This window comes from Pseudomonas sp. D3, from assembly GCF_029320995.1.
Taxonomy (GTDB): domain Bacteria; phylum Pseudomonadota; class Gammaproteobacteria; order Pseudomonadales; family Pseudomonadaceae; genus Aquipseudomonas; species Aquipseudomonas paraveronii.
The window spans coordinates 228,985-1,151,730 of record NZ_CP119772.1 but is presented as its reverse complement, the minus strand read 5'-3'; the positions used below and the strand labels follow the sequence as shown (position 1 = coordinate 1,151,730).

The window sequence follows — 922,746 nt, the reverse complement described above, 5'->3', positions numbered from 1 at the left end:
GGCCGTTCGCTGATCGCCAACGCCGGCATCCTGGTCAGTGAAGTGGTACTGGTTGCACGTAAATCGCGTACCGCCGTCGAGCGTTGGGTGTACACGGACGTGGGCAAGTTCTCCGGCCTGATCGAAACCATGGACGAAGCGATCAAGTTCCCGATCTGGACCGAGAAGAAAGGCGAGATGGAAGAAGTGGTGATCGCCGGTCCTACTTGCGACAGCGCCGACATCATGTACGAAAACTACAAGTACGGCCTGCCGCTGAACCTGGCAATCGGTGATCGGATGTACTGGTTGTCGACCGGTGCGTACACCACCAGCTACAGCGCGGTTGAATTCAATGGCTTTCCGCCGTTGAAGTCGTACTACGTATAAGACGGCCCTAAAACAAAAAACCCATGACTCGTCATGGGTTTTTTATAGTTCAGAAACAGGTCAGAGCACGTTGCTCATAGGCATCGGCCATCGCCCGAATCCGCGGGTCATTCGCCGCCGCCAACGCCTTGTGTGCCACCCGCAAAAACTTCAAATTGCCGCCTGCCAGCGCCGTGCGCAGCCACGCCAGCGCCGCCTCGATCTGGCCGCTGTCGGCCAGCACCGCCGCATAACTGAACTGCCCACGAAAATCACCAGCTTCGGCTGAGCGTCGATACCACGCTACGGCAGCGTCCAGATCCCTCGGGCAAAATTGCCCCTCTTCCAGATAGCGTCCCAACAGGTTCATCGACTTCGCATGGCCCTGCTCCGCCGCCTGGCGATAACACCTCAGCGCGTGTGCTTGATCCTCGGCGACGCCGCGACCGGTGGCCAGCAGGTTGGCGTAGTTGTACTGCGCCCAGTCCAACCCGGCTTCGGCCGCAAGCTGATATTCCCACGCCGCCGCCGCTTCGTCGGCGGTGCAACCCCAGCCATGCTCCCGGCAGCGCCCCAACATATTGCGCGCCATCAAGTGCCCGCCCTGCGCCGCGATCTGGAACCAGCGCAGTGCCAGCGCTTCATCGCGCTCGATGCCGCGCCCTTCCAAGAGGATCTGCCCGAGCAAGGCCTGGGCATCGACCACGCCCTCCTTGGCCGCGATCAGGATCGCCTGGGCCGCGCGCACCGGTGAGTCGTCGAGCATGCGCTGCAACTGTTCGACGTTGAGCACTTCTTCACGGCGCAATAAAAAACCCATGCTCAGACCTCGACCCAGCGACGCAACAGGTTGTGGTAAGTGCCGGTGAGCTGGATCAACGCCGGGTGGTCGGGGACATCCGCGCTCAGTTGCTGGATCGCACCGTCCATCTCGAACAGCAAGGTGCGCTGGCTGTCTTCGCGCACCAGGCTTTGGGTCCAGAAAAACGAGGCGTAGCGTGCGCCACGGGTCACGGCGTTGACTTTGTGCAGGCTGGAACCGGGGTAGAGCACCATGTCGCCGGCGGGCAGTTTGACCCGTTGCAGGCCGAAGGTGTCCTGGATCTCCAGTTCGCCGCCGTCGTACTCCTCCGGGTCGCTGAAGAACAGGGTCGACGACAGGTCGGTGCGCACCCGCTCATGGCTGCCCTTGGGCTGGCGCACGGCATTGTCGATATGGAAATCGAAACTGCCCCCGGCGGTGTAGCAGTTAAGCAGCGGCGGGAAGACTTTGTGCGGTAACGCCGCCGACATGAACAGCGGGGTTTGCCACAACCGCTCAAGCATCGCCGCACCGATTTCCTTGGCCAGCGGGTGGCCTTCGGGCAATTGCAGGTTGTGCTTGGCCTTGGCGGACTGGTACCCGGCGGTGATTTTACCGTCGGCCCAGTCGGCGGCTTCCAGCGCTTGGCGGATGCGCTGCACTTCCTCACGAGAGAACAGGCCGGGAATATGCAGCAACATGGGCACTACCTGAGAGCGGAAAGACGTTAATGGTATTGATTCTTATCCAATCTGTAAAACGCATAGACGAACGAGATCGTAAAAACCGTAAGGGAAAAGTGTAAAGAATGTAAATTCGCTACGAATAGCAATGAATCGCAATTGATACAAAGTCTTGTTCAATCTATATTCCGCGGCCTCACATCCTTGGGGAAAGGACACGTCATGTCGCGCACTTGCTTAAAAACACCTACCAGTTCACCACGCTTGCTGGCTTCGGCCATCGGCGTTGCTCTCGGCGCCAGCTCCGTCGCCCATCTGGCGCAAGCGGCCGAAGACACCGAACAGAAAGGCCAGCGCAACAGCATCTCCCTGGGCGCCACCAGCATCACCGGGGAAGAACAGGACGCCACCTCCTATCAGGTCGAGAAAGCCTCTTCGCAAAAATACACCGCGCCGCTGGTGGACACGCCGCGCTCCGTCACCGTGGTGCCGCAGCAAGTACTCAAGGACACCGCTGCCACCTCGCTGCAGGATGCTTTGCGCACCGTGCCCGGCATTACCTTTGGCGCCGGCGAAGGCGGCAACCCCCAGGGCGACCGCCCGTTCATCCGCGGGTTTGACGCCCAGGGCGACACCTACCTGGACGGCGTGCGCGATACCGGCGGCCAGACCCGTGAGATCTTCGACATTGAATCGATCGAAGTCAGCAAAGGCCCGAACTCCTCGTTCGGCGGGCGTGGCTCGGCCGGTGGCAGCCTCAACCTGGTGAGCAAGACGCCCCAGGCGCGGGACTTCACCAACGGCGGCTTCACCTACGGTTCCGACCAGACCCGCCGCTACGTGCTCGACGTTAACCGCCAATTCCTCGACGACAGCGCCGCGTTCCGCCTGAACCTGATGAGCCACGAGCAGAACGTGGCCGGCCGCGACGCAGTGAACTACGACCGCTGGGGCGTGGCGCCGTCGCTGACCTTCGGCCTGGGCACGCCGACCCGCGTCAACGTCAGCTACTACCACATGGAAAGCGACGACCTGCCGGATTCGGGGATTCCCTACGGCTACGGCTCCGCGACCGCCACCGCCCACGTGCACGACAAACCCAACGACGGCGGCGACAGCAATAACTTCTACGGCCTCAAGAGCCGCGACTTCCGCAAGACCCGCGCCGATATCAGCACGGTCTCCGTCGAACATGACCTGAACGACAACATGACGCTGAAAAACACCCTGCGCCATGGCAACACCGGCCAGGACTATATCCTCACGCAGCCGGACGACAGCAAACTCAACGTCAACAAGTTCGGCACCGTGTGGCGCCGCGCCAACAGCCGCGTGTCGACCACCGAGACCACCACCAACCAGACCGACCTGTTCGGCAGCTTCCAGGCGCTGGGTTTCAAGAACACCTACTCCACCGGCCTCGAATTCACCGGCGAAGAAACCCGTGTCAGCAGCTACACCATCAGCCCCAACGCCAACCCGGTCTGCACCGTGGCCAAAGGCAGCCTGGGCGGCCAATGCACCTCGCTGAGCAACCCGAACCCAGACGACGCCTGGACCGGTAGCATCGCGCGCAACTACAACGGCACCAACACCAAAGCCACCAGCCGCGGCGCCTACGTGTTCGACACCATCGAACTGGACCCGAAATGGCTGCTGAACGTCGGCCTGCGCTACGACACCTTCGACACCGTGGCCAACACCAACGCCGCTGCCGGGCGCACCAAGATCAAGGAAGACAGCCAATTCTTCAACTGGCAGGGCGGCCTGGTCTGGAAGCCTGTGGAGAACGCCAGCATCTATGCGTCCTACGCCACCTCGGCAACCCCGGCCGGTGGCCTGGTGGGTGAAGGCTCCGACGGCAACCCACTGTCTGCCGGCGCCGCCACCAGCGACCTGCAACCGGAAGAAACCGTCAACTATGAGCTGGGCACCAAGTGGGATCTGTTCCACGACCGCCTTTCGCTGACGGCTGCGGTGTTCCGCACCGAGAAGAAGAACACGCGCATTTTGGTCGATGCCCTGACCTACCAGAACGCCGGCGAATCCCAAGTCGACGGCATCGAGCTCTCGGCCAGCGGCAAACTCACGGATCAATGGCAAGTGTTCGCCGGCTACAGCTACCTCGACAGCGAACTGGTCAAAGCCGGTCGCAACGGGCGCAACGGGGTCGTCAGCGCCGGTTCCAACGAGGGCAACCAAATGCCCAATACGCCGAAGAACTCCTTCAGCCTGTGGACCACCTATGACATCACTTCGAAACTGACCATCGGCGGCGGTGCGTTCTATGTCGACGAGGTCTACGGCGATGTCGGCAACACCGTGTATGTACCGTCCTACACCCGCTACGACGCCATGGCCAGCTACAAGCTGACCAAGAACGTCGACCTGCAACTGAACGTGCAGAACCTGACCGACAAGACCTACTACGACAAGGCCTTCTCGACCCACTTCGCCAACCAGGCGGCCGGGCGCACCGCACTGTTGACCACCAGCTTCCACTTCTAAGCGGTCAACCAGAAACCAAAGCCCCACGCATCGGATGCGTGGGGCTTTTGCGTGCTAAACAACAAAGTTTCTCGACAACCCACGGCATAATGCGCGCCGTGCTACAGATACCCAGATGAGCGAGGCGGTCCGACGTGTTGAAGAAAACCCTGTTCCAGTTGCACTGGTTCTTCGGCATCACTGCCGGGCTGGTGCTGGCCTTGATGGGGATTACCGGGGCGGCGGTGTCGTTCCAGGATGAACTATTGCGTGCGCTCAACCCCAGCGTACTGAGCGTGGAAAAACGCGAGGCCGGGGTACTGCCGCCCGCCGAGCTGGTGCGCAAGCTCGAAGCCAGCGAAGGCAAAACCGTGTCGATGCTCTGGGTGGAAACCGACAGCGGCAGCGCCGCGCGCGTGTTCTTCACCCCACCGCCGGGTGAACGGCGCGGCCAGATGCGGTACTTCGATCCCTACACCGGCGCCTACATGGGCGACGCCGTCGGCCAGGACGTGTTCGGGTTTATCCTGCAACTGCACCGCTTCCTCGCGATGGGCGACACCGGCCGGCAAATCACCGGGGCCTGCACGCTGATTCTGCTGTTCTTCTGTCTCTCCGGCTTGTACCTGCGCTGGCCGCGCCAGGTGGCGAGCTGGCGCGCGTGGCTGACCCTGGACTGGCGCAAAAAGGGCCGCAGTTTCAATTGGGACCTGCACTCGGTGTTCGGCACCTGGTGCCTGTTGTTCTATCTGTTGGCGGCGCTGACCGGCCTGTCCTGGTCCTACGAATGGTACAACCGGGGTCTTACCAAGCTGCTGTCCGACGCCCCGCAGAACGAACGGATGCGCAAACGCGGCCCGCCGCCGCAAGGCCCGGCGCCGGTGGCCAACTACGAGGCGATCTGGAGCAGCATCTACAGCAGCGCCGGCCCACGCTTGAGCGCCTACAACATCCGCATGCCAGCGGTCGCCGGGCAGCCGGCCACGGTGTTTTACCTGCTGAAAGATTCGCCCCACGACCGCGCGCTGAACCAGATCAACCTGGACCCTGCGACCGGGGAGGTGAAATCCCACGACCGCTACGCCAGCAAAAGCCTCAAGGCTCAATTGCTGACCAGCATTTATGCACTGCACACCGGCAGTTACTTCGGCCTGGTGGGGCGGATCATCCTCACCGTCAGCTCGCTGCTCATGCCGCTGTTCTTCATCACCGGCTGGTTGCTGTACCTCGACCGCCGCCGTAAAAAGCGTCAGGTACGCAATGCCCGCGAGAGCCTCAGCGCCAATCACAGTCACGCGCCGGCGTGGCTGATCGGCTTTGCCAGCCAGAGCGGTTTTGCCGAACAACTGGCCTGGCAGACCGCCGGGCAATTGCAGGCGGCCGGCTTGCCGGTCAACGTGCAGCCGCTGGGCAGCGTCAGCCAGGACCAACTGCGCCAGTCAGAAAATGCGCTGTTCGTGGTCAGCACCTTCGGCGACGGCGAAGCGCCCGACAGCGCCCGAGGCTTCGAGCGCAGCGTGCTCGGCCAGGACCTGTCCCTCAAGGGCTTGAACTACTCGGTACTGGCCCTCGGCGATCGCCAGTACACGCACTTCTGCGGCTTTGCCCGGCGCCTGCATTTCTGGCTGACCCACCAGGGCGGCAACCCATTGTTCGCCCCCGTGGAAGTCGACAGCGGCGACACCGACGCCCTGCTGCACTGGCAACAACAGCTGGGCCAACTCACCGGGCATGCGCCGACAGCGGCGTGGCCGAGCGCACAGTATGAAAACTGCAGCTTGAACCAGCGCACCTTGCTCAATCCTGGCAGTGTCGGTTCGGCTGTGTACCTGCTGGCGCTGAGCGCGCCGTCAGGGCAAAGCTGGACGGCCGGCGACCTGGTGGAAATCCTGCCGCGCAACAGCACCGGGGCCATTACGCAGTTCCTCGAGGGCCTGGGCTTGGCCAGCCGCGAAAGCGTGCTGATCGACGGCCTGGCCCACACCCTCGACCAGGCCCTGGCCACCCGCCAACTGCCGGACAACCGCGCCCATCTGGTGGGCTTGCATGCCCAGGCGCTGGTGAACGCGCTGGCGCCCCTGGGCATGCGCGAATACTCGATCGCCTCGATTCCCAGCGACGGCGTGCTGGAGTTGATCGTGCGCCAGGAACGTCATCCAGACGGCACACTCGGCCTGGGCTCGGGCTGGCTGACCGAACACGCGGCCCTCGGCTCAAGCATCACCCTGCGCTTGCGCCGCAACAGTGGTTTCCACCTGCCGGACGCACCTGCGCCGTTGATCCTGCTGGGCAACGGCACTGGCCTGGCCGGTTTGCGCAGCTTGCTCAAGGCGCGCATTGCCGATGGCCAGCAGCGCAATTGGCTGCTGTTCGGCGAACGCACAATCGCCCACGACTACCTGTGCCAGGACGAACTGCAAGGCTGGTTGGCCAGCGGTGACCTGGCGCTGCTGGACCTGGCGTTTTCCCGCGACCAGGAGGAAAAGATCTACGTACAGGATCGCCTGCGCGAATCGGCGGACGTGTTGCGGCGATGGCTGGCGGACGGTGCGGCGATCTATGTGTGTGGCAGTTTGCAGGGGATGGCTGCGGGGGTGGATCAGGTGCTGCATGAGGTGCTGGGCAGCGAGACGGTGGAGCGCTTGATCGAGCAGGGCCGCTATCGCCGGGATGTCTACTGAGATCCTGCAAACACTGAAGAACCCATGTGGGAGGGGCGGTGCGACGGTTCGACTTGCCCCCGATGGCGGTGTATCAGTCAATTCATGGGTTACTGACCCACCGCCATCGGGGGCAAGCCCCCTCCCACAGTTTTGACTGCATTCCAAATCAGTTTTTGACTGCATTCCAAATCAGTTTTTGACTGCATTCCAAATCAGTTTTGACTGCTTTCCAAATTAGTGTTGGCTGCTTTCCAAATCAGACCGGTTGCAGCTTTTGCTCGAACACTGAAACCCCATCCAGATCGCGCAGCATCACCGTCAATTCTGCCGTCTGCCCATCGATCTGCACTTCGCCAAAAAACTGGAACCCGGCAAACGGCGACGTGTTCTGCGCCGGCGGTGCTTTTTCGAACACCACCTGCGGGCCAAAGGTTTTATCCAGCGGATTGGGCCCGAAGCTCCCCGCATTCAGCGGCCCTGCGACAAACTCCCAGAACGGCTCGAAGTCCTGGAACGCTGCACGATCGGGGTGGTAGTGATGCGCCGCGCAGTAATGCACATCCGCCGTCAACCACACATGGTTGCGCACCTGCTGCGCGCGCAGAAACCCGAGCAGCTCGGCGATTTCCAATTCGCGGCCCTGGGCCGGGCCGGGGTCGTTGTTGGCGATCGCTTCCCAGCGCTGCACACCTGGGCTGACTTCGCCGTCAGGCACGCCGAGGCCGATGGGCATGTCGGCGGCGATCACCTTCCATTGCGCCTGGGACGCCTTGAGTTCGCGCTTGAGCCAGTCCAGTTGCTCTCGGCCGAGGAAGGGTTTTGCGCCGCCCAGGTTGTCATCGTTGGGCCCGCGATAGCTGCGCATGTCGAGCACGAACACATCCAGCAGCGGGCCGTAACTGAGCTTGCGATAGATCCGCCCGCCGCCGTCGGCGCTTTGTCGACGCATGGGCGAATATTCCAGCCAGGCCTGACGCGCACGGCCGACCAGGGTGTTGATGTCCCGGGTCTGGTAACGCTCATCGAGCTGCTTGCTCGGCGACCAATTGTTCACCACCTCGTGGTCGTCCCACTGCCAGATCTGCGGCACTTCGGCGTTGAAGCGCCGCACGTTTTCATCCAGCAGGTTGTAGCGGTAATTGCCGCGATACTCATCGAGGGTTTCAGCGACTTTGCTCTTGGCCTCGGTGGTGATGTTGCGCCAGATGCGCCCGCTCTCGGTAGTCAGTTGCGCCGGCACCGGGCCGTCGGCGTAGATGGTGTCGCCGCTGTGGATAAAAAAGTCCGGCAGGCGCAACCGCATGGCTTCGTAGATGCGCATGCCGCCGATGTCCGGGTTGATGCCGAAGCCTTGGCCGACGGTGTCGCCGCTCCACACAAAACGAATATCACGACGCTGTTGCGGCACGCTGCGCAGGTGGCCGAACCAGGGCTCGCTGGCGACGCCGGTCTGGGCATCCTCGAACTGCACACGGTAGAAAATCGCCTGGTCGGCGGGCAGCCCGGTGAGTTCGACACGGGCGGTAAAGTCGCTGCGGGTGTCGGCCAGCGGCGAGACAAATCGGCGGGGGTTGCTGAACACACTGCGGGTGTCCCACTCCACCACCATCCGCGCCGGGCGGTCGCTGCGGCTCCAGATCATTGCGCGGTCGCCGAGCAGGTCGCCGGACTGCACGCCATCGGTGAGTTGCGGCCGGTCCTTGACCGAGGCAATCACCGCCGGCGCCAGCCCCGGCAACAACAGGCCCGCGCCGACCGCTTGCATTACGCGGCGACGGCTGAGATCGAAGTGGCTCATGCAAGTGCCCTCTTGAGTATCAAAAGGGCAACTAGAACATAGGGGGATGAAGCCGATATGACACCGCCTTCAAGGCACTGCAGATCGCAATGTGGGAGGGGGCTTGCCCCCGATGGCGATGTGTCAGTCACCCATGAATTGACTGATCCACCGCCATCGGGGGCAAGCCCCCTCCCACATTTGGATCTGCGTCAGGCTTGGGCTGAGGTGACCGCCAGCTCCACCGCTTCCGGGCGTTTGATCAGCGCGTACACCAGCCCCGTCAATACGCTACCGGCGACAATCGCCAGCAAGTACAGCAGCGCATGGTTCATCGCATTCGGAATGATCAGCACAAACAAGCCGCCATGGGGCGCCGCCAGTTTGCAGCCGAAGTACATCGACAGGGCGCCGGCCAGCGCGCCGCCGGCGATGCTGGCCGGGATCACCCGCAGCGGGTCCTTGGCGGCAAACGGAATCGCGCCTTCGGAGATAAAGCACAGGCCCAGAATCATCGCGGCCTTGCCGGCCTCGCGTTCGGTCTGGGCAAACTTGCGCCGGGCCAGGAAGGTCGCGATACCCATCCCAATCGGAGGCACCATACCGGCCGCCATGGTCGCGGCCATCGGCGCACCGCTGGACGCCGCCAGCAAGCCGACGGAGAACGCATACGCGGCCTTGTTGATCGGCCCGCCCAGGTCAACGCACATCATGCCGCCGAGCAGGATGCCGAGCAGCACAGCATTGGTGGTGCCCATCGTGCTGAGGAAGTCGGTCAGGCCGGTGAGCAGCCGCGCCACTGGCGGACCCACCAGATAGATCATCGCCAGGCCCGTGAACAGGCTCGCCAGCAACGGGATGATCAGGATCGGCTTGAGCGGCTCCAGGCTTTGCGGCAGGCGCACCGCGCGAGTGATCAGCTTGACGCAGTAACCGGCAAGGAAACCGGCAACAATCCCGCCGATAAAGCCCGCGCCCAACGTACCGGCCAACAACCCGCCGATCATGCCGGGGGCCAGCCCAGGCCGGTCGGCAATCGAGTAGGCGATATAGCCCGCGAGCAGCGGCACCATCAGCATGAAGGCCTGGTCACCGACGGTTTTCAGAGCCGCCGCCAGGGTGCCTTTTTCTTCAAAGGCATGGATGCCGAACACGAACGACAAGGCGATCAACAAACCGCCCGCCACCACCATCGGCAACATGAACGACACGCCGGTCAGCAGGTGTTTGTAGACCCCGGTTTTTTCCGATTTGGCCACCGTGCCGCTCGCCGCGCTTTCCACGACGCCTTCGGCCAGGGCCTTGTTGAGGGTCGCTTCGGCTTGCTTGAGGGCAATGCCGGTGCCGCAGCGGTAGATCTTCTTGCCGGCAAAGCGCTCGGTGGCGACTTCGATATCCGCCGCCAGCAACACCACGTCGGCCTCGGCAATCGCTTGCGGGCTCAACGGTGTGCGTGCGCCGACCGAACCCTGGGTTTCCACCTGCAACTCATAGCCCAGGCGCTTGGCGGTCTGCTGCAACGCTTCGGCGGCCATGAAGGTGTGGGCTACGCCAGTCGGGCAGGCGGTAATCGCGACAATCCGCGGAGCCTGTTTCGTCGCCACCGGGGCTTGGCTGGCGACATACACCTGGGCCTCTTCGGCGCCACGGCGCAACACGGCCTCGACGTCCTGCAAGGCCTGGGCTGGGGTGCTCTGGAACACGCGCTTGCCAACAAACCGCTGCATATCCACCGGCGTGCTGCTGACCAGCAACACCCACTCGGCGGCATCGAGCGTGGCCTGGGACAGCTGGCGTTCCGGGTGCTGCACGTCCACCACTTCGACGCTGGTGCTCCAACCCTGGCGCTGCGCGGCGGCGTCAAGCAAACGGGCGCACAGCACACTGGTGACCATGCCGTTCGGGCAGGCGGTAACAATGGCTAAATTCATCACAAACCCTCTTATTGTTCTGTCAGCGGGCGCACATGGACGCCGCTTTCGAGACGCGCCAACTGCGCGTCATCGCTGATGCCAAACCCGATCTGCGTGACGGCCATCGCGGCAATTGCCGTGGCACGGCGCAAGGTCGTTTCGGGCACATCGAAACCGAGCAAACCGTGGAGCATCCCGGCCAGCAGCGAATCACCTGCGCCGACGGTGCTGGCGACGCTGACCTTCGGCGGCGTGGCATGCAACGCCGTGCCGGGGCTGAACCAGTTCACGCCGTCGGCACCATGGGAAATCACCACATGCTCGATGCCCTCGGCATGCAAACGCTCGGCGGCCTGGGCCTGTTGGTCGACGGAGTCCGTCGGGCAATCCAGGGCCTCGGCGAGTTCTTCGGTATTGGGCTTGATCAACCACGGGCTGGCCTTCAACCCGGCGCGCAGGGCTTCGCCGCTGGTGTCCAGGGCAACTTTCAAGCCGAGGTTTTTCAGTTGCTCCAATAAGCCTTGGAACCACAGCGGGCTGACACCGCGCGGCAAACTGCCGGCGACCACCACCGCATCGTGCCCTGGGGCAATCAACGTGAGTTGATTGAGCAACGCTTGCTGTGCCTGCTCACTGACCTGCGGCCCCGGCGCATTGATGTCGGTGACGCGGCCACCGTGTTCGGCGATCTTGATATTGCTACGGGTCTCGCCGGGCACGCGGATGAACGCATCGACAAACCCACGGCGAGCGATAAGCGCCTCAAAGGCCTGGGGGTTGTCCTCGCCGAGAAAACCGCCGACGGTGACGTGATGGCCGAGGTCAGCCAGCACCTGGGCGACATTCACGCCCTTGCCGGCGGCGTGGGTCAGCATCGTCTCGCTGCGATTGACTTCACCGGGTTCCAGGCGCGCCAGGCGTACCGTGAGGTCCAACGCCGGGTTCAGCGTCAGGGTCAAAATCCTTGCCATCTACACGGCCTCCACAAGGGCTCGCACTTCAGCGGGCGAACCCACCGCGAGTGCTTGTTGGGCCAGGCTCTGGGCCTCGCTCAGACTGAATTCACGCACCCGCGCCTTCACTTCAGGAATGCTGCGGGCCGACACGCTCAACTCATCCACGCCGAGGCCGATCAGCACCGGCACCGCCAGCGGGTCGGCGGCCAGCTCACCGCACACGCCGACCCATTTGCCATGGGCATGGGCGGCGCGCACGGTGATGTCGATCAATTGCAACACGGCGGGGTGCAGGCCATCGGCCTGGGCCGACAGCGTCGGGTGGCCACGGTCGATGGCCAGGGTGTACTGGGTCAGGTCGTTGGTGCCGACGCTGAAGAAATCGACTTCCTTGGCCAGCACCGGCGCGAGCAACGCGGCGGACGGCACTTCGATCATGATCCCCAGTTGCAGGTCGGCCACCGGGATTTCCAGGCGCAGGCGCTCGGTCATGTCCCGGGCCGCGCGCCACTCATCGACGCTGCCGACCATCGGAAACATGATGCGCAGCGCCCGGTTATCCGCCGAGCGCAGCAACGCGCGCAACTGCGCTTCCATGATCTGCGGGCGTTGCAGCGTGAGGCGAATGCCGCGCACGCCGAGGAAGGGGTTTTCTTCCTCGGCGATCGGCCAATACGGCAGCGGTTTGTCGCCGCCCACATCGAGGGTGCGGACCACCAACGGGCGACCGCCGAGGCCGTCGAGTACGCGGCGGTATTCGGCTTCCTGGGTGGCTTCGTCCGGCGCCTGGGGGTGGGCCATGAAAATCAGTTCGGTGCGCAGCAGGCCAATGCCTTCGGCGCCCTGCTCCACCGCGCTCGCCACGCCGGCGCTTTCGCCGATATTGGCGAACACTTCCACGGCGTGACCATCGCGGGTCAGGGCCGGTTGATGGCGCTGCGCCGAGGCGGCTTGCAGGCGTTGTTCACGGGTGTCGCGTTCGACGGTGGCGCGTTGCAGGGTCGCGGCGTCGGCGTCGACATGCAGGCGGCCACGCTGGCCGTCGAGCAACAACGGCGTACCGGCGGCCAGCAGCAACACGGCCGGGCCGGCGCCCACCAACGCGGGAATGCCCAGGGCGCGGGCGACGATGGCGCTGTGGGCGGTGGCCCCGCCACGGGCGGTGAGAATACCGGCGACGCGGGCCGGGTCGAGGCGTGCGACATCCGACGGGCCGACTTCGTCCATCACCAAAATGTAGGGTTCGCTCGGTTCCTGGACGGTTTCGACACCGCACAACTGCGCCAGCACGCGGCGACCGATGTCGCGCAGGTCGGCGGCGCGCTCGGCGAGCAGGGCGTCCTGCAACGACTCCTGTTGTTTGGCGGCGGCTTCGATCACGCTCATCCAGGCGGCTTCGGCGCTTTCACCCTGTTTGAGGCGGGTGTCGACGTCGTCGGTCAGTTCCGGGTCGTCGAGCATCTCCTGGTGGGTGATGAAAATCTCGCGGATCGCCTTGGCCTGGCTGCGTTCGATCAGGCCCTGGATATCGCGGCGCACGTCCGCCAGTGAGGCGTGCAGGCGCTGGCGTTCGATGCTCGAGGACTCGCCACGCAGCGGATAGTCGAACGGTTGCAGCACCTGGATATGCGCCGGGCCGATGGCGATGCCGGGGGCGGCGGCGATGGCCTGGATCTGGCTACCGGCCAGCGGCGCGCTGAGCGCCGGTTCGAGATCCACAACGGCGGCTTGCGCACTCGCGGCAGGCAGCGGCTCGACCTCTTCGCCGAGCCCCTCTTGCACCGCCGCCAATAACGCGGGCAGCGCATCGCCAGCAATCGCCGGCTCCGCGACAAACTCCAACACCTGGCCACGCCGGGCGCCGAGGCTAAGCAGCTTGCTCAGGCTTTTCACCGACACGGCGCCCACCGCGCCATCGACGATGCGCACGCGAATATCGCCGTCAAAACTTTTCGCCAGTTGCGCGAGGATCTTCGCTGGCCGTGCGTGCAGGCCGTGGGCGTTGGCCAGGGCGATGCGGGCGCTGGGCCAGTCGGGCGGCAACTCACCGCCCAACACTTCAAGCACCGCGCGGCTGCTGGTGGCGCGGCCGAGTTCCTGGCCTCGCCCTTCAATCAACAGCGCACACAGGCGTTCCAGCAAGGTCTGGTGCGCTTCGCCGAGGCTGGCCAGGCAGAACAGGCCGTTGAGCGGCTGGCCGAGGTAACGCATGGGTTTGTCCGGGGTGACAAACGCCAGGCCCGGGCGCTTGACGGTCTGCTCGCTGTGCAGCCACCACAGGCCATCGCCCAGGGGCAGCGCGTCGACCTGCTGCAACACGGCGGCAAAGCCATTGCTCACACAATCGGCCTGGCGCAGCAGGCGTGCGCCGCGCCACACCAGTTCTTCAAAGTCATCGGCGGACACACCGAGCCCAATCATTTGCGCGTCCAGCGCCAATTCCTGCGGCGCGCCCTGCAGCAGTTTCAGCAACGCTTCGGCGGAAGCTGCGCGGCGCAGCGCCTGGCCCAGGTCGGTTTCACCGAGGGCGCGGGTCAGCAGTTGCAGCAGGCGCAGGTGCTCATCGGATTTGGCGGCAATACCGATCGCCAGGTAGACGATCTGGCCATCGCCCCAGTCCACTCCTTCGGGGAACTGCAGCAGGCGCACGCCGGTGGAAAACACCTGGTCGCGGGTTTCGGGCGTGCCGTGGGGGATCGCAATACCTTGGCCGAGAAAGGTCGAGCCTTGGGCTTCACGGCCTTGCAAGCCGCTGAGATAACCCTCGGCGACCAGGCCGTCGGCCACCAGCTTGTCAGCGAGCAGGTGCAAGGCAGCAGATTTATCCACAGCCGTCTGGCCCATGGATATCTGCTCTATGGTGAGCTCAAGCATGCCGTTCTCCTAGTTAGTGCGGCGGGCGCACTAGGTATTGTTTTGAATAAATCAGTCTAAAGTCGTTCACGCACAAACTGACTGAGCAGTCGGTTGGCAGCAATCACTCAGTGGCGAACATCGCAAAAATACGCCTGCTGAAACGTTTAATCTAGAATGCATGGCAGATTACGCGTTAATTGCGCATCCTTGAAGACCCTCTCGGCACCTGAGCTGAGACATTGGTCGTCTGCAGTAATCGGTTACGATTGGACAAACTGTCGGGGCAAGCTCTAAAAAACAAGGAAATCCCGGTTTGAAACTCAGTGATATCGCCCGTCTCGCCGGTGTGTCCGTGACCACCGCCAGCTATGTCATCAATGGCAAAGCCGAACAGCAACGCATCAGCAGCGCAACCGTCGAGCGTGTGCGTGCGGTGGTCCAAGCCCATGGCTTCACCCCCAACCCTCAGGCTGCCGGGCTGCGCAGTCGGCATACGCGCACCTTGGGTTTCATCCTGCCGGACCTGGAAAACCCCAGTTACGCACGGATTGCCAAGTTGTTGGAACAGGGCGCGCGTGCGCGTGGCTATCAATTGCTGATCGCCAGCTCCGACGACGACGCCAATAGCGAGCGCCAATTGCTGCAACTGTTCCGCGCCCGACGCTGCGACGCGCTGTTCGTTGCCAGTTGCCTGCCGGCCAGCGATGACAGTTATCGCGAGCTGCAAGCCAAGGGTTTGCCGGTCATCGCCATCGACCGCGAGATGGACCCCGCGCAGTTCTGCTCGGTGGTCAGCGACGATCGCCAAGCCTGCCAGCAACTGACCAGCAGCCTGCTGCAACCGCTGCCCAAGCAGATCGCGCTGATCGGTGCGCGACCCGAGCTGAGCATCAGCCAGGCGCGCGCCGCCGGTTTCCGTGAAGCGCTGCAAGGGTTTGGCGGTGAAGTGATCGTTGAACACGGCGAAGCGTTCAGCCGCGACTGCGGCCGGCAACTGATGGAGCAATTGCTGCAGCGCCTGGGGCATTTGCCTGACGCGCTGGTGACCACGTCCTACGTGCTGCTGCAAGGCGTGTTCGACGCACTGCATGACTTCCCGCTCAAGTCGCGGCCGCTGCGCCTGGGCACGTTCGGTGATACCCAGTTGCTGGATTTCCTGCCGCTGCCGGTCAATGCCATGGCCCAGCAACATCAACTGATCGCCGACACCGCGCTGCGCCTGGCCCTCGCCGCAATTGAAGAGCAGCAGTATCAACCCGGCGTAAACGCCATCGGCCGAACCTTCAAGCAGCGTATTCACGAGGTGTGAGCGTGGAGCTGATCGACACCCACACCCACCTGGACTTCCCGGACTTCGACAACGATCGCCGGCAAGTCCTCGCGCACAGCCGCCAACTCGGCGTGCAGCGCATGGTGGTGTTGGGGGTGTATCAGCAAAATTGGCAACGGCTGTGGGATCTGGTGCAAGACGATGAAGGCTTGTTCGCAGCCTTCGGCCTGCACCCGGTGTACCTCGACGAGCATCGCCCCGCCGACCTGACAGCCCTGGGCGACTGGCTGACCCGTCTGCGGGGCCACCGGCAATTGTGCGCGGTGGGCGAGATCGGCCTGGATTACTTCCTCGAACACCTCGACCGCGAACGCCAGCAGCAACTGTTCGAAGCCCAACTCAAGCTGGCCGTGGATTTCCAACTGCCGGCCCTGCTGCACGTGCGCCGCAGTCATGCCGCCGTGATCGCCACCCTCAAGCGCATCCGCCTGCCACGGGGCGGCATCATCCATGCCTTCGCCGGCAGCCGCGAAGAAGCGCGTGAGTACATCAAGCTGGGTTTCAAGTTGGGCCTGGGCGGCGCCGCTACCTGGCCGCAGGCGCTGCGCATGCACAAAGTACTCGCGCAACTGCCTCTGGAGGCCGTGGTGCTGGAAACCGATGCGCCGGACATGGCGCCCGTCATGCACCCCGGCCAGCGCAACAGCCCGGAACACCTGCCCGAGATCTGCGCCGCGTTGGCCGAGCGCATGGGCCTCAGCCCGTTATCGCTGGCGCAGGCGAGCACACGCAATGCGTGCGAGCTGTTCAATTGGTAGCGCGCTGACGGCCTGCAGGTTCAGGGTCATGCGTTGCCGATGACGGGCATAGCGCAACACCAGGAAATGAATCAGCACCGCCACCAGCGAAAGGTTGAGCTGCTCGATCATACTGAGCAAACCCACCCACTCTGCCACCAGTGCCATCAGCAAGGTCGCGCAGGTCAGGATGATCATGCTCGGGCGAACCAGCGCCCACTGGTCCAGGGCGCGAAATTGACGCAATTGTTTGCGACAACGCAACTGCAGGCCCGACTGGCAATACGTGCACTCAAAAGGCTCGTCGATGGCAATCGCGTTCAATTGCCAAGGCTTGAGTTCAAACGTCATGTCACATCGGGCGCAGTGCCCTCTGATGCCGAATACAGCGATCATCGCCGTGCCTCCTTGGGACTGTGACCAGATGAAACAAATTTTCACCCATTCACGCCGATAGAAAAGATGCGCCGCAAAATCAAGACAAACGCCACAGCAGTAAAAGACTAATCCTACGATTACGGCCTACACCCGAAACGCGCCGATCAGTTGCTTCAACTCGATCACCTGCTGCGACAACTGCCGACTGGCCGCTTCGGTCTGATGCGCGCCGTCGGCCGCGTGTTCGCCGGCGCGGTTGATTTCGACGATGTTGCGGTCGATATCGTGGGCGACAGCGGTTTGCTGCTCCACGGCGGCGGCAATCTGCTGGTTCTGATCCACGATCATGCCAACGGCGCCAAGAATATTCTCCAGGGCCTGCTGGACCTTTTCCGACTGGCCCACCGTGCCTTCAGCCATCGCATGGCTGGTGCCCATGGCCTTGACCGCCGCGCCAACACCGCTGTGCAGTCGGCTGATCATCTGCTCGATCTCTTCGGTAGAGTGCTGGGTGCGCCGGGCCAACGTGCGCACTTCATCGGCTACCACCGCAAAACCACGGCCCTGCTCCCCGGCACGGGCCGCTTCGATCGCAGCGTTGAGCGCCAGCAGGTTGGTTTGCTCGGCGATGCTCTTGATCACTTCCAGCACGCTGCTGATGGATTGGCTGTCGGTGGCCAGTTGATTGATCACCCGTACCGACTCGTCGATCTCCGACGCCAACCGCGCAATGCTGCCTTGCTGGGACTGCACCAGGCCACGGCCGCTGACGGTTTCATCGTTGACGCTATGCGCGCTGCTGACCGCCGCCGCCGCGCTGCGCGCCACTTCCTGGGCGGTGGAGGACATCTGGTTCATGGCCGTCGCCACCTGTTCGATCTGGCTGCGCTGCCCGGATACCGCCTGGTTACTGCGGGCCGAGACCACCTCAACCTGGCCGGCCTGCCATTCAACCTGGCTGACGGTGTGCCCGACGCGCTCGATCAGGTCGTGGATCTTGGCCACGGTGCCATTGAACACTTGGCCGAGGTCGCCCAACTCGTCGCGGCTTTGGGCGACAAACGTGACCGTCATATCGCCCGCCGCCACCTTGTCCATCATCGCCCCCAGGCGCCGCAACGTCGTGCGCGTCGAGGCATAGAAACCGGCGTACAGATAAAAGATCAGCAAAAACACCGCCGCCAGGGCCGACACCAGCACCAGCATGTGCGTTCGGTTTTGCGTCAGCCGTTGTTCCAACTGCCGTCCGAGAAAGCCCAGGGTGGCCTCATTGAGCTGGTAGGTCTGGGCCATCAATTGACTCACGTCTTCGTAGAAGCCCTGCCACGGTGCGTCGAGGGTCTCGGCCATCACCACCTGCTCTTCAAACAGTTCACTGCCTTGCTTGAGGCTCGCGTTGCTGGCCTTGGCCAGGCTGTCGAGCGCCGCGTGGGCGGATTTGCTGGAGCCCAGGGCGTCCTGCAGCTTCAAGCCGTATTCGGCCTGGAGCTTTTCCAACTGCTGCAACAGCTCGTCGAAACGCGTGCTGGAGGACGAGTTGAGAAAACCCTGGCCCAGGGAGTACGCGCCCATTGCGCGCCCTTCGCCCAACGTCTGGGTGACCTGCGGGGTGACGCTGGTGATCAGCTCGCTGAGCTGGCGTAGATCGCTCTGCGGGTCGCGGCTCAAGCCGGATTGGCTGGCGATGATCTGGCTGAGCATCTGCGCCTTGTTCAGCAACTTGCCGATCAGCGCACTTTTGCTCAGCAGCGACGACTCCTGCTGCTGGGCCTTGAAGGCGGCGACCAGCTCGTCGCGCTTGGCGTCGAACGCGGCGACTTGTTCGGGGTCAGTCGCCATCGCGCGCAGGCCTTGCAGGCGCGCCAGCACGCTGTGTTCCAGGGTATTGATGCTGCCTTCCAGATCGCCCGCCTTACCGGATTGGCCGAGGGTCGCGTTGATCTGCACCTGGTTGTTGAGGGTTTCCAGGTCACGGCGCAAGGCCAGGCTGCTGCCGAGCAAATCCAGGCTTTGCAGTTCGATGCGAGTGCCCTGGAACTCACGCCAGGAGTCGCGCACCAGGAAATAGTTGGTGGCCAGCATCGGCAGCAGGAACAACACGCTGATCAAACTGAACTTCATGCCGAAGCTCAGGCGGTTCATCAGCGCGACGGCGGGATAGAGCAAGCTCTTCACAGGTGAACTCCCTTCCTATTATTTTTATTTGAGGCGCAGGGCGGCGGCAGATAGCCACTATTTGGCGCTCTGCTTGTATAGCTCAAATCGAAAGGGAGTTTTGTAACGTAAAGTTAACGAGCTGTGGGAGCAGGCTTGCTCCCACAGGGATTGACCGTGACCGCTAGGGCAACACGGTCCAGATGGCGAAACCGGCATACCACAGCACCGCCGCGCGCAGCAGCAGTTCCCATAGGCGATCCAGGCTGTTGATGCCGTCGGCACCCACCACCGGTGGCGGGATTTCAGCGGCCACCAGGCCGACTTTGTTCACCAGTTGCGCGGCACTGATGTCCCAGTTCAACAGCTCGTGGAGCATCACACGGCTGACCGCGACAAAGTTGCCCACCAAAGCAAAGCTGGCCGCCAGCAAGCGCACCGGCAACCAGTCAAAAGCATGCCGCAGTTGCCCGGCACGCTCGGCCACCAGGGGGTTCTGGCTGTGTTCACTGGCCAACGCCAGCAGGCGATAGGCCAGGGCCGCGACCGGGCCCAACAGGAAATACCAGAAAATCACCGCAAAAAAGCTCTGGTAGGCCTGCCACAAGAGATGCCCCTGAACACGCTCCAGCAATTGCTCGCCACTGTCGGCACCGACCTTCAGGTCACGCTCGGCCACATGCTCGGCGGCTTGCAGGTCGCCGCGCCGCCAGGCATCGCGGAATGGGCCGAGCCCCGCCAGCAGATCACCGCGCCCCAGGCTGTAGATCAGCACCAGCAGGTGTACCGGCAGCGCCAACAGGCCGTATGCCACGGGTTCCAGCACCAGCAGCAACAGAGCCAGCACGGCCACCGGCAGCACCACCAGCAGCGCCAGAATCAACCAGGGCTGTTTGCCGAGGCGCGGGCTCGATTCCAATTTGGCCAGTTCGCGCAGCCATCCGCCGTCGCGCTGCAATTTTTGGCGCAAGGCCGAGAACTTCTCGATCCAGACCGCCAGCACCAATACCAGGAAACTCATTGTGCGTGTTCTCCATCCTGCAGGGCGCTGCGAAAGCGCACCCAATCAAAAGCGGGCCCGGGATCGGTCTTGCGCCCCGGGGCGATATCGCTGTGACCACAAATGCGCTGACGGGTGATACCCGGGTAAGTCGCCAGCAACTGACGTGTCAGGTCGATCAGTGACGCATATTGGACATCGGTAAATGGCAGGTCATCCGTGCCTTCCAGTTCGATCCCCAGGGAAAAGTCATTGCACGTTTCGCGCCCCTCGAAGCTGGAAACCCCGGCGTGCCATGCGCGGTCGAGGCAGGACACAAACTGCGTCACCACTCCGTCGCGCTCAATCAGAAAATGCGCTGACACGCGTAGGTCAACAATCCCTTCATAGTAAGGATGTTCCGTGACATCCAGGCGATTCTGGAAAAATTCCTGCACCTTACCGGTGGCGAACTGCGCCGGCGGCAGGCTGATGTTATGCACCACCAACAGCGAAACTTCGCCTGCGGGTCGCTCGTTGAAGTTGGGCGAAGGGCAATGACGAACACCCTGGCACCAACCGCTGACGGGGTCCAACTGCATACAGGTTCCTTGAGTGTGACCAATTGTGACCAGTATGCCGCGTTCAGCCCTGTGGTTGCGATCACTTGCCGCGATTGAATTGACTCAGGTTACCCGTCACCGTCGCCAGCGCACGCTCGAACAGCGGGGCATCGTCCAGGATACGCAGCACGCCACGCTTGAACGCCTGGGCCAGTTGGCCGGCGCTGTGCTCAAGCACCTTGAGCCCGCTGCGGTTGACAAAAATATAGCGATCGGCCGGCGCCATGATCGTGTTAAGTTTGCAGCGCAGGAGGGTTTCCGGGGGGGCCTCTAACTCCAGCCAAACGCCGATGCGCAATTGGCGCGCTTTGAGCAAGTCCGGATCATCCGCCGCCAGGTCTTGCGCAGCATCGGGCAAACCAGGGTCAAATACGAAGGGCTCACGCACCTCGATCAACGTCTGCGTACCGTCGAACGCCTGAACATGCAAGGCCTGCAGCCGCACAAAGAACTCACGGGTGCTGAAGGGATCGAACGCCGCGCCGGTCAAACCGTTGCGCAACGCCTTGAGCAAACCCGGCAACTGCGCCAGCAAATGCCGCCCGGCCTCGGTGTCGTCCCTCAGGCTCACGCTCCAGATCAACTCGTCGAGGGTGCGCAGCTCCGTCTGCCACTGCACCGATTGCTCGCCGTGCTTGAGACTAGCCAGCAACAACACCTGGCTCCAGGCCTGCTGCACAAACTGCACCACCGCCCGTGGCAGGACCTTGCCCAGCAAGCGCCGGTTCAGCACGTCGGCCACGCGCTGACGGGCAGCGTCGGTACGCAGGCGTGCCGCCTCAGCGCCGCGGGTGTGCTGTTCGAGCAACGCACTGCGCCGGCGCTCGTCAGCGGTAAACGCGGAGAATTCCGACAGCAGTTCGGAAAAAATCGCCGGGTCTTCGGCAAAGTCATTCAGCAGACGCTGCACCACCTGCTCGATACGCAGGTACAAGCCGTCACGCAGGTAATCTTCACCCGGGCTCCAACCGACGACGGCGCTGCCGATTTCGTTGAGCAGCCGCCGCGCCGGATGGCCGGCACGGCTGAAAAGGCTCTTGTCCAGCACCGCCAGTTTCAGCACCGGGATCTGCAGGCGGGCGATCAAGGCCTTGAAGGCGTGCGGGACGGCGTGGTCATGGAGGATAAATTCGAACAACAGCGCGACCAGATTGATCACGTCTTCGTCGCACGCTTCCACGATTCTGGATTTGCCGCTCTTGACGCTGACACGCGTCAGCAGTTGCTTCAGTTGGTTGCGCAGATCGAAGTCATCCTCGACGTCCGGCTCCGGCACGTATTGCTGCAAATGGGACAGCAGGCGCAGCAGATCGCGGGTGGCGATGGGCTGGGGCTCGGCGCTGGCCTCCAGGGTGGGCGCTACGCTGCCCCGCACAGCCGCCAGCAGTTCACGCAGTTCGGCAAAGGCGGGCTGGCCGTTTTCATCGACCGGTTGATCCGCCGCCGGCAAGCGCTCTGAACGCTGATGCTCGCGCGCCACGCGCCCACCAGGGCGGCGGGCCGGCACCACCGTGAGCTCAGGCAGTACGCCCGTAGCGACCAGCAACTGATTGGCGTCTGCGTACAGGTGGTCGGCGTCGCTGAGCACGTATTTCTCAAAGAGTTTGAGCATGATCAGTTTGACGCGAATCTCCACGCCCAGACTGCGTCCCGCGCGCAGAAAGAATTCACACAACCGCGCCGGGCCCAGGGGGTTCTCACGGTCATCCATGTACCGGCCCAGCAAGGCACTCAGACGGGCAGTCAGTTGCTCCAGGGCCAGACCGTCAAGTCGCCGCACCCGCCCGAGCATGGCATCCAGCGCCAGGGTTCTTTCCACATCACCACGTGAAGTGTCCGAGAGCGCCTCGTAGGACATCACCGGCACTATCTGCAGCTCACCTCGCCCCGCCCCGCCCAGGCTGGCGAAGGCCTTGAAGAGTTGCTCCATGAACACACGTTCGAAATTCTTGCGCTTGAGCCGCAGGTCGCGCATGGCTTCAAAGAAAATAGGGTGGTCGACGTTGTTACGAGCCTTGTCGGCCATTTCGAACAGGCTGTCGTCAGCGTTGTCGAACAGCTCCTGCAGACCTTGTTGCAGTTGCTGCGCAGCTTTGTCGCGAACCTGCAGCAACACCACCGGCAGCCGCGCGAGCGGCGATGGCGCGGTCTGTGCCTTATTGATCGGCACCACCTTTCCATCATTGTGCATCCTGGCCTCCTGAAACCGCGGTGTGGGTTGGGCAAAGATCGGCGACAGGCCCCTTTGGGCACTGCGTATACCCGGTGCTTACCCGCACGTCAAAGCTATGACGCCAATTGCAAGGCGCGAGATTATCTTGCAAATGAGGGGAGTTGCGCCAGTGAACTCTGTCATAACGCTGTAAATGAGCAGGCCACTGGGTTCAAACGCACACTGCCCCTATAATCGCCGCACTTTGTTTGTGGAGCCTGTTATGCCGAATCTCCGTCTTGCCGACCTCACCGCCGAAATCGAAGCCAACGTGCGCCGCGCACTGCTGGAAGACATCGGCAGCGGCGACATCACCGCGCAATTGATCCCGGCCGAACGGCTGGCCAAGGCCTCGATCATTACCCGCGATGCGGCTGTGATCGCCGGCACAGCCTGGGTGGACGCGGTGTTCCGCCAACTGGACCCACAGGTCGCGGTGCATTGGCAGGTGGCCGACGGTGAACGCGTCAGCCCCAACCAGGCACTGTTTCACCTCGAAGGCCCGGCACGTTCGCTGCTCAGCGGCGAACGCAGCGCACTGAACTTTCTGCAGATGCTCTCCGGCGTGGCCACGCGCGCCCAGTACCTGGCGGATTTCGTCGCGAGCACTCAGGTCAAGCTGCTGGACACGCGCAAGACGCTACCGGGCCTGCGCCTGGCGCAGAAATACGCCGTGACCTGCGGCGGTTGCCACAACCATCGCATCGGTTTGTATGACGCGTTCCTGATCAAGGAAAACCATATCGCCGCCTGTGGTGGCATTGCCAAGGCGATTTCGGCCGCGCACAAGATCGCCCCGGGCAAGCCGGTGGAAGTCGAAGTGGAAAGTCTGGAAGAATTACGCGAAGCGTTGGCGGCGGGCGCCGATATCATCATGCTCGACGAACTGAGCCTGGACGACATGCGTGAAGCCGTGCGCCTGAACGGCGGCAAGGCCAAGCTGGAAGCCAGCGGCGGGATCAACGAAAGCACCCTGCTGCCCATCGCTGAAACCGGGGTGGACTACATCTCCATCGGCGCGATGACCAAGGATGTGAAGGCGGTGGACTTGTCGATGCGCCTCAGCCTCTGAAACTCGTTGCAGGAGCCGGATTGCCGGCTCCTGCAACAGCCGTTCAAACCACCAGGTTATTCATCTCGCAATACTCGTCCCATTCGACGCCGAGCACTTCAGCCGCCTCCTTGTGCAAGACCAGCCGTGCGGCTTCGAACTCGTCCGCGGTCGAGGTGTACTTGAGGGTCAGTTCCCATGGCTGAAGACCCTGGCTCTCGGCCTCGTCCTCGAATGCCCACTGGAGCTGGTCGCGCTGATCGTCAGCGCTCAGGTCCTTGATCTCTTCTTTAAGCTGCGGCGATTCCTCGAGGTATTTGTCGAGGGCTGCTTGGTGCCGAACTTCCTGGGTCATTTCAGTCGTGGTCATGTTGTTCTCTTAGATCTAGGAATGGGGATGCATCTGGGTCATCAAGGTTGCGCAGATACAAAAGAGCGGGCATGAATGCCGACTCGCCTGGCCTTCAGAACCATTCTGGGATCATCTGAAAACGGTGTTGCCTTGGTGCCCGAGACAGGAATCGAACCTGCGACCTTCGCGTTACGAGTGCGCTGCTCTACCGGCTGAGCTACACGGGCGGTGGGCTAAAGCTAGCACCGCATCGGGCGTCCGGCAACTCACTGGCGTCGCAGGGCAATCACCCCTTGGGCCCAGAAGCGCGGCTGCAGGTGCTGGTTGCCGTCCTCAAGGTAATCTTGCTGGGCTTGCTTGATGTGCGGCGCATCACGCATCACGACCCACACCAGCAACCCAACGGACAGTACACCCGCCACTCGCCACCCTCGCCAGGCCCATGGCAGCGACGCGCCAGGAGGGGCGCGCCACACATGCAGCGCCATCAGCCAGCCCACCACCAGCGCCAACCAGACCTGCGAGTTGGGCATCACGATGACGCCGTCGACCATCGCTTGCGTGAGCGCACCCAGCAACGCCGCGAACAGGCACCCGCGCAGCACGTCCGCACGTTCAGTGGAACAGGCACGCGCCCGTAGTACGCCGAGGGTGGCCCAGCCGCCGCGCCACGCCAAAACAACCACGCACAGGGCCGATGGGACACCCCACTCGCTGGCCCATTGCAGGATCGCCTGGTGCGGATGCGCGGCGATCGGGTTGGCGATATCCGCGAAGTGCATCGGCCCAAACCCCAGCCACGGACGCTCGACGATCATGTGCCAGGCCTGCAACCAGATCGGGCCACGCCCCGACAGCGAAGTGGTGAGGCGATCGCTGACGCCACTCCCGACCTCAATGCCCAGAACGCCCGCCAACAGCGTGAAAAACGCCGCATACAGCATCAAGCCGCCGCACACCGCGGCCAATTGCCACGCCAACCAGCGTCGCCCCCAGGGCCCGAGCAGTGCCAACGCCACACCCGCCACCGCCATGCCTAGACAAGTGCCACGAGTACCGCCGCTGATCGCAATCAACCACCAGACACACAGCAACGCAAACACCGCGCCGCGCACCGAACGGGAGACCTTGGGCATCAGCAAAGGCAGCGCCAGCAATGGCAGGGTGAAGGTCTGGAATTGACCGTAGAAGCGCTTGTTGGAAAACCCGGACAGCAAAGAGTCCGGATCAACAACCCGCGCGCCACTGGTGAAGGCGAGCGCGCCTGCGTACAGGTATTGGATCGACTTGATCAGGCACAGCAGCACCACAATCAGGATCAGCACGCGGTCCAAAGGCTCACCCGCGTGCCGGCGCAGCAGGGCAACCGCGACGGCAATCGCCCCACAACTGATGAACAGCGCAACCTCGGTGAAGGCCCAGAGCGGCTGATGGGCCAGTGCCGATGACACCAGGCCCAGCACAACGATCAGCGCCAGGCCCAGCGCCGTCGGCCGGTCCACCAGACGCTCGACGGGGACGACCGTCAGCCCATACACCACCGCGCACAGGCCCATGGCCACCTGCATCGCGCGCTGCCAGTCATGCCCGCTGAACGGTGCGCAGATACCCAGCGCGAGCAAGCACGCCGCAATCACCAGGAAAGTAGTATCGCGCTGCTGCGGGGATAACGACATCAGCCACCTTTACGTCCGTGTGGAGGGTTTAGCAGTCATGCCCCGTCGGCGCCACACCCTTTGGTGGCGTACTTGGCCTCTGCCGTCGTGGTGCATTTCCAGCCGGCGGTGGCGCTGCGCGTCAGGGTGATGGTCTTGCCCAGTATCGGTGCCGGGGCGTCGAGTATTTCGCAACCGATGGAACCGGCGCCGGTGGCGACATCCCCAGTCACATCGATTTTGCAGTTGGCCGTCGGGCTGGTGCCACCGATCAATGGCACGGTAGGCGCCGTGCCTTGGTTGAATACATCCTCATAGCCGGCTTTCAACGCTGTGATTTCAGCCAACCCCGCCGTGAACTTGGCCTTGGCCTGGTGCGTGGTGTACATGGGCAAGCCAATGGTGGCCAAAATGCCGATGATTGCCACGACGATCAACAACTCGATCAAAGTAAAACCTTTCTGACGCATCACATTGCTCTCCAGAATAAAACCCATGACAAGGCGCGTCCTGCGCCCCGTATTGTGCAGCCGCGCCAGTGTACTCACCCACGAGCGGCCAATCGCGTAGAAGACGCACAATCTGACATTTTATCGTTGAACGCCGAGCAGTCCGAATCCGTCACCTGACTACGCTATAAAGATTCGACAACCTGTGTGCGGAACAGAGACATGAACAACGCTTCCACGACATACGCCTGGGAAGGCATCAACCGCCAGGGACGCAGGGTGACCGGGCAAGCCATCGGCCACGACCTCGCGCTGATCAAGGCACAACTGCGCCAGCAAGGGATTTTCCCTGCCCGCGTGCGCAAGCAATCTCGCGGCCTGCCAAGCCTCACTCCGCCGATCAAACCGGCGGATATTGCCCTGTTCACCCGCCAGTTGGCGACGCTGCTGAAGGCCGGCATTCCGTTACTGCAAGCCTTCGACGTCATCAGCGAAGGCTTCGACAACCGCCACCTGTACAGGCTGGTAAATGGCTTGAAACAGGAGATCGGCGCCGGCAATAACCTGGCGTCGGCATTGCGCAAACAGCCGCGTTACTTCAATGATTTGTACTGCAACCTGGTGGCAGCAGGTGAGCAGGCCGGCGCCCTGGAAACCCTGTTGGAGCGAGTGGCGGTTCACCTGGAAAAGAGCGAGCGGCTCAAGGCCAGGATCAAGAAAGCCATGACCTACCCCATTGCCGTCATCGCCGTCGCCAGCCTTGTCAGCAGTCTCTTGCTGATCCATGTGGTGCCGCAGTTCCAGAACCTGTTCGCCGGCGTCGACAGCAAGCTGCCCGGCTTTACCCTGCAAGTGATTGCCTTGTCCGAGTTCCTGCAACAAGCGTGGTGGATGCTGGCGCTCAGCCTGGGCGCGGGAGGTTTCGGGTTGCGCCAGGCCTATCGCGCATCGCCTGGTTTTCGCCATTGGCTGGATGCCGGTTTGTTGAAAGCGCCCCTGGCAGGCACACTGCTGAAAAAGTCGGCAGTCGCCCGTTACGCCCGCACGCTTTCGACTACTTTCGCGGCCGGAGTGCCGTTGGTACAGGCCCTGGATTCAGTGGCCGCCGCTGCCGGCAACCAGCTATTCAAACAGGCTATCGAGCATATGCGTCACGATGTATCCACAGGCATGCCGTTGAACCGATCCATGGCCTCCAGCGGCCTGTTTCCCGGCATGGCGATCCAGATGACGGCGATTGGTGAAGAATCCGGCAACCTGGAGCACATGCTGGAAAAGGTCGCGAGCCACTACGAGTCTGACGTCGACAACCTGGTCGACCACCTCACCAGCCTGATGGAACCGCTGATCATGGTGGTGCTCGGAGGGATTGTCGGCGCCCTGGTAATCGCCCTGTACTTGCCGGTCTTCCAACTCGGTACGGCATTTTGAACCTGTTGCTGAGCCAGCAGCCGTGGGCCTTTGTCGTCATGGCTCTGGTGCTGGGCCTGATCGTGGGCAGTTTCCTCAACGTGCTGGTGTGGCGCCTGCCGAAAATGCTCGAACGCGAATGGCGCGCACAGGCCCATGAGGTGCTCGGTTTGCCCGGCGACCCCGTCGGGCCGAGATACAACCTGATGCAGCCCAATTCCTGCTGCCCGCACTGCAATCAGCCGATTCGGCCCTGGGAAAACATCCCGCTGCTCAGCTACCTGATGCTCCGGGGCCGTTGTACACATTGCCGCGAAGCGATCAGTGCACGTTATCCCTTTACTGAACTGGCGTGCGGAGTGATCTCGGCCGTGGTGGCCTGGCATTTCGGCTTTGGCTGGCAAGCCGGCGCGGTGATGCTATTGAGCTGGGGCTTACTGGCAATGAGCCTGATCGACGTGGACCACCAACTGCTGCCCGACGTACTGGTCCTGCCGCTGTTGTGGCTGGGGCTGATGCTTAACAGTGTTGAGTTGCTGGTGCCCCTGCCCGACGCACTGTGGGGCGCGGTGATCGGGTACATGAGCCTGTGGACGGTGTTCTGGCTGTTCAAGCTGGCCACCGGCAAGGACGGCATGGGCTACGGCGACTTCAAGTTATTGGCGCTGCTCGGCGCCTGGGGCGGCTGGCAAATCCTGCCGATGACGTTGCTGATCTCATCGCTGGCGGGCGTGTGCGGCGGGCTGATCCTGCTGCGCCGGAGCAAGACCCAGGCCTCTGCGCCGATGCCGTTTGGTCCCTATCTGGCAATTGCCGGCTGGATTGCCGTGCTCTGGGGTGGTCAAATAACCGACTTCTATTTGCAGTCTGTCGGTTTCAGATGACCACTCCTGTTGCAACACCCTGGATTCTTGGCCTTACGGGCGGCATCGGCAGCGGCAAGAGCGCTGCGGCCCAGCACTTCAGCGACCTCGGCGTAGACTTGGTAGATGCAGATCACGCCGCCCGCTGGGTGGTCGAGCCTGGCCGGCCGGCACTCGCCAGTATTGTCGAACACTTCGGTGCCAGCGTGCTGCAGCCCGACGGCCAGTTGGACCGCGCCGCATTGCGCAAGTTGATCTTTGAAGTGCCGCAAGAGCGCCGCTGGCTGGAAGCCTTGCTGCACCCGTTGATTGGCGAGGAGATTCGCAACCACCTGGCGCGTGCGCGCTCGCCTTACGCGATCCTGGTATCGCCGCTGCTGATCGAATCCGGCCAGCACAGCATGACCCAACGCATCCTGGTGATCGACGTGCCGCAATCCGTGCAGATTCAGCGTACCCTGCAGCGCGACGGCATCAGCGAACAACAGGTGCAGGCGATACTCAAGGCCCAGTCCAGCCGCGAAGAGCGCCTGAACCATGCCGATGACGTGCTGGTCAACGACCGCGACCTCGCCTGGTTGCACAGCGAGGTCGAACGACTGCACCACTTTTACCTTACTTTGCGTGGAGGCCGATCATGAGCCAACCCTTGACCGTCGAATGCCCAACCTGCGGCGCCCCCGTGGAATGGAACGCGACCAGCCCCAACCGGCCGTTCTGCTCGGACCGTTGCAAACTCATCGACCTGGGTGCCTGGGCCGCTGAGGAACATAAGATCCCCGCAGATCAGGACGCCGAAGACGAGCTGTTTTCCGAAGATCTGCCACCGCGCCATTAAGGCCGCATAAAGGCATATTCCTGCTGGTCGTCGAGGTTCTCTGCAAGGTATTGCAGCTCGTCGGCCAGGTCTTCGAAACTGCGCACACCCTTGCTCTGCTGCACCACCGCGCTGAGCATCGCGCGCAAGGTCAAGCCTGGGTCAAAACCGATTTCTTGTGCCGCGTCCTGGCTTCTGTGCAACTCCTGACGTGCCCATTCATACACACTCATGATCCGCGCTCCCACCTTGCTCAGGAAAAGTTTCACAAAGCATGGGCCAGCCAAGCTGGGCGCGATTTGATCTGGGTCAAGTCTGCGAATCGTCATCTTTCCAGGGCGCCGAGAGGTAACGGGAGCGGTTGAATGTCTCCAGCCATTCCGGGCAAAACACCACCAGGGCGCTGATCACCATGCCGTTGATGAAGGCCTCGGGAAAGATAATCAGCCACAGGTAACCGACAAAATCCTCGAGCCATTCCGGCATCGCGAAACGCCCGTCGAACCACAGCAACCCCAGCCCTGCCAACAGGCAGAGCAAGGCCGACAATGCGGCGGCAAAAAAACCGGAACAGAAGATATAGACGAAGGGGTTGCGCGGTTGTGCCCGTTCGACAAACACCGCGCAGATTTCAGTGACCAACACCGGCAGCACGATCAACAGCAGACCGTTGATACCCACTGCGGCCAGGTCCTGGCGGCCCAGTAACAGCAAGCCCATCTGCGCGGAAAAACCGCCGACGATTGCCAGCGGCCAGTCGAGCAGCAGGGTCACGGCCGTCATGCCGATAAAGTGGTAGGAGACCCCCGTATCGAAGTCGCGCCTCACCAACCACAGCATGAATAACGCGAACACCGTACCGAACAGCAAGTGCTGACGCCGCCGGTCAGCAAACAGCTCGACCCATGGCGAACGCAGGATCGCCCATAGCAGCACTGGCGCGTACAACAGCCAGCCGATGCTGAGGGTTTGCGGCGCCAGCACCGCCGCACTGATCACAGTTTCACCTGCTCCAGTGCCTCACGCAGCTCAGCAGCAGAGCCATACTCGTGGCGCGCGGTCAGCTTGCCGTTATCCAATTGCAGCCATAGCACTTTATCCACAGGCGCGGGATAACGCGGAGCGATGCGTGCGTCCCGGTCCAGCATGACTCGGTAGTTGTAGGACTGCATGGCCGGCACCGCGAACAGCTTGGCGACCAGCCGAGGCATACGCTGGATATCCGCGACAAACACCCCATGCCGCGCTTCAAGATAGCCTTTGGGCTGGCCCTGCAGGGCCGCGTCTACCAGCTTGGCGGCATCCATGCCACGGGCCACTAACAAGATCTGTGCCTGGTCATCCAGGGTGTAAGCCTGGTCGAACTGATCCAGCAGCGTCCAGGGTGCCACGCGCTCACCCACTTCAACCGCCTGGGCCCACACGGGCAACAGGCTCAACACCAGCACTGCGAAAAACTTCACTGCACACCTCATGCTTGGGAGAACGTCGAGTCGACAGTCTACACCGGGCTTTAGCGCAGGGACTTTCTAAGGTCTGAATGGATGGGAGCGGCAAGAGGACGCTGTCTCCGAGGACACACTCGCCGCCTTTAGTCGCGCCTTCTACGCATCGCTAACTAACCACTGAACCGCTTGATCCAATCCAGGCTTTCAACCGTGAGGCCGGTAGGACGGTATTCACAGCCGATCCATCCCTGATAACCGCGTTGCTCTAGTGCTGTGAACAAGGCGCAGACGTCCATGTTCCCCGTCCCCGGCTGGTGACGACCCGGACAGTCGGCGATTTGCACATGAACGGTTCGCTCATAAAAACGAGCCAGGACATCAGCCGCGTCTCCCGTCAGGCGCTGGGCGTGGTACAGATCAAGAATCAGCCCGACACTCGGAAAAGTCTCCAGAACTTGCTGCGCCTTGCTGAAGTCGGACATGGAATAGCCCGGCATTTCCTGCACGCAGATGACTTCGATCAGTGGACGCAAACCCTGGTCTTCAAGGTATTTCACCGCGTACTCCAGGTTTCCGCCGTACACGAGCGCCGCGTCATCCTGAGTGGTAATGCCCGACATGATGTGGACGTCCGAACACGCCAGCGCCTTTGCATAGCTGGCGGCCTGGAGCAAGCTGCTGCGAAAATCATCTTCCTTGCCATGCAACGCCGCGATGCCCTTGGTCACGCCGGTCGGCGCAGCAAATTGAATCAACGGCAGGTTGTGTTGACCCAAGTGATCAGCCAGCAGGCTCGCGTCGAACTCATAAGGCGACGGGAATTCAACCGCGCGAAAACCAGCGGCGGCGGCGGCTTCGATGCGTTGCAGGAATGGCAATTCATTGAATTGAAAGCCAAGGTGAGCGTTGAATTTAAGCAGAGGGCAGGTATCCGTCCTGGAAAGGAGCTTCACAAAGGTTGTTCAACACGTGCCTGTGCCTTTGGCGCAGACACTCGGCGCGGCTTGGTATGGTATTTTCCCACCCCAGTTCGATAGGGGGCCCGGCCCCGATAGGAACAGACTGACGCCGACCATTCGAGAGAGAGCCTGTGATCAAGAAAGACCTTGCCTTGCAGTTGGCGCCGCACGTCATCGACATGCTTCGCGCCAGGTCGATGCGGGCCGGTGAGCCCTTGCGCGAGCAGACGTTCGCGCAAGCGCTGGGTGTTTCGCGCTCGCCTATCCGACGAGTGTTTGCCTTGCTTGCCGAGTGGAATCTTGCGACCCAAGAGCCCAATCGCGGCTACTTTCTGAAACAAGACGCCGGGGAGATCCAGGCATCCGCATTCCCTCTCGCCAGCGACCCTTTCGAAGACTTTTATCTTCGCGTAGTCGACGACGTTTTGGCTGGCGAAATACCTGGCCACTTTTTCGAAGCTCAGCTGTTGCGGCGTTACGAAGTGCCCCGAGGGCAATTGCTCAAGGTGTTGAACAGACTGGCTGGCGAAGCCATGGTGGAGCGCAAACCGGGGCAAGGATGGGAGCTCAAAGACTTCGTGCATAACACGAAGGCTCACATCCAGAGCTACCGCTTCCGCATGGCTATCGAGCCAGCCGCCCTGCTCGAACCCGGCTATCAGGTAAACCAAGCCGCATTTGCCAGCGCCAGGCAGCAGCAACAGGCCCTGATTGATGGGGGGATCAACACGCTGTCCCGCGCCCAACTGTTCCAGATCGGCGCCCAATTTCACGAACTGATCGTGCAGTGCTCGGGGAATGTCTTTTTCATTGATGCCCTGCGCCAGCAGAACCAGCTCCGGCGTTTCATGGGCTACAAAGCGAATATCGATCGCAGTCGCCTTGTGACGCAATGTCAGGAACACATCCAGTTGCTCGACCTCATCGAGTCCGGCCGCCGCGAAGAAGCCGCGCAATTTCTCTGGAGGCACCTGGACGAAGTGGGCCGACTCAAAACTCATCAGGGCATCCTGCCAAAAAATGATGGGATCTAGAGAACACCGCTGACGTTGATAGGAGCGCGCGCTCTGAAATTCGTACATCAGCTTAGCATGATTGTTTCTCATGATAACAAGATACAAAATAGTGACCAGCAGACTTTATCCTTTCGCGATAGAGTTTGTTTTTAAGATCACATTTGGGCGCTAAGCTGCACGCATGGATGACTCAGATTATTTGCGCCTGCTCACCGTAGCAGCCGAACAAGCCAATGCGTTCCTGTCCAATGCCCGCAAATGGGAGCGTGAGCGTTGGGTCTGCCAGCGCCTGCTGCAAGGCCTGAACGTGCCGTACCGCGCCGAAGAGTTTCATGCCGCCGGGCAAGAACCGCCGGACGTGCTGTTTCGTGACGCCAGTTTCGAGGTGTTTTTCGTGTTGGACGAGGGACGCCGCCTGAACGATGAATGGCGCGACGAATTGCTGCGCCGACGCAGTGCATTCTCCCTCAGCCAACTGGTCAGGCGCGAAGCCAAGCCACGGCGGATTCCGGCCCATGAATTCCTGCTGCGCCTGGCGCCGACCCTGCGCAAAAAAGCGCACAACTACAAGGAACGCGGGATGGACCTGGGCGAGTTGGATCTCGTCGCCTTCGCCAGCCTCAAGCGCGAGGTGCTGGACCTCAACAGTCATTTCCCGCCGCCCACCGAATACCTGCGCCAGGGCTGGCGCTCGCTGTCGCTGGTGGGACCGACGTTTGCCCGGGTGCTGTTCGCCCACCCGGACGCGCCGGACTTCTTGCGCAACAATCTGGGCCGCAGCATCGTGTTCGACGTAGGCATCAGCCTATGACTCGGGCACAGGCTACGCTTATGGCGATATCGCCAACCGCCTGAGTGTAACGTGGCGCCCTTTTGCAACGTCTACCTGACGAGGCCTTATATGACCAGCCGCCTGAACCCCGACGACCAACAGCATGTCGAAGAGTACCTGCAACTCTCCCAGAACCGAGTCGAGCGCAAGCCTTTCCGGCCGTGGCTGCTCCTTGGCGTGGTGCTGGTGGTGGTGATCGGGCTCGGCCTGCTGAGCCGCCTTTTGAGTTACCTGACGCTATGAGCTGCCTGGCGCTCGCGGGGGTAACTGCTCCGATTTTTTTTAGCCTTGCGAGATATCCCCATGACCCATCGTATTATTGTCGTCGGCGGCGGTGCCGGCGGCCTGGAGTTGGCTACCCGCCTGGGTAACACTCTGGGCAAGCGCGGCAGCGCCAGCATCACGCTGGTGGACACCAACCTGACCCATATCTGGAAACCGCTGCTGCACGAAGTGGCCGCCGGCTCCCTGAACTCTTCGGAAGACGAACTCAATTATGTCGCCCAGGCGAAATGGAACCACTTCGAGTTCCAGCTAGGGCGCATGAGCGGGCTCGACCGTGAACAGAAGAAAATCCAACTGGCCGCGACCCTCGACGAAGAAGGCCGCGAGCTAGTGCCTGCACGCGTGCTCGACTACGACAGCCTGGTGATCGCGGTCGGCAGTACCACCAACGACTTCGGCACCGAAGGCGCGGCGCAACACTGCCTGTTCCTCGACACGCGCAAACAGGCGGAGCGCTTCCATCAGCAACTGCTCAATCACTATCTGCGCGCCCATGCTGGGCAAACCGACGTGGTCGAAAAAATCAGCGTCGCCATCGTCGGCGCCGGCGCCACCGGGGTTGAACTGGCGGCCGAGCTGCATAACGCCGCCCATGAACTGGCGGCCTATGGACTGGACCGGATCAAACCGGAAAACATGCACATCACCCTGATCGAAGCCGGCCCACGGGTCTTGCCTGCCCTGCCGGAGCGGATCGGCGGGCCTGTGCATAAAACCCTGGAGAAGCTCGGCGTGACGGTGCTGACCAATTCGGCGGTCAGCGAAGTGACGGCCGACGCACTGATCACCAGCAGCGGCCAAGTGATTCCGGCCAGCCTGAAAGTGTGGGCCGCCGGCATCCGCGCGCCGGGCTTCCTCAAGGACATCGACGGCCTGGAAACCAACCGCATCAATCAACTACAGGTGCTGCCGACGCTGCAAACCACCCGCGATGAAAACATCTTCGCCTTCGGTGACTGCGCCGCCTGCCCACAACCCGGCACCGACCGCAACGTACCGCCACGGGCCCAAGCTGCGCACCAGCAGGCTTCATTGCTGGCCAAATCGTTGAAACTGCGGATCGAAGGCAAGGACCTGCCGTCGTACAAGTACACCGACTATGGCTCGCTGATCTCGCTGTCGCGCTTCTCGGCGGTGGGTAACTTGATGGGCAACCTGACAGGCAGCGTGATGCTGGAGGGCTGGCTGGCGCGGATGTTCTATGTGTCGCTGTACCGCATGCACCAAATGGCGCTGTATGGCGTCTTCCGCACGGCAATGCTGATGCTGGGCAGCCGGATTGGGCGCGGAACCGAGCCACGTCTCAAACTTCACTAAACACGCGGTCAATGTGGGAGGGGGCTTGCCCCCGATGATAGTGAGTCAGCTAAATAATGAGTGGCTGACACACTGCTATCGGGAGCAAGCCCCCTCCCACATTAGTTTTGTGTTGGATTTGAGATAATTTCAGGCAAAAAAAATCCCCGTATCTTTCGATACGAGGATTTTTAATATGGTCGGGGTAAGGGGATTCGAACTCCTGACATCCTGCTCCCAAAGCAGGCGCGCTACCGGACTGCGCTATACCCCGGTAAAAAAAGGCGACCTCTCAGCCGCCTTCTGCGATCAAGGCTTTTGGCCGCTGATCTTAAGATCTGATTCCAGCGCTAACTGGTCTCAAAAATGGTGGGTCGTGTGGGATTCGAACCTACGACCAATTGGTTAAAAGCCAACTGCTCTACCAACTGAGCTAACGACCCAAAAATGGTCGGGGTAAGGGGATTCGAACTCCTGACATCCTGCTCCCAAAGCAGGCGCGCTACCGGACTGCGCTATACCCCGGTTTTGAAATTGGCTCCGTGACCAGGACTCGAACCTGGGACCCAATGATTAACAGTCATTTGCTCTACCGACTGAGCTATCACGGAACTACACATTTCAAATGTACAACTTTTACTGCGATGTAACCTTCTCTTCGACCCTTCCGTATCGCTACGTTAGCGTCTCTGAGGCGCGCTATTCTACAATCTTAAAAACCCCTGTCAACCCTTTAAATTGCTTTTAAGACAATGATTTGCGCTTCTTTCTGATTTCTTCTTGGGGAGAAGAAACCCGTGGGCTGACGTTGCTGCGGGGCGCACTTTACAAGTCTTTGCCTTACAGTTCAACGCCCTATCGAAAAAAAAGGCCTCGCAATGCGAGGCCTTCCCTTTATAGCCCTATGGACTGGACTCAGTGGAAGACGATTTCGTCGTTTTCCACCGTGGCCTTGACGCTGGTGCCTGGCATAAAGCTGCCCGACAGAATCAACTGCGCCAGCGGGTTTTCGATCCAGCGCTGGATCGCACGCTTCAATGGCCGTGCGCCATACACCGGGTCGTAACCGACCGCGATCAGCTTGTCCAACGCCTCGCGGCTCAGCTCCAGCGACAGCTCGCGCTCGGCCAGACGGCCGCGCAGACGACCCAACTGGATCTCGGTGATACCCGCGATCTGATCCCGTGCCAACGGCTCGAAGATCACCACTTCATCGACCCGGTTGATGAATTCCGGGCGGAAGTGCGAGGTCAGCGCATCCATCACAGCGGCGCGCTGGCCTTCACGATCACCCACCAGTTCCTGGATCTGTGTCGAGCCCAGGTTGGAGGTCATCACGATCACCGTGTTGCGGAAATCCACAGTACGCCCGTGGCTGTCCGTCAGCCGGCCATCTTCCAGCACCTGCAGCAAGATGTTGAACACATCCGGGTGGGCCTTCTCGACCTCATCCAGCAGGATCACCGAGTAAGGCTTACGCCGTACCGCTTCGGTCAGGTAACCGCCTTCCTCGTAGCCTACGTAGCCCGGTGGGGCGCCGATCAGGCGAGCCACGGAATGTTTCTCCATGAACTCGGACATATCGATCCGTACCATGGCCTCTTCGGTATCGAAGAGGAACTCGGCCAAGGCCTTGCACAGCTCGGTCTTACCCACACCGGTCGGGCCGAGGAACATGAACGAGCCACTCGGACGATTAGGGTCGGACAACCCGGCACGGGAACGCCGCACCGCGTTGGACACCGCGACCACCGCCTCTTCCTGGCCGATCACGCGCTGGTGCAACAGGCTTTCCATCTTCATCAGCTTGTCGCGCTCGCCTTCGAGCATTTTCGACACGGGGATACCGGTCCACTTCGAGACGACTTCGGCAATTTCTTCCTCGGTCACCTTGCTGCGCAGCAATTGGTTCTCGCTGTGTCCATGCTGGTCGACCATCTGCAGGCTGCGCTCCAGGTCCGGGATCACCCCGTACTGCAACTCGGCCATGCGGTTCAGGTCACCCTTACGGCGTGCGGCTTCCAGCTCCTGGCGCGACTGCTCGATCTTTTGCTGGATCTGCGCCGAACCCTGTACTTCGGCTTTTTCCGCGTTCCAGATTTCCTCGAGGTCCGAATACTCGCGTTCCAGACGGAGGATTTCTTCCTGGAGTTTTTCCAGGCGTTTTTTCGCCGCTTCGTCCTCTTCTTTTTTCAGTGCCTGGGATTCGACTTTCAGCTGAATCAGGCGCCGATCCAGACGGTCGAGCACTTCCGGCTTGGAGTCGATCTCCATACGGATACGGCTAGCCGCTTCGTCGATCAGGTCGATGGCTTTGTCGGGCAGTTGCCGGTCGGTGATATAGCGATGGCTCAATTTGGCCGCCGCAATGATCGCGCCGTCAGTGATCGCCACCTTATGGTGGAGCTCATAGCGTTCTTTCAGGCCCCGCAGGATCGCGATGGTGTCCTCTTCGCTCGGCTCTTCCACCAACACTTTCTGGAAACGCCGCTCAAGGGCAGCATCCTTCTCGATGTACTGGCGGTATTCGTTGAGCGTAGTGGCACCCACACAGTGCAACTCGCCCCGCGCCAAGGCAGGCTTGAGCATGTTGCCAGCGTCCATTGAGCCTTCGCCTTTACCAGCGCCGACCATGGTGTGCAGTTCGTCGATAAACAGAATGATCTGCCCTTCCTGCTTCGACAGCTCGTTAAGCAGGGATTTGAGGCGCTCTTCGAACTCGCCACGGAATTTGGCGCCGGCGATCAGCGATCCCATGTCCAGGGACAGCAAACGCTTGCCTTTCAGGCCGTCTGGCACTTCACCGTTGATGATGCGCTGGGCCAAGCCCTCTGCGATCGCGGTTTTACCCACGCCAGGCTCCCCGATCAGCACTGGGTTGTTCTTGGTGCGACGCTGCAGAACCTGGATGGTGCGACGAATTTCGTCGTCACGGCCGATCACCGGGTCAAGCTTGCCTTCTTCGGCGCGCTTGGTCAGGTCGACAGTGTATTTATCCAGGGCCTGGCGCGACTCCTCGTGGTTGGGGTCGTTCACCGCTTCGCCGCCACGCAGGTTGTTGATGGCGTTTTCCAGGGCTTTTTTGCTCACGCCCTGGCCCAGCAACAATTTGCCGAGCTTGCTATTTTCGTCCATGGCGGCGAGCAGCACCAGCTCGCTGGAGATGAACTGGTCGCCCTTCTGCTGGGCCAGACGGTCCGCTTGATTGAGCAGGCGCGCCAAATCCTGGGACATATTCACGTCGCCGGTAGGATTCTGGATTTTCGGCAGTTGGTCGAGCTCTTTGCTCAACTCCTTGCGCAGGCTGTTGACGTCGAAGCCCACCTGCATCAGCAAGGGCTTGATAGAACCACCTTGCTGTTCCAGGAGCGCCTGCATCAAGTGGGCGGGCTCAATGGCCGGGTGGTCGAGGCCAACCGCCAGGGATTGGGAGTCGGATAAGGCCAATTGCAATTTACTGGTTAAACGATCAATACGCATTAGTCACCTTCCTTTTGAGCAGGCCGGAGCTACAAACACATCCTGAATGAAGAAACCTGCCAGATAGCACTATAGATGTGGTCGATTCTGGGAGATTCAAGCTTCCAACTATTGACGTAGATCAGAAGAGTCTAGCGCTCCAGCCAAATAAGGGAGGCGAACCGACCCGTAAGTGGACTGCGACGATAAGAAAAGAAGCGCGGATCGCTCACAGTGCAGAGCCCGCCACCATAAACAGCAGTGATACCGCGTGCGGCCAGGCGCAGACGAGCCAGTTGGTAGATGTCGGCCATGAACTTGCCGGGATTGCGGCTGGGCACAAAGGCCTGGGCGGTGCCCGGCAGTTGCTGCACGAACGCTTTCCGCACTTCCGGGCCGACTTCGAAGGCTTGCGGGCCAATGGCCGGGCCCAGCCAGACTAGTATGTCGGCAGGCTCGGCTTCCAGACTTTCGACTGCGGCTTCCAGCACGCCTGCGGCCAAGCCACGCCAACCCGCATGAGCGGCGGCGACGCGCGTGCCGGCGCGGTTGCAGAACAGCGCAGGCAAGCAATCAGCAGTCATGGAGGTGCAGGCGATGCCCGGCGTACTGGTCCAACTGCCATCGGCTTCGGCAATGCGCCCGGGGTCGGCCTCGACCACGCTCACTCCGTGGACTTGGCGCAGCCACGCCGGCTGGATATGAAAGGCTTCGGTGAGGCGACGGCGGTTCTCAAGCACAGCCTCAGGGCTGTCCTCGACGTGATCGCCCAGGTTGAGGCTGTCGAACGGCGCCAGGCTGACGCCGCCCGCACGGGTGGTGACGCAGGCCTTGACCTGAACCGGCGCGGGCCAGTCAGGAATCAGCCAGTTACTCACCCGACAAATGCCTCGCGATCCTGCTTGAGTAGCGACAGCAACCAGACCAAATCGTCCGGCAGAGGCGATTCCCAGCTCATCCGCTTACCGCTCGTCGGATGATCCAGCTCCAGGAAACGCGCATGCAGCGCCTGGCGCGGAAAGGATTTCAGCGATTCAACCATGGTGACACTGGCCGCTGGCGGAATACGGAAGCGACCACCGTAGGCAGGATCTCCGACCAACGGGAAGTTGATGTGCGCCATGTGTACGCGAATCTGGTGGGTACGGCCGGTTTCAAGCTTGACCCGCACATGGGTGTGGGAGCGGAAACGCTCCAGCACACGGTAGTGGCTAACGGCCTGTTTGCCGCCTTCCATCACCGCCATACGCTGGCGCTGCTGGCCGTGACGGCCGATAGGCGCGTTGATCTTGCCACCCGCCACCACGACGCCGATTACGATGCACTCGTAAATCCGGCTGACGCTGCGACTCTGCAACTGTGTAACCAGCTGCGTCTGGGCCTGAATGGTCTTGGCCACCACCATCAAGCCGGTAGTGTCCTTGTCCAGGCGGTGTACGATGCCGCAGCGCGGGACATTGATGATGTCCGGCACGTGGTGCAACAGGGCATTGAGCAAGGTGCCATCAGCGTGCCCGGCCGCCGGGTGAACCACCAGGCCTGCGGGTTTGTTGATGACCAGGATGTCGTCGTCTTCATAGACGATGTCCAGCTCGATGTCCTGGGCGACCCATTCTCCCTGGGCTTCCTGCTCGGCAGTCAGCTCAAGAATCGCACCGCCATGGACTATGTCTCGCGGGCGGATAACCGCTCCATCCACAGTCAGGCGGCCGTCTTTGATCCAGGCGGAAAGGCGCGAGCGCGAGTGCTCAGCGAATAATTGTGCGGCGACTTGATCGAGGCGTTGGCCGCCCAATTCGGACGGCACCTCTGCGCGAAGTTCAATTTTATCGGACATGCTCAGACTAGGCGTGGCACAGCCTTTGGTTTCGGCTGCGCGCTTGTGGTTAAATACGGCGTCTTTTGCCCCGATGCTTTCAACGGGGCGCTCATCATAACAGGACGGCCCCGCCCAAGACAGCGGCCGTCATAGGGACGCAAGCCGCCATGCAAGTGAAACACCTGCTGCTGATCGCCATCCTCGCCATGACTGCTGCTTGCTCGTCAACAAAGGAAGTCGTCGACGAAAACCTGAGCGAAGTCGAGCTTTATCAACAAGCTCAAAAAGACTTGGACAATAATAGCTACACCAGTGCCACAGCCAAGCTGAAGGCCCTGGAGTCGCGCTATCCGTTCGGACGCTACGCCGACCAGGCACAGCTCGAGCTGATCTACGCCAACTACAAGAACGCCGAGCCGGAAGCTGCCAAGTCCGCCGCCGAGCGTTTTATCCGCCTGCACCCGCAGCACCCGAACGTGGACTACGCCTACTACCTCAAGGGCCTGACCTCGTTCGACCAGGACGTGGGCCTGCTGGCGCGCTTCCTGCCGCTGGACATGACCAAGCGTGACCCGGGCGCTGCCCGCGACTCCTACAACGAGTTCGCCCAGCTAACCAGCCGCTACCCCAACAGCCGCTACGCGCCGGACGCCAAGCAGCGCATGATCTACTTGCGCAACCTGCTGGCCGCCTACGAAATCCACGTGGCTCACTACTACCTGACCCGTCAGGCCTACGTGGCCGCTGCCAACCGTGGTCGCTATGTAGTGGAAAACTTCCAGGAAACCCCTTCCGTGGGTGACGGCCTGGCGGTGATGACCGAGGCTTACCAGCGCCTGCACCTGGACGCCCTGGCGACCACCAGCCTGGAAACCCTGAAACTCAACTACCCGGACCACCCAAGCCTGCAAGACGGCCAGTTCGTACCTCAGGTTGCCGAAGCCGACAACCATTCGTGGCTGAGCAAGTACACCCTGGGCCTCATCGAGTCCCGCCCACCGCTGCCGCCGGGCGAAACCCGCGCCAACCAGGACGTGATCAAGCAGTACCAGGACGCCAAGGAAGCCATCCCTGCGGACCTCAAGCCCCATGATGAAAATGGCAATGTGATCGAAGAAGAAGCCCCCCAAGCCCTGGGCAACAACCAGGATCGCTCGTGGTTCAGCTACATGACCTTCGGCGTGTTCGACTGATCATTCGACGCAATGTAAAAAGGGAGCCCCTCGGGGCTCCCTTTTTTATGCGCAAGCATTATTGCGCTGTGCGCCTGCCGCGTCCTTGGCTAAACTGGCGCATTCCTTGTCGAGAAACTACCCATCATGGTTCGTCTACTGTTCTGGATTGCCGTCATTGCTGCTGCGGTATGGTTCTGGCGCAAATTCAAAAACCCGGCCATCAAACAGCAGCGCTCCGGCGAACCCGACGCCACGCCGATGGTGCGCTGCGCCCACTGCGGCGTGCATCTGCCGCAGGACCGAGCACTGAGCTCACGGCAAGAATGGTATTGCACCCAGGCGCACCTGGAACAAGGGCCGAAAGCTATCCAACGTTGATCCGACCTGCCGGCGCATAGGGTGCGGGGTCGATGATCGGCGTGCGCTCCAGCAGCAAATCGGCGAATAACTGGCAGGACGCAGGCGCCAGCACGAGGCCGTTGCGGTAATGCCCGCAATTGAGCCACAGCCCGTTGAAACCAGGGACCGGGCCGATGTAGGGAATACCTTCCGGCGAGCCTGGCCGCAGGCCCGCCCAATGGCCCACCACCTCGGCATCCGCCAAGGCGGGAATCAACTCCACGGCCGAAGCCTTCAGGCTCTCCAGCGCCGATTCGGTCGGCGTCTTGTCGAACCCTTGATGTTCCAGGGTACTGCCAATCAGAATGTGCCCGTCACGACGGGGGATCGCATAACGTCCCTTGGCAAGGACCATGCTCGACAGAAAGTCCGAGGCGCATTTGTACAGAATCATCTGGCCTTTGACCGGCTCAACCGGCAGTGACAATCCCAGTTTGCCCAGCAATTCCCCACTCCAGGCACCCGCAGCAAGCACGACCTGATCACCAAGAACCGGCCCAGTGGGCGTATTCACCCCGACGACGTTGTCGCCGTCCAACACAAACCCGTCAACTTCGCACTGCTCGTGAACCGTCACGCCAGGGAGCGCCAGCAGCGCCGCCTTGAGGGATTTGATCAGGCGCGGGTTGCGCACATTCGCCACATTCGCCATGTAGATCGCCTGGGAGTAGCCACCGCCGAGCACCGGAACCGCATTATGGACGGCCGACACAGCCACCTTGCTCAATGGTCGCCCTTCGCGCGCGGCCCAGGCCAATGCGTCGGCTTCATCTTCCAGGTCCAGCCAGTAGAGGCCGGTGGTGTGAACCTGAGGGTCAACGCCGGTATCAGCAAACAAGCGCTCGGCCAGTTGTGGATAAAAGTCCTGGGACCAATGGGCCAAAGCCGTGACCGCCGGGCTGTAGCGCCATGGATACAGTGGCGAGACAATGCCGCCACCTGCCCACGAGGACTCCTGCCCGAGCTCCGAGCGCTCCAGCAGTACGACCGCCTGCCCCTGGGTCGCCAGATTGAACGCCGTCAACAAGCCGATTACTCCGCCACCGACAACCACCACTCGCTGTTGCTTAGCCATCATTTGATCCAGCCGATAAAAAGGGAAAAGCGCACTCGGCGCCCACTCATTCAGCACACCCATCACTGCCCCCAGCACGCCTTGCGTGACATTCCCGGCGCCGCTCCCGGATTGGTTCGCACACCGGAACTAGTCAGGCTGAATGCCCCGCACGCGTCGCCCGCCATGACAGAGTCGACGCCAGGTGTGGCCAGCAGGCTGAAATCCTGAGGGTTCAATACTGCAGTGATTCTATAGCGATCATTGCCAACGCTGACGCCGCTTGCATCAATAAAACTGGCGTTCTTCGTGTAATACCGCTCCAGATGCTGAGCGTGCTCGGTCAACAGCACGACAACTTCCGCGCGGTAGGCCCTGTTTACATGGCCGACATACCCCGGATAAGCGATACCGGCCAGCACAGCGATGATCGCTACGGCGATCAGCAATTCAATCAACGTAAAACCCTGGCTATCCATGCCCATTGCACTGCTCCTTAATAAAGTTGCCGCCACATCACTCGCCGAAACCGCGAGCGCCCGCCTTCATCCACCCTTGCATACATGGCCTCCAGCACCGTGCGCGACTGGCCACTGAGCCCCACCGCCGTGATTCGATACACCATTGCCGGCATCTGCGGGGGCAAGTGAACCAGCCCCACCGCCGGCCCGAGCGCTTGAACAGCGTAGAGACCGCCGCTCATGGCAACCCAGTTCACCGCCGAAACGGGATGGGTTCCAGGGCTTATCACCGAAGACGACTCGCGCGGCGGCGCGCAGGTGATGATCGACGAGCACACAGGCCCCGCACCACCGGCCTGACGCACACTCGCCTCCCCCAGCCTCAGGCCACTTTCGGCACTTTGCAGCGACTGGTTGCGGTGCCAGACACTGCTGGCGACCTTCTGCTGGGACACCGCACCTTGCATCGAAGACAATCCGATCAGCGATAGCAACAACAGGAACACCAGACTGATCAGCAGCACCATGCCCGCCTGCCGTCGTTCAACAATGCGAAACAGCGCCATGGTCGCCCTACCCCAGCCGGTTACGCAGCGCCGCAACCACGCTCCAGGTTTGCGCCTTCACCAACCCTGCCGGGTCTTGCAGCGTCAACAGGATGCGCACACTGCGTATCAGCGATTCGTCGGCCGGGCCGGGGTCATATCGCACCACATGCGTCGAGTCAGGCTTGGCCGCCACGCCGAAACTGATCTCGAACGCCTGCACGTTGTCCACCAGTACTGTCTTGGCCGGAGCTGCCGGGGTGCTGACTTTCAACTGGCCAGCCTCGTAGGTGTAGGTAAGCTGACGTATCGCAAAGCGTATCTGCCCCGGCGCAGCAGGGGGTGGGGTGCCGGCATAAGCGTGGGCGGAACCTGAGCAGTCGGACAACACAGTCCAATCCGGCTTGCCGCCGTCCTCACCGACCTCGGCGCTAACCAGGGTCAGCGACCTTGAAGCGCCCGTGGCACTCCAACTGATGGGCCGTTCGAAGGCCAACGGCGCACCTTCGATCAACGCCGTATCCAGGCAACCAAACATGCCCGCCAGGCGAATGTCCTGAATCAGTTTGCCGAGCGCAAACCGCGCATCATCCTGCAGCAGCATGGCGGCCTGCTGGCTGGCATGGGTCGTTCGAGCGCTGATGGCGACTTGGCTGACCCCGAGGCTCAGCACCAGCCCAAGCGTCAATGCCAGCAGCAACTCCAGCAAGCTGAAACCCAGCACCCGCCGCTTCATTGCATCACCTGCGATTCGTCGGCGACGCGACTGGCGAGCGTGAACGTTTCCCTCGCCCCTGCATTTTTTGCCCCCCGGGCGTCATCCCAACTGATGCTGACGATCACTTCATTGGCACGCACGACCACCGAGCCACTGCCGCTATCGCCGGCGAAACCGATGATATTGGCCTCGAAATCGTGCAGGTCGAGGTCACGCACACTGGCCGTCGACGTGAACGGTGGCGCACGCTCGCTTCGCGCCCACGAGTAGTCGGCGCCGGAGTTGGCGCGAATACGGTCCAGCATGTCGTAGACGATAAAGCTCGCCTGGCTGGCCATCCGCGAGCTGTCGGTGTACTTGAGCGCGGCGAGCTGGACCACCGCGACCCCCAACAGGCCGATCACGAGAATCAGCACCGCCACCACCACCTCGATCAGGGTCATGCCGGTTTGGTGGTGGGCAGTTAAAGGTCGAAAAAAGGCAGTCGGGCAAGCAAGCATTACCGTCGTCATCCCTATCGAAGGCCGGAAAAAAAGCAGGAAAACCCTGCTGTGCGGCCCAAGACTAGCGCCGGTTTTTGGCCTGCGCTGCTCCCGGAACAAAGGGAAATACTTTGGACATAAAGGCCAGCATTCAACACCACGAGCTGGACGCTATACCTAGGCATGCCATCTGAGAATCCATCACGTCCACGGAGGGACGGCACATGACACAGCGAGGTTTCACACTGATCGAGCTACTGCTCGGGCTTATCCTGAGCGGCATCCTTGCGCAGTTGGCGGTACCCAGTTTCAGGGGCTTGCTGGAATCCCAGCAGCGACAAAGCGCTGCCCAGTCGTTGGTTGGCGGCCTGCGCTATGCGCGCACCGAAGCCATCGCACGCAACCGGACGGTAGTCATGCATGCCGTGGACGATGATTGGAGCCGAGGCTGGCGGGTGATCGTGGATCTGAGCGGGCGCGGCCATCTGGACGACGATAATCCCGTGCTGCTGGAGCACCAGGACAATGGGCGCGTGCAGATCGTGGGCAATGGACCGGTCAGGAGCCAGGTACGCTTCAGCGGGCTAGGCGAGCCGGTCTTTGCTGGCGGGGGCTTTCGTGCCGGCACCGTGCATGTATGCGCCACGGACCAGGCACAAAGCCTGTTTCAAGTAGTGCTGGCCCCCAGCGGGCGCATCAGCCTGCGCCGAGATAAAACCGAGCAGGCATTATGCCAGGGCTCGCTCGACACCCTGGGACTCAGAGCAGCGAACGAACCCGCAGCTCCTTGGGCATGGAGAAAGTGATGTTCTCCTCACGACCGGCCAACTCATCGGCACCTGTGGCGCCCCAGGCCTGCAACTGTTGGATCACGCCGCGCACCAGGACTTCCGGCGCCGAGGCGCCCGCCGTGATGCCGATACGCTCGACGCCATCGAACCAGTTGCGCTGCATGTCCTCGGCGCCGTCGATCAGGTACGCCGGCGTGGCCATGCGTTCAGCCAGTTCACGCAGGCGGTTGGAGTTGGAGCTGTTAGGGCTGCCGACAACCAACACCACATCACATTCATCGGCCAGTTGCTTGACCGCATCCTGGCGGTTTTGCGTGGCGTAGCAGATGTCGTCCTTGCGTGGGCCGCCGATCGCAGGGAAGCGTGTGCGCAGGGCATCGATCACCCGGCTGGTGTCATCCATGGACAAAGTGGTCTGTGTGACGAAGGCCAAACGCTCAGGGTTGTGTACCTGCAAGCTGGCGACGTCTTTTTCGTCTTCCACCAGGTAGATCGCGCCACCGTTGCTGCCGTCGTACTGGCCCATGGTGCCTTCGACTTCCGGGTGGCCGGCGTGGCCGATCAGGATGCATTCACGGCCATCGCGGCTGTAGCGCGCGACTTCGATATGCACCTTGGTGACCAACGGGCAGGTGGCATCGAATACTTTCAGGCCGCGGCCTGCCGCTTCGGTACGTACCGCCTGGGATACGCCATGGGCACTGAAGATTACGATGACGTCGTCCGGCACCTGATCGAGTTCTTCGACAAAGATGGCGCCGCGAGCGCGCAAGTCTTCGACCACGAATTTGTTGTGGACGACTTCATGGCGCACGTAGATCGGCGGCCCGAAGACTTCCAGGGCGCGGTTGACGATTTCGATCGCCCGGTCCACGCCGGCGCAGAAGCCACGGGGGTTGGCGAGTTTGATTTGCATGCTGTGCCTCGTGTCTTGCAGCGCAAGAAATTGGATCATTGCAACCGCGGGCGCGGCTGATCTCTATATAACGATGCGGGCAAATGTGGGAGCGGGCTTGCTCGCGATAGCGGTGTATCAGCCAACAGATTTACTGAATGTCAGTCAGCAATCGCGAGCAAGCCCGATCCCACATTTTGAACCGCGTTGTCGGTTAGAGCGCTTTAACGTCGAAGATTTCTACGTCAAACGTCAAGGTTTTACCGGACAACGGGTGGTTGAAGTCGATGGTCACTTGCGCATCATCGAAGGCTTTGACCACACCCGGCAGCTCGGTATTCGCCGCATCGTTAAAAATCACCAACAGGCCTTCCGACAGGTCCATGTCCTGGAACTGCGAACGCGGGATGATCTGTACGTTCTGCGGGTTGGGCTGGCCAAAGGCGTTTTCCGGCAGGATCTGCAGGGTGCGCTTGTCGCCAGCCTTGAAGCCGAACAGGGCCGCTTCAAAACCCGGCAGCAGGTTGCCATCGCCCACCTTGAAGGTAGCCGGGGATTTGTCGAACGTGCTGTCGACCGTGTCGCCATTCTCCAGGCGCAATGCGAAATGCAAGGTGACTTCCGTGTTCTGGCCGATGCGTTGTTCAGCCAATACCTGATCAGTCATGAACGGTCTCTCCGGTTTTCTTACTTTTGAACATATCGAGTGCCAGCATGATTGCACCGACGGTGATGGCGCTGTCAGCAAAATTGAACGCCGGGAAGTAATGGCGATTCTGCCAATGCACCAGAATGAAATCGATCACATGGCCCAAGGCGATGCGGTCGTACAGGTTGCCCAGTGCACCACCCAGCACCAGTGCCAAGGCGATGGCCAGCCAGGTGTCATCGCGACCCAGGCGCTTGAGCCAGACCACCAGCACCGCACTGACCACCACGGCGATCAGGGCGAACAACCAGCGCTGCCAGCCGCCGCCATCGGCAAGGAAGCTGAACGCCGCGCCGGTGTTATAGGCCAGGGTCCAGCTGAAGTAATCCGGGATCACCACGATTTGCTGGAACATCTCCAGGGTGCCCTCGAAGTGAGCCTTGCTGACCTGGTCGATGACCAGGACCAGCACGCTCAATACGAGCCAGCCAAGACGTCCGAAACGACTGGCGTTAGGCATAGTGGCGAACCTCGCCAGCACCAGAGATGTTGTCGACGCAACGACCGCAGATTTCCGGATGCTCAGGGTTCACGCCGACATCTTCACGGCAGTGCCAGCAACGGGCGCACTTGGGGAAGGCCGATTTGACGACTTTGAGCTTCAGGCCAGGTACTTCGGTGGCCACGGCGTCCGCCGGGGCCTGGGCGAATGGCGCCAGGCTCGCAGTGGAGGTGATCAGCACGAAGCGCAGTTCGTTGCTCAGCTTGGCCAGGTCGGCGCTCAGGCCTTCCTCGGCAAACAGGGTGACTTCGGCTTGCAGGTTGCCACCGACGGCCTTGGCCGCACGCTGGACTTCCAGCTCCTTGTTCACGGCAACCTTCACCGCCATCACGCCTTCCCAGTATGCGCGGCCCAATTCGAAGTCGGCCGGCAGTTCGGTCAGGCCTTCGTACCAGGTGTTGAGCATCACGGACTCGTTACGCTCGCCCGGCAGGTATTCCCACAGTTCGTCGGCGGTGAAGGCCAGGATCGGCGCGATCCAGCGCACCAACGCTTCGGAGATGTGATACAGCGCGGTCTGCGCCGAGCGGCGCGCCTTGCTGTTAGCGCCGGTGGTGTACTGGCGGTCCTTGATAATGTCGAGGTAGAAACCGCCCAGCTCCTGCACGCAGAAGTTGTGAATCTTCGAATAGACGTTCCAGAAGCGGTATTCACCGTAGTGCTCCTGCAACTCGCGTTGCAGCAACAGGGTACGGTCCACGGCCCAACGGTCCAGGGCGAGCATTTCCTCGGCCGGCAGGATGTCGGTGGCCGGGTTGAAACCGGTCAGGTTCGACAGCATGAAGCGTGCGGTATTACGGATACGACGGTAGGCATCGGCGCTGCGCTGCAGGATCTGCTCAGACACGGCCATCTCGCCCGAATAATCGGTCGAGGCGACCCACAGGCGCATGATGTCGGCGCCCAGGGTGTCGTTGACCTTTTGCGGCGCGATCACGTTGCCCAGGGACTTGGACATCTTGCGGCCGTTTTCGTCGACGGTGAAACCGTGGGTCAGCAGTTCGCGGTACGGTGCGTGGTCGTCGATGGCACAACCGGTCAGCAGCGAGGAGTGGAACCAGCCACGGTGCTGGTCCGAACCTTCCAGGTACAGGTCGGCGCGCGGGCCGGTTTCGTGACCCATCGGGTGCGAACCGCGCAGCACGTGCCAATGGGTGGTGCCGGAGTCGAACCACACATCGAGGGTGTCGCTGATCTTGTCGTACAGCGGCGCTTCGTCGCCCAGCAGCTCGGCGGCGTCCAGCTTGAACCAGGCTTCGATGCCTTCCTGCTCAACGCGCTGGGCCACGACTTCCATCAGTTCGACGGTACGCGGGTGCAACTCGCCGCTTTCCTTATTGAGGAAAAACGGGATCGGCACGCCCCAGTTGCGCTGGCGGGAGATGCACCAGTCCGGACGGTTGGCGATCATTGAGTGCAAGCGCGCCTGGCCCCAGGTCGGGACGAACTTGGTGCCTTCGATGGCTTTGATCGCGCGGTTACGCAGGGTGTCGCCGCTGGTCGGTTCTTTATCCATTCCGATAAACCACTGCGCGGTGGCGCGGTAGATCAGCGGGGTCTTGTGGCGCCAGCAGTGCATGTAGCTGTGCTTGATGGTCTCGGTGTGCAGCAGCGCGCCGACTTCCGAGAGCTTGTCGATGATCGGCTGGTTGGCCTTGAAGATGAACTGGCCGCCGAAGAATTCCAGGGACGGCGCATAAACACCGTTGCTCTGTACCGGATTCAAGATGTCGTCGTTGACCATGCCGTAAGCCTTGCAGGTCACGAAGTCGTCTACGCCGTAAGCAGGAGCGGAGTGAACGATGCCGGTGCCGGCGCCCAGTTCAACATAGTCAGCCAGGTACACCGGCGACAGGCGGTCGTAGAACGGGTGACGGAAATTGATCAACTCCAGCGCGGTGCCGGTGGTGGTGGCGATCACCGAACCTTGCAGTTCGTAGCGAGCCAGGCAGGCCTCGACCATCTCTTCGGCCAGCACCAGCAGGCGATCACCGACATCCACCAGGGCGTAGGTGAATTCCGGGTGTACGTTCAGCGCCTGGTTGGCGGGGATGGTCCACGGGGTGGTGGTCCAGATCACGATGGCGGCCGGCTTGGCCAGGCTTGCCAGGCCAAAGGCCTCGGCCAGCTTGGCGTCGTCGGCGATCGGGAAGGCCACGTCGATGGTCGAGGACTTCTTGTCTTCGTACTCGACTTCCGCCTCAGCCAGGGCCGAACCGCAGTCGAAGCACCAGTTCACGGGCTTGAGGCCCTTGAACACGAAACCGCCCTTGACGATTTCGGCCAAGGCGCGGATTTCACCGGCTTCGTTCTTGAAGTCCATGGTTTTGTACGGGTTGGCCCAGTCGCCCAGGACACCCAGGCGGATGAACTCGGACTTCTGCCCTTCGATCTGCTCGGTGGCATAGGCACGGCACAGTTCGCGGGTTTTATCGGCGCCCAGGTTCTTGCCGTGGGTCACTTCGACTTTGTGTTCGATCGGCAGGCCGTGGCAGTCCCAGCCCGGGACATAAGGCGCGTCGAAACCCGAAAGGGTCTTCGAGCGGATGATCATGTCCTTGAGAATTTTGTTCAGCGCATGACCGATGTGAATCGTGCCGTTGGCATAAGGAGGGCCGTCGTGCAGGACGAATTTCGGACGATCCTTGCCAATCTCGCGCAACTTTCCGTACAGGCCAATACTGTCCCAGCGCTGCAGGATCTGCGGTTCGCGCTGTGGCAGGCCGGCCTTCATTGGGAAGGCGGTGTCCGGAAGGTTTAGCGTGGCTTTATAGTCGGTCATTTAAGGCTCTTCGGTTAGCGATGGGCGCTAGGTGCGGCTAGGGCACGGGCGGCGGCGACATCCGCATTGATCGCCGTTTTCAACGCCTCAAGGGAGGCGAAACGCTGCTCTTCACGCAGCTTCTGGTGGAAAACCACCGTCAAACGCCGGTCATATAAATCCCCGGCAAAATCCAAAAGGTGAACTTCCAGGTGGGCCTTGCCATCACCTGCAACCGTGGGCCTGACGCCTATATTGGCGACTCCCGGCCACGATTGGCCGTCGATGTCGACACTCACCAGGTAAACCCCGGTCAGCGGCACACGACGGCGCTTGAGCTGCACGTTAGCGGTTGGCGTGCCCAGTTGGCGCGCCAGCTTCTGGCCGTGCAATACCCGCCCGACAATGCGGAACGGGCGACCGAGCAAACGCTCAGCCAAGGCGAAGTCGGCGGCAGCCAGGGCATTACGCACCTGGGTACTGCTCACGCGCAGGCCGTCCAGTTCGACGGTTTGCGCGGCTTCGACGGTAAAACCCTGGGTCACGCCAGCGTGTTGCAGGAAATCGAAATCGCCGACCCGGTCACACCCAAAGCGGAAGTCGTCGCCGACCTCCAGATGCTGCACGCCCAAGCCATCCACCAGGATACGGTCGACGAACTCGGCGGCGCTGAGGCTGCGCAAACGCTGGTTGAAGGCCAGGCACAGCACACGGTCCACGCCCTCCTCCGCCAACAGTTGCAGCTTGTCGCGCAAGCGGGCCAGGCGCGCCGGTGCCGTTTCCGGGGTAAAGAATTCCCGCGGCTGTGGCTCAAAAATCACCACGCAGCTGGGCACGCCCAACTCGACCGCACGCTCGCGCAGCCGGGCCAGGATAGCCTGGTGGCCACGGTGTACACCGTCAAAGTTGCCAATAGTGGCGACGCAGCCCCGATGCTGGGGGCGCAGGTTGTGGAGACCTCGAACCAGCTGCATAACGCGCTTCTTGCTCATAAAGTGGTCGATTATAACCACACCCGGCCCCGGATCACAGGCAACAGCGCAGGGCAAAACGGATGGAATCGATAAAACACCGGTTTTATCGCGGCAAACCCTCTAACCCAGCGCCTTGCGATTGAAATCCCGCAGGCGGAAACCTTGCAGCAGCAACATGCCGAAGTACACCACCACGCCCGCCACCACCAGCACGCCCAGGCGCAGGAAGCGCTCGAGCATATGGCCTTGATCCCAGGCCGGCATGAAGTGCATCAGGCCCAGCAATACCGCCGACATCATCGCCACCGCCACCAGCAGCTTGAGGGCAAATATCCCCCAGCCCGATTGCGGCTGGAACATCTGCTGTTTGCGCAGTTGGTAAAACAGCAGGCCGGCATTGATGCAGGCACCGGCGCTGATGGCCAAGGCCAGGCCGGCGTGGGCCAGCGGGCCGATAAACACCAAGTTGAGCAACTGCGTGACGATCAGCGTGAAGATCGCGATCTTCACCGGCGTGCGGATGTTTTGCTGGGCGTAGAAACCCGGCGCCAGCACTTTGATCACGATGATGCCGAGCAGACCGACGGAGTAGGCGATCAGCGCATGCTGGGTCATCAAGGCATCGTGCGCGCTGAATTGCCCGTACTGGAATAACGACACCGTCAGTGGCTCGGCCAGGATTCCCAGCGCCAGGGAACACGGCAACACCAGCACGAAGCACAGGCGCAAACCCCAATCGAGAATGCGCGAGTATTCCTGGCGGTCCTTGCTCGCGTAGGTACGCGCCAGCGTCGGCAGCAAAATCGTGCCCAGGGCCACGCCGAGGACGCCGGACGGCAGCTCCATCAAGCGATCGGCGTAATACATCCACGACACCGAACCGGACACCAGCAGCGACGCAAACGCGGTGTTGATGATCAGGGAAATCTGGCTGACCGACACCCCGAGGATCGCCGGCAGCATATTGCGCATCACGCGCCAGACGCCGGTGTCCTTGAGGTTCAGGCGCGGCAACACGAGCATGCCGATCTTTTTCAGGTGCGGCAGTTGGTAGAGCAATTGCGCCAGGCCACCGGCCAATACCGCCCAGCCCAGGGCCATGACCGGCGGATCGAAGTAGGGCGTGAGGAACAGCGCAAAAATAATCATGCTGACGTTAAGCAGGGTCGGCACGAACGCCGGCACCGAGAAACGGTTCCAGGTATTGAGGATGGCGCCGGCCAGGGAGGACAGGGAGATCAGCAATATGTAGGGGAAAGTCACCCGCAGCAGATCAGTGGTCAGCGCGAATTTTTCCGGCGTATTGGCAAACCCGGGCGCCGTGGCCCAGATCACCCAGGGCGCGGCGAGCATGCCAACCAGGGTCACCAGCATCAGCACAAGGGTCAGCAGGCCCGAGACATAGGCGATAAATGTGCGGGTCGCCTCCTCGCCCTGCTGCGTCTTGTATTCCGCCAGGATCGGCACGAACGCCTGGGAAAACGCGCCCTCGGCGAAGACCCGCCGCAACAGGTTGGGCAGTTTAAAGGCAATAAAGAACGCATCCGTGGCCATGCTGGCGCCAAAAATGCGCGCCAGCAGGGTGTCACGCACAAACCCCAAAACCCTGGAGATCATCGTGATTGAGCTGACGGCAGCCAACGATTTGAGCAGATTCATTGAAAGAGTTTGCGCCTATAGATAAAGAGCAGGCGAACTACGCGCCTACTTATGCGATACTGCGCGCCTGCAACAGCACAGCGCCAAAGCTCGCGAGTTTACAGGTCAAGCGCCGGAAATAAATCACCCGCCTCTTCAGATCGACCACTCAGCAGTTCGCATCAGCCGCCCTTGACAACCCATCAACTCATCGGCATGATTCGCGGCCTATTTTGTTTGCTATTTCCTAAAAAGTCTTTCGAGGAGCTCGACGGTGGCCAACACACCTTCCGCCAAAAAACGTGCAAAACAGGCTGAGAAGCGTCGCAGCCACAACGCCAGCCTGCGTTCCATGGTTCGTACCTACATCAAGAATGTAGTTAAGGCCATTGACGCAAAAGACGCTGAAAAAGCTCAAGCTGCTTACGTTCTGGCTGTGCCAGTTATCGACCGCATGGCCGATAAAGGCATCATCCACAAGAACAAAGCTGCTCGCCATAAAGGTCGTTTGAATGGCCACATCAAGGCTCTGAACCTTGCTGTTGCAGCCTAAGCGATAAACTGCCACGCCGGTTTACCTGCGTAACAGTTAAGAAATGCCCCGTACCGAAAGGTCCGGGGCATTTTTGTTTGGGCGCAATAAATCGCTGTTCTTTATTGCGCGCACAAAAAAAACGCCCCGAACCAGTCGGGGCGTTTTGGCTACCACCTGATCAACACATCAATCAGTGGTGATGACCGCCTTCACCGTGCACGTGGCCGTGGGCGACTTCTTCCTCGGAAGCCTCGCGGATGGCCACGATCTTCACTTGGAAGTTCAGGCGCTGACCTGCCAGAGGGTGGTTACCGTCGACGGTGACGTCGTCGCCGTCCAGGTCACGGATGGTCACGATCTGCATTTGGCCGTCCGGCGCGGAAGCGTGGAACTGCATGCCCACTTCCAGTTCGTCGACACCTTCGAACATGCTGCGGCTCAGGGTGCTGACCAGTTCGGCGGAGTATTCGCCGTAAGCATTTTCAGGCTCTACGACAACGGTCAGTTCATCACCGACGCTCTTGCCGACCAGAGCGTTTTCCAGGCCCGGGATAATGTTGCCTGCGCCTTGCAGGTAGACCAGCGGCGCGCCGCCGGCTGAGCTGTCGATGACCTCACCAGCGTCGTTGGTCAGGGTATAGTCGATGGAGACTGCCTTGTTAGCGGCGATCGTCATGGGGCGAGACCTTTTGCATAAGAATGAAGAACGGACAAGTCTAAACAAGGATTTGCCCGAAAGCGAACAGAACCCGGACGGACGGGGTCGATCAACGGTCGCCGTCATCCTCGGATTCCACCAGGACGACGACGGGCACTGGGTTGCCGAGCTGTCCTGCGGCCACACCCAACACCTGCGCCACCAGCCGCCCTGGCAATCGCGCACCTGGGTACTCGACCCCGCACACCGCCTGGAAAAAATAGGCCAGCCCTTTGCCTGCGGCTGGTGTGCGCAGGAGCGCGAATAACGATAACCTTGGCGCCTGATTCCCGGTAGGCACTCAACCATAGAGCGCCACCGAAGCCATGCACCTCCAGAGAATTCGCATGCAGACTTTTTTTATCGCGCCCACCGATTTTGGTGTGGGTCTGACCTCCATCAGCCTTGGGCTGGTGCGCACCCTTGAACGTGCCGGGCTGAAAGTCGGCTTCTTCAAACCGATTGCCCAGCCGCACCCCGGCGACACCGGCCCCGAACGCTCCACCGAGCTGATCGCTCGCACCCATGGCCTCAAACCGCCGCAGCCTCTGGGCCTGGCCCATGTCGAGCGGATGCTCGGCGACGGCCAGCTCGACGAGTTGCTCGAAGAAATCATCACCCTGTATCAGCAGGCCGCCGTGGGCAAGGACGTGCTGATCGTCGAAGGCATGGTGCCGACCCGCAGCGCCAGCTATGCGGCGCGGGTCAACCTGCACCTGGCCAAGAGCCTGGACGCGGAAGTGATCCTGGTCTCGGCGCCGGAAAACGAAGTGCTCACCGAACTCTCCGGCCGCGTGGAACTGCAGGCCCAGCTGTTCGGCGGCCCGAAAGACCCGAAAGTGCTCGGTGTGATCCTCAACAAGGTGCGCACCGATGAAAGCATGGAAGCCTTTTCGGCGCGCCTCAAGGAGCATTCGCCGTTGCTGCGCAGCGGGGATTTCCGCCTGCTCGGCTGCATTCCTTTCCAGCCCGAACTCAATGCGCCGCGTACCCGCGACGTCGCCGACCTGATGGGCGCGCAGATCCTCAACGCCGGTGATTATGAAACCCGGCGCATGACCAAAATCATCATCTGCGCCCGCACCATGCGCAACACCGTGGAACTGCTCAAGCCGGGCGTGCTGGTAGTGACACCGGGGGACCGCGACGACATCATCCTCGCCGTCAGCCTGGCCGCGATCAACGGCGTACCCCTGGCCGGCCTGCTGCTGACCAGCGACACCCTGCCCGACCCGCGCATCATGGACCTCTGCCGAGGCGCCTTTCAGGCCGGGCTGCCGGTGCTGTCGGTAAGTACCGGCTCCTACGAGACAGCGAACCTGCTCAACAGCCTGAACAAGGAAATCCCCATCGATGACCGCGAGCGCGCCGAGATCATCACCGATTTCGTCGCCAGCCACCTCGATGCGCGCTGGCTGCACCAACGCTGCGGCACGCCACGGGAGATGCGCCTGTCACCGGCGGTGTTCCGCTACCAGTTGATCCAGCGCGCCCAGGCCGCCAACAAGCGCATCGTCTTGCCCGAAGGCAGCGAGCCGTTGACCGTGCAAGCCGCCGCGATCTGCCAGGCCCGCGGCATTGCCCGCTGCGTGTTACTGGCCAAGCCGACGGACGTGGAAGCGGTCGCCCGCGCCCACGGCATCGAATTGCCCGAAGGCCTGGAAATTCTCGACCCGGACCTGATCCGCGAGCGTTATGTCGAACCGATGGTCGCGTTGCGCAAGAGCAAGAGCCTCAACGCGCCGATGGCCGAACAGCAACTTGAAGACACCGTGGTGATCGCCACCATGATGCTCGCGCTCGATGAAGTCGACGGCCTGGTCTCCGGGGTTATCCACTCCACCGCGAATACCATCCGCCCGGCCCTGCAACTGATCAAGACCGCGCCGGGCTGCACCCTGGTGTCGTCGGTGTTCTTCATGCTGTTCCCCGAACAGGTGCTGGTGTACGGCGACTGTGTGATGAACCCGCACCCGAGCGCCGCCGAACTGGCGGAAATCGCCCTGCAAAGCGCCGACTCGGCGGCGGCGTTCGGCATTACGCCACGGGTGGCGATGATCAGCTATTCCAGCGGTGAATCGGCCAGCGGCGAAGAAGTGGAAAAAGTCCGCGAAGCCACCCTGCTCGCCCATGAACAGCAAAGCTCGCTGCTGATCGACGGCCCGTTGCAATACGATGCCGCCGCCAACGAAACCGTCGCCCGGCAACTGGCACCCAACAGCCTGGTGGCGGGCAAGGCCACGGTCTTCGTATTCCCCGACCTGAACACCGGCAACACCACCCACAAGGCGGTGCAACGCAGCGCCGATTGCGTCAGCCTGGGGCCGATGCTCCAGGGCCTGCGCAAACCAGTGAACGACCTGCCGCGCGGCGCCCAGGTCGACGACATTGTGTACACCATCGCGCTGACCGCGATCCAAGCCGCCAACCGACCTATGGAGATCTAAATGCTGGATTTTCTACCTGCCGCCGTGCGCGGGGTGATCGCGTCGTTGCTGTTGGCGCTGAACACGATCCTGCTGTGTTCGTTCCTGTTCATCGTCGCGCTGTTCAAGGCACTGCCGTTCGCCAAGCGTTTCAGCGAATGGCTAATGAACCACACCCATGAAGCCTGGATCAGCAACAACAACGCGTGGATGAACCTGGTGCGGCGCACCCGCTGGCACCTTAAAGGCCTGGAAGGGCTGGACTACCAGCACTCTTATCTGGTGACCAGCAACCACCAGAGCTGGGTCGACATCATGGTGCTGCAATACGTGCTCAATCGACGGATTCGCCCGCTGAAATTCTTTCTCAAGCAGGAGCTGATCTGGGTCCCGGTGATCGGCCTGGCCTGGTGGGCATTGGGCTTTCCGTTCATGAAGCGCTACTCCAAGGCCTACCTGGAAAAACACCCGGAGAAAAAAGGCAAGGACCTGGAAACCACCCGCAAGACCTGCGCGAAGTTTCGCGCGAACCCGGTGGGCATTTTCAACTTTGCCGAAGGCACGCGCTTTACGCCGGGCAAGCATGCGCAGCAGAACTCGCCCTTTCGCTACTTGCTCAAGCCCAAGGCCGGCGGTATTGCGTTTGTGCTGGATGCCATGGGTGAGCAGTTGAAGTCATTGGTCAATGTGACCATCCACTACCCCGCCGGGCGCCCCGGCTACTGGGACTTGTTGTGCGGGAATGTGCAGGACGTGGTGGTGCGGTTCGAAGAAGTGCCGATCCCGCCTGAGTTCATTGGCAAGAATTATGAGCAGGATGGGGAATATCGATTGGCGTTCCAGGGCTGGATCAATCGGTTGTGGGAAGAGAAGGATGCGCTTCTCAGCCAACTTCACACAGATTATCCAGACCGCCACTGATCAAAATGTGGGAGGGGGCTTGCCCCCGATAGCGGTGCTTCAGTCACCCGATGCAGTGACTGACACTCTGCAATCGGGAGCAAGCCCCCTCTCACATTTGACCAAGCCCGATCTTGAGAATGTAAAAAAGCCCGCCACCGATCACTCGGTGGCGGGCTTTTTTTGTGGCCGCGAGGTTTAGATCGCCCCACGCTGACGCAACAGCTCCAGCACTTGCTTGACGCTGTCTTCCAGCGACAGGGCCTGGGTGTCGATCACCAGATCGGCATTCAACGGCACGTCGTATGGGAAGGACTCGCCAGGGATGTTATCCCCACCGGCCGCGTACAAGCCTTGCGGATCACGCTCGGCGCACACCAGCGGTGAAGCCTGCACGTAGACCGTCAGCAAGCGATCGGCACCGATCAGCGCCTTGGCCTGTTCACGCCCTTCGGCATCCGGCGCAACGAACGCGGCCAGGGTCAGCAGGCCGGCTTCGTTGAACTGGCGTGCGACATGAGCCGCACGACGCCAGTTCTCGGTACGCCCGACACGGTCCTGCGGCAACCCTTTGTTCAGGTCGTGACGCAGGTTCTGGCCATCGAGTACAAACACTGCACGGCCCATGTCGAACAACTTGCGCTCAACCGCGTAGGCTAAGGTGCTTTTACCGGCGCCCGACAGGCCGCTGAACAACACGGTTGCCGGCTGTTGGCCGAAACGCTGGGCACGCTCTTCGGTGGCCACATGCGCCAACTTGCCGTGCTGCGCGGCGCTGCCGTGGACAACCGGCGGCGCGATGATCATGCCCGCAGCCACGGTGCCATTGGTCAAGCGGTCGATGACGATGAACGCGCCGGTGGTGCGGTTGCTCGCGTAACCGTCCAGGGCGACGGCGGCATCGAGGCTGACCTTGACCCGGCCGATCTCGTTCAACTGCAGCGAACTTGCCGGGCCTTCGGCCAGGGTGTTCACGTCCACACGATGCACGATGCTGGTGATGGAACCCGGCACGTAGCTGGTGGCGCGCTTGATGTCGTATTTCTTGCCCGGCAGCATCGGTTCTTCGGCCATCCACACCAGCATGGCGTCAAAGGCGTCGGTCACTTGCGGCATGTTATCGGCATGCACCAACAGGTCGCCACGGGAGATGTCGATCTCGTCTTCCATGGTCAGGGTCACGGCCTGGCCTGGGCCTGCGTGCTCCAGTTCACCGTCGAAGGTGACGATGGATTTGACGCGGCTGCTCTTGCCCGACGGCAACACCACGACTTCGTCGCCCTTATGGACGATGCCGCTGGCCAGGGTGCCGGCAAAACCGCGGAAGTTCAGGTTCGGACGGTTGACGTACTGCACCGGGAAACGCAGGTCGGTGTAGTTGCGGTCGTTGGCGATCTCGACGGTCTCGAGGATCTCCATCAGCGACTGGCCGGTGTACCACGGCGAACGCTCGCTCTTGTTCACCACGTTGTCGCCCTTGAGCGCCGACATCGGTACGAACGCCATGGTGCTCGGCTTGAAGGCGATGCCGTCGGCGAACTTCAGGTAGTCGGCCTTGATCTGCTCGAACACACCTTCGTCGAAACCATTGAGGTCCATCTTGTTGATGGCGACCACGATGTGCTTGATGCCCAGCAACGAGGCAATGAAGCTGTGGCGACGGGTCTGGGTCTGCACGCCGTAGCGCGCGTCGACCAGGATGATCGCCAGGTCACAGGTAGAGGCACCGGTGGCCATGTTGCGGGTGTACTGCTCATGGCCAGGGGTGTCGGCGATGATGAATTTACGCTTGGCGGTGGAGAAGTAGCGGTAGGCGACATCGATGGTGATGCCCTGCTCACGCTCGGCCTGCAGGCCGTCGACCAGCAACGCCAGGTCGATGTCGTCACCGGTGGTGCCGACCTTCTTCGAATCGCGGGTGATGGCTTCCAGGTGATCTTCGTAGATCATCTTGGAGTCGTGCAGCAGGCGCCCGATCAGGGTGCTCTTGCCGTCGTCGACGTTGCCACAGGTCAGGAAGCGCAACATTTCCTTGCGCTCGTGCTGGCCCAGGTAGGCGAGGATGTCCTCGCTGATCAAATCAGATTGATGCGACATGACAGCCCCTTAGAAATAGCCTTGACGTTTTTTATCTTCCATCGAGCCGGCACCATCGTGGTCAATGACCCGGCCCTGGCGCTCGGAAGTTCGCGTCAGGAGCATTTCCTGAATGATGTCCGTCAGCGTCTCGGCTTCGGACTCCACCGCGCCCGTCAACGGGTAGCAGCCAAGGGTACGGAAACGTACTTTCTTTTTGACGATTCGGGCTTTGTCTTCGTCGGACAGGTGCTCGAGGATGCGGTCGTCGTCGATCATGATCAACGTGCCGTTCTTCTCGATCACATCGCGCTCGGCGGCGAAGTACAGCGGTACGATCGGGATGCCTTCCAGGTAGATGTACTGCCAGATGTCCAGCTCGGTCCAGTTGGACAGCGGGAACACACGGATCGACTCGCCCTTGTTGACGTTGCCGTTGTAGACGTTCCACAGCTCCGGGCGCTGGTTTTTCGGGTCCCAGCGGTGCTTGCTGTCGCGGAACGAGTACACGCGCTCTTTGGCGCGGGACTTTTCTTCATCGCGACGGGCACCGCCGAACGCGGCGTCGAAACCATACTTGTCCAAAGCCTGCTTGAGGCCTTCGGTCTTCATGATGTCGGTGTGCTTGGCGCTGCCGTGGGTGAACGGGTTGATGCCCTGCGCCACACCGTCCGGGTTGACGTGGGTGATCAGGTCCAGGCCGAGTTCTTCAACCATGCGGTCGCGGAACGTGTACATCTCCTGGAATTTCCACTGGGTGTCGACATGCATCACCGGGAACGGCAGCTTGCCCGGGAAGAACGCCTTGCGCGCCAGGTGCAGCATCACGGCGGAGTCTTTACCGATCGAGTAGAGCATCACCGGGTTGTCGAACTCGGCGGCGACCTCGCGGATGATGTGGATGCTTTCCGCCTCCAGCTGTTTCAGATGCGTCAGTTTGTCGACCATGGCTACTCACGGAAAAACGATCTTATGGACGGCCAGCGGGCCGTGTTCGAGCGAGGCATGCTAGCACAGCACCTGCTTCTATTCAGGGCGCCAGCTAGATCGAAACGGTATATGGATATGCCCCGAGGTTTGGCGGCGATGGCCGGCCGAACGCGGTCAAATGTGGGAGTGGCGGTGCGACGATTCGACTTGCTCCCGATTGCAGTGTGCCATTCAACGCATTCATTGACTGAACCAACGCTATCGGGAGCAAGCCCCCTCTCACAGTTATTGGAGGTGTTCGTTAGATCGGGTTGGGGCAATCGATAAACAAATGCTCCAGGGCGAAACGCCGCGCCAGGTAATCGCCCAATGCCTGCACCCCGTAACGCTCGGTGGCGTGATGGCCGGCGGCGACAAAGCTGATGTCGTTTTCGCGGGCGCTGTGGAAGGTCTGCTCGGAGGCTTCGCCGCTCAGGTAAAGGTCGACGCCGGCCGCAATCGCCTGGTCGATGTAGCCCTGGCCACCACCGGTACACCAGCCGACGCGGCGGATCATCTGGCTGCCTTCGATCAACAGCGGCTCGCGCCCCAAGACGCTCTGCACGCGGTGGGCGAAGTCACGCGGCGACAGCGGTTCGGCGAGGGAGCCGACCAGGCCGACGATCTTGAGGTCGGCCGGGTCCAGCGGGCCTTCGACGGTGATGTCCAACTGCCGAGCCAGCTGGACGTTGTTGCCGACCTCGGCGTGCAGGTCCAGCGGCAGGTGGTAGGCCAGCAGGCTGATGTCGTGCTTGAGCAGGGTCTTCAGGCGGCGCTGCTTCATGCCGGTGATGCACGGGTTTTCGCCCTTCCAGAAATAACCGTGGTGGACCAACACCAGATCGGCCTGGGCTTCAACGGCGGCGTCCAGCAATGCCTGGCTGGCGGTGACGCCGCTGACGATGCGCATCACCTGCGGGCGCCCCTCGACCTGCAGGCCGTTGGGGCAGTAATCGGCAATTTTTGCGCTGCCAAGGTAGCGGTCCGCTTCCTCGACGAGGGTGCTCAAAGCAACGGCCATAAAAGACTCCTAAATATCCCGTTCCGAGGCGCTCGCAGCCTCGTATAATGCGCGACATTATGGGCGCTCTCCCGCCCCCTGCAACCTGTCAGGACTTACTTGATGCTCAAGGCACTGCGTTTTTTTGGATGGCCATTGCTGGCTGGCGTGCTGATCGCGATGTTGATTATTCAGCGTTTCCCCCAGTGGGTGGGCTTACCGAGCCTTGATGTGAACCTGCAACAGGCCCCGCAAACCAACGCGGTGGTGCAAGGCCCGGTGACCTATGCCGACGCCGTGGTCATCGCGGCACCTGCGGTGGTCAACCTGTACACCACCAAGGTCATCAACAAGCCGGCGCATCCGCTGTTCGAAGACCCGCAGTTCCGCCGCTATTTCGGCGACAACAGTCCCAAGCAGCGGCGCATGGAATCGAGCCTGGGGTCCGGGGTGATCATGAGCCCGGAAGGCTACATCCTCACCAACAACCACGTGACCACCGGTGCCGACCAGATTGTAGTGGCCCTGCGCGACGGCCGCGAAACCCTGGCTCGCGTCGTCGGCAGCGACCCGGAAACCGACCTCGCGGTGTTGAAGATCGACCTGAAAAGCCTGCCCGCCATCACCATCGGCCGCTCCGAAGGACTGCGGGTCGGCGATGTCGCGCTGGCCATCGGCAACCCGTTCGGCGTCGGCCAGACAGTCACCATGGGCATCATCAGCGCCACCGGGCGTAACCAGTTGGGCCTCAACAGCTACGAAGACTTCATCCAGACCGACGCCGCGATCAACCCCGGCAACTCCGGCGGTGCACTGGTGGATGCCAACGGCAACCTGACCGGCATCAATACGGCGATTTTCTCCAAGTCCGGCGGCTCCCAGGGCATCGGTTTTGCGATCCCGGTCAAGCTGGCGATGGAAGTGATGAAGTCGATCGTCGAGCACGGCCAGGTGATCCGCGGCTGGCTGGGGATCGAAGTGCAGCCGCTGACCAAGGAACTGGCCGAGTCGTTTGGCCTGACCGGGCGCCCGGGCATCGTGGTCGCCGGGATCTTCCGCGATGGCCCGGCACAGAAAGCCGGCCTGCAATTGGGGGATGTGATCCTCAACATCGACGGCGAACCGGCCGGTGATGGCCGCAAGTCAATGAACCAAGTGGCGCGGATCAAGCCGACCGACAAGGTCACGATCCAGGTGATGCGCAACGGTAAAGAGCTCAATCTTTCGGCGGAAATCGGCCTGCGCCCACCGCCTGCGCCGGTGAAGGAAGAAGAATAACCTGCTGGCGCATTACAACGGCACAGACAACGTCACCGTGGCCCTGAACCTTCACCTGTGGGAGGGGGCTTGCCCCCGATAGCGGTACAACAGTCACCTCATCCAGTGCCTGACAGGCCGCTATCGGCAGCAAGCCCCTCCCACCTTACAGTGCCACCGGCGCGCGCTCACACAGGGTGTTAAGCGCCACCGCCCAGTGCTCGCTGTCATTCAAGCACGGCACCAGCACCAACTCCTCGCCGCCCGCTGCGCGAAATTGCTCCCGCCCGCGATCGCCAATCTCTTCCAGCGTCTCGATGCAGTCGGCGACGAACGCCGGGCACATCACCAGCAGCTTTTTCACGCCTTGCTGAGCCAACGCGTCCAGGCGTGCCTCGGTGTAAGGTTCGATCCACTTCGCCCGGCCCAGGCGCGACTGGAACGCCACCGACCATTTGCCGTCCGGCAGGCCCATGCGCTCGGCAAAGTTGCGGGCGACGCTGAAGCACTGCGCGCGGTAACACGTGGCAAGCACCTGCGGCGAGGCGTTGCGGCAGCAATCGGCATCCTTGAAGCAATGCGCGCCGGTAGGGTCGAGCTTGGTCAGATGACGCTCGGGCAGGCCGTGGAAACTCAGGAGCAAGTGATCGTAGTCCTGCTCCACATAGGGCCGCACGCTCGCCACCAGCGCATCGAGGTATTCCGGCTGATCGTAGAACGGTTGCAGGATCGAGAACTGCACCTTGAGCTTCTTGTCGCGCACCACCCGCCTGGCTTCTTCAATCACCGTGGTCACGGTGCTGTCGGCGAACTGCGGGTACAAAGGCGCCAGGGTGACCTTCTGAATCCCCTGGGCGGCCAGGCGCATCAGGGTCGTTTCAAGGGACGGCTCGCCATAACGCATCGCCAGCTCCACCGGGCCCTGGGTCCACTGCGCGGTCATCTGCTGCTGCAGGCGCTGGCTGAGCACCACCAGCGGCGAGCCCTCTTCCCACCAGATCGAAGCATAGGCATGGGCCGATTGCTCGGGGCGCTTGATCAGAATCAGCGACACCAACAAGCGCCGTACCGGCCACGGCAGGTCGATCACGTAAGGGTCCATCAGGAACTGATTGAGGTAGCTGCGCACATCGGCCACCGAAGTAGACGCCGGTGACCCCAGGTTGACCAGTAACAACGCGTGATCCGTCATGCAACATCCTATCTTTAGAGGCGGCCGGACAAGTCGTCCAAGGCCGCCTTCAACTCAGTGAACTGGAAAGTGAAACCGGCCGCCAACAGGCGCTCGGGCAAAGCCTTCTGGCCGCCCAGCAACAAGCCGGACAACTCACCCAGCCCGACCTTCAACACGAAGGCCGGCATGGGCATGAACGCCGGGCGGTGCAACACCTGGCCCAACGTCTTGGCAAACTCGCGGTTACGCACGGGGTGCGGCGCGCAGGCATTATAGGGACCGCTGGCGTCGCGCTGGTGCAGAAGAAAATCTATCAGCGCGATTTGATCGTTGATATGCACCCACGGCATCCACTGCCGACCACTACCGATCGGCCCGCCCAGTGCCAGCTTGAACGGCAGCAACAGCCGCGACAAAAAGCCGCCCTCGGCCGCCAGCACCAGCCCGGTACGCACCAGCACCACGCGAATGCCCAGGGCTTCGGCGCGCTGGGCGGTTTCTTCCCAGGCGACACACAACTGGCTGGGGAAGTCGTCCTGCACCGGGCCGCTGGCTTCGGTCAGCTCGCGCTCGCCGCCGTCGCCGTACCACCCCACGGCAGAACCCGAAATCAACACCGCCGGTTTCTCCGCCAGGCTTTCCAGCCACGCCAGCAGGGTTTCGGTCAGGCTGATGCGGCTGCTCCACAGCAGCGCCTTGCGTTTATGCGTCCAGAGGCGATCGGCGATCGGCGCGCCGGCCAGATTAATGACCGCGTCCACCGGGCCGATAACCTCTTGCAGGCTGGCGACACCGCGCACCGCATCGCCACACAACCTGGCGACCTGTTCAGGGTGACGGCTCCACACCGTCAGGCGATGCCCTTGCGTCAGCCAATGTTGGCAAAGTTGACGGCCGATCAGGCCGGTACCGCCGGTCAGCAAAATGTGCATGGGATCTTCCTCATGTAACGTTCGCCACCGATCACTGGTCTATTTTATATGCAGGGATCATTTGTAATCGGGCGTGACATTGATTTAAGCCTCAGCTTTAACCATAGGTCATGCCAAACGATCAGGTACGCCAAAACTTATACCAAAAAACAATATTGTACAGCTATTGGTGTCGGCGTAGTCTGTACCCAACGGTAAAACGAGGCCTCCCATGACTGTCCCCATCGCGATCATCGGCACCGGCATCGCCGGTCTCTCCGCCGCCCGAGCGTTACGAGACGCCGGGCACGTTGTACAACTCTTCGATAAAAGCCGCGGCAGTGGTGGCCGCATGTCCAGCAAGCGCAGCGACGCCGGCGCACTGGACATGGGCGCCCAGTACTTCACCGCCCGCGACCGGCGCTTTGTCAACGAAGTGCAACGCTGGCAAAGCAACGGCTGGGCCGAGCAATGGAAGCCACAGCTGTATAACTTCAAGTCCGGCCAACTCACGCCCTCCCCCGACGAACAGATTCGCTGGGTCGGCACGCCGCGCATGAGCGCCATCACCCGCGCCCTGCTCGACGACCTGCCGGTGCAGTTCGGCTGCCGTATCACCGAAGTGTTCCAAGGCAAACACCACTGGAACCTGCTGGACGCCGACGGCGGCAACCACGGTCCGTTCAGCCACGTCATCATCGCCACCCCCGCCCCGCAAGCAACCGCCCTACTGGCCGACGCACCGAAGCTGGCAAGTGCCGCCGCCGGCGTGAAGATGGACCCCACCTGGGCCATCGCCCTGGCCTTCGACAAGCCGCTGGAAACTCCGATGGAAGGCTGCTTCGTGCAAGACAGCCCGCTCGATTGGCTGGCGCGCAACCGCAGCAAACCGGGGCGCGACGCCTCCCTCGACACCTGGGTGCTGCACGCAACCAGCGCCTGGAGCAAGGAGCACCTGGACCTGTCCAAGGAAGCGGTGATCGAGCACCTGCACGGTGCCTTCGCCGAACTGCTGCACAGCGCGATGCCTGCGCCCTCGTTCAGCCTGGCGCACCGCTGGCTTTACGCACGACCGTCCAGCGCCCATGAATTCGGCGTGCTGGCTGACGCCGACCTGGGCCTGTACGTCTGTGGCGACTGGTGCCTGTCGGGCCGCGTCGAAGGTGCCTGGCTCAGTGGCCAGGAAGCCGCGCGACGCTTGATCGAGCACCTGCAATGAACCGCATCAACCCGACCAAATTGCTGCTGTCGAAGTGGACAGCAGCACACCCGCGCAACAAGGAAAAACACTTCCTGGTCACCGAACTGTTTTGTGATGAAGAAGGCACCGTGCTCGACATCGAGCTGCAAGCCGTCATGACCAAGCGCGGTGAACGCCTGCCCTGGCAAACCCTGCAAAACGCCGAGGACTGGCGAATCGGCTGGAAATAGCCTTCACGCAAATACTTGTACAAAATATTTGACTTGTACAGCATCAGACCTATGATGATGTTTAGCTGTACACGGTTATTTATTTGTACAGGAATCTTGCAGAGGTTTGGCCATGTCCAGCACCACGTCCATCAAGCCGAAGATTGGTATCAGCGCCTGCCTGCTGGGCGAGAACGTGCGTTTTAACGGCGGCCATAAGCAATCGCAACTCTGCAGCGAAGTGCTCGCCGAGTACTTCGACTTTCTGCCGTTGTGCCCGGAAGTGGCTATCGGCCTGGGTATTCCTCGGGAAACCATTCGCCTGGTGGGCGATGCCGCAGCCCCTCAAGCCGTCGGCACCGTGCATCGCGAACTGAATGTCACTGCGCCGCTGGGCGAATACGGCGAAAAGATGGCCGCCGAGCACACCGACCTGAGCGGCTACATCTTTATGCAAAAGTCGCCGTCCTGCGGCCTGGAACGGGTCAAGGTCTACCGTGAAAACGGCGCACCGGTGGACGGCGGCGGGCGTGGCATCTACGCCCAGGCCTTTTGCGCACGCCACCCCAACCTGCCCGTGGAAGAAGACGGTCGTCTGAATGACCCGGTGCTGCGGGAAAACTTCCTGACCCGCGTCTTCGTCTACGCCAGTTGGCAACAATTGCTCGGCGAAGGCCTGACCCGCCATCGCCTGCTGGCTTTTCACGCGCGCTACAAGTACCTGCTGATGGCCCACAGCCCGGCGCATTACAAAAGCCTCGGCAACCTGCTCGGCAGCATGGCCAGGGGCGAGGACCTCGACGCGCTGGGCGCCGATTATTTCAGCGCGCTGATGAGCGGGCTGAAAAAGTGCGCCACCCGCGGCACCCACACCAATGTGCTGCAACACATCAGCGGTTACCTCAAGCAGGCCATCAGCGCCGACGATAAGCAGGAAATGCAAACCGTGATCGGCCAATACCGCCAAGGCATCGTGCCGCTGGTGGTGCCGCTGACCTTGCTCAAGCACCACTTTCGCCTCCACCCGGACCGCTACATCGCGCAGCAGGCCTACTTGCAGCCGCACCCGGAAAATCTCAGCCTGCGTAATGCGATCTAAACCATGAAAAGCCTCATGACAGCAGCCATGCAAGACGACCCCGGCGAAGATCTCGTCCAAGCCCTCGAAGACGGCTGGCTGCCGATTCGTGAAGTGGCGCGCCAGACCGGCGTCAACGCCGTGACCCTGCGCGCCTGGGAACGCCGCTATGGCCTGATCGTGCCGCAGCGCACGCCCAAGGGCCACCGGCTGTTCAGCCACGACCATGTGCAACGCATCAACACCATCCTCACCTGGCTCAATCGCGGCGTGCCGGTCAGTCAGGTGAAAAACCTGATCGACTCCGCGCACGTCGCCCCCGACGCCGTCGAAAACGAATGGCACACCCTGCGCCAGACCCTGGTGCAGGCGATCAGCGAACTGGCCGAACGCCGGGTCGATGACGCCTTCAACCAGGCCATGGCGCTCTACCCGCCGCGCACCCTGTGCGAACAACTGCTGCTGCCGCTGCTCAGCGAACTGGAGCAACGCTGGCAGGGCCAATTCGGCGCGCAGATGGAACGGGTGTTCTTCCTGTCCTGGTTGCGCAGCAAGTTCGGCGCGCGGATCTATCACAACAATCGCCAACTGCAGGGTGCGCCGCTGCTGCTGGTGAATCATTCCGACCTGCCGCTGGAGCCGCACCTGTGGCTCAGCGCGTGGCTGGCCAGCAGCGCCGATTGCCCGGTGGAAGTCTTCGACTGGCCGCTGCCAGCCGGCGAACTGGCGCTGGCGGTGGAGCACCTGCAACCACGGGCGGTGCTGCTGTATTCGAGCCAGGCACTCCATCTGTCGGCACTCGCAAAACTTCTGGGCGGCATCCGCTGCCCAAAATTGATCGTCGGCCCAACGGTATGCATCCACCAGGCCGAGTTGACGGTATTGACCGGCGATATCCCTGAATTGTTCGTCGCCGAAGACCCATTGTCGGCTCACCAGATACTGATCCAGCGTGGACTTCTTTAAATGCATTTGATCTGGCTGCGCACCGACCTGCGCCTGCATGACAACACCGCCCTGGCCGCCGCGAGCCAGCGCGGCCCGGTGGCGGCGGTGTACCTGGTTACCCCGCAGCAATGGCTGGCCCACGACGACGCACCGTGCAAGGTCGACTTCTGGCTGCGCAACCTGCAGCACTTGAGCCAGGCCCTTGGCGCACTGAATATTCCCTTGCTGATCCGCTCTGCCCCGACCTGGGACCAGGCGCCCGCCGTGCTCGGCCAACTGTGCCGGGAGCTGTCGGTCGAGTCGGTACACGTCAACGAGGAATACGGCATCCACGAAAGCCGTCGCGATGCGGCGGTGGCCAAGGCCCTGGAAGCCGAAGGCGTGAGCTTCCACCGTTACCTGGACCAATTGCTTTTCCAGCCCGGCAGCGTGCTGACCAAGACCGGCACCTACTTCCAGGTATTCAGCCAGTTCCGCAAGGTCTGCTACGCGCGCCTGCACAGCGCCGTGCCGCGCTTGGTGGCAACGCCCAAGGCTCAAGCGGCCCTCGCGCTGAACAGCGACCCGGTGCCGCAACAGGTCGACGGTTTCGAAGCCCCGAGCGAGACGCTGCGCGCCCTCTGGCCCGCCGGTGAAGACGAAGCGCGCCGCCGCCTCGACGCGTTCGCCGAGCAGCAGATCAGCTACTACAAGGACGAGCGCGACTTCCCGGCCAAGCCCGGCACCAGCCAGCTTTCCGCGTACCTCGCGGCGGGCGTGGTTTCGCCGCGCCAGTGCCTGCATGCCGCGTTACAGAGCAACCAGGGCGAGTTCGAAAGCGGCGACATCGGCACAATCACCTGGATCAACGAACTGCTCTGGCGTGAGTTCTACAAGCACATCCTGGTGGGCTACCCGCGGGTGTCCCGTCACCGCGCCTTCCGCCCCGAAACCGAGGCGGTGGCCTGGCGCGACGCGCCCAAGGACCTCGCCGCCTGGCAGCAGGCACGCACCGGTTTGCCGATCATCGACGCCGCCATGCGCCAACTGCTGGACACCGGCTGGATGCACAACCGCCTGCGCATGGTGGTGGCGATGTTCCTGACCAAAAACCTGCTGATCGACTGGCGCGAAGGCGAGCGCTTCTTCATGCGCCACCTGATCGACGGCGACCTGGCGGCCAACAATGGCGGCTGGCAGTGGAGCTCCTCCACCGGCACCGATTCGGCGCCGTATTTCCGGATTTTCAGCCCGCTGAGCCAGTCGCAAAAATTCGACGGCGACGGCGTGTTCATCAAGCACTGGCTGCCGCAACTGGCGGCGCTGAATAAAAAGGACGTACACGACCCGCAGGCTGCCGGCGGCCTGTTCGGCGTGGCCGATTACCCGCGTTCGATTGTCGACCTGAAACACTCCCGCGAACGGGCATTGGCGGCGTTCCGCAGCCTGCCGTCGCGCCAAGCAGTGGGAGCCGAATATGAGTGACTTCCTGCGCCGCTTCGCCCAGGCCTTTGCCTCTCTGGACAAGCACAACCTGCACCTGCTCGACAGCCTGTACAGCAAGGACATCGCCTTCACCGACCCGCTGCACGACGTGCATGGGCTCACGGCGCTGCACCAGTATTTCGCGCAGCTGTACGGTAACGTCAGCCAGTTGCGCTTCGACTTCCACGGCTTCGACCAGGTCGCCGAAGGCGAAGGTTACCTGCGCTGGAAAATGAGCTTTTGCCACCCGCGCCTGGCCAAGGGCAAGGTCATCCGGGTGGAAGGCTGCTCGCACCTGATGTGGCGCGACAAGGTGTACCGCCATCGGGATTATTTCGATGCCGGCGCGATGCTTTACGAACACTTGCCGGTCGTCGGCCGTGTGGTCAGTTGGCTGAAAAGGAGAATCGGATGAGCCTCACACCAGCCCGTCGTTATTGGCTGACCGGCGCCAGCAGTGGCATCGGCGCCTCCCTCGCTGTGGAGCTGCTCAACAGCGGCGCCCACGTGGCCCTGAGTGCGCGCACCAAAGGCCCGCTGCAAGCGCTCGCCCAACGCTTTCCCGGCCAAGTGCTGATCGTGGCCGGCGACTTGACCAACAGCCAGACCGTGCGCGAAATCGGCGAACACATCGCCCAGGTCTGGGGGGCGCTGGACACAGTGATCCTCAACGCTGGCACCTGTGAATATGTCGATGCCAAGCAATTCGACGCGTCGATCATCGAGCACGTGGTACGCACCAACCTGCTCGCCAGCAGTTATTGCATCGAAGCCGCGCTGCCACTGTTGCGCGCCGGGCGCACGCCGCACCTGGTGGGCGTGGCCAGCGCCGTGACCTACCTGCCGATGCCGCGCGCCGAAGCCTATGGCGCGTCTAAGGCCGGGTTGCGCTACCTGTTCGAATCCCTGCGCATCAGCCTGTCGCCGGAAAACATCGACGTCACCGTGATCAGCCCGGGTTTTGTCGACACGCCGCTGACCGAGCGCAATGACTTCCCGATGCCCATGAGCTGGTCTGCCGACAAGGCGGCACGGTATATCTTCGCCAAGCTGAACAAGCGTCCGCTGGAGATCGCCTTCCCGGCGATGCTCATCGCCACCCTGTGGCCGCTGTCGAAACTGCCGAATCGCGCGCAACTGATCATCGGCAAACGCATGCTGCGTAGCCCGCCGCCGAAAAAGGACGACCTGTGAAGATCGCCATTATCGGCAGCGGTATTGCCGGACTGACCAGCGCCTACCTGCTCAGCCGTAGCCACGACATCACCCTGTTCGAAGCGGGCGACCGCATTGGTGGGCACACCCACACGGTCAACGTGACCGTCGAGGGTAAACGCTATGCGGTGGACACCGGCTTTATCGTATTCAACGACTGGACCTACCCCAACTTCATCCGCCTGCTGGGGCAGATCGGCGTGACGTTCAAACCCACCGAGATGAGTTTTTCGGTGTGCGACCAAAGCACCGGGTTCGAGTACAACGGCAACACCCTCAACAGCCTGTTTGCCCAGCGGCGCAATCTCCTGTCGCCAGGGTTCTGGGGCATGTTGCGCGATATTTTGCGCTTCAACCGCGAGGCGCCGCTGGACCTGCAAGCGCAACGCATCAGCGCCGACATGACCCTGGGCGACTACCTCGACGCCGGCGGCTACGGCCCGCGATTCATCCGGCATTACATCGTGCCAATGGGCGCGGCGATCTGGTCGATGTCGCTGGCGGACATGCTCGGTTTCCCCTTGCAGTTTTTTGTGCGCTTCTTCAAGAACCACGGTTTGCTGTCGGTGAGCAACCGCCCGCAATGGTGCGTGATCGAGGGCGGCTCAAGCAGTTACATCGAACCCCTGACCCGCGGCTTTCGTGAACATATTCGCCTCGACTGCCCCGTGCATCGGGTCGAGCGCGCCGCAGACGGCGTGATTATCCACAGCGCCGCCGGCACCGAAGCCTTCGACAAAGTCGTGTTCGCCTGCCACAGCGACCAGGCGCTGGCCCTGCTGGGCGACCCGAGCAGCGCCGAGCAGCAGATCCTCGGCGCCCTGCCCTACGCCGACAACGACGTGGTGCTGCACACCGACACGCGCCTACTGCCCGACCGCAAACTGGCCTGGGCCAGTTGGAACTACCGGCTCAGCGGCAACGCGCAGACCCAGGCGGCGGTGACCTATGACATGAACATCCTGCAAGGCATCGACAGCGCCACGACCTTTTGCGTCAGCCTCAACCAAACGTCAATGATCAACCCGCTGAAGATCCTCGCCCGCTACACCTACGCCCATCCGCAATACAGCCTGGCGGCCGTGGCCGCGCAAGCGCGCTGGGAAGAGTTGTGCGGCGCGCAGCACACCTACTATTGCGGCGCCTATTGGGCCAACGGTTTCCATGAAGACGGCGTGGTCAGCGCCTTGCGCGTGGCCCGCGCGCTTGGAGAAACCCTGTGAACAGCGCCCTGTACAGCGGCTGGATCGCCCATCGACGGTTTGCGCCCAAGGCCCATGCCTTTCGTTACCGCATCGGCTTGCTGTACCTGGACTTAAGCGAACAGGACGAAGTGCTCGGGCTCTCGCCCCTGGCCGGCGCCGGTCGCCTGGCCGCCTTCGGCTTTCGCCAGCAGGATTACCTGCGTGAATTCACGCGCCACGGTATGAGCTTGACCGATGCCGTGCGCCAGGAAGTCGGCAAGGCGCTGGGGCGCACCCCCCAGGGCGTTATCTGCCTACTGACCCAGGCCCGCAGTTGGGGCCTGGCTTTTAACCCGGTGAGTTTCTTCTACTGCTTCGAGGCCGACGGACAATTGGCCGCGATCCTGTGTGAAGTGACCAACACCCCATGGCGCGAACGCTATCACTACGTGCTGCCGGCCCTGGCGCTGGACGCGGGTGAACATCAGCATTTCGCCGTGGCCAAGGCGTTTCATGTGTCGCCGTTCCTGCCGCGCGACTTGGAATACCGCATGAGCTTCAGCCCGCCCGCTGCCAGGCTTGGCGTACACATGGCCGATTGGCAGGGCGATCAAAAAGTCTTCGACGCCACCTTGAGCCTGCACCAGGAAACGCTCAACCGCGCCAGCCTGCACCGCTACCTGTGGCGCTTCCCCTGGATGACCGCCAAGACCTGCCTGGCGATTTATTGGCAGGCCCTGCGCCTGTTGCTCAAACGCACACCGATTTTCCCCCATCAGGCCGCCGATGGCGCCTCTCGCACCGCAGTCGGGTACACCAAGGATCGCCGCCATGAAATCCCCTAACTTATCGGTCAAGGCCAACCGCCTGAACGTCAACGGCGTGACCACCGCACTGCTGCGCAAGGCCGTGTTGCGTCAACTCAGCCAATTGCGCCACGGTCAGTTGGTGCTGGTCGAGGACGGCGAACGCCAAGTGTTCGGCGCCCGCGAAGCGCACCTGCTGGGGGAAATCCAGATCCTCGATTCGGCGGTGTGGGGGCTGGTGGCGGCCAACGGTTCAATCGGTGCCGGCGAAGCGTTTATCCACGGGTATTGGAGCAGCCCGGACCTGACTGCGGTGGTGCGTGTGATGGTCAGCAACCTGGAAGTACTCGACGCACTGGAGGGTGGCCTGGCCAAACTGGCGCGGCCGTTCACCCAAGGCTTGCATTGGCTCAACCGCAATACGCGCAAGGGTTCACAGAAAAACATCGCCGCTCACTATGACCTGGGCAACGATCTGTTCGAAGAATTCCTCGACCCGACCATGATGTATTCGGCGGCGCAGTTCCTGAGCCCCGAAGACACCCTGGAACAGGCGCAACTGAACAAACTGGAGCGCATCTGCCAGAAACTCTCGCTTAAACCCACCGACCATCTGCTGGAGATCGGCACCGGCTGGGGCAGCATGGCGCTGTATGCAGCGCGCCACTATGGCTGCAAGGTCACCACCACGACCTTGTCCCGGGAGCAGTTTATCTACACCCAGCAACGCATCAGCGACATGGGGCTGCAAGACCAGGTAACGCTGTTGCTGCAGGACTACCGAGACCTGAGCGGCCAATATGACAAGCTGGTGTCCATCGAAATGATCGAAGCGGTGGGCCATCGCTTCCTGCCGACCTACTTCAAACAGTGCGCCCACCTGCTCAAGAGCGATGGCCTGATGCTGCTGCAAGCCATCACCATCCGCGAGCAACGCTTTGAACAGGCCAAGAACAGCGTCGACTTTATCCAGCGCTATATTTTCCCCGGCGGCGCCCTGCCCTCTGTGCAGAACATGCTGCAGATTGTCAGCCGCGACACCGACATGAACCTGCTGCACATGGAAGATTTCGGCCTGCATTACGCGCGAACCCTGCGCTTGTGGCATGAGAACTTTCGCCGAGCCCACGGCCGCCTCATGGAATTGGGCTACGACGAATACTTCCTGCGGTTGTGGGAGTTTTACCTGTGCTACTGCGAAGGCGGCTTTATGGAGCGCACCATCGGCACCGCGCAGTTGCTGCTGGCCAAGCCGGCAGCCATCAACCCGCCGTTGCTCGGGCGTTTCAGTGCTTAAACCGCTGGCGAATGCCGTGCTGTTCCAGTGCGGCTGGTTTGCGTGCGTGTTGGGCGGCGACAGCGCATGGTTATTGGTCGGACTGGCCGTCCTGGCGGTCCACCTGCTGTGGATCAGTTCGTGGGCCGAGGACGGCGCGCTGATCGTCGGCGTGATGCTCGCGGGCACGCTGCTGGATAGCGCGCTACGTGCGGCAGGGGTATTCCAGTTCGGTGAGCCGGGCCCGCTGATTCCCTTTTGGCTGATGTTGCTGTGGGCATTGCTGGCTACCACGTTGCGCCATTGCCTGGCCTGGACGGCTCGCCCCTGGTGGCGCGCGGCGCTGCTCGGGGCACTCGGCGGGCCGCTGTCTTATTACGCGGGCAGTCAACTGGCGGGGGTGCAGTTCGGTTACGGCGTGACGCCAACCCTGGCCGGCCTGGCGCCGCTGTGGGCGCTGCTATTCGTCGGATTGCAGCGGCTGGCCCGTTAACGTCTGTCAGCCCTTTCACACCTGTGGCACCCGCTTGCCTTACACTGCGCGCCTATGACCAACATCCCCCATACCCAAATCACCGACCCCGTCGTCACCTGCTCGACGTGCGCGGCCTGCTGCTGCCAGCTGGAAGTCATGCTGATCACCGACACGGGCGTGCCCGAGCGCTATATCGACACCGATGATTGGGGCGGCGAAGTCATGCTGCGCCTGGACGACGGCTGGTGCGCGGCGCTGGATCGCAACACGATGATGTGTACGATTTATGAGCGTCGGCCGCTGATTTGCCGGGAGTTCGAGATGGGCGCACCGGAATGCCTGACCGAGCGCGAAGGGATAGCGACGGCTTACCGCTGATCTCAATGTGGGAGGGGGCTTGCTCCCGATAGCCGTGGGTCAGTTGGCAAATTCTGCGACTGACACTGCGCTATCGGGGGCAAGCTCCCTCCCACAGGGTTTTGCAGGGTTCTGAAGTTACAGCGGCATCGTGTAGTGCAACGAGTAGCTTTCTACGCCGTCGTTATGGTCGCTGATTCCGGCGTTGGAATAATGCAACGCCCGAATGCCCACTTCATGCCCGCCGTTAAAGCGCAAACCGAAGCCCAGGCGGTCTTCGAACTGGAAAGCCTGGCCAAGGTTGTTGTCTTCCAGCCGCGTGCGGGAAAACGCCGCCACCCCGATCCCGGCCTCGATGTAAGGCTTTACCGACTCCCCGGCGAACTCGTACACAAACACCGGCGAGAACGACAGGCTGCTCGCGCCTGCACGGTGATCACCTTCCCAATAGGTGTAAGCGCCACTCCAATAGCCGGTCAGGCGACCGACGTCGCTCTGCATCCAGCTCTTGTCCCAATCTGACGTCAGCCCCAATCGATAGGTGAGCGTCGAATCACTGGTGGCCCCCAGGCCAAACTCAAGACCGGCGGCCTGCGCCGAAAAAGAGTGTCCCACCACAACGGCTGCAATCGCAGCCAAACAGAACAAGCGCTTCATATAGAAACATCCTTTCCGATCGAAGTTATAGGGTTTTACACAGACAATCTCACCTATAGAAGCCAACGCAGTGCCAGACGTTCAGCGTCTAACGGCGAAAATTCACGAAATTTTCACGAGCAGAAGCTTCTCACAACTCCGGGATGTTTCCATAGTGTCGGTAGGATATTTCTTAGGTGATACACATCGCCGCTGGTCCAGAACTGGGCAGGCTCCGGCTTGCCGGTGGCCAGCAGATCGCGTTCGCCCAGCAGGCGCTTGAGTTGGCGAGCCACGGCGGCGCCGGTGTCGATCAGGCTGATGCTGGGGGGCAACATCTGCGCCAGGAGCGGCTTGAGGAAGGGGTAGTGGGTGCAGCCGAGGATAATGGTGTCGCAACCGGCGCTGAGCAGCGGATCGATATAGCCTTGCAATAGCTGGCGCAGGGCCGGGCTGCCCAGGTCGCCGGTTTCAATCAGTTCTACCAGGCCCGGGCACGGCTGGGTAATCACCCGCACATCGGTGGCAAAACGGTCGAGTAACGCGGCGAACTTGGCACTTTGCAGGGTGCCAGTGGTGGCGAGCACACCGACCACGCCACTGCGGGTCGCGGCGGCGGCGGGTTTGACGGCGGGCTCCATGCCCACCAGCGGCCAGTCGGGGTAGTCCTGGCGCAAATCGGCCACGGCGGCGACGGTCGCCGTGTTGCAGGCAATCACAAAGGCCTTCGCGCCCTGCTCGCGGAAAAACTCGGCGACCCGGTGCGAACGCTCGTAAATAAAGTCAGGGGTTTTCTCGCCGTAGGGGATGTGCCCGCAATCGGCGACGTACAGCAGCGACTCATGGGGCAACAGTTGCTGGATTTCCTCCAGCACCGTCAACCCGCCGATGCCGGAGTCGAACACACCGATCGGTGCATCCTTAACCACGGTGCGTCCCACACACGCTGCAACCGGGGTCGCGCTTGACGCGCAACTCACGGAAACGTGTGGTCAAGGCATCGATCAGCAACAAGCGTCCGACCAAGGGCTCGCCGAAACCGGCGAGCAATTTCAACGCTTCAAGCGCCTGCAGGCTGCCCACCAGACCGACCAGCGGGCCAACCACGCCGGCTTCGCTGCAGGTCAGTTCGGTGTCGCTGCCGTGCCCGTATAAACAGTGGTAACACGGGCTGTCGGCGCGGCGCGGGTCGAACACCGACAGTTGCCCGTCCAGGCGGATCGCCGCGCCGCTGACCAACGGTGTGCCGGCGGCCACGCAGGCGGCGTTGACCGCTTCGCGGGTGGAAAAATTGTCGCTGCAATCGAGCACTACATCCACCGCCGCCACCGCCGCCGCCAGGGAATCGGCATCCAGCGCAGTCCGGTGAGTGAGCAGTTTGACCTCAGGGTTAATCGCGCTCAGACGGCGGATGGCCGAATCGACCTTGCTCAGGCCGACGCTGTCGGTGTCATGGATGATCTGGCGTTGCAGGTTGGTCAGGTCGACGGTGTCGAAATCTGCCAGGTGCAACTCGCCGACACCGGCGGCCGCCAGGTACAGCGCCACGGGCGCGCCCAGGCCGCCGAGGCCGACGATCAAGGCGCGGGCGTTTTTCAGGCGCAATTGGCCGTCGATGTCGACCTGCTGCAACAGAATCTGTCGGCTATAGCGCAACAGCTCCTGATCGGTCAGCACGGCCGGTGTCCCAGGCTGATGCGTTCGTGGCCGCCGAGGTCGATGCGGCTGTGTACGCCTTCAAAGCCTTGGCTCAGCAACAGGTCACGCACCGCTGCGGCCTGGTCGTAACCGTGTTCCAGCAACAGCCAACCGCCAGCAGCGAGGTGCGCTGGCGCGTCGGCGATGATCAGGCGCAGGTCGTCCAACCCGTCATGACCGGCTACCAGCGCGCTGGCCGGCTCAAAGCGCACATCGCCGGCCACCAGGTGCGGGTCGTTGGCGGCGATGTAGGGCGGGTTGCTGATGATCAGATCGTAGGTGTGGCCCTGCAACGCGCTGAACCAATGACTGTTGAGCACGGTGGCGTTGTGCAGGTTCAGGCGTTGGCGATTGCGTTCGGCCAGGGCCACGGCTTCGAGTACGCGGTCGACGGCGGTGACGTGCCAGGCCGGGCGGTCACTGGCCAGGGCCAGGGCGATGGCACCGCTGCCAGTGCCGAGGTCGAGCACCTTGGCCGGCGTTGCGGGTAACAATTCCAGGGCCGCCTCGACCAGCAGTTCGGTGTCCGGGCGTGGGATCAGCGTGTGGGGCGCGACCTCCAGGTCCAGCTTCCAGAAGCCTTGCTGGCCGAGGATATAGGCCACCGGCTCACCGGCGCGGCGGCGTTGCAGGTAATCGGCGAAGGTCAGCGCGGCTTCGCTGCTGACGATTTTTTCCGGCCAGGTGTGCAGGTAGCTGCGGGACTTGCCCAGGGCAGCCGCGAGCAACAGCTCCACGTCCAGGCGTGCGGTGGGCGAGTCGGGCAGCTCGGCGGCGCGGAGCAGGCTGGCGATGATGGTCATTTATTCACCTATCGCCGCCAATTGGTCGGCCTGGTATTCGACGAGCAATGGCTCGATCACCGCGTCGATGCCACCGGCGAGAATCTCGTCCAGGCAGTAGAGCGTGAGGTTGACCCGGTGGTCGGTGACCCGGCCCTGGGCAAAGTTGTAGGTGCGGATGCGCTCGGAACGGTCGCCCGAACCCACCAGCAGTTTGCGCTCACTGGCAATCGCGTTGGCGGCGGCGCTGGTCTGCTGGTCATTCAGCTTGGCCGACAGCCAGGACATGGCCCGCGCCCGGTTCTTGTGCTGGGAACGCTCTTCCTGGCACTCCACCACGATGCCCGACGGCAAGTGCGTGATGCGGATCGCCGAGTCGGTCTTGTTGATGTGCTGACCACCGGCACCGGATGAACGGTAGGTGTCGACGCGCAGGTCCGCCGGGTTGATCTCGATGGCTTCCTGCTCGTCCGGCTCGGGCAACACCGCCACGGTACACGCCGAGGTGTGGATACGGCCTTGGGATTCGGTGGCCGGCACCCGCTGCACGCGGTGCGCACCGGATTCGAATTTCAGCTTGCCGTACACATTGTCGCCTTCGACGCGGGCGATGACTTCTTTATAGCCGCCGTGTTCGCCCTCGTTCTCGGACAGGATCTCGATGCGCCAGCCGCGCCGTTCGGCATAACGCGAATACATGCGGAACAGGTCGCCGGAGAAAATCGCCGCCTCGTCGCCGCCGGTGCCGGCGCGGATTTCGAGGAAGACGTTGCGCCCGTCGTTGGGGTCCTTGGGCAGCAGCATGCGTTGCAGGTCGCCTTCGAGCTCGGCCAATTTGTCTTTGGCCTCACGGACTTCTTCCACGGCCATTTCACGCATGTCCGGGTCGCTGTCCTTGAGCAGCGCCTGGGCGCCTTCAAGGTCGGCCTGTACTTTCAACAGGTTCTGGTAGGTGACCACAATGGGCTCAACTTCGGCGTATTCCTTGGAATAAGCACGGAACTTGGTCTGATCGGAGATGACCTCGCCGTCGCCGAGCAAGGCGGTCAGTTCTTCGAAACGGTCCTGGAGCACGTCCAGTTTGTTGAGCAGTGACGCTTTCATTGCGGTTTTTTATCCGAAGAGCTATCTGACGCGCCCTCACCGAGGGCAAAGAGTTCCTGCGCCATGGCCAGCGCATCGAGGCGGCCTTCGGCAGTGAGTTTTTTCAGTTGTACGCTGGGGGCGTGCAGCAATTTGTTGGTCAAGCCACGGGCCAGTTGCATCAGCACGTCTTCGGCGTTGCCGCCATTGGCCAACAAACGCTGGGCCTTGCTCAACTCCTCGTCGCGCAAGCGTTCGCCCTGTTGACGATACGCCTTGAGCACGTCCACCGCCGCCAGTTCGCGCAGGCGCACCATGAAATCTTCGGCGCCGACGCTGACCATTTCCTCGGCGGCCTGGGCCGCGCCCTGGCGACTCTTGAGGTTTTCGGCGACCACTTCGTGCAGATCGTCGACGCTATACAGGTAAACGTCGTCCAACTCGCCGACTTCCGGCTCGATATCGCGGGGAACGGCAATATCGACCATGAAGATCGGCTTGTGCTTGCGCAGCTTCAGCGCGCTTTCCACCGCGCCTTTACCCAGGATCGGCAACTGGCTGGCGGTAGAACTGATCACGATGTCGCTGCGCACCAGTTCGGCCGGGATGTCCGCCAACAGCACGGCGTGGGCGCCGAACTGTTCGGCCAGGATGCTGGCACGCTCCAGGGTACGGTTGGCGACGACGATACGCTTCACGCCGAGGTCGTGCAGGTGGCGGGCGACCAGGGTGATGGTCTCACCGGCACCGATCAGCAAGGCCTGGCTGCGCTGCAAGTCGCTGAAAATCTGTTTGGCCAGGCTGACGGCGGCAAATGCCACGGACACCGGGTTTTCCCCGATGGCAGTGTCGGTGCGCACCTGCTTGGCGGAATTGAACGTGGCCTGGAACAGGCGCCCCAGCAGCGGCCCCACAGTGCCAGCCTCACGCGCCACGGCGTAGGCGGATTTCATCTGGCCGAGGATCTGCGGCTCGCCCAATACCAGCGAATCGAGACCGGACGCCACACGCATCATGTGACGAACTGCCGCATCGTCCTCATGCACATAAGCGCTCGCGCGCAGGTCGTTGACGTCCAAATGGTGGTAATCGGCCAGCCAGCGCAGTACGACATCCGCTGAAAGATGCTCCTGCTCTATATAAAGCTCGCTGCGATTACAGGTCGAAAGGATCGCAGCTTCGCGGCTGTCGGTGAGTCGGCAGAGCTGCTGCAAGGCCTCAACCAACTGCTCAGGCGTAAACGCCACGCGCTCGCGCACGTCTACGGAGGCAGTTTTGTGGTTAATACCGAGTGCAAGGAAGGCCATTCAATATCGCTGATGATGTCGGAAAGCCGACAATTGTCCTACTTCGATAGATTCAGAACAACCACCGTCGTCTATTGTCCCTATGCGTTGTGCCTATAAAGGCATCCATTGAGACTCGGTTATGTTTGGCCGAAGGCTTGTGTCATGATGATCCGACCGCAGGTTAGTCGTCCTCTTCCTATATGAATAGATCCTCCGCGTTGCTCCTTGCTTTTGTCTTCCTCAACGGCTGCCAGGCCATGGCCCCCGTGTCGCCGGACGGTACACCGCCGGTGGAAGAGAGCACCCCAGCCCCTGAAAAACCCAAGGTTTACTCCTCGTTCAGCGAAGAAACGGTGTACAGCCTGCTGACCGCAGAACTGGCTGGCCAGCGCAATCGTTTCGATATTGCGCTGGATAATTACGTGACCCAGGCCATCAATACGCAAGATCCGGGGATCTCGGAGCGGGCGTTTCGCATCGCCGAGTACCTGGGGGCCGATCAGGCCGCACTGGACACTTCGCTGATCTGGGCGAAAAACGCGCCGGACGATCTGGAAGCCCAACGGGCGGCGGCCATTCAATTGGCGCGCTCCGGGCGCTACGACGACTCCATGGCCTATATGGAGAAAGTCCTGCAGGGCAAGGGCGACACTCATTTCGACTTTCTTGCGCTGTCGGCGGCCGACACCGACCCGGACACGCGCAACGGGCTGATGAAGAGTTTCGACCGCCTGCTGCAAAAACACCCGAAGAACAGCCAGCTCGTGTTCGGCAAGGCCTTGCTGCTGCAACAGGACGACGAAGCCGAAGCCGCACTGAAGCTGCTCGAACAGAACCCGCCGGAAGAAGGCGAGATTGCGCCGATCTTGCTGCGCGCCCGCCTGCTGCAGAACCTCAATCGCGGCAAAGAAGCGATTCCGCTGCTGGAAAAAAGCATCAAGAAATACCCGGACGACAAGCGCCTGCGCCTGACTTACGCGCGCACGCTGGTGGAGCAGGACCGCATGGAGGACGCCAAAGTGCAGTTCGCCAACCTGGTCCAGCAATACCCGGACGATGACGAATTGCGCTACTCCCTGGCGCTGGTGTGCCTGGAAGCCAAGGCCTGGGACGAGGCCAAGGGCTACCTGGAAGAGTTGATCGAGCGCGAAAGCCACGTGGACTCGGCGCACCTGAACCTCGGCCGCGTCGCCGAAGAAAACAACGACCCCCAGGCCGCCCTGCTCGAATACGCCCAGGTCGGTCCTGGCAACGATTACCTGCCCGCCCAGTTGCGCCAGGCCGACATCCTGATGAGCAACGGTCGTACCGACGAGGCGGAAAAACGCCTGGCTGCGGCCCGCGAGGCTGAACCGGACTACGCGATCCAGCTGTACCTGATCCAGGCCGAGACCTTGTCGGCCAACCATCAGGGCGAGCGCGCCTGGAAAGTCTTGCAACAAGCCTTGCTGCAATACCCCGACGATCTGAACCTGCTCTACACCCGCGCGATGCAGGCGGAAAAACGCAATGACCTGGCACAGATGGAAAAGGACCTGCGCCTGATCATCAAGCGCGATCCGGAAAACGCCATGGCGCTCAATGCCCTGGGTTACACCTTGTCCGACCGCACCACGCGTTACGCCGAAGCCAAGGTGCTGATCGAACAGGCCCACAAGCTCAACCCGGAAGACCCGGCCGTACTCGACAGCCTGGGCTGGGTGAATTACCGCCTGGGCAACCTGGACGAGGCTGAGCGCCTGCTGCGCATGGCGCTGGAGCGCTTCCCCGACCAGGAAGTCGCTGCACACCTGGGCGAAGTGCTCTGGGCCAACGGCAAACAGCGCGAAGCCCGACAAATCTGGGAAAAGTTCCTCAAGGAACAACCCGAAAGCCCCATCCTGCGCAGCACCATCAAGCGCCTGACCGGTTCCGAGACCCTTTAAGTTTATGTTCTTGCGCCACTTTATTGTTTTCAGCTTCATCGCCTTGCTCGCCGGTTGTGCGGGCTTTGGCGCCCGCGAATCCGTTGAAGGCCAGGGCAGCCCGGCGCAATGGAAACAGCACAAGGCACAGCTCAGCAGCATTGATGGCTGGCAGATCGAAGGAAAAGTCGGGGTGCGTGCGCCGAAAGATTCCGGCAGCGGCACCTTGTTCTGGCTGCAACGCCAGGATTACTTCGATATCCGCTTGTCCGGCCCGTTGGGTCGAGGCGCCGCCCGCCTGACCGGCCGACCGGGGCAAGTCAGCCTCGAAGTGGCCAACCAGGGTCGCTACGAAGCCGCCTCCCCGGAGGCGCTGCTGGAAGAGCAGATCGGCTGGAAGTTGCCGGTGTCGCACCTGGTATGGTGGGTACGCGGCTTGCCCGCACCTGACAGCAAAAGCCGCCTGAGCCTCAATGGCGATAGCCGCCTGGCGTCCCTGGAACAGGACGGCTGGAAGGTCGAATACCTGAGCTACGTGCAGCAGAGCGGTTATTGGCTGCCTGAACGGATCAAACTGCACGGCACCGACCTTGACGTCACGCTGGTGATCAAGGACTGGCAACCGCGCAAGCTGGGGCAATAACGTGAGCGTAGAGAAACTGACCCTGCCCTCCCCGGCCAAACTCAATCTGATGCTGCACATTCTGGGTCGCCGCGAAGACGGCTACCACGAGTTGCAGACGCTGTTTCAATTTCTCGACTACGGCGATGAACTGACGTTCGCCCTACGCGACGATGGCGTGATCCGACTGCACACCGAACTTGAAGGCGTGCCCCACGACAGTAACCTGATCGTGAAGGCCGCGAAAAAACTTCAGGCACAATCCGGCTGCACGCTCGGCATCGACATCTGGATCGATAAAGTCCTGCCCATGGGCGGCGGCATCGGTGGCGGCAGCTCGAATGCCGCGACCACACTGCTGGGTCTGAACCACTTGTGGCAGCTCGGCTGGGACCTCGATCGCCTGGCCACGCTGGGCCTGACCCTGGGTGCCGACGTCCCGGTTTTCGTGCGCGGGCACGCTGCTTTTGCCGAGGGTGTGGGGGAAAAACTCACCCCTGAATACCCGGAAGAGCCGTGGTATGTCGTGCTTGTCCCGCAAGTATCTGTAAGTACAGCAGAAATTTTTTCAGATCCGCTGTTGACACGTAACTCTCCTCCCATTAAAGTGCGCCCCGTTCCCAAGGGAAACAGTCGAAATGACTGCTTACCGGTTGTAGCAAGGCGTTACCCAGAAGTACGTAACGCTTTGAGTTTGTTAGGTAAATTTACCGAAGCAAAATTAACCGGCACTGGAAGTTGTGTGTTTGGGGGCTTCCCAAACAAAGCTGAAGCTGATAAAGTCTCGGCCCTTCTTACAGAGACCCTTACAGGGTTTGTGGCAAAAGGAAGCAACGTTTCGATGTTGCATCGCAAGCTGCAAAGTCTGCTCTAAAAGGAACCGAGTACTGGGTACTCGTTGCAACAGATACAGGGGCGTCGCCAAGCGGTAAGGCAGCAGGTTTTGATCCTGCCATGCGTTGGTTCGAATCCAGCCGCCCCTGCCATTTTCCTTTACTCATCCAGGTTACCCTCAGCCTCTAGGTACTGCGCGTGTCCAAGATGATGGTCTTTACGGGGAACGCCAACCCCGATCTGGCTCGACGTGTCGTTCGTCAGCTGCATATCCCTCTCGGTGACATCTCTGTCGGTAAGTTCTCCGACGGCGAAATTACCGCCGAGATCAATGAAAACGTTCGCGGTAAAGACGTCTTCATTATTCAGCCGACCTGCGCTCCGACCAACGATAACCTGATGGAACTCGTCGTGATGGCTGATGCCTTCCGCCGCTCCTCAGCGACTCGAATCACAGCTGTAATCCCTTACTTTGGTTATGCCCGTCAGGATCGCCGTCCGCGTTCCGCACGTGTGGCTATCAGCGCGAAAGTCGTGGCTGACATGCTCACCGTGGTAGGCATCGACCGTGTTCTCACGGTTGACCTGCACGCTGACCAAATCCAGGGGTTCTTCGATATTCCGGTAGATAACATCTACGGCTCCCCCGTATTGGTGGATGACATCGAAGACCAGCGCTTTGAAAACCTGATGATCGTGTCCCCGGACATTGGTGGCGTCGTGCGTGCACGGGCTGTTGCCAAATCCTTGGGCGTTGATCTCGGGATCATCGACAAACGCCGCGAGAAAGCCAATCACTCTGAAGTGATGCATATCATCGGTGATGTCGAAGGGCGTACCTGTATTCTGGTTGATGACATGGTCGACACCGCAGGCACCCTGTGCCACGCGGCTAAAGCCTTGAAAGAGCACGGTGCGGCAAAAGTCTTCGCCTACTGCACACACCCTGTGCTGTCGGGCCGAGCGATCGAGAACATCGAAAACTCAATGCTGGACGAACTGGTGGTGACCAACACCATCCCGTTGTCCGCTGCAGCTCAAGCCTGTTCGCGTATCCGTCAACTGGATATCGCACCGGTAGTTGCCGAAGCGGTTCGCCGCATCAGTAACGAAGAATCGATCAGCGCGATGTTCCGTTAAGGGTCAAACCAACGGATCACCTCACTGACGAAAAGCGCCCCGCCCCAGCATATTGTTGGGGCGGGGCTTTTTTGCCCATATCGCCTTTAGCGCTGGTCGCAAACGCTGGGGCGAATGTGGTTATTTTGGAGATACAACATGAACGAATTTATTCTGAATGCTGAAGTGCGTTCCGACCTGGGGAAAGGTGCGAGCCGCCGCCTGCGTCGTCTCGCAAGCCTGGTTCCAGCTGTAGTTTACGGTGGCGAAAAAGCCCCTGAATCCATCAGCATGCTGGCTAAAGAAGTTGCCAAACTGCTGGAAAACGATGCGGCCTACAGCCACATCATCTCGCTGAACATCGGCGGCACCAAGCAGAACGTCATCATCAAGGCGCTGCAACGTCACCCAGCTAAAGGCCACGTGCTGCACGCTGACTTCGTTCGCGTCGTTGCCGGCCAGAAACTGACCGCCATCGTGCCTGTGCACTTTGTTGGTGAAGAAGCTCCGATCAAGAAAGGCGGCGAAGTTTCGCACGTTGTTGCCGAGATCGAAGTGACCTGCCTGCCGAAAGACCTGCCTGAGTTCATCGAAGTCGACCTGTCGGCCATGGAAATCGGCGAAATCATCCACCTGTCCGACCTCAAAGCCCCTAAAGGCGTTGAGTTTGTCGCACTGGTTCACGGTGATGACAAAGCGGTTGCCAACGTTCACGCTCCACGCGTTGCTCCAGAAGCTGAAGAAGGCGCTGCAGAGTAATTCACTCTGTATTGCCGGAGCTTGAGGAAACATCGCGGACCGAAACGTAGCGAGAAAGCGGGCGATAACGCGGCGTTTACTCTTGAGTAAATGATCTCTTGTCGTCCACTTTCGCCGCACTCAGGTCGGCAATGTTATCCACAACTCCAAAGGAAGGGCCCCTGTCGTGACTGCCATTAAACTGATCGTTGGCCTGGGAAATCCAGGCGCCGAATACGAACAGACCCGGCATAACGCGGGGGCCCTTTTTGTTGAGCGCATCGCCCACGCCCAAGGTGTAAACCTGGTGGCCGATCGCAAGTATTTTGGCCTGACCGGACGCTTTTCGCATCAGGGTCAGGATGTTCGTCTGTTGATTCCCACCACCTACATGAACCGCAGCGGCCAGGCTGTCGCGGCGCTTGCGGGGTTCTTCCGGATCAAACCCGAAGAGATCCTGGTGGCCCATGACGAACTGGACCTGCCACCCGGCGTTGCCAAGCTCAAGCAAGGCGGCGGGCATGGCGGGCACAATGGCCTGCGCGACATCATCGCGCAGTTGGGCAATCAGAATACCTTTTACCGCCTGCGGCTCGGCATTGGCCACCCAGGCGTTGCCAGTATGGTTTCAAATTTCGTCCTGGGTCGTGCGCCACGCGCCGAACAGGAAAAACTCGATGCCTGCATCGATTTTGCCCTCGGCGTGCTGCCGGATATCCTCGCCGGGGAATGGAACCGCGCGATGAAAAACCTGCACAGCCAGAAGGCCTGACTCTTTTCCGAGGGGAAACACCATGGGATTCAATTGCGGCATCGTCGGCCTGCCCAACGTCGGCAAATCCACCCTGTTCAACGCGCTGACCAAGTCCGGTATTGCGGCGGAGAACTTCCCCTTCTGCACCATCGAACCCAACACGGGTATCGTGCCGATGCCGGATACGCGCCTGGATGCACTGGCGCTGATCGTCAACCCCAAGCGCGTCCTGCCGACCACCATGGAATTCGTCGACATCGCCGGCCTGGTAGCCGGTGCGTCGAAAGGCGAAGGCCTGGGTAACAAGTTCCTGGCCAACATCCGCGAAACCGATGCCATCGCCCACGTGGTCCGCTGCTTTGAAGACGAGAACGTGATTCACGTCTCCAACAGCGTCGACCCGAAACGCGACATCGAGATCATCGACCTGGAACTGATCTTCGCCGACCTCGACAGCTGCGAGAAGCAACTGCAGAAAGTTGCGCGTAACGCCAAGGGTGGTGACAAGGACGCCGTGGTCCAGAAAGGCCTGCTGGAGCAACTGATCGCTCACTTCACCGTGGGCAAGCCGGCACGCAGCCTGATGAAGACCATGAGCGCTGACGAGAAGGCCGCGGTCAAGGGCTTCCACCTGCTGACCACCAAGCCGGTGATGTACATCGCCAACGTCGCCGAAGACGGCTTCGAGAACAACCCGCTGCTCGACGTGGTCAAGGCCATCGCCGACGAAGAAGGCGCGATCGTGGTTCCGGTGTGCAACAAGATCGAAGCGGAAATCGCCGAGCTCGATGACGGCGAAGAAAAGGACATGTTCCTCGAGGCCCTGGGCCTGGAAGAGCCTGGCCTGAATCGCGTGATCCGCGCCGGTTACGAAATGCTCAGCCTGCAAACCTACTTCACCGCCGGTGTCGAAGAAGTCCGCGCCTGGACCGTCAAGGTCGGCGCCACCGCGCCACAGGCTGCCGGCGTGATCCACACCGACTTTGAAAAAGGCTTTATCCGCGCCGAAGTGATCGCCTACAACGACTTCATCCAGTACAAGGGTGAAGCCGGTGCGAAGGAAGCCGGGAAATGGCGCCTGGAAGGTAAGGAATATATCGTCAAAGATGGCGATGTGATGCACTTCCGCTTCAACGTCTAAGCGTTGTCGGAATCAAAGAAGCCGCGTTTATTCGCGGCTTTTTTGTGGGTGTTATATCGACCCGCTCTGCGCGACTAGAACAGATAGCCCATGCTGATCACGGCGCCACCACCGGCCTGCACGCCAGCGTTCATGCCGGCCATGACTACCGCGCCCTTGGCCGACTGCAGCAACTGCCGGTTGACCGTGGCGGAGGCAATGAGCGAGGTCGCCGGGTTGGAGCTTAGAACCGCCGCCAACGCGAGCAGCTTGGGATCAAGCCCGAACAAAAGCGCCATGGCCGAACCGCCGACCACCAGCCCCGCCCCCACTTCGGTATACAGGCAAGGCCCGGTGATGTCGTCACTGGTCAGGTCACGGCCGACCAGGGCGTCGCTGACAAACACCATGCCAGTGCTGGGAAAAGCCTCCGCCGCACCGGCTGCCGCTACGCTCTTACCCTTGACCTGGATATTGATCTTGCCGAAACGCGGCAGGCGCGCGCCAAATCCGATCCCCACTCCGACGCCGCCGTAGCGGTAGCTGACGTTCTCGCCCTGGGGCGAACGCAGGATGATCGAACCGCCACTGCCGGCCACCAGGGCTACGGTCAGACCGCCACCGCTTGCGGTCTGATACTGCCAGCGACTGGCATTGAGTGGGATCGGGATGTTGTAGCTCATCGTTCAAAGTCCTTTATGTGAATGAACTGCGCCGCGACCGCGCGGACGGATGCCCCTTAACAGGCCGGCAAGGGTGAACAGCAGCCCTATACAACCGAGTAACCCGGGAGTGGCCCACAGTGCGGCAGGGGTATCGACCATGGCGCTACTGGCCGGCTGCTCGGGCAGGTAATACACCCGCACCGGCTGACCCTGCTGATAGCCAAAAATAAAGCCGCCCTGGGGGTAGGAAATCTTTTCACCACTGCGGGTGGTGAAGGCGATCTCAGGATGCGAACCACCGGCATTCAAGCGACTGACGATGCCATCGGCGGTCTGTGCGTGGGCGAGGAATTCGCGTCGTTCAAGCGTGAGATTGACAGCAATGCCCAACAAGCTGATACCAATCAGGGCAAAGAGCAGCCCCTGAAGCATCTTCCCGAGGCGTGACGGGGTGAGGTTAGCCATGGCTTGTCTCGGTATTCGTCCATGAAAGAGGGCAGCCAGGATAACAAGAACCACCGGGAGGTGCCCGTGCGACGCGGCAGATAATGCATGGCTAATGCTAGAAAAAAGCATTGGGCGGGTGACCAGACCTTCCCAATGCCAAACGACCTGATTTTATTTGCCGTGAATCGCTTAACCCAAGGTGTTCAGACACACCACTTTGGGCTGGGTCATTTCCTCATAGGCAAAGCGCACGCCTTCCCGGCCGAGGCTGCCGTACTTGGAGCCGCCAAACGGCATCGCATCAAAACGATAGTCGGACGAGTCGTTGATCATCACGCCACCCGCCTCGATCCGCCGCGCCGCACTCATCGCCGTCGCCAGGTCATTGGTGAAGATCCCCGCGTGCAGGCTGTATTCGGGTTCATTGGCCAACGCGATGGCCTCCTCGAAGGTTTCGAAAGGCTGCAACACGACCACTGGGGCAAACACTTCGTTGCGCCACAGGCGACTGGCATGATCGACGTTTTCCAGCACGGTGGCGGCGTAGCACGGGCCCTGGCGCCGGTGGCCGCAAAGTAACCGGGCACCTTCCTTCAACGCTTCGTTTACCACCTGCTCGGCATTCTGCGCCGCTTGGGGGGTAATCATCGGGCCGATGTCGGTGCTGGCAAGCAATGGGTCGCCGGTCACCAGTTTCTGCGCCAGGCTGACGAAGTGCTCGCGGAACAGCTCGTAGATCGACGCCTGGATCAGCAGGCGCTGAGTGCCGATGCAGTTCTGTCCCGCCGCCCAGAAGGCCCCGGACAGGCAACTGTCGACGGCGGCCGCAAGGTTGCAGTCCGCCATGACGATCACCGGCGCATTGCCGCCCAAGTCCATGGCGAGCTTCTTCAGGCCGGCCGTGCGGGCAATTTGCTCGCCGGTGACGAAGCCGCCAGTAAAGGAAATCATCCGCACCTCACGGCAGGCGACCAAGGCCTTGGCCAATTCCGCGCCGCCGGTGGCGACGGTGACCACCGACTCGGGCAACCCGGCCTCAACCAGATACGAGACCAATTTGATCGCCGACAACGGCGCCAGCTCAGACGGTTTGAGAATCAGCGCGTTGCCGCCGGCAATGGCCGGACCGAGCTTGTGCGCCACCAGATTCAATGGATCGTTGTACGGGGTGATCGCGACGATCAGGCCCAGCGGCTCGCGAGAGAACCAGCCCTGGCGCGACTCGGAGCCCTCATAGGCATCGAACGGCACCACTTCCCCGGCATTGCGCCTGGCCTCTTCGGCAGACAGTTTGAGGGTGTTGACGCAGCGTTTGACCTCTTTTTCCGCCTGCTTGAGGGTCTTGCCGGCTTCTTCGACAATCAGCCGGGCAAATGCCGGGGCATCGCGTTCGATGTGCAAGGCGGCCTGTTCGAGAATGCGTGCCCGACGATGACGCGGCAGTGCGGCGCAGGCTTGCGCACCGCTGCGACCCTGCACCAGCAACTGCGGAACCTGCGATGCACAAACATCCGCGACGGTCCCGACAACGGTCCCGTCAAAGGGGTTGAAGACTTCGATGTGCGGCGCCACGGCAGCCAGCGCAAGACTCGATAGATTCACAGGCGTTCTCCTAGTTGTGCGCAACAGACTGATGGATGCTGATGATGTCCGACAGCAACGCAAACGCTGTTTCCGTGCGCCCAGCTCCCGGCCCCGAAACCGTCACCGCGCCGAGCAGATCGGTGGCGAACGACACGGCATTGGTGGCGCCGCAAATAGCGGCCAGCGGATGATCATGGTTCAACCGGCGCGGCTCGACACTGGCACTGACCGAACCATCGGCATGCCGCGTAGCCGCGCCGATCAGCTTCCAGCGTGCCCCGTCCTGCCGGGCTTTTTCGATGTCGCCAAGGCCGAGTGAGGCAATCCCGCTGCAACTGACATCGTTGACGTTCAGCTTGGCGTCCAGCAGCTCGTTGGCCAGAATCACCACCTTCAGACGCACATCGTGCCCCTCGACATCCGCCGTTGGGTCGGCTTCGGCATACCCCAATGCCTGTGCCTCGCTGACCGCCTCGGCAAAACCCAGGCCGCCTTCCATGCGGGTCAGGACGAAGTTGGATGTGCCATTGAGAATCCCCTCGAAACCGACAACCGAACTGCCCGCCAGCAACTGCCTAGCCAGGCGGATCACCGGTGTGCCGCTCATCACCGAACCTTCGTATTCAAAGGCGACGTTATTGCGCTGGGCCAGGTCTTTCAGCTCGCCACCGTGCAGGGCAATCGGCCCCTTGTTGGTGGTGACCACATGTTTGCCGTTCTCCAGCGCCCAGCGGCAGAACGAAGTCGCCGGCTCGCCATCCACCGGGTTGGTAAAGGTCGCTTCGGCAATGATGTCCGCACCGGACTCTTTGATCACCGCTTCGTTGAGGGCATCGGCTTCGCCACCCGGCAGTTGCGCGAAGGCCCCCTTGACCGCCGGAAGATTGGCCAGCAGCGCGGCATCCAAGCCGTCGCGACCGATCACCGAACCGAGGAACAGATCAGTGACGCCGACGATTTTCAGGGTAAAACCCAGTTCGTTTTTCCAGCTGTCGTTACGTTCGGCAATCAGCTGAGCCAACGCCCGGTTGACACCACCGAAGCCGACCAGCGCCAGTTTGTATTCAGTCATATTCTTATTGCCCTTGATCTGGGTGATGGGTTGTTGGCACTAGATTAGGCACACGCCCTCGGCAGTGAAATATGCCAATTTGCTCTATTTCATGGGCGTTTTGACCAGTGCCTGGGCAAAGCGTCCGGGCATAAAAAAAGCCAACCGACGTTGACTTTTTCACAGCAAAAAACCGGCTAGACGACAGACGATAAAACGAATGAAGTCACCGTGTTTTCCACTCCCGGCAGCGCGGAGATTTCATTCCAGACCTTATGCACCCGCTCCGGGCTCGCAGCGCCGACGCGCAGCATCAGGTCGAACTCGCCGCTCATGACATCGCACCCGATGACTTCCGGTATTGCCTGCAAAGCCTGCAGCACATCCGCGCCGCGCATGCGGTCGTAGCGATAGACAAAAATCACCGCATTGATGCTCGAAGAGGCTTGTCGCCCCTCCCCCGTGCGCAGCGTATAACCCTGTATCGCACCGTCGCGCTCGAGCCGTTCGATCCGTTGGCGCACGGCATTGCGCGACAGATTGACCTTGGTCGCCAGCTCGGCGTGGGCCGCCCGGGCATTGAGCCGCAGCTCAGCGATGATACGTTCATCGAGCGGGTCCAGAATGCGCTTCACGTGACCTCCTGGTGCAACGCCGTCACAGCGCGCCGAGCAACTGATGGATGGTGTCGAGGTCGTCCGGTTGAATCCGGTAATGCTGTGCCGGGCCCTGCTCCACGAGCGGGCTGTTTGGCGCCGGCGCGCCGATCCCCAATTCGCCGAGCAGCACGGCCGATTTGGCCGGTGAGATTTCCCCCAGGGTGACCATCGGCGCGACCAGGCTGCGGCGGTACAGTCGAGCGGCCAGGACGCCGGTGGCGGTGTGAGGATCAATGACGTAACCGGTGTCACGGTACAGCGAGGTCATTTCCTCCAGGGTTTCGTCATCGCTGACTGCGTAGGAGTCGATGATCATCCGCGCCTGCAACCAGCACTCGTTGGCGATGGTCATCTCGCCGCTGGATTCGAACGCGGCCATCAGCGCGCTCACCGCCTGATCGTCATGCCCGTAGAGCTCCCAGAGGAAACGTTCAAGGTTGGAAAAAATCGACAGGTCCATGGCCGGCGACAGCGTCTTGTTGGTTCGCAACCTGGAGTAGTGGTTCTTCAGAAACAACTGATGCAACGCGTCGTTCTGATTGGTCGCAACGATCATCTGGGTGATCGGCAGGCCCATTTTCTGCGCAATGTAACCGGCATAGACCTCGGCAAAACTCGCGGCGGGCACGCTGAAACCAATCAGACGCTGAGCCCCTCCCAGTTGCAGCACGGCGTGGAAATAAAACACCAGTTGCGCCAACACACTGACCCAGTTGCTGGAGTTGAAACTGATTGCCTCGTGCTGCGTGCATGGCCACTGCCGGAACAGCCGGTTCACGATGGTCTGGCACTCATCGAAGCTACCGTTGACGGCGAACGTGTGGACATTCGGGTGAGCCACCGCCTGCAGATGCTGCAACTGATTCTGTGGTACGCCGGACGCCGGATAGAACACCACCACGACGCTGTCGTCACAGTGCTTGAACGCCTCGATGGCCGCCAGCCCGGTATCACCGTTGGTAGCGCCGAGCACCACCGCGCGGCGCTGGCGTTTGTGCAGAAAATACTGCACCAACTGCGCCTGCAACTGGGCGGCAAAATCCTTCGAGGAACCGGTAGGCCCGTGGAACAGCTCCAGCACCCATTCGTTGCGGTCGACCTGATGCAAGGGCGCCACGGAGCGATGACTGAAGCGGCGGCTCGCCTCTTTGAGCATGCGCTTGAGATCCACGTCAGGGATGGCCCGCCCCACAAACGGACTCATGACCCGATAGGCCAGTTCGTCATAGGCCAAGATCGACCAATTGGCCATGTCCTGGGGTTCGAACAGCGGCAACTCGAAGGGCACGAACAGTCCGCCGTCCTCGGCAATACCGGATAACACGACCTTTTCAAAATCGACCTGCGTGGCCGAATTTCGTGTACTCACATAGTGCATGGTTGGCTCCGGCCATTCATTTATAACGATGGGCCTGCTCGACCAGCCAGGTAGAAAACATGACCGCGTCGGGATGCTGGTCGGCCCCCGAACCGCGTACCAGATAAAACGATTCGCTGGCTTCGATGCGCTGGGCGAAGGGTTCAACCAGACGCCCGTCCTGGAGCATCTCGTCGACCATCGAGGAGCGGGCCAGGGCAATCCCCTGCCCCAACTCGGCCATGCGCAAGGTGCAGATCAGCGTGTCGAACTGCATGCCGGTCGACGAATCGACGGTGTCCGCTCCGACCATGTTCAACCAGTAACCCCAGCCCTCTTCGTAACCCAGAACATGTAGCAACGGATGCTGGGCCACGTCGGCCGCGACCTTCAGCGGCGAGCGCGCCATCAGGGCGGGCGAGCAGACCGGAAACAAGGTGTCCCAGGTCAGCCGTTGCGAGACCAGGCCGGGCCATTGACCATGACCCCAGCGAATTTCCATATCGTCTTCGCCATCCAGCTCCTTGACCCAAATGTTGCTGATATAGCGGATGTAGACATGGGGATGGGCCTGACGAAAGTCGACCAGTTTGGGCGCCAGCCAATGGACGAAAAACGCCAGGCTGCCACGCACCTTGATCGGCCGGCGTTTGTGCTGGCCAAAAATCTCGTTGGTCCCCACCGCCAGCCGAGTGATCGCATCCTGCACCACCGGCAGATAGGCTTGGCCTTCCTCGGTCAGCCCCAAGCCACGGGGCAAGCGCTTGAACAGCGCCACCCCCAGATGGCTTTCCAATTGGCGGATCTGCTGGCTGACCGCGCCCTGGGTCAAAAACAGTTCCTCGGCGGCGTGGGTAAAGTTCAGACAGCGGGCAGACACCTCGAATGCCCGCAGCCAGTTCAATGGGGGTAACGGCTTTTGCTTCATGGTCTGGACCTCATTGACGCCCCCCGCACCGAGCACGCTTGCCCACCCTGTCTAGAATGCATCGGACGGTTGTGCCAAGGGGGCAAGCGACAAGCGTCGCTCGCGGCTCTTGCGGGTAATGTAATACACGAAGTAGCACCAGGCGATGAATGGCAAACCGAAGTACAGCGCCACCCGCTGCTCGGGGTCGAAAGCGATCCCGACGCAGGCCAGGCTGCAGCAGACCAGCGCTCCCAGAGGCACCCACGGATAACCCCGGACGCGGAACTTGAGGTCGCGGACATCACCGCCATTGGCCACATAGTGACGGCGGAACGCGATCTGGCTCGCGGCGATGCTCATCCACACCACCACGACCGCCAGCCCGGAAATCGACACCAGCGCCAGGTAGACGGTGTCAGCGGCAAACACGCTGCTGAGCAACGAGGCACCGCCGCCGAACATGCTCAATACGATGGCATTCAACGGCGTCCCCATGCGGGTCAGGTTAGAGAACTGCTTAGGCAGGTGGCCCTGGTCGCTTAAGGTCCAGAGCATCCGCGAGGCCGCGTACAACCCGGAGTTGGCCGCAGACAACAGCGCCGTGATGATCACGAAGTTCATGATGTCGGCGGAGTAAGGAATGCCGATGTAGGTGAACACCGTGACAAACGGGCTCTCCACCAAACCGGCCTGCTCGCGGGGCAACAGCGTCGCCAGGACGAAGATGGTGCCGACGAAAAAGATCGCCAGACGCAACACGGTCGTGCGAATGGCCCGCGGCACATTGCGCTGAGGGTCCTTGGTTTCACCGGCAGCGATACCGATCAACTCCGTACCGGAGAAGGCGAAGGACACCGCCAACAGGGTCATGGCAATCGACATGAAACCGGTGGGGAACAAGCCCTCGCGGGTGAAGTTACCCAGGCCAGTGCTGTGCGCCTGATCGATATGCAACAGGCCGAGAATCGCCCCGCCGCCGATGATCAGGAACACCACCACCGTCACTACTTTGATCAAGGACAACCAGAACTCGGTCTCGGCAAACAAACGCACCGAGATCACGTTGGTCAGGAACACCACGCCAGCGAACAGCGCACTCCAGATCCACACCGGCGTGTCCGGGAACCAGCGCACCATGAGGATACCGGCGGCGGTGAATTCCGAGCCGATGGCCACGGTCCACGTCAGCCAATACAGCCAGGCCACGGTGTAGCCGGTACCCGGGCCGAGAAAGCGCGTGGCGTAGGTGCTGAAGGAGCCGGTTTCCGGCATCTGCACCGCCAACTCGCCCAGGCACATCATGACCATGTAGACCATGAGTGCGCCGATGATGTAAGCAATGACCGCACCTAACGGACCGGCCTGGTTAACGGTGTATCCGGACGTGAGAAACAGCCCGGTACCAATCACGCCGCCCAATGCCAACATGACAATATGGCGCGTCTGCATTTCCTGTTTGAAACCGGCACGCGGGTTGAGTTGTTGCTCTTCTATGGACATGGTTGTTCTCATGAAAGGTGGCAAGGCACGCCTTAACGTCTGCGTAGAGTTACGGGGCAGAGTCAAAAAATGTCGCCACTGGGTTTTATTATTATTCCGCTTCATGAACGCCTCACTGACGGCCCTGTCGTGAGGGAGTAACGTTAAAACTTCAACTGGCTACCTCAGTGCACGGTTCATTGATTGAGGGCTGATTGCTTGCTGGTAGCTGTTCATCCCGTGAATGCCTGACAAAGGCAAACGCCTGCTGCAGATCGTCGAGCAAATCATCGGTGTCTTCGATGCCGACGGAGACGCGTACCAGCCCTTCGGAGATCCCCAGGGCCAGACGTTCCTCCAGCGTGTTTTCCACATGGCTGGTGGTCCGAGCCGGGCCGTAAATGGTTTCCACCGCACCCAGATTGCCCGCGCAGTGAGCAAAGCGCAGGCGCGGCAACAGCACCTTGACCGTGTCCATGCCACCGACCAGGACAAAACTGACGATGGCGCCGAAACCGGACATTTGCGCACACGCCACGGCGTGGTTCGGATGGCGGGGCAAGCCGGGATAATTCACCGACGCCACCAACGGTTCGGTGCAAAGGAACTCTGCCAGGGCGCGGGCACTGTGTTGCTGCTGACGCAGACGCAGCACCAGGGTTTTCATGCCGCGGATGATCATGTAGGCCGAGAAGGGATCGAGCGTCGCACCGTTGATTTCGCGGTAATGACGCACCTTTTCCATCAACGATTCGCTGCCACATACCAGGCCACCGAGCACATCGCCATGGCCACTGAGGAACTTGGTCGCGCTGTGGATAACCACGTCCACGCCCAGCGCCAGCGGGTTTTGATTCAGCGGCGTGGCGAAGGTGTTGTCCGCCACCACCACGGCACCGACGCGCTTGGCCGCAGCCACCAGACGCTGGATATCGAGTATTTTCAGGGTCGGGTTGGTCGGTGTTTCCAGGTACACCAACTGGCAGCCTTTGGCGATTTCACGCTCGATCTCCTCGTGATCGAACGTCTCGCACAAGCTCACCGCCACACCCATGCGCGGCAGGAACTCTTCGAAAATCTTGTTGGTGCCGCCATAGCTGTCCTTAGTGGACACCACACGATTGCCGTGGGCCAGGAAGGTGTAAAGCACACTGCTGATCGCCGCCATGCCACTGCTGAAGGCCACGGCGGACTCGGCATTTTCCAACTCGCGGATTTTTGCTTCGAGGGTCTCGACCGTCGGGTTGCTCATGCGACTGTAGATAAAGCCCGGAGCCTTGCCCAGAGCAACGTCGTACCAGACGTCGATGTCGTCGTAACCGTAAGCGGCACTGACCACGATAGGTGTTTGAGTGGCATTGTAGGGGTGCCTGACTTGCTCCCCTGCCCAGACCGCTCGGGTCCCCGCTCCGGCATTTTCAAGCCTTGCGCTGTCAGGTTTATTGTTCATTAAGACGGCTCGCACTGAGTGTGGTGAATGGTGAGTCATTAACCGGATCTGGCGGCCAATATATTGAAAAGCCGTGCGCCCGAGAAACGATGTTATCGGTGCCAAAGGGCTGTTTTTTTTAATGGCTATCAATGTGCGGAGTGAGGAGGGCCAGCCCGGGTGAGTTTTTGTGCAGGTAGAGGGCTGTCTAGCCGGTTCATTTAACGTGCAAACGTTGATTGCGGTAGAAGCCGCGCTATAAAGGGCGATGCATCAATAGATGCGAAACATCGCCACACATTATAAAACAACAAGAATTTTAGAACACAGACCGCAACATATCTGCACACCCATCAAACTTCCCAACTATTCTTCATCACTCTAAGATTTATCTTACGCTAACAACGGGCAACTACCCCAAGCAGCCCTTGCAACTTTAAAGTTCTTGCGATTCAAATACCCGACCGCCTCTACTGCTCAAGCAGCGCATCATGACAACACTAAGGTTTCCTGTTTAACTGCGTGCCGGCCCATAGGTTAATAGCCCTCCTGAAGTGGCAACAGTATCGGAGCACAACACTATGTCGACGCTCTGCGAAAACGCTCCTATAACGGACATGGCGTTTAGCGATTGCCCGGTCATCGAAATGACGGTCAACAACACGGCCGTTCTCGATATCGACATTCTGCTATTGGGAGAAACCGGCACAGGTAAAGATACGTTGGCGCAACGCATACACCACCTGTCCCGTCGCAAAGGAAACTTCGTTGCAGTTAACTGTGCAGCCATCCCGGAAACCCTTGCCGAAAGCCAATTGTTCGGCGTCAACAGCGGCGCCTATACGGGCGCCATGCAATCGCGGGCGGGGTTTGTCGAAGCCGCCCATCTGGGCACCCTCTACCTCGACGAAATCGACAGCATGCCGCTGTCACTGCAAGCCAAGCTGTTACGTGTATTGGAGTCGCGCGGGGTCGAACGCCTGGGTTCCACACGATTTATCCCGGTAGACATGCGTGTAATCGCATCGGCCCAGCAAGCCTTGCACGACATGGTCGAGCAAGGCACCTTCCGACGCGACCTCTACTTTCGCCTGAATGTCGTCAATATCCACCTTCCGGCCTTGCGGGATCGACGAGAGCGGATTATTCCCTTGTTCCTGAGCATGATTGAGCAAGAGGCCGAGCACTTCCGGCTCGCCGCACCTTCGCCTCCCGGCAAGCAGTTATTACAACAACTGCTGTGCCATCCATGGAAAGGCAACGTGCGCGAGCTGCGCTCGACGGCCAAGCGTTTCGTATTGGGCCTGCCACCGCTCTCAGCAGCGGTAATAAACCGACATGACCTTGAAATGAACCTAAAGACGCGATTACAACAAATGGAGAAATCGCTGATTGAAGAGTCGCTTCGTCAACACGACCACTGTGTGGACAGTGTGGCAATAGCGTTAGGCGTCGCCAAGCGAACGCTCTACCACCGAATAAAGCATTTGGGAATATCACTAAGCTGAGACCCCACGCCCCGACTGTACGCAATTACATTTTTTGAAACATACCCTCCCGCAACACATGGAACGCATGAACCACTTGAGCCACATACGTTATGGAACAGCGATATAGGTATGCAACCGCGTCTTTTATATATCGCTGACTCTAGTGAGACTAACGTTAAGTACGGAGAAAAAAACATGACTATCGGTTCGATTGGCTCGTATTCTGGCGCCTCCTATGCTGGCGCTAACGGTGGCGACATGTCTGCTGAACAAGCAGATGCGGGTATAGATGCTGCAGAAGCAAAGAAGCGCAAAGACGGCGTAAAAAACGCTTTTAGAGCGGCAGAGAACGCTAATACCAGCGGTATTAAAGCAGCCTCTGACATGCTCCGTCTGTAATAGCTGAACCTTTGCTGGCCTTCCCGACAGGCTATGCCGGGAAGGTCACACCGCCACGAGCGTTGTCAGCAACAACCCTAAACACGCTCATCTTCTAACCCTTATCTAACAGGGGCAACATGATGATAGGAAGCATCCGCTCGACTGAAACCCATCAACTCCCTGGCGCCTCCGGAACACTGGAGGCATCTACCTCGGCCACCGATGTAAACTTTTTCAACTCAACGCTCACGCCGTCCTCACTCCCGAGTACGGCGATCAATCATGCGATGCCACAGAACATGCTTTCCGAGGCCGCAGGCAAGCTGAATTCCGTGACTGAGCGTATGACCAAAAGCCTGCGTGCATTAAGCAGCAAGAACAAACTGGAGGAGGCGCGAAAATATCCAGGCCAACTTTCCGATGCCCTCCTGCTGACGCATATGTTATCGAAGAGCGTCGGTAAAACCGCGCAGTGCATCGATAAAATCAGCAACTTGCAGTAGGCCAAGATGACTCGCCCGCTGCTTATCCTCGTCATCCTGTCGCTCTCATTCTTGCTCAATGCCTGCAGTGACCGTGTCGAACTTCATCGTCAGTTAACCGAACAGGAGGCCAACGAAGTCGTTGCCGAACTGGCAGACAAACATATCCGCGCCACCAAAGTTCCCGCGAAAGATGGCGTTGTCGTGGTGGTCAACGCCACCGATATCGGCCGCGCCGTGCGAACCCTGGAGGCCGCCGGCCTCCCTCGGGTCGCGCGCGCGACGTTGGGCGACACCTTTCGCAAAGAAGGCGTGATCTCTACGCCGCTTGAAGAGCGCGCACGCTACATCTATGCCTTGTCCCAAGAGCTGGAAACCACGTTATCGAACATCGATGGGGTCATCGTGGCTCGCGTACACGTGGTGCTGCCCGAACGCGTCGCTCCGGGAGAACCCGTACAACCCGCATCCGCCTCGGTGTTCATCAAACACGACCCCCGACTCGACCCCGACAACATCAGGGCCCGTGTGCGCAGGATGGTTGCGAGCAGTATCCCGGGGATGACCGCAGCGGTGGAAAACCCGCAAAAACTGACTGTCGTCTTCGTGCCTGCAACCGCCTATTTGGAGCAGCAAAAACTGGCTTACTTCGGGCCTTTCCTGGTGCCAGGAGATGACATCGGTTTTTGGCGGGCCAGCGTGATATTCGCATTGATCGCCTTGGCGCTGATGGTTGCGGGGGGCGTGTTCTGGCATAGACGCACACAACGAGCCGCACACGCGCTGCCGGACGGCCCATCCCTGGATGCGCCTGTCCATGCACGCAATGAGTAATCTCTCATGGGCCCAATGGTGGTCCACGCCTTGGTTGTGTGCCCACGAAGACTGGAAAACCCTCGATCAACACGCCGCGCTAACTGAGCTGCATCGCAGCCGGCAGGTCGTCGCGGGCACACCTTATGGCGTGGCCCCTTGCCTGCCGCCAATGCCCGATCCCGCACTCCTGCAACTGGCACTCGCCTCAGCGAATCAACTCGACCTGGGGCTCGCACTGATTGACGGCATCTGCCGTCCCGCCTATGCAACAGCACTCGATGACAACCATCGGCAGTGGTGCAACAGACTGTCCAAGGCCCTGCCCCTGGATATGGTGCAGCCCGACAATGACCCGCTGCAATTGCTCCGCGCCTGGGTCACGCCGGCCACCTGGCAGCGCGTCAGGTTGCGCTTTCCTCGCCGGCGTATTTTGGATCTGGAAGAAAAGGCGCTTTCGCTCGGTGACTCCCATAGCCGCCTCGACACCCTTTGGCATGCCGTGGTGTGGCGTATTGGCGCGATGAACAGGAACGGTAGTGCTGCGGCCTCAGAGGGGCACGGAGATTAACGATGTTATGTCGATATAAAATCAACTCGCCAGGGGGCGCGCCGCCCCTGCCGGGGAGCATGATCTCTTGCGAAACACTGGCGAGCTACACACAGGCCAGCAGTGTGGTGGATCAGGCAAAGGCCGAGGCCAGGCAATTGCTGAAGGCCGCACACGCCCAGCGTGAAGAGCTGCTCGAAAAAGCCAGCCTGCAAGTATGGCAACGTGCCAACGCGCAACTCAAACGCTGGGAAATCGAGCGTCAGGCCTTGTGTGACAACCTTGAACGATACGCCACCGCCATCGCCAACCAGGCCATTCACCTGCTGCTTGAAGACACCCCCGCCCCCCAACGCATGGCGGCCCTGATCAAGCAGTTGCTGGCGAGCCATGTGCCAGCGGTCAAGGCCGCATTGGTTTGCCATCCGCTCGAATTGGAGGCGGTGCGGGCCTGCCTGGCCAACCGCGGCAGTACGCACTGGACACTGCGCGCCGACAATACGATCAAACCGCAATCGCTCATATTGAATACCGAAGAGGGGGACTTTCGGATCGACTGGACGTCCTTGGTCAACCTCTTCCTGAAGCCTGACGACAGCCATTCAAACGATGGGCTTTAAACACACTTAATGAAATATAAATGGCCAGCCATGGAACCAATTCGACATACAAACCAACAAGGAGGACATCCCAACGGAGTAATTCCATGAACTATTACGACGGTTATACCCATCGGCTTCTAAACGACGCACGGGTGGTTAAAAGAGACCTCAACCAAGCAGTAGAAAGCAATTCCGGGGCGGACGAAGACATGGCGTTTTTTTTCGATCTCGTCGCCAAGCATCGAACCTCCGAATACGTCTTCAATGAACACACCCGCGTCAAACATATGCTCCTGAAGTCCGGCCTGGACAGCGGACAGTAAATTGAACGCGCTGCTGGCCGAGTGCTTGAGACGTGGCACTGGAGAGTTAAGGTTATTCGAAAACAATGACGAAATTGTCCTGCGTCATTGTTCGAACAGCCTGTTGCTAAGTGTTCAGCTGACCCCACTTCGCCCAGACAAATCACTGCTGATGACCTGGCTGCGAGTGGGCGAGGTCAGCCTGGATCACTTTCAGGGCGCTCTCGCTCAGGCGCCAGCCAGCGGTGCGCTCTGGCTGCTGCATTGCCTGCATGACAGGCACGACGAACAGCGACTGCAGCGCTGTCTCGAGTCCCTGCTCAACCAACGCGATACCTGGCGCGCCACCGTCGCGCGCCTTCACAGAGCGGCGCCTCAACGCAACCCCACCTCCCTACGTTCGTTGCTGTACTAATCAGAGAAGCCTCTATGCACAACAAGAACCACAAGCGCGACAGCTTGCGCATTGACCCGCCTGAAACTTCATCCAGACGCGCCGATTGGCGGTGCCTGATCGCCCTGACCTGCTTGCTGGCCCCGGCGCAAGACGCCCTCGCCGCCATCCCCGCAGAATGGAAGAACACGGCATACGCCTATGAAGCCCAGTACAAGCCACTGCGTGAAGTCCTCGAGGATTTTGCCCAGACATTTGGCACCCAACTTCAGATCGAGGGCCTGCTGGAGGGCAACGTCAATGGCAAGATACGCGCCAATACCCCGCAGTCGCTGCTCGACAGGCTCGGCGTAGAGCACCGCTTCCAGTGGTATCTCTACAACAACACCCTGCACATCAGCACCCTTGATCAGCAGGAGTCCGCACGCCTGGAGGTGTCGTCCGAAACCATTGCCGACCTCAAGCAAGCACTGACCGATATCGGCCTGCTCGACAGTCGTTTTGGCTGGGGTGAATTGCCGGAGGACGGCGTCGTCCTGGTCTCCGGTCCCCGGCGCTATATCGAACAGATCAAGCAGTTCAGCAGCCAGCGCCGCTCCCCGGACGAAAAGCAGAGCGTGTTGAACTACCCGCTCAAGTTCGCCAATGCCGCAGACCGCCAAATTGAATACCGCAACGAAAGAATCACCCTCCCAGGCGTCGCCACCATGCTGCGCGGGCTGCTGGACCCGCGTAATCCCACGATGCTCACCGGCATGGCTCAACGCTCCGCAGCGCAGTCCCAGCCCGCGCCGCTGGCGCCTGCGTTCCCGCGTCTGAGCAACCCGCTGCTGGGGCAAATGCTCGGCACCCCCGCGCCCACCGGGCCGGTGGACGCCGGCATATCGGTGACTTCCCGGGCGCCGGTCAACCCCAGCCGAATCCGCGTCGAGGCCGACGTGCGCAACAACGCGGTTCTGATTTATGACCTGCCGGAGCGTCAGGGGATGTACCGCGACCTGATCAGTCAGCTCGATGTGGCGCGCAAGCTGGTGGAAATCGACGCAATCATCCTCGACATCGAACGCTCGCAATTAAGCGAATTCGGCGTCAACTGGGGGTTTCAAAACAGTCGCTTCCGGGGCGCCGTCAACATGGCACCCGGCACCTCATCACAATTGTCGATCGAAAATCGCGAGCGCTTTTACGCCGACGTGCGCGCCCTGGAAGCTCGCGGGCTGGCAACCATGGTCTCGAACCCGTCGGTGCTCACCCTGGAAAACCAACCGGCGGTGATTGATTTCAACCGCACCCAATACCTGACGGCCGGCAGCGAAAACGCGACCATCTTGCCCATCACCGTCGGCACCAGCTTCCAGGTCGTGCCCCGTGTCATCACCAGCCGCGGCGGCCATCAGATCCATCTGGCGGTGGATATCGAAGACGGTAACTTCGACGAGTCCAACCCCGAACGCTTCGGCCCCGATGTGCGTCGAGGCAAGATCAGCACCCAGGCCGTCATGGCGGAAAAACGCTCACTGGTGGTGGGTGGCTTCCATGTGACGAATAGTGCGGACAGGCAAAACAAGATCCCCTTGCTGGGCGATATTCCGTTGCTGGGCAAAGCGCTGTTCTCCTCGACGGAACGCCAGAACAACCGGCGCGAACGGTTGTTCATTCTCACCCCGCGCGTGATCGGCGATCAGTCCGACCCATCACGGTATTTGCCTCAAGCTGACCAAAGCGAGTTGCAAGCCGCGCTAAAACCCCTGGCACGACGCATGGAGCCGCATCAGCCGGTGATCAACCGCAACGAAATCACCAGCACCCTGGCGCATCTGGTCAGCGGCCAAGTGCCCAAGGCCTTCAAGGCCGCAGCGATGCCGCTGGCGTTGAATACGTTGTGTACCCCTCGCGAGCTGTTGGCGCTCAATAGCGAGCGCAGCCAGTGGTACACCGGCCCGCAGTTCAACGTGGCCGTCGTGGTGCTGCGCAACCAGTACAAGCGCAATGTGCGCATCGATGAAAAGGAATGCAGCAACAGCCAGACCCTTGCGGTCACCGTTTGGCCGCGCGCCTGGCTCAAGCCGGGTGAAGAAGCCGAAGTGTTTATCGCCATGCGCCCCGTGGTGAAGGATGAACACCTGAGTGTGCCGCGCCCATCCCTGCTCACGCCAACCCGGAAGACCACGCCATGAACCCAAGACTGTTGTGCGCCACCCTGATGACTGCCGTGTTGTTCATCAGCGGTTGCACCCCGACCTGCAAAGGGGACTCCTGCTCAAGCCCACAATCGACCAGCGATAAGATGGTGATCTGGTGGCCGCCACAGATGCGCGTCGAACCCGGCCCGTCCGGGGAGCGTTCGGACTATCAAACGGTGTCACTGGAGCGATGAACGCCGGGAGGGTGCCTGACGATGAGCGGCATCGGCGGGCATTCTTCGATAGCCTGGTGAGCGGCGATGCCGCTCACCTGCCGTTGTGCCTAGGCATCTCCCTGCACACACAGCCTGCCAACGCCCGCCCGGGGTTGGCCTTGAAAATCACCCAGGCAGCCTTGCAAACCGGGCAACTGCAACGCGTGCTGGAGCGCCGCTTCGATCAGGCAATGGCGTTTGACGGCTGTTATATCTACCTCGATACCCAGGGCGCACTGACCATCTGGCACGCCCTGCCCGCCCAGCGTGAGGCCGTGGATCACATCCTCAGCCGGATGCTCTCGCTGGCCGACCTTGAAGCCTTGGAGGGGTTCGCCAGCCGCTGATCAGCGCTGCTCCAGCTCCGGCAACTCAAGGGTTTCACGCTTGGCCTCCTCGTCAAGCTCGCGCAAGGTCCGGTAGATCAACGCCACGGCATGCAAGGTCTCGCGAGGAATGCTCGCCCCGAGTTTTTCCTCGTACAGCGTGCGGGCCAGCCACACGCACTGAATCACCGGGACATCGGCCGCCTTGGCTCGATCAATCAACTTGCGCGCATTTGCGTCCGTGCCCTTGGCCACCAGTTTGGGCAGCGGTGTGTTGCCAGGGCGGTAATACAACGCGACGGCAAAGTGCGTCGGGTTGACCACCAGCATGTCGGACTCTTCCAGCTTGGGCAGCTTGACTTTGGGTTCTTCCTGGGCCAACTGATAGGCCAACGAGCGCCGTTGGCCCTTGACGTGGGGGTCGCCCTCCATGTCTTTGTACTCTTTGACGACCTCGACCTGGGTCATGCGCATGCGCTTGGCAAAAAAGTACTTCTGCAACGTCAGGTCAATAAGCGCCAGCACCAGCAGCAGCCCCAGGCACGCATGCAACAAATATCGAAAGAGTGCGATCAACGCCAGGATGTAGGTTTGCAGGTCGCTGTTGGCAAGATTAATCAAGGCGCTCAGTGAAGGGCGAATCACCACGTACAGGATCAAGCCCAGGAGCAATGACTTGCCGATGCCCATCAACAAGTTCATCAGGGACTGGGCGGAGAACATCTGCTTGAGCTGGGTCAGCGGGTTCACGCGATTGAAGTCCAGCTTCAGGGACTCGGGGGCGAACAGCAGCCCGAACTGCATCCAGCTGCTGATCAACTTCACCCCGATCGCGACCCCGACCATCATCAGGCCGAAGGAGAAAAACAACACCAATGCCTCCGTCAGCACCTCTTCCAGGGCACGCACAAACGGTTGCCCGATTCGCGCTATCGGCAGCGCCATCATCTGCTGGAAGCGCTGCATGCTGGTGTCGGCCGTGAACAAGGCGATCTCGCTCAAGGCCGTCAGCACCAGCAACTTGGGCACGTCCTGGCTCTGCGCGACTTGGCCTTTCTTGCGCTGGTCACGCAGTTTCTTGGCACTGGCGGGGTGTTTTTTTTCCCCCGAGTCACTCATGCCCAAGGCCCCTTGAACAGCAGGCCCAGGAAGTGCTTGAGGTCACCGAGCAGCGCCATGCGCCCGACGATCAAGTCCTGCAGCAGCGCGAAATACAGCAGCAAAATACCAATGCCGGCCAGGCACTTGATCGGCGGGGCCAGCGTACTCACCTGCAGTTGCGGGCTGTAGATCCCCAGTAGCGCGACGCCGAACTCGAGCAACAGCAGCACGGCGATAAAGGGCGCGGCGTACAGCATCATGTGGGTGAAGGTGTCGCCGACCAGTTCGACAAACACACTGAAGCCATTGGCCGCCGGCAACGGAAACCACACCGTAGGCGGCCAGATCAGGTAGCTGTCCCAGATCACCTGGGTCAGCGATCCCAGGCCCAGGCTGACCATCAATAAAAAAATCGCCAGTTGCTTGAACAGATGCCCTATCGGCGTAGCGTCGGGACCCAGCGATGGGTTGAGCTGGCCACCGGCCAATGCCCCCCGCTGGTTATCCAGCAGCGCCCCGACCGACTCGAACATCCAGAACGGCATCGATAGCAACACGCCCAGCAAAAAACCGAGGATCGCCTCCTTAAGCACCAGCGCGCCCAACATCATCGCGGAGAGCTCCTGGCCCGCCAGCGCCGCATGAATACCCGGCGCCGGCATCAACGCCATGACCATCACCACGGCGTGCCTGGGCATGCCGCGAATGTGCTGGAAACAGAACGCCGCGACGAGAAAAGCGCAGGGGTAAATGCGAGCCATGCCAATCAGCAGGCTCGGCATAAAATCAAGATAGAGCAGCATGGGCACGCCTCAACTCAAGGCCGAACGGGCGATCATGTCGAACGTCAGGTTGATTAACTGGACCAACTCCAGGCCAATCCAACGCCCGGTCACCACCAGCGTGATGCCAACGGCGACCAGCTTGATACCGAAGGGCAGCGTCTGGTCTTGTATCTGCATCAACGCCTGGATCAGCGACGTCAGGACGCCCACGATCACCGCGACAATCAGCGGCGGCGCCGTCAGCACCACCACCAGCAGCATGCCCTGCTTGAACAGTACGATCGGTTCCATAGGCAGCTCAGAGATAGGAAAGGAACAGGCTGTCCAGTAGCCGCGACCAGCCGGACACCATCACAAACAGCAGTAATTTGAGCGGCAGCGAAATGGTCATGGGCGAGACCATTTGCATACCCAGCGCCAGCAGCAGGTTGGAGACAATCAGGTCAATCACGATAAAGGGGATGTAGATCAGGAACCCGATCTCGAACCCCGCCTGCAACTGCGACAGCACATACGCCGGGACCAGCAGGATCAGGTCTTCACGCTGGACCTCCTGCGCCATGGCCGGCGGCCACATGCGCGCGGTGTTTTCCAGCAGGTGGGTGAGGATGTCCGGGTCACTGTTACGGACCATAAAAGCCCGCAACGGCTGCACCGCTTCAAGCCCGGTCTGTTGAAGCATGCTCACGTTGCTCAAGTCCAGGGGCGTTACCTTGACGACCTCCGCGATCTCATACCCCACGGGCGCCATGATGAACAGGGTCGCCGCCAACGCGATGCCGTTGATGGCCATGCTCGGCGGCACCTGCTGCACACCGATCGCGTTGCGGGTGATCATCAGCACAATCACGATCTTCAAGAACGCGGTGCAGACGATCAACAGCATGGGCATCAACGACAATGCGCCCACGAACATGGCCAGAACAATCGGGTCTATCCCTTGAAAACTCATCGGGAAAAGATCACACGAGACATCTGCAACCCCAAGCGCCCGTCCACTTCCACCAATTGCCCCACGCCCAGCGGGCGGTCGCCGTAATACAACCCGGCCATGCCCGGCGCATACCCGGAAATGCCCAGCACCGCGCCGGGCGCCAGGTTGCGCAGCTCGCCGAGGGTCAGGTTGAGCGTGCCACATCGCACATTGAGCGCCATGCTCAGCTCATCGAACGGCTCATGCCCAAAGACATCCATCACCGGCGTGTCGTCTTCATGCCCCGAGTAGGGCGGTGTTGCAAAATCCTCTTCCAAAGGCGCTTCCTCGATCGAAGTAAGGGTCAGGCAGATAGGCCCAGATTCATCATCAATAAACACACACAGACGGTGGCCGCCGACCTGCACATGACCCTCGCCATGGGCTTGGAAAAACGCTTGCTCGAACACCAGCACGTCGCCGGCCCGCAGGCCGCGCAATTGGCTGAGGGGAACGCGCAGGCGCCCGATCGTCACGGGCAGCGCCAACTGAAAACGCGCCGGCATCGGGCTGGCCATGCGGCGCCATGCCCCCGCCTCGCACAACGCCAGAAAGCTCTGCGCCGACAGCCACAAATAGCCCACGACGTGGGACGCGCCGAGCGTCACGCACAGCCGGCAACCGAAGTTCAAAGGCCGCGCAGAGGGCAGTAGCCGCAGATGCCCCAACAGCGCCCGCACCTGGGCGCTCAAATGATGCTGAAACAAGGCCCAGAACCAGGAGTCCGGATCGTTGCCCGCCTGCGCCAACGTCACCGGGCATTCGCCCAGCAAGCTGAATTGCGGCCCCGGCTCACTGAACCCCAATACGCCGCAGGCGGTTTCGAAACACAGCGGCTGGATGCCCACGGGGGCAGTGCCGGGCTCCAGCCGTAACTCGCCACGCAGCTCGCCAACCTGATACGGCATACGCAATCCACGCCCCAAGCGCTGCCGGGCCGCCGCCACATCGCCCTTGACCGTGGGCAACGCCAGAGCGGGCATCATCATGCCGGCGCCGTGTGGGTTAAGCGCAGGCTGACCGGCCGCGCCAGGCTCTCGGCAAGCCTTTGCTCAGACTGCTGCCGTACCCCGCTGAGCCAGCGTGTCGTGCTCTCGCGCTCCGCCTGCAATTCAATCGTCCAGACGCCCTGCTCTCGACCGATGCGGCTGTCAATCCGCCCCAGGTGCGGCAAGTACAAGACCGCCGTCAGCGGCCACTGCGAAGCGCCGTCAATCCGCGAAACCAATCGCTCGCTCAACGCATCGACCAGGGAGATATCGCCTGAAGCCTTGATTCCGGCCAGGGACGGCCATTGGCCCGCGTCGTGGCTGTCATCATTCAACAACTGGGCAAACAGTCGCCGGTCCTCCCACGGCACCACGGCGTCGATCACCGGTACACGATCTAGCCGAAACTCACGCAGGTTCAGGCGTTCAGGCGGGATGACGGAAACGTGGTTCATAGCGGTTCCTGCGTCAGTAAATGGGAGAGTTCTTGGATTTTTTCCACCTGGCGCAGGCACAACGTCACCTGTTTTTGCGCACTGCCGACCTGCGCCGCCTGCTCTTCGCGCTGCCCTTGCAGGTCCTTCAACTGGCTTTCTTCGCGGCGGGTGCCGGCCGACAAGTCGTGCTCCTTGGCGCTCCAGGTTTTCAGCGCCTTGAAGGTCACCACCTGCCCCTGGTGTTCACTCAGCAGTTGCGCGCATTGTCGGGCCTCTTCCAGGCGCGTTTGCTCAAGCGTCGCCTGGGCCTGCTGGATATGCGCGACCAGTGCTTGCTGTGCTCGCTTGGCCTCGCGCAGCGCACGTTCGGCGCGGTCTGCGCGGTAGCGACGCAAACGCCGCAAGGTGTCGATTTCACCCGACAAGACTTCAGAAAGGGACATAGGCAGTCAGCTCCATCAAGTGATCCAGGGTCGTGGCGATCGGCGAGGGCTCACGCAAGTCCTGGCGCAAGAAACCATCCACCGCCTGGCGGCTGTCCACGGCCAGATCGGTCAGCTCATCGTTACCGGGCTGGTACTCGCCCAACTTGAGCATCAGCTCGATCTGCTGGTAAGCCGACAACAGGCGACGCAACGCCGTACCGGCCTGGATGTGCCCAGGCTCGGCAACGTTGCTCAAAATTCGCGAAAGGCTCGCCAACACATCCACCGCCGGGTAGTGGCCGCGCTCGGCCAGCTTGCGGGACAGCACGATATGGCCGTCGAGCAGCGAACGAACTTCATCGGCCACCGGATCGCTCATCGAGTCCTGCTCGATCAGCACGGTGTAGATCGCGGTGATCACGCCTTCGCGCGTTAACCCGGCGCGCTCCACCAAGCGCGGCAACAAGCTGTACACCGAGGGCGGCAAACCACCACGGCCCAAGGGTTCGCCGGCGGCCAGGCCGATTTCGCGCTGGGCCCTGGCGAAACGGGTCAAGGAGTCGATCAGCAACAACACGCGCTTGCCCTTGCGCCGGAAACCTTCGGCCAGTGCGGTCGCCGTGAACGCGGCCCGCGCACGTTCCATGCTGGAGCGGTCGGACGTGGCGCACACCAACACGGCCTTGGCACGCAATTGATCATCCAGTTCGTGGTCGAGGAATTCACGCAATTCCCGTCCCCGCTCACCGATCAAGCCGAACACAATCACATCGCACTCCACGTTACGGGCGATCTCGGCCAACAAGGTGGTTTTGCCGCAACCGGCGCCGGCAAACAGCCCGACGCGCTGGCCCTCGCCCAACGTCAGCAGGCCATCGATCGAGCGCACGCCAGTGGCCAACGCGCGGCTGATGCGCGGGCGCTCCGTGGGCAATGGCGCCTCGCACAACACCGCGGTCGCGTCGGGCGTATCCGCCTCGACGAACGCACTGGGCCCCTCGCCTGCGATCGGGCGACCAAAACCATCCAGCACCTGGCCCAACAGTTCATCACTGACCCGCACCCGGTGCGGCACACCCAGGCGCTCCACTGCGGCGCCGACGCGCACGCCCTCCAGATTGCCCAGGGCACTGAGCACCGCATCCTGCTGATCAAACCCGATGATTTCGGCCAGCATGTAATCACCGGGATTTTTTTCGACCTGGCACAGATCGCCGATACGCGCCTGGGGCAGCCGGCATTGCAGCAGCATGCCGTTGACGCGCTGGATACGACCGCGCATCGACACCGGCGCAAAACGGGCCAGCCCCTGGGACTGAATCAATTGCCACGCGTCGAGACGCTCCTGCACCGTGCCGCTCACCAGTGCACCTCAAAGCGTTGCGTGCCGTCGAACACCACCTTGCTGTTGTCGATCAGCACCAACCGCAGGCCATCCACTTCATCGCCGACGAACAAGCGATCGCCGTGTTCCAGCACCACATGGCCGCTCGGCCCGCCGACGATCTGCAAAATCTTGAACGGCAGGACGTTGTCACGTACCCGCACACGGCTGATCACCGGCACGGCGGTATCGAACTGCTCACCAAAACGGCTGAGCATGCGCGCGACGAGCTCCACCTCCTCCTGGGACACATCGCCATTGAGGGCGATCTGCCCATTGATCACCTGCAAGCTGATCCGATGGTCAAGCTCGCGCTCGCCGAGCATCTTGAGCAACTGCTGGCGCACCTCGAACGGCGAGGCAAGGTCAGGCTTTTGCGGCACGACGGGCATCAGCGATGCCTGGGCCTCATGCTCGCCGGTGGACGCCATGCCGACCGCCACGATGATGACCGCGCACGCCAGCACCAGACTGATCAGGCGCTTCTGCTGAAACGGCGGGATGGCCGACAACACCAGCGTTGCCGGCACCTCGCGGCGCGGCTCGGCTGCCGCGGGTGCCTGCGGGGCTGCCGCCCGGGGCCAAGGCTGATCGACCAAGGCGACGCACAGGCGAATGCTGCCCAGCGAAAACGGCGTATTGAGCGCCAGGTCGGCAATCTGTGCCAGCGCCTGCCCGCTGCTGCTTTGCAACAGCCCAGCTTCAGCCTGCACCGACCAGAACCCGTCGATCAGCCGCAGCCACGCGTGATGCTCGACCACTCCCGCGTCGGTCAGCAGCAGATCCGCGTCAGCGTGGCAACCCAGGCTCCACTGCTCGCCAAACAACGGCAACGCAGCGCCCTGATTCAAACCTTCCAGCACGCGCAGCTCAAACATCAGCATGTCCTCCCTGGCGCGGGTATGCAGGTTGCGCTCATGCCGCCGCTCCTCGCATCAGCTCGTCCTGGCCCAGGTCAAAGCGCCCCAGCACCTTGACCTTGGAGGCGCTCCCCAGCTCACCAAACGACAGCACCGGTACATGGCTGAACTCTTCAATCAGCAACGTGCGCAAGGGACTGCGCAGGTCCTGGGCCACCAACATCACGCTCTTGCTTTTGGGCCGCACGGAAAACGCTTGGTTAAGCAGGTTGACCAACGAAGCGCTGCTGTCGTTGTCGAGGGCGAAGAACACCCCGGTCTGGGTCTGGCGCAGCGCCTCGCGCAGCACGTTTTCGGTCTGCGGCGACAACAGCCAGGCATGCAGGCCGTCCGCCTCGCTGTACTGGTGGAAAATCTGCGATTTAAGCGCAATGCGCGCGTAGTCCGCCAAGGCGTCCGGCTCACGTTCATGCTGACCGTACTCGATCAACGACTCGACAATCAGGCGCACGGCACGTAACGGCACACCTTCACCCGCGAGGCGCTGCAGCACCGCCGAGAAGCGCGACAGCGGCATGATCCGCTGCAGCTCCTGCACCAGCTCCGGCTGGTTGTGCTCAAGCCAGCCGAGGATCGCCTTGCTCTCCTGAATCCCAAGAAACTGCGGGCCGCTGAGCATCATGGCCTGCTTCATGCGGTCGATGATCAGGCTGGTTGCGCTGAAGCGTTCCAACTGCGGGTCATCCAGCAGCGGATCGTCGGGCGGCAGCCACAGCCAGTCCTGCTCGTCGCGCTCGGGCAACCCCTGCACCGCGTGGGCCGGCTCGTCCGCCAGCGCCTTGCGTTCCACCGCCACCAGCATGACCACCGACGCCTTGATCATCGGCACTTCGTGGACGCAAAAACGCATCTCATCGTCGGCCAGCGAGGCGACGAGTTCGACCTCGAACGGTGGCAGCGTCAGGCCGATGTTGGCGACCATCGCATTGCGCGCCTGGCGAATCCCGTGGATGAGTTCCGTGACCTCGGGCGAACCTTGCAGAACCGGCGAAAACTGCAACAGGTAGGGACGCGACGGATCGAACCCGCGTAAATCTTCGTCGCCGTTGTCTTCAGGGCGAACCACATCGGTGGCTTCCGCTGGCGGCTCTTGTTCGCGCTGGCGTTGACGCGCCAGGTAATAACCGAGGCCGCCCGTCATCATCGAAATGAGGATGAAGACCAACGTAGGCATGCCTGGCAAGGCGGCAAAAGCCAGCATGCCCACCGACGCGATCATCCAGCTCTTGGGTTCGCTGGTCATCTGCCGGGCAATTTCCGCGCCCATGTTACTGGCACCCTTGCGCCCATCCGGCGCCGCACGGGTGATGATCATGCCGGCGGTCAGCGAGATCAGCAGCGCGGGAATTTGCGCAATCAGGCCGTCACCGATGGTCAGCACCGAATACAACGCCATCGAGTCGCCAGCGCTCATGCCGTGCTGGAACATCCCGGTGGAAAAACCGCCCAATAGGTTGATCACCACAATGACCAGCCCGGCAATCGCATCGCCTTTAACGAACTTCATCGCGCCGTCCATTGCGCCGAACAACTGGCTCTCGCGGCCCAACTGCTCACGCTTGTCACGCGCCTGGCCGCCGTCGATCAAACCGGCACGCAGGTCGCTGTCGATGGACATCTGCTTGCCCGGCATCGCGTCGAGGCTGAAACGCGCCGCCACTTCGGCCACCCGCTCCGAGCCCTTGGTAATCACCAGGAAGTTGACGAGCGTCAGGATCATGAAAATCACCAGCCCCACCGCCAGGTTACCGCCCACCACGAAGTTGCCGAACGCTTCCACGATGTCGCCCGCGTCCTGCTCCAACAAAATCAAACGCGTGGTGGCAATCGACAGCGCCAGACGAAACATGGTGGTCAGCAGCAAAATCGAGGGGAAGGAAGAGAACGCCAACGGCCCGGGCAAATACAGCGCCAGCACGATCAACAGGCAGGAAATACAGATATTCAGCGCAATCAGAATATCCACCAGCCAGGTCGGCAACGGCACGATAAAGATAAACACAATGGCCATGACCACCACCGCGCCCAATACTTCGGCACGCCGCGCCAACTTGAGCAGCACAGCGTTGATGGTCGCCAGCGCCTTCATGCGCTCCCCCTCAATTCGCTGGCAATGTGGGCGTTGCCCCGCTCCACCCGTGCGAACTCGTCCATCACCAACAAGAATTTGTGCAGGGCCTCCTGACGCCCGCGGCTGTCACGCCACAAGCTCTGAGGCAGGCGCTGGATCACCGGGTACAGGCCGTTGAGGGACACCAGTTGGCCGGCCGCCAGCTCGCCACCGAGGTCTTCGGCCAGGCGCAATACCTCGCCCGAATCGACACCCGTGGCGGTGTACCCCAGCAGGCGCTGCAACAGGCTCACTGAGTCCTCATCGGTGCTCAGGCGTTGCAGCAATGCCTGGCAATTGGCTAACGCCCCGCCCAACTGAGCGCAGCTTTGCAGCCCCAGCAGCAACGTGCGCAACTGCGCCGTGGGCACCGAGGGCGAATGCGCGGCGATGTCATCAGCCAGGGCCCGGCGCATCACATTGAGGCCGTCAGCGAAGCGGTCACCGCCGAACAGGCCCAGCAACGATTGCATCATCGTTGCCAAGGATTGGCGCGTGACCACACTGGCGTAATACAGCGAACGCACGGCCTGGCGCTCTTGCGGATTGCCAGCGGCCTGCTCCAGCGCAAAGGCAATGTTCAGGCCGGCCTGGATTTCCCCCTTGAAGCGCACCCGCAACCGATCAATCGCCTCTTGCGCCAAGGCCTCTTCGCTAACGCGCACTTCGGCCTGCGCTTGCGCCGCCACATGCTTGAGCACCACGAATGCGCGCGCCGGGTCGCCGCCGGTCAGCGCCAGCAACTTGTCCGCGCTGACTTTGTGCATCAGTTGTGAACGCACCCGGCGCGCCATTGACGCCATGGTCTCCTGGGCCGGGTGGCCCAATTGATCGTAGATCCGCGCGAGCTGCTCGACGGCAGGCACGGCCACCCCCATCGCGCGGCGGTTCAACGCCTGGCTGTTAAGCGCAACTTCCTGATTGAAAATCTGGGCGATGTCGTCGAGCCCTGTCGCCGCAGCCGCTGCTTGGCCAGCGCTGACGCGCGGTTGTTCCACGCGTTGGATCAGTTGCACATCGTTGAGCGATTCGACTTTCATGGGGCGGGCCAGGACGTAGAGTTTGTGTCCCTATGTGGCAAACGCAGGCTTTACGGTTCCAACAAATTTCCTCTATGCGCGGTTTTGAAATTACCGGCACAACCCTACCCAGGCTTTTGCAAAAAACCGCACAAAACCCTCCAAGCAAAAAATATTTATTTATATAAATCAACACGTTGTGAATTTTTTCTGTTTGGCACAGCCGGTGCTAAAGGGGTTCCCATCGAAACCATTTCGATCGCGTCCACCCTGAGGAAAAAATCATGGATATCCCTATTGGTGCTTTAGCTCACCTTGTTGGCGGCTCGCCTCAATTCATGCTCCACCTGACGGACGATCAGCAAAAGAAGCTCCGGCGCTTCATACACAAGCGCGTACTCAACCCGGAAGATGCGGACGATATTCTGCAGTTGACGTACCTGGAGGCCTGGCGCAACAGGGAGCGCTTTAGCGGCCAGGCAACCCTTAGCACCTGGATGTGCGGCATTGCGCAGAACCTGATCCGCAACCACTTCCGGCGCATGTATGCCAAACCGGTGCATTGCGAATTCGATGAGGCGCTGTGGCACGGCCAGGAAGACAGCCAGAATCTGGATTGGGAGTTCGAGGTCAACCGCCGCCTGGAAAAAACCCTGGTCGCCATCAAGGACCTGCCCACCGAGATGCGCAAAACGCTGTACGCCTCGCTGGAAACCGACGGCAGCTATCAGGACACCGCCGACGCCCTCGACATCCCGATCGGCACCGTGCGCTCACGCCTGTCACGGGCGCGCGAACACCTAAAGCGCGCCACGCGCACCCCGTTACAACCGTAGTCCAGCCTCGCTGGCAACCGTTGGGCGAGAGGGATATCTGCCCAACAGTATCAAGCCTTTTTCGTGCGCGGCAGCAAGATCGCCAGCAGCCCGAACAGCGGCAAGAACGCGCATAGCCGGTACACGTACTCGATGCCGCGACTATCCGCCAGGTGCCCCAGCAGCGCCGCACCGATCCCGCCAAAACCGAACATCAGCCCGAAGAACACCCCGGCGATCATCCCCACATTGCCCGGCACCAACTCCTGCGCGTACACCACAATCGCCGAGAAGGCCGAGGCCAGTACGAAGCCGATAATCACGCTGAGCACGCTGGTCCAGAACAGGTCCACATGGGGCATCAATAAGGTGAACGGCGCCGCGCCGAGGATCGAAAACCAGATCACCGCCTTACGCCCGATCCGGTCGCCAATCGGCCCGCCAAAGAACGTCCCCGCCGCCACCGCGCCGAGGAACAGGAACAGGTGCAACTGCGAGCTGGCCACCGACAGGTCGAACTTCTCGATCAGGTAAAACGTGAAGTAACTGGTGATGCTCGCCATGTAGAAGTACTTGGAAAACACCAGCAGCCCCAGCACCACCAGGGCCGCCATCACGCGTTGCTTCGACAGCCCATGCGTCGCCGCCTGGCCGGCCTTGAGCGTGAACAGGCTCAAGTGCGTGCGATACCAACGGCTGATCGCATACAGCACCACCAGCGCAAAGATCGCGAACAGACCGAACCAGGCCACATTGCCCTGGCCGAACGGAATGATGATCGCCGCCGCCAGCAACGGGCCGAACGCCGAGCCCGCGTTGCCGCCGACCTGGAACGTCGACTGTGCCAGGCCATAACGCCCGCCCGACGCCAGCCGCGCCACGCGGGACGCCTCCGGGTGAAAGGTCGACGAACCAATCCCGATCAACGCCGCCGCCAGCAAAATCAGCGCGAAGCTGCCGACCTGGGACATCATCACAATCCCCACCAGGGTGCAGACCATCCCGCACGGCAACAGAAACGGCTGGGGATGCCGATCGGTGTAATAACCCACCCACGGCTGCAACAGCGAGGCGGTGAGCTGGAACGTCAGGGTAATCAGCCCGACCTGGGTGAACGTCAGGCCATAGCTGGCCTTGAGCATCGGATAGATCGAGGGCAGTACTGACTGGATCAAGTCATTGATCAAATGCGCCAGCGCCACCGCGCCGATGATCCGCATGACCAGCGGGCTGGTTTGCCCGGCGGCGGGGGAATTGCCAAGAGCCATAAGAGGGTTCCGTACAACGGGGGAATGCACAGGTGCAGGTGCGACAATGTGCCACTTTTACACGCGGCAAGGCTATCCCGTTAGGGAGCTAACGACGTTGCGGTCATGCTTTGTAAAAGGCCAGCAGGGTGGATCGCTTTAATTTGAAGGATGTTTCCTAGACAATCCCCGGCGCCTTGTGCCTGTGGAAACCGCTGGCTAGTCTTCGATCCGTCACTGGAATCAGTGATCGGGTTTAGCAGCCCGTTTCAATAGACGCATGGTTCATGTCTCCGCTTATGGTGGCTGTGCGTGGGGCGCCTTCGGGCGCGCTGGTTTTCCTATTGACCGGTCTGCTAACCCGCGTACAGCTGCCACCCCTCGTTTAGCAGCGTAGGTGGCCGCTCTCTCGTTCAATAGGAGCTACACCATGACCAAAGCACTCCCCGATCCGCCCATCGACTGCCTCGCCGTCAACGAACACCTCAGCTTCGAAGACGCCCAGCTCTACATCGCCCACCTGATCCACAGCGCCTCGGCGACCGTGCTGGACTGCGGCGACCACCTGCCACCCCACGACCGCGCCAAAATCCACGCCGTGTGGCACCTGCTGGAAATGGCCAAAACCGTGGTCGACCGCTCCATCGACTGCATGCCCCGCACGTCCTGACCGTCAACGCCGATCAACTGCGGGAGACCTGCAAATCCCCCGCCACCCGTCGGCCCAGCCAGGGCTTTTCGTTAAACAGTTGAAAGCGTAGATAAAAATTCAATAAAAACGCTTGACGCTTTGTCGTTCTCCGCGAATAATGCGCGCCACTTGGCTACATAGCTCAGTTGGTTAGAGCATAGCATTCATAATGCTGGGGTCCGGGGTTCAAGTCCCTGTGTAGCCACCAAGTACCGATCCATAGACGTCTACAGCAGTCTATGAATCACCTCAAGAAGCCCGCCTCGTGCGGGCTTTCTTGTTTCTGGCTGTCCACCTCTGTCTACCCCTATCCTTCCCCACCGTGTATGCCCACGTGTATGCTTCATAAATAATTGAACTGAAGGCATACAAGGATGAAACGCACAGATATCAAGCGGCGCCCTCTCGCTGACACTACACTTTCCAGCCTGGAGCCTGAGGCCGGGGCATACCGCGAACTAGACAGCTCAGGGCTGTATTTCAGGGTCAAGCCAAACGGCCAAAAGTCTTGGGAGTTACGCTACAAGAAGCCAGACGGCAAATGGTCATGGCTTGGTCTTGGTGGCTACCCGGAAGTGGGCGGCGCTTTCGCTCGGCAGAAAGCAGCTGATCTACGCGCTGACGCATCGGAAGGTAAGAACCCAATCACCTCCAAGAAAGCTCGCCAAGCCGCCGAGATCGATGCGGCCAACGACACCTTTGAAGCACTGGCAAGGGAGTGGCACACATCTCGCCTGAGCGGCTGGGATGCTGGTACGGCCAAAAGGATACTTGGCGCACTCGAACGCCATGTATTCCCCTCGCTCGGTAAACGCCCCTACACCTCTATCATGTCGATGGAGTGGATGGAGCTTTTGAGAGGGCTTGAGCGTCAGGGGATTCTGGAACAGATGAGCCGTGTGAGGGCTTACTGCAAAGATATTTATGACCTGGCGCGCGTGACGGGCAGAGCCGTCAACAACCCTTTGGAGGGGGTGCATAAATTTCTGTCCTCGGGAAAGGCAGAGAACTACGCCCACGTCTCCCCAGATGAGCTTCCAGGGTTACTCCGAGCGATACGCTCCTACCCCCACGCCAAAGATGTTCAGCTTGGCCTACAACTGTTAACCCTGATGGCTGTACGCCCCAGCGAACTCCGAGAGGCACATTGGGTGGAGTTCGATTTCGACAAGAAGCTGTGGACCGTTCCAGTCGAGCGCAAGGGTCGTAAGAAAGGTCGTGAGCACCTGGTGCCACTATGCACTCAAGCTGTAGAAGCACTATTGGAGCTCCGCCAGCTTACCGGGGCCTACGCGCTCCTGTTCCCAGGTAGAAGCGACCGCACCAAACCCCGAAGCGATACCGTTTTCCTTATGGCGCTCCGGCGTCTTGGTTACGAAGGTCGCCAGACAGGTCATGGCTTCCGCCACATCGCCAGCACAATCCTCAACGAGCATGGCTATCCTGCTGACCATATCGAGGCCCAACTCAGTCATAAGGCACAAGGTGTTCGGGGGATTTACAACAAAGCCCAGTACCTAGAGCAACGCACAAAGATGATGCAGTGGTACGCCGATCATCTTGATTCCCTAGAGGCCGGCAATGTAGTGCAAGGTCAATTTGGGAAGGCCGTGTGAAGCACACGGCCCTATACCCCTTAAAAAATGGTGTTACTGGTGTTACGCGCGTTACGCCAACCTACAACCTATTGTTTTTATTGAATATATTACGCGTTACACGAACTGAAGAACTTCAGAGCACCACGTGTTACATGAAGAAGTCGTGTTACAGAACGGCCACACCCGCAACCCTGCTGGCATCGGCGTTTCCATCCGCAAATCGCTGTAACAGCCTACCGGCTTCGGGGCGGCGGGGAGATCTAAATGGACTTTGAGCGGGGCATCGGGGCAGAAGAGCTCGAACTCGAAATCGCAGGCTTCGAAGTAACGTGCCTGGTGTGGGATCAGGACGACGTCGAGGCAGCCGTTCGCAGTCTTGCGCTGTTTCCGCAATTCAACAACCACTTCAAAGATGCCTTCGATCTGATCAACACTGCCACGTCGTTCTGGCTTGAAGATGGCTCCTACTCACCATGTGCAGAGTCGGTCACACGAACCCTTTATCACCTACGTGATGCCATCTATGACCATACCGACTCTGCGGAAGCAGGCTCTTTGCCAAGCGCGATTCGAGAGTGCCTTAGGGTCAGCCATACTGCAGCAGACTCACAGCTCGCGGCGACCTTTGCCCTGGTACTTGGAACGCAGGCCGTTGAGACGCTCGCAAATTGGCTGTTCGACCTTGAACTGGCGACCTACGACATTGATGCAGATTTAATAGAGCAACTGAGGCAAAACTCACCCCGCCAGTACCTTGCCCTGATTGAAAAAGAGCGGGACCGCAGTAGCGGAAACGAAATCAGAGCACGAGAAGAATTTGCTACGTTGCTAGGAGAGGCGAATCAGGCGCTGTTGATGGCGAGTCTTTATCGCCAAGTTGAGCAGATGGATGTGTTTCAAAAAGGCTTCAACACATCAAGCCTGATGCATCGAATTCTCGACGACGCTTTTTCGACAAAAGCGACGAGAAGGGGCCAGGAAGCTGGGAAGGGGAACCGAGATCCCAGCTCAAAAATACAGACTGACACATTGGATAGACGAGCAAAAATCAAGGCTGCTGCTGAGCAAATCATTAACGGTCGGAAAATTGAAATGCGAAGTCTGACCGATGCTGAACTGACCAATCTCCTTTTCAACCAGGAGGTTCACGGCACGGAAAAGACCATTCGACGCCACCTCGAAGCTCTGAAGCTTAGACCTCTGAAATAAAAAAGGGAGCGGACACAGTCCACTCCCGTTCCCCTGCGTAGCGTATGACCCGTTGTCTCAATTAACAAAGGGTTAGCTCGCTATGACTACCGTATTAAAAGCAATTCCCTCACACGACCCCTCCATGACCCTCATCCGCATGCCCGAGGTCATTTCAATCGTAGGGCTCGCACGCCCGACTATCTACAAGCTGATGCGTCAACCTGAAAGCGGATTCCCGTTGCCGGTAAAGCTGAGTAACAGCAATGCCCGAAGCGCTCCGGTTGCGTGGGTATTGGGGGAAGTTCAGGCATGGACACGCGCACGAATCGCTGCCCGCGATCAGGTGGCAGCATGAAAAATCGTGTTGCCCACACGGCCATCTTGCAGCCCTTTTCTGTACTTAGAAAAGTCGGTTTCTCATCACGAGGTATGCAGCGTTTTGAACGCCACCGCACAGAGCAAAAACGCCTTAACCGGGATGTGATGGTGATGCGATGGGCAGATGGCATCTGGTGCGCATTGTCAGTTCCCTGCCAAGCCCCCCAAGCAATCATCGTCGACGAAGGCCAACAAATCGACGCCTATGAGGATGCACGCGCCTGCCTCGAAGGCGACCTCTTGCCCTTTGTCTCCCTGCGCTGGGACGTCCATGCCCGAAACGAAAACGCCCCCGGCGGCAACCGGAGGCGTTGAGGTAAATCTACATGCCTGATCAATTTATCCCCCACCGAAAAAATTCGCAAGTGATCCGCATAGTTGCACTTTCAAAAAGCGGGCGTTACTCTCTGGTCGTCGCTGCAAAATCAGCGACCGGGTTTGACGGCCCGTTCAGACATTGGCGCACAGGCGCCCCCATCACGATTGCAGGCGCTTTTTTTGTGCCTGCACATCCTGTTTATGGCGGCTGTGCGCGGGATACCTTCGGGTATGCCGGGTTCCTTTGTCCCCGGTCCGTCAACCTGCGTACAGCTGCCACCCTAATTCGTTTGACGGCGAACCGTGGCAGCTCCCCAGACAAAGGAGTTTCGCCCAATGCACGCCACCAATCCGTCCAAAATTCGCGCCGCCGCTCACCGAGCTATGGCTCTCGCCGCTTTACACGCCAACTCCAGCCTCGCTACACGTCTCTCCCGATACAACGCCCATATGTCCAAGGCTCGCGCCCTGGAAGCCGTGGGAGGTGCTCAATGAGCATGCTCCCAGGCTTTGCACTGCCCGAGGATCTGCTCTGCGTCAGTCAAGACGCCGAAGCCGGTCTGCCTATCGACGCCATCACCTGTGCGCTCGACCGTGCCGATTCAGTTCTCATGCTGTTGGAAGATCACTTAGACGGCGATAAACCTCTGCTTTCCAACCGCGTGCTGTCGTCCGTTATTTGGGACGTGCGTGGCACCTTGGGCTTGATCAAAACACTCACCATGTACGGTGATGCCTCATCTGTGCCGATGGGCCAGAAAGGCGGTGCGCTGTGACCCACTCCAGCACGCGTGGACGCTCCGAGTTTTCCCCTGCCAACGGTAACGGCCAAAACCTATTTCGGGTGAATCCCGGTATCCCGCTGGAGGACGCACTTGAAGCCGTCTCCCAGATTCTGCACCACGCCAATCAACTGATCCTCGACGCTGCCATCAGCGATGCGGGCGAGCGTTTTAGTTGGCCTGCGTTTTACCTCGGAGAAATGGCAAAGGCGCTAATCGACGACGTGAATGAGGCATTGCTTGAGTCGAGGACCACACCATGACTCAGCGCACCGGAAACATCCCAAAACGTCCGAGCTTTGCCGACGTAAAAAGTGGTGCCCTGAAGAACATCGACCGTGTGCTTGCTCACTGGCTGCCAAACGGCAAACGTGTCGACGGCGGCAAGGAATACACAGCCCCGAATCCGACTCGCACGGACAAGCGCGCAGGCTCACTCAAGGTCAATTTGAGCAAAGGCACCTGGGCGGATTTTGCCACCGGCGATAAGGGCGGCGATCTGATCGACCTGGTGCGTTACATCGACGGCGGCACGGACGTTGATGCCTGTAAAAAGCTGGCAGATCTGCTCAGCGTTTCCGCAGGATCTGCAACCACCAAAAGCACACCGACGAAAAGCGCAGTGCCTGAGTGGATCGCGATTCAACCGATCCCAGTCGAGGCCATGAACAAGTGCCCTGCCAAGCACCGACAACACGGCGCCCCGTCCAAGGTGTGGATCTATCGCGATGTGCCGGGCCAACCAGTCATGGCGTTGTATCGCTTCGACCTGCGTCCCGATGAAGACGGCAAGCCGCGAAAAGTCTTTGCGCCGTTGACCTGGTGCAAGCGCTCCGATGGGCAAACTACACAATGGCGCTGGCAAGGGTTGCCGGAGCCTCGGCCATTGCTGCGCCTGGATGAGCTGGCACAGCGCGCCGATGCGCCAGTGGTGTTGTGTGAAGGCGAGAAGGCTGCTGACGCCGCAGCTCAACTGATGCCGGAACACGTAGCCACCTGCTGGCCAAACGGCTCCAACTCTTGGCACAAGGCTGACCTGGCACCACTAAACGGGCGCACGGTGGTGCTGTGGCCGGATAACGATGTGAGCGGCAAGGCCTGCATGGACGCCATCGAACTCAAGTTAATTGAGCTGGGCGCCGCTTCAGTGCAACGAATCTCGCTCGACGTGTTCAAGCTCAAGCCCAGCAGCAAAGGCGGAAAGCAGACACTCGTCAAAGGTGGAAAATGGGCTGACGGCGACGATGCAGCAGACGCATTAGCCAAAGGCTGGACCGCTGGGCACGTAGCCGAGCTGGTGCGTAGCGGTGAGTTTTTCGGCAGTGCCGCTGAGCCAACTGAACCTCAAGAACAGGCGTCCAAGGCGCCCGCCAAACGCCCCGCGAAATCGAAAAATGACCTATTGCCGGGCGGCTTTCGCCTGACGTCTGAAGGGGTGTTTTATTCCGGCGATGATGGCGAGGCGCGTCCTGTGTGTTCGCCTCTCGAAATCATCGCCCGCACTCGCGACGACAAGGGCCACAACTGGGGTTTGTTGGTCGAGTTCGACGACCCGGACGGCGCCAAAAAGCGCTGGAATATTCCGGCCCGAACCATGACTGGCGACTTCGGCAAGGATGTACTCGGTCCCCTGGTAGACATGGGCCTGCGCCTCGCGGGAAGCCGATCTGGACGTAACGCACGCAACGACCTGCAGAGTTACCTCGGCGGCTTCGATAGCGCCCAGCGCGCACGCTTAGTAACGCGCTTGGGCTGGCACGACAAGGCGTTTCTATTGCCCGAACAACAGATTGGCTCGCACGCCGAACACCTGCATTTTTATGAGGCCGGTGCGCAGTTGCCCCCGATCAGCGAGGCGGGCTCTCTGGAGCAGTGGCAGCAGCAAATCGGCGCGCTGTGCGTTGGTAACAATCGCTTGGCGTTTGTCGTCTCTGTGGCCTTTGCAGGGCCTCTGCTCAACCTGCTCGGGCATGAGTCGGGCGGCTTCCATCTCTACGGCGACAGTTCCGGGGGCAAGACTACCCACTTGCAGGTCGCTGCCTCGGTTTATGGCGGACCGCGTCTGGTGCGTTCGTGGCGATCGACAGATAACGCCTTGGAGTCCATCGCCGCTGCGCACTCAGACGGCCTCCTGGTGCTGGATGAAATCGGCATGTGCGACCCGCGCATTATCGGCGAGACGGTCTACATGCTCGGCAACGGCACCGGCAAGGCCCGGGCGAATGATCGAGGTCAAGCGGGCCGACAGGTGCAGGAGTGGCGTTTGCTGTTTCTCTCGACCGGCGAGAAGACGTTGGCGCAGCACATGGCGGATGCCAACAAGGAGCTGAAAGCCGGTATGGAGGTGCGCATGCTCGCCGTGCCTGCGGATGCCAGCAAAGGCCTCGGCATGTTCGACGTGCTGAACGGTTTTGAAGACGCCGCCGCCCTTTCCGATGCGCTCAAGGCCCGTGTAGCCAAATACTACGGCACGCCCCTCACGGCCTTCCTGAACGCGCTGTGTGCGCCTGGAGAAATGCTCAGATGGTCGGTGATAGTGCGCCGCACGGTTGAACAGTTCATCACCCAAAACTTGCCCGCCTCGGCCAGTGGTCAGGCACAGCGTGCCGCACTTCGTTTCGGGCTCGCAGCAGCGGCCGGTGAGTTGGCCACCGCCTTCGGCGTCACTGGCTGGCCGGACGGCACAGCCACGACTGCCGCACGGGTGTGTCTGCATGCGTGGCTAGCCGAACGCGGCGGCGCCGGTAACTTTGAGGGGGATGCGATTGTGGCTCGACTGCACCAGGTCATCGAGCGCTTTGGAGAAAGCCGCTTCACACGTTGGGAGTCTGCCGCCGCCAAGATCGATGAGCACGGGCCACGCACGATTGACCGGTTGGGCTTTCGCAAGACGATGGAACATGGGATGGGCGACGCCCTGCACACCACCAACACCTACTACGTGCTGCCTGAAGCCTGGAGGGCCGAAATCTTCAAAGGCATGAACATCAGTGCGGTGAACAAGGAGCTGCTGCAACGGGGCGTGCTTGAACCGGGAAGCGATGGCAAGGCGTACAGCTTGATTCGCCTGCCCGGGCTGGGGCCCCAGCGCTGCTATGTGGTGAAGACCGTTCCAGGAACGGATGAAAGCGAGGCCAAGGCCGCCTGACGGCATGCCTGCTGATCGAGGTAGCGCCGGCTCATTCCCGGCCTCGCCAGCCGTTCAACCATCCTTATAAACCGCAATGCCAAGAGACAATACAGATGAACACTATCCAAGAACTGAAAGACCGCCGCGACAAAATGACCCTCGAAATGGAAAGCATTCAGCGCGATCTCGCGCCTTTGGAAGTAGCACTAGATAGCCCTGAGGTGATCCAGCAGCGCCGACAAAAGGCTGTGCAGGATGAAATCAACGATCACAAAAGACGCATCGACTCGCGGGAGCTTGAAATCCACCTCCTGAATCAAAAGATAGATCGCCTTGAGGCACTGGCGAACCGTGAAAGCTTGGCTGCGGGCTACATCAGCGCCATGGCGACCTGGAAAGCCGACGAGATGGAACTCAACGAAAAGCGCAACAGCATTGAGACACGGTTGCAGCAGGTCCGCCAGAGCGATCAGGAAGACATGGCAAAAGCTCGACAAGCTGAAACGGACGCAGCCACCGCTTATGCACAGGCTGTCGCTTGGGGCGATGTAGAGGGCGAGAAAGCAGCCAACGCCGAAGCTCAAAAGGCCGCAAAAAACCTCACGGCTGCGGTTGAGCATCACCGCCGCCAACAACTGCTCGTCACCGCGCTGGAGCAGGAGCTGGTGACGATTGATCTGCACATCACAGAAGCACAAAAAGAACGCGCCAAGATCGAGAACAATGCAGCGCATCTCGCGAACACCGTGCTGGAAGAAAAGTGGAACGAGGCCGCGAAAGCACTGCTGGAGACCGGCGGCAAGCTGTGGGCTGCACGCAACCTTATTAGTCGGGACCCGGTTGCACTAATGAAGCTAGAAATCCCTGAACAGGGCGAACGCTTTGGAAGCTGGAACTGGAAAGAACTCGCAGATCGCTCTCGCCAACACAGCCTGATTGATCTGTTGGCCGCTTAAATTAAACCTTCCCCGAAGCAACCGGCGAGGGTCGGCTGCTTCGGGCCTACCATTGGTCTAACCATGAATAAATGTAGTGGTCAACTAATCCCGGACACGACGCTAAGTTTTTTCTCGGCCTGAGCCGGTGGCAGCCCACCATTAAATTGGTGCGGTCGAATCCAGTTGTATCGGTGCATCAAAAAATGGCTGATATCCCGCTGAGCTTGTTGGACGGTCGTGTAGCCCATGGCCGGTATCCACTCGGTTTTCAGGCTCCTGAACACCCGCTCCATCGGCGCGTTATCCCAACAATTTCCTCGCCGGCTCATGCTCTGACGCATGCGATATCGCCAAAGGCGCTGACGAAAACTCCGGCTTCCATATTGCGAGCCCTGGTCGGAGTGGAACAGCAGACCTTGAGGCTTCCCTCGCTGCTCGTAAGCCATGTCCAAGGCCTTGATGACCAAGTCCGCATCCGGCTTTCCCGACAACGCCCAGCCCACAACACGGCGGGCAAAAAGATCTAGCACAACCGCCAGATACTGCCATTTCCCTTGAGCCCAGATGTAAGTGATATCGCCACACCAGACGTGGTCAGGAGTGGGCACATCAAACTCCCGGTTCAAAATATTAGGAATGTCGGGCCGCTCGACCGTCGCCTTTTTGTAAGCATGCGATCCCGGTTGTTTGCTGACCAACTCCAGCTCGCGCATCAGGCTGCGCACTTTGAATCGCCCGATCTGCTCGCCGTCGTCCTGCATCATGGCCATGATGCTACGGCTACCGGGAGCACTGCGGCCTTGGGTGAACAACTCGTTCACCCGACTGCGCAATCGAAGGCGTTCTACATCCGGTGTGCGGCGCCTGAGACGCCGAGCGTAGTAGCACGAGCGGGTCACTTCAAACACCATGCACAGCCAATCAACCGGCTCGTGAATGCTCAACTGGTCAATCAGCGCGAACGCTCGAGATCTTCCGACATCAAGAGCGCGGTAGCCTTTTTTAAGATCGATTTTTCCCGCTCAAGGCGAGCAATTCGGGCTTCCAGCTCTTGGATTTTCTGCTGCTCCGGGGTCAGCGCTTTGCTCTGCGGGGTGACGCCCGTGCGTTCTTGTTGCACCTGGTCGACCCATCGGCGCAAAGCCGACTCCCCGACACCAAGCGAGCGGCTGGCCTCAATGAAGCTGTAATCCTGCTTGAGAACGAGGTCGGCAGCCTCGCGTTTGAATTCAGGGGAAAAGGTACGGCGTTGTTTGGTCATCTGACACCTCGTTCTGGCGAGCATTCTCGCCTAAATGGGTGTCCGGTTTCATTAGACCACTACATAAGGGAGCGGGTCTGAGCTTACAGAAAATCAGGGGCAATACAAAATTTAGCTGCGGCCCTTAAAAGTTAACATTCCATCTTCCTCTGAGTACAGCGAGCTCTGCAATTCGTTTCTTTTTTCTATAGAGTGGAGACAACTCTCAATAAACTCATTGACATCACCTCCATAAGGCAATTTAAAACCACCTTTCACATGATGCGGATAGTTATGTTTTCTCTCAAACTCAATAGACTTCTGAAATACAAGATACTCGTCAGTGCTAACTGCTAGGTTATTTGTCTCAGTATATAGAAAAAGCTGAACTCCAAAATTGAAAATGCAAGGATATATATCTACATAGCTTTTGTAAGAGACACATGATTTTTCAATGGCGCTTCTTCCCTCTTGATTTGTACTTTCAAAAATCGACTCAATTACATCCTGAGGTATCAAGCAAAGTATACTAAGATCAGCTTTTACAGGGACATTGGATACCAGTGGCAAGGCCCTAGCATTGTTATGTATTTCGGCTTGGTGAATTGCGTAATTGCGTATAGCTTTAATAGCTAGAAACTCATCGCTGTCGAAAAAATTGGGAAACCCAGCCTTCCTTAACTTATCATTTATGCTATAAGTTGATGCAAGAACTTCTCTCACGGCGTCCGGGTATGGGCTTTGACAGTAGGCAATATAACACTTAAAGAATCTTTTTATCTCTGCCAAGCAGTCATCTTTTGTCACTACTCTTGCCATCAGAAGGGCATCCTAAAAAATTCAACTATATATTGGCGACGCAGAAGAAAAAAACAACGCCGACTCTATCGCAAAACATTTCTTGCTCAAAGGGATCCCTATGGGCATCGTTGTCGTAGGTATCAAAGGAAATGGCCAGAGTCGCATTATTGGTAAGGTATAATCAGTCAGGCAAATGCTCTTGCGATTCATGTTGGTATTTGTTGAATTCCTTTTCCGCACGTCTTCCCAAGTAGCCATCCATAACAGCATTGTCTAGGATGGCGGAGAACTCAGCATCGTCGGCTTTCAGATCTGAGACCATTATTTGCGTGATTTCTTTAGTTGTTGCTTTCACTTGATATTCTTTACTAATAGGTTCGGGAAGGTCGTCGCAGTAGGTGGTGGCGCGTATAAACGTGTTTCGATCCGCCCGGATGAACATTGCAGTTTTTGATTCAACTACAGTGCCTGCCTGCACGTCGCCAACATCCCATGTAAAAATATACTCCTGATCGGAATGGCCTCTTTTGATATCGTATGATGGTATTGAGTTTGGCTGCAAAAAGTCATATCGCTGTGATTTTTGTTTGGATGGTATATCTGGGAAGTAGTCGTTAGTGTTATCCACCGCCACTCCAACGTCCCGCCGGATAACAAGACAGACGCTTACGTTTTTCGCAAGAACACGAGAGTCATTGCTTATCCTGAAGCATAGGAGTTCAGACCCACCCCAGGTCCTCAGAAATTTAGCTCTTTCTTTGAAAAACTTATCATTGAGACCTTGTTCCATGAAACCTGTTGACATACCTCCAAACATGTTAAACCCATTGCGCCCGCCAGGAACATTGATAACTTTAACGTAGTTCGGAATTTCATCTTCTGGTGGAACTGTGCATATAGCTCCTCTGAGTTGAATGCTGTCACCTGAAAGCTCTTCGCCATCGGCATTCACAACACCTAATTTCAGCTCTGGATACTTTGGAACGCGTTGTAGTTGCGTATTTACTAAATCAGTACCAACCGTCATCAACAGATGGTAAACCATTCCTACTACTATGAGAAAAGTGCCCCAGTGCAGGTTGGAGTCTTGATCTAGGTAATCTCTAAGTACTTCGGAGCGTCCAAAATATGACTCGAACCCAGCAACAATCATAGCCTCAAATATACGAGACTGAGATATCACGAGGGTAATCCCTGCCCCCACAACCAGCCTGGTTATGACGTTGTAGGCTTTCGGCCTGATGATGCTTAAGAAGCGGCTCAAATGCCCTAGCCACTAGTCAATGTCGATGTCGATGTTCAAATAGTCGTACTCGGCTCGATAGAAGATTGATGCATTTAGGGGGGTACAATAAGTTTTGGCAATGCCAGCCTCAGTGCTCACCTCCTGCTTATTATGGATCTGTTGTCAGTTACAGGCTTGGCCAGCATTTCCATTAGCTGATGATGTTCTTGATAATCCGTGCAAGGCTATGGCCTGAATATCCTTCGGTGTATTCGTGAGCAACATCAACTTCATGATGGCCCAACGCTTTCTGGATGCGCTTTTTCACTCCCTTACAACCGTGAATTGTTTGACGCGGCTTCTGCTAGGAGGCCGCCGCAGAGGGGACTCAGCCGGTATGACTGCTTTTGGCCGGTTTCTACCGTCCGTACGAGCAATATTTGGCCAAAAGCGGACTTTCGGAAACGTCTACAAAACCCTGGGGGATTCAAACAGCGGTCCAGTGTCCTGGTTTGACTAGTCTATTGACTGATTATCTATGACATTCTTAAAAAGCCCCAACGCTTCATCATCCAACAGCCCACGCATGTATCATGGGACGAGGTAGGTCTGATGATCGTTTTGGTCATACCCGTACTCATCTTAAATCACGAGTGCTATCGCACCTGTTTGCAGACCATAAGACCCTGAACGGGGTGGGTATGACTTCCCGCCCCGTTCACACTTCACCGCTCCAACCTTACTCGCAGTCTTCTGGCTCGCTCCTGAAACGCAGTATTGCCCCCTTCAAGAATTTCACACACTGCTTTACGAACCTCTAAGCTCTCCAACCCCCCTGACACATAGGAAATAGGCGGTAGGCCACCCGGAGTATGGTGGCCCGAGGTTGCCACGATGATCTGGTCGGCATCGGTATTGATCACAAGGTTGGCGTTGTGGGTGACGATAATCACCTGACGCTTGGCTTTCGCGGCTACGAAGAGAGAGACCAACTCGTCGAAAACCGATTTAGGATCAAGGTTCTCTTCAGGCTGGTCGATGATCAGAGGTCGATCATCTGCGTCGTCGAGCGCCAGATATAACAGGAGCAGCACAATACCCCGCGTCCCTGGTGACAGCTTCCTGATGTCGATACCGTCGTACAAAATCTCGTAGCTGACCGTAATGTGGCCAGTGCTGTAAAGCCAAGCAGCAAATTGCTTAGACCAAGCGCGGAACTCCCCTTGCTGGGACTGAGAAACTGGAGCATGAGCGATAAAGTCCCTGCGGTACTTATCCATGAAAGCCGCCATTGCTGTCTGGATTTCCAAAGCGGAACCCGTCTCCCATACAAGCTTGAGCTCTCTTGTTGCAGCATCGATCAGCGACCCTCGGCCGTTGAACGGCCCGCCCTTTCGCCTATCGAGCAACTTTTCTTCTCCAATGATTCCCCATTCGCCGACATCGGCTGATCGACGAACTGATATGCCGAGCTTTTGTAGGGTTCCTGATGAGGCCTCCAGACGTACCATTAGCGGATGGTAGAGATCGGCTAAGGCACCCTGCTCATTGATGATTGCCTCGAATACACGACCATACGTGTCACTACGCTCGGCCTGGAGCATCTTACGCCGCGCTTCTGCCCCTTGGGCGTCTGTAAGCCTGGTCTCAAGAGATTTGAGAATTGTGTTTTCTTGAGTGATACGGTCGGAAAGAGCTTTGAACTGATCTTGAATCAACTTATCGGCACTGAAAAGCGCTTCGAGCCTTGTCATCTCAGCAGTGATAGGTGCTAGTGCCAAAGAGGTGATGTCCACCGTATCGGCGACGAGAGGAGTCAGCGGATCGCCTGGTGGCGGGGGAACGCCCCTAAACTTCGCGATCTCATCGTCAGCCCATTTGATATAGGCGGTCAGACTCTGGTCGACATCCCCCTTATAAATCAGGAGGAACTGATCCCACTGCTCGGGCCCTAGGCCGCTATTAGTGTGCCTGGCCTGTACCTGCCGAAGGATTTCAGGCGCACCTGTTGCTCGCATGCTCCGTACCTCGTCCTGTAACGCGACGAAGGTGCGACGCTGATTACCGTAGTCCTGGATTCGGCCTCTCAGGCTTTCGGCCGCCGTACTTAACTGGGCATGCCGAATCGCATGCGCCTCTGTACCTTTGACTACGAGCTTTGCCAGATCGATGGAGTACCCATGGAGCTGCTGCTTTTTCTGAGAGACTTGAGTGGTCAGCAAAGCAACTGAGCTTTCCTTCTCAAATTCGATCGCGATTCGCTCTGATATGTCATCAATTGCCGCAGCCTCTCGAGCGCGAGCTTGTTGAAAGCGAGCCGTCAGTTGCTCGCGAAGTTGGCCAAAATCGATAGCTCCATCGCGACTATCTGGGGTGTGTGAATCAAAGATGACCCTCTGGATTTCGTCCACCAGGCCGTCGGACATACCTTTTGCCGAGCACAGCTCTTCAACGAACTGCTGAGAAAGGTAGCGAGCCCGCGCAAAGGACATATGGCCATTCGCGTCCCTCCCATCAAGAGCGCGTTCGACGGAGGCTCCCCCTCCCCAGGTAAGAGTAGTGGATGCATCTCCCATCAACCGTCGAGCACGTGCCAGGAAGGATGGACTGCTGTTCTCATCTGCGTTCCAACTCTCTTCGGTGATCGCATCACAGCCGGCAGCGATGATGTCGGCGAGAGCGGTTTTACCCGAACCTCGCGCGCCAATGATTGCCACAAGCCCAGGATTTAGAGGGATGCTGGGCGATTCCGCCCAGGCTGCGTTATTGATTCTTATATGGGAAATAACTTGGGAAGGCATGGCAGAACGAGGAGGCAGCTCGCCAACGTGAGCGCGCCCCTCTGGGTCAATGCAAGCCTGACGGAGGGCATCAAATTCGAGTGCTCCCTTGATCCATGAGAAACGTTTATCTACCGGCTGTCCCACCGATTTCTGGTCGTGGGAATCGCTGCCGTGGAGGCATGGTTTGAATCCGCCATAGCGAATGCGCAAATCCTCTGGAGTCATGCTAGAACGTTGGCCGAGCCAGAACTCTCGCTGTGCGGAGCTGCTAGAGAAAATGATATGTGCGAACTTTTCTATTTCTTGGCGTATGGTCGCGTCCGCAGCCTGTCGAACTCCGGATGTCCCATCGCCCGCATTACCGGCTACAGCGACTAGGATGTTCTTCTTCGCCCAGTCGCTTTCACCAAGAACCTTTCGGAGCTGGTCGAAATTGACTTTGAATTGCGTCGCTCCATGCCGTAAAGCAGCGCCATCATCAACAATCGAGGAGTCAGCGCACTTCCCGAGTTTTATCAGCTCATCCCGTGTGCAATCAAACCGGTCGCCGAAAGCTTGAAACTGAAGGCGCTTAAGGATCCGTTTAATCTCTGACAGGTGATCAGGATCTTCTGGACTGATCAGCAGATGGATGTTCACAAAGCCGGATTTCGCGGCAACATCAAGGCGAAGCTCAATGTTCGGAAAGAGAAGCTGGACACTTGGCAGCCTGCCAGCCTCTTTGTGTTTAAGGAAGGCCTCATAGGTGTCCGTGACGTAATAGTCAGTAACAGCTATCGCCTCCACTACAGGTATCAGTTCTTCAAGCGATTGAAGGTAGGGTTCCCACGGGTTGTCTGAGCCAAATTGATTGTTCAGAACCGTACCCGGGGCATGAATGTGCGGCTCCCACCGATGCCATTCAGACCCACGACTAATCATTTGAAATCCCCATTACCAATCTCTCCGTACCTGGAATGCAAAACTGCCCATGGAGCATAACGGAATGGCAGGACCGATTCATATGGCTTTTTGCCAGCCCGATCGCCCGACAATTTGCCTTAGAAGGTCTTCCTGCATAACCGATTTCAGCCAATAGCCTCTTCCTAATGTCCGCTATCGGCCCAGAGTGTGTAAAAACGCTTCACCAAAATTGAAGTGTGCGCGTCTACGTTAAATCTGAAATTTATCGGCACGTCAGCAGATGTGGATTTCGCGTAGAAACGCGATTTTCAGTCCGGTTTTGAGTAAAGGTCGCGCTCAAAACTGTTTTTACACAGCCTCGGCCGGTAGCGGCCCGTCTAAACGAAAACCCCTAGTCGATGGCACCCGCCGTAATCATCACAAACAGCTCCTCCTAAGGCATTCAGTGATGTAACACCTATTTGCCATGTAACACGCATATGGGAGAACCATCCCCAGCTGTGTAACGCCATATAAATCATTTAAAATCATATAGTTATATACTTATGTAACACCCGTAACACCCGTAACACGGTTTTATTAGGGTAACCCCCTAGCCCCTTTAGTATTACTCCTTCAGCGAAGCGAGGTGGGGCACGCTCTTGGGTTTGGTTCGATGGTGGGGACCCTGAAGTATTCTTCTAGGTACGGGGTAGGAAACCCGCCGGATCGTGTTAGCGGAAGGGCACCCAGCTTAGTGAACAGGTGAACCTGGTGAACTCCAGTTCACCTGTGCATATGCCCTACGCTTTCAGCCATCTGCGAGTACCGTTACCAATACGGTAACGATGCCCTTTTTTCTTCAAGATCCTTTCAATTTCAACATTGAAATTTCAGTAAGCTGGTGTGGTTGCCGCTACCACGATCCCGCGGGTTTCATGCCCCGTGACCTAAGGAATCCCGCAGGGGCCCCGGCAGTTTTTCAGGACCCAAGCAGTACCCAATCAGCTACTCTGCATGTCACCAAGCTCGTGCAGCCGAAAGCTCCATCCCACCACGGAGAGGTATCGAATTGTTGAACGTCAAACCCATCAAGGCTTTTTTCATCAAGCTAGGTCCCAGCGGACAATGGGAAAAGGAGTGCATCGAAAACGGCACATTGAGAATTGGGTATCGTGATGTGCCCCATGAGCACTGCGTAAGTGGAGATTGGGAAGCTGCGCGTAACTCCTTCCCGGCAAGTTCGGACCAGGGCAGCGTCACACGGCACATAAACCAGGTGCGACAGTTCTACGAGGAGCCGGAGACTACTCTTTGGATAACCTTCTTTTCTGACCGGCTGTGGTGGTGCTTTGCTACGCCTGGAATTAGGCAGCTCCCAGACCAAACAAAAATCCGCCAGGTATCAGGTGAGTGGCGTGACACTGACGTCAATGGACGATCCCTCATCAAAGGGCACTTGAGCGGCAAGCTTCTAGCAGTACAGAGCTTCCAAGGAACAATCTGTACCGTCCGAGAGTTTGACTACTTGATTCACAAAATCATGGGTACATCTGAGCCTCATGTCGCAGAAGCCCAGTTAGCCGTCGACAACCTGATTGCAGCGGTCATACCCATTATCAAAAACCTACATCCCAAGGATCTTGAGACGCTCACTGATTTGATTTTTCGGCAGGCCGGTTGGCAGCGAACAGGAGTGGCGGGCGAGGTGGAGAAAGACATTGATCTTGATCTCTTGTCTCCCATTACCCAGGAGCGAATTGGCATCCAAGTGAAATCAAAAGCCTCAGCGTCGGTGTACCGTTCATATCAGGACAAATTCGCGGACATGAGCGGCTTTACACATTTCTACTTCGTCACGCACTCACCAGATTCAAGCCTCAAGACTTTAGCTACGGAAAGTAGTGACGGAGCGTTTATTTACTGGGGGCCAGAGATGCTAGCGCTCCAAGCCGTTCGTAACGGCCTCGTGGGCTGGCTGATAGACAGAGCGTCATGAGCCGGACTGGAGGTTTGCTCCAAAGCAGGCAGGCATGTGTACCCACTACCATATCGGAATACCACTACATCCGTAGGCAGAAGCATGCAGCGTGTATGCCCACATGTATGCCTAACCGACAGGTACTTTAATAAACCCTTTAAATACAGCGCATTACAAGATCAGTTCAAATGACTGTGTACACCAAGTACCGATCCATAGACGTCTACAGCAGTCTATGAATCACCTCAAGAAGCCCGCCTCGTGCGGGCTTTCTTGTTTCTGGCTGTCCACCTCTGTCTACCCCTATCCGGCCATGCTGCAAAAATAACGGCGATCATTGCTGAGCTGGGTTAGTGCACGGACGTGCCCACCCATTTGCATTCGGCCGGACCAGTCATTTGCATCGAATTTGACCCGCGCGATTCGTGGGCATGACCGGTAGAAAACGGCCAATAGCAGACGTTCGCTACTGGGGCTAACCCGAAGCGTTGGCCGGTGAGTTCCGAGCTTGATGCCGGGCGCAGGTTGCTGGATTGGGTACTAGGTCAGGTGCAGAAGAAAGAGCGGACGCAGTCATGCGCGCTGCGCTTGCCTTCATTCATATCTGACGGCTGTAGCAGCGCTCTTGAGTGTAGGCTGGCCGCAGCGTTGCCTGAACCGGTCTCATCGCGGGGCAAGTCCGCTCCCACGCTACTCTCGAAGTTTGGACTGTTCGGGAGCCGGCTTGCCAGTGATGAGGTCAGCAATGGCAACACAAGGCTTCAACCAGCAGTTGGCATTAATACGACAGGCACCTGGATGGGCGGAATGTCCTCGCCCGCCGGCACCAGGTAGGGATCCTGCATGGGTAGGCCGTCCACTGCCGACACCACAAGACTGTCGATAACCGGATCGCCGCAGCTCTTGACCAGATAGGCCTTGGAACGGGGCTGCCCAGCCGTGAACCGGTAAAGCACGGTGACCGTGAAGGTCTGACCGGATGCCTTAACATGCTGGAACACCGTAGACATCAACAAGCGGTTGCGCTGCTCGCGTACAAATCGTTCGGTCCACAACCGGTTGTACTTCTGCACTTGCCCGGCGTCGAGTTCGAGCCCTCGCGCCAACAGTGGCTGTATCGCCTGCCAAGCTTTGTCGCCATACTTCTGCGTCGCGTCAATGTAAAGCTTCAAGGCCCCGGGCACATCGTGCGCACCGCCCTGTCCGTGCTCCATCATCCCACCCAGTGCCACCGCACCAGATCGTCCCCCCAGTCGGTAGTAATCACGGGCTTTAATCCAATCAGCTGGCTCGCCCACCCCGTCGCGCGCCATGCGCCCGAGTTCGACATAGGCGTAAGGGTCATCCTTTGCCGCTTCGAGATACAGACCGCGGGCCATACCGATGTTCTGAGTGACGCCGTTGCCGCTCTCGTAAAACGTGCCGAGCACATGCCGGCACATCGCATTACCAGCATCGCTGCTTCCCTTGACCATCTCCATACTAGCGGGTGCAACATCCCTGCTGTAAATGGCTTCACGGCAGGCCTTGCTCTGGTTGTCGTCCCGCGTGTAATCGAAGGTGCCAAGCGGCTCGTAACGGTTGCGCTGTTCTTCGAGGTAGCGTTCCATCGGAGTCCGCCGTGCCGCCTTGATGTAGTCGGCGGTGCTCTTGCCCATGTCGTTGAGGCTCTGGCAACCGGCCAGGGCGAACATCAGGCCAATCGATGCGAGGTTTCGGGTCATGCTTTACCTGTGTCCATACATGCACGGCGGTAGCTCGTGCGGGTGATCCATGGGTAGCCTGGCGAACGCGTTAACGCAGTAGCGTAGATGGGGCGGATCCTACCTGTCGCACGTGAAGCCCGCAAATATTGAGCACTAGCGAATGAGTGACGGTGGACTCCCGAGTTGTTCACACGAGAAGTAACGAGCCGCCCGGCTAATCGGCGGTCAAGGAGCTGCTTTTGGCTGCTTTTGGCCCAGAGTGTGTAAAAACGCTCATTGCCTCATCGTCTTGGGTCATCGACGTTCGTTTGCTGAGCGATAGCACGGTCAATGTTGCGGGTCGCATCAGTCGCGACCTGGGACACGTCAATGCGGTTTTTACAGCCTCTGGGATGGGCCGAAATCAGCCTTTTTTAGGCCGACAGCGCCTTCATCAAACCGTGAGCACCGATGATTTTCATGACTCGTTTCATGTTGTAGGCGAGCACATTCAAGCTCATCTCCGCACTCACCCCGGCCAGCTTTCGCGTCAGGAAGTGCGTCGCTCCCATCCATTGTTTGAGCGTCCCGAAGGGATGCTCAACCGTCCGTTTTCGGACTCGCATCATCTCTGGTGCTTTGCTCAGCCGATGCTGCATCTCCTCCAATACCTCTTCATGCTCCCAGCGTCGAACTCGTCGTTCCGTGCTCGGTGTGCACTGCGATTTCAACGCGCAGCCTTGGCATTTCGAACTCCAGTACCGGTGCAACTTCAGGCCTTTTTCAACGTAGGAATAGTGCCAGATCAGCGCCTCTCCTGCCGGGCAAATGTATTCGTTTTTGGTCGCGTCATAGATGAAGGCATCGTTATTGAAACGCCCGTCAGCCTTGGCTCCAGAGGTCATCGGCTTAGGCACATAGGCGGTGATGCCTGCATCGTGACAAGCCAGGATTTGTTCGCTTTTGAAGTAACCTCGGTCAGCCACCACCGACAACGTATCTGACGCCATCGCCTCGCGGGCCTGCTTGGCCATCGAGCTGAGTTGATCGCGGTCGGAACCGACGTTGGTCACCTCGTGCGCAACGATCAAATGGTGCTGGGTATCGACCGCTGTCTGCACGTTGTAACCGACGATTCCCGTGCCGCGCGTCATCATGGAACGGGAGTCTGGATCGGTAAGTGAGACCTGTTTATCTGGCGATTCGTTGAGTTGGATTTCGATCGCCTGAAGTTCCTTCATTTGAGTTTTGAGCTTGGCGATTTTCTCTTCCAACCGCACGGCGCTGGGCTCGGAAGCTGTTGGTTCTTGCCGGTCGGCAGCATCGAGTGCCGTCAGGTAGCGGCTGATACTCGATTCAATTTCTTCCATTCGCCGCTTCAGTTTGGCGCTGGTGAAATTGCGGTCGCGGTTGTTGACTGCTTTGAATTTACTGCCGTCGATGGCGACCAGATGTTCTCCGAACAGGCCCAACTGCTGACACAGCACCACGAACTGGCGGCAGACGCCTCGGATGGCCTTGCTGTTGTCTTTTCGGAAGTTGGCGATGGTCTTGAAATCGGGCATCAAACGCCCTGTCAGCCACATCAACTCGACGTTGCGTTGGGCTTCTCGTTCAAGACGCCGGCTCGATTGAATGCGGTTGAGATAGCCGTAGATGTAGATCTTCAGCAAGATTGCGGGGTGGTAAGCAGGTCGGCCGGTATCGGCTGGAATGACGCCTTCAAAACGTAGATTGACCAGGTCGAGTTCGTCGACGAAAACGTCGACTACTCGCACCGGATTTGTGTCACTGACGTAGTCGTCAAGGCTTTCGGGAAGCAAAGTACTTTGTCCGCGATGCTCACCTTGAATGAAACGTTTCATGGGCAATCCTGCGTTAACACTTTGGGTAATCATAGCAACGTTAGCCGGGTCTTCACGTACTCTGACGTAAGCACGATATGCTACTGAATTTGAAGTTGAAGGGCTTACCCATGGATGTAATTTCAGCGCACCGATTTTGTAAAAATCACCGAGCCCAAATTGAAGCAAGTGATCGTTGTGGCTGTTTTTACTGCTTAAGTGTGTTTTCGTCCGCAGAAATCACAGAGTGGGTCGATCTGGATACCACCGCTTTGTGTCCGAAGTGTGGGATTGACTCGGTCATCGGCTCAGCATCCAGCGCGCCGGTTAACCCAGAGTTTCTTTCGAAAATGAACGAGCACTGGTTTTAGACGATCCCATCGTTCGATGGTTTTCGGTCTGTCGGACATCTACACAGAACGTGGTTTGACCCAGCGCCTTACGATGCTGCTGATCGAATACGTTTTTACACACTCTGGGCCGTTCTCTGCCGATCATGGTTTCAACGCGTGTTGGTCAAATCCGATGCAATTGCTGGTCAGAACGAATGCAAGTGACTGGTCAGGTCGAATGCAAACGGGTGGTCAAGTGGAGCGCAATTTCGCACTGAGTTTCCCTATCACGATAAAACTTAGGAATGCGGCCGTTAAGGGAGGGCAAATAGCTCCACCGATAAGGACGAACAGACGAGGCTGGGTGGCGATGTAGCCATACCAAAATCGCCTCGGAGGCGATAGTCAATGCAAGTTGCTGGCCTGGACATTCATGTCTTCCTGAGCCGAAGCTGAAGGTTCGTCTTTGCGTTCGTTTGAGCAAGAAGCTATCGGGGTCTGGGTTCGTGCAGGAATCCCTGTTGGCTGAAGCGAGCAACAATAGAACGGTATCGCCCGCCTCCAGTACGCGGCCCCTGATAGTGCATCGCTTTGCTACGAATCGCCGGGTGTTTTGCACCGGCGAGTCGTAGCGCGCTACCTCTGCTACCAAGTCTGCAACGAGCATCGGCGTAGGTTGCATGTCTTCAATCAGGTCAGGGTTACGATGGAGCGCTACGAGGGTATTGCCGATCAAGCCTGCGGTGGCTTCGCAGGTCTGTGACAACAGACCGATCAGGTTAGCGATCAACGCATCGTGATCTCCCCAGGCGGTGCCTTCGCATCCGCTCCAGATATGGCTCAAGAAGCGGCTACGTTCATCGTCGCTGTTTAGCAACGCGGTGAATAATTCGCTTAGCCGAGTGGCCCCGGAATTGGCTTCACCGAGCTGAATTTCGTCGCTTAACGGCGACAGGCAGGCAACAAAATCCCGTGTCAGCCTCGCGACTTCCTTTAGCCGGCTGGATGGAAGGCCTATCAAGGCGGCAATGACGGAAACCGGTAACGTGAACATCAACTCATCCAGGTTATCGACCGGGTTATCGAGGGTCTCGACCACGTGTGACACGATGTCTGCGATGTTTTCTGTCTCGACAGAGGCCAAGGCAGGCTCGATAGCCATCCTGGGGCACAGGTGCTGCGGGCCCTCGTTCATGCGCATCAAACGACCGAAAATCGTTCCTGCCACGCCTTGCGCAATGGCGGGAGGAATCGGCTCGTTTAGCGGACGCACCCGACAGTCGGGATGCCCCAGAATGGCTTCGACAAACTTGGCACCACTTGCAATCCATAAACGAAGATCTGCATCGAATAACAGGCCGTTTTGTCGCCTGAGGCCTGAGTAATAAACGTAGGGATCAGCATGGGTAGCTGCTTCAAAAGGCGTCATTCCAAAAGTCCTGTTCACAAAGAACGGCTACTATCGAACACCCTTCATGCCGACGATTCGCTCAGGAACGAAATATGGACGTTCAAAGCAACGACACCGCGATTTCTCGGGTAGCCGGCGCAATTGCCGAACCTGCGAGGACGAAAATGCTTTGTGCGCTGATGGACGGCCACGCACGTACCAGTACCGAAATGGCCGTCATCGCCGACGTGAGTGCATCCACGGCGAGTGCGCATTTGGCAAGACTAAAAGAGGACGGGTTGGTAACGCTGCACACGCAGGGCAGGCATCGCTACTACAGCCTGGCGGACGCGCAAGTGGCCCAGGCTATTGAGGCCCTCATGGTGATTAGCCAAAACGCGGATACACGATATGTTTCAACGACCCCAACCCGATTGCAGTTCGCGCGTACCTGTTATGACCACATGGCAGGAACATTGGCTGTACAACTGCACGACCATTTCATGGAGTCAGGCTGGTTAACCGTGCCGGTTGCTGGGGACGGTATGTATCAGCTTACGACGATCGGCGAAAAAGCGATGACGGGGCTTGGTATCGAGATAGAAAAGCTAAGGGCACAGCGACGTCGTTTCGCGTGCTCATGCCTGGACTGGAGCATGCGGCGCCCTCATCTTGCGGGCGCACTCGGGGCGGCTTTTCTACAGATGGTCATAAGTCGCAAGTGGGTTATTCAAGACCTTGATAGTCGGGCACTTGGATTGACATCCAAGGGGCGAGAGGTGCTGTCTGGCCGGTTCGGGATCACGCTAGAAAACAAAGAGATGGAAAGATCAGTCGTGCGAAATGTGAAACGACCCGCCGAGCCGGCTCTACCGACGCGATAACTGCTCAGCTACACAAACTTCAAAACTGCAAGAGTAACACTCACAATGTTCGTACCCATCAGCAAGCGCAGGTTCGAGGCCTACTTTTATGGCCGCTCACCCCACGTAAAAGATTTCTCCACTGAAGTGAGCTGGTATACCTGCGAGACGGAAGGGGTAACTCTGCTGGCAGTGGTTTTGCTCTGTCATATCGACAAAGACTACAACGCGATTGTTTTGGCTCGAGACATGGCCAAGCGTTTTCGTGCAGTGGAGACGGTGGTTTCACTTTCCACCGCCGACTCGGCGATTCAGGAAGCCACCAAGGTGATTCCAAGAATCGTTGAAAAAGCTGTGGCCGGGATGGTTCCCCAGAGCGATGAGGCAGAAAGCCCGTTCGGCATTTTCGCCTCAAAGGTTCCCGTTCATAAGCAAAATCGCTACCTAAAGATGCTCTTGAATGATCCAGTCTATTATCCGGCGAGGGTTGCCATGGAGGAGTTGGCTCATTGGTTTGAAGACCCCGATGGAATCTTCATCCGAGGCTTACAGGGCAATGAGTTCAACTCACGTTTGTTCGAGCTTTATCTCCAGGCTGCTTTCTATGAACTCGACTTCATAATTGATCATTCGCATCCTCAGCCGGATTATCTGCTTTCCAAAGGAGGCATGGCCGTTGCGGTAGAAGCTGTCACGGTCGCTGAGTTGGAAGGCGAAGAAGATGCACTTGGTCAACCTCTCGAAGAGGAAAATCTGTCCGCATTGCTGGAGCACGTTGAAAAGGCTATGCCATTCAAGTTCCAGAGGACGCTAGCCAAAAAGGTGCGCCACCGACCTGAGCCCCTGGGACTGCCCTACTGGGAGTTACCCCACACCAAGGGGCATCCATTCGTGATCGCGGTCCATGATTACTCGAAGGGGATGTCGATGGCGACTTCACAAGGATCCCTACAAAAATTCCTTTATGGTCTGGAGTTGGTCGACGGAAAAATGGTGCAGGTGGAGCGCCATGAGTATGAGGGGCGGACGATCGCTTCAAATTTCTTCGCTCAGCCGGGGAATCGGCATGTCTCAGCCGTTATGCTGGCCACCGGCGCGACGATTCCAAAGTTCAACCGTATGGGGCGTCTCGCAGGAATTCGGAGCAGTACGTCGATTGCAGCAGTCTACGGTGTGCGCACGGATGCGCAGGGCAACCCTCATCCTTTTAAGTCCATCGTTGAAGGCACCGACTACCACGAAGCCTGGCACGATGGCATTTACATGTTCCATAACCCAAATGCCGCTATCCCCCTTCAGCCAGAACTATTCCACCGGGTAATCCACTGCTTCAAGGATGGGGAAGGGTTGGTCGAGTATCTACCCCCTAATTATATTGTTGGATCGGTAACGCAGATGTTCAAGTTTGAGGAATCACAAGCTGACGAGTTCAGGCACAGTTTCAACCTTGACGATTTACAGTCTGATCGCTTTTTTGAGGATATCTAGGAGAAACAGTTGATCGATCAATGACTAATTGGTCTCGGCTTTCCTGGAGTAGTTTCGGCCAAATAACCGGCCCTTCACAAGGTGCCGTTCGGTCAACAACTAACGACTGCTTCTGGCCTAGAGTGTGTAAAAACGCCTCACCAAAATTGAAGTGTGCGCGTCTACGTTAAATCTGAAATTTATTTGCCCGTCAGCAGATGTGGATTTCGCATAGAAGCACGATTGCCAGTCCAGTTTTGAGTACCTGTCGCACCGAAAAAACGTTTTTACACAGCCTCGGCCGAAAGCGGTCAGTCATAAGCGGCTATGTCCGGCCAGGAGCAGACATCGAGTGCCTGCGAATTCAGGGCCGACTTACTCCGCACCAGACTGTTCCGCCCAAATCCCCCCGCCGCTGTACCTGCTCCTACCTGAACATTACCGGTTAGCATGACTCCTCATCCAAGGAGGTATTGCGCTATGCCAGACGCTACTAATCTCTACCTATTCATTGTTGCCGCCTTGCTGCTGCTTATTGTGCCAGGCCCTAACATGGCAATCGTCACCAGCCACGCAGTCGCTCACGGCTGGCGAGCTGGCCTCGCGGCAGCACTCGGCATAACCCTGGCCGATTTGCTGATGACCGTCCTGGTTAGCGCGGGTCTAGGGGCGCTGGTGATGAGTTGGGCACCGGCGTTCGACTTGTTGCGGTGGGCAGGCGCTTGTTATCTGATGGGGTTGGCTTGGCAAGCATTGAAGGCTCCCCCTTCGGATACTGACACTCAACCTACACAGGCTTCATTGCGGAAAATCCTGGCCCGAGCCACGCTCAACAGCCTGTTAAATCCAAAGGCGCTGTTGTTCTTCATGGTATTCCTACCGCAATTCGTCACCGTCGGCACCAGCAGCGTCACGTTGCAGTTGATGTTCTTAGGGGTGCTGCTTGCGCTGATCGCCTTGGTGTTTCATTCCCTACTCGGATTTTGCGCCGGACGGCTTCATGCGCGCCTGCGCAACGGCTTGATCCCCAAACGCCTAGGCGCTTATGGCTTCGCTGCGGTAATGGCCGCTCTGGCAGCTCGCTTGGTCTTTCTAAACCGGCCGGTTTAATGGCTCCAAGCCCGTCCGACGTCACATTTGTCAACATCGCGCCAGGCCCGCGCACTCGGTCCGATGTTAGGTTTTGCGAGGTTATGGTGTGCGCTCGATGACGGGTTTTAACAGGTTGCTGGCGCTGACCAAACAGCAGAAATCGGCCAAATAGCAGACATTGGGTTTGCTCAGTCAAGACGAGTATCCGGTTAAACGAAAGCCCCTGGATCTCTCGATTCAGGGGCTTTTATTGGGTGCTTACTGCGCCAGATGCAGCAACAGGAAATCGATGAATGCCCTCGATTTGTGGGGCAAATGCGGGCTGTTGGGAAACACCACGTTGACCGACTGCGAGGGCAGCGAATAGTCGGGCAACAACCGGATTAGCCGCTCGCTGGCGATATCGTCCTTGATTACCCAGGCGGGCAGCACCGAGACGCCTAGCGACGCCAACGCCATGGAGCGAATGGCCGTGGAAGAGTTGGATTCAAACTGATTAATCCCGTTGATCTCGACAGTCCCCAAGTGCGGATGGCTCAACGTCCACTGGGTCGGTGCCTGCAGGTTGCTGTTGGCGATCCACGGCACCGTATTCAGGTCCTGAGGATTCTGCACCGGGTGACGTGCAAGAAACGTTTCGGTAGCCACCAGGACAATTTCATAATCTGCCAGTTTACGGCTCTTGAAAGCCGAGTCCGCCAAATTGCCTAAACGGATTACCAGATCTAACTTTTCTGCCACCAGATCATTGAGTGACGAGTTGAAATTATAACAGATTTTTATTTCCGGATAGCGTTCTATAAATTGCGGTATCAACGGAAGAATATAGGCCTCGCCGTATTCACTGGTGGAACTGAAACGCAACTTTCCGGACACCCGATTATGCCCTTTTAATACATTATCGAAGGCATTATCGATGTCCGCGACAATACCTTTGAATTCTTCATAAAAGTCATGACCGATTTCGGTGAGGGATATATTTCGGGTATTTCTAATCAACAGCGTCGCTGACAGCACGTCCTCCAGCGCCTTGACATGCAGGCTGGCCATGGCCTTACTGATGCTCAGGTAATTGGCAGCCTTGGTGTAAGAACCAAAATCGACCACGGCCAGGAATGTCTGGACCCGATTAAGATGAGTGTGCATAGAAATATGGCTCACTGTTAAATCCTGTCAAACATTGTTTCAAGGATAGTCGTATCGACAGTTCAAGTCCACCGCCCCTATGCTTTACGGCAAAGGGGAAACAACATGACCTATCGCTACAAAGTTGCACTGATATTTCTGATCGGCTTTTTTATAGACTGCATTAATATCTTTATGTCAGCGGTCGCATTACCGAGTATATCGGCAGCGCTGCACGTTAGTACCTCAGACGTTGCCTGGGTGGCTAACGCTTATATTTTGGGGCTGACGCTGATCATTCCGGTCAGCACCTGGTTGGCCGGTCGTTTTGGCAGTCGGGAAATCCTCACCACCTCGATGATCGTGTTTACAGCCTCCGTGTGGATGTGTGGGCTGGCCGACAGTTTCAACGAGCTGGTGATCTGGCGCTTCGTCCAGGGGATTGGCGGCGGCCTGTTGATTCCTGTCGGACAGGCACTGACGTTTAACCTGTTCAAGGGCGAGCAGCGGGCAAAAATATCCACGTTGGTCATGGCCGTTGCCCTGATTGCGCCCGCCATTTCACCGACCATCGGCGGCGGCATCGTCGACAGCAGCTCCTGGCGCTGGGTGTTCTACAGCAACATCCCGTTCTCACTGATTGCGGCATTGCTGTCATGGTTCTGGATCAACGAAGCGCGACCGACGACTTTGCCCAGGCCCGACATCAAGGGCTTGCTGCTGGTCAGCGCCGCACTCGGCAGCCTATTGATGGGCATGTCGTTGTATGGCGGCGACGCTCCGGCATGGGTGGCCGCCCTCTTCGTCATGGCCGGCGTTACGTTCGTCGTGCTGTACGGGGTGCACTACCGCACCTGCAAAAATCCGATCATTGAACTGAGCCTGCTCAAAAGCAAAAAACTCAGCACCTCCATCTTTATCTATTACGCAATTCCCGGGGTGTTCACGGGGGTCAACTTGATGAGCATCTTCTTCCTGCAAAACACCCTGCACTTCAGCGCCCGACTGACAGGGATGTTCATGATCCTCTACGCCATCGGCGCATTCATCGCGATGCTGATCTGTGGCCGGGTCTATAACCGGATGGGCGCCAAGCGGCTGTTTGCCCTCGGCATGCTCTTGCACAGCGCCGGCATCGCCACCCTGTTACTGGTGAACGATCCCTCAGACTATCTGGTGATCGTCATCGCCTACAGCTTGATGGGGATCGGCGGCGGCATCGGTGCCAACACAGCACAAACCACGTCGCTGATGGACTTCGAGGGCAATGACACCCACAAGGCCAGTGTCATCTGGAACATCAACCGACAGATGTCATTCAGCATCGGCGCTGCCCTCTTCCTGATGGTTTTCAACCTGCTCTTGAAGCATTTCGATACCACCCAGGCCTACCACGTGACCTTTGCCATCGCCGCGCTGGTGGGCCTGTTCCCACTCTTTCAACTGAGTCAGTTGAACACTCAAAAGGACTGTCATGCACAACAAAATAGTTGAACAGGCGCACCACAGCATTCATCACGTGCACGAGCTGATCCACACCCTGTTCACCGACGCAAACGGTAAGGGGCAGGCCACGCTTGAACCACTGATATCGGCCTTTGCCGAGCAGTTCACCATGGTCACCACCTCGGCAGCCATTGTCAGCCGGGCGACAGTCGAACAGATGTTTAAAGGTGCAGTCGGCGCCAAGCCAGGCCTGGAGATCGTCATCAGCGATCTGCATACGGTCTGGCAGGAGGGCAACAGCGTGGCGATTCGCTACAAGGAAACCCATCGCCTCGGCCAGCGCGAAAGCTCACGGGTTTCGGTGGCGATCATTGGCATGCATCACCACAACGCCCAATGGATCTACCTGCATGAAACGCCGCTAAGCCAGGAAAGCTGACTCTCGTATGAACTACACAATCACTGATTGCCGAATGCTCTCGGCCTCTATCAAAGAAATCACCGTCAGCCCGCTAGCAACGGGGTGTGCGGTGCCGGCAGCGGGCGCACATTTCAAATGGTTCATCCCCGAGTTGAATGAATGGCGGCACTACTCGGCGGTACAGCTGGCAGACCGCACTACGCAGCAAGGCAGCGTCGTCTTTGCCATCCGGCTCACTGCCGACTCGGTCAGCAGTCGCTACATTCGTTCGCTGGCCGTCAACGACACCGTACAGCTCAATGGCCCGTTCAATACGTTCACCTACCCGCTCACTGAAGACGTCGGCAGGGACATTGCGATTGCCGGCGGCATCGGTATTACGCCGCTGACCGGGATCCTTCAACACCTGACGTCATTGAATCGAAGCGCCCACCTACACTATTTCGTTAGGAGCGACGATGACGCGGCCTATGCCTTGCCAATGCAGGCACTGCTGCAGGAACGCTTGCACCTGCACTTCTCCAATCGGCCCGAGGGCCGTCGCTCTGTCAGCCAGGTGCTGGCCGATCTGGCACCACATGACCGGCTCTACGTCTGCGGCCCGCAATCGATGCTCAACGAAGTATTTTGCCATGCCGAGGCCAATGGCCTGGCGCGCGAGCGCATCCATTTTGAAATCTTCAATGTGGTCCGTGAAGACGATGCGTCGGCCTTTGTGATTGACGCCGTCGAGTCGGGGGTCAGCGTCAACGTTAATTCCGATCAATCCTTACTCGAGGCGCTCGAGGCGGCCGGCCTGGACCCGCTCTATGACTGCCGGCGCGGTGAGTGCGGCGTCTGCGCAATAGAGGTCGTCGAGGGCGAAGTCGATCATCGCGATTTCATCATGAGCGAACAAGAAGCCGCCTGTAGCACAACGATTTATCCCTGCGTCTCGCGGGCCAAAAGCCAACGCCTGAAGCTGGCGATCTAACGAGGACAACCGTTTGGACAATTACTTCAACGGCAGAGAAGTGCACAAATCGCTCTTCCTTCATCAACAGATCTTTGAACAAGAACAACACAGCGTCTTCGCCGCCAGTTGGTGCTACGTGGGGCACGACAGTCTGATCCCGCAGCCTGGTGACTTTTTCACCACCGACATTGCCCAACAACCCTTGGCAATGGTGCGGCAAAAAAATGGCGAGATTATTGTCTTGCATAACCGCTGCCCGCACAAAGGCGTAAAAGTGTTGGCCGAGCCTCGCGGTAACGTCGGCCGTTTCATCCGCTGCCCTTACCATGCGTGGACATTCAAGACCGATGGCGAACTGTTGAGTATTCCGGTGAAGAAGGAATACGACGATTGCGACCTCAGTACGTGCTCTGCCCACAGAGGCATGCAAGCCGTCGCGGCGGTGGAGAATTATCGCGGTTTTGTGTTTGTCCGCCTCCAGGCGGAAGGCATCGATTTCAACACGTTTTTCGGCGAGTCATTATCGACACTGGACAACATGGTGCTGCGCTCCCCCCTGGGTCAGCTTCGCATCGTTGGTCAGCCGCTCCTGCACCGACATCGCTGCAACTGGAAAATGGTCGTCGATAACCAGACCGACACCTGTCACCCGATGATTGCCCACGAGTCCTCGGCGGGCGAAGCGATTCGCTTGTGGAAGGAAACCAGCGACCAGACCAGCCCTTCGCCCATGGTGGTCGAGCTGTTCTCGCCGTTCATGGCGTCCTACGAGTTTTTCGCCAACATGGGCATTCGCACCTGGCCCAACGGCCATGGGCATACCGGTGTCAGCAACTCGATCCATAAAGCCTATGCCGACATTCCGGGGTATTGGGACTTGATGGTCCAGAGCTATGGCGAACGCCAGGCCAGCGAGATTCTCGAAGACACCCGACACAACACCGTCTATTTCCCGAACCTGATGGTCAAGGGACCGATCCAGACGTTGCGGGTGATCAAGCCGATCAGCGCCCAGGAGACGGTGGTCGAGTCATGGATCTTCGAGTTGCTGGGTGCCCCCATCCAGTTGCTGGAAAGAACCGTCCAGTACAACAACCTGATCAATTCCCCCTGCTCGATGGTAGCCCACGACGATGTGGAAATGTACGAGCGGGCGACGGAGGGATTGCGCAGTCACGCCAACGAGTGGGTCAACGTGGCACGACTCTTTGAATCGAACGAATCCTATGAGCGGACCCAGGTGGTTTCGGGCACCAGCGAAATGGCGATGCGCAACTTTTACAACAGCTGGCAGCACTTGATGCGGGAAAACCATGCAACTCCATCAGAACAATAAACACGCGATCGAACAGTTGATTGCCAGCGAAATCCAGCTGCTGGACCAGCAAGACTTCAGTGCCTGGCAACAACTGCTGACTCCCGAATACACCTACTGGATACCGTTGAGGCGAGAACAGACCAGCCCTCTCCATGAGTCCTCGCTGCTGTATGAAGACCGGTTTCTGACCACGTTGCGCATCAACCGCTTGACCAACGCGCGCAACTACTCGCAACAGCCCAAGAGTCGCGGTTTGCATATCGCCCAGCGTTCGTTGATCCACCTGGAAGACGATGATCTCAGCGCATCGAGTAGCACCAACATGCTGTATTGCGAAGCCCGCGGTGACAGCGAATGGCATTTCCCGGTCACCGTCGAGCATCAACTGATTAACGTCGAGGGCATCTGGAAAATCAAAGGCAAAAAAGTACTTCTGCTCAATCCCTCCCGAGCGATTGAAAGCCTGCAGTTAATCATCTGATTTATCGAGAATCACACGTGACCGTTATGAGTACCGGCTTCGACGAAGCCACATCCCCCTGTTCCTTTCCGTATGTTGACCTGTTGTACGACTACGGCCAGTTTTTGCGCAACGCCGTGGACGCGATCGGTTACTTGCCACCAGAAACGGCCAACAGACACATCGGCATTGTCGGTGCTGGGCTGACCGGGCTAGTCGCCGCCTACGAACTGCTACGTGCCGGCGCCCGTCGGGTCACGCTGTTCGAGGCCGCCGAGGAACACTTGGGCGGGCGCTTGCTGACCCAGCGCTTTGACGACGACCACCCGCAATTCATCGCCGAAATGGGTGCAATGCGCTTTCCTCCCAGCGAGGTCGGGTTGTTTCACTACCTGAACCGCTTCGGTATCAAAACCACAGAAACATTTCCCGACCCCGGTGTCGTGGACACTGAAATTCACTACCGCGGCGAGACTCATCACTGGGCGGCCATGCAGCCGCCGCCAGCGATTTTCAGCACGGTCCATCGGGGCTGGAATGCGTTTTTGAAAGAAGGCGTGACCTTCGATGACGGCACCTGCCTGGCGCCTCCGTTGTTACTGACCGAGTTACTCAAACAACACAACTACGCGAAAGTGCAGCCGGAATGGCAGCGCTATCTGGATTGCTTCGGCGACAGCTCGTTCTATTCGGCCATGGTGCGGATTTTCACCGGCAGTAACCCGCCCGGCGGACAACAGTGGCGCAAACCCGAAGACTTCCATCTATTCGGGTCGCTGGGGATTGGCTCGGGCGGTTTCCAATCGGTCTACCGCGCCTCCTTTACCGAAATTCTGCGGCTGGTGGTCAATGGCCTCGAAGTCAATCAACGGCTGGTGCCTATGGGCATCTCGTCGCTGTCGCAGTTGATTGCCGATACGTCATCCAACGGCATGCCCCTGCGCGACCGAATCTGTCGTACCCGCATCGAGTCCATCAATAAGGGCGATAACGGTGAAATCCTGCTGGCCGGCAGCAATGGCGAAACCTATGCCTGCGACCGGGTAATTACCACGACCACCACCCGGGCGCTGCAGGTGAACATGAAGCTCACGCAGAACCAGGCCTTAGTGAATCGTGATGTGGCGCGAGCGATCAACGAGACCCATATGGTCGGTTCGTCCAAGCTGTTCATCCTGACCAAAGACAAGTTCTGGTTGAAACACGGCCTGCCACAGAACGTCCAGACAGACACCCTGGTGAAGGGCGTGTACTGCCTCGATTACGCGCCTCAGGATCCTGAGTCCTGGGGCGTGGTGTTGATCAGCTACACCTGGGAGGACGACTCCCACAAGATGGTTTCAATGACCGACAAAGTTCAGCGCTGCCTGCGTCTTGTCGATGAACTGGCCATGAGCGCTCCAGCGTTTGCCAGCCACCTGCTACCGCTCGATGGTAATTACCAGCGCTACGTCCTGGAGTATGACTGGCTGACCGACAAGCATTCGCTGGGTGCCTTCAAACTCAACTTTCCAGGTGACGATATTTACTCGGAGCGCTTGTTCTACCAATTCAAAACGGCCCTCGACCCACAACAGGACACGGGGTTGTACCTAGCCGGGTGCGGCTGCTCTTTCACCGGTGGCTGGGCGGAAGGCGCCATTCAAACAGCGCTCAACGGTGCCTGTGCGGTGATCAGTAGTCTAGGTGGCGACTTGATTGCCGACAATCCGCTGGACGGGCTGCACGCTCAATACCGCTATTGCTGACGCCTTCATCGCAAGCCTCCCTCCCCATAGACGAGACCCGTTTTATGTACAGCCAGCATTCAATTGAAGAACTCGTCAGCGGATTTCGCAGCGGCAGTCACTGCCTGGACACCTGGCACCAATCCCTGCGCGACAAACAGTTTGATCATCAACACCTGAACAGCTTCATCACGTTCGATCCGGCGGGGTTCGAGGGTGCCCCCGGCGCGGATCGGGAGGCGAGCCTGTATGGCATTCCCGTTTCCTTCAAGGACAACATCAATGTCTGCGGCATGCCGACCACCGCAGGAACGCCGGGGCTGGCCGCTTATTACCCGTTCTCCAATGCCGGGATTGTCGAGCGCTTCAAGGCGCTGGGGGCGAGGGCCGTTGGCAAAAACAATATGCATGAACTTTCGTTCGGGGTGACGTCAGCCAACAGAACCCACGGCGCCGTAGTCAACCCGGTCGACGAACGCTACAGCGCCGGCGGCAGCAGCGGCGGTTGCGCGGCAGCCGTCGCCGCAGGCCTGGTGCCCTGCGCCGTGGGCACCGACACCGGCGGTTCGGTGCGCATCCCCGCTGCGTTCTGCGGGATCGTCGGGTTTCGCCCCACCACGGGTTGCTACCCGGTCGATGGCATCGTGCCCGTTTCCCAGACCAAGGACACGCCGGGGCTACTGACCCGCACACTGCAAGACTGTCAGTTCATCCACCGTCACTTGACCGGGGCCCTCCCCGCTACGCTGGACGCCAACAGACCGCTCCGGGTGGGCATACCGGAAAAATTCTTCTGGGCCAACCTCGACGAAAAAGTCCGACACGATTGCTTCGCGGCGATCGAAGTACTGGCAGATCGGGGCGTGGAGCTGGTTCCGGTCGATGACCTGTTGATCGGGGAAATCAATGAGAGCATTCAGTTCCCATTGCCGATTTATGAGTTCTTCATCGACTTCCCGCGATTCCTGATGAAAGAAGGCTGGGGCGACCAATTCCTAAGCATCCTGGCGCAGATCCAGGACCCGAGCATCAAGAAAATACTGACGGCACAACTCGAAAGCCCGGCGATTTCCTACACGGACTATGTGCAGGCCTTGATGAGCAAACTGCAGCTGGGTCGTGAATACAGTCGTCTGTTCAATGCTCATCAACTGGACGTCATTGCGTACCCCACCGTCAGTTGCACAGCGCCGTTACTCACGGAGTGCGAGGCAGAAAGCAACTTCGAGAGGTTCGTGCGCAACACCGACCCGGCAAGCAACCTGGCGGCGCCCAGCGTCACCGTTCCGGTAGCGGAAACACTCTCGCTACCGGTCGGCCTTTCGTTCGACGCGTTGCCCGGACAGGACAGCCTGCTGCTGGAGAGAGCCCGTCGGTTGTCACGCTTGCTGGCCATGCGCTGACGCGCTGTCGGCGCCATCATCGGCAACGCTGAATGGCGCCGATCCTTTTTGACGCCGACCTCTTCGCCCACTGAAAGAAAAGTTCTCTAACAATTCAAATGCAGGCCTTGCCATGCGCAGCACGTCTACGTCCTCTTCAGCTCCCCCCGTTGCACTCGAACGGTCGCCCTCGGTGCTCGGCGGCGCCATGATGATCGGTGGCACCATTGTCGGCGCAGGCATGTTTTCGCTGCCGGTCGTCATGTCCGGCCTGTGGTTCTATGGCTCCGTCGCGGTCCTATTGATTGCCTGGTTCTGCACCTTGCATTCCGGGTTGATGATTCTTGAGGCCAACCTCAACTATCGTCCGGGTGCCAGTTTTTCAACGATCACCAAAGACCTGTTGGGTCATCGCTGGAATGTGTTGAACGGCTTGAGCATCGTCTTTGTCCTGTACACGCTGACCTACGCCTACATCTCTGCCAGTGGTTCAGTGATTCATCACAGCGCCCAGTCATTGGGCGTGAATCTATCGGCGCGGGCCGGGGGCCTGTATTTCACCCTAACGGTATCGGTCATTGTGTGGCTGAGCACGGCAGCGGTGAGCCGGGTGACCACGGTGATTTTCGGTGCAAAAATCTTCGCGTTTTTCCTGACCTTCGGCGGGTTGCTCGATCATGTGCAACCGGCGACGCTGCTCAATCGCAACGCAACGGACAGCCACTACCTCCCTTACCTGCTGATGACCCTGCCCTTCTGCCTGACGTCCTTCGGCTTTCACGGCAACGTGCCCAGCCTGATGAAACACTTCGGCAAAGATCCGCAGCGTATCCGGGCCTGCCTGGTCAGCGGCACCCTCATCGCGCTAGGTCTCTATGTCGTCTGGATAGTGTGCAGCATGGGGAACATTCCCCGGGACGGGTTCAAAGATATCGCTCAGCGTGGCGGGAATATCGACGTACTGATCAGCGCGTTAGGGGCCATGCTCAACAGCGCGAAAATCGACGTGTTCCTCAGCCTTTTTTCCAACTTCGCCGTCGCCTGCTCCTTTCTTGGTGTGACTCTGGGGCTGTTCGATTATCTGGCCGACGTACTGGGGTTTGACGACAGTCCGCGAGGTCGCCTGAAAACCGCAGGTACCACCTTCCTGCCGCCCATGCTCTGCGGGCTGTTGTGGCCCGAAGGGTTTATCCATGCAATCGGTTTCGCCGGTCTGGCGGCGACCCTCTGGGCCGTGATTACCCCTGCATTGCTGGCCAGCGCATCACGTAAACGCTTTGGCAGCCCGCGGTATCGCGTGTGGGGCGGCCACCCCATGATTGCCCTGGTGCTGTTTTTCGGCGTGATCAGTGCGGCTTCACATGTGCTGTTTTCCTTGGGCCTGTTGCCGGTCTGGCGTTAGCGGCCCTGAACACCATTTGGTTTTCCGAACGCGACCTGTCGGTCGATTCGGTTAACCTGATTACTCATTGTGAAAAATCACGCCATAAATATTTAATCTCATTAAAAATCAATAAGACAACCACATATACAACGTCAATTACGCCTTGACCATAGACGAGATGGAACCCGGAACCATTTCTGTCGCCGTGCCGTGCCGCTACGCGAACGCAGCGGAAAAGTGGTGGCTGCGATCAGCTTCGCCTCCAACCGTTCACGGCGTACCCCCGTGGACCTCACCAATAACGTGCTGCCTCATTTGCAGGCACTGGCACGGCAAATGGAATCGACCACCGGCAGTTATCGGGACCAGGGACAACTCAACCCTCCAGCGCGACGACCAACCCCTTCACACCTCAAGGTTTACCGGGCGACGGCCGATACCCTTGGACAGTCCACGCAAAAGACCTAGCGAACTCAATACGCCATGAATAGAAGCCTTCGTTTCAGTCACAAAATTCTGTTGGCCGTGTCGCTGATTGTGATGCTCGCCTTCACCCTATTCACGTTGTACAACGACTATTTACAGCGCAATGCAACTCGCGTCAGCCTGGAAAACTATTTGACTGAAATGGGTGACTCTACCTCCACCAATATTCGTAACCTGCTGGAGGGGCGGATTAATTTGGTGAGGAATCTGGCGCAGAACATTGCCAGGGAGCCTGCCAATGCCGAGACGCTGATGGATGAGAGCGTCCTGACCTCAAGTTTTCTCACCGACTACCTAGGCAAGGTCGACGGCAGTTTCAGTATTCGTCCGAACACCAAGATGCCCGATGGCTATGACCCGCGCTCCCGCCCTTGGTACAAGGACGGTATGAACGCCAACGGCGCCATACTGACTGAGCCTTATATTGATCTGGCCACCAACAAGATGGTCATTAGTGTCATCAGCAAGGTTTCCAGCAGCATCGGTGTGGTTGGCGGTGACCTGGCGTTGGATGGCCTGGTGGAACTCATCAACTCGTTGAACTTTGGCGGCATGGGCTATGCCTTCCTGGTCAACGATCAGGGCAAGATACTGGTGCATCCGGACAAAGCGCTGGTCATGAAGTCGCTTTCGGATTTGTACCCTGCACACACACCGAAACTTTCCGGCGAGCTGACCGAGGTCCAGTTCAACGGGCAAGCCCGCTTGCTGAGCTTCGCACCGATCAAAGGTCTACCTTCCGTCAACTGGTACATCGGTCTCTCAATCGATAAAGACAAGGCTTACGCGACGCTGAGCCAATTCCGCTATTCGGCGGTGATTGCCACCATCGTTGCGGTGATCCTCATCATCGTCCTGCTGAGTTTACTGATCCGCATACTGCTGCAACCGCTGCACATTATGACCCGCGCAATGGAGGACATTGCCCAAGGCGAAGGTGACCTCACCAAACGCCTGGTCATCCACACGCAAGACGAGTTCGGCACCCTGGGCAATGCGTTCAACGATTTTGTCGAACGTATCCACACCTCGATCCGAGAAGTCTCCTCAGCGACCGAGCACGTCAACGAAGTGGCCATGCGCGTGGTCAGCGCCTCCAACTCATCGATGCTCAACTCCGACGAACAGGCCAGCCGTACCAACAGCGTCGCCGCTGCCATCAACGAACTCGGTGCCGCTGCTCAGGAAATAGCCCGTAATGCCGCTCAGGCCTCGCAACAGGCCAGCGACGCACGGGGTCTGGCCGAGCAGGGTCAGCAAGTGGTCGAGCGCAACATCAGCGCAATGCATCAGCTGTCGGAAATGCTCAGCGCGTCGAGTACGAATATCGAATCGCTGAACAGCAAAACGGTGAATATCGGTCAGATCCTTGAGGTGATCACCAGCATCTCCCAGCAAACCAACCTGCTCGCGCTCAACGCCGCCATCGAGGCCGCACGGGCCGGGGAAGCCGGACGCGGGTTTGCGGTAGTGGCCGATGAAGTGCGCAACCTGGCGCATCGCACCCAGGAGTCGGCACAACAAGTGCAAACGATGATCGAGGAGCTGCAAGTCGGCGCCCGGGATTCGGTCAGCACCATGAGCGACAGCCAGCGCCATAGCCAAGACAGCATGGAAATCGCCAACCAGGTCGGCGAGCGCTTGAACAGCGTGACCCAACGCATCGGCGAGATCGATGGCATGAACCAGTCGGTCGCCACCGCCACCGAGGAACAGACCTCGGTGGTGGAGTCGATCAACATGGACATTACCGAGATCAACACGCTCAATCAGGAAGGCGTGGAAAACCTGCAATCGACCCTGCGCGCCTGCGCCGACCTGGAACAGCAGGCGGCACGGCTGAAGCATCTGGTGGGCAGTTTCCGCATCTGACCTATTCCAGGCACCGATCCATAGACGTTCACAGCCGCCTATGAATCCCCAAGAAGCCCGCCTCGTGCGGGCTTTCTTGTTTCTGCGATTCCACTCTGTGGCGGGAATGGATGGCGCGGTTACAGCATGCGCAAATCCAGCGGGTAAAGCCTGTTGCCCAGCGAACACTTCTGTCTTTGCGCACAACTGTTTGCCAGGCAACAGCGTTTCAACACTTGCCCTCTTCCAGCGACACTCATCGCCGCACACAAACCAATCATTACCTTATAAATCAATAACTTAATGAATTGGTACGATGCTTGCTCTCTTAGAACTATCGGCCACAGCCACAGACTTGTTCCAACAAGCGCCTCTATAGAGCCGTGCCGGCCCTGCGTTGCACAACCTGCTGCCGTCTTACCTTACCCAAGGCAGCGGGCTTCTTATTTTTGCAGCGAGGAGCGTGTTGATGAGTCTTGATATCTTTTGGTTTCTGCCCACGTCCGGCGACACCCGTTATCTGGGCCGATCCGACAGCGGCCGCCCGGCCACCAACAAATACATGCAGCAAATCGCGGTAGCCGCCGAGAGCCTGGGCTATGACGGGGTGTTGATTCCCACCGGCAGCAGTTGCCTGGACCCGTGGATTACCGCCGCCAGCCTGGTCCCGGTCACCCATCGCCTGAAGTTGCTGGTGGCGCTGCGCACCTCGCTGGGCAACCCCACCGCTTCGGCCCGTCAGGCGGCCACACTGGACCAGGCCAGCAACGGCCGCTTGCTGCTCAACGTGGTGCCCGGCGGTGATGCCACCGAGTTGGCCGCCGACGGTATTTTCCTCGACCACGACCAACGCTACGAAGCCGCTGGCGAGTTCCTGAGCGTTTGGCGGCGCTTGCTCAGTGGCGAGGTGGTGGATTTCACCGGCAAGCATGTGCGCGTCGAAGGCGCGCAGAACTTCTTCAACCCCGTGCAGCAACCGCACCCGCCCTTGTATTTTGGCGGGTCGTCCCCGGCCGCCCATGAGCTGGCGGCCCAGCAGGTCGACGCCTACCTGACCTGGGGCGAACCGCCGGCGGCCGTGGCCGCGAAAATCGCCGATGTGCGCGAGCGCGCAAAAAAATATGGGCGCACGCTGCATTTCGGCGTGCGCCTGCATGTGATCGTGCGTGAAACCAACGAGCAGGCCTGGGCGGCGGCCGAAGAACTGATCAGCCACCTCGACGACGATGTGATCGCCGACGCGCAAAATAATTACGCCAAGATGGACTCCGAAGGTCAGCGCCGTATGGCCGCCTTGCATGGCGGACAGCGCGACAAGCTCGAGGTCTCGCCCAACCTGTGGGCCGGTGTCGGCCTGGTGCGCGGAGGCGCCGGCACGGCGCTGGTCGGCGACCCTCAGACCGTGGCCAAGCGCCTGCAGGAATATGCCGACCTCGGCGTAGACCGCTTTGTACTGTCCGGCTACCCGCACCTGGAAGAGGCTTTCCGCTTTGCCGAACTGGTGTTCCCGCTGTTGGGCAAACAGCCTGTCACGGTCCGCGACCAAGTACTCACCGGCGGCGCGTTCGATGTGCGGGCCGGCCACACATCGGTCAAGGATGAGGCCACGGCATGAACGTGATTGATATGCGCTGCCGCCCGGCGTACCTGCACGATTTTTTCGGCGCCACCCCAGGCAGCGCCGAGACCGCCACCGCCCGCTGGCTGAACCGGCGGGTGGGCACGCGTGGCGACGACGAGCACTTCGCCCGTTCGCGCACACCCCAGGGGTTTCTCGATGAAGTGCGCGACGCCGGGTTGAGCCGGGCGGTGGTGGTCGGTCGGCACACGCCCGGCCAGCACCTACCCAACGACCTGATTCACAGCATCGTGCGCGACCACGCCGAATTGCTCGGCATCGCCAGCATCGACCCGGCGTTGCAGGGCATCGACGGCGCGCTGGGCGAAATCGAGCGCGCCATCTCGGGGCTGGGCCTGGCCGGGATCGACCAGGAGCCAGGGTTTGGCGAACCGGCCAGGCAGGCGGATGACCCGCTGTACTGGCCGATCTACGAGCATTTGCAGGCACGCGGCATTCCGCTGTTTCTGATGAGCGGGCCGACCACCCCGGACCCTGCCTTCAACAACCCCGAACACCTGGCCAAGGTCGCCCGGGCGTTCCCGCAGCTGTCGATCGTCTGCTACCACGGCTACTGGCCCAACGTGCAGCAAGCGCTCGGCGTGGCGTTTCGCTACCCGAACATCTACCTGGTGCCGGACATGTACCTGTTCCAGCCCGGCAGCGACGCCTACGTGCAAGCGGCCAACGGCTTTCTGGCAGAACAGTTGCTGTTCGGCTCGTCCTATCCGTTCCGCCCAATTCGTCAATCCATCGAGGATGTCCTGCGCCTGGGTTTCAAACCCGAGGTGCTCGACAACGTCCTCTATGGCAATGCCGCCCGGCTGTTTGGGCTGTAGAACACCTCGCGCTACACCCCGGGACCGGCCGTCATCCAGGGGCGGCCCGGCGCTGTTTTCAACTTCAAGGAGTTCCCCTGTGACCACCCCCCACGATCCTGTGCACGTCGCCCGCCGCCTGGCGGCCGACTGGGCCAGTACGGCTGCCGAGCGTGACGAGCGCGGCGGCACGCCCAAACGCGAGCGTGATGCCCTGCGCGACAGCGGCCTGCTGACCCTGAGTATTCCCTGTGAATTCGGCGGCCTCGGCGCCAGTTGGAGCGACACGCTGAACATCGTGCGCGAGTTCGCCAAGGTCGACAGTTCGATGGCCCATGTGTTTGGTTTCCAACACTTGATGCTGGCTACTGTGCGCCTGTTCTCGCGACCCGATCAGTGGCAGCCCTGGCTGGAACAAACCGTCCGCCAGCGCTGGTTCTGGGGCAACGCCCTCAACCCGTTGGACACCCGCACCGTGGCCACGCGTGTCGACGGCGGGCGCGAGTTTTCCGGGATGAAGAGCTTTTGCTCCGGCGCCAGCGACTCCGACCGCCTGATTGCCTCGGCGCTGGAGGACAGTGGCGCAGGCAAACTGCTGATCGCCGCCATCCCCACCGACCGCGTCGGCATTACCCTGCTCAACGACTGGAACAATATGGGCCAACGCCAGACCGACAGCGGCAGCGCCCGTTTCGAACGCGTGCGGGTGGCCGAGGATGAACTGCTGCTCGACCCGGGCCCGCTGAGCACGGTGTTTTCCGGGCTGCGACCGCTGTTGGCGCAACTGACGTTCGTCAACCTGTTCCTCGGCATTGCCGAAGGCGCCTTTGAGCAGGCGCAGCACTACACCACCCACGAAGCACGCGTCTGGTTCAAGTCCGAGGTCGAGCGGGCGGTCGACGACCCTTATGTGCTGGCCCACTACGGCGAGTTCTGGGTCGGCCTGGAGGCGGTACGCGCCCTGGCCGAACGGGCCAACGCGTTGTTCGACAAGGCCTGGAACTGCGGCGAACAGCTGCGCGCCGAGGAGCGCGCGAACCTGGCCCTGGCCATCGGCAGCGCCAAGGTCCATGCCACCCGGGTCGGCCTGGACCTGAGTTCGAGGCTGTTTGAGGTCACCGGCGCCCGCGCCACCCACGCCTCGCGGCGCTTTGATCGCTACTGGCGAAACCTGCGAACCCAAACCTTGCACGACCCGGTGGACTACCGCATCCGCGAACTCGGCGAGTGGGCCTTGAAGCAGAAACCGCCGACGCCGAGCTTCTATTCCTGACGCCCGCGATCACGGCCAGGCAGGGTCGGTGTTCGCCAGCGTTCACCCAAACAACAAAGTGTTGCCCCAGTGATAGGCACCCAGCCCAAAAGTCGGCAAAACCCCAGGTATTACAGCCCGTTAGCACTCGGCATGAACTATGCACTTACCTCCTTAAACCACGATTGAACCGCCGTGCGCGCCCCATGAATCAAGACAACTGGAGTTAATCGACTATGGCTTCCCGCATTATCCTCAATGCGTTTGAAATGACCTGCGTGAGTCATCAGGCTGCGGGCACCTGGCGTCACCCAGACAGCCAGGCATGGAAATACAAAGACCTCGATTACTGGGTCGAGTTGGCCAAGCTGCTTGAGCGCGGCTACTTCGACTCGGTGTTTATCGCCGACGTCGTCGGCGTCTATGACATCTATCGCGGCTCGGTGGAAACCTCCCTGCTCGACGCCGACCAGGTGCCGGTCAACGATCCCTTCTTTCAAGTGCCAGCCATGGCCACCGTCACCCAGCACTTGGGCTTTGGCGTGACCTCGGCGCTGACCTATGAACAGCCTTACGCCCTGGCGCGAAAGTTCTCGACCCTCGACCATCTGACCAAGGGCCGCGTGGCGTGGAACGTGGTGACCTCGTACCTCAACAGCGCGGCGGTCAACCTGGGCCTCAAGCAACAGATCTCGCACGACGAACGCTATGACATCGCCGATGAGTTTCTGGACGTGACCTACAAACTGTGGGAAGGCTCCTGGGATGAAGACGCGGTGCTGCGTGACCGTGAGCGCGGGATCTTTACCGACCCGAGCAAAGTCCACCCGATCGGTCACAAGGGCAAATACTACGATGTGCCGGGCATCCATTTGTCCGAACCGTCGCCACAGCGCACCCCGGTTATTTTCCAGGCCGGTGCCTCCAGCCGTGGCCGGGCGTTTGCCGCCAAGCACGCCGAAGGGGTGTTCATCAGCCCGGCCACCGCAGAACAGGCGCGCGAGGTGTCCGATGACATCCGCCACCGCGCCGTGGAAGCGGGCCGTAGCCGTGATTCGGTCAAGGTGTTCACGCTGTTGACGGTGATCACCGCTGAAAGCGATGAAGCCGCGCAAGCCAAATACCGCGACTACCTGAGCTATGCCAATGGCGAAGGCATGTTGTCGTTTTACGGCGGTTGGACCGGCATCGACTTTTCCGAATACGACCCGGACCAACCCCTGGAGGCCATCGACAACGACAGCATCCGCTCGGTGCTGGAACTGCTCGCCACCGCCGACCCCGACCGCAAGTGGACGCCACGCGACATCATCAAACACCGCAGCATCGGCGGCCTGGGCCCGGTGTTGGTGGGCGGCCCGAAAACGGTGGCCGACGAAATGGAGCGCTGGGTGGACGTCGGTGGTATCGACGGCTTCAACCTGGCCTATGCGATCACCCCGGGCACCTTCGAAGACCTCGTCGAGTTCATCGTTCCGGAGCTGCAACGCCGGGGCCGTGTCCGCACGTCCTATGACGGCGCCACCCTGCGTGAAAACCTGCTCGACGGCACTTCGCCGTATGCCGCAGACGACCATCCGGCGGCACGTTATCGCGGTGCATTCAAAACCGGCGCGAACGCCACCGATCACACCAAACCGTCCACATTCTCTGACCTGACTTGACGTTTATCTGCGCTGAAGAGGAATCCATTCCATGTCCAGTTTCGCCACGCTGAACACACTGTCTGTCGGTACTGATTACGACGCGCTCGCCGCACGTTTTCGACCGATCTTTGCGCGTATTGCCGAGGGCGCGGTCGAGCGCGAACGCAGCCGCACGCTGCCGTTCGAACCGATCAAATGGCTCAAGCAAGCCGGGTTCGGCGCCGTGCGTGTGCCGGTCGAATTCGGCGGGCCCGGCGCCTCGCTGCCGCAACTGTTCCAACTGTTGATTGAACTGGCGGCCGCCGACTCCAACGTGACGCAAGCCCTGCGCGGGCATTTTGCGTTTGTCGAAGACCGCCTCAACGCCCAGGCATTCAGCCCGCAGAACGCCTGGTTCGAGCGGTTTGTGGCCGGGGAGCTGGTCGGCAATGCCTGGACCGAAGTCGGCGACGTGAAGATCGGCCAGGTGATTACCCGAATCAGCCGCCAGGGCGAGCAATGGGTCGCCAACGGCACCAAGTTCTACAGCACCGGCAGCCTGTTCGCCGACTGGATCGACCTCTACGCCCAACGGGACGACACCGGTGCCGACGTGATCGCAGCGGTCCGCGTGCAGCAACCGGGTGTGCGGCAAAGCGACGATTGGGATGGCTTCGGTCAGCGCACCACTGGCAGCGGCACTTCCGTGTTTGAAAACGCAGTGGTCGAAGACGACCACCTGATCGACTTCTCCACGCGCTTTAAATACCAAACGGCGTTTTACCAACTGACCCTGCTGGCCGTCCTGGTCGGGTCGGGGCAGGCGGCCGTGCGAGAGGTGGCCCAACAGGTCCGTGTTCGCGCCCGCGTGTTCAGCCATGGCAATGCGCCGGCGGCGCGTGACGATGCGCAGGTGCAGCAGGTGGTCGGCAAGGCCTCGGCGCAGGTCTACACGGCTGAAGCGGCGACCCTGCGCGCCGCACAGGCCTCACAACGCGCCTACGTGGCACACTTCGCCAAGTATGCGCAGGCCGAACGCGAGGCCAATATTGCCGCAGAGCTGGAGTCGGCCCAAGCGCAAGTGGTGATTGCCGATCTGGTGCTTCGCGCCACCAGCGACCTGTTCAACGCCTTGGGCGCATCCGCCGCACGCGCGAGCCTGCAACTCGACCGACACTGGCGCAATGCGCGCACTGCCGCCTCACATAATCCATTGATCTATAAAGAGCGGATCCTCGGTGACTGGGAGATCAATGGCACCGAACCGCCCTACGTGTGGCAGATCGGCGGTGGCAGCCAGCAAAACCACGCGCAGAAATAGCACCAGAGCGTGTAAACCGCGAGCTGAAAATGCCCCGGCCTGTCGGGGCATTTTTCTGAGACACCGAAAAAGCTGCGCCGCACCCTTCCCGGCAGCTTGCATGCGCGCAAAAAAACACGCCTTCTGTATTTTGACGCTCCCCAGAGCCCGCTGTTAGTGTCCAACCTCCCCGCACGCATGGAGTACACCACGGTGAAACTGGACATCTACCAAGTCGACGCCTTCAGCCAACACCCCTTCGGCGGCAACCCTGCAGCGGTGTGCCCACTGACCGAATGGCTGAGCGACGCGCAACTGCAAAACATCGCCGCCGAAAACAACCTGTCCGAAACCGCCTACTTCGTCCCCCGCGACGGTTTTTATGAGCTGCGCTGGTTCACCCCGACCGTCGAAGTCGACCTGTGCGGCCATGCCACGCTCGCGGCGGCGTGGGTGTTGATTCATGCGTTGGCGGATGCGCCTGAGGTGCTGCGGTTTGCAACCCGCAGCGGCGAGCTGCGGGTAACACGCGAGGGCGATGAACTGGCGATGGACTTCCCGGCGAAAGCGCCACAACCGTGCGAGCCGCCTGCCGCAATGTTGAGCGCGCTGGGGATTGAACACGCCGAGGTGTTCGGCACCGATGACTACATTGTGTTGCTCGACGATGAAGCCCAGGTTGCTGCGCTCACGCCGGACTTCGCCCAGCTCAAGGGCCTGCCCAAACGCGGGATTGCGGTGACAGCCAAGAGCACGCGGTTTGATTTCATTTCCCGTTGGTTCGGGCCGAATGTGGGGGTCAATGAAGACCCGGTCACCGGTTCCGCGCATACCTCGCTGGCGCCGTTCTGGGCCGAGCGTCTGGGCAAAACACGCCTGAGCGCCGAGCAAGGCGGTGCGCGCAAAGGCCAGTTGCGCTGTGTCCTCAAGGGCGACCGGGTGATTATTTCCGGCAAGGCCGTGCTGTATATGCAAGGCACGATTTACCTGTAAAAAGCAGTACCCCTAGAACAACAGATCATTCTCAACATGAACGGAGTTCAGCGCGTGTTTTCGATTGCCCGCCGTCAACTGACGGTCATTGCCGCAACCCTGGCCCTTGTGGCCTGCCACACCCCGGTCAACGAACCGCCTCCGGCGCCGGAGTTGGGCTCGGGCTATCGCAGCGACCTCAGCCCGCGCTACGCCGAGCGCCATATGGCGGCGGCCGCCAACCCGCTGGCGGCCGAGGCAGGGCGCGAGATGCTGCGCCAGGGCGGTTCGGCCATCGATGCGGCGATTGCCATGCAGGCGGTGTTGACGCTGGTGGAGCCGCAGTCGTCGGGGATTGGCGGCGGTGCCTTCATCATGCTGTGGGACGGGCACACCGTGCACGCGTATGACGGCCGGGAAACCGCACCGGACGGGGCGACGGAGCGCCTGTTCCTCAAGGCCGACGGTCAGCCGATGGGGTTCACCGCAGCGCAGATCGGCGGGCGCTCGGTGGGTACGCCGGGGGTGTTGCGAGCGCTGGAGATGGCGCACAAGAAGAGCGGGCATCTGCCATGGGCCCGGTTGTTCGAGCCGGCGATTCGTCTGTCGGAACAGGGTTTCGCCATCTCGCCGCGCTTGCACAGCCTGATTGCCGCAGACCGTTTTATCCCACAGTCGCCGGAGATGGCGGCCTACTTTCTGAACGCCGATGGCACGCCCAAAGCCACCGGCACGCGGTTGAAAAACCCGGCACTGGCGGCGGTGTTCAAGCGCATCGCCAAGGAAGGCCCGGACGCGCTGTACCACGGCCCGATTGCCGACGAAATCGCGCGTAAGGTGCAGGGCCACCGCAACGCGGGCAGCCTGTCCCCGGCGGACCTTAAAGCCTACGTGGCCAAAGAACGTGCGCCGCTGTGTAGCGACTACAAGCGCTGGAAAATCTGTGGCATGCCGCCACCGTCGTCGGGCGGGATTGCCATCGCGCAAATCATGGGCACGTTGCAGGCCCTGGAAGCCCGCGACCCGCGCCTGGCCATCGCGCCCATGACGCCGCTAAAGAGCGCCTCGCCCGCTGGCCTTGAGCCCACGCCCGAGGCGGTTCACCTGATCGCCGAAGCCGGCCGCCTGGCCTTTGCCGACCGCGCGTTGTATGTGGCCGATGCGGACTTTGTGCCGGTGCCGGTCGCAGGCCTGGTCGCCCCCGACTACCTGGCCCAGCGCGCCGCCTTGATCGGTGAACGCAGCCTGGGCGTCGCCAAGCCGGGCCAACCAGCGGGCATTCAAGTGGCGTATACCCCGGACCGCTCGCCGCTGCGCATCTCCACCTCGCAAGTGGTGGCGGTGGATGACCAGGGCGGCGCCGTGTCGATGACCACCACGGTGGAGGCCGCGTTCGGCTCCCACGTGATGGTCCAGGGCTTTTTGCTCAACAACCAGATGACCGACTTCTCGTTCATTCCCGAGGAAAACGGCCAGCCGGTGGCCAACCGCGTGCAACCCGGCAAACGCCCGCGCTCAGCCATGGCGCCGACCCTGGTGTTCGACCGCCACAGCGGTGAATTGCTGGCTACGCTGGGGTCGCCGGGCGGTTCGCAGATCATCGAATACGTGAGCAAATCCCTGGTGGCGATGCTCGACTGGCAGCTCGACCCGCAAGCCGCCATCAGCCTACCCAACTTCGGCAGCCGCAATGGCGCAACCGAACTGGAAAGCGGCATGTTCAGCCCGGCGTTGAAACAGGCGCTCAAGGACAAGGGCCATGCACTGAGCGAGATCGAGATGACCAGTGGCATCCAGGCGATCGTTCGCACGCGGGATGCGCAGGGCAAGGTGATGCTGAGCGGCGGTGCCGATCCTCGGCGGGAGGGCGAGGCGTTGGGTGATTGATGCTTACGCTGACGCCAAGGGCGCTACCGAGCATACTCCAGCGCATATCCTGTACAAGATCGCGAAGGACATGAAACATGCCACTCACTGAGAAACAACTGAAGGAGCGTGACGCCAAACGCAATATCGGCGAAGAGTTACTGACCGCCATTCAGGAGGTCAAAGCAGGGCTTTACGGCGCAGTACACCCGGTCGAAATCACTCGAGCCGCCGACACTAGAAGTAAGACCGGACGTTTTCCGGGAAGTCCTCAGTAACGCCTAATGGCGTTACTGACGCGCGGGCCGATGACTATCGGCTGATCTTCAAGCCCTTACGCCCCGCATGCCGCTCCAACGCCAACTCAATCAAGCGGCTGACCAACTCGCTGTAACTCATCCCCGCCGCCTGCCACAACTTGGGGTACATGCTGATGCGGGTAAAACCCGGCAACGAGTTGATTTCGTTGATCAGCACTTCGCCGTCCTCGGTGAGGAACACATCGACCCGCGCCAACCCTGCGCACCCCAACACCTCGAACGCTTCGACGGCCAGGCGGCGAATCCGCTCGCTGGCTTCAACGCTGATATCGGCCGGCACCACCACCTGGGCCGCTTGGTCGTCGATGTATTTGCTGTCGTAGGAATAGAAGCCGCTGCTCACCACGATCTCGCCGCAACCGCTGGCGATCGGATTTTCGTTGCCCAGCACGGCGCATTCGATCTCGCGGCCCTGGACGGCAGACTCCACCAGCACTTTCTCGTCAAAGCCCAGGGCCAGTTCGACGGCGGCTTGGTATTCGGCCTCGTCGTTCACTTTGCTCACGCCCACCGAGGAGCCTTGGTTGGCGGGTTTGACGAACATCGGCAAGCCGAGCTTGCGCACCGCCATGTCAAACGAGGTGCGCGCCGCGTTGTTGCGGTTGAGGGTGATAAACGGCGTGACGGCAATACCGGCGTCGCGCAGCAGGCGTTTGCTGATGTCCTTGTCCATGCACACTGCCGAGCCGAGCACGTCGGAGCCGACAAAAGGCAGGTCGGCCATGCGCAACAGACCTTGCAGGCAGCCGTCCTCGCCGAGGGTGCCGTGGACGATGGGGAAGATCACGTCGATGTGGGCCAGCAGGCCGCTGCCGGTGGTTTCCACCACTTGCTGGCTGGCCTTGCCCGGCACCACCGCCAGTTCGCGGTTGGACTGGTTGAGGGCGATCAGCGCCGGGTTTTCCTGGTTGATCAGGAAGTTCGAGGTGTCGTTAAGGTGCCAGTGGCCGGCCTTGTCGATGCCGATCAGCACCGGCTCGAAGCGCGAGCGGTCGAGGGCATCGACGATGTTGCGCGCCGACTGCAGCGAGACTTCGTGCTCGGCCGAACGACCACCAAAAATAATCCCTACGCGCACCTTGCTCATGACCCGACCTCACTGTTGAAAGTAAGGCTTCTTACCATGAGCGGTCAGCGATTCGCTACCAGATGTACACCGAACAGCATGTAGCACCCCCCCGCAAAACGGTCGAGCCATTTGCGCGAGCGGCTGTAGAGGTCGGCCATGCGCTCACTGGAAAACACCAGGGCCACGCTGGAATACCAGCTGAACGACAAGGTGGCCATGATGATCACCGCCAGGGTCAGCAGCATCGGTGACGGCGACGGCGGCATGGTGGACGCGAAGATGGTGGCGACGAACAACGCGGCCTTGGGATTGGACAGATTGCCCAGCAACCCTAGGCGCCAGGCGGAAAACAACGAGCGTCGGGGCCCGTCCGGCAACAGGCTCTGCCCCATCGCCGGCGCCGAGCGCTTGAACAGCTTCAAGCCCAGGTAGATCAGGTAGCAGCCACCGATGATCTTGAACGCCAGGTACAGCATGGGTGCGGCGCTAAACAGCGACTTTATGCCCAGGCCACCCGCCAACCCCCACAGGATCGTACCCGTAGCCACACCCGCCGAGGCCACCACACCATGGCGGCGCGAACAACTGGCGGCCAGTTGCGCCGTGTTGAAGAAGTTGGGGCCAGGCGTGACCACCGCCACCGTCCACAGCAGGGCCAGCGAGCTCAGGGGCGCCACGTAGGCAGGGTTGAGGACATCCATGGGGGCGCTCCATCAGCACAAGGCACGAACCGCGATCATAGGCCTCGCCTGCCCCCTGCACAATCGTACAAGACCCCGGCAGACAAGGGCCTCAGACTCGGCTAACGTGTTTCCACCTCTTCTTGTGACAAGTCACCATGGGTAAACCCACCCCCACCCTCGACTGGCTGCACCGCGCGCCGCACGCCAGCGGCCTGGACCGCATCGAGGCGTACTTTGCCGGCTTTGCGTTCGACCCGCATCGCCATGACACCTATGCCATCGGCCGGACCTTGTTCGGCGTGCAGAGTTTTCATTATCGCGGTGGCATGACCCATGGCCTGCCCGGCACCACCATGGTCATTCATCCTGACGAGACCCATGACGGCCGCGCCGGCAGCGAGGAAGGTTTCAAGTACCGCATGATCTACGTGGAACCGGCGCTGATCCAACAGATCCTCGGCGGCAAGCCGTTGCCGTTTATCCCCGGCGGAGTGTCCACCGACCCGTGGTTGCACCGCGCCAGCGAAGTGTTGCTGCAAAGCCTGGACTGCCCGATCGACCCGTTGCAGGAGCAGGACGCCCTGTTCGACCTGGCCCAAGCCTTGAGCAACGCCTCGGGCGCGATCACCACCCGCAAGACCTTCGATTACGTGGCTGCCGAACGCGCCCGGGAATTTATCCACAGCGCCCTGGGCCGCAGCATCACCCTGGATGAAATGGCCGCCCACGCCGGCCGCGACCGCTGGGCCTTGTCGCGGGATTTTCGCTTGTTGTTCGGCACCAGCCCCTACCGCTACCTGACCATGCGCCGGCTGGATCTGGTACGCAGCCTGCTGGCCCAGGGCAGACCGCTGGTGGACGCAGCGATGCTCGCCGGCTTCAGCGACCAGAGCCATATGACCCGGCAATTTCGCAGCACCTACGGCATGCCCCCAGCGCGCTGGGTGAAGATGCTCGGGCGCTGAACAGGCTCAACCGGCGGGCGTGAGCGGATGCCCGTCTATCGGCTGGCCGATGGTGAGGAAATGCCCGCCCGCCACATGGTGCAGGGTGCGCAGTTGATCAAAGCCTTCGAAATGCCAATGCCCGTCGCTGAACACGCGCTCGTCGGCATACGCGGCAACCACTTCGCCGAGGAACAGGTCGTAGGTTTGCTGGGTATGCGGCTCGGGCAGCAGGCGGCATTCCAGCCAGGCGACGCAGCCTTCGAGCAAGGGCGCCTCAGTGTGTTCGCCGTTGAAGGTGTGCAAGCCATAGGCGGCGAATTTATCCAGATCGGCGCCGCTGGTAGTGCCCACGGTCTGTACGAGATCGGCCTGGGCCGCGCAGGGCACCTGCAACACGAAGGTGCCGGCGCGTTCCAGCAGTTGGCGGGTCCAGGTGGCCTTGTCCAGCACGACGGCAACTTTCGGCGGTTCGAAATCCAACGGCATGGCCCAGGCCGCGGCCATGATAGCGCGCTGGCCATTATGCGCGGCGCTGACCAGTACGGTCGGGCCGTGGTTGAGCAAGCGGTAGGCCTTGGACAGCGGAACGGGGCGGCGGTGATTAGGGCTCATGGAGGATCGGCTCTTCAATCGTGAAAAAAACTACGATACCTCAAGCACAAGCCCTACGGGTCAGCTCGACAGCTGGTTGGCGAACTGTCCGACTGCGCTGACGACCTTTTGCGCGCCGTCCTGGATTTCCACGATCACCGTGCCGGCTTCGGCGGCCAGGGCCAGGCCCTGCTCGGCTTGCTGGCGGCCGTCGGTCATCAGGTTCACGGCGTCACGGGCCATGTCCTGGTTCTGACGCACCACCCCGACAATCTCTTCAGTGGCCCTGCTGGTGCGCGACGCCAGTTGGCGCACTTCGTCGGCCACGACCGCAAACCCGCGCCCCTGTTCGCCGGCACGCGCCGCTTCAATGGCCGCGTTGAGCGCCAGCAGGTTGGTCTGTTCGGCGATGCCGCTGATGGTCTTGACGATGCTGCCGATCACTTGGGACTGGGCATTCAGCGCCTCGATGCCCTCGCCGGCCTGCTGCAGGTGGTGGGCCAGCTCGCGCATCACGTCGACCGCCTGCGTCACTACCGTGGTGCCGCGCTGGGCACTGCTGTCGGTGTGCAGCGAGGTGCTGTAGGCAATGTTGGCCGCCTCGGCAATCGCCTGTTCACGGTTGACCTGCTCGGTGATCACGGTGGCGAACTTGACCACTTTGTACAGACGATCATTGGCATCCAGCACCGGGTTATAGGTGGCCTCAAGCCATACCGCACGGCCATGGCTGTCCACGCGTTTGAAACGTGCCGCGACAAACTCGCCAGCGTTCAGGCGTTTCCAGAAGTTCTGGTACTCGGCGCTGTTGTATTCCGCCGGCTCGCAGAACATACGGTGATGTTTGCCCTGGATCTGCGCCAGGCTGTAACCCATCGCATTGAGAAAACCCGCGTTGGCGGTGAGCACATGCCCGTCCAGGTCGAACTCGATCACGGCCGTGGAGCGCACCAGCGCGGAGATCAGGTTTTCGTGCTCGCGCGACGCCTCGATGGTGCGCGTGAGGTCGCTGGAGAACATCGAAATATGCTTGATGCGCCCGTCGGAGCTGCGCACCGGCTGCACGATCGAACGCAACCACGCTTCCTTGCCATTGCCGCGCAACAGGCGCACGGCACCGGCAAAGTGTTCGCCGCGCACCAGTGCGTTCTTGAAGCGCTGCTGGAATTCGTCCTGACGCAGGTAGGCCGGCACCAGCTCGTCAACGGGCCGCCCCAGCAGTTGCGACATCGAGTACGCCAGCTCCTGCAGGAAGTTGGCATTCGCCCACTCCACCCGGCCTTCGGCGTCCAGTGTCAGGCACAACATTTCGCTTTCCAGGCTTTCCTTGACCTGCTGCAAGCTGGACAACTCTTCGCGAAGAGCAGACAGCTCCTGCTTCAAACGGGTGTTGAACATGGGACACCGATGGTCATGAGAAAAGGACGAATCTGACCTGCATCGGCGTGGCCGGGGTTTTCTGAAGAGCGGTTCGATGCCCGGCGTGACTCTTTTTTAGTTCAGTGTCGAGACTAACGAAGCAACCCTGACGCGAGGTTCACCAGAAGATTACTTCTTTGTTAGGTAGCGCCGAGGTTCCACAATTGTAATGCTCACGCAACGCAGCCGTTATCCGCAGTTTGCAACTATCAGCCCGGGCCAAATCAATAAGAACGCGCGCCTCCATAAAAAGCTGATAACTGCCAATACCGAGGAGCGAAACATGCGTATCCGTGATGACCCCCTTCCCCTTTCACTGGTCGTCACACTGCCCCTGGCAGCGCTGGCCGTGGAAAACAAGCCCGAAGGCTTTATCGAAGGCAGCAGCGTGAAGGTGCTAGCACGTAATTTTTACTTCAATCGCGATGATCGCAAAGGCCAATCCAGCCCGACCGGCAACGGCTATTCAGAAGCCTGGTCGCAGAGGCTGATCGGCAAGTTCGAGTCCGGTTTCACCCAGGACACCGTGGGTGTTGGCCTGGATGCGTTTGCCATGGTCGGCGTGAAACTCGATTCGGACACCGGCCGCAGCGGCGGCAAGGGCTCGTTCGGCGTGTTGCCGGTGGACAGGCGACGATAGCTGACACGGCCATTGGCGACCACCAGGCCGCGCTCGGCCAGTGCCAGGGAGCGTTGCGCCAGCTCGAGGCGTTCCTGGGCGCGAAGGGCGCCGTAATAACGGTCGATCACCTCGGCGCGCACGTCGTTGCGGCGCTGTTGCAAGGTCAGCGCCGCGACGTCCTGGCCACGCGTGGCCAGCTCAATGCGCGCACCGCGCTTGCCGCCCAGTTCCAGGGTCTGGCTTAACGTGAGCGTGGTGGTGCGGGTGTCGCGGCGGGTGTCTTCGGCATCCCATGAGGCCAGCGGGTTGGGGATCAACCCCGCCTGCTGGCGACCGCCGCTGGCGATGTCGATCTCCCATTGCGCGGCGGCCAGGTCGGGGTTATTGGCGAAGGCGGTTTGCAGGGCAGCGTCGAGGCTCAGGGTCTGGGCGCCGTCGCCAGCAACACGACGATCGAGCACAGTAATGTTCTTGCACGAGTTGGCATAACGAGAGTTCCAGGCCCATGAAATGGCGGATAAATCCAAGCCGGGGCACTGTAACTTTCGGTACTTATCAGGGCGGTGGGGCGAACATTACAAATCCGTTAGTAAGGCTCAAGCATGGGCTTCTTCGGGCCCGTCACGATGAAAACCCTCGCCCTCGACCTGCAGCGTGACGTGGGAAATATCGAATTGTTCATGCAGCAATTGCGTCACTTGAGCGAGGACCTGTTGCTCGACGCCCGGCACCGCGTCCGCCACCAGATGGCTGCTCAGCACGTTCTTGCCACTGGTGAGTGCCCAGATATGCAGGTCATGTACATCCTTCACGCCAGGTACGCCACGGATGGCCTGTTCCACGCTGTCGATATCGATGCCGTCGGGCACACCTTGCAGCAGCACATTCATGCTCTCCTTGAGCAACACCCAGGTACGCGGTAACACCCAGAAACCAATTGCCGCCGCCACCACCGAGTCGACCCAACCCCAGCCGGTCAACATGATCACCACGGCTGCGATGATCACGCCGACAGAGCCGAGCATGTCACTCCAGACCTCCAGGTACGCACCTTTGACATTCAGGCTTTCGCCGCTGCCAGCGCGGAGCAGGCGCATGGAAATCAGGTTGACGAGCAGCCCCAGCACGGCGATCACCAGCATGCCCGTCGACTGGATCTGCGCAGGCGCCTGCAGGCGTTGATAGGCCTCAAACAGGATGTAGAACGCCACTGCAAACAGCAGCAACGCATTGAAGGCCGCCGCGAGGATTTCAAAGCGCGCGTAGCCGAACGTGCGCTTGCGGTCTGCGGGGCGTTTGGCGATTTGGATCGCCACCAGGGAAATCGCCATGGCCAGGGCATCGGTCATCATGTGCGCGGCGTCGGACAACAGCGCCAGGCTGCCGGTGATAAAGGCACCGATCACCTCGGCAATCATGAAGCTGCTGGTCAGCCCGAGGGCGATCCATAACGGGCGTTCGTGACCGGCGCGTACCTGGGCGTGGTTGTGTCCTGCGCTCATGAAACATCCTCGTGGGGAGTGGTTGCATGAATCATAGCGCCATAGCGGAAGATTCGGATGGGCTCGGCACTTCCTGACCGCGCCCTCAGGCGGCTAACGTGTGGCGCTTGCTGAACAGCGCCACACTCACCACCCCCACCGCGCCCATCACCACGCAATAGCCCACGCAAATCCATGGGCTGGTCGGCATCAGTGCAATCAGGATCAAGGGCGTGGTGCTCGCCCACAGCGCGTAGGCGATGTTGTAGGTGAAGGAAATGCCCGACACCCGCACCGGCGCCGGGAACAGCCCGACCATCACCGACGGCACTGCGCCGACCACGCCGCAGCTCAAGCCTGCCACGGCATACGCGGCGCCGAGCCAGACGCCACCGGCGATCAGGCTGGCGTATAACACCGCGATCCCCAGCGGCAGCAACAGGCTGTAGACCAGCACCGCGCGCCAGGCGCCGATGCGGTCCACCAACAGGCCGGCCAGGACGCACCCGAGGTTCAGGAACACGATGCCCAGCGCGCTCAGGGCGAAGGTGTGGCTGGGCGTCATGCCGAAGGTTTTCTGCATCATGGTCGGGGTGATGACCACCAGCACCACCACGGCCGAGGTGAGCACGCAGGTGAGGATCATCGCCGGCAGCAATACGCTGCGATGCTCGCGCAACACGGTGCGCAGCGGCATTTCGGCGGCGGCTTGGCGGCGCGCCTGCATGTCGAGGAACACCGGGGTTTCGTTGAGCCAGCGGCGCAGCCACACGCCGATCACGCCGAAGACACCGCCGAGCAGGAAGGGGAAGCGCCAGGCGTAGTCGAGGATCTCCGCCGGGGTGAAAAGTTGCGCCAGCAGCGTGGCGGTCAGTGCGCCGAGCAGGTAGCCGAAGGTCAGTCCGGCTTGCAGGAAGCCCAAGGCGTAACCGCGGTGATGAGTCGGCGCATGCTCGGCGACGAAGGTCCAGGCGCTGGGCACTTCACCGCCCACCGCCGCGCCTTGCAGCACGCGCAGCACCAGCAGGATCAGCGGTGCGAAATAGCCGATCTGCGCGTAGGTCGGCATGATCCCAATCAGCAGGCAGGGCAAGGCCATCATCAGGATGCTCAGGCTGAACACGCGCTTGCGCCCCAGGTGATCGGCGAAGTGCGCCATCAGGATGCCGCCCAGCGGGCGCGCGAGGTAGCCCGTAACGAATATCCCGAAACTTTGCAGCAGGCGCAGCCACTCGGGCATTTCCGGCGGGAAAAACAGTTGGCTGAGGGTCAGCGCGAAAAACACGAAGATGATGAAGTCGTAGATTTCCAGGGCACCGCCGAGGGCGGCCAGGCCCAGGGTTTTGTAGTCGGAGCGGGAAAAACGCTGCGCCTGTGCAAGCGAGGTGGCAGTCATGTTGAGGCTCGGCAGACAAACAAAATGGCGTGCAGGTTATGAGCTGAGCCGGATGATGGCAATCGCGGCGGATATATTTGTTTTCCTCATTGATCGATGAAGATAACTGCATTCCCATATCAATGGCCGTAGCGGAACATGCCGTAAAACTGCCATCACCATAACAACTATAAGAGGAATGACTCGTGGCCGATGCTCTCGAAGAAAGCCGCTATGCCCGATTTGCCCTGCGCTGCTCCAATTTCGCCGAACGCTGGTTTCCTGACTCCTGGGTGTTTGCCGCCCTCGCCGTGATCATTGTCGCCGTGGCGACCCTGGGCATGGGCGCCGCGCCGACCGAGGCAGCCAAGGCGTTCGGCGATGGGTTCTGGAGCCTGATCCCGTTCACCATGCAGATGGCCTTCGTGGTGATCGGCGGTTATGTGGTCGCCAGTTCGCCGCCGGCGGTGAGGCTGATCGACCGCCTGGCGCGCATCCCGAAGAACGGCCGCTCGGCCGTGGCCTGGGTGGCGTTGATTTCCATGGTTGCCTCCTTGCTCAACTGGGGCCTGTCCCTGGTGTTCGGCGGTTTGCTGGTGCGCGCATTGGCGCGGCGCACGGACTTGCGCATGGACTACCGCGCTGCCGGCGCCGCAGCCTACCTGGGCCTCGGTGCGGTGTGGGCGTTGGGGCTGTCGTCGTCGGCCGCGCAGTTGCAGGCCAACCCGGCCAGTTTGCCGCCGTCGATCCTGTCGATCACCGGGGTGATCCCGTTCACCGACACCATCTTCCTGTGGCAATCCGGCGCACTGTTGCTGGCGCTGATCGTGGTCTCGCTGATCATCGCCTACGCGACCGCACCCGGCCCGAACAGCGCCCGTGATGCCAAGGCCTGCGGGGTCGACCCGGCCTTCAACCTGCCCAAGCCGCAGGCCCCGACGCGCCCGGGCGAATGGCTGGAGCACAGCCCGGTGCTGACCATCCTGCTGGCGCTGCTGGCGGCGGGTTGGTTGTTCCACGAGTTTTCGACCAAGCCGGCGATCAGCGCCATCTCCGGGCTGAACACCTATAACTTCCTGTTCATCATGGTCGGAGCGCTACTGCACTGGCGCCCGCGCAGCTTTCTCGATGCGGTCGCCCGCGCGGTGCCGACCACCACTGGCGTGCTGATCCAGTTCCCGCTGTACGGCTCGATTGCCGCGCTGATGACCGTGGTCAAGGGCGGCGACGGCCAGACGCTGGCCCACCATATCTCGACCTTCTTTACGTCCATCGCCTCCCACGACACCTATGCCCTGTTGATGGGTGTGTATTCGGCGGTGCTGGGCTTCTTTATCCCGTCGGGCGGCGGCAAGTGGATCATCGAAGCGCCCTACGTGATGCAAGTGGCTAATGACCTGCAATACCACCTGGGCTGGGCCGTGCAGATCTACAACGCGGCCGAGGCGCTGCCGAATTTGATCAACCCGTTTTATATGCTGCCGTTGCTGGGCGTGTTGGGGCTGAAGGCGCGGGATTTGATCGGGTTTTCGTTCGTGCAGTTGCTGGTACACGCGCCGTTGGTGTTGTTCCTGCTGTGGGCGTTGGGGGCGACGTTGAAGTATTTGCCGCCGGTGATGCCTTAAACGCAGCGACAAGCTTGAGGTTTTTAGCTCCAGGCTTGCCGCTTAAAGCGTGTAACTTCGAGCTGTCTTCCCTCCGTCACATTCCACTGCTACCGTCCTGGCGAAATATCTTGCAATAAATAGCCAGCAAGGACTCCCCGCAATGAGTGACGAGCACGAAGACCGCCCTGCCTCTGATTCCATCGACCAACCGCCGGTAGACACCAGCCGACGGCGTTTCCTGGGGGGTGCGGCGGTGCTGGGGGTGGGCGCGACCTTGAGTGGCTGCGGCAATTCCAGCGAAGCGCCGGGCAAACCGGTGGCGCGGCCGCTTACGCCGCAAGAGTTGGATAAAGCGTTACACGACCAAGTGAAAACCGTCGTGGTGATCTACGCCGAAAACCGCAGTTTCAACAACCTGTTTGCCGACTTCCCGGGGCTGGAGAAACCGCTGTCGGCGTTGTCCGCTGCCGACTATCAGCAGCGCGACCGCGACGCCAGCGTATTGACCACCCTGCCCCCGGTGTGGGGTGGCGTGTTGCAAGTCGGCTCGCAAAGCGTCGACGGGGTGACCTACCCCAGTGAAGTGCAATTCCAGGAAAACCTGCCCAACGCCCCGTTCGCCCTCAAGGGCCCGAACGCCGAAGACCTGCCCTTGAGCCTGGTCACCCGTGATTTGTGGCACGTGTTCTACCAGAACCAGATGCAGATCAACGGCGGCAAGAACGACGGCTTCGTCGCATGGGCCGATTCCGGCGGCCTGGTGATGGGGCATTACGCCCAGAGCCGTTATTCCCTGCGCCTGTGGGACGTGGCCAAGGCGTTTGTGCTCTGCGATAACTTCTTCCAGGGCGCGTTTGGCGGCTCGTTCCTCAACCACCAATACCTGATCAGCGCCACCGCGCCGGTTTATCCGAACGCGGCGCAGTCGGTGGCCAAGGCGCAGATCGCCACGCTGCAAAGCGATGATCCCAACGACCCACGCCTCAAGCCCCTGGACAAATCCCCGGCCAGCGCCATGAGCGGCCCGCCGCAGTTCGGCCCGAGCGCATTGACCCCGGACGGTTACGCCGTGAACACCCTGGCCCCGCCCTACTGGCCGACCTGGATTCGCGACCCGCAAAACCCGGACTACGCCAAGCCCGACCTGCCCAACGTGCTGGTGCCGCAGACGCACGAACACATCGGCGACAAGCTGTCGAAAAAGCACATCGACTGGGCCTGGTACGCCGGGGCCTGGCAGGCGACGCTGGAGCAGTTCAAGGACTCGGGCGGCATTCCGAAGATCCCCAACTTCCAGTACCACCACCAGCCGTTCAACTACTTCAAGCAACAGGGCCCGGAAAACCGCGCGGAGCGTGACAAGCGCCTGCGCGACGCGGGCCTGGGCGATGAGTCGAGCACCAACACGTTCTTTGCCGACGCGCAGGCGGGCAAACTACCCGCCGTGACCTTCTACAAACCCCAGGGCAACCTCAATATGCACGCCGGTTATGCCGACGTCGCCTCGGGTGATCGCCATATCACCCGCGCCCTGAAGGTGCTGCAGGAAAGCCCGCAGTGGAAAAACATGGTGGTGGTGGTGACCGTCGATGAAAACGGCGGCTGGTGGGACCATGTGGCACCGCCCAAGGGCGACCGCTGGGGCCCTGGCACGCGGGTTCCGACGCTTGTGGTGTCGCCGTTCGCGCGCAAAGGCACGGTGGACCATACGGTGTACGACACTGCGTCGATCCTGCGCCTGATCACCCGCGTTTTTCAGTTGGAGACACTCGACGGGCTCAAGCAGCGCGACGACGCCATGATCGCCCGCGGCCAGAAACCGATGGGCGACTTGAGCAATGCGCTGCAGTTCGAGGTGTAGGACGGCTTATCCAATAGCGACATGCCCGGCAATTTTGCACGCGGTTTTCCTGGTCAGCCGCTACTGTGTGAGGGTGGGCTTTCACCCCGCACAGGCAGGCTTTCGCGGACAAGGAATCATCTATGTTTAAACCGACCAGGTTGTCCTTCACCTTGGCCGCACTGCTGGCGAGTGCGGTCGTACAGGCCGACATCGAAGTCCCCCTGGGCAGCACGCAACGGGTTACCCAGTTGTTCGCTTACCCCAATAACTGCAATGTGATCTGCTTTCGGCCCTGGACGCTGGAGCAGACCGCCGAGCATTACCTGAACCAGAGCCTGCAGCGCGACGGTTACAGCCGCGCCAAAGTCAGCGTCAAAATCCATGATGGCCAGGTCGCGGCGACCTTCAGCGGGGTGCCCGACAGCTATGGCCTCCCGCTGACGAGCTTGCTCGCGACCGCCGACCTGGCCTACCAGGGCGCGAGCCGGCTCAATAGCGACGGCAAGTGGGCCTACAACTGGTACTTGTTCCTGCCGCTGGGCATGGCCCTGGAAAACCGTAAAAGCATCGAGTTGCTGCACTTCCCGCCGGATTATTCACTGACCCAGGCCCAGGATTACCTGGAATCGGCCACCACCGACCGCTGGGCCACCCTGCTCGTCGACAATGGCATTCCGGCCAGCGAAACCCCGGCCTACCAGACCATCATCGACATCGCGCCGATCGCCGCGCCGTCCAACGCGGGTAAGGACCTGGAAAACGTCTACAGCTACTTCACCGACTACCAGACACGCATGGTCGCGCAGCTGAGCCAGCCCCCCAAAGGTTCGTTGCCGATGGTGGCGTTCGGCGCCCCGGTGCGCAGTTGGATCAAGCAACAATACGGGCAAACCGTGGGCGTGCTGGGCCTGGCGCAGATCAGCCCGGCCCCCGGTAAAACCGTCTCGGTGCTGGGCGCCAACCACCCCAGTTACATCTGGTACGCGGCCAGCCCGGACACCTACGACGGTAACGCGCAGAAGGCCGACGAGGCCGGTTTGAAAGTGATGGGCCAGGACTTGAGCGCCGCCTGCTGGCAAGCCGGAATGGGCCAGAAACCGGCGAGCGATGCGAATGTGCTGCTCAAGGCGTGCATGAACACCTGGCAAGTCACGCGCAAAGAGCAGACCTGTGAACTGTTCTACACCTCGGTGCGCAACCTGACCCCGGAGCAGGCGAACGCCAAATGCGCCACGCCCGCGATCAAAGCCCAGCTCAAGCAACTGAAAGACGCCGCCCCCGCCCCGGCAATCACCACCCCTGCGCTGTAACGCGCACAAAAAAGCCGATTTCTACTGTCAAACTTGACAGTAGAAATCGGCTTTATGTTCAGCGAGTCTTGATCCGGGCCCATCCGCTGCAAGACTGGCAGTCAGACACCACCCGCAGGTCGATGCAGCCCAACCAAGGAGAGTTATGAAGACTCGAACCATGGATAAGGCTGTAAACGCTATGAATGATTGCCTTTACCCGTTCAAGACACTGTTCGTCGAGCAGGGCTACCCTTCGTCCAAACACTTCCAGGTCATCCAAACCACGGACGGCGCCGGAGCCGGGATCAAGGCTCGCATCCCCTTTGACAGTCGCGTGCGCATTGCCAAGGTCTCCGGCTACGCGGTGAACGAGCGACGCCCGCACACCTTGCAGGTGTCGCCACGCATCCACTTGTACGACTGTTGGTTCTGCGGCCTGCTGCACCACTCCTGCAACCCGAATGTATTTTTAGACACCACCTACCTGGAGCTCTGGACCGTGCAGTCCATCCCCGCCGACACCCGGCTGACCCTGGATTACGCCAGCACCGAGGACACGCTGTTCCGGCAGTTCGCTTGCCAATGCGGCGAGCTGAACTGCCGGGGCTGGATCACCGGCAGCCAGGAGCCGTTGAACGCCGAGGGGCAAGCGTTCATGACCGAGTGGCGCGAGCGCAAGCGCCCTTAGACTTCACCCAGCGGGCGCAAGCGATACTGCGGCGGCAACTGCTCAAAACCACTGATGGTGGTGTTCAAGCTCTTCCAGCGGCCATCCTTGATGCCGTAGATGCAGCCGTGGATCGACAGGCTCTGCCCGCGGTGCCAGGCGTTTTGCACAATGCTGGTGTGACCGACATTGGCCACCTGCTGAATCACATTCAGCTCGCACATGCGGTCGACGCGTTCTTCTTCGCTCGGCAACTGCGCCAACATCTCGCGGTTTTCGTAGTACAGGTCGCGAATGGTGCGCAGCCAGCCGTCGATCAGGCCGAACTGGCGGTCCTGCATCGAGGCCCGCACGCCGCCGCAGCCATAGTGGCCGGTGACCAGGATGTGTTTGACCTTAAGCACATCGACGGCGTACTGAATCACCGACAGGCAGTTAAGGTCGGTGTGCAGCACCACGTTGGCCACATTACGGTGTACGAACAGATCACCCGGCAGCATGCCGACGATCTCGTTGGCCGGTACACGGGCGTCTGAGCAGCCGATCCACAGGTACTCCGGTGTTTGCTGGCGGGCCAGCTTGGCGAAGAATTCGGGATCTTCCTGTGTGATCGCATCTGCCCAGCGTTCGTTGTTATCAAGCAGGTCTTGTAGTTCGTTCATCAGGGAAAGCCTCAGGAATGATGCGCAGCTTTGACAGACGACCGCCCGTCCGGGTCACGCCGGGAATAAAGATAGTCGGCGGGCAATTACTTGAATCTTGGGGCGCCAAGCCTGTCCACACACTATAAGCCCCACAGTATGAGGATTGGCCATGACTGAATCACGACGTCCATACGGCGCTACCCAGCCGGAACCGATTGATGACAACGAGGATCGCATGGGCCAGATGCGCGAGTTGGACTTTGACGAGGAAGAGCCGACGGCGCAAATCGGCGATGAACTGCCGCGTGGCGAACGCAAACGCCGGATGCCCGACGAACGGGTGGGTGAGGCCGGGATGGCCGGCGCGTCGACCGATGACGACATGAGCCCGGAAAACCTGATCCGTGAGGACGGCGCGCGGGATGCACAGGAAGCAGGCGAAGGCGAACAGGCCGATTGGGACCTGAGCATCGTGGATGAAGATGATATCGGCGGCGGCAACGGGCTGGATGAGGCCGAATTGGCTGATCTGGACCCTGTCGACGGCAACCGCTGACACACCGTAGATCCAAATGTGGGAGGGGGCTTGCTCCCGATATCGGAGTGCCAGTAACCGATAAGTGCCTGACACACCGCAATCGGGAGCAAGCCCCCTCCCACATGGGTTGCGTGTTTAATCGACCAGGGTGCAGGCCATCACGACCGCATCTTCGCGCCCACCGACGGCCGGGTAGTAATCGCGCCTACGCCCGATTTCATTGAAGCCATAGCGCTCGTACAGTCGGAACGCGCCGGTATTGCTGTCACGCACTTCGAGGAAACATTCTCGTGCAGTGGCGGCATACGCGCGGGACATCAGGTGCTCCAGCAGCGCCAGGCCGAGGCCGCGGCCCTGGTTTTCCGGTTTGACGGTGATGTTCAGCAAATGCGCCTCATCGAGGATGATCTGCACCACCCCGTGACCCACTTGCTGCTCACCTTCGAACATCAACCAAATCTGGTACTTGCCCAGCCCGTCGAGAAAAATCCCGCGGGTCCAGGGGTGGCTATACGCCGCGTATTCGATTTTCAGCACGGCGTCGAGGTCGGCCTCGGTCATCGGGCGAAAGGATAAAGCCTCACTCATCGGTTGTTTTCCAGCGCGCCATCAGCCGGCGCATGGCTTGCCAGACATCAGCCTTACGCTGTGGCTCTTCCATTAATAATTCCAGGCCCGGCAGGGCCCATACCGAGCCCAGGCCTTCGACCTGCAGCTCGCGGTACCAGGCTTCGGCATCGGCTTCGCCGGCAAAACGCACGGCGGGCAGGCCGATCAGCCACAGGCACACGCAGGGTTCGTCTTCCAGGCGCGCCGACACAAAACCTTGCACAAAATCTCGCGCAGCGTCCGGGCCCTGGTCCATCGTGCCGCGCACCAGCAACGGCCAGCGCACCGGGTCGCCGACGATTTGCGGGCTGTCGGGCAAGCCGGCGGCGCGCAGCATGTCCTTGAGCAACATGTAGGCCGGGTCGCGGGTCTGGAAGCGCTCGCCGGTCGGCAGCTCCACCAGCAACAGGCAACGCCCGGCCCGCAGCAGTTGCAGGGCAAATCGTGGGGGTGGGACGACAGGCGCCTTGACCACCGGCGCCGCTTCTTCAGCCACCAGCGGTTTGGCCATCGGCGACGGGCGTGGCACCTCGACCTTGGCGCGCTCTACCACCGGGCGCACCGGCGGCTCAGGCTTGACCACCGCCACCGGCGCTGCGGCCTCTTCCCCCGAGGTCTCGAAGGCCTCTTCGGGCTCGAGCACCTGCAGCAGCTCGAGCCGCGACGGGGCGGCAAACGGCAGTTCGGTGCGGGGCAGCCAGTTGACCACCTGCATGGCGGTCAAGTAAGCGCGACGTCGGGACTCGATAAGCACAGCTCGGCCACTTGTGGATAAGTAAAGAGCGGGGATTCTACCGCTGTTCGGTAACAATCGCCCACTGCGCACTGACCGGCTGTGGATAAATCCCGCGCCTGATGCAGTACAATCGCGACTTTTAATCGCCAACCAGCCGGCCATTCCCATGATCGAACCCAAGCGCGTCCTGCGCGCCCTCGCCGAACACTGGGCCTTACTTGAGCCACTGTGCGAACACTTCGACCAAGGCACCCTGAGCCTCGGCGAGCTGCGCGCACAACTGGCCGCCCAACAACTGGACAGCACGCCCCAGGACATCACCAGCTTGCTGGACGTGTGGATTCGCCTGGATATCCTGGTGCCTGTCGCCAAGAGCCCGAACCGTTTCGAGCTCAACGCGCAGATCCACGACTTCCTGGCCTATCTTCGCAAGGAGCACCGGCTTGGCCTGTGCCTGGAAATCGAAGCCTACCTGCGCCACCTCGAGCGCCTGGCCGGTTATATCCAGGACGCCTTCGACATCCGTGACGGCCACGACCTGGCCCGTCAACTGCGCCTGCTCGACATGCGCGTGCGCGACGTGCTGAAAAAGCTCGCCAACGACGAGCAGGCCCTCGTCGCCGTGGCCGACCGCGCCAAGACCAGCGACCGACAGATCCCGTTGCGTCAGCGTTACGCCGAAGTGCTGGCGACCTGGGACGAATACGTCGAACCGATGATCCAACTGGTAAACGCCGACGGCGCCTTCGAACAAGGCGTGCGCAAGGTCGAAAACGTGCTGCTGCGCATGCTCACCGAGCAGCAGCGTCTTGGCCATCTGGTCGACGACGACATGCTGTTGCGCACCCACGCGCGCATCCTCGAAATGCAGACCAGCGCCCAACTGACCCTGCGTCACGCCCGCGAGCTGCTGCTGCCATTGCGTGAAGAAGCGCGTCGGCACAACGCCGTGACCCGTGGCGCAGCGCTTGCCTTGTCGGCCATTCGCCGTAAAGGCCTGGACGCGGTGCCGCAGGCCGCGATGCCGATGTTTACCCGGCCGCAAAGCACCTTCCTCGGCAGTGCCAGTCAGGTCGAAGCCTATGTGTATGCCCTGGCGAACTTCGAGCCGAAACCCGCGCGGTTCCCCAAGGCGCACAAGGCCCCTACCGGCGAAGCCCAGCGCGCACCGCGCACGGTCAAGGAAATGCTCGAACGCTGCGAAGACGCGCTGCCGATGCCGGACCTGATGACCTGGCTGCTGGAACAGGAACCGGACGGCGCCACCGACGAATTGCTGTACTGGTTCTCGCGCCTGTCCCGCGAAAAACGCTTCAAGCGCGAGCGCCTGGAGCGCCGCGATTACCACACACACGAGCATCAGGTCAGCCTGCGCTCATTCGCCCTGCTCCCGGCCAGCACAGACGCGGCCGAGCATTCTGCGAGCACCCCTTATGCATCTTGATCTATCCGAACTGTCCCAACTGGCGCCGATCTTTCGCGAGCTGTTCAAGGGTTACCACGTCAGCCGCCGCGACCCGGAGCTGTACGCGCAACTGTCGAACTTCCAGGACCAGTACCGCACGCTGTTCAAGGCCCTGGGCTTTGAGCTGGTCTGCGATACGCGCGGTTTCTACTACTTCGTGCCGGACTCCGCCATCGCCAGCGCGCAGGTGAACAAGACCGCGCAACGCCTGGCGTTGTTCACCTTCATCATCGTCGAGCACCTGGCCGACCAGGGCCGCGACCCGATTGCCGTGCTCGACGGCGGCAGCCTCGGCCGCGATGAACTGCCGTCGCTGTTGGAGAAATACCGCGACCTGTTTATCCAGGCCGAAGTGCAGACCCAGGAAGAGCTCGAAGAAAAAATCATGCGCCGCATGACCCAGCTGGGTTTTGCCAGCGAGGACAACGGCATCTATCGCTTCCTGCCGCCGATGCACCGCTTCCTCGATGTGTGCCTGTCGGTGCAGCAGGACCGCGACCTCGCGGCCAGCATCCACAGCGTGCTGCCATTGCCGGCGCCGGTGATCATCAACGAAGACAGCGACGAAAAACTGCTGGAAACCGATGACCCGCTGGACTTGAGCGACTTTGCCGAAGACAGCGAAGAAGACGCCCTGGCCCGCGCCATTGCCGAAGAACAGGAGACCGATGCATGAGCAAGGAACGCTACGGCATCCGCCGCTTCGCCCTATTGAATACCGCCGGCTACAGCCTGGGTTTGTTCCCGCTGGAAGAGCCGCTGTCGGTGTATGGCGCGAACAACCTGGGTAAATCGGCGTCGATCAACGCCTTGCAGTTCCCGATCCTGGCGCGCATGTCGGACATGAGTTTCGGCAAGTACACCCTGGAACAATCGCGGCGCTTCTACTTTGCCACCGACACCAGCTACATCCTCGTCGAAGTCTCCCTGCCCCACGGCCCGCACGTGATCGGCGTGGTCGGACGCGGCCCGGGCGGTGGTTTCGGTCACCAGTTCTTTGCCTACGCCGGCAAGCTGGACCTGGCCCACTACCAGAAAAACGACACCTGCCTGCGCCAGAAAGAGCTGTTCACCAACCTTGAGCGCGAGGGCCTGAAAGCCTACGAACTCAAGCCCGATGAACTACGCCGTTTGCTGGTCGGCGGCCACACGTCGATCCCGCTGGACCTGACGTTGATCCCGCTGCGTTCCACCAGCGAACAGAGCCTGAAGACCTTCCGCGCGCTGTTTATCAACCTGCTGCACATGCGCGAAATCACTGCCGCCAAGCTCAAGCAATTGTTCCTCGATGCGTTCGAGCACAGCCTGCGTTCCGGCAGTGTCGATTACATCGCCGCGTGTGAAGAAGCCTTCCGCGACGTGCGACGCATGGAGCAGGACTACAACTCGCTGGTCGCCGCCGGCCCGCTGGTCGAGGCCCTGGCCAATGGCGTGAAACAACGCGACATCCTGCGCGGCAAACTGCATCGCCTGTCGCCGCTGCTGGATTCGCTGCTGGGCACCTGGTCGGACTACGCCGGTGCGCGCAAGGAAGAGCTGACCCTCCAGGCCGAGCACTACCGCAACGAGCAGGACGCGCTGCAGAACAACCAGCGTGGCGGCACCCAGGAGCTGATGCGCCTGGAGCGCGAAATCAGCGGCATCCAGCGTTGGCTGGGCGAGCTGTCGGTGCTCAAGCATCGCTTTGCGCTGGTCGATGACGTCAAGGTGCTGGAACAGCAACTGCTGGCGGCCAAGGATGCCCACGATGAACTCGCCGGCGCCCTGGCGCAGTCGCGGCAGTTCAGCGCCGAGGACTTGGACGAGCGCCTGCGCGACCTGGAAAAACGCTTGAAGTCGGTCAAGCAGCAGCTCGACCACGCCGACAACAACAGCTACGCCAAACTGCGCGAGGAATTCTCACAGCAGGATGTCGAGCGTCTGATGCGTCTGTTCAACAGTTCGTTGTTCAGCCTGCCGTTGGGCGAGCATGGCATCACGCTGGATGAGGACGGCCAGTGGGTCAAATCCCTGGAACTGATCCTCGATGGGTTCAAGGGTGAGCGCTTTGAAGTGCCGGGGCTGTCCATCGACATCTCCCACATCGAGCCACCCGCCTTGCAGGCCCTGGCGGATCGCGCAGCCTTGCGCGACCAGAAAGAGCGTCTGGAAAAAGAACTCAAGCAGCTCAAGACGCAACAGGCGGTTGCCTCTGACCGCGCCGCGAGCAAAACCCAGACCGAAGCGCTGTACCAGCAAGTGCTGGACGCGCAAAAGGCGCTGGAAGATTTCCGCCGCGCGCAGACCCTGAGCGCCGAAGAAGGCGAGAAGCTGGAACAGCTGGCGCAGATGGAAGCGGCCCAGGATGAATTGAAGCGTTCCAGCGATGCGTTCACCGAACGCGTGCAGCAACTGTCGGCCAAGCTGCAACTGGTCGGTCGCCAGATCGGCGATATGGAAGCCAAGCAACGCACCCTGGATGACGCGTTGCGCCGTCGCCAGTTGCTGCCGGCGGACTTGCCGTTCGGCACGCCGTTCATGGACCCGGTCGACGATTCCATGGACAACCTGCTGCCACTGCTCAACGACTATCAGGACAGTTGGCAGGGCTTGCTGCGCGCCGATGGCCAGATCGAAGCGCTGTACGCCCAGGTACGCCTCAAGGGCGTGGCCAAGTTCGACAGCGAGGACGACGTGGAGCGTCGCCTGCATCTGCTGATCAACGCGTATGCGCACCGCACCGACGAAGCCCTGACCCTGGGCAAGGCGCGGCGCGCGGCGGTCACCGACATCGCGCGGACCTTGCGCAATATCCGCAGCGACTACGACAGCCTGGAACACCAACTGGCCTTGTTCAACCGCGAGATCAACAAGCGCCAGGTGTCGAACCTGCAGAGTTTCCGCATCGTGCTGGCGCCAAACAAGGAAGCGCTCAAGCATATCGACCAGATCATCCACAGCGCCGGTCAGTACGAAGAAGGCGAAACCCTGTCGGTGTTCGACTTGAGCCAGAGCGCCGATCAGGACAACAAGAACGAAGAGGCCAAGGAATACCTGGCGCGCCTGGTCGCGGCCAACCATAACCAGTTGGGTCTCAAGGACTTGTTCGAGCTGGCGTTCGAGATCACCAAGGTGAATGGCCAGCCAGTGATTCACACCGACATCGACGGTGCGGCGTCCAACGGCACCACCATGACCATCAAGGCGCTGACCAACATGTATTTGTTGCTGCACTTGATGGACCGCGACCAGGCCGGGCGTGTGCGCTTGCCGTACTACCTCGATGAAGCGGCCGACATCGACGAGAAGAACCAGGCGGCGCTGCTGGAAACCAGCCTGCAGTTGGGCTTCGTGCCGATCCTGGCGAGTGTGAAGCCGCAGGTGTCCGCCCAGGTGGCGATCGACCTAGAAGGCGGCAGCGGGCCGAATGGCATCTACATCGATGAGGCGGACTGGAAGTACATCCGTCGCCATGATGCGGTGAAGGCGACGGTAAATGTGCAGGCGGATGAGCCGGAGTTGGATGAGGTCTGACGTTTTGCGTTGAAATGCAAAAAGGCCGCGATCTTATGGATCGCGGCCTTTTTTGTGGGCTGGGGTTTGGCGGTGTTTTTGAGGGCCTCGTCGCGGGCAAGCCCCCTCCCACATTTGACCGAGTTTATCCTGTAGGAATGCGCTCGAAGGTGGGAGGGGGCTTGCCCGCGATAGCCGCGCCTCGGTCTACTTACCCAGCGGAATCTTAGGTGCCCAGGTCAGCCACTCATCTTCAAACTTGTCGAACAGCGGGAAGGTTTGCTGCGGCCGTGCGGCGCTGCCCATGCGTTCGCCATCGGGCGTGGCAAAGGCGATGCCGCCGGCGACCAGGGTTTCCAGGGACTCGGTGCGCACCGTCGCGCCTTTGAACAGGCCGAAGTCGAGACCAAAGCCGCTGGTGTTCCAGAAGCGGCTGCCGCTGCGCACCAATGCCGCGTACTTGGGTTCGATCAGGATATGGATCAACACGCGGTCGGCGGTCTGGCCCAACTCGTAGCCGGTGACTTTGCCCACGGTGACTTCGCGGTAAGTGACGGGTACGCCTTCTTTGAGCGAACCACGGCGTGCGGCGCTGAGTGTCAGGCTCAGGCCGGCCTCCTGGTGGACGGCTTCGGGCGGTTGGTCCAGCGCGACAAAGCTCTTTTGTGTCCCGGCGTTTTTCACTGCGGGCAGCACCTCGATGTATTGGCCGGTGACCAGGGTTTCCAGGTTCGAGGTTTTCATCAAGCCCAGTTCCGGCTTGACCACCCAGAACTGGCTGCCGACGCGCGCGATGCGATCCGCGACCTGGGTGATGCGCGCACCGAGCAGCACCGATTGCATATCGGCGCTGAGGTCGACGCTCTCGATCTTACCGACGTCCAGGCCTTTGAAACGCACCGGGGTGCCGGGGCGCAGGCCGTCGGCGCGGTCGACTTTGATGGTCACCAGGGTGCCACTCTGATTCGCCGCTTCACGATCGGTGAACAGGCGGAAACGTGGGATACGCTTTCTCAGCGGCACGTTCGGTTCCGGCGTTTCGAAGGCGATACCGCCAGATATCAGGCTGGCCAAGGATTCGCTTTTTACCTGGATACCGCCCGTGAGGCCGCCGGTCAAGGTTACACCGCTGGCATTCCAGAAACGCGTCGAGCCATTGACCAGGTTGGCGTATTCCTTCTCGATGTGGACACCGATCACCAACTGTTTGTTTTTGCGTGAGAACTGGTAGCTCTGCACCGAGCCGACCTTGACCTGTTTGTAGAGGATCGGGCTGCCAACATCCAGGGAGCCAAGGTTGTCAGTGAAGAGCACCATGTGCAGGCCAGGAGAACGCAGGTCCAAGGGCGGTGCCTTGGCCCGAGCCACGTACTCGCGTTGGGGGGCAGTGCCTTTGTCACCGGGACGAACCGCGATGTAGTTACCTTTGACCAACGCCTCGAGCCCAGTGATACCGGCCAGGGAAATCGACGGTTTGACCACCCAGAATTGGGTGTCCTGTACCAGGTAGTCTTCAGCCAATGGGTCGAGGGTCAGCTCGGCGTTGGCACTGGACAGGTCCGGGTCGATCTTCAGGGTTTTCAGGCTGCCGACCTGGATACCTTTGTACATCACCGGGGTACGCCCGGCCTGCAGGCCTTCGAAGTCGCTGAGTTTGACCTTGACCTTGATGCCGGCGGCGGCGGCGTCGAAGTCTTCATATAGGCGGAAGGGCAGGCTCGGATCGGTCGGCGGGCTGTCCTTGCGATTCTCCGGGGTGGCGAAGGCGATACCGCCGGCGACGATACTGGAGAGTGATTCGCTGCGTATCTTCAAGCCGGAGAGGTTCGCGTCGATGCTGATGCCGCTGGCGTTCCAGAAACGCGTGTGTTTGCGCACCAGGCTGGCGTAGGTCGGTTCGATGTAGACCTTGATCTCGACGGTGCTCTGGTCCTCGGACAACAAGTAGCTTTTGACCTGGCCGACCTGGATCTGCTTGTAGAACACCGGGCTGCCGCGGTTGAGCGAGCCAAGGCGGTCGGCCTTGATGGTCAAGTGCAGGCCGGGCTTGGCGTCGGACAAGGGCGGCTCTTCAGACAGCGCCTTGAATTTGCGCGTGGACTCACCATCGCCAGGGCTGGCGGCAATGTAGTTACCCGACACCAGCGTCTCCAGGCCGGTGATGCCGGCGAGGCTGACGCTGGGTTTGACCAGCCAGAAACGCGTATTGGTCTTGAGGTACGGCTCGACATCCTTGTTCATCTCGATGGTGGCAATCACCCCGCGATTGTTACCTTCGTCGTCCAGGGCCAGGGTCTTGACCTTGCCCACAGGCATGCCTTTGTAGACCACTTCGGTCTTGTTGACCTGGATGCCTTCGCCGCTTTCGAAGCGTACCTGGATCTCGATACCTTGCTGAGAGTAGGCACGCCAGCCCAACCAGCCGCCGATGATCAGGGCGATCAGGGGCAGTACCCAAATGGCCGACCAGTTGGAGGCCGGGCGGGTTTTAGCTTTAGGCAAATCACTCATGGTCGTCGTCCGACTCCGTGTTATCCCAAATCAGTCGGGGATCAAAAGTTACTGCGGCAAGCATCGTCAAGATCACCACACTGGCGAACGCCGCCGCGCCGAGATTGGCCTCGACACTGGCAAGCCGTCCAAAGTTTACAACCGCCACCAGGATGGCGATCACGAAGATATCCAACATGGACCAGCGGCCGATGAATTCGATAAAGCGGTACATGATAATCCGTTGTTGCGCGGACAGCGGTTGGTGACGCTGCACCGAGAACAGTAGCAGACCAATGCCCACCAGCTTGAACGTCGGCACCAGGATGCTGGCGATGAACACCACGGCAGCGATGGGGAACATGCCGTGCTGCACCAGTTGGATCACACCGGACATGATGGTGCTGGGGTCGCCCTGGCCGAGAGAATTGACGGTCATGATCGGCAGCAAGTTGGCGGGGATATAGAGAATCGCGGCGGTGATCAGCAACGCCCAGGTTCGCGTGAGGCTGTTGGGGCGACGGGCATGGACCAGCGCACCGCAACGAGCGCAGGTTTGCTCATCGGTGTCCGGTTCTTGCTTGTTCAATTCGTGGCATTCGGTACAAATCAGAATGCCTGCATCAATCGCCCGCATGATCATCCTCCCCTGACAGTGATTGCCAGATCTGGTGGGGCGACATCACCACCTCAAGCAGAACCTGAACCATTAATAGGCTGACGAAGCAGACCAGGCCCAGGCCAATCGTAATGGAGGCCATGTCGGCGAGTTTTACGATCGCCACCAGGACGCCCATCAGGTACACCTCCAACATCCCCCAATCTTTCAGGTGATGGTAAATGCGGTACAGCAGCAGCCCGTAACTGCGGCCGATGTTCCAGCGAATGCTGAGCAACACCGCCAATTGGCAGAGCAGCTTGAGCAGGGGAATGCCCATGCTGCATAGGAACACAACGGCGGCGACGCCGCGCATGCCGGTGTCGAACAGGCCGACTACGCCGGTCCATACGGTGTCCTCTGAGGACTGCCCGAGTAGATTAAGCTGCATGATGGGCAAAAAGTTCGCGGGGATGTACAGCAACAGTGCTGCCAGCACTAAGGCGAGGCTTCGTTCGACGACGTTGTGGCGGTGCGCGTACAGCTCGTAACCACAACGCGTGCACTGGGCTTTTTCGCCGAGCGCGAGCACAGGTTTGCGCATCAATAAATCGCACTCATGGCATGCCACCAGGTCGTCCAGGGGTAAATCCGACACCTTGGGGGCATCATCCGGATCGGGCATAGATAGGGCTCGGACGCTAAAAAAGGTTAGGTGCCTATTCTAGTGGTCTAGTTCAGAAATAACTGTGCAAATTTGTCGGATGCTGGATCGTCGCAAGCCTCTTCGCACTTTTCGAGCGGACAAACAAAACCCCTGTCTGCGTAAGCAAACAGGGGTTCTGGAATTTAATCTTGACGATGACCTACTCTCACATGGGGAAACCCCACACTACCATCGGCGATGCATCGTTTCACTGCTGAGTTCGGGATGGGATCAGGTGGTTCCAATGCTCTATGGTCGTCAAGAAATTCGGGTACTGAGTCGTGGCCAGCTGGCCTCGCTTCAGCAAATTGGGTATGTGATAGCTTTCGGTGTTTTGTGAGATTCGAACTTTCGGTTCGTTTCGTCTTCACACACCGCAATCTGATGCTCTTTCGAGTAGTCAAATTGCTTGGGTGTTATATGGTCAAGCCTCACGGGCAATTAGTATTGGTTAGCTCAACGCCTCACAGCGCTTACACACCCAACCTATCAACGTCGTAGTCTTCGACGGCCCTTCAGGGGACTCAAGGTCCCAGTGAGATCTCATCTTGAGGCTAGTTTCCCGCTTAGATGCTTTCAGCGGTTATCTATTCCGAACATAGCTACCCGGCAATGCCACTGGCGTGACAACCGGAACACCAGAGGTTCGTCCACTCCGGTCCTCTCGTACTAGGAGCAGCCCCTCTCAAATCTCAAACGTCCACGGCAGATAGGGACCGAACTGTCTCACGACGTTCTAAACCCAGCTCGCGTACCACTTTAAATGGCGAACAGCCATACCCTTGGGACCGGCTTCAGCCCCAGGATGTGATGAGCCGACATCGAGGTGCCAAACACCGCCGTCGATATGAACTCTTGGGCGGTATCAGCCTGTTATCCCCGGAGTACCTTTTATCCGTTGAGCGATGGCCCTTCCATACAGAACCACCGGATCACTAAGACCTACTTTCGTACCTGCTCGACGTGTCTGTCTCGCAGTCAAGCGCGCTTTTGCCTTTATACTCTACGACCGATTTCCGACCGGTCTGAGCGCACCTTCGTACTCCTCCGTTACTCTTTAGGAGGAGACCGCCCCAGTCAAACTACCCACCATACACTGTCCTCGATCCGGATAACGGACCTGAGTTAGAACCTCAAAGTTGCCAGGGTGGTATTTCAAGGTTGGCTCCACGCGAACTAGCGTCCACGCTTCAAAGCCTCCCACCTATCCTACACAAGCAAATTCAAAGTCCAGTGCAAAGCTATAGTAAAGGTTCACGGGGTCTTTCCGTCTAGCCGCGGATACACTGCATCTTCACAGCGATTTCAATTTCACTGAGTCTCGGGTGGAGACAGCGCCGCCATCGTTACGCCATTCGTGCAGGTCGGAACTTACCCGACAAGGAATTTCGCTACCTTAGGACCGTTATAGTTACGGCCGCCGTTTACCGGGGCTTCGATCAAGAGCTTCGCGTTAGCTAACCCCATCAATTAACCTTCCGGCACCGGGCAGGCGTCACACCCTATACGTCCACTTTCGTGTTTGCAGAGTGCTGTGTTTTTAATAAACAGTCGCAGCGGCCTGGTATCTTCGACCGGCATGAGCTTACGGAGCAAGTCCTTCACCCTCACCGGCGCACCTTCTCCCGAAGTTACGGTGCCATTTTGCCTAGTTCCTTCACCCGAGTTCTCTCAAGCGCCTTGGTATTCTCTACCCAACCACCTGTGTCGGTTTGGGGTACGGTTCCTGGTTACCTGAAGCTTAGAAGCTTTTCTTGGAAGCATGGCATCAACCACTTCGTTAACTAAAAGTTAACTCGTCATCAGCTCTCGGCCTTAGAATCCCGGATTTACCTAAGATTCCAGCCTACCACCTTAAACTTGGACAACCAACGCCAAGCTGGCCTAGCCTTCTCCGTCCCTCCATCGCAATAACCAGAAGTACAGGAATATTAACCTGTTTTCCATCGACTACGCTTTTCAGCCTCGCCTTAGGGACCGACTAACCCTGCGTCGATTAACGTTGCGCAGGAAACCTTGGTCTTTCGGCGTGGGTGTTTTTCACACCCATTATCGTTACTCATGTCAGCATTCGCACTTCTGATACCTCCAGCAAGCTTCTCAACTCACCTTCACAGGCTTACAGAACGCTCCTCTACCGCATCACCTAAGTGATACCCGTAGCTTCGGTGTATGGTTTGAGCCCCGTTACATCTTCCGCGCAGGCCGACTCGACTAGTGAGCTATTACGCTTTCTTTAAAGGGTGGCTGCTTCTAAGCCAACCTCCTAGCTGTCTAAGCCTTCCCACATCGTTTCCCACTTAACCATAACTTTGGGACCTTAGCTGACGGTCTGGGTTGTTTCCCTTTTCACGACGGACGTTAGCACCCGCCGTGTGTCTCCCATGCTCGGCACTTGTAGGTATTCGGAGTTTGCATCGGTTTGGTAAGTCGGGATGACCCCCTAGCCGAAACAGTGCTCTACCCCCTACAGTGATACATGAGGCGCTACCTAAATAGCTTTCGAGGAGAACCAGCTATCTCCGAGCTTGATTAGCCTTTCACTCCGATCCACAGGTCATCCGCTAACTTTTCAACGGTAGTCGGTTCGGTCCTCCAGTTAGTGTTACCCAACCTTCAACCTGCCCATGGATAGATCGCCCGGTTTCGGGTCTATTCCCAGCGACTAGACGCCCTATTAAGACTCGCTTTCGCTACGCCTCCCCTATTCGGTTAAGCTCGCCACTGAAAATAAGTCGCTGACCCATTATACAAAAGGTACGCAGTCACCTAACAAAGTAGGCTCCCACTGCTTGTACGCATACGGTTTCAGGATCTATTTCACTCCCCTCTCCGGGGTTCTTTTCGCCTTTCCCTCACGGTACTAGTTCACTATCGGTCAGTCAGTAGTATTTAGCCTTGGAGGATGGTCCCCCCATATTCAGACAAAGTTTCTCGTGCTCCGTCCTACTCGATTTCATGACTAAGAGATTTTCGCGTACAGGGCTATCACCCACTATGGCCGCACTTTCCAGAGCGTTCCGCTAATCTCAAAGCCACTTAAGGGCTAGTCCCCGTTCGCTCGCCACTACTAAGGGAATCTCGGTTGATTTCTTTTCCTCAGGGTACTTAGATGTTTCAGTTCCCCTGGTTCGCCCCTTACACCTATGTATTCAGTGTAAGGTAACCATCTTATGATGGCTGGGTTCCCCCATTCAGACATCTCCGGATCAAAGTCTGTTTGCCGACTCCCCGAAGCTTTTCGCAGGCTACCACGTCTTTCATCGCCTCTGACTGCCAAGGCATCCACCGTATGCGCTTCTTCACTTGACCATATAACCCCAAGCAATCTGGTTATACTGTGAAGACGACATTCGCCGAAAATTCGATAATACTCAATTAAGAGCAACTCACAAATTTTACCTTAGCCTGATCCGTTACCAGTGAAAGTAACGTTCAGTCTATCTTTCTATCACATACCCAAATTTTTAAAGAACGATCTAATCAAAGACTAGAAATCAACATTCACCATCATCACGATGGAATGCTCATTTCTAAGCTCTCAAACTTCAGAAGCAGTAGTGGTGGAGCCAAACGGGATCGAACCGTTGACCTCCTGCGTGCAAGGCAGGCGCTCTCCCAGCTGAGCTATGGCCCCGTATTTCTACAGGTTCCCACACAAAATTGGTGGGTCTGGGCAGATTCGAACTGCCGACCTCACCCTTATCAGGGGTGCGCTCTAACCAACTGAGCTACAGACCCAATTTCGGGCTGCTTCTTATCGTCTTCTTCAATGAATCAAGCAATTCGTGTGGGAACTTATGGAGCAGCTGATGTCGTCGATTAAGGAGGTGATCCAGCCGCAGGTTCCCCTACGGCTACCTTGTTACGACTTCACCCCAGTCATGAATCACACCGTGGTAACCGTCCTCCCGAAGGTTAGACTAGCTACTTCTGGTGCAACCCACTCCCATGGTGTGACGGGCGGTGTGTACAAGGCCCGGGAACGTATTCACCGCGACATTCTGATTCGCGATTACTAGCGATTCCGACTTCACGCAGTCGAGTTGCAGACTGCGATCCGGACTACGATCGGTTTTCTGGGATTAGCTCCACCTCGCGGCTTGGCAACCCTCTGTACCGACCATTGTAGCACGTGTGTAGCCCAGGCCGTAAGGGCCATGATGACTTGACGTCATCCCCACCTTCCTCCGGTTTGTCACCGGCAGTCTCCTTAGAGTGCCCACCATTACGTGCTGGTAACTAAGGACAAGGGTTGCGCTCGTTACGGGACTTAACCCAACATCTCACGACACGAGCTGACGACAGCCATGCAGCACCTGTCTCAATGTTCCCGAAGGCACCAATCTATCTCTAGAAAGTTCATTGGATGTCAAGGCCTGGTAAGGTTCTTCGCGTTGCTTCGAATTAAACCACATGCTCCACCGCTTGTGCGGGCCCCCGTCAATTCATTTGAGTTTTAACCTTGCGGCCGTACTCCCCAGGCGGTCAACTTAATGCGTTAGCTGCGCCACTAAGAGCTCAAGGCTCCCAACGGCTAGTTGACATCGTTTACGGCGTGGACTACCAGGGTATCTAATCCTGTTTGCTCCCCACGCTTTCGCACCTCAGTGTCAGTATCAGTCCAGGTGGTCGCCTTCGCCACTGGTGTTCCTTCCTATATCTACGCATTTCACCGCTACACAGGAAATTCCACCACCCTCTACCATACTCTAGTCAGTCAGTTTTGAATGCAGTTCCCAGGTTGAGCCCGGGGATTTCACATCCAACTTAACTAACCACCTACGCGCGCTTTACGCCCAGTAATTCCGATTAACGCTTGCACCCTCTGTATTACCGCGGCTGCTGGCACAGAGTTAGCCGGTGCTTATTCTGTCGGTAACGTCAAAACAATCACGTATTAGGTAACTGCTCTTCCTCCCAACTTAAAGTGCTTTACAATCCGAAGACCTTCTTCACACACGCGGCATGGCTGGATCAGGCTTTCGCCCATTGTCCAATATTCCCCACTGCTGCCTCCCGTAGGAGTCTGGACCGTGTCTCAGTTCCAGTGTGACTGATCATCCTCTCAGACCAGTTACGGATCGTTGCCTTGGTGAGCCATTACCTCACCAACTAGCTAATCCGACCTAGGCTCATCTGATAGCGCAAGGCCCGAAGGTCCCCTGCTTTCTCCCGTAGGACGTATGCGGTATTAGCGTCCGTTTCCGAACGTTATCCCCCACTACCAGGCAGATTCCTAGGCATTACTCACCCGTCCGCCGCTCTCAAGAGAAGCAAGCTTCTCTCTACCGCTCGACTTGCATGTGTTAGGCCTGCCGCCAGCGTTCAATCTGAGCCATGATCAAACTCTTCAGTTCAAACATCTTTGGGTTTTTAAGAAACCCTAAACTTGGCTCAGCAATCGTTGGTTACATCTTTGATTTCTCGCGGAGTAACTTGTGATGCTGATAATCTTGTTGACTATCAGTCTGACTCCACAAGCACCCACACGAATTGCTTGATTCAGTTGTTAAAGAGCGGTTGGTTAAGATCTTTCGTCTCAACCGAGGCGCGCATTCTACAGCAGCCTCATTTGCTGTCAAGTGATTATTTTCAGAAGTTTTCAAAGTTTCCTTTGTAACTTCAACCACTTGCGCTTCCGATCTCTCGTTAGCGGGAGGCGAATTCTACAGCGTTACACGCTGCTGTCAACACCTCTTTTTCTCCGCTTTCGACCGAGAAGATCGAAACGTTAATAGAGCCTAACAACACCGCTCTACCAACTCCTTCCAGGCTTCGATGAACTGAAGCAGGCCGCTGTCGAATCTCGTATAACTCTTTGTTTACCAAGGAGTTTTCCGTTTCGACTGCGCCGGAAGTGGGGCGAATTATAGACGTACAGGATTTGCCGTCAACACCTTTCTTCACAATTCTGTCATATAGGTCAAAAAGGCCCCAGAAACGCGAAAGCCGGCCCCAAAGGGCCGGCTTTCAACACGCCTTACAAGCTAGGGAAGGCAAACTGTGACGCTTCATGACTGGCCCGTTGCGGCCAGCGCTGGGTAATTGCCTTGCGCCGGGTATAGAAGCGCACCCCATCCGGTCCATAAGCATGCAAGTCACCAAACAACGAGCGCTTCCAGCCACCAAAGCTGTGGTAGGCCACCGGCACCGGCAGTGGAACGTTCACGCCGACCATGCCCACTTCAATCTCGTCACAGAACAGACGCGCCGCTTCACCATCACGGGTGAAGATGCACGTGCCATTGCCGTATTCGTGATCGTTGATCAACTGCATCGCCGCTTCCAGGCTATTGACCCGTACCACGCACAGCACCGGCCCGAAGATTTCTTCTTTATAGATACGCATCTGCGGCGTCACGCGATCAAACAAACTGCCGCCAAGGAAGAAACCCTGCTCATGCCCGGCAACGCTCAAGCCACGGCCATCGACCACCAGCTCAGCCCCCGCAGCCACGCCGTCTTCTATATAGCCACTGACCTTATCCCGCGCCTGGCCAGTGACCAGTGGCCCCATATCCAGACCGCACGACGTGCCCGCCCCAATCTTCAGCGCCTTGACCTGCGGTACCAACTTGGCGATCAACGCATCCGCCACCTGATCGCCCACGCAGACAGCCACCGAGATCGCCATGCAACGCTCACCACAGGAACCATACGCCGCGCCCATCAAGGCACTGACCGCGTTATCCAGATCCGCATCCGGCATCAGCACCGCATGGTTCTTCGCACCGCCCAGCGCTTGCACACGTTTGCCGCGCTTGGTCGCTTCGGCGTAGATGTACTCGGCAATCGGCGTCGAGCCCACAAAGCTCAAGGCCTTGACCTCCGGTGCTTCGATCAGCGCATCCACCGCGCCTTTGTCGCCATGTACCACGCTCAGCACGCCCTTAGGCAGGCCGGCCTCCTGCAGCAATTGCGCGATCAACAGCGTCGAACTCGGATCACGCTCCGACGGTTTGAGGATAAAGCAGTTGCCGCAGACGATCGCCAGCGGGTACATCCACAACGGCACCATCGCCGGGAAGTTGAACGGGGTAATCCCGGCCACCACGCCCAATGGCTGGAAATCGGACCAGGCATCGATGTTCGGCCCCACATTGCGGCTGTACTCTCCCTTGAGAATTTCCGGCGCCGAGCACGCGTACTCCACGTTCTCGATCCCACGCTTCAATTCCCCTGCCGCGTCTTCCAGGGTCTTGCCGTGCTCCTCGCTGATCAACTGCGAGATACGCGCTTCGTTCTGCTCCAGCAACTGCTTGAAACGGTACATCACCTGGGCACGCCTGGCCGCCGGCGTATTACGCCAGGCCGGGAACGCCGCCTTGGCCGAGTCGATCGCGCTTTGGATGGTTTCGCGACTGGCCAGCGGCACTTGGTGAATCACTTGGCCGGTGGACGGGTTGTACACATCGGCAGTGCGACCGGACTCGCTGACCAACTGGCCGTTGATCAAATGCTGGATAAGGCTCATGCAGGGTTCCTGAAAAGTTGTTCTATATAGAAGGAGAAATCAGTCGATCTTGTTCAGCACTTCGCCGACCGCATCGAACAAGCGATCCAGGTCCTGCGGCTTGCTGTTGAAGGTCGGCCCGAACTGCAGGGTGTCGCCGCCAAAACGCACGTAGAAGCCGGCTTTCCACAAGGCCATGCCGGCCTCGAATGGACGCACGATGGCATCACCGTCACGCGGGGCAATCTGGATCGCGCCGGCCAGGCCGTAATTGCGGATATCGATCACGTTCTTGCTGCCCTTCAAACCGTGCAGCGCATTCTCAAAGTGCGGGGCGACTTCGGCTACGCTCTGCACCAGGTTTTCCTTCTGCAGCAGGTCCAATGCAGCCAGCCCAGCCGCGCAAGCGACCGGATGCGCCGAGTAGGTGTAGCCGTGAGGGAATTCCACCGCGTACTCAGGCGTCGGCTGGTTCATGAACGTCTGATAGATCTCGCTGCTGGCAATCACCGCGCCCATCGGAATCGCGCCGTTGGTGATTTGCTTGGCGATGCACATCAGGTCCGGGGTCACGCCGAAACTGTCGGCACCGAACATCGAGCCGGTACGGCCGAAACCGGTGATCACTTCGTCGAACACCAACAGGATGTTGTGCTGGTCGCAAATCTCACGCAGGCGCTTGAGGTAACCCTGCGGCGGCACCAGCACGCCAGCGGAGCCGGCCATCGGTTCGACAAACACCGCGGCGATGTTCGATGCGTCATGCAACTCGACCAACTTGAGCAGTTCATCGGCCAACGCAATACCGCCCTGCTCCGGCATGCCGCGCGAGAATGCGTTGCTCGCCAGCAAGGTGTGAGGCAGATGGTCAACGTCCATCATCGCTTGACCAAACATCTTACGGTTGCCATTGACACCGCCCAGGCTGGTGCCAGCGATGTTCACCCCGTGATAGCCACGGGCACGGCCAATCATCTTGGTCTTGGTGGCCTGACCTTTTAGGCGCCAGTACGCACGCACCATCTTCACCGCCGTATCGGCGCACTCGGAGCCGGAGTTTGTGAAGAACACATGGTTGAGGTTGCCCGGGGTCAGGTCGGTGATTTTTTCCGCCAGTTGAAACGACAACGGATGACCGTATTGGAAGGCCGGCGAGTAGTCCAACGTACCCAGTTGCTTGGCGACCGCTTCCTGGATTTCCTTGCGGGTGTGCCCGGCGCCGCACGTCCACAGGCCCGACAACGAATCGTAGATCTTGCGGCCCTTGTCATCGGTCAACCAACTGCCTTCGGCGGCCACGATCAGGCGCGGGTCACGCTGGAAGTTACGGTTGGCGGTGTACGGCATCCAGTGAGCGTCCAACTTCAGTTGGCTGGCCAGGGACGAAGGGGCGTTTTCGGGCATGTTCATCAGCAAAACCTCGCAAGGCAAAAGGCAGCGTCGGGATTGAAAAGCGTTCTTGCAGCTAAATTGCCATGAGGATAAAGTCGATGAAACCCAACTCTTCTAACCTTCAGTCAGGCTCTCACTAAACTATGAGCATCCGTCGACCCGATCCGCTGGCCCAAGTCAGCGACTTCGATATTCGCCTACTGCGCATATTTCGCAGTGTGGTGGAGTGTGGCGGCTTCTCGGCGGCGGAAAGCGTGCTCGGCATTGGGCGCTCGGCCATCAGCCAGCAGATGAACGATCTGGAACAACGCCTTGGATTACGCCTGTGCCAGCGCGGGCGCGCCGGATTCTCCCTGACCGAAGAAGGCCGCGAGGTCTATCAGTCGGCGCTGCAACTATTGAGTGCCCTGGAAAGCTTTCGCACCGAGGTCAACGGCCTGCACCAGCATTTGCGCGGCGAACTGACCATCGGCCTCACCGACAACCTCGTCACCCTGCCCCATATGCGCATCACCCACGCCCTGGCGCAGTTGAAGGAACGCGGCCCGGACGTGCAGATTCAGATCCGCATGATCGCCCCCAATGAAGTGGAACAGGGCGTACTCGACGGCCGCCTGCATGTTGGCGTGGTGCCCCAGGCCAGCGCGCTGTCCGGCCTGGAATACCAGGCGCTGTACAGCGAACGCTCGCTGCTCTACTGCGCCGTCGGCCATCCGCTGTTCTACGCCGACGACAAGCAGTTGGACGATATACGGATCGACAGCCAGGATGCGATCGCCCCGACCTTTCGCCTGCCCGCCGATATCCAGGCCCACTACCAGGCACTCAACTGCACCGCCAGCGCTTCGGACCGCGAAGGCATGGCGTTCCTGATCCTCACCGGCCGCTACATCGGCTACCTGCCCGATCACTACGCCAGCCTGTGGGTGCAACAAGGCCGACTACGCGCGCTGAAACCGGCTACACGTTTTTACGATTTGAGCCTGGCATCGGTCACGCGCAAGGGGCGCCGCCCTCATTTGGTGCTGGAAAGTTTCCTCGAGAGCCTCGCGGCAACCCGCTAATTCGGGCCTCGCACAAAAAGCTGAGCAAGTGGACAGCTTTTTGCAAGGACACCAGGACCTAGAACCGTCCGCCTCGAGTTTGCCCGCCATGCCACCAGAAACGTCCAGCCCCAGCGATCTGATCTACGGCCTCAACGACCGCCCAAAACCCCTGCCCGCCCTACTGGCCGCCCTGCAACATGTATTGGCCGCCTTCGTCGGCATCATCACGCCGCCGTTGATCATCGGCTCCACCCTGGGCCTGGCTGCTCACCTGCCCTACCTGATCAGCATGGCGCTGATGGTCTCCGGTGTCGGCACGTTCATCCAGGCGCGCAGGCCGTTTGGCATCGGCGCCGGCATGATCTGCCTGCAAGGCACCAGCTTTGCGTTTCTCGGCGCCGTACTGTCGGCGGGCTTCCTGGTGAAGCAACGCGGCGGCAGCCCGGAAGACATCATGGCGATGATCTTCGGTGTGTGCTTTTTCGGCGCCGCCGTACAAATCGTCCTGAGCCGGTTTATCGGGCAACTGCGCCGGGTAATCACACCGCTGGTCACCGGCATCGTGATTACCCTGATCGGCATCAGCCTGATCAAAGTGGGTATCACCGACCTCGGCGGTGGTTTTAATGCCCCCGACTTCGGCGCGCCCATCAACCTGGCCTTGGGCCTGTTCGTGGTGTTGACGATCATCTTGCTCAACCGTTCGAACACACCCTGGGTACGTCTCTCGGCGATCATCATCGGCCTGGCCCTCGGCAGCCTCGCGGCCTGGTTCAGCGGAAAACTGGTGCCCCAGGCCCTGCCCGACCTGCCGTTGATCAGCCTGCCGATCCCGTTTCGTTATGGTTTCAACTTCGACTGGAGCGCCTTCCTACCGATCGCGCTGATATATCTGATCAGCAGCATCGAAACCGTGGGCGACCTTACCGCCAACTGCATGATTGCCCGCCAGCCCATCAGCGGCCCTTCTTATATAAGCCGACTCAAGGGCGGCGTACTCGGCGACGGGGTGAGTTGCATGATCGCCGCCACCTTCAGCGCGTTCCCCAACACCACGTTCGCCCAGAACAATGGCGTGATCCAACTCACTGGCGTGGCAAGCCGTTATGTCGGCCTGTACATCGGCGTGGTGCTGTTTTGCCTCGGTTTGTTTCCGTCGATCGGCGCGGTGCTGCAGCAAATCCCCAAGCCGGTATTGGGCGGCGCGACCCTGGTGATGTTCGGCAGCGTGGCGGCCGCCGGCGTGCGTATTCTCGCCCAGGCGCCGCTGGACCGACGCAGCATGCTGATCATCGCCACCTCGTTTGGCGTCGGCCTGGGCATTGCCGCCCAACCGAACCTGCTGCACTTGATGCCGACGCTGGTACAAAACCTGTTCGACTCGGCCATCACCAGCGGCGGGCTGACCGCCATCGCGTTGTGCCTGTTACTGCCGGAAGCCAAAGCGAGCGCCGCCACAAACAGCGCGCTGCAAGGCGATACGCTGGAACCGCTTTAATGGTTTTATTGCTTCAGGACTTGTCTGAGGCTTGAGGGTGGGTTATCTGTGCACACGTCGCCTCTATCGATCAGCACGGAAACCTCCATGAGCCTCGAAGTTCCTGCCCACAACACCCTCGCTGGGAAGCCCGCCAGCCGCATTCGACAAAAGAACGAGCAAGCGATTCTTCAAGCCGCCGAAGACGAGTTCGCGCGTCACGGCTACAAGGGCACCAGCATGAACACCATCGCTGCCAGCGCCGGGCTGCCCAAGGCCAACCTGCATTACTACTTCACCAACAAGCTGGGCCTGTACATCGCGGTGCTCAGCAATATCCTCGAACTGTGGGACAGCACCTTCAACGCGCTGACCGCAGAGGACGACCCGGCCGTGGCCCTCACCCGCTACATCCGCACCAAAATGGAATTTTCCCGACGACAGCCCCAGGCCTCGCGGATCTTCGCCATGGAGATCATCAGCGGCGGCGAATGCCTCACCGAATACTTCGGGCAGGACTACCGCGCCTGGTTCAGTGGCCGGGCGGCGGTGTTCCAGGCCTGGATCGAAGCCGGCAAGATGGACCCCGTCGACCCCGTCCACCTGATCTTCCTGCTGTGGGGCAGCACCCAGCACTATGCCGACTTCGCCACCCAGATCTGCCGCGTCACCGGGCGCACCAAGCTGACCAAGCAAGATATGGAAGACGCCGGCACCAACCTGATCCATATCATTCTCAAAGGCTGTGGCATCAAGCCTGTCCTCTAGACGACGCCTCTTATGCCTTTCACGCTCATCGGCCTTTGCGAGTTTCGCGAAGAAATACGCAAAAGCCGCTTTATTACCCTCGCCGCACCGATCACCAGTGCGCAAGAAGCGCAGGCGTTCATCGAGCAGCACAGCGACCTGAACGCCACGCACAACTGCTGGGCCTGGAAGCTCGCCGACCAGTACCGCAGCAACGACGACGGCGAACCTGGCGGCACCGCCGGGCGACCGATCCTCGCCGCCATTGAGGCCCAGGGCTTCGATCAGGTGGTGGTGCTGGTGATTCGCTGGTACGGCGGCACTCAACTGGGTACGGGCGGGCTGGCGCGGGCGTATGGCGGCGGCGCCAACAAATGCCTGCAAACCGCCGAGCGCATTGAGCTGATCAGCCGCGTGCCGTTGAGCTGCGCCTGCGGGTTTTCCGAGCTGAACCTGGTCAAGTTGCGGGTCGCCGAACTCGGCGGGCTGGTGGTGGAGGAACACTTCACCGCCAACGGCGTGGAGCTGCAACTGGCCCTGGGCGAAGCACACATCGATACCCTGCAAAGCCAGCTTGCCGACCTGAGCCGAGGGCGAATCCTGCTGCAACGCTGAAACTGCTAAGGTTATCCGCTGAACTCCCTGAACCGCGACGCCAAAGGAAGCCCTCCATGTCTACGCCAAAAACCGCACTGATCATCGGCGCCTCACGCGGGCTGGGCCTTGGCCTGGTCAAGCAGTTGCTCAAAGATGGCTGGGACGTGACCGCCACCGTGCGTGACCCGAACAAGGCCGACGCCCTGAAAGCCGTGGGCCCGGTACAGATCGAGAAACTCGACATGGACGATCAGCAAGCCGTGATCGCCCTGAGCCAGCGTCTCAAGGACCGCACATTCGACCTGCTGTTCGTCAACGCCGGCATCAAGGGCCCGGCGAACCAGGAGCCAGGCCACGCCACCCTGGCGGAAGTCGGCCAGTTGTTTTTCACCAACGCCGTGGCGCCGATCAACCTGGCCCAGCGCTTTGCCGGGCAGATCCGCAAGGACTCCGGCGTGCTGGCGTTCATGAGTTCAGTCCTGGGTAGCGTGACCATCCCCGACGGCTCCGACCTGGCGCTCTATAAGGCGAGCAAGGCCGCCCTCAACTCGATGACCAACAGCTTTATCACCCAGCTCGGTGAGCAAAAAATGACCGTGTTGTCGCTGCATCCAGGTTGGGTCAAGACCGACATGGGCGGCGAAAACGCGCACATTGATGTCGAGACCAGCGTGCGCGGCCTGGTCGATCAGGTGAATGCCTACACCGGCAAAGGCGGCCATCACTTTGTGGACTACAGAGGCAACACCGTTCCCTGGTAAGCCGCAATCAAATGTGGGAGCGAGCTGGCGTGCGATGAGCTCGAGAGCAGCACGCTCCTACAGGTAGACCGGATCTAGAACTACACGTAATCTAGCCACCTCGCCCTCACCGGCGACCCTGGATCAGCAGACAGGGCAACACTGAGCTGGCAAACCTGAACCCATCATTCAGAGGAGCCGGCCCATGCCTGCGACCCGTATCTGGTTAAAAAACCCCCTCGCGATTTTCACTGCCAACGGCCTCGATGCCCGTGGCGGCCTGGTGCTGCAAGACGGTGTGATCACCGAACTGCTGGCCATCGGGCAAGCGCCTGCACTGCCCTGCACACAAGTGTTCGACGCACGCGAGCATGTGGTCCTCCCGGGGCTGATCAACACTCACCACCACTTCTACCAGACCCTGACCCGCGCCTGGGCGCCGGTGGTCAATCAGCCGCTGTTTCCCTGGTTGAAAACCCTGTATCCGGTGTGGGCGCGGCTGACCCCGGAAAAACTCGCGCTGGCCAGCAAAGTCGCGCTGGCGGAATTGCTGCTCTCGGGCTGCACCACGGCGGCAGACCACCACTACCTGTTCCCGGACGGCCTGGAACATGCCATCGACGTGCAAGTCGACACGGTGCGCGAACTGGGCATGCGCGCCATGCTCACTCGCGGGTCCATGAGCCTGGGCGAAGCCGACGGCGGCTTGCCGCCGCAACAAACCGTGCAACAGGGCGCGGTGATTCTGGACGATAGCGAACGCCTGATCCGCCAGTACCACGAACGCGGCGACGGCGCGCAAATCCAGATCGCCCTGGCGCCCTGCTCACCGTTTTCCGTCACCCCAGAAATCATGCAAGCCAGCGCCGAACTGGCCGAGAGCCTCGACGTGCGCCTACACACGCACCTGGCGGAAACCCTCGACGAGGAAGACTTCTGCCTACAACGCTTCGGCCTGCGCACCGTGGACTACCTCGACAGCGTCGGCTGGCTCGGCCCGCGCACCTGGCTGGCCCATGGCATTCACTTCAACCCGGATGAGATCGCCCGCCTGGGCGCCGCCGGCACCGGTATCTGCCATTGCCCAAGCTCGAACATGCGCCTGGCCTCCGGCATCTGCCCGACCCTGGACCTGCTCGCCGCCGGGGCCCCGATCGGCCTGGGCGTGGACGGCTCGGCGTCCAACGATGCGTCGAACATGATCCTCGAAGCCCGCCAGGCCCTGTACATCCAGCGCCTGCGTTATGGTGCGGAAAAGATCACCCCGCAAGGCGTGCTGGGTTGGGCGACCAAAGGCTCGGCGCAGTTGCTTGGCCGTTCGGATATCGGTGAGTTAGCCGTAGGAAAGCAGGCCGATCTGGCGCTGTTCAAACTGGATGAGCTGCGCTTTTCCGGCAGTCACGATCCGATTTCGGCGCTGCTGTTGTGCGGCGCCGACCGGGCGGACCGGGTGATGATCGGCGGGAAGTGGCGGGTGATCGACGGCCAGGTTGAAGGCCTGGACTTGAAAAGCTTGATCGCCGATCACAGCCAGGCCGCCCGCCAGCTCATCGCTGGAACCTGAGTCAAACACCGTTCTGCGGGACGCGGAAGAACCGGTTACACCCCCAACAGCGACAACATGATAAAGGTCGCAAACAGCACAAAGTGGGTCATCCCTTCGATGGCGTTGGTTTCGCCATCGTTGAGGTTGATCGCACTGACGATCAGCGTGATCAACACCATCACGCTTTGCACCGGCGTCATCGCCATCTGGAACGGCTGGCCGGTGTAGAGCGCCATCGCTTCCATCACCGGCACCGTCAGGATCACCGTCGACAACGATGCGCCCAGTGCAATGTTGACCACCGACTGCATGCGGTTGGCCAGGGCGGCGCGCAAGGCGGTCAGAATTTCCGGCGCCGCCGAGATGGCCGCGACCACAATCGCCGTCACCACCGGCGGTGCGCCCGTGCCTTCCAGGCCCAGGTCGAGGGTCTTGGACATCACCTCGGCCAGCGCCCCAATCACAATCACCCCGAACACCAGCGTACCGATGGAAAGCGCCAGGTTCACCGGCGGCGCCTGTTCTTCCGGCAACGTCTTGCGGCGTTTGTCCGGGTAGCTGTAGCTGAAGAAATAACTGTGCGGGCCCACCTGCATGCGCAGGAACAGGGTGTAGAGCACCACCATCGCGCCGATGGTGAAGGCCGAGTAAATCTTCCAGTCTGCTTCGGGGATGAATTCCGGCACCACCATCGACACGCCCATGGCGGTGAGGATCATCACGCTGTAGGTCCGCGCCGAATCATCATTGTAGGACTGTTCACCATGCTTGATGCCGCCCATCAGCGCGGCCAGGCCGAGGATGCCGTTGATATCGAGCATGACCGCCGAGTAGATGGTGTCGCGCACCAGCGTCGGTGACGGTTCGTTGCTCATCATGATCGCCAGGATCACCACTTCCACCAGCACGGCGGCCAGGGTCAGGATCATGGTGCCGTAGGGGTCGCCAACCTTTTCCGCGAGTTGCTCGGCATGGTGGGCGACGCGCATCGACGCGACCACGATAAAGCCGATCAGCGCCATGCCGGCCAGCAGCGCGACCATTTGCCCGTTATGGAGCATCCAGTGCTCCAGCGGGTATGCGGCGATGGCGGCAATCAGCGCCAGCAGCATGAATTTTTCTTGCTTGAGGAATGTGAGCATTGCGGGCCTTTTGTGCGGCAAATCAGTCGTGGATGAGGTACAGACTGCACTACACCGCTAACGTTTCGTTACAGCTTAGTTCGCACCGCCCTTGTGCGAATAGGACCGATACTCTCCTCCTGGTCAGGTTTTGCCGATTATTTCAGTCATCGCCTGTAGAATGCCGCCATTGCACCTGATGAGATTTTAGACATGTACGATTGGCTCAACGCCCTGCCCAAGGCTGAACTGCACCTGCACCTGGAAGGCTCGCTGGAGCCTGAGCTGCTGTTTGCCCTGGCCGAGCGCAACAAGATTGCGCTGCCCTGGAACGACGTCGACACCCTGCGCAAGGCCTACGCCTTCAACAACCTGCAAGAGTTTCTCGACCTGTATTACAAGGGCGCCGATGTGCTGCGCACCTCCCAGGACTTCTACGACCTGACCTGGGCCTACCTGCTGCGCTGCAAAGCGCAGAACGTGATCCACACCGAGCCCTTCTTCGACCCGCAAACCCACACCGACCGTGGCGTGCCGTTCGAAGTGGTGCTCAACGGCATCGCCGCCGCGCTCAAAGATGGCGAGCAGCAACTGGGCATCACCAGCGGTTTGATCCTCAGCTTCCTGCGCCACTTGAGCGAAGCCGAAGCCGAGAAAACCCTCGACCAGGCGCTGCCGTTCCGTGACGCGTTCGTGGCCGTGGGCCTGGACAGTTCGGAAATGGGCCACCCGCCGAGCAAGTTCCAGCGCGTGTTCGACCGTGCCCGCCACGAAGGCTTCCTCACCGTGGCCCACGCCGGCGAAGAAGGCCCGCCCGAGTACATCTGGGAAGCCATCGACCTGCTGAAAATCCAGCGTATCGACCATGGCGTGCGCGCCATCGAAGACGAGCGCCTGATGCAACGGATCATCGACGAACAGATCCCGCTGACCGTGTGCCCGCTGTCCAACACCAAGTTGCGCGTGTTCGACGACATGGCCCAGCACAACATCCTCGACATGCTCGAGCGTGGGGTGAAGGTGACGGTAAACTCGGACGATCCGGCGTACTTCGGCGGTTATGTCACCGAGAACTTCTATGCGCTGCACACCGCCCTGGGCATGACCCAGGACCAGGCCAAACGCCTGGCGCAAAACAGCCTGGATGCGCGGTTGGTGAAGCCATAACTGAATAAACACCGACTCACCATGTGGGAGCAGGCCCGCTCCCACATGCGTTGTGTATTACCAGTTAAATTTCGCTCAACTCTTCCAGCGTCTTCCCCTTCGTCTCCATCCCAAACACCCACACCACCAACGCCGCCACCGCAAAGCACAATGCGCCCAAGGCGAACACCCCGCCCTGCCCGGTGATCGGGAACACCAGCCCGGTCACCAGCGGCCCGAGCAACGACCCGACCCGCCCGATCGCCGACGCAAACCCGGCCCCCGTCGCCCGCGCCGAGGTGGGGTACAACTCCGGCGTGTAGGTGTACAGCACCGCCCACATGCCAAACAGAAAGAACTGCATCAACAGCCCCGAGGTAATCAGCAGGCCCACATTGCCGCCGACCACCGCGCTTTGCCCATACAGAAACGCCATCACCCCACCGCCGAGCAACGTCACGACGCACACCGGCTTGCGCCCCCAACGCTCCACCAGCCAGGCCGCCATCAGGAAGCCGGGAATCCCGCCCAGGGAAATGATCACGGTGTAATACACCGACTGGGTCACCGCAAACCCCGACTGCTGCAACAACGCACTCAACCACGACGTCAGCCCGTAAAACCCGAGCAAGGCGAAGAACCACACACTCCAGATCATCATCGTGCGTTGGCGATACTGCGCCGACCATAACTGCTGGAACGCCGAGAAGAAGTTACCCGGCACACTCTCCACCCGTGGCAGGCGAATGGGCTCCGGCAAGTCGGCGCGGCCCAGGGAGTCGCGCACTTTCTGCTCGATCCCCAGCAACACCTTATCTGCCGCCGCATGTCGCCCGGCCTGCTCCAGCCAGCGCGGCGACTCCGGGATAAAAAACCGAATCGCCAACACAAACACCGCCGGCACCGCCAGCACCAGGAAGATGTCGCGCCAGCCGATCACCAGCAGCAAAAAGTACGACAGCACCCCCGCAGCCACAAAACCCAACGGCCAGAAGCCATCCATCAACGCGATATAGCGCCCGCGCTTCTTGGCCGGAATCAGCTCCGAAAGCATCGACTGCGCAATGGGAAACTCCATGCCCATGCCAATGCCGAGCAGGATGCGAAACAGCGTCAGCGTCTCCACCGTCTGCGCCGTGGAACATAAGTAGCTGGCGATCCCCCACAATACGATGCTCCACTGGAACACCGGCTTGCGCCCGAATCGATCCGCGAGCATCCCGGACAACGACGCGCCCACCACCATGCCGAAAAAACTCGAACTGGCCAGCAAGCCCGCCTGGGCCGTGCTCAGGCCGAACTCGGTTTTGATCGAGCCGAGCAGGAAGGTCATCATCGCCAGATCCATGGAGTCGAAGAAAAACGCCAGGGCGATGATGATAAAAATGACTCGGTGGTAACCGCTGATGGGCAACCGTTCCAGCCGTTCTGCTGCGCTATAGCCGTGCGTACCCATGCCCCATCCCCCGTGTGAAAAATCCCTATTGGGAGTGTGGGGCATCGTTTTTCCGGGTTATTGCTGGGTGCGACCTGATCGCAACTCTGAACGACGCCATCCGGCATCAGAGCGCGTCGGGCCCGGCCAACCGCGTGATTTCCGCGAGCCCGGTGTCGCTGACCAGCAAGGCGCGGGACTCGTTGATCGCACTGATCCAGTTCGACTGCAAAAATAGCTGCAACAGCCCGGCCCCCAGCGCGCCACCCAGATGCGGTTGCTGCTGGCTCCAATCGAAACAGTCACACACCAGCGGTAACGCCAGCGCCTGGGTAAAGATGCCGAAGCCGGCCAGGTGCTGCGCGCCTTTGACCGTGACCAGGGTGCGGTGCTCGCAGCGCTCGATCCACCCAGCCGCGATCATCCGCTGATACAGCTGCGCCGCCAGCTCGCCACCCAGGTGGCCATGGCATAACCGCGCATGGCGCAGCAGGGCCGGAGCCGCAAGCGTCATCGGTGAAGCCTGCGGTGTGCTGCGCGCGGCACTGGCCATGGTGGTGCTGGCCAACGCATCGATCGCGGTGCTGACATCAGCCGCCGCCACACGAAACAGGCGCTTGCCGCGACGGGCCTCGACGCGCAGCAAACCGCCCCCGGTAAGCCGCGCCAGATGCGCGTTCGCCGAGGCCGGCGACAGCCCGACGAGCGTCGCCAGTTCGTGCGAAGACTTGGCCGAGCCGTCCATCAAGGCCCAGAGCATAGCGGTGCGTTTTGGCTCGGCGAGCAAGCTGGCAATCTGACTGATGCAAGGTGCCTGTTCCATCGGTTCACTCCTTGTTAGATCATTTGTCTGCTGTGGTTGGCGCCAAAGTATAGGTGCGCGAGCAACCAGTTCCCCGGCGTCTGACAGCGCGGATAGGGACAGGATCTGAGTGAAATTTCCTGCTTTCGTGGAGGCTATTACCCACTGGTGAATTGTTCCGACCGTTGCGCGGTCAATGTCGCACAGCGGGACACGAGCATTTCCCGCAGCAGATTAATGGGCTTACTCAACTGCGCACGATGGGCGCATAACAGGTTGAGCGGCGTGCGCTCGCCGCGCAGCTCAGGCAGAATCACGCGTAAGCGCCCGGCGAGGACATCGCTGCTCACATCCAACCAGGACTTGTAGGCGATGCCCACCCCTGCCACAGCCCATCGACGTACAACGTCAGCATCGTCACTGAAGCGGTCGCCGCCGACAGTCAGGCTGACTTCGCGTTTGCCGTCATGAAACGTCCAGTGGTCATGCACGCGACTGCCGAGCATATACAGCAGGCAATTGTGCTGGGCGAGTTGCTCCAGATAGCGCGGTTCGCCGTGGCGTGCGAGATAGCTGGGCGCCGCGCACAGCACGCGCACGTTATCCGGCGCGACAGGCAGCGCGACCAGGCTGGAATCTTCCGGTTCGCCATAGCGCAGGGCGATATCCACCGGCTGGCGGAACAGGTCGGCAATGCGGTCACCCAGCAGCAGGCGCACGGTCAGTTGCGGGTATTCACGCTGGAACTCGTCAAGCCAGGGCAACAGCTGGTTGCGGCCAAAATCCGAGGGCGCCGACAGTTGCAACACGCCGCTGACACGGTCCTGGGCACTGGCCAATAAGCGTCGCCCTTCATCCAGAGAACTTAGCGCAGCGCGCGCATATTCCAGAAAGCCTTCACCTTCAGCGGTGAGGCGCAGGCTGCGGGTAGAGCGTGCCAGCAAGCGCGTGCCGAGTTGCTGTTCGATGCGCTTCAACGCCGCGCTGGCCACCGCCGGCGACAGGTCCATGACCCGCGCTGCGGCCGACAAACTACCCAGGTCCGCCGCGCGCACGAACAACTGCAAATCATCAAAGCGCAGCATCCAATCCCACCCATTATCAATATATTGTTGAAACAGCCTGCTGTTTTAGCCGCTTTTATCTGCACGGGAAATAGCCAATCATCTGCCCATCCCGTACATCCCGCGTCAGGAGTTGAATATGTCCTCTGCCTTTAACGTCATCGCCACGCTGATCGCCAAACCTGGCCAACAAGACATCCTCGAGCCCCTGCTGCGCGGCCTGCTGGAACCGACCCGCCAGGAAGCCGGTTGCGAGCAGTACGACCTGCACCAGGACCTGCAGCATCCCGAGACGTTCTACATGCTCGAACGCTGGCGCGACGACGCCGCCCTGGCCGACCACGACCAGAGCGCACACATCCAGAGTTTCCGCACCAAGGCCGCCGACGTGCTCGCGCACTTCGAACTCAAGCGCCTGAAGTTTCTTGCCTGATCACCGCCCTTTTTCCGGAGCCCCCATGAAAGCCATTGCCTACTACGCCTCACTGCCGATCAACGATCCGAAATCCCTGCAAGACATCGAGTTGCCGGAACCGATCGCCGGCCCGCGCGACCTGCTGGTGGAAGTCAAAGCCATCTCGGTCAACCCGGTGGACACCAAGGTCCGCCAGAACGTCGCCCCGGAAAACGGCGCCGCCAAGGTGCTCGGCTGGGACGTGGCCGGTGTGGTCAAGGCCGTCGGCGGTGAAGTGACGCTGTTCAAGGCCGGTGACAAGGTGTTCTACGCCGGTTCCCTGGTACGCCCGGGCGGCAACAGCGAACGGCACACCGTGGACGAGCGCATCGTCGGCCATATGCCCAAGAGCCTGGGTTTTGCCGAAGCGGCCGCCTTGCCACTGACCGCCATCACCGCCTGGGAACTGTTGTTCGAACGCCTGCAAGTGCGCGAGGGTCAAGCGGATGAAGGCCAGAGCCTGCTGATCGTCGGCGCCGCCGGCGGCGTGGGTTCGATCCTGACCCAACTGGCCAGCCGGCTCACCGCATTGAAGGTCATCGGCACCGCATCGCGCCCGGAGACCCAGGCCTGGGCCAAGGCCCTTGGTGCCGACCTGGTGATCGACCATCGCCAGCCGCTGAGCGAAGCCCTGAAACACGCCGGTGTGGCCCACGTGACCCACGTCGCCAGCCTGACCCAGACCGACCAGCATTTGGATCAACTGGTCGAAGCCCTGCAGCCCCAGGGCAAGCTGGCGCTGATCGACGATCCCAAGGCCCTGGACGTGAGCACACTCAAGCGCAAGAGCCTGTCGCTGCACTGGGAGTTCATGTACACCCGTTCGATGTTCGAGACCCCGGACATGATCGAGCAACACAACCTGCTCAATCGCGTGGCCGAACTGATCGATGCCGGCACCCTGAAAACCACGCTGGGCGAACACTTCGGGGTGATCAACGCCGAGAACCTGCGCCGCGCCCATACGCTGTTGGAAAGCGGCAAGGCCAAGGGCAAGATCGTGCTGGAAGGGTTCTGAAAAAGGTCTGTCGGTGTCGTCCGTCATTCGTGTGAGTGATGGACGCCGCCACTAGTCAGAGAATTGACCTTTGTCATATTTGTGAGCGTATTCGGGTTTATATTGGCGGCCTTTGCAACGATTTTTTTACGTGAGGAAGTCAGCAATGAAGATCCTGATAAAAGCGTTAGCAAAATCCCCGGGCAACAAATGGCAGGTCCGTCTCGACGGCGACGCCATCACCTTCCGCAGTGAGGCCGAGGCCCGCGCCTTCGCCGAGACGCTGCAAGCGCGCATCCAGGCGCCCCACCGGTTCCCACTCGGCCAGCAACGTTCCGCCGCTGGCTGACCGACACTTTTTCAGACCTGCGCCTGCAGGGCTCGTGCCCGTTGCAGGCGCTGGGTCGACATCCCAATCGTCACCGCCAAGACCCCGCACACGCTGATGACCATGGCCATCGGCATTGCCGTGCCGTCGTGCAACACGCCCACCAACGAAGCCGCTCCCGCCGCCACGCCGAACTGAATGCAGCCGAGCATTGCCGAGGCGCTACCGGCCCGTGCGCCCTGCCCGCTCATGGCGCAGGCCGAGGTGTTGGGCAAAATGCAGCCCAGGCTGGCAATGCAGATAAACAGCGGCACCAGCAACGGCCACAACGCATCGGTGCGCAAGGCCGCAACGCCGAGCAGCGCCAACGCCGCCAGCATGTAGAGCCACACCGTGCGCGACAGCAAGAACGCCGGCCCGCGCCTGGCGAGCAAGCGCGCATTGACTTGGGCCATCAGGATAAAGCCGGCCGCGTTGGAGCCGAATACCCAGCCGTAATGCTCGGCGGGCACGCCATAGAGTTTGATGAACACGAACGGCGAACCGGCGATGTAGGCAAACATCCCGGCAATCGAAATACCCCCGGTCAGGGCGTAACCGAGGTAGACCCGGTCTGACAACAGGTCGATATAGCGGCGCAGCGACCCGGACAACGGTTGCCGAGGCTGATGGGCCGGAAAGGTTTCCGGCAAGCCGACCGCCACCGCGATCGCGGCCATCACGCTGAACACCGTCAGGGCCAGGAAGATCGACTGCCAGCCCCACACACCGACCATCAACCCGCCCGCCAATGGCGCGAGGATCGGCGCCAGGCCGGTCACCAGCATCAGTTGCGAATACACCTTGGCCGAGGTCACCACATCACACTTGTCGCTGACCACCGCGCGGGAAATCACCATGCCCGCGCAACCGCCGAGGGCCTGCACGAAGCGTGCGCCGATCAGCCATTCCAGGGACGGCGCGTAGGCGCATGCGAAGGATGCCAGCGTAAACAACGTGACACCGCTGAGCAGCGGCACACGGCGACCAAAGCGATCCGCCAGCGGACCGTAGATCAATTGACCGATGGCCAGGCCAGCGAAGTACACCGCCAAGGTCAACTGGATATGTTTTTCATCGGTGGCAAAAGCCGTGGCCATTGCCGGGAAGCCCGGCAGGTAAAAGTCAATCGCCAGCGGCGCGAAGGCGCTCAAGGCGCCCAAAATCAGGAGTATGCGCAGGTTCATCAGGCACCCAAGTATGTCGGCAGCCCGACAGTCTAGCCGCGCTTGGGTGCGTTGAACATTACGATAGCTCGCTAACTATTAAATCAGGCGACGCTGTAGCCTTCTTCCCGGATCAAGCCGGCGATCACGTCGCGGCTCAACTGGCTCTGCACGCTGACTTGCTTTGCCGCCAGGTCCACGTTCACTTCGGCTGCCGGGTCCTGATTCTGCACTGCCTGGGTCACCGCCCGGACGCAATGGCCGCAGGTCATTCCTTCAACGTTGAATACTTGCATGACATGACTCCTTGAATGAGGGTGGACGCAGTATCGACCTTGCCACGATGGCAAGGTCAAGCGGCAAAAATATCCGCCGGGCTGGTATTCGGTGACGCAGTCGGCCAAGCTTCACCCATCTTTGATGTGAACCACGGAGCACGCGCCATGCGCTGGTCGTTTTTTGCCCTTGTCGGCCTGATGAGCTTGTCTGCCGCTGCGCCCATGGCCAGCGCCGCCGAAGACTATGCGGTGCTGATCATTTCCCGCGAACGCCTAGAAGTACCGACCAACTGCGAGATCGGCCTGTACATCCAGGACCAGTTGGCCGGGCGCCTGTTCCAGGAACAGTCCACCTCGTTCAACCTGCCGGCCGGCAACGTATCGCTGCGCCTGAAGCTGCTGCCGGGCCAATCGCCTGGCTGCCTGCCGAGCCTGCTGGCGCCACCCGCGCAGAACATCACGCTGAAAGCCGGTGATGTGCGCAAATTACGCATCGCCCAAGGCCCGGAAGGCATGTACCTCAAGCCGGCGGCATTGGAATACTAAAGACGCTTGACCTTCCCCACAGGTCAAGGTTGATCCTAGGGGCAACTTCTTCAGGAGGACTGCCCCATGAATGGAACCACCACGTTTGACCTGCCCATCGGCGGCATGACCTGCGCCAGCTGCGCCGGGCGTGTCGAGCGCGCGCTGGGTAAGGTGCCGGGGGTGCAACGTGTCAGCGTGAACCTGGCCAACGAGCGCGCCCATATCGAGGTGCTCGGCCAAATGGACCCCGCCGTACTGATCGCCGCCGTCGACAAGGCCGGCTACAGCGCGTCCCTGCCCCAAAGCGAAACCAAGACCGAGGCCGATCAAGCCCAACGCCTGCACCACGAACGCTGGGCGCTGCTGCTGGCGATTGTGCTCGCATTGCCGCTGGTGCTGCCGATGCTGGCACAGCCCTTCGGCCTGCACTGGATGCTCCCGGCCTGGGTGCAGTTCGCCCTGGCCACGCCGGTACAGTTCATCTTCGGTGCGCGCTTTTATATTGCCGCATGGAAAGCCGTGCGCGCCGGTGCAGGCAATATGGACCTGCTGGTGGCAATCGGCACCAGCGCCGGTTACGGCCTGAGCCTGTATGAATGGCTCACCGCACCCGCCGGCAGCATGCCGCACCTGTATTTCGAAGCCTCGGCGGTGGTGATCGCCCTGGTGCTGCTCGGCAAATACCTGGAAAGCCGCGCCAAACGCCAGACCGCCAGCGCGATCCGGGCCCTGGAAGCCTTACGCCCGGAGCACGCGATTCGGGTGGTTGACGGCCGCGAAGAAGACGTCGCCATCAGCGCGCTGAAGCTCGGCGACCAAGTGCTGGTCAAACCCGGCGAGCGCTTCCCGGTGGACGGCGAAGTGGTCGACGGCCAAAGCCATGCCGACGAAGCGCTGATCAGCGGCGAAAGCCTGCCGGTGCCGAAACAACCGGGCGACAAGGTCACCGGCGGCGCCATCAACGGCGAAGGGCGCTTGCTGGTGCGCACCGTGGCCCTCGGCGCGGAAAGCGTGCTGGCGCGAATCATCCGCCTGGTGGAAGACGCCCAGGCGGCCAAGGCACCGATCCAGAAACTGGTGGATAAAGTCAGCCAGGTCTTCGTGCCGACGGTGCTGGTGCTGGCCTTGCTCACGCTGCTGGGCTGGTGGCTGTACGGCGCCTCGCTGGAGACCGCGATCATCAATGCGGTCGCCGTGCTGGTGATCGCCTGCCCGTGCGCCCTGGGCCTGGCCACACCGACCGCAATCATGGCCGGCACCGGCGTCGCCGCACGCCACGGCATTCTGATCAAGGATGCCGAAGCGCTGGAGCGCGCCCATGCCGTGAGCGCGGTGGTCTTCGACAAGACCGGCACGCTCACCTCCGGCACGCCGAAAATCGCCCACCTGGCGGCGGTAGACGGCAACGAGCCGCTACTGCTGCAACAGGCCGGCGCCTTGCAACGCGGCAGCGAACACCCGCTGGCCAAGGCGGTGCTGGATGCCTGCCGCGAACAAGGGCTGAACGTCGCCGATGTGAGCGCCAGCCAGTCCCTGACCGGGCGCGGCATTGCCGGCACCCTCGACGGTCGGCCACTGGCCCTGGGCAACCGCCGCCTGCTGGAAGACAACGGGCTGGACGCGGGCGCACTGAGCCCTTCGGCCAAGGCTTGGGAAGCCGAAGGCCGCACCTTGTCCTGGCTGATCGAACAAGGCGCGCAACCGCGCGTACTCGGGCTGTTCGCCTTCGGCGACACGCTCAAGCCCGGCGCGCTGGAAGCCGTGGCCCAACTCAAGGCGCGGCACATCAGCAGCCACTTGCTCACCGGCGATAATCGCGGCAGTGCGCGGGTCGTCGCCGAGGCACTGGGCATCGACGATGTCCACGCCGAAGTGCTCCCGGCCGATAAAGCCGCCACCGTCGCCGAACTGAAAAAAACCGGCGTGGTGGCGATGGTCGGCGACGGCATCAACGACGCTCCAGCCCTGGCCGCCGCCGATATCGGCATCGCTATGGGCGGCGGCACCGACGTGGCCATGCACGCCGCTGGCATCACCCTGATGCGCGGTGATCCACGCCTGGTGCCGGCGGCGCTGGAGATCAGCCGCAAGACCTACGCAAAGATCCGCCAGAACCTGTTCTGGGCCTTTGTGTATAACTTGATCGGCATTCCCCTGGCGGCGTTCGGCCTGCTCAACCCGGTGTTGGCCGGTGCGGCGATGGCGCTGTCGAGCGTCAGCGTGGTGAGCAATGCGCTGTTGTTGAAAACCTGGAAACCCAAGGATCTGGAGGACCCACATCCATGAGCATGAACATCGGCCAGGCGGCGCGTTCAAGCGGTTTGAGCGCCAAGATGATCCGCTACTACGAATCCATCGGGCTGTTGAAAGCTGCCCAGCGCACCGACAGCGGCTATCGCGTGTACGGCTCCGACGAGTTGCACACCCTGGCGTTTATCAAGCGTTCGCGGGACCTGGGGTTTTCCCTGGAAGAGGTCGGCAAGCTGCTGACCTTGTGGCAGGACCGACAGCGGGCCAGCGCCGATGTGAAGGCCTTGGCGCGCCAGCATATTGAAGAGCTGAATCAGAAGATTCGCGAACTGGGGCAGTTGCGCGATACGTTGCAGGACCTGGTGGAACACTGCCACGGTGATCATCGGCCGGATTGTCCGATTCTCAAGGAGTTGGCGTCGGGTAGTTGCTGCGCCTGAAGGGGTAAGTGGTGCACACAAAACCCATGTGGGAGGGGGGCTGAACTGGTCAACTAATTTTGGACACCAGTTAAGGTTTCACGCCGCCAGTTTCTCCATAGCTACCGGCGACCGGTAGCCGTTGTAGCTGTGGAGCCTGACGTTGTTGTAACGCATCAAATAACGCTGCAAATCCACTCGGGCTTCATGCTCTGAGCTGTAGCCATCTTCTGGTACCCATTCTGATTTAAGGCTCCCAAAGAAACGCTCCATCGGGGCGTTGTCCCAGCACTCACCTTTGCGACTCATGCTTTGCAGGAGTCCATGCTTGCGCATTTCATTCCTGAATTTGTGGCTGGTGTACTGACAGCCTTGGTCGGAGTGAAACAGCACCTCTTTTGGACGGCCTCGCAACTCGACCGCCATTCGCAACGCTTCGCAGGTCAGCGTGGCATCGGAAATCATCGAAAACGACCACCCCACAATCCGGCGAGCGAACAGATCCAGAACTGCCGCGAAATACATCCAGCGCTTGCCGACTTTGATATACGTCACATCGCCACACCACACCTGGTTGATCGCTGTGACATCAAACTGGCGCTTGAGCACATGCGGCGCTACCAGCGCTTCCACGCCGGATGATTTGTACTTATGCCGCCGGCGTTGACGACTGATGACGCCCGCTTCACGCATCAGGCTGCGCGCCATGTACCGCCCGACGCGATGCCCCTTGGCTTGCAGTTCCTTAGCTAAAGTGCGCGATCCAGCAGATGCTCTGGACTCCTTGTGATGCTCGACCAGGGCGGCTTTGAGCTTTTCCCGCTCAGGTTTCACCTTGCCTTGGCGCTGACGCCAGGCGTAAAAGCTGCTGCGGTTAACACCGAACGCCCGACAGCAATTGTTAACGCCGTACTGCTCGTCCAGCTCACAGATCAACGTGAATGATCTTTGGCGTCCAACAGCAAGAGAGCACTGGCCTTTTTTAGGATTTCGATGTCCAGGTCTTTTTGCCTGAGTAACGCTTTGAGCTGCTGAATCTCTCGTTGATCGGCGGTAATAGCCTTGGCGCCAATCGGAGTCGAGCCCAGCCGCTCTTTGCGAACCTGATCGACCCAGCGGCGCAACGCAGTCGGGCCAATATCCAGACTGGCACAGACGTCGGGAACCGACTGCCCCTCGTCCAGCACCATGCTGGCCGCCTTGAGTTTGAACTCACTCGAATAAGATTTACGCATATCCAAACACCTCAGATTTGGGCGCCATCATAGCGCCCGATTGAAGTGTCCAAAATCATTAGGCCAGTTCAGGCTTGCCCCCGATAGCGGTGGACCAGTCAATATAAGTATCGACTGACACGGCGCCATCGGGGGCAAGCCCCCTCCCACATTTAGATCTTCAATTGCCTGGAGATCATTTCCACACGTCAGGAAGTTGCTGCGCCTGAAGGGGAAGGGGTAAGGGGTGTACACAAAACCAATGTGGGAGGGGGCTTGCCCCCGATAGCAGTGGACCAGTCAATATAAGTATCGACTGACACGGCGCTATCGGGGGCGAGCCCCCTCCCACATTTAGATCTTCAATTGCCTGGAGATCATTCCCACACCTCGGGAAGTTGCTGCGACTGAAGGGGGAAGCGGTAAGGGGTGTACACAAAACCAATGTGGGAGGGGGCTTGCCCCCGATAGCAGTGGACCAGTCAATATAAGTATCGACTGACACGGCGCTATCGGGGGCGAGCCCCCTCCCACATTTAGATCTTCAATTGCCTGGAGATCATTCCCACACCTCGGGAAGTTGCTGCGACTGAAGGGGGAAGCGGTAAGGGGTGTACACAAAACCAATGTGGGAGGGGGCTTGCCCCCGATAGCAGTGGACCAGTCAATATAAGTATCGACTGACACGGCGCCATCGGGGGCGAGCCCCCTCCCACATTTAGATCTTCAATTACCTGAAGATCATTTCCACATTTTTAGATCTCCAACGGTTTGGAGATCACTGCATCCAAGGCGGCGGCGGTTCTTCCGCTGTCTTGCTCGCGGGGGCATCATCCGCCGCGCGGATCGCCTGGCGCCGTTCGTCATCCAGTCGCGCCGCTTCGATCTCGCGGATCACGCCACCGACATCCGCCAGTTCTTCCGGTTCGTCGAACTCGCCGGTCAAGATGCTGCCAGGGTGCAAGGTGCCGGCTTCGTACAGCGCCCACATTTCCTTGGCGTACTTGGTAGTCCTCAACTCCGGGGCAAAACGTCCGAAGTAGGAAGCCATGTTGCCCACATCCCGCTCCAGCATGCTGAACGCGTGGTTGTTGCCCGCCGCATCCACCGCCTGGGGCAGGTCGATGATCACCGGGCCCGTCGGCGTGAGCAGTACGTTGAACTCGGACAGGTCACCGTGCACCAGGCCGGTACACAGCATCAGCACGATCTGGGAGATCAGGAACGCGTGGTACTCGCGCGCCTGGTCCGGTTCCAGCGTCACGTCGTTCAGACGCGGCGCCGCATCGCCGTACTCATCGGCCACCAGTTCCATCAACAGCACGCCTTCCAGGAAGTCATACGGCTGGGGCACGCGAACGCCCGCACCGGCCAGGCGGAACAACGCCGCGACTTCGGCGTTCTGCCAGGCATCTTCGGTTTCTTTCTTGCCGAATTTGGAGCCCTTGGCCATGGCCCGGGCCTGCCGGCTGTTACGGACCTTACGGCCTTCCTGGTATTCGGACGCTTGACGAAAACTTCGTTTGTTCGCCTCCTTGTAAACCTTGGCGCAACGCAATTCATTGCCGCAGCGCACCACATAAACAGCTGCTTCTTTACCACTCATAAGTGGGCGCAGCACTTCGTCGACCAGACCGTCTTCGATCAGGGGTTCAATGCGTTTAGGAGTCTTCATCAGCTTTTATTGTGGGTCCTTTATTACCAAACACGCGTATGGCACTCGTTATACGGCAATCGGCTCGCCTCGGGGAGGGGCTAGCGAGCTTTGACCACCGAAGAATGCATCCAATATGCCAATTTTCCACGCAATTCAACGCTCAATGATCGCCGTCACGCCCTGCCCTCCGGCGGCACAGATCGAAATCAGCCCGCGCCCCTTGCCCGCGACGTCCAACAGCTTGGCCAGGTTGGCGACGATACGCCCGCCCGTCGCGGCAAACGGATGCCCGGCGGCCAGGGAACTGCCCTTGACGTTGAGGCGGCTGCGGTCAATCGAACCCAGCGCCGCGTCGAGCCCCAGGTGGGTCTTGCAGTAATCCGCATCTTCCCATGCCTTGAGCGTGCACAACACTTGGGCAGCGAATGCTTCGTGGATCTCGTAGTAATCAAAGTCCTGCAGTGTCAGGCCATTCCGCGCCAGCAAACGCGGCACGGCGTACACCGGCGCCATCAACAGGCCTTCGGCACCGTTGACGAAATCCACCGCCGCCGCTTCGCCGTCGCGCAGGTAAGCCAGGATCGGCAAGCCGCGCTCCCTGGCCCAGGCTTCGCTGCCGAGCAACACCAGGGAAGCACCGTCCGTCAGGGGCGTGGAATTGCCGGCGGTGAGCGTGCCTTTGGCGCTACGCTCGAAGGCGGGCTTGAGGCCGGCGAGTTTTTCCAGGGTCAGGTCGGGGCGCAGGTTGTTGTCACGGGTGAGGCCCAGAAACGGGGTGAGCAAATCGTTGTGCCAGCCTTCGGCGTAGGACGCGGCCATTTTCTGGTGACTTTCCAGGGCCAACTGGTCCTGCTCGGCACGGGGGATCTGCCAGGTCTGCGCCATCAGTTCACAGTGCTGGCCCATGGATAAACCGGTGCGCGGTTCGCCATTGCGCGGCAGTTCCGGCTTGAGGTGATGCGGACGAAGTTGTAACAGGACTTTTAGTTTGTCCGCCATAGACCGGCTGCGATTGGCCTGCAGCAAAATCTTGCGCAGCCCTTCATTCACCCCGATCGGTGCGTCGGACGTGGTGTCCACCCCTCCGGCAATCCCGCATTCGATCTGGCCCAGGGCAATCTTGTTGGCCACCAGCAACGCTGCTTCCAGCCCGGTGCCGCAAGCCTGCTGAATGTCATAGGCCGGGGTTTGCGGCGACAGGCGCGAGCCCAGCACGCATTCGCGAGTCAGGTTGAAGTCGCGTGAATGCTTGAGCACCGCGCCGGCGGCCACCTCGCCCAGGCGCAGGCCGTGCAGGTTGTAGCGCTCGATCAGGCCCTCCAGGGTGGCCGTCAGCATCGCCTGATTGCTCGCTGTGGCATACGGGCCATTGGAGCGGGCGAACGGAATCCGATTACCGCCAATGATCGCTACACGGCGCAATTGAGTCATGGAAAGCTCCCTGTCGGTTGTGGGGTAAGTCCTTCAGACTAGCCTAGGCTCAATCGAACGACTGCCGCCCCGGGGTGGTCAACCCTTTGAACCCCAGCCTTCGGAGAGCGTTCCATGTCTGACCGTTATATTGACTTCGCCAACTCAAGCCTCGGCCATCGCCTGGTCGCCGCCATTGGCCTGCCGTCACCGGTACGCCTGGAACGCTGGCAAGCCGGGCGCCTGCGCCCGGTCGATGGCGCACTGCTGCTCGGCGGCGGCGCGCTGGCGGCCAAGGTGCTGGCGTTTGCGCACAAACTCACCGAGGCCATTTATAGCTACGGCGCCGGGGCAATGGAAGCACCGGCCTGGATTCCCGGGCACGGCCCCAAACTCAAGGCGCTGGTGTTCGACGCCAGCGACTTGCAACACACCGACCAACTCAAGCAACTGCGTGAGTTCTTTCAGCCACTGCTGAAAAATCTCGATCACAGCGCGCACCTGGTGATCCTCGGCCGCGCCCCGGAAAGTCTCAGCGACCCGTTCGCCGCCAGCGCCCAGCGCGCCCTCGAAGGGTTCAGTCGCTCCCTGGCCAAGGAACTGCGCAACGGTGGCGTGTTGCAATTGCTGTCGGTCGGCCAAGGTGCCGAGGACCAGTTGGAAGGGGCGCTACGGTTTTTCCTCTCGCCCAAAAGTGCCTATATCTCGGGTCAGGTGATTCGTCTGGAAGCCTGCACCACCCCCGTCGAAGACTGGACGCGCCCGCTTGCCGGGCGCAAAGCGCTGGTCACCGGCGCGGCGCGGGGCATTGGCGCCGCCATCGCCGAAACCCTCGCCCGTGACGGCGCCGAGGTCATTCTGCTGGATGTGCCCCAAGCCAAGGCCGACCTCGAAGCCCTGGCCGCGCGCCTGGGAGGGCGCACCGTCGTGCTGGATATCTGCGCCGAAGACGCCGCCCGCCAGTTGATCGAACAACTACCCGATGGCCTCGACATTCTGGTCCATAACGCCGGCATCACCCGCGACAAAACCCTGGCCAACATGACCCCGGAATACTGGGACGCCGTGCTGGCGGTCAACCTCAACGCGCCACAAGTGCTGACCAAGGCCCTGCTCGACAGCGGCACCCTGCACGACAACGCGCGCGTGGTGCTGCTGGCCTCCATCAGCGGGATTGCCGGCAACCGCGGGCAAACCAACTATGCCGCGAGCAAGGCCGGGCTGATCGGGCTGGCCCAGGCCTGGGCACCACGGTTGAAGGCGCGGGGGATCAGCATCAACGCCGTAGCCCCCGGTTTTATCGAAACCCAGATGACCGCGCATATCCCGTTCGCGCTGCGTGAGGCCGGGCGCCGCATGAGCTCGCTGGGCCAGGGCGGCTTGCCGCAGGATGTCGCCGAAGCGGTGGCCTGGCTCGGTCAACCGGGCTCCGGCGCGGTCAGCGGCCAAGCGCTGCGGGTGTGTGGGCAAAGTGTGCTGGGAGCGTAAGCATGGAATGGAAAACCCTCGACCGCCCACCGATGCTTGCGCCGTTGTACTGGCACGCGGTGCTCAAGCGCAAAATCACCGGCAGCCACTTGCCCGAGCAGGGGTTTCGCTGCCGTGTGAGCGTCAACCCCCAGCATGTGGCGGCGTATCGCAAGGTGTGCGGCTTTGCCGACAGCCCAATGCTGCCGGCAACTTATCCACACATCCTGGCATTCGGCCTGCAGTTGCAACTGCTGACGGCCCCATCGTTTCCGTTCCCGCTGTTGGGGCTGGTCCACCTCAGCAATCGCATCCGTGTTCACCGGCCCTTGAGTGCGGTGAGTGACCTGACCATCGCCGTACACGCAGAAAACCTCCAGCCCCACGCCAAGGGCGCGACGTTTGAGGTGGTGACCACCGTCGAAGATGCCCTCGGCCTGCTGTGGGAAGCGCAGAGCCGCATGCTCTGCCGTGGCGTGAAGCTCGACGGCGCGGCGGCGGACGACGCCTTGCCCACGCCCTCCCAGCTCAGCGAATTGACCCACTGGAAAGCCCCCGCCGATATCGGCCGTCGCTACGCCTGGGTGTCCGGCGATTACAACCCGATCCATTTAAGCGCCCTGACTGCCAAATTATTCGGTTTCCCCCAAGCCATTGCCCACGGCCTGTGGAACAAGGCGCGGACCCTCGCCGCCCTGGGTGAGCACCTGCCCGTGGCGAATATCGACATAGACGTCGAGTTCAAGAAACCGGTACGCCTGCCCAGCGCGGTCGCCCTGCACGCCAGCGGCGCTGGTTCCAGTGGCGAGTTGTGGTTAAAAGGCTCGGGGGATATTGAACACATGGTGGGTAGATGGCGGCCGATTGGCTGAAACCGGCCGGTGATCTCGCTCGGGCAACGCAGTTTCAGTGCGGTGGATAGCTGGAAAGGATTCGGCTGACCGTCTTGCGGATGGCGTTGCTACGATCCTGCGGGTCGGGCGAGTTGGCCATGATTTGCTCGTCGCTACCGCGCCAGACGAGTTTGCCGTCCTTGCCGTCGAGCAGGTCGATCTGGAGGGTCGCCACCTTGTAGCTGATGCTGCGCGTTTCGTTGTACATCGGCGCGCCCCAGTAGCCATTCCACGGCCCGCCCCAGGCGCCACCGTAGTTGGTGCTGACTTGTTGCTGGCGGTCTTCGACGATCAGGTAGGCCTGTGCAGTCAGGTCCGCCCTGGTGCCCACCGCTGCGGGGCGCAGGCCGCGTTGGTCGAGTTGTTCGCCGACGGCCTGGCGGATACGTTGCTCGGTGAGGTCGCTCTTGATCCGCGGATCATCGGGACGGTATTGCACAGCCGGGTCTTTCCACGCCCAACTGCGGTAGGCACCGAAGTCTCGGCTGGCATCGAAGTCGTGGTTGACCTGGCTGGTCTGGCAACCGCCCAACAGCGCGACAAAAGCGAGCGTTGCGATACGTCGAAACATGGTGGTTCTCCAACGAGCGATCCGGGCATTAAATGAGAATAGCTGTTAACTGGGAGGATACGCCGTCATTGCCTTTTGCACCGCCTGGCGCAACGCATCCGCCCGCTCACTGAGGCTGCCCTGGCTGCCGGTTTCAGCACTGGCACTCCACACCGGCTGACCGCTGCGCGCATCGAACAGATTGACCCGCACGACGACGACCTGAACTTCATAGGTGCGCACGATCGGCGCCGAGTTGTACATGCCGTAGCCGTTGCCATAACGATTGTAGCCGCCGTACCCATAGCCGTAGTCATCCTGGACCTGCTTGAGGCGCTTCTCCAGATGCACGTCGGCGCTCACCAGCAGGTCGGGCGCGCGGTTGTCGTGCAGGGGGCGCAAGCCACGCTGGTCGAGGGCGCCGCTGACCGCTTCGGCCACTTGCGCCGAGTCCGCCCAGGCCGTGCCCGCCGGCAACTGGCCGTTGCGCCAGGCCCAAATGCGATAGGCCCCATAGTCACGCACCGGCGCGGGATACGCGCTGGCATCAAAGGTCTGGGCCGCCTGGGCCGGCGCCGGCGGGATCGGCGCCGAGGCGGCCACGTAAGGATTGGGGCTGGAGCAGGCGCCCAGCCCGAGGGACAACAGGATTAACCCGAAACGACGCATTTCGACCTCCACTGACTGGGCCGCTTAAACCGGACGGCAGATCCAGTGCAAATACCGCCCAAGCCCGGCAAAACTTGGGTGACGACGATGAGCGAGCTCCATCTCCAACACCTCCTTCAAATCCACGCGGGCCTGGAATTCCACCGGCATATAGTCATGGAACACCCGCACGCCGCTGTGGCTTTCGACCTGCCAAAGCCCATCGAGTTGCGCCGCCAACTCTCGCGGGTCGAGCGGCTGTTGCGGAGTCAGGCTTTGCTTTTCGCCGGCCATGTCGTTCTTGCGCATTTTGCGGAAGTGGCCTTTGAGCAGGTTGCGGTAAATCAGTGCATCGCGGTTGTAGAACGCCAGCGACAACCAGCCACCGGGCACCGTCAACTGGTGCAGCACGGGCAGGATCGCGTGGGGTTCGGCCAGCCATTCGAGAACGGCGTGACACAGCACCACATCGTAGGGCTCGGTGAGTTGGCCGAGCAGGTCTTGCCAGGGCGCGTGGATAAAGGTCGCGGTCTGCCCGGCCTCGGCGAAGCGTTGGCGCGCACCGCTAAGCATCGGCTCGGCGGGTTCGGCCAGGGTCACCTGATGCCCACGCTCGGCCAGCCACAGCGACATATGCCCCAGGCCCGCGCCGATATCCAGCACGCGCAGCGGCCGCTGTGGCAAGGCTTCGGTGAGGTCGGCCTGCAACACTGCCAGGCGAATTGCGCCTTTGGCACCGCCGTAGATTTTCTCGGCAAAGCGCGTGGCCAGTTGGTCGAAGTGACGATCACTCATGGGCAAACCGCCGTTCGCTGTCGGCCAGCTTGGCGCGCACCACCTCGTTCATGTCCAGGCCCAACTCGCTGCACAGCAACAGCAGGTACAGCACGATATCGCCGACTTCCTGGCCAGCGTGGGCGAGTGTGTCGGCGGACAACTGGCGCGACTGGTCTTCGGTGAGCCATTGGAAGATTTCGACCAACTCGGCCATTTCCACACTGGCGGCCATGGCCAGGTTTTTCGGGCTGTGGAATTGTTTCCAGTTGTTAGTATCGCGGATGCGATGCAGGCGTTCGGTGAGGTGTTCGAGGTTCATGGGGGGCTCCTGAAGGCGTATAGCTTCGGGGGGATCAGGGATGAAGGCAAGTGAATCCGGGTGATGGACTTTAGGGCGCTATCGCAGGCAAGCCTGCTCCCACATTTGAATGGATTCACACATCAGAATGTGGGGGCTGGCTTGGCAGTGATGGGGTTTAGTCGACGACGCTGAATTCGATTCGGGCGGTTTGGCCGGCTTCATCGAGAACGCTGAGCTGGTAGCGGCCCAATTGCTCGAAACTGGCGCTGATGCTGTCCTGGTTGGCGCTGTCGCCCAACGGCGCGCCGTTGAGGAACCACCAGCGCCGGCCACTGCCGCCCAGGGCGGAGAGGTTGAGGCGCAGCGTCTGTTGGCTGGCGGCGGGCAGGCGCAGTTGATCGCCCTCGCGCACGCCGACGATCGACAACGGCGACGACGCGGCCAGTGCCGGCGGCGGGCAATCGGGGTCAGCGGCCGGCAGGCGCGCATCACGACGCTCAGCCCTGGGCAACCAGGGCTCCAACGGCGCGGGCCACAGGGCGATGTTTTTCAACACGGCGCCGGGGCAATGGGCGTCCACCCTCAAGCCCTTGCTGCTGACCCAGACGCTTTCCATCAAGCCCACACTCAACGGCTGATCCAGTGCCTGCAAGGTCGGCGGCGTGGTGTTGTCCAGCGTCCAGGCGAAGCGCTGGCGGCGACAATTGGGATCGCTGCGGCTCATGGGCTGGCCCAGCGGCCAACAGATCGCCGCCACACCGACATTCGTCGGCACCGGTTTGACCGGCGCGCTGATGCCGCGCTGACTGTCGCGGTTGGTCAACACGTCATGCACCTGCAACATCAACGGCGCGGCCGAGGCCAGGCCAAACTGCCCCGGTACCGGCGTGCCATCGGGGCGACCAATCCACACACCGATCAAATAGCGCGGCCCCACGCCGATCGCCCAGGCATCCCGGAAACCGTAGCTGGTGCCGGTTTTCCAGGCCAGCGCCGGGCGCTGCACCAGTTCGGCACGCGGGTCGCGGTCGGGCCGCGCCTGACCGCTGAGGATACGCCGCACAATCCAGGCGGACCCTGGCGACAGTAATGGCCGTTCTTTAAGCGTATCGTCCGGCTGTAATCGAATCGTGGCGCTCCTCCCGTCGCGGGCGAAGGCGCTGTAACCGCTCACCAGATCTTCCAGGCGACTGCCCGCGCCGCCCAGGATCAACGCCAGGTTCGGCTCGGCCAACGCCGGCAACGCCAACGGCACCCCACCGATACGCATCTGCGCGGCAAAGCGCTTCGGCCCGTAGGCTTCCAACAACTGCACCGCCGGCAGGTTGAGCGAACTGGACAACGCCGTGCTCGCCGGCACCGCGCCGGTAAAGCCCATAGAGAAGTTACCCGGCCGGTAATCGCCATAACGCCTGGGCACATCCTGCAACAGCGATTCGGAGTGAATCAGCCCCTCGTCCAGGGCCATGCCATACAGGAAGGGCTTGAGGGTCGAGCCCGGCGAACGCAACGCGCTGATCATGTCCACATGGCCGAAGCGCTTGGCGTCATTGATATCCACCGAGCCTAAGTAGGCGCGCACGGCCATGCTGTCTTCCTCCACCACCAGGATCGCCGCCGAGGTGTATTCCGGCAAACGTGCGCGCCAGCCCAGCAGCAGGTCTTCGAGACGGCGTTGCAGGGTGGCGTCCAGGGTGGTGCGGATCAGCGGCGGGCTGTCGGAGCGGTTCAGGCGGCGGGCAAGCAAGGGCGCCAGGCTGGGCTCCAGGCGCGGCGCGAGCAGCAACGGTTCTTCCAGGGCCTCGGCCACCGCCGACGCGGGCCATACCTGGAACTCGCCGAGGCGGCGCAGCACCTTGTCCCGGGCTTCCTGGGCGCGCTGGGGGTGGCGGTCGGGGCGCAGGCGGCTCGGCGCCTGGGGCAACACGGCGAGCAAGGCGGCTTCGGCATGAGTCAGTTGCGCCGGCGACTTGCCCAGATAAGCCCAACTGGCCGCTGCCACGCCTTGCAACGTGCCGCCAAACGGCGCGCGGTTCAGGTACAGATTGAGAATCTCGGCCTTGGACAAGTGCCATTCCAACTGCGCGGTGCGCCACAGTTGGCGCAGCTTGCCGTGGAACGTGCGCGAATGGGGATCGAGCAAACGGGCGACCTGCATCGACAAGGTACTGCCACCCGACACCACCCGCGCGCCGGTCAGGTTCTGCCACGTCGCCCGCGCCAGCGCCAACGGGTTCACGCCGGGGTGCTGGTAGAACCAACGGTCCTCGTAGGTGAGCAGCGCATCGAGGTAATACGGCGACACTTCACCGGTTTGCACCGGGTAACGCCACACGCCATTGGCATCGGCAAATCGCCACAACGGCGTGCCATCCTCGGCCAGCACCACCCGCGCCAAATCATCCTTAGGCAACGGCAACGGCCAGATGCGGTCGGCCGCCCACAACAGCGCAATCACCAGGAGCAGGCTCGCCAGGGTCCAGCGAGCAACTAAACGCAAATTCAAACGGGCAAACCTCTATGCTTGCAGGGAACTAGCCGGCGTTATCAACAACCAAAGGCACAGACACGCCCACCTTCTCATCAGGACACGCACATGCAGGTAGAAAGCTTTTTCGAATGGTTGGGCCAGGCGCTCGGCTCCGTCATCCGTTTTATCGTCGACGGCCTCAGCGGCATCTTCGGTGCCTTGACCCACGCCGGTGGCAACTTTATCGATGGCCTGTCGCGCACCTTGGGCATGGACACGTCCATCATCAGCATCATTACCCTGATCCTCGGCCTGATGCTGCTGTACTCGGCCGTTCGCGCCTTCATGCGCGCATCGATCATCATGGGCATCATCTGGCTGATGCTCGGCCTATGGCTGCTCAGTTGGGTCGTCCACTAACCCCCCACCAAAAAACACCACAAATCCCTGTGGGAGGGGGCTTGCCCCCGATAGCGGTGGGTCAGTCAGTAGATTTGATACTGATACACCGCAATCGGGGGCTTGCCCCCTCCCACATTTAGCCCCCATTCCCAGATTTAGCCTCCACTGCACATTTAGCCTCCCTCCCAGACTTAGCCACCCTCCCACATCGCGCCATCACCGCCCCTTGATCACCAAATCCACCGGAGTCTCCCCCACCGCCTGCCAGTTCGGCCGATACATCGACTCCACCTGCGGCGGCGGCACCCGATACGTCCCCGGCGTCACCGCCCGCGCCAGATACAACAAGTGCGTGGTGCCATAGCCATCCAGGTTCATCGCCGCCACATAGCGGTCATCACGAAACTCCTGATGCTTGAGTGACGCGTTCTGCATCGACTCGCGCCATTCCTTCACCTGGCTGCTGGCGTTTTCCAGGCTTGCGGCGCTTTGCGCCAGGTTCTGGTTTTCCAACTCCAGGCCCGCCGGCAACAGGTCCACCACCAGAGCGTCCGGCACGCGCTGCTTGGCGCTCACCGCCAGATGCACCAGCACCAGATCGCCGCTGTTGAGGCTACGCAGGTTCAGCGGCTGGCCGTTCATGCCCAGGTATTCGCGGCGGATGCTCAGGTTGTCGCCGCCGGCAGCCGGTGGCACCTGTGGATAACCCGAGATCGTCAACTGCTGGTACACCGGCGTCTCGCCCTGATTGCTCAGGCTCAGGTCGCTGGACAGCAGCGCGCCGGCCAACGCCAACGTCGACTGTTGATTATTCAATTCGCGCACGCCGCCACTGCCGGTGAGCGACACCTGCCAATTCGACTCAGGCTGGGCGAACCCGAGGCGCCCGGCGAGGAACAGCGAATTACGTTCCTGGGTCGACAAGTACGGGCTGGCCGCCAATTGATCCGACAGCGTAAACAAACGCTCTTCACGCTTGCCCTTGGCCAGGTCATTTTCTTCGAGCAGCGCCAGGATCATCGCCTGGTCCCGCAGCGGGCTGCCATAGTCGGCCAGCCATTCCTTGGCATTGCGTTGCGCCGCCAACCCTGCGAGCAAGGCTTGATCGGCGCGCGGCTGGTCGCCCATTTTCTGCAAGGCGATGGCCAGTTGCACCAACGGCAACCCGGAACGCGCATCGCTGCGCCGCTCGAACAGACTGCGCAACGCGCCCAACGGCGCCTGCTGACTGCGCGCCAGTACCAGGCCGGCGTAGGCCTGCACGGCAAAGCGGGTGTGCTCGGCGTTGTCGCTGTAGTCGACTTCGATCAGGTTGCGCTCCTGCACATAACGCAGCAGGCGCTCACTGGCTTTTTTCAAGGCGTCCGGCGGCACGGCAAAGCCCTGGTCGCGGGCGCGCAGCAGGAAGTCGGTGACGTAGGCGGTCAGCCAGTATTCCTCTTCGCCATCGGCGCCCCACAAGCCAAAGCTGCCGTTGTAGCGCTGCATGCCCAGCAGGCGTTCGATGCCCAGCTCGATCTTGCGTTTGCGCTCGGCGTCCGGCTCGCCCTTGACGCCCAGGCGCTTGAGCAAGGCATCGTCGGCATACAGCGACGGGTACAGGCCACTGGCGGTCTGCTCCAGGCAACCGTAGGGGTAAGCCTTGAGCGCAGTGATTTGCGCGCCGAGGTTCAACGGCGGCCGGCTCGACAGGCTCAGCAACGCCTCGCGCCCCGAGCTGTCGAACTGATCGAGCGCGCCCGCCGGTAGGCTCCACGGCTGCTCCTTGAGCACCGCGCGATACTGCTTGAGCAAGGCCGGGTAGGCCGGGCGCACGCCCAGGGTCCATTCGCGGCTGAACGGCGGCAGGTTTTCACCGGGCAGGTCCAGGCCGTTCACCGTGACCTTGAACTTGCCTTGCCCCAGGCCGCCCCAGGCTTTCACCGGGATGCGCAGCGTGGTGCGCTGGCCTTGTTTGAGTTCAACCGATTGCGCGCCACCGTTGACCAGCTCCAACTGCCCTTCGGCACTCAGTTGCACATCGAGCTTTTGCGCCTTGCCCGACAGGTTGGACAGGTCCAGCGCCAAGGTGGTCTGGTCGCCACCCGCAAGGAAGCGCGGCGCAGACAATTCGGCAATCAGCGGTGCGGCGATCACGGTTTTGGCTTCAGCCATGCCGTAGCGATCATCACTCCAGGCCTGGGCCATCAGGCGCAGCTCACCGTTGAAATCCGGGATATTGACGCTGATTTCGCCCTCGCCCTGCTCGTTCAACGTCACCGGCGCGCTTTGCAGGGCGACGATGGTCACGCTGGTGTCCGGGCGTTTGCCGCCTTTGGCCAACGCAGCGTCACCACCGAAGGCCAGGCTCGCCAGGCGCCCCTGGCCGGCCTCGATCAGTTGGCCATAGATGTCGAACTGGTCCACGCCATACGCCTTGCGGCCGAACAGGCTGGAGTACGGATCGGGCGTCGGGTATTCGGTGATATTGAGGATGCCCACGTCCACCGCCGCCACCAGCACATGCACCTGTTTGGGCACGCTGCCATCGGCATTTTTTGCGGCGACTTTCACCGTCAGCGCTTGTTTGGGGCGCATTTTTTCCGGGGCGGTGAGGGTCAGCGCAAGTTTGCGCTGGGTGCGATCCAACGGCAGGTGCAGCAGGCCCACCGCCCGTTTGGGGGTGATGTTGGCTTTGCGCTCGCCGGGGCGAATCACCAGGGCGCTGACGTAGAGATCATGACGCGCCCATTTCGGGTCGAGCTTCACGGCGAAACGTTTGCCCTCGGCTGGCACGTCGATTTCCTGCCACCACAGCGGCCCCTCGGCAGACTCCACCAGCAGGTAGCCTTTACCGGCCGCCGGCGGCGTCACGGTGACGTTGGCGGTATCGCCGTCGCCATAGGCGGGCTTGTCCAGCGCCAGCTTGACCTGATCGGGCCGCACGGCGCCGCCTTCGGTGTTGTCCTGGGCCTGGTAACCGGCCCAGAAGCGCAGGCTGCTGACCAGCCCGGTCTGCGGGTCTTCGACCTCGACGCGGTAAGGGCCCCACTCCACCTGGAAGCTGACCTTGGCGGTGTCGCCGGCCTTGATGTTCAGGGTCTGCTCGTCAAGGTTGAGGAATTTCTGGTTGTAGTGATAGCTCCAGCCGTCGCTCTCCGAGTAATTCCAGTAGTAGTCGCGGCGCTCGCGCACCAGGCGCACCTTGAGGTTTTTCGCGGCGAGTTTCTGCCCGGCCTGGTTGGCCAGCAGCACTTCAAATTCCGCCGGGCCGTCGCCGTTGGTTTCCTTGCCGTCAAACAGCCCGCGCAGACCCGGCAGTTGCTCGGCCGGCCAGATCGGCTGCACCAGGCGCCGGGTGATCGGGCGTCCGCCCGATTCGTGCAGGCTGGCTTGCACGATCAGTTGCAGCGGCGACTTGGCGTCGGCCCATTTGCTTTCCAGGCTCAGGGCTTCCTGGCCCTTGGCGTCGAGTACGCTTTCATCCAGTTCAAAATCCTGGCTCAGCTCTTCTTCGGTGACGGAGCCGAACTGGTAACCCGGCAGCGATTTCACCGCCTCGCGCAGCGGGCGCACATACACCTGCCCGCTGACCCGGTTGCCCGCCGCCGGCGCGCCGTAGAGGTAGCGGCCATTGACCTGGATGACCGGGTTCTCCGCCGGGCTCAATGCCGTGTCGCTGCCCTTGAGCTCCAGCGCCAGGCGCTCGGGCAGGAAGTCTTCGACAAGGAATTCATACAACTGTGGCTTGCCGTCGCCCAGGTCGAACACCAACTGCCAACGCCCGGTCGGCGCTTCGCCGGCCAGTTGCAGTTGATATTGATAGAGGCCGGACGCGTCGGCATCCCAGACGAATTTACGGCTAACCTGCTCATCCGGGCGACGCACTTCGACGCTCACCGGCTGCGGTTTAACTGCATTGCCGTCCTTGTCGCGCAACAAGGCGTTAAGCAGCACGGTTTCGCCAGGGCGATACAGATCGCGCGGGCCGAACACAAAGAATTGCAGCGGGTGCGACGGTTGCCCGCCGATATCGAACTCCGCCAGATCGAGGGCAGCACTGTCCAGGCGCAACAGGCTGGTCTGTTCGCCCTGCTTGGCCAGCAGCACCTGGGCCTTTTTCGGCAACGGCAGTTCGGCGTGACCGCCCTTCTCGGTCTTGCCCTGGCCCACCACCCGGCCCTCGGCGTCGAGCACTTCAAGGTCGACGCCATCCAGCGCCTTGCCGCCGTCCAACGCCTGAGTAAACACGTCCAGGCGATTGGCGTAGCGGTGAACCGACAAGCCGATATCACTCAAGGTGAACAACGTGGCCGGTTGCGAATAGTTGTAGGTGCCCGACGCACGCATCACCGCCAGGTACACACCCGGCTGCTGCAATTGCTTGAGGCCGGCGATCGGCAGCAACAGGGTTTCACGGGTATTGCGCGCCGGGTTCAGGTCGAAACGGCCGCCGTAGACCAGATCGGCCAGCGGCAGCAGTTCGCGCGATTCATAGCTTTGCAGGCTGGTGTTGCGCCCCCACTGCGCGAGGAACGACGGCAGGGATTCGGCCTTGATCCGGAAGAACTCGACGTCGATCTTGTCGACATTCAGCGCAATCACCGGCAACCCCTCGGCCAGGCGCGTGGGCAACAGCGTGCCACGGCTGGCGAAGCCGACAGTGGCTTGCAGGTCGCGGGTTTCCAGGCGGGCGATGTACTCGGCGGGCAACAGGTTGTTATTCACCGCGCGCACACCGGGGTCGACCGTCAGCACCAACTTGCGCTGCGGTTCCAGGTGGCGCAGGCGCAGCTCCATCAAGTTATCCGACAGCTCCCAGGCGCCGTCGACCTTGCCCGACTTGCTGTCCACCAGATGCAACTTGTCGGCGAATTTCTGCTCCGGGTCCAACGGGATGGAAAAACTCACCGACAACGTGCTGGCGCCGTCCAACTGCACCTCCGACACGTCCACCACACTCAGCTCACGCCCGGCATACCGCTGCTTCAACGCCGCCACATCCACCGCCGCCTTGGCTGCCTTCGGCGCTACGCTGCTCGCTGCTGGGGCGGGCGGGGCAGCCGGTTTATCGGAGGAATCGCAGGCGCTCAGCAGGGCCAGCGCACAAGCCAGGAACAGTCCTTTGTTAAGCATGAGGCACTCGTAGTCAGAGGAAACCGAGGGGTGAACTATATATCAGCGCCGGCCAAGCCGCTGTGGCGCCGGTCACATTGACCGACGGAGGGCGGTTTGGTTCTTCGCATCCCCCGACCCAAGCCAAATCCCACAAACACCGAAGATCAACATCACCGGAGATCAAAATCACTGGAGATCAAAATGTGGAATGAGGGGCTAAATGTGGAATGAGGGCTAAATGTGGGAGGGGGCTTGCCCCCGATTGCAGTGGGTCAGCTACAAATAAGCTGACTGACTCACCGCCATCGGGAGCAAGCCCCCTCCCACATTTAACCCCCCATTCCACATTGGTTCTGCGGCGTGCTGGGGGACGGTTACAATGCCACTCCCCCAAGGAGCCCAAATGACTTCACTGCTCAGCGACTGGCGCCACCGCCCAACCCACCGCCGCGTCTGGGCCCTGGCCGCGCCGATGATCCTGTCGAACATCTCGGTACCGCTGGTTGCCCTGGTCGACAGCATAGTCATCGGCCACCTGCCCCACGCCCACCAACTGGGCGCCGTCGCCGTCGGGGCCAGCCTGTATACCTTCCTCGCCTGGGCCATGGGGTTTCTGCGCATGGGCTCCACCGGCTTCGCCGCCCAAGCCGCCGGGCGCAATGACGGCGCGGCGCTGCGGCAAATCCTGCTGCAAGGTCTGTTGCTCGCGCTGGGGCTGGCGATGTTGCTTGGCACGGTGGGCATCCCCCTGAGTCACCTGGCCCTGGAGTGGATGCAACCCTCCCCCGAACTGAACCAACTGACCCGCGAATTTTTCCACACCCGCCTGTTCGGCCTGCCCGCGGCCCTCGCCAGCTACGCCCTGGTCGGCTGGTTCCTCGGCACGCAAAACGCCCGCGCACCGCTGGCGATCCTGCTGACCACCAACCTGGTCAACATCGCCCTGAACCTGTGGTTTGTACTCGGCCTGGACTGGGGGGTGGTCGGTTCCGCGCGGGCGTCGGTGATCGCCGAATGGACCGGCGCACTGCTCGGCCTGGCCCTCACGCAAAAAGCCCTGCGCGCCTACCCCGGGCATATCGCCTGGGCCGCTTTGCAACGGTGGCACAGCTGGCGCCCGCTGCTGGCGGTGAACCGCGACATCTTTATCCGCAGCCTGGCGTTGCAGTCGGTGTTTTTCATGATCACGGTACAAGGCGCCCGGTTGGGCGATGCCACGGTGGCGGCCAACGCGCTGCTGCTCAATGGCCTGTTGCTGACCGCCCATGCGCTGGACGGTTTGGCCCACGCCGTCGAAGCTCTGTGCGGCCACGCCATCGGCGCCCATGACCGCCACGCGTTGCGCCGCTCACTGGTCGTCGCCTGCGGTTGGTCGCTGATCGCCAGCGTCGGTTTTGCCTTGCTGTTCAGCTTCGCCGGCCATCTGTTTATCGCCATGCAGACCGATATCCCCAGCGTGCGCGAAACCGCCGACATCTACCTGCCTTACCTCGCGGTACTGCCGTTGATTGCGGTGTGGAGTTATCTGCTGGACGGGCTGTTTATCGGCGCCACCCGTGCGCGGGAAATGCGCAATGGCATGCTGCTGACAGTGCTGATTACGCTGCCGTTCGCCGGGGCGTTGCAGGGTTTGGGCAACCACGGGCTGTGGATAACCTTTCTGCTGTTCATGGCGGTGCGCAGTCTGACGCTCTGGGCGATTGCCTGGCGACTCAAGCGGCGGGGGCTTTGGTTGGGCGGGAATTGAAGGAAGGGCGGAATTGCCTACGATGGCGGGGTATCGGCAGTTAAATCACTGCATCACACACCGCCATCGCGGGCAAGCCCGGCTCCCACATTGGAGCCGGGTCGCTGCACTTATGAGGACAGGTAAGACGAACGCGTCAGGCCCAGACGCAACGCATCGAGAAACTGCGTGCGCTCGCTGGCGCTGATCTTCGCGCTCGCGCACTTGTCCCGGTAATGCGTCATCAACTCTTCCGGCGACAAGTGAACATAACGCAGCATGTCTTCGATGGTGTCGTGGGTCTCGATCCCGGCGCTGTACACCGAACCGTCGGCACGCTGGTAGATGTTCACCGAGTCGGTGTCACCGAACAGGTTGTGCATGTCACCGAGGATTTCCTGGTACGCGCCGACCAGGAAGATACCCAGCAGGTAATCTTCGCCATCCTTCAACGCGTGTACCGGCAGGCTGGTCTCGATACTCTGCTCGTCGACGTATTGCTTGATCTTGCCGTCGGAGTCGCAGGTCAAGTCCTGCAATACCGCGCGGCGCATCGGCTCTTCGTCGAGACGGTGCAGCGGCAGGATCGGCAGTACCTGGCCGATGGCCCAGGTATCCGGCAGGCTCTGGAACACCGAGAAGTTGCAGATGTATTTATCCGCCAGCTTGTCGTTGAGTTCGTCGAGCACCTGGCGGTGCGAACGCTGGCGCGCCTTCAGCGAGTTATGCAGGCGGCGGCACACGGCGAAGTAGCATTGCTCGGCCAGGGCTTTTTCCGCCAGGGTCAGTTTGCCGTCGGCGTACTGAGTGGCCACGTCGCTCATGTAGTGAGTGGCGCGCCAGTAGGTTTCGGTGACCATCTCGATGTCGGTCGGGCCGAGCAGGTCTACCAGCCATTGCACGGTTTCCGGCAGGTTCTCCTTGTTCTCGATCTGCGGCATTTCGTCGTTGTGTTTCTCGACGTCGGTGACTTGCACCACCAGCATGGCGTGGTGGGCGGTCAGGGAACGGCCGCTCTCGGAGAAGATGTTCGGGTGCGGCAGGCTCTGCGCGTCGCAGAATTCCTTGAGCATGCCCACGACCACACCGGCGTAGTCGTCCATGTCGTAGTTGATCGAGCTGGCGTTACGCGAGTGGGTGCCGTCGTAGTCAACGCCCAGGCCGCCGCCGACGTCGATGTGATCCACCGGCAGGCCGAGGTTGCGCAGTTCGCCGTAGTAACGAATGGCTTCCTTGAACCCGTGCTGGTAGTCGGCCAGGTTGGCGATCTGCGAGCCCATGTGGAAGTGCAGCAGGCGGATGCCCTGGTCCAGGCTGGCGGCGCGGAAGCGCTCGACCACCGACAACAGTTGCGCCGCCGACAGCCCGAACTTGGACTTCTCGCCGCCGGTGTCAGCCCACTTGCTCGACGCCAGGGACGACAGGCGCACGCGCAGGCCGATCTGAGGCTTGACCTTGAGGTTGGCGGCTTCTTCGATCACCAGCCCAACTTCGGACTCTTTCTCGATCACGATGAACACGTTGTGACCCAGCTTCTGGCCCATCAGCGCCAGGCGGATGAATTCGCGGTCCTTGTAACCGTTACAGACGATGGTCCCGCCTTTCGGCGCCAGCGCCAGCACGGCCAGCAGTTCCGGCTTGGAGCCGGCTTCCAGGCCGATGGACACGTCCTGGGTGGCGATGATGTTTTCGATCACCGCTTCCTGCTGGTTCACCTTGATCGGGTACAGCGCGGTGTATTTGCTCTGGTATTCCAGGCGCTCGATGTTCGAGTCGAATGCGCCGGTCAACTGGCGCACGCGGTCTTGCAGGATGTCGGGAAAACGCACCAGCAACGGCAAGGACAAGCCGCTTTTGCGCAGCGCGTCGACTTGCTCGTACAGGTCGACCGGCGTGCTGTTCGGGCCGTTCGGACGAACTTCAACGCGACCGGCATCATTGATCGCGAAATACCCGGCCCCCCAATGGCGAATCCCGTAAACACTGCGGCTGTCCGCAACTGTCCATTGGCTGCCATCGTCTTTGCGTGTGCGTCGTACGGACATCGAAGTCCCCTATAAATGAAGTCGAAGGCGCCGCCCCTCGTTCGAGGCTGGCGCAGTCTAAAGAATGAAAATGACGATTTGCCTGTAAGCAAGGTCAGACCCCACTCGCAGGACAGAGTTTAGACACAGGCTGGGAAGAGGCTTTCAGCCACCGGACTTCTTGGCCTTGTACCCGAGCTTGATCAACTCGGCCAACAGCAACTCGACGTGATCGCCCTGGATCTCGATGACCCCGTCTTTCAACGCGCCACCGGTGCCACAGCGCTTTTTCAGCGTGGTAGCCAGTTCCTTCAAGGCGTCTTCGGCCAGCGGCGCGCCGGTGATGGTGGTCACCGTTTTGCCGCCACGGCCTTTGCTCTCGCGTCGCACGCGGGCAATGCCGTCGCCTTCGGGGATCAGGGTTTGTTTGCAGGTACAGGCGTCCACGGGCTGACGACAATCCGGGCAGTGTCGACCTGCGTCGGTGGAAAATACCAGGCCGCCGAGGGCGGCGAAGGATGCGGCTTTTTTGGCCACCGGCAATCCTCTTGTGAGGACAAAGACTGATCGGCACACGCTCAGGAGGTTGCCGACCGCGAAGCCCCACTCAGGCAGGGGCAGCGCTACCGACCCGCCAAGGCGGTTCGGGTGAAAAGTCGCGCAGTGTAACCACAAAAGGCCCACTTGCTAAGGGCCAAATGGCGCCAATTTATACAACTTTAGCGACGTGAGGCCAGATAGCGGCGCAAGCCCTCTTGCGCGTCCGGGCAGTAGGGCTTTTGTTCAGCTTCCTGTAGGACTATTTCAAGGGGTAAAAAGCGCGCTTCCATGACTTCTTCAGGCTGCAGGCTCAGCGCGCCATCCCATACGGCTGCGTAGGACTTGCACCAGAGCCGGCTGTCGCCGTCCTCGAAGTAGAAATGGTCGTGTTCAACCAGTTCCACCCCGCCTACGCCGAGTTCTTCTTCAAGCTCCCGGGCGGCCGAATCGGCATAACTCTCGCCGTCCGCCACCATCCCGCCCGCGGCCGTGTCCCAGAATCCGGGGTACAGGGCTTTGCTCAGGGTGCGGCGATGCACGCACAGTTCACCTGCCGAGTTGAACAGGAAGATAAAGGTGCAACGGCCGATCAGGCCACGCTGGCGAAGGTCGGACCGGACCAGGGCGCCGAGCAGGTTGTCGTGCTCGTCGACCCAGCAGATCAGTTCCGCATCGGAGGCCGCGCGGTGCGCGGCCTCCTTTTGAGTCACGTCCATCATTACCCTTGGTTAAGGAGTTGACGCAAGTCGATCACGGCCGCGTTGGCCCGGGAAATGTAGTTGGCCATCACCAATGAGTGGTTGGCCAGTATGCCAAAGCCGCTGCCGTTGAGGATCATCGGGCTCCAGACCGGCTCTTGCGAAGCCTCCAGCTCACGAATGATCTGGCGCACGCTGACCGTAGCGTTTTTCTTGGCCAGCACGTCGGCAAAGTCGACTTCGATAGCGCGCAACAAGTGGGACAAGGCCCAGGCCTGGCCACGGGCTTCGTAGAACACGTTGTCGATCTGCATCCATGGGGTTTCCACCACTTCTTCATCGAGCTGCGGCACTTGACCCGGCGCCAGCGCTTCGGTTTTCAGTGAGGTGTTCAGCTTGACCCGGCCGACACTCGCCGACAGACGTTGCGACAACGAACCCAGGCGCGTGGCGACATCGCCCAGCCAGTTGTTGAGGTTGTCGGCGCGCGCATAGAACAACGCGCCGCGCTGGTTCGGGTCGGACAGGCGCGCTTCATAGCGGCTCAGGGAGTTGATGCCTTCCTGGTACTCCGACTCGCTGGAAGGCAGCACCCAGCTCTTGTTGTCAAAGTTGAAACGCGGCTCAGCCTTGGCGAGGTCGGTGTCTTCCGCCGACTGCGACTGGGAGCGGGCGAAATCCTTACGCAAGGCACGGGTCAGGTCGCGCACCTGCACCAGCACGCCGTATTCCCAGCTCGGCATGTTGTCCATCCACAGGCCAGGCGGGAAACGGTCGTTGGAAATATAGCCACCGGGCTTGTTCAGCAAGGTGCCGGCCACGGTCTTGAGGGTTTCCACGGTGGTGTAACCCACCACCATCTGCTTGCCTTCCTTTTCGGCGGCAAGCTGGGCGTTCTGCTGGACCGGGAACAGCGCCGGCTCTTCGCTCCAGTACCAACCCAAAGCACCGGTAACCAACAGATACAAGCCAAGTACGCTGAGCACCGCTCGGCTCATCAGCATGCTACGCAAATAGCTGCGGTTGCCCGACTTGGGTTCAGGGGCGGGGCCTTTGGCACTGCCTGCACGGTTTTTCCAGTCCAGCATGGCGATATCCTTTCAATCACTTGAGTTCATGCACTTCAATCGACGGCGTGCGTTCAAACACTCCGACAGCAACCCTACCCCATCGTGCCCGTCAATGCGGGGCTTTTCATCGCACAGCCGTCATCCAATGGGCGTACCTGGGGGCATCCGACTATAAAGGATGCAGGTTTTTTTCGCTGTGCGACCAATGAGTCAGCAACTGAATGCCAGGGATACGCAGTTAATTGACGTATGACACTCATCGAACCGAAAAGAGGTGCTAGCATAGAGCCATTAGTCGACCTCAGTACGCACCTTCACTAGTAGTCAAGATATGACCGAGCCAGAAGACCCCAGCCGTGAGCGTCTCAAGCAGCACTTTGCCCAGCGGGTAATTCATCAGGCACGTCAAATTCTTGAGATCTGGCAGCGCCTGCAGCGCAGCGAATGGTCCGACGTCGACTTCTCCGAACTCAGCGAAGCCAACCTGCGACTGCTGCGCTTCGCCGAACGCTTCGAACAGCCCGAGCACCACCAGTTGGCCCAGCATATCGGCGAGTCGCTCAAAGCGGTGGACGCCAATCGCGGCCGCCTGAGCAGCCAACTGATCACCGAAATCAACCGCCTGATGCAACGCCTGTCCCGCACCGGCCTGCGCCAGGGCGACCAGCTTGAGCAAACCTTCCTGCCGCCGATGCGCAAGCCGATCTACGTGATGCTGGCCGATCACGATCGCGCCGAGCGCCTGGCCAAGCAACTGGAATTCTTTGGCTTGAGCGCCCAGTCCCTGGACAGCGTGGCGGCGTATCGTGTGGCGATGGCCGAGCGCCTGCCGTCGGCGATTGTGATGGACGTGGACTTCTGCGGCCCGGGTCTGGGCCTCCAACTGGCCGCCGAGGCCCAGGAAGGCCTGGAGCAAAAGCTGCCGTTGCTGTTTTTCAGCCTGCATGAAACCGACACCCCGACCCGCCTCGCCGCCGTGCGCGCCGGCGGCGAAGAGTTCCTGACCGGCACGCTGGAAGCCTCGAGCCTGCTGGAAAAGATCGAAGTGCTGACCTGCGTTGCGCAGTACGACCCCTATAAAGTGCTGATCATCGACGACTCACGGGCGCAGGCGCTGCACACCGAGCGCCTGCTCAACAGTGCCGGCATCATCACCCGCACGCTGATCGAGCCGATCAAGGCCATGGCCGAGCTGGCGGATTTCCAGCCCGACCTGATCATCCTCGACATGTACATGCCCGCCTGTACCGGCACCGAACTGGCCAAGGTGATTCGTCACAACGACCGTTACGTCAGCGTGCCGATCATCTACCTGTCGGCCGAGGACGACCTGGACAAACAGCTGGACGCCATGAGCGAAGGCGGCGACGACTTCCTCACCAAGCCGATCAAGCCGCGCCACCTGATCACCACCGTGCGCAACCGCGCGGCCCGTGCGCGCAACCTCAAGGCACGGATGGTGCGCGACAGCCTGACCGGCCTGTACAACCACACCCATATCCTGCAACTGCTCGAAGACTGCAGCTTCCGCGCACGCCGCGAGAACAAGCCGTTGAGCTTTGCCATGCTCGACATCGACCACTTCAAGCGGGTCAACGACAGCCACGGCCACCCCATGGGCGACCGGGTGATCAAGAGCCTGGCGCTGTTTCTCAAACAGCGCTTGCGCAAGACCGACTACATCGGCCGCTACGGCGGTGAAGAGTTTGCGATTGTGATGCCCGATACCGACCTGGAATCGGCCTGCAAGGTGCTGGATGAGATTCGTGGGCGCTTTGCCGAAATTCACTACCCGGCCCAGCCGCATGACCTGTGGTGTACCTTCAGCGCCGGGCTGGTGGAGCTGTGCGACGATTCCGACAGCCTGATGATGGCCACCCTAGCCGACGAGGCGCTGTACCGCGCCAAGGATGCCGGACGCAATCGCGTTCAAGCCGCGCGCACATCAAAGCAAAGTGCCATCTTTTCACCGGAATCCAGTGATTCCGTCATAACTTTGTAATGGAAACGCAATAACTTCAGGCACTTAACTTTTGCTGTCGGTTGAAACCACGCATGCGCCTGAAGCTGCTGACCAATCTCAATACCCTCCTGCTGGTGGCCGTGTGCCTGGCACTCGGGGCGACGCTCTGGTGGTCGCAACGCGCACTGGAGCGGCCTTACTTGTTGATGGAACGCTACCTGGGGTTGTCGCAGACCTTCCAGAACCAGGCCGCACGCAATATCGACGACTACCTGGCCAGCGGCGACGCCCTGCGCTTGAGCAGCGCCAGCCAGAGCCTGGAAAGCCTGCTGCAGCACTTGGATGAATTGCCTGCCGACCTCGCGCAAAGCCTGCGCCCCAGCCTGAAGGAGCTCGATACCTTCAGCAAAACCGACCTGCTCGCCGCCGGCAAATTGGCCGGCGACCCGCAAGCGCTGCTGCTGCAAGCCGAGCGCGAATTGGGCGCGAACCTGGAGCAACTGAGCCAGTACGCCAGCGCGGTCAATTCGCCCGACGCGGCGCGCTACCTGCCGCCGCTGCTGGCAGCCTCGCAGCACCTGGGCAAGCTGTCCCTGGCCCGCGACAAGCTGGTGAGCAGCGGGCGGGCGGAACTGGCGGACGATGTGGAGCGCGAAGTCGCCAATATCCGTGGCCAGGCCGACCTGCTGGAGCAACTGCCCTTACTCGGGGTCAAGGCCAGCGCCGGTTCGAACACCGATGACTTTTCGGCACTGATGGGCCTGGAAAACAGCGAAAAAGCCGAAACACAAGACACCGGCGTCGACCTCAAGCGCGAACTCAACAGCCTGCTGACCCGCTACCCGGCCGAACTCAAGCGTACCCGCGAGCAAATCCAGCAGCGCGCCAACCTGGCCGCCAGCACCCAACTGAAAATCGCCGCCGTGCAACAGGCGATCGCGGGCCTGGAGCCGGTCGTGCGTGGGCAACACGCCGCGATCCAGGGCGAAGTGCGCCTGATGCAAGGGGTGATGATCGGCCTGATCCTGCTGATCGCGCTGCTGATCGATACCCTGCAACGGCGCCTGGCGCGGGTGCTGACCAACCTGGCACCGGCCCTGTCGACCTGGGCCGAAGGCGACTTCAGCCAGCCGATTGCCCTGGGCAAGACCAACCGCGAACTGCGCGACATCGAAGCCTCCCTCAACCGCCTGCGCGCCTATCTGGTGGACTTGGTGGGCACCATTCGCGGCAATGCCGAGGAAGTGGCGGGCAGCAGTCGCGCCCTGGCCGAGTTGAGCAGCGGCCTACACGACGGCGCCGAGCGTCAGGCCGGGGACACCGCGCAGATCCGCGACTCGCTGGGCGAACTCGAAGCAACCATCCAGCAGGTGGCCGGCGACGCCAGCCAGGCCGCCGGCGCCAGCCGCAGCGCGGGCCAGGCGGTGGAACAAGGCCAGCGGGTGATCGGCCTGAGCCTGACCGGGCTGCATGCGCTGGTCGGCGAAGTGCAGCAAAACGCACAGATGATCGAGAAACTCGCCGAAGAGTCCGCGACCATCGGCGGCGTGTTGACGGTGATTCGCTCGATAGCCGACCAGACCAACCTGCTGGCGCTCAACGCGGCCATTGAAGCCGCCCGCGCCGGGGAAGCCGGGCGCGGTTTCGCCGTGGTCGCCGACGAAGTGCGCTCCCTGGCCCAACGCACCGCAGGCGCCACCGCCGAAATCCAGGGCCTGATCGCCGGCCTGCAAACCGCTGCCCGCCAGTCGGTGGAAGGCATGCGCGCGCAGGTCGAACACGCCGAAGCCACCGCCCAGCAAGCACAAGCGGCCGACGGCGCGCTGGATGAAATTGTCGGAGCGATACAGACCATTTCCGACACCGCCGTGCGCATCGCCGATGTGACCGCGCAGCAGAGCGGTGCCGTGAGTGAGATCCGCGATAACAGCGAACGGATTCATCAGCTGGGTGAGGACAACCTGCTACGCATCGGCCAGGGCCGCAGCCAGGGTGAACACCTGTTGGTGCTGGGCGGCCAACTCAACACTGCCGTCCAAGCCTTCCGCGTCTGACCCGATCTAGCGCCATGCGAAGAACCAATGTGGGAGGGGGCTTGCCCCCGATAGCGGTGTGCCAGTCTCAATATCTGTAACTGATCCACCGCTATCGGGGGCAAGCCCCCTCCCACATTTGACCTCCTGTGTTTTCAAAATCGTGTTGCCAATGACCAGGCCGGGCAACTTGGTCACAAATTTTGCGCAATCCTCGCTAATCGTGCAGCCTACTGCATAGAACTGGACAGTCATAAAGACTTTGCGGCATAGTCGCCGGGTTCTGCCGTACCCACATCAATAACAAGGAACAGCCGATGGCGACCTTACTGGTTCTTCACGGACCCAACCTGAACCTGCTCGGCACCCGCGAACCGGGCGTCTACGGGGCTGTGACCCTGGAACAGATCAACCTCGATCTGGAGCGACGGGCTCGTGAAGCCGGCCACCATCTGCTGTACCTGCAAAGCAACGCCGAGTACGAATTGATTGATCGCATCCACGCCGCGCGCGGCGAAGGCGTGGACTTTATCCTGATCAATCCCGCCGCTTTTACGCACACAAGTGTTGCATTACGTGACGCGCTGCTGGCGGTGAGCATCCCATTCATCGAAGTGCATTTGTCGAACGTGTACAAACGCGAACCTTTCCGCCATCACTCTTACTTCTCCGACGTTGCGGTAGGAGTGATCTGCGGCCTTGGCGCCAGCGGTTACCGACTGGCCCTGGAGGCCGCCCTGGAACAACTTGAACAACCGGCCAAGCGCCCCTGACCGACCCTTGGGAGTTGATGATTCATGGATATCCGTAAAGTTAAGAAACTGATCGAACTGCTGGAAGAGTCCGGTATCGACGAGCTGGAAATCAAGGAAGGCGAAGAGTCCGTCCGGATCAGCCGTCACAGCAAGACTCCGGCCCAGCAGTTCTACGCGCCACAGATGCAAGCCCCGGCACCCGCTGCTCCGGCTGCCGCACCTGCTGCCGCCGCGCCTGCCGCCCCGGCCGCGCCTGTGCTGAATGGCTTCGTGGTCAAGTCGCCAATGGTCGGTACGTTCTACCGCACCCCGGCACCGACCTCGCCAGCCTTCGTTGAAGTCGGCAAGACCGTGAAAGTGGGCGACACCATTTGCATCGTGGAAGCGATGAAAATGATGAACCACATCACGGCCGAAAAAGCCGGCGTCATCGAATCCATCCTGGTAGAAAACGGTCAGCCGGTTGAATACGACCAGCCGCTGTTCACCATCGTTTGAACCGCGGAGCGCCTTCGATGTTGAAACCTGCGAAGAAACTGCAAAAAGTCCTGATCGCCAACCGCGGCGAGATCGCGCTGCGTATCCTGCGCGCCTGTAAGGAAGAGGGCATCAAGACCGTCGCTGTTTACTCGACGGCCGATACCGAACTGATGCACGTAAAACTGGCGGACGAAAGCATCTGCATCGGCCCGCCACTGGCCGCGAACTCGTACCTGAAAGTCGCGAACATCATCGCCGCCGCAGAAGTGACCGGCGCTGATGGCATTCACCCGGGCTACGGCTTCCTCGCGGAAAACGCCGATTTCGCCGAACAGGTGGAAAAGTCCGGGTTTGCCTTCATCGGCCCGAAAGCCGAGACCATTCGCCTGATGGGCGACAAGGTCTCGGCCAAGGACGCCATGATCGAAGCCGGCGTGCCAACCGTTCCCGGCTCCGACGGCCCGCTGCCTGAAGACGAGACAACCGCTCTGCGCATTGGTCGCGAAGTCGGTTACCCGGTGATCATCAAGGCCGCAGGCGGCGGCGGTGGTCGCGGCATGCGCGTGGTGCATAAAGAAGAAGACCTGATCGAAGCGGCCAAGCAGACTCGCTCCGAAGCGGCTGCCTGGTTCGGCAACCCGATGGTCTACCTGGAAAAGTACCTGACCAACCCACGTCACGTGGAAGTGCAGGTGCTGTCCGACGGCCAGGGCCACGCCATCCACCTGGGCGACCGCGATTGCTCGCTGCAACGTCGTCACCAGAAGGTATTGGAAGAAGCACCGGCACCGGGCCTGGACGAGAAAGCCCGTGAGGAAGTGCTCGCGCGTTGCGTCAAGGCATGCATCGACATCAACTACCGTGGCGCCGGTACCTTCGAGTTCCTCTACGAGAACGGTCGTTTCTACTTCATCGAGATGAACACTCGCGTACAGGTAGAACACCCGGTTTCGGAGATGGTCACCGGTATCGATATCGTCAAGGAGATGCTGAGCATCGCCGCCGGTAACGAGCTGTCCTTCACCCAGGACGACGTGAAGATCCACGGCCACTCCCTGGAGTGCCGGATCAACGCCGAAGACCCGAAAACCTTTATCCCGAGTCCAGGCCTGGTCAAGCATTTCCATGCTCCAGGCGGCAACGGCGTTCGCGTCGATTCGCACCTGTACAGCGGCTACAAGGTTCCGTCCAACTACGACTCGCTGATCGGCAAGCTGATCACCTGGGGCGCCACCCGTGACGAGGCCATGGCCCGCATGCGTAACGCCCTGGACGAAATCGTGGTCGACGGCATCAATACCAACATCCCGCTGCATCGGGATCTGGTCCGTGATGAAGGCTTCTGCAAAGGTGGTGTGAACATTCACTACCTGGAACACAAGCTGGCCAACCAGTAAGTGCTCCACCCAACAAAGCCGCCTTCGGGCGGCTTTGTTGTTTCTGTGCGCTCTATTTTGAAGATGCACACAGTCCAAATGTGGGAGGGGGCTTGCTCCCGATAGCAGTGTGTCAGTCAACTTATCTGAGACTGAACCACCGCTATCGGGGGCAAGCCCCCTCCCACATTTGACCGGCGTACAGTCAGCACAGTCGTCTTCTGCCCGCCGCTCGCGTAAACTTGCGCGCTTTCGCAGCCCCTCCCCGCTGCACACTCATTTTTTCAAAGGTGCCCGCCATGCCTTGGCTGCAAGTCCGTCTCGCCATCAGCCCAGAACAAGCCGAAACCTACGAAGACGCGTTCCTTGAAGTGGGCGCCGTCTCGGTGACCTTCATGGACGCCGAAGACCAGCCGATCTTTGAGCCGGAACTCAACACCACCCCACTGTGGTCCCACACCCACTTGCTGGCCCTGTTCGAAGACGGCACCGATGCCGCCGCCGTCCTGGCCCATATGGAACTGCTCACCGGCGGCCCGCTGCCCGAGCACCACAGCGAAATCATCGAAGACCAGGACTGGGAACGCAGCTGGATGGACAATTTCCAGCCGATGCGTTTCGGCCAGCGCCTGTGGATCGTCCCGAGCTGGCATGCCGCGCCTGAACCAGAGGCGGTGAACCTGCTGCTGGACCCGGGCCTGGCGTTCGGCACCGGCACACACCCGACCACCGCGCTGTGCCTGGAATGGCTGGACGGCCAGGACCTGAACGATTGCCACGTGCTGGACTTCGGCTGCGGCTCGGGGATTCTGGCGATTGCTGCCCTATTGCTGGGCGCCAAGGAAGCCGTCGGCACCGATATCGACGTACAAGCCCTGGAAGCCTCCCGCGATAACGCCGGGCGCAACCACATTGCTGAAAGCAAATTCCCACTGTACCTGCCGGAGCAATTGCCCCAGGTGCAGGCGGATGTGCTGGTGGCCAATATCCTCGCCGGTCCGCTGGTGGCCCTGGCGCCGCAGTTGTCGAGCCTGGTCAAGCCGGGGGGCCGTCTGGCACTGTCGGGCATCCTCGCCGAACAGGGTGACGACGTTGCCGCCGCCTATGCACAGGATTTCGAGCTCGACCCGATCGCCAATCGTGATGGCTGGGTACGCATCAGCGGGCGTCGGCGCTAGAATGAGCGCTTGCCTGAATCGGATGGCCGCATGACCGACAGTTTCGTCACCCAGTGCCCACATTGCCAAACGCGCTTTCGCGTCAGCCATGCTCAGTTGAACGTGGCACGCGGTGTCGTGCGCTGCGGCTCGTGCCTGCAAGTGTTCAACGCTGCGCGCCAGTTGCTGGAGCAGCGCGCCCACGCGCAAGCGCCGAAGCCTGAACAGCCGGCCACAGCGGAACACGCCGCCGAGGCGCCCCGGGCAATCAGCCAGAAGCAGTGGACAGCCCAAGAGCTGGACCTGGACAACCTGGACCTGGACGAAGAGCTGGCCAAGCTGGAACGCCGCGAGATTCAGCACACCCAGCCGCAGGGTGCGGAACGCCGTCAAGGCGCCGACCGGCGCAAAAAGGAAGATGCCCTCAGCGCCAGCCGCGACACGATCAAGGCCGAGGAAGAAAAATGGGCCGCCAGCCTGTTCAGCGAACCGCCTGAAGAACGCGCCAAGGCGCCCGAAGACGAACCTGAACCGGCAAATCCCTCTGCGACCAAACAGCGCACCGAGCCGTCAATGTCACTCGACACCGACGACATCGACGATGAGCCACCACTGCGCGCCACGCCCGCCGATGAGCACGAGCAACTCGACCCGCCCGTGAGCGCTGTCAGCGACGAAGCCGACGAACCTGAACCCGACGAGCGCCCGCTGTCCGGCCGCAAGCGCTCGCGCACTGCCGCCAGCGCCCACGACGACCTGCTGCAGGATCTCGAAGATGACCCGCTGCACTTGTACTCAGGCAAACGCCCGTCGAGCTGGGGCCGTCGCCTGATCTGGCTGCTGCTGGTGCTGATCGCCGCCGCCGGCCTCGCTGGCCAGTACATTGCCTACCAATTCGACGACCTGGCGCGCCAGGACGCCTATCGCCCGTGGTTCCAGCAACTGTGCCCGACACTGGGCTGCACGGTGCCATCACGGGTCGATATCGCGCACATCAAGAGCAGCAACCTGGTGGTGCGCAGCCACCCGGAATTCGCCGGCGCGCTGGTGGTGGATGCCATCATCTATAACCGTGCGACGTTCTCCCAGCCGTTTCCGCTGCTGGAACTGCGGTTTGCCGACCTGAACGGCAGCCTGATCGCCAGTCGTCGCTTCAAGCCCGCCGAATACCTGAGCGGTGAGTTGGCCGGGGTCAGCGAAATGCCGTCGCAGACGCCGATCCATATCTCCCTCGACATCCTCGACCCCGGCAACAAAGCCGTGAATTACAGCCTGAGCTTCCACTCGCCCGAGTGAATCGGCTCGGTCACCGAGGTTTGACGGCAGATTATTGACCGGACCGCCGGCAACCAAACCAGCAGCGATAAAGAAATAACTGTTCAGATTTTATCCAATTCAGCCTTTATCCAGTCATCGAGAGCGGGTATCATGCCAACCCTTTTTCGAACTCTAATGATCCGGCCCCACAACAGGGAAGTCCTATGTCGGCGGTACGCATCGGCCCATACACATTGCACAATGGCTTGATTCTCGCCCCAATGGCGGGAGTCACCGACCAGCCCTTTCGTCAGCTGTGCAAGCGTTTGGGCGCGGGTCTAGTAGTCTCGGAAATGGTCACCAGCGACATGAGCTTGTGGAACACCCGCAAATCGCGGCTGCGCATGATCCACGAAGGCGATCCCGAGCCCCGCTCGGTGCAGATCGCCGGTGGCGATGCACAGATGCTGGCGCAGGCGGCCCGGGCCAACGTGGAGCTGGGCGCGCAGATCATTGATATCAACATGGGCTGCCCGGCCAAGAAGGTCTGTAACAAGGCCGCCGGTTCCGCGCTGTTGAAAGATGAACAGTTGGTCACCGAGATCCTGCAGGCCGTTGTCGCCGCAGTGAATGTACCGGTCACCCTGAAGATTCGTACCGGTTGGGACCGGGACAACAAGAATGGCCTGACGGTGGCGAAGATCGCCGAACAGGCGGGTATTTCAGCGCTGGCGGTGCATGGCCGCACCCGCGCCGACCTTTACACCGGTGAAGCCGAGTACGACACCATTGCCGCGATCAAGCAGGCGGTGTCGATGCCGGTGTTTGCCAATGGCGATATCGACTCAGCCGAGAAAGCCCGGCGCGTGCTGCACGCGACCGGCGCCGATGGCCTGTTGATTGGCCGGGCCGCCCAGGGGCGGCCGTGGATTTTTCGTGAAATCGAGCATTTTCTGCGTACCGGCGAGCTCCTGCCGGCACCGGGGTTGATCGAGGTGGAACGTATTCTGCTAGAGCATCTGGCCGCCCTGCACGTCTTCTATGGAGACGTGATGGGAGTACGCATTGCTCGCAAGCATGTCGGCTGGTATCTCGCAACCCTGCCGGGCGCCAGGGAGTTTCGCGCCCAGTTCAATCGTTTGGATGATACGCAAGCACAGGTCGCCACCGTTCGAGAGTACTTCAGCGAGCGTGACAAGAGCCTGGTGACAGGGGACGGAGAAGGGGTGGCCGCATGACGACGATGACCGAGACTTTAGTGAGTGGAACAACACCCGTGAGCGACAACGTCAATTTGAAACAGCACCTCAACACGCCGAGCGAAGAAGGCCAGACCCTTCGCGGGAGTGTCGAGAAGGCGCTGCACAATTATTTCGCCCACCTTGAGGGCGCTTCCGTCACGGACGTGTACAACCTCGTGCTCTCCGAAGTCGAGGCGCCCTTGCTCGAAAGCGTGATGAACTACGTCAAGGGCAACCAGACCAAAGCCAGTGAACTGCTGGGTCTGAACCGTGGCACCTTGCGCAAAAAGCTCAAACAATACGATTTGCTGTAAGCATTCAATCCGACCAGAAAGGCGCCCGCGTAACACCGGTCGCCTTTTTTGCTGACTCCTTTGCTTTTGATGGAAATTGAAATGACCGACCAGACCACCCGCCTGCCGATCCGCCGCGCCTTGATCAGTGTCTCCGACAAGACCGGGGTTCTCGAATTTGCCCGGGGGCTGGAAGCCCTGGGTGTGGAAATCCTCTCCACGGGCGGGACCTTCAAACTGCTGCAGGACAACGGCGTGGCCGCAGTTGAAGTCGCGGACTACACCGGTTTCGCAGAAATGATGGACGGTCGGGTCAAGACCCTGCACCCGAAAATCCACGGTGGCATCCTAGGCCGTCGTGGTATCGACGAGGCCATCATGAACGAGCACGGCATCAAGCCGATCGATCTGGTCGCGGTGAACCTCTACCCGTTTGAAGCTACCATCAACAAGCCGGGCTGCGACCTGCCGACCGCCATCGAAAACATCGATATCGGTGGCCCAACCATGGTTCGCTCGGCCGCCAAGAACCACAAAGACGTGGCCATCGTGGTCAACGCCAGCGACTACGCCCAGGTGCTTGAAAGCCTGCAAGCCGGTGGCCTGACCTACGCCCAGCGTTTCGATCTGATGCTCAAGGCGTTCGAACACACTGCCGCCTATGACGGCATGATCGCCAACTACATGGGCACCGTGAACCAGGCCGCCGAGACCCTCAGCACAGAAGGTCGCAGCCAGTTCCCACGGACCTTCAACAGCCAGTTCATCAAGGCCCAGGAAATGCGCTACGGCGAGAACCCGCACCAGAGTGCGGCGTTCTACGTGGAAGCCAAGCCGGCCGAAGTGGGCATCGCCACCGCGACCCAACTGCAAGGTAAAGAACTGTCCTACAACAACGTGGCCGATACCGACGCCGCGCTGGAATGCGTGAAGAGCTTCGTCAAGCCGGCCTGCGTGATCGTCAAACACGCCAACCCATGCGGCGTGGCCGTGAGCCCGGACGCTGAAGGCGGTATCCGCCAGGCCTACGAACTGGCCTACGCCACCGACACCGAATCGGCCTTCGGCGGCATCATCGCCTTCAACCGCGAACTCGACGCCGAGACCGCCAAGGCCATCGTCGAGCGTCAGTTCGTCGAAGTGATCATTGCCCCGTCCGTCAGCGAAGAAGCCCGCGCCATCGTCGCCGCCAAAGCCAACGTGCGCCTGCTGGCCTGCGGTGAGTGGTCGGCTGAACGTGCCGCTGCCTGGGACTACAAGCGCGTCAACGGCGGCCTGCTGGTGCAAAGCCGCGACATCGGCATGATCAGCAGCGCCGATCTGAAAGTGGTGACCAAGCGCGCGCCGACCGAGCAGGAAATCAACGACCTGATCTTCGCCTGGAAAGTGGCCAAGTACGTTAAGTCCAACGCCATCGTCTACGCCAAAAACCGCCAGACCATCGGTGTCGGCGCCGGCCAGATGAGCCGCGTAAACTCGGCGCGTATCGCTGCGATCAAGGCTGAACACGCCGGTTTGCAGGTTGCGGGCTCGGTGATGGCGTCCGACGCGTTCTTCCCGTTCCGCGACGGCCTGGACAATGCCGCGAACGCTGGCGTGACCGCGGTGATCCAACCGGGCGGCTCGATGCGTGATGCCGAAGTGATTGCTGCTGCTGACGAAGCCGGCATCGCCATGGTCTTCACCGGCATGCGCCACTTCCGTCACTAAACAGCACCGCTTCCCGACTGTAGGAGCGAGCTTGCTCGCGAAAAGCTCAAAAACGCCACGGGGTGTCAGGTTTCCCTCGTTATCGTTGACGACCTTCGCGAGCAAGCTCGCTCCTACAGGGAAGCACAGCGTTTCTCAGAGGTTTTTGAAATGAATGTTTTGATCATTGGCAGCGGTGGCCGTGAACACGCCCTGGCCTGGAAAGTTGCCCAGGACCCACGCGTCCAGAAAGTATTCGTAGCCCCCGGCAACGCCGGCACCGCCATTGAAGCCAAGTGCGAAAACGTCGCCATCGACGTGCTGGCGCTGGAACAACTGGCAGACTTTGCCGAGAAAAACGTTTCCCTGACCATCGTCGGTCCGGAAGTGCCCCTGGTTGCCGGCGTCGTCGACCTGTTCCGCAGCCGCGGCCTGGATTGCTTCGGCCCGACCGCCGGCGCGGCCCAACTGGAAGGCTCCAAGGCGTTCACCAAGGATTTCCTGGCGCGCCACAAGATCCCGACCGCCGACTACCAGAACTTCACCGAGATCGAGCCGGCCCTGGCTTATCTGCGTGAAAAAGGCGCGCCGATCGTGATCAAGGCCGACGGCCTGGCTGCGGGCAAAGGCGTGATCGTCGCCATGACCTTGCAGGAAGCCGAAGACGCCGTGCGCGACATGCTCGCCGGCAACGCCTTCGGTGAAGCCGGTTCGCGCGTGGTCATCGAAGAGTTCCTCGACGGCGAAGAAGCCAGCTTTATCGTGATGGTCGACGGCAAGAACGTCCTGCCGATGGCCACCAGCCAGGACCACAAGCGCGTCGGCGACGGCGACAGCGGCCCGAACACCGGCGGCATGGGGGCTTACTCCCCGGCCCCGGTGGTCACCAGCGAAGTGCACAAACGCGTGATGGACCTGGTGATCTGGCCAACCGTGCGTGGCATGGCCGACGAAGGCAACGTGTACACCGGTTTCCTCTACGCCGGTCTGATGATCGACAAAGCCGGTAACCCGAAAGTCATCGAGTTCAACTGCCGCTTCGGCGACCCGGAAACCCAACCGGTGATGCTGCGCCTGCAATCGAGCCTGGTGCTGCTGGTGGAAGCCGCACTGGCCCAGGCCCTGGACAAGGTTGAAGCGCAGTGGGACCCACGTCCGAGCGTCGGCATTGTGCTGGCGGCCGGTGGTTACCCTGCCGACTACGCCAAGGGCGATGTGATTGAAGGCCTGGACGCGGCGGCGACGCTGGAAGGCAAGGTGTTCCATGCGGGCACCGCGCTCCAGGACGGCAAGGTCGTAACCGCAGGTGGCCGTGTGCTGTGTGCCACGGCGATGGGCGCCAGTGTCGACGCCGCGCAGCAACAGGCCTACAAGCTGGCCGCAAAAATCAGCTGGAAAGGCTGCTTCTACCGCAAAGACATCGGCTATCGCGCGATTGCCCGTGAACGTGGCGAGACGCATTAAGTCGCTATCCGTTCGGTTAGGTGAGGGCCTCTGGCCCTTGCCGTACTCAGGTCACCCCGCGCATAGTTAACCCGTGCATCAACCTACGAAGGGATTTCGCCGTGCGCTGGCTCAGGATCGCCATAGGTTTCACTCTCAGTCTGCTGACATTGCTCTGTTTGCTCCCGGCCCAGGCCGCCGCGCAAGGCAGTGGCTGGGCAGTATTGCTTGATGAACAAGCCGACCTGCAACTGAGCGACATTCGTTCCCCGCGCTACACCAACCAATTCAGCCCCACCGAACTGGACCGGATCACCGCCGCCGAGCCGGAGGGTGCGTTGTGGGTACGTTTCAAGCTGCAGCCCGGCCAGCACGAGCAAGTGCTGCGGGTATTCGCCCCGGACGTTTCCCACCTGAGCCTCTATGTGCTGGATGGCGACACCCTGGTGGAACAGCAAACCACCGGCACCCGCCAGCCCCAATCCGAGCGACCGCTGCCCAGCAGCGACTTCATGCTGCCGATGCCACAGAGCCCGAAGCCCCTTGAGGTCTACCTGCGCCTGGTCTCGGAACACGAACTGCGCCCCTATATCACCCTGGAACCGGCCGTACTCGCCGCCGCCGACCAGACCCAGACGCTGATCTACGGCCTGTTGTTCGGCTGCCTGCTGATGCTGATCCTGCACAACCTCTCCCGCTTCGCCTACCACCGCTCACGCAGCAGCCTGTGGCTGGCGGCCAGCGAATTGCTGTTGATGCTCAGCCTGGCGTTGCTGCTCAACCTGCTGGGGCCATGGCTGAAAAATTGGCACGCGGTCCAGACACCGGGCGCCTACCTCGCCCTGCTGCTGACCGCGCCGTGCGGGCTGATGTTTGCCTATCGCTTCTTCATGCCCCTGGGCCCGCACCCGCTGAACAAACTGTTGATGGCCGACATTCTGCTGATCGTGCTGTGCGGCCTGTTGCTGTTGTTCGTCAACACCTTGCCGCTGAACTTCATCACCTACGCCCTGGTGGCCCTGGCCGGCCTGAGCATGTTGTTTGTCTCGGCGTATCACTGGCAAAAAGGCTACCGGCCGGCGCGGTTGTTCGTGGCGGGGATGGTGGTGTTCAACATCGGCATACTGATCATCCTGCCCGCCCTGCTTGGCCTCACGCGACTGGCGCCGCAAGGCTTGATCATTACCCTGCTCGGCTTTATCTGCCTCAGCGGCCTGCTGATGAGCCTGGCCCTGGGCGAGCGCCAACGCGCCCTTGTCGAAGCACGCTTCAACCTCAGCCGTGAGCTGGCGGCCAGCAACGCCGAAATCGCCGCCAAGGCCGAGTTCCTGGCAAAGATCAGCCACGAAATCCGCACCCCCATGAACGGCGTGCTGGGCATGACCGAGCTGCTGCTGGGCACGCCGTTGTCGGTAAAGCAGCGCGACTATGTGCAGACAATCCACAGCGCCGGTAACGAACTGCTCACACTGATCAACGAAATCCTCGATATCTCCAAGCTGGAATCCGGACAGATCGAATTGGACGACGTGCAATTCGACCTCAATGCGCTGATCGAAGATTGCCTGAGCATCTTCCGCGCCAAGGCCGAGCAGCAGAACGTCGAGCTGATCAGCTTTATCCAGCCCCAGGTGCCGCGGGTGATCAGCGGCGACCCGACGCGCCTGCGCCAGGCAATGTTGAGCCTGCTGGAAAACGCCCTGCAGAAAACCGACGAAGGCGAAGTGTTGATCGTCGTCGCCCTCGACGAGCGCAGCACCAAGCCGCGCCTGCGCATTGCCGTGCAAGACAGCGGCCTGCCTATGGAAGCCGCCGAACGCGATGCGTTGCTGCACAGCGAACTGCACAGTAAGAACTTCCTCTCGGCCACCCGTTTGAGCGGTCACCTGGGCCTGGTCATCGCCCGCCAGTTGATCCTGTTGATGAACGGCGAATTCGGCATCAAGAGCGGCGCGCAACAGGGCAGCACCCTGTGGCTGACCCTGCCGCTGGACCCGGAACGCCTGGAACACCCGACCTCCGACCTCGACGGCCCGCTCAAGGGTGCCCGGGTGCTGGTGGTGGACGACAACGACACCTGCCGCAAAGTGCTGGTGCAGCAATGCACCGCCTGGGGCCTCAACGTCAGCGCCGTGCCGTCGGGCAAGGAAGCCCTGGCGTTGTTGCGCACCAAGGCGCACCTGCGTGATTACTTCGACGTGGTGCTGCTGGACCAGAACATGCCCGGCATGACCGGCATGCAACTGGCGGCAAAGATCAAGGAAGACCCGAGCCTGAACCACGACATCCTGCTGATCATGCTCACCGGCATCAGTAACGCGCCGAGCAAGATCATTGCGCGCAATTGCGGGATCAAGCGCATCCTCGCCAAGCCAGTGGCCGGCTACACCCTCAAGACCACCCTGGCCGACGAACTGACCCAGCGCAGCAAAGGCGGCGGGCAGCCACGCGCGCCCCTCAACATCCCGGCGCCCATCACCGTGCCCAGCGACTTCCGCATCCTGGTGGCCGAAGACAACAGCATCTCCACCAAAGTCATCCGCGGCATGCTCGGCAAGCTCAACCTCAACCCGGACACCGCGAGCAACGGCGAAGAAGCCCTGCTGGCGATGAAAGCCCAGCGCTACGACCTGGTGTTGATGGACTGTGAAATGCCGATCCTCGATGGCTTCTCCGCGACCCAGCAGCTACGGGCCTGGGAAGTCAGCCACCAGCGCATTCGCACGCCGGTGGTGGCGCTCACTGCACACATCCTCTCGGAACACAAAGAGCGCGCACGCCAGGCCGGGATGGACGGGCACATGGCCAAACCGGTGGAGTTGTCGCAATTGCGCGAACTGGTGGAATACTGGGTGGCGCAGCGCCAGCCACAGCCGGAGCGCGCGCCCTCTTAACGTCAAACGCAGGCTCAGTGTGGGGGGGGCTTGCCCCCGATGGCGGCGGATCAGTCACCAATGCATCGACTGAAAGACAGCGATGGCAAGCTTGTTCCCGATAGCGCTGGAACAGTTACACATAAGCTGACTCTCACACCGCCATCGGGGGCAAGCCCCCTCCCACACTGAACCTGCGTCTGTCACACAATGGATAAACACCACAGATCCTATGTGGGAGGGGGCTTGCCCCCGATGGCGGCGGATCAGTCACCAATGCATCGACTGAAAGACAGCGATGGCAAGCTTGTTCCCGATAGCGCTGGAACAGTTACACATAAGCTGACTCTCACACCGCCATCGGGGGCAAGCCCCCTCCCACACTGAACCTGCGTCTGCCACACAATGGATGAACACCACAGATCCTATGTGGGAGGGGGCTTGCCCCCGATGGCGGCGGATCAGTCACCGATGCATCGACTGAAAGACAGCGATGGCAAGCTTGCTCCCTATAGCGCTGGAACAGTTACACATAAGCTGACTCTCACACCGCCATCGGGGGCAAGCCCCCTCCCACACTGAACCTGCGTCTGCCACACAATGGATGAACACCACAGATCCTATGTGGGAGGGGGCTTGCCCCCGATGGCGGCGGATCAGTCACCGATGCATCGACTGAAAGACGGCAATGGCAAGCTTGCTCCCGATAGCGCTGGAACAGTTACACATAAGCTGACTCTCACACCGCCATCGGGGGCAAGCCCCCTCCCACACTGAGCCTGCGTCTGCCACACAATGGATGAACACCACAGATCCTATGTGGGAGGGGCCTGCCCCCTCGCACATTTGTGCGCTGTCGCCTGATAGACTCCGCCAATCTCCTTCTGTCGCGAGCCACCCCCATGCTCCACGTGTTATTCAGCGTTTACCTGAAGATGCTGGTGCTCTACAGCCCGTTCTTCGTGTTGTCCTGTTTTATCAGCCTGACCCGCGGCTACTCCAGCAAAGAACGGCGACGCCTGGCCTGGAAAGTGGCGCTGGCGACCCTGGTGTCGAGCGTCTTGCTCTACCTGTTCGGCCGGGTGATTTTCAGTGTGTTCGGCATCACCGTGGACGCCTTCCGCATCGGCGCCGGTAGCGTGCTGTTTATCTCGGCCCTGGGCATGGCCCAGGGCAAGTCGGCGGTGCAGACCGATAACGTGCAGCAGGACGTGACCATCGTCCCGCTGACCATTCCCCTCACCGTCGGCCCCGGCACCATCGGGGCGCTGCTGGTGATGGGCGTCAGCCAGCCCCATTGGGATGACAAGCTCACCGCCATCCTCAGCATCGCCCTGGCCAGCTTCACGGTGGGTGTGGTGCTGTATTTGTCCAACCGTATCGAACGGATTCTCGGTGACCAGGGCTTGCAAATTGTCAGTCGGTTAATGGGCTTGTTCGTGTGCGCCTTGGCCGCACAAATTATCTTTACCGGGGTGCGCGGCTACCTGGTGCCTTAGATCCGGTATTTGGCGATCGCCAGTTGCACCTTGTCGCCCGCACTCTCACGCATCAACTGGATGGTTTTTTCGTTGACCACAGAGGTATTCAGCACCAGGCAGGTTTGCCCGCTGAAGGCCTCGAACGAGGAACTGTCCCACTCAAGAAAGGGCAGCCCCACCTGTTTGCTGACGCCATGGGAGCTGTAGGTCACCAGCACCATCATGACTTCGCCGTCGGTTTCGGCGCAGGAGGCCAGGCCAAAATCGCCGCCCTGATGCACCGTGCTATTGCGCTTGAACAGCTCGAACGACGCGGGCATCTGCTTCAAGGCGTCCAGCGCATCGGCAGCCAGTTTCGGTAGGGCCGCCAGCAGTGGCCCGGTCAACGAGGTCGAGGCCAGCAGGGTCGCGATGATATTCAGCGCCGCCAGTTGCACCGTCAGGCCCTTACCGGCGCTTGAGACCCGCTCGAAACGGCTACGCACCGGCAGCCAGCCCAGGCTGATCATCACCTTGATAAATTCGTCGTACCAACCCTCCGTGCCGCGACGCACTTTCAAGACATCGCTCACGTAGCTGCTGGCCAACAGATAACTTTTGCGGATGTATTCGCGGTTCAGGCCGCTCAGGCCATCAGCGAACGAGATCACGCCATTGTTGACCACTGCCGCGTTGCAGTCGTCCTCGGTATCCAGCGGTAAAACAGCGTGCGTCCCCGGCGCACCGGGCAGCTTATAGGCCGCAATCAATTTGCGCCGCTTGGTGCTGTTGATCCTTCTGTGATGTCGCTCCATTTTCAGTTCTCCACAAGCACCCCACATGGGGCGTGTGTCCACACTAGTCCAGGCGCTGGCGGGCTTTCCACACGACAAACATGCCTTGCCGACAGTGCCCGCACGGCGCTGCCCAGCATTCGTTGGGTGCCCCGTGGGCACGTGCGTATTTCATCGACAAAAAAAGAAAAAGCCCCGAATGACGGCGGGTGTTCACCCAGCGTCATTCGGAGCTTTCCGGCGGTTGCGCGGCGGTTTTCAGGAGGCCGGTTTTTCTCCGTACCAGCGCGGTGTGTACACCCACTCACCGCCGCCCGCACGCGGGAACACGCAGGTGGTGGACGAGCCGATCAGCACCATGGTGCGCATGTCCACCTGTTCCGGGGTCAGTTGCCCCAGCGTGGTCACGCGCAGGGTCTGGCCCGGACGCCCGATGTCGCGGCCCAGCACCACCGGTGTTTCGGCGCTGCGGTGTTGCGCGACGATCTCCAGGGCGCGCCCCAATTGCCACGGGCGCGCACGCGAGATCGGGTTGTAGAACGCCAGGGCCAGGTCGGCCTGGGACGCCAGGTCCAGGCGCTGCTCGATGATCGACCAGGGCTTGAGATTGTCCGACAGCGACATCACGCAGAAGTCATGCCCCAACGGCGCGCCGGCTTGGGCGGCGGTGGCCAGGGAGGCGGAAACACCCGGCAGGATTTGCAGGTCGACCTGGTGCCAGGCCGGGTCGCTGGACTCATGCAGCGCCTCGATCACCGCCGCCGCCATGGCGAATACGCCAGGGTCGCCGGACGACACCACCACCACCGAACGGCCTTGGGCGGCCAATTCGAAGGCGTGGCGGGCGCGCTGCATTTCTTCGCGGTTATCGGTGCAGTGCTGCACCTGATCGTCACGGAACGGCCCGGCCATGCGCACGTAAGTCTCGTACCCCAGCACATCGGTACAGCGCGCCAGTTCGGCCTTCACCGCCGGCACCATCAGGTCGGCGGCGCCAGGGCCGAGGCCGATCACCGCAAGGCGGCCACGCGGGCGACCGACTTGGGACACGTTCAGGGGCTGCTCGGCGACCGAAACAACGATGTCTTCCGCTTGCGCCACCTCGGCGAAACGCAGCGGCACACCCAATTCCAACGCCGCTTCGTGCAACGACGGTTCGGCCATCTGGGTATCGCTGGCCAACAGGCAGGCCAGGGACTGCACGGCAATCCCCGACGCATGCAACGCCGCGCGCACACGCTGCGCCAATTGCGCACCGGGCTTGCAGGTGGCGCATACGTTCTGTGGATAAATCAGCAACTCGTTGGGCGCCGGTACACGCTCGGCGCTGCCCACGTGGATCGCCAGGCGCGCCTGTTGGTCCTGCGGCAGGTTGGCCTGGTCAAGCCACGGCGCGGCGCCTTCGATACGCACGCTTTCCCCGGCGAGCAGGTCAGAGACGAAGCGCTTGCCCAGCTCCAGGTCCGCCAGTCGATAACCCGTCGGCGGGTTGAGCAGGCACGTGCCGAACCGCAGCTCGCCACTGGTGGTGATCGCGGCGGTCGCGCCCAACGCAGCGGCAATCTCCCGCGCCATGCCATTCACCCCGCCCAGGCCACCGAGCAACGGCACCACCGCGCTGCCGTCTTCGGCCACCGCCAGCACGGCGGGCTCTTCGCCTTTTTCCAGCAGCAGCGGCGCCAGGGTGCGGATCACGATGCCGGCGGCGCACAGCGCGATCAACGGCGTGCCTTGCTGATAGAGCTGGCGCAGGGTCGTGCCGAATTCGCTGTAGGTTTGGTCTGCGCCGTCAACCCGGCCCAGCAGGCCGTGGATCACCGCGCCCGGATACACCTGCGCAATCCGGCGCGCCGTGGCCAGGCTGCCCTGCCCCAGAATGACAATCGCCGGGCGCATCAACCTTGCCACCGTTCACCAGGCACGATGATCAGCGAGAAATACGGCGAGGACATCGGCTCGACTTGATCCAACGCCACTATCTTCTGGTTGGCCATGGTCGCGCGCTCCACATACAGCGCACGCTCGGCCAGGCCGAGCTCTTCGAGCACCTGGCGCACCTTTGGGAAGTTGCGCCCCAGCTTCATGATCACCGCCGCGTCGGCATCCGCCAGGCGGCGCTTGAGGTCTTCATGGGGCAGCACCCCCGACAGTACCGACAGGCTCTGGTTGCGATACACCAGCGGGGCGCCGAGCACCGAGGCGCCGCCGAGCATCGAACACACACCGGGGATAACCTGCGCTTCGTAACGCTCGGCCAGGCGGTCATGCAGGTACATGTAGGAGCCGTAGAAGAACGGGTCGCCTTCACAGATCACCGCCACATCGCGGCCGGCGTCCAGGTGCGCGGCGACGTCGAGGCTGGCGCTGTCGTAGAAATCGCTGATCACTTGTTCATAGGACAGCGGCGCCGGCAACGCTTCGGTGGTCACCGGGTACACCAGCGGCATCAGGGTTTGCTGCGCCACCAGGTGGTCTTCGATGATGCCGAAGGCGTTGCCCTTTTTACCCTTGGCCACGAAGTACGCCACCACGGGCGATTCGCGCAGCAGGCGCAGGGCCTTGAGGGTGATCAGTTCCGGGTCGCCGGGGCCTACGCCCAGGCCAATCAAACGTCCGCGTGCCGACATTATTCGACCTCCGTGGCCAGGGCATTGACCGCCGCCGCCGCCATCGCGCTGCCGCCCAGACGGCCCTGCATGATCACGAACGGTACGCCACGGCTGTCGGCGGCGAGCATTGCCTTGGATTCGGCGGCGCCGACGAAGCCCACCGGGAAGCCAAGGATCAACGCCGGTTTCGGCGCGCCGGCGTCGAGCATTTCCAGCAGGTAGAACAAGGCGGTCGGCGCGTTGCCGATCACCACCACACTGCCGGCCAGGTGCGGGCGCCACAGTTCCAGGGCGGCGGCGGAACGGGTGTTGCCCAGCTCCTGCGCCAACGCCGGCACGCGGTCGTCGCGCAGGGTACAGATCACTTCGTTGTTGGCCGGCAGCCGCGCACGGGTCACGCCTTCGGAGACCATCCGCGCATCGCACAGAATCGGCGCGCCGGCGGCCAGCGCTGCGCGCCCGGCCTTGCCTGCGCCTTCGGAGAACTGCAGGCCGTCGATCGCCTCGACCATGCCGCAGGCATGAATCACCCGCACCGCGAGTTTTTCCAGGTCGGCCGGGATGCGCTCCAACTTGGCTTCCGCGCGAATAATGGCGAAGGAGTTGCGATAGATCTCCTGACCGTCGCGGATGTAATCAATCATCGGTGTTGCTCCGTGGGTGAGCGCGCAGCAGGGCGCCCGCCGCTTCAATAGAAAGAGTGCGCGCGTGCAGCCGGCCGAAACCGGGCTGGGCTGCCTCGCGAAAATAGACGTCGTAGTGACCGGGGCTGACCGCCAGCAAAGTGACCGGCGCACTGTGCGCCGCCGCGCAGGAACGCGGGCAGCCGGACAGGTGTACCGCGTGGCCGGGGTGCAGCGCGGCCAGTTGCACGGCGTCGGCCTTGGTGTCGGCCAGGCCTTTGCCGCAGCCACTGGAGCCGGTGCAGGCGATCAGGTGCGCCAGCGGTTGCTCCGCCGAGCAGAGGAAGCCCAACTGTTCCAGACGCGCAGTGATCGCGGCGGCATCGTGGCTTTTGGCGTTGGGCAGCAGCAGGCCTTGCCAGGGGGTAAAGCGCAGCGTGCCGTCGCCATACTCATTGGCAAGTTGGGCTGCGCCCTTGAGCATGCTTGAGTCGAGTCGACCCAGCGGCGCCACGGCGGCGACGTAGACCCGATCCTGCTGACGCTGTGGATAACTTCCCAGGTGCAGCAACGCCCCGCTGGCCGGGCGTTTGAAGCCATCGACCGGCAACAGCGGCAGGTGCAGACCCGCGAGGAAGTTATCCACAGGCAGATGACGCATCCGCGTGTGCGCCGGCGTGGCCAGGTCCAGAAACCGTTCCAGCACCGCCACCACCAAGGCGTGCCCCTGCTCCAGTCGCACCGCCGCCAGCGGCGCATCCAACCCCGGGCAACCGGCCAGGCCGAACGCGAGCAGCGTCTCGCCGTGTTGTTCAAAGGCCGACAGCCACAGGTCATGGTGATGTTCGAGCATCGCCAGGGCCTCAAAGCCATCCAGTTGCACGGCGAACTTGGCCGACAGCTCATGGAAGCGCGCGTGGGTTTGCAGGGTGGCGAGGATCTGGTCGGCCAGCGGGCGCGTGTCGAACAGCATCTGCGGGTCGATACCGGCGCTGGGGCTGAGCATCAGGTTGCGCACGTCGTCACCGGCGGCGGTGCTGGGCCCGAGGCCTGCGGCAAGGAGCATTGCGATCAAGGCGTCCTGCTCGGCGCCGATCCCGCGAATCTGCAGGTTGGCGCGGTTGGTCGCCTCGATCACCCCGCCCGCATAGGCCTGGGCCGCATCCGCCACGGCATGGGCTTGCGCGGCGCTGATGGCGCCGCCGGCCAGTTTGATCCGGCAAATGCCGCCGTCCAACGCCTGGACGATACGCAGCAACCCCGGACAAGCCGAGGGGCGCAAGGTGTTCAGAGCAGGGATTGGGTTCACGGGGCTACCGGTTCGCGGGTCAAGGCGCGGTATTATGCCTGCTTTGTCCGACGGCATGAAAAGCCTGCCCGTCGGATGTCGTTCAAGGAATTCATATGTCGCCCTGGCTGACGGTAATAGGCATCGGTGAAGACGGCTTCAAAGGGCTGGGCAGAAACGCCCGGCATGCCTTGTTGCGCGCGTCGCGGATCATCGGAGGCCAACGCCAACTGGACCTGTTGCCGCTGTGTATTCGCGGCGAGCGCCAGTTATGGCCGAGCCCGTTTTCCCTGGAACCGGTGTTGGCGCGGCGCGGCGAACCGGTGTGCGTGCTGGCCAGCGGCGATCCGATGTTCTACGGCGTCGGCGCCAGCCTCGCGCGGCAGGTGCCGGCTGAAGAGTTGCTGATTTTGCCGGCGCCCTCCTCCGTGTCGTTGGCGGCCGCGCGCCTGGGCTGGCCGTTGCAGGACGTGATGACGTTATCCGTGGTCGCCCGGCCCTTGGCGGCGCTGAATGCGCATCTGGCCAGCGGCGTGCGCTTGCTGGTGTTGAGCAATGACGGGCAGAGCCCGGCGGCGATTGCGGCGCTGTTGGTTGAAGCCGGCTTTGGGCCGAGTCGTCTGAGCGTCTTTGAACATCTGGGCGGTGCGCATGAGCAGCGTCTCGATGGCGTGGCCCACGATTGGCCGCACGCCTCAGTCGCCGATCTGAACCTGGTCGCCATCGACTGCCTGGCCGACGCCAATACCCCGCGCCTGTCGCGCCTCGCCGGCCTGCCGGACGCGGCGTTCAAGCACGACGGTCAACTGACCAAACGCGACGTGCGCGCCATGACCCTGGCCCGCCTGGCGCCACTGCCCGGCGAACTGCTGTGGGACGTGGGCGCGGGCAGCGGCTCCATCGGCATCGAATGGATGCGTGCCCACCCGAGCTGCCGCGCCTTGGCGATTGAGGCCGATGCCGGCCGCCAAACGCTGATCGAACATAACCGCGACGCGCTCGGCGTGCCAGGCCTGCAACTGGTACGCGGCACCGCACCCGCAGCCCTGGGCGGCCTGGAAACGCCCGACGCGATCTTCATCGGCGGCGGCGTCACCCGCGACGGCGTGCTCGAGACCTGCTGGCAACACCTGCGCCCCGGCGGGCGCCTGGTCGCCAATGCCGTGACCCTGCAAAGCGAAATGACCCTGATGGCCTGGCGCGCCCAACACGGCGGCGAGCTGACCCGTATCCACGTGGCCCAGGCCCAGCCGCTCGGTGAATTCGACACCTGGCGCCAGGCGCTGCCGATCACCCTGCTGGACGTGATCAAGCCACTATGAAACGCATCCTGCTGCTGGGCGGCGTCACCGAAGCCCTCGCCATCGCCCGCACCCTGGGGCCGGAACATATCTACAGCCTGGCCGGAGTGGGCCGCGTGCCGACTGACCTCACGTGCCAAGTGCGGGTCGGTGGCTACGGCGGGTTTGAAGGCTTGGCGCAGTTCGTGCGCGACGAGCAGATCAGCCTGATCCTCGACGCCACCCATCCTTACGCGGCACAGATCAGCCACAACGCCGCCCAGGCGGCGCGGTTGTGCGGTGTTCCGTGTTGGGCCCTGCGCCGCCCGGCGTGGCAAGCGCAAGCGGGAGATGACTGGCGCGAAGTCGGTGACTGGGCGGAGCTGATCGATGCACTGAAGCCATTCAAGCGCCCGCTGTTCACATTGGGCCGCGAGCCGTTGCAGCATCTTGATGAAATCCCGCAGGAGCAGTTCTGGACGCTGCGCGCGCTGGAGGTGTATCCGGGCAATGAACGCTGCGAAGTGATCGGCGCGCGTGGGCCGTTTCTGATCGAAGACGAGCGTGCGTTGTTCGATCGACAACAGATCGATGTGCTGATCAGCAAGAACAGCGGTAGCACCGCCACCGAACCGAAGCTGGAAGTGGCGCGCGAGCGTGGGGTGCCGGTGTTGGTGTTGAGGCGGCCGGTGTTGGCTGCGGCAGATCGAGAATTCACAACCGTGGCTGCGGTGCTACAGGCAATCTGGTCTCGCTAAACGACACCTCGCCAATGTGGGGACTTGCTGTGGCGAGGGAACTTGCTCCCGTTCGACTGCGTAGCAGTCGCATGATCGCTGAGTTTGCAGCGATGTCCGCAGACTAGAGATCACGTTTGCGACCAGCAACCTCAAAAAGGTGTCGCACGTTTCTGTTTGTACGAACACCTAGCCAAAACACCCACTGTTTGGTTTACCCAGCAGAAAGACGATTCACCTTACGACCAACTCCGAACCAGCCGGCTGGTTCAGCTAAACGCCCCCGCCCTAACCTCCCCTCTCGCGGTTTTGCACCAGCTTGCGCGATGGGGATGCACTGCTTTTGCAGCGCGTCGCAGCTTGCCATTCTGTATCCCAAGGAATACGATTTGCGATGATTGAGTTCGAAGAATCCATCGAGTTTGTCAAATGGCTCGAAGCAATGCGCGATCCGCTCGCAAAAGTACGCGTTGTGACGAGGCTGCGCATGGCGCAAGCAGGAAACTTCGGCGACTGTGAGGCTGTAGGTGAGGGTGTTTGCGAAATGCGAATCCACCAAGGCCCCGGGTATCGGGTCTACTTCACTCGCCGAGACAAGGTGGTTTATCTGCTGCTGATGGGCGGCGACAAATCAACACAAAGCCGAGACATCAAGCGTGCAATACACATGGCAAAAAATCTTGGCAGCCAGGAGTGACTTATGAGCGAATCTTTTACCCGTTTCGATGCGGCAAAATACCTTAAGACTCCTTTTGAGATGGCCGCCTATCTGGATGCTTGCTTTGAAGAAGATGCTGGCGACGGTCTGTTGATTCGCACAGCGCTGAACGATATCGCTCGCGCCCAAGGCATGACCCAAGTCGCTCGCGACGCCGGCCTAGGACGAGAAAGTTTGTACAAAGCCCTCTCCAGCACTGGCAATCCCGAGTTCGCGACTATCATGAAAGTCATGAAAGCGCTGGGCCTCAAGCTTCACGCCACAGCGGTCTGACACACTGCGACACCAAACCACACCGCCACTTTTTACTTATCCCCCCCGATCAGGCTAAATACCCACCTGATCGTTTAACCCTACGGATTGTCCGCCATGGCCCGTCAACGCTTTGCAATCGTCTGGATCGCCTGCTTTGCAGTGCTGTTCAACGCCTTTGCGATGCCGCTGGCCGGGGCGATGCAGCAGTCCAAGGACCCCGTGCAGCAACTGCTGTGGGGCAGCTTCTGTTCGTCCAATGGCGCCAGCCTGAAAACCATTGCCCTGGGCAAGTTGGACATCCCGGCACCGCAGCAGGACGATCACTCCGCCATGCAGCATTGCTGGTGTTGCTCGGGCTCGGCGCCGTTGGTGGCGTTGCCGGGGCATGTGCCGCTGTTGTATGTCACACGGTTCGAGGCGGTGCAGAGCCTGCCGCCGCCGTCATTGCAGTCGCCCACGCCGCGCCAGCAATGGCCGAGCCTTAACCCGCGTGCCTCTCCAACGGTCTGATGGTCTTCGCAAATCAACTGCGTTTAGAACCGTTCTGGAGAACTGCCATGCTCAAATCTTCCCTGCTTCTGGCCGCGTTGCTGCTGCCGGTGTTCAGTGCTGCCAATGCTGATGACTACAAGGCCGGCGACCTGCTGGTCAGCGATCCCTGGTCCCAGGAATTGCCACCCAATGCGCCGACCGTCGCGGCCTACTTTGTGGTTCACAATACCGGCGAAACCCCGGACCGCCTGCTCAGCGTCAAGACCCCGGTGGCAGACAAAGCCGAACTGCATGAGCATGTGATGCAAGGCGCCTTGATGAAGATGCAACAAGTGCCCAGCGTTGCCGTGCCGGCCAAGGGTGACTTGACCTTCGCGCCCATGGCGTATCACGTGATGTTGTTCGGTCTCAAAGACCGCAGCGTGCTGGCTGACGGCAAACACTTCCCACTGACCCTGACCTTCGAAAAGGCCGGGGACGTCGAGGTGCAAGTGTCCGTACAGAAAGTCCCGCAGATGCCCCCCCACGAGCATAAACACGCCGAGTAGGCCAACACTCGATGGGCGCCCCGCGCGCCAGGTTGTCCGTGCATCGCCGCCGGCCCATAAGCCTTAAGCGCGGCAGTTGGATCAGCCTGTTCGCCATGCTGATGATCTTTATCGGTCCGCTGATTTCCCAAGCGATGCCGATGAATCAGCACGCCGGTATGTCCATGAGCATGTCCATGGACATGCCCGAGTGCCACGGCGAACCGCAACAGCGTCCGACGCAAAAACAGGCCCCCGACGAACACCACGTCCTCTGGGAAAAGTGCGGCTATTGCAGCCTGCTCTTCAGTTGCCCGGCACTGCCTGGCAGCGTGTCCCACCTCACCCTCGGCGCCCCATCGCCGATCAACGCCCTCACCCCCTCACCGCGCCTGGGCCATGCCCGGCAGAGCATTTTCCCCGGCGCACGCAGCCGTGCCCCGCCCATCGCCGCGTAAGCACTCAATACCGTTACCTCACCCCGGCCGACTTTAGACAGACAGCCGCAGGCTGCTGGCCGTGTTGTTTACGATTGATCGATGGAATTTTTCATGTCCAGGTTTTCTGCTGACACCCGTTTGGGAAGCACCTCCGTGTTCGCCGTTTTGTGCGGCGCGCTCTTGATGCCACAGGCCCATGCCGATACCGATGAGCACGCCGAGCACGAACTGAGCCCCACCGTGATCACGGCGATCGCGCCCAGCTCGCCGCTGACGGTGGTCACCAACCCGAAAGACCCACGCCAGCCGGTGCCCGCCAGCGATGGCGGCGACTACCTCAAGACCATCCCCGGTTTCGCCCTGGTGCGCAACGGCGGCACCAATGGCGACCCGGTATTGCGCGGCATGTTCGGCTCACGCCTGAACATCCTCACCAACGGCAGCATGATGCTCGGCGCCTGCCCCGGCCGGATGGACGCGCCTACGTCGTACATTTCCCCGGAAACCTACGACAAACTCACCGTGATCAAAGGCCCGCAAACCGTGCTCTGGGGCCCGGGCGCATCGGCGGGCACCGTCCTGTTCGAGCGCGAGCCCGAGCACTTCGGCGAACTGGGCACGCGGCTCAACGCCAGCGTGCTGGCCGGCTCCAACGGGCGCTTCGACAAAGTCGTCGATGCCGCTGCCGGCGGGCCCCTGGGCTACGTGCGGGTGATCGGCAACCAAGCGCACTCCGACGACTACAAGGACGGCAATAACGACACGGTCGCCTCGCGCTACGACAAGTGGAACGGCGACGTCGCGGTCGGCTTCACCCCCGACGCCGACACCCTGCTCGAACTCAGCGCCGGCCGCGGCGATGGCGAGGCGCGCTACGCCGGGCGCAGCATGGACGGCTCGCAGTTCCTGCGCGAAAGCCTGGGGCTGCGCTTCGAGAAGTCCAATATCGGTGAGGTGTTGGACAAGGTCGAAGCCCAGGTCTACTACAACTACGCCGACCACGTGATGGACAACTACAGCCTGCGCGTCCCGTCAGGCACCGGGATGATGGCCGGCCCCATGGCCTCCAACGTCGACCGCCGCACCCTCGGCGCGCGAATCAAGGCGACCTGGCGCTGGGCCGACCTGCAACTGATCGGCGGCCTGGATGCGCAGACCAACGAACACCGCCAGCGCAGCAGCATGGGCGTCGACACCTACAAGGAGTTGCCGCGCAACAAGGACGCCAATTTCCATAACTACGGCGTCTTCGGCGAACTGACCTGGTACGCCGCCGACCGCGACCGCCTGATCACCGGCGCACGCCTGGACCGCGCCTCGGCCAGGGACTTCCGCCAAACCATCGGTTCAGGCATGTCGGCGCGCCCCAACCCGACCGCCGATGACACCCGCGCCGACACCCTGCCCTCGGGTTTCATGCGTTATGAGCACGACCTGGCAGACACCCCGACCACGCTCTACGCCGGGCTGGGCCACGCCGAGCGCTTCCCGGATTACTGGGAACTGTTTTCCGCCAACACCGGCGCGGCCGGTTCGGTCAATGCGTTCGATGGCGTGAAGCCGGAGAAAACCACTCAGCTCGACTTCGGCGCGCAATACAAGACCGCTGACCTCGAAGCCTGGGCCTCGGGTTATATCGGCCAGGTGCGCGACTTCATCCTCTTCGACTACCAGGCCGGAATGATGGGCACCACGTCCCAGGCGCGTAACGTCGACGCACGGATCATGGGCGGCGAACTGGGCGCGGCGTACAAGCTGACCCAACACTGGAAGGCCGACGCCACCCTCGCCTATGCCTGGGGCAAGAACAGCAGCGACGGCAAGCCCCTGCCGCAAATGCCGCCGCTGGATGCGCGCCTGGGCCTGACCTACAGCGAGGACGACTGGAGCGCCGGCGCCTTGTGGCGAGTGGTCGCCGCGCAAAACCGCATCGACCAGAACAAAGGCAACGTGGTCGGCAAGGACTACGACAAGAGCAGCGGCTTTGGCGTGTTCTCGCTGAACGCGGCGTACCGCATCAATAAAAACTTCAAGGTCAGCACCGGCGTCGACAACCTGTTCGGCAAAGCCTACGCCGAGCATTTGAACCTGGCCGGCAACGCCGGGTTCGGCTACCCGGCCAACGATCCGCAAGCCATCAATGAGCCGGGGCGCACGCTCTGGACCAAGGTCGACATGAGCTTCTAAAGCATCGGGGGCAAGCCCCCTCCCACACTTGAAATGCACTTCAAATGTGGGAGGGGCTTGCCCCCGATGGCGGTGTAACCGACCCAGAAAAATCAAAACCTTGCGGAGCCCCCTGATGAGCACACAAAAAATCTCCTTCTACAACCTGGCCTGGCGTTGGCACTTCTACGCCGGGCTGTTTGTCGCCCCCTTCATGGTGCTGCTGGCGTTGACCGGCATCATCTACCTGTTCAAGCCCCAGCTCGACCCGCTGATGTACGGCGACCTGCTCACCGTCCCCGCCGCCGAACACGCGCTGAGCGCCGACGAGCAACTGCAGCGCGCCAAGGCCGCCTACCCCCGGGGCACGCTCAGCAAATACCTGCCACCGGCCGACGCCACCAGCAGCGCCCAGTTCGTCATGCACGACGGCGGCCGCGAAGTGACGGTGTTCGTCGACCCGTATCGCGGCACCGTGCTCGGCACGCAGGACGCGAAAAACAACCTGCAAGCCATCGCCCGCGCCCTGCACGGCGAGTTGATGATCGGCACCGTGGGTGATCGCCTGATCGAGCTCGCCGCCGGCTGGGGCGTGATGCTGGTGATCTCCGGCGTGTACTTGTGGTGGCCGCGCGGCAAGTCATCGTCCGGCGTGCTGTGGCCGCGTTTCACCACCCGTGGCCGGGTGTTCTGGCGCGACCTGCACGTGGTCACCGGCTTCTGGGGCGCCGCGTTGTTGCTGGTGATGCTGCTCAGCGGCATGGCCTGGACCGGCTTCTGGGGCAAGCAATACGCCGAGCTGTGGAACCGCTTCCCGGCGGCGATGTGGAACGCCATACCGACCTCCGATCAACAGGCCCGCGTGCTCAACACCGCGACACAACAGACCGTGCCCTGGGCCCTGGAAAACACACCGATGCCGGTGTCCGGCGACCATGCCGAACACATGAACCACGGCGCGATGCATGCCGCCCCTGCCGCGCCCACCATCCGCCTGCAACAAGTGGTCGACCTGGCCACCGCACGCAAGGTCGAACCCGGCTACAGCATCACCCCGCCCACCACTGCCGAGGGCGTATTCACTGTCGCCGTATTCGCCAACGACCCGCGCAATGACGCGACCCTGCATGTGGACCAGTACACCGGCAAGGTCCTGGCCGATGTGCGCTGGGAACACTACAACGGCGTGGCGCGGGCGACCGAGACCGGCGTGATGTTGCACGAGGGCAAGATGTTCGGCTGGGTCAATCAACTGATCGTGCTGCTGATCTGCCTGATGATCCTGCTCAGCGCCGTCAGCGGCGTGGTGATCTGGTGGAAGCGGCGACCGGCGGGCGGCCTGGGTGTGCCGCCGTTGCGTCATGACCTGCCGAAGTGGAAAACCGCGATGGTGATCATGCTCGGGTTGGCGATCATCTTTCCGTTGGTGGGCGCGTCGTTGATCGTCGTGTGGGCATTGGATCGCCTGCTGCTGTCGCGGCTGTTGGCGCAACCCTCGCGCGCTTGACGCCGACGCCGCCGTGGATCGGTCGATCCACGGCGGCCGGCTTCGGCAGCGCTGAACACCTGTCAGAGTTCGTCCTTGTCGCGACCGTACAGCACGGCCTGCGGGTCCGGCTCGGCGAGTACATCCTTGACCTGCCATTCCGCGCCCAGTGCGCCCGGACGCGTCCAGAAGGCATCGGTTTCCAGCACGGCCAGCATGCCGGCCTCGCGCAAGCCGCTGACCAGCACGCTGGGCAACGGTGATGCGTCGACACTCAGCAGTCGCGTCTCATCCTCCGTGAAACCCGGCACATACTTCAGGAGCGCACCGCCGCGACACGACAGATACACACTGTCGGCGACCGGACGGTTACTGCCGATGATGTTCAGGTACAGGCGCAGATCGTCCTTGTCGACAAAGTTGTCCAACAAGCGCTGATCCAGCGACGGCAGATTCAGACGCAAGGGGATGACTTTGTAAAACGCCTGCAGCGCTTTGATGGTGTAGAAGAACAGCGGGTGATCGGGCGTGATATCGAAGCCGAGATGGCCGAACCAGAACAGTTGTGAAATCGTGTCCGCCAGCCACGCACGGTGGTCCTCCACCGGCTCAAGCGCGACAAACCCCCGCCCCTTTGGCGGCGCCAGCACGGCGCCGAGGTATTCGCGGCCCTTGAAGCTGCCCAGCTGTTTTTCGGCCCAGCGCGCGGCGTCGTCGGCATGGTTGAACAGCGGTCCGCAAAATGACAGAAAATGCGGGTTGTCCTGCGCAGGCCAGGGCGCGGCGTTGGGCTGCCACTGCGCGGTAACAGCTTGTTCCTTGCCCCACACCGCGCTCCTGACACGCACATACAACTCGCCCTGGGTCGCAAGCCCGCGCACGTAGTCGGCAACCGTCGCGGTGCCGGCCAGCAACTTAGGCTCCAGGGTTCTGGCCTCGGCGTTCAGCGCATTCAGCGATTGCCGCCCGTTCTTGGTGAATGAATACCTCAGCAACGCGCCGTCGGCGCACAGCAGGTAGAGCGGCAGGGCACCGTTACCGGCCAGGCTGCTGACAAAATTGACGCCGTTGGCCAGGGCCTGGGGCGAGAAAAAGCTCAGCGCCATGGCATCGTTCGTTGGCGCAATCGCCAGGGTAGAGGCGCACAAATACAAGCCCTCCAGCGTATAACCCTGGGGCAACAAGCCATCGACGAAGACCTGCTCGAAACGCGTGTAGTCGCCGCGTACCAACGGCAAGGTCGTCATGTAGGCCTGCTTGCGCGCGTCCTTGAGTACATAACCGAACCGCAACTGCGCCTGCGGCGACGACAACCGCTGTGCATAACGCACGGCGTCGTAAGCCTGGGTAAAGATCGGGCTGCACGGCGCATCGGCAAACACCTGCTTGATCGCCAGCGCCGCCTGGGAGACCACGTTCGGCACGAACGGCGCGCTCAACCGTCGCGGGTAGCCCCACAGATGATTACCGTTGACCACCTGTAAATCGCCAGCCTTCGCCACCTGTGTGACGAAGTCGACCGGGGCCAGCGCGCCGCTGCGCAGTTGCCGTTCGATTTGATTGTCCGCGACATCCTCCCTGACCAGGTTCAAGGCCGCCAACGTCGGCTTGAGCGCCTCCTCCTCGGGGGACCCGGTCAGTTGGTAACTCAGGATCACACCCTCGGGGCCGAACAGGTATTCGCGTTTGATGTGGACTTTACGGCGCAACAGGTCCGACAACACGCTGGTGGGCAACATGCTCTGATAGACGGCTTTTTGGGTGGCCGACAACAGTATCTGCGTCTCCTGCCTGAGCACTGAGCGATACCGCGCGACGATGGTACTTCCCGGCGGATACAGCCCTTGCGTAATCGCCGACTCAGGGTAAATCCAGTTCAGTGCAAACCCCTGGGGCGGCACCACCAGCGGATCAGTCGCCACGAACAAGCCATCGGGCAGCCTGAGCAAGACGCCGCCATAGGTGCGGCGCCGGCCCTCACCGACAATGGCCGCGGCATAACGCGCCGCATCGTCCGGGCTGGCAAACGCCGGCCCAACGCGGCGTCGGGTCAGGTTTTCGTAGCCGGACCAGGTGAGCGGCACCCGCCCGTGTTTGTCCCAGCATTGGCTGGTGCGCACCACGTTGAGTTCCCCGCCGTTGGCCCACTCCCGGACAAACGTCTGCGTCGTCTTCTGACCGGAGGCCAACGCGGTACTGGCCGCTTCAAAGGCGCTTTCCACCGGCCCGCCACTACCGACGTTGAAGGGCAGCGGTACGAATCGCAACAAGGCCCCCTCTTGCGTCGAAAAATACACCGGCAGGTTTCTACCGCTGTTGTATTTCGCCCCTCTGCGCTTGCTCTCGTAAATCGCCTCGTACAACACCATCGGCATCACAAAATAGCGGGTCAGCCAGGCACTGGACGGCGACAGCCCGCTCGGCTGCCATTGCTGCGAGCGAAACAGCCCGCAGAGCACAAACCCATCAGGAAACCGATAGTCACTCGCGGGTGTCGGCGCAAACACGCTGTTGAGATTGAACAACTTGGCCTGTTGATTGACACCCACCACCTCGGTGGCCACGTAGTGTGCCGTTTCCTTGTGCTTGAGGATAAAACCAAAGTACGCCTGCTCGGGCAGGTTGCGCCCATGGACCCGCGCATGCAGATCACGGGCGGCTTCATCCGCCGTGCTGAACAGCGCGCCATAGGTGGCATAGTCGGGTGCGCCGAGCCTGAGCGCATAGTCGAAAGACGGCGTCCAATCCTTATAGATCGGCGAGCGCGGGCCCCATAACGGGTTGCCTTGGACCACCCGCAAATCAGCCGCCTCAGCTAACCTGGCGACCCACAGTGCGGGCTTGAAAAACCCGCTGGCCATGCGCTTTTGGGCCACGCTGCCACCCGGTTTCGGCGCGGTGGCGGTTAACAGCAGTGCCTCCTGCACGGAGCCGCTCGGGGTGTACGCCAGCAAACAGTCCTCGGCCCCCGACAAGTACGCAGGGCGCCCTGACTGGATCACGTCGTGGAGTTCAGCGGCGTCAAAAATCTGCAGGTTGATAAGGGCGTCTTCGCGCGTCCAGTCGCGTTGCTTGACCCAGCCGGGGTCAACCATCGACAGCGCCGGGTGGGAGCCGTAACGGCCGTGAACGAAGTACGGCTCGGGCGGGATCAACGGGCCCGGTATATCCGCCGAAAAAAACAGCTTATGGGCGAACGGGTTGGGGTCGCTTGCCTGGGGCTGGGTGATGAAGAAACGGCCGTCCTTGTCCTTGAGTATGTAGCCGCCGTAGGCACGGTCGCGCCGTGAGCCGATCTGCTCGTGGGCATAGACGGCCGCGTCGTGCGCGCCAATAAAGGGCGGGCTTAATACCGCCTGATGGAAACCGTTCAACACCGCCGAGCGATTGTCCACCGCACCGACCGTGCGCCAGAGCAACCCAGCCTCGACCACTGACAACGCCGTCGCGGCAATCACCCGACGCACGTAGTCGCGCGGGCTGAGGGTGCCGGCCTTCAGCGCGGCCTGGGCACCATTGTCGTCGAGCAGGCCATCGCGGCCCTCTTTGACCAGCCCGCCGGCATCACTCGCCAGTGGCACCTTGAGTACAAGCAGTGCGTCATCCGAGGTTTGAATGTAAAGGCGCAAACCTCGGCTGCTGTTCTGTATGTCCTGGGTCGCTTCTGACTGCGTGATCGCCGCCACCAACTCCGCAGGCGTCGGGAATGTGGCGTACAACCAGGGCTCGTTTTCGGGGATATCCGTTGGCTCGGGTTTAGAGCGGTAGTAGAGGGCTTCCAGCCGAAAGTTGGAGGGCAGCTTCAGTTTGCCCGGGGCTCTCTCGGGGAACAGCCCTGCTGCGGCGAACAAGGGCGGGCGCGCCTCCTCTGGAAAAGTCGCCACATAGCGTTCGTCCGTCAGATGCTTGAGCACAACCCCGAAGGTGCGACGGTCGGCCGTCGTCGGGGCATGACGCTGCGCCGCACTCACCGCCGCTTCAGCGCTGCCGAGGAGCGCGGTAAACAAGGGCTGGCGGGTCACGGCGTTAGACGTGAACGGCTCGAACACCACCCAATCCGCCGGCACCGTGCCGATGGAGCCGCCCCACAATGCAGTGGGTACGATCAGGCTCAACTCGCCCAGGGTGGAGAGCTTCTTCACGAACTCGCTGAACGGGCCATACACCCCCACCGCGTTGCCGGCCGGCTTGCCTGCGCCGATCCACAGCGCGAAACTTCGCTCCCTTGGCGAGCCACTGGGCGCATAGCGAATCAGCGAGCCGTCCGGCCCGGACAGATACGCCGCCGGGAAAAACTGCCGCTCATTGACGTCGTAAAAGAAGTCGGCCGACGAAAAAAAATTCACGAACGCTTTGACCATGCGCTCATCCATCGAGGGGTCGTCCCGGGCGACTTGCGCATGGATCGCCGGGTGCGAATGGTAGCTGGCCACACAGGTGTAGCCCTTGGGTTGCTGATAAAAACCGTCGGCACCGACCGCCAGGACCTTGAGCAAGTCGAACGCCTGTTTTTCCCCAGGCACAGGCTCGGTCGCCAGATACTTGCCCGTCGCCCCACGCACAATCACCCCGCCGTACTCACGGTCTCTTTTGGCACCGATCCGGGTGTGCGCCCAGTAAGCCGCATCTTCTTCCTTTAAAAATTCCGGGCTCAGCAATGGCAGGCTCGCAGCGCCCCTGCGTGAACCGGCGGCACGTTCTTCCCGCGATAATCTGATAGCCATAAACACTCCCTGTAGAACACCTGAATCGATGTTGTCAGGGGGCATTCTTGTCACGCCGAACCCGGCTCAAGCGGTAGCTAATTAACCAACGCCCAAAACAGCCCCTTTAGGGTGCGCGAGCGTGCACGGCGCGCCCGTAACGGCGCCGAACTGGTGCACCGATGCCCCTCAACGCATGTGCATCGCTGCACGCGCCCCCGCGAATACGCACCTCGGCACAGCCTTTGCAAAAGCCTGTGCAACGCCCTCATAACAACATCGAGTTCACGGAGATCGCACCATGAAGCGTCGCAGCTTGATCAAGGCTTTCACACTCACAGCATCGATTGCCGCCATGGGCATGACCTGGACCGTGCAGGCCGCCGAGACCATCAAGGTCGGCATCCTGCATTCGTTGTCCGGCACCATGGCCATCTCCGAAACCTCGCTCAAAGACATGGCGCTGATGACCATCGACGAGATCAACGCCAAGGGCGGTGTGAACGGCAAGATGCTGGAGCCTGTGGTAGTGGACCCGGCGTCGAACTGGCCGCTGTTCGCCGAAAAAGGCCGGCAGTTGCTGACCCAGGACAAGGTCGCCGTGGTATTCGGCTGCTGGACCTCGGTGTCGCGCAAATCGGTGTTGCCGGTGTTCGAAGAGCTCAACGGCCTGCTGTTCTACCCGGTGCAATACGAAGGCGAAGAGATGTCGCCGAACGTGTTCTATACCGGTGCGGCGCCGAACCAACAGGCGATCCCGGCGGTGGAATACCTGATGAGCGAAGAAGGCGGCAGCGCCAAGCGTTTCTTCCTGCTGGGCACCGACTACGTGTACCCGCGCACCACCAACAAGATCCTGCGCTCGTTCCTGCATTCCAAGGGCGTTGCGGATAAAGACATCGAAGAGGTCTACACCCCGTTCGGCCACGCCGATTACCAGACCATCGTCGCCAACATCAAGAAGTTCTCCGCCGGCGGCAAGACGGCGGTGATCTCCACCGTCAATGGCGACTCCAACGTGCCGTTCTACAAGGAACTGGCCAACCAGGGCCTGAAGGCCACCGACGTGCCGGTGGTGGCCTTCTCGGTGGGCGAAGAAGAACTGCGCGGCATCGACACCAAGCCGCTGGTGGGCAACCTCGCTGCCTGGAACTACTTCCAGTCAGTGGAGAACCCGGTGAACACCAAGTTCGTCGCCGACTGGAAAGCCTACGCCAAGAAACACAACCTGCCGGGCGCGGACAAAGCCGTGACCAACGACCCGATGGAAGCCACCTACGTGGGCATTCATATGTGGGCACAGGCGGCGGAGCAGGCCAAGTCCACCGACGTCGACAAAGTGCGTGAAGCCCTCGCCGGCCAGACCTTCGCCGCGCCGTCGGGCTTCACCCTGACCATGGACAAGACCAACCACCACCTGCACAAGCCGGTGATGATCGGTGAGATCCAGGCCGACGGGCAGTTCTCGGTGGTCTGGCAGACCCAGGAACCGATCCGCGCACAGCCATGGAGCCCGTACATCCCCGGCAACGACAAGAAACCTGATTACGCCGTGAAAAGTAACTAAAGCCCCGCCACGGACCCTTGTGGGAGGGGGCTTGCCCCCGATAGCGGTGGATCAGTCAGCACATGCATTGCCTGACACATCGCTATCGGGGGCAAGCTCCCTCCCACATAAAGCCGACCCGTGCATGCTCAGGACATTTTGTTATGCCCACTGCCGTCTACCGCTTCATCCTCACGGCCCTGCTGTTGCTGCCTTTCGGCGCACACGCCGGTGACGCCGAAGACTTCCTCACCGCCAACCCGACGCAACAAGCCAAACTGCTGCAGGATTGGGCCGCCCAGCCCGACCCAGCGCGCATCGAGTTGGTGGACGCCCTGCAACAAGGCCAACTCACGGTCAATGGCGAAACCAAGACCGTGCGCCTGAACAACCGCCTGCGCGGTCTGATCGACAACGTCCAGGCCAGCCAGCAACTGCTCGCCGCCGACCCCAAGGTGCGCCTGGCGGCCGCGCAAACCCTGCAAAAAACCGCGCAACCGGCGCAGCTCAAATTCCTCGACCAGCGCGTCGCCGCCGAAACCGTCGAAGACGTCCACACCGCCCTCAGCCTGGCCCTGGCCAACCTGCAATTGGTAGACGCCGACCCGGCGGTGCGCCTCGCCGCCGTGCGCTTGCTCGGCAGCACCGGCGACCCGCTGGCCCGCACCCGCCTCGAAACCCTGCTCGCCCCCGGCGTGGAAACCGACGCTGCGGTGCATACCGCCGCCGAGACCAGCCTGGCCCAGGTCAAACGCAAATTGATGCTGGGCGAGATCCTCGGCCAGGCCTTCAGCGGCATGTCCCTCGGTTCGATCCTGTTGCTCGCGGCCTTGGGCCTGGCGATCACGTTCGGCCTGCTGGGCGTGATCAACATGGCCCACGGCGAGATGCTGATGCTCGGCGCGTATTCCACCTATGTGGTGCAGTTGCTGATGCAGCGCTACGTGCCGTACGCCATCGAGTTCTACCCGCTGATCGCGCTGCCGGTGGCGTTTTTCGTCACCGCCGCCATCGGCATGGCTCTGGAGCGCACGGTGATTCGTCACCTGTACGGCCGCCCCCTGGAAACCCTGCTCGCCACCTGGGGCATCAGCCTGATGCTGATCCAACTGGTGCGCCTGGTGTTCGGCGCGCAGAACGTCGAAGTGGCCAACCCCGCCTGGCTGTCCGGCGGCATTCAAGTGCTGCCCAACCTGGTGCTGCCGTACAACCGCATCGTGATCATCGCCTTCGCCCTGTGCGTGGTGGTGCTGACCTGGCTGCTGCTGAACAAGACGCGCCTGGGCCTCAACGTGCGCGCCGTCACCCAGAACCGCAACATGGCCGCCTGCTGCGGCGTGCCCACCGGGCGCGTGGACATGCTCGCGTTTGGCCTGGGCTCCGGCATCGCCGGGTTGGGCGGCGTGGCGCTGAGCCAGATCGGCAACGTCGGCCCGGACCTGGGCCAGAGCTACATCATCGATTCCTTCCTGGTCGTGGTACTCGGCGGTGTCGGCCAATTGGCCGGCAGCGTGATGGCCGCGTTCGGCCTGGGGATCGCCAACAAGATCCTCGAACCGCAGATCGGCGCCGTGCTCGGCAAGATCCTGATCCTTGCGCTGATCATTCTGTTTATCCAGAAACGCCCGCAAGGCCTCTTCGCACTGAAAGGACGGGTGATCGACTGATGAACCAGCCATTGATGCTCACGGCCACACAAAAGGCCGGCCCCAAGCTGACGATTGCCGTCGGCGCTGTGATCCTGATCCTGCTGCTGACCCTGCCGCTGTGTTCGCTGTTGTCGCCGGAAAATCCGCTGCACGTCTCGGCTTACACGCTGACGTTGGTGGGCAAGATTCTCTGCTATGCCATCGTGGCGCTCACGCTCGACCTCGTGTGGGGTTACGCCGGGATGTTGTCCCTCGGCCACGGCTTGTTCTTCGCCCTCGGCGGTTACGCCATGGGTATGTACCTGATGCGCCAGGCCTCCGGCGATGAGTTGCCGGCGTTCATGACCTTCTTGTCGTGGACCGAATTGCCCTGGTACTGGGTCGGCACCGAGCACTTCCTCTGGGCCTTGTGCCTGGTGGTGTTGGCGCCGGGGTTGCTGGCGCTGGTGTTCGGCTTCTTCGCCTTTCGCTCGCGGATCAAGGGCGTGTATTTCTCGATCATGACCCAGGCCCTGACCTTCGCCGGGATGCTGCTGTTCTTTCGCAACGAGACCGGGTTCGGTGGTAATAACGGCTTTACCAATTTCCGCAGCATCCTCGGCTTCGGCATTACCGAACCGGGCACGCGCGCGGCGTTGTTTGTGGCCACCGTGCTGTTGCTGGTGAGCAGCCTGTACATCGGCTGGCGCCTGGCCCGCAGCAAGTTCGGCCGGGTACTGACCGCCTTGCGCGATGCCGAGAACCGCCTGATGTTCTGCGGCTACGACCCGCGTGGCTTCAAGCTGTTCGTGTGGGTGTTGAGCGCGGTGCTGTGCGGCCTGGCGGGGGCGCTGTACGTGCCGCAGGTGGGCATCATCAACCCCAGCGAAATGTCGCCGACCAATTCCATCGAAGCCGCCGTGTGGGTGGCCTTGGGTGGGCGCGGCACCTTGATCGGGCCGCTGCTCGGTGCCGGGGTGGTGAACGGCATGAAGAGCTGGTTCACCGTGGCGTTCCCGGAGTATTGGCTGTTCTTCCTGGGGGCGCTGTTCATCATCGTCACCCTGTATTTGCCCAAGGGCGTGATCGGGCTGTTGAAGAAACGGGGTGAACAATGAGAGTCACGGCGACCGCAGAATTTATGCTCGAACCTATTCTCGACGCCGGCAGCGGCCGCGATGCGATCGGCATCGGCCAGGCCGCCGGCACGGGCCTCAACACGCGCCACGGCACGATCCTGACCCTGGAAGACATCAGCGTCAGCTTCGACGGTTTCAAGGCACTCAACGCCTTGAACCTGTACATCAGCGTTGGCGAGTTGCGCTGCATCATCGGCCCCAACGGCGCGGGCAAAACCACGCTGATGGACGTGATCACCGGCAAGACCCGGCCCAGCCACGGCAACGCCTGGTTCGGTGAAACCCTCGACCTGACCGCGATGAGCGAAGTGCAGATCGCCCAGGCCGGCATCGGCCGCAAGTTCCAGAAACCCACGGTGTTCGAAGCCTTGAGCGTGTTCGAAAACCTGGAGCTGGCGCAGAAGACCGACAAGTCGGTGTGGGCCAGCCTGCGCGCACGCCTGAGCGGCGAGCAGAAAGACCGCATCGATGAAGTGCTCGACACCATCCGCCTGACCGCCTCGGTGCAGCGCCCGGCCGGCCTGCTGTCCCACGGCCAGAAGCAGTTCCTGGAAATCGGCATGCTGCTGATGCAAGACCCGCAACTGTTGCTGCTCGACGAACCGGTGGCGGGCATGACCGACGCCGAAACCGAATTCACCGCCGAACTGTTCAAGCGCCTGGCGGGCAAGCACTCGCTGATGGTGGTGGAGCACGACATGGGCTTTGTCGGTTCGATTGCCGACCATGTGACCGTGTTGCACCAGGGCAGCGTGCTGGCCGAAGGGTCGCTGGAACAGGTGCAGGAAAACGAGCGCGTGATCGAGGTGTACCTCGGGCGCTGAGTTCGCTTTTTCTGTAGGAGCGAGCTTGCTCGCGAAAATCGTTAACGATAACGCGGGCAGCCTGAATGCACGCGGCGCCCTCAGGTTTTTCGCGAGCAAGCTCGCTCCTACAGGGAATTGAGGAGATTTTGGATATGTTGCAAGTCGACAAGCTGCACCAATACTACGGCGGCAGCCACATCCTGCGCGGGCTGTCTTTTGACGTGAAGATCGGCGAAGTCACCTGCCTGCTCGGCCGTAACGGCGTGGGCAAGACTACCCTGCTCAAGTGCCTGATGGGCCTGCTGCCCGCCAAAGAGGGCGCGGTGAACTGGGAAGGCAAGGCCATCACCGGCTTCAAGCCGCACCAGCGCGTACACGCCGGGATCGCCTACGTGCCCCAGGGGCGCGAGATTTTCGGGCGGCTGACGGTGGAAGAAAACCTGCTGATGGGGCTGTCGCGCTTCCCCGGCGCCGAAGCCCGGGAAGTCCCGGCGTTTATCTATGAACTGTTCCCGGTGCTGCTGCAAATGAAGCACCGCCGTGGGGGTGACTTGTCCGGTGGCCAGCAACAGCAGTTGGCGATTGGCCGCGCGCTGGCGAGCCGCCCGCGCCTGTTGATTCTCGACGAGCCGACCGAAGGCATCCAGCCGTCGGTGATCAAGGAGATCGCGGCGGTGATCAAGAAACTAGCGGCCCGTGGCGACATGGCGATTCTGTTGGTGGAGCAGTTCTACGACTTTGCCGCCGAACTGGCCGACCAGTACCTGGTGATGTCGCGCGGTGAAATCGTCCAGCAAGGCCGTGGAGAAAATATGGAAAGCGACGGTGTGCGCGGTCTCGTAACCATCTAATCTGTAGCCTCCTAACGACAAGCACACGCCATGAACCTGCCCGTTTCCCCTGCCCTGTTCACCCCCAGCTGGCACGCCGAGCTGGAACTCGGCTACGCGCGTTTCGGCGACACCACGCGCCCGGTGATGCGTCGCCACCTCGGCCCGCTGCGCGTGCAAAAACACCTGTACGCCGAAGGCCCCGAGGTGTGCCAGCACATCATCGTGCATCCGCCCGGCGGGATTGCCGGCGGCGACCGCCTGGACATCCGCGCCCACGTCGCCGAGGGCGCTTGGGCGCAATTGACCAGCCCTGGCGCGGCCAAGTGGTACCGCGCCAGCGGCCCGGCGTTTCAGCAACTCGAGCTGAGCGTCGAGGCCGGCGCCACCCTGGAATGGCTGCCCCAGGAAACCATCGTGTTCAGCGCCGCCCAGGCCGAACTCAGCACACGCATCGCGCTGCACGGCGATGCGCGGCTGTTCTACTGGGACGTAGTCGCCCTGGGCCGCCCGGCCAGCGGCGAGCGCTTCGACCTCGGGCACTTTCAAGCGCACCTGAACATCCGCCGCGACGGCCAGTTGCTCTGGCACGAACGCCAGCGCATTGTGGGCGACGATGGCTTGCTCGACTCGCCGATCGGCCTGGACGGGCAACCGGTCTTCGCCACCTTGTTGCTGACCGGCGATATCGAGCCTGAGTTACTCGAACACTGCCGCTCGCTGCCCCACGCGGTGCGCGGCGACCTGACCCAACTGCCCGGCCTGCTGGTCGCCCGCTGCCTGGCGAGCGAAGCGCTGCTGGCGCGGGGCTGGTTGATTGATTTATGGCGGCTGTTGCGCCCGGCGGTGCTGGGGCGAGAGGCCGTGGCACCCCGAATCTGGAGCACATGAAGATCAAAATGTGGGAGGGGGCTTGCCCCCGATAGGGGAGTGTCAGGCAATGCATCTGTCACTGACCCACCACCATCGGGGGCAAGCCCCCTCCCACACTTGATCTCCATTGTATTTAAGAATGCATTTTATGAAGGACCTTGAACCATGGACCTGACCCCACGGGAAAAAGACAAACTGCTGATCTTCACCGCAGGCTTAGTCGCCGAACGGCGCCTGGCGCGCGGTGTGAAGCTCAACTACCCGGAAACCATCGCCTACATCTCCGCGGCGCTGATGGAAGGCGCCCGCGACGGCCGCACCGTGGCCGACCTGATGCACTTCGGCACCACCCTGCTCAGCCGCGAGCAGGTGATGGAAGGCATCCCGGAAATGATCCCGGATATCCAGGTGGAAGCCACCTTTCCCGATGGCACCAAACTGGTGACCGTCCACCAACCCATCGCGTGAGGCCCCGCCATGATTCGTGATGCAACCGAGCACGACCTGCCCGCGATCCGCGACATCTACAACGACGCGGTGCTGAACACCACGGCGATCTGGAACGAACAGCCGGTAGACCTGGCTAACCGCCTGGCCTGGTTCAGTGCGCGCCAGGCGCAGCGCTACCCGATCCTGGTCGCGGTGGAAAACCACGAAGTGACGGGCTACGCCTCGTTCGGCGACTGGCGCCCCTTCGAGGGTTTTCGCTACAGCGTCGAGCACTCGGTGTACGTGCGCAACGATCAGCGCGGCAAAGGCCTCGGCCCACGCCTGATGCAAACCCTGATCGAACGCGCCCGCGCCGGCGGCAAACACGTGATGGTCGCGGCCATTGAAAGCGGCAACCAGGCCTCGCTCCGCCTGCATGAGCGCCTGGGTTTCAGCACCACCGGGCAGATGCCGCAAGTGGGCATCAAGTTCGGCCGCTGGCTCGACCTGACCTTTATGCAACTGACCTTGAATCCGGGCGCCGAACCGCCCCAGGAGTGAGATCGATGAACGCCGCGCAACTGCGTCGAGTCAATGCTGAAAGTTTTGCCCACTATCGCCAGGGCTTGATCGAGCTGTTGCTGGATGCGGTCAGGCACGGCGCGTCGATCGGCTTCATGGCCGACTTCGATGAGGCCCAGGCCCGCGCGTATTTGCACGGCGTGCAAGCGAGCATCGAAGACGCCAGCCTGTTGCTGTGGGTGGTGGTGCGCGACGAGCGCGTGATCGCCAGCGTACAACTGGCGCTGTGCCAGAAAGCCAACGGTTTGAACCGCGCCGAAGTGCAAAAACTGCTGGTACACAGCAGCGCCCGTCGCCACGGCCTGGGCCACCAATTGATGCAAGCCCTGGAACTCGCCGCGCGCCAACACAAGCGCGGCCTGCTGTACCTGGACACCGAAGCCGGCTCCGAGGCCGAAGCCTTCTATCAGTCGCTGCGCTACACCAAGGTCGGTGAGCTGCCCGATTACTGCCAAAGCCCGGACGGGCGCTACAGCCCGACCGCCCTCTACTACAAGACCCTGGGGCAACCTGCATGATTCCTGGTGAATTTCAGATCCAGCCTGGCGACATCGAACTCAACGTCGGCCGCCGCACCGTCAGCCTGAGCGTGGCCAACAGCGGCGACCGGCCGATCCAGGTGGGCTCGCACTATCATTTTTTCGAAACCAATGACGCGCTGACCTTCGACCGTGCGCTGAGCCGGGGCATGCGCCTGAATATTCCAGCGGGCACGGCGGTGCGGTTTGAGCCGGGGCAGAGTCGCGACGTCGAGTTGGTCGATTTCGGCGGTGGGCGGCGGGTGTTTGGGTTTGCCGGGCGGATCATGGGCGACCTTTAGCGCCTCATCGGGGGCAAGCCCCCTCCCACAGTTGGAATGCATTCCCAGGTGGGAGGGGGCTTGCCCCCGATAGCTGACTCACATTCAACATAAATTTTTCAGGGCAACCACACATGAAAATCAGCCGCCGAGCCTACGCCGACATGTACGGCCCCACCGTCGGAGACAAGGTCCGCCTGGCCGACACCGAGCTGTTTGTCGAAGTGGAACAAGACTTCACCGTCTATGGCGAAGAAGTGAAATTCGGTGGCGGCAAGGTCATCCGCGATGGCCAGGGCCAGAGCCAATTGCTCGCCCATGAAGTGGTCGACACCCTGATCACCAACGCGCTAATCATCGATCACTGGGGCATCGTCAAGGCCGACGTCGGCCTCAAGAACGGCCGCATCCACGCCATTGGCAAGGCCGGCAACCCGGACATCCAGCCCGGCGTGACCATGGCCATCGGCGCCAGCACCGAAGTGATCGCCGGTGAAGGCATGATCCTCACCGCCGGCGGCATCGACTCCCACGTGCATTTCATCTGCCCGCAGCAGATCGAAGAGGCGCTGACCAGCGGCGTCACCACCATGATCGGCGGCGGCACCGGCCCGGCCACCGGCACTAACGCGACGACCTGCACCTCCGGCCCGTGGCACCTGGCGCGCATGCTACAAGCCAGCGACTCGTTCCCGATGAACATCGGTTTCACCGGCAAGGGCAACGCCAGTTTGCCCGAGCCGTTGATCGAGCAGGTCAAGGCCGGCGCCATCGGTTTGAAGCTGCACGAAGACTGGGGCACCACACCCGCGAGCATCGATAACTGCCTGAACGTCGCCGACCAATACGACGTGCAGGTGGCGATCCACAGCGACACCCTCAACGAGTCCGGCTTCGTCGAAACAACGCTGGCCGCGCTCAAGGGCCGCACTATCCACACCTATCACACCGAAGGCGCCGGCGGCGGCCACGCGCCGGACATCATCAAGGCCTGCGGTTTCCCCAACGTGCTGCCCAGCTCAACCAACCCGACGCGGCCATTCACGCGCAACACCATCGACGAACACCTCGACATGCTGATGGTCTGCCATCACCTCGACCCGAGCATCGCCGAAGACGTGGCCTTCGCCGAAAGCCGCATCCGCCGCGAAACCATCGCCGCCGAAGACATCCTGCACGACCTCGGCGCGTTCTCGATGATCAGCTCCGACAGCCAGGCCATGGGCCGCGTCGGCGAAGTGATCACGCGTACCTGGCAAACCGCCGACAAGATGAAAAAACAGCGCGGCGCCCTGCCCGGCGACGGCCCCGGCAACGATAACTTCCGCGCCAAGCGCTACATCGCCAAGTACACCATCAACCCGGCGATCACCCACGGCATCAGCCATATCGTCGGCTCCATCGAAGTCGGCAAATGGGCTGATCTGGTGCTGTGGCGCCCGGCATTCTTCGGCATCAAGCCGACCCTGATCCTCAAGGGCGGCGCGATTGCCTCAAGCCTGATGGGCGACGCCAACGCCTCGATTCCCACGCCGCAGCCGGTCCACTACCGGCCGATGTTCGCCAGCTTCGGCAGCGCCCTGCACGCCACCAGCCTGACCTTTATCAGCCAGGCCGCCGAGGATGCCGGCTTACCGCAAGCCTTGGGTTTGAAGAAGCAGATCGCGGTGGTCAAGGGCTGTCGCAACGTGCAGAAAACCGACCTGATCCACAACGACTACCTGCCGCACATCGACGTGGACCCACAGACGTATCAGGTCAAGGCCGACGGCGTGTTGCTGTGGTGCGAACCGGCGGACGTGCTGCCGATGGCGCAGCGGTATTTCTTGTTTTAGCGCCGCTGATTCAACCCTGAAAACCGAGGTTTTCAGGGTTGCGTTGCACGCCGCATGATCAATCGACGCGGCGCCCCATCGCCTGGTCGCAGAGCCGGCGCAGGATGTTTTTACTTTCCTCGGCCAACACGGCAATGTCTGCGTAGTATCGCGCGTCACTCATCACCTGGCCGGGGGCGATTTCGCTGGCGGGCTTGCCCAGGGTGCGGGCGGTGGTTTCGATGATTTTTCGTTGTGCGGCCTTTTGCGTATCCGACAGGTTGCCATCGGTGGCCCACGCCGTCTGCGCTTCCAGCAGATCATCCAGCGCCCGGCTCTTATTGAGCAGCACCTCAAACGCCTCGGCGTTTGTGGCTTCAAGGTAGTTGCGCCAGAAGTCCTGCTCGATCAGTTGTTCCCGCAGCAGATCGCCCTCCTCCAGGCGCGTGACACGCTCATAGGCGTCATCGAGCATCTTGGGGGTCACGTCCGGTTCACTGAAGCGCATGCTCCTGGATTGCCAGGGCAGGTCCAGCCTTTGGGCAAGCCCGGTGACATACGCCAGGTGGATCTCCACCTCATCCAGCGTGCGTAACCGGTTGCCTTGGTCATCGTACTGGGCAACCAAATTCCCCTCGGCATCGTAACGAGGAAAAGGCCGCCCCTGTGCCCTGAGTTCTTCCACGCGGGCGCGGGCGATCCTGCCCACCTCCTCCAAGCGCGACTTGCCCTTGGCCAGGTCCAGCAGTTCAAGCCGGACCCATTCCGGGCGACCCGACGCATGGGCTTCCCACTGCAGTACCTCGACCCCCATCGCGTTGAACAGTTGGGCGCCGGCGTCAACACAGGTAGTCGGCGCCGTGGCCATTTGGAAGAGTTTTGCGCGTAGCCGGGGTTCGGCGTCGGCAGCCTCGAGCATGCGCCAGACTTTCGCCGTCAGTTCGATCTTGTACGGCGCTAAAAGCGCATCGGACGACTCCGACAGCTTTCTGATCTCATCGAAAAATGGTTCCGAACCGTGCGCGCCTTCCACGGCATCCCAGACCGGCTGTTTGGCCTGCCATTCGTCCGCCGTCAAACCGGCCATCCAGTGCGCACTGTCTTGCGTCCCGGCGGGTGGTAGGCGCCGCTGCGGGTCAATACCGACGGATTCGATATAGCCTCTGAGCGTGCTGCGCACCTCTGGCGTCAAGAGCAACTGGTCAACACGCGCGCGGGCGAGCACACCGGCTTGATCAGAGCCCAGGGCCACGGCGGGTATGCGGTCAATGGGGTTGGCGCTTAAATCCAGCACGAACGAGCGCGGCCGTGGCACCTCAAGGAGGCCTACAGGCCAGTCGGTCAGCCCGGTGCCGCCCAGCCAGAGCAATCGCAGCTCATGCATTTGGCTGATATCAGGCGCGAGCCCCAACGGGTTGCCATCCAGCCACAGTTCGCGTAAATGCCGCATCAGCCTCAACCGCCCGACCGCCTCTGCATCCAGAACGATATGGTTTTCCGCCATTTCCAGCACCCCAAGACGTGACATCTGCGTGATCTGCGGCGGCAGTCGAGTCAGCTCGCACGCGGCAATATCCAGGGCTTGCAGGGCGGTAAAGTGCGACAGGAACGGCACGTTTACATCGCTGAAATCGGAGTTCGACAGATCCAGCCCGCTCACATGGTCAAAGTTGGCACTCAATGCCGGCAGGCTTTGCAGTTGCCGGTGAAACGGTTTGTTCGCCAGTTCGATCTTCTGCCCCAGGTAGCGCCCGGCGGCGTCGTAATGCCGGGCGCCGATCCGGCGCCAGGCATCCTTGAGCGCGCGCACGATCTCGCTGCGCATCAGCAACTGTTCGCGATAGGCCGGGCTGCCGAACTCACCCACGCCTTCAATCGGTACGCTCATCCAATGTTGCAGCGCGGCATCCAGCACCTTGTACTCGCGCTCCAGCGCCTTGAGCCACAGGTCGCTGTAGGGATCATTGGCCGCCCGCAGCGCAATCACCTCCTCGTCGGTGAAGTCCGGGTACAAGCTGCTCAGGCGCGCCTCAAGGAGGCGATCCCAGTCCCCCAGGCCTACGCCCCGGCCACTCAAGGGATAGCCACGGCGATTGCCGGGCAAGACGCTGGGCGCGACGAAGAACGGCCGGCTCTCGGGCAGCATTTGCAACAGACTGCGTAATTGCGGCCGGGGCAAGGCATGTCGCTGGATCAGCGCCTTCAATTGTTGCCCCTGCCCGACGTGAGGCAAGCCCAGGGAAACGCGATGCGCATCAGGCAAAGCATGCTGGATCGAGCCATAGAGACTGTTGATGATGTACAGCGAATTGGCCGCTTCATCGAACGCCTGATACCGACCTGGAGACACCCACACCAGCACCTTGCGGCTGCTCGCGTCGACGGGGCCGACACTGGCGCGCAATGCGCCCTCGTAGTCACGTTCGCGCACCTCCAGCCGCAAGTCGTCTTGCCAGCCGGGCAGCGCTTCGAGGGTGTTGAGCACCAGCGTCTCGGTGTCCGGGCCGACCAGGGCCTCCAGGTACAGCCCTTGATAGGCGCGCACCAGGCGCACCTGGCGCTGCATGCCACGGGCCTTCTGAGCCAGCGCCAGCGGCACCTTGCCGGTGTGTTTGAGGCTCACCAGCTCAGCCGTAGGCGCACCGTCAAGCAACTCGCGGCCCATGGCATTCGGCAAACCTTTGAAATCACGCTGCAACACCTGCAATGCCGAGTCGGCGACAGGCGCCTGACGGTGATACAAACTGTTGAACAACCGCGCGCGTTGCCCGACCGAAAAATCCGCCAGGGCCGATTGAAGCAGCGTTATGCGCGCGGCGTTATCGACGGGAATGTACTGATAGAACTGGCGCAGGATCTGCGCCACCTGGTCTCGACTGAACGCCTGGATGATGCGTTCGGGTAATTTGCCGGTCATCAGGTCCGTCATGCTGATGTTGATCACCTGCGTCGCGGACTGCCCCGCAGGCGCGTACCGAACACGTTGGGTCGCTGCTCCCGAGCCCTCAGTCACTTCAATGGCCCACGAAGCCGGCCACTCTGGCAGCTCTACCGCCAGCGGCACCGCATACTGGGCCAAGGGGCTGGACAGGTTGCCGCTGCGAATCAGCTCGCTCACCTTCACCGCATCGGCGTAGGCCCGAAACTGGCTGGCCGTGTCGTTAAGCACGGCCGGGACCGCCGCGCTTTCGCTGTGTACGCGGCGCAATACGCCGTCATCCACGTCACTGACCGTGCGAATCTGCTCCAGCTCGATGTCGTTGAAAGCCTCCATGGACGATCCCAGGCGTTGCATCAAGCGTGGCGGCTGCCAGCTCAGCGGCTGCTCCATCTCATGGTGCCAGCCACCGGAACCGTTGTGACGGATCTCCGGCTGGTAGGCATCGGGGCGCCGCGGATGCTGAATGCGATATTTGCCGGGGTACGGGTCTTTTTTCAGCTCCAAGGGCTGGCCTTCGAGCAGCAGAATCTGGTCACGCCCATAGATATGCAAGCCTTCCGCCGAGGGCAGCGAATCCGCCGCGATGTTGATGTTGCGCACATAGGGTTTCAGGTCCGGCTTCCAGAGCCGGACTTTGCCGCCGGGCACTTTAACCAACTTCAGGCTTTCGACAAACGGCGAGACGCTAAAGTGGAAAACCACTGCGCCGGCGCCGAGCATCACCAGGTTTTCCAACACATCGCCCACGTGCAACCAGCCGGCCTCGCGGTCCCCCGAGCTCAGCTCATGAACCCCTTCAAAGACCTCAAACAGCAACTGGGCAGCCGTCACCGCCAACATCGCATAGCCCAATGGCGGCACCGCCATCGAGACCGTATTCAACACCAACATGCCCAGGCCCAGGTAATGCGACCAGCGGCGGGCGCGGTTGGCGGCATCGGCATGCGCGGTCGTTATGGCTTCGGCGAGCCCATCGTCCAGCAAGCGCTCGAGCTGGCTTTCGTAGAGTTCGTCCCACAGGTCGATGATGCTCCAGAGCCCCTTGATCGGGTCGCTGTTGATATCCAGATTCGGGCCTTTGATGGGGATTCGAACGGTATGGGCGGGGTCACCCAGCACCTGGGTGAACGGCGTCGGCGCGAGCAATTTTGACCAGAACTGCCCACGCTCCGAGCGCATCCACCGCGCCGCCCATGACTGCTGCGGCGCGTCGTCGACCAACTCCGTCAACCGGCGAAAGTAATAGGGGCGGTCCTTTTTGGCCACAAAACGGCTGAAAAACACCTGGTATTGCGTGGGTTCGATGCCCTTGGATCGGTCGTCATCTTGGCTGCCGTGGGTCAGGCGGTCCGTCATGTCCTGGCGGAATTGGGCAAACGACTCGTAGCGCTTGATCGGCTGGACCGGATCGTCGGGAAACCAGGCGATAAACCAGGTGCCATAACGCCGGATCACGCTCGGCTCGATGAGCAAACAGCCTTGAAGCCGCAGGTGCATCAGGCAGGGCGTGCTGTACCAGATCTGTTTGTCGCCGATCTTGATGTTTTGCTCACCGCTGGCCACTTTCAACAGCAACGCAAAATCATCCGCGCCGATATCCCCCTTGAGCAACGCGAGGTGCGCCGCGACCTTGAGGGCGTCTTTTTTCCAGCGGGTAAAGCGCAGGCGCAACAACGCCTCGTCGACCACATTGGCGGAGCGCAGGTGGCTATTGAGGTAGGCCTGGTACTGACCGCCCAGGTCCAGCTCACGGCAGAGCGTGACGAACGTATCGAGGGGAAGCGCGGTGGTGACACGCTCAAAACGACCGGTGTCATCGTTGGGCCGGGTGATGAAACCTGAAGCACTGTTGAAAAAGCCGGGCGCCGCTTCCGGTGCTTCAAAGTTGTTCAGCGCCGCTTGCAGCAGGGAAAACGTCTTGGTCTTGAACCCGCCCGTTTGCCGGCCAAAGGCGTCTTCTGCCGGCACATACAGCAGCAGATACGTTTGCTGCACATCCAGCGTGTAACCGGCGTCTTTTAATGCGGCTTCCAACAACGGCTGGGCGAACGCCGTGACCGTCTGGACCTTTGCCATCTGCGCTTCCCATTGGTTCAATGAGTTCCAACTGGCGTCGACAAAGGTCTTGAGCGTGTCTTTTTGCTGCTGGGTGGTCCAGATGTACCAGCCAGGCAACTCAGGGCTGAGCTGGCGCAGTGCGGCGCGGTTGTGCGCGGAGGCGTTGACGAGTGCCTGCGGTATCAGGCTGGCGAGCGTTGCGTAGTGCTGCCCTTGGTCTCCCGCAGGAAGCGGGGCTTGGGTATGGGCCATGAAAAACTACCTCATTGTGAAAATGAGCAGCTTATTCATGGCCCCCACGGGCCTGGGCCTAACTATGCAAGACAGTTGCCCGGGTGGATCAGTTGTTCCAGCCTTTGCGCGGATCGAAGGCGGCGCTGTCGGCCAGTGCCTTCCACAACCCGAGCACTTCCTCGCTGGCCTCTTTGGGCATCACCACTTTCAGTTGGATGAACAGATAACCGCGCTGCCCGCCCTTGTTCATCAGGCCATGGCCCTTGGCGCGCATGCGCTGGCCGTTCTGGCTGCCGGCCGGGACCTTGAGGTTGATCTTGCCGGTCAGGGTCGGCACGGCGACTTCGGTGCCCAACGCCAGTTCCCACGGTGCCACCGGCACGGTGATCACCAGGTTTTCGCCTTCGACCTCGAATGTTGGGTGCGGCGCAAACTTGACGATCAGGTACAGATCACCGTTGGCCCCACCGCCAATGCCCGGTGCGCCCTGGCCTTTGAGGCGGATGCGCTCCCCGTCGGTGACCCCGGAGGGGATCTTCACGTTCAGGCTCTTGACGGTGTTGCTGACATGCCGGCCCGAAGCGTCGTATTGCGGTACCTGGAAGCTGATCTGCTTGGACTCGGTGGACAGCGTCTCTTCAAGAAACACCGACAGTTGCATCTCCACATCCTGGCCTTTGCGCCCGGTACTGCGGCGCTGACCGCCGCTGAAGCCGTCGCCACGGGCGCCGAAGATCGAGCTGAAAAAGTCCGAAAAATCCCCCTGATCCTCGCCGCCACTGTAGCCGCCACGGCTCTGCCAGCCCGGTGGCCCCTGGAACGGCTGGCCATGCTGGCCGTATTTGCGCAACTCATCGTACTCGGCGCGCTTGTCGGCGCTTTTCAGCGCTTCATAGGCTTCAGACGCGTCCTTGAACTTGGCTTCGGCGTCTTTTTCCTTGCTCACGTCCGGGTGATATTTGCGCGCCAGCTTGCGATAGGCGGTCTTGATCGCCTTGTCGTCCGCCGTCGGCTCCACGCCAAGGATCTTGTAATAGTCTTTAAAGTCCATCTGGGGGGTCACCCTCCGTCATCGATATCGCACAGCCAGCGGCACAGCATGCGCCGGTTTGCAGCGTTTGGATTGACTGAACTCAATCCCAAGCCGATGGCTGCGTCAGAAGTTTATCGGCACCGCACGAATAACCTTGCAGCCACCGACCGTATGCTGGACAAGTTGGGGGCAAACGCTGGTCTTTCAAGGCGCGCGGCCGGCTATTTAACAGATCGTCGGCCTACGCATCTGCGCGCGGGTGGCATACACTGCGCGGCCGTTTTTCAACCGGAACCCGATAGACATGAAAAACCCATCCCCAGCCCGTGCCTGCGGCATCGACTTTGGCACGTCCAACTCCACCGTCGGCTGGATTCGTCCCGGCATGGAAACGCTTATCGCGCTGGAGGACGACAAAATCACCTTGCCGTCGGTGGTGTTCTTCAACTTCGAGGAGCGCCGCCCGGTCTACGGTCGCCTGGCGCTGCACGAATACCTGGAGAACTACGAAGGCCGGCTGATGCGCTCGCTCAAGAGCCTGCTGGGTTCCAAGCTGATCAAGCATGACACCAGCGTGCTGGGCACCGCGATGCCGTTCACCGACTTGCTGGCGCTGTTTATCGGCCAACTCAAGAGCCGCGCCGAAACTGCTGCCGGCCGCGAGTTCGAAGAAGTGGTGCTGGGTCGCCCGGTATTTTTCGTCGATGACGACCCGATGGCCGACCAGGAAGCCGAAAACACCTTGGTCGACGTGGCACGCAAGATCGGCTTCAAGGACATCTCGTTCCAGTACGAACCGATTGCCGCGGCCTTCGACTACGAGTCCACCATCGAAAAAGAAGAGCTGGTGCTGATTGTCGACATCGGCGGTGGTACCTCGGACTTCTCGCTGGTGCGCCTGTCGCCGGACCGTCGTCACAACGACAACCGCCACGACGACATCCTCGCCACCGGGGGCGTCCACATCGGCGGTACCGACTTCGACAAACAGCTCTCGCTGGCCGGCATGATGCCGCTGTTCGGCTACGGCAGTCGCATGAAAAGCGGCGCCTACATGCCCACCAGCCACCACATGAACCTCGCCACGTGGCACACCATCAACTCGGTGTACTCGCAAAAATCCCAGCTGGCGTTGGGCAGCATGCGCTACGACATCGAAGACACCGGCGGCATCGACCGCCTGTTCAAGCTGATCGAACAGCGTGCCGGGCACTGGTTGGCGATGGAAGTCGAAGAAACCAAGATCCAGCTGACCCACGAAAACAGCCGCCATGTGCTGCTCGACCGGGTGGAGCCAGGGTTGAGCGTGGACCTGAGCCGTGCGCTGTTCGAGTCGGCCATCGATGCGCTGCTCGAGCGCGTGCGTAACAGCGTCACCCAATTGCTCACCGACGCGTCGGTGGACGTGGCGCAGGTGGACACGGTGTTCTTTACCGGCGGTTCCAGCGGCATTCCGGCGCTGCGCCACAGCATCTCGGCGATGCTGCCGAATGCGCGGCATGTGGAAGGGAATATCTTTGGCAGTATCGGTAGCGGGTTGGCGATTGAGGCGAGCAAGCGCTACGGCTGCTGATCCATCACCCACTCACTGCCACTGAACATCCAAATGTGGGAGGGGGCTTGCCCCCGATGGCGGTGTGTCAGCAACAGATGCATCGCCTGATACTCCGCCATCGGGGGCAAGCCCCCTCCCACATTTAGGCCTGCTTACGCCTCAAGCGCTGGCTGCGTTCAGCCTGGCGCCCCCTCAGACCATCCCACCGAGCTTCAACTCACTCTTCAAATACGCGTAGTAAATCGGCCCAGCCACCACGCCTGGTAGGCCGAACGCGGCCTCGAACACCAGCATCGCCAACAACAACTCCCAGGATTTGGCACTGATCTGCCCGCCGACGATCCGCGCGTTGAGGAAGTACTCGACCTTGTGGATCACGATCAAATACCCCAGCGCCGCCACCGCCACCCAGATCGACAGCGACAGCGCGACGATGGTGATCAGGGTGTTGGACATCAGGTTGCCGATCACCGGCAGCAGGCCGAGCAGGAAGGTCAGCACGATCAGGGTTTTGGTCAGCGGCAGGTGAATCCCGCACAGCGGCAGCACCACGGCGAGGAACACGGCGGTAAACACGGTGTTGAGGGCCGCGATCTTGATCTGTGCAAAGACGATGTTACGAAACGCCTGGACCAACAGGTGCAGACGATCGAACAGCGCGGCGGCCAAGGGTTTGCGTTTGGTCAGGTCAGGCACGCGCTGCAGCGCCATGATCGCGCCGAGCACCATGCCGATCAGCAGGGTGACGAACATGTGGGCGGCATCTTTGCCCACCAGTTGCAGGTCGCTCAGGTGTTTGCTGATCCAGTCGCCAATGGCCACCCGGAATTCGGCGGCGCTGGCGGGCAGGTAGGCATCGAGAAACGGTGGCAGTTGGCCGCGCGCGCGGTCGACCACGCCCATGAATTTGTCGAGGGAGGCCCCGGGATTTTCCGCTTCGTGGAGCAGGAAGCTGATCGCGCCGGCAAAAATCAGGGCCAACACGCTGACGATCAAGGTGCCGAGCAAGGCGACGGCGAGCCAGCGCGCACGCCGACCTTCGATCAGCCGTTGCAGTTGAGGGGTAAGCATGTTGACCAGTTCAAACACCAACAGACCGGCCAGCAGGCTGGGCAGTAACTTCAGCGGCAGAACCAGCAGTAACCCGCCGAAAATGATGATGTAACTGGCCAGCAACAACACGTGACGCTGAGAAAACGTTGGCATACAGCCTCAAAACGAACGGCGTTAAAGGATGGGCAGTCTGCCAGCCTTGGCGGAATCAAGCGAGGGGATCGGTGGTGAATGCGATCAAGTGTGGGAGCTGGCGTGCTATCGCAGGCAAGCCAGCCTCACACATTTGCTCTTCAGCGGCCGCGAAATCGCCATCAGCCTTTGAGGCAGGTGCTCATGAACGTCTTGCGTGCATCGCCAATCAGCGCCTTGGTTTTCGCCGACGCATTGCAATCCTTCATCTTCTGCTGCTGCGGGGTCAATGTCTTCGCATCATTGGCCGCCGGCGCCGACAGGCAGGTTTTCATGAAGGTCTTGCGCTCCTCGCCCTTGAGCGTCTTGGTGGTGGCCTCGGCATTGCAGGTGGTCATTTTAGTTTGCTGGGCGGTCGCGGCAAAACCTTGGGAACACAGCATCAGGCCCATCATCAACAACGGAATTCGCAGCATCTTCATGGAGTTTTCTCCCTGTTACCGTGCCGGACGGCACGGCCTACCGACGAGTGTAGCCAAACCTTGTAACATCTTCACCGGCCACGGATGTTTGCCCGTCGGTACTGCTCCGGGGTACAGCCGGCGTGGCGCTGGAACATCGCGATAAACGCCGAGGCGGTGCTGTAGCCGAGGTCGAAGGCCACCTGTTGCACGCTGCGCTCGCTGTCGAGGGCTTCGATGGCTGCCAGGTAGCGCAGGCGCTGGCGCCATTCGCCGAAGCTCATGCCCAGCTCGCGCACAAATTGGCGGGCCAGGGTGCGTTCGCTCACATGCACCTGCTCGGCCCATTGCGCCAAGGGGCGGCTATCCCCCGGTTCGGCCTGCATGCCTTCGAGCACGCCGAGCAGCCCGGATTGGCGCGCGTAGGGCAGGAAACCATCGTGGACCGGTGCCTGCTTGAGCTGGTCCACCAACACCTGGGCCAGGCGGATATCGGCTTCGGTGTGGGGGATGTTGACGTCACGCTGGGCGAAGTCACTGAGAATCGCCTTGAGGATATCGCTGATCGCCAGGGTACAAGGCTGCTTGGGCAGTTGCGCGCACAACGCCGGGGCGAGGCCCACCGAGCGGTAGACAATTGCCTGGGCATTGTAGGAACTGTGCTCGGTGTCCGGCGGTATCCACACCGCGTACTGCGGCGGCGACATAAAGCGGCTGCCGGCCACTTCCATGCGCATCACCCCGCTGGCCGAATAATCCAACGAACCCCAGAAGTGCCGGTGCGGGGTGCATTCGGTGTTCGGGGCAAAATCGGAGTAACGGAAGTACACCGGGCTCGGCAGGCTGGGGAAATCCGCAAGGCGGACGGTGTGTCGGGGCATGTTGTCTGGATTCAGAGGTCGTTTGTCTGGATCGCAGTATAGGCTTCGATCCAGACAGGGGGATAATCGCGCCTCATCAACACATTGGGCTGCTTTCAATGCAATACGCGTATCCCCTGCTGGCCATTTTCATCTGGGCCGGCAACACCGTGGTCAACAAACTGGCCGTGGGTTCGATCTTCCCCGCTGAAATCGGCTTCTACCGCTGGTTGCTGGCGGCGCTGCTGTTTACCCCGTTCATGCTCAAGCCGGTGATTGCGCAGTGGCCGATCATCCGCCCGAACCTGGGCAAGATATTTATCCTCGGCGTGCTGGGCATGGCGGTGTATCAAAGCCTGGCCTATTACGCCGCGTCGCTGACCAGCGCCACCAACATGGGCATCATCCTGTCGCTGATGCCATTGATGGCGTTGACGGCGGCGATCATCAGCCTCGGCCAACGCCTGACGTTTGGCGCACTGAGCGGCGCGCTGCTGTCGTTCGCCGGCGTGGTGGTGGTGGTGTCGTCCGGCAGCCTGGGCGCGTTGCTGCAACACGGGGTCAACCTGGGCGACGCGATGATGCTGGTCGCCACCCTGGCCTACGCGGTCTACAGCACCCTGCTGAAAAAATGGCAGCTGCGCCTGCCGCCGTTGGTGTTGCTGTATTTGCAGGTGCTGGTGGCGGTGGTGGTGCTGTTTCCGCTGTTTCTGTTTTCGGCAAAAGCCGGGCTGGGCTGGGCGAATATCCCGTTGGTGCTGTACGCCTGCCTGCTGGCCTCGATGCTCGCGCCGTTGGCCTGGATGCACTCGGTCAAAACCCTGGGGCCGAGCCGCACCACGTTGTTTTTCAACCTGCTGCCGCTGATTACCGCGCTGATTGCGGCGCTGGTGTTGAAGGAAGAACTGGCGCTGTATCACCTGGTGGGCGGGCTGTTGACGTTGGGCGGGGTGATTTTGTCGGAGCGCTGGACCACGCCGGTCGGGCGTAAGCTGGGCGTTGCCTGAGCTATCGCTATCGGGGGCAAGCCCCCTCCCACATTGGACCGCGTTCGCTCTGGCGCCTCGGTCAACTGTGGGAGGGGGCTTGCCCCCGATGAACGATAACGCGGTGCACCTGCTACACCCCGGCCGCCTTGAGCCGCCGCGCATGCTCGACGAACAAGCGGATCGGCTCCGCCCCCTTGCCCACCAACCCCAGCGACTGGTTGACGATATCGAAATGGTCGAGGGCGTAGTCATCGCCGATCACCGTGCCCAGGTGTGAGCTGTAGCGCCCGACCATGCCATCGCACTGGCCCTTCTCGCGCACGAAGCTGCGGGCGAACAGGCGGCAACTGCGATTCGTGCCATCGAACAGGTTGCGCCCGCGATCGGTCTTACCCGGTTGCAAGGTGCCGGACCACGAGTAATAGCGCACGCCATTCACCGCTTCGGCGCCCTGCCCGCCCCACGTCTGCGGCAATCCCTGGGGATATTCACGATTAAACAACGCCACCCCCGCGCGGGTCAGCGACTGGTGCGAGGCGTGCAGGTCCGCCTTGAAGCGCGGGCCACGGTAGCCGGTTTCGAGCAGGCTCATGACGGCGGCGACCAGGTGAAACAGCGCGCTGACGATCCGGCCTTTGACGCTGTCCATCGGGTAATGGGCATGGAAATAATCCGCCAGCTCCGAACCGTGATTGGGCCCGGCCACCGACGTCACCGACGCGATCCAGTCCGGGCGCTTGGCGGCGGCATAACGCGCGGTGAGCGCGCCCTGGCTATGGCCGATCAGGTTGACCTTGTCGGCGCCGGTTTCGCGGCGAATCCGCTCGACCTGCACAAGCAACTGCTCACCGCGCACCTCGCTGGAATCGAGCGGCGCCACCTGCACCGCAACCACCTGCGCCCCTCCCGCCCGCAGCGCCGGGACGACGCCATACCAGTAGGGAAACAATCCCAGGCGCACAAACCCCAGCATGCCCGGCACCAGCACCAAGGGGTAACGCGTGGCTAACGACTGCGACATGAAGCGAACGTCCTTGATCAAGAAAGGATGCGAGCAGGCTAACCCAATCCGGCGACGCGCTGATGACACCTGTCGGTAAATCCAATAAAACTTTTTGCGTTGCGCACGACTCACACCTTGGAGCGATCACGCCGGCAGAGCGTGGCGTAAAACCGGATTAGCACCAGGAGATTGAGATGACCGAAGCACACTTGACTGACGTTGCGACCCTGCGCCAGCGCGCCCGCCAGAACGTCGAAAACGGCGCCGTGACCGAAGGCTACGGCGCCGACCGCGAAGAGATCATTCGCCTGCTCAACGCCTCGCTGGCCACTGAACTGGTCTGCGTGCTGCGCTACAAGCGCCACTACTTCATGGCCAGCGGCGTGAAAGCGCAGATCGCCGCTGAAGAATTCCTCGAACATGCGACCCAGGAAGGCGAACACGCCGACAAACTCGCCGAACGTATCGTGCAGTTGGGTGGCGAGCCGGAATTCAACCCGGACCTGCTGTCGAAGAACGCCCACGCGCAATACGTGGCCGGCAACAATTTGAAGGAAATGGTCTACGAAGACCTCGTCGCCGAGCGGATTGCGGTCGACAGCTACCGCGAAATCATCCAGTACATCGGCGATAAAGACCCGACCACTCGCCGTCTGCTTGAAGAAATCCTGGCTCAGGAAGAAGAGCATGCGGATGACATGGCGGATATTCTCGAAAGTCTGTAAATGACTGCGCATCTAAAAAGGGGGAAGCGGGTTAGCCCGCTTCCCCTTTTGACCGTCAGTTCGTCAGAAACCATGATAGGGCCATCCCCGCCATGGACGAGAGTGTGAGCAGGTAGGGAAGAACACTGTCACTGTGGCGAGGGAGCTTGCTCCCTCGCCACGGGTTAGCGGTTGCCCGCTCTATCGCTTAACTGACCGGCATTAGCGCCGAATCAACCTTTCACAGTCTTCGGCGCCTTGCCTTCCTTCATCTGCTGCAACAACGGCGCGCACTGATTGGGCACATCACCGCTCGGCGCGACCAGTGCCAGCAACCCGGCGGCCGGGCCGGCGATGATCCCCAACGCGACCATGCCGGCGCCGCGCAGTGCCAGGGGGATGGCTTTCACGCCGGCATTCGGTTTGATGAACGGACCGTTCACATACAGCGGTGAGCGCAGGGAGAACAGGCGGAAGCCTTTCGACTCCGGGGTGATGGTCAGGTCAAGCTGCTCCGAGGCCATGTTCGCCGTGCCATCGATGTAGATGATCGCGTTCTCGGTATCGAACACAAACAAGCGTGTGGTCGCGAGCCCGGTCTTGATGCCGAAGTCCGCCGCTGCGCAGTTGATCTTCACTTCCTTGTCGCCAAACAAACGCCCGACGACGTAGTTGCCCACGTTGAGCCCGACGATTTCCATCAGCCCCCGGCTGATGGCGCCGTCGTTGATCAGCATCTTCAGGTCGCCGTTGGCCGAGCCCAGCAACGCCGCCACCGAGTTGCCGCGCCCGGCAATATCCGCATCGCCATTGAGTTCGCCAAAGCTGGTTTTCATCGGTTCGAAGGTCGGGAACAACTGCTTGAGCTTGAAGTTGCGCGCGGTCAATTTGGCGCGGCCTTCCATTGGCGTGACGCGCCCGTTCAGGCGAATCTGCGCATCGAGCTTGCCGCCAGCCACGCCGAACCGCAGGGGTTGCAGGCTCAGTTCGCCGTCGGTGAGCACCAGGTGCGTGTAGAGGTCGGTGAAGGGCAAGTCGGTGCTGTGGACGATGCGTTTGCCGGTGAATTCGACGTCGGCATCCATGTCACGCCAACGCTCGGTGCGGAAGGCTTCCACCGGCAGTACTTTGGTCGCCGGCTGTTTACTCATCCCGCCCCGGGCCTTTTGCTTGGCGTTGGAATCAGCACCGATCAAGGGGGCAAGGTCGGCCATCAACAGTTGATTGGACACCAGCGTGCCGCTGAGTTTGGGGCGTGGCTGGCTGGCGACGTAGGCCAGGTTGCCGTGGATATCGCTGGCGCCGATCTTGCCGTTGAAGTTTTCGTAGCGGAACGTCGCGCCGCTGGCTTGGTGCAGTTGGGCGATCAGGTGCCCGTCGGTGGAATAGGCCGGCGAGTCCGGCAGGGTGACACCGGTCAGCGGGTACAGGTTGCCCAGGCTTGCGCCTGCGAGTTTCAAGCGCAGGTCCAGGGCGCCGAGATTGAGCGGGTCGGTCAGGGTGCCGGCCAGGGCGATGCGGGTGTCGGCGATGTTCACCTGGGCTTGCAGCGGGAACGGCTTGGCCGCGTCCTGCAAAGCGAGCAGGCCGCCGATCTTGCCGCTGCCGTCGAGTTTCTGGCCGTGGTACTGGCCTTTGACCTTGAGACCGAACGCGTAGTCCTGGGGGGCCGCGCCTTTTTCCAGGGCCTTTTTGGCATCCGTCTCGCCGACGATTTCACCGAAGGGGATGGGTTTGCCCAACGGGTCGACGATCACGTCCAGCTGGGTTTTGAGGGTCTGGTCGTCGAGCGTCACGTGGCCCTTGTCGAAGCCGATGGCGCCGATCTCCACCACCCAGTTGGAGGGCTCAGCGTTGGGGTCCTTGGGATCAAATGTGAATACCCAGTTGGCACGCCCATCGGCCAGGCGCTGCAACTCGGCGCTCGGCTCGGTGAGGTCGATGCGCGGGATCACCACGCGCTGCACCAGCAAGGCCAACGGTGAGATACGCAGTTCCACTCGCTTGAGCGTGACCATTTGCGGGGTTTTCGACCACTCGGGGTTGCCCAGGCTCAGGTCTTCGGCGATCACATGGGGCCATGGCACCCAGGCACGCCAGCCACCCTGGTCCAGTTCACGGCGCCACACCACCGCCAGGTTGCCATTGACGGCAAACGGGCGATGCAGTTCTTCGGAGACCTTGGCATTGAGCGGCGGTTTGATGCGGTTCCAGTCGAAGAACAACAAAAACACCACCACCACGACGATTGACAGAACGATGCTGGCGCAACACCAAGCGACGATTTTACGAGTGCGCGTCATTGCACAGAACTCCTGAATACGACTGGCCGAGTCACAGCCCTTAAGACAACTTATACAGCTAGGACTGGCAAACCACCCCGGGGTTTAACCCGATCGGCGTTTTGCCAGAAAAAACCCATTTTTCTGACCGCCTCGACAGTTTTTTCCTACGCCAGCGCACCATTGGTACCCAGGTGCGTGTCGAAAATACCCAGTACGGTGCAAAACCGCGGGCTTGAGAGGCACGACTTAGAGCCTCCTACGAGAACAATCAATTCCGTTGATTATTACCATTGTGTTTATGAACTTTTATATCGACTTATCGAGAGTAGCATTAGCCCCGTACCCACTTAATCGCCCTCCCAAGGAGCAACCGATCATGAAACGCCAAGTACTCGCTACCGTGCTGCTGTCTGTCCTCGCTTCCAGTGCTTTTGCCCTGCCGGCCGCTGAACAAGCGATCCCACAAGTCAAAGCCGATGCCGTTCAGTTCAGCCAAACCCTCGCCCGTAGCGGGTCGCAAGAAGAAGAGAACCGTGACTACGCCAAAGGTGCCGTTGCTGAAAATGGTTCGGAACAAGCCAACAAACGCGCTTACACCGAAGGTGTAACCGAAAACGGCCGCAACCGCCTGGAAGAGAAAGGTCTGGTTGAAGGTGGTGCTGAACAAGCCAACGAACGCGCCTACACCCAAGGTGTTGCTGAAGGTGGTGCTGACCGTCTGCAAGAACTGCATCAAGCTCAGAGCTAAGCCCGTGGTGGCCCGGAAAAAAGCCCGATCCCTGGATCGGGCTTTTGACTTTTTGCAGAACGTGTCACGTATCCACGCAGCAATCCCCCGCCAAGTTCGACGTCAATGAAGCGGTTTTGCTAGAGTGCGTCGCTGTACTTGCCGACAAAGCCCGCCTGCCATGCTGCCCCGTGCCGAACAGAAGCAACAGACCCGCCTCGCCCTGATGGACGCAGCCCGCCATCTGATGGAGTGTGGCCGTGGGTTCGGCAGCCTGAGCCTGCGCGAAGTGGCCAAGACGGCCGGGATCGTGCCCACCGGGTTCTATCGTCACTTTGCCGACATGGACCAACTGGGCCTGGTGCTGGTCAGCGAAGTCGGCCAGACCTTCCGCGCTACGATCCGCCTGGTGCGCCACAACGAATTCGTGATGGGCGGCATTATCGATGCGTCCGTGCGGATCTTCCTGGATGTGGTCTCAGCCAATCGTTCGCAATTCCTGTTCCTGGCCCGCGAACAGTACGGTGGCTGCCTCGCCGTGCGCCAAGCCATCGGCGCCTTGCGCGAAGACATCACCCGTGACCTGGCCGCCGACCTGACCTTGATGCCCAAGCTCCAGCACCTGGATGCCGACGGCCTGCACGTGATGGCCGACCTGATCGTCAAAAGTGTGTTCGCCACCCTGCCTGACATCATCGACCCGCCCGCCCACGCGCTGCCCGCCCATCTCACGCCCCAGGCGAAAATCACCCAGCAGTTGCGCTTCATCTTCATTGGCCTCAAGCACTGGCAGGGCCTCGGCAGCACCGAGTAAGCCGTCAACCCGCTTTATGGAAACGCTTGGCGCCGGTGTAGTTCTTGTTCCAGTAGTTGTTGCCGAGCGAATCGATGCGCACGTTCTTGCCGGCCCGCGGCGAATGAATGAATTTACCTTCGCCGATATACAGCCCCACATGGCTGACCTGGCCGCGCCCGTTGCCTTTGAAAAACACCGCGTCCCCCGGCTTGAGCTCGTTGCGCTTGACGGTCGCGGCCGTTGAACGGTGCATCGCCGCCGTGGTACGCGGGATATGAATGTTGGCTTCGGTCTTGAACAGATAGACCAGGAAACTGCTGCAATCAAACCCCTGCTCGGCCGAGCTGCCGCCCCATTTGTAAGGCGTGCCCAGCAAGGCATGGGCGCGGTCGATCACATTCGCCACCGAAGACGATGGAACACCTTGCAGCGAAGAGCCGAAGGTCGATTGGGATTTCAGGTTGGCCGAGGCCGATGAGATGACACAAGAGAGAGAGAAAAGGATTAAAAAGAAAAGTGACTTGAACATGACGAACATCGCTGTGGTGTAAAGACGGCGCAAATCCTAAAGAAATAGTGCGTAGCTTTTTGAACGCCGAATCCGGTTACCGCGTAGGAGAAATCCGAAAAAGTACAAGTGCGAAATAGATGAAGGAAACTTCATACTGCACGTACACGATATCCACACAAATGCACCCATCCAGTGCCACACTTCCAGTGCGCGCACCAAATTGAAGCACGCAGAAAAATAGCTGACGCCCTATTCGGTGGCACGGCCTGTTTACCTACAGGGAATTCCTACCCCCGCACGTGATTGGCAAGCCCCTTGCTCTAGCTCTCTTATCGCTCATAGCTGGAAGCCTTCTGATGCTGGTGATCCACCGCCGAATCGCCCCGCAAGCCCTCTGGGCCGCCGAGTTGCTGCTGAACTTCGAAGCCCGCAGCAAAAGCCGCCTGCGCTGTTTCAGTGCCGACGGCGAAGACGTCGGCCTGTTCCTGGAGCGTGGCCAGCCGCCGCTGCACGATGGCGAGTTCCTACAGGCTGAAGACGGACGTGTCGTGCGTGTCTGCGCGCGCCCTGAACAATTGCTGCACGTCACCTGCCGCAACGCATTTGAACTGACCCGCGCCGCGTATCACCTGGGCAATCGCCATGTGGCCTTGCAAGTGGGCGACGGCTGGCTGCGCCTGCTGGATGATTACGTGCTCAAGGCCATGCTTGAACAACTGGGCGCGCAGACCGAAAGCCTCGAAGCGCCGTTCCAACCGGAACACGGGGCCTACGGCGGCGGGCACCATCATTCGCGCCATGGCGATGAAGATTTCAACTACCCGCCGAAGCTGCATCAATTCGGCGTGCGTTTATGAACCCAGCCTGGGCGCTGCTGCGTCTGGCCAGTCCGCAATTGCCGATTGGCGGCTACAGCTATTCCCAGGGCCTGGAAATGGCCGTGGAAAATGGCCGCGTCAAGGATGCGCCCGGCGCCCGCCGTTGGATCAGCGACCAGTTGCTGCTCAACCTCGCGCGTTTCGAAGCGCCACTGTTGCTCGCGCATTGCCGCGCCGCCGTGGCCGGCGATTGGTCGCAACTGGCGCAACGGTGCGAAGAACACCGCGCCAGTCGCGAGACCCGCGAGCTGTATCAGGAGAGCCGGCAGATGGGGTACTCCCTGCAGCAACTGCTCAACGGCTTGCCGGAACTGGACGACGCGGCGCGTGATTTTCTCGCACAACACGCCGAGCCGCATCTGGCGCTGGGCTGGGCCTTGGCCGCACGCGCCTGGGGCATCAGCCCGGACGACGCCCTCGCCGCCTGGCTGTGGAGCTGGCTGGAAAACCAATTGGCCGTGCTGATGAAAACCCTGCCGCTCGGCCAGCAAGCCGCGCAGCGCCTGACCAGTGAACTGCTGCCCCTGCTGCAGCACGCCCAACAGGACGCCGGCCGCATCGAGCCCAACCATTTGGGCAGCGCCGCGTTCGGCCTGTCCCTGGCGTGCATGGCCCACGAGCGCCAGTACAGCCGCCTGTTCCGTTCATAAGCGCGTTTACTTTGGCGCCTTTTATTTTGGAGAAGCACATGAACACACAACCTTTGCGTGTCGGCATCGGCGGCCCGGTGGGCTCCGGCAAGACGGCCCTGACCCTGGCCCTGTGCCTGGCCTTGCGCGATCGCTACAACCTGGCGGTGGTCACCAACGACATCTATACCCGCGAAGACGCCGACTTCCTGGTGCGCAATCAGGCCCTGGCGCCCGAACGCATCATCGGCGTGGAAACCGGCGGCTGCCCGCACACGGCGATCCGTGAAGACGCCTCGATCAACCTGGAAGCGGTGGACCAACTCAACCGGCGCTTTCCCGGCCTGGACCTGATCCTGGTCGAGTCGGGCGGCGATAACCTGTCGGCGACGTTCAGCCCGGAGCTGTCGGACCTGACCATCTATGTGATCGATGTGTCGGCCGGCGACAAGCTGCCGCGCAAAGGCGGTCCGGGTATCTGCAAATCCGACCTGCTGGTGATCAACAAGATCGACCTAGCGCCCCTGGTCGGTGCCTCGCTGGAGCTGATGAACAGCGACACCCAACGCATGCGCAACGGTAAACCCTTTGTGTTCAGCAACCAGAAAACCGGCGTCGGCCTGGATGAGATCGTCGCCTTCATCGAACGCCAGGGCCTGCTGACCGCGGCCTGATCAACCCATAAGGAAGCTGTCCATGAGCCTGAAAAAACTCTTCACCGCCGCCGCCCTGCTGCTCGCCCCAGCCCTGGCCTTCGCTCACCCGGGTCACGGTGACAACGGCCTGGTGGCGGGTATCAGCCATCCATTGGGCGGTCTCGACCATTTGCTGGCCATGGTGGCGGTCGGTTTGTGGGCCGCCCAGCAAAAAGGCGCGGCGCGTTGGGCGCTGCCCTGCACCTTCGTCGGCACTATGCTGCTGGGCGGCCTATTGGGCTTTGAAGGCCTGGCGTTGCCGGCGCTGGAAAGCGGGATTGCCGCTTCGGTGCTGGCCCTGGGCCTGGCCGTTGCGCTGGCGGTGCGGCCGCCATTGTTCATGGCGCTGGGGGCCACGGCGTTGTTCGCGCTGTTCCACGGCGTGGCCCATGGTTTGGAGCTGCCGGACATGTCCAGCCCTTGGGCGTATGCCGCCGGATTTGTCGGCGCAACCGCTGTGTTGCACGCTGCCGGTTATGCGCTGGTGCGCTGGCTGCCGACTGCGGCGGCGCCGTTGGTGCGGGTTGCCGGGGCGGCCTCGGCGGCGACTGGGGTTTGGTTGCTGGCTGGCTGATTTGCGGCGCGATTAAGCGCCTCATCGGGGGCAAGTCGAATCGTCGCACCGCCCCTCCCACATTCGCTTGGGTTCACAGCTCAAACCTGTGGGAGGGGGCTTGCCCCCGATAGCGGTGGCGCAGACACCACCGCTCCCAAGCCTGCTACCATGCGCGCCTACACCCCTGCCGTGACGACGCCAGCCGATGCCCATCGCTCCAAGCTCCGCCCCTCAGCCTTCCTTGAATGCCGTGCTCACGCACTTCCATGACCTGATCGTGCCGCTCTGGCAGGGCCCGGGCTGGAACGCCGAGCTGGCGCTGCCCTATGAGGCGCTGGACGCCGACCACCGGCCGTTGCCGCCGCAACGCTACCGTGCCATGGCCTGCGCCCGGCAGTTGTACCTGTTCGCCAGCCTGATCGGCGAACCCGGCGCAGCCTTTGCCGAAGACCGCGCCGCCGCGTTGTTCCGCTCGCTGCAACGGCATTTCCACGACGCCGAGCACGGCGGCTGGTTCTACAGCATCGACCCCGCCGGCCAGCCGCTGGACAAGCGCAAGGATCTCTACACCCACGCCTTCATCATCTTCGCCTGCGCCCATTACTGGGCCAAAGTGCGCGAACCGCTGGTGGAGTCGGTGTTAAATGCGGCGCTGGAAGTGGTCGCCCAACGCTTCGCCAGCGGCGATGGCCTGTACGAGGCGGTGCTGGAGCGTAACTGGTCGTCGCTCAAGTCCGGCCCATTGCAAAACCCGTTGATGCACCTGGCTGAAGGCTTCCTCGCCACCCTGGCGGTGCGTGCAGACGCCGAGGTGCAAAGCGCATTACTGGCCTTGGCGACGGCCATGCAGCAGCGTTTCATCGAGCCCCAGCATGGCGTGATGATGGAAAAACCGCTGGGTGCTGTGGATAACTGGTTTGAGCCGGGGCACCAGTTCGAATGGTTCTTCTTGCTCGAGTCTTCAGACGTGCTGCGCGGCACACCGCTGCATGCTTCGCTGACGCGGGCCTTTGCTTATGCCGAGCACAAGGGTGTGGATAAGCAGACTGGTGCGGTCAGCGGCATGCTCACCCTGGACGGCAGTGTGCGCGACGGCACCCAGCGCATCTGGGCGCAGGCGGAATACCTGCGCGCATTGACCTTGCGCCCGGGCAGCGAAGCCGTGCTGCGGCGCCAGTTGCTTGCGTTGCAGCAACGCTTCCTGCATGCCAAAGGCTGGCATGAGTGCCTGGATGCCCAGGGCAGCGTGAGCCGACGGGATATGCCGTCGACCACGCCGTATCATCTGGCGACTTGTTATCAGGGGTTGGTCAAGGTTCTCGGTTGACCTCAGGGGCCTCATCGGGGGCAAGCCCCCTCCCACACTGGATTGGGTTCACAGATTTTGATGTGTGAACCCATTCAAATGTGGGAGGGGGCTTGCCCCCGATGCAGGCGACTCGGTCTAACCCCTTACTTGGCCCCACGCTCAATCGCAAACCCGGCCCAGGTCTGGCTCACCGGCATCAGCTCCAGGCGGTTGATGTTGACGTGCGCCGGGGTGTTCAGCACCCAGAAGATGGTGTCGGCGATGTCCTGCGGCTGGATCGGCTCGGCGCCAGCGTAGGTGGCGTCGTAGCGCGCCTGGTCGCCGCCGAAGCGCACCAGGGAGAACTCGCTTTCGCACAGGCCCGGCTCGATGTTGGTCACGCGCACGCCGGTGCCTTGCAGGTCGCAGCGCAGGTTCAGCGAGAATTGCTTCACGAACGCTTTGGAACCGCCATACACGTGGCTGCCCGGGTACGGGTAGCTGCCGGCGATGGAGCCCAGGTTGACGATCCCCGCACCGCGACCATGAGCGATCAGGCGTGGCAGCAGCAGGCTGGTGGTGGTCAGCAGGCCCTTGATGTTGGTATCGACCATGGTTTCCCAGTCGTCGAGGCTGCACTTGGGCGCGGGGTCGGTGCCCACGGCCAGGCCGGCGTTGTTGATCAGGCCACGCAGCGTGGCGAACGACGGCGGTAGGTTGGCGATAGCGTCTTCCATGCCCTTGCGGTCACGCACGTCGACCACCAGGCCGTGTACTTCGGTCTGCTTGGAAAGCTCTTCGACCAGCGCGTTCAAACGCTCGGCACGACGACCGGTGAGCACCAGTTTCCAGCCGGCTTCGGCAAACCGACGGGCGCAGGCTTCGCCGAAACCGGACGTGGCGCCGGTGATAAACAGAGTGGATGTCATGTTGCTCTCCTCGAAGGGCCGCTGTAGCCACAGATAAAAACCGTGAGCAGCATGCCCGGCTCGGCGCGCAGCGGCAACCGCGCCGTCTATCGGCTTAAGGCACATTGGATCTGTGCGAAGCTGCCGCCGTTCAAGGTCACCACCGTGGCGCTGGTTTTTTCGATTTCATCCGGCAGGCTCAGGTGCAAATCACGCTCTGCGCTCTGGGGGTTTTCCCATAGGATTTTCTTGTAGTCCACGTAGCCTTTGGCTTCACCGCCACCGGCCACCAGGCGCACCGTGCTGCCACCCGGTCGGAAGTAAAGCGTAGTGCTCGCGCCGGTACAGAGGTAAGCGTTGTCCTTCTGTGGCGTGGGCATCAGGTGGCCAGACAAACCGCCAATCAGGCCGTATAGCAACCCGCTGGCCAGCAGAATCACGACGATACCGGTAAGCACGCGGATCAGCCCCGCATAGGGGCGCTTTTCGTGGCGAGCCTCCGCGAGTACCTCGACAGGCTGTGGCGCAACCGGCTCACGCGGCAGCGGCAGCGGCAGCGGCAGCGACTGCACCTGCGCCAGCATCAGCACCGGCTCAATCACCGGCACCGGCACCACCGTTCGCAACCTGGGCGCAGGCCGGGGCAAGCGTAGACGTTGGCGCTGGATAATCCCTGACTGGACCAGCACAAAGACAGCACACAACAACGGCACTACCTGGTTCAGCGCGGGGGACTGAGTATTGACCCACCCCACCACCACCGGATCGGATACCGCAATGTCACCCGCGATGTACCCCAACAGGGCGCCCCCCACCGGCACCAGCATCCGATAACGCTGCAACAGGCCACTGACCCAGACGCTACCGAACATCAACATCGGCACGCTCAACAGCAGGCCCAGCACCAGATAGAACAGATTGCCTTGCGCCACAGCCGCCAGCCCGACCACGTTATCCAGGCTCATGATCAGGTCGGCGCTCAACACCGTCAGCACCGCACTGCCAAGGGTCATCAGCGAAGGAACCGGCGGCTGGCCGTCTTCTGCTGCTTCTTCTTCGCAGAGTAAACGGATTGCAATCACCACCAACAACAGCGCCCCGGCCAACTTGAACCAAGGCACCAGCAGCAGCCAGCCGGCCAGGGTCGTCAACAGTACGCGCAGGATAATCGCCCCGCTGGTGCCGATCATCACCGCCCGCCGCACTTGCTCTGCCGGCAGGCCTCGACAGGCCAGGGCAATGACCAGCACATTGTCGCCAGACAGGATCAAGTCCAGGACAAACACCTGAAAGACCATACTCAGCCCGTGCAGCGCACCTTCAAATAACATGCAGAAAATTCCTGAACAAAGAGGGCGTGATCCCAGAGAACCGCTGAGCCCGGCGCCCTATGAGGCGCCGGCACAACGCCTTGCTGTCAGCGGGAACGCGAAGGGCCGTCATTTCCCACTGACAGCCGCAGGCCCGGTTTGAAACTGTTTGAGGAATTCAGCGGAGGGCGTCAACACCAGCATCGGCTGGCTCTCGGCCAAGGTCTGGCGGTAGGTTTGCAACGAGCGATACAACTTGTAGAACGCCGGGTCCTTGCTGAAGGCCAGCGATAAAATCTGGTTGGCATCGGCGTCCGCTTCACCATGGGTGATCGCCGCCTGGCGCTGGACTTCAGACAGCAACACAGTACGGTCGCGGTCGGCCTTGGCCTGGATCTGCTGCGCCCACTCGAAGCCCTGGGCACGCAATTCCTTGGCTTCGCGCTGGCGCTCGGACTTCATGCGATCGTAAATAGCCTGGCTGGCTTCGAACGGCAAATCCGCGCGGTGCAGGCGCACTTCGGTGACCTCAATCCCCAGGGACCGGGCTTTGTCGGCGACGTCTTTCTCGATGATGGCCACTTCGTCCCGACGTGCCGGTGACAATAACGAACGCAGGGCAACCTCACCCAACTCCCGGCGCACCGAGGAACTGACCATCTGCGTCAACTGCGCGTTGGCTTGATCAAGGGTGCCCACCGCCTGGTAGAACCGCAGAGGGTCGCTGATACGAAAACGCGTGAAGGTCTCCACTTCAATACGCTTCTGGTCGCCCAGAATCACCTGCTCGGCGGGAGACAATAAGGTTTGCAGGCGGCTGTCATAGAACACCACCGAATCACTGAACGGCACCTTGAATTTCAGCCCCGGCTCGCCGGCCACGCCCATCGGCGCACCAAAGCGGATAATCAGCGCCTGCTGCGACTCATCCACCACGTAGGCCGAAGACGCCAGCGCCCAGAGCGCCACCGCCGCGAGGGCCGCAGCCAACCACTTGAGTTTGCCGATCATGGTCGGGTGTCCTTCTGCACGGGTTTGCCCTGCTCGCTCAGCGGCATATAAGGCACCACGCCAGACATGCCTTTACCTGAAGAATCGATGATGACCTTGGACGCCTTCTTCAAGACTTCGTCCATGCTCTCCATGTACAAGCGCCAGGCGGTCACCTCCTTGGATTGAACGTAGCTGTTGTAGACCGACAGAAAGCGCTTGGCCTCACCGTCAGCCAGGTTGCCCACCTGGGCCTTGTAGGCTTCGGCGTCTTGGGTGATGCGCGCCGCATCGCCACGGGCCCGTGGGATCACATCGTTGGCGTAGGCTTCGGCTTCGTTGCGGGCACGCTCCTGGTCGGCACGGGCGCGTTGCACATCGTTGAACGCATCGATCACCTGGGGCGGCGGATCGACCCGCTGCAATTGCACCTGCGTGATCAGGATTCCGGCTTGTTCGTGGTCCAGCAGTTGCTGGAGCAGGTCGCGGGTTTCATCGGCAATCTGCGCCCGCTTGTCGGACATCACCGACTGGATCGGCGTGCGCCCGATGACTTCCCGCAGGGCGCTCTCGGCGGCCAATTTCACCGAGCGCTCAGGGTCGCTGATCTTGAACAGGTAGAAACGCGCATCTTTGATACGCCAGAACACCGTGCAATCGGCTTCGACGATATTCTCGTCGCCAGTCAGCATCTGCTTGTCCCGAGCGCCGTTACCGGCGGAGCTCAAGCCACTGGCGCCGCTGCCCAATTGCAGTTGGTTGACCTGAGTGATCCGGGGCAGCAGGACGGTTTCGATCGGATAGGGCAAGTGGTAGTGCAACCCCGATTCGGCGGTCTGCTGCCATCGGCCAAAGCGCAGCACAATGCCTTGCTCGTCGGGCTGCACCTTGTAGATGCCCGAACTGAGCCAGGCCAGCAGCAACAGCCCGCCGATCAAGACAAAACCGCGCCCGCGCAGATCCAGCAAGGCCAGGTTATAGCGGATTCGCTCGCGCAGCCGCAGCGTCGGGCTGCCAGGCGCCACAGGAAGAGAGGCGGGGCTATCGGTCATGCAGTTACTCCAGTCGTCAAACCACAGACGCCCCTATAGGGGCATGGCGCAGATTACCCGGCGCCATGCCCCTCATCGGGAGGGTTGGGCCAAGGCCGTTGTACAAAAAACACCCAGCGGCGCCCAAGCCTTGCTGGCCGTACCTCACAGCCAGCTACGCGCACCTTATCCACAGGGCGGTCCACAGTCTTTGGGGGCAAGTCGAAAACTGCTCAAGCCGCTATCTACAAGGCCTGCAGCACGTCCATGGAAGTTTTTTGCTTGACCCGCTCCCTGCGCTTATGTAGCCCTTCCTCCATCCTGGACATTAGAGCAGCGTAACGGGATGGCTCCAAGCCAGTAATTACGCCGCCTGCCGGAGTCTTTCCAGAGTTTAGTCACAGACTTATCCACAGGCTGGAACGACGTGCTTTGGTCATATTGCTGTTTCGATAAACAGGTTGACAAAACCTTCGACAGGTTACGAAAAACGCCCTGCTCAAAAACCGATCAACCCTCTGTAGCCCACGTAATCAAAGGCCTGCAGCCAGCTACTCCCACGTTACCCACAGGCCGTTCCACAGCAATCGGGGACAAGTCAAAATCATGACAAAACAAGTGTTTGCAGCGTCTTTATGCCGCGCGACAACAAGTCCCAAAATTGTTTTCCACAATTTCGAGATTAGGCGCCCGGCATAAAAAAACGCCCTGACTTGGAGCAAGTCAGGGCGTCTTTTCATGTGGGCCGCGTGTTTTTTAATGTCCGCCCAGATAAGCGTTACGCACCTCTTCATTCACCAGCAGCTCCTTACCGGTGCCTGTCAGGCGAATCTCGCCGTTGACCATCACATACGCCCGGTCTGACAGACGCAGCGCGTGGTTGGCGTTCTGCTCCACCAGGAAGATGGTCATCCCGGTGGCCGCCAGCTCGCGCAGGGTCGCGAAGATCTGCTTCACCACAATCGGCGCCAGGCCCAGGCTCGGTTCGTCCAGCAGCAGCAACTTGGGCCGGCTCATCAGTGCGCGGGCGATGGCGAGCATTTGCTGTTCGCCACCGGACATGGTCATCGCCCTTTGGTTACGCCGCTCCTTGAGCCGTGGGAACAGCTCGAACATGCGCTGCATGTCTTCCTGAGCGAACTTGTCGCCGATGGGGATGGTGCCCATCAGCAGGTTTTCCTCGACGGTCATGTCGGGGAACACCCGCCGACCTTCCGGCGACTGCGCGATGCCGTTGGACGCGATGTAGTGGGACGACTTTTGGGTGATGTCGACGCCGTTGTAAATGATCTGCCCGGACTCCGCCCGTGGCTGGCCGAAGATCGACATCAGCAGCGTGGATTTACCCGCGCCGTTGGAGCCGATCAGGCTGACGGTTTCGCCTTCGTTGATGTGCAGCGAGACTTTCTTCAGGGCCTGGATCGGCCCGTAGAACACGTCCAGGTCCTTGATTTCGAGGATAGGCCCGTTCATACAAGCTCCTCCTCATCGGCGCCGAGGTAGGCGGCAATCACTTTCGGGTCGTTGCGGATCGCGTCCGGCCCGCCCTCGGCAATCACGTTGCCGTGGTCGAGGACCACGATGTGGTCGGAAATACTCATCACCATGCCCATGTCGTGTTCGATCAGCACCACGGTGAGGTCGTGTTCGTCGCGCAGCAGGCGAATCATCGCGCTGAGGGCTTCGGTTTCCTGGGGGTTGAGGCCCGCTGCCGGTTCGTCGAGGCAGATGATCTGCGGCCGCGTACACATGGCGCGGGCGATTTCCAGGCGGCGCTGTTGGCCGTAGGAGAGCTCGCCGGCCAGGCGGTTGGCGCAGTCCACCAGGTCGACCACTTCCAGCCAGTAGAACGCGTGGTCGAGGGCGTCGCTTTCAGCCTTGCGGTAGCCCTTGGTGTTGAGGATGCCCGCGAGCATGTTGCGGTTGACCCACATGTGCTGGGCGACCAGCAGGTTTTCCAGCACCGACATTTCCTTGAACAGGCGAATGTTCTGGAAGGTCCGCGCCAGACCGGCGCGGTTCACCAGGTGGGTGCCGCCGAACATCTTGTAGTACACACGGCTGAAGAAACTTTTCGGCGAGACGAAATCGACGGCCTCGAAGCGTTCGCCGAGCAGTTGGATCACGTTGGTCTTCTGGCCGCGCACGTTGAGCTCAATCTTGCCGCCACTGGCTTTGTAGAAGCCGGTGAGGCAGTTGAACACCGTGGTCTTGCCGGCGCCGTTGGGGCCGATCAGGGCGAAGATCGAGTTGCGTTCGACCTTGAGGCTTACGTCGCTCAAGGCCTTGATGCCACCGAAGTGCATCATCAGATGTTCCACGGACAGGACGACTTCCTTGCTCATGGCGCCACTCCTTTACGTGGGGTCACACCGGTACGGCTGATCCGGATCAGGCCGCGCGGTCGCCAGATCATCATCACCACCATCAATACGCCAAACAGCAGCACGCGGTACTCGGAGAAGCTGCGCAGCAGTTCCGGCGCCACGGTCAAGACGAACGCCGCGATCACCACGCCGACCGTCGAGCCCATGCCGCCCAGTACCACGATGGCCAGGATCAGCGCCGACTCGAAGAAAGTGAACGACGACGGGTTGACGAAGCCCTGGTAGCTGGCAAAGAACACCCCGGCCAGACCGGCGGTGGACGCACCAATGGTGAAGGCCGAGAGCTTGACCAGCACGTGGTTCAGGCCCATGGAACGGCAGGCGATTTCATCTTCGCGCAAGGCTTCCCAGGCGCGGCCGACCGGCATGCGGGTCAGGCGATGCTTGATGTACAGCACGGCCAGCACCACCAGGAACAGCACGATATAGATGAACATGAACTTGATGTTGGGGTTGTAATCGATGCCGAAGAACTCGTGGAACGGAATCCCGCCATCCTTCGCTTTACGCCCGAACTCCAGGCCGAGGAAGGTCGGCGATGGCACCGGCATACCGTTTGGCCCGCCGGTGAACGACAGCCAGTTGTTCAGCACCAGGCGGATGATTTCGCCAAAACCCAGGGTCACGATTGCCAGGTAATCGCCGTGCATGCGCAACACCGGGAAGCCGAGTAGGCACCCCGCCAGCGCCGCCGCGATGGCCGCCAGCGGCAGCACCGTCCAGAAACCCAGGCCGAGGTATTGATACCCCAGCGCGAGGCCGTAGGCACCGATCGCGTAGAACGCCACGTAACCCAGGTCGAGCAAGCCGGCCAGGCCGACCACGATGTTCAGGCCCAGGCCGAGCAACACGTAGATCAGCCCGAGGATCACCACGGTGAGCAGGTACTTGTTGGCGAAGATCGGGAACACGATGGCGATCACGATCAGCGCCGGGATGATCCAGCGCAGCCGCGACTTGTAGTCCGGCGCCAGCACGTGGACGCCGGAACCGCTGCTCTCGAAGCCCTGCAGAATCTTCACGCCTTTGGGCGTTTGCAGGAACAGGCTGAGGGCGAAGCGACCGGCCATCACGATGGCGACCAGGATCGCCACGCGCGCAGGTTGCAGGTTGAAGCTGTAGCCGTCGAGCACCACGCCGACGATCGGACCGAACACGATCAACGCAATCAGCCCGGCGAGGACCGTATCGACCACACTTTTTTTGATATCAATCGATTTGGCAGCAGACATGTTTACACCTTCGCCACGAGTGGGCGACCAAGCAGGCCCTGGGGACGGAAAATCAGAATCACCACCAGCAGGGAGAAACTGAACACATCTTTGTAGTCAGAGTTGATCAACCCCGAGAACAGCGACTCCGAAATACCGAGGATGATCCCGCCCAGCATGGCCCCAGGCAGGGAACCGATGCCGCCGAGTACCGCTGCGGTGAAGGCCTTGATGCCGATGATGAAGCCGGCGTAGAAGTCGAACGTGCCGTAGTTGAGGGTGATCAACACGCCGGCCAGGGCCGCCATGGCGGCACCGATGACAAACACGTAGGAGATCACGCGGTCGGTGTTGATGCCCAGGATCGAGGCCATCTTGCGGTCTTGCTGGGTCGCGCGGCACATGCGGCCGAGCTTGGTGTACTTGATGATGTAGGTCAGCAAGGCCATGCCGGCGAAGGCAGCGACCAGGATGAAGACCTTGGTGTACGTCAACTGGACGAACCCGGTGCCGATATCGACGCGCCAAGCGCCGGCCAGCAGGGTCGGAATGCCTTGTTGCTTGGCGCCCTGGGCGATCTGCGCGTAGTTCTGCAGGATCAGGGAGATCCCGATGGCGCTGATCAGCGGTGCCAGTCGGGTGGAGTTACGCAGCGGTTTGTAGGCGACCCGTTCGATGACCCAACCGTAAACGCCGGTAACGACGACGGTGAAGACCAGAGTGCCGAGAATGAGCAGCGGGAAGGATTCGATGCCGAAGTAAGCCAGCAGTGCCAGACTGATCGCCGCGAGGTAAGCGGAAATCATATAAACCTCGCCATGGGCGAAGTTGATCATGCCAATGATGCCATAGACCATTGTGTAGCCGATGGCGATCAGGCCATAGACCGACCCGAGGGTCAGGCCGTTGACCAGTTGCTGCAGGAAAATACCATCCATAACGCAATCTCACGCGGTGAGAACCTGCACACCGCTAGGTGTGCGGTCCTTCTGGAGGAAAAGACAGATCTCAATAACAACACAGTCCCCCTGTGGGAGGGGGCTTGCCCCCGATGCGGTGGGTCAGTTACACATCTGTTGACTGGCACACCGCTATCGGGAGCAAGCCCCCTCCCACCTGGATTACTTCTGCTTTTCCAACTGGCGGTATTTGCCGTCTTTGTCCCACTGGTAAACCACGTAGTCGGAGATTTTCAGGTCGCCCTTGGCATCCCAGGTTTTTTCACCCATCACGGTTTTTACCGGGTGAGCCTTGAGCCACTTGGCAGCTTCTTCACCCTTGTTGGACTTGGCACCGTTGAAGCCGGCAGCCAGGGCCTGGACCGACGCGTAGGCATACAGGGTGTAGCCTTCTGGCTCGGTGCCGTTTTTACGGAACTCTTCAACCACCGCCTTGCTGTCCGGCAGCAGGCGCGGGTCGGCGCCGAAGGTCATGTACACGCCATCCACATATTGCTTGCCACCGGCGGTCGCCACCAGTTCGTCGGTCACGATGCCGTCGTCGGACATGAACTTCACGTCCTTGAGGCCCGCTTCACGAATCTGACGAACCAGCGGACCGGCTTCCGGGTGCAGGCCGCCGAAGTACACGACGTCGGCGCCCAGGGAGCGGATTTTGGTGACCAGGGCGCTGAAGTCTTTCTCGCCACGGGTCAGGCCTTCTTCCAGCACCGGTTTCACGCCGCGCTTGGTCAACTGGGCAGCGGTGGCGTCGGCCAAGCCTTTGCCGTAGGTGTCCTTGTCGTTGATGACCGCGACTTTCTTGCCCTTGAGCACGTCGACGATGTAGTCGCCGGCCACGATGCCTTGCTGGTCGTCACGTCCGCACATACGGAACATGGCGCCCAGGCCGCGTTCGGTGACCTGTGGGTTGGTGGAGCCCGGGGTGATTGCGATGATGCCGGCTTCGTCGTAGACCTCGGACGCCGGGATGGTGTTGGACGAGCAGAAGTGCCCGACCACGCCGATCACTTTGTCCTGGTCCGCCAGGCGGTTGGCCACAGCCACGGCCTGCTTGGGTTCACAGGCATCGTCGCCGGCAACCAGCTTGATCTGCTCACCGTTGATGCCGCCGGCCTTGTTGATGGCATCGGCTGCCGCCTGGGCGCCCTTCATGTACTGCTCACCGAAAGCGGCGTTAGCGCCCGTCATCGGCCCCGCCACGCCAATCTTCACATCAGCTTGAACAAACGCAGAAACACCCAGCGCCGCTGCAACGGCGAGGGCCAGAAAACCTTTCTTGTAAAACGTCTGGGACATGAGTGGTGCTCCGAGGTTTTTGTTTATTGGCACTACGTATTCACTGCAAACCTTCAACTAAAACTTTCAGTGAAAGCCCAGAGCAAGCCGCGTGCCATTACTTTTTTATTCTTCAAAAAGACACGGTGTCATTGTTATTGCAGGCGTTTCGGCGCCGTTCGTCAGTACGTGCAACCCTCTAACTTCAATAGGTGCAACCCATGGACCAAAAAAGTACAACCTCCACGGGTCGCACCTGCAACCGGACAGCCAAACGACACTTCCTACAGCTGTAACCATGCACGTAACGGAACTGCACATTTACAGTGCGTGATTGCTACAACTTGCACCAATACAGATGAGTAGCCGGCGAAGAACATGCCGGCTTCTGAGGGCTATTTCGCTGATCAGATCACGATCCGCAAGCATTGGCCGGCGTGATACAGCGAAAATCCGGCTTCATACAGGCAACTGCGCAGGCCCACCCCGGCCAGCGGTTGCATCGGCGCAAACGGAATCGGCAACGCCTGGGGATTCTGGTGACATAAGTAGTCGGCAAAGGCCTTGCCGACCACGCTGCCGGTGGTCACACCGCGGCCGTTGTAGCCGGTCACGGCCACCAGGCCGGGCGCGGGTTCGAACAAGCGCATCAGATGGTCCGGCGTGAACGCGATGCAGCCGGTCCAAGTGCATTCCCACTGCACCGATTTGAGGTACGGAAAGTAGTGCTGCTGCACCCGATCGGCCCACGCCTTGAGGAACCACGCCGGTTTCTGGTTGCCGTTGCCCAGGCTGCCGAGCAACAGGCGGCCATCGGCATCGCGGCGGATGCTGCTGAGCACCTGGCGTGTGTCCCAGGAACCCTGGCCGCCGGGGAGGATGTGTTTGGCCGCGTCGTCGGTCAGCGGCGCGGAGGCGACCTGGTAGTAATAGCCAGGGAAGAAATTGCGCCGCAGCGCAGTCCATTCGCCTTCGGTGTAGGCATTGGAGGCGATCACCACTTGTGCAGCCTGCACCGCACCGTTCGCGGTCTGCACCGACCAATTCGCACCTTGGCGTTCCAACTGCGTGACGGGGGAATGGTCGAAAAGCTGCCCGCCCAACCCCACGGCCGCGTTGGCCAGACCGCTGGTATAGGCCATCGGGTTCAAGGTGCCGGCACGTCTATCCAGCAACGCAGCGGCGATTTTTTTAGTCCCGGTGGCTTGCTCGCAGGCCGCGCCGGTGAGCAATTCAACCGGCGCGCCACGGCGCTGCCATTGTTCTTCACGACTGCGCAAATCCGCCTCGCCCCGGGCGTTGTGCGCCATGTGCAAAGTGCCCTCGCGGCGCAATTGGCAATCGATGTTGTATTTGTCGACCAGGCTGAACACCAGCGACGGCGCCGCACCCAGCATACGGTTGAGCTGGCTGCCCACCGCCTCGCCGAAACCGGCTTCGATCTCGTCCGGGGGAATCCACAGCCCGGCGTTGACCAGCCCGACATTGCGCCCCGACCCGCCATGGCCGGTGCGATGGGCTTCGAGCACGGCGACAGTTTTACCCTGTTCCAGCAAGTGAATGGCCGCCGACAAACCGGTAATCCCGGCGCCGATCACGCACACATCCACCGTCACTTCACCCTTGAGCGCGGCGCGATCCGGCCGGCCAGGGGTGAGTTGTTCCCACAAACATGTTTCGCGCAGTGCCATTGCCAGACTCCGATGAGACCTAACAAACATCTATTCCGAACTGCAAATGAGGTCAAATGCGGGAGGGGCTTGCTCCCGATGGCAGTGGATCAGCTTTACATCTGTTGACTGACACACCGCCATCGGGGGCAAGCCCCCTCCCACCTTTTTAACCGTGTTTCGACAGGTAATCAGTCGAAGGTGATGCCCTGGGCCAGCGGCAGTTCCAGCGAGTAGTTCACGGTGTTGGTCTGGCGACGCATGTACCCACGCCACGCATCCGAACCCGACTCACGCCCGCCGCCCGTTTCTTTCTCACCGCCAAACGCGCCGCCGATTTCTGCGCCGCTCGGGCCGATGTTGACGTTGGCAATGCCGCAGTCGCTGCCCACCGCCGACATGAACTGCTCGGCTTCGCGCACATCGGTGGTGAAGATGCACGACGACAGGCCTTGCGGCACGGCGTTGTTCAGGCGCAGGGCTTCGGCGAAGTCGCTGTAGCCAACCACGTACAGGATCGGCGCGAAGGTTTCAGTGCAGACCACGTCGCTTTGCTCCGGCATTTCCACAATCGCCGGCGACACGTAGTAGGCATTCGGGAATTTGTCTTCCAACTGGCGCTTGCCGCCGAACACCTTGCCGCCTTCGCTCAGGGCTTGCTCCAGGGCGTCCTGCATGCTGTCGAAGCCGTGCTTGTCGATCAGCGGGCCGATCAGGTTGCCTTCCAGCGGGTGGCCGATGCGCACCTTGGAATAGGCGGCCTTGAGGCGGGTGACGATTTCTTCCTTGACCGATTCATGCGCGATCAGCCGGCGCAGCGTGGTGCAGCGCTGCCCAGCGGTGCCGACGGCGCTGAACAGGATGGCGCGCACGGCCATGTCCAGGTCGGCGCTTGGGCCGAGGATCATCGCGTTGTTGCCGCCCAGTTCGAGAATGCTGCGGGCAAACCGCGCGGCGACTTTCGGCGCCACTTCACGGCCCATGCGGGTGCTGCCGGTGGCGCTGATCAGCGCGACACGCGGGTCATCCACCAGCGCCGCACCGGCCTCGCGGCCGCCGATGATCACTTGGCTCAGGTATTGCGGCGCGTCGTTGAATTTTTTCAGCACGCGCTCGAACAGCGCCTGGCAGGCCAGGGCGGTCAGCGGGGTCTTTTCCGACGGTTTCCAGATCACGGCGTTGCCGCACACCAGGGCCAAGGTGGTGTTCCACGCCCACACCGCCACCGGGAAGTTGAACGCGCTGATCACGCCGACCACGCCCAGCGGGTGCCAGGTTTCACGCATGTGGTGACCGGGGCGCTCAGAGGCGATGGTCAAGCCATACAACTGGCGCGACAGGCCGACGGCGAAGTCGCAGATGTCGATCATTTCCTGCACTTCACCCAGGCCTTCCTGGGTGATCTTGCCGGCTTCCCAGGAGACCAGTTCGCCCAGGTCGGCCTTGTATTCGCGCAACACGTCGCCGAGCTGGCGCACCAGCTCGCCGCGACGCGGGGCCGGCACTTTGCGCCAGGCCTCGAATGCATGCTCGGCACGACTGACCTGTTGCTCCACCTCGGCGGCACCTTCCCAGTTCACACTGCCGATACGGCTGCCATCGATCGGCGAATGCACGGGTTGTTTCCCCGCTTGGTACAGCGCCGGGTTTACCCCGAGACGATCAAGCAATGCGGCGACCATGGGTCACTCCTTCAATCTACAAACAGAAAAATTGCGCCGCAGCCCGCACGGCGATCCAAGGCTTATTTGTAGCTGCCCCAAGACTTGCCAACAAACGACGATTAGGCGAGATATCATTCCGTTTATTCATGCAAAGAACAAAACGAGGCGTGCCGTGCAGAACAAAAGACATTTGCCCTCGATCACTGCCCTGCAGTGTTTCGAAGCCGCCACCCGCCACCTGAGCTTCACCCGCGCCGCCGAGGAGCTGAACCTTACGCAAAGCGCGGTGAGCAAACAGGTGGCGCAGTTGGAAGAACTGCTGCAGCACCTGCTGTTTCGCCGGGTACGCCGACGCTTGCAAATGACCCCGGCGGGTAATTTGTATTTGGTGGAAGTGCGCAAAATCCTCACGCAGGTGGAGATGTCCACCCATTACCTGCGCTCCTACGGCGGCGAGACCGAAGTATTACGCGTGTCCACGCCCTACACCTTCGGCGCCCGCTGGCTGGTGCCGCGCCTCAAGGGCTGGCGCTTGCGTCACCCGCAGATCCACCTGGACCTGTGCAACGAACAGGAACCGGACGAGCTGCTGCAAGGCAAGGCCGATATGGCGTTCTACTTCGGCCAAGGCTCACGCCCCGGCACCGAGAGCCTGAAACTGTTCAGCGAAGAACTGATCCCCGTGTGTGCCCCGGAAAGCCTGCCCGCGCAGCCATTCACCGACCCCACGCAACTGAGCAGCCTGGTGCTGCTGCAAAACGCCTCGCGGCCCCAGGGCTGGCATGACTGGTTCGCCGACCAGGGCTTTCACACCGAGCACAGCTATCACGGGCCGCGCTTCGACACCTTCTATATGTGCATTCGTGCAGCGCAGGTGGGCTGTGGCGTGGCGCTGTTGCCGCGGTTCCTGGTGGAAGAAGAGCTGGCCGACGGTAAGTTGGTGATCCCCTGGCAGCATGCGATGCCGAGCCAGGATGCGTATTACCTGGCGTACCCCGAGCATTCGGCGGAGGTGCCCAAGGTGCGGGAGTTTGTGAAGTGGATGATGGAGCAGGTGTGAACCTGTGTTGTCTGCAGCCCCCTCCCACATTTGAAACGCATTCCAACCTGTGGGAGGGGGCTTGCCCCCGATAGTGCCTGTGGCCTCACTGAAAAAATCACTGGCAAAACCCCACAGGTCTATGCGCCACTAGCCCCCTTCCCTAATTGTGCGTAAAGGTCGGCGCCCGTCGCCGTCCCGTCTGGAGATTCCCGTTATGAGCGAGAGTGTGTTTGCCGATCGAATCGTGCAGAACCTGCTCGACACCGACTTCTACAAGCTGACCATGATGCAGGCGGTGCTGCACAACTACCCCAACGTGGAAGTTGAATGGGAGTTTCGTTGCCGCAACAGTGAAGACCTGCGCCCGTACCTGGCGGAGATCCGCTACCAGATCGAGCGCCTCGCCGAGCTGAGCCTGAGCCCTGACCAACTGGGTTTCCTGGAACGCATCAGCTTCATGAAACCGGACTTTTTGCGTTTCCTCGGCTTGTTCCGCTTCAATCTGCGCTATGTCCACACCGGCATCGAAAACGGCGAGCTGTTTATCCGCCTGCGCGGGCCGTGGCTGCATGTGATCCTGTTTGAAGTGCCGATGCTCGCGATCATCAGCGAAGTGCGTAACCGCTACCGCTACCAGTCCGTGACCCTGGAGCAGGCCCGCGAGCAGTTGTACCGCAAGTTCGACTGGCTGACCGCTAACGCCAGCAGCGACGAGCTCTCCGAGCTGCAGGTGGCGGACTTCGGCACGCGCCGACGCTTCTCCTACCGCGTGCAGGAAGAAGTGGTGAGCGTGCTCAAGCATGACTTCCCCGGCCGGTTTGTCGGCACCAGTAACGTCCACCTGGCCCGCGAGTTCGATATGAAACCGCTGGGCACCATGGCCCATGAATGGATCATGGCCCACCAGCAACTCGGCCCGCGCCTGATCGACAGCCAGATCGCTGCCCTTGATTGCTGGGTCCGCGAATACCGCGGCCTGCTGGGTATCGCCCTGACCGATTGCATCACCACCGATGCCTTCCTCGGCGACTTCGACTTGTACTTCGCCAAGCTGTTCGACGGCCTGCGCCACGACTCCGGCGACCCGGTGCAATGGGCAGAAAAAGCCATCGCCCACTATCACAAGCTGGGCATCGAGCCGATGAGCAAGACCCTGGTGTTCTCCGACAGCCTGACGCTGCCCAAGGCCCTGGAGATATTCCGGGCGCTGCGCGGTCGAATCAATGTGAGCTTTGGCATCGGCACCAACCTGACCTGCGATATTCCAGGTGTGGAACCGATGAGCATTGTGCTTAAAATGACGGCCTGCAATGGCCAGCCCGTCGCGAAGATCTCCGATGAAGCGGGCAAGACCCACTGCACCGACCCGAATTTCGTCGCCTATTTGCGGCACGTTTTCAAAGTACCTGCCCTTTCCAGCAAGGAGTGAATCATGCAAGCCGTACAGCGTGAGATTGCGCAGCAGCTCAAGGTTCAAGCACCGTTCAAAGACCAGGCCGCCCTTGAGTCCGAAATCGCCCGGCGCGTGACCTTTATCCAGGACTGCCTGCGCAATTCAGGGCTCAAGACATTGGTGCTGGGCATCAGCGGTGGCGTCGACTCCCTGACCGCAGGCCTGCTGGCCCAACGCGCCATGCAGGAACTGCGTTCCAGTACCGGCGACGAAGGCTACCGTTTTATCGCCGTGCGCCTACCCTACGAAACCCAGTTCGATGAAATCGACGCCCAGGCCTCGGTGGACTTTATCGAACCGGACGAGCGCCACACCGTGAACATCGGCCCGGCGGTGAAATGCCTGGCCAATGAAGTGGCGGCGTTTGAAGGCAAGGCTGCGGTATCGCGTGATTTTGTGCTGGGCAACACCAAGGCGCGCATGCGCATGGTCGCGCAGTACACCATCGCCGGCGCAGCCAGTGGCCTGGTGATCGGCACCGACCATGCGGCGGAAGCGGTGATGGGCTTTTTCACCAAATTCGGCGATGGCGCCTGCGATCTGGCACCGTTGAGCGGGTTGGTGAAGAATCAGGTGCGGGCGATTGCGCGGCACTTCGGGGCGCCGGAGTCGCTGGTGGAGAAGGTCCCGACCGCCGACCTGGAAGACCTCTCGCCGGGCAAGCCGGACGAGGCGTCACATGGCGTGACCTATGCCGAGATCGATGCGTTCCTGCACGGCGAGCCAGTGCGGGAGGACGCGTTCAGGATCATCTGCGAGACGTATCGCAAGACCGAGCACAAGCGGGTGATGCCGTTTGCGCCGTGAGGTGAACCAGATAGTTTTGTGTTGATTGTCAGGCAGCCATCGGGGGCAAGTCGAATCGTCGCACCGCCCCTCCCACATTCGAAATGCATTCCAAGTGTGGGAGGGGGCTTGCCCCCGATGAACGATAACGCGGTCTTACTTGACGACCACAGTGCCTTTCATCATCGCAATGTGGCCCGGGAACGAGCAGAAGAACGCATAGTCAGTGCCCGCTTTCAGCTTGGACACATCAAAGCTCACCGAATCTTTCTCGCCAGCACCAATCACCTTGGTGTGGGCGATGATGCGCTCGTCGCCTTCTTTCAGGTAGTTCTTGTCGAGGCCGGCAGCCATGCCGTCGGTCGCAACCGGTTGCATGTCGGCGGCGCTGGCCAGCACCCAGTTATGACCCATGACGTTTTTCGGCAAGCTGCCGGAGTGAGTCAGCTCGACGGTGAACGTCTTGCAGCTCTTGTCGATCACGATTTCCTTGGTGTTGTAGGACATCTGGTCGGTAGAGTCGACGGTGACCTTGCACTCTGCAGCAAGCAACTGGCCACTTGCCAGAGTCAGCAGGGAAACAGCAACGAGTTTGGCAAACATGTGAATCTCCAAGGCAGGGTTTTAAAAGCGCGTATTGCGACAAGCGTGCCTGAGACAGGCAGAAATTCTTATGACCTGAATCAACAGATTGTATACAACTTTAGGCTATCAGACTTATCGACACAATCAACCAGCCAAAGTGCCACAGCCCGCCTATGATCGGTCCATCACCCACTGGAGTACGGATCATGCACCTCAATCATCTATTCAGCGGTCTGTTGGCCGCATACGCCTGCGGTAAGTGAAGGCCAAGCGCGCCGCGAAGCTGCTACCATAGCGACCCAAGGCAGCTGCGCGCCGCCCACCCTCACCTTCGACCCTAGAGGATCGCCCATGGCCAAACCTAATTACTCCTTCGCCAAACGTCAAAGAGACTTGGCCAAGGAACAGAAGAAAGACGAAAAGCTGCAACGCAAGAAAGCCGCTGCAGATGAAGAGGCCGGCGCATTGAACCCGGATGCGGAAGGCGAAGTGACAACCGACGACACCGAAACACCGAAAGACCCGGCGCCAGACGCCTGAGAAACACCGGATTCTGATCATTCCCGCAGCCTGCGCGGGGATGATCTTTACTCCAGCGGCATCACCGTCACCCGCACTTCCGGGTCATGGCTCCCTCCCCCCAGAATCACCCCACGCAACGGCGAAACATCGGAGAAGTCCCGGCCCCAGGCCAGGGTGATGTGCTCCAGTGCCGGCTGCACATTGTTGGTCGGATCAAAGTCCACCCAGCCCAACACCGGGCAATACACCGAAATCCACGCATGGGACGCATCCGCGCCGATCATCCGTGGCTGGCCGGGCGGTGGCTGGGTCAGCAGGTAGCCGCTGATATAGCGCGCCGCCAGGCCCCGTGAGCGCAGGCAGGCGAGCATCAGGTGAGCGAAGTCCTGGCACACGCCGCGTCGGCGCTCGAGCACTTCCACCAGCGGCGTGGCGACTTGGGTGGCTTCGGCATCGAAGGTGAATTCGCCGAAGATTTTTTCCATCAGGGCCTGGGCTCCCAGCAGCAACGGACGGCCAGGAGGGAAACAGCTTTCGGAGAAATCGACGAAGGTTTTCTTCAAATGCACGTAGGGCGATTCGAAACGAAAGCGACAGGCTTCGATCAACGCCGGTGACAGCGGCTGGCTGCTGTAGGTCAGGCTGTCGCGGGTTTGGTCCCAGGCCAACGACTGTTGGAAATCCAGCAGCGGCCGCGCCAGCACTTCCACGGTCAGCCCGGCGTTCACCAACAATTCATCATGGGGCCGCTCGAACGCCAGGCGGGTGATCGGGTTGCCGAACACGTCCAGCTCATCGCGGCGCGACGACGGCAACGGGCTGATATCCAACTGCTGCGAGGTGCAGCGCTGCCAGGCGCATGGCCGTGGCCACAGATGCGCCAACTGCTGGGCCAGGGACACTGGGCTGTCGTAGTGGTAATGGGTATCGTGAAAAATCTGATAGCGCGCACTCATCACACCGACACCGTTCGCTGGCTGACATCATCCACATGGGCAAAATGGCGCAAGGCCAGGCGATCCGACACTTGCCCGCTCTCATCGGCGACCGCTTGCAGCAGGTCGGCCAGGCCGTCCAACGCGGCACGCACGCTGGCCTCGCCAAACAGCGAGTTTTCCAGGCAACCCAGGTCGAACCGCGCAAGGCGCTCGACCAAAGGCGCCAGGCCGGTTTCCCGGGGCACCGCGAAATCGTCGTTGAGGCGACGCAAGGTGCGGCTCACCAGCTTCAACTGGAACAGCACGGCGTGGGGGTTCTGCTCATCCAGCAGCAACAAGTCGAGCACCGGGATCAGTTGCGGCACCGCCAGGTAGCGCGAGCGGTAGGTGATGCTGCTGTTGCCCAGTTCCAGCAACCACTCCAGCCCAGCTTGATCGAACACCACCACGCCACGCAGGAACGCCGCGAGGCTGCTGCTGAGAAACTGCAGACGCTCGATGCGCCGACCCATCATCAGAAAGCGCCAGCCTTCGTCGCGGGTCATGTCGTCCAGGGCAAACCCGGACAACGCCGCCAGGGACATCACCAGGCGATTGAGGAAGTCCAGCAACTCGCCAAAGTCCGGGGTTTCGCTTTCCAGCTCCAGGGCTTCGCGTTGCAGCTCCACCAGGGCCTGCCAGTTCTCCCGGGACAACTTACCGCGCACCTGGGACGCGGCCCACTGCAAGCGCTGCAGGTTGGCGCGCAGGCTCGACGGCCAGTCGTCGCCGAGCAAGGCCGCGAGCAGGCGCTCGGGCAACTCGCCCTCCTCCGGCAGCAAGTGCAGGCTTTCGCCCAGCTCGACCGCCGCCTGCAACGCCAGCGGATCGTCGCCGTCGACATAGCGCGCCAACACGATGCGCAGCCAGCGCGCGCTGTCATCGCAGCGCTCGCAATAACGGCCAAACCAAAACAGGTTTTCCACCACCCGCGACGGCAGATAAGGGTCGCGGCGTACCAGGTCATGGGCGCCGATCGGCCGCTGCGCGCGCCAGTGCTCGCTGCCGGCTGCGCGTTCGCCGAGCACCCAGGTGTCCTTGCTCGCGCCGCCGCGTTGCATCGAAACGACCTCGGCATCGGCATCGGCTGCCACGCGGGTCAGGCCGCCGGGCAATACCCGGTAACCGTCAGCGCTGGCCACGGCGTAGACGCGCATGCCGATGGCGCGGTGTTGCAGGTGATCCTCGACGGTGTGCCACACCGGCGCCTGGGACAGCTGCGCCAGCTCCTGGGCGACATACGCGTAAGGCCGTGCGCGCATGCGCTCGGCCAGGGCCTGGCGTTGTTCGTCATCCAGGTCGCGACCGAAAATCGGATTAAAACTTTGCGAAGGGAATGCCGGCTTGATCAGCAGCTCGGGCAGTTTCTCCAGGGCTTCGGTAAGCACCGGCGCTTCGCCGCACCACCACGTTGCAATGGACGGCAGGATCAGTTCTTCGCCAAACAAAAACTCATTGATCTTCGGCAGAAAGCCCAACAGGCCAGGGGACTCCAGCACACCGCTGCCCAGGGCATTGGCCACCAACACGTTACCTTGGCGCGCGGCGTCGAGCAGGCCGGGCACGCCGAGGGCCGAGTCGGTGCGCAGCTCAAGAGGGTCGCAGAAATCGTCGTCCAGGCGGCGCATGATCGCGTGTACCCGGCGCAGGCCGCTGAGGGTTTTCAGGAACACCGTGCTGTCGCGCACCGTGAGGTCGCCGCCTTCCACCAGCGGGTAGCCGAGCTGGCGGGCGAGGTACAGGTGTTCGAAATAGCTTTCGTTGAAACGCCCGGGCGTGAGCAGCACGATCAATGGCGGTTGCTCATCGCTGGGCGCCTGGCGTGCCAGGGTTTCCTGCAGGGTGCGAAAGAAACCGGTGAGGTGCTGCACCTGCAGGTCGCGGTACAGATCCGGAAAGGCACGCGACACGATGGTGCGGTTTTCCAGCGCATAACCGGCGCCGGACGGGGCCTGGGTGCGGTCGGCGGTGACCCACCAGCGGCCATCTGGGGTGCGCGCCAAATCGACGGCATACAGGTGCAAAAACGCGCCGTCGGGCGGCTGGATGCCCTGGCACGGCCAGAGGAAGTTGTTATGCCCGAACACCAGTTCGGCCGGCAGCAAGCCTTCCTTGATCAAGCGTTGCGGGCCGTAAAGGTCCGCCAGCACCGCGTTGAGCAGCCGCGCACGCTGGGCGATGCCGGCCGACAAGTGCAGCCATTCATCGGCCGCCAGCACGTGGGGCAGCAGGTCCAGTTCCCACGGGCGATCAGCGCCCTTGGGATCGGCGTAGACGTTGTAGGTCACGCCGTTTTCCTGGATCTGCCGGGTCAGCAACGCCTGGCGCTGGGCCAGTTGCGCGGGGGTGCTGCGTTGCAGGTGGTCGAGCAGGCGCTGCCAATGAGCACGCACCGCGCCGCTATCGTCCAGCAGTTCGTGATAAGTGCCCGCGGTCAGCGGGTAACGGTCGAGCAAGTCGGACATGGAACGCTCGGCAGAGGCAAGGGGGCTCAGATTAACCTAACAAACACTGCAAATCCTTTGTGGGAGGGGGCTTGCTCCCGATTGCGGTGGGTCAGTCAACTCATGTATCGGCTGATTCACCGCAATCGGGAGCAAGTCGAATCGTCGCACCGCCCCTCCCACATTTTGGATTGCATTCAGTCATTTTTATTTGGGAAACGTCGCAGATCCAAGGTCATCGGTAATTCATCGTTCACCACTACGGTCGGCACCGGCAGCTTGCCCGGGCTATGCCCCAAGCGGAAAAACCGCGCCATGCGCCGACTCTCGGCTTCATTGGCGTTCACCGGCAGGCTGTCGTAGTTCCGCCCGCCCGGATGCGCCACATGATACTGGCAACCGCCCAGGGAGCGCTGCATCCAGGTGTCGAGCAGATCGAACACCAACGGCGCATGCACCGCAATGGTCGGTTGCAGACAGTTGGCCGGCTGCCAGGCGCGATACCGCACGCCGGCGACGAACTCGCCGATGCGCCCGGTCGGTTGCAGCGGCACCGGGATGCCGTTGCAGGTCAGCAAATAGCGCTGCGGTGGCAGCCCGCTCAACTTCACCTGCAGGCGCTCCAGGGACGAATCCACATAACGCACCGTGCCGCCGACCGCGCCCTCCTCGCCCAGCACATGCCAAGGCTCCAGAGCCTGACGCAGTTCCAGTTCAATGCCGCTGACGGCGTAGTCGCCGACTTTAGGAAAGCGGAACTCCAGGTGCGCGGCAAACCATTCCGCGCGCAGCGGGTAGCCGGCGGCGTTGAGTTCGACGATCACATCGGCAAAATCCTGCTCGATGAAGTGCGGCAGCAGGAAGCGGTCATGCAACTCGGTGCCCCAGCGCGCCAGTTTCGGCGGCGCATACGGCTCGCGCCAGAAGCGTGCCACCAGCGCGCGCAGCAGCAATTGCTGGGTCAGGCTCATGCGTGCATGGGGCGGCATTTCAAAGGCGCGCAACTCCAGCAGGCCCAGGCGCCCGGTGGCGCCATCGGGGGAGTAGAGCTTGTCGACGCAAAATTCGGCGCGGTGGGTGTTGCCGGTCACGTCGATCAGCAGATTGCGCAACAGCCGGTCCACCAACCACGGCGGGCATTCTTCGCCTGGCGCGGGCATTTGCGCGAAGGCGATTTCCAGCTCATACAGCGCATCGTTACGGGCTTCATCGACCCTGGGCGCCTGGGACGTCGGGCCGATGAACAAGCCGGAAAACAGGTAGGACAACGACGGATGGTTGTGCCAGTAACTGATCAAGCTGCGCAGCAAATCGGGACGCCGCAGGAACGGTGAGTCCTTGGGTGTCGCGCCGCCCAGCACGAAGTGGTTACCGCCGCCGGTGCCGGTGTGGCGCCCGTCGATCATGAACTTTTCGGTGGTCAGGCGGGTTTGCCGCGCCTCTTCGTAAAGGAACTCGGTGCGCTCCACCAACTCGTCCCAGGTGGCGGACGGCTGCACGTTGACCTCGATCACACCTGGGTCAGGCGTGACCCGGAAGTTGCTAAGACGGTAATCCGCCGGCGGCTCGTAGCCCTCCAGCAGCACCGGGCAGTGCAGTTCTTCGGCGGTGGCTTCGATGGCGGCCACCAGTTCCAGGTAGTCCTCGACGCGTTCCAGCGGCGGCATGAACAGATACAGGCGGCCTTCCCGCGCTTCGGCGCACAGCGCGGTGCGGGTCAGCCAGTCGGCGGACTCGTCGATCTTCGGCAGGCGTTCGGCGCTCGGCGCCGGTTCGCCATGGCGTTGCAATTGCGCCGTGCTCGGCAGCTCGGGCAGGTCCTGGTTGGGGTCGGTCGGGTGGACAAACGGGTACTCCGCCGCCGTCACCCAGGGCTGCGAGGCCAGCGGCAGGCGATAACCCAGCGGCGAATCCCCCGGCACCAGTCGGCAATGGTTGTCGCGCAGGTACCAACGCCCACTCTGCCAGCGGTCATTGGCGGCGGTGCGCGCCAGAGGCAGCACTTGGCCGATGACTTTATCCAGGCCCTGGCTGAACACTTTGCGCAGGCGCTCGCGCTCCAGCTCATCGCTCAGGCGCGGGTCCAGAGCGGTGACGTTTTGCGGCAGCGCGCCTTCGCGCCACAGGTAGTAGAAGTTGTCCTCAAAGGCCGGGAACACAAACCGCGCCGGCAGTTTCAGGCGCTCGGCAACGCTGGCCAGGAAACGCCCGGCCAACACGCCATCAGCGCCGTAATCCAGTTGTTCGTCGGCGATCAGCGCGCTGTTGTGCCAAATCGGCTCACCATCGCGGCGCCAGTAACAGTTGAGCGACCAGCGCGGCAGTTGCTCGCCGGGGTACCACTTGCCCTGGCCGAAATGCACCAGGCCTTTGGGCGCGTAGTGTTTGCGCATGCGCTGGAACAGCTCGGCCGACAGGCGACGTTTGTCCGGCCCCAGGGCCGCGGTGTTCCACTCGGCGCCGTCTGGGTCGTCGATGGAGACGAAGGTCGGCTCGCCGCCCATGGTCAGGCGCACGTCGTCCGCAAGCAGGTCGCCATCGATCTGCCGACCCAGTGCCTGGATCGCCAGCCATTGTTCTTCGGTGTAGGGCTTGGTCACCCGTGGCGCTTCCCAGATGCGCTCTACCGACATCTCGTGGGTGAATTCGCACTCGCACGGCTCCACCAGGCCACTGATCGGCGCGGCAGACGATGGATCGGGACTACAGGCCAACGGAATATGGCCTTCACCGGCGAACAACCCGGAGGTGGCATCCAGGCCGATCCAGCCGGCGCCGGGCAAATACACTTCGCACCAGGCGTGCAGGTCGGTGAAGTCCACTTCGGTGCCGGACGGGCCATCGAGGGCTTTGACGTCGGCGGTGAGCTGGATCAGATAACCGGAGACAAACCGCGCCGCCAGCCCCAGGTTGCGCAGCAATTGCACCAGCAGCCAGGCTGAATCGCGGCACGAGCCGGAGGCGTTTTCCAGGGTGAATTCCGGGGTCTGCACGCCGGGTTCCATGCGGATCAAGTAGCCGATATCGGCGGCCAGGCGCTGGTTGAGGCCCACCAGAAAATCCACGGCCGGCAGCGGCGTGCGGTCGATACCCGCCAGGTAAGCGGCGAACTTCGGCGTCAGCGGCAAGGTTTCCAGGTACGGCGCCAACTCGCGCTGCTCGTCGGCGGCGTAGCGGAACGGGATTTTTTCCGCGTAGGGCTCAAGGAAAAAGTCGAACGGGTTGAACACTGCCATCTCGGCGACCAGGTCGACTTCGATACGCAGTTCGTCAGTCTTTTCCGGGAACACCAGGCGCGCCAGGTAATTGCCCTGGGGGTCCTGCTGCCAATTGATGAAATGCTGCTCGGGCAGCACTTTCAGTGCGTAGGACAAAATCCGCGTGCGGCTATGGGCCGCCGGGCGCAAACGCACGATCTGTGGGCCGAGTTCAACAGCGCGGTCGTAGCGGTAATGCGTAACGTGGTGCAACGCGACATGAATCGACACGGCGGCCTCCTGCGAGCCAGGGCATGGACACAACGCGCGCAAGACTTATGCCAGAGCGGCGGTCATTGCGCTTTATCGTAAGACCCGGTGCAGTACAGCACCAAAACGGCGCCAACGTTGGTGCGATGGTGCAAGAGCTGCACATATTTGTGGCAGGGAGTGGGTGGGGCGGTATCGGTTTGGTGGGGGGCTGGGTGGGGAATCACCTCGGTTTTTTTATTCTGATTATTGCGCGCTCGTGTTTACGCCGCTGTTCAATGGCCACCATTACCTTCCTGCGCATATGGCGAAGTTCTACGCATTTGGCACGCATTTCCCGGTGGCGTTTGCTGCGAAGCAGTAGCAGGCCGAGTACCGGCCAAAAGAAGCATTCAGCGTAAATGAATGGGTTCGGTGAAAAATGAAAACCTGGCACCGCAACCAACAGGCAGGCGATGAAAAGGCCATACATGCCCCAGACCCACTTAGGGCGCCCGTAGGCGATCATGAAATTGCAATGGGCGATAAACCAGGCCAGGACCACGCCGGCACTTTTAGCAACCGCGTTCGATAACGATGGAAAATAATAGTTTTCCACCAGCACAACAACAGAAGAACTTGTAGTGGTCTAATGAAACCGGACACCCATTTAGGCGAGAATGCTCGCCAGATCGAGGTGTCAGATGACCAAACAACGCCGTTCCTTTTCCGCTGAATTCAAGCGCGAGGCTGCCGACCTTGTGCTCAAACAAAACTACAGCTACATCGAAGCCAGCCGTTCACTCGGCATTGGTGAGTCGGCATTGCGCCGCTGGGTTGACCAGATTCAGAAAGAACATAAAGGCATCACTCCGCAGAGCAAGGCACTGACGTCGGAGCAGCAAAAAATTCAGGAGCTGGAAGCCCGGATTGCTCGGCTTGAGCGAGAGAAATCAATACTAAAAAAGGCTACCGCGCTCTTGATGTCGGAAGATCACGAGCGTTCGCGCTGATTGACCAGTTGAGCGCCCATGAGCCGGTTGATTGGCTGTGCAAGGTGTTTGACGTCACTCGCTCGTGTTACTACGCCCAGCGCCTGCGGCGCCGCACGCCCGATGTTGAACGGCTTCGATTACGTAGTCGCGTCAGTGAGCTGTTCTCGCAAAGTCGCAGCTCTGCGGGCAGTCGTAGCATTCTGTCGCTGATGCGTGAAGACGGTGAGCAACTCGGTCGATTCAAAGTGCGTAGCTTGATGCGCGAGCTTGATTTAGTCAGCAAACAACCCGGCTCCCATGCCTACAAACGAGCAACAGTAGAAAGACTCGATATCCCGAACACATTGAACCGCGAGTTCGATGTGGCAGCGCCCAATCAAGTCTGGTGCGGCGATATCACCTACATTTGGGCGCAAGGAAAGTGGCATTACCTGGCTGTCGTCTTGGATCTTTGTATGCGTCGGATCGTGGGTTGGGCGCTGTCGGAAAAGCCAGACGCTGAGCTGGTGATCAAAGCGTTGGATATGGCCTACGAGCAGCGTGGCAGGCCTTCGGATCTGCTATTCCACTCGGACCAAGGATCGCAATATGCAAGCCGACTCTTTCGCCAGCGGTTGTGGCGATACCGCATGCGCCAGAGCATGAGTCGACGAGGAAACTGCTGGGATAACGCACCGATGGAGCGCGTATTTCGCAGCTTGAAAACAGAATGGATACCGACCGTGGGCTATCGAACTGCGCAGGAAGCACAGCGCGATATCAGCCATTTTTTGATGCATCGCTACAACTGGATTCGGCCTCACCAATTCAACGAGGGGTTGGCACCAGCGCGGGCCGAGGAAAAACTTAACGTCGTGTCCGGGATTAGTTGACCACTACAACTGCCGAAGATGCCCGCTAAAATTACGCCGATAAACACGGGAAAGTAGCGCAAAAGAAAAGGGCGCACCGGTATGAGAGGTTTCCGTCCGAGAAGTCTCACTCTGATATATCCTCATACAGCCCAACCGCGACGATCCGTATGTTCCCGAACAGTAAGTTGTCGGGAATGAGGCAACGCTCCCAATTAATCAAAGCAAAATCACCTTTTTTGTAGCCTGTCAGCAATTTTCTGTATCCGTTTTCGCCTAAAACGAAGTTCAACAAGCTTCCCACGCATCTCACGATGGCGCTTGCTGTTGAGAGTCAGCAGACCAAGCAATGGCCAAAACAGACTTTCGGCATAGATGAACAGATGAGGGGAATAACGAATGGCCGGAAGAGCGGTAACCAGGCAGGCTCCAAAATAGACAACCATGACCCACACCCAGTCTCGTCGCCCACGGACAATCATAATGTTGCTAAGACTCAAGGCGCATGCCAGAACGACACATGCCCACCACGCTACTTGTGCCGAAATAGCTAAAGAAATGGCTTTGAGATAGTAATTTTGCACTACCACCACTACGGAAGATCCAGCAAAAATGCTTGAAAAAATCCCCCCGAGAAACACGGGTAAGTAACGTTTTAGAAAAGGGCGTATAGGTATGAGAGGTCTCACACATTACCTCGATTTCTTTATTCTGATTATTGCGCGCTCGTGTTTACGCCGCTTTTCAATGGCCACCATTACCTTCCCGCGCATATGGCGAAGTTCTACGCATTTGGCACGCATTTCCCGGTGGCGTTTGCTGCGAAGCAGCAGCAGGCCGAGTACCGGCCAAAAGAAGCATTCAGCGTAAATGAATGGGTTCGGTGAAAAATGAAAACCTGGCACAGCGACCAACAGGCAGGCGATGAAAAGGCCATACATGCCCCAGACCCACTTAGGTCGCCCGTAGGCGATCATGAAATTGCAGAGCGTGATAAAGAGAGCTAACACCCTCCCGATATTTTCAGCAGCAGCATTCGTTAACGATGGGAAATAGTAGTTTTCCACCAGCACGACAAGAGTAGCAGTGCCGAAAAGACTCGAAAAAATTACGCCGATAAACACAGGAAAGTAGCGCAAAAGAAAAGGGCGTATCGGTATGAGAGGTTTCCGTCCGAGAAGTCTCACTCTGATATATCCTCATACAGCCCAACCGCGATAATCCGGATGTTCCCGGACCGCACGCTGCCAGCAACGCCCAACGCCGCGCCAAGGGCATCGAGCATCTGCAAGATGGTCCCATTTCTTACTTCTGCCGAGGTGTAGCGCTTGGGCATATCTCCAGCCAGTTGTTTGAGTTTGATCATTTTTCGAGTCATCTCCGGATGGTTGATGCTCAGTAACTCCTTAGTGAGCTTTACCCGTTCTTGCCGATTCAAGCCTTTGAGTACCTGGTGCGTGTTTTTCCCCGTTGTCTTTTTAAGCGTATTGACGAGTCGGATTGTCGACATTGCTGCTGTACCAGCGCTTAACAACGAAGCCGCATCCAGCCCGGCCATTAAGGCCTGATGCCATTGATCGCTGTCCATGGCGTCGTTAAGGGCAGGGTCATTAATTTCATTTCTAGTCCGGCGAATGCCAATCCAGCATTGAGCAGTGCTGGCTGACGCGCCTACGACGCTAATCGCAGCCGCTACGCCGGTAGTCCCAAACGTAAACGGACTCAACCCTAACCCACCCGCTATCACCAACCAACTAATCACCGCCGAAGTACACGCCAACCCCATAATCACCGCCTCAAACGCCACCTGCGAGTCTCGCGGTTCATTCGCCAGTTGCCGAGCGAACTCCACCCGCCCGACATAGCTGGGCGCCTCGCGCAAAATCACATTCTTCGGCGCGATACTGCAAATCGGCTGAAATTCACGCAGCACGACTATCCGTAGTTGCGCATCGAGGTACACCACGCCGGCACCGACGATGGCCGGATCAGCATCAATCGCCGCAAATAACTTGCGCAGATCAATGCTGTTTTCCAACCACTGCCGCGTCATGTAATTGGAACTGAGGAAACCGTCTCTGAATACGCTGGAAGTCATCCCTTTACTCCTGAGGTTCACAAGAGCGCAGAGGGTAAAGACTGCCTCCCCCCGAAAAATGTCAGAAGTTTCGCTTTATCCGGACAGGCACTTCCTGATCGTGATGCAGCACCTTGTAAGCCATATCCCGAATAAGAAAAAGTACGCCCCACGCCACTTCCGGCGCACACCAAAACAGGGAGCGACAATGGCAACTGATATGTTTTTGAAGTTGGGGGACATCAAGGGCGAGTCCAAAGACCAAGCGCATCGCGACGAAATCGAGATCAGCCGATGGGGCTGGGGCATGTCCCAGACCGGTTCCATGCATACCGGCAGCGGCGGTGGCGCCGGCAAGGTCAATATCGAAAACCTGTCCATCTCCAAGGTCATGGACAAGTCTTCACCCAACCTGATGATGGCCTGCTCCACCGGCAAGCATTACCCGGAGGCGCGGTTGGTGGTGCGCAAGGCCGGTGGCAGTAATGCCGTGGAGTATCTGGTGATCACGCTGAAGGAAGTCATGGTCACGTCCTACCAAACCGACGCGGTGACCAGCAGCGATGTACTGACTGAGGTGATAGCCCTGAACTTCGCCACGGTCGAAGTCAGCTACCAGCCGCAAAAATCCGACGGCGGCAAGGACGGCGGCGCGGTCAAGTACGGCTGGAACATTCGCCAGAACGTCAAAGTCTGAAACCGCGCGCCGAGGCTACAGCCCGGCCTTTGCCGCCTCCCGCAACCGCCGCACTTCGACCAACTTGCTCACCATCGACCGATAACCCTTACTGTTGATCAGCAGCAACCCGAGCAATGGCCAGAACAGGCTTTCACTGTAGATAAACCAGTGCGGCCGGTAGTGCAGCGTCGGCAGGACCACCAGCAGGCACGCCGCAAAAAACGCCACCATCCCCCACACGGCCCAGGCTCGGCCGCGCACCACCAAAAAGTTGCTGTTGACCACGAACAGTGCAGCCGCTATCACCACGAACCAGGACACGCTGGCATTGGTGGCCATGGGCACGTCGGCAAAATAGGTGCTGGCCGCCAGGGAAATCGCCGCCGAACCGCCGAGACAACCGGCGATAATCACGCCGATGAACGCGGGGAAATGCTCCAGCAAAAACGGTTTCAGCGACGGAACACCACTCATCACTCGCCCTCTTCGTACAAGCCAATCGCCAAGGTCTTGGCCTGTTTGTAGTTATCCGAACGCTTCAAGCCCCAGACGCTCAGCCCCGCACTGAAGGCATCGCCCAATTGGACGTAGGTGGCGTGCTTGAGCTGGGTCGGCGTAAAGCGTTTAGGCAACTCGCCGCTCAGTTGCAGCAGCTTGCGCATCTTGTTCGACATTTGCGGGTCGGCCACTTTCAGCAGTTCTTTGGTGAGTTTCTCCCGCTCCTGCCCGTTCAGACCTTTCAGCACCTGACGCATGCTTTTGCCTGTGGCCGCACGAGCGACGTTGACCAGCTTGACTGTCGTCAACGCCGATGCGCCGACGCCGACCAAGGCGGCACCGTCGAGAATCTTGGTCGCCGCTTGGTACCACTCTTCGTTATCCAGGTAATCGTTCATCGCCGGGTTGACGATTTCGTTGCGTGTACGGAACCCACCGACCAGGCACGACACGGTGCTGGCCGAGGCAGCGGTATAGCCGATGGCCGTCACGACCGTGCTGGCTCCGGCGGTAAACGGGATGGCGATGGTGCCGCTCAACACCACCAGCCAGCCAATGACCGCGCCGCCGCAGGACAAGGTGGTGTTGAAGGCTTCACTCACCAATCGCGATTCGCGTGGGTTGTTCAGCACTTGGTCGGCGAACTGTGCCGGGGCGATGTATTTCTGCGCTTCGCGCACAATGATGCGCTTGGGTCGAATGCTGCAGATCGGTTTGAACTCGCGCAGGGTCACGACGTTGAAGTCGGCGTCGATATACACCACGCCAGCGCCGACGATGCCAGGGTCGGCGTCGATGATGGCAAACAGCCGGGGCAGGTTGACTTCACTCTCGATGCGCTGGCGCGCCATGAACTGCGAGCGGTTGGAGTCCATGCCGATGTTGAGCAGGGGGTTGCTCATGGGGGGTGTTCTTCCTTGAAAAGTTGGGGACAGGACTGACGCTATCGGGGGCAAGCTCCCTCCCACATTTTGAATGTATTCACACATCTAATGTGGGAGGGGCGGTGCGACTTGCTCCCGATGGCGATTTAATGGGCGCCACCTTAACAAACAGGCTACCCACCGGCTAGAAAGCAAAACGCCAGCACGAGGCTGGCGTTTGGCATATTCAGGCTGCGATCAACGCGGCACCACCGGCTTGCGGGCTGGCTTGCCGCCCTTACCCTTGGCCGCATCAGTGCGTTCCTTAGCGGCCTGTTTGTTGCGCACCATGGCCGCAGCCTTGGCTTGTTCGCGCTTGTCCCAGGGGTTGCTGCCGTCGCTGCCACGGGGCGGCAGGCCGGTGTGTTGGGTGAGGATCTTGGTGGTGGTTTCCTTGGCGACCTTGTGGCTGCCGGCTGGCGTCGAGTTTTTGCGACGCGCACTCTGGTAGCTGTCGGTGGCCGGCTGGTGCAACGGGATCAGTTGATCCTTGCCCGGGCCGATCAGGTCGGCGCGGCCCATGCGGGTCAGCGCTTCACGCAGCATCGGCCAGCCTTTCGGATCGTGGTAGCGCAGGAACGCCTTGTGCAGGCGGCGCTGTTCTTCGCTCTTGACGATGGTCACCGATTCGCTCTTGTAGCTGACCTTGCGCAGCGGGTTCTTGCCCGAGTGGTACATCGCGGTGGCGGTGGCCATCGGCGAAGGGTAGAACGCCTGCACTTGGTCGGCGCGGAAGCCGTTGCCCTTGAGCCACAGGGCCAGGTTCATCATGTCTTCATCGGTGGTGCCGGGGTGGGCGGCGATGAAGTACGGGATCAGGTACTGTTCCTTGCCCGCTTCCTTGGTGTACTTCTCGAACATGCGCTTGAACTTGTCATAGCTGCCAATGCCCGGCTTCATCATCTGGTTGAGCGGACCTTCCTCGGTGTGTTCCGGGGCGATCTTCAGGTAACCACCGACGTGGTGGGTGACCAGCTCCTTCACATACTCCGGCGACTCAACGGCCAGGTCGTAGCGCAGGCCGGAAGCGATCAGGATTTTCTTCACACCCGGCAACGCACGGGCGCTGCGGTACAGCTGGATCAGCGACGAGTGGTCGGTGTTCAGGTTCGGGCAGATACCAGGGAACACGCACGACGGCTTACGGCACGCGGATTCGATTTCCGGGCTCTTGCAGGCGATACGGTACATGTTCGCGGTCGGGCCGCCGAGGTCGGAAATCACGCCAGTGAAGCCCGGGACCTTGTCGCGGATTTCTTCGATTTCGCGAATGATCGACTCTTCGGAGCGGTTCTGGATGATCCGGCCTTCGTGCTCGGTGATCGAGCAGAAGGTGCAGCCGCCGAAACAGCCACGCATGATGTTCACCGAGAAACGGATCATGTCGTAGGCCGGGATTTTTTCCTTGCCATACACCGGGTGCGGGACACGCGCGTAAGGCATGCCAAACACGTAGTCCATTTCTTCGGTGGTCATCGGAATGGGCGGCGGGTTGAACCACACGTCCACTTCACCGTGCTTCTGCACCAGGGCGCGGGCGTTGCCCGGGTTGGTTTCCAGATGCAACACGCGGTTCGCGTGGGCATAGAGCACCGCGTCGCCACGGACTTTTTCCACCGATGGCAGGCGGATCACGGTCTTGTCGCGGGTCATGCGCGGGCTGGCCAATATCTGCACGACCTTGGCTTCTTCCGGGTCATCGACCGGGCCCTTTTCCTGCTCGATGGCGCAGGCCTGGGTGTCCTGGGTGTTCACATACGGGTTGATGATCTTGTCGACCTTGCCCGGCCGGTCGATACGCGTGGAGTCCACTTCGTACCAGCCCGCCGGCGTATCACGGCGAATGAACGCGGTGCCGCGCACGTCGGTGATGTCTTCGATCTTGTGGCCCCACGACAGGCGTTGGGCCACCTCGACGATGGCACGCTCGGCGTTGCCGTACAGCAGGATGTCGGCGGCGGCGTCGATCAGGATCGAGTTGCGCACCCGGTCCTGCCAGTAGTCGTAGTGGGCGATGCGGCGCAAGGACGCTTCGATGCCACCGAGGACAATCGGCACGTTCTTGTAGGCTTCCTTACACCGCTGGCTGTACACCAGGCTCGCGCGGTCCGGGCGTTTGCCGGCCATGCCGCCTGGGGTGTAGGCGTCGTCGGAGCGGATTTTCTTGTCGGCGGTGTAGCGGTTGATCATCGAGTCCATGTTGCCGGCCGCGACGCCGAAGAACAGGTTCGGCTCGCCGAGCTTCATGAAGTCGTCTTTGGACTGCCAGTTGGGCTGGGCAATGATCCCGACGCGGAAGCCCTGGGACTCCAGCAGCCGGCCGATGATTGCCATGCCGAACGACGGATGGTCAACGTAGGCATCACCGGTGACGATGATGATGTCGCAGGAATCCCAGCCAAGCTGATCCATCTCCTCCCTGCTCATCGGCAGGAATGGCGCAGGACCGAAACATTCGGCCCAGTACTTGGGATAGTCAAATAACGGCTTGGCTGTTTGCATGACGGTGACCGGTGTTGAGATGAAAAATCGCGGGCGCGGAATATAGCACAAATTTTAACCAATTCCGACCTTTGCAGTAGGAATTAGAAAAGGCGCTTTTACTCGTCGTCGAAGTTATAGCTGCCCGGCGCAAGGTTTTCGAAACGGGTGTATTTGCCGATAAAGGCCAGGCGCGTGGTGCCGATGGGGCCGTTACGCTGCTTACCGATGATGATTTCAGCGATGCCCTTATGCTCGGTTTCCGGGTGATAGACCTCATCGCGGTAAACGAACATGATCACGTCAGCATCCTGCTCGATCGCTCCGGATTCCCGCAAGTCAGAGTTGATCGGGCGCTTGTTCGGCCGTTGCTCCAGGGAACGGTTGAGCTGCGACAGGGCAACCACCGGGCAGTTGAATTCCTTGGCCAAGGCTTTCAACGAGCGGGAAATCTCGGAAATCTCGTTGGTACGGCTGTCGCCACTGGAACCTGGGATCTGCATCAACTGCAGGTAGTCGATCATGATCAGGCCGATATCGCCGTGCTCACGCACCAGGCGACGGGTACGTGCGCGCATTTCCGAGGGACTGATACCCGCGGTGTCATCGATAAACAGCTTGCGGTCGTTGAGCAGGTTGACGGCCGAGGTCAGGCGCGGCCAATCGTCGTCTTCCAGACGACCGGCACGCACCTTGGTCTGGTCGATACGCCCCAGGGACGACAACATCCGCATGATCAGCGATTCGCCTGGCATCTCCAGCGAGTAGACCAGTACGGCCTTTTCGCTGCGCAGTACGGCGTTCTCCACCAGGTTCATCGCAAAGGTGGTTTTACCCATGGATGGACGGCCGGCGACGATGATCAGGTCAGACGGTTGCAGGCCGCTGGTCATGCCATCGAGGTCGGTGTAGCCGGTGGACAGGCCGGTGATGGCGTTGTCGGTGTTGAACAGGGTATCGATCCGGTCGATGGCCTTGGTCAACAGGTCGTTGACGCTGACCGGGCCGCCGGTTTTCGGGCGGGCTTCGGCGATCTGGAAAATCTGCCGTTCGGCTTCGTCGAGAATTTCTTCAGCGGTGCGGCCTTCCGGGTTGAAGGCACTGTCAGCGATCTCGGTGGCGATACCGATCAATTGCCGCAGCGTGGCCCGCGCACGGACGATCTGCGCATAGGCCTTGATGTTGGCAACCGACGGCGTGTTTTTCGCCAGTTCGCCCAGGTAGCCCAGGCCGCCGACTTGTGAAGTATGGCCTTCCTTGTCCAGTTGCTCGGCCAGCGTCACCACGTCGATCGGTGAGTTCTGGTCGGCCAGCCGGGCAATGGCGCGGAAGATCAAGCGGTGGTCATGCCGATAGAAATCACCGTCCGAGACTTGATCCAGCACGCGTTCCCAGGCGTTGTTGTCCAGCATCAAACCACCGAGCACGGCCTGTTCGGCCTCGATGGAATGCGGCGGCACCTTAAGGGCAGCGGTTTGCAGATCGTATTGCTCAGGAGCTGAAATATCGTTCATGGCCACTTGGAATTAGGGGGTGTGTAAAAAAACAAAAGGCACGACCTGTAAACAGGATCGTGCCCGATGTTAACCGCCTGGCACGCGAGGTGCCAGTCAGTTAGGTGTTGCTTAAGCTGCTACCACGACAACGCGTACGGTGGCTTCAACTTCAGCGTGCAGATGCACGGCTACGTCGAATTCACCTACGTTGCGGATGGTGCCGTTCGGCAGACGAACTTCGCTTTTCGCAACTTCAACGCCGGAGGCGGTCAGTGCGTCAGCGATGTCGTGGGTGCCGATCGAACCGAACAGCTTGCCTTCGTCACCGGCGGTGGCAGTGATAGTCACTTCCAGCTCAGCCAGTTGGGCAGCGCGAGTTTCGGCCGAAGCTTTTTTGTCTGCTGCTGCTTTTTCCAGGTCAGCACGACGCTCTTCAAACGCAGCCAGGTTGGCAGCGGTTGCAGCGGTGGCTTTGCCGTATGGCAGCAGGTAGTTACGACCGTAGCCGGCCTTAACGTTTACTTTGTCGCCCAGGTTGCCCAGGTTGGCGACTTTTTCCAGAAGGATCAGTTGCATGTGAAAATCCTCTAACTTTTAACCTTCACCGTTCGCGTTATCGGCGTCTTTGGACGCGAGACGACCGCGAATATCAATCAGGCTATCGACAATGGCCAAGACCACGAATAACGGACCGATCAAGTGCATGAGCGGCAAGACCGTGACGTAAAACCCCACCAGCCAGAAACTGGCCAATTTTTTCTGCGCGACCAGTCCATGCAGCAAAGACAGCCCAGCGAAGAACAGCGGCACACTGCACAGCGGCAACAGGATCAAGGCGTTCCACCCGATAAGCGGAGCAACACACATGACGGCCAGCAGTGACAGCGCAACGCGCTTGGGGATTCGGATTGCGCGAAACTCGCGTCCGAAACCACCGGGGTTATACAACAACGCCTGCCAGTAGCGCCCAAGAATCAGGCACAACACACTAAAGATCTGCAACGAAACCGCCGTCGAAATGATCATCAGTGGGACCGTCAGTGAAGCGAGAACTGCTTTCTGGTCTGCCGAGAGTTTCTCGTAAGACTCACCCATCACCAGCGGCATAACGTGTTGAAACGTCTGCGCCAATGATTCGATGAAGGAACCGAATACGGTTCCCAGACTCACCGCACACAACAATCCCACGGCCGTGCTGACCAGCAGCACGCGATTCCAGGAGTAACCGGCGCGTAAAACCAACGCCAGACCGCAAGTCCCGAGCAGCACCAAAAGGGCCGTTGGATCTTGCAGGAAGTGCCAGCTCACCAACACTGACAACACGCCTACACCCAGGACGCTCAAGGCGTCCGAACCGCGCCGCAGCAGCACAAGGCAAACCGCGGCGGCACTCAACCAAAACAACAACGGCAACACTGCAGCTCCAGCCACTACCAGAGTGGCCTGCACACGACCGCGCATGATGAACTCAGCTAAGGCGCGCATGCATTCAATCCCTTACTACTTGTCGACTGCCCGGTCTCAGCGGCCGTGGCTGTCGGTGTAGGCCAGCAGGGCCAGGAAGCGGGCGCGCTTGATAGCGGTGGCCAGCTGACGCTGATAACGTGCTTTGGTACCGGTGATACGGCTTGGAACGATTTTGCCGGTCTCGGATACGTAGGCTTTCAGAGTGTTGAGATCTTTGTAATCGATCTCTTTCACGTCTTCAGCGGTGAAGCGGCAGAATTTACGACGACGGAAGAAACGTGCCATTTGATAGGCTCCTTAAAAGGTCCGTGGATTACTCGTCAGCGTTATCGCTGTTGTCGCTGTCATCACTATCAGCGCTTTCAGCGCCTTCGTGCTCAGGACGGTCGCGACGCTCACGGCGCTCACTGCGGTTTTCTTCAGCCTTGAGCATCTCGGATTGGCCGGTAACGGCTTCTTCGCGACGGATGACCAGGTTACGGATCACAGCATCGTTGTAGCGGAAGTTGTCTTCCAGCTCGGACAGAGCCTTGCCAGTGCATTCAACGTTCAGCATCACGTAGTGAGCCTTGTGAACATTGTTGATTGCATAGGCCAGTTGACGACGGCCCCAATCTTCCAGACGGTGGATTTTGCCGCCGTCTTCTTCGATCAGCTTGGTGTAACGCTCTACCATGCCGCCGACTTGCTCGCTTTGATCCGGGTGGACCAAAAAGATGATTTCGTAATGACGCATGAATGCTCCTTACGGGTTGTAGCCTGCCGCTCAAAAACGGTCAGACAAGGAGTGAATGACACTTATGGATCTTGCCGCAGGGAGGCACATCGGTGCCTGCCAGGAAGGCAAGGGGCGCAATTGTAGAGAAGGGGGAGGACGGGCGCAAGGTGATTGGTGATTATTTGAACAATCATCCAGACACCTCAAAACAAATGTGGGAGGGGGCTTGCTCCCGATTGCGGTTTATCAGTGACACAATGTGTGACTGCCTTACCGCTATCGGGAGCAAGCACCCTCCCACATTTTGCATCTATGCCAGACTCAAAATTACTTCTTGGTCTTGGCCTTGGCGCCGCGCTGGCGTCGGGCTTCAAACAAGCACACACCCGTCGCAACCGACACATTGAGGCTACTAACGCTACCGGCCATTGGCAGGTGAACCAGATAATCACAATGCTCGCGGGTCAGGCGACGCATGCCTTTGCCTTCGGCGCCCATGATCAGGATGGTCGGGCCGGTGAGGTCTTGGTCATAAATGCTGACCTCCGCCTCCCCCGCCGTACCCACGACCCACAGGCCGCGCTGCTGGAGTTTCTCCAGGGTGCGCGCGAGGTTGGTCACGGCCACCAGCGGAATCACTTCCGCCGCCCCGCACGCGACTTTACGCACAACCGGCGTCAACGTGGCCGACTTGTCCTTGGGCACGATCACCGCCAGCGCACCAGCAGCATCCGCCGAACGCAGGCAGGCGCCGAGATTGTGCGGGTCGGTCACGCCGTCCAGCACCAGCAACAGCGGTGGGCCTTCGGTCCGGTCGAGCAACTCGTCGAGCATGGCCTCGCCCCATACCTGGCTCGGGCTGACATCCGCGACGACGCCTTGGTGAACGCCTTCAACCCACACGTCCATTTCGCGACGCTCGGCCTGACCGATCGCTACGCGGTTTTCGTTGGCCAACTCGACCAACGCCTGCACGCGCGGCTCGCTGCGACCTTCCGCCAGCCAAACCTGCTTGACGCGTTTAGGGTGATGACGCAGCAGTGCTTCTACGGCGTGGACGCCGTAGATTTTTTCCAGACTCATGACTTGGCCTTAGGTTTACGCGACCCGCCGCTTTTCGCGGGAGCCGAACCCGCTTTGGGCGGGCCTTTACGATGTTTACTGGGCTTGCTCGACGGTTTTTCCGCCCCTTGGGACTTTCCCCCAGACGCCGCTTTACCACCGCTTTTGGCTTCGCTGAGCAACTGCTGCTTCAACTCACGGCTCTTGCGCAGCTCGGCGTTTTTCGCCGCTGCATCGCTCGGGCGGTAGGCTTCAGGGGCCTTGTCCTTGGCAGCCGGACGACGACCAGCCTTCGCCGGCGCAGGCTCGGTGGCGGCAGCTTTCGCAGGAGCACCCTTGCCTTTGGTGGCCGGAGCGGCGGTTTCGCTGCCACGCTTTTTACGGCCGATCGGCGCGGCGATGGTTTTTTCGGCCATCTCGAAGTCGATCTTGCGCTCGTCCAGGTCGACGCGCATCACGCGCACTTCGACGGTGTCGCCCAAGCGGAAGCTGCGACCGGTACGCTCGCCCGCCAGGCGGTGATGCACAGGATCGAAGTGGTAGTAGTCACCCGGCAAGGCGGTGACATGCACCAGGCCCTCGACGTAGATATCGGTCAGTTCGACAAACAGACCAAAGCCGGTCACGGCCGTGATCACGCCTGGGAACGACTCGCCTACGCGGTCTTTCATGAACTCGCACTTGAGCCAGTTCACAACGTCGCGGGTGGCTTCGTCGGCACGGCGCTCGCTCATGGAGCACTGCTCCCCGAGCTGTTCCAGGGCCGCTTCGTCGTATGGATAGATCCGCGCCTTCGGAATGGTCATGGCACCGGCGCGCTTGACGTGCGGGGTGTCCTGCTTGGAGTGGATCACGCTGCGGATCGCGCGGTGCGTGAGCAAGTCCGGGTAACGCCGGATCGGCGACGTGAAGTGGGTGTACGCCTCGTAATTCAGGCCGAAGTGGCCCTGGTTGTCGGCGCTGTACACCGCCTGGCTCAGGGAACGCAGCATCACGGTCTGGATCAGGTGGAAATCCGGACGGTCCTTGATGCTGGCCAGCAGTGCCTGGTAATCCTTCGGCGACGGGCCATCCTTGCCTTTGTGCAGGGACAGGCCGAGCTCGCCGAGGAAGGCGCGCAGTTTTTCCAGACGCTCCGGCGGCGGACCATCATGCACCCGGTACAGCGCAGGAATTTCGTGCTTCCTCAGGAATTCCGCGGTGGCCACGTTGGCCGCCAGCATGCATTCCTCGATCAGCTTGTGCGCGTCGTTGCGGGTGGTCGGGGTGATCTCGGCGATCTTGCGCTCGGAACCGAAAATGATCCGGGTTTCCTGGGTCTCAAAATCGATCGCACCACGCACATGGCGTGCGCCCAGCAGCACCTTGTACAGCGCATACAGCTGCTTGAGATGCGGCACCACACCGGCGTATTCAGTACGCAAGGCCTTGGCTTCGCTGGTCTTCGGCGCTTCCAGGATGGTGCTGACCTTGTTGTAGGTCAGGCGCGCCTGGGAGTAGATCACCGCTTCGTAGAACTGGTAGTCGGTCATTTCGCCGGTTTTCGAGATGGTCATCTCGCACACCATGGCCAAACGGTCGACTTTCGGGTTCAGCGAGCACAGGCCGTTGGACAACTGCTCAGGCAGCATCGGGATCACACGCTCAGGAAAGTACACGGAGTTGCCGCGCACCTGAGCTTCGTTATCCAGCGCCGAACCGATCTTCACGTAGCTGGAGACGTCGGCAATCGCCACGTACAACTTCCAGCCACCCGAGAACAGGCGCAGCTTGCCAGGCTTGGCTTCGCAATACACCGCATCGTCGAAGTCGCGGGCGTCTTCGCCGTCGATGGTGACGAACGGCAGATGGCGCAGGTCAATGCGCTTCTCTTTGTCCTTATCTTCGACTTCCGGCTTGAGCTTGGCGGCTTCCTTGAGCACGGCGTCAGGCCACACGTGAGGAATATCGTAGGTGCGCAGCGCGACGTCGATTTCCATGCCCGGCGCCATGTAGTTGCCGACCACTTCGACGATATCGCCCTGGGGCTGGAAGCGCGGGGTTGGCCAGTGAGTGATTTTCACCTCCACGAACTGACCGACCTTGGCGGCGCCATTGCGGCCCGGGGTCACCAGCACTTCCTGCTGGACCTTCGGGTTGTCCGGAATGACGAAGCCGATGCCGCCTTCTTCGAAGTAACGCCCGACGATGGACTCATGGGCACGGGACACTACTTCGACGATCACGCCTTCACGGCGGCCGCGACGGTCCAGGCCCGACACGCGCGCCAACGCACGGTCGCCATCGAACACCAGGCGCATTTGCGCCGGGCTCATGAACAGGTCGTCGCTGCCGTCATCCGGGATCAGGAAGCCGAAGCCGTCACGGTGGCCAGCAATGCGGCCCAGGATCAGGTCGAGCTTGTCCACGGGCGCATACGTGCCACGGCGGGTGTAGATCAACTGAGCATCGCGCTCCATGGCACGCAGGCGGCGGCGCAGGGCTTCGAGCTGGTCTTCGGTGGTCAGACCGAACTCTTCAACCAACTGCTCGCGGCTAGCAGGCGAACCACGATCGGCGAGATGCGCCAGGATCAGTTCGCGGCTAGGAATAGGGTTTTCATATTTTTCCGCTTCACGAGCGGCCTCGGGATCGAGGGACTGCCAATCGGCCATTAGAGAGTTTTCACCTTGTCTATATGTGGGTTAGTTTGGCATACGCGTATTGAAACGGGAAATTTCAGGCGTCAACAAGCGTTTTAAAACACTTTGTAGCCCCCAAGACGCACCTTGCACGACCATTGGCGAAATTTTCCAGGCTTTTTTCATGGCGGGGGTTTACAGTTCAAAAACCACTCCGTATAGTGCGCGCCATCGACGACGGCAACGTTGTTGATGCTGCCCAGGTGGTGAAATTGGTAGACACGCCAGCTTCAGGTGCTGGTGATCGCAAGGTCGTGGAAGTTCGAGTCTTCTCCTGGGCACCAATTTCAAACTCAAGGTTCAACCTTGAGTCTCCCAAAAACCCGCGAAAGCGGGTTTTTGCGTTTCAGGCCTTTGATTTTTAAAGCAAATCCCGATTTATTTTTTTGAATCAGGGGTTTACAGATCAAAAAGCCCGCCGTATAGTTCGCTCCATCGACAGCGGCAACGTTGCTTGATAATGCCCAGGTGGTGAAATTGGTAGACACGCCAGCTTCAGGTGCTGGTGATCGCAAGGTCGTGGAAGTTCGAGTCTTCTCCTGGGCACCAAATTCAGATCAAACCCGCGAAAGCGGGTTTTTTCGTTTCCGGGGCATGAAAACTTCCCCATCGATTTCCCCCTCGTCCGCACTTGAGAAGCTTTATCGTTTATCCTTGCAACGATTTGTTGCACTCAAGCGAGGAAACTTCCGGATGATGATCCGCGACACCCATCTCAAGACATCTCTTCTGCGCGGCCTGAGCATCACTCTGCTCGGCCTGACCCTGCTCTCGCCCGCGGCCTATTGCGCCGACAAAATCTCCCTAACCCTGTACAACGGCCAACACAAAGAAGTCGGCGATGACCTCGCCAAGGCCTTCGAAGCCAAGACCGGCATCCACGTCAATGTGCGCAAAGGCAGCAGCAACCAGTTGGCCAGCCAGGTCGTCGAAGAAGGCGAGCGCTCCCCGGCCGACGTTATCTACACAGAAGAATCGCCGCCGCTGAACAAACTCGGCGAGCAAGGCCTGCTGGCAAAAATCGACGCCAGCACGCTCGATGTATTACCCAAGGACTATGTCAGCAGGAATGGCGACTGGATGGGCGTGACCGCACGCACCCGCGTCGTAGCCTTCAACCCGAAACTGATTGCCGAGAAAGACCTGCCCAAGTCGGTGCTGGATTTCGCCCGCCCCGAATGGCAAGGCAAGGTCGGCTTCGTACCCACCAGCGGCGCGTTCCAGGAGCAGGCCGTGGCGATCATCACGCTGCACGGTCGTGAGGCCGCCGAAGAATGGCTGACCGGCCTGCGCGCCTTCGGCAAGGTGTACAGCAACAACATGGTCGCCCTCAAAGCCGTGGAAAACGGCGAAGTCGCCACCGTTCTGGTGAATAACTACTACTGGTTTGCCCTGAAGAAGGAAAAAACCAACCTGGACTCGCAGTTGCACTACTTCACCAATGGCGATGCTGGCGGCCTGATCACCGTGTCTTCCGCTGCCGCGCTGAAATCCAGCAAGCACCCGAAAGAAGCCCAACAACTGCTGGCGTTCATGACCAGTGAAGAAGGCCAGCGCGTGATCACCAACACCTCGGCCGAATACCCGCTGCGCAAGGGCATGGAGTCCAATCGCGGCCTCAAGCCGTTCAGCGAGCTGCAACCGCCGAAAGTCACCCCCGCCGACCTGGGCAACGCTGAAGAAGCCCTGGAAATGGAACGTGACGTTGGCCTGAACTGATGAACCCATCGCTCCCCACCCCGGCCTTGCGCGGGGGTTACAGCCCGAGGCGCAAGCGTCCTTCGATCTGGCTGTTGCTGCCCGTGCTGCTTCTGGTTGGCTTGAGCCTGCTGCCGCTGGCGTATGTCGGGCTCAAAGCCTGGCAAGCCGGCTGGGCGGAAGCGGTGCATCTGCTGTGGCGGCCGTATGTGTTCGGGCTGCTGCGCAACACCCTGGCCCTGATGATTGGAGTGACGGTGGCGTGCGGCGTGATTGGCCTGTCCCTGGCCTGGCTGCTGGAGCGTAGCAACCTACCGGGGCGCCGCCTGTGGGGCGTGATCCTGTGCCTGCCGTTTGCGGTGCCGGCGTTTGTCAGCAGCTTTACCTGGGTGTCGCTGAGCGCCAACTTCGAAGGGCTCGGCGGGGCGATCCTGGTGATGACCCTGTCCAAATACCCGCTGGTGTTTCTACCCGTGGCGGCGACCCTGCGCAATCTCGACCCCTCCCTTGAAGAGTCTGCGCGCACCCTGGGACTGAATCGCTGGGGCGTGTTCTGGCGCATCACTTTGCCCTTGCTGTGGCCGTCACTGCTGGCCGGGGCACTGCTGATCGCGCTGCATATGCTGGTGGAGTTCGGCGCGCTGTCGATCATCGGCCTGCAGACCTTTACCACAGCGATCTACCAGCAATTCGAACTGGAATTCAGCAATGCCAATGCCGCGATGTTGTCGGCGGTGTTGCTGGCGATGTGCCTGACGCTGCTGTGGCTGGAGTTGCGCGTGCGCGGCAAGGGTCGACATGTGCGTATCGGCCAGGGTGCGGCGCGGCATGCGGAGCAGGTTCGACTGGGCAAGTGGGCGCCGCTGGGGCAGCTGTATTGCCTGACGCTGGCGATCATCGGCAGCGGCATTCCATTGGGGATGCTCGGCTATTGGCTGGCGGTAGGCTCGTCGGCCGCGTTCCCGGTGACCGAAATTGGCCAGGCGTTGCTGTCCTCCCTGGCGCTGTCGCTGGGTGGCGCGGCACTGTGCCTGGTACTCGCGGTGCCGGTGGGGTTGTTGGTGGTGCGCTATAAAGGCCATCTGGCGATTTGGGCCGAGCGCCTGCCGTACTTGCTGCACGCCCTGCCCGGCCTGGTGATTGCACTGACACTGGTGTACTTCGCCTTGCATTACGTGCCGGCGCTGTACCAGACGTCAGCACTGTTGCTGATTGCTTATGCGCTGCTGTTTTTGCCATTGGCCCAGGCGCCGATTCGCACAGCCCTGAACAAGGCTGCGCCGCAATTGGAGGAAGCCGCTCGCACACTGGGTGCTTCATCGTTCAGCGCTTTTTGCCGGGTGACCTTGCCGATTATTTTCCCGGCATTGGGTGCGGCGTTCGCGCTGGTGTTTCTCGATGCGATGAAGGAATTGACGGCGACGTTGCTACTGAGCCCGACCGGGTTGAATACCCTGGCGACCGCCGTGTGGGCGCATACCTCGAACGTGGAGTTCGCGGCGGCAGCGCCTTATGCAGGGTTGTTGATTCTGGTGTCGGGGGTGCCGGTTTATTTGCTCACCACTCGGATGTATTTGAGCCGCTGAAACCGCTATCGGGGGCAAGCCCCCCCCTCCCACATTCGGCCGCATTCCAAATGCTGGAACTCGGTCAACTGTGGGAGGGGGCTTGCTCCCGATGGCGGCGGCACAGACAACACTAAGCCCGGAACTGCCCCAGGCTCGCCTTCAACTGCGCCGCCAAACCATCCAGCACCTTGCCACTGGCCGTGGTTTCTACCACAGCCTGCGCGGCACGCTCGGCCTGAGCGTGAATCACCTCGACCCGCCCACGTACCGCATGCGCGCCCCGAGCTTGATGCTCAGCCGCACGAGTGGCCAGGCCAATCGCCGCGTGTACCTGCTCCACCGAGACCTGCACCGTCTGCTGCAAACGCACACTGTCGCGCAGCACCAGCAAGCCCTCGTTGGCCTGGCGCCCTGCCTTGCCGATGGTTTCGACCGCCTCGCGAGCGCCCTGCTGCAACGCCACGATATGCGCCTGAATATCACCGGTGGAGCTCTGGGTTTTACTCGCCAGCGCACGCACCTCGTCTGCCACCACCGCAAAGCCACGCCCGGTCTCACCGGCACGCGCCGCTTCGATGGCCGCGTTGAGCGCCAGCAGGTTGGTCTGCTCGGCGATGCCGTGGATCACTGTCAGCACCACTTCGATCTGCTCGCTTTGCGCTGCCAGGCGCTCGATGACTTTGGAACCGGCCTGCACCTGGCCCGCCAGCGCTTCGATCAAGCTGCCCACTTCAGCCGACGTGCGTGAGTTTTCATCCGTAGCCTGGCGAATATCCACCACCTGCTGCAGCGCGGCCTGCATCGCATGGCTTTCGGCCTGGGCCTCATCGGCCATCTGCGACAGCGCGCGCAGGCTCTCGGCCACTTCGTCGCGCTGCAAACCCGCCGCCGCGTCGGCGCCGGCATTGCGCAAGGTCATCGCGCCGATTTCCACACCGGTACGCTGCGCCACATCGCCGGCCTCGCGCACGATGGGCTGCAACTTATCCACAAAGCGATTGACCGCGGAGGCCATGTCGCCGATCTCATCTTTGCTGTTGATCTGCACGCGCTTGGTCAGGTCACCCTCGCCCGCCGCCAGGTCATCCATGGCCGCGATCAACAGTTTCAGACGATTAACCACGCGCCGCCCGAGCACCACCGCGATCAGCAGCAAGACACCAAAACCGACCACCGCGAGCCCCATGCCGATGCGCCAGCGCAGCGTACCCGCCGCTTCTTGCACGACACTCGTGGTGTTGGCGGTCATCTGGGTAGCGGTCGCCTGCGCCGATTGCAACCTCGCGCCCATGGCGGCAGCACTATCCGCCGCAGCGCCCTTGAGGCTGTCACCCACCAACTGATCGCCGCTGGCAATCAGTGCCGCAAAGCGCTTATCCAGCGCCAGCAGGTCGGCCTCTACCGACGCGGTCGAGACGCCCATGCGGACCTTGCCGATCTCGACACCGTTGGGGCTGATGGACGCTTCGACGTAGTACACGGAGGCGTCCGCCTTGGCGGCGTCCAGCACTTTATCGAGAGCACGGTCGCCCTTGCCCTTTTCCAGCAAAGCCTGGTTGATCGGGTTTTCCCGGTTCAGATAGCGCGTCAGATGCTCACCGGCAGCGTCGTCATACACCACGAACAACACGTTGGGATTGCGCTGGGCCCGTCGGGCGAACTCCGACAGCGTCGGCACATCGTTGTCCCACATGGCACGGGGCGCCACGGAGGCCAGCAATTGCGCCATGTCATTAGCGGAGTCTTGCAGGTCTTTTTCCAGGGTCGCACGCAGTTGCTTCTGCTCTTCCTGCAGGCGCGCGGAAAGCCCAGCAGTCAGACGCTGACGGGTGCTGCTGGACAAGCTGTCCAGGCTGGATGTGACTTCTTTGCCAGCCTGGGCCAATTCGCTCGACAGTTTCTGACTGTCGAGCCCCAGGCGATTGCCCAAATCAGCTTCCAGCGCCGTGACTGTGCTCCGAGTTAGAGCAACCGCCACCAGCACTTGCACCAAAAGAGCGATACCTAGGGTAACGAACACCGGCCGCAACAGTCGACTTTGTAACAATGAGAGAACGGCAGACATCGGGAATCCCTCCACCACGGGTGCCATTAATTTGATAGCACCGCGAAAAAAGGAAATACAGCAAGGGTCGTGCCGTTTGGCGAACTGAAACGACAAAGGGCTCCCGAAGGAGCCCTTTGCTTTTTACATCAACAGCTTATTAAGCGAACGGGTGACGCAGAACGATGGTCTCGTTGCGGTCCGGGCCCGTCGAAATAATGTCAATCGGCGCGCCGATCAGCTCTTCAACGCGCTTGATGTAAGCACGCGCATTGGCTGGCAGCTCTTCCAGGGTTTTGACACCCACGGTCGATTCGGTCCAGCCTGGCACTTCTTCGTACACCGGCTGCAGCCCCACGTAACTGTCAGCGTCAGTCGGAGCAACGCTCTTACCTTCTGCATCTTTGTAGCCGACGCAGATGTTGATGGTTTCCAGACCGTCGAGCACGTCCAGCTTGGTCAGGCAGATACCCGAGATGCTGTTCACATCGATAGCACGACGCAGGATAACGGCATCGAACCAGCCACAACGACGAGCACGGCCGGTGGTTGCGCCGAACTCGTGACCTTGCTTGGCCAGGTGTGCACCGACTTCGTCGAACAGCTCAGTCGGGAATGGACCCGAACCGACACGAGTGGTGTAAGCCTTGGTAATGCCCAGGATGTAGTCCAGGAACATAGGGCCAACACCCGAACCGGTAGCCACGCCACCAGCGGTAGTGTTGGAGCTGGTCACATACGGGTAGGTACCGTGGTCGATGTCCAGCAACGAGCCTTGAGCGCCTTCGAACATGATGTCTTTGCCAGCACGACGCAGGTCGTGCAGCTCGGCGGTCACGTCGAGCATCAGCGGCTTGAGCAGCTCAGCGTATTCCTTGCATTCGGCCAGGGTCTTGTCGAATTCGATGGCTGGCTCTTTGTAGTAACCCACCAACATGAAGTTGTGGTATTCCACCAGTTCGCGCAGTTTGTCTTCAAAGCGCGGCATGTTGAGCAGGTCGCCAACACGCAGGCCGCGACGCGCGACTTTATCTTCATAGGCCGGGCCGATACCGCGACCGGTGGTGCCGATCTTCAGCTCGCCACGCGCCTTTTCACGGGCCTGGTCCAGCGCAACGTGGAAGGACAGGATCAGCGGGCAGGACGGGCTGATACGCAGGCGCTCGCGCACCGGTACGCCTTTCTCTTCCAGTTTGGTGATCTCGCGCAGCAGGGCATCCGGTGCAACCACGACGCCGTTGCCGATCAGGCACTGCACGCCTTCGCGCAGTACGCCCGACGGGATCAGGTGCAAGACGGTTTTTTCGCCATCGATGACCAGGGTGTGGCCAGCGTTGTGGCCGCCTTGGTAGCGCACTACGGCGGCAGCATGTTCGGTCAGCAGATCAACGATCTTGCCTTTGCCCTCATCACCCCATTGGGTGCCCAGGACTACGACATTCTTACCCATAACACTTGTCCTCATTCGCGCAAACTTGGTGCCGGCGTTGGCCGGCAGGAAAACTCAAGAAGCCAGTGGCGATACTTGCCAAAGCCCGTTCTGCAGAATCAATTGCCGGTCGCAGTCCGCTTCACGGGCGGCGGCCAATGGTTGCCCAGGCAAAGCCTGGACGACACGCTGACCCTCACCGCGCAACTGGCAAACCTGCTGCCAGAGTGCTGCATCCGTACTGTCGGGCATCCAGATGCCACCAGACGGCAGCTCGACCTCAGCACGCCCCAGGGTCACCAGGGTTTTCAAATCGGTGGAGAAACCGGTGGCCGGACGCGCACGACCGAAGTCGGCGCCGATATCGTCATAGCGACCGCCTTGGGCGATGGCTTGGCCAACACCCGGCACAAACACCGCGAACACCACACCGGTGTGGTAGTGGTAGCCGCGCAACTCGCCCAGGTCGAAATACAGCGGGAGTTGCGGGAACCGTGCCGACAACTGCTCTGCAATCGCCAGCACGTCATCCAGTGCCGCCAATACCGGCGCCGGCGCATTGGCCAGGCGCTCACGTGCAGCATCCAGAACTTCGCGGCTGCCGCACAGGTTCACCAACGCGCGCAGCATGTCAGCCAGTTCGGCCGGCACGCCTTCGGTCAGGGCAATGACTTCGTCGATCGCCTTGCGCTGCAGGGCATCGAACAACTGTTGTTCCACTTCACCGGACAACCCCGCCGCACGGGCCAGGCCACGGTAGATACCAACGTGGCCCAGGTCCATGTGGACATCCGGCACGTCAGCCAGTTGCAGCATGGCCAGCATCAGGCTGATGACTTCCACGTCACTGCTCGGGCTGGCATCGCCGTATAACTCGGCGCCCAACTGGATCGGGCTGCGCGACGACGACAACGCCCGCGGCTTTGCATGCAGCACGCTGCCGGCGTAGCACAGACGGCTCGGGCCTTCGCGACGCAGGGTGTGCGCATCGATGCGCGCCACTTGCGGCGTGATGTCGGCACGGAACCCCATTTGCCGGCCCGATTGCGGGTCGATGACCTTGAAGGTGCGCAGATCCAGGTCCTGGCCCGCGCCGGTCAGCAGGGATTCCAGGTACTCGATATGGGGGGTCACGACAAACTCGTAACCCCAGCTCTGGAACAGATCCAACACCTGGCGACGCGCAACTTCAATGCGCGCAGCTTCTGGTGGCAGTACTTCTTCGATGCCATCTGGCAGCAGCCAGCGGTCTACCGTTGCCATTACGCCATTCCCCTATGATCCGGGCGGCCAACCCTCGGCCGAGCCTTGAGTGAAGCAGAAAATGCCCGCCCCTGGCATAAACCACGCGCAAGAGCGACGTGACGAACGGCCTGCAAACGGCCTCGTCGGGCACTTTCCTCGAAAAACCTGTCGCGCCTGCCGAATCAAACATGCAGACGCAAAAAAGCCGGGAATTTCCCGGCTGCCGCATCATACACCCGTTTTCTCAAAGGATCACCCCGCCAGGCGTTTTAGCCGCCCGACGGGAGTGAACATTGAGTTACTTGGACTTTTCCAGGTAACGGAAGAAGTCGCTGCTCGGGTCCAGCACCATGACGTCGGTTTTGCTCGCGAAGCTTTCACGGTAGGCACGCAGGCTACGGTAAAACGCGTAGAACTCCTGGTCCTGGCCGTAGGCTTTAGAGTAGATCGACGCGGCTTGCGCATCACCATCACCACGCGCTTCTTCAGACTCGCGATAGGCCTCGGCCAACAGCACACGACGCTGACGGTCGGCATCCGCACGGATACCCTCGGCCAGCTCGTTACCTTTGGCACGGTGCTCACGCGCTTCACGCTCACGCTCGGTGCTCATGCGCTCGAACACGCTGCGGTTCACTTCCTTCGGCAGATCGATGGCCTTGACCCGGACATCGACAACTTCGATCCCCAGCTCTTTTTCCGCCATCGTATTCAACGAACGAGTGATATCCGCCATCAGCGCATCACGCTCACCGGACACCACCTCGTGCAGGGTGCGCTTACCAAACTGGTCACGCAGACCCGATTCCAGACGACGCGACAAGCGCTCGTCGGCAATCTGCTTGAGGCCGGAGGTCGCGGTGTAGAAGCGCTCGGCATCCTTGACGCGCCACTTGGCGTAGGCGTCAACCATCACGGCTTTCTTTTCCAGGGTCAGGAAACGCTGTGTCGGTGCATCCAGGGTCATCAGGCGTGCGTCGAACTTGCGCACCTGGTTGACGTAGGGGACTTTCACATGCAGGCCCGGCTGGACATCCGCCTGGACCACGCGACCGAATTGCAGCAGCACCGCACGCTCGGTCTGAGCCACGATGTAGAAGCAGTTCCAGGCAGCGATGACCACGACGACGCCCACAATCAGGGCTGTCAGCGATTTATTGTTCATCAACGACTCTCCCTGGTACGTGTTTGCTGTTGCAGCAAGTCAGCGGCCGCACGGGCGCTCGCTTCGTTGGCAGCGGCATTCGAACCGGTAGCCGGTGCGCTGGCGCCGCTACGACCACCTTCGATCATCTTGTCCAGCGGCAGGTACAGCAGGTTGTTCTGCCCACCCTTGCTGCCGGTCACGAGAACCTTGCTGGTGTTGCTGAAGACTTCCTGCATGGTGTCCAGGTACAGACGCTCACGCGTAACTTCCGGTGCCTTGCGGTACTCGGCGACCAGTTTGGTAAAGCGATCCGCTTCACCCTTGGCACGGGAGACCACTTCATCGCGGTAACCGTTGGCATCTTCAAGGATGCGCTGGGCCTGACCACGGGCTTCCGGCACGACGCCGTTGGCGTAGGTTTCAGCCTGGTTGCGCGAACGCTGCTCGTCTTCACGGGCGCGGATCACGTCATCAAAGGCCTCCTGTACTTCGCGCGGTGCGGCTGCGCTCTGTATGTTGACCTGGGTGACGGTGATACCGGTGCGATACGTGTCGAGGAACCGTTGCAGGCGCTCCTTGATCTCGCTGGCCATCAACTCACGACCCTCGGTGAGCACCTGATCCATCGCGGTGGAGCCCACCACGTGGCGCAAGGCGCTCTCAGTCGCCTGTTGCAGGCTGACTTCCGGCTGATCGACGTTCAGCACGAAGTCCTGCAGGTTGCTGATCTTGTACTGCACGGTCAGCGGCACTTCGACGATGTTCTCGTCTTCAGTCAGCATCTGGCCCTGCTTGGTGTAGGCACGCTCACGCGTGACGTTCTCCATGTACTTCTTGTCGATCGGCGGGAAGTAGATGTTCAGGCCTGGGCCGACAGTCTCGTAGTACTTGCCGAAGCGCAGCACCACGGCCTGCTCCTGCTCGTCCACCACGTAGACCGCGCTATACAGCCACACAGCCGCGAGCACGACAAGCCCAAGGCCCAGCAGGCCGTAGCCGCCGCCCTTGCTTGTGCGACCGCCATCGTCACCACCGCGTTTTTTTCCACCACCGAACAACCCATTCAGGCTTTCCTGCAGCTTTCGGAAGGCCTCGTCGAGATCCGGTGGCCCCTTGCGGTCGCCATTATTGCGGCGCTTACCACCCCAAGGATCCTGATTATTCGAGTTGCCACCCGGCTCATTCCAAGCCATAGCGCTCTCCATCTGATAAAGCAAAGACGCACCCACGGCGCGCCGACCAATGCTACAGAATGCCTGCTACTGCGGCACAACCGCTTTCTCAGGCTTTTATTGCAAAGTGTGTTGCTCGATGAACTCTGTCGGTATAACGCCTTCGCGGCTGACTAGCCGATTCAGCTCCGAGCGCGGCAATCGAACGGCCAGCAAGCTGACACCTTCTTCATCGTGCTCTTCTTTCTGTACCGCGCCCAACTCGAAAAACTGTGCACGCAGTCGAGCAAAACGCTGAGGCAAGCGCAAGGTGCCGACGAACAAATCGTTGCCGAGCAACTCGGCGATCGCTTGCTCAAGCAAGTCCAGGCCGCGACCATCACGCGCCGACAACCAGACCCGCTGGGGCTTGCCGTCTTCGTCGCGCTGAATTTGTGGCTCAACGCCTTCAAGCAAATCGAGTTTGTTATAGACCTCGAGGATGGGCAAGTCCTGGGCACCAATCTCGCCCAACACCACCATCACCTGTTCAATCTGCAACATGCGATCAGGCTCAGCCGCATCAATCACGTGCAACAGCAGGTCGGAGTTGCTCGACTCTTCGAGCGTAGACCGAAATGCCTCGACCAGTTTGTGCGGCAAGTGACGAATGAAGCCCACTGTGTCGGCCAGGACAATCGGCCCCAGGTCCGCCAGTTCCAGGCGGCGCAGGGTCGGGTCAAGGGTCGCGAACAGTTGGTCGGCCGCGTACACGTCCGATTTGGTCAAGTTGTTGAACAGCGTGGACTTGCCGGCGTTGGTGTAACCCACCAGGGAAACGGTAGGGATATCCGCTCGGCTGCGGCCACGTCGCGATTGTTCGCGCTGACTGCGGACTTTTTCCAGCCGGCCCTTGATCTGACGCAGGCGAACCCGCAGCAGTCGCCGGTCGGTTTCGAGCTGGGTCTCGCCAGGGCCACGCATGCCGATACCGCCACCCTGGCGCTCAAGGTGAGTCCAGCCACGCACCAGCCGGGTGCTCATGTGGTCAAGCTGGGCCAGTTCAACCTGGAGCTTGCCCTCATGGGTACGGGCGCGCTGGGCGAAAATATCGAGAATCAGGCCGGTACGGTCGATCACGCGACACTCGAAAACACGTTCGAGGTTACGCTCCTGACTGGGCGTGAGGATGTGATTGAAAATCACCAGATCGGCCTGTTCGGCATGGACCAGGTCGCGCAGTTCCTCGACCTTGCCGCTGCCAATCAGGTATTTGGCGGTTGGCCGATGACGCGGTACGTTAAAAAACGCAACGGTCTCGGCGCCGGCCGAATTAGCCAACTCCTGAAACTCCTGCGGATCTTCGCGCGCCTCAGGGTCCTGTCCATCCAAGTGAACGAGGATCACTCGCTCACCACCACCGTGGCGCTCAAAGAACAAAGGAGACTCCTATCAGGCGTTACCTGGCTCAGCGTCACCCTGTTCGCCATCGGCCGCGCTAGGCAGACGGATTGGACGAACTGGAACGACTGTCGAGATAGCGTGCTTGTAAACCATTTGGCTGACGGTGTTTTTCAGCAGGATCACGAACTGGTCGAACGACTCGATCGTACCTTGCAGCTTGATACCGTTGACCAAGTAGATGGAAACCCCAACTTTCTCTTTACGTAAAGTATTCAAGTAAGGGTCTTGTAGCGAATGCCCTTTTGACATGTGCCGCACTCCTTTAAGGATCAATAATAAAAAATCGGAAAATAGATAGCTTATGGCCGTCACACCCCCAAGGATAGACGGCAATTGCAAGGACTCAGCTCAATATGGAGACCGTTCCCAAGTATTTCAAGGCGCGTGACAGATTGTCGCTGTCCAGGCTGTCCAGCCAGTGCAAATCGCTCCAACTGCGCAGCCAGGTGAACTGACGCTTCGCCAATTGGCGCGTGGCAATAATGCCGCGCTCCCGCATTTCGGCTGACGTCAGCTTGCCATCCAGATGATCCCAGACTTGGCGATAGCCTACAGCACGTATCGAAGGCAACCCTGAATGCAGATCACCTCTTGAACGCAGTGCTACGACCTCGTCCACAAACCCCTGTTCCAACATAATTGTGAATCTTTGTGCAATTCGTTCATGCAGCACCTGGCGATTTGCCGGAGCAATCGCCAGATTCGCCACAGTATAGGGCAATTGTGACCGCCCCGATGCGCCTGCGTCAGCACTTTGCGCAGATTGTCGCTGCCGATGCTCGGTCATGGTCTGACCACTTACCCGCCAGACTTCCAGGGCTCGGCTGAGGCGCTGGGGGTCGTTGGGGTGGATGCGCGCGGCGGACACCGGATCGACTGCCGCCAATTGGTCGTGCAGGGCTTGCCAGCCAAGGCGCGCTGCTTCTTCTTCGAGCTCGGCGCGCACCTGGGCGTCGGCCGGCGGCATATCCGCCAGGCCTTCCTGCAAAGCCTTGTAGTAGAGCATCGTGCCGCCCACCAACAGCGGGATGTTGCCGCGCGCGGTGATCTCGGCCATAGCCGCCAGCGCGTCGGTGCGGAAATCTGCCGCCGAATAGCTCATTGCGGGGTCGATGATGTCGATCAATCGGTGCGGATAGTGAGCCAGCAGTTCCTTTGAAGGCTTGGCAGTTCCGATATCCATACCACGGTAAACCAAGGCAGAGTCGACACTGATCAGCTCGCAGGGCAGCACTTTGCTCAGCTCGATGGCCAGGTCGGTCTTGCCGGCGGCCGTGGGGCCCATCAGGAAGATCGCGGGGGGCAAGGCACTCATCAACGGCCGCGCAAGAACAGTTTGTCCAGATCGTCCAGGCCCATTTGGGTCCAGGTCGGTCGGCCATGGTTGCATTGTCCACTGCGCTCGGTGTTTTCCATATCGCGCAGCAGGCCGTTCATTTCCGGCAAGGCCAGGCGGCGATTGGCGCGGATCGCACCGTGACAGGCCATGGTGCCAAGCAGCTCGTTGATGTGCGCCTGGATACGGTCGCTGGTGCCGTATTCCATCAGGTCCGCCAAGACGTCGGCCACCAGCCGGTTGGCCTCGGCTTGCTTAAGCAACGCGGGAATCTGGCGGATCGCCAGGGTTTCCGGGCCCAGGCGTTGCAGTTCGAAACCCAGCTTCTGGAACACGCTGGCGTGCTCTTCGGCGCAATCGGCTTCACGCTGGCTGACCGCCAGGGATTCCGGCACCAGCAGCGGCTGGCCGCTCAGGCCTTCGCTGGCCATGGCGATTTTCAGGCGCTCGTACATGATCCGCTCGTGGGCCGCGTGCATGTCCACCAGCACCAGGCCGTGGGCGTTTTCCGCGAGGATATAGATGCCCTTGAGCTGCGCCAACGCATAGCCCAATGGCGGAATATCACCCCCTCCTTCGGGCAGGGCGACGGCGCTCGGCTCGGCCCCCGGTAGCGGCGCAAAGAACTCACGGTAGGCCGCCTGCGCCTCAGCTACCGGCACCGCCGATTGCGGACGCGGAGTGTATTGATACTGATAGCCCGCCCCCGAACCCGTGCCCGGCGCCGTGTAGTTCGGCTGCGGTTGCGGCGATTGCAGCAGGTTGCCCGCCAGGCTCATTTCGCCCTGTGGGCCGAACTCGCCGGCTTCCGGGCCACTCGGGCGAACCACCGCCGTCACGATCGGCGCGGACAGTTGGTCATCCGGACGCACATCGCCCAGCGCGCGGTGCAAGGTGCCGTAGAGGAAGTCATGCACCATGCGCCCATCACGGAAGCGCACTTCATGCTTGGTCGGGTGTACGTTGACGTCGACCACCGACGGATCGACCTCGAAGAACAGCACAAACGTCGGGTGCCGCCCGTTGAACAGCACGTCGCGATACGCCTGGCGCACCGCGTGGGCCACCAGTTTGTCGCGCACCGCCCGCCCGTTCACAAAGAAATACTGCAAGTCCGCCTGGCTGCGCGAGAACGTCGGCAACCCCACCCAACCCCACAGGCGCAAGCCATTGCGTTCGATTTCAATCGGCAGCGCCTGCTCCAGGAACCCCGCGCCGCAGACCGCCGCCACCCGCCGGGCGCGCGCGGCGTCGTCATTGGCTTCGTGCAGGCTGAGGATGGTCTTGCCGTTGTGACGCAGATGAAATGCCACGTCGAACCGCGCCAGGGCCAGGCGCTTGATGACTTCCTGCAGGTGATCGAATTCGGTTTTCTCGGCCTTGAGGAATTTGCGTCGCGCCGGGGTGTTGAAGAACAGGTCACGCACTTCCACCGAAGTGCCCACCGGATGCGCAGCCGGCTGGACCCGAGGCGCCATGTCGCGGCCTTCGGTCTCCACTTGCCAGGCCTGGTCGGCGCTGCGCGTGCGCGAGGTCAGGGTCAGGCGCGCCACGGAGCTGATCGAGGCCAGGGCCTCGCCGCGAAAGCCCAGGCTCATCACGCGCTCAAGGTCTTCAAGGTCGCGAATCTTGCTGGTGGCGTGCCGCGCCAGAGCCAGTGGCAGGTCGTCGGAGGAGATGCCGCTGCCGTCGTCACGCACCCGCAGCAGCTTGACGCCGCCCTGCTCGACGTCGACATCGATGCGCTTGGCGCCGGAGTCGATGCTGTTTTCCAGCAACTCCTTGATCACCGAAGCCGGCCGCTCGACCACCTCGCCCGCCGCAATCTGGTTGGCAAGGCGCGGGCTGAGCAGTTCGATGCGCGAGCCGCTGTTGAGGATCGATTCACTCATTACTGTGCCGCCAATTCAGTGCCGGGGATGGTCAACACCTGGCCGACCTTCAACTCATCGGTTTTCAGGTTGTTAGCGCTGCGCAAGGTCGCGGCCGACACTTGGAAACGCACCGCCAGCATGGCCAGGGTGTCGCCAGGCTGTACACGATGGTCACGCGGGCCCTGGGCGATTTTCCCGGAGTCGCGCAGCCAGGCGACATACGTGCCCGGCGGCGGGTTCTGCTGGAAGAACTGACGCACACCGGCACTGATGGAGCGTGCCAATGCCTGCTGGTGGCTGGCGCTGGCCAGTTTCGAGGCTTCGTTGGCGTTGGAGATAAACCCGGTTTCCACCAGGATCGACGGGATGTCCGGCGATTTCAACACCATGAACCCGGCCTGCTCAACGCGCTGTTTGTGCAGCGATGTCACGCGACCGATGTTGCTCAGGACTTTCTGCCCGACGTTCAAGCTGGAGGTCAGCGAGGCGGTCATCGACAGGTCGAGCAGTACACCGGCAAGCATCTTGTCCTTGTCGTCGAGGGACACGTTGCCGGCCCCGCCAATCAAGTCGGAACGGTTTTCACTGTCGGCCAGCCAGCGGGCCGTCTCGGACGTGGCGCCGCGATCCGACAGGGCAAACACCGAGGCGCCGAAGGCGGCGGACGAAGGCGCGGCGTCGGCGTGGATCGAGACGAACAGGTCGGCGCCCTTCTTGCGCGCGATTTCGGTGCGGCCGCGCAGCGGGATGAAGTAGTCGCCGGTACGGGTCAGCTCGGCGCGATAGCCTTTCATGCCGCTGACCTGGCGCTGCAATTCACGGGCGATGGCCAATACCACGTCTTTTTCATGCTGACCACGCGAGCCGGAAGCGCCCGGGTCTTCGCCGCCGTGACCGGCGTCGATTACCACGATAATGTCACGTTTACCCGCAGGCGCCGGCGGTGGCGGCGGCAACTTGACCTGCGGTTGCGACTGACTGACCGGCACAGCCGGCACGGTTGCCACACTCGGCGTCGGCGCGGGCGGTGGCGCGGCATCGGCGGCGTTGTCGTACAAGTCAACCACCAAGCGGTTGCCGTACTGGGCGTTGGGCGCCAGGGAGAAACTTTTCGGGGTCACGGCCTTTTTCAGGTCGATGACCACGCGCAGATCGGTCGGCGTGCGCTGGGCCGAGCGCATGCTGGTAATCGGGGTGTTGGCGGTAGACACCTTCAGCGGCGCGGCCAGGGTCGCACCGTTGATGTCGATCACCAGGCGATCAGGCGCCGTCAGGGTAAAGACGCTGTGCTGGACCGGGCCAGACAGGTCGAACACCAGTCGCGTGTTATCCGGCGCTCGCCACAGGCGAACACTCTTCACCTGTGAAGCAGCCAGAGCATTCACAGTCATTGCCGCAAGCAACACCCCTACGACAGCAACCAACGCGCGAAAGCGCATACCTAACCCCACCAATTATTTGAATTCCAATGCCAGAGCGGCGCACCACGACTCACCGCGCGCGCCCTGGGGCAACAACTTCAGCCGACGTCCGTGATCATGCGGCGTAATGGTAATGGTCAGGTCCGGCTTTGGCAAAAAGCCTGTGCCTTTATCTGGCCACTCGATCAGGCACAGCGCGTCATCCTCGAAATAATCCCGAATACCCATGTACTCCAGCTCTTCGGGGTCTACCAGGCGATAGAGGTCAAAGTGGAAGGCTCTTATCGCACCGATCTCGTAAGGCTCGACCAACGTAAAGGTCGGACTTTTCACCGCCCCCGCATGGCCCAACCCGCGAATGATCCCCCGGGACAGCGTGGTCTTGCCCGCCCCCAGGTCGCCTTCGAGAAAGATCAGCCCCGCCCCGCCCGTCACCTGGGCAATCCGATGACCGAACGCAACCATTGCCTCTTCATCCGCCAGGAAAAGGATTACTTCAGACACGGTGACTGTTCCTCAAGCAATTGACGAATGGCGGGTATCAGGTCGCTGGCAGCCAGGCCGCGACCAAAGGTGCCCTGCCGAGCTCCCGCCGTGGCGTGCAACCACACGGCCAGGCAACCGGCGTCATAAGCGGGCATGCCCTGCGCCAGCAACGCACCCACCAGGCCGGCCAAAACGTCGCCGAGCCCTGCGGTCGCCATGGCCGGATGGCCTTGGTCGCAGCGCGCAACGCGGCCGTCCGGGCTGGCAATCAAACTGCCCGCCCCCTTGAGAATAGCCACTGCGTTGAATTTCTGGCTCAACGCGCGCGCCACGTTAAGACGATTCGCCTGAACCTCTGCTGTCGACATCCCCATCAAACGCGCAGCTTCGCCTGGATGCGGGGTGATCAAGCAGTTGGCAGGAAGGCTTACGCTGCCGGTCGCCAGTTGATTCAAGGCATCGGCGTCCCAGACTTGCGGCTGTTTGGCATTAGCGGCGACGGACAGCAGGCTCTTGCCCCAGGCGGCATCACCCAGGCCCGGGCCGATGACGATAACCGAGATTTTTTCCAGCAACCCCATCAACTGGTTGGCCGAACTCACACCGACGGTCATGACTTCCGGCAAGCGCGCCAATGCGGCGGGCACATGTTCAAGGCGGGTCGCCAGGGACACCATGCCCGTGCCGCTGCGCAGCGCACTTTCGGCACTGAGCAACGCAGCGCCGCCAAAGCCTCTGTCACCACCAATGACCAGCAAGTGACCGAACTGGCCTTTATGGGCGTCCGGGGAACGCGCAGCCAGTCGCGGCAAATTGCCGGGCAACAGGGGCTGAACGTCGGTTATTTCGTGTTTTGTCTGCGGCATACGTCTTCAAGCTCCGATGTCTGGCAGAATTATACCCATCTAACCTGTGGTTTCCCGTGTCTCATGCCTGCTATTACCTCCGATCTGCCCGCGCTCGCCCAATCGATCAAAGACTGGGGCCGCGAGCTGGGCTTTCAACAAGTCGGCATCAGCGGCCTGGACCTGGCCGAGCATGAACAGCACCTGCAACGCTGGCTCGACGCGGGCTACCACGGCGAGATGGAGTACATGGGCGCCCACGGCAGCAAACGCTCGCATCCCGAAGAGTTGGTGCCGGGCACCTTGCGCGTGGTCTCGCTGCGCATGGACTACCTGCCCGGCGACACGCACATGGCGCAACTGCTGGCCCAACCGGAAAAAGCCTACATCTCCCGTTACGCCCTCGGCCGCGACTACCACAAGCTGATCCGCAAGCGCGTGCAACAACTGGCCGAACGCATCCAGGCGCAAATCGGCCCCTTCGGCTTTCGCGCCTTTGTCGACAGCGCACCGGTGCTCGAAAAAGCCATCGCCGAAAAAGCCGGGCTGGGCTGGATCGGCAAAAATACCCTGGTCCTCAATCGCAAGGCCGGCAGCTACTTCTTCCTGAGCGAGCTGTTTGTCGACTTGCCGTTGCCGGTCGATCCGCCTCACGCTACCGAACATTGCGGCCGCTGTACCGCCTGCCTGGATATTTGCCCGACCAACGCGTTCGTCGGGCCCTATGTGCTGGACGCGCGGCGCTGCATTTCCTACCTGACCATCGAACTCAAGAGCGCGATCCCTGAAGACTTGCGCCCACTGATCGGCAACCGGGTTTTCGGTTGCGATGACTGTCAGATCGTTTGCCCATGGAATCGTTTCGCCCGCTCCACCGCCGAAAGCGATTTCAAGCCACGGCACAACCTGGATAACGCGCAACTGGCCGAACTGTTCATGTGGGACGAGGATAAATTCCTCAGCAGCACCGAAGGCTCGCCCCTACGCCGCGCCGGCTACGAGCGCTGGCTGCGCAACCTGGCGGTGGGCCTGGGCAACGCGCCATCAAGCATTCCGGTGCTGGAAGCCTTGAAGGCGCGCCGGGACTACCCCTCGGAGCTGGTGCGCGAACACGTGGAATGGGCGCTGAAGCAGCACGCCGAGCGTCAATGAACGTCGTCGTTGTAGACGAACTTGGGCATTTCCCAGTGAAAACGGATCGCCAGCAGGCGCAGGAGAAAGCCGCTGAACAGGGTGAGTAAGATCGCCTGCTCGCTCGGCAACTGCAGGTAGAGACACAGCAAGTAGAACCAGGCGGCGAGGAATGACACGCTGGCGTATAGCTCACGGCGAAAGATCAGCGGGATGTCGTTGCAGAAAATATCCCGCAGGATGCCGCCAAACACCCCGGTGATCACACCGCTGACCGACGCCACCAGCATACCGTGGCCCATTTCCAGGGCGGTCATGCAGCCGATCAGGGTGAAGGCAACCAAACCCACCGCATCCAGCGCCAGAAACAGCGAACGCAGGCGGCGCATGAGCGGTGCGATAAAGATCGTCACCAGCGCGGCGACGGACGTCAGCACCAGGTATTCCGGGTGCTTGACCCAGGTCAGCGGGTAATGCCCGAGCAGCACATCGCGCACCGAACCGCCGCCCAACGCCGTCACGCAGGCGATCAGCACCACGCCAAACCAGTCCATGCCGCGCCGACCGGCAGACAAGGCACCGGTCATCGCTTCGGCAGTGATGGCGATGAGGTAGAGCATCAACAGCATGATGGCGATCCTTACAATGTGGCGAGGGCGCTTGCTCCCGTTGGGCTGCGCAGCAGCCCCAGGTATCGGAGAATGGCGTGTGGCAGGTAGATCCAGATGGCTGAACCGAGCGTGCTGCGCACTCTAGCGGGAGCACGCTCCCTCGCCACAGAGAGCCGGCATCAAGCCTTGATGAAGTGCTTGCGGTAGTGCTGCAACTCGGCGATCGACTCACGAATATCATCCAGCGCCAAGTGAGTGCTGCCTTTATGGAAGCTGTCTTTGACTTCCGGCGCCCAGCGCGCGGCCAGCTCCTTAAGAGTGGACACATCCAGGTTGCGGTAGTGGAAGTAGCTTTCCAGTGCCTTCATGTGGGTATAAAGAAAGCGGCGGTCCTGGCAGATGCTGTTACCGCAGATCGGCGACTTGCCCTTGGGCACCCACTTTTCCAGGAAGGCGATGGTTTCGGCTTCGGCTTCGGCCATGCTGATGCGGCTGTCACGCACGCGCTGGGTCAGGCCGGAGTTGCCGTGGGTGCGGGTGTTCCACTCGTCCATGGTGGCGAGGATGGCGTCGCTGTGGTGGATGGCGATCACCGGACCTTCGGCCAAGGTATTGAGGTTGCTGTCGGTGACAATGGTCGCCATCTCGATGATGACGTCGGTGTCGGGGTTCAGACCGGTCATTTCCAGATCGATCCAAATCAGATTTTGTGGGTTTTGCATGGCTTGATTCTCTTGGCACCTTGGCGTAGCCGCACAGTTTAGCAGGCGGGGCCGTGCTAGACTCGCGACCGTTTTACCTAACCTTTGCATTATCGACACGGAACACCAATGGCCAAACGCCAGCTCAACCGTCGCCAAAACTGGCGCATCGAAAAGATTCAGGGCGAACGCGCCGCACGCGCCGCCAAACGTGAATCCTCCGCCGTGGAAGCGCTCGAGGGCGGCGACCTGGGCCCCGAACAAACGGGCCTGGTGATCGCGCACTTTGGTGTGCAGGTCGAAGTCGAGGCGCTCGAAGGCGAACTCGCCGGCCAGGTCTTCCGCTGCCACCTGCGCGCCAACCTGCCGGCGCTGGTGACCGGCGACCGCGTGGTGTGGCGTGCCGGCAACCAAGGCATCGGCGTGATCGTCGCCCAACTGCCGCGCACCACCGAACTGCGTCGCCCCGACAGCCGCGGCCAGTTGAAGCCGGTGGCGGCCAACGTCGACATGATCGTCATCGTCTTCGCGCCCCTGCCCGAGCCCCACGCCAACCTGATCGACCGTTATCTGGTCGCGGCCGAGCATGCGGGCATTCGTCCGCTGTTGTTGCTGAACAAATTCGACCTGATCGACGAACAGAACGCCCCGGCGCTCAACGCATTGCTGGCGGTCTACCGCACCCTGGGCTACCCGGTGCTGGAAGTGTCGGCCCATCACGGCAATGGCATGGAACAGCTACAACAGCAGTTGGACGGGCGCATCAGCGTGTTCGTCGGCCAGTCGGGCGTGGGCAAGTCATCGCTGGTCAACAGCCTGCTGCCGGAAGTCGACACCCGTGTCGGCCCGCTGTCGGAGCTGTCCGGCCAGGGCACCCACACCACCACCACCGCGCGGTTGTTCCACTTCCCCGGCGGCGGTGAGCTGATCGACTCCCCGGGCATTCGTGAATTCGGCCTCGGTCATGTCAGCCGCAGCGACGTGGAAGCCGGTTTCATCGAGTTCAACGACCTGATCGGCACCTGCCGCTTCCGCGACTGCAAACACGACCGCGAACCCGGTTGTGCCCTGCTCAAGGCGCTGGAAGATGGCCGCGTACAGCAACAACGGATGAACAGCTATCGGTCGATTATTGCGAGTTTGCCTGAGAGCAGTTACTAAACAGCGCATACAACAAGGCCGCGTTTATCGCGGCCTTGTTGTATGCAGCTTACGAGCCCTTGACAGGCGCCGTCGGGTCTTTCGCGCCGCCATCATCAAACAGGTTCAGCTTCTGCCGTAGCTCATGCGCCGGCAATGGCTCCTGCCCCGGCGGGATCGCGTTCGGGTCGACCGGTGCTCCGCCCTGCGCGCCCGCATCTGGGGTCGGAGGCGGTGGCGGCTGATCACCTTCAATCGCGCGCTGAGCCTTTTTGGTCAGCACAACAATATCGATCCGGCGGTTGATCGGGTTGAACGGCTCCTTGGCATCAAACAGCTGCGACGAAGCAAAACCCACCACCCGCGCCACTTGCGAGTCCGGGTAGCTGCCGGCCACCAACGCACGCCGGGCGGCGTTGGCGCGGTTGGCCGAGAGCTCCCAGTTGCCAAAGTCGCCTTGCCCCGCATACGGCTTGGCATCGGTATGGCCGCTGACGCTGATCTTGTTCGGCACGGCCTTGATCGTGTCGGCCATGGCCAGCAGGATGTCTTCAAAGTACGGTTTCAATCGCGCACTGCCGGAGTCGAACATCGGCCGGTTGGCGGCGTCGGTGATCTGGATGCGTAAACCGTCCGGGGTGATTTCGAACGAAATCTGATCCTTGAATTTCAGCAGCTGCGGGTTTTCGTCAACCTTGGTCTGCAACTCCTTCAGCAATAATTCGAGGCGCTCCTGCTCGACCTGTTCGGCCAGGCTTTCAACGGTTTTACGCTCGATCGGAATGTTTTCCTGCGGTGCCTCAGTCTTGACCTCAGGGTTGATGGTGCGCTCCGGCGCCAACTGCGGCGAACCGCCCAGGTCGATCACGAAGGGCGTGCCGCTTTCCGAGAAACCAATCGGGTCTTTGAAGTAACCGGCGATGGCGATCTTTTGCTCGGGGGTCGCGGTGGACATCAGCCACAGCACCAGGAAGAACGCCATCATCGCCGTTGCAAAGTCGGCGAAGGCGATTTTCCAGGCGCCACCATGGTGCCCCGCAGCGAAGCGCTTGACGCGCTTGATGATTATCGGCTGGTTGTTTTCCATGGCTTAGCGACCGCGAACCGCTTGTTCCAGCTCGGCAAAACTCGGGCGATGTTTCGGGTACAGCACCTTGCGACCGAATTCCACCGCCAGTGAAGGCGGCATGCCGGAGGCCGAAGCCACCAGGCTGGCCTTGATCGCTTCGTACAGATTGATTTCTTCCTTGGCATCGTGGGCCAGGGAGGTCGCGAGCGGGCCGAAGAACCCGTAGGCCGCGAGAATACCGAAGAACGTACCGACCAGCGCCGCACCCACGTGCATGCCGATGGCCGCCTGGTCACCCTCGCCCAGGGAGGCCATGGTCACCACGATACCGAGTACCGCCGCAACGATACCGAAGCCGGGCATGCCGTCGGCAACGCCGGTGACCGCGTGGGACGGGTGTTCCAGCTCTTCTTTGAGGCTGAACAATTCCATGTCGAACAGGCCTTCCAGCTCGTGGGGGGCCATGTTGCCGGAGGACATGATGCGCAAGTAGTCGCAGATGTAGGCGGTCATGCGCTCGTCTTTGAGCACTGCCGGGTACTTGGCGAAAATCGGGCTCGCCGAGGCGTCTTCGATGTCCGCTTCGATGGCCATCATGCCTTCACGGCGACTCTTGTTGAGGATCTCGTAAACCAGCCCCAGCACTTCCATGTAGAAGGTGTGGGAGAAGCGCGAGCCAAACATGCCCAGCGACTTCTTGATCACGTGCATGGTCATGTAGCCGGGGTTGGCCTGCAGGAATGCGCCGAATGCCGCGCCGCCAATAATCATCACTTCGAAGGGCTGGATCAACGCAGCAATCTTACCGTGAGATAGGACATAGCCACCGAGCACGCTTGCAAGGACGACGATGATGCCGATTATTTTAGCCATAGGGAATTTGTACTTGCGCCGTCGGGTTCATGGACATATTTGGAGGAACTGGAAAACTCTTGTTCTACTTATCGGCAAAACTGCGCCAGACTATAGACCGTCAAGGCGAAAAGCCAGTTCGGCCCGTTTAGGGCGTGTTGAAGTAAGTGATGATCGCGCCCCCAATCATGGCCAATGAAAAGACAGACCCATCTGTAAGACCCCTCTCTCTCGCGGCTTGGATCAAGTGCCTGGACGACGTTCGGCTGCCGGTTCCCCAGGCCAGCCACGACCGCGTGTGCAAAGCCATCCGCGATAGCCGCAGTTCTTTGCGAGATATTGCCGAGCTGATGCAGGGCAGCCCGTCGCTGGTACTCAGCGTGATGCGCGAGGCCAACAGCCACACCCATGGCAGCATGGCGGAACCGGCAGAAAACCTTGAAGTGGCACTTAACCGTCTCGGCCTCAAACGCGCCGAGGACCTGCTGGCACGCCTACCGTCAGTGCCGATGAATGAAATCCCCGTCGCCTTTCGCCAGCTGGTGCTGGTCAGCCGGCACGCGTCGCAGCAAGCCAGCGGTTTGTTCGCCAGCCGCCTGGCGCGGCTGTGGCAGGACATCCACTGGGGCAGCCTGCTGTTTCTGGCGCCGTTGTGGCCGATGGCGGTGGCCTACCCCAAGCTCCTGGAAGAATGGGAGCTGCGGGTGATCCACAAAGGTCAATCGGCGCGCCGGGTCGAGCAGGAATTGTTCGGCGTGCGCCTGCTGGACCTGTGCCTCGGCTTGACCGAAACCTGGCACCTGCCGATCTGGGTATCCCAGGGCTATCACCTGTTGCTGACCGAGCAACGCTTGCTGGTCAAGGCATTGCGCATCGCCCGCGAAGACGACCCACTGCGCCAGCAACAATTGCTGGATGCCGAGCCCAGTTTGCGGCGCTGGCTGAACCAGCCGGCCAATACAGTGTTGTTGGCTAACGGCCTGGCGATGTCGGCCCAGGAATCCTGGACCTGCCCGCATACCGAGCGCTGGCAATACCTCACCGCGCTGTACCTGCAACAGCCGTTGAGCGAGGTGCAGCAACAGGTTCACCAGCAAGCGGTGATCAACGCTCGCGCCACCTTGATGCCCGACCTCTGGCACCCGGCGCTGTCGCTGATCTGGCCGTGGCATGTACAGAAAATCCATCGCGGCCTGCTGCCCGCACCACCGCCGACGGCCGAGGCCCTGGCCGTTTGGCGCAAGCGTTGCACCGAATTACTGGTGGAGCCGAGCCGCTTCGCCAACGCCATGCACCTGACCACCTGCGCCAAGGAAGCCCTGGAGGCCAGCGGCATGCAGCGCGTCTTGCTGTTCATGGCGGATCGCGCCCTGAGCACCTTGCGCGTCCACCAGGCCGCCGGCCTGCCGAGGGACGCCACGAACTTGAGCCTGGACGTGGTCAACAGCACGCTGCTGCAACGCATGCTCGAAAAACCCGCCCAAGTGCGCTTCACGCCCGACAACCACGCGCAATTCGCCGCATTGTTGCCGCCGATCCTGCGTCGCCTGTTCAACGGCGAACACCTGCTGTTGCGCTCACTGAGCTGCAATGGTCGGGTGGTCATGGTGATGATCGCCGACCAGGGTGGTGGGCCGCTCTCGGAAACCACCGTGCAGGCCTTCGGTAAAACCGCTCAATGCATCGAAAAAGCCCTGCACAGCTTTACCAACCGCACCGGTTGATGCTTGCGCTACAATCGCCGTCTTTTATCGCCAACATTTGTGCCCAGGAGACCTCACATGCCTGACTTCTCTGGCTTGCCGCTGGTGATCGAATACAGCGACCTGCTTGGCCGCCTCGATGCCGACCAACTGATTCTGGTGGACCTCACCAGCGCCGCCCGCTACGCCGAAGGGCATATCCCCGGCGCGCATTTCGTTGACCCCAAGCGCACCCAACTGGGCCAGGCGCCAGCTCCCGGTCTGTTGCCGAACAAGGCTGATCTGGAGAAACTGTTCGGCGAACTGGGCCACACCCCGGACGCGACCTACGTGGTCTATGACGACGAAGGCGGTGGCTGGGCCGGGCGTTTTATCTGGCTGCTCGACGTGATCGGCCACACAAAATACCACTACCTCGACGGTGGCCTGCTGGCGTGGCTGGCAGACAAGCACCCGCTGTCTACCGAAGTGCCGGCCCCGGCTGGCGGGCCTGTCAGCCTCACCCTGCATGATGGCCCCACCGCGACCCGCGAATACCTGCAAAGCCGTCTCGGCGCTGCAGACCTGGGCATCTGGGACGCACGCGGCCCGCTGGAATATTCCGGCGAAAAAGTCCTGGCAGCCAAGGGCGGTCACATCCCCGGCGCCGTGAACTTCGAATGGACCGCCGGCATGGACAAGGCGCGCAACCTGCGCATCCGCCGCGACATGCCGCAGATCCTCGAGAACCTCGGGCTGACCCAAGATAAAGAAATCATCACCCACTGCCAGACTCACCACCGCTCTGGCTTCACCTACCTGGTGGCCAAGGCGCTCGGTTATCCGCGAGTCAAAGGTTATGCCGGTTCCTGGGGCGAATGGGGCAACCACCCCGACACCCCCGTCGAGATTTAAGGTTTAAGGACAGTTAATGAAAAAGCAGTTGTTCATCCTCAGCCAGTACTTGCTGCCGCACCACCTGCTGTCGCGTCTGGCCGGTTGCATTGCCGAGTGCCGCGTGCGCTGGTTCAAGAACGCCTTCACCACATGGTTCGCCAAGCGCTATCAAGTGGACATGTCCCAGGCCCTGGTTGAAGACGTGACGGCCTACGAGCACTTCAACGCGTTCTTCACCCGCGCCCTGAAAGACGGCGCGCGCCCACTGGATCAAACCCCGGGCGCCGTCCTGAGCCCCGCCGATGGCGCCGTCAGCCAACTCGGCCCGATCGAACATGGTCGCGTGTTCCAGGCCAAGGGCCACAGCTTCAGCGTGCTGGAATTGCTGGGCGGCGATGCGGCCGTGGCTGCGCCGTTCATGGGCGGCGATTTCGCCACCATTTACCTGTCGCCGAAGGACTACCACCGGGTGCATATGCCACTGGCGGGCACCTTGCGTGAGATGGTCTACGTGCCAGGGCGGATTTTCTCGGTCAACCAGACCACCGCCGAGAACGTGCCGGAGCTGTTTGCGCGTAACGAGCGTGTTGTCTGCCTGTTCGACACCGAACGCGGCCCGATGGCGGTGGTATTGGTCGGCGCGATGATTGTGGCGTCGATTGAAACCGTATGGGCCGGCCTGGTCACGCCGCCCAAGCGCGAGCTGAAAACCTTCCGCTACGACGAAGCCGCGCGTGCGCCGATTCACCTGGAGAAAGGTGCGGAGCTGGGTCGCTTCAAGCTGGGTTCGACTGCAATCGTGCTGTTCGGGCCAGATCAGGTGACGTGGGCAGAAGCACTGGTGGCGGGTTCGCCCGTGCAGATGGGCCAGGGTATCGCATTGCCGAAAGCCTGATCCGAAACCTGCAAAAGTTTAATGTGGGAGGGGGCTTGCCCCCTCCCACATTTTTGACCACATTTGTCAGTTACAACTGACCGTCGCGGTCACGAAAGCCCAGCAAATACAGCACACCGTCTAACCCAAGGGTCGAAATCGCCTGCTTGGCCGATTGTTTGACCAGCGGCTTGGCACGAAACGCCACACCCAACCCGGCAATTGCCAGCATCGGCAAGTCATTCGCACCGTCGCCGACCGCAATGGTCTGTTCCAGACGCAAACCTTCCTTGTGCGCCAATTCCCGCAGCAAGTCGGCCTTGCGCTGCGCGTCGACGATCGGCTCCACGGCCACGCCGGTCACCTTGCCATCCACCACTTCCAGCTCGTTGGCGAACACATAGTCGATGCCCAGCTTGGCCTGCAATTGCTTGGCGAAGTAGGTGAAGCCGCCGGACAGGATCGCGGTCTTGTAGCCCAGGCGCTTGAGTTCGGCGAACAGCGTTTCGGCGCCTTCGGTCAGGCGCAGGGAGGCACCGATCGAGTCCAGCACGCTGACATCCAGGCCTTTGAGCAGCGCCAGGCGCTCCTTGAAACTGGCGCGAAAGTCCAGCTCGCCGGCCATGGCGCGCTCGGTGATTGCGGAGACTTGCTCACCGACACCGGCGGCCTTGGCCAACTCGTCGATGACTTCGGCTTCGATCAGCGTGGAGTCCATATCGAACACCGCCAGGCGGCGGTTGCGGCGAAACAGCGAATCTTCCTGGAAGGCGATATCGACATTCAGCTCCTGGGCCACGCTCAGGAAGTCGGCACGCAAGGCTTGGGGGTCGGCCGGCTCGCCGCGCACGGAGAATTCGATGCAGCCCTTGCCCTGGTCAGCCGGCGTGTCCAATGGCATGCGGCCCGACAGACGGTCGATATGGTCGATATTCAAACCGTATTGCGCGGTGATCGAGCTGACGCGCTGCAACTGCTCGGCCGTCACTTTGCGGGTCAACAAGGTCACGATATGGCGCTTTTTGCCCTGGCCAGACACCCACTGCCGGTAATCCTCTTCGGACACCGGGGTAAAGCGCACCTGCTGATCCAGCTTGTACGCGGTAAACAGGATGTCCTTGAGGACGGACGACGCCTGCTCAGTGCTGGGAATTTCCACCAGAATCCCGAACGACAAGGTGTCGTGGATCACCGCCTGGCCGATATCGAGAATGTTCACACCACCCAGGGCCAAAACACCGGTAATGGCGGCGGTGAGACCTGGCCGGTCTTCCCCCGTGATGTTAATCAGGACAATTTCGCGCAAAGCGCACCCCCAGGCTGGAAAAAAACCGCATTCTACCCACTTTCAGTGACCACCGGGCACAGCCAACGCTTTGCCGGTCTTGGGCCTGTCGCTATACTGCGCGTCAATTTCACGGACTAAAGAGCCGAGCTCAAGTGAACCGGCCCACGCCAGTAAAAACCGATAACTTCTTCCTGCTGATCTTCCGGGCACTGCGCCACCGCCGTGTACCGATCGCATTACGCATCGCCAGCCATAACGTGATCCTGGTCGCTCTGGCACTGGTGATCTACGCCTGCGTGATGGGTTTGCAGTTCAAACAGGCCATGCACGAGCAAGCCGATGCCCTGGGCGAGAGCTTGACCACCCAGACCGCCACCTCGGCGACCGAACTGTTGGTGTCCAACGACATCCTCAGCCTCAACGTGCTGCTCAACAACCTGACCAAGAACCCGCTGGTGGCCCACGCCGCCATCTACAGCGTGGACAACCGGATCATGGCCGAAGCCGGGCAACGCCCGAAAAACGGCCTGTTGGGTGAAGCCGAAGGCCTGTACCAGAGCAATATCACGTTTCAGGATGTGAAAGCCGGCCAATTGCGCATCAGCCTGGACATGCAGCAATTCCAGCAGCCGATGACCATCAGCCTGCAAAGCATGGGCATCCTCAGCGCGATCCTGCTAGCCCTGGCCCTGGCCTTGAGCCTGCGCCTGGGACGGCATATCTCCACGCCGCTGATGCAACTGCGCATCTGGCTGCGGGATATCGACGAACACACCCCGGCCACCGATCGTCAGGACGAGATCGGCGACCTTGCGCGCCAGCTTCACGCCAGCTTCGCTCCGGAACCGGTAGCGCCCGAGGTTGAACCCGAGCCCGAGTTCGACGACAGCGATTACGACGACGAGCCCGCCTTTGAAGTGCGCAACCTGCGCGACCCGGGCTTTGACGAAAGCGCGCCGGTCGCTGGCTTGAAGCCTGCACCACGCCATGTGATCAGGGCCGAAGAAGACGAGCTGGACGACGAAGACCCGTTCGCCGACCTGCGCGACACCTCTGCCAGCAGCCCGGTCGTCGCGCCGAAGCCCGCACCGGTAAAGAACGCCGAGCCCCAGCACAGCGCTGTCCTGGCCGTGCAACTGGGTGCCCAGGACCAACTGCGCCGCCTGCCCCGCGCCCGCCTGACGGAATTACTGGAACGCTACCGCGACTGCCTCGACCAGGCCGCCTCGCTCTACCAGAGCGAACTGCACACCCTGAACGATGGCAGCACACTGATGCTGTTCCACAGCGAAGACAGCGGCGAAGACTACCTGACCAACGCCATCTGCTGCGGCGAGCTGCTACGCGCCCTGGGCCATGAGTTGCAGATCGAAGTGGCCGACAGCGGCATCACGTTGCAGTTGCAACTGGGCCTGACCGTCGGCGACGACCTGTTCGGTATGAGCCAGATCGACCTGTTGCTGACCGAGATCGCCCAGGACGCCCTGGCCCTGTCCCAACACAGCCGCAACCTGCTGCTGGTTGAGCGCAAGATCAGTGAAGACACGCTGATCCGCCAACGCGCACGTATCCGCCCGATTGCCAGCCCTGAGGGCGCCAGTTGCGTAGAACGCTTGATGGAGCCGTACCCATCGATGCTGGAGCGGCAATTGGCGCGAATGCACGAGACCCGTGCCAAGCACTGACTGACATGTGGGAGGGGGCTTGCTCCCGATGGCGGAGTGTCAGTCAAAAAGGCTGCAACTGACACATCGCTATCGGGGCAAGCCCCCTCCCACATTTGGACTCCACACGCCTCAAGTAAATCGCGCACAAACAAAAGGCCCGCTGAATAAGCGGGCCTTTTTTGTTGGAGCCATTCAGATCAGAACCTGAACACTTCCATGTCCGTGCGGATCGGCGTAGCCATCGGAATTTTCGGCTTTTCCGGTGCAGCCGGCTTGGCCTGTACTGGCGCTTGCTTGCGCGGCGCCTCGGCGACCGGTGGCTGGTTGGCCAATGGTTTGAGGGCCACCGACAATTGCTGAGCCAGATGCTGCAACAGCACGCCCTGGGCCTGGACCTGGGACGCAGTGGTGCCGGCATGCTCTTCCTGCAGATGCACGATGCGGCTATCACGCACCTGGCCGCGGCGGTCGATCAAGCGCCATTGCGCATCGAGAATCGCCGGTTGCGAGGTACCGGAGTCGAGTCGGGTAATGGTCAGCAACACCTGCACATCCGGAGAAAAACCGGTGGGCGCAGGCGCCAGGACCACACGTTGACTGTCCAACTGACCCGCCACCTGGCGCAACATCAGTTGGTTGATGTCGGACGACAAGCTGCCCGCCCAACGACCATCGGTGGAACCTTGCAGGCTGCCGTCGTTCTGACGTTGCAGCAATGTTTCGCGTTGCAGGTAGTCAGCAACAACAACCGGGCCCAGCAAGACGGCCATGCCAGCGGCTTGAGCTGGCTGAGCCGGACTTCCGCTGTCCAGCTGGTACAGCGACACCGGCTGGTGTGTGCTGCAACCCGCCAGCCCGAGAAGGCCAGCGAGCACGAAAATAAAAGGAAGGCGTGGAGCAGTCATCATCCCATCCAGGCGGCTGCCACAAGGCAAACCACAATGTAATACTAAAAATAACCTAAACACGCTCGGCCACGCCGGCGCTGGAAAGGCCATATCATCCGTGAATATGCGCCATGACTCCAGCGCGAAAGCGTCGATCTACGCGTTAAATCGTAGATCGAGAGCTCTAATCCGCGCTAAACGGGCGTTTCCACCAGTAAAGCATCTACTCGCTGGAAGCCACGAGGCAATTTATTGCCGCGCCGGCCGCGCTCGCCCTTGTAGTGTTCAAGGTCGTCAGGGCGCAGCGACAACGTGCGCTTGCCGGCCTGAAGCACCAGGGTAGAGCCTTCCGGGATCACCGCGATGTCCGTCACGTACTCTTCGCGACTGGCTACCCGCTCGCCGGGAATACCGATGATCTTGTTACCTTTACCTTTACCCAACTGCGGCAGGTCGCTGATCTTGAACACCAGCAAACGCCCTTCAGTGGTCACCGACGCCAGCCAATTGCCCTGGCGATCGTCCACCGGACGCGGCAGGATCACTTTGGCGTTGTTCGGCAGACTCAACAGCGCCTTGCCGGCCTTGTTCTTGGCCTGCAGGTCTTCGCCCTTGACCACGAAGCCGTAACCCGCATCGGAGGCGATCACATACAGTGAGTCATCTTCCGGCAGCAACACACACTCGAAACTCGCCCCCGGTGGCGGCGTCAGGCGCCCGGTCAGCGGCTCGCCCTGCCCGCGCGCGGATGGCAAGGTGTGCGCCGGCACCGAGTAACTGCGCCCGGTGGAGTCGATAAACACCGCAAACTGGTTGGAACGCCCGGCAGCGGAGGTCTTGAAGCCATCGCCAGCTTTGTACGACAAGCCCGTCGCATCAATATCATGCCCCTTGGCGGAACGAACCCAACCCTTTTCCGACAGAACGACCGTAATTTTCTCGTTTGGCAACAGCTCGGTTTCTGTCAGTGCTTTCGCGTCTGCGCGCTCAACGATAGGCGAACGACGGTCGTCGCCATAGGTCTCGGCGTCTTTGATCAGCTCACTGCGCACCAGCTTCTTGAGCTTGGCTTCGCTGCCCAGCAGCGCTTGCAGCTTGGCTTGTTCCTTGAGCAACGCGTCCTGTTCGTCGCGCAACTTCATCTCTTCCAGTCGCGCCAATTGACGCAAACGGGTGTCGAGGATGTAGTCGGCCTGGATCTCGCTCAGTTCAAAACGCGCGATCAGGTCGGCTTTCGGGTGCTCGGCGGTGCGGATGATGTGAATCACTTCATCCAGGTTGAGGTAGGCAATCAGCAAGCCGTCCAACAGGTGCAGGCGGCGCTCGACCTTGTCCAGGCGAAATTGCAGGCGGCGACGCACGGTCTGCACGCGAAACTCCAGCCACTCCACCAGCAGATTGCGCAGGTTCTTCAGCTGCGGCTTGCCGTCCAGGCCGATGATGTTGACGTTGACCCGGTAGCTGGACTCCAGGTCCGTGCTGGCGAACAGATGCTGCATCAGCACTTCATGGTCGACCCGGCTGTTGGTCGGAATAATCACGATGCGGCACGGGTTTTCGTGGTCGGACTCGTCACGCAAGTCAGTGACCTGCGGCAATTTCGACGGCTTGGCCTGCATCAGCGCGGCGATCTGCTCCAGCACCTTGGCGCCGGACACTTGGTGCGGCAGTGCGGTGACGACAATGTCGCCGTCTTCGACGTGGTAGACGGCACGCATGCGCACCGAGCCCTTGCCGGTTTCGTACATTTTCAGCAGGTCGGCGCGCGGCGTGATGATTTCCGCTTCGGTCGGGTAATCCGGGCCCTGGATATGCTCGCAGAGCTGCTCGACCGTGGCTTTGGGCTCATCGAGCAAGCGCACGCAGGCCGCGGCGACTTCCCGCAGGTTATGCGGCGGTACGTCGGTGGCCATGCCAACGGCGATGCCGGTGGTGCCATTGAGCAGGATATTCGGCAAACGTGCCGGCAACACCAGGGGTTCGTCGAGAGTGCCGTCGAAGTTCGGGCCCCAGTTCGCGGTGCCCTGGCCCAGTTCGCTGAGCAGCACTTGCGAATAACGCGACAGGCGCGCCTCGGTGTATCGCATGGCGGCGAAGGACTTGGGATCATCCGGCGCACCCCAGTTACCCTGGCCATCCACCAGCGTGTAGCGGTAGCTGAACGGCTGGGCCATCAGCACCATGGCTTCATAGCAGGCCGAGTCGCCGTGGGGGTGGAACTTACCGAGCACGTCACCGACGGTACGCGCCGACTTCTTGTGCTTGGAATCTGCGTCCAGGCCCAACTCACTCATGGCGTAGATGATGCGCCGTTGTACGGGCTTCAGGCCGTCGCCGATATGCGGCAAGGCACGGTCCATGATCACGTACATGGAGTAGTTGAGGTAGGCATTTTCGGTGAAGTCAGCCAGCGACCGGCGTTCTACGCCGTCTAAGCTGTCTGCGAGGATGTCACTCATGCGGGCCTCATCATTGTTTGGTAAGGCGCCGCGGAAATGCCGCGGCGCCGGGTCAATTCAAAACAGGGGTGGCTCATGGCTGGGCGCTCCAGCCACCGGCGGGGGCGGCGAAACGATAGACCACCGGGCGTTTCTCACCATCGGCACGCGCGCCGAAATTATTGTCGATGCCCAACCAGGCACCGTCTGCGTCAAGCACCAGGGCTTCGGCCAGGCCATATGGCTGGGCGTAGCGCCGCTCGGGCGTCAGGGTTTCGTCGGCAAACGACCAGCACAGCTCGACCTTAGCGGTGACCGCATCGCGCCGACAAATCTGAAACGCATTGCGCTCCAGGGTAAACAACTTGCCGTTGAACAGCGCCAGGTCGGAAAAATCCTTGGAGACCGCCTTGGCGTTGGGGAACTGCACCGGCTGCATTTCCTGGCCGGCCTCGCTCAACAGCACGCATGCGCCGTCGCAATCCCATAGGCTTTGCGGGCGTTTGATGGAGATCAGCCCACGCCGCTCACGCTCCGCCGCCAGCCAGATCTGATTGCCTTCGGGGTTCACCGCCAGGCCTTCGAACAAGGCATTGAAATGCAGCAACATACCGCTGGCGCGGGCTTCACGCACCATGCCGGGGGCGATTTTCAACCACTCGGGCGCACCGCTCGCCGGTACTTTCAGCACCGCCGCATGGGCTTCGCTGACCACGTAACGGTTACCGGCGGCATCGCAACTGATGCCTTCAAAATCCAGGTCGCCACCGCGAATCAGCGACGCGGCCTTGGTGCGCGAACGCAGCCCCCAGGGCAGGCCGGAGTCGGGCACCGGCGGCACGTCGATCGTCACCGTTTCGGCCTGCCAGGTCGGCGCGCTGATATCCAGGCGGTAGATCTGGTCGTCGTCACGGTCGGAAACCGTCCACAATTCTTTGCCACACAAGGCCAGGCCCGACAGGTTACCGCCGCGCATGCCGTCCACCGGGTGTTCGGACACCAGTTTGAGCTCAGCCACGGGCGCGGCGACCACCTGAGTGGCCGCCAACCCGCTCAACATCAGGATCGCCAGGGCGAAACCTGTGCGCATCAGCCCAGGACCTCGGCGAGGTTGCCTTTGGACTCCAGCCAGGACTTGCGGTCCGGCGCGCGTTTTTTTGCCAGCAGCATGTCCATCATTTCCGAGGTGGCGGCGAAGTCGTCCAGGGTCAACTGCACCAGGCGCCGCGTGTTCGGGTCCATGGTGGTTTCGCGCAGTTGCGGCGGGTTCATCTCACCCAGGCCTTTGAATCGCGTGACCTGCGGCTTGCCGCGTTTCTTCTCGGCGATCAGGCGGTCGAGGATGCCATCGCGCTCGCCTTCGTCGAGGGCGTAGAAAATTTCCTTGCCCAGGTCGATACGGTACAGCGGCGGCATGGCGACGTAGACGTGACCGGCATCCACCAACGGACGGAAGTGCTGCACGAACAGCGCGCACAGCAGGGTGGCGATGTGCAGGCCGTCGGAGTCGGCGTCGGCGAGGATGCAGATCTTGCCGTAGCGCAGTTGGCTGATGTCCGCCGCGCCGGGGTCGACACCGATGGCCACGGCGATGTTGTGCACTTCCTGGCTGGCCAGGACTTCGCTGCCATCGACTTCCCAGGTGTTGAGGATCTTGCCGCGCAACGGCAGGATCGCCTGGAATTCCTTGTCCCGCGCTTGCTTGGCGGAACCGCCGGCGGAGTCACCTTCCACCAGGAACAGCTCGGAACGCATCGGGTCCTGCCCGGCGCAATCGGCCAGTTTGCCCGGCAGTGCCGGGCCCGCGGTGATGCGTTTGCGCTCGACCTTCTTGCTGGCCTTGAGGCGACGCCCGGCGTTGTTGATCGCCAGCTCCGCCAGGGCCAGGCCCAGTTCCGGGTGTTCGTTGAGCCACAGGCTGAAGGCATCCTTGACCACACCAGAGACAAACGCCGCCGCCTCGCGGGACGACAAACGCTCTTTGGTCTGGCCGGAGAATTGCGGCTCCTGCATTTTCATCGACAGCACGAACGCGATGCGCTCCCACACGTCTTCCGGCGCCAGCTTCACGCCACGCGGCAGCAGGCTGCGGTATTCGCAGAATTCGCGCATGGCGTCGAGCAGCCCCTGGCGCAAACCGTTGACGTGGGTGCCGCCCTGGGCGGTGGGGATCAGGTTGACGTAGCTTTCCTGCACGCTGTCGCCGCCCTCGGGCAACCACAGCAGCGCCCAGTCAACGGCTTCTTTGTTCCCGGCCAGGCTACCGCAGAATGGCTCGTTGGGCAGGCGCTCGAAGTCGCTGACAGCGTCTTCCAGGTAGGAGCGCAGGCCATCTTCGTAGTGCCACTCGACCTTTTCGCCAGTGCCTTTGTCTTCAAAGGTGACCAGCAGGCCCGGGCACAATACCGCCTTGGCCTTGAGCACATGCTTGAGGCGGCTGATGGAGAATTTTGGCGAATCGAAGTATTTCGGGTCCGGGGCGAAGTACACGCTGGTGCCGGTGTTGCGCTTGCCAACGGTGCCGATCACCTGCAGGTCGGTGGCTTTGTAGCCATCGGCGAAGGTCATCTCATATTCGTTGCCGTCGCGCTTGACCCTGACCCGCACCAACGTCGACAAGGCGTTGACCACGGAAATACCCACACCGTGCAAGCCACCGGAGAACTGGTAGTTCTTGTTGGAGAACTTGCCGCCAGCGTGCAGTTTGGTGAGGATCAACTCGACGCCCGACACGCCCTCTTCCGGGTGGATGTCCACCGGCATGCCGCGACCGTCGTCGGACACTTCCAGGGAGTGGTCCGCGTGGAGAATGACATGCACCGACTTGGCGTGCCCGGCCAAGGCTTCGTCGACGCTGTTGTCGATGACTTCCTGGGCAAGGTGGTTCGGCCGACTGGTGTCGGTGTACATGCCAGGGCGTTTACGCACCGGGTCGAGGCCCGAGAGGACTTCGATGGCGTCGGCGTTATAAGAGCTAGCGCTGGGAGTGGCCATGGGGTCTCGTCGTGATTCGTTCGATTAAAAAGTAACCTGGGATTTGCAAGGCAATTACAGTGCCGCGAAATCGAAGGATTGATACTGATCGGCGCCAATGCCGGCAAAGCTCAACAGCGCCGGCAACTGCCGGGCAAAACCCTGGTAACCGTGGTCGCCACCGGCCTGGATGCGCAAGGCACAGGCCCGGTAATACTGCTGGGCGAGGCGATAATCCAGGGTTTCGTCCCCGGTCTGCAACCACACCTGATAACGCACGGCGTCCTGGGGGGCAGGGACTTCCAGCTCGGCCAGCGCCGTGACGTGATCGTGGGTCAGTTCCCAGGTTTCATCGGTGTAGAGGTTCTTCTGTGTGCCCAGGTAACCGTCGAACATCCGATGGGGGCTGACCGCCGGGTTGACCAGCAGCGCCTTGAGGCCATGGCGTTCAGCAAGATGGGTTGCATAGTAGCCGCCGAGGGAGCTGCCGACCAGCAGTGGCCGCCCCAGTTCCGCGATGGCCGCCTCCAACTGAGGAATCGCCTGACGGGGATGGTGATGCAGGGCCGGCACGCGCAACTGGTCGGCCAGGCCGAGGGTGTCCATCACACCGATCAACTGGCTGGCCTTATTGGACGCCGGCGCGCTGTTGAAACCGTGGATATACAGGATCGAAGCGGACATGCCGGGCTCTCCGTGCTTGCGCCAAAAAGGCGCAGTTTACAGGGATCGGAGTGGCGAGTCCCCTGTCTTCCAGTCACAGCGGAACCCATGTGGGAGGGGGCTTGCTCCCGATGACAGGCTGCCAGTTGATACACGTGGCACTGAACCACCGCTATCGGGAGCACCCCCCCTCCCACCTTCAGTAGCCGTTGCTGGCGTAATCGACGGTAAAAGCAAAGTCTTTGACGCGCTCGACCCCAGTCTCCAACCGCCCGTCGGCATGCAGGCGCAGCCAGCGATAGCCTGGCGCCTCGGTGCTGACGTTGAAGTCTTCGCTGCCCGGCGCGAACTGGATGCAGGTGGACGGCGAGGCCAGCAGGCGCACGCCGTTGCGCTGGCGGTCGATCTCCTGGTGTACATGGCCCCAGAGCACGGCCCGGACCTGGGGAAAACGGTCCAGGACGGCAAACAGCGCCTCCGGGTTGCGCAAGCCGATGGGTTCCATCCACGCACACCCGATGGGCACCGGATGATGGTGGAAACACACCAGATGATGACGGTGCGGCGCTTCGCTCAAGGCTTGGGCCAGCAGTTGCAGTTGGCTGTCCTGCAGATAACCGGGCACCGAACCGGATACGGCGGAGTCCAGCAGGGTAATGCGCCAATTGCCAATGTCGACCACTGGTTCCAGCAGGTCGCTGTGCAGGGCGGCGTGGGCCATGATCTGCGGCTCGTCGTGGTTGCCGGGAATCCAGCGCGTCGAGACACCAAAGAACGCGGTCATCTCACGAAAGTGCTGATAGGAGGCCAGCGTACCGTCCTGGGACAAGTCCCCCGTGGCCAGCAGCAAGTCGACCTGGGGCTGCTGCTCGCGCACGAGGTCGATCACCCGTTGCAAACTTTCGCGGGTGTTCATGCCCACCAGCGTGGCGTCGGCCTCGGCAAACAGGTGGCTGTCGGACAACTGCACCAGCAACGCCGGTGCATCGTGGGTCACGGTGGATACGCGGGGCAAGGCGCTCTCCCAAGGCAATCACAGGAATGGACGTGTGGCGCGATTATGCTGGGCAGGACACAAAGAGGAAACCCAAGGAAGCAGACGCAGTTCACATCTACCGCACCACTGCGAACTCATGGCCCAGGGCCAGGCAGTGGCTCAACCATTCACCGAGGAACACATTGAGTTGTGCTTTCTCATCGGGCTGGTGCATGAACACATTGGGGTAAGGATAGATGCTGCGAAAGCGTCGCGCATGTTCGGCGCTGATGACTTCGGCCATTCGCGCATCGTGGTACACCTGTACTTCCAGTTGCGGCACCGGCAGCCACGGCAGGCTGTGTTCCTGGCGCACGCGCAGGGTGGTGGTGTAGGGGCAATTGACGATGACTTCCAGGGTCAGCACGCCGAGCATCTGGTCGCCGTGGGTCACGGCGATGCGCCGCGCCTCGGGGGCGTGGCGCATGTCGGGCAGCAGGCGCATCAGCCGCGCATAGTTGGCCTCGCAGGCGGCTTGCAGCCCGATCAGGTCAACTCGGTATCGTTCCCGTGCCTTTACTGCCATAACCCCCTCACTTCCGCGCGATTGAGCGCTAGCCATTGCAAGGCAATAATGCTGGGTGCATTGGATATCCGACCATCACGCACCGCTTGCAAGGCGTCTTCGAAAGCCCAGGTGCTGACGCGGATATCTTCTGCTTCTTCTTCCAGTCCATGGACGCCACCGGCGCCCGAACTGTCGCAACGCCCCAGGTACAAGTGGACGAATTCGGTACTGCCGCCGGGCGAAGGGAAATATTGAGTGATCGGCCACAGTGCGGAGAATGTCAGCCCAGCTTCCTCTTCGGCTTCGCGGTGTGCAACCTCCTCCGGCGCTTCATCCTTATCGATCAGGCCGGCGACCATTTCCACCAACCACGGGTTAGCGGTACGGCCCATGGCGCCGACGCGAAACTGCTCGATCAGCACCACTTCATCGCGCTGCGGGTCATAGGGCAGCACGCACACGGCGTCATGCCGCACGAAGACTTCGCGGTTGATCACCCGGCTCATGCCACCGTCGAATTTTTCGTGGCGCAGTTGTACGCGATCGAGCTTGTAGAAACCCTGGTAGGCATTGTCGCGCTGAACGATCTCAATCGTGCTCGGCGTGGATTTCGCGATGTCCGTCATATCCTTCCTCGTTATGCCCGTGCAATTCGCGCCATCCTAACGCGCTCTCGCCGGTTGGCGCAGCCCCTTTCCGGTTGCCGGGATAGACGGCGGGCGTCAAACTCACTCTAATCAGCTTAGTGGCGAACTGACTGCCATGCCGGTAGTCGAAGCTCCATAAATTTCGCGCTTATCGACGGACGAAGACCCTACATGTCGCTTTTAAAAATCGCCTCCGTGGCGTGTATCGCCTTGACCCTCGGCGCCTGCCAGAGCCTGTTCCAACCGAGCTATCGCACCCCGCTGGACGCCACCCGCGACGCCAGCGAGCAAAGCAAGCCGGACTGCACCAACGCCGATTGCCCGCTGGTGAATATCGACACCGTGCATTTTGCCAAGGAGCCCAGGCTCGACGCGCTGATCGAACAACGCCTGCTGGAAATGACCCGCACGCGGTCGAGCGACCCGCTGCCGTCGAGCCTGGCGACCTACCGCGAGCAGTTCCTGAGCACCGCCGCACCACGCAACAGCATGTACTTGCAGGCCAAGGTACGTGAGCAGCATGACGGCTTGGTGATCGTCGAACTGTCCAGCTACCTAGACCAGGGCGCCACCCACGGCGAACCGGGCCGCGCCTTCATCAACTATTCGCGCCAGCAGCAAAAAGCCCTTTCGCTGAGCGACATGCTGCTGCCCGGCAAGGAAGAGGCCTTCTGGAAAGCCGCCCAGGTCGCACACAACAGCTGGCTGATCAGCACCCGCCTGAGCCTGGAGCCGGAATTCGTCAAGAGCTACCCGTTCCAGAAAACCCCGAACGTGGCGCTGACCTCCGGTGGCGTGACCCTCAAGTACCCCACCACCACGATCGCGCCCTATGCCCTGGGCCATGTCGAGCTGCAGATTCCTTACTCGCGCCTGGAAGGCATCATCAAGCCTGAGCTGGTGCCTGCACGCCGTTGAAGGCGCGCCCGAGGATGAACTGCAACAGCCCTGCCAGCACCAGTGCCGGCAGGGTCGCGCCGATATCCGGATACAGGTTGGCCAGCATGTGGTAGGTGCCGATGCCACCCAGCCAGGCCAGCAGCGCCGTCCAGCGTAGCGTGGCGAGCACGCCCTGGCCGCGGCGGCGCAGGATGAAATGATCGACCAGCACCACGCCAAACAGCGGCGCGAATACCGAGCCGATCAACAGCAGAAAGTTCTGGTACTGCGCCAACGGAGCAAAGCAGGCGATCAGCGTGCAGAGCACACCGATGGCCAAGGCCAGGTGCTCGACTTTCAGGCGCAACAGAATCCCGCTGGACACCGCCGCCGAGTGAATATCAGCAAAGGCGTTTTCCGACTCATCCAACAGGATCAGCAACAACGGAATCCCCAGCCCTGCGCCAGCCAGCGCCAGCAACAGCGCGTTCACTTCACCGCTCGGCGCAAACGCCAGGGTGTAGGCCACACCCAGGCTCATCAGCCAGAAATTACCGATAGAGAAGCCCAGCGCCGTGCCGCCGAACACGCTTTTCGCGCGTTTACCGAAGCGCGAGTAGTCGGCGATCAGCGGCAGCCACGACAGCGGCATGGCGATGGCGATATCAAACCCCACCGCGAAGGGCATCGATCCGTCACCGGGCTGGGCCCACAGTGTGGCGAGGTCGGCCTTGGCGAACAGGTTCCAGGTCAGCCACAGGCAGGCCGCTAGCAGCAGCCAGATGCCCCATTTGCGCAGGATCTGCCTTACGAACGTCAGTGGGCCACTGACCGCCAGCAGGGTCGCCAAGCCACCGAAAAATAGGGTCCACAGCAGCGGGCTGGCAAACAGGCTGCCGTCGCTGAACGCCCGCGCGCCCAACAGGCTGGCGGCATCGCGCATGACGATGAGTTCAAACGCGCCCCACCCGATCAGCTGCAGCAGGTTCAATAATGCCGGCAGGCTCGCGCCTTTGGCGCCGAGGCTGAGCTTGAGCGCGGCCATGGCGGACAAGCCGGTGTCGCTGCCGATCACACCGACGGCGGCGAGCAACAGCACGCCGACCAGGGTGCCGAGGAAAATCGCCAGCAACCCACCGGCCAGGCCCAGGCCCGGTGCGAGTAGCGCGCCGGTTTGCAGGACCATCAGGCCGATGCCGAGGGAGAACCACAGGGAGAAGAGGTCGCGGGCGCCGAAGACGCGTTTGTCAGTCGGCACTGCGATGTCGGGGGAATAGGTGCTGGGTTGAATGCTCAAGGATGGAATCTCTGAGGGGCATTTGTTGTTTGAAAGATTGTTATCGGGGGCAAGCCCCCTCCCACATTTTGAATGGTGAACACGTTCAAGTGTGGGAGGGGGCTTGCCCCCGATAAGGCCATTAAAAGCGCCTACAACCTCGAATCAGACCTTCTTGTAGAGCTGGCTGCCTTCCTGCTTGAACCGCTCCGCCTGTTCGGCCAAGCCCTTGGCCACTTCCACATCTACCGCATCGATGCGCTGGTTGGCCGCGTATTCACGCACTTCCTGGGTGATTTTCATCGAGCAGAACTTCGGCCCGCACATCGAACAGAAATGCGCGACCTTGGCCGAGTCCTTCGGCAGGGTTTCGTCGTGATACGAGCGTGCAGTGTCCGGGTCGAGGCCGAGGTTGAACTGGTCTTCCCAACGGAACTCGAAGCGCGCCTTGCTCAGCGCGTTATCGCGGATCTGCGCGCCGGGATGCCCTTTCGCGAGATCGGCTGCATGCGCGGCGATCTTGTAGGTGATGATCCCGGTCTTCACGTCATCCTTGTTGGGCAAGCCCAGGTGTTCCTTGGGCGTGACGTAGCAGAGCATGGCGCAACCGAACCAGCCGATCATCGCCGCACCGATGCCGGAGGTGATGTGGTCGTAACCCGGCGCGATGTCGGTGGTCAGCGGGCCGAGGGTGTAGAACGGCGCCTCGTCGCAGCATTCGAGCTGCTTGTCCATGTTCTCCTTGATCAGTTGCATCGGCACGTGGCCGGGGCCTTCGATCATGGTTTGCACGTCGTGCTTCCAGGCGGTCTTGGTCAGCTCGCCGAGGGTTTCCAGCTCGCCGAATTGCGCGGCGTCGTTGGCGTCGGCAATCGAACCTGGGCGCAGGCCGTCGCCGAGGGAGAAGCTGACGTCATAGGCCTTCATGATTTCGCAGATTTCGTCGAAATGCGTGTAGGTGAAGTTCTCTTTGTGGTGCGCCAGGCACCACTTGGCCATGATCGAACCGCCACGCGAGACGATGCCGGTGACGCGCTTGGCGGTCAGCGGCACGTAGCGCAGCAGGACGCCGGCGTGGATGGTGAAGTAGTCGACGCCCTGCTCGGCCTGTTCGATCAGGGTGTCGCGGAACAGCTCCCAGGTCAGGTCTTCAGCGGCGCCGCCGACTTTTTCCAGGGCCTGATAGATCGGCACCGTGCCGATCGGCACCGGCGAATTGCGGATGATCCATTCGCGGGTTTCGTGGATGTGCTTGCCGGTGGACAGGTCCATCACCGTGTCCGACCCCCAGCGAATGCCCCAGGTCAGTTTCGCCACTTCTTCTTCGATGGACGAACCCAGGGCGCTGTTGCCGATGTTGCCGTTGATCTTCACCAGGAAGTTACGGCCGATGATCATCGGTTCCAGTTCGGTGTGGTTGATGTTGGCCGGGATGATCGCGCGGCCACGGGCGATTTCTTCGCGCACGAATTCCGGGGTGATGATCTTCGGCACGCTGGCGCCGAAGCTGTAGCCGGCGTGTTGCTGATCGAGCAGGCCGCTGGCACGGGCTTCTTCGAGCTTCATGTTTTCGCGGATGGCGACGTATTCCATCTCAGCGGTGATGATGCCTTTGCGCGCGTAGTGCATCTGGGTGACGTTGGCACCGGCCTTGGCACGGCGCGGGTTCTTCACATGGGCAAAGCGCAGCGCGGTCAGTTCGGCATCCGTGAGGCGCTGCTGGCCGAAGTGCGAGCTCAGGCCGGACAGGCGTTCGGTGTCGCCACGCGACTCGATCCACGGCGAGCGCACATCGCCCAGGCCTTTGCGCACGTCGATGATGACGTTGGGGTCGGTGTAGGGGCCGGAGGTGTCGTAGACCACCACGGGGGCGTTGATCTCGCCGCCGAAATCGGTGGGGGTCACATCAAGGCTGATTTCGCGCATCGGCACAAGGATGTCCGGGCGGGTGCCTTGCACGTAGATTTTTTGCGAGCGGGTAAAGGGTTGCACGGAGCCGGAGTCGACCTTGGCCGATTCACTCAAATGCACGGTATTTTTTGGTGTTGTACTCATCACGGGCTCTCCAACTATCCAGGCGGTGGATTTTTGTCGGAGCGAACCTGTGACGGATGGACGCACTGAAAACAGTGCTGTGCTCGGTACGCGAGAGCTGTTCGATGGTCGAACGTTCATCCCGGACGAAGCACAAGAGGACTCGCCGGGTGACGAGAAATCTTGTTCCCTACGCAGGCGCTAACCTGATCAGGTTCAACGGGATCCGGTATTTACCGATCTCAGCCTTCCAACAAGGCACCCCGACAAGAACGCGGCCAGTCTAGACCAGGGTGGGGGCAAATTGCCAATAGCGGAGCAAACAGCGTGATGAATGGCGCAATTGCAGGATTGTTGTGCCGTGTAACCGCCACTACACTCGGGGACTGCCCCAATGCTTGACGCCAGGAATGGCCAGCCGTAGCGTTGGGCGATAAATTATTACCGTAATATTCACACTAGGGATCAATTCATGCTGCGCAAACTCTCACTGGCGCTTGCCGTGTCTTGTGCGACCAACGGAATGGTCTGGGCAGCTGAAGCGCCCTTGTCCGCCAGAACCGACCTGGTCAGCGTTTACCAGGAAGCGGCGAACAACAACGCCGACCTGGCCGCCGCCCGCGCCCAATACGACGCGCAAAAAGAAGTCGTGCCCCAGGCCCGCGCAGGCTTGCTGCCCAACCTGTCGGCCGGTGCCGATATCAACAATTCGCGCACCCAGATCGACACCCCGGCCGCCACCGCCAACCGCGATGCGCATTCCTGGCGCGCGACCTTGAGCCAACCCTTGTTCCGTGCCGACCGCTGGTTCCAGCTGCAAGCCGCCGAAGCCGTCAACGAACAGGCTGCGTTGCAACTCTCGGCCACCGAACAGAACCTGATCCTGCAAAGCGCCGAGAACTACTTCGCCGTGCTGCGCGCCCAGGACAACCTGGCCTCTACCAAGGCCGAAGAAAACGCATTCAAGCACCAACTGGACCAGTCCAACGAGCGCTTCGATGTGGGCCTGTCGGACAAGACCGACGTGCTGCAATCGCAGGCCAGCTACGACACCGCGCGAGCCAACCGGATCGTCGCGCAACGCCAGGTGGATGACGCCTTCGAAGCGCTGATCACGCTGACCAACCGTCAATACAACTCGATCCAGGGCATTGTGCATACACTCCCGGTGCTGCCGCCGCTGCCGAACGACGCCAAGGCGTGGGTCGAAACCGCCGGCCGCCAGAACCTGAACCTGCTCGCCAGCAACTACGCGGTCACCGCTGCCGAGGAAACCCTCAAGCAGCGCAAGGCTGGGCATGCGCCGACTCTGGACGCCGTGGCGCAGTACGAAAAAGGCGATAACGACGCCCTGGGCTTCAGCAACCCGAATGCCTTCGGCACGCCTTACGGCGGCGATGTCTCGCAACGCACCATCGGCCTGCGCCTGAATATCCCGCTGTACAGCGGCGGCCTGACCAGCTCGCAAGTGCGCGAATCGTATTCGCGCCTGGGCCAGACCGAGCAGCAACGCGAAGGCCTGCGCCGCCAGGTGGTGGAAAACACGCGCAACCTGCACCGCGCGGTCAACACCGACGTAGAGCAGGTCCAGGCACGCCGCCAGTCGATCATCTCGAACCAGAGCGCGGTGGAAGCCACGGAAATCGGTTATCAGGTGGGTACGCGTAATATCGTCGACGTGCTCGACGCCCAGCGCCAGCTCTATGCGTCGGTGCGCAACTACAACAATAGCCGCTACGACTACATCCTCGACAGCCTGCGCTTGAAGCAGGCAGCGGGCACGTTGAACCCAGGAGATCTGCAGGACCTGGAGCGCTATCTCAAGGCCGACTACAACCCGGACCGCGACTTCCTGCCGCCGGACCTGGCCAAGGCCGCCTCCGAGCAGTTGAAGGCCCGACCTGGCTACTAATGTGAGAGGGGGCTTGCTCCCGATAGGGCGTGTCAGGTGCACCAATGTTGACTGACACACCACAGAACCGATGTGGGAGGGGGCTTGCTCCCGATGGCGGCGTGTCAGTTGACATGACTTCATCTGGCACACCGCTATCGGGGGCACGCCCCCTTCCACATTTAGTGCGTTATCAGCCTATCCAGGCCATCCAGTAAACGGGTTAGCGCGCCCTGGTTGGCCTGCATCACCTTAAGCCCCGCCTGCGCCATCCGCTGGGCATCCTGCGGCAGCTCGAACAACTGCCGCACGGCCTCGGCCAAGCCTTCGGCGTCATCCACCTCACGCAACGCCCCGGCGTCGCGCAGCATCGCGCTGATTTCGAGGAAGTTGAACCGGTGCGGCCCCATGATCACCGGCTTGCCCAACGCCGCCGGTTCCAGCGGGTTATGCCCGCCAGTCGCCACCAGGCTGCCACCGACAAACGCGCTGTCGGCCAAGGCATACAGAAACAGCAACTCGCCCATGGTGTCACCGAGTAATACGTTGGTGTGCGCGGTGACCGGCTCGCCACTGGAGCGGCGCACCGTGGTGAACCCTTGTTGCCCGCACAGCTCAAACATCGGGCCGAAGCGTTCCTGATGGCGCGGCACCAGAATCAGCAGCGCATTGGGGTAGCTGGCGAGCAATTGGCGATGGGCCGCGAGCACCACCGCATCTTCGCCCTCGTGGGTGCTGGCGGCGATCCACACCGGGCGCTCGCTGGCACCCCACTGCTCGCGCAACGCGGCCGCGCGCGCCAGTAGCTCGGGGTCGATGGTCAGGTCGAACTTGATCGAGCCGGTCACTTGCACCGTGTCCGGCCGCGCGCCCAGGCTGCGAAAACGCTCGGCCTCGGTCTCAGTCTGCACAGCAAACAGGCTCATTTCTGCCAGCATCGGCCCTGTCAGCTTGGCGAAACGTGCATAGCCCTTGGCCGAACGCGCCGACAACCGCGCATTGGCCAGCGCCACCGGAATCCCGCGTTGCGCGCAGGCGTGGATGTGGTTGGGCCACAGCTCGGTCTCCATGATCACGGCCAGTTTCGGCTGTACACGGTCGAGAAAACGCTTGGCCGCGCAGGGCACGTCATAGGGCAAGTAGCAATGCTGGACGCGCGGTTCATTCGCGAACAACGCCTGGATACGCTCGGAGCCGGTCGGCGTCATGCACGTGACGGTCATCGGCAGCTCTGGATAACGCTCCAGCAGGGCACGGATCATCGGCGCGGCGGCGATGCTTTCGCCCACCGACACGGCGTGCACCCAGATCCCGCCCGGTTGCATCAGCGGCAAGCCGTAAGAGAACCGCTCGCCCACGCGTTTGGCATAGGCTGGCGCCTTGCGCGCACGCAGCCACAGACGTAAAGCCACCAACGGCAGCGCCAGGTAAAACAGACAGCTGTAGAGAGTTCTATTCATGGCGGCGGAGTTTATCGGCTTTTTCAGTCGATCGCCTGCAAGCACTCGGCAAAACGTTCGGCGAGAAAGCGCGCGGCGGGGCCCAAGGGTTCATCGCGGCGCCATACCAGCTCAACAACCAGGGCCGGCGGGGTCCATTCGCTGACGAGTTCGACCATCTGGTTCTGATAGGCCGGGTATTGCACGACATGCCGGGGCAACCAGGCCCAACCCAGGCCACGGATAAGCCATTCGGCCAGCACGTAGAAGCTGTCGGCGCGCCACACCTGCGGGCTGGCAGCCTCGCTGCCGGGGTAGACGCTGGTCTGGGTCGACATCAGCAACTGGCGATATTGCGCCAACCCCTGGCAGTCCACGGTTTTCTGCGCCGCCAGCGGATGGTTGCGCCCGCACACTGTGACCATTTCCACACTGCCGACGACCCGACGCTCCAGCGCTTCGGGGATTTGATCGTGATAGAACAACATGCCCAGATCGGCCCTGCGCTCCACCAGCTTGCGTGCGACATCGCCTTGGGCCGCGCTGGAAAGCTGCACTTCAAGGTTGGGAAATCGACCGGCCAGGGCGTCAAGGCTATCGAGGACCGGCTGATAAAGCATCGCCTCATCCTGGGCCAGCCGCAGGCAGGCTTCTTCGCCGCGCACCAACGACATCGCGCGGCCATTGAGGCGTTCGCACTGGCGCAGCACTTCCCTGGCCTCTTCGAGCAGCACCGTACCGGCCTCGGTCAAGCGGGGCTGACGGCCACTGCTACGCTCGAACAGGCTGACGCCCAGGTCCGCTTCGAGCAAGGCGATGCCGTTGCTGACCGCCGACTGGGCCTTGCGCTGCTGACGCGCCACGGCCGAAAACGAGCGCTGCTCGGCGACGCTGACGAACAGGCGCATCTGCTCCAGGTTCCACTGCACACTCACGGCGTGACCCATCTTTAATTCGGATAGGTAATGACTTTACCCCATCTGGCGACGCGCTAAAATGCCGACCTTATCCAGCGCGCTCTACACCGAGGACTGCCCCATGACCCCTGCTTACTATTACCTCGCCATCGCCATCTGCTCGGAAGTGATCGCCACCGTTTCCATGAAAGCCATCAAGGGCTTGAGCACACCGATCCCGCTGCTGCTGGTGATCGTCGGCTACGGCGTGGCGTTCTGGATGCTGACCCTGGTGGTGCGCACCGTGCCGGTGGGTGTGGCCTACGCGGTGTGGGCCGGGATGGGCATTGTGATGGTCAGCATTGCGGCGCTGTTTATCTATGGGCAAAAGCTCGATCTACCGGCGATGCTCGGGATGGGATTGATCGTGCTGGGCGTGGTGGTGATTCAGTTGTTCTCGAAAACCGCCGGGCACTGACAGCCCTCCTAATATTGATCCCGGGCAAAGATCGATCCATTGAGCCTGTATACTTGGCACCTTGATTTGAACACTGAGGTTGCCCATGCCATCCGTTATTTCCACCGACGTTCTGATTGTCGGCGCCGGGGTTGCCGGCCTCTGGCTGAATGCGCGCCTGCGCCGCCAGGGGTTTTCCACGGTGCTGGTGGAGAACGCCACCCTGGGTGGCGGGCAAAGCGTGAAGTCCCAGGGGATCATTCACGGCGGTGCGAAATACGCGCTACACGGCGCCCTCACCGGGGCCTCCGAAGCGATTGCCGATATGCCGCGGCGCTGGCGCGAGGCCCTGGCCGGTAACGGCGAGCTGGACCTGACTGGCGTGCGCCTGCTCTCCGAAGCCCATTACCTGTGGTCCCCCGGCACACTCGCGGGCAATCTCACCAGCTTCTTCGCCAGCAAGGCCGTGCGCGGCCGTGTCGATCAGGTCAAAGGCGACGACCTGCCGCCGGCCCTGCAAGACCGTCGCTTCAAGGGCAAGGTCTATCGCCTGGCGGAATTGGTCATCGATGTACCCAGCCTGATCGAACGCCTGGCGCACCTGGCCGGCGACGGTTTGCTCGCCGGGCAGCACATCGAACCGCTGCGGGAAAACGACACACTGGTCGGCTTGAAAGTCGACGGTCGCGAGATCCGCGCCCAGCGCATCATCTTGAGCGCCGGCGGCGGCACTGCCGACCTGCTCGCCGCCCTGGGCCTGAGCCAGCCGGCCATGCAAATACGCCCGCTGCACATGATCATCGCCAAAGGTCCGGGCTTGAAGCCGCTGTACGCCCACTGCCTGGGCGGCGGCACCAAACCGCGTATCACCGTGACCACGCACCCGGCCGCCGATGGCAACTGGGTGTGGTACATGGGCGGTGATATCGCCGAGGCCGATGGTGTAGCGCGCACGCCTGAAAAACAAATCGCCACGGCCCAGAAAGAGCTGGCGCATCTGCTGCCGTGGATCGACATGAGTCACACCGAATGGGCCACCCTGCGCGTCGACCGTGCCGAGCCGCTGCAGTCGGGCCTGACGCGCCCCGACAACGCCTTCCTCGCCGAACAGGGCCGCCTGCTCGTAGGCTGGCCGACCAAACTGGCCCTGGCGCCGGACTTCGCCGACCGGGTGATCCACGCCCTCGAACGCGACGGCATCCAACCCGGGCCTGCCACTCCGCTGCCCGAGTTGCCCAAACCGGCCATCGGCCAACCGGCCTGGGAGCAACTGTTGCCATGAGCCTGCCCACCCTGCACGACCTGCACCGCCCGCTGGGCAGTACCGGCCTGCTGGTGTCGCCGCTGGGCCTGGGCACCGTCAAGCTCGGTCGCGACCAGGGGGTCAAATACCCTAGCGGTTTCCAGATTCCCGATGATGACGAAGCGCGCCTGCTGCTGCGCCAGGCCCGTCAGTTGGGCATCAACCTGATCGATACCGCGCCGGCCTATGGCCGTAGCGAAGAACGCCTGGGGCCGCTGTTGCGTGGACAGCGCAAAGAATGGGTGATTGTCAGCAAGGTCGGCGAAGAGTTCGACAATGGCGTGTCCCGTCACGATTTCAGCGCGGCGCATACCCGGCTGTCGATCGAACGCAGCTTGAAACGCTTGGAAACCGACTTCATCGACCTGGTGCTGGTGCATTCCGACGGCAACGACCTGCACATCCTCAACGATTGCGAGGTTTACCAGACCCTGGCGGACTTGAAACAAGAGGGCAAAATTCGCGGTTTCGGCTTCTCCGGTAAAACCGTCGAAGGCGGCGTGAAGGCTCTGGAACAGGGTGATTGCGCGATGGTCACCTACAACTTGAACGAACAGGCCGAGAAAGCCGTCATTGATTATGCGGCCGCCCATGGCAAAGGCATCCTGGTAAAAAAAGCCCTCGCCAGCGGCCATGTGTGCCTGGAGCCGGGAATGGACCCCATACGTGCCAGTTTCATGTTGTTGTTTGCGCAAACGGGCGTCGCCAGTGCTATTGTCGGGACCATTAATCCGCTACACCTGGCTCACAACGTGGCGACCGCTGCCCAGGTCATTCGTCAACTATGATGCCGCCGACGCGGCCGCCCCGACGTTAGAAGGAGCCGACATGTCGCGAACGCTCATAAGAAAAAACCCCAGCAACTTCAAGACTCTGCCACTGCACGTTGAAGCCACCCCCGAAGGCCTGAGCTACCAGAGCGTGGGCATGCCGCTCAACTTTGCCCAGACCCTGCAACGGCGCAAGCCGGTAGACGTGGCAGACCCTGAGCGTTTCGCCCTCGAACTGGCCAACCTCGGCGTGTCGGTACGCCTGACCCTGCATTGGCAAAACAAGGATTACTGGGTGCTGGTACGCCAACGCCGCCAGGACCGTGGCGACGTAGTGCTCAAGCTGATTTCCGGCTACGTCCCCGCCCATGAACTGAACCTGCCGCTGCACACCGCCATCCAGGAAATTGCCGAAGAGTGCCTGCTGGAGACGCCCGAAGGCTGGCTCAGCGGGCGCTTCAACGACACCTGGCTACCGGCGCCCTACTCCACCGCGCTGCATTACCGCGAAGCCCTGCCGTTTCGCTTGAGCCCCTTGTCCGGCGCAGCCCGCCCGGTGCGCTGCGCGACCACGCAACTGATCGAGCGTCCACGGGCCTACGTCCACTTGCCCACAGCGTCACTGCAGTTGATTTATGACTTGCGCCTGGAAGTGCCCAAGGAAGCCAAGTCCCTGAGCCTGTTCCATGTGGATGAGCGACTCGAAGGCGATCAACTGGTCGCACGCCTGGACCGCCAGCGCCCGGACCTGTACCTGATGCCATTGAAGGACGGCCAACCCCTCGCCGAGCTGTACACCGTCAAGAAAGATCAGCTCTACCCGGCCAGCACGCGGGGTTTGTACCTGGCGGAGAGCTTCGCCCAGCAGGAAGGCTGGGTGGTGCGCGACGAGCGGATTCGTTGGAAGGATTGGCTCAGGCAGCAAGGCCTGGCAGCCCCGGAAAAAGAGTCGAAACTCAAGCGCCTTACCGGCAAGGCGCGGCAGATGTTGCGTAAGATCGTGCCGAAGAAAAACGCCAACAGCTAAAGACCGACACCAAAAACTGTAGGAGCGAGCTTGCTCGCGCCTACAGATACAGGGCAAACGATCAAGCCTTGAGCAAACGTTCCAGCCCCACTTTCAACGGTGTGGGCTCGGGCAGTTTGAAACTGGCCAGCAACCGTTGATTATTCGCCCGCGAGTGGCGGATATCCCCCGACCGCGCCGGCCCGTAGGTCACGGCAGGCAGCGCGCCCACCGCCTCTTCCAACGCCTGCAGCACCTGCTTGAGGGTGGTGGTGCGGTTCCAACCGACGTTGATCGCCCCCAAAGGCGCGTCGGCGGCTTCGATGGCCTGCACCAACACGTCCACCAGGTCTTCCACATACATAAAGTCGCGGGTTTGCTCGCCATCGCCGAACACGGTAATCGGCAAGCCTTGCTGGGCACGTTCGCTGAAGATGCTGATCACGCCGGAATACGGCGACGACGGGTCCTGGCGCGGCCCGAAGATATTGAAGAAGCGGAAAATCACCGGCTCCAGGCCATGCTGGCGGCGGTAGAAATCCAAGTAATGCTCACCGGCCAACTTGTCGGAGGCATAGGGCGTCAATGGCGCCTTGGTGGTCTCTTCGTCGATCGAAGCGCCTTCGCCGTTGTTGCCATACACCGCGGCGCTGGAAGCAAACACCACGCGTTTGACCCCGGCCTTGCGCATGGCTTCGCAGACATTCAAGGTGCCGACGAAATTGCTCTGGTGCGTGCTGACCGGATCATCCACCGACGCCTGCACCGAAGCCACCGCTGCCAGGTGCACCACCGCCGTCATGCCGATGGCGGCACGCGCCACCTGATCGGCGTCGGCCACATCGCCTTCCAGCAGTTCGACACGAGGATTGTCCAGCGGCAGGTTGCTGCGCTTGCCGGTGGACAGGTTATCCAGCACCCGCACCGCGTAGCCCTTGGCAAGCAATGCATCGACCAGGTGCGAGCCGATGAAGCCAGCACCGCCGGTGATCAGGACGCGCTTCTTGGCTTCACTCATTGTTGCGGATCTTCTCGACAATAGCGGTGGTCGAACTGTTCTCGACCAACCCCAGCACTTTGACCTTGCCGCCGTAGGCGCTGACGATGTCGGCCCCTACCACCTGATCGACGGAATAGTCGCCGCCCTTGACCAGTACGTCGGGCTTGACCTGGGCCAGGAGGTTTTCCGGGGTCGCTTCCGGGAAGCTGATCACCCAGTCCACCGCGCCCAGGCCAGCCAGGACTGCCATGCGTCGATCGACACTGTTGATCGGACGACCCGGGCCCTTGAGGCGGCTGACCGACGCATCGTCGTTGACCGCGACGATCAGGCGATCGCCTTGGGCGCGCGCCTGCTCCAGGTAAGTCACGTGGCCGGCGTGCAGGATGTCGAAGCAGCCGTTGGTGAACACAATGCTTTCGTGGTGGGCCCGCGCATCGTCAATCGCCAGCAGCAATTGCTCGAGACTCAACACGCCACGCTCCGAGCCTTCGGAACGCTGGATCGCACGACGCAGTTCGGGCGCGCTGATCGCGGCGGTGCCGAGCTTGCCGACTACGATGCCCGCCGCCAGGTTGGCCAGGGCCACGGCGTGGGGCAACTCCTCCCCGGCCGCGATGGAGGCAGCCAGGGTGGAAATCACGGTGTCGCCGGCGCCGGTGACATCAAATACTTCACGGGCCCGCGCCGGCAGGTGCATCGCCGCGTGGCCTGGGCGCAGCAAGGTCATGCCGTGCTCGCCGCGGGTCACCAGCAAGGCACCCAGGTCGAGGTCGGCCATCAGCGCCGCGCCCTTGGTCACCAGCTCGTGCTCATCGGCGCAACCGCCGACGATGGCTTCGAACTCGCTGAGGTTCGGCGTGATCAGGCTGGCGCCGCGATAGATCGAAAAGTCCTTGCCCTTGGGGTCGGCCAGCACCGGGATATTGCGAGCCTTGGCGGCCTGGATCAGCATCTGGTGGTTCTTCAGGGCGCCTTTGCCGTAGTCGGACAACACCAGCACCTTGATGCCTTCGAGCAACTCATCGACCTGCGCACTGAGGGCCAGGGCGTCGGTGGCGAAGGGCTCTTCGAAATCGATACGCAGCAGTTGCTGGTGACGGCTCATGACCCGCAGCTTGACGATAGTCGGCTGATGGGCAATGCGCTGGAACAACGCGCGCACGCCAGCACCGCGCAAGCTGTTGGCCAGGCTGTCGGCGGCTTCGTCGTCGCCGGTCACGCCCACCAGGGAAGCTGGGGCGCCGAGGGCGGCAATATTGAGGGCAACGTTGGCAGCGCCACCTGGACGGTCTTCGATTTGCTCGACCTTGACTACCGGTACCGGCGCCTCAGGGGAAATCCGTGAGGTTCCGCCATGCCAGTAACGGTCGAGCATGACATCGCCGACCACCAAGACAGGGGCTTGATCGAATCGCGGCATGGACAACTTCATGGAGCAACCCACATACAAAATGAACAGGGGCGCGATATTAGCACAGGGTTACAAGAGGCTTGTGGGGGTGTGACAGAAGATGTTGCAGGAACCTGGGTGAGGCGGATTGCCCGCCTCACCCGGCTTGTCAGGTGATATCCGCCGACACGGGTGCATCCAGGCCCATGGAATGCAGGCGGGCGTAATAGCCGTTCAGTGCGAGCAATTGGGCGTGGGTGCCGCGCTCGACAATACGACCGTCGTCCATCACCAGGATCAGGTCAGCCTTCTCGATGGTGGACAGGCGGTGCGCAATCACCAGGGTCGTGCGGCCTTGCATGACCTTGTCCAGCGCCGCCTGAATGTGGCGCTCGGACTCGGTGTCGAGGGCGGAGGTGGCCTCGTCGAGAATCAGCAGCGGCGCATTCTTGAGCAAGGCGCGGGCAATTGCCAGCCGCTGGCGTTGACCGCCGGACAGCAGCACGCCGTTTTCGCCGACCTGGGTGTCGAAGCCTTTAGGCAACTGGTCGATGAAGTCCTTGGCGTAGGCATCTATCGCGGCAGCTTCGATGTCGGCCCGTGGCGCGCCGGCCAGGTCGCCGTAGGCGATGTTGTTGGTCACGGTGTCGCTGAACAGGGTCACGTGCTGGGTCACCTGGGCGACGTGCTTGCGCAGGTTGAGCAGTTTGTAGTCTTCGATCTCGACACCATCGAGCAGGATTTCACCGTGTTCATGGTGGTAGAAACGCGGAATCAGGCTGGCCAGGGTCGACTTGCCGCTGCCCGAGCGTCCCACCAGAGCAATCATCTGCCCAGGCTCAGCGGTAAAGCTGATGTCCTTGAGCACATGGCGTTCGGTGCCGGGGTAGGTGAAGTTGAGGTTACGCACTTCCAGGCGGCCACTGACCTTGTCGCGTTCGATTGTGCCTTTGTCGACTTCAGGCTCTTCGTCCAGTTGCTCGAAAATGCTTTCGGCGCCCGCCACACCCTTCTGGATGGTCGAACTGACTTCCGACAGTTGGCGGATCGGCTTGGGCAGCAGACCGGCAGCGGTAATATACGCCACCAGATCACCCGCCGTGGCCTCACCGCGCAGCAGCAGCACCAGGAACATCAGTGCGGCCATGGCGGTGTAGATCACCAGTTGCAACATCGGGGTGTAGACCGCACCGGTCTTGTTCATGCGCAGTTGTTTATCGGTGTTGCCTTGGCTCGCGGCGGCAAAGCGACGCTGCTCATAGCTTTCGCCACCGAAGCTGCGCACCACACGATAGCCCTGGATGGTCTCGGAGGCCACATGGGTCACGTCCCCCATCGCCACCTGGATTTTCTTGCTCTGCTTGCGAAATTTCTTGCTGGTGCTGCCGACCATCAGCGCAATCATCGGCAGGATCGCCAGCATTACCAGGGTCAGCTTCCAGTTCATCCACAGCAGGTAACCGAACAGAAACACCACCGTCAGACCTTCGCGGATCACGACCTTGATCGCATCCGTGGCCGCCCCGGTGACCATGGTGACGTTAAAGGTGATGCGCGAAATCAGGTGCCCGGAGTTATGGGTATCGAAATAGCGGTTGGGCAGCACCAGCAGCTTGTTGAACAGTTGAACCCGCAGGTCGTGCACCAGTCCCAGGGAAACCTTGGCCAGGTAATAGTTACCCAGGAAAGACCCCAGGCCCTGCCACGCGGCGATCAGGATGATCAGCAGCGGCACGGCCATCAGCAACTTCAGGTCCTTGAACAACGGAATATTGGGCAGGAACACCACATCGGGATTGCTCAGGCCATCCACGAAATACTTGAGTATCCCGGCGAGCATGGGCTGGGTGGACGCAAAGATCACGAAGCCCACGATACTCAGCACGAACATGCCGATATACGGTTTCACATAGCCCAGCAGCCTGAAATAGATTTTCAGGCTGGATTCCTGGTCCGCTTTGGGCGGTGCGTCACTCATGTGTCGAGCTCACTGATTGGATAAGACACGAACTTTATCACAAGCGTCGGGTTTGGCCCGAGCCCAGACCAAGACACTGGCCAGCGCAATCGGCAACCACGAGATGAACCACTCGGCCCGTGGCGTACCCGTGAGGCTTGCAGCATCGAACTGCATGGCCAGGAACGAGAACACCCACATGCCTATGATGCCCTTGCCATAGAGAGTGTCGCGGGCCTTCCAGGCTTGCCACAACACACCGAACCACAGCCCGCACCACAGCAGCAGCCCCGGCAGGCCCAATTCGATGGCCACGTGGGTGAACAGGTTGTGGGCGTGGTCGAAGTAGAGATTATCGGCAAAGACTTTGTAATCACCGCCCAAGCCCAGGCCGGCCCACGGATGCTCGGCGATCATCTGCAAGGCGGCCATAAATATCTGTGGCCGGTAGGAGACACCACGGGCCAGCATCAACGATTGCATGGCAAAGAACACCGCCAGCGCGGCCACGACCGCGACGACGGCAATCACTGCGGAACGACGGTCACGGCACCAGGCGGGCATGGCCACGACCGTCAGCAGCAGTGCCAGTGCGGCCCCGCGGCTTTGGCTGAGCACCACGAACAGACCGAGCAGCGCGATGGACAAGACCCACGCCACTTGCATCCAGCGACCACGCGGCAACCAGTGCAATAGCCAGACTGCCGCCAGGCCAATCACGTAGGCGCCAAGAATCGGATGATCCAATTGCCCCAACCCGCTGAGACGGGCGTTCCAATCATTATGCTCAAGACCATAAAACTTGATGATTGCCAGCAGCGACGACAAGGCGAGCCCGAAACCACCCCACTGCATCACGCGAATGACCTGCTCGGTACGGCCACAGGCGAATACCGGAAAAAACAGCAGGAACACGCCGATATACAGCATACGCTTGGCTTCGCGCGAAGGATCTTCGGCATTGGTCCACGTCAGGCTGACTGCACCCCAGACGGCGAGCGCTGCGACCATCAGGCACATCCAGCGCTGTTCGCGCCAGACCTCCTTGAGACGCTCACGCGCCGACCAGGCAAAGACCATGGCCGGCAACCAGAGAAACAGGGTCAACCCTTGTTGATAAATCTTGTTGGTCGGCGCGAAGGCAATCGCTAGCAAAAACCAAAGCAACCCAAAAAACATCCATCCCTGCGCCCAACGACTTGCCTGCATCACCCGCTCCTGAATACGTTCAACCCGCCACCCGGCATGGTTAAAACCTGAAATTTTCGGCATTATTACCGACCACTGTGCCCCGCGACTCCCACAAGGCTTTCCAACAATGCAATGTTCAAGGCTTGCCCAAGTCGATTTAACCGCGATGATTGAAGGCGCCAGAGTCCTAGAGAAGGACAGCTACGGCCCGAAAGTCTACCTGCTGGCCGACGGGAATATCCTTAAACTGTTTCGTCGCAAACGTCTGTTTTCGTCCGCGCTGTTTCGCCCGTATTCCAAACGGTTCATCGACAACGTGGCGCAACTGCAGCAACGCGGCATTCCGACCTTGACCGTTCTTGCATTCTTTCAACTGGCAGCGCCCGGCATGACCGCTGTGCTGTATCGACCGTTGCCGGGGGAAACCCTGCGTCAGATTTCCAACAAGGAAGGCTTTGACTGGCAATCGAACCTCGACCCGCTGGTGGCACTCATCCGTCGATTGCATGCTGCGGGCATCTACTTCCGCTCATTGCACCTGGGCAATATTGTCGTGACGCCAGACAACGAAATGGGGCTGATCGACGTGGCCGACATGCGCTTTCTGCGCGCCCCCCTTAGCCCGGAACTCGCACGACGCAACTTGCAGCACTTCGCGCGTTATATTGCACGCGAGAAGCTGAACGATCGCTTTCCAATGCCCGCACTGGAGCAAGCACTGCTAGCGGCATGAAAACAGGCGCTGGGAGGTTTCACTGAAGTCTTTCCAGGCTTGCTCCGGCGCCAGCGCCCGCGACTGAGCCGCGAGCACCTCCCGCGCGGACGTGGCAAATGCATGGGCCATCAGATGGCCCCAGGCCTGCACATCGCCCGATGGGGCGTACCAGCCCGCATCCGCCAGCTGTTCGCGGAACACCGCCAAGTCACTGGTCAGCACCGGCACACCGGCCATCACCGCTTCCTGCAGGATCAACCCCAAACCTTCTTGCGTCGACGGAACGGCCACCCAGTCAAAGGCCCGGTAAAGCGTCGCCGCGTCCGACAGATGACCAGACAGTGACACCTTGCCCTGCAAGCCGAGCTGCTCGATACGCGCCTCAAGGGCAGACCTCGCCTGCCCCTCGCCGACGATCACCAGGCGCGCATCAGGCCAATCTGGCGACACACCGGCGAACGCCTCCAGCAAACAACCAAATCCCTTGTCATCGACCAGCCGACCGACCGCACCCAGCACCGGCGCAGCGTCCAACGGCAGCCCCAGGCGCATCCGGGCCTCCTCCCGAGAAAGCGCGGCAGCACAAAAAGCGACAGGGTCGAAAGCGCTGCGCAGCACCGCCACTGGCCGTTGCAGGTAACACTCAAGCGAGTCAGCCAGCGTTTGCGACACCGCCGCCAGCGTCAATTGCGCCGCTGGGAACTGCCCGAACAGCTTCAGGTCGGCCCGACGCAAGCGCGTGGCACCATGAAATAAAACCACGGCCCGCACCTGCGGCAAGCGCTTGAGCATCGGCAACATCACCCGGGCGACGCCCACGCCGTCGAGCAGTACGACCTCCAAGCCGTCGGGCAGCGCCTTTTGAAAACGCGCCCGCAACCTCGGCATCAGCAGCTTCCACAGGTGCTTGCCCTTGAGCTGGGCCGAGGAGAGTTTCCACTCCAGCGCCTGCTCGCCCGCCGCTGCACTGCCCTGAAGCAGCCAGGTGTCGCCCGGCGCAAGGCCGACGACGTGGGACAGTATCTGTTGATGAACCTTCTGCACCGAGGCGTAAGCAGAACCACCGGCCCACATGATGTTGAGGATACTCATCAAAAAAATGACCTTATGCAGCGTTATGGTGGCTTGTCATACGTAACTAACGGATCAACCAGCCGATACCGACACCCAGTATCAGCATGGCTACCAGCTTGATCCGCTCTCGACGCTTGCGCCGAGCCTTGTTCAAGCGTTCTTCTGCTGTCGCCACATGCAGGCCGAAGCCGGTATGCAGGACCGCATCGCCTTCCAGGGTCACAGCGCCCAGATTCAACTGCGCGTACCGCCTGGAAAGCCCCTTTTCACCCTCGAACCCTGCATAGGGTGCGCACAACCGGTACTCCTTGATCCGCCGCAGGCCCGGGTTCAGCGAGAAGCCCTGCCACTCTGGCTTGTCGGACAACAAGGGATAACAAGGCACACCGCCGATCACTTCGCGCGGCCCCAGATGGATGTAGGGACTGTGCACCTGCAAGTCGTACACGTAGTTGCGCAACCAGACTTGAAGAATGTCGGGACGTAGCTCCAGCACCACCTTGGAATCCTCGACAAAACCGGGTCGATAAAACGCCCAGTCATCTTCGCAGTGGAATATATAGGGGGTATTGACCGACTCGTAAGCCAAATCAATGGATGCTAGTTGCCCAAGCTTCGGGCGGTTGATCAAGAATGAGCAATGACTGCGCCAGTGCTCAGGAATCGCCAGGCGCACGGCTTCATCGCCGGAGTCTTCGGTAATGAAGACTTCGCGTATATCGGCCGTATTGAACAGATCGAAGGTCTCAAGCGTACGTTTCAACAAATCGAAGCGACCGCAACTGGTCACCACGAGCGTTATGTCGCTTTGATCGGAGAATTGCATGCCTGCCTCTATGAAGTCATGTAGCCAATATTTTAGGCCGGGTTGGCCGCCATCAAACGCCCAGCGTCAAACGTAACCGCTCCAGCAAACTCAAGGGCGCCCGGGGCCGCAGGGGTGGCTGGAGTGCATCGACAATGCGCTGGCCGATACGGGCAAAGCTGAACTGGCTGACAGCCAGGTCTTGCCCGTTACGTGCGATGTCTGCCGCCAACTGCGGGTCGGAGCGCAACACCGACAGCTTTTCCTGCAACTGCGGGATGTCTTTGTAGAACACCACATTGACCATGTCCTTGAAGCCAAGGGCCTGGTTTTCGGCGGCACCTTGATCGAACGCCAGCAACACGCAGCCGCAGGCCATGGCCTCGAAGTTCTTGATCATGTACTCGCCCATGCCCACATCGGCACTGACGAAAAAACGGATACGGTTGAGGGTCGCGCAGTATTCCTCGCCGGACTTGGTACGTGTCACCACCAAAGGTTCAACCTGTGCCAACTGATCAAGCAACGCTTTGCGACCACTGTAAGCCACGCTGTTGGTGCTGCCGACAAACGCCAGCTCGATGTCGCGCTCGCGCCGTTCTTCGACTGGCGGTGCCTGCAACAGCGCCTGGTCGTAGCCCTTGGGCACAAATACCGCGTCAAAGCCTTCCGCGCGCAGGCGCTCGGTGACCATATAGCCGGAGCTGATAACCCGTGCCCATGGCAAACGGCGGTAGTGCGCGCTGAACTTGCCAGTGTACTTGCAGGGAATGTAGTTCTGGTAAGCATCGTGCTCGAGGATCACCAGATTAGGGATCGAACGAATGAACCCGGCCTGGCGGATTTCCTGTTTGAAACGCAGGAAGAAGACAATGCGGTCATAGCGGATCACGTCGACTTCACGGCGGAAGTAGGCCCGCAGGTTGCGCTGCTCGTCGCTGCTCAACCAGCGCGTATCGCACTCGCAGTGCGCGGCCACGCCTTCGTAGAGACGATCCAGAATGGCGCGCTGTTCTTTCTGCACCAGAAACAAAACTTTCATGACTTTCCCTTTCACAAATGCCAGAACAACTCATGCCGTCGTACGGCCTTGCGGAAAAACTCGTTCTCACCATAGGGCGACGGCGCACGACCCGCCAATACACGCTGCAGCCAGCGTCGGACACGGCGCTTGAGCGGCGGCGCGGGCTGCAGGTCATGCATCATGCCCAGCGCCATGGCCTTGTCGCGCTGTTGGGCCAGCGAAAGCGGCAGGCTGCAGGGCCGCAGCGCCAGCGTGTCGTCGAACAGCGGCGGCAAGGCAATCCCGGCGCCCGCGTCACCCATGGGCCAGCGGTCGTTGTCGTGCAGGTGGTTGGCATAACCCAACACAGTCGTGGGTTGCCACGCCAGCCCTTGCAGGGCCTCGATCACCGCTTGCTGCGCGCAGACATGGTCCGGGTGCGGGTCGAGCACCGGGTGGGGCAACACGATCACCTCGGGACGTGCGGTCAGCAGCAATTGGCGCAGGTCCGCCAGCAGGTTGTTCCAGGTCGGCAGGCCGTCATGGTCCGCCGGCAACGGGAAAGAGTTGAATTGGCGAAACAAGCGGATATCCGACAGATCCGCCTCGCGCGAAGCGATGGGCTGATCCGGCGCGGCGCGCATCGCCGACAATTGCAGGCAGAAATAACCCAATTGCACGCAATGCTCCTGCGGCACGCCAGCCCAACGCGGCACGGCGATGCTGTCCCAGGCGCGCAGACGTCCTTTGATCCGCGCAGCTTCGACCGAGTCCAGGCCCATCTTCTGATAGTGCTCGGCTTCGATTTCGCCCGCAGTGAGGGTCACGATCCAGGGCTTCTCGGCCTGACTGTAAAGACCGAAAGCCGCCAATTCGGCATCGTCGGCATGGGGCGCGATGACCATCACCCGTTGCTCCGAATAATCTGGAGTGGCCCAGGCCCACAGCCGTGGTGCGCCCTGCAGGCTGCAAAAACGCCCGTGCAGGCGCAGTTCGCCTGCCATCAGGGCCGGGGCCAGGCCGCTGAGGTTGAGGTAACGGACGCCATTCACGCCGCGCTCGAATGTCTGCCGGTCGCTGCTGTCTGCACCGAGGACGTCAATGGCCGGGTCCAGGAAGCGCCCCAGCCAGCCGCTCTTGACCTTGACGGCCAACACCAACGTTGCATCGGCTTCCAGGGGCGAATCAACCCGCAGTCGTCTGCCCTCGAAGCGAACATCAGTGCGCTGCGCGTCCGCCGAAAAACGGTATTGATAATCTTCGCGTGGCTCATAGAACAGGTGATCAGCAAACCAGGCTTCATGGGCTGCCCAGGCCAGCACGCCGAGTACAAACGGCAGCCACCAGGCAACACAGATACCGATCAACACCAGCAGCACCAAGCCGATCAATACGCCGATGCGCTTGTTGCGCCGGTGGCGCTTGAGCAGTTGCTGTTTGCGACTCATACGGTCAGCACCGGCACAGGGTTGCACCAACGGTCCTTGTACTCCCGGTCGGCGCGCCCGAAGGAAAACCGCAGCGGCTTACCGACGTCACGCGCCTGCTCCCAGGCGCTCTGGGTGTTGAGGAAACTCAGCACGCTGCCCGGGCTGAACGCACGGGTTTCGGGATCGACGCCGCCGTTGACGTATTCCACGCTGATCCACTCAGGCGACTCGACCCGATACACCAGTTGGACCGCAATCGGCGCATCATTAAGGAAAATCACCGAGCCGATCAGCCACTCGCGCAGCAGCTCAATCACCTCGGCCATGTGCTCGGCACCCGTAGCGACAAAACCCCAGCGCCGCAGGAACAAATCGCAGTAGATCGCCGCCAGTTCCTGGCTGGAAAACTCACTCACCGGCCGCACCACGCCACCGGCCTCTTCCAGCAGGCGCAGTTCGCGGCGCTGGTTGTAGCGGAATTTCTTCGACAGTTCTTCCGGGGTACGGGCCATGGCCAGTTGCTCGGCCTGGGGCTTGAGGCCGCTGAAGCGGCCTTCGTTCAGGGTCGACAGGTAACGGGCGCGGTGCCGCAAGGGCGCCTGGGCGTCAGGTGCGGCGGGCAGGATCAACTCCGCATTGCCCAGGTCGAACAGGCCCTTCTTGCCCCGTCGTTTGAGCACATCCTTGGACAACGCCAGGTCCCGCCCCCAGGTGGCGATGCATGCCTTGAGTGCGCCCTCTTGCTCCCAGGCCAGGTAACGCACCGGGATGTCGGCCAGCCCCGCCAAGCGCTCGATCACCTGGGGATGGGTGGCGACACTGCCGCCAAAACGCTGCCAAGCCTCGTTGTAGAAAGGCGCGTCAACGACGGACCAGCCCCGTTCGCGCCAGCCTTGAAATCGATTGAGCATCAAGCCCCCGCGGTCAGTTCAATAACGTGCGGCAATTGCCAGAAGGTATCGCGTACCGCCTGATCCGAGAAGCGCGTGCGCAGGCGCTCCAGCATCATCTCGGCGCACTGCAGTTGCTGGTGGTGATCCATCGCCGCCAGATGCTGCAGACCCTGGGCAAGATGTTCGGCATCGCCGAAGGGAAACAGGATACCGACACCTTCGACCACTTCCTTCGCCCCGCCGCAGGCCGTGGCCAGCAAGGGCACGCCGGCCGCCATGGCTTCCAGCAGCACCATGCCGAAAGGCTCATGGTCGGAGCTCAGGGCAAACACATCAAAGGCCCGGAAATACCGGCGAGCCTCAGGCACCTGGCCGAGGAACAGCACCTTGTCGGCGATGTTCAGCTCATGCGCCAGGTGCTTGAGGTCTTGCTCCAGGCGCCCGCTGCCGAGGATCGCCAGGCGGCTTTCGGCCGGCAAGTGCGGCAGCGCCAGGGCAAAGCCCTTGAGCAGCGTGGCCTGGTCTTTGTCCGGATGCAGGCGACCGACATTGCCGACCACCCATTCGCCCGGCGACAACCCCAGCGCAGCGCGCGCCTCGTGCACGGGCACCTGGCTGGCCTGCATGGCCTCGACGTCGATACGGTTATACAAGGTCTGGATACGTGCCGTCGGCCACGCTAGCAGGCAGCGGCGCATGTCGTCACGCACCGCGTCAGACACCCCCAGCAGGCTCAGGCGCTTGCGGAAAATCCCGGCAAACAGCTTGCGACTGCGGCGCTGGTAGTCACCGAAGGCGTGATGCACGCCAATCACTGGCAGCCGCGTGCCGAGCAACGCGATATAGATCGGCTTGAAACGGTGGGCAATGCAGAAACTGAAGTTGCGCGACGCGGCGATCTTGCGCAGCTTGCCGATGGCGCCCAGCTTCAGGCCACGAATGGCCTTGGAGCTGAATTCCATGAACAACACTTCATCAGATGCGCAACCAGCGGCCACTTCGGGATCGGCGACCCCGGTGAGAAACACCGTGGTCACCTTGTAGCCGGTGCCTGCAAACAAACTAGCGTACTGCCGGGCGCAGTCCAGGAACGGCCCGTCATAGCCGTGGCAGAACTGCAGAATGTGGCGGTCAGCCGATCGCGTCATAAGGGTCCACGCCGTCCTTGACCACCAGGATGTCTTCCATGATCAGGTACTGCAGATCGGAACCGAAGAACATGTTCAGCGCGTCGGTCGGCGAGCAAATCATCGCTTCGCCACGACGGTTGAGCGAGGTGTTCAGGGACACGCCGTTACCGGTCAGCACTTCCAGCTCTTTCATCATGTCGTAGTAGCGCGGGTTGTATTCGCGCTTGAGCACCTGGGCGCGGGACGTGCCATCTTCATGGACCACCTCCGGTACGCGGGCCTTCCACTCTTCCGACACTTCAAAGGTGAAGGTCATGAACGGCGCCGGGTGATCGACCTTGATCATCAGCGGGGCCACGGTGTCGAGCATCGAGGGGCAGAAAGGCCTCCAGCGCTCGCGGAACTTGATCTGATGGTTGATGCGGTCAGCCACGCCGGTGGCGCTCGGGCAACCGATGATCGAACGACCGCCCAAAGCACGCGGGCCAAACTCCATGCGGCCCTGGAACCAGGCCACCGGGTTGCCGTCGACCATGATCTTGGCGATGCGTTTAGGCATGCTGTCGATCTTGCGCCAGTTCGGCTTGCTCGGGTGCTTGGCGCAGGCGGCGATCACGTCTTCGTTGCTGTAGGACGGGCCGAGATAGACGTGCTCCATCTTCTCCACCGGCACACCACGGGCGTGGGACACGTAAGCGGCTGCGCCCACGGCGGTGCCGGCATCGCCGGACGCCGGCTGCACGAACAGCTCCTTCACGTCGTCACGGGCAATGATCTTCTGGTTCAGCTTGACGTTCAGCGCACAGCCGCCAGCGAAGGCCAGCTTGCCGGTTTCCTTGAGGACGTCGCCCAGATAGTAGTCGATCATCTGCAGGGACAGCTTCTCGAACAGCGCCTGCATGCTCGCCGCGTAGTGGATGTAAGGCTCATCGGCGATGTCGCCTTCGCGCTTGGGACCCAGCCACTCGATCAGCTTCGGCGAGAAGTAGAAACCCTTGCCCTTCTCTTTGTAGCGACGCAGGCCGATGACGTTGGCATAGTCGGTGTTGATCACCAGCTCGCCGTTTTCAAAGGAGGCCAGGCGCGAGAAATCGTACTTGCTGGCATCGCCATAAGGCGCCATGCCCATGACCTTGAACTCGCCGTCGAGCATCTCGAAACCGAGGAACTCGGTGACCGCGCCGTACAGGCCGCCGAGGGAGTCCGGATCGTAGAATTCCTTGATCTTGTGGATCTTGCCGTTTTCGCCGTAGCCAAAGAACGTGGTGGCGTACTCACCCTTGCCGTCGATCCCCAGGATCGCGGTTTTCTCCTTGAAACCGGAGCAGTGGTAGGCACTGGAGGCGTGGGCCAAGTGGTGTTCAACCGGCTCGATCTTGATTTTCTTCGGATCGAAGCCCAGTTGCTCCAGGCACCAGACGATCTTGTTGCGGTAGCGCTTGTAGCGACGGTTGCCCATCAGGATCGCGTCAAGGGCGCGGTCCGGGGCGTACCAGTAACGCTTGGCATAGTGCCAACGCGCTTCACCGAACAGGCTGATCGGTGCGAACGGGATCGCGACCACATCAACGTCGGAAGGCTTGATACCGGCCTGTTCCAGGCAGAACTTCGCTGATTCGTAGGGCATGCGGTGCTTTGCATGCTTGTCGCGAACGAAGCGTTCTTCTTCGGCGGCCGCAATCAGCTTGCCGTCGATATACAGGGCTGCGGAAGGATCATGGCTAAGGGCGCCGGACAGGCCAAGAATCGTCAATGCCACAGGGGTCTAGCCTCTTTTAGTCTGCATGCAGGCGCGCTGCGCCTGAAAAAAGTGTGCTTCCCGTCTGGGCAGGAAACAGCTAAAGGGCGGGATTATAGCTTAAAAGCAGGGGGAAGCTGTTAGCGGCAAGCATCAAGGAGGCTCAGCGGAAGATCTCGATGCTGCCGTCCTTGTTCTGACGGTAGATCGTATAGGGCAGGACCAGCGTATCCAGCACACTGGAGCCGATGAACTCGATAGCGATGATCGGGAAGGCATTGTTCTCGTGGTCCGACAGGGCTCGCTCATTCAGGCTTTTTTCAGGGACGGGCTCGGCATTGAGCGTACAAAACCCGTAGATCACCCCGCTGTAGATGCGCGGGATGTTCTCGCAGTAGCTGCGAGATTCCTTGAGGTTCTGACTGGCGACGGCGTCCGGGCGAAAGACGGTGTTGATCGTTCCGCAACCGCAGAGCGTCAGCAGGGTTGCGGCCAGCAGCACTTGGGTTCCATGGTTCACGAAACACTCCTTTGATACCGCAGACCCGACACGCCGACGCGCCGTGCAAGAAAGATCCGAAGCGGTCAAGCTCGCGATGGGATTGAAGGCCTTCTTCAACCGGCAGCGCCGATCTCCCTCGGCAAGCGCTGATCGATGACCTGATACAGTGCACTGCCTTGCGGCCAATTACGCATAAAGCGTGCGCGGTCCTTGGCAAACGCCGCGGCGAAGCTGGCGACGGAGCTGTGCTGATGCATCGCATCCAGGTCGATCAACGCCCAGCGGCCGTCGTGCCAGAACAGGTTGTGGCCCTTGAAATCGCCATGACTGATGCGCTCGCGTATCAGCTCGGCGAACAGATGGTCCAGCGCGAGCAGTTCGTTTTCAGGCGCGTCGCCCTGCTCCACATACGGCGCAAAGCGTTCGATGATGTCCGGCCCTGGCAGGTATTCAGTGACCAGGTAAGCACGGCTGCGCAGCCAGAAAAAACGTTTTTCCAGCACGGCCAGCGGCTTGGGCGTGGCAATGCCGAGGAACGCCAGGCGATTGCCTTCGCGCCAGGAATGCCAGGCGCGGCTCGGGCGCCAGAAGCGCTTGAGCCAATGGGCAAAGCCCTTGATGTTGTAACGTTTGATCACCAGCGGGCGGCCGGCCACCTCGACCTTGGCCACGCTGGCCGCACCGCCGGTCTTGTACAAATGCCCCTGGTCGAGCAACGCATCGGCCTGCTCCAGCACCGGGAGCATCGCGGGTTCTTCCTCGCGACGGATCGCACGCAAGCCAAACGCGCCGCGCACCACGCTGAACAGCGTGCATTCGCGGCCGACCTTGTCGAGGAAGTCCTTCAGGCGCCAGTTGCTGACCTTGCGCACCTGCTTCTCCAGGGCTTCCAGCGGTAACGCGTGCTCGCCGTTGCTCAGCAAGTAATACACCAGCAATTCTTCGGTAAACGGTGCGAGGTTTTTCGGCAACTGAGCGAAAAACACCCCGAGGTTTTCCAGCACCCGGTTGCGCGACAGCGGCTGGCCCGCCTGTTCCACACAGATCCCGCCGCCATCGATCAGGTACAGCTTGCCGCTCTGGCGCAGCAGGTTGTCCAGGTGCAGGTCTTCCTGCCACAGGCCCTTGGCGTGCATGCGGGCAATCGCGCCCAGCGCTTCAGCGAGCACGGCGGTCTGCTCATCGGCCAACGGCGGCAAGCCTTCGACCGCCTGCCAGGCATCGGCCAGGCTTTCGGCGCCGTCGATAAACTCAAACAGCAGCCAGCCGCCCTCGCCTTCCTGCAAACCATCGGCCAGCAGCAGCGGCGTGGTCAGGCCTTGTTCGGCCAACAGGCGCACGCCCTTGAGCTCACGCTGAAAATGCCGCGCCGCCTTGCTGCCCACCAACAACTTGGCCAACACCGCGCGACCGCGCCAAACGGCCGCGCCCACATAGCGCTGGCCCGGCAGCACGCGCAACAGGCTGAGCAATTGCAGTTGGCCGGGGCCCGCCGCGTCCGCCAGTTCGATCGTCATCGGCAGGCTCGGTGTGCGGCCGGCATTTTTCAGCGCGGATAAACGCATCAGCGGCTCTCCTTGTGACTGCGGCGAGCGGTCAGGCGCTGCTGCCAGGTGGCGACCAGCGGGCTGTCTTCAGGGTGCTCCAGATATACCGCGAGCAGGTGACGAATTTGCGCATCCGACCACTGCGGCGCACGGCGCAACAGCGGCTCCAGGTCCTTGACCCGGTCACGCCACCCAAACAGCAGCGGACGGGTTTTTTCCAGGTCGATCAGCTGCGCGGTGTAACCGTCACCGGTGGCCCGCAGGAAAATATGCTTGGGGTAAAAACAACCGTGGACCTGACCCACGCTGTGCAGGCGGCGCGCCAATTGGCCGCAGGCCAGCAGGATCGCACTATGCTGGGCGTCGCTCAGTTGCGACCACTGCTCGAGCAACGAGTCCAGGTCATTCCAGCCGTCCAGGGCGCGGGTCAGCAGCATTGCGCGGTGCTCGCCGGCGACTTTGCGCTCACCGTAGAACGCCGCCTGCAAGGCCGGGATGCCCAACGTGCGATAACGACTGATGTTGCGAAACTCGCGGGAAAAACTCGGCTCGCCAAACGGTCGGTGCAAGCTGCGCGTGAGGTAGTTGCTCTGGCGCTTGAGGTAATAACCGCAGCCGTCGAGCTCCAGACGAAACACGCTGCTCCAGCCGCCATGGCTGGTGTTCGGCTCGTCCACCGCGTCCAGTTGCTTGGCCCACAGGGCATCGAAGTGGGCGAGGCCGTTGCGCTCCAGCAGGGCGCGGTCTTCGGCCGCCAGGAAATCACTCATTCACGTCCCTCGAAAAACTTCACCACATGGCGAATTCGCTGCTTGTCCGACGTACTCAGGTGCGCGCGTTCGCGGTATTGCAGGTAGAAGCGCAGGCGCTGGGTGGCCGACAGGTGATACTTGGCCACCTTGTCCAGGCAGGCCAGGTCTTTGGTGATGCGGTATTTGAGCCAGAACCCGCGCCAGAAGTCGCCGTTGGGGCAATCGATCAGGTACAGGGTGCGCTGATCATCAATCAGCAGGTTGCGCCATTTCAAGTCGTTATGGGTAAAGTGATGATCGTGCAGGGTACGCGTGTATTCGGCGAGCTGGCGGCTGACCGCATCGACCCACGCAGGGTCTTTGAGGCGCACATCGTTGCGCTCGGCCAGCACCGACAAGTCCTCGGTCCTGGGCAACTCACGTGTGATCAGCGCACCCCGGGCGTACGCCAGGCCATTACGCTCCAGACCCCAAGCGACCACGTCGGCAGTGGGAATGCCCCACTTGGCGAAACGCTTGAGGTTCTGCCATTCGGACTTCACCCGCGGCTTGCCCAGGTAGCGGCGCAGGCCCTTGCCGGCACCGACATAGCGCTTCACGTAATAATTGACCCCACCACGCTCCACCCGGATCACTTCCGACAGCGGGTCGCGGGTCAGCCGCTCGCCTTGCAGGGCGAACACCGCTTCAAGGCTTCCAAAATCATTCGCCAGGCCAGCGTATGCGGGTTCCAGGTTCCAACCCGCCATCAGAGCGCATCTCCGTAACGTTGTTTGCGCGCGTAGAGCTTGTCGGCCTTGCGTTGCATCAGGTCCAGCGACGCCGATTGCTCGGCCAGGATCTGGCGTAGCGGCTGGCGGAAGTAGCCCTTGAGGAAGCGCAGTTTGTCGCGTCGGGTCAGGCCGATATCCAGTGCCGAATAATACAACGCGGACAAGTCCTTATCGCGCCAGCGCAGCGGCAGATGGGCCCGCAGTTGGGCGCGGTGCAGGTCGATGACCGAGAGCTTGAGGTTGCGCGCATCGATCGGCTGTGAAGTGTCCAGCAGGAAGTGGCAGAGGTAGCAGTCGCGGTGATTGACGCCGCCCCGGTGCATGTCACCGACCATGCGCGCGAGTTCCGCGGTCAGGGCATGACGCAGCGCAGGGGACGGCGGTTCGGCGACCCAGTTGACGGCCAGGTCTTCCAGGCTGATGGTCGGCGCCAATTCTTCGGTGATGATGAACGAGTGCTGATCGGCCGGATTGTTGCCCTTTTCGCCGAAAGCCACGCCAGTCATAGTCGGCACGCCGAGGTCCTGCAGGCGATGGATAGCCGCCCACTCGAGGCCGGCACCCAGCACCGGCAACTTGGCGGTGATCAGGTTCTTGAAGATTTCGCCCCAGCCGATGCCCCGGTGGATCTTCACGAAATACGGGCGACCCTCAACCTCGGTGCGCAATGTGCGACGCGCCGCCAGTTCGCGAAATACCTGGCCTTGCAGTTTCTCGACTTCGGCAAAGGCATCGAGCCCGTCCCATAAGGTCTTGAACGGTTCGGCAAGAATCAACTTCATCGTTTTGGCTCCGCCAGAATCACATCCGCAGCGCACTGCGGCATGCTGTAGAGGTCGGCCGTCTCGGCAAAGGCCAACCCATTGCGGCTCCAGGCCGTGCGCTGTGCAGTGTCGGTGAGCATACGGGACAGGTACTCATTGAGCTGCGCTTGTTCGAACGGCTCATCCAGCACCAGGCCGCTGTCGGCTTCGGCGATGTAATGGGCATACCCACACACTTTCGATACCAGCACCGGCAAACCGGCCACCAGAGCTTCGAGCAGAACGGTGCCGGTGTTTTCGTTGTACGCCGGGTGAATCAACAGGTCGGCGCCCAACAGGAAACGCGGGATATCGCTGCGGCCCTTGAGGAACTGCACGTTATTGCCCAGCCCCAGAGTAGCGCTTTGCAGTTGGAATACTTTGGGGTCGTCCTGGCCGATGACAAGCAGGCGCGTGCGTTTTTTCAGCTCGGCCGGTAACGCGGCCAGGGCCTTGAGGCTGCGGTCCACGCCCTTGGTCTTGAAGCCCGAGCCGATCTGTACCAGCAGCAGGTCATCGTCGGCCAGGTGGAATTCCTGGCGAAAACCTTCGCGGATTTCGGCAGCGTTCGGTGGTGCGCGGCGGTCCTGGGCAATGCCCGGCAGCAGCAGGTGGAAGCGCTCCAACGGGGTGTCGTAATGCTTGATGAACAGCGGCTGCTGCACTTCGGAGATCATCAGGATTTCGGTCTTGGCGTCCTTGGCGAACACCGCGCGCTCGTACTCGGCAAAGTGGCGATAGCGGCCAAAGCAGCGGTACATCGAGTGACGCAGGTTTTGCGCCTTGTCTTCGAAGCAGCCGTCGGCGGCGTAGTACACGTCCAGCCCCGGCATTTTATTGAAGCCAACCACGCGGTCCACCGGGCGCTTGGCCAGGTCGGCCTGAATCCAGGCGTAGAGTTTTTCGTTGCGTCGATGGTTGAACAGCGCCTTGACCGGCGCCACCAGCACTTCGAAGCCGGGCGGCACATCGCCCTCCCAGATCAGGGTGTAGACACGGATCTGATGACCGCGCTGCTGGCACTCCAGGGCGATACGCATGAAGTCGCGTTGCAAGCCACCGAACGGGAAATACTTGTACAGAATAAACGCCAGTTGCATCAGTGCATCTCCTCGGCCAGTAACAACGTGCTCAGCCGGCTCGCCACACGCTCGGGGTTTAGCCGCGTGAAGCACAGGGGCGATTCGCGCTTGAGGTCGAACCGACGCAGATCGTCGGCCGTGGGTTGATAAGTACATTGCTTTTGCAGGCAGGGCGCACACGGGAAGTCGCTGGCCAGGTGAATCTGGCTCTTGCCGTAGGCGCCGGTCAGGCCAGGGTTGGTGGGGCCAAACAGGGAAATGGTCGGCACGTCCAAGGCCGCGGCCAGGTGACCGAGGCCGGTGTCTACCGCGACACAGGCGCGGGCGCCAGCCAGAACACGGGCGACGCCGGCAAGGTTCAATTTGGGCAGCACCTCGGCGTTATTCAAGCCGTGGGCCAGGCGTTCGGCGCGGGCCTTTTCGGCGGCATTGCCCCACGGCAACTTCACGTCCACGCCCAGGCGGCCCATGCGTTCTGCCAGCTCGCGCCAGTAGGCTTCGGGCCAGTGCTTGGTGTCCCAGGTGGTGCCGTGCAACAACAACACAAAGGGTTTTTTCGGCGGCAGGCCGAGCAGCTTGTCGACACTCAGGCCGTAGTCGCCCAAGGCCTTGGGCAAGTCATAACCGAGGGCGACGGCGAACAGTTGGCGCAAGCGCTCCACCGCATGCTGCCCACGGGCTACAGCCAGGCGCCGTGAATAAAAGTGCGCCGCGATCGGTTCACGGGCCGAATGCTTGTCGAAACCGGCCACCGGGGCACGCACGTAGCGAGTCAGCCAGGCACTTTTCAACAGGCCTTGGGCGTCGATCACCAGGTCGTATTTGGTCGACTGGATACGTTGTTTGAAGCGCCGCCATTCGCCACTTTTGAAGGTTTGCCAGAGGTTTTTGCGCCAGCGGCGTATCGCCACCGGAATCACCTTGTCCACCGCCGGGTGCCAGGTGGGGATCTCGGCAAAGCCTTCTTCCACCACCCAGTCGAACCGGATGCCCGGGATCGCCCGCGCCGCATCGGTCAGTGCCGGCAACGCATGGATCACGTCGCCCAGGGATGAGGTCTTGATTACCAGTACCCGCAACTCAGTGAACCTCGACCACAGTGCCCTGCAACCGCTGCAAGGCATCGCTGACCGGTTGCGGCAGCAACTGGCGCAAGCAGTTGTAGTGGCCGAAACGGCAGGTGCGTTCAAAACACGGGCTGCAATCCAGGCCCAGGCGCACCACTTCGACCTTGTCGGCCAACGGCGGCGTAAAGCCTGGGGAAGTCGAGCCGTACACCGCGACCAGCGGGCGGTTCAACGCCGCCGCGACGTGCATCAGCCCGGAGTCGTTGGACACCACCGCATCCGCGCAGGACAGCAAGTCGATAGCTTCGGCCAGCGAGGTGTCGCCACTGAGGTTCACCGCCTCTTCGCGCAGGCCGGGGATCAGACGCTGGCGAATGTCTTCGCCCACCGCATGATCATTTTTCGAGCCGAACAGCCACACCTGCCAGCCTTCGCGGATCTTCATCTCCGCGACTTTGGCGTAATGCTCCGACGGCCAGCGCTTGGACTCGCCAAACTCGGCGCCGGGGCACAGCGCGAGCACCGGACGGTCGAGGGCCAGGCCGAACTTGACCAGGGCCGCATCGCGGGTGATCGGGTCGATCTGCAGGCTCGGGCGCGGGTACGGCGTCGGCAACTCGGCACCCGGCGCGTAAGCCAGTGCCATGAAGCGTTCGATCATCAGCGGGTAGCGCGCCTTGTCGAGCTTGCGCACGTCGTTGAGCAAGCCGTAGCGAAACTCGCCGCGCCAGCCGGTGCGCTGGGCAATGCCGGCGAAAAACGGCACCAGCGCCGATTTCATCGAGTTGGGCAACAAGATCGCCTGGTCGTACTGGCCGGCCAGGGATTTGCCGATGCGACGGCGGGTCGCCAGTTCGAGGGCGCCATGGCCGAGCGGGAAGCTCAAGGCCTTGCGCACTTGCGGCATGCGCTCAAGGATCGGCCGGCTCCACTCAGGGGCGAGCACGTCGATTTGGCAGTCGGGATGACGTTGTTTCAGGCACTGGAACAGTGTCTGCGCCATCACCATGTCACCGACCCAACTGGGCCCAACGATCAGAATATTCATGTAGTTTCCACAAACGATGCGGGGAGGCTTACGCCTCCCCGCCTCGATGATTACTGTAGGGCGTGCATTGTGTGGGAGCGGGCTTGCTCGCGATAGCATCACCGCGGCCTGATAGACAGACCGTAGCGCCTGCACCGCGAGCAAGCCCGCTTCCACATAAAGCCGGTTTCCACATTAGATTGGCGTCGCTCATTAAATCGAGTGTCAGCTTAACCCCAGTGCCTGCCAGATTCGCATCACCTGGCGCCGTTCGTCGGCGAACTGATCCCCGGCCACCGTACCGGCCTCTTTCTGCAAGGCCTGGCGGTGAGCCGCGGAACGGTAAGCTTTATACACCTCGCGCAGCAAATGGGCATCGGCGGCGGGCATCAGCCCGACCTGCTCCAGGCCCTCTAGAATGCGGATATTGTCGGTGTAGCGCAGCAACGATGGATGTTGCGCAGACCACGCCAAAGCCGCGTATTGCACCATAAATTCAATATCGACGATACCTCCGGCGTCCAGCTTGAGGTCGAACGCCACTGTGGGTTCGAAGGCATTGGCGCCGGTACCGGCCGCCGTGGCCCGGGTCCCCAGGTTGTCGCGCATCTTGGCGCGCATCTCGCTGACCTCCTGGCGCAGCTTCGTCAGGTCGCGCTCACGACCCAACACCTTGGCCCGCACCTGCTCGAAGGCGCGGCCCACATCCTGGCTGCCCACCAGCACCCGCGCGCGGATCAGCGCCTGATGTTCCCAGGTCCAGGCTTCGTTTTCCTGATAGCGCGCGAAGGCACCGAGGGAGCTCACCAACAAACCGGATGCGCCCGAAGGTCGCAGGCGCATATCCACTTCATACAATTGCCCCGAGTTGGTCTGCGTGGTCAGCAAGTGAATGATCCGCTGGCCCAGGCGCGTAAAGAACTGCGCGCCGTCAATCGGCTTGGCGCCATCGGTTTCGGCCTGCGGGTCGCCGTCGTGGATAAACACCAGGTCCAGGTCCGAACCATGCCCCAATTCGATGCCGCCGACTTTCCCATAACCGACAATGATGAACCCAGGATCGCACAAGGTGCCGTCCAGCCGTTGCGGCGCGCCGTGGCGAGCGACGGTCTGGCGCCAGGCCAGGGCCAGCACTTGTTCGAGGATGGCTTCGGCGAGCCAGGTCAGGTAGTCGCTGACTTTCATCAGCGGCAGGCTGCCGGCGATTTCCGAGGCGGCCACCCGCAGGCGGTGGGCTAGCTTGAAGTGCCGCAGGGCTTCCATCTGCTGCTCAAGGTCATCTTCGGGGATGCGCGTGAGGCGTTCGCGCAATTCGGCGGCGAGTTCCGGCGCCAACGGCGGTTTGAACAAGCGGCCCTCGTTGAGCAATTCGTCGAGCAACAGCGGGAAGCGGGTGATCTGTTCGGCGATCCACGGGCTAGCGGCGCACAGGGTCAGCAGGCGGCGTAGGGCGTCGGGGTTTTCCGTGAGCAACACCAGATAGGCGGACCGGCGGGCGACGGCTTCCACCAGCGGCAATACGCGCTCCAGCACCAGGTCCGGGCTGACGTGCTCGACGGCCTGGGCCAGCAGACGCGGGATAAACGCATCCAGGCGCTCGCGACCGAGGCGTTGCATGGCGCGCAGTTGCGGGCTCCCGCGCAGGCCGGCCAGGGCTTTGAGCGCTTTGGGCGCGTCGGTGAAACCGCCTTCGGCCAATTGGCGGCAGGCCGCGTCTTCGTCCTGGGACTCTTCCCATAACGGCAACCATTCCCCGCCGACGACCAATTCGCGTTCTTCGCCGTCTTCTTCATCCGGATCAGCGATCACCTGGCGGAAATGCCAGTCCACCCGCCCACGCCAGTACATCAGGCGCTCATGGAACGCGGCCCAATCGGCAAAGCCGAGCATAAAGGCAATGCGCGCCTGGTCTTCGGGGCTGTCCGGCAGCATCTGGGTCTGGCGATCGGCAATCGCCTGGATCGCATGCTCGGTGTAACGCAGGAATTCGTAGCCATCGCGCAACTCGGCGATCACCGCCGGCGGCAGGTAGCCCTGCCCTTCCAGGGTGCCCAGCACCTTGAGCAATGGCCGTTGTTGCAGGCTGAGGTCGCGCCCGCCATGGATCAGCTGGAACGCCTGGGCGATAAATTCCACTTCGCGGATGCCGCCCGAGCCGAGCTTGATGTTTTCGGCCATGCCCTTGCGCCGCACTTCCTGCTGGATCAACTGCTTCATGGTGCGCAGCGCTTCGATGGCGGAGAAGTCCAAATAGCGGCGGTAGACGAACGGTCGCAGCATATCGAGCAACTGCGCACCGGCCACCTGATCGCCGGCCACGACGCGCGCCTTGATCATGGCGTAACGCTCCCAGTCGCGGCCCTGGTCCTGGTAATACTGTTCCAGCGCATTGAAGCTGAGCACCAGCGCGCCGGCTGAGCCGTAGGGCCGCAGGCGCATGTCGACCCGGAAGACAAAACCGTCGACGGTCATCGGGTCGAGGGCCTTGATCAATTTTTGACCCAGGCGAATGAAAAATTCCTGGTTATCCAGGGCGCGCTTCACGCCCACCGTCTCGCCGCCCTCGGGATAGGCGAAGATCAAGTCGATATCGGATGACAGGTTCAGTTCCACCGCACCGAGCTTGCCCATGCCGAGGATCACCATGTGCTGCGGCTCACCGCTGCGGCCCCCGGTCGGCGTGCCGAATTGTGCGCAATGGCGTTGGTACAGCCATTGGTAGGCCTGGTCGATGCTGGCGTCGGCCATGTCGGAGAGCTCGCGACAGGTTTGCACCAGGTCCGCCTGGCGGGTCAGGTCGCGCCAGATGATGCGCACTTGCTGGCGGGTGCGCTGGCGGCGTAGGACGCGGCCCAGCTCATCTTCTGTTTGGGCCTGTTGCACAGCACCGGCGATTTGCCCGCACAGCTCGCCCGGCGCAAAGCCACGGTCCAGCTCGCCCCAGGCGACCAATTCGAGCAACATCAAAGGGTCACGAACACTCTGTTCAATGACGAAATCACTGGCGGCGCACACGCGGGCGAAGTCGGCCCAGCGTTGCGACGTCCACGCGCAAAGGCCATGATCGTCGTCCAGCGCAGCCACTGCATCACGAAATGACTGCACTGCCCGATCGGCGAACGGCAAAAGAATGGCCGGCAGTTCGGCCAGCGTTGGAAGGCTCATGGTCTATCCTTGATCGGCGCGTTATGGGCTTGTTGCTGTGAACGCAGGAACCACGCTCGGCAAAGGACTGTCGAACAAAAGTTATAAATAGCTGAAAATTCATAAATTTTGGCAGGCAACATTAAACTTCTACCTTTTCTTGTTCGCAAAAGATCAACGATAACGATTATGCTCACCTAACTGACCGAGTACCCCGCTCAGTTTTGTGTAGTTTTACTACTCGTATATACATTCGAAAGGCTGAAATGGCCGACGATTTGTAGTAAAACTACAGGACGCCGGAACAACCTCCGGCCATCCAAGAATCTATGTCGTCTGCCCACAAGGCCAGTCGCAAACTTCAGGCAACCGATTCTGGTAGCCTTTCCGCCCTGGAGCAAGCCATGCAAGACCTCGATCCCGTCGAAACCCAGGAATGGCTGGACGCCCTGGAATCGGTTCTCGACAAAGAAGGCGAAGACCGTGCTCACTACCTGATGACCCGTATGGGCGAACTCGCGACCCGCAGTGGCTCGCAACTGCCCTACGCCATCACCACGCCATATCGCAACACCATCCCTGTTACCCACGAAGCACGCATGCCTGGCGACCTGTTCATGGAACGCCGCATTCGCTCGCTGGTACGTTGGAACGCCATGGCGATGGTAATGCGCACGAACTTGAAAGATTCTGACCTGGGCGGTCACATCTCCAGCTTCGCGTCCAGCGCAACCCTGTATGACATCGGCTTCAACTACTTCTTCCAGGCCCCGACCGACGAACACGGTGGCGACCTGATCTACTTCCAGGGCCACACCTCGCCAGGCGTCTACGCCCGTGCGTTCATGGAAGGTCGCATCAGCGAAGAACAGATGAACAACTTCCGCCAGGAAGTCGACGGTCAGGGCCTGTCGTCCTATCCGCACCCTTGGCTGATGCCTGAGTTCTGGCAGTTCCCGACGGTTTCCATGGGTCTGGGCCCAATCCAGGCGATCTACCAGGCGCGCTTTATGAAGTACCTGGAAGCCCGTGGCTTCATCCCCGAAGGCAAGCAGAAAGTCTGGTGCTTCCTGGGCGACGGCGAGTGCGACGAGCCGGAATCCCTGGGTGCCATCTCCCTGGCCGGCCGCGAGAAGCTGGACAACCTGATCTTCGTCATCAACTGCAACCTGCAGCGCCTCGACGGCCCGGTTCGCGGCAACGGCAAGATCATCCAGGAACTCGAAGGTGTGTTCCGCGGTGCTCAGTGGAACGTGACCAAAGTCATCTGGGGCCGTTTCTGGGACCCACTGCTGGCCAAGGACGTCGACGGTATCCTGCAACGTCGCATGGACGCAGTCATCGACGGCGAGTACCAGAACTACAAAGCCAAAGACGGCGCGTTCGTGCGTGAACACTTCTTCAACACGCCGGAACTCAAGGCGATGGTTGCCGACCTGTCCGACGACGAGATCTGGAAACTCAACCGTGGCGGCCACGACCCGTACAAGGTCTACGCGGCGTACCACGAAGCGGTCAACCACAAAGAACAACCGACTGTCATCCTGGCCAAGACCATCAAGGGTTATGGCACCGGTGCCGGCGAAGCGAAGAACACCGCGCACAACACCAAGAAAGTCGATGTCGACAGCCTGAAGTTGTTCCGCGACCGTTTCGACATCCCGGTCAAGGACGAAGAGCTGGAAAACCTGCCGTTCTTCAAGCCGGAGCCGAACAGCGCCGAAGCCCGTTACCTGAGCGAGCGTCGTGCCGCACTGGGCGGTTTCGTGCCACAGCGCCGTGCCAAGAGCTTCAACATCCCGACACCTGCGCTGGATACCCTCAAGGCTATCCTCGACGGCTCGGGCGACCGTGAGATCTCCACCACCATGGCCTTCGTGCGAATCCTCGCGCAACTGGTCAAGGACAAGGAAGTCGGTCCGCGCATCGTGCCGATCATCCCGGACGAAGCCCGTACCTTCGGTATGGAAGGCATGTTCCGTCAGTTGGGCATCTACTCCTCCGTCGGCCAGCTCTACGAGCCAGTCGATAAAGACCAGGTGATGTTCTACAAAGAAGACAAGAAGGGCCAGATCCTCGAAGAAGGCATCAACGAAGCGGGCGCCATGAGCTCCTTCATCGCTGCCGGGACCTCGTACTCCAGCCACAACCAGCCGATGCTGCCGTTCTACATCTTCTACTCGATGTTCGGCTTCCAGCGTATCGGCGACCTGGCCTGGGCAGCAGGCGACAGCCGTACCCGTGGCTTCCTGATCGGCGGCACCGCCGGCCGGACCACGCTGAACGGCGAAGGCCTGCAACACGAAGACGGTCACAGCCACATCCTGGCGGCCACCATTCCGAACTGCCGCACCTTTGATCCAACCTACGGCTATGAGCTGGCGGTGATCATCCAGGACGGCATGAAGAAGATGACCCAGGAGCAGCAGGACGTTTTCTACTACATCACCGTGATGAACGAGTCCTACCAGCAACCTGCCATGCCGGCCGGTGTCGAGGAAGGCATCATCAAGGGCATGTACCTGCTCGAAGAAGACACCAAGGAAGCAGCGCACCACGTGCAACTGATGGGCTCCGGCACCATCCTGCGCGAAGTGCGTGAAGCGGCGAAGATCCTGCGTGACGACTTCAACGTCGGCGCCGACGTGTGGAGCGTGACCAGCTTCAACGAACTGCGTCGCAACGGCCTGGCCGTAGAACGCAACAACCGCCTGCACCCAGGCCAGAAGCCTGAGCTGAGCTACGTCGAAGAATGCCTGACTGGCCGTAAGGGTCCGGTTATCGCGTCCACCGACTACATGAAGCTGTTTGCTGAACAAATTCGCCAGTGGGTCCCGTCCAAGGAATTCAAAGTCCTGGGCACCGACGGTTTCGGCCGCAGTGACAGCCGCAAGAAGCTGCGTCACTTCTTCGAAGTCGACCGTCACTTCGTGGTGTTGGCAGCCCTGGAAGCCTTGGCTGACCGTGGTGAGATCGAACCCAAGGTGGTGGCTGACGCCATCGTCAAGTTCGGGATCAACCCGGAAAAACGCAACCCACTGGACTGCTGAGGAGACTTTTTGTGAGCGAACTCATTCGCGTACCTGACATCGGCAGCGGTGAAGGTGAAGTAATCGAGCTGTTTGTGAAGGTCGGCGACACCGTCGAAGCCGACCAGAGCATCCTGACCCTGGAATCGGACAAGGCGAGCATGGAAATCCCGGCTCCCAAGGCCGGCGTGGTCAAGAGCCTGAAAGTGAAGCTGGGCGATCGCCTGAAAGAAGGCGACGAACTGCTGGAGCTGGAAATCGAGGGCGCCGCCGATGCGGCCCCTGCCCCGGCTGCCGCTGCTGCACCGGCGCCGGCTGAAAAACCCGCTGCTGCTGCCGAGGCCCCAGCGGCCCCGGCTGCTGCACCGGCTGCGGCCACCGTTCAGGACATTCATGTCCCGGACATCGGTTCGTCGGGCAAGGCCAAGATCATCGAGCTGCTGGTCAAGGTCGGCGATACCGTCGAAGCCGACCAGTCGCTGATCACCCTGGAGTCCGACAAGGCCTCCATGGAAATCCCTTCGCCGGCTGCCGGCGTGGTGGAAAGCATCGCGGTCAAGCTGGAAGACGAAGTCGGCACTGGCGACTTCATCCTCAAGCTGAAAGTCCAAGGCGCTGCGCCGGCGGCTGCTCCAGCACCGGCCGCTGCGCCGGCTGCCAAGGCTGAAACCGCCCCTGCTGCCGCTGCTCCGGCACCGGCTGCAAAAGCCGAGGCCGCACTGGCCCCGGCGGCTGCACCGGCGCCAAGCGGCGCCAAGGTTCACGCCGGCCCTGCTGTGCGCCAACTGGCCCGTGAATTCGGCGTCGAGTTGAACGCCGTCGCGGCCACCGGTCCTCATGGTCGAGTGCTCAAGGAAGACGTGCAGGTTTACGTCAAATCCATGATGCAAAAGGCCAAGGAAGCCCCGGCTGCCGGCAACGCTACCGGTGGCGCGGGCATCCCGCCGATCCCGGTCGTGGACTTCAGCCGCTTCGGCGAAACCGAAGAAGTGGCGATGACCCGTCTGATGCAAATCGGCGCGTCGAGCCTGCACCGCAGCTGGCTGAACATCCCGCACGTGACCCAGTTCGACCAGGCCGACATCACCGACCTGGAAGCTTTCCGTGTTGCGCAGAAAGCCGTGGCCGAGAAGGCCGGCGTGAAACTGACCGTGCTGCCACTGCTGCTCAAGGCCTGCGCGCACCTGCTCAAGGAGCTGCCGGACTTCAACAGTTCGCTGGCGCCAAGCGGCAAGGCGATCATTCGCAAGAAGTACGTTCACATCGGCTTTGCGGTCGACACCCCGGATGGCCTGCTGGTGCCGGTCATCAAGAACGTCGACCAGAAGAGCCTGCTGCAGCTTGCGGCCGAGGCTGCTGCGCTTGCGGCCAAAGCCCGCGACAAAAAGCTCACCGCAGACGACATGCAAGGCGCGTGCTTCACCATTTCCAGCCTCGGCCACATTGGCGGCACTGGCTTCACGCCAATCGTCAACGCGCCGGAAGTAGCGATCCTGGGTGTTTCCAAGGCGACTATCCAGCCGGTATGGGACGGTAAAGCGTTCCAGCCGAAGCTGATGTTGCCACTGTCGTTGTCCTACGATCACCGTGTGATCAATGGCGCGGCGGCTGCACGCTTCACGCAGCGCCTGAGCCAACTGCTGAACGATATCCGCACCATCTTGCTGTAAGCCGCGATAGGCCTCCCTGGTAACCGGGAGGCCTGATTGCATCGATTTCCGAGCGCCACGCTCGTTCCTCAACCCCCGCCACTTGGCGGGGCTTTTTTTGTACAAATAAACAGGTTTGTACACCTTCCGTCGCCTCGACTGCAGAAATCACCTACGCAACCGATATAATCCATATAGCACTTAGCCTTCATCCTCTCTTGTCAGCCCGGCCTGCATGATGCAACCTTGCGGCAGGCAACAGTAAAGAGGGCGAGAGCCCGGCGCCGTGTGCGTTTTTTCAAGTGAGCTTCCCCATGAAAAGCCAACCCGATGTTGCCCGGACGGCGGCCGAGGTAGTGACGCAATTACCGGTGCCTTCGCGCCTCGGTATGCTGCGTTTCGAGCGGCAGAATGAGGCAAGCTGGGCCCTGCTCTACCTAGACCCCAATTGCGAGCGCCCATTCGGCCTGCCGGCGGTTGAACTGTGCGCCTTGATCGGCTCGCCCTACGCCAGCCTGATGGAGCCGCAGGCGCGCTATCAACTGCACGATGCGATCCAGCAGCAACTGACCGAGAGCCCTCATTACCTGGTGCGCTACACCCTGCACACCAACGACGGCCCCCTGAGCCTGCTGGAAATGGGCGAAGCCTACAAACAACACAATCGCCACCTGCTGCGGGGCTACCTGATGGTGGTCGACGGCGTGTTCAGCGAGAGTCCGTCGACGACGCCAACGGCAGACCTGGAAAGCCAGAACAGCCGCCTGCAGATCGCCCTGGAACTCAACCAGCGCGCGCAACAGGAACAGTTGCTGCACCTGGAACGGGTGCGCGCCCAGCAAGCGTTGATCCTGCTGCTCGCCCGCCAGCGCTACACCACGAACAATTCGCTGCAGGAAGCCGCCGAGCTGATCACCCGCAGCGCCTGCGACATCTACCAGATCGATTGCGCCAGCATCTGGAACCTCGAAGACCAGCGCCTGGTGCCGATCTCGGCGTACCACCGCGCCGATCAGCAGCACCACTTGCCCGAGCCGATTGACGCCAGCGGCTTTCCGGACTACCTCGAAGCCCTGCAAACCAGCCGTGCGATCGACGCCAGCAACGTCAAGCCCGACCTCCGCACCCGCGAAATGGCCGAATCCCTAAAGGCCAAAGACACACATGCAATGCTCGACGCGAGCATCCGCGTCGATGGTCAGGTCGTTGGCGTGTTGTGCCTGGAACAAGGCGGCGACACGCGCGTCTGGCAGTCCGACGAAATCGCCTTTGCCGGCGAGCTGGCGGATCAGTTCGCGCAAGTGATCAACAACCACAACCTTCGTGCCGCCACCAGCGCGCTGCACCTGTTTCAGCGCGCCGTGGAACAAAGCGCCAACGCCTTCCTGCTGGTCAATTGCGATGGCGTGGTGGAGTACGTCAACCCCAGTTTTACCGCGATCACCCAATACAGCACCGAAGAGGTCCACGGCCATCGCCTGGCGCAATTGCCGGCGCTGGAAAACCTCAACGAGCTGTTGTTCGACGCGCCATCGAGCCTGGCCCAGAGCAACAGTTGGCAGGGTGAATTCAAAAGCCGGCGCAAGAACCTGGAACCCTATTGGGGCCAATTGTCGATCTCCAAGGTCTATGGCGACAATCACGAGCTGACCCACTACATCGGCATCTACGAAGACATCACCCAGACCAAGCTGGCGCAGCAGCGCATCGAGCGCCTGGCCTACACCGATAACCTGACCAACCTGGGCAACCGCCCGGCGTTCATCCGCAACCTCGACGAACGCTTTGCCCGCGACAGCGACAGCCCGATCTGCCTGTTACTGGTGGACATCGACAACTTCAAGCGGATCAACGACAGCCTCGGCCACCAGACCGGCGACAAGCTGCTGATCAGCCTGGCCCGGCGCCTGCGCAACAGCCTCAGCGCCGGCGGCAGCCTGGCGCGCTTTGCCAGTAACGAGTTTGCGGTATTGCTCGACGAGACCGACCTGGAGAGCGGCCAGTTCGTCGCCAGCCAACTGCTGGCGACCCTCGACAAGCCGATGTTCGTCGACAACCAATTGATCAGCGTCACCGGCTCCGTGGGCCTGGCCTGCGCGCCGTTGCATGGCCGCGACCCGCAAACCCTGATGCGCAACGCCGGGCTAGCCCTGCACAAGGCCAAAGCCAACGGCAAACACCAGGTGCAGGTGTTTACCGAAGCACTGAACGCCGAGGCCAGCTACAAGCTGTTTGTGGAAAACAACCTGCGTCGCGCCCTGACCCAGAACGAGCTGGACGTGTTCTACCAGCCCAAACTGTGCCTGCGCAGCGGCCGCTTGCTGGGCATGGAGGCGCTGCTGCGCTGGAACCACCCGGAAAAGGGCATGATCCGCCCCGACCAGTTCATCAGCGTGGCCGAAGAAACCGGCCTGATCATCCCCATCGGCAAATGGATCGCCCGCCAGGCCTGCCGCATGAGCAAGCAACTGAGCGCCGCCGGCCTGGGCAACCTGCAGGTGGCGATCAACCTGTCGCCCAAGCAGTTCTCCGACCCGGACCTGGTGGCCTCGATTACCGCGATCCTCAAAGAAGAAGAGCTGCCGGCCAACCTGCTCGAGCTGGAGTTGACGGAGGGCCTGCTGCTGGAAGCCACCGAGGACACCCGCCTGCAACTGGACCAGTTGAAGAGCCTGGGCCTGACCCTGGCCATGGACGACTTCGGCACCGGTTACTCGTCGCTGAGCTACTTGAAAAAATTCCCGATCGACATCATCAAGATCGATCGCAGCTTTATCCACGAAATCCCGGACAACCAGGACGACATGGAAATCACCTCCGCCGTGATCGCCATGGCCCACAACCTCAAGCTCAAGGTCGTGGCCGAAGGCATCGAGACCGCCGATCAGTTGGCGTTCCTGCGTCGGCACCGTTGCGACGTCGGCCAGGGCTATCTGTTCGACCGGCCTATTCCCGGTTCAGAGCTGCTCGAGAAGCTTAAACGCTATCCTCGCGGGCCAATCGCCTGACAGCGCTGTAACACTCGGGCACACTGGCTGTCTGACTCTTTACTGTTAACTCAACCTGACGAGAGGACTGCTCATGGTCTTGCGCTCGGAAATTCTGGTGAACAAAAACGTGCTTCCTACTGCAGAACAAGCTTTGCCCGGCCGTGAAACCCCGATGACCCTGCCGGAAACGCACTTCGTCAACGGCAACCCGCTGCTCGGCCCGTTCATCGACGACGTCGGCTTCGCGATCTTCGGCCTGGGATGCTTCTGGGGGGCGGAGCGCAAATTTTGGCAGCGCGATGGCGTGGTCAGCACCGTGGTCGGCTATGCCGGCGGCTACACGCCGAACCCGACCTACGAAGAAGTCTGCTCGGGCCTGACCGGCCATAGCGAAGTAGTGCTGGTGGTGTATGACCAGGCCAAGCTGAAATACGAAGACTTGCTGAAGATGTTCTGGGAGCTGCACAACCCGACCCAAGGCATGCGCCAGGGCAATGACATCGGCAGCCAGTACCGTTCAGTGATCTACGCCACCACGCCGGAGCAATTGACGGCGGCGCAGGCCAGTGCGCAGGCGTATCAGCAAGAGCTGAGCAAGGCCGGCCTGGGCACCATCACCACGGAAATCGACGAAGCCCCGACGGTGTACTTCGCCGAGGCGTATCACCAGCAATACTTGGCGAAGAATCCGCAGGGTTACTGTGGGATCGGCGGCACCGGCGTGACTTGCCCGATCTAAAAAAATGTGGGAGGGGGCTTGCCCCCGATTGCAGTATGTCAGTCTCAGTATCTTTAACTGAACCACCGCTATCGGGGGCAAGCCCCCTCCCACATTGATTTGCGCCAGACTCGGTTACTCGGCAATCAGCCAATCCATCTGCCACCCGCCCTGGGTCTGGCCCAGTTGCTTGGACAGCCACGGCAGCAGCTCACGCAATTCCTCTTCCAAACCCCACGGCGGGTTGGCAATCGCCAGGCCCGAGCCGGTCAGGGTGTTGGGCGTGTCCAGCGGATGCACCAGCAATTCCACGCGCAACAACTTCGGCGCACCGGTGCCGGCCAGGTCCTGGTAGAAACGGCGCAACATGCGTTGGTCCTTCACCGGATACCAGATCGCCGCGACCGTCTGGCGCATGCGGCTGACCGCCTCCTTGAGCGACGCCGCGCAGCGCTGCATTTCGTCGAGTTGCTCAAATGGCGGATCAATCAGCATCAAGGCACGCTTTTCCTGCACCGGCAGCATGGCGCGCGGCACATGCCAGCCTTCGCCCAGGTGAACCTTGACGCGGCGATCACCCTTCATGTTGTCCTTGAGCAACACGCCGTCTTCCGGGTGCTTTTCATTGAGCAGCACGCGGTCCTGGGGACGGGTCAGGCGTCGTGCCAGTTCCGGCGAACCTGGGTAATAGCGCAATTGGCCATCCGGGTTCATCTCGTGCAGCACGCGCATGTAGTCGGCGGTCAATGGCGGCAGGTCGCTCTTGCCCCACAGACGGGCGATGCCCTCCAGGTATTCACCGGTGCGGTTGGCCTGGTCGCCCTGCAAGTCGTACAGACCGATGCCGGCATGGGTGTCGAGGTAGGCGAACGGCTGCTCCTTGCGCGACATCAAGGCGATGAGTCGGGTCAAGGTCAGGTGTTTGAAGACATCGGCGTGGTTGCCGGCGTGAAAGGCGTGACGATAATTCATGGTTGCTCCTGCGCAGGGGGCGAAGTTTACCTGCTACACGGGCAAAGGTGCAGGGGCGCATGCCGGGCGGTGCTTATGCCGCAAATACAGGTGTACGACTGAAAACAATCTAACCCCTACTCTGTGTGCGGGCTTGCCCGCATGCAACTGACGCGGTATTACCTGCACACCGCGATGAAGCCATCGCAGCCAAGCCAGCTCCCACCCTGCCAGGGGGCGCCCATAAAAACCAAGGAGGTCAACAAAAACCATGAAAGACGCCACCATCGCCCTGCACCACGGCTTCAAGTCCGACCCGACCACCAAAGCCGTCGCGGTGCCGATCTATCAGAACGTCGCCTTCGAATTCGATAATGCCCAGCACGGCGCCGACCTGTTCAACCTGGACGTGCCCGGCAATATCTACACGCGGATCATGAACCCGACCAACGATGTGCTGGAACAGCGCATGGCCGCGCTCGAAGGCGGTATCGCTGCGCTGGCCGTGTCCGCCGGCAGCGCAGCGATTCATTATGCGATCCAGACCCTGACCCGCGCCGGTGACAATGTCGTCACCACGCCGCAGCTCTACGGCGGCACCTACACCCTGTTCGCCCACCTGCTGCCGAGCTTCGGCGTCGATGTGCGCTTCGCCCGCGACGATTCCGCCGCCGCCATCGCCGAACTGATCGACGACAACACCAAGCTGGTCTACTGCGAGAGCATCGGTAACCCGGCAGGCAATATCATCGACATCGAAGCCCTGGCCGATGTGGCCCACGCCCGTGGCGTACCGCTGATGGTGGACAACACCGTGGCCACGCCGATCCTGTGCAAACCGATCCAGTTCGGCGCCGATATCGTGGTGCATTCGGTGACCAAATACGTCGGCGGCCATGGCAACTCCCTGGGCGGCGTGATTGTCGACAGCGGCACGTTCCCCTGGACGAAACACGCGGAAAAATTCCCCGGCCTCAACCAGCCCGAGCCGGCTTACCACGGCGTGGTCTACACCGAAAAATTCGGCCCCGCCGCCTTCATCGCCCGCGCCCGCACCGTGCCACTGCGCAACACCGGCGCGGCGCTGGCGCCGATGAACGCCTTCCTACTGCTGCAAGGCCTGGAAACCCTGGCCCTGCGCATGGAACGCCACACCGAGAACGCGCTGAAGGTCGCGCAGTTCCTGCAAGATCACGCCGAAGTGGAGTGGGTCAGCTACGCCGGCCTGCCCGATCATCCGCACCACGCACTGGCGCAGAAATACATGCAGGGCAAACCCTCGGCGATCCTGTCGTTTGGCCTCAAGGGCGGCTACGCAGCCGGTGTACGCTTCTACGACGCCCTGCACATCTTCAAGCGCCTGGTGAACATCGGCGACGCCAAATCCCTGGCCTGCCACCCGGCGTCCACCACCCATCGCCAGATGAACGAGCAGGAACAGGCCAAGGCCGGCGTGAAACCGGAGATGATTCGCCTGTCGGTGGGGATTGAGGCGATTGAAGATTTGATCGAGGATCTGCAACAGGCGCTGGCTGCAACGCACGTCTGAGGCCAGGTCATCGGCCCGCGCGTCATGGCTAACATCCGCATGGCGCGTGAAGCAGGCGACCTTGTACCGCGAGGTCGTCGGCGTAAAGGCAGTGAAAATTCACGCCTCTGTCGGAAACCTACCGCAACTCAGTAGCCCTTTTCCCAAAAGCAAAAAACCACCGAAAAATCCCCCGCCAAAACCACGACACCGCTCGAACCGCTCTTTAAATTGCGCAGCCATGCTCATTCAAAAAGGACTGTTTCCATGGCAAGCAATGACCTCTCTTCGAACCGATCACTATGGCTGGGGAGTCGCTAATGCCTCAGCCCTATGCCTTCATCAATGACCGCCAACAAACCTCGGTGGAGCTCAAGGCAAGTTTGCGCTTGAGCCCATACGCCGACGCCAAGTTCGACACGCTCAATACTCACATCCGCAATGTTGTCGTACTGCCAGGACAGTTAGTGATCATCGGTGACGAAGCCACTGCGATCTGCACCCCGCAAGAGTCACACTTGATGCGAGCCGCCTGGGATATTCGCCATAGCGTGATGGCCGAAGGCGGAGATGCCTTTGCACTGCACAACTACGACTTGCTGAAAAAGTTGCTGGGCTACGCTTCGCTGGGGATAGGCACTGCGGGTGATGCCTGGAGTCGACACTTGCAAAACATTGCAAAAACCCTCGAAGAAATTGATGCATTGCACAAACAATCCCTGCGCCGGGGTGGCGGCGCTGCGCGAGATGAGTTCCTCGCTCGACGCCAAACCCTGTTTGCCAAACTGGACGCGCAAATGCGTAGTTTTGCGCGTTATGGCACAGGGCTACGCAATGAAGGTTCGATCAAGAAAATGCTGGGTATCTCGACCAAGAGTTATTTGCATAGTGGAGAGATAAAGAAGTACAGCGAAACGATTGCGCGGGTTTCGAAGACGGCAAAACTGCTGAAAAAAGGCACGCCGCTAGGCATCGCGCTGAGTACGACTGCAACGGCGTTGGAGATCAAGGAGGCGTGTTCTACCGGGCGGGAAGAACAATGCAGAAGAGCAAAATATGTGGAACTTGGGAAACTGACGTTAGGGGTGTCAGGCGGCGTGGTGGGCGGCGCTGCCGGATCACTCCTATGCTTTGCCATATTGGCCCCCACCACTGGTCCGGTATCCTTAGCTTGCATGCTATTGGCCGGGGGAGCCGGAGGTGCGGCCGGTGGGTACTTAGGTGGGGAAGGCGGCGAGAAGGTAGGAGAACTTTTGTATGAGTATTGATTACTTCTTGAATCTCCCTGCTACTTCCTTGATTGCCATCAGCTCTGCATCCGCAGTCATCATCACCAACATCATCGGGTTCTTCTTGTGTTACCGAAAACTTGAACCCATGGAAGCGCTCTTGGACAAGTGCCGCCTGGTCGCCTTCCACAGCAGCTATTGGGGAAACTCACCGCGCGAAAGGATGATGAGGCTTTGCGCATTGTATGTGGCCATTGCTCTGCCGAGGATAAATGTAAGACGGGGTGTTATTGACCTTCAACAGGTACAAGCCTTTCCGCGCAGAACAAAACTTATGCTTCACGGCACCGCGCTGACAGGCCTGGCAGGGATGATCGGTTTGGTCGTTATCTACTTTGCTTAAGCTCCAGACAGAAAAACGGCCCGCTATCCAAAAGATAGCGAGCCGTTTTCTTCAACACATCGGGCGCATAACGCCCGAGGCTTTATTTGTTGAGGTTGTAGTCTTTCTCCGCAGCATCAAACCGCTCAACCATACCCGCAGTCGGCGCGCCCAGCTTGCTGACGATGTAGATCGCCAGGCTGGCGAAGATGAAGCCTGGGATGATTTCGTACAGGCCCAGCAGCTCGAAATGCTTCCACACGATCACGGTGATCGCGCCGACCAGAATGCCAGCCAGTGCGCCGTTGCGGGTCATCTGTTTCCAGATCACCGAGATCAGTACCACGGGGCCGAACGCAGCGCCGAAACCGGCCCAGGCGTAGCTCACCAGGCCCAACACGCGGTTATTCGGGTTGGCAGCCATGGCGATGGCGATCAACGCCACCAGCAGCACCATGACACGGCCGACCCACACCAGTTCAACCTGGGAGGCGTTTTTGCGCAGGAAGGTCTTGTAGAAGTCCTCGGTCAGGGCGCTGGAGCACACCAGCAATTGGCAGCTCAGGGTGCTCATGACCGCCGCCAGAATCGCCGACAGCAGAACGCCAGCAATCCATGGGTTGAACAGCAGCTTGGCCAGTTCAATGAACACACGTTCGTGGTTCTCGTTGACCGGGCCGGCCACTTCCGGGTGCGCCGAGAAGTAGGCAATACCGAAGAAGCCCACGGCCACGGTGCCGGCCAGGCACAGGATCATCCAGGTCATCGAAATGCGACGCGCCTTGGCGATCGACTTCACCGAATCCGCCGCCATGAAGCGCGCGAGGATGTGCGGCTGGCCGAAGTAACCCAGGCCCCAGCCCATCAGCGAGATGATGCCGATGAAGCTGGTGTTTTTCAGCATGTTGAAGTTGTCGGGGTTCTTCGCTTCGATCGCCAGGAACGTGGTGTCGATGCCGCCAGTGGCCAGCAGCACGATGATCGGTGTGAGGATCAGCGCGAAGATCATCAGGGTGGCTTGTACGGTGTCGGTCCAGCTCACGGCCAGGAAACCACCCACGAAGGTGTAGGCAATGGTCGCCGCAGCGCCGGCCCACAGGGCGGTCTCGTAGGACATGCCGAAGGTGCTTTCGAACAGTCGGGCACCGGCTACGATGCCGGAAGCGCAATAGATGGTGAAGAACACCAGGATCACCACCGCAGAGATGATCCGCAGCAGGCCGCTTTTATCTTCGAAACGGCTGGAAAAGTAATCCGGCAGCGTCAGGGCGTCGCCGTTGTGCTCGGTCTGCACGCGCAGGCGACCGGCCACGAACAGCCAGTTGAGGTACGCACCGACGATCAGGCCGATGGCGATCCAGCTTTCCGACAGGCCGGACATGTAGATTGCACCCGGCAGGCCCATCAACAACCAGCCGCTCATATCGGAAGCACCGGCTGACAAGGCAGTCACCACGCTACCGAGGCTGCGACCGCCCAGGATGTAATCGGAAAGGTTGTTGGTGGAGCGATAGGCCATTAAGCCGATCAGCACCATTGCTGCGATGTAGATCACGAACGTGATCAGGGTTGGATTGCTAACGCTCATAGAAGTGACGCCCTGGCTTTGTTTTTATGTAGCGGCGGTCTGTCAGACGGCCACCCACTGATTCAGTGAGTGGATGTACCTACATCGCACGCATTTATGACTGACGTTTCCCCAGGAAAGCCGCCAGCCGATGAACCGCACCATAAGCGCGGTTGCACCTTGGCCGCGAATGCTATTCAACAAAGCAAATAAGGTGCAACCAGTTTCTTGCGAATAAGTTGCACCTTGATGTGTTTTGCTCAAAACACCCCGTTTTTGCTCCTTTTCGGAGCAAGCACAGCCGATCTCAGAAGCAAATGCACAAAATCGAAGCGGATTCGGTCGAGGTCTGGTTTTTTTCCGATTGAACGTCGAAAATTTCATGCATAAAAAGGGTTGCACCCGGTTGCACCTCTTCCAGAGCGAAGCTAATCTTGCCGCCAGCTGATGCCACTCGGTAGTGGCACCCATGAGGATAAGAAAATGGCTACGACCACCCTTGGGGTCAAACTCGACGACCCGACCCGCGAACGCCTGAAGGCGGCCGCGACCTCCATTGATCGCACGCCGCACTGGCTGATCAAGCAGGCGATTTTTAATTACCTGGAGAAACTAGAGGGTGGTGCAACCCTGACCGAGCTCAATGGCTTGAGCAGCAAGGAAGCCGATGATGCCGGCGAGGTCCAGTCCGACCACGCCCACCAGTGTTTCCTCGAGTTCGCCGAGAGCATCCTGCCGCAATCCGTCCTGCGCGCCTCGATCACCGCCGCTTACCGTCGCCCTGAGCCGGAAGTGGTGCCGATGCTGATCGAACAGGCTCGCCTGCCGGCACAGATGGCCGAAGCCACGAATAAGCTGGCCGCGTCGATTGCAGAAAAACTGCGCAATCAGAAGAGCGCCGGCGGCCGTGCCGGCATCGTCCAGGGCTTGCTGCAGGAATTCTCCCTGTCGTCCCAGGAAGGCGTGGCACTGATGTGCCTGGCCGAAGCGCTGCTGCGCATCCCCGACAAAGGCACCCGTGACGCACTGATCCGCGACAAGATCAGCACCGGCAACTGGCAGCCGCACCTGGGCAATAGCCCGTCGCTGTTCGTCAATGCCGCCACCTGGGGCTTGCTGCTGACCGGCAAACTGGTCTCCACGCATAACGAAACCGGCCTTACCTCGTCCCTGAGCCGCATCATCGGCAAGAGCGGCGAGCCGATGATCCGCAAGGGCGTCGACATGGCCATGCGCCTGATGGGCGAGCAGTTCGTCACCGGCGAAACCATCGCCGAAGCCCTCGCCAATGCGAGCAAGTTCGAAGCCAAGGGTTTCCGCTATTCCTACGACATGCTCGGTGAAGCCGCACTCACCGAACATGATGCACAGAAGTACCTCGCGTCTTACGAGCAGGCCATTCATTCCATCGGCAAAGCCTCGAACGGCCGTGGGATTTATGAAGGCCCGGGCATTTCCATCAAGCTGTCGGCCCTGCACCCGCGTTATAGCCGCGCCCAGTACGAACGCGTGATGGACGAGCTGTACCCGCGCCTGCTGTCCCTGACGTTGCTGGCCAAGCAATACGACATCGGCCTGAACATCGACGCCGAAGAAGCCGACCGCCTGGAGCTGTCCCTGGACCTGCTCGAACGCCTGTGCTTCGAGCCGCAACTGACCGGCTGGAACGGCATCGGTTTCGTGATCCAGGCCTACCAGAAGCGTTGCCCGTATGTGATCGACTACGTCATCGACCTGGCACGCCGCAGCCGCCACCGCCTGATGATCCGCCTGGTAAAAGGCGCGTACTGGGACAGCGAAATCAAGCGCGCCCAGGTCGAAGGGCTGGAAGGCTACCCGGTGTATACCCGCAAGGTGTACACCGACGTGTCCTACATTGCCTGCGCACGCAAACTGCTGTCGGTGCCGGAAGTCATCTACCCGCAGTTCGCCACGCACAACGCCCACACCCTGTCGGCCATCTACCATATCGCCGGTCAGAACTATTACCCCGGCCAGTACGAGTTCCAATGCCTGCACGGCATGGGCGAACCGCTGTACGAGCAGGTAGTCGGCAAGGTTGCCGATGGCAAGCTGAACCGTCCGTGCCGCGTGTACGCACCGGTCGGCACCCACGAAACCCTGCTGGCCTACCTGGTGCGTCGCCTGTTGGAAAACGGCGCCAACACCTCGTTCGTCAACCGCATTGCCGACCAGTCCATCTCGATCCAGGAGCTGGTGGCCGATCCAGTGGCCAGCATCGAGCAAATGGCGACGCTGGAAGGCGGCTTCGGCCTGCCGCACCCGCGTATCCCATTGCCGCGTGACCTGTACGGCAGCGACCGCGCCAACTCGGCCGGTATCGACCTGGCCAACGAACACCGCTTGGCGTCGCTGTCCTGCGCCCTGCTGGCCACCGCACACAACCACTGGAAAGCCGCGCCGATGCTGGGCTGCGCCGCCAGCAATGAAGCCGCTGCGCCGGTGCTGAACCCGTCCGACCTGCGTGATGTGGTCGGCCACGTACAGGAAGCCACCGTCGACGACGTCGACAACGCGATCCAGTGCGCCATCAACGCCGGCCCGATCTGGCAGGCCACCCCGCCCGCCGAGCGTGCCGCGATCCTCGAACGTGCCGCCGACCTGATGGAAGGCGAGATCCAGCCGCTGATGGGCCTGCTGGCCCGTGAAGCCGGCAAGACCTTCGCCAATGCCATCGCCGAAGTGCGTGAAGCCGTGGACTTCCTGCGTTACTACGCCGTGCAGGCGCGTCACGATTTCACCAACGACGCCCACCGCCCATTAGGCCCGGTGGTCTGCATCAGCCCGTGGAACTTCCCGCTGGCGATTTTCAGCGGTCAAGTCGCCGCTGCACTGGCCGCCGGCAACCCGGTACTGGCCAAGCCTGCCGAGCAAACCCCGCTAGTGGCCGCACAAGCGGTGCGCATCCTGCTCGAAGCCGGCATTCCGGAAGGCGTGCTGCAACTGCTGCCGGGCCGGGGCGAAACCGTCGGTGCGCGTCTGGTCGGTGATGAGCGCGTCAAAGGCGTGATGTTCACCGGTTCCACCGAAGTCGCACGCCTGCTGCAGCGCAATGTCGCCGGGCGCCTGGATGCCCAGGGCCGGCCGATTCCGCTGATCGCCGAAACCGGTGGTCAGAACGCGATGATCGTCGACTCCTCGGCCCTGACCGAACAAGTGGTCATCGACGTGGTGTCGTCGGCCTTCGACAGTGCCGGCCAGCGTTGCTCGGCCCTGCGTGTCCTGTGCCTGCAGGAAGATTCTGCAGACCGCGTCATCGAAATGCTCAAGGGCGCCATGGCTGAATGCCGTCTGGGCAACCCTGAGCGCCTGTCGGTGGATATCGGCCCGGTGATCGACGCCGACGCCAAGGCCGGCATCGAGAAGCACATCCAGGCCATGCGCGACAAAGGCCGCGCCGTGTACCAGGTGGCGATTGCCGACGGCGAAGAGATCAAGCGCGGCACCTTCGTGATGCCAACCCTGATCGAACTGGAAAGCTTCGACGAGCTGCAACGGGAGATCTTCGGCCCGGTGCTGCACGTGGTGCGCTACAAGCGCAAAGAGATCGACCAGTTGATCGGCCAGATCAACGCTTCCGGCTACGGCCTGACGCTGGGCGTACACACGCGCATCGACGAGACCATCGCCAAGGTGATCGACAACGTTCATGCCGGTAACGTCTACGTCAACCGCAACATTGTCGGGGCTGTGGTCGGCGTGCAGCCGTTTGGCGGCGAAGGTTTGTCGGGCACCGGCCCGAAAGCCGGTGGCCCGCTGTACCTGTACCGCCTGCTGTCGACGCGTCCTACCGATGCGATCGAGCAATCCTTCGCTCGGGGTGATGCATTGTCCGCACCGGACGTGCGCCTGCGCGATGCCATGAGCCAACCGCTGACCGCCTTAAAAGCCTGGGCCGACAGCAACACGTTCAGCGAACTGAGTGCCCTGTGCAGCCGGTTCGCCGCGCAATCGCAAAGCGGTATCACCCGCCTGTTGGCCGGTCCGACCGGCGAGCGCAACAGCTACGCCATCCTGCCCCGCGAGCATGTGCTGTGCCTGGCGGAAGTGGAAGGCGACCTGCTGACCCAACTGGCGGCGGTATTGGCCGTCGGCGGTTCGGCGGTATGGCCGGAAACTGAGCTGACCAAAGCCTTGTTCCCACGCCTGCCGAGGGAGATTCAGGCGAAGATCAAGCGTGTGGCCGACTGGACCAAGGACGAAGTCGTGTTCGACGCAGTCCTGCACCACGGCGACTCCGATCAACTGCGCGCGGTTTGCCAGCAAGTCGCCCAGCGTGGCGGGGCGATTGTCGGGGTGCATGGTTTGTCCCAAGGCGAAACTGCAATTGCCCTGGAGCGTTTGGTGATCGAGCGTGCGTTGAGCGTCAACACCGCAGCAGCCGGTGGTAACGCCAGCCTGATGACCATCGGCTAACTGCCGAAACGCGGTCAACATGTGGGAGGGGGCAAGCCCCCTCCCACATTCGACTGCATTTAAACTCCTCGTCCGCGTTCTGCCCCTCCATCACCCAGATCAATCTTGCTAGCCGCCCTCCATTCCCGCACTTAGACTCAGGCCCCTTCCCACACAGGTAAGCCGCCATGTCCGAGACGCTACTCAGTTCCCGCAATCTGGCTTTCGAGCTGTACGAAGTCCTTGATGCCGAGGGCTTGACCCAGCGCGAGCGGTTTGCCGAACACAATCGCGAAACCTTCGACGCGGCCATCAGTACCGCCCGGAACATTGCCGAGAAGTACTTCGCGCCGCATAACCGCAAGAACGACGAAAACGAACCACGCTACGAGGACGGCAAGGCCATCCTGATTCCGGAAGTCAAACCGGCGGTGGACGCCTTCCTCGAAGCGGGCTTTCTCAATGCCGCGCGCAGTTTCGAAGCCGGCGGCATGCAGTTACCGACATTGCTGTCCCAGGCCTGCTTCGCGCACTTCCAGTCGGCCAACGCCGCGTCAACGTCCTACCCGTTCCTGACCATGGGCGCCGCCAACCTGATCGAAAGTTTCGGCACCGAGGAGCAGAAGCAACGCTTCCTGCAGCCGATGATCGAGGGGCGTTTCTTCGGCACCATGGCCCTGACCGAGCCCCATGCCGGCTCGTCGCTGTCGGACATTCGGACCCGCGCCGAGCCTGCGGCGGACGGCAGCTATCGCCTCAAGGGCAACAAGATTTTTATCTCCGGCGGCGACCACCCACTGTCGGAAAACATCGTGCATATGGTCCTGGCCAAGCTGCCGGACGCGCCGGCCGGGGTGAAGGGTATTTCGCTATTTATCGTGCCCAAATTCCTGGTCAACGACGACGGCAGCCTGGGCGAGCGCAACGATGTGTTGCTGGCCGGGCTATTCCACAAGATGGGTTGGCGCGGCACCACGTCCACAGCGCTGAACTTCGGCGATAACGGGCACTGCGTCGGCTATCTGGTGGGCCAGCCGCACCAAGGCCTGAGCTGCATGTTCCAGATGATGAACGAAGCGCGCATCGGCGTCGGCATGGGCGCGGTGATGCTCGGTTACGCCGGTTACCTGTATTCCCTGGAGTACGCACGCGAACGTCCGCAGGGCCGCCTGCCGGACAGCAAAGACCCGAGCACCGCGCCGGTGTCGATCATCCAGCACGCCGACATCAAGCGCATGCTACTGACCCAGAAAGCCTACGTCGAAGGCGCCTTCGACCTCGGCCTGTATGCCGCACGCCTATTCGACGACACCACCACGCTGGCAACCGACGGCGAGCGCAAGCACGCCCACGAACTGCTCGACCTGCTGACTCCGATCGTCAAATCCTGGCCCTCGGAGTTCTGCCTCAAGGCCAACGAGCTGGCGATCCAGATTCTCGGCGGCCACGGCTACACCCGTGAATACCCGGTGGAGCAGTACTACCGCGACAACCGCCTCAACCCGATCCATGAAGGCACCCACGGCATCCAATCCCTGGACCTGCTCGGGCGCAAGCTGGCGCAGAACGGCGGCGCCGGCCTGAAGCAGTTGATTCGGTTGATCGCCGAAACGGGCGCACGGGCGCAGCAATACCCCTCGCTGAATGCCTTGAGAGAGCCGCTGGAACACCTGGTGGCGCGCCTGCAAAGCGTGACGATCGGCCTGCTGACGGATCTCGCCCAAGGCAAAGTCAACAGCAGCCTGGCGAATTCGGCGCTGTACCTGAAGGTGTTCGGACACACGGTGATTGGCTGGCGCTGGCTGGAGCAGGCGATTCGCGCCGAAGAAGGCCTGGCCAAGGGGAATGCGGCGGACACTGCCTTCTATAAAGGCAAGCTCCAGGCAGCCCGGTACTTCCTGACCTGGGAAGTACCGGGCTGCCATCATGAACTGGCAATTCTCGAGGCCCGCGATGATACGTGCCTCGGCATGCAGGATGAGTGGTTCTAAGGCTGGCCGATAGCCTTGGAAATCACCTCGACCGTGGCGCTGACTTGCTCTTGGTAACGGTCGAGTTCCTGCTGGTGACGCTGTTGCATTTCGATCTGCTCGGCGCACAGGTTCAGCGCGGCCAGCACCAATAGCTTGTCACCGATCAGGGTCGGGTACTTTTGCTTGGTAGTCGCCAGGGAGGCCTTGAGCAGGGTCACGGCGCGCATCAGGGTTTGATCTTCTCCGGCCGGTGCCTTGATCGAGTAATCCTCTCCGAGAATCGAAACGACCTTTATCCCTTCGTTCATGCGCTGACAGGACCTGCGCTCACACGCTCAACCAACGCCTGGATACGCGCAGCGGTGGCGCCGTTCTTTTCTTCCTGCTCCATCAGGTTCAGTTGCAGGCTGTCGTTCTCATCCTTGGCGCGGGCCAGTTCCGCCTTGAGGGATTCATGAGTGCCCAACAGGTCGTGATTCTGCTGTACCAGGTCGCTGACCAGTTGTTCCAGTTGACTGAGGGATGCTTCTAACATTTTGATTTCCTGGGCTTTTAAAAGGGCGGTGACGATAAAGAAAATTCACCTCGGATGCCAGGGTTATCCCCGGCGCGCAGCCCGATGGTTAAGGGCCGGGCCACACTTTCGAGCCTTAGTGACTGCATTTCCCCCATCAGGTTCCTGAATCGGCCCAACCCCTCGTCAGATGCGATAAAAGCACATGCGCTTTTAGATTTTAGTCGTACTGCCGATAGGTGATGCATTTCCCGCCTCATGGCCGCGTGGATCGCGCATCTTCCCAGGGTTCCCGCATGTCTCTTCGTAATATGAATATCGCGCCGCGCGCCTTCCTCGGCTTCGCCCTGATTGGCACACTCATGTTGTTTCTCGGTGTGTTCGCCCTCAACCAAATGAGCAAAATCCGCGACGCTGATCTGCGACCTGGCCGACCAGCGAGTGGTCGCGCCTGGCGGTGGATTTGAATGGGATGGTCGGGCGGTTTCGCCTCTAAAAATGTGGGAGGGGGCTTGCCCCCGATTGCGGTGTATCAGAATCAGATGTGCTGACTGACACTCAGCTATCGGGGGCAAGCCCCCTCCCATATTTAGATCGGCGCCCGTCGTTAAAACCTTTTTGACAGCGCGGCAATTCAACAGGTTAGAATCGCTGGCACGCAGACTGCATGGTCAGAATGCGCCCGTCTTAATTTTGCCCATGGAGTACTGCCTTTGAATGCGACAACCATCAACAGCCTGTTCTTGATCGGCGCGTTGCTGGTGAGTGCGAGCATTCTGGTGAGCTCTCTTTCGTCCCGCCTGGGCATCCCGATCCTGGTGATCATCCTGGCCGTGGGCATGGTTGCCGGCGTCGACGGCGGCGGCATCATCTTCGATAACTACCCCACCGCCTACCTGGTGGGCAACCTCGCCCTGGCCGTGATCCTGCTCGACGGCGGCTTACGCACACGGGTGGCAAGTTTTCGCGTGGCACTCTGGCCGGCGTTGTCGCTGGCCACGGTGGGGGTGTTGATTACCACCGGCCTCACCGGCATGGCCGCAGCCTGGCTGTTCGACCTCAATATCATTCAAGGCTTGCTGATCGGCGCGATTGTCGGCTCCACCGACGCCGCCGCAGTCTTCTCGCTGCTCGGCGGCAAGGGGCTCAACGAACGGGTCTCCGCCAGCCTGGAAATCGAATCCGGCAGCAACGACCCGATGGCGGTGTTCCTGACCGTCACCCTGATCGACATGCTCGCCAGCGGCCAGACCGGCCTGCACTGGAGCCTGCTGATTCACCTGGTGCGCGAGTTCGGCATCGGCGGCTTCATCGGCCTGGGCGGCGGCTGGCTGATGCTGCAGATGGTCAACCGGATCAACCTGGCAAACGGCCTATACCCGATCCTGGTGATCGCCGGCGGCCTGTTTGTCTTCGCCTTGACCAACGCACTGCACGGCAGCGGCTTCCTCGCCGTGTACCTGTGCGGCCTGGTGATCGGCAACCGCCCGGTGCGCAGCCGTCATGGCATTTTGCATATGCTCGACGGCATGGCCTGGCTCGCCCAGATCGGCATGTTCCTGGTGCTGGGCCTGCTGGTCACGCCCCACGATCTGCTGCCGATTGCGCTGCCCGCCCTGGGCCTGGCGCTGTGGATGATCCTGTTTGCGCGGCCGCTGTCGGTGATGGTCGGCCTGCTGCCGTTCAAGGCGTTCCACGACCGTGAAAAAGCCTTTATCGCCTGGGTCGGTTTGCGCGGCGCGGTGCCGATCATTCTTGCGGTGTTCCCGCTGATGGCCGGCCTGCCCCATGCGCAGCTGTACTTCAACCTGGCGTTCTTTATCGTGCTGGTCTCGCTGCTGGTGCAAGGCACCAGCCTGCCGTGGGTGGCCAAGCTGCTGAAAGTAACCGTACCACCGGAGCCGGCGCCGATTTCCCGCGCTGCCCTGGAAGTCCACGTCACCAGCGAGTGGGAGCTGTTCGTCTACCGCCTGGGCGCGGAAAAATGGTGCATCGGCGCAGCCCTGCGCGAACTGAGAATGCCCGAAGGCACGCGCATCGCGGCACTGTTCCGTGGCCAGCAACTGCTCCATCCGTCGGGTAGCACGGTGCTGGAAGCCGACGACCTGCTCTGCGTGATCGGTCACGAACACAACCTGCCAGCCCTGGGCAAACTGTTCAGCCAGGCGCCGCAACGCGGCTTGGATTTGCGCTTCTTCGGCGACTTCGTCCTCGAAGGCGACGCCCAGCTCGGCGCGGTATCGGCGTTGTATGGCCTGCAACTCGAAGGCATCGACGCGGACATGCCATTGAGCCACTTCATCACCCAGAAAGTCGGCGGCGCGCCGGTGGTCGGCGACCAGGTGGAGTGGAACAACACGATCTGGACCGTCGCGGTCATGGACGGGAACAAGATCGGCAAAGTCGGCGTCAGATTCCCCGAAGGAAGTCGCCCGGGCCCCGGACTCTTCCTCTAAACTGCGGGGCAACACTGCCCCGTTTCTTCACCTTGCTCGACCGGTCTCTATGCCTACCCTGCGCACTTTTCTCGCCACTGCCCTGCTGGGCCTGACCCTTTGTGTCGGCAGCGTATACGCCGCCGACCCGCCCAACGCCGACGCTATCCAGCAAACCCTGGACAAGCTGCCCGACCGCAAGCTGCCCGACGCCGACATGAAGGCGCTGCAGGCGATCCTGCAGCAGACGTTGACCTACCTGGGCAACAAGCAGGATTACGAGCAGCGCCTGGCCGATCTCAAGCGCCAGTTGCAAGACGCCCCGCGCCTGACCAGCGAAAACCAGCGCGAATTGACCCGGCTCAAGGCGACTAAAGTCGTCCCGGTGGCCCAGCGCTACGCCACCTTGCCGGTGCCGCAACTGGAGCAACTGCTGGTACAGCGCACCACCCAGCAAGGCGACCTGCAAAAAGACCTGGCCGACGCCAACAGCCTGACCATCGCCGCCCAGACCCGCCCCGAGCGCGCCCAGACCGAAATCAGCAGCAGCCAGACGCGCATCCAGCAGATCAACGCGACCCTCAAGGCTGGCAAGGACAATGGCAAAACCCTCAGCGCCGACCAGCGCAACCAGTTGAACGCCGAACTGGCGTCGCTGAATGCACTGATCCCGCTGCGCCGCCAGGAACTGGCCGGCAACAGCCAACTGCAAGACCTGGGCAACAGCCAGCATGACCTGGTGGTGGAAAAAACCGCGCGCCTGGAGCAAGAGATCCAGGACCTGCAAACCCTGATCAACCAGAAACGCCTAGCCCAGTCCCAGCAGACGGTGACCCAACAGTCCATCGAAGCTCAGAAAGCCGGCGGCAGCAGCCTGTTGGCCACGGAAAGCGCGGCCAACCTGAAACTGTCCGACTACCTGCTTAAAAGCACCGACCGCCTCAACGACCTGACCCAGAAGAACCTGCAGACCAAGCAGCAACTGGACACCGTGACCCAGAGCGACTCGGCGCTGGACGAGCAGATCAACGTGCTCAAGGGCAGCCTGCTGCTGTCGAAGATTCTGTACAAACAGAAGCAGGCCTTGCCGCGCCTGACGGTCGACCGCGACCTGGCGGACAACATCGCCAACATTCGCCTGTACCAGTTCGAGGTCAACCAGCAACGCGAACTGATCAGCTCGCCCAGCACCTACGTGGATAACCTGCTGGCCAACCAGCCGCCGGATGAGGTCACCCCGCAATTGCGGCGCACCCTGCTGGAACTGGCGATTACCCGCAGCGACCTGCTCGAGCGCCTGAGCCGCGAGCTGAGCGCGCTGCTCAATGAATCGATCACCCTGCAACTGAACCAGAAACAACTGCTCAGCACCGCCACCAGCCTGCGTGCGACTCTCGATGAACAGATGTTCTGGATTCCCAGCAACAAGCCACTGGACACCGAGTGGCTGGAAACCGTCCCGGATCACCTGAGCAAGCAAGTCACCTCCCTGCCCTGGGCCTCCAGTGTCAGCGAACTGTACGACGGCCTGACCCAGCGCCCGCTGCTGTTCCTGCCGTTGCTGCTGTTGATCGGCGCGCTGCTGTGGCGGCGCAACGCCTTGTACGCACGCCTGAAAAAGGTCCACCTGGACATCGGCCACTTCAAGCGTGACAGCCAATGGCACACGCCCCAGGCGATCCTGGTGAATATCCTGCTGGCCATGCCCGTGGCCTTGGGCCTGGCGTTATGCGGTTATGCGCTGCAGATCGACGCCCGCGGGCAAAACGCCAACCTGGGCGCCGCACTGTTGCAGATCGCCCAGGCATGGATGGTGTTTTACACCGCCTACCGAATCCTCGCGCCGGGCGGCGTAGCCGAATTGCACTTTCGCTGGGAACGTCCGCAGGTCGAATTCCTGCAAGGCTGGGTGCGCAAGCTCGGGCTCGTGGTACTGGCGCTGGTGGCCGTGGTGGCCATTGCCGAGCATCAGCCGGCGGCACTGGCCGACGACGTGCTCGGCATCGGCGTGGTGCTGACCTGCTACGCGCTGATGGCCTGGCTGTTGGGCCGCCTGCTGTTGCACAGCACGACCCACGAGAAAGCCTCACTCTTTCGCAAAGGCGCGGGCCTGTTGTTTACCGCGCTGCCCATCGCACTGTTTATCGCCGTGTGCTTTGGCTATTACTACACCGCCCTGAAGCTCAGCGATCGGTTGATCAACACCCTGTACCTGCTGATGTTCTGGCTGGTGATCGAAGCCACATTCGTCCGCGGCCTGGGCGTCGCGGCCCGGCGTCTGGCCTATTCGCGGGCGCTGGCAAAACGCCAGGCCGCCAAAGAAGCCGGCGACGGCGAGGCGGTGATCGAAGAGCCGACCCTGGACATTGAACAGGTCAACGAACAATCCATGCGCCTGATCCGACTGGCCCTGCTCGGCGGCTTCATCGCGGCGCTGTACTGGGTGTGGTCGGATCTGATCTCGGTGTTTTCCTACCTGGACAACGTCACCCTCTACGAATACACCAGCGGCACCGGGGCCAATATCAGCATGGTGCCGATCAGCATCGGCGACATGCTCGGCGCGCTGATCATCATCGGCATCACGTTCGCCCTGGCGCGCAACCTGCCCGGTTTGCTGGAGGTGTTGGTGCTGTCCAAGCTGGACCTGGCCCAGGGCAGCGCCTACGCCACCACCACATTGCTGTCTTATGTGATTGCCGGCGTGGGGTTTGTCTCGACCCTGTCGACCCTCGGCGTGAGCTGGGACAAGTTGCAATGGCTCGTGGCGGCGCTGTCGGTGGGACTGGGCTTCGGCATGCAGGAGATCTTCGCCAACTTTATCTCCGGCATCATGATCCTGTTCGAGCGCCCGGTGCGGATCGGCGACACCATCACCATCGGCAACCTGTCAGGCACGGTGAGCAAGATCCGCATCCGCGCCACCACCATCACCGACTTCGACCGCAAGGACATCATTGTCCCGAACAAAACCTTCATCACCGGGCAACTGATCAACTGGTCGCTGACCGACACCATTACCCGGGTCACCCTCAAACTCGGCGTGGACTACGGCTCCGACCTCGACCTGGTGAAGGCCCTGCTGCTCCAGGCCGCGCGGGAAAACCCACGGGTCCTGAAAGACCCCGAACCGCACGTGTACTTCCTCAATTTCGGCGAAAGCACCCTCGACCACGAACTGCGCATGCACGTGCGTGACCTCGGTGACCGCAACCCGGTGGTCGACGAAGTGAACCGTTTTATCAACCGCGAGTTCAAGAATAACCATATCAACATCTCGTTCCGGCAGATGGAGGTTTACCTGAAAAACCTGCACGGCCAGGAGTACAAACTGGTGCCGGTGGAAGACGAAAAGCACACCGTCGCCAACCCGGCCAAGGCCCCAGACGCACCGCAGCCACCGCCAGGCAAAGTGGTCGACGCACCCGAGCCGCCGCCCTCCACGCTCGACTAAAGCGCCTATCCCCAGCAGAATGCTCGGACATTCTGCTGGAGATGGCCGGTGAAAGCCCTCGACGAACTGACCTTCGACAACCGCTTCGCACGCCTGGGCGACGCGTTCTCAACCCACGTCCTGCCCGAGCCCCTCGACGAACCGCGCCTGGTCGTGGCGAGCGACGCCGCCATGGCCCTGCTCGACCTCGACCCGGCCGTAGCAGAAACACCCGTATTCGCGGAGCTGTTCGGCGGCCACAAACTGTGGGCCGAAGCCGAACCGCGCGCGATGGTGTATTCCGGGCATCAATTCGGCTCCTACAACCCGCAACTGGGCGATGGCCGTGGCTTGCTGCTCGGCGAGGTATATAACCGCGCCGGCGAACACTGGGACCTGCACCTCAAGGGCGCCGGGCAGACGCCCTACTCGCGCATGGGCGATGGCCGCGCAGTGCTGCGCTCGTCGATTCGGGAGTTCCTGGCGTCAGAAGCGCTGCACGCACTGGGCATCCCCAGCAGCCGTGCGCTGTGCGTGATCGGCTCCAGCACGCCGGTTTGGCGTGAGAAGCAGGAACGCGGGGCGATGGTGTTGCGCCTGGCCCATAGCCATATCCGCTTCGGCCATTTCGAATACTTCTACTACACCAAGAAGCCCGAGCAGCAGGCGGAACTGGCGGAACATGTATTGAAGCTGCACTTCCCCGAGAGCCAGGAACAGCCCGAACCGTACCTGGCGATGTTCCGCGAAGTCGTCGAACGCAACGCCGCACTGATCGCCAAATGGCAGGCCTATGGCTTCTGCCACGGGGTGATGAACACCGACAACATGTCGATCCTCGGCATCACCTTCGACTTCGGGCCGTTTGCGTTTCTCGACGACTTTGACGCGCACTTCGTCTGCAACCACTCCGATCATGAAGGGCGCTACTCCTTCAGCAATCAGGTGCCGATCGGGCAGTGGAACCTCAGTGCGCTGGCACAGGCGCTCACACCGTTTATCAGCGTCGACGCCTTGAAGGAAACCCTCGGCCTGTACCTGCCGCTGTACCAGGCGCACTACCTGGACCTGATGCGCCGCCGGCTGGGGCTGACCACCGCCGAAGACGATGACCCGCAACTGGTGGAGCGCTTGCTGCAGTTGATGCAGAACAGCAGCGTTGACTACACGCTGTTCTTCCGGCGCCTGGGCGATGAGCCGGCGGCGCTCGCGCTGGCGCGGTTGCGTGACGACTTTGTCGACAGGCTCGGGTTCGATGCCTGGGCCGACACGTACAAGGCCCGCGTGGCGCGCGATGGCGAGTACCGCGAAGAACAGCGCCGTGCGCGGATGCATGCGGTGAACCCGCTGTACATCCTGCGCAATTACCTCGCACAGAACGCCATCACCGCCGCCGAGTCGGGGGATTACAGCGAAGTGCGACGGCTGCACGAGGTGTTGAGCAAGCCGTTTGAGGAACAGCCGGGGATGGAGCAGTACGCGCAGCGGCCGCCGGATTGGGGCAAGCATTTGGAGATTAGTTGTTCTTCGTAAGGAGACATCGACAGCCGATCGCCCATCGTCCTGGGCATGATCAGATGAACATGTCCACCGGCACCTTGAAGAACTCCGCCAGCCAACGAATCTGCCGCACGTTGAGCTGGCGCTTTCCACTGAGGATTTCTGAGACAACCGATTGAGCACCAACACCTGGCAAATCACTCTGCGTCAAACCATGCTCCTGCATCATCGATCGCAATACGTCGACGCCGCTCGCCTCTGGTACTGGCCAATGCTCCAAGTCATACGCCTCGACCCAGTCACCGATGATATCGACCACCCCCATCAACGGGTGCGCTTCGTCTTCCCCGACGATATCCAACAATTCGTCGAGCGCTTCCACCAGGACGTCATAGTCAGCCTCCGTTTTAGGCTTACGCAACAGCGGCGATATGAATTGCCAGTGCTCGGCTACTTGCTCGATCAGTACACTCATTTTCCAGTTACTCCTTCCATTTACCCTTGTCGTATTCCCGGTGGTCCAGAACATGCCGGATATAAAGGCGTTGCATGCGGTAGCGCACAGCCGCAACGAGTCTTAGCTTGTTGCCGCCAATATTGAAGACGTGTAATACCCCCACCTTATCCACTGTGGGGAAAACCGATCTCAACGCCGCAAAGTCTTCAGGACTGAGGACTTTTATTTTCCGATACCACTCATCCAACGCACTGGCTGAATGGGGCCATTTTTCCTTGGCATTTCGGATTTGCTTCGCACTAATCACTCGCATGCAACATCCCTATCGCATCTTGCTATGAAGGTTAAACCCGACCGCCAATTATCGCAATTTGCTATAACTGCGAACGGACCAATGGTGCTATGTCGAACAAGCCCTCAAAGCCTAGATAGCCCTGCACAAATCCACCCAGGCGAATCTGTGAGCATATGCGTCGTCGCCCTCGATCTTGATAAAACCTATGCCCGACTCCAAATAGGATCTATTGGCCAGTCTCAAAGGAGCGCCACCATGTCCAACCCTCTCGTCATTCCCTGCCCGCACTGCAACGGTCTCAACCGCATCCCCGGCGAACGCCTGGCTGACGCGCCGAAGTGCGGGCGCTGCAAGCAACCGGTGTTGTTGAACCAGCCTTTTGAGCTGAAACAGGGCGACTACGCCAGTCAGATCAAGGGCGACCTGCCGTTGCTGGTGGATGTGTGGGCCGAGTGGTGTGGGCCGTGCAAATCGTTCGCGCCGGTGTTTGAGCAGGCGGCTCGGCAGTTAGAGGGTAAATGTCGGTTGGCCAAGCTCGACAGCGAGGCCAATCAGCAGTTGTCAGCGCAGTTGGGGATTCGCTCGATTCCCAGTTTGATTCTGTTCAAGAACGGCCGCGAAGTGGCGCGCCAGAGTGGGGCGTTTCCGTTACCGCAGTTGATGAGCTGGCTGCGTAGCCAAGGGGTTTAACCCGACCTTGAGCACAACGCAGGCCAGTGTGGTGCTTTAGGTCAGGCGTTTTCCAGCAGGTTATGCAACTCCACAAACTGCTGCGTCAGCTTGTGCCGTGGGTCCAGGTGGATCAGTGGTTTGTTCTGCTGGTGCGACTCACGCATGCGTACCGAACTCGCCAGGTACACCGGCAGCACCGGTAAGCCTTCGGCAATCAACTCGTCGAGCATCTGCTGCGGCAGGCTCGCCCGCGCCTGGAACTGGTTGACCACGATGCCTTCCACTTCCAGGCCTTCGTTGTGGTCTTCCTTCAATTCTTCGATTTCCGCCAGCACGCCATACAGAGCCTGGCGCGAGAAGCTGTCGCAATCGAAGGGGATCAATACACGATCAGCGGCAATCAGCGCAGACACCGCATAAAAATTCAACGCCGGCGGGGTATCCAGGTAAATCCGGTCGTAGTCTTCGCTCAGCTCATCCAGCAGCTTTCGCAACTTATTGATCTTGTGCTTGGCCTCGAGCTTGGGCTGCAAGTCCGCCAGCTCGGCGGTGGCGGTGATCACGTGCAGGTTGTCGAACGGCGTTTCGTAGATATCCACCCGGTTTTTCTTGGCGAACGGCCCGGAAGACAGGGTTTGCTTGAAGAACTCGGCAATACCCATCGGGATATCGTCGCCAGTCAGCCCAGTGAGGTACTGAGTGGAGTTGGCTTGTGCATCAAGGTCCACCAACAGGGTTCGATAGCCTTCACTGGCGCTGACCGCCGCCAGGTTACAGGCGATGCTGGACTTGCCAACCCCGCCTTTTTGATTGAACACCACGCGCCGCATGGAAAAACCTCCGGGTACCAATGAATGCCCGAGTGTAGAGGGCAAAAGCGCCTGTTAGCTACCTCGTTCATCCATGCACTGCTGCATTGATGCCCGGATGCAGGACTCAACGTACAAATGAAAAGGAACAGTCCGACAATCCAACTCGGCTCTCAGCCGAGGACAATCTGTAAATCTTCCCCTGCAAATTGTAATCAGCCGTGAACAATTGTTTACCAAAGTTTGCTAGAACCCCGCAGCACCGGGATAATGCACGCCATTCGGCTGTTGCTCCCTGTCCCGGTATTCGGGGCCAGTGGCCGCACATGGAAGCCCGCAGGGGCGGGATAACTTCTCAGTGATCAATTTCAATATCGCCCAATGGCGCGCCTGGGCCCCGGGCCTCGAAAGTGCGGACGACTGGCGCGCCTGGTGCAAGGCCCCCGTGTTGCTGCCCGCCAGCGAAGCCTCCCCCGACGTCTCGTTTTTACCGGCCATGCAGCGCCGCCGCCTGAGCCGCCTGGCGCGCATGGCATTCAGCGTAGGCTGGCCGATGGCCGAGGGTTTGCAAGACCTGCCGCTGGTGTTCATTTCCCGCCACGGCGAAACCCCGCGCACCCTCGACATCCTTAGCGACCTGGCCAACGACCAGCCACTGTCACCGACCCAGTTCAGCCTGTCGGTGCATAACGCGGTGATTGGCTTGTGGTCGATCCTGCGCAATGAAACCAGCGAAATGACCGCCCTTGCCGCCGCCGGCGATGGCCTGGAACACGGCATGCTCGAAGCGGCCGCGCTGCTCCACGAAGGCGCACCGGCGGTACTGCTGGTGATCACCGAGGAGCAGCCCCCCGAGGCCTACGCCAGCTGGATCATGGATGTACCCTTCCCTTACGCCCTCGGCCTGCTGCTGACACCAGGCGACGAGTGGCAACTGGGACTCACCAGCAGCACTGTCCAACCCACTCACACCCAGTGGCCCCACGCCCTGAACCTGCTGCGTGCCCTGTTGACCGAACAGGGCGCCTGCCAACATGCCTGGAAGAACCGCGTATGGAACTGGCAACGCAAACCGTGAACGATAAGCCACGGGACGCCTACTATTGGCGCCTGCTCGCCACCGCCGCCAGCTTCACGCTGTTTGGCGTCGGCGGCCTGTGCCTGCGTTTGTTGGTATTTCCGTTGCTCAGTTGCCTGCCGGGGACTGCCAAGCAGCACCAACGGCGTGCGCGCCACACCATCAGTCGCCTGTTCTGGTTGTTCATTCGGATGATGCAGCGCTTGGGCATTCTGACTTTCAGTGTCGACGGCGCCGACAAACTCGGGCGCCCCGGCCAGATGATCGTCGCCAACCACCCGTCACTGATCGACGTGGTATTCCTGATCGGCCTGATGCGCCAGACCAACTGCGTGGTCAAGCAGAGCCTGTTTCAAAACCCGTTCACTCGTGGACCGGTGCGCGATGCCGGCTACATCAGCAACGACGGCAGCGCGGACATGCTCGACGCCGCCGCCGATGCCCTGCGCGAAGGTCAGACCCTGATCATCTTTCCAGAAGGCACCCGCACCACACCCGGCGCGGCGCCTGCCTTTCATCGCGGCGCCGCCGCGATTGCGTTGCGCGGTGCGACAATCATCACCCCCGTGGTGATCAAGGTCAGCCCGACCACCCTGACCAAGGCCGAACCCTGGTATCGCATTCCTAAACGCCGCTTTCACTTCAGTTTACGGGTGGGTGCCGATATAGAACCACAGGCGTTCGCCGCACTCGGGCCCGCGCCCCAGGCTTCACGCAAGCTCAACGATTACCTGCATCACTATTTCATTAAGGAGCTCGCCGAAGATGAGCAACCCAAACAGCCTTGAGCACGACATAAAGACGCTGATCATCGAGGCCCTGGGCCTGGAAGACATCAGCGTCGACGACATCAAAAGCGAAGATCCCCTGTTCGGCGAAGGCCTGGGCCTGGACTCAGTCGATGCCCTGGAACTGGGCCTGGCGATCCAGAAAAAGTACGGCATCAAGATAGATGCCGACGCCAAGGACACCCGCAATCACTTCACCAACGTGGCCAGCCTTGCGGCGTTCGTCACGGCCAGAAAGGCAGCTTGAGACCGTACCATGCAAACTCGTGACGATATTTTCAACACCCTGCGCGCTGCCTTGGTGGAACTGTTTGAACTGGAACCTGAACGCATCACCCTCGACGCCAACCTGTACCAGGACCTGGAAATCGACAGCATCGACGCGGTGGACCTGATCGACCATATCAAGCGCCAGACCGGCAAGAAGATCGCGGCCGAAGAGTTCAAGACCGTGCGCACCGTGAATGACGTGGTTGAGGCGGTGTACCGTCTGGTCGCGCCTGCCGCATGAGCCGGCTGATCGGCCTTGGCCTGTTGCTGGCGGGGCTGCTGTACCCCTTTGCGGTGTATTACGGCACCGAACACTTTGCACCTTGGCAATTCGGCCTGCTGCTCGGCGGCCTGTGGTTGCTGCGCGCGCTCACGGGTGCACGGCGCCCCGGCAGCCGCTGGATGGCAGCGGCGATCATCGTGTTTTGCCTGGCCCTGGCCTGGTTTGACAACCCGCACCTGCTGCGCTGGTACCCGAGCCTGGTCAGTGCGTTCATGTTGACGCTGTTCGGCCTGAGCCTGAAATACGGCCCGCCGATGGTCGAGCGCCTGGCACGCATGACCGAGCCGCAATTGCCGCCGAAAGCCATTGTGTATACGCGCCAGGTCACCGTGGTGTGGAGCGTGTTTTTTCTGTGTAATGGCCTGCTCGCCGCCGCCCTCACCCTGTGGGCGCCACTGAGCTGGTGGACGTTGTACAACGGCCTGATCGCCTACGGGCTGATGGGGCTGTTGTTTGCCGTGGAATGGCTGGTACGACAAAGGGTTCGAGGCCGCGTATGAATGGGTTGAAACTTGAGCACTTGCTGCTTGAGCCGTTGGAACAGCGCTGGGTCACCACCGAGCCTGCGATGAATCACGCCCAACTGTGGGAGCAATCTCTGCGCCTGGCGGCAGGCCTGCACGCACGCGGCATTCAGCGCGTGGCCGTGCATCTGGAAGACGCCGGCCTGCTGGCGATCGCCCTGCTGGGTGCCTGGCGCGCCGGCGTCGGCGTGCTGCTGCCCGCCGATCTGCAACCGCAGACCCGCCAACGCTGGGCCGATGCCGTCGACGCCTGGCTGACCGAAGCGGCCGATCTGGACGTGCTGTATCAAGCGCCGTTGAGCCCTGCCGCGCTCGATCTGGATGCCTGCCAGTTAAGCCTGTGTACCTCCGGTTCCAGCGGCGAGCCCAAGCGCATCGACAAGACCCTGCGCCAACTGGCCAACGAGGTGCAGGCGCTGGAAGCGCTGTGGGGCGCAGACCTTAAAGACGCGTGCATCATCGGCAGCGTCGCCACCCAGCACATCTACGGTTTGTTGTTCCGCGTGCTATGGCCGTTATGCGCCGGCCGCACCTTCGTGCGCCGCCAACTGGCCTTCCCGGAGGATTTGCAGCGCGCCAGCCGCGAGCACGCGCAGTTCGCCTGGGTCGCCAGCCCGGCGCTGCTCAAGCGGATGGGCGACAACCTCGACTGGCCGGCCCTGAGCCAAGTGTCGCGGGTGTTCTCCTCCGGCGGCGCGTTGCCCATCGACGCGGCCGCCAGCCTGTACGAGCGCTTGCAGCAATGGCCGACGGAAATCCTCGGCAGCTCGGAAACCGGCGGCATTGCCTGGCGCCAAGGCGCGCAACCGTGGCAAGCGTTCGCCGACGTAAAACTGAGCCAGGACGCCGACGGCGCCCTGTGCATCGCCTCACCGTACCTGCCCGTCGGGCATATCGAACAGACCGCCGACGCCGCCCGCCTGCATGCCGACGGCCGCTTCGAACTGCTGGGCCGCCTGGATCGCATCGTCAAACTGGAAGAAAAACGTATCTCCCTGCCCATGCTCGAACAGGCCCTGATGGCGCACCCCTGGGTCGCCGACACTCGCCTGGGCGTGGTCCAGGAAAACCGCGCCAGCCTCGGGGCCCTCGTGGTGCTGAGCGCCGACGGCCTGCATGCCCTGCGCAACCAGGGCCGGCGTACCGTCACCCAAACCCTGCGCCAACACCTCAGCCAACACTGCGAAGCCCTGGCCCTGCCGCGTCGCTGGCGTCTACTGCGGCACTTGCCCCTGAACAGCCAAGGCAAGCTGCCCCAGGCCGACATTGAAGCACTGCTGCTCGCGCCCCGGCCAAAAGCACCCGACGTGCTGGAGCAAGTCGAAGCCGACGGCGAATGGACCCTGCAACTGAGCATCCCGCCGGACCTGGCCTACTTCAGCGGCCACTTCCCGGTGACGCCAGTGCTGCCGGGCGTGGTGCAGGTGGAGTGGGCGTTCAACCTCGGCCAGCAACTGCTCGACCTGCCGGCGACCTTTGCCGGCATGGAAGTGCTCAAGTTCCAGCAACTGGTGCGCCCCGGCGACCAGATCGAACTGCACCTGCGCTTCGACCCGGAACGCAGCAAGCTGTATTTCGCCTACCGTAACGGCGTCGCGGCCTGCTCCAGTGGCCGGATTCAACTGGAGGCGACAGATGATTGAGCTCTTGTGGCGAGGGAGCTTGCTCCCGCTGGGCTGCGAAGCGGCCCCAATACAGGCGACCGAAATCATCCAGGTTAATTGCGCAGCCTGGGTTGGGAGCGCTTCGCACTCCAGCGGGAGCAAGCGCCCTCGCCACAAGGTGAGCGGTAACCTTAAGAAGGTGCATCATGCATAACCCCTGCGCCCTGATCCCGGTCTACAATCATGAAGCCGCCGTACCGGCCGTGGTCCACAGCCTGCTCGACAGCGGCCTGCCGTGCCTGCTGGTGGACGATGGCAGCAGCCCGGCGTGCGCGGCGGTGCTGGCGCAATTGGCGAGCCTCGACAACGTCAGCCTGCTCACCCTGCCGAGCAACCAAGGCAAGGGCAGCGCCGTGATGGCGGGTTTCCGCGAAGCAGCGCGCCTGGGCTTTACCCATGCCCTGCAAGTGGACGCCGACGGCCAACACGACCTGCGCGAAGTCGAGAACTTTATCGACACCTCACGCCGGCACCCCACGGCGGTGATCTGCGGCTATCCCGAATACGACGACAGCGTGCCCAAGGGCCGCCTGTACGCGCGTTACCTGACCCACGTGTGGGTGTGGATCAATACGCTGTCGCTGCAGATTCGCGATTCGATGTGCGGCTTTCGCGTGTACCCGCTGGCACCGACCCTGGCCCTGATGAACTCGGCCTACATCGGCACCCACATGGATTTCGACTCGGACATCCTGGTGCGCCTGGCCTGGCGCAACCAGCCGATGCGCTGGCTGCCGACCAAGGTGCATTACCCCGCCGACGGCCTGTCGCACTTCCGCCTGTTCCGCGACAACGTGCGCATCTCGGCCATGCACACCCGGCTGTTCTTCGGCATGTTGGTGCGCGCACCGATGATTCTGTGGCGACGGTGGCAGGCATGAGCGACAGCGGCAAACACTGGGCCGACCGCGAAGAGCGCGGCAGTTTCTGGCTGATGAAACTCACCGCTGTCGCCGCCAAGCTGCTCGGGCGCCGGCTGTTGAGCCCGCTGTTGTACGGCATCGTGTTGTACTTCTTCCTGTTCGGCCGCACCGCGCGCCAGAGCGTCTGGCAATACCAGCAGCGCCTGGCGCAATGGAGCGGCCGCGATGAACTGCGCCCGACCCAGCGCAAAGTCTTCGGCCAGTTCATGGCGTTTGCCGATGCGCTGCTGGACAAGCTCGACGTGTGGAACGGCAAGCTGCGCATCGAGCAGATCGAAATCAACGACCCGGCGCAATTGCGCGGCCAATTGCGTGGCGAACGCGGGCAGATGCTAGTGGGCGCACACCTGGGCAACCTCGAAGTGTGCCGCGCGCTCGCGGAGATTGGCGAAAAAGTCACCATGAACGTGCTGGTCCACACCAAGCACGCCGAACGCTTCAACCGCCTGCTGGGCGAAGCCGGCGCGACCCATTTGCGCCTGATCCAGGTCAGCGAGCTGGACCCGGCCACCATGCTGCTGCTCAGCCAACGCCTGGACGACGGCGAATGGCTGGCGATTGCCGGTGACCGCGTGCCGCTGCACGGCGGGCGCACGGTGCGCGTGGACTTCCTCGGCCACGATGCCGCCTTCCCCCAAGGCCCGTGGCTGCTGGCCGGGCTGCTGAAATGCCCGGTGAATCTGCTGATGTGCCTCAAGCACCAGGGCCGCTATCGCCTGACCATCGAACCGTTTACCCAACTGATCGAATGGAAACGCAGCACCCGCGAGCAGGTCATAACCCTGTGGACCGCGCGCTACGCCGCACGCCTGGGCCAGTTCTGCCTGGAAGCGCCCCAACAATGGTTCAACTTTTACCCTTTCTGGAAGACCGATGACGACGCATCTTGAGCCGGTAACGTTTGGCGAACGCGCTTTGCGCATTGAAGACGTATTGGCCCTGGCCAACCGTCAGGTGCCCACGCACTTGCAGGACGATGCCGCCTATCGCCAGCGCATCGCCAAGGGCGCGCAGTTCCTCGACTCGCTGCTGGACAAGGAAGGCGTGATCTACGGCGTGACCACCGGTTATGGCGACTCCTGCGTGGTGGCCGTGCCGTTGCAGCACGTCGAAGCCCTGCCGCGTCACCTCTACACCTTCCACGGTTGCGGCCTGGGCAAGTTGCTCGACGCCCAAGCCACCCGCGCCGTGCTCGCGGCGCGTTTGCAGTCGCTGTGCCACGGCGTGTCCGGGGTGCGCGTGGAACTGCTCGAGCGCCTGCACGCGTTCCTCGAACACGACGTGCTGCCGCTGATCCCGGAAGAAGGCTCGGTGGGCGCCAGCGGCGACCTGACGCCGCTGTCCTACGTGGCCGCGACGCTGTCCGGCGAACGCGACGTGCTGTTCCGTGGCGAACGCCGCCAGGCCATCGACGTGCACCGCGAACTGGGCTGGGAACCGCTGGTACTGCGCCCCAAGGAAGCCCTCGCGCTGATGAACGGCACCGCCGTGATGACCGGCCTCGCCTGCCTGGCCTTCGCCCGCGCCGACTACCTGCTGCAACTGGCCACGCGCATCACCGCGCTGAACGTGGTGGCGCTGCAAGGCAACCCGGAACACTTCGACGAGCGCCTGTTCGCCGCCAAACCGCACCCGGGGCAGATGCAAGTCGCCGCGTGGTTGCGCAAGGATCTGGCGATTGATGCGCCGACCGCGCCGCTGCACCGTTTGCAGGATCGCTACTCGTTGCGCTGCGCGCCCCACGTCCTCGGCGTGCTGGCCGACAGCCTGAACTGGCTGCGCTCGTTCATCGAGATCGAACTCAACAGCGCCAACGACAACCCGATCATCGACGCCGAAGAAGAGCGCGTGCTGCACGGCGGGCACTTCTATGGCGGGCACATCGCCTTCGCCATGGACAGCCTCAAGACCCTGGTGGCCAACGTCGCCGACCTGCTCGACCGCCAGCTCGCGCTGCTGGTCGACGTGCGTTACAACCACGGCCTGCCGAGCAACCTGTCGGGAGCCCCGGCCGATCGCGCGATGATCAACCACGGCTTCAAAGCCGTGCAGATCGGCACCAGCGCCTGGACCGCCGAAGCGCTGAAAAACACCATGCCGGCCAGTGTGTTCTCGCGCTCCACCGAGTGCCACAACCAGGACAAAGTGAGCATGGGCACCATCGCCGCCCGCGACGCAATCCGCGTGCTGGAACTGACCGAGCAAGTCGCCGCCGCCACCCTGCTCGCCGCCAACCAAGGCGTGTGGCTGCGCGCCCAGGCCGCCGAAGCGCGCCCGCTGCCGCCGGCGTTGGCGGCGATGCACAGCGAGCTGGCCAAAGACTTCCCGCCGGTGATCGAAGACCGCGCCCTCGAAGGCGAACTGCGCCTGTGCCTGCAACGCATCGCCGAACAACACTGGAGGCTGCATGCGTAGTCAGGGCGTGCTGCATTGCGACACTGAAATCCTCGTGCCGTTTTTCGACATCGACACCATGAACGTGGTCTGGCACGGGCACTACGTGAAGTACCTGGAAATCGCCCGCTGCGCCCTGCTCGACACGATCGGCCACAACTACACGGCGATGCTCGAATCGGGCTACGCCTGGCCGGTGATCGACCTGCAACTGCGCTATGTGCGCGGCGCTACCTTCGGCCAGACGATCAACGTGCGCGCCAGCCTGGTGGAATGGGAGAACCGTTTGAAGGTCAACTACCTGATCACCGACCGCGCCAGCGGCGAACGCCTGACCCGCGCCAGCACGGTGCAAGTGGCGGTAGACATCGCCAGCCGCGAGATGCAACTGGCGTCCCCCACAGTCTTCACCCACGCCGTCGAAAGGGCCTTGAAATGCTGACCCCTGTAGGAGCGAGCTTGCTCGCGAAGATCGTCAACGATAACGCTGGTCACCTGACACCCCGTGGTGCCCTCAGGTTTTTCGCGAGCAAGCTCGCTCCTACAGTGTTCGCGTTGTTTGGTTTTTCGGCGGCGGCCCATGCCTTCGACCTACAGCAACTCAGCGACCAGTTGGCCAAACCCAGCGTGATCCACGGCAGCTTCATCCAGGAAAAACACCTGCGCGCCCTGCCGCAACCCTTGGTCAGCAAAGGCACCTTCGTCCTGGCCAAGGACCACGGCCTGCTGTGGCTGCTCAAAACCCCGCTGCAACAGGATTACCGCATCAGCGCCCAAGGCATTGCGCGGCGGGATGCCAATGGCTGGCAAACGCTGCCGAACAAGAGCGCCGGGGCCGAGCAGAACCGCCTGTTCCTCGCCGTGCTGCAGGGCGACAGCAGCGGCTTGCAGCGTGACTTCGACCTGCAACTACAGGGTGAAGCCGAGCAGTGGAAGCTGACGCTGACCCCGCGCTCGCTGCTGCTCAAACAAGTGTTCAATCAGATCAATATCGACGGCGGCACGCTGGTACACACCATCGAACTGCTGGAAACCCAGGGCGACAGCACCGTGCTGCGCATGCAGGACAGCAGCGCCGACCTTCCCCTGAGCGCTGCGGAGCAACACGACTTTGCCCAGTGAGCGTTTATTGCCGCGCCTGTTCCTGATCCTGCTGGTGGCCGTGCTGGCGCTGGCCGGCTGGCAATGGCGCCATGGCGCGCCGTTGTCGGCCAACCTGATGGAACTGGTGCCGGGTAGCACGCCGGACGCCCTCGAACTGCAAGCCGAACAGCGCATGCAGGAACCGCTGAACCGCGAAATGCTGGTCCTGGTGGGGCACGCCGACCGCCAGCAAGCGGTCAACGTAGCCGAGCAATTGGGTGAGCGCTGGCAAGCCAGCGGCCTGTTTGAAAAAGTCCAATGGAACCTGCAAGCCGACCTGCCGGCGCTGCGTGCGCAGTTGTTGCGCGGTCGCCTGTCGATGCTCGCGGCCAAGGACCGCGAGCAACTGATCGACCACCCCGACGCGTTCATCCAGCAGCGCGTGCAAGCGCTGTTCGACCCGTTCACCGGGTTCAGCCTGGTGCCGAGCCAGGACGACTGGCTGGGCCTGACCGGGCGCATTCAGAACAGCCAGCCGCAGCGCGGCGCGGTGCAATTGGATATCGGCAGCGGCACGTTGATCGCCGATGCCGACGGCAAGAGCTGGGTGATGCTGCGCGCGCGCACCACCGGCAATGCCTTCGATATGAAACTGCCGCTGCAAGTCGCCGATTTGCTCCAGGCCAGCCGCGCCCAGGCCGCCGAGCACGGCGCGCAACTGCTCGCGGCCAGCGGTTTGCTCTACGCCGCCGCAGGGCAACAGCAAGCCTCCCGCGAAATCACCTGGGTCGGCGGCGGCGCGACCGTCGGCATTCTGCTGCTGTTGCTCCTGGCGTTCCGGCGCTGGCGCGTGCTGCTGGCCTTCGTGCCGGTGCTGGTGGGCATGCTGTTCGGCGCGGTGGCCTGTGTGGCGCTGTTCGGGCATATGCATGTGATGACGCTGGTGCTCGGCTCCAGCCTGATTGGCGTGGCGGTGGATTACCCGCTGCACTACTTGTCGAAAAGCTGGAGCCTGCAGCCGTGGCGCAGTTGGCCGGCGTTGCGCCTGACCCTGCCGGGCCTGAGCCTGAGCCTGGCGACCAGTTGCATCGGCTACCTGGCGCTGGCCTGGACGCCGTTCCCGGCGCTGACCCAGATCGCCGTGTTCTCCGCCGCAGGCCTAGCCGGTGCATACCTGTGCGCCGTGTGCCTGCTGCCGGCGCTGCTCAACGGTGTCGAACTGCGCCCGGCGCAATGGCCGCTGCGCATCGCCGAAGGCCTGTGGCTGATGCGTAGCGGGTTGATCAAACGGGTGCCGAGCGCAGTGCTGCTGGTGTGGGTGCTGCTGTTTTGTGCCGGCGGCTTGTGGCAATTGAACAGTAAAAACGATCTGCGCCAGTGGATCGGCGCCCCGCCGCAATTGCTGCAGGAAGCCCAGGCCGTGGCGCGGATCACCGGGTTCCAACCCACCAGCCAGTTCTTCCTGGTGCGCGCCGACAATCAGCAGCAGTTGCTGGAACGCCAGGCCGCCCTGGGCCAGCGCCTGGAGCAGTTGGTGAATATGGACAAGCTCCAGGGTTATCTGGCGCTCAATCAACTGGTCAACCTGCCCGCCGAGCAACAACAGTTGCGCGAGGCCCTGAATAAACTGCCAGAGCACTGGCAGCCGCTGCTCGACCTCGGCGTGCCCGTCGGCGCACTGCAAGCCGAAGTCGCGCAACTGCAAGCGCTGCCCACCGAAGACATCGACGCCGCACTGCTCGGGCCGCTGGGCGAACCCTGGCGCACGCTGTGGCTGGGCCCGGTCGACGGCGGCGTAGCAGCCATGGTCAGCCTGCAAGGCTTGAACAACCCAGCGCTGCTGCAGGTGCAGGCCGTGGACTTGCCGGGAGTGCAACTGGTGGATCGCCTGGGGGATTTGAACCGGGTGTTCGCCGCCACGCAGATCAGCGCGGCTGAATTGAAACTGATGTCCTGCGGGCTGATCGTGCTGTTGCTGATCGTGCCCTTCGGGTTTGGCGGCGCACTGCGCATTGTCGCCCTGCCGTTGCTGGCCGCGCTGTGCAGCCTGGCCAGCTTCGGTTGGCTGGGCCAGCCGCTGACGCTGTTCAGCCTGTTCGGCCTGCTGCTGGTCACCGCCATCAGTGTCGACTACGCGATCCTGATGCGTGAGCAGATCGGCGGCCCCGCGGTGAGCCTTTTGGGAACACTGCTGGCGGCGCTGACGACGTGGTTGTCGTTTGGCCTGCTGGCGGTGTCGAGTACGCCTGCGGTGAGTAATTTCGGCCTGTCGGTCAGCCTGGGCCTGGCCTTCAGCTTTATGCTGGCGCCCTGGGCCGGCCGCCAGAAGCATGCCTCATGAATGTGATTATCGCCAAACTGGCAAGGAGCCCTCGTGCCCATAGTTGAAATGGAACGTCGCCAGGTGGTGGTGATCGGTGCCGGCCCGTCCGGTGCCATCGCCGCCGCGCTGTTAAAGCGTAAAGGGCATGATGTGCTGATTATCGAGCGCCAGCATTTCCCGCGCTTTTCGATTGGTGAAAGCCTGCTGTCGCACTGCATCGACTTTATCGAAGAAGCCGGCATGCTCGACGCCGTGCAGGCGGCGGGTTTCCAAGTAAAAACCGGTGCCGCGTTCGCCTGGGGCGAGCGCTACAGCGCGTTTGATTTCGCTGACACGTTCAGCCACGGCAAGCCGACCACCTTCCAGGTGCAGCGCGGCGAGTTCGACAAGTTGCTGGCCGATCAAGCAGCGTTGCAAGGCGTCGACATCCGTTACGGCGAAACCATCGTCGGCGTGGATTTCAGCGGTGAAACCCACTACCTGCATGTGCGCCGGGAGAACGGCAGCGAGTATCACGTCAAAGCCAAATTCGTGCTTGATGCCAGCGGCTATGGCCGCGTACTGCCGCGCCTGCTGGACCTCGAAGCGCCGTCGGACTTCCCGGTGCGCCAGGCGGTGTTCACCCATGTCGAGGACCGCATCGAACACCCAGGCTTCGACCGCACCAAGATCCTCGTGACAACCCACCCGACCCAACGCGACATCTGGTTCTGGACCATTCCGTTCAGCAACGGCCGTTGCTCGGTAGGTGTGGTGGCGGCCAAGGAGCATTTTGCCGGCCGTGACGCCGATCTCGACGCCTGCCTGCGCGGGTTCATCGACGAAACCCCGAGCCTGTCCGGCGTGCTGCAGAACGCCGTGTGGGACACCCCCGCGCGCACCATCGGCGGCTACTCGGCCAACGTCAAAACCTTGCACGGCCCGGGCTTTGCGCTGCTGGGCAACGCGGCAGAATTCCTCGACCCGGTGTTCTCCTCGGGCGTGACCATCGCCATGCGTTCGGCGAGCATGGCGGCCGGCGTGCTGCATCGTCAGCTCAACGGCGAAGCCGTGGACTGGCAGCGCGAGTTTGCCGAACCACTGAAGCGCGGCGTCGACACCTTCCGCTGCTACGTTGAAGGCTGGTACGCCGGGACGTTCCAGGATGTTATTTTTCACGCCGGCAGCTCGCCGGAGATTCGCCGGATGATCAGCTCGATCCTCGCCGGCTACGCCTGGGATGAGCGCAACCCGTTTGTCAGCGAGCCCAAACGGCGGTTACGGATGTTGTCGGAAATTTGTGCAGGGGATGCCGTGTGAGCAGTCAGTACTTAAGCAAGAATTACGTCGAAGAAACCAAGTTCGGCTTCTGGTTCCTGCGCAGCCACACCTGGCAGCACGACGTGTTGCGCGTGGCGATCAACGACCTGCGCCGCCTGTTCAGCGAGCCGCTGCCGGTGGCGCCGGTATTGCTGGACGCCGGCTGCGGCCAGGGCAAATCCTTCAAGCTGCTACAGCAAGTGTTCGAGCCGTCGCGCCTGATCGGGCTGGATGCCGACCCGCACAGCCTTGAGCTGAGCAAGGCGGAGGCCGCGCGCCAAGGGCTGAACGTCGAGCTGATCGGCAGCGACTGCGCCACCCTCAACGTAGCGGACGCCAGTGTCGATATCCTGTTTTGCCACCAGACCTTCCATCATCTGGTTGAGCAGCATCGCGCACTGAAAGAGTTCTATCGGGTGCTCAAGCCCGGCGGCTATTTGCTGTTTGCCGAGTCCACCGAGGCCTATATCGACACCTGGGTGATTCGCTGGCTGTTCCGCCACCCCATGCAGGTGCAGAAAAGCGCCGAAGAGTACCTGCAGATGCTGCACGAACAGGGCTTTGAGTTCGGCGCGCAGAACGTCTCGTACCCCTACTTGTGGTGGAGCCGGGCCAGTGATTTCGGCCTGCTGGAACGCTGGGGCCTGCGCAAGGCACCGCCGGTGGGCCAGCGCGAGGAAACCCTGGTCAACTGCGTGGCACGCAAGCCCTTGGCGAGCGCGGCACCATGATGCGTTTGCTGCTGATCGGCTGCCTGTTGCTGCTGAGCGCCTGCGCCAGCCAACCGTCATTGCCGGAAAGAGCCCCGGCACTCGCCTTGCCAATGCAACTGCACGTGCAGCGCCTGGCGGACGGCCAGAGCCAGGACTGGTTGCTGGTGATCCAGCGCGAAGGCCGTGCGATTCGCTGGTCGATGATGGACCCGCTGGGCATCCCCCTGGCCCGGCAAAAACTGATCGACGGCCAGTGGCAGGCCGACGGGTTGTTGCCGCCCAATCCCCAGGCGCGCGAGCTGTTCGCCGCGTTGCTGTTTGCACTGAGCTCGGCGGATGACCTCCGCGCGCTTTACCCGAACGCCCAAGCGATGGACCTGACGCGCACCCTGCCGGGCCATTGGCAAATCGTGTATCAGTCATCCGAGGTGTTTCGCGTGAACATGAGCGGGCAGCCCCTGAGCTATCGCATCACCCCGCTGGGAATGGCGCGATGACCGCCTACCTCAATGCCCTCGGCGTGATCTGCGCCCTCGGGCGCGGCCAGGCCGACGTCAGCCGCAGCCTGTTTGCCGGCGACTGCTCCGGCATGCGCGCCGAAAGCGGCTGGGTGCCCGAGCGGGTGCTGCCGGTTGCCGGTGTGCCGGGCGAACTGGCGACCATCCCGCCCGAGCTGGGCCAGCAGAGCAGCCGCAATAACCAGTTGTTGCTGGAAGCCGCGTTACAGATCGAGGACGAGATCCGCCAGGCGATCCAACGCTACGGCGCGGCGCGGGTCGGCATTGTGCTCGGCACCAGCACCTCGGGCATCGACGAAGCCAGTCGCGGCATTGCCCATTACCTGCGCGATCACCAGTTCCCCGGCGACTATGACTACCAACAACAGGAACTCAGCGCCCCGGCGAACTTCCTCGCCGACTGGCTGCAACTGAGCGGCCCGGCCTATGTGATTTCCACCGCCTGCACCTCCAGCGCCCGCGCCTTGATGAGCGCCCGGCGCCTGCTGGACCTGGGGGTGTGCGATGCGGTGATCTGCGGCGGCGTCGACAGCCTGTGCAAGCTGACCCTCAACGGCTTTAGCGCGCTGGAGGCGGTATCGAGCGAGCGCTGCAACCCGTTTTCGGTGAACCGCAACGGCATCAACATCGGCGAAGCGGCGGTGCTGTTCCTGATGACTCGGGAACCCGCCCCCATCGCGCTGCTGGGCAGTGGCGCAAGTTGCGATGCGCACCATATCTCCGCGCCGGAGCCTGGCGGTAAAGGCGCCTTGCAGGCGATGCGCAAGGCCCTGGCCAGCGCTCGCTTAACGCCGGAGCAGATCGGCTACCTGAACCTGCACGGCACCGCCACCCAACACAACGACGCCATGGAAAGCCTGGCCGTCGCCAGCCTGTTCCCCGACGGCGTGGCCTGTTCATCGACCAAACCGATGAGCGGCCACACCCTGGGCGCGGCCGGCGCGCTGGAAGCGGCGTTCTGCTGGCTGAGCCTGGCCCACGGCCGGCTGCCCCCCCACGTATGGGACGGCCAGGGCGACCCGGCGCTGCCCGCCTTGCAGTGGGCACGCAACGGCGCCGCCCTGGAAAAACGCTGCCTGATGAGCAACTCGTTTGCGTTCGGTGGCAACAACGTCAGCCTGATTATCGGAGAGGCCCCATGATCGATTGGCCACTCGCCACACTGCTGCCCCATGCGGGCGACATGATCCTGCTCGACCAGGTGCTGTCGTTCGATGAAGAGCAGATTCACACCCGCCTCAGCGTCAAGCCCGGTGGCTTGTTCAATCGCCCGGACGGCAGCCTGCCGGCCTGGGTCGGTATCGAGCTGATGGCGCAAAGCGTCGCGGCCTACGCCGGTTGCCGCGCGCGCCAGAACGGCCAGGCGGTGGAGCTGGGCTTCCTGTTGGGCACACGTAAGTTCGAGTGCAACGTCGAGCACTTCCCAGCCGGTGCCGAGTTGACGATCCACGGCCTGCGTTCCCTGGAAGACGACAACGGCATGGGTGTGTTCGAATGCCACCTGACCGGCGAGGGTATCCACGCCAGTGCCCGCCTGAACGTATTTAGACCGCCCCAGGCGGCCACCTATTTAGATGAATCGAAGGACGAAACGCCATGACTGAATCCGTACTGGTCACCGGCTCCAGCCGTGGCATCGGCCGCGCCATTGCCCTGCGCCTGGCCCAGGCCGGGCACGACATCGTGCTGCATTGCCGCAGCGGTCGAGCAGAAGCCGACGCGGTGCAGGTCGAGATCGAGGCCCTGGGCCGCAAGGCGCGGGTGCTGCAATTCGACGTTTCCGAGCGTGCCGACTGCAAGGCAATCCTCGAAGCCGACGTGGAGCAACATGGCGCGTATTATGGCGTGGTGCTCAACGCAGGCCTGACCCGCGACGGCGCGTTTCCGGCCTTGTCGGAAGACGACTGGGACGTGGTGATGCGCACCAACCTCGACGGTTTCTACAACGTGCTGCACCCGGTGATGATGCCGATGATCCGTCGGCGCGCAGCCGGGCGTATCGTGTGTATCACCTCGGTGTCCGGGCTGATCGGCAATCGCGGCCAGGTCAACTACAGCGCCTCCAAGGCCGGCCTGATCGGCGCGGCCAAGGCTCTGGCCATCGAGTTGGGCAAGCGCAAGATCACCGTCAACTGCGTCGCCCCGGGCTTGATCGACACCGCGATGCTCGATGAAAACGTGCCGGTGGAAGAGCTGATGAAGATGATCCCGGCGCAGCGCATGGGCACGCCGGAAGAAGTCGCCGGCGCGGTGAATTTCCTGATGTCGGCCGAAGCAGGCTATATCACCCGCCAGGTCTTGGCCGTGAACGGAGGTCTGTGCTGATGAAGCGCGTGGTAGTAACCGGCATGGCCGGCATGACCTCCCTGGGCAGCGACTGGGACACCATCGCCGCCAACTTTCGCGCCAACCGCAGCGGCATCCGGCGCATGGACGAGTGGGACCGTTTTAGCGAATTGAACACGCGTCTGGCCGGGCCGATCGATGACTTTGTCGTGCCCGCGCACTGGACGCGCAAACAACTGCGCAGCATGGGCCGCGTATCGCGCCTGGCGGTGTGGGCGGCGGAACAGGCGTTAAAAGACGCCGGCTTACTCGGCGACGAGTCGATCAAGGACGGGCGCATGGGCGTGGCCTGCGGCTCGTCCACCGGCAGCACCGACGAGATCAAGGCCTTCGGCAACATGCTGCTCAACTCGGTGGCCGAGGGGCTGAACGCCAACTCCTATGTGCGCATGATGCCCCACACCACGGCGGCGAATATCAGCATCTTCTTCGGCCTCACCGGGCGCTTGATCCCCACGTCCAGCGCCTGCACCAGCGGCAGCCAGGGCATCGGCTATGCCTACGAGGCGATCAAGTTCGGCCGCCTGCCGCTGATGCTCGCCGGCGGCGCCGAAGAGCTGTGCCCCACCGAAGCCATGGTGTTCGACGCACTCTACGCCACCAGCCTGAAGAACGATGCACCACAGACCAGCCCGCGCCCCTACGACAGCGGCCGCGACGGCCTGGTGATCGGCGAAGGCGGCGGCATGCTGGTGCTCGAAGAACTGGAACACGCCCTGGCCCGTGGCGCGCATATCCACGCCGAAATTGTCGGTTTCGGCAGCAACGCCGACGGCCAGCACACCACCCGCCCGGAACAGAAAACCATGCGCCGCGCCATGGAGCTGGCCCTGGAAGACGCCGGGCTTGAGCCCTCGGCCATCGGCTATGTGAACGGCCATGGCACCGCCACCGACCAGGGCGACATCGCCGAGACGCTGGCCACCCACAGCCTGTTCGGCAGCCGCATGCCCATCAGTTCGCAGAAGAGCTTCCTTGGCCACACCCTGGGCGCGTGCGGGGCGCTGGAGTCGTGGTTCAGCATCGAGATGATGAACCGCGACCAGTACGTCCACACCTTCAACCTGGATTCAGTCGACCCGAAGTGCGGCGAGCTGGATTACCTGCAAGGTGAGTTTCGCGAGATGCACCACGACTACGTGATGAACAACAATTTTGCCTTTGGCGGCGTCAACACCTCGTTGATCTTCCGCCGCTGGCCCTGACTTTTAACCGACTGGAGAAAACGGAATGTCTTCCTTGCTACGCGCCACCCTGATCACCCTGGCCCTGCTGACCAGCGCCGGTTGCACCAGCAAACCGGTGCTCAACACCCAGCACGACTTGCCAGCGAGTGCCCAGATCAGCGAAGAAAAAGTCAAACAGGTGATCGTCGCCGCCCTGCAAAAACGCGAATGGACCGTGCTACGCCAGAGCCCCCAACGGGTGCAGGCCGAGATCACTGTGCGCAACCAGTACTACGCCGCCATCGACATCCGCTACACCCGCAACAGCTACGCCATCAACTACCGCGACAGCCGCGACCTGGGCTACAAGGACGGCAAGATCCATCGCAACTACAACCGTTGGGTGAGCATGCTGGATCGGGACATCATGGCGGGGTTGCGTTCGGCTGGAATGCAGTAGACCCGGAAACGACAAAGGGCGCCTTTCGGCGCCCTCTTCACAAACAGGTTGGCTTGTCATCGCCGCTTCCTGCCTGGCTCTGCGATTGCTGGTTGCCCAGGATCCTCAGAGTCTCACAAGCCCCTTTCGGGAACTCGGGCAGTATGCCTGAAAACCTCCCCTCAGCAATTGCTGGCAAACCGCCGCTCATCTGCCGCTAAACTCACCGCAACCCAAGCGCGCTGCGAACCGCCGCCTTACGCCTCAACAACTCCACAAACGCCTTCGCCATCGGCGTTTGCACGTCCTTGCGCTGCACCAGCCACACCGCCGTCACCGCCTCCTGATCGAGCAAGGTGCGATAGACCACGCCATCGATGCGGATGCGCTGGTAAGACGCCGGCAGCACCGACACGCCCAACCCCGCCGCCACCAACCCGATGATGGTCATCGCCTCCCTGGCTTCCTGGGCAAAGTGCGGGCTGAAGCCGGCGTCGCGGGCGAGGTTGAGCAGTTGCGCGTAGAGGCCGCTGCCGTAGCTGCGCGGGAAAAACACGAACGGTTCGTCTGCCAATTGCGCCAGGTGCAAACCGCACTCGCTGCCTTGCACCAAGGGATGACCGGCGTTGAGCACCGCCACCAAGGGTTCGCGCATCAACTCCACCACACTCAGCGAATCCGGCAACGGCAGCGGGCGCATCAAGCCGACCTGGATCGACTCATCCACCAGCGACTCGGCGACCACAGCGCTGCTCATTTCCTGCAAATTCAGGTGGACCGCCGGGAACGCCTGACGAAACGCAAAGATCGCCTGGGGGATGCTCGAATTGAACGGCGCCGACGACGTGAAGCCGATCTTCAGTTCACCCAGCTCACCCAACTGCGCCCGGCGTGCCACATCTGCGGCCTTATCGACTTGCGCCAGCACCAGTCGCGCCTCGTGCAGGAACAACCGCCCGGCTTCGCTCAGCTCGACCCGACGGTTGGTGCGTTCGAACAAGCGCGCGCCCACCTCGTGCTCCAGCGCCTGGATCTGCTGGCTCAGAGGCGGTTGCGAGATGCCGAGGACCTGCGCCGCCCGGCCAAAATGCAGTTCTTCGGCGACGGCAATGAAGTACCGTAGATGACGTAATTCCATAGCAATACCATTAGGTCGTAAAAGCTATCAAACAGGTCGAACAATATATTGGAAAGAATCATTAGGCAGCTATATTCTTTTTCAGATTGCCGGTCCTGGCAGGCTTTTCCTCCCCGAGGTCCCCGTGAAATCTGCTGTCGCTCCATTCGCTCAAGAAGTCCCGCCGACCGCCCTGGATGAGGTCGTGGCGCAGCTCAATGACGCGTACATCGAAAAAGGCACGCCGATGTTCATGCGCACCGTGTTGGCGCTGTTCTCCGGCGGGTTCGCGACGTTTGCCCTGCTGTATTGCGTGCAGCCGATGATGCCGGCGTTGTCCCACGAGTTTTCCATCAATGCGGCGCAAAGCAGCCTGGTGCTGTCGGTGTCTACGGCGATGCTCGCCCTGGGCCTGCTGATCACCGGGCCGATTTCCGACACGCTGGGGCGCAAGCCGGTGATGGTCGCCGCGTTGTTCTGCGCCGCGCTGGCCACCATCGCCAGCGGCCTGATGCCGAGCTGGGAAGGGATTTTGCTGATGCGCGCGCTGGTGGGGCTGTCGCTGAGTGGCCTGGCCGCCGTGGCGATGACGTACCTGAGCGAAGAGATCCACCCCCAGCACATCGGCCTCGCCATGGGCCTGTACATCGGCGGCAACGCCATCGGCGGCATGAGCGGGCGGCTGATCATTGGTGTGTTGATCGACTTCGTCAGTTGGCACACGGCAATGCTGATCATCGGCGCCCTGGCCCTGATCGCCGCGACGGTGTTCTGGAAAATCCTCCCCGAATCGCGCAACTTCCGCGCCAGTAGCCTCAAGCCGCGCAGCCTGGTGGACGGCTTTGTCGTGCACTTCAAGGACGCGGGCCTGCCGTGGCTGTTCCTCGAGGCCTTCCTGCTGATGGGCGCGTTCGTGACGATGTTCAACTACATCGGCTACCGCTTGCTGGCCGACCCGTATGACCTGAGCCAGGCCGTGGTCGGTCTGCTGTCGCTGGTGTACCTCTCGGGCATCTACAGCTCGGCGAAAATCGGCTCCCTGGCCGACCGCCTCGGCCGCCGCCGCGTGCTGTGGGCCACCATCGTGTCGATGCTTGCCGGCATCGTCCTGACCCTGTTCACCCCGCTGTGGCTGGTGATACCCGGCATGCTGGTGTTCACGTTCGGCTTCTTCGGCGCCCACTCGGTGGCCAGCAGCTGGATCGGCCGCCGCGCGGTGAAGGCCAAGGGGCAAGCGTCGTCGTTGTACCTGTTCTGCTACTACGCGGGGTCGAGCGTTGCCGGCACTGCGGGTGGGTTCTTCTGGCACTTCGCCGGGTGGAACGGGATTGGTGGGTTTATCGTCGCACTGTTGATCGGCGCGTTGCTGGTGGCGCTGAAGTTGGCGAAACTGGCGCCGCTGCAAACGGCCTGACAAACAAAAACGCCCGGCATAAGCCGGGCGTTTTTTATTGCGCGCCAATCACTCGTGATACTGCGCCGACAACTCATGCACCGCACGCAGGAACGCGCCGGCATGTTCCGGGTTCACTTCCGGCGTAATGCCGTGACCCAGGTTGAACACATGCCCGCTGCCCTTGCCGTAGCTGGCCAGGATACGCCCGACTTCGGTGCAGATGGCTTCCGGCTTGGCGTACAGCACGGTCGGGTCCATGTTGCCTTGCAGCGCGACCTGGTTGCCGACGCGGCGGCGGGCTTCGCCGATGTCGCAGGTCCAGTCCAGGCCCAGGGCATCGGCGCCGACATCGGCGATGCTTTCCAGCCACAGGCCGCCGCCCTTGGTGAACAGGATCACCGGCACTTTACGGCCTTCGTGTTCACGGATCAGGCCGCTGACGATCTTGCGCATGTAGGCCAGGGAGAACTCCTGGTACGCCGCCGACGACAGGTTGCCGCCCCAGGTGTCGAAGATCTGCACCGCTTGCGCGCCGGCCATGATCTGGCCGTTGAGGTAAGAGGTGACCGACTGCGCCAGCTTGTCCAGCAGCAAGTGCATGGCCTGTGGGGTGTCGTAGAGCATGGCCTTGGTCTTGCGGAAGTCTTTCGACGAGCCGCCTTCGACCATGTAGGTGGCCAGGGTCCAGGGGCTGCCGGAGAAGCCGATCAGCGGCACGCGGCCATTGAGCTCGCGGCGGATGGTGCTGACGGCGTCCATCACGTAACCGAGGTCTTTGTGCGGGTCCGGGATCGGCAGCGCTTCGATGTCGGCCAGGGTGCTGATGACTTTCTTGAAACGCGGGCCTTCGCCGGTCTCGAAGTACAGGCCTTGGCCCATGGCGTCAGGAATGGTGAGGATATCGGAGAAGAGGATGGCCGCATCCAGTTCCGGGTAGCGGTCCAACGGCTGCAGGGTGACTTCGCAGGCGAACTCCGGGTTCATGCACAGGCTCATGAAGTCACCTGCCTGGGCGCGGCTGGCGCGGTATTCCGGCAGGTAGCGACCGGCTTGACGCATCATCCACACAGGGGTGACGTCAACGGGCTGCTTGAGCAGGGCACGAAGGAAACGGTCGTTCTTGAGGGCAGTCATGTCGGCATCCGCAAAAAAAGTACGGGCATTTTCTCAGAGCGCGACGCAAAAGGCACGGGATGAGCCGTGCCTTTTGTCTATCGCGTTGATTTACGACAATCTCTTGGGCACATCAAAACCAAATGTGGGAGGGGGCTTGCTCCCGATTGCAGTGTGTCAGTCTCAGTATCTTTAACTGAACCACCGCTATCGGGGGCAAGCCCCTCCCACATTTTGGCCACATTTCAAAGATGAAATGGGTTAGACCTGCAGGTAATCCAGGATCCCTTCGGCGGCATTGCGGCCTTCGAAGATCGCCGTTACTACCAGGTCGGAGCCGCGCACCATGTCGCCACCGGCGAAGATTTTCGGGTTGCTGGTCTGGTGCTTGTACTGGCCTTGTTCCGGGGCGACGACGCGGCCCTGGCTGTCGGTCTGGATCTGGAACTGCTCGAACCACGGCGCCGGGCTTGGGCGAAAGCCGAACGCGATGACCACGGCGTCGGCCGGGATGATCTCTTCGGAACCCGGGATCGGCTCAGGGCTGCGACGGCCACGGGCATCCGGTTCGCCGAGACGGGTCTCGACCACCTTCACGCCTTCGACCCGGTCTTCACCGACAATCGCGATCGGCTGGCGGTTGTAGAGGAATTTCACGCCTTCTTCCTTGGCGTTCTTCACCTCTTTGCGCGAGCCCGGCATGTTCGCTTCGTCACGACGATACGCACAGGTCACCGACTTGGCGCCTTGGCGGATCGAGGTGCGGTTGCAGTCCATCGCGGTGTCGCCACCGCCCAGCACCACGACCTTCTTGCCTTTCATGTCGACGAAGTCTTCCGGCGACTTTTCAAAGCCCAGGTTGCGGTTGACGTTGGCGATCAGGAAATCGAGCGCGTCGTGCACGCCCGGCAGGTCTTCACCGGCAAAGCCGCCTTTCATGTAGGTGTAGGTGCCCATGCCCATGAATACGGCATCGTATTCTTCGAGCAGTTGCTCCATGGTCACGTCTTTGCCGACTTCGGTGTTCAGGCGGAACTCGATGCCCATGCCGGTGAACACTTCGCGACGGTGGCTCAGCACGGTTTTTTCCAGCTTGAACTCGGGGATACCGAAGGTCAGCAGGCCGCCGATTTCCGGGTTCTTGTCGAACACCACCGGGGTCACGCCGCCACGCACCAGCACGTCGGCACAGCCCAGACCCGCCGGGCCCGCGCCGATGATCGCGACGCGCTTGCCGTTCGGCTTGACCTTGGACATGTCCGGGCGCCAGCCCATGGCGAAGGCGGTGTCGGTGATGTACTTCTCCACCGAACCGATGGTCACCGCGCCGAAGCCGTCGTTGAGGGTGCAAGCACCCTCGCACAGACGGTCCTGCGGGCACACCCGGCCGCAGACTTCCGGCAGGGTGTTGGTCTGGTGCGACAGCTCGGCGGCGGCGAGGATGTTGCCCTCGGCCACCAGTTTCAGCCAGTTGGGAATGAAGTTGTGCACCGGGCACTTCCATTCGCAATACGGGTTACCGCACCCCAAGCAGCGGTGGGCCTGGTCGGCCGAGTGCTGGGGTTTGAAGGGTTCGTAGATTTCCACGAACTCTTTCTTGCGTTGACGCAACAGTTTCTTCTTCGGATCTTTGCGCCCGACATCGATGAACTGGAAGTCGTTATTCAGACGTTCAGCCATGTTAAAACCTCATCAAACTCTTCAGGCGCATATCACTGCGGGTTGGCACGGATGCTGGAAAGCAACGATTTCAGGTTGGCAGCCTTGGGCTTGACCAGCCAGAAACGACGCAGGTAATCATCAAGGTTCTCAGCGAGGTTACGACCCCATTCGCTGCCGGTTTCCTCGACGTACTCGTCCAGCACGTGCTGCAAGTGGTTACGGTGGGATTCCATCGCTTCGCCGCTGATCCGCTGGATCTCGACCAACTCGTGGTTGACCCGATCGACGAAGGAGTTGTCCTGGTCCAGCACGTAGGCGAAACCGCCGGTCATGCCCGAACCGAAGTTGTAACCGGTCTTGCCCAGTACCGCGACAAAGCCCCCGGTCATGTACTCGCAGCAGTGATCGCCAGTGCCTTCCACCACCGTGTGGGCACCGGAGTTACGCACGGCGAAACGCTCACCGGCCGTACCGGCGGCGAACAGCTTGCCGCCGGTGGCGCCGTACAAGCAGGTGTTGCCGATGATGGCACTGTCCTGGGTCTTGTAGACGCTGCCTTTAGGCGGAACGATCACCAGCTTGCCGCCGGTCATGCCCTTGCCCACGTAGTCGTTGGCGTCACCTTCCAGGTACATGTGCAGGCCGCCGGCGTTCCACACGCCGAAGCTCTGGCCCGCGGTGCCGGTGAAGCGGAAGGTGATCGGCGCCTTGGCCATGCCCTGGTTGCCGTGCTTGCGCGCGATTTCGCCGGAGATGCGTGCGCCGATGGAGCGGTCGCAGTTGCAAATGTCCATGCTGAATTCGCCGCCGCTGGCGTCGTTGATCGACGAAGTGGCCATCTCGACCATCTTCTCGGCCAGCAGGCCTTTGTCGAACGGTGGGTTGCGCTCCACCTGGCAGAATTGTGGCTTGTCTGCCGGGATGTGATCGCTGCCCAACAGCGGCGTCAGGTCCAGGTGTTGTTGCTTGGCGGTCTGGCCTTCGAGGATGTCCAGCAGATCGGTGCGGCCGATCAGCTCTTCGAGGGAGCGCACGCCCAGTTTGGCCAGCCACTCACGGGTTTCTTCGGCGACGTAGGTGAAGAAATTCACCACCATGTCGACGGTGCCGATGTAGTGATCCTTGCGCAGCTTCTCGTTCTGAGTGGCGACGCCGGTGGCGCAGTTGTTCAGGTGGCAGATGCGCAGGTATTTGCAGCCCAGGGCGATCATCGGCGCAGTGCCGAAGCCGAAACTTTCGGCGCCGAGGATGGCGGCCTTGATCACGTCGAGGCCGGTTTTCAGGCCGCCGTCGGTCTGCACGCGGACTTTGCCGCGCAGGTCGTTGCCGCGCAGGGTCTGGTGCGTTTCGGCGAGGCCCAGCTCCCACGGTGCGCCGGCGTACTTGATCGAGGTCAGCGGCGAAGCGCCGGTGCCGCCGTCGTAGCCGGAGATGGTGATCAGGTCGGCATAGGCCTTGGCCACACCGGCGGCGATGGTGCCCACGCCGGCTTCCGCGACCAATTTCACCGAGACCAGGGCCTGCGGGTTGACTTGTTTAAGGTCGAAAATCAGCTGCGACAAGTCTTCGATCGAGTAGATGTCGTGGTGCGGCGGCGGCGAAATCAGGGTCACGCCCGGCACCGCATAACGCAGCTTGGCGATCAGACCGTTGACCTTGCCGCCCGGCAGTTGGCCGCCCTCACCGGGCTTGGCACCCTGGGCGACTTTGATCTGCAGCACTTCGGCGTTGACCAGGTATTCGGGGGTTACACCGAAACGGCCAGTCGCCACTTGCTTGATTTTCGAGCTCTTGATCGTGCCGTAGCGCGCCGGGTCTTCACCGCCTTCGCCGGAGTTGGAACGCGCACCCAGGCGGTTCATGGCTTCGGCCAGGGCTTCGTGGGCCTCGGGCGACAAGGCGCCCAGGGAAATACCGGCGGAGTCAAAGCGCTTGAGGACCGATTCCAGCGGTTCGATTTCGCTGATGTCCAGCGGCGTATCCAGGGTTTTCACCTTGAACATGTCGCGGATCATCGACACCGGGCGGTTATCCACCAGCGCGGTATATTCCTTGAACTTGGCGTAGTCGCCCTGCTGCACGGCGGCTTGCAGGGTGCTGACCACGTCCGGGTTGTAGGCGTGATATTCGCCACCGTGTACGAACTTGAGCAGGCCGCCTTGCTGGATCGGCTTGCGCGCACTCCAGGCTTCGGCCGCCAGGGCTTTCTGTTCGGCTTCGATGTCGACGAAACGCGCACCCTTGATGCGGCTCGGCACGCCACGGAAGCTCAGGTCGCAGACTTCTTCCGACAGACCGATGGCCTCGAACAACTGCGCGCCACGGTAGGAGGTGACGGTGGAGATGCCCATCTTCGACAGGATCTTCAGCAGGCCCTTGGTGATGCCTTTGCGGTAGTTCTTGAACACCTCGTAGAGGTCGCCCAGGACTTCGCCGGTACGGATCAGATCACCGAGCACTTCGTAGGCGAGGAACGGGTACACCGCCGAGGCGCCGAAACCGATCAGCACCGCGAAATGGTGCGGGTCGCGGGCGGTGGCGGTTTCCACGAGGATGTTGGAGTCGCAGCGCAGGCCTTTTTCGGTCAGGCGGTGATGGACCGCGCCGGTGGCCAGGGAGGCGTGGATCGGCAGCTTGCCCGGTGCAATGTGACGGTCGGTCAGCACGATCTGGGTACGCCCGGCGCGCACGGCTTCTTCGGCCTGGTCCGCGACATTGCGCACCGCGGCTTCAAGGCCGAGGCTCTCGTCGTAGTTCAGGTCGATGATCTGACGGTCGAAGCCTGGGCGCTCCAGGGTCATCAGCGAGCGCCACTTGGCCGGGGAAATGACCGGCGAGCTGAGGATCACGCGGGAGGCGTGCTCAGGCGATTCCTGGAAGATGTTGCGCTCGGCACCGAGGCACACTTCCAGGGACATCACGATGGCTTCACGCAGCGGGTCGATCGGTGGGTTGGTCACCTGGGCGAACTGCTGGCGGAAGTAGTCGTATGGCGTGCGCACGCGCTGGGACAGCACGGCCATCGGCGTGTCGTCGCCCATCGAGCCGACCGCCTCGTAGCCTTGCTCGCCGAGCGGACGCAGCACCTGGTCGCGTTCTTCGAACGTGACCTGGTACATCTTCATGTACTGCTTGAGCTGGTCGATGTCGTAGAACGCCGAACCGTGGTCGTTGTCTTCCATGGTTGCCTGGATGCGCAGGGCGTTCTTGCGCAGCCATTGCTTGTACGGATGACGCGACTTCAAGCGGTTGTCGATCGCATCGGTGTCGAGGATCTGCCCGGTTTCGGTGTCAACGGCAAGGATCTGCCCAGGGCCGACGCGGCCTTTGGCGATCACGTCTTGCGGCTGGTAGTTCCATACGCCGATTTCCGACGCCAGGGTGATGAAACCGTTGGTGGTGGTCACCCAACGCGCCGGGCGCAGGCCGTTACGGTCGAGCAGGCACACCGCGTAGCGGCCGTCGGTCATGACCACGCCGGCCGGGCCGTCCCACGGTTCCATGTGCATCGAGTTGTACTCATAGAACGCCCGCAGATCGGGGTCCATGGTCTCGACGTTCTGCCACGCAGGCGGAATGATCATGCGCACGCCACGGAACAGGTCGATGCCGCCGGTGACCATCAGTTCGAGCATGTTGTCCATGCTGGAGGAGTCGGAGCCGACGCGGTTGACCAGCGGGCCGAGTTCTTCCAGGTCCATCAAATCGTTGGCGAACTTGGTGCGACGGGCCACAGCCCAGTTGCGGTTGCCGGTGATGGTGTTGATCTCGCCGTTGTGGGCGAGGAAGCGGAATGGCTGGGCCAGCGGCCATTTCGGCAAGGTGTTGGTGGAGAAGCGCTGGTGGAACACGCAGATTGCGGTTTGCAGGCGCTCATCGCTCAGGTCCGGATAGAAGGCGGTCAAGTCCGCCGGCATCATCAGGCCTTTATAAATGATGGTCTTGTGCGAAAAGCTGCAGATGTAGTGGTCGGTGTCAGCGGCATTGGACACGGACGAGCGACGACGCGATGTGAACAGCTTGATCGCCATGTCCTGGTCGCTCAGGCCGTCGCCCGCGATGAACACTTGTTCGATCTGCGGCAGGCGCTCCAAGGCCAGGCGGCCGAGCACGCTGGTGTCGATCGGCACTTTGCGCCAGCCGACGAGTTGCAGGCCGGCCGCGAGGATTTCGCGGTTCATGTTCTCGCGAGCGGCTTCGGCTTTGACCGGGTCCTGGTTGAAGAACACCATGCCCACCGCGTACTGCTTGGGCAGGTCGGCCGCGAAATGTTCTTTGGCGACAGCGCGCAGGAACAGGTCGGGCTTTTGAATGAGCAAGCCACACCCGTCACCGGTCTTGCCGTCGGCGTTGATCCCACCACGGTGGGTCATGCAGGTCAGGGCCTCGATGGCCGTTTGCAAAAGGGTATGACTGGGCTCGCCCTGCATATGGGCAATCAGGCCGAAACCGCAGTTATCCTTGAATTCATCGGGTTGGTACAGACCTGCTTTCATAGACGCTTTCTCACCAGGCTGCCTCTTATATCGAGGCAAATTTCTTTTCAATTCAACCAGTTACCTTCCACGCCGAACGTTCGTCGGCTTTGCAGGGGCAAAAGGGAGGTCATTGTACACACCGACACAGACGCTCACAAATTTAGCGACGAGATGTCGCAAATCTATGTCGCATTTATGAAAGGTTTAAAGCGATATGCTGTGCTAGTCAAAACTTTTTTAATTTTGACCGCTACGACTCAAAAGCCACTGTGACGCAGACACCACAACGCGCGCGGCCTTGAAGGCTGCACGCACTTGCGGTTTTTTTGAGGTGCCGGGAGGGCGGCCTGGGTAAGGCCGCCGGATCTTCAGCGAGTTGCTGCCAGTTCTTGTTGAACGCTGGCAACAGTGCGAGGCCAAGGTTTACCAGCCTGAACCTTCGCTGGCAAGGCTTTGATAGCGGTATCGGCGGCAGCACGGCTTGAGAAGCTGCCGTAAGTGATCACGTAAAGCGGCTTGCCGTTGAGCACTTTCTTGAAATAACGGTACTCGCCGCCCTGCTCTTTGACGAAGGCTTGCGCGTTGGCTTCGGAGCTGGTGCCGAGGATCTGCACCACGAAGTTACCGCTAGGCTGGCCGGTGTACCAACTGCTGCCGGTGGCGCCGGCCTTGGCAACGGTCACGGGTTTTTCAACCGGCTTGGTGACGGGCGCCGGTGCTGGCTTGGCGGCAGGTGCTGGCGCTGGTGCGACCGGTTTGGTGACGGGCGCCGGCTTGGCAGTCGCGACCGTAGGCGCAGGCGTTGGTTTTGCCGCCGGTTGACCGGCGGGGACGCCCGCAGGTGGCGCGGTGGTGGTCACGGTCGGCGGTACGGCGCTGGAGCCTTCCACCGGCACGCCGTCGTCGCCTTCGGAGATACCGCCGGCCGCTTCGGCGAGCGGGCCACGCATGACAGGCTGGCCGACCATCGGCAGGCTGGTCGGTTGGCCGGAGTTGGCGAACTCGACATTTGGCGTCGGTTTACCCAGTGGCAACTGCGCCTGTTCGGTTGGCGCGCCAGCAGTGGTCGGTGCCTTGCTGCGACCCGGGATCAACCAGGCAGCGGCGACAGCGACCACGACAACGGCGGAAATAGCCAATACGTGCTTCTTAGGCATAGTGAACCCCATCTTTGGACGCTTAACCGCAGAGCGGCTGGCAATCATGGCTTCGATCATGGCATCCCGGGCGACCTGATTGATGGTGCCAGGCCAGCCGTCGGAGCTTTCGTGAATATCAGAGATCTGCTGAGCGGAAAAAAGTTCGATGCCCTGCCCGGCGCCTTCGAGACGTTGCGCCAGGTATTCGCGGGTTTCTTCCTCTTCATACGGCTGCAATTCGATGACGTGGAACAGCTCCTGCTCGCCGCTGATCTGCTCCAGAGCGGCGATCAGGGACGATTCACCGAACAGGAACACATGGGGGCGACCTTCGGGCGTGCCCGCCGCCAGCGCCAGCAGCGCTTCGAGGGCAGATTCGTCAAGCTGCTCGGCGTCATCCACCAGCAGGTAGACTTCTTGGCCGGTCAGGCCCAGTTGCACCACTTGCTTGAGGATCGCATTCGGCTCGGCGCTGGAAACATTCAGGGCCTGGGCCACCTGGCGCAGCACACCCGCCGCATCACCGGCGCCACGGGCCGACACCACCACGCTTTGGACCGATTGCTTGTTGGTGCTGGCGACCAGCGCCTGGCGCAACAGGGTCTTGCCACTGCCCAACGGGCCGGTGACGACCAGCAACAGCTGGCTGTAGCGCGCGAGATGATGCAATTGCCCGAGCACCGGTTTGCGCTGCGCAGGGAAAAATTTGAAACCAGGTACCCGTGGAGCAAAAGGGTCGTGGCTTAACTGGTAATGGCCGAGGAACGCCTCGTCGGCATGCAAACTAGTCATCGGGCTCTTATTAACCTTTAAGCTGGGCCAGGGCGCGGTAATCCGCTCCCAGCGTGGCCTGTAAAATCTCTTTCGGATAATCGTCGGTCACTACCGCTTCGCCTATGCGACGCAGGAGCACCAGTCGCAGTCGACCGTCGATCACTTTCTTGTCTATCGCCATATGTTCGAGGAAATCCGCCTCGGTCATCTCCTGAGGCGGGATCACCGGCAATCCTGCGCGCAGGAACAGGCGGATGCCACGATCCCGCTCCTGGGCGCTGATCCAGCCCAGGCGTTGCGACATCTCCAATGCCATCACTGTGCCAGCCGCTACGGCTTCCCCATGCAACCACACACCATAGCCCATGTGCGTTTCGATCGCATGGCCGAAGGTGTGGCCCAGGTTCAGGGTGGCCCGAACGCCGGACTCCCGTTCGTCGGCATTCACCACCAGCGCCTTGGCGGCGCAGGAACGCGAGATCGCCTCGGTCAGCGCCACCTGGTCGAGCGCGCGCAGAGCGTCGACATGTTCTTCCAGCCAGGTCAGGAACGGTTCGTCACAGATCAGCCCGTACTTGATGACTTCCGCCAAGCCCGCCGACAGTTCGCGCGGTGGCAGGGTGTTGAGGGTCGCGGTGTCGATCAGCACGGCCTGGGGCTGATAGAACGCGCCCACCATGTTTTTGCCCAGCGGATGGTTGATGCCGGTCTTGCCACCCACCGACGAATCGACCTGGGACAGCAGGGTGGTCGGCACCTGGATGAAATCCACGCCGCGCTGGTAACAGGCGGCTGCAAAACCGGCCATGTCACCAATCACGCCGCCACCGAGGGCGACCACAGTGGTGCGCCGATCATGGCGTGCGGCCAGCAGGCCATCGAAAATCAGTTGCAGGGTTTCCCAGTTCTTATGGGCTTCGCCGTCGGGCAGCACCACGGAGATCACCGAATACGCCGCCAGGCTACGGCTCAGACGCTCAAGATACAGCGGCGCGACCGTTTCATTGGAGATGATCGCCACTTGCCGACCGGCAATATGCGGTGCGAGCAACTCGGGTTGGTCCAGCAGACCTTCGCCAATATGGATCGGATAGCTGCGCTCGCCTAGATCAACCTTAAGTGTCTGCATGTGTCCCCGCGTTGAAGATGTATTAACGACCGGCAATGTCGCGATCCGACGTCGCCTGATGGCTCTACGCCACACCCCACAGGGTGATAACGCGCCGCCGAGAATAGCGCATTTCGGGCCTGGCTTTAACGGGGTGGCAGCCGTTGCAGGCGCTCAAGAATGTCGAGCACCACCATCCGAGGTGGCCGCTCATCGGTTTCCACCACCAGATCGGCGATTTCCCGATACAGCGGATCGCGCAGCGCCAGCAGATCCCGCAGGGTTTTCGCCGGGTCGGCGGTGCGCAGCAGTGGGCGATTGCGATCGCGCGCGGTGCGCCCTACCTGCTGCTCGACCGACGCATGCAAATAGACCACCCGACCACCGGCATGCAGTGCCCGGCGGTTCTCCTCGCGCATCACGGCACCGCCGCCGGTCGCCAAGACCACGCCGTCGCAGCCGCACAGCTCGGCAATCATCGCCTGCTCACGGTCACGAAAGCCCAGCTCGCCTTCCTTATCGAAGATCCACGGGATATTGGCGCCCGTGCGCAATTCAATTTCCTTATCGGAGTCTTTGAATGGCAGGCGCAGCTCTTTGGCCAGCAAACGGCCGATGGTGCTTTTTCCAGCGCCCATCGGTCCTACAAGAATCAAATTTCGCACAGAATCAATGACTCACAGCAATCGCCTGGTTATTCATAATACGTGGAGTCAGGAATACCAGCAGCTCGGATTTTTTCTCCGCCAGCACATCGCGCCGGAAAAGGCGGCCAAGATACGGCACATCGCCCAAAAATGGCACTTTATCTACCACTTTGCTTTGGGTATTGGAGAAAACTCCGCCAATGACGATGGTCTCGCCGTCCCTGACCAGCACCTTGGCGTTGACCTCGTTTTTCTTGATCGGCGGTACGTCGTTGAGTTTGTTCAGATAATCCGGCTCATCCTTGGTGACTTTCACCGCCATGATCACGCGGTCGTCAGGCGTGATTTGCGGGGTGACTTCCAGGGACAGCGACGCCTCCTTGAACGACACCGAGGTTGCACCGCTGGAGCTGGACTCCTGGTAGGGAATCTCGGTGCCCTTGAGGATGCGTGCAGTTTCCTTGTCGGACGTGACCACCTTGGGCTGCGAGACGATCTCGCCGTTGCCGGTTTTTTCCATGGCGGTCAGTTCCAGGTCCAGCAGCAGGTTGTCGGTGATAAACGCGATACCCAGGCCGGAAGTGCCGGTGAGCGCGCCCAAGTCGACGAAGGGCGCACTGGGCGGATTGTCCACAGGCTCCGTCCCTGGCGCCGGGGGTTGCTGGACACCACCGGCGCCCCAGTTACCGCGATTGACCTGCCCTCCCCAGCGCACGCCCAGGCTTTTGTCGTAGTCGACATTGGCCTCGACAATCCGCGCTTCGATCATCACCTGGCGCACCGGAATGTCCAACTGCGCCACGATGCGTCGCAGCTCTTCCAGGCGCTCGCCGGTCTGGTAGGCAATGATGTTATTGGTGCGGTCATCCACCGCCACCGACCCACGCTCATCGGTGGTGCCTTCAAGGCCCGTCACCGACTGGAACAACTTGGCCAGGTCCGCAGCCTTGGCGTAATTGACCTGCAGCAGCTCGCGACGCAATGGCGCCAGTTCGGCCATCTGCTTGCGCGCCTCCAGCGTCAGCAGTTCGCGCGCGGCCAACTCTTCGGCGGGCGCCACCAACAGCACGCCGGCCTTTACCCGCTTGTCCAGCCCCTTGCTTTGCAACACCAGGTCCAGCGCCTGATCCCAAGGCACGCCCTTGAGCCGCAGGGTGATCGAACCCTGCACATCGTCGCTGGCGACCAGGTTCAGGCCCGCCACATCGGCAATCTGCTGCAATACAGCGCGCAGCTCGATGTTCTGGAAGTTGAGGTTCAGCTTGTCGCCGGTATAGGTGCCTGATGCCGCGCTGCCGGGGGGCGGCAGTTGGATCAGATCCACACGATTGGGCACAGCAGCAGCCATCGGTGCCGTGAACGCTATCCATAGCGCCACACCGAAGGACGAGAAAGTCCTTTTCATTGTTTGATTCCGTTATGAGTTGACGTTTAGCACGAGGGTTCGCGGGCGCTCCAGCCATGCGCCCTGTTCATCGGGAAACAACTCGACCAATTCGACATGGCCTTCATCAATGGCCGTGACCCGACCGTGGTCCGGCCCAAGGTAATCGCCGACCGCCAGCCTGTGGACGGTGGTCGCGGCACGTAGCAGGGCGAAGGTCTGCATGCCTCGGGACAGCGTGCCGACCATTTCGAACTGGTCGACAGCGATACCTTCCAGGACCCCACGGGCGCGGCCGAGGTCCGGCGCGAGCGCGGGCCGGCCAGGCACGTGATCGACCTGCAAGGCGCGTGGCTGGAACGGATTGCGCAAGGCAAGCGCGTCATAGACAAAGCGCGGCCCCGGCTCGGCGGCCTGGCCCGGCTGAGCGCCCGGCGATGGATTGCGATACGTCTTGGCCAGCAACTCCAGGCGCAATGCCGCCCCATCAACTCGCAGCGCGACATCATGCACCGTGACGATGCGCGGCAAGCCGCCCAAGGCGCTCACAAACATCGCCAGGTCGTGATAAGCCCCGGTGACGCGCAGGCGTAACGGCTGCTCGATATAGAGTGGCCGGGGCTGCTCATCCAACAGCACGATATCGTCGACGAGCACCGCATTGGCCGCGCCCAGCCGGGCAATATCTTCGAGCAAAGCGGGCACCTCGGCCGCGCCAGGCAACTGCTGCATCAGCCCGGAAAAGCTCGCCTGCATCGCCTGAAACTGCAGGCTGCGCGCCTCAAGGCTGGCAGCAAGGCCAGCCTTTTCGGCCACTTGGCGCTGCAAAACGGCGCCCTGCGCCTCGATCCCCTCCAGCCGCTCCCGCGATGGGCTCAGGTACATCCCATCGCCCACCCACAGCACCAGGCCGGCGAGCGCGCAGCCGAGCAGGGCCTTGGCGGGCAAGGGCCAGTTCGCAGCGTTATGGGTGAGAGCGGAAAAGTCGAGCCTGGGCAGGCTCACGGCTGGGCCTCGACGGACTCTCCCTGGCGCACCATCAATTGAAACTCGTTGCTGCCCTGGCCATCTTCCATCCGCACATGTTGCAGCCGAGTGGCGTGGGCGCCTTCGGACGCTTGCAGGCGGCGCATCAGTTGGGCGATGTCCTGGCTGGAGTCAGCGCTGCCTCGGATGCTGACCGTATCGCCCTTCGCCACAACCTCGTGCAAATGCACCCCGTCAGGCACCGCGCGAGCCAACTGATCCAAGAGCTGGGCACCGGCCGAGCGGGCTTCGTTCAAGTCTTGCACGACCTTCATGCGCTCCGCCAATTGCTGGCTTTGTTCCTGCAGGTCATCGATGGTCTTGATGCGCGAGTCGAGGACGGCAACGTCGTTGTCCAAGTGGCTATTGCGCGTCACTTGTCGATTGATCGCCTGGTCGATCACCTGATCGGCCAGCCACACTGCAGCGAGCGCCACGCAGGCAAACGCCAGCAGCAGCACCAGGAAGAATTTGCGCCGCCGTTCCGCCAGCGCCTGGCGCCAGGGCAAAAGGTTGATTCGTGTCATCAAGCGAAACTCCTCAGGGCCAACCCGCAAGCAATTCCCATCCCGTGGGCATCCACGGCCCATTGTGCGCCATCGACTCGATGGCCCGGCGTGAAGCTGGCGAAATCCTGACTGCAAGCGCGCGCCAATGCAAATGCTTCCACATCCACCACCGTCGGCACCAGCCCAGCCAGGCTCAAAACCGCGACCCGAGCCTCTACCTGGGCCTTATGGCACGCCGCGAGCAATACATCAACCCGCGCCAGGTTCTGGGCCGATGGCCCGCGAACCTGGAAATCCAGGGCCATCTCATCCAGCGGGTACGGGATGTACTGGTCGGCCTCCATCTGGATCATCCAGGTCATTTCTTCCTCACTAAGCCCTGCCTCCAACTCGATCACCCGCGTAATCACCGAGGGGCCCGACACGGCCACGGCCGCTTGCCGGGCCGAGGTGCGCAACCGGGCTAACGCCTGGGACAACGCCTGCCCGACGCCGTCGAGGTCGAGCATGCTGCTATCGACCACGGCTTGGGCCGGTAGCGTCTGCGTGGCGTAGCGTTGTACGGTGTAGCCAGTGGGCGAGCGGCCGAGTTCGATCAGCCGGATGCCCGTGTCCTGAATGTCGACACCCAGGACGGTCTCGACTTTTTGCCTGAAAAATCCCTTTCTCATAAAACTCCCTAAAACTTTCCCTGTCATACCGCCTGATTGGCGCGGGGCACCGTGCATTCGGTCGCCTTGTTTGCGAGGCGCGAATGACGCCCCAAGCTGAAAAATGCTTTAATGCCCAGCGTTTTTTCCCGCTTTTTATCTGCAGCTCGGGGCGATTCATCGTTTGCCATGCATGCCCCGGCGCCTAACCCATTCTTTTCTCTGGAAATCCAAAAGCCTTGATTCGTCTGCTGAAGTTTTTCGGGTACTCCATTGTCGCCATGGTTTGCGGGCTGCTGCTCGTCCTCAGCGGCGCCTACCTCTACCTTAGTCCGGGTTTGCCCTCCGTAGAGGCCCTGAGAAGCATCCAGTTGCAGATTCCTTTGCGGGTCTACAGCAGCGATGAAAAACTGATCGCGGAGTTCGGCGAAATGCGCCGCACCCCGATCCGTTTCGCGGATATTCCGCCCAATTTCATCAACGCCCTGCTGTCGGCCGAGGACGATAATTTCGCCAACCACTACGGCGTCGACCCCAGCAGCCTGGTGCGGGCCGCCACGCAATTGGTAAAAAGCGGACACATTCAATCCGGCGGCAGCACGATCACCATGCAGGTGGCGAAGAACTTCTTCCTCACCAGCGAGCGCAGCTTTTCGCGCAAAGCCACCGAGATCCTGCTGGCACTGCAGATCGAACGTCAGTTGACCAAGGACGAGATCCTTGAGCTGTACGTCAACAAGATCTACCTGGGCAACCGCGCCTACGGCATCGAAGCCGCGTCCCAGGTCTACTATGGCAAGTCGATTCGTGATGCCAGCCTGGCGCAGATGGCCATGATTGCCGGCCTGCCCAAGGCGCCATCGCGCTTCAACCCGCTGGCCAACCCGGCGCGCAGCAAAGAGCGGCGCGACTGGATTCTGGGGCGCATGTACAAGCTGGGTAAAATCGACCAGAGCGCCTATGAAAGCGCGGTGGCCGAGCCGTTGAACGCCAGCTACCACGTACCGACCCCGGAAGTGAACGCCCCGTATATTGCGGAGATGGCGCGGGCCGAGATGGTCGGCCGTTATGGCAGCGAGGCTTACACCGAAGGCTTTCGCGTAACCACGACCGTTCCGAGCAACTTGCAGGAAATCGCCAACAGCGCGGTGCATGAAGGCCTGATCACCTACGACCAGCGCCACGGCTACCGCGGCCCCGAATCACGCCTGCCGGGCAAGACCCTGAGCGCCTGGACCACCGAACTCGGCAAGCAGCGCACGATCAGCGGCCTCGAACCGGCCATCGTCACCCAGGTGAAGAAGGACGGCGTGCAGGTACTGACCCGCACCGGCGAAGCGCATGTGGCGTGGGACAGCATGAAATGGGCGCGCCCATTCCTGAATACCAACAGCATGGGCCCGATGCCCAAGCAGCCGTCGGACGTGGCGCAGGTGGGCGACTTGATACGCGTGCAACGCCAGAAAGACGACAACCTGAAATTCAGCCAGGTGCCGGTCGCCCAAGGCGCGCTGGTTTCCCTCGACCCACAGAACGGTGCGATCCGCGCCCTGGTCGGCGGCTTCGCGTTCGAGCAGAGCAACTACAACCGTGCCACCCAGGCCAAGCGCCAGCCGGGCTCGAGCTTCAAGCCGTTCGTCTACAGTGCCGCCCTGGACAATGGCTACACGGCCGCCAGCCTGGTCAACGATGCCCCGATCGTGTTTGTCGACGAGTACCTGGACAAGGTCTGGCGCCCGAAGAACGACACCAATACCTTCCTCGGCCCGATCCGCATCCGCGAGGCGCTGTACAAGTCGCGCAACCTGGTGTCGATCCGCTTGCTGCAGGCGATGGGCGTGAGCAAGACCATCGACTACATCACGCGCTTTGGCTTCAACAAGTCGGACCTGCCGCCGAACCTGTCCCTGGCCCTGGGGACGGCGACCCTCACGCCGATGGAAATCGCCACCGGCTGGAGCACGTTTGCCAACGGCGGTTACAAGATCACGCCGTACCTGATCGACAAGATTGAAAGCCGCAATGGCGACACCCTGTTCACCGCCAACCCGCCACGGGTGCCGGGGGATGTGGTCAACGGCGTGGTAGCCAGCGATGGCCTGGCCGCACCGAGCAACGGCGGTATCACCATCGAGCCGACCCCAGGCGCCACGCCCGTGGCCAACCCGGCGGCCGCACCTGAACCTCAAGTACCGGCGGTGGCCGAGCGCGTGGTGGATGGCCGCACCACCTACATCCTCAACAGCATCCTGGAAGACGTGATCAAAAAAGGCACCGGCCGCCGCGCACTGGCCCTGGGCCGCGCAGACATCGCGGGCAAAACCGGTACCACCAACGAATCCAAGGACGCCTGGTTCTCCGGCTACAACGCCGACTACGTGACCACCGTATGGACCGGCTACGACCAGCCGGAAAGCCTCGGCCGCCGCGAGTTCGGCGGCACCGTCGCGCTGCCGATCTGGATGAGCTACATGGGCGCGGCCCTGAAGGACAAGCCGCTGCATACCCAGCCAGAACCGGAAGGCATCCTCAGCCTGCGGATCGACCCGGTCAGTGGCCGAGCGGCATCGCCGAGCACGCCGAATGCGTACTTCGAGCTGTTCAAGAGCGAAGACACGCCGCCGTCGATCAACGAACTGGGCAATGGCGTGGCACCGGGCAGCCCGCTGCCGGCGGATGAGGCGGCACCGATCGATCTGTTCTGACGGAGTCTGTGTTTGGACACAGATCCAATGTGGGAGCCCGATAGCAGTAGACCAGTCAACTCATCAGGTGACTGACACACCGCTATCGGGGGCTAGCCCCCTCCCACATTTGGTTCTGCGCAGGCCTTGGGTTTATAGCCAGACAGCAAAAAGCCCCGACTCGCGAGAGCCGGGGCTTTTTGTTGGTGCGCTACAACGGCTTAGCCGTTGAACACATCATCCACGCTTTGCAGCGGGTAGTTTTTCGGATACGGCAGGGTGGCCACACCGGTCTCAATCGCGGCTTTGGCCACGGCGTCGGAGATCAGGGTGATCAGGCGCTTGTCCATTGGTTTCGGAATGATGTACTCACGACCGAATTCCAGCTTGGCGCCACCGTAGGCATCGCACACATCCTGAGGCACCGGCAGCTTGGCCAGTTCACGCAGGGCGTTGGCGGCAGCCACTTTCATTTCTTCGTTGATGCGCTTGGCGCGAACGTCCAGGGCACCACGGAAGATGAACGGGAAGCCCAGTACGTTGTTGACCTGGTTCGGGTAGTCCGAACGGCCGGTGGCCATGATCACGTCGTCGCGGGTGGCGTGTGCCAGTTCCGGCGCGATCTCTGGGTCCGGGTTGGAGCAGGCGAACACGATCGGGTTGGCCGCCATGGCCTTCAGGCCTTCAGCGCTCAGCAGGTTCGGACCGGACAGGCCGACGAACACGTCGGCACCGTCGAGGGCTTCAGCCAGGGTGCGCTTGGAGGACGGATGCGCAAACATCGCCTTGTACTGGTTCAGGTCGGTACGCTCGGACTGGATCACGCCCTTGCTGTCGACCATGTAGATGTTTTCCAGCTTGGCGCCCATGCTGACGATCAGCTTCATGCACGAAATGGCCGCAGCACCGGCGCCCAGGCAGACGATCTTGGCGTCAGCCAGGGTTTTGCCAGCGATTTCCAGGGCGTTGATCATGCCGGCCGCAGTAACGATCGCGGTGCCGTGCTGGTCATCGTGGAATACCGGAATGTCGCACTGCTCGATCAGGGCCTTTTCGATCTCGAAGCACTCAGGTGCCTTGATGTCTTCCAGGTTGATGCCACCGAAGGTGATGGAAATGCGCTTGACGGTGTCGATGAAAGCCTGCGGACTCTCGGAATCGACTTCGATGTCGAACACGTCGATGCCGGCAAAGCGCTTGAACAGAACGCCCTTACCTTCCATGACTGGCTTGGAGGCCAATGGGCCGAGGTTACCCAGGCCGAGAATCGCGGTGCCATCGGAAATCACTGCAACCAGGTTGCCTTTGCCGGTGTATTTGTACGCCAATTCAGGGTCACGGGCGATTTCACGTACAGGCTCGGCAACACCAGGGCTGTAGGCCAGCGACAGGTCGCGGGCGGTGGCAGTGGCTTTGGTGAGCTCTACACTCAGCTTTCCTGGACGAGGAAGGGCATGATATTCGAGAGCGGCAGTTTTCAAATCAGACATATCGGCATTCCGCTTTTACTGTTGGTCGACGGACCGCCGAGGATACTCGTGTCGTAAAGCCCCTACAAGACTGGACAGTCACTGGTGTCAAGGGCTATGCACTACGACTTTTGGCCAAGAGCTGCGGGATACAAGGAGCGGACTGCTCACAATCCACTTAAAAAATGTCTACAATTTTTCTTCCGATATCGATTTCAACAAGCGCAATTGCGCTGGAGTTCCTGCCGGGCCGCCGACAGCCAAATCGCGGGCACAAAAAAGGCGCCCACAAGGGGCGCCTTTTTCAACAGCTGGCAAAAGCCCATAGGGCTTTTGAGCCTTACTCTGCCGGAGTAGCAGCAGGCTTCTTGCCGAAAGCACCAAAGCGATCTGCGAAGCGCTGTACGCGGCCGCCAGTGTCCAGAGTTTTCTGCTTACCGGTGTAGAACGGGTGGCACTCGTTGCATACGTCAGTGCCCAGTGGCTTGCACAGGTTCGAACGGGTTTCGAACTTGTTGCCGCAGCTGCAGGTGACTTCGATGGTTTCGTACGCTGGATGGATACCGGCTTTCATGGTGACTTCCTCAGGCTAGCGTGCCGCCACTCGACACCATTGTCGAATACCGCACGTAATTAGGCCGCGAATTCTACCAGACCTTTTTAAACGCGCAAGCGCCGCTCTGCATCGATTCAGTACACCAACGCCCCTTTCATCCGAAAACCGCGGCATACCCAACGCATCCCTCGTCTGCTAGGCTCCCGCCCTTCGTCATCACCCTCCTTATAGAGAACCCCTCGCGTGCCCGACGCCATTTTGCGCCTAGCCCTGCCCTCGCCCCTGCGCCGCCTGTTCGACTACAGGGCCCCGGCTGGCGTGCTGCGGGCGCAGTTGCAGCCAGGCATGCGGGTACGGGTGCCCTTTGGGCGCAGGGAAATGATCGGCATCCTGGTAGAAGTGGCCGATCACAGCGAAGTCCCGGCAGAAAAGCTCAAGCCGGCCGTGGCCATCCTCGACGCCACCCCGCCGCTGCCACCCGCGCTGTTCAAGCTGTGCCTGTGGACTGCCCAGTATTACCAGCACAGCCTGGGCGACACCTTGAGCTGGGCGCTGCCGGTGCTGCTGCGCCAGGGCGAGTTGGCTGAAGCACGCCAGGAGCGCTTCTGGTCGACGGTGCCCGGCGCACGCCTCGACGACCCGCGCATCGCCCGCGCTCCGCGCCAGCGTGAAGCCCTCGCGACGCTGGCCCAGCACCCCCATGGCGTGGCCCATCAGCTCTTGAGCAAGCTGATGCTGAGCAAAGACAGCCTCGACCTGCTGCTCGCCAAAGGCCTGGTGCAAGTCGAGATCCGCAAGCACGCCCCGGACCCGCGCCATGAACACTGGCTGGCCCAACCGGAATTGCCGCTGAACCCCGAACAGCGTGCGGCCTATGAAGCCATTCGCGCAGGGTTTGACAGCTTTCACGCGTTCCTGCTGGCCGGCGTGACCGGCAGCGGCAAGACCGAAGTCTATCTGCAGTTGATCCGCGAAACCCTACAGGCGGGCAAACAGGCGCTGGTGCTGATCCCCGAGATCAACCTCGGCCCGCAAACCCTGGCGCGTTTCGAACAGCGCTTCAACGCACGCATCGCCCTGGTGCATTCGGCGGTCAACGACCGTGAACGCCTGGAGTCGTGGCTGGCGGCGCGGGACGGCGAGGCCGACATTATTATCGGCACCCGCTCGGCGCTGTTCACCCCGATGAAAAACCCCGGGCTGATCATCATCGACGAAGAACACGACGGTTCGTATAAGCAGCAGGAAGGCCTGCGCTACCACGCCCGCGACCTGGCCCTGGTGCGTGCGCGCCAGGAAGACATCCCGATCGTACTGGGTTCGGCCACCCCTTCCCTGGAAAGCCTGCATAACGCCTACACCGGCCGTTATGGCCTGCTACGGCTGAATGAGCGCGCAGGCGGCGCCAAGCAACCGCGCTTCCTACGCCTGGATGTAAAAAGCCGGCCACTGGACAGCGGCATTTCCGGGCCGATGCAACAAGCCATCGGCCAGACCCTCGCCGCTGGCCAGCAAGTCCTGGTGTTTCTCAATCGTCGCGGCTTCGCGCCGACCTTGTTGTGCCATGACTGCGGCTGGATGTCCGAATGCGAACGCTGCGATGCGCGCATGACCGTCCACCAGCGCCATGGCGAGTTGCGCTGCCATCACTGCGGCCATGTGGAACGCGTGCCGCGTCATTGCCCGCAATGCGGCAAAGTCGACCTGCGACCGGTTGGCGCGGGCACCGAACGCGCCGAAGAACGCCTGGGCATTCTGTTCCCGGACTACCCGGTGCTGCGGGTCGATCGCGACAGCACCTCGCGCAAAGACGCGATGAACCAGCTGTTCGCCACCATCCAGAAGGGCCAACCGTGCATCCTGGTGGGCACGCAGATGCTTGCCAAGGGGCATCACTTCCCCCGGGTGACCCTGGTGTCGATCCTGGATGCCGACGGCGGCTTGTTCTCCGGGGACTTCCGCGCCAGCGAGCGCATGGCGCAGTTGATCGTGCAAGTGGCCGGGCGTGCCGGGCGTGCCGAGGAGCCGGGCAAGGTGATCATCCAGACCCACCTGGCTGACCATCCGCTGCTGATTCAACTGACCGAACAAGGTTATTTCGCGTTTGCCGAGCAGGCCTTGAGCGAACGCCGCGCCGCCGGCCTGCCGCCCTTTGCTCACCTCGCGCTGCTGCGTGCCGAGGCGCACAAGCCGGGCCAGGCGGAGGGGTTTCTCGATGAAGCCTGCAGCGCCGCCGAACGTCTGCTCGGCGAACTGGGCCTGAGCGGCATCGAATTGCTCGGCCCGGTGCCCGCGCCCATGGAGCGCCGAGCCGGACGGTATCGCGCTCAGCTACTCTTGCAGGCGACGTCACGCGCGCCGCTGCATCGGCTATTAAGTAGCTGGTTACTTGCGCTGGAGCAAATGCCCAGCGGACGCCAGGTGCGATGGTCGATGGATGTGGACCCGGTCGATTTGTATTGATAGTTAAATCGCCATCACCGGCACGCCAGGCCCCGCATTTTGAAATGTGAACACGCTTAAATGTGGCAGCGGGCTTACCCGCGATGAGGCCCGCAGGTCCGCCATCTGGTCTGAACGGTTGGCAAGCCTGCCCTCGCCACGGATAATGCCCAGTTTTTCCACCTGCGCATCGCGCGCCACCGCTTGCGGTCGAAAGAGAACACCATGAAAGACACCATTCGCCAGCTGATCCAACAAGCCCTCACCCAACTCGTCAACGAAGGTGTGTTGCCTGAAGGCCTGACGCCGGCGATCCAGGTGGAAAACACCCGCGACAAGACCCACGGTGACTTCGCCAGCAACATCGCGATGATGCTGGCCAAGCCGGCCGGCATGAAGCCGCGCGACCTGGCGGAGAAAATCATCGCCGCGCTGCCGGCCGATCCGCAGGTGAGCAAGGCCGAAATCGCCGGCCCGGGCTTTATCAATATCTTCCAGAACACCGAGGCCCTGGCTTCACGCCTCGATGCCGCCCTGGCCGACGCCAAAATCGGCGTGCGCAAGGCCGGCCCCGCAGAGCGCGTGGCCATCGACCTGTCGGCGCCCAACCTGGCCAAAGAGATGCACGTCGGCCACCTGCGCTCGACCATCATCGGCGACGGCGTGGCACGGGTGCTGGAGTTTCTCGGCGACACCGTGATCCGTCAGAACCACGTGGGCGACTGGGGCACCCAGTTCGGCATGCTGATGGCCTACCTGCAGGAAAACCCGATCACCAGCAACGAGCTGTCGGACCTGGAAAACTTCTACCGCGCCGCGAAGAAGCGCTTCGACGAATCCGAAGCCTTCGCCGACCGCGCCCGTGGCCTGGTGGTCAAGCTGCAAGCCGGCGACAAGGAATGCCTGGCGCTGTGGTCGCGTTTCCGCGAAATCTCTCTGGCCCACTGCCAGAAAATCTACGAACTGCTCAACGTCAAGCTGACCATGGCCGACGTCATGGGCGAAAGCGCCTACAACGACGACCTGATCAACGTGGTCAACGACCTCAAGGCCAAAGGCCTGCTGGTGGAAAGTAACGGCGCGCAGTGCGTGTTCCTCGAAGAATTCAAGACCGCCGAGGGCGAGCCGCTGCCGGTGATCATCGTCAAGGCCGATGGTGGCTACCTCTACGCCACCACCGACCTGGCCGCCGTGCGCTACCGCAGCGGCGTGCTCAAGGCCGACCGTGCGTTGTATTTCGTCGACCAGCGCCAGGCCCTGCACTTCCAGCAGGTGTTCGAAGTAGCGCGCCGCGCCGGTTTCGTCACGCACCCGATGCACATGGAACACATGGGGTTCGGCACCATGAACGGCGCCGACGGCCGCCCGTTCAAGACCCGTGACGGCGGCACCGTGAAGCTGATCGACCTGCTGAACGAAGCTCAGGAACGTGCCTACAACCTGGTGAAGGAAAAGAACCCGGAGCTGGCGGACGCCGACCTGCGCAACATCGCTCGCGTGGTGGGCATTGGCGCGGTGAAATACGCCGACCTGTCCAAGCACCGCACCAGCGACTACAGCTTCAACTTCGAGCTGATGCTCAACTTCGAAGGCAACACCGCGCCGTATCTGCTGTACGCCTATACCCGCGTGGCCGGGGTGTTCCGCAAGCTGGGCAAGGACTTCAGCGAAGTGCAGGGGCAGATCGTGCTGGAAGCGCCCCAGGAACAGGAACTGGGCGCCAAACTGGCGCAATTCGCTGAAGTGCTGAACAGCGTCGGCGAGAAAGGCACGCCGCATATCCTCTGCACGTACCTGTACGAAGTCGCCGGGCTGTTCTCCAGCTTCTACGAGAACTGCCCGATCCTCACCGCCGACGACGAAGCCCACAAGCAAAGTCGCCTGCGCCTCGCCGCACTGGCTGGACGGACCCTCAAGCAAGGCCTGGAACTGTTGGGCCTGGAAACTCTGGAGCGTATGTAAGTTGGCTGCCAAGAAAAAACCTGCACCCAAGCGTGGCGCCAGCCGCTACCAGGCACCGGCGAAGAAGCCTATTCCGGGCTGGCTGTGGATGGCCATCGGCCTCACGGTCGGCGCGTTCATCGTATTTCTGATGAAGCTGGACCCAGGCCAGGGCGATGACGTCAAACGGGTCAAACAGGAGCAGCAAAAAGCCACGAAAATGGCCGAAGCCAACAAGACCGCCCCAAGCCCGACCGCGCCGGTGAAGCCGAAGTACGACTTCTACACGCTGCTGCCGGAATCGGAAGTGATCGTGCCGCCCGACGCCGTGCCGGAGAAAACCCTGCCGACGCCGCAAGTACCGACCACGCCGGTCACCCCGGCGGAAGCGGCCAAAATCGACACGGCACGGGCCCAGGCCGCGCTGGCCGGGATCACCCCGCCGCCACCGCCGCCGGTTGCGACCACCAAGGCGGCGCCGGTGACCAAGTTCTTCCTGCAGGCGGGCTCGTTCCCGAAACAGGCGGACGCCGATCGCGTGCGGGCGCAGATCATCCTGCTGGGCCAGGCGGTCACGGTGGAATCCGGCACCGTGAAGGACGCGACGTGGTATCGCGTGTTGGTGGGGCCATTCAGCAACCGTGAACAACTGACCGTGGCGCAGAAACAATTGGCCGGCGCGGGCTTTAGCAACCTGTTGTTACAACAGCGCCAGAGCCGCTGATCTAAAGCCAATACGGATCAAAATGTGGGAGGGGCTTGCCCCCGATAGCGGTAGATCAGTCAATATTTTCGGCGACTGATACACCGCGATCGGGGGCAAGTCGAATCGTCGCACCGCCCCTCCCACATTGGTTTTAGGCGGTTCTCGAAAGTGTGTCAGACCAATAGACACCATTCGTCCGTACCAACCTCCCAAGGTTGAAATCATCCCCGCTACCCCCATATCAGTTCCCACCAGGGCATTTTCGCCCCGCTGCGTGGAGACTCTCCTCTTGACCACCATCGTTTCAGTACGTCGCCACGGCAAAGTCGTCATGGGCGGCGACGGCCAGGTTTCTCTTGGCAATACCGTGATGAAAGGCAACGCAAAGAAAGTGCGCCTCCTGTACCACGGCCAGGTGCTCGCGGGCTTTGCCGGCGCTACCGCCGACGCCTTCACCCTGTTCGAGCGTTTCGAAGGCCAACTGGAAAAACACCAGGGTCATTTGGTTCGCGCCGCCGTCGAACTCGCCAAAGAATGGCGCACCGACCGCTCCCTCAGCCGCCTCGAAGCCATGCTGGCCGTCGCCAACAAAGACGCGTCCCTGATCATCACCGGTAACGGCGATGTGGTTGAGCCTGAACACGGGCTGATCGCCATGGGTTCCGGCGGTGGCTTCGCCCAAGCGGCAGCCAGCGCACTGTTGAAGAAAACCGACCTGTCGGCCCGCGAAATCGTCGAGACCGCACTCGGTATCGCCGGCGATATCTGCGTGTTCACCAACCACAACTTCACCATTGAGGAGCAGGACCTCGCCGAGTAAGCCGTAGGCTTATTCCCGCTTGAGGACCGCAAACACTATGTCCATGACTCCCCGCGAAATCGTCCATGAACTCAATCGCCATATCATCGGCCAGGACGATGCCAAGCGCGCCGTTGCCATCGCGCTGCGTAACCGCTGGCGCCGGATGCAACTGCCGGAAGAACTGCGCGTTGAAGTAACGCCGAAGAACATCCTGATGATCGGCCCGACCGGCGTCGGTAAAACCGAGATCGCCCGGCGCCTGGCTAAGCTGGCCAATGCCCCGTTCATCAAGGTCGAAGCGACCAAGTTCACCGAAGTCGGCTACGTGGGCCGCGACGTTGAATCGATCATTCGTGACCTGGCCGACGCCGCTCTGAAACTGCTGCGCGAACAGGAAATGACCAAGGTCAGCCACCGCGCCGAAGACGCCGCCGAAGAACGCATCCTCGACGCCCTGCTGCCACCGGCCCGCATGGGCTTCAACGAAGACGCCGCACCCGCCTCGGATTCCAACACCCGTCAGCTGTTCCGCAAGCGCCTGCGTGAAGGCCAGTTGGACGACAAGGAAATCGAGATCGAAGTCGCCGAAATGTCCGGCGTCGACATCTCCGCGCCGCCTGGCATGGAAGAAATGACCAGCCAGTTGCAGAACCTGTTCGCCAACATGGGCAAGGGCAAGAAAAAAAGCCGCAAGCTCAAGGTGAAGGACGCGCTGAAGCTGGTGCGCGACGAAGAAGCCGGGCGCCTGGTCAATGAGGAAGAACTCAAGGCCAAGGCCCTGGAAGCGGTCGAGCAGCACGGCATCGTGTTTATCGATGAGATCGACAAAGTGGCCAAGCGCGGTAACTCCGGCGGCGTCGACGTGTCCCGCGAGGGCGTACAGCGCGACCTGCTGCCGCTGATCGAAGGCTGCACCGTCAACACCAAGCTGGGCATGGTCAAGACCGACCACATCCTGTTTATCGCGTCCGGTGCGTTCCACCTGAGCAAACCAAGCGACCTGGTGCCGGAACTGCAAGGCCGCCTGCCGATTCGCGTGGAGCTCAAGGCGCTGACCCCGGGCGACTTCGAACGCATCCTCAGCGAGCCGCACGCCTCGCTCACCGAGCAATACCGTGAGCTGCTGAAAACCGAAGGCCTCGCCATCGAGTTCCTGCCGGACGGCATCAAGCGCCTGGCGGAAATCGCCTGGCAGGTCAACGAGAAGACCGAGAACATCGGTGCCCGTCGCCTGCACACCTTGCTCGAACGCCTGCTCGAGGAAGTGTCCTTCAGCGCCGGCGACCTGGCCGGTGCGCAGAATGGCGAAGCGATCCAGATCGACGCCGACTACGTCAACAGCCACCTGGGCGAATTGGCGCAGAACGAAGATCTGTCTCGCTATATCCTGTAAACCTCACACAGCACTGCTTTGCTTCAATGTAGGAGGGGGCTTGCCCCCTCCCACATTTTGAAGCCGGTTTATTCAGGACCCTCATCAATGTCGAAATTTCCTACTGCTGTAAACCTGCACAAAACCTCAAACACCCTCGGCCTCACCTACGGCGCCGAAGAGGTCTACCAGTTGCCCGCCGAATTCCTCCGGGTACATTCGCCTTCCGCCGAAGTCCAGGGCCACGGCAAACCGATCCTGCAATTCGGCAAGCTCAACGTGCGCTTGAGCAAGATCGAACCGGCCGGTCAGTACGCACTGAAATTGATCTTCGACGACGGGCACGACAGTGGATTGTTCACCTGGGACTACCTCTATCAATTGGCCGTGCGTCAGGACGCGCTGTGGATCGATTACCTCGCCGAACTCAAAGCGGCCGGTAAAACCCGCGACCCGGATCAGTCGGTCGTGCGGCTGATGCTCTAGCCCAGGCTTCTTGCTCTTTAGAGGGCATTTTCTAATTCCATCTGCTTGAATGCCCACTCCTGTGGCCAATGATTGGCCCACTTGCGAAAAAAAATAAACTCGGGTAACCAATGGAACTGGCAAGTTCCCTGCATTTGACGATGCGGTATCAACGGTCACCCGAGTCGCAGTACCTGGCTTGTGTTGTGTATCGAAACGTGGTGCGCAGCGGTACCCGGTACTCGTCTTTCGGACAATGGAGCGTCGTAGATGAGTAACAAGAATAACGATGACTTGAAACGCCAGGCCTCGGAAAACACCTTGGGGCTGAACCCGATCATCGCGTTACGTAAAAAGGACTTATTGGCCTCGGCGAAGATGGTGCTGAGCCAAGCCATCAGACAACCGTTGCACAGCGTCAAGCATGTCGCCCACTTTGGCGTCGAATTGAAAAATGTGATGTTCGGCAAGTCCGTGCTAGCGCCCGAAAGCGATGACCGTCGCTTTCAAGACCCGGCCTGGAGCCAGAACCCACTCTACAAACGTTACCTGCAAACCTACCTGGCGTGGCGCAAGGAACTGCACGACTGGATCGGCGACAGCAACCTGTCGGAGCAGGACATCAGCCGCGGTCACTTCGTGATCAACCTGATGACCGAAGCCATGGCCCCCTCCAATACGGCGGCCAACCCGGCGGCGGTCAAGCGCTTCTTTGAAACCGGCGGCAAAAGCCTGCTGGACGGCCTGTCCCACCTGGCCAAGGACATGGTGCATAACGGCGGCATGCCGAGCCAGGTCAACATGGGCGCCTTTGAAGTGGGCAAGTCCCTGGGCACCACCGAAGGCGCGGTGGTGTTTCGCAATGACGTGCTGGAGCTGATCCAGTACAAGCCAATCACCGAACAGGTCCACGAACGCCCGCTGCTGGTGGTGCCGCCGCAGATCAACAAATTCTATGTCTTCGACCTGAGCCCGGATAAGAGCCTGGCACGTTTCTGCCTGCGCAACGGCCAGCAGACGTTTATCGTCAGTTGGCGTAATCCGACCAAGGCCCAGCGCGAATGGGGCCTGTCGACGTATATCGAGGCGCTCAAGGAAGCGGTCGATGTGGTCACCGCGATTACCGGCAGCAAAGACATCAACATGCTCGGCGCCTGCTCCGGCGGTATCACCTGCACCGCCCTGCTCGGCCACTACGCGGCGCTGGGGGAGAAGAAGGTCAACGCCCTGACCCTGCTGGTGAGCGTGCTCGACACCACGCTGGACACGCAGGTGGCGCTGTTTGTGGATGAACAGACACTGGAAGCGGCCAAGCGCCATTCCTACCAGGCCGGCGTACTGGAAGGCCGCGACATGGCCAAGGTGTTTGCCTGGATGCGCCCCAACGACCTGATCTGGAATTACTGGGTCAACAACTACCTGCTGGGCAACGAGCCGCCGGTGTTCGACATCCTGTTCTGGAACAACGACACCACGCGCTTGCCGGCGGCATTCCACGGCGACCTGATCGAGCTGTTCAAGAACAACCCGCTGGTGCGCGCCAATGCCCTGGAGGTGTGCGGCACGCCGATCGACCTCAAGCAGGTCACAGCCGATATCTACTCATTGGCTGGCACCAACGACCACATCACGCCGTGGCAGTCCTGCTACAAGTCGGCGCAACTGTTTGGCGGCAAGGTGGAATTTGTGCTGTCCAGCAGCGGGCATATCCAGAGCATTCTCAACCCGCCGGGCAACCCCAAGGCGCGCTACCAGACCAGCGACAGCCTGGCGGGAAAACCGCTGGAGTGGCAGGAAAATGCCACCAAGCACACGGATTCCTGGTGGTTGCATTGGCAGGTGTGGCAGGCAGAACGGGCGGGCAAGTTGAAGAAGGCACCGACGACATTAGGCAATAAAACCTACGCCGCAGCCGAAGCCGCACCGGGTACCTATGTGCATGAACGCTAGAGCACACTTTTTTTGCATTGAAATGGGATCAAATGTGGGAGGGGGCTTGCCCCCGATGCAGGCGGCGCGGTGTATCTGTTACACCGCAGTGATGCTATCGGGAGCAAGCCCCCTCCCACATTTGGAGTGCATTCTAGCTGGAATACTTCACAGGGCTTGAGCATGCCGCAACCGTTCATCTTCCGCACCATCGACCTGGATGGCCAAACCATCCGCACGGCGGTACGCCCGGGCAAGCCGCACTTGACGCCGCTGCTGATCTTCAACGGCATCGGCGCCAACCTCGAGCTGGTGTTTCCGTTCGTCCAGGCGCTGGACCCGGACCTGGAAGTGATCGCCTTCGATGTACCGGGCGTCGGCGGTTCCTCCACGCCCAAGCGGCCGTATCGCTTTCCCGGCCTGGCCAAACTCACCGCGCGCATGCTCGATTACCTGGACTACGGCCAGGTGAATGTGGTGGGCGTGTCCTGGGGCGGCGCGTTGGCGCAGCAGTTTGCCTACGACTACCCGGAGCGCTGCAAGAAGCTGATTCTCGCCGCGACCGCCGCCGGTGCGGTGATGGTGCCAGGCAAGCCGAAAGTGCTGTGGCTGATGGCGAGCCCGCGGCGCTATATCCAGCCGTCCCACGTGGTGCGCATTGCGCCGATGATTTATGGCGGCTCGTTCCGTCGCGATTCGAAACTGGCCGCCGAACACGCGAGCAAAGTGCGCTCGGCCGGCAAGCTGGGCTACTACTGGCAACTGTTCGCAGGGCTGGGCTGGACCAGCATCCACTGGCTGCACAAGATCCGTCAGCCGACCCTGGTGCTGGCCGGGGACGACGACCCGCTGATCCCGCTGATCAACATGCGCATGCTCGCCTGGCGTATTCCCAACGCACAGTTGCACATCATCGATGATGGCCACCTGTTCCTGATCACCCGCGCCGAAGCCGTGGCGCCGATCATCATGAAATTTCTCGAGGAGGAGCGCCTGCGCGCGGTGATTCATCCCCGTCCGGCGGTGTAAGGACCACACCGCAGCGCAACTTGCCGAGAACCGACTATGGTTCTGAATTGGCGTGCCTGTTGATGGTTTGACGAAGGAGTGTTGGCTCATGCGAGAAAGACCCGTGACGAACCCGGCGCCCACCCCTGCCGTGTTCATCAACGCGCAAAATGCGATCACCGGCCTGCGCGGCCGGGACTTGCTGTCGACTCTGCGCAGCGTCGCCGCCCACAGTTTGCGCAACCCGGTGCATACCGCCCGTCATGCCCTGGCCCTCGGCGGCCAACTGGGGCGCGTGCTGCTCGGCGAAACGGTGCATGAACCCAACCCCCACGACAGCCGCTTCATCGACCCGACCTGGGCCCTCAACCCGCTGTATCGGCGTAGCCTGCAGGCGTATTTGAGCTGGCAGAAACAGACCCGCCGCTGGATCGATGACAGCACCCTGAACGCCGATGACCGCGCCCGTGCGCACTTCGCCTTCAGCCTGATCAACGATGCGGTATCGCCCTCCAACACCCTGCTCAACCCGCTAGCCATCAAGGAGTTGCTCAACTCCGGCGGCAACAGCGTGGTGCGCGGCGTAAGTAACCTGTTCGAAGACTTGCTGCACAACAACGGCCTGCCGCGCCAGGTCAGCAAGCACGCCTTTGAAGTGGGCAAGACCGTTGCCACCACCCCAGGCTCGGTGGTGTTTCGCAATGAACTGCTGGAGCTGATCCAGTACAAGCCCATGAGCGAAAAACAGTACGCCAAACCGCTGCTGATCGTGCCGCCGCAAATCAACAAGTACTACATCTTCGACCTGAGCCCAGCCAACAGCTTTGTGCAGTACGCCCTGAAAAATGGCCTGCAGACCTTCATCGTCAGCTGGCGCAACCCGGATGTACGCCACCGCGAATGGGGCCTGTCCACCTATGTGGCCGCGCTGGAGGAGGCACTCAACGTCTGCCGCGCCATCACCGGCGCCCGCGAGGTCAACCTGATGGGCGCCTGTGCCGGCGGCCTGACCATCGCCGCCCTGCAAGGCCACCTGCAAGCCAAGCGCCAACTGCGCCGTGTCTCCAGCGCCAGCTATCTGGTGAGCCTGCTCGACAGCCAGATCGACAGCCCCGCCACCCTGTTCGCCGACGAGCAAACCCTGGAAGCCGCCAAGCGCCGCTCCTACCAGCAGGGCGTGCTGGATGGCCGCGACATGGCCAAGGTGTTTGCCTGGATGCGCCCCAACGACCTGATCTGGAACTACTGGATAAACAACTACCTGTTGGGCAAGGAACCGCCGGCCTTCGACATCCTGTACTGGAACAACGACAACACGCGCCTGCCCGCCGCCCTGCATGGCGACCTGCTGGACTTCTTCAAGCACAACCCGCTGAGCCATCCCGGTGGCCTGGAGGTGTGCGGCACGCCCATCGACCTGCAAAAGGTCACGGTGGACAGCTTCAGCGTGGCCGGGATCAACGACCACATCACGCCATGGGACGCGGTGTACCGCTCCACCCAATTGCTGGGCGGTGAGCGGCGCTTCGTGTTGTCCAACAGCGGGCATATCCAGAGCATCCTCAACCCGCCGGGCAACCCCAAGGCCAACTACGTCGAAAACCTCAAGCTGAGCAGCGACCCGCGCGCCTGGTACTACGACGCCAGCCATGTCGAAGGCAGTTGGTGGCCACAGTGGCTGGCCTGGATTCAACAGCGCTCGGGCGTACAACGCGAAACCCTCACCGCCCTGGGCAACCAGAATTACCCTCCGATGGAAGCAGCGCCAGGCACTTACGTGCGGGTCCGCTGAGCTCAACGATCCTATTTAAGAAGACCGGATGAAGACCCGCGACCGTATCCTCGAATGTGCCCTGCAGTTGTTCAACCACAAGGGCGAACCCAACGTGTCGACCATGGAGGTGGCCAATGAAATGGGGATCAGCCCCGGCAATCTCTACTACCACTTCCATGGCAAGGAGCCGCTGGTGCTCGGGCTGTTCGAGCGTTTTCAGAGTGAGCTGTCGCCCCTGCTCGATCCACCGCCGGGCGCGCAACTGGAGGCCCAGGATTACTGGCTGTTCCTGCACCTGATTGTCGAGCGCATGGCCCATTACCGGTTTCTGTTCCAGGACCTGTCGAACCTGGCGGGGCGCCTGCCGAAGCTGGCAAGGGGCATTCGCAACCTGCTCACGGCGCTCAAGCGCACCCTGGCGTCATTGCTCGCACGGCTGCAGGCGGCGGGGCAGTTGGTCAGCGGCACCCAGGCGCTGGGCCAACTGGTGGAACAGATCACGCTGACCCTGCTGTTTTCCCTGGACTACCAACGCATTCTCGACCGAGAAGGCGAGGTGCAGGTGGTGGTGTACCAGATCATGATGCTGGTCGCGCCGCACCTGTTGCCGGCGGCGCGGGAAGCAACGGAGCGCTTGGCGCTGCGCTATATGGACGATCCGGTTTAACTGTCCGTCTTACAGACACTGCGTCATTGAGGCTCACCGAACTGGTGAGAGAACTTGAACAGCTCGCAGTCACTCCGGATGCCCAATTTTCGATAAGCCGATTGTTTTTGCGTGCTGATCGTACTTGCGCTGCGCGAGAACTTTGCCGCAATCGAATTGACGGTCATACCATCCAAAAAACAACGCAGTACTTCCTGCTCCTTGGGCGTGAGGCAAGCATGCAAGCGTTGCGGGATCGATAACTCTTTGTTCGATCCGGTTGTCGCAATATCGCGAATCGGCGGTATCCCCCGTAGTGTCGGCAACATACAAGGCTGCAAGTAAATCCCGCCTTGGGCGACCGTGCGAATCGCCGTGATCAATTCAATCAGATTCTGGGTTTTGCCCAACACGCCCCAACTTCCGGCGTTCAACGCCAGTGAGACCGTAGCGGGGGTGTAGTGCGAAGCAACAACAATAGGCCTGCACTGGCTGAATCGTCGATTCAGCGTCTGGATCAGACTGAGGCCATCCATGTCCGAGGGCCCCAGGATAAAGTCCATCACCACGATATCCGCCGACCGCTGGGCGAGCGCCTCCAGCAACTCCCTGGCGGTCCCGAAGGAGCCGATGACAGTGAGATCGGCCTCTTTGCTCAGCCCCAATTCGATCCCCTGTCGAACCATCTCATGGTCATCGAGCAACATGACCGCATAGGTATCGGAAAGTGAAGTAGTCATCACGAAACCTGCATAAGTGGATTCAGCTCATGACAAACAAACTCTCGCCATTACACGCTCGGTATATCCCAGGCCAAACCACTGAGCAATACTGAAACAGACTAAGACTGACGCTTTCAGCAGTGTCTGACAGTTGTGTCTTACAGAAAAGTTGCAACAGCGCTATTTAGAAAAAACCCGAATAGGCGCCGATTGTTTTTTCGAACAATCACGAGACAAATTTCGTTACTTCTCTATAGGAAAACCACTGGTTCCAGCGAACAATTACGCCGTCCTCTCCACTTGAAAACGACAAACAAACTTCAGACCCATGGTTTGAAGTGGTGACGGGGCTACCGCTAATTTACGATCGGAAACACTATGAACAACAACGCACTATCCACCGTTGCGGCCATGCTTGCCGTGACCGCCGCCGTCTCGCAACCCGCTCTCGCGGCAACGGATGGCACCCTCAATTTCAGTGGGTTGGTGAACGACGTGACCTGTACCGTCGAAGGCTCGGCGCCGGGCACCGGCGCAGTGGTCAAGGACGTCAACCTGGGAGGCGTCGCCGCTGCGCGCCTGGCGAACCCGGGCGATCGCGCCAACCTGACCGGTTTCACCATTCGCATCGGTGGGCCGGGCGAAGGCAGTTGCGCTAACGGCCGCACCGCGATGGTGGCTTTCGACCCAACCAGCCCGGCCATCGATGTGGCGACCGGGCGTTTGAACATCGATGGCTACAACGACCCGGCCGACACCACCAACGCCAAGAACGTACAGATCGAAGTGACTAACCGCGATGGCTCTCCCATCCACGTCTACACCGAGAAATCGGCGGGGGTGGTGATCGCCGACAACCAGGCCGTCATCCCACTGGCCGCGCAAATGTACGCCAGCGGCGCCGCCACCGAAGGAACGGTCCGCACGCGGGTCGGCTTCCTGGTCGAGTACGCCGATTAAGGGACCAGCATGCCGGCCTTGCACGCAACGGACCTGCGCCGTCGTGCAGGGTCTGCCCGCTGACTCGAAGAGCATTCAGATGATGAAAACAATCGCCCGCCTTGCCCTAGCCTGCTGTGCTGTCGGAGGGTTCTCGCTGCTAGCATCCAGCGCCCACGCGGGCGTGATTATCTACGGCACACGCGTAATCTACCCAGCCGACCGGCAAGAGGTGGTTGTACGCCTGGAGAACAAGGGCAACCGCCCGGCGCTGGTGCAGACCTGGCTGGATGCCGGCGACGTGCGCTCGACACCCGCGACAGCGCAAACACCGTTCAGCCTGTCGCCGTCGATCTTCCGCATCGAGCCCCATCAGCAACAGGCGGTGCGCCTGCGCTATGCCGGCGAATCAGCCCCCGGCGACCGTGAACGCCTGTACTGGCTGAATGTGCTCGAAGTCCCCCCGCTGGCCGCCGATGCCGCGCAGAACAACCAGATCGAACTCGCGTTCCGCAGCCGCTTGCGGGTATTCCTGCGACCGCAGGCACTGCCCTACCCGGTCAGCAGCGCCCCGGCGAAACTGCAATGGCAACTGGTGCGCCACGACCAGGGTTTTGCCCTACAGGCAACCAATCCGACGCCGTACCATATTTCCCTCACCTCGGTTGACTTGCTGAGCGACGGCAAACGCTTCAGCAAAGCACCGAACAAGGCCGCCAACGACAGCCTGTTGATGCCGGCCGGTGATGTGAAACGCTTTGTACTGCCGCTGCTGCGCGAACGCCCCAGTGGCGCGCCCCAGGTTGAGTTCACGACGGTCAGCGACTTCGGCGCCCGCGTGCGCCATTCGGCGGGCCTCACCCCTGCCTCCACCCAGTGACTGACGGTATGAACGCTACTTCCCTTTCACACCTGCCAGCCAAGTGCCTGCTGTTGACGTGGGCGCTGTTCGGCGCCGCCGTCGTGCAGGCCAGCGTGGTGATCAACAGCACGCGCATCGTCTACCCGCAGCAAGCCAAGGAGGTGACGGTCCGGCTCGAAAGCAAGAACCAGGCGCCGGTGCTGATCCAGGCATGGCTGGACAACGGCGACGAGCGCTCGACGCCGGACCTCGCCGGAATCCCCTTTGTCGCCACGCCACCGATCTTTCGCATGGAGCCGGGTAAACAACAGGTCGTGCGCCTGGCCTACACGGGCGACACCTTGCCGTCGGCCGAGGAAAGCCTGTTCTGGTTCAACGTACTGGAAGTGCCCGCGCAGACGCCAGGCGCCCAACAGGGCAACCAGTTGCAACTCGCCTTCCGCTCGCGGATCAAGCTGTTTTTCCGCCCGCAGAACCTGCCCTACGCGGTCGAGTCCGCGCCTGGAAAACTGCAATGGCGCCGCGTTTCGAGCGCGCAAGGCCAGGCGCTGGAGGTCTACAACCCGAGTCCTTATCACGTGACATTCGAACAGATCGACCTGCTGGAGTCGGGGCGGCGTCATCCCCGCCAGGTCGCCACATCAGGCGCCGAAAACATGGTGACACCCGGCGCTCGCCAGCGCTTCGCGCTACCCACCCTCAACACGCCGCCAGGTGCTGCGGCCACCGTAGAGTTCCGCACGCTCGACGATTTCGGGGCCAAGGTCTCGCACAGCACCAAGGTCGCGCCATGACCGCCTAAATACATCCGCCAGCACCTCTGCAGGCCGGCTGGCCGCCTCACTCACTGCATTCCACACGTTCGGTTGATGCCCTTTTTTCGGGGCAGGGCTTACCCATGCCCGAATTCGGACAGCACCTATTTTCCGGGAACGGTCACCATGCGTTTGAACATGCCCGCCAGGCCAGGCCACGGGCCCCTGACACACCCTCGATTGCGGCTAACGACGCGATGCCTGTTACTGCTGAGCAGCGCTCATGCCCTGGATGCCCACGCGGCGGAGCATGTCGCCTTCAACCCGGCCTTCTTTGCGGATCGCGCGGGCGGCCTGCAGGTCGATATTTCAAAATTCAGCCAGGGCAACATTGTGCTGCCCGGCAGCTACCGCGCCGATGTCCACCTCAACGGCCAGTGGATCGGGCGCGAAACCGTGTCGTTCGCGGCGGTTGAAGGCCAGAGAACCGCGCAGTTGTGCCTGGCGCGTGAGGCGCTGCTCAGGTTCGGCGTCGACCTGGACGCGGTCGACCGGCAATCCGCCCAAGCCGGTGTCGCAGCCCCCTCACCGTTTGCCGACTGCGCCGACATTGCCACCTACCTGCCGGGCGCCAGCAGCCCATTCGACGCCGGCGAAAACCGCCTGGACCTGCAGATTCCGCAGATCTACCTGGCACGCAAGGCGCGCGGCTATGTCGACCCGCGCCAGTGGGACAGCGGCATCGATGCCGCCTTTGTGCGCTACAACGCCAATACCTTTGCGACCCGCACCAACGGCCGCGCGCTCAGCTCCCATTATCTGGGCCTCAATACCGGGCTTAACCTGGGCGATTGGCATTGGCGCCACAACGGCAGCTACAGCCAAACCGACAGCGCCTCGGGTTATCAAAGCAACGCCACCTACGTGCAACGCGACGTAAGCCCGCTGCAGTCACAACTGATGGTGGGCGAGATCCACACCCCGGGCGAGTTATTCGACAGCGTGCGCCTGCGCGGGGCCAGCCTGTTCAGCGATGACCGCATGCTGCCAGACTCCCAGACCGGCTTTGCGCCCGTCGTGCGTGGCATCGCCGAGACCAACGCGCGGGTCAGCGTGCGCCAACGCGGCGTGTTATTGGACGAGGTCTCCGTCGCCCCCGGCCCGTTCGTGCTCAATGACTTGTTCCCAACCGGCTATGGGGGCGACCTGAACGTCACGATCACCGAAGCCGACGGGCGTCGGCGTGAGTTCGTCGTGCCGTTCGCCGCCAACGCCAACCTGTTGCGTGCCGGCTATAAGCGCTACTCGGTGAGTCTCGGCCAACTGGATGAAATTGGCGTGCGCCACCCTCCCAAACTGCTGCAGGCCACCTACCAGCATGGCCTCAGCAACCTGTTGACCGGCTACACCGGCGCGGTGCTGGCCGACGACTACAGCTCGCAACTGGCGGGTGCGGCATTCAACACGGCGTTTGGCGCGCTGTCTTTGGACCTGACCCACTCCAGCGCTCACCTGAAAGGGCACGGCTTCCTTGAGGGGCAAAGCCTGCAGATGCGCTACAGCAAGAACTTCGCAGACACCGGCACCCACTTTGCGCTCGGCACCTACCGGTATTCCACCGAAGGCTTCCTGAGCGTGGCCGACGCGGCACGCGTGCGTGGCCTCGCCATCGACGGGCTGCGCGTCGACAGCCTGTCGCGGCTGCGTGACCGGATGGATATCAGCCTCAATCAGAGCCTGGGCGTCGGCACGGTGTACCTGACCGGTTCCTCACAAAACTACTGGAACCGCAAAAGCGCCAACCTGACCTTCACCGCCGGTTACAGCGGTGCCTGGAAAGGCATTCACTACACCCTCAGCGCCCAGCGCAGCCGTGACTTGCTGAGCGAACGCGTCGACAAGCAAGTGGACTTGACCCTGAGCCTGCCCCTGGGCAACGGCCCACGCTCGCCGACCTTGACCACCACGGCCTATCGCGGCGATCAAAGCAGCGGCGAGCGCGTGACCCTCGGCGGCAGCCTGGGTGAACGCAGCGCGTTCAGCTACGGCATCGGCGCCAGCCAGACGCACGGCAGAGGCAACGCCAGCAGTGCCGACATGAAATACCAGACCGGCCAAGGTGTGCTTTCCGCCAGCGTTGGCCAGAGCAGTGCCTACCGTTCGGCATCGTTCGGCATGACCGGCGGCATGGTCGCGCATGCCGGCGGCGTGACCTTCGCGCCGGAGTTGGGCGATACCGTCGGCATCGTCCAGGCGCCCGACGCCGAGGGCGCACGGATCAACGGCAACCACAGCGCTCAAATCGGCAAGCGCGGTTATGCCGTGGTCCCCCACCTCACGCCGTACCGCCGCAACGTCGTCGAGTTGGACCCCAAGGACCTTTCCGTCGATGTGGAGCTCAAGAGCGCCGCGCAAAACGTCGCCCCCCGCGCCGGTTCGGTGGTGAAGCTGCAATTCGCCACGGTCAGCGGCCTGGCCTTGTTGATCACGGCCCTGAGCGAGGATAGCAATCCACTTCCCTTTGGTTCGGATGTCTTCGATGAAGACGGCGCCAGTGTCGGCATTGTCGGGCAGGGCGGTAAGGCGTTTGTCCGTGTGGCGCGCCCGCAGGGGCAGTTGACGGTCAAGTGGGGGGCCAATGCCGGGGGCATATGTCGGCTGGACTACGACCTGGGTACGCAATCGACGGCTAAAGGCGCGAACCGCCTGCGCCATCTGAACGCGGGCGCCTGCAAAGGTGGTGCGGGCGGTTGATCCGGCGCAGGCAAGCGCCCTACTTTTTATGGCGGGACTGAAGATGAAACACTCCACAAACCTCGTTTCAATACTGCTCGTGCTTGGCTTGCCAATCGCGGCTCAAGCGGCGTGCGAGAGCTATCCTCCTGACGCCGAGCTTGGCCTCTCCCTCCCGGCCGTGATTACCGTCCCCGACAGCCTGCCGCTGGGAAGTGTGATCGCCCAACAAGCATTCAGCGGCTCTGTGCCTGCCCTCTTCTACAATTGCCGCACCGGCACCCCAGCTTCGGCCTTCGGGCGCTATGCAAGACCGTTGGACCCGACAACCGGGTCCTATCCGACCGAGGCACCGGGGGTTGGCATGCGGCTGCTCATCAGCGACGCCCGCCCATCGACCAGTGCCTATGCCATCGAAAGTTTTTCCGGTGCCGTCGTGCCTCCCGGAAGGCACCCCTCCTTCACAAACGCGAAGGTGACCCTTTACAAAATCGGGCCGGTAACAGACGGGGTCGTGCCTGCCGGAACTATCTTTGAATACAGACTGCACGGCCCCTGGGGTTACTTAGGCCGCTTTAGCCTGCGGCTCAACAACTCGGTACGCTTCGTCAGACCCGCCGCCACCTGCGATCTGGCGGCCGGTGACGTCAACCGCACGATCTCGCTGGACCCGGTTCAAGTCAGCGCCTTCCAAAATGCCATCAGCGCAGGCGCGCGCGACTTCGAGTTGACGGCGAACTGCAGCGACGCCACCCACGTCACCTTTCGGCTCGCCGGCACGCCCGCCCCCGGGAACGACGCGCTCTTCGCCAATACCGGCAGCGCCGGTGGCATCGGGCTGTGGCTGTATTCGCGGATCAATGGGGTGGCCCAGACGATTAGCGCCAACGGCACCGATAGCAGCCGCACGCTGGTGGTTTCCGACAACCGTGCGGTCTTGCCACTCGGCGCCGCCTATCACCAAAACGGCGCGGTCAGCCAAGGCACGCTCGCCAGTACCGCCACCGTCAACATTACCTATAACTGAAACGCCGGAGATTACCCGATGAACATCCGCACGCTGCCGCGACTGCTGGCAATCACTGCTGGCCTCAGCGCCCATGCGGCTCAGGCCGCAACCACAGGCACCTTGAACTTTGTCGGCCAGGTCAACGCCGGTACCTGCAACCTGGCGGCCGGCGATCTGAACCGTACCCTCACACTGCCGACCATCAAGATCGCCGACTTTGATGCAACGCCCTCCACAGGCGCCTTCGATTTCGAGATATCGGCCGACTGCGAATCGGACATCCGCAACGTCACGTTCCTGTTCGCGGGCAGCGCCTCGACCGGCAACGCCGTGCTGTTTGCCAATACGGGAACCTCAGGCGGCACGGCCCTTTGGCTGCTGCACCGCGCGACACCCGGTTACACCATCCCCGCCAACGGCACCGACGCCCAGCGCAGCCGCACGGTGGAGACCAGCAGCAACAAGGCGGTGTTGCCACTCACAGCGGCGTACCATAAAACCGGCGCAGCGGTCACCCAAGGCACCCTGGCCAGCGCCGTGACGGTGTCGATCACGTACAACTGACCGGCCCATTATGCGCACGTAAAAAAACGCCCGACCTTCACAGGCCGGGCGTTTTTTATGTGTCCCGAGTAGATCAGGACTGACTGGATGGCGTCGGGGTTACCGACGCTGCAGTCGGTGCAGGCGCAGCAGTCGGCGCGGTTGCCGAGTTGGCGCTTGAAGCGCTGGGCGCCGGGGTCGCAGGCTTGGCGGCCACGGCCGGCTTCGCTGCTGCGGGCTTCTTCGCGGCTACCGGCTTCTTCGCGGCGGCAGGTTTGGCCAGCGCTGGCTTGGCCGCAGGTTTGGCGGCAGCCGGTTTAGCGGCGGGTTTGGCTGCGGCCTTGGCGGCAGGTTTAACGGCCGGCTTGGCAGCGGCTTTAGCGGCCACTGGTTTAGCGGCAGGCTTGGCCGCCGGTTTAGCCGCCGCAACTTTCGCAGCCGGCTTGGCAGCCGGTTTAACCACGGCTTTGGCGGGCGCTTTGGCCGCAGGTTTGGCAGCCGGCTTGGCGGCGGCTTTAGCCAGTGGCTTGGCGGCAGCGGTTTTAGTCGCTGGCTTAGCCGCAGCAGCAGCCTTCACCGGCGTCACTTTGGCACCGGTGAGTTTTTCGATTTGTTTGGTCAGCGTGTCAACCTTGCTGTGCAGTGCCTTCACTTCACTACGGCTAGGAACACCCAGTCGTGAAATGGCACTGTGGAGACGTTTGTCGAAAGCCCCTTCCAATTCGCCCCATTTATCACTGAGTTTCGACTTGGCGGAACCTGCAGTCGCTTTGGCTGCATCCACTTGTTTGCCGACGGTGCTCTTGGTCAACTTCTCGGCCTTCTCGCCGTCTTTAACCAATGTCTCGAAGAGTTTGCTGCCGTCACTGTCGATCTTCGAGTAAACGCCTAAACCAGCCAGCCAGATCTTGCGGGAATATTCTTCAACTTTCCCGACCCACGAGCTGCCTTCTTTCTGAGTAGTCTTTTTAACAGCCATCCCGATGTCTCCTTAGTGTTTACGCGCGACACGTTCGAGCAATGCCGTCAGCTCTTCGAGCTTAGCAGAGAGTGTCTCCACGTCATGTTTAGACGCAATGCCGATTCGATTCAAGGCACTTGCAACACGCGTGTCAAAAGCTTTTTCAACTTTATCCAGTTGAACTTCTACCCGACCTTTGACGCTGGCGATATTACTCGTTACTTGGTCAATCTGACTGTTGGCCGCATCAAGTTGTTCAAGTGCAACTTTTTTGCCTTTACTTTCAACATGTTGACCGGTCTTAACCAGCTCTTTGAAGTACTCGCCGCCCTCGCTTCCGACCTTGGCATAGACCCCTAGGCCTGCCAGCCAGATCTTGCGGGCATAGGTTTTAACGTCGTCCAGGGCGTGGCTCGGGGCGTCGATTTTTTTCTTCAGGATAACTTTGGCCATGATGCACCTCACGTAAAAAGGGTGGAGGAACGGCCCGCAGAAGTTGAGGGCGTGGGCACAAAGTAGGCAGAAAAATTAGAATCGGCACCCTAAGAACAGCGGGATCAGGCCAAGGCTTTATCCAGGGCTTTCTCGATTTCAGTCTTGATGGTGCCACTCATGGCCGACATCAACAGGCCCAGTTCCACATCAATACGCAACAGATCATCGGCGACCAACACCGTGCCTTTAACCCCCGAACGCTTGAGGTTCAACGTATCGCCCGACCACGAAGGCTGCAGGCCATATTGATCCTGGAGTTTCTGTGCCAGCTTCTCGGCCTTCGCCCGTGCGCCTTCTTTACCCAGGGAATGCGCACGTTCAACAGTGATACGGGCCATTGCAATGACTCCTCTTTATAACGACTTGAACACCTGCCATGCGGCAAAAGGTCTCGGTGAGCACCTATCTTACCTTCAGCCTTGCCAAGACAAAGCAGGCCTTGGGGATTATCATGTCCCGCATTCAATTTTGGTGACAGCGATATGACTGATCAGCGCAAAGGCAGCGATGCCGAACCCACCACTCACTTCGGCTTCAAGAACGTCCCGGAAAGCCAGAAAGCGGAAAAAGTCGCTGAAGTGTTCCACTCCGTTGCGGCCAAGTACGACCTGATGAACGACGTGCTCTCCGGCGGCATGCACCGCCTGTGGAAGCGCTTCACCATCGAGTTGTCGGGTGTACGCACTGGCAACCGCGTGCTGGACATCGCGGGTGGTACCGGCGACTTGGCGGCCAAGTTCTCCAAGCTCGTCGGCCCGACCGGCCAGGTGGTGCTGGCGGATATCAACGGTTCGATGCTCAAGGTCGGCCGTGATCGCCTGCTCGACAAAGGCGTGGCCGGCAATATCGAATTCGTCCAGGCCGATGCGGAAAAGCTGCCGTTCCCCGACAACCATTTCGACTGCGTGACCATCGCGTTCGGCCTGCGCAACGTGACCCACAAGGAAGACGCGATCCGCTCGATGCTGCGCGTGCTCAAGCCCGGTGGCCGCCTGCTGGTGCTGGAGTTCTCCAAACCGACCAACGCGCTGATGTCCAAGGTCTACGACACCTACTCGTTCGCCTTCATGCCGTTGATGGGCAAGCTGATCACCAACGACGCCGAGAGCTATCGCTACCTGGCCGAGTCGATCCGCATGCACCCCGACCAGGAAACCCTGAAGTCGATGATGGTAGACGCCGGTTTCGACCGCGTGACCTACCACAACATGACCTCAGGCATCGTCGCCCTGCACCGCGGCATCAAGCCCTGATGCTGTTCCAAGGCCTGCTCGCCAGCGTCGAACTCGGTGTCAACCGGGTGCTGCGCCTGGACAGCACCGCCCTGGCGCGGCTCGCGCACTTGAACGGCAAGATCATCGCCGTCGACTGCACGAGCCCGGCCTTGCAGCTGTTTATCCTGCCCAGCGATGAAGGCCTATTGCTCGCGACCCAGTGGGCCGCCGAGGCCGACTGCACCCTGCGTGCGCCGGCCTCGAGCCTGTTGCACCTGGCGCTGAGCCGCAACAAGACCGCCATCCTCCACAGCCCCGAAGTAGCGCTGGAAGGCGACAGCGCGGCGCTGATGGACCTGGCCGCCGTGCTGCAAGACCTGGAACTGGACTGGGAATACGAACTGTCGCGCTGGATCGGCCCCGTGGCCACCCAGTTGATCAGCGGTCACCTGCGCAGCCGCACGCGCTGGTACCAGCAGGGGTTCGCCAGCCTCAACCAGAACCTCGCCGAATACCTGAGCGAAGAATCGCGCACCCTGGTCGGACAACGGGAAGCGCAAGCGCGCTTTCGTGAACTCGACAAGGCCAAAATCGACCTGGAACGCCTTGAGGCCCGCTTCGAGCGCCTGAGCCGTTCCCTTGATCCAAGCGATAACGCATGAAGCTGCTCGCCGTCCGCCGTTTGTTCCGTATCCAGCGCGTCGTCATCCGCTACCGCCTCGATGACCTGCTGTTCGCCCTGCCCTTGCCGTGGTTCCTGCTGGCCGTGCGTTACGTGCTGCCGTGGCGCTGGTTCCCACGCAAGCCACTGGACCTGAGCCGTGGCACGCGCCTGCGCCTGGCCTTGCAGGATTTGGGGCCAATCTTTATCAAGTTCGGGCAGATCCTCTCGACCCGTCGCGACCTGTTGCCCGAAGACATCGCCGACGAGCTGATGCTGCTGCAGGACCGCGTGCCGCCGTTCGATTCGCAGCAATCGATGAAGCTGATCGAAGAGCAGTTGGGCAAGAAGATCAGCGACGTGTTCAGCCGTTTCGACGTCGAGCCCCTGGCTTCGGCCTCGGTGGCGCAAGTGCATGCGGCGCAGCTCAAGACCGGCGAAGAAGTGGTGGTGAAGGTGATTCGCCCAGGCCTCAAGGCGATCATCGGCCAGGACCTGGCGTGGCTGTTCATTCTCGCCCGCGCCGCCGAACGCTTCTCCGCCGACGCGCGCCTGCTGCACCCGGTGGACGTGGTCGCCGACTACGAAAAAACCATCTACGACGAACTCGACCTGCTGCGCGAAGCGGCCAACGCCAGCCAGCTCAAGCGCAACTTTGAAGGCTCACCGCTGCTGTACGTGCCGCAAGTGTATTGGGACTGGTGCCGCCCTAAAGTGTTGGTGATGGAGCGCATCTACGGCGTGCAGGTCACCGACCTCGCGACGCTGACCGACCAGCGCACCGACATGAAGATGCTCGCCGAGCGCGGCGTCGAGATCTTCTTCACACAGGTGTTCCGCGACAGTTTCTTCCACGCCGACATGCACCCCGGCAATATCTTCGTCAGCACCATCAACCCGTGGAGCCCGCAGTACATTGCGATCGACTGCGGCATCGTCGGCAGCCTGACCCCGGAAGACCAGGACTACTTGGCGCGCAACCTGTTCGCCTTCTTCAAGCGTGACTACCGCCGCGTGGCGCAGTTGCACATCGATTCGGGTTGGGTGCCCGCAGAAACCAAGCTCAATGAATTCGAAGCGGCGATCCGCACCGTGTGCGAGCCGATCTTCGAAAAACCGCTAAAAGACATTTCCTTCGGCCAGGTACTGATGCGCCTGTTCCAGACCGCGCGGCGCTTCAATATGGAAGTGCAGCCGCAGTTGGTGCTACTGCAGAAAACCCTGCTGAACATTGAAGGCCTGGGCCGCCAGTTGTACCCGGACCTCGACCTGTGGAACACCGCCCAGCCGTTCCTCGAACGCTGGATGCGCGAACGGGTCAGCCCGAAAACCCTGCTGGGCAACCTGCAGAGCCAGGTGGAGCAACTGCCGCACCTGGCCAACATGACCCGCGACCTGCTGGAGCGCATGTCCCAGCCCCACGCCAAGGACCCGGCGCCGCCGTGGCACACGCGCAAGGACGACTGGTTCCTGCGCCTGCTGGGCGCCGCGCATCTGGTCGGCGGGGTGATGCTGGCCATCGGCGGGCCGCTGAACCAACTGGGCCACTGGCCGGCCGGTATCATGGTCGCCGTGGGTGTTTATCTGATCGTGCGTCGGTAGCCAATCCGGTTATACACTGTCGCAAATTGCCGGAGCCGAAGATGAAAGACTGGCTGGACGAGATCAAGTGGGACAGTGACGGCCTGGTGCCGGCCATTGCCCAGGACTACAAGACCGGGCGCGTGCTGATGATGGCCTGGATGAACCGCGAGGCGCTGAGCCTCACCGCCGCTGAGCAGCGCGCCATTTACTGGTCACGTTCACGTGGCAAACTGTGGCGCAAGGGTGAAGAGTCCGGGCACGTACAAACCCTGCACGAGATACGCCTCGACTGCGACGCCGACGTGGTGATCCTCAAGGTCGAGCAGATCGGCGGTATCGCCTGCCACACCGGCCGCCACAGCTGCTTCTATCGCGTGTTCGAGAACGGCGAGTGGAAGGTTGTAGAGCCGGTACTCAAAGACCCGCACGCCATTTACTCGGCAGGACACTGAACATGAGCGATACCCTGAACCGTGTGGCCCAGGTGCTGGAAGACCGCAAAGGCGCGGATGCCGAAAGCTCCTACGTCGCCAGCCTGTACCACAAAGGCCTGAACAAGATCCTGGAAAAGCTCGGCGAAGAATCCGTCGAGACCATCCTTGCTGCCAAGGATGCCGAGATCAGCGGTGACTGCAGCGATGTGATCTACGAAACCGCCGACCTGTGGTTCCACAGCCTGGTCATGCTCGCCCAACTGGGGCAGCATCCGCAGGCCGTGCTGGATGAACTGGACCGTCGCTTCGGCTTGTCCGGGCATGTCGAAAAGGCCTCGCGCCCGTCCGCCTGAATAACTTTTACAGAGGAATTGCAGCATGGGCATTTTTGACTGGAAACACTGGATCGTTATTCTGGTGGTAGTCGTTCTGGTATTTGGCACCAAGAAACTGAAAAACCTCGGCACCGACGTGGGCGAGTCGATCAAGGGCTTTCGCAAGGCCATGAACGACGACGAAAAGCCGGCCGACCCCGCCGTCAACCCGGCGCCACCGGTCCAGCCTGTGCACCCCCAGGCGGCCCAGCCGATCACCGAGCGTCGGACCTTCGACGTGCAGGCTGAAAAAGTTGAAGAGCCGATCCGCAAAGACTCGTGAGCACTGACTAATGTTTGGTATCAGCTTCTCTGAACTGCTGCTCGTCGGCCTCGTGGCCTTGCTGGTCCTGGGGCCGGAACGCCTGCCCGGTGCCGCGCGCACGGCTGGCCTGTGGATCGGGCGCCTGAAACGCAGTTTCAACGCCATCAAACAGGAAGTTGAACGGGAAATCGGCGCCGACGAAATCCGCCGCCAACTGCACAACGAACACATCCTGTCGTTGGAGCAAGAGACGCGCAATATTCTGACGCCGGTGCAGGAGCAGGCCAAGCCGGTGGCGCCCGTGGCCGAGCACAGCATCGCGCCCACGCCCGCAGTTGAAGCAACGCCCGCCACCCCGACCACGCCAACCGAGCCAGCGCCGGCGCCCATCGCGGCGCCTGCTCCCCATGACCCTACATTGCCGCCGCGAGCCCCATGAGCGCTGATAAACCGGAAAACGACCAGCACATGCCGCTGGTCTCGCACCTAACCGAGCTGCGTACCCGCCTGCTGCGTTGCGTGGCGGCGATCTTCGTAATTTTTGCCGGGCTGTTCGCCTTTACCCAGCAGATCTACACCTTCGTCTCCACGCCACTGCGCCATTACCTGCCAGCGGGCGCGACGATGATCGCCACCGACGTATCGTCGCCGTTCCTCACGCCGCTGAAGCTGACGATGATGGTCTCGCTGTTCCTCGCGATCCCGGTGATCCTGCACCAGATCTGGGGCTTTATCGCCCCCGGCCTGTACAAGCATGAGAAGCGCATCGCAGTGCCCTTGCTGGTGTCGAGCATCCTGCTGTTCTACACCGGCATGGCGTTCGCTTACTTCCTGGTGTTCCCGCTGATCTTCAAGTTCTTCGCCGCCGCCACCCCGGCCGGCGTTGAGATGATGACCGACATCACCAGCTACCTCGACTTCGTGATGACGCTGTTCTTCGCCTTCGGCGTGGCCTTCGAAATCCCGGTGGCCGTGGTGTTGCTGGTGTGGATCGGCGTGGTCAACGTGCAATACCTGAAGAAGGTCCGCCCCTACGTGATCATCGGCTGCTTCGTGGTCGGCATGATCCTGACCCCGCCGGACATCTTCTCCCAGACATTGCTGGCCGTGCCGATGTGGATGCTGTTCGAGATCGGCATCCTGTTCAGCAGCCTGATCACCAAGCGTGGCGAACACCCCGACGACCAAGCCGCCGACGACAACGACCAGCCGCCAGCAACCCAGCCGTGAACCTGCTGCTGCTTGAAGAGGCCGACTTTATCGCGGCCGACCGGGTGATCCTGCGTGACCGGCGCCTGGTGCATATGCAGGACGTGCACCGCGCGACGGTGGGCGACAACCTGCGGGTCGGGCGCATCGGCGGGCTGATGGGCAATGCACAACTGCTGCGCCTGGAAGCCCACGAAGCCGAGTTGCAAGTAGCCTTCGACCTGCCGCCACCGGCCAAACTGCCGCTGACCCTGTTGCTGGCCCTGCCCCGCCCGAAAATGCTCCGCCGGGTGCTGCAAACCGTCGCCGCCATGGGCGTGCCGAAGGTAGTGCTGCTCAACAGCTACCGCGTGGAAAAGAGCTTCTGGCAAACCCCCTTCCTGGAGCCCGAGGCGATTCGCGAGCAATTGATCCTCGGCCTGGAGCAGGCGCGGGACACGGTGCTGCCCGAGATCATCATCGAAAAACGCTTCAAACCCTTCGTCGAAGACCGCCTGCCCGCTCTGACCGCAGGCACCCTTGGCCTGATCGGCCATCCCGGCGATTACCCATCCTGCCCGCGCGGGCTGGATGAGCCGGTGACCTTGGCTATCGGCCCGGAAGGCGGCTGGATTCCCTACGAGGTCGACCTGCTGACCAAGGCAGGCCTGCAACCGGTGCAACTGGGTGCACGCATCCTGCGCGTGGAGACCGCCGTCACCGCCCTGCTCGCCCGGCTGTTCTAGCCACCCTATTCCTACAGATTTTTCATGCGCCGCCGATAACCTTCGAATAATTCCAAGCCTTGCTCTAGGGGAGTTCGCAGCATGTATCGTTGGTTAGCCGAAAAGCTGGGGAATGTCAGCGTCAACCACAAGCTGGGCGTAGGCTTTGGCCTGGTGTTGCTCCTTACCTTGTTGATCACCTTCACCGGCTGGACCGGCCTGGGCGATGTGACCAGCCGTGGCGACAAATTGGGGTATATCTCCAGCCTCAATGTCTTGACCAAAGACCTGCGTATCGCCCGCCTGGACTATGAAATGCGCCGTGGCGAACAAGGCACGGCAGCCGTCAGCGACCTGCTGAACCGGCTGGACAGCGGCATGAAGACCGCCCGTACACTGATCGAAAACCCCACGGACATCGCCCTGGTCGATGAGCAATTGGCCGCCGTGGACCAATACAAACGCGCATTCAGCGATATGGCGCAAGCCGGCGCCAACCGCGAAGACGCGCGCAGCAAGCTGGGCAATACCGCCGACAATGCCGTGCTCAAGGTGAATGAAGTCGAGAAGTCCCTGCTGCAAGGCGACAGCGTCACCCAGTTCAATAGCGTGGTCGAACTGAGCAAGCTGATCCAGCAAGCGCGCTTCCAGGTTCGCGGCTACACCTACAGCGGCAAGGTCGAGGCTGAGCAACCTGCGCTCGACGCCATCGACAACGCCCTGAAGAAGATCACTGAACTGCAAGGCGCATTGCCGGCGCAATACCAGGCGGACCTGCAACAGGCCAGTGTCTCGCTGCAAGCCTATCGCGCCGCTGTCAGCCAGTTCCGCGACTCCCAGGTGGCCACCGCCGTCGCACTCAAAACCATGAGCGCACAAGGCGATATCCTGCTGAGCCGCAGCGATAAACTCACGCTTTCCCAGACCGCAGTGCGCGACACCGATGCCGCCCAGGCCAGGTACCTGCTGCTGCTCGCCACCGTACTGGCATTGATCTTTGGCCTGGTGGCCGCCTGGGCGATCACGCGCCAGATCGTCATCCCGCTGAATCAGACCCTCAAGGTGGCCGAGCGCGTTGCTTCGGGCGACCTGAGCCACGACCTGACATCCACACGCCAGGACGAACTGGGCCAACTGCAACGCGCCATGCAAAGCATGACCGTGGGCCTGCGCGAACTGATCGGCGGCATCAGCGACGGCGTCACCCAGATCGCCAGCGCCGCCGAACAATTGTCGTCGGTCACCGAGCAGACCAGCGCCGGGGTCAACAATCAGAAAATCGAGACCGACCAGGTCGCCACCGCCATGAATGAAATGGCCGCGACCGTGCAGGAAGTTGCGCGCAACGCCGAGGAAGCCTCCGAAGCGGCCTTGGTGGCGGACCAGCAGGCCCGCGAAGGCGACAAGGTGGTCGGTGAAGCCATCGCCCAGATCGAACGCCTGGCCACTGAGGTCGGCAACTCCACCGAGGCCATGGGCCATCTCAAGCGCGAAAGCGACAAGATCGGCAGCGTGCTCGACGTGATCAAGTCGGTGGCCCAGCAAACCAACCTGCTGGCGCTTAACGCTGCGATTGAAGCGGCACGAGCCGGTGAAGCCGGGCGTGGCTTCGCGGTGGTGGCCGATGAAGTGCGCAGCCTGGCTCAACGCACGCAAAAATCCACGGAAGAGATCGAAGAGCTGATCGGCGGCCTGCAAACGGGCACCCAGCAGGTGGCAACCATCATGGACAACAGCCGCGGGCTGACCGACAGCAGCGTCGAGTTGACTCGCCGCGCCGGCAGCGCCCTGGAAAACATCACCCGCACCGTGTCGACCATTCAGGCGATGAACTCGCAGATTGCCACCGCCGCCGAGCAACAAAGCGCCGTGGCCGAAGAGATCAACCGCAGCATATTGAACGTGCGCGATGTGTCGGAGCAAACGTCCTCGGCCAGTGAAGAGACCGCCGCCTCCAGCGCTGAACTGGCGCGCCTGGGCATCTACCTGCAAACCCTGGTTGGGCGCTTCCGCATCTGACCGGCGCTGGGCGGCGAGCCATCCGGGTCGCCGCACTTCAGCAACTTGTGAAATTTCCTACGCACTTATCAGCCCGCCCTCACCCCAAATCGATTTAGCGTTTGCATGGTTGCGCAGCGCTTTTTCAGATTTGGAGGTTCACCATGTTTCCTCGGCTGACCCACTTGCTGGTCAACGCCAGCGTCCGACTCAAACTCGCCCTGGGCTTTGGCCAGGTGCTGATCCTCAGTTTCATCATTGCCATGACCGGCTGGCAGGCCTTGAATGCCGCCCTGTTCCGCTCCAGCAACCTGACGGTGCTGGGCCAACTGGCGGCCGACGCCGAGGCGATGCGCGCCGACCGCATCGTTTACCGCACCCTCACGGACACCGCCAGCCTGGGCAAAATGACGCAGCAGATCAAAAAAATCGATCAGCATCTCGACTACCTGTCACAGCACGTCATTGATCCGACCGACCTGCAGCGCCTCAAGGAAGCGGAGCGTCTCGTGGCCAGCTTCAAAGCGGCGCTAATGGAATTGCCGCCCTTGATCGAACAGCGGGAAAACACCCGGCCGCCGCTGCATAAGATCGCCCTGCAAGCCAGCGATACCCTCGCGCAACTGGCCAGCGAACTGCCTGACCAGCAAGACCAGCAGGCCCTCGACGCTATAGAGAGCCTGCGCCAAGCCATGGAACAGGCCGAAGATCGCGCCCAGAGCCCCGCCTGGGCCGCCGAGTCGCTGCAAGCCTATGCCGAAGCGGTGGGCAAGACCCTCGACGCCCTGGATATCGCTCAAGCCGCCGTCACAAGCCTACCCGTCGACTCTGTCGTGCTCACCACGGATCTGGCCACCTACCGCACCTTGCTGATCAAACTCAAGGAGACCCAAGTCACCGCCGAAACCGCGCAGAACCGCTTTGAACAGCAACTCAACCAGTTGCTCGAACAAAGTGACCTGGTGAGCCAGGGCCAGATCCTCAAACGCGACCGGGAAGCGGAGCACACCCGAACACTGCTGGTCAGCGTCACGCTTGCCGCTCTGCTGCTCGGCGCCCTGGCCGCCTGGTGGATCGCCCGGCAGATCACCCTGCCGTTGCGTGAAGCCTTGGTCGCCGCCAACCGCATCGCAGCGGGCGATTTAAGCGAAAACCCCGCCGTGGAGCGCCGTGATGAAATGGGCCAGTTGCAGCAGAGCATCGGGCAGATGATCCGCAACCTGCGCGGCCTGATCAGCGGCATTGGCGACAGCGCCCGGCAAATCGCCAGTGCGGCCACGCAGTTGTCGGCCGTCACCGAACAGACCCGCGCCGGCGTCAACAATCAAAAGGACGAAACCGATCAGGTCGCCACGGCAATGAATGAAATGCTCGCCACCGCCCAGGAGGTCGCGCGGCATGCCGAACAAGCGTCGATCGCGGCGAGTGAAGCCGACCAACAGACCCGCGTCGGCGACAAGGTGGTTGCACAGGCCGTTGAACAGATCGGCCACCTGGCCAGTGAAATGGCCCTCTCCAGCCGAGCAATGCTGGCGTTGCAGCAAGAGAGCCAAAAGATCGGCAGTGTGCTGGACGTGATCAAATCAGTGTCCCAGCAGACCAACCTGCTGGCGTTGAACGCCGCCATCGAAGCCGCGCGCGCGGGCAGTGCCGGAGAAGGCTTTGCGGTAGTCGCCGATGAAGTGCGCAGCCTGGCCCGGCGCACCCAGGCGTCGGCCGAGGAAATTGAAGAACTGATCCTCAGCCTGCATTCCGGCACCCAACAGGTGGCGGACATCATGGACAGCAGTCGCAGCCTGACAGACAACAGCGTCGGCTTGACCCGCGACGCCGGCGACGCCCTGGCGGCGATTGCCCGCACGGTGTCGGTCATCCAGGAAATGAACCCGCAGATTGCCGCCGCCGCCGAGGAACAAAGCGCGGTGGCCGAGGAGATCAATCGCAGTGTGTTGAAGGTGCGCGATGTGTCCGAGCAAACCGCCGCCGCCAGTGAAGAAACGGCGGCAGCGAGCGCTCAGTTGACCCAGTTGAGCCTGGACCTACAGACGCTTGTCAGCAAGTTCCGACTTTAACGCTTCCATAGTGTGAGCGTGATTACAGCACCTGGCGCAGGAAGGCCTGGGCGCGCGGGTCTTTCGGCGCATCGAAGAACTCGGCCGGGGACGCGTCTTCAAGCAGCTTGCCATGGTCGAAGAACAGCACGCGGTCCGCCACTTCACGGGCAAAGCCCATTTCGTGGGTGACACAGACCATGGTCATGCCTTCCAGGGCCAGGGTTTTCATGACGTCAAGCACTTCGCCGACCATTTCCGGGTCGAGGGCCGAGGTGGGCTCGTCGAACAGCATCACCTTGGGTTCCATCGCCAGCGCACGGGCAATCGCCACCCGCTGCTGCTGGCCGCCGGACAGCCGCGAGGGAAACTCGTTGGCCTTTTGCGCAATGCCGACCTTTTCCAGCAACGCCAGGGCCTTGGCTTCACGCTCTTTCTTGCCACGCTTGCGCACGACTTTTTGCGCCAGGCACAGGTTCTCCAGCACCGTCATGTGGGGGAACAGGTTGAAGTGCTGGAACACCATGCCGACTTCGCGGCGATAGGCGTTCACGTCGGTTTTCGGATCAGCCAGTTGCAGCCCGTCGATGCTCACCGAACCCGAATCGAACGCTTCCAGGCCATTGAGGCAGCGCAGGAAGGTCGACTTGCCCGAGCCAGACGGACCGATCACCACCAGCACTTCGCCCTTGGCGACCTGGGTGGTGACGTGGTCCACCGCGCGCACCACTTGGCCACGGGTGTCGAAGACTTTTACCAGATCGCGGACTTCAATCACTTTGCGCGAGCCTCCGCTCAAGCCGGCTGGCCATTTTCGACAGCGGCAGGTTGATCAACAGGTACAGGCCTGCCACGCAGAACAGGATTTCAAACGGCGAAAACGAGGTGGTGATGACTTCGCGGCCGCTCTTGAGCAACTCGGTAATCGCGATCACCGACACCAGCGAGGTGTCTTTCACCAGGCTGATAAATTGCCCGGCCAGGGGCGGCAGCACGCGCTTGAGCGCCTGCGGCAGCACCACATGGCGCATCGACTGGCTGGCACTCAAGCCCAGCGAGCGCGCGGCTTCGTTCTGGCCTCGGGTGATCGATTGCACACCGCCTCGGACGATTTCCGCCACGTAGGCCCCGGTGAACAGCGACAGCGCAGCGATCGCGGCAAACTCCCGGGACAGGTTGAGCACCGTACCGATAAAGAAATAGAAAATGAAAATCTGCACCAATAGCGGGGTGCCGCGCACCAGTTCGACGTAGATCGTCGACAGATCGCGCAAGGTCGGGTTGCTGGACAGCCGGCACAAACCCGTCGCCAGGCCGATCGCCAAGCCCAGGACCCCGGACACCACGGACAGCCACAAGGTGGTCCATAAGCCCCACATCAATGGCCCCAGCGCCCACTGCCGGGTCACGCCCACTACATCGCCTTCGGCCACGTCATCGCCACGTGCGACTTGCAGGCTGTTGTCGGCCACGGTGAGCTTTTGCTCGGTGCCCGCATCGTTGCGCAGGGTGACTTCAGCCACATCGCCTTTGCGCACCAACTCGACAACGGTGGACACATCCGCCGCGCGCTGGGACGTTTCGGCCTGATAGGCGAAATATTGCGGCACGCGGTTCCAGCGCCATTCGTAGGACATCAGCGACGTGGCGTAGTACAAGGCGCCCGCCAGGCCGACCAGCACGACCACGGTCAGCAGGTGCCAGGGCCATTGGGCTTTTTTCTGTTTCATTTCAGGTTCCGGGATGTGTGTCGCCTGTCATACCGCCATCGCGAGCAAGCCCGCTCCCACATCTCGACCGCATTCTCATGCTGGAACTCGGTCGAGTGTGGGAGCGGGCTTGCTCGCGATAGGCGCGACTCGGTATTCCGCCAGCCTTATTCCATGTCCTTGAGCCACTCGGAGCTCTTGAACCACTTGTCATGGATGCGATCGTAGGTGCCGTCGTTCCTGATCTGGTGCAGGAAGTTGTTGATGTAGTTGATGCTGTCGTAATCGCCTTTCTTCAGACCGAAGGCCAACGGCTCGAAGGTGAAGGGTTCTTCAAGGAACACCAGCTTGCCGTTACCGACTTTCTTCTCGGCGACGACGTTGTACGGCGCGTCATACACAAAGGCATCGGCCTTGCCGTTGACCACGTCCAGCACGCCTTCCTGTTCGTTGTCGTAGCCGTGGTACTTGGCCTTGGAGATCAGCTTTTTGGCCACCATCTCGCCGGTGGTGCCGAGCTTGGAGGTCAGGCGGTATTTCTCGTCGTTCAGGTCTTTGTAGGACTTGATGGTGCCTTCCAGGTCCTTGCGAATCAGCAGGGTCTGGCCAACCACGATGAAGGGTTCGCTGAAGTTCAGGCGCAGGTTGCGTTCCTGGGTCAGGGTCATGCCGCTGCCGATCATGTCGAACTTGCCGGTGAGAAAGGCTGGGATAATGCCGTCGTAGCCGGTGGACACCAGCTCCAGCTTGACGCCCATGGACTTGGCCATGGCCTTGAGGATGTCGACTTCGAAGCCGATGATTTCACCGCGCTTGTTGGTCATTTCGAACGGCATGTAGGTCGGGTCCATGCCGACTTTCAGCGTGCCACGCTTGACCGCATCGTCGATGGCTCCGGCCTGAGCCGCGTTGGCCGCGACCAGCGCGGTGACGCCGAGCAGCAGCATCGAAAGATACTTTTTCATCATCAAGTCCCCTGAACGATTCTTATGAGGGCGGCGCGCAAAAGGGCTGCACCATTTCGGGGTGCGATCCTAACCCACTCGCTGCCCGGCACAAAGGTTTCGCGGGTAATTGTTGTCGATGCATGTCGGAATATCCCTACAGCGCCGCGCAGAGGCGCAGGGATAGACACCTTATCGCCCGGCTCAGGCAATGGGTTGATGTGTAAGCACTTATGACTTTCAGTCGACCTCCGTCATCCAGTCGGTGTCCTTGAACCACTTGTCGTACAGCCGATCGTAGGTGCCGTCCTGCGCCACTTGGTTGAGAAAATGGTTGATCCAGTTCAGGCTGTCGTAATCGCCTTTTTTCAGGCCGAACGCCAGGGGCTCGTAGGTGAAGGGTTGCTCCAGCGCCAGTAACGCCTGGTTTTCCGGCCGAGTCATCGCGATCAGGTTGTAGGGCGCGTCATGGATAAACGCATCGGCCGCACCGATCACCACCTGGCGCACCCCTTCCTCCGGCGTCGCGAAACTGCTTAGCCGAGCCGCCCCGAGGAATCGTCGCGCCGCAGCCTCTGCGGTAGTGCCTTCAGTGGTGGCGATGCGGTAGCCGGCTTCGTTCAGGTCCTCGATACTGGCAACCTTGCCGGCGAGGCGGGGATGCAGCAACACCGTTTGGCCTACCACGATAAAGGAGTCACTGAAATTCAGCTTGAGGTTGCGCTCCTGCGTGACCGTCATGCCGCTGCCAATCAGATCAAACTTCCTCGCCATCAGCCCCGATAGCAACTCGGTGTACGGCACCGCCACCAGCTCAAGTTCAACCCCCAGGGCACGGCTCATCGCCTGGAGCAAATCGACTTCAAAACCGACAATACGCCCCTGTTTATCGGTCATCTCGAATGGCACGTAGGTGGGCGTGGTGCCCACTTTCAGCACGCCACGCCGAACGGCGTCGTCCAGCGCGCCGGCCTGCACCAGACCACCGTGAATCAATGCGACAGCGCCCATCAGCAATGCCGAACAATACCTTTTGATCATGAATCCCCCTGTGGTCGAGTCAAATTTCGGGGGGCGATGCTAACTCAGACACAGGCACGGCAATACGCCTCGAACCGGGGACTTTTGTTTCGAAATAACAAGGAGTTAGGGTGCAAAGGAAGAAGCGGGAAACGCTGTAGGACCAGCGCTTGAGATGCCCCCGAGGAGAACCCTCGGGGGCGTCTGAATCAGGCCGGTTGAGCCTGGGACGACAGCGGTTGCAACGGCAGCAATGGCGCGTGGGGATCAGACTTGATCGACTCGCGCCAGGCCCCCAACCACTCGGCATGCCCTTCGCTCCAGACCTGCTCGTGCAAGCGGGCCAGGGCCACCGGGTCACTGAGCAAGGCCAGGCGTTCGGCGTTGGTGAGGCCGGCAGGGCCGACTTTCAACGCATAACGCACGCGCTCGCCACGCAGGTACTCGATCGGCTCCGCCTCACGGTGACGCGAGGTCGCCAAGGCGCAAGCCAGGGCGTTCTGCTGCGGGTCGACCACCGAACGCACAAACCCGTCATTGAGGGCGTGCCAACGGTTTTCGTGGGTGTACTTCTCGGTCGACAGCAGCGCTTGCGGCGGATTGTATTCCTCAGGGATCAAGAACAGGCTCTCGTCACGGGACTTGAGACCCAGCTTGACCCGACTGGAAATCACCGACACCGGGATCGACAGCATCAGCGAACCGACGATCGGGATCAGCCACCACAGGAAGCTCGGGTTCAACCACACCACCAACAGCGCCCAGAGAAAGCCGAGCAGGGTTTGCGGACCGTGGCGCTTGACCGCTTCACCCCATGGGGTGGAGTCGTCGTCACGCTGCGGCGAATTCCAGGTCGCAGCCCAGCCGAGGAACGCGGCGAGGACGAAGCGGGTGTGGAAGATCATCCGCACGGGCGCCAGCAGCATGGAGAACAACATCTCCAGCAGCATCGACATTGTCACCTTGAACTTGCCACCGAACTCTTTCGCGCCCTTGGCCCAGATCAGGATGACGCTCAGCAACTTCGGCAGGAACAGCAGCACGACAGTGGTGGAGAACAACGCCACCGCCTTGTCCGGATGCCATTGCGGCCACAGCGGGTACAACTGGCGCGGCGCCATGAAGTACTGCGGCTCCATCAAGGTGTTCACCGCCAGCAACGCGGTGGACAGCACCAGGAAGAAGAACCACAACGGTGCCGACAGGTAGGACATCACGCCGGTGAGGAACACCGCACGGTGGACCGGGTGCATGCCCTTGACCAGGAACAGGCGGAAGTTCATCAGGTTGCCGTGGCACCAGCGACGGTCACGCTTGAGTTCGTCCAGCAGGTTCGGCGGCAGTTCTTCGTAGCTGCCCGGCAGGTCGTAGGCAATCCACACGCCCCAGCCGGCACGGCGCATCAGCGCGGCTTCAACGAAGTCGTGGGACAGGATCGCACCGGCGAACGCGCCTTTACCCGGCAACGGCGCCAGGGCGCAGTGCTCGATAAATGGCTTCATCCGGATGATTGCGTTGTGACCCCAGTAGTGGGATTCACCCAACTGCCAGAAGTGCAGGCCGGCGGTAAACAGCGGACCGTACACACGGGTGGCGAACTGCTGCATGCGCGCATACAGGGTGTCCATACCCGACGCCCGTGGCGCGGTCTGGATAATCCCGGCATCCGGCGTGGCTTCCATCAGGCGCACCAGGCTGGTCAGGCATTCGCCGCTCATCACGCTGTCGGCGTCGAGAACGACCATGTATTTGTAATCACCGCCCCAACGACGGCAGAAGTCGTCGAGGTTGCCGCTCTTGCGTTTGACGCGACGGCGACGGCGACGATAGAAGATCTTGCCGAAGCCACCGGCTTCGCGGCACACGTCGAGCCAGGCTTGCTGCTCGGCAATGCAGATGTCGGCGTCGTTACTGTCGCTGAGCACGAAGAAGTCGAAGCGGTCCAGATCACCGGTAGCCGCGACTGATTCAAACGTCGCACGCAGACCGGCGAATACGCGGGGCACGTCTTCGTTACAGATCGGCATCACCAGCGCGGTACGCGCATTTTTCGGAATCGGCTCGTTACCGGCACTTTTACCGGAGATCCGGTATTTATCGTGGCCAGTCAGCAGCTCGAGGAAGCCCATCAACGCGGTCCAGAAACCTGCCGACACCCAGCAGAACAAGATCCCGAACATGATCAGGATGCTGGTTTGCAGCGCGTAAGGCAGTACCTGGGTCGCGGTTTGCAGCAGGGTCTGGTTGCGGATCTCGTCGAAGTCGACCAGCGACCACCCCTGGTACGGCATGATGCCTTTCATATACCAGCCGGCCACGATGGTCTGGCCGAGCATCAGCGTCAGCAGGATGTAGCGACGGATCGAACCGACGGTGCGCCAGCGCGCCGCCGGCAGCACGCGTTCGTCTTTCGGCGGCGTCGGCGGGTTGGTGCGGCCGGTCAGCCGGCGCCAGCCGCGCACCAGGATATTGGTGCGCCACGGCTCAGGCACAACCTTGGTCCGACGAATCGGCGGAGTGGCCTTGAGGCACACACGGCCGCTGGCGTCGAGCGCCAGCATTTCGGCATCCTCCAGCTCTTCCGCCGTGCTGAGGGTCAACCGGCGGCCAACCGACGCTTGGGCAGCGTCGACCGGCGCATCGAACACCTTGGACGACAAACGTTCGTGCAGTTCGCTGAAGGATGTGCAGCCCGCCAGTTCGGCGCGCTGCTCTGCGGTCATCGGCAGGTGCGCCAGATACTCGGACAGAGTCTCTGGCTGGACTTGAGAATTACTCATCGGCAGGCAACTGATAGCTCCAGGTTTCGGTCAGGACTTGCTCGGTCTTGATCGGCTCCGGTGTGGCTGGGGCAGCTTCTGGCTGCTTGGCTTCCTTGTCTTTCTTGGCCTGTTTCTCATGCTGTTTGGCCAGCACTTTGTCGGCTTTGAGTACTTGGGTCGACACCTTCTCGGGCTCAGGCTGCACGATGTCCTGGACCAGGGCCGCACGCATTTCAGTCGGTTTGCCTGCGTCCTTGATCTTCATGCGCAAGGTCAGGCGCCAGCCTTTGGTGTGCTCGTTGTAACGCACGCTGTTTTCGACCAACTCAGCGTTGTCACCCACGCTCACCTGGCTGCGAACCGGCGCGTCCGGCGGCAGTTTCTTCAGGGACGGGCCCTCGAAGTCCACCAGGTACGCGACGCTGCCATCCGGCTGACGGATCAGGTTGGATTGCTTCACGTCGCCGGTGGAACGCAGGGTCTGCTTGACCCAGGCGCTGTCCGGCGAATGGAACGCGGCGTCGTCCAGGGTCCAGTGCAGGCGATAGGCGACATCCAGCGGCTGGCCGACTTCCGGCAGTTTTTCCGGGCTCCAGAAGGCCACGATGTTGTCGTTGGTTTCGTCGGCGGTCGGGATCTCTACCAGGTCGACGGAACCCTTGCCCCAGTCGCCTTCAGGCTCGATCCAGGCGCTTGGCCGCTTGTCGTAGTTGTCGTCCAGGTCTTCGTAGTGACTGAAGTTGCGACCGCGTTGCAGCAGGCCGAAACCACGCGGGTTCTCTACGGTGAAGTTACTGACCGACAGGTGTTTAGGGTTGTTCAGTGGGCGCCAGATCCACTCGCCATTACCGGCATGGATCGACAGACCGCTGGAATCATGCAGCTCGCGACGGTAGTTGAGGACCTTGGACGGCTGGTTCGCGCCGAACAGGAACATGCTGGTCAACGGGGCAACGCCCAGCTTGCTGACCTTGTCGCGCAGGAACATCTGGGACTTGACGTCGACCACGGTGTCGGTGCCAGGACGCAGGATCAGGCGATAGGCACCGGTGGCACGCGGCGAATCCAGCAGAGCGAAGATCACCAGGTGCTTGTCACCCGGCTTTGGACGCTCGATCCAGAACTCGGTGAAACGCGGGAACTCTTCGCCGGACGGCAGCGCGGTATCGATCGCCATGCCACGGGCGGACAGGCCATACACCTGGTCCTTGCCCACGACGCGGAAATAGCTGGCCCCGAGCATGGTCAGGATTTCGTCTTGCTTGTCGCCCTTGTTGATCGGGAACAGCACACGGAAACCGGCATAACCCAACTGCTCGGTGGACTTGGGATCAAACTTGACGTCGCCGAAATCGAAGCGCGTCGGGTCGTATTTGATTTCCTGAACGTTGTCGGCGGTGACTTCGTTGATTTTCACCGGTGTATCGAAGTGCATACCCTGGTGATAGAAGGACAGCTTGAACGGGGTGTTCTGATCGGCCCACTCGGCTTTTTCGTTACGGAAACGAATCTTCTGATAATCAGCGAATTTCATTTCGCGGAATTCGTTCGGCAGATTGCTGCGCGGAGCTTCGTATTTCTGCCCGGCCAGCTCTTTTGCCTTGGCCGACACATCATCCAGACTGAATGCCCACAGTTGACCCGCGCCGAACAGGCAAAACAGGGCGGAGCCCGTCACCAGTGCGTTTCGTAACCGTTTGGCAGACAATTTTGGTGCATTACAGGGACTAACAATCACGAGCAACCCTCGCCGAAAACAGATCAAAAAACCAACGGCCAGCTATCTATATGCCAGGTTGGCGAGCATTGTTCCGACTCCCCTGGGGCAAAATGATTCCCCTGAGGCTGTCGGACAAGTCTCTACCTAAGTCAAAAATGGACCAAACAACGCTGATCCCCGTAGCGCGCGATTATCTAGTAGCCCGCGAGACAACGCATCAGGGACAACGAAGTATTTATAGCGAAACCCTGCGTTTTTAGGCATTAACGTCGTTTTTAATACATTCATGTCTGTAAGAGGAAGGTCACAGGGCCATCATTGACCAAATGTACCTGCATATCCGCACCAAAACGCCCGGACGCCACCTTGCCATGCAATTGTTGCGCTTGTAACAGCAAGTGTTCAAAAAGTGCTGCGCCCAGAGCCGGCGGCGCGGCGGTGGAGAAACTTGGCCGCAGCCCGCTTTTGGTATCCGCCGCCAGGGTGAACTGCGACACCAGCAGCAAACCGCCGCCGATATCCTTGAGCGACAGGTTCATCTTGCCGTCGTCGTCGCTGAACACCCGATAGTTAAGCAGCTTATGCAGCAGTTTGTCGGCGCTCTCGACGGTGTCCGCAGGTTCCACGGCCACCAGCACCAGCAAACCCTGGTCGATCGCCCCCACGATTTCGCCCGCGACCTCGACCCGGGCGCCACGCACCCGTTGCAACAGGCCCTTCATGCTTCTTCAGGCGGCAGGTCCAGCAGGCGGCGCGCCATCTCGCCGGTCGCGCGCACCAAGGCATCGGTGATGCCGGGCTCGGACGCCGCATGGCCCGCCTCGCGGATCACCTGCAGTTCACTGTTCGGCCAGGCCTGGTGCAACTCCCACGCGTTATCCAGCGGACAGATCATATCGTAGCGGCCGTGGATGATTACGCCAGGCAGATGGGCGATCTTGTGCATGTCTCGAATCAGCTGGTTGGGTTCCAGGAAGGAATTGTTGGTGAAGTAGTGGCACTCGATGCGGGCGATCGACAGCGCACGCTGGGGCTCGGCGAAACGCTCGATCAACTGCGGGCTCGGGCACAGGCCCAACATGCGCCCTTCCCAGGTGGACCAGGCCTTGGCGGCGTGCATCTGGGCAATCTGGTCGTTGCCGGTCAGGCGTTTGTGGTACGCGGCGAGCAGGTCGTGGCGCTCGTCCAGGGGGATCGGCGCAAGGTAATCCTGCCAGTAATCCGGAAACAGACGGCTGGCGCCTTCCTGGTAAAACCAGCGGATGTCCTGGGGCCGGGCCAGGAAAATCCCGCGCACGATCAAACCGTGCACGCGCTCGGGATGGGTTTGCGCGTAGGCCAGCGCCAGGGTCGAACCCCAGGAGCCGCCGAACAAGACCCATTTATCGATGCCCAGGTGCTCGCGAATGCGCTCAAGGTCGGCGACCAGGTCCCAGGTGGTGTTATTTTCCAGGCTGGCGCGGGGGGTAGAACGCCCGCAGCCACGCTGGTCAAAGGTGATGATGTGGTACAGGTTCGGATCGAAATAGCAGCGGCTGTTGGCGTCGCAACCGGAGCCAGGGCCACCATGAATGAATACGACGGGCAAGCCTTCGGGAGAGCCACTTTCATCGACGTACAGGGTGTGGGTGTCGTCGACAGCCAGATCGTGCCGGGCGTAGGGTTTGATCTGCGGGTACCAAGTCTGCATTGCGCGCTCCGTAGGGGGTCGGGTTCATCCCTGGGGGGACGTCTTTTATTCTGCCGTCTGGCACTATAAACCCGAATTGTGCAATGAGCATGTCCTTGAGCGCTTAGACCTGTGTCAGCAGTTCGCTACCCAGGTGAGCCAACAGGCAGCTATCAAAGCCAGTCGCCCTCCTCCACCTCGCTCTGCGCCCGCAAACAGCCATGGACCAGACTTTGGCCGCAGTACAGCAGCGCGCTTACGCCCGCCGCGTGCAGGTGCTTGGCATACAAGTGGAGAGTTTGGCCGATCAACCTCAGGAGCATTCCTACAAGCGCATCGGAAAGTCTCACCTGAGCAATACCGCCACTGCGTGATTTGATCCGGGTCTTTTTCAGACACGGATCGTTACGCATGACTGACACGCCTTGGGCTGCCCGCGAGGGCGATGCGCTTCTGCACAGTTCAATGCTGGCCGACGTTTTAGGCGGAGTCCTGGAGATTGCCGCCAACGTGGCCGTGACCGCATTGGCGACAGCGGCGGTGGTTGCGGCGGCGGGTGTCACCGTGGCGACTGGCGGTCTCGGCTGCGTAGTACTCGGCGCCGTGGTGGGTGCGGTGGTCGGCGTCGGCATGAGCAAAACCGGCGCGGATAAAGGCCTCTCACGATTATGTGAGTATTTCGCCAATGCCCTGTTTCCTCCCGTCATCGACGCCTTCATCAGCAGCGGTTCGCCCAACGTATTCATCAACGGCAAACCCGCTGCGCGGGCGGCTGGCAAAATCTCGGATGTAATCGCAGCGCCAGGTGGTGAGCCTTCTTATCTGGATATCGCTGAAGGGTTTTTCTCTCAGCTATGGCGCCCAACGGTGGCCTCTCCGGTGGCGGGCGCTGCGCCTTGTCCTGGCGATAAAGTCGACTGCCATAAACACCCGCCGATGCCAGAGCAATACATGGCCGAGGGTTCCAGTCGCGTATTTATCAACGGCCAGCCCGCCGTGCGCAGTGGGGATCGCAGCACCTGCGAGGCCAAGGTTGGGACGGTACAGATTTCGCCGAATGTGATCATCGGCGGAGCGCCCGTGGTGGTTCGCGAGATTCGCAGCGGCAAGACGCCCGGTGTCGGGCTGGCGGTGACGGCGCTGCTGACGTTGCGCGGCGGTGGCGCGAAGTTCTTCAGCACGTTGCCGTGCATGGCCGTGGGCGGGCTGGCGTCGTGGGGCAGCGGCCAGGTGAGCAATGCGTTGACCGCTGCGGCCGCAGGTTCGCCCAACCCGGTACACAGCGCCACGGGCGCGAAAGTTCTCGACGGTGAAGACGACGTGGACTTCGCCCTGCCGGGCCTGTTGCCGATCGAGTGGCAGCGTTACTACAGCAGTCGGGATGAACGCCGCGATGGCCTGTTCGGCGCCGGTTGGAGTGTGATCTACGAAGTCTTCGTCGAGACGGGTGGGCTTCCTGAGGGCGGCGAGCGCCTGGTCTACACCGACGAGCAGGCCCGGCAGATCGACATGGGCGTGATCCCCTTGGGCGGCGCGGTGTTCAGCGCGGGCGAAGGCCTGAGCGTGCGGCGCCATGCCAATGGCCAGTTGCTGATTGAGAGCGTCGACGGGCTCTATCGGCTGTTCGAACCAACGCCCGGCAACCCGTCGCACCTGCGCCTGAGCCAGTTAGGGGACCGCAACGACAACCGCATCCTCCTCGACTATGACGCCCAAGGTCGGCTGAGCCGGTTACGCGATTCCTTCAATGATGTGCGAATCGAATTGGGCTACAGCCGTCAATGGACCGGGCGCGTGGAACAGATCGAACGGCTGTTCCCCGATCAAAGCCGCGAAGTGTTAGCCAGCTACCACTACGATGCCGCTGGCGACCTGGCCGAAGTTCGCGATGCAATTGGGCATGTGCAGCGCCGCTTTGCCTACGACAGCGGCCAGCGCATGGTCGAGCACCAACGGCCCAGCGGGCTGCGCTGCTATTACCAATGGGCCTGTGTGGACAACGCCGAATGGCGCGTGATCCGACACTGGACCGATGAGGGCGACGACTACCAGTTCGACTATGACCTACACGCTGGGATCACGCGGATTACCGATGGCTTGCAACGGGTCAGCACCCGTCGGTGGAATGCCCAGTACCAGATCACCGAATACACCGACAACCTCGGCCAAGCCTGGCAGTTCGAATGGAATGACGAGCGCCAGTTGCTCAGTGCCACCGATCCTCAGGGCGGTCAGTGGAAGTTCGGTTACGACGAGTCCGGCAACCTGTGCGAGACGCAAGATCCGTTGGGGCGGATCGAATCCACCTTGTGGCTGCAGCATTGGTCGCTGCCGTTGGTGGAAACCGATGCCGCCGGACAGGCCTGGCAATACCGGTACGACCCGCGCGGCAACTGCGTCAGCGAAATCGATCCACTTGGTCAGACAACGCGCTACCGCTATGACGCGTTTGGCCAGGTGGTGGAAATCATCGACGCCACCGGCAAAAATAAAAAGCTGCGCTGGAACCCATTCGGGCAATTGTCCGAGCATGTCGATTGCTCAGGCCACCCCACGCGCTTTCGCTACGACGAGCGCGGCTATTTGCAGGTCATCACCGACGCCCTCGGCGAACGCACTCAATTTAGCTACAACGCTCAAGGGCGCTTGCTCAGCAGCCAACTGCCGGACGGGCGCACCGAGCAGTATCAGCGTGATGCCAGCGGTCAGTTGGTGGGTTACACCGACCCCGCCGGCCACACCACGCTCTACCAGCACAACCGTCGCGGCCAGGTACGCCAGCGGGTCGATGCGCACGGCAGGCAGATCGAATTCCGCTACGACGCCTATGGCCGGTTGCAAACCCTGACCAACGAAAACGCCGAAAGATACTGTTTCACCTGGGACCAGGGCGACCGTCTCACTGCGCAGCAAGACCTCGACGGCAGTGCGCGGCGCTATACCTATGACACCCTGGATAACCTGGCCGCTGTCGAATACGTGCCCTTGAATGAGGCGTCTTCCATAGTGCATCGCCTGGAGCGCGATGCCGTCGGGCGCTTGCTGGCGAAAGTGACCGATGACGGCCGTACCGAATACGCCTACGACCCGTTGGATCAACTCACCGCCATCACTTTCACCGGCAACGATAAGACTACGCAGGCGTTGGCCTTCGCCTACGACCCGCTGGGCCAACTGCTTACCGAACAAAGCGCCGCTGGAAGCCTGAACCATCACTACGACGAACTCGGCAACCTGATCCAAACCCAACTACCCGACGGCCGCTGGCTCAATCGCCTGTACTACGGCAGCGGCCACCTGCACCAGATAAACCTCGACGGCCACGTCATCAGCGACTTCGAACGCGACCGTCTACACCGCGAAGTGCTGCGTACCCAAGGCCAGATCACCACCCGCAGCGAATACGACCGCAGCGGCCGCCTGCGCGCACGCCAGCGCCGCCACGCCGGCCAGCCCTCGTTGATGCCGGCAGCGGCGCAAAAGCACTTCGAGTACGACCCCGCCGACAACCTGATCGGCAAACTCGACCAGCAACCCGCAGCGCAACACCGCCAACTGCTGCACTACGACGCCACCGGCCGCATCATCGCCACCCAGGACAACACTCAAGGTCAGCGCGAAACCTTCGCCTACGACGCCGCCGCCAACCTGCTCGACGGCCCGCAAACCTCTGGCGGCTTGGTGCGCCATAACCGATTGCTGACCTATCAGGACAAGCGTTACCGCTACGACGGCTTTGGCCGAATGATCGAAAAGCGCAGTGCTGCGCGAGGTGTGCAGCATTTCGCTTACGACGCTGAACACCGCTTGATCCAAGTGCGCAGCCAAAAAGGCGAGCGAGAAACGGTCGTGAACATGACCTACGACCCGCTTGGCCGACGCATCGCCAAAACCGAACACGACAGCCGGGGTTATGCGCTGGGAGAAACCCGCTTCACCTGGGATAGCCTGCGCCTGCTGCAGGAGCATCGGCATAGTCAAACCAGCCTGTATCTCTATGAGGACGATGGCTATACGCCACTGGCCCGGGTTGATGGCGTGGGCGAACACCAGAGCGTGCGCTATTACCACAACGACTTGAATGGGTTGCCGGAGCAACTGACGGAAGCTGATGGGGAAACGGTGTGGCGGGCGACTTATCGGGTGTGGGGGAACACGGTAGAAGAGGTGCGTGAGCCTTACTACATTGAAGAGCAGAACCTGCGGTTTCAGGGGCAGTATCTGGATCGGGAAATCGGGCTGCACTACAACACGTTTCGGTTTTACGATCCGGATGTGGGGCGGTTTACGACGCCGGATCCGATTGGGTTGGCGGGAGGGCTGAATTTATATGCTTACGGTATAAACCCGATTGCCTGGATCGACCCACTGGGATTCGCAGGCTGTCCGGTATCCAAAATCATCAGTAACGCAAAAAACGGAAAAGTCAGACGCGGAAAGGATTATCACGGGCGACTGGATAGCGGTCTGGAGCGACACGTCCTAAGTAGTCCTCAAGGGATCTATCAAGCCAAAAATGGCAACCTGATATTCCATAATGAGGGCAACATTGTGGTAACTCATGGTAAAGGTGGAGCCCAAGGAAATGTCATTACGAGTTATGGACCTAGCGGCCCCCGTGGCGAAAGCGGTGCCGCCATTTACGGCGGAAAATCCACTGACCCTGGTCTGCCGATAACGTCTGATATGATTCTGAAAGGGACGATTCCGAGACCCAATGGTGGTCTCATTCCTCCCGCAATAAAAATGGAAGGCTTTTAATAATGTTCATCATCCCTGACCTTGAACTCATAGAAACCTCGCTGATATGTTATGGAGACGCTTCTGTCAGATGGGTTTTCGACACCAACTCTTCCGTCGTCTGCCTCGAAGCATCAAATAAGCAGCATGTGAGTTCAGAGCATTGGATTTCAGAAAACTCGGACATTTTTTCATTCACTGAACAGGGTGACCTCGCCTGCCTAAGGTTCTCGGTCCCGGGTGAGAACCACACGGCACAGATCAATATAGAAAAAACTATCGCGGGTCGAATCAAACTTCACAAATCGCTCTATAGTGTTCCACAAACCACACTCAGGTTATTTGACCCAAAAAAAAGACGGCTCTCATGCTTCATGGCCGCGCCGATGGGGGGGAGAATCCTCACCCGCGTCAACTTTGCAAACGATCTCACGATACTCCTGTCGGGCGACGAGTATTTTGGCTTCGAACTGTCCAACCCGTTGGACTATCTGGCAACCAAGCCGGACGATCCCATTGATCATGAAAATCGGGCCAACGATGACGAATATCTATTGATGAGCGCTTTGCTTGAGACCATCTCGGACAACACAGTCGAAGCATTGGATAACGACATGGCCGAAGTAGCTAACGAGCTGAAAACACGAATATTGTCGCAAATAGAAGTCATTAAAAGCCCCTTCAGAAAGGCCATAATCGAGTCGTCTCTGGAAGACTTCATTGATTATTACGCTTAATGACAATATTAATAGGGGGGGCTGACCCTGAGGGTTCATTAGATGAAATACTCCTATCGAATTACGAAATATGGGCCTCTGCAGGGTGACGACTGGACCAGCTTTCATGACATTGGAAATAGCGTTTCGGAAGAGGAGTATCTGCTCACCGAAACCGACTATATAAATACAGTTATCAGTATTTGCCGGTGCTTGGGCGCGTCCTCTTTTACAGTTAACAATCTTGAGTTTAATTCCGAGGGCGAGCCTTACACGGAAGGGCAAGAAGTTGAGGTCGATCGGCTGGCCCCAGTTCTCACAGCAATACTGAGAGAAAGGATTTGGTGCAAGCTGAAATCGCCAGTCTGTGAGTTTCATTTTGGCTATGACTACTACATGTATTTAGTCTCGAGAATTGATGCAGACGTTTGCTTTCCGAGAGGAAACAGCAAACTGTATTTTGAGTTGTTTCAATCTCCATATCTGGATAGCCCTAACTAAGGGAAATATCATCGTCTGAATATCTCACCGAGACCTCGTGCCAACGTAACATCAGTACGATGCCAAGCAGGACGTGGACGCCATTTACCCTCACAACCAGTTCTGCAGAGGTACCGAGCGCATTTATCAATATCAGTTAGGGCTGGTCGTGCTCGGTTCTCGCCAACTGCTCGCCCTGAGTTACGTAAAGGCCCAGCCCATGGGCGATGTCGAAAACGCCCAGCGGGCCGCCCTGAAAAACACGCGGCTCTTTAACCTGCACGCCTGAAGCCGTTACTCCCTACCTGACGCACATTTGACTGTGCGCCTGGGCGGTGTGTTGGAAGTGGCGCCCCCCCAAACTTGGAACGATTTCAGCCGTAACGCTTTTGCCCCCACGCCAGAAAACCGTCCAACAACTGCTTCAACACCCCCCGCGTCGGCCCCGCCAAATCCTCGCGATAACGAAACGGCTCGAACTCCTCCATATACGTGCTCTGGCACAACTCCAACTGCACGGCATGGATATCCTGCGCCGGATTGCCGTAATGCCGGGTGATGTGGCCGCCCTTGAAGCGCCCGTTGAGTACATGGGTGTACTGCGGATGCGCGGCGCAGATGGTTTCCAATTGGTTGGCCAGTTCAGGAGCGCACGCGGCGCCGTTGAAGGTGCCGAGGTTGAAGTCCGGCAGCTTGCCGTCGAACAGGTGCGGGATCACCGAGCGGATCGAATGTGCATCGAACAACAGCGCGTAGCCGAATTCGGCCTTGAGCCGTGCCAGTTCGTCTTGCAGGGTGCGGTGGTATGGCGTCCAGATGTGTTCCAAGTAGGTGGCGCGCTCTTCCTTGGACGGCTCCAGGCCGTCGCGGAACAACGGCACGCCGTCGAACAGGATCGCGGGGTACAGGCCGGTGGTGGCGCCGACGTACAAGGGTTTATCGTCGGACGGCCGGTTCAGGTCGATGACAAACCGCGAGTACTCCGCTGCCAGGGTGCTGGCGCCGAGTTCTTCGGCAAAGTCATACAGCGCGGGGATGTGCCAGTCGGTGTCCGGCAGGCTTTGCGCCTCGAGGATCAACCCGGCCTGAACCGCAGGCGTCAGGCGCAGGCCGGCGTGGGGCATGCTGATCAGCAGCGGTACGCGGCCTTGTTTGAAGTTCAGAACCTTATCCACAGCGCGACTCCTTAAACAGTGACATCGACGCCGTGGCGCACGACGCGTTTTTCAAGCTCGCCGCCCAGCCAGTAGGCCAGGTCGGCGGGACGATCGATCTGCCAGGCGACAAAGTCGGCGACCTTGCCCACTTCCAGCGACCCATGGGTGGCGCCCATGCCCAGCGCGGTGGCGGCATGTTGGGTGGCGCCAGCCAGGGCTTCTTCCGGGGTCATGCGGAACAGGGTGCAGGCCATGTTCAGCATCAGGCGCACCGACAAGGCCGGCGAGGTGCCGGGGTTGAGGTCGCTGGCGATGGCGATCTTCACGCCGTGCTTGCGCAGGGCGTCCATCGGCGGCAATTGGGTTTCGCGCAGGAAGTAGAACGCGCCCGGCAGCAATACCGCGACGGTGCCGGCAGCGGCCATGGCGATGGCGTCTTCTTCGGTCATGAATTCCAGGTGATCCGCCGACAGCGCATGGTAACGCGCGGCCAGGCTGGAACCGTGCAGCGACGACAGTTGCTCGGCGTGCAGCTTCACCGGCAGGCCGAGTTGCCGGGCGACTTTAAACACGCGCTCCACCTGTTCGGGCGAGAACGCCAGGTATTCGCAGAACGCATCCACCGCATCCACCAGCCCTTCCGCGGCCAGGGCCGGGAGCATTTCGCTGCAGATGTGATCGATGTAGGCGTCGGCGCGGTCCTTGTACTCCGGCGGCAAGGCGTGGGCGGCCAGGCACGTGGCGCGCACGCTGACCGGCAGCGCGTCACCGAGGCGACGAATCACCCGCAGCAACTTGCGCTCGCTGGCCAGGTCGAGGCCGTAGCCGGATTTGATCTCCACCGTGGTCACGCCGTCGCGCAGCAAACTGCGCAGGCGCTTGTGGGCACTTTCGAACAGTTCATCCTCGCTGGCGGCGCGGGTGGCGCGCACGGTGCTGGCAATACCGCCGCCCTGGGCGGCGATGTCGGCGTAGCTGACGCCTTCGAGGCGTTGTTCAAACTCACCGCTGCGATTGCCGCCGAACACCGTGTGGGTGTGGCAATCGATCAGCCCGGGGGTGACCCACGCACCCTGCAGGTCATGCACCTGGGCGTAATCCGCCGTCGGCACTTCGTTGCGCGGACCGATCCACTCAATGAACTGACCGGCGGTGACCATGGCGGCGTCCTCGATGATCGAGTAGTTGCCGTGCGCCATGGTTGCGATGTGGCAGTGTTGCCAAAGGGCTTTCATCCCAGACTCCTCGGGTTACAGGCTCGGCAGCAACTTGGCCGGCACCAGCTCGTTCAGACAGCGGCTGGCGAGCAGTTCGGTGGCGGCGATGATGTCCGGGGCGAAGAAGCGGTCCTTGTCGTAGAACGCTACTTTGCCGCGCAGGATGGCGCGTGCTTTTTCCAGCTTCGGCGAGGTTTTCAGGCCTTCGCGCAGGTCCAGGCCCTGGCACGCCGCCAGCCATTCCACGGCCAGAATGCCGCGAACGTTTTCAGCCATTTCCCACAAGCGCTTGCCCGCAGCCGGAGCCATCGACACATGGTCTTCCTGGTTGGCCGAGGTCGGCAGGCTGTCGACGCTGTGGGGATGGGCGAGCGCCTTGTTTTCGCTGGCGAGTGCCGCAGCCGTGACCTGGGCGATCATGAAGCCGGAGTTCACCCCGCCATTGCCCACCAGGAACGGCGGCAGTTGCGACATGTGCTTATCCATCATCAGCGAGATACGCCGCTCGCTCAGCGAGCCGATTTCAGCGATGGCCAGCGCCATGTTGTCGGCGGCCATGGCCACCGGCTCGGCGTGGAAGTTGCCGCCGGAGATCACGTCACCTTCGGCGGCGAATACCAGCGGGTTATCCGACACCGCGTTGGCCTCGATCACCAGCACCTCGGCGGCCTGGCGGAACTGGGTCAGGCAGGCGCCCATGACTTGTGGCTGGCAGCGCAGGGAATAAGGGTCTTGCACCTTGTCGCAGTTCTGGTGCGACTGCGACACCTGGCTGCTTTCGCCCAGCAGGTCGCGATAAGCCGCCGCCGAATCGATCTGCCCACGCTGGCCGCGCGCGGCGTGAATGCGCGGATCGAACGGCGAGCGCGAGCCCAGCACCGCTTCCACGGTGAGGCTGCCGCACGCGAGGGCGCCGGCGAACAGATCCTCACCCTCGAACAGGCCACGCAGGGCATACGCCGTGGACACCTGGGTGCCGTTGAGCAGCGCCAGGCCTTCCTTGGCGGCCAGGGTCAGCGGCGTGAGGCCGGCGATTTTCAGCGCGGCATTCGCCTCCAGCCATTCACCTTTGTAGCGCGCCTTGCCTTCGCCGAGCAGCACCAGGGACATATGGGCCAAGGGCGCCAAGTCACCGGAGGCACCGACCGAGCCTTTGAGCGGAATGTGCGGGTACACCTCGGCGTTGATCAGCGCGATCAGCGCGTCGATCACCTGGCGGCGAATCCCGGAAAACCCACGGCTCAGGCTATTGACCTTGAGCACCATGACCAGCCGCACCAGCGCATCGCTGATCGGCTCACCGACACCGGCGGCGTGGGACAGCACCAGGGAGCGCTGGAGGTTTTCCAGGTCTTCGCTGGCGATGCGGGTCGAGGCCAGCAGGCCGAAACCGGTGTTGATGCCATAGGCGGTGCGGTTCTCGGCGAGAATCTGCTCTACACAGGCAACACTGGCCTCGATCTGCGCCGTGGCGCTGTCATCCAGGCTGAGGGTTACCGGCTGCTGGTAGATGGCCCGCAGTTGGGCAAGGGTCAGTTGGCCTGGAATCAGAGTTAGCGCAGTCACATTCATGCTCCTTGGAAATTATTGTTCAGTGCAATTCGGGAAACGTCTGGTGCAGCGAAGTGCTGTGCTTGAGCAGCGCGGCGGCGGTCGCGATGTCCGGCGCCAGCCAGCGGTCCTGCGCGTAAGGCGCGACCTGCTCACGCAGCAGGCGCCAGGCACGGTCGGTGCCCGCGCCGAAACGCTGGCCCTTGAGAAACTCGAAGGCCTGGGCCGCGAGCAGGTACTCGATGGCGAGGATCTGGGTCACGTTGGCCAACAATTGGTGCAGCTTGAGCGCGGCGTTGGTGCCCATGCTCAGGTGGTCTTCCTGCAGGCCCGAGGTGACGAAGTTGTCGAGCACCGCCGGTTGCGCCAACTGGCGGTTCTGCGCGCATAAGGAAGCGGCAACGTATTGCACGATCATCATCCCGGAGTTGACTCCCGGGTTGCTCACCAGGAACGCCGGCAAGCCGCTGACGTGGGGGTTGATCAGGCGGTCCAGGCGGCGCTCGGCGACGGCGCCGATCTCGGCCATGGCAATCGCCAGCATATCAGCGGCCAACGCCACGGACTGCCCGTGCGGGTTGGCCTGGGACACCACGCGGTAGCGGTCCGGCGTGCCGAGCAGCAGCGGGTTGTCGGTGGTGCTGTTGAGTTCGGTCTCGACCTGCCGGGTCGCATGTTCCACTTGGTCGCGGGCCGCGCCGTGGATCTGCGGGATCGAACGCAGGCTCAAGGCATCCTGGGTGCGGACGCCTTTACTGCTCGCGATCACTTCACTGCCGTCGAGCAACGCCCGCAGGTTGATGCCGACCTGCTGCATGCCGGGGTGCGGTTTGAGGGCGAGGATTTCGGCGTCGAACGCATCGATCTGGCCGCGCTGGGCCTCGAAACTCATGGCGCCGATCACGTCGGCCCATTGCAACAGATGATGGGCATCGGCCAAGGCCAGGCAGCTCAGGCCGGTCATGCACGGCGTGCCGTTGACCAGGCACAGGCCGTCCTTGGCGCCGAGCACCACCGGCTGCAACCCTTCTGCGCTCAGGGCCTGTTGCGCCGCGACGATTTGGCCCCGGTAGCTCACGTCGCCAATACCCAGCAACGCTACGCCGACATGGGCCATGTGAGTCAGATAGCCCACCGAACCCTGGGACGGCACTTGCGGCGTGATGCCGTGATTGAGCAGCGCCAGCAGCGCATGCACCACCTGCGGATGCAGGCCGGATTTGCCCTGGCTGTAGTTGACGATCGCCGCGCAGATGATTGCGCGGGTCTGTTCGTCGTTGAGCACCGGGCCGACACCACAGGCGTGGCTCAACAGGGTGTTGCGCGACAACTGGCTGAGTTGCTCGCCCTCCAGCGACACATTGCACAGCGCGCCCAGGCCGGTGTTCACGCCATAAGCGCGCTCGCCGCGGCTGACAATGCGCTGCACGATGGCCTGGGCATTGTCGATGCGTGCCCAGGCCTGGCCCGAGAGTTCGAGCACCGCGCCGTGACAGGCCACGGCGACCACGTCCTGCCAGCGCAGGGGGGCGTTGGTGATGATGACTTTTGCTGCCTGGGACATCTTCATACCTTCTTCAGTTCTTGAGCAGCCTTACCGGCCCTATCGGGAGCACGCCCCCTCCCACAGGGGAATGCATTCCAAAGGTGGGAGGGGGCTTGCTCCCGATGAGGCCAGCAGCCGCCCCACATAATCCGGATCAGACCACCGCCGCCCGCCGCTGAACGAACCGGTTCACATACTCATCCGCCGGCGAATGCAGGATCTCACGGGGCGTGCCGACCTGGATCAGCTTGCCGTCCTTGAGGATTGCAATGCGGTTGCCAAGACGCACCGCCTCGTCGAGGTCGTGGGTGATGAACACGATGGTCTTGTGCAGGGTCTTTTGCAGTTCGAGCAACTGGTCCTGCATCTCGGCGCGGATCAGCGGGTCGAGAGCACTGAAGGCTTCGTCCATCAGGATGATCTCGGTGTCCGCCGCGAGTGCGCGGGCCAGGCCGACCCGTTGGCGCATGCCGCCGGAGAGCTGGTGCGGGTATTTGTTTTCGTAGCCTTTGAGGCCCACGGTGTCGATCCAGTGCAGCGCGCGCTCGGCGCAGACCTGCTGGGTTTCGCCGCGCACTTTCAGGCCGTAGGCGACGTTGTCGAGCACGTTCTTGTGGGGTAGCAGGCCGAAGCTCTGGAACACCATGCTGATCTTGTGCCGACGGAATTCGCGCAGGGCATCCATGTCCAGTTGCAGGATATCTTCGCCGTCGACCAGGATCGCGCCGCTGGTGGGGTCGATCAGGCGGTTGAAGTGGCGCACCAGGGTGGACTTGCCCGAGCCCGACAGGCCCATGATCACGAAGATCTCGCCGGTGCCGATGCTCAGGGACAGGTCGTTGACGCCGACCACGCAACCGGTCTCGGCCAGCACCTGATCCTTGGTCTTGCCCTGGCCGATCAGCCCCAGCGCGTCCTTGGCGCGGTTGCCGAAGATCTTGAAGACGTTTTTCACTTCGATTTTGCTGACAGTCGTCATTTGCTCGCCTCATGCCGTGGACGGCCGTAGGCCTGGGTAATGCGGTCGATGACCACGGCGAGAATCACGATGGCCAGCCCGGCTTCCAGGCCGCGCCCGACGTTGAGGGTCTGGATACCGACAAGTACGTCTTCGCCCAGGCCACGGGCGCCGATCATCGAGGCGATCACCACCATCGACAACGCCATCATGGTGGTCTGGTTGATGCCGGCCATGATGCTCGGCAGCGCCAGCGGCAGTTGCACGCCGAACAGCTGTTGCCAGCGGTTGGCGCCGAAGGCGTTGATGGCTTCCATGACTTCGCCGTCGACCTGGCGAATCCCCAGGTCGGTCAGGCGGATCAGCGGCGGCGCGGCGTAGATCACCGTGGCGAAAATCGCCGGCACCTTGCCCAGGCCGAACAGCATCAGCACCGGGATCAAATACACGAAGCTGGGCATGGTTTGCATGATGTCGAGCAGCGGCATCAGCACCGACCGCAGGCGATTGCTGCGCGCCGACAAGATGCCCAGCGGAATGCCGATCAGCACCGAGATCAGCGTGGCGACCAGCATCAGGGCCAGGGTCTGCATCAGTTTGTCCCACAGGCCGACCGCGCCGACCAGGAACAACAGGCCGACTATCACTGCCGTGGTCACCACCTTGCGCGTGGCATGCCAGGCCACGGCGCCGACGATGGCCAGCATCAGCCACCAGGGCGCGGCGCGCAGCAGGCCTTCCAGGTTGACGATGGCCCATAGCAGGGTGTCGGAGATGTGCCGGAACACATCGCCGTAGTTGGTCACCAGCGAATCCACCCAACCGTTGACCCAGTTGGCAATGGAAAACGTAAAACTCTCAGGAAACATAGCGTGCTCTCGATCCAGTGGGTTGTGGCCAGGCGCCCGGCTGCCCCTCAGGGTAGCCGGGTACGCATGACCTACAAGGCCGCGTCGATTTTCTTGGCAGCGTCGTCGCTCACCCAGGCGTGCCAGACTTCAGGGTGTTCCTTGAGGAATAGCTGCGCCAATTTCGGTGATTCGATACGCTCTTTGGCCATGCGACCGAGGTTCTGGTTCAGCAGATCGATCGGCAGGTTGACCTTTTCCAGCATGGCCACCAGTTCCGGCGCTTGCTCGTGGAAGGTCTTGGACAGGCCGACCTTGATGCTCACGCTTTTATCCACGCCGGGTTTTTCTTCCAGCTTGACCAAATCGACCTGGCCCATCAGCGGCGTTGGCGACCAGTAGTAGAACAGGATCGGCTCGCCGCGCTTGTAGCTCGACAGCACAGCCGCATCCAGCGCCGGGCCGGTGCCGGGGCGGAAGTTGGTGTAGGTGCTTTCCAGGCCGTAGCTCTTGAGCATCGCGCTGTTGTCCAGCTCGCAGGTCCAACCGGCCGGGCAGTTATAGAAACGGCCTTTGGACGGTTCTTCCTGGTCCTTGAAAACGGCGGCGTACTTGGCCAGGTCGGCGATGTTCTTCAGTTCCGGCGCCTTGGGCTCCAGCTTGCGCTTGGCATCGCCTTCGATCACGTAACGCGGCACGTACCAACCTTCGATCGCACCCACCACCGGCGCGCCGACGCCGACGACCTTGCCGGCCCTCTCGGCCTTGTTCCACACCTCGCTGCGACCGACCCACTCTTCGGCAAACACTTGAATGTCGTTGCTGCTCAGGGCGTTTTCCATGGTGATGGAATTGCCCGGCAGGCTGTCGGTTTTGCAGTCGTAGCCCTTTTCCAGAACGGTTTGCAGGATGTCGGTGAGCAACATGCCGCTCTCCCAGTTCAGGCCGGCGAATTTCACCGGTTTACCGGACTCGCACCAACCGGCCGCCTGGGCGCCGGTGCTTGCCAGCAAGCCCAGGGAAAGCAATGTGGTCAGCAGGGTCTTGTTCGATTTCATTGTGTGACGCTCCTAATCATGAATTGGCTTACGGCAGTCAAGAGGCATCCTGCCCGGTCCACATCCAATCAGGCCTGCGCCGCAGCGCGACCGGCCCCGCTCGTTGCAGGTGGTACTGCACTGTTCTGCTCGAGCGGCAGAATCAGTTGATCGGGCACGGCGCCGTGCCATTTTTTCGCACACACGTAGTACATGGCTGCCGGAAGTATCAGACCGATGATCCAGGAAATATCCACATCACCCAGGGCGGCCACCAGTGGACCGGTGTAGAACTTGGTGGAGATGAACGGCAATTGCACCAGCACGCCGAACACATAGACGCTGATACCGAGCGGGTTCCAACGCCCGTAGCGCCCGTTCGGATCGGCCAGCGCGGTCACGTCATAACGCTCGCGGGTGATGCAGTAGTAGTCCACCAGGTTGATCGCGCTCCAGGGCGTAAAGAACGCCAGCAGGAACAGGATGAAAGACTTGAACGCACCGAGGAACGAGTGCTGACCGAGCAACGCGATCAGGGTCGCGGTACCGACGATGGCCAGCACGAAAGCCAGGCGCTGCAAGCGCGTGACTTCCAGGCGCCCGCGGAAGCCGCTGATGATGGTCGCAATGCACATGAAGCTGCCGTAGGAGTTCAGCGTGGAGATGGTGACCTTGCCGAACGCGATGCTGAAGTACAGCAGCGCAGCGGTGGCCCCCGTACCGCCCAGGCCCACGATGTAGGCCACTTCGTGACCGGCGAATTGCCCGTTGGACAGGGCGGCGGCAAACACACCGAGGACCATCGCCACCTGTGCGCCAATCACTGAACCCGCGCCAGCGGCCAGAAAGGTTTTCACCGAGGACGTCTTGCTCGGCAGGTAGCGTGAATAGTCCGCCACGTAGGGGCCGAAGGCGATTTGCCAGGAGGCCGCGAGCGACACCGCGAGCAGGAAACTGCTCCAACTGAAGTGGCGGATTTGCAGGAGTGCGCCAATGTCGGCCTGGCTCATCAGGCGACTGAACAGGTAGGCAAAGGCAATCACACCAATGACGCTGGCGACCCGGCCGATGAAGTGGATCACCCGGTAGCCGAGCACCGTGACCAGCACGATGACACTGGCAAAGATAAGGATACCGACGCTGTCGCTGACACCGAACAACTGGCCCAGCGCCTGACCGGAAAGCACGGTGCCGGTGGCGGTGAAACCCAGGTACATCAAACACACCAGCACGATCGGGATGGCCGCACCATAAACCCCGAACTGTACCCGGCTGGAGATCATCTGCGGCAGGCCAAGTTTCGGCCCTTGCGCCGCATGCAACGCCATAACGCCGCCGCCGAGCAGTTGGCCGATCAACAGACCGATCAACGACCAGAACACATCACCGCCGAGCACCACGGCCAGGGCCCCGGTGACAATCGCGGTGATTTGCAGGTTGGCGCCCATCCATAGGGTGAACTGGCTAAACAGACGACCGTGTCTTTCCGCTTCCGGGATGTAGTCGATCGAACGCCTTTCGATCAACGGGGTGGTGCTTGCACGCGCGTCATTTGCAGCCATGGGTGTTCAACCTCTGATGGATTGTTTACAGGTTCAGTGTGGGAGGGACGGTGCGACGATTCGACTTGCTCCCGATGGCGGTGTGACAGCCGGAACATCTGGCACTGACCCACCGCTATCGGGAGCAAGCCCCCTCCCACATTTGTTACTTGATCATTGGGAGATTGAGGCCCTGCTCTTTGGCGCAATCGATCGCGATCTGGTAACCCGCATCGGCGTGACGCATCACCCCGGTGGCCGGGTCGTTGTGCAGCACGCGGGCAATGCGCTCGGCCGCTTCGTCGGTGCCGTCGCAGACAATCACCATCCCGGAGTGCTGCGAGAAGCCCATGCCCACGCCGCCGCCGTGATGCAGCGAAACCCAGGTCGCACCGCTGGCGGTGTTGAGCAAGGCGTTGAGCAGCGGCCAGTCGGACACGGCGTCGGAGCCGTCCTGCATCGATTCGGTTTCGCGGTTGGGGCTGGCCACCGAGCCGGAGTCGAGGTGGTCGCGGCCGATCACCACCGGCGCGGACAGCTCGCCGCTACGCACCATTTCGTTGAACGCCAGGCCCAGCTTGGCGCGCTGGCCCAGGCCGACCCAGCAGATACGCGCCGGCAGGCCCTGGAAGCTGATGCGTTCGCGGGCCATGTCCAGCCAGTTGTGCAGGTGCGCGTCGTCGGGGATCAGCTCTTTGACTTTGGCGTCGGTCTTGTAGATGTCTTGCGGGTCGCCCGACAGCGCGGCCCAACGGAACGGGCCGATGCCACGGCAGAACAGCGGGCGGATGTAAGCCGGTACGAAACCCGGGAAGTCGAACGCGTTTTCCACGCCTTCTTCCTGCGCCATCTGACGGATGTTGTTGCCGTAGTCGAAGGTCGGAATGCCTTGTTTCTGGAAGGCCAGCATCGCTTTGACGTGAACGGCCATCGACTGCTTGGCGGCCTTGATCACGGCAGCCGGTTCGGTCTTGGCACGGGCGCGGTATTCGTCCCAGGTCCAGCCGGCCGGCAGGTAACCGTTGAGGGGGTCGTGGGCGCTGGTCTGGTCGGTGACCATGTCCGGGCGCACGCCGCGCTTGACCAGTTCCGGCAGGATTTCGGCGGCGTTGCCCAGCAGGGCGATGGAGATCGCTTTGCCTTCCTGGGTGTATTTGGCGATGCGCGCCAGCGCGTCGTCGAGGTCGCTGGCTTGTTCGTCGACATAGCGGCTGTTCAGGCGGAAATCGATGCTGACCTGCTGGCATTCAATGTTCAGCGAGCATGCGCCGGCCAGGGTCGCGGCCAACGGTTGCGCGCCGCCCATACCGCCGAGGCCGGCGGTCAGTACCCAACGGCCTTTGAGGTTGTTGTCGTAATGCTGGCGGCCGGCCTCGACGAAGGTTTCGTAGGTGCCCTGGACGATGCCCTGGCTGCCGATGTAGATCCAGCTGCCGGCGGTCATCTGGCCGTACATGGCCAGGCCCTTGGCGTCCAGTTCGTTGAAATGTTCCCAACTGGCCCAGTGCGGCACCAGGTTGGAGTTGGCGATCAGTACACGCGGGGCATTGCTGTGGGTCTTGAACACGCCGACCGGTTTGCCGGACTGCACCAGCAGGGTTTCGTCGTCGTTCAAATGGGTGAGGCTCTCGACGATCTGGTCGTAACACTCCCAGTTGCGCGCCGCACGGCCGATGCCGCCGTACACCACCAGCTCTTTCGGGTTTTCGGCCACTTGCGGGTCAAGGTTGTTCATCAGCATGCGCAGCGGCGCTTCGGTCAGCCAGCTTTTGGCGGTGAGCGTGTTACCGCGGGCGGCGCGGATTTCGACGTCACGGTATTTTGTAGGCTTAGCGTTAGAAAAATCGGTCACAACCAGAACTCCTCAGCGATCGATGCGCGAACTGGATGCGTGCGAAGTGGACTCTTACGCACACACCTTTACTTGTACATACAAGCATATGCAATCGAGCGGCCAACTTGATGAGTGAGTCGTGGGGATTTTTTGGCGAACGCGTGGGAGCCTTGGAAATTAAGGCTTCGAGGCTTGATGAAATTTCTTGCGAGGGCGGTTTGCAGCGAGGAGGTTTGACAGCAACGCTGCGGGTTTGCGCCACGCTGGGGCGTTCGGTAACAAAGTGGTGCGGGGTGCTGGAAACAGATCGCAAAAACAGTGGGAAACAATGTGGGAGGGGCGGTGCGACGATTCGACTTGCCCCCGATTGCAGTGGGTCAGCTACAGATAAGCTGACTGGTCCACCGCTATCGGGGGCAAGTCGAATCGTCGCACCGCCCCTCCCACATTTTTTAACCGAGTCGAGTCAGTTCGATCAGGCAGCAGCGGCCCGTGACCGAGATATCCAACAAGCCGGTATTAGCGTCCACCTGCAGGCAATCATGATGACCCAACACCTGACCGAGCACCGTCACCTCATCCGCCACACTGAACACCAACACAGTCTGCGCCGTACTGAAAAACCGCTGCACCCCATCCACCCACTGCAACCGCGCCTGGAAACGCTGGGGCGAATAGATCAGGTTGAAATCGCGGATCGGCCCGCTGATCAGACGGCACGACACCTGGCTGTCACCCTTGAACGCGAACGGTTGCAGCGGCAACAACCCACGCTGTTCCTCGCCGTCCACGGTCAGGACCATGCCCGCGCCGTTGATCACCGTGATCACGCGCTGGTAACCGGCGAAGGTGGAAAACCCGCCCGACTCGCCAATATCGGCAATCGACAGGCGCCAGCCAAAGCCCTCCAGGCCGTGGCCGGCATCGCGGCTGATTTCTTCGGTGCTGCCGCCACCGTTTTTCCATGGCATGCGCACATAATTCGCGGCGCGCCAGACGGTCACGGCACTCATTTACTGAAACGTCCTTCCAGGCTATGACGCGAACCTGGGTGGATCAGGCGCGCGGCGGTCACCGGCTGGCGACCGGACCAGGTGCGTCGACGAATCAACAGGCACGGCTCGCTCGGTTCGATCTGCAGCAACTTGCACTCGGCCGCATCGGCGAGGATCGCTTCGACCACGTGCTCGCCCTCGGTCAACGGTGCGACCTGGTTCAAATAGGCGTAGGGCGTTTGCTGAGTGAAATCCTGCTGCAGGTATTCCGGCGCGACCAGGGCGTTGACGAAACGGTCTTCGATTTGCACGGGAATATCGTTTTCAAAGTGAACGATCAGCGAGTGGAATACCCGCCCGCCTTCGCGCATTTCCAGGGCAACGGCGCGCTCGGAACCGGCCGCCTCTTCGCCCAGGGTGATGACCTGGCAGGTGTGCCGATGACCACGGGAGGCGATCTCATCGGCAATGTTGTGGACTTCAAACAGCGCCGACTGGCTCTTGGGCTCGGCGACAAACGTGCCGACGCCTTGCATGCGCACCAGCAAACCTTCGGCGGTGAGTTCGCGCAGGGCGCGGTTGATGGTCATGCGGCTGAAACCCAGCTGGCTGACCAGTTCACTCTCCGACGGCACGCGGTAATGCGGCGGCCAGTTGCCGCTGAGGATCTGCTGGCTGATCATCTGTTTAACGCGGGCATACAAGGGCGCCGGACTTTCGTCCAGGTGGGCAGCCAGTGAAGACTTGGCGGGCGGAGTCGGCACGGGGAATCCTTGCAGGGGAAAAAGATGCATAGATTGCCGGAGTTTACCGAGCAGGCAAACGTCTGTATATGTATATACAAATAAACACACGACCGGAGCGCCCTGAACATGTCCGCTTTCTTTGCCGAACGCGCACTGCTGCCTGATGGATGGGCCAACGATGTACGTCTTGAAGTCGGCGCGGATGGCCGGCTGACCCACGTTGCGGCCAATGCCAGTGCAGATGGCGCCGAACGGCTCAGGGGCCCGGTGTTGGCGGGCATGCCGAACCTGCACTCCCACGCGTTCCAGCGCGCCATGGCGGGCTTGGCCGAAGTGGCCGGCAACCCGAATGACAGCTTCTGGACCTGGCGCGAGCTGATGTACCGCATGGTCGGCAAGATCAGTCCGGAGCAACTGCAGATCATTGCGCGCCAGTTGTATATCGAGATGCTCAAGGCCGGTTACACCTCGGTGGCGGAGTTTCATTACGTCCACCATGACGTCAGCGGCCAGCCCTATGCCGACCGCACGGAACTGTCGCGGCAGATCAGCCAGGCGGCCGCCAGCAGCGGGATCGGCCTGACACTACTGCCGGTGCTCTACACCCACGCAGGGTTTGGTGGCCAGGCACCCAATGAAGGCCAGCGACGGTTTATCAACAGCAGCGAACATTACCTGGACCTGCAGGCGCGCCTGAAACCGATCCTCGCCGCACAACCGGCGCAGCAGTTGGGCTTGTGTTTCCACTCCCTGCGCGCCGTCACGCCGCAACAGATCAACGAAGTACTGGCCGCCAGCGACAAGGCCTGCCCGGTGCATATCCACATCGCCGAGCAACAGAAAGAAGTCGACGACTGCCTGGCCTGGAGCGGCAAACGCCCGCTGCAATGGTTGTACGACAATGTCGACGTCGATGAACGCTGGTGCCTGGTACACGCCACCCATGCCGATCCCGCGGAAGTGACGCGCATGGCCAGCAGCCGTGCAATTGCCGGTTTGTGCCTGACCACCGAAGCCAACCTGGGCGACGGGATTTTTCCAGCGGTGGATTTCCTCGCCCAGGGTGGGCGCATGGGCATTGGTTCCGACAGCCATGTGTCACTGAGCGTGGTGGAAGAACTGCGCTGGCTGGAATACGGCCAACGCCTGCGCGATCAGCGGCGCAATCGCCTGTATCGCCACGATCAGCCGATGGTCGGCCGCACGCTGTTCGATGCCGCGCTGGACGGCGGCGCCCAGGCGCTGGGCCAGCCGATTGGTCGGCTGGCAGTGGGCAAGCGCGCCGATTGGCTGGTGCTGGACGGTAACGATCCGTACCTGGCGACGGCGACGGCGGACGGGATTCTCAATCGCTGGCTGTTCGCCGGCGGCGATCGGCAGGTGCGCGATGTGATGGTCAACGGCCAGTGGGTGGTGCGCGACGGGCGGCATGCCGGTGAAGAAGAGAGCCGCCGGGCGTTCACCCAGGTTTTGAGAGAGTTACTCGGTTAAAAATGTGGGAGGGGGCTTGCTCCCGATAGCGATGTATCAGTATCAGATGTGCTGACTGACACACTGCAATCGGGAGCAAGCCCCCTCCCACAATTGGATTTGTGCTGATCCAGGATTATTGCGAGGTCTTCGCCATCTGTTTGTCCGACGTGCGCCAGATCAAACGTGTGGTGTCATAACCCTGCTGCCGCGCCCTGCTCAGCAGGTCTTCGCGGGTGTCGGCGCTGACCGTCGGCGTGCGCGACAAGATCCACATATAGCGCCGGCTCGGGCTGCCGACGAGGGCGGTCTTGTAGTCATCGCTGACGTACAGCACCCAGTAGTCGCCCTTGGCGACGCCCGGCAACAGCGCGGTAAACCAGTTATTGAATTCCACCCAGAGCTTGTCGGTCTTGCCCGGCACTTGCGGCGTGGCCGTGCCCTTGGCTTCTTCCCACTTCCATTCTGTCGTCAGGCAGCGGTTGAACACCGACATATCGCCATCTGGCAGCAGTGTGTAGCGGGCCTCGGACTGCGCGCAGTTGCGCTGGAAGTACATCGGTAATCGCGCCAATTCGTACCAGGTGCCCTGGTAACGCTTGAGGTTGACGTTACTCGCGGTCTTGGGTTGCAGATCATCGCCAGAATGGCTGGCGCAGCCCGCCAAAAACAGGCTGGCGCAAAGAAACAAAACAAAACGCATCATTCTTCTTCTCCCGCAGGCTTTCGCCCCGGTTTACTTCAGGCCTTGCCCGGAAAACATCAGAACCTTGTCACCGGCATATTGAACGCTGATAAAGCTGTTTTTATCGCCCCAGGTGCAGCTGGACATGCCCAGCGCGCCGGAACAATCGGTCGGCTTACCCAGCAACGACTCCACTTCGGTCTTGGCCATGCCAGCCGACAGCTTCGCGTAATTTTCCTGATTGACCTTGCTGCAAGCGGCCAACAGCACGCAAAAAGCCAGCAAAGCGAGACGGCGTAACGACATGGAATAACTCCTGGAGGGACAAAGCAGGTTGGGGATCTGCCAGAAGCTTAGAAGGGAAAACAGGTGTCTGGTTCCCGACGAACGAAAACAAAAAAGCCCCGAAAACGCTGAAACGTTTCGGGGCTTCTTATCGTTCAAGACTTCACGTCTTAAACCAGGCGAGAGCGCTGGCTCCCTTCCACCGTTACTGCTTGTGGTAGCCGGTCACACGCTCAACTTCTTCCTTCGAACCCAGGAACACCGCCACTCGCTGGTGCAGGCCTTCGGGCTGGATGTCGAGGATACGCTGGTGGCCGTCGGTGGACACACCGCCCGCCTGTTCAACCAGGAACGACATCGGGTTGGCTTCGTACATCAGGCGCAGTTTGCCCGGTTTGGACGGCTCGCGGCTGTCACGGGGGTACATGAACACGCCACCCCGGGTCAGGATGCGGTGTACGTCACCAACCATCGCCGCGACCCAGCGCATGTTGAAGTTTTTCTTCAACGGGCCGTCTTCGCCTTCCATCAACTCGTTGACGTAGCGCTTGACCGGTTCTTCCCAGTGGCGCTGGTTGGACATGTTGATCGCAAATTCCTGGGTAGCCGCAGGAATCACGATGTCTTCGTGAGTCAGGACGAAACTGCCCATTTCGCGGTCCAGGGTGAAGCCTTTGACGCCGTCGCCCAGGGTCAGGACCAGCATGGTCTGCGGGCCGTAGATCGCATAACCGGCGGCAACCTGCTGGGTGCCCGGTTGCAGGAAGGCCTTTTCGTTCAGGGCTTCGTTCTGGCTCAGGTGTTCGTTCGGGCAACGCAGTACCGAGAAGATGGTGCCGACCGGGGCGTTGATGTCGATGTTGGACGAACCGTCCAGTGGGTCGAACACCAGCAGGTAGGCGCCTTTTGGGTATTTGCCCGGGATCTGGTAGGCATTGTCCATTTCTTCGGACGCCATGCCGGCCAGGTGACCGCCCCATTCGTTGGCTTCGAGCAGGATCTCGTTGGAGATCACGTCGAGTTTCTTCTGCACTTCGCCTTGGACGTTTTCAGTGCCCATGCTGCCCAGGACACCACCCAACGCGCCTTTGGACACGGCATGGCTGATTTCCTTGCAAGCACGCGCCACCACTTCGATAAGGAAGCGCAGATCGGCAGGCGTGTTGTTGCTGCGGGTCTGCTCGATCAAATAGCGACTCAGGGTAACGCGGGACATGGAAGGCTCCGATGTATGGGGGGGGCTAAAAACCCGCGCAGTTTAACGCGAGTTGGGGCGTATTTCCTCCTATCAGAGGATTTAAACCCAATAGAGTTCATGGACTTTATTTAACGCGCCGCCGCTGGCTTGCGCAGCAAACTGTAGGCCATGGCCCCCAGCGCCGCCACGCCGAGCAGCAATACGGCCCAGAGCCCGAGTTTTTTCCAGTTCGGTTCGGTGTCGACAGCAGCTACGAGCGCAGGCGACGTGACCGCGATTTCCCCGGCCACCTTCGCCTGCCCCAAGGTGTTAAGACGCTCGGTGCTGTAGTCAGGGATCAGGGTCGACAGCGGCAGGTTCGCCGCCTTGGCCGACGCGTTCCCCAGCGCCAGGGTGAACGGCGGCTCACCTCGCGCCAGGAACACCAACTGCGTGGCGCGCACGGCAACCCGCAGGGTCGGCGCGGCAGCGCCCAGGCCACCGCCGCGCTCATCCACCTGCAACTTGAGTTCGGCGACCGCCTGGCCCGGCAACTGCAATTGATCCTGCACCACGTCCTGGCCGTTCTGGGTCAGGCGGTACAGCAAACCGTTGCTCAGCGGCTGCCAGGCTTGCTTGCTGTCACGCCGCCCCGACAGGGTCACGGGCGCCAGCGTATTGGGTTGTGTCAATTCGACGCGCAGGCGCTCGACATTCAGCCCCGCCGGTAACTGCCAGGTGTATTCCCCCGCCTGCAGCCGCGTGCCGGAAAGCGGCTGCGACCACACCCATGGCGTCGGCTGGCTACTGCGGGTGGCACTGGCCAATTTGGCCGAGGTCAACAGCGGCGCTGCCTGACCCTGCCACAACAGGCGCAGGTAACGCGCCGGTTGCCCCGGCAGGCTGACGTCATGCTGCTCGACGCGCTCGTCGGCAAACGACAAGCGCGCCACTTGCCCGTCGCCCCAGGGCGTCCAGTGCTGCAAGTCATCGCTGGCTTCAATGCTGAACCGCTGGAAGCCTTCTTGCTCGTGACTCCAGTCCAGGCTCAGTTGCTGCAACGGGGCCTTGATCGCACTGGCGTCGAGCACCCAGCCGCGCAGCACCTGCTGGCCGGCCGCGGAGGCTGTGGAGGGGCGCACTTCCAGCAAGGTGCCTTCGGCGCTGGACTTCATCACCACCGCCGGCAAGGTTTCGCGGGTGTCGGCAGCGTACAGCGGGAACCACTTCACATCGGCAACGTTACGGTTTTCGGTGTGTTGCGCGGATTGGCGCGACAGCGCATAGGCCTGGGGCTCGCCGGCGGCATTGAACACGCGCAGATCGCTGAGGTCGGTCTGGCGGGCGCTCAGTTGCACGGCCAACGGCAATTCGAGGCGATACCACGGGCCATTGCCGCTGACGCTCAGCGGCACCTGGGTGGTGAAGTCGGCGGGTGTTTCCTGGGCCCACACCGACAACGTCGCACACACGCCCACTACCGCCACGCTCAACTTACCGATCAAGAGGATGCTCCTTCAGTTTCCAACACAGGTTCGGCACGCTTGGGCGGCAGCGGTGCGAAATAACCCACCACCAGCAACAACCCGCCTACGCCAATGAACGACACGATCCGCGCCAAGCCGCCACGATTGCTCAGCTCGACAAAAAACAGCTTGGCCACCACCACGGCAATCAGTGCCGCGCCGATCAGCCACACTTCGCGACGATGGCGCAGGTGACCGCCGATCATCAGGCCGAGGGCGATCAGGGTCCAGACGATCGACAAGCCGGCTTGCACCAGCATCGACTCCAGCAACGCGTCCAACTGGAACGGCACGCCGCCCCAATGGTGGGCTGTGCGCATCACCAGCGCGGTGAAGAACGCAAACAGCGAAACCCCCGCCACACCCTGCGCGATCCATTGCGCACGTGGCCCGCGCTGCGGCGCCACACTGCGCGACCACAGATACACACCGAGCAGGGCAAACAGCAGGCCCAGGTCCAGCGGGTTAATCAGTGGTACATAGGGCAAAGGCTCGGCCGTACCGTCGCTGAAACTATTGGCCAGCCAGAACCAGCCGAGCATCAGCAGCGCCAACGGCAGCGCCGCCAGCACTCGATACTCGTTGGGATAGGCCGACACCGGCCACGGCCAACTGCGTGGCGCAGCCGCCAGCACCAGGTAGAGACTCGGCAGAAGCGCCCAGCCCAGCCAGCGCCAGGCGTTGTATTCGCTCGACAGCAACAACAGGCCGTAGCGCAGCTCCAGCGCCAGGACGCCGATCAACATCCAGCTCCCCAACACGTGGGCAACGCTCAATACGTTGGCCGGCGCCACCGCCGCCAAGCGCCGCAACGAGATGAAATGCACCGCGAACACCGCCAGCCAGGCCAGCCAGCCGAACTGCGCCGCCGGGTGATAGTAGCTATGCGCGGATACCAGCAACACCGCAGCCGCAGCCGGCATCAGCAAGGTGCAGAGCATACCCAGCGAGGCCCAGCGCAGACGCGCCGCGAACAGCGTCCAGATCGCCACGCTCACCGCTGCGATACCCAGCAGGAAGGCGCCCTGCAGCTCTTGCGGGATGAACCGCAGCACTTCGCCGATCAGCGCCAGCGCCCACCAGGCCGCGCCCCACACCAACAACAAGTCGGACAGGCGTTGCAGCTTCAGCACGGCAAACACCGGCGCATGGGGTTCGCGCTGCAAGCGCCAGGCGCCGACCAGGGCGGCCAGGCCCAGCACCATCGGCGTCCAGAAACCGCTGTGCCCCAACGGACGCAAACCTTCATGGGTCAAGGGCCCGAGCAGTTCCGGCACCGCCAACAGGAACGAAGCGCCGCCGAGCAGTTGCAGCAGCAAACCGAAGACGAAACTGACGCGCTGTTGCAGGTACAGGCTCAACCAGATGACCAGCAAACCACTCGCCGCCCACACCCCGCTGGCGCTGTCCCAGGGCAGCACAAACAGCACGGCCAGGTTGATCAACACCAGGCCGGCCAGCAGCACCACCGACAACCCGCGCAACAGCCGCACATCGCTGCGCACCATGTCGTCGCGGGCCGCCAGCAGCATGCCGCCGATCAACGCCAGCCCGATCAGCGACGCCGTCAGCAAACCGCCCCAACCTGCGCTGAATACCGCCGCCCCTTCACCGCCTTGCAGGCGCAGCAGGAACAGCGCGCCGCCCAGCAGTTGCACGGCGAACGCGGTGAACAGGAAGGTCCGCGAGCCAATGCGCAAGCCGACAGACAGCGTCACCAGGCCAGCAAGCGCCCAACTGATGGCGGTGCCTTGGGTCAGCAACAGCAGCGGTGCGAGCAGGTACACGCAGGTCAGCCCGAGGCTGGCCAATACCGGCAGGCCCTTGCGCTCCCACGCCGCCGCCTGTTCTGTGGATGCTTTGCGCAACTGCGCGAAGCTGAACAACAACGCAGCGCCCAGCAACAACGCACCCAATGGCACGCCGTCCAGCAATGTGTGTGTGCCGACGCGCAGTTCGCTGAGGAACGCCAGCGCCGAGCCCAGTTGCAACAACAGGCCAAACGCCCGCGCCAATGGCCGTTGCTGGCGCAAGCCGAGCCAGAAGATCCCGGCGCCTTCCACGGCCCAGGCCGCTGCGGTCCAGCGCGCATCGAGGCCCAGGGGAATCGCCAGGCTGGCGAAGATCACGCCCAGGGCCAGGCAGGTTTCCGCCAGCAGCAAGGCGCGCCCGCCACTGAGTAAGCGGGCCAGGCCCATATAAATAATGCCCAGGCCAAGGGCACTGAACGCAGCGGCAAACTCCAGGTGCTGTACCAGTGCGAACTGCAAGCCGAAGCCCACCAGCGGCGGGCCGAACAGCAGGCTGCCGTCGACATAATCGCCCTTGGCTGCCGACCAGCGCAGCAGCGCGCCCCGGCTGTCGTCCTCGGGCGCGTCGTTCATCTCCAGCAATTTGCGCCGGGTGAACAGCAGGCCGATCGCCAGGTACATCAGGAAAAACAGGATCAGGAACGGCTCGGTGCTCCACAGCAGCTGCGGGGCATACGAGCGCAGGCCCCAGGCGAAGCCGATGCCGAAGGTGCCGACAAAGCCGATCAGGTTGAGCAGGCGCCAGGCCTTGAACCAGGCGATGGCGAGGATGCCCGCATTGAGCAGGGCGAAGTAGCTGAACAGCGCCACATGGTTACCGGCGCCGGTGGAGGTCAGGATCGGCGCGGCAAAACCGCCCAGCGCCGCTGCGCAGGCGAGGCCCAACGCATCCTGGGTAATCGCCAGGATCGCCGAAAACAGCGTGACCGCCACCAGCAGGCCCAACGCCGCACTCGGGTCGATCAACGGGTGCAGGCGCATCGCGGCAAACACCGTCAGGTACAGCACCGCAATGCCAGTGCCTTGTAGCATCAAGCCGTAATTGCTGTTGCGCAGCCGCAACCACCAGCCCAGGCCCAGCAGGCCCACGGCGGCGGCGGCAACCCCGGCATAACGCAGTTCGATCGGCACCACCATGCCTTCAGTGGCATAGCGCAGCAAAAAGGCCAAGCCGAGGAACAACAGCACCACGCCGACGCGCAGAACGGTATTGCCACCGAACAGCCAATTGCGTGCGCCGCTGATGGCGCGCTCGATCAGGTTGGGGCCTCGGGGGATTAGTGGTTCATGCGCATGCGGTTTCTCGGCAGGTGTCCAGACATCCGCCGGCAATGCCTGGCTTGGCTCGGCAACGATGGCGACGGGCGTTGGCGCCAGTTCAACGGGCAACTCCCAGACAAGTTCGGGTGCCTCGGCTGGCAGGGCAGATTCGGCAACGGGGGATTCGACCAACACACTGTGTGCGAGCGGCGCAGGTTCTGGTGCGGGTTTTTCCAACTGCGCCAGGCGTTGCTCCAGCGCGGTGAGCGCTTTCTGCGCGGTCTCCAACTGACGGCCTTGTTCATCCGTGCGCGAAGCCAGCATCGACAGGCGAATCGCCTGGCCAATGCCCAACCCCAGCAGCGCGCCGATGCCCGCGTCGCTGAACGACTCATCGAGTGTCCAGCCAAGCGCCAGCCCAATCAGCATGAAAATCCATTGCATGGTCGATATTCCCTAAGCAAACCGGGGCCTAGTATATCGACGCGAGACCAATGTGGGAGGGGGGCTTGCCCCCGATAGCGGTGTGCCAGTCGACATATCTGCAAACTGACAGTCCGCTATCGGGGGCAAGCCCCCTCCCACACTTGTACTGCGGGGCTTAGTCGAGCGCTTTCCAGATTTCGGTGGCGTACTCGCGGATGGTGCGGTCCGAAGAGAACCAGCCCATTCGCGCGGTATTGAGCACCGCCGAACGCCACCATTCCTTGGAGTCATGCCAATGCGCGTCGACCCGGGCCTGGGCATCCCAGTAGGAATCGAAGTCGGCACACACCAGGAAGCGGTCGTAGTCGATCAGCCCATCGATCAAGCCCACATAACGGCCCGGATCATCCGGCGAGAACACCCCGCCGCGAATCGCTTGCAACACATCGCTCAAACGATGGGACGCGGCGATTTCCGGCCCGGCGTTGAATTCACCGGCATGCTTGCGGGCTTCCACCTGCTGGGCGCTGAGGCCGAAGATGAACATGTGCTCGGCGCCCACGCGCTCGTGCATCTCCACGTTGGCGCCGTCCATGGTGCCGATGGTGAGCGCGCCGTTAAGGCCGAATTTCATGTTGCTGGTGCCCGACGCTTCATAGCCGGCGGTGGAAATCTGCTCCGACAAGTCCGCCGCCGGAATGATGCTTTCCGCCAGGCTGACGTTGTAGTTGGGCAGGAACACCACCTTGAGCAAGCCGCGCACGGTGGGGTCGTTGTTGACGGTGCGAGCGATGTCGTTGGTCAGCTTGATGATCAGCTTGGCCTGGTGATAACTCGCCGCCGCCTTGCCGGCGAAGATCTTCACCCGTGGCACCCAGTCGGTCTCAGGCTCGGCACGGATCGCCTGATACAGCGCCACGGTGTGCAGCAGGTTGAGCAACTGGCGCTTGTATTCGTGGATGCGCTTGACCTGCACGTCGAACATCGCCGCCGGGTTGACCGCAATGCCCAGGCGCTCGTGGATGATCTCGGCCAGTGCGCGCTTGCTGTGCAGGCGCTGCTCGGCGAAGGCCTTGCGGAAGGCCTGCTTCTCGGCAAAGGTTTCCAGTTCGACCAGACGGGTTTCCATGTTGTCGAGAATATCCGGGCCCAACGCATCCACCAGCATCGACGTGAGCTGGGGGTTGGCCTGGTACAGCCAGCGGCGGAAGGTGATGCCGTTGGTTTTGTTGTTGATGCGCTCCGGGTACAGCTTGTGCAGTTCGGAGAACACCGTGCTGCGCATCAGTTGGGTGTGCAGGCCGGATACGCCGTTGACGCTATGGGAGCCGAGGAACGCCAGGTTGCCCATGCGCACGCGGCGGCCGTTGTCTTCTTCGATCAGCGACACGGCGCGCAGCACGTCGAAATCGTGGATGCCCTTGGCGCGCAGCGAGTCGATGTGCTGCGCGTTGATCAGGTAGATGATCTGCATGTGCCGGGGCAGCATGCGTTCCATCAGGCCGACCGGCCAGGTTTCGAGGGCTTCGGGCAGCAGCGTGTGGTTGGTGTACGACAGGGTTTCGACGGTGACATCCCACGCCGCTTCCCAGGGAACGTCGTGCAGGTCCACCAGTTGCCGCATCAACTCGGCGACGGCGATGGACGGGTGGGTGTCGTTGAGCTGAATCGCGGCGTGTTCGCCCAGGCTCAGCACCGAGCCGTGCATGTTCTTGTGGCGGCGCAGCAAGTCTTGGAGCGAGGCCGAGACGAAGAAGTATTCCTGGCGTAGGCGCAGTTCCTGCCCCGCTTCGGTGCTGTCGGCCGGGTAAAGCACTCGGGAGATGCTTTCGGCGCGGGCCACTTCGGCGACGGCGCCCAAGTGATCACCGGCGTTGAAGCGCTCCAGGTGCAGGTCTTCCACGGCGCGCGCGCGCCACAGCCGCAGGGTGTTGACGCTGGCACCGCGCCAGCCCACCACCGGGGTGTCGTAGGCCACGGCCCGCACGGTTTCGCTGGGCGACCACACCTGAATCAGCTTGCCGGCGGCATCCGGCAGGGTTTCGACGCTGCCGCCAAAACCGATCGGGTAAATCACTTCGGCCCGCTCGAACTCCCACGGGTTGCCGAAATCCAGCCAGCGCTCGGTCTGTTCCTGCTGCCAGCCATCGACAATCGCCTGGCGGAACAGCCCGTGCTCATAACGAATGCCATAACCGTGGCCGGCAATGCCCAAGGTCGACATGCTTTCCATAAAGCACGCCGCCAGTCGACCCAGGCCCCCGTTACCGAGCGCCGCATCGGGCTCCAGCAGGCGGATGCGCTCCAGGTCTACCCCGAGGTCCACCAGCGCTTCGCGGGCGATCTCCAGCAGGCCGAGGTTGCTCAGGCTGTCGTAGAGCAAGCGGCCGATGAGAAATTCGAGGGAGAGGTAATACACCCGCTTCTGGCCTTTACGGTAGATACGCCGCGTGTGGTCCATCCAGTGTTCGACCATCTGGTCGCGGGCGGCCAGGGCAATGGCTTCGAACCAGTCGTGGTCGAAGGCATGATCCGGGTCTTTGCCCACCGCGTAGGTGAGTTTGGTCAAGACAGCATCGCGAAATGCGGCTACCTCTGCTTCTCGTGCAAGCGGTTCCTGAGACATCGGTGCGACCTCGGGCGAGATTGAAGGAGTTGCTAGAGACTAGTCGGTCTGACAGACGGCCGACGCTCTGGTTCGGCAGTTTTTTAACTCATTCACCTTGGCATAAATCTGATGCAGGGGTCGTGCCCGATCACCACTCGATCGGCCTTCCAGCTGAAAACCCGAAAATATTGTTCAAAAAACCATCAATCCCGGTATGATCGCGCGCCCGGATACCGCCCCACCTTGGAACCCTGATGAAGCCTCAACTGATCGCCGCCGCGGAACTCGACCGTCTCGAGACCTGGCAGAAATATTCCGCCCACATGTGCGGGGGCTGCGTGTCCAGTTGCTGCACGCTGCCGGTCGAAGTGAAGATCAAAGACTTGATCCGCATTGGCATCGTCGATGAATTCGAGCGTGGCGACCCGCCGAAGAACATCGCCAAGCGCTTGCAGAAGGAAGGCATCGTCGAGCGCTACAACAGCAAATCCGAGATCTTCACCCTGCAGCGCATGAGCAACAACGACTGCCTGTACCTGGATCGTAAGACGCGCTTTTGCACTATTTATGACAAGCGCCCGGATACCTGCCGCAACCACCCGAAAATCGGCCCACGGCCAGGGTATTGCGCGTACAAGCCGAAGGAAGTGGTGCGCGAGACCAATTTCAAGACGCTCGATAAGTTCTGATTCACGTTTTGCAGGGTTCTTAAGGGCCCTATCGGGGGCAAGCCCCCTCCCACATTTTGAAGGCGTTCACAAATCAAACTGTGGGAGGGGGCTTGCCCCCGATGAGGCCCGCATAGTCACCACAAAAATCCCAGACATAAAAAAACGCCCCCGGCCTTTCGACCGGGGGCGTTTTTCATTCAGCCTGAGTTAACTCAGTTCTTGGCTTTCTTGGCAGCGCGGGTACGCTCGCCTTCGTCCAAGATCTTCTTACGCAGGCGGATCGACTTAGGCGTGACTTCGCACAGCTCGTCGTCCTGGATGAATTCCAGGGCCTGTTCCAGGGAGAACCTCACCGGTGGAACCAGAGCGATGGTTTCGTCTTTACCCGAAGCACGCATGTTGTCGAGCTTCTTGCCTTTGGTTGGGTTGACGCCCATGTCGTTGTCACGGCTGTTCAGACCAACGATCTGACCGTTGTAGATCTCTTGACCGTGTTCAACGAACAGCTTGCCACGCGCCTGGAGGGTTTCCAGGGAGTAGGTCAGCGCCTTGCCGGTTTCAACCGAAACCAGAACACCGTTCTGACGGCCGGACATGTCGCCGGACTTCATGGTGTCGTAGCGATCGAAGATCGAGGTCAGGATGCCAGCACCGTTGGTCAGGGTCAGGAACTGGTTACGGAAACCGATCAGACCACGCGCAGGGATGTTGTATTCCAGACGCACACGGCCTTTGCCATCCGGCACCATGTTGGTCAGGTCGCCCTTACGCAGGCCCATCTCTTCCATGACCTTGCCCTGGGATTCTTCAGGGGTGTCGATGGTGACGTTTTCGAACGGTTCCTGCTTCACGCCGTCAACAGTACGGATGATCACTTCAGGACGACCAACGCCCATTTCGAAGCCTTCGCGACGCATGGTTTCGATCAGTACCGAGAGGTGCAGCTCACCACGGCCGGAAACCTTGAACTTGTCAGCCGAGTCGCCTTCTTCAACGCGCAGTGCCACGTTGTACAGCAGCTCTTTGTCCAGACGTTCCTTGATGTTACGGGAAGTCACGAACTTGCCTTCTTTACCGCAGAAAGGCGAGTCGTTTACCTGGAAGGTCATGGAAACGGTTGGCTCGTCAACGGTCAGAGGCTTCATCGCCTCGACAGTGTCCGGCTGGCACAGGGTGTCGGAGATGAACAGCGAGTCCATGCCGCTGACGCACACGATGTCGCCGGCGAAAGCTTCTTCAACGTCGATACGGTGCAGGCCGTGGTGGCCCATCAGCTTCAGGATACGACCGTTGCGCTTCTTGCCGTCGGCGCCGATAGCGACAACCGGGGTGTTCGGCTTGACGCTACCACGAGCGATACGGCCAACGCCGATAACACCCAGGAAGCTGTTGTAGTCCAGTGCCGAGATTTGCATCTGGAACGGACCGTCACGGTCAACCTTCGGTGGTGGAACGTGGTCAACGATCGCCTGGTACAGCGGGGTCATGTCTTCCGCCATGGCGGTGTGTTCCAGACCGGCAATACCGTTCAGGGCCGAAGCGTAGATCACCTGGAAGTCCAGTTGTTCTTCGGTAGCACCCAGGTTGTCGAACAGATCGAAGATCTGGTCCAGAACCCAGTCCGGACGCGCGCCTGGACGGTCAACCTTGTTGATGCACACGATCGGACGCAGGCCGGCTTCGAAAGCCTTCTTGGTCACGAAACGGGTTTGCGGCATAGGGCCGTCTTGAGCGTCAACCAGCAGCAGAACGGAGTCAACCATCGACATTACGCGTTCTACTTCGCCGCCGAAGTCGGCGTGGCCCGGGGTGTCCACGATGTTGATGTGGTAGCCGTTCCAGTTGATAGCGGTGTTTTTAGCCAGGATGGTAATACCGCGCTCTTTCTCCTGGTCGTTGGAGTCCATCACGCGCTCGTCGTTGAGCTCGTTGCGCTCCAGGGTGCCGGATTGACGCAAGAGTTTGTCTACCAGGGTGGTTTTACCATGGTCAACGTGAGCAATGATGGCGATGTTACGTAGATTTTCGATCACTTGTGTATCTCGATCAGAGGATTCGGTGTGCTGACAGGTCGTGGCAGCGATTAACAGTAGAGTCAGGCCTTGCCGTTACGGCTTGACGGCAGAGTCGGGGGGCCGGTGACGCAGGCCACAGGCGTACAGCCCCGGGCTCTTAGCTCGGTCGATAAACGCGCACATTGGCATGCCCCTCACTGAGCAAATGGTGGGCATGCAGGCGACTCATCACGCCTTTGTCGCAATACAGCAGGTACTGACGGCTGTTATCCAGTTCCTTGAAACGCGCGTTCAATGCATAGAACGGCAGCGTTTGTACGTCGATGCCAGCGATGCCCAGCGGCTCATCTTCAGCGGCATCCGGGTGACGGATGTCGATGACGATCTGGCCCGCCAGGGCTTCGCTGACTTCTTCGATCTGCACATCCTGGCCCAACTCGTCGATGACACGATCGATCGGGACCAGTTTGGCGTTCTCGAGCGCACGCTCCAGAATCGCCATGTCAAACTGTTGTTCTTCATACTCCACGCGGTTGCGCTTGGCGTGGGTCTTGGGGTTCACCGAAATGACCCCGCAATATTCAGGCATGTGCTTGGCAAAGTCGGCGGTGCCGATTTGTTCTGCCAGGTCGATGATGTCCTGCTTGTGGCTGGCGATCAGCGGGCGCAGCACCAGCTTCTCGGTAACGCAGTCGATCAGCGACAGGTTCGGCAGCGTTTGGCTGGCCACCTGGGAAATCGCTTCGCCGGTCACCAGCGCGTCGATCTGCAGTTGATCGGCAATTCGGGACGCCGCGCGCAACATCATACGCTTCAATACTACGCCCATATGACTGTTATCGACTTTACCGAGAATTTCGCCCAGCACTTCCTCGAACGGCACGCTGACAAACAGCACGCGTTGGGAGCTGCCGTACTTCTTCCAGATATAGTGCGCGACTTCCATCACGCCCAATTCGTGTGCACGCCCGCCCAGGTTAAAGAAGCAGAAGTGGCTCATCAGGCCGCGGCGCATGATCTGGTAGGCCGCCACCGTGGAATCGAAACCGCCGGACATCAATACCAGGGTCTGTTCCAGGGCGCCCAGCGGGTAGCCGCCGATGCTATTGTGCTGGTTGTGGATCACAAACAACCGTTGGTCGCGAATTTCCATGCGCACTTCAATTTGCGGCGCTTTGAGGGAAATTCCGGCGGCGCCGCACTCGCGACGCAGCTTGCTGCCGACGTATTTTTCCACATCCATGGAGCTGAACGGATGCTTGCCGGCACGCTTGCAACGCACCGAAAAAATCTTGCCTTCCAGCTCACTGCCGAAGTGTTGTTTGCACTTTTCGGTAATGTCGTCGAAGTCGCCCAGCGGGTACTCGTCCACCTGCAGGAAATGCGCGATACCCGGCATGCAGCTCAGGCGCTCGGTCATATCCTTCAAGGCCTTGGCGTCGGTGACACGGGTTTCCAGCTCGAGATTGTCCCACACACCGTTCACCACCACCGCCGGGTCCAGATCGCGGAGCACGGTACGGATGTTCTTGGCCAACTGACGGATGAAACGCATCCGTACCGGTCGGCTTTTGATGGTGATCTCGGGGAAGACTTTAACGATTAATTTCATGGAAACAGCGCGCGCCGGGCCTGCCGAAAAAGGGGGGCGCGGATTATAGCGGAAATCGCTCAAGGTTTAACCAGTTAATATGCATCACCGACGCAACGCACCAAAACGGGTCGTTTCTGTGAGGCGTCGCTACATTGAGGTGCGTTATTTATTCCAATTCAGCAGTTTGCACCTTTATAGGGGCCATTTTGACGCAAAAAAGCCATGCTGGCGCACTGGCATGCAATTTGCTCTCTTGTGAGGCAGGTTGCCATGGCGGACTATCCGCGCCGGCATCACCCACATTCTAAGGGCTAACTCCACTACCCAGCCCGAAGCCACCCCGGAGGACACCATGTCGAAGTCGGTTCAACTCATCAAAGATCATGACGTTAAATGGATTGATCTGCGCTTCACGGACACAAAAGGCACTCAGCACCACGTGACCATGCCGGCTCGCGACGCGCTGGATGACGCGTTCTTCGAAGAAGGCAAAATGTTCGACGGTTCCTCCATTGCCGGCTGGAAAGGCATCGAAGCCTCCGACATGATCCTGATGCCGGACGACAGCACTGCCGTGCTGGACCCGTTCACCGAAGAGCCAACCCTGATCATCGTCTGCGACGTGATCGAGCCGTCGACCATGCAAGGCTATGACCGCGACCCACGTGCGATCGCCAAGCGTGCCGAGGAATACCTGAAGTCGACCGGTATCGGCGACACCGTATTCGTAGGCCCGGAACCAGAATTCTTCATCTTCGACCAAGTGAAGTTCAAGTCCGACATCTCCGGTTCCATGTTCAAGATCTACTCCGAACAAGGTTCGTGGATGTCCGACCAGGACGTTGAAGGCGGCAACCATGGCCACCGTCCAGGCATCAAAGGCGGTTATTTCCCGGTTCCACCATTCGACCACGACCACGAAATCCGTACCTCCATGTGCAACGCCATGGAAGACATGGGCCTGGTCATCGAAGTACACCACCACGAAGTGGCCACTGCCGGCCAGAACGAAATCGGTGTGAAGTTCAACACCCTGGTGGCCAAGGCTGACGAAGTTCAGACCCTGAAGTACTGCGTACACAACACTGCCGTTGCCTACGGCCGTACCGCTACCTTCATGCCTAAGCCACTGTACGGCGATAACGGTTCGGGTATGCACGTTCACCTGTCCATCGCCAAAGATGGCAAGAACACCTTCGCTGGTGAAGGTTATGCCGGCCTGTCCGACACTGCCCTGTACTTCATCGGCGGTATCATCAAGCACGGTAAGGCCTTGAACGGCTTCACCAACCCATCGACCAACTCCTACAAGCGTCTGGTCCCAGGTTTCGAAGCACCGGTAATGCTGGCCTACTCGGCCCGTAACCGCTCCGCCTCGATCCGTATTCCTTACGTGTCCAGCCCTCGCGCTCGCCGTATCGAAGCTCGCTTCCCGGACCCGGCAGCCAACCCATACCTGGCCTTCGCTGCGCTTGTAATGGCTGGCCTGGACGGTATCCAGAACAAGATCCACCCTGGCGACGCCGCCGACAAAAACTTGTACGACCTGCCGCCTGAAGAGGCCAAAGAGATCCCACAAGTGTGCGGCAGCCTGAAAGAAGCCCTGGAAGAGCTGGACAAGGGCCGTGCGTTCCTGACCAAAGGCGGCGTGTTCAGCGACGACTTCATCGATGCCTACATCGAGCTGAAAAGCGCAGAAGAAATCAAGGTGCGTACCTTCGTGCACCCACTGGAATACGAGCTGTACTACAGCTGCTGATCCGGTAGCGTCGCTTAACGTGGCGTGATCGAAAAAGACCTCCTTCGGGAGGTCTTTTTTTGCCCGCGGATTACACAGCTCCGCACCTGCAAACCCAATCAAAAAGGTGGGAGGGAGCTTGCTCCCGATAGCAGTGGATCAGTTGATACAGGTGCTGACGGACACTCTGCTATCGGGGGCAAGCCCCCTCCCACAAGGAGATCAGCATTGAAACGTAGACTTGTGTTCGCTCTGTTATTGGTCAGTGCCAGTGCGAGCGCTGCGCCGCCCAGCCTCGAACCTTTACTCAACAGCGTCGCCGAACGCCTGGCAATCGCCGACCAGGTCGCCCTGAGCAAGTGGGACAGCCACAAGCCCGTGGAAGACAAGAAACGCGAGCAAGAGGTAATCGCCAGCGTCGTCGCCCTGGCACCGAGCTACAAGCTCGACCCTGCCGCTGCCGGGCAATTTTTCTCGGCGCAGATCGAAGCGAACAAATTGGTGCAGTACGCCCACCTGTCCGACTGGCAGTTCCAGGGTAAGGCACCCGACGATCCACGCCCGGATCTGGTCAAGCAGATTCGCCCGCAACTGGACCAACTGCAAAAGCGCCTACTACAGCAGTTGGCCGACTTCACCCCCCAGCGCAGTGACCCGCAGTGCCCGCAATGGTTGGCCGAGGCGGTGCATGAGCGGCGCAATGAGCCGCTGCGCCAGCTGGCGATGATTCGCGCTACCGCCGAACTGTGCCGCCACCCAGATTAAGGCAGCGTACCCAAGCGGAAAGGGGCCTGGGCCCGATAGCCGTGTGTCAGCTACCTCATGGGTAACTCGGCCATCGCCATCGGGAGCAAGCCCCCTCCCACGTTGGTATTGCGTGCAATCGGAGGTTCACGCGGCATATTTCTGAACAAACGTCACAAAACCGCACTACATTGGTGCAACGCATTGCACCCTTCCCACCGGCCCAGCCCATTTTGGTTCGAAACTACCCGACAAAGCTGGCAGAACGCCACAGTTTCGCGCCTTAAACCCCTATTTCAGGGCTTAAACGCTTCTTTTCGGAGCCTTGGTTTGGTTTTTGCATTTTCCTTGTATCAGCGTGTGCCTCAAGCCCGCGCCTTGCTCCAAAAGAGGTCCTGATGACCATCAGCGATGCACTGCACCGTTTGTTACTCGACAACCTGACCACCGCGACCATCCTGCTCAATGACGATCTGCGCCTTGAGTACATGAACCCGGCGGCAGAGATGCTCCTGGCCATCAGCGGCCAGCGCAGCCATGGGCAGTTCATCAGCGAATTGTTCACCGAGTCGGCCGAAGCCTTGAGCTCGTTGCGCCAGGCGGTGGAGCAGGCACACCCGTTCACCAAGCGCGAAGCGATGCTCACCGCCCTGACCGGCCAGACCCTGACCGTCGACTACGCCGTGACCCCGATCCTGAGCAACGGCAGCACCCTGCTGCTGCTCGAAGTCCACCCGCGTGACCGCCTGCTGCGCATCACCAAGGAAGAAGCGCAGCTGTCCAAGCAAGAGACCAGCAAGATGCTGGTGCGCGGCCTGGCCCACGAGATCAAGAACCCGCTGGGTGGGATTCGCGGCGCGGCGCAGTTGCTGGCGCGCGAGCTACCGGACGAGCACCTCAAGGACTACACCAACGTCATCATCGAAGAGGCCGACCGCCTGCGCAACCTGGTGGACCGTATGCTCGGCTCCAACAAGCTGCCGTCGCTGGCGATGACCAACGTGCATGAAGTGCTGGAGCGTGTCTGTCATCTGGTCGAGGCCGAAAGCCAGGGTTGCATCACGTTGGTGCGCGACTATGACCCAAGCATTCCCGACGTCTTGATCGACCGCGAGCAGATGATCCAGGCGGTACTCAATATCGTGCGCAACGCCATGCAGGCCATCAGCAGCCAGAACGAGCTGCGCCTGGGCCGCATCAGCCTGCGCACCCGCGCCTTGCGCCAGTTCACCATCGGCCACGTGCGCCATCGCCTGGTAACCAAAGTCGAAATCACCGACAACGGCCCGGGCATTCCTGCAGAACTGCAGGAAACCATTTTCTTTCCCATGGTCAGCGGCCGCCCGGACGGTACCGGGCTGGGCCTGGCCATTACCCAGAACATCATCAGCCAGCACCAGGGTCTGATCGAATGTGAGAGCCATCCTGGCCACACCACGTTCTCGATCTTTCTGCCTCTGGAACAAGGAGCCCCATCGACATGAGCCGTAGTGAAACTGTCTGGATCGTCGATGACGACCGTTCTATCCGCTGGGTCCTCGAGAAAGCCCTGCAACAGGAAGGCATGACCACCCAGAGCTTCGACAGCGCTGATGGGGTGATGAGCCGCCTGGCGCGCCAGCAGCCCGACGTGATCATCTCCGACATCCGCATGCCCGGTGCCAGCGGCCTGGACCTGCTGGCACGGATTCGCGAGCAACACCCGCGCCTGCCGGTGATCATCATGACCGCGCACTCGGACCTGGACAGCGCTGTGGCGTCCTATCAGGGCGGTGCCTTTGAATACCTGCCCAAGCCGTTCGACGTGGACGAAGCGGTGGCGCTGGTCAAGCGCGCCAACCAGCACGCCCAGGAACAGCAGAACCAGGAAGCCCCGCCCGCCCTGACCCGCACCCCGGAAATCATCGGTGAAGCGCCGGCGATGCAGGAAGTGTTTCGCGCCATCGGGCGCTTGAGCCACTCCAACATCACCGTCCTGATCAATGGCGAGTCGGGCACCGGTAAAGAACTCGTGGCCCACGCCCTGCACCGCCACAGCCCACGGGCGGCGTCGCCGTTTATCGCGCTGAACATGGCGGCGATTCCCAAGGACTTGATGGAATCCGAGCTGTTCGGCCACGAGAAAGGTGCCTTCACCGGCGCGGCCAACCTGCGACGCGGGCGCTTTGAACAAGCGGACGGCGGCACACTGTTTCTCGATGAAATCGGCGACATGCCGGCCGATACCCAGACCCGCTTGCTGCGCGTACTGGCGGACGGCGAGTTCTACCGTGTGGGCGGGCATACGCCGGTCAAGGTCGACGTGCGCATCATCGCCGCGACTCACCAGAACCTGGAAACCCTGGTGCATGCGGGCAAGTTCCGTGAGGACTTGTTCCACCGCCTCAACGTGATCCGCATCCATATCCCGCGCATGTCGGACCGTCGCGAAGACATCCCGACCCTCGCGCGCCACTTCCTCAGCCGCGCTGCCCAGGAGCTGGCCGTCGAGCCGAAGCTGCTGAAAAGCGAGACCGAGGAATACCTGAAGAACCTGCCGTGGCCCGGCAACGTGCGCCAACTGGAGAACACCTGCCGCTGGATCACGGTGATGGCGTCCGGGCGCGAAGTGCATATCGGCGACCTGCCACCGGAATTGCTCAGCCTGCCGCAGGATTCGGCGCCCGTGACCAACTGGGAACAGGCGCTACGCCAATGGGCCGACCAGGCCCTGGCACGCGGCCAGTCGAACCTGCTGGACAGCGCCGTGCCGGCCTTCGAGCGGATCATGATCGAAACCGCCCTCAAGCATACCGCCGGTCGCCGCCGCGATGCGGCCGTGCTGCTGGGTTGGGGCCGCAACACCCTGACGCGCAAGATCAAGGAGCTGGGGATGAAGGTGGATGGCGGGGATGATGACGAAGGTGATGAGGGCTGAATCTCAGGTCCACTGAAGATCCAATGTGGGAGGGGGCTTGCCCCCGATGCCGGAGTGTCAGTCGACATCTATTTGACTGACCCACCGCCATCGGGGGCAAGCCCCCTCCCACATTTAGATCTTCACAAGGTTTCACAAGCATGCACCGCTTGAATGCAGCATGAACCGGCATCGAGCACGGCACCAACACCTGAAACCTCAGCCTCACTGAATAAAACCTGAAAACCGAAAACACCAAAGCCCCGTATACCGGGGCTTTGCGCTGTCTGGAGCGCTTTTTTTGGGCAACTTGGCCACTGTGGCACGCACCCTGCAATAACCCAGATACAACCCAGTTTCGGGGACCTTGGTACAGGCAGGCCGAGAATCCCCTCTTTACACCCGGGGTGCTTGATGCGAACCGCGTCGCGCTCCACACCGCTTTGGGGAACCTCGGTACAGGCAGGCCGGGGATTCCCTCTTTAACACCGAAGCCCACTGGCTTCACCCCGTTTTGGGAGCCCTGGTACAGGCAGGCCGGGAACTCCCTTCTTTACACCCGGGGCTTATGCGGCACAGCGCCCATAGCCCCAGCCCGTTTCGGGAACCTTGGTACAGGCAGGCCGGGGATTCCCTCTTTTATTGCTCTTGGAGATGGATCTCCAGCCGCCAGCGGCCTTCAGCCTTCTCTCCCGACCATTCCCCACGCAACGGCCGCGCCGCCACCAGGCTGAGCAACAGACCGCCATCGGTCTTGCGCACGCGCCAGTTCACATCCTTGTCATTGACCTTGAGCTGCCCGCTGGCAGCCTGGCCCTGCGCGTCGAACAACAGCGCCACGGTGCCGTCGATATGCTCGCCATGCAGCTTGGGTTCGCTGTTGAACCACACCACCGCACCGTCAGTTGCCGGCGTCACCTGCAGCAACTCGACCGGGTCCGGGGTAGTCAGACGACCGATCATCAGGCCGACCATCAGGCCGACAATCGCCAAAGAGCCCAAAACCCTCGGCAATAGCTTCGGCCTGGGGTCCTCTTCGAGGGTAGAATGCAGCGCATCTTTGCCTTCGGAGCCGTGCATGTTTCACGTCATCCTTTTTCAACCAGAAATTCCGCCGAATACCGGCAACGTTATCAGGCTGTGCGCCAACAGTGGCTGCCACCTGCATTTGATCGAGCCCCTGGGCTTCGACATGGACGACAAGCGCCTGCGCCGCGCCGGGCTGGACTACCACGAGTACGCCACCCTCAAGCGCCACGCCGACCTCGCCAGTTGCCTGGAAAGCCTGGGCCACCCTCGGTTGTTCGCGTTCACCACCAAGGGCTCGCGGCCGTTCCATGATGCCAGCTTCGCCGACGGCGACGCCTTCCTGTTCGGCCCGGAAAGCCGTGGCCTGCCCGCCGAGGTGCTCGACGCCCTGCCCGACGGCCATCGCCTGCGTCTGCCGATGCGCGAAGGTTGCCGCAGCCTGAACCTGTCCAACACCGTCGCCATAGCCGTCTACGAAGGCTGGCGCCAACTCGGTTTCAAGTAACGCACAAAACAAATGTGGGAGGGGGCTTGCCCCCGATTGCAGTGGGTCAGTCAAATAGATGTCGACTGACACTCCGGCATCGGGGGCAAGCCCCCTCCCACATTTTTTACCGCATCGACTTATTGAACAGTCGGTGCGCCTTCCTGTTGCATGCGCTGCAGCTCTTGCGCGTACAGGGCATCGAAGTTCACCGGAGCCAGCATCAGCGCCGGGAACGAGCCACGGGTGACCAGGCTGTCCAGGGTCTCGCGGGCATACGGGAACAGGATGTTCGGGCAGAACGCACCCAGGGTGTGGCTCATGGACGCTTCGTCCAGGCCCTGGATCAGGAAGATACCGGCCTGTTGCACTTCAGCGATGAAGGCCACTTCTTCGCCATTCTTGACGGTGACCGACAGGGTCAGCACGACTTCGTGGAAGTCACCTTCCAGCGCTTTTTGACGGGTGTTCAGGTCCAGCGCAACGCTTGGGGTCCATTCCTGACGGAAGATGGCCGGGCTTTTCGGTGCTTCGAACGACAGGTCGCGCACATAGATGCGCTGCAGCGAAAACTGTGGGCCTTGGGCTTCTGCTGCTTCGGTGTTCTGTTGGTCAGTCATCGCAGATCCTTCTTGATCTTGGGGTCTTTTAGGGTTTAGGAGTCAGACGTGAAGCAGCGCGTCCAGCTTTCCGGCGCGCTCAAGGGCAAACAGGTCATCGCATCCGCCGATGTGCTTGGCGCCGATCCAGATCTGCGGCACGGACGTGCGCCCCGCCTTCTGGGCCATTTCGGCGCGCACCTGGGGTTTGCCGTCGACCTTGATCTCTCCGAAGGCAACACCCTTCTTCTCCAGCAAGGCCTTGGCCCGCATGCAGTAAGGGCACCAATCGCTGGAATACACGACAACCTGGCTCATATCACTTCACCAGCGGCAGGTTATCGGCGCGCCAGCTGCTGATACCACCAGACAGCTTGGCGGCGGTGAAGCCGGTCTTGAGCATTTCGCGGGCGTGAGTGCCGGAATGCTGGCCTTGGGCGTCGACCAGGATGATGGTCTTGGCCTTGTGCTTTTCCAGCTCGGCCAGGCGCGCGATCAGCTTGTCCTGGGGAATGTTCAGGGCGCCGACGATATGACCGGCGGCAAAATCCTTGGCCGGACGGATATCCACGACAACGGCCTCATCCTTGTTGACCAGCGCGGTCAGCTCCGACGTGCTCAGGCTGCGGCCACCGCGGCTCATTTCATGAGCGATCAGCAGCGCCAGCAGGATGACGAAGGCACCCGCGAGCAGGTAGTGGGCAGTGGCAAATGCAATCAGGTGATCAACCATCAAGGAGGTTCCAGGGCGTTAAAATGGCGGTAAGTATACACAGCCGTCAGGGGGGGCCAACCCCCGTAAAGCGGTGACGTGGTCGGAACTTCGCTTTAAACTGCCACTCCCTTTTCAATCCCCTTCATTAATTACCGCCGCGAGAGGATCTATGACTACGACGCCTAAACCTTTGGTCCTGATAATTCTCGATGGCTTCGGACACAGTGAAAGCCACCACGACAACGCCGTGTACTCGGCCAACAAGCCGGTGCTGGACCGCCTGACCGCCACCCTGCCCAACGGCCTGATCTCCGGTTCGGGCATGGATGTGGGCCTGCCGGACGGCCAAATGGGCAACTCGGAAGTCGGCCATATGAATCTCGGCGCCGGACGAGTGGTCTATCAGGACTTCACCCGCGTGACCAAAGCGATCCGCGATGGCGAGTTCTTCGAGAACCCGACCATCTGCGCGGCAGTCGATAAAGCCGTCGCCGCCGGCAAGGCCGTTCACTTCATGGGCCTGCTGTCCGACGGTGGCGTACACAGCCACCAGGACCATCTCGTGGCCATGGCCGAACTGGCCTTCAAGCGCGGCGCCGACAAGATCTACCTGCACGCCTTCCTCGACGGCCGCGACACGCCGCCGAAAAGCGCGCAGTCGTCGATCGAACTGCTGGACGCCGCCTTCGCCGCCCTGGGCAAGGGCCGTATCGCCAGCCTGGTCGGTCGCTATTTCGCCATGGACCGCGACAACCGCTGGGACCGCGTGTCCCAGGCCTACAACCTGATCGTCGACGGCCAGGCCGAATTCAACGCCGCCACCGCCCAGGAAGGCCTGGAAGCCGCCTACGCGCGTGGCGAGAGCGATGAGTTCGTCAAAGCCACGACCATCGGCGAGCCGGTGAAAGTCGAAGACGGCGATGCCGTAGTGTTCATGAACTTCCGCGCCGACCGTGCCCGCGAGCTGAGCCACGTATTCGTCGATGCCGGTTTCAAGGACTTCGAACGCGCGCGCCAGCCGAACGTCGAGTTCGTCATGCTCACCCAATACGCCGCCAACATCCCGGCCCCGTCGGCTTTTGCCCCGGGCAGCCTGGAAAACGTGCTGGGCGACTACCTGGCGAAAAACGGCAAGACCCAGCTACGCATCGCCGAAACCGAGAAATATGCCCACGTGACCTTCTTCTTTTCCGGTGGCCGCGAAGAACCGTTCCCGGGCGAAGAGCGCATCCTGATCCCGTCGCCAAAAGTCGCGACCTACGACCTGCAGCCAGAAATGAGCGCGCCGGAAGTGACCGACAAGATCGTCGATGCCATTGATCACCAGCGTTATGACGTGATCGTGGTCAACTACGCCAACGGCGACATGGTCGGCCACAGCGGCAACCTGGCCGCCGCGGTCAAGGCGGTGGAATGCCTGGACCTGTGCGTGGGCCGCATCGTCGAAGCCCTGGAAAAAGTCGGCGGCGAAGCGCTGATCACCGCCGACCACGGCAACTGCGAGCAAATGTCCGACGAATCCACCGGGCAAGCCCACACTGCCCACACCACCGAGCCGGTGCCGTTCATCTACGTCGGCAAGCGCGACTTCAAAGTGCGCAACGGCGGCGTGCTGGCCGATGTGGCGCCGACCATGTTGATGTTGATGGGGCTGGAGAAGCCGAAAGAGATGACCGGCACCTCAATCCTGGTCTGATCTAAGCAACACCGAAAATCAATGTGGGAGGGGGCTTGCCCCCGATAGCAGTGGACCAGTCAACTCATCAGGTGACTGACACACCGCAATCGGGGGCAAGCCCCCTCCCACATTGGACTCTTCGTGTTTGGTGGATGTCTTTTCGCCATACCAGCGCCACTCGGCACCTATCTTGCCCAGAAGCCCCAAATGGGCGTTTTTTTTGCAGCGCTTGGCGGGCATACTAGGCCGTCCATTTCCCTGGTGTCGCCCGCCTCTATGCTTCGCGCCTTGATTACCCTCGCTCTTGTCTGCTTGCTCCAACCGGCATTTGCCGATGAGCGCGCACAAACCCAACAACAGTTGGACGCTACGCGTCAGGACATTACCGAGCTGAAAAAACTGCTCGGCAAGCTCCAGGAAGAAAAATCCGGGGTGCAGAAAGACCTGCGCGGCACGGAAACCGAAATGGGCCAGCTGGAGAAACAAGTCCAGGAGCTACAAAAAGAATTAAAGAAGAGCGAGTCGGAACTGGAGCGACTCGACGCTGAGAAAAAAAAACTCCAGAGCGCACGCGTTGAACAGCAACGCCTGATCGCGATCCAGGCCCGCGCCGCCTACCAGAGCGGCCGCCAGGAATACCTCAAGCTGCTGCTCAACCAGCAGAACCCGGAAAAATTCGCGCGCACCCTCACCTACTACGATTACCTGAGCAAGGCCCGCCTGGCTCAATTGAAGGGTTTCAACGAAACCCTGCGCCAACTGGCCAACGTCGAACAGGAAATCGCCGACCAGCAGTCACAGTTGCTCGACCAGAAAAGCGCCCTCGACACCCAGCGCGACCAGCTCGACAAGGTGCGCAAGGAACGCCAACTGGCCCTGGCCAAGCTCAATGACGACGTGAAGGCCCGTGACGCTAAGCTGCAAGCCCGCGAGCAGGACCAGGCCGACCTCGGCAAAGTGTTGAAAACCATCGAAGAAACCCTGGCCCGCCAGGCACGCGAGGCCGAGGAAGCGCGACAAAAAGCGCTGATCGCCCAGCAGGAAGCAGAAAAAAAGCGTCAGCGTGAGGCCGAACTGGCAGCCACTACCGACGCTCCGGCCCCACGTAAACCGGCGCATGCAGCGCCTGGCCCGCTGGTTTCCAGCGCGGGCGAATCCTTCGGCGGCCCTTTTGCTTCAGCTCGCGGCAAACTTCCATGGCCCGTTGATGGTCGACTACTGGCACGCTTTGGGGAAACCCGTGGCGATGACACCCGCGCCAAGTGGGATGGGGTGATGATCAGTGCCGCCGCCGGCAGCCAGGTCCACGCCGTCCACGGCGGTCGCGTGGTGTTTGCCGATTGGTTGCGGGGCGCCGGTCTATTGGTGATTCTCGACCACGGTAATGGCTATTTGAGTCTTTATGGCCACAATCAGACTTTACTCAAGTCGGCAGGTGATGTGGTAAAAGCCGGTGAATCCATCTCCACTGTCGGTAACAGTGGCGGCCAGGACACCCCGGCGCTGTACTTCGCTATTCGTCAGCAGGGCCGCCCGAGCGACCCTGCACAATGGTGCCGCACCCAAGGATAGGGTCGCATCTACATTAGGAGTTCGTTCGACATGCTGCATTTGTCCCGCCTCACTTCGCTGGCCCTGACGATCGCTCTGGTGATCGGCGCGCCTCTGGCTTTCGCCGACCAGGCCGCACCGGCTGCACCCGCTGGCACGGCCGCGACCACCAAGGCGCCGTTGCCGCTGGACGAGCTGCGCACCTTTGCCGAGGTCATGGACCGGATCAAGGCAGCCTATGTCGAACCCGTAGACGACAAGACCCTGCTGGAAAATGCCATCAAGGGCATGCTCAGCAACCTCGACCCGCACTCCGCGTACCTCGGCCCGGAAGATTTCGCCGAGCTGCAGGAAAGCACCAGCGGTGAGTTCGGTGGCCTGGGCATTGAAGTCGGCGCCGAAGATGGCCAGATCAAAGTGGTCTCGCCGATCGACGACACCCCGGCGTCCAAGGCCGGCATCCAGGCCGGTGACCTGATCGTCAAGATCAACGGCCAACCGACCCGCGGCCAGACCATGACCGAAGCCGTCGACAAGATGCGCGGCAAGATCGGCCAGAAAATCACCCTGACCCTGGTGCGCGACGGCGGTAACCCGTTCGACGTGACCCTGGCCCGCGCGACCATCACGGTCAAGAGCGTGAAGAGCCAGTTGCTGGAGTCGGGCTACGGCTACATCCGCATCACCCAGTTCCAGGTCAAGACCGGCGACGAAGTGGCCAAGGCCCTGGCCAAGCTGCGTAAAGACAACGGCAAGAAGCTCAACGGCATCGTGCTCGACCTGCGCAACAACCCCGGCGGCGTGCTGCAGTCGGCGGTGGAAGTGGTCGACCACTTCATCACCAAAGGCTTGATCGTCTACACCAAGGGCCGTATCGCCAACTCCGAGCTGCGCTTCTCAGCCACCGGCAACGACCTCAGCGAAAACGTGCCGCTGGCTGTGCTGATCAACGGCGGCAGCGCCTCGGCCTCGGAGATCGTCGCCGGCGCCCTGCAAGACCAGAAGCGCGGCGTGCTGATGGGCACCACCAGCTTCGGCAAAGGCTCGGTGCAAACCGTGTTGCCGCTGAACAACGAGCGCGCCCTGAAAATCACCACCGCGCTGTACTACACGCCGAACGGCCGCTCGATCCAGGCCCAGGGCATCGTGCCGGACATCGAAGTGCGCAAGGCCAAGATCACCAACGAGGCCGACAGCGAGTACTACAAGGAAGCCGACCTGCAAGGTCACCTGGGCAATGGCAACGGCGGCGCCGACCAGCCTACCGGCAGCAGCACCAAAGCCAAACCAATGCCGCAGGACGATGATTATCAACTGGCCCAGGCGTTGAGCCTGCTCAAGGGCTTGAGCATCACGCGCAGCCGTTGATATGCGCGCTGCCCTGATCATCGCTGCACTGTGCAGCCTGGCCGGGGTCGCCCACGCGACCCCGGCCGGCGAGCCGCACAAAGCCTACCTGACCCTGATCATCGACGACCTGGGGCAAAACCTGCCCCGGGATCGCCGCGTGCTGGCCCTGCCCGGCCCGGTGACCACGGCGATCATGCCCGACACGCCGCATGCCGCCGAATTCGCCCGCGAAGCGCACAAGGCCGGCAAGGTCGTGATCCTGCACATGCCCATGGACCCGGCCACCGGCCCGTTCGCCTGGCACCCCGAGCTGCCTATCGAAGAACTCGGCAAACGCCTGGACGCCGCGTTCAAGGCCGTGCCCTACACCGCCGGCATCAACAATCACATGGGCAGCCGCATGACCGCCCAGCCCGAAGCCATGGCCTGGCTGATGGGCGAGTTGCAACGGCGTCACAAGTTCTTTGTCGACAGCCGCACCAGCGCGCAGACCGTCGGTGCCGCCGAAGCGCAGAAGATCGGCCTGGCCAGTATCTCGCGGGATGTGTTCCTCGACGATGAACGCACCGAAGCCGCGATCACCACGCAATTGCAGAGCGCAATCAGACTGGCCCATAAACAGGGCTCAGCGGTGATGATCGGCCATCCTTATCCACAGACCCTGGCGGTGCTCGAACGCGAACTGCCCAAGCTCAAGGCCCGGGGCGTGGAATGGATTGATATCAAGCTGATGATCAGCGTGCGCAGCAATCAGGCGATGGCGGCGCACGGCAAGAACGGCACCTATCGCTACAAATAGCGCGCCATGATCTGGTCCAGCAGGCCTTCCTGGCGCAATTGATCCAACGCCGCCTGCAGCTTGGCCACCGTCTCATCCGGCACGTCCTTGTTCAACGCCAGGTACAACTGGGCACTGTTGAAACGCAGGACTGTCTTGAGCCCGGTCACACCGACCTGGCGCGCCAGGTAGCGGCCGGCCGGGTCGCCGGTGGCCCATAGGTCGATCTGACCATCCAGCAGCTTTTGCGCGTTGTCCTGGTCACGCAACACCAGCACTGGCTTGAGGCCCTGCCTTTCCAGGGTCTCGGCAATCGCGTCGCCCCTGTAGGCGCCGATCTTGTAGCGCCGCGCCTGCGCCAGCTCGCCGAGCTGGATCTTGCTGTCGGCCTTGGCCAGCATCACCCAGTCATCCGGGCCAATAGGGCCGACCCATTTGAACAGTGCTTCACGCTCTGGCAGGCGAGCCATCACGAACACGCCGTAGCCGGGGTTTTCCAGGGCAAGTTTGTAGATCCGCTCCCAAGGAAAGCGCAGGGTGAGGTTGTAGGAAATGCCGGCACGCTTGAAGGTTTCGCGCACGATGTCCACGGCGATGCCTTCGATGTTGTCTTCCTTGGCAAAGTTCTTGCCGTTTTTCGCCATGTTGTAGGGCGGGAAGTTTTCCGTCAGCAACACCAGGGAGGCGTCAGACGATTCTTCGGCTTGAACCGCACCGATCATGAGCACGGAAGTACTGGCGAGGGCGAGCAGCAGGTCTTTGAACATGAAAGTTACCGGAATCCATGGCAAGCGCAGAGAGTGCCGCGCACTTGCCATGGTGTCCAGCAGCGTTTAGCGCACCACGATACCGCGCGCGGCCATGTATGCCTTGGCCTCGGGGACGGTGTATTCGCCAAAGTGGAAAATACTCGCCGCCAGCACGGCGCTGGCGTGGCCTTCGATCACGCCGTCGGCCAGGTGCTGCAGGTTGCCGACGCCGCCAGAGGCGATCACCGGAATGCCCAGCGCATCGCTGATGGCGCGGGTCACGCCGAGGTCGAAGCCGTTTTTCATGCCATCCTGGTCCATGCTGGTCAGCAGGATTTCACCGGCGCCCAGGCCTTCCATCTTCATCGCCCACTCCACCGCGTCCAGGCCGGTCGGCTTGCGCCCGCCGTGGGTGAAGATCTCCCAGCGCGGGGTTTCGCCGGGGCCGGAGACTTTCTTGGCGTCGATGGCCACCACGATGCACTGCGAGCCGAAGTGCTGCGCGGCTTCGCCGACGAACTCCGGGTTGAACACTGCAGCGGTGTTGATCGAGACCTTGTCCGCACCGGCATTGAGCAGGTTGCGGATGTCTTGCACGGTGCGCACGCCGCCGCCCACAGTCAACGGGATGAACACCTGGCTGGCCATGCGCTCGACGGTATGCAGCGTGGTGTCGCGACCGTCGACGCTGGCGGTGATGTCGAGAAAGGTAATCTCGTCGGCACCTTGCTCATCGTAGCGACGGGCGATTTCCACCGGGTCGCCGGCGTCACGGATGTTCTCGAACTTGACGCCCTTGACCACGCGACCGTTGTCGACGTCCAGGCAAGGGATGATGCGTTTGGCCAGCGCCATGGTCAGTCCTCAGCCGTTGTAGGCATCGCAGTAAGCCTGGGCTTCAGCGACGTCCAGGGTACCTTCGTAGATCGCACGGCCGGTGATGGCGCCGATGATCCCAGGGGCCCGGGCGTCCAGCAGCGACTTGATGTCACCCAGGTTATGGATGCCACCGGAAGCGATCACCGGGATCTTAGTGGCTGCCGCCAGCGCAGCGGTGAACGGCACGTTGCAGCCCTGCATCATGCCGTCTTTGGCGATGTCGGTATAAACGATGGCGGACACGCCGCAGGCTTCGAACTGCTTGGCCAGGTCGATCACCTGCACCGTGCTGATTTCAGCCCAGCCGTCGGTGGCGACGAAACCGTCCTTGGCGTCCAGGCCGACGATCACTTTGCCCGGGAACGCACGGCAGGCCTCGGCGACGAAGGCTGGGTCTTTCACGGCCTTGGTGCCGATGATCACGTAGCTCACGCCAGCCTTGACGTAGTGTTCGATGGTTTCCAGGGAGCGGATACCGCCGCCGATCTGGATCGGCAGGTTCGGGTAACGCTTGGCGATCGCGGTCACCACTTCACCATTGACCGGCTGGCCTTCGAAGGCGCCGTTCAAGTCCACCAGATGCAGACGACGGCAACCACCTTCCACCCATTTGGCAGCCATGCTCACCGGGTCGTCGGAGAACACCGTGGAATCTTCCATGCGGCCCTGGCGCAGACGCACGCAAGCGCCGTCCTTGAGATCGATAGCGGGGATAATCAGCATCTGGCAAACCTTATTCGATATTCAGCAATGCTTGGGAAATCAGGGTTTCTCAAGCGACCACAGGTCGCTTTCGATACTTTCGAACCTTTCTCTAAGGAGCGTCTGCGTATCGAAAATCGCCCTGTTGTAATAGTGCGGCGCAACTTCAAGGGTGAACAACTCAAGGATCTCAGCGACCTCGAACGAGCCCAGCTTGAGCTCGAAACGGTCCTCCATGAAGCGCTTGATCTTGTTGGTAGCCTCACGCTCCTGTTCGGGCGTGAGGTTCAGGATCGGCAGCTTCGGCTTCTTGGCCATTTACCAGCGACCGTCCCACGCAGCGAAGTTCTGCAGCAATTGCAGGCCATGGGTATGGCTCTTCTCCGGGTGGAACTGCACCGCAAAACGCGAACCTTCGGCCAGCGCGGCGGCAAAGTCGACGCCGTAGTGCCCGCCACCCACCACCTGGCGCGGGTTACCGGCGGCGATGTAATAGCTGTGGACGAAGTAAAAGCGCGCCATGTCCGGGATTTCATGCCACAGCGGGTGATCGACGGTGCGACGCACTTCGTTCCAGCCCATGTGCGGGACTTTCAGATGCTCGCCGTCTTCATGCAGGTCCTTGCCGAAGAACTTCACCTGGCCTGGAAACAAGCCGATGCAGTCCACGCCGTCGTTCTCTTCACTGCTGTCGAGCAAGGCTTGCATGCCCACGCAGATACCCAGGAACGGTCGGTCCTGGCTGACTTCACGCACCAGGCTGTCAAAGCCCAAACGACGAATTTCAGCCATGCAATCGCGAATCGCGCCAACGCCTGGGAACACCACGCGGTCGGCTTCGCGAATCACATTGGCATCGCTGGTGATCAGCACCTTGCCGGCACCTACGTGTTCGAGGGCCTTGGCCACCGAGTGCAGGTTACCCATGCCGTAATCGATAACCGCGACCGTCTGCATTACAGGACGCCCTTGGTCGATGGCATTTGCCCGGCCATACGGTCATCCAGCTCCACCGCCATGCGCAGCGCGCGACCGAATGCCTTGAACACGGTTTCGATCTGGTGGTGGGTGTTGGTGCCGCGCAGGTTGTCGATGTGCAGGCTGACGAGTGCGTGGTTGACGAAACCCTGGAAGAATTCCTGGAACAGGTCAACGTCGAAACCGCCCACGGTGGCGCGGGTGTAGGGCACGTGCATCTGCAGGCCTGGGCGGCCGGAGAAGTCGATGACCACACGCGACAGCGCTTCATCCAGCGGGACATAGGCGTGGCCGTAGCGACGGATGCCTTTCTTGTCGCCGATGGCCTTGGCAAACGCCTGGCCGAGGGTGATACCGACATCCTCCACCGTGTGGTGGTCGTCGATATGCAGGTCGCCCTTGCTGACGATATCCAGGTCGATCAGCCCATGACGGGCGATCTGGTCCAGCATGTGCTCAAGAAAAGGTACACCGATATCAAATCGGGCCTTTCCGGTGCCATCCAGGTTGATCGAGGCTTTGATCTGGGTTTCCAGAGTGTCGCGCTCGACGGACGCCTTACGTTCGGCCATCACCAGCTCCGCAAAATCATTGGGCGAAAAAGGCAGCCATTATAGGGGCGCGGGCGCTAAACAGAAACATCGAAGGGGATAAGACTGACGAGTTGAAGCGAGGAGGGTCGGGGATAGACATGTGCATACAAGTAGGGGGGCGGGCTTGCGTGGCGAGGGAGCTTGCTCCCGCTGGGCTGCACAGCAGCCCCAAAACCTGTCACCGCGACCTGCCTGAGGCATGCGGTAAATCGATTGGGGTCGCTTCGCGACCCAGCGGGAGCAAGCTCCCTCGCCACAACAAGACTGCCCACAGGGGCAGACGGTCTTAGTGGAACAGTACCGCCGTCTTCTGCAGGGTCACCCACACACCCCACGCCAACGGAATACCCACGACCAACCATGCCGCGACAGCCAGCGGCTTGCTGCCGGCGGAGGCTTGCCATTCGAGCACGGTGCTCGAATCGGCGCCCTTGTCATGGCCCAGCGCCTGTTCGGCGGCCAGTTCGGCGTCGGTCATGAAGTACTTGTCGTCCACCGGGCGCACCAGCAAGTTGCAGATGAAACCCAGCACCAGCAGGCCGGCGAGGATGTACAAGGTGATGTCGTAGGCAGCGGCGCGTTCGACGCCGATGCTCAACTGATACTCACGCAGGTAGTTCACCAACACCGGGCCCAGCACGCCCGCCGCAGCCCAAGCGGTCAGCAGGCGACCGTGGATCGCGCCGACCATCTGGGTGCCGAACAGGTCGGCCAGGTAAGCCGGAACGGTCGCAAAACCGCCGCCGTACATCGACAGGATGATGCAGAACGCCGCCACGAACAGCGCCACGTTGCCCAGGTGCCCCAGGTTCGGGATCAGTGCATACAGGGCAAAGCCCAGGGCGAAGAACACGAAGTAGGTGTTTTTACGGCCAAGGTAGTCGGAGAACGACGCCCAGAAGAACCGGCCACCAATGTTGAACAGGCTCAACAACCCGGTAAAGCCCGCCGCAATCGCCGCGATCGACGCCAGTTGCCCGGCATTCAGTTGACCGAACGGCACATCCACACCCAGCAACTTGCCGCCGAACACTTCCTGCAGCAGCGGCGAAGCCATGCCGAGGATGCCGATACCGGCAGATACGTTCAGGCACAGCACCAGCCATACCAGGCGGAATTGCGGAGTTTTCCAGGCCACGTTCACGTGAACGTGACGGTGGGTGATCATCGCGTTGCTGGCTTTTTTCTCCGGTGCGGTCCAGCCCTCAGGCTTCCAGCCGGTCGGCGGGACGCGGTACGACAGTGCGCCACCGATCATGAACACGAAGTAAATCGCCGCCATCACCAAAAAGCTCTGCCACACGCCCACGCTGGTTGGCGAAGCGAAGTGCCCCATCAGCGCCGCCGCCAGGGGCGCACCCACCATTGCGCCGCCGCCGAAGCCCATGATCGCCATGCCGGTAGCCATGCCGCGCTTGTCCGGGAACCACTTGATCAGGGTCGACACGGGCGAGATATAGCCCAGCCCCAGGCCGATACCGCCAATGACGCCGGAGCCGATCCACATCAACCAGATCTGGTGGGTATAAATCCCCAGCGCCGAAATCAGCAGGCCACCACACCAGCACAATGCCGAGACGACGCCCGCCTTGCGTGGCCCGGCATGTTCCAGCCAGCCGCCCCAGATCGCTGCCGAGCAGCCCAGGAAGATGAAGAACAGGGTGTAGATCCAGCCGAGCATGGAGATCGGCCAGTCGCACTGGGACGAGAAGACCTGGGCGATAAAGCTCATATCCGGCGCGCAGGCGACCGGCGTGGTGATCCCCAGCGCCTTGGACAGCGGCAGCCAGAACACCGAAAAGCCGTAGGCCATGCCGATACACAGGTGGATGGCCAGGGCGGCCGGTGGAACCAGCCAACGGTTGAACCCGGGCTTGGCGATGATGCGCTCCTTGGACAGGAACGCAGGCTGCGCGGCAGTGATACCCGCCGCAGTGCTAGTGCTCATTGGTGTTTCCCCCAGTTATTAGTATGTGTTCGTCAGGCGCGCTCTCCTTCGGCCTTGCACGCAAAGCGTGGCCGTTTTGTTGAATAGAACTCCATTTAAAGCGCGACGTTACGTCGCAGAAGGCGGACGAACGCGCAGAGATTAGCATCAACGGCGTACAGAAAAACCAAAGTGCCACTACCTTTTGGGAATTATTTGTGTTTTTTGACGCCAGAATACCGTCCCGACGCTAGATACAATGTAACGATCCGTGAACTGACGCAGGCCATCGGGCGCTATACTCTGCGGCTAAATTTTGAAATCGACATACAAGGACTCGCCCATGAAAGCGTTCGGCAAAATCCTGGGTCTGGTACTTCTCGGGCTGTTGCTGATCATTGTGGCTCTCGGCTTTGCCCTGACCCATCTCTTCGATCCCAACGACTACAAAGACGAGATTCGCCAGATTGCCCGCGACAAGGCCCACATCGAGCTGACGCTCAATGGCGACATCGGCTGGAGCCTGTTCCCCTGGCTGGGCCTGGAACTGCACGAAGCCAGCGTCGCGACCCTGACCACCCCGACCCAACCGTTCGCCGATCTGCAGATGCTCGGCCTGTCGGTACGCGTGCTGCCGCTGCTGCGCCGCGAAGTACAGATGAGCGATGTGCGTGTCGAAGGCCTGAACCTGCGCCTCAACCGCGACAAGCAAGGCCACGGCAACTGGGAAGACATCGGCAAGAACGCCCCCGAGGCGACCACCGATACCCCAGCCCCAGCGCAACCGGCGGAACCGGCGACCGAGGTGAAGGCAGAGAAACCGCCGCAGCCCATCCGCCTGGACATCGACAGCCTGACCATCAACAACGCCCGCATCGAATACAACGATGAACAGACCGGCAAGCAGTTCAGCGCCGAAAGCATCCAACTGAGTGCGGGCGCCATCCACGAAGGGGCAAGTATTCCGCTGAAGCTCACCGCGTTCCTCGGCAGCAACCAGCCGGTCATGCGCGTCAAGACCGAACTCAACGGCAACCTGCGCATTCAGCGTGCGCTCAAGCGTTATCAGTTCGAAGACATGAGGATCAGTGGTGAAGCCACCGGCGAGCCGCTGCAAGGCAAAACCGTGACCTTCTCCACCCAAGGCCAACTGCTGGTGGACCTGGCGGCCAACATTGCCGAATGGACCAACCTGAAACTCTCGGCCAACCAGTTGCGCGCCCTCGGCGAACTGAAGGTCAACGACCTGGACAAGACCCCGCAGATCAGCGGCGCGCTGTCCATCGCCCAGTTTGACCTGGCCAAGTTCCTCGACAGCATCGGCAACCCGCTGCCACCGATGGCCGAGGACAGCCTGAGCAAGGTCGAGCTGGTCAGCCGCCTCCAAGGCACGCCCACCCGCCTGGCCCTGGAAGACCTCAACCTGAAACTCGACAGCAGCACCTTCACCGGCCGCGTCGCCGTGGACGATTTCGCCAAGCAATCGCTGCGCGTGCAACTCAAGGGTGACACCTTCAACGCCGACGACTACCTGCCGGTCAAGTCCGAATCCGCCAAGGGCGCAACCGCCGCACGCCAAGCCGAAGTTCAGGACAGCGAAGCCGGCGCCATGGCCGCCGGCGGCACCACACCGCTGCCGGACGCCCCCACCAAAGGCGCCTGGAGCACCGACAAGCTGCTGCCGTTGACCCGCCTGCGCACACTGGACGTGGAGGCCGACCTGGCCTTCGGCCAACTGACCCTGAGCAAGCTGCCGATCCAGAACGCCGTGCTCAAGGCCAGCGGCCTCAACGGCCAGCTCAAGCTCGAAAGCCTGAGCGGCGGCCTCTACAACGGCAGCTTCCAGGCCAATGGCAGCCTCGATGTACGCCAGGATATTCCAGTGCTGGCGCTGCAAAGCCATATCAAGCAAGTGCCGGTCGAACGCATCCTGCAAGCCCAGGGGCAGACGCCGCCGATCAAGGGCCAGATCACCCTCGACAGCAACCTCAGCGGCCGAGGCAACAGCCAAAAGGCACTGATCGATAGCCTCAACGGCAACGCCAGCTTCGTGATCAACAACGGCGTGCTGCTCAATGCCAACCTTGAACAGCAACTGTGTACCGGCATCGCCCTGCTCAACCGCAAGACCCTGAGCAGCGAGCCACGCGCCAAGGACACACCGTTCCAGGAATTGAAGGGCAACCTGACGTTCCGCAACGGCGTGGCCAATAACCCCGACCTGAAGGTGCGCATCCCGGGCCTCACGGTCAACGGCAACGGCGACATCGATCTGCGCGTGCTGGGTATGGATTATCGCGTCGGCATCGTCGTCGAGGGTGACCAGCGCGAAGTGCCGGACCCTGCGTGCGAGGTAGGCGCCAACTTCCAGGGCATCGAAGTCCCGCTGCGCTGCCGTGGCCCGCTGGAGCTGGGCGCCAAGGCGTGCCGCCTGGACAAGGACGGCCTCGGCCAGGTCGCCATCAAGGCCGCCGGCAACCGCCTCAACGAGAAGCTGGAAGAGAAGCTCGACAAAGTTAACCCACAGTTGAAAGACGCGTTGAAAGGCCTGTTCAAACGATGAAAAACGAGCAGTTTTCCGAGGCGGTACTGAACTGGTACGACCGCCACGGTCGCCATGACCTGCCTTGGCAACAGGGCATCACGCCCTACCGGGTGTGGGTCTCGGAGATCATGCTGCAACAGACCCAGGTCAGCACCGTGCTCAATTACTTCGACCGCTTCATGGCCTCCCTGCCAACGGTCGAAGCCCTGGCTGCCGCACCGGAAGACGAGGTACTGCACCTGTGGACCGGCCTGGGTTACTACACCCGCGCGCGCAACCTGCAGAAGACCGCGAAGATTGTCGTGGCCGAGTACGCCGGCGAGTTTCCCCGCGACGTGGAGAAACTCACCGAACTGCCTGGCATCGGCCTGTCCACCGCCGGCGCTATCGCCAGCCTGAGCATGGGCCTGCGCGCGCCGATCCTCGATGGCAACGTCAAACGCGTGCTGGCACGCTTTACCGCGCAGGAAGGCTACCCAGGCGAACCCAAGGTGGCCAAACAACTCTGGGCCACCGCAGAGCGCTTCACGCCCCACGACCGCGTCAACGCCTACACCCAGGCGATGATGGACATGGGCGCCACCCTTTGCACCCGCAGCAAGCCCAGTTGCCTGCTATGCCCGCTGGAAAAAGGCTGCGAAGCCCACATGCTCGGCCTGGAGACGCGCTACCCGATCCCCAAGCCGCGCAAGACCATCCCCCAGAGGCGCACGCTGATGCCCATGCTCGCCAACGGCGACGGCGCGATCCTGCTTTACCGTCGCCCGTCCACGGGCCTGTGGGGCGGTCTGTGGAGCTTGCCGGAGCTGGACGACCTGCAAGACCTCGAACACCTCGCCCACCAGCACGCGCTGGAACTGGGTAAACAACAGGAACTGCCGGGGCTGATCCACACCTTCAGCCACTTCCAACTGGCCATCGAACCCTGGCTGGTCCAGGTCGAGGAATCTGCCCACCACGTGGCCGAGGCCGACTGGCTCTGGTATAACCTCGCCACCCCGCCGCGCCTGGGCCTTGCCGCCCCGGTGAAAAAACTGCTGAAGCGCGCGGCCGACGTATTGAACGCAGGAGTTTCGTCATGACCCGCACCATCATCTGCCGCAAGTACCACGAAGAACTGCCCGCCCTGGAGCGCGCCCCGTTCCCGGGTGCCAAGGGCCAGGACATTTTCGATCACGTCTCCGCCAAAGCCTGGGCCGACTGGCAGAAACACCAAACGCTGCTGATCAACGAAAAGCGCCTGAACATGATGAACGCCGAAGACCGCAAATACCTGCAAGGCGAGATGGACAAGTTCTTTTCCGGCGAGGATTACGCCAAGGCCGAAGGCTACGTGCCGCCTGCTCAATAATTGAGCAAAAATCGGGGTCGGCACGTAAGCGACGGTAATAATTAAATATTTTTTGAAAACTTGCTTGACGACCCCCTGAAAAACCAGTTTAATGCGCCCCGTTGCCCAGATAGCTCAGTCGGTAGAGCAGGGGATTGAAAATCCCCGTGTCGGCGGTTCGATTCCGTCTCTGGGCACCACTATTAAGTTTCAGGTGGTGCAAGTATCATCTGAAGCACACAAAAAACCCGCCCAGTGCGGGTTTTTTGTTGTCTTCGTTTTACCGATCCAAAGCGGGGCGGCTCACCGCCGCCCCAGCATGCAATACCCGCCTCGCGCCGTCTACTTGAGCAAAAACACCAACAACGGATTGTCGTTCAGTCGTCCGTTGAACATCGGTGCCAGGTGCTCCACTGGAGTCCCCTTCAACTGCTCGGTTTCCTTGCGCGCCACGATCACCCAGGACGGCCGCGGCAGTGCCTCCAACTGATCCAGTTGGTTGCGCCCGATAAACAGCGGCTGCTCGTCGTGATCCAGGTTCATCATGTAGCGCACCCCCCAGGTGTCCCGCCCAAGGCCGACAAACACCAACGTTCCCGGTTCTTCTGCGCGAAGCGCTTCCACCTGACTGACAAACTGCCGGGTGTCGAACTGCAGGTCCTTGGCCGGCTCCACCACCGTCACCAGCAACAACCACTGCGCGGCCAGTGCGATCGCACTGAGCCACACCAAGCGCCCCTCCCGGCGCCAGGCGATCAATGCCGCCACCTGCAGGATCACCAACACGCCGATCAGCAACGGCAACGAAACGTCCGGCCAGTAACCGTGCTTTTGCCACCCGTGCCGACACACAAAGACTGCAACCACGCACAACGCCGGCAGCGCTGCGACGAGCCACGTGTAACAGCGACGCAGCCCGACAAACCCTTTCTGCGCGTGGAGCAGCCCATAGGCGGCGACAGCGGCAAACATCGGCACCATGGGCAGGATGTAATAAGCGCGCTTGAAGTGCGGCACCGACAGCCCGAGCAGAATCATCAAGCCGCAGGCGCCGAGCCGTGCGACCAGCTGCACGTCGTCGCTGCCCCAGCGTTCCGACCAGCGATGCCGCAGCGCAACCATGCTCGCCAAGGCCAGGGGCACCACGGGGAAGTAACGGTACAGGCTCAGTTGGAAGTAGAAATAGAACGGTTCGCCGGTTTCATCGAGGCGCCCACCGACTTGCATCTTGAACACTTCATCGGCAAAGGCCTGGCCCCCACTGATCCGTGCCAATTGCATCAGCAGCCACCAGCAACACGCCAACAGCAGCAACCCGAGAACGCCGTGGATCAGCACTTGCTTGAGCCGCTCTCCCGGGCGACCCAACGCCCAGTACACGCAGACCACACCGCAGACTTCGATCAAGCCCAACGGCCCGCGAATCGCAAAGCCCAGGATGAACAGCGGGAACACCGCCAGCCGCCGTAGGCGCGAGCCAAGGCGTTCGCCACTGTGCAGCAGGTAGAAGCTGCCGACGCATAACAGCGCCACCATCTGATCCAGGCACACCGAGCGCGACTTTTCGAGCAACTGGGTGGTGAGCAAGGTCAGCAGCACCGTCAGCAGCGCCCAGGGGCGACTGGAAGGGACCAGCAAGCGATAGATCAGCGCCACCACTCCGGCAGAGGCCAACGCGGTGGGCAGGATATTCGCCAGGTGGTTGGGCGCGCCGAACAACCGGGCGAATACAAAACTGAAGAACGTCGCGGTACCGGGATAGTCAGCGTAAGGCTGGCCGTAGGTGGTCGGAAAAAGACTCGCCCCATGACGAAACATTTCCTGCAGGAACAGCGCCCAGCGTCCGTCAAACCCTTGGGGCTGCTGATCCCAGATTCCCAAGGTAAACAGCAACAAAGCAATCAGGAAAATGCCCAGGGACTCCAGGCGAAAACGGTTGCGGTGATCCATCGATTTTCCTGCCAGGTGGGAAGCGCCGGGTTATGGTGCCGAACGCATCCCAAATAGCGCCTGAACAGACCTGAACATTCATGCTTCTGGCCGATCTGCGCGCCACACCAACGCCGGAATCAGGCGAACGTAGATCAACTCGCCAATCAACTCGACCAGGGTTTGCAGGATCACCGCCGTCGCAGCCAACCCGCGCACGCCTTCGGGCAACGCCAGCGCCAGGGGCAACACCACCAGCGAGTTACGCGTCGACGCGCTGAACGTTACCGCGCGCGCCGTGACCGCCGGCAGCGCGAACAATCGCGCGGCGAACATCCCCATCAATGGCGCCAGCAGCACGAAGCCGACGTAGACCGGAATCACCGGCAGCAGCAGGCCGATATCGCGCACCACCGAGGTGATTTGCGAGCCGATCACCACAAACAGCACCGCTGCCATCGCCGGCACCGGTAACCAGGCCCAGGCACTGTTCCAAGCGTTGACGACCGGGGATCGCCCCGCCAGCGACGTGGTGCTCACCGCCAGCACCATCGGCACGACGATCAACAACAAGAACGCCTCGACAAACGGCCACACCTCCACCACCACCGCAGACTGCGCACCCAGGATCAAACCCAGGTACACCGGCAACAGCACCAACTGCAGCAACAACAGCACCGGCGTCGCGGCCAGCATCAAGCGCGAGTCGCCCTTGCCGATATGGGTAAACACCACCACGTAGTCGATGCACGGCGTCAGCAACACCAGCAACGCGCCCACCAGCAAGGCCGGGCGCTCCACCAGGCCACGCGTCAGTAGCCACACCAGCATGGGCACGAGGATGAAATTGGCCAGCAGCAACGCCGCCAGGAAACGCTGGTTGCCCACGCCTTGGCGCAGCGCCAGAAACGGGATTTGCAGGAACATCGCATACATCAGCACCGCGATGGCCGGCGTGACCAGCAAGCCGAGGCCATGCGCCCATGACGGCGCGAGCAGACCGAAAGCGGCGGCCAGGAGGACGGCGACGAAGTAGATGGGGATCTGGTTGTGTTCGAGGGTGTCGCGGGTCATGGGCTGACTCAGCTCGATCGAAAGATCGCCAGCCTAAGCACCCAAGAGGATAACGTCGAGCAACGTGACAGTCTTCGTGCCCATGACGGCCTAAATTTGGTAGTTTCGACTTCTTATAAAAAGCGCGCGGGCCTACACGCCCACAACAAAAGCGCAGATATCGAGTTGACCTATGGACCTGCCCACCAGACCCACCCCCGAAGCATTCCTCGACCCCGCCGCAGACGGCTACCCGCTTGGCGGCTTCACCTGGCGTCATATCCGAACCGACCCTACACGCCCGGTCGTCATCATCAACGCCGCCACCTCCGTGCGCTGTCGCCACTATTCACGCTTTGCCGACTACCTGTTCGCCAACGGCTTCGACGTCATCACCTACGACTATCGCGGCATCGGCGAGTCTCGCTGCGGCTCGCTGCGAGGCTTCAAAGCCTCATGGTCGGATTGGGGCAGCCTGGATTTCGAGGCGATATTGCAGCGGGCGCAGCGCGAGTTCCCGGGGCAGCCGATCGACGTGGTCGGTCACAGCTTTGGCGGTTGTGCGGCGGGGCTGGGGGCGTCGGGCGCGGTGATTCGGCGCCTGGTGACGGTGGGCGCACAATTCGCCTATTGGCGCGATTACGCGGCGAGCGGGCGTTGGCGGATGGTTGGCAAGTGGCATGTGCTGATGCCACTGGTAACGGCGCTGTTCGGCTACTTCCCGGGCAAGCGCCTGGGCTGGCTGGAGGATACCCCGGCCGGCGTGGTGCGGGACTGGAGTACGCCGACGCCCAGCTATGAAACACGGCCCAGCGCGCGCGACTTGGGCGAACTAACCTTTGCTCGGGTAACGGCGCACGTGCTGGCGATCAGCATCACCGACGATCCCTTCGGCACCGTGCCGGCCATCGAGCGGTTGCTGAACTACTTCGACCGCAGCGAACGCACTCACCTGCGCATCGCTCCTGGTGATATTGGAGAAACGCAGGTCGGGCATTTCGCATTCTTTCGCAGCGAATATAAGGATCGCTTGTGGCCGATTGCACTGGCGTGGCTAAAGCATGGCGAGCTGACACCCGGCACACCGGGCCAACGCATGGCGACGCGTGCTTAGAACTCCTTGGGATTTTCCCCAACCTGCGCTTCAATACCCGATCCAGATCCTGAACCAAGGACGTGAGCCCATGGCCTCGCCAGACAAGCAGCAAAAACGCGCCCACCGGGCAAAGGCCAAGGCCAAGCAAAACCGCACCCAACGCGCCGTCGCAACCAAGCCGGATGCGTTTGCCGGCGATGACAGCCGCATCGATCTTGAGTCGGTGGATTTGACCGAACTGTTTGTCGAGATGCGCACTGCCGGCGAAATCAGCCAGCAAGCGCTGTGCGCGGTGTTCCTGGCGCACCCGCTGTTGGCATTGGTGCTGGAACAGGAAGGCGAAGAAGACGCCACCGACTTTATCCTGGCGGCACTGATCGAATATCGGCAGTGGGCCACCGACACCGAGGATGAAGCGGCGGCGCTGGCGTGGATCGAGTCGTCGGCGTTTCAGGCGGACTACGTCGCCGCATCCCAGGCGCTGGTGACTTCCCAAGACTGACGCAAAAAAATGTGGGAGGGGGCTTGCCCCCGATTCCAGTGTGTCAGTCGATATCTAATTGACTGATACATCGCTATCGGGGGCAAGCCCCCTCCCACATTTGAACTGCGGCGCAATCAAGCACCGCATTCCATCACATCAATTCAGCGCGCCGTCGCAACCAAGCCGGATGCGTTTGCCGGCGAAATCAGCCAGCAAGCGCTGTGCGCGGTGTTCCTCGCGCACCCTCTGCTGGCATTGGTGCTGGAGCAGGAAGGCGAAGAAGACGCCACCGACTTCAAGACTGACGCAAAAAAAATGTGGGAGGGGGCTTGCCCCCGATTCCGGTGTGTCAGTCGATATCTAATTGACTGATACACCGCTATCGGGGGCAAGCCCCCTCCCACATTTGAACTGCGGCGCACTCAAGCACCGCCTTCCATCACATCAATTCAGCACCGCAGCGCCGACTCTCTGTGCCTTGCGACGGCTCGAAACGAACAGCCCCGCCGCCACCACCAGCAAGCTCAGGACCCCGGTCGCGATGATCTCGACCCGATGGGCTTCCTGGAACAGCATGATGGTCAGCGTACCAACGATGAACACCATCACCGCGTAGGTCAGGCCTGGGAACAGCCACATCTTGAAGACAAGCGTCTCGCCCGCCGCAATACGTTTCTGACGCATGCGCAGTTGCGACACCGCGATCACCAGGTACACCAGCAACGCGATGGCACCGGAACTGGCCAGCAGGAATTCAAACACTGCCGCGGGCGCCACGTAGTTGGCGAAGACCGCCAGGAACGCTGCGCCCGTGGACAGCATCACCGCCCAGTAAGGCGTGCCGCTTTTGTTGGTGCGCTTGGCCACGGCGGGTGCATCACCACGACGGCCCAGGGAGAACAGCATGCGCGAGGCGGTGTACAGCGCCGAGTTGAGGCAGCTGGTCACGGCAACCAAGACCACCAGATCGACGATCAGCTTGGCATTCGGGATGCCCATGCCTTCCAGCACGGTCTGGTAGGAACCCACGGCAGCCAGGGTCGGATCGTTCCAAGGCACCAGGGACACCACGATGAAGATCGACAGCAGGTAGAACAAACCAATCCGCCAGATCACCGAGTTGGTGGCCTTGGTGATTTGCTGGCCCGGGTCCTTCGACTCAGCGGCAGCGATGGTGACAATCTCGGTGCCCATGAACGAGAACATGGTGGTCAGGATCGCCGCCAGGACCGCGCCCATGCCGTTCGGCATGAAGCCCTGGGTGTCGAAAAGGTGAGAGACACCGCTGACCTGGCTGTTCGGCAGGAAGCCGAAGATCGCCAGCAGGCCGAGGATCACAAAGCCGACGATCGCCACGACTTTGATCAGCGCAAACCAGAACTCGAACTCACCGTAGTGCTTCACGCTGAACAGGTTGGTCGCCGTCAGCAGCAAGGTGATGATCAGGGTAAACGCCCAGATGGCCACGTTGGGGAACCAGGCATTAAGAATGGTCGCGGCGGCGTTGGCTTCCAATGGAATCACCAGCACCCAGAACCACCAGTACAGCCAGCCGATGGTGAAACCGGCCCAGTGCCCGATCGCCCGATCAGCGTAGGTAGAGAACGAACCGGTGTCCGGTGACGCCACGGCCATCTCGGCCAACATGCGCATCACCAATACCACCAGCGCGCCGGCAGCGGCATAGGCCAGCAGTACCGCAGGGCCGGCGGCAGCAATCGCGTGGCCGGAGCCGACAAACAAACCGGCACCAATGACGCCGGCAATCGAGAGCATGGTGACGTGACGCGGTTTGAGCCCCTGTTCGAGGTCATTGGAGCTTTGCGTACTACTCATTGACACACCTTTACGAGGAATTGCGAAAACGATCCGCCCGGTGTGTGCCTTCCTCGTGAAAAGAAACAAACGGGGCGTTCTTTATTTTTTACGCAATATTTGCGCCAAAATATTACAGATCCGCAATTGACGCGGGCTGTAGGACGATTCAACAGACCTCGCAAGTCATTGAGAATCATGGCATTCCGCTATAGCGTTACCGAGCGACCCACTTTCACCCCAGCGAACGCACCATAAATACACACAAAAAGTACGTAACGCCCCATAAGAGGGCCAAGGAGTGCCGTTTGCCCGGTTAACCCTTCCAACACCCGCCCAAAGCTGGCACCATCGCGCCCTTTTTCACGCGAAGCCTGCGGGATTTTCAGGTTCAAACGGCTGTTCGGTTGTTGCTGGCGCGACACGCTGCTGTGCCGATGCGACACCCTGCCGCAGACCACCTGTTGACCATCCGCCGCGCTGTTGGCTGCCATCCAAACGCTATGCTAGCTTGGCGCCTCGCCAGGAAGGCAACCCAACAGCAGGAACGCAACGAACACAATGAGGACCGCACATGGCTCTGGCCGCGCCCGCGCTTGAAATCCGCAACTTGCATAAACGCTATGGTGAGCTGGAGGTACTCAAAGGTATCTCGCTGACCGCTCGCGATGGCGATGTGATCTCGATCCTGGGTTCCTCCGGCTCCGGCAAGTCCACATTCCTGCGTTGCATCAACCTGCTGGAAAACCCGCACCAGGGGCAGATCCTGGTGGCCGGCGAAGAGCTCAAGCTCAAGGCGGCGAAGAACGGCGAGTTGATGGCCGCCGACGGCAAGCAGATCAACCGCCTGCGCAGCGAAATCGGGTTTGTGTTTCAAAACTTTAACCTGTGGCCGCACATGAGCATCCTCGACAACATCATCGAGGCCCCACGCCGTGTACTCGGCCAGAGCAAGGCCGAAGCCATCGAAGTGGCCGAAGCCCTGCTGGCCAAGGTCGGCATTAGCGACAAGCGCCACGCCTACCCCGCGCAACTGTCCGGCGGCCAGCAGCAACGGGCGGCCATCGCGCGCACCCTGGCGATGCAGCCCAAAGTCATCCTGTTCGACGAGCCCACCTCGGCCCTTGACCCGGAAATGGTCCAGGAAGTACTTAATGTGATCCGCGCGCTGGCCGAAGAAGGCCGCACCATGCTGCTGGTCACCCATGAAATGGGCTTCGCCCGCCAGGTGTCCAGTGAAGTGGTGTTCCTGCACCAGGGCCTGGTCGAAGAGCAAGGATCGCCACAGCAGGTGTTTGACAACCCGCTTTCGGCGCGCTGCAAACAATTCATGTCCAGCAACCGCTAACGGAGCAACCTGCATGCAGAACTATAAAAAATTCCTTCTGGCCGCGGCCGTTTCGATGGCGTTCAGCGCCACGGCCATGGCAGAAACCCTGAAAATGGGGATCGAAGCGGCCTACCCGCCGTTCAACAATAAAGATGCCAGCGGCAACGTCGTCGGCTTCGACAAAGACATCGGCGACGCCCTCTGCGCCAAGATGAAAGTCGAGAAGTGCGAAGTGTATGTGTCGGACTGGGACGGCATCATCCCAGCGCTGAACGCCAAGAAGTTCGACTTCCTGGTGTCCTCGCTGTCGATCACCGACGAACGCAAACAAGCCGTCGACTTCACCGACCCGTACTACTCCAACAAGCTGCAGTTCATCGCGCCGAAAGCCACAGCAGACTTCAAGCCCGACGCGGATTACCTGAAGGGCAAGATTATCGGCGCACAACGCGCAACGTTGGCCGGTACCTACCTGGAAGACAAGCTGCCTGACACCACCGCCAAGCTCTACGACACCCAGGAAAACGCCTACCTCGACCTCACATCCGGTCGCCTGGACGGCATCCTCGCCGACAAGTACGTGCAGTACGAATGGCTCAAGAGCAAAGACGGTTCCGCCTACGAGTTCAAGGGCGACCCGGTGGTCGAGAGCGACAAAATCGGTATCGCCGTGCGCAAAGGCGACCCGCTGCGCGAACGCCTGAACAAAGCCCTGGCAGAGATCAAGGCCGACGGCACCTACAAGAAGATCAACGACAAGTACTTCCCTTTCAGCATCGAATGATCTGAACGGTATGCCCGGCGCGCTCCCAGGGGCGCGCCGGCTTTCAGCCTTGCCTGCCGCGATATGAAAACACCATGAATTTCGATCTCTACGGATTCGGCCCGGCGCTCGCCGCTGGCGCGCTGATGACCGTCAAGCTGGCGCTCACGGCCCTGTGCCTGGGGCTGGTACTCGGCCTGGCCGGCGCTTTGGCCAAGACTTCCCCGTACAAGCCGTTGCAATGGCTGGGCGGGGCTTACTCGACCCTCGTTCGCGGTATTCCCGAACTGTTGTGGGTGCTGCTGATTTACTTCGGCACGGTCAACCTGATGCGTGCCCTCGGGGAGTTTTTCGGTAACCCCGACCTGTCTCTCAGCGCCTTTGCCGCCGGGGTCATCGCCCTGGGCCTGTGCTTTGGCGCTTACGCCACGGAAGTGTTCCGTGGCGCGATCCTCGCCATTCCCAAGGGCCACCGCGAAGCCGGTGTGGCATTGGGCCTGTCGAAATTTCGCATCTTCACCCGCTTGATCATGCCGCAGATGTGGCGCATCGCCCTGCCGGGCCTGGGCAACCTGTTCATGATCCTGATGAAAGACACCGCGCTGGTATCGGTGATCGGTCTTGAAGAAATCATGCGCCATGCGCAGATCGGCGTGACCGTGACCAAGCAGCCGTTCACCTTCTTCATGGTGGCGGCGTTCATGTACCTGGGCCTCACCGTGCTGGCCATGACCGGCATGCACTTCCTGGAAAAACGCGCCAGTCGTGGCTTTGCAAGGAGCACCCAATGAGCGGCGACTATAGCTGGCTGTCCCATTTCGACCTGGGCCTGAACTGGGCCGTGATCATCAAATGGCTGCCCAAACTGGCCCAGGGCGCGACCCTCACCCTTGAGTTGGTGGCTATCGCGGTGATTGCCGGCCTGCTGCTGGCGATCCCGCTGGGCATCGCCCGCTCTTCGCGCCGCTGGTACGTGCGTACCCTGCCCTATTGCTACATTTTCTTCTTTCGCGGCACGCCGTTGCTGGTGCAGTTGTTCCTGGTCTACTACGGCCTGGCGCAGTTCGATGCGGTGCGTAACAGCTTCATGTGGCAATACCTGCGCGATCCGTTCTGGTGCGCCACCGCCACCATGACCCTGCACACTGCCGCCTATATCGCCGAGATCCTGCGCGGTGCGATCCAGGCCATCCCGCCGGGTGAAATCGAAGCAGCGCGGGCCTTGGGCATGTCCAAGCCGAAGACGCTGTTCTACATCATCCTGCCGCGCGCCTCGCGCATCGGCCTGCCGGCCTACAGCAACGAAGTGATCCTGATGCTCAAGGCCAGCGCCCTGGCCAGCACCGTGACGCTGCTGGAACTGACCGGCATGGCGCGCACCATCATTGCGCGCACGTACCTGCCGGTGGAGATCTTCTTCGCCGCCGGGCTGTTCTACCTGCTGATGGCCTACGTACTGGTGCGCGGCTTCAAACTGCTGGAACGCTGGCTGCGAGTCGATGCCTGCCAGGGACGTTGAAGCGCGTTTCCAGGCGCTGGATGCGTTCCTCACCGAGCACCAAGGGCTGTGGCGACCGCGGCCCTTCACGCATCGCCAGCTACCCTGGGAACACCAACACCCCGAGCTCGCCCAGTGGCTGCGCCGGCGCTCGCTGGCCGACGCGGAAAGCAGCCACAACCAGCCCCACGAGCTGCCCGCCCCCGCGCCTTTTCCACAACTGGCCGCGCAAGCGCTGCGTCTCAGTGCTGTGGATAAGTTACCGACCCAGCCCCTGGCACCCGCCCGCCACCGCCTGAACGTCGATGTGCCCGGCCGCAAGTGGCAACAGATCGAAGCGTTCGGCGCCGCCCTGCGGTTCGCGCAAACACCCAGGCACTGGCTGGACTGGTGCGCCGGCAAAGGCCACCTCGGCCGCCGCCTGCTGCACACCGGGCAACAGCTGACCTGCCTGGAATACGATCCGGCCCTGATCAGCTCCGGCCAAGCCTTGAGCGACCACCATCAATTGCCGGTCACCCATCGCCTGCAAGACGTGCTGGCCGATGTAACGCTCAGCGCCGAACACACCCCCGTCGCCCTGCACGCCTGCGGTGACCTGCACGTGCGCCTGCTGCAACTGGCCAGCGCTGCCGGCTGCAAGCAACTGGCGCTGGCGCCGTGCTGCTACAACCGCATCCACGCCGACCGCTACCAGCCGCTGTCGGGCGCAGGCCGCGCTTCGGCGTTGCAGTTATCGGTCGATGACCTGGGTCTGCCCCTCAGCGAAACCGTCACCGCCGGCAAGCGGGTACGCCAGCAACGGGATACGTCCATGGCCAGGCGCCTGGGTTTCGATCACCTGCAGCGCCAATTGCGCCATTGCGACACGTACTTGCCCACGCCTTCCTTGCCTGCCAGTTGGCTGGATAAACCCTTTGCCGACTATTGCCGCGAGTTGGCCAGCCTCAAAGGGTTATCCACAGGCGAGCAGGATTGGGCAGCGCTGGAGGCGCACGGGTGGCGGCGCTTGGCCGAGGTCAGAAACCTGGAACTGCTGCGAGGGTTGTTTCGGCGCCCGCTCGAGCTGTGGTTGGTGCTGGATCGGGCACTGTTTCTGCGCGAACAAGGCTACAAGGTTGAAGTAGGCAGCTTCTGCGAAACCACGCTGACCCCGCGCAACCTTATGGTGCTGGCTGAGCGCGATTAAGGGGCGGCTTTTTCTGCACTCGCCCTGTGGATAACTCTGTTGATGAAATCTTTACCGAGGATTTAAACGTCTGCGCTACAGGCAAAACGCCACATTGGTCATTTTTTGTTCACAGAATAAAACGCACGCAAAACAGGCAGTTGCAGCGTGTTGAGAATGGCTCCACCCAGGGCCGGTTCCGGGGCGCTGCCAACCTGCCGATTGTGCATAAGCATTTGGCGTTAAGCGCATAAAGCGTGATTTAGCGGGCCTTTTTCCGCGCGATAAATAACCGGCACAGGGCGTTGATATCGTCGCAGGCCACGCTCCCCGCGAGTTTATCCAAGGGGTCCGTCGCAAAGGCCAGCGCTTCGCTGATCGACGGTTCGCGATGCACGACTTCCAACGGACGGTCGCCCAGGCGCAGTTTGAATGCGTCAACCATGTCCAGGCTGAACGCCGAGCGCTCATCCAATTGATTGATTACGTAGAGGCGTTGTGGCGGGCGCTCACGCTCAAGGTAACCCGCCAGCACGGCGTCCAATTGGTCCAGCGTACCGAGACAGGCGGCATTCGGCTGAACGATGACCAACACGAAATCAGCCACGCTCAACGCTTGATGCAGATAGACGTTATCGCCGGCCGGGGTATCGATGAGCATGATCTGTCGTTCACTTAACCCCAACGTCGACAGGTGCTGTGCCAGCCACTTCGGTTCGCGCGTGAGCCAACCCTGCAGGTTGTCCTTCTGCTGGATGCCGGTGTTCCCAAAGGGAATCACCTGGCAACCGGCGAACCCTGCTTGCAGGAGGGTCTCCCATCGCGTGTTGAGCAAGCTGGCACGGCCGACGCCAAGGAGTTCAGGGTCCACGCCGAAGTGCTGGCGCAACGCGTTTTGAGGGTCGAGGTCCAGCGCCACCACCGACTCGCCCAGGCGCTGCAAGCCGCTGCTCAACGCCGTGACCAAGGTACTGCGGCCGACGCCGCCATTGACCGAGACCAGTGCCACCACTGTAGGGCACGGTGCGCTCAAGTCGTAAGGCTGGGGTTGCTCATAGGCCGATGGCGCATGGGTGGAAAAGCGCGAGCCGTCTTTCTGGTTCAGGCGGGTGCCATCATCGAACGGAAGGGTGCCGAAAAAATGCAGCCGTGCGTTTCGCCCCTTGGGGTCGCGGGGCCGGCTATTGCCGCACAGGGCAAATAGATCATCGGTACGACTCATGGCCAGAGCTCCTTCACGGCGCAATCAAAGACGTTAACGGTCGGCAGATAAGGCCGACCGCAGGTCTTTTTGTCGGCGCTTTCGTTGCGACATTCTGTAGCAGGCGGTATGAGGTGTCATTATTTTGATGGTATTGGCGCATTCCTTTCAGACGAGCGGAAAACAGCCAATTTACCGGCACTCAATTAGGCTAAATTGCTGCAAAGTGATTTCATCGTGCCATTGTTTTTTACCCGGTATCACCGCACCATTGCCACACCTTAAATGCTGCAAGCTCGGGTAATCGCGGTGGCGATACGCTTTAACTTCCCTCGGTTCCTGTACGGTCTGGCCATCACGCTGTTGCTGGGTGGCGGCCTGCTGGGCAATCTGCTCGCCGATTGGGATTTCAGCCAGATCAGCCGCCGCGCCGAGGCGCTTTACGGGCCTCTGGGCGCAGGGCGCCAGCGTATCGATGCCTGGCAGCAACTGCTGGCGACGCAAAAGCAGGTCAGCGAGACCGAACAACTCAACGTGGTCAACTTGTTCTTTAACCGCCAGTTGCACTACGAGGAAGATATCGACCTGTGGCACGAGATTGATTATTGGGCGACGCCCATTCAATCCCTGTGGAAAGGCGCCGGTGACTGTGAAGACTATGCCATCGCCAAATACTTCAGCCTGCGTCACTTGGGTGTCCCGGCCGAGAAGCTGCGCATAACCTACGTCAAGGCCTTGCGCCAGAATCGTGCGCATATGGTACTGACCTACTATGCAAGCCCGGAAGCCATGCCGTTGGTACTGGACAGCCTGATGGACCCCATTCTGCCGGCCAGCCAGCGTCCGGACCTGCTGCCCGTCTACGCGTTCAACGGCGAAGGGCTGTGGCTGACCGGCGCAGCGGGCAACAAGAAAGTCGGTGATACCAAGCGCCTGTCACGCTGGCAGGATGTCTTGAAAAAAATGACCGCCGAAGGGTTTCCGGCCAATTCGGGTAATTAACAGGAGCTACGATGTCACTGTTCAAACAATTGCTGATCGCTATCTGTGTGTTTCTAGTGGTTGCCTTCAGCGGTAGCTTCATCGTCAGCCTGGAAAGCTCGCGTGCGCAGTACGTCAACCAGTTGCGTTCCCACGCCCAGGACGCGGCGACCGCACTGGCGCTGTCGCTGACGCCGAACATCGATGACCCGGCGATGACCGAGCTGATGGTCAGCTCGATCTTTGACAGTGGCTACTACGCGAGCATCCGCGTGGTGGACCTGAGTAATAACCAGGTGCTGGTGGAGCGTGCCGCCGAGCCTGATGCCAGCGGCGTACCGGCCTGGTTCGTGAAAATGATCGGCCTCGCGCCAGCCGGCGGCGATGCGATCGTCAGCCGTGGCTGGCAGCAGGCGGCACGGGTCGAGGTGGTCAGCCACCCGATGTTTGCCCTGGCCAAACTCTGGCAGAGCGCGCTGGGCAGCCTGGGCTGGTTGCTGCTCTGCGGTGCCGCGAGTGCGGTGCTGGGCGCACTGTTGCTGCGCCGTCAGTTGAAGCCGCTGGACTATATGGTCGAGCAGTCCCACGCCATTGCACGGCGCGAATTCATCAGCCTGCCCGACCTGCCCCGCACCCCCGAATTGCGGCGCGTGGTGCAGGCCATGAACCAGATGGTCGAGAAGCTCAAGGCGTTGTTCAATGAACAGACCGAACGCAGCGAGAAGCTGCGCGTGGAGTCCTATCAGGACAGCCTGACCGGGTTGGCGAACCGGCGTTATTTCGAAATGCAGCTCAACTCGCGGGTCAGCAACCTGGAGGAAGCCAGTTCAGGCTATCTGCTGATCTTGCGGGTCAACGACCTGGGCGGTCTCAACCAGCGCCTGGGCGGGCAACGCACCGACCAACTGCTGCAAGCCGTCAGCCAGCAACTGGTGCGTACCTGTGCCAAGTACCCGGAAACCCATAACCTGATCACCCGCAGCCGTGGCGGCGAGTTCGCGGTGCTTGCCCCAGGCCTGGTGCGTCACGAAGCGGTGCAACTGGCCCAGGCGCTGGAAATCATCCTGCAGAGCCTGCACGAAACGGGCGCCACAGACATGTCGATCGTGGCCTACATCGGGCTCGCACCCTACAAACCCGGCGATGCCTCGGCAGACCTGCTGATGCTGGCCGACCAGGCCCTGGCCCAAGCTGAAGCCGGTGGCGGCCAAACCTGGGTATGCCTGGAGCAGCAGACCTCGGGCACCGTCAGCGACGACTCGCACAGCTGGCACACCCTGCTCGACGATGCCCTGAATCAAGGGCGCTTCCGCTTGTTTTTCCAGCCGGTGGTCAGTAGCAGCGATACCCGTCAGGTGCTGCACTACAAGGTGCTCTCACGCCTGCTCGACAACCAGGACCAGACCATTGCGGCGGGGCACTTCCTGCCCTGGCTGGAGCGCTTCGGCTGGACGGCACGGCTTGACCAACTGATGCTCGACCTGGTGATCAAGCACCTGGCAGAGCACAACCAATCGGTGGCATTGAACCTCTCGGCGGCGACCCTGAATGACCCGCAAGCCCTGGAGCGGATGTTCGAGCGATTGGCGCAACATCCCGCACTCGGCGCGCGCCTGACGCTGGAGATCGGCGAAGAGCAAGTGCCCGAGCAACTCCAATTGGAGCGTCTCACCCGACGCATGCGCAGCCTGGGATACAGCCTTGGCCTGCAACGTTTCGGTGGGCGTTTCAGCATGATCGGCAACCTGGCGAAACTGGGCCTGGCGTACCTCAAAATCGACGGCAGCTATATCCGAGCCATTGATCAGGAAAGCCACAAGCGCATTTTTATCGAGGCGATCCAGCGGGCCGCCCACAGCATTGACTTGCCGTTGATTGCCGAGCGCGTGGAAACCGAAGGTGAGTTACGCGTGATTCGCGAGATGGGTATTGAAGGGGTGCAAGGCCAACTGGTCGGTGAGCCGTCGCCGTGGAAGTGGAGCGACGAATAATCATGCCTCCTTGACGCTCATGCCGTTAAGGAGGTGCGCTCGCCTCAGATCAAACCGCTTTCATCGTCATTGATCAGCTCACTCAACCCGCCCAGCGCCGTCCGAGCATGGGTACGCTCCATCACCTTGACCTGCGCGGCGGGCGGCAAGTCCGTGATGCGGATCACGCCCTTGGCGGTCAGCACCTGGATCAAGTCATCGAGCACCCGAATCATCTCGGAGTCGCTCTGTTGGAGCTGCTTGAGGCTGTTGTCGATCACATCCGTGGCAAACCACGCCTGAATGTCCTGATGATCCGCCGGTAGAGTCCCGGTGGATTCGGCGAAGGCCTGCGCCTCGACGCGAACCAAAGCGTTGTATTGATCGCGTTGCACGTAGAACATCAGCGTTCTCCCAATAAAAAATCCCTGCAGGCGCCCACCTGGCTCCCACAGAGATTACACACATTTTCCCAAAGCTGGTGCCCGTGGAGCACCAATCCAGAAAGATTGGCGCTCCAGGGTGATCAGTCGTGATGCTTGACGGTCAGGTCGCCACCAGCGATCAGGCTGTTGATTGCGGCACTGCCACTGCCCCAGCTCGCGCCATCGATCTTGATCGTGACATCAGCCGTACCGCCACCCTGCGCCGTGAACGAACCGGTACTGCTGACACTCAGCGTCGAGCCTGACGAGTCGGTGGTCAACTTCAGGTAGCTGGACAAGTTGGTGTCGTTATTGCCTTGCAGCAAATCGGACAGGTCCAACTTATCGCCTTCACCGTGCTTGAAGTCGGTGATGGTATCGACGCCAGTCCCGGTGTTGGTATCCCCTTTGAGCCACACGAAGGTATCCGCCCCCGCGCCGCCGGTAAGGGTGTCGTTGCCCTTGCCGCCTACCAGGATGTCGTTACCCGCACCGCCGGAGAGCACATCGTTACCGCCTTGGCCGAACAGAATATCGTTGCCGGCGTTGCCGATCAGGCTGTCAGCACCATCGTTAGTGCCGTAGATGTTCGACGCGCTGGCCAATGCACCCACATCGGCGACGTGCTCGCTGATGAACTGATGCAAGGTGCGGTCGTCAATGTGGTCGACCGTCGTGGACAGTTTGTCGGCCGCGAACGCCTTGAGTGCAGCACTGCCTTCAAGGTTTTTGTAGCTGATCAGGTCGCCGAACAGAATGTCGTTACCCGAACCACCGGTGAGGGTGTCGGCGCCGGTATCGGCCGCGTGGCCGGTGATGGCATCCGCCAGCTTCGCAGTGTCGATCGTGGCGACGGTGTGATCGGTATCAAACTGCTTGAGCACGGTGGTATCAATGCTCGAGCCCAGACCGATGGCCTCGACGACAACCTTGCCTGGCACCGCGTTGACCAGATCGGAGTAGGCCGACTGGGCGTTGCTCATGGCGGTGCTGGCGTTGTTATAGACCGACGCCACGTCAAAGCCGCCGCTGCTGTTGGCAACCACGGTGCCTTCGTAAGTTTTAGTGCCCCAACCATCGTAGGAATAGACCTGGCCGGTTCCATCGACAATCACCTGCGTCTTGCCATTGATTACCGCGGCGACCGAGTTGGTCTGACCCAAGACGTAGTTGGAGTTCTTGACAATGCTGTCAAAGTAAACATTCGAGCCGAACCAGCCGGTCGAGCCCAGGAGAGGGTTGCCCTGAACGGCGGTGTACACGTTCGGCGCACCGTCGGTAATGAAGTACGTCAGGTTTTTTGCACCCACATTGCTCGTGGCTTCGTCGCTCTTGAACCAGTTGGTGGCGGCGTTGAACGCATCCTGATAGTTGGTCATGTCGCTCGATTTTGACGCCATCTGAGTCAACACAGCCTGCAAGGCAGCTTTGGCACCGGCCGCGTCGGCGAGGTTGACCGAGACCTGCGCTTCGACCCGAGTATCGAAGTCGACCAGCAACACTTTCACAATACCCGAGTCGCTCTTACCGGCATTGCTGATCAAGGTATCGAACACGGTCGCAAGCTGTGTCTTGATCGACGTCATCGCACTGCTACCGATACTGCCCGAGGTATCGACGATGAAGGCAATGTTGTAGTTGCTGCCCGCATTGACGATACCGCCTTTGTCGCCGACCACCACGTTGTTGGCCGAGGTGCTGCTCAGGTCGATGACATCGGCAGCGCCGCCGCCTTCAGTCACCACATAAGCCTGTGGCGTAACGGTAATGGTGCTGGTCGCCACCGACGAACTCAGGCTGTCAGAACCTTCGTTGTCCTTCACCGAGATCTCGACGGTGCGATCACCCGTGGTCGGATACTTGCTGGTGCTGGAGTACTGGAACGACTCAAGCAACGACTTGTAGGTGGCCGGGTCAGCTGCACCCGACAGGGTCAGGACGATTTTGCCACTGACGTCAGTGCCGACGCTGGTCAGGGTGACGCCTTTGTAAGTACCGCCCACCGTCACCAGGCTCGAACTGAGCTGGTCGCCCGCGCTGGCGTTTTTCAAGGTGATGGTCGCGCTTTGCATCTGGGTGCTGTCGACGTCACCGATCGCTACGCTACCGGTGATTGCTACCCCACCCGTACCGCGCTCGGCGTAGGCCGTGCTGTAGCTGGTGAGGACGGAGCCGTCTGCGGTGCTCAGGTCCAGGGTCGGTGCGTCGTTGACCGAGGTCACGGTGATAGTGCCGTTAGCCGGGGTCGAGGTCAGCGGATTGCTGCCGTTAGCGTTGCCGCTGTCGGTGGCGGTGTAGGTGAAGTTCGCCGTGCCGTTGAAGTTCGCGTTCGGCTTGAAGTACACAGTGGCTGCGCCGTTGACCGCGTCAATAGCGCCGGTCACCGCTTTGGTCATCGCTGCGTCGGTGTAGAAGGTGCCGTTGGTTGGCGTGCCGACAGTGAAGGATTTCACGTTCGTCAGGCCGTCTACGTCGGTTGCGCTCAGTTTGACCGCGATACCTACGCTTGGGTCTTCAGCACCGGTCGCGGTGGTCGCCACAGCCACCGGCGCATCGTTGACCGGAGTCACGGTGATGGCGCCGTTGGCCGCTGGCGAAGTCAGTACGTTGGTGCCGTCAGCGTTGCCGCTGTCGGTGGCGGTGTAGGTGAAGTTCGCGGTGCCGTTGAAGTTCGCGTTTGGCTTGAAGTAAACCGTGGCTTCGCCGTTGACTGCGTTAATGGCGCCGGTCACCGCGTTGGTCATCGCCGCGTCGGTGTAGAACGTGCCATTGGTTGGCGTGCCGACAGTGAAGGATTTCACGTTCGTCAGGCCGTCTACGTCGGTCGCGCTCAGTTTGACCGCGATACCTACGCTTGGGTCTTCAGCACCGGTCGCGGTGGTCGCCACAGCCACCGGCGCATCGTTGACCGGAGTCACGGTGATGGCGCCGTTGGCCGCTGGCGAAGTCAGTACGTTGGTGCCGTCAGCGTTGCCGCCGTCGGTGGCGGTGTAGGTGAAGTTCGCAGTGCCGTTGAAGTTCGCGTTCGGTTTGAAGTAAACCGTGGCTTCGCCGTTGACTGCGTTAATGGCGCCGGTCACCGCGTTGGTCATCGCCGCGTCGGTGTAGAAGGTGCCGTTGGTTGGCGTGCCGACAGTGAACGATTTCACGTTCGTCAGGCCATCTACGTCCGTCGCACTCAGCTTGACCGCGATGCCTACGCTTGGATCTTCAGCACCGGTCGCGGTGGTCGCCACAGCCACCGGCGCATCGTTGACCGCAGTCACGGTGATGCTGCCGTTGGCCGCTGGCGAGGTCAGTACGTTGCTGCCGTCAGCGTTGCCGCTGTCGGTGGCGGTGTAGGTGAAGTTCGCAGTGCCGTTGAAGTTCGCGTTCGGTTTGAAGTAAACCGTGGCTTCGCCGTTGACTGCGTTAATGGCGCCGGTCACCGCGTTGGTCATCGCCGCGTCGGTGTAGAAGGTGCCGTTGGTTGGCGTGCCGACAGTGAACGATTTCACGTTCGTCAGGCCGTCTACGTCGGTTGCGCTCAGTTTGACCGCGATACCTACGCTTGGGTCTTCAGCACCGGTCGCGGTGGTCGCCACAGCCACCGGCGCATCGTTGACCGGAGTCACGGTGATGGCGCCGTTGGCCGCTGGCGAAGTCAGTACGTTGGTGCCGTCAGCGTTGCCGCTGTCGGTGGCGGTGTAGGTGAAGTTCGCCGTGCCGTTGAAGTTCGCGTTTGGCTTGAAGTACACGGTGGCTGCGCCGTTGACCGCGTTAATGGCGCCGGTCACCGCGTTGGTCATCGCCGCGTCGGTGTAGAACGTGCCATTGGTTGGCGTGCCGACAGTGAAGGATTTCACGTTCGTCAGGCCGTCTACGTCGGTTGCGCTCAGTTTGACCGCGATACCTACGCTTGGATCTTCAGCACCGGTCGCGGTGGTCGCCACAGCCACCGGCGCATCGTTGACCGGAGTCACGGTGATGGCGCCGTTGGCCGCTGGCGAAGTCAGTACGTTGGTGCCGTCAGCGTTGCCGCTGTCGGTGGCGGTGTAGGTGAAGTTCGCCGTGCCGTTGAAGTTCGCGTTTGGCTTGAAGTACACGGTGGCTGCGCCGTTCACCGCGTTAATGGCGCCGGTCACCGCGTTGGTCATCGCTGCGTCGGTGTAGAAGGTGCCGTTGGTTGGCGTGCCGACAGTGAACGATTTCACGTTCGTCAGGCCATCTACGTCCGTCGCACTCAGCTTGACCGCGATGCCTACGCTTGGATCTTCAGCACCGGTCGCGGTGGTCGCCACAGCCACCGGCGCATCGTTGACCGCAGTCACGGTGATGCTGCCGTTGGCCGCTGGCGAGGTCAGTACGTTGCTGCCGTCAGCGTTGCCGCTGTCGGTGGCGGTGTAGGTGAAGTTCGCAGTGCCGTTGAAGTTCGCGTTTGGCTTGAAGTACACGGTGGCTGCGCCGTTGACCGCGTCAATGGCGCCGGTCACCGCGTTGGTCATCGCTGCGTCGGTGTAGAAGGTGCCGTTGGTTGGCGTGCCGACAGTGAACGATTTCACGTTCGTCAGGCCGTCTACGTCGGTTGCGCTCAGTTTGACCGCGATGCCTACGCTTGGATCTTCAGCACCGGTCGCGGTGGTCGCCACAGCCACCGGCGCATCGTTGACCGGAGTCACGGTGATGGCGCCGTTGGCCGCTGGCGAAGTCAGTACGTTGGTGCCGTCAGCGTTGCCGCCGTCGGTGGCGGTGTAGGTGAAGTTCGCGGTGCCGTTGAAGTTCGCGTTTGGCTTGAAGTACACGGTGGCTGCGCCGTTGACCGCGTCAATAGCGCCGGTCACCGCTTTGGTCATCGCTGCGTCGGTGTAGAAGGTGCCGTTGGTTGGCGTGCCGACAGTGAACGATTTCACGTTCGTCAGGCCGTCTACGTCGGTTGCGCTCAGTTTGACCGCGATACCTACGCTTGGGTCTTCAGCACCGGTCGCGGTGGTCGCCACAGCCACCGGCGCATCGTTGACCGGAGTCACGGTGATGGCGCCGTTGGCCGCTGGCGAAGTCAGTACGTTGGTGCCGTCAGCGTTGCCGCCGTCGGTGGCGGTGTAGGTGAAGTTCGCAGTGCCGTTGAAGTTCGCGTTCGGTTTGAAGTAAACCGTGGCTTCGCCGTTGACTGCGTTAATGGCGCCGGTCACCGCGTTGGTCATCGCCGCGTCGGTGTAGAAGGTGCCGTTGGTTGGCGTGCCGACAGTGAACGATTTCACGTTCGTCAGGCCATCTACGTCCGTCGCACTCAGCTTGACCGCGATGCCTACGCTTGGATCTTCAGCACCGGTCGCGGTGGTCGCCACAGCCACCGGCGCATCGTTGACCGCAGTCACGGTGATGCTGCCGTTGGCCGCTGGCGAGGTCAGTACGTTGCTGCCGTCAGCGTTGCCGCTGTCGGTGGCGGTGTAGGTGAAGTTCGCAGTGCCGTTGAAGTTCGCGTTCGGTTTGAAGTAAACCGTGGCTTCGCCGTTGACTGCGTTAATGGCGCCGGTCACCGCGTTGGTCATCGCCGCGTCGGTGTAGAAGGTGCCGTTGGTTGGCGTGCCGACAGTGAACGATTTCACGTTCGTCAGGCCGTCTACGTCGGTTGCGCTCAGTTTGACCGCGATACCTACGCTTGGGTCTTCAGCACCGGTCGCGGTGGTCGCCACAGCCACCGGCGCATCGTTGACCGGAGTCACGGTGATGGCGCCGTTGGCCGCTGGCGAAGTCAGTACGTTGGTGCCGTCAGCGTTGCCGCCGTCGGTGGCGGTGTAGGTGAAGTTCGCAGTGCCGTTGAAGTTCGCGTTCGGTTTGAAGTAAACCGTGGCTTCGCCGTTGACTGCGTTAATGGCGCCGGTCACCGCGTTGGTCATCGCCGCGTCGGTGTAGAAGGTGCCGTTGGTTGGCGTGCCGACAGTGAACGATTTCACGTTCGTCAGGCCATCTACGTCCGTCGCACTCAGCTTGACCGCGATGCCTACGCTTGGATCTTCAGCACCGGTCGCGGTGGTCGCCACAGCCACCGGCGCATCGTTGACCGCAGTCACGGTGATGCTGCCGTTGGCCGCTGGCGAGGTCAGTACGTTGCTGCCGTCAGCGTTGCCGCTGTCGGTGGCGGTGTAGGTGAAGTTCGCAGTGCCGTTGAAGTTCGCGTTCGGTTTGAAGTAAACCGTGGCTTCGCCGTTGACTGCGTTAATGGCGCCGGTCACCGCGTTGGTCATCGCCGCGTCGGTGTAGAAGGTGCCGTTGGTTGGCGTGCCGACAGTGAACGATTTCACGTTCGTCAGGCCGTCTACGTCGGTTGCGCTCAGTTTGACCGCGATACCTACGCTTGGGTCTTCAGCACCGGTCGCGGTGGTCGCCACAGCCACCGGCGCATCGTTGACCGGAGTCACGGTGATGGCGCCGTTGGCCGCTGGCGAAGTCAGTACGTTGGTGCCGTCAGCGTTGCCGCCGTCGGTGGCGGTGTAGGTGAAGTTCGCAGTGCCGTTGAAGTTCGCGTTCGGTTTGAAGTAAACCGTGGCTTCGCCGTTGACTGCGTTAATGGCGCCGGTCACCGCGTTGGTCATCGCCGCGTCGGTGTAGAAGGTGCCGTTGGTTGGCGTGCCGACAGTGAACGATTTCACGTTCGTCAGGCCGTCTACGTCGGTTGCGCTCAGTTTGACCGCGATACCTACGCTTGGGTCTTCAGCACCGGTCGCGGTGGTCGCCACAGCCACCGGCGCATCGTTGACCGGAGTCACGGTGATGGCGCCGTTGGCCGCTGGCGAAGTCAGTACGTTGGTGCCGTCAGCGTTGCCGCTGTCGGTGGCGGTGTAGGTGAAGTTCGCCGTGCCGTTGAAGTTCGCGTTTGGCTTGAAGTACACGGTGGCTGCGCCGTTGACCGCGTCAATAGCGCCGGTCACCGCTTTGGTCATCGCTGCGTCGGTGTAGAAGGTGCCGTTGGTTGGCGTGCCGACAGTGAACGATTTCACGTTCGTCAGGCCATCTACGTCCGTCGCACTCAGCTTGACCGCGATGCCTACGCTTGGATCTTCAGCACCGGTCGCGGTGGTCGCCACAGCCACCGGCGCATCGTTGACCGCAGTCACGGTGATGCTGCCGTTGGCCGCTGGCGAGGTCAGTACGTTGCTGCCGTCAGCGTTGCCGCTGTCGGTGGCGGTGTAGGTGAAGTTCGCCGTGCCGTTGAAGTTCGTGTTCGGTTTGAAGTAAACCGTGGCTTCGCCGTTGACCGCGTTAATGGCGCCGGTCACCAGTTTGGTCATGGCCGCATCGGTGTAGAAGGTGCCATTGCTCGACGCCCCGACGTTGAACGACTTGACGTTGGCCAGACCATCGACATCGGTGGCGGACAGCTTGACCGCGATCCCGACACTTGGGTCTTCAGCACCGGTCGCCGTGGTGGCGATCGCCACTGGCGCATCGTTGACCGCAGTGATCACGACGCTCACCTTGCCAGTCGTGACTTCTTCAACCTGCGTGCTCAACTCTTTGGCCGTTGCCGTCACAGTCAGATCGAAATTGGCCGTCGCATCCTTGGCCGGAGTGACGGTCAAGGTACCCAGGTTCCAATTGCTGACATCGTACTGGGTGGTCGCACCCGTCGAGGTATAGCTGTGGCCCGTGGCGCCGTCGGTAATGACAGCGCCTGCAGGCAGGCCGCTGATTTCTACCTTGTGCGATTCCGACTGGTCATTGTCGACAAACGTGGTCGTGATCGGGCTGATCTTGATCGCACTGTCTTCCAGGCCGTGGTTGTAAACGTAGCCGGTGTAATAGCCTTCTCCGTTGACCACGTGAGCATCGTTAAAGACCGCGCCGGCGGCTTTCAACGCGTCCAGGCTGGTATAGGTCTGCACGCCGCTGCTACCCAACGCCATCGACGGGCCGCTGTTGATCGAGACATTGACGTCGTAGTTGCCCGGGCCGTTCTGGTTGTAGTGATAGATGTCGAGGGTGTAATAACCCGACTCTGTCGGCGTAAAGGGGGTTGCGTTGATACCGCTGCCCTGGCTCCAGGTCTCGGTCGACACCAACTTGCCGCCGACGGTAACCGCCAGGCTGTCATCGGCGCTGCCGGTGAAGCTGTAGCTCTTGCCGGCTTCCAGGTAAACCAGGCCAGAGACTTTGGTCGCGGTGAATTCCACCACATTACCGTTGCTCACGTTTGCGGTCACACCCGTGGAGGCTGCGCTGCCAGGCGTTTGGGCGTTGATGACCCGAATCAAATCGCTGGACTGAACAACACCATTACCGTTCGTACCCAATTCACCAGGCAGGTTCCCGCCGGTCCAGGTTTGAATGGTCAAGCCAGTTGGCACGTCACCGAACGAGCCGACCGTCACGACAGGAACGTCCGTCACCGGGTGGATATCCACGGTGATGGTTTGAGTGCCGCTGTTGAGCAGGCCATCGGTAGCCTGGAATTTCAGTTCGGTGTAATCGCCCTGTTTGTTACCGACGCCGGTGTTGCCGAAGCTGCTATCACCCGACTCGTTGGCCGCTGGGCTGTAACGCACATTGTGATTGTCGAAGTCGGCCTGGCTGAAAGCCTTGCCCGGCGACGTATCAGTTTTCAGATCAGCTGCGTTGAGCTGGACCCAAACACCGTCGACTTTGTACTCGATGGCACCGTTGGGCAAGCTGGTGAAGACGACTTTCAGGTTCGTGGAATCCACATCATTGACCCCGAACGTCGACCATTTCAGATCGACTGGGGTGTCTTCGCTGCTTTCTATGTGGCCATTGCTCGCAGTCGGCGCGTCGTTGACCGGGGTCACGGTGATGGTGCCGTTAGCGGGAGCCGAAGTCAGCGGGCTACTGCCGTCAGCGTTGCCGCCGTCGGTGGCGGTGTAAGTGAAGTTCGCGGTGCCGTTGAAGTCCGCGTTTGGTTTGAAGTAAACGGTCGCTTCGCCGTTGACCGCGTCAATTGAGCCAGTCACCGGTTTGGTCATGGCGGCGTCGGTGTAGAACGTGCCGTTGGTTGGCGTGCCGACGGTGAAGGACTTCACGTCCGTCGGACTGTCTACGTCGGTGGCGGACAGTTTGACCGCGATGCCTACGCTTGGGTCTTCAGCACCGGTCGCGCTAGTGGCTTCAGCCACCGGCGCGTCGTTGACCGCAGTCACGGTGATGGTGCCGTTGGCGGGAGCCGACGTCAGCGGGCCGCCGTCGGTGGCGGTGTAAGTGAAGTCCGCAGTGCCGTGGAAGTCCGCGTTTGGTTTGAAGTAAACCGTGGCTTCGCCGTTGACTGCGTCAATCGAGCCGGTCACCGGTTTGGTCATCGCCGCGTCGGTGTAGAAGGTGCCGTTGGTAGGCGTGCCGACGGTGAACGATTTCACGTCCGTCGGGCTGTCTACGTCGGTGGCGGACAGTTTGACCGCGATGCCTACGCTTGGGTCTTCAGCACCGGTCGCGCTAGTGGCTTCAGCCACCGGCGCGTCGTTGACCGCAGTCACGGTGATGGTGCCGTTGGCTGGAGCTGAGGTCAGCGGGCTGCTGCCGTCAGCGTTGCCGCCGTCGGTAGCGGTGTAGGTGAAGTCCGCGGTGCCGTGGAAGTCCGCGTTTGGCTTGAAGTAAACGGTCGCTTCGCCGTTGACCGCATCAATCGAGCCGGTCACCGGTTTGGTCATGGCCGCGTCGGTGTAGAAGGTGCCATTGGTAGGCGTGCCGACGGTGAACGATTTAACGTCCGTCGGGCTGTCTACGTCGGTGGCGGACAGTTTGACCGCAATCCCTACGCTTGGATCTTCAGCACCGGTCGCGCTAGTGGCTTCAGCCACCGGCGCGTCGTTGACCGCAGTCACGGTGATGGTGCCGTTGGCTGGAGCCGAAGTCAGCGGGCTGCTGCCGTCAGCGTTGCCGCCGTCGGTAGCGGTGTAGGTGAAGTCCGCGGTGCCGTGGAAGTCCGCGTTTGGTTTGAAGTAAACCGTGGCTTCGCCGTTGACTGCGTCAATCGAGCCGGTCACCGGTTTGGTCATCGCCGCGTCGGTGTAGAAGGTGCCGTTGGTAGGCGTGCCGACGGTGAACGATTTCACGTCCGTCGGGCTGTCTACGTCGGTGGCGGACAGTTTGACCGCGATCCCTACGCTTGGGTCTTCAGCACCGGTCGCGCTAGTGGCTTCAGCCACCGGCGCGTCGTTGACCGCAGTCACGGTGATGGTGCCGTTGGCGGGAGCCGAGGTCAGCGGGCTGCTGCCGTCAGCGTTGCCGCCGTCGGTGGCGGTGTAGGTGAAGTCCGCGGTGCCGTGGAAGTCCGCGTTTGGTTTGAAGTAAACCGTGGCTTCGCCGTTGACTGCGTCAATCGAGCCGGTCACCGGTTTGGTCATCGCCGCGTCGGTGTAGAAGGTGCCGTTGGTAGGCGTGCCGACGGTGAACGATTTCACGTCCGTCGGGCTGTCTACGTCGGTGGCGGACAGTTTGACCGCGATGCCTACGCTTGGGTCTTCAGCACCGGTCGCGCTAGTGGCTTCAGCCACCGGCGCGTCGTTGACCGCAGTCACGGTGATGGTGCCGTTGGCTGGAGCTGAGGTCAGCGGGCTGCTGCCGTCAGCGTTGCCGCCGTCGGTAGCGGTGTAGGTGAAGTCCGCAGTGCCGTGGAAGTCCGCGTTTGGTTTGAAGTAAACCGTGGCTTCGCCGTTGACTGCGTCAATGGAACCGGTCACCGGTTTGGTCATGGCCGCGTCGGTGTAGAAGGTGCCATTGGTCGGCGTGCCGACGGTGAACGATTTAACGTCCGTCGGGCTGTCTACGTCGGTGGCGGACAGTTTGACCGCAATCCCTACGCTTGGATCTTCAGCACCGGTCGCGCTAGTGGCTTCAGCCACCGGCGCGTCGTTGACCGCAGTCACGGTGATGGTGCCGTTGGCGGGAGCCGAGGTCAGCGGGCTGCTGCCGTCAGCGTTGCCGCCGTCGGTAGCGGTGTAGGTGAAGTCCGCGGTGCCGTGGAAGTCCGCGTTTGGCTTGAAGTAAACCGTGGCTTCGCCGTTGACTGCGTCAATAGCGCCCGTCACCGGTTTGGTCATGGCCGCGTCGGTGTAGAAGGTGCCGTTGGTTGGCGTGCCGACCGTGAACGATTTAACGTCCGTCGGACTGTCTACGTCGGTGGCGGACAGTTTGACCGCGATGCCTACGCTTGGGTCTTCAGCACCGGTCGCGCTAGTGGCTTCAGCCACCGGCGCGTCGTTTACCGCAGTCACGGTGATGGTGCCGTTGGCGGGAGCCGACGTCAGCGGGCTGCTGCCGTCAGCGTTGCCGCCGTCGGTAGCGGTGTAGGTGAAGTCCGCAGTGCCGTGGAAGTCCGCGTTTGGCTTGAAGTAAACGGTCGCTTCGCCGTTGACCGCATCAATCGAGCCGGTCACCGGTTTGGTCATGGCCGCGTCGGTGTAGAAGGTGCCGTTGGTCGGCGTGCCGACGGTGAACGATTTAACGTTCTCCACGCCATCGATATCAGTAGCCGAAAGCTTAACTTCGATGCCTTGAACCGGGTCTTCGGAACCGGTCGCGGTAGTGGCCATGGCTTCCGGTGCATCATTCACTGCAATCACATTGATCGGCAGGGTGATCGACTCGGATTTCGGATCAGCGGTGCCGTCCTGCGCAGTCGCAGTGACAGTCAGGTTCACCAGGCCGTTGGCGTTTTCCGCCGGGTTGAAGACCAGGGTGGCCTTGTTCCAGTCGCTGATGTCGACGCTTTGATTGCCAGCCGTCGCTGTGAAGGTGTGACCCGGCGTGCCATCGGTGATGGTCGCGTTGACCGGGACACCACTGATTTCCAGCTTGAGCGTCTCGGAGCCATCCTTGTCGGTGGCATATGCGTCGATGGTCGACAGCTTGATCGCATGGTCTTCCAGGCCGGTGTTCAGCACCTGGGTGACGCTGATGTTGTCCAGCACGCCGCCCACCGAGTTGTTTGTATCGCCAGCCGGGGCTTTGAATTCGAGCTTGGCATCGCCGTCAGCAGTGACCGGCACGACGAAGGTGTAAGTCTTCATGCCAACGGTGGTGGTGTCCAGGGTGCCGACTTTGACGCCGCCCCAGAATACGTCGATCACCGAATTGTCCTCGGCACCCGCACGTGGCGAGTAGTCGACCGAGATGGTGTAAGCCGTGCCGGCTTCCGCCTTGATGATGGTGTACAGGCTGGCGTCGTCGCCGGCGTTTTTCTCAAGCTCGATGACCTGGCTGTTGCCTGGGGTCTCTACGCCGTAGATGCTGCTTTGGCCGATTTCGACTTGGCCGTCGGCATTACCCGTGAGCCACGGAGTGCTCGGGGTGCCATTGACGGCCGGGTTGTTAGCATTACCTACCGCGACGTCGCCCCACGAACCATTGAGATTGGCGCCGTCGAAGTTGATCGAGGTCACCACGCCGCCGCCAAGCAGGCCCAGGTGCGGGGTGTCGGTAACCGGCGCGATCGTGATGTCGGCGGTGGTTACGGTACTCGATTTACCGCCGTTGTCGACCGCAGTGAAGGTCAGCTCGGTTTTGCCGCTCCAGTCGCCGGTCGGGGCGAAGTAAACCGCTGCCTTGCCGTCGGCACCCGCTGGCACCGAGTCGCCGACCTTGAGTTCAGTTTGCAGCGTGGCGTCGCTGTACAGCTTGCCGTTCTCCGGCAAGGTGGTAATGACGAAGTTGGAGACGGTACCGTCCACATCCTTGCCGTCCAGAACGATCTTGGCCGTATGGTCTTCATCGGCGGTGGTGTTGTCGGCCGATGCAATCGGCGCGTCGTTGAACAGGTCGATAGTGACCTTGCCGGTGGCGCTGCCGGTTTCCGGTGGTTCGCGATCCAGGTTGCCGCCGCCGACGTCAGTCACAGCGATGGTGACGGTACGATCGGTGCCGACAGGATTGTCGCCCGGGCTCTGGAAGGTGATGGCTTCAACCACCTTGACGAAGTCGGCGGCGCTGCTGCCGGTCGCCGAGTCGCTGGTGAGGGTGTAGACGATTTTCCCGTCAGCGGCGCTGCCGCTCTGGGTGATGGTAATGCCGGCAACGGCCAGGGCCTTGAGCACGTCGGTATTGCTGAGCACATCCCCCGAAGCCAGGTGGTCGACGGTGACCACGACTTTGCTGAAGGTGGTGTTGTCGACGTCTTTGATGGTCAGGTTTTCGACCAGCGCGACCGCGTCTTTTTGCTCAGTGAACGTGGTGCTGTCGAACTTGACCTCAGGCGGATCGTTCACCGGAACCACGTTCACCACGGAGGTCACGGGGGCCGAATCCAACTGACCGTCGTTGACGGTGATGGTCAGGGTGCGATTGGCCGGGTCCGGGTTCTCGCTTTCGCTGGCGAAGTGCACCGAACGCAGGACTTCCTGGTATTCCGCCTTGGTGGCTTCACCAGACAGGGTCAGGATGCCAGTGGCTTTGTCGTAGCTGACTGCAATTTTGGTGTTGCTGACATCTGCGATCAGCACATCGTCTGCCAGGTGGTTGACGAGTGTGACTTTGGCGCTTTGCAGGGTGCTGTTGTCGACGTCGCTGACGGTCAAGGTCGCCGCCACGTAGCCGCCAGGCTTGCCTTCAATATAGGTGTCGCCGAATGCGTTGGTCGAAGCGTTGCCCAGCACAGGAGCGTCATTAACCGCAGTCACCGTGATGGTGCCGTTAGCGGGAGCCGACGTCAGCGGGCTGCCGTTGTCAGTAATACCGCCGTCGGTGGCGGTGTAAGTGAAGTTCGCGGTGCCGTTGAAGTCCGCGTTTGGCTTGAAGTAAACGGTGGCTTCGCCGTCGACTGCGTCAATAGCGCCGGTCACCGGTTTGGTCATCGCCGCGTCGGTGTAGAAGGTGCCGTTGGTTGGCGTGCCGACGGTGAAAGATTTCACGTCCGCCAGGCCATCTACGTCGGTGGCGCTCAGCTTGACCGCGATCCCTACGCTTGGGTCTTCAGCACCGGTCGCGGTAGTGACTTCAGCCACCGGCGCGTCGTTGACCGCAGTCACCGTGATGGTGCCGTTGGCGGGAGCCGACGTCAGCGGGCTGCCGTTGTCAGTAATACCGCCGTCGGTGGCGGTGTAAGTGAAGTTCGCGGTGCCGTTGAAGTCCGCGTTTGGCTTGAAGTAAACGGTGGCTTCGCCGTCGACTGCGTCAATAGCGCCGGTCACCGGTTTGGTCATCGCCGCGTCGGTGTAGAAGGTGCCGTTGGTTGGCGTGCCGACGGTGAAAGATTTCACGTCCGCCAGGCCATCTACGTCGGTGGCGCTCAGCTTGACCGCGATCCCTACGCTTGGGTCTTCAGCACCGGTCGCGGTAGTGACTTCAGCCACCGGCGCGTCGTTGACCGCAGTCACCGTGATGGTGCCGTTAGCGGGAGCCGACGTCAGCGGGCTGCCGTTGTCAGTAATACCGCCGTCGGTGGCGGTGTAAGTGAAGTTCGCGGTGCCGTTGAAGTCCGCGTTTGGCTTGAAGTAAACGGTGGCTTCGCCGTCGACTGCGTCAATAGCGCCGGTCACCGGTTTGGTCATCGCCGCGTCGGTGTAGAAGGTGCCGTTGGTTGGCGTGCCGACGGTGAAAGATTTCACGTCCGCCAGGCCATCTACGTCGGTGGCGCTCAGCTTGACCGCGATCCCTACGCTTGGGTCTTCAGCACCGGTCGCGGTAGTGACTTCAGCCACCGGCGCGTCGTTGACCGCAGTCACCGTGATGGTGCCGTTGGCGGGAGCCGACGTCAGCGGGCTGCCGTTGTCAGTAATACCGCCGTCGGTGGCGGTGTAAGTGAAGTTCGCGGTGCCGTTGAAGTCCGCGTTTGGCTTGAAGTAAACGGTGGCTTCGCCGTCGACTGCGTCAATAGCGCCGGTCACCGGTTTGGTCATCGCCGCGTCGGTGTAGAAGGTGCCGTTGGTTGGCGTGCCGACGGTGAAAGATTTCACGTCCGCCAGGCCATCTACGTCGGTGGCGCTCAGCTTGACCGCGATCCCTACGCTTGGGTCTTCAGCACCGGTCGCGGTAGTGACTTCAGCCACCGGCGCGTCGTTGACCGCAGTCACCGTGATGGTGCCGTTGGCGGGAGCCGACGTCAGCGGGCTGCCGTTGTCAGTAATACCGCCGTCGGTGGCGGTGTAAGTGAAGTTCGCGGTGCCGTTGAAGTCCGCGTTTGGCTTGAAGTAAACGGTGGCTTCGCCGTCGACTGCGTCAATAGCGCCGGTCACCGGTTTGGTCATCGCCGCGTCGGTGTAGAAGGTGCCGTTGGTTGGCGTGCCAACGGTGAAAGACTTCACGTCCGCCAGGCCATCTACGTCGGTGGCGCTCAGCTTGACCGCGATCCCTACGCTTGGGTCTTCAGCACCGGTCGCGGTAGTGACTTCAGCCACCGGCGCGTCGTTGACCGCAGTCACGGTGATGGTGCCGTTGGCGGGAGCCGACGTCAGCGGGCTGCCGTTGTCAGTAATACCGCCGTCGGTGGCGGTGTAAGTGAAGTTCGCGGTGCCGTTGAAGTCCGCGTTTGGCTTGAAGTAAACGGTGGCTTCGCCGTCGACTGCGTCAATAGCGCCGGTCACCGGTTTGGTCATCGCCGCGTCGGTGTAGAAGGTGCCGTTGGTTGGCGTGCCGACGGTGAAAGATTTCACGTCCGCCAGGCCATCTACGTCGGTGGCGCTCAGCTTGACCGCGATCCCTACGCTTGGGTCTTCAGCACCGGTCGCGGTAGTGACTTCAGCCACCGGCGCATCGTTGACCGCAGTCACGGTGATGGTGCCGTTAGCCGGAGCAGAAGTCAGCGGATTGCTGCCGTCAGCATTACCGCTGTCGGTCGCGGTGTAGGTGAAGTCCGCGGTGCCGTTGAAGTTCGCATTTGGCTTGAAGTACACCGTGGCTTCGCCATTGGTGGCATCAATAGCGCCCGTCACCGGCTTGGTCATGGCCGCGTCGGTGTAGAACGTGCCGTTAGTCGGCGTGCCGACGGTGAACGATTTCACGTTGGCCAGGCCATCCACATCGGTCGCACTCAGTTTGACCGCAATGCCCTGGGCCGAATCTTCAGCCCCGCCAGCTTCAACGACCGCGGCCACCGGCGCATCGTTAACCGGCGTCACCGTCACGTCCAGCGTGCTGCTCGAACCGGTATTGGTGGTGTAGCCGATCTGCGGCACTTCACCGTTGTAATCCTTGACCGGGGTAAACGTATACGCGCCATCCGTACCGATGGTGATGGAGCCGACACCTTCGATAAAGGCGACTTTGCCTGCGGCATACGTATTGCCGTCGACAGTAAACGTCGCGACGCTCAGCACGTTGTCGATGTCGCTGTCATTGCTCAGCACGTTGCCAGTGGCAGCCTGATCCTCGACAACGGTGTTGGTGTCCGCGACCAGCACGCTCGGATTGTCGACAGCGACCACTGTAGTAGTCGCGGCTTCCGGGTTGATCGCCAGGTTTTCGTAGTTACCGCCGCTCGCAGCGGTGATGGTGGCGCTGATGCTCAGGTCTTTGCCGTCGGCCAGGTTCGCCGGCGTATCGACGCTGACGGTGCCCGTGGTTTTACCGGCTTCGATGGTGATGGTGGTGTTGTTGGACAGCGTGATGGTGACGTCGGTTTGCGCGGCGTTGTTCACGGTCGCGGTATAGACGATCTTGCCGCCCTCATCGACTGACGCGTTCGCGCTCAGCGTGACGGTGGTGGTATCGATGGTGTCCTTGATCAGTGTAACCGCCGGCGCCGGGTCCGTCGTAATGACCAGGTTGCCGCCGCCGGACGTGCCGGCGATGGTGGCGGAGATCGACGAGGCATCCAGGTAAGGCGTGTCATTGCCCGCGAACGTGACGTTCAGCGCACCCGAGGTCTGGCCGGCGGGGATCACGACGGACAGACCGTTGGACAAGGTGACGGTCAGGTCACTGGTCGGCGCCTGGGTGATAAACGCGGTATAGACGACGACGCCACCGGCTTCGGTGATGCTCGGCGTGGCGGTCAGGGTAATGGTGACGTCGCGCGCGGCGAGGCTGTTATTGGTAGCGGCGCTGAATTGATTGGCTGCGGCATCGGCTGCATTTAAGCCGGTCGTCGGATAACCGATAGTAGGGTTAACGGTGCCTGCGGTGGTCTCCAGCACGACAAAGCTATGGCCGCCGCCCACGGCGCCGTCCGCACCGGCGGCAGTTGGGCCAGCAGCGGCGGCTTCGAAGTCTTGGGTCGGGTCGGCACCGGCAGCGATGGCTTGCTGCAGTTCGGCAACGGAGGGTGCCGCCTGGGCAGTGGCGGCACTCAGGTCGGTCACCGAGTCAGGCGTGTTCGCGCTCCATTGAGTGTCACGACCCACGTCAAGGGTGCGGCCATCGGCAAGCTCCAGCGACACGGAGCCAGCAGGACCGGTTTCCACCAGTTCCCCTGTGAACAAGCGATCCCCTTCTACCAGCAGGCGACGAATCCCTTCCGGGGATACCGCAAACACTTGACCGACAATACTTTTGACGACCGCAACGCTGCTCATAAAAGACTCTCCGTGTATTACCGTGCAGGGGTATCCATCATGGAGACCGGCCTTTTTCTCTCGTGCCGATTCAATAGCTGGAGTACGTTAATCCCATGTAAAAAAAATTTGGCGTCAATAATTTGTTGTTTCAAGCGGCAAATTACTTTTCCGTCAAGGTATTGACCTATTTGACGCCATCCTAAACAATCCGCCCGGTAATGTCACATTGATATTTAAGCGGCATCGCGACTTTCTGTTTGCACCGTCCAGCTCCAATGACGAGCAGTGATTTCGGTTGCCACTCCAATGCACTATCCAAGTCTGTTGCGGTTTTTCAGGCAACCAATCCCCAGGGAAGAATCACAATGCGTTTGCACTTATTCAAAGCTTTGCCTTTTGCTCTAGCCGCCAGTTTCGTACAGGCTCAAACCCTGCCGGAGGCCATGCAGAAAGCGGTGGAAGTTCACCCGGAGATCCAATCGGGTGTCAATGCACGCATTGCTGCTGACTACCAAGTCGACGCAGCCAAAGGCGGCTACCTGCCTAAAGTCGACTTGCTGGGCGGTTATGGCCGTGAAAGCTCGGACAACACCACTACCCGCGCGGCCAGCAACAGCCACGATTGGAAAACCTTGAACCGCGGCGAGTCGACCATTCGTCTGCAGCAAAACCTGTTCCAAGGTTTTGGCACCCAAAATGAAATCGGCCGCCAACAAGCCACCGCCAATTCCCGTGGCTATGCGCTGCTCAACACGACCGAGCGCACCGCCCTGACGGTCGCCCAGGTTTATCTGGATGTCTTGACCCGTCGCGAGATGGTGCAACTGGCAGAAGAAAACCTGAAAAGCCACGAACGTATTTTTGACCAGATCAAATTGCGCACCAGCCGTGGCGTCGGAAGAATGGCGGACATGGACCAGGCCGAAGCCCGCCTGGCTCAAGCTCGAAACAACCTGATCACCGAACAGACCAACCTGGCCGACGCCAATACCAACTATATGAGCGTGGTCGGCCAAGACCCCGACCAACTCGAAAAGCCACTGGGTATCGTGACCTTGCTGCCGGCCAGCCTGGATGAAGCACGCCGCCAGATGATTGCGGACAACCCGGCATTGCGCTCTGCCGAGTCGGATATCACCGCCGCTGAAAAGCAGTACGAATCCGCCAAGGCGACCTTCTACCCGCGCTTTGATGCCGTGCTGCAACGTTCGGCCAACGACAACATCGCCGGCGACCCAGGCCATGACAACAGCTATTCCGCCATGTTGAACATGCAGTTCAACCTGTTCAACGGCGGCAGCGACAAGGCCAACCTGCAATCCAAGGCCTCCCAGGCCACCCAGGCGCTGGATATCCGCAACAACGCCCTGCGTCAGTTGAACGAAGAACTGGGCCTGGCGTGGAACGCCTACAATAACGCCACCCAGCAAGTACCGATCGCGCAGGAATACGTGGACCGCAGCACGCGAGTACGTACCTCGTATCAACAGCAGTTCAGCCTCGGTGAGCGTACACTGCTCGACTTGCTCGACAGCGAGAATGAACTGTTCACCGCTCAGCAGCGCCTGGCGCAGATCAAAAACCTGCAGCTATATACGCAGTATCGAATCAAGGCCGACATGGGCCAACTGCTGAGAAGTCAGGGCGTGGTAGCGCCGATGGCATCGGTTGTGCAGAACGATATTAAACCGTCGGTAAACCTGCCAGGGATGAACTGATTCTTGACGGCGTTGGACCACTCAGCAGTAAGAGAGAGTCAGCTTGGATTCTGAAATAGGTGTGGCGCAACTCAACCATGACCCGCGCAGTCAGCATGACGACCCCCTGCTGGATGGGTTGTTGACACTCTGTTCACTGCATTACAAACCCGCCAGCCGCGCGATGCTGACCACTGGGCTGCCACTGGCGGCCCAGCGTCTGAGCGCCGAGTTGCTGCCGCGTGCAGCCGCTCGGGCGGGTTTGCAGGGCCGGTTGCTGCAACGCAAGCTGGAACAGATTCCGTCCATCGCGCTGCCCGCCATGCTACTGCTCAAGGGAGGGCGCAGCGCGGTGCTGTTGGGATGGGACGGTGACACGGCGCGCCTGCTGCTCAGCGAAAGCGACGGCGGCGAAGTACACGTCGCCCGTGAAGTATTGAGTCAAGATTACAGCGGTCGGGTATTTTTCGCCCAACCGCAGCATAAATTTGACATCACCAGCGGCACGCTGATCCCGCGCGCACGCTCGTGGTTTCGAGACACCCTCAAGCGCTCGCGCTGGCTCTACGCCGACGCGATCGCCGCGAGCCTGGTGATCAACCTGATCGCCCTGGCCGCACCGCTGTTTGTGATGAACGTGTACGACCGCGTAGTCCCTAACCAAGCCACCTCGACCCTGTGGGTGCTGGCTATTGGTATCTGCGGCGCCTACCTGTTCGACCTGCTGCTCAAGAGCCTGCGCAGTTTATGCCTGGACCTGGCGGGCAAAAAAACCGACCTGATCATTTCCGCGACGCTGTTCGAGCGCATCGTGGGCATGGCGATGAAAGTACGCCCGGCACGGGTCGGCAGCTTTGCGCAGAACATCCATGAATTCCAGGGGATGCGCGACTTCCTCACCTCGCTGACCCTCGCGAGCCTGATCGACCTGCCCTTTACGCTGATCATCCTGGTGGTGATCGCCATGCTCGGCGGCCACCTGGTGTGGATTCCGATCATCGCCTTCCCGCTGGCCCTGGGTATCGGCCACATGCTGCAAAAACCGCTGACTGCGACACTGGAGCGCACCATGGCCCTAGGCGCCGAGCGCCAGTCGAGCCTGATCGAAACCCTCGCCGGGCTCGATGCGGTCAAGGTCAATAACGCAGAAAGCGAACGCCAGTATCAATGGGAACATACTATTGGCACCCTCAGCCGCCTGGAACTGCGGGTCAAGGTGTTGTCCGGCCTGGCCATGAACATCACCTTGCTGATCCAGCAAGTGGCCGGCGTGGCGATGATCATTTTCGGCGTGTACCAGATCATTGATGGCGTCCTCAGCATGGGCGGCCTCGTCGCCTGCTACATGCTCAGCGGCCGCGCACTGGGCCCGCTGGCCCAACTGTCGGGCCTGCTGACGCGTTACCAGCAAGCCAAGGTGACGATGGTCTCGGTCGACCAGATGATGGAGTTGCCGCAAGAACGCAACTACGACGAACGCCCGCTCAGCCGCAAGGCACTGCAAGGCGCGATGACGTTCCGCGAAGTCGACTTCACCTACCCGAACCAACAGACCCTGGCACTGCGCGGCATCAACCTGAATGTAAAGCCGGGCGAGAAAATCGGCATCATCGGGCGCAGCGGCTCGGGTAAAAGCTCGCTGGCCAAACTGCTGGTCGGTCTTTACCAGCCGGATTCGGGCTCATTGCTGGTCGATGGCGTGGACATTCGCCAGATCGATGTCAGCGAATTGCGCCATAACATCGGCTATGTGGCCCAGGACATCCAACTGCTGGCCGGCACCTTGCGCGACAACCTCGTCTCGGGCGCGCGCTACGTGGATGATGAAATGGTGCTGCAAGCCGCAGAACTTGCCGGCGTGCATGAATTTGCCAGGCTGCATCCGCAAGGTTACGAACTGCAAGTGGGCGAACGCGGGCAAAACCTCTCCGGCGGCCAGCGACAAAACGTCGCCCTCGCCCGTGCGTTGCTGTTGAACCCACCGATCCTGCTGCTGGACGAACCGACCAGCGCCATGGACAACACTGGCGAAGAGCGCTTGAAACAGCGCTTGCAGTCGGTCATCGAAAACAAGACGGTGATTCTGGTTACGCACCGCGCCTCACTGCTGAGCCTGGTGGATCGCCTGCTGGTGATCGACCGTGGCCAGATACTCGCAGACGGTCCAAAAGCGGCCGTTATGGAAGCACTGAAAAAGGGGCAAATCAGTGTCGCTTAATTCCGGCCCACGCCGTTTGAAAGACGTCATCTTCGGCTATTTCAGGGGCACCGACTCGCTCGAAGACCAACCCTTGCCCGAAGTCGAAAAAGCCCTGGTCGACGACGCCCCGCGCATCGTGCGCCTGACCATTTGGGGCGTGATCGGCTTCTTTGTGTTCCTGCTGCTGTGGGCACACTTTGCGATCATCGATGAAGTGACCAAAGGCGAAGGCAAGGCGATCCCCTCCTCGCGCATCCAGAAGATCCAAAACCTGGAAGGCGGCATCGTCGCTCAGATCTACGTGCATGAAGGGCAAATCGTCGACGCCGGTGCGCCACTGGTACGCTTGGACGACACACGCTTTGCCTCCAACGTCGGCGAAACCGAAGCCGACCGCGTGGCCATGGAGCTGCGTGTGGAGCGCCTCAGCGCAGAAATCGAAAATCGCCCCCTGAATATCACCGAAGACGCGCGCAAAGCGGTGCCCAATCAGGCCTCGAACGAAGAGTCGCTGTACCTGAGCAGGCGCCAGCAACTGTCGGACGAAATCGGCGGGCTGCAACAGCAACTGCTGCAACGCCAGCAGGAACAGCGTGAATTTGCGTCCAAACAGGAGCAATACCGCAACAGCCTGAGCCTGCTGCGCCAGGAGATCAGCATGTCCGAGCCACTGGTACAACAGGGCGCGATCTCGCCGGTAGAAGTGCTGCGTCTCAAGCGCTCCGAAGTGGAAACCCGCGGCATGCTCGACGGCACCACCCTGGCCATCCCTCGCGCCCAGGCCGCCATCAACGAAGTGCAACGCAAAATCGACGAGACCCGCGGCAAATTCCGCAGCGAAGCCCTGGGTCAACTGAATGAAGCGCGCACCAACCTGAGCAAGGCCCAGGCCACATCCAAAGGCCTGGAAGACCGCGTCAGCCGCACCATGGTCACCTCGCCCGTGCGCGGCATCGTCAAGCAAATGCTGGTCAACACCGTGGGTGGCGTGATCCAGCCCGGCAGCGATATCGCCGAAGTCGTACCGCTGGACGACACCTTGCTGGTAGAAGCCAAAATCCGCCCGCAAGACATCGCCTTCCTCCACCCCGGCCAGGAAGCGATGATCAAATTCACCGCCTACGACTACACCATCTACGGCGGCCTAAAAGGCAAACTCGAACAGATCGGCGCCGACACCGTGATGGATGAAGAGAAGAAGAACACTTTCTACCTCATCAAACTGCGCACCGACCGCAGCCACCTGGGCACCGACGAAAAACCCCTGCTGATCATCCCCGGCATGGTGGCCTCCGTAGACATCATCACCGGCAAGAAGAGCATCTTGAGCTACCTGCTCAAACCGATCATCAAATCCCGTGCAGAGGCCATGCACGAGCGCTGATTGGGGTAATTTGTTGCTGGAGAAGCGGATAAATGCAGGGCGAAGGGCGAAAACTTGGGTTTTCGCAAAAATAGTCAGATTTCAGGGGTTTACAGAACTTTTTCAATCGCTATAATCGTCGCCCTAACACGCCGGTATAGCTCAGTTGGTAGAGCAACTGACTTGTAATCAGTAGGTCCCGGGTTCGACTCCTGGTGCCGGCACCATATCTCGAAGCCCCGCAATGCGGGGCTTTGTGGTTTCTGGAGGTTGGGAAACTTCAGAAACGTGTAGGGTGAATTTAGTGAAAACGTCCACAAAACGTCCACACTCAAACAACTAACCTGCAGTTTTCCGCGCACCCCACTTCTTTTTATTACGCTCCGATGTCAATTCACAGCCAATTTTCATAGCCGCCTCCAATAGATCTGCTGCCTCACGGAAACTGTCTGAGTCCGCCGTCCCGTTGAAAAGCAAACCACCAGCGGTGACATCCAACCTAACGCTGTCAGTCAATTGATAAAAACGAACAATCTGCTTCGCTTCATGAGGCGTTAGCCCACCGAGTCGCGTAACGTTTGCCTGAACACTCGGTGTAGTGCTCGTGAATATTGACGGAGCACTTTAAAAACCTTGGCTCAAAGATCTCCGTAACTGAGGCGCCTCCAGGCGGCGACAAATAAGCCTGAGCGTCTCTCAGACCGTCGAGATACCCCCTCAACTCCACGTGGCCGCTGCGCTCATGACCGCCTCCGACAACTTGATGTATCGCCAAATTGGCGATACGATTCGGGCATGTCTACCAAACACCGATTTCGCGAAAAGTACCGCATAGAGCTGCGGGAAAAAGACCACCTACCGCCCCACGTACACTTGACGGGCGGCGGCGTCGATGTCTTGATAAGCCTTGAAACATGTGAGGCGATGTTGGGCCGAGCGCCGACGGTGGTGCTGAAAGAGGCTTTGGCCTGGGTGCGTTTGCACAAAGACGAATTACTGGAGGAATGGCATAAATGGCATCCATGAAACGCCCCCGCCTGCGGGCTGTGCAGGCGCGTCCCGGCCATGTGCTGGAGCTGACATTTATCGACGGCCAACAGTTTCTGCTGGATATGACCCGCGACGTGGCCACCTACCCAGGGCTCAAACCGCTGCAAGCGGCCAAAGCGTTCAAAGGCGCGACCGTGGGCGATGACGGATGGACGGTGGAATGGCCCGAACTGGACATTCAAATCGGCGCCGACACGCTGTACCTGGACGCCTTGGCTCAGGCAGCGCCGGATGAAAACACGCGCATCTTCATCGGTTGGCGTGCGCGTACCGGGCTCAACCTGTCGCAAGCCGCCGAGGCATTGGGTGTCGGCACGCGGAGCATCACCCGCTACAGCAACGGCCGCGAAGCGGTGCCCCGCACATTGGCCTTGGCCTGCCTGGGTTGGGATCGTCTGCAAGAACAGCCCCAGCTCAAACGCGCGTGAAACCTTAGCGGCGATACTGATCACGTAGCCCCCGAACCCCGCCCTGTGCGGGGTTTTCGTATCTTGTTGTTGGCACTCATGCTGGTGAGTCGCTCGTTGGCGATCTGAACATGTGTAAGCAATGCTTCCCTTGCCAGCCATCGATAGCCCTGGGTCCTCTAAATTTAGAGGCTGACACTCTGGCTTTAAAGCGGCAGCGATTTGAATCGCTCCGGATTCTGTTGTCGCGCCACTAAGGCTAACAAGGCGTTTCAGACTAGGCAGACAACCCACACGCAGAAATATGGCACTTCGCCACTTTCCCGATTGACACCCCCTCCCCGCCACGTTAAAACCCCTGCCTTGCTTGTGCTTTTTATCGAGACATGGATGTTGTCGACCCCTCCGCTGTTCAAACACCGCCGCTATTGGCTGGCGGTCCTCATCGTGCTGCTGGCGATCCTCGATCCTTTCGGCCTGGCCAGTTCCAGCGACAAGGCGTCGGCGCAGTGGCTCAACCGTATGTTCGCCAGCCACTACGCCAATGACGGCCAGCAGCGGGTGGCGGTGGTGTTGATCGATGATGCGTACCTGATGCGCAACGCCACCTCCTGGCCGATGCCCTATGGCGAGCAGAGCAAGTTGTTCAAGCGCTTGCTGGCGTTCAAACCCAAGGCGGTGTTCGTCGATTTGCTCTACAGCCACGACCATTCTTTCGGCGATCCTGCACGGGGCAGTCAGTTACTGGCGAATGTGTTCGAGCGCTATCAGCGTCAGGGCATTCCGTTGTGGCTGGCCAATACCGGGGTGGGGCGTGGCGAGGCGGGCCAGGCCAATACGCTGGCGCCGTTTGTCGAGGTCAGTCGCCCGGGCCTGGTGGCGTGGGCGGGGGTGGACGACAAGTACCCGTTGGCGGTGAATACGCCGATAGGCCTGATGGAAACCCCGGCCTTGGCGCTGTACCGCGCATTCTGTGAGACACAGGCCTGCCCGTCGCCGCCGGTGGATGCTCAAACCGCCGCAGGCCGGCAACCAATCGCGGTGCAATGGGGGCTGAAGTTGGCGCCGGAGCAGGCGCGGATCGCCGATGTGCGCCACTGCGCGCCGGCGCGGCATTTTTTGCTGGATGGGGTGGCGCAGTTGTTCCAGGCGGTGTTCTGGAAACTCGATGACTCGGAGCAGGCACGCTGCCCTTATACGCTGACGTTAGCGGCCAGCGACCTGGAAGTCAGCGACCCGGACGACCAAGCCCTGGTCGCCGAGTTGCTGCGCGACCGCCTGGTACTGGTCGGGGCCAATATCACCTCGACGGGTGATCTGGTGGAGTCGCCAGTACACGGCCAGTTACCGGGCGTTTATCTGCATGCCATGGCCCTCGACAACCTGATCAATGTGGGCATGGACTATGACCATGAGCCCGCCAACTTTCCTGGCCTGCCGTTTAATTGGCTGGACCTGCTGGAACTGGGCCTGCTGGCGTTGATCGCCGTGCTCAAGGCGCTGCATGCGCGGCGGCTGGCGAGCCTGCGCACCTGGAGCCGGTGGCGGCGCCAGGAAATCTGGTTTTTTTCTTCGCCGTGCCCGTCATGGCTGTTGGTGATGTCCGCGCTTGCCGGGGTCAGTGTGCTGCTGAGCCTCAGCCACATCACGCCGGTGAACGTGTTGGGCATTGTGTTGCTGTCGTTGGTGTTGTTCAGCGAACGGATCGAAGCCTTTTTCGATCGTGATCGCTGAGTGCGCCGCTTTGTCATTTGACTCAAGGAATCCAAGGATGAACAGAAGTCTGATCGTCGTGCTCGTTGCGCTCTTCACTCAGGGTGCCTGGGCGGAAACCCACAGCATCAAGGCGTTCCTGGCCGACCCGGTGGCGGTGCTGGATGAACAGGGTAAACAACAGCGCGAGCTGCCGAAAAAAGACACGCCGACCCAACCCGTCCCCGTGTTGCAGTACAACAAGGCGCTGGATCTGGTGCAGGTTGAGCTGGCGGGCCAGAAGGTTTGGCTGGACACCATGGACCTGCGCATCGAGCCGCCGCTCAATGTGGTCGACCTGCCCTGCCAGGGCCTGACCAAAAGCCAGACCAAAGACAGCCGCAACAACTCCACCATCGGTTTTGGTGCGGGCTGCAATCAATAAAAGGAGCGGTGCGGTGAAGGGATCTCTATTGGCAGCCAGCGTGCTGGCCAGCACGGTACTCAGTGGTTGCGCGACATTGAAAGGCGCCGACCAGGCGTTCCTGAACCTGGTGGGCCCCTCGACCCAATCCAGGGTCCAGGGCCACTACGTGGATAACACCGACGTGCGCCAGTACTACAAGCTCGACCCGCAACGCCAGAGCCAGCAGCGCTTGAGCTATGACGGGCGCGCGGTACCGGCGGCCGAAGCACGCCAGCAGAACCTGGTGGATATCCCGATGCTGCAGGTGTACCTGCAGGGGATTGTCACGCGCCTGTCCAAGGGCTGGCCGGGTGAGTTGCCGGTCTTGCAGGTGAAGATCACCGACAGCTACAGCTTCGGGCCCTCGGCAGACCCTTACGGCAATGTGTTCGTGCCGCTGGGCATGCTGGATAACGTCGGCAGCGAAGACGAAATCGCCGCGATGCTCGGCCACGAAATGAGCCACGTTCTGCTGCACCACCACGACCGCATGGCGGCCTTCCAGCAGCAGAAAGAGATGTTCACCACCGTGGCGTCCACCGTTGCCTTGGCCACTATGGCCGCCGATACCGGCGTGGACCGCAGTTCCGGGACGATGAAGCTGTTCAGCAAAGACCCCGCCGGCACCCAGAAAACCATCGGCAACACCGTGCTCTACACCACGTTGGCCAACACGTTTTCCGACCATGTATGGAGCACCGCGTGGGGCCGCACCCAGGAAGACCAGGCCGACCTGCTCGGCACCGACCTGATGATCCGCGCCGGTTACGCACCGCGCGCCGCTACCCATAGCCTGGAACGCCTCAACGACTTCCAGGGCAAACAGAAACCGTTGCTCAGCGGCTTCCTGACCGCACGCAAGAACGCCATGCAGGATTCGCTGCAGCAGTTCAATCTCAACCGCTTCACCCAGGAGTTGGACGTGCTGGTCAAAGACGGGCTGACCACCGGCATCTCCGCGACCACCCAGTATTTCAATCGCTCCCACATGTCGGCGATGGATCGCGACACCGAGTTGCGCCAGTACCTGCAGCGCGAATACCGCCAGGAGCGCCGTGCACGCATCAACCCCGAGAGCTGGACGAAGATAAAAGGTACGCCGCAAGTGGCCAAGGCCATGCAGGGCTACAAGGATGCCTACTTCGCCAACGACGCCCTGGAGAAAAACAAGCTGCCCGAGGCCGATGGGTTTATCCGCAAAGCCTTGGCCTCGCCGGTCAAGGATCAGCCAGGCATTCGTCGCACCGCGTACACCGTGCGCCTGGCCCAGGGCAAGAACGGCGAAGCCTTGAAAGAGTTGCAGGCCATCAAGGACTGGAGCCTGGCAGGCCCGTCGACCTATGACCTGATGATCAGCTACCACCTCAAGCGCGGCGACGGGGAATCGGCGCTGGCGATGATCGACAAGGCCGAACGCAACCTGGGCTCGGAAGAACTGTTCATCACCGAGAAGTTGCTGGCCAATCAGCAATTGCGGAACGCGCAGCAGGTGCAAACCGTGCTGCGCAAGTGCGAGCAATACCCGACCCGCAAGGCAAACTGCAAGAAGCTCGCGCCGGCCAAAGCCTGAGGTTGACGATTAGGCCTACGGAGCCCGCCTCCTTCCCGCGGCGCTTTTTCCTAGCGCCCGGGAAGACCGTTCCTCTCGCCCACCCCACCGGTTCTTCGGTATAAACGTTCGCATTCTGCGTTGCGAACGGACTCCCATGAACGCCATAAAACTGATTTTCCTCCTGATCATTTCTCCCTTGCTGCTGGCCGGCGTTGGAACATGGGAATTGCAGCGCGCCACCGAGGGCGCACGGGTTCCCGACCAAGCCCAGGCCTATGTCAACGTGATGAAGCCCGTCCTGAAGACGTGGCTGGAGGAAAATCCGACGGTCCCCATTACTGTGGGCAGTGACGGCCTCAGCCCTGAGCAGTTTCTCTCCCGACTGGCGCGAATGGAGGCCGAGCTGCCTACCGCTCGCCATATAAATCGCATCCTGCACGCGCTGGCAGCCTGGGTCATTGGCCTGGGGCTGCTTGCCGCGCTGATCGGCATGGCCGCGCTGGCCGGTACGCAATGGGCGGGGCGACGTGCACAGCAGTCGCGAGAACAGTTGCTGCAGGTGTTTTCCCTGGGCAGCCGGTTATTGCCCTATGTGCTGGTGAGCCATGTGGTGGCGATGGCGGCAACGGTCGCCTTGGCGTTGAGTTATGAGGGCCTGGCGCTGTGGCATATCGGCCAGTTGGGCAAGGGCGAAGTCAAGCTGATGGGGTGGCTGGGGGTAATCGCGGCATTCTGCCTGTATTCGATCTGGCTGCTGCTCAAACAACTGCGGCACATGCTGGTGATGTTCGAGCCCACGCCGCTCGAGATGTTCGGACGGGTGGTGACGGCTGAACAGGCGCCCGGGTTATGGCGCCAGGTGCGCAAGTTGGCCGACAAACTGAGCGCGTTGCCGCCGGATCATATTGTGGTCAGCCTCGCCCTGGGCTTTTACGTGACCTCCAGCCCCGCCACGGTGCGGCCTGCGGAAACGCCGCTGCGCGGGCGCACCCTGCACGTGCCGCTGCTGTACCTGGGGTTACTGAGCCGCGAAGAAGTCGACGCGGTGATCGGCCATGAACTGGCGCATTTTGTCGGGGAAGACACCGAGTACAGCCTGCGCTTTGTGCCGATCTACGATGGCGTCAGCCGCAGCCTGGAAACGCTGGAGCAGACCATGATGGACAGCGATTTGATCCAGGCTTGGTTGATGCGCCCGTCGTTCCTGTTCGGGGTGTTTTTCATGCAACACTTCGATCATGCGGTGAACCGCTGGAGCCGTGAGCGAGAGTTGCTGGCGGATGCCGCCGGTGGCTGCTTGGCAGGCAATGCAGCAGCGGCCTCGGCGCTGCTGCGGATATCGGTGTTGCAGACGCCTGTGGAAGACGTGCTACTGGCCCATTGCGACACCCCCGTTGAGGGCGATGTGCTGAACGCCGCCCTCGCCGCATTGCACGGCCAAGAATTGCAGGCACCCGACGAAGCACTGGAAACGCATCAACCCCACCCGACCGACTCCCACCCCTCCAACGGCGAGCGCCTGCACGCACTGCGCGTGCCCTGGGCCGACGCTATGCACAGCGCCACCCGTGCAGTGGACGCACAGGCTGCAAGCCTGCAAATCGATGCCCTTTTCAGCGCGGCGCACTCACTGCGTGAGCAACTGTCCCGCGACCTGTTCGCCGAAGCGGCCGGCGAACACACAGCCCAGACTCATCTGTTGGAAACCCTGGCTGCCTCGGCACAAGGCGAACATGCCCTGCACGAAGGCGGTCGTCGGCGTGCCGTGTTGATGGCGGTGCTGGCGGTGCCGTTTGTGTTGCTGGGGCTGGCGATGATGAGCGAGCCCTGGCTTGCCCCCGAACGCTTGAAAGGCACAGCGCTGTCGGCCGTGGGTGCCGGGGCGGGAATTGCCAGTATTGCGCTGATATTTCTGTGGCTGGGTATCCGCCGATTCAAACGTGCGCCGCAGACCGCGTTGCGCCTGACGCCGGAACATTTCGTGTTCGCCAATCTGGCGCAACCGCTGCCCATCGAACACATCGCCAGTGTCACGTTGCAGTTTCTCCAAGGTATCTGGGTGACCATCGAACTCACACCCGAAGCCCCGCTGCCCGAACTGCGCAAAACCGCATTCGGCGTGCCCGGTGCGCGGGTCAACCGCAAGAAACGCCAGGTGCTGTTGCAGATGGCGCAACTGTGCATCGACAACAAGAAGATCGAGCCCTATGAAGGCCTGATGCTGATGACTGACTACGTCAAAGCATCCCTCGCACGCAAGATTCTGCAAAACTGGCAGGACTGACCCACCGACATAAAAAAACCCCGAACCAGTCGGGGTTTTCTATCGCCTGCAATCAGGCGCGACGCCGGATCAATTAGAAAACGTTGATCGGGTAGTCGACGAACAGACGGTATTCGTTGCCGCCTACGTTGTAATCACTGGCGTTGTTGGAAACGCGCAACCACGAGGCACGAGCACGCAGGCTCAGGTCTTTGACCGGGCCGCTCTGAACGATGTACTTGAACTGGTTCCAGATTTCACGCTCGGTGCCATCGCCACGGCCGCTGCCGTCGTCGATGTTGGTACCGCGAACGTAAGCCACGTTGTAGGTCAAGCCAGGCACACCGAAGGTAGCGAAGTCGATGCCGTAGGCCGCTTGCCACGAACGCTCGTCCTTGCCGTTGAAGTCGGACCAGTAGGAGTTGGCCAGCAGGATGGTGTTGCCACCGTCGCCGATGCCGCCAGCGTTGTGGTATCCGCCGTACAGGTAGCCGGTGTCGCCGGTGCTGCGCTGGTGAGCGACGGTGAAGCTGTGCGGGCCGACAGCCCACGTGGCGCCCAGGCTCCAGATTTTGTTGTCGCGGGCGTCCGCATCACCTTGGTTCTCCAGGGCGAAGCTGCGATCCAGCTTGGTTTTGTAGCCGTTGAAGTCAAACGTCAGCGACTGCTTTTCTGGCAGGGCCAACACGTAGTTGACGTTGACGTATTGCTTCTTCAGCACGTCCTGCATGTCGGAGGCGTACAGCGCTGCCGACAGGCTTTCGGTGAATTTGTAGCTACCGCCGATGTAATCGATGCTTTTCAGACGGCCACTGTCGGTACCTTCGGCGCTCTTACGCGCTTCTTTGGTGAAGTGACCGCCATCCAGTTGCAGACCTTCGATCTCTTTGGAAACGATCGAGGTACCGGTGTAGGTTTCCGACAACAGACGAGAGTTGTCGTAAGCCAGCACGGGCACGTTCGGGAACTGGTCACCGTACTTGAGCACAGTGTTGGAAAGGCGGAACTTCACCGCCGCGCCGCCTTTGGCCAGGTCGTTGGCGGCTGAGCCGCTGTCGCCTTGCTTGAAGAAGTCGATACCGCCCGCGCCGCTGCGGCCTTTACCGCCGTCCAGGCGAATGGCGTACTGGCCAATCACGTCCACACCCACACCGACGGTGCCTTGGGTGAAGCCGGACTCAAACTTGCCGATGAAGCCCTGGCCCCATTCGGCTTTGTCTTGCTTGCCGTTCTTGTAGTCACGGCTGATGTAGGCGTTACGTGCTGCGATGTTCAGATGGCTGTCTTCAACGAAACCCTTGGATTGTTCCTGGTCGTTTGCCATTGCTGTCGATGCGCTCAAAATCCCCAGAGCGATCAGACTCATCCGTTGTTTCAACATTTTTTTTATTCCTTATTACTGATTGAATACGCGCTACGACACCAAGCTCCTTTTTGCTGTTTTGGTGTCGACTTTTTCCGAAAAAAAGAAAGCCCGCGGACGACTTAACTGCCGCGGGCCTTTTTTTATTGGTTGAGTCATGGCTGTTAGCCACAGGCGTTGGACGCAATGCTAGTCTCGCGCTGAACTATGTGTCAATTTCGCGAATCGTCTGTATTTAGGCAAAAAAATTCTAAGCCACGGCCTACAGCGCTTTAGCCATCGCCTGGAAATCTCATCCATACAGAAAAAATACGTATTTAGTAACGTATTTTTCAAGTCAGACGTTTGGGAAGACATAACGCGTGCAAATTGAATTGGGCGCTTGCGCGCGGTCGGTGTCGGTCAGCCACTTATTCAGTGGAGGGCACACCGCAATGGCGAGCAAGCTCACTCGCACATTTTGATAGGCGCGTTCCTAGTTGTGCATCAATTCACACAATGCATGCATTTCATCCTCGCTGAAAAAACCAGCCGGGTAGCGCTCATTCATCACGCTGCGTAAATCTGGCTGCTGCCTGATCTGCCGTGAGCCGTGTGTCTTCAACCAGAGCGCCAGCGCATGAATTTCGTCACTGTTGACCCGCACGGGGTGGAACGTGCGCGCGTGCATCACGTCGATATTGGCATTCATTTCAGCGCTCTCTCCTACTGCGTGAGCGGCTAACTTACTCAAGGTTTATGACAGAACTGCGCAGTCATCACCGTGAGCTACTGTGACAATGCCAATACAAGAGCTATGCCAATGTGCCGTGTTTATAGGCAATCGGACACAAAAAAGCCCACGGCCTTACGGGGCCGCGGGCTTGTTGTGAACGCTAAAAACGGCTGGCGCCCGCTCGCTGTTCCGGCGTTGTTACAACTGCACTCAATTTTTCTGCGGGGCAGGCTGTTGTTGGGTCAGGCAATGGATATTACCCCCACCCAGTAACAGTTCGCGGCCCGGCACCATCACCACTTCGTGCTGCGGGAACAGGTTCTGCAGGATTTCCAGGGCCTGGCTGTCCAGTGGGTCGTCGAAGCTCGGCGCGATGATGCCACCGTTGACGATCAGGAAGTTGACGTAGGAACCGGCCAGACGCACGCAAGGATTGCGCTCCTGGCTGCCGTCCACCGGGTCCACACCCGCGCACTCTTCCTCGGTGGCATAGAGCGGCCCCGGAATCGGCATTTTATGCACTGTGAACGAGCGTCCCTGGGCATCAGTGCTGCTTAGCAGCACGTCCATGGCCGCGTGGCAGCGGGAGTAGTTCGGGTCTTGCGGGTCGTCGGTCCAGGCCAGTAAAACTTCGCCTGGGCGCACATAGCAGCAGAAGTTATCCACATGGCCATCGGTTTCGTCGTTGAACAGACCGTCCGGCAACCAGATGATCTTATCCACAGCCAAGTTGGCGCTCAGCACCGCCTCGATGGCTTCGCGGTCGAGATGCGGGTTGCGATTGCGGTTGAGCAGGCATTCTTCTGTGGTGATCAGGGTGCCTTCGCCGTCGACATGAATCGAACCGCCTTCCAGCACAAACCCTTCGGTGCCGTAGCGCGGCGCGCGCTCGATCCCGAGAATCTTGCCGCCGACCTGCGCGTCACGGTTCCACGGCGCATACAGGCCACCGTCAAAACCGCCCCAGGCGTTGAAATCCCAGTTCACGCCGCGCACTTCGCCACTGTTGTTGATCACGAAGGTCGGGCCGGTGTCACGCACCCAAGCGTCGTCGCTGGACATTTCCACCACCCGGATATTGGGCACATCCAAACGGGCGCGGGCGTTTTCGTATTGGCCGGCGGAAACCGCGACAGTGACCGGCTCAAAACGCGCGATGGCCTTGGCCACTGCCACGTGCGCGGCCTGCGCCGGCTTGCCACCCAGGCGCCAGTTGTCCGGGCGCTCGGGCCAGATCATCCAGGCCTGGGTCTGTGGCGCCCATTCGGCGGGCATATGAAAGCCATCGGCGCGAGGTGTGCTGTGCAGGGTGGTCATGGCAATCAGGGCTCCGAAAGGGTGAAAGCCGACTTTATAGCGGATAAAAATCGGCCTTAACAGCATCAAAAGAACATAGTCGATAAATATGACAGCAAATAACCGATAACAATCGATTATTTACGGCTGTTCATCCAACACCTTCGACAGCATGTCGACAAAGAAATCCACACTGCGTTTGGAAGTAACCATCGGCGGCTTGATCTTGAGAATGTTCAGGTAGTCGCCGGTCGGTTGCATGAAAATCCCCAGCTCACGCAAGCGGTCGCACAGCAGTGTGGTCTCTTCGGTGGCGGGTTCCAGGGTATGCCGGTCGCGCACCAGCTCCAAGCCCAGATAGAAACCGGAGCCGTGAACGGCGCCGACCAACGGATGACGGTCGATCAGGGCTTCCAGGCGCGCCTTGAAATGCGCACCGACCACTTGGGCGTTTTCCCAGAGCTTTTCTTCCTCCATCACATCCAGCACCGCCATGCCGATCCGGCAACTGACCGGGCTGCCCCCCGATGACGAGAAGAAATACCCCTCGGCCTCCAGCGCCTCGGCAATCTCCCGACGGGTGATCACCGCCCCCAACGGCTGACCGTTGCCCATGCCCTTGGCCATGGTGATGATATCGGGCACCACGCCCTGCTCTTCAAAGCCCCAGAAGAAATGCCCCATGCGGCCATAACCCACCTGCACTTCATCGGCGATGCACACACCGCCCTGGGCGCGCACCAACGCATACACCTGCTGCAAATAGCCCGGCGGCAGGGAGATACCCCCGGCATTGCCATACACCGGCTCACAGATGAAGCCGGCCAATTGACGTTTGCTTGCGGCGATTTTCGCCAGGTTGTGCTCCACACTTCGCACGTAATCCGGCGCGCTGTCCTGCCCGCGGAACTCGCCGCGATAGGTATTGGGCGCGGTCACCGGATGCACCCACTCCGGACGACTGCTCAGGGCCTTGGGGTTGTCGGCAATCGACGTGGACACCGCGTCCGCCGCCACCGACCAACCGTGGTAGGCCTCCAGCACACTGAGCATGTCGCGCCCACCGCTGTAGGCCCAGGCCAGGCGGATCGCCAGGTCATTGGCTTCGGTGCCGCTGTTGACCAGGAAGACCCGATCCATGCCGTCCGGCGCCAGCGCCAGCAAACGCTCGGAGAATTCGGCAATCGCCGCATAGTGAAAACGCGAGTTGGTGTTGAGCAGCGACCACTGCCGCGCTGCCACCGCCGCCATGCGGGGGTGACCATGGCCGAGCACGGCCACGTTGTTGAGCATGTCCAGATAGGAGCGGCCCTGCATGTCGATCAGGTGGTTGCGCCAGCCCCGTTCGATGCGCGGCGGGTCGACGTAATAGTGCTTCTGCGAGCGCGCGAAGCTGGCGTCGCGGCGCGCCAGCAGGGCTTCAGGGTCGAGCTCTGGTTCGGCATCGCAGGCCAGCCCTAGCAGCGTCGAGGGTGACGGGCATAGCGCTTGCCACGCCAATGCTCGGCTCGGCGTGCAGAACAACGGCGGTTCAAGATCGGCGCGGCACCATTGCACGGTCAGGGGGGCGTGGACCTCGCCCAGCATTTGCCCTTCCACCACCGTCGAACCCGCTTTCAACAGGGTTTTTACGCCCCACAACCGCAGGCTCAACGGGCCATTCTGCACCCACAACAGGCCATCGGCGCCGACGTGCAGCACCCCGGCGAAGGGCGCTTCCACCGCTGTGCCGTGGGGCAGGTGCAACTCGACATGCAGCGGGAGCGTCTGCGGTTCCGTGGCGCTGTCTGGGTTCGTGCGCGACAAACGGTATTGGCCGTAGCGACTGGCCGCCAACCCGTGAACCGCCGCAGCCTCGTCCAGTAACCGCCGGTCAATCCCAGGTTGTTCCCAATTGCCCGCCTCAAAGTGCGGGCTGAGCACCCCCAGGTCGATCAGCGCGAACTCACGCCCCACCAGCCCCGGCAAGAGCGGCGCAAACCCCTCGCTAGCGATCGGCGGCAGCGTCTGCCCGACACTGCACAGGATCGCCGCCTCCATCAATTCAAACGGCACCGACGTCGCAACGTGGAAAATTTCCCACTCATGCTCGGCGTTTTTCAACAGGTAGTCGTTATCGGGATCAAGGCGTTGCTGCTGTTCGCTGCTGAGTACCAGCACCGCCGCACGGGCGACGATCAGCGGCCACAGCGCCTGTAATTCTGCGCGCTGCAAAGGCGTAACGGCGTGACAAGCCTGGACTGCCGGCAAGATGGCAAAGGGATCACCCTCGGCATGGTGCAACAGCGCGGCACAGGTCACCGACAGGTCGGCGATGCGCCAGGTATGCGCCAGATCGCCGAAATCGATCACCCCCTGGACTTGCCAATGGCGCAGGGCATCGCGCTGCCAGACCACATTGTCATCGGTGATGTCCATGTGTACCGCTTGCCACGGCAAGTGATCCGCCAGGGGCCGAATGCCCGTACCAACTTGCTCGGCCACTTGCTCCAATGCGGCACGGTGGGGCAGGTCTGGCAGGGTCGCCAGCAGGTGGCTGATCAGTTCCTGAGCGTGGCGCGGATCCCATTGCAGGGTCCGTTCCAGGCCTGGGTGAGCGAAATCGGCCAGCGCCTGGCTCATCCGCCCGCACAATTCACCGAAACCTGCGATGACCTCGCGGCCCACGTGAGGCAGGTGGGTCAAGGGTTGGCCGTCGATGTAATCCAACAGCCGCAGGTGCAGGGTTTGCCCGTCGACGGTCACGGTCAGCAGGTCTTCACCGGTCAGGGCCTTGATCACCCGTGGGACGCGCAACCTGTCCTGTGTCTGCAACGTGCGGAGCGCGGCGTGCTGGGCGTGCAGTTCAATAGCGGCGTAGTCGCCCAGGCAGATTTTCAGCACAAACCGGCCACCGTCGCTGTCGACCCTGTAGTTGAGGTCTTGCTGGCTGCCCAGGGACCGTAAGGTGCCCGTGAGGCCGTAATGCTGCTCAAGTAACCGTACCGCCTGGTCGGGCCCCACTTGTGGGCAGGGCAGGCTGGCGCGATGGATCAACGTGGCGAGCAACATGGGGCGACCTCGGGTTTTTATCAGGTACTTATATCGCCATTATTGAAGGGGGTTAGGCAACCCCCCCGACGTGCCGCGCTTGCACAGATCCGCGTCACAACTCAAGCTATGCTCCATCCGCTTAATGTCCGTCTAAGGAAAAGGCCCTCCGACATGCGCATTCTTGTTACTGGTGGCGCTGGTTTTATCGGCTCCGCCCTGATCCGCCACCTGATTCAACACACCGAGCACGAAGTGCTCAACCTGGACAAACTGACCTACGCCGGCAACCTGGAGTCGCTGACCAGCATCGCGTCCAACAGCCGCTACGAGTTCGTCCAGGCCGATATCGTCGACCAGGCCACCGTCAGCGCCGTACTCGCGCGCTTCGAGCCCCAGGCGATCATGCACCTGGCGGCCGAGTCCCATGTCGACCGTTCCATCGACGGCCCGTCGGATTTCATCCAGACCAACATCGTCGGCACCTACAGCCTGCTGGAAGCCGCCCGCGCCTATTGGCAGACGCTCGCAGAGCCTGCCAGGAGCGCGTTCCGCTTCCACCATATTTCCACCGACGAGGTGTACGGCGACCTGCACGGCGTGGACGATCTGTTCACGGAAACCACGCCCTACGCCCCCAGCTCGCCCTACTCGGCCAGCAAGGCCGCGTCCGACCACCTGGTTCGCGCCTGGCAGCGCACGTATGGCCTGCCGGTATTGCTGACCAACTGCTCGAACAACTACGGGCCGTTTCATTTCCCCGAGAAGCTGATCCCCCTGGTGATCCTCAACGCCCTCGCCGGCAAGCCGTTGCCCGTGTATGGCGATGGCTTGCAAGTCCGTGACTGGCTGTTCGTCGAAGACCACGCCCGCGCGCTGCTCAAGGTGGTAACCGAAGGCGTGGTCGGTGAGACCTACAACATCGGCGGCCACAACGAGCAGAAGAATATCGACGTGGTGCGCAGCATCTGCGCCCTGCTGGAAGAGCTGGCGCCGCAACACCCGACCGGTGTCGCGCGCTTCGCCGACCTGATCACCTTCGTCAAGGACCGCCCCGGCCACGACCAGCGCTACGCCATCGATGCCAGCAAGATCGAACGCGAGTTGGGCTGGGTGCCGGAAGAAACCTTTGAAACCGGGCTACGCAAAACCGTGCAGTGGTACCTCGATAACCTGGAATGGTGCCGCAGGGTCCAGGACGGCAGTTATCAGGGCCAACGATTGGGCAACACAGACATGAAGGATCTGATTGCATGATGAAGGGAATCGTATTGGCCGGCGGCTCCGGCACCCGTTTACACCCCATTACCCTGGGCGTGTCCAAGCAACTGTTGCCGGTGTATGACAAGCCGATGATCTACTATCCGATCTCGGTGCTGATGCTCGCCGGAATCAAGGACATCCTGGTGATCTCCACACCGGTGGACTTGCCGCAGTATCGCAACCTGCTGGGGGATGGCAGCCAGTTTGGCGTGCGTTTCACCTATGCCGAGCAGCCGTCTCCAGACGGACTGGCTCAAGCCTTCATCATTGGCGAAGCATTCATCGGCGACGACTCCGTGTGCCTGATTCTGGGCGACAACATTTTTCACGGCCATCGCTTCGGTGATCAACTGCGCACCGCCGCCAAACGCCCGTCCGGCGCCACCGTATTCGGCTATTGGGTCAAAGACCCAGAGCGCTTCGGCGTAATCGACTTCGACAAGGAGGGCCGTGCCCTGTCTATCGAAGAGAAGCCGGCGAAGCCGAAATCCAGCTATGCCGTGACCGGCCTGTATTTCTACGATAACGACGTGATCCAGATCGCCAAGGCGGTCAAGCCTTCGCCACGCGGAGAGCTGGAGATTACCGATATAAACAATGCCTATCTCCAACGCGGCGATCTGCATGTAGAGCGCTTCGGCCGTGGCTTCGCCTGGCTTGACACCGGCACCCACGACAGCCTGCTCGAAGCCTCGACCTATGTGCAGACCATTGAGCACCGTCAAGGACTGAAAGTGGCGTGCCTTGAAGAGATCGCTTACGGGAATGGCTGGATCGATCGTGAGCATCTGCTGGAACGCGCCAAGTACTTCGGCAAAACCGGCTATGGTCAATATTTGTACACGCTCGCCGGGGATACTGAATGAATGTAACTGCCACTGAGTTGCCCGATGTATTGATCATCGAGCCGAAGGTTTTTGGCGATGAGCGCGGCTTTTTCTACGAGAGTTTCAACGCCAGGGACTTTGCCCAGGCCACAGGGTTACAAACGCAATTTGTGCAGGACAACCACTCGCGCTCGCAAAAAGGCGTGCTGCGGGGCTTGCACTATCAGATCGAACATGCGCGGGGCAAACTGGTACGCGTGACGGCGGGTGAAGTATTGGATGTGGCGGTGGATATCCGCCGCAGTTCACCTAATTTCGGCAAATGGGCAAGCGTGCGCCTATCTGCCGACAATAGCCGCCAACTGTGGATTCCACCGGGGTTCGCCCACGGCTTTGTGGTACTCAGCGACTACGCCGAGTTTCTCTACAAGACGACTGATTACTACACGCCTGCTGCAGAGCGTTGCATTCGCTGGAACGACGCCGAACTCAACATCGATTGGCAGTTGGACGGCGCACCGATATTGTCCGCCAAGGATCAGAACGGCAAAGACCTGAAGGACGCGGAGCTGTTCCCTTGAGCGGCCACCTTAAAATCCTGATCACCGGCCAACACGGCCAACTCTCCCAAGCGCTGCAACAACGGCTCCAGGGCCAGGGCGAACTCATCGTGCTGGGCCGCGACAGGCTGGACTTGGCCCACGTTGACCAGATCCGCGAGCAAGTGCGCGCCCATCGCCCCGACCTGATCATCAACGCCGCAGCCCACACTGCGGTCGATCAGGCCGAAAGCGAGCCGGACGCGGCCTTCGCGGTCAACGCCACCGCGCCCGGCGTCCTCGCCGAAGAAGCCAAGGCCTTGGGCGTGCCGCTGATCCACTACTCCACCGACTACGTGTTTGACGGCAGCAAACCTGCGCCTTACACCGAAACCGACATCCCCAACCCGTTGGGCGTCTACGGCCAGAGCAAGCTCGCCGGTGAGCAGGCGATCGCGGCCGTGGGGGGCGAATACCTGATCCTGCGCACCAGTTGGGTCTACTCCCTTCACGGCAAGAACTTCCTGCTGACCATGCAGCGCCTGCTGCAAGAAAAACCGCAGATGCGCATCGTCGCCGACCAGATCGGCGCGCCGACCTGGGCCGGCACCATCGCCAACAGTACCCGCGCGTTGATCGAGCGCTGGCAGGCCGGGCAGGCGGGCGACTGGGGCGTCTATCACCTGACCGCCCAAGGCGAAACATCGTGGTTCGGCTTCGCCCAGACGATTGGCGAGCACCTGCGCGCCGCTGGCCAACCCTGCGCCGAATTGGAAGCGATCCCGTCCAGCGCCTACCCGACGCCGGCCAAGCGCCCACTGAACTCGCGCCTCGATTGCAGCCGCCTGCAACAGCAGTGGCAGGTCAGCCAACCGTCGTGGCAAGACGCATTGCGCGAGTGTCTTGCACGGCAGCACTAGGCATAATGCGCCTGTACCCTCAGGCGCATGACCCCCATGACCCCATCCCTCCCGCGAAGACCCCGCTGGCGCAGCCTCGCCCTGTTGGCGCTGTGCCTGGCGCCGCTGCTGTGGCCGCTGGAGCACCTGGCCGAGCGCTACTATCGCAGCGAGCTGGCCGGGCAGAACCGTCAGACCCTCGACCTGTACGTCGCCAACCTGCTGGGCACCCTGCATCGCTATGAAGTACTGCCGCAGATCCTCGGCGACTTGCCAGCCCTGCGCACCGCGCTGGCGGCACCGCAGGTCAGTACTAATCTGGTCAACGCCAACCTGCTGCTCAAGGACGTCGCCGCCCAGGCCGGGGTCGAAGTGATGTACCTGATGGACACCACCGGCAAGACCCTCGCCGCGTCCAACTGGGACAAGCAAGACAGCTTCGTGGGGCGCAATTTCTCGTTCCGCCCCTATTTCAGCGAAGCCATGGCCGGGCGCCTGGGGCGGTTCTTCGGCCTGGGCACCACCTCGGCCAAACGCGGCTACTTCTTCGCCGCCGCGGTGCGCGATGGCGCGAAAATCATCGGTGTGCTGGTGGTCAAGGTCGACCTGGACCACACCGAAAGCCTGTGGGGCAACACCCCGGAGCAACTGCTGGTCACCGACCACAACGGCGTCGTGATCCTGACCTCGCGCCCACAATGGCGATTTCGCGCCACCCGGCCACTGACGGCCGAAGAGCACCAGGCGATTATCGCCATCCAGCCCTACCCCACCCGCGATCCGCAACCGCTGGTCTTGAGCCCTACGGCGTGGCTGCGCCAATCCACGGTCATCGCCGAAACCGGCTGGAACGTGGAGATCCTCGCGCCACAATCGTTGATCAACCGCCCGGTGCGCACCGTGGTTGCGGTGGGCGGCGCCACGCTGCTGGTGCTGATGTTGCTGCTGGGCCTGATGATGCAGCGCCGTCGGCACTACCTGGACCGCATCGCCTTCGAAGCCAAGGCCCGGCGCGAGCTGGAAATGCGCGTGGCCGAGCGCACCAGCGACCTGGAAGGCCTCAACCGGCGCCTGAAACAGGAAGTACTGGAGCGCGAACACGCCCAGCAGGAACTGGTGCGCGCCCAGGATGACCTGGTGCAGGCCGGCAAATTATCGGCGCTGGGCACCATGTCGGCGAGTATCAGCCACGAGCTCAATCAACCCCTGGCGGCGATTCGCAGTTATGCGGAAAACGCCGAAATCCTGCTCGACCATGAGCGCACCAACGATGCCCGCGGCAATCTCAAGCTGATCAGCGAACTGACCGGGCGCATGGCCTCGATCATCGCCCACTTGCGCGCTTTCGCCCGGCGCGATCGGCATGCGCCGGAAAGCGTCGCCCTGCAACCGGCGCTGGACGACGCGCTGGCGTTGCTGGCCAAGCGGCGGCGCGCGATGGAAGTCGAGTTGATCCGTGACTTGCCCGAGGCCACCCTATGGGTCGAGGCCGGTGAAACCCGCCTGCGCCAGGTGCTGGGCAACTTGCTGGCCAATGCCCTCGACGCCCTCACCGAAAAAGGCCCGCCGCGCAAACTCTGGCTGAGTGCCGAAACCACCGAACAGGGCGTCAATCTGTACATTCGCGACAACGGCCCGGGGTTTTGCATGGAAGCCCTGGGCCGCGCCAGCGAGCCGTTCTACACCACCAAGACCCGCACCCAAGGCCTCGGGCTGGGCCTGGCGATCTGTGACACCTTGATGCGTGCCTTTGGTGGCGAACTGCTGTTTGCCAACCACAAGCAAGGCGGCGCGCTGTTAACCTTGAAATTGCGTGCCGGCTCGCCGGGCGTCAGTCTGCAACCGTCCGAGGACCGCAGTGTATGAGTATCGATAACCAGATCCAGGTAGTGTTGATCGACGACGATCCACACTTGCGTCAGGCCCTGTGCCAGACCCTGGACCTGGCCGGGCTGAAAGTCCTGCCCCTGGGCGAAGCCACCGGCCTCACCGCACGCCTGTCGCGGGATTGGCCGGGCGTGGTGGTCAGCGATATCCGCATGCCCGGCATGGATGGCCTGGAGCTGCTGGCCGAGCTGCACGGCCAGGACCCGGACCTGCCGGTGCTGCTGATCACCGGCCACGGCGATGTACCGCTGGCGGTGCAGGCCATGCGTGCCGGGGCCTATGACTTCCTTGAAAAGCCGTTCGCCAGCGACGCCCTGCTCGACAGCGTGCGCCGCGCCCTGGCCCTGCGCCGGCTGGTGCTGGATAACCGCAGCCTGCGCCTGGCCCTCAGCGATCGCCAGCAATTGAGCACGCGCCTGGTCGGGCACTCCCCGCAAATGCTGCGCCTGCGCGAGCAGATCGGCGCGCTGGCGGCAACCAAGGCCGATGTGCTGATCCTCGGCGAAACCGGCGCCGGCAAAGAGGTGGTCGCCCGCGCACTGCACGACTTGTCGAGCCGGCGCAGTGGGCCTTTCGTGGCGATCAACGCCGGAGCGCTCGCCGAATCGGTGGTCGAAAGCGAGCTGTTCGGCCACGAGCCAGGCGCCTTTACTGGCGCGCAAAAACGCCGCATCGGCAAGTTCGAATTCGCCAACGGCGGCACGCTGTTCCTCGATGAAATCGAAAGCATGAGCCTGGATGTACAGGTCAAGCTGCTGCGCCTGCTGCAGGAGCGCGTGGTCGAACGCCTGGGCGGCAATCAACTGATCCCGCTGGATATCCGCATCATTGCCGCCACCAAGGAGGACCTGCGCCAGTCCGCCGACCAGGGCCGCTTCCGCGCCGACTTGTATTACCGCCTCAACGTCGCACCGTTGCGCATTCCGCCTTTGCGCGAGCGCGGTGAAGATGCGTTGATGCTGTTCCAGCACTTTGCCGACGAAGCCAGCAGCCGCCATGGCCTGCCGCTGCACGAACTGCAGCCGGGCCAGCGTGCGTTGCTGCTGCGCCACAGTTGGCCGGGCAATGTGCGCGAATTGCAGAACGCCGCCGAGCGCTTTGCCCTGGGCCTGGAGTTGGCGCTGGACAACACCCAGGACAATCCGTCCGCCGGCGTGCTGACCTCCACCCCCGGCGGCCTGAGCGAACAAGTCGAACAGTTCGAAAAAAGCCTGATCGCCGCCGAACTGACCCGCCCCCACAGCTCCCTGCGCAGCCTCGCCGAAGCCCTCGGCGTACCGCGCAAAACCCTGCACGACAAGCTGCGCAAGCACGGCCTCAACTTTGCCGATAGCGCCAGCCACAGCAGCGACGACGAATGACCCACCCTACCCACCAAGAGGCCGCCATGAGCCGCGACAGCCGTTACCTGGAATCCATCCTCCACCACGACATTCCCCTCACCCGGGAAATGGGCCTCAAGGTGCTCGACTGGCAACACGGCCAATTGCAATTGCACTTGCCCTTGCAAGCCAATATCAACCACAAGAGCACCATGTTCGGTGGCAGCCTCTATTGCGGCGCCGTATTAGCGGGTTGGGGCTGGCTGCATTTGCAACTGCGCGAAGAAGGTGTTGAAGACGGGCATATCGTGATCCAGGAAGGGCAGATCAGTTATCCGCTGCCGGTCACACGAGACGCGACCGTGGTCTGCCAGGCCCCGGAGGAGAAGGTGTGGAAGCGCTTTGTGACGACGTACAAGCGACACGGTCGCGCGCGGTTGACGCTGGAGACGTGGATTGTGAATGACGGCAGTGACGAGCACGCAGTGGCGTTCAGCGGCCAGTACGTCCTGCACCGCTAGCCGCCACGCCAAAAAACAAAGGTGGGAGGGGGGCTTGCTCCCGATGGCGGGGTATCAGTCGGTACATCTGTGACTGAACCACCGCCATCGGGAGCAAGCCCCCTCCCACATTTTGATCTGCTGAGGCCTTACGAACGGGCCAGGGTCAGCAAGCGTTCACGCCACGCGGCCTTGGCGGGCAACGCCAGGAAGAACGGGTTCAGCAAGGATTCCCGCGCCGGGTAGCTGAACGGCTCGCCGCTCAACTCCAGCACTTCACCGCCCGCGCCTTCGAGCACGCCCTGGGCTGCGGCGGTATCCCACTGGGATGTCGGCGCCAGGCGCGGGTAGCAATCGGCGCTGCCTTCGGCCAACAGGCAAAACTTCAACGAGCTGCCGATATTCGCCAGCTTCAGCTCGCCCAACCCGTCGCTCAAACCCTTGAGCAAACGCTCCTGCTCAGGGCTGCTGTGCCGACGACTGGCAACCACGGTAAACGCCTCGCCGGCGGCCGGGGCCTGGCGCACTTGGATCGGCATCGGCGCTTCATTCACATCCGAACGCCAGGCCCCCAGGCCCGCGCCGCCAAAGTAGCAGCGGCCGCTGGTGGGCATCGACACCACGCCAAACACGACGCGGCCCTGTTCGATCAAGGCGACGTTGACGGTGAATTCCTCGCTGCCAGAAATAAACTCCTTGGTGCCATCCAACGGGTCCACCAACCACCAGCGCTGCCAGCCGGCACGCACGTCCTGGTCGATATCGGCGTCTTCTTCGGAAAGCACCGGGATGCTCGGGTCAAGTGCGGTCAGGCCGGCGAGAATCAGATGATGAGCGGCAAGGTCCGCCGCCGTCACAGGTGAATCATCGGACTTGGACGTCACGGCCACGTTGGCACGCCAGTACGGCATGATGACCTCACCGGCCTGGTGGGCCAGCTCGATCACCGGGGCAATAAACGGGTGGCCTAGAAACAGTTCGCTCATGCGCTGAACGCTCCACGCTGGGTCAACAGGTCTCGTACCAGGTACAGCGCGGCCAAGGCACGGCCTTCGCTGAACTGCTCGTTTTGCGCCAGTTGCGACAGCTCGCGCAGGTTGACCCTGTCTACACGCATCGGCTCGGGTTCATCGCCTTCCAGGCGTTCTTCATACAGATCGGTGGCCAGTACCACCTGGATTTTCTGGCTCATGTAGCCAGGCGACAGCGAAAGCTCGGTGAGGTGCTCCAACTGGCGCGCGCCATAGCCGGCCTCTTCCTTGAGTTCGCGGTCTGCCGCCGCCAACACATCCTCGCCCGGCTCGATCAGGCCCTTGGGCAAGGAAATCTCATAGGCGTCGGTCCCGCCACAGTACTCTTCCACCAGCAACGCGTGGTCGGCGTCGATCATCGCCACGATCATCACCGCGCCGTAGCCGGCACCGCGCCCCACCAGACGTTCGTAGGTCCGTTCAACGCCATTGGAAAAGCGCAGTTGCACTTCCTCCACGCGGAACAAACGGCTACTGGCGACTATTTCGCGGGCGAGGACGGTGGGTTTCTGGCGCATGAGCGGCTCCTTGGCGTGATCGGGTTACTATACCGTGGCTTTTCCGATTGTCTGTGTCGGATATCTTTACTTACATGAGAACGCCCCATGCCCTCTTTGCCCTGGCACGCCATCGACACCGTCCTGCTGGACATGGACGGCACCCTGCTCGACCTGCATTACGACAACCACTTCTGGATGGAGCACCTGCCCCAACGCTACGCCGAGTTGCACGGGGTGAGCCGGGCCATGGCCGAGATGGAGCTGCAGCCGCTGTTCGAGCGTAACGCCGGCCAGTTGCAATGGTATTGCCTGGATTTCTGGAGTGCGGAGCTGAAGATCCCAGTGCGCGAACTCAAGCTGGAAACCGCCCACTTAATCGCGCTGCGCCCGGATGCGGACACCTTTCTGGCCGCGCTCAGACAGGCCGGCAAGCGCGTGATCCTGATCACCAACGCGCATCGTGATTCGCTGTCATTGAAGATGGAGCGCATTGAACTGGCGCCGTATTTCGAGCGGTTGATCAGTTCCCACGACTACGGTTTCGCCAAGGAAAACCCACAGTTTTGGGACGCCCTGCAAGCCGACATTGACTTCGACCCGGCGCGCAGCCTGTTTATCGACGACACCTTGCCGATCCTGCGCAGCGCCCGAGACTTTGGCGTGGGGCATCTGCTGGCGGTGAAAGCACCGGACAGCCAGAAAGGGCCCAAGGACACAGCTGAATTTGCAGCGGTAGATGACTACCGAGATCTCATTGCCGGACTCTGAACAACTGTGGGAGGGGGCTTGCTCCCGATAGCGGTAGGTCAGTCAACTTATGCATCGACTGAAACGCCGCGTTCGGGAGCAAGCCCCCTCCCACAGTTTTACCGCGTGTACTACTCAGGAATACGCAGTGTCTGCCCTGGGTAGATCTTGTCTGGACTCGACAACATCGGCTTGTTGGCCTCAAATATCTTGTTGTACAGGTTGGCCTTGCCGTACACCGCCAGGGAAATCGCGCTGAGGGTGTCGCCCTTTTTCACCACGACGAAACGCGCTGCCACAATCGGGTCGGTGTTGGTGACCTTGATCTGGTCATCCACGCTCGCGACACCGGCAATGTTGCCCAGCGCCAACAGGATCTTCTCTTTCTCCTCCTGGCTGGCCACTTCACCGGTCACGGTCACTTTGTCGCCGTCGACAGCGGTCTGTACGTTCGGATTACCCAGACCGACCTTGGCCACATGCGCCTTCAACTGATCACTGGCGTTTGCATTACCCGGCGTCAACAGATCGATCAACTTCTCGCCGGCTTCCTTTACAAAGCTGAGAATACTCATGGTGCTCTCTCCTTGGGGGTTAAGTTCCAGATGCAAAAGACTAGACCAGTCCTACAGAATCGGGTTCCAACCCGGCCAAAGATCCAAACGCGCTAGAATCCCCCCGCCATTGGAATAAGCCCTGGAGCGAAGATGGACATCAAGCAGCTGAAATTCCTCATCGCCCTCGACGAGACCCGTCACTTCGGCCAGGCGGCAGCGCGTTGCCATATCACCCAGCCTACCCTGTCGATGCGCCTGCGCAGCCTCGAAGAAGAACTTGAGCTTCCGCTGGTCAACCGCGGCCAGCGCTTCGAAGGCTTCACCGCACCGGGTGAACGCGTGCTGGCCTGGGCGCGCACGGTGCTGGCGGCGTATGACGGCCTGCTGGCCGAAGCCGCCGCCTGTCGCGGTAACCTGGTGGGGACGTTGCGTTTGGGCGTGGTGCCGCTGTCGAGTTTCGATCCGTTGGCGCTGATGCAACAACTGCACAAAGAACACCCAAGCCTGCGCTTTGAGCTGTCGGCACTCAGCTCCGAACAAATCCTCGAACAGTTGGCGAGCAATCGCCTGGACCTCGGCGTGTCGTACCTCGACCGCCTGGACAACGAGCGCTTCGACTCCCTGGCCCTCGGCGAAACCCGCATGGGCCTGCTGTACGACCAACGCTATTTCAGCTTCGGCGAAAAGCCGCTGAGCTGGGAGGCACTGATCGAACTGCCCCTGGGCATGCTCACCAGTGGCATGCACTTCCGCCAGTCCATCGATCACAACTTCCATAGCCGAGGCCTGCAGCCGCAGCCGCTGTTGCAGACCGATGCGGTCCATCAGTTGTTACAAGCAGTCCACGGCGGGCTGTGCTGTGCGGTGATGCCCTTGGACGGCGGCCTGGACGCCCTGACCGAGCATTTGCGCCTGCAACCGATTGAAGACGCCCACACCCTGGCCCGCCTGGGGTTGATCATGCGACGCAGCGCCCCGCGTTCGGCGTTGGCGGAAGCATGTTTCGCGCTGTTTCAGAAATCGCAGACAGAGTCTTGATCGACGTCATCTATCGGTAGATCAGTACTGGCAATTAGACGCGACGCTTTGTCGCGCCTAGTCTAACCACTGACCCATCCGCCGTCGGTACTGCCCCATGAACGCCAAGCGCCCAGTCTGCGCGGCGCCCGCTCTTCAAACGCCCGCGCCCGCCGCCAGCCAGAGCTACCAGTTTTGCACTCTCGAACACACTGAAGTCGCCAGCACCGCGCTGGCGGAAGAAGTGGCGTTGGCGATCGCCTATAACGACATCAGCCAGGCCGTGATGCTGGTGACGCCGACAGACCTGGAAGACTTCATTGTAGGTTTCAGCATCGGCAGCGGCATTATCGCCGACGTTAGCGACATTTATGACCTCAAACTCAGCGGTACGGGCTCTGCCCAGTACGCTCAGGTGCAGATTTCCAGCCGTGCGTTCTGGAACCTTAAGCAGCAGCGCCGCCAACTGGCCGGTACCAGCGGTTGCGGGTTATGCGGCGTGGAAGCGCTGGAGCAAGCCCTGCCGGACCTTGAGGTACTGCCCGGCGCGCCCCTGCCACCGGCCGAATGGCTCGACGGCCTGCGCCAGCGCATCAGCGCGTTCCAGCCTCTGGGCCAGCACAGCGGCGCGGTGCATGCGGCAGTGTTCATGAACAACCAAGGCGAGTTGTTGCTGGGCCGCGAAGACATTGGCCGACACAACGCCCTCGATAAATTGATCGGCGCATTGATCCGCCAACGGATTCCCAGCGAAGGCGGCCTGGCAATTGTCACCAGCCGTTGCAGCCTTGAGTTGATCCAGAAAGTCCTGCGCGCGGGCATCCAGACCCTGGTCAGCCTGTCGTCGCCCACCGGCCTGGCCCTGCAATGGGCACGCCGGCACAACCTCAATCTCATCCACCTGCCGCAGAAAAGTGCGCCGCGGGTCTACAGCCCTGCGATGGAGAAACAGCCGTGAGCAATCATCATCAAGCCGACCAAACCCCGACCCCGCGCTACAAGCCTTACAAAGGTGCCGCAGGCGGCTGGGGCGCGCTGATCAGCGTGGCGCAGGCATGGCTGACCAGCGACAACGCGCTGAAAAACCTGCGCATGATGCTCAAGACCAACCAGAACGGCGGCTTCGACTGCCCGGGCTGCGCCTGGGGCGATTCGCCGGAAAGCGGCATGGTCAAGTTCTGCGAAAACGGCGCCAAGGCGGTCAACTGGGAAGCCACCAAACGCCGCGTCGATGCCGCATTTTTCGCCAAACACAGCGTCACCGCCCTGATCGAGCAGAGCGACTATTGGCTGGAATACCAGGGCCGCCTGACCGAGCCGATGCGCTATGACGCACAGACCGACCGCTATCAGCCCATCAGTTGGGCGGCGGCGTTCGAGCTGATCGGCAAGCACCTCAACGCCCTGCCCAGCCCGGACATGGCCGAGTTCTACACTTCGGGTCGCGCCAGCAACGAAGCGGCGTACCTCTACCAGTTGTTCGTGCGCGCCTACGGCACCAACAACTTCCCGGATTGCTCGAACATGTGCCACGAAGCCAGCGGCGTGGCCCTGGCGCAAAGTGTCGGCGTCGGCAAAGGCACCGTGACCTTTGATGACTTCGAACACGCCGACGCGATTTTCGTCTGGGGCCAGAACCCCGGCACCAATCACCCACGCATGCTCGAACCGCTGCGCGAAGCGGTGAAACGCGGTGCACAGGTGGTGTGCATCAACCCGCTCAAAGAGCGCGGCCTGGAACGCTTCCAGCACCCGCAACACCCGCTGGAAATGCTCACCAACGGCGACAAGCCGACCAACACCGCGTACTTCCGCCCGGCGCTGGGTGGCGATATGGCCATCCTGCGCGGCATGGCCAAGTTCCTGTTGCAATGGGAACGCCAGGCCCAGGCCGAAGGCAAGGAAGCGGTGTTCGACCACGACTTCCTCAACGAACACACCATCAACGTGCTCGATTACCTCGGCCAGATCGACGACACCTCCTGGGATGAAATCGTCGCGCAGTCCGGCCTGCCCCTGGTGGAAATCGAGCAAGCGGCGCGCATGTACGCCAAAGGCAAGAACGTGATCATGTGTTGGGCGATGGGCATCACCCAGCATCGTCACTCGGTGCCGACCATCCAGGAAATCGCCAACCTGATGCTGCTGCGCGGCAATATCGGGCGCCCGGGCGCCGGCCTGTGCCCGGTGCGCGGCCACAGTAACGTGCAGGGCGACCGCACCATGGGCATCAACGAACGTCCGCCGGTGGCGTTCCTCGACGCTCTGGAGCGGCGTTTCCAGTTCCAGGTGCCGCGAACCAACGGCCACAACGTGGTCGAAGCGATCCACGCCATGTTGGAAGGACGCGCCAAAGTGTTTATCGGCCTGGGCGGCAACTTCGCCCAAGCGACGCCAGACAGCCCGCGCACCTTCGAAGCGCTGCGCAATTGCGACCTGACCGTGCAAATCAGTACCAAGCTAAACCGCAGCCACCTGATGCACGGTAAAGACGCGCTGATCTTGCCGTGCCTGGGCCGCACCGACATCGACATCCAGGCCGAAGGCCCGCAGGCGGTCACGGTAGAAGACTCGTTCAGCATGGTCCACGGCTCCAACGGCCAGTTGCAACCGCTGTCGCCCCTGATGAAATCCGAGCCGGCCATTCTCGCCGGCATCGCCGCCGCGACCCTGGGCAGCAAACCGGTGGACTGGAACTGGCTGGTGGCCGACTACGGGCGTATTCGCGAGCTGATCGCCGACACCATCCCGGGCTTCACGGACTTCAACGAACGCATCAAGAACCCAGGCGGTTTCTACCTGGGCAACTCCGCCGGGGCACGTCGCTGGAGCACGCCTTCGGGCCGCGCCAACTTCCGCCCGAACGTCCTGCCCAAGGACCTGATCCACGAACGCACTCACGCCACCGGACGCGTGCCGGACCTGATCATGCAGTCGATGCGCTCCCACGATCAGTACAACACCACCATTTATGGCCTGGACGACCGCTATCGCGGGGTGAAAGGTCAGCGTGACGTGTTGTTCGTCAACGAAGCCGACATCATCCGCCTGGGCTTCAAACCGGGGCAGAAGGCGGACATCGTGTCGCTGTGGGAAGACGGCCGTGAACGCCGCGTAAAAGGCTTCACCTTACTGGCGTTCGATATTCCGGCGGGACAGGCAGCGGCTTACTACCCGGAAGTGAACCCGCTGGTGCCATTGGAAAGCACCGGGGATGGCAGCCATACGCCGACGTCGAAGTTTGTGGCGATTCGCCTGGAGGCGGCGAGCGACAATGGCCTGATCATGGCGCGCTCGGCGTAAATTCCGGGCACAAAAAAGGCCGCTTTTGCATAAAAGCGGCCCTTCCGAAGTAACTACAGACCCGCCAAAATCACTTAAGTTCCTTAGTGAAAACAATAACTTGGCGAATTGTGTACGAGTCGTGTTACTGGTCGGATTTCTATTGTCACAATGTCGACACAGCCTCAGGATCGCGCCGTCATCCTCTTGAGGTCTCTCTATGAAGTTCTCCTCGATTCTCTTGTTGTCCCTTGGACTGGTCAGTGGCGCAGCCATGGCCGGCGGCACCACCGAAGCCGGTGTGGGCGGCGCATTGGGCGGGGTACTCGGTTCGGTTGTCGGCCAGCAGGTCGGCGGTAACACCGGTTCGACCATCGGTGCGGCCCTGGGCGGCGCGGGCGGCAGTGCGGTTGGCGCCGACAAGCGCAGCCGCGGCGAAGCAGCCATTGGCGGCGCCCTGGGCGCAGCGGGCGGCAACGTGGTAGGCCGCAGCATGGGCGGCACCACCGGCAGCCTGATCGGCGCAGCCGCAGGCGGCGGTGCGGGTGGCGCACTGGGCAACTACATGGGCAACAAGAGCAATGAAGACGACCGTGGTTACCGTGGCCGTGACAACCGTCGTTATGACCGGGATGATCACCGTGGTCGTGGCCATGCCTATGGGCATCGCAAGAACAAGCATCACGACCGTGATTGATCAGATCTAGAGAACACTGAAGAAACAATGTGGGAGGGGCGGTGCGACGATTCGGCTTGCTCCCTCCCACATGGGTTTCTAGGCCACCAACCGCTGCAACGCCTCGCGCAACATCCCCGGAATCGTCACCGGCTGGTTCGTTCCCCGATCCACAAACACATGCACAAAGCGCCCCGCCGCACAGGCGTCCTCCTCGCCAGCCTTGAATACCGCCAACTCATACTGCACCGAGCTGTTGCCCAACTTGCCGACACGCAGGCCAATTTCGATGCGCTCGGGAAAGGCGATGGACGCAAAGTAATCACACGCCGAGCTGACCACAAACCCCACCACCTCGCCGTCATGAATATCCAAGCCACCGTGTTCGATCAGGTAGGTATTCACTGCGGTGTCAAAGAAACTGTAATAGGTCACGTTGTTCACATGGCCATACACATCATTGTCGTGCCAGCGCGTGATGATCGGCTGGAAGTGGCGGTAATCGGCGCGCTGGGGCATGGAGTCAGGCATGGGCACCTCTCGTCAAAGTGGGTTTACAGATTACTCAAATGGATTTCGGCCCACTCGCGGACCTCGGCGTAGGGGTAGTCCTCCAGCGCAGCAAAGCCAGGAATGCCGCGTGCCTTCAACTTGGTGAACAGCGGCACGCTGATACCCCCCAGGAACCGCGTCAGCCGTTCGGCGCCGGGCAGTTGGCCGTTGTGCTCATGATGCCTGTGGATAAAATCACCGCACAGCGCCATGAAGTTTTTATCCACAAGCGGCGCCAGGCTCGGCGGCGCGGGCAGATGCGCGACATGGCCGTGACACACAGAACAATGCCCGCAGCGCTGCGGCGCATTTTCATCACCAAAATACCGGGCCAGGCGCTGGCCCAGGCAGTGTTCGGTGGCAAACAGATCGAGCATCGCGTGAATCCGCGCCACTTCTGTGACCTCGTGTTGCTTGAAGCCTGTGTATAACTCGGCGCTCAACACCTGCGGGTCGAAATCGGTATTCAGCAGGCTGTAAACCTCCGTCATCTGCTTGCTTTCCAGCTCGATCAGGCCCTGTTCCTGGAAGTAATCCAGCGCTTTCACCACGCGATTGCGCTCGGCGTGGTGCTGTTGATAAAGCGCGTCGAAATCCACTGTCGCCCAGGTCTTGGCACGTTTACACACCTGGATGATCGCTGCGACAAACGCCTGCCGTTCCCCGGAAAACCGCGCCAACAAGGCGTCGGGCTCGATCAGGTACTTGAACCGGTACTCGGCGTAAAACGCATAGCGCGGCGCGATCACACCTTTGAGTTCCAACTGCACCAGCAGCGTTTTGAGGGGCAGCTCGCGGATGTTGCTGTGGTCCGACAGCGACCGCAGCAGAAACTCCCACTGCCCATCCCCCCGCGCCGCCTGCAACTCTTCCAGCACACGGCGAATGCCTTCCTGCTCGGGCGTGTCGCCGTACACGAAGTTTTCCAGCACATTGAGGCTGTCGCGGTTGGCGAGCACCAGGCAATCCGAGGGCTGCCCGTCACGCCCGGCACGGCCGATTTCCTGGCTGTAGTTCTCGATGGATTTGGGCAGGTCAAAATGCACCACATTGCGGATATCGCTCTTGTCGATGCCCATGCCAAACGCGATGGTGGCGACGATGCAATTGGAACGCCCGCCCATGAAGCGCTGCTGGATGCCCTCGCGTTTGTCGTGGGGCAGGCCGGCGTGATACGCCTCGGCCTGGATGCCATTGCGATTCAAGTGCTCGGCGATCTGTTCGGCGGTTTTCTGCAACGTGACGTAGACGATGCTCGGTTGGTTGGGCCGCTCGCTCATCCATTGCACCAGCCGCCGACGCTTGTCCGCGCCGCTCACCGGCTCTACCAACAGGTTGAGGTTCGGCCGGTAGAAGCCCGTGGTGATCACGTCGTCAGGCGCAATGGCGAACTTGGCCTGCATGTCGGCAATCACCTTGGGCGTCGCTGTAGCCGTCAGCAGCAGCGCTTGTGGGATATTGAACTGACGCTGGTAGTCCGGCAGCTTCAAATAGTCCGGACGGAAGTTGTGGCCCCATTCGGAAATACAGTGCGCCTCGTCCACTACCAGCAACGAAATGGGCACGCTTTGCAGGAAGTTGCGAAAACGCTCGTTCTTCAAGCGCTCCACGGAAATCATCAGGATTTTCAACTCACCCGAACGCGCACGAGCCATCACCTCATTGGCCTCATCGCGGCTTTGCGCCGAATCGATACTACCGGCCGAGATGCCATGGCGTTGCAGGAAACCCAACTGGTCCTGCATCAGCGCCAGCAACGGCGACACCACCAGCGTCAGGTGCGGTAGCAACACCGCCGACAACTGGTAACACAGGGACTTACCCGACCCGGTAGGAAAAATCGCCGCCGCCGAACGACCGGCCAGCACGGCACTGACCGCGGCTTCCTGGCCCAAACGAAATTGTGGATAACCAAAGACCTGCTGGAGGGTGTCGTGCATAAGCTGTCACTCCATTGACCGCTGAAGGTGGCTCAAAAACATAGCCTGGGATGCTCAGCGAATCGAGATAGGTCGCAAGGAAAAAAGAGACAGGATGATACACAGACTGGGGCAATGGCCTTGGGCCAAATGCGACAAGTTCGACTGTGTCAGTAGGAACATCACAAACCAAATGTGGGAAGGGGATTGCTCCCGATGGCGGTGTATCAGTCAGAAATTAATCGACTGAATTAGCGCCATCGGGAGCAACCCCCCTCCCACATTAGAACTGCCCTACAGCTAAATCAGCGGTTTTGCACGCGCTCGATAGCCGTGTCATACACCGGATTGGCCTTCTGCTCCTTGGCCAACTGGTAGTGACGCAACGCATCCGCGAACTGCCCCGCTGCTTCGTAGATCCGCGCAATGTTGTAGTAGGCGCCGGCACGCACGGTCGCAGCATTGGCACCGGTAGCGAGGGCGATGGCCTTGCGGTTGGCCCAGATCGACTCGGCGGTGTTGCCGGCCTTCTGATAGGCCAGGCCCAGGTTGCCGTAGGCTTTGCCGAAGCTATTGTCCAGGTCGATGGCCTGACGGAACAGGTCGATGGCTTCCTCCAGCTTGCCAGCCTGGTAGGCCGCTTCACCTTGCAGGTTCAGACGCTTCGCATCCGTTTGCGCGGAAGAGCTGACAGCCACGGCCGCGACTGCAACGCTGTCATCCAGCAACGGTTTGACTTCATTGAGCACGTCCTTGGCGTCCACCTTCACACCGCTGAAGGTGTTGATATCCTGGAAGTCACCGCTTCCGGTCATGCGGAACACTGTCCACAGGTTGCCACTGCGGTTTTTCGGCACGTAGTAAGTACGCACGAGGGACTGGCCCATGTACACGAACACCTTGGCCTCACTGTTGGACAGCTGACGCGAACCTGGGTTGGCGATGTTGGTGAAGTCATGCACGGCATACACGTAGCTTTCGCCGAAGTGTTTTTTCTGCAGGGTGATGGTTTCCGGGCCGTAGCTGTCGACGTCGTCCACATCCAGCTCAGCATCGGCACCCTGCTGATTCTCGAAGTAGATGTTGTTGCCGGGGAAAATCATGTGGGAGTCGAGGTCTTCCGGGGTCTTGCCCCAGGTCAGCACCACACGCAGGCCGTCGAGGTTTTCCATCACTGGGCTGATGGCGTAGGTCATGCCTGCACACGGGCACTTCACTACCAGGTTGGAATAGCCGGGCTTCTTGATGATCAGCAGGTTGCTGGCATCATCGGCCGCTTCGCTGGTGAGGGTCACCTGGCCCTGGGCGTTGGTACGGCCCACTACGTTCTGTGCGCCGTTACGTTGCAGCAGGACTTCGGCGTCGGCGATTTTCTGGTCCTTGACCACCGCACTGAGCACCTCGATTGGCAACTGCTCGGCCTGAACTGAAAACGCTACCGCACACAATGACATCGCCGAAGCGACACGAAGCAAACCCATGCTTAACTCCCTTTAAGTAGTGGACGGGATCGTCCTACAAGATTTTGCGGTGAAACATACGCTGAATTTAGAGCGCTGGCAGAATTTTTCTACAGATTGTGATGTGGTTTTATCGAGCACTGGGTACTACGCCAAGATCAGCTTTTGCCTTGGAGGACGGGCAAACGCAGCGCCCACAATTGATTGGTTTTACCCGGCAAGTCGCTAGCGAAATAAAAAATGCCGGAAGCGCCTGTAAGAAACCGTCAAATACAGCGTAATCCTCTTCCTAAACCGCTTCAAACACCCGCGTGGCCCTCTATAGAAGTGACCTGCGGCTGACCGAAAATAGCGGCTTCTCAACTATTTCGGCAAAAGCCCGTGAATTTAGAAAGGACTCAATACATCGGTCATTACGGCGTCACGCTCTCCGTGATTCGCTTCACCGTAAAGCCTAACGGCAAGCAAGCGCTCAGCGATTTGATATCTCGCAAACCCTGCAACTTGCATAGCGCAGACATCATCATCGGCCTCGATGCTCAGGCGAGCGGTGGCATAGACACTCAGCGCTCAAGCATCTCAATGCACGTGTATTCACATGAACCATAATCAATGGCTTTACCTACAGACGGCGTTATTTCTTGCCTGCTATTTATTGCTTTACTACAAAATCACCGACTGCATGCTAAGAAAGCGTTTCGCCGTTACCTTCGTCGTCACTGGGTTAGTCCTTTTGTTCTGGCTACCCTACGTCGCCATCATCCTTAGCATTCAACTCCTTCCTCTAGCCCTGTTATTGATAGGCTTGGCACTCTTCATCACCCGAAACAAATTTCGCCTCAAACGCAACCATCCCCCTCACCCACTCCTGCGTGCCCCCACCATGAACCTCGCCCCCAACTTCCCCGAAGACCCCGTCATGCAGCAGCTCCTGCAACTGCTGCACGAAGAAATCGGCCTGCCGAAACACAAGACCATTCGCCTGCAGACCTCACTCAACTTCGACCTCGGCTGCGACGGCAGCGAGGCCAAGCAACTCATGGAAGCACTGGAGCAGGAATTCGCCCTCGATCTGGGCGACTACGACACTTATCGTTACTTCAACCCACCGGTGTTTGATGTGTTCCTCAAGCGGCGGGCCAAGGGGCGTGGCGAAAAGGTGCCGCTGACCATCGGCATGCTTTATCTGGCGATCAAAACCCATAGCTGGGACACGCAGACGCTGGAAAATCTGAGCTAACCAGCAAAACAGCCGCAGGCGCCAACTGACCGTTCGCGCAAAAAAATGGTTCTTCACGGATTACCGGGAAAGACGCTCTTGATCTTCATGAAAAAGAATTCGCTATCCCGGTAACCATACGCCATACGCTTGATCACCTTTATTCGATTGTTTATTCCTTCCAACTGACCGGTGTGCATTGGCCAGCGAACCCGACTGACGATGCCTCGCCAGTAACCCTTTAGTCTTTTGGCAAACTGCATCAGGGCAGGTATCTCGCTTTCATGGGCGTGACGCAGCCATTGGTTCCAAGCTGATCTCCAGTCCCAGGCGGTGCTCGGCGTCCAGAGCGTTTTGAGTTCAGCCTTCATTAAATAGACCGTCATCAGCGACTGGTTGGCCGCCAGCAGATCCTGCAAATGAACCTGTTGCTCTGGGTTTTTCAGGTTCTCAGGATTGCGCAGCAGTAACCATCGCGCCTGCTTGATGACTTTGCGTGCAGGCCTGTCATGGCGCAGTCGATTGGCTTCGTCGACACGAACCCGGTCAATTACCTCTCGACCATATTTGGCCACCACATGAAAGAGGTCGTAGACCACTCGCGCTTTGGGGCAGTGGTGACGAACCTCCAGATCAAAAGCGGTGTTCATGTCCATCGCCACCGCTTCGATTAGCGCGCAGCCCTCGGGCCCCAGCTCTTCAAAAAAGGGTCTAACCGCCGCCCGACTACGGCCTTCGCCGATCCACAGCACCCGTCGCGTATCCGCATCCAGGACAACGGTGGCATAACGATGACCTTTGAAGAGTGCGAACTCGTCCATGACCAAGCGTCGCGGTTTCGCCTTTGGCAAAACGCTTAATGCTGCTTGCAGGGCTCGACGCTCCAGTAAACGAACGGTCTCCCAATGCAGGCCAAACATCTGCGCCACGTGCAGCGTTGGAAGGCGCTCGCACGCTTGAATGACGGCATCTGCCAGGCGCCGGGTCATGCGGGCATAGCGATCCAGCCAACTAACCGCCTCCATGCGCTTGCCACAATCGCGGCAACCAACGCGCCGGAGCAAAACGCTCAAGCGCACCGCATGGCCGAGAATAGGCAAGTCACGAATGATGCGCTCGCAATACTCATGAGTGGTTGAGCAGAGCTTTTGACAGCCGCCACAATATGGGAACCGGGTGGCATGGGGGATCAGGTCGATCTGAAGGGCATCGCCGTCAGGCTTGATGTTGACGACAGAAAAGCCCTCCCAAAAGGGAAGGAAAGTATTAATATCTCGCATAAGAACGCCGGTTTGTTAGATGTGTTTGCTCGCACGAACATCATCAACCAAATCGGCGTTCTTGTTTCTGTGTTTCCCGAGATTCCGTGAAGAACCAAAAAAAAGCCGCCCACATGGGGCGGCCTTTTCACAACGACCGAATCTTACAACTTCGGACCCGCTGCCTTGATCGCTTCGCTCACGTCAAACTTCTTGAAGTTCTCAACGAACAAACCCGCCAGCGCCTTCGCCGCTTCATCGTAGGCAGCCTTGTCAGCCCAGGTGTTACGGGGGTTCAACAGGCCGGTCTCAACGCCCGGCACAGCCAATGGCACGTCCAGGTTGATGGTGTTGAGGTGTTCGGTTTCAACGCCGATCAACGCGCCGCTCTGGATCGCTGCGATCACGCCACGGGTGGTCGGGATGTTGAAGCGTTGGCCGACGCCGTAGCCGCCGCCGGTCCAGCCGGTGTTGACCAGGTAGACCTTGGAGCCGAAGCCGCGGATGCGCTTGATCAGCAGCTCGGCGTATTCGCCAGCCGGGCGCGGGAAGAACGGCGCGCCGAAGCAAGTCGAGAAGGTCGACTTGATGCCGCTGCCCGAACCCATTTCAGTCGAGCCCACCAGTGCGGTGTAGCCGGACAGGAAGTGGTAGGCGGCTTGTTCTTCGCTGAGGATCGACACAGGCGGAAGTACGCCGGTCAGGTCGCAGGTCAGGAAGATCACCGCGTTTGGCTCGCCACCGAGGTTTTTCTCGGAACGCTTGGCTATGTGCTCAAGCGGGTAGGCGGCTCGGCTGTTCTGGGTCAGGCTGACATCGCTGTAGTCGGCGTGCTTGGCCTCGTCGATGACGACGTTTTCCAGAACGGCGCCGTGCTTGATGGCTTTCCAGATAACCGGCTCGTTCTTCTCGGACAGGTCGATGCACTTGGCATAGCAACCGCCTTCGATGTTGAACACCACGCCCTCGCCCCAGCCATGTTCGTCGTCACCGATCAGGTAACGGCTTTCGTCGGCGGACAGAGTGGTCTTGCCAGTGCCGGACAGACCGAAGAACAGGGTCACGTCGCCTGCTTCGCCGATGTTGGCGGCGCAGTGCATCGGCAGTACGTCGACGGCCGGCAGCAGGAAGTTCTGCACCGAGAACATGGCTTTCTTCATTTCACCGGCGTAAAGCATGCCGGCGATCAGCACTTTTTTCTGGGCGAAGTTGAGGATCACGCAACCATCGGAGTTGGTGCCGTCACGCTCAGGCACGCACTCGAAGTTGGCCACGTTGAGCACTTGCCACTCATCACGGCCGGCCGGGTTGTACTGGGCCGGATTGATGAACAGGCAAAGACCGAACAGGTTATGCCAGGCAGTCTGGGTGGTCATCTTCACGGCCAGGTAGTGGTCTTCGGAAGCCCCTACATGGACGTGGGAAACAAAATGCTCTTGCGCGTTGTTGAATGCCTCGACGCGAGCCCACAGGGCATCGAACTTGTCGGCCGGGAACTTGCGGTTGATCGGGCCCCAGGCAATGGCGTCCTGGGTCGAAGGCTCTTCAACGATGAAACGGTCAACTGGCGAACGGCCGGTACGGTGACCGGTTTCTACGACCAGCGCGCCAGTATCGGCAAGCACGCCTTCACCGCGCTGCAGGGCTTCTTTGACCAGATCGTCAACACTCAGATCGGTGTATACGGCGTTATTGGCTTGCGTCATGAGGTTCCCCGTCGGCCTATGGCCGAGTGCTCCAAACGTTTTGTAGTAGAAAGTTGCGCACTACTACCGCGAAAAAAGTGGGCCGGATTATGCCAGAAAAGCCCAAAAAAAGTAGGGCCCTCCCGTCAGAACAGCGCTAATCCGGCAATTGTCAGGTGATTTACCTGTGCTTAAACGTTTTAGTGGCGGGTATCAGAGGGCGTGTCGATACCAGCGCCGGCGAACAATTGGACGATATCAGCGGCGTCGAACAGGTACCGCTGGTTGCAAAACTGGCAGTCGATCTCGATATGACCACCGTGTTCCACCACCAGGTTTTGCGCATCTTCCAGGCCGAGGCTGACCAGCGCATTCGCCGAGCGCTCGCGGGAGCAACTGCAATGGAAGCGCAGGCCCTGCGCATCGAACAGGCGCACAGCCTCTTCGTGGTACAGGCGGTGCAGGATGGTTTCGTTGTCCAGGGCCAACAGCTCTTCAGCGGTCAGGGTGCCGGCCAGGGCAGTGAGGTTGCGCCAGCTTTCAGTGCGGTCGTCGTCATCCTTGATGCGGTCGGCGGGCAACTGTTGCAGCAACAGGCCACGGGCGCGCTTGCCGTCGGCGTTGAGCCAGAAACGCGTGCCAATCTGCTGGGACATGACGAAATAGTTGGTGAAGCAGTCCGACAGGTTTTCGCCGTCGAGGTCGACGATGCCCTGGTAACGCTGGCCTTCGGTCGGGTCGACGGTGAGCGCCAGCACGCCGTTGGGCATCAGGTCGGCCAGGGTGGCGTCAGGGGCGATCAGGTCAGCGTCATACCGGGCCAGACCACGGATCTCACGCTCGCTGGAGCACTCGATCATCAGCAACGGGACCGGACCTTCGGAGCGGGCTTGCAGGATCAGCAAGCCGTCGAATTTCATGCTGCCTACCAGCAGCGCCGCGGCGGCCATCAACTCACCGAGCAGTTGCGCGACAGGCTCCGGATAGGGGTGCTTGGCGAGGACTTCGGCATAGCTGCGCTCCAGCGAGACCAGTTCGCCACGGGCGTCGTTCTCGTCGAAGATGAAGCGTTGGGTGAAGTCGGTATCCGGTAAATCAGTCATAGGTCTAGGTATCTGAATTGATGACAAGATTATTACAAATTTTATAAAAATGAACGCTTTAGCACCATTATGGTGCGGCCCTCTCCTGAAAACAGAGAGCTTATAGAGAGCGAAGAGGGACAGTTTATGAACAATCCGGGTTTGTTCCAAGCCAAGTGGAATCCCCGGCGATGGGCTCTTTGCAATTTACTCGCAATCGGGCTGCTGTGTTTTTGGCTGTGGCCCGCGGGCCAGATGCTGTGCGTGTTTTTCGACGAGTGGCTGTTTCACCTGCTCAATGCCCCGCTGGCGAACAATTCGACCTGGCTGCATGCGTGGGCCGTGGCCAGCCAGCGGCGTTTGATGTCGATGCTGCTCAGCGGCGCTGATTCAGATGAGCGACTATTTCCCGGGGCTGGAGAAAACCTGCGCGTTGAAAGACCGTTCGAGCCAGGGTGTCCCTGGGGATCATGCTTCGGTGTTGCTGATCTGGGGGCCGGCGCGCGCTGCCACATGCATCGATCTGCTTTGCGCTGAAGATGTGCGCGGTCAATCGTCATTACCACTGCCGCGAAACTTGAACAGGTCACGGCGCTGCTTCTTGCTCGGCTTGCCATCGGTGGTCATGCCTGTGGCACCGGCCTTGCGCATGGCCGCTGCGTTTTCGCGCTTGGCAATGCTGGCTTCGGTCTCGGCGTACAGCGCCTGCGCTTCGGGCGCGCCACGGCGCACGGCGGAAAGCGCCTGGACCACGACCGTTTTTTCGTCAAACCCTATACGAATCTGCAACTCATCGCCGACGCGCGGCTCTTTGCCCGGCTTGCAGCGTTCGCCGCGATGATGCACCTTGCCACTCTCGATAGCGGCCTTGGCCAAGGCACGGGTTTTATAGAAGCGCGCCGCCCATAGCCACTTGTCCAGACGGATTTTGTCTTCCTCTGCCTGCTTCTGAGCCACTTGAATTCCTCGCACTGAAAAATGCCGCAACTTTAACTGTTGAAACGCTTCGACGCATAAACCCCAAGGCTCACCTAAGATACGCCAGGTAGCCGCCTGTTTTCGCGAGGATACGCTGTGACCGACTTCCCGACTTCACTCACATCGCCCAACCAGCGTTGCGTGGGCTGCCAGCAAAGCGAGCAATTGGGTTTTGATTTTGCATTCGCCTACCAACCGATCGTAGACCTTCGCGACCATTCGGTGTTCGCCCACGAAGCCTTGGTGCGAGGCACGCAGGGTGAGGGCGCGTTGTCGGTGTTAAACCAGGTCAACGATAGCAACCGCTACCGTTTCGACCAGCGCTGCCGCACCAAAGCGATCGCCGGCGCCGCCGCCCTGGGGATGCAAACCTATCTTTCCATCAATTTCATGCCCAACGCGGTGTATCGACCCGAGCTGTGCATTCGCAGCACCCTGGAGGCCGCCCGCACGCACAATTTTCCGCTGAATCAGCTGATTTTCGAGACGCTGGAAAGCGAGCACATAGATAACCATCGCCATTTGACGAATATTCTGCGTGAATACCGCGAATTCGGCTTCAAAACTGCCATCGACGATTTCGGCGCGGGCTATTCGGGGCTGAACCTACTGGCCGATTTCCAACCTGACTTGATCAAACTCGACATGGCGCTGATCCGCAATATCGACCAGGATCGTGTCCGCCAGGTCATCGTCCAGGGGATTGTCACAATCTGTGAGCAGTTGGGCGTTACTGTCATCGCTGAAGGCATTGAAAGTGCCGGTGAGCGTGACTTCCTGTCCGACTGTGGAATATTTCTGATGCAGGGCTACTGGTTCGCCAGACCCGCATTCAACGCGCTGGCCGAGGTTTCCCCTCAAGCCTGGGCGAATTGACCGGTTACCCATATTGAAGACATTTGACCATTTGACCGTTGTCGGTCTGCGTGAGTGGGTGGCACTTCCCGACTTGGGAGTGGCAGGCCTGCGCGCGAAGATCGACACCGGAGCCAGCACCTCAAGCCTGCATGCCACCGATATCGAGCCCTTTGAGCGCGACGGTGAGAAATGGGTGCGTTTTACCGCACACCTGGGCAGCGTCGTGCAGTTGCGTCACCGACGCTGCGAAGCGCCGCTGATGGCGATGAAAACCATCAAGAGCTCCAATGGTCATGCGCAGGTGCGCTATGTGATCAGCACCACCCTGGCATTGGGCGACCGGGTATGGCGGGTCGAATTCACCCTCGCCTGCCGCAAGGCCATGCGCTACCGCCTGCTCCTCGGTTCCAAAGCGCTGATTGACGGCCAGTTGGTGGTCAATCCCGGCGTCAAGTACGTTCAAGACAAGCCGGTGTTCCCGGTCTCTACTATTTCTGCCCCAGGTGCTGCATGAAGATTGCTGTGCTGTCGCGAAACCCGCGCCTATATTCCACCCGCCGCCTGGTCGAGGCCGGCACCGAACGCGGCCATGAAATGGTGGTGATCGACACGTTGCGTGCGTATATGAATATTGCCAGCCATAAGCCGCAGATCCACTACCGCGGCAAACCACTGGAAGGCTTTGACGCGGTAATCCCGCGTATCGGCGCCTCGGTGACCTTTTATGGCTGCGCGGTGCTGCGCCAGTTTGAAATGATGGGCGTCTCCCCGCTGAATGAATCCGTCGCGATTGCGCGCTCACGGGACAAGCTGCGCTCGCTGCAATTGCTCTCGCGCCGGGGTATCGGCCTGCCGGTTACAGGCTTTGCCCACTCTCCGGACGACATTCCCGACCTGATCGAAATGGTCAACGGCGCGCCGCTGGTGATCAAGGTGCTGGAAGGCACCCAGGGCATCGGCGTGGTGCTGTGCGAAACCGCCACGGCGGCGGAGTCGGTGATCGAGGCGTTCATGGGCCTCAAGCAGAACATCATGGTGCAGGAATACATCAAGGAAGCCGGCGGTGCGGATATCCGCTGCTTCGTGGTCGGCGACAAGGTGATTGCCGCGATGAAACGCCAGGCCAAGCCTGGAGAGTTCCGCTCCAACCTGCACCGTGGCGGCAGCGCCAGCCTGATCAAGATCACCCCCGAAGAACGCATGACCGCGCTACGGGCGGCCAAGGTCATGGGGTTGAGCGTGGCGGGTGTGGATATCCTGCGCTCCAACCATGGCCCACTGGTGATGGAAGTCAATTCATCACCCGGCCTGGAAGGCATCGAGACCACCACCGGCAAGGATGTGGCGGGGATCATCATTCAGCATCTGGAGAAGAGTGGTGGGGCGAATATGACCAGGACCAAAGGCAAGGGCTGATCGCGTAACACCTTAAACACGCTGAAAAACCTGTATGGGAGCGGGCTTGCCCGCTCCCATATTTGATCCTGGTTGTTTAAACCGCATCTCTGGGCAACATCAACCCCAACGGCAAGCGGACCCGTGCTTCAAGCCCGCCGTTCTCGCGATTGCGCAACTCAACATTGCCGCCATGCATCGAGGCAATCCGCCGCACAATCGCCAGCCCCAAACCGGTGCCCTTGCCACCCCGAGCGCGGTCGCCACGGGTGAAGGGGTTGAAAATGCCTTCCAGCTCGGCCGGGTCGATACCGGCCCCCCGATCCATCACGCTCAGCACCACATAGGGCGCAGCACTGTCACCGGAGACATACGCCGCCACTTCCACATCCGAGCCGGCGTGGTGCAAGGCGTTGCCGATCAGGTTGTTCAGCAGGCGCTTCATCGAGACCCGACGCAACGCGAACGGCTGGATCGGCTCCAGGCGCATGCGCACCTGCTCGCCATTCTGGTTGTAAGGCGCCACCACCTCGCGCACCAGGTCCGTCAGGTCGACGACTTCCACCACCTCGTCACGGCCGTCGCGGATAAATGCCAGGAACTGGTCAAGAATCGCATCCATGTCCTCGATATCACGCACCATGTCATCCGTGAGATCGGTATGGTCGCCCATCAACTCCAGGGACAGCCGCAAACGCGTCAAGGGCGTGCGCAAGTCATGGGACACGCCCGCGAGCATCAGCTCGCGCTCGCGCCCGGCCTGTTCGACATCCTCGGCCATCTGGTTGAACGCACTGTATACCTCGGTCATCTCACTGGGCGTGTCGCTGACCGGCAGGCGCACACTGCGCCCCTGTCCCAACTGGCGGGCGGCAAACACCAGGCGTTTAAGCGGTTGATTGAGCTGACGCACGAAAATCCACGCCGATGCCGTTGAAAGCAAGCCGATAGCCAGGAACCAGCCCAGCACGTTCCAGATCTTCTGCCCTCGCAAAGGGTGCGGATACAGCGGCACCTTCAGCCAATCTTCCCCCAGGCTCGGCGCGCGCACCCAGAGTGCGGGTGACACATGCATACGCAACCGCACTTCGGTGTCGTCGCCCAGTTCCGCCTGCATCTGGCGCTGGTAAATCTCACTGTAGGGCCAATGTTGCTCGCCTTCCGGCACACCTGCACCCGCCACGCGCACCAGCGTGGCCGCCTTGGCGATTTTTTCGCGGTTCTCGGGGTCGGCCGCCCAATAGGCGCGCAGGGTCAGGGCGACACCGTGGCTGTACTGTCGATCCACCAGCACGTCTTCGTTCATCAGCAGATAAACCAGCGTGAGTGCCTTGGAAAACAGAACGACGATAAGCACCAGCCAAAGGGTGCGGGAGAAAAAACTTTGCGGGAACCACAGCGGGGTTTTCATAGGAAACAGCTAGACACCTTGCAGGAACGAGCAGCGCTCGCAGAATTGCAGACGCCGGACATCCCGTCGACCCTCACGGAGCCAAACGCCAGGATGCCCGCCCCTGCAAATCATCGGTCACTTGGTTGCAGTGCCATCCGGCACAAACACATACCCCACGCCCCACACCGTCTGGATATAACGCGGTTTGGACGGGTCCGGCTCGATCATTCGTCGCAGACGAGAGATCTGCACGTCGATGGAGCGCTCCAAAGCATCCCATTCCCGACCACGGGCCAGGTTCATCAGTTTGTCGCGGGTCAGCGGCTGGCGTGCGTTCATCACCAGCGCCTTGAGCACGGCGAACTCGCCGGTGGTCAGCATGTGGACTTCATCGCCACGCTTGAGCTCACGGGTGGCCAGCGACAGTTCGTAATCGCCGAAGGTGACGCTTTCGTCCTCGCTACCGGGTGCGCCCGGCACCGGCGCTGCCTGGCGACGTAATACGGCCTTGACCCGCGCCATCAGCTCGTCCGGGTTGAACGGCTTGGCCAGGTAGTCATCAGCGCCCAGTTCGAGTCCCTTGATGCGGCTCAGCTCATCGCCCTTGGCGGTGAGCATGATGATCGGAATCTGGTTGTTCGCGCCGCGAAGGCGTTTGCAGGCGGTGAGGCCGTCTTCACCGGGCAACATCAGGTCGAGCACGACCAGGTTGAACACCTCACGCCCCAACAGGCGGTCCATCTGCTCAGTGTTTGGCACCGAGCGGGCACGGTAGCCCTTGGAGTTGAAAAAACGCTCCAGCAGGCTGCTCAGCCCCGGATCGTCATCAACGATGAGAATTTTTTCGCCTTCAGCAGTTTGTGCAGTGCTGCTCATTGGATGCTCCTCTTATCTCGGCGCGCATTATGGCCTAGCTGCGGTTATACGCACCGAGTGCATTGTTAGCAGATTTTTCCTCTACTGCCAGCGAACCCGCGCCCTACAACCTGTGGCGCAGTACCCCCCAAGGACAGAACGCTGGTTATAATGCGGCGCCTTCGTGCAGGGCAACGTCAGATCGTTACCGTTTACTGCCGGGCTTTTTTCACCCGCTTGTCGTGATTTTTTCGATTTCGAGGGTCAATAGGCAGCCTCTTGACCCAGGCAGCGGCGCCAGTCGGGCCGCTCAACCAGCCTCGCCGGGCCTTGTTTTTCCGGGCCTGCGAGCTGCTTTTAAGAATTTCAGGTGGTTTTATGGACAGCATCAACAGCCGCATCGCCGAGGAACTCGGTGCACGCCCCCAACAGGTCGAAGCGGCCGTCGCTCTACTGGATGAGGGCTCCACGGTGCCCTTCATCGCCCGTTACCGAAAAGAAGTGACCGGCAGCCTCGACGACATTCAACTGCGGCACCTGGAAGAGCGCCTACGCTACCTGCGAGAACTCGACGAACGGCGCATCAGCATCCTCGCCAGCATCACGGAGCAGGGCAAGCTGACCCCGCAATTGGAACGCGACATCAAACTCGCCGATACCAAGACCCGCCTCGAAGACCTTTACCTGCCGTACAAACAGAAGCGCCGCACCAAGGGCCAGATCGCCCTGGAAGCCGGCCTCGGCGACCTGGCCGACGGTCTGTTCAACGACCCCTCGATGACCCCGGACACCGAAGCCGCGCGCTTCATTAACGCCGAAAAAGGTGTCGCCGACGTCAAGGCCGCCCTCGAAGGCGCCAAGTACATCCTGATGGAGCGCTTCGCCGAAGACGCCAGCCTGCTGGAAAAGCTGCGCACCTACCTGAAGCAGGAAGCCATCCTCAGCGCCCGCGTGATCGCCGGCAAAGAGGAAGAAGGCGCCAAGTTCCGCGACTACTTCGAACACGACGAACCCCTCAAAAGCATGCCGTCCCACCGCGCCCTGGCGATTTTCCGCGGCCGCAACGAAGGCATTCTCAGCTCCGCGCTGAAAGTCGGCGACGAACTGCCGGGCACCATGCACCCGTGCGAAGGCATGATCGGTCAACAATTCGGCATCCAGAATCAGAACCGTCCTGCGGACAAGTGGCTCGGTGAAGTGGTGCGCTGGACCTGGAAGGTCAAGCTCTACACCCACCTGGAAACCGACCTGCTCGGCGAGTTACGTGACGGCGCCGAAACCGAAGCGATCAACGTATTCGCCCACAACCTGCACGACCTGCTGCTGGCCGCACCGGCCGGCCCGCGTGCCACCCTGGGCCTCGACCCAGGCCTGCGCACCGGCTGCAAGGTCGCCGTGGTCGATTCGACCGGCAAGCTGCTCGACCACGCCACCGTGTATCCGCACGTGCCCCACAACAAGTGGGACCAGACGCTCGCGATCCTGGCGGCCCTGTGCGCCAAGCACGCGGTAGACCTGATCGCCATCGGCAACGGCACCGCCAGCCGTGAAACCGACAAACTGGCCGCCGAACTGATCAAAAAATACCCAGCCATGAAGATGACCAAGGTCATGGTTTCCGAGGCCGGCGCTTCGGTGTACTCGGCATCGGAACTGGCTTCCAAGGAATTCCCGGACCTCGACGTGTCGATCCGTGGCGCGGTGTCCATCGCCCGTCGCCTGCAAGACCCGCTGGCCGAACTGGTGAAAATCGATCCGAAATCCATCGGCGTCGGCCAATACCAGCACGACGTGTCGCAGCTGAAACTGGCGCGCGGCCTGGATGCGGTGGTGGAAGACTGCGTAAACGCCGTGGGTGTGGACGTGAACACCGCCTCCGTCGCACTGCTGGCGCGGATCTCCGGCCTCAACGCGACCCTGGCGCAGAACATCGTGACCCACCGCGACGAAAACGGGGCGTTCAAGACCCGCGCCGCGCTGAAAAAAGTCGCACGCCTGGGTGAAAAAACCTTCGAACAGGCTGCCGGTTTCCTGCGCGTCATGAACGGCGACAACCCGCTGGACGCCTCGGCGGTTCACCCGGAAGCCTACCCGCTGGTGCAACGCATCGCCGCCGAGACCGACCGCGACATCCGCTCGCTGATTGGCGACGCCGCGTTCCTCAAGCGCCTGGACCCGAAGAAGTACACCGACGAAACCTTCGGCGTGCCGACCATCACCGACATCCTGCAAGAGCTGGAAAAACCTGGCCGCGACCCACGCCCAGGGTTCAAGACCGCCGAGTTCCAGGACGGCGTCGAAGACCTCAAGGACCTGCAACTGGGCATGATCCTCGAAGGCGTGGTGACCAACGTGACCAACTTCGGTGCCTTTGTGGACATCGGCGTGCATCAGGACGGTTTGGTGCATATCTCCGCGCTTTCGGAGAAGTTCATCAAAGACCCACGCGAAGCGGTGAAGGCCGGTGACGTGGTCAAGGTCAAGGTCATGGAAGTCGACATCCCGCGCAAACGCGTCGGCCTGTCGATGCGCATGAGCGACACCCCCGGCGAGAAAATCGACGGTGCCCGTGGCGCCCGCCCGGGCTCGGCGCCACGCCAGTCGCAAAACAACGCGCCGCGCAAGGAAACCGCGATCGCAGCGCCGAGCAACAATGCCATGGCCTCGCTGTTCGCCAACGCCAAACAGTTGAAGAAGCGCTGATGGAGATTCCGGCCGGTTTGACCCAGAGCGCGTTCAGCGAACTGATCGGCTGCCGCCTGCAACGCCTGGAGCAGGGCGTTGCCGAGGTGGCCCTGAGCCTGGAGCCGCAACTGCGCAATCGCGCAGGCAAGCTCCATGGCGGGGTGATTTTCAGCCTGGTCGACATCACCATGGGGCTGGCCTGTTCCAGCGCCCACGGGTTCGACCAGCAGAGCGCGACCATCGAATGCAAAATCAACTACATCCGTGCGGTGGAAAACGGCGACGTGCTGTGTACCGCACGGGTTATTCACCCGGGTCGGCGCACGTTGGTGGTCGAGGCCGACGTGTACCAAGGTGAAAGACTTGTCGCAAAAGCGCAGGGCACCTTCGCTGTCCTATAGCTCCCCACCCTCGATTTGAGTTAATTTCGGCGCTGCGATAACGGCGTCGGAATTTTCTTGCTGCGCTATAGCCCAATTCATGGAGTGAAGTAGGCTTTTTCAAAACGGGTCAAATCGACTCAAAACCAGGCGATCACGCCAGTTTTAACTTCACCCTTGTAGACCGTCCTGCCCACCCCCATATTGGGGCGACTGACGCGTGAAGGAATCCAACTTGAGCGAACTTCTCAACCGCCGCCTGGCCCTGCTCGGCAAGCGCGAACACCTCTCCCTGCTGGAGCATTGCTTGCACGGCATCGAGCGCGAATGCCTGCGTGTCACCCATGAAGGTCGCCTGGCGCAGACGCCGCACCCCGAAGCCCTGGGCGCCGCGCTGACCCACGCACAGATCACCACCGACTACTCGGAATCGTTGCTGGAATTCATCACCCCAGCCCTGCCCAACCCGGCCGATACCCTGAGCAATCTGGACAAGATCCATCGCTTTGCCTACAGCAAGCTCGGCAGCGAATACCTGTGGAGCCCCTCGATGCCGTGCCCGTTGCCGGCCGAGGAAGACATTCCGATTGCCTACTACGGCACCTCCAATATCGGACAGCTCAAGTACGTGTATCGCAAGGGCCTGGCCCTGCGTTACGGCAAGACCATGCAGTGCATTGCCGGCATCCACTACAACTTTTCCCTACCGGAACACCTGTGGCCGCTGCTCAAGGAAGCGGAAGGGTTCGTCGGCACCGATCGCGACTATCAGTCCAACGCCTATATCGCCCTGATCCGTAACTTCCGCCGCAACAGTTGGCTGCTGATGTACCTGTTCGGTGCCTCGCCGGCACTGGACGCAGGCTTCCTGCGCGGCCGTTCGCACCAGTTGGACGTGCTGGATGCCGACACCTTGTACCTGCCGTATGCCACCAGCCTGCGCATGAGCGACCTGGGTTACCAGAGCAACGCCCAGGCCGGCCTGACACCGTGCTACAACGATTTGGCCAGCTACACCGACAGCCTGCGCGAAGCGGTGGCAACGCCCTACGCGCCTTATGTCGAAGTCGGCACCCACAAGGACGGCGAGTGGGTGCAACTCAACACCAACATCCTGCAGATCGAAAACGAGTACTACTCCAACATCCGTCCCAAGCGTGTGACTTACACCGGCGAGCGGCCGATCCAGGCGCTGATGGCCCGTGGCATCCAGTACATCGAAGTGCGCTGCCTGGACATCAACCCGTTCCTGCCGATGGGTATCGACCTGCAGGAGTCGCGTTTCCTCGATGCTTTCCTGCTGTATTGCGCGCTGAACGACAGCCCGCTGTTCGCCGACAACGAGTGCGGCAACGCCACGTCGAACTTCCTCAGCGTGGTCAAGGAAGGCCGGCGTCCGGGTCTGCAACTGCAGCGCAAGGGCCAGGCGGTGGACATGAAGGAATGGGCCACCGAGTTGCTGGAAAAGATCGCACCGTTGGCCGCCCTGCTCGACGAGAGTCACGGCATTACCGAACACAGCCAGGCACTGGACGCCCAGTTGGCCAAGGTCAACGACCCGTCCCTGACGCCGTCGGCCCAGGTGCTGGCCGCGATGGCCGAGCGCAAGGAAAGTTTTGCGCAGTTCTCCCTGCACCAGAGCGAGGTGCATGCCGAGTATTTCCGCAAGGAGCCGCTGCCGGCCGCAGAGCAGGCGCACTTTGAAGAACTGGCGCGCACCTCGCTGGCGCAACAGGCGGAACTGGAGCAGAACGAAGTGGGCGATTTCGATGTGTTTGTCGGCTCGTACCAGGCCAGCATCCTCGCGATCAGCAACTAAAAGCCGAACTCGTTCCCTCAGGGGAATGAGCTCTAATGTGGGAGGGGGCTTGCCCCCGATGACGGTGGGTCAGTCAGTACATGCATTGACTGATCCACCGCCATCGGGAGCAAGCCCCCTCCCACATTTACCCTCATTGGGGTGAAGAATCCCCTCCACCCTTCTCCTCATAAGCTAATTCGAAAAAGTTATTTATTTTCGAGTTCTTAGATCATTTAGTCTCCTCACATGCCGATTCTCGGCGGCCTGATTGAGGAGCTTCCCCTTGAAACTGCTTACCCCTCTGCGCCTATTGGCCGCGTTGTCCCTGGCCGGTGCCAGCCTGTTTGCCCAGGCGACGGATGTGACCATCGCCTACCAGACCACCGTGGACCCGGCGAAAGTCGCCCAGGCCGACGGTGCGTATGAAAAAGCCACGAACGCCAAGATCGACTGGCGCAAATTCGACAACGGCGCCGACATCATCGCCGCCATCGCGTCCGGCGACGTGCAGATCGGCTACCTCGGTTCCAGCCCGCTGACCGCAGCCATCACGCGCAAAGTGCCGGTGCAGACCTTCCTCGTCGCCACCCAGATCGGCGGTGCCGAAGCCCTGGTGGCGCGTAACGGTTCGGGGATCAACAGCCCGCAGGACCTGATCGGCAAAAAAGTCGCCGTGCCGTTCGTGTCCACCGGCCACTACAGCCTGCTGGCCGCGCTGAAGCACTGGAACATCGACCCGTCGAAAGTGACCATCCTCAACCTCGCGCCGCCAGCCATCATCGCCGCCTGGAAGCGCGGTGATATCGACGCCACCTACGTGTGGGACCCGGCCCTGGGCGTGGCCAAGGAAAACGGCAAGGTGCTGATCACTTCCGGCGAGCTGGCCACGTTCGGCGCGCCGACCTTCGACGCGTGGATCGTGCGTAAGGACTTCGCCGAGAAGCACCCGGAAATCGTCAGCGCTTTCGCCAAAGTCACCCTGGATGCCTACGCCGCATACCGCAAAGACCCACAAGCCTGGCTCGCCGACAAAGCCAACGTCGACAAGCTGGTGAAGCTCTCCGGCGCCAAGGCCAGCGACATCCCTGCGCTGCTGCAAGGCAATGTCTACCCGCTGGCCGCTGAGCAGGTGACCCTGCTGGGCGCGCCAACCACCAAGGCAGTGACGGATACCGCGGCGTTCCTCAAGGAACAAGGCAAGGTCGAAGCGGTGCTGCCGGACTACGCCCCCTATATCAGCGCCAAGTTCATTACCCACTGATCAGGAGTTCATCGCGATGGCCTTGCTACAACTGGAGCGCATCAGCGCACAGTACCCAGGCGCCACAGAACCGGTACTGTCTGACATTTCACTCGAACTTGGGCCCCAGCAATTGCTGGTGGCCCTCGGCCCGTCCGGCAGTGGCAAGACGTCGCTGTTGAACTTGATTGCCGGTTTTGTCGAACCCTCTGCCGGGCGCATCAGCCTCGATGGCGTGCCGGTCAAAGGCCCGAGTGCCGAGCGCGGCGTGGTGTTCCAGGACGATGCCCTGCTGCCCTGGCAGGACGTGCTGGCCAATGTCGGCTTCGGCCTGGAGCTGGCCGGCGTGAGCAAGGCGCAACGCGAAGTGCGCGCCCGGGAAATGCTCGCGCTGGTGGACCTGGCCGGTTTCGACAGCCGGCGCATCTGGCAACTGTCCGGCGGCCAGAAGCAACGTGTCGGCCTGGCCCGCGCCTTGGCGGCAGACCCGCGTGTGCTGCTGATGGACGAACCCTTCGGCGCCCTCGATGCGTTCACCCGCGAACAGATGCAGGAGCTGCTGCTGCAAGTCTGGCGGCGCACGGCCAAGCCGGTGTTCCTGATTACCCACGACATCGAAGAAGCGGTATTTCTCGCCACCGATTTGATCCTGCTGGCACCCAACCCCGGTCAGATCGTCGAGCGCCTGCACCTGGATTTCGGCCAGCGCTATGCCGCCGGCGAGTCTGCGCGAGCGATCAAATCCGACCCGCGCTTTATCGAAACCCGCGAACACGTGCTGGGCAAAGTGTTCTCCCAACGGCAGGTGTGCGCATGAGCAGCTACGAACTTCCCGCCACGGCCGCCAAGCCGGTGGCGCACGCGGTTATCCCGCTGCGGCGCAGCCTCAGCACACGCTGGATCAGCCTGCTGACGCTGATCGCCTTGCTGGCGATCTGGTGGGCCGTGACCGCCAGCGGCCTGATCGAACCGCTCTTCCTGCCACCGCCGTCCGCCGTGCTGCAAAAAGGCTGGTTGCTGGCGACCACGGGCTACATGGACTCCACCTTGTGGCAGCACCTCGGCGCGAGCCTCGGCCGCATCGGCTTGGGCCTGGGTTTTGCGGTGCTGACCGCGGTGCCGGTGGGAATTGCCATCGGCTCGAATCGTATCGCCCGGGGCATTCTCGACCCGCTGATTGAGTTCTACCGGCCGATTCCACCCCTGGCCTACCTGCCGCTGATCGTGATCTGGTGCGGCATCGGCGAGCTGTCCAAGGTGCTGCTGATCTACTTGGCGATCTTTGCGCCGATCGCCATCGCCACCGCGACCGGCGTGCGCACGGTCGACCCGGCCAAGCTGCGTGCCGCGCAGTCGTTGGGCGCCACGCGCGCCCAACTGATTCGCCACGTGATCCTGCCGAGCGCCCTGCCCGACATCCTCACCGGTGTGCGCATCGGGCTGGGCGTGGGCTGGTCGACATTGGTCGCCGCCGAGCTGATCGCCGCCACCAGCGGCCTGGGCTTCATGGTGCAGTCGGCGGCGCAGTTCCTGGTCACCGATGTGGTGGTGCTGGGGATTCTGGTGATCGCGCTGATCGCCTTCGCCATGGAAATGGGCCTGCGTGCCCTGCAGCGTAAATTAGTGCCGTGGCATGGCCAGGCACACTGAGTGATGAGAACCCCATGAGCCGCCTGACCGTTACCCCATTAAGCACCGCCCTTGGCGCCCAGATCAGTGGCGTCGATATCACCCAGCCGCTGAACCCCGAACAGCGCGACGCCATCGAACAGGCGTTGCTCACCCATTCGGTGCTGTTCTTCCGTGACCAGCCGCTCACCCCGCAGCAACAAGCACGTTTCGCGGCGAACTTCGGCGACCTGCACATTCATCCGATCTACCCTAACGTGCCGGAACAGCCCGAAGTACTGATCCTCGACACCGCCGTCACCGACGTGCGTGACAACGCCGTATGGCACACCGACGTGACCTTCCTGCCGACTCCGGCCCTCGGTGCGGTGCTGAGTGCCAAGTTGCTGCCGGCGTTTGGTGGCGACACGTTGTGGGCCAGCGGGATTGCCGCGTATGCGGCCCTGTCCGAGCCGTTGAGGGGGCTGCTCGATGGGCTCACCGCCACGCACGACTTCATCAAATCCTTCCCGCTGGAGCGCTTTGGCAACACTGCCGAAGACCTGGCGCGCTGGGAAGAAACCCGCAAGAAGAACCCACCGCTGACGCACCCGGTGGTGCGCACCCACCCGGTAAGCGGGCGCAAGTCGCTGTTTGTCAGCGAGGGCTTCACCACCAAAATCAATGAACTGGAACCGGCGGAAAGCGAGGCGATCTTGAAGCTGCTGTTCGCCCACGCGACACGCCCGGAGTTCACGATTCGCTGGTGCTGGCAGGAGAATGACGTGGCGTTCTGGGATAACCGCGTCACCCAGCATTACGCGGTGGATGACTACCGGCCGCAGCGGCGGGTGATGCACCGGGCGACGATTTTGGGGGATGTGCCGTTCTGAGCCGAACACGAGAGTCGCCACACTGAAAATCAAATGTGGGAGGGGGCTTGCCCCCTCCCACATTGACTGTGTGCTGCCAGGTTATTCAGCCGTCGATGGCTTTTCCCACAAGTTAATCCCGCCTTCCAGCGCAAACCGATCGATCTCCGCCAGTTCCTCGACGGTGAAACTCAGGTTCTTCAGCGCCCCGACGTTTTCAATAATCTGCTCCGGCCGGCTCGCGCCGATCAGCGCACTGGTCACCCGTGGGTCACGCAGGGTCCAGGCCAAGGCCAGTTGGGCCAGGCTTTGGCCGCGGCGCTTGGCGATTTCATTCAGCGCACGCACGTGAGCGATGTTGGCTTCGGACAGGTGCTTGGCCTGCAACGAACCGCCACCGGGGCGATTCACCCGCGCATCGGCCGGCACACCATTGAGGTACTTGTCGGTCAACAGCCCCTGGGCCAACGGCGTGAACGCGATCACCCCGGCACCGAGGGCTTCGGTGGTGTCGAGCAGGTCTTTTTCCACCCAGCGGTTGAGCAGGTTGTAGGCCGGTTGGTGGATCAGCAGCGGGACTTTCCACTCGTTGAGCAGGGCTGCGATTTCGCGGGTTTTCACCCCGGAGTAGGAGGAAATACCAATGTACAACGCCTTGCCTTGTTGCACGGCGGTGGCAAGGGCGCTGGCGGTTTCTTCCAGGGGTGTGTCGGCGTCGAAGCGGTGCGAATAGAAAATATCCACGTAGTCGACGCCCAGGCGTTGCAGGCTCTGGTCCAGGCTCGCCAGGATGTATTTGCGCGAACCGCCGCCCTGGCCATATGGGCCGGGCCACATGTCCCAGCCGGCCTTGCTGGAGATGATCAATTCGTCGCGGTAGTGCTTGAAGTCTTCGCGCAGCAAACGCCCGAAGTTGATCTCGGCGCTGCCATACGGCGGGCCATAGTTGTTGGCCAGGTCGAAGTGGTTGATGCCTAAGTCGAACGCGGTGCGCAGCAGGGCGCGCTGGGTATCAATCGGAGTGCTGTCGCCAAAGTTGTGCCACAGCCCCAGGGACAGCGCCGGCAGCACCAAGCCACTGCGGCCGACGCGGCGATAAGGAATAGATTCATAGCGGTTTTCGGCAGCGATATAAGTCATCGAATCCTCTCTTGGACGGGGGCAAATAAGGCCTGGGAATAAGCCTATTCCCAGGCCTTTTAAGCAGCTGAATCGCTTAACGTTGCCCTTCCGTTTTACAGCAAACGCCTACCAAAGTGGAACGACATAGCTGACATAAAAGCGGTTTTCATCCTGCACGGTGGCACCGGTAATGTCCGGGCTGGCGTGGGCATTTTTCCAGGTCACGCCCAGGCCCTTGAGGGTGCCGGTCGGCACTTGGTAGGCCACGGCAACGTTGCGTTCCCATTCGCTGGTAGTGCCCTGTGCGGTGCGGATGTCATCGCCATGGGCATAGGCGGCGGAGAATGTCAGACCGTTGAGGCCCAGTTTGCCGAAGTCATATTTATACTGCGCCAGCCAGGTGCGTTCGCCGGCGTGCTGGAATTTGTTCAACTGCATGTTGGTCAGCGCCGGGGTGTCGGCACCTGAGCCTGGGCCCTGACGGTTGTCGCCGCTGTTCAGGCCGGAATCCAGGTACGGGAAGTCGCTGCTGCCGCTGTTTTTCTGGATGCCGAGACCGACGGTGTGACCGTCCAGGCTGTAGCTTTCCAACAGGCTGACGGTGGACTGGTTGATGCGGCCCTTGTTCACGCCATCGCCATAGACACCCGCTGCCGAATAATTCTTGTCGCCATCGGCGTTACCGCCCACCCCCAGGCTGCGGAACATACGCACATCGGTGTCGATCGCACCGACCGACAAGGCGTCATGGCGCTTGGCACCGAGGAAGAACTGTTGGTAGTAATCCTCAAGGTTGGAATACCACAGGCTGACGGTGGTGCCCGGCAAGCCGGTGTAGTCGGCACCGCCGAAGAGGAAGCGATCGCTCTCCTTGGTGCCGCCGGCGGTGATCATGCCCTGGTCGCCGGTTTCATTGCGGATCTTGGTCTTGAAGATATCGCCACCGGTGAAGGTGAAGTCGGTGAGGTCCTTGGAGACCAGTTGCACACCGGTGTTGGTCTGCTGGTACAGGCGGCCGTCGGTGTTGGCCAGCACCGGGTTGTTGCCATACAGCGTACCGATCCGCAGTTCATCCTTGGCGAAGCGCGTCTTGAACGTTGGGCTCAGCACGCCGAACTGGTCAGCGGATTTGCCGTTGTCCAGCGGGAACATGCTGCCGGGGTAGCGGCCCTGGTGGTCTTTGTCATTGAGGTCGCCGCCGGAGTCCAGTTTCAAACCGTAGAACGCCTGCAAGTCGAGGCCGAAACCCACGGGGCCCTCGGTGTAGCCGGACTTGAAGTTGAACTCGAAACCCTGGCCCCAATCACGAATGCTATGGGCCTTGGCGTTGCTGCCGACCACGTCACGCCCCTGCTGGTTGAGATAGCGGTTGAGCAGGGTCACATCGGCGTGGCTGTCATCGATAAAATCGGCATGGGCGGACAGCATAAAGCTCGCCATGGCGACACCCACCATGGGGCTTAATAACGTCTTCATTGTTACCGGTCTCCGTCACTGTTCTGAAATGAAAGCGTCAAACGCTTCACACAATTACGCAGTGGCCAGATGACAGTTGCGCGTCAAAACGCGGTTGGGGCACATGAAATTAAATTTAAGAAAGCCCCGCATTACGGGGCTTGGCGTGAAGTGAAGCGAGCCCTGCCCACTCGGGAACAGGGCCTTGGACGTCACCGCACCAAGTGCAGGAACTGCAGGTGGCGCTCGTACTGGTCGAGGATGTCGTTGATGATCTGCTCCTTGGTGTAGCCCACCAGATCGTAGTCCTGGCTGCCCTCGCTCAAGTGCACTTCTGCCCGGTAGTAGCGACGGTTGTTGAGCTCCTTGGAGCCCATGCCGCCACGGGCAAACGACGGTGTGAAATAGCCGCGCATTTGCACCTGGTAGACGAAAGGGTGCTCTTCGCCATGGCCGATTTCCAGGCTGACGCTGTCGTTGGACGGGTCAGGCTGGGTCACCACACTCAGGCCCTTCTCGACGAACACGGCGGTCACTTCTTCAATCGCCGGGCGCACCGTCGACTCAAGGAAGCGATACACCTCATCGCGCGACGGGAAATGCACCGCCTGGCTCAAACGCTGGCGCCAGCCGCCACGGCCCTTGCCCGTGGCCGACACCGGGGCCAACGAATGCAACTGGGCGATCTGCTTCTGCGATTCGAGGTAGAAGGCCTTGTGGAGCCCCCACATCATCAGCAGCAGGATCAACGAGAACGGCAGCGAGGTCAGCACCACCGCCGACTTCAGCGAATCGATGCTCCCGGCAAACAGCAAGGCACTGGTCACCAGCGCGGTCATCGCGCCCCAGAACACCCGCAGCCACTTCGGCCCGTCTTGATCGGCGTTGCCGCCTTTGGACGACAGGGTGGAGAGCACCACAGTGCCGGAGTCGGCGGAGGTGACGAAGAACACGAAGCTGATAAACACCGTGACCGCGATCACCGTCTTGCTCCACGGGTAGGTTTCCAGCAGCAGGTAGAGGCTCATCGACGGGTCATCGATGGCCGACTGGCCGAGCGCGGTCAACCCGTGATTGAGCACCTGGTCGATGGCGCTGTTGCCGAAGATCGACATCCACGCCAGGGTGAAACCCAGCGGGATCAGCAGCACGCCGAACACGAACTCGCGGATGGTACGGCCACGGGAAATGCGCGCGATAAACAGGCCCACGAACGGCGACCATGCAATCCACCAGGCCCAATAGAACACCGTCCAGCCCCCCAGCCAGTCGCTCGGCTTGTCGTAGGCGTACACGTCGAAACTCTTGGTCGGCAGCGCGCCGAGGTAGTCACCGATGTTCTGGATCAGGGTGTTGAGCAAGTGCTGGGTGGGCCCGGCGAACAGCACGAACAGCAGCAGCGCACAGGCCAGCAGCATGTTGATGTCGGACATCACGCGCACGCCCTTGTCCACACCGGCCACCGCCACCAGGATCGCCGCGCCCATCATCAGGGTGATCAAGCCCACCTGAATCCACTGGGTGTGGGCAATGCCAAACAGGTAATCGAGACCGGAGTTGAGGTGCAGCACACCGAAGCCCATGTCAGCACCGAGACCGAACACCGTGGCGATGATGCCGAAGCCGTCCACGGCGTAGCCGATCGGGCCGTTGATGCGCTTGCCGATCAGCGGGTACAGCGCCGAACGCAACGCCAGCGGTAGGTTATGCCGGTAGGCGAAGTACGCCAGGGCCATGCCGACGAAGGCGAACACACCCCAACCGTGCAGGCCCCAGTGCAGAAACAGGATCTGCATGGCCTGGCGTGCAGCGTCGGCGTTCATCGCCGCGCCCTGGGGCGGTTGCACCAGGTGCGTGAGCGGCTCGGAGACGCAGAAGAAAAACAGCGTGATGCTGATCCCGGCGGCGAACAGCATGCCGGCCCAGGACAGGTAACTGAATTCGGGCTCGTCGTGGTCGGCACCGAGTTTTATCTTGCCGTAGCCCGATAGCGCGGTGACCACCACGAAGACCAGATACAGGGTCATCGCGAGCATGTAGTACCAGCCGACCGTATTGGCCGCCCAGTTTTGCGCCGCCAGCAGCCAGGCACCAGCCTGTTGCGGGATTGCAATAACGGTGATGCCAAACAGCAGGATGAAACTTGCGGCGAAATAGAACACGGGCGCATTCATGCGCACCAGACCGCTGGGTGGGGTGGTCGGCGCACTCATGAACGATGCACCCCGGGGGTGTGAGATGTGGCTGTGTATAACGGACTCAGCAAAGGTAAGCCTCCTGTTGTGAGCGGGCAGCGAACCACCGATTTAACTTGAACGAGCGTTCAAGTTAAACATGGATAGGCGGTTTTGGACTAATCGCAGGGCTGAGTGGTAGATGATTCCTACACTGGCTCAAGGATTGGTATGACGCTTGGGCGAGGCAAATCGTTCAGCGGTTGCTGGCTGAAATACGGCTCACATTTGAAATGCAGTCAACCTGTGGGAGGGGGCTTGCCCCCGATGGCGGTGGGTCAGCCAGCACAGGCATTGACGGGTCCACCGCTATCGGGAGCAAGCCCCCTCCCACAGGGTTTGGTGTGATGTTTAAGGGTGTGCGCTACTTTTGAGTGCCGTCGTCATGCTGATGAACGAACGTTCAAATTGAACATGGATAGGCGGTTTGGAACTAATGCTCAAGGATTGGTATGACATTTGGGCGAGGTAAATCATCCAGCGGTTGCAGACTGCAATACGGCTCACATTTGAAATGCAGTCAACCTGTGGGAGGGGCTTGCCCCCGATGGCGGTGGGTCAGCCAGCACAAGCATTGACGGGTCCACCGCTATCGGGAGCAAGCCCCCTCCCACAGGGTTTGGTGTGATGTTTAAGGGTGTGCGCTACTTTTGAGTGCCGTCGTCATGCTGATGAACGAACGTTCAAATTGAACATGGATAGGCGGTTTGGAACTAATGCTCAAGGATTGGTATGACATTTGGGCGAGGTAAATCATCCAGCGGTTGCAGACTGCAATACGGCTCACATTTGAAATGCAGTCAACCTGTGGGAGGGGCTTGCCCCCGATGGCGGTGGGTCAGCCAGCACAAGCATTGACGGGTCCACCGCTATCGGGAGCAAGCCCCCTCCCACAGGGTTTGGTGTGATGTTTAAGGGTGTGCGCTACTTTTGAGTGCCGTCGTCATGCTGATGAACGAACGTTCAAATTGAACATGGATAGGCGGTTTGGAACTAATGCTCAAGGATTGGTATGACATTTGGGCGAGGTAAATCATCCAGCGGTTGCAGACTGCAATACGGCTCACATTTGAAATGCAGTCAACCTGTGGGAGGGGGCTTGCCCCCGATGGCGGTGGGTCAGCCAGCACAGGCATTGACGGGTCCACCGCTATCGGGAGCAAGCCCCCTCCCACAGGGTTTGGTGTGATGTTTAAGGGTGTGCGCTACTTTTGAGTGCCGTCGTCATGCTGATGAACGAACGTTCAAATTGAACATGGATAGGCGGTTTGGAACTAATGCTCAAGGATTGGTATGACATTTGGGCGAGGTAAATCATCCAGCGGTTGCAGACTGCAATACGGCTCACATTTGAAATGCAGTCAACCTGTGGGAGGGGGCTTGCCCACGATGGCGGTGGGTCAGCCAGCACAAGCATTGACGGGTCCACCGCTATCGGGGGCAAGCCCCCTCCCACAGGGTTTGGTGTGATGTTTAAGGGTGTGCGCTACTTTTGGGTGCCGTCGTCATGCTGCAGATTCGCCTGCGTGATGTTCGCCCCCGCTGGCACGCTGCGGGTCAGCCACACGTTGCCGCCAATGGTCGAGCCCTTGCCGATGGTGATCCGCCCGAGGATCGTCGCCCCGGCATAGATCACCACGTCATCCTCGACAATCGGATGCCGCGGATGGCCTTTCTGCAATTGCCCGTCCTCATCCGCCGGGAAGCGCTTAGCCCCCAACGTCACCGCCTGGTAGATACGCACGCGCTCGCCGATGATCGCGGTTTCGCCAATCACCACACCCGTGCCATGGTCGATAAAGAAACTCGGGCCGATCTGCGCGCCGGGGTGTATGTCGATGCCCGTGGCCGAGTGGGCGATCTCTGCGCTGATGCGCGCCAACAACGGCAGGCCGGCGCGGTACAGATGGTGGGCCAGGCGATGGTGAATCACCGCCAGAATGCCCGGATAGCACAGCAGCACTTCATCCACACTGCGCGCGGCCGGGTCGCCGTGGTAGGCAGCCAGCACATCGGTGTCCAACAGGCTGCGCAGGGACGGCAAGGCCAGGGCGAAATCCTGGATCAGACGGATGGCGTGGGCGTCGACCGCGCTGTCATCCTGGCCGCCCTGGCGCGCGGCGTAGCGCAGCTCCAGGCGCGCCTGGGCGAGCAAGGCATTCAAGGCGACGTCGAGGGTGTGGCCGACGTAGAAGTCTTCACTTTCTTCACGCAGGTCCACCGGCCCCAGACGCATCGGAAACAGTGCGCCGCACAGCGCTTCAAGGATCTGCCCAACGGCCTCGCGCGAGGGCAACTCGCGACCGCCGTGCTCACCACTCATGCGGCCATTGCGCGTTCGCCACTGGTCCCGCGCGCTGCGCAATTGGCTGACGATGGTGGGTAATTGCCAATGACTGGAACGCTCACTCACGGTATTCACTCCTGACAAAATGGCCATCACTTTACGATAGGCACCCTGGGCGCCCTTAAGAACCAATGGTGCAATGCTAAGAACCATCGAGGATAAGCGATTGGCGGTTGCCCGATGAAAAGTGCCTGCCTATAGTCGCCCCATCACTTAGCCACCGTGCGTAGCCATGATCAAACAACAGCTCGACCGCTTTAACCGTCTGGAACTGCTGGGCGGCGCCACCGCCCTGGAAAAACTCGAGCGGCTGTCGACCTGGCTGGGCAGGGATATCTACGTCAAGCGCGACGACACCACGCCGCTGGCCATGGGCGGCAACAAGCTGCGCAAACTCGAATACCTGGCGGCCGATGCCATCGCCCAGGGCGCCGACACCCTGGTGACCGCCGGCGCCATCCAGTCCAACCACGTGCGCCAGACCGCCGCCCTGGCCGCCAAGCTGGGCCTGGGCTGCGTCGCCCTGCTGGAAAACCCCACCGGCACCGAAGACCCCAACTATCTGGGCAACGGCAACCGTCTGCTGCTAGAGCTGTTCGACGCCAAGGTCGAGTTGGTGGAGAACCTCGACAACGTCGACGACCAGCTCAACGCCATCGCCGATCGCCTGCGCAGCAACGGCAAGAAGCCATATCTGGTGCCCATCGGCGGCTCCAATGCGCTCGGCGCCCTGGGCTATGTGCGGGCCGGGTTGGAACTGGCCGCGCAGATCGAAGACAGCGGGATTGAATTTGCCGCCGTGGTCTTGGCCTCGGGCAGTGCGGGCACCCACAGCGGCCTGGCCCTGGCGTTGAGCGAAGTGCTGCCGCAGTTGCCAGTGATCGGCATCACCGTATCGCGCACTGAAGAAGCGCAGTTCCCAAAAGTGCAGGGCCTGGCCGAACGCACCGCCGCGTTGCTCGGTGTGGACATCCCCGAGGCCTTCAAGGTGATCCTGTGGGACGAATACTTCGGCCCGCGTTATGGCGAACCGAACGCCGGCACCCTTTCAGCGGTCAAGCTATTGGCGAGCCAGGAAGGCTTGCTGCTGGACCCGGTCTACACGGGCAAGGCCATGGCCGGCTTGCTGGACGGTATCGGGCGTCAGCGCTTTGAGGATGGCCCAATCATTTTCCTGCATACCGGCGGCGCGCCGGCGTTGTTTGCTTACAACGCCGTATTTAACTGAATAAACAGGGATCAACATGTGGGAGGGGCGGTGCGACGATTCGACTTGCCCCCGATAGCGGTGGGTCAGTGATACATGCATAAACTGACTCGGCCCTATCGGGGGCAAGCCGCCTCCCACATTGGATTCAGTACATATTCAAAAATAGAATATAAATTTAGATTTATATTATTTTCAAGTCTTAAAAACCGGCTTTATCATCGCGCCGTAAGCGAAGACGCGCTACGCGCTTTAAGGCAGGATACGCCTACCGCGTCACCTGCTTCGCTCAACATAACAACACAGGGGCTCTTCATGACTATTTCTGTATTCCGTCGCACATTGCTGGTCGGCACACTGGGCCTGGCCCTCGGCGCTGGTTGGTTGGGCCAGGCCGTGGCTGGCGAACAGTTGGGCAACATCAAGAAAGCCGGTGAGATCAAGATCGGTCTCGAAGGCACCTACCCACCGTTCAGCTTTGTCGACGAAAGCGGCAAGCTCAGCGGTTTCGAGGTTGAGTTGTCGGAAGCGCTGGCCAAGGAGCTGGGCGTCAAGGTCAAACTGCAAGCCACGCCATGGGACGGTATCCTCGCCGCCCTGGAATCCAAGCGCCTGGATGCCGTCGTCAACCAAGTCACCATCTCCGACGAGCGCAAGAAGAAGTACGACTTCTCCAAGCCTTACACCGTCTCCGGTATCCAGGCCCTGACCCTGGCCAAAAACGTCGACACCATCAAGACCGCCGCCGACCTGGCCGGCAAGAAAGTCGGTGTGGGCCTGGGCACCAACTACGAACAATGGCTCAAGGACAATCAGCCCAAAGCCATCATCAAGACCTATAACGATGACCCCACCAAGTTCCAGGACCTGCGCATCGGCCGCATCGACGCGATTCTGATCGACCGCCTGGCCGCGCTGGAATACGCCAAGAAAGCCAAGGACACCGCCGCTGCCGGCGACGCCTTCTCCCGCCAGGAAGCCGGTATTGCCCTGCGCAAAGGCGAGCCTGAATTGCTCGAGGCAGTGAACAAAGCGCTCGACAACCTGCGCGCCGACGGCACCTTGAAGAAGCTGTCCGAGAAGTACTTCAACGCTGACGTCACTCAATAATGGAAGCAGGTTTCCAACTCGCACTGGACTCCGCGCCCTTTCTGCTCAAGGGCGCGTATTTCACGGTAATCCTCAGCCTCGGCGGGATGTTTTTCGGCTTGCTGCTGGGCTTCGGCCTGGCCTTGATGCGCCTGTCGCGCTTCATGCTGCTGCGCTGGATCGCTCGCGTCTACGTGTCGTTCTTTCGCGGTACGCCCCTGCTGGTGCAGCTGTTCCTGATCTACTACGGCTTGCCGCAAGTGGGCATCGAGCTGGACCCGATCCCGGCCGCCATGATCGGCTTCTCGCTGAACATGGCCGCCTACGCCTGTGAAATCCTGCGGGCCGCCATCTCGTCCATCGAGCGCGGCCAGTGGGAAGCCGCTGCCAGTATCGGCATGACCCGCGCGCAGACCCTGCGCCGGGCCATCCTGCCGCAAGCGATGCGTACCGCATTGCCGCCGCTGGGCAACAGCTTTATTTCGTTGGTCAAGGACACGGCGCTGGCCGCCACCATCCAAGTGCCCGAGCTGTTCCGCCAGGCGCAACTGGTCTCGGCGCGTACCTTCGAAATCTTCACCATGTATCTGTCCGCAGCCCTGATCTACTGGGTCCTGGCAAGTATCCTGGCGTATTTTCAAAATCGTCTGGAAGACCGGGTCAACCGGCATGACCTGGAGTCTTGAAGCATGATCGTGGTTGAAAAACTGACCAAACAATTCAACGGCCAGGTGGTGCTCAACGGCATCGACCTGGAGGTCAAGGAAGGCGAAGTCGTCGCCATCATCGGCCCCAGCGGCTCCGGCAAGACCACCTTCCTGCGCTGCCTGAACTTCCTCGAAACCCCCACCAGCGGTCGGATCAAGGTCGGTGACATCGAGATCGACAGCAGCAAGCCGCTCAATCAGCAACAAGGCCTGGTGCGGCGCCTGCGCCAGCACGTGGGTTTTGTGTTCCAGAACTTCAACCTGTTCCCGCACCGCACCGCGCTGGAAAACGTCATCGAAGGCCCGATCGTGGTCAAGAAGATGCCCCGCGAGGCGGCGACCGCCCTGGGCCGCAAGCTGTTGGCCCGGGTCGGCCTGGCCGGTAAGGAGGACGCCTACCCACGGCGCCTCTCCGGCGGCCAGCAACAGCGCGTGGCGATTGCCCGGGCGTTGGCCATGGAGCCGGAAGTGATTCTGTTCGACGAACCCACCTCGGCCCTCGACCCGGAACTGGTGGGCGAAGTGCTGGCGACCATTCGCAGCCTCGCCGAAGAAAACCGCACCATGGTGATCGTCACCCACGAAATGAGTTTTGCCCGGGACGTCGCCAACCGGGTGATCTTCTTCGACAAGGGAGTGATCGTTGAACAAGGTGAGGCCAAGGCGTTGTTCGCCAACCCCAAGGAAGAACGCACGAAGCAGTTCCTGAGCAAGTTTCTCGCGCATTAACGCGGTGCAACGCTAGGGTGGGAGCCCGCTCCCACCCTACAAGAACGCCCGGCCTGCCTAAGTAAAACACCCCCCCGCACTGCCCTTAAAATGCCCCCTCCCGGTCAGACCGTTCTGAATCTTCCCAAACCCGCCGTTTAGCCTTTTGCCGCCATTGACGCCCTCCGGCCAACGCTCTTATCTAGCGCCCAGAGGATTGGATCCTATCCCGGCTTTTCACTGAATCGTTCCTTTCGGCCCCGTCGCGTTCCCGCGCCAAGGGTCCGGAACGATTGCTGCTGGCTGCATCAAGGAGATTACTATGACGCGCACCGCAACCCCGGCCCTGCTCACTGCCCCGACCCTGCCCCAGGCGCTTCGCAATGGCATCAATGCCCTGGCGGCGACACAACTGCAAGTCAACATCGCGCCCTACCCCGGCATGGACGAGGGTGACCTGATCGAGCTGTTCTGGAACAACTGCTTTGCCGACTCACGGCGCGTCACCGCGTGCAAGGTCGGCACCGCCACCCAACTGCGGGTGCCGGAAAGTTTTGTGCAGGACGGCGATGCGCGGGTTCACTACCAGGTCATGCAGATCGGCCACGGCCCCGCGCGCTCAGCCGTGACCACGGTGCGGGTCAAGACCAACTACCCCGGCGGCCAACCGAGCGCGCTGTACCGCGACGAAAACCAGAACCTCGCCCCCGTGGGCCTGCCCGACATGATTCGTCGCTACGGCGTCAACAGCAGCCAGGTGCGGCGCGGCATTCCGCTGACCATCGAACCCTACCTGAACATGACCAGCGGCGACGCCATCACCCTGCGCTGGGGCGATGTGCGCCTGGACCTGCCGAAAATCCAGGCCAAAACCGTCGGCATTACGGTGCAGGTGTGGGTGCCCTCGGCGATCATTATCGAAGCCGGCGACGACAGCCGGCTGGAGGTCACGTACTGCATTCTCGATCGCGTGGGCAATAACTCACGCTGGGCGCCGGCCCGCACATTGCGCATCGCCGCCTATGTGCCAGCGGCGCCGAAGCGCCCGGCCAGCGCCGCGCCGGTCTATCAACCGCGTCGCCCCTGAAACGTGGGTAACGGCCCTTCTATGCATATTCCTAAAAGTTAGTTTATTTATAAATTTAACACGCTTAGGGTATATACACCGGACCACCGGACACTCCTGATTGTTTTGTTTTCATTTCATTGAATGCGAGGTCGGTATGGTCAGAATTACCCCGGTGCAGAACGCCAGGGCATTACGTGCAGCCAAGGAGCGGCGCTGATGTCTAATTTGGCTCTAACACCCCCCCAGCGTGATCTGGACGTAGCCCCCCTGCTGTTGCCGGCCGCTGTGCTGCGCGACGACGCCCAAGCGCTGAGCGCGGCCCACGAGCTGGCCCAGGCCGCGCGCGTGCAGGCCGCCAAACGCGACCAACTGCGCAAGCTGCCATGGGCGCAGATCGAGCAGTTCACCCGCAGCGGGCTGGGCAGTATTTCCATTCCCCGCGAGTACGGCGGCCCGCAGGTGTCGTTCACCACCCTGGCCGACGTCTTCGCGATCATCAGCGCGGCCGACCCGGCACTCGGGCAGATCCCGCAGAACCATTTCGGCATCCTGCACCTGCTGCAGGGCGCCGCCACCGAACGCCAGAAAAAACAGCTGTTCCAAAGCGTGCTCGACGGCTGGCGCATCGGTAACGGCGGCCCGGAACGCGGCACCAAAAACACCCTGGAGCTCAAGGCGCGGATCAGCGCCGAAGGCGACGGTTACGTGATCAGCGGCGAGAAGTTCTACTCCACCGGGGCACTGTTTGCCCATTGGGTCGCGGTGAAGGCGCTGAACGATGACGGTAAGCAGGTCATGGCGTTTGTGCGCCGTGGCACGCAAGGGCTGCGCATCGTCGATGACTGGTCCGGTTTCGGCCAACGCACCACCGCCAGCGGCACCGTGCTGCTCGACCGGGTGCCGGTGGATGCAGAGCTGGTGGTCGAAAACTGGCGCCTCGGCGAAAGCCCGAATATCCAGGGCGCGGTCTCGCAGTTGATCCAGGCCGCCATCGACGCCGGCATCGCCCGTGGTGCGCTGGATGACGCCATTGCGTTCGTCCGCGAACGCTCACGCCCATGGATCGACGCCAAGGTCGAACGCGCCAGCGATGACCTGTATGTGATCGCCGATATCGGCAAGCTGAAGATCGAACTGCACGCCGCCGAAGCGCTGCTGCGCAAGGCCGGCCAGGTGCTGGACCAGGTCAGCGCCGCGCCGATTACCGCGCAATCCGCCGCACGCGCTTCGATTGCCGTGGCCGAGGCCAAGGTGTTGACCACTGAAGTGTCTCTGCTGGTCAGCGAAAAGCTCTTCGAACTGGCCGGCAGCCGCGCCACCCTCGCCGAATTCAACCTCGACCGCCACTGGCGCAATGCACGGGTCCACACCCTGCACGACCCGGTGCGCTGGAAGTATCACGCAGTGGGCGCTTATCGCCTGAACGGCACGTTGCCGGCTCGCCACTCCTGGATTTAACCGACCAGACCTCTGGAGAAATACGCATGACTCTTTCTCACCACGTCGCGGTTATCACCAGCGACGAACAAGCCCTCATTGTCGCCAGTGACCTGGCCGACGACTTGCGCCGCGACAGCGCCCAACGCGACCGCGAGCGCCGCCTGCCGCTGCCCGAACTGGACGTATTTTCCCGCTCCGGCCTGTGGGGCATCAGTGTGCCGAAAGCCTACGGCGGCGCCGGCGTGTCCAACGTCAACCTGGCCAAGGTCATTGCGCTGATCGCCCAGGCGGATGCCTCGCTGGGCCAGATCCCGCAAAATCATTTCTACGCCCTCGACGTGCTGCGCGTGAACGGCAGCCCCGCGCAGCAACAACGCCTGTACGCCGAAGTACTCGCCGGCCAACGCTTCGGCAATGCCCTGGCGGAACTGGGCACCAAGACCGCCCATGACCGCGTGACCGCTATCACCCGCGACGGCGACGGTTTTCGGATCAGCGGCCGCAAGTTCTACGCCACGGGCGCGATCTACGCCCAGCGCATCCCGACGTCCGTGGTGGATGAACACGGTATCCAGCACCTGGCCTTCGTGCCGCGCGACAGCCCGGGCCTGACGGTGATCGACGACTGGAGCGGCTTCGGCCAGCGCACCACCGGCAGCGGTTCGGTGGTGTTCGACAACGTGTGGGTCGCGGCGCACGACGTGATCCCGTTCCAGAGCGCTTTCGAACGCCCGACCACGGTCGGCCCGCTGGCGCAGATCCTCCACGCCGCCATCGACACCGGCATCGCCCGCGCCGCCTTCGAGGATGCGCTGCACTTTGTACGCACCAAGACCCGCCCGTGGATCGACTCCGGCCACGACAAAGCCAGCGAAGACCCGCTGACGCTGAAGAGCTTCGGCCACTTGAGCATCCGCCTGCACGCCGCCGAAGCCTTGCTGGAACGCGCGGGTGAGTTTCTCGACCGCGCCCAGGCCGACAGCAACGCCCAGACCGTGGCCGCCGCCTCGATCGCGGTCGCCGAAGTGCGCGCCCTGAGTACCGACATTTCCCTGGCGGCCGGCAGCACCCTGTTCGAACTCGCCGGCAGCCAGGCGACCCTGGCCGAGCATGGCCTCGATCGCCACTGGCGCAACGCCCGCGTGCATACCCTGCACGACCCGGTGCGCTGGAAGTACCACGCCGTCGGCAATTACTACCTCAACGATGAGAAACCGCCACTGCGGGGGACCCTCTGAATGGCGAAGAAAAAAATCCTGCTCAATGCCTTCAACATGAACTGCATCGGGCATATCAATCACGGCTTGTGGACGCACCCACGGGACACGTCCACCCAATACAAAACCCTCGAATATTGGACCGACCTGGCGCAAACCCTGGAGCGCGGGCTGTTCGACGGGTTGTTCATCGCCGATATCGTCGGCGTCTATGACGTGTACCAGCAATCGGTCGACGTGCCGCTCAAAGAGTCGATCCAACTGCCGGTCAACGACCCGTTGCTGCTGCTCTCGGCCATGGCCGCCGTGACCAAAAACCTCGGCTTCGGCCTGACCGCCAACCTGACCTACGAGCCGCCGTATCTGTTCGCCCGGCGCATGTCGACGCTCGACCACCTGAGCCGTGGCCGGGTCGGCTGGAACATCGTCACCGGCTACCTCGACAGCGCCGCCAAGGCCATGGGCCTGACCGAACAGGTCGAACATGACCGGCGCTACGACCAGGCCGACGAATACCTGGAGGTGCTCTACAAACTCTGGGAAGGCAGTTGGGAAGATGACGCCGTGCTCAACGATCCGCAGGCGCGGGTGTATGCGCAGCCGGGCAAGGTCCACAAAGTCGAGCACCACGGTGAGTTCTACCAGGTGGAGGGTTATCACCTGTGCGAGCCGTCGCCGCAACGCACACCGCTGCTGTTCCAGGCCGGCACTTCGGCGCGTGGCTTGGTGTTCGCCGGGCAGCATGCCGAGTGCGTGTTCATCAGCGGGCGGGACAAGGCCAGCACCCAGCTGCAGGTGGACAAGGTGCGCGCCAGCGCCGTGGCGGCCGGGCGCAACCCGGACGACATCAAGGTGTTCATGGGCCTCAACGTCATCGTTGGCGCCACCGAGGAACTGGCCTGGGCCAAGCACGCCGAGTACCTGAGCTACGCCAGCGCGGAAGCCGGCGTGGCGCATTTCTCGGCGTCCACGGCGATCGATTTTTCCCAGTACGAACTGGACGAACCGATCCAGTACGTGAAGAGCAATGCGATCCAGTCGGCCACCCAGCACCTGCAAAACAACGATTGGACCCGGCGCAAATTGCTCGAGCAGCACGCCCTCGGCGGGCGCTACATCACCCTGGTCGGTTCGCCCGAGCAGGTGGCGGACGAGCTGGAATCCTGGGTCGGTGAAACCGGGCTGGATGGTTTTAACCTCACGCGCATCGTCACGCCGGAAAGCTATGTGGACTTCATCGACTTGGTGGTGCCGGAGTTGCAGCGGCGTGGGTCGTACAAAACCGAATATGAGCCGGGGACGCTGCGGGAAAAAGTCTTTCACACCGGCGCCCGCTTACCCGAACAACACACCGGTTCCACCTACCGACACTGATCGAAAAATGTGGGAGGGGGCTTGCCCCCGATAGCGGTGAATCAGCAACGAATCAGGTGACTGAACCACCGCTATCGGGGGCAAGCCCCCTCCCACATTGGATATGCATTGTTGGTCCTAATACCTTATGACTGGAAATCCAATATGAAAAAGACATTCCTCAACAACCCAGTCAAAGCACTGGCCCTGGCCTTCGGGTTGTTCAGCTCGGCGGTATTCGCCGCCGATGCGCCGCTGAAAGTCGGCACCACCGCCGCCTTCGCGATTCCCCTGGAAGCCGCTGTGGCCGAGGCTGGCAAACAAGGTTTGAAAGTCGAGCTGGTGGAGTTCACCGACTGGATCGCGCCCAACGTCAGCCTGGCGGCTGGCGATATCGACGTGAACTACTTCCAGCACATCCCGTTCCTGGAAAACGCCAAGGCCGCCGCCGGGTTTGATCTGGTGCCGTATGCGCCGGGCATCATCAACAACGTCGGGCTGTATTCGAAGAAATTCAAAACCTTCAACGACCTGCCCCAATGCGCCAGCGTGGCGATTGCCAACGACCCGATCAACAGCGGGCGCGGCCTGCAATTGCTGGCCAAGGCGGGGCTGATCACGCTCAAGCCGGGCGTGGGTTACAAAGCCACCGAAGAAGACATCATCGCCAACCCGAAGAAGCTCAAAATCCTGCAAGTCGAGGCCGTGCAGTTGGTGCGCGCGTATGACGATGCGGACCTGGTGCAGGGTTATCCGGCGTATATCCGCCTGTCCAAGACCTTCGATGCCGAGTCGGCGCTGCTGTTCGACGGCCTCGACCACCCGGAATACGTGATCCAGTTCGTGATCCAGCCGAAAGCCAAAACCGACCCACGGGTGATCAAGTTCGTCGACATCTACCAGCACTCGCCGGTGGTGCGCGCCGCGCTGGATAAATCCCTCGGCAAGCTCTATCAAGTCGGCTGGGAAGGCTGAGCATGACGGCCGCCAACGCCCAACAGCGCGACCAGGGCACCGCGCCCAGGACCGCCGAGCAGACTGAACTGCATCCGCACCTTAACCGCGCCCATGTGCGCTTTATCAACCTGGGCAAGACCTACGACGGCAGGGTGCATGCCCTGCAAGGCATCGACCTGGCGATCCAGCGCGGCGAAGTGTTCGGCATCATCGGCCGCAGCGGCGCCGGCAAGTCGTCGCTGATCCGCACCATCAACCGCCTGGAACAGCCCAGCAGCGGGCGCGTGCTGATCGATCAGGTCGACATCGGCGAGTTCGACGAAGACCGCCTGGTGGCGCTACGGCGGCGCATCGGCATGATCTTCCAGCACTTCAACCTGATGTCGGCCAAGACCGTGTGGCAGAACGTCGAGTTGCCGCTCAAAGTTGCCGGCATCCCCAAGTTGCAGCGCGAGCAGAAGGTGCGTGAACTGCTAGAACTGGTGGGCCTCAAGGACAAGCACAAGGCCTACCCGGCGCAACTCTCCGGTGGGCAGAAACAGCGCGTGGGCATTGCCCGTTCGCTGGTCCACGACCCGGAGATTCTGCTGTGCGACGAGGCCACCTCGGCCCTCGACCCGGAGACCACCCAATCGATCCTCGGCCTGCTGCGCGAGATCAACCAGCGCCTGGGCCTGACCATCGTGTTGATCACCCATGAAATGGCGGTGATTCGCGAGATCTGCGACCGCGTGGTGGTGCTCGAACACGGGCGCATCGTCGAGCAAGGCCCGGTGTGGCAGGTGTTTGGCGACCCGCAGCACGCGGTCAGCAAAACCCTGCTGGCGCCGCTGCAACACGGCCTGCCGGAAGAACTGCAAAACCGTTTGCAAGCCACGCCGGCCTCGGCTGACGCAGCGCTGGTCCTGCGTTTGCAGTTCACCGGCAGCGCCACCGATGAGCCCGACCTGGCCGCGCTGTTCGGCGCCCTCGGCGGGCGCGTGCGCCTGCTGCAAGGCGGCGTGGAACGGATTCAGGGGCATGCCCTGGGGCAATTGCTGCTGGCGGTGAACGGCTCGCCGCATGAGGCCGACACACTGCGCAGCCGTGCCGGGAATTGGGCACAACACGTGGAGGTGCTGGGTTATGTGGTTTGATCGTTTAGTGCAGGGCGCCATCGACACGCTGTTGATGGTCGGTGTGTCGTCGCTGATCGCGTTGCTGGTGGGGATTCCGCTGGCGGTGTTCCTGGTCACCAGCGACAAGGGCGGCATCTATCAGGCTCCGGCGCTGAACCGGGCGCTGGGAGCGTTCGTCAATCTGTTCCGCTCGATTCCGTTTCTGATCCTGATGGTGGCGCTCATCCCGTTCACCCGGCTGATCGTCGGCACCACCTACGGCGTGTGGGCGGCGGTGGTGCCGCTGACCATCGCCGCCACGCCATTCTTTGCGCGCATCGCCGAAGTGAGCCTGCGCGAAGTCGACCACGGCTTGATCGAAGCCGCGCAAGCCATGGGCTGTCGGCGCTGGCACATCATCTGGCATGTGCTGCTGCCCGAAGCGCTGCCGGGGATTGTCGGCGGGTTCACCATCACCCTGGTGACCATGATCAACTCCTCGGCGATGGCCGGGGCGATCGGTGCGGGCGGGTTGGGGGATATCGCTTACCGCTACGGCTATCAGCGCTTTGATACGCAGATCATGCTGACGGTGATTGTGCTGTTGGTGGTGCTGGTGGCGGTGATTCAGTTGGGTGGGGATCGGTTGGCGCGGGGGCTGAACAAGCGGTGAGGTATAGTCGGGCCATCTCAGCGCCCGGTATTCCCCGTCATGACCCTCAAGCCGGCGACCTCAACCAGATCACTGCCACCACCCTCGGCCACTACAACAGCGTGGCCGAGGACTTCCGTGAAGGCACCCGCGATCACGATGTGAGCCAGAACATCGAGGCGCTGCTGCGGCATCTCCAGGGCGTGCCACCGTTTACCGTGCTGGACTTCGGCTGCGGGCCGGGGCGGGATTTGCAGACCTTTACGCGCATGGGCCATATCGCCGTGGGGCTCGACGGCTCCGAGCGCTTTGCGCAGATGGCGCGCGAAGACAGCGGCTGCGAGGTGCTGCAGCAGGACTTCTTGAAGCTGGATCTACCCAGCGAACGCTTCGATGGGATCTTTGCCAATGCGGTGCTGTTTCATATCCCCAAGCAGGAACTGCCACGCGTGCTCAAGCAGTTGCAGGGCGCGCTGAAACCGGGCGGGGTGTTGTTCAGCTCCAATCCACGCGGTGACAACCGGGAAGGCTGGAATGGGCCGCGGTATGGTTCCTATCACGACGTGGAGGCGTGGCAATCGTTGCTGACAACCGCCGGTTTTGTGGAACTGGAGCACTACTACCGCCCAGCCGGACTACCTCGCGAGCAGCAGCCCTGGTTGGCCAGCGTCTGGCGCAAAACCTGAATAGCCGCCTGACAATACATTCCAAATGTGGGAGGGGGCTTGCCCCCGATAGCGATGGATCAGTTGGAGCACTCTCAGCCAAAACCATCGGCGCCGTGAACTTCGCAGATTGCGCAGAGAATAGACACTAACCATGCAGCTCCAACGTAATTGCCGCCTATACGCGAAATCACTCTCCCTCCTTATAAAAATACCACTACCTACTCAGACTCTTACGACTCTGTTTTCGGAAACGTCTGACTTTACTTTCAACTTCCACATCATCACGTTAGCGGAGTAATAAACACACGCTGACCACTGTCACCGTCTGATAGACACCAGACACATCATTCCAACTGCAGTGACAAAGGAAAGCAGCGCACTAAACCCACGGATCAGGATAATAAAAATGAATGTAGTATCGTCGCCGTTGTACACCAATGAAGTTTCATCAGAGTTCCTAAGCAATTTAGACAAATCAAGATTGGCAGAGAGAACACCGGATACCTGCAACGAACACGTGTTAGCGATAGTCAAGCAGCGGCAGGAGCACATCAAAGCTCATCCGCCTATCGCTATTTACCGCATCGCAGCGCAAGGCAGCCAAACCGGCAACGGCTGAGTCATTCAACACGCAACTTCGCCGATGCAATTCAAGTTGGATAACGGTCAACAAGTACGTGCCGCGCAGAAAGGCGATTACGTCGTGTACGCCGATGGCACTCAGGCACAAATTGTAACGGCCGCCGGAGAAGGTAATAGCCATATTGCGCTGGTGGGTAGCCTGCTCAGTAATGGTGACCAAATCATCAATACACCCCAAAACCATACGTTACTCATAGCGCGTGAGGGTGTGCCGATGGCTGAAGATTTTTTGCCCTCTGTTTGAGTGTTTAACCAGAAGACGTAACACCACCTGATGATTACTTAGCGTACCGCCATTGGATAATTTTTAAACGGACAGCTAACTAACGGCCACACCTTTTTACGCGGCCGTCTCTAATGGAGAAGAACAATGACTGAAGGTTATTTCATTGGCCGGGGTGATAAAACGACCTGCGGCGGGATAGTTCTGGATGGTGATCCGAGAGTTAACATATTCGGCCTGCTTCATGCTCGTGAAGGCGGCGACGTCACGTGTGGAAAAAATGGGCAAACTTATACGATAGTCGGTGGCGTATCGCACATAGTAAGTCATGGCAAGCGTGTGGCCGGCACGCTGGATAGTTTCAGCAGTTGCCCATGCCAAGCGCAGTTGCTCCCCTCCGTGTTCACGGCAACCTACGGCAATGAAGGCGTCGCACCACAAGCGGCCAGGCAAGCCGCTGAACCGGCCCCACCCCCCGTCACCAGCCGCCCGCAAACGCCGCCCCCATCAAGTTTCACGCCTTCAAGCCATCCGGCACCCGTGGCATTCAACAGCGTAGAGGCCCAGGAACCAGGCTTCTATGTGGTGCCAAAAAGCATGACTCGCGAAGCACTGGAGGCCACGCTTTTCTCCACCCGCAACACGGCCGTGATGCGCAAGTTTCAGGCGCTCAACCCTAATCTGAGCGAAGTTAAAGCCGGTTCCATGATCGTGCTGAGCGATCCGAACAACACCTCTTGTACCTACCAGGAAGCGCATCTGATGCAGGCCGCTCAACAGGTCGACGCCTCCCTCGATCCCTTGACGCCAGACGAGGCCGACTTTCTATATCGACACGGCGCAGAAATCGCCGGTTTTATCGGCCATACCTCAACCTGGCTAGGCGTCAGCGCGGTGGTGATGGAAAAGCACCTGGCCAATCTGCGCGACACCCTCCAAGCCATCGAACGTTTGCACCAGGAAACCTATCGCCAGCACGGCCACCTCAAATCGCCACAGTTCTTCGCCGAACGCCAGCGCCTGCTCGCGCAGTTGGATGCTCACCTTCTGAACTCCACTCGTCTGCGCGGCCAGACAACCTTGGGCGATCATCCCAAGTTGAAGACGGCACTCGGAATATCCAGTCGGAGCCTGGTACATCATTGGGACAAGGCCGGTGCGGCGGGGAAGATTCCGGGGTATTCCGCCCATGTAGAGGCGGTCAGTCGTGCAGCCAAATATATGAAGACGGGGGGCTATATCGCCATTGGTATTGGTGGCGTGTCCTCGTTGCTGGCTATTCAGCAGGTGTGTAAAGGCGGTTCTGACGCGGCTTGCGAGAAGATCAAGTTTACTGAAGGAGGAAAGTTCGGATTTTCTACTGCCCTCGGTGTTGCAGGTGGCGCTTTGGCTAGTTCTGCAAGCGGTTCGATCTGCTTAGCAATCGGTGTAGCTACAGGAGGTATCGGAGGCGTCGTCTGCGTCGCTGCCATAGTGGGAACTGGCGCATGGGTAGGTACGACTGTCGGTGGTATGGGTGGAGAATATATAGGTGGGAAAATCTACGAGGCCACACAACCTTGACCAGTATCGATAATTGGAATCCCTGGGTTGCGATCATTTTTATAGGGGTGCCCGGTCTGCTCGCAATTGCCGGTATTGCACACAGTCTGTACCTAAGCCGCTGCCACCTTGATGATATAAAGGAAGCCTTGAAGAACAGCCGTTACATTTATCTTTGGGGGCCAAGCCTGGGGAGACGGGGATTGATCTGGTCTCTCTTGGAAATATCAAAGATTGCCGGAATGGTCGTGTGGTCAAGGGCGTCCATCATTATTGGAGAGGTAAACCCTGCTGACCTTGAACACTTCCCACCTCACCTAAAACGGCATTTAGTCATCAATTTGATGGTAATGGCCACTGGTTTTACCTGGATGATAGTAGTAGCCATTTTGCTGGAGTTTAGATAGCTAAAGCGGGCCTCACCCGAGGCCCGCCATCAGGACGACTCGACTGACTCCCGATAGCGGTAGAACAGGCACAGTAAAAGATGACCGCCGGATTCGCGGGTTCGGCGAGTGGCAGCTATGGTTGTGGGGTCTGTGATTCGAGGGAGTGAACAATGAACAAAGCAAAACCGATTGATCCGCAGAAGCTGGTGAAGTGGCTGGTGGCGTTGCGAAGGGCGATCAACACCCGAGCGCTATGAAACCCTGAAAAATCCACTGTGAGATGAAAATCAAATGTGGGAGGGGGCTTGCCCCCGATGGCGGTATGACAGTCACCGATGCATTGACTGAACCCCTGCTATCGGGGGCAAGCCCCCTCCCACCGTTTTGAGCGTATTCCAAATTCCAACCCTAAAAAAACGCCGACGCTGTGTGAGCCGTCGGCGTTTAAACCTTGAAGGGTTTTACTGCTCGATCAGAACGCCGGCACGACCGCGCCGTTGTATTTCTTCTCGATGAAGGCTTTGACTTCCGGGCTGGTCAGGGCCTTGGCCAGTTTCTGGATAGCAACGCTGTCCTTGTTGTCCGGGCGCGCCACCAGGAAGTTCACATACGGCGACTTGGCGTCTTCGATGATCAACGCGTCCTTGGCCGGGTTGAGGCCGGCTTCCAGGGCGTAGTTGGTGTTGATCAGATCCAGGTCAACCTGGTCCAGCACGCGTGGCAGCAGGGCCGATTCCAGCTCTTTGAACTTCAGGTGTTTCGGATTGCTGGCGATGTCTTTTGGCGTAGCCAGCGCGTTGGTCGGGTCTTTCAGGGTGATCACACCGGCCTTCTGCAGCAGCAACAGGGCACGGCCGCTGTTTGAGCCTTCGTTCGGAATGGCCACGGTGGCGCCATCTTTGAGCTCAGAGATGTTTTTGATCTTTTTCGAGTAACCGCCGAAGGGTTCAACGTGTACACCCACCACGGTGACCAGGTTGGTGCCCTTGCCCTTGTTGAAGTTTTCCAGGTACGGCAGGGTCTGGAAGTAGTTAGCGTCCAGGCGCTTCTCGGCCACCTGCACGTTGGGCTGTACGTAGTCGGTGAAGACTTTGATTTCCAGATCCACGCCTTCTTTGGCGAGGGTCGGCTTGACCAGTTCGAGGATCTCGGCGTGCGGGATCGGGGTGGCGGCCACCACCAGTTTTTCGTTGGCCTGGGCGAAGCCTGCAGTCAGGGCAGCCGCCAATGCGGTAAACAACAGAACCTTTTTCATGCAGTGTCCTTATCGACATTCCGGGGCGTCTCTGACGACCGTATGGGTGTGGAGTGCCAGCGAAGTGCTATCGCGGCGTGAGAGCGACAATACCTAGATTTTTTATTCCCGAACAATATCTTTTATTCACGTTGATATTCCATTTTGTTCATGTAGGAATTTGCGCAAGGTTGCCTGCTCGGCCGCACTGGCGCTTTCGAATATCCGCTGCACCTGCTCCAGCGGCGAGCCGGCGGTCGGCAGGTTCAAATGCTCCGGCAAAATCTCGTCGCCACTGCTGACCAGCAAGGCAAAGTGGATGACGTTCTCCAGCTCGCGGGTATTGCCCGGCCAGCTATGGTGTTCCAGCACACGCTGGGCCGCGTCACTGATCCGCGGCACTGGCAGGTCCAGGCGCTGGCTGTAGATGCCGAGGAAGTATTCGGCCAGGGACAGGATGTCGCCGACCCGCTCGCGCAAGGCCGGCAGGTCCAGTCGGCCTTCGCTGAGGTAATGGAACAGGCGCTCATGGAACTTGCCTACGGCCCGGCCTGGGCCAGGTCAATGCTGGTCGCCGCTACCAGGCGCACGTCCACCGGGCTCGGCTGATGGGCGCCGACGCGGGTGACTTCGTGGTTTTCCAGGGCGGCGAGCAATTTGACCTGGATCGGCAGCGGCAAGTCGCCGATTTCATCCAGGTACAAGGTGCCGCCATTGGCCGAGCCAAACCAGCCGGCCCGACTGCTCGCCGCGCCACTGTGGGCGCCGGCGGCGTAGCCGAACAGCTCGGCATCGGCATACGTCGGGCTGATCGCGCCGCAATTGACCGAGACAAACAGCCCGGGGCGATCACTGCCCCGGTGAATATGCCGCGCGAGCAACTCTTTACCGCTGCCGGTCTCGCCGCGAATCAACACCGGCAAGGCGCGAGGCGCGAGGTTTTCCAGTGCTTCGCGCAGTTGCCGCGAACGTGGGTCGACGAATACCAGCGCCTTGGCGCGGATGCTCAGCGGGCTCTTTTCGGCATCAGGGAAGGTCAACAGCGGCTGACCGAAAGTTTCATGCAGACTCATGGCAGGCTCCCGCCCCCAATCCGCTCAGGGACGGGGCGTTGAAAAATGTTCAGGCCGTGCGCCGGGCGTGATGCTCCAGGCGGCTTTGCAGGCGATAGAGATACGCGAAACCCTGCTCCCAGCGCTGGTGGCCGGACTTCACATTGATATGCCCGGCGCCGGACAAAATGCCCGCTTCGGCGCCCCAATTGCGCGCCAGCTCCAGGGCCCTGGGGGCGCTGACGGCACTGTCGTTGTCGGAACTGACCACCTGGCTGGGAAACGGCAGCAGGTCGCGCGGAATCGGCGCAAAGTTGCGCAAGGCGGGGGCACAGGTCGGGCGTTCGACATCCGCCGGCGCCACCAGCAACGCCCCACGTACCTGCCGCAAAAACTGCAGCGGTGCAGTGGCGGCCCAATGGGCCACGGTGATGCAGCCCAGGCTATGGGCGATCAGAATCACCGGGGTGCTGTCGGCGGCAATCGCCTCGGCCAGCGCGGCCACCCAGTCTTCGCGACGCGGCGTCAGCCAATCGGCCTGTTCCACCCGCGCACTGTTGGGCAGGCTGTTCTGCCAATGAGTTTGCCAATGATCTTCTGGCGATCCTTGCCAGCCCGGCACGATCAGGTAACGAATCGATTCGCTGTGCATGGGTGTGCCCTCCTGCAGCGTTTAACGTTGCTGAACAGTATAGGGACGGGGTTTATATTCGTTAAGGAATAAGAAGCTATTTATTAATAACTAAAAAATCAAACTATGAGAGGGGCGGTGTATCAGCTAGCGCATTCATCAACTGATCCACCGTCATCGGGGGAAAGTCCCCTCCCATATTTAACAGCCGGGCTTGCCCGCGATCGCGAGAGCCCAGGCCACACATCTGTCAGCGCCCGCGATCACGACGCAGTAGCTTTTTCACCCGCATGACCAGCGCCTTGTCTTCAAACGGCTTGAGCAAATAATCATCCTCATGCAATTCCAAGTCGCGCAGACGGTCTTCGATCCCACCCGGACTGGTCAGAAACAATACCGGCGTCTCGCCCTTGTGCCGAATCGCCTGCTGCAACTTCCAGGCATTCTGCCCGGGCAGCATCACATCCAGAATCACCAGGTCGTACTCGGTGCCTTCGACAAGCCGCTGCGCCACCATCCCGTTGGCCGCGACTTCCACCGAATAACCGGCTTCGTTCAAGCCCTGGGCCATCCGCTGTGCCTCTTCGGATTCATGTTCCACTAACAGCACGTGCATAACACACCTCGATTGGTCAGGCTTGCAGGCTAACACCCTCAGGCATGCGCCGCCTCACGCAGGCGCTGTGCATCGAGGATTTCGATCTCGCCATAACCCAGGCGCACGATGCCCTGGGCTTGCAGGTCCTTGAGCAAGGCGTTGGTGGTCTGGCGCGACAGGCTCAACATCGCCGCCAGGTCCTCCTGGGGCAACTGCAGCCGGCGTTTTGAGTGTTCGATGTCGCCGTACCCCTCAATGATCATCAATAAGCGATGGGCCAGCCGCACCGACGCCGGCATCAGGCTGAGCTGTTCGAGACCGATAAAACTCAGGCGCAACTTTTGGCTCATCAACAAGGCCAAGTCGCGCCAGTACTGCGGGGTTTCATCGAGAATCTTCAGCAATGCCTGCTGAGGCACCTGCAACACCGTACAGGGTCCGACCGCGCAGGCGTCGTGGGTGCGTGGCAGGCCGTCGAACAGGCAGATTTCGCCGAACCAGTAGGGCAACTCCACCAGGCTCAGCACCGCCTCCTTGCCCTGCTCGCTTACCGCGCTGATACGCAGGGTGCCGTCGAGCACCGCATACAAGCCGCAGGGCGGGTCACCACGCTTGAACAGGTATTGCCCCGCCGTCAGCTGCCGCAGCCGGGCGTGGGCCAGCAAACTCTGCTGAAAAGCGGCGGGCAGGTGGCGGAACCAGTGCCCGGTAGCCAGCCGGGGTCGCCATTGCTCTGCGTTCATGAGAACTCCGAAGATTGTCGCCCAGCTGACAGTTAGGCGAAGGCTGACAAGGCATGATCAAACATCCTACAGGAGGAATAACAATGAAAAGCCTCGTCGACCACCTCGGTCAATACGCCGCCTACCACCGCGACCCGCGCAATATCGCCAGCCACTTTATCGGCATCCCGCTGATCGTGCTCGCCGTCGCCGGGTTGCTTTCACGCCCGGAGTGGCCGCTGGCCGGGTTCTGGCTGTCGCCGGCGCTGATCGTCGCGTTGCTTGCCGCGTGGTTCTACCTGCGCCTGGAACTCGCGCTGGGCGTGCTGATGAGCGTGCTGATGGGCTTGTCGGTATGGGCCGGGCACGTGCTGGCGGCGCAAAGCACGACGGTCTGGCTCAGCGGCGGTGTCGGTATGTTCGTGGTGGGTTGGGTGATTCAGTTTGTCGGGCATTACTACGAAGGCAAGAAGCCAGCGTTTGTGGATGACGTGTCGGGGCTGATCGTCGGGCCGTTGTTCGTGGTGGCGGAGTTGGCGTTTTTGCTGGGGTTGCGGCATGAGCTCAAAGAGCAGATTGAACACCGCTCCGGGCCAGTCGCTCGCCGCGATCTAAAGCCGAGAGAAGCCTAAATGTGGGAGGGGGCTTGCCCCCGATAGCGGTGGATCAGTCACTAAAGATGTTGACTGATCCACTGCAATCGGGGGCAAGTCGAATCGTCGCACCGCCCCTCCCACATTGGGTTTGTGGCGGGGTTTAGGCTTTTTGCCAGACCTTGGGCTTGAAGAACAGGGTTTCACCACGGGTCAGGCCAGTCAGGCTGTCGTGGTCTTTCACCACTTCGGCCTCGATCAGCTCGCTCTGGCCTTCGACTTTCAAGGTCACCCGCGTGGTCGCCCCCAGCGGCCGGATATCGCGCACTTCGGCCGCATGGTGGTCTTCCAGTTCATGACGTGACAGCGACACTTCATGGGGGCGGAACAGCACGTGCTGGTCTTCACCTAGGTGCAGGCGGTTGGAGTCGCCGAGGAAGTGGTAGACGAAATCGCTGGCCGGGTTTTCGTAGACGTCGCCCGGTGAGCCGATCTGCTCGATCACGCCCTTGTTCATCACCACGATACGGTCGGCAACTTCCATCGCCTCTTCCTGGTCGTGGGTCACGAACACCGAGGTCAGGTTGATGTCTTCGTGCAGGCGCGCCAGCCAGCGGCGCAGCTCTTTGCGCACCTTGGCGTCGAGGGCGCCGAACGGTTCGTCGAGCAGCAGTACTTTGGGCTCCACCGCCAGGGCGCGAGCCAGGGCGATACGCTGGCGTTGGCCGCCGGAGAGTTGTTCCGGGTAGCGGTCCGACAGCCAGTCCAACTGCACCATGTTCAACAATTCGTGGACTTTGACCGCGATCTGGCTTTCGCTCGGGCGCTGGTTTTTCGGCTTCATGCGCAGGCCGAAGGCGACGTTGTCGAACACGGTCATGTGGCGGAACAGCGCGTAGTGCTGGAACACAAAACCGACGTTGCGATCACGCACGTCGTGGCCGGAGACGTCTTCACCGTGGAACACGATGCTGCCTTCGTCCGGGGTTTCCAGGCCGGCAATGATGCGCAGCAAGGTGGTCTTGCCGCAGCCGGACGGGCCGAGCAACGCCACCAGCTCGCCACTCTGGATGTCCAGATTGATGCTGTTCAGGGCCTTGAAGGCGTTGAAATTCTTGCTGACATTACGGACTTCAATGGACATGGATTATTCCTCACCGCTTGCTGCGCGCAGGCGGTTGATACGGTTCTCGCTCCACTGCTTGAGCAGCAGGATGAAGAGCGCCAGGAGCAGCAACAGGCTCGCTACCGCAAACGCGGCAACGTGGTTGTATTCGTTGTAGAGAATCTCGACGTGCAGCGGCAAGGTGTTGGTCACGCCGCGAATGTGGCCGGACACCACCGACACCGCGCCGAACTCACCCATGGCCCGCGCGGTACACAGCACCACGCCGTAGATCAGGCCCCATTTGATATTCGGCACGGTGACGTGCCAGAACATCTGCCAGCCATTGGCGCCGAGCAGCCGCGCGGCTTCTTCTTCCTGGGTGCCCTGTTCCTGCATCAGCGGGATCAGCTCCCGGGCCACGAACGGCACGGTGACGAAGATGGTCGCCAGCACGATGCCGGGCAAGGCAAACACGATCTGGATGTCATGTTCCTGCAGCCACGGGCCAAAGAAGCCCTGGGCGCCGAACATCAGCACATAGACCAGACCTGCGATCACCGGCGACACCGAGAACGGCAGGTCGATCAACGTCACCAGGATGCTCTTGCCACGGAACGAGTACTTGCTCACGCACCACGCGGCGCTGACGCCGAACACCACGTTGAGCGGCACCGAGATCACCACGGCGACCACCGTGAGCTTGAGCGCCGACAGCGCGTCGGGCTCAAGAATCGCGGTGAAGAACGCGCCGAGGCCATTCTTCAAGCCCTGGGACACCACGATAAACAGCGGTAGCAGCAGGAACAGGAAGAACACCAGCCAGCCCAGGCTGATCAGGATGCGCCGCGACAGCGCACTGCCACGCCGGGCGGCGTTGGCCGAGGACGCGGCGGAGATAGACGATTGGGACATGTTCCGCGCCTCCTTATGGGTGTTCGATGCGCCGCTGCAGCAAATTGATCAGCAGCAGCAACACGAAGGAAACCACCAGCATCAGCACACCGATGGAGGTGGCGCCGTGGTAGTCGTACTGGTCGAGCTTGACCATGATCAGCAGCGGCAGGATCTCGGTCTTCATCGGCATGTTGCCGGCGATGAAGATCACCGAGCCGTACTCACCGACGCCACGCGCAAACGCCAGGGCGAAGCCGGTCAGCCAGGCCGGCAGCAACGCAGGCACGAGGATGTAGCGGAACACCTGCAACGGCTTAGCGCCCAGGCAGGCGGCGGCTTCTTCGATTTCCCGGGGGATATCGGCGAGGACCGGCTGCACCGTGCGCACCACGAACGGCAACGTGACGAAGGTCAGCGCCAGGGTGATGCCCAAGGGGCTGTAGGCGATCTTGAAACCCAGGTCGGCGGCGAACTGGCCGACCAGGCCGGTCGGCGTGTACAGCGCGGTCAGCGCGATACCGGCGACGGCGGTGGGCAGGGCGAACGGCAGGTCGATCATCGCATCGATGATCTTGCGCCCGGGGAAGGTGTAGCGCACCAGCACCCAGGCCAGCAGCGTACCGATCACGCCATTGATCAGCGCGGCGTACAGCGCGGTGCTGAAGCTCAATTTCAATGCCGCCAGCACACGCGGTGCGGTGATGATGTTCCAGAACTGATCCCAGGTAAGTTGAGCGGCGTGTACGAACATCGCCGCGAGCGGGATGAGTACGATCAGGCTGAGGTACACCACGGTGTAGCCCAGCGTCAGCCCGAAGCCGGGTATGACGGGGGAAATACGACGCGACATAAGAGTCCTTGGTTAGCAGGTCTGACACACAAAACCCGCAGGTGAATGCGTGCTCTGTAGGAGCGGGCTTGCCCGCGAAAAACGTCAACGATAACGCGCACATTCTGGGTGCACGCGGTGCCTGGACCTTCTTCGCGAACAAGCTCGCTCCTACAGAGGGCGGTGTTTTTACTGCGCCGTGTAGATCTGGTCGAACACGCCACCGTCATTGAAGAATTTCGGCTGCGCAGTTTTCCAGCCGCCGAAGTCTTTGTCGATAGTCACCAGGTCCAGTTTCGGGAACTGCTGGGCGTATTGGGCGGCGATTTTCTCATCGCGTGGGCGGTAGAAGTTCTTCGCCGCAATCTCCTGGCCCGCCGGGCTGTAAAGGTGCTTGAGGTATTCGGTGGCGATCTCGGTGTTGCCCTTTTTCTCGGCGTTTTTGTCGACCACGGCCACCGGCGGTTCGGCGAGGATCGACAAGGACGGCACGACGATGTCGAACTTGCCGGCGCCGCCGTCTTCTTTCAACGCCAGAAACGCCTCGTTTTCCCAGGCCAGCAGCACGTCACCCTGACCGTTGTTGACGAAGGTGATGGTCGAACCGCGCGCGCCCGTGTCGAGGACCGGTACGTGCTTGAACAGCGCTTGCACGTATTCCTGGGCCTTGGCTTCACTGCCCCCGGCTTTGAGGCCGTAGGCCCAGGCGGCGAGGAAGTTCCAGCGCGCACCGCCGGAGGTTTTCGGGTTCGGGGTGATGACCGACACGTCTTTCTTGATCAGGTCGCCCCAGTCCTTGATGCCTTTTGGGTTGCCCTTGCGCACCAGGAACACGATAGTCGAGGTGTACGGGGTGCTCGCGTCCGGCAGACGGGTCTGCCAGTTTTGCGGCAGGGTCTTGCCCAACTTGGCGATTTCGTCGATGTCACCGGCCAGCGCCAGGGTCACCACATCGGCGCGCAGGCCGTCGATCACCGCACGGCCTTGCTTGCCCGAGCCACCGTGGGATTGCTGGATCTTGACGGTGTCGCCGGGGTGGGACTGTTTCCAGAAATGGGTGAACTCAGCGTTGTAGTCCTGGTACAGCTCACGGGTCGGGTCATACGAGACATTGAGCAACTCGTAGTCCTTGGCCACGGCAGAGCCAGCAAACACGGCGCTGGCCAACGCGGCCAGGGCGTAACGGCGAATCGACGACATAGAAAGCTCCTGAAATTCTGGGGTGTTGGCTTTTTCTTATAGTTGCGGGTCTAGCGTGCGAATCGCCGTGGTTGCTTAGCTCGGTTTGTTACCCGGGTTCTGCAGGCGGAATTTTTCTTTGCGTTCGATCTGTACCACTTGAGCGTTGTGCACAGTGATTTCCACCGCGCCAAAGCGCAGATCGCGCAACGCGCTCTGGATCTCACGCAAAATGGCTGCTTCGTCCTGGCCGTCGACGCTACGTAGAGATGCGCTCATGGTCTCGCTCCTGAAATGAAGAGTGCCGCGCAGTAGCGGCACTGCTTGCGGCGTGAGGGCGATAGTAGATAAGCGCGGATATTCTTAAAAATACTATTTAAGAATGTTTATATAACCAAAAAGAATTTTCTGGCAGGACGCGGGGTTGCGAAGGTTTTGAGGGTGAAAATACTGACGCACAGACGCTGCTGACCCCTGGGGGAGCCGCGCTTACTCGCGATGAGGGTGTCGACAGGCTGCGAATATTTCGTCCGACAGTCCCTCACAGAGCGCAAGCCCGCACTCACATTTTGGCGGTGTTTCAAGTCTCGTTCGAGGAGGGCTGTCGAATAACGGGCGCCAGCGCCCAATCGATCTCACTCGCCGGCATCGGCCGCCCAAACCAATACCCCTGCCCCATGCCGCATTCGTGATCCAACAGGAACCGCGCCTGTTCCACCTGTTCAATCCCTTCCGCCTGGACCTGCATGCCCATGCTTTTCGCCAGGGCGATCACCACGCGCACGATGGCGGCGTCGTCTTCATCCCACGGCAACCCGGCAACAAAGCCCTGGTCGATCTTGAGCTTCTGCACCGGCAGGCGCTTGAGGCGCAGCAGCGAGGAATAGCCGGTGCCAAAATCGTCAATGGCCAGGCGCAGGCCAAGCTCGCGCAGGCGGTGCAGTTGCTCCAGGGCCACTTCGGGGTCTTCCATCACTGCGCTTTCGGTGACTTCCAGCTCAAGGTAAGCCGGGTCCAGGCCGGTGTCATGCAGCACCTGGGCGACTTGCTCATACAACTCGCGTCGCGCAAACATGCGGCTGGACACGTTGATCGCCATAAAGCTCAGCGGCGCGCCGTCAGCCAGCCACTGGCACATCTGGGCGCACGCCTGGTGCATGACCCAGGCGTCGATATCGGCAATCAGGCCGGTGCGTTCGGCGATGGGGATGAACTCGACCGGCGGCACCAGGCCGCGTTCCGGGTGCTGCCAGCGCACCAGGGCTTCGACGCCGACCAGGCGGCTGGTTTGCAGGTCGTGAACCGGCTGGTAGTAGACACGCAGCTCCTGCTGGTCGAGGGCGCGGCGCAGCTCGCTGGCAATCTCCACGCGGTTCTGGGCGTGGGCGGTCAACTCTTCGGTGTACAACGCGTAGCCTTCACGGCCGACGCTCTTGGCCTTGAACAACGCGGAATCAGCGTTACGCAACAACTGTTCGGCGCTCAGCGCGTCGCTGGGAAAAAGGCTGATGCCAATGCTCGCGCTGATAAACAATTGATGTCCATCAAAAACAAACGGGAGTTTCATCGCATCGAGCATGCGTTGCGCGAACGCGGCGGCTTGCACCACCTGTGGACAATTTTCCGCCAACACCGCGAATTCGTCCCCTCCCAGCCGCGCCAGCGTCACGCCGGGGCCGAACTGGCTTTTCAGGCGTTCACCGACCAGTTTGAGCAATTGGTCGCCGACGTTATGGCCAAGGCTGTCGTTGATGATCTTGAAGTGGTCCAGGTCGAGCAGCAGCAATGCACAGCCGCGTTTATGCACTTGCGCCGAAGCCAGGGCCTGCTCGGCGCGGTCGGTGAACAGCAGGCGGTTGGGCAGGTCGGTCAGCGGATCGTGGTGAGCGAGGTGCGCCAGTTCGTGCTCGGAATCCTTGATCGCACTGATATCGGAAAACACCGCGACGTAATGGCTGACCTGGCCCAGGTCATCGTGAATCACCCGGATGGTTTGCCATTGTGGATAAATTTCGCCGCTTTTGCGCCGGTTCCAGATTTCGCCGCTCCACTCGCCGGTCTGCTCCAGAGCCTGGAACATCTGTTGATAAAAACTCGACGAATGGCGGCCTGACTTGAACAGGCTGGGCTGCTCACCCATGACATCTTCGCGCCGGTAGCCGGTGATCGCCATAAAGGCCCGGTTTACATGGACGATCTGCCCCTGGGCATCGGTGACCAGCACCCCTTCGCGGGTGCAATCGAACACGGCAGCGGCCTGGCGCAGGCGTTCGCGGCTCTCTTTCAGCGGTTGCAGCCGTTGGTTGACGTGTGCAAAGCGCGCACAAATCAGGTAAATCACCAGGGCGCTGATGGCCACCCACACGTAGCCGCGCAGCTGCAGCCACCGGTTTAACTCGTCCGGGTTATCGAGAAACTCGATCAATACCCGGTGAGTAAGCACGACCCACAGCAGCGAAACCAGCAGATATACCAACCCTGCGCGCCGGGCCCCTCGGTATGAAAACAACATATGGCCAATAATCCTTACTAAAAAGCTAGATTCGCCCTACAAAGGTTAGGGATTATAGAATAAGAAACATCCGCTCACTTCTATCTGAAAGGTCGGCTGGTTTTCTCTGTAGGCTTAGTGATAATGCGTAAGCTGTTTTTTTCTTTATCTGAGGGCCATACAGCCTATGTGGTACAACGGTTTTCTTGACCTGTCAGCCTGGCAACTGGTGGCAGTCACCCTGTTGATGACCCACGTGACCATCATTGGGGTCACCGTCTATCTGCACCGCTATTCAGCCCATCGCTCCCTGGAGCTCAATGCTGGCCTGAAACACTTCTTCCGCTTCTGGCTGTGGCTGACCACGGCGCAGAACACCCGCGAGTGGACCGCCATCCACCGCAAGCACCACGCCAAATGCGAAACCGTCGACGATCCACACAGTCCCGTCATTAAAGGCCTGTCTACCGTATTGCGCAAAGGCGCCGAGCTCTATCGCGCCGAAGCGGAGAACCCCGAGACACTGCGCATCTACGGCAAGAACTGCCCGGACGACTGGATCGAACGCAAACTCTACACGCCTTACCCGCTGCTGGGTGTGGCAATCATGGGTGTGATCGACCTTCTGCTGTTCGGCACCATCGGTATCACTATCTGGGCGATCCAGATGATGTGGATTCCATTCTGGGCCGCCGGCGTGATCAACGGCCTGGGCCATGCCGTGGGCTATCGCAACTTCGAATGCCGGGACGCGGCGACCAACCTGGTGCCGTGGGGCATCATTGTGGGCGGTGAAGAGCTGCACAACAACCACCACACCTACCCCAACTCCGCCAAGCTGTCGGTGAAGAAATGGGAGTTCGACCTCGGCTGGGCGTGGATCAAACTGTTCAGCTTCCTGCGCCTGGCCAAGGTGCAGCGTGTCGCGCCGATCGCCCACCGCGTGGAAGGCAAGGGCCACCTGGACATGGACACCGCCATGGCGATCCTCAACAACCGTTTCCAGATCATGGCCCAGTACCGCAAGCTGGTGATCGGCCCGCTGGTCAAGCAGGAACTGGAGAAGGTCGATCACTCGGTGCGCCACCAGTTCCACCGTGCCAAACGCCTGCTGTCGCGGGAAACCAGCCTGCTGGATGACCGTCACCACCTGCGTATCCAGAGCATGCTGGAACACAGCCAGGCCCTGAAAGTGATCTACGAAAAGCGTCTGGCCCTGCAGCAGATCTGGCTCAAAACCAGCTCCAACGGCCACGATATGCTGGCCGCGATCAAGGAGTGGGTGCATGAGGCCGAGGCCAGCGGCATCCAGTCCCTGCGCGATTTTGCCCACCAACTGAAGACTTATTCGTTGCGCCCAGCAGCGGTGTGAACACGCCGGGGGAAGGCTTGCCTTCCCCCCGCGATCACTTTTTTGACGCCATTCTCCAGACACCCCTTAATCCGTCAAAATCGCCCCCGATGACGGAACTTAGACGCAATTCACCCCTCTCAAACAACACTTCGCCATCATGGCGGCCCCTTGTTGTGACCGCTGCTGAACCCTGCGGCGCGCCCAGAGAGAGTTGTGCCGATGGTCCAAAAAAAGACTCACCTACTCGATCCCCCGACCGCTGAAACCCCACGCCCCCCTACCGCAGCGAACTTGCTGGCGTTGATGCACGCCCAGGGCGAGGTCGAGCGGCTGAGTGAGCGTGAACAATTACTGAGTTCACTGCTGGTCAGCGTGAGTGCGGTGCTATGGGCCATCGACTGGGAGTCGCGGCGCGTGCTGTATGTGAGCCCGGCGTATGAGCGGGTGTTCGGCCGTTCAGCCGGCCTGCTGCTGGCCGACCACCGGGAATGGCGCAACAGCATTCATCCCGAAGACCTCGACTACGCCGAACACAGCCTGGCCCGCGTGCTGGACCAAGGCGCCGTGGAAGACCGCGAGTACCGCATCATCACGGCCGACGGGCAGATTCGCTGGCTCAGCGACAAGTGCTATATCAACCAGCAGGTCGAGCCGGGTGAACCGCTGATTGTGGTCGGCATGGCCGAGGACATCACCGACAAGAAACAAATGGAGCTGGAGCTGCACCGTCTGGCCACCACCGACGTGCTGACCCAGAGCAGCAACCGCCGGCACTTTTTCGAATGCGCCAACCAGGCCTTCGACAGTGCCTGCGCCCAGGCTGCGCCGCTGGCGTTCCTGCTGCTGGACATCGATGACTTCAAGGACGTCAACGACACCTACGGCCACCTGGAGGGCGATCAAGTGTTGCGGCGCATCGCCGAGAGCGGTCGTAGCGTATTACGCCGTGGCGACCTGTTCGGGCGGATTGGCGGCGAAGAGTTCGCCGCTGTACTCCCCGGTTGCGCGCCGGAGACGGCCCTGCAAGTCGCTGAACGGCTTGGCAAGGAAATCCAGGCGTTGAGCTTCAGCTATGACGGCCATGCGTTTACCGTGACGGTCAGCCAGGGGCTGGCCAGCCTCAACGAGCAAGACTCGACCTTGAACAGCCTGTTCGGCCGCGCCGACGCCGCCATGTATGAAGCCAAGCGCCTGGGCAAAAACCGCGTGGTTGCTGGCTAGAGGATCAACACAGATCAAATGTGCGAGTGGGCTTGCCCCCTCCCACATTTGAATTGCATAGCCCTCTAGGCCTTGCGCAACCTCATCAGCTCCGACAACCCCACCTTGAGCAAGCGCGCGGTTTTGCTCCTGGCCAGTGCTTCCAGCCCTTCATGCTCGGTCAACCGCGCCATCTGCGCCGCCAGGTTCATCACCAGCGCCTCCCGCGAATACACCCCGCCCTCCAGCGAGTAGACCGCCGCGATCAACTGGCGCAGCTCCAGCGGCAAGCGCCAACGCGTGCGCAACGACGAACCGTAAGCGGCACCCAAGGCGTGGAGGGACTCGCCAATCACTTCGTCATCCAACGCCCCGCCACCCTGGCGCCAGTCTTCCAGGCAGCGCAATAAGGCCAGGTCGCCGAGCCGATGCAGGATGCCCGCGCTGTAACAGCGCTCGTGGTCCAGCTCCAGCATGCGCGCCAGGCGGCGGGCGTAGTCGGCGGTGTCTTGGGACAACTGCCAGTGACGCTCGGCATACGCCACCAGGCCTGGATCACCCAACACCACGTGGTGCTTGAGGGCCAGACCGAGGATCAGGTTCATGCTTTGCCCGGCCAGCAGCGTGTGCAGCGCCGCCGACAGGGTCTGCACCGGCGTGCCGTGATTGCCCGCGCTGTTGGCGGCGGCAATCAGCACGGCGGTGATCTGCGGGTCCATGCGCACCCGGTCTTCCAGGCGATTGAGGTCCAGGCCCTCCGGCCCGAGGCTGTCTTGCACGGCGGCCTTCACATCGACCCACAGCGGCGCGCCATCGCAGGCATCGCGGCGGCGCTCGAGGAACACCGGCAAGGTCATGCCCGGCGCCAGTCGCGGCACTTCGCAGTACACGCTTTCGCCTTCGTTGAGCAGCAGGTCTTGCAGGCGCTGGGTCAGGCCTTCCATGTTCAGGGGTTTGGTCAGATACGCCGTGGACGCCAGGGGCAAGGCCTCACGCACGCTGGCGCTGTCATTGCGGCTACTGAGCAGGATGAACGGCAGCGCGGGCGAACGACGCTGCTGGCGCACGTTGCGCAACAGGCTCAGGCCATCGATGCCCGGCAGTTCCCAGTCCGCCACGATCAGGTCGTAGGCTTTGTCGCGCAGCAGCGTAGCCGCTTGCCAGCCATCGGCACACACATCCAACCGTGCATCGCAGCGCACATTCAACAACACCTGCTTGAGCAGGTCCCGCGACCAAGGGTCTGCCTCGGCAATCAACACTCGGGGTACAGCGGGCAAATCAACAGCACTCATCCAGCACGCTCCATCCGCAATGCCTGCACCTTAGACAATGCGGTGGCCTACGCACAATGAACAGCCGTTGAATGTGCTGTATCGGGCACAAAAAAAACCCGCCGAAGCGGGTTTTTTCTATCGATCGGTTCAGCCCGTGCTTACAGCTCGGAGAAGCACTCTTCGATGATTGCCAAGCCTTTGTCCAACTGCGCATCCGGCGCGGTCAGCGGGACCAGTACGCGCAACACGTTGCCGTAAGGGCCGCAGGACAGCAGGATCAAGCCCTTCTCACGCGCCTTGGCCACCACGGAGGCGACGGCAGCGGCGTTTGGCTTGTGGCTGTCGCCACCTTCGAACAGCTCGATCGCGATCATCGCGCCCAGGGCACGCACGTCGCCGATCACCGGGTACTTGGCCTGGATGGCCTTGAGGCCGGTGACCAGACGCTCGCCGACGGCTTTGCAGCGATCCAGCAGGTGTTCTTCTTCGAACACTTCCAACACGGCCAGGGCCGCGGCGCAAGCGATCGGGCTACCGGCGTAGGTGCCGCCCAGGCCACCTGGCGCAATGGCGTCCATGTATTCGGCCTTGCCGCACACACCGGCCAACGGGAAACCGCCAGCGATGGATTTGGCGAAGGTGGTCAGGTCGGCAGTCACGCCCATCTGTTCCATGGCGAAGAACGTACCGGTACGGCCGGCACCGGTTTGCACTTCGTCGGCGATCAGCAGGATGCCGTGCTTGTCGCACAGTTCACGCAGGCGCTTCATGAAGGCTTTAGGCGCGACGTAGAAACCGCCTTCGCCCTGCACTGGCTCAATGATGATGGCAGCGATATCACGCGGCTCGGCATCGTTTTTGAAGATGCGTTCGATGCTGGCGATGGAGTCGTCGTCGCTCACGCCATGCAGCTCGTTCGGGAACAGCGCGCGGAAGATGCCGCCTGGCATCAGGCCCATGCCGGCCGAGTAAGGCACGACTTTACCGGTGAGGCCCAGGGTCATCATGGTGCGACCGTGGTACGCGCCGGTGAACGCGATAATGCCAGCACGGCCAGTCGCGGCACGGGCGATTTTCACGGCGTTCTCAACGGCTTCGGAACCGGTGGTGACCAGCAGGGTTTTCTTGGCGAAATCACCTGGGACCTTGGCGTTGATTTTTTCGCACAGTTCCACGTAAGGCTCGTAGGCCAGTACCTGGAAGCAAGTGTGGGTCAGCTTGTTCAGCTGCTCGGTCACGGCCGCGATGATTTTCGGGTGTACGTGACCGGTGTTCAGCACGGCGATACCGCCGGCGAAGTCGATGAACTCGCGACCTTCAACGTCGGTCACCGTGGAGTTCTTCGCGGATTCGGCGAAGATCGGGTGAATCTGGCCAACACCGCGTGGTACAGCGGCTTCGCGGCGTTTCATCAAAGAAGCGTTGGTCTTGCTCATAAAGTCCTCATTCGCCACTCATCGGGTGGCGTGGTCCAAGGAATACGTGGCGGGGAGGCAACTAGGGCAGCATGCGATGATCGACTGCCACAGCGTTCCCGGCCACTACGAATAACGATGTAAAACGCGCAAAGGGTCAGCGCTCTCGTGCCCTTTGCGCTTGCAGCAATGCCTTGCCGGGCTTAGATGCCCAGGCAGAGGTATTTGATTTCCAGGTAATCCTCGATCCCGTACTTGGAACCCTCACGGCCCAGGCCCGAAGCCTTGATGCCGCCGAACGGTGCCACTTCGTTGGAGATCAGCCCGGTGTTGACGCCGACCATGCCATATTCCAGGGCTTCGGCCACACGGAATACACGGCTCAGGTCGCGAGCATAGAAGTAGGAAGCCAGACCGAACTCGGTGTCGTTGGACATCGCGATCACTTCGGCTTCGTCCTTGAAACGGAACAGCGGCGCCAGCGGGCCGAAGGTTTCTTCCTTCGCCACAGCGGCGTTTTTCGGCACGTTGGTCAGGATGGTCGGCTCGAAGAAGTTACCTTCCATGACCTTGCCACCCGCCAGCAGCGTAGCGCCTTTGGCCAGGGCATCAGCAATGTGCTCCTGGACCTTGGCCACAGCTTTGCCGTCGATCAGCGGGCCGGTGGTGGTGCCGTCTTCCAGACCGTTGCCGATCTTGAGCTTGGCCACCGCCACTTTGAGTTTTTCAGCGAACGCGTCGTACACCGCGTCTTGAACGTACAGACGGTTGGCGCAGACGCAGGTCTGGCCGTTGTTGCGGTACTTGGAGATGATCGCGCCTTCGACGGCCTTATCCAGGTCAGCGTCATCGAACACGATGAACGGCGCGTTGCCGCCCAATTCCAGGGACACTTTCTTGATGTCCTTGGCGCATTCAGCCATCAACTGGCGACCGATTTCGGTCGAGCCGGTGAAGGACAATTTACGCACGATCGGGTTGCTGGTCAGCTCGCTGCCGATATCGCCGGCGCTGCCGGAGACCACGCTGAACACGCCTTTCGGAATGCCGGCACGCTGGGCCAATTCAGCCAGGGCGAACGCGGAGAACGGCGTTTGCGATGCTGGCTTGAGCACCATGGTGCAACCAGCGGCCAGGGCCGGGCCGGCTTTACGCGTGATCATCGCAGCGGGGAAGTTCCACGGTGTGATCGCGGCTGTCACGCCGATCGGTTGCTTGATCACGATCAGACGCTTGTCCGGCTGGTGACCGGGAATCACGTCACCGTAGACGCGCTTGGCTTCTTCGGCGAACCACTCGATAAAGGACGCGGCGTAGACAATTTCGCCCTTGGCTTCGGCCAGCGGCTTGCCCTGTTCCAGCGTCATCAGACGGGCCAGGTCTTCCTGGTTCTCGATGATCAGCTCGAACCAGCGGCGCAGCTTGTTGGCGCGCTCCTTGGCGGTCAGCGCACGCCAGGCCGGCAGCGCCTTGTCGGCGGCTTCGATAGCGCGGCGGGTTTCAGCGGCGCCCATCTTCGGCACGGTGCCGAGAATTTCGCCCGTGGCGGGGTTGTTGACCTTGATGGTCTGACCGTTGTCCGCATCGACCCAAGCCCCATCGATAAAGGCTTGCTGGCGGAACAACTGGGCATCTTTAAGCTGCATGTCGGCTTTCCTTAACAGCACCGCGCGCGCGCGGAGCGAATTAGAGTTTTTGAAAGGCGCCTTGTGGGCTGCCGTCAGGGAAATCAGCCCCAGCGTGCAAGCAAGTGGATAGCGCACGGGAGACAGAGCGTTTGAAATCTCAAACGAATCCTAGGATCAATGGGGGTATAGGGCAATAGGATGTTCGAAAAAAAGAACAAAAACCGCACATTTGCCAGATTTATCGGATCAGCGACCTTCAACCCGGTTACCCGCCACCGCTCCCTCGCGCCCGGCGCAGAGCCCCAACACAGACAATTCCTACCCGCCAACGGCCAAAAACCAGCATGGACGCCCAAGGTCGACATGGGTATGATGGCGCCCGCACAAGCATCCGTAGCTCAGCTGGATAGAGTACTGCCCTCCGAAGGCAGGGGTCGTGGGTTCGAATCCCGCCGGGTGCACCATATAGCAGTCTCGGGCTGTCTCAGACAGTCTACGAAACACCCCAAGAAGCCCGCCCTGTGCGGGCTTTCTTGTTTCTGGCTATCCGTTCCTGTCTACCCCTATAACTGGAGGCATACAGGAAGTAAGGCGCACTGAAATCAAACGCCGAACACTACTGTCGAGAATCAAGGCAGCCGCTTCTCCATCGGCTGATAGATAAGCCCTGCGAACTCGCCCACGTCTCCTGACAGGGCGAATCCATAGCTTTCGTAGGCTGCCACCGAAGACAACGATGCCCTGACCGTCACGACCTCATCCCTGACTTGCTCCAGTGCAGCGCCCATCAGGCGCATGCCGATGCCCCGACGCTGCGAGCCCGGCGTGACGAACAGCATCGCCACGTGGCGCCCTTCCTTGAGTTCAATCAGCCCCGTTATCGCCCCATCCGCGACACACACCAGCATTAGGTTGTCGCCCTCCATACGGTCGGCAAACGCCTGCGCCGCTGCCACCTTGGCGAAGGTCTCCACACCCTGCGTCGACAGCGAGGGCGCAACCGCAATCATGAACGCGTCGAGGCAAAGAGCGCTCGCGTGAGGCAGGTCGTCGTAGGTCAGTTTACGTATCTGCATAGCAGTCGCTCGTGTCTGGAAGATGAGAATGGGGCAATTCCCGCACTCAAAAGTCCGGTCCAGGCCGACAGGCGTCTGTCGCATGCGTCAGCTCTGGGCCGACTCCCGTTCGTCTCGACAGGCAGCGATCGGACGATCCTGCTGAAAACAGTCGGATGTTTAGATTGTCTGAACGCCGGCTAGCATCGGCGCGGCCCCGTAAGCAGTAAGACCACGCCGTGCTCGGTGTCGATCAGGTGGTTTGTGGAATAGGCAAAAAAAGCTGGGCTACCCGAATCGGCCGAAATCAGAGATCTAGACCCCAACTACCTCGACCCTGTTGCGTCCGGCTAACTTGCACTCGTAGAGCGCGCAATCGGCCCGTGCAATAGCGTCGCTGAGCACCTCCTCAACGCGATATTGAGTGACGCCGATGGACAGAGTCACGCTGACTTTTTTGCCATTGCTGTAAATCTCCAACGCCTGCACAGCCTTGCGTATACGTTCTGCGCTATCAGTTGCATGGCTAAAATCCGTGTCCGGCAATATGCAGAGAAATTCTTCGCCGCCCCAGCGGCCGATAAAGTCTTGCTCTCGCATTGAACATTTGAGTAGTTCACTCACCGCTTCGAGGACACGATCGCCGGTATCGTGACCGTGCAAATCATTGACCTGCTTGAAGTGATCTATATCCATCAACATCAAGGTGAGATTGCTGGGGCGCCTATGATGTCGTGCCAGAATTTTCTCGGTCAGCGCAATCATGTGCCGACGGTTGAATAGGCCAGTTAATGAGTCCGTCGTTGCCATGCGCGCCAGGCTCTTGTGCGCGCGGGATACCGTGACCACATAGAACAGCGCGAGATAGCTGAACATGCAGAACACCACTGTCAGGTTGAAAACATGCACACCCAACAGAGCATTGGAGGAGATGGGTTGCAGAGGACTTACGAACCACATCAGTACATCCAGGCTTACGTAGTAGGCCCAAAGCCAACCGGCGTATATCCAGGCGCTACGGGCCCGCATACTGACGAACAGGGCTGGAATAAACATTAACAAGAAATAGTGAAAACCACTTCCCCAGCCGATTAGAACGGTGCCCAGCCCTGCGTGTACAAGTACTTCAATGCGTATCAGGAGAACTGCCAGCCGATTTCGTCGCTGCTTGAAGGCGTGATAGGCATAGACATACATGGCCACACTGACCACGTTTATCCACGCCAAAATGGGCGAGCCCAGAATGAGAAAAATAAAAAAGAAGGCAACGTCTACGCTACCCGCCAACTGGCAACAACGCATGGAAAGCTGCCAAAATTCTGGCCGGGCGTCGCGCCTGGGTAGGCTTTCTGAGTGTGTCCCTTGCATCGAACCTGTTACCTCAATATCCGGGTATACGTCGGTTTTTAGGTTGGCTATTTCACACCAGCAAATGAGGCGTAAGAAAGGTTTCGCAGGGCGTTTAGATTGAAGGTACGAGGCTATACATCAGTTGTCTAGTGGCTACTGGCCGCTTTTTATGGCGATTATATTAAAGAGAACGGCAAATCGGCCGGCAAAAAACCGTGACAGCAGCAGGCTAATAAAAAGCCCCGCAGGGTGATGCTCTGGCGGGGCTTTTTTGTGCGATTGAGCTTTTGCCAGTCCTCAACCGGGAGCATGGAGCGGCGGTCGAAGCGATGGCTCGATCAGTGAACGGTCGTCGCTCACTTCAAACCCGAGCAGGCGACACAATAATCTTCACGTTGTGCTCCTTATTCTTAACCAACTCCTCAAAGCCCTGCCCCACAATCTGTTCCAACTGAATGCGCCCCGTCACCAGCGGCGTGATATCCAGCCGTCCATCAGCGATAAACGCGATCACATCAGCAAACTCACCGTTATAGGCCAGCGCCCCCATTACCTGTTTTTCCGTCGCCACCAACTCGAAAAAGTTGAACTCGCTGGGCTCTTCGAAGATTCCCACCAGGACGCACTTGCCGGCCTTGCGGATCAGGTCGATCGCGAGCTTGGCCGTGTGTTTGTTGCCGATGCATTCGAAACTGACATCCGCGCCGAGCCCGCCCGTAAGGCGTCGTACTTCGGCCAGGGCATCGCACTCATTCGGATCGAGCACATGGGTCGCTCCCACTTCCCGGGCCTTGGTCTTGCGCGCTCCGGACATTTCCAGCGCGATCACCTGCGCGGCACCGGCCGCTTTGGCGCACATGATGGTGCATAGGCCAATGGTGCCGGCACCGACCACCACCACGTTTTGCCCGAGCAGGCTTCCGGCTTTTTTCACTGCGTGCATGCCCACGGCCAGCGGTTCGATCAGTGCCCCGGCTTCAGCCGGAAAGTTCGCCGGCAATTTGTACAGTAGGTTGGCTGGCACGTTGACCAGTTCGGCGAAGGCGCCATTGTTCATCAGCCCGGTGAAGGCCAGGTTCTCGCAGATGTTGTACATCCCGTGGGTGCAGTAGTAGCACGTGCCGCAATGTTGGCACGCATCGGCCGCCACCGGCTCGCCGACGCTGAAGCCCTGCACGCCGGCGCCGAGTTCGACGATCTCACCACAAAACTCATGACCGAGAATGCACTGGCCCTTTATCCCGGTCAGCGGGTGCGGGGCGTCAACCGGTATGAACACCGGCCCGGCCACGTACTCATGCAAATCGGACCCGCAAATTCCGCACCACTGCACGCGGATTTGCACCCAACCCGCAGGCGGCGAAATGGGCAGCGGAACGTCTTCGACGCGGATATCGTTACGGCCGTGCCAGACAGCGGCACGCATGCTGCGTTGCGGATTGATCGAAAGGGTCATCGCGAAATCTCCTTGAAACGGTTGGTCCTGGCGCCCCGCCAGCGTCCGCCAGCAGGAGCGTCAGTGCGGTTGCACAACGTCCAGAATCAGTCGATTGACCTGCTCGGGGTGATGCCAACGGTCAGCGACACACGACTCATGACGCCGCCACGGGCAGAACAGGGAAAGGGGGCTGGGCTGGGCATCGGGCACCTGTTTTTATTATTGGGTTGCCAGTCGGGCTGGTAACCAGAGCCAGAGCAAGGCCGGTGCCATATCCGCAAAAACACCTGAATAGCCCTTGCTTAGAGCGGTCCGATGGAAACCCAAGCAGGGCCGGGATCGCGTTCGAATGAGACGCGTCATATCAGACCGCACGAAGTGGCGACGAGACCGTGAGACGCTGCGTCTCGCCGCCAGCCCCGACCCTGCAAGCCCATTGGCAACACGTATCGTCGCCCCTCCCTCAAGAATTCAGCTCACTCGCCGATGCTTCTAATCACCGGTTCTGTGCCCTTTAACCGACCATCTTCCGCATTAAGGAGTCAACGCGACATGGGGGGTTTCTATAGCCTGTTTATCGACACGCCGGTCGCAGCACTCTACGTGCCGGGCTCGCACAATCCGGGCTTGGTAGTGCTATCTATCCTGGTGTCGATCTTTTCGGCCACCATGTCGCTGCAAACCGCACAGATTGCACGCAAAGCCGAAAGCGCGTTGCATCGACACATGGCTGTCAGCACAGGTGCATTCGCCCTGGGCGGTGGCATCTGGACCATGCACTTCATCGGCATGTTGGCGTTCGAGCTGCATACCCACGTCCACTACGCCACCGGCCTGACCCTTTTTTCTCTGCTGCCGGCTTGCGTAGCTTCCTGGCTCGCTCTGCGCATGCTTGCAAGTCCCACCGTCACCGGATTGCATCTCGTCATGAGTGGCACCCTGGTGGGCTTAGGTATCGGGGCGATGCACTACAGCGGCATGGCAGCGATGCAAACATCATTGCAGATGCGTTATGACCCGCTCATCTTCACGCTTTCCATCGTGCTGGCGATCGTCCTCGCCGTGTTCGCCTTGTGGGTGCATTACCGACTGCTACGAACCACATTGACCTCAATGCAACGGTTGCTGGTCAGTGGGACCGTCTTGGGGTCGGCAATTGCTGGCATGCACTACACCGGCATGGCAGCAGTCCGGTTCGTCGGTGTGCCGAACAGCACCTCGCCAGGTGTTCTGCTTAACACTACATTCGCGTCTATCGCGCTTTCCACGTTCACCGTCACGGTGACGGTGCTGGTGCTTGCACTCAATGGCTTGATCCATTCACGCAAGCTGTACCGAACGATGGAAGAGAACAACCTCAAGATTGAGGAAAGCAAGTCACGCATGGATGCCATCCTAGACACCGCAGTCGATGGCATTATCACTATCGATAGCCGAGGCCTGATCCAAAGTTTCAACCATTCGGCGGAACGGCTGTTTGGCTGGAACGCCGATGAAGCCATTGGCCGCAACATCAATATGCTGATGCCCGAACCCGATCAGTCGCAGCACGATGGTTACCTGCATAACTACAAGACCACGGGCGCTCCGAAGATCATCGGCATCGGCCGGGAGGTCATGGGCTTGCGTAAGGACGGCAGCCTGATGCCAATGCGGCTTGCTGTCGGCCGGGTAGACCTGCCCAATGAGCTACTGTTTGTCGGTTTCGTCACCGACATCACCGAGCGTCACACGCTGGAAGCCTCATTACGCGAGACCGCTGAACGCGCCGAACGCGCGGCCATCGCCAAGAGCACCTTTTTGGCCAATATGAGCCACGAAATTCGTACACCGATGAACTCGATCATCGGTTTCACCGAGTTACTTCTCCAGGGTGATCTGACATCGATCCAGCGCAACCACCTGCACACAGTGGGGCAATCATCCAGATTACTACTCGGGTTGATCAACGACATTCTTGATACCACCAAAATGGAAAATGGGAGCATGACGCTGGAGTCCATTGATTTTTCGCTCAAAGGGCTTGCTCTACAGATCGAATCCTCAATGCGCTTGGGCGCGCAGAGTAAGCACCTGACGCTCACCCCGCACTACCCGACCGACATGCCTGAATACTTTCAAGGTGATCCCCTTCGAATCTTGCAAGTCCTGACCAACCTTGTCGGCAATGCCATCAAGTTCACCGAGCGTGGTGGTATTGAAGTTTCATTTAGCTATACGGACGCCATGGTGCACGTCAAAGTCGCGGACACCGGCATTGGCATGACGCCCCAGCAAATCGAACTGATTTTTGCACCGTTTACTCAGGCCGACGCGTCCATCAGCCGGCGTTTCGGCGGTACCGGTTTGGGCACCACTATTGCGCGTCAGTTGGTCGAGCAGATGGGGGGAAGTATTGAGGTGGTGAGCGAGTTCGGACATGGCAGTATCTTCCATGTGCAACTGCCCCTGCCGATAGGACAAAAACCCGAGGCGACACCGGTTGCGGCGCCCCAGCAGGTGTTGCCACCGCTGAAGATTCTGATCGCCGATGACGTGCCCCAAAACCTCGAGTTGTTGACCCTGACACTCAGTGGCCGCGGACATCAGGTCGTGGCTGCGCGCGATGGTGGCGAAGCTGTCGCGAAATTCATAAGCGATCACTTCGATCTCATCTTGATGGATGTGCACATGCCAGGCACTGACGGCCTGCAGGCAACGCGGCTTATCCGTCAGTACGAGCGCACACACGCTCGCCCTTACACCCCGATCATCGCGCTCACCGCCAGCGTGTTGGCCGAAGACCGACAAACCGCACAGCAGGCCGGAATGGACGGTTTCGCGGTCAAGCCGCTAGACGTACCTCGACTGTTCGATGAGATCGCCGGGGTCTTGAAGATCGAACGCGCCCCCGCTCTCCCCGGCGACACCGATAAAACCCTTGCACCGCACCCACTGATCGATTGGAACTCAGGCATCTCACTATGGGGCAGTGAAAAGCGACTGGCCAAGGCACTCAAGCAATTCCTGGAGTCAGCGGCTACAAACCATCCGTTGCCGGGTGACGCGGACGCCGATATCGACTGGGAGACGACACTTCTCAGCCTACATGGCATCCATGGGGCGTCCGGCAACTTATCGCTCCCCTCCGTGGCCGAGCTGGCCAGCACGCTGGAGGATAGGGTCAGGACAGGAAGGCATGAAGAGGCACGCCCTCAAATCACCGAGCTGCGTACTCTGCTAGCGTCCGTAACCCGAGAATTACAGGCCAGCAACGCGCTACTCGTTGAGAAGCAACGCCCCTTAGCCCAGCCCTCAGCTTCCGAACTGCTAGCCCATATGCACCAACTGCTGGCCTGCCTTGCGCACAACGAATTGAACGACGCAGCGCTAGAGAAGGTCTGCGCCGGGCTCGAGAGCCTGGGCGAACATACACACGTTCAGGTTTTGCGAACGGCGGTCGATGCTTTTGAGTTTGGGCGAGCTCAAACCCTGCTGCAGCAACTCGTTGCCGACCACACCCTGGAAACTCAAGCATGAGCAGGTCCATTGCATGAAGTACATGAAGGACACTCGCCAGACCTTGCTGGTGGTCGACGATGAAGCGACCAATCTCCAGGTGCTGCGCCACACGCTACAAGATGAGTACCGCTTACTCTTCGCCAAGGACGGTTACAAGGCGCTAGAGCTGGCGCAGGCTGATCGGCCGGATCTGATTCTGCTCGACATCATGATGCCCGGGCTCTCGGGCTATGACGTCTGCACGGCGCTCAAACAGGACTCGAGCACGACCTCTATCCCCATTATCTTCGTCAGTGCTCTGGCCGAGGCTGACAACGAGATGCTCGGCCTTAAGCTAGGGGCCGTGGACTACATCAGCAAACCTTACAATCCCGGCATCGTCAAAGCGCGTGTGCGCACCCATCTGTCCTTGGTGCAGGCACAAGAACTACGCGATACACGTTTGCAGATCGTTCAGCGGCTGGGTACCGCAGCCGAGTTCAAGGACAACGAAACTGGACTGCACGTTATCCGCATGAGCCACTATGCCAAGACGCTGGCCCTGGGCGCGGGTTACAGCCGGTTGGCAGCAGAAGACTTGCTGCATGCAGCGCCCATGCACGACGTTGGCAAGATAGGCATTCCCGACGCGATCCTGCAAAAGCCGGGAAAGCTCACTGAAGACGAGTGGACCATCATGCGCCAGCACACGTCTATCGGTGCCAAGATCATCGGTGAGCACCCTTCTGGACTGCTGCATATGGCGCAGATCATCGCGCAGAACCATCACGAAAAATGGAACGGCACCGGCTACCCAAGCAGGACTGCGGGTGAAGACATTCCCCATGCCGCCCGAATAGTTGCCGTGGCTGATGTGTTTGATGCTCTGACCAGCGTGCGCCCCTATAAACCTGCCTGGTCAGTTGAAGACGCCACAGGGTTAATCCAGCAGGAAAGCGGCCAACACTTCGATCCGGAATTGGTCGAGGTTTTTATGGACTGCCTACCCGACATTCTCGAGATACGCGAACACTGGGCCGACGTTGAGCCCGTCGGCGTTGATTGATACTGGCGCGGGCTTGCCACACGCCAGCTTCTGACTACTGCTGCAACATCTCCAACCGCGCGGGCAAGTCTTCCTGGGGAAAGCGCGCGTGCAACGCCAGCAACTTCTCATCCGCCGCTTTGCTTTCCCCGGCCGCGCGCAGGTTCACGATCTCCTGCAACGCCTCCTCCAATGAAGGCAGTGCGACCGGCGCACGCTTGCTGAGTTTGGCCATCGATTGATCCGCCAGCGCACCGGCAATTTCGGCTTGGACCGGCGCGCTTTCGGTCTTGGGCGCGGCGGCCATTCGGGCCATCGGCGCGGGAGCGGAGAGTGCTGGCGGGGCGGGGCGGCTTGCTTCTTCGTGGAACGCGGAGAAGGTCGCGGGGGAGATGTCGGGGGCTGGCACGGGCGAGCGCATGACCACGCCGATCATCAGCGCCAAGCCTGCGACGGTGGCGAATGCCATTTGCCAGCGCGGACGTTGGCAGGCTTGCAGCCAGCGTTGCCACACACTCGGTTGCGGCGCCGGGGTTTCGCGGCGGGCGGTGGCAAGGATGAAGGCGTCGAGGGACGCCGGCGGTTCGCCGCTGCTGTATTGACGAACATGCTCGATGAGCCGGTCGTCGGGGGTGTGTCGGGAGTCGGTCATGCGGGTATCTCCTCGGCCAGCAGGCGGCGCAGTTTCTGCTGGGCGTAACGCAGGCGGCTTTTGACGGTTTCCAGCGGGGCGCCGGTGAGCGCGGCGATTTGCGGCACTTCGAGGTCGCCGTGCAGGCGCAGCAGGAAGACTTCGCGCTGGTCTTCGGGCAAGTCTTGCAACGCGGCGTCGAGACGCGCCTGGTCGCGACTCAGGCTCAGTTGCTGCTCGGGGCCGGCGCAGGTGTCGGGCTGGGCGTGCAGTTGCTCATCGTAGCTGTCGTGCAACGGGTTGTGGATGCCGTGCTTGCGCCAGTAGTCGATCAGGCGGTTGCGGGCGATCTGGAACAGCCAGGTGCGAAAACTCGCCCGGCCTTGTGGCTGGGTGGCGCTGCGGATCAGGCTGAGCCAGGTCTCCTGATAAATTTCCTCGGCCAGTTCGGCCTTGTTGCTCAGGGACACGAGGAAGCGGTACAGGCCCTGGCGATGCCGCGCGTATAAGACTTCGAACGCGGCACCGTCACCGGTTCGGTAGCGGGCCAGCAGCGATTCGTCGCTGGGTGAATCATCTGGAGCGGGCATGTCGGTGGCGAACTCCTTTCCGGTCGGCGTGTTGACGATCAAGGTTTGAGGCTTTGGGCCACTTCGACCAGTTGCACGAATTCATTGCGCAGCCCGAACGGGTCGTCGCCCCGGGCCGAGCGGGCGAGTGCGGCGGTGTCCTGCAACGTCATGCTGCCAGTGTAGCGGCCATCGCCCTTGAGTTGCTGGGCGAAGGCGGCCACGGCGGCGCAGAAGCGCAGGTCGTCGCTGGCCTTGGCCGACTGGCTGGCCACCGGCCGCTCGATCAAACGGCTCGCACCACGGGCCGCCGGCTTATAGCGCACGCGCAACATGGCCAGCTCAGCGGATTGGCCCTGCGCCGCAGGTGCGGAGGCGTAGCGCAGCGGCTCCAACCAGCCCTGCTCGCCCTTCGGTACAATTTCGTACAGCGCGGTCAGCGTGTGCCCGGCGCCGATCTCTCCCGCGTCGACCTTGTCGTTATTGAAATCCTCACGCTTCAACGCGCGGTTTTCATAACCCAGCAAGCGGTATTCGCTGACCTGGGCCGGATTGAATTCCACCTGCACTTTCACGTCCCGCGCCACCACCGCCAGGGTCGAGCTGAGTTGGTCCACCAGCACCTTGCGCGCTTCGCGCAGGGTATCGATGTAGGCATAGTTACCGTCGCCCGCGTCAGCCAGTTGTTCCATCAGGTGTTCGTTGTAGTTATCCACACCGAAGCCGAGGGTGGTCAGCGACACACCACTTTTGCGCTGTTCGACGGCCATCTGCTTGAGGCTGTCAAAATCGCTGACGCCGACATTGAAGTCGCCATCGGTGGCCAGCAGGATGCGGTTGATGCCCTGCTCGATAAAGCCTTCGCGGGCCATCTGGTAGGCCAATTCGATGCCTGATGCACCGGCGGTAGCGCCGCCTGCGCTGAGCTGATCGATGGCGTTGCGCAGCTTCACTTTGTCGCGCCCGGAGGTCGGCGGAAGCACCACGCGCGACTCACCGGCGTAGACCACCAGGGACACGCGGTCTTGGTCGCGCAACTGATCCACCAGCAATTTCAGGGTACTTTTCACCAGCGGCAAGCCTTCGCGGCGGTCCATGGAGCCGGACACATCGACCAGAAATACCAGGTTGGCCGGCGCCAACTCCGCCACGGCGCGGTCGGACGCCTTGATGCCGATGCGCAGCAGTTGAGTGCGCGGGTTCCACGGGGTGGCCGCCAGTTCAGTGGTCACGCCAAAGGGCGAGCCGTCGGTGGGCAACGCGTAGTGATAGGGGAAATAGTTGAGCATTTCCTCAAGTCGCACAGCGCCCTCGGGCGGCAGACGGCCTTGGTTGAGGAAACGCCTCACGTTGGCGTAGCTGCCGGTGTCGACGTCGATGCTGAAGGTCGAGACCGGCGTTTCGGCGACCCGATGCACCGGATTGTCCGGCAGGTTGGCGTATTGCTCGCGGGGCTCGCTGCGGTAATCCAGGCTCGCCGACGCCTGCATCCGCATCGGTGCAGGCATCGCCATGCGCTTGACCAAAGCACCCTGGACCGGCGTGTTTTGCAGCTCGGCGACGGGCTCAGCCGGTTTGGCTAAATCAGGCGACGAAGACAGCCCACAACCGGCCAGCGCCACCAGCAAGGTAACCGCAAAGCCCTGGGCAGCAGGACGCAGGAAAAGCAGAGGACGGGACATGGACTGAACCTCGTGAATAAATGATCCGTTCACAAGGTCAGACGCAGGGTGCGGGGTGTTCGGGTTAAACCCTGGTTTAGATAACACCTCGATCAGTGTGGGAGGGGGCCTGCTCCCGATGGCCAACTGTCAGCCACTGCATCGGGTGACTGACCCACCGCTATCGGGAGCAAGCCCCCTCCCACATTTGATCTTCGGTGATGCCAGAATCGAGACGGTTAACTCAGTCCAGTGCGCTGCCCCGCCTGAATCCTGGTTTAGATAACACCTCAATCAGTGTGGGAGGGGGCTTGCTCCCGATGGCCAACTGTCAGCCACTGCATCGGGTGACTGACCCACCGCTATCGGGAGCAAGCCCCCTCCCACATTTGATTTTCGGTGGTGCCAGAATCGAGACGGTTAACTCAGCCCGGTGCGCTGCCTCGCCGTTAGCATTCGGGTGGAATCCTGGTTTAGATAACACCTCGATCAGTGTGGGAGGGGGCTTGCTCCCGATTGCCAAGTATCAGCCACTGCATCGGGTGACTGACCCGCCGCTATCGGGAGCAAGCCCCCTCCCACATTTGATCGTCGGTGAGATCAGTCCGTGCCGTACTTCGGATTACGCGGACCGTACAGCAGCCCGGTGCGCTGCCCTGCCGAGAGCAGGCGCGCACTGGTGATGCCCGCGATCGGATGCGCCGCGTCGGTGGAGCTGTTGATCACTTGCTTGACCGCCGCCGTGATCAGCATGCCCACCAGGCCGCCACCGTTGTTGTTGTTGCCTTCCTCGCTAGACGCGCGCGCCGAGCCGGTCCACAGGGTGATGCCGGTGCGCAGGTCCACCAGTTTGGCCGAGGCGGTCACCGTGGTGTTGCTGGAGATCAGCATGTACTGGGTGCCGTATTCGCTGACGGTGATGTACAGCGCCGCATCCGCACCGAAGATGTCATGCAGTTTGGCTGGCGCCACGCCCTGGATATCGTTGGCGGTGGTCAGGCCGTTCTGGCGGAAGGTTTCGTCCACCAGGGCAATCGGCAGCACGTAGTAGCCGGCTTCGGCCAACGGGTAGGTCACCTGCGAGACCATGCTGTAGGACGCCTGCACTTCCGGCGATTCATTGATCGGCGGCAGTACCAGGATCGACTTCGGCCGCGCCTGTTTGTACGCCGTGTAATCAATGGTCTTGGGGGCAGCGCAACCGCCGAGCAAGGCCAGGGCGAGCAAGGCGCCGGTGAGTTTCAATAGGCTCATTTAGTGGCGACTCCGGTCTTGGCGTTTTTCAGCAAAAAGTCCATGTACGCGGCGGACTCGGGGAACAGCGCCTTCTCGGTGCGGAACTCCTGCACCATCTGGTCATCCTTGCCCATGCTCAGGTACAGCATGCCCAGGTGGGCGTGGTAACCCGGCGGCGCTTTGCGGCCACTGGCGTTGATCTTTTGCAGATCGCGCTCCAGGGCCTCGACCTGCGCTTCCTTGGGCTCGCCCTTGAAGTACTCGTAAACCTGCGGCTGGTAGCTTTCCCATTGATACAGGGGTTGGGGCGCCGTCTGGCACCCGGCGACCGTCGCGATTGCTGTCAGCATCAGCGCCAACTTCACTGCCTTGCTCATCCGTGTATTGCTCCTTGAGGTGTTGCTGATCAGTTGCGCGGGTTCCAGGCGCCGGCGTTGATGCCGTCGACCAGGCGGTTGATCGCTTCGCGCATGGCCAGGTCGAGCACCTTGCCATTGAGGGTGGAGTCGTAGCTGGCGGTGCCGCCGAAGCCGATCACTTCACGGTTGGACAGCGCGTACTCGCCGGCGCCCTGGGTGGAATACACCACTTCGGAGGTACTGATGTTGACGATATTCAGCGCGACTTTGGCGTAAGCCACTTGCGTCTTGCCACGGCCGAGAATGCCGAACAACTGGCGGTCGCCGGTTTCTTTGCGGCCGAACTCGGTCACATCGCCGGTCACCACGTAATCAGCGCCTTTGAGCTTCTGCACGGTGCCTTTGATCGCGGCTTCCTGGGAGATTTCGCCCATGTTGTCGCGGTCCAGCACGCTGAAGCGGTTGGTCTGCTGTAAGTGGGTGATCAGGATGGTCTTGGCCTGGCCGCCGAGACGGTCGACGCCGTCGGAGAAAATGCCGCGCATGTAGCTGGAGCGGTTATCGAACTTGCCCACGGCAATCGGCACGCGCACGCCGGAATAGGCGACGTGGGCGCTGGCGACTTGTTCCACCGGCATCGCGCGGTTGCTCTCCGTGGCGCAACCGGCCACGGTCAACAGCGCTGCAGCGGCAAAGCCGGAGAGCAGGATTTGGGACAGTGTTTTCACATGTTGCTCCTAAAGTGAGGAAATCAGCAGAGCTCGGTGTAGCGCAAAACCGGGCACGAGGCGATACCCACTCCTTCAAGGTCGAAGGCGTCGGGCCAAGGGCGGCAGTTTCAGGGAGGGGGGGCAGGCAGGCCTGCGCAAAGGCAAGAACACGCGCGTAACTGACTTCATCCCTGAACATGTCGTGTCGCAACGGCTGCGACATTTTACGGGGTTGAGAGGGGTTCTCAAGGTGTTTCGTCGGATGGCGTGCGGTGACGCACATTCCTCAAGTTTTCGGCCCGCCGGTCGAGACAGTGGCCTGGCTCATTTATTAATAGGGATATTGCGTGTTGAAAAACCTCTTCCGAGCAGCGACCCTGATCGCCGCCCTGTCGATGACCGGTTGTGTGTCCTACACCGTCACCGGCCCCATTGGCGCCCCGCTCCACCCCGCCGCCGTCACCAGCCCGCGCAGCGCACAAGTCGCCGATGTGACGGTGAGCGTCGCCGACGTCAACGACGCCAACAAAACTGCCATCAGCCGCTCGCTCACCGCCCAGCTCAATCAGTACGTGAGTACTGCGGGCTACTTCAAGCAGGTCACCGAATACCCCGTGCGCCTGGGCGAGCAGGACGTGTCGCTCAAGTTCAACATGACCTCCCTCAAGGGCCACCGTGGCATCCACCCGGGCTATGTCCCCGGCGCCTTGCTGACGCTGACGGTCTGGATCTGGGTCAACGGCCCGATCTACGTCGACACCTTTGACGTGGCCGGCGACCTGGTGATCGTCGATCGCGACGGCAAGCAACTGGCGAGCGCCAAACACGAGGTCAAGTTCGAGCGCAACGTCGGCCTCTATGGTCGCGAATACTGGGCGCCAACCATGGGCGCCAAGCAACTGAACGAACTGGTCGCGCAACTGCTCGACAGCGCCACTGCCAAGCTGGCCAAACCGTAATTTCAAGGAGCGACATATGAAAGGATTGATCAAACACAGCCTGGTCCTCGCGGCCATCTTGCTGACAGGTTGCGTGTCTTACTCGCAACACGAACTGCCGCCCGTACAAACCTGGCCGCCGACCGCCAACGCACCGGCGCAAAAACCCACCGCGTTCGTGCGCACCACCGCGCTCAACCAGGTCAACAGCGGCCCGGGCAACACCGCCGCCGGCGCTCCGGCGGCGTTGTGGGAAAAGGCCGTGGCGGATTCGTTTCGCCAGTCCAACCGCTTCTCGCGGGTGAGCACCGACAAGGTCGACTCGGACATCTACGCCGACGCCACCCTGTACAACAACGAACAGTTCAGCATGGCCTCGGCGATCATCACTGGCGTGACGTTCTTCATCATCCCGTCCACGGCGAAGAACACCTTCACCCTGGAAACCGTGTTCAAGGACAAAGACGGCAAAGAACTCGGGCGCGTCAAAAAGAGTGAGTCGGTACGCACCTGGATGCACCTGGTGCTGATCGTGGGCATCCCGTTCCAGGCGGACACGCGGGAAGTGGTCGAGGCGTTGACGCGCAGCACGCTGGATGAGGCGGTGCAGCGCAAGTTGTTCTGAGGTCAAAAGTCGCTGTGAGGGCAGGCCAGCCCTCACGCTGCTCAGTGAAAAAACACAACGCTCGAAAAGCGACCTGTGGCGCGGGAGCTTGTTCCCTCGCCACAGGTACAGTGTTTGCCCTTGACCGGGCAGCGTTCTGGCTTGGAACGCGTAACGCGCCTTGAGCATTACCCCATCCACTCATGTCATTTGAAAACGCTGCAATCCATGCAACCTGACCGGGTGGGGGCGTTTTGAGGGCTGCGGGGCTTGAGGGAGTGGCGGGGTGCTATACCTTGCGTGGTTTTGGGCAGGGGGCTTATAGTCCGGCCGTCGCCCAACCGGGCGATCGGATTTGGCGATCCGTAAACGAGTGCAAAAGCGTTCTGCGTTTTTTTGCAGGCATTTTGCACCCGCAGAGTCGCTGTTATGGCGGCTGTGCGTGGGAGACCTTCGGGTCTGCCGGTTACTCGTTTCCGGTTCGCCAACCTGCGTACAGCTGCCACCTAATTCGTTTGGCGACGATTAGGTGGTAGATCTCATACCCTCTAAACGAGACTTCAAATGAATCGATACATGCCCCTAACCGGTCACGATAGCACCGTACCCGCCCTGCTCATCGACACTCAGGCACCCCTCGACGTCCTCCACGACGCCGCCGTGTACCGGATTCGAGCCGTCACTCAACTGCTGGAAAACCTAGCCTTTCGCGAACAGCTCAGCAGCGATGCCGTGGTGCTGCAAGACTTTGCCCATCTACTGGCGATTCCGCTGCGCGATGGGTGTGATTTGTTGGATGTGATCAGCCGCAGGCTCAATGCCGATCCAACCTGAATAAAATCGGGCGGCCTGGGTGCCGCCCCGGTTTGTGCAGATAATCAACTCTAGGCCCCACCATTAAAGAGAAATAGGGGTCAGACCACGAGAAATAGGGGGCAGACCAGAATGGCACTTACTTAACCTTCTTCGGATGCCCATTCTTGCGTACCTCGGCCCTTGCCGCTCCTCGTGCCTGCATCAGCTTGGGGTAAGGTTTTGGCCTTCGTTTTACAGCACGGGGCTCTATCCTACTCGGCCGATTTCCAACACGTTTTCGGGCAATCAGCTGGAGCAATTTCAACACCTCGTCGCCTTGCTTACCCGTCCCGTACTGCCTCAACGCGAGGCACAACTGAAGGCTATGTTTGAAGCTCAGCTGTCGCGGTAAACAATCCGCCAAGAGCGCTGATTGGGCCATTACTATTTCCCATGCCATTAACAGGCCACGACTCAACCATTCCCGCGTTGGTGATCGACACGCAAGCGCCCCTCGATGTCCTCCATGAGGCTGCCGCGTATCGTATTCGTGCGGTGACTCAGTTTTTGGAGAATCTGGCATTTCGGGAAAAGATCAGCAGTGATGCGGTTGTGTTGCATGATTTTGCGCTGCTGCTGGCTATACCGCTGCGGGATGGGTGCGATCTGCTGGATGTTATTGGACGGAAATCAAACTCGAAGATCTAAAGCAGAATCCGGGCAGTTAAACCATAACTGCCCGGCCGATATATAAAACCATTTCATTAAAGAACCATAAAAGCAGAATCTCCCCAACAACTCTACCAGGCCCAGTCAAAACAGCCCTACACCGACCATCTTGACCAAAAAAACAATCAAATCACCAAGCTTTTTAGTCGATCACCCGCACTGAGGAGCTCGTCGGCAGATAGCGGATTATAACTAATCACAATCAAAACTCCATCTTCAAACTCACGCACTTCTTCTACATAATCACTTATTAAATCAACAAGTTCACGAGGTCCCTTTCCAAAAGCACGAAAACACAATTCCTTATCGAAATAATTCGCTGCATTTATACGAAAAACACCATCCCTACCATTGACGTCTTTCTTTGTAGCTTCACAAGCTTCTACCACTAAAGGCCAATCGCTTCTCGTAACACTCCAATCATGCAAAGCCGAGCGATAGGAACCAAACGCCTTAATATATCTAGGAAAAACAACTTTCAACAAATCTGAATAGTCGACTTTTGAAGCTGTAAATTCAATAAATAGAGTATCATCAAACTGCGCATCATCTTCCAGATACTTCTGATCTCGCAGGGCGTATGAAATACGACCTTTAACGCCGACTGGAAGTAGCTTATCTAATGACACCGAGGTCACCAACTCGCTTCCAATAGGGGGAACTTTAAGGGAATCGTTCAAACCCCATGGAACGCCCAAATCGCTTACAACTCTCAAAAAATTATTATGCCTATCTTCGATAGACTCTGAAAAATTAGGTCTATGTCGAAATTCAAGCTTATATTTAGTCATTAAGGTGCCACCCTTACAGAAATATTTCTGATATTTTGCTCAACAAGGATATCTGTTGCCCTATCAGCTGCTTTTTGATTGGGAAATTCAAAAACCGCCTTAACTCCCGGATTCTGCTTTAGCGCTGCCGATACTCGCTGAACGCTCTGGAAAAATAGGGGTCAGACCACCAATATACATTGGTGCACTAATCGTGGTCTGACCCCTATTTTCCCAGATTTTGGTGGGCGAGAAGGCTTGGAAGTGTTGGAGAAAGCCCTGCGTGATGAGGTGCGCCATCAGGCGCAGAGCCTGGAGTAGATTTGTGGGGATCCCTCAGGGTCTGCCCCCTATTTCCCCTTCAATATTCCAACTGCATGACTTTCAGTAAGAAAATCGGCACCCCTCATGGTCTGACCCGATTTCTCTAGTTTCATTGACCAAAACTCAATACAAACCCCAACAAATAAATAACAAAAGATACGGATGCCAGTGATGCCCGCCCCACTGGGCTTGCATCTTTACCTAAACCACCTGGACCTATAGAGATCCAGCCGCCTCTCAGATATGCAAACACAGCTTGCCCAAACCACAACTGAAGCATCAGAGCGCTGAAAAATGGCCTTGCATCGCCCCAAAAACGAAGAAAACAATTGAGTAACGCGGCGATCAACAACAATGCCCCCAATAGATACCGGTATTTGTACAAAGCCGACTTCATACTAATTTCCCTTGAAAGCATCAATAGCCCTTTCGGCCAGTTCGTCCCAGACTTTAGCAACACCCAGCGCATTGGATACTCTCGCAGCCTCACTGGCAGGAATACCTTTACTGACAGCGAAACGCTCGAAACCTGCGCTGAGGCCATAACTCGTCAGCGCTTCCGGGGTTTTGTCCGTCATGTAACCCGATACGAGGGATGCGATTGTTGAGCCGTTAGACAACGCAGCGGCTGCGCCACCCGTCGTGAATACTGCTATGCCACCCATGGCCGTTCCAACATCGGAGACCATCTTGGCATCGGCCGCTTTTATCCATTTCAACGTATTGGCATCAGCCAGATCGATATTGGCTCCCGATGAAATACACTCTGCCGTGCCGCAGGACATATATCTGGGTGTGTAAACCACCCCTTCAATCGTTATGGGTACCCGGTACCCACCCTTGTCATCCAAAGCATACCCAGTCAGGCGGTCGCGTTTACCCGTTCCACCCTGGGGGTATGCGGATGGATCACCCGTCAACACGCGCGAGAAACCGCTTTCCGCGTCCATGGTCCACGCATAAGCGCCCGTATTTTCCTTGATGTAAGCGATGATTTTATGGTCACTGGTCTCAGGCATCTGAACAAATGTCTTGCCGTCGCCCAGGGGCATCCAGTTTCCGCCGGGATCATAAATACCGTCTTTGGTAGCCACCATCTCTACACCAGGCGTTATGTCTGTGCCTTTGACGAACGACAGCCGCAACTGCGCTTCAATCTGCTCGGCGGTATATTTGCCGTTGCTTTTCATGGCTAGCATTTTTGCGAGTTCTTTCTCTTCCGGGTGCAACTGCCTGTTGAACTTGTCTACCGCGAACGCAGTGCCGCCTGCAACTAAACCACCTGTCACCCCCCTCCCAGCGCCCACCCCCGTGCCGACGCCTGCAGCAATCAACGAAGCAATCGCTTTTTGATCGGCTGGCGACATATCGCTATCGGCCAGGGCTTGAGCAATGGAAGGCATCAACGCAGCAGAGGTACCTGCGCCCAGCGCCCCAGCTTCAGCATTACCGCTAGACAAGCCGATAGCCGCACCGGCGAGCGCGTGCAGCAAGACTCGGGCAGCACCGCCTTCAGCCCAGGCCGCCTTGGTCGTAGCGTCGGTAGACTTGTCCCTCTGTGCATTAGCAAAATCACCGATCTTGTTAAAGATGTCACTGGATGAGGTGTTAGCAACAATACCCACGGCCGTCGCTCCGGTCGCTCCGCCCAGTCCTGCGGCAATCAGACCGGTAGCGATATCAGCCATCAATTTCTTATCGCCTCCGACTTGCCAACGCAACGCTTCCGCATTGGCCGCATTGGCCGCCTCCGCCGCAGCTAGTGCTCCTGGCGAGCCCGCCTTGGCTTGGCTTTTCGCCTCATCGGCTAGTGCTTTTGCCTCATCCGCCTTGGCTTTGCCCACCGCACTGATCACCCCACTGGCCAACTGCGCCGAGCTTTGGATCAGGTCAATACGCTCTTGCATGGCCTTTTCATCAGGCCGGTCAAGTTTCTGATTGGCATTGGCGGTGTCACGGTTCAGCCCCACTAGGTCATTGGCGCCTTCGGCATTGCGAACCACAATCGTGCCTTCGCTGACCGCGCTACGGGTGTAGCTATGGTCTTTCTCCTTGAGTGCTATCGGGATGCTGCCGCCCATCGACGCACCGCTGGTACTACTGGAAGACACCGAAATACCGGCAGACTGACTTTTGATTTCGCTGACATTCTTGATGTCGCTGACGATCAGGCGGTCAGTGCTGAGCCGGTTCTTATCAGCTGACGCTTCACTGGCAATCACCGCGCCTTGCAGGGTGGTGTTCTTGCCGACATTGATGTCGTAGCCGCCCGTGCCCGCATACAAACCGCTCTGGTCGGTCACGCCCTTGTAGTCGCTGTTCATATTGGCGGCGGCAAGGTTCGCCGAGCCCGCTACGGTAGAGCCGTAGCAGAACGGCGGGATGCAGATACTGGCGCCGAAGCCTGCGCTGCTCTGTTTGCTGCGCGAAGACTCGGTGTCTTGGAGGGAGATGATATTGAGGTTGCCGCCAATATCTGCCTTGATACTGTCCGCACGAACCTGGGCGCCTTTGAGGGTGGTATCGCCACCGCTTTGTAACAACAGGCTGCCTGTATCGAGGGTGCTATTGACCTGAGTGACGGAGTTACCGTTGCCATTGTTCTTGGCACCCTGCGCTCCGAGGTCGAGGGTGAAGCCGTTTTGCTCGCCAATATTGAAGCTGGCGCCGATGGCGGTTTTACTTTTCGACCCTTCGTTTTTGCGGTCGGTGGTGTTTTGTGCGCTTTGCATCAACACATCGTTTTTAGCTAACAACAAGGTGTTGGCGGCTTTCAAGCTGCTGCCGGTGATCTGGATATCACCCTGAGTACCCGCCGCAGCGCCCGTGGCAACGATCGACAAGTCTTGCCCTGCGTTGAGCGTGCTCTGCTTGGCGGTGACACTGTTGAATTCGCTGCTGTTCTTGCTGCGGTTATTGGCCAGTTCAGTACCGATCTTGATCAGCGAACCGTTGCCGGGCGTGCCGCCGGTTTTGTTTTTGAAGCCGGAGCTTTGCGCATTGGCGTCCGAAGCCTGGCCGTTCAGGTTGTAGGCGGCTAGGGCTGCCTGGGCGATTTTGACTGCCTTAAGTCGTGGGTCATCAGCACTACGGGCCGCTTTGACGGCGTCGCGCATGCTGGTGGCGGTGTCCACTACCGAGCCCGCGATCACGCGTCCAACCGCCAAGCTCTTGGAACTGTCCTTACTGGTCTGACTGGCAGTCTCCATCCCTGAAGTAACGGTGACATTGGCACCACTCAACTCCATGTTCTTGGTGCTCACCAGATCACTGGCCACCACCTTCAACTCACGCCCCGCCGTCAACGACACATTCCCCGCACTCGAACCAATAGTGCTGCCGGTCAAGGTCATCTCATTGGCCGTGCCGTTGTGCTTCGAGCTGTTGATGTACAGCTTCTGGTTGCCGGTCATGTCATCCAGACCGAGCTTGTTGCCGGTCAACACGCCGGTCAGGTCGCGATTTTTTTCCTTGTGCATGTCGGTACGGGCGAAGGTGTTCTGCGCCGCGTCGATGGTCAGGTCGCGGCCGGCCTGGACGGCGAGGTCGCCGGTGCTGGCCAGGGACGAGCCGGTGACGGTGGCATCGCGTTTGGCCGCGACGGTGACCGTTTCGCCGGAGACCATGCTGCCCATGGCGGTGGTGCGTTTTTCGTCGACGTTGTCCTGGACCTTGCTCGACTTCAGGCCGCCCCAGCTGCTTTTGCTTTCCTTGCGTTCGTGACGGGCGCTGTCGGCATTGCTGACGGCGAGGATATTCACGTCTTGGCCGGCGACCAGTTGGGTGGCGCCTTTTTCGGCGGTGACGGCACTGCCGGCCAGCAGCAGGTCTGCACCGGCGACGACGGTGCTGTTCGTCCCCGCACTGACCAGGCTGCCAACGTTGTTCACTACATCGGTTTCATCCAGGCGGAATTTTTTGCCCTGGGAGGTTTTCTTGGTCTTGCTGTAGAAGCTGTAGTCCTGGTCTTCGGCGCTGCGCAGGCTGAGGTTTTTGCCGGATACCAGGTACGCCTCGTTGCCGGCATTCACCTGGCTGGCCACCAGTTGCAGGTTCTGCCCGGCGCTCAGGGTGGCGTCGCCGCCGGCCTTGATCACGCTGGACACTTGCTGCACGTGGTCTTCGATGCTTTTGATTTTTTTCGAGTTGTACGTCGAATGCTGCTCGTTGGCTGCCGCGATCGAGTTGAGGTCGCGGGTGGCAATCAGGTTGACGTCGCGCTTGGCTTCGACCTGGCTGGCCACGGCGCTGATGTCGCGCCCGGCGACCACATGCAGGTCGCGGCCGGCTTCGACCACGGAGCCTTGCTGGGCGATGGTGGTGAAGTTCGAACGGCTGCCGATGTTGCCGCTGCTCAGGGTTTGCGAGGCGCTGATGTTGACGTCGCCTTTGGCCTGGGCGGTGGTGTCGGCGCCGCTTTTGAGCACGCCGCCTACGTTGTTGATGTTGCCGCCGGCTTGCAGGGTGAGGGCGTTGGCCGATTCGATGCGGGCGGCGTTGTCGACGAAGTCGCTGCGTTCGGTGCGGTAGTTGCTGGCGCTTTCGTGGGTGGTGACGGTGCGCTGGTTGAGCATCTCGGCACCGGCGGCGAGGTTGACATCGCGACCGACGATCACGCCACCGGCGCGGTTGCTCAGGTTATTACCGCTGAGCAGGTCGAGGCGCCCGCCGGCTTCCATCAGGCCGCTGTTGGTCAGGTTGCCGCCAGCACTGGCGAGCAGGCTGCTGGTGGCGCGCAAGGTGCCGACGTTGTTGAGGTCGGTGCCGGCCATCAGGCTGAGGTCGCTGCCGGAAATCAATGCACCGTTGGGGGCCAGGCGGTTGTTGGCCTGGGCCAGGTAAAGCACGGGCACCAGTACTGGCTGGCCGGCGACGGTAGCGTTTTCCAGCCAGACGATGTCGTGGGTCAGGGCGGCGACCTGTTCGGCGGTGAGGCTGACGCCTACCGACAGGTTGAGCGCGGTTTTGCTGCCGATGGCGTTGTCCATCAAGTGCTTGAACAAGTCGGCGTCGCTGGTCTGGCCGTCGATGAAGCGCTGGCCGGTGCGGGCAAGGACGGCTTGCTGGATCAGGCGTTGTTCGTAGAAGCCGTCGCCCAGGCGCTTTTGCGCGGTGTCGGGGTCGTAGCCGAGCTTGGTCAGCAGGTAATCCGAACCCAGGAACTGACGCATGTCGGTCAGCGCCGGGTTGGTTTCGATCAGGTACTTATGCGGGCTCGCCGTGAACTGGCTGGTGGGCAGGCCGTTGACGCCGTTGCCATCGTTGAGGTGGAACAAGCCGTTCTGCCCGGTGGGCAAACCAAAGCCGGGCAGGCCCAGCGGGTTGATCTGTTGCTGGGCAACATCCGGCGGCAATTGCGAGTTGAGGCTGATCAGGGTGGAGTAACCCGGTGCGCGGGTGTCGGCTTTGACACCGCTGCCCACGTAGGTGTAACCGCCGCGTACAACGCTGTTGTCGATACCGGCCTGGGCCCTCACATCGACCGCACCACCGGCCTGGATCACGGCGCCATAGCGCTGGTCCGAGGGTGCCAGCTCAGTCGTCTTGAGGTCGCCCCATTCGCGTTCCATGGTGCCGATAAAAGCAGCCATGGCAGCTTCCACGCCGCTCATGTTCTGCGGATCGTAATTCGCGCCGCCGATCGAATAGCGCTGGCTAAAGGCAGCGGCCGGCCCGGCCCAGATTTCCGGGTGGCGACTGCGCTCGGAGGCGAAGATGCGTTCGCTGAGGGTGTCGTGGGTCACCAGGCCCACGTTGGTCAGTTGGTTGACGGTGGCGGTCAGATTGCCGCCCGCTGCGATGCTACTGCTGCTGTTGAGCAACGCTCCACCAGTGAGCAACATGTTGGCGCCGGAGGTGATGCTCGAGGCCGCGCTGGCTTGCGTGACAATCAAGTGCTCACGCTGGGCAATCAGGTACGGACGGTTTTCCTTGCCGCCGTCGCAGTCGCCGCCGGTGACGTTGAAGATGCAGGCCGTGGGCGTGATGGACGCGCTGTAGATACCCGATTCGCTGGTCAGCATCGTGCGGATATTCTGGATCGTGCTCGCCGCGAGGATCAGGCCGGCGTCGGTCTGGATCGAGGATGAGCTGTTGATAATGCTGCTGGCCAACCCGCCCTGGCCGTCGCGGTCCACGCGCAGGTTGCCCATGGCGTAAATGTCGGCGCCGAGGTTTTTCAGGCGGTCAACGCGCAGGCCCATGTCGCCACCGCTGAAGATCAGACCGTGGTCGTTGAGCAGGCTGGCGGCGGTGACGGTCATTGCCCGGCCGCTGCCGAGGGTGCCGAGGTTGTTGACGGCGGCAGCGCGCAGGCTGAGGTCGGTGGCGGCAGTGACGCGACCGCTGTTGTTGAGGGCCCCGCCGAACGTCAGGTCGAGACCGCCGTTACTGGCGATGGCGCCAGCGGTGGTCCAGTCCTGGCCGCGGCCGATCAGGCTGCTGCTGCCGAGCAATTTGCCGCTGGCGGTCTGCTGCAGGTTGTCGACGTTGACCGTCAAGCGCCCTGCCTGAATTACCGTGCTGTTGGTCCAGCTGGCTTTGTTGAGCGTCAGGTCGCCGTGGGTCACCAGGCTGCCACCGACGTCATCGAGGCTGATGCCGCTGAGGTCGAGCGCGCCCGTGCCCACATGCAGCACACTGCCGCCAGTATTCTGGAACGTGCCGGCGGCGAGGCTCAGCTCGGTGTTGGCGGTTTCCAGGCTGCCGCTGTTGTTCAGCAGGCCATCGATGGCGTAACGGGTTTTTCCGCCGGGGCCGAGTGCCCGCATCTGGCCACTGTTGGTCAGGCTGGCGGTGCCGATGTCGAGGGTCGTGGCGCTTTCTATCAAGCCACGGTTAGTGAGCGAGCCACGCAGCCTGACGTCGACGGTTTGCCCGGCGATCTGCCCGGCGTTGTCGACATTGCCGCCACGCAGGGACACGCGATTGGCGGCGAACACGGCGCCGTTGCCGTTGTTGAACTGGCTGGCGTCGATCAGCACATCACCGGCCTTGGCCGCGAGCCGCCCACCCGTGTTGTCGAGGCTGCCGAGCGTCAAGTCAAGGCCGGCTTTTTCGCTGTGGATCAAACCGTTGGTGCCGTTCTGCACCAGGCCGCTGGTAGTGAGTTTCACGCCAGCGTTGGCCGCCAGCGTACCGCTGTTCTGGTTGTCGATACTGTTGGCGAACAGGGTCAGCAGACCCTGGCTGGCGAGTTTTCCGCCCTGGTTATCGAGGTGGCCGGCACGCTGGACCAGCAACGGCCCGCCACTCGCCAGCTTGCCGTTGCGGTTGATCAGATCACCGATCAGGTCGAGGGTGATCGCGCCGCCGCTGGTCAGGCTGCCGGTGCCGTTGTCCAGGGTTTGGCCGCGCAGCTCAATCGCGCCAGTGCTGTCGATGGAGCCGCCCTGGCTGTTGTCCAGCAAGCCGCTGACGATCAGGGTTTGCGCACCGTCGCTGGAGATCACGCCGCCATGGCGGTTGTTGAGCTGGACGCTGTTGACGGTCAGGGTGTTATCGCTGAGCAGGCGACCTTTGTTCTGGTTGTCGACGCTGTCGGCAGTGACGTTCAGCGCCTGTCGGGCACTCAAGGTACCGCCGCGGTTGTTCAGGGTTTGCGTGGCGGTGGCGGTGAGCGTGCGGTTGGCAACCACCGTGCCGGTGTTGGTGATGTGCTGGGCGTCGAGCTTGACGTCGCCATTGGTATTGCGGGTGTTGTCGGCGTTGACGCCGGCTTCGATGATGCCGTTGTTGGTCAACTGGCCGTTACTGGTCAGGGTGATGCTGTCGCGCGCGGCGAGGGTCTTGCGGTTGTTCAGCTCGCCTTTGGTTTGTACCTTGAGCGTGGTACCGGCGTACACCGGCCCGCCGGCGTCTAGGCTCGCCGCCTTGATGTCTACCGCGCCGCTGGAGGCGGCCTGCGCCATGCTCAAATGGCCATTGGCATCAAGCTGAATATCCCCACCACTGGCCGCCAACGTACCGTCGAGCTTCACGCCCACCCCGGCTTCGGTGCCCACCAGCTTGATCGCGCCGGCGTACATGCCGCCCAAGGCGCTGGAGTCGATTGCCAGTTCCGGCTTGGCGCTGCCATCGTCGGCGCGCGCGGTGGTTTTCAGGCTTTGCGCGTCGACGTCATTGCGTCCGGCGATCACGGTCAACTCGCGCGCATTGATCTGCGCGTTGATCTTGGCCGAGCGGGTGATGATTTCGAAGCGGTCGACGTTGCTCGCGTTCAGGCCCTGGCCGTCAATGGTCACGCCACCGCCGTCGACTTGGTAGTGGTCCAGGCGGCCGACGGTGTCGATGACGGGTTTGCCGGTGGTCAGGGTGGCGTTGGGGGTGTTGATGAAGCCGCAGCCGTTGCAACTGATGCCGTAGGGGTTGGCGACGATGACCTTGGCCGACTGCCCCGCCACTTCGGTGTAGCCGCGCAACTGGCTGGGGTTGCCGCCGTTGACTTCGTTGAGGATGACGCTGGCCGCGCCGCCCTTGAGGTTGGGGTTGCCGACGATGTAGCCGCCCAGTTGGGTGTTGGTCACCGCGCCGCTGGCGTTGTTGAGGATCACGCCGTTGGGGCCGACGTTGTAGTCCTTGAACTGGTTGTGCGACAGGCCACTGCCGTTCGGTGTGGCGATGTTCACCACTGGCACGCCATTGCCCGCGGCGCCGACGCTGGTGCCGGGCGCGCTGACCACGATGCCCTCGGCCTGGGCCAGCAGCGGCTGCCAGAACAGCGCGTTGGCGAGGATCAACGCCAGCCCGCGCTTGGGCAGGCCGAAGAACGCGTCGCGCGGCTTCAGTGCGGCAGAAGGTTGGCGGGCCTGAAAGGCAAATTGGCGAACATCCATTTTCAAATTCTCGATGTAACGGGGCGTTGAATTACAGGAAGAAATCCATACGGAAGTAGATCGGCGCTTCGCGCTCGCTCATCACTGCCGGGCGTTCCAAAGAATGGGCAAACGTCACGCTGGTGCTGACGTGTTTGCCCCGGGCGAACAGCTCCAGGGAGTTGCTCGAGACCCGACCGTGTACGTCGTCGTTGTAGCGACCGTGGCTGATCACACCTTGGTCGTAGCCGACGCTGGCGCCGTATTCGGCAAAGGCCGGGCGCAGCCAATCGAGCGTCACCGGGCGCGCCCAGCGCACGTCGTTGCGCCAGTAGCCGCCGCTGTCGCCGCTCAGTTGCTGGTCTTTGAAGCCGCGCACCGAGGCCGAGCCGCCGAGGCTGATGCGCTGCGGGCTGAACAGCACGTCTTCACTGCGTTGGCCGGTAGCCAGGCTGGAAAAACTGAAGGACTCGCCCCACAGCGTGAACGGCTGCAGGTAGCTGACGGTGGCGGTGTATTTGCGGTAGTTCGGCGTGGACGTGAGGTTGCCCTCGCGATCGCGTTTCTGGTTGTTGCTTTGCGCATCGAAGGCGCCAATACCGTTCTGCATGCCCAGGTCGAAGTTGACGAACCCGCTGCCGATACGCCGCCCGTGGTTGATACCCACCTGCAATTCGCTGAGGCGGTTACTGCTGGGGCCCAGGCGCGCATCGAGCAGGTAGTTGTTGGTGCGCAAATGGGCGAGGCCGACGTTGACCGAGGTCTTGCTCACGTCGTCGCGATGGATCACGCGCTCGGCGCGCAGTTGGTGGTTCTGGCTGTCGCCGTACTGCTTGAGCTTATAGCCATTGAGGTCGGCCAGGGTGCGGTAATCGCTCTCGCTGTAGGTGTAACTGAAGTTCCACCAGCCCCACGGCACGTTGTAGTAGAGCATGCTGTTTTTCGAGGTTTTCTGGTGGTCGCTGACGGCATCGTGGCCGCCGCGCAGCACCAGTTGGTCGGCCAGGCCGAGCGGGCTGTCCCACTCCAGGCCGGCGCCCCATTGCTGTTCGCCGGTGCTTTTCTGCCCGTCGTTGTTGCGCGACAGGCTGGCGCGCCAGGGCTTTTGCGGGGTGTTCTTGACCACGACGTCACTGCCGCCTACCTGGGTGCCGGGGGTCAGTTCCATTTGCGCCTGCTTGGAGGGCAAACGGCTGAGCTGGTCCACCAGTTGCTCGACTTCGCGCAGGTTGAGCGCCGCGCCGACCTTGCCGGGAAAGGCCATGGCCAGTTCGCGATCGGTCACGGTGCTGCCTTGGGCGCCTTTGAGTCCTTCGAGTTTGCCTTCGACCACCAGCACCTGGAGGTGGCCGCTGGAAAGGTCTTGCTGCGGCAAGTAGGCGCGGCTGGTGACCCGGCCTTTGTCGATGTAGTAATCGGTGATGACCTTGAGCAGTTCATTGAGCTGCGACACGCCCAGGCACTGGCCGACATAGGGTTTGAGCAGGCGCTCGCGGTCGGCGGCGGGAAGGCTGTCGGCGCCTTTGAGCGTGATGTCCCGGATCGGGAAGCAACGGCTGTCGGCGGGCGTGGCCGGGGCCTGGGGCTTGGCTTCTTTGCCGGGCAGGTCCTTAAGCTCGTCGAGGCGCCGGCGCTGCTCGTCGAGCAGGCGGTTCTGGCGGTCGCGGATCAGGTCCTGATCGCCCGGCGTGGGGGCGGCCGTGGCGCTGTTCAGGCTTAACCCGGCGAGCAACAAAGTACACAGAAGATACCGAGTCCGTGGCAATAACAAAGACATGTTCGATCCGTCGAAAATCAAGGCGCGGCAAACTAACATCGAACTTCGGCTGACCCAAGAAAATGGATTAGTTGCACGTCAGTTCTAGTTAGTTATGCAATACACTGATTAATAACAATAAAAATAATCAAAAAAGACGAAAGGTTCTTCATCGGAAGTATTATTCCGACAAACGGCAACTATTTTGATGTTGATTCAGCGAATACCTTATTAATTGCCACTACTTGGCCATCAAGTTATTGCCGAGTTAGGTTAGTACCGGGAAAGACGGAAAAGTTCGCAAGAATTTTGTGAACTAGAGCTCATTTATCGACATTGCAGGGAAAGCCGATTGGGGACGAGCGGCAAGCCTGATGCGGCAGAACCGGTGGAGGCGCTGTAGAGCCTCGCCGGGGCTCCACAGCGACCACCAAGGGCGGCTTGGTTTGGCCTTCAGCCGTTGTCTTTGCCTTTTTCCTGGCCGGGCACCAGGGTCAGCGGCGGGCGTTCCACGTCGCGCGAGACATGCGACTTCACGTCCTCGACGCCGCCATGCTCATCGTTGTGGATGACCAGCACACCCGGCCTGCGCAGTTGCTCCAGGGCTCCCTCCTCCAGCTTAAAACTTTCACTAAGGTGCTTGTCACTGAGCACATTGGCCTCGGCACGGCGCTGGGCGAACTTGCGCCCCTTGCGTTGCTGGTAACGCGCCCAACTGATCAGGATCACCGCGTTGAACAGGGCGATCCACAGGTAGATTTGCAGGGTGTTGAGCGCCGCGAAAATCGGCGCTTCCAGGCGTGGGCCGCCATGGCTGTCAAGCATCGACGTAATGCCGCGCATCATCAGCCAAATCAGCCCGCCCCAGGCCAGCAGGGTCAAGAGCACATCGATGCCCCACATCACCGGGTGTTGACGAGTTCGGACCAGTTTCATGATCACACGTCCTCATTGGCAGGTTTGATACCGCGATCCGGGCTGACCCAGCGCGCGCGCTTCTGATGCTGTTTGAACAACACCTTGGGAAAACTGACCAGCGTGGTGAACAAGCTGACCAGCCAGAACACCATCGGGTACCACACGGTCCAGAACAGGGTTTTCCACAGGTCCTTTTCGTAGCGCCGGTCGATCAGGATGCTCACGGCAAACTGCACCAGGCACACCATCGCCAGCACCAGCCCGGTAAACGCCGGCGGCACCAGGGAGTCCACCGCAATCGCTTGGGGCAAGACCATGAATTTGCCCAGCCCCCAGAAGATCACCGACAACAGGAAGGTGAAGGCCCAGCCGGTGGACAGGCAGTATTCGAACAGCAGCGGCCACAGGTAGCGATGCCGCCATTGCCAGATGCCACGGATGTTCTTGAACAGCACTTCGGCGCCACCCTGGGCCCAGCGCAGGCGCTGTTTCCACAGGCCTCCGACGGTTTCGGGCATGAGAATCCAGCACAGGGCACGTGGCTCGTAGAAGATGCTCCAGTGATCGAGTTGCAGCTTCCAACTGACATCGATGTCTTCGGTGATCATGTTGGTGCTCCAGTAGTCGATGCGGTCGAGCGCCTTTTTACGGAACGCCACCACCACACCGGACACCGTGAAGATCCGCCCGAATACGCGCTGGGTGCGCTTGATCAAGCCGATGATCGAGGAGAACTCGCCCACCTGCACGCGGCCGATCAAGGTCGAGCGCGTGCGGATGCGTGGGTTGCCGGTCACGGCACCCAGGCGCGGGTTGTCGAGCATCGGCGCAACCAGGTAGGCCGCCGCGTTTTTGTCGAGCAACGCGTCGCCGTCGATGCACACCAGGTACTCACTGCGCGCCGCCACGGCGCCCATGCGCAAGGCCACGGCCTTGCCCTGGTTCTGCGCCAGGTGCAGCACCCGCAGGCGTGGATGCTCCAGGGCCAAGGCGTCGAGCACCGCCGCCGTGTTGTCCTTGGAGCCGTCGTTGACGGCGATCACTTCAATGTTCGGGTACGACTGGCCCAGCGCCGCATGAATGGTTTCGGCGGCGTTATCGCCTTCGTTGTAGCAAGGGATGATGATCGAGATCAGCGGGTTGCCGGCCAGGGTCGGTGCCGGCGTGTCTTCTTCCCAAGGCCAGTGGCGTTCCCAGTGCAGCCAGAAGTACAAGCCGCCGGCGATCCACAGCGCCGACATGAACAGCGGGTAGAAGAACACGAAGTCCATCAGGAATTGCCCGGTGATCAGGAAGATCAGCCCCAGAGGCACGCCCAACACCAGCGCCAGTACGAATAAAGCCAGGATTCTATCGAACATGGTCAAGGGTTCCATTGGTTGGAAAGGGCCGGACGCACTGTCTTCAGGTCCGGGGAGTTTTCCAGGAAGTTGTCCGGGTAGTAGCCAAAACTCGTGACCCCCTGGCGTTTGAGTACACCCATCCACTCAGCCAATTGCGCACCGCTCAGGTCCGGCGCGGCCTTGGTGCGCCAGTCTTTGGCTTGCAGTTCGAATACGGTACGGTCCAGTGCGCCGGGGCGCGCCTTGACCGTGGCGACCAGTTTTTCCAGCCATACGTTGGAATTTTTGAGGGTCTCGCCTTCCATCAGCGGCATGGCCATCGGCGCGGTCCAGTCATAGGTCTGGAGGAAGTCGTCGAGGTTCTGCGCAAACCACGCTTCGCTCTGCGGATTGAGCATCGGCTCGGCGAAGATGTTGCGCGCGGTCTGCACCTGCGGACCACCGATGGCGCGGACCTTGGCAGTCAACTCCTGGGTGAAATCGATCAGGTAACGACTCTTGAAGCGTGTCCAACGCTGCATCACCGCCGGGTCGGCGCGCAGGGCCGCAATGCTGGCGGGCAAGCCGTTGGCGGCATAGACCTTGAGCGCGGCGGGGCTGGCGTCTTCGAAGTCGGACAGCAACGCATCGTCGTGGTACAGCACGCCGTCGATGGCATTGTTGCGGGCCAGGTCCTCATAGATCTCGCCAATGATCTTGCGCACCTGCGGGTCGAACGGCGACAGGCGCTGGTATTGATCCGGGTCGAGGCCGACCTTGCCGGTCTCCGGGTCCCAGCGGGTCACGCGGGGCAGCTTGGGGTCGAGGGCAAAACTGAGCACCGGCATCCAGGCATACACGCTGGCATGGGCACGGGTGTGCAACTGCCAGGCGACACGGTTGAACAGGTCGGCACGCACCGGCAAGTGGCGGTTGGGGAAGTACAGTTGATGCACCAGGCCGTCACCCTTGGGGTCGGCGAAGGCTTGCAGGAACACGGTGCCCGCGCCCATGTCCACCACGCGCTGCACCAATTGGTCGAGGTTGCGCGCTTGTTGGGCCGGGTCCGGGTCGTAGACGTTGTCCAGGTCCACATGCAGCACCCGCAGCGGTGCCCGGGTTTGCACCGCGACGATGCTGTTGGCGAAATGTTCGCCGTCCGGGTCGGACGCCACCAGGAAGCGCGGGCTGTTCATCAGGTTAGCCGAGCTATCGAGGCCATCTTCCAGGGTCAGGGCCATTTCATAGCCCTGCTCGCCGACGATCGCCAGCGAGGTGCCCTTGGCCGCGCCATAGGGCCATACCCACACCCGTGGCGCCTTGCCGGTGACGCTGCGGATCTTGTTGGAGATCGCCACGACGTCCGCGCGCATCCGCGCCTCGAACTGCGCCTGGGTTTCATAGCGGCCCGTGGCCGGATCGAAGCGCAGGGAGGTCGCAGCCGGTTCGAGGTTGCCCTGGGGGTTGGCCAGGATCCCTTTGTGACTGGCATCGGTGTGGGCAGCGATTTCCACCAGGCCGGAGCGGGACACTTCGCGGATCTGCTCCCAGGTCAGGAACTCACCCCGCGGGCGCGGTGAGCCGGCGAAGTCCACCGGTTGGTTCAACGGCGTATCGATCCAGGCGCCGACCGGCGCGAGCAGGGCCGGCCAGTGGTAGGCCCGCAGTATCGGCATCACGCGGGTATAGAAGCTCGAATAGCCGTCATCGAAACTGAGCATCACGGCTTTGGGCGGCAGCGCCGGACCGCCACGGCGGGCGGCGAGGATCTGGTCAACACTGACCGCCTGGTAACCGTTCTCCCGCAGCCAGGCCAACTGCTCGATCAAACGTTCGGTACGCACTGCCACTACCGTCTGGTCGGGGTCGCGATCCTCGACATCGTGGTAGGCAATGCCCAGGAAATGGTTTTTCGGCCACGGCGCTTCGTTGGCCGAGGTCGGCCGCTCGGCGGGTGGAGTGAAGGGGGCGGGCTGCTGGGCGCAGGCACTGGCCAGCAATACACCCAGGACCAGCAAGCAACGGCTGAGGACAGTCATGGTCAGGCTCTTCTAGAAGCGGTAAGTGAGGTCGACGAGCAGACGCAGATCGCGTTCGCGAACACCGTCATAGGGTCGGCTGATCAGGCTCAGGTTGGCGCCGGCTTCCAGAACGTCGTTCCAGCGAACGCGTTGGCCGTAACCGATCAAGCCGACCCCGCCGGTGGAATAATCCTTCTGGCTATACGTACCCGCACCGACTTGGAACTGCTGACTCCACTGGGTCTCGTAGCGGTGATAGAGCACATGGTTGACGGTGACGGTGGGCAACACGCTGAAGTCCGACTTCGGATTGAAGTACACCGTGTCGGCCTTGCTGTTGCGGCTGGCGCTGACTTCCAGGCCCAGGTCCACTTGCACGCCCGGCGAGCTATAGATGCCCTCGCGGCCGGTGAGCAAGGTTTCGACGCGGTCGTTGCCATCGCTGAAGTGCGACGGGCTGAGGGACAGCTTCCACTCACGGCTTTCATTGGCGCGCCAGCGGATGAAGCCGCTGCCGCCGTTGGCCGTGATGTCGGCATTCAGCGCACGTAACGGTGTGGTAGCCGAGAGGTAATCGAGGCTGCCTCCGTATTGCCAGTTATCGTTGATGTCGCGGGCGATCGACACGCGCGCGCCTTGTTTGGAGCCAAAGCCGTAGGAGTGGTTGGACACCTCGGCTTCCAGGGTCATGTCGCGGGTCCGCCGCTCCACGCCCACGCGCTGCCAACGGTGCTGGCCGGTGCCTTCGGAAAAGTCGGCGGTGGCGTAGCCGGCGCCGGCGAACAGGCGCCAGTCTTCATCGATGGGCGGCGTGTAGATCACGCTTTCAATGCCCCAGTCACGGCTGCCGGTGACAGCCCCCACGTCACCGTTATTACCGCCGCCATAGCTTTTGCCGGTGTAGGCCTCGACGCGCACCTCGGCCATGTCGTGGACGTTGCGCAGACGCTGGAGGCGCTGCACCTGGCGGCTGTCGGGGTTGCGGGCGATGACGTCGTCGGCAAGCACGTCGAGTTGGCGCCACTCCTGCAGATCCATGGCGGTGTAGGCCTGGGACACTTCCAGGCCGATGTCACGCGGCACCTGGTCTTCGGTTTCCTTGAGGATCGCTTCGGCGCGCCGTGGCAGGTCGCGGGCGCGGTACATGTCAGCCTGGGCCAGGTGCAGGCCGACGTTGCCCGGCGCCCGTGCTACCAGCGCATCCAGGCCGGCTTCGCTGCCCGGCAGATCGCCGCCGTACACGCCGGACTGGGCCGACAGTTGTTGAGCATCCATCCACGCGTCGTTGGGGTTGCCGATGGGCAAGCCTTTGAGTTCGACCCGAGGTTTCTGGTTGTTGGCGAGGGTATTGGCGACCTCGCGGGCGTCGACACCTTTGTCGCTTTCCTGCAGGGCGTAGAACAAGGCCGTGCTGTCTTCGACCCGGTCATCGGGCTCGGCGTCGGTGGCGCTCAGCGCCTGACGATAGAGCGGCTCGGCCTTTTCCGGCTGGCGCTGGTCGAGGTAAGACGCTGCCACCCAGCGCACCGCATAGGTTGGCAGTTGCACGCCTTCGGCCGTGAGGGTTTCGTACTCGCGAATCACCTCGGCGGTGCGCGCCCGAGCCTTGAGCGCGCCCAGGCGGTCGATGCGCCAGCGCACCACGTCGTCATGGGCGCTGGCATCGGGGGTCCAGCGGGCGAGCAGTGTGTCGTAGTCCTGCAGGGCACGGTCGGCGATCACGTAGCGTTCTTTCTCGGTGCGCGTGGCGAACTCGGCCATGCGTACCCGCTCGGCGGCCAGGTCGCCTTCGAGGCGGCGCTGGGTGACCGGGTCGAGCAGGCCCGGGCGCTGGGCCGCCAGGCGCAAGGCCGGCTCTGGCAGGCGGGCCTTTTGCAGGGCGACGATGTATTCGCGGGCCACTTCAGGCTTGTCGCCAGCGCGGATAAACGCTTGGTCGAACTCGAACAAAGCGTCGTAGTTCAAGCCGGCGCGGGTCAACGCGTAGCCCAGGGCCATGCGCCGGTTGGGTTCGTCGGGTTTGGCCGCGACCAATGCGCGGGTGCGCTGCACCGCCTCGCTGGCTTGGCCGCCGTCGGCCTGGGTCAACGCCAGGCCGAGTTGCAGGTCGACATTATTCGGTTCACGCAGCAACGCCTGGCGATACACCGCCTCGGCCTTGGCCCACTGCTGTTGGTTGCGATAGGTGCGCGCCACCGTGGCGAGCGCCTGGGTGCTCAGGTTGCGATTCTTGCCCTGGGCCTCATACACCTTCAGCACTTCGGCGTCCTGGCCGGCCCACCCGGCGATCACCAGATGGTCGCTGACCTGGCCAGGCGTCTGGCGTTCGGCAGACAGCTGGCGCAGTTGGGTCAGCGCGGGGGTGAAGTTGCCGTTGCGCGCCTGGATGATCAGGGCGTCATAGGCCGGGTCGGCCACGGCAAAGGTGGGCATCAGCAACTGGCTGCACAAGGCGACCCCGACGAGCAGTCGCAACCGGCCTGATGCACTGAGTGGTGGGTTTGGCAACATATCGTGAGCTTCCTTACACACGGAAAGCTGTAACGATAGGTGGTCCTGAGCAATTTGCTGCAGGGTGCCGGCGTCTCGGGACCCGGCCTAGCTTTCCTGTAGGAACTATCCCTTAAGAAAGTGAGAAAAAGGCCAACTCATAACAATTGTTCAGAATTGCCCGACACACTAAAAAATGAATACGGGGGCGGACTTGCCGGGGATAGCGGGGTATCAGCCAATCGCGATGGCGACTATTTGACCCGTATCACCCGCAACCCCGCCCCCGTTATTTTTTCCTGAGTGGTGCAGAATTTTTTACTGCGCGCCGCTCATCGCACCGACTTTGGACATCACGAAGGTGAGGAATTGTTCAACCGTCATCTTCTGGCCGTTGAACGTCACTTCGTTGTTGGCGTAGTGCAGCTTGGACACCACGTCGCTGCCGACCAGGGTCGCCAGTTGCGTGCCGACGGCAACGCCGCTGACCATCTCGCTGGCCATCTGGGATTGCTGCTCGATCGCTTCAGGTGCGGTCACACCGGCGAGCTGCGCCTGCAGGGCGGCAACGTCAGCGATCATAGGCTTAGACAGGCTCAGGTTGGCATCGAGCAACGCGATGATCTGCTTGCCCAGCTCCATCGGCGGCAGTTCCATGCTGCTCGGCTTGGCCAGGTCCACGATCAGGTTGAATTTGCTTTCGCCACGGGTGGTTTTCAGCGACAGGTTTTCCACCGCCACTTGCGGCTTGGCGCTCAGCAATTGGTTGACGTTGGTATCGGCCAAAGCCTGCTCGGCCTCGCTCAGTTGCAGCTCAGGCGCCGGCTCACCGGCGGCGGCAGCGGCCTGCACCGGCGCCATTTTGTCCTGATAGAGCTTGGTCAGCACCAGCATCGACGGCACGTCGACGTTTTTCATGCTCAGCGCCATGGCGGCTGAACCCACGGGTTTGCCCTGGTAACCGATCTCGTCGATCTTGTAGTCGACGCGGCCGGCCAGGTTGTTGTCCTTGGTTTCGCTGGTGTCTTTCTGCTCGAAGCCCTTGAGGGTCAGCACGGCCTTCTGCGGGCCCATGGTGAGCTTGGTGTCGGTCAGTTCCACGGTGTTCTGCCCGGTGTAGAAGCCGAACGTGGATTTCTCCAAGTTGCTGGCCACGGTCAGCCCGGCCAGTTCGGCTTCGAACGGCGAGCCATTGGCGTCGACTACGGCGACCTTGAGGCTGTTCATGTAGCCGTCGGCCTTGACCTTCTTGCCTTCGGCGCTGCTGTCGAAGTTCAGGTTGGCGCCGGAGAAACTCACGGAAGACTTATCGTCCTTGAACTCCAGCGGCAGCAGTTCGACGTTGCCGTTGACCGAGCGGCTGTAGCCGATGTTGGCCACGCCTTTGAGCGGCGATACGTCTTTGGCGGCGGCAAACCACTTCTCGGTGGTGGGGTTCTTTTCCAGCTCATAGTGACTGGTGGCCATGACTGGCAGCCATTTCAGCGTGACCAGGCGCGAGACCGGCAGCGGGCCGTGTTCGATATGGTCGACGAACAGCAATTCAGGGTTCGGGTTGTCTTCGCCGAAGACCGCGCCTTGTGCTTTCAGGCGGTAATGGGCGGTGCTGCTGAACACGCCACGGTCCAGGGACACCAGCTCAAGGGCCAGCGTGCCGTCGACACCGGCCATGGAGGTCTTGAGTTCCTTGTTGGCGTTCTGGATCGCGGTTTGCAGCACCGGTTCCAGTTGTTTACCGGTAAACCAGGCGCCGCCTGCACTGACGACGCCAACGGCGACAACGAAACCCAAAAGAACGACTGCTGGCTTATTCATGAAGTGACCTGATCAAATCCTGTGAGAAGTGGGCTGTCTTCCTTGAACCCCAAGTGAGGTTGGCTCAAGCCCGCCGAAAAACGGGGGGAAGATTAGCACTGGGGGCCGCGAACGGCCCAGACTTTCAGAGGGATCAGTTCTACACAAGTTCAGGAGTATTCCATTTCGATCTCGTCCAACTGGTGGTCGAAACTCTTCAAACGGGCGGTCCAGGTGTACACCAACACCTCGAATTCACGGTGTATTACGGCATTGCCGGGGGTATCGACCTTGGGATCACAGAAGTCCAATTGGTAGCGCTCTCGGGCCATCTGCGTGGCGACATCGGACAATTCCCGCGCGTTATTCAGCCAATGCCTACCCTCGGCAATTTGTCGATCGAGCAGCACGCATTGTTTTTTCAGGGTTTCGAGACTTTTTTCCAGGGGCGTGCCGGTCAGGTCGCCCATGACTTCCTGGAAGGTACGCCCGGGCTGCCAATAGCTGCCCCAGAAATAGCGGTCGAACACGGTTTCGACCCGGCGCAGGGCGACCTTGGTGTCCCAGATCGCAACGCGGGTCTTGCCTTGTTCGAGGAGCTTTTTCTTCACCCGTAGATTTTGGTAGGACGCCCAGGCCACGACGCCGATGGACAAGGTGCCGATCACCAGGCAGGCGCTGTCGAGAAACACCATGGCCGTGTCGATTCGGTGAGCGAGCATGACGCCGTAGAAGTAAGCCGCCGATAACAACACCAGTGCGAAGCACACGCACCAGAAAGCGGGAGCATAAGGGTTTTTCATTATTGGAATCCCCATGAGCAAACGCGAGCTGTGTCAGGCGGGCTCTCTGCCAGTCAAAAAGCATGGCGGCCCGCCTGACAAAGCATAGCTACCTGCTCAGGGTTTGCCGGGCTGTGAGGCTTGCGTTCGTCCGCTTTCCCAACCGCCGCCCAGGGCCAGGAACAGATCGATCTGGCTCATGGCAACCTGCGTGTTGGCCGCCGCCAGTTGCCCACGCACATCGGTGTAGGTGCGCGTGGCTTGCAGGTCGGTCAGGAACGACGCGCGGCCGGCCTGGAAGAAGCGGTGGGTCTGGTCGGCGGCTTCCTTGGCCGACGCGTCGGCTTCGGCCAGCGCATCGCGACGCTGTAACTGCGCGGTGTACTGCGCCAGGCCGGTCTGGGTTTCGCGGATGGCGTTGAGCACCACCCCGTCGAAGTGCGCCAGGGCGCCCTGGGTCGCCGCTTCGGACTCGTGGATGCGCGCACGGGCGCCATTGGTCGGTACGGTCCAACTGATCATCGGGCCAAACCCCCAGCGGTTGGTGGCGGGCGTGCCGAGGTTGTCGAGCAGCCCGACCGTGCCAATGCTGGCGCCGATGCTGATGTCCGGATACAGCGCGCCCGTGGCCACGCCGATACGTGCGGTGGCGGCGGCCAGTTGGCGTTCCGCCTGGCGCACATCGGGGCGACGTTTAAGCAGCGTCGCGCCATCGCCCACCGGCAGCAGTTGGGCGATGTGGGGGAGTTCGGCGCACGTGCCGGTGCCCGCCGGCAGTTGATCCACCGGCTTGGCCAGCAGCATCGACAGGCGGAACAGCCCGGCCTGGCGCGCAGCTGCATAGCGCGGCATATCGGCGCGCAAGGATTTGTACTGGGTTTGCGAGCGGGTGACCTGGGTTTCATCGCCGCGCCCGGCGTCGCGCAGGCGCTGGGTCAACGTCGTGCTCTGGGCTTGCAGGTCGAGGGATTGGTTGGCGATCGCCAGTTCTTCGTTGGCCGCGCAGACTTGCGTATAGGAACGCACCACATCGGCGACCAGGGTGATCCGCGCAATATCGGCTGCGGCCTGGGTTGCATCGGCGCTGGCCTGGGCGCTTTCGATGCCGCGTTGCAGGGTGCCGAACAGATCGAATTGATACGAGGTGGTGATGCCCACGCTACCGATATTGCCCACCGGGACTTTTTCCGAGAGCAAAAACGCTTCACCGGACTCTTGCAGGCGCTGGGCCTCGGCCTTGGCGCCGGCACTCCAGCCGCCGACAGATTGAGCCTCCTGTACCTGATAGCGCGCCCGCTGCAAGTTGGCGGCGGCGACGCGCAGGTCGGTGTTGGAGGCCATGGCCTGGCGCACCAGTTCATCCAGGCGCGGGTCTTTGTACAGCTTCCACCAGTCGGCCGGCACCGGCGCCGACACCACGTTGTTGCCCTCGCCCGCCAGTTGCCCTTGCAGGTCGCCACGGTTCATCGCGGCCTTCTCCGGCAGTCGGTAATCCGGGCCGACCACCTGGCAGGCTGACAACAGCAAACCCAGCGCAGCGGTTGCCACAATCTGCTTCATGGCTGGGCTCCGTCCTTGGGCTTGTCGCCGATGATCGACACCGTCGCCGTGCGGCCGGCGATCATGCGAAAGTCCGCCGGCACCTCGTCAAACGCAATGCGCACCGGAATCCGCTGGGCCAGGCGCACCCAACTGAACGCCGGGTTGACGTTGGGCAGCAGGTTGGCGCCGCTGCTGCGGTCACGGTCTTCGATACCGGCGACGATGCTCTGCACATGGCCGTGCAGGCGTGCGCTGTCGCCAATCACGCGGATATCGACGCCCATGCCGACGTGGATGCCGTCGAGCTTGGTCTCTTCGAAGTAGCCGTCGATATGGAAGGAGTTGCTGTCCACCACCGACAGCACCGGGTGCCCGGCGGTGACGAACTCCTGCGTGCGCGGCGCACGGTCGTTGACGTAGCCGTCCACCGGGCTGCGGATCACCGAGCGGTCGAGGTTGAGTTGGGCCGAGTCCACCGTCACTTGCGCTTCGGCCAGGGCCGATTGGGCACGAGCGACGCGGGACTGGCTTTCTTCCAGTTGCTCGCTCGGCACCAGGTTGCCCAGGCCACGGTTACGCTTGTACTCGCGCTGGGCCTGGGCCAGGGTTTCCTGGCGGTCGGCCACGGCGGCCTGGGCCTGGCGCAGGGCCAGCTTGAAGCGGTCCTGATCGACGGCGAACAGCACCTGGCCTTTGCTCACCAGTTGGTTGTCGCGCACGTCGACCCGCTGGATCAACCCGGACACGTCCGGGGCAATCTGCACGATGTCGGCACGGATGTGGCCGTCACGGGTCCAGGGCGCATACATGTAGTACATGACCATGCGCCATACGACGACGACCGCGAAGCTCACGATCAACAACGTCAGGACGACACGGCCGATGGTCAAAAAAGGTTTTTTCATGTCATCAGGTATCGACTGAGTGAGTCCACCGCGCCCAGCAACAGCGCATAGAGCCCCACGTTGAACAATGCCCGGTGCCAGACCAGGCGATAGAAGTGGAGACGGGTCAACAACCCATGCACCACCAGAAACAACACGTAAGCAATGCCCATCAGCACCAGCAACGTGGGCAGGAACACCCCGCTGATATCCAGATCACCGATCATAAAGGCGCTCCATCAGGCAGCGGCGCCTCTGTCTCGGTGCCGCCAATCATTTCCACGCCGGGCAACAGTGCCAGGCGCAGGCCCGCCAGGGCGTGCAGCAGATGCAGGCGGGTGTCGTCTTCGTCTTGCAGGCCTTGGCCGTTGAGGGCGCGGCGCGTGCGGTCGAGGGTCAGCAGCAGACCGCTGGGCGAAGGCAAGCGTTCACCCGCCTTGAGGCAGGCCTTGTAGTAAGCGCCGACGCCTTCCACCACTTGGTCGAGCAACACCCGCGGTACGCCGTAGATCCGTGGCGAGTAGGCCAGCAGGTCGAGCAGGTTCAGCGCCACGCGCAAATCGCGCAGGGCGATGCCCGTGTCCTGGCCGATGATCGCCAGGCGCGGCAGGTGCTGCATCAGGCGGTCGAGCATTTGCGCGGCCAGGTGCCGGTGTTCGGCCAGGGTCGCCGGTTCGGTCAGGCCGACGATGTCGCGCCAACTGAACCGGGTCAGGCGCTTGGCGGCCAACTCGGCACCGAAGGGCCGCGCGATCAGCGTCCACACAAAGGCAAACAGCAGGCCCACGGGCCCGGCCAGGTTGACGTTGGCGAAGTTGAGGAAGTCGGCGTCATAGGCGCCCTGGATGCTGATGAACGACGAGGTATTCACCAGCGTCAGCAGCATGCCCAAGTAGAAACGCGGCTGTACCGTGAGCGTGCCAATGCAGATAAACGGCACGGCGAACGCCAGCACCAGCATGGGGAAATCGTGCAGGTTGGGCAGTACCAGGAACAGATACAGGCTGGCGAACAGCACCGACATGGCGGTCCAGAAAAAGAACCGGTAGATCTGCGGCGCCGGGTCGTCCATCGACGCAAAGAAGCTGCAGGCGACGGCCGCCAGGATCACGGCGCTGCCGCCGTCGGTCCAGCCCAGCAGAATCCACAGCACCGAGGCGACGATGATCGCGGTGACGGTGGAAAACGCCGAATAGAGCATCAGGCCACGGTCGAGAAACGGCGTCAGCCGGCCCAGGCGCCAGTGGCGGTACACGGCGCGCCAGGTGTCCTGGCTTTCACATTGGATCGCGGCCTGCAGGCTGCGGCAGTCTTGCCACAGGTCGATCCACTCACCCAGGCGATACAGGGCGTTGGAGAACAGCAGCGTGTGGCGGTCGTCCAGCGCTTCGCCTGCCGGTTGCAGGGCGTCAAGTTGGTCACGCAGGGCGCGCCAGCGTTCCAACGGCGCGGATTCGGTGGTGCTGTGCAGCCACTGATCCGTCGCCGCCAGCAACGGCGCGAGCGTTTCGAGAAACTCCGGCGCACGGTGCTCGATGGCGTACAGCGCATCGTCGAGCGCATCCACCACCGGCAGCAGGTGGATCATCCGCCCGCGCAATTCCTTGGTGTTGCGCACCGTCTGCGGCCGGGCGCCTTCGTGGGGCAACTGGCCGATCATCAACTCCAACGTGTTGAAGGTGGCGACCATGCCGCTGCGCAAGGCGCTGACTTCTGCCGGCGCCACGTTGCGGCTCAGAAAGCGCTGGCTGTAGACCTGGGCGTCGCTGAACCACTTGGCCACCGAACCATCGAACACCGGCATCAGGCGCCGTGGCCAGAACATCGCGCCGACCACCGCCGCCACCGCGATACCCAGAAAAATTTCCTCGGTGCGCGCTTCGGCCACGTCCCACACCGCCAGGGGATTATCCACCACTGGCAAGGCGATCAGCGGCAAGGTGTAGCCGGCCAGCATCAAGGCGTAGTTATTCGCGGTGCGCAGGTGCATGGAGAGAAACAGCAGGGTGCCCGTCCACAACGCAATCACCACCACCAGCAGGTAAGGCGACTGCACGAACATCGGCACAAACACCACCGCCGCCGCCGCGCCCATGAAGGTGCCGATCGCGCGGTACAACGCCTTGGAACTGGTCGGACCGACAAACGGGCTGGAGACGATGTACACCGTGGCCATCGCCCAGTACGGACGCGGCATTTGCATGAGCATGGCGATGTACAACGCGATCATCGACGCAGCGAACGTGCGTACCCCGTAGAACCAGTCTTTGGCCGGCGGCATGCCGGTAAAAAATCCCCTCAAGATGCCGCAACCGCTGGAGGTTGATGGGCGGCTTCAAAGGCGCGCAACACACGCAGCGCAACCTCCATGTCGGCAGGCGCGATATCGGCCAGCACCTCGCGGCGCAGACGCACCAGTTGCGCCTCCACCGCCTGCACCAGCTCACGGCCACGTGCGGTGAGGCTCAACGCCTTGGCGCGGCGGTCGTGGGCGTCTTCGGCGCGGCACACATAGCCGCCGCTGCACAGTTGGTCGAGCAGGCGCACCAGCGACGGGCTTTCCATCCCCGACGCCTGGGCCACTTTTACCTGATGCACCCCGTCGCCCAGGCGGCCGATCATCAACAACGGCACGGCGCAGGCTTCGGAAATACCGTAGCTCACCAGCGTGTTCTGGCAGATTTTGCGCCAGTTACGGGCGCCCACCACCATGCTGCTGCTGAGGTTCATCTGGAGTTGTTCGAGGGTCTTGGGCACTGGATCATTCGCATACAGTTAGTTTGCTAACTATCAATATGGTGGATGGAGCCGAATGCGTCAAGTTTTGAAACAATTTAGCGGGTGGGTGGAGATGGAGGTCAGTAAAGCGGGTTTGAGCGCGGGTGTTGGATTTTCAGCGATAGCCGCAACGCCGCATGACCCATGTGGGAGGGGGCTTGCTCCCGATAGCGGAGGTTCAGGCAATACATGGTTGACTGATCTACGGCTATCGGGGGCAAGTCGAATCGTCGCACCGCCCCTCCCACATTTGGATCGGCGTCGGCTTCAGGATCGCTGTGCAGCCTGCCATTCAGGCGGCGCCTGGGTAAGTAAAGCGGGTTTCAGCGTGAGGGTTGGATTTTCAACGATAGCCACAACGCCGCATGACCCATATGGGAGGGGGCTTGCTCCCGATAGCGGAGGTTCAGGCAATACATGGTTGACTGATCTACCGCGATCGGGGGCAAGCCCCCTCCCACATTTGGATCAGCGTCGGCTTCAGGATTGCTGTGCAACCGGCTTATTGACCGCTCAGTCTCCTAAGTGGCTCTGCTGGAAAATATCAGCACCTTTTGCTCCACCGCCAGACGCTCCAGACTTTCACTGCCTCGGATACAACAACTAACGCAGCCATTAACACCACGTTGTAGTTAGGCACAAGCTGAGCACCTACCAGCAACAGCGAAACAGAAGGCACAATAAAAGCCAATCGCAAGGGTGTTTGAAGGTAAGTAACCCACCTCACCTGTTCACGTCCAAGAAAGAACAGTAGGCACGAGATCACGATGGAAACTTGCAGCAGCATGGCAAAGCCGAACAGGTATAACTGCACAACGCTATGCTCACGCAGCACCCATAAAGCACTTTCAAGATCGCTTAAATAAGGAATCCTTCCCTCTATTGCGCTGACCACTGCATAGCGAATCAGATAAAGGGCATCCATGGTTCCCCAAAACCAGAAGATCTGTTTGCGCGTCATTTTTTAACATCCTTGTATTCACTGAGAAGTGGTCAACGCCTGTAAATATGGGTTCCTCTCTCTGCCCGCTATCATCCACTTCCTTTTAGCCGATAGGAGATTTCCCAACCTCGCGCATCACCCGCTCCACCTCTTCCTCAATAAACTCAAACACGTCTTCCAGCACGCAGGTCGATTGCCATGGTGCCAAGCGTTCCAGAAAAATTAACTGGGCCGCCTACAGCCCAGTTTTTTTACCGCACACCATTTTTTTTACATTGCCGCGCTTCAGCAAAGATTTTTTTACACCTCTCGACCACGCCGCAACATCAGGTTCAACTCATCCACCACTTCAGCCCAATCCGCATCCACCAGAATTTCTTCACGCAAAAACGCCTTCTGGCTATCCGTCCAGAAAAACGCGTCGGCCAGTTGCAGCGCAGGCTTGAGCGGTGAATGCGTGGTGATGAACTGCTCGATGCCGGCCGGGTCATCGTCCAGGCCGAGTTGTTTGAACAGGGAGGGCAAGCTGTGTTCAGGCGATTGCATGATGAGCTCCGGATAGGTGGGTTTATCCGAGTCTAGTCCTCCCCCCCAGCAGGCGCGAGCTTGCGCTAGAGGGTTTGCAACCATGCCTGCAGTTGTGCGACGCATTGCTGCGCAGAGAGCTGGCCGGTCTCCAGGACCAGGGCGGCTTGCGGCGGCGGTTCGTAAGGTGAGCCGATGCCGGTGAACCCCGGCAGTTCGCCGCGTCGGGCGCGGGCGTAGTGGCCTTTGGGGTCGCGGCGTTCGCAGATGTCCAGGGTGGCGTTGCACCACACTTCCCGATAGTCCGCGCCCAGGCGGTCGGCGAGCACCGTGCGTAGTTCGACCAACGGCGCGATCAGCGCCAGGATCACGATTTGCCCGTTGTCCACCAGCAACGCTGCCAGTTCGGCGGCGCGGCGGATGTTTTCCAGGCGGTCGCTGTCGGCAAACCCCAGGTCTTTGTTCAAGCCGCCGCGCAAGGCATCGCCGTCGAGCACGATGCTGTGTCGGCCTTGTTCGAACAACGCAGCCTGCAGCCCCTGGGCCAGGGTCGATTTACCCGACGCGGGCAAGCCGGTCAGCAGGATCGCCACGCCGCGATGACCATTGCGAGCCTCACGCTGATCACGCGTGATGCTCGCGGTCGGTGCCACCAGGTTACTTGGCGACGGCACGGGGCACCGGCGTGGCGATGTTGCCGGCGGCCCACGCCGATTCGCGGCCGGCCAACGCGGTAGCGATGGACTGCACGCGGTCGGAATCGACCTGCTCCGGCAGCGGGTCAAGCCCGGCGCTGGCGAAGATCTGGCCGTAGGCGTTGCGCAGGTCGGCGTAGGCCAGGTCGCGGCGCAGGTCGGCTTGCAGGGTATTGAGTTCGCCCTGGATCAGGTCCAGTTCGCCCAGGCCCGCGGCTTGGTGACGGTTGCGCAGTTGGGTGAGGATCTGCCCGTCGATGTCGGCCAGTTGTTCGTTGGTCTTGAACTGGCGCACAGCGTCCTGGAAGTTCGCGTTGGCGACGTAGAGTTGCGCCAGCACCGCGATGGACATGGCCTGACGCCGTGCGGTAGCGACTTCTTCGCCAGCCTTGGCGACGTCGATCGCCGCCGGCGCGGAGAGCACGTTGAACAGGTTCCAGGTGACCTTGGCGCCGTAGTCGGCCCAGCGGTTGTCCACCAGGAACGAGTTGCTGTCGTAATGCCCGCCGGCCGAGAATTCCAGGCCCGGCAGCAGGCGCAGCATGGCCTTGCGGGTTTCGGCGGCGCTGATGCGGGTCTGGTAGTCCTGCTCGCGCAGTTCAGGGCGGTTGGCCAGGGCTTCCTGTTCCAGGCTGGCGAAGTTGACCTTGAGCTGCGGCACGGTGTAGTCGTCCGGCGTGGCCAGCTTGAGGTCGGTGCCCATGGGCAGGTTGATCAGGGTCGACAGTTCGGTCTTGGCCAGCGAAAGCGCGCGGCGCTGTTCCTGCAATTGGCGCGTGGCTTCGATCAGCGAGCGCTGGTAGCCCAGGGCCTGGATCGGGTCGCCGATGCGCTGCTCGCTCATGCTTTGGCTGTTGGTCTGGGCCTGGTCGACACGCGCCATCAGGCTGTCGATCTGAGTCAGCAGGCGTTCGGCCGCGACCGCCCGCCAATAGGCCGAGCGCACGTCCTGAACGATGGTGTTGATCACCTTGCGGCGCCGCTCCTGGACGATCAGGCGCTGGTCGCCTTGCTGTTTGGCGCTGATGTAGCTGACGCCAAAGTCGAGGACGTTCCACACCATGGTCAAGTCGGCCACGCGACGGTCGCGGTCCTGGGAAGTCGAGGGTTCCAGGGACTGGGTGCCGGTGCGCACGCTCTGGCTGCTGGAGGCGTTGGTGTTGTTGCGCCCGGCGTAACCGGCGGACAACGCCATGCGCGGCAGCATGTCGAAACTGGCGAGGTCGAGTTGGCGCTTGGCCAGGGCCTCCTCCATGATCTTCAAACGCCCTTCGAGGTTGTATTTCACCGCCCGGGCCATGGCCTCGTGCAGTGTCAACGGGCCGCTCAATGGCTCCTGATCCTTGTACATACCGTGCAGGTCGCTGCGGGCTCGCTGCTCGCTGACACTGCGCTCAATCGGCTCGCTGGTGACCGCACAACCGCTGATCGCCAACGCCAGCACGCTGGCGCCGAACAACTTATGAACTGTTTTCATCCCTGGACTGCCCCTGTTACTGCGCCATGATTTAAGTGTGTCAGGCCTGCATTTCGCTGATGCCGACCTGTTGCAATGCCTGCGCCAGGTCAATCACCTGACGCTGTTCCACGTCTTTGATCTGTTGCAATTGCTGGCCCAGGGTCGGGGCGCCGAATCCGCCCCTCAGGCCTTGGGCCGCGTCACCGCCGCCCTGGATCGCTCTGCCGTCGAACGCCTTGAGGCCACTGTCCCCACCGCCGCTCTCGCGATTGAACAACCCCGACAAGGTGCTTGAACCAAACACCCCGCCGTCGCCGGCGCCAAAGCCGAGGAAGCCCTGCGTGCTGCCGGCCACGCTACTGTCGCTGCTGAATACCTGGGAAATGAAGCTGGGCGCCAAGGCGCCGTTGCGAATAAAGATGTTGCCGATGGGCGGCAAGCCCGCCCCCGTTTCACGCTGTTCGAACAATGCCGGGAAGCCGATGGGGGAACCAAGGTTGCCCACAGGCCGGCCAAACACGATCGGTTGCAGCGGCACATCCGGCGCGCCGGGTGGCGGTGCCGGCTCAGTGACGCGGAACAGTGGGTCGCCGGTCAGGGCAATGGTGTTGACCCCATAGTTATTGGAGTTGGCATGGCCGCTGCCGGCGTTGCCCGCCAGGTCACTCACCAGGCCGTTATCGAGGGTGATGAAGTTGTTCGGGGCATTAAGGTTGGCCGTCGGCGTGAGGGTCGCGGTCCAGGTTTTACCGCCGTCGTTGCTGGCCAGGTTGGACAAGGTGCCGTTGGCCACGCTGAGGTCATCCAGCGCGAAGCCGCTGACTTTCTCACTGAAGGTAAACGTGACGGTGGTGGTCTGGCCGACGGTCAGGTTCGGGTTGCCAATGCTGATGGTCGCCGTCGGGCGTTCGCCATCGATCACGAAGTTGTTTGAGATCGCAATGCCGCTGCCGGCGTTACCGGCGGCATCGCTGACCTGGCCGGCATCCAGCACGATCAGGTTGGTCGCGTCGGTAATCGCCGCTGTCGGGGTCAGGGTGGCGGTCCAGGTTTTGCCGCCATCGTTGCTGGCCAGGTTGGACAGTACGCCGTTGGCCACGCTCAGGTCGGAGAGCGTGAAGCCCGTGACGACCTCGCTGAAGCCGATGGTGACGGTGGTGGTCTGGCCGATGCCCAGGGTGCCGTTGGTCACCGAAATGGTCGCGGTCGGGCGCTGGGTGTCGATCGCATAATTGTTGGAGTCGGTGCTGCCGCTGCCCGCGTTGCCGGCGGCGGTTTGTACGCCGCTGTTGTCCAGGGTGATCAGGTTGCTGGTGTCGGTCACGTCGGCCGTCGGGGTCAGGGTGGCGGTCCAGGTCACGCCGCCGTCGCTGGAGCCCAGGTTGTTCAGCACGCCGTGGGCCACGCTCAGGTCGGCCAGGGTGAAACCGCTGACGGCCTCGGAGAAGGTGATGGTCACCGAGGCGGTCTCGCCGGCCTTGAGGGCGGTGTCGCCGACCACGATGGTCGCCGTCGGCAGCACGGTGTCGAGGCTGTAGTTGGCCGAGTCGGTCGTTCCCACCCCGGCGTTGCCCGCCAGGTCGGCAATGCCGGTATTGGCCAGGGTGATCACGTTGCCGGCGGCGCGGATGCCCGCCGCAGGCGTGAAGAAGGCCGTCCAGGTGACGCCGCCGTCGTTGCTGCTGACCGCGCTCAGGGTGCCATGGGCGACGTTCAGGTCGCTGTTGTCAAAACCGCTGACGGCTTCCGAGAACGTGACCGTGACCAACGTGGTCTCGCCAGCACTCAATACAGGGTCGGCCATCACAATGGTCGCCGTTGGCCGCTGGCCGTCGATGGCGTAGTTGTTGGAATCGGTGGTGCCGCTACCGCTGTTGCCCGCCAGATCGGCGACGCCGGTGTTGTCCAGGGTAATCACGTTGCTGGTGTCGGTAATGCCGGACGTCGGGGTGAACGTCGCGGTCCAGGTCACGCCGCCGTCTGCGCTGCTCACGGCGCTCAAGGTGCCGTTGTTGACCGTCAAATCAGCGTTGCTGAGCCCGTTCACCGCCTCCGAGAAGGTGATCACCACCGCTGAGCTGCCACCCACGCCGAGAGCCGGATTCGCGACCACGAGGGTGGCCGTAGGGCGTGCGGTGTCGACGGCGTAGTTGTTGGAGTCGGTGGTGCCGCTGCCGCTGTTGCCGGAGCCGTTTTGTACGCCGCTGTTGTCCAGGGTGATCAGGTTGCTGGTGTTGCTGATCGCGCTGTTCGGCGTGAAGGTGGCTCTCCAGGTCACGCCGCCGTCGCTGCTGCCGACGGCGGTCAGCGTGCCGTTGGCGACCGTCAGGTCGGCGTTGGTAAAACCGCTGACCGCTTCGGAGAAGGTAATGATGACCTGCGAGGTGTCGCCGATTTTCAGGGCATTGTCGGCGACGACGATAGTTGCGGTTGGCCGCACCGTGTCGATGGTGAAGTTGCCCGAGTTAGTGACACCGCTGCCGGCGTTGCCGGCCAGGTCGGTGTAGCCGGTGTTGTTCAGGCTGATCAGGTTGGTGGTGTCGCGGACGTCGCCGGTCGGTGTGAAAGTCGCCGTCCAGGTGATGCCGCCATCCGCGCTGCTGACTGCCGAGAGGGTGCCGTTGGGCACGCTCAGGTCGCTGTTGTCAAAACCGCTGACGGCTTCCGAGAACGTGACCGTGACCAAGGAGGTTTCGCCGGCACTCAATACAGGGTCGGCAATCACAATGGTCGCCGTTGGCCGCACGCTGTCGATCGCATAGGCGTTGGACAACGTGGTGCCGGACCCGACATTACCGACGCCGTCGACCAAGCCGGTGTTGTCCAGGACAATGTGATTGTTGTTCTGAGAGATGCCTGCCACAGGCGTCAACGTCACGGTATAGGTGATGTTGTCGCTGGTGCTCAGGCTGTTCAGGGTGCCGTTGTCGGTGGTCAGATCGGCCAGGCTGAACCCGGTCACTGCTTCACTGAAGGTGATGGTCACCAGCGACGAGCCGCCGATCCCCAGGTGGTCGTTGTTCACCACCACCGTCGCGGTCGGGCGCTGGGTGTCGATGGCGTAGTTATTGGAATTGCTGGTGCCGACGCCGACATTACCCGACACCGCCGCCTGGACGCCGCTGTTGTCCAGGGTGATCTGGTTGCTGGCGTCGGTGATCGCGCTGCTCGGGGTGAAGGTTGCCGTCCAGGTAATGCCACCGTCGCTGCTCGTGACCGCGTCCAAGGTGCCGTTGGTGATCATCAGGTCGGCGTTGCTGAAGCCGGTCACGGCCTCGTTGAACGTAATCGTCACCAGGGAGGAATCGCCGATTTTCAGCACCGGGTTGGCCACCACGATGGTCGCCGAGGGCAACACCGTATCGATGGTGAAATTCGCCGAGTTGGTAGTGCCCGTGCCCGCGTTGCCGGCCAGGTCGGCGATGCCGGTGTTGGCCAGGGTGATGACGTTGCTCGCGCTGTTGGTGTTCGTCCCTGGGGTGAAGGTCGCGGTCCAGGTGATGCCGCCGTCGGCGCTGCTCAGGCTGCTCAGGCTACCGTGGCTTGCCGTCAGGTCGGCGAGGGTGAAACCGGTCACTGCTTCGCTGAAGGTGATCGTCACCAGCGACGTTTCGCCTGCGGTCAGCGCTGGGTCGGCGACCACGATGGTCGCGGTGGGACGCAGGGTGTCGATGGCGTAGTTGTTCGAGTCGGTGGTGCCGGTGCCGGCGTTGCCGCTGGTGTCGCTGTAGGCGGTGTTGTCCAGGGTAATCAGGTTGGACGTATTGGTGATGTTAGCCGTTGGGGTGAAAGTCGCGTGCCAGGTGATACCGCCGTCACTGCTGCTCACCGCACTCAGCGTACCGTTGGCGATGGTCAGGTCGGCGTTGGTGAAACCGACGACAGCTTCGCTGAACGTCACGGTGACCTGCGAGGTCTGGCCTATCGCCAATGCGCTGTTGGCGACCACCACCGTGGCGGTCGGGCGCACGCCGTCGATGGCGACGTTGTTCGACATGGTAGTGCCGCTGCCGGCGTTGCCCGCGATGTCCTGGACCCCGGTGTTGTCCAGGGTGATGTGGTTGCTCGCGCTGACGATACTCGCGGTCGGGGTAAAGGTTGCGATCCAGGTGGTACCACCGTCGTAGCTGTTCACCGCGCTCAGGGTGCCACTGGACACTGTCAGGTCGGCGTTAGTGAACCCGGTCACGGCTTCGCTGAAGGTGATGGTCACCAGCGAGGTCTGGCCGATGCCCAGGTTGGTGTTGGCGAACACGACAGTCGCGTTCGGCCGCGCGGTGTCGACCGCATAGGTGTTGGAGTTGGTGGTGCCACTACCGGCGTTGCCCGCGCCATCACTGACCACGGTGTTGTTCAGAGCGATGACATCGCCGGTACGGGTGACCCCGGGGGTCGCTGTCAGGGTTGCGGTCCAGGTGGTACCGCCGTCGTTGCTGCCCAAGCCGCTCAGGGCGCCGTCGGCGACCGTGAAGGCGCCGGCGGTGAGCCCGCTGACCGCCTCGCTGAAGGTGATGGTCACCAGGGACGTGTTACCGCTGATGTTCAGTGCGGTATCGGACACCACGATGCTCGCGGTCGGCCGCACGGTGTCGATTGCATAGGTGTTGGACGTGGTCGTGCCGGTACCGGCGTTGGTCGCGGTATCGGTATAGAGGGTGTTGTCCAGGGTAATGACATTGCCAGTGCTGTTGTTGCTGGCGCTCGGTGTCAGGGTCGCGGTCCAGTGGATATTGTCACTGCTGGTCAGGCTGCTCAGGGTGCCACTGGACGCCGTCATGTCGGCCAGACTGAAACCGCTCACCGCTTCGCTGAAGGTAATGTTCACCGTCGAGTTGACCGTGGTGCTCAACGTCGGCGCAACGACCGTAACGGTCGCGGTTGGGCGCACGGTATCGATGCTGAAGGTGTTGGACGAGGTGGTGCCGGTCCCCGGTGTCCCCGTCGACGTGCCGGTGACGCCGGTATTGTCGAGGACAATATGGTTGGTGGCGCTGGTCACGCTCGCGCTCGGCGTAAAGGTCGCGGTGTAGGTGATGTTGTCGCTGGTAGTCAGGGTGCCCAGGGTGCCGTTGCTAATCGTCAGATCGGCGCTGGTGAATCCGCTCACGGCCTGGTTGAAGGTAATGGTCACCTGCGAGGTGCTGCCGATGTGCTGCGCGGTGTTGGTGACCACGATGGTCGCGGTCGGTGCTGGCGCATAGGCGGTGTTGAGCGTGCCGCCGTCGTTGAAAATATTGTTCACCGCCGCCACGCTGGCGCCAGTACTGCCACCGCCCAGCGCCGGACCACCGGAGCCGCTGCCACCGACGTTGCCGGTCATCGCCGCGAAGTTGGCGGCGGTCATCAACAACGTGCCTTTGTTCCAGATCGCGCCGACGCCTTTACCGGCGGCGCCGCCGGAGTCGGCGGAACCGCCCAGGCCGCCGCCACCGCCACCGCCGCCGCCAGCAGCGATGTTGCTGGAAATCACCGAAGTCCCGACGACCGTCAGGGTACCCGTGCTGGCGTTGTAGATACCGCCGCTGGCCGAGGCACCGGCCCGGCCGGCTTTGTCCCAGCCGGAACCGCCGCCGCCACCGCCAATGGAGATAGTGCCGTTGTTCGCCGTGCCGCCGGCCCCACCGTTACTGTAGTTGGCGGTGCCTACACCACCCGCACCGCCGACGTTGCTGCCGCCCCTGCCGCCCATGTAGGCGGGGTCATAACCGCCACCGGTACCGCCATGGTTGGCGGTACCGCCGGTACCCCCATAAACACCCGTACCGAAGCCCGAACTGCCGCCATGTCCCCCGTTTTGCCCGCCAAGGGCACCGCCACCGCCACCGCCACCTCCGACCGCACCGCCGACATAAGGTGCAGTCACCCCGCCGCCGCCGCCGCCGCCCGAGGCCGCGTTGGCGGTCACAGTGACGTTCTTCAGGGTCAGGTTGCCGGCGTTGACAATCCCGCCGCCCATCGCCGCCGTCGCATCAACACCGGCATTTGCGCCATTGCCCGCCGCCAGGCCCTTGGTAATGATCAGGCCGTCCAGGGTCGCAGTGACCCCGGAATTGACCATGAGCACCTGGGTCTTGTACTGCCCGCTGATGGTTACATCAGCAACGCCGTCGAGGTTCAGGTCGCCTTCGACGGTCAGGTTCTTGCTGATGACCAGTTGCGAATTCAGGTTGACCGTCATGCCGGCGTTGAAGGTGACGATATCGCCCGCCACCGCGCTGCTCAGGGCCGAACGCAGCGAACCGACGCCACTGTCAGCGTTGCTGGTCACGGTAATGGTCGCCAGGCCGTACTGATACGCCGACATCGACTGGTACGACAACGCGGTATGGCTTTCGATGGAGCCGGTGGCGATTTCCAGGCTCCAGTCGCCGCCCAGGCCGGTGCGGTTGGTGGACGCGGCGATATCGCGCCCGGTCAGTTGCGCCAGGGCGTCGACAAAGTTGATGCCCTTGTCGTCGGCGGCGGTGTTGCAGGCGTAGATCAGGATATCGCCGCCCACGTTCATGTCCTGGCCGATCTGCGCCAGCACTTCGCTGCGGGCCGCGACGTTGTCGGCGGACAAATAGGTACTGCCCAGCCACAGATCACCGGCATTGCCGTGGGTGATGATCTGCACCGAGCTGACGCCCTGATGGCTGCCCAGGTAATCGGCGATCTGCTGCAGGCCGTCCTTGCTCGCATCCAATTGCACCACTTGGGTGCCGGGGGCGACGCCTTTGAGCAGATCGGCGGAATCCTTCACGCGGGCATCGACAAACACCACGGTCTGCCCCGGCACGGCAACCGGTGCGGGGGTGGCGGGCGCGTCGGACTGCGGGTGGCTTTCGCTGCCGGTGGCGGCGTGTTCGGTGGCCGGCGCCTTGGCCGCTTCTGCGGTGGCATGGCTGTCAGCCTGGGCTGCATCGACCACGGTGGCGGCGACTGCGCCGTCGAACAGCATGCGCGGTTCCAGGGACATAATCATCGGCGTCGCCAGGGTGCTGGCATGGGTTGTTGCTGGCCGTGCCTTAACGTTGTTCCACCACATACTGCTCACCCGTCGGTCGAATGCTGATTCCCGCAATGAAAAAAACCGCGATCAACTGATCGCGGCATCGGCTTTGGTACGGATCACATTGGCGGCGCTGGAGGTGCCATCACGCCAGAAAGACATATGCGCAAACTGCTCGAAGAGATCGGGCGGCAGGATAGTCCGCCGGGCCTGCAGCTCCACCTTCGGCTTGACCCGATGCAAACCGCTCACACCGAGGGCGTCGTCGAAGTCCGGCGCGTCGTAGCTCAGGTGCTCGAAATCATGCTCGAACCAGGGCTCGCCGATAAATTCGTAGACCAGCCGCATGACCCGCTCGGGGGCCTGGGAGAGCAAGTCGTAGTCGACGACCAGCATCGAGTCGGCGTGTTCACCGTAGTACGCCTCTTTGAGCGCCGACCAGGCGTACCCCACCAGGCGATTGCGCTGGCCGAGGGTTTCGACGCGGCTATAGACGGTGTTGCGCTCGACGTCATCGTTGAACAGCTTGGTGTTTTCGAAGGGGTTGGCGCGGTACACACGCTCGAGGCTGTCCATGATCCACGCCACGTTACGCACGCAGGCGATCACCTTGGCCTGGGGGAACAGGTCGTGCAGCGCCGGCATGCGGGCGCACCATTGGCGGTTGGTGTCGAACACCACAGGGACCGGGGCGCGGTCGGCGTAATAGGCATCGAACAAGCCGCGCAGCAAGCGGCGCCGGGTATTGGCATCGATGACCGAACCGAACTCGCTGCCGGCACTGCATTGCCCCAACACCCCGTTGAACAGGGTGCCCACAGGGCTACTCATGCCGGCGTGAAAGCGCGGGTTCTGCAAGAGGATCGCAGAAAGCAGCGTCGAACCGGAGCGGGGCAAACCGGAAATAAAGTGATACTGCATCCCTTCACCACTTTTTGTAGGACAAAAATCCATTTGTATACGAATCGTAACTGATGATTACAAAGTGCACTAGCGGTCAAATGCCACTATTTTGATATTCCCTTCATTCTAAATGGATATTAGCGACAAGCCTCTGGCTGCGATGGCTCTGGGCCGAGGCATAGCACGAATAATCGCGCCCTGGCGCCGCCCCCGTCCTGCTGCATTTTTTGACGCCATCCGTCCGGCAGCGGCGCAAAATCGTCCGGTGCTTCATTGCTGCTGATCAGCCAGACACGGCGGGTATCGGCCGGCAATGCCGACAAACTGTTGAGGTAAATACGCCCGCCGTCCTGATCCACCAGGGTGCCGAAGCCATAGGCATTCGGCCGCGTCGGAGTGCCATCAGGCTTGGGCGGGGTGTAAAGCTGCAATTGGGCGTCGGTCCGGTCGTAATAGACGTAGCTGAGGTACCACAGCATGTCGCTGAGGACGATGCGGTCACCTTCCTGGTAGTTGCGATTGACGAACTCCACCGGCACGTTGAACTGATCATCCACATTCACCGTGGCGTTGTTCTTCACCCCCAGCAGTTCCACACCGACGCACAGCACGAACAATGCCGCGCCCAGCCATGAAAGGCGCCTGGGCAGGCGGTCGATGGCCAGCGCCAGGAGGATCGGCAAAGCCAGGGCATAGACGGTGAGGTAACGCTCGATAAACACCGACGAGACAAACGACACCCCGTACACCAGCAGCAACGGCAGCAAGAAAAACAGCGCCAACAGACCGGCCGGCCGGTAGCGCGCCTGATCGTGCCAGGCGCTGACACCGACCACGGCCACCAACAGCAGCGGGAATGACCAGAACAGCGGTGGCCATAAGCCAAGGCCTTCATCCTGCAACATGAACTGCCAGATCATCGACGGCACGGAGAACAGGTTGACCGGCGATTCCCAGCCGATATCGCCGCCGACCTTGAGCTGCTCGACATGCTGCACCAGACCCACCAGGTTCGGCAGCCAAGGCAGATACGCCAGTACGATTGCGACGTTGACCCCCCACCAGGCCGGACGCGTGATCAAGCGCCGGCCGGGTGGCTGGGACGCACTCAACAGCCCCAGCCAGACCCAATGCACCAACACACACAGCGCGGTGAAGTAATGAGTGTAGAAACCGGCCGCCATCAGCAGCCCATACACCAGCAGGTAGCGCGTGCGCTCGGGTTGGCGCACCCAATACACCAACGCCAGCGTCGCGCCCAGCAGCCACACGCCGAGTAGCGAGTACATACGCACTTCCTGGCTGTAGCGCACCGCGCTGGGGAACAGCGCCAGCAGCACACCGGCCAGCACAGCGGCGCGACGGGTGGACAGTTGCCGCACAAGCCAGATGCCCAGGCCCACCACGACCACACCGGGAATCGCACTCATGCTGCGAATCGACCAGATGCCATCGCCGAACAGCTCGATCCAGCCGCGCAGCAGGAAAAAATACAGTGGCGGATGCACATCGTGGGCGGCGTGAAACCACAGGTCGACCGCAGCATATTGGGCAAGCAGCAGGCTCGAGCCTTCATCGCCCCAGATCGCTGCGGCCGTCAGGCCATAAAAACGCACGGCCAGCGCCAGCGCCAGAATCGGCACCCACCATAGGCGGCGTAACCAACCCTCACCTTCGCGGGCCCCCGCGAGGCGATTGACGGCAGAAATTGCCCCAACTTTGTCGTCTTGCTCTACCACAGACCGTCGCACCCCAATTCCCCTGCCACTGCCCGTTTTCAGGGCCAAACCTGCGCTTGCGCAAACAGGCGCCACTCTAGGACAAAAGCCCCGGATTCGCTCGTTGTTTCGCAACCGGCAGGCAGCACGCAAACCCGCGTTTACGTGCGGTGATGACGCCGGATCAACGGGCTTTATAGCCCCTGAACAGCGCACATCCGCAGAGGTCGGCGCTGCCGATCCAGATCCAACGCGCGACCGATGCGCCCCGTCAGAACCCGCTTTCCCGCACGCCCAAGGCCGCCGCCCGGCGCCAGGCCACGCCCAGCACCGACTCGCTGCGCCCTTGCAACACCACCACGCCGCGCAGCGGTTGATGGGGGGTGGCGATCGGTTGCGCACTGCGCAACCGCACACCGTACTGCGCCTGCACCGGCGCCGGGCGCTGGTTTTCGTCACGACGCACGGCAATCGGCCCGTGGTGGTCGGAGGTCAGGGCTTCCTGGTCCAGATAGGCCACGCCGTTGGCATCGATGTCGGTCAACACCACCGGGATGGCGGCGCGCATCGGGTCATCGGCGATAAACCGCCCGCTCGCCCCCGGCGTCACCCGCCACAGCTCGGACTCCTCCAGATAACCGCGCAGGCGTGCGCCCTCTTCGACCACTTGCGCCAGCGGGTCTTTCGGCGACAGCCAGCGGCCCACGCTCAATTGCGGCAGCACGTCGCGCACGGTGCCGGCATGGGGCGCGCGCAACAGCAGGCGTTCGCGCTGGGCGGCGAGCCCGCGGTATTCGGCCAAGGCCTGGGACAGGCGCTGATCGTTGATCCCAGCGTCCGCCGCGGTTTCACTGCGCCCGGCTTGGCGACGCATCTGCAACTGCAAAATTTGCACTTCGCGGCGCACGATGCTTTGCCGTGCGTCCAGGTCCGGCGATTCCAATTCGATCAGCACCTGGCCCTGGGTCACGACTTGCCCATCCACCACCCGCAACTGTTTCACCCGCGCCGCCACCGGCGCGTGCAAGGCACTGGCGCGCCCGGCCTCGAGCATGGTCGGCAACTCCACGGCACTGCGCCACGGCACCACCAAGGCGAGCACGATCAACACCAGGCCCAGGCCACTGAGCAGCACTCGGGGCGCATGGGCCTGGCTGCGGCGACTCCACCATTCGCGCCACTCCTTGAAGATCGGCAGGCAGATGAACCACACCAGTTCCACCAGCATCAGGAAGATCCCGAGCAGCTTGAAGAACAGGTGATACACCGCCAAGGCGATCCCCAGGAACAGCGCCGCCCGCCACAACCACGCCAGGTAACCCCACCACAACAGACGCCGCTGCATGTTCGGCGCCCAGGGTTCCGGCGCCGGTTGGCCATAGCCGAACAACCACTCGCGCAGGCGCCAGCGGCAAAGGGCGAAGGCGCGGCCTTGCAGGTTGTCGACGCCCCATAGGTCGCTGATCAGAAAGTAACCATCGAAGCGCATGAACGGGTTGAGGTTGATCGCCAGGGTGGTCAGCCACGTCGCACTGGCCAACATGAACGCCGCCGTGCGCGCCGCGCCGTCCGGCAACAGCGACCAGGCCAGCAAGGCCACACAGGCCAGCAGCAACTCGGCCATGACCCCACCGGCGCCGATCAGCAACCGCGCGCGACGATCATTGACGCGCCAGGCGTCACTCACATCGGTGTAGAACATCGGCAGCAACACCATGAACGCCACACCCATGCTTTGCACCCGGCACCCGGCACGCTTGGCCATAAAAGCATGGCCGAACTCATGGCACAGCTTGGCGAAGAACAACGCCGTGCCAAATGCCAGGGCACCGCCGAGGCTGAACAGGTGCGGAAACGTCGCCAGAAAGCGCTGCCAGTCGCGCGCCACCAGAAACACGCCCAGGCCCAGGGTCAGCGGCAAGCCGTAGCGCAACAGCCCCGGCCCAAACCGCGCCAGCCACGGCCAGGCGCGGTTGAGAAACGCGTCCGGGCGCCACAGCGGGATGCGGAAGAACAAATATTGATGCAGCAGGATTTGCCACAGGCTTTGCTTACGGGCGGCGGCCTTCAAGGCGTAACTGGCACGTTGCTGCGGGTCCAGCGCGGCGATCAGGTCATGCGCGCGCAGGAAACTCAGCAGCTCATCCACTTCGCTGTCGCCCAGGGGCAGGCCCGGCTCACGGTTGGCGGCTTGCAGGACGTGTTGCGGATCGCCCAGGGACCAATGTCGCAGCAGGCGAATGGCGGTGGCGCCGAGTTTGAAGTAACGCCCGCGCACCGGGTCGGCCAGGGTCCAGCGCGGCGAGCCGTCCAGGGCCGCGCCGGCACTGGACAGCTGCAGGTCTTCACGCAGTGGGGGCAGGTTCATCAGAGGCCGACGCTCTGGCGCAGGCCGGCCAGTGGTCGACGCAACAGGTACAGGGCCAGGGGCGCGCGCTCACCGAAGAGCTTCGCTGTGCCGCGCAGGCCGATGCGTGGCGGCGCCTCATCGAACCGCGCATCGAGGCGATAGGCGAGTTGCCCGCCGGGTGTGGGCTGCGCCTCGTAGGCGGCGCGTTGCAAGGTGGCGAGGTGACGCTGCAACGGGTCGCTGTCGAGGAACAGCGCCACTTGGGCGTCAGGCGCCAATGCGATGGCATCGCCCACCGCCAGTTCGATGCGCAACTCCGCCTGGTTGGGATCGGCGATCTGCAGCAGACGCTCGCCGGTCTGCACCGGTTTGCCGGTCCAGCGTTCGGCGTCGGCAAACACCGCGATACCGTCACGCTCCGCGCGCACTTCGCTGCGTTTGAGCAGTTCGCGGGCGTAGTCACGCTCGGCGCGTTTTTGCTCGACCCGTGCGGCGAGCAAGTCGATACGCGAACTCGATTCGGCATCGGCAAAGGCGCGTTGGGAATTGGCCTTGAGCTCCGCTTCGGCCACGCCCAGGGCACGCGCCGCCACATCGGCCTGGGCCGTGAGGGTGGTGCTTTCGAAGCGCAGCAGCAGGTCGCCGGTTTTCACCGTCTGGTTGGGCTTGACCAGGAACTCGGCGATCACCCCGTCCAGCGGCGCTGCCACCACTTGGCCGGCCAACGGCACCACTTCGGCGGGCGCCAGCACCGATTGACGCACCGGAATCAGCAGCATCAACAGTAACGCGACCACCACCAGCACCTGACGCTTGCGGGTCAGGCGCAGCCGCCATGGCTGGCGCGGTTGCAGGGCGCGCCAGGCATGGCTGTAGGTATCGCCCAACTGCGCCAGCAGCACCTGCTCGGCCGGGTTCCAGGGGGTATCCCGCGCCAGCCACACACCGCCGAACACGCGGCCTTGCGGGTCGATCAGGGGCAACCAGAACACATGGCCGGCGGACAAACTCTGCCAGTCGGCCTGGACCTGCTCACTCAATTGCGCAGCCGGCACTTCCCGAGCGGTCTGACCCAGCCCGTGTTTGGGCAATTGCGCCACGGCCTGCTCGACGAAGGCCACAAACGGCGCATTCGGGTCGACGCTACTCACCGCCGTCACCGCCCGCACCTTGCCGGCGATCAACAGCGCCGCATGGCGGTAGCCGAACAACGGTTGCCCATCGTTAACCAGGCTATAGGCCAATTGCTCAGTGCTCTGGGCGGCGCGGGTCTGGCGTTCCAATTCGAGAAACTGCGCGAATACCCGCTCGGCATTGCCCGTCATCGGTGCGTTCATTGCAGTTGTGCAAAGTGAGCGGTACCGCTCATGCCTGCCATCAAGCCGCTGGCATTGGGCAAGGTTGCGACCAACAGCAGGGTCTGGCTGCCTTCGTCGATGCGGGCGCCAAGGCGTTTGACGGTGGCGCTGAATGCTTGGCCGGTTTCGTCAGGAGTGAAGCTGAACGTCTGCCCGGGCTTGAGTTTGCTCATCCAGCGCGACGGCACCAGCAAGTGGATTTCCAGGCTCCGGTTGTCGACGATTTCCAGCAGCGGCGCACCGGCCGAGACGCTTTCATAACGTTGGACTTTGCGCTGCACCACCTGACCGTCATACGGCGCTAGCACGCTGCAGCGCTTGACCTGTACCTGATAGACCTGGGACTGGGCCTGGGTTTCGGTGAGTTTGGCTTCGGCGCGGGCCACTTCAAAGCGGCCGACCGAATTCAGCGCGGCCAGTTGTTTGTTGTGGGCCAGCTCTTCGCCGGCGCCACGGCTGGCGGCCGAGGCGGCATTGAGCTGGGCCTGGTAGGCCGAACAATCGAAACGCGCCAGGGTGTCGCCCTTCTTGAACGACTCGCCCTCGCTGAACGGCAACTCGACAATACGGCCCGACAATTCACTGGCGAGCATCGCCTGGTCACGGGCGCGCAATACGCCACGGGCTTCGCTATCGGCGCCGACGGCGGCGGCGGGCGCGTGGTCCAACAGCGGATCGTCCGCCATGACCATCGGCGTCAGGCTCACTAGGCAGCAAAAACCCAGTACCGATCTACATAACTGCTTCATACACACGACCTCCCTGACGATGTGCGCAGTCTAGGGCAGCGGAGTTAAATTGCCACTACCCCCAGTCAGACAAATCAGCAATTTTTGTAGGCCTTCGCCGAAGCATTCGCCGGATCACGTTATGATTGGCGCCCTCCAAGGATTCAGGATCAAGGACACGTCATGCGCATCGGTTTTCTGTCACCCCTGGCACTGGCACTGCTCGCCGGTCTCTCCCAGCCGGCACTCGCCAGCTCCGACGACTCGTGCTACCCCGACTGGAGGGTCTCGCGGGACAGCCTGGACACGTGCAACAACCTGCCGTTCCTGAGCCCCGGCAATGACAGCCGAACCAACCTGCGCCTGTTGCTGGCCGACAAAAAAGCCGCGCCCCTGGCGCCGAACGCCTTGAGCGAGGACGACCTGTCCCAAGGCTTCGGTCCGGTGCCGTTCCCGGTGTACCGCCTGGTGCCGATCGCCGCCACACCGGCCGAACCGGATAGCACGCCGCACGCCCCACCCAGCGCCGAACTCGATACTCTGCTCCAGCCATTGGGCCTCAAGCGCGACGAATACAAATCCGCGGGTGCTGACTTCCTGAATGGCGAAGGCAGCCGCTGCCGCAGCAACGACGATGACAGCGCCACCGCGTTTATCCGCCAGGTGATCAAGGCCGACATGCCGGCGGCCGAGCGCGAGTTGCTGGTGAAGGCGCGTTTGCAATTGCTCACGGCCTGCTCCTGGGAAGGCCAAGTGGTGGACGCACAGCAGATCCAATCCACCGAAGGCCAACTGCTTCGAACTTATCTGCAAGCCGCCGCCGACTTCTACAGCGGCCGCTTCAGTGACGCCGAGCGCGGTTTTGCCGGCGCCAGCAGCAGTCATCTGCCCTGGCTGAAGGAAACCGCGCTGTACATGACCGCGCGGACATCACTGAACCAGGCGCAGGCCGACGCCTTCGACGAATACGGCATGCCGCAACTCGAGCATGTGGATAAGTCCGCCCTGAGCGACGCCGAAGCAGGCTTCCTCGGTTACCTGAAGACTTATCCACAGGGTGATTATGTCGCCTCCGCCCGTGGCCTGCTGCGCCGGGTGTATTGGCTGGCGGACGATGACGCCAAGCTCGCTGAGGCCTATGCCTGGCAATTGACCCAGGCCACCGACGCCCAGCGCAATGTGTCGGTGGATGAGCTGGTGGCCGAAGCCGACCTCAAGCTGCTGATGGTCAACGGCAAGGCAGTCAAGAACCCGATGATCCTGCTCGTCAGCGACCTGATGCTGATGCGCGCGCATACGCCGCCGACCCTCATCCGCGCCGACCTCGATGGGCAAAAAGCCGTGTTTGCCGACGAACCGGCGCTGTTCGACTACCTGCAAGCGGCGTATGCCCTGTACGTCGAGCATCAACCCGACAGCGCGTTGAAACACCTGCCCCAGGACGTGCCCTCGAACCCGGATTACTTCGCCTTCAGCCAACAGACCCTGCGCGGCCTGGCCCTGGAAGCCAAGCAAGACTGGAAAGCCGCCGAAAAACTCTGGCTGCAACTGCTGCCGCTGGCCAAGCAACCGCTGCAACGCGACCAGTTGGAGCTGGCACTGGCGATGAATTACGAACGCAGCGGCCAGTTGGCCAAGGTGTTCGCCGCCGATTCGCCGATCAGCGCCAAACACGTGCGCTACATCCTGCTGCGCAACAGCGCCGGGCCGGACTTGCTGCGCCAGCAGATCGCCCAGGCGCACGACCCGCTGGAGCGCCAGACCGCGCAATTCGTGCTGCTCTATAAAGACCTGCTGCGCGGCCAGTTCGCCACCTTCGACGACGACCTCAAGCAACTGCCGGCGTCGGCCCCGGACGACAAGCTGGGCACCAGCCTGGGTTATGTCTACAGCGCCGGCCAGACGTTGAAACTGTTCCAGTGGAACGGCGACAAGGCCGAATCCGGCTACGCCTGCCCGAGCATTGCGCAAACCGCCGCAACCTTGCAGAACGACGCGAAAAACCCACACGGCCTGAACTGCTTCGGCGAGTTCATCCTGCGCAACAACCTCGATAGCATGCCCCTTGAGCAGGCACGCGCCGCCGGCAGCCTGGGCAGCACGCCATCGGACTTCAAGGGCGACACCTTCTCGCGGCTCGACGGCTACCAACAGGTGATCGGCACCCCCAAGGCACCTAAGGCCGACAAGGCCTACGCGCTGTTCCGCGCCCTAAATTGCTACGCGCCGTCTGGCTACAACAGTTGCGGCGGCGAAGACGTTACGCCGGCCGTGCGCAAGGCCTGGTTCCGCCAGCTCAAGACGGGCTTTGCCGACACGCAGTGGGGCAAATCGCTGCAGTACTACTGGTGAAACCGTTGTGGCTCGGCTTGCTGTTGCTGGCAAGCCCGGCCTTCGGCGCCGTCGACGCCCGCGACTATGACGCCTTCTGGCTGTGGAGCGGCGTCACACCACAGCCGGTGCTCAAGCAGGCGAAAACCCTGTACATCCTCCAGGGCCAGATCAACGCCACCCGCCGCGCGCCCCAACGCGGCGTGCAATTGATCGCCCAGGGCATGAGTGTGCCGCGCATCACCCAGGGCGACATCTGGCTGGTCTACCGCGCCCACACCCTACGCTGGCCAGACCGGGTCTACACCCAGTTGCTCGGCCAGGTACAACGCTGGCGCGACGCCGGCAACCCGGTGATCGGCATCCAGATCGACTTCGACGCCCGCACCCAGTACCTGCACGAATACGCCGGCTTCCTGCGCGACCTGCGCCAGCGCCTGCCCGCCGACCTGCGCCTGAGCATCACCGGTCTGATGGACTGGAGCAGCAACGCCGACCCGACCGCCATCGCCCAGCTCAACGGCGTGGTGGATGAAGTGGTGGTGCAGACGTACCAGGGGCGCCAGAGCATCCCGGATTACGCGGCGTATCTGCCACGGATGAATCGGCTGGGGCTGCCGTTCAAGATCGGCTTGATTCAGGGCGGAGAATGGGAAACGCCGGGGTATTTGAAGGGGAGTGAGTGGTTTCGGGGGTATGTGGTGTTTTTGCGCAATCCTTGAAGGCGCGTGTCTGGAAAATGCTTTTTGGAAACACGTGTCCACCGTGCATGGACACGTGTTTAGCGCAGCGAAAAAACTCAGTACGGCCCGGGTGGGTTGAGCGCCAAAAATGTCGTCAGCGCCCAGAAACTCATCCCGATGAGTATCCAGATGCCATTGGCCCAGGTCAGTCGATGGTTGGCTTTGCCCTCCGCGTCATCTTCAACACGATTCACCGCATGCTGAAGCTGCACCGCCAGGGCTGCATAGACGATCAAAAGGCAGAGGTTGAGTTTCAGTGCTGTCATCGGCGCTACAAACCAGACATAGGCCTGCGGCAGCAGTGCGCTGAAGGTCAACCCAAGCGCCAGGCTCCGTGGCCACCAGCGATGCGGCGTATTGGTCAGTTCAAACTTTCGCCGTACCTTCATCGCGAACGAGTAAAAGAAAAACACCGCAAAAAAGCCTCGGGCCCAAGGCCAAATGCGGGCACCGGTTGCCTGACGATAATAGGCCCACTGTTTGTAACTCCAATAAACCATGTACAAACCTTGGGACAGCAAAATCATCAGCAACAATTTGCGCGGCGCAACAACAAAGAACATCGGTTGATCAGCGGCTGACTGACTCAGATCGGCCAGTGGAGCAGCGTAGGGATTTTCGACGGACATAACGAAGTCTCTTAAGGTTAACCGTCGAAAGGTTAATGCCTAGGCTTGTTGATCGTTCAACGGGACAAAAATCAGGAACGCTCCTACACGCCGGCGGGAGCAAGTCTGATCACTCATTGATCAAGCCAGCCTCAGCGCTGCATGCCCCACCGTTTGACGGTCAATCGCTCGAAGGTGTCGAACACCAAATTTTCCACCAGCAAGCCGATCAGGATCACCACCGCCAGCCCGGCGAATACCTTGTCGGTGTACAGCTCATTGCGGTTCTGGAAAATGTACCAGCCCAGGCCACCTTTGCCGCTGGTGGCGCCGAACACCAGTTCGGCGGCGATCAGCGTGCGCCAGGCGAATGCCCAGCCGATTTTCAGGCCGGCGAGGATCGACGGCAGTGCCGCTGGAATCAGGATGAACAGCACAAAGCGCATGCCCTTCAACCCATAGTTGCGACCGGCCATGCGCAGGGTTTCGGACACGCCGAGAAACCCCGAGTAGGTGTTGAGCGCCAATGCCCATAGCACCGAATGCACCAGCACGAAAATCAGGCTGTTCTGGCCCAGGCCAAACCACAGCAGCGCCAGCGGCAGCAGCGCAATCGCCGGCAGCGGGTTGAACATTGAGGTCAGGGTGCTGAGCAGGTCGCGGCCCAGTTGGGTCGACACCGCCAGTGTGGTCAGGGCAAATGCCAGCAGGATGCCGATCAGGTAGCCCTTGATCAGCACCACCAGTGAGATGCTGACTTTACCCAACAACTCGCCACTGAGCAGGCCGTCGTAGAGCGCGTGAAACGTCTGCAGAAAACTCGGCAACAAAAGGTCATTGTTTTGGTAGCGCGCAACCGCTTCCCAGAGGATCGCGAGCACGATCAGGATCAAGCCTTTGCGCAACCAGCCTTGTTGCCACAGGCGCTGGCGCAGGGGCAGCTCGCGTTCCACGGGGACGCTGAGCAGCGGTTCGAGGGTGACTTCATATTCCTGGCGCATGAGCGGGCCCCTTCAGTAAGCGATGCGGACATCGGCGAAGCCCAACTCACGTTCGGCTTCGGGCGCTTCATCGAACAGCAGGCGATGAATCCTTCGCGCCGATGCCTGGAATTCCACGCCGCCCAGGCTGTGCAGGTCGTATTGATGGCTGTGGATTTCCGCGCGCACCCGTCCCGGATGGGGCGACAACAACAAGATGCGATTGCCCACCACCAGCGCCTCTTCGATGGAGTGGGTGACGAACAGCAAGGTGAAACGCACTTCCTCCCAGAGCCGCAGCAACTCTTCCTGCATCTTGCGGCGGGTCAGGGCGTCGAGGGCGGCGAAGGGTTCGTCCATCAGCAGGATTTTCGGCTGCATGGCCAGGGCGCGAGCGATGGCCACGCGGGCTTTCATGCCCCCGGAGAGGGTGTGCGGATAGGCGTCGGCAAAGGCGCTGAGGCCGACTTTGTCGAGGTAGTGCAGCGCGCGTTCTTCGGCTGCACGACGCTTGAGGGTGTTTGACGCCAGCAGCGGGAACATCACGTTTTGTTTGACGGTTTTCCATGGCGGCAGCTGGTCGAATTCCTGGAACACCACGATGCGATCAGGACCGGGGCGTTCGACCTTCTGCCCCAGCAGGCGGATCTCCCCTTCGCAAGGCTGGATAAACCCGGCGATGGACTTGAGCAAGGTGGATTTGCCGCAACCCGACGGGCCGAGCAATACGTAGCGGTCGGCCGGGTCGACTTCGAAACTGACCTGGTGCGTGGCCCGCACCACGCGCTCGGGGGTACGGTATTCGAGGCTGACGTTATCCACCGCCAGCAGCGCGGCGGCAGCGGACAGGTTGCTGGCCGCGTGGCCTGGCAAGGGCGCGTTCATCTCAGCTTCCTTGCAGGGGCTTGGCGTCCTGGAAGAAGTAGTCCTTCCACGATTCAGGCTTGTTCTTGATCGCGCCGACGCGGTAGAGGAATTCCGCCAGCGGGTAAGTGTTTTTCGGCGTGACGCTGAATTCGAATTGCGGGTTGTCGATGATTTTCAGCAGCTCGGCGCGGTCGATCTTGGCCTTGGTCACGCGGATGTAAGTGTCGGCGGCGGCGCCTTTGTCGTTCTGGGCGAACTGCGCGGCTTCGGTCAGCGCGTCGACAAAGGCCTGGTAGGTTTTCGGGTTGTCGTTGCGAAATTTTTCAGTGGCGAACAACACCGTCGGCGAATTCGGGCCCAGCAGGTCGTAGGTATTGAGCACCACATGCACATTGGGGTTCGCCAGGGCCTGGTCCTGGAACGGCGGGTTGGAAAAGTGCCCGGTCAACTCGGTGCCGCCGGCGATCAGCGCCGCCGTGGCGTCAGGGTGCGGGACGGCGACGGTGTACTGATCGAGGCGATTGAATTCCTTGTCGCCCCACTGCTTGGCGGCCGCGTATTGCAGGAAGCGCGACTGCACCGACACACCCACCGCAGGCACCGCGATGCGGTCTTTATCGGTGAAATCGGCGATGGTCTTGACCTTGGGGTTGTTGCTCACCAGGTAGTAGGGAAAGTTACCGAGGGAGGCAACGGCTTTGACGTTCTGCTTGCCGTGGGTGCGGTCCCAGATGGTCAGCAGCGGGCCGACGCCGGCACCGGCGATGTCGATGGAGCCGGAGAGCAGCGCATCATTAACGGCCGCGCCGCCGGAGAGTTGGGTCCAGTCGACCTTGATATCGAGGCCTTCCTGTTTGCCGTATTTTTCGATGAGGTGCTGGTCGCGTACCACGTTGAGCAACAGGTAGACGATGCCGAACTGCTCGGCAATGCGAATCTCACCTTCAGCCTGCGCAACCGCTGGGGCGACGAGGCTGCCGGCCAACAGGCTGATACCCAGGCCGAGCGTTGCGGCCAGCCGTGCAAATGGAATGTTCCTGGACATGGTCATGCTCCGAATCAGAAAGGCGCGTCGCCCTGGATGGTGGTGCGGTACAGCTTGCGGCGCAGATGGCTCGGGCAACCGGCAGCCAGGTGGATCAGCGAGCGGTTGTCCCAGAACACCAGGTCGTGGGGCTGCCATTGATGGCGGTAGATATTTTCCGGCAGCACGCTGTGGGCATAGAGCTGGGCCAGCAGGTCGCGGCTTTCATCTTCCGGCAGGCCGATGATGCGGGTGGTGAAGCCTTCACTGACGAACAGCGCCTTGCGGCCGTTTTCCGGATGGGTGCGCACAATCGGGTGGACCACTTCGGCGACTTGGGTGAGCTGCTCGGGGGTCAGCGTCGGGCGCCAGTTGCCTTCGAATTTGCTTTCGCTGTAACGCGCGGTGTAGGAGTGCGCGGCGCTGCGGCCGTGTATGGCTTTGCGTAGGTGCGCGGGCAGTTGGTCCCAGGCCTTGTGCATGTCGGCAAACACGGTGTCGCCGCCTTCGGCTGGCAGTTCCTGGGCGTGCAGCATCGAGCCCAGGCTGGGCAGTTCTTTATAGGACAGATCCGAATGCCAGAATTTGCCCGCATCACCCAGGCCGATGGATTGGCCGTTTTCGATGATGTTGGAGACGATCAGGATTTCCGGGTGGTTGGCCAGCAGGAACTGCTTGAGCACATGGATCTGCAGCACGCCAAAGCGGCGGCTGAAGGCGATCTGCTGTTGGGGGGTGATGCGTTGGTCGCGAAAGATCAGCACATGCTGATCCAGGTGTGCGCGGTGAATGCGGGCGAAATCCTCGTCGTTGACCGGACGGGACAAATCCAGGCCGATGATCTCGGCCCCCACGCTGCCGGGGAGTGGACGAATCTCGAAGGTTTGGGCGTTAGGGGTCGCTGTTGGAACAGTAGAGGTGGCGGACATGAATTCACTCCCGGTCGGACAGGAGAGTGACTTTATAGGCATAAGAACGGCACTTTAAATACCATTAGTGAATATGCATAGATAGGAATGTAGCGCCGATCACCTGCGCTGGGCGCTGGCAATGGAATAAACGAGGGCGGTGAAGTGTTCAATTCAGCGCAATCTGACACCGGCGTGTAAGACACCGCAAAAGCATGATGTGGGCGCTCAGAGTCGCGTGTTTAGCCGCTTACAAGCCGAAAACCTTGCTCGTTTGACAAGCCTGTAGGCAATCTCTAGTGTGCATTGGATCCAATAAGCCATACCCATTCTATAAGGAGGCTAGCGTAGCCGTGACGCAAAAGCCGAGCCCTTTGAGCAGTATCAAGGTCAGCGGGCCTATTCCCGCCCATCTTGCTCGTTCCGTAATCGAAGAAACCTTGCGCAATGCCATCCTTGATGGCCGCTTGCCTTGTGGTACCGCCATGCGCCAGCAAGAGCTGGCCAGCCTGTTCGGCGTCAGCCGCATGCCCGTGCGTGAAGCCCTTCGGCAGTTGGAAGCCCAGTCGTTGCTGCATGTCGTGACGCACAAGGGTGCGGTGGTTGCACCGCTGATCGAAGACAATTCAGCCGAGACCTACGCCTTGCGCATGCTGCTGGAATCCGAAGCGCTGCGGTTGTCGATTCCGTTGCTCAGCGCAGACGACATTGCCCAGGCGGATGCCTTCATCACGGCGCTGGAGCAGGAGAAAGACTATACCGAGATTGGCCGGCTCAACCGCCTGTTCCACATGGCGCTGTATGGCAAGGCGCCCAACCGGCGGCTACTCACGTTGGTCGAACACGGTTTGAATGAAGAGGAGCGCTTCCTGCGCTTCAACCTTGAGGCGATGGGGTTGGGCGAGACGTCCCAGGAAGATCACCGCGAACTGCTGAGCCTGGTGGCGCAGAAGAAGGTCGCCGAAAGCATCCTGACGCTGCGCAATCACCTAATGCGAGGCATGGAGGTCATCAGCACATACCTAAAGGGCCTTGAGGCGGCCGGCAAGTAAGGTTTTCCGCCGAATTCACCCTTTAAGCATTGCGGGGCTGTCTTCCTCCTGGGAAAGCCCCGCGTCAAGATGCCCCGGTTAACACTATTCGACTGCGTAATGCCCGGGAAACTTCCCACGTTTAACAATACAACTTACCCACAACCGGAATCTTTTCGAAAAAACATCTAATACATTTATAAGCTCGCCCAAACGTTTAATCAGCTTATTATCACTCTTCAATAAACCAAACACCTCAACCGCCTGCACGAACCCCTGTTTGGGCAGCGCTGCGCGCGTGGCTTGGCTAAACCGTTACCTGTCTGCTTTTTGGCTGCAAAAGCCCATCACTGTTTTCAGAGCAGTCGTAACAACTTATAGGCATCAACCATGTATCAAGTTCTACTTAAACAAAAAAAGCTGCAGTTATGCAGTCATCCGTTATTTGAAGAAATAACTTCACTTGGCAAGTTACAACTTTTTATGGAGAACCATGTATTTGCCGTTTGGGACTTCATGACCCTCACCAAACGCCTGCAACGGGACCTGACGTGTACGCAGTTGCCCTGGCTCCCACCGAGCGACCAGCAAGCCGCCCGCCTGATCAACGAAATCGTGCTGGGCGAGGAGTCGGACGAACACCCCAGGCGCGGTCATTGCAGTCACTTCGAGCTGTACCGGGAAGCCATGCTCGAAGTGGGCGCCAGTACCCACGCCATCGATACCTTCATCGCGCTGCAACGGCGGGGCGTCGGGGCCAATGCCGCCTTGGGTCAGGTCGATGTCCTGCCCGGCGTGGCCCGCTTCGTCGCGAGCACGTTGCACATCGCGTTGAATGCGCCCACCCACTGTGTGGCCGCCGCCTTCCTGCACGGCCGCGAAAGTATTATCCCAAGCATGTTCGAACGGCTGTTGCAGGGCAGTGAAATCATCGATCGCCAAGCGCCTACATTGGGCTACTACCTCAACCGCCACATCGAACTGGACACCCAAGGCCATGAGCCAGCGGCACAGAGGATGCTCCAAGGCCTGACCCTCAGCGCTCCCGAGTACCAGCAACAAGCCGTTGAAACCGCGATCAACGCCGTGGAAAACCGCATTAAGCTCTGGGACGACGTGCGTACCTTGCTGCAACAGGTGCGCCCATGAACGTCGCCGACTACCGTTCCATCGCCGAAGACTGGGAACGCCGCGCCACCATCCGCACGCGCCCTCGCCGCCTGCTGGAAAACGACGACAAGCTGATCTATCCGCTCTGCCGCCAGCCCCTGGTCCTCAGCACGACCTTTCTTGAGCATTGCCCGCAGTGGCGCGACTTCGTGCTGCTGCAAAGCTTCTACAAGTTCATCAATGACGTGGTGATTTTCGAAACCGAGATCGTCGACAAGACCGCGCGCAACATTGCCAAAAACCGTTTCGCGCTGCCCTTCCCCCTTGTGTGTCGCTACGACGCGATGACCGTCGTGGTGGACGAGGATTATCACGCCCTGGTCGCACTAGACTTCCTGCAACAGACCGTGGAAATGACCGGCATACCGCCACTGGACCTGCCCCTGCAAATCGAACTCAGCCGCGCCCTGCCGGCGGCGCAGGCACAGGCCCCGGCGCACCTGCGCGACGCGGTGGAATTGATTGGCGTGGCCATCGCCGAGAACACCGTGACCCATGACGTGGCGGCGTTTTCCAAGGACCACAGCGTCAAGGCTTCCATCCGTGGCTTGATGGCCGATCACCTGTTCGACGAAGGGCGCCATGGGCAGTTCTGGACGCGCCTGGTGCGCCTCTATTGGCAGGCGGCAAGCCCGGATGAGCGCGACAGCATTGCCCCTGTCTTGCCCATCTTCCTGAAGCACTACCTGACCAACGAGCTGCAAAAATCCTTCGACCTGCAACTGATCGATCAGTTGGACGTGAGCACTGACGTTCGCCATGCACTGAGGGCCGACATGGCGGCACTGGATTTCCCCATCACCCGCCACCACCCGCTGATCGGCAACATCATGGGCTTTCTGCAGCACAGCGGCTTGCTGCAGACACCGAGCGTAGCCCAGGCACTGGCCGACTATCTGCCAGTGGCCGGGAGAGCGGCATGAGACGTCTGACAATTGGATGGTTCGGTATCAGCCATGCCCTCGGTGCGCTGAGGCTGGAGCTGGAGCAATATGGTCATCTGTCGAGTCATGACGCTGCCGACCTGGTAATTGAGGACGGTAGTGCGTCACTGCCGACACACCTGGCCGCCGCTCCACGCATCAGCCTGCGCCTGGGCGTCGGCCCGCTGACGGAGTACGGGTTGCCGCAGCTACAGTTGCGCGCGTATGACGCTGGCCAACGCTGGGGGGTCGTGTTGGACCTTGTCGAAGAGCCCAGCGGTAATGGCCAGCGACTGCGCCTGCGAGCGGTAACTGCGCTGGTGGAATGGGTCGCTGTGCTGGTGAGCGGCTTCGCCCGCGACCCTGAGTATTTTCCCGCAGGGGCCGGCGCCAATGCCTGGCCCGAACACGGCTTGCAAAGGCTCGAAGCGCTGGCGTTTGTGCATCGGTTCAATCACACGACCGACGTGCAACTGCTACAGGCGGCGCAGGTGCCGATGATCGAACGATTGCAGGCCAGCCTGCTCACCTTCGCCACACGGCCGGCGCTGAACATTGCCGGCCGCGTGCTGACCTATCGGCAATTGCACACTCAAGCACGGGCGATCCAGCAACGGCTCGGCCCACTGCTGGAAGGCGTCGAGGCACCGCCGGTGGTCGGGGTGTGCCTGGAAAAAACAACCGCGTTGTACGCCAGTATTCTTGCGGTGCTGGGCTGCGGCGCGGTTTACCTGCCACTGGCCCCTGACCATCCACCGCAACGCCAACAGGCCATGCTGGACAGCGCGGGAGCCAGGGTGTTGCTGGATGATGGCCGCCACCCACTGCGCGATGGCTTCGTTTCATTGGATGTCAGTGCAATCGATCAGCGCGACACGTTGCCGCCGCTGCTGCGGCATCGCCCCAACCCCGATGCACCGTGTATGGCACTCTTCACCTCGGGCACCACCGGCCGCCCCAAAGGCGTGCTGCTGAGCCAGGGCAACCTGGCCCATTTCACCGCCTGGTTCGGCGGTTGCATGGGGCTGAATGAGCAGAGCCGGGTGTTGCAGTTCGCTTCGTTGAGCTTCGATGCCTCGGTGATGGATATCTTCCCCAGCCTGATTGCCGGCGCCGAGTTGATTGTCCCAAGCGAGACGCAACGACGCGACCCGCAGCAACTGTTGGAGCTGATCCGCCAGCAACGTATCACCCATGCCTTCCTGCCGCCGGCGCTGCTCAGCATCCTGCCACTGGATCAACCGCTGGGCCTGGCACACCTGCTGACCGGCGGCGACGCCTGTGAGCCCTATGTGATCGAACGACTGGCCGGCCAGTGCCAGTTGCACAATCTCTATGGCCCCACCGAAGCCACGGTACTGGTCACCCATCGGACGTTGCGGCCTGGGGATAGCAATCGCAACGTCGGCCGCCCCATCGCCAACAGCCAGGTGCTGATACTCGATGAGCACTTGCAGCCGGTGGACGAGCAGGTGATGGGCGAGCTGTACATCGTGGGGACCGGCGTGAGCCTGGGGTACTTGAACGCAACACAACGGCGCGACGACCCTTTTGTCGAACTGGCATTGTCGGGCGGCCAGTCCTTGCGCGCCTACCGCAGCGGCGATTGCGCAAAGTGGACCGCCGACGGCATCGAACTGGGCGGGCGTCGGGACGAGCAAGTGAAGATTCGGGGGTTTCGAGTCGAGCCCCAGGAGATCGAACAGTGCCTGCGCGCCAGCCGGCTGTTTCGTCAGGTGGCGGTGGTGATCGACGGTGATCACAGGATTAGCGGTGTGGTCGCCCAGCCGGAGCCTGGCGCCACGATAGACGCCCTTAAGCAGTACGCAAGGCAGTGGCTGCCTGACTACCTGCAACCCGAGCGGTGGATCGAATTAGCCGGCATGCCTTACGCGGGCAACGGTAAAGTCGATCGCCTGGCCTTGTTGCAACTGCCGGCGGCGCCCCCGTCGAATCGCACCGCAGAGGCCGCACAAACGCCGCTGCAGGTTGAACTGGTGCGGCTATGGAATGAGTTGTTGCAGCTTCCCGCAGGGACGTTGTCCATCGATGACAGCTTCTTTAACGTCGGCGGCCATTCCATTCTGCTGTCGAGCCTGCTGCTACGGGTTCGCGAACAATTTGGTCGCAGTCTGCCTCTAAACAGCTTTTTTGAAATGCCGACCATTCGTACACTCGCGACGCTGCTGGAGGACGGCCCGCGCGCCGAAGCACCCTCCGGCCAGGCGGTTCAAGACGCACAGCGCAAACCGGCGCTTGAGGTGCTGCCCGAGGCCTGCGCCGGTGACCGCCGCAAAGTGATCGTGACGGGCGCCAACAGTTTTATCGGGGTACACATCGTCGAAGCGTTGCTGGCCCGCGGTGCTACGGAAGTGGCATGCCTGGTGCGGGAACTGCCGAACCAGTCGGCACCGGTACGGTTCACCCAGGCGTTGCATGAATACCGCTTGGAACATCTGGACCAGAGCCGGGTGCGAGTGTACGCCGCCGATATCAGCCAGCCTGGCTTGGGCTTGGCAGGTGAGGTGTACGAGCGCCTCGCCAGGGACTTTGGCGCGCTGGTGCATAACGCGGCGCGGGTCAATCATGTGATGGACTACGCGGCGCTGGTGAAAGACAACGTCGACCCCGTACTGGAATGCATGCGCCTGTGTGAAACACACAGCAAAAAGGTCTTCAACTTCATCTCGACACTGTCGGCATGCAGCGCCATCGACGCCACGGGACAGGTCCTGGAGTCGCCGGCGGCGGCAACGCTGCCGATCTACATCAAAAATGGTTACAACCTGTCCAAATGGGTGGCCGAACGGCTATCGGGCCGTGCGCTGGAGCAAGGCGCCTGGGTGAATATCTATCGTCCGGGCAATATCAGCTTCAACAGCCAAAGCGGTGTTTGCCAACCACAGAAAAATCGCCTGATGCTGATGCTCAAGGGCTCGCTGCAATTGGGCCTGGTCCCCCGTTTAGAGGTGAACTTCGACCTAATGCCGGTGGACTTTTTTGCGCGTTTTATCGCGCGCCACTGCACACATTTTGCAGCCGGGCGCAGCGTGTACAACCTGCATAACCCACAACCCTTGAGCTGGGAGCAGTACCTCGATGCATTCAGCGACGCCGGCTACACATTCGACCGGGTCAGTGTTGCGCAATGGCAACGGCAACTGCGAACAGTGGGCCGCGAAAACGCACTGTTTGGCGTGCTGGGTTTTTACCTGGACGGGTTGGGTGAAGACATCGGCGATACGTCGATGATCCGTCACGACAATGCACGCCGGGGCGTGGAAGAAATGGGCACACCGTACCCCGAGAAAAGCCCCGCGCTGTTAGGCAAAGGCTGCGACTACCTCAAGGCCATCGGCTTTCTTTGAACCGCTTCAGGACAACCTCATGAAACCGTTGCAACCCGATACATTGATCCGCAACCCCCGGGGCACGCCAGTCGTGGCCTCTGTCGTAGTCGCCTGCGAGGCCGCCAGGCTGTGGGGCTTGGTGGGTGAGTTTGCAGGCTTTGATGCGTTCATTCCCGCCTTGTCGCACATTGAAATAATCGGCACCGGTGTAGGCGCTTTGCGCACGAAGTATTTCCACGATGGCCATTGTGCCGTGGAGCAACTCAACAGCCGTGACGAAGAGGCCATGTACATGACCTGGACCACCGTCTACAACACCTTGGGCGTGGCCCGCCTGTGGGCGGCAATGCGTGTGGAAGCAATGGATTCAGGCTGTTCCAGGGCGACCTGGACGCTCATCGGCGAACCGGTCGATACCGCGCAGGAAGGGTTCGAACACTTTATGCAGAGCTTCGCCGACGGCGCATTGGATAATGTCCGACAGATGCTTGGCTAAGCAGTAGGAGCGAGAGGCCTCACTCCTCTGCCATCGGGGTCAGATCTTGAAACTGTCGACCAGTTGTTTTAAGCGGTTGGCCTGTTGGGACAGTGCGTCGCAGTCTTTCAACGTTTCGTTGAGGTTGACCACGCCTTGCTGGTTCAACAGGTTGATCTGGTTGATATCGACGTTGAGGGTTTCCACTACGGCGGTCTGCTCCTCGGTGGCTGCGGCGACCGATTGGTTCATGCCGTCGATTTCAACAATCCGTTGGGTCACGCTGATTAGGCGCTCGCCGGCCTGGTTGGCGACTACGACGCTCTCTTCGCTGGAGGTCTGGCTGGCGTTCATGGTGGTCACCGCCTCACGCGAACCCACTTGCAGCGAAGTAATCATTTTGTGGATTTCTTCGGCCGACTCCTGGGTACGGTGAGCCAGGTTACGCACTTCATCGGCGACCACGGCAAACCCACGGCCAGCTTCCCCGGCACGGGCGGCCTCGATCGCGGCGTTGAGCGCGAGCAGGTTGGTCTGCTGGGAGATGCCTTTGATTACATCAAGAATGTGGCCGATGTTATCGGTGCTGGCATTCAGAGTCTCGATCTGGGTGCAGGACAGGCTAATCTTTTGCGACAGTTCCGACATCGCCAGGATGGTTTTCTCCACCACTTTGCGCCCATCGTCAGCCTGCTCGCTGGCACCGCTGGCGTGCTGGGAAGCATCGGCTGCGTTACGCGCGATTTCCTGGGTAGCGGCGCCCAGTTCGTTGATTGCCGCCGCGACGCTGTTGGTGCGCGCACTCTGCTCGTCAGAACCGATGATCGAGGCGTTGGACGACGCCATTACGCGCTGCGACAGGTCATGCACCTGGCGCGTTGCCGAGGAAACCTCGGAAATGGAGGCGTGGATACGCTCGACGAACTGGTTGAACGCGCTACCTACCTCGCCAAACTCATCTTTGCTGGTCACATTCAGGCGGCGGGTCAGGTCACCCTCGCCCTGAGCGATGTCCTGCATGGCAACGCCCATGGTTGTCAGCGGCCGTAGCAGCACTTGGATCAGCAGGCTCAAGAGCACTGCAATCGCCACCACGGCAATCAGCATGGCAATCAGCGCGGACGTGCGGAATTTACCCAGAGGGGCGTAGGCTTTATCTTTATCGATCGACAAGCCGATGTACCAGTCTGCACCCGGCAAACCGCTGATAGGGGTGAAGGACAGAATGCGATCCTGGCCGTTGAGGACAACATCCTGGTTTAGCTTCTCGATGCTTACGCGGGTGCCTGGGTAGATGTCCTTGAGGTTCTTCATCACCTGGTCCTGATCAGGACTAACGATGACTTGGCCGTCGCCGCTGACCAGGAACGCATGGCCGATGCCGCCGAAGTCTACCGAATTGATGATCTTCACCAGGGTTTGCAGGCTCAGGTCACCGCCGACCACGCCCAGCAACTCGCCATTCTTTTTCACCGGCATGGCGATGGTCACGATCTGTCCGCCAACGGCAGCCATATAAGGCGGCGTCAGCATGGTTTTGTCAGCAGCCACGGCTTGCTTGTACCAAGGGCGCTGGCGCGGATCATAACCGTCGGGCATTTTTGCATCGGGGCGTTGGGTGAACACGCCGTTGGTTTGGCCGACGTAAGTGAACTGGAAGTTCGAGGTGAGCGCGGGTTGATCCACCAAGCCAGGAAGGTCTGCAGCGCTCCCCTGATGAGCCACGTTTTGCGCCAGGTTTTCGAGTACCAACACACGGCCACTGAGCCAGTTCTGCACACTGCTTGCGGTGAGCTCACCGGATTGCTGGATGGAAGACTCCAGGTTTTGCTTGATGGTGGTGCGTTGCAGATAATCGTTGTACAGCGTGAATAAAGCGAAAGCCAGGACGACGACGCCTGACGCGGCCAACAGAATTTTATGACTGAACTTTAGATTCATTTCATCGACTTCTTTTGCCAAAGGGGGGGAGCGTGCAGGGTGGAACATCCATGTAACGCATAGGTGGACGCTTGGGTCGCCCTAAATCGGTGCACGCATGGCTCATCAGGCTTTCGGCCAAATGAAGTGGAATCTTAAGGTTTTGTGAGAAAGATCCTCTTTTTGAGTGGGAAACCGACCGGTGGTCCCGGTAAGGTGCCCGAAACTGCAAAGTCTTGCAGTCTTTCAAGAAGGTTGGCCATTGATCATAGGCCGCGGGTTATCTGAGCGGATGTGTGGCCAAAGCAAACGCCATAAACGACAAAACCCCTGTCTGCGCTAGCAGACAGGGGTTTCGGAATTCAATCTTGACGATGACCTACTCTCACATGGGGAAACCCCACACTACCATCGGCGATGCATCGTTTCACTGCTGAGTTCGGGATGGGATCAGGTGGTTCCAATGCTCTATGGTCGTCAAGAAATTCTGTGTACCAGATCGTTGCGTTGGCAACGTCCCAGTGAAATTCGTGGACTTCTACTAAAACAAAACCCCTGTCTGCGCAAGCAAACAGGGGTTCTGGAATTTAATCTTGACGATGACCTACTCTCACATGGGGAAACCCCACACTACCATCGGCGATGCATCGTTTCACTGCTGAGTTCGGGATGGGATCAGGTGGTTCCAATGCTCTATGGTCGTCAAGAAATTCGGGTACTGAGTCGTGGCCAGCTGGCCTCGCTTCAGCAAATTGGGTATGTGATAGCTTTCGGTGTTTTGTGAGATTCGAACTTTCGGTTCGTTTCGTCTTCACACACCGCAATCTGATGCTCTTTCGAGTAGTCAAATTGCTTGGGTGTTATATGGTCAAGCCTCACGGGCAATTAGTATTGGTTAGCTCAACGCCTCACAGCGCTTACACACCCAACCTATCAACGTCGTAGTCTTCGACGGCCCTTCAGGGGACTCAAGGTCCCAGTGAGATCTCATCTTGAGGCTAGTTTCCCGCTTAGATGCTTTCAGCGGTTATCTATTCCGAACATAGCTACCCGGCAATGCCACTGGCGTGACAACCGGAACACCAGAGGTTCGTCCACTCCGGTCCTCTCGTACTAGGAGCAGCCCCTCTCAAATCTCAAACGTCCACGGCAGATAGGGACCGAACTGTCTCACGACGTTCTAAACCCAGCTCGCGTACCACTTTAAATGGCGAACAGCCATACCCTTGGGACCGGCTTCAGCCCCAGGATGTGATGAGCCGACATCGAGGTGCCAAACACCGCCGTCGATATGAACTCTTGGGCGGTATCAGCCTGTTATCCCCGGAGTACCTTTTATCCGTTGAGCGATGGCCCTTCCATACAGAACCACCGGATCACTAAGACCTACTTTCGTACCTGCTCGACGTGTCTGTCTCGCAGTCAAGCGCGCTTTTGCCTTTATACTCTACGACCGATTTCCGACCGGTCTGAGCGCACCTTCGTACTCCTCCGTTACTCTTTAGGAGGAGACCGCCCCAGTCAAACTACCCACCATACACTGTCCTCGATCCGGATAACGGACCTGAGTTAGAACCTCAAAGTTGCCAGGGTGGTATTTCAAGGTTGGCTCCACGCGAACTAGCGTCCACGCTTCAAAGCCTCCCACCTATCCTACACAAGCAAATTCAAAGTCCAGTGCAAAGCTATAGTAAAGGTTCACGGGGTCTTTCCGTCTAGCCGCGGATACACTGCATCTTCACAGCGATTTCAATTTCACTGAGTCTCGGGTGGAGACAGCGCCGCCATCGTTACGCCATTCGTGCAGGTCGGAACTTACCCGACAAGGAATTTCGCTACCTTAGGACCGTTATAGTTACGGCCGCCGTTTACCGGGGCTTCGATCAAGAGCTTCGCGTTAGCTAACCCCATCAATTAACCTTCCGGCACCGGGCAGGCGTCACACCCTATACGTCCACTTTCGTGTTTGCAGAGTGCTGTGTTTTTAATAAACAGTCGCAGCGGCCTGGTATCTTCGACCGGCATGAGCTTACGGAGCAAGTCCTTCACCCTCACCGGCGCACCTTCTCCCGAAGTTACGGTGCCATTTTGCCTAGTTCCTTCACCCGAGTTCTCTCAAGCGCCTTGGTATTCTCTACCCAACCACCTGTGTCGGTTTGGGGTACGGTTCCTGGTTACCTGAAGCTTAGAAGCTTTTCTTGGAAGCATGGCATCAACCACTTCGTTAACTAAAAGTTAACTCGTCATCAGCTCTCGGCCTTAGAATCCCGGATTTACCTAAGATTCCAGCCTACCACCTTAAACTTGGACAACCAACGCCAAGCTGGCCTAGCCTTCTCCGTCCCTCCATCGCAATAACCAGAAGTACAGGAATATTAACCTGTTTTCCATCGACTACGCTTTTCAGCCTCGCCTTAGGGACCGACTAACCCTGCGTCGATTAACGTTGCGCAGGAAACCTTGGTCTTTCGGCGTGGGTGTTTTTCACACCCATTATCGTTACTCATGTCAGCATTCGCACTTCTGATACCTCCAGCAAGCTTCTCAACTCACCTTCACAGGCTTACAGAACGCTCCTCTACCGCATCACCTAAGTGATACCCGTAGCTTCGGTGTATGGTTTGAGCCCCGTTACATCTTCCGCGCAGGCCGACTCGACTAGTGAGCTATTACGCTTTCTTTAAAGGGTGGCTGCTTCTAAGCCAACCTCCTAGCTGTCTAAGCCTTCCCACATCGTTTCCCACTTAACCATAACTTTGGGACCTTAGCTGACGGTCTGGGTTGTTTCCCTTTTCACGACGGACGTTAGCACCCGCCGTGTGTCTCCCATGCTCGGCACTTGTAGGTATTCGGAGTTTGCATCGGTTTGGTAAGTCGGGATGACCCCCTAGCCGAAACAGTGCTCTACCCCCTACAGTGATACATGAGGCGCTACCTAAATAGCTTTCGAGGAGAACCAGCTATCTCCGAGCTTGATTAGCCTTTCACTCCGATCCACAGGTCATCCGCTAACTTTTCAACGGTAGTCGGTTCGGTCCTCCAGTTAGTGTTACCCAACCTTCAACCTGCCCATGGATAGATCGCCCGGTTTCGGGTCTATTCCCAGCGACTAGACGCCCTATTAAGACTCGCTTTCGCTACGCCTCCCCTATTCGGTTAAGCTCGCCACTGAAAATAAGTCGCTGACCCATTATACAAAAGGTACGCAGTCACCTAACAAAGTAGGCTCCCACTGCTTGTACGCATACGGTTTCAGGATCTATTTCACTCCCCTCTCCGGGGTTCTTTTCGCCTTTCCCTCACGGTACTAGTTCACTATCGGTCAGTCAGTAGTATTTAGCCTTGGAGGATGGTCCCCCCATATTCAGACAAAGTTTCTCGTGCTCCGTCCTACTCGATTTCATGACTAAGAGATTTTCGCGTACAGGGCTATCACCCACTATGGCCGCACTTTCCAGAGCGTTCCGCTAATCTCAAAGCCACTTAAGGGCTAGTCCCCGTTCGCTCGCCACTACTAAGGGAATCTCGGTTGATTTCTTTTCCTCAGGGTACTTAGATGTTTCAGTTCCCCTGGTTCGCCCCTTACACCTATGTATTCAGTGTAAGGTAACCATCTTATGATGGCTGGGTTCCCCCATTCAGACATCTCCGGATCAAAGTCTGTTTGCCGACTCCCCGAAGCTTTTCGCAGGCTACCACGTCTTTCATCGCCTCTGACTGCCAAGGCATCCACCGTATGCGCTTCTTCACTTGACCATATAACCCCAAGCAATCTGGTTATACTGTGAAGACGACATTCGCCGAAAATTCGATAATACTCAATTAAGAGCAACTCACAAATTTTACCTTAGCCTGATCCGTTACCAGTGAAAGTAACGTTCAGTCTATCTTTCTATCACATACCCAAATTTTTAAAGAACGATCTAATCAAAGACTAGAAATCAACATTCACCATCATCACGATGGAATGCTCATTTCTAAGCTCTCAAACTTCAGAAGCAGTAGTGGTGGAGCCAAACGGGATCGAACCGTTGACCTCCTGCGTGCAAGGCAGGCGCTCTCCCAGCTGAGCTATGGCCCCGTATTTCTACAGGTTCCCACACAAAATTGGTGGGTCTGGGCAGATTCGAACTGCCGACCTCACCCTTATCAGGGGTGCGCTCTAACCAACTGAGCTACAGACCCAATTTCGGGCTGCTTCTTATCGTCTTCTTCAATGAATCAAGCAATTCGTGTGGGAACTTATGGAGCAGCTGATGTCGTCGATTAAGGAGGTGATCCAGCCGCAGGTTCCCCTACGGCTACCTTGTTACGACTTCACCCCAGTCATGAATCACACCGTGGTAACCGTCCTCCCGAAGGTTAGACTAGCTACTTCTGGTGCAACCCACTCCCATGGTGTGACGGGCGGTGTGTACAAGGCCCGGGAACGTATTCACCGCGACATTCTGATTCGCGATTACTAGCGATTCCGACTTCACGCAGTCGAGTTGCAGACTGCGATCCGGACTACGATCGGTTTTCTGGGATTAGCTCCACCTCGCGGCTTGGCAACCCTCTGTACCGACCATTGTAGCACGTGTGTAGCCCAGGCCGTAAGGGCCATGATGACTTGACGTCATCCCCACCTTCCTCCGGTTTGTCACCGGCAGTCTCCTTAGAGTGCCCACCATTACGTGCTGGTAACTAAGGACAAGGGTTGCGCTCGTTACGGGACTTAACCCAACATCTCACGACACGAGCTGACGACAGCCATGCAGCACCTGTCTCAATGTTCCCGAAGGCACCAATCTATCTCTAGAAAGTTCATTGGATGTCAAGGCCTGGTAAGGTTCTTCGCGTTGCTTCGAATTAAACCACATGCTCCACCGCTTGTGCGGGCCCCCGTCAATTCATTTGAGTTTTAACCTTGCGGCCGTACTCCCCAGGCGGTCAACTTAATGCGTTAGCTGCGCCACTAAGAGCTCAAGGCTCCCAACGGCTAGTTGACATCGTTTACGGCGTGGACTACCAGGGTATCTAATCCTGTTTGCTCCCCACGCTTTCGCACCTCAGTGTCAGTATCAGTCCAGGTGGTCGCCTTCGCCACTGGTGTTCCTTCCTATATCTACGCATTTCACCGCTACACAGGAAATTCCACCACCCTCTACCATACTCTAGTCAGTCAGTTTTGAATGCAGTTCCCAGGTTGAGCCCGGGGATTTCACATCCAACTTAACTAACCACCTACGCGCGCTTTACGCCCAGTAATTCCGATTAACGCTTGCACCCTCTGTATTACCGCGGCTGCTGGCACAGAGTTAGCCGGTGCTTATTCTGTCGGTAACGTCAAAACAATCACGTATTAGGTAACTGCTCTTCCTCCCAACTTAAAGTGCTTTACAATCCGAAGACCTTCTTCACACACGCGGCATGGCTGGATCAGGCTTTCGCCCATTGTCCAATATTCCCCACTGCTGCCTCCCGTAGGAGTCTGGACCGTGTCTCAGTTCCAGTGTGACTGATCATCCTCTCAGACCAGTTACGGATCGTTGCCTTGGTGAGCCATTACCTCACCAACTAGCTAATCCGACCTAGGCTCATCTGATAGCGCAAGGCCCGAAGGTCCCCTGCTTTCTCCCGTAGGACGTATGCGGTATTAGCGTCCGTTTCCGAACGTTATCCCCCACTACCAGGCAGATTCCTAGGCATTACTCACCCGTCCGCCGCTCTCAAGAGAAGCAAGCTTCTCTCTACCGCTCGACTTGCATGTGTTAGGCCTGCCGCCAGCGTTCAATCTGAGCCATGATCAAACTCTTCAGTTCAAACATCTTTGGGTTTTTAAGAAACCCTAAACTTGGCTCAGCAATCGTTGGTTACATCTTTGATTTCTCGCGGAGTAACTTGTGATGCTGATAATCTTGTTGACTATCAGTCTGACTCCACAAGCACCCACACGAATTGCTTGATTCAGTTGTTAAAGAGCGGTTGGTTAAGATCTTTCGTCTCAACCGAGGCGCGCATTCTACAGCAGCCTCATTTGCTGTCAAGTGATTATTTTCAGAAGTTTTCAAAGTTTCCTTTGTAACTTCAACCACTTGCGCTTCCGATCTCTCGTTAGCGGGAGGCGAATTCTACAGCGTTACACGCTGCTGTCAACACCTCTTTTTCTCCGCTTTCGACCGAGAAGATCGAAACGTTAATAGAGCCAAACAACACTGCTCTACCAACTCCTTCCAGGCCTCGATGAACTGAAGCAGGCCGCTGTCGAATCTCGTATAACTCTTTGTTTACCAAGGAGTTTTCCGTTTCGACTGCGCCGGAAGTGGGGCGAATTATAGACGTACAGGATTTGCCGTCAACCCTTAATTTTGCTTATTTAACCATTAGTTATAATTGGCTAAAAAATCACCAACTTTCTTCTATATAGCGCTCTTCACCGCGCTCTATATAGAAGAGAGGACTCAGATAACCCCTGCCTCTTTTAAAGCAGCCACATTTGCCGGCATCAACCCCAGTACTTCCTGCAACACCCTGACCGTATGCTCACCTAATAAAGGAGGCGCACTACGGTACTCCACGGGGGTCTTGGATAACCGGATGGGACTGGCAACCTGCGGCACCATCCCCGCCAGTGCGTGAGGCAACTCAATCGCCAGCCCGCGCGCCTTGACCTGGGCATCCGCGAACACCTGCGCCAGATCATTGATCGGCCCACACGGCACGCCGACTCGCTCCAGTTGCGACACCCATTCGGCCGTCGTCTTGAACACCGTCGCCTGGCGAATCAAGGGAATCAGTTCCGCACGATTGGCCACCCGCACCTTATTGGTCGCGAAACGCGGGTCATCCGCCCACTGCGGCTGACCCGCAACCTCCGCGAACTTACGGAACTGCCCATCATTCCCCACCGTCAGGATGAAGTCACCATCGGCCGTGGGAAAATCCTGATAGGGCACGATATTCGGATGCGCATTGCCCAGGCGCTTTGGCGGCACACCTGTCGTCAGGTAGTTCATCGCCTGGTTAGCCAAGCAAGCCACCTGCACATCCAGCAGCGCCATATCAATATGTTGCCCGCCGCCATCACGCTCGCGATGAGCCAGCGCCGCCAGGATCGCCACCGTTGAATAGAGCCCCGTGAGGATGTCAGTCAGCGCCACCCCCACCTTCACCGGCCCCGCCCCCTCATCACCCTCAGGCCGCCCCGTCAGGCTCATGAGTCCGCCCAACCCCTGGATCATGAAGTCGTAGCCTGCACGAGTCGCATAAGGCCCCGTCTGGCCAAACCCGGTGATAGAGCAATAGATCAACGCCGGGTTGGCCTCCTTGAGCGACGCATAGTCCAACCCATACGCCGCCAGGCCGCCCACCTTGAAATTCTCGATGAGGATGTCGGACTTCGCCGCCAGGTCACGCACCAGCTTCTGCCCCTCCGGCTGCGTGAAGTCGATGGTCACCGACTCTTTGTTGCGGTTGGCGGACAGGTAATACGCCGCCTCACTGGTGTTCTCGCCATACGCGTCCTTGAGGAAGGGGGGCCCCCAGGCACGCGTGTCGTCACCATTACCCGGCCGCTCGACCTTGATCACTTCAGCCCCAAGATCCGCGAGAATCTGCCCGGCCCAGGGGCCCGCCAGTACTCGCGACAAATCCAGTACCCGCAGATGCGAAAGCGCGCCCATGCCCGTGCTCCTATTAATAGAACGCCTGAAGACCGGTTTGCGCACGCCCCAGAATCAAGGCGTGTACATCGTGGGTACCTTCATAGGTGTTCACCACCTCCAGGTTTACCAGGTGACGCGCCACCCCGAACTCATCGGAGATGCCGTTGCCGCCCAGCATATCCCGCGCCATGCGTGCGATATCTAGCGACTTGCCGCAGGAATTGCGCTTCATGATCGAAGTAATTTCCACCGCCGCAGTGCCTTCATCCTTCATCCGCCCCAGGCGCAGGCAACCTTGCAAGGCCAGGGTGATCTCGGTCTGCATGTCCGCGAGCTTCTTCTGGATAAGCTGGGTCGCTGCCAATGGCCGACCGAACTGATGACGATCAAGGGTGTACTGGCGAGCGGTGTGCCAGCAGAACTCGGCAGCCCCCAGCGCACCCCAGGAGATCCCGTAGCGAGCGGAGTTAAGGCAGGTGAAGGGGCCTTTCAAGCCACGCACATCCGGGAAGATGTTCTCGTCGGGCACGAACACATTGTCCATGACGATCTCGCCGGTAATGGAAGCCCGCAGGCCGACCTTGCCGTGAATCGCCGGAGCGCTCAGGCCCTTCCAGCCTTTCTCCAGGACAAAACCGCGGATATCACCGGCATCGTCCTTGCCCCACACCACGAATACATCGGCAATCGGGCTGTTGGTGATCCACATCTTGGCGCCGGTCAGGCTGTAGCCGCCATCTACCTTGCGCGCCCGGGTAATCATCGCGCCAGGGTCGGACCCGTGGTCAGGCTCGGTCAGACCGAAGCAACCGATCCACTCACCCGACGCCAGTTTCGGCAGGTATTTCTGTTTTTGCGCTTCGGTGCCGAACTCATTGATCGGCACCATGACCAGTGAAGACTGCACACTCATCATCGAGCGATAACCGGAGTCGACTCGCTCGACCTCACGTGCAATCAACCCGTAGCAGACATAATTCAGGCCACTGCCGCCGTACTGCTCGGGAATCATCGCGCCCAACAGGCCGGTCTCACCCATCTCGCGAAAGATCTCAGGGTCGGTCTTTTCATGGCGGAAGGCTTCGAGCACCCTTGGCGCCAACTTGTCCTGGGCGAATTGCTCAGCACTGTCGCGCACCATGCGCTCTTCTTCGGTGAGCTGTTGATCCAGCAGCAGTGGATCGATCCAGTTGAAGCTTGCCTTGCCAGCCATGAATAAGTCCTCGCAAAGAAAATCAGAAGTCGTGGATGCAGACTAGGCCCGGCAAGTGCAGAGGGCAAACGAGGTTTTTGCATAGGCTTGTGCTAATTTCTCACTCCGTAATAGCCGAGAAGGGCGCAAATGCGCCTTATAAGTGAGGACAAGGTACATGCGCAGAAAAATCCCCAGCACCACCGCCCTTGTCAGCTTTGAAGCTGCGGCCCGCCACGAGAGCTTTACCAAGGCTGCGCAGGAGCTTTCCATCACTCAGGGCGCCATTTGCAGGCAGATCGCCAGCCTTGAGGAGTTTTTAAGTGTCGAGCTGTTTCGCCGCTCGCGGCGCGGGGTCAAGCTGACAGAAGCGGGCCTGTCGTATAGCCGTCGCGTCGCCACGCAATTGGACGCGGTGGAGCGCGACACCTTGTCGGTCATGGGGCAGCAGGGCGCGAACGTCATCGAGTTGGCGGTGGTGCCGACCTTTGGCACCCAATGGCTTATCCCTCGCCTCAAGGACTTTCAGCGCCAGCACCCGGAAGTCACGGTCAACCTCACCAACCGCACGCGCCCCTTCCTGTTTGCCGACACTGAATTCGACGCCGCGATCTATTTCGGCGATGCCGACTGGTCCGGTACCGAGTCCCACCGGCTGATGGGAGAAAACCCCGTCCCCGTGTGCAGCCCGCGCTTACTCGGCAGCCGCACACATTTCAGCCCACAGGAAATCGCGGAACTGCCATTGCTGCAGCAGACCACGCGGCCCTATGCCTGGCGCCAGTGGTTCAACGCGCAACAGTTGAACATCCCCCGCGACATGACGGGTCCCCGTTACGAGCTATTCTCGATGTTGTCCCAGGCGGCCATGCATGACATGGGCATTGCGCTGATTCCACCGTTCCTCATCCAGCGCGAACTGACCGAGCACCAACTGGTAATCGCAAGCCCCGAAGCGCTGAGCAACTCGAAGGCGTATTACTTGATGATTCCTGACAGAAAAGTCGAATCCGCATCCCTGCACGCCTTCAGGGACTGGCTGATCGACCAGTCGAAGCGCTACAGCCCAGGAATATAAGGACCAAACGCCACTTATGGACTATGTAGTCAGATAACATCAAATACTACAGATATCCGTAAATGTCGCATTTAAGAAAACTGTACTTGTACGACGAAAATATGGCTCAAAGCCATAACCCTCATAGCTTGTAGCGACTATTACCGGCCAATGCCCGACTATTCACAACGGCGATTGCGAAACCGAGAAAAGTCCAAATAGTCATGTTAAGTATCTGTATTTAAATGGGTTATTTAAAAGCATTGCGGCAATCAGTCACAGGGTGACTTGTAGTTAATTTTTCGTCACCCGTCATAATCCCTTGAAGGCCGTAAAGTTCGCCTGCAAAATGCCGCGCCCCGCTGTCATTTCAGCGGGATCGTGCTGATCGGCCGCCCCAGATGTGCCACTCACGGTGCGCTGGCCTTTTTACAATAAGATCAAAAGCAAAAAGATCATGCAGGAGATTTGACGTGCACATTGGTGTTCCTCTCGAAACCCAGACCGGTGAAACGCGGGTGGCTGCCACCCCGGAAACCATCAAGAAGCTGATCGGCCAGGGCCATAAGGTCACTGTACAAAGCGGGGCGGGTATTAAAGCCAGCATCGTCGACAGTGCCTATGAAACGGCAGGTGCAACCATAGGCAGCGCCAGCGATGCATTCGGCACCGAGCTGATCCTAAAAGTGGTGGCCCCCAGCGACAGCGAACTGACGCTGATCAAAAGCGGCACCGTGTTGGTGGGCATGCTCAATCCGTTCAGCAACGAAACCATCGCCAAGCTGGCCGAGCAGGGCATCACTGCCTTCGCGCTGGAAGCCGCGCCGCGTACTTCGCGGGCCCAGAGCCTCGACGTGCTGTCGTCCCAAGCCAACATCGCCGGTTACAAGGCCGTGTTGCTGGCCGCCCATCACTACCCACGCTTCATGCCAATGCTGATGACTGCCGCCGGTACGGTGAAAGCCGCGCGCGTGCTGATCCTCGGCGCTGGCGTCGCGGGCCTGCAGGCCATCGCCACGGCGAAACGCCTGGGCGCAGTGATCGAAGCGTCTGACGTGCGCCCGGCCGTGAAGGAGCAGATTGAATCCCTCGGCGCCAAGTTCGTCGACGTGCCCTACGAAACCGACGAAGAGCGTGAATGCGCCGTCGGCGTCGGTGGTTACGCACGCCCGATGCCGACCAGTTGGATGCAACGCCAGGCCCTGGCCGTCCACGAACGCGCCAAGCAGGCCGACATCGTCATCACCACCGCCCTGATCCCGGGCCGCAAGGCCCCGACCCTGCTCAGCGCCGATACGGTTGCACAAATGAAGCCGGGCTCGGTGGTGATCGACCTCGCCGCCGCTCAAGGTGGCAACTGCCCGCTGACTGTCGCCGATCAGGTGGTAGTGGAAAACGGGGTGATCATTTGCGGCCCGACCAACCTGGCAGGTGCCGTCGCCGCTGACGCGTCGGCCCTGTATGCGCGCAACCTGCTGGACTTCCTGAAGCTGGTCTTCAACAAGGAAGGGCAGTTTGAAATCAACCTCGAAGACGACATCGTCGCCGCGTGCCTGATGTGCCGCGACGGCCAAGTCATCCGCAAAAACGCCTAAGCAGGGATTCAGACGATGGAAGAGCTTATCTCCCCCGGTATCTACAACCTGATCATCTTTGTGCTGGCGATTTATGTCGGTTACCACGTGGTCTGGAACGTTACCCCCGCACTGCACACGCCACTGATGGCCGTGACCAACGCGATCTCGGCAATCGTGATCGTCGGCGCGATGCTGGCCGCCGCACTGACCGTTACACCGCTGGGCAAGACCATGGGCACCCTGGCCGTGGCCCTGGCAGCGGTCAACGTGTTCGGCGGCTTCCTGGTGACTCGCAGGATGCTTGAGATGTTCAAGAAGAAAGCCCCGAAAGTAAAAGAAGAGGCGCCGAAGTAATGAGCATGAATCTCGTCACGACGCTCTACCTGATTGCGTCGATCTGTTTCATCCAGGCCCTCAAAGGCCTGTCGCACCCAACCACTTCGCGACGCGGCAACCTGTTCGGCATGCTCGGCATGGCGCTGGCGGTACTGACCACCGTGGGCCTCATCTATAAGCTGGGCGCTGAGCTTGCCACCGCCGGCATTGGCTACGTGATCGTTGGCCTGCTGATCGGCGGCACCGCCGGTTCGATCATGGCCAAGCGCGTGGAAATGACCAAGATGCCGGAACTGGTCGCCTTCATGCATAGCATGATCGGCCTGGCAGCGGTGTTTATCGCCATTGCCGCCGTGGTCGAGCCGCAATCTTTGGGCATCGTCAAAAACTTGGGCGACTCGATCCCCGCCGGTAATCGCCTGGAGCTGTTCCTTGGCGCCGCTATCGGTGCTATCACCTTCTCCGGTTCGGTGATCGCCTTCGGCAAGCTGTCGGGCAAGTACAAGTTCCGTCTGTTCCAAGGCGCACCGGTACAGTTCGCCGGCCAGCACAAACTGAACCTGGTGCTCGGCCTGACCACGCTGGGGCTTGGCCTGACCTTCATGTTCACCGGCAACCTCAGCGCCTTCGCGCTGATGCTGGCCCTGGCGTTCGTGCTGGGCGTGTTGATCATCATCCCGATCGGCGGCGCCGATATGCCGGTGGTGGTCTCGATGCTCAACAGCTACTCCGGCTGGGCAGCGGCAGGGATCGGCTTCTCGCTGAACAACTCGATGCTGATCATCGCCGGCTCCCTGGTGGGCTCAAGCGGCGCGATCCTGTCGTACATCATGTGTAAGGCGATGAACCGCTCGTTCTTTAATGTGCTGCTCGGCGGTTTCGGCAATGCGCCGGATACCGGTGCTGCGGCCGGCTCGAAAGAAGCGCGCCCGGTGAAGTCCGGCTCGGCCGACGACGCCACGTTCCTGCTGACCAACGCCGATACCGTGATCATCGTGCCGGGCTATGGCCTAGCAGTGGCACGCGCACAGCACGCACTCAAGGAGTTGACCGAAAAGCTGACCCACCGCGGCGTGACCGTAAAGTACGCGATCCACCCGGTGGCCGGCCGTATGCCCGGACACATGAACGTGCTGCTGGCCGAGGCCGAAGTGCCTTACGACCAGGTGTTCGAGATGGAAGACATCAACTCCGAATTCGGCCAGGCTGACGTAGTACTGGTGCTCGGCGCGAACGACGTGGTCAACCCGGCCGCCAAGAACGACCCGCACTCGCCGATTGCCGGCATGCCGATCCTCGAAGCGTTCAAGGCCAAGACCATCATCGTCAACAAGCGCTCGATGGCCAGCGGCTATGCCGGCCTGGACAACGAGTTGTTCTACCTGGACAAAACCATGATGGTCTTCGGCGACGCCAAGAAGGTTATCGAAGACATGGTCAAGGCTGTCGAATAACACTGCGCCAGCGCAACACCCGAAACCCTGGCCTCCAGTAGGCTAGGGTTTTTTATTGCAGCATGAAAACCGACCAAAGGCCTTAAATCGCTGCCCGGCATTCGACCATGGTAGCGGGCCGAAATTTTTTGAAATCACTAAACTGCATACCTTGCCTCCGTATCCCGAGATAACAATCCATGTACCGTGATCGTATCCGCTTGCCTTCGCTGTTGAACAAGGTCATGAGCGCGGCTGATGCCGCCGCACTGATTGAGGACGGCATGACCGTCGGCATGAGCGGCTTCACCCGTGCCGGTGAAGCCAAGGCCGTACCTCAAGCCCTGGCCGAGCGCGCCAAGACGTCGCCGCTGAAAATCACCCTGATGACCGGCGCCAGCCTGGGCAACGACCTCGACAAGCAACTGACCGAAGCCGGCGTGCTGTCGCGACGCATGCCGTTCCAGGTCGACAGCACCCTGCGCAAGGCGATCAACGCCGGCGAAGTGATGTTTATCGACCAGCATTTGTCGGAAACCGTCGAGCAACTGCGCAACAACCAACTCAAGCTGCCTGACATTGCCGTGATCGAAGCCGTCGCGATCACCGAACAAGGCCATATCGTGCCGACCACTTCCGTGGGCAACTCGGCCAGTTTCGCGATTTTCGCCAAGCAAGTGATCGTCGAGATCAACATGGCGCACAACCCGAACCTGGAAGGTCTGCACGACATCTACATCCCGACCTATCGGCCGACGCGCACGCCGATCCCGCTGGTAAAAGTCGACGACCGCATTGGCAGCACCGCGATCCCGATTCCGCCGGAGAAGATCGTCGCCATCGTGATCACCAACAAGTCCGACTCACCTTCAACAGTGACGCCGCCGGACGCCGAAACCCAAGGCATCGCCAGCCACCTGATCAACTTCCTCAAGCAGGAAGTGGACGCCGGCCGCATGACCAATAAGCTCGGCCCGCTGCAGGCCGGGATCGGTAACATCGCCAACGCCGTGATGTGTGGCTTGATCGATTCGCCGTTCGAAGACCTGACCATGTATTCGGAAGTGCTGCAGGACTCGACGTTCGACCTGATTGACGCCGGCAAGCTGACCTTCGCCTCCGGCAGTTCGATCACCTTGTCGGAGCGTCGCAACAGCGACGTGTTCGGCAACCTGGAGCACTACAAGGACAAGCTGGTGCTGCGCCCGCAGGAAATCTCCAACCACCCGGAAGTGGTTCGCCGCCTGGGCATCATCGCGATCAACACCGCGCTGGAGTTCGACATCTACGGCAACGTCAACTCCACGCACGTGTGCGGGACACGGATGATGAACGGGATTGGCGGCTCGGGCGACTTCGCTCGTAACGCGCACCTGGCGATCTTCGTAACCAAATCGATTGCCAAGGCCGGGGCGATTTCCAGCGTAGTGCCAATGGTCAGCCACGTCGACCACACCGAGCATGACGTCGACATCCTGGTGACCGAAGTGGGCCTCGCCGACCTGCGCGGCCTGGCGCCACGGGAGCGCGCACGGGTGATCATCGACAACTGTGTGCACCCAGCCTACCGCGACGCGCTGAACAAGTACTTCAACGACGCTTGTGCGATTGGTGGCCACACCCCACACATCCTGCGCGAAGCACTGAGCTGGCACATTAACCTGGAAGAAACCGGGCACATGCTCAAGGATTGATCGATACACAGCCGAGCTGATGCACACACAGTTTCATCAGCTCGGTTGCACCACCCCCCTCTCCTTGGAAAAACTGTACTGCTGTACTGGTCTTTTCCTACTGAAATATCCCACACACTCCTTCAAAAATGCCGTTTTTGCACTGATTAAGTGCAGACAGGTACAGTTGCCCCATTTCCGTACAGTACAGCAGCCATAAACAGTTAACTGCCCCCTCACAATACAGGTGAACTGTATCTAGAGAGTCTTGCGCGGGAGGAGGATCATTGGCATCAGTTAAACCACTACCTAATCCCGCCACAAGCGGAAGGATGTCATCATGGAACGTACACTCAGTTCCGATCTGTTCTTCGAAGAGAAAGCTGTAAACACCCAGGCTTCCATGCCTCTGCGCGTTATCGCCAACCTGATGTTGTGGCAGCGCCGCATCTCCAGCCGCCATCAACTGGCTCGTCTGGATTCGCGTCTGCTGGCTGACGCCGGTATCAGCGAAGCACAACGCTACGAAGAGCTGAGCAAGCCGTTCTGGCGCTAATAGGCGCTCGCTGGCCCTGACCTACCGGGTCCACAGCCAGCAACCTGATTCGTTAAGCAAAGCCCGCACCGGGTAACCGGAGGCGGGCTTTGTTGTTTCTGGGTTTGGGTGTTTGTGCCCCGGAACAGATAGCTTGCAGATCAACCAGTACAGTTTAATAAATACAACAATTAAGCAGTACAATTAAGCGCCAGTGTATCTGTATCGGTCGAAACGATCCGCTCAACATGGTCTTCCAAAAACACCATGAAAGGCGCTCCCCATGAACCCACCAACCCCGCGCACCTCGTTGTTACGTCGCACTGCCGCTACGCTCTCCAGATGGCTGCAACAGGCTCACGAGCGCCACCAACTGGCCCAACTCGACCCGCGAGAGCTGTCCGACGCGGGTATCAGCCCCGGCGAACGCCTGGTCGAGCTGTCCAAGCCATTCTGGCGTGACTAGACAGTCAAGGCGCTTTTCGAATGGACAGGCCGCAGCTTAATATCCGCTCACCACGTGGCGAACCGTGTAGAACGGGCGTCTGATGCCAATGGCATCCACATCCGCTTCACAGTGGCCGCTCCGCGCGACCTTATTTGTTCATCTACAGGAGTCACCCCATGTCCCGTCTTCGCCTGCTGAGCGCCGCCACCCTGCTGGCCCTCGCCGCCAACGCCCACGCGTCCAGCTTCATCGTCACCACCGACTCCATCGTCGGCGCGCTGAAAGCCACCTCCGATGCGAGCTCCGATGCCACGTCCTCCCTGCGTGACAACAAGGTCGTGCGTGCCGCTCGTGACGACGCCGCCAGCTTCGTCGCCAGCGCCGGTGCCATTCGCGGCGTCAAACTGGAAAGCGCCCTTGCGCAGATCCGCCAGCAAGCGCCACAACTGAACGTCGCGACAGACGCCCAACTGGCCCAAGCCATTCTGGCCATCTGATAACAGGGCGGGACAAGGGAGCGCCAGCCGCTCCCGGATGCCTCGGCGCTGGCTCTCGCCCGGCCATTGCGCTAGCCTTGGCGCTCGCTTTGAGTTGTCGAGTCCCATGGCTTTTTCATACCGCCGGTTAATCGTTCCTGTGATGTTTTCCGCCTGCTGGTCACCATTGGCTTCGGCCTTTGATCTGTCCACCCAGAGCACCGTCGTGAGCGCGTATGCCACCAGCAAAGTGACCTCCGCGCCGTTCGACAGAAAGTGGGTACTGGCCGCCCAGGATGATGCCGCCGCATTCATTGCCACTGACGGCCGATGGCGGGGGGCTCGACTGGAATCAGCACTGGATCGTCTGCGCCGCAGCCAACCAAAACTTAACGCCAGTGACCTTGAACTGGCGCAAGCAATTCTCGTCCAATAACCATCTTTGTATTTCGGAGTCATTCCATGCGTAGCCCGCTGATCGCCGCCGCTCTCGGCCTGCTGTTGTTGACCGATGTCGCCCATGCGCAAACCTTGAAGGCCACCAGTAACATCATCGTGCGCGCCTCCGGGCGCACCATTGATTTCACCTCGGACACCACCACCTCGATCCGCGACTCCAAGATCGTGCGCGAAGCCCACGATGACGCCGCCAGCTTCGTCGCCACCAACGGCGAGATCCGTGGCGCGCAACTCGAAGCCGCCTTCGACACCCTGCGCACCCGCGTGCCGGAAGCCCGTGATGCCAGCGACCAGACCCTCGCCGAAGCCATTCTCGCGCTGTGAGGCGTCTCAACGCCTGGCTCTTGGCCGGGGCTCTGCTGCTGTGTGCCGGCGCAGCTAAGGCCAGCCTGCAACTGCGGCTCATAACCGAAGGGTTGAGCCCAGCCGAACAGCAGGCCAGCCAGGCGTTGCTCGATGAAGCGTTGCGCTCACTGCCGCCGCGCTTTATCGAGCAGTTGGACCGGCGCATCGATGTCGGCTGGACCGATAAGATGCCCGAAAACGCCTACGGCCAGGCCTCGCTGGTGTCCGAACTGGACCTGAACCGCAACCTGCTCACCAGCCTGACCGACGGCAGCGCCGCCACCCGCAAGACCAACCGCCCCCACGGCACCGTGCGCCGGGAAATGCTCGCCACCGTGCTGCATGAACTGACCCACATCTACGACCGTGCGCGCCTGTGGCCCAGCGACGAGCGCACGCTGATCCGGCGTTGCAGTCGCCAGAACAGCATCACCGGCCTGATCGGCCTGCCCGATCAATGCCGTGGCCAGAACGACCGCCGCTTCACCTTCAGCGACGACCCACGCCTGCTGGACCTCGCCGGCTGGCCGCAATACGTCGGCCGCCGCGGTGAACGCGAGCAGCACAACCGCCAGATCGCGCGCAGCCCGGACCTCTACGAAACCAGCAGCCCGCTGGAGTTCGTCGCGGTCAACATGGAGTATTTCCTCCTCGACCCGAGCTACGCCTGCCGCCGCCCCGCGCTGTTCCGCTATTACAAGGAACACTTTGGCTGGGCGCCGCCCGAGCAAGACACCTGCGCCAAGACCTACGCCTTTCTCAACGCCGGCAACGATTTCGCCAAGACGCCCCTGGGCCATGTCGACCCGGAACGGGTCTACGAAATCGATTACCTGCTCGCCGAAGCCAACCAGAACCTGGTCAGCCGCTGGGGCCACAGCATGTTGCGCCTGGTGATCTGCGCGCCCGGTCGCCCTCGCGGCCCGGACTGTCGGCTCGATCTGGACCAGCATCTGGTGTTGTCCTACCGCGCCTTTGTCGGTGACGTACAGCTGTCGAGCTGGGATGGCCTGGTGGGCAAGTACCCGTCACGGCTGTTCGTGCTGCCGCTGGCCCAGGTCATCGACGAGTACACCAAGACCGAGTTGCGCGGCCTCGCCTCGGTGCCGCTGAAGCTGACGCGTCGGGAGATCGAGGACACCGTCGAGCACGCGGCTGAAATGCACTGGAGCTACGACGGCAACTACTTCTTCCTGTCTAACAACTGCGCGGTCGAAGGCCTGAAACTGTTGCGCAGCGGCAGCGCCAACCCGCAACTGACCGGCCTGGACAACATCACGCCCAACGGGCTGCTGGAGGTCCTGCAGGCGCGCGGCCTGGCCGACACCAGCGTATTGAACGACAAGCGCGAGGCGCTGCGCCTGGGCTATCACTTCGACTCGTTCCGCGAGCGCTATCAAGCGATGTTCGACGTGCTGCGCAAGCACCTGCCGATCAAGCAGACCCAGGTCGAAGACTGGCTGTCCCTGAGTGCGCAAGAGCGCCGCCAATGGTTCGACAAGGCCGACCTGCGCACCAGCGCCGCGCTCCTGCTGCTGGAACAGGCGAGCTTTCGCAAACAATTGATGCTGGCCCAGGACGAAGTCAAACAGCGCTACCTCGGCGCCCGCGAGCTGAAAAACGGCGGCATGGAGAAAGCCAACGCCACCTTGCAACAAATTCTCGCCAACAGCGGCTTCCTCAGCCGCCCGGCGGAACTGCTCGGCAGCAGCGGCTACGGCCTGCCGCAACCCTCGGAATCAAAGCGCCTTGAATCGGAAAGCGCCGAGCGCCAAAAACAGCTGCAATCCCTGACCGGCGATCTGGACAAAGAGGTGAGGGCGCTGCTGGACCCGTCACGCTCAGCCGAAATCGCCGCCTGCGAGGCCAACCTCAAGCAGGTCGGTGAACATCTACGCGCACTGCACAAAGCCGCCGGCGGCCTCGAATTGCCCTGAATGTGGGAGGAGGCTGGCTCCCGATCGCGGTGCATCAGCCAATACAACCGTGGCTGACACTGCGCCATCGGGAGCAAGCCCCCTCCCACATTTTGATCTGCGCAGGCCTGGAGACCGTGTGTCATTTCCATATCACCAGTTTGATCAACGAAAGCTGGCTGAAAGCTAACGCGTCTAGGATCGCCCCCACTGCCGGCAACAGACCGGCTATTAACAACAACAATGGTGATTCCCGATGTCCGCCCGTACCCGCCTGTTCGCCCACACTCCGCCCGTAAGCCTAGTGCCTCTCGTTCTGCGCTGACCCCACCCGGTTCGCCATTCCCTAGCCGCGCTACGCCTGGAGTATTCCTATGCTGACTTTCCTTGGCTTTGCCATGGTCATCACGTTCATGTTCCTGATCATGACCAAGCGCCTGTCCGCGCTGATCGCCCTGATCATCGTGCCGATCCTGTTCGCGCTGTTCGGCGGTTTTGCGCCGAAGATCGGCCCGATGATGCTCGAAGGCATCACCAAGCTCGCGCCGACCGGCGTGATGCTGATGTTCGCCATCCTCTACTTTGCCCTGATGATCGACTCCGGCCTGTTCGACCCGGCCGTGCGCAAGATCCTCAAGATGGTCAAGGGCGACCCGCTGAAAGTCTCGGTCGGCACCGCCGTGCTGGCCCTGGTGGTGTCCCTCGACGGTGACGGCGCCACCACCTACATGATCTGCGTGGCCGCCATGCTGCCGCTGTACCAGCGCATCGGCATGAGCCCGCGGATCATGGCCGGCCTGATCATCCTCGCCGGTGGCGTGATGAACATGACGCCCTGGGGTGGCCCGACCGCCCGCGCCGCCAGTGCGCTGCACGTGGACCCGTCAGACATCTTCGTACCGATGATCCCGGCCATGGCCGCCGGCGTGGTCGCGATCTTGGTGATCGCCTATATGTACGGCAAGCGCGAACGTGCGCGCCTGGGTGAACTGCACCTGCAGGGCGACGAGATCGACCACAGCGAAATCAGCGTGTCGCAATACCCGGACGCCCGCCGTCCGAAGCTGATCTGGTTCAACGGCGTACTGACCCTGGCCCTGATGTGTACGTTGATCGCCGGCCTGTTGCCGCTGCCGGTGCTGTTCATGGTGGCGTTCAGTATCGCGATGATCGTCAACTACCCGTGCCTGCAACAGCAGAAAGACCGCGTCGCCGCCCATGCCGGCAGCGTACTGGCCGTGGTGGGGCTGATCTTCGCCGCTGGGATTTTCACCGGCATCCTGTCGGGTACCGGCATGGTCGACGCCATGTCCAAGAGCCTGCTGGCGGTCATTCCCGACGCCCTGGGCCCTTACCTGGCAGTGATCACCGCGCTGGTGAGCATGCCGTTTACCTTCTTCATGTCCAACGATGCGTTCTACTATGGCGTACTGCCGGTATTGGCCGAAGCCGCCAGCCACTACGGCATCACCGCCGTGGAAATGGCCCGTGCCTCCATTGTCGGCCAACCCGTACACCTGCTCAGCCCGCTGGTGCCGTCGACTTACCTGCTGGTGGCCTTGGCCGGTATCGAATTCGGCGATCACCAACGCTTCACCCTGAAGTGGGCAGTGCTGGTTTGCCTGTGCATAATGTTCGCCGCGTTGCTGATGGGGATTTTTCCGCTGTTCAGCACTCTATAATCCTACCGACTCACCGCGCGGCGCTGCAGCTGGCGCGGTTTAACACTTGCTTAAAGGAATACACATGGAATGGCTGACCAATCCGGAAATCTGGATTGCCTTCTTCACCCTGACGGCCCTAGAGATCGTCCTGGGCATCGATAACATCATCATGATTTCGATCCTGGTCAGCCGCATGCCCAAGCATATGCAGGCGCGCACCCGGTTCTTCGGCCTGGCCCTGGCCATGGTCACGCGTATCCTGTTGCTGCTGTCCATCGCTTGGGTGATGCGCCTGACCGACGATCTGTTCGTGGTCTTCGGCCAGGGCATTTCCGGGCGCGACCTGATCCTGTTCTTCGGTGGCCTGTTCCTGCTGTGGAAAAGCTCCCAGGAGATGTTCCACGCCCTGGAAGGTGAAGACGAAACCCACGAAGAGCCCAAAGGCACCGGCGGCAAGTTCATCTACACCATCATCCAGATCGCGATCATCGACATCGTGTTCTCCCTGGACTCGGTCATCACCGCCGTCGGCATGGTGTCCCACGTACCGGTGATGATCGCCGCGATCGTGGTCGCGGTGCTGGTGATGATGCTGGCAGCAGGCACCATCAGCGACTTCATCGACAAGCACCCGTCGCTGAAGATGCTGGCGCTGTCGTTCCTGGTGGTAGTGGGTACCGTGCTGATCGCCGAATCCTTCGACGTGCATGTACCTAAAGGCTACGTCTACTTCGCCATGGCGTTCTCGCTGGCGGTGGAAGTGGTGAACATCAAGATGCGCACCGCCATCGCGAAAAAGAAGAAACAGCAGGACCCTGTGAAACTGCGCAAGGACATTCCGGGTCAATAACCTTGATCCGCTGCTGAAATGGGGCGTTCGCGCCCCATTTTTTCATCTGCAAAAAATTGATCTCATGACAGTTTTGTTTCAATCCCGACTTTAGCTATGCGATGCTGGCGCAGATTCCATTCGCCAACTACAGCTTAAGTACAAGACGTAGAACGGCACGCGGCAACTCTCATTGGCTCCTGTTGGAGCCCACCCACACGGGGGGCCGAGCATGCTGACCTTGCTCAATCTGCTTTCCGCCGTGACCCTGCTGATCTGGGGCACGCATATCGTCCGTACCGGTATCCTGCGGGTCTACGGTTCCAACCTGCGCCACGTCATCGGGCAAAACATGTCCAAGCGCTGGCTGGCGTTTGTCGCAGGTATCCTGGTGACGGCCATGGTGCAGAGCAGCAACGCCACCGCCATGCTGGTGACATCGTTTGTCGGCCAGGGCCTGATGGGGCTGATGCCCGCGCTGGCGACCATGCTCGGCGCCGACGTCGGTACGGCGCTGATGGCGCGGGTGCTCACCCTTGACCTGTCCTGGCTGTCGCCGCTGCTGATCTTTCTCGGGGTGATTTTCTTCCTGACACGCAAACAGACGCGGGCCGGGCAGTTGGGCCGGGTCGGGATCGGCCTCGGGCTGATCATCCTCGCGCTGCAATTGATCGTCGAAGCCGCCGGGCCGATCACCCACGCGCAGGGCGTGAAGGTGCTGTTTGCCTCGCTGACCGGCGACATCCTGCTCGATGCCCTGATCGGCGCGTTGTTCGCGATGATTTCCTACTCCAGCCTCGCCGCCGTACTGCTGACCGCCACCCTGGCCGGCGCCGGCGTGATCGGTTTGCACGTGGCCATCGGCCTGGTGATCGGTGCCAACATCGGCAGCGGCGTGCTGGCGTTCCTCAGCACCAACATGCAGAACGCCGCCGGACGCCAGGTAGCCCTGGGCAGCCTGTTGTACAAATTGATCGGCCTGTTGTTGATCATCCCGGTGCTGGACCCGCTCGTGTTGTGGATGGACAGCCTGGATTACAGCGCCCAAGGCATGGTCATTAGCTTCCACCTGCTCTACAACGTCAGTCGTTGCCTGATCCTGCTACCGAGCATCGGCCCGATGGCCCGGGTCTGCGCGTGGTTGCTGCCCGAACGGGAAGAGGCCAACGGCAAGGCCACGCCGCGCCACCTGGACCTCGCCGCCCTGGCCACGCCAAGCCTGGCGCTGGCCAACGCAGTGCGGGAAACCCTGCGCCTGGGCGACCTGATCGACAACATGCTCACCGCGATGCTCGAAGTGCTGCGCGGCAAACAAACCGCCATCACCCAGGAAATGCGCAGCCTCAGCGACGACGTCGAGGCACTCTACAGCGCGATCAAACTCTACCTGGCGCAAATGCCTCGCGAAGACCTCAGCGAACAGGACAACCGCCGCTGGGCCGAGATCATCGAGCTGTCGATCAACCTGAAACTGGCCGGCGACCTGATCGAACGCATGCTGCGCAAAGTCCAGCAGCAGAAAACCTCCCAACGGCGCCAGTTCTCCGAAGTGGGCCTGGAAGAACTCACCGGCCTGCACAGCCAACTGATCGCCAACCTGCGCCTGGGCCTGTCGGTGTTCCTCAGTGCCGACCCGGAAAGCGCGCGCCAATTGCTGCGCGAGAAACGCCGCTTCCGCGCCCAGGAGCGCCGCCTGGCACACGCCCACGTCAGCCGTCTGCAACGCAAGATCGTGCAGAGCCTGGAGACCAGCTCCCTGCATTTGGAACTGATTGCCGACATGAAACGCTTGAACTCGTTGTTTTGCAGCAGTGCTTATGCAGTGTTGGAAACGTCCGACATCGGCGCGCTCTCCGCCGAAGATATTGCCGACATCACACATTCGCCCTGAACGTAAGACGGCCAGTGAAGTCAGTTAACACTGACCTCACTCGCCAGGAAGCCAGTTATGCGTCGCCTGTTATTCGCCTGCCTGCTCATGGGCTCTGTACACGCCTTTGCCTTTGACCGCCTGCAAGTCGAGGGCTACACCTTGCCCAACGGCCTGCAATTACTGCTCAAGCCGGGCACCGAACGCGGGCATGTGGCGATTCGCCTGGTGGTCGGCGTGGGCCTGGATGACTTCCGTTGCGCAGACAAGGAACTGCCGCACCTGCTCGAACACTTGTTGTTCAGCGGTATCGACGGCGGCGGTGAAGGCGACCTCGAAGAACGCATGCAAGCCCTGGGCGGCGAGTGGAACGCCTACACCAGCAATGCCGACACCACCTTCGTGATCGAGGCGCCCGCGCAAAACCAGCGCAAGGTCTTGGACCTGCTACGGGCGATCCTCACTCGCACCGAACTGACCGACGCCCATATCAACGCGGCCAAGCAAGTGGTCGAGCGCGAGGACGGCGGCCACTACTCACACCTGCAACGCCTGCTGGACCGCCAGGACCTGGGCCACACCGCCAGCAACCAATTGGCGGTCGAACTGGGCCTCAAGTGCACCGAACGCGCCCAGGTCAACCAGTTGACCCGCGACCAACTGGAGCAACTGCGCAAAAACTGGTACGCCCCCAACAACATGACGTTGATCATCGTCGGCGACCTCGACAAGCTGCTACCGGCCTATCTGGAACGCACCTATGGCCAACTCGTTCCGGTCGAGCCGACCGAGCATCTGGCCCTGCCGGAAATCCAGCACGCCGCCGCCAGCCACCGCGACCTGATCCATGGTTGGGTCGGCAACGGCGCCAAACTGCACTGGCTGTTCCCCGAGCCGGTGCTCGACGAGCAGCATGACGAAACCTACGACCTGCTCAAGGACTACCTCGACTGGGCGCTGTATCGCCAACTGCGCCTCAAGCACGGTTTGTCCTACGGCCCGTGGAGCGAACGCGAAGTGCTCGGCGGCGTCGGTTTCCTCAGCCTGAATGCCGACCTCGAACGGGAAACCCTCCCCGAAGCCGAACAGGTGTTGCAGGACCTCAAGGCCCAACTGCTCAAGGACGGCCTCGACCCGGCGGCATTCGCCCGCCTGCAACAGGCCGCCATCGCGCGCCAGGCCTGGGCCGTGCAGGGCAACAGCGCGCTGGCCGACTATTACTGGAGCGCCTCGGGCGACTACGACAACGGTCACTTCAGCGACCCGGTCAAACGCATCAAGGCCGTGAGCCTGGCGCAGACCAACCAGGCCATGCGCGAGCTATTCAAGCAGCCGGGCTACTGGCGCATCGAAAAACCGCTGCTGAGCTACGACATGCTGAACTGGATAGGTGCCGGTGTGCTCGGGCTGATCGCGATTGTATTGATCGGCGTGCGCAGTTATCGCAAACGGATCGCGCAATGAGGCACCGTACCCAGGGCTAAGACGTTATTCTATCGGGGATTTTTCCTACAAAGACTGTGACTGCCGAATGCCGAACCTGAACCACTACATCCAGCGCATCCTCGAACTGATGAAACGCTACCCAGGGGTGATCGCACTCGGCGGCTTCATCTCGGGGGTGAGCAGCTTCATCCTGGTGGACCGCCAGCAGGGCATGGCCAGTTGGATCGCGGTCATCATGCTGGTGAGCTGGTTGTGGCTGATGCTGGAAAACAGCTTTACCCAACTGTTCACCAAAGTCTTCAAGCGCGAAATCCCCGAACCGCTGCTGCGTTACGCCACCCAGATGATCCACCAGGAAAGTCTGTTTTTTGTGCTGCCGTTCTTTTTCATCACCACCGCCTGGAACAGCGGCCAATCGATCTTCACCGGGCTGCTCGGCGCGGCGGCGCTGGTGTCGATCACCGACCCGCTCTATTACAAGTGGCTGGCGCCCAAACGCTCGCTGTTCCTCGCCTTACACACCTTCACCCTGTTCGCCGCGCTGCTCACCGCGCTGCCGATCATCCTGCACCTGACCACCGCCGAGAGCTACAAACTGGCCCTCGGCGTGGCCATGGCCTTGTCGATCCCGAGCCTGGCCGTGAGCTTGCCGCTGCGCAGTCTCAAAGGCTGGGCGATGCTGCTCGGGGTCACGGCCGCCATTGGCTGCGCAGGATGGTTCCTACGCAGTTGGGTGCCACCGGCCACCTTGTGGATGACTGAAGTGGCGATCAGCACCCAGTTGCAAGACCGCACGCCGGGCGACGATCTCAAAGAAGTCAGCGCCGCCCAACTGCGCAGCGCCGGGCTCTATGCCTATACCGCCATCAATGCCCCGCGCGGGCTGGATGAGCGGATCTACCACGTGTGGAAATTCAACGGCAAGGAGGTCGACCGCATCGCCCTGGATATTCATGGCGGGCGCAAGGAAGGCTACCGCGCCTGGACCCACAAACAGAACTTCCCGGCCGACGCGGTGGGGCGCTGGCAAGTCCAGGTGCTGACCGAAGACGGGCAGGTGATCGGCGTGCTGCGTTTCAAAGTGACTGACACAGCACAAACGGACAACCCAAAGTAGGCTGTATCGTGCTATTACGTAGGCATTGTGGATAGCCAGACAAGCTCGGAGCTTATGACCACCAGTACCTCGGCCGGCACAGCCCACCTCGATACGTCCACCGCCCCCCCGTTACTCAGGATTACGGGGGACTGGACGCTTGCCCACTACACAAACCTGAAGAAGCTGTCGGACAAGCTCGACGGCCGATACGACGCCGGCGCCCGCGTCGACCTCAATGGCCTCGGCGCCCTCGACACAGCTGGCGCCTCACTGCTGGTCGAGCTGCTGGGCCCAGACCGTATCGAGCAATCCGCCGAGCAAACCGACTGCAGCCTGTCCGCCGCCGACCGCGCACTGCTCAAGACCGTCTACCGCTCCCTGAATGATTTCTGCGTACCGGAAAAAGCCCCGGAAGAAGCCACCGGCATCCAGGTGCTGGCGCGCATCGGCGCCGCGGTGGATGCGGTGTGGCTGGACAGCAAGCAACTGCTGGGCTTTATCGGCCTGATCCTTGAAACCTTCGCCCGCAGCATTTTCCGGCCCAAGCGCTGGCGCGTGACGCCGATGGTTGCGCATATCGAACAGACCGGCCTCGACGCCGCGCCCATCGTCGCCTTGCTGACGTTTCTGGTGGGCGCCGTGGTGGCGTTCCTCGGCGCCACGGTGCTCAAGAGCTTTGGCGCGACGATTTTCACCGTGGACCTGGTGGCGTTCTCCTTCCTACGGGAATTCGGCGTCTTGCTGACCGCGATCCTGATCGCCGGCCGCACCGCCAGTGCCTTTACCGCGCAAATCGGCTCGATGAAGGCCAACGAAGAAATCGACGCCATCCGCACCCTGGGCCTGGACCCGATGGAGCTGCTGGTCTTGCCCCGCGTGCTGGCCCTGCTGGTGTCGCTGCCGATGCTGACGTTCCTGGCAATGCTCTCGGGGATTGTCGGCGGCGGGGTGGTGTGTGCGCTGACCCTGGATATTTCGCCGGCGATGTTCCTCTCGCTGCTGCAGTCGGACATTGGAGTGAAGCATTTCCTGGTGGGCATGGTGAAAGCGCCGTTCTTCGCCTTCCTGATCGCCGCCATTGGTTGCCTGGAAGGCTTCAAGGTCAGCGGCAGCGCCGAGTCGGTCGGCGCCCATACCACCTCCAGCGTGGTGCAATCGATCTTTGTGGTGATCGTGCTCGATGCGGTCGCCGCGTTGTTCTTCATGGAGATGGGCTGGTGAGTCGCCTACCCCGAGCGCCCAGCGAGGCGGTGATCGAAGTCCGTGGGCTGTGCAATCGCTTTGGCAGCCAGAGCGTGCACGAAAACCTCGACCTGGATCTGTACAAGGGCGAAATCCTCGCCGTGGTCGGCGGCTCCGGCAGCGGTAAGTCGGTGCTGTTGCGCAGCATCATCGGCCTGCGCCGGCCCAGCGCAGGCGAGGTGCGGGTATTCGGCAAGGACTTGTCGAACCTGCCGGAGCAGGCGCGCTCGCTGGTGGAACGGCGCTTTGGCGTGCTGTTCCAGAAGGGCGCGCTGTTTTCCTCGCTGACGGTGACCGAGAACGTCGCGCTGCCGCTGATCGAGCACGCCGGCCTGAGCCGCGCCGACGCCGAGCACCTGGCCGCAGTCAAATTGGCGTTGGCCGGGTTGCCGCTGTCGGCGGCCGACAAATACCCGGCGTCGCTGTCCGGCGGCATGATCAAGCGCGCGGCCCTGGCCCGTGCCCTGGCGCTGGACCCGGACATTCTGTTCCTCGACGAACCCACCGCCGGGCTCGACCCGATCGGCGCCGCGCAATTCGACCAACTGATCCTGACCCTGCGCGATGCGCTGGGCCTGAGCGTGTTCCTGGTCACCCACGACCTGGACACGCTGTACACCATCACCGACCGCGTCGCGGTGCTGGCGCAGAAAAAAGTGCTGGTGGCCGATGCCATCGATGTCGTCTCCGAAACCGACGACGCCTGGATTCACGAATATTTCCACGGCCCCCGGGGCCGCGCGGCATTGGATGCCGCTCAACCGCTCAACGAGGTATGACATGGAAACCCGAGCCCATCATGTGATGATCGGTCTGTTCAGCGTGATTGTGGTGGTCGGCGCGATGCTGTTTGGCCTGTGGCTGGCCAAGTCCAGCGTCGACACCGCGTTCCAGGATTACGAAGTGATTTTCAACGAGGCGGTCAGCGGCCTGTCCCAGGGCAGCTCGGTGCAGTACAGCGGGATCAAGGTGGGCGATGTCATCAGCCTGCGCCTGGACCCCAAAGACCCGCGCCGCGTGCTCGCACGCATCCGCCTTTCCGGGCAGACGCCGATCAAGGAAGACACCCAGGCCAAGCTGGCCCTGACCGGCATCACCGGCACCTCGATCATCCAGCTCAGCGGCGGCACACCGCAAAGCCCGACACTCAAGGGCAAGGACGGCGACCTGCCGGAGATCATCGCCTCGCCATCACCTATTGCACGGTTGCTGAACAACAGTAACGACCTGATGACCAGCATCAACCTGCTGCTGCACAACGCCAACGACATGTTCTCCGCACAGAATGTCGAGCGCATCAGCAACACCCTGGACCATCTGGAACAAACCACCGGCGCGATTGCCGACCAGCGCGGCGATATCAAAGTGGTGATGCAGCAACTGATGCAGGTCAGCAAGCAGGCCGGTGCCGCCCTCGAGCAGACCACGGCGCTGATGCGCAATGCCAACGGCCTGCTCAACGATCAAGGCAGGCAGGTCTTCGGCAGCGCCGAGCAGGCGATGAAATCCCTTGAGCAAAGCACTGCAACCATCAACACCTTGCTGACCGATAACAAGAACGCGGTTAACAGCGGCATGCAGGGCCTCAACGAACTGGCGCCGGCCGTGCGCGAACTGCGCGAAACCCTCGGTTCGCTGCGCGCCATCTCCCGCCGCCTGGAAGCCAACCCCAGCGGTTACCTGCTGGGCAGCGACAAGAACAAGGAGTTCACGCCATGAAGCGTGCTTACCAACTGATCGCCCCCGTGGCCCTGGCACTGGTCAGCGCGTGCTCGATCCTGCCCAGTCCCAACCCGTCGGACGTCTACCGCCTGGCCTCGGCCCCGGCGGCCGCCCAAGCGGCGCCGGTAGCCTGGTCGCTGCGCGTGACCAAGCCGCAGACCAGCGAGTTCCTCGACAGCTCGCGCATTGCCGTGGTGCCCCAGGGTGATCTGATCAGCAGCTACGCCAACTCACGTTGGAGCGACTCGGCACCGGTGTTGCTGCGCAACCGCTTCATGGACGGCTTCCAGCGCGATGGCCGGGTGACGTTGCTGAGTAGCGACGAGACCAACCTGCAGGCCGACTACGAGCTGGGCGGGCAATTGCAGGCGTTCCAGAGCGAATACCGCGACAGCGCGGTGGAAGTGGTGATCCGCCTGGATGCGCGGCTGGTGCGTGGGAGTGATCAGCGGATCATTGCCAGCCGAAGGTTTGAAGTGCGCCAGCCGGTCAGCGACAACAAAGTGCCAGCGGTGGTGGCCGGGTTTGGGCTGGCGGGGGATCAGTTGAACAAGCAGGTGGTGGATTGGGTGGTGGCGCAAGGCAACACTGCGCCGAAACGCTGAGGGCCTCATCGGGAGCTTGCTCCCGATAGCCATCCAAGCCTTAACCAAAGAACCAGTAGCACACCGCAATCGCCGCCACCACACCGGCAAACTCCGCCAGCAACGCACAGCCCACCGCATGCCGCGCCCGCTGAATACCCACCGAGCCGAAATACACCGCCAACACATAGAAGGTGGTCTCGGTACTGCCCTGAACCGTCGCCGCCACCAACGCCGGGAAGCTGTCGACGCCCTGGGTCTGCATGGTCTCGATCAACATCGCCCGCGCGGCACTGCCGGAGAACGGCTTGACCATCGCAGTCGGCAGCGCGTCGACGAAGCGCGTGTCCATGCCGGTCCAGGCGACCACATGACGAATGCCTTCCAGGCCAAAGTCCAGCGCACCGGATGCACGCAACACGCCCACCGCGCAGAGCATCGCCACCAGATACGGCAGCAGGTTCTTGGCGACGTCGAAGCCCTCTTTGGCCCCTTCGACAAACGCCTCGTAGACCTTCACCTTGCGCAACGCGCCGACCAGCAGGAACAGCATGATCAGGCCAAACAGCGTCAGGTTGCCAAGGATCGACGACAACCCGGCCAGCGCCGTGGCGGACAAGGTCGCCAGCAACGCCATGAAGCCGCCCAGCAGCAGTGCGCCTGGGATCAAATAGGCCAGCACCACCGGGTCCCACAGCCGCAAGCGCTGCATCACTGCCACCGAGAGCAAGCCCACCAGGGTCGATGCGCTGGTGGCCAGTAGGATCGGCAAAAACACCAGCGTCGGGTCGGCTGCGCCTTGCTGGGCACGGTACATGAAGATGGTCACCGGCAACAGCGTCAGCGAGGATGCGTTGAGCACTAGGAACAGAATCTGCGCGTTACTCGCGGTATTGGGGATCGGGTTGAGCTCCTGCAACGCTTTCATGGCTTTCAGGCCGATGGGTGTCGCGGCGTTGTCCAGGCCCAGGCCGTTGGCGGCGAAGTTGAGGGTGATCAAACCGATGGCCGGGTGGCCAGCCGGCACTTCCGGCATCAGCCGGCGAAACAGCGGGCCGAGGGCCCTGGCCAGCCAGTCGACGATCCCGGCTTTTTCGGCGATGCGCAAAAAGCCCAGCCATAACGTCAGCGTGCCGAACAACAGCACCATGACCTCCACCGACAATTTGGCCATGGCGAAAATGCTTTCCACCATCGCCGCAAAAATCCCGGCGTTACCGCCGACCAGCCATTGCGCCAGTGCTGACACCATTGCTACGACAAAGAAGCCAAGCCACAGGCCATTGAGCATCAGTTGAATCCCCCGAAAGATGGGGCGAATGATAGCGGGGCTGACAGAAACGACAAACCCCGGATTTACCGGGGTTTGTGCGCATCAGGCAGACCTCAGCCGCGGCTGGCCTCACCCGCCGGCAACACTTGCTTGGTGCGCCAGTGCGGCAGGGAGTTCCAGTAGCGCTCGCCCTTGGCATCGTCGTACATGCCTTCCCAACGGGAGATGACCAGTACCGCCAAGGCGTTGCCGATCACGTTGAGGGCGGTACGCGCCATGTCCATGATGCGGTCGACGCCGGCAATGAACGCCAGGCCTTCCAATGGAATGCCCACGCTGCCCAGGGTAGCCAGCAACACCACGAAGGACACGCCCGGCACACCCGCGATGCCTTTGGAGGTGACCATCAGGGTCAGCACCAGCATCAGTTGCTGGCCGACCGACAGGTCGATGCCATACAACTGCGCGATAAAGATCGCCGCGATGCTCTGGTACAGGGTCGAACCATCGAGGTTGAACGAATAACCGGTCGGCACCACGAAGCTGCAGATGGCCTTCGGCGCGCCGTAGGCTTCCATCTTCTCGATCACCCGCGGCAGCACGGTTTCGGAACTGGCGGTGGAGTAGGCCAGCACCAGCTCATCCTTGAAGATGCGCATCAGCTTGATCACCGAGAAGCCAAACAGGCGTGCGATCAGGCCCAGGATCACAAAGGCGAAGAACAGAATGGCGACGTAAACCAGAATCACCAGCTTGGCCAGTGGCAGCAAAGAGGCGAAGCCGAAGTTGGCGACGGTCACCGCGATCAGCGCGAACACACCGATAGGCGCGTACTTCATGATCATGTGGGTGACTTTGAACATGCTCTCGGACACGCCCTGGAACATCGTCACCAACGGCTCGCGCAGCTCAGGCTTGAGGCTCGACAGGCCCAGGCCGAACAGCACGGAGAAGAAGATGATCGGCAGCATCTCGCCACGCGCGACGGCGGCAAAGATGTTCGATGGGATCAGGTTGAGGATGGTCTGAACGAACGCATGCTCATGCTGCACCTCCGCCGCTGTCGCCTGGTACTTGGAGATATCCACGGTACCCAGGGTACTCATGTCGATGCCCGTGCCAGGGTGGAACAGGTTGGCCAGCAACAGGCCGACCACGATGGCGATGGTGGTGACGACCTCGAAGTAAAGGATGGTTTTGACGCCAATTCGACCGAGCTTTTTCGCATCGCCGACACCGGCAATGCCGACGATCAGCGAGGAAATCACAATCGGGATCACGATCATCTTGATCAGGCGGATAAAGATATCGCCCGCCGGCTGCAGCACATTGCTGATCCACCAGGCCTTTTCAGCACTGAAATGGTTGAGCACGGCGCCGATTGCGATCCCCAGCACCAAACCGATGAGGATCTGCCAGGCGAGGCTTAGCTTTGCCTTCTTCATGTCATTACCCTTACTTCAAGTGAACTTAAGGCAAATGCGCCAGCTGCAACGCTCGGAAGCGAAAAAGTGTGTGCATCTGCCTCCATAGAAAGTCACCGCCGCATGGCCGAAATGGCTTACTGGCAGGCGAAAAAAGGCGCAACTATTCCCATGCAAGGGGGCGACGTCTAATGCCGTAAACGCCTACCCTATGCCGAATCGGCATGGCTTTTTTTCATAATAACTGACCGGACGGTCAGTTCAAATGCGACATTTTGCCCGGCGAATATGCCGTGAACCGGTCAAATCAGGGTCGCTTAGAGATGCAGGACACGCTGAAGGCATTCGCAAAAATGCCTGTGTATTCAGGGGGCTGTTGTCTGAAATGTCCTATAGCGTGAACGAAATTTTCTCGATAGATGGTCGCCACGACATACCCAGTAATGGTTAGTCGCGGGCAAAAAGCAGATTCTCGGCTAAGAGCAGTATGAGAGGCGGGGGATGAACCTCATAAGCCCGCCGCAAGTCCAGCAAGCTCGAGAGCGTGTGAACTTGCGTCGTAGCTTTTCACCTGACCCGGCCCTTGCGCAGGCACTCCCTGTACCCGTAGGTCACGCCGATCTCGACGGATCAGAGCAACCCGGCCCCCTGGCCATGCATCGCTCTTGGTGAGCGATGCAAACAGAAAGAAGCGCAAGGGCTTCTTTCTATGGACGCCGGCCCCGCAGACGACAGATGCGTCAGACGGAACCTAGTACCAATTCGGATCTTTCTTCAGTTGCTCCATCAGCAGCTTTTGCATGCCTGCATCCGGCTTACCGATAAACCGGTAATCGGCGTGACGCGTTGGAGACTTGTCCGCCGGCAGGCCGGCCGGGACTTCCACCAACATGGCGTAGGCATCTTCCTTGTCGTAACTGAAGGCGACGATCAGGCGCTTGTTCAGGCAGGTGTCTGCGGTTTCGCAGAGGGGCCCGACCAAGTACTTGTCGCCATCTTCTTCAACGGCATTCATTTGCTCGGCCGTGCCGGACAGGTTCATGACCCATTCCGGCAGGCGCTCTTCTTTCTTCACCACGCCTTGCCACGTTTCACGGTACTGCGAGTCCGCGCTGAGCAATTCGTTGGCCCGGGTCTGGCCGTCGTTAGCGGCCATCGCCAAACCGCTGCCGCCCAGAAGCAGGACGGCAGCCATGGCCTTGAGAGACAAAGTGGTCATATTCAGCCTCGGCCGCGACGACCAAAGAAGAACGAAGCGATGAACATCACCAGGAAGACCACAAACAGAATCTTGGCGATACCCGTGGCAGTGCCCGCGATCCCACCGAAGCCCAGGACTGCAGCCACAATGGCGATGATCAGAAATGTGATTGCCCAACTCAACATGGTGATTCTCCTTACGCTTTTTTAGGGGTGACAGCGGTACTGCCGTGCAATCGCTCAACTCAAGCGACCTTTTGTTGCCTAGAACACCCAACGTTCCTGGGATGGCAGTTCACCCAAGGCAGACGCCTGGTCAACCATCCGCAGTTGGGGAGTCGTTACATCGGCAGAGACGCTGCCAACGGAACGGCTATCAATGGAGCGAAAATGGGTCTGGGTCATTGCCGGACGTTCGAAATGCGGGGTCTGCTGCTGCCAATGCTGCAACTGCTGGCCGCCAATCAACGTGACCATCAGGGCCAGGCTGGCGAACAGGCCTTGTTGCAAGCGCACTGGCGATACACACAGTTGAGCGAGGCTTTGGCGAGTCATGCTGCTTTCTCCCGCATTTTGATTATTCGTTAGGAGAGCTATTGCAGAGGGCGTGCCAGCTTTTTTACAAAATAAAACTCAACAAAATCAATCAGTTAAATATATTTGATCAACACGAAGCCCAGCATCCTGCACGATGGCCACCTGGACGCCGTGCGAAATGCACGATCACCAGTGGTCGGATGGGTGGATAGAAAGCCAATAGCGCACTGCCGAAGTGGCAAGAAGGCATGAAAACGCCAGCAGGCGCGGGCTTTGTAGGGACACACGTAGATAGCTGCACGACGTTGCGTTTTATCAATCAGAATGAACCATGCAACTTGCCCGATTATTCCGGGACTAAACACCATCATTCATATTCAGGAGCGCGGGACAAATGGAATCAGCCAAGGAACTTCAAGGCCGCATTCTTTTAGTGGACGACGAATCCGCGATCCTTCGTACCTTCCGTTATTGCCTGGAAGATGAGGGCTACACCGTAGCCACCGCGAACAGCGCCGCTCAGGCCGATGCCCTGATGCAACGCCAAGTGTTCGACCTGTGCTTCCTGGACCTGCGCCTGGGCGAGGACAACGGCCTGGATGTGTTGGCGCAGATGCGCATCCAGGCGCCGTGGATGCGCGTGGTGATTGTGACCGCGCATTCCGCCGTGGACACTGCGGTGGATGCGATCCAGGCCGGCGCGGCTGATTATCTGGTCAAACCGTGCAGCCCCGACCAACTGCGCCTGGCCACCGCCAAACAATTGGAAGTGCGCCAGCTCTCCGCGCGCCTGGAGGCGCTGGAAGGCGAAGTACGCCAACCCAAAGACGGCCTCGACTCCCACAGCCCGGCGATGATGGTGGTGCTGGAAACTGCACGCCAAGTGGCCGGGACTGACGCCAACATCCTCATCCTCGGCGAATCCGGCACCGGTAAAGGCGAGTTGGCCCGGGCCATTCACGGCTGGAGCAAGCGCGCGAAGAAATCCTGCGTCACCATCAACTGCCCGTCGCTGACGGCGGAGTTGATGGAAAGCGAACTGTTCGGCCATAGCCGCGGTGCCTTTACCGGCGCCAGCGAGAGCACCTTGGGCCGGGTTAACCAGGCGGACGGCGGCACGCTGTTTCTCGACGAGATCGGCGACTTTCCCCTCACCCTGCAGCCCAAGTTGCTGCGCTTTATCCAGGACAAGGAATACGAGCGCGTGGGCGACCCGGTTACCCGGCGCGCCGATGTACGCATCCTTGCGGCCACCAACCTGAATCTCGAAGACATGGTGCGCGACGGCCGCTTTCGCGAAGACTTGCTGTACCGCCTCAACGTGATCACCTTGCACCTGCCGCCGCTGCGCGAACGCAGCGAAGACATCCTGGCCCTGGCCGACCGCTTCCTCGCCCGCTTCGTCAAGGAATACGCCCGACCGGCGCGGGGCTTCAGCGATGAAGCGCGCGAAGCGCTGCTCAACTACCGCTGGCCGGGCAATATCCGCGAGCTGCGCAACGTGGTGGAACGCGCGAGCATTATCTGCCCGCAGGAAAAGGTCGAAATCAGCCACCTCGGAATGGCCGAACAGCCGACCCACAATGCACCCCGTATCGGTGCCGCGTTGAGCCTGGACGAACTGGAGAAAGCGCATATCGGCGCCGTACTGGCCACCAGCGACACCTTGGATCAGGCTGCCCGCACCCTGGGCATCGACGCGTCGACCCTGTACCGCAAACGCAAACAGTACAACCTGTGAGCTGTACCTTATGAAGTTAGCGATGAAACTGCGCACTCGGTTATTCCTGAGTATCTCCGCGCTGATCACCGTCGCCCTGCTGGGGTTGATCCTGGGGCTGGTCAGCGTGATGCAGATGGCCAAGACCCAGGAGTCATCGATTCGCAGTAACTTCATCACCCTCGACCTGGGACTCAAGCTGCGCCAGAGCCTGGGCGACCAGTTGATGATGATGCTCGAACAACGCCCCAATCCGGAGGCACTGCAAGCGGCGGAACAGCATTACTTCGAGCTGCTCGACCAAGGCATTGCCCACGAACAGCGCGACGGGCATAGCAGCGGTTTCAGTCAGGCCCGGCTCGACTACCAGCGCTTGCTGGCGGCTTTTGACGAATCTCAACAAGCGTCCCCACCGCCCGGCAGCAAAGAGAAAATCAACGAAACATTCAATGTTCTGCGCAACGGCCTGATCGCCGAGCACAAGCAGGCCCTGGAAAACATCAGCGCCAGCGAGCACAAATCCCGCGAGCGCGCCTTGTTGATCGCGGGGCTGCTGGGGCTGGTAGGCCTCGCGGTGCTGATCATCGGTTTTATTACCGCCCATGGCATCGCCCGACGGTTTGGCGGGCCGATCGAAGCGCTGGCCAAGGCCGCCGACAAGATCGGGCAAGGTGATTTCGAAGTGACCCTGCCCATTTCTTCAGCGGCGGAAATGAACCAACTGACCCGACGCTTCGGCATCATGGCCGAAGCGTTGCGCCAGCATCAGGCAACCAATATCGATGAGCTGCTGGCGGGCCAGCAGCGCCTGCAAGCGGTGCTCGACAGTATCGACGACGGCCTGTTGATGATTGACCGTCAAGGCCGCCTGGAGCACCTCAACCCCGTCGCACAGCGCCAGTTGGGCTGGGACGAGGAACGTCTCGGCCAGGGCCTGGGTGATGCGCTGGGTCGCCCGGAAATGGACGATCAACTGCAACTGGTGCTGCGCGGCGGCAACCTGGAACGGGCGCCGGACGACCTGGAGGTGGAAGTCGAGGGTGAGCTGCGCCTGTTGACCTACAGCCTGACGCCGGTAAGCCACACCCAGGGGCATATCCTCGGCGCAGTGATGGTGCTACATGACGTCACCGAGCAGCGCGCCTTTGAGCGGGTACGCAGCGAGTTCGTGTTGCGCGCCTCCCACGAATTGCGCACGCCGGTGACCGGCATGCACATGGCCTTCGGCTTGTTCCGCGAACGCGCGAAGTTTCCTGCGGAGTCCCGTGAAGCGGACCTGCTGGATACGGTCAATGAAGAGATGCAGCGCCTGATGCAGTTGATCAACGACCTGCTCAACTTTTCGCGCTACCAGAACGGCATGCAAAAACTCACCCTGGGCCCGTGCGATGTCACCGACCTACTGGAGCATGCGCGTGCGCGCTTCGCCGAGCCGGCGAATGCGCAACACATCGAGCTGCTGGTAGAGCCCCAGCCCGACCTGCCCCGACTGTATGCCGACCAGGCGCAACTGGAACGCGTGCTCGACAACCTGTTGGGCAACGCCCTGCGCCACACCGCCGAAGGCGGGCAGATCCGCCTGCAGGCACGGCGTCATGGCGAGCGGGTGATTATCAGCGTCGAGGACAACGGCGAAGGTATCGCCTATGGCCAGCAGGGGCGCATCTTCGAACCCTTCGTGCAGGTGGGCCGCAAGAAAGGCGGCGCCGGCCTGGGGCTTGCGCTGTGCAAGGAGATCGTGCAACTGCATGGCGGCCGCATGGGCGTGTATTCACGGCCGGGGCAGGGCACGCAGTTCTATATGGCGTTACCGCTGTAGCGATTAACGCCGGTCGAGGGCGCGCAGGATCGCGGCACTCTCGGCATCCGGTGAGCCATCGAACAGCGCAGGGCGGAAGTGCATCTGGAACGCCGCGATCACATGGCGCGTGGCGACGTCCAGTTCACCGGTCTGCGGCGTCTGGTAGCCCAGGTGCGCCAACGCTTCCTGGAACCAGGTGATGCTCGGCAGATCCGTGGCGTACTGCGCCTGGTAGCGCGCCACAGCCTGCGCGTCGGGCCAGACGCCCAAGCCCTTCTCGGCCAGGCGCTTCCACGGAAACAACGGCCCCGGGTCCTGCTTGCGCAGCGGCGCGATGTCGCTGTGACCAATGATGTTTTTGGGGTCAATGCCATTGCGCGTGCTGATGTCCTTGAGCAACACCTCCAGCGATTGCACCTGAGCTTCGGAGTACGGGTACCACACACGGCCCGTCGGCGTGTCGCGAAACCCTGGGTTGACGATCTCGATCCCGATGGAGCTGGAGTTCAGCCAGGTACGCCCCATCCACTCGCTTTCCCCCGCATGCCAAGCGCGTTGGCTTTCATCCACCAGCTTGTAGATGGTGCCCGAAGCGTCGTCGCCGATCAGGTAATGGCTGCTGACCTGACCATGGGTCAGCAGCGCCAGGGAGCGTTCAAGGTTGGCCGAGGTGTAATGGACCACCACGAACTGCACGCGGTTGTCGTGGTTGGCCGAGGGGTGGCTGGTATCCAGGCGCGGGCCGCTGGCGCAGCCGGTGAGCAGGAGGAACACAAAAGCGAAGTACACGGATTTCATGGCGGATCACGTTACGCAGAAGACGATAATGCAACAGTGTAACGTACCGTTTGTAGCCCAAACGTCAAATTACAAAATGGAACATCTTTTAGGCCGCCTGCACCCGGTTACGTCCCGCCGCCTTGGCCCGGTACAACGCCTCGTCGGCGCGCTTGAGCGCCAAGTCACTGCGCTCGCCGGGCTGGAACTGTGCCACGCCCATCGACACCGTGATCGTCACCGGCTCGCCCTTGAAGTGGAACGGGCAGACTTCAATCGCCGTTCGCAACGCTTCGCCAGCGGCCAGGGCATTCGCCAGGGAGGAGTCGGGCATCAGCAACACAAACTCTTCACCGCCGAATCGCGCAATGAAGTCGCCAGGACGCAGGCGCTTGCGCAGCACGTTGGCGATGATTTTCAGCACTTTGTCGCCGGCCAGATGCCCGTAGCCGTCGTTGATACGCTTGAAGTGATCCAGGTCCAGCATTGCCAGCGACAGGCTATTGCCGCGCTGATGCCAGAGGTTGACCTCATGGTCCAGGCGCTCGCTCCAGGCCGCACGGTTGGGCAAGTCGGTGAGCGGATCGATCAGGGCTTTCTGGCGCTGCACTTCCAGGTGATCGCGATAACCCTGGGCCTCCTGTTCCATATTGGCGACGCGCTCCGCGAGCCCTTTCAAACGCTCCGCCACTTCCTGCTCGCGCTGATCACGTTGCTGCTGGTGCTGGTCCATGGTGCCAAGCAGGCCTTCAAGGTGGCTTTCCAAGACCTGCTTGAGGCTGTCCAGGTCGGCGGCGTCCTGCACACTGCTTTGCAGGCCGTCGACCTGTTCACGGATTTGCGTGTCCAGCTCCCGGGCGGCCGAGCGACTGTCGGCATACCCTTCGCTGGCCGTCTGCAGATGGCCCTGGAACGCTTCGAGGCGTTCGTTGAGCTGTTTTAGGTAAGCCTCGAACTCATGTTGGCCGCTGTCGGTGATCGCCAGCATCAGCGTGGCCAGATCGTCGAGGATCGGCAGCAGTTCGTACCAGTTCAAACCATGGGCCAGGCGTTCGCGCATGGCTTCGGCCTGGGGCCGGTGTCGCTCGGGCAGCGACAGGTCTTCCAGCAGGCCAAGTAAGGTGTCTTCAATGTGTTTGGCCACGGAGCTGTAGGACGGCTCCGGCGAATCGGGCAGGGCGTAGACCGGGTCCGCTTGCAACTCGTCCGGGTCCGGTACTTCCTGCACGGGCGGCAGTGACAGGCTGCCGATGACAGTTTGCGGCGGCGCATCGACCTCGACCGGGGGTGTTTCGATAAACGCAGCGAGTGCGCTTTCAGAGGCAGGCTCTTGCGCCTCGACCGGAGGCGCCTCGGGCTCCGCCACTTCGACCGGCCGGGCGATCGGCGCAGTTCGTGACACGGCTTCGACGGCAACGGAGGGGGTCACGATCTCGACCGCCTTGGCCGGCGCTACGGGTTCCGGCTGGGGTGAGGCCGAGCCTTGCGGCAACGGCGCGAACGCCCGCAGGGCCTGGGCTAATTCGTCAGGCTGCGCCGGCGTCTCGGCGACGGGCTCGGGCGCCGGCCTGGAGGCGGGGGGCGGCGGTAAAGATGGCGGAGCAGGCGGCGGCGCGGCCTCGCCGGGCGGCGCTTCATTCGCGACATCCTTGGCGCCAAACAGGCGTTGCAGCAGGCCGGGGCCGGGGCGCGGGGTTTCGCCGTCCGGCTCCAGGTTATTCAACGCCTGCCCTTGCAGGCTGCTCAGCTCACTGAGCAACAGTGGGATCTCGCGCGCCTGGCCTACGCGGCTATCCAACTGCTTGGCGAAGGTTTTCAACGGGCGGGCCACCTCGCGGGGCAGCGGCAGTTTCTGCAACTGCGCAACCAGGGCCGCGAGCGCGGTACTCATCTGGTCAATCCGGGTTTCGCGACGCTGCTCCGAATCCAGTACGGCTTTTTCCAGGCGCGGCAGCAACGCAGCGAGGGCGGCATCCATGTCGTCGGTGCGCACTGCGTCGCGCATTTCCTTCATGCATTGATCGACCGCGCGGTCGGTGCCTTCAGCGGCCAACGTACTGCGCACCAACCCTCGGCGCAGCAGGTCGAGGCGGGCAGCCCAGCGGCGTTCGAGCGTGTCTTGTTGTTCGATGCTTTTAAGGTATTTCTCTTTCCAGCGCTGGGCTTCGTCGCTCATGCAAGGGGTCCGCGAGGGCCGGGGCTCAACGCGGGCAATGCATCAGCCGTGAGCGAACCCGGCAGACGAATCTCCACCGCGACCGGCAGGTGATCGGAGATGGGCTGCGCCAACACCTGCACGCTTTCAAGCGTGAGGGTCGGGCTAAGCAGGATATGGTCAAGACAGCGTTGCGGGCGCCAGCTGGGGAACGTGGCTTCGACTTGCGGCGCCAGTAAGCCAAGGTCACGCAACGGAGAATTCTGCAGCAGGTCGGTGGCATGGGTGTTCATGTCACCCATCAGCACCTGGTGCTTGTAACCGCCAATCAACTCACGCACGTAGGCCAACTGCAGGTTGCGGGTACGCCCCCCGAGTGCCAGATGCATCATCACCACCACCAGGGCTTCCGGGCCTTCGCCGAAACGCACGAGGATCGCGCCACGGCCCTTGGGGCCCGGCAATGGGTGATCTTCGATAGCCGATGGCTTCAGGCGGCTGAGCACGCCATTGCTGTGCTGCGCCAGACGCCCGAGGTTGCGATTGAGTTGCTGATACCAATAGGGAAACGCGCCCAACTGGGCCAGGTGTTCCACCTGGTTGATGTAGCCCGAGCGAATGCTGCCGCCGTCAGCTTCCTGCAAGGCGACCAGGTCGAAGTCGCCCAACAGGTCGCCGATCTTCTGCAGGTTGCCGGCACGCCCGTTGTGGGGCAACAAGTGCTGCCAGCCACGGGTGAGGTAGTGCCGGTACTTCTCGGTACTGATGCCCACCTGGATATTGAAGCTGAGCAGGCGCAGGCGGCTGTCCGCCGGCAGTCCTGTGGATTCCAGGTGAGCTTCGTTGACCTGTGGGTCATGCAGGCCGACAACGCGTTCGGTACCCCAGCGGCGCATGGCAGGCCCCTTACTTGGCGGCGCGTTCTTTGGCGATCAACTGGTCGGCCACATTGAGGGTCGCTTCAGGACCGCCGGTGGTGCCCAGGTCGAAACGGTACTTGCCGTTGACGATCAGGGTCGGTACGCCTTGCACGCCATACTTCTGTGCCAGTTCCTTGGCCTGTTTGATCTGGCCCTGGATAGCGAAGGAATTGAAGGTAGCCAGGAACTTGTCCTTGTCGACACCCTGGGTAGCGACGAAGTCAGCCATTTCCTCAGGCTTGGTCAGGCGCTTGCCTTGTTTCTGGATAGCCTCGAAGACCGCGTTGTGGACCTTGTGCTCGACACCCATGGCTTCCAGAGTCAGGAACAGTTGGCCGTGGGCATCCCAAGGGCCGCCGAACATGGCAGGGATGCGTTTGAAGTTCACGTCCTTGGGCAGTTTTTCAGCCCATGGGTTGATGGTTGGCTCAAAGGCGTAGCAATGCGGGCAGCCGTACCAGAACAGCTCCACCACTTCGATCTTGCCCGGCACCGACACCGGCACTGGGTTGGCCAATTCCACGTAGGTTTTACCGGCTTCAAGCGGCACGTCGGCAGCTTGTGCGGTCATGCCGAAGAGGCTGACAGTGACGAGAGCGGCGCTGAGGATCAGATTACGCATGCTTTACTCCTGAACAAATAGGGTCGCCTCACGCGACCTTTGTTGTGACAGGTCTACGCGGGCATGAGTTCGTTAGTGTAACGGCACCGGCCACAAAAAAGGGCGGCCTGGGCCACCCTTTTTATGCTTGCATCAACGGATTAATCGAGTGTTAACGTAGCTCTTCGATCAGTGCAGACCCTGAACGTATTGGGAAACCGCTTCGATGTCCTTGTTGCTTAGCTTGGCGGCAATGCTTTGCATGATTTTGGTATCGCCGTCGTTGGTGCGATTGCCTTCACGGAAGTCCGTCAGTTGCTTGGTGACGTACTGCGCATGCTGGCCACCCAAGTGCGGGAAGCCCGCAGCGGCGATGCCCGCGCCGTTAGGCGAGTGGCAACCGATGCAGGAAGGCATGCCTTTTTCCAGGTTGCCGCCGCGGAACAACTCTTCACCACGGGCCACTTGCTTCGGATCGGCAGCTCCCACGCTGCCTTTCTGGCTGGAGAAATAAGCGGCGATATCCGCCAGGTCCTGGTCACTGAGGTTGGTCAGCAAGCCGGTCATTTCCAGGACCGTGCGCTTACCGTCCTTGATGTCGTGCATCTGCTTGGTCAGGTAGCGCTCACCCTGGCCGGCCAGTTTAGGGAAGTTCGGTGCCGGGCTATTACCATCCGGTCCATGGCAAGCACCACACACGGCGGCTTTCGCCTGACCCGCAGTAGCGTCGCCTGCAGCATGGGCAACACCGGTGATGCCCAAGGTCAACAGCAGACTCACGATCAGTTTGTTCATCAGCTAATCCAACTACGGCTAAGGGTTTAAAGAGTTATCTAACCGGGCTTACTCACCATCCACTCAATGATGGCCTGGTAATCCTCGGTACTGCAGTCCATGCACAAACCACGCGGCGGCATTGCCTTGAAACCCTGAGTCACGTGTTGCACCAGCGTGTCCATGCCCTGCGCCAGTCTGGGCGCCCAGGCTGCCTGGTCACCCCGCTTCGGGGCGTTCGGCAGTTGGCCAGCATGGCAAGCCACGCAAACTCGGTTGTACACCGCTTCCGGTTCCTGTGTAGCCTGAGCGCCGTAAAGCGGCATCAGGACACCGATAGCAAGCAACCATCTGGTCATACATCGACCTTTTCAGGGTTTGGGAGCGTTTTGCGTTCTAATGCGCAATAAAGGTCTATCGCTCCCGTGAACTTCACCCTTCGCTGGGACAAAGCACACACAAAATCTGCGGCATTATATACTGGCGCTACTGAAACGGAAACGACACCGCTTGCCGCACCCTTTTTCGGCACCGCCCACATCGGAAATCTCATGCAACTCAAGAACCCCATCCTCGGCCTGTGCCAACAGTCCACCTTCATGCTCAGCGCCGCCAAAGTGGACCAATGCCCCGATGACGAGGGCTTTGAAGTCGCCTTTGCCGGCCGTTCCAACGCGGGTAAATCCAGCGCGCTGAACACCTTGACCCACGCCAGCCTGGCGCGCACCTCGAAAACCCCGGGCCGCACACAGCTACTCAACTTCTTCAAGCTAGACGATGATCGGCGTCTGGTCGACCTTCCAGGCTACGGTTATGCAAAAGTACCTATCCCGCTGAAGCTGCACTGGCAGCGTCACCTCGAGGCTTACCTGGGTGGCCGGGAGAGTTTGAAGGGGTTGATCCTGATGATGGACATCCGTCATCCAATGACCGACTTCGACCTGCTGATGCTCGACTGGGCGGTCGCCAGCGGCATGCCGATGCATATCCTGCTGACCAAAGCCGACAAACTGACCTATGGCGCCGCCAAGAACACGCTGCTGAAGGTGCAGGCGGAAATCCGTAAAGGTTGGGGTGACACCATCACCATCCAGCTGTTCTCGGCGCCAAAGCGCCTGGGCCTGGAAGACGCCTACACCGTGCTGGCCGGCTGGATGGAATTGGCCGACAAGGGCGCGGAAATCGCCGAGTAACTTTTGCGCAGGCAAAAAAAACCCCGGACTTCGTAGGGGAGGGGAAGTTCGGGGTTCAAGTTCCGGACCGCTAGGGCGGGGTCCAGATATCTGCCAACACTTAACACAACATAGGAGCATTGAAGGGCTTCACCACCCATTCAGTAAATCTGAGTGGCATTTCATGGGTTAAGTTCCGGCAGGTACAAAAAACTATTTGTAATAACCGACGGCGCTTTCGGCTCTAAAGCGTTCTGCCACCACGCTCGGGGGGTGGCAGAACCACGCCATCAGTGCGCTTCGTCCCAGTTATCACCCACGCCCACTTCCACCAGCAACGGCACGTCCAGCGTCGCCGCGTGGCTCATGTGCTGGCGAATCTCGTCACGCACTTGCTCGACCAGATCCTCGCGAACCTCCAGCACCAGTTCATCGTGTACCTGCAGGATGACTTTGGCGTCCAGGCCCGACGCGGTCAGCCAATTATCCACCGCGACCATGGCTTTCTTGATGATATCCGCCGCCGTGCCTTGCATCGGCGCGTTGATCGCCGTGCGCTCGGCACCTTTGCGCAGGGCCGGGTTCTTCGCGTTGATGTCCGGCAGGTACAGGCGCCGACCGAAGATCGTCTCGACATAACCCTGCTCGGCCGCCTGGGCGCGGGTGCGCTCCATATAGGCCAGCACGCCCGGATAACGGGCGAAGTAGCGGTCGATATAGGCCTGGGACTGTTTACGATCGACACCGATCTGCTTGGCCAGGCCAAACGCGCTCATGCCGTAGATCAGGCCGAAGTTGATCGCCTTGGCGCTGCGACGCTGGTCGGTAGTGACCGCGCCCAGTTCCACGCCAAATACCTCGGCGGCGGTGGCCTTGTGTACGTCCAGGTCATTGCGGAAGGCGTGCAGCAAGCCTTCGTCCTTGGCCAGGTGCGCCATGATGCGCAGTTCGATCTGCGAGTAGTCCGCCGCCAGTAGCTTGTAGCCTTTAGGCGCGACGAACGCCTGACGAATCCGCCGGCCTTCAGCCGTGCGGATCGGAATGTTCTGCAAGTTCGGATCACTCGACGACAAACGCCCCGTGGCCGCCACCGCCTGGTGATACGACGTATGGATGCGCCCGGTGCGCGGGTTGATCTGCTCAGGCAAGCGGTCGGTGTAGGTGCTTTTCAGCTTGCTCATGGAGCGGTACTGCATCAGCACCTTGGGCAGCGGGAAATCCTGCTCGGCCAGTTCGGCGAGCACCGCTTCGGCGGTCGACGCCTGGCCCTTGGCGGTCTTGCTCAGGATCGGGTGGCCGAGTTTTTCGTACAGGATCGCGCCCAATTGCTTGGGCGAGCCGAGGTTGAATTCCTCACCGGCGATGGCAAATGCCTCACGCTCCAGTTCGACCATCTTCTCGCCCAACTCGACGCTCTGCACACCGAGCAACTTGGCATCCACCAGTGCGCCCTGGCGCTCGATACGCGCCAGCACCGGCACCAGTGGCATCTCGATATCTGTCAGCACGCTGACCAGGCTGGGGATCGCCGTGAGTTTTTCGAACAAGGTCTGGTGCAGACGCAGGGTGACGTCGGCATCTTCAGCCGCGTAAGGCCCGGCCTGTTCGAGGGAGATCTGGTCAAAGGTCAGCTGTTTAGCGCCTTTACCGGCAATATCCTGAAAGCTCACGGTGGTGTGACCCAGGTATTTCTGGGCCAGGCTGTCCATGTCATGCCGCGTGGCCGTGGAGTCGAGGACGTAGGATTCGAGCATGGTGTCGTAGGCGATGCCCTGCACCGTGATGCCACAACTCTGATCACCACCGATGGCGCAGTTGGCCAGGATATTCATGTCGAACTTGGCGTGCTGGCCGACCTTGAGCTTGCTCGGGTCTTCGAGGATCGGCTTGAGCGCGCGCAGGACCGTGTCGCGGTCCAATTGCTCCGGCACCCCCATGTAGGAATGGGTCAGCGGGATGTAGGCCGCTTCATAGGGCTGAACCGCGAACGACAAGCCAACCAATTGCGCCTGCTGCGCATCGATGCCGGTGGTCTCGGTGTCGAAGGCGAACAGCTTGGCGTCGCCGAGCTTCTTCATCCACACATCGAAACGCGCCTGTTCGAGGATGGTTTCGTACTTGAGCTCAGTATTCACGACCGGCGCATTCTCGATGACCGGAGCAGCCACCTCCAGCCCGGTGCGCTTGGCGTCGCGCTGCACTTCGTCAAACCAGCTTTTGAACTCCAGGAGGGTATACAGCTCCAGGAGTTTTTCACGATCCGGCTCGATCAGGTGCAGATCGTCCAAGCCAACATCGAGCGGTACGTCGATCTTGATCGTCGCCAACTGATAGGAGAGAAACGCCATCTCCTTATGCTCTTCCAGCTTGGCCGGCAGCGTCTTGGCCCCACGGATAGGCAGGGTCGGCACAATATCCAACTGCTCATAAAGCTCTTTCAGGCCGCCATTGACGCCCACCAGCAAGCCGGAAGCGGTCTTCGGACCAATGCCCGGAACGCCTGGGATGTTGTCGGACGAATCGCCCATCAACGCCAGATAGTCGATGATCTGCTCCGGAGCGACGCCAAATTTCTCCTTTACGCCCTCCACGTCCATGGCGCTACCGGTCATGGTGTTGACCAAGGTAATGTGCCCGTCGACCAACTGTGCCATGTCCTTGTCACCGGTAGAGATCACCACCGGGCGGTCAGCCGCTGCGCTGCTGCGGGCCAGGGTGCCGATCACGTCATCGGCCTCGACGCCTTCGACGCACAACAGCGGGAAGCCCAGCGCGATCACGCTCTGGTGCAGGGGCTCGATCTGCAGGCGCATGTCGTCGGGCATGCTTGGGCGGTTGGCCTTGTATTCGGCGTACATGTCGTCGCGAAAGGTCCCACCCTTGGCGTCGAACACTACCGCGAACGGGCTCTCCGGGTACTGCTTGCGCAGGCTCTTGAGCATGTTCAATACGCCCTTGACCGCACCGGTCGGCAGGCCTTTTGAGGTGGTCAGCGGCGGCAGCGCGTGGAAGGCGCGGTACAGATAAGAAGAACCGTCCACCAGGACGAGGGGGGCTTGGCTCATGAGCAGGATCAACCTTTTCGGCGGGTCAGGCGCTAGAATAGCCGGACCACAGACAACAAAGGGACAAGGTTATCATGCGCACATTCAATCGCCTGCTGTTGACCGGCTTGTTTGCACTCGCTCCGATGGCTGCCATGGCGGCAGACAGTGCGCCTTCGGGCGATCCGGAAGTTACCATTCGCACGGAAGGCGACAGGACCATTCAGGAATACCGCCAAAACGGTTTCCTGTACGCAATCAAGATAACGAAGAAAGGCTTCCCACCGTATTTCCTGGTGCGCGCGGACGGAACCGATGCAAACTTCATCCGCTCTGACCAGCCGGATATGCTGATCCCGTCATGGAAGATCTTCGAATGGAAATGATTTCTTAACTTTAATTGGCGCCACACACCGCGGCGCCCGTACTGGCAGTTTTAACCATGTCTGTGTTCACCCCCCTGGCTCGGCCCGAGCTGGAAACCTTTCTTGCCCCTTACGGGCTCGGCCGCCTGCTTGACTTCCAGGGGATTGCTGCGGGTAGCGAAAACACCAATTTCTTCATCAGCCTGGAACAGGGCGAGTTCGTCCTGACCCTGGTTGAACGCGGCCCGGTGCAGGAAATGCCGTTCTTCATCGAACTGCTCGACGTGCTCCACGACGCCGATTTGCCGGTGCCTTACGCCCTGCGCACCACCGACGGCGTGGCCCTGCGCGAATTGGCCGGCAAACCGGCGCTGCTGCAACCGCGCCTGGCCGGCAAGCACATCAAGGACGCCAACGCCCAGCACTGCGCCCAGGTCGGCGACCTGCTTGGCCACCTGCACCTGGCAACACAGGGTGACAAGGTGCTGGAGCGCAAGACCGATCGCGGGCTGGACTGGATGCTCAGCGAAGGCGCGCAGCTGATTTCGCACCTGCACGCAGCGCCACAACGCCTGCTGCAGGACGCGCTGGATGAGATCGAGGCCCACAAGGCACAGATCCTCGCCCTGCCGCGCGCGAATATTCACGCCGACCTGTTTCGCGACAACGCGATGTTCGAAGGCACGCACCTGTCGGGCTTGATCGACTTCTACAACGCCTGCTCGGGCCCGATGCTGTACGACGTAGCGATCGCCCTGAATGACTGGTGCTCGGATGCCGACGGCGTGCTCGACGGCCAGCGCGCCCGAGCGCTGCTCGGCGCTTACGCCGGGTTGCGGCCGTTTACCGCGAAGGAAGCCGAGTTGTGGCCGACGATGTTGCGCGTGGCGTGCGTGCGGTTCTGGTTGTCACGCCTGATCGCGGCGGAGTCGTTTGCCGGGCAGGATGTGTTGATTCATGACCCGGCGGAGTTTGAGCATCGGCTGGCGCAGCGCCAGCAGGTCGCGATCCAGTTGCCGTTCGCGCTCTAAAATGTGCGAGGGAGCTTGCTCCCGATTACGGCGTACCAGTCGCCACATGCCGTGACTGACACCCCACATCGGCAGCAAGCCCCCTCCCACAGACGTTATGCCTGGTCTTTCAGAGCGACTCCAGGCACCCCGCCAAGTCATTGCCCAGCTTGTCCAGCACCTGCTCGTAACCCTGGGCGGTCGCCGGGGTGTAGCCACCCAGCGCATCCAGCTCCGCCAATTTCACCGGCAAACCGGCGACCAGCGTTTCTGCCAGGCGCGGACGCAGCGGCGGTTCACTGAACACACACGTCTTGCCGACTTCCTGCAAGCGCGTGCGCATCGCCGCCACATGCTGGGCGCCTGGCTGCACTTCGGCGGCCACGCTGAACACACCGGCGTGCTTGAGGCCGTAGGCGTCTTCGAAGTAATCAAAGGCTTCGTGGAACACAAAGTAGGGTTTGTCCTGGATGCCGGCCATCCGCGCTTTCAGGCGTGCGTCCAATGCATCCAGTCGGCCCAGGAACGCCTTCACGTTGTGCTGGTAACGCTCGGCATTGGCCGGGTCTGCGGCGCTGAGGTCAGCGCCCATGCGAGTGGCAATCACCCGAGCGTTGAGCGTCGACAACCACAAATGCGCATCCAGACTGCCCGGGCGATGATCGTGGTCATGTTCGTCGGCATCGTCGGCATGAGAATGGCTATCTTCGGCGAAACGGCGGAGTTTCATGCCCGGAAGATCCTGCACGGCCACCGTCGGCAGGCTGCGCCCCTTGAGGACGCGCGGCAGGAAGCCTTCCATGTCCGGTCCGATCCAATACAACAGATCCACCGACTGCACACGCCGCACGTCGGATGGGCGCAACGCATAGTTATGCGGCGACGCACCCGGCGGCAACAACACCTCGGGAACCGCCACCCCGTCCTGCACAGCGGCGGCAATCAACTGCAGCGGCTTGATGCTGGTCAGCACCTTGACCTGCGCCTGAGCGGCACCCGCGATGAACAAACTGGCGACAAATACGACAAAAACGGGAAAAAGTCGGGACACGATGACCACTCAATGGCGTAGGAACGGGTAACATAATAACGTCTCTATCAAATATCTGTCGCCGCTCATGCCTATAACACCGCTCGCCAGCCGTCCCCACGACCACTCTCACTGCGTGCATACCGCGCTGTCGGAGGCCGACACCCTGTGCGCACGGCAGGGTCTGCGCCTGACCGCCCTGCGCCGGCGCGTGCTGGAACTGGTCTGGCAGAGCCACAAACCGCTGGGCGCCTACGACATCCTCGGCGTGCTCAGCGAACAGGACGGTCGCCGCGCCGCGCCGCCCACCGTGTACCGCGCGCTGGATTTCCTGTTGGACAACGGCCTGGTCCACCGCATCGCTTCGCTCAATGCCTTCGTCGGCTGCAACCACCCGGAACACGCGCACCAGGGTCAGTTCCTGATCTGCCGCACGTGCCACGCCGCCATCGAGCTTGAGCAAAAAAGCATCAGCGACGCCATCATCCAGAGCGCCGCCGATGTCGGCTTCAAGGTTGAAGGGCAAACCGTCGAAGTCGTCGGGCTCTGCGCCGGTTGCCAGGGGGCTTGATGAGCAACGCGTTAATCCGCCTGGAACAGGTCGGGGTCACGTTCGCCGGGCAAAACGTGCTGGATAACATCCAGTTGAGCGTCGAACCGGGGCAGATCGTCACCCTGATCGGCCCCAATGGCGCCGGCAAGACCACCCTGGTGCGCGCCGTGCTCGGCTTGCTCAAGCCCGACACCGGCAGTGTGTGGCGCAAGCCCAAACTGCGTGTCGGCTATATGCCGCAAAAACTCTTCGTGGACCCGACGCTGCCCTTGTCTGTGCTGCGCTTCCTGCGCCTGGTGCCGGGCGTGGACCGCACCCGCGCGCAAGCCGCACTCAAGGAAGTCGGTGCCGAACAGGTCATCGACAGCCCGGTGCAAAGCATCTCCGGCGGTGAAATGCAGCGTGTATTACTGGCCCGCGCCCTGTTACGCGAACCGGAATTGCTGGTGCTCGACGAACCGGTGCAGGGTGTCGACGTCGCCGGCCAGGCCGAGCTGTACAGCTTGATCACCCGCCTGCGTGACCGCCTGGGCTGCGGTGTGCTGATGGTCTCCCACGACCTGCACCTGGTGATGAGCACCACCGATCAGGTGGTGTGCCTCAACCGCCACGTGTGCTGCTCTGGCCACCCGGAGCAAGTCAGCGGCGACCCGGCGTTCGTCGAGCTGTTCGGCAAGAACGCGCAGAGCCTGGCGATTTATCACCACCATCACGACCACGCCCATGACCTGCATGGCGCCGTGGTCGACGATCCCGCTACGCCCCACACTCACGTTCATGGAGATAGCTGCAAGCATGGCTGATTTTCTGCTCTACGCCCTGCTGGCAGGCTTGGCTCTCGCGCTGGTGGCGGGCCCGCTGGGCTCGTTCGTGGTCTGGCGGCGCATGGCCTATTTCGGCGACACCTTGTCCCACGCCGCACTGCTGGGCGTGGCCATGGGCTTCCTGCTGGATGTGAGCCCGGCCATCGCCGTGACGGTCGGCTGCCTGCTGCTGGCGGTGCTGCTGGTGACCCTGCAACAGCGCCAACCGCTGGCCTCCGACACGCTGCTGGGTATCCTGGCGCCCAGCACCCTGTCCCTGGGACTGGTGGTGCTGAGCTTCATGCACGAAGTGCGCATCGACCTGATGGCCTACCTGTTCGGTGACCTGCTGGCGATCAGCCCCACTGACCTTGCGTGGATTCTCGGCGGCAGCGCCGCCGTGCTGGTGCTGCTAGTGACGCTGTGGCGCCCGCTGCTGGCAATCACCGTGCATGAAGAACTGGCCACGGTGGAAGGCTTGCCCGTGCCCGCCCTGCGCATGACCCTGATGTTGTTGATCGCCGTGGTGATCGCTGTCGCGATGAAGATTGTCGGCGTATTGTTGATCACGTCACTGCTGATCATTCCCGCAGCCGCCGCCCAGCGCCACGCCCGTTCGCCGGAGCAGATGGCGATCGGCGCCAGCGTGCTGGGGATGCTGGCCGTGTGTGGGGGCCTGGCGCTGTCCTGGTTCAAGGACACTCCGGCAGGGCCGTCGATTGTGGTCACGGCCGCCGCCCTCTTTCTGCTGAGTTTTGTCCTGCCCCGTCGAGGGGTGTAGACTTGCTCGCTTTTTGCGCAAATAGAGAGTCGCAGGAATGAAGCCGTTCACCTCCCGTTATCTGCTCCTTGCCGCATTTTCCCTGCTGCTGGGCGCCTGTCAAAGTACACCGCCCGCCGCCCCCGAGGCCCCGGACGCACGCGCTGTCGCCATCGCGCAACTGGAGCAAAACCTGGCCAGCAGCGAGCTGGCCACCGCCGAAGACCAACTGGCCGCGCTACAGGCCCAGTCGCCCAACGATCCGGTGCTGGTGGCTTATCAGCGCCAATTGGCCGAGGCCTATCTGCAACGCAGTCAGGTCGTGTTGCAAAAAGGTGATGTCAACGCCGCCGCCACCGCCCTCAGCCGGGCCCGTGCATTGATGCCCAAGGCCCCGGCGCTGACCGGTGGCGTCAACAGCGCCATCACCCATGCGCGCAAAGCCGAGCTGGACAAAGCCGAAGCCGCCCTCAAGGCCGCCGAAGCCCAGCCCGTCGCCAAGGTCATCGACCCGGCCGCACAGAGCACCACGGTGGCGCTGAACCTCACTGACATCGAAGAACTGCGCCATCAACTGGATGCCATCGCCACCGACGTGGTGAATTACCAGTGCGATGTGAGCATCCAGGCACCGCGCACCCAGGATTACCCATGGCTGGCGACCTTGCTGAGCAAACGGGTGAAGCGCATTGATGCGGGGTACGACCTGAAGATTCACCGGCAGATTCTGAAGAATATTCCGGCGCAGGTTGTGCTGATTCCGCGTAAGGCGGAATAAAGCCATCGGGGCTTGCCCCCGATGGCGGTCTAACCAACAGCAGATGACTTAAGCCGGAATCGCCTTGGCCTTCGGCTCACGCTCCCAGACCCGATGCCGGGCAATCGCTTCAAAGAACACCTTGAACGCCTTGGCATCCGATCCCACGACCAACCCCGCATCCGCTTCGAGCTTCAGCAGATCCAGCAATGGCTTCGCGTCACTGGCTACGGCAATCGCCTTCAAGTGCTTGTAGGCCTCCAGCAGGTAGTGCAACGCCACGCCATCCCCAGTCAATGCCGTGATCGACGCCTTACCGCCAGGTACGAACACCGCATCGAACGCAATCGACGGCAAGCCCTCCATCGAGGCATCCACCGGCAGACTCTTACCCTCGAGCGTGGTGACCGGCGCCGAGGTCGGCCCCAGCAACTTGGCATGTGCGCCCTCGGCCTCCAGCGCCTTCTTCAACGCGGCAATCGCCACGCCATCCACACCGTTCGCCGCCAGAATCGCCACTTTGCGCGTTTTGATATCGCCGGACAGTAAATTCGCCTGGCTCAGCGCGGGAGAGCGCTCCGGTTGGGTTTTGCGCTCCGGCACCGTGCCTTTGGTCGGCACGGGCAGCCCGAGGTTTTGCGCCACGCGCTTGGCCAACTCCAGGTCAATGTTGGCGAGGATCTCGTTGACCTGACGCGCACGAATAAACTCACGCTCCACCTTGCCCAGTTCAAAACTGTAGGCCGCGATGATGTGTTCTTGCTCGTGCAAGCTCATGCTGCGGAAAAACAGGCGTGCCTGGGAAAAGTGATCGCCGAACGACTCACTGCGCTGGCGAATCTTGTGGGCGTCGACGCGCTCCGGATAGGACTCAAACCCGCCATCCTGCGCCGCTGGCGGGGTTTCCTTCGGCCAGCCGCCATCAATCGAGTTCGGCTCGTAAGACGCGCGCCCTTTATCGAGGGTGCTGCGGTGCATGGCATCGCGCTGGTTGTTATGCAGCGGTGTCACTGGCTGGTTGATCGGCAACTGATGAAAGTTCGGGCCACCCAGCCGGCTGATCTGCGTGTCGGTGTAGGAAAACAAACGGCCTTGCAGCAACGGGTCATTGGAGAAGTCGATCCCAGGCACGATATGCCCCGGGCAGAACGCGACCTGCTCGACTTCAGCGAAGAAGTTATCCGGGTTACGGTTCAGCACCATCTTGCCCAATGGGGTAATCGGCACCAACTCCTCGGGAATCAGCTTGGTGGGGTCGAGGATATCGAAGTCGAACGCGTGTTCCTTCGCTTCAGGAATCACCTGCACACCCAATTCCCATTCGGGGTAATCGCCGCCTTCAATCGACTCCCACAGATCGCGACGGTGATAGTCGGCATCTTTACCTGCGAGCTTTTGCGCTTCGTCCCACACCAGCGAGCAGGTGCCGACCGTAGGGCGCCAGTGAAATTTGACGAAGTTGGACTGCCCCTCGGCATTCACCAGGCGAAAGGTATGCACGCCGAAGCCCTGCATGCTGCGCAGGCTTTTCGGAATGGCCCGGTCAGACATGGCCCAAATCACCATGTGCGCCGATTCCGGCTGCAGCGAAACAAAATCCCAGAACGTATCGTGGGCCGAGCCGCCGGTAGGCGTTTCGTTGTGCGGCTCAGGTTTTACCGCATGCACGAAGTCGGGAAACTTGATCGCGTCCTGAATGAAAAATACCGGCATGTTGTTGCCCACCAGGTCGAAGTTGCCTTCATCGGTGAAGAACTTAACCGCAAAACCGCGCACGTCACGCACTGTATCGCCCGAACCACGCGGGCCCTGCACGGTGGAAAAACGCACGAACACCGGAGTTTTATGCCCTGGGTTGCGCAGGAAACCGGCCTTGGTCAGCGCCGAATGGTTCTCATAGGTCTGGAAATAGCCGTGGGCGCCGGTACCACGCGCATGCACGATGCGCTCCGGGATACGTTCATGGTCAAAGTGCGTGATTTTTTCACGCATGATGAAGTCTTCCAGCAGCGAGGGGCCACGGGCACCGACTTTCAAGGTGTTCTGGTTGTCGGAAATCTTCACGCCTTGGTTGGTACGCAGGGCCTGGCCGGTCGCGTCGGAACGGAACGCTTCCAGGGCCTGCAGCTTGGCGTTGGTGTTGCCACGGTCCAGGGTATCGGTGCCCGCAAGTTCACTCTTCGGCGGGGTGGCTGGCTTCTTGGTACTCATCAGACAAAACTCCTTATTCAAAGTGGCCAGAGCGGTCCCCGGCTCGTTTGAGCAAACCCCAGGCACGGCACCTGGGAAATCGAGTTGCTTAAGTAGTGACTGACACGAATTTGCACCGTTCCTTTTTTATGACCTTTGATCGCGTTATTGCCAAATCGCTGGTTGAAAGCGAAATAAATGCTAAGAAACGCTATACGGACAGGCTAAAATGCGCGCCCGGCTAACCGCTGATCCCTTTTCCATGCGCCCCACAAGGTTCGCTACGTGATCGAGTTTCATAACGTCCATAAAACCTACCGCGTCGCCGGTAAGGAAATCCCCGCGCTGCACCCCACCAGCCTGCGCGTCGAGAACGGCCAGGTGTTTGGTCTGATTGGCCACTCCGGCGCGGGAAAAAGTACCCTGCTGCGCCTGATCAATCGTCTCGAGCAACCCAGCGGCGGCCAGATCCACGTCGATGGTGAAGAAGTCACTGCCCTGGATGCCAACGGCCTGCGTCGTTTCCGCCAGCAGGTCGGGATGATTTTCCAGCACTTCAACCTGCTGGCCTCCAAGACCGTCGCCGACAACGTGGCGCTGCCACTGACCCTGGCCGGCGAATTGTCGCGCAAGGCCATCGACCAGCGCGTCGCCGAACTGCTGGCGCGCGTCGGTCTGTCGGACCACGCCAAGAAGTACCCGGCGCAACTATCCGGCGGCCAGAAGCAGCGCGTCGGCATTGCCCGCGCCCTGGCGACCAAACCGAAAATCCTGCTGTGCGACGAAGCCACCAGCGCCCTCGACCCGCAGACCACCGCCTCGGTGCTGCAACTGCTGGCCGAGATCAACCGCGAGTTGAAACTCACCATCGTGCTGATCACCCACGAAATGGACGTGATCCGCCGCGTATGCGACCAGGTGGCGGTGATGGACGCCGGTGTGATCGTCGAGCAAGGCTCGGTGGCCGATGTGTTCCTGCACCCCAAGCACCCGACCACCAAGCGCTTTGTCCAGGAAGCCGATCAGGTCGACGAAAGCGAGCAGCGCGATGACTTCGCCCACGTACCGGGCCGCATCGTGCGCCTGACGTTCCAGGGCGAAGCGACCTACGCGCCGTTACTGGGCACCGTCGCCCGTGAAACGGGGGTGGACTACAGCATCCTCGCCGGGCGTATCGACCGAATCAAAGACACCCCCTACGGGCAACTGACCCTCGCCGTCACCGGCGGCGACATGGAAGCAGCCTTTGCCCGCTTCACCGCCGCCGACGTCCACATGGAGGTGCTGCGCTAATGGAAGTGCTGTTGAGTTTCTTCGCCAATATCGACTGGTCCGAAATCTGGCTCGCCACCGGCGATACCATGACCATGCTGTTCGGTTCGCTGTTCTTCACCGTGCTGCTCGGCTTGCCATTGGGCGTGCTGCTGTTTCTGTGCAGCCCGCGCCAGTTGTTCGAGCAAAAAGGCCTGTACGCGTTGCTGTCGCTGATCGTGAACATCCTGCGCTCGCTGCCGTTCATCATCCTGTTGATCGTGATGATCCCGTTCACCGTGCTGATCACCGGCACCTCGCTGGGTGTGGCCGGGGCGATTCCGCCGCTGGTCGTGGGGGCTACGCCGTTCTTTGCGCGCCTGGTGGAAACCGCGCTGCGTGAAGTAGACCGCGGCATCATCGAAGCCACCCAGTCCATGGGCGCCAGCACGCGCCAGATCATCACCCATGCGTTGTTGCCTGAGGCCCGTCCCGGCATTTTCGCAGCGATTACGGTGACGGCTATTACACTCGTGTCCTACACGGCCATGGCCGGTGTCGTCGGTGCCGGTGGCCTGGGTGACCTGGCGATCCGTTTCGGCTACCAGCGCTTCCAGACCGATGTGATGGTGGTCACCGTGGTGATGCTGTTGATCCTGGTGCAAATTCTGCAAACCGTCGGCGACAAGCTGGTGGTGCATTTTTCTCGAAAATAACGGCTATTGCCGGCCACACGCCGATAGATACCCGAACAAGGAGCTTGTTGAATGAAAAAACTACTGGTTGCTTTCGCCGCCGTTGCCGCGTTTTCCGCCCACGCCGCCGAGACCCTTACCGTCGCCGCGTCGCCGGTACCCCACGCGGAAATTCTGGAGTTCGTTAAACCTGTGCTCGCCAAAGAAGGCGTGGACTTGCAGGTCAAAGTCTTCACCGACTACGTACAGCCCAACGTACAAGTGGCTGAAAAGCGCCTGGACGCCAACTTCTTCCAGCACCAGCCGTACCTGGATGAGTTCAACAAAGCCAAGGGCACGCACCTGGTGAGCGTCGGCGCGGTCCACCTGGAACCCCTGGGCGCTTACTCCAGCAAGTACAAGACCCTGGCCGACCTGCCTGAAGGCGCCAACGTCGTGATCCCGAACGACGCCACCAACGGCGGCCGTGCGCTGTTGCTGCTGGCCAAGCACGACCTGATCACCCTGAAGGACCCGACCAACATCCTGTCGACCATCAAGGACATCACCGCCAACCCGAAAAAACTCAAGTTCCGCGAACTGGAAGCCGCCACCTTGCCGCGCGTGCTGACTCAGGTCGACCTGGCGCTGATCAACACCAACTACGCGCTGGAAGCCAAGCTGGACCCGTCCAAGGACGCCCTGGTCATCGAAGGCAGCGACTCGCCTTACGTGAACATCCTGGTGACCCGCGAAGACAACAAAGATTCGGACGCCGTGAAGAAGCTGGTTGCAGCCCTGCACACGCCTGAAGTGAAGAAGTTCATCGAAGAGAAGTACAAAGGCGCGATCAAGCCGGCGTTCTGATCCGACTCGATCTCCAACACACCGCAGATCAAACAATGTAGGAGGGGGATTGCCCCCTCCCATCTGTGTTTTGTGTTGCCTGTTACTTACGCTGCAACAGCCCCGGCAACTGCACCACCAGCTTCTGGTTGTTCAACGGCGCACGGACAAACCCACGCTGCGTACCGTCCGGGCCAATCAGCGCAAGGTTGCCGCTGTGGTCGACCGTGTAGTTCGGCTTGGTCGTGTCGGCCGGAATGAACGGGATGCTTACCGCGTTCGACACCTTCTGCACATCGTCCACATTCGCGCCGGTCAGGCCTTGGAATTGCGGGTCGAAATAGCCCAGGTATTGCTTGAGCTGAGTCGGCGTGTCGCGGTTCGGGTCGACGCTGACCAGGATCACCTGCAACTTATCCATAGCCTCTTTGGGCAACTCGCTCTTGATCTGACGCAGTTGGGCGAGGGTGGTGGGGCAGATGTCCGGGCAAAAGGTGTAGCCGAAGAACAGCAGGCTCCACTTGCCTTTCAACTCATTGACCAGCACTGGCTGGCCGTCCTGGTTGGTCATGGTCACCGGCGGCAATTGGCGGCTTTGCGGCAGCAGGATGATGCCGGCATCGATCAAGGCGGTCGGGTCGCCCTGGCCCTTGCCCGAGAGCACTTTATTGACGGTCAGGCCCATGATCAACGCGACAATGGCCACCAGAATGAAGACAGTTTTTTGAGTTCGAGTCATAGGTTCAACAGTAAGTAGTGGTCTACGAGCAGGGCGATAAACAGCAGGAACAAGTACCAGATAGAGTACTTGAAGGTGTTGATCGCCGCGTGCGGCTGAGCGCCACGGTACAGCACCCAGGCCCATTGCAGAAAGCGCCCGCCCAGCAGCAGCGCACATCCGAGGTACAGCAGGCCGCTCATATGGATGACGTAGGGCATCAGGCTCACCGCCAGCAGGGCGCAGGTGTAGAGCAGGATATGCACCTTGGTGTAGTGCTCGCCATGGGTGACCGGCAGCATCGGAATATCGGCCTTGGCGTATTCCTCCTTGCGGTGAATGGCCAGGGCCCAGAAGTGTGGCGGGGTCCAGGCGAAGATGATCAGCACCAGCAACAGCGGCTCGGCGCTGACATGCCCGGTAACCGCAACCCACCCCAACAGCGGCGGTGCCGCGCCGGCCAGGCCGCCGATGACGATGTTCTGCGGCGTCGCACGCTTGAGAAAGCCGGTGTAAATCACCGCGTAGCCGAGCAACGAGGCCAGCGTCAGCCAGGCCGCCAGTGGGTTGGTGAACGCCAGCAGCAGCGCCAACCCTGCAACAGCCAGAAACAATGCAAAGGCCAGCGCAGCCACGGGCGACACACGCCCTTGCGCGATCGGCCGCTTTTGCGTGCGCGCCATCAGCGTATCGATGCGCCGATCCACGACGTGGTTGACCACCGCCGCGCCACCGGCACACAGGGCAATCCCCAGGTTGCCGAAAATCAGCACCGCCCACGGCACCCCGGCGCGAGTGGCGAGGAACATGCCCACCAGCGAGGTGATGAGCATCAGCACCACCACTTTCGGCTTGGTCAGCTCCAGGTAATCACGCCAGATCGCCTGGCCGTGACGCGCGCCGATCAAGGTCGCCATGGCATCTCTCCTTTAAGGGTGATGAGGCCCGATACGTGTTTGCGCGGGCTGAAGCGCCAGCCGAACGGCAACTGGCGGCGCACCCGAACCAGGCTGGTGCGGGCGTGGTAATTGACCAGTACCAGGGTCAGCAACAAGGCTGCACCACCGGCGTTGTGACCGACCGCAACCGGCAATGGCAGATGGAAATACACGTTGCTCAGGCCCAGGCAGATTTGTGCCGCCAGGGCGATCAGCAGCAAGCCTGCGAGCCGGGTCATGCCCACGGCGCGCAGTTGCCAGGCCAGGCCCAGTAACACCAGGGTGACCAGCAGCGCGCCGACGCGGTGGGTCAGGTGGATGGCCGTGCGTGCATCGCTGTCGAGCTGGCCACCGAGGTAATTGGGGCCGATGTGCTGGGTCAGGTGAAAGCCATTGGCAAAGTCCGCCGCCGGCCACCACTGGCCATGACAGGTGGGCAAATCGATACAGGCCACCGCCGCGTAGTTGGAGCTCACCCAGCCGCCCAGCGCAATCTGCCCGATCACCAGCACCAACCCCGCCGTCGCCCAATATTGCAGGCGCTTGGGCACGATCAACGCAGGCAACACGCCGGACAGACGCAACGTCAGCAGAAACAACAGGCTCAAGGTCGCAAAGCCGCCCAACAGATGCCCCGTCACCACTTGCGGCCAGAGCTTGAGCGTCACCGTCCACATGCCGAACGCCGCCTGGGCGAACACCACCGCCAACAGGAACAGCGGCAACTTCACCGGCTGGCCGGGGTCGCGCCGATGCCGCCAGGAGCGCGCCGCCAACAGCACGATCAGCAGGCCCAGGGTGCCGGCAAAGTAACGATGGACCATCTCGCTCCAACCCTTGCCGGCCTCCACCGGCGTGTCCGGAAAATGCAGCTCGGCATGGGCCAGTTGGGCTTCGCTTTGCGGCACGCTGATAAAGCCGTAGCACCCCGGCCAATCCGGACAACCCAGGCCGGCGTGGGTCAGGCGCGTGTAGGCGCCGAGCAACACGACGATCAGCGCCAGCAAGGTGGCAAACAGCGCGAGGCGAAATCCAGGTTTGGCCATGACAATGCCCTTATCCGATGTTCGACAGTTTCAGCAGTTGGCGCAGGTCGTTGAGCAAGTCCTTGCCCTTGACCGTCGTGTCGTAGCGCAGCACCAGGTTGCCGTGGGGATCGACGATCCACAGTTGCGCCTCGCCCGGTGCGGCGGCAGCTTTGCCGAAGGTCGTCAGGTCCAGCGGGTAGCGTTGCAATTGCGGGTATTCGGCCTTGAGCTTGGCGTCGTAATCGGCGCCGATCGGCAGCGCGCTGGCCAGGGCGTGACTGGCGCGAGAGGCATCACGCCCGAGGCCGATCTGCAGTTGCCGCGCCAGGTACACCAGTTGCCGGCACTCGGCGGCGCAGGCGCTGGGCGCAGTGACCAGCAACTGCCAGCGCTGTTCGTCGGCCTGCACGCCGATGTCGGCGCGGGTCTGGCCGTTGCCGATCAGTTCACCGTGGTAGCTGCGACTGTCCGGCACCCAGAACTGCAGCTTGTACATAAAGGTGGCGAGCGCCATCGGGCCGATCACCATCAGCAGGATCAGGATCAGTTGCCAGCGGCCCTTGCGCCGGTCGGGCGTCGCTGGCGCATCAGACATGTTGAGTGGATTCATGGCCGCTCCCATGGTGCTTCTCCTTTGCGTTGTGCCATCCGAGGTAGAGGTAAAGGCTCAGCAGCGCCAGCGCCATGGCGAACCATTGCACCGCATAGGCCAGGTGTTTTTCCGGGCCCATGGCGACGATGGGCCAGGTGGTTTCATACGTACCGGGGCCGGCTTCGGCGCGCAGCTCGTAGACAAAACCGCTGCGGCCCAACTCGGCCCACAACGCGGCGGGATGCAGCGCGGTGAGCAGGCGCGGCCATTGTGCGGTCGCAGGGTCAGCATGCAGCTGGAAGGTTTCGCCGGGCGCGACGTACACCCAGGCGTCAAGATTCACCGGCTGCTCCGGCGTGCTGAAGACCGGCGGCGCACGCCGATCCGGCCAGGGCAACCAGCCGCGATTGAGCAACAGCCACAGGCCGCTGGCCTGGTCGTGGAACGGTTGCAGCAGCTCGACGCCGGCCTTGCCATTACGCATGCGGTTGTCGAGCAACACACTGTGCTCACCGTCGAATTGGCCGCGCAGATGCACGCGACGGAAGGCCGGATCAGCCATGCCGCCGAGTTGCGCACTGCCTACCGGCTCAGCGGCGCGGCGCTCGGCATAGCTGTCCACCATCAACTGTTTTTCATGGCCGCGTGACAGTTGCCAGAAGCCCAGGCCCACCATCAGTGGCAGCAACACGAGCACCACCAACGTCGGCGCTATACCGGGGCGAAAGCGCTGGATAGCACTGGCTATACTGAATTTCATCGCCCCTCCCTCTGTAAGCCCTGGAGCCAGACCATGCTCAAAGCCGCCATTGCCCTGATGCTGATCGCGACCGTCGCAAGCCTGTTCAGCGGCTTGTTCTTTTTGGTCAAGGACGAGGGCCACTCCAACCGCCTCGTCACGGCCTTGACCGTGCGTGTCGTACTGGCCGTGATCACCGCGGCGTTGATCGCCTGGGGCTTTTTCAGCGGCCAGTTGGTGTCGCATACGCCTTGGTAACGCGCCTCACAGCACATAAACGAAGAAAAACAGCCCGATCCAAACCACATCTACAAAGTGCCAATACCAACTGGCGGCTTCGAAGCCGAACTGATGCTCGGCATTGAAGTGCCCGCGCAGGATGCGCATCAGCATCACGAACAGAATGATGGTGCCGATGGTCACGTGGGCACCGTGAAAACCCGTGAGCATGAAGAAAGTCGCGCCGTACACGCCAGAGCCCAGGGTCAGGCCCAGCTCTTTGTAGGCGTGGATGTATTCCTCGGCCTGGAACCCGAGAAAGCACAGGCCCAGCAGCACCGTGAGCGCCAGCCAGATTTTCAGCGCGCCACGATGGCCTTTGCGCAGGGCATGGTGGGCGATGGTGATGGTCACGCTGGAACTCACCAGCAAGATGGTGTTGACCAGCGGCAGGCCCCACGGGCTGATAGTGCCTTCGGGCGCGGGAAACAGCTTGGGATCAGGGTTATTGAGCAGCGGCCAGGCAAACTCGAAATTCGGCCACAGCATATGCGCGACGCCTTTGGAGCCTTCGCCCGCCAACCACGGCGCCGACATATGCCGCACATAAAACAGCGCGCCGAAGAACGCGATAAAGAACATCACTTCGGAAAAGATGAACCACGTCATGCCCCAGCGAAACGAGCGGTCCATCTGCGCGCTGTACAACCCTGCGCGGCTTTCCTTGATCACCGCGCCGAACCAGCCGAACAGCATGTAGGCCAGCAGCAAGCCGCCGACGAAAAAGATCCACGGCCCGTGGGACTCCGGGCGGGCGGCCTTCAGGTCGTTGAACCACACGGCCAGGCCATACACGGTGACCAGCAGGCCAACCGTCGCAATTATCGGCCATTTGCTTTGCGCTGGTACGTAGTACGTATCATGAGTCGACATGTATTCGCTCTCCTGATTGAGCGGGCAAACAGTAGCTAGCCGCCGCTATGGACAGCCACGGGCGGTTGGCGCGCGGTGATATCAAACAGCGTGTACGCCAGGGTCAAATGCTTCACATCCTTGGGCATGTCGCGATCGACAATGAAGCGCACCGGCATTTCGATGCGCTCACCGGGTTGCAGCACTTGCTGGGTAAAGCAAAAACACTCGGTCTTGTGGAAGTACATTGCCGCTTCGGCCGGGGAAATGCTCGGGATCGCCTGGGCAGTCATCGGCTTGTCGCTGGGGTTGTAGGCCACGAAGAGCATCTCGTTGACCGCGCCCGGGTTGACCACGATCTCATCGGCCTTGGAATGGAACTCCCAGACCATGTCGATGGCATTGGTGGACAGGAATTGCACCCGCACCTGGCGCGACGGATCGACGATCTGCTCGCCTTCATATTGCCCGGCCGTCTTGCCGTTGATGCCGAACGCCTTGCACATCACGTCGTAGATCGGCACGAGGGCAAAGCCGAAGGCGAACATCGCCAACACCAGGATCAGCAGGCGGGTGACCAGGCGCTTGAGCGGCACGGAGTCAGCCATGGCGATCACCCGACGGTGTGGGAGGGGGCTTGCTCCCGATGGCGGCCTTACAGCCAATGAAGGTGTCGACTGACACACCGCTATCGGGAGCAAGCTCCCTCACACAGGGGATTTGTGCAAACCGGTTCATTTGATCTCCGGGGGCGTGGTGAAGGTGTGATACGGCGCGGGCGAGGGCACGCTCCACTCCAGGCCTTCGGCCCCGTCCCATGGCTTGGCCGGCGCTGGCGGGCCGCCGCGGATGCACTTGATCACGATAAACAGGAAGAATATCTGCGTGGCGCCGAACATGAAGGCGCCGATGGACGAGACCATGTTGAAGTCGGCGAACTGCAGGTTGTAATCCGGCACCCGGCGCGGCATGCCGGCCAGCCCGACGAAGTGCATCGGGAAGAACGCCATGTTCATGCCCACGAAAGACAGCCAGAAGTGCAGCTTGCCCAGGGTTTCGTCGTACATGTGGCCGGTCCATTTCGGCAGCCAGTAGTAGGCCGAAGCGAAGATGCCGAAGATCGCGCCAGGCACCAGTACGTAATGGAAGTGCGCCACCACGAAATAGGTGTCGTGGTACTGGAAGTCCGCCGGAGCGATGGCCAGCATCAAGCCGGAAAAACCACCGATGGTGAACAGGATCACGAACGCCACCGCGAACAGCATCGGCGTCTCGAACGTCAGCGAGCCTTGCCACATGGTGCTGACCCAGTTGAACACCTTCACCCCCGTCGGTACGGCGATCAGCAGGGTGGCGTACATGAAGAACAGCTCGCCCACCAGCGGAATGCCGACCACGAACATGTGGTGCGCCCACACGATGAACGACAGGAACGCGATGCTCGCCGTGGCGTAGACCATCGAGGTGTAGCCGAACAGCGGCTTGCGCGAAAAGGTCGGGATGATCGAACTGACGGCGCCGAAGGCCGGCAGGATCATGATGTACACCTCGGGATGGCCGAAGAACCAGAACACATGCTGGAACAGCACCGGGTCACCGCCGCCGGCCGCACTGAAGAAGCTGGTGCCGAAGTGGATGTCCATCAACATCATGGTCACGCAACCGGCCAGCACCGGCATCACCGCGATCAGCAGGAAGGCGGTGATCAGCCAGGTCCATACGAACAGCGGCATTTTCATCAGGGTCATGCCCGGTGCGCGCAGGTTGAGGATGGTGGCGACCACGTTGATCGCGCCCATGATCGAACTGATACCCATCAGGTGGATGGCGAAGATGAAGAAGGTCACGCTTTCCGGGGCGTAGGTGGTGGAGAGCGGGGCGTAGAAGGTCCAGCCGAAATTCGGCCCTCCGCCCGGGGTGAACAGGGTCGAGACCAGCAGCAGGAACGCCGCCGGCAGCAGCCAGAAGCTGAAGTTGTTCATGCGCGGCAGGGCCATGTCTGGCGCGCCGATCATCAGCGGGATCATCCAGTTGGCCAGGCCGACGAACGCCGGCATCACCGCGCCGAACACCATGATCAAGCCGTGCATGGTGGTCATCTGGTTGAAGAACGCCGGCTCGACGATCTGCAGGCCGGGCTGGAACAGCTCGGCGCGGATCACCATGGCGAACGAACCGCCGAGCAGGAACATGGTGAAGGCAAACCACAGGTACATCGTGCCGATGTCTTTGTGGTTGGTGGTCAGCACCCAGCGCATCAAACCTTTGGCGGGGCCGTGGGCATGGTCACTGGCGTGGCCATGGTCATCGATCACAGCGCTCATGGCCGTTCTCCTGCAAACGAGTGGGCGGGGCGGTTCAGGGCGCAGCCAATGAAGGTTGTCATTTGCTTTGCGCCTGTTTCAGAGCCAGCACGTCTTTGGGCGTGACCATGTCGCCTTTGTTGTTGCCCCAGGCGTTGCGCTCGTAGGTCACCACTGCGGCGATATCCACTTCCGAGAGCTGCTTGCCGAAAGCCGCCATGGCGGTCCCCGGTTTGCCGAAGTAGACGCGGTGCAGGTGGTCTTCCTTGGTGCCGGTGGCGATCGGCGAGCCCTTGAGCGCCGGGAACATCGGCGGCAAGCCCTGGCCTTCGGCCTGGTGACAGGCCACGCAGGTGGTGTGGTAGACCTTGTCGCCACGGGCCACCAGCTCTTCGCGCGTCCACTCTTTGGAGGTCAGCTCCTTGAGCTTGGCGGCCTCGGCCTTGCGCTCGCCAAGCCAGGTGTCGTAATCGGCCTTGGACTTGACCTCGACCACGATAGGCATGAAGCCGTGGTCCTTGCCGCACAGTTCGGCGCACTGGCCCCGGTAGATGCCGGGCTTCTCGACACGGGTCCAGGCCTCGTTGATGAAACCGGGGATCGCGTCGCGCTTGACCGCAAAGGCCGGCACCCACCAGGAGTGGATCACGTCCGCAGCGGTCACCAAAAAACGCACCTTGGCCCCCACCGGCAACACCAGCGGTTGGTCGACTTCCAGCAGGTAATGTTCGCCCTTGGTGGCCTGGTTATGGATTTGCTCGGCAGGCGTGGCCAGGTTGCTGAAGAACTCCACATCCTGGCCGAGGTATTTGTAATGCCACTTCCACTGATAGCCGGTGATCTGGATATCGATATCCGATTCCGTGCTGTCGTAGATGTTGATCAGGGTCTTGGTCGCCGGGATGGCCATGGCCACCAGGATCAGCAAGGGCACTACGGTCCAGAGGATTTCCACGGTGGTGCTTTCGTGGAACTTGGCTGCCACCTGGCCCGTAGACCGGCGGTGAAGGATCATCGACCAGAACATCGCGCCAAATACGACAATGCCGATCACCACACAGATCCAGAAAATGGTCATGTGCAGGTCGAACACAGCGTGACTGACTTCTGTCGCCCCTGGCGCCATATTCGTTGTCCAGGCGGCATGCGCCTGACCGAATACTGACCACAACAGGAGGCCCATCCAAACATGTGGATGTCGCGTCATTGCGGGTTCCCCTTATCGTTCTTGTTATCCCGCCGGTTTGCACCTGCGGCGAAGGGCGCGGCTTCCATACTGCTTACAACCGCTTAGCCTCACCTGCTTATGCAGTCTGGCGTCATCAGCTAATCGCGTACAAAACCGAGTATAGACAGCACCTGCAACCCCGCAATGTGCGGGGGCAAATGAGCTAAAACAGACGGACGGAGCCCATAAAGTCGGGGACGGAATCGTTTATCCGACGAACGATGGCAATTCGATATAACCGCGGTGCATAACCATGAAATAATTATGACAAATGCGTCTTAGACGCTCGTATAAACGAACTACCTTGTCCTTTCCCTTTTCCTACGCCTGCTTCACTGGAGCTTTCATGAACACCGCCGCATTGCGCGAGCAGATTTCCCTTGCCCATCAACACGAAGCCAGCACTGGCCAACTGGCCCAGCAACTCGAGAAACAATTGCCGCACCTGCATCCGGCCATCACCCTGGCGGAAGGGGATCGCAACATCGTCATGACCCGCTTTGTCACTGCCTACGTCGACCTCGTCCCGGACCTACTGGACGCCGCCAACGACGTAGCCCGCGAGGCCGGCATCGAAAGCCAGGTTAAGCCGGTACTGAAGATCGCCGAGCAATTTTTCCTGCAACCGCCAGCGATTCTGGCGGGGCATATTGGCCTCGACGGCCTGCTGGACGAGGCCTACCTGGCCCATCGTCTGGTTGAAGAGGTCAATGACCTGTATATCAAGCATTTCGGCCAACCGTTGATTCCGGCGGATACGACCGTGGCCAACCTGATTGCCCATCAACTGATCGGCGAGACATTTGCCAACCAGTTGGACGAAGCCGTCCACCATGCGGTGGATGAAATGCTCGACGAAGACAGCTTTGCGCTGGAATCGGTCGAGGCGTATCGCGAGCAGCTCAAAAGCGTGGCAACGGAAGCGGCATGGAAGCGCTGGCCGTGCCTGTCACGCAAGCTGGGCGTTGAGTTGGAGCTGGATCAGCCGGCCTGAATCTTCGGCCTGACGCGAAACAAATGTGGGAGGGGGCTTGCCCCCGATGGCGGTGTGTCAGCTAGCGGATTAGGCACTGATTCACCGCCATCGGGGGCAAGCCCCCTCCCACATTTTTGCTCCGGCTCCGTCAGTTGGTAACCGGCGCCGAACCGATCCCCGTCGTCGTCCGCACCCGTCCTTCCAGCCGACGCTTCAACCCCCGCGCCTCAATCACCAGCTTCGCGCCCTTGGCCGCATTGGCCCGGCCCCACTCCTCCAGCAACTCCAGGCAAGAGTGGTCGATGTAACTCAAGTTACTCAGCGGTACATGCACGGTGGTTCCCGCAGGCACCGTCGACAGCACCTGGGTTAACGCCGGCACTTTCAGAAAGGTCGCCGCACCGCTCAAACGCAGCTCCATTTCGCCGATCTGAGGCAAATCGATCAGACTGATTTTAAGACGCGAAGCCTTGAACGCCAGTTTCAGCAACGTCAGCCCGAAGCCCACCAGCACGCCGGTCAGCAGGTCGGTAAAGACGATCGCCAGCGCCGTGGCCGCATAGGTAAACATCGGCATCCGCCCGTAGCGGCCCAAGGCCCGGAACGCCTTGACGTCCACCAGTTTGATCCCGGTGTACACCAGCACGCCCGCCAGACTCGCCACCGGAATGCTTTGCAACACGCTCGACAACAACAGCACGAACCCCAGCAGCCACACGCCATGGAACATCGCCGATAAGCGCGTGGTGGCCCCGGCTTGCACGTTGGCCGAGCTGCGCACGATCACGCCGGTCATCGGCAAGGCGCCGACCAGGCCGCAGAGCATGTTGCCGACACCTTGAGCGGACAATTCCTTATCGAAATCGGAACGCTGACCACTGTGCATACGGTCGACCGCTGCGGCGGAAAGCAGGGTTTCGGCACTGGCGATAAACGCCACGGCGAACGCGGCGATCAACAATTGAGGGTCGGCCAGGTTCAGCAGGTCACTGGGACGCAGCCAATCAATGGCGTCGGCGAGGTTTTCCGGAACCTCCACGCGCTTGACCTGCAACGCCAGCACCAGGCTGGTGACCGTTGCCAGGCCCACCCCCAACAAGGCGCCCGGCACAAACCGCAGCGGTTGCGGGCGGAACTTATCCCACAGGTACATCACGAGCATGGTCGACAAACCCAGCAAACCGGCCTGCCAACCAAGGCCGCCGCCCAGGGTAGGAATCGCCTCGGCCAGCGCGGCCGGGAAGTTCGCCAGGTTATCCAGCCCTGATGGCTTGGGCGCACCGTCGAGCATCACATGGACCTGCGACAGCACAATCAGCACGCCGATCCCCGCCAGCATGCCGTAGACCACCGCGGGCGCCGTGACACGGAACCAGCAACCCAGACGCAAACGCCCGGCCACCAGTTGCAGGAAGCCGGCCAGCAGCAGGATCGGCCCGAGCATCAGCATGCCGTGCTGGCGCACCAGCTCAAACACCAATACCGCCAAACCCGCCGCCGGCCCGCTGACTTGCAGTGGCGAACCCGCCATCCAGCCCACCACCAGGCCACCGATAATCCCGGTGATCAGGCCCTTGGACGGCGGCATGCCGGACGCGATCGCGATCCCCATGCACAACGGCAGGGCGACCAGAAACACCACCACGGAAGCCAGCAGCTCCCGAGGTAATACAGCTTTTAATTGAGCAGCACGCATGATGACTCTCCCGAGGCATTCGCCGGGCGCGGCAAAGCCTGGCTGCATCCATGGCAGCCACCGCTTTACCCGGCAGGGAAGTGTGTTAGAAGCGCGCTTTAGGCGTCGCGGAGGGGATCGGCTCGGTGCCGTTCAGCGGTCGAAACGCCGCCTTTTCCGCATCGTAGGCGCGGATTTCACTGGTCTCGATGTCGTAGATCCAACCATGGATATACAAATGACCATTGGCCATGCGCGAGGCCACGGAAGGGTGGGTGCGCAAATGCTGCAACTGGGCGATGACGTTTTCTTCGGTCAGCATCTTCATGCTCTCGCCTTCATTGGCGCAATCGCAGTTGTCGTGAACCATGGTCTTGGCGACTTCGGCGTGACGCAGCCAGGCCTTGACCGTCGGCATCTTCTCCAGGCTCGCGGGGTTGAGCACCGCACGCATCGCGCCGCAGTCGGAGTGCCCGCACACAATGATGTGCTGCACGCCCAGGGCAAGGACCGCGTATTCGATGGCGGTGGAAACGCCGCCGTTCATCTGCCCGTAGGGTGGCACCACGTTGCCGACGTTACGGGTCACGAACAGGTCGCCGGGCGAGCTCTGGGTAATCAGCTCGGGCACGATGCGCGAGTCGGCGCAGGTAATGAACATCGCTCGCGGGTTCTGGGCCGTGGCGAGTTTCTTGAAGAGCTCTTCTTGCTGAGGGAAGACGTCGTGATGGAAATGCAAAAAGCCGTCAACGATGTGCTTTAGCGCTGCATCGGCGGACTCCGCCACTTGAGCGGCTGAAGCCGACGCAGCCAACGGCTGTTTATCCTTGTCACTCATGATGCATCCTCTTGATTAATGCAGGGAGGGTTCAGGTCAATTCGACGCCGGGCCGATGAAATAGTTTTGGAACGCCACAAAGCCGGGTTCCGACTCATCAGTCACTCGCTGGACAAAGTAGCCGTCGAAACTTAACTCAAACTGAATTAACCGCTCTAGATCGCGGGTTTCAGTGATATCAAAACGCGACTATTCCTACAGGGCCGGCGCATATTTGCTCGATAGTCTACAACAACGCCATCTGCCTGCCCGGTGGGCAGAACGCCGTGCAATCCAGGTTGAAGCCTTCCCGACCGTCGAGCCCCAGGCGCTTGATTGCCTTGCGAAAGCGCTGCGCCAATAGATCGGCAAACGGCCCCTCTCCGCGCATGCGCACGCCGAAGCGGCTGTCATACACCTCCCCGCCACGCACCTGGCGCACCAGGCTCATCACATGGGCGGCGCGCTGCGGGTAATGCGCGGCCAGCCACTCCTCGAACAGCGGCGCCACCTCCAGCGGCAGGCGCAGCATCATGTACGCCGCACTTTGCGCACCGGCCGCATGGGCTTCGGTGAGCAGGCTCTCCAGTTCGCTGTCGTTGATCATCGGGATCATCGGCGAGCACAGCACCCCCACCGGGATGCCAGCCTCGCGCATCACCCGGATCGCCCGCAATCGCGCCTTGGGCGCCGCCGTGCGTGGCTCCAGGATGCGCTTGAGCTCGTCGTCGAGGCTGGTGAGGCTGATCATCACCGCCACCAGCCGCTGGCGCGCCAGTTCGGTGAGCAGGTCGAGATCGCGCAGGATCAGCGAGCCCTTGGTGATGATGGTCACCGGATGCCGATAGCGCAGCAGCACTTCGAGGGTCTGCCGGGTGATCGTGTACTCGCGCTCGATCGGCTGGTACGGATCGGTGTTGGACCCCAGGTTGATCGGCGCACACACGTAGCCGGGCTTGGACAGCTGCTGTTCCAGCACGTCGGCGGCGTTGGTCTTGGCGATCAGTTTGGTTTCGAAATCCAGCCCCGGCGACAGGTCCCAATAGGCATGACTGGGCCGCGCATAGCAGTAGATGCAGCCATGCTCACACCCGCGATAAGGATTGATCGAGCGATCGAACGGCAAGTCCGGCGAGTTGTTGCGCGTGATGATGGTCTTGGCCGTTTCGATACGCACTTCGGTGCCCTGGGTCGGCGGCACTTCCTGATACCAGCCGTCGTCCTCGGCCACGCTGACGGTGGGCGCGAAACGATTGTGCAGGTTGGTCGCCGTGCCCCGGCCACGGGGCGGCAGAGGTGCAGACATGAAAATGCCCCTATACTGTTTTTATATACAGTATAGGGGCGCAAGCGGGAAGACCAGTGCCGTTTGGCGGTCAATGCTTTTGCGTCGCCTGCCCCAGGACGTCGCCCGACAGCGATTCACGATTCTTTGACGCGCCCCTCACACCCCATTGACCCCGCATGACCGACTCTGGACATCACCCACCAACCCACTATCGGTTACGTCGCCCATGTTCAAGCATCAATGGCTACCGGCCCTCAGCCTCGCGTTCCTGGCACTGTTCACCAGCGCGCACGCCTGGGCAGACGACACCGCATCCCTTCGCTCATCCGAATGGGCGCAGCCGGTTGGCAATCAATACAACCTGCACCAGATGACGCCCACGCTCTATCGCAGCGCGCTGCCAGACAGCAACGCGGTACCTCTGCTGGAAAAACTCAAGATCGGCACCGTAATCAACTTTCTGCCAGAGTCCGACAGCGATTGGCTGAAAACTCCTGATATCCGACAGGTCCAGTTGGTTTATCGCACCAACCATGTCGATGACGCTGACGTGCTCGCCGCGCTGAGGGCGATTCGCGAGGCCGAAGCCAACGGTGCAGTGCTGATGCACTGCAAACACGGCACAGACCGCACCGGCCTGATGGCGGCGATGTATCGCGTGGTGGTTCAGGGTTGGAGCAAGGAAGAGGCGTTGAACGAAATGACCTTGGGCGGCTTCGGCAGCAGCAAGGGCCTCAAGGACGGTGTTCGCTACATGATGAAGGCCGATATCGACAAGTTGCGCACAGCCTTGGCGAATGGCGATTGCAGCACCAGCGAGTTTGCCCTGTGCTCAATGAAAAGTTGGTTCAACACGGCTGGTACCACCAGCCCTGTTGAACCCACCAAAGACCCCAGAGCGCTGATTACGCCCTGACAGGATCTCAGTCTTTCTTCAGCTTCGGGTTAGGAAAGAACTGCACCGACTGCACCTTCGGGTCCGGCGCTTTGAGCGCCGAGGTATTGACCCGCGTACCCAGCTCCTTGGGCACCGACAAGCCCTGATCATTCAGCGTGTCGGTATAACCGCAGGCCACGCATTCGCGATGCGGAACGTTGTCCTCGGTCCACATCTTCAACTTGTCCGGCTCGCTGCACGCCGGGCAAACAGCCCCGGCAATAAACTGCTTTTTGGTAATCACTGGCACGTCACTCATGCTGCTGCGTCCTCACTCAGGCCGCTGTGGCGCAAGAGTGCGTCAATGGACGGCGCACGCCCGCGGAAATCGACAAACAACACCATCGGCGCCTGGGAACCGCCACGGGCCAGGATCGCCTCGCGGAAAGCACGTCCGGTTTCGGCATTGAGCACGCCGTCTTCTTCGAACTTGGAGAAAGCATCGGCGGACAGCACTTCAGCCCACTTGTAGCTGTAATAACCCGCAGCGTAACCACCGGCGAAGATATGCGCGAAGCTGTTGGGGAAGCGGTTGTAGGCCGGCGGACGCATCACCGACACCTCGTCGCGCACGCCCTCGAGTACCTGCGCCACACTGCGGCCGTCACCATGGGTGGCATGCAACTCAAAGTCGAACAGCGAAAACTCCAACTGGCGCACCATCATCAGGCCGGACTGGAAGTTTTTCGCCGCGAGCATTTTTTCCAGCAGGTCCTGGGGCAGCGGCTCGCCGGTTTCGTAGTGGCCGGAGATCAGCGCCAGGCCTTCCGGCTCCCAGCACCAGTTCTCCATGAACTGGCTCGGCAACTCCACCGCATCCCAGGCCACGCCGTTGATGCCGGACACGCCGGCATGCTCGACACGGGTCAGCAGGTGATGCAGGCCGTGGCCGAATTCGTGGAACAGCGTCGTCACTTCGTCGTGGGTCAGCAGGGCAGGCTTGCCGCTGTCGGCCGGGGTGAAGTTGCACACCAAGTTGGCCACCGGGCTTTGCAACACACCTTCGACGGTGCGGCGACGGTCGCGGGCGCCGTCCATCCAGGCACCGCCACGCTTGTTGGCGCGGGCGTACAGGTCGAAGAAGAAACGGCCGACGTGCTGGCCGTTTTCCTTGATTTCGAACAGGCGCACGTCCGGGTGCCAGGTGTCGAAGCCTTTCTGCTCGGCGATCTCGATGCCGTACAGACGCTGCACGATGGCAAACAAGCCGCCGAGCACCTTGTCGATCGGGAAGTACGCGCGCAGGGCTTCCTGGGACACGCTGTAGCGCTGTTCACGCAGTTTTTCACCGTAGAAACCGCTGTCCCAGCTTTGCAGGTCGGCGCAGCCTTGTTCGGCGGCGTAGGCCTTGAGCTGTTGCAGGTCCTGGGCGGCAAACGGCTTGCTGCGCTTGGCCAGGTCGCGCAGGAAGCTCAGCACCTGGTCGCTGGAGTCGGCCATTTTGGTGGCCAGGCTCAATTCGGAGAAGGACGCATAGCCCAGCAGCCGGGCCAGTTCCTGACGCAGGTCGAGGATCTGTTGCATGATCGGGCCGTTATCGTTCTGACCGGCATTCGGGCCTTGGTCCGACGCACGGGTGCAATAGGCGGCGTAGATTTCTTCGCGCAGAGCGCGGTCCTGGGCGTAGGTCATCACCGCGTAGTAGCTGGGAAATTCCAGGGTGATCAACCAACCGTCGAGGTCTTTGGCCTGGGCGGCGGCGGCCATTTGTGCCTTGGCCGAGTCGGTCAGGCCGGCGAGGGTGGCTTCATCGGTAACGTGTTTGGTCCAGGCCTGGGTGGCGTCCAACAGTTGGTTGGAGAATTTGCTGCCCAGCTCGGAGAGTTTGCTTTGCACTTCGGCGTAGCGTTTTTGCTGCTCGGGCGGCAGATCGATACCCGACAAGCGGAAATCGCGCAGCGAATGTTCCAGGATGGTTTTTTGCGCCACATCGAAACCGGCAGCTTGCGGGCTGTTGGCCAAAGCCTCGAACGCCTGGAACAGTTCGCGGTTCTGGCCCATCTCGGTGGAGTAGGCGCTCAACGCCGGCAGGCAGCTTTCATACGCCTCACGCAACACGGCGCTGTTGCACACGGCGTTGAGGTGGCTGACCGGGCTCCAGGCGGCGCCCAGACGATCATTCAGTTCATCCATGGCAAGGACCAGACCGGCCCATGTCGGATTTTTCCCCTGGCTTTGCAGGATGCCTTCGATGGCAAGCCGGTTGTCGGCGAGGATCTGTTCGATGGCCGGCTGTACGTGCTCGGCACGTATCGCCGAGAACGGCGGCAGGTCGTAGGGCTGCAGAAGAGGGTTGTTCGCGCTCACGGTTGGCACCTTGGCTGAAGAAACATGTAAGAACAAAGATGGGGCCATCTTAATTACAATCAACGTCCACCGCAGCTATCAGCAGAAGAGAGAGAGGCTATCGTGACCCTTCGCACCTATCAGAACCACACGCCAACCCTGGGCGCCGGGGCTTTTGTCGATATTTCGGCGGTGGTGATCGGCGATGTAGAAATCGGCGACGACAGCTCGGTTTGGCCGCTCACCGTGATCCGCGGCGACATGCACCGCATCCGCATCGGCGCGCGCACCAGCGTGCAGGACGGCTGCGTGCTGCACATTACCCATGCCGGGCCGTTCAATCCCGATGGTTTTCCGCTGCTGATCGGCGACGATGTGACCATCGCCCACAAAGTCATGCTGCACGGCTGCACCGTGGGCAATCGCATCCTGATCGGCATGGGCAGCATCGTGATGGACGGCGCCGTGGTCGAAGACGAGGTGATCATCGGCGCCGGCAGCCTGGTGCCGCCGGGCAAGAAACTTGAAAGCGGCTTCTTGTACGTCGGCAGCCCGGTTAAACAGATCCGCGAACTGACTGACAAGGAACGCGCGTTTTTCACCTACAGCGCCGCGAACTACGTGAAGCTCAAAGACCTGCACCTGGCGCAAGGATTCGATCAATGACCCTGCACTATCCAACCGTACTGTTCGACCTGGACGGCACCCTGACCGACCCCCGCGAGGGCATCACCCGTTCGATCCAGTACGCCCTGGGCAAACTCGGTATCGACGAGCCCGACATCACCACACTCGAACACTTCATCGGCCCGCCGTTGCTGCAAGCCTTTATGCAGTTCTACGGCTTCGACGAAGCCAAGGCCTGGGAAGCGGTGAACTTCTACCGTGAACGCTTCAAGGTCACCGGTTTGTATGAAAACCGCGTGTTCGACGGGGTGATGCCGCTGCTAGAAGCCCTCAACAGCCAGGGTCGCCAGTTGTATGTAGCCACCTCCAAGCCGTGGGAATTTGCCCGCGAGATCGCCCGCCATTTCGATTTTGCCAAGCACTTCAAGGTGATCTACGGCAGCGAGCTGGACGGCACGCGCACCAACAAGGTCGAGCTGATTGCCCACTTGATGCGCGAAGAACGCCTGGACCCGGCCACCACCTTGATGATCGGCGACCGCAAGCACGACTTGATCGGGGCGCGCAGCAATGGGCTGGATTCGGCGGCGGTCGGGTATGGGTTCGGCAGTTTCGAAGAGTTGAATGCTGAAGCGCCGACCTGGCATTTCCAGACGTTGGCGCAGATGCATCAGGCGTTTTTGCAGCGGCCTTGAGGGCGCTATCGGGAGCAAGCCCCCTCCCACATTTGGCCTGCGTACACGGATCAAAATGTGGGAGGGGGCTTGCTCCCGATGAGGCCCTACCGGCCAGCACCTTCCAACTGCCTCAACGCCGCCTTACGCTGTGCCACCGGCAAATGGCCCATCCGCTCCACTGCCGCATAGAACTTCAGCCAATTCCCACCGTCCTGTCGGAACAACGCCGCAAACGCCGGCACCCACTGGTCATACAGCCCGAACGGTAGAAGCCGCGCATTGTTCATCGGCAGATTCACCCAGGCGTCATAACGTTTGTCGCCACCCCACTGACTGTCCCGCACCCGCCGGTATTCGCTGCGCAGGCGCTCGAATTCGGCCGCCTTGGCCCGCCGCATCGCATCGGCTGCCAAGGGCTGGGCGTAGAGTGTTTCCAGACGTTTGCGGGTATCGAGGACCAACCGGGTAAATTGGTCACGCTGCTGCAGCGCCGCGCTGCCGATCGGCGCCAGGCCCCGGGCGACGCGCCATTGGCGCGTGCCTTCCTGTTCGACGAAGGTGGCAAAGGACTCATTGAACTCGGTGTCGTCCTTCACGTAAAAGCGTTGGTGCGCCAGCTCGTGAAAAATCAACGTGGCCAGGCGCTCATCGCCCCAGCTCAGCATCGAACTCATGATCGGGTCATTGAACCAACCCAGGGTGGAATAGGCCTCGACGCCGCCAATCGACACATCCATGCCTTGCTGCTTGAGCAACGCGGCCTCACCCCGCGCCGCACCCTGGCTGTAATAGCCGCGATAGGCGACGCAGCCGGCGATGGGGAAGCAGTGATTTTGCGCCGCCAGGGAAAACTCCTGCGTGGCAAAAACATTCCAGACCACATATGGCCGGCCAATATCGGCGTACAGCCGGTAACTCTGGTTATCCGGCAAGTGCAGTTGCGCGCTGGCGAACGTGCGCGCCTTTTGCGCTTGCACCAAGTGATCACGTAACGGCTGCGGTCGCGCGGGGTCGGCAATCACCTTGGCCACCGGCTCCCTGGCCTGCAGCAACTGCCACTGGCCGCTGGCCAATTGGCCGTAATAACCGACGCTGGAACACCCGCTGAGCAGCACAACCCACAACCCTGGAAGAAAACGCCTGACCATGCCGCGACTGCTCCTTGGGTAATTGGCTCGCCAGCCTATCGTGACTGCCCGGCGTTTTTCCATGGCGTAGCGTGTTTATACTCAAACCTCTCCTTGTGTTGAGTGCCCGCCATGCGCCAGCTAGTGCTTCCCATCGCCGCCCTGTTGCTCAGCGCCTGTGCTTCGCCGCCCATCCCGCCGGTGGACCCGCAACAGGCCTGGGTCGATTTCGCCACCCCGACACCGGGGGCCAAGCTGGTGATGGCCCAACGTCTGGATGGGAAGAACCTCAACGACGGACGCTTCTTCCAGGTCCCGCCGGGCAGTCACGAGCTGATGGTGCGCTTTGATTTCGAAGTGCCGGCCGGCGGCAGCTTTGGCGGATTGGCACAAACCCAGGACCGGACCTGCTTCATGACCTTGCAGTACGACCACTTCGAGGCCGGCCAGCGTTATCGCCTGGAGGGGCGCTCGTTGGCCTACACACCGAATATCCGGCTGTACAACGCCGCGCGTCAGTTATTGGCGCAAGAGCGCAGCGTGAACTGCATCTGATCAGTCGTTGTTCTTCTGGTAGATGATCGCCTTGGTACCGTTTTCGCAGGAACCGACAATCATCGCGCGGTCGTGGTTCTTGGCTTCTTCGGCAGTGATGACTTCCAGGGTGTAGGACGGAATCGCCTTGGCCTGGATTTTGATCTCGATCTCTTTCCTGAGCTCTTCGCAGTCTTTGGGTGCGGCCACGGCCGATGTGGCCAACACACCGCAGATGATCGCCAAAGCAAAACGTTTCATGTGTGAAGCTCCCTGAATGCATGCGCACGGGTGTGCGCCTAAGGCTGCATAGGCTATAGGACCACATCGGGGAAACACGAGTTCTGATTTAACGCACAACTAAATGTGGAAGGGGGATTGCCCCCGATAGCGGTATTCAGTCGGCTCATCCGATACTGACAGATCGCAATCGGGGGCAAGCCCCCTCCCACATTTTTAAGGCGGTGTCAGTTGACGAGTGTGGCGTCCAGGCTGATTTTCGCGTTCAGCACCTTCGACACCGGGCACCCTTCCTTGGCCTTTTTGCTCAGTTCTTCGAACTGCGCCTGGCTCGCGCCGGGAATCTTGGCGTTGAGCACCAGGTGTACAGCGGTGATCGCAAAACCACCGTCGACCTGGTCCAAAGTCACTTCGGCCTGGGTGTCGATGCTGTCAGCCTTGAGCCCGGCGTCGCCGAGAATCATGGAAAACGCCATGGAGAAACAGCCGGCGTGGGCCGCACCGATCAATTCTTCAGGGTTGGTGCCCTTGCCTCCCTCGAAACGGGCCTTGAAGCCGTAGGGCGCTTCGCGCAGCACGCCGGTTTCCGTGGAAATGGAACCCAGACCTGTCTTCAGATCACCTTCCCAATGCGCGGATGCTTTTTTCACGATACTCATAGCGGTCTCCTCGAACGGTGGTTTTGCTTCAGTAAGGGTTCTGAGGATAGAAGCTTTGCCAAAGTTCACTTGTAAGAAAAACCTAGCGCTAAGGTAGGAAATTTCTCGCGCGCTATTGAATCTCGGGTATATGCCCTCATTGCATAGAACATGCACATGAAGCGGCAGGTTTTGGTTCGTCTAAGAAGCCTGCGCCCTTATTGGAGAAGCAGGCTTATGAAATCGCTGTCCGACGTGAAGTTCTCGACCCTCGACCTGGTGCCCGTGCGGGCCAACGGCAGTCCCGCACAGTCGCTGCGCAATTCCCTGGACCTGGCCCAGCATGTGGAAAAGTTTGGCTACAACCGCTTCTGGGTAGCTGAACACCACAATATGGATGGCATCGCCAGCTCGGCCACCTCGGTATTACTCGGTTACCTGGCCGGCGGCACCTCGACCCTCCGCGTCGGTTCCGGCGGCGTGATGCTGCCCAACCATGCGCCGTTGGTGATCGCCGAACAATTCGGCACCCTGGAATGCCTGTACCCCGGCCGGATCGACCTGGGCCTGGGGCGTGCGCCCGGTTCCGATCAGATGACCGCCCGCGCCCTACGCCGCGAACGCTCCGGCAGCGCGGACGACTTCCCCGACGACGTGGCCGAACTGATGGCCTACCTCGGCCCGCGCACGCCCGACCAACGGGTGATTGCGGTTCCCGGCACCGGCACCAACGTCCCGGTGTGGCTGCTCGGTTCCAGCCTGTTCAGCGCACAACTGGCCGGTGAGCGCGGCTTGCCCTACGCCTTCGCCTCCCATTTCGCACCGCGCTTGATGCATGAGGCGATTCGCGTGTACCGCAATCACTTCAAGCCTTCGGCCGTTCTGGACAAGCCCTACGTGATGCTTGGCATTCCGTTGGTCGCGGCGGATACCGATGAACAGGCCGATTACCTGGCCACGTCGGTCTACCAACGCATCCTGGCGCTGATGCGCGGGCAGAGCCTGGTGCAGCGCCCACCAGTGAACAGCATGGACGGCCTGTGGCTGCCCCATGAAAAAGACGCGGTAGGCAGCTTCCTCGGCCTGGCGATGGTCGGCAGCCCGGCGAAGATCCGCGCCAAACTGGAGGTGCTGATCGAACAGACCGGCGCCGATGAGCTGATCTTTACCTGCGACCTGTACGAACACGCCGACCGGATTCATTCCTACGAACTGCTCGCGCAGTTGATGAAGGGCTAAACCTCGCAGGCGAAAAAAAACCGACGCACCTGCGTCGGTTTTTTATGTCTGCAACGCAGGATTAACCGCGCTTGTAGACAATTTCCTTGGTGCCGCCTTCGCAACTGCCAACTACCTTACCGTCGGCCGCAGCGCCTTTAGCCACCACTTGCAGCGAATAACCCGAAGCGCCCTTGGCGTCGATTTTCGCGGCAATTTCGCTTTTCAGCTCTTCACACGGCTTGCCCGCCGCCAGCACGGTGCCCGCCATGCTCAACAAACCTACCGCTAACAGGAACTTCTTCATCCGTCACTTTCCTTGCGCTGATCGAAACGAGCGTGCCGACGCAGGTCGCATCGGCCCCCATTGGTTGTAGCGCAGGTTATGGCAATCGGCCAGCCGGCAAGTTCAACCGTTTCGATCAACTACTGGCAATTCGGAACCCCACCTTCAACGTAACCTGGAAGTGCGCGGCCTTGCCGTCCTTGATATGGCCTCGGGTTTCGATCACCTCGAACCACTCCAAGTGCTTGATGCTTTTGCTGGCTTCGGCCAAGGCGTTGTTGATCGCCTCTTCGATGCTGGTGGCGGACGAGCCCACCAATTCGACTTTCTTGTAGGTGTGATGATCAGACATGGCGTTTCTCCTGAGGGTCGTCAATAAAGCCTAGCAGTGAAAGTTCATACTGCTTCTGGCGACCATTCCTATTCGAAAGTTCAGATTTACTGCACTTTCTGAAACGGCCGTAGTCGGTATCTACACACGCCACTCAATCATTTCAGGAGAGTCCACATGGCCAACACTTCTTTACGCAAAGCGTCGCTGGAAAGCATGGAAGCCGAGATTTCGAGCCTGCTCAAGTCCCTTGAGGACCTCAAGGACGATGCTTCCGATGAGTCGCGCAAGACCCTGAAGGCCCTGAAAAGCAATGCCGAGAACGCACTCAAGCATTCCCGTCACCTGATCAGCGACGCCTACGAAGAAAGCAAAGTAAAAATCCGCGAAACCGGTGTGGCGACCCGGGACTACGCACAAGAGCACCCATGGACCACAGCCGGCGTTGCCGTTGGCGCACTGGGCCTGCTGGCGGCTTACCTGCTGTGCAAACGCGGTAACTGATTTTCCGGCTATACCGGCTGGCGCAACAGCTCAGCCTTGAGCCATTGCGCCAGTTGCCGAGCGCGCCCATCTGCGGCGCGCTTGGGCAGCCACAACGCCAGGTGCGCCGGGGTTTGCGTGAAGCCCCACGGCGCCACCAGGCGACCGGCGCGCACGTCCTCCGCCACCAGCGGCTCCGGCGCGATCGCCACGCCCAGCCCTGCAACCGCCGCTTCCAGCAAGTAGTACAAATGCTCAAAACCCTGGCCGTGTTTCAACGCGCCGGGCTCGATCCCGTGTTGCTGCGCCCAACTGGGCCAGGCCTGCGGGCGTGACGTGGTGTGCAACAGCGCTTCGCCACACAGCGCCGCAGCCGGTGCGTCGCGCAAGCGCTCGTAACCGGCGAAACGCGGGCTCATGACCGGGCCGATACGCTCGCTGGCCAGCTCGTACACCTGCATATCCGCTGGCCACGGGGGTTCGGCGAACAGCAGCAGCGCGTCCAGACCGGGGCGGCGGGGGTCCAGGTCACCTTCGCCTGCCGACAGGTGCAGGCGCAGATCGGGCAGGTCGGCATTCAAGCGGCCCAGGCGCGGAATAAACCAGCGCGCCAGCAAACTGCCCGAACAGCCGAGGACGAACGGTGCATCGGCGCTGCTTTGGGTGATTTCTGCGCACACGTCGCGCAAGCGCTCGAACGCCTCGGTACTCGCATCGCGCAGACGCACGCCGGCATCTGTGAGTTTGAGGCCGCGTCCTTCCTTGACGAACAGGCTGACACCCAAATGTTCTTCCAGCACTTTAAGCTGGCGGCTCACAGCGCCATGGGTGACGTGCAACTGCTCAGCCGCCTGGCTCACGCTGTTGAGGCGCGCCGTGGCTTCGAATGCGCGTAGGGCGTTAAGGGGCGGAAGGTCTCGGCTCATCTGTGAGTTTTCCTGACAGGTTACGGCGATCTTATCGGTTTTCAGCACCGAACGTCAGGGGTAGAGTGACCGTCATTGCTTCCCACCCGAATTCTTTTCCTGGAGCGTCCCATGACTCAGTCCCAGACCGATCTACGCAACGGCCCTGACGCCAACGGCCTGTTTGGCGCATTCGGCGGCCGCTACGTCGCCGAAACCCTGATGCCGTTGGTCCTCGAACTGGCCCGCGAATACGAAGCGGCCAAGATTGATCCTGCGTTCAACGAAGAACTGGCTTACTTCCAGCGCGACTACGTCGGTCGACCAAGCCCGCTTTATTTCGCTGAGCGGCTGACGGAGTTCTGCGGCGGCGCCAAGATTTACCTCAAGCGCGAAGAGCTGAACCACACCGGCGCGCACAAGATCAACAACTGCATCGGCCAGATCCTGCTCGCGCGGCGCATGGGCAAAAAACGCATCATCGCCGAGACCGGCGCCGGCATGCACGGTGTGGCCACCGCCACCGTGGCTGCGCGCTTCGGCCTCGACTGCGTGATCTACATGGGCACCACCGACATCGAGCGCCAACAGGCCAACGTGTTCCGCATGAAGCTGTTGGGCGCCAAAGTGATCCCGGTAGTGTCCGGTACCGGCACGCTCAAAGACGCGATGAACGAAGCCCTGCGCGACTGGGTGACCAACGTTGATGACACCTTCTACCTGATCGGCACCGTGGCTGGCCCGCACCCGTACCCTGCAATGGTGCGCGACTTCCAGGCAGTGATCGGCAAGGAAACCCGTGACCAGATGCAAGCCCAGGAAGGTCGCCTGCCGGACAGCCTGGTGGCGTGTATCGGCGGTGGCTCGAACGCCATGGGCCTGTTCCACCCGTTCCTGAATGACACCAGCGTCGAAATCATCGGCGTTGAAGCGGCAGGCTATGGCATCGAAACCGGCAAGCATGCCGCCAGCCTCAACGGCGGCGTACCGGGTGTGCTGCACGGCAACCGTACCTTCCTGCTGCAGGACGACGACGGCCAGATCATCGACGCCCACTCGATTTCCGCCGGCCTCGACTACCCCGGCATCGGCCCGGAACACGCCTGGTTGCATGACATCGGCCGCGCCCAGTACACGTCGGTGACTGACCACGAAGCCCTGGAAGCGTTCCACAAATGCTGCCGCCTGGAAGGGATTATTCCCGCACTGGAAACTGCCCACGCCCTTGCCGAAGTATTCAAACGCGCACCGGCCCTGCCGAAAGATCACCTGATGGTGGTGAACTTGTCCGGCCGTGGCGACAAAGACATGCAGACCGTGATGCACCACATGGAACAGTCCCAGCAGGAGAAACACTAAATGAGCCGCCTGCAAACCCGCTTTGCGCAACTCAAGGAACAAAACCGCGCCGCCCTGGTGACCTTCGTCACCGCCGGCGACCCAGGCTATGACACCTCGCTGGCGATCCTCAAGGGCTTGCCCGCTGCCGGCGCCGATGTGATCGAGTTGGGCATGCCCTTCACCGACCCGATGGCCGACGGCCCAGCCATTCAACTGGCCAACATCCGTGCGTTGGAAGCCAAGCAGAACCTGGCCAAAACCCTGCAAATGGTTCGCGAGTTCCGCCAAGACAACAACTACACGCCACTGGTGTTGATGGGCTACTTCAACCCCATCCACAAATACGGCGTGCCGCAGTTCATCGCTGACGCCAAAGAAGCCGGCGTCGACGGCCTGATCGTGGTCGACCTGCCGCCCGAGCATAACGGCGAGCTGTGCGACCCGGCCCAGGCCGCCGGTATCGACTTTATCCGCCTGACCACGCCAACCACCGACGACGTGCGCCTGCCGACCGTGCTCAATGGCAGCTCGGGCTTTGTGTACTACGTGTCGGTGGCCGGTGTGACCGGTGCCGGTGCCGCCACCCTGGAACACGTCGAAGAAGCCGTGACCCGCCTGCGTCGCCATACCGCCCTGCCGATCAGCATCGGTTTTGGTATCCGCACGCCGGAGCAAGCGGCCGCCATCGCACGTTTGGCCGATGGTGTGGTGGTGGGTTCGGCGCTGATCGATCAAATCGCCAACGCCAGCAATGACCAGCAAGCCATCGACGGCGTGCTGAGCCTATGTGCAGCGCTGTCAGCAGGTGTCCGTAACGCACGTAAGTAAGCGCCTCGTATACGGTAGGTAAAGTTCCTGATACAGAGGAATCAACCCGCAAAACCGTGGCCTAAACAGCAAGACCAAGGGATTTCGAACCGTGTTCGAAATCCCTTTTTTGTATGCGTGCCCTGAGGAATTCCCGATGAAAATGCCCAAGTCCGTGATTGCTGGTTGTGGCGCGCTGGTGCTTGCCGCCAGCGCCCTGGCGCACGCCGCGCCGCCTGACCAGCGCGACGACGACCGTGGCGGCCCACCAGGCCAGCACGAACAACGTGGCGACGACCATCGCGGCCCGCAGGACGACCGTCGCGGCGGCCCACCCCGGGACTTCGGTCCGGTGCGCCAGATCATCCGCGACAATCACGGCCAATTCGGCCGTGGCGCGCCACCGCCGCCGGATATGCGCCTGGTCCGTGGCCGGCCGATGCCCCACGGTTACTATGGCGAACGCCTCGACAACCGCGCCCTGGCGCGCCTGCCGTACTACGAGGGCTATGAATGGCGCCGTTCGGGCCCGGATGTGGTGTTGATCGCAGTGGGCACGGGCATTGTCTATGAGATTCTGGAAGGCGTATTGAACTGATGCGTCGGTGCCATAATCCGAAAAAAAGCGCCACCCCAGGGTCGTAATGCCAGTCAATTAAGGAAGAACACTGTCACTGTGGCGAGGGAGCTTGCTCCCGCTGGGACGCGAAGCGGCCCCAACAGAGGGGACTGCTACGCAGTCCAACGGGAGCAAGCTCCCTCGCCACCGGTTACCCGCTCTATCGCTTAACTGACTGGCATTAACCCCGGGGTCGCCGGTTTTTTACAACTCGATCCGCTCGACCTTGCCCACCAACAAAATGTAGGAAAGCGCCCCGAGCAATGCCAGCACGGCGATATAGGTGATTGCCGGCGCGAACGAATCCCCACTGGCCAGGAAGCCAATCACGATCGGCGTGGTAATCGCCGCCAGGTTGCCGATGAAGTTGAACACACCGCCGGTCAACCCGAGCAAACGGGCGGGCGCCAAGGTCGACACCAGCGACCACGTGATCGACGCCAAGCCATTGCCGAAGAACGCCACCGCCAGGAACGCAATCACCCACGCCGTCGAGTCCACGTAGTTGGCGCCAATGATCGCGGTGGAGATCAACAGCCCGCCAATGATTGGCAACTTGCGCGCAAAGCCCACCGACGCGCCACGGCGAATCAGCCAGTCGGAAAAAATCCCGGAACACAGCACGCCGACAAACGCCGCGAGGAAGGGCAGGGAAGCAAGCAGGCCGGATTTGATGAAGTCCATCCCGCGATATTTCACCAGATAGGTCGGGAACCACGTCAGGAAGAACCACAGCGTGGAGTTCAGGCAGAACTGGCCCAGGTAGATGCCCCAGAGTTTGCGCTTGCTCAGCACGATGCCCAGGTCGACCCAACTGAACGGTGCCTTGGTGGTTTGCGCCTGCATGTCCACCAGCCCGCCGCCGGCACGGATCAGTTCGATTTCAGCCGCGTTGGCGCCTTTGAAGTCCTTCGGCTCGCGGTACACCGCGTACCAGATCAGCGCCCAGAGGATGCCCACGCCGCCCGTGGTGACAAACACCATGTGCCAGCCGTACTGGTGCTGCAACCAGGCCAGCACCGGGGTGAGAAACGCCAGCCCGACGAACTGCCCGGAGGTGTAGAAACCAATCGCCGTGGCGCGCTCACGCTCGGGGAACCAGGTGGTGACCACACGGCTGTTGATCGGATAGGCCGGGGCTTCCAGGGCGCCCACCGCCATGCGCAGGACAAACAGCGCGATGAAGCTGGCCGCAAAGCCGAGCATCACGGTGGCGATGGACCACAGCAGCAATGCGACGGTGTAGAGAATGCGCGGTGGCACCCGGTCCACCAGCCAGCCGCCGGGGATTTGCATGGCGGCGTAGGTCCAGCCGAACGCCGAGAAAATCAGCCCGACATGCACCGGGTCGATGCCCAAATCACTGGTCAGGGCCGGCGCTGCAATCGACAGGTTGCTGCGGTCGAGGTAGTTGATCACCACGGTGATAAACAGCAGCACCATGATGAAGTAGCGCTTTCTGCTAGGCGTGACTAAAGAAGCCTGCCCGGTGAGGGATTCAGGGCGCATGGGGTTGTCTCTTCTTATGTTTATTGAGGACGGACTTACTGAATAAACCGGATCAAATGTGGGAGGGAGCTTGCCCCCGATAGGTGAGTGTCAGTCGACATCTTCGGCGGCGGGTTCGCCGCTATCGGGGGCAAGCCCCCTCCCACATTTTTTGCCACATTTTTTCAGGCAGACATCACCACTCGGCAAAACTGCCGTCGGCGTGGCGCCAGATCGGGTTGCGCCAGCGGTGGCCGATGGCCGCGCGTTCGATCACGTATTCCTCGTTGATCTCGATGCCCAGGCCCGGCCCGTTGGGGATCTTCACGAAGCCCTGGTCATAGTCGAACACGCCCGGATCGCGCACGTAGTCGAGCAGGTCGTTGCTCTCGTTGTAGTGAATGCCCAGGCTTTGCTCCTGGATAAACGCGTTGTAGCAGACCGCGTCCAGTTGCAGGCAGGCGGCCAGCGCGATTGGGCCCAGCGGGCAGTGCAGCGCCAGGGCCACGTCGTAGGCTTCGGCCATGTTGGCGATCTTGCGGGTTTCGGTGATGCCGCCAGCGTGGGAAGCGTCCGGCTGGATGATGTCGACGTAGCCTTCGCTGAGCACGCGCTTGAAGTCCCAGCGCGAGAACAGGCGCTCGCCCAAGGCAATCGGCGTGCTGGTCAGCGGTGCGAGTTCTTTCAAGGCTTCGTAGTTTTCGCTGAGCACCGGCTCTTCGATAAACATCAGCTTGTACGGGTCCAGCTCTTTCATCAGCACCTTGGCCATGGGCTTGTGTACGCGGCCATGGAAGTCGACGCCGATGCCCACGTTAGGGCCGACGGCATCGCGCACGGCGGCGACGTTGGCCAGGGCCAGGTCGACTTTTTCGAAGCTGTCGACGAACTGCAACTCTTCGGTGCCGTTCATTTTCACCGCAGTGAAACCACGCGCTACGGCTTCTTTGGCGGCGCGGGCGGTGTCGGCGGGGCGGTCGCCGCCGATCCACGAATACACGCGAATCTTGTCGCGCACCTGGCCGCCCAGCAGGTCGCTGACCGACACGCCCAGGGCTTTGCCCTTGATGTCCCACAGCGCCTGGTCGATGCCGGCCAGCGCGCTCATATGCACGGCGCCGCCGCGATAGAAACCGCCGCGATAGAGCACTGTCCAGATGTCTTCGATATTGCGTGGGTCTTTGCCGATCAGGTAGTCGGACAGTTCCTCAACCGCAGCCGCCACCGTGTGGGCGCGGCCTTCGACCACGGGTTCGCCCCAGCCGGTGACGCCCTGGTCGGTTTCCACTTTGAGGAAGCACCAGCGCGGTGGGACGATGAAGGTCGTCAGTTTGGTGATTTTCATCTTCTTATCTCTCTTGTCGATGCAGCGCCCAAGGCGCAAAACTTGCGATCAGTTCAGAGCGTTCCAGGCTGCGACATACGCCTGGGCATTGCTCGCCACCTGGGCCACGGACATGCCCGGCTTGAACAACCCGGAACCCAGGCCGAAACCCCTGGCGCCGGCGTCGAAATACACCTGCATGTTGTCCGGGCTCACGCCGCCGACCGGCAGCAACAACGTGCCCGCCGGTAACACCGCCAGCCACGCCTTGATCACCGCCGGGCCCATTTGCTCGGCGGGGAACAGCTTCAATACGTCGGCGCCTTCGGCCAGCGCGGCGAACGCCTCGGTCGGGGTGGCAACCCCCGGCGACAGGTACAGGCCGGCAGCTTTCGCGGCGCGCAAGACCTTGGCATCGCTGTGGGGCATCACGATCACCTGGCCACCGGCGGCTTTGACCTGCTCGACCTGCGCAGGCGTCAACACCGTGCCGGCGCCGATCAGGCAATCGGCGGGCAGGCTGTCACGCAGGGTGCGGATGCTGGTGTAAGGGTCCGGCGAATTGAGCGGGACTTCGATCACGCGAAAACCGGCGCGGTACAGCACCTGGCCAATCGCCTCGGCTTCGTCCGGTCGCACACCGCGCAGGATCGCGATCAAACCGTTTTGCGTGAGTGCTTGCTTGAGCATGTCAGGCCTCCATTGCAGGTTGAATGAGCCCGGCGGCCTGGGCCAACTGCCAGAGGCCGCGTTCGGTGGCCTCTTGCGCCAGGCTGACGTGGGCGAAGCCGCAGAGGTCGAGGGCGCGTTGATAACGGGCACAGAGCGGCGCGGCGCCGACCAGGATGATCGGCTGGTGTTTGGCGGCGGCAGGCAAGCCGGCGAGTTCATGGCCGATCAGCAGGCCGGAGAGGTAGTCGGGCTGCTCGTCGGGGGCGAGTTTGCCGGTCAAGCCCAGGGTGCGTGCGCTGAACAGCGTCGACAGCACCCCGCGCTCGCCGTCTACCGACAGCGCCACCTGCACGCCAAGGTCGAAGGCTGCCGCCTGGAAGTGTTCGGCGGGTTGTTGGGTGCGCCCGAGCAGGCTGTGCTTGCTCAACACCGCGAACAGCTCACCGGTCATGAAGGTGTCGAAATGGGTGATACAGCCGTCGACCACCTCGACCCATTTGGAATGGCTGCCGGGCAGGCCGATCAACACCTCGGCCGCGAGGCCCTGCAGCACGCCGAGCACCTGGGTTTCTTCGCCGCGCATCACGTTGGGCAAACCGACCTGCTCGATCACGCCAGGCACGATATGCACATCGACGCCGCGCACACTGCGCACGCGGTGCAGCGCCTGGCCGAGGCTGGCGACGTCGACCGGGGTGTTGCGGTAGGCCGCTTCGCTCCAGCCCTGGGCGCTGCCGACCATGCCGCAGGCGATCACCGGCAAGCCCGGCTGGGCGTCGAGCCAATCGCCGCAGGCTGCGTCGAACGCCAACTCGAAGCCATCGCTGCAGCGCACGCCAGCAATCTCCCGGGGTTGGCTGGGCAGATGCATGATCCCCAACGCCAGCGCACGTTGTTCCAGCACCACGCCTGCGGGGCCGAGTTTATAAGCACGAAGGGAACTGGTTCCCCAATCGAGCGCGATCAATTGCGCCGGCATCGCTTCACCTGAAATGAGTGGGTGCTGAAAAAAGCAGATGGGCGAATATAAACCTATGCTCGGCGATATCTCAATATATAAATATCAATCCCATATAATGAGACGACGCGAAATAGATCCTACGACCTTCCCGCCTTTTACTGCGGGAATGGCCAGGCTGTATTTGACGAGGGAGGTTAAAAAACCGACAGATCCAGCTCGCGCATCGCACCCATCCAGATCGCGTACTCGGTGTGATCCTTTAGGTCGTTGCCGGTATCAGGGTGCAGAAACACCACCAGGCCATTGCGATGCAACGCCAGCCACGGCAGCACCGCGCCAATGTATTCGGGGTCGAACGCCAACTGGCAGCTCCACTCCGGGTGCGGGCCCACGGGGCGTTCATGCACGCGGCCCATGTGCAGCGGAAACAGGGTTGCCGCGTCTTCGCACAAGGTGCGCGCCTGGTCGATGGTGTGGGCATCGAAGTAGATGTGGGCGTGATAGCCCTTGATACGCTGCATGACAAGATCCAGAACCGCTGTGCGACAAATCCTAGACCGCAATCGACGGCAGAGCCAGGCCGGTCAGTGACTGTGCGCTGCGCGCCTGCTCCGCCACCAGCCAATCGACGAACCGCTCGACCAACTGCCCCCGGCGTTTGCGCTGCGGTTGCACCACGTAGTAGCCCAAGCGTGAGATCACCGTGTCGCTGATCGGCCGGCACAGCCACTTCTGTTCCAGCAGGTTGTCCACCAGGTGGCGCCAGCCGATGGCCACGCCCTGGCCGGCAATCGCGGCCTGGATCAGCAGGGTGTAGTTATCGAAGCGCAGTTGGCCGGGGGTCGGCGCGGTGGTAATGCCCAGCTCGCGGAACACGCCGCTCCAGTCGAACCACTGGCTGTTGTGTTCCTGGCGCAGGTGCAGCAACGGGCAGTCGGGCAAGGTCTGCACGGTCAGCGGCGTGGCTTGGTCCTTGAGCCACTGCGGGCTGCACACCGGGAACACTTCTTCATTGAACAGCCACAGGCTGTCGCCCTGCTTGAAACGGCCGTCGCCAAACAGCACCGCCACGTCGATATCGCTGCGCAACGTGGCGTGATTGCGTTCGCTGGTCACCAGGCTGACGTCGACCTCAGGGTTGGCTGCATGGAAGCGATGCAGGCGCGGCATCAGCCAGTAGGCGGCGAAGGCGAAGTCGGTGGCCACTTGCAGCACTTCGTGCTGGTCCTGCTGGGTGATCGCGCTCAGGCCTTGGTTGATGGTCTGCAAACCGCCCTGGACATGTTCGAACAGCAAGGCACCGGCATCGGTCAACTCGATGCCACGGTAGATGCGATCAAACAGGCGGATCGCCAATTGCTCTTCGAGGCGCTTGATCTGCTGGCTGATGGCCGGCTGGGTGGTGCCCAACTCCATCGCCGCCGCCGTAAAGCTGCGGTGGCGCGCCGCCGCTTCGAAGGCGCGGAGCAAATCGAGGGATACATCGCCGAGGGCTTCATACATAAGCTGTGCTTATCCTAGACATTGCTTTTCATGGGCTTTACCCCATTTTCCATGGGCCGCATGCTCATTCGCATAAACAACGCCTATGGAATGCCGAAGACTCATGAAGCGCAAGAACATTCTTTTCATCATGGCCGATCAAATGGCCGCGCCGATGCTTCCGTTCTACGGACCTTCCCCGATCAAGTTGCCAAACCTCAGTCGCCTCGCCGAACAAGGCGTGGTGTTCGACGCCGCCTACTGCAACAGCCCGCTGTGCGCACCGTCGCGCTTTACCCTGGTCAGCGGCCAGTTGCCGAGCAAGATCGGCGCCTACGACAACGCGGCGGATTTCCCCGCCGATGTGCCGACGTATGCCCACTACCTGCGTCGCCTCGGCTACCGCACCGCGCTGTCGGGCAAGATGCACTTCTGCGGGCCGGACCAATTGCACGGTTACGAAGAGCGCCTGACCAGCGACATCTACCCCGCCGACTATGGCTGGGCGGTGAACTGGGACGAGCCGGGCGTACGCCCCACCTGGTACCACAACATGTCCTCGGTGCTGCAAGCCGGGCCGTGCGTGCGCACCAACCAGCTGGATTTCGACGAAGAGGTGGTGTTCAAGGCCCAGCAGTACCTGTTCGACCATATTCGCGAGGACGGCGACCAGCCGTTCTGCCTGACCGTGTCGATGACCCATCCCCACGACCCGTACACCATTCCCAAACCGTTCTGGGATCTGTACGACGACAGCGACATCCCTTTGCCCACAACGCCGGCCCAGGGCGACCTCGACCCGCACTCCCAGCGCCTGCTCAAGGTCTACGACCTATGGGACAAGCCGCTGCCGCCGGAGAAGATCCGCGATGCACGCCGCGCCTACTTCGGCGCGTGCAGTTACATCGACAGCAATGTCGGCAAGCTGCTGCAGACCCTGGACGACACCGGCCTGGCCGACGACACCATCATCATCTTCTCCGGCGACCACGGCGACATGCTCGGCGAGCGCGGCCTCTGGTACAAAATGCACTGGTTCGAAATGGCCGCCCGCGTGCCGCTGCTGGTCAGCGCGCCGGGGCAGTTCGCCGCGCGCCGTGTGACCCAGGCCGTCTCCACCGCCGACCTGTTGCCAACCCTGGTGGAGCTGGCCGGCGGCGCACTCGAACCGCACTTGCCCCTGGACGGCCGCTCGCTGGTCCCGCACTTGCAAGGCCAGGGCGGGCACGACGAAGTGTTCGGCGAATACATGGCCGAAGGCACCGTCAGCCCGCTGATGATGATTCGCCGTGGCGCCTACAAGTTCATCTACAGCGAAGACGATCCCTGCCTACTGTTCGATGTACACAATGACCCACGGGAACAGGAAGAACTCAGCCAGTCGCCGCAACACCGGGCGCTGTTTGCAGCCTTTCTGACTGAAGCGCGGGCCAAATGGGACATCCCGGCGATCCACCAACAAGTGCTCGCCAGCCAACGCCGTCGGCGCCTGGTGTTTGAAGCACTGAGCCAAGGCAAGCTGAAGAGCTGGGATCACCAGCCACGGGTGGACGCCAGTCAGCAATACATGCGCAACCATATCGACCTCGACGACCTGGAGCGCAAGGCACGTTATCCACAACCCTGCCAACACCCATAAAACAGAGGGAAAGCCATGCAAAAGTTGACTGTGGTGCTGGGCGTAGCGGGCATGGTGGCGTTGAGCAGCGCCGCCGTGTACGCAGACGCCCGTTGTGAGACGGTGAAGATGGCCGATCCAGGCTGGAGCGATATCGCCGCCACCAATGCCGTCGCCGGTTTTCTGCTGACAGGCATGGGCTACAAGGCCAAGGTCGACACCCTGGCGGTGCCGATCACCTTCGGCGGGCTCAAGGACGGCCAGGTGGATGTGTTCCTGGGTAACTGGATGCCGGCGCAGCAAGGTTTCTACGACAAGTTCGTGGCCAACGGCGATGTGGTGCAGTTGGCGAAAAACCTCGACGGCACCGAATTCACCCTCGCCGTGCCGAACTATGTGTGGGACGCCGGGGTGCATGACTTTGCTGATCTGAGTAAATTCGCCGACAAGTTCGACAAGAAGATCTACGGCATCGGCTCCGGCGCGCCGGCAAACCTCTCGCTGCAGGAGATCATCAAGAAGAACGACTTCGACCTGGGCAAATGGAAGCTGATCGAGTCCAGCGAACAGGCGATGCTCGCCGAAGTCTCACGGGCTGTGAAGAAACAGCGCTTCATCACCTTCCTCGGCTGGACCCCGCACCCGATGAACGTGCAGTTGAAAATGCATTACCTCAAGGGCGGCGAGAAGTACTTCGGCGACACCGGCAGCGTGTATACCCTGACCCGCAAGGGTTATGCACAGGCCTGCCCGAACGTAGGAAAGCTGCTGACCAACCTGAGTTTCACCCAGGCGATGGAGAACAGCATCATGGCCGAGGTGGCCAACAATAAGGTCAGCAATGCGGATGCGGCAAAAGCGTGGATCAAGGCCAACCCGGCAGTGTTGGACAAGTGGCTCGACGGCGTAAAAACCGTGGACGGCCAGGATGCGTTGGCGGCTGTAAAAGCCAAACTCTAAAGCCGGCCACTGTCCAAATGTGGGAGGGGGCTTGCTCCCGATAACGGTGGATCAGTCACTACATCATTGACTGTCAGTCCGCGATCGGGAGCAAGCCCCCTCCCACAAAAGCCGGCGTGTACTGATACCCTGAGCCAAACCTTTCTATCCGAGTTTGCGATGCGCCGGCCCAACCGCCACACACTCTTTCCCTTCCTCAGTTGGCTGCCGCGCCAAACCCGCGCCAGCGTCGGTCGGGATGCAATCGTCGGCCTCAGCGGCGCGGTGCTGGCCTTGCCGCAGTCGATTGCCTACGCGCTCATCGCCGGTCTCCCACCGGAATACGGGCTGTACGCCGCGATCATCCCGGTGTTGATCGCTTGCCTCTGGGGTTCGTCCTGGCACCTGATCTGCGGCCCCACGGCGGCGATTTCCATCGTGCTCTACGCCAGCATCAGCCCCCTGGCCGTGCCGGGCTCACAGGACTACATCACCTTGATCCTGCTGCTGACCTTCCTCGCCGGAGTGTTCCAGTGGTTGCTCGGCCTGCTGCGCTTCGGCGCGTTGGTGAATTTCATCTCCCATTCAGTGGTGCTGGGGTTCACCCTCGGCGCCGCCGTGGTGATTGCCCTCGGCCAACTGCCCAACCTGCTGGGCCTGGATTTGCCGAGCCAGGCCACGGCGATCAACAGCTTGCTGGAACTGATCGACCATGGCGCCGAGTGGGACCACGCCTCACTCCTGCTCGGGCTGGGCACCTTGCTGTTGGGCGCACTGCTCAAATACCTGCTGCCGCGCTGGCCGACGCTGTTGATCACGCTCGCGCTGGGCAGTCTGGCCGCCTGGCTGTGGCCGGCGATGTTCGGGCATGTGGCACTGGTCAGCGCATTTATCGGCAAGCTGCCGCCATTCAGCCCGTTGCCGCTGGACCTGGACATGGTCTTGCGCCTGCTGCCCAGCGCCGTGGCGGTGGGCATGCTCGGGTTGGTGACCAGCCTGTCGATTGCCCGCTCGCTGGCGGCGCGCTCGCAGCAATTGCTCGACGCCAACCAGGAAGTTCGAGCGCAGGGTTTATCCAACATCGTCGGCGGATTTTTCTCCGGCTACCTGTCGGCCGGTTCCTTTACGCGCTCCGGCCTCAGCTATGAAGCGGGCGCCTGTTCACCGTTGGCGGGGGTATTTTCTGCACTGTGGGTGGCGTTGTTCGCGTTGTTTGGCGCGGCGCTGATCGCACACATACCGATCCCGAGCATGGCCGCGAGCATCCTGCTGATCAGTTGGGGCCTGGTGGACCATCGGGGCATTCGCGCGTTGTTCCGGGTCAGTCGCGCCGAGTTCGTGGTGATGAGCCTGACCTGCATCGCCACCTTGCTGCTGGAGCTGCAAACCGCGATTTACGCCGGGGTGCTCGCCTCGTTGTTTTTCTACCTCAAGCGCACCTCGCAGCCGCGGGTTCAGCAATGGCGCAACGGCGAGGAAGAGGTGCTGCGGGTCGGTGGTTCGATCTTTTTTGGCGCCAGCCATTACCTGCAAGTGCGCCTGCAAAGCCTGCAGGGCGAGCGGGTAGTGATCGAGGCGCAGCAGATCAACTTTATCGACTATTCCGGGGTGGAGATGCTGCACCAGGAAGCGCGGCGATTGAAAGCGCTGGGGCGCAGCCTGACCTTGCGCCGGGCCCGGCCGCAGGTCGTTGAGGAATTGAAAAAGCTGGAAGGCGCCGACAACTGCCCCATCCATTTCGAAGACTGAATACGATCAAAACTGTGGGAGGAGGCTTGCCCCCGATAGCCGTCGTGCAGCCGATGCATGTTTGGCTGACTCACCGCTATCGGGAGCAAGCCCCCTCCAACCTTTGGACGTGCGTTAAGCCAATTGGCGGCGCAGCTCGGCCAACACCGGCGCCGAATCCGGGCGCACGCCACGCCACAGGAAGAACGCTTCCGCCGCCTGCTCCACCAGCATGCCCAGACCATCCATTGCCACCGCCGCACCGTGTTCCGTGGCCCAGCGGCAGAACGCGGTCGGTTCCTTGGCGTACATCATGTCGTAGCAAAACGTCTTGCCCGGCGCGATCAGGCTGCCCGCAATCGGCGGTACATCGCCCGACAGGCTGGCGGAGGTGGCATTGATGATCACGTCCACCGGCTCACACAGCCAGTCGAAACCACTGGCAGACACCGGGCCCAAATCGTCGAACAACTCGGCAAGCATTTCGGCCTTTTCCACGGTGCGGTTGGCGATGATCAGCGACGCCGGCCGCTCGGCCAGCAACGGCTCCAACGCACCGCGCACCGCGCCACCGGCGCCGAGCAACAGGATGCGTTGACCTTGCAGGCTGAGCCCGGCATTCACCGTCAGGTCGCGCACCAGGCCGGCGCCGTCGGTGTTATCGCCCAGCAGGCGGCCATCGGCCAGCTTGCTCAGGGTGTTCACCGCGCCGGCGCGCTCGGCGCGTGCGGTGAGGGTGTCGGCCAGGCGGTAGGCGTCTTCCTTGAACGGCACTGTGACGTTGGCGCCACGGCCTTGCTGAAAAAACTCACGGGCAAACCCGATGAAGTCCTCCAGCGGCGCAAGCAGAGCGCTGTAGTCCAGTTGCTCGCCGGTCTGTTCGGCGAACATGCGGTGAATCAACGGCGACTTGCTGTGGCCGATGGGGTTGCCGAACACGACATAGCGGTCCATCAGACAGCCGCCTTGGGCGCAGCCACGCCGAGCCAGTCGCGGTCTTGCAGGAAGTAGTCGGTGAGGCGCGCTTCTTCGCTGCCGACGTCGGCTTTCCAGTCGTAGCTCCAGCGCACCTGGGGCGGCAGCGACATCAGGATCGACTCGGTACGCCCGCCCGATTGCAGGCCGAACAAGGTGCCACGGTCGTAGACCAGGTTGAACTCAACGTAACGACCACGGCGGAATTCCTGGAATTCGCGCTGCTGTTCGGTATAGGCCTGCGCCTTGCGGCGCTGCACGATCGGCAGGTAGGCGTCGATGTACGCATCGCCGATGGCACGGATGAAGGCGAAGCAAGTGTCGAAGTCCCACTCGTTCAAGTCATCGAAGAACAGGCCACCGATGCCGCGCGGTTCGTTGCGATGCTTGATATGGAAGTAGGTGTCGCACCAGGCCTTGTAGCGCGCATAAACGTCGGCGCCGAACGGCGCGCAGGCCTGCTCGGCCACACGGTGCCAGTGGATGCAGTCGTCTTCGTTGGCGTAGTAGGGCGTGAGGTCGAAGCCACCGCCGAACCACCACACCGCCTCTTCACCTTCCTTTTCAGCGATGAAAAAGCGCACGTTGGCGTGGGAAGTCGGTACATGCGGGTTGTGCGGGTGAATCACCAGCGACACCCCAAGGGCTTCAAACCCGCGCCCGGCCAGTTCGGGGCGATGCGCACTGGCGGACGGTGGCAGGCCGCTGCCAAACACGTGGGAAAAGTTAACGCCGCCTTTTTCGATCACCGCACCGTTTTCGATCACACGGGTGCGACCGCCGCCGCCCGCAGGCCGGGTCCAGGCGTCTTCGATAAAGCGCGTGTCCGTCTCGAAGGTTTCCAGGGCGCTGCAAATACGGTCTTGCAGATCAAGTAGATAGGCTTTAACAGCCTCGGTGCGGGTAGTCATGGCATCACCTTGAATCGGGCAAAGCTACGCGAGGCCATTGGGCGTCGGCGGCAAATGGGCGCACAGGATACCACCGCACTCAGGTCCGTCGCAGTTGACGAAGATCAAGCTTAGGAGTCCGATAGGGGGCTACCCGAATTCGAACCCAGGAGAAGTGCAGATGGCCAAACGTATCCAGTTCAGCGCCCATGGCGGCCCCGAGGTGCTTGAGTATGTGGACTACACGCCAGCAGAGCCTGGCCCACAGCAGGTTCGGGTGCGCAACGCGGCCATTGGCCTGAACTTCATCGATACTTACTTTCGCAGCGGCTTGTACGCGCCGCCGGCCTTGCCATCGGGCCTGGGCGCGGAAGGCGCGGGTGTGGTCGACGCCGTGGGCAGTGAGGTCACGCAATTCAAGGTCGGCGACCGCGTGGCCTACGGCAGTGGCCCGTTGGGTGCCTACAGCGAACTGCACGTATTGCCTGCCGCGAACCTGGTTCACCTGCCGGACGACATCAGCTTCGAACAAGCCGCCGGCGCGATGCTCAAGGGCCTGACCACGCAATACCTGCTGCGCCAGACCTACGAGTTGAAGGGCGGCGAAACCATTCTGTTCCACGCCGCAGCCGGTGGCGTGGGCTCCCTGGCCTGCCAGTGGGCCAAGGCCCTGGGCGTGAAGCTGATCGGCACGGTCAGCTCGCCGGAAAAAGCCGCGGTGGCCAAATCCCTCGGCGCCTGGGCAACCATCGACTACAGCAAGGAAAACGTCGCACAGCGGGTGCTGGAATTGACCGACGGCAAGAAATGCCCGGTGGTGTACGACGGCGTCGGCAAGGACACCTGGCTGACCTCGCTGGACTGCGCGGCGCCACGCGGCTTGGTGGTGAGTTTCGGCAACGCCTCGGGCGCGGTGGACGGGGTGAACCTGGGGATTCTGGCGGCCAAGGGCTCGCTGTATGTCACCCGGCCGACCCTGGCGACCTACGCCAGCAACCCCAAGGACTTGCAGGCCATGGCCGATGATCTGTTCTCGATGATCAAGAGCGGCAAGGTGCGCATCGATATCAATCAGCGCTTCTCGCTGAAGGACGCGGCCAAGGCGCAGACGGAGTTGTCGGGGCGGCGCACGACGGGGTCGACCATTCTGTTGCCGTAAGGCTTTGGGTTTCTGGCGTGGTTAAGGGCGCCATCGCGGGAAAGCCCCCTCCCACATTCGATCAGTGTCCGTCATGACAACACGGTCAAATGTGGGAGGGGGCTTGCCCGCGATGGCCACGACCCGGTCTCACGACGGCCGCACAACCTCACCCGTCACCAGGTCGCGGATCAGGCTTGGGTTCTTGCGCCCACCGAGGGCGCCACCTAACACCAGATCGACCTGGCCACGGAAGTACTGCTCGACGCGAATCCGCGTGCGGGCGGCCGGGCGGCCCTGGGGGTTGGCCGAGGTGGAAATCAACGGCCCGACCAATGAGCACAAGTCACGCACCAGCGGATGGTCGCTGACCCGCAGCGCCACGGTGTCATGCACCCCCGTGACCCATTCCGGCAACAGGTTCTGATGAGGCACCAGCCAGGTATTGGGCCCCGGCCAGGTGCTGGCCATGCGGTCGATCCAGTCTTGCGGGAAGTCTTCGAAGAGAAAATCGAACTGGCGGATATTATCCGCGACCAGGATCAGGCCCTTATCCACCGAGCGGTTCTTGATCGCCAGCAGCCGGTCCACTGCCGCTTCGTTCCACGGGTCACAGCCCAGGCCCCAGACCGCCTCGGTTGGATAGGCAATCACCGCGCCTGCGCGAATTTCTCGTGCGGCTTCCAGCACACGCCACCTGTTGACCATTGCTCACTCTCCAGACTAAAGCTCTGCGCAGTTTACCGATCTTCGTTACAAAACCTAGCAGCGCGCGAGCCAGCGCCCGCTTTCGCAGACCACCTGGCCTTCCAGCTCCAACTCGGTGAGTGTCGCCAGCACCTGGGACAACGGCCGCCCACTGGCAATCGCCAAGGCTTCGCTGGTGTGCGGCGCCGCGTGCAGCAGTGCAACCAGCGGATGGGTCACCGGCATCGGCACCGGACGCGACAGCGCCTGCCACCCGCGCAAGCCTTCAAGAATGTGCTCGATGGTTTCCACCAACACCGCGCCATCGCGAATGAGCTGATGACAACCCTTGGCCCCTGGATGATGGATCGAGCCCGGAATCGCATACACCTCGCGCCCTTGCTCGGCCGCGAGCCGCGCGGTGATCAGCGAACCGCTGGCCATGCCGGCTTCCACCACCAGCACGCCGAGCGACAGACCACTGATGATGCGGTTGCGCCGAGGGAAATTGCCGGCCTGGGGCGCGGCGTCCAGCGGAAACTCGGAAACCACCGCGCTGCCCTGGGCAATCATCGCTGCCGCGAGGCGTCGGTGGCGCTGTGGATAAAACTTTTCCAGGCCGGTGCCGAGTACGCCGATTGTCTTCCCGCCGACCTCCAAAGCCGCTTGATGCGCCGCACCGTCAATGCCCAGAGCCAGGCCGCTGGTGATGACAAAACCGGCGCTCGCCAGGCTGCGGGAAAAAGCCGCGGCGGTGTCCATGCCGGGACGCGATGCGCGGCGGCTGCCGACCATGGCCAACTGGGGTTTTTCCAGGATCGAAGGGTCGCCGGCAACGAATAACAACGGCGGTGCGTCATCGATCTGGGCCAGTAGTGCGGGGTACTCAGGCTGGTCCCACATCAGTAAATGCTGGGCCGGACGCGCCAGCCAGGCCAGCGCCACGCTCGCGCCCTCGCGGACTTCATGGCTGCGCCGGGCCTCGGCACTGATGGCGGGCAACCCGAGCGAGCGCCAGGCGCTGGCCGGCGCGCTGAGCGCCTTCGAGGCGCAGCCGAACGCGTCGATCAACAGGCGAAAACGCTTCGGGCCCAGTTCCGGCAGCCGGTGCAAACGTAGCCGGGCTTCCAGTTCTGCCGGGGAAATTTCACTGTTGTTTATCGGATACATCTGATCATCCTTGACCGGAACAAGCTGTGGATAACTCTGTTGGTAACTTATTTAGCAGCCTATTTATTGCGTTTGACGGGCAGTCTCGAAACGGTCCATCACCGCCAGTGGCCGCGAGGCACTGAGGACCAGGCCGTAACTGAGCTTTTCATAGGTGCGAAACACCAGCAGCGTGCCGCCGCGCTCATCGGAAAGTTTTACCTGGGCGCCGCTGAGGGCGTCGCGTACCGTGGCGCCGGTCTTGAGCACGCTCAGCCGTTGGCCTTCGACCAGGCCGTCGCGGCGGCCTTTATTCAGGGTCACGGCATCCAGCACGCCGATCTGTGTAACGCCCCTGGGTACGTCGATGATGTGCCCTTCAATAAACGGCACTGCCTGCGCGCCTTCCAGGCTGGCCAGCGCAACGGGCGGCTCGGTAAGGAGTAAACGGTCGCCGGGGCGCACTTCCTGGGTGACACGCTGCACGGCAAGGGAGGTCAGGTCGCCGGCCATCACCCAGCGCGCGGTGCCGATGTCGTCGGCGTTGATCCCCAGTAGCTCCTGGGTTTGGGGGTCGGTGTAGACCTTGCCTCGGCGGAAGATCCCGTAACTGGGCTGGGCCGGGTCCATGACGCCGCGGGCATACACGCGCTCGCCATCAGCCCCCAGCACACGCCCGGCCTCTGCCGCGACAACGTAGGGCGCGTTATCGAGATCGAGGGGTGAATCGAGGATGCGATTGTGTAACAAAAATTGCTGGATGGCCTGTTGCGTCGGTTGATCCAGGCTCGGGCCGGGCGCTGGAAGCAGGGCCAGGGCGAACGGGGCCCAGAGCAGCAAGACGAGTAGCGATTTCCTCATGGGGTCAATCTCCTTTATTATGTACGTTCGCGTGAAACGCCATAGCCTTCGCGGCTTCCGAGCGTTCCACACCGGCCGTGTGGGTCCATCCCAACGCCGATTTGCCTTTACCTCACATGTGCAGCAATTACGCTTATGGCTATTTTGAACATCCTCGAATTCCCCGACTCGCGCCTGCGCACGATCGCCAAACCAGTGGCCGTAGTGGACGACAAGGTTCGTCAGTTGGTCGATGACATGTTTGAAACAATGTATGAAGCCCCGGGCATCGGCCTCGCCGCGACCCAGGTCAACGTGCATCAGCGTGTCGTGGTGATGGACCTGTCCGAAGATCGCAGCGAACCACGGGTGTTCATCAACCCCGAGTTCGAAGCGCTGACCGACGAAATGGGCGAATATCAGGAAGGCTGCCTGTCGGTGCCGGAATTCTACGAGAACGTCGAACGCCCGGTGCGCGTGAAGATCAAGGCCCTGGACCGCGACGGCAAGCCTTTCGAGCAGGTTGCCGAAGGCCTGCTGGCGGTGTGTATCCAGCACGAATGCGACCACCTCAACGGCAAGCTGTTTGTCGATTACTTGTCCACGCTCAAACGTGACCGGATCAAGAAGAAGCTGGAAAAAAAGCACCGCCAGCAAGCTTGATGCCCTTCTTCCAAAGGCTTGCTGCGGCAAGCCTTTTTCTTTTGTGACTGCTTTTAACCGAGAACGCCCATGACCGAGCCACTGCGCATTGTTTTTGCCGGCACACCCGAATTTGCCGCCGAACACCTCAAGGCGCTGCTCGCCAGCCCTTATGACATCGTCGCGGTGTACACCCAGCCGGATCGCCCGGCCGGTCGCGGGCAAAAACTGATGCCGAGCCCGGTCAAGCAACTGGCGCTGGAGCACAACATTCCCGTGCTGCAACCGCCGACCCTGCGCAACGCCGAGGCCCAGGCTGAGTTGGCCACGCTGAAACCGGACCTGCTGGTGGTGGTGGCCTACGGTTTGATCCTGCCCCAAGTGGTTCTCGATATCCCACGCCTGGGTTGCATCAACAGCCATGCTTCGCTGCTGCCACGCTGGCGCGGTGCGGCGCCGATCCAGCGCGCCGTGGAAGCGGGCGACAGCGAAAGCGGCGTGACCGTGATGCGCATGGAAGCGGGCCTGGATACCGGCCCAATGCTGCTGAAAGTCAGCACCCCGATCACCGCCGAAGACACCGGCGGCAGCCTGCACGATCGCCTGGCCGAGATGGGCCCGCCGGCCGTGATCCAGGCCATTGCCGGGCTCGCTGCCGGCACCCTTGAAGGCGAGGCGCAGGACGACAGCCTGGCGACTTACGCGCACAAGCTGAACAAGGACGAGGCACGCCTCGACTGGAGCCGCCCGGCCGTGGAGCTGGAGCGCCTGGTGCGCGCGTTCAACCCGTGGCCGATCTGCCACAGCACCCTCAATGGCGAAGCCTTGAAAGTACTCGCCGCCACCCTGGCCGACGGCAAGGGCGCCCCCGGTGAAATCATCGGCGCCAGCAAAGACGGCCTACTGGTTGCCTGCGGCGAACAGGCGCTGTGTCTGACCCGTCTGCAATTGCCCGGCGGCAAGGCGCTGAATTTCAGCGACTTGTTCAACAGTCGTCGTGAGAAATTTGCCGTGGGCACGCTGCTCGGGGTGGCCGCCCAATGAACCCGCGTCTGGCCGCCGCCAAGGCCCTGGCCGCCGTACTCAACGGCAAGGCTTCGCTGAACAGTTCACTGCCGACCCAGTTGGATAAGGTCGAAGACCGCGATCGCGGTTTCACCCAGGACCTGGCCTTCGGCACCGCGCGCTGGCAGCCGCGTCTGTCGGCGCTGGCGGCCAAGCTGCTGCAAAAGCCGTTCAAGGCGGCCGATGCCGATGTGGAAGCGCTGCTGCTGGTGGGCCTTTATCAATTGCTCTACACCCGCGTGCCGGCCCACGCCGCCATCGGTGAAACCGTCGGCTGCGCCGACAAGCTGAAAAAACCCTGGGCCAAAGCCCTGCTCAACGCTGTGCTGCGCCGTGCCCAACGTGAAAGCGAAGCGCTGCTGGCCGAACTGGAACATGACCCGGTGGTACGTACCGCGCACCCGCGCTGGCTGCAAAAATCCCTGAAAGCCTTCTGGCCCGAGGAATGGGAAGCCATCTGCGCGGCGAACAATGCGCACCCGCCGATGATCCTGCGGGTCAACCGTCGCCATCACCGCCGCGATGCTTATCTGCAATTGCTGACCGATGCAGGCATCGCGGCCACGCCGTGCGTGTACAGCCCCGACGGCATTGTGCTCGAAGCCGCCACCGATGTGCGTAGCCTGCCGGGCTTCGCCGAAGGCTGGATCAGCGTGCAGGACGAAGCCGCGCAACTGGCGGCCGACCTGCTCGACCTGGCCCCGGGCCAGCGCGTGCTGGACGCCTGCTGCGCACCCGGCGGTAAGACTTGTCACATCCTCGAAGTCGAAAAAGACCTGGCCGGCGTCGTCGCCGTCGACCTGGAAGCCAAGCGCCTGGTGCGTGTGCGGGAAAACCTCGCACGCCTGGGCCTGAACGCCGAGCTGATCGCCGCCGACGGCCGCGACACCGCCACCTGGTGGGACGGCAAGCCGTTCCAGCGCATCCTGCTCGATGCGCCGTGTTCCGCCACCGGCGTGATCCGTCGCCACCCGGACATCAAGCTGACCCGCCAGCCCGACGACATCGCCGCCCTCGCCGTGCTGCAAGGCGAACTGCTCGACGCGTTGTGGCCGACCCTGGAAGTCGGCGGCATCCTGCTTTACGCCACCTGTTCCACCTTGCCCACCGAGAACACCGAGGTCATCGCAGCCTTCCTCGCCCGCACCAGCGGCGCACGGGAGCTGGACCTCGCTACGGCAGCCGGCATCAAGCAGCCCCACGGTCGCCAATTGCTGGCGCAAGAAGGCGGGCACGATGGCTTCTACTACGCCAAGCTGATCAAGATCGCCGCCGCACGCGGCTGAACGGTTTAAAGGGAGTGACCGGATGAAAATCATCATCCTTGGGGCAGGGCAGGTCGGTGGCACGCTGGCCGAACATTTGGCCGGCGAAGCCAACGACATCACCGTGGTCGACACCGATGCCGAGCGCCTACGCAACCTCGGCGACCGCCTGGATATTCGTACCGTACAGGGCCGTGCGTCATTTCCTACGGTGCTGCGTCAGGCGGGTGCCGACGATGCCGACATGCTGGTGGCCGTGACCAACAGCGACGAGACCAATATGGTCGCGTGCCAGGTCGCCCACACGCTGTTCCACACCCCGACCAAGATCGCCCGGGTGCGTGAAGCCGCCTACCTGACCCGCGCCGGCCTGTTCGACAACGATGCGATCCCGGTGGACGTATTGATCAGCCCGGAGCAGGTGGTCACCCACTACATCAAGCGCCTGATCGAAATTCCCGGCGCCTTGCAGGTGATCGACTTCGCCGACGGCAAAGCGCAACTGGTCGCCGTGAAGGCCTATTACGGCGGCCCGTTGGTCGGCCAGCAACTGCGCCAGCTACGCGAGCACATGCCGAATGTGGAAACCCGCGTGGCGGCGATTTTCCGGCGTGACCGGCCGATCCTGCCCCAGGGCGACACGGTGATCGAGGCCGACGACGAAGTCTTCTTCATCGCCGCCAAAGCGAATATTCGTGCAGTGATGAGCGAAATGCGCCGTCTCGACGAGACGTATAAACGCATCGTCATCGCCGGTGGCGGGCAGATCGGCGAACGCTTGGCCGAGGCGATCGAGAGCCGCTACCAGGTGAAGATCATCGAGATGAGCCCGGCGCGCTGCCGGCATTTGTCCGACACCCTCGACAGCACCGTGGTCCTGCAAGGCAGCGCCTCGGACCGCGACCTGCTGATGGAAGAAAACATCGCCGACGCCGATATCTTCCTGGCCCTGACCAACGATGACGAGGCCAACATCATGTCGTCGCTGCTGGCCAAGCGGCTGGGGGCGAAGAAGGTGATGACCATCATCAACAACCCGGCGTATGTCGACCTGGTCCAGGGCGGCGATATCGACATCGCCATCAGCCCGCAGTTGGCCACCATCGGCACCTTGCTCACCCACGTGCGCCGTGGCGATATCGTCAGCGTACACTCCCTGCGCAGGGGCGCGGCGGAAGCCATCGAGGCGATCGCCCATGGCGATTCGAAGTCAAGCAAGGTCATCGGCAAGGCCATCCGCGACATCGGCCTACCGCCGGGTACCACCATCGGCGCGATCATTCGCGATGAAGAAGTAATCATTGCCCACGACGACACGGTAATTGCCACCGGCGACCATGTGATCCTGTTTTTGGTGGATAAAAAACATATCCGCGATGTGGAGAAGCTGTTCCACGTGGGGCTGAGCTTTTTCTGATTAAACGGAGTACACCGACATGCTCGAATCCCTGGAGAAGATGCTGGCCAAGGGTGTGGATAACGCGCTGCTGCGCTTTGGGCTGGGCAAGGGTTATCTGGACCTGAAGGACAACACCAAGGCGGCCGAGCATTTGCACAAGTGTGTCGAGTTTGATCCGAAGTATTCGGCGGCGTGGAAGTTGTTGGGTAAGGCGCAGTTGGGATTGGAAGACCGTGCGGCGGCACGCTTGGCCTGGGAGCAGGGGATTGCGGCTGCTCAGGCCCATGGCGACAAGCAGGCCGAAAAAGAGATGACGGTGTTCCTGAAGAAACTCGACCGCCAGGCCTAAGTAGAACTCAAATGTGGGAGGGGGCTTGAACTGGCCTAATGATTTTGGACACTTCAATCGGGCGCTATGATGGCGCCCAAATCTGAGGTGTTTGGATATGCGTAAATCTTATTCGAGTGAGTTCAAACTCAAGGCGGCCAGCATGGTGCTGGACGAGGGGCAGTCGGTTCCCGACGTCTGTGCCAGTCTGGATATTGGCCCGACTGCGTTGCGCCGCTGGGTCGATCAGGTTCGCAAAGAGCGGCTGGGCTCGACTCCGATTGGCGCCAAGGCTATTACCGCCGATCAACGAGAGATTCAGCAGCTCAAAGCGTTACTCAGGCAAAAAGACCTGGACATCGAAATCCTAAAAAAGGCCAGTGCTCTCTTGCTGTTGGACGCCAAAGATCATTCACGTTGATCTGTGAGCTGGACGAGCAGTACGGCGTTAACAATTGCTGTCGGGCGTTCGGTGTTAACCGCAGCAGCTTTTACGCCTGGCGTCAGCGCCAAGGCAAGGTGAAACCTGAGCGGGAAAAGCTCAAAGCCGCCCTGGTCGAGCATCACAAGGAGTCCAGAGCATCTGCTGGATCGCGCACTTTAGCTAAGGAACTGCAAGCCAAGGGGCATCGCGTCGGGCGGTACATGGCGCGCAGCCTGATGCGTGAAGCGGGCGTCATCAGTCGTCAACGCCGGCGGCATAAGTACAAATCATCCGGCGTGGAAGCGCTGGTAGCGCCGCATGTGCTCAAGCGCCAGTTTGATGTCACAGCGATCAACCAGGTGTGGTGTGGCGATGTGACGTATATCAAAGTCGGCAAGCGCTGGATGTATTTCGCGGCAGTTCTGGATCTGTTCGCTCGCCGGATTGTGGGGTGGTCGTTTTCGATGATTTCCGATGCCACGCTGACCTGCGAAGCGTTGCGAATGGCGGTCGAGTTGCGAGGCCGTCCAAAAGAGGTGCTGTTTCACTCCGACCAAGGCTGTCAGTACACCAGCCACAAATTCAGGAATGAAATGCGCAAGCATGGACTCCTGCAAAGCATGAGTCGCAAAGGTGAGTGCTGGGACAACGCCCCGATGGAGCGTTTCTTTGGGAGCCTTAAATCAGAATGGGTACCAGAAGATGGCTACAGCTCAGAGCATGAAGCCCGAGTGGATTTGCAGCGTTATTTGATGCGTTACAACAACGTCAGGCTCCACAGCTACAACGGCTACCGGTCGCCGGTAGCTATGGAGAAACTGGCGGCGTGAAACCTTAACTGGTGTCCAAAATTAGTTGACCAGTTCAGCTTGCCCCCGATAGCGGTGTGTCAGTCGATGCATATGTGACTGAACCACCGCTATCGGGGCAAGCCCCCTCCCACATTGTTTTGTGTTGCCCTTGAGTCAGTACCAACGCGCCTCACCCGGCGGGCGTTTCTTGAAGCGCTTCATGCTCCACATGTACTGGCTCGGGTAGGCGCCGACATAACGCTCCACCACTTTGCTCATCGCCGCGCAGGAGGTGGCGGTGTCGGTGCTGTACATGTCTTCCGGCGCCGCTTCGAGGATCACTTTGTAGCCTGAACCGTCCGGCAGGCGCAGGGCATGCAGGAACACGCCGACCGCCTTGTGGCCCGCGAGCATGTTCGGTACGAACTTGCTGGTCAGCGCCTGGGTGGCGAAGAACGGCACGAAGATCCCCGCCGATTCAGCCGGCTCCGGGTCGGCCGGAATACCCACCTGGCCGCCTTTGCGCACTTCCTTGATCACGCTGAGGATGCCTTCCTTGGTGGACGCGGCCACGCGGTTACCCAGTTGCACGCGTTGCTTGCGCAGCAGGTCATCCACCGCCTTGAGCTTCGGCGGGCGGTAGAAAATGATCGGTTTGCACTGGCTGCAATAGAAGTGGTTCAACACCTCCCAGTTGCCCAGGTGGCTGGTGATACCGACCACGCCTTTGCCCGAGGCCAGGGCTTCGTGGAGGACTTCCAGGCCTTCGACTTCGCGCACCAGGTCAATGGAGCGTTGGGCCGGCCAGATCCAGGCGCAGGCGCTTTCGGTCAGGGACTTGCCGATGTCCATCAGGCTGCGGCCTACCAGGCGTTCGCGCTCGGCCGGGTCCATGTCCGGGAAGCATTTGGACAGGTTGATCCGCACCGTGTCGCGGGAGCGGTTGGGGGTTTTCCACATGATCCAGCCAATCGTCGAACCTACGGCTTGCACGGCGCGCCAGGGCAGCAGGGCAAATAACCGGAGAGCGCCTACCAGCAAGGCGCCTTTAAACTTTTCCACAGGTCACTCCTGATCGTGTGTGGTGCGCAAAGCACGCATTCTAACCGGCGTTGGCCAAGTCCGCGTAACGGTCGCAGTCCCGGGTGTGGTCCATGACCATGCCCGAGGCCTGCATGAACGCGTAGCAAATGGTCGGCCCGACAAAGGTGAAACCGGCTTTTTTCAGGGCGCGGCTCATGGCCTCGGCCTCGGGCGTAATCGCCGGGACTTCGCTGCGGTCCTTGAAGTGATTGACCTTGGGCACGCCGCCGACAAACGACCACAGCAGCCCCACCGGGTCCTCCAGCGCAAGCCAAGCCGCTGCATTGCGGCGGGTGGCGTTGAGCTTCAGACGATTGCGCACGATGCCCGGATCGAGCATCAACGCTTCGATCTCGGCATCGCTCAGCCGCGCCAGGCGCTGCGCATCAAAACCGAACAAGACCTTCCGATAATGCTCGCGTTTGCGTAAAACGGTGATCCAGGACAGGCCCGCCTGGAACCCTTCGAGCAAAAGTAACTCGAACAAACCCTGCGCATCGCGCAGCGGCGTTCCCCACTCCTGATCGTGATAAGCCATGTACAGCGGATCTTCAGAACACCAAAAGCAGCGTGGCATAAGGCTCCAGGGGATGGTGGCGCGGCCGAATCGGGTATACTCCCGCTCTTTAAATCGCAGCCCAAGTAACAGGTGAATTTCGTGAGCCAGCCTACGCCAGCCGTGCGTACCTTCCAAGACTTGATCCTCGCCCTCCAGCAGTACTGGGCCGAGCAAGGTTGTGTGGTACTTCAGCCCTACGATATGGAAGTAGGCGCCGGCACTTTCCACACCGCTACATTCCTGCGGGCCATCGGCCCGGAAACCTGGAACGCCGCTTATGTGCAGCCCAGTCGACGCCCGACTGACGGCCGCTACGGCGAAAACCCGAACCGTCTGCAGCACTACTACCAGTTCCAGGTGGTACTGAAGCCGAACCCGGACAACTTCCAGGAGCTGTACCTGGGCTCGCTGAAACATGTCGGCCTGGACCCACTGGTCCACGACATCCGTTTCGTCGAAGACAACTGGGAATCGCCGACCCTCGGCGCCTGGGGCCTGGGCTGGGAAGTCTGGCTCAACGGCATGGAAGTCACGCAGTTCACCTACTTCCAGCAAGCGGGCGGCATCGAGTGCTACCCGGTGACCGGCGAGATCACCTACGGTCTCGAGCGCCTGGCCATGTACCTGCAAGGCGTGGACTCGGTCTACGACCTGGTGTGGGCAGACGGCCCGTTCGGCAAAGTGACCTACGGCGATGTGTTCCACCAGAACGAAGTGGAGCAGTCGACCTATAACTTCGAACACGCCAACGTCGAGAAGCTGTTCGAACTGTTCGACTTCTATGAAAGCGAAGCCAAGCGCCTGATCGAACTCGACCAGCCGCTGCCGTTGCCGAGCTATGAAATGGTGTTGAAGGCGTCCCATACCTTCAACCTGCTGGACGCCCGCCGTGCCATCTCGGTGACTGCGCGTCAGCAATATATTCTGCGTGTACGCACCCTGGCGCGTTCCGTCGCCCAAGCCTACCTGCTGGCACGTGCCAAGCTGGGCTTCCCGATGGCACCCCCGGACCTGCGTGATGAAGTGTTGGCTAAGCTGGAGGCTGCACAATGAGTGCTCAAGATTTTCTGGTTGAACTGGGCACCGAAGAGCTGCCACCCAAGGCGCTGAACACCCTGGCCGATGCGTTCCTGGCCGGTATCGAAAAAGGCCTGCAAAGCGCCGGCCTGAAGTTTGAGGCGAAGCAGGTCTATGCCGCGCCGCGCCGTCTGGCGGTGTTGTTGACCGCGCTGGAAACCCAGCAGCCGGACCGCAGCATCAACCTCGACGGCCCGCCACGCCAGGCTGCCTTCGACGCCGAAGGCAAGCCGACTCAAGCCGCACTGGGCTTTGCCAAGAAGTGTGGCGTCGAGTTGAGCGAGATCGACCAGAGCGGCCCGAAACTGCGCTTCAGCCAGGTCATCAAAGGCAAGCCGACGGCCAGCCTGTTGCCGACCATTGTCGAAGACTCCCTGAACGACCTGCCTATCCCCAAGCGCATGCGCTGGGGTGCGCGCAAGGAAGAGTTCGTGCGTCCGACCCAGTGGCTGGTGATGCTGCTCGGTGACCAAGTCATCGATTGCACCATCCTTGCCCAGAAAGCCGGCCGCGATTCCCGTGGTCACCGCTTCCACCACCCGCAAAGCGTGCGTATCACCGCGCCAGCCAACTACCTCAACGACCTGCGCGCCGCCTATGTGCTGGCCGATGCCAACGAGCGTCGCGAGCTGATCAGCAAGCGCACCGAAGAGCTGGCCCGCCTGCAGGAAGGCACCGCCATCGTGCCGCCAAGCCTGTTGGACGAAGTGACCGCCCTGGTTGAATGGCCAGTGCCGCTGGTGTGCTCGTTCGAAGAGCGTTTCCTCGATGTACCGCAAGAAGCCCTGATCATCACGATGCAGGACAACCAGAAGTACTTCTGCCTGTTGGACGTGGACGGCAAATTGCTGCCGCGCTTCATCACCGTGGCCAACATCGAAAGCAAGGACCCGCAGCAGATCATCGCCGGTAACGAGAAAGTCGTGCGCCCGCGCCTGACCGACGCCGAGTTCTTCTTCAAGCAAGACAAGAAGCAGAAGCTCGAAGACTTCAACCTGCGCCTGCAAAACGTGGTGTTCCAGGAAAAACTCGGCAGCGTCTACGACAAGGCCGTGCGCGTTTCCAAACTGGCCGCCTACATTGCGCCGCGTATCGGTGGTGATACCGCCTGGGCCGCGCGTGCCGGCCTGCTGTCCAAGTGCGACCTGGCCACCGAAATGGTTGGCGAGTTCCCGGAAATGCAAGGTGTTGCCGGTTACTACTACGCCCTCAACGACGGCGAGCCAGACGATGTTGCCCTGGCCCTGAACGAGCAGTACATGCCGCGCGGTGCTGGCGCCGAGTTGCCGACCACCCTGACCGGTGCGGCCGTGGCCATTGCCGATAAGCTGGACACCCTCGTCGGTATCTTCGGCATCGGCATGCTGCCCACCGGTAGCAAAGACCCGTATGCCCTGCGCCGCGCGGCCCTGGGCGTGCTGCGTATCCTGATCGACAAGAAGCTCGACCTCGACCTGACCCAGGCCGTGGTGTTCGCGGTCGGCCAGTTCGGTGGCAAGGTCAAGCAAGCCGGCCTGGCCGAGCAAGTGCTGGAGTTCGTGTTCGACCGCCTGCGTGCGCGTTACGAAGACGAAGGCGTGGACGTTTCGGTGTACCTGTCGGTACGTGCCCTGCAACCCGGTTCGGCGCTGGACTTCGACCAGCGTGTGCAAGCCGTACAGGCCTTCCGCAAACTGCCGGAAGCCGATGCCCTGGCCGCCGTGAACAAGCGTGTGTCGAACCTGCTGAGCAAGGCCGAAGGCCTGGGCAACGCCGATGTCGACCCTGGCCTGTTCGCCGATGCCAAGGAGTTCTCGCTGAACTCGGCCATCGCCAAGGCGGAAAATGCGGTGAAGCCGTTGATCGCCGAGCGTAACTACGCCGAAGCACTGGCGCGCCTGGCCACGCTGCGCGAGCCGGTGGATGCGTTCTTCGAAGCGGTGATGATCAATGCCGAAGATGCCGGCGTGCGGAAAAACCGCTACGCCATGCTGGCGCGTCTGCGCGGTCTGTTCATCAACATCGCAGACATTTCCGTACTGGGCTGATCATGTTGAAACTGCTGATTCTCGATCGGGACGGGGTGATCAATTACGACTCCGACGCTTACATCAAGTCGGTGGAGGAATGGATCCCACTGCCCGGCGCGATTGAGGCCATCGCGCAGTTGAGCAAAGCCGGCTGGACGGTGGCCGTCGCCACCAACCAGTCCGGCATCGCCCGCGGCTACTACGACATCGCAACCCTGGACGCCATGCACGCGCGCTTGCGCACGTTGGTGGCGGAGCAGGGCGGTGAGGTAGGGCTGGTGGTGTACTGCCCCCACGGGCCGGATGAGGGCTGCGAATGCCGCAAGCCCAAGCCCGGCATGTTGAAAACTATTTCAGAACATTACAACGTGCCCCTGGCTGGGCTATGGTTCGTCGGGGACAGCCTCGGTGACCTGGAGGCGGCCAAAGCCGTCGACTCTCAGCCAGTTTTGGTAAAGACCGGGAAAGGCGAAAAGACCCAGGCGAAAAACCTGCCGGTAGGCACCTTGATTTTTGACGATCTGGCGGCGGTTGCCGCAGAACTTATCAACAACTAGCCACCCTCGACTTCCTGACCAAGGATTGTTCGGGAGTGCGCCTTTAACAGGCGGGCTGTGTCCCGCAACGGTAAATGCCGCCATGTCGATTTTGCAGGCCATCAGAACCTTCTTCTTTTACCTGCTGTTGGGCACCAGTTCGTTTCTCTGGTGCACCCTGAGCTTTTTTATCGCGCCTTTCCTGCCGTTCAAGGCGCGCTATCGCTTCATCAACGTCTATTGGTGCCGCTGCGCGTTGTGGCTGACCAAGGTGTTCCTGAACATTCGCTTCGAGGTCAAGGGCGCGGAAAACGTCCCGGATCAGCCCTGTGTGATTCTGTCGAACCACCAGAGCACATGGGAGACGTTCTTCCTCTCGGCGTACTTCTCGCCCCTGAGCCAAGTGCTCAAGCGTGAGCTGCTGTACGTGCCGTTCTTCGGTTGGGCCATGGCGATGCTGCGCCCGATCGCCATCGACCGTGACAACCCCAAGGCGGCGCTCAAGCACGTGGCCAAAAAGGGCCACGAGCTACTCAAGGACGGCGTTTGGGTACTGATCTTCCCGGAAGGTACGCGTGTGCCCTACGGCACCGTCGGTAAGTTCTCACGCGGCGGCACTGCGTTGGCCGTCAACGCCAACCTGCCTGTTTTACCGATTGCACACAACGCCGGCAGGTTCTGGCCAAAAACCGGTTGGTTAAAACGTGCAGGCACCATCACCGTGGTGATTGGGGAACCGATGTACGCCGAAGGTGAAGGCCCACGTGCAATTGCCGCGCTGAATGACCGCGCTGCAGCCTGGAATGAAGCCCAGCAACGTGCCATGGGTTCGCTGCCGCCGGAGCCGGTGGTGGTGGACACGCCGGTCGCCTGAGAATCTGTGGATAACCTGTGTACGGTTTGTTCGAAAAGTGGCATTTTTTCTTCGTAACAAGCTGATTTACTTAGATATTTACAGAACTCATAAAAATACTGAAACCGTGCATAAGTATTTTTTTGCATAAAGAAACCGGTCCTTGAGACCGGTTTTTTATACACAGCGCAAAAGCACGTGTTGTCAGTCTTCCAGCAGCGGCAGTTGCAGGGTGAACGTGGTGCCTTTGCTCACCACGCTTTCGCAGCAGATACGGCCACCGTGACGCTCCACGACGGCCTTGACCATGGTCAGGCCCAACCCAAGGCCTTCGCTGCCTTGGGCGGAATCGAAGCGGCAATACTGGCTGAACAGTTCCGGCAAGTCCTCTGCCGCAATGCCTGCGCCCTGGTCGCTGATGCGACATTCCAACCAACCTTGCGCGCTGCCGTGGCTCAACCTCACGGTGGTTCCGGACGGCGAGTATTTGATCGCGTTCTCCAGCACGTTGAACAATGCACGGGTGAGCAGGGATTGATCGGCCGACACCATGCCTTCATCCGCCACATCCAGGTCGTTGACCAACTGGATGCCCTTGAGCTGGGCGATCACCGCCACTTGGTCAAACGCATCCATCACCAGCATGGCAAATAGGGTTGGCTGGAAGTGATAGCCGTCAGCCTCGGCTTTTGCCAGCTGTACGAAAGATTCGGTGAGGCTCAAGGCGCGTCGAACCTGCTGCTCGATCTGGGCAAACACCGGGGACTCACCGTTATGCACATCCAGCAACGCGAGGATCGCCGAGTGCGGCGCACGCAGGTCGTGGGACAGGAAGCGCAGCATGGTTTCGCGGTGTTGCTGGGCTTCGCGTTCCTTGCTCAAGTCGGTCAGGCTAAGCAACCAGCCGAGCGCGATATCACCTTCGGCGGGCAGCAAGGGCGCGATTTCCATGCGCAGGCTGCGTTGGTGGATGTCACGGAACTCGACGAGTTCCAGGGCTGACAGGGCCGGGCGCACGCCGTTATGCAGCGGCGGATAGCCCAGGTCGGCGAGTTGTTCGAGCAGGTTTTCGTTGACCAGATCATTACCGAATACTTCGCGGGCAATGCGGTTGGCCAACAAAATGTTGCCCCGTGGGTCGGTAATTAGGGTCGCCACCGGCAGGCATTCGAGGCCATCGGCCATGAAGCGTCGGGTATCACGGGTCCGGCTAACGGCCTGCTCCAGGGCAAAGATGCGCCCTTGCAACACATCGCCTTTGTTCGCCGGCGCACGGCGGCGCTCGGGCAACACCTTGGGTTCGTTGTCCAGTCGCGCCAGTTCCCAGCCAAAGTAGGCAAGGATCACGCTCAAGCGGCGCCAGTTCCAGATCAGGTAGCTGAGCAACAAGCCGATCAGGCACGCGGCGGGTGACCACCAGTGACCAAGGCGTAACAGCGCCCATGCGCCGAGCAACGCGCCGGCCATGCAACCCAAGGTCATCCACAGGGCGTAGCGCGGACGGTACAACAACAGGCCCAGCAGCAACGCCACCCAGGCGGTTGCAATCAGTGCCGCGAGCCAGCCGGGGAGATCGACAATGCTGCGCTCCTGCAACAAGCCGTTGAGCACATTGGCCTGGATCTCCACGCCCGCAGTGGTATCTGGAGTGGAGGAGAGCGGCGTCACAAAACGGTCACCCAACCCATAGGCGCTCGCGCCCACCAGGATCAGGCGGTCACGCAGCAACTCGGCCGGTACTTCGCCGTGTAATACGCTGACATAGGACACACTGGGAAACGCATGTTGCTCAGACGTGAACGGGACACGAACCCTGAATTCCCGATGCCAGCGCTGAGTGTTGGGTTGCTCGCTGCGCCCAGGCATTTGCGCGGTTTGCCCGCTCAACCTATACGCCTGCCACGCCAACTGCGGGAGGGTGCTCCCAGGCGGGCCTTCGCGCAGATACAGGCTACGGACAGCACCGTCGCTGTCTGCTTCGACATTGATATGGCCCAGTCCCTTGGCACACTTGAGCAGCGGTAACAGCTGCTCGCCTGCCGGGCTTAAGCTCGCGGTGCCATCGCGTTCCAGGGGCAGCAGAACGTTGCCGGCGTTGCACACCGCATCCGCCAGTCGCTGGTCATCGGCGATGTTACCCGCGTCATTGAAGATCACATCGAACAAGATCGCCGTCGGCTGGGCCGCGCTCAGACGGTTGATCAAGTCCGCATGCAGGCTGCGGGGCCACGGCCATTGACCCAGCTTCTTCAGGCTTTGGTCATCGATGGTCACCAGCAAAATACGCGGATCAACCGGCAGGGGAGTCAGGCGGCGAAGGCTGTCATACAACGGGCTGTTAAAGGCAAGGCTCGAGCTTAAAGACAGATACGCGGTGAAGGGCAGCAACACCAGGCCAATCCACAACCACTCGCGGACCAGGCCGTGGAACAAAAGCTGCGCTTGCGTGGGCTGGCGCTTTTCGGCCTTGCGCCACAGCTTCACAGCGCGACCGCCGGGAACCCGCACCGCTGCTGAAAATGGATAGTTGAAGATGTCATAGACCCGGTTTCTCCGTCCAGGTGGTGCGCGGCGTGATGCTGAACCCAGTGAAGCTCATTTTGATCGCCCCAGGGGTTTTCCTGAATGCGTTGGTTGAAACATACCGTACATCGGGGCGCGGTATCAGCTGCGCGCAGGGCTATGCAATGCCAGTAGCACTGATCCTTTTCCTTACGCACGGGAGTCGGTATCTTTCCCCCTGAGCCACACGGTTTTCAAAGCATTAACGGCCCTTTGATATCAGCGTACCGAGAGATCCCATGGCTCGTTGAATCTGACCACAATTCTTCAGATTCAATGACCGGCATTCGCGCAGCAAGGACGCCCGCTCTTCGACCGGCCGACAGCTGAAATATTTCAAGTTGAAAGGACCTACCCATGCGTGTCGCAATACTGGATGACGAACCCGCTGAATTGCAGCGGGTGGAACAGACACTGCGACAGATCCCCAGCAACCTGGAACAGCACTGGTCTGTGCATTGCTTCGAACGCGGTGATGACCTGCTGCGCCAACTGCGTCGGGAAACCTTCGACCTGCTGATCCTCGATTGGCAACTGCCCGATATCAGCGGTATCGCTTTGCTGCGCTGGACCCGTGAACACATGGAATCGCCCCCGGCGGTGATCATGCTCACCAGCCGCGATGCCGAGGCCGATATCGTCACCGCCCTGAACAGCGGCGCCGACGATTACGTCAGTAAGCCCTTTCGGCCGAATGAACTCAAAGCCCGGGTTAACGCCGTCCTGCGCCGCCATGGTCTGCAAAAGTCGGCAACCTCTGAAGTGCAAAGTTTCAACGACCTGACCTTTGACGACGCCGAACTGACCGTCACCCGTGCGGGCAAACCGATCAACCTGACCGAACGCGAATACCGCCTGGCCAGTTGCCTGTTCGCAAACCTGGCTCGCCCGTTGTCTCGCGAGTATCTGTATGAGCGGTTCTGGAGCCACGAAGAAATGGTCTCGTCCCGCCCGCTGGATACACATATCTATCGGCTGCGGAACAAGCTGGGGTTGACCGCGGATCGGGGTTGGCAACTGTTGACGATCTATGGGTATGGGTATCGGTTGGAGAGTGTGGCCGCAGCATCGGCCGGCTAAAAATACTGATGTTCCACGTGGAGCATTTTTATGGGCAGTGTTCTTTAGCTAATAAAACGGGTCAAACCTCAGCGGAATGGAGTGCTTAAATCGCTGCACGCAATTCACGTGGCGACAGGCCATAGTGTGAGCGAAAGCGCACCGCAAAACGCGAGGCCGAGGCGTAACCGCAGGCACCGGCAATTTCACCAATTGGGCGGGAAGACGTTTGCAACCATTGCAACGCTGTCGCCAGTCGAACGCCCTCCAGAATATGCCTGAAACTGTCCCCCTCATTCGCGAGTTGGCGACGCAACGTCGACTCACCCAGGTTCAGGTGTTGTGCGACGCTGGCAACCGTCCAGTCTCTCTCCGGGCTGCCCATTAATATCTGCTGAACTCGTTCGCAAATGGGGTCGTTGCGCCCCATCAGCAGAGGTCCGAGCTGGCCGTCAAGGCACAGGCTTAGAAGAACCGCTTCCCCATAGAGCGTGCGTAATGCGTCCGGCGCGTTCGCATTGATAGAGGCCAATAGCTGATCCCATGCCTGCGTTGTGTGCCTGTCCAGCGGTACGCATAGATCGGTCTTCAGTACACCGCGACGGCTCATGATCTGCTGGCTATATCGGGCGCTGAAGTTACGCAATGTCGAGACGGGAAACGTCACCGCATCGGCTACGTAGTGACCGTGAAGTCCAGGGAAGTTTGAGATACCAAGCTCGCGTCCGGCCGGCATCAGAATCAGATGTTGTGGCCCCGCGCGCATCTCCCTGTCATCCCATTGCAACAGTTTTTCCCCCTGTCGCACTCGACATAAGGTGGTCACGAGCACCGGCACCCTTGGCAAGGTAATGGGCTGTCGCGCCCGTATGACACACGCATCGATAATGTTTTCCCGGTGCTGTATGCCGTCACAGGGGCGCATTGTTCTTAACGTCCGTAAGTTGAAGTAATGGTCGCTTTGGCCAGGGCATTGGCATTGAGCATGTACCCAACCAAGGCGCCACTGGCCTCACCGTCGAGTGGTAGCTTATCCACTTTCAATGCCCATACGGTGAATTGATAACGATGGGGTTTATCCCCTACAGGAGGGCAAACCCCGCCAAATCCCGGCAGGCCATAATCGGTTCGCCCTTGTACCGCACCGGCAGGCAGGTTCGCTCCCACTCCTCTCGGCAAGCTATTGGTAGAAGCGGGTAAGTTAACCACCGTCCAATGCCACCAACCACTACCGGTCGGGGCATCGGGATCGTAGACGGTGATCGCGTAACTTTTAGTACCTGCGGGGGCGTTTTTCCAGGAAAGCTCAGGAGACGTATTGCCGCCTTCGCAACCGAAACCTTGGAACACTTCACGACTGCTCAGCGGGCGGTTGTCAGCAATATCCCGGCTGGTCAGTGAGAAGTCGGCAGCGTAACCACTGAGTGCTACTGCCATGGAAAGTGCAGGCAGGACTAATCTGATTTTCATCGCGACTCCATCTGAGTTTTTAGGTGGGCCTCGAGGATAGATTGAACAAAGAGCGGTTACTGTGCCGAAACGCTCGACAAAAGTGCCGAAATGCTCGATTTTTCAGGCTATCTTTTCGCAGTTGTTACGACCTACGGATGGGCGTCGTCGGAGACCGAATTTTCGAGCACAAAAAAAGGCCAATTCAGAGAATTGGCCTTTTTCCTAAGTTCGTCGATTCATCTATTTGTGAAGATGATCAACTACTTTGAGAACCTACAACTTGGATCAGAAATCCAGGTTAGACACCGCCAACGCGTTGGTCTCGATGAAGTCACGGCGAGGCTCGACCGCATCACCCATCAGGGTGTTGAAGATCTGGTCTGCGCCGATCGCGTCTTCGATGGTCACGCGCAGCATACGGCGCTGAGCCGGGTCCATGGTGGTTTCCCACAGTTGATCCGGGTTCATCTCGCCCAGACCTTTGTAGCGCTGGATGGTGTGGCGCTTGGTGCTTTCGGCCATCAGCCAGTCAAGGGCTTCCTTGAATTCCTTAACCTGCTTCTTGCGTTCGCCACGTTGGATATAAGCGCCGTCGTCCAGCAGAGTGCTCAGCTGTGCGCCCAGGGTGACTACGGTTTTGTAGTCATTGCTGCCGAAGAAGTCGCGGTTGAAGGTGACGTAGTTGGACAGGCCGTGGGAGATCAATTCGACCTCAGGTAGCCACACATTACGTTCACGGTCTTCACGCAGGCTGGCTTTGTAGACCAGGCCGGATTTCTCGACGGTGCGTAGGCGCAATTCGTACTGGGCCAGCCAATCCTGCATTGCTGCGTGATCGCCCAACTGTTCCAGGCTCACGGCCGGCAGGTAGATGAAGTGCTCGGTCAGTTCCTGAGGGTACAGGCGCGACAGACGCTTGAGGGTCTTCATGACCATGCGGAAGTCGTTGACCAGGCGCTCCAGCGCCGCTCCGGAAATGCCCGGCGCTTCGTCGTTCAGGTGCAGGCTGGCATCTTCCAGGGCCGACTGCGTCATGTACTCTTCCATGGCGTCGTCGTCTTTGATGTATTGCTCTTGCTTGCCCTTTTTGACTTTGTACAACGGCGGCTGGGCGATGTAGATGTAGCCGCGCTCGATCAGCTCCGGCAACTGACGGAAGAAGAAGGTCAGCAGCAGGGTACGGATGTGCGAACCGTCGACGTCAGCATCGGTCATGATGATGATGTTGTGATAACGCAGCTTGTCGATGTTGTACTCATCGCGGCCAATACCGCAGCCCAACGCCGTGATCAAGGTGCCGACTTCCTGGGAGGAAATCATCTTGTCGAAGCGCGCTTTCTCGACGTTGAGGATCTTACCCTTCAACGGCAGGATGGCCTGGGTGCGACGGTTACGACCCTGCTTGGCGGAACCGCCAGCAGAGTCACCTTCCACCAGGTACAGCTCGGAAAGGGCAGGGTCCTTCTCCTGGCAGTCAGCCAGTTTGCCCGGCAGGCCGGCGATGTCCAGCGCGCCTTTGCGGCGGGTCATCTCACGGGCTTTACGCGCCGCTTCACGGGCACGTGCTGCGTCGATCATCTTGCCGACAACCAGCTTGGCTTCGTTCGGGTTTTCCAACAGGAAGTCGGAGAAGTACTTGCCCATCTCCTGTTCCACGGCGGTCTTCACTTCGGAAGACACCAGCTTGTCTTTGGTCTGGGAGCTGAATTTAGGGTCCGGTACTTTCACCG

The 922,746-nt window shown here is 61.1% G+C and carries 778 protein-coding genes, 16 tRNA genes, 7 rRNA genes, 12 pseudogenes and 1 riboswitch (2 of these 814 cut by a window edge); of the genes and pseudogenes, 394 read left to right on the top strand and 419 right to left on the bottom strand.

Annotated elements, in window-relative coordinates; genetic code table 11:
* Positions 1–369: the final stretch of a type III PLP-dependent enzyme gene (locus P3S72_RS05055; RefSeq protein WP_276196496.1), read on the top strand. The gene continues 795 nt to the left of window position 1, outside the view; the window shows 369 of its 1,164 coding nt (coding positions 796–1,164); the start codon falls outside the window, past its left edge; the stop codon is at positions 367–369.
* A 49-nt stretch (positions 370–418) separates the two neighbouring features.
* Here P3S72_RS05055 and P3S72_RS05050 read toward each other — a convergent pair whose 3' ends face one another.
* Positions 419–1,168 (bottom strand): tetratricopeptide repeat protein, encoded by a 750-nt coding sequence (locus P3S72_RS05050; RefSeq protein ID WP_276196495.1) that lies wholly within the window; start codon positions 1,166–1,168, stop codon positions 419–421.
* 2 nt (positions 1,169–1,170) lie between these two features.
* Positions 1,171–1,851, bottom strand: coding sequence for a Fe2+-dependent dioxygenase (locus P3S72_RS05045; RefSeq protein ID WP_276196494.1), 681 nt, complete (start codon positions 1,849–1,851; stop codon positions 1,171–1,173).
* Between the two features lie 204 nt (positions 1,852–2,055).
* Between P3S72_RS05045 and P3S72_RS05040 the strand changes: the two genes are divergently transcribed.
* Together P3S72_RS05040 and P3S72_RS05035 are read left to right on the top strand one after the other, a co-directional pair.
* Positions 2,056–4,341 carry a TonB-dependent siderophore receptor gene (locus tag P3S72_RS05040; protein WP_276196493.1) on the top strand — a complete coding sequence of 762 codons (2,286 nt, stop codon included), beginning with the start codon at positions 2,056–2,058 and terminating at the stop codon, positions 4,339–4,341.
* 134 nt (positions 4,342–4,475) lie between these two features.
* Positions 4,476–7,001, top strand: coding sequence for a sulfite reductase flavoprotein subunit alpha (locus tag P3S72_RS05035; protein WP_276196492.1), 2,526 nt, complete (start codon positions 4,476–4,478; stop codon positions 6,999–7,001).
* 238 nt (positions 7,002–7,239) lie between these two features.
* Here P3S72_RS05035 and P3S72_RS05030 read toward each other — a convergent pair whose 3' ends face one another.
* From P3S72_RS05030 to ptsP, 4 genes are all read right to left on the bottom strand, one after another.
* Positions 7,240–8,781, bottom strand: coding sequence for an alkaline phosphatase D family protein (locus P3S72_RS05030; RefSeq protein WP_276196491.1), 1,542 nt, complete (start codon positions 8,779–8,781; stop codon positions 7,240–7,242).
* Between the two features lie 191 nt (positions 8,782–8,972).
* Positions 8,973–10,691 (bottom strand): PTS fructose-like transporter subunit IIB, encoded by a 1,719-nt coding sequence (locus P3S72_RS05025; protein ID WP_276196490.1) that lies wholly within the window; start codon positions 10,689–10,691, stop codon positions 8,973–8,975.
* An 11-nt stretch (positions 10,692–10,702) separates the two neighbouring features.
* Complete coding sequence (gene pfkB, locus P3S72_RS05020; RefSeq protein ID WP_276196489.1) at positions 10,703–11,644, bottom strand: 1-phosphofructokinase; 942 nt, start codon at positions 11,642–11,644, stop codon at positions 10,703–10,705.
* Positions 11,645–14,503: a phosphoenolpyruvate--protein phosphotransferase gene (gene ptsP / locus P3S72_RS05015; RefSeq protein ID WP_276196488.1), complete on the bottom strand. Its 2,859-nt coding sequence runs from the start codon at positions 14,501–14,503 to the stop codon at positions 11,645–11,647.
* A gap of 295 nt (positions 14,504–14,798) precedes the next feature.
* Between ptsP and cra the strand changes: the two genes are divergently transcribed.
* Both cra and P3S72_RS05005 read left to right on the top strand, forming a co-directional pair.
* A complete protein-coding gene (gene cra / locus P3S72_RS05010) occupies positions 14,799–15,794 on the top strand; it encodes a catabolite repressor/activator (RefSeq protein ID WP_253393368.1) in 996 nt (331 codons plus the stop codon).
* 2 nt (positions 15,795–15,796) lie between these two features.
* On the top strand, positions 15,797–16,573 hold the full coding sequence (locus P3S72_RS05005; RefSeq protein WP_247404653.1) for a TatD family hydrolase: 777 nt from the start codon (positions 15,797–15,799) through the stop codon (positions 16,571–16,573).
* Here the strand turns inward: P3S72_RS05005 and P3S72_RS05000 are convergent.
* From P3S72_RS05000 to P3S72_RS04980, 5 genes are all read right to left on the bottom strand, one after another.
* Entirely contained in the window at positions 16,520–16,948 is a 429-nt protein-coding gene (locus P3S72_RS05000) for a hypothetical protein (RefSeq protein ID WP_247404656.1), read from the bottom strand. The two genes, P3S72_RS05005 and P3S72_RS05000, sit on opposite strands and share 54 nt — an antisense overlap.
* 126 nt (positions 16,949–17,074) lie before the next feature.
* Positions 17,075–19,105 (bottom strand): methyl-accepting chemotaxis protein, encoded by a 2,031-nt coding sequence (locus P3S72_RS04995; RefSeq protein ID WP_276196487.1) that lies wholly within the window; start codon positions 19,103–19,105, stop codon positions 17,075–17,077.
* Positions 19,106–19,268: 163 nt separating this feature from the next.
* On the bottom strand, positions 19,269–20,105 hold the full coding sequence (gene ampE, locus P3S72_RS04990) for a regulatory signaling modulator protein AmpE (RefSeq protein WP_276196486.1): 837 nt from the start codon (positions 20,103–20,105) through the stop codon (positions 19,269–19,271).
* Positions 20,102–20,665 carry a 1,6-anhydro-N-acetylmuramyl-L-alanine amidase AmpD gene (gene ampD / locus P3S72_RS04985; RefSeq protein WP_276196485.1) on the bottom strand — a complete coding sequence of 188 codons (564 nt, stop codon included), beginning with the start codon at positions 20,663–20,665 and terminating at the stop codon, positions 20,102–20,104. The genes ampE and ampD overlap by 4 nt, the downstream gene beginning before the upstream one ends.
* A 61-nt stretch (positions 20,666–20,726) precedes the next feature.
* Positions 20,727–22,877 (bottom strand): DUF1631 domain-containing protein, encoded by a 2,151-nt coding sequence (locus P3S72_RS04980; protein WP_276196484.1) that lies wholly within the window; start codon positions 22,875–22,877, stop codon positions 20,727–20,729.
* Between the two features lie 244 nt (positions 22,878–23,121).
* Between P3S72_RS04980 and nadC the strand changes: the two genes are divergently transcribed.
* Positions 23,122–23,970: a carboxylating nicotinate-nucleotide diphosphorylase gene (gene nadC, locus P3S72_RS04975; protein WP_276196483.1), complete on the top strand. Its 849-nt coding sequence runs from the start codon at positions 23,122–23,124 to the stop codon at positions 23,968–23,970.
* A gap of 43 nt (positions 23,971–24,013) precedes the next feature.
* On the opposite strand, the gene P3S72_RS04970 is transcribed toward nadC, so the two are convergent.
* From P3S72_RS04970 to P3S72_RS04955, 4 genes are all read right to left on the bottom strand, one after another.
* A complete protein-coding gene (locus P3S72_RS04970; RefSeq protein ID WP_276196482.1) occupies positions 24,014–24,319 on the bottom strand; it encodes a DUF6388 family protein in 306 nt (101 codons plus the stop codon).
* A gap of 133 nt (positions 24,320–24,452) precedes the next feature.
* Positions 24,453–24,528 (bottom strand) — tRNA-Thr (locus P3S72_RS04965).
* A 39-nt stretch (positions 24,529–24,567) separates the two neighbouring features.
* Positions 24,568–25,977 (bottom strand): O-antigen ligase family protein, encoded by a 1,410-nt coding sequence (locus P3S72_RS04960; RefSeq protein ID WP_276196481.1) that lies wholly within the window; start codon positions 25,975–25,977, stop codon positions 24,568–24,570.
* Positions 25,978–26,012: 35 nt separating this feature from the next.
* Positions 26,013–26,426, bottom strand: coding sequence for a pilin (locus P3S72_RS04955; protein ID WP_276197897.1), 414 nt, complete (start codon positions 26,424–26,426; stop codon positions 26,013–26,015).
* A gap of 201 nt (positions 26,427–26,627) precedes the next feature.
* Between P3S72_RS04955 and P3S72_RS04950 the strand changes: the two genes are divergently transcribed.
* Genes P3S72_RS04950 through yacG form a run of 4 tightly spaced genes read left to right on the top strand, consistent with a single transcriptional unit; the run spans position 26,628 to position 29,516 of the window.
* Positions 26,628–27,836 carry a type II secretion system F family protein gene (locus P3S72_RS04950; protein ID WP_276196480.1) on the top strand — a complete coding sequence of 403 codons (1,209 nt, stop codon included), beginning with the start codon at positions 26,628–26,630 and terminating at the stop codon, positions 27,834–27,836.
* Positions 27,833–28,699: an A24 family peptidase gene (locus P3S72_RS04945; protein WP_276196479.1), complete on the top strand. Its 867-nt coding sequence runs from the start codon at positions 27,833–27,835 to the stop codon at positions 28,697–28,699. The genes P3S72_RS04950 and P3S72_RS04945 overlap by 4 nt, the downstream gene beginning before the upstream one ends.
* The gene (coaE, locus tag P3S72_RS04940; RefSeq protein ID WP_276196478.1) at positions 28,696–29,319 is read left to right on the top strand and encodes a dephospho-CoA kinase; all 624 of its coding nucleotides are present in this window, start codon (positions 28,696–28,698) and stop codon (positions 29,317–29,319) included. Before P3S72_RS04945 ends, coaE begins: the two co-directional genes overlap by 4 nt.
* On the top strand, positions 29,316–29,516 hold the full coding sequence (gene yacG / locus P3S72_RS04935) for a DNA gyrase inhibitor YacG (RefSeq protein ID WP_276196477.1): 201 nt from the start codon (positions 29,316–29,318) through the stop codon (positions 29,514–29,516). The genes coaE and yacG overlap by 4 nt, the downstream gene beginning before the upstream one ends.
* Here yacG and P3S72_RS04930 read toward each other — a convergent pair.
* From P3S72_RS04930 to P3S72_RS04915, 4 genes are all read right to left on the bottom strand, one after another.
* The gene (locus P3S72_RS04930) at positions 29,513–29,728 is read right to left on the bottom strand and encodes a hypothetical protein (RefSeq protein ID WP_247396658.1); all 216 of its coding nucleotides are present in this window, start codon (positions 29,726–29,728) and stop codon (positions 29,513–29,515) included. The genes yacG and P3S72_RS04930 overlap by 4 nt on opposite strands.
* Before the next feature lie 76 nt (positions 29,729–29,804).
* Positions 29,805–30,494, bottom strand: coding sequence for an energy-coupling factor ABC transporter permease (locus tag P3S72_RS04925; RefSeq protein ID WP_276196476.1), 690 nt, complete (start codon positions 30,492–30,494; stop codon positions 29,805–29,807).
* Positions 30,491–30,958: an FAD/FMN-containing dehydrogenase gene (locus P3S72_RS04920; RefSeq protein WP_276196475.1), complete on the bottom strand. Its 468-nt coding sequence runs from the start codon at positions 30,956–30,958 to the stop codon at positions 30,491–30,493. The genes P3S72_RS04925 and P3S72_RS04920 overlap by 4 nt, the downstream gene beginning before the upstream one ends.
* 155 nt (positions 30,959–31,113) lie before the next feature.
* A complete protein-coding gene (locus P3S72_RS04915; RefSeq protein WP_276197896.1) occupies positions 31,114–31,863 on the bottom strand; it encodes a TIM barrel protein in 750 nt (249 codons plus the stop codon).
* A gap of 170 nt (positions 31,864–32,033) precedes the next feature.
* Between P3S72_RS04915 and P3S72_RS04910 the strand changes: the two genes are divergently transcribed.
* The 4 genes from P3S72_RS04910 to P3S72_RS04895 all read left to right on the top strand — a co-directional run bounded on the left by P3S72_RS04910 (position 32,034) and on the right by P3S72_RS04895 (position 35,352).
* Positions 32,034–32,936 (top strand): GntR family transcriptional regulator, encoded by a 903-nt coding sequence (locus P3S72_RS04910; protein ID WP_276196474.1) that lies wholly within the window; start codon positions 32,034–32,036, stop codon positions 32,934–32,936.
* Between the two features lie 163 nt (positions 32,937–33,099).
* Positions 33,100–33,729, top strand: coding sequence for a DUF1780 domain-containing protein (locus P3S72_RS04905; protein WP_076016478.1), 630 nt, complete (start codon positions 33,100–33,102; stop codon positions 33,727–33,729).
* Positions 33,730–33,819: 90 nt separating this feature from the next.
* A complete protein-coding gene (locus P3S72_RS04900) occupies positions 33,820–33,993 on the top strand; it encodes a DUF3094 family protein (RefSeq protein ID WP_016976295.1) in 174 nt (57 codons plus the stop codon).
* Positions 33,994–34,053: 60 nt separating this feature from the next.
* Positions 34,054–35,352, top strand: a complete 1,299-nt coding sequence (locus P3S72_RS04895; protein WP_276196473.1) for an NAD(P)/FAD-dependent oxidoreductase — start codon at positions 34,054–34,056, stop codon at positions 35,350–35,352.
* A 176-nt stretch (positions 35,353–35,528) separates the two neighbouring features.
* On the opposite strand, the gene P3S72_RS04890 is transcribed toward P3S72_RS04895, so the two are convergent.
* From P3S72_RS04890 to rluD, 7 genes are all read right to left on the bottom strand, one after another.
* A tRNA-Pro gene (locus P3S72_RS04890) sits at positions 35,529–35,605 on the bottom strand.
* Positions 35,606–35,698: 93 nt separating this feature from the next.
* Positions 35,699–35,774 (bottom strand) — tRNA-Lys (locus P3S72_RS04885).
* A gap of 5 nt (positions 35,775–35,779) precedes the next feature.
* A tRNA-Pro gene (locus P3S72_RS04880) sits at positions 35,780–35,856 on the bottom strand.
* 10 nt (positions 35,857–35,866) lie between these two features.
* Positions 35,867–35,942, bottom strand: a tRNA-Asn gene (locus tag P3S72_RS04875).
* 304 nt (positions 35,943–36,246) lie between these two features.
* Positions 36,247–38,811, bottom strand: coding sequence for an ATP-dependent chaperone ClpB (clpB, locus tag P3S72_RS04870; protein WP_276196472.1), 2,565 nt, complete (start codon positions 38,809–38,811; stop codon positions 36,247–36,249).
* Positions 38,812–38,942: 131 nt separating this feature from the next.
* On the bottom strand, positions 38,943–39,668 hold the full coding sequence (gene pgeF, locus P3S72_RS04865; RefSeq protein WP_276196471.1) for a peptidoglycan editing factor PgeF: 726 nt from the start codon (positions 39,666–39,668) through the stop codon (positions 38,943–38,945).
* Entirely contained in the window at positions 39,665–40,627 is a 963-nt protein-coding gene (gene rluD / locus P3S72_RS04860) for a 23S rRNA pseudouridine(1911/1915/1917) synthase RluD (protein ID WP_247396680.1), read from the bottom strand. Before rluD ends, pgeF begins: the two co-directional genes overlap by 4 nt.
* Positions 40,628–40,776: 149 nt before the next feature.
* On the opposite strand from rluD, the gene P3S72_RS04855 reads away from it, so the two are divergent.
* On the top strand, positions 40,777–41,802 hold the full coding sequence (locus P3S72_RS04855; RefSeq protein WP_276196470.1) for an outer membrane protein assembly factor BamD: 1,026 nt from the start codon (positions 40,777–40,779) through the stop codon (positions 41,800–41,802).
* A gap of 126 nt (positions 41,803–41,928) precedes the next feature.
* Positions 41,929–42,162, top strand: a complete 234-nt coding sequence (locus P3S72_RS04850) for a PP0621 family protein (RefSeq protein ID WP_253393346.1) — start codon at positions 41,929–41,931, stop codon at positions 42,160–42,162.
* Here P3S72_RS04850 and thiO read toward each other — a convergent pair.
* The 5 genes from thiO to pilV all read right to left on the bottom strand — a co-directional run bounded on the left by thiO (position 42,149) and on the right by pilV (position 45,461).
* Entirely contained in the window at positions 42,149–43,258 is a 1,110-nt protein-coding gene (thiO, locus tag P3S72_RS04845; protein ID WP_276196469.1) for a glycine oxidase ThiO, read from the bottom strand. The two genes, P3S72_RS04850 and thiO, sit on opposite strands and share 14 nt — an antisense overlap.
* A 62-nt stretch (positions 43,259–43,320) precedes the next feature.
* Positions 43,321–43,722 (bottom strand): type IV pilin protein, encoded by a 402-nt coding sequence (locus P3S72_RS04840; RefSeq protein ID WP_276196468.1) that lies wholly within the window; start codon positions 43,720–43,722, stop codon positions 43,321–43,323.
* A gap of 11 nt (positions 43,723–43,733) precedes the next feature.
* The gene (locus P3S72_RS04835) at positions 43,734–44,264 is read right to left on the bottom strand and encodes a PilX N-terminal domain-containing pilus assembly protein (protein WP_276196467.1); all 531 of its coding nucleotides are present in this window, start codon (positions 44,262–44,264) and stop codon (positions 43,734–43,736) included.
* 7 nt (positions 44,265–44,271) lie between these two features.
* Positions 44,272–44,979 carry a prepilin-type N-terminal cleavage/methylation domain-containing protein gene (locus P3S72_RS04830; RefSeq protein ID WP_276196466.1) on the bottom strand — a complete coding sequence of 236 codons (708 nt, stop codon included), beginning with the start codon at positions 44,977–44,979 and terminating at the stop codon, positions 44,272–44,274.
* Positions 44,976–45,461 carry a type IV pilus modification protein PilV gene (gene pilV / locus P3S72_RS04825; RefSeq protein ID WP_276196465.1) on the bottom strand — a complete coding sequence of 162 codons (486 nt, stop codon included), beginning with the start codon at positions 45,459–45,461 and terminating at the stop codon, positions 44,976–44,978. The genes P3S72_RS04830 and pilV overlap by 4 nt, the downstream gene beginning before the upstream one ends.
* Before the next feature lie 206 nt (positions 45,462–45,667).
* On the opposite strand from pilV, the gene P3S72_RS04820 reads away from it, so the two are divergent.
* Complete coding sequence (locus tag P3S72_RS04820; RefSeq protein WP_276196464.1) at positions 45,668–46,249, top strand: GspH/FimT family protein; 582 nt, start codon at positions 45,668–45,670, stop codon at positions 46,247–46,249.
* On the opposite strand, the gene ispH is transcribed toward P3S72_RS04820, so the two are convergent.
* The 6 genes from ispH to murJ form a co-directional block, all read right to left on the bottom strand.
* Positions 46,203–47,150, bottom strand: coding sequence for a 4-hydroxy-3-methylbut-2-enyl diphosphate reductase (gene ispH / locus P3S72_RS04815; RefSeq protein ID WP_276196463.1), 948 nt, complete (start codon positions 47,148–47,150; stop codon positions 46,203–46,205). The two genes, P3S72_RS04820 and ispH, sit on opposite strands and share 47 nt — an antisense overlap.
* Positions 47,151–47,343: 193 nt before the next feature.
* The gene (locus P3S72_RS04810; RefSeq protein WP_247396717.1) at positions 47,344–47,781 is read right to left on the bottom strand and encodes a peptidylprolyl isomerase; all 438 of its coding nucleotides are present in this window, start codon (positions 47,779–47,781) and stop codon (positions 47,344–47,346) included.
* Positions 47,782–47,788: 7 nt separating this feature from the next.
* The gene (gene lspA, locus P3S72_RS04805) at positions 47,789–48,298 is read right to left on the bottom strand and encodes a signal peptidase II (protein WP_247396698.1); all 510 of its coding nucleotides are present in this window, start codon (positions 48,296–48,298) and stop codon (positions 47,789–47,791) included.
* Complete coding sequence (gene ileS, locus P3S72_RS04800; RefSeq protein ID WP_276196462.1) at positions 48,291–51,122, bottom strand: isoleucine--tRNA ligase; 2,832 nt, start codon at positions 51,120–51,122, stop codon at positions 48,291–48,293. The genes lspA and ileS overlap by 8 nt, the downstream gene beginning before the upstream one ends.
* A gap of 14 nt (positions 51,123–51,136) precedes the next feature.
* On the bottom strand, positions 51,137–52,075 hold the full coding sequence (gene ribF, locus P3S72_RS04795; protein WP_247396700.1) for a bifunctional riboflavin kinase/FAD synthetase: 939 nt from the start codon (positions 52,073–52,075) through the stop codon (positions 51,137–51,139).
* 120 nt (positions 52,076–52,195) lie between these two features.
* Positions 52,196–53,734, bottom strand: coding sequence for a murein biosynthesis integral membrane protein MurJ (murJ, locus tag P3S72_RS04790; RefSeq protein WP_276196461.1), 1,539 nt, complete (start codon positions 53,732–53,734; stop codon positions 52,196–52,198).
* 253 nt (positions 53,735–53,987) lie between these two features.
* Here murJ and rpsT point away from each other — a divergent pair, with 253 nt between their 5' ends.
* Positions 53,988–54,266, top strand: a complete 279-nt coding sequence (rpsT, locus tag P3S72_RS04785) for a 30S ribosomal protein S20 (protein WP_029292043.1) — start codon at positions 53,988–53,990, stop codon at positions 54,264–54,266.
* 172 nt (positions 54,267–54,438) lie between these two features.
* On the opposite strand, the gene P3S72_RS04780 is transcribed toward rpsT, so the two are convergent.
* The gene (locus P3S72_RS04780; protein ID WP_276196460.1) at positions 54,439–54,924 is read right to left on the bottom strand and encodes a peptidylprolyl isomerase; all 486 of its coding nucleotides are present in this window, start codon (positions 54,922–54,924) and stop codon (positions 54,439–54,441) included.
* On the opposite strand from P3S72_RS04780, the gene P3S72_RS04775 reads away from it, so the two are divergent.
* From P3S72_RS04775 to P3S72_RS04765, 3 genes are all read left to right on the top strand, one after another.
* Positions 54,923–55,213, top strand: coding sequence for a DUF3565 domain-containing protein (locus tag P3S72_RS04775; RefSeq protein WP_345894152.1), 291 nt, complete (start codon positions 54,923–54,925; stop codon positions 55,211–55,213). The genes P3S72_RS04780 and P3S72_RS04775 overlap by 2 nt on opposite strands.
* Before the next feature lie 79 nt (positions 55,214–55,292).
* Positions 55,293–57,392, top strand: a complete 2,100-nt coding sequence (gene pta / locus P3S72_RS04770; RefSeq protein ID WP_276196459.1) for a phosphate acetyltransferase — start codon at positions 55,293–55,295, stop codon at positions 57,390–57,392.
* Positions 57,393–58,292 (top strand): acyltransferase, encoded by a 900-nt coding sequence (locus P3S72_RS04765; protein ID WP_276196458.1) that lies wholly within the window; start codon positions 57,393–57,395, stop codon positions 58,290–58,292. It abuts the gene before it with no gap.
* Positions 58,293–58,469: 177 nt separating this feature from the next.
* Here P3S72_RS04765 and cysN read toward each other — a convergent pair whose 3' ends face one another.
* The 3 genes from cysN to P3S72_RS04750 form a co-directional block, all read right to left on the bottom strand.
* On the bottom strand, positions 58,470–60,368 hold the full coding sequence (gene cysN, locus P3S72_RS04760) for a sulfate adenylyltransferase subunit CysN (RefSeq protein ID WP_276196457.1): 1,899 nt from the start codon (positions 60,366–60,368) through the stop codon (positions 58,470–58,472).
* 9 nt (positions 60,369–60,377) lie between these two features.
* Complete coding sequence (gene cysD, locus P3S72_RS04755; RefSeq protein WP_010565604.1) at positions 60,378–61,295, bottom strand: sulfate adenylyltransferase subunit CysD; 918 nt, start codon at positions 61,293–61,295, stop codon at positions 60,378–60,380.
* Positions 61,296–61,578: 283 nt separating this feature from the next.
* A complete protein-coding gene (locus P3S72_RS04750; protein ID WP_247397886.1) occupies positions 61,579–62,337 on the bottom strand; it encodes a Nif3-like dinuclear metal center hexameric protein in 759 nt (252 codons plus the stop codon).
* Between the two features lie 102 nt (positions 62,338–62,439).
* Between P3S72_RS04750 and algW the strand changes: the two genes are divergently transcribed.
* Positions 62,440–63,594, top strand: coding sequence for a Do family serine endopeptidase AlgW (gene algW, locus P3S72_RS04745; RefSeq protein ID WP_247397884.1), 1,155 nt, complete (start codon positions 62,440–62,442; stop codon positions 63,592–63,594).
* Between the two features lie 145 nt (positions 63,595–63,739).
* On the opposite strand, the gene hemH is transcribed toward algW, so the two are convergent.
* Positions 63,740–64,765, bottom strand: a complete 1,026-nt coding sequence (gene hemH / locus P3S72_RS04740; RefSeq protein ID WP_276196456.1) for a ferrochelatase — start codon at positions 64,763–64,765, stop codon at positions 63,740–63,742.
* Between the two features lie 14 nt (positions 64,766–64,779).
* Positions 64,780–65,679, bottom strand: coding sequence for a TIGR01777 family oxidoreductase (locus P3S72_RS04735; RefSeq protein ID WP_276196455.1), 900 nt, complete (start codon positions 65,677–65,679; stop codon positions 64,780–64,782).
* Between the two features lie 211 nt (positions 65,680–65,890).
* On the opposite strand from P3S72_RS04735, the gene P3S72_RS04730 reads away from it, so the two are divergent.
* The 12 genes from P3S72_RS04730 to P3S72_RS04675 all read left to right on the top strand — a co-directional run bounded on the left by P3S72_RS04730 (position 65,891) and on the right by P3S72_RS04675 (position 75,892).
* Positions 65,891–66,877, top strand: coding sequence for an NAD(P)/FAD-dependent oxidoreductase (locus tag P3S72_RS04730; RefSeq protein ID WP_276196454.1), 987 nt, complete (start codon positions 65,891–65,893; stop codon positions 66,875–66,877).
* Positions 66,874–67,089, top strand: a complete 216-nt coding sequence (locus P3S72_RS04725; protein WP_247407973.1) for a TIGR02450 family Trp-rich protein — start codon at positions 66,874–66,876, stop codon at positions 67,087–67,089. The genes P3S72_RS04730 and P3S72_RS04725 overlap by 4 nt, the downstream gene beginning before the upstream one ends.
* Before the next feature lie 112 nt (positions 67,090–67,201).
* Positions 67,202–68,167 carry a DUF523 and DUF1722 domain-containing protein gene (locus P3S72_RS04720; RefSeq protein ID WP_276196453.1) on the top strand — a complete coding sequence of 322 codons (966 nt, stop codon included), beginning with the start codon at positions 67,202–67,204 and terminating at the stop codon, positions 68,165–68,167.
* Positions 68,168–68,182: 15 nt separating this feature from the next.
* Positions 68,183–69,112, top strand: coding sequence for a MerR family transcriptional regulator (locus P3S72_RS04715; RefSeq protein WP_276196452.1), 930 nt, complete (start codon positions 68,183–68,185; stop codon positions 69,110–69,112).
* Complete coding sequence (gene phrB / locus P3S72_RS04710; RefSeq protein WP_276196451.1) at positions 69,113–70,558, top strand: deoxyribodipyrimidine photo-lyase; 1,446 nt, start codon at positions 69,113–69,115, stop codon at positions 70,556–70,558.
* The gene (locus P3S72_RS04705; RefSeq protein WP_276196450.1) at positions 70,551–70,973 is read left to right on the top strand and encodes a nuclear transport factor 2 family protein; all 423 of its coding nucleotides are present in this window, start codon (positions 70,551–70,553) and stop codon (positions 70,971–70,973) included. Before phrB ends, P3S72_RS04705 begins: the two co-directional genes overlap by 8 nt.
* On the top strand, positions 70,970–71,752 hold the full coding sequence (locus P3S72_RS04700; protein ID WP_276196449.1) for an SDR family NAD(P)-dependent oxidoreductase: 783 nt from the start codon (positions 70,970–70,972) through the stop codon (positions 71,750–71,752). Before P3S72_RS04705 ends, P3S72_RS04700 begins: the two co-directional genes overlap by 4 nt.
* On the top strand, positions 71,749–72,996 hold the full coding sequence (locus P3S72_RS04695; protein ID WP_276196448.1) for an FAD-dependent oxidoreductase: 1,248 nt from the start codon (positions 71,749–71,751) through the stop codon (positions 72,994–72,996). The genes P3S72_RS04700 and P3S72_RS04695 overlap by 4 nt, the downstream gene beginning before the upstream one ends.
* Positions 72,993–73,802: a DUF1365 domain-containing protein gene (locus P3S72_RS04690; RefSeq protein WP_276196447.1), complete on the top strand. Its 810-nt coding sequence runs from the start codon at positions 72,993–72,995 to the stop codon at positions 73,800–73,802. Before P3S72_RS04695 ends, P3S72_RS04690 begins: the two co-directional genes overlap by 4 nt.
* Positions 73,789–75,060: a cyclopropane-fatty-acyl-phospholipid synthase family protein gene (locus tag P3S72_RS04685; protein ID WP_276196446.1), complete on the top strand. Its 1,272-nt coding sequence runs from the start codon at positions 73,789–73,791 to the stop codon at positions 75,058–75,060. Before P3S72_RS04690 ends, P3S72_RS04685 begins: the two co-directional genes overlap by 14 nt.
* The gene (locus tag P3S72_RS04680) at positions 75,053–75,532 is read left to right on the top strand and encodes a DUF2878 domain-containing protein (protein WP_276196445.1); all 480 of its coding nucleotides are present in this window, start codon (positions 75,053–75,055) and stop codon (positions 75,530–75,532) included. Before P3S72_RS04685 ends, P3S72_RS04680 begins: the two co-directional genes overlap by 8 nt.
* 54 nt (positions 75,533–75,586) lie before the next feature.
* Positions 75,587–75,892 carry a YkgJ family cysteine cluster protein gene (locus P3S72_RS04675; protein ID WP_276196444.1) on the top strand — a complete coding sequence of 102 codons (306 nt, stop codon included), beginning with the start codon at positions 75,587–75,589 and terminating at the stop codon, positions 75,890–75,892.
* A 117-nt stretch (positions 75,893–76,009) separates the two neighbouring features.
* On the opposite strand, the gene P3S72_RS04670 is transcribed toward P3S72_RS04675, so the two are convergent.
* From P3S72_RS04670 to hemA, 6 genes are all read right to left on the bottom strand, one after another.
* Positions 76,010–76,528: an acyloxyacyl hydrolase gene (locus tag P3S72_RS04670; RefSeq protein ID WP_276196443.1), complete on the bottom strand. Its 519-nt coding sequence runs from the start codon at positions 76,526–76,528 to the stop codon at positions 76,010–76,012.
* A gap of 113 nt (positions 76,529–76,641) precedes the next feature.
* Positions 76,642–77,436: a glutamate racemase gene (gene murI, locus P3S72_RS04665; RefSeq protein WP_276196442.1), complete on the bottom strand. Its 795-nt coding sequence runs from the start codon at positions 77,434–77,436 to the stop codon at positions 76,642–76,644.
* Entirely contained in the window at positions 77,429–78,184 is a 756-nt protein-coding gene (locus P3S72_RS04660) for a molybdopterin-synthase adenylyltransferase MoeB (RefSeq protein ID WP_276196441.1), read from the bottom strand. The genes murI and P3S72_RS04660 overlap by 8 nt, the downstream gene beginning before the upstream one ends.
* Entirely contained in the window at positions 78,178–79,008 is an 831-nt protein-coding gene (gene prmC, locus P3S72_RS04655) for a peptide chain release factor N(5)-glutamine methyltransferase (protein ID WP_276196440.1), read from the bottom strand. The genes P3S72_RS04660 and prmC overlap by 7 nt, the downstream gene beginning before the upstream one ends.
* Positions 79,009–80,091, bottom strand: a complete 1,083-nt coding sequence (gene prfA, locus P3S72_RS04650; protein ID WP_276196439.1) for a peptide chain release factor 1 — start codon at positions 80,089–80,091, stop codon at positions 79,009–79,011.
* Positions 80,088–81,377, bottom strand: a complete 1,290-nt coding sequence (hemA, locus tag P3S72_RS04645) for a glutamyl-tRNA reductase (protein ID WP_276196438.1) — start codon at positions 81,375–81,377, stop codon at positions 80,088–80,090. The genes prfA and hemA overlap by 4 nt, the downstream gene beginning before the upstream one ends.
* A 182-nt stretch (positions 81,378–81,559) precedes the next feature.
* On the opposite strand from hemA, the gene P3S72_RS04640 reads away from it, so the two are divergent.
* The 8 genes from P3S72_RS04640 to ychF all read left to right on the top strand — a co-directional run bounded on the left by P3S72_RS04640 (position 81,560) and on the right by ychF (position 88,471).
* Positions 81,560–83,284, top strand: a complete 1,725-nt coding sequence (locus P3S72_RS04640) for a tetratricopeptide repeat protein (protein WP_276196437.1) — start codon at positions 81,560–81,562, stop codon at positions 83,282–83,284.
* A 4-nt stretch (positions 83,285–83,288) separates the two neighbouring features.
* Positions 83,289–83,906 carry a lipoprotein insertase outer membrane protein LolB gene (gene lolB / locus P3S72_RS04635; protein ID WP_276196436.1) on the top strand — a complete coding sequence of 206 codons (618 nt, stop codon included), beginning with the start codon at positions 83,289–83,291 and terminating at the stop codon, positions 83,904–83,906.
* Between the two features lies 1 nt (position 83,907).
* The gene (ispE, locus tag P3S72_RS04630; RefSeq protein WP_276196435.1) at positions 83,908–84,759 is read left to right on the top strand and encodes a 4-(cytidine 5'-diphospho)-2-C-methyl-D-erythritol kinase; all 852 of its coding nucleotides are present in this window, start codon (positions 83,908–83,910) and stop codon (positions 84,757–84,759) included.
* A 37-nt stretch (positions 84,760–84,796) separates the two neighbouring features.
* Positions 84,797–84,871, top strand: a tRNA-Gln gene (locus tag P3S72_RS04625).
* A gap of 46 nt (positions 84,872–84,917) precedes the next feature.
* Positions 84,918–85,859: a ribose-phosphate pyrophosphokinase gene (locus P3S72_RS04620; RefSeq protein ID WP_003208392.1), complete on the top strand. Its 942-nt coding sequence runs from the start codon at positions 84,918–84,920 to the stop codon at positions 85,857–85,859.
* 138 nt (positions 85,860–85,997) lie between these two features.
* On the top strand, positions 85,998–86,597 hold the full coding sequence (locus P3S72_RS04615; RefSeq protein ID WP_247397494.1) for a 50S ribosomal protein L25/general stress protein Ctc: 600 nt from the start codon (positions 85,998–86,000) through the stop codon (positions 86,595–86,597).
* Positions 86,598–86,763: 166 nt separating this feature from the next.
* Entirely contained in the window at positions 86,764–87,348 is a 585-nt protein-coding gene (gene pth, locus P3S72_RS04610) for an aminoacyl-tRNA hydrolase (protein ID WP_017844407.1), read from the top strand.
* 22 nt (positions 87,349–87,370) lie between these two features.
* Complete coding sequence (gene ychF, locus P3S72_RS04605; protein WP_247397490.1) at positions 87,371–88,471, top strand: redox-regulated ATPase YchF; 1,101 nt, start codon at positions 87,371–87,373, stop codon at positions 88,469–88,471.
* 74 nt (positions 88,472–88,545) lie between these two features.
* Here ychF and P3S72_RS04600 read toward each other — a convergent pair whose 3' ends face one another.
* From P3S72_RS04600 to P3S72_RS04560, 9 genes are all read right to left on the bottom strand, one after another.
* On the bottom strand, positions 88,546–89,133 hold the full coding sequence (locus tag P3S72_RS04600) for a hypothetical protein (protein WP_276196434.1): 588 nt from the start codon (positions 89,131–89,133) through the stop codon (positions 88,546–88,548).
* A 3-nt stretch (positions 89,134–89,136) separates the two neighbouring features.
* Positions 89,137–89,580: a DUF3592 domain-containing protein gene (locus P3S72_RS04595; protein ID WP_276196433.1), complete on the bottom strand. Its 444-nt coding sequence runs from the start codon at positions 89,578–89,580 to the stop codon at positions 89,137–89,139.
* Between the two features lie 171 nt (positions 89,581–89,751).
* Positions 89,752–91,164, bottom strand: coding sequence for an aldehyde dehydrogenase family protein (locus P3S72_RS04590; RefSeq protein ID WP_276196432.1), 1,413 nt, complete (start codon positions 91,162–91,164; stop codon positions 89,752–89,754).
* Between the two features lie 10 nt (positions 91,165–91,174).
* Positions 91,175–92,218, bottom strand: coding sequence for a homoserine dehydrogenase (locus P3S72_RS04585; RefSeq protein ID WP_276196431.1), 1,044 nt, complete (start codon positions 92,216–92,218; stop codon positions 91,175–91,177).
* Between the two features lie 176 nt (positions 92,219–92,394).
* Positions 92,395–92,832, bottom strand: coding sequence for an Lrp/AsnC family transcriptional regulator (locus tag P3S72_RS04580; protein ID WP_276196430.1), 438 nt, complete (start codon positions 92,830–92,832; stop codon positions 92,395–92,397).
* Between the two features lie 22 nt (positions 92,833–92,854).
* Positions 92,855–94,234, bottom strand: coding sequence for a threonine synthase (gene thrC, locus P3S72_RS04575; protein WP_276196429.1), 1,380 nt, complete (start codon positions 94,232–94,234; stop codon positions 92,855–92,857).
* 16 nt (positions 94,235–94,250) lie between these two features.
* Positions 94,251–95,141, bottom strand: a complete 891-nt coding sequence (locus P3S72_RS04570) for a LysR substrate-binding domain-containing protein (RefSeq protein ID WP_276196428.1) — start codon at positions 95,139–95,141, stop codon at positions 94,251–94,253.
* 51 nt (positions 95,142–95,192) lie between these two features.
* Entirely contained in the window at positions 95,193–96,623 is a 1,431-nt protein-coding gene (locus P3S72_RS04565) for an amino acid permease (RefSeq protein WP_276196427.1), read from the bottom strand.
* 151 nt (positions 96,624–96,774) lie between these two features.
* Entirely contained in the window at positions 96,775–98,052 is a 1,278-nt protein-coding gene (locus tag P3S72_RS04560) for a cystathionine gamma-synthase family protein (RefSeq protein WP_276196426.1), read from the bottom strand.
* Positions 98,053–98,612: 560 nt separating this feature from the next.
* Here P3S72_RS04560 and P3S72_RS04555 point away from each other — a divergent pair.
* From P3S72_RS04555 to P3S72_RS04525, 7 genes are all read left to right on the top strand, one after another.
* Positions 98,613–99,539 carry a sigma 54-interacting transcriptional regulator gene (locus P3S72_RS04555; RefSeq protein WP_276196425.1) on the top strand — a complete coding sequence of 309 codons (927 nt, stop codon included), beginning with the start codon at positions 98,613–98,615 and terminating at the stop codon, positions 99,537–99,539.
* 177 nt (positions 99,540–99,716) lie between these two features.
* The gene (locus tag P3S72_RS04550) at positions 99,717–99,920 is read left to right on the top strand and encodes a hypothetical protein (protein ID WP_276196424.1); all 204 of its coding nucleotides are present in this window, start codon (positions 99,717–99,719) and stop codon (positions 99,918–99,920) included.
* Positions 99,921–100,039: 119 nt separating this feature from the next.
* The gene (locus P3S72_RS04545; RefSeq protein WP_276196423.1) at positions 100,040–100,405 is read left to right on the top strand and encodes a hypothetical protein; all 366 of its coding nucleotides are present in this window, start codon (positions 100,040–100,042) and stop codon (positions 100,403–100,405) included.
* Between the two features lie 6 nt (positions 100,406–100,411).
* Complete coding sequence (gene sctJ / locus P3S72_RS04540; protein WP_276196422.1) at positions 100,412–101,218, top strand: type III secretion inner membrane ring lipoprotein SctJ; 807 nt, start codon at positions 100,412–100,414, stop codon at positions 101,216–101,218.
* Positions 101,202–101,768, top strand: a complete 567-nt coding sequence (locus tag P3S72_RS04535) for a type III secretion protein (RefSeq protein ID WP_276196421.1) — start codon at positions 101,202–101,204, stop codon at positions 101,766–101,768. The genes sctJ and P3S72_RS04535 overlap by 17 nt, the downstream gene beginning before the upstream one ends.
* 2 nt (positions 101,769–101,770) lie before the next feature.
* Positions 101,771–102,367, top strand: coding sequence for a type III secretion system stator protein SctL (sctL, locus tag P3S72_RS04530; RefSeq protein WP_276196420.1), 597 nt, complete (start codon positions 101,771–101,773; stop codon positions 102,365–102,367).
* Positions 102,368–102,453: 86 nt separating this feature from the next.
* A complete protein-coding gene (locus P3S72_RS04525) occupies positions 102,454–102,672 on the top strand; it encodes a hypothetical protein (RefSeq protein WP_276196419.1) in 219 nt (72 codons plus the stop codon).
* Between the two features lie 142 nt (positions 102,673–102,814).
* Here P3S72_RS04525 and P3S72_RS04520 read toward each other — a convergent pair whose 3' ends face one another.
* Positions 102,815–103,015, bottom strand: a complete 201-nt coding sequence (locus tag P3S72_RS04520) for a hypothetical protein (protein WP_276196418.1) — start codon at positions 103,013–103,015, stop codon at positions 102,815–102,817.
* Positions 103,016–103,080: 65 nt separating this feature from the next.
* Between P3S72_RS04520 and sctC the strand changes: the two genes are divergently transcribed.
* From sctC to P3S72_RS04505, 3 genes are read left to right on the top strand one after another with little or no spacing between them, the layout of a single operon-like run.
* Positions 103,081–105,222, top strand: coding sequence for a type III secretion system outer membrane ring subunit SctC (gene sctC / locus P3S72_RS04515; protein WP_276196417.1), 2,142 nt, complete (start codon positions 103,081–103,083; stop codon positions 105,220–105,222).
* Positions 105,219–105,422, top strand: a complete 204-nt coding sequence (gene hrpT / locus P3S72_RS04510; RefSeq protein ID WP_276196416.1) for an HrpT family type III secretion system protein — start codon at positions 105,219–105,221, stop codon at positions 105,420–105,422. Before sctC ends, hrpT begins: the two co-directional genes overlap by 4 nt.
* Positions 105,419–105,790: a transcriptional regulator gene (locus tag P3S72_RS04505; RefSeq protein WP_276196415.1), complete on the top strand. Its 372-nt coding sequence runs from the start codon at positions 105,419–105,421 to the stop codon at positions 105,788–105,790. Before hrpT ends, P3S72_RS04505 begins: the two co-directional genes overlap by 4 nt.
* On the opposite strand, the gene sctU is transcribed toward P3S72_RS04505, so the two are convergent.
* The 11 genes from sctU to sctW are packed head-to-tail and all read right to left on the bottom strand — an operon-like array spanning position 105,791 to position 115,933.
* On the bottom strand, positions 105,791–106,888 hold the full coding sequence (sctU, locus tag P3S72_RS04500; RefSeq protein ID WP_276196414.1) for a type III secretion system export apparatus subunit SctU: 1,098 nt from the start codon (positions 106,886–106,888) through the stop codon (positions 105,791–105,793).
* The gene (gene sctT, locus P3S72_RS04495; RefSeq protein WP_276196413.1) at positions 106,885–107,673 is read right to left on the bottom strand and encodes a type III secretion system export apparatus subunit SctT; all 789 of its coding nucleotides are present in this window, start codon (positions 107,671–107,673) and stop codon (positions 106,885–106,887) included. Before sctT ends, sctU begins: the two co-directional genes overlap by 4 nt.
* A 9-nt stretch (positions 107,674–107,682) precedes the next feature.
* Complete coding sequence (gene sctS, locus P3S72_RS04490; protein ID WP_276196412.1) at positions 107,683–107,946, bottom strand: type III secretion system export apparatus subunit SctS; 264 nt, start codon at positions 107,944–107,946, stop codon at positions 107,683–107,685.
* A 7-nt stretch (positions 107,947–107,953) separates the two neighbouring features.
* Positions 107,954–108,607 carry a type III secretion system export apparatus subunit SctR gene (gene sctR, locus P3S72_RS04485; RefSeq protein WP_276196411.1) on the bottom strand — a complete coding sequence of 218 codons (654 nt, stop codon included), beginning with the start codon at positions 108,605–108,607 and terminating at the stop codon, positions 107,954–107,956.
* Positions 108,604–109,617 carry a FliM/FliN family flagellar motor switch protein gene (locus P3S72_RS04480; protein ID WP_276196410.1) on the bottom strand — a complete coding sequence of 338 codons (1,014 nt, stop codon included), beginning with the start codon at positions 109,615–109,617 and terminating at the stop codon, positions 108,604–108,606. Before P3S72_RS04480 ends, sctR begins: the two co-directional genes overlap by 4 nt.
* Entirely contained in the window at positions 109,614–110,072 is a 459-nt protein-coding gene (locus tag P3S72_RS04475; RefSeq protein ID WP_276196409.1) for a type III secretion system HrpP C-terminal domain-containing protein, read from the bottom strand. Before P3S72_RS04475 ends, P3S72_RS04480 begins: the two co-directional genes overlap by 4 nt.
* Positions 110,069–110,497, bottom strand: a complete 429-nt coding sequence (locus P3S72_RS04470) for a YscO family type III secretion system apparatus protein (protein WP_247408400.1) — start codon at positions 110,495–110,497, stop codon at positions 110,069–110,071. The genes P3S72_RS04475 and P3S72_RS04470 overlap by 4 nt, the downstream gene beginning before the upstream one ends.
* Positions 110,484–111,842 carry a FliI/YscN family ATPase gene (locus P3S72_RS04465; protein WP_276196408.1) on the bottom strand — a complete coding sequence of 453 codons (1,359 nt, stop codon included), beginning with the start codon at positions 111,840–111,842 and terminating at the stop codon, positions 110,484–110,486. Before P3S72_RS04465 ends, P3S72_RS04470 begins: the two co-directional genes overlap by 14 nt.
* A complete protein-coding gene (locus tag P3S72_RS04460) occupies positions 111,839–112,741 on the bottom strand; it encodes an FHA domain-containing protein (RefSeq protein WP_276196407.1) in 903 nt (300 codons plus the stop codon). The genes P3S72_RS04465 and P3S72_RS04460 overlap by 4 nt, the downstream gene beginning before the upstream one ends.
* 37 nt (positions 112,742–112,778) lie before the next feature.
* The gene (sctV, locus tag P3S72_RS04455) at positions 112,779–114,872 is read right to left on the bottom strand and encodes a type III secretion system export apparatus subunit SctV (RefSeq protein ID WP_276196406.1); all 2,094 of its coding nucleotides are present in this window, start codon (positions 114,870–114,872) and stop codon (positions 112,779–112,781) included.
* On the bottom strand, positions 114,869–115,933 hold the full coding sequence (gene sctW / locus P3S72_RS04450) for a type III secretion system gatekeeper subunit SctW (protein ID WP_276196405.1): 1,065 nt from the start codon (positions 115,931–115,933) through the stop codon (positions 114,869–114,871). Before sctW ends, sctV begins: the two co-directional genes overlap by 4 nt.
* A gap of 263 nt (positions 115,934–116,196) precedes the next feature.
* Here sctW and P3S72_RS04445 point away from each other — a divergent pair, with 263 nt between their 5' ends.
* A complete protein-coding gene (locus P3S72_RS04445) occupies positions 116,197–116,748 on the top strand; it encodes a sigma-70 family RNA polymerase sigma factor (protein WP_253393287.1) in 552 nt (183 codons plus the stop codon).
* A 50-nt stretch (positions 116,749–116,798) separates the two neighbouring features.
* On the opposite strand, the gene P3S72_RS04440 is transcribed toward P3S72_RS04445, so the two are convergent.
* Positions 116,799–117,995 (bottom strand): MFS transporter, encoded by a 1,197-nt coding sequence (locus P3S72_RS04440; protein WP_276196404.1) that lies wholly within the window; start codon positions 117,993–117,995, stop codon positions 116,799–116,801.
* Positions 117,996–118,404: 409 nt separating this feature from the next.
* Here P3S72_RS04440 and P3S72_RS04435 point away from each other — a divergent pair, with 409 nt between their 5' ends.
* The 10 genes from P3S72_RS04435 to P3S72_RS04390 all read left to right on the top strand — a co-directional run bounded on the left by P3S72_RS04435 (position 118,405) and on the right by P3S72_RS04390 (position 127,018).
* The gene (locus P3S72_RS04435) at positions 118,405–118,644 is read left to right on the top strand and encodes a hypothetical protein (protein ID WP_247405696.1); all 240 of its coding nucleotides are present in this window, start codon (positions 118,405–118,407) and stop codon (positions 118,642–118,644) included.
* Between the two features lie 152 nt (positions 118,645–118,796).
* Positions 118,797–118,873 (top strand) — tRNA-Met (locus P3S72_RS04430).
* 166 nt (positions 118,874–119,039) lie between these two features.
* Positions 119,040–120,281 carry a tyrosine-type recombinase/integrase gene (locus tag P3S72_RS04425; protein ID WP_276196403.1) on the top strand — a complete coding sequence of 414 codons (1,242 nt, stop codon included), beginning with the start codon at positions 119,040–119,042 and terminating at the stop codon, positions 120,279–120,281.
* A gap of 246 nt (positions 120,282–120,527) precedes the next feature.
* Positions 120,528–121,472 carry a hypothetical protein gene (locus P3S72_RS04420; protein WP_276196402.1) on the top strand — a complete coding sequence of 315 codons (945 nt, stop codon included), beginning with the start codon at positions 120,528–120,530 and terminating at the stop codon, positions 121,470–121,472.
* Positions 121,473–121,554: 82 nt separating this feature from the next.
* Positions 121,555–121,809 carry an AlpA family phage regulatory protein gene (locus P3S72_RS04415; RefSeq protein ID WP_026078127.1) on the top strand — a complete coding sequence of 85 codons (255 nt, stop codon included), beginning with the start codon at positions 121,555–121,557 and terminating at the stop codon, positions 121,807–121,809.
* Complete coding sequence (locus tag P3S72_RS04410; RefSeq protein WP_276196401.1) at positions 121,806–122,147, top strand: hypothetical protein; 342 nt, start codon at positions 121,806–121,808, stop codon at positions 122,145–122,147. The genes P3S72_RS04415 and P3S72_RS04410 overlap by 4 nt, the downstream gene beginning before the upstream one ends.
* A 494-nt stretch (positions 122,148–122,641) precedes the next feature.
* Positions 122,642–122,926 carry a hypothetical protein gene (locus tag P3S72_RS04405; protein ID WP_017846196.1) on the top strand — a complete coding sequence of 95 codons (285 nt, stop codon included), beginning with the start codon at positions 122,642–122,644 and terminating at the stop codon, positions 122,924–122,926.
* Positions 122,923–123,195 carry a DUF3077 domain-containing protein gene (locus P3S72_RS04400; RefSeq protein ID WP_276196400.1) on the top strand — a complete coding sequence of 91 codons (273 nt, stop codon included), beginning with the start codon at positions 122,923–122,925 and terminating at the stop codon, positions 123,193–123,195. The genes P3S72_RS04405 and P3S72_RS04400 overlap by 4 nt, the downstream gene beginning before the upstream one ends.
* Positions 123,192–126,080 carry a DUF927 domain-containing protein gene (locus P3S72_RS04395; protein WP_276196399.1) on the top strand — a complete coding sequence of 963 codons (2,889 nt, stop codon included), beginning with the start codon at positions 123,192–123,194 and terminating at the stop codon, positions 126,078–126,080. Before P3S72_RS04400 ends, P3S72_RS04395 begins: the two co-directional genes overlap by 4 nt.
* Before the next feature lie 95 nt (positions 126,081–126,175).
* The gene (locus tag P3S72_RS04390; RefSeq protein ID WP_276196398.1) at positions 126,176–127,018 is read left to right on the top strand and encodes a chromosome segregation protein SMC; all 843 of its coding nucleotides are present in this window, start codon (positions 126,176–126,178) and stop codon (positions 127,016–127,018) included.
* An 80-nt stretch (positions 127,019–127,098) separates the two neighbouring features.
* Here the strand turns inward: P3S72_RS04390 and P3S72_RS04385 are convergent.
* From P3S72_RS04385 to P3S72_RS04370, 4 genes are all read right to left on the bottom strand, one after another.
* A protein-coding gene (locus tag P3S72_RS04385) for an IS3 family transposase (protein WP_276196397.1) occupies positions 127,099–128,261 on the bottom strand; the annotation gives its coding sequence in 2 pieces (ribosomal slippage) (positions 127,099–128,009 and positions 128,009–128,261; 1,164 coding nt in all).
* Positions 128,262–128,372: 111 nt separating this feature from the next.
* Entirely contained in the window at positions 128,373–129,059 is a 687-nt protein-coding gene (locus P3S72_RS04380) for a hypothetical protein (RefSeq protein ID WP_276196396.1), read from the bottom strand.
* Positions 129,060–129,222: 163 nt separating this feature from the next.
* Positions 129,223–130,086: a hypothetical protein gene (locus P3S72_RS04375; RefSeq protein ID WP_276196395.1), complete on the bottom strand. Its 864-nt coding sequence runs from the start codon at positions 130,084–130,086 to the stop codon at positions 129,223–129,225.
* A 905-nt stretch (positions 130,087–130,991) separates the two neighbouring features.
* Positions 130,992–133,970, bottom strand: a complete 2,979-nt coding sequence (locus P3S72_RS04370) for a TrlF family AAA-like ATPase (protein ID WP_276196394.1) — start codon at positions 133,968–133,970, stop codon at positions 130,992–130,994.
* A gap of 1,033 nt (positions 133,971–135,003) precedes the next feature.
* Between P3S72_RS04370 and P3S72_RS04365 the strand changes: the two genes are divergently transcribed.
* On the top strand, positions 135,004–135,930 hold the full coding sequence (locus P3S72_RS04365) for a hypothetical protein (RefSeq protein WP_276196393.1): 927 nt from the start codon (positions 135,004–135,006) through the stop codon (positions 135,928–135,930).
* A 743-nt stretch (positions 135,931–136,673) separates the two neighbouring features.
* Here the strand turns inward: P3S72_RS04365 and P3S72_RS04360 are convergent.
* The 3 genes from P3S72_RS04360 to P3S72_RS04350 form a co-directional block, all read right to left on the bottom strand.
* The gene (locus P3S72_RS04360) at positions 136,674–137,636 is read right to left on the bottom strand and encodes a hypothetical protein (protein WP_276196392.1); all 963 of its coding nucleotides are present in this window, start codon (positions 137,634–137,636) and stop codon (positions 136,674–136,676) included.
* Positions 137,637–138,031: 395 nt separating this feature from the next.
* On the bottom strand, positions 138,032–139,462 hold the full coding sequence (locus tag P3S72_RS04355) for an IS1182 family transposase (protein WP_276196391.1): 1,431 nt from the start codon (positions 139,460–139,462) through the stop codon (positions 138,032–138,034).
* Between the two features lie 540 nt (positions 139,463–140,002).
* The gene (locus P3S72_RS04350; RefSeq protein WP_276196390.1) at positions 140,003–141,202 is read right to left on the bottom strand and encodes a cytochrome P450; all 1,200 of its coding nucleotides are present in this window, start codon (positions 141,200–141,202) and stop codon (positions 140,003–140,005) included.
* A 74-nt stretch (positions 141,203–141,276) separates the two neighbouring features.
* Between P3S72_RS04350 and P3S72_RS04345 the strand changes: the two genes are divergently transcribed.
* The 3 genes from P3S72_RS04345 to P3S72_RS04335 all read left to right on the top strand — a co-directional run bounded on the left by P3S72_RS04345 (position 141,277) and on the right by P3S72_RS04335 (position 144,603).
* Positions 141,277–142,047, top strand: a complete 771-nt coding sequence (locus tag P3S72_RS04345; protein ID WP_276196389.1) for a metalloregulator ArsR/SmtB family transcription factor — start codon at positions 141,277–141,279, stop codon at positions 142,045–142,047.
* 45 nt (positions 142,048–142,092) lie between these two features.
* Positions 142,093–143,514: a hypothetical protein gene (locus tag P3S72_RS04340; RefSeq protein ID WP_276196388.1), complete on the top strand. Its 1,422-nt coding sequence runs from the start codon at positions 142,093–142,095 to the stop codon at positions 143,512–143,514.
* A gap of 459 nt (positions 143,515–143,973) precedes the next feature.
* Complete coding sequence (locus P3S72_RS04335; protein WP_276196387.1) at positions 143,974–144,603, top strand: LysE family translocator; 630 nt, start codon at positions 143,974–143,976, stop codon at positions 144,601–144,603.
* A 240-nt stretch (positions 144,604–144,843) separates the two neighbouring features.
* Here the strand turns inward: P3S72_RS04335 and P3S72_RS04330 are convergent, their stop codons facing one another.
* Positions 144,844–145,731: a LysR family transcriptional regulator gene (locus tag P3S72_RS04330; protein WP_276197895.1), complete on the bottom strand. Its 888-nt coding sequence runs from the start codon at positions 145,729–145,731 to the stop codon at positions 144,844–144,846.
* A 105-nt stretch (positions 145,732–145,836) separates the two neighbouring features.
* Between P3S72_RS04330 and P3S72_RS04325 the strand changes: the two genes are divergently transcribed.
* From P3S72_RS04325 to P3S72_RS04245, 17 genes and pseudogenes are all read left to right on the top strand, one after another.
* Complete coding sequence (locus tag P3S72_RS04325) at positions 145,837–147,204, top strand: MFS transporter (RefSeq protein WP_276196386.1); 1,368 nt, start codon at positions 145,837–145,839, stop codon at positions 147,202–147,204.
* A complete protein-coding gene (locus P3S72_RS04320) occupies positions 147,185–147,595 on the top strand; it encodes a DUF4440 domain-containing protein (RefSeq protein WP_247404272.1) in 411 nt (136 codons plus the stop codon). Before P3S72_RS04325 ends, P3S72_RS04320 begins: the two co-directional genes overlap by 20 nt.
* A gap of 7 nt (positions 147,596–147,602) precedes the next feature.
* Positions 147,603–148,550 carry an iron-sulfur cluster-binding domain-containing protein gene (locus P3S72_RS04315; protein ID WP_276196385.1) on the top strand — a complete coding sequence of 316 codons (948 nt, stop codon included), beginning with the start codon at positions 147,603–147,605 and terminating at the stop codon, positions 148,548–148,550.
* 40 nt (positions 148,551–148,590) lie between these two features.
* Positions 148,591–149,868, top strand: a complete 1,278-nt coding sequence (locus P3S72_RS04310) for a Rieske 2Fe-2S domain-containing protein (protein WP_276196384.1) — start codon at positions 148,591–148,593, stop codon at positions 149,866–149,868.
* The gene (locus tag P3S72_RS04305) at positions 149,846–150,331 is read left to right on the top strand and encodes an aromatic-ring-hydroxylating dioxygenase subunit beta (RefSeq protein ID WP_276196383.1); all 486 of its coding nucleotides are present in this window, start codon (positions 149,846–149,848) and stop codon (positions 150,329–150,331) included. The genes P3S72_RS04310 and P3S72_RS04305 overlap by 23 nt, the downstream gene beginning before the upstream one ends.
* A 26-nt stretch (positions 150,332–150,357) precedes the next feature.
* Positions 150,358–152,058 (top strand): FAD-dependent oxidoreductase, encoded by a 1,701-nt coding sequence (locus P3S72_RS04300; RefSeq protein ID WP_276197894.1) that lies wholly within the window; start codon positions 150,358–150,360, stop codon positions 152,056–152,058.
* Between the two features lie 44 nt (positions 152,059–152,102).
* Positions 152,103–153,440, top strand: coding sequence for an amidase family protein (locus P3S72_RS04295; protein ID WP_276196382.1), 1,338 nt, complete (start codon positions 152,103–152,105; stop codon positions 153,438–153,440).
* A gap of 112 nt (positions 153,441–153,552) precedes the next feature.
* On the top strand, positions 153,553–154,821 hold the full coding sequence (gene mtr, locus P3S72_RS04290) for a tryptophan permease (RefSeq protein WP_276196381.1): 1,269 nt from the start codon (positions 153,553–153,555) through the stop codon (positions 154,819–154,821).
* Positions 154,822–155,286: 465 nt separating this feature from the next.
* Complete coding sequence (locus P3S72_RS04285) at positions 155,287–157,161, top strand: methyl-accepting chemotaxis protein (protein ID WP_276196380.1); 1,875 nt, start codon at positions 155,287–155,289, stop codon at positions 157,159–157,161.
* 448 nt (positions 157,162–157,609) lie between these two features.
* Positions 157,610–158,755, top strand: a complete 1,146-nt coding sequence (gene ssuD / locus P3S72_RS04280) for an FMNH2-dependent alkanesulfonate monooxygenase (RefSeq protein WP_276196379.1) — start codon at positions 157,610–157,612, stop codon at positions 158,753–158,755.
* Positions 158,752–159,597 carry an amidohydrolase family protein gene (locus tag P3S72_RS04275; protein WP_276196378.1) on the top strand — a complete coding sequence of 282 codons (846 nt, stop codon included), beginning with the start codon at positions 158,752–158,754 and terminating at the stop codon, positions 159,595–159,597. Before ssuD ends, P3S72_RS04275 begins: the two co-directional genes overlap by 4 nt.
* Before the next feature lie 79 nt (positions 159,598–159,676).
* Positions 159,677–160,849, top strand: coding sequence for an acyl-CoA dehydrogenase family protein (locus P3S72_RS04270; protein ID WP_276196377.1), 1,173 nt, complete (start codon positions 159,677–159,679; stop codon positions 160,847–160,849).
* Between the two features lie 215 nt (positions 160,850–161,064).
* Positions 161,065–162,492: an LLM class flavin-dependent oxidoreductase gene (locus P3S72_RS04265; RefSeq protein WP_276196376.1), complete on the top strand. Its 1,428-nt coding sequence runs from the start codon at positions 161,065–161,067 to the stop codon at positions 162,490–162,492.
* Between the two features lie 31 nt (positions 162,493–162,523).
* A complete protein-coding gene (locus P3S72_RS04260) occupies positions 162,524–163,774 on the top strand; it encodes an acyl-CoA dehydrogenase family protein (RefSeq protein ID WP_276196375.1) in 1,251 nt (416 codons plus the stop codon).
* 192 nt (positions 163,775–163,966) lie between these two features.
* A complete protein-coding gene (locus P3S72_RS04255) occupies positions 163,967–164,746 on the top strand; it encodes a PhzF family phenazine biosynthesis protein (RefSeq protein WP_276197893.1) in 780 nt (259 codons plus the stop codon).
* A gap of 36 nt (positions 164,747–164,782) precedes the next feature.
* A complete protein-coding gene (gene ggt / locus P3S72_RS04250) occupies positions 164,783–166,612 on the top strand; it encodes a gamma-glutamyltransferase (RefSeq protein WP_276196374.1) in 1,830 nt (609 codons plus the stop codon).
* Between the two features lie 77 nt (positions 166,613–166,689).
* Positions 166,690–166,842, top strand: a pseudogene (locus P3S72_RS04245) (transcriptional regulator); the annotation flags it as partial.
* Between the two features lie 61 nt (positions 166,843–166,903).
* On the opposite strand, the gene ddlA reads toward P3S72_RS04245, so the two are convergent.
* Entirely contained in the window at positions 166,904–167,998 is a 1,095-nt protein-coding gene (gene ddlA / locus P3S72_RS04240; protein WP_276196372.1) for a D-alanine--D-alanine ligase, read from the bottom strand.
* Between the two features lie 44 nt (positions 167,999–168,042).
* Positions 168,043–168,681: a LysE family transporter gene (locus P3S72_RS04235; protein WP_276196371.1), complete on the bottom strand. Its 639-nt coding sequence runs from the start codon at positions 168,679–168,681 to the stop codon at positions 168,043–168,045.
* A gap of 137 nt (positions 168,682–168,818) precedes the next feature.
* Here P3S72_RS04235 and P3S72_RS04230 point away from each other — a divergent pair, with 137 nt between their 5' ends.
* A complete protein-coding gene (locus P3S72_RS04230; protein ID WP_276196370.1) occupies positions 168,819–169,628 on the top strand; it encodes an AraC family transcriptional regulator in 810 nt (269 codons plus the stop codon).
* A gap of 6 nt (positions 169,629–169,634) precedes the next feature.
* Here the strand turns inward: P3S72_RS04230 and P3S72_RS04225 are convergent, their stop codons facing one another.
* Positions 169,635–170,222: a flavin reductase family protein gene (locus P3S72_RS04225; protein WP_276196369.1), complete on the bottom strand. Its 588-nt coding sequence runs from the start codon at positions 170,220–170,222 to the stop codon at positions 169,635–169,637.
* A 60-nt stretch (positions 170,223–170,282) separates the two neighbouring features.
* A complete protein-coding gene (locus P3S72_RS04220; RefSeq protein ID WP_276196368.1) occupies positions 170,283–171,599 on the bottom strand; it encodes a PAS domain-containing methyl-accepting chemotaxis protein in 1,317 nt (438 codons plus the stop codon).
* Positions 171,600–171,903: 304 nt separating this feature from the next.
* Between P3S72_RS04220 and P3S72_RS04215 the strand changes: the two are divergent.
* Positions 171,904–172,248, top strand: a pseudogene (locus P3S72_RS04215) (OprD family outer membrane porin); the annotation flags it as partial.
* Here the strand turns inward: P3S72_RS04215 and P3S72_RS04210 are convergent.
* From P3S72_RS04210 to P3S72_RS04200, 3 genes and pseudogenes are all read right to left on the bottom strand, one after another.
* Positions 172,245–172,709 (bottom strand): annotated as a pseudogene (locus tag P3S72_RS04210) (TolC family protein); the annotation flags it as partial. The pseudogenes P3S72_RS04215 and P3S72_RS04210 overlap by 4 nt on opposite strands.
* Positions 172,710–172,838: 129 nt before the next feature.
* Positions 172,839–173,744 carry a cation diffusion facilitator family transporter gene (locus P3S72_RS04205; protein ID WP_276196367.1) on the bottom strand — a complete coding sequence of 302 codons (906 nt, stop codon included), beginning with the start codon at positions 173,742–173,744 and terminating at the stop codon, positions 172,839–172,841.
* Between the two features lie 85 nt (positions 173,745–173,829).
* Positions 173,830–175,119: an MFS transporter gene (locus P3S72_RS04200; protein WP_276196366.1), complete on the bottom strand. Its 1,290-nt coding sequence runs from the start codon at positions 175,117–175,119 to the stop codon at positions 173,830–173,832.
* Positions 175,120–175,304: 185 nt separating this feature from the next.
* Here P3S72_RS04200 and P3S72_RS04195 point away from each other — a divergent pair, with 185 nt between their 5' ends.
* The 4 genes from P3S72_RS04195 to P3S72_RS04180 all read left to right on the top strand — a co-directional run bounded on the left by P3S72_RS04195 (position 175,305) and on the right by P3S72_RS04180 (position 180,528).
* Positions 175,305–176,723: a TIGR00366 family protein gene (locus P3S72_RS04195; protein WP_276196365.1), complete on the top strand. Its 1,419-nt coding sequence runs from the start codon at positions 175,305–175,307 to the stop codon at positions 176,721–176,723.
* 142 nt (positions 176,724–176,865) lie between these two features.
* Positions 176,866–178,566, top strand: a complete 1,701-nt coding sequence (acpA, locus tag P3S72_RS04190; protein ID WP_276196364.1) for an acid phosphatase — start codon at positions 176,866–176,868, stop codon at positions 178,564–178,566.
* A gap of 122 nt (positions 178,567–178,688) precedes the next feature.
* On the top strand, positions 178,689–179,858 hold the full coding sequence (locus tag P3S72_RS04185) for a hypothetical protein (protein ID WP_276196363.1): 1,170 nt from the start codon (positions 178,689–178,691) through the stop codon (positions 179,856–179,858).
* A 145-nt stretch (positions 179,859–180,003) separates the two neighbouring features.
* The gene (locus P3S72_RS04180) at positions 180,004–180,528 is read left to right on the top strand and encodes an SET domain-containing protein-lysine N-methyltransferase (RefSeq protein ID WP_276196362.1); all 525 of its coding nucleotides are present in this window, start codon (positions 180,004–180,006) and stop codon (positions 180,526–180,528) included.
* Here the strand turns inward: P3S72_RS04180 and can are convergent.
* Positions 180,525–181,169, bottom strand: a complete 645-nt coding sequence (gene can, locus P3S72_RS04175; RefSeq protein ID WP_276196361.1) for a carbonate dehydratase — start codon at positions 181,167–181,169, stop codon at positions 180,525–180,527. The two genes, P3S72_RS04180 and can, sit on opposite strands and share 4 nt — an antisense overlap.
* Before the next feature lie 151 nt (positions 181,170–181,320).
* Here can and P3S72_RS04170 point away from each other — a divergent pair, with 151 nt between their 5' ends.
* The gene (locus P3S72_RS04170) at positions 181,321–181,707 is read left to right on the top strand and encodes a serine kinase/phosphatase (protein WP_276196360.1); all 387 of its coding nucleotides are present in this window, start codon (positions 181,321–181,323) and stop codon (positions 181,705–181,707) included.
* 117 nt (positions 181,708–181,824) lie between these two features.
* On the opposite strand, the gene rimI is transcribed toward P3S72_RS04170, so the two are convergent.
* Both rimI and P3S72_RS04160 read right to left on the bottom strand, forming a co-directional pair.
* Entirely contained in the window at positions 181,825–182,277 is a 453-nt protein-coding gene (rimI, locus tag P3S72_RS04165; protein WP_247405947.1) for a ribosomal protein S18-alanine N-acetyltransferase, read from the bottom strand.
* Entirely contained in the window at positions 182,270–183,013 is a 744-nt protein-coding gene (locus P3S72_RS04160; protein ID WP_276197892.1) for an energy transducer TonB, read from the bottom strand. The genes rimI and P3S72_RS04160 overlap by 8 nt, the downstream gene beginning before the upstream one ends.
* A 187-nt stretch (positions 183,014–183,200) precedes the next feature.
* Here P3S72_RS04160 and mksB point away from each other — a divergent pair, with 187 nt between their 5' ends.
* Genes mksB through mksF form a run of 3 tightly spaced genes read left to right on the top strand, consistent with a single transcriptional unit; the run spans position 183,201 to position 188,012 of the window.
* Positions 183,201–184,478, top strand: coding sequence for an Mks condensin complex protein MksB (gene mksB, locus P3S72_RS04155; protein ID WP_247404130.1), 1,278 nt, complete (start codon positions 183,201–183,203; stop codon positions 184,476–184,478).
* On the top strand, positions 184,468–185,175 hold the full coding sequence (mksE, locus tag P3S72_RS04150) for an Mks condensin complex protein MksE (protein WP_276196359.1): 708 nt from the start codon (positions 184,468–184,470) through the stop codon (positions 185,173–185,175). Before mksB ends, mksE begins: the two co-directional genes overlap by 11 nt.
* Positions 185,172–188,012, top strand: coding sequence for an Mks condensin complex protein MksF (gene mksF, locus P3S72_RS04145; RefSeq protein ID WP_276196358.1), 2,841 nt, complete (start codon positions 185,172–185,174; stop codon positions 188,010–188,012). Before mksE ends, mksF begins: the two co-directional genes overlap by 4 nt.
* Positions 188,013–188,198: 186 nt before the next feature.
* On the opposite strand, the gene P3S72_RS04140 is transcribed toward mksF, so the two are convergent.
* From P3S72_RS04140 to P3S72_RS04095, 10 genes are all read right to left on the bottom strand, one after another.
* Positions 188,199–190,502, bottom strand: a complete 2,304-nt coding sequence (locus tag P3S72_RS04140) for an MlaD family protein (protein ID WP_276196357.1) — start codon at positions 190,500–190,502, stop codon at positions 188,199–188,201.
* Positions 190,495–191,118, bottom strand: coding sequence for a paraquat-inducible protein A (locus P3S72_RS04135; protein WP_276196356.1), 624 nt, complete (start codon positions 191,116–191,118; stop codon positions 190,495–190,497). The genes P3S72_RS04140 and P3S72_RS04135 overlap by 8 nt, the downstream gene beginning before the upstream one ends.
* Positions 191,105–191,764 (bottom strand): paraquat-inducible protein A, encoded by a 660-nt coding sequence (locus P3S72_RS04130; RefSeq protein ID WP_276196355.1) that lies wholly within the window; start codon positions 191,762–191,764, stop codon positions 191,105–191,107. The genes P3S72_RS04135 and P3S72_RS04130 overlap by 14 nt, the downstream gene beginning before the upstream one ends.
* 168 nt (positions 191,765–191,932) lie before the next feature.
* Positions 191,933–192,048 (bottom strand): 5S ribosomal RNA (rrf, locus tag P3S72_RS04125).
* A gap of 157 nt (positions 192,049–192,205) precedes the next feature.
* Positions 192,206–195,097, bottom strand: a 23S ribosomal RNA gene (locus tag P3S72_RS04120).
* Between the two features lie 249 nt (positions 195,098–195,346).
* Positions 195,347–195,422, bottom strand: a tRNA-Ala gene (locus tag P3S72_RS04115).
* A 27-nt stretch (positions 195,423–195,449) separates the two neighbouring features.
* Positions 195,450–195,526 (bottom strand) — tRNA-Ile (locus P3S72_RS04110).
* Positions 195,527–195,608: 82 nt separating this feature from the next.
* Positions 195,609–197,145: ribosomal RNA gene (locus P3S72_RS04105) — 16S ribosomal RNA — on the bottom strand.
* Together the 16S, 23S and 5S rRNA genes with 2 tRNA genes alongside form the textbook arrangement of a ribosomal RNA operon.
* Before the next feature lie 623 nt (positions 197,146–197,768).
* Positions 197,769–199,262, bottom strand: a complete 1,494-nt coding sequence (locus P3S72_RS04100) for a CoA-acylating methylmalonate-semialdehyde dehydrogenase (RefSeq protein WP_247402094.1) — start codon at positions 199,260–199,262, stop codon at positions 197,769–197,771.
* Between the two features lie 39 nt (positions 199,263–199,301).
* Positions 199,302–200,651: an aspartate aminotransferase family protein gene (locus P3S72_RS04095; protein WP_276196354.1), complete on the bottom strand. Its 1,350-nt coding sequence runs from the start codon at positions 200,649–200,651 to the stop codon at positions 199,302–199,304.
* A 125-nt stretch (positions 200,652–200,776) separates the two neighbouring features.
* On the opposite strand from P3S72_RS04095, the gene P3S72_RS04090 reads away from it, so the two are divergent.
* The 6 genes from P3S72_RS04090 to P3S72_RS04065 all read left to right on the top strand — a co-directional run bounded on the left by P3S72_RS04090 (position 200,777) and on the right by P3S72_RS04065 (position 206,804).
* Complete coding sequence (locus P3S72_RS04090) at positions 200,777–201,697, top strand: LysR family transcriptional regulator (protein ID WP_276196353.1); 921 nt, start codon at positions 200,777–200,779, stop codon at positions 201,695–201,697.
* Positions 201,698–201,785: 88 nt separating this feature from the next.
* Complete coding sequence (locus P3S72_RS04085; RefSeq protein WP_276196352.1) at positions 201,786–203,177, top strand: nucleobase:cation symporter-2 family protein; 1,392 nt, start codon at positions 201,786–201,788, stop codon at positions 203,175–203,177.
* Positions 203,178–203,264: 87 nt separating this feature from the next.
* Complete coding sequence (locus P3S72_RS04080) at positions 203,265–203,924, top strand: TetR/AcrR family transcriptional regulator (protein WP_276196351.1); 660 nt, start codon at positions 203,265–203,267, stop codon at positions 203,922–203,924.
* 12 nt (positions 203,925–203,936) lie between these two features.
* Positions 203,937–204,518, top strand: coding sequence for a YigZ family protein (locus P3S72_RS04075; protein ID WP_276196350.1), 582 nt, complete (start codon positions 203,937–203,939; stop codon positions 204,516–204,518).
* Positions 204,519–204,574: 56 nt separating this feature from the next.
* Entirely contained in the window at positions 204,575–205,261 is a 687-nt protein-coding gene (locus P3S72_RS04070) for an SDR family oxidoreductase (protein ID WP_276196349.1), read from the top strand.
* Between the two features lie 184 nt (positions 205,262–205,445).
* Positions 205,446–206,804, top strand: a complete 1,359-nt coding sequence (locus P3S72_RS04065; RefSeq protein WP_276196348.1) for an 8-oxoguanine deaminase — start codon at positions 205,446–205,448, stop codon at positions 206,802–206,804.
* A gap of 35 nt (positions 206,805–206,839) precedes the next feature.
* Here P3S72_RS04065 and P3S72_RS04060 read toward each other — a convergent pair whose 3' ends face one another.
* Positions 206,840–207,928, bottom strand: a complete 1,089-nt coding sequence (locus P3S72_RS04060) for a calcium:proton antiporter (RefSeq protein WP_276196347.1) — start codon at positions 207,926–207,928, stop codon at positions 206,840–206,842.
* Between the two features lie 192 nt (positions 207,929–208,120).
* Here P3S72_RS04060 and P3S72_RS04055 point away from each other — a divergent pair, with 192 nt between their 5' ends.
* The gene (locus tag P3S72_RS04055; protein ID WP_247402074.1) at positions 208,121–209,074 is read left to right on the top strand and encodes an adenosine deaminase; all 954 of its coding nucleotides are present in this window, start codon (positions 208,121–208,123) and stop codon (positions 209,072–209,074) included.
* 64 nt (positions 209,075–209,138) lie between these two features.
* Here the strand turns inward: P3S72_RS04055 and P3S72_RS04050 are convergent, their stop codons facing one another.
* The 3 genes from P3S72_RS04050 to P3S72_RS04040 form a co-directional block, all read right to left on the bottom strand.
* Positions 209,139–210,509, bottom strand: coding sequence for an MFS transporter (locus P3S72_RS04050; RefSeq protein ID WP_276196346.1), 1,371 nt, complete (start codon positions 210,507–210,509; stop codon positions 209,139–209,141).
* A 106-nt stretch (positions 210,510–210,615) separates the two neighbouring features.
* Positions 210,616–211,311, bottom strand: coding sequence for a helix-turn-helix transcriptional regulator (locus P3S72_RS04045; protein ID WP_276196345.1), 696 nt, complete (start codon positions 211,309–211,311; stop codon positions 210,616–210,618).
* Between the two features lie 137 nt (positions 211,312–211,448).
* Positions 211,449–212,375, bottom strand: coding sequence for a LysR family transcriptional regulator (locus P3S72_RS04040; protein ID WP_276196344.1), 927 nt, complete (start codon positions 212,373–212,375; stop codon positions 211,449–211,451).
* Between the two features lie 118 nt (positions 212,376–212,493).
* On the opposite strand from P3S72_RS04040, the gene P3S72_RS04035 reads away from it, so the two are divergent.
* The 3 genes from P3S72_RS04035 (at position 212,494) to P3S72_RS04025 (ending at position 214,154) form a co-directional block, all read left to right on the top strand.
* Positions 212,494–212,787 carry a putative quinol monooxygenase gene (locus P3S72_RS04035; RefSeq protein WP_247402556.1) on the top strand — a complete coding sequence of 98 codons (294 nt, stop codon included), beginning with the start codon at positions 212,494–212,496 and terminating at the stop codon, positions 212,785–212,787.
* Between the two features lie 25 nt (positions 212,788–212,812).
* Complete coding sequence (locus P3S72_RS04030; RefSeq protein WP_276196343.1) at positions 212,813–213,826, top strand: zinc-binding alcohol dehydrogenase family protein; 1,014 nt, start codon at positions 212,813–212,815, stop codon at positions 213,824–213,826.
* Positions 213,827–213,971: 145 nt separating this feature from the next.
* Positions 213,972–214,154 carry a hypothetical protein gene (locus tag P3S72_RS04025; RefSeq protein WP_253393220.1) on the top strand — a complete coding sequence of 61 codons (183 nt, stop codon included), beginning with the start codon at positions 213,972–213,974 and terminating at the stop codon, positions 214,152–214,154.
* An 11-nt stretch (positions 214,155–214,165) separates the two neighbouring features.
* Here P3S72_RS04025 and P3S72_RS04020 read toward each other — a convergent pair whose 3' ends face one another.
* Together P3S72_RS04020 and P3S72_RS04015 are read right to left on the bottom strand one after the other, a co-directional pair.
* Positions 214,166–215,359 carry a multidrug effflux MFS transporter gene (locus tag P3S72_RS04020; RefSeq protein WP_276196342.1) on the bottom strand — a complete coding sequence of 398 codons (1,194 nt, stop codon included), beginning with the start codon at positions 215,357–215,359 and terminating at the stop codon, positions 214,166–214,168.
* An 83-nt stretch (positions 215,360–215,442) separates the two neighbouring features.
* The gene (locus tag P3S72_RS04015) at positions 215,443–215,634 is read right to left on the bottom strand and encodes a cation transporter (protein WP_276196341.1); all 192 of its coding nucleotides are present in this window, start codon (positions 215,632–215,634) and stop codon (positions 215,443–215,445) included.
* 147 nt (positions 215,635–215,781) lie between these two features.
* Here P3S72_RS04015 and P3S72_RS04010 point away from each other — a divergent pair, with 147 nt between their 5' ends.
* The 3 genes from P3S72_RS04010 to cueR all read left to right on the top strand — a co-directional run bounded on the left by P3S72_RS04010 (position 215,782) and on the right by cueR (position 218,834).
* On the top strand, positions 215,782–216,162 hold the full coding sequence (locus tag P3S72_RS04010; protein ID WP_276196340.1) for a hypothetical protein: 381 nt from the start codon (positions 215,782–215,784) through the stop codon (positions 216,160–216,162).
* Between the two features lie 66 nt (positions 216,163–216,228).
* Positions 216,229–218,430, top strand: coding sequence for a heavy metal translocating P-type ATPase (locus P3S72_RS04005; protein WP_276196339.1), 2,202 nt, complete (start codon positions 216,229–216,231; stop codon positions 218,428–218,430).
* A gap of 2 nt (positions 218,431–218,432) precedes the next feature.
* Entirely contained in the window at positions 218,433–218,834 is a 402-nt protein-coding gene (cueR, locus tag P3S72_RS04000; protein ID WP_276197891.1) for a Cu(I)-responsive transcriptional regulator, read from the top strand.
* Positions 218,835–218,912: 78 nt separating this feature from the next.
* Here cueR and P3S72_RS03995 read toward each other — a convergent pair whose 3' ends face one another.
* From P3S72_RS03995 to P3S72_RS03980, 4 genes are all read right to left on the bottom strand, one after another.
* A complete protein-coding gene (locus P3S72_RS03995; RefSeq protein ID WP_276193551.1) occupies positions 218,913–219,749 on the bottom strand; it encodes an IS3 family transposase in 837 nt (278 codons plus the stop codon).
* Positions 219,746–220,048, bottom strand: coding sequence for a transposase (locus tag P3S72_RS03990; protein WP_276193552.1), 303 nt, complete (start codon positions 220,046–220,048; stop codon positions 219,746–219,748). Before P3S72_RS03990 ends, P3S72_RS03995 begins: the two co-directional genes overlap by 4 nt.
* A 757-nt stretch (positions 220,049–220,805) precedes the next feature.
* Entirely contained in the window at positions 220,806–221,702 is an 897-nt protein-coding gene (locus tag P3S72_RS03985) for a PA4780 family RIO1-like protein kinase (RefSeq protein WP_276196338.1), read from the bottom strand.
* A gap of 135 nt (positions 221,703–221,837) precedes the next feature.
* Complete coding sequence (locus P3S72_RS03980; protein ID WP_276196337.1) at positions 221,838–223,115, bottom strand: acetyl-CoA C-acetyltransferase; 1,278 nt, start codon at positions 223,113–223,115, stop codon at positions 221,838–221,840.
* Positions 223,116–223,229: 114 nt separating this feature from the next.
* On the opposite strand from P3S72_RS03980, the gene P3S72_RS03975 reads away from it, so the two are divergent.
* The gene (locus P3S72_RS03975; protein ID WP_276196336.1) at positions 223,230–224,582 is read left to right on the top strand and encodes a 3-oxoacyl-ACP reductase; all 1,353 of its coding nucleotides are present in this window, start codon (positions 223,230–223,232) and stop codon (positions 224,580–224,582) included.
* A 2-nt stretch (positions 224,583–224,584) separates the two neighbouring features.
* The gene (locus P3S72_RS03970; protein WP_276196335.1) at positions 224,585–225,433 is read left to right on the top strand and encodes a MaoC/PaaZ C-terminal domain-containing protein; all 849 of its coding nucleotides are present in this window, start codon (positions 224,585–224,587) and stop codon (positions 225,431–225,433) included.
* A 34-nt stretch (positions 225,434–225,467) separates the two neighbouring features.
* Here P3S72_RS03970 and P3S72_RS03965 read toward each other — a convergent pair whose 3' ends face one another.
* The 5 genes from P3S72_RS03965 to pbpC form a co-directional block, all read right to left on the bottom strand.
* Positions 225,468–226,025, bottom strand: coding sequence for a DUF4136 domain-containing protein (locus P3S72_RS03965; RefSeq protein ID WP_276196334.1), 558 nt, complete (start codon positions 226,023–226,025; stop codon positions 225,468–225,470).
* A 45-nt stretch (positions 226,026–226,070) separates the two neighbouring features.
* The gene (locus tag P3S72_RS03960) at positions 226,071–226,673 is read right to left on the bottom strand and encodes a DUF4136 domain-containing protein (protein WP_276196333.1); all 603 of its coding nucleotides are present in this window, start codon (positions 226,671–226,673) and stop codon (positions 226,071–226,073) included.
* A 24-nt stretch (positions 226,674–226,697) separates the two neighbouring features.
* Positions 226,698–227,447, bottom strand: a complete 750-nt coding sequence (locus P3S72_RS03955; RefSeq protein ID WP_276196332.1) for a methyltransferase — start codon at positions 227,445–227,447, stop codon at positions 226,698–226,700.
* Positions 227,440–227,748: a MazG-like family protein gene (locus P3S72_RS03950; protein WP_276196331.1), complete on the bottom strand. Its 309-nt coding sequence runs from the start codon at positions 227,746–227,748 to the stop codon at positions 227,440–227,442. The genes P3S72_RS03955 and P3S72_RS03950 overlap by 8 nt, the downstream gene beginning before the upstream one ends.
* A 157-nt stretch (positions 227,749–227,905) precedes the next feature.
* The gene (pbpC, locus tag P3S72_RS03945; RefSeq protein WP_276196330.1) at positions 227,906–230,236 is read right to left on the bottom strand and encodes a peptidoglycan glycosyltransferase PbpC; all 2,331 of its coding nucleotides are present in this window, start codon (positions 230,234–230,236) and stop codon (positions 227,906–227,908) included.
* Between the two features lie 90 nt (positions 230,237–230,326).
* On the opposite strand from pbpC, the gene P3S72_RS03940 reads away from it, so the two are divergent.
* The gene (locus P3S72_RS03940) at positions 230,327–230,620 is read left to right on the top strand and encodes a hypothetical protein (protein WP_017849656.1); all 294 of its coding nucleotides are present in this window, start codon (positions 230,327–230,329) and stop codon (positions 230,618–230,620) included.
* A gap of 198 nt (positions 230,621–230,818) precedes the next feature.
* Here P3S72_RS03940 and P3S72_RS03935 read toward each other — a convergent pair whose 3' ends face one another.
* Positions 230,819–235,717, bottom strand: a complete 4,899-nt coding sequence (locus P3S72_RS03935; RefSeq protein WP_276196329.1) for an alpha-2-macroglobulin — start codon at positions 235,715–235,717, stop codon at positions 230,819–230,821.
* A gap of 385 nt (positions 235,718–236,102) precedes the next feature.
* Between P3S72_RS03935 and P3S72_RS03930 the strand changes: the two genes are divergently transcribed.
* The gene (locus P3S72_RS03930) at positions 236,103–237,446 is read left to right on the top strand and encodes an MATE family efflux transporter (protein WP_276196328.1); all 1,344 of its coding nucleotides are present in this window, start codon (positions 236,103–236,105) and stop codon (positions 237,444–237,446) included.
* Positions 237,447–237,556: 110 nt separating this feature from the next.
* On the opposite strand, the gene speA is transcribed toward P3S72_RS03930, so the two are convergent.
* The 4 genes from speA to P3S72_RS03910 form a co-directional block, all read right to left on the bottom strand.
* Positions 237,557–239,470 carry an arginine decarboxylase gene (gene speA / locus P3S72_RS03925; protein WP_276196327.1) on the bottom strand — a complete coding sequence of 638 codons (1,914 nt, stop codon included), beginning with the start codon at positions 239,468–239,470 and terminating at the stop codon, positions 237,557–237,559.
* 144 nt (positions 239,471–239,614) lie between these two features.
* Positions 239,615–239,986: a translation initiation factor Sui1 gene (locus P3S72_RS03920; protein WP_247400115.1), complete on the bottom strand. Its 372-nt coding sequence runs from the start codon at positions 239,984–239,986 to the stop codon at positions 239,615–239,617.
* Between the two features lie 182 nt (positions 239,987–240,168).
* Positions 240,169–240,705, bottom strand: a complete 537-nt coding sequence (locus P3S72_RS03915; protein WP_247400113.1) for an NUDIX hydrolase — start codon at positions 240,703–240,705, stop codon at positions 240,169–240,171.
* A gap of 2 nt (positions 240,706–240,707) precedes the next feature.
* Positions 240,708–241,775 carry a DUF2333 family protein gene (locus P3S72_RS03910; protein ID WP_276196326.1) on the bottom strand — a complete coding sequence of 356 codons (1,068 nt, stop codon included), beginning with the start codon at positions 241,773–241,775 and terminating at the stop codon, positions 240,708–240,710.
* Between the two features lie 313 nt (positions 241,776–242,088).
* On the opposite strand from P3S72_RS03910, the gene P3S72_RS03905 reads away from it, so the two are divergent.
* The 10 genes from P3S72_RS03905 to purH all read left to right on the top strand — a co-directional run bounded on the left by P3S72_RS03905 (position 242,089) and on the right by purH (position 254,022).
* Positions 242,089–243,759, top strand: coding sequence for a diguanylate cyclase (locus tag P3S72_RS03905; RefSeq protein ID WP_276196325.1), 1,671 nt, complete (start codon positions 242,089–242,091; stop codon positions 243,757–243,759).
* Between the two features lie 53 nt (positions 243,760–243,812).
* Entirely contained in the window at positions 243,813–245,774 is a 1,962-nt protein-coding gene (locus tag P3S72_RS03900; RefSeq protein ID WP_276196324.1) for a methyl-accepting chemotaxis protein, read from the top strand.
* Positions 245,775–246,070: 296 nt separating this feature from the next.
* Complete coding sequence (aroQ, locus tag P3S72_RS03895; protein WP_017849665.1) at positions 246,071–246,526, top strand: type II 3-dehydroquinate dehydratase; 456 nt, start codon at positions 246,071–246,073, stop codon at positions 246,524–246,526.
* 24 nt (positions 246,527–246,550) lie between these two features.
* Positions 246,551–247,006: an acetyl-CoA carboxylase biotin carboxyl carrier protein gene (accB, locus tag P3S72_RS03890; protein ID WP_276196323.1), complete on the top strand. Its 456-nt coding sequence runs from the start codon at positions 246,551–246,553 to the stop codon at positions 247,004–247,006.
* 17 nt (positions 247,007–247,023) lie between these two features.
* Entirely contained in the window at positions 247,024–248,385 is a 1,362-nt protein-coding gene (gene accC / locus P3S72_RS03885; RefSeq protein WP_276196322.1) for an acetyl-CoA carboxylase biotin carboxylase subunit, read from the top strand.
* 278 nt (positions 248,386–248,663) lie between these two features.
* On the top strand, positions 248,664–249,542 hold the full coding sequence (gene prmA, locus P3S72_RS03880) for a 50S ribosomal protein L11 methyltransferase (RefSeq protein WP_276196321.1): 879 nt from the start codon (positions 248,664–248,666) through the stop codon (positions 249,540–249,542).
* A 30-nt stretch (positions 249,543–249,572) separates the two neighbouring features.
* On the top strand, positions 249,573–250,817 hold the full coding sequence (locus tag P3S72_RS03875; protein ID WP_276196320.1) for a DUF3426 domain-containing protein: 1,245 nt from the start codon (positions 249,573–249,575) through the stop codon (positions 250,815–250,817).
* Between the two features lie 185 nt (positions 250,818–251,002).
* Positions 251,003–252,016, top strand: coding sequence for a tRNA dihydrouridine synthase DusB (gene dusB / locus P3S72_RS03870; protein ID WP_247398770.1), 1,014 nt, complete (start codon positions 251,003–251,005; stop codon positions 252,014–252,016).
* The gene (fis, locus tag P3S72_RS03865; RefSeq protein ID WP_043049474.1) at positions 252,013–252,333 is read left to right on the top strand and encodes a DNA-binding transcriptional regulator Fis; all 321 of its coding nucleotides are present in this window, start codon (positions 252,013–252,015) and stop codon (positions 252,331–252,333) included. Before dusB ends, fis begins: the two co-directional genes overlap by 4 nt.
* 81 nt (positions 252,334–252,414) lie before the next feature.
* Positions 252,415–254,022: a bifunctional phosphoribosylaminoimidazolecarboxamide formyltransferase/IMP cyclohydrolase gene (purH, locus tag P3S72_RS03860; protein WP_276196319.1), complete on the top strand. Its 1,608-nt coding sequence runs from the start codon at positions 252,415–252,417 to the stop codon at positions 254,020–254,022.
* A 15-nt stretch (positions 254,023–254,037) separates the two neighbouring features.
* On the opposite strand, the pseudogene P3S72_RS03855 reads toward purH, so the two are convergent.
* A pseudogene (locus P3S72_RS03855) lies at positions 254,038–254,151 on the bottom strand (outer membrane lipoprotein carrier protein LolA); the annotation flags it as partial.
* A 21-nt stretch (positions 254,152–254,172) separates the two neighbouring features.
* Between P3S72_RS03855 and purD the strand changes: the two are divergent.
* The 3 genes from purD (at position 254,173) to P3S72_RS03840 (ending at position 259,816) form a co-directional block, all read left to right on the top strand.
* Entirely contained in the window at positions 254,173–255,465 is a 1,293-nt protein-coding gene (purD, locus tag P3S72_RS03850) for a phosphoribosylamine--glycine ligase (protein ID WP_276196318.1), read from the top strand.
* A gap of 101 nt (positions 255,466–255,566) precedes the next feature.
* Complete coding sequence (locus P3S72_RS03845) at positions 255,567–258,338, top strand: hybrid sensor histidine kinase/response regulator (protein WP_276196317.1); 2,772 nt, start codon at positions 255,567–255,569, stop codon at positions 258,336–258,338.
* Between the two features lie 881 nt (positions 258,339–259,219).
* Positions 259,220–259,816, top strand: a complete 597-nt coding sequence (locus tag P3S72_RS03840) for a MarC family protein (protein ID WP_221809711.1) — start codon at positions 259,220–259,222, stop codon at positions 259,814–259,816.
* Here the strand turns inward: P3S72_RS03840 and P3S72_RS03835 are convergent.
* From P3S72_RS03835 to cobG, 5 genes are all read right to left on the bottom strand, one after another.
* Positions 259,813–260,592, bottom strand: a complete 780-nt coding sequence (locus P3S72_RS03835) for a hypothetical protein (RefSeq protein WP_276196316.1) — start codon at positions 260,590–260,592, stop codon at positions 259,813–259,815. The two genes, P3S72_RS03840 and P3S72_RS03835, sit on opposite strands and share 4 nt — an antisense overlap.
* Positions 260,593–260,829: 237 nt before the next feature.
* A complete protein-coding gene (gene cobJ, locus P3S72_RS03830) occupies positions 260,830–262,467 on the bottom strand; it encodes a precorrin-3B C(17)-methyltransferase (RefSeq protein ID WP_276196315.1) in 1,638 nt (545 codons plus the stop codon).
* On the bottom strand, positions 262,467–263,201 hold the full coding sequence (locus tag P3S72_RS03825; RefSeq protein WP_276197889.1) for a precorrin-2 C(20)-methyltransferase: 735 nt from the start codon (positions 263,199–263,201) through the stop codon (positions 262,467–262,469). Before P3S72_RS03825 ends, cobJ begins: the two co-directional genes overlap by 1 nt.
* A complete protein-coding gene (locus P3S72_RS03820) occupies positions 263,198–263,824 on the bottom strand; it encodes a precorrin-8X methylmutase (RefSeq protein ID WP_276196314.1) in 627 nt (208 codons plus the stop codon). The genes P3S72_RS03825 and P3S72_RS03820 overlap by 4 nt, the downstream gene beginning before the upstream one ends.
* Positions 263,817–265,169 carry a precorrin-3B synthase gene (cobG, locus tag P3S72_RS03815; protein ID WP_276196313.1) on the bottom strand — a complete coding sequence of 451 codons (1,353 nt, stop codon included), beginning with the start codon at positions 265,167–265,169 and terminating at the stop codon, positions 263,817–263,819. The genes P3S72_RS03820 and cobG overlap by 8 nt, the downstream gene beginning before the upstream one ends.
* 38 nt (positions 265,170–265,207) lie before the next feature.
* On the opposite strand from cobG, the gene cbiE reads away from it, so the two are divergent.
* The 9 genes from cbiE (at position 265,208) to P3S72_RS03770 (ending at position 273,213) form a co-directional block, all read left to right on the top strand.
* Complete coding sequence (cbiE, locus tag P3S72_RS03810) at positions 265,208–266,413, top strand: precorrin-6y C5,15-methyltransferase (decarboxylating) subunit CbiE (RefSeq protein WP_276196312.1); 1,206 nt, start codon at positions 265,208–265,210, stop codon at positions 266,411–266,413.
* Complete coding sequence (locus tag P3S72_RS03805; protein WP_276196311.1) at positions 266,410–267,129, top strand: cobalt-precorrin-6A reductase; 720 nt, start codon at positions 266,410–266,412, stop codon at positions 267,127–267,129. Before cbiE ends, P3S72_RS03805 begins: the two co-directional genes overlap by 4 nt.
* A 373-nt stretch (positions 267,130–267,502) precedes the next feature.
* On the top strand, positions 267,503–267,805 hold the full coding sequence (locus tag P3S72_RS03800) for a type II toxin-antitoxin system RelE/ParE family toxin (RefSeq protein ID WP_247407437.1): 303 nt from the start codon (positions 267,503–267,505) through the stop codon (positions 267,803–267,805).
* 3 nt (positions 267,806–267,808) lie between these two features.
* Positions 267,809–268,099, top strand: a complete 291-nt coding sequence (locus P3S72_RS03795; RefSeq protein ID WP_198718356.1) for an addiction module antidote protein — start codon at positions 267,809–267,811, stop codon at positions 268,097–268,099.
* A gap of 96 nt (positions 268,100–268,195) precedes the next feature.
* Positions 268,196–268,591 (top strand): DUF2946 domain-containing protein, encoded by a 396-nt coding sequence (locus P3S72_RS03790; RefSeq protein WP_247407434.1) that lies wholly within the window; start codon positions 268,196–268,198, stop codon positions 268,589–268,591.
* Positions 268,592–268,638: 47 nt separating this feature from the next.
* Positions 268,639–269,121 carry a copper chaperone PCu(A)C gene (locus P3S72_RS03785; protein WP_276196310.1) on the top strand — a complete coding sequence of 161 codons (483 nt, stop codon included), beginning with the start codon at positions 268,639–268,641 and terminating at the stop codon, positions 269,119–269,121.
* A gap of 11 nt (positions 269,122–269,132) precedes the next feature.
* Positions 269,133–269,558, top strand: coding sequence for a DUF2946 domain-containing protein (locus P3S72_RS03780; protein ID WP_276196309.1), 426 nt, complete (start codon positions 269,133–269,135; stop codon positions 269,556–269,558).
* A gap of 93 nt (positions 269,559–269,651) precedes the next feature.
* Positions 269,652–271,727 carry a TonB-dependent copper receptor gene (locus P3S72_RS03775; RefSeq protein WP_276196308.1) on the top strand — a complete coding sequence of 692 codons (2,076 nt, stop codon included), beginning with the start codon at positions 269,652–269,654 and terminating at the stop codon, positions 271,725–271,727.
* Between the two features lie 115 nt (positions 271,728–271,842).
* Entirely contained in the window at positions 271,843–273,213 is a 1,371-nt protein-coding gene (locus tag P3S72_RS03770; RefSeq protein ID WP_276196307.1) for a PepSY domain-containing protein, read from the top strand.
* A gap of 62 nt (positions 273,214–273,275) precedes the next feature.
* Here P3S72_RS03770 and P3S72_RS03765 read toward each other — a convergent pair whose 3' ends face one another.
* Positions 273,276–277,916 carry a DUF4329 domain-containing protein gene (locus tag P3S72_RS03765; protein ID WP_276196306.1) on the bottom strand — a complete coding sequence of 1,547 codons (4,641 nt, stop codon included), beginning with the start codon at positions 277,914–277,916 and terminating at the stop codon, positions 273,276–273,278.
* A gap of 280 nt (positions 277,917–278,196) precedes the next feature.
* Between P3S72_RS03765 and urtA the strand changes: the two genes are divergently transcribed.
* The 12 genes and pseudogenes from urtA (at position 278,197) to ureC (ending at position 288,362) form a co-directional block, all read left to right on the top strand.
* A complete protein-coding gene (gene urtA / locus P3S72_RS03760) occupies positions 278,197–279,462 on the top strand; it encodes an urea ABC transporter substrate-binding protein (protein ID WP_276196305.1) in 1,266 nt (421 codons plus the stop codon).
* A 143-nt stretch (positions 279,463–279,605) separates the two neighbouring features.
* Positions 279,606–281,108, top strand: coding sequence for an urea ABC transporter permease subunit UrtB (gene urtB, locus P3S72_RS03755; protein ID WP_276196304.1), 1,503 nt, complete (start codon positions 279,606–279,608; stop codon positions 281,106–281,108).
* On the top strand, positions 281,108–282,187 hold the full coding sequence (gene urtC / locus P3S72_RS03750; protein WP_276196303.1) for an urea ABC transporter permease subunit UrtC: 1,080 nt from the start codon (positions 281,108–281,110) through the stop codon (positions 282,185–282,187). The genes urtB and urtC overlap by 1 nt, the downstream gene beginning before the upstream one ends.
* Positions 282,184–283,032 carry an urea ABC transporter ATP-binding protein UrtD gene (urtD, locus tag P3S72_RS03745; RefSeq protein ID WP_247407980.1) on the top strand — a complete coding sequence of 283 codons (849 nt, stop codon included), beginning with the start codon at positions 282,184–282,186 and terminating at the stop codon, positions 283,030–283,032. Before urtC ends, urtD begins: the two co-directional genes overlap by 4 nt.
* Positions 283,033–283,057: 25 nt before the next feature.
* A pseudogene (locus P3S72_RS03740) lies at positions 283,058–283,144 on the top strand (outer membrane lipoprotein carrier protein LolA); the annotation flags it as partial.
* Between the two features lie 22 nt (positions 283,145–283,166).
* Positions 283,167–283,865: an urea ABC transporter ATP-binding subunit UrtE gene (gene urtE / locus P3S72_RS03735; RefSeq protein WP_276196302.1), complete on the top strand. Its 699-nt coding sequence runs from the start codon at positions 283,167–283,169 to the stop codon at positions 283,863–283,865.
* Positions 283,866–283,895: 30 nt separating this feature from the next.
* A complete protein-coding gene (locus P3S72_RS03730; protein WP_276196300.1) occupies positions 283,896–284,735 on the top strand; it encodes an urease accessory protein UreD in 840 nt (279 codons plus the stop codon).
* Between the two features lie 147 nt (positions 284,736–284,882).
* A complete protein-coding gene (locus tag P3S72_RS03725) occupies positions 284,883–285,185 on the top strand; it encodes an urease subunit gamma (protein WP_010213535.1) in 303 nt (100 codons plus the stop codon).
* A 9-nt stretch (positions 285,186–285,194) separates the two neighbouring features.
* On the top strand, positions 285,195–285,707 hold the full coding sequence (locus P3S72_RS03720) for a GNAT family N-acetyltransferase (protein WP_247400810.1): 513 nt from the start codon (positions 285,195–285,197) through the stop codon (positions 285,705–285,707).
* A 5-nt stretch (positions 285,708–285,712) separates the two neighbouring features.
* On the top strand, positions 285,713–286,246 hold the full coding sequence (locus tag P3S72_RS03715) for a GNAT family N-acetyltransferase (RefSeq protein WP_276196296.1): 534 nt from the start codon (positions 285,713–285,715) through the stop codon (positions 286,244–286,246).
* Positions 286,243–286,548: an urease subunit beta gene (locus P3S72_RS03710; RefSeq protein ID WP_276196294.1), complete on the top strand. Its 306-nt coding sequence runs from the start codon at positions 286,243–286,245 to the stop codon at positions 286,546–286,548. The genes P3S72_RS03715 and P3S72_RS03710 overlap by 4 nt, the downstream gene beginning before the upstream one ends.
* A 113-nt stretch (positions 286,549–286,661) precedes the next feature.
* Entirely contained in the window at positions 286,662–288,362 is a 1,701-nt protein-coding gene (gene ureC / locus P3S72_RS03705; protein ID WP_276196291.1) for an urease subunit alpha, read from the top strand.
* 58 nt (positions 288,363–288,420) lie between these two features.
* Here the strand turns inward: ureC and P3S72_RS03700 are convergent, their stop codons facing one another.
* Both P3S72_RS03700 and P3S72_RS03695 read right to left on the bottom strand, forming a co-directional pair.
* On the bottom strand, positions 288,421–293,592 hold the full coding sequence (locus tag P3S72_RS03700) for a DUF6543 domain-containing protein (protein ID WP_276196289.1): 5,172 nt from the start codon (positions 293,590–293,592) through the stop codon (positions 288,421–288,423).
* 88 nt (positions 293,593–293,680) lie between these two features.
* Positions 293,681–294,625: a DnaJ C-terminal domain-containing protein gene (locus P3S72_RS03695; RefSeq protein WP_276196287.1), complete on the bottom strand. Its 945-nt coding sequence runs from the start codon at positions 294,623–294,625 to the stop codon at positions 293,681–293,683.
* A 286-nt stretch (positions 294,626–294,911) separates the two neighbouring features.
* Here P3S72_RS03695 and P3S72_RS03690 point away from each other — a divergent pair, with 286 nt between their 5' ends.
* The gene (locus P3S72_RS03690; RefSeq protein WP_247400746.1) at positions 294,912–296,180 is read left to right on the top strand and encodes an Hsp70 family protein; all 1,269 of its coding nucleotides are present in this window, start codon (positions 294,912–294,914) and stop codon (positions 296,178–296,180) included.
* Between the two features lie 174 nt (positions 296,181–296,354).
* Here P3S72_RS03690 and P3S72_RS03685 read toward each other — a convergent pair whose 3' ends face one another.
* The 3 genes from P3S72_RS03685 to P3S72_RS03675 all read right to left on the bottom strand — a co-directional run bounded on the left by P3S72_RS03685 (position 296,355) and on the right by P3S72_RS03675 (position 298,689).
* Positions 296,355–297,368: a hypothetical protein gene (locus P3S72_RS03685; protein WP_276196285.1), complete on the bottom strand. Its 1,014-nt coding sequence runs from the start codon at positions 297,366–297,368 to the stop codon at positions 296,355–296,357.
* Between the two features lie 161 nt (positions 297,369–297,529).
* A complete protein-coding gene (locus tag P3S72_RS03680) occupies positions 297,530–297,829 on the bottom strand; it encodes a PsiF family protein (protein ID WP_276196284.1) in 300 nt (99 codons plus the stop codon).
* Positions 297,830–297,900: 71 nt separating this feature from the next.
* The gene (locus P3S72_RS03675) at positions 297,901–298,689 is read right to left on the bottom strand and encodes a helix-turn-helix transcriptional regulator (protein WP_276196282.1); all 789 of its coding nucleotides are present in this window, start codon (positions 298,687–298,689) and stop codon (positions 297,901–297,903) included.
* A 98-nt stretch (positions 298,690–298,787) separates the two neighbouring features.
* Here P3S72_RS03675 and P3S72_RS03670 point away from each other — a divergent pair, with 98 nt between their 5' ends.
* The gene (locus P3S72_RS03670; protein WP_276196280.1) at positions 298,788–299,675 is read left to right on the top strand and encodes a DMT family transporter; all 888 of its coding nucleotides are present in this window, start codon (positions 298,788–298,790) and stop codon (positions 299,673–299,675) included.
* A 112-nt stretch (positions 299,676–299,787) separates the two neighbouring features.
* Here the strand turns inward: P3S72_RS03670 and P3S72_RS03665 are convergent, their stop codons facing one another.
* On the bottom strand, positions 299,788–300,678 hold the full coding sequence (locus P3S72_RS03665; RefSeq protein ID WP_276196278.1) for a triacylglycerol lipase: 891 nt from the start codon (positions 300,676–300,678) through the stop codon (positions 299,788–299,790).
* A gap of 176 nt (positions 300,679–300,854) precedes the next feature.
* Between P3S72_RS03665 and P3S72_RS03660 the strand changes: the two genes are divergently transcribed.
* Positions 300,855–301,385 carry a ferritin-like domain-containing protein gene (locus tag P3S72_RS03660; protein ID WP_276196276.1) on the top strand — a complete coding sequence of 177 codons (531 nt, stop codon included), beginning with the start codon at positions 300,855–300,857 and terminating at the stop codon, positions 301,383–301,385.
* Between the two features lie 212 nt (positions 301,386–301,597).
* Here the strand turns inward: P3S72_RS03660 and P3S72_RS03655 are convergent, their stop codons facing one another.
* The gene (locus tag P3S72_RS03655; protein WP_276196275.1) at positions 301,598–303,667 is read right to left on the bottom strand and encodes an AsmA family protein; all 2,070 of its coding nucleotides are present in this window, start codon (positions 303,665–303,667) and stop codon (positions 301,598–301,600) included.
* Positions 303,668–304,025: 358 nt separating this feature from the next.
* Here P3S72_RS03655 and P3S72_RS03650 point away from each other — a divergent pair, with 358 nt between their 5' ends.
* Positions 304,026–304,397, top strand: a complete 372-nt coding sequence (locus P3S72_RS03650; protein WP_276196274.1) for a hypothetical protein — start codon at positions 304,026–304,028, stop codon at positions 304,395–304,397.
* 160 nt (positions 304,398–304,557) lie between these two features.
* Positions 304,558–305,190: a TetR family transcriptional regulator gene (locus P3S72_RS03645; RefSeq protein ID WP_253393162.1), complete on the top strand. Its 633-nt coding sequence runs from the start codon at positions 304,558–304,560 to the stop codon at positions 305,188–305,190.
* A 4-nt stretch (positions 305,191–305,194) separates the two neighbouring features.
* Here P3S72_RS03645 and P3S72_RS03640 read toward each other — a convergent pair whose 3' ends face one another.
* Positions 305,195–305,701: a C40 family peptidase gene (locus P3S72_RS03640; protein ID WP_276196273.1), complete on the bottom strand. Its 507-nt coding sequence runs from the start codon at positions 305,699–305,701 to the stop codon at positions 305,195–305,197.
* Positions 305,702–306,039: 338 nt separating this feature from the next.
* On the opposite strand from P3S72_RS03640, the gene ureE reads away from it, so the two are divergent.
* From ureE to P3S72_RS03615, 5 genes are all read left to right on the top strand, one after another.
* Positions 306,040–306,540 carry an urease accessory protein UreE gene (ureE, locus tag P3S72_RS03635; RefSeq protein ID WP_247400546.1) on the top strand — a complete coding sequence of 167 codons (501 nt, stop codon included), beginning with the start codon at positions 306,040–306,042 and terminating at the stop codon, positions 306,538–306,540.
* Positions 306,537–307,211 carry an urease accessory protein UreF gene (locus P3S72_RS03630; protein ID WP_276196271.1) on the top strand — a complete coding sequence of 225 codons (675 nt, stop codon included), beginning with the start codon at positions 306,537–306,539 and terminating at the stop codon, positions 307,209–307,211. The genes ureE and P3S72_RS03630 overlap by 4 nt, the downstream gene beginning before the upstream one ends.
* 38 nt (positions 307,212–307,249) lie before the next feature.
* Complete coding sequence (gene ureG / locus P3S72_RS03625; protein ID WP_017849719.1) at positions 307,250–307,864, top strand: urease accessory protein UreG; 615 nt, start codon at positions 307,250–307,252, stop codon at positions 307,862–307,864.
* A gap of 22 nt (positions 307,865–307,886) precedes the next feature.
* On the top strand, positions 307,887–308,459 hold the full coding sequence (locus P3S72_RS03620) for a HupE/UreJ family protein (protein ID WP_276196268.1): 573 nt from the start codon (positions 307,887–307,889) through the stop codon (positions 308,457–308,459).
* A 187-nt stretch (positions 308,460–308,646) separates the two neighbouring features.
* The gene (locus P3S72_RS03615; protein ID WP_276196266.1) at positions 308,647–309,768 is read left to right on the top strand and encodes an AGE family epimerase/isomerase; all 1,122 of its coding nucleotides are present in this window, start codon (positions 308,647–308,649) and stop codon (positions 309,766–309,768) included.
* A 125-nt stretch (positions 309,769–309,893) separates the two neighbouring features.
* Here P3S72_RS03615 and P3S72_RS03610 read toward each other — a convergent pair whose 3' ends face one another.
* The 11 genes from P3S72_RS03610 to P3S72_RS03560 all read right to left on the bottom strand — a co-directional run bounded on the left by P3S72_RS03610 (position 309,894) and on the right by P3S72_RS03560 (position 323,155).
* Positions 309,894–310,658, bottom strand: coding sequence for an SDR family oxidoreductase (locus P3S72_RS03610; RefSeq protein ID WP_276196265.1), 765 nt, complete (start codon positions 310,656–310,658; stop codon positions 309,894–309,896).
* 86 nt (positions 310,659–310,744) lie between these two features.
* Positions 310,745–311,968, bottom strand: a complete 1,224-nt coding sequence (locus P3S72_RS03605; RefSeq protein WP_276196263.1) for a TerC family protein — start codon at positions 311,966–311,968, stop codon at positions 310,745–310,747.
* 108 nt (positions 311,969–312,076) lie between these two features.
* Positions 312,077–312,958, bottom strand: coding sequence for a protease modulator HflC (locus tag P3S72_RS03600; RefSeq protein WP_276196261.1), 882 nt, complete (start codon positions 312,956–312,958; stop codon positions 312,077–312,079).
* Positions 312,955–313,989 (bottom strand): FtsH protease activity modulator HflK, encoded by a 1,035-nt coding sequence (hflK, locus tag P3S72_RS03595; protein WP_276196259.1) that lies wholly within the window; start codon positions 313,987–313,989, stop codon positions 312,955–312,957. Before hflK (P3S72_RS03595) ends, P3S72_RS03600 begins: the two co-directional genes overlap by 4 nt.
* A 735-nt stretch (positions 313,990–314,724) precedes the next feature.
* Complete coding sequence (locus tag P3S72_RS03590; protein ID WP_276196258.1) at positions 314,725–315,441, bottom strand: ABC transporter ATP-binding protein; 717 nt, start codon at positions 315,439–315,441, stop codon at positions 314,725–314,727.
* The gene (locus P3S72_RS03585; protein WP_247397735.1) at positions 315,438–316,313 is read right to left on the bottom strand and encodes an ATP-binding cassette domain-containing protein; all 876 of its coding nucleotides are present in this window, start codon (positions 316,311–316,313) and stop codon (positions 315,438–315,440) included. The genes P3S72_RS03590 and P3S72_RS03585 overlap by 4 nt, the downstream gene beginning before the upstream one ends.
* A complete protein-coding gene (gene livM, locus P3S72_RS03580) occupies positions 316,310–317,587 on the bottom strand; it encodes a high-affinity branched-chain amino acid ABC transporter permease LivM (RefSeq protein ID WP_276196256.1) in 1,278 nt (425 codons plus the stop codon). The genes P3S72_RS03585 and livM overlap by 4 nt, the downstream gene beginning before the upstream one ends.
* A 2-nt stretch (positions 317,588–317,589) precedes the next feature.
* A complete protein-coding gene (locus P3S72_RS03575; RefSeq protein ID WP_048727385.1) occupies positions 317,590–318,504 on the bottom strand; it encodes a branched-chain amino acid ABC transporter permease in 915 nt (304 codons plus the stop codon).
* Positions 318,505–318,687: 183 nt separating this feature from the next.
* Positions 318,688–319,824 (bottom strand): branched-chain amino acid ABC transporter substrate-binding protein, encoded by a 1,137-nt coding sequence (locus P3S72_RS03570; protein WP_276196254.1) that lies wholly within the window; start codon positions 319,822–319,824, stop codon positions 318,688–318,690.
* A gap of 386 nt (positions 319,825–320,210) precedes the next feature.
* On the bottom strand, positions 320,211–321,494 hold the full coding sequence (locus P3S72_RS03565) for an FAD-binding oxidoreductase (RefSeq protein WP_276196252.1): 1,284 nt from the start codon (positions 321,492–321,494) through the stop codon (positions 320,211–320,213).
* Between the two features lie 170 nt (positions 321,495–321,664).
* Positions 321,665–323,155 carry an aldehyde dehydrogenase family protein gene (locus P3S72_RS03560; protein ID WP_276196251.1) on the bottom strand — a complete coding sequence of 497 codons (1,491 nt, stop codon included), beginning with the start codon at positions 323,153–323,155 and terminating at the stop codon, positions 321,665–321,667.
* Between the two features lie 154 nt (positions 323,156–323,309).
* On the opposite strand from P3S72_RS03560, the gene P3S72_RS03555 reads away from it, so the two are divergent.
* From P3S72_RS03555 to nadE, 3 genes are all read left to right on the top strand, one after another.
* Positions 323,310–324,197, top strand: a complete 888-nt coding sequence (locus P3S72_RS03555; RefSeq protein ID WP_276196250.1) for a LysR substrate-binding domain-containing protein — start codon at positions 323,310–323,312, stop codon at positions 324,195–324,197.
* Between the two features lie 196 nt (positions 324,198–324,393).
* Positions 324,394–325,608 carry a nicotinate phosphoribosyltransferase gene (pncB, locus tag P3S72_RS03550; protein WP_276196249.1) on the top strand — a complete coding sequence of 405 codons (1,215 nt, stop codon included), beginning with the start codon at positions 324,394–324,396 and terminating at the stop codon, positions 325,606–325,608.
* Positions 325,609–325,611: 3 nt separating this feature from the next.
* Entirely contained in the window at positions 325,612–326,439 is an 828-nt protein-coding gene (gene nadE / locus P3S72_RS03545) for an ammonia-dependent NAD(+) synthetase (protein ID WP_276196247.1), read from the top strand.
* Between the two features lie 135 nt (positions 326,440–326,574).
* On the opposite strand, the gene azu is transcribed toward nadE, so the two are convergent.
* Positions 326,575–327,021 (bottom strand): azurin, encoded by a 447-nt coding sequence (azu, locus tag P3S72_RS03540; RefSeq protein WP_276196245.1) that lies wholly within the window; start codon positions 327,019–327,021, stop codon positions 326,575–326,577.
* Positions 327,022–327,354: 333 nt separating this feature from the next.
* Between azu and P3S72_RS03535 the strand changes: the two genes are divergently transcribed.
* Entirely contained in the window at positions 327,355–327,543 is a 189-nt protein-coding gene (locus P3S72_RS03535) for a hypothetical protein (protein ID WP_276196243.1), read from the top strand.
* Between the two features lie 47 nt (positions 327,544–327,590).
* On the opposite strand, the gene P3S72_RS03530 is transcribed toward P3S72_RS03535, so the two are convergent.
* From P3S72_RS03530 to P3S72_RS03515, 4 genes are all read right to left on the bottom strand, one after another.
* Positions 327,591–328,481, bottom strand: a complete 891-nt coding sequence (locus P3S72_RS03530) for a transglutaminase family protein (RefSeq protein ID WP_247405602.1) — start codon at positions 328,479–328,481, stop codon at positions 327,591–327,593.
* The gene (locus tag P3S72_RS03525; protein WP_276196240.1) at positions 328,481–330,967 is read right to left on the bottom strand and encodes a circularly permuted type 2 ATP-grasp protein; all 2,487 of its coding nucleotides are present in this window, start codon (positions 330,965–330,967) and stop codon (positions 328,481–328,483) included. Before P3S72_RS03525 ends, P3S72_RS03530 begins: the two co-directional genes overlap by 1 nt.
* Before the next feature lie 176 nt (positions 330,968–331,143).
* Positions 331,144–334,434, bottom strand: a complete 3,291-nt coding sequence (locus P3S72_RS03520) for a transglutaminase family protein (protein ID WP_276196239.1) — start codon at positions 334,432–334,434, stop codon at positions 331,144–331,146.
* A gap of 202 nt (positions 334,435–334,636) precedes the next feature.
* Positions 334,637–335,011: a hypothetical protein gene (locus tag P3S72_RS03515; RefSeq protein ID WP_276196238.1), complete on the bottom strand. Its 375-nt coding sequence runs from the start codon at positions 335,009–335,011 to the stop codon at positions 334,637–334,639.
* 85 nt (positions 335,012–335,096) lie between these two features.
* On the opposite strand from P3S72_RS03515, the gene P3S72_RS03510 reads away from it, so the two are divergent.
* Positions 335,097–336,259, top strand: a protein-coding gene (locus tag P3S72_RS03510; protein WP_276194115.1) for an IS3 family transposase whose coding sequence is annotated in 2 segments (ribosomal slippage) — positions 335,097–335,352 and positions 335,352–336,259 — 1,164 coding nt in all. Because the reading frame shifts where the segments join, the coding sequence is not laid out codon by codon here.
* 209 nt (positions 336,260–336,468) lie between these two features.
* Here P3S72_RS03510 and P3S72_RS03505 read toward each other — a convergent pair.
* The 3 genes from P3S72_RS03505 to P3S72_RS03495 all read right to left on the bottom strand — a co-directional run bounded on the left by P3S72_RS03505 (position 336,469) and on the right by P3S72_RS03495 (position 338,336).
* The gene (locus tag P3S72_RS03505; RefSeq protein ID WP_276196237.1) at positions 336,469–336,822 is read right to left on the bottom strand and encodes a hypothetical protein; all 354 of its coding nucleotides are present in this window, start codon (positions 336,820–336,822) and stop codon (positions 336,469–336,471) included.
* A 108-nt stretch (positions 336,823–336,930) separates the two neighbouring features.
* Entirely contained in the window at positions 336,931–337,425 is a 495-nt protein-coding gene (locus P3S72_RS03500; protein WP_276196236.1) for a hypothetical protein, read from the bottom strand.
* The gene (locus P3S72_RS03495) at positions 337,422–338,336 is read right to left on the bottom strand and encodes an NAD synthetase (protein WP_276196235.1); all 915 of its coding nucleotides are present in this window, start codon (positions 338,334–338,336) and stop codon (positions 337,422–337,424) included. Before P3S72_RS03495 ends, P3S72_RS03500 begins: the two co-directional genes overlap by 4 nt.
* A gap of 187 nt (positions 338,337–338,523) precedes the next feature.
* Between P3S72_RS03495 and P3S72_RS03490 the strand changes: the two genes are divergently transcribed.
* Entirely contained in the window at positions 338,524–339,012 is a 489-nt protein-coding gene (locus tag P3S72_RS03490; RefSeq protein WP_247399627.1) for a type VI secretion system tube protein Hcp, read from the top strand.
* A gap of 15 nt (positions 339,013–339,027) precedes the next feature.
* Here P3S72_RS03490 and P3S72_RS03485 read toward each other — a convergent pair whose 3' ends face one another.
* The 10 genes from P3S72_RS03485 to rnr all read right to left on the bottom strand — a co-directional run bounded on the left by P3S72_RS03485 (position 339,028) and on the right by rnr (position 350,293).
* Positions 339,028–339,468 carry a hypothetical protein gene (locus tag P3S72_RS03485; protein ID WP_276196234.1) on the bottom strand — a complete coding sequence of 147 codons (441 nt, stop codon included), beginning with the start codon at positions 339,466–339,468 and terminating at the stop codon, positions 339,028–339,030.
* Positions 339,468–340,394, bottom strand: a complete 927-nt coding sequence (locus tag P3S72_RS03480; protein ID WP_276196232.1) for an NAD synthetase — start codon at positions 340,392–340,394, stop codon at positions 339,468–339,470. The genes P3S72_RS03485 and P3S72_RS03480 overlap by 1 nt, the downstream gene beginning before the upstream one ends.
* 219 nt (positions 340,395–340,613) lie before the next feature.
* Positions 340,614–342,917: a YgiQ family radical SAM protein gene (locus P3S72_RS03475; protein ID WP_276196230.1), complete on the bottom strand. Its 2,304-nt coding sequence runs from the start codon at positions 342,915–342,917 to the stop codon at positions 340,614–340,616.
* A gap of 98 nt (positions 342,918–343,015) precedes the next feature.
* Positions 343,016–344,410 (bottom strand): replicative DNA helicase, encoded by a 1,395-nt coding sequence (dnaB, locus tag P3S72_RS03470; protein WP_276196228.1) that lies wholly within the window; start codon positions 344,408–344,410, stop codon positions 343,016–343,018.
* 111 nt (positions 344,411–344,521) lie between these two features.
* Positions 344,522–344,968, bottom strand: coding sequence for a 50S ribosomal protein L9 (rplI, locus tag P3S72_RS03465; protein WP_247399617.1), 447 nt, complete (start codon positions 344,966–344,968; stop codon positions 344,522–344,524).
* Positions 344,969–344,986: 18 nt separating this feature from the next.
* Positions 344,987–345,877 carry a hypothetical protein gene (locus P3S72_RS03460; protein ID WP_276196226.1) on the bottom strand — a complete coding sequence of 297 codons (891 nt, stop codon included), beginning with the start codon at positions 345,875–345,877 and terminating at the stop codon, positions 344,987–344,989.
* 36 nt (positions 345,878–345,913) lie between these two features.
* The gene (rpsR, locus tag P3S72_RS03455; protein WP_002551829.1) at positions 345,914–346,144 is read right to left on the bottom strand and encodes a 30S ribosomal protein S18; all 231 of its coding nucleotides are present in this window, start codon (positions 346,142–346,144) and stop codon (positions 345,914–345,916) included.
* Positions 346,145–346,172: 28 nt separating this feature from the next.
* On the bottom strand, positions 346,173–346,595 hold the full coding sequence (gene rpsF / locus P3S72_RS03450) for a 30S ribosomal protein S6 (protein ID WP_226505553.1): 423 nt from the start codon (positions 346,593–346,595) through the stop codon (positions 346,173–346,175).
* 309 nt (positions 346,596–346,904) lie between these two features.
* A complete protein-coding gene (rlmB, locus tag P3S72_RS03445) occupies positions 346,905–347,660 on the bottom strand; it encodes a 23S rRNA (guanosine(2251)-2'-O)-methyltransferase RlmB (protein ID WP_276196081.1) in 756 nt (251 codons plus the stop codon).
* Complete coding sequence (gene rnr / locus P3S72_RS03440; RefSeq protein WP_276196080.1) at positions 347,657–350,293, bottom strand: ribonuclease R; 2,637 nt, start codon at positions 350,291–350,293, stop codon at positions 347,657–347,659. Before rnr ends, rlmB begins: the two co-directional genes overlap by 4 nt.
* Before the next feature lie 224 nt (positions 350,294–350,517).
* On the opposite strand from rnr, the gene P3S72_RS03435 reads away from it, so the two are divergent.
* Positions 350,518–350,604: transfer RNA gene (locus tag P3S72_RS03435), tRNA-Leu, on the top strand.
* Between the two features lie 9 nt (positions 350,605–350,613).
* Here the strand turns inward: P3S72_RS03435 and P3S72_RS03430 are convergent.
* On the bottom strand, positions 350,614–350,808 hold the full coding sequence (locus P3S72_RS03430) for a hypothetical protein (RefSeq protein ID WP_276196078.1): 195 nt from the start codon (positions 350,806–350,808) through the stop codon (positions 350,614–350,616).
* Between P3S72_RS03430 and P3S72_RS03425 the strand changes: the two genes are divergently transcribed.
* The 3 genes from P3S72_RS03425 (at position 350,783) to P3S72_RS03415 (ending at position 353,604) form a co-directional block, all read left to right on the top strand.
* Positions 350,783–350,869 (top strand) — tRNA-Leu (locus P3S72_RS03425). The genes P3S72_RS03430 and P3S72_RS03425 overlap by 26 nt on opposite strands.
* A gap of 144 nt (positions 350,870–351,013) precedes the next feature.
* Positions 351,014–352,039 (top strand): iron ABC transporter substrate-binding protein, encoded by a 1,026-nt coding sequence (locus P3S72_RS03420; RefSeq protein WP_276196076.1) that lies wholly within the window; start codon positions 351,014–351,016, stop codon positions 352,037–352,039.
* Positions 352,039–353,604, top strand: a complete 1,566-nt coding sequence (locus P3S72_RS03415; RefSeq protein WP_276196075.1) for an iron ABC transporter permease — start codon at positions 352,039–352,041, stop codon at positions 353,602–353,604. Before P3S72_RS03420 ends, P3S72_RS03415 begins: the two co-directional genes overlap by 1 nt.
* Positions 353,605–353,716: 112 nt before the next feature.
* On the opposite strand, the gene P3S72_RS03410 is transcribed toward P3S72_RS03415, so the two are convergent.
* From P3S72_RS03410 to P3S72_RS03355, 12 genes are all read right to left on the bottom strand, one after another.
* Positions 353,717–355,651 carry a methyl-accepting chemotaxis protein gene (locus tag P3S72_RS03410; protein ID WP_276196073.1) on the bottom strand — a complete coding sequence of 645 codons (1,935 nt, stop codon included), beginning with the start codon at positions 355,649–355,651 and terminating at the stop codon, positions 353,717–353,719.
* Between the two features lie 139 nt (positions 355,652–355,790).
* Positions 355,791–357,080 carry an adenylosuccinate synthase gene (locus tag P3S72_RS03405; RefSeq protein WP_276196072.1) on the bottom strand — a complete coding sequence of 430 codons (1,290 nt, stop codon included), beginning with the start codon at positions 357,078–357,080 and terminating at the stop codon, positions 355,791–355,793.
* A gap of 54 nt (positions 357,081–357,134) precedes the next feature.
* Positions 357,135–358,322, bottom strand: a complete 1,188-nt coding sequence (locus tag P3S72_RS03400; RefSeq protein ID WP_276196070.1) for an ATP phosphoribosyltransferase regulatory subunit — start codon at positions 358,320–358,322, stop codon at positions 357,135–357,137.
* A 280-nt stretch (positions 358,323–358,602) separates the two neighbouring features.
* Positions 358,603–359,469 carry a protease modulator HflC gene (gene hflC / locus P3S72_RS03395; protein WP_247398201.1) on the bottom strand — a complete coding sequence of 289 codons (867 nt, stop codon included), beginning with the start codon at positions 359,467–359,469 and terminating at the stop codon, positions 358,603–358,605.
* The gene (gene hflK, locus P3S72_RS03390; RefSeq protein ID WP_276196068.1) at positions 359,469–360,644 is read right to left on the bottom strand and encodes an FtsH protease activity modulator HflK; all 1,176 of its coding nucleotides are present in this window, start codon (positions 360,642–360,644) and stop codon (positions 359,469–359,471) included. The genes hflC and hflK (P3S72_RS03390) overlap by 1 nt, the downstream gene beginning before the upstream one ends.
* Positions 360,645–360,740: 96 nt before the next feature.
* Entirely contained in the window at positions 360,741–362,042 is a 1,302-nt protein-coding gene (gene hflX, locus P3S72_RS03385) for a ribosome rescue GTPase HflX (protein ID WP_247398214.1), read from the bottom strand.
* A 12-nt stretch (positions 362,043–362,054) separates the two neighbouring features.
* Positions 362,055–362,315, bottom strand: a complete 261-nt coding sequence (gene hfq / locus P3S72_RS03380) for an RNA chaperone Hfq (protein ID WP_276196066.1) — start codon at positions 362,313–362,315, stop codon at positions 362,055–362,057.
* Positions 362,316–362,409: 94 nt separating this feature from the next.
* A complete protein-coding gene (miaA, locus tag P3S72_RS03375; RefSeq protein WP_276196064.1) occupies positions 362,410–363,381 on the bottom strand; it encodes a tRNA (adenosine(37)-N6)-dimethylallyltransferase MiaA in 972 nt (323 codons plus the stop codon).
* On the bottom strand, positions 363,381–365,294 hold the full coding sequence (gene mutL / locus P3S72_RS03370) for a DNA mismatch repair endonuclease MutL (RefSeq protein WP_276196063.1): 1,914 nt from the start codon (positions 365,292–365,294) through the stop codon (positions 363,381–363,383). Before mutL ends, miaA begins: the two co-directional genes overlap by 1 nt.
* Positions 365,294–366,715 (bottom strand): N-acetylmuramoyl-L-alanine amidase, encoded by a 1,422-nt coding sequence (locus P3S72_RS03365; RefSeq protein ID WP_276196062.1) that lies wholly within the window; start codon positions 366,713–366,715, stop codon positions 365,294–365,296. Before P3S72_RS03365 ends, mutL begins: the two co-directional genes overlap by 1 nt.
* A gap of 15 nt (positions 366,716–366,730) precedes the next feature.
* Positions 366,731–367,201: a tRNA (adenosine(37)-N6)-threonylcarbamoyltransferase complex ATPase subunit type 1 TsaE gene (tsaE, locus tag P3S72_RS03360; RefSeq protein ID WP_247408696.1), complete on the bottom strand. Its 471-nt coding sequence runs from the start codon at positions 367,199–367,201 to the stop codon at positions 366,731–366,733.
* A complete protein-coding gene (locus P3S72_RS03355; RefSeq protein WP_276196061.1) occupies positions 367,189–368,049 on the bottom strand; it encodes an NAD(P)H-hydrate dehydratase in 861 nt (286 codons plus the stop codon). Before P3S72_RS03355 ends, tsaE begins: the two co-directional genes overlap by 13 nt.
* 63 nt (positions 368,050–368,112) lie before the next feature.
* Here P3S72_RS03355 and queG point away from each other — a divergent pair, with 63 nt between their 5' ends.
* Positions 368,113–369,180 carry a tRNA epoxyqueuosine(34) reductase QueG gene (queG, locus tag P3S72_RS03350; RefSeq protein ID WP_247401853.1) on the top strand — a complete coding sequence of 356 codons (1,068 nt, stop codon included), beginning with the start codon at positions 368,113–368,115 and terminating at the stop codon, positions 369,178–369,180.
* Here the strand turns inward: queG and P3S72_RS03345 are convergent.
* Complete coding sequence (locus tag P3S72_RS03345) at positions 369,174–369,791, bottom strand: trimeric intracellular cation channel family protein (protein WP_276197888.1); 618 nt, start codon at positions 369,789–369,791, stop codon at positions 369,174–369,176. The two genes, queG and P3S72_RS03345, sit on opposite strands and share 7 nt — an antisense overlap.
* Positions 369,792–369,949: 158 nt before the next feature.
* On the bottom strand, positions 369,950–370,492 hold the full coding sequence (gene orn, locus P3S72_RS03340) for an oligoribonuclease (RefSeq protein ID WP_276196058.1): 543 nt from the start codon (positions 370,490–370,492) through the stop codon (positions 369,950–369,952).
* Between the two features lie 108 nt (positions 370,493–370,600).
* On the opposite strand from orn, the gene rsgA reads away from it, so the two are divergent.
* Positions 370,601–371,632, top strand: a complete 1,032-nt coding sequence (gene rsgA / locus P3S72_RS03335) for a small ribosomal subunit biogenesis GTPase RsgA (RefSeq protein WP_071491684.1) — start codon at positions 370,601–370,603, stop codon at positions 371,630–371,632.
* Positions 371,633–371,681: 49 nt separating this feature from the next.
* Here rsgA and motB read toward each other — a convergent pair whose 3' ends face one another.
* Together motB and motA are read right to left on the bottom strand one after the other, a co-directional pair.
* The gene (gene motB / locus P3S72_RS03330) at positions 371,682–372,698 is read right to left on the bottom strand and encodes a flagellar motor protein MotB (RefSeq protein ID WP_247401846.1); all 1,017 of its coding nucleotides are present in this window, start codon (positions 372,696–372,698) and stop codon (positions 371,682–371,684) included.
* 3 nt (positions 372,699–372,701) lie between these two features.
* Positions 372,702–373,553 carry a flagellar motor stator protein MotA gene (gene motA / locus P3S72_RS03325; RefSeq protein ID WP_276196056.1) on the bottom strand — a complete coding sequence of 284 codons (852 nt, stop codon included), beginning with the start codon at positions 373,551–373,553 and terminating at the stop codon, positions 372,702–372,704.
* 167 nt (positions 373,554–373,720) lie between these two features.
* Between motA and P3S72_RS03320 the strand changes: the two genes are divergently transcribed.
* From P3S72_RS03320 to asd, 3 genes are read left to right on the top strand one after another with little or no spacing between them, the layout of a single operon-like run.
* Positions 373,721–375,256, top strand: coding sequence for an HDOD domain-containing protein (locus tag P3S72_RS03320; protein ID WP_276197887.1), 1,536 nt, complete (start codon positions 373,721–373,723; stop codon positions 375,254–375,256).
* Between the two features lie 57 nt (positions 375,257–375,313).
* On the top strand, positions 375,314–376,129 hold the full coding sequence (gene rhdA, locus P3S72_RS03315; RefSeq protein ID WP_276196055.1) for a thiosulfate sulfurtransferase: 816 nt from the start codon (positions 375,314–375,316) through the stop codon (positions 376,127–376,129).
* A 16-nt stretch (positions 376,130–376,145) separates the two neighbouring features.
* Positions 376,146–377,006 carry an archaetidylserine decarboxylase gene (gene asd / locus P3S72_RS03310; RefSeq protein ID WP_276196054.1) on the top strand — a complete coding sequence of 287 codons (861 nt, stop codon included), beginning with the start codon at positions 376,146–376,148 and terminating at the stop codon, positions 377,004–377,006.
* Between the two features lie 70 nt (positions 377,007–377,076).
* On the opposite strand, the gene serB is transcribed toward asd, so the two are convergent.
* On the bottom strand, positions 377,077–378,291 hold the full coding sequence (gene serB / locus P3S72_RS03305; RefSeq protein WP_276196053.1) for a phosphoserine phosphatase SerB: 1,215 nt from the start codon (positions 378,289–378,291) through the stop codon (positions 377,077–377,079).
* 134 nt (positions 378,292–378,425) lie between these two features.
* Here serB and P3S72_RS03300 point away from each other — a divergent pair, with 134 nt between their 5' ends.
* Complete coding sequence (locus P3S72_RS03300) at positions 378,426–379,958, top strand: AhpA/YtjB family protein (protein WP_276196052.1); 1,533 nt, start codon at positions 378,426–378,428, stop codon at positions 379,956–379,958.
* Between the two features lie 179 nt (positions 379,959–380,137).
* On the opposite strand, the gene P3S72_RS03295 is transcribed toward P3S72_RS03300, so the two are convergent.
* From P3S72_RS03295 to P3S72_RS03260, 8 genes are all read right to left on the bottom strand, one after another.
* A complete protein-coding gene (locus tag P3S72_RS03295; protein WP_276196050.1) occupies positions 380,138–380,845 on the bottom strand; it encodes an ABC-type transport auxiliary lipoprotein family protein in 708 nt (235 codons plus the stop codon).
* Positions 380,846–381,021: 176 nt separating this feature from the next.
* Positions 381,022–383,286, bottom strand: coding sequence for a DNA topoisomerase IV subunit A (parC, locus tag P3S72_RS03290; protein WP_276196049.1), 2,265 nt, complete (start codon positions 383,284–383,286; stop codon positions 381,022–381,024).
* A gap of 73 nt (positions 383,287–383,359) precedes the next feature.
* Positions 383,360–384,355 (bottom strand): esterase-like activity of phytase family protein, encoded by a 996-nt coding sequence (locus P3S72_RS03285; RefSeq protein WP_276196048.1) that lies wholly within the window; start codon positions 384,353–384,355, stop codon positions 383,360–383,362.
* On the bottom strand, positions 384,355–386,259 hold the full coding sequence (parE, locus tag P3S72_RS03280; RefSeq protein ID WP_276196047.1) for a DNA topoisomerase IV subunit B: 1,905 nt from the start codon (positions 386,257–386,259) through the stop codon (positions 384,355–384,357). Before parE ends, P3S72_RS03285 begins: the two co-directional genes overlap by 1 nt.
* A gap of 54 nt (positions 386,260–386,313) precedes the next feature.
* Complete coding sequence (locus P3S72_RS03275) at positions 386,314–386,922, bottom strand: YqiA/YcfP family alpha/beta fold hydrolase (RefSeq protein WP_276196046.1); 609 nt, start codon at positions 386,920–386,922, stop codon at positions 386,314–386,316.
* A gap of 178 nt (positions 386,923–387,100) precedes the next feature.
* Positions 387,101–387,916, bottom strand: coding sequence for a 3',5'-cyclic-AMP phosphodiesterase (cpdA, locus tag P3S72_RS03270; protein ID WP_276196045.1), 816 nt, complete (start codon positions 387,914–387,916; stop codon positions 387,101–387,103).
* Between the two features lie 97 nt (positions 387,917–388,013).
* Positions 388,014–388,463, bottom strand: a complete 450-nt coding sequence (locus tag P3S72_RS03265; RefSeq protein WP_276196044.1) for a DUF1249 domain-containing protein — start codon at positions 388,461–388,463, stop codon at positions 388,014–388,016.
* Positions 388,454–389,071, bottom strand: a complete 618-nt coding sequence (locus P3S72_RS03260) for an NUDIX domain-containing protein (protein ID WP_276196042.1) — start codon at positions 389,069–389,071, stop codon at positions 388,454–388,456. The genes P3S72_RS03265 and P3S72_RS03260 overlap by 10 nt, the downstream gene beginning before the upstream one ends.
* A gap of 192 nt (positions 389,072–389,263) precedes the next feature.
* On the opposite strand from P3S72_RS03260, the gene P3S72_RS03255 reads away from it, so the two are divergent.
* A complete protein-coding gene (locus P3S72_RS03255; protein WP_276196040.1) occupies positions 389,264–390,010 on the top strand; it encodes an RsiV family protein in 747 nt (248 codons plus the stop codon).
* Here the strand turns inward: P3S72_RS03255 and cytX are convergent.
* Positions 389,979–391,268 carry a putative hydroxymethylpyrimidine transporter CytX gene (gene cytX / locus P3S72_RS03250; RefSeq protein WP_276196038.1) on the bottom strand — a complete coding sequence of 430 codons (1,290 nt, stop codon included), beginning with the start codon at positions 391,266–391,268 and terminating at the stop codon, positions 389,979–389,981. The genes P3S72_RS03255 and cytX overlap by 32 nt on opposite strands.
* A 144-nt stretch (positions 391,269–391,412) precedes the next feature.
* Positions 391,413–393,302, bottom strand: coding sequence for a phosphomethylpyrimidine synthase ThiC (gene thiC, locus P3S72_RS03245; RefSeq protein WP_253393041.1), 1,890 nt, complete (start codon positions 393,300–393,302; stop codon positions 391,413–391,415).
* A gap of 149 nt (positions 393,303–393,451) precedes the next feature.
* Positions 393,452–393,557, bottom strand: a riboswitch (TPP riboswitch).
* 196 nt (positions 393,558–393,753) lie between these two features.
* On the opposite strand from thiC, the gene P3S72_RS03240 reads away from it, so the two are divergent.
* Positions 393,754–395,193: a TolC family outer membrane protein gene (locus P3S72_RS03240; RefSeq protein ID WP_276196037.1), complete on the top strand. Its 1,440-nt coding sequence runs from the start codon at positions 393,754–393,756 to the stop codon at positions 395,191–395,193.
* Positions 395,194–395,354: 161 nt separating this feature from the next.
* Here P3S72_RS03240 and waaA read toward each other — a convergent pair whose 3' ends face one another.
* Together waaA and P3S72_RS03230 are read right to left on the bottom strand one after the other, a co-directional pair.
* Positions 395,355–396,632 (bottom strand): lipid IV(A) 3-deoxy-D-manno-octulosonic acid transferase, encoded by a 1,278-nt coding sequence (waaA, locus tag P3S72_RS03235; protein WP_276196035.1) that lies wholly within the window; start codon positions 396,630–396,632, stop codon positions 395,355–395,357.
* 23 nt (positions 396,633–396,655) lie between these two features.
* Positions 396,656–397,546: a LysR family transcriptional regulator gene (locus P3S72_RS03230; protein ID WP_276197886.1), complete on the bottom strand. Its 891-nt coding sequence runs from the start codon at positions 397,544–397,546 to the stop codon at positions 396,656–396,658.
* Positions 397,547–397,649: 103 nt separating this feature from the next.
* Between P3S72_RS03230 and P3S72_RS03225 the strand changes: the two genes are divergently transcribed.
* From P3S72_RS03225 to P3S72_RS03210, 4 genes are all read left to right on the top strand, one after another.
* Positions 397,650–397,985 (top strand): multidrug efflux SMR transporter, encoded by a 336-nt coding sequence (locus tag P3S72_RS03225; RefSeq protein ID WP_247408357.1) that lies wholly within the window; start codon positions 397,650–397,652, stop codon positions 397,983–397,985.
* Between the two features lie 85 nt (positions 397,986–398,070).
* Positions 398,071–399,246 (top strand): FAD-dependent oxidoreductase, encoded by a 1,176-nt coding sequence (locus P3S72_RS03220; protein ID WP_276196033.1) that lies wholly within the window; start codon positions 398,071–398,073, stop codon positions 399,244–399,246.
* A complete protein-coding gene (locus P3S72_RS03215; RefSeq protein ID WP_276196032.1) occupies positions 399,243–400,055 on the top strand; it encodes an aldo/keto reductase in 813 nt (270 codons plus the stop codon). The genes P3S72_RS03220 and P3S72_RS03215 overlap by 4 nt, the downstream gene beginning before the upstream one ends.
* A gap of 40 nt (positions 400,056–400,095) precedes the next feature.
* Complete coding sequence (locus tag P3S72_RS03210) at positions 400,096–401,064, top strand: metal ABC transporter ATPase (protein WP_276196030.1); 969 nt, start codon at positions 400,096–400,098, stop codon at positions 401,062–401,064.
* A gap of 61 nt (positions 401,065–401,125) precedes the next feature.
* Here the strand turns inward: P3S72_RS03210 and P3S72_RS03205 are convergent, their stop codons facing one another.
* From P3S72_RS03205 to P3S72_RS03190, 4 genes are all read right to left on the bottom strand, one after another.
* Positions 401,126–402,061 carry an NAD-dependent epimerase/dehydratase family protein gene (locus P3S72_RS03205; protein WP_276196028.1) on the bottom strand — a complete coding sequence of 312 codons (936 nt, stop codon included), beginning with the start codon at positions 402,059–402,061 and terminating at the stop codon, positions 401,126–401,128.
* Positions 402,054–403,478 carry a bifunctional D-glycero-beta-D-manno-heptose-7-phosphate kinase/D-glycero-beta-D-manno-heptose 1-phosphate adenylyltransferase HldE gene (gene hldE, locus P3S72_RS03200; protein WP_276196027.1) on the bottom strand — a complete coding sequence of 475 codons (1,425 nt, stop codon included), beginning with the start codon at positions 403,476–403,478 and terminating at the stop codon, positions 402,054–402,056. The genes P3S72_RS03205 and hldE overlap by 8 nt, the downstream gene beginning before the upstream one ends.
* 127 nt (positions 403,479–403,605) lie before the next feature.
* A complete protein-coding gene (gene msbA / locus P3S72_RS03195) occupies positions 403,606–405,414 on the bottom strand; it encodes a lipid A export permease/ATP-binding protein MsbA (RefSeq protein WP_276196026.1) in 1,809 nt (602 codons plus the stop codon).
* A gap of 9 nt (positions 405,415–405,423) precedes the next feature.
* A complete protein-coding gene (locus P3S72_RS03190; protein WP_276196025.1) occupies positions 405,424–406,602 on the bottom strand; it encodes an O-antigen ligase family protein in 1,179 nt (392 codons plus the stop codon).
* Between the two features lie 148 nt (positions 406,603–406,750).
* Here P3S72_RS03190 and P3S72_RS03185 point away from each other — a divergent pair, with 148 nt between their 5' ends.
* Complete coding sequence (locus P3S72_RS03185; RefSeq protein WP_276196023.1) at positions 406,751–407,317, top strand: toluene tolerance protein; 567 nt, start codon at positions 406,751–406,753, stop codon at positions 407,315–407,317.
* On the opposite strand, the gene P3S72_RS03180 is transcribed toward P3S72_RS03185, so the two are convergent.
* The 16 genes from P3S72_RS03180 to glnE all read right to left on the bottom strand — a co-directional run bounded on the left by P3S72_RS03180 (position 407,306) and on the right by glnE (position 426,090).
* A complete protein-coding gene (locus tag P3S72_RS03180; RefSeq protein WP_276196021.1) occupies positions 407,306–408,391 on the bottom strand; it encodes a glycosyltransferase in 1,086 nt (361 codons plus the stop codon). The two genes, P3S72_RS03185 and P3S72_RS03180, sit on opposite strands and share 12 nt — an antisense overlap.
* A gap of 46 nt (positions 408,392–408,437) precedes the next feature.
* On the bottom strand, positions 408,438–409,199 hold the full coding sequence (locus tag P3S72_RS03175) for a glycosyltransferase family 2 protein (RefSeq protein WP_276196020.1): 762 nt from the start codon (positions 409,197–409,199) through the stop codon (positions 408,438–408,440).
* 52 nt (positions 409,200–409,251) lie between these two features.
* Entirely contained in the window at positions 409,252–410,220 is a 969-nt protein-coding gene (locus tag P3S72_RS03170) for a glycosyltransferase (RefSeq protein WP_276196019.1), read from the bottom strand.
* Between the two features lie 11 nt (positions 410,221–410,231).
* Positions 410,232–411,629 (bottom strand): PIG-L family deacetylase, encoded by a 1,398-nt coding sequence (locus P3S72_RS03165; protein ID WP_276196018.1) that lies wholly within the window; start codon positions 411,627–411,629, stop codon positions 410,232–410,234.
* A complete protein-coding gene (locus P3S72_RS03160) occupies positions 411,626–412,522 on the bottom strand; it encodes an antimicrobial resistance protein Mig-14 (RefSeq protein ID WP_276196016.1) in 897 nt (298 codons plus the stop codon). Before P3S72_RS03160 ends, P3S72_RS03165 begins: the two co-directional genes overlap by 4 nt.
* Positions 412,522–413,652: a glycosyltransferase gene (locus tag P3S72_RS03155; RefSeq protein WP_276196015.1), complete on the bottom strand. Its 1,131-nt coding sequence runs from the start codon at positions 413,650–413,652 to the stop codon at positions 412,522–412,524. Before P3S72_RS03155 ends, P3S72_RS03160 begins: the two co-directional genes overlap by 1 nt.
* Entirely contained in the window at positions 413,636–415,393 is a 1,758-nt protein-coding gene (locus tag P3S72_RS03150; protein WP_276196014.1) for a carbamoyltransferase, read from the bottom strand. Before P3S72_RS03150 ends, P3S72_RS03155 begins: the two co-directional genes overlap by 17 nt.
* Positions 415,394–415,535: 142 nt before the next feature.
* Positions 415,536–415,892: a YceK/YidQ family lipoprotein gene (locus P3S72_RS03145; protein WP_276196013.1), complete on the bottom strand. Its 357-nt coding sequence runs from the start codon at positions 415,890–415,892 to the stop codon at positions 415,536–415,538.
* A gap of 95 nt (positions 415,893–415,987) precedes the next feature.
* The gene (locus P3S72_RS03140) at positions 415,988–417,439 is read right to left on the bottom strand and encodes a lipopolysaccharide kinase InaA family protein (RefSeq protein WP_276196012.1); all 1,452 of its coding nucleotides are present in this window, start codon (positions 417,437–417,439) and stop codon (positions 415,988–415,990) included.
* Positions 417,439–418,191, bottom strand: a complete 753-nt coding sequence (locus P3S72_RS03135; RefSeq protein ID WP_276196010.1) for a lipopolysaccharide kinase InaA family protein — start codon at positions 418,189–418,191, stop codon at positions 417,439–417,441. The genes P3S72_RS03140 and P3S72_RS03135 overlap by 1 nt, the downstream gene beginning before the upstream one ends.
* On the bottom strand, positions 418,188–418,922 hold the full coding sequence (locus P3S72_RS03130; RefSeq protein ID WP_276196008.1) for a lipopolysaccharide kinase InaA family protein: 735 nt from the start codon (positions 418,920–418,922) through the stop codon (positions 418,188–418,190). The genes P3S72_RS03135 and P3S72_RS03130 overlap by 4 nt, the downstream gene beginning before the upstream one ends.
* Positions 418,922–419,728, bottom strand: a complete 807-nt coding sequence (gene rfaP, locus P3S72_RS03125) for a lipopolysaccharide core heptose(I) kinase RfaP (RefSeq protein WP_276196007.1) — start codon at positions 419,726–419,728, stop codon at positions 418,922–418,924. The genes P3S72_RS03130 and rfaP overlap by 1 nt, the downstream gene beginning before the upstream one ends.
* A complete protein-coding gene (locus tag P3S72_RS03120; RefSeq protein ID WP_276196006.1) occupies positions 419,725–420,849 on the bottom strand; it encodes a glycosyltransferase family 4 protein in 1,125 nt (374 codons plus the stop codon). The genes rfaP and P3S72_RS03120 overlap by 4 nt, the downstream gene beginning before the upstream one ends.
* Positions 420,849–421,910 (bottom strand): lipopolysaccharide heptosyltransferase I, encoded by a 1,062-nt coding sequence (waaC, locus tag P3S72_RS03115; RefSeq protein ID WP_276196005.1) that lies wholly within the window; start codon positions 421,908–421,910, stop codon positions 420,849–420,851. Before waaC ends, P3S72_RS03120 begins: the two co-directional genes overlap by 1 nt.
* A gap of 1 nt (position 421,911) precedes the next feature.
* Entirely contained in the window at positions 421,912–422,946 is a 1,035-nt protein-coding gene (gene waaF / locus P3S72_RS03110; protein ID WP_276196004.1) for a lipopolysaccharide heptosyltransferase II, read from the bottom strand.
* A 204-nt stretch (positions 422,947–423,150) separates the two neighbouring features.
* Positions 423,151–426,090 (bottom strand): bifunctional [glutamate--ammonia ligase]-adenylyl-L-tyrosine phosphorylase/[glutamate--ammonia-ligase] adenylyltransferase, encoded by a 2,940-nt coding sequence (glnE, locus tag P3S72_RS03105; protein ID WP_276196003.1) that lies wholly within the window; start codon positions 426,088–426,090, stop codon positions 423,151–423,153.
* Positions 426,091–426,473: 383 nt separating this feature from the next.
* Here glnE and aceE point away from each other — a divergent pair, with 383 nt between their 5' ends.
* The 4 genes from aceE (at position 426,474) to msrA (ending at position 434,476) form a co-directional block, all read left to right on the top strand.
* Positions 426,474–429,119 carry a pyruvate dehydrogenase (acetyl-transferring), homodimeric type gene (aceE, locus tag P3S72_RS03100; RefSeq protein WP_247407726.1) on the top strand — a complete coding sequence of 882 codons (2,646 nt, stop codon included), beginning with the start codon at positions 426,474–426,476 and terminating at the stop codon, positions 429,117–429,119.
* An 11-nt stretch (positions 429,120–429,130) separates the two neighbouring features.
* Complete coding sequence (gene aceF, locus P3S72_RS03095) at positions 429,131–430,768, top strand: dihydrolipoyllysine-residue acetyltransferase (protein ID WP_276196001.1); 1,638 nt, start codon at positions 429,131–429,133, stop codon at positions 430,766–430,768.
* 293 nt (positions 430,769–431,061) lie between these two features.
* Positions 431,062–433,755: a GGDEF and EAL domain-containing protein gene (locus tag P3S72_RS03090; RefSeq protein ID WP_276196000.1), complete on the top strand. Its 2,694-nt coding sequence runs from the start codon at positions 431,062–431,064 to the stop codon at positions 433,753–433,755.
* A 73-nt stretch (positions 433,756–433,828) separates the two neighbouring features.
* Positions 433,829–434,476 (top strand): peptide-methionine (S)-S-oxide reductase MsrA, encoded by a 648-nt coding sequence (msrA, locus tag P3S72_RS03085; RefSeq protein WP_276195998.1) that lies wholly within the window; start codon positions 433,829–433,831, stop codon positions 434,474–434,476.
* A gap of 114 nt (positions 434,477–434,590) precedes the next feature.
* On the opposite strand, the gene rlmJ is transcribed toward msrA, so the two are convergent.
* Complete coding sequence (gene rlmJ, locus P3S72_RS03080; protein ID WP_247397281.1) at positions 434,591–435,427, bottom strand: 23S rRNA (adenine(2030)-N(6))-methyltransferase RlmJ; 837 nt, start codon at positions 435,425–435,427, stop codon at positions 434,591–434,593.
* Positions 435,428–435,677: 250 nt separating this feature from the next.
* Between rlmJ and P3S72_RS03075 the strand changes: the two genes are divergently transcribed.
* The 3 genes from P3S72_RS03075 (at position 435,678) to P3S72_RS03065 (ending at position 438,566) form a co-directional block, all read left to right on the top strand.
* Positions 435,678–436,955, top strand: a complete 1,278-nt coding sequence (locus tag P3S72_RS03075) for an O-acetylhomoserine aminocarboxypropyltransferase/cysteine synthase family protein (RefSeq protein ID WP_276195997.1) — start codon at positions 435,678–435,680, stop codon at positions 436,953–436,955.
* A 299-nt stretch (positions 436,956–437,254) separates the two neighbouring features.
* The gene (locus P3S72_RS03070; protein ID WP_276195995.1) at positions 437,255–438,202 is read left to right on the top strand and encodes a hypothetical protein; all 948 of its coding nucleotides are present in this window, start codon (positions 437,255–437,257) and stop codon (positions 438,200–438,202) included.
* Positions 438,192–438,566 carry a hypothetical protein gene (locus tag P3S72_RS03065; protein WP_276195993.1) on the top strand — a complete coding sequence of 125 codons (375 nt, stop codon included), beginning with the start codon at positions 438,192–438,194 and terminating at the stop codon, positions 438,564–438,566. Before P3S72_RS03070 ends, P3S72_RS03065 begins: the two co-directional genes overlap by 11 nt.
* An 82-nt stretch (positions 438,567–438,648) precedes the next feature.
* Here P3S72_RS03065 and putP read toward each other — a convergent pair whose 3' ends face one another.
* Positions 438,649–440,133: a sodium/proline symporter PutP gene (putP, locus tag P3S72_RS03060; protein WP_247397270.1), complete on the bottom strand. Its 1,485-nt coding sequence runs from the start codon at positions 440,131–440,133 to the stop codon at positions 438,649–438,651.
* A gap of 462 nt (positions 440,134–440,595) precedes the next feature.
* On the opposite strand from putP, the gene putA reads away from it, so the two are divergent.
* Both putA and P3S72_RS03050 read left to right on the top strand, forming a co-directional pair.
* A complete protein-coding gene (gene putA, locus P3S72_RS03055; protein ID WP_276195991.1) occupies positions 440,596–444,549 on the top strand; it encodes a trifunctional transcriptional regulator/proline dehydrogenase/L-glutamate gamma-semialdehyde dehydrogenase in 3,954 nt (1,317 codons plus the stop codon).
* 167 nt (positions 444,550–444,716) lie between these two features.
* Entirely contained in the window at positions 444,717–446,519 is a 1,803-nt protein-coding gene (locus P3S72_RS03050) for an acyl-CoA dehydrogenase (protein WP_276195990.1), read from the top strand.
* Here the strand turns inward: P3S72_RS03050 and P3S72_RS03045 are convergent.
* Complete coding sequence (locus tag P3S72_RS03045) at positions 446,516–446,809, bottom strand: cell division protein ZapA (protein ID WP_253392967.1); 294 nt, start codon at positions 446,807–446,809, stop codon at positions 446,516–446,518. The genes P3S72_RS03050 and P3S72_RS03045 overlap by 4 nt on opposite strands.
* A complete protein-coding gene (locus tag P3S72_RS03040) occupies positions 446,806–447,036 on the bottom strand; it encodes a hypothetical protein (RefSeq protein WP_276195988.1) in 231 nt (76 codons plus the stop codon). Before P3S72_RS03040 ends, P3S72_RS03045 begins: the two co-directional genes overlap by 4 nt.
* 275 nt (positions 447,037–447,311) lie before the next feature.
* Here P3S72_RS03040 and P3S72_RS03035 point away from each other — a divergent pair, with 275 nt between their 5' ends.
* The 4 genes from P3S72_RS03035 to P3S72_RS03020 all read left to right on the top strand — a co-directional run bounded on the left by P3S72_RS03035 (position 447,312) and on the right by P3S72_RS03020 (position 454,416).
* On the top strand, positions 447,312–447,482 hold the full coding sequence (locus P3S72_RS03035; protein WP_276198019.1) for a hypothetical protein: 171 nt from the start codon (positions 447,312–447,314) through the stop codon (positions 447,480–447,482).
* A 246-nt stretch (positions 447,483–447,728) separates the two neighbouring features.
* Positions 447,729–449,471 (top strand): potassium/proton antiporter, encoded by a 1,743-nt coding sequence (locus tag P3S72_RS03030; RefSeq protein WP_276195987.1) that lies wholly within the window; start codon positions 447,729–447,731, stop codon positions 449,469–449,471.
* 49 nt (positions 449,472–449,520) lie between these two features.
* Entirely contained in the window at positions 449,521–452,904 is a 3,384-nt protein-coding gene (gene mscK, locus P3S72_RS03025; RefSeq protein WP_276195985.1) for a mechanosensitive channel MscK, read from the top strand.
* A gap of 48 nt (positions 452,905–452,952) precedes the next feature.
* Entirely contained in the window at positions 452,953–454,416 is a 1,464-nt protein-coding gene (locus tag P3S72_RS03020) for a protein adenylyltransferase SelO (RefSeq protein WP_276195983.1), read from the top strand.
* A gap of 40 nt (positions 454,417–454,456) precedes the next feature.
* Here the strand turns inward: P3S72_RS03020 and P3S72_RS03015 are convergent, their stop codons facing one another.
* Together P3S72_RS03015 and P3S72_RS03010 are read right to left on the bottom strand one after the other, a co-directional pair.
* Positions 454,457–454,858: a transcriptional regulator gene (locus P3S72_RS03015; protein ID WP_198718327.1), complete on the bottom strand. Its 402-nt coding sequence runs from the start codon at positions 454,856–454,858 to the stop codon at positions 454,457–454,459.
* A 7-nt stretch (positions 454,859–454,865) separates the two neighbouring features.
* Positions 454,866–455,153 (bottom strand): type II toxin-antitoxin system HigB family toxin, encoded by a 288-nt coding sequence (locus tag P3S72_RS03010; protein ID WP_276195982.1) that lies wholly within the window; start codon positions 455,151–455,153, stop codon positions 454,866–454,868.
* Positions 455,154–455,390: 237 nt separating this feature from the next.
* On the opposite strand from P3S72_RS03010, the gene trxC reads away from it, so the two are divergent.
* Complete coding sequence (gene trxC / locus P3S72_RS03005; protein WP_276195980.1) at positions 455,391–455,825, top strand: thioredoxin TrxC; 435 nt, start codon at positions 455,391–455,393, stop codon at positions 455,823–455,825.
* A gap of 41 nt (positions 455,826–455,866) precedes the next feature.
* Here trxC and P3S72_RS03000 read toward each other — a convergent pair whose 3' ends face one another.
* Complete coding sequence (locus P3S72_RS03000) at positions 455,867–456,637, bottom strand: ParA family protein (protein ID WP_247397237.1); 771 nt, start codon at positions 456,635–456,637, stop codon at positions 455,867–455,869.
* Positions 456,638–456,974: 337 nt separating this feature from the next.
* On the opposite strand from P3S72_RS03000, the gene P3S72_RS02995 reads away from it, so the two are divergent.
* The 20 genes from P3S72_RS02995 to P3S72_RS02900 all read left to right on the top strand — a co-directional run bounded on the left by P3S72_RS02995 (position 456,975) and on the right by P3S72_RS02900 (position 474,448).
* Positions 456,975–457,694, top strand: a complete 720-nt coding sequence (locus tag P3S72_RS02995; protein ID WP_276195977.1) for a beta-ketoacyl synthase chain length factor — start codon at positions 456,975–456,977, stop codon at positions 457,692–457,694.
* Positions 457,670–458,482 carry a lysophospholipid acyltransferase family protein gene (locus P3S72_RS02990; protein ID WP_276195976.1) on the top strand — a complete coding sequence of 271 codons (813 nt, stop codon included), beginning with the start codon at positions 457,670–457,672 and terminating at the stop codon, positions 458,480–458,482. Before P3S72_RS02995 ends, P3S72_RS02990 begins: the two co-directional genes overlap by 25 nt.
* A complete protein-coding gene (locus P3S72_RS02985; protein WP_247397227.1) occupies positions 458,460–458,729 on the top strand; it encodes a phosphopantetheine-binding protein in 270 nt (89 codons plus the stop codon). Before P3S72_RS02990 ends, P3S72_RS02985 begins: the two co-directional genes overlap by 23 nt.
* A gap of 9 nt (positions 458,730–458,738) precedes the next feature.
* Positions 458,739–458,993, top strand: coding sequence for an acyl carrier protein (locus P3S72_RS02980; protein WP_276195975.1), 255 nt, complete (start codon positions 458,739–458,741; stop codon positions 458,991–458,993).
* Entirely contained in the window at positions 458,990–459,535 is a 546-nt protein-coding gene (locus P3S72_RS02975; RefSeq protein ID WP_276195974.1) for a hypothetical protein, read from the top strand. The genes P3S72_RS02980 and P3S72_RS02975 overlap by 4 nt, the downstream gene beginning before the upstream one ends.
* A complete protein-coding gene (locus tag P3S72_RS02970; protein ID WP_276195973.1) occupies positions 459,532–461,202 on the top strand; it encodes an acyl-CoA synthetase family protein in 1,671 nt (556 codons plus the stop codon). Before P3S72_RS02975 ends, P3S72_RS02970 begins: the two co-directional genes overlap by 4 nt.
* Before the next feature lie 167 nt (positions 461,203–461,369).
* Positions 461,370–462,104, top strand: a complete 735-nt coding sequence (locus tag P3S72_RS02965) for a glycosyltransferase family 2 protein (protein WP_276195972.1) — start codon at positions 461,370–461,372, stop codon at positions 462,102–462,104.
* On the top strand, positions 462,101–463,036 hold the full coding sequence (locus P3S72_RS02960) for a glycosyl transferase (RefSeq protein WP_276195970.1): 936 nt from the start codon (positions 462,101–462,103) through the stop codon (positions 463,034–463,036). Before P3S72_RS02965 ends, P3S72_RS02960 begins: the two co-directional genes overlap by 4 nt.
* Complete coding sequence (locus P3S72_RS02955; RefSeq protein WP_276195968.1) at positions 463,020–464,561, top strand: aromatic amino acid ammonia-lyase; 1,542 nt, start codon at positions 463,020–463,022, stop codon at positions 464,559–464,561. Before P3S72_RS02960 ends, P3S72_RS02955 begins: the two co-directional genes overlap by 17 nt.
* Positions 464,554–464,982, top strand: coding sequence for an acyl-CoA thioesterase (locus tag P3S72_RS02950; protein ID WP_276195966.1), 429 nt, complete (start codon positions 464,554–464,556; stop codon positions 464,980–464,982). Before P3S72_RS02955 ends, P3S72_RS02950 begins: the two co-directional genes overlap by 8 nt.
* Positions 464,976–465,662 carry an outer membrane lipoprotein carrier protein LolA gene (locus tag P3S72_RS02945; RefSeq protein ID WP_276195965.1) on the top strand — a complete coding sequence of 229 codons (687 nt, stop codon included), beginning with the start codon at positions 464,976–464,978 and terminating at the stop codon, positions 465,660–465,662. Before P3S72_RS02950 ends, P3S72_RS02945 begins: the two co-directional genes overlap by 7 nt.
* Entirely contained in the window at positions 465,652–467,964 is a 2,313-nt protein-coding gene (locus P3S72_RS02940) for an MMPL family transporter (RefSeq protein WP_276195964.1), read from the top strand. Before P3S72_RS02945 ends, P3S72_RS02940 begins: the two co-directional genes overlap by 11 nt.
* A 33-nt stretch (positions 467,965–467,997) precedes the next feature.
* On the top strand, positions 467,998–469,245 hold the full coding sequence (locus P3S72_RS02935; protein WP_276195963.1) for an NAD(P)/FAD-dependent oxidoreductase: 1,248 nt from the start codon (positions 467,998–468,000) through the stop codon (positions 469,243–469,245).
* Positions 469,242–469,976, top strand: coding sequence for a class I SAM-dependent methyltransferase (locus P3S72_RS02930; protein WP_276195961.1), 735 nt, complete (start codon positions 469,242–469,244; stop codon positions 469,974–469,976). The genes P3S72_RS02935 and P3S72_RS02930 overlap by 4 nt, the downstream gene beginning before the upstream one ends.
* Positions 469,973–470,455 (top strand): hypothetical protein, encoded by a 483-nt coding sequence (locus P3S72_RS02925; protein ID WP_276195960.1) that lies wholly within the window; start codon positions 469,973–469,975, stop codon positions 470,453–470,455. The genes P3S72_RS02930 and P3S72_RS02925 overlap by 4 nt, the downstream gene beginning before the upstream one ends.
* The gene (locus P3S72_RS02920) at positions 470,452–471,618 is read left to right on the top strand and encodes a beta-ketoacyl-[acyl-carrier-protein] synthase family protein (RefSeq protein ID WP_276195958.1); all 1,167 of its coding nucleotides are present in this window, start codon (positions 470,452–470,454) and stop codon (positions 471,616–471,618) included. The genes P3S72_RS02925 and P3S72_RS02920 overlap by 4 nt, the downstream gene beginning before the upstream one ends.
* Positions 471,615–472,076 (top strand): hotdog family protein, encoded by a 462-nt coding sequence (locus P3S72_RS02915; RefSeq protein ID WP_276195957.1) that lies wholly within the window; start codon positions 471,615–471,617, stop codon positions 472,074–472,076. The genes P3S72_RS02920 and P3S72_RS02915 overlap by 4 nt, the downstream gene beginning before the upstream one ends.
* On the top strand, positions 472,073–472,801 hold the full coding sequence (fabG, locus tag P3S72_RS02910; RefSeq protein ID WP_247402202.1) for a 3-oxoacyl-ACP reductase FabG: 729 nt from the start codon (positions 472,073–472,075) through the stop codon (positions 472,799–472,801). Before P3S72_RS02915 ends, fabG begins: the two co-directional genes overlap by 4 nt.
* A complete protein-coding gene (locus P3S72_RS02905) occupies positions 472,801–474,027 on the top strand; it encodes a beta-ketoacyl-ACP synthase (protein WP_276195956.1) in 1,227 nt (408 codons plus the stop codon). Before fabG ends, P3S72_RS02905 begins: the two co-directional genes overlap by 1 nt.
* 25 nt (positions 474,028–474,052) lie before the next feature.
* Entirely contained in the window at positions 474,053–474,448 is a 396-nt protein-coding gene (locus P3S72_RS02900) for a hypothetical protein (protein WP_276195955.1), read from the top strand.
* A 202-nt stretch (positions 474,449–474,650) separates the two neighbouring features.
* Here P3S72_RS02900 and P3S72_RS02895 read toward each other — a convergent pair whose 3' ends face one another.
* On the bottom strand, positions 474,651–475,565 hold the full coding sequence (locus P3S72_RS02895; RefSeq protein ID WP_276195953.1) for a LysR family transcriptional regulator: 915 nt from the start codon (positions 475,563–475,565) through the stop codon (positions 474,651–474,653).
* Positions 475,566–475,689: 124 nt separating this feature from the next.
* Here P3S72_RS02895 and P3S72_RS02890 point away from each other — a divergent pair, with 124 nt between their 5' ends.
* On the top strand, positions 475,690–476,958 hold the full coding sequence (locus P3S72_RS02890; RefSeq protein WP_276195952.1) for an MFS transporter: 1,269 nt from the start codon (positions 475,690–475,692) through the stop codon (positions 476,956–476,958).
* A 48-nt stretch (positions 476,959–477,006) separates the two neighbouring features.
* Here P3S72_RS02890 and hemE read toward each other — a convergent pair whose 3' ends face one another.
* The 11 genes and pseudogenes from hemE to P3S72_RS02835 all read right to left on the bottom strand — a co-directional run bounded on the left by hemE (position 477,007) and on the right by P3S72_RS02835 (position 491,621).
* Positions 477,007–478,074, bottom strand: a complete 1,068-nt coding sequence (gene hemE / locus P3S72_RS02885) for a uroporphyrinogen decarboxylase (RefSeq protein WP_276195951.1) — start codon at positions 478,072–478,074, stop codon at positions 477,007–477,009.
* Positions 478,075–478,314: 240 nt separating this feature from the next.
* The gene (locus tag P3S72_RS02880; protein ID WP_247402217.1) at positions 478,315–479,733 is read right to left on the bottom strand and encodes an FAD-dependent oxidoreductase; all 1,419 of its coding nucleotides are present in this window, start codon (positions 479,731–479,733) and stop codon (positions 478,315–478,317) included.
* A gap of 32 nt (positions 479,734–479,765) precedes the next feature.
* Positions 479,766–484,211, bottom strand: coding sequence for a glutamate synthase large subunit (gene gltB, locus P3S72_RS02875; protein WP_276195950.1), 4,446 nt, complete (start codon positions 484,209–484,211; stop codon positions 479,766–479,768).
* Positions 484,212–484,561: 350 nt separating this feature from the next.
* The gene (locus P3S72_RS02870; protein WP_276195949.1) at positions 484,562–486,124 is read right to left on the bottom strand and encodes an AAA family ATPase; all 1,563 of its coding nucleotides are present in this window, start codon (positions 486,122–486,124) and stop codon (positions 484,562–484,564) included.
* Between the two features lie 10 nt (positions 486,125–486,134).
* A complete protein-coding gene (aroB, locus tag P3S72_RS02865; protein ID WP_276195948.1) occupies positions 486,135–487,235 on the bottom strand; it encodes a 3-dehydroquinate synthase in 1,101 nt (366 codons plus the stop codon).
* 125 nt (positions 487,236–487,360) lie between these two features.
* A complete protein-coding gene (gene aroK, locus P3S72_RS02860) occupies positions 487,361–487,879 on the bottom strand; it encodes a shikimate kinase AroK (RefSeq protein WP_024072964.1) in 519 nt (172 codons plus the stop codon).
* 4 nt (positions 487,880–487,883) lie between these two features.
* Positions 487,884–489,137: pseudogene (locus P3S72_RS02855) on the bottom strand (type IV pilus secretin PilQ family protein); the annotation flags it as partial.
* Positions 489,138–489,278: 141 nt separating this feature from the next.
* The gene (locus P3S72_RS02850; protein ID WP_276195947.1) at positions 489,279–490,250 is read right to left on the bottom strand and encodes a pilus assembly protein PilP; all 972 of its coding nucleotides are present in this window, start codon (positions 490,248–490,250) and stop codon (positions 489,279–489,281) included.
* Positions 490,247–490,798, bottom strand: coding sequence for a PilN domain-containing protein (locus P3S72_RS02845; protein ID WP_276195946.1), 552 nt, complete (start codon positions 490,796–490,798; stop codon positions 490,247–490,249). Before P3S72_RS02845 ends, P3S72_RS02850 begins: the two co-directional genes overlap by 4 nt.
* A complete protein-coding gene (gene pilM / locus P3S72_RS02840) occupies positions 490,798–491,451 on the bottom strand; it encodes a type IV pilus assembly protein PilM (protein ID WP_276195945.1) in 654 nt (217 codons plus the stop codon). The genes P3S72_RS02845 and pilM overlap by 1 nt, the downstream gene beginning before the upstream one ends.
* A 23-nt stretch (positions 491,452–491,474) precedes the next feature.
* A complete protein-coding gene (locus P3S72_RS02835; protein ID WP_276195944.1) occupies positions 491,475–491,621 on the bottom strand; it encodes a hypothetical protein in 147 nt (48 codons plus the stop codon).
* A gap of 48 nt (positions 491,622–491,669) precedes the next feature.
* Here P3S72_RS02835 and P3S72_RS02830 point away from each other — a divergent pair, with 48 nt between their 5' ends.
* Complete coding sequence (locus P3S72_RS02830; RefSeq protein WP_276195942.1) at positions 491,670–494,135, top strand: penicillin-binding protein 1A; 2,466 nt, start codon at positions 491,670–491,672, stop codon at positions 494,133–494,135.
* A gap of 200 nt (positions 494,136–494,335) precedes the next feature.
* Here the strand turns inward: P3S72_RS02830 and P3S72_RS02825 are convergent, their stop codons facing one another.
* The 3 genes and pseudogenes from P3S72_RS02825 to rpmE all read right to left on the bottom strand — a co-directional run bounded on the left by P3S72_RS02825 (position 494,336) and on the right by rpmE (position 496,157).
* A complete protein-coding gene (locus P3S72_RS02825; protein ID WP_247406539.1) occupies positions 494,336–495,604 on the bottom strand; it encodes a malic enzyme-like NAD(P)-binding protein in 1,269 nt (422 codons plus the stop codon).
* A gap of 215 nt (positions 495,605–495,819) precedes the next feature.
* A pseudogene (locus P3S72_RS02820) lies at positions 495,820–495,909 on the bottom strand (thermonuclease family protein); the annotation flags it as partial.
* Between the two features lie 14 nt (positions 495,910–495,923).
* Positions 495,924–496,157, bottom strand: coding sequence for a 50S ribosomal protein L31 (gene rpmE, locus P3S72_RS02815; protein ID WP_247406541.1), 234 nt, complete (start codon positions 496,155–496,157; stop codon positions 495,924–495,926).
* A 225-nt stretch (positions 496,158–496,382) separates the two neighbouring features.
* Between rpmE and P3S72_RS02810 the strand changes: the two genes are divergently transcribed.
* On the top strand, positions 496,383–498,602 hold the full coding sequence (locus P3S72_RS02810; protein ID WP_276195941.1) for a primosomal protein N': 2,220 nt from the start codon (positions 496,383–496,385) through the stop codon (positions 498,600–498,602).
* A gap of 3 nt (positions 498,603–498,605) precedes the next feature.
* Here the strand turns inward: P3S72_RS02810 and P3S72_RS02805 are convergent, their stop codons facing one another.
* Positions 498,606–498,836, bottom strand: coding sequence for a hypothetical protein (locus P3S72_RS02805; protein ID WP_276195940.1), 231 nt, complete (start codon positions 498,834–498,836; stop codon positions 498,606–498,608).
* Between P3S72_RS02805 and argS the strand changes: the two genes are divergently transcribed.
* The 9 genes from argS to P3S72_RS02760 all read left to right on the top strand — a co-directional run bounded on the left by argS (position 498,807) and on the right by P3S72_RS02760 (position 509,245).
* Entirely contained in the window at positions 498,807–500,543 is a 1,737-nt protein-coding gene (argS, locus tag P3S72_RS02800) for an arginine--tRNA ligase (RefSeq protein ID WP_276195939.1), read from the top strand. The two genes, P3S72_RS02805 and argS, sit on opposite strands and share 30 nt — an antisense overlap.
* A 1-nt stretch (position 500,544) precedes the next feature.
* Complete coding sequence (locus P3S72_RS02795; RefSeq protein ID WP_276195938.1) at positions 500,545–501,246, top strand: SPOR domain-containing protein; 702 nt, start codon at positions 500,545–500,547, stop codon at positions 501,244–501,246.
* A gap of 271 nt (positions 501,247–501,517) precedes the next feature.
* On the top strand, positions 501,518–502,048 hold the full coding sequence (hslV, locus tag P3S72_RS02790; protein WP_247399883.1) for an ATP-dependent protease subunit HslV: 531 nt from the start codon (positions 501,518–501,520) through the stop codon (positions 502,046–502,048).
* 37 nt (positions 502,049–502,085) lie between these two features.
* Positions 502,086–503,423 carry an ATP-dependent protease ATPase subunit HslU gene (gene hslU, locus P3S72_RS02785; protein ID WP_276195936.1) on the top strand — a complete coding sequence of 446 codons (1,338 nt, stop codon included), beginning with the start codon at positions 502,086–502,088 and terminating at the stop codon, positions 503,421–503,423.
* A gap of 87 nt (positions 503,424–503,510) precedes the next feature.
* Complete coding sequence (locus P3S72_RS02780; RefSeq protein ID WP_276195935.1) at positions 503,511–503,888, top strand: DUF971 domain-containing protein; 378 nt, start codon at positions 503,511–503,513, stop codon at positions 503,886–503,888.
* 249 nt (positions 503,889–504,137) lie between these two features.
* Positions 504,138–505,817, top strand: coding sequence for a class II poly(R)-hydroxyalkanoic acid synthase (gene phaC, locus P3S72_RS02775; protein WP_276195933.1), 1,680 nt, complete (start codon positions 504,138–504,140; stop codon positions 505,815–505,817).
* 162 nt (positions 505,818–505,979) lie between these two features.
* Positions 505,980–506,825, top strand: coding sequence for a poly(3-hydroxyalkanoate) depolymerase (gene phaZ / locus P3S72_RS02770; RefSeq protein ID WP_247399872.1), 846 nt, complete (start codon positions 505,980–505,982; stop codon positions 506,823–506,825).
* Positions 506,826–506,913: 88 nt separating this feature from the next.
* Complete coding sequence (phaC, locus tag P3S72_RS02765; RefSeq protein WP_276195932.1) at positions 506,914–508,596, top strand: class II poly(R)-hydroxyalkanoic acid synthase; 1,683 nt, start codon at positions 506,914–506,916, stop codon at positions 508,594–508,596.
* Positions 508,597–508,624: 28 nt separating this feature from the next.
* Positions 508,625–509,245 carry a TetR/AcrR family transcriptional regulator gene (locus P3S72_RS02760; RefSeq protein ID WP_276195931.1) on the top strand — a complete coding sequence of 207 codons (621 nt, stop codon included), beginning with the start codon at positions 508,625–508,627 and terminating at the stop codon, positions 509,243–509,245.
* 23 nt (positions 509,246–509,268) lie between these two features.
* Here the strand turns inward: P3S72_RS02760 and P3S72_RS02755 are convergent, their stop codons facing one another.
* The gene (locus P3S72_RS02755; protein WP_276195930.1) at positions 509,269–509,964 is read right to left on the bottom strand and encodes a response regulator transcription factor; all 696 of its coding nucleotides are present in this window, start codon (positions 509,962–509,964) and stop codon (positions 509,269–509,271) included.
* Positions 509,965–510,324: 360 nt separating this feature from the next.
* On the opposite strand from P3S72_RS02755, the gene P3S72_RS02750 reads away from it, so the two are divergent.
* The 6 genes from P3S72_RS02750 (at position 510,325) to P3S72_RS02725 (ending at position 516,808) form a co-directional block, all read left to right on the top strand.
* Positions 510,325–510,906 (top strand): fimbrial protein, encoded by a 582-nt coding sequence (locus P3S72_RS02750; protein ID WP_276195929.1) that lies wholly within the window; start codon positions 510,325–510,327, stop codon positions 510,904–510,906.
* Positions 510,907–510,988: 82 nt separating this feature from the next.
* Positions 510,989–511,765, top strand: a complete 777-nt coding sequence (locus P3S72_RS02745) for a fimbria/pilus periplasmic chaperone (protein ID WP_276197885.1) — start codon at positions 510,989–510,991, stop codon at positions 511,763–511,765.
* A gap of 8 nt (positions 511,766–511,773) precedes the next feature.
* On the top strand, positions 511,774–512,541 hold the full coding sequence (locus P3S72_RS02740) for a fimbria/pilus periplasmic chaperone (protein ID WP_276195928.1): 768 nt from the start codon (positions 511,774–511,776) through the stop codon (positions 512,539–512,541).
* A gap of 147 nt (positions 512,542–512,688) precedes the next feature.
* Positions 512,689–515,256 (top strand): fimbria/pilus outer membrane usher protein, encoded by a 2,568-nt coding sequence (locus tag P3S72_RS02735; RefSeq protein WP_276195927.1) that lies wholly within the window; start codon positions 512,689–512,691, stop codon positions 515,254–515,256.
* Positions 515,257–515,299: 43 nt separating this feature from the next.
* On the top strand, positions 515,300–516,262 hold the full coding sequence (locus tag P3S72_RS02730; RefSeq protein WP_276195926.1) for a fimbrial protein: 963 nt from the start codon (positions 515,300–515,302) through the stop codon (positions 516,260–516,262).
* A gap of 18 nt (positions 516,263–516,280) precedes the next feature.
* Positions 516,281–516,808 (top strand): fimbrial protein, encoded by a 528-nt coding sequence (locus P3S72_RS02725; RefSeq protein WP_276195925.1) that lies wholly within the window; start codon positions 516,281–516,283, stop codon positions 516,806–516,808.
* 73 nt (positions 516,809–516,881) lie between these two features.
* On the opposite strand, the gene P3S72_RS02720 is transcribed toward P3S72_RS02725, so the two are convergent.
* From P3S72_RS02720 to P3S72_RS02710, 3 genes are all read right to left on the bottom strand, one after another.
* Positions 516,882–517,766, bottom strand: coding sequence for a phasin family protein (locus P3S72_RS02720; protein ID WP_276195923.1), 885 nt, complete (start codon positions 517,764–517,766; stop codon positions 516,882–516,884).
* A 12-nt stretch (positions 517,767–517,778) separates the two neighbouring features.
* Positions 517,779–518,201 (bottom strand): phasin family protein, encoded by a 423-nt coding sequence (locus P3S72_RS02715; RefSeq protein WP_247397023.1) that lies wholly within the window; start codon positions 518,199–518,201, stop codon positions 517,779–517,781.
* A gap of 104 nt (positions 518,202–518,305) precedes the next feature.
* Positions 518,306–518,581, bottom strand: coding sequence for a polyhydroxyalkanoic acid system family protein (locus P3S72_RS02710; RefSeq protein ID WP_247397021.1), 276 nt, complete (start codon positions 518,579–518,581; stop codon positions 518,306–518,308).
* A 144-nt stretch (positions 518,582–518,725) separates the two neighbouring features.
* On the opposite strand from P3S72_RS02710, the gene ubiE reads away from it, so the two are divergent.
* The 11 genes from ubiE to P3S72_RS02655 all read left to right on the top strand — a co-directional run bounded on the left by ubiE (position 518,726) and on the right by P3S72_RS02655 (position 528,758).
* Positions 518,726–519,496 (top strand): bifunctional demethylmenaquinone methyltransferase/2-methoxy-6-polyprenyl-1,4-benzoquinol methylase UbiE, encoded by a 771-nt coding sequence (gene ubiE / locus P3S72_RS02705; RefSeq protein ID WP_106577513.1) that lies wholly within the window; start codon positions 518,726–518,728, stop codon positions 519,494–519,496.
* Positions 519,496–520,119, top strand: coding sequence for an SCP2 sterol-binding domain-containing protein (locus P3S72_RS02700; RefSeq protein WP_276195921.1), 624 nt, complete (start codon positions 519,496–519,498; stop codon positions 520,117–520,119). Before ubiE ends, P3S72_RS02700 begins: the two co-directional genes overlap by 1 nt.
* Positions 520,116–521,720 carry a ubiquinone biosynthesis regulatory protein kinase UbiB gene (gene ubiB, locus P3S72_RS02695; RefSeq protein ID WP_276195919.1) on the top strand — a complete coding sequence of 535 codons (1,605 nt, stop codon included), beginning with the start codon at positions 520,116–520,118 and terminating at the stop codon, positions 521,718–521,720. The genes P3S72_RS02700 and ubiB overlap by 4 nt, the downstream gene beginning before the upstream one ends.
* A gap of 41 nt (positions 521,721–521,761) precedes the next feature.
* A complete protein-coding gene (gene hisI / locus P3S72_RS02690; protein ID WP_017849884.1) occupies positions 521,762–522,154 on the top strand; it encodes a phosphoribosyl-AMP cyclohydrolase in 393 nt (130 codons plus the stop codon).
* Positions 522,155–522,156: 2 nt separating this feature from the next.
* A complete protein-coding gene (locus P3S72_RS02685; protein ID WP_276195918.1) occupies positions 522,157–522,489 on the top strand; it encodes a phosphoribosyl-ATP diphosphatase in 333 nt (110 codons plus the stop codon).
* A gap of 25 nt (positions 522,490–522,514) precedes the next feature.
* On the top strand, positions 522,515–522,793 hold the full coding sequence (locus P3S72_RS02680) for a twin-arginine translocase TatA/TatE family subunit (protein ID WP_276195917.1): 279 nt from the start codon (positions 522,515–522,517) through the stop codon (positions 522,791–522,793).
* Positions 522,794–522,803: 10 nt separating this feature from the next.
* Positions 522,804–523,214, top strand: coding sequence for a Sec-independent protein translocase protein TatB (gene tatB / locus P3S72_RS02675; protein ID WP_276195916.1), 411 nt, complete (start codon positions 522,804–522,806; stop codon positions 523,212–523,214).
* Complete coding sequence (gene tatC / locus P3S72_RS02670) at positions 523,211–524,005, top strand: twin-arginine translocase subunit TatC (RefSeq protein ID WP_247402944.1); 795 nt, start codon at positions 523,211–523,213, stop codon at positions 524,003–524,005. Before tatB ends, tatC begins: the two co-directional genes overlap by 4 nt.
* On the top strand, positions 524,002–524,709 hold the full coding sequence (locus tag P3S72_RS02665; protein ID WP_276195915.1) for a 16S rRNA (uracil(1498)-N(3))-methyltransferase: 708 nt from the start codon (positions 524,002–524,004) through the stop codon (positions 524,707–524,709). The genes tatC and P3S72_RS02665 overlap by 4 nt, the downstream gene beginning before the upstream one ends.
* 81 nt (positions 524,710–524,790) lie before the next feature.
* Positions 524,791–526,707 carry a methyl-accepting chemotaxis protein gene (locus tag P3S72_RS02660; protein WP_276195914.1) on the top strand — a complete coding sequence of 639 codons (1,917 nt, stop codon included), beginning with the start codon at positions 524,791–524,793 and terminating at the stop codon, positions 526,705–526,707.
* A gap of 143 nt (positions 526,708–526,850) precedes the next feature.
* Positions 526,851–528,758 (top strand): methyl-accepting chemotaxis protein, encoded by a 1,908-nt coding sequence (locus P3S72_RS02655; RefSeq protein ID WP_276195913.1) that lies wholly within the window; start codon positions 526,851–526,853, stop codon positions 528,756–528,758.
* 22 nt (positions 528,759–528,780) lie between these two features.
* Here P3S72_RS02655 and P3S72_RS02650 read toward each other — a convergent pair whose 3' ends face one another.
* From P3S72_RS02650 to P3S72_RS02610, 9 genes and pseudogenes are all read right to left on the bottom strand, one after another.
* Positions 528,781–529,515 carry an amino acid ABC transporter ATP-binding protein gene (locus P3S72_RS02650; RefSeq protein WP_276195912.1) on the bottom strand — a complete coding sequence of 245 codons (735 nt, stop codon included), beginning with the start codon at positions 529,513–529,515 and terminating at the stop codon, positions 528,781–528,783.
* Positions 529,508–530,467 (bottom strand): amino acid ABC transporter permease, encoded by a 960-nt coding sequence (locus P3S72_RS02645; protein WP_247402931.1) that lies wholly within the window; start codon positions 530,465–530,467, stop codon positions 529,508–529,510. Before P3S72_RS02645 ends, P3S72_RS02650 begins: the two co-directional genes overlap by 8 nt.
* Positions 530,468–530,613: 146 nt before the next feature.
* Entirely contained in the window at positions 530,614–531,411 is a 798-nt protein-coding gene (locus P3S72_RS02640) for a transporter substrate-binding domain-containing protein (RefSeq protein ID WP_276195911.1), read from the bottom strand.
* 219 nt (positions 531,412–531,630) lie between these two features.
* The gene (locus P3S72_RS02635) at positions 531,631–532,431 is read right to left on the bottom strand and encodes a transporter substrate-binding domain-containing protein (RefSeq protein ID WP_276195910.1); all 801 of its coding nucleotides are present in this window, start codon (positions 532,429–532,431) and stop codon (positions 531,631–531,633) included.
* Positions 532,432–532,617: 186 nt separating this feature from the next.
* A pseudogene (gene mdoH, locus P3S72_RS02630) lies at positions 532,618–535,190 on the bottom strand (glucans biosynthesis glucosyltransferase MdoH); the annotation flags it as partial.
* Positions 535,183–536,910, bottom strand: a complete 1,728-nt coding sequence (locus P3S72_RS02625; RefSeq protein WP_276195909.1) for a glucan biosynthesis protein G — start codon at positions 536,908–536,910, stop codon at positions 535,183–535,185. The gene P3S72_RS02625 and the pseudogene mdoH, both read right to left, overlap by 8 nt.
* 266 nt (positions 536,911–537,176) lie before the next feature.
* Positions 537,177–537,614 (bottom strand): D-aminoacyl-tRNA deacylase, encoded by a 438-nt coding sequence (gene dtd, locus P3S72_RS02620; protein WP_247407480.1) that lies wholly within the window; start codon positions 537,612–537,614, stop codon positions 537,177–537,179.
* Positions 537,611–538,582 carry a prolyl aminopeptidase gene (pip, locus tag P3S72_RS02615; RefSeq protein WP_276195908.1) on the bottom strand — a complete coding sequence of 324 codons (972 nt, stop codon included), beginning with the start codon at positions 538,580–538,582 and terminating at the stop codon, positions 537,611–537,613. Before pip ends, dtd begins: the two co-directional genes overlap by 4 nt.
* 152 nt (positions 538,583–538,734) lie before the next feature.
* Positions 538,735–538,851, bottom strand: a pseudogene (locus P3S72_RS02610) (alpha/beta hydrolase); the annotation flags it as partial.
* A 121-nt stretch (positions 538,852–538,972) separates the two neighbouring features.
* On the opposite strand from P3S72_RS02610, the gene P3S72_RS02605 reads away from it, so the two are divergent.
* The 3 genes from P3S72_RS02605 (at position 538,973) to P3S72_RS02595 (ending at position 544,786) form a co-directional block, all read left to right on the top strand.
* Complete coding sequence (locus tag P3S72_RS02605; RefSeq protein ID WP_276195906.1) at positions 538,973–543,322, top strand: RHS repeat-associated core domain-containing protein; 4,350 nt, start codon at positions 538,973–538,975, stop codon at positions 543,320–543,322.
* 2 nt (positions 543,323–543,324) lie between these two features.
* Entirely contained in the window at positions 543,325–544,038 is a 714-nt protein-coding gene (locus P3S72_RS02600) for a hypothetical protein (RefSeq protein ID WP_247407335.1), read from the top strand.
* Between the two features lie 553 nt (positions 544,039–544,591).
* On the top strand, positions 544,592–544,786 hold the full coding sequence (locus tag P3S72_RS02595; protein WP_276195904.1) for a hypothetical protein: 195 nt from the start codon (positions 544,592–544,594) through the stop codon (positions 544,784–544,786).
* Between the two features lie 85 nt (positions 544,787–544,871).
* Here the strand turns inward: P3S72_RS02595 and hutG are convergent, their stop codons facing one another.
* The 11 genes from hutG to hutC all read right to left on the bottom strand — a co-directional run bounded on the left by hutG (position 544,872) and on the right by hutC (position 557,975).
* Entirely contained in the window at positions 544,872–545,672 is an 801-nt protein-coding gene (gene hutG, locus P3S72_RS02590; RefSeq protein WP_276195902.1) for an N-formylglutamate deformylase, read from the bottom strand.
* An 11-nt stretch (positions 545,673–545,683) separates the two neighbouring features.
* Entirely contained in the window at positions 545,684–546,889 is a 1,206-nt protein-coding gene (hutI, locus tag P3S72_RS02585; protein WP_276195901.1) for an imidazolonepropionase, read from the bottom strand.
* Positions 546,890–546,904: 15 nt separating this feature from the next.
* Positions 546,905–548,443, bottom strand: coding sequence for a histidine ammonia-lyase (gene hutH / locus P3S72_RS02580; protein ID WP_276195900.1), 1,539 nt, complete (start codon positions 548,441–548,443; stop codon positions 546,905–546,907).
* Positions 548,444–548,462: 19 nt separating this feature from the next.
* Entirely contained in the window at positions 548,463–549,986 is a 1,524-nt protein-coding gene (hutH, locus tag P3S72_RS02575) for a histidine ammonia-lyase (RefSeq protein ID WP_276195899.1), read from the bottom strand.
* Positions 549,987–550,122: 136 nt separating this feature from the next.
* Positions 550,123–550,947: a glycine betaine/L-proline ABC transporter ATP-binding protein gene (locus P3S72_RS02570; RefSeq protein ID WP_276195898.1), complete on the bottom strand. Its 825-nt coding sequence runs from the start codon at positions 550,945–550,947 to the stop codon at positions 550,123–550,125.
* Entirely contained in the window at positions 550,944–551,795 is an 852-nt protein-coding gene (locus P3S72_RS02565; RefSeq protein WP_017849906.1) for a proline/glycine betaine ABC transporter permease, read from the bottom strand. The genes P3S72_RS02570 and P3S72_RS02565 overlap by 4 nt, the downstream gene beginning before the upstream one ends.
* A gap of 71 nt (positions 551,796–551,866) precedes the next feature.
* The gene (locus tag P3S72_RS02560; protein WP_276195896.1) at positions 551,867–552,832 is read right to left on the bottom strand and encodes an ABC transporter substrate-binding protein; all 966 of its coding nucleotides are present in this window, start codon (positions 552,830–552,832) and stop codon (positions 551,867–551,869) included.
* A gap of 68 nt (positions 552,833–552,900) precedes the next feature.
* Positions 552,901–554,373 (bottom strand): cytosine permease, encoded by a 1,473-nt coding sequence (locus P3S72_RS02555; protein WP_276195894.1) that lies wholly within the window; start codon positions 554,371–554,373, stop codon positions 552,901–552,903.
* A 145-nt stretch (positions 554,374–554,518) separates the two neighbouring features.
* Positions 554,519–556,204 (bottom strand): urocanate hydratase, encoded by a 1,686-nt coding sequence (gene hutU / locus P3S72_RS02550; RefSeq protein WP_276195892.1) that lies wholly within the window; start codon positions 556,202–556,204, stop codon positions 554,519–554,521.
* A 434-nt stretch (positions 556,205–556,638) separates the two neighbouring features.
* Positions 556,639–557,199 (bottom strand): HutD family protein, encoded by a 561-nt coding sequence (locus tag P3S72_RS02545; protein WP_276195891.1) that lies wholly within the window; start codon positions 557,197–557,199, stop codon positions 556,639–556,641.
* On the bottom strand, positions 557,196–557,975 hold the full coding sequence (gene hutC / locus P3S72_RS02540) for a histidine utilization repressor (protein WP_247400535.1): 780 nt from the start codon (positions 557,973–557,975) through the stop codon (positions 557,196–557,198). The genes P3S72_RS02545 and hutC overlap by 4 nt, the downstream gene beginning before the upstream one ends.
* Before the next feature lie 78 nt (positions 557,976–558,053).
* On the opposite strand from hutC, the gene P3S72_RS02535 reads away from it, so the two are divergent.
* The gene (locus tag P3S72_RS02535; RefSeq protein WP_276195889.1) at positions 558,054–559,418 is read left to right on the top strand and encodes a formimidoylglutamate deiminase; all 1,365 of its coding nucleotides are present in this window, start codon (positions 558,054–558,056) and stop codon (positions 559,416–559,418) included.
* A 115-nt stretch (positions 559,419–559,533) separates the two neighbouring features.
* Here P3S72_RS02535 and P3S72_RS02530 read toward each other — a convergent pair whose 3' ends face one another.
* From P3S72_RS02530 to P3S72_RS02505, 6 genes are all read right to left on the bottom strand, one after another.
* The gene (locus P3S72_RS02530) at positions 559,534–560,103 is read right to left on the bottom strand and encodes a lipocalin family protein (protein ID WP_276195887.1); all 570 of its coding nucleotides are present in this window, start codon (positions 560,101–560,103) and stop codon (positions 559,534–559,536) included.
* A 30-nt stretch (positions 560,104–560,133) separates the two neighbouring features.
* Positions 560,134–560,388 (bottom strand): outer membrane protein assembly factor BamE, encoded by a 255-nt coding sequence (locus P3S72_RS02525; protein WP_247400529.1) that lies wholly within the window; start codon positions 560,386–560,388, stop codon positions 560,134–560,136.
* A gap of 184 nt (positions 560,389–560,572) precedes the next feature.
* Complete coding sequence (locus P3S72_RS02520) at positions 560,573–561,583, bottom strand: class 1 fructose-bisphosphatase (RefSeq protein ID WP_276195885.1); 1,011 nt, start codon at positions 561,581–561,583, stop codon at positions 560,573–560,575.
* 110 nt (positions 561,584–561,693) lie between these two features.
* A complete protein-coding gene (locus P3S72_RS02515) occupies positions 561,694–563,046 on the bottom strand; it encodes a DUF3999 domain-containing protein (RefSeq protein ID WP_276197884.1) in 1,353 nt (450 codons plus the stop codon).
* Positions 563,046–566,585, bottom strand: coding sequence for a DUF2339 domain-containing protein (locus P3S72_RS02510; protein ID WP_276195884.1), 3,540 nt, complete (start codon positions 566,583–566,585; stop codon positions 563,046–563,048). The genes P3S72_RS02515 and P3S72_RS02510 overlap by 1 nt, the downstream gene beginning before the upstream one ends.
* A 157-nt stretch (positions 566,586–566,742) precedes the next feature.
* Positions 566,743–569,193: a glycogen/starch/alpha-glucan phosphorylase gene (locus tag P3S72_RS02505; protein WP_276195882.1), complete on the bottom strand. Its 2,451-nt coding sequence runs from the start codon at positions 569,191–569,193 to the stop codon at positions 566,743–566,745.
* 236 nt (positions 569,194–569,429) lie between these two features.
* Between P3S72_RS02505 and P3S72_RS02500 the strand changes: the two genes are divergently transcribed.
* Positions 569,430–569,864: a YkgJ family cysteine cluster protein gene (locus P3S72_RS02500; RefSeq protein ID WP_017849920.1), complete on the top strand. Its 435-nt coding sequence runs from the start codon at positions 569,430–569,432 to the stop codon at positions 569,862–569,864.
* 194 nt (positions 569,865–570,058) lie between these two features.
* Here the strand turns inward: P3S72_RS02500 and typA are convergent, their stop codons facing one another.
* Both typA and thiI read right to left on the bottom strand, forming a co-directional pair.
* Positions 570,059–571,879, bottom strand: a complete 1,821-nt coding sequence (gene typA, locus P3S72_RS02495) for a translational GTPase TypA (protein ID WP_247397328.1) — start codon at positions 571,877–571,879, stop codon at positions 570,059–570,061.
* A gap of 139 nt (positions 571,880–572,018) precedes the next feature.
* Positions 572,019–573,473, bottom strand: coding sequence for a tRNA uracil 4-sulfurtransferase ThiI (gene thiI / locus P3S72_RS02490; protein ID WP_276195881.1), 1,455 nt, complete (start codon positions 573,471–573,473; stop codon positions 572,019–572,021).
* Positions 573,474–573,807: 334 nt separating this feature from the next.
* On the opposite strand from thiI, the gene glnA reads away from it, so the two are divergent.
* The 4 genes from glnA (at position 573,808) to ntrC (ending at position 578,854) form a co-directional block, all read left to right on the top strand.
* Positions 573,808–575,214: a type I glutamate--ammonia ligase gene (gene glnA / locus P3S72_RS02485; protein WP_003171128.1), complete on the top strand. Its 1,407-nt coding sequence runs from the start codon at positions 573,808–573,810 to the stop codon at positions 575,212–575,214.
* Between the two features lie 207 nt (positions 575,215–575,421).
* Positions 575,422–575,958: a chorismate mutase gene (locus tag P3S72_RS02480; RefSeq protein ID WP_276195880.1), complete on the top strand. Its 537-nt coding sequence runs from the start codon at positions 575,422–575,424 to the stop codon at positions 575,956–575,958.
* Positions 575,959–576,335: 377 nt separating this feature from the next.
* Positions 576,336–577,421 carry a nitrogen regulation protein NR(II) gene (gene glnL, locus P3S72_RS02475; protein ID WP_276195879.1) on the top strand — a complete coding sequence of 362 codons (1,086 nt, stop codon included), beginning with the start codon at positions 576,336–576,338 and terminating at the stop codon, positions 577,419–577,421.
* Entirely contained in the window at positions 577,418–578,854 is a 1,437-nt protein-coding gene (gene ntrC, locus P3S72_RS02470; RefSeq protein WP_247397323.1) for a nitrogen regulation protein NR(I), read from the top strand. Before glnL ends, ntrC begins: the two co-directional genes overlap by 4 nt.
* Before the next feature lie 618 nt (positions 578,855–579,472).
* Here the strand turns inward: ntrC and P3S72_RS02465 are convergent.
* On the bottom strand, positions 579,473–579,913 hold the full coding sequence (locus P3S72_RS02465; RefSeq protein WP_276195878.1) for a hypothetical protein: 441 nt from the start codon (positions 579,911–579,913) through the stop codon (positions 579,473–579,475).
* On the opposite strand from P3S72_RS02465, the gene P3S72_RS02460 reads away from it, so the two are divergent.
* Entirely contained in the window at positions 579,912–580,367 is a 456-nt protein-coding gene (locus P3S72_RS02460; RefSeq protein ID WP_247397321.1) for a tRNA (cytidine(34)-2'-O)-methyltransferase, read from the top strand. The two genes, P3S72_RS02465 and P3S72_RS02460, sit on opposite strands and share 2 nt — an antisense overlap.
* Positions 580,368–580,486: 119 nt before the next feature.
* Here P3S72_RS02460 and secB read toward each other — a convergent pair whose 3' ends face one another.
* The 3 genes from secB to P3S72_RS02445 are packed head-to-tail and all read right to left on the bottom strand — an operon-like array spanning position 580,487 to position 581,678.
* Positions 580,487–580,966 carry a protein-export chaperone SecB gene (gene secB / locus P3S72_RS02455; RefSeq protein WP_014716520.1) on the bottom strand — a complete coding sequence of 160 codons (480 nt, stop codon included), beginning with the start codon at positions 580,964–580,966 and terminating at the stop codon, positions 580,487–580,489.
* A gap of 42 nt (positions 580,967–581,008) precedes the next feature.
* Complete coding sequence (gene grxC, locus P3S72_RS02450) at positions 581,009–581,263, bottom strand: glutaredoxin 3 (RefSeq protein WP_276195874.1); 255 nt, start codon at positions 581,261–581,263, stop codon at positions 581,009–581,011.
* Between the two features lies 1 nt (position 581,264).
* Positions 581,265–581,678 (bottom strand): rhodanese-like domain-containing protein, encoded by a 414-nt coding sequence (locus P3S72_RS02445; RefSeq protein ID WP_017849931.1) that lies wholly within the window; start codon positions 581,676–581,678, stop codon positions 581,265–581,267.
* Positions 581,679–581,829: 151 nt separating this feature from the next.
* On the opposite strand from P3S72_RS02445, the gene gpmI reads away from it, so the two are divergent.
* The 4 genes from gpmI to P3S72_RS02425 all read left to right on the top strand — a co-directional run bounded on the left by gpmI (position 581,830) and on the right by P3S72_RS02425 (position 587,038).
* Complete coding sequence (gene gpmI / locus P3S72_RS02440) at positions 581,830–583,356, top strand: 2,3-bisphosphoglycerate-independent phosphoglycerate mutase (RefSeq protein ID WP_276195871.1); 1,527 nt, start codon at positions 581,830–581,832, stop codon at positions 583,354–583,356.
* A 258-nt stretch (positions 583,357–583,614) separates the two neighbouring features.
* Positions 583,615–584,910, top strand: coding sequence for a murein hydrolase activator EnvC (locus P3S72_RS02435; protein ID WP_247397316.1), 1,296 nt, complete (start codon positions 583,615–583,617; stop codon positions 584,908–584,910).
* Between the two features lie 30 nt (positions 584,911–584,940).
* The gene (locus P3S72_RS02430) at positions 584,941–586,257 is read left to right on the top strand and encodes a S41 family peptidase (protein ID WP_276195870.1); all 1,317 of its coding nucleotides are present in this window, start codon (positions 584,941–584,943) and stop codon (positions 586,255–586,257) included.
* 1 nt (position 586,258) lies between these two features.
* A complete protein-coding gene (locus P3S72_RS02425) occupies positions 586,259–587,038 on the top strand; it encodes a divergent polysaccharide deacetylase family protein (protein WP_276195868.1) in 780 nt (259 codons plus the stop codon).
* On the opposite strand, the gene P3S72_RS02420 is transcribed toward P3S72_RS02425, so the two are convergent.
* The 7 genes from P3S72_RS02420 to P3S72_RS02390 all read right to left on the bottom strand — a co-directional run bounded on the left by P3S72_RS02420 (position 587,029) and on the right by P3S72_RS02390 (position 592,866).
* Positions 587,029–587,784, bottom strand: a complete 756-nt coding sequence (locus P3S72_RS02420; RefSeq protein WP_276195867.1) for an ABC transporter substrate-binding protein — start codon at positions 587,782–587,784, stop codon at positions 587,029–587,031. The genes P3S72_RS02425 and P3S72_RS02420 overlap by 10 nt on opposite strands.
* 66 nt (positions 587,785–587,850) lie before the next feature.
* Positions 587,851–588,621, bottom strand: a complete 771-nt coding sequence (gene hisF / locus P3S72_RS02415; protein WP_003171107.1) for an imidazole glycerol phosphate synthase subunit HisF — start codon at positions 588,619–588,621, stop codon at positions 587,851–587,853.
* 9 nt (positions 588,622–588,630) lie between these two features.
* Positions 588,631–589,368 carry a 1-(5-phosphoribosyl)-5-[(5-phosphoribosylamino)methylideneamino]imidazole-4-carboxamide isomerase gene (hisA, locus tag P3S72_RS02410; RefSeq protein WP_276195865.1) on the bottom strand — a complete coding sequence of 246 codons (738 nt, stop codon included), beginning with the start codon at positions 589,366–589,368 and terminating at the stop codon, positions 588,631–588,633.
* Positions 589,369–589,407: 39 nt separating this feature from the next.
* Positions 589,408–589,665, bottom strand: a complete 258-nt coding sequence (locus tag P3S72_RS02405) for a DUF2164 domain-containing protein (protein ID WP_247397309.1) — start codon at positions 589,663–589,665, stop codon at positions 589,408–589,410.
* Positions 589,666–590,304 (bottom strand): imidazole glycerol phosphate synthase subunit HisH, encoded by a 639-nt coding sequence (hisH, locus tag P3S72_RS02400; protein ID WP_145159878.1) that lies wholly within the window; start codon positions 590,302–590,304, stop codon positions 589,666–589,668.
* Complete coding sequence (hisB, locus tag P3S72_RS02395) at positions 590,304–590,897, bottom strand: imidazoleglycerol-phosphate dehydratase HisB (protein WP_003218037.1); 594 nt, start codon at positions 590,895–590,897, stop codon at positions 590,304–590,306. Before hisB ends, hisH begins: the two co-directional genes overlap by 1 nt.
* 307 nt (positions 590,898–591,204) lie before the next feature.
* Complete coding sequence (locus P3S72_RS02390) at positions 591,205–592,866, bottom strand: OFA family MFS transporter (RefSeq protein ID WP_247397308.1); 1,662 nt, start codon at positions 592,864–592,866, stop codon at positions 591,205–591,207.
* Between the two features lie 322 nt (positions 592,867–593,188).
* Here P3S72_RS02390 and P3S72_RS02385 point away from each other — a divergent pair, with 322 nt between their 5' ends.
* The 4 genes from P3S72_RS02385 to P3S72_RS02370 all read left to right on the top strand — a co-directional run bounded on the left by P3S72_RS02385 (position 593,189) and on the right by P3S72_RS02370 (position 596,920).
* The gene (locus tag P3S72_RS02385; protein WP_276195864.1) at positions 593,189–595,408 is read left to right on the top strand and encodes an AsmA family protein; all 2,220 of its coding nucleotides are present in this window, start codon (positions 593,189–593,191) and stop codon (positions 595,406–595,408) included.
* The gene (gene mutY, locus P3S72_RS02380) at positions 595,405–596,472 is read left to right on the top strand and encodes an A/G-specific adenine glycosylase (protein WP_276195863.1); all 1,068 of its coding nucleotides are present in this window, start codon (positions 595,405–595,407) and stop codon (positions 596,470–596,472) included. Before P3S72_RS02385 ends, mutY begins: the two co-directional genes overlap by 4 nt.
* On the top strand, positions 596,469–596,741 hold the full coding sequence (locus P3S72_RS02375; RefSeq protein WP_017849944.1) for an oxidative damage protection protein: 273 nt from the start codon (positions 596,469–596,471) through the stop codon (positions 596,739–596,741). The genes mutY and P3S72_RS02375 overlap by 4 nt, the downstream gene beginning before the upstream one ends.
* Positions 596,742–596,844: 103 nt before the next feature.
* A tRNA-Phe gene (locus P3S72_RS02370) sits at positions 596,845–596,920 on the top strand.
* 142 nt (positions 596,921–597,062) lie between these two features.
* Here the strand turns inward: P3S72_RS02370 and P3S72_RS02365 are convergent.
* Positions 597,063–598,670, bottom strand: coding sequence for a hypothetical protein (locus tag P3S72_RS02365; protein ID WP_276195862.1), 1,608 nt, complete (start codon positions 598,668–598,670; stop codon positions 597,063–597,065).
* A gap of 78 nt (positions 598,671–598,748) precedes the next feature.
* A complete protein-coding gene (locus P3S72_RS02360; protein ID WP_276195861.1) occupies positions 598,749–599,723 on the bottom strand; it encodes an arsenic resistance protein in 975 nt (324 codons plus the stop codon).
* A 172-nt stretch (positions 599,724–599,895) separates the two neighbouring features.
* On the opposite strand from P3S72_RS02360, the gene P3S72_RS02355 reads away from it, so the two are divergent.
* The gene (locus P3S72_RS02355) at positions 599,896–600,816 is read left to right on the top strand and encodes an alpha/beta fold hydrolase (RefSeq protein WP_276195860.1); all 921 of its coding nucleotides are present in this window, start codon (positions 599,896–599,898) and stop codon (positions 600,814–600,816) included.
* A gap of 70 nt (positions 600,817–600,886) precedes the next feature.
* On the top strand, positions 600,887–601,300 hold the full coding sequence (locus P3S72_RS02350) for a hypothetical protein (RefSeq protein WP_276195859.1): 414 nt from the start codon (positions 600,887–600,889) through the stop codon (positions 601,298–601,300).
* 426 nt (positions 601,301–601,726) lie between these two features.
* Here P3S72_RS02350 and gabP read toward each other — a convergent pair whose 3' ends face one another.
* On the bottom strand, positions 601,727–603,118 hold the full coding sequence (gabP, locus tag P3S72_RS02345; protein WP_247405981.1) for a GABA permease: 1,392 nt from the start codon (positions 603,116–603,118) through the stop codon (positions 601,727–601,729).
* A 553-nt stretch (positions 603,119–603,671) separates the two neighbouring features.
* Between gabP and P3S72_RS02340 the strand changes: the two genes are divergently transcribed.
* The 5 genes from P3S72_RS02340 (at position 603,672) to P3S72_RS02320 (ending at position 607,877) form a co-directional block, all read left to right on the top strand.
* Positions 603,672–604,445 carry an ABC transporter ATP-binding protein gene (locus P3S72_RS02340; RefSeq protein WP_247405983.1) on the top strand — a complete coding sequence of 258 codons (774 nt, stop codon included), beginning with the start codon at positions 603,672–603,674 and terminating at the stop codon, positions 604,443–604,445.
* 13 nt (positions 604,446–604,458) lie between these two features.
* Positions 604,459–605,211 carry an ABC transporter substrate-binding protein gene (locus P3S72_RS02335; RefSeq protein WP_247405986.1) on the top strand — a complete coding sequence of 251 codons (753 nt, stop codon included), beginning with the start codon at positions 604,459–604,461 and terminating at the stop codon, positions 605,209–605,211.
* A gap of 74 nt (positions 605,212–605,285) precedes the next feature.
* On the top strand, positions 605,286–605,981 hold the full coding sequence (locus tag P3S72_RS02330; RefSeq protein ID WP_104904104.1) for an ABC transporter permease: 696 nt from the start codon (positions 605,286–605,288) through the stop codon (positions 605,979–605,981).
* A gap of 38 nt (positions 605,982–606,019) precedes the next feature.
* Positions 606,020–606,709, top strand: coding sequence for an ABC transporter permease (locus P3S72_RS02325; protein WP_276197883.1), 690 nt, complete (start codon positions 606,020–606,022; stop codon positions 606,707–606,709).
* Positions 606,690–607,877, top strand: a complete 1,188-nt coding sequence (locus P3S72_RS02320) for a methyltransferase (RefSeq protein WP_276195858.1) — start codon at positions 606,690–606,692, stop codon at positions 607,875–607,877. The genes P3S72_RS02325 and P3S72_RS02320 overlap by 20 nt, the downstream gene beginning before the upstream one ends.
* A gap of 241 nt (positions 607,878–608,118) precedes the next feature.
* Here the strand turns inward: P3S72_RS02320 and bcsQ are convergent, their stop codons facing one another.
* Positions 608,119–609,078 carry a cellulose biosynthesis protein BcsQ gene (gene bcsQ / locus P3S72_RS02315; RefSeq protein ID WP_276195857.1) on the bottom strand — a complete coding sequence of 320 codons (960 nt, stop codon included), beginning with the start codon at positions 609,076–609,078 and terminating at the stop codon, positions 608,119–608,121.
* 288 nt (positions 609,079–609,366) lie between these two features.
* On the opposite strand from bcsQ, the gene lapG reads away from it, so the two are divergent.
* Together lapG and lapD are read left to right on the top strand one after the other, a co-directional pair.
* Positions 609,367–610,059: a cysteine protease LapG gene (lapG, locus tag P3S72_RS02310; RefSeq protein ID WP_276195856.1), complete on the top strand. Its 693-nt coding sequence runs from the start codon at positions 609,367–609,369 to the stop codon at positions 610,057–610,059.
* An 11-nt stretch (positions 610,060–610,070) separates the two neighbouring features.
* Positions 610,071–612,029, top strand: a complete 1,959-nt coding sequence (gene lapD, locus P3S72_RS02305; RefSeq protein ID WP_276195855.1) for a cyclic di-GMP receptor LapD — start codon at positions 610,071–610,073, stop codon at positions 612,027–612,029.
* A 44-nt stretch (positions 612,030–612,073) separates the two neighbouring features.
* Here lapD and P3S72_RS02300 read toward each other — a convergent pair whose 3' ends face one another.
* Entirely contained in the window at positions 612,074–612,412 is a 339-nt protein-coding gene (locus tag P3S72_RS02300) for a tryptophan synthase subunit beta (protein ID WP_247400469.1), read from the bottom strand.
* 122 nt (positions 612,413–612,534) lie between these two features.
* Positions 612,535–629,865: an Ig-like domain-containing protein gene (locus tag P3S72_RS02295; protein WP_276195854.1), complete on the bottom strand. Its 17,331-nt coding sequence runs from the start codon at positions 629,863–629,865 to the stop codon at positions 612,535–612,537.
* 347 nt (positions 629,866–630,212) lie between these two features.
* Between P3S72_RS02295 and P3S72_RS02290 the strand changes: the two genes are divergently transcribed.
* The 10 genes from P3S72_RS02290 to P3S72_RS02245 all read left to right on the top strand — a co-directional run bounded on the left by P3S72_RS02290 (position 630,213) and on the right by P3S72_RS02245 (position 642,558).
* Complete coding sequence (locus tag P3S72_RS02290) at positions 630,213–631,565, top strand: TolC family outer membrane protein (protein WP_276195853.1); 1,353 nt, start codon at positions 630,213–630,215, stop codon at positions 631,563–631,565.
* 43 nt (positions 631,566–631,608) lie between these two features.
* Positions 631,609–633,762, top strand: coding sequence for a type I secretion system permease/ATPase (locus P3S72_RS02285; protein WP_276195852.1), 2,154 nt, complete (start codon positions 631,609–631,611; stop codon positions 633,760–633,762).
* Entirely contained in the window at positions 633,752–635,128 is a 1,377-nt protein-coding gene (locus P3S72_RS02280) for an HlyD family type I secretion periplasmic adaptor subunit (protein ID WP_276195851.1), read from the top strand. Before P3S72_RS02285 ends, P3S72_RS02280 begins: the two co-directional genes overlap by 11 nt.
* A 130-nt stretch (positions 635,129–635,258) precedes the next feature.
* Positions 635,259–635,334: transfer RNA gene (locus P3S72_RS02275), tRNA-Thr, on the top strand.
* Between the two features lie 568 nt (positions 635,335–635,902).
* Entirely contained in the window at positions 635,903–636,133 is a 231-nt protein-coding gene (locus P3S72_RS02270) for a DUF4160 domain-containing protein (protein WP_276195850.1), read from the top strand.
* Positions 636,121–636,585 (top strand): DUF2442 domain-containing protein, encoded by a 465-nt coding sequence (locus tag P3S72_RS02265; RefSeq protein WP_276195849.1) that lies wholly within the window; start codon positions 636,121–636,123, stop codon positions 636,583–636,585. The genes P3S72_RS02270 and P3S72_RS02265 overlap by 13 nt, the downstream gene beginning before the upstream one ends.
* A 369-nt stretch (positions 636,586–636,954) precedes the next feature.
* Positions 636,955–638,298 (top strand): CHASE2 domain-containing protein, encoded by a 1,344-nt coding sequence (locus P3S72_RS02260; RefSeq protein ID WP_276195848.1) that lies wholly within the window; start codon positions 636,955–636,957, stop codon positions 638,296–638,298.
* A 37-nt stretch (positions 638,299–638,335) separates the two neighbouring features.
* On the top strand, positions 638,336–638,701 hold the full coding sequence (locus P3S72_RS02255; RefSeq protein ID WP_276195847.1) for a hypothetical protein: 366 nt from the start codon (positions 638,336–638,338) through the stop codon (positions 638,699–638,701).
* Between the two features lie 13 nt (positions 638,702–638,714).
* Positions 638,715–640,292, top strand: a complete 1,578-nt coding sequence (locus tag P3S72_RS02250; protein WP_276195846.1) for a M48 family metallopeptidase — start codon at positions 638,715–638,717, stop codon at positions 640,290–640,292.
* 136 nt (positions 640,293–640,428) lie between these two features.
* Positions 640,429–642,558, top strand: a complete 2,130-nt coding sequence (locus P3S72_RS02245; protein WP_276195845.1) for a M48 family metallopeptidase — start codon at positions 640,429–640,431, stop codon at positions 642,556–642,558.
* 73 nt (positions 642,559–642,631) lie between these two features.
* On the opposite strand, the gene P3S72_RS02240 is transcribed toward P3S72_RS02245, so the two are convergent.
* The 4 genes from P3S72_RS02240 to P3S72_RS02225 all read right to left on the bottom strand — a co-directional run bounded on the left by P3S72_RS02240 (position 642,632) and on the right by P3S72_RS02225 (position 648,962).
* Positions 642,632–643,918 (bottom strand): OprD family porin, encoded by a 1,287-nt coding sequence (locus tag P3S72_RS02240; RefSeq protein WP_276195844.1) that lies wholly within the window; start codon positions 643,916–643,918, stop codon positions 642,632–642,634.
* A gap of 457 nt (positions 643,919–644,375) precedes the next feature.
* On the bottom strand, positions 644,376–644,591 hold the full coding sequence (locus tag P3S72_RS02235; protein ID WP_247400211.1) for a hypothetical protein: 216 nt from the start codon (positions 644,589–644,591) through the stop codon (positions 644,376–644,378).
* 234 nt (positions 644,592–644,825) lie between these two features.
* Positions 644,826–645,932 (bottom strand): agmatine deiminase, encoded by a 1,107-nt coding sequence (gene aguA, locus P3S72_RS02230; protein ID WP_276195843.1) that lies wholly within the window; start codon positions 645,930–645,932, stop codon positions 644,826–644,828.
* A 120-nt stretch (positions 645,933–646,052) separates the two neighbouring features.
* On the bottom strand, positions 646,053–648,962 hold the full coding sequence (locus P3S72_RS02225) for an aminotransferase (protein ID WP_276195842.1): 2,910 nt from the start codon (positions 648,960–648,962) through the stop codon (positions 646,053–646,055).
* Between the two features lie 153 nt (positions 648,963–649,115).
* On the opposite strand from P3S72_RS02225, the gene rfbB reads away from it, so the two are divergent.
* From rfbB to P3S72_RS02190, 7 genes are read left to right on the top strand one after another with little or no spacing between them, the layout of a single operon-like run.
* Positions 649,116–650,198 carry a dTDP-glucose 4,6-dehydratase gene (rfbB, locus tag P3S72_RS02220; protein WP_276195841.1) on the top strand — a complete coding sequence of 361 codons (1,083 nt, stop codon included), beginning with the start codon at positions 649,116–649,118 and terminating at the stop codon, positions 650,196–650,198.
* Positions 650,195–651,070, top strand: a complete 876-nt coding sequence (rfbA, locus tag P3S72_RS02215) for a glucose-1-phosphate thymidylyltransferase RfbA (protein ID WP_276195840.1) — start codon at positions 650,195–650,197, stop codon at positions 651,068–651,070. The genes rfbB and rfbA overlap by 4 nt, the downstream gene beginning before the upstream one ends.
* The gene (gene rfbC / locus P3S72_RS02210; protein ID WP_276195839.1) at positions 651,067–651,612 is read left to right on the top strand and encodes a dTDP-4-dehydrorhamnose 3,5-epimerase; all 546 of its coding nucleotides are present in this window, start codon (positions 651,067–651,069) and stop codon (positions 651,610–651,612) included. The genes rfbA and rfbC overlap by 4 nt, the downstream gene beginning before the upstream one ends.
* The gene (rfbD, locus tag P3S72_RS02205) at positions 651,609–652,490 is read left to right on the top strand and encodes a dTDP-4-dehydrorhamnose reductase (RefSeq protein ID WP_276195838.1); all 882 of its coding nucleotides are present in this window, start codon (positions 651,609–651,611) and stop codon (positions 652,488–652,490) included. Before rfbC ends, rfbD begins: the two co-directional genes overlap by 4 nt.
* A 36-nt stretch (positions 652,491–652,526) precedes the next feature.
* On the top strand, positions 652,527–654,335 hold the full coding sequence (locus P3S72_RS02200) for an ATP-binding protein (RefSeq protein ID WP_276195837.1): 1,809 nt from the start codon (positions 652,527–652,529) through the stop codon (positions 654,333–654,335).
* Complete coding sequence (locus tag P3S72_RS02195; protein ID WP_276195836.1) at positions 654,332–655,717, top strand: sigma-54 dependent transcriptional regulator; 1,386 nt, start codon at positions 654,332–654,334, stop codon at positions 655,715–655,717. The genes P3S72_RS02200 and P3S72_RS02195 overlap by 4 nt, the downstream gene beginning before the upstream one ends.
* Before the next feature lie 26 nt (positions 655,718–655,743).
* Positions 655,744–656,199 (top strand): YiiD C-terminal domain-containing protein, encoded by a 456-nt coding sequence (locus tag P3S72_RS02190; RefSeq protein ID WP_276195835.1) that lies wholly within the window; start codon positions 655,744–655,746, stop codon positions 656,197–656,199.
* A gap of 128 nt (positions 656,200–656,327) precedes the next feature.
* Here P3S72_RS02190 and cysQ read toward each other — a convergent pair whose 3' ends face one another.
* Entirely contained in the window at positions 656,328–657,164 is an 837-nt protein-coding gene (cysQ, locus tag P3S72_RS02185; protein WP_276195834.1) for a 3'(2'),5'-bisphosphate nucleotidase CysQ, read from the bottom strand.
* Entirely contained in the window at positions 657,161–657,727 is a 567-nt protein-coding gene (nudE, locus tag P3S72_RS02180; protein WP_247404398.1) for an ADP compounds hydrolase NudE, read from the bottom strand. Before nudE ends, cysQ begins: the two co-directional genes overlap by 4 nt.
* Positions 657,728–657,814: 87 nt before the next feature.
* On the opposite strand from nudE, the gene yrfG reads away from it, so the two are divergent.
* Positions 657,815–658,477, top strand: coding sequence for a GMP/IMP nucleotidase (gene yrfG, locus P3S72_RS02175; RefSeq protein WP_276195833.1), 663 nt, complete (start codon positions 657,815–657,817; stop codon positions 658,475–658,477).
* A 110-nt stretch (positions 658,478–658,587) separates the two neighbouring features.
* Here yrfG and lysM read toward each other — a convergent pair whose 3' ends face one another.
* Positions 658,588–659,031 (bottom strand): peptidoglycan-binding protein LysM, encoded by a 444-nt coding sequence (lysM, locus tag P3S72_RS02170; RefSeq protein WP_276195832.1) that lies wholly within the window; start codon positions 659,029–659,031, stop codon positions 658,588–658,590.
* 132 nt (positions 659,032–659,163) lie between these two features.
* Between lysM and P3S72_RS02165 the strand changes: the two genes are divergently transcribed.
* The 4 genes from P3S72_RS02165 (at position 659,164) to P3S72_RS02150 (ending at position 664,009) form a co-directional block, all read left to right on the top strand.
* Positions 659,164–660,051, top strand: a complete 888-nt coding sequence (locus P3S72_RS02165; RefSeq protein WP_276195831.1) for a LysR family transcriptional regulator — start codon at positions 659,164–659,166, stop codon at positions 660,049–660,051.
* 97 nt (positions 660,052–660,148) lie between these two features.
* A complete protein-coding gene (gene fdhD, locus P3S72_RS02160; RefSeq protein ID WP_247404386.1) occupies positions 660,149–660,988 on the top strand; it encodes a formate dehydrogenase accessory sulfurtransferase FdhD in 840 nt (279 codons plus the stop codon).
* On the top strand, positions 660,985–663,333 hold the full coding sequence (locus P3S72_RS02155; RefSeq protein WP_276195830.1) for an FdhF/YdeP family oxidoreductase: 2,349 nt from the start codon (positions 660,985–660,987) through the stop codon (positions 663,331–663,333). Before fdhD ends, P3S72_RS02155 begins: the two co-directional genes overlap by 4 nt.
* 199 nt (positions 663,334–663,532) lie before the next feature.
* Entirely contained in the window at positions 663,533–664,009 is a 477-nt protein-coding gene (locus P3S72_RS02150) for a YMGG-like glycine zipper-containing protein (protein WP_276195829.1), read from the top strand.
* 78 nt (positions 664,010–664,087) lie between these two features.
* Here P3S72_RS02150 and P3S72_RS02145 read toward each other — a convergent pair whose 3' ends face one another.
* The 3 genes from P3S72_RS02145 to P3S72_RS02135 all read right to left on the bottom strand — a co-directional run bounded on the left by P3S72_RS02145 (position 664,088) and on the right by P3S72_RS02135 (position 667,940).
* Positions 664,088–664,519 carry a thioesterase family protein gene (locus P3S72_RS02145; RefSeq protein WP_253392607.1) on the bottom strand — a complete coding sequence of 144 codons (432 nt, stop codon included), beginning with the start codon at positions 664,517–664,519 and terminating at the stop codon, positions 664,088–664,090.
* A gap of 23 nt (positions 664,520–664,542) precedes the next feature.
* A complete protein-coding gene (locus P3S72_RS02140; protein ID WP_276195828.1) occupies positions 664,543–666,480 on the bottom strand; it encodes an ATP-dependent DNA helicase RecQ in 1,938 nt (645 codons plus the stop codon).
* Positions 666,481–666,764: 284 nt separating this feature from the next.
* Positions 666,765–667,940, bottom strand: a complete 1,176-nt coding sequence (locus tag P3S72_RS02135; RefSeq protein WP_276195827.1) for a tetratricopeptide repeat protein — start codon at positions 667,938–667,940, stop codon at positions 666,765–666,767.
* A 577-nt stretch (positions 667,941–668,517) separates the two neighbouring features.
* Between P3S72_RS02135 and P3S72_RS02130 the strand changes: the two genes are divergently transcribed.
* On the top strand, positions 668,518–669,159 hold the full coding sequence (locus tag P3S72_RS02130) for a DUF1493 family protein (RefSeq protein ID WP_276195826.1): 642 nt from the start codon (positions 668,518–668,520) through the stop codon (positions 669,157–669,159).
* Between the two features lie 53 nt (positions 669,160–669,212).
* On the opposite strand, the gene P3S72_RS02125 is transcribed toward P3S72_RS02130, so the two are convergent.
* The 3 genes from P3S72_RS02125 to hslO form a co-directional block, all read right to left on the bottom strand.
* Positions 669,213–670,418, bottom strand: a complete 1,206-nt coding sequence (locus P3S72_RS02125) for an ISL3 family transposase (RefSeq protein WP_276195825.1) — start codon at positions 670,416–670,418, stop codon at positions 669,213–669,215.
* Positions 670,419–670,561: 143 nt separating this feature from the next.
* The gene (locus tag P3S72_RS02120; RefSeq protein ID WP_276195824.1) at positions 670,562–672,103 is read right to left on the bottom strand and encodes a phosphoenolpyruvate carboxykinase; all 1,542 of its coding nucleotides are present in this window, start codon (positions 672,101–672,103) and stop codon (positions 670,562–670,564) included.
* 179 nt (positions 672,104–672,282) lie between these two features.
* Positions 672,283–673,185, bottom strand: coding sequence for an Hsp33 family molecular chaperone HslO (hslO, locus tag P3S72_RS02115; RefSeq protein ID WP_276195823.1), 903 nt, complete (start codon positions 673,183–673,185; stop codon positions 672,283–672,285).
* 126 nt (positions 673,186–673,311) lie between these two features.
* Here hslO and P3S72_RS02110 point away from each other — a divergent pair.
* Positions 673,312–673,660: pseudogene (locus P3S72_RS02110) on the top strand (phosphoesterase); the annotation flags it as partial.
* 53 nt (positions 673,661–673,713) lie between these two features.
* On the opposite strand, the gene P3S72_RS02105 reads toward P3S72_RS02110, so the two are convergent.
* The gene (locus P3S72_RS02105) at positions 673,714–674,121 is read right to left on the bottom strand and encodes a S4 domain-containing protein (protein ID WP_247401464.1); all 408 of its coding nucleotides are present in this window, start codon (positions 674,119–674,121) and stop codon (positions 673,714–673,716) included.
* 117 nt (positions 674,122–674,238) lie between these two features.
* Between P3S72_RS02105 and P3S72_RS02100 the strand changes: the two genes are divergently transcribed.
* The 3 genes from P3S72_RS02100 to rimK are packed head-to-tail and all read left to right on the top strand — an operon-like array spanning position 674,239 to position 676,416.
* The gene (locus P3S72_RS02100; protein ID WP_276195822.1) at positions 674,239–675,018 is read left to right on the top strand and encodes an EAL domain-containing protein; all 780 of its coding nucleotides are present in this window, start codon (positions 674,239–674,241) and stop codon (positions 675,016–675,018) included.
* Between the two features lie 46 nt (positions 675,019–675,064).
* A complete protein-coding gene (locus P3S72_RS02095; protein WP_276197882.1) occupies positions 675,065–675,514 on the top strand; it encodes an ATP-dependent zinc protease in 450 nt (149 codons plus the stop codon).
* Positions 675,511–676,416 carry a 30S ribosomal protein S6--L-glutamate ligase gene (rimK, locus tag P3S72_RS02090; RefSeq protein WP_049710586.1) on the top strand — a complete coding sequence of 302 codons (906 nt, stop codon included), beginning with the start codon at positions 675,511–675,513 and terminating at the stop codon, positions 676,414–676,416. The genes P3S72_RS02095 and rimK overlap by 4 nt, the downstream gene beginning before the upstream one ends.
* A gap of 76 nt (positions 676,417–676,492) precedes the next feature.
* Here the strand turns inward: rimK and P3S72_RS02085 are convergent, their stop codons facing one another.
* Together P3S72_RS02085 and ompR are read right to left on the bottom strand one after the other, a co-directional pair.
* Complete coding sequence (locus P3S72_RS02085) at positions 676,493–677,806, bottom strand: ATP-binding protein (RefSeq protein WP_247401471.1); 1,314 nt, start codon at positions 677,804–677,806, stop codon at positions 676,493–676,495.
* 117 nt (positions 677,807–677,923) lie between these two features.
* Positions 677,924–678,664 (bottom strand): two-component system response regulator OmpR, encoded by a 741-nt coding sequence (gene ompR, locus P3S72_RS02080; RefSeq protein ID WP_133103043.1) that lies wholly within the window; start codon positions 678,662–678,664, stop codon positions 677,924–677,926.
* Between the two features lie 357 nt (positions 678,665–679,021).
* Here ompR and P3S72_RS02075 point away from each other — a divergent pair, with 357 nt between their 5' ends.
* From P3S72_RS02075 to tauD, 7 genes are all read left to right on the top strand, one after another.
* Positions 679,022–681,346: a Tex family protein gene (locus tag P3S72_RS02075; protein ID WP_276195821.1), complete on the top strand. Its 2,325-nt coding sequence runs from the start codon at positions 679,022–679,024 to the stop codon at positions 681,344–681,346.
* Complete coding sequence (locus P3S72_RS02070) at positions 681,346–681,729, top strand: PaaI family thioesterase (protein ID WP_276195820.1); 384 nt, start codon at positions 681,346–681,348, stop codon at positions 681,727–681,729. The genes P3S72_RS02075 and P3S72_RS02070 overlap by 1 nt, the downstream gene beginning before the upstream one ends.
* A gap of 214 nt (positions 681,730–681,943) precedes the next feature.
* Positions 681,944–683,527: a glutamate--cysteine ligase gene (gshA, locus tag P3S72_RS02065; protein ID WP_276195819.1), complete on the top strand. Its 1,584-nt coding sequence runs from the start codon at positions 681,944–681,946 to the stop codon at positions 683,525–683,527.
* A gap of 265 nt (positions 683,528–683,792) precedes the next feature.
* Complete coding sequence (gene tauA / locus P3S72_RS02060) at positions 683,793–684,770, top strand: taurine ABC transporter substrate-binding protein (protein ID WP_276195818.1); 978 nt, start codon at positions 683,793–683,795, stop codon at positions 684,768–684,770.
* Between the two features lie 16 nt (positions 684,771–684,786).
* Complete coding sequence (gene tauB / locus P3S72_RS02055; protein ID WP_253392582.1) at positions 684,787–685,566, top strand: taurine ABC transporter ATP-binding subunit; 780 nt, start codon at positions 684,787–684,789, stop codon at positions 685,564–685,566.
* The gene (gene tauC, locus P3S72_RS02050; protein ID WP_253392581.1) at positions 685,563–686,399 is read left to right on the top strand and encodes a taurine ABC transporter permease TauC; all 837 of its coding nucleotides are present in this window, start codon (positions 685,563–685,565) and stop codon (positions 686,397–686,399) included. The genes tauB and tauC overlap by 4 nt, the downstream gene beginning before the upstream one ends.
* 14 nt (positions 686,400–686,413) lie before the next feature.
* Positions 686,414–687,250, top strand: coding sequence for a taurine dioxygenase (tauD, locus tag P3S72_RS02045; protein ID WP_276195817.1), 837 nt, complete (start codon positions 686,414–686,416; stop codon positions 687,248–687,250).
* A gap of 81 nt (positions 687,251–687,331) precedes the next feature.
* On the opposite strand, the gene mgrA is transcribed toward tauD, so the two are convergent.
* From mgrA to epsC, 4 genes are all read right to left on the bottom strand, one after another.
* Complete coding sequence (gene mgrA, locus P3S72_RS02040) at positions 687,332–688,369, bottom strand: L-glyceraldehyde 3-phosphate reductase (protein ID WP_276195816.1); 1,038 nt, start codon at positions 688,367–688,369, stop codon at positions 687,332–687,334.
* A 108-nt stretch (positions 688,370–688,477) separates the two neighbouring features.
* Positions 688,478–689,806: an OprD family outer membrane porin gene (locus tag P3S72_RS02035; protein WP_276197881.1), complete on the bottom strand. Its 1,329-nt coding sequence runs from the start codon at positions 689,804–689,806 to the stop codon at positions 688,478–688,480.
* A 212-nt stretch (positions 689,807–690,018) separates the two neighbouring features.
* Entirely contained in the window at positions 690,019–691,980 is a 1,962-nt protein-coding gene (gene betT / locus P3S72_RS02030) for a choline transporter BetT (RefSeq protein ID WP_276197880.1), read from the bottom strand.
* Positions 691,981–693,526: 1,546 nt separating this feature from the next.
* Entirely contained in the window at positions 693,527–694,453 is a 927-nt protein-coding gene (epsC, locus tag P3S72_RS02025; RefSeq protein WP_253392577.1) for a serine O-acetyltransferase EpsC, read from the bottom strand.
* A 166-nt stretch (positions 694,454–694,619) separates the two neighbouring features.
* Here epsC and P3S72_RS02020 point away from each other — a divergent pair, with 166 nt between their 5' ends.
* From P3S72_RS02020 to P3S72_RS01945, 16 genes are all read left to right on the top strand, one after another.
* Complete coding sequence (locus P3S72_RS02020; protein WP_247406665.1) at positions 694,620–695,615, top strand: D-cysteine desulfhydrase; 996 nt, start codon at positions 694,620–694,622, stop codon at positions 695,613–695,615.
* Between the two features lie 294 nt (positions 695,616–695,909).
* Positions 695,910–696,704 (top strand): cystine ABC transporter substrate-binding protein, encoded by a 795-nt coding sequence (tcyJ, locus tag P3S72_RS02015; protein ID WP_276195815.1) that lies wholly within the window; start codon positions 695,910–695,912, stop codon positions 696,702–696,704.
* On the top strand, positions 696,704–697,369 hold the full coding sequence (gene tcyL, locus P3S72_RS02010) for a cystine ABC transporter permease (protein WP_276195814.1): 666 nt from the start codon (positions 696,704–696,706) through the stop codon (positions 697,367–697,369). Before tcyJ ends, tcyL begins: the two co-directional genes overlap by 1 nt.
* Positions 697,370–697,372: 3 nt before the next feature.
* On the top strand, positions 697,373–698,119 hold the full coding sequence (gene tcyN, locus P3S72_RS02005; protein ID WP_247406662.1) for an L-cystine ABC transporter ATP-binding protein TcyN: 747 nt from the start codon (positions 697,373–697,375) through the stop codon (positions 698,117–698,119).
* 301 nt (positions 698,120–698,420) lie between these two features.
* Positions 698,421–699,185 carry a hypothetical protein gene (locus P3S72_RS02000; protein WP_276195813.1) on the top strand — a complete coding sequence of 255 codons (765 nt, stop codon included), beginning with the start codon at positions 698,421–698,423 and terminating at the stop codon, positions 699,183–699,185.
* A 198-nt stretch (positions 699,186–699,383) separates the two neighbouring features.
* Complete coding sequence (locus P3S72_RS01995) at positions 699,384–700,625, top strand: SfnB family sulfur acquisition oxidoreductase (protein ID WP_276195812.1); 1,242 nt, start codon at positions 699,384–699,386, stop codon at positions 700,623–700,625.
* A gap of 26 nt (positions 700,626–700,651) precedes the next feature.
* Positions 700,652–701,845, top strand: a complete 1,194-nt coding sequence (locus P3S72_RS01990) for an SfnB family sulfur acquisition oxidoreductase (RefSeq protein WP_276195810.1) — start codon at positions 700,652–700,654, stop codon at positions 701,843–701,845.
* Positions 701,846–703,198 (top strand): LLM class flavin-dependent oxidoreductase, encoded by a 1,353-nt coding sequence (locus P3S72_RS01985; RefSeq protein ID WP_276195808.1) that lies wholly within the window; start codon positions 701,846–701,848, stop codon positions 703,196–703,198. It begins immediately after the preceding gene.
* Between the two features lie 144 nt (positions 703,199–703,342).
* Complete coding sequence (locus tag P3S72_RS01980; RefSeq protein WP_276195807.1) at positions 703,343–704,152, top strand: MetQ/NlpA family ABC transporter substrate-binding protein; 810 nt, start codon at positions 703,343–703,345, stop codon at positions 704,150–704,152.
* A gap of 2 nt (positions 704,153–704,154) precedes the next feature.
* A complete protein-coding gene (locus tag P3S72_RS01975; RefSeq protein WP_276195805.1) occupies positions 704,155–705,270 on the top strand; it encodes an ATP-binding cassette domain-containing protein in 1,116 nt (371 codons plus the stop codon).
* Entirely contained in the window at positions 705,260–705,904 is a 645-nt protein-coding gene (locus P3S72_RS01970) for a methionine ABC transporter permease (protein WP_247395707.1), read from the top strand. Before P3S72_RS01975 ends, P3S72_RS01970 begins: the two co-directional genes overlap by 11 nt.
* On the top strand, positions 705,901–706,569 hold the full coding sequence (locus P3S72_RS01965) for a class I SAM-dependent methyltransferase (RefSeq protein ID WP_276195803.1): 669 nt from the start codon (positions 705,901–705,903) through the stop codon (positions 706,567–706,569). Before P3S72_RS01970 ends, P3S72_RS01965 begins: the two co-directional genes overlap by 4 nt.
* A 388-nt stretch (positions 706,570–706,957) precedes the next feature.
* Entirely contained in the window at positions 706,958–707,170 is a 213-nt protein-coding gene (locus P3S72_RS01960; RefSeq protein WP_276195802.1) for a hypothetical protein, read from the top strand.
* 24 nt (positions 707,171–707,194) lie between these two features.
* On the top strand, positions 707,195–707,437 hold the full coding sequence (locus tag P3S72_RS01955; RefSeq protein ID WP_276195801.1) for a hypothetical protein: 243 nt from the start codon (positions 707,195–707,197) through the stop codon (positions 707,435–707,437).
* A gap of 126 nt (positions 707,438–707,563) precedes the next feature.
* Positions 707,564–708,979, top strand: a complete 1,416-nt coding sequence (locus P3S72_RS01950; RefSeq protein WP_247395710.1) for a PAAR domain-containing protein — start codon at positions 707,564–707,566, stop codon at positions 708,977–708,979.
* Positions 708,976–709,365 (top strand): hypothetical protein, encoded by a 390-nt coding sequence (locus P3S72_RS01945; protein WP_276195800.1) that lies wholly within the window; start codon positions 708,976–708,978, stop codon positions 709,363–709,365. The genes P3S72_RS01950 and P3S72_RS01945 overlap by 4 nt, the downstream gene beginning before the upstream one ends.
* A gap of 454 nt (positions 709,366–709,819) precedes the next feature.
* On the opposite strand, the gene P3S72_RS01940 is transcribed toward P3S72_RS01945, so the two are convergent.
* The 5 genes and pseudogenes from P3S72_RS01940 to P3S72_RS01920 form a co-directional block, all read right to left on the bottom strand.
* Positions 709,820–710,602, bottom strand: coding sequence for a MetQ/NlpA family ABC transporter substrate-binding protein (locus tag P3S72_RS01940; protein ID WP_276195799.1), 783 nt, complete (start codon positions 710,600–710,602; stop codon positions 709,820–709,822).
* A 126-nt stretch (positions 710,603–710,728) separates the two neighbouring features.
* Positions 710,729–711,654, bottom strand: a pseudogene (locus P3S72_RS01935) (sigma 54-interacting transcriptional regulator).
* Positions 711,655–711,703: 49 nt separating this feature from the next.
* Positions 711,704–712,285: an alpha/beta hydrolase gene (locus P3S72_RS01930; protein WP_276195798.1), complete on the bottom strand. Its 582-nt coding sequence runs from the start codon at positions 712,283–712,285 to the stop codon at positions 711,704–711,706.
* Positions 712,286–712,514: 229 nt separating this feature from the next.
* Positions 712,515–712,880 carry a response regulator gene (locus tag P3S72_RS01925; RefSeq protein WP_247395715.1) on the bottom strand — a complete coding sequence of 122 codons (366 nt, stop codon included), beginning with the start codon at positions 712,878–712,880 and terminating at the stop codon, positions 712,515–712,517.
* A 38-nt stretch (positions 712,881–712,918) separates the two neighbouring features.
* Positions 712,919–713,605 carry a Crp/Fnr family transcriptional regulator gene (locus P3S72_RS01920; protein WP_247395716.1) on the bottom strand — a complete coding sequence of 229 codons (687 nt, stop codon included), beginning with the start codon at positions 713,603–713,605 and terminating at the stop codon, positions 712,919–712,921.
* Positions 713,606–713,688: 83 nt separating this feature from the next.
* On the opposite strand from P3S72_RS01920, the gene P3S72_RS01915 reads away from it, so the two are divergent.
* Positions 713,689–714,216 carry an Mpo1-like protein gene (locus tag P3S72_RS01915; RefSeq protein WP_276195796.1) on the top strand — a complete coding sequence of 176 codons (528 nt, stop codon included), beginning with the start codon at positions 713,689–713,691 and terminating at the stop codon, positions 714,214–714,216.
* Positions 714,217–714,340: 124 nt separating this feature from the next.
* Here the strand turns inward: P3S72_RS01915 and P3S72_RS01910 are convergent, their stop codons facing one another.
* The 6 genes from P3S72_RS01910 to dibA form a co-directional block, all read right to left on the bottom strand.
* Positions 714,341–715,321 carry a sulfate ABC transporter ATP-binding protein gene (locus P3S72_RS01910; RefSeq protein WP_276195795.1) on the bottom strand — a complete coding sequence of 327 codons (981 nt, stop codon included), beginning with the start codon at positions 715,319–715,321 and terminating at the stop codon, positions 714,341–714,343.
* Positions 715,322–715,324: 3 nt separating this feature from the next.
* Positions 715,325–716,197, bottom strand: a complete 873-nt coding sequence (cysW, locus tag P3S72_RS01905; protein ID WP_276195794.1) for a sulfate ABC transporter permease subunit CysW — start codon at positions 716,195–716,197, stop codon at positions 715,325–715,327.
* A 13-nt stretch (positions 716,198–716,210) separates the two neighbouring features.
* The gene (cysT, locus tag P3S72_RS01900; protein WP_247395722.1) at positions 716,211–717,029 is read right to left on the bottom strand and encodes a sulfate ABC transporter permease subunit CysT; all 819 of its coding nucleotides are present in this window, start codon (positions 717,027–717,029) and stop codon (positions 716,211–716,213) included.
* A 168-nt stretch (positions 717,030–717,197) separates the two neighbouring features.
* Positions 717,198–718,208, bottom strand: coding sequence for a sulfate ABC transporter substrate-binding protein (locus P3S72_RS01895; RefSeq protein ID WP_276195792.1), 1,011 nt, complete (start codon positions 718,206–718,208; stop codon positions 717,198–717,200).
* A gap of 75 nt (positions 718,209–718,283) precedes the next feature.
* On the bottom strand, positions 718,284–718,466 hold the full coding sequence (gene oscA / locus P3S72_RS01890; RefSeq protein WP_003170956.1) for a sulfur starvation response protein OscA: 183 nt from the start codon (positions 718,464–718,466) through the stop codon (positions 718,284–718,286).
* Positions 718,467–718,767: 301 nt separating this feature from the next.
* The gene (gene dibA, locus P3S72_RS01885) at positions 718,768–720,699 is read right to left on the bottom strand and encodes a phosphodiesterase DibA (RefSeq protein ID WP_276195777.1); all 1,932 of its coding nucleotides are present in this window, start codon (positions 720,697–720,699) and stop codon (positions 718,768–718,770) included.
* A gap of 166 nt (positions 720,700–720,865) precedes the next feature.
* Between dibA and desA the strand changes: the two genes are divergently transcribed.
* A complete protein-coding gene (gene desA, locus P3S72_RS01880; RefSeq protein ID WP_276195775.1) occupies positions 720,866–722,050 on the top strand; it encodes a delta-9 fatty acid desaturase DesA in 1,185 nt (394 codons plus the stop codon).
* A gap of 201 nt (positions 722,051–722,251) precedes the next feature.
* Positions 722,252–723,253, top strand: a complete 1,002-nt coding sequence (locus tag P3S72_RS01875; protein WP_276195773.1) for a sensor domain-containing diguanylate cyclase — start codon at positions 722,252–722,254, stop codon at positions 723,251–723,253.
* A gap of 65 nt (positions 723,254–723,318) precedes the next feature.
* On the opposite strand, the gene P3S72_RS01870 is transcribed toward P3S72_RS01875, so the two are convergent.
* From P3S72_RS01870 to gabD, 3 genes are all read right to left on the bottom strand, one after another.
* Positions 723,319–724,527: an HDOD domain-containing protein gene (locus tag P3S72_RS01870; RefSeq protein ID WP_276195772.1), complete on the bottom strand. Its 1,209-nt coding sequence runs from the start codon at positions 724,525–724,527 to the stop codon at positions 723,319–723,321.
* Positions 724,528–724,667: 140 nt separating this feature from the next.
* Entirely contained in the window at positions 724,668–725,945 is a 1,278-nt protein-coding gene (gene gabT, locus P3S72_RS01865; protein ID WP_247400183.1) for a 4-aminobutyrate--2-oxoglutarate transaminase, read from the bottom strand.
* 182 nt (positions 725,946–726,127) lie between these two features.
* Complete coding sequence (gene gabD / locus P3S72_RS01860; RefSeq protein ID WP_276195770.1) at positions 726,128–727,570, bottom strand: NADP-dependent succinate-semialdehyde dehydrogenase; 1,443 nt, start codon at positions 727,568–727,570, stop codon at positions 726,128–726,130.
* Between the two features lie 369 nt (positions 727,571–727,939).
* Here gabD and P3S72_RS01855 point away from each other — a divergent pair.
* Positions 727,940–728,016 (top strand) — tRNA-Arg (locus tag P3S72_RS01855).
* Between the two features lie 165 nt (positions 728,017–728,181).
* On the opposite strand, the gene P3S72_RS01850 is transcribed toward P3S72_RS01855, so the two are convergent.
* The 3 genes from P3S72_RS01850 to P3S72_RS01835 form a co-directional block, all read right to left on the bottom strand.
* Positions 728,182–728,628: a GNAT family N-acetyltransferase gene (locus P3S72_RS01850; RefSeq protein WP_276195767.1), complete on the bottom strand. Its 447-nt coding sequence runs from the start codon at positions 728,626–728,628 to the stop codon at positions 728,182–728,184.
* A 294-nt stretch (positions 728,629–728,922) separates the two neighbouring features.
* Positions 728,923–729,975, bottom strand: a complete 1,053-nt coding sequence (locus P3S72_RS01840; protein WP_276195765.1) for a diguanylate cyclase — start codon at positions 729,973–729,975, stop codon at positions 728,923–728,925.
* A gap of 343 nt (positions 729,976–730,318) precedes the next feature.
* The gene (locus tag P3S72_RS01835) at positions 730,319–731,383 is read right to left on the bottom strand and encodes a 2,3-butanediol dehydrogenase (protein WP_247400187.1); all 1,065 of its coding nucleotides are present in this window, start codon (positions 731,381–731,383) and stop codon (positions 730,319–730,321) included.
* Between the two features lie 564 nt (positions 731,384–731,947).
* Here P3S72_RS01835 and P3S72_RS01830 point away from each other — a divergent pair.
* Both P3S72_RS01830 and P3S72_RS01825 read left to right on the top strand, forming a co-directional pair.
* Positions 731,948–734,914 carry an MHYT domain-containing protein gene (locus tag P3S72_RS01830; protein WP_276195763.1) on the top strand — a complete coding sequence of 989 codons (2,967 nt, stop codon included), beginning with the start codon at positions 731,948–731,950 and terminating at the stop codon, positions 734,912–734,914.
* Positions 734,915–734,927: 13 nt separating this feature from the next.
* The gene (locus P3S72_RS01825) at positions 734,928–735,941 is read left to right on the top strand and encodes an HD domain-containing phosphohydrolase (protein ID WP_276195761.1); all 1,014 of its coding nucleotides are present in this window, start codon (positions 734,928–734,930) and stop codon (positions 735,939–735,941) included.
* Positions 735,942–735,975: 34 nt separating this feature from the next.
* On the opposite strand, the gene P3S72_RS01820 is transcribed toward P3S72_RS01825, so the two are convergent.
* From P3S72_RS01820 to P3S72_RS01795, 6 genes are all read right to left on the bottom strand, one after another.
* Positions 735,976–736,572, bottom strand: a complete 597-nt coding sequence (locus P3S72_RS01820) for a hypothetical protein (protein ID WP_276195760.1) — start codon at positions 736,570–736,572, stop codon at positions 735,976–735,978.
* A complete protein-coding gene (locus tag P3S72_RS01815; protein WP_276195759.1) occupies positions 736,569–737,141 on the bottom strand; it encodes an RNA polymerase sigma factor in 573 nt (190 codons plus the stop codon). The genes P3S72_RS01820 and P3S72_RS01815 overlap by 4 nt, the downstream gene beginning before the upstream one ends.
* 38 nt (positions 737,142–737,179) lie before the next feature.
* Positions 737,180–738,802: a VWA domain-containing protein gene (locus tag P3S72_RS01810; protein ID WP_276195758.1), complete on the bottom strand. Its 1,623-nt coding sequence runs from the start codon at positions 738,800–738,802 to the stop codon at positions 737,180–737,182.
* Between the two features lie 579 nt (positions 738,803–739,381).
* On the bottom strand, positions 739,382–740,035 hold the full coding sequence (locus tag P3S72_RS01805; RefSeq protein WP_276195756.1) for a DUF799 domain-containing protein: 654 nt from the start codon (positions 740,033–740,035) through the stop codon (positions 739,382–739,384).
* Positions 740,032–740,394 (bottom strand): DUF4810 domain-containing protein, encoded by a 363-nt coding sequence (locus P3S72_RS01800; protein ID WP_017848623.1) that lies wholly within the window; start codon positions 740,392–740,394, stop codon positions 740,032–740,034. Before P3S72_RS01800 ends, P3S72_RS01805 begins: the two co-directional genes overlap by 4 nt.
* A gap of 29 nt (positions 740,395–740,423) precedes the next feature.
* On the bottom strand, positions 740,424–741,104 hold the full coding sequence (locus P3S72_RS01795; protein WP_276195752.1) for a CsgG/HfaB family protein: 681 nt from the start codon (positions 741,102–741,104) through the stop codon (positions 740,424–740,426).
* 329 nt (positions 741,105–741,433) lie between these two features.
* Here P3S72_RS01795 and P3S72_RS01790 point away from each other — a divergent pair, with 329 nt between their 5' ends.
* The 3 genes from P3S72_RS01790 (at position 741,434) to P3S72_RS01780 (ending at position 743,462) form a co-directional block, all read left to right on the top strand.
* Positions 741,434–742,045, top strand: coding sequence for a hypothetical protein (locus P3S72_RS01790; protein ID WP_276195750.1), 612 nt, complete (start codon positions 741,434–741,436; stop codon positions 742,043–742,045).
* A 16-nt stretch (positions 742,046–742,061) separates the two neighbouring features.
* Positions 742,062–742,649 (top strand): hypothetical protein, encoded by a 588-nt coding sequence (locus P3S72_RS01785; protein WP_276195748.1) that lies wholly within the window; start codon positions 742,062–742,064, stop codon positions 742,647–742,649.
* Positions 742,650–743,204: 555 nt separating this feature from the next.
* A complete protein-coding gene (locus tag P3S72_RS01780) occupies positions 743,205–743,462 on the top strand; it encodes a hypothetical protein (protein WP_046385097.1) in 258 nt (85 codons plus the stop codon).
* Positions 743,463–743,580: 118 nt separating this feature from the next.
* On the opposite strand, the pseudogene P3S72_RS01775 reads toward P3S72_RS01780, so the two are convergent.
* Positions 743,581–743,871 (bottom strand): annotated as a pseudogene (locus P3S72_RS01775) (IS4 family transposase); the annotation flags it as partial.
* 5 nt (positions 743,872–743,876) lie between these two features.
* Between P3S72_RS01775 and P3S72_RS01770 the strand changes: the two are divergent.
* A complete protein-coding gene (locus P3S72_RS01770; RefSeq protein WP_057006050.1) occupies positions 743,877–744,131 on the top strand; it encodes a hypothetical protein in 255 nt (84 codons plus the stop codon).
* A 146-nt stretch (positions 744,132–744,277) separates the two neighbouring features.
* Here P3S72_RS01770 and P3S72_RS01765 read toward each other — a convergent pair whose 3' ends face one another.
* The 25 genes from P3S72_RS01765 to P3S72_RS01645 form a co-directional block, all read right to left on the bottom strand.
* Complete coding sequence (locus P3S72_RS01765; RefSeq protein ID WP_276195743.1) at positions 744,278–744,943, bottom strand: hypothetical protein; 666 nt, start codon at positions 744,941–744,943, stop codon at positions 744,278–744,280.
* A gap of 412 nt (positions 744,944–745,355) precedes the next feature.
* Positions 745,356–745,643: a hypothetical protein gene (locus P3S72_RS01760; protein WP_276195742.1), complete on the bottom strand. Its 288-nt coding sequence runs from the start codon at positions 745,641–745,643 to the stop codon at positions 745,356–745,358.
* A gap of 1 nt (position 745,644) precedes the next feature.
* Complete coding sequence (locus P3S72_RS01755; protein ID WP_276195740.1) at positions 745,645–754,080, bottom strand: hemagglutinin repeat-containing protein; 8,436 nt, start codon at positions 754,078–754,080, stop codon at positions 745,645–745,647.
* Positions 754,081–754,111: 31 nt separating this feature from the next.
* Positions 754,112–755,836, bottom strand: coding sequence for a ShlB/FhaC/HecB family hemolysin secretion/activation protein (locus P3S72_RS01750; RefSeq protein WP_276195738.1), 1,725 nt, complete (start codon positions 755,834–755,836; stop codon positions 754,112–754,114).
* A gap of 432 nt (positions 755,837–756,268) precedes the next feature.
* Positions 756,269–756,751 (bottom strand): poly-beta-1,6-N-acetyl-D-glucosamine biosynthesis protein PgaD, encoded by a 483-nt coding sequence (gene pgaD, locus P3S72_RS01745; protein WP_276195737.1) that lies wholly within the window; start codon positions 756,749–756,751, stop codon positions 756,269–756,271.
* A 2-nt stretch (positions 756,752–756,753) separates the two neighbouring features.
* Positions 756,754–758,094 (bottom strand): poly-beta-1,6-N-acetyl-D-glucosamine synthase, encoded by a 1,341-nt coding sequence (gene pgaC, locus P3S72_RS01740; RefSeq protein ID WP_276195736.1) that lies wholly within the window; start codon positions 758,092–758,094, stop codon positions 756,754–756,756.
* Between the two features lie 2 nt (positions 758,095–758,096).
* The gene (gene pgaB / locus P3S72_RS01735; RefSeq protein WP_276195735.1) at positions 758,097–760,094 is read right to left on the bottom strand and encodes a poly-beta-1,6-N-acetyl-D-glucosamine N-deacetylase PgaB; all 1,998 of its coding nucleotides are present in this window, start codon (positions 760,092–760,094) and stop codon (positions 758,097–758,099) included.
* A gap of 12 nt (positions 760,095–760,106) precedes the next feature.
* Positions 760,107–762,587 carry a poly-beta-1,6 N-acetyl-D-glucosamine export porin PgaA gene (gene pgaA, locus P3S72_RS01730; protein ID WP_276195734.1) on the bottom strand — a complete coding sequence of 827 codons (2,481 nt, stop codon included), beginning with the start codon at positions 762,585–762,587 and terminating at the stop codon, positions 760,107–760,109.
* Between the two features lie 297 nt (positions 762,588–762,884).
* Entirely contained in the window at positions 762,885–764,381 is a 1,497-nt protein-coding gene (locus tag P3S72_RS01725) for a YdgA family protein (protein WP_276195733.1), read from the bottom strand.
* A 149-nt stretch (positions 764,382–764,530) separates the two neighbouring features.
* The gene (locus P3S72_RS01720) at positions 764,531–765,163 is read right to left on the bottom strand and encodes an NADH:ubiquinone oxidoreductase subunit N (protein ID WP_276195732.1); all 633 of its coding nucleotides are present in this window, start codon (positions 765,161–765,163) and stop codon (positions 764,531–764,533) included.
* 96 nt (positions 765,164–765,259) lie between these two features.
* A complete protein-coding gene (locus P3S72_RS01715) occupies positions 765,260–766,702 on the bottom strand; it encodes an efflux transporter outer membrane subunit (RefSeq protein ID WP_276195730.1) in 1,443 nt (480 codons plus the stop codon).
* Entirely contained in the window at positions 766,699–767,589 is an 891-nt protein-coding gene (locus P3S72_RS01710) for an efflux RND transporter periplasmic adaptor subunit (RefSeq protein WP_276195728.1), read from the bottom strand. The genes P3S72_RS01715 and P3S72_RS01710 overlap by 4 nt, the downstream gene beginning before the upstream one ends.
* Complete coding sequence (locus tag P3S72_RS01705) at positions 767,586–767,795, bottom strand: DUF1656 domain-containing protein (protein WP_276195726.1); 210 nt, start codon at positions 767,793–767,795, stop codon at positions 767,586–767,588. The genes P3S72_RS01710 and P3S72_RS01705 overlap by 4 nt, the downstream gene beginning before the upstream one ends.
* Complete coding sequence (locus P3S72_RS01700; protein ID WP_276195725.1) at positions 767,792–769,870, bottom strand: FUSC family protein; 2,079 nt, start codon at positions 769,868–769,870, stop codon at positions 767,792–767,794. Before P3S72_RS01700 ends, P3S72_RS01705 begins: the two co-directional genes overlap by 4 nt.
* Complete coding sequence (locus P3S72_RS01695; protein WP_276197879.1) at positions 769,867–770,298, bottom strand: MarR family transcriptional regulator; 432 nt, start codon at positions 770,296–770,298, stop codon at positions 769,867–769,869. Before P3S72_RS01695 ends, P3S72_RS01700 begins: the two co-directional genes overlap by 4 nt.
* Positions 770,299–770,890: 592 nt before the next feature.
* Positions 770,891–771,307, bottom strand: coding sequence for a hypothetical protein (locus P3S72_RS01690; RefSeq protein ID WP_276195723.1), 417 nt, complete (start codon positions 771,305–771,307; stop codon positions 770,891–770,893).
* Between the two features lie 282 nt (positions 771,308–771,589).
* The gene (locus tag P3S72_RS01685) at positions 771,590–771,835 is read right to left on the bottom strand and encodes a DUF2789 domain-containing protein (RefSeq protein ID WP_276195721.1); all 246 of its coding nucleotides are present in this window, start codon (positions 771,833–771,835) and stop codon (positions 771,590–771,592) included.
* A 65-nt stretch (positions 771,836–771,900) separates the two neighbouring features.
* The gene (gene cysC / locus P3S72_RS01680) at positions 771,901–772,488 is read right to left on the bottom strand and encodes an adenylyl-sulfate kinase (protein ID WP_276195720.1); all 588 of its coding nucleotides are present in this window, start codon (positions 772,486–772,488) and stop codon (positions 771,901–771,903) included.
* Positions 772,472–773,986: a TolC family protein gene (locus P3S72_RS01675; protein ID WP_276195719.1), complete on the bottom strand. Its 1,515-nt coding sequence runs from the start codon at positions 773,984–773,986 to the stop codon at positions 772,472–772,474. The genes cysC and P3S72_RS01675 overlap by 17 nt, the downstream gene beginning before the upstream one ends.
* Positions 773,987–774,026: 40 nt before the next feature.
* Complete coding sequence (locus P3S72_RS01670) at positions 774,027–780,932, bottom strand: Ig-like domain-containing protein (RefSeq protein ID WP_276195718.1); 6,906 nt, start codon at positions 780,930–780,932, stop codon at positions 774,027–774,029.
* Between the two features lie 114 nt (positions 780,933–781,046).
* Positions 781,047–781,880 (bottom strand): sulfotransferase, encoded by an 834-nt coding sequence (locus P3S72_RS01665; protein WP_276195717.1) that lies wholly within the window; start codon positions 781,878–781,880, stop codon positions 781,047–781,049.
* Between the two features lie 119 nt (positions 781,881–781,999).
* The gene (locus P3S72_RS01660) at positions 782,000–783,613 is read right to left on the bottom strand and encodes a glycosyltransferase family 39 protein (RefSeq protein ID WP_276195716.1); all 1,614 of its coding nucleotides are present in this window, start codon (positions 783,611–783,613) and stop codon (positions 782,000–782,002) included.
* 238 nt (positions 783,614–783,851) lie between these two features.
* Positions 783,852–785,948 (bottom strand): biotin/lipoyl-binding protein, encoded by a 2,097-nt coding sequence (locus P3S72_RS01655; protein ID WP_276195715.1) that lies wholly within the window; start codon positions 785,946–785,948, stop codon positions 783,852–783,854.
* Entirely contained in the window at positions 785,948–787,267 is a 1,320-nt protein-coding gene (locus tag P3S72_RS01650) for an HlyD family efflux transporter periplasmic adaptor subunit (RefSeq protein ID WP_276195714.1), read from the bottom strand. Before P3S72_RS01650 ends, P3S72_RS01655 begins: the two co-directional genes overlap by 1 nt.
* On the bottom strand, positions 787,264–788,037 hold the full coding sequence (locus tag P3S72_RS01645; RefSeq protein WP_276195712.1) for an efflux RND transporter periplasmic adaptor subunit: 774 nt from the start codon (positions 788,035–788,037) through the stop codon (positions 787,264–787,266). The genes P3S72_RS01650 and P3S72_RS01645 overlap by 4 nt, the downstream gene beginning before the upstream one ends.
* 162 nt (positions 788,038–788,199) lie before the next feature.
* Here P3S72_RS01645 and P3S72_RS01640 point away from each other — a divergent pair, with 162 nt between their 5' ends.
* Together P3S72_RS01640 and P3S72_RS01635 are read left to right on the top strand one after the other, a co-directional pair.
* Positions 788,200–790,368 carry an outer membrane assembly lipoprotein YfiO gene (locus P3S72_RS01640; protein ID WP_276195711.1) on the top strand — a complete coding sequence of 723 codons (2,169 nt, stop codon included), beginning with the start codon at positions 788,200–788,202 and terminating at the stop codon, positions 790,366–790,368.
* Positions 790,365–791,069, top strand: coding sequence for a DUF3142 domain-containing protein (locus P3S72_RS01635; protein WP_276195710.1), 705 nt, complete (start codon positions 790,365–790,367; stop codon positions 791,067–791,069). The genes P3S72_RS01640 and P3S72_RS01635 overlap by 4 nt, the downstream gene beginning before the upstream one ends.
* Positions 791,070–791,146: 77 nt before the next feature.
* Here the strand turns inward: P3S72_RS01635 and P3S72_RS01630 are convergent, their stop codons facing one another.
* The 5 genes from P3S72_RS01630 to P3S72_RS01610 form a co-directional block, all read right to left on the bottom strand.
* Positions 791,147–791,719: a hypothetical protein gene (locus P3S72_RS01630; protein WP_276195708.1), complete on the bottom strand. Its 573-nt coding sequence runs from the start codon at positions 791,717–791,719 to the stop codon at positions 791,147–791,149.
* A 131-nt stretch (positions 791,720–791,850) separates the two neighbouring features.
* Positions 791,851–792,699, bottom strand: a complete 849-nt coding sequence (locus tag P3S72_RS01625; RefSeq protein WP_276195707.1) for an ABC transporter permease — start codon at positions 792,697–792,699, stop codon at positions 791,851–791,853.
* 12 nt (positions 792,700–792,711) lie between these two features.
* Positions 792,712–793,563 carry an ABC transporter ATP-binding protein gene (locus P3S72_RS01620; RefSeq protein WP_276195705.1) on the bottom strand — a complete coding sequence of 284 codons (852 nt, stop codon included), beginning with the start codon at positions 793,561–793,563 and terminating at the stop codon, positions 792,712–792,714.
* Position 793,564: 1 nt separating this feature from the next.
* Positions 793,565–794,590: an ABC transporter substrate-binding protein gene (locus P3S72_RS01615; RefSeq protein WP_276195703.1), complete on the bottom strand. Its 1,026-nt coding sequence runs from the start codon at positions 794,588–794,590 to the stop codon at positions 793,565–793,567.
* 14 nt (positions 794,591–794,604) lie between these two features.
* Positions 794,605–795,498, bottom strand: coding sequence for a TauD/TfdA family dioxygenase (locus tag P3S72_RS01610; RefSeq protein WP_276195702.1), 894 nt, complete (start codon positions 795,496–795,498; stop codon positions 794,605–794,607).
* A gap of 332 nt (positions 795,499–795,830) precedes the next feature.
* On the opposite strand from P3S72_RS01610, the gene P3S72_RS01605 reads away from it, so the two are divergent.
* The 5 genes from P3S72_RS01605 to P3S72_RS01585 all read left to right on the top strand — a co-directional run bounded on the left by P3S72_RS01605 (position 795,831) and on the right by P3S72_RS01585 (position 802,447).
* Positions 795,831–796,529: a GntR family transcriptional regulator gene (locus P3S72_RS01605; RefSeq protein WP_276195701.1), complete on the top strand. Its 699-nt coding sequence runs from the start codon at positions 795,831–795,833 to the stop codon at positions 796,527–796,529.
* 369 nt (positions 796,530–796,898) lie between these two features.
* Positions 796,899–797,657: a DUF3050 domain-containing protein gene (locus P3S72_RS01600; RefSeq protein WP_276195699.1), complete on the top strand. Its 759-nt coding sequence runs from the start codon at positions 796,899–796,901 to the stop codon at positions 797,655–797,657.
* On the top strand, positions 797,654–798,601 hold the full coding sequence (locus tag P3S72_RS01595) for a diiron oxygenase (RefSeq protein ID WP_276195698.1): 948 nt from the start codon (positions 797,654–797,656) through the stop codon (positions 798,599–798,601). Before P3S72_RS01600 ends, P3S72_RS01595 begins: the two co-directional genes overlap by 4 nt.
* Positions 798,598–801,969 (top strand): amino acid adenylation domain-containing protein, encoded by a 3,372-nt coding sequence (locus tag P3S72_RS01590; RefSeq protein ID WP_276195697.1) that lies wholly within the window; start codon positions 798,598–798,600, stop codon positions 801,967–801,969. The genes P3S72_RS01595 and P3S72_RS01590 overlap by 4 nt, the downstream gene beginning before the upstream one ends.
* Before the next feature lie 19 nt (positions 801,970–801,988).
* Positions 801,989–802,447 carry an SRPBCC family protein gene (locus P3S72_RS01585; protein ID WP_276195696.1) on the top strand — a complete coding sequence of 153 codons (459 nt, stop codon included), beginning with the start codon at positions 801,989–801,991 and terminating at the stop codon, positions 802,445–802,447.
* Positions 802,448–802,486: 39 nt separating this feature from the next.
* On the opposite strand, the gene P3S72_RS01580 is transcribed toward P3S72_RS01585, so the two are convergent.
* From P3S72_RS01580 to P3S72_RS01540, 9 genes are all read right to left on the bottom strand, one after another.
* Positions 802,487–804,367 carry a methyl-accepting chemotaxis protein gene (locus P3S72_RS01580; protein ID WP_276195695.1) on the bottom strand — a complete coding sequence of 627 codons (1,881 nt, stop codon included), beginning with the start codon at positions 804,365–804,367 and terminating at the stop codon, positions 802,487–802,489.
* A 345-nt stretch (positions 804,368–804,712) separates the two neighbouring features.
* A 5S ribosomal RNA gene (rrf, locus tag P3S72_RS01575) occupies positions 804,713–804,828 on the bottom strand.
* A gap of 109 nt (positions 804,829–804,937) precedes the next feature.
* Positions 804,938–805,053, bottom strand: a 5S ribosomal RNA gene (gene rrf, locus P3S72_RS01570).
* 157 nt (positions 805,054–805,210) lie between these two features.
* A 23S ribosomal RNA gene (locus tag P3S72_RS01565) occupies positions 805,211–808,102 on the bottom strand.
* 249 nt (positions 808,103–808,351) lie between these two features.
* Positions 808,352–808,427, bottom strand: a tRNA-Ala gene (locus tag P3S72_RS01560).
* A gap of 27 nt (positions 808,428–808,454) precedes the next feature.
* Positions 808,455–808,531, bottom strand: a tRNA-Ile gene (locus tag P3S72_RS01555).
* Positions 808,532–808,613: 82 nt separating this feature from the next.
* Positions 808,614–810,150, bottom strand: a 16S ribosomal RNA gene (locus P3S72_RS01550).
* A 639-nt stretch (positions 810,151–810,789) separates the two neighbouring features.
* Positions 810,790–812,010 (bottom strand): CaiB/BaiF CoA-transferase family protein, encoded by a 1,221-nt coding sequence (locus P3S72_RS01545; RefSeq protein WP_276195694.1) that lies wholly within the window; start codon positions 812,008–812,010, stop codon positions 810,790–810,792.
* A 13-nt stretch (positions 812,011–812,023) separates the two neighbouring features.
* A complete protein-coding gene (locus tag P3S72_RS01540; RefSeq protein WP_276195693.1) occupies positions 812,024–813,205 on the bottom strand; it encodes an acyl-CoA dehydrogenase in 1,182 nt (393 codons plus the stop codon).
* Between the two features lie 157 nt (positions 813,206–813,362).
* Here P3S72_RS01540 and P3S72_RS01535 point away from each other — a divergent pair, with 157 nt between their 5' ends.
* The 20 genes from P3S72_RS01535 (at position 813,363) to P3S72_RS01440 (ending at position 833,916) form a co-directional block, all read left to right on the top strand.
* Positions 813,363–814,262, top strand: a complete 900-nt coding sequence (locus P3S72_RS01535; protein ID WP_276195692.1) for a LysR family transcriptional regulator — start codon at positions 813,363–813,365, stop codon at positions 814,260–814,262.
* Positions 814,263–814,714: 452 nt separating this feature from the next.
* The gene (locus tag P3S72_RS01530) at positions 814,715–815,836 is read left to right on the top strand and encodes a Re/Si-specific NAD(P)(+) transhydrogenase subunit alpha (protein ID WP_276195691.1); all 1,122 of its coding nucleotides are present in this window, start codon (positions 814,715–814,717) and stop codon (positions 815,834–815,836) included.
* Positions 815,837–815,851: 15 nt separating this feature from the next.
* Positions 815,852–816,172 (top strand): NAD(P) transhydrogenase subunit alpha, encoded by a 321-nt coding sequence (locus P3S72_RS01525; protein WP_003187417.1) that lies wholly within the window; start codon positions 815,852–815,854, stop codon positions 816,170–816,172.
* Positions 816,172–817,608: an NAD(P)(+) transhydrogenase (Re/Si-specific) subunit beta gene (locus P3S72_RS01520; RefSeq protein WP_253400318.1), complete on the top strand. Its 1,437-nt coding sequence runs from the start codon at positions 816,172–816,174 to the stop codon at positions 817,606–817,608. The genes P3S72_RS01525 and P3S72_RS01520 overlap by 1 nt, the downstream gene beginning before the upstream one ends.
* 179 nt (positions 817,609–817,787) lie before the next feature.
* Entirely contained in the window at positions 817,788–819,281 is a 1,494-nt protein-coding gene (locus P3S72_RS01515) for an acetyl-CoA hydrolase/transferase family protein (protein WP_276195686.1), read from the top strand.
* A 319-nt stretch (positions 819,282–819,600) separates the two neighbouring features.
* Complete coding sequence (locus P3S72_RS01510; protein WP_099236514.1) at positions 819,601–819,816, top strand: DUF1127 domain-containing protein; 216 nt, start codon at positions 819,601–819,603, stop codon at positions 819,814–819,816.
* A 262-nt stretch (positions 819,817–820,078) separates the two neighbouring features.
* Entirely contained in the window at positions 820,079–820,261 is a 183-nt protein-coding gene (locus P3S72_RS01505) for a DUF1127 domain-containing protein (protein ID WP_276195684.1), read from the top strand.
* Positions 820,262–820,419: 158 nt separating this feature from the next.
* The gene (locus tag P3S72_RS01500; RefSeq protein WP_276195683.1) at positions 820,420–820,740 is read left to right on the top strand and encodes a DUF2388 domain-containing protein; all 321 of its coding nucleotides are present in this window, start codon (positions 820,420–820,422) and stop codon (positions 820,738–820,740) included.
* A 106-nt stretch (positions 820,741–820,846) separates the two neighbouring features.
* Positions 820,847–821,155, top strand: coding sequence for a DUF2388 domain-containing protein (locus P3S72_RS01495; protein WP_276195682.1), 309 nt, complete (start codon positions 820,847–820,849; stop codon positions 821,153–821,155).
* A 26-nt stretch (positions 821,156–821,181) separates the two neighbouring features.
* A complete protein-coding gene (locus P3S72_RS01490) occupies positions 821,182–821,502 on the top strand; it encodes a DUF2388 domain-containing protein (RefSeq protein WP_247403113.1) in 321 nt (106 codons plus the stop codon).
* Positions 821,499–823,460 (top strand): DUF4105 domain-containing protein, encoded by a 1,962-nt coding sequence (locus P3S72_RS01485; RefSeq protein ID WP_276195680.1) that lies wholly within the window; start codon positions 821,499–821,501, stop codon positions 823,458–823,460. Before P3S72_RS01490 ends, P3S72_RS01485 begins: the two co-directional genes overlap by 4 nt.
* A gap of 353 nt (positions 823,461–823,813) precedes the next feature.
* Positions 823,814–825,121, top strand: a complete 1,308-nt coding sequence (locus P3S72_RS01480) for a CitMHS family transporter (RefSeq protein ID WP_247406788.1) — start codon at positions 823,814–823,816, stop codon at positions 825,119–825,121.
* 64 nt (positions 825,122–825,185) lie between these two features.
* Complete coding sequence (locus P3S72_RS01475; protein WP_276195678.1) at positions 825,186–825,953, top strand: TerC family protein; 768 nt, start codon at positions 825,186–825,188, stop codon at positions 825,951–825,953.
* A gap of 211 nt (positions 825,954–826,164) precedes the next feature.
* The gene (locus P3S72_RS01470) at positions 826,165–827,823 is read left to right on the top strand and encodes a Na/Pi cotransporter family protein (RefSeq protein ID WP_276195676.1); all 1,659 of its coding nucleotides are present in this window, start codon (positions 826,165–826,167) and stop codon (positions 827,821–827,823) included.
* Positions 827,824–827,880: 57 nt separating this feature from the next.
* Positions 827,881–829,266 (top strand): pitrilysin family protein, encoded by a 1,386-nt coding sequence (locus P3S72_RS01465; RefSeq protein ID WP_276195674.1) that lies wholly within the window; start codon positions 827,881–827,883, stop codon positions 829,264–829,266.
* Positions 829,267–829,333: 67 nt separating this feature from the next.
* Positions 829,334–830,365: a DUF5924 family protein gene (locus P3S72_RS01460; RefSeq protein ID WP_276195673.1), complete on the top strand. Its 1,032-nt coding sequence runs from the start codon at positions 829,334–829,336 to the stop codon at positions 830,363–830,365.
* 54 nt (positions 830,366–830,419) lie between these two features.
* On the top strand, positions 830,420–831,568 hold the full coding sequence (locus P3S72_RS01455; protein WP_276195672.1) for an ABC transporter permease: 1,149 nt from the start codon (positions 830,420–830,422) through the stop codon (positions 831,566–831,568).
* Positions 831,565–832,368: an ATP-binding cassette domain-containing protein gene (locus tag P3S72_RS01450; RefSeq protein ID WP_276195670.1), complete on the top strand. Its 804-nt coding sequence runs from the start codon at positions 831,565–831,567 to the stop codon at positions 832,366–832,368. Before P3S72_RS01455 ends, P3S72_RS01450 begins: the two co-directional genes overlap by 4 nt.
* Position 832,369: 1 nt before the next feature.
* Positions 832,370–833,308: an MlaD family protein gene (locus P3S72_RS01445; RefSeq protein WP_247408670.1), complete on the top strand. Its 939-nt coding sequence runs from the start codon at positions 832,370–832,372 to the stop codon at positions 833,306–833,308.
* On the top strand, positions 833,305–833,916 hold the full coding sequence (locus P3S72_RS01440; RefSeq protein WP_276195668.1) for an ABC-type transport auxiliary lipoprotein family protein: 612 nt from the start codon (positions 833,305–833,307) through the stop codon (positions 833,914–833,916). The genes P3S72_RS01445 and P3S72_RS01440 overlap by 4 nt, the downstream gene beginning before the upstream one ends.
* A 40-nt stretch (positions 833,917–833,956) precedes the next feature.
* Here the strand turns inward: P3S72_RS01440 and P3S72_RS01435 are convergent, their stop codons facing one another.
* The 5 genes from P3S72_RS01435 to P3S72_RS01415 all read right to left on the bottom strand — a co-directional run bounded on the left by P3S72_RS01435 (position 833,957) and on the right by P3S72_RS01415 (position 838,347).
* Entirely contained in the window at positions 833,957–835,186 is a 1,230-nt protein-coding gene (locus P3S72_RS01435; RefSeq protein WP_276195667.1) for a spore maturation protein, read from the bottom strand.
* 95 nt (positions 835,187–835,281) lie between these two features.
* Positions 835,282–836,613, bottom strand: coding sequence for a glutamate/aspartate:proton symporter GltP (gltP, locus tag P3S72_RS01430; RefSeq protein ID WP_276195666.1), 1,332 nt, complete (start codon positions 836,611–836,613; stop codon positions 835,282–835,284).
* Positions 836,614–837,343: 730 nt separating this feature from the next.
* On the bottom strand, positions 837,344–837,811 hold the full coding sequence (locus P3S72_RS01425) for an inhibitor of vertebrate lysozyme family protein (protein ID WP_276195665.1): 468 nt from the start codon (positions 837,809–837,811) through the stop codon (positions 837,344–837,346).
* 2 nt (positions 837,812–837,813) lie between these two features.
* Entirely contained in the window at positions 837,814–837,978 is a 165-nt protein-coding gene (locus P3S72_RS01420; protein WP_003170804.1) for a DUF1328 domain-containing protein, read from the bottom strand.
* A 78-nt stretch (positions 837,979–838,056) separates the two neighbouring features.
* Positions 838,057–838,347, bottom strand: coding sequence for a hypothetical protein (locus P3S72_RS01415; protein ID WP_276195648.1), 291 nt, complete (start codon positions 838,345–838,347; stop codon positions 838,057–838,059).
* 376 nt (positions 838,348–838,723) lie between these two features.
* On the opposite strand from P3S72_RS01415, the gene algB reads away from it, so the two are divergent.
* On the top strand, positions 838,724–840,070 hold the full coding sequence (algB, locus tag P3S72_RS01410; protein WP_276195646.1) for a sigma-54-dependent response regulator transcription factor AlgB: 1,347 nt from the start codon (positions 838,724–838,726) through the stop codon (positions 840,068–840,070).
* A gap of 10 nt (positions 840,071–840,080) precedes the next feature.
* Positions 840,081–841,868 (top strand): ATP-binding protein, encoded by a 1,788-nt coding sequence (locus P3S72_RS01405; RefSeq protein ID WP_276195644.1) that lies wholly within the window; start codon positions 840,081–840,083, stop codon positions 841,866–841,868.
* Positions 841,869–841,871: 3 nt separating this feature from the next.
* On the opposite strand, the gene P3S72_RS01400 is transcribed toward P3S72_RS01405, so the two are convergent.
* The 6 genes from P3S72_RS01400 to P3S72_RS01375 all read right to left on the bottom strand — a co-directional run bounded on the left by P3S72_RS01400 (position 841,872) and on the right by P3S72_RS01375 (position 847,436).
* The gene (locus tag P3S72_RS01400; RefSeq protein ID WP_276195642.1) at positions 841,872–842,648 is read right to left on the bottom strand and encodes an N-acetylmuramoyl-L-alanine amidase; all 777 of its coding nucleotides are present in this window, start codon (positions 842,646–842,648) and stop codon (positions 841,872–841,874) included.
* An 88-nt stretch (positions 842,649–842,736) separates the two neighbouring features.
* A complete protein-coding gene (locus P3S72_RS01395; protein ID WP_276195640.1) occupies positions 842,737–844,803 on the bottom strand; it encodes a diguanylate cyclase in 2,067 nt (688 codons plus the stop codon).
* Entirely contained in the window at positions 844,800–845,678 is an 879-nt protein-coding gene (locus P3S72_RS01390; RefSeq protein WP_247399221.1) for an endonuclease/exonuclease/phosphatase family protein, read from the bottom strand. The genes P3S72_RS01395 and P3S72_RS01390 overlap by 4 nt, the downstream gene beginning before the upstream one ends.
* Positions 845,679–845,688: 10 nt before the next feature.
* Positions 845,689–846,324: a thiol:disulfide interchange protein DsbA gene (dsbA, locus tag P3S72_RS01385; RefSeq protein ID WP_276195638.1), complete on the bottom strand. Its 636-nt coding sequence runs from the start codon at positions 846,322–846,324 to the stop codon at positions 845,689–845,691.
* 168 nt (positions 846,325–846,492) lie between these two features.
* Positions 846,493–847,098 (bottom strand): cytochrome c4, encoded by a 606-nt coding sequence (locus P3S72_RS01380; RefSeq protein WP_276195636.1) that lies wholly within the window; start codon positions 847,096–847,098, stop codon positions 846,493–846,495.
* 38 nt (positions 847,099–847,136) lie between these two features.
* Positions 847,137–847,436, bottom strand: coding sequence for a c-type cytochrome (locus P3S72_RS01375; protein WP_276195634.1), 300 nt, complete (start codon positions 847,434–847,436; stop codon positions 847,137–847,139).
* A gap of 192 nt (positions 847,437–847,628) precedes the next feature.
* Between P3S72_RS01375 and yihA the strand changes: the two genes are divergently transcribed.
* A complete protein-coding gene (gene yihA / locus P3S72_RS01370; protein WP_048721487.1) occupies positions 847,629–848,270 on the top strand; it encodes a ribosome biogenesis GTP-binding protein YihA/YsxC in 642 nt (213 codons plus the stop codon).
* A gap of 269 nt (positions 848,271–848,539) precedes the next feature.
* On the opposite strand, the gene polA is transcribed toward yihA, so the two are convergent.
* Complete coding sequence (polA, locus tag P3S72_RS01365; protein ID WP_276195631.1) at positions 848,540–851,314, bottom strand: DNA polymerase I; 2,775 nt, start codon at positions 851,312–851,314, stop codon at positions 848,540–848,542.
* 74 nt (positions 851,315–851,388) lie between these two features.
* On the opposite strand from polA, the gene P3S72_RS01360 reads away from it, so the two are divergent.
* Entirely contained in the window at positions 851,389–851,679 is a 291-nt protein-coding gene (locus P3S72_RS01360) for a DUF2782 domain-containing protein (protein WP_276195630.1), read from the top strand.
* A 56-nt stretch (positions 851,680–851,735) separates the two neighbouring features.
* On the top strand, positions 851,736–852,689 hold the full coding sequence (locus P3S72_RS01355; RefSeq protein WP_276195629.1) for a homoserine kinase: 954 nt from the start codon (positions 851,736–851,738) through the stop codon (positions 852,687–852,689).
* A gap of 109 nt (positions 852,690–852,798) precedes the next feature.
* Here the strand turns inward: P3S72_RS01355 and P3S72_RS01350 are convergent, their stop codons facing one another.
* A complete protein-coding gene (locus tag P3S72_RS01350) occupies positions 852,799–853,728 on the bottom strand; it encodes a zinc ABC transporter substrate-binding protein (RefSeq protein ID WP_253400291.1) in 930 nt (309 codons plus the stop codon).
* Positions 853,729–853,786: 58 nt separating this feature from the next.
* Here P3S72_RS01350 and zur point away from each other — a divergent pair, with 58 nt between their 5' ends.
* Genes zur through P3S72_RS01330 form a run of 4 tightly spaced genes read left to right on the top strand, consistent with a single transcriptional unit; the run spans position 853,787 to position 856,592 of the window.
* On the top strand, positions 853,787–854,269 hold the full coding sequence (gene zur / locus P3S72_RS01345) for a zinc uptake transcriptional repressor Zur (protein ID WP_247399200.1): 483 nt from the start codon (positions 853,787–853,789) through the stop codon (positions 854,267–854,269).
* Entirely contained in the window at positions 854,269–855,054 is a 786-nt protein-coding gene (gene znuC / locus P3S72_RS01340; protein WP_247399181.1) for a zinc ABC transporter ATP-binding protein ZnuC, read from the top strand. Before zur ends, znuC begins: the two co-directional genes overlap by 1 nt.
* The gene (gene znuB / locus P3S72_RS01335; RefSeq protein ID WP_193039644.1) at positions 855,047–855,835 is read left to right on the top strand and encodes a zinc ABC transporter permease subunit ZnuB; all 789 of its coding nucleotides are present in this window, start codon (positions 855,047–855,049) and stop codon (positions 855,833–855,835) included. Before znuC ends, znuB begins: the two co-directional genes overlap by 8 nt.
* Positions 855,836–855,872: 37 nt before the next feature.
* Positions 855,873–856,592, top strand: coding sequence for a PA5502 family lipoprotein (locus P3S72_RS01330; protein ID WP_276195627.1), 720 nt, complete (start codon positions 855,873–855,875; stop codon positions 856,590–856,592).
* 48 nt (positions 856,593–856,640) lie between these two features.
* On the opposite strand, the gene katE is transcribed toward P3S72_RS01330, so the two are convergent.
* Positions 856,641–858,803, bottom strand: a complete 2,163-nt coding sequence (katE, locus tag P3S72_RS01325; protein WP_276195626.1) for a catalase HPII — start codon at positions 858,801–858,803, stop codon at positions 856,641–856,643.
* Positions 858,804–859,046: 243 nt separating this feature from the next.
* Between katE and P3S72_RS01320 the strand changes: the two genes are divergently transcribed.
* Genes P3S72_RS01320 through P3S72_RS01310 form a run of 3 tightly spaced genes read left to right on the top strand, consistent with a single transcriptional unit; the run spans position 859,047 to position 861,553 of the window.
* On the top strand, positions 859,047–860,054 hold the full coding sequence (locus tag P3S72_RS01320) for a methionine ABC transporter ATP-binding protein (protein WP_276195625.1): 1,008 nt from the start codon (positions 859,047–859,049) through the stop codon (positions 860,052–860,054).
* Positions 860,054–860,728 carry a methionine ABC transporter permease gene (locus P3S72_RS01315; RefSeq protein WP_247399170.1) on the top strand — a complete coding sequence of 225 codons (675 nt, stop codon included), beginning with the start codon at positions 860,054–860,056 and terminating at the stop codon, positions 860,726–860,728. The genes P3S72_RS01320 and P3S72_RS01315 overlap by 1 nt, the downstream gene beginning before the upstream one ends.
* Before the next feature lie 51 nt (positions 860,729–860,779).
* Positions 860,780–861,553, top strand: a complete 774-nt coding sequence (locus P3S72_RS01310) for a MetQ/NlpA family ABC transporter substrate-binding protein (RefSeq protein WP_247399137.1) — start codon at positions 860,780–860,782, stop codon at positions 861,551–861,553.
* An 82-nt stretch (positions 861,554–861,635) separates the two neighbouring features.
* Here P3S72_RS01310 and P3S72_RS01305 read toward each other — a convergent pair whose 3' ends face one another.
* Genes P3S72_RS01305 through P3S72_RS01285 form a run of 5 tightly spaced genes read right to left on the bottom strand, consistent with a single transcriptional unit; the run spans position 861,636 to position 865,568 of the window.
* Positions 861,636–862,271: an SCO family protein gene (locus P3S72_RS01305; protein ID WP_276195623.1), complete on the bottom strand. Its 636-nt coding sequence runs from the start codon at positions 862,269–862,271 to the stop codon at positions 861,636–861,638.
* Positions 862,268–863,167 (bottom strand): heme o synthase, encoded by a 900-nt coding sequence (cyoE, locus tag P3S72_RS01300; RefSeq protein WP_276195621.1) that lies wholly within the window; start codon positions 863,165–863,167, stop codon positions 862,268–862,270. Before cyoE ends, P3S72_RS01305 begins: the two co-directional genes overlap by 4 nt.
* On the bottom strand, positions 863,155–864,234 hold the full coding sequence (locus tag P3S72_RS01295) for a COX15/CtaA family protein (RefSeq protein ID WP_276195620.1): 1,080 nt from the start codon (positions 864,232–864,234) through the stop codon (positions 863,155–863,157). The genes cyoE and P3S72_RS01295 overlap by 13 nt, the downstream gene beginning before the upstream one ends.
* Positions 864,235–864,244: 10 nt before the next feature.
* On the bottom strand, positions 864,245–864,838 hold the full coding sequence (locus tag P3S72_RS01290) for a hypothetical protein (protein ID WP_276195619.1): 594 nt from the start codon (positions 864,836–864,838) through the stop codon (positions 864,245–864,247).
* The gene (locus P3S72_RS01285; protein ID WP_276195618.1) at positions 864,804–865,568 is read right to left on the bottom strand and encodes an SURF1 family protein; all 765 of its coding nucleotides are present in this window, start codon (positions 865,566–865,568) and stop codon (positions 864,804–864,806) included. Before P3S72_RS01285 ends, P3S72_RS01290 begins: the two co-directional genes overlap by 35 nt.
* A 33-nt stretch (positions 865,569–865,601) precedes the next feature.
* On the opposite strand from P3S72_RS01285, the gene P3S72_RS01280 reads away from it, so the two are divergent.
* Positions 865,602–865,805: a twin transmembrane helix small protein gene (locus tag P3S72_RS01280; RefSeq protein WP_276195617.1), complete on the top strand. Its 204-nt coding sequence runs from the start codon at positions 865,602–865,604 to the stop codon at positions 865,803–865,805.
* Positions 865,806–865,811: 6 nt separating this feature from the next.
* Here the strand turns inward: P3S72_RS01280 and P3S72_RS01275 are convergent, their stop codons facing one another.
* The 4 genes from P3S72_RS01275 to coxB form a co-directional block, all read right to left on the bottom strand.
* Positions 865,812–866,699 (bottom strand): cytochrome c oxidase subunit 3, encoded by an 888-nt coding sequence (locus P3S72_RS01275; RefSeq protein ID WP_276195616.1) that lies wholly within the window; start codon positions 866,697–866,699, stop codon positions 865,812–865,814.
* 35 nt (positions 866,700–866,734) lie between these two features.
* Positions 866,735–867,286, bottom strand: a complete 552-nt coding sequence (locus tag P3S72_RS01270) for a cytochrome c oxidase assembly protein (protein WP_026140285.1) — start codon at positions 867,284–867,286, stop codon at positions 866,735–866,737.
* A gap of 126 nt (positions 867,287–867,412) precedes the next feature.
* Positions 867,413–869,002, bottom strand: coding sequence for a cytochrome c oxidase subunit I (gene ctaD / locus P3S72_RS01265; RefSeq protein ID WP_276195615.1), 1,590 nt, complete (start codon positions 869,000–869,002; stop codon positions 867,413–867,415).
* A gap of 58 nt (positions 869,003–869,060) precedes the next feature.
* Positions 869,061–870,188: a cytochrome c oxidase subunit II gene (gene coxB / locus P3S72_RS01260; protein ID WP_276195614.1), complete on the bottom strand. Its 1,128-nt coding sequence runs from the start codon at positions 870,186–870,188 to the stop codon at positions 869,061–869,063.
* Positions 870,189–870,555: 367 nt separating this feature from the next.
* Between coxB and P3S72_RS01255 the strand changes: the two genes are divergently transcribed.
* Positions 870,556–871,203: a hypothetical protein gene (locus P3S72_RS01255; protein WP_276195613.1), complete on the top strand. Its 648-nt coding sequence runs from the start codon at positions 870,556–870,558 to the stop codon at positions 871,201–871,203.
* Positions 871,204–871,333: 130 nt separating this feature from the next.
* Here P3S72_RS01255 and P3S72_RS01250 read toward each other — a convergent pair whose 3' ends face one another.
* The 3 genes from P3S72_RS01250 to P3S72_RS01240 form a co-directional block, all read right to left on the bottom strand.
* On the bottom strand, positions 871,334–872,881 hold the full coding sequence (locus P3S72_RS01250; RefSeq protein ID WP_276195612.1) for a SulP family inorganic anion transporter: 1,548 nt from the start codon (positions 872,879–872,881) through the stop codon (positions 871,334–871,336).
* Between the two features lie 85 nt (positions 872,882–872,966).
* The gene (locus P3S72_RS01245; RefSeq protein WP_247400246.1) at positions 872,967–873,698 is read right to left on the bottom strand and encodes a carbonic anhydrase; all 732 of its coding nucleotides are present in this window, start codon (positions 873,696–873,698) and stop codon (positions 872,967–872,969) included.
* Between the two features lie 226 nt (positions 873,699–873,924).
* Positions 873,925–874,983, bottom strand: coding sequence for a PA0069 family radical SAM protein (locus P3S72_RS01240; protein ID WP_276195611.1), 1,059 nt, complete (start codon positions 874,981–874,983; stop codon positions 873,925–873,927).
* A 208-nt stretch (positions 874,984–875,191) separates the two neighbouring features.
* Between P3S72_RS01240 and P3S72_RS01235 the strand changes: the two genes are divergently transcribed.
* Entirely contained in the window at positions 875,192–875,881 is a 690-nt protein-coding gene (locus P3S72_RS01235) for a tyrosine-protein phosphatase (RefSeq protein ID WP_276195610.1), read from the top strand.
* 7 nt (positions 875,882–875,888) lie between these two features.
* On the opposite strand, the gene P3S72_RS01230 is transcribed toward P3S72_RS01235, so the two are convergent.
* Positions 875,889–876,161, bottom strand: coding sequence for a YheV family putative zinc ribbon protein (locus P3S72_RS01230; RefSeq protein ID WP_247400240.1), 273 nt, complete (start codon positions 876,159–876,161; stop codon positions 875,889–875,891).
* Positions 876,158–878,257: an oligopeptidase A gene (gene prlC / locus P3S72_RS01225; RefSeq protein ID WP_276195609.1), complete on the bottom strand. Its 2,100-nt coding sequence runs from the start codon at positions 878,255–878,257 to the stop codon at positions 876,158–876,160. The genes P3S72_RS01230 and prlC overlap by 4 nt, the downstream gene beginning before the upstream one ends.
* Positions 878,258–878,311: 54 nt before the next feature.
* Between prlC and P3S72_RS01220 the strand changes: the two genes are divergently transcribed.
* The gene (locus tag P3S72_RS01220) at positions 878,312–878,854 is read left to right on the top strand and encodes a gamma carbonic anhydrase family protein (protein WP_247400236.1); all 543 of its coding nucleotides are present in this window, start codon (positions 878,312–878,314) and stop codon (positions 878,852–878,854) included.
* Positions 878,851–879,510, top strand: coding sequence for an HAD family hydrolase (locus tag P3S72_RS01215; protein WP_276195608.1), 660 nt, complete (start codon positions 878,851–878,853; stop codon positions 879,508–879,510). Before P3S72_RS01220 ends, P3S72_RS01215 begins: the two co-directional genes overlap by 4 nt.
* 86 nt (positions 879,511–879,596) lie before the next feature.
* On the opposite strand, the gene P3S72_RS01210 is transcribed toward P3S72_RS01215, so the two are convergent.
* The gene (locus P3S72_RS01210; protein ID WP_276195607.1) at positions 879,597–880,640 is read right to left on the bottom strand and encodes an aminopeptidase; all 1,044 of its coding nucleotides are present in this window, start codon (positions 880,638–880,640) and stop codon (positions 879,597–879,599) included.
* Positions 880,641–880,751: 111 nt separating this feature from the next.
* Between P3S72_RS01210 and P3S72_RS01205 the strand changes: the two genes are divergently transcribed.
* Complete coding sequence (locus tag P3S72_RS01205; RefSeq protein WP_276195606.1) at positions 880,752–881,174, top strand: hypothetical protein; 423 nt, start codon at positions 880,752–880,754, stop codon at positions 881,172–881,174.
* On the opposite strand, the gene P3S72_RS01200 is transcribed toward P3S72_RS01205, so the two are convergent.
* Together P3S72_RS01200 and P3S72_RS01195 are read right to left on the bottom strand one after the other, a co-directional pair.
* Positions 881,175–881,414 (bottom strand): DUF1161 domain-containing protein, encoded by a 240-nt coding sequence (locus P3S72_RS01200; protein ID WP_247400228.1) that lies wholly within the window; start codon positions 881,412–881,414, stop codon positions 881,175–881,177.
* Positions 881,415–881,620: 206 nt separating this feature from the next.
* The gene (locus tag P3S72_RS01195; RefSeq protein WP_276195605.1) at positions 881,621–882,052 is read right to left on the bottom strand and encodes an OsmC family protein; all 432 of its coding nucleotides are present in this window, start codon (positions 882,050–882,052) and stop codon (positions 881,621–881,623) included.
* 216 nt (positions 882,053–882,268) lie between these two features.
* Here P3S72_RS01195 and P3S72_RS01190 point away from each other — a divergent pair, with 216 nt between their 5' ends.
* The gene (locus tag P3S72_RS01190; RefSeq protein ID WP_276195604.1) at positions 882,269–883,270 is read left to right on the top strand and encodes an LLM class flavin-dependent oxidoreductase; all 1,002 of its coding nucleotides are present in this window, start codon (positions 882,269–882,271) and stop codon (positions 883,268–883,270) included.
* A gap of 61 nt (positions 883,271–883,331) precedes the next feature.
* On the opposite strand, the gene P3S72_RS01185 is transcribed toward P3S72_RS01190, so the two are convergent.
* Both P3S72_RS01185 and P3S72_RS01180 read right to left on the bottom strand, forming a co-directional pair.
* Complete coding sequence (locus P3S72_RS01185; RefSeq protein ID WP_276195603.1) at positions 883,332–883,556, bottom strand: DUF1161 domain-containing protein; 225 nt, start codon at positions 883,554–883,556, stop codon at positions 883,332–883,334.
* 115 nt (positions 883,557–883,671) lie between these two features.
* Positions 883,672–883,887 (bottom strand): dodecin, encoded by a 216-nt coding sequence (locus tag P3S72_RS01180; protein WP_276195602.1) that lies wholly within the window; start codon positions 883,885–883,887, stop codon positions 883,672–883,674.
* Between the two features lie 156 nt (positions 883,888–884,043).
* Between P3S72_RS01180 and P3S72_RS01175 the strand changes: the two genes are divergently transcribed.
* Positions 884,044–884,370: a DUF883 family protein gene (locus P3S72_RS01175; RefSeq protein WP_247408555.1), complete on the top strand. Its 327-nt coding sequence runs from the start codon at positions 884,044–884,046 to the stop codon at positions 884,368–884,370.
* An 8-nt stretch (positions 884,371–884,378) separates the two neighbouring features.
* Here the strand turns inward: P3S72_RS01175 and P3S72_RS01170 are convergent, their stop codons facing one another.
* Complete coding sequence (locus P3S72_RS01170; RefSeq protein WP_276195601.1) at positions 884,379–885,275, bottom strand: LysR family transcriptional regulator; 897 nt, start codon at positions 885,273–885,275, stop codon at positions 884,379–884,381.
* A gap of 111 nt (positions 885,276–885,386) precedes the next feature.
* On the opposite strand from P3S72_RS01170, the gene trpB reads away from it, so the two are divergent.
* The 3 genes from trpB (at position 885,387) to P3S72_RS01155 (ending at position 888,000) form a co-directional block, all read left to right on the top strand.
* Positions 885,387–886,613 carry a tryptophan synthase subunit beta gene (gene trpB / locus P3S72_RS01165; RefSeq protein WP_247408049.1) on the top strand — a complete coding sequence of 409 codons (1,227 nt, stop codon included), beginning with the start codon at positions 885,387–885,389 and terminating at the stop codon, positions 886,611–886,613.
* Positions 886,614–887,423: a tryptophan synthase subunit alpha gene (gene trpA, locus P3S72_RS01160; RefSeq protein WP_276195600.1), complete on the top strand. Its 810-nt coding sequence runs from the start codon at positions 886,614–886,616 to the stop codon at positions 887,421–887,423. It begins immediately after the preceding gene.
* A 136-nt stretch (positions 887,424–887,559) separates the two neighbouring features.
* Positions 887,560–888,000 (top strand): anti-virulence regulator CigR family protein, encoded by a 441-nt coding sequence (locus P3S72_RS01155; RefSeq protein WP_276195599.1) that lies wholly within the window; start codon positions 887,560–887,562, stop codon positions 887,998–888,000.
* 225 nt (positions 888,001–888,225) lie between these two features.
* Here the strand turns inward: P3S72_RS01155 and P3S72_RS01150 are convergent, their stop codons facing one another.
* The 6 genes from P3S72_RS01150 to P3S72_RS01125 all read right to left on the bottom strand — a co-directional run bounded on the left by P3S72_RS01150 (position 888,226) and on the right by P3S72_RS01125 (position 893,969).
* Positions 888,226–889,530: an MFS transporter gene (locus P3S72_RS01150; protein ID WP_276195598.1), complete on the bottom strand. Its 1,305-nt coding sequence runs from the start codon at positions 889,528–889,530 to the stop codon at positions 888,226–888,228.
* A gap of 175 nt (positions 889,531–889,705) precedes the next feature.
* Complete coding sequence (gene dgoD / locus P3S72_RS01145) at positions 889,706–890,854, bottom strand: galactonate dehydratase (RefSeq protein ID WP_003170741.1); 1,149 nt, start codon at positions 890,852–890,854, stop codon at positions 889,706–889,708.
* Between the two features lie 48 nt (positions 890,855–890,902).
* Positions 890,903–891,523 carry a 2-dehydro-3-deoxy-6-phosphogalactonate aldolase gene (locus P3S72_RS01140; protein WP_276195597.1) on the bottom strand — a complete coding sequence of 207 codons (621 nt, stop codon included), beginning with the start codon at positions 891,521–891,523 and terminating at the stop codon, positions 890,903–890,905.
* Position 891,524: 1 nt separating this feature from the next.
* Positions 891,525–892,484, bottom strand: coding sequence for a 2-dehydro-3-deoxygalactonokinase (locus tag P3S72_RS01135; protein WP_276195596.1), 960 nt, complete (start codon positions 892,482–892,484; stop codon positions 891,525–891,527).
* A 176-nt stretch (positions 892,485–892,660) separates the two neighbouring features.
* Positions 892,661–892,987 (bottom strand): DOPA 4,5-dioxygenase family protein, encoded by a 327-nt coding sequence (locus P3S72_RS01130; protein ID WP_276195595.1) that lies wholly within the window; start codon positions 892,985–892,987, stop codon positions 892,661–892,663.
* Positions 892,988–893,018: 31 nt separating this feature from the next.
* A complete protein-coding gene (locus P3S72_RS01125) occupies positions 893,019–893,969 on the bottom strand; it encodes a LysR family transcriptional regulator (RefSeq protein ID WP_276195594.1) in 951 nt (316 codons plus the stop codon).
* 103 nt (positions 893,970–894,072) lie between these two features.
* Here P3S72_RS01125 and betC point away from each other — a divergent pair, with 103 nt between their 5' ends.
* The 3 genes from betC to P3S72_RS01110 all read left to right on the top strand — a co-directional run bounded on the left by betC (position 894,073) and on the right by P3S72_RS01110 (position 898,254).
* A complete protein-coding gene (betC, locus tag P3S72_RS01120; RefSeq protein WP_276195593.1) occupies positions 894,073–895,587 on the top strand; it encodes a choline-sulfatase in 1,515 nt (504 codons plus the stop codon).
* Positions 895,588–895,602: 15 nt separating this feature from the next.
* Positions 895,603–896,526 (top strand): choline ABC transporter substrate-binding protein, encoded by a 924-nt coding sequence (gene choX / locus P3S72_RS01115; RefSeq protein WP_276195592.1) that lies wholly within the window; start codon positions 895,603–895,605, stop codon positions 896,524–896,526.
* Positions 896,527–896,685: 159 nt separating this feature from the next.
* Entirely contained in the window at positions 896,686–898,254 is a 1,569-nt protein-coding gene (locus tag P3S72_RS01110) for a SulP family inorganic anion transporter (protein ID WP_276195591.1), read from the top strand.
* A gap of 114 nt (positions 898,255–898,368) precedes the next feature.
* Here P3S72_RS01110 and aroE read toward each other — a convergent pair whose 3' ends face one another.
* Positions 898,369–899,187 (bottom strand): shikimate dehydrogenase, encoded by an 819-nt coding sequence (aroE, locus tag P3S72_RS01105; protein WP_276195590.1) that lies wholly within the window; start codon positions 899,185–899,187, stop codon positions 898,369–898,371.
* Positions 899,187–900,119: an oxygen-dependent coproporphyrinogen oxidase gene (gene hemF / locus P3S72_RS01100; protein WP_247407791.1), complete on the bottom strand. Its 933-nt coding sequence runs from the start codon at positions 900,117–900,119 to the stop codon at positions 899,187–899,189. Before hemF ends, aroE begins: the two co-directional genes overlap by 1 nt.
* A gap of 160 nt (positions 900,120–900,279) precedes the next feature.
* Here hemF and P3S72_RS01095 point away from each other — a divergent pair, with 160 nt between their 5' ends.
* Positions 900,280–901,257, top strand: coding sequence for an NADPH:quinone reductase (locus tag P3S72_RS01095; RefSeq protein ID WP_253400248.1), 978 nt, complete (start codon positions 900,280–900,282; stop codon positions 901,255–901,257).
* Between the two features lie 129 nt (positions 901,258–901,386).
* On the opposite strand, the gene P3S72_RS01090 is transcribed toward P3S72_RS01095, so the two are convergent.
* The 3 genes from P3S72_RS01090 to P3S72_RS01080 form a co-directional block, all read right to left on the bottom strand.
* A complete protein-coding gene (locus P3S72_RS01090; RefSeq protein WP_276195589.1) occupies positions 901,387–901,944 on the bottom strand; it encodes an L-threonylcarbamoyladenylate synthase in 558 nt (185 codons plus the stop codon).
* A gap of 54 nt (positions 901,945–901,998) precedes the next feature.
* Entirely contained in the window at positions 901,999–903,093 is a 1,095-nt protein-coding gene (gene dprA, locus P3S72_RS01085; RefSeq protein WP_276195588.1) for a DNA-processing protein DprA, read from the bottom strand.
* Positions 903,094–903,156: 63 nt separating this feature from the next.
* Positions 903,157–903,933: a peptidoglycan-binding protein gene (locus P3S72_RS01080; protein ID WP_276195587.1), complete on the bottom strand. Its 777-nt coding sequence runs from the start codon at positions 903,931–903,933 to the stop codon at positions 903,157–903,159.
* A 135-nt stretch (positions 903,934–904,068) separates the two neighbouring features.
* Between P3S72_RS01080 and def the strand changes: the two genes are divergently transcribed.
* The 7 genes from def to P3S72_RS01045 all read left to right on the top strand — a co-directional run bounded on the left by def (position 904,069) and on the right by P3S72_RS01045 (position 909,865).
* Entirely contained in the window at positions 904,069–904,575 is a 507-nt protein-coding gene (gene def / locus P3S72_RS01075; protein WP_253400245.1) for a peptide deformylase, read from the top strand.
* Positions 904,576–904,644: 69 nt separating this feature from the next.
* Entirely contained in the window at positions 904,645–905,598 is a 954-nt protein-coding gene (gene fmt / locus P3S72_RS01070; RefSeq protein ID WP_276195586.1) for a methionyl-tRNA formyltransferase, read from the top strand.
* Positions 905,595–906,905 (top strand): 16S rRNA (cytosine(967)-C(5))-methyltransferase RsmB, encoded by a 1,311-nt coding sequence (gene rsmB, locus P3S72_RS01065; protein ID WP_276195585.1) that lies wholly within the window; start codon positions 905,595–905,597, stop codon positions 906,903–906,905. Before fmt ends, rsmB begins: the two co-directional genes overlap by 4 nt.
* A gap of 22 nt (positions 906,906–906,927) precedes the next feature.
* Entirely contained in the window at positions 906,928–908,301 is a 1,374-nt protein-coding gene (trkA, locus tag P3S72_RS01060) for a Trk system potassium transporter TrkA (RefSeq protein ID WP_247396765.1), read from the top strand.
* Positions 908,302–908,320: 19 nt separating this feature from the next.
* On the top strand, positions 908,321–908,632 hold the full coding sequence (locus P3S72_RS01055; RefSeq protein ID WP_276195584.1) for a hypothetical protein: 312 nt from the start codon (positions 908,321–908,323) through the stop codon (positions 908,630–908,632).
* Between the two features lie 97 nt (positions 908,633–908,729).
* A complete protein-coding gene (locus P3S72_RS01050) occupies positions 908,730–909,032 on the top strand; it encodes a transposase (protein ID WP_276193552.1) in 303 nt (100 codons plus the stop codon).
* Positions 909,029–909,865 (top strand): IS3 family transposase, encoded by an 837-nt coding sequence (locus P3S72_RS01045; protein ID WP_276193551.1) that lies wholly within the window; start codon positions 909,029–909,031, stop codon positions 909,863–909,865. The genes P3S72_RS01050 and P3S72_RS01045 overlap by 4 nt, the downstream gene beginning before the upstream one ends.
* A gap of 135 nt (positions 909,866–910,000) precedes the next feature.
* On the opposite strand, the gene P3S72_RS01040 is transcribed toward P3S72_RS01045, so the two are convergent.
* Both P3S72_RS01040 and tag read right to left on the bottom strand, forming a co-directional pair.
* The gene (locus tag P3S72_RS01040; RefSeq protein WP_276195583.1) at positions 910,001–910,888 is read right to left on the bottom strand and encodes a lysophospholipid acyltransferase; all 888 of its coding nucleotides are present in this window, start codon (positions 910,886–910,888) and stop codon (positions 910,001–910,003) included.
* Between the two features lie 40 nt (positions 910,889–910,928).
* Positions 910,929–911,486: a DNA-3-methyladenine glycosylase I gene (gene tag, locus P3S72_RS01035; protein ID WP_276195582.1), complete on the bottom strand. Its 558-nt coding sequence runs from the start codon at positions 911,484–911,486 to the stop codon at positions 910,929–910,931.
* 81 nt (positions 911,487–911,567) lie between these two features.
* Here tag and glyQ point away from each other — a divergent pair, with 81 nt between their 5' ends.
* The 4 genes from glyQ to P3S72_RS01015 all read left to right on the top strand — a co-directional run bounded on the left by glyQ (position 911,568) and on the right by P3S72_RS01015 (position 915,964).
* A complete protein-coding gene (gene glyQ, locus P3S72_RS01030; RefSeq protein ID WP_276195581.1) occupies positions 911,568–912,521 on the top strand; it encodes a glycine--tRNA ligase subunit alpha in 954 nt (317 codons plus the stop codon).
* Entirely contained in the window at positions 912,518–914,572 is a 2,055-nt protein-coding gene (gene glyS, locus P3S72_RS01025; protein ID WP_276195580.1) for a glycine--tRNA ligase subunit beta, read from the top strand. The genes glyQ and glyS overlap by 4 nt, the downstream gene beginning before the upstream one ends.
* Positions 914,572–915,111: a D-glycero-beta-D-manno-heptose 1,7-bisphosphate 7-phosphatase gene (gene gmhB, locus P3S72_RS01020; protein ID WP_247396770.1), complete on the top strand. Its 540-nt coding sequence runs from the start codon at positions 914,572–914,574 to the stop codon at positions 915,109–915,111. The genes glyS and gmhB overlap by 1 nt, the downstream gene beginning before the upstream one ends.
* A gap of 82 nt (positions 915,112–915,193) precedes the next feature.
* Positions 915,194–915,964 carry a lysophospholipid acyltransferase family protein gene (locus tag P3S72_RS01015; protein ID WP_276195579.1) on the top strand — a complete coding sequence of 257 codons (771 nt, stop codon included), beginning with the start codon at positions 915,194–915,196 and terminating at the stop codon, positions 915,962–915,964.
* 183 nt (positions 915,965–916,147) lie between these two features.
* Here the strand turns inward: P3S72_RS01015 and P3S72_RS01010 are convergent, their stop codons facing one another.
* Positions 916,148–918,427 carry a CHASE2 and HATPase_c domain-containing protein gene (locus tag P3S72_RS01010; protein ID WP_276195578.1) on the bottom strand — a complete coding sequence of 760 codons (2,280 nt, stop codon included), beginning with the start codon at positions 918,425–918,427 and terminating at the stop codon, positions 916,148–916,150.
* 435 nt (positions 918,428–918,862) lie between these two features.
* Between P3S72_RS01010 and P3S72_RS01005 the strand changes: the two genes are divergently transcribed.
* Positions 918,863–919,585: a response regulator transcription factor gene (locus P3S72_RS01005; RefSeq protein WP_276195577.1), complete on the top strand. Its 723-nt coding sequence runs from the start codon at positions 918,863–918,865 to the stop codon at positions 919,583–919,585.
* A gap of 85 nt (positions 919,586–919,670) precedes the next feature.
* On the opposite strand, the gene P3S72_RS01000 is transcribed toward P3S72_RS01005, so the two are convergent.
* The 3 genes from P3S72_RS01000 to gyrB all read right to left on the bottom strand — a co-directional run.
* Complete coding sequence (locus P3S72_RS01000; protein ID WP_276195576.1) at positions 919,671–920,489, bottom strand: helix-turn-helix transcriptional regulator; 819 nt, start codon at positions 920,487–920,489, stop codon at positions 919,671–919,673.
* A 5-nt stretch (positions 920,490–920,494) separates the two neighbouring features.
* On the bottom strand, positions 920,495–921,034 hold the full coding sequence (locus P3S72_RS00995) for a kinase inhibitor (RefSeq protein WP_247396745.1): 540 nt from the start codon (positions 921,032–921,034) through the stop codon (positions 920,495–920,497).
* Between the two features lie 267 nt (positions 921,035–921,301).
* A protein-coding gene (gyrB, locus tag P3S72_RS00990) for a DNA topoisomerase (ATP-hydrolyzing) subunit B (RefSeq protein ID WP_276195575.1) crosses the window boundary here: on the bottom strand, positions 921,302–922,746 show its 3' portion. Its footprint extends 973 nt past the window's final position; the window shows 1,445 of its 2,418 coding nt (coding positions 974–2,418); its start codon lies beyond the right edge, outside the window; the stop codon is at positions 921,302–921,304.

Excerpts from the sequence above, each read along its gene's own strand:
- P3S72_RS05050 (WP_276196495.1), bottom strand. The coding sequence starts at position 1,168 with ATGGGTTTTTTATTGCGCCGTGAAGAAGTGCTCAACGTCGAACAGTTG.
- P3S72_RS05045 (WP_276196494.1), bottom strand. The coding sequence starts at position 1,851 with ATGTTGCTGCATATTCCCGGCCTGTTCTCTCGTGAGGAAGTGCAGCGC.
- P3S72_RS05040 (WP_276196493.1), top strand. The coding sequence starts at position 2,056 with ATGTCGCGCACTTGCTTAAAAACACCTACCAGTTCACCACGCTTGCTG.
- P3S72_RS05030 (WP_276196491.1), bottom strand. The coding sequence starts at position 8,781 with ATGAGCCACTTCGATCTCAGCCGTCGCCGCGTAATGCAAGCGGTCGGC.
- P3S72_RS05025 (WP_276196490.1), bottom strand. The coding sequence starts at position 10,691 with ATGAATTTAGCCATTGTTACCGCCTGCCCGAACGGCATGGTCACCAGT.
- pfkB (WP_276196489.1), bottom strand. The coding sequence starts at position 11,644 with ATGGCAAGGATTTTGACCCTGACGCTGAACCCGGCGTTGGACCTCACG.
- ptsP (WP_276196488.1), bottom strand. The coding sequence starts at position 14,503 with ATGCTTGAGCTCACCATAGAGCAGATATCCATGGGCCAGACGGCTGTG.
- P3S72_RS05000 (WP_247404656.1), bottom strand. The coding sequence starts at position 16,948 with ATGATCGCTGTATTCGGCATCAGAGGGCACTGCGCCCGATGTGACATG.
- ampE (WP_276196486.1), bottom strand. The coding sequence starts at position 20,105 with ATGAGTTTCCTGGTATTGGTGCTGGCGGTCTGGATCGAGAAGTTCTCG.
- ampD (WP_276196485.1), bottom strand. The coding sequence starts at position 20,665 with ATGCAGTTGGACCCCGTCAGCGGTTGGTGCCAGGGTGTTCGTCATTGC.
- P3S72_RS04980 (WP_276196484.1), bottom strand. The coding sequence starts at position 22,877 with ATGCACAATGATGGAAAGGTGGTGCCGATCAATAAGGCACAGACCGCG.
- nadC (WP_276196483.1), top strand. The coding sequence starts at position 23,122 with ATGCCGAATCTCCGTCTTGCCGACCTCACCGCCGAAATCGAAGCCAAC.
- P3S72_RS04970 (WP_276196482.1), bottom strand. The coding sequence starts at position 24,319 with ATGACCACGACTGAAATGACCCAGGAAGTTCGGCACCAAGCAGCCCTC.
- P3S72_RS04960 (WP_276196481.1), bottom strand. The coding sequence starts at position 25,977 with ATGTCGTTATCCCCGCAGCAGCGCGATACTACTTTCCTGGTGATTGCG.
- P3S72_RS04955 (WP_276197897.1), bottom strand. The coding sequence starts at position 26,426 with ATGCGTCAGAAAGGTTTTACTTTGATCGAGTTGTTGATCGTCGTGGCA.
- P3S72_RS04950 (WP_276196480.1), top strand. The coding sequence starts at position 26,628 with ATGAACAACGCTTCCACGACATACGCCTGGGAAGGCATCAACCGCCAG.
- coaE (WP_276196478.1), top strand. The coding sequence starts at position 28,696 with ATGACCACTCCTGTTGCAACACCCTGGATTCTTGGCCTTACGGGCGGC.
- yacG (WP_276196477.1), top strand. The coding sequence starts at position 29,316 with ATGAGCCAACCCTTGACCGTCGAATGCCCAACCTGCGGCGCCCCCGTG.
- P3S72_RS04930 (WP_247396658.1), bottom strand. The coding sequence starts at position 29,728 with ATGAGTGTGTATGAATGGGCACGTCAGGAGTTGCACAGAAGCCAGGAC.
- P3S72_RS04905 (WP_076016478.1), top strand. The coding sequence starts at position 33,100 with ATGGATGACTCAGATTATTTGCGCCTGCTCACCGTAGCAGCCGAACAA.
- P3S72_RS04900 (WP_016976295.1), top strand. The coding sequence starts at position 33,820 with ATGACCAGCCGCCTGAACCCCGACGACCAACAGCATGTCGAAGAGTAC.
- P3S72_RS04895 (WP_276196473.1), top strand. The coding sequence starts at position 34,054 with ATGACCCATCGTATTATTGTCGTCGGCGGCGGTGCCGGCGGCCTGGAG.
- clpB (WP_276196472.1), bottom strand. The coding sequence starts at position 38,811 with ATGCGTATTGATCGTTTAACCAGTAAATTGCAATTGGCCTTATCCGAC.
- rluD (WP_247396680.1), bottom strand. The coding sequence starts at position 40,627 with ATGTCCGATAAAATTGAACTTCGCGCAGAGGTGCCGTCCGAATTGGGC.
- P3S72_RS04855 (WP_276196470.1), top strand. The coding sequence starts at position 40,777 with ATGCAAGTGAAACACCTGCTGCTGATCGCCATCCTCGCCATGACTGCT.
- P3S72_RS04850 (WP_253393346.1), top strand. The coding sequence starts at position 41,929 with ATGGTTCGTCTACTGTTCTGGATTGCCGTCATTGCTGCTGCGGTATGG.
- thiO (WP_276196469.1), bottom strand. The coding sequence starts at position 43,258 with ATGGCTAAGCAACAGCGAGTGGTGGTTGTCGGTGGCGGAGTAATCGGC.
- P3S72_RS04840 (WP_276196468.1), bottom strand. The coding sequence starts at position 43,722 with ATGGGCATGGATAGCCAGGGTTTTACGTTGATTGAATTGCTGATCGCC.
- P3S72_RS04835 (WP_276196467.1), bottom strand. The coding sequence starts at position 44,264 with ATGGCGCTGTTTCGCATTGTTGAACGACGGCAGGCGGGCATGGTGCTG.
- P3S72_RS04830 (WP_276196466.1), bottom strand. The coding sequence starts at position 44,979 with ATGAAGCGGCGGGTGCTGGGTTTCAGCTTGCTGGAGTTGCTGCTGGCA.
- pilV (WP_276196465.1), bottom strand. The coding sequence starts at position 45,461 with ATGCTTGCTTGCCCGACTGCCTTTTTTCGACCTTTAACTGCCCACCAC.
- P3S72_RS04820 (WP_276196464.1), top strand. The coding sequence starts at position 45,668 with ATGACACAGCGAGGTTTCACACTGATCGAGCTACTGCTCGGGCTTATC.
- ispH (WP_276196463.1), bottom strand. The coding sequence starts at position 47,150 with ATGCAAATCAAACTCGCCAACCCCCGTGGCTTCTGCGCCGGCGTGGAC.
- lspA (WP_247396698.1), bottom strand. The coding sequence starts at position 48,298 with ATGCCTAACGCCAGTCGTTTCGGACGTCTTGGCTGGCTCGTATTGAGC.
- ileS (WP_276196462.1), bottom strand. The coding sequence starts at position 51,122 with ATGACCGACTATAAAGCCACGCTAAACCTTCCGGACACCGCCTTCCCA.
- ribF (WP_247396700.1), bottom strand. The coding sequence starts at position 52,075 with ATGCAGCTGGTTCGAGGTCTCCACAACCTGCGCCCCCAGCATCGGGGC.
- murJ (WP_276196461.1), bottom strand. The coding sequence starts at position 53,734 with ATGAATCTGCTCAAATCGTTGGCTGCCGTCAGCTCAATCACGATGATC.
- P3S72_RS04775 (WP_345894152.1), top strand. The coding sequence starts at position 54,923 with ATGGGGCGAGACCTTTTGCATAAGAATGAAGAACGGACAAGTCTAAAC.
- P3S72_RS04780 (WP_276196460.1), bottom strand. The coding sequence starts at position 54,924 with ATGACGATCGCCGCTAACAAGGCAGTCTCCATCGACTATACCCTGACC.
- pta (WP_276196459.1), top strand. The coding sequence starts at position 55,293 with ATGCAGACTTTTTTTATCGCGCCCACCGATTTTGGTGTGGGTCTGACC.
- P3S72_RS04765 (WP_276196458.1), top strand. The coding sequence starts at position 57,393 with ATGCTGGATTTTCTACCTGCCGCCGTGCGCGGGGTGATCGCGTCGTTG.
- cysN (WP_276196457.1), bottom strand. The coding sequence starts at position 60,368 with ATGTCGCATCAATCTGATTTGATCAGCGAGGACATCCTCGCCTACCTG.
- cysD (WP_010565604.1), bottom strand. The coding sequence starts at position 61,295 with ATGGTCGACAAACTGACGCATCTGAAACAGCTGGAGGCGGAAAGCATC.
- P3S72_RS04750 (WP_247397886.1), bottom strand. The coding sequence starts at position 62,337 with ATGGCCGTTGCTTTGAGCACCCTCGTCGAGGAAGCGGACCGCTACCTT.
- algW (WP_247397884.1), top strand. The coding sequence starts at position 62,440 with ATGCTCAAGGCACTGCGTTTTTTTGGATGGCCATTGCTGGCTGGCGTG.
- hemH (WP_276196456.1), bottom strand. The coding sequence starts at position 64,765 with ATGACGGATCACGCGTTGTTACTGGTCAACCTGGGGTCACCGGCGTCT.
- P3S72_RS04735 (WP_276196455.1), bottom strand. The coding sequence starts at position 65,679 with ATGCACATTTTGCTGACCGGCGGTACCGGCCTGATCGGCCGTCAACTT.
- P3S72_RS04730 (WP_276196454.1), top strand. The coding sequence starts at position 65,891 with ATGACTGTCCCCATCGCGATCATCGGCACCGGCATCGCCGGTCTCTCC.
- P3S72_RS04725 (WP_247407973.1), top strand. The coding sequence starts at position 66,874 with ATGAACCGCATCAACCCGACCAAATTGCTGCTGTCGAAGTGGACAGCA.
- P3S72_RS04720 (WP_276196453.1), top strand. The coding sequence starts at position 67,202 with ATGTCCAGCACCACGTCCATCAAGCCGAAGATTGGTATCAGCGCCTGC.
- P3S72_RS04715 (WP_276196452.1), top strand. The coding sequence starts at position 68,183 with ATGACAGCAGCCATGCAAGACGACCCCGGCGAAGATCTCGTCCAAGCC.
- phrB (WP_276196451.1), top strand. The coding sequence starts at position 69,113 with ATGCATTTGATCTGGCTGCGCACCGACCTGCGCCTGCATGACAACACC.
- P3S72_RS04705 (WP_276196450.1), top strand. The coding sequence starts at position 70,551 with ATGAGTGACTTCCTGCGCCGCTTCGCCCAGGCCTTTGCCTCTCTGGAC.
- P3S72_RS04700 (WP_276196449.1), top strand. The coding sequence starts at position 70,970 with ATGAGCCTCACACCAGCCCGTCGTTATTGGCTGACCGGCGCCAGCAGT.
- P3S72_RS04685 (WP_276196446.1), top strand. The coding sequence starts at position 73,789 with ATGAAATCCCCTAACTTATCGGTCAAGGCCAACCGCCTGAACGTCAAC.
- P3S72_RS04675 (WP_276196444.1), top strand. The coding sequence starts at position 75,587 with ATGACCAACATCCCCCATACCCAAATCACCGACCCCGTCGTCACCTGC.
- P3S72_RS04670 (WP_276196443.1), bottom strand. The coding sequence starts at position 76,528 with ATGAAGCGCTTGTTCTGTTTGGCTGCGATTGCAGCCGTTGTGGTGGGA.
- prmC (WP_276196440.1), bottom strand. The coding sequence starts at position 79,008 with ATGACCATCATCGCCAGCCTGCTCCGCGCCGCCGAGCTGCCCGACTCG.
- prfA (WP_276196439.1), bottom strand. The coding sequence starts at position 80,091 with ATGAAAGCGTCACTGCTCAACAAACTGGACGTGCTCCAGGACCGTTTC.
- hemA (WP_276196438.1), bottom strand. The coding sequence starts at position 81,377 with ATGGCCTTCCTTGCACTCGGTATTAACCACAAAACTGCCTCCGTAGAC.
- P3S72_RS04640 (WP_276196437.1), top strand. The coding sequence starts at position 81,560 with ATGAATAGATCCTCCGCGTTGCTCCTTGCTTTTGTCTTCCTCAACGGC.
- lolB (WP_276196436.1), top strand. The coding sequence starts at position 83,289 with ATGTTCTTGCGCCACTTTATTGTTTTCAGCTTCATCGCCTTGCTCGCC.
- P3S72_RS04615 (WP_247397494.1), top strand. The coding sequence starts at position 85,998 with ATGAACGAATTTATTCTGAATGCTGAAGTGCGTTCCGACCTGGGGAAA.
- ychF (WP_247397490.1), top strand. The coding sequence starts at position 87,371 with ATGGGATTCAATTGCGGCATCGTCGGCCTGCCCAACGTCGGCAAATCC.
- P3S72_RS04600 (WP_276196434.1), bottom strand. The coding sequence starts at position 89,133 with ATGAGCTACAACATCCCGATCCCACTCAATGCCAGTCGCTGGCAGTAT.
- P3S72_RS04595 (WP_276196433.1), bottom strand. The coding sequence starts at position 89,580 with ATGGCTAACCTCACCCCGTCACGCCTCGGGAAGATGCTTCAGGGGCTG.
- P3S72_RS04585 (WP_276196431.1), bottom strand. The coding sequence starts at position 92,218 with ATGACTGAATACAAACTGGCGCTGGTCGGCTTCGGTGGTGTCAACCGG.
- thrC (WP_276196429.1), bottom strand. The coding sequence starts at position 94,234 with ATGCACTATGTGAGTACACGAAATTCGGCCACGCAGGTCGATTTTGAA.
- P3S72_RS04570 (WP_276196428.1), bottom strand. The coding sequence starts at position 95,141 with ATGAAGCAAAAGCCGTTACCCCCATTGAACTGGCTGCGGGCATTCGAG.
- P3S72_RS04565 (WP_276196427.1), bottom strand. The coding sequence starts at position 96,623 with ATGTCCATAGAAGAGCAACAACTCAACCCGCGTGCCGGTTTCAAACAG.
- P3S72_RS04560 (WP_276196426.1), bottom strand. The coding sequence starts at position 98,052 with ATGAACAATAAACCTGACAGCGCAAGGCTTGAAAATGCCGGAGCGGGG.
- P3S72_RS04555 (WP_276196425.1), top strand. The coding sequence starts at position 98,613 with ATGTCGACGCTCTGCGAAAACGCTCCTATAACGGACATGGCGTTTAGC.
- P3S72_RS04550 (WP_276196424.1), top strand. The coding sequence starts at position 99,717 with ATGACTATCGGTTCGATTGGCTCGTATTCTGGCGCCTCCTATGCTGGC.
- P3S72_RS04545 (WP_276196423.1), top strand. The coding sequence starts at position 100,040 with ATGATGATAGGAAGCATCCGCTCGACTGAAACCCATCAACTCCCTGGC.
- sctJ (WP_276196422.1), top strand. The coding sequence starts at position 100,412 with ATGACTCGCCCGCTGCTTATCCTCGTCATCCTGTCGCTCTCATTCTTG.
- P3S72_RS04535 (WP_276196421.1), top strand. The coding sequence starts at position 101,202 with ATGCACGCAATGAGTAATCTCTCATGGGCCCAATGGTGGTCCACGCCT.
- sctL (WP_276196420.1), top strand. The coding sequence starts at position 101,771 with ATGTTATGTCGATATAAAATCAACTCGCCAGGGGGCGCGCCGCCCCTG.
- P3S72_RS04525 (WP_276196419.1), top strand. The coding sequence starts at position 102,454 with ATGAACTATTACGACGGTTATACCCATCGGCTTCTAAACGACGCACGG.
- sctC (WP_276196417.1), top strand. The coding sequence starts at position 103,081 with ATGCACAACAAGAACCACAAGCGCGACAGCTTGCGCATTGACCCGCCT.
- hrpT (WP_276196416.1), top strand. The coding sequence starts at position 105,219 with ATGAACCCAAGACTGTTGTGCGCCACCCTGATGACTGCCGTGTTGTTC.
- P3S72_RS04505 (WP_276196415.1), top strand. The coding sequence starts at position 105,419 with ATGAACGCCGGGAGGGTGCCTGACGATGAGCGGCATCGGCGGGCATTC.
- sctU (WP_276196414.1), bottom strand. The coding sequence starts at position 106,888 with ATGAGTGACTCGGGGGAAAAAAAACACCCCGCCAGTGCCAAGAAACTG.
- sctT (WP_276196413.1), bottom strand. The coding sequence starts at position 107,673 with ATGCTGCTCTATCTTGATTTTATGCCGAGCCTGCTGATTGGCATGGCT.
- sctS (WP_276196412.1), bottom strand. The coding sequence starts at position 107,946 with ATGGAACCGATCGTACTGTTCAAGCAGGGCATGCTGCTGGTGGTGGTG.
- sctR (WP_276196411.1), bottom strand. The coding sequence starts at position 108,607 with ATGAGTTTTCAAGGGATAGACCCGATTGTTCTGGCCATGTTCGTGGGC.
- P3S72_RS04480 (WP_276196410.1), bottom strand. The coding sequence starts at position 109,617 with ATGATGATGCCCGCTCTGGCGTTGCCCACGGTCAAGGGCGATGTGGCG.
- P3S72_RS04475 (WP_276196409.1), bottom strand. The coding sequence starts at position 110,072 with ATGAACCACGTTTCCGTCATCCCGCCTGAACGCCTGAACCTGCGTGAG.
- P3S72_RS04470 (WP_247408400.1), bottom strand. The coding sequence starts at position 110,497 with ATGTCCCTTTCTGAAGTCTTGTCGGGTGAAATCGACACCTTGCGGCGT.
- P3S72_RS04460 (WP_276196407.1), bottom strand. The coding sequence starts at position 112,741 with ATGTTTGAGCTGCGCGTGCTGGAAGGTTTGAATCAGGGCGCTGCGTTG.
- sctV (WP_276196406.1), bottom strand. The coding sequence starts at position 114,872 with ATGAAGGCGCTGGCGACCATCAACGCTGTGCTGCTCAAGTTGGCGCGG.
- sctW (WP_276196405.1), bottom strand. The coding sequence starts at position 115,933 with ATGAAAGTCGAATCGCTCAACGATGTGCAACTGATCCAACGCGTGGAA.
- P3S72_RS04445 (WP_253393287.1), top strand. The coding sequence starts at position 116,197 with ATGGATATCCCTATTGGTGCTTTAGCTCACCTTGTTGGCGGCTCGCCT.
- P3S72_RS04440 (WP_276196404.1), bottom strand. The coding sequence starts at position 117,995 with ATGGCTCTTGGCAATTCCCCCGCCGCCGGGCAAACCAGCCCGCTGGTC.
- P3S72_RS04435 (WP_247405696.1), top strand. The coding sequence starts at position 118,405 with ATGACCAAAGCACTCCCCGATCCGCCCATCGACTGCCTCGCCGTCAAC.
- P3S72_RS04425 (WP_276196403.1), top strand. The coding sequence starts at position 119,040 with ATGAAACGCACAGATATCAAGCGGCGCCCTCTCGCTGACACTACACTT.
- P3S72_RS04420 (WP_276196402.1), top strand. The coding sequence starts at position 120,528 with ATGGACTTTGAGCGGGGCATCGGGGCAGAAGAGCTCGAACTCGAAATC.
- P3S72_RS04415 (WP_026078127.1), top strand. The coding sequence starts at position 121,555 with ATGACTACCGTATTAAAAGCAATTCCCTCACACGACCCCTCCATGACC.
- P3S72_RS04410 (WP_276196401.1), top strand. The coding sequence starts at position 121,806 with ATGAAAAATCGTGTTGCCCACACGGCCATCTTGCAGCCCTTTTCTGTA.
- P3S72_RS04405 (WP_017846196.1), top strand. The coding sequence starts at position 122,642 with ATGAGCATGCTCCCAGGCTTTGCACTGCCCGAGGATCTGCTCTGCGTC.
- P3S72_RS04395 (WP_276196399.1), top strand. The coding sequence starts at position 123,192 with ATGACTCAGCGCACCGGAAACATCCCAAAACGTCCGAGCTTTGCCGAC.
- P3S72_RS04390 (WP_276196398.1), top strand. The coding sequence starts at position 126,176 with ATGAACACTATCCAAGAACTGAAAGACCGCCGCGACAAAATGACCCTC.
- P3S72_RS04380 (WP_276196396.1), bottom strand. The coding sequence starts at position 129,059 with ATGGCAAGAGTAGTGACAAAAGATGACTGCTTGGCAGAGATAAAAAGA.
- P3S72_RS04375 (WP_276196395.1), bottom strand. The coding sequence starts at position 130,086 with ATGGTTTACCATCTGTTGATGACGGTTGGTACTGATTTAGTAAATACG.
- P3S72_RS04370 (WP_276196394.1), bottom strand. The coding sequence starts at position 133,970 with ATGATTAGTCGTGGGTCTGAATGGCATCGGTGGGAGCCGCACATTCAT.
- P3S72_RS04360 (WP_276196392.1), bottom strand. The coding sequence starts at position 137,636 with ATGACCCGAAACCTCGCATCGATTGGCCTGATGTTCGCCCTGGCCGGT.
- P3S72_RS04355 (WP_276196391.1), bottom strand. The coding sequence starts at position 139,462 with ATGAAACGTTTCATTCAAGGTGAGCATCGCGGACAAAGTACTTTGCTT.
- P3S72_RS04350 (WP_276196390.1), bottom strand. The coding sequence starts at position 141,202 with ATGACGCCTTTTGAAGCAGCTACCCATGCTGATCCCTACGTTTATTAC.
- P3S72_RS04345 (WP_276196389.1), top strand. The coding sequence starts at position 141,277 with ATGGACGTTCAAAGCAACGACACCGCGATTTCTCGGGTAGCCGGCGCA.
- P3S72_RS04340 (WP_276196388.1), top strand. The coding sequence starts at position 142,093 with ATGTTCGTACCCATCAGCAAGCGCAGGTTCGAGGCCTACTTTTATGGC.
- P3S72_RS04335 (WP_276196387.1), top strand. The coding sequence starts at position 143,974 with ATGCCAGACGCTACTAATCTCTACCTATTCATTGTTGCCGCCTTGCTG.
- P3S72_RS04330 (WP_276197895.1), bottom strand. The coding sequence starts at position 145,731 with ATGCACACTCATCTTAATCGGGTCCAGACATTCCTGGCCGTGGTCGAT.
- P3S72_RS04325 (WP_276196386.1), top strand. The coding sequence starts at position 145,837 with ATGACCTATCGCTACAAAGTTGCACTGATATTTCTGATCGGCTTTTTT.
- P3S72_RS04320 (WP_247404272.1), top strand. The coding sequence starts at position 147,185 with ATGCACAACAAAATAGTTGAACAGGCGCACCACAGCATTCATCACGTG.
- P3S72_RS04315 (WP_276196385.1), top strand. The coding sequence starts at position 147,603 with ATGAACTACACAATCACTGATTGCCGAATGCTCTCGGCCTCTATCAAA.
- P3S72_RS04305 (WP_276196383.1), top strand. The coding sequence starts at position 149,846 with ATGCAACTCCATCAGAACAATAAACACGCGATCGAACAGTTGATTGCC.
- P3S72_RS04300 (WP_276197894.1), top strand. The coding sequence starts at position 150,358 with ATGAGTACCGGCTTCGACGAAGCCACATCCCCCTGTTCCTTTCCGTAT.
- P3S72_RS04295 (WP_276196382.1), top strand. The coding sequence starts at position 152,103 with ATGTACAGCCAGCATTCAATTGAAGAACTCGTCAGCGGATTTCGCAGC.
- mtr (WP_276196381.1), top strand. The coding sequence starts at position 153,553 with ATGCGCAGCACGTCTACGTCCTCTTCAGCTCCCCCCGTTGCACTCGAA.
- P3S72_RS04285 (WP_276196380.1), top strand. The coding sequence starts at position 155,287 with ATGAATAGAAGCCTTCGTTTCAGTCACAAAATTCTGTTGGCCGTGTCG.
- ssuD (WP_276196379.1), top strand. The coding sequence starts at position 157,610 with ATGAGTCTTGATATCTTTTGGTTTCTGCCCACGTCCGGCGACACCCGT.
- P3S72_RS04275 (WP_276196378.1), top strand. The coding sequence starts at position 158,752 with ATGAACGTGATTGATATGCGCTGCCGCCCGGCGTACCTGCACGATTTT.
- P3S72_RS04265 (WP_276196376.1), top strand. The coding sequence starts at position 161,065 with ATGGCTTCCCGCATTATCCTCAATGCGTTTGAAATGACCTGCGTGAGT.
- P3S72_RS04260 (WP_276196375.1), top strand. The coding sequence starts at position 162,524 with ATGTCCAGTTTCGCCACGCTGAACACACTGTCTGTCGGTACTGATTAC.
- ggt (WP_276196374.1), top strand. The coding sequence starts at position 164,783 with ATGAACGGAGTTCAGCGCGTGTTTTCGATTGCCCGCCGTCAACTGACG.
- ddlA (WP_276196372.1), bottom strand. The coding sequence starts at position 167,998 with ATGAGCAAGGTGCGCGTAGGGATTATTTTTGGTGGTCGTTCGGCCGAG.
- P3S72_RS04235 (WP_276196371.1), bottom strand. The coding sequence starts at position 168,681 with ATGGATGTCCTCAACCCTGCCTACGTGGCGCCCCTGAGCTCGCTGGCC.
- P3S72_RS04230 (WP_276196370.1), top strand. The coding sequence starts at position 168,819 with ATGGGTAAACCCACCCCCACCCTCGACTGGCTGCACCGCGCGCCGCAC.
- P3S72_RS04225 (WP_276196369.1), bottom strand. The coding sequence starts at position 170,222 with ATGAGCCCTAATCACCGCCGCCCCGTTCCGCTGTCCAAGGCCTACCGC.
- P3S72_RS04220 (WP_276196368.1), bottom strand. The coding sequence starts at position 171,599 with ATGTTCAACACCCGTTTGAAGCAGGAGCTGTCTGCTCTTCGCGAAGAG.
- P3S72_RS04205 (WP_276196367.1), bottom strand. The coding sequence starts at position 173,744 with ATGAGCGCAGGACACAACCACGCCCAGGTACGCGCCGGTCACGAACGC.
- P3S72_RS04200 (WP_276196366.1), bottom strand. The coding sequence starts at position 175,119 with ATGACTGCCACCTCGCTTGCACAGGCGCAGCGTTTTTCCCGCTCCGAC.
- acpA (WP_276196364.1), top strand. The coding sequence starts at position 176,866 with ATGAGTGACGAGCACGAAGACCGCCCTGCCTCTGATTCCATCGACCAA.
- P3S72_RS04185 (WP_276196363.1), top strand. The coding sequence starts at position 178,689 with ATGTTTAAACCGACCAGGTTGTCCTTCACCTTGGCCGCACTGCTGGCG.
- P3S72_RS04180 (WP_276196362.1), top strand. The coding sequence starts at position 180,004 with ATGAAGACTCGAACCATGGATAAGGCTGTAAACGCTATGAATGATTGC.
- can (WP_276196361.1), bottom strand. The coding sequence starts at position 181,169 with ATGAACGAACTACAAGACCTGCTTGATAACAACGAACGCTGGGCAGAT.
- P3S72_RS04170 (WP_276196360.1), top strand. The coding sequence starts at position 181,321 with ATGACTGAATCACGACGTCCATACGGCGCTACCCAGCCGGAACCGATT.
- rimI (WP_247405947.1), bottom strand. The coding sequence starts at position 182,277 with ATGAGTGAGGCTTTATCCTTTCGCCCGATGACCGAGGCCGACCTCGAC.
- P3S72_RS04160 (WP_276197892.1), bottom strand. The coding sequence starts at position 183,013 with ATGCAGGTGGTCAACTGGCTGCCCCGCACCGAACTGCCGTTTGCCGCC.
- mksB (WP_247404130.1), top strand. The coding sequence starts at position 183,201 with ATGATCGAACCCAAGCGCGTCCTGCGCGCCCTCGCCGAACACTGGGCC.
- mksE (WP_276196359.1), top strand. The coding sequence starts at position 184,468 with ATGCATCTTGATCTATCCGAACTGTCCCAACTGGCGCCGATCTTTCGC.
- mksF (WP_276196358.1), top strand. The coding sequence starts at position 185,172 with ATGAGCAAGGAACGCTACGGCATCCGCCGCTTCGCCCTATTGAATACC.
- P3S72_RS04140 (WP_276196357.1), bottom strand. The coding sequence starts at position 190,502 with ATGAGTGATTTGCCTAAAGCTAAAACCCGCCCGGCCTCCAACTGGTCG.
- P3S72_RS04135 (WP_276196356.1), bottom strand. The coding sequence starts at position 191,118 with ATGCGGGCGATTGATGCAGGCATTCTGATTTGTACCGAATGCCACGAA.
- P3S72_RS04130 (WP_276196355.1), bottom strand. The coding sequence starts at position 191,764 with ATGCCCGATCCGGATGATGCCCCCAAGGTGTCGGATTTACCCCTGGAC.
- P3S72_RS04100 (WP_247402094.1), bottom strand. The coding sequence starts at position 199,262 with ATGAGCCTTATCCAGCATTTGATCAACGGCCAGTTGGTCAGCGAGTCC.
- P3S72_RS04095 (WP_276196354.1), bottom strand. The coding sequence starts at position 200,651 with ATGAACATGCCCGAAAACGCCCCTTCGTCCCTGGCCAGCCAACTGAAG.
- P3S72_RS04090 (WP_276196353.1), top strand. The coding sequence starts at position 200,777 with ATGAGCATCCGTCGACCCGATCCGCTGGCCCAAGTCAGCGACTTCGAT.
- P3S72_RS04085 (WP_276196352.1), top strand. The coding sequence starts at position 201,786 with ATGCCACCAGAAACGTCCAGCCCCAGCGATCTGATCTACGGCCTCAAC.
- P3S72_RS04080 (WP_276196351.1), top strand. The coding sequence starts at position 203,265 with ATGAGCCTCGAAGTTCCTGCCCACAACACCCTCGCTGGGAAGCCCGCC.
- P3S72_RS04075 (WP_276196350.1), top strand. The coding sequence starts at position 203,937 with ATGCCTTTCACGCTCATCGGCCTTTGCGAGTTTCGCGAAGAAATACGC.
- P3S72_RS04070 (WP_276196349.1), top strand. The coding sequence starts at position 204,575 with ATGTCTACGCCAAAAACCGCACTGATCATCGGCGCCTCACGCGGGCTG.
- P3S72_RS04065 (WP_276196348.1), top strand. The coding sequence starts at position 205,446 with ATGCCTGCGACCCGTATCTGGTTAAAAAACCCCCTCGCGATTTTCACT.
- P3S72_RS04060 (WP_276196347.1), bottom strand. The coding sequence starts at position 207,928 with ATGCTCACATTCCTCAAGCAAGAAAAATTCATGCTGCTGGCGCTGATT.
- P3S72_RS04055 (WP_247402074.1), top strand. The coding sequence starts at position 208,121 with ATGTACGATTGGCTCAACGCCCTGCCCAAGGCTGAACTGCACCTGCAC.
- P3S72_RS04050 (WP_276196346.1), bottom strand. The coding sequence starts at position 210,509 with ATGGGTACGCACGGCTATAGCGCAGCAGAACGGCTGGAACGGTTGCCC.
- P3S72_RS04045 (WP_276196345.1), bottom strand. The coding sequence starts at position 211,311 with ATGGAACAGGCACCTTGCATCAGTCAGATTGCCAGCTTGCTCGCCGAG.
- P3S72_RS04040 (WP_276196344.1), bottom strand. The coding sequence starts at position 212,375 with ATGCTGCGCTTTGATGATTTGCAGTTGTTCGTGCGCGCGGCGGACCTG.
- P3S72_RS04035 (WP_247402556.1), top strand. The coding sequence starts at position 212,494 with ATGTCCTCTGCCTTTAACGTCATCGCCACGCTGATCGCCAAACCTGGC.
- P3S72_RS04030 (WP_276196343.1), top strand. The coding sequence starts at position 212,813 with ATGAAAGCCATTGCCTACTACGCCTCACTGCCGATCAACGATCCGAAA.
- P3S72_RS04025 (WP_253393220.1), top strand. The coding sequence starts at position 213,972 with ATGAAGATCCTGATAAAAGCGTTAGCAAAATCCCCGGGCAACAAATGG.
- P3S72_RS04020 (WP_276196342.1), bottom strand. The coding sequence starts at position 215,359 with ATGAACCTGCGCATACTCCTGATTTTGGGCGCCTTGAGCGCCTTCGCG.
- P3S72_RS04015 (WP_276196341.1), bottom strand. The coding sequence starts at position 215,634 with ATGCAAGTATTCAACGTTGAAGGAATGACCTGCGGCCATTGCGTCCGG.
- P3S72_RS04010 (WP_276196340.1), top strand. The coding sequence starts at position 215,782 with ATGCGCTGGTCGTTTTTTGCCCTTGTCGGCCTGATGAGCTTGTCTGCC.
- P3S72_RS04005 (WP_276196339.1), top strand. The coding sequence starts at position 216,229 with ATGAATGGAACCACCACGTTTGACCTGCCCATCGGCGGCATGACCTGC.
- cueR (WP_276197891.1), top strand. The coding sequence starts at position 218,433 with ATGAACATCGGCCAGGCGGCGCGTTCAAGCGGTTTGAGCGCCAAGATG.
- P3S72_RS03990 (WP_276193552.1), bottom strand. The coding sequence starts at position 220,048 with ATGCGTAAATCTTATTCGAGTGAGTTCAAACTCAAGGCGGCCAGCATG.
- P3S72_RS03985 (WP_276196338.1), bottom strand. The coding sequence starts at position 221,702 with ATGAAGACTCCTAAACGCATTGAACCCCTGATCGAAGACGGTCTGGTC.
- P3S72_RS03980 (WP_276196337.1), bottom strand. The coding sequence starts at position 223,115 with ATGACTCAATTGCGCCGTGTAGCGATCATTGGCGGTAATCGGATTCCG.
- P3S72_RS03975 (WP_276196336.1), top strand. The coding sequence starts at position 223,230 with ATGTCTGACCGTTATATTGACTTCGCCAACTCAAGCCTCGGCCATCGC.
- P3S72_RS03970 (WP_276196335.1), top strand. The coding sequence starts at position 224,585 with ATGGAATGGAAAACCCTCGACCGCCCACCGATGCTTGCGCCGTTGTAC.
- P3S72_RS03965 (WP_276196334.1), bottom strand. The coding sequence starts at position 226,025 with ATGTTTCGACGTATCGCAACGCTCGCTTTTGTCGCGCTGTTGGGCGGT.
- P3S72_RS03960 (WP_276196333.1), bottom strand. The coding sequence starts at position 226,673 with ATGCGTCGTTTCGGGTTAATCCTGTTGTCCCTCGGGCTGGGCGCCTGC.
- P3S72_RS03955 (WP_276196332.1), bottom strand. The coding sequence starts at position 227,447 with ATGAGTGATCGTCACTTCGACCAACTGGCCACGCGCTTTGCCGAGAAA.
- P3S72_RS03950 (WP_276196331.1), bottom strand. The coding sequence starts at position 227,748 with ATGAACCTCGAACACCTCACCGAACGCCTGCATCGCATCCGCGATACT.
- P3S72_RS03940 (WP_017849656.1), top strand. The coding sequence starts at position 230,327 with ATGCAGGTAGAAAGCTTTTTCGAATGGTTGGGCCAGGCGCTCGGCTCC.
- P3S72_RS03935 (WP_276196329.1), bottom strand. The coding sequence starts at position 235,717 with ATGCTTAACAAAGGACTGTTCCTGGCTTGTGCGCTGGCCCTGCTGAGC.
- P3S72_RS03930 (WP_276196328.1), top strand. The coding sequence starts at position 236,103 with ATGACTTCACTGCTCAGCGACTGGCGCCACCGCCCAACCCACCGCCGC.
- speA (WP_276196327.1), bottom strand. The coding sequence starts at position 239,470 with ATGTCCGTACGACGCACACGCAAAGACGATGGCAGCCAATGGACAGTT.
- P3S72_RS03915 (WP_247400113.1), bottom strand. The coding sequence starts at position 240,705 with ATGGACGTGACTCAAAAGGAGGCCGCGCACCGCGCGGCCTCCGATGCG.
- P3S72_RS03910 (WP_276196326.1), bottom strand. The coding sequence starts at position 241,775 with ATGCTGGACTGGAAAAACCGTGCAGGCAGTGCCAAAGGCCCCGCCCCT.
- P3S72_RS03905 (WP_276196325.1), top strand. The coding sequence starts at position 242,089 with ATGACCGAGCCAGAAGACCCCAGCCGTGAGCGTCTCAAGCAGCACTTT.
- P3S72_RS03900 (WP_276196324.1), top strand. The coding sequence starts at position 243,813 with ATGCGCCTGAAGCTGCTGACCAATCTCAATACCCTCCTGCTGGTGGCC.
- aroQ (WP_017849665.1), top strand. The coding sequence starts at position 246,071 with ATGGCGACCTTACTGGTTCTTCACGGACCCAACCTGAACCTGCTCGGC.
- accB (WP_276196323.1), top strand. The coding sequence starts at position 246,551 with ATGGATATCCGTAAAGTTAAGAAACTGATCGAACTGCTGGAAGAGTCC.
- accC (WP_276196322.1), top strand. The coding sequence starts at position 247,024 with ATGTTGAAACCTGCGAAGAAACTGCAAAAAGTCCTGATCGCCAACCGC.
- prmA (WP_276196321.1), top strand. The coding sequence starts at position 248,664 with ATGCCTTGGCTGCAAGTCCGTCTCGCCATCAGCCCAGAACAAGCCGAA.
- P3S72_RS03875 (WP_276196320.1), top strand. The coding sequence starts at position 249,573 with ATGACCGACAGTTTCGTCACCCAGTGCCCACATTGCCAAACGCGCTTT.
- dusB (WP_247398770.1), top strand. The coding sequence starts at position 251,003 with ATGTCGGCGGTACGCATCGGCCCATACACATTGCACAATGGCTTGATT.
- fis (WP_043049474.1), top strand. The coding sequence starts at position 252,013 with ATGACGACGATGACCGAGACTTTAGTGAGTGGAACAACACCCGTGAGC.
- purH (WP_276196319.1), top strand. The coding sequence starts at position 252,415 with ATGACCGACCAGACCACCCGCCTGCCGATCCGCCGCGCCTTGATCAGT.
- purD (WP_276196318.1), top strand. The coding sequence starts at position 254,173 with ATGAATGTTTTGATCATTGGCAGCGGTGGCCGTGAACACGCCCTGGCC.
- P3S72_RS03840 (WP_221809711.1), top strand. The coding sequence starts at position 259,220 with ATGCTCCACGTGTTATTCAGCGTTTACCTGAAGATGCTGGTGCTCTAC.
- P3S72_RS03835 (WP_276196316.1), bottom strand. The coding sequence starts at position 260,592 with ATGGAGCGACATCACAGAAGGATCAACAGCACCAAGCGGCGCAAATTG.
- cobJ (WP_276196315.1), bottom strand. The coding sequence starts at position 262,467 with ATGCGCCCGGCGATTGTCATTCTGGGGCAGGGCAGCCTGGCCACGGCG.
- P3S72_RS03820 (WP_276196314.1), bottom strand. The coding sequence starts at position 263,824 with ATGATTGATTACATCCGCGACGGTCAGGAGATCTATCGCAACTCCTTC.
- cobG (WP_276196313.1), bottom strand. The coding sequence starts at position 265,169 with ATGCCGTCGGACAAAGCAGGCATAATACCGCGCCTTGACCCGCGAACC.
- cbiE (WP_276196312.1), top strand. The coding sequence starts at position 265,208 with ATGTCGCCCTGGCTGACGGTAATAGGCATCGGTGAAGACGGCTTCAAA.
- P3S72_RS03805 (WP_276196311.1), top strand. The coding sequence starts at position 266,410 with ATGAAACGCATCCTGCTGCTGGGCGGCGTCACCGAAGCCCTCGCCATC.
- P3S72_RS03800 (WP_247407437.1), top strand. The coding sequence starts at position 267,503 with ATGATTGAGTTCGAAGAATCCATCGAGTTTGTCAAATGGCTCGAAGCA.
- P3S72_RS03795 (WP_198718356.1), top strand. The coding sequence starts at position 267,809 with ATGAGCGAATCTTTTACCCGTTTCGATGCGGCAAAATACCTTAAGACT.
- P3S72_RS03790 (WP_247407434.1), top strand. The coding sequence starts at position 268,196 with ATGGCCCGTCAACGCTTTGCAATCGTCTGGATCGCCTGCTTTGCAGTG.
- P3S72_RS03785 (WP_276196310.1), top strand. The coding sequence starts at position 268,639 with ATGCTCAAATCTTCCCTGCTTCTGGCCGCGTTGCTGCTGCCGGTGTTC.
- P3S72_RS03780 (WP_276196309.1), top strand. The coding sequence starts at position 269,133 with ATGGGCGCCCCGCGCGCCAGGTTGTCCGTGCATCGCCGCCGGCCCATA.
- P3S72_RS03775 (WP_276196308.1), top strand. The coding sequence starts at position 269,652 with ATGTCCAGGTTTTCTGCTGACACCCGTTTGGGAAGCACCTCCGTGTTC.
- P3S72_RS03770 (WP_276196307.1), top strand. The coding sequence starts at position 271,843 with ATGAGCACACAAAAAATCTCCTTCTACAACCTGGCCTGGCGTTGGCAC.
- P3S72_RS03765 (WP_276196306.1), bottom strand. The coding sequence starts at position 277,916 with ATGGCTATCAGATTATCGCGGGAAGAACGTGCCGCCGGTTCACGCAGG.
- urtA (WP_276196305.1), top strand. The coding sequence starts at position 278,197 with ATGAAGCGTCGCAGCTTGATCAAGGCTTTCACACTCACAGCATCGATT.
- urtB (WP_276196304.1), top strand. The coding sequence starts at position 279,606 with ATGCCCACTGCCGTCTACCGCTTCATCCTCACGGCCCTGCTGTTGCTG.
- urtC (WP_276196303.1), top strand. The coding sequence starts at position 281,108 with ATGAACCAGCCATTGATGCTCACGGCCACACAAAAGGCCGGCCCCAAG.
- urtD (WP_247407980.1), top strand. The coding sequence starts at position 282,184 with ATGAGAGTCACGGCGACCGCAGAATTTATGCTCGAACCTATTCTCGAC.
- urtE (WP_276196302.1), top strand. The coding sequence starts at position 283,167 with ATGTTGCAAGTCGACAAGCTGCACCAATACTACGGCGGCAGCCACATC.
- P3S72_RS03730 (WP_276196300.1), top strand. The coding sequence starts at position 283,896 with ATGAACCTGCCCGTTTCCCCTGCCCTGTTCACCCCCAGCTGGCACGCC.
- P3S72_RS03725 (WP_010213535.1), top strand. The coding sequence starts at position 284,883 with ATGGACCTGACCCCACGGGAAAAAGACAAACTGCTGATCTTCACCGCA.
- P3S72_RS03720 (WP_247400810.1), top strand. The coding sequence starts at position 285,195 with ATGATTCGTGATGCAACCGAGCACGACCTGCCCGCGATCCGCGACATC.
- P3S72_RS03715 (WP_276196296.1), top strand. The coding sequence starts at position 285,713 with ATGAACGCCGCGCAACTGCGTCGAGTCAATGCTGAAAGTTTTGCCCAC.
- P3S72_RS03710 (WP_276196294.1), top strand. The coding sequence starts at position 286,243 with ATGATTCCTGGTGAATTTCAGATCCAGCCTGGCGACATCGAACTCAAC.
- ureC (WP_276196291.1), top strand. The coding sequence starts at position 286,662 with ATGAAAATCAGCCGCCGAGCCTACGCCGACATGTACGGCCCCACCGTC.
- P3S72_RS03700 (WP_276196289.1), bottom strand. The coding sequence starts at position 293,592 with ATGGCCCATACCCAAGCCCCGCTTCCTGCGGGAGACCAAGGGCAGCAC.
- P3S72_RS03695 (WP_276196287.1), bottom strand. The coding sequence starts at position 294,625 with ATGGACTTTAAAGACTATTACAAGATCCTTGGCGTGGAGCCGACGGCG.
- P3S72_RS03690 (WP_247400746.1), top strand. The coding sequence starts at position 294,912 with ATGAAAAACCCATCCCCAGCCCGTGCCTGCGGCATCGACTTTGGCACG.
- P3S72_RS03685 (WP_276196285.1), bottom strand. The coding sequence starts at position 297,368 with ATGCCAACGTTTTCTCAGCGTCACGTGTTGTTGCTGGCCAGTTACATC.
- P3S72_RS03680 (WP_276196284.1), bottom strand. The coding sequence starts at position 297,829 with ATGAAGATGCTGCGAATTCCGTTGTTGATGATGGGCCTGATGCTGTGT.
- P3S72_RS03675 (WP_276196282.1), bottom strand. The coding sequence starts at position 298,689 with ATGCCCCGACACACCGTCCGCCTTGCGGATTTCCCCAGCCTGCCGAGC.
- P3S72_RS03670 (WP_276196280.1), top strand. The coding sequence starts at position 298,788 with ATGCAATACGCGTATCCCCTGCTGGCCATTTTCATCTGGGCCGGCAAC.
- P3S72_RS03665 (WP_276196278.1), bottom strand. The coding sequence starts at position 300,678 with ATGTCGCAGTCGTTAGCCACGCGTTACCCCTTGGTGCTGGTGCCGGGC.
- P3S72_RS03660 (WP_276196276.1), top strand. The coding sequence starts at position 300,855 with ATGACCGAAGCACACTTGACTGACGTTGCGACCCTGCGCCAGCGCGCC.
- P3S72_RS03655 (WP_276196275.1), bottom strand. The coding sequence starts at position 303,667 with ATGACGCGCACTCGTAAAATCGTCGCTTGGTGTTGCGCCAGCATCGTT.
- P3S72_RS03650 (WP_276196274.1), top strand. The coding sequence starts at position 304,026 with ATGAAACGCCAAGTACTCGCTACCGTGCTGCTGTCTGTCCTCGCTTCC.
- P3S72_RS03645 (WP_253393162.1), top strand. The coding sequence starts at position 304,558 with ATGCTGCCCCGTGCCGAACAGAAGCAACAGACCCGCCTCGCCCTGATG.
- P3S72_RS03640 (WP_276196273.1), bottom strand. The coding sequence starts at position 305,701 with ATGTTCAAGTCACTTTTCTTTTTAATCCTTTTCTCTCTCTCTTGTGTC.
- ureE (WP_247400546.1), top strand. The coding sequence starts at position 306,040 with ATGCTGGTGATCCACCGCCGAATCGCCCCGCAAGCCCTCTGGGCCGCC.
- P3S72_RS03630 (WP_276196271.1), top strand. The coding sequence starts at position 306,537 with ATGAACCCAGCCTGGGCGCTGCTGCGTCTGGCCAGTCCGCAATTGCCG.
- ureG (WP_017849719.1), top strand. The coding sequence starts at position 307,250 with ATGAACACACAACCTTTGCGTGTCGGCATCGGCGGCCCGGTGGGCTCC.
- P3S72_RS03620 (WP_276196268.1), top strand. The coding sequence starts at position 307,887 with ATGAGCCTGAAAAAACTCTTCACCGCCGCCGCCCTGCTGCTCGCCCCA.
- P3S72_RS03615 (WP_276196266.1), top strand. The coding sequence starts at position 308,647 with ATGCCCATCGCTCCAAGCTCCGCCCCTCAGCCTTCCTTGAATGCCGTG.
- P3S72_RS03610 (WP_276196265.1), bottom strand. The coding sequence starts at position 310,658 with ATGACATCCACTCTGTTTATCACCGGCGCCACGTCCGGTTTCGGCGAA.
- P3S72_RS03605 (WP_276196263.1), bottom strand. The coding sequence starts at position 311,968 with ATGTTATTTGAAGGTGCGCTGCACGGGCTGAGTATGGTCTTTCAGGTG.
- P3S72_RS03600 (WP_276196261.1), bottom strand. The coding sequence starts at position 312,958 with ATGATCGGCAAACTCAAGTGGTTGGCTGCGGCCCTCGCGGCGGTGGCG.
- hflK (WP_276196259.1), bottom strand. The coding sequence starts at position 313,989 with ATGACCGATAGCCCCGCCTCTCTTCCTGTGGCGCCTGGCAGCCCGACG.
- P3S72_RS03590 (WP_276196258.1), bottom strand. The coding sequence starts at position 315,441 with ATGAACGGGCCTATCCTCGAAATCAAGGACCTGGACGTGTTCTACGGG.
- P3S72_RS03585 (WP_247397735.1), bottom strand. The coding sequence starts at position 316,313 with ATGAGCAAGGAAGTCGTCCTGTCCGTGGAACATCTGATGATGCACTTC.
- livM (WP_276196256.1), bottom strand. The coding sequence starts at position 317,587 with ATGTCTGCTGCCAAATCGATTGATATCAAAAAAAGTGTGGTCGATACG.
- P3S72_RS03575 (WP_048727385.1), bottom strand. The coding sequence starts at position 318,504 with ATGGATGGTATTTTCCTGCAGCAACTGGTCAACGGCCTGACCCTCGGG.
- P3S72_RS03570 (WP_276196254.1), bottom strand. The coding sequence starts at position 319,824 with ATGTCCCAGACGTTTTACAAGAAAGGTTTTCTGGCCCTCGCCGTTGCA.
- P3S72_RS03565 (WP_276196252.1), bottom strand. The coding sequence starts at position 321,494 with ATGGCACTGCGCGAAACATGTTTGTGGGAACAACTCACCCCTGGCCGG.
- P3S72_RS03560 (WP_276196251.1), bottom strand. The coding sequence starts at position 323,155 with ATGGTCGCCGCATTGCTTGATCGTCTCGGGGTAAACCCGGCGCTGTAC.
- pncB (WP_276196249.1), top strand. The coding sequence starts at position 324,394 with ATGAGCGAGAGTGTGTTTGCCGATCGAATCGTGCAGAACCTGCTCGAC.
- nadE (WP_276196247.1), top strand. The coding sequence starts at position 325,612 with ATGCAAGCCGTACAGCGTGAGATTGCGCAGCAGCTCAAGGTTCAAGCA.
- azu (WP_276196245.1), bottom strand. The coding sequence starts at position 327,021 with ATGTTTGCCAAACTCGTTGCTGTTTCCCTGCTGACTCTGGCAAGTGGC.
- P3S72_RS03535 (WP_276196243.1), top strand. The coding sequence starts at position 327,355 with ATGGCCAAACCTAATTACTCCTTCGCCAAACGTCAAAGAGACTTGGCC.
- P3S72_RS03530 (WP_247405602.1), bottom strand. The coding sequence starts at position 328,481 with ATGAGTGCGCGCTATCAGATTTTTCACGATACCCATTACCACTACGAC.
- P3S72_RS03525 (WP_276196240.1), bottom strand. The coding sequence starts at position 330,967 with ATGTCCGACTTGCTCGACCGTTACCCGCTGACCGCGGGCACTTATCAC.
- P3S72_RS03495 (WP_276196235.1), bottom strand. The coding sequence starts at position 338,336 with ATGACTTCCAGCGTATTCAGAGACGGTTTCCTCAGTTCCAATTACATG.
- P3S72_RS03490 (WP_247399627.1), top strand. The coding sequence starts at position 338,524 with ATGGCAACTGATATGTTTTTGAAGTTGGGGGACATCAAGGGCGAGTCC.
- P3S72_RS03485 (WP_276196234.1), bottom strand. The coding sequence starts at position 339,468 with ATGAGTGGTGTTCCGTCGCTGAAACCGTTTTTGCTGGAGCATTTCCCC.
- P3S72_RS03480 (WP_276196232.1), bottom strand. The coding sequence starts at position 340,394 with ATGAGCAACCCCCTGCTCAACATCGGCATGGACTCCAACCGCTCGCAG.
- P3S72_RS03475 (WP_276196230.1), bottom strand. The coding sequence starts at position 342,917 with ATGCAAACAGCCAAGCCGTTATTTGACTATCCCAAGTACTGGGCCGAA.
- dnaB (WP_276196228.1), bottom strand. The coding sequence starts at position 344,410 with ATGAACGATATTTCAGCTCCTGAGCAATACGATCTGCAAACCGCTGCC.
- rplI (WP_247399617.1), bottom strand. The coding sequence starts at position 344,968 with ATGCAACTGATCCTTCTGGAAAAAGTCGCCAACCTGGGCAACCTGGGC.
- P3S72_RS03460 (WP_276196226.1), bottom strand. The coding sequence starts at position 345,877 with ATGCGCGCCTTAGCTGAGTTCATCATGCGCGGTCGTGTGCAGGCCACT.
- rpsR (WP_002551829.1), bottom strand. The coding sequence starts at position 346,144 with ATGGCACGTTTCTTCCGTCGTCGTAAATTCTGCCGCTTCACCGCTGAA.
- rpsF (WP_226505553.1), bottom strand. The coding sequence starts at position 346,595 with ATGCGTCATTACGAAATCATCTTTTTGGTCCACCCGGATCAAAGCGAG.
- rlmB (WP_276196081.1), bottom strand. The coding sequence starts at position 347,660 with ATGAGTCTGGAAAAAATCTACGGCGTCCACGCCGTAGAAGCACTGCTG.
- rnr (WP_276196080.1), bottom strand. The coding sequence starts at position 350,293 with ATGGCCGATTGGCAGTCCCTCGATCCCGAGGCCGCTCGTGAAGCGGAA.
- P3S72_RS03420 (WP_276196076.1), top strand. The coding sequence starts at position 351,014 with ATGATGATCCGCGACACCCATCTCAAGACATCTCTTCTGCGCGGCCTG.
- P3S72_RS03415 (WP_276196075.1), top strand. The coding sequence starts at position 352,039 with ATGAACCCATCGCTCCCCACCCCGGCCTTGCGCGGGGGTTACAGCCCG.
- P3S72_RS03410 (WP_276196073.1), bottom strand. The coding sequence starts at position 355,651 with ATGTCTGCCGTTCTCTCATTGTTACAAAGTCGACTGTTGCGGCCGGTG.
- P3S72_RS03405 (WP_276196072.1), bottom strand. The coding sequence starts at position 357,080 with ATGGGTAAGAATGTCGTAGTCCTGGGCACCCAATGGGGTGATGAGGGC.
- P3S72_RS03400 (WP_276196070.1), bottom strand. The coding sequence starts at position 358,322 with ATGGCAACGGTAGACCGCTGGCTGCTGCCAGATGGCATCGAAGAAGTA.
- hflC (WP_247398201.1), bottom strand. The coding sequence starts at position 359,469 with ATGAACAATAAATCGCTGACAGCCCTGATTGTGGGCGTCGTCGTGGTC.
- hflK (WP_276196068.1), bottom strand. The coding sequence starts at position 360,644 with ATGGCTTGGAATGAGCCGGGTGGCAACTCGAATAATCAGGATCCTTGG.
- hfq (WP_276196066.1), bottom strand. The coding sequence starts at position 362,315 with ATGTCAAAAGGGCATTCGCTACAAGACCCTTACTTGAATACTTTACGT.
- miaA (WP_276196064.1), bottom strand. The coding sequence starts at position 363,381 with ATGAGTGCCTTGCCCCCCGCGATCTTCCTGATGGGCCCCACGGCCGCC.
- mutL (WP_276196063.1), bottom strand. The coding sequence starts at position 365,294 with ATGAGTGAATCGATCCTCAACAGCGGCTCGCGCATCGAACTGCTCAGC.
- P3S72_RS03365 (WP_276196062.1), bottom strand. The coding sequence starts at position 366,715 with ATGCGCTTTCGCGCGTTGGTTGCTGTCGTAGGGGTGTTGCTTGCGGCA.
- P3S72_RS03355 (WP_276196061.1), bottom strand. The coding sequence starts at position 368,049 with ATGCCGCAGACAAAACACGAAATAACCGACGTTCAGCCCCTGTTGCCC.
- queG (WP_247401853.1), top strand. The coding sequence starts at position 368,113 with ATGCCTGCTATTACCTCCGATCTGCCCGCGCTCGCCCAATCGATCAAA.
- orn (WP_276196058.1), bottom strand. The coding sequence starts at position 370,492 with ATGCAAAACCCACAAAATCTGATTTGGATCGATCTGGAAATGACCGGT.
- rsgA (WP_071491684.1), top strand. The coding sequence starts at position 370,601 with ATGGCCAAACGCCAGCTCAACCGTCGCCAAAACTGGCGCATCGAAAAG.
- motB (WP_247401846.1), bottom strand. The coding sequence starts at position 372,698 with ATGGAAAACAACCAGCCGATAATCATCAAGCGCGTCAAGCGCTTCGCT.
- motA (WP_276196056.1), bottom strand. The coding sequence starts at position 373,553 with ATGGCTAAAATAATCGGCATCATCGTCGTCCTTGCAAGCGTGCTCGGT.
- P3S72_RS03320 (WP_276197887.1), top strand. The coding sequence starts at position 373,721 with ATGGCCAATGAAAAGACAGACCCATCTGTAAGACCCCTCTCTCTCGCG.
- rhdA (WP_276196055.1), top strand. The coding sequence starts at position 375,314 with ATGCCTGACTTCTCTGGCTTGCCGCTGGTGATCGAATACAGCGACCTG.
- asd (WP_276196054.1), top strand. The coding sequence starts at position 376,146 with ATGAAAAAGCAGTTGTTCATCCTCAGCCAGTACTTGCTGCCGCACCAC.
- P3S72_RS03295 (WP_276196050.1), bottom strand. The coding sequence starts at position 380,845 with ATGACTGCTCCACGCCTTCCTTTTATTTTCGTGCTCGCTGGCCTTCTC.
- parC (WP_276196049.1), bottom strand. The coding sequence starts at position 383,286 with ATGAGTGACATCCTCGCAGACAGCTTAGACGGCGTAGAACGCCGGTCG.
- P3S72_RS03285 (WP_276196048.1), bottom strand. The coding sequence starts at position 384,355 with ATGCGCACAGGTTTCGCCCTGGCGATCCTGATGTTGAGCGGGTTGGCG.
- parE (WP_276196047.1), bottom strand. The coding sequence starts at position 386,259 with ATGGCCACTCCCAGCGCTAGCTCTTATAACGCCGACGCCATCGAAGTC.
- P3S72_RS03275 (WP_276196046.1), bottom strand. The coding sequence starts at position 386,922 with ATGTCCGCTTCGATCCTGTATATCCACGGTTTCAACAGCGCGCCGGCG.
- P3S72_RS03265 (WP_276196044.1), bottom strand. The coding sequence starts at position 388,463 with ATGGCAGTAAAGGCACGGGAACGATACCGAGTTGACCTGATCGGGCTG.
- P3S72_RS03260 (WP_276196042.1), bottom strand. The coding sequence starts at position 389,071 with ATGACGGACATCGCGAAATCCACGCCGAGCACGATTGAGATCGTTCAG.
- P3S72_RS03255 (WP_276196040.1), top strand. The coding sequence starts at position 389,264 with ATGTCGCTTTTAAAAATCGCCTCCGTGGCGTGTATCGCCTTGACCCTC.
- thiC (WP_253393041.1), bottom strand. The coding sequence starts at position 393,302 with ATGAGTACAACACCAAAAAATACCGTGCATTTGAGTGAATCGGCCAAG.
- P3S72_RS03240 (WP_276196037.1), top strand. The coding sequence starts at position 393,754 with ATGCTGCGCAAACTCTCACTGGCGCTTGCCGTGTCTTGTGCGACCAAC.
- waaA (WP_276196035.1), bottom strand. The coding sequence starts at position 396,632 with ATGAATAGAACTCTCTACAGCTGTCTGTTTTACCTGGCGCTGCCGTTG.
- P3S72_RS03225 (WP_247408357.1), top strand. The coding sequence starts at position 397,650 with ATGACCCCTGCTTACTATTACCTCGCCATCGCCATCTGCTCGGAAGTG.
- P3S72_RS03220 (WP_276196033.1), top strand. The coding sequence starts at position 398,071 with ATGCCATCCGTTATTTCCACCGACGTTCTGATTGTCGGCGCCGGGGTT.
- P3S72_RS03215 (WP_276196032.1), top strand. The coding sequence starts at position 399,243 with ATGAGCCTGCCCACCCTGCACGACCTGCACCGCCCGCTGGGCAGTACC.
- P3S72_RS03210 (WP_276196030.1), top strand. The coding sequence starts at position 400,096 with ATGTCGCGAACGCTCATAAGAAAAAACCCCAGCAACTTCAAGACTCTG.
- P3S72_RS03205 (WP_276196028.1), bottom strand. The coding sequence starts at position 402,061 with ATGAGTGAAGCCAAGAAGCGCGTCCTGATCACCGGCGGTGCTGGCTTC.
- hldE (WP_276196027.1), bottom strand. The coding sequence starts at position 403,478 with ATGAAGTTGTCCATGCCGCGATTCGATCAAGCCCCTGTCTTGGTGGTC.
- msbA (WP_276196026.1), bottom strand. The coding sequence starts at position 405,414 with ATGAGTGACGCACCGCCCAAAGCGGACCAGGAATCCAGCCTGAAAATC.
- P3S72_RS03190 (WP_276196025.1), bottom strand. The coding sequence starts at position 406,602 with ATGCAGGCAAGTCGTTGGGCGCAGGGATGGATGTTTTTTGGGTTGCTT.
- P3S72_RS03185 (WP_276196023.1), top strand. The coding sequence starts at position 406,751 with ATGATTGAAGGCGCCAGAGTCCTAGAGAAGGACAGCTACGGCCCGAAA.
- P3S72_RS03180 (WP_276196021.1), bottom strand. The coding sequence starts at position 408,391 with ATGAGTATCCTCAACATCATGTGGGCCGGTGGTTCTGCTTACGCCTCG.
- P3S72_RS03175 (WP_276196020.1), bottom strand. The coding sequence starts at position 409,199 with ATGCAATTCTCCGATCAAAGCGACATAACGCTCGTGGTGACCAGTTGC.
- P3S72_RS03170 (WP_276196019.1), bottom strand. The coding sequence starts at position 410,220 with ATGAAAGTTTTGTTTCTGGTGCAGAAAGAACAGCGCGCCATTCTGGAT.
- P3S72_RS03165 (WP_276196018.1), bottom strand. The coding sequence starts at position 411,629 with ATGAGTCGCAAACAGCAACTGCTCAAGCGCCACCGGCGCAACAAGCGC.
- P3S72_RS03160 (WP_276196016.1), bottom strand. The coding sequence starts at position 412,522 with ATGCTCAATCGATTTCAAGGCTGGCGCGAACGGGGCTGGTCCGTCGTT.
- P3S72_RS03155 (WP_276196015.1), bottom strand. The coding sequence starts at position 413,652 with ATGACGCGATCGGCTGACCGCCACATTCTGCAGTTCTGCCACGGCTAT.
- P3S72_RS03140 (WP_276196012.1), bottom strand. The coding sequence starts at position 417,439 with ATGCGTTTATCCGCGCTGAAAAATGCCGGCCGCACACCGAGCCTGCCG.
- P3S72_RS03135 (WP_276196010.1), bottom strand. The coding sequence starts at position 418,191 with ATGAGTGATTTCCTGGCGGCCGAAGACCGCGCCCTGCTGGAGCGCAAC.
- P3S72_RS03130 (WP_276196008.1), bottom strand. The coding sequence starts at position 418,922 with ATGGCGGGTTGGAACCTGGAACCCGCATACGCTGGCCTGGCGAATGAT.
- rfaP (WP_276196007.1), bottom strand. The coding sequence starts at position 419,728 with ATGAAGTTGATTCTTGCCGAACCGTTCAAGACCTTATGGGACGGGCTC.
- P3S72_RS03120 (WP_276196006.1), bottom strand. The coding sequence starts at position 420,849 with ATGCAACTGGCGTTTATTCTGTACAAGTATTTCCCGTTCGGTGGCTTG.
- waaF (WP_276196004.1), bottom strand. The coding sequence starts at position 422,946 with ATGAATATTCTGATCGTTGGGCCCAGTTGGGTCGGTGACATGGTGATG.
- glnE (WP_276196003.1), bottom strand. The coding sequence starts at position 426,090 with ATGAGCCTTCCAACGCTGGCCGAACTGCCGGCCATTCTTTTGCCGTTC.
- aceE (WP_247407726.1), top strand. The coding sequence starts at position 426,474 with ATGCAAGACCTCGATCCCGTCGAAACCCAGGAATGGCTGGACGCCCTG.
- P3S72_RS03090 (WP_276196000.1), top strand. The coding sequence starts at position 431,062 with ATGAAAAGCCAACCCGATGTTGCCCGGACGGCGGCCGAGGTAGTGACG.
- msrA (WP_276195998.1), top strand. The coding sequence starts at position 433,829 with ATGGTCTTGCGCTCGGAAATTCTGGTGAACAAAAACGTGCTTCCTACT.
- rlmJ (WP_247397281.1), bottom strand. The coding sequence starts at position 435,427 with ATGAATTATCGTCACGCCTTTCACGCCGGCAACCACGCCGATGTCTTC.
- P3S72_RS03075 (WP_276195997.1), top strand. The coding sequence starts at position 435,678 with ATGAAAGACGCCACCATCGCCCTGCACCACGGCTTCAAGTCCGACCCG.
- P3S72_RS03070 (WP_276195995.1), top strand. The coding sequence starts at position 437,255 with ATGCCTCAGCCCTATGCCTTCATCAATGACCGCCAACAAACCTCGGTG.
- P3S72_RS03065 (WP_276195993.1), top strand. The coding sequence starts at position 438,192 with ATGAGTATTGATTACTTCTTGAATCTCCCTGCTACTTCCTTGATTGCC.
- putP (WP_247397270.1), bottom strand. The coding sequence starts at position 440,133 with ATGAGCGTTAGCAATCCAACCCTGATCACGTTCGTGATCTACATCGCA.
- putA (WP_276195991.1), top strand. The coding sequence starts at position 440,596 with ATGGCTACGACCACCCTTGGGGTCAAACTCGACGACCCGACCCGCGAA.
- P3S72_RS03050 (WP_276195990.1), top strand. The coding sequence starts at position 444,717 with ATGTCCGAGACGCTACTCAGTTCCCGCAATCTGGCTTTCGAGCTGTAC.
- P3S72_RS03045 (WP_253392967.1), bottom strand. The coding sequence starts at position 446,809 with ATGAACGAAGGGATAAAGGTCGTTTCGATTCTCGGAGAGGATTACTCG.
- P3S72_RS03040 (WP_276195988.1), bottom strand. The coding sequence starts at position 447,036 with ATGTTAGAAGCATCCCTCAGTCAACTGGAACAACTGGTCAGCGACCTG.
- P3S72_RS03035 (WP_276198019.1), top strand. The coding sequence starts at position 447,312 with ATGTCTCTTCGTAATATGAATATCGCGCCGCGCGCCTTCCTCGGCTTC.
- mscK (WP_276195985.1), top strand. The coding sequence starts at position 449,521 with ATGCCTACCCTGCGCACTTTTCTCGCCACTGCCCTGCTGGGCCTGACC.
- P3S72_RS03015 (WP_198718327.1), bottom strand. The coding sequence starts at position 454,858 with ATGAGTGTACTGATCGAGCAAGTAGCCGAGCACTGGCAATTCATATCG.
- P3S72_RS03010 (WP_276195982.1), bottom strand. The coding sequence starts at position 455,153 with ATGCGAGTGATTAGTGCGAAGCAAATCCGAAATGCCAAGGAAAAATGG.
- trxC (WP_276195980.1), top strand. The coding sequence starts at position 455,391 with ATGTCCAACCCTCTCGTCATTCCCTGCCCGCACTGCAACGGTCTCAAC.
- P3S72_RS03000 (WP_247397237.1), bottom strand. The coding sequence starts at position 456,637 with ATGCGGCGCGTGGTGTTCAATCAAAAAGGCGGGGTTGGCAAGTCCAGC.
- P3S72_RS02990 (WP_276195976.1), top strand. The coding sequence starts at position 457,670 with ATGGAACTGGCAACGCAAACCGTGAACGATAAGCCACGGGACGCCTAC.
- P3S72_RS02985 (WP_247397227.1), top strand. The coding sequence starts at position 458,460 with ATGAGCAACCCAAACAGCCTTGAGCACGACATAAAGACGCTGATCATC.
- P3S72_RS02980 (WP_276195975.1), top strand. The coding sequence starts at position 458,739 with ATGCAAACTCGTGACGATATTTTCAACACCCTGCGCGCTGCCTTGGTG.
- P3S72_RS02975 (WP_276195974.1), top strand. The coding sequence starts at position 458,990 with ATGAGCCGGCTGATCGGCCTTGGCCTGTTGCTGGCGGGGCTGCTGTAC.
- P3S72_RS02970 (WP_276195973.1), top strand. The coding sequence starts at position 459,532 with ATGAATGGGTTGAAACTTGAGCACTTGCTGCTTGAGCCGTTGGAACAG.
- P3S72_RS02965 (WP_276195972.1), top strand. The coding sequence starts at position 461,370 with ATGCATAACCCCTGCGCCCTGATCCCGGTCTACAATCATGAAGCCGCC.
- P3S72_RS02960 (WP_276195970.1), top strand. The coding sequence starts at position 462,101 with ATGAGCGACAGCGGCAAACACTGGGCCGACCGCGAAGAGCGCGGCAGT.
- P3S72_RS02955 (WP_276195968.1), top strand. The coding sequence starts at position 463,020 with ATGACGACGCATCTTGAGCCGGTAACGTTTGGCGAACGCGCTTTGCGC.
- P3S72_RS02950 (WP_276195966.1), top strand. The coding sequence starts at position 464,554 with ATGCGTAGTCAGGGCGTGCTGCATTGCGACACTGAAATCCTCGTGCCG.
- P3S72_RS02945 (WP_276195965.1), top strand. The coding sequence starts at position 464,976 with ATGCTGACCCCTGTAGGAGCGAGCTTGCTCGCGAAGATCGTCAACGAT.
- P3S72_RS02925 (WP_276195960.1), top strand. The coding sequence starts at position 469,973 with ATGATGCGTTTGCTGCTGATCGGCTGCCTGTTGCTGCTGAGCGCCTGC.
- P3S72_RS02920 (WP_276195958.1), top strand. The coding sequence starts at position 470,452 with ATGACCGCCTACCTCAATGCCCTCGGCGTGATCTGCGCCCTCGGGCGC.
- P3S72_RS02915 (WP_276195957.1), top strand. The coding sequence starts at position 471,615 with ATGATCGATTGGCCACTCGCCACACTGCTGCCCCATGCGGGCGACATG.
- fabG (WP_247402202.1), top strand. The coding sequence starts at position 472,073 with ATGACTGAATCCGTACTGGTCACCGGCTCCAGCCGTGGCATCGGCCGC.
- P3S72_RS02905 (WP_276195956.1), top strand. The coding sequence starts at position 472,801 with ATGAAGCGCGTGGTAGTAACCGGCATGGCCGGCATGACCTCCCTGGGC.
- P3S72_RS02900 (WP_276195955.1), top strand. The coding sequence starts at position 474,053 with ATGTCTTCCTTGCTACGCGCCACCCTGATCACCCTGGCCCTGCTGACC.
- P3S72_RS02895 (WP_276195953.1), bottom strand. The coding sequence starts at position 475,565 with ATGGAATTACGTCATCTACGGTACTTCATTGCCGTCGCCGAAGAACTG.
- hemE (WP_276195951.1), bottom strand. The coding sequence starts at position 478,074 with ATGACTGCCCTCAAGAACGACCGTTTCCTTCGTGCCCTGCTCAAGCAG.
- P3S72_RS02880 (WP_247402217.1), bottom strand. The coding sequence starts at position 479,733 with ATGGCTGAACGTCTGAATAACGACTTCCAGTTCATCGATGTCGGGCGC.
- gltB (WP_276195950.1), bottom strand. The coding sequence starts at position 484,211 with ATGAAAGCAGGTCTGTACCAACCCGATGAATTCAAGGATAACTGCGGT.
- P3S72_RS02870 (WP_276195949.1), bottom strand. The coding sequence starts at position 486,124 with ATGACTAGTTTGCATGCCGACGAGGCGTTCCTCGGCCATTACCAGTTA.
- aroB (WP_276195948.1), bottom strand. The coding sequence starts at position 487,235 with ATGCAGACACTTAAGGTTGATCTAGGCGAGCGCAGCTATCCGATCCAT.
- P3S72_RS02845 (WP_276195946.1), bottom strand. The coding sequence starts at position 490,798 with ATGACACGAATCAACCTTTTGCCCTGGCGCCAGGCGCTGGCGGAACGG.
- pilM (WP_276195945.1), bottom strand. The coding sequence starts at position 491,451 with ATGAGAAAGGGATTTTTCAGGCAAAAAGTCGAGACCGTCCTGGGTGTC.
- P3S72_RS02835 (WP_276195944.1), bottom strand. The coding sequence starts at position 491,621 with ATGGCAAACGATGAATCGCCCCGAGCTGCAGATAAAAAGCGGGAAAAA.
- P3S72_RS02825 (WP_247406539.1), bottom strand. The coding sequence starts at position 495,604 with ATGTCTGATTTGAAAACTGCCGCTCTCGAATATCATGCCCTTCCTCGT.
- rpmE (WP_247406541.1), bottom strand. The coding sequence starts at position 496,157 with ATGAAAGCCGGTATCCATCCAGCGTACGAAACCATCGAAGTCACCTGC.
- argS (WP_276195939.1), top strand. The coding sequence starts at position 498,807 with ATGAAAGACACCATTCGCCAGCTGATCCAACAAGCCCTCACCCAACTC.
- hslU (WP_276195936.1), top strand. The coding sequence starts at position 502,086 with ATGTCCATGACTCCCCGCGAAATCGTCCATGAACTCAATCGCCATATC.
- P3S72_RS02780 (WP_276195935.1), top strand. The coding sequence starts at position 503,511 with ATGTCGAAATTTCCTACTGCTGTAAACCTGCACAAAACCTCAAACACC.
- phaC (WP_276195933.1), top strand. The coding sequence starts at position 504,138 with ATGAGTAACAAGAATAACGATGACTTGAAACGCCAGGCCTCGGAAAAC.
- phaZ (WP_247399872.1), top strand. The coding sequence starts at position 505,980 with ATGCCGCAACCGTTCATCTTCCGCACCATCGACCTGGATGGCCAAACC.
- phaC (WP_276195932.1), top strand. The coding sequence starts at position 506,914 with ATGCGAGAAAGACCCGTGACGAACCCGGCGCCCACCCCTGCCGTGTTC.
- P3S72_RS02760 (WP_276195931.1), top strand. The coding sequence starts at position 508,625 with ATGAAGACCCGCGACCGTATCCTCGAATGTGCCCTGCAGTTGTTCAAC.
- P3S72_RS02755 (WP_276195930.1), bottom strand. The coding sequence starts at position 509,964 with ATGACTACTTCACTTTCCGATACCTATGCGGTCATGTTGCTCGATGAC.
- P3S72_RS02750 (WP_276195929.1), top strand. The coding sequence starts at position 510,325 with ATGAACAACAACGCACTATCCACCGTTGCGGCCATGCTTGCCGTGACC.
- P3S72_RS02745 (WP_276197885.1), top strand. The coding sequence starts at position 510,989 with ATGAAAACAATCGCCCGCCTTGCCCTAGCCTGCTGTGCTGTCGGAGGG.
- P3S72_RS02740 (WP_276195928.1), top strand. The coding sequence starts at position 511,774 with ATGAACGCTACTTCCCTTTCACACCTGCCAGCCAAGTGCCTGCTGTTG.
- P3S72_RS02735 (WP_276195927.1), top strand. The coding sequence starts at position 512,689 with ATGCGTTTGAACATGCCCGCCAGGCCAGGCCACGGGCCCCTGACACAC.
- P3S72_RS02730 (WP_276195926.1), top strand. The coding sequence starts at position 515,300 with ATGAAACACTCCACAAACCTCGTTTCAATACTGCTCGTGCTTGGCTTG.
- P3S72_RS02725 (WP_276195925.1), top strand. The coding sequence starts at position 516,281 with ATGAACATCCGCACGCTGCCGCGACTGCTGGCAATCACTGCTGGCCTC.
- P3S72_RS02720 (WP_276195923.1), bottom strand. The coding sequence starts at position 517,766 with ATGGCTGTTAAAAAGACTACTCAGAAAGAAGGCAGCTCGTGGGTCGGG.
- P3S72_RS02715 (WP_247397023.1), bottom strand. The coding sequence starts at position 518,201 with ATGGCCAAAGTTATCCTGAAGAAAAAAATCGACGCCCCGAGCCACGCC.
- P3S72_RS02710 (WP_247397021.1), bottom strand. The coding sequence starts at position 518,581 with ATGGCCCGTATCACTGTTGAACGTGCGCATTCCCTGGGTAAAGAAGGC.
- ubiE (WP_106577513.1), top strand. The coding sequence starts at position 518,726 with ATGACTGATCAGCGCAAAGGCAGCGATGCCGAACCCACCACTCACTTC.
- P3S72_RS02700 (WP_276195921.1), top strand. The coding sequence starts at position 519,496 with ATGCTGTTCCAAGGCCTGCTCGCCAGCGTCGAACTCGGTGTCAACCGG.
- ubiB (WP_276195919.1), top strand. The coding sequence starts at position 520,116 with ATGAAGCTGCTCGCCGTCCGCCGTTTGTTCCGTATCCAGCGCGTCGTC.
- hisI (WP_017849884.1), top strand. The coding sequence starts at position 521,762 with ATGAAAGACTGGCTGGACGAGATCAAGTGGGACAGTGACGGCCTGGTG.
- P3S72_RS02685 (WP_276195918.1), top strand. The coding sequence starts at position 522,157 with ATGAGCGATACCCTGAACCGTGTGGCCCAGGTGCTGGAAGACCGCAAA.
- P3S72_RS02680 (WP_276195917.1), top strand. The coding sequence starts at position 522,515 with ATGGGCATTTTTGACTGGAAACACTGGATCGTTATTCTGGTGGTAGTC.
- tatB (WP_276195916.1), top strand. The coding sequence starts at position 522,804 with ATGTTTGGTATCAGCTTCTCTGAACTGCTGCTCGTCGGCCTCGTGGCC.
- tatC (WP_247402944.1), top strand. The coding sequence starts at position 523,211 with ATGAGCGCTGATAAACCGGAAAACGACCAGCACATGCCGCTGGTCTCG.
- P3S72_RS02660 (WP_276195914.1), top strand. The coding sequence starts at position 524,791 with ATGTATCGTTGGTTAGCCGAAAAGCTGGGGAATGTCAGCGTCAACCAC.
- P3S72_RS02655 (WP_276195913.1), top strand. The coding sequence starts at position 526,851 with ATGTTTCCTCGGCTGACCCACTTGCTGGTCAACGCCAGCGTCCGACTC.
- P3S72_RS02645 (WP_247402931.1), bottom strand. The coding sequence starts at position 530,467 with ATGAAACAGAAAAAAGCCCAATGGCCCTGGCACCTGCTGACCGTGGTC.
- P3S72_RS02640 (WP_276195911.1), bottom strand. The coding sequence starts at position 531,411 with ATGAAAAAGTATCTTTCGATGCTGCTGCTCGGCGTCACCGCGCTGGTC.
- P3S72_RS02635 (WP_276195910.1), bottom strand. The coding sequence starts at position 532,431 with ATGATCAAAAGGTATTGTTCGGCATTGCTGATGGGCGCTGTCGCATTG.
- dtd (WP_247407480.1), bottom strand. The coding sequence starts at position 537,614 with ATGAAGGGCCTGTTGCAACGGGTGCGTGGCGCCCGGGTCGAGGTCGCG.
- pip (WP_276195908.1), bottom strand. The coding sequence starts at position 538,582 with ATGCAGACTTGGTACCCGCAGATCAAACCCTACGCCCGGCACGATCTG.
- P3S72_RS02605 (WP_276195906.1), top strand. The coding sequence starts at position 538,973 with ATGACTGACACGCCTTGGGCTGCCCGCGAGGGCGATGCGCTTCTGCAC.
- P3S72_RS02600 (WP_247407335.1), top strand. The coding sequence starts at position 543,325 with ATGTTCATCATCCCTGACCTTGAACTCATAGAAACCTCGCTGATATGT.
- hutI (WP_276195901.1), bottom strand. The coding sequence starts at position 546,889 with ATGAAAGCCCTTTGGCAACACTGCCACATCGCAACCATGGCGCACGGC.
- hutH (WP_276195900.1), bottom strand. The coding sequence starts at position 548,443 with ATGAATGTGACTGCGCTAACTCTGATTCCAGGCCAACTGACCCTTGCC.
- hutH (WP_276195899.1), bottom strand. The coding sequence starts at position 549,986 with ATGTCCCAGGCAGCAAAAGTCATCATCACCAACGCCCCCCTGCGCTGG.
- P3S72_RS02570 (WP_276195898.1), bottom strand. The coding sequence starts at position 550,947 with ATGACGACTGTCAGCAAAATCGAAGTGAAAAACGTCTTCAAGATCTTC.
- P3S72_RS02565 (WP_017849906.1), bottom strand. The coding sequence starts at position 551,795 with ATGTTTCCTGAGAGTTTTACGTTTTCCATTGCCAACTGGGTCAACGGT.
- P3S72_RS02560 (WP_276195896.1), bottom strand. The coding sequence starts at position 552,832 with ATGAAATCGAACAAGACCCTGCTGACCACATTGCTTTCCCTGGGCTTG.
- P3S72_RS02555 (WP_276195894.1), bottom strand. The coding sequence starts at position 554,373 with ATGGCTGCAAATGACGCGCGTGCAAGCACCACCCCGTTGATCGAAAGG.
- P3S72_RS02545 (WP_276195891.1), bottom strand. The coding sequence starts at position 557,199 with ATGAGTGCCGTGACCGTCTGGCGCGCCGCGAATTATGTGCGCATGCCA.
- hutC (WP_247400535.1), bottom strand. The coding sequence starts at position 557,975 with ATGCATCTTTTTCCCCTGCAAGGATTCCCCGTGCCGACTCCGCCCGCC.
- P3S72_RS02535 (WP_276195889.1), top strand. The coding sequence starts at position 558,054 with ATGTCCGCTTTCTTTGCCGAACGCGCACTGCTGCCTGATGGATGGGCC.
- P3S72_RS02530 (WP_276195887.1), bottom strand. The coding sequence starts at position 560,103 with ATGATGCGTTTTGTTTTGTTTCTTTGCGCCAGCCTGTTTTTGGCGGGC.
- P3S72_RS02525 (WP_247400529.1), bottom strand. The coding sequence starts at position 560,388 with ATGTCGTTACGCCGTCTCGCTTTGCTGGCTTTTTGCGTGCTGTTGGCC.
- P3S72_RS02520 (WP_276195885.1), bottom strand. The coding sequence starts at position 561,583 with ATGTCCCGCGTTACCCTGAGTCGCTATTTGATCGAGCAGACCCGCAGC.
- P3S72_RS02510 (WP_276195884.1), bottom strand. The coding sequence starts at position 566,585 with ATGCAATGGATTTTCATGCTGATTGGGCTGGCGCTTGGCTGGACACTC.
- P3S72_RS02505 (WP_276195882.1), bottom strand. The coding sequence starts at position 569,193 with ATGTCTCAGGAACCGCTTGCACGAGAAGCAGAGGTAGCCGCATTTCGC.
- P3S72_RS02500 (WP_017849920.1), top strand. The coding sequence starts at position 569,430 with ATGAAGCCTCAACTGATCGCCGCCGCGGAACTCGACCGTCTCGAGACC.
- thiI (WP_276195881.1), bottom strand. The coding sequence starts at position 573,473 with ATGAAATTAATCGTTAAAGTCTTCCCCGAGATCACCATCAAAAGCCGA.
- glnA (WP_003171128.1), top strand. The coding sequence starts at position 573,808 with ATGTCGAAGTCGGTTCAACTCATCAAAGATCATGACGTTAAATGGATT.
- glnL (WP_276195879.1), top strand. The coding sequence starts at position 576,336 with ATGACCATCAGCGATGCACTGCACCGTTTGTTACTCGACAACCTGACC.
- ntrC (WP_247397323.1), top strand. The coding sequence starts at position 577,418 with ATGAGCCGTAGTGAAACTGTCTGGATCGTCGATGACGACCGTTCTATC.
- P3S72_RS02460 (WP_247397321.1), top strand. The coding sequence starts at position 579,912 with ATGTTTCACGTCATCCTTTTTCAACCAGAAATTCCGCCGAATACCGGC.
- P3S72_RS02465 (WP_276195878.1), bottom strand. The coding sequence starts at position 579,913 with ATGCACGGCTCCGAAGGCAAAGATGCGCTGCATTCTACCCTCGAAGAG.
- secB (WP_014716520.1), bottom strand. The coding sequence starts at position 580,966 with ATGACTGACCAACAGAACACCGAAGCAGCAGAAGCCCAAGGCCCACAG.
- grxC (WP_276195874.1), bottom strand. The coding sequence starts at position 581,263 with ATGAGCCAGGTTGTCGTGTATTCCAGCGATTGGTGCCCTTACTGCATG.
- P3S72_RS02445 (WP_017849931.1), bottom strand. The coding sequence starts at position 581,678 with ATGGTTGATCACCTGATTGCATTTGCCACTGCCCACTACCTGCTCGCG.
- gpmI (WP_276195871.1), top strand. The coding sequence starts at position 581,830 with ATGACTACGACGCCTAAACCTTTGGTCCTGATAATTCTCGATGGCTTC.
- P3S72_RS02435 (WP_247397316.1), top strand. The coding sequence starts at position 583,615 with ATGCTTCGCGCCTTGATTACCCTCGCTCTTGTCTGCTTGCTCCAACCG.
- P3S72_RS02430 (WP_276195870.1), top strand. The coding sequence starts at position 584,941 with ATGCTGCATTTGTCCCGCCTCACTTCGCTGGCCCTGACGATCGCTCTG.
- P3S72_RS02425 (WP_276195868.1), top strand. The coding sequence starts at position 586,259 with ATGCGCGCTGCCCTGATCATCGCTGCACTGTGCAGCCTGGCCGGGGTC.
- P3S72_RS02420 (WP_276195867.1), bottom strand. The coding sequence starts at position 587,784 with ATGTTCAAAGACCTGCTGCTCGCCCTCGCCAGTACTTCCGTGCTCATG.
- hisF (WP_003171107.1), bottom strand. The coding sequence starts at position 588,621 with ATGGCGCTGGCCAAACGCATCATCCCTTGCCTGGACGTCGACAACGGT.
- hisA (WP_276195865.1), bottom strand. The coding sequence starts at position 589,368 with ATGCTGATTATCCCCGCTATCGATCTCAAGGACGGCGCTTGCGTGCGT.
- P3S72_RS02405 (WP_247397309.1), bottom strand. The coding sequence starts at position 589,665 with ATGGCCAAGAAGCCGAAGCTGCCGATCCTGAACCTCACGCCCGAACAG.
- hisH (WP_145159878.1), bottom strand. The coding sequence starts at position 590,304 with ATGCAGACGGTCGCGGTTATCGATTACGGCATGGGTAACCTGCACTCG.
- hisB (WP_003218037.1), bottom strand. The coding sequence starts at position 590,897 with ATGGCCGAACGTAAGGCGTCCGTCGAGCGCGACACTCTGGAAACCCAG.
- P3S72_RS02390 (WP_247397308.1), bottom strand. The coding sequence starts at position 592,866 with ATGAGCACTAGCACTGCGGCGGGTATCACTGCCGCGCAGCCTGCGTTC.
- P3S72_RS02385 (WP_276195864.1), top strand. The coding sequence starts at position 593,189 with ATGAAAGCGTTCGGCAAAATCCTGGGTCTGGTACTTCTCGGGCTGTTG.
- mutY (WP_276195863.1), top strand. The coding sequence starts at position 595,405 with ATGAAAAACGAGCAGTTTTCCGAGGCGGTACTGAACTGGTACGACCGC.
- P3S72_RS02375 (WP_017849944.1), top strand. The coding sequence starts at position 596,469 with ATGACCCGCACCATCATCTGCCGCAAGTACCACGAAGAACTGCCCGCC.
- P3S72_RS02365 (WP_276195862.1), bottom strand. The coding sequence starts at position 598,670 with ATGGATCACCGCAACCGTTTTCGCCTGGAGTCCCTGGGCATTTTCCTG.
- P3S72_RS02360 (WP_276195861.1), bottom strand. The coding sequence starts at position 599,723 with ATGACCCGCGACACCCTCGAACACAACCAGATCCCCATCTACTTCGTC.
- P3S72_RS02355 (WP_276195860.1), top strand. The coding sequence starts at position 599,896 with ATGGACCTGCCCACCAGACCCACCCCCGAAGCATTCCTCGACCCCGCC.
- P3S72_RS02350 (WP_276195859.1), top strand. The coding sequence starts at position 600,887 with ATGGCCTCGCCAGACAAGCAGCAAAAACGCGCCCACCGGGCAAAGGCC.
- gabP (WP_247405981.1), bottom strand. The coding sequence starts at position 603,118 with ATGAGTAGTACGCAAAGCTCCAATGACCTCGAACAGGGGCTCAAACCG.
- P3S72_RS02340 (WP_247405983.1), top strand. The coding sequence starts at position 603,672 with ATGGCTCTGGCCGCGCCCGCGCTTGAAATCCGCAACTTGCATAAACGC.
- P3S72_RS02335 (WP_247405986.1), top strand. The coding sequence starts at position 604,459 with ATGCAGAACTATAAAAAATTCCTTCTGGCCGCGGCCGTTTCGATGGCG.
- P3S72_RS02330 (WP_104904104.1), top strand. The coding sequence starts at position 605,286 with ATGAATTTCGATCTCTACGGATTCGGCCCGGCGCTCGCCGCTGGCGCG.
- P3S72_RS02320 (WP_276195858.1), top strand. The coding sequence starts at position 606,690 with ATGCCTGCCAGGGACGTTGAAGCGCGTTTCCAGGCGCTGGATGCGTTC.
- bcsQ (WP_276195857.1), bottom strand. The coding sequence starts at position 609,078 with ATGAGTCGTACCGATGATCTATTTGCCCTGTGCGGCAATAGCCGGCCC.
- lapD (WP_276195855.1), top strand. The coding sequence starts at position 610,071 with ATGTCACTGTTCAAACAATTGCTGATCGCTATCTGTGTGTTTCTAGTG.
- P3S72_RS02300 (WP_247400469.1), bottom strand. The coding sequence starts at position 612,412 with ATGTTCTACGTGCAACGCGATCAATACAACGCTTTGGTTCGCGTCGAG.
- P3S72_RS02295 (WP_276195854.1), bottom strand. The coding sequence starts at position 629,865 with ATGAGCAGCGTTGCGGTCGTCAAAAGTATTGTCGGTCAAGTGTTTGCG.
- P3S72_RS02290 (WP_276195853.1), top strand. The coding sequence starts at position 630,213 with ATGCGTTTGCACTTATTCAAAGCTTTGCCTTTTGCTCTAGCCGCCAGT.
- P3S72_RS02270 (WP_276195850.1), top strand. The coding sequence starts at position 635,903 with ATGTCTACCAAACACCGATTTCGCGAAAAGTACCGCATAGAGCTGCGG.
- P3S72_RS02265 (WP_276195849.1), top strand. The coding sequence starts at position 636,121 with ATGGCATCCATGAAACGCCCCCGCCTGCGGGCTGTGCAGGCGCGTCCC.
- P3S72_RS02260 (WP_276195848.1), top strand. The coding sequence starts at position 636,955 with ATGTTGTCGACCCCTCCGCTGTTCAAACACCGCCGCTATTGGCTGGCG.
- P3S72_RS02255 (WP_276195847.1), top strand. The coding sequence starts at position 638,336 with ATGAACAGAAGTCTGATCGTCGTGCTCGTTGCGCTCTTCACTCAGGGT.
- P3S72_RS02245 (WP_276195845.1), top strand. The coding sequence starts at position 640,429 with ATGAACGCCATAAAACTGATTTTCCTCCTGATCATTTCTCCCTTGCTG.
- P3S72_RS02240 (WP_276195844.1), bottom strand. The coding sequence starts at position 643,918 with ATGTTGAAACAACGGATGAGTCTGATCGCTCTGGGGATTTTGAGCGCA.
- P3S72_RS02235 (WP_247400211.1), bottom strand. The coding sequence starts at position 644,591 with ATGAATGCCAATATCGACGTGATGCACGCGCGCACGTTCCACCCCGTG.
- aguA (WP_276195843.1), bottom strand. The coding sequence starts at position 645,932 with ATGACCACCCTGCACAGCACACCTCGCGCCGATGGCTTTCATATGCCC.
- P3S72_RS02225 (WP_276195842.1), bottom strand. The coding sequence starts at position 648,962 with ATGTTGCTCGCCACGTTGATCCATCGCGCCAGCCTGCCCTGCCCACAA.
- rfbB (WP_276195841.1), top strand. The coding sequence starts at position 649,116 with ATGCGCATTCTTGTTACTGGTGGCGCTGGTTTTATCGGCTCCGCCCTG.
- rfbA (WP_276195840.1), top strand. The coding sequence starts at position 650,195 with ATGATGAAGGGAATCGTATTGGCCGGCGGCTCCGGCACCCGTTTACAC.
- rfbC (WP_276195839.1), top strand. The coding sequence starts at position 651,067 with ATGAATGTAACTGCCACTGAGTTGCCCGATGTATTGATCATCGAGCCG.
- P3S72_RS02200 (WP_276195837.1), top strand. The coding sequence starts at position 652,527 with ATGACCCCATCCCTCCCGCGAAGACCCCGCTGGCGCAGCCTCGCCCTG.
- P3S72_RS02195 (WP_276195836.1), top strand. The coding sequence starts at position 654,332 with ATGAGTATCGATAACCAGATCCAGGTAGTGTTGATCGACGACGATCCA.
- P3S72_RS02190 (WP_276195835.1), top strand. The coding sequence starts at position 655,744 with ATGAGCCGCGACAGCCGTTACCTGGAATCCATCCTCCACCACGACATT.
- cysQ (WP_276195834.1), bottom strand. The coding sequence starts at position 657,164 with ATGAGCGAACTGTTTCTAGGCCACCCGTTTATTGCCCCGGTGATCGAG.
- nudE (WP_247404398.1), bottom strand. The coding sequence starts at position 657,727 with ATGCGCCAGAAACCCACCGTCCTCGCCCGCGAAATAGTCGCCAGTAGC.
- yrfG (WP_276195833.1), top strand. The coding sequence starts at position 657,815 with ATGCCCTCTTTGCCCTGGCACGCCATCGACACCGTCCTGCTGGACATG.
- lysM (WP_276195832.1), bottom strand. The coding sequence starts at position 659,031 with ATGAGTATTCTCAGCTTTGTAAAGGAAGCCGGCGAGAAGTTGATCGAT.
- P3S72_RS02165 (WP_276195831.1), top strand. The coding sequence starts at position 659,164 with ATGGACATCAAGCAGCTGAAATTCCTCATCGCCCTCGACGAGACCCGT.
- fdhD (WP_247404386.1), top strand. The coding sequence starts at position 660,149 with ATGAACGCCAAGCGCCCAGTCTGCGCGGCGCCCGCTCTTCAAACGCCC.
- P3S72_RS02150 (WP_276195829.1), top strand. The coding sequence starts at position 663,533 with ATGAAGTTCTCCTCGATTCTCTTGTTGTCCCTTGGACTGGTCAGTGGC.
- P3S72_RS02145 (WP_253392607.1), bottom strand. The coding sequence starts at position 664,519 with ATGCCTGACTCCATGCCCCAGCGCGCCGATTACCGCCACTTCCAGCCG.
- P3S72_RS02140 (WP_276195828.1), bottom strand. The coding sequence starts at position 666,480 with ATGCACGACACCCTCCAGCAGGTCTTTGGTTATCCACAATTTCGTTTG.
- P3S72_RS02135 (WP_276195827.1), bottom strand. The coding sequence starts at position 667,940 with ATGGGTTTGCTTCGTGTCGCTTCGGCGATGTCATTGTGTGCGGTAGCG.
- P3S72_RS02130 (WP_276195826.1), top strand. The coding sequence starts at position 668,518 with ATGAACCATAATCAATGGCTTTACCTACAGACGGCGTTATTTCTTGCC.
- P3S72_RS02125 (WP_276195825.1), bottom strand. The coding sequence starts at position 670,418 with ATGCGAGATATTAATACTTTCCTTCCCTTTTGGGAGGGCTTTTCTGTC.
- P3S72_RS02120 (WP_276195824.1), bottom strand. The coding sequence starts at position 672,103 with ATGACGCAAGCCAATAACGCCGTATACACCGATCTGAGTGTTGACGAT.
- hslO (WP_276195823.1), bottom strand. The coding sequence starts at position 673,185 with ATGACTGATTTACCGGATACCGACTTCACCCAACGCTTCATCTTCGAC.
- rimK (WP_049710586.1), top strand. The coding sequence starts at position 675,511 with ATGAAGATTGCTGTGCTGTCGCGAAACCCGCGCCTATATTCCACCCGC.
- P3S72_RS02085 (WP_247401471.1), bottom strand. The coding sequence starts at position 677,806 with ATGAAAACCCCGCTGTGGTTCCCGCAAAGTTTTTTCTCCCGCACCCTT.
- ompR (WP_133103043.1), bottom strand. The coding sequence starts at position 678,664 with ATGAGCAGCACTGCACAAACTGCTGAAGGCGAAAAAATTCTCATCGTT.
- P3S72_RS02075 (WP_276195821.1), top strand. The coding sequence starts at position 679,022 with ATGGACAGCATCAACAGCCGCATCGCCGAGGAACTCGGTGCACGCCCC.
- P3S72_RS02070 (WP_276195820.1), top strand. The coding sequence starts at position 681,346 with ATGGAGATTCCGGCCGGTTTGACCCAGAGCGCGTTCAGCGAACTGATC.
- tauB (WP_253392582.1), top strand. The coding sequence starts at position 684,787 with ATGGCCTTGCTACAACTGGAGCGCATCAGCGCACAGTACCCAGGCGCC.
- tauC (WP_253392581.1), top strand. The coding sequence starts at position 685,563 with ATGAGCAGCTACGAACTTCCCGCCACGGCCGCCAAGCCGGTGGCGCAC.
- tauD (WP_276195817.1), top strand. The coding sequence starts at position 686,414 with ATGAGCCGCCTGACCGTTACCCCATTAAGCACCGCCCTTGGCGCCCAG.
- mgrA (WP_276195816.1), bottom strand. The coding sequence starts at position 688,369 with ATGACTTATATCGCTGCCGAAAACCGCTATGAATCTATTCCTTATCGC.
- P3S72_RS02035 (WP_276197881.1), bottom strand. The coding sequence starts at position 689,806 with ATGGTGGGTGTCGCCATGGCGAGCTTTATGCTGTCCGCCCATGCCGAT.
- betT (WP_276197880.1), bottom strand. The coding sequence starts at position 691,980 with ATGAATGCGCCCGTGTTCTATTTCGCCGCAAGTTTCATCCTGCTGTTT.
- P3S72_RS02020 (WP_247406665.1), top strand. The coding sequence starts at position 694,620 with ATGATCAAACAACAGCTCGACCGCTTTAACCGTCTGGAACTGCTGGGC.
- tcyJ (WP_276195815.1), top strand. The coding sequence starts at position 695,910 with ATGACTATTTCTGTATTCCGTCGCACATTGCTGGTCGGCACACTGGGC.
- tcyL (WP_276195814.1), top strand. The coding sequence starts at position 696,704 with ATGGAAGCAGGTTTCCAACTCGCACTGGACTCCGCGCCCTTTCTGCTC.
- tcyN (WP_247406662.1), top strand. The coding sequence starts at position 697,373 with ATGATCGTGGTTGAAAAACTGACCAAACAATTCAACGGCCAGGTGGTG.
- P3S72_RS02000 (WP_276195813.1), top strand. The coding sequence starts at position 698,421 with ATGACGCGCACCGCAACCCCGGCCCTGCTCACTGCCCCGACCCTGCCC.
- P3S72_RS01995 (WP_276195812.1), top strand. The coding sequence starts at position 699,384 with ATGTCTAATTTGGCTCTAACACCCCCCCAGCGTGATCTGGACGTAGCC.
- P3S72_RS01990 (WP_276195810.1), top strand. The coding sequence starts at position 700,652 with ATGACTCTTTCTCACCACGTCGCGGTTATCACCAGCGACGAACAAGCC.
- P3S72_RS01985 (WP_276195808.1), top strand. The coding sequence starts at position 701,846 with ATGGCGAAGAAAAAAATCCTGCTCAATGCCTTCAACATGAACTGCATC.
- P3S72_RS01980 (WP_276195807.1), top strand. The coding sequence starts at position 703,343 with ATGAAAAAGACATTCCTCAACAACCCAGTCAAAGCACTGGCCCTGGCC.
- P3S72_RS01975 (WP_276195805.1), top strand. The coding sequence starts at position 704,155 with ATGACGGCCGCCAACGCCCAACAGCGCGACCAGGGCACCGCGCCCAGG.
- P3S72_RS01970 (WP_247395707.1), top strand. The coding sequence starts at position 705,260 with ATGTGGTTTGATCGTTTAGTGCAGGGCGCCATCGACACGCTGTTGATG.
- P3S72_RS01960 (WP_276195802.1), top strand. The coding sequence starts at position 706,958 with ATGAATGTAGTATCGTCGCCGTTGTACACCAATGAAGTTTCATCAGAG.
- P3S72_RS01955 (WP_276195801.1), top strand. The coding sequence starts at position 707,195 with ATGCAATTCAAGTTGGATAACGGTCAACAAGTACGTGCCGCGCAGAAA.
- P3S72_RS01950 (WP_247395710.1), top strand. The coding sequence starts at position 707,564 with ATGACTGAAGGTTATTTCATTGGCCGGGGTGATAAAACGACCTGCGGC.
- P3S72_RS01940 (WP_276195799.1), bottom strand. The coding sequence starts at position 710,602 with ATGAAAAAGGTTCTGTTGTTTACCGCATTGGCGGCTGCCCTGACTGCA.
- P3S72_RS01930 (WP_276195798.1), bottom strand. The coding sequence starts at position 712,285 with ATGCACAGCGAATCGATTCGTTACCTGATCGTGCCGGGCTGGCAAGGA.
- P3S72_RS01925 (WP_247395715.1), bottom strand. The coding sequence starts at position 712,880 with ATGCACGTGCTGTTAGTGGAACATGAATCCGAAGAGGCACAGCGGATG.
- P3S72_RS01920 (WP_247395716.1), bottom strand. The coding sequence starts at position 713,605 with ATGAACGCAGAGCAATGGCGACCCCGGCTGGCTACCGGGCACTGGTTC.
- P3S72_RS01915 (WP_276195796.1), top strand. The coding sequence starts at position 713,689 with ATGAAAAGCCTCGTCGACCACCTCGGTCAATACGCCGCCTACCACCGC.
- P3S72_RS01910 (WP_276195795.1), bottom strand. The coding sequence starts at position 715,321 with ATGTCCATTGAAGTCCGTAATGTCAGCAAGAATTTCAACGCCTTCAAG.
- cysW (WP_276195794.1), bottom strand. The coding sequence starts at position 716,197 with ATGTCCCAATCGTCTATCTCCGCCGCGTCCTCGGCCAACGCCGCCCGG.
- cysT (WP_247395722.1), bottom strand. The coding sequence starts at position 717,029 with ATGTCGCGTCGTATTTCCCCCGTCATACCCGGCTTCGGGCTGACGCTG.
- P3S72_RS01895 (WP_276195792.1), bottom strand. The coding sequence starts at position 718,208 with ATGTCGTCGATTCGCCGTTACGCCCTGGCCGCGTTGGCCAGCGCCGTG.
- oscA (WP_003170956.1), bottom strand. The coding sequence starts at position 718,466 with ATGAGCGCATCTCTACGTAGCGTCGACGGCCAGGACGAAGCAGCCATT.
- dibA (WP_276195777.1), bottom strand. The coding sequence starts at position 720,699 with ATGTTGTTTTCATACCGAGGGGCCCGGCGCGCAGGGTTGGTATATCTG.
- desA (WP_276195775.1), top strand. The coding sequence starts at position 720,866 with ATGTGGTACAACGGTTTTCTTGACCTGTCAGCCTGGCAACTGGTGGCA.
- P3S72_RS01875 (WP_276195773.1), top strand. The coding sequence starts at position 722,252 with ATGGTCCAAAAAAAGACTCACCTACTCGATCCCCCGACCGCTGAAACC.
- P3S72_RS01870 (WP_276195772.1), bottom strand. The coding sequence starts at position 724,527 with ATGAGTGCTGTTGATTTGCCCGCTGTACCCCGAGTGTTGATTGCCGAG.
- gabT (WP_247400183.1), bottom strand. The coding sequence starts at position 725,945 with ATGAGCAAGACCAACGCTTCTTTGATGAAACGCCGCGAAGCCGCTGTA.
- gabD (WP_276195770.1), bottom strand. The coding sequence starts at position 727,570 with ATGCAGCTTAAAGATGCCCAGTTGTTCCGCCAGCAAGCCTTTATCGAT.
- P3S72_RS01850 (WP_276195767.1), bottom strand. The coding sequence starts at position 728,628 with ATGCAGATACGTAAACTGACCTACGACGACCTGCCTCACGCGAGCGCT.
- P3S72_RS01840 (WP_276195765.1), bottom strand. The coding sequence starts at position 729,975 with ATGCAAGGGACACACTCAGAAAGCCTACCCAGGCGCGACGCCCGGCCA.
- P3S72_RS01835 (WP_247400187.1), bottom strand. The coding sequence starts at position 731,383 with ATGCGTGCCGCTGTCTGGCACGGCCGTAACGATATCCGCGTCGAAGAC.
- P3S72_RS01830 (WP_276195763.1), top strand. The coding sequence starts at position 731,948 with ATGGGGGGTTTCTATAGCCTGTTTATCGACACGCCGGTCGCAGCACTC.
- P3S72_RS01825 (WP_276195761.1), top strand. The coding sequence starts at position 734,928 with ATGAAGTACATGAAGGACACTCGCCAGACCTTGCTGGTGGTCGACGAT.
- P3S72_RS01820 (WP_276195760.1), bottom strand. The coding sequence starts at position 736,572 with ATGACCGACTCCCGACACACCCCCGACGACCGGCTCATCGAGCATGTT.
- P3S72_RS01815 (WP_276195759.1), bottom strand. The coding sequence starts at position 737,141 with ATGCCCGCTCCAGATGATTCACCCAGCGACGAATCGCTGCTGGCCCGC.
- P3S72_RS01810 (WP_276195758.1), bottom strand. The coding sequence starts at position 738,802 with ATGTCCCGTCCTCTGCTTTTCCTGCGTCCTGCTGCCCAGGGCTTTGCG.
- P3S72_RS01805 (WP_276195756.1), bottom strand. The coding sequence starts at position 740,035 with ATGAGCCTATTGAAACTCACCGGCGCCTTGCTCGCCCTGGCCTTGCTC.
- P3S72_RS01800 (WP_017848623.1), bottom strand. The coding sequence starts at position 740,394 with ATGAGCAAGGCAGTGAAGTTGGCGCTGATGCTGACAGCAATCGCGACG.
- P3S72_RS01785 (WP_276195748.1), top strand. The coding sequence starts at position 742,062 with ATGAAAGGATTGATCAAACACAGCCTGGTCCTCGCGGCCATCTTGCTG.
- P3S72_RS01780 (WP_046385097.1), top strand. The coding sequence starts at position 743,205 with ATGCCCCTAACCGGTCACGATAGCACCGTACCCGCCCTGCTCATCGAC.
- P3S72_RS01770 (WP_057006050.1), top strand. The coding sequence starts at position 743,877 with ATGCCATTAACAGGCCACGACTCAACCATTCCCGCGTTGGTGATCGAC.
- P3S72_RS01765 (WP_276195743.1), bottom strand. The coding sequence starts at position 744,943 with ATGACTAAATATAAGCTTGAATTTCGACATAGACCTAATTTTTCAGAG.
- P3S72_RS01760 (WP_276195742.1), bottom strand. The coding sequence starts at position 745,643 with ATGAAGTCGGCTTTGTACAAATACCGGTATCTATTGGGGGCATTGTTG.
- P3S72_RS01755 (WP_276195740.1), bottom strand. The coding sequence starts at position 754,080 with ATGGATGTTCGCCAATTTGCCTTTCAGGCCCGCCAACCTTCTGCCGCA.
- P3S72_RS01750 (WP_276195738.1), bottom strand. The coding sequence starts at position 755,836 with ATGTCTTTGTTATTGCCACGGACTCGGTATCTTCTGTGTACTTTGTTG.
- pgaD (WP_276195737.1), bottom strand. The coding sequence starts at position 756,751 with ATGAAACTGGTCCGAACTCGTCAACACCCGGTGATGTGGGGCATCGAT.
- pgaC (WP_276195736.1), bottom strand. The coding sequence starts at position 758,094 with ATGTTCGATAGAATCCTGGCTTTATTCGTACTGGCGCTGGTGTTGGGC.
- pgaB (WP_276195735.1), bottom strand. The coding sequence starts at position 760,094 with ATGACTGTCCTCAGCCGTTGCTTGCTGGTCCTGGGTGTATTGCTGGCC.
- pgaA (WP_276195734.1), bottom strand. The coding sequence starts at position 762,587 with ATGTTGCCAAACCCACCACTCAGTGCATCAGGCCGGTTGCGACTGCTC.
- P3S72_RS01725 (WP_276195733.1), bottom strand. The coding sequence starts at position 764,381 with ATGAATAAGCCAGCAGTCGTTCTTTTGGGTTTCGTTGTCGCCGTTGGC.
- P3S72_RS01720 (WP_276195732.1), bottom strand. The coding sequence starts at position 765,163 with ATGAAAAACCCTTATGCTCCCGCTTTCTGGTGCGTGTGCTTCGCACTG.
- P3S72_RS01715 (WP_276195730.1), bottom strand. The coding sequence starts at position 766,702 with ATGAAGCAGATTGTGGCAACCGCTGCGCTGGGTTTGCTGTTGTCAGCC.
- P3S72_RS01710 (WP_276195728.1), bottom strand. The coding sequence starts at position 767,589 with ATGAAAAAACCTTTTTTGACCATCGGCCGTGTCGTCCTGACGTTGTTG.
- P3S72_RS01705 (WP_276195726.1), bottom strand. The coding sequence starts at position 767,795 with ATGATCGGTGATCTGGATATCAGCGGGGTGTTCCTGCCCACGTTGCTG.
- P3S72_RS01695 (WP_276197879.1), bottom strand. The coding sequence starts at position 770,298 with ATGAACCTCAGCAGCAGCATGGTGGTGGGCGCCCGTAACTGGCGCAAA.
- P3S72_RS01690 (WP_276195723.1), bottom strand. The coding sequence starts at position 771,307 with ATGACGCGCAAACAGATCTTCTGGTTTTGGGGAACCATGGATGCCCTT.
- P3S72_RS01685 (WP_276195721.1), bottom strand. The coding sequence starts at position 771,835 with ATGCAATCGCCTGAACACAGCTTGCCCTCCCTGTTCAAACAACTCGGC.
- P3S72_RS01675 (WP_276195719.1), bottom strand. The coding sequence starts at position 773,986 with ATGAAAACAGTTCATAAGTTGTTCGGCGCCAGCGTGCTGGCGTTGGCG.
- P3S72_RS01670 (WP_276195718.1), bottom strand. The coding sequence starts at position 780,932 with ATGATTATGTCCCTGGAACCGCGCATGCTGTTCGACGGCGCAGTCGCC.
- P3S72_RS01665 (WP_276195717.1), bottom strand. The coding sequence starts at position 781,880 with ATGCAGTATCACTTTATTTCCGGTTTGCCCCGCTCCGGTTCGACGCTG.
- P3S72_RS01655 (WP_276195715.1), bottom strand. The coding sequence starts at position 785,948 with ATGAACCTGCCCCCACTGCGTGAAGACCTGCAGCTGTCCAGTGCCGGC.
- P3S72_RS01650 (WP_276195714.1), bottom strand. The coding sequence starts at position 787,267 with ATGAACGCACCGATGACGGGCAATGCCGAGCGGGTATTCGCGCAGTTT.
- P3S72_RS01645 (WP_276195712.1), bottom strand. The coding sequence starts at position 788,037 with ATGAAGCAGTTATGTAGATCGGTACTGGGTTTTTGCTGCCTAGTGAGC.
- P3S72_RS01640 (WP_276195711.1), top strand. The coding sequence starts at position 788,200 with ATGCGCATCGGTTTTCTGTCACCCCTGGCACTGGCACTGCTCGCCGGT.
- P3S72_RS01630 (WP_276195708.1), bottom strand. The coding sequence starts at position 791,719 with ATGTCCGTCGAAAATCCCTACGCTGCTCCACTGGCCGATCTGAGTCAG.
- P3S72_RS01625 (WP_276195707.1), bottom strand. The coding sequence starts at position 792,699 with ATGCGCCAGGAATATGAAGTCACCCTCGAACCGCTGCTCAGCGTCCCC.
- P3S72_RS01620 (WP_276195705.1), bottom strand. The coding sequence starts at position 793,563 with ATGAACGCGCCCTTGCCAGGCCACGCGGCCAGCAACCTGTCCGCTGCC.
- P3S72_RS01615 (WP_276195703.1), bottom strand. The coding sequence starts at position 794,590 with ATGTCCAGGAACATTCCATTTGCACGGCTGGCCGCAACGCTCGGCCTG.
- P3S72_RS01610 (WP_276195702.1), bottom strand. The coding sequence starts at position 795,498 with ATGTCCGCCACCTCTACTGTTCCAACAGCGACCCCTAACGCCCAAACC.
- P3S72_RS01600 (WP_276195699.1), top strand. The coding sequence starts at position 796,899 with ATGTATCAAGTTCTACTTAAACAAAAAAAGCTGCAGTTATGCAGTCAT.
- P3S72_RS01595 (WP_276195698.1), top strand. The coding sequence starts at position 797,654 with ATGAACGTCGCCGACTACCGTTCCATCGCCGAAGACTGGGAACGCCGC.
- P3S72_RS01590 (WP_276195697.1), top strand. The coding sequence starts at position 798,598 with ATGAGACGTCTGACAATTGGATGGTTCGGTATCAGCCATGCCCTCGGT.
- P3S72_RS01585 (WP_276195696.1), top strand. The coding sequence starts at position 801,989 with ATGAAACCGTTGCAACCCGATACATTGATCCGCAACCCCCGGGGCACG.
- P3S72_RS01580 (WP_276195695.1), bottom strand. The coding sequence starts at position 804,367 with ATGAATCTAAAGTTCAGTCATAAAATTCTGTTGGCCGCGTCAGGCGTC.
- P3S72_RS01545 (WP_276195694.1), bottom strand. The coding sequence starts at position 812,010 with ATGGGCGCGCTTTCGCATCTGCGGGTACTGGATTTGTCGCGAGTACTG.
- P3S72_RS01540 (WP_276195693.1), bottom strand. The coding sequence starts at position 813,205 with ATGGCTGGCAAGGCAAGCTTCAACTGGATCGATCCACTGCTGCTGGAT.
- P3S72_RS01535 (WP_276195692.1), top strand. The coding sequence starts at position 813,363 with ATGCGCAGAAAAATCCCCAGCACCACCGCCCTTGTCAGCTTTGAAGCT.
- P3S72_RS01525 (WP_003187417.1), top strand. The coding sequence starts at position 815,852 with ATGGAAGAGCTTATCTCCCCCGGTATCTACAACCTGATCATCTTTGTG.
- P3S72_RS01520 (WP_253400318.1), top strand. The coding sequence starts at position 816,172 with ATGAGCATGAATCTCGTCACGACGCTCTACCTGATTGCGTCGATCTGT.
- P3S72_RS01515 (WP_276195686.1), top strand. The coding sequence starts at position 817,788 with ATGTACCGTGATCGTATCCGCTTGCCTTCGCTGTTGAACAAGGTCATG.
- P3S72_RS01510 (WP_099236514.1), top strand. The coding sequence starts at position 819,601 with ATGGAACGTACACTCAGTTCCGATCTGTTCTTCGAAGAGAAAGCTGTA.
- P3S72_RS01505 (WP_276195684.1), top strand. The coding sequence starts at position 820,079 with ATGAACCCACCAACCCCGCGCACCTCGTTGTTACGTCGCACTGCCGCT.
- P3S72_RS01500 (WP_276195683.1), top strand. The coding sequence starts at position 820,420 with ATGTCCCGTCTTCGCCTGCTGAGCGCCGCCACCCTGCTGGCCCTCGCC.
- P3S72_RS01495 (WP_276195682.1), top strand. The coding sequence starts at position 820,847 with ATGGCTTTTTCATACCGCCGGTTAATCGTTCCTGTGATGTTTTCCGCC.
- P3S72_RS01490 (WP_247403113.1), top strand. The coding sequence starts at position 821,182 with ATGCGTAGCCCGCTGATCGCCGCCGCTCTCGGCCTGCTGTTGTTGACC.
- P3S72_RS01480 (WP_247406788.1), top strand. The coding sequence starts at position 823,814 with ATGCTGACTTTCCTTGGCTTTGCCATGGTCATCACGTTCATGTTCCTG.
- P3S72_RS01475 (WP_276195678.1), top strand. The coding sequence starts at position 825,186 with ATGGAATGGCTGACCAATCCGGAAATCTGGATTGCCTTCTTCACCCTG.
- P3S72_RS01470 (WP_276195676.1), top strand. The coding sequence starts at position 826,165 with ATGCTGACCTTGCTCAATCTGCTTTCCGCCGTGACCCTGCTGATCTGG.
- P3S72_RS01465 (WP_276195674.1), top strand. The coding sequence starts at position 827,881 with ATGCGTCGCCTGTTATTCGCCTGCCTGCTCATGGGCTCTGTACACGCC.
- P3S72_RS01460 (WP_276195673.1), top strand. The coding sequence starts at position 829,334 with ATGCCGAACCTGAACCACTACATCCAGCGCATCCTCGAACTGATGAAA.
- P3S72_RS01455 (WP_276195672.1), top strand. The coding sequence starts at position 830,420 with ATGACCACCAGTACCTCGGCCGGCACAGCCCACCTCGATACGTCCACC.
- P3S72_RS01445 (WP_247408670.1), top strand. The coding sequence starts at position 832,370 with ATGGAAACCCGAGCCCATCATGTGATGATCGGTCTGTTCAGCGTGATT.
- P3S72_RS01440 (WP_276195668.1), top strand. The coding sequence starts at position 833,305 with ATGAAGCGTGCTTACCAACTGATCGCCCCCGTGGCCCTGGCACTGGTC.
- P3S72_RS01435 (WP_276195667.1), bottom strand. The coding sequence starts at position 835,186 with ATGCTCAATGGCCTGTGGCTTGGCTTCTTTGTCGTAGCAATGGTGTCA.
- gltP (WP_276195666.1), bottom strand. The coding sequence starts at position 836,613 with ATGAAGAAGGCAAAGCTAAGCCTCGCCTGGCAGATCCTCATCGGTTTG.
- P3S72_RS01425 (WP_276195665.1), bottom strand. The coding sequence starts at position 837,811 with ATGACCACTTTGTCTCTCAAGGCCATGGCTGCCGTCCTGCTTCTGGGC.
- P3S72_RS01420 (WP_003170804.1), bottom strand. The coding sequence starts at position 837,978 with ATGTTGAGTTGGGCAATCACATTTCTGATCATCGCCATTGTGGCTGCA.
- P3S72_RS01415 (WP_276195648.1), bottom strand. The coding sequence starts at position 838,347 with ATGACTCGCCAAAGCCTCGCTCAACTGTGTGTATCGCCAGTGCGCTTG.
- algB (WP_276195646.1), top strand. The coding sequence starts at position 838,724 with ATGGAATCAGCCAAGGAACTTCAAGGCCGCATTCTTTTAGTGGACGAC.
- P3S72_RS01405 (WP_276195644.1), top strand. The coding sequence starts at position 840,081 with ATGAAGTTAGCGATGAAACTGCGCACTCGGTTATTCCTGAGTATCTCC.
- P3S72_RS01400 (WP_276195642.1), bottom strand. The coding sequence starts at position 842,648 with ATGAAATCCGTGTACTTCGCTTTTGTGTTCCTCCTGCTCACCGGCTGC.
- P3S72_RS01395 (WP_276195640.1), bottom strand. The coding sequence starts at position 844,803 with ATGAGCGACGAAGCCCAGCGCTGGAAAGAGAAATACCTTAAAAGCATC.
- P3S72_RS01390 (WP_247399221.1), bottom strand. The coding sequence starts at position 845,678 with ATGCGCCGCTGGGGTACCGAACGCGTTGTCGGCCTGCATGACCCACAG.
- dsbA (WP_276195638.1), bottom strand. The coding sequence starts at position 846,324 with ATGCGTAATCTGATCCTCAGCGCCGCTCTCGTCACTGTCAGCCTCTTC.
- P3S72_RS01380 (WP_276195636.1), bottom strand. The coding sequence starts at position 847,098 with ATGAACAAACTGATCGTGAGTCTGCTGTTGACCTTGGGCATCACCGGT.
- P3S72_RS01375 (WP_276195634.1), bottom strand. The coding sequence starts at position 847,436 with ATGACCAGATGGTTGCTTGCTATCGGTGTCCTGATGCCGCTTTACGGC.
- yihA (WP_048721487.1), top strand. The coding sequence starts at position 847,629 with ATGCAACTCAAGAACCCCATCCTCGGCCTGTGCCAACAGTCCACCTTC.
- polA (WP_276195631.1), bottom strand. The coding sequence starts at position 851,314 with ATGAGCCAAGCCCCCCTCGTCCTGGTGGACGGTTCTTCTTATCTGTAC.
- P3S72_RS01360 (WP_276195630.1), top strand. The coding sequence starts at position 851,389 with ATGCGCACATTCAATCGCCTGCTGTTGACCGGCTTGTTTGCACTCGCT.
- P3S72_RS01355 (WP_276195629.1), top strand. The coding sequence starts at position 851,736 with ATGTCTGTGTTCACCCCCCTGGCTCGGCCCGAGCTGGAAACCTTTCTT.
- zur (WP_247399200.1), top strand. The coding sequence starts at position 853,787 with ATGCCTATAACACCGCTCGCCAGCCGTCCCCACGACCACTCTCACTGC.
- znuC (WP_247399181.1), top strand. The coding sequence starts at position 854,269 with ATGAGCAACGCGTTAATCCGCCTGGAACAGGTCGGGGTCACGTTCGCC.
- znuB (WP_193039644.1), top strand. The coding sequence starts at position 855,047 with ATGGCTGATTTTCTGCTCTACGCCCTGCTGGCAGGCTTGGCTCTCGCG.
- P3S72_RS01330 (WP_276195627.1), top strand. The coding sequence starts at position 855,873 with ATGAAGCCGTTCACCTCCCGTTATCTGCTCCTTGCCGCATTTTCCCTG.
- P3S72_RS01315 (WP_247399170.1), top strand. The coding sequence starts at position 860,054 with ATGGAAGTGCTGTTGAGTTTCTTCGCCAATATCGACTGGTCCGAAATC.
- P3S72_RS01310 (WP_247399137.1), top strand. The coding sequence starts at position 860,780 with ATGAAAAAACTACTGGTTGCTTTCGCCGCCGTTGCCGCGTTTTCCGCC.
- P3S72_RS01305 (WP_276195623.1), bottom strand. The coding sequence starts at position 862,271 with ATGACTCGAACTCAAAAAACTGTCTTCATTCTGGTGGCCATTGTCGCG.
- cyoE (WP_276195621.1), bottom strand. The coding sequence starts at position 863,167 with ATGGCGACCTTGATCGGCGCGCGTCACGGCCAGGCGATCTGGCGTGAT.
- P3S72_RS01295 (WP_276195620.1), bottom strand. The coding sequence starts at position 864,234 with ATGGCCAAACCTGGATTTCGCCTCGCGCTGTTTGCCACCTTGCTGGCG.
- P3S72_RS01290 (WP_276195619.1), bottom strand. The coding sequence starts at position 864,838 with ATGGGAGCGGCCATGAATCCACTCAACATGTCTGATGCGCCAGCGACG.
- P3S72_RS01285 (WP_276195618.1), bottom strand. The coding sequence starts at position 865,568 with ATGAAATTCAGTATAGCCAGTGCTATCCAGCGCTTTCGCCCCGGTATA.
- P3S72_RS01280 (WP_276195617.1), top strand. The coding sequence starts at position 865,602 with ATGCTCAAAGCCGCCATTGCCCTGATGCTGATCGCGACCGTCGCAAGC.
- P3S72_RS01275 (WP_276195616.1), bottom strand. The coding sequence starts at position 866,699 with ATGTCGACTCATGATACGTACTACGTACCAGCGCAAAGCAAATGGCCG.
- P3S72_RS01270 (WP_026140285.1), bottom strand. The coding sequence starts at position 867,286 with ATGGCTGACTCCGTGCCGCTCAAGCGCCTGGTCACCCGCCTGCTGATC.
- ctaD (WP_276195615.1), bottom strand. The coding sequence starts at position 869,002 with ATGAGCGCTGTGATCGATGACCATGGCCACGCCAGTGACCATGCCCAC.
- coxB (WP_276195614.1), bottom strand. The coding sequence starts at position 870,188 with ATGACGCGACATCCACATGTTTGGATGGGCCTCCTGTTGTGGTCAGTA.
- P3S72_RS01255 (WP_276195613.1), top strand. The coding sequence starts at position 870,556 with ATGAACACCGCCGCATTGCGCGAGCAGATTTCCCTTGCCCATCAACAC.
- P3S72_RS01250 (WP_276195612.1), bottom strand. The coding sequence starts at position 872,881 with ATGCGTGCTGCTCAATTAAAAGCTGTATTACCTCGGGAGCTGCTGGCT.
- P3S72_RS01245 (WP_247400246.1), bottom strand. The coding sequence starts at position 873,698 with ATGAGTGACAAGGATAAACAGCCGTTGGCTGCGTCGGCTTCAGCCGCT.
- P3S72_RS01240 (WP_276195611.1), bottom strand. The coding sequence starts at position 874,983 with ATGTCTGCACCTCTGCCGCCCCGTGGCCGGGGCACGGCGACCAACCTG.
- P3S72_RS01235 (WP_276195610.1), top strand. The coding sequence starts at position 875,192 with ATGTTCAAGCATCAATGGCTACCGGCCCTCAGCCTCGCGTTCCTGGCA.
- P3S72_RS01230 (WP_247400240.1), bottom strand. The coding sequence starts at position 876,161 with ATGAGTGACGTGCCAGTGATTACCAAAAAGCAGTTTATTGCCGGGGCT.
- prlC (WP_276195609.1), bottom strand. The coding sequence starts at position 878,257 with ATGGCCCCATCTTTGTTCTTACATGTTTCTTCAGCCAAGGTGCCAACC.
- P3S72_RS01215 (WP_276195608.1), top strand. The coding sequence starts at position 878,851 with ATGACCCTGCACTATCCAACCGTACTGTTCGACCTGGACGGCACCCTG.
- P3S72_RS01210 (WP_276195607.1), bottom strand. The coding sequence starts at position 880,640 with ATGGTCAGGCGTTTTCTTCCAGGGTTGTGGGTTGTGCTGCTCAGCGGG.
- P3S72_RS01205 (WP_276195606.1), top strand. The coding sequence starts at position 880,752 with ATGCGCCAGCTAGTGCTTCCCATCGCCGCCCTGTTGCTCAGCGCCTGT.
- P3S72_RS01200 (WP_247400228.1), bottom strand. The coding sequence starts at position 881,414 with ATGAAACGTTTTGCTTTGGCGATCATCTGCGGTGTGTTGGCCACATCG.
- P3S72_RS01195 (WP_276195605.1), bottom strand. The coding sequence starts at position 882,052 with ATGAGTATCGTGAAAAAAGCATCCGCGCATTGGGAAGGTGATCTGAAG.
- P3S72_RS01190 (WP_276195604.1), top strand. The coding sequence starts at position 882,269 with ATGAAATCGCTGTCCGACGTGAAGTTCTCGACCCTCGACCTGGTGCCC.
- P3S72_RS01185 (WP_276195603.1), bottom strand. The coding sequence starts at position 883,556 with ATGAAGAAGTTCCTGTTAGCGGTAGGTTTGTTGAGCATGGCGGGCACC.
- P3S72_RS01180 (WP_276195602.1), bottom strand. The coding sequence starts at position 883,887 with ATGTCTGATCATCACACCTACAAGAAAGTCGAATTGGTGGGCTCGTCC.
- P3S72_RS01175 (WP_247408555.1), top strand. The coding sequence starts at position 884,044 with ATGGCCAACACTTCTTTACGCAAAGCGTCGCTGGAAAGCATGGAAGCC.
- P3S72_RS01170 (WP_276195601.1), bottom strand. The coding sequence starts at position 885,275 with ATGAGCCGAGACCTTCCGCCCCTTAACGCCCTACGCGCATTCGAAGCC.
- trpB (WP_247408049.1), top strand. The coding sequence starts at position 885,387 with ATGACTCAGTCCCAGACCGATCTACGCAACGGCCCTGACGCCAACGGC.
- trpA (WP_276195600.1), top strand. The coding sequence starts at position 886,614 with ATGAGCCGCCTGCAAACCCGCTTTGCGCAACTCAAGGAACAAAACCGC.
- P3S72_RS01155 (WP_276195599.1), top strand. The coding sequence starts at position 887,560 with ATGAAAATGCCCAAGTCCGTGATTGCTGGTTGTGGCGCGCTGGTGCTT.
- P3S72_RS01150 (WP_276195598.1), bottom strand. The coding sequence starts at position 889,530 with ATGCGCCCTGAATCCCTCACCGGGCAGGCTTCTTTAGTCACGCCTAGC.
- dgoD (WP_003170741.1), bottom strand. The coding sequence starts at position 890,854 with ATGAAAATCACCAAACTGACGACCTTCATCGTCCCACCGCGCTGGTGC.
- P3S72_RS01140 (WP_276195597.1), bottom strand. The coding sequence starts at position 891,523 with ATGCTCAAGCAAGCACTCACGCAAAACGGTTTGATCGCGATCCTGCGC.
- P3S72_RS01135 (WP_276195596.1), bottom strand. The coding sequence starts at position 892,484 with ATGCCGGCGCAATTGATCGCGCTCGATTGGGGAACCAGTTCCCTTCGT.
- P3S72_RS01130 (WP_276195595.1), bottom strand. The coding sequence starts at position 892,987 with ATGCAGCGTATCAAGGGCTATCACGCCCACATCTACTTCGATGCCCAC.
- P3S72_RS01125 (WP_276195594.1), bottom strand. The coding sequence starts at position 893,969 with ATGTATGAAGCCCTCGGCGATGTATCCCTCGATTTGCTCCGCGCCTTC.
- betC (WP_276195593.1), top strand. The coding sequence starts at position 894,073 with ATGAAGCGCAAGAACATTCTTTTCATCATGGCCGATCAAATGGCCGCG.
- choX (WP_276195592.1), top strand. The coding sequence starts at position 895,603 with ATGCAAAAGTTGACTGTGGTGCTGGGCGTAGCGGGCATGGTGGCGTTG.
- P3S72_RS01110 (WP_276195591.1), top strand. The coding sequence starts at position 896,686 with ATGCGCCGGCCCAACCGCCACACACTCTTTCCCTTCCTCAGTTGGCTG.
- aroE (WP_276195590.1), bottom strand. The coding sequence starts at position 899,187 with ATGGACCGCTATGTCGTGTTCGGCAACCCCATCGGCCACAGCAAGTCG.
- hemF (WP_247407791.1), bottom strand. The coding sequence starts at position 900,119 with ATGACTACCCGCACCGAGGCTGTTAAAGCCTATCTACTTGATCTGCAA.
- P3S72_RS01095 (WP_253400248.1), top strand. The coding sequence starts at position 900,280 with ATGGCCAAACGTATCCAGTTCAGCGCCCATGGCGGCCCCGAGGTGCTT.
- P3S72_RS01090 (WP_276195589.1), bottom strand. The coding sequence starts at position 901,944 with ATGGTCAACAGGTGGCGTGTGCTGGAAGCCGCACGAGAAATTCGCGCA.
- dprA (WP_276195588.1), bottom strand. The coding sequence starts at position 903,093 with ATGTATCCGATAAACAACAGTGAAATTTCCCCGGCAGAACTGGAAGCC.
- P3S72_RS01080 (WP_276195587.1), bottom strand. The coding sequence starts at position 903,933 with ATGAGGAAATCGCTACTCGTCTTGCTGCTCTGGGCCCCGTTCGCCCTG.
- def (WP_253400245.1), top strand. The coding sequence starts at position 904,069 with ATGGCTATTTTGAACATCCTCGAATTCCCCGACTCGCGCCTGCGCACG.
- fmt (WP_276195586.1), top strand. The coding sequence starts at position 904,645 with ATGACCGAGCCACTGCGCATTGTTTTTGCCGGCACACCCGAATTTGCC.
- rsmB (WP_276195585.1), top strand. The coding sequence starts at position 905,595 with ATGAACCCGCGTCTGGCCGCCGCCAAGGCCCTGGCCGCCGTACTCAAC.
- trkA (WP_247396765.1), top strand. The coding sequence starts at position 906,928 with ATGAAAATCATCATCCTTGGGGCAGGGCAGGTCGGTGGCACGCTGGCC.
- P3S72_RS01055 (WP_276195584.1), top strand. The coding sequence starts at position 908,321 with ATGCTCGAATCCCTGGAGAAGATGCTGGCCAAGGGTGTGGATAACGCG.
- P3S72_RS01050 (WP_276193552.1), top strand. The coding sequence starts at position 908,730 with ATGCGTAAATCTTATTCGAGTGAGTTCAAACTCAAGGCGGCCAGCATG.
- tag (WP_276195582.1), bottom strand. The coding sequence starts at position 911,486 with ATGCCACGCTGCTTTTGGTGTTCTGAAGATCCGCTGTACATGGCTTAT.
- glyS (WP_276195580.1), top strand. The coding sequence starts at position 912,518 with ATGAGTGCTCAAGATTTTCTGGTTGAACTGGGCACCGAAGAGCTGCCA.
- P3S72_RS01015 (WP_276195579.1), top strand. The coding sequence starts at position 915,194 with ATGTCGATTTTGCAGGCCATCAGAACCTTCTTCTTTTACCTGCTGTTG.
- P3S72_RS01005 (WP_276195577.1), top strand. The coding sequence starts at position 918,863 with ATGCGTGTCGCAATACTGGATGACGAACCCGCTGAATTGCAGCGGGTG.
- P3S72_RS01000 (WP_276195576.1), bottom strand. The coding sequence starts at position 920,489 with ATGCGCCCCTGTGACGGCATACAGCACCGGGAAAACATTATCGATGCG.
- P3S72_RS00995 (WP_247396745.1), bottom strand. The coding sequence starts at position 921,034 with ATGAAAATCAGATTAGTCCTGCCTGCACTTTCCATGGCAGTAGCACTC.